This window comes from Arenimonas daejeonensis, from assembly GCF_007993735.1.
Lineage (GTDB): Bacteria > Pseudomonadota > Gammaproteobacteria > Xanthomonadales > Xanthomonadaceae > Arenimonas > Arenimonas daejeonensis.
This window is the reverse complement of the sequence record NZ_CP042453.1, coordinates 1,542,070-2,455,164: the sequence shown is the minus strand read 5'-3', so window position 1 is coordinate 2,455,164 and position 913,095 is coordinate 1,542,070. Positions and strand designations below refer to the sequence as shown.

General features: G+C 68.0%; 736 protein-coding genes, 19 tRNA genes, 1 other RNA gene and 213 pseudogenes (2 of these 969 cut by a window edge). 481 read left to right on the top strand and 488 right to left on the bottom strand.

The features are described 5' to 3' along the window. Both thrA and FRZ33_RS11950 read right to left on the bottom strand, forming a co-directional pair. Positions 1-1,035 (bottom strand): annotated as a pseudogene (gene thrA / locus FRZ33_RS11955) (bifunctional aspartate kinase/homoserine dehydrogenase I); it reaches 1,460 nt to the left of the window's first position. Between the two features lie 219 nt (positions 1,036-1,254). Continuing rightward, positions 1,255-1,470, bottom strand: coding sequence for a DUF6522 family protein (locus FRZ33_RS11950; protein WP_146909892.1), 216 nt, complete (start codon positions 1,468-1,470; stop codon positions 1,255-1,257). Between the two features lie 134 nt (positions 1,471-1,604). On the opposite strand from FRZ33_RS11950, the gene FRZ33_RS11945 reads away from it, so the two are divergent. Then, positions 1,605-1,982, top strand: a complete 378-nt coding sequence (locus tag FRZ33_RS11945) for a group III truncated hemoglobin (RefSeq protein WP_227977841.1) — start codon at positions 1,605-1,607, stop codon at positions 1,980-1,982. A gap of 54 nt (positions 1,983-2,036) precedes the next feature. Here the strand turns inward: FRZ33_RS11945 and FRZ33_RS11940 are convergent. Continuing rightward, positions 2,037-2,112 (bottom strand) — tRNA-Ala (locus FRZ33_RS11940). Positions 2,113-2,164: 52 nt separating this feature from the next. Further along, positions 2,165-3,253 (bottom strand): annotated as a pseudogene (rnd, locus tag FRZ33_RS11935) (ribonuclease D). 221 nt (positions 3,254-3,474) lie between these two features. Here rnd and FRZ33_RS11930 point away from each other — a divergent pair. Beyond that, positions 3,475-5,259: a formylglycine-generating enzyme family protein gene (locus FRZ33_RS11930; RefSeq protein ID WP_146909888.1), complete on the top strand. Its 1,785-nt coding sequence runs from the start codon at positions 3,475-3,477 to the stop codon at positions 5,257-5,259. Between the two features lie 6 nt (positions 5,260-5,265). On the opposite strand, the gene phbB is transcribed toward FRZ33_RS11930, so the two are convergent. The 3 genes and pseudogenes from phbB to gluQRS form a co-directional block, all read right to left on the bottom strand. After that, the gene (gene phbB, locus FRZ33_RS11925; protein WP_146909886.1) at positions 5,266-6,006 is read right to left on the bottom strand and encodes an acetoacetyl-CoA reductase; all 741 of its coding nucleotides are present in this window, start codon (positions 6,004-6,006) and stop codon (positions 5,266-5,268) included. A 10-nt stretch (positions 6,007-6,016) separates the two neighbouring features. Continuing rightward, positions 6,017-6,519, bottom strand: a pseudogene (gene phaR, locus FRZ33_RS11920) (polyhydroxyalkanoate synthesis repressor PhaR). Positions 6,520-6,625: 106 nt separating this feature from the next. Beyond that, positions 6,626-7,519, bottom strand: coding sequence for a tRNA glutamyl-Q(34) synthetase GluQRS (gene gluQRS / locus FRZ33_RS11915; RefSeq protein WP_146909884.1), 894 nt, complete (start codon positions 7,517-7,519; stop codon positions 6,626-6,628). 82 nt (positions 7,520-7,601) lie between these two features. Here gluQRS and htpX point away from each other — a divergent pair, with 82 nt between their 5' ends. Then, a complete protein-coding gene (gene htpX / locus FRZ33_RS11910) occupies positions 7,602-8,501 on the top strand; it encodes a protease HtpX (RefSeq protein ID WP_146909883.1) in 900 nt (299 codons plus the stop codon). 65 nt (positions 8,502-8,566) lie between these two features. Here htpX and FRZ33_RS11905 read toward each other — a convergent pair whose 3' ends face one another. Together FRZ33_RS11905 and epmB are read right to left on the bottom strand one after the other, a co-directional pair. Next, a complete protein-coding gene (locus tag FRZ33_RS11905) occupies positions 8,567-10,642 on the bottom strand; it encodes a GGDEF/EAL domain-containing response regulator (protein WP_146909881.1) in 2,076 nt (691 codons plus the stop codon). A 77-nt stretch (positions 10,643-10,719) separates the two neighbouring features. Further along, a pseudogene (epmB, locus tag FRZ33_RS11900) lies at positions 10,720-11,741 on the bottom strand (EF-P beta-lysylation protein EpmB). 103 nt (positions 11,742-11,844) lie between these two features. Here epmB and efp point away from each other — a divergent pair. From efp to folE2, 6 genes and pseudogenes are all read left to right on the top strand, one after another. Then, the gene (gene efp, locus FRZ33_RS11895) at positions 11,845-12,411 is read left to right on the top strand and encodes an elongation factor P (protein ID WP_146909879.1); all 567 of its coding nucleotides are present in this window, start codon (positions 11,845-11,847) and stop codon (positions 12,409-12,411) included. A gap of 4 nt (positions 12,412-12,415) precedes the next feature. Further along, positions 12,416-13,762 (top strand): annotated as a pseudogene (locus FRZ33_RS17470) (TRZ/ATZ family hydrolase). Beyond that, complete coding sequence (ubiG, locus tag FRZ33_RS11885) at positions 13,759-14,466, top strand: bifunctional 2-polyprenyl-6-hydroxyphenol methylase/3-demethylubiquinol 3-O-methyltransferase UbiG (RefSeq protein ID WP_146909877.1); 708 nt, start codon at positions 13,759-13,761, stop codon at positions 14,464-14,466. Before FRZ33_RS17470 ends, ubiG begins: the two are co-directional and overlap by 4 nt. Continuing rightward, positions 14,466-15,133 (top strand): annotated as a pseudogene (gph, locus tag FRZ33_RS11880) (phosphoglycolate phosphatase). Before ubiG ends, gph begins: the two are co-directional and overlap by 1 nt. Beyond that, positions 15,130-15,891, top strand: a complete 762-nt coding sequence (locus FRZ33_RS11875; protein ID WP_146909875.1) for a hypothetical protein — start codon at positions 15,130-15,132, stop codon at positions 15,889-15,891. The pseudogene gph and the gene FRZ33_RS11875 overlap by 4 nt, the downstream one beginning before the upstream one ends. Positions 15,892-16,027: 136 nt before the next feature. After that, positions 16,028-16,965: pseudogene (gene folE2 / locus FRZ33_RS11870) on the top strand (GTP cyclohydrolase FolE2). A 426-nt stretch (positions 16,966-17,391) separates the two neighbouring features. Here folE2 and FRZ33_RS11865 read toward each other — a convergent pair. The 3 genes and pseudogenes from FRZ33_RS11865 to yidD form a co-directional block, all read right to left on the bottom strand. Continuing rightward, a pseudogene (locus tag FRZ33_RS11865) lies at positions 17,392-18,201 on the bottom strand (M23 family metallopeptidase); the annotation flags it as partial. After that, a complete protein-coding gene (locus tag FRZ33_RS11860) occupies positions 18,198-19,532 on the bottom strand; it encodes a dihydroorotase (protein WP_146909873.1) in 1,335 nt (444 codons plus the stop codon). The gene FRZ33_RS11860 and the pseudogene FRZ33_RS11865, both read right to left, overlap by 4 nt. Further along, entirely contained in the window at positions 19,529-19,765 is a 237-nt protein-coding gene (gene yidD, locus FRZ33_RS11855) for a membrane protein insertion efficiency factor YidD (protein WP_146909872.1), read from the bottom strand. The genes FRZ33_RS11860 and yidD overlap by 4 nt, the downstream gene beginning before the upstream one ends. A 92-nt stretch (positions 19,766-19,857) precedes the next feature. Between yidD and dksA the strand changes: the two genes are divergently transcribed. Beyond that, positions 19,858-20,784: an RNA polymerase-binding protein DksA gene (gene dksA, locus FRZ33_RS11850; protein ID WP_425480636.1), complete on the top strand. Its 927-nt coding sequence runs from the start codon at positions 19,858-19,860 to the stop codon at positions 20,782-20,784. A 55-nt stretch (positions 20,785-20,839) separates the two neighbouring features. Here dksA and FRZ33_RS11845 read toward each other — a convergent pair whose 3' ends face one another. The 6 genes and pseudogenes from FRZ33_RS11845 to cysS form a co-directional block, all read right to left on the bottom strand. Continuing rightward, positions 20,840-21,223, bottom strand: coding sequence for a DUF3037 domain-containing protein (locus FRZ33_RS11845; RefSeq protein WP_146909868.1), 384 nt, complete (start codon positions 21,221-21,223; stop codon positions 20,840-20,842). Beyond that, positions 21,210-21,836, bottom strand: coding sequence for a HipA family kinase (locus FRZ33_RS11840; protein WP_227977838.1), 627 nt, complete (start codon positions 21,834-21,836; stop codon positions 21,210-21,212). The genes FRZ33_RS11845 and FRZ33_RS11840 overlap by 14 nt, the downstream gene beginning before the upstream one ends. 151 nt (positions 21,837-21,987) lie before the next feature. Next, complete coding sequence (locus tag FRZ33_RS11835) at positions 21,988-23,406, bottom strand: DUF885 family protein (protein ID WP_265468778.1); 1,419 nt, start codon at positions 23,404-23,406, stop codon at positions 21,988-21,990. Next, positions 23,343-23,741 carry a hypothetical protein gene (locus tag FRZ33_RS16405; RefSeq protein ID WP_227977836.1) on the bottom strand — a complete coding sequence of 133 codons (399 nt, stop codon included), beginning with the start codon at positions 23,739-23,741 and terminating at the stop codon, positions 23,343-23,345. Before FRZ33_RS16405 ends, FRZ33_RS11835 begins: the two co-directional genes overlap by 64 nt. 5 nt (positions 23,742-23,746) lie before the next feature. Next, positions 23,747-24,184, bottom strand: a complete 438-nt coding sequence (locus FRZ33_RS11830; RefSeq protein WP_146909864.1) for a SufE family protein — start codon at positions 24,182-24,184, stop codon at positions 23,747-23,749. Then, positions 24,184-25,553 (bottom strand): annotated as a pseudogene (cysS, locus tag FRZ33_RS11825) (cysteine--tRNA ligase). The gene FRZ33_RS11830 and the pseudogene cysS overlap by 1 nt, the downstream one beginning before the upstream one ends. A 179-nt stretch (positions 25,554-25,732) precedes the next feature. On the opposite strand from cysS, the gene FRZ33_RS11820 reads away from it, so the two are divergent. From FRZ33_RS11820 to argH, 8 genes and pseudogenes are all read left to right on the top strand, one after another. Further along, positions 25,733-26,296, top strand: coding sequence for a glycine zipper 2TM domain-containing protein (locus tag FRZ33_RS11820; RefSeq protein ID WP_158637215.1), 564 nt, complete (start codon positions 25,733-25,735; stop codon positions 26,294-26,296). 233 nt (positions 26,297-26,529) lie between these two features. After that, a pseudogene (locus tag FRZ33_RS11815) lies at positions 26,530-27,533 on the top strand (N-acetylornithine carbamoyltransferase). Between the two features lie 76 nt (positions 27,534-27,609). Then, complete coding sequence (locus tag FRZ33_RS11810) at positions 27,610-28,812, top strand: argininosuccinate synthase (RefSeq protein ID WP_146909860.1); 1,203 nt, start codon at positions 27,610-27,612, stop codon at positions 28,810-28,812. Between the two features lies 1 nt (position 28,813). Next, a complete protein-coding gene (locus tag FRZ33_RS11805; protein WP_146909858.1) occupies positions 28,814-29,911 on the top strand; it encodes an acetylornithine deacetylase in 1,098 nt (365 codons plus the stop codon). A gap of 108 nt (positions 29,912-30,019) precedes the next feature. After that, positions 30,020-31,325, top strand: a pseudogene (locus tag FRZ33_RS11800) (acetylglutamate kinase). A gap of 4 nt (positions 31,326-31,329) precedes the next feature. Beyond that, on the top strand, positions 31,330-31,935 hold the full coding sequence (locus FRZ33_RS11795) for a GNAT family N-acetyltransferase (RefSeq protein ID WP_227977834.1): 606 nt from the start codon (positions 31,330-31,332) through the stop codon (positions 31,933-31,935). Continuing rightward, the gene (argC, locus tag FRZ33_RS11790) at positions 31,932-32,882 is read left to right on the top strand and encodes an N-acetyl-gamma-glutamyl-phosphate reductase (protein WP_146909857.1); all 951 of its coding nucleotides are present in this window, start codon (positions 31,932-31,934) and stop codon (positions 32,880-32,882) included. The genes FRZ33_RS11795 and argC overlap by 4 nt, the downstream gene beginning before the upstream one ends. Continuing rightward, positions 32,879-34,120, top strand: a pseudogene (gene argH / locus FRZ33_RS11785) (argininosuccinate lyase); the annotation flags it as partial. The gene argC and the pseudogene argH, both read left to right, overlap by 4 nt. A gap of 46 nt (positions 34,121-34,166) precedes the next feature. On the opposite strand, the gene FRZ33_RS17345 reads toward argH, so the two are convergent. The 4 genes from FRZ33_RS17345 to FRZ33_RS16395 form a co-directional block, all read right to left on the bottom strand. Beyond that, a complete protein-coding gene (locus FRZ33_RS17345) occupies positions 34,167-35,024 on the bottom strand; it encodes an alpha/beta hydrolase-fold protein (protein WP_146909853.1) in 858 nt (285 codons plus the stop codon). A gap of 42 nt (positions 35,025-35,066) precedes the next feature. Continuing rightward, complete coding sequence (locus FRZ33_RS11775; protein WP_146909851.1) at positions 35,067-36,398, bottom strand: DUF3999 family protein; 1,332 nt, start codon at positions 36,396-36,398, stop codon at positions 35,067-35,069. A gap of 4 nt (positions 36,399-36,402) precedes the next feature. Then, on the bottom strand, positions 36,403-38,775 hold the full coding sequence (locus tag FRZ33_RS11770; RefSeq protein WP_146909849.1) for a DUF2339 domain-containing protein: 2,373 nt from the start codon (positions 38,773-38,775) through the stop codon (positions 36,403-36,405). A 172-nt stretch (positions 38,776-38,947) separates the two neighbouring features. After that, complete coding sequence (locus FRZ33_RS16395; RefSeq protein ID WP_227978366.1) at positions 38,948-39,106, bottom strand: hypothetical protein; 159 nt, start codon at positions 39,104-39,106, stop codon at positions 38,948-38,950. 152 nt (positions 39,107-39,258) lie between these two features. On the opposite strand from FRZ33_RS16395, the gene FRZ33_RS11765 reads away from it, so the two are divergent. Both FRZ33_RS11765 and FRZ33_RS17795 read left to right on the top strand, forming a co-directional pair. Further along, on the top strand, positions 39,259-40,812 hold the full coding sequence (locus FRZ33_RS11765) for a tetratricopeptide repeat protein (protein ID WP_158637213.1): 1,554 nt from the start codon (positions 39,259-39,261) through the stop codon (positions 40,810-40,812). Further along, a complete protein-coding gene (locus FRZ33_RS17795) occupies positions 40,779-40,883 on the top strand; it encodes a TPR end-of-group domain-containing protein (protein WP_425480590.1) in 105 nt (34 codons plus the stop codon). Before FRZ33_RS11765 ends, FRZ33_RS17795 begins: the two co-directional genes overlap by 34 nt. 51 nt (positions 40,884-40,934) lie before the next feature. Here the strand turns inward: FRZ33_RS17795 and FRZ33_RS11760 are convergent. Next, a tRNA-Pro gene (locus FRZ33_RS11760) sits at positions 40,935-41,011 on the bottom strand. A gap of 127 nt (positions 41,012-41,138) precedes the next feature. On the opposite strand from FRZ33_RS11760, the gene hisS reads away from it, so the two are divergent. Both hisS and FRZ33_RS11750 read left to right on the top strand, forming a co-directional pair. Beyond that, positions 41,139-42,512: a histidine--tRNA ligase gene (gene hisS / locus FRZ33_RS11755; protein ID WP_146909845.1), complete on the top strand. Its 1,374-nt coding sequence runs from the start codon at positions 41,139-41,141 to the stop codon at positions 42,510-42,512. A 1-nt stretch (position 42,513) separates the two neighbouring features. Then, positions 42,514-44,412: an HAL/PAL/TAL family ammonia-lyase gene (locus tag FRZ33_RS11750; protein ID WP_146909843.1), complete on the top strand. Its 1,899-nt coding sequence runs from the start codon at positions 42,514-42,516 to the stop codon at positions 44,410-44,412. A 3-nt stretch (positions 44,413-44,415) separates the two neighbouring features. Here the strand turns inward: FRZ33_RS11750 and FRZ33_RS11745 are convergent, their stop codons facing one another. Next, positions 44,416-46,245: a sensor domain-containing diguanylate cyclase gene (locus FRZ33_RS11745; RefSeq protein ID WP_146909841.1), complete on the bottom strand. Its 1,830-nt coding sequence runs from the start codon at positions 46,243-46,245 to the stop codon at positions 44,416-44,418. Between the two features lie 105 nt (positions 46,246-46,350). Between FRZ33_RS11745 and FRZ33_RS11740 the strand changes: the two genes are divergently transcribed. The 10 genes and pseudogenes from FRZ33_RS11740 to FRZ33_RS11695 all read left to right on the top strand — a co-directional run bounded on the left by FRZ33_RS11740 (position 46,351) and on the right by FRZ33_RS11695 (position 55,457). Next, positions 46,351-46,674 carry a YerC/YecD family TrpR-related protein gene (locus tag FRZ33_RS11740; protein ID WP_146909839.1) on the top strand — a complete coding sequence of 108 codons (324 nt, stop codon included), beginning with the start codon at positions 46,351-46,353 and terminating at the stop codon, positions 46,672-46,674. A 30-nt stretch (positions 46,675-46,704) separates the two neighbouring features. Further along, positions 46,705-47,604 carry an ATP phosphoribosyltransferase gene (gene hisG / locus FRZ33_RS11735; RefSeq protein ID WP_146909837.1) on the top strand — a complete coding sequence of 300 codons (900 nt, stop codon included), beginning with the start codon at positions 46,705-46,707 and terminating at the stop codon, positions 47,602-47,604. Next, positions 47,601-48,899 (top strand): histidinol dehydrogenase, encoded by a 1,299-nt coding sequence (hisD, locus tag FRZ33_RS11730; protein WP_146909836.1) that lies wholly within the window; start codon positions 47,601-47,603, stop codon positions 48,897-48,899. Before hisG ends, hisD begins: the two co-directional genes overlap by 4 nt. Then, complete coding sequence (gene hisC, locus FRZ33_RS11725; RefSeq protein WP_146909834.1) at positions 48,896-49,978, top strand: histidinol-phosphate transaminase; 1,083 nt, start codon at positions 48,896-48,898, stop codon at positions 49,976-49,978. Before hisD ends, hisC (FRZ33_RS11725) begins: the two co-directional genes overlap by 4 nt. Further along, a complete protein-coding gene (hisB, locus tag FRZ33_RS11720) occupies positions 49,975-51,063 on the top strand; it encodes a bifunctional histidinol-phosphatase/imidazoleglycerol-phosphate dehydratase HisB (protein ID WP_146909833.1) in 1,089 nt (362 codons plus the stop codon). The genes hisC (FRZ33_RS11725) and hisB overlap by 4 nt, the downstream gene beginning before the upstream one ends. Beyond that, positions 51,060-51,658, top strand: a pseudogene (gene hisH / locus FRZ33_RS11715) (imidazole glycerol phosphate synthase subunit HisH). The gene hisB and the pseudogene hisH overlap by 4 nt, the downstream one beginning before the upstream one ends. Then, a pseudogene (gene hisA, locus FRZ33_RS11710) lies at positions 51,655-52,401 on the top strand (1-(5-phosphoribosyl)-5-[(5-phosphoribosylamino)methylideneamino]imidazole-4-carboxamide isomerase). The pseudogenes hisH and hisA overlap by 4 nt, the downstream one beginning before the upstream one ends. Continuing rightward, the gene (gene hisF, locus FRZ33_RS11705) at positions 52,395-53,171 is read left to right on the top strand and encodes an imidazole glycerol phosphate synthase subunit HisF (protein WP_146909831.1); all 777 of its coding nucleotides are present in this window, start codon (positions 52,395-52,397) and stop codon (positions 53,169-53,171) included. Before hisA ends, hisF begins: the two are co-directional and overlap by 7 nt. Further along, the gene (hisIE, locus tag FRZ33_RS11700) at positions 53,161-53,775 is read left to right on the top strand and encodes a bifunctional phosphoribosyl-AMP cyclohydrolase/phosphoribosyl-ATP diphosphatase HisIE (RefSeq protein ID WP_146909829.1); all 615 of its coding nucleotides are present in this window, start codon (positions 53,161-53,163) and stop codon (positions 53,773-53,775) included. The genes hisF and hisIE overlap by 11 nt, the downstream gene beginning before the upstream one ends. Before the next feature lie 42 nt (positions 53,776-53,817). Next, positions 53,818-55,457 (top strand): annotated as a pseudogene (locus tag FRZ33_RS11695) (calcineurin-like phosphoesterase C-terminal domain-containing protein). Here FRZ33_RS11695 and FRZ33_RS11690 read toward each other — a convergent pair. From FRZ33_RS11690 to FRZ33_RS11670, 5 genes and pseudogenes are all read right to left on the bottom strand, one after another. Continuing rightward, a complete protein-coding gene (locus FRZ33_RS11690) occupies positions 55,414-55,827 on the bottom strand; it encodes a C13 family peptidase (RefSeq protein WP_265468626.1) in 414 nt (137 codons plus the stop codon). The pseudogene FRZ33_RS11695 and the gene FRZ33_RS11690 overlap by 44 nt on opposite strands. Further along, positions 55,824-56,366, bottom strand: coding sequence for a hypothetical protein (locus tag FRZ33_RS15270; protein ID WP_158637212.1), 543 nt, complete (start codon positions 56,364-56,366; stop codon positions 55,824-55,826). Before FRZ33_RS15270 ends, FRZ33_RS11690 begins: the two co-directional genes overlap by 4 nt. A gap of 26 nt (positions 56,367-56,392) precedes the next feature. After that, positions 56,393-57,097, bottom strand: coding sequence for an acireductone synthase (gene mtnC / locus FRZ33_RS11680; protein WP_146909826.1), 705 nt, complete (start codon positions 57,095-57,097; stop codon positions 56,393-56,395). Beyond that, positions 57,094-57,651 carry a 1,2-dihydroxy-3-keto-5-methylthiopentene dioxygenase gene (locus tag FRZ33_RS11675; protein WP_146909825.1) on the bottom strand — a complete coding sequence of 186 codons (558 nt, stop codon included), beginning with the start codon at positions 57,649-57,651 and terminating at the stop codon, positions 57,094-57,096. The genes mtnC and FRZ33_RS11675 overlap by 4 nt, the downstream gene beginning before the upstream one ends. Continuing rightward, positions 57,648-58,286: pseudogene (locus tag FRZ33_RS11670) on the bottom strand (methylthioribulose 1-phosphate dehydratase). The gene FRZ33_RS11675 and the pseudogene FRZ33_RS11670 overlap by 4 nt, the downstream one beginning before the upstream one ends. A gap of 115 nt (positions 58,287-58,401) precedes the next feature. Here FRZ33_RS11670 and FRZ33_RS11665 point away from each other — a divergent pair. Then, on the top strand, positions 58,402-58,719 hold the full coding sequence (locus FRZ33_RS11665; protein WP_146909823.1) for a high-potential iron-sulfur protein: 318 nt from the start codon (positions 58,402-58,404) through the stop codon (positions 58,717-58,719). A gap of 81 nt (positions 58,720-58,800) precedes the next feature. After that, positions 58,801-60,069 carry a DNA recombination protein RmuC gene (locus tag FRZ33_RS11660; protein WP_158637211.1) on the top strand — a complete coding sequence of 423 codons (1,269 nt, stop codon included), beginning with the start codon at positions 58,801-58,803 and terminating at the stop codon, positions 60,067-60,069. A gap of 30 nt (positions 60,070-60,099) precedes the next feature. Here FRZ33_RS11660 and FRZ33_RS11655 read toward each other — a convergent pair whose 3' ends face one another. Together FRZ33_RS11655 and FRZ33_RS11650 are read right to left on the bottom strand one after the other, a co-directional pair. Then, positions 60,100-61,359, bottom strand: a complete 1,260-nt coding sequence (locus FRZ33_RS11655) for an amino acid permease (protein WP_146909819.1) — start codon at positions 61,357-61,359, stop codon at positions 60,100-60,102. A gap of 32 nt (positions 61,360-61,391) precedes the next feature. Continuing rightward, entirely contained in the window at positions 61,392-62,855 is a 1,464-nt protein-coding gene (locus FRZ33_RS11650; protein WP_146909817.1) for an amino acid permease, read from the bottom strand. A 183-nt stretch (positions 62,856-63,038) separates the two neighbouring features. On the opposite strand from FRZ33_RS11650, the gene FRZ33_RS11645 reads away from it, so the two are divergent. After that, positions 63,039-63,590: an NUDIX hydrolase gene (locus FRZ33_RS11645; protein ID WP_146909815.1), complete on the top strand. Its 552-nt coding sequence runs from the start codon at positions 63,039-63,041 to the stop codon at positions 63,588-63,590. A gap of 152 nt (positions 63,591-63,742) precedes the next feature. Here FRZ33_RS11645 and efpL read toward each other — a convergent pair whose 3' ends face one another. The 12 genes and pseudogenes from efpL to FRZ33_RS11585 all read right to left on the bottom strand — a co-directional run bounded on the left by efpL (position 63,743) and on the right by FRZ33_RS11585 (position 76,099). Beyond that, positions 63,743-64,306 carry an elongation factor P-like protein EfpL gene (gene efpL, locus FRZ33_RS11640; protein WP_146909814.1) on the bottom strand — a complete coding sequence of 188 codons (564 nt, stop codon included), beginning with the start codon at positions 64,304-64,306 and terminating at the stop codon, positions 63,743-63,745. A 104-nt stretch (positions 64,307-64,410) separates the two neighbouring features. Then, positions 64,411-65,180, bottom strand: a pseudogene (locus tag FRZ33_RS11635) (SDR family NAD(P)-dependent oxidoreductase). Between the two features lie 262 nt (positions 65,181-65,442). Then, positions 65,443-65,595: pseudogene (locus tag FRZ33_RS17465) on the bottom strand (GNAT family N-acetyltransferase); the annotation flags it as partial. A 133-nt stretch (positions 65,596-65,728) separates the two neighbouring features. Further along, on the bottom strand, positions 65,729-67,621 hold the full coding sequence (locus tag FRZ33_RS11625; RefSeq protein WP_146909812.1) for a putative bifunctional diguanylate cyclase/phosphodiesterase: 1,893 nt from the start codon (positions 67,619-67,621) through the stop codon (positions 65,729-65,731). A gap of 47 nt (positions 67,622-67,668) precedes the next feature. Next, a complete protein-coding gene (locus FRZ33_RS11620) occupies positions 67,669-68,313 on the bottom strand; it encodes a PAS domain-containing protein (RefSeq protein WP_158637210.1) in 645 nt (214 codons plus the stop codon). Positions 68,314-68,378: 65 nt separating this feature from the next. Further along, positions 68,379-69,272: a hydroxymethylglutaryl-CoA lyase gene (locus tag FRZ33_RS11615; protein ID WP_194163158.1), complete on the bottom strand. Its 894-nt coding sequence runs from the start codon at positions 69,270-69,272 to the stop codon at positions 68,379-68,381. 1 nt (position 69,273) lies between these two features. After that, positions 69,274-69,837 (bottom strand): hypothetical protein, encoded by a 564-nt coding sequence (locus FRZ33_RS11610; RefSeq protein WP_146909806.1) that lies wholly within the window; start codon positions 69,835-69,837, stop codon positions 69,274-69,276. Then, positions 69,837-71,832 (bottom strand): annotated as a pseudogene (locus tag FRZ33_RS11605) (acetyl/propionyl/methylcrotonyl-CoA carboxylase subunit alpha). Before FRZ33_RS11605 ends, FRZ33_RS11610 begins: the two are co-directional and overlap by 1 nt. Next, positions 71,832-72,619, bottom strand: a pseudogene (locus FRZ33_RS11600) (enoyl-CoA hydratase-related protein). Before FRZ33_RS11600 ends, FRZ33_RS11605 begins: the two co-directional pseudogenes overlap by 1 nt. Positions 72,620-72,623: 4 nt before the next feature. Further along, a pseudogene (locus FRZ33_RS11595) lies at positions 72,624-74,230 on the bottom strand (carboxyl transferase domain-containing protein). 143 nt (positions 74,231-74,373) lie between these two features. After that, entirely contained in the window at positions 74,374-74,760 is a 387-nt protein-coding gene (locus FRZ33_RS11590) for a hypothetical protein (protein WP_146909805.1), read from the bottom strand. Positions 74,761-74,924: 164 nt separating this feature from the next. Beyond that, positions 74,925-76,099, bottom strand: a pseudogene (locus FRZ33_RS11585) (thiolase family protein). Positions 76,100-76,306: 207 nt separating this feature from the next. Here FRZ33_RS11585 and FRZ33_RS11580 point away from each other — a divergent pair. Further along, the gene (locus tag FRZ33_RS11580; RefSeq protein ID WP_146909802.1) at positions 76,307-77,644 is read left to right on the top strand and encodes a tetratricopeptide repeat protein; all 1,338 of its coding nucleotides are present in this window, start codon (positions 76,307-76,309) and stop codon (positions 77,642-77,644) included. A 66-nt stretch (positions 77,645-77,710) separates the two neighbouring features. Here FRZ33_RS11580 and FRZ33_RS11575 read toward each other — a convergent pair whose 3' ends face one another. Then, a complete protein-coding gene (locus tag FRZ33_RS11575; RefSeq protein ID WP_146909801.1) occupies positions 77,711-78,868 on the bottom strand; it encodes an isovaleryl-CoA dehydrogenase in 1,158 nt (385 codons plus the stop codon). Positions 78,869-78,880: 12 nt separating this feature from the next. Beyond that, a complete protein-coding gene (locus FRZ33_RS11570; protein ID WP_146909799.1) occupies positions 78,881-80,038 on the bottom strand; it encodes a Glu/Leu/Phe/Val dehydrogenase dimerization domain-containing protein in 1,158 nt (385 codons plus the stop codon). 457 nt (positions 80,039-80,495) lie between these two features. Between FRZ33_RS11570 and FRZ33_RS11565 the strand changes: the two genes are divergently transcribed. The 9 genes and pseudogenes from FRZ33_RS11565 to FRZ33_RS11530 all read left to right on the top strand — a co-directional run bounded on the left by FRZ33_RS11565 (position 80,496) and on the right by FRZ33_RS11530 (position 90,829). Further along, complete coding sequence (locus tag FRZ33_RS11565; protein WP_146909797.1) at positions 80,496-81,665, top strand: PilT/PilU family type 4a pilus ATPase; 1,170 nt, start codon at positions 80,496-80,498, stop codon at positions 81,663-81,665. A 46-nt stretch (positions 81,666-81,711) separates the two neighbouring features. Further along, positions 81,712-82,026 carry a glycosyltransferase family 2 protein gene (locus FRZ33_RS11560; protein WP_146909795.1) on the top strand — a complete coding sequence of 105 codons (315 nt, stop codon included), beginning with the start codon at positions 81,712-81,714 and terminating at the stop codon, positions 82,024-82,026. Then, entirely contained in the window at positions 81,993-82,355 is a 363-nt protein-coding gene (locus tag FRZ33_RS11555; RefSeq protein ID WP_146909793.1) for a hypothetical protein, read from the top strand. The genes FRZ33_RS11560 and FRZ33_RS11555 overlap by 34 nt, the downstream gene beginning before the upstream one ends. Further along, positions 82,355-83,881 (top strand): tetratricopeptide repeat-containing sulfotransferase family protein, encoded by a 1,527-nt coding sequence (locus tag FRZ33_RS11550; protein ID WP_146909791.1) that lies wholly within the window; start codon positions 82,355-82,357, stop codon positions 83,879-83,881. Before FRZ33_RS11555 ends, FRZ33_RS11550 begins: the two co-directional genes overlap by 1 nt. A 143-nt stretch (positions 83,882-84,024) precedes the next feature. Further along, positions 84,025-85,292: pseudogene (locus FRZ33_RS17790) on the top strand (cobalamin-dependent protein); the annotation flags it as partial. A 362-nt stretch (positions 85,293-85,654) separates the two neighbouring features. Then, positions 85,655-87,745 (top strand): methylmalonyl-CoA mutase family protein, encoded by a 2,091-nt coding sequence (locus FRZ33_RS17785; protein ID WP_425480589.1) that lies wholly within the window; start codon positions 85,655-85,657, stop codon positions 87,743-87,745. A gap of 53 nt (positions 87,746-87,798) precedes the next feature. Beyond that, positions 87,799-88,335, top strand: coding sequence for a hypothetical protein (locus FRZ33_RS11540; protein ID WP_146909790.1), 537 nt, complete (start codon positions 87,799-87,801; stop codon positions 88,333-88,335). Between the two features lie 68 nt (positions 88,336-88,403). Then, positions 88,404-89,789 (top strand): NACHT domain-containing protein, encoded by a 1,386-nt coding sequence (locus FRZ33_RS11535; RefSeq protein WP_146909788.1) that lies wholly within the window; start codon positions 88,404-88,406, stop codon positions 89,787-89,789. Between the two features lie 128 nt (positions 89,790-89,917). After that, positions 89,918-90,829 (top strand): alpha/beta fold hydrolase, encoded by a 912-nt coding sequence (locus tag FRZ33_RS11530; RefSeq protein WP_227977832.1) that lies wholly within the window; start codon positions 89,918-89,920, stop codon positions 90,827-90,829. A gap of 87 nt (positions 90,830-90,916) precedes the next feature. Here FRZ33_RS11530 and FRZ33_RS17970 read toward each other — a convergent pair whose 3' ends face one another. Next, a complete protein-coding gene (locus FRZ33_RS17970) occupies positions 90,917-91,861 on the bottom strand; it encodes a restriction endonuclease (RefSeq protein WP_265468625.1) in 945 nt (314 codons plus the stop codon). A 4-nt stretch (positions 91,862-91,865) separates the two neighbouring features. After that, entirely contained in the window at positions 91,866-92,225 is a 360-nt protein-coding gene (locus FRZ33_RS17965; RefSeq protein WP_265468624.1) for a hypothetical protein, read from the bottom strand. Positions 92,226-92,365: 140 nt separating this feature from the next. On the opposite strand from FRZ33_RS17965, the gene FRZ33_RS11520 reads away from it, so the two are divergent. Continuing rightward, complete coding sequence (locus FRZ33_RS11520) at positions 92,366-92,701, top strand: type II toxin-antitoxin system RelE/ParE family toxin (RefSeq protein WP_146909787.1); 336 nt, start codon at positions 92,366-92,368, stop codon at positions 92,699-92,701. Further along, the gene (locus FRZ33_RS11515) at positions 92,698-92,985 is read left to right on the top strand and encodes a helix-turn-helix domain-containing protein (protein ID WP_146909785.1); all 288 of its coding nucleotides are present in this window, start codon (positions 92,698-92,700) and stop codon (positions 92,983-92,985) included. The genes FRZ33_RS11520 and FRZ33_RS11515 overlap by 4 nt, the downstream gene beginning before the upstream one ends. 7 nt (positions 92,986-92,992) lie before the next feature. Here the strand turns inward: FRZ33_RS11515 and FRZ33_RS11510 are convergent, their stop codons facing one another. The 3 genes and pseudogenes from FRZ33_RS11510 to FRZ33_RS11500 all read right to left on the bottom strand — a co-directional run bounded on the left by FRZ33_RS11510 (position 92,993) and on the right by FRZ33_RS11500 (position 95,702). Next, positions 92,993-93,241: a hypothetical protein gene (locus FRZ33_RS11510; RefSeq protein ID WP_146909783.1), complete on the bottom strand. Its 249-nt coding sequence runs from the start codon at positions 93,239-93,241 to the stop codon at positions 92,993-92,995. Further along, complete coding sequence (locus FRZ33_RS11505) at positions 93,241-94,554, bottom strand: TFIIB-type zinc ribbon-containing protein (RefSeq protein ID WP_146909781.1); 1,314 nt, start codon at positions 94,552-94,554, stop codon at positions 93,241-93,243. Before FRZ33_RS11505 ends, FRZ33_RS11510 begins: the two co-directional genes overlap by 1 nt. A gap of 9 nt (positions 94,555-94,563) precedes the next feature. Further along, positions 94,564-95,702: pseudogene (locus FRZ33_RS11500) on the bottom strand (SPFH domain-containing protein). 215 nt (positions 95,703-95,917) lie between these two features. Here FRZ33_RS11500 and FRZ33_RS11495 point away from each other — a divergent pair. From FRZ33_RS11495 to FRZ33_RS11485, 4 genes are read left to right on the top strand one after another with little or no spacing between them, the layout of a single operon-like run. After that, a complete protein-coding gene (locus tag FRZ33_RS11495) occupies positions 95,918-96,547 on the top strand; it encodes a DUF4287 domain-containing protein (RefSeq protein WP_227977830.1) in 630 nt (209 codons plus the stop codon). A gap of 33 nt (positions 96,548-96,580) precedes the next feature. Continuing rightward, positions 96,581-96,712 (top strand): hypothetical protein, encoded by a 132-nt coding sequence (locus FRZ33_RS17020; protein ID WP_265468623.1) that lies wholly within the window; start codon positions 96,581-96,583, stop codon positions 96,710-96,712. Further along, entirely contained in the window at positions 96,709-97,260 is a 552-nt protein-coding gene (locus FRZ33_RS11490) for a response regulator transcription factor (RefSeq protein WP_265468622.1), read from the top strand. The genes FRZ33_RS17020 and FRZ33_RS11490 overlap by 4 nt, the downstream gene beginning before the upstream one ends. Further along, entirely contained in the window at positions 97,260-98,471 is a 1,212-nt protein-coding gene (locus FRZ33_RS11485; RefSeq protein WP_146909780.1) for an ATP-binding protein, read from the top strand. Before FRZ33_RS11490 ends, FRZ33_RS11485 begins: the two co-directional genes overlap by 1 nt. Before the next feature lie 38 nt (positions 98,472-98,509). Here FRZ33_RS11485 and FRZ33_RS11480 read toward each other — a convergent pair whose 3' ends face one another. The 3 genes and pseudogenes from FRZ33_RS11480 to FRZ33_RS11470 form a co-directional block, all read right to left on the bottom strand. Then, on the bottom strand, positions 98,510-98,851 hold the full coding sequence (locus tag FRZ33_RS11480) for a lipid-A-disaccharide synthase N-terminal domain-containing protein (protein ID WP_146909778.1): 342 nt from the start codon (positions 98,849-98,851) through the stop codon (positions 98,510-98,512). Position 98,852: 1 nt separating this feature from the next. Continuing rightward, a complete protein-coding gene (locus FRZ33_RS11475) occupies positions 98,853-99,623 on the bottom strand; it encodes a glycosyltransferase family 2 protein (protein WP_146909776.1) in 771 nt (256 codons plus the stop codon). Continuing rightward, positions 99,620-101,332: pseudogene (locus FRZ33_RS11470) on the bottom strand (ArnT family glycosyltransferase). The gene FRZ33_RS11475 and the pseudogene FRZ33_RS11470 overlap by 4 nt, the downstream one beginning before the upstream one ends. A 185-nt stretch (positions 101,333-101,517) precedes the next feature. Here FRZ33_RS11470 and FRZ33_RS17330 point away from each other — a divergent pair. From FRZ33_RS17330 to FRZ33_RS11455, 4 genes are all read left to right on the top strand, one after another. Continuing rightward, on the top strand, positions 101,518-102,111 hold the full coding sequence (locus FRZ33_RS17330) for a DUF1705 domain-containing protein (protein WP_322618992.1): 594 nt from the start codon (positions 101,518-101,520) through the stop codon (positions 102,109-102,111). Next, on the top strand, positions 102,068-103,162 hold the full coding sequence (locus tag FRZ33_RS17325; RefSeq protein ID WP_322618991.1) for a phosphoethanolamine transferase: 1,095 nt from the start codon (positions 102,068-102,070) through the stop codon (positions 103,160-103,162). Before FRZ33_RS17330 ends, FRZ33_RS17325 begins: the two co-directional genes overlap by 44 nt. A 92-nt stretch (positions 103,163-103,254) precedes the next feature. After that, on the top strand, positions 103,255-103,728 hold the full coding sequence (locus FRZ33_RS11460; RefSeq protein ID WP_146909775.1) for a VOC family protein: 474 nt from the start codon (positions 103,255-103,257) through the stop codon (positions 103,726-103,728). A 133-nt stretch (positions 103,729-103,861) separates the two neighbouring features. Continuing rightward, positions 103,862-104,101: a hypothetical protein gene (locus FRZ33_RS11455; RefSeq protein WP_146909773.1), complete on the top strand. Its 240-nt coding sequence runs from the start codon at positions 103,862-103,864 to the stop codon at positions 104,099-104,101. A gap of 9 nt (positions 104,102-104,110) precedes the next feature. On the opposite strand, the gene FRZ33_RS11450 is transcribed toward FRZ33_RS11455, so the two are convergent. Further along, positions 104,111-104,911: an oxygen-binding di-iron domain-containing protein gene (locus FRZ33_RS11450; protein ID WP_158637209.1), complete on the bottom strand. Its 801-nt coding sequence runs from the start codon at positions 104,909-104,911 to the stop codon at positions 104,111-104,113. A 116-nt stretch (positions 104,912-105,027) separates the two neighbouring features. Between FRZ33_RS11450 and FRZ33_RS11445 the strand changes: the two genes are divergently transcribed. Beyond that, on the top strand, positions 105,028-105,621 hold the full coding sequence (locus FRZ33_RS11445; protein ID WP_146909769.1) for a TetR/AcrR family transcriptional regulator: 594 nt from the start codon (positions 105,028-105,030) through the stop codon (positions 105,619-105,621). Positions 105,622-105,648: 27 nt separating this feature from the next. On the opposite strand, the gene FRZ33_RS11440 is transcribed toward FRZ33_RS11445, so the two are convergent. From FRZ33_RS11440 to FRZ33_RS11430, 3 genes are all read right to left on the bottom strand, one after another. Then, on the bottom strand, positions 105,649-106,008 hold the full coding sequence (locus FRZ33_RS11440; RefSeq protein ID WP_146909768.1) for a DUF1428 domain-containing protein: 360 nt from the start codon (positions 106,006-106,008) through the stop codon (positions 105,649-105,651). Between the two features lie 85 nt (positions 106,009-106,093). Beyond that, on the bottom strand, positions 106,094-108,991 hold the full coding sequence (locus tag FRZ33_RS11435) for a two-component regulator propeller domain-containing protein (protein WP_146909766.1): 2,898 nt from the start codon (positions 108,989-108,991) through the stop codon (positions 106,094-106,096). 115 nt (positions 108,992-109,106) lie between these two features. Then, positions 109,107-109,310, bottom strand: a complete 204-nt coding sequence (locus FRZ33_RS11430) for a hypothetical protein (RefSeq protein ID WP_146909764.1) — start codon at positions 109,308-109,310, stop codon at positions 109,107-109,109. Between the two features lie 117 nt (positions 109,311-109,427). Between FRZ33_RS11430 and FRZ33_RS11425 the strand changes: the two genes are divergently transcribed. The 7 genes from FRZ33_RS11425 (at position 109,428) to FRZ33_RS11400 (ending at position 115,267) form a co-directional block, all read left to right on the top strand. Then, complete coding sequence (locus FRZ33_RS11425; protein WP_227977829.1) at positions 109,428-110,681, top strand: SPFH domain-containing protein; 1,254 nt, start codon at positions 109,428-109,430, stop codon at positions 110,679-110,681. Then, positions 110,639-110,851 carry a hypothetical protein gene (locus tag FRZ33_RS16380; RefSeq protein WP_227977828.1) on the top strand — a complete coding sequence of 71 codons (213 nt, stop codon included), beginning with the start codon at positions 110,639-110,641 and terminating at the stop codon, positions 110,849-110,851. Before FRZ33_RS11425 ends, FRZ33_RS16380 begins: the two co-directional genes overlap by 43 nt. 147 nt (positions 110,852-110,998) lie before the next feature. Continuing rightward, the gene (locus FRZ33_RS11420) at positions 110,999-111,502 is read left to right on the top strand and encodes a GNAT family N-acetyltransferase (RefSeq protein ID WP_146909762.1); all 504 of its coding nucleotides are present in this window, start codon (positions 110,999-111,001) and stop codon (positions 111,500-111,502) included. A gap of 72 nt (positions 111,503-111,574) precedes the next feature. Beyond that, positions 111,575-112,507: a M14 family metallopeptidase gene (locus FRZ33_RS11415; RefSeq protein WP_146909760.1), complete on the top strand. Its 933-nt coding sequence runs from the start codon at positions 111,575-111,577 to the stop codon at positions 112,505-112,507. Positions 112,508-112,538: 31 nt separating this feature from the next. Beyond that, on the top strand, positions 112,539-113,615 hold the full coding sequence (locus FRZ33_RS11410; RefSeq protein WP_146909758.1) for a DUF1615 domain-containing protein: 1,077 nt from the start codon (positions 112,539-112,541) through the stop codon (positions 113,613-113,615). Positions 113,616-113,697: 82 nt separating this feature from the next. Beyond that, entirely contained in the window at positions 113,698-114,840 is a 1,143-nt protein-coding gene (locus FRZ33_RS11405; RefSeq protein WP_146909756.1) for an NAD-dependent epimerase/dehydratase family protein, read from the top strand. A gap of 136 nt (positions 114,841-114,976) precedes the next feature. Continuing rightward, a complete protein-coding gene (locus FRZ33_RS11400; RefSeq protein WP_146909754.1) occupies positions 114,977-115,267 on the top strand; it encodes a hypothetical protein in 291 nt (96 codons plus the stop codon). 89 nt (positions 115,268-115,356) lie between these two features. Here the strand turns inward: FRZ33_RS11400 and FRZ33_RS15265 are convergent, their stop codons facing one another. Beyond that, positions 115,357-115,497 (bottom strand): hypothetical protein, encoded by a 141-nt coding sequence (locus FRZ33_RS15265; RefSeq protein ID WP_158637208.1) that lies wholly within the window; start codon positions 115,495-115,497, stop codon positions 115,357-115,359. Between the two features lie 467 nt (positions 115,498-115,964). Here FRZ33_RS15265 and FRZ33_RS11395 point away from each other — a divergent pair, with 467 nt between their 5' ends. Next, positions 115,965-117,203, top strand: a complete 1,239-nt coding sequence (locus tag FRZ33_RS11395; protein ID WP_146909752.1) for a hypothetical protein — start codon at positions 115,965-115,967, stop codon at positions 117,201-117,203. A gap of 125 nt (positions 117,204-117,328) precedes the next feature. After that, positions 117,329-117,763 carry a YHS domain-containing (seleno)protein gene (locus tag FRZ33_RS11390; RefSeq protein WP_146909750.1) on the top strand — a complete coding sequence of 145 codons (435 nt, stop codon included), beginning with the start codon at positions 117,329-117,331 and terminating at the stop codon, positions 117,761-117,763. A 27-nt stretch (positions 117,764-117,790) separates the two neighbouring features. Here the strand turns inward: FRZ33_RS11390 and FRZ33_RS11385 are convergent, their stop codons facing one another. Both FRZ33_RS11385 and FRZ33_RS11380 read right to left on the bottom strand, forming a co-directional pair. After that, entirely contained in the window at positions 117,791-119,062 is a 1,272-nt protein-coding gene (locus tag FRZ33_RS11385) for a DUF481 domain-containing protein (protein WP_158637207.1), read from the bottom strand. Between the two features lie 9 nt (positions 119,063-119,071). Further along, positions 119,072-119,932, bottom strand: coding sequence for an OmpA family protein (locus FRZ33_RS11380; RefSeq protein WP_146909746.1), 861 nt, complete (start codon positions 119,930-119,932; stop codon positions 119,072-119,074). Positions 119,933-120,428: 496 nt separating this feature from the next. Here FRZ33_RS11380 and FRZ33_RS11375 point away from each other — a divergent pair, with 496 nt between their 5' ends. After that, positions 120,429-120,695 (top strand): DksA/TraR family C4-type zinc finger protein, encoded by a 267-nt coding sequence (locus FRZ33_RS11375; protein WP_146909744.1) that lies wholly within the window; start codon positions 120,429-120,431, stop codon positions 120,693-120,695. A gap of 22 nt (positions 120,696-120,717) precedes the next feature. Here the strand turns inward: FRZ33_RS11375 and FRZ33_RS11370 are convergent, their stop codons facing one another. Both FRZ33_RS11370 and FRZ33_RS16375 read right to left on the bottom strand, forming a co-directional pair. After that, entirely contained in the window at positions 120,718-122,250 is a 1,533-nt protein-coding gene (locus FRZ33_RS11370; protein ID WP_227977825.1) for a dipeptidyl-peptidase 3 family protein, read from the bottom strand. Then, complete coding sequence (locus FRZ33_RS16375; protein ID WP_227977823.1) at positions 122,223-122,390, bottom strand: hypothetical protein; 168 nt, start codon at positions 122,388-122,390, stop codon at positions 122,223-122,225. The genes FRZ33_RS11370 and FRZ33_RS16375 overlap by 28 nt, the downstream gene beginning before the upstream one ends. Before the next feature lie 187 nt (positions 122,391-122,577). On the opposite strand from FRZ33_RS16375, the gene FRZ33_RS11365 reads away from it, so the two are divergent. Then, positions 122,578-123,321 (top strand): DUF6445 family protein, encoded by a 744-nt coding sequence (locus FRZ33_RS11365; protein WP_227977820.1) that lies wholly within the window; start codon positions 122,578-122,580, stop codon positions 123,319-123,321. Continuing rightward, positions 123,230-123,970, top strand: coding sequence for a rhamnogalacturonan acetylesterase (locus tag FRZ33_RS11360; protein WP_146909740.1), 741 nt, complete (start codon positions 123,230-123,232; stop codon positions 123,968-123,970). Before FRZ33_RS11365 ends, FRZ33_RS11360 begins: the two co-directional genes overlap by 92 nt. A gap of 19 nt (positions 123,971-123,989) precedes the next feature. On the opposite strand, the gene FRZ33_RS11355 is transcribed toward FRZ33_RS11360, so the two are convergent. Beyond that, the gene (locus FRZ33_RS11355; RefSeq protein ID WP_158637206.1) at positions 123,990-125,111 is read right to left on the bottom strand and encodes a diguanylate cyclase; all 1,122 of its coding nucleotides are present in this window, start codon (positions 125,109-125,111) and stop codon (positions 123,990-123,992) included. Positions 125,112-125,231: 120 nt separating this feature from the next. On the opposite strand from FRZ33_RS11355, the gene FRZ33_RS11350 reads away from it, so the two are divergent. The 4 genes and pseudogenes from FRZ33_RS11350 (at position 125,232) to FRZ33_RS11335 (ending at position 128,706) form a co-directional block, all read left to right on the top strand. Beyond that, the gene (locus FRZ33_RS11350) at positions 125,232-126,224 is read left to right on the top strand and encodes an LLM class flavin-dependent oxidoreductase (RefSeq protein WP_146909736.1); all 993 of its coding nucleotides are present in this window, start codon (positions 125,232-125,234) and stop codon (positions 126,222-126,224) included. Between the two features lie 76 nt (positions 126,225-126,300). Beyond that, positions 126,301-127,431, top strand: a pseudogene (gene cfa, locus FRZ33_RS11345) (cyclopropane fatty acyl phospholipid synthase). Between the two features lie 70 nt (positions 127,432-127,501). Next, complete coding sequence (locus FRZ33_RS11340; RefSeq protein ID WP_146909734.1) at positions 127,502-127,840, top strand: zinc ribbon domain-containing protein YjdM; 339 nt, start codon at positions 127,502-127,504, stop codon at positions 127,838-127,840. Between the two features lie 8 nt (positions 127,841-127,848). Then, positions 127,849-128,706, top strand: coding sequence for a PA4780 family RIO1-like protein kinase (locus FRZ33_RS11335; protein ID WP_146909732.1), 858 nt, complete (start codon positions 127,849-127,851; stop codon positions 128,704-128,706). A gap of 105 nt (positions 128,707-128,811) precedes the next feature. On the opposite strand, the gene FRZ33_RS11330 is transcribed toward FRZ33_RS11335, so the two are convergent. After that, the gene (locus FRZ33_RS11330) at positions 128,812-129,240 is read right to left on the bottom strand and encodes a DUF2272 domain-containing protein (protein WP_227977818.1); all 429 of its coding nucleotides are present in this window, start codon (positions 129,238-129,240) and stop codon (positions 128,812-128,814) included. Between the two features lie 397 nt (positions 129,241-129,637). Here FRZ33_RS11330 and FRZ33_RS11325 point away from each other — a divergent pair, with 397 nt between their 5' ends. After that, positions 129,638-130,831 carry a GGDEF domain-containing response regulator gene (locus tag FRZ33_RS11325; RefSeq protein ID WP_146909731.1) on the top strand — a complete coding sequence of 398 codons (1,194 nt, stop codon included), beginning with the start codon at positions 129,638-129,640 and terminating at the stop codon, positions 130,829-130,831. Here FRZ33_RS11325 and FRZ33_RS11320 read toward each other — a convergent pair. Further along, entirely contained in the window at positions 130,828-131,658 is an 831-nt protein-coding gene (locus FRZ33_RS11320; protein WP_146909728.1) for a PhzF family phenazine biosynthesis protein, read from the bottom strand. The genes FRZ33_RS11325 and FRZ33_RS11320 overlap by 4 nt on opposite strands. A gap of 208 nt (positions 131,659-131,866) precedes the next feature. On the opposite strand from FRZ33_RS11320, the gene FRZ33_RS11315 reads away from it, so the two are divergent. Together FRZ33_RS11315 and FRZ33_RS11310 are read left to right on the top strand one after the other, a co-directional pair. Continuing rightward, a complete protein-coding gene (locus FRZ33_RS11315; protein WP_146909726.1) occupies positions 131,867-132,163 on the top strand; it encodes a hypothetical protein in 297 nt (98 codons plus the stop codon). A gap of 23 nt (positions 132,164-132,186) precedes the next feature. Next, entirely contained in the window at positions 132,187-134,313 is a 2,127-nt protein-coding gene (locus FRZ33_RS11310) for an alpha/beta hydrolase family protein (RefSeq protein WP_146909724.1), read from the top strand. On the opposite strand, the gene FRZ33_RS11305 is transcribed toward FRZ33_RS11310, so the two are convergent. The 6 genes and pseudogenes from FRZ33_RS11305 to FRZ33_RS11280 all read right to left on the bottom strand — a co-directional run bounded on the left by FRZ33_RS11305 (position 134,310) and on the right by FRZ33_RS11280 (position 139,345). Beyond that, positions 134,310-134,633 (bottom strand): YkgJ family cysteine cluster protein, encoded by a 324-nt coding sequence (locus FRZ33_RS11305; protein ID WP_146909722.1) that lies wholly within the window; start codon positions 134,631-134,633, stop codon positions 134,310-134,312. The genes FRZ33_RS11310 and FRZ33_RS11305 overlap by 4 nt on opposite strands. Then, positions 134,630-135,280: a class I SAM-dependent methyltransferase gene (locus tag FRZ33_RS11300; protein ID WP_146909720.1), complete on the bottom strand. Its 651-nt coding sequence runs from the start codon at positions 135,278-135,280 to the stop codon at positions 134,630-134,632. Before FRZ33_RS11300 ends, FRZ33_RS11305 begins: the two co-directional genes overlap by 4 nt. Before the next feature lie 179 nt (positions 135,281-135,459). Continuing rightward, positions 135,460-136,420: pseudogene (locus tag FRZ33_RS11295) on the bottom strand (DUF808 domain-containing protein). A 69-nt stretch (positions 136,421-136,489) separates the two neighbouring features. Further along, a complete protein-coding gene (locus FRZ33_RS11290; RefSeq protein WP_158637204.1) occupies positions 136,490-136,954 on the bottom strand; it encodes a hypothetical protein in 465 nt (154 codons plus the stop codon). Positions 136,955-137,197: 243 nt separating this feature from the next. Beyond that, complete coding sequence (locus FRZ33_RS11285) at positions 137,198-138,526, bottom strand: c-type cytochrome (RefSeq protein WP_146909716.1); 1,329 nt, start codon at positions 138,524-138,526, stop codon at positions 137,198-137,200. Between the two features lie 63 nt (positions 138,527-138,589). Beyond that, on the bottom strand, positions 138,590-139,345 hold the full coding sequence (locus FRZ33_RS11280) for a type 1 glutamine amidotransferase (protein WP_146909714.1): 756 nt from the start codon (positions 139,343-139,345) through the stop codon (positions 138,590-138,592). Between the two features lie 159 nt (positions 139,346-139,504). Between FRZ33_RS11280 and FRZ33_RS11275 the strand changes: the two genes are divergently transcribed. Then, positions 139,505-140,053, top strand: coding sequence for an SRPBCC family protein (locus FRZ33_RS11275; RefSeq protein WP_174754963.1), 549 nt, complete (start codon positions 139,505-139,507; stop codon positions 140,051-140,053). 1 nt (position 140,054) lies between these two features. On the opposite strand, the gene FRZ33_RS11270 is transcribed toward FRZ33_RS11275, so the two are convergent. Continuing rightward, positions 140,055-140,777 (bottom strand): RNA pseudouridine synthase, encoded by a 723-nt coding sequence (locus tag FRZ33_RS11270; RefSeq protein WP_146909712.1) that lies wholly within the window; start codon positions 140,775-140,777, stop codon positions 140,055-140,057. Between the two features lie 58 nt (positions 140,778-140,835). Next, the gene (locus tag FRZ33_RS17770; protein WP_425480588.1) at positions 140,836-141,021 is read right to left on the bottom strand and encodes a hypothetical protein; all 186 of its coding nucleotides are present in this window, start codon (positions 141,019-141,021) and stop codon (positions 140,836-140,838) included. Between the two features lie 26 nt (positions 141,022-141,047). Between FRZ33_RS17770 and FRZ33_RS11265 the strand changes: the two genes are divergently transcribed. The 3 genes from FRZ33_RS11265 to FRZ33_RS17010 are packed head-to-tail and all read left to right on the top strand — an operon-like array spanning position 141,048 to position 142,479. Further along, the gene (locus tag FRZ33_RS11265) at positions 141,048-141,446 is read left to right on the top strand and encodes a VOC family protein (protein WP_146909711.1); all 399 of its coding nucleotides are present in this window, start codon (positions 141,048-141,050) and stop codon (positions 141,444-141,446) included. Further along, a complete protein-coding gene (locus FRZ33_RS17460; protein WP_174754961.1) occupies positions 141,443-142,078 on the top strand; it encodes a glycerophosphodiester phosphodiesterase family protein in 636 nt (211 codons plus the stop codon). Before FRZ33_RS11265 ends, FRZ33_RS17460 begins: the two co-directional genes overlap by 4 nt. Next, entirely contained in the window at positions 141,985-142,479 is a 495-nt protein-coding gene (locus tag FRZ33_RS17010; RefSeq protein WP_174754959.1) for a glycerophosphodiester phosphodiesterase family protein, read from the top strand. Before FRZ33_RS17460 ends, FRZ33_RS17010 begins: the two co-directional genes overlap by 94 nt. Before the next feature lie 6 nt (positions 142,480-142,485). On the opposite strand, the gene FRZ33_RS11255 is transcribed toward FRZ33_RS17010, so the two are convergent. Then, a complete protein-coding gene (locus FRZ33_RS11255) occupies positions 142,486-143,337 on the bottom strand; it encodes a DMT family transporter (protein WP_146909709.1) in 852 nt (283 codons plus the stop codon). Positions 143,338-143,387: 50 nt separating this feature from the next. Here FRZ33_RS11255 and FRZ33_RS11250 point away from each other — a divergent pair, with 50 nt between their 5' ends. Then, positions 143,388-143,753, top strand: a complete 366-nt coding sequence (locus tag FRZ33_RS11250) for a DUF6164 family protein (RefSeq protein ID WP_146909707.1) — start codon at positions 143,388-143,390, stop codon at positions 143,751-143,753. Between the two features lie 4 nt (positions 143,754-143,757). On the opposite strand, the gene FRZ33_RS11245 is transcribed toward FRZ33_RS11250, so the two are convergent. Together FRZ33_RS11245 and FRZ33_RS11240 are read right to left on the bottom strand one after the other, a co-directional pair. Continuing rightward, complete coding sequence (locus FRZ33_RS11245) at positions 143,758-144,195, bottom strand: barstar family protein (RefSeq protein ID WP_146909705.1); 438 nt, start codon at positions 144,193-144,195, stop codon at positions 143,758-143,760. Further along, complete coding sequence (locus FRZ33_RS11240; protein WP_146909703.1) at positions 144,192-144,608, bottom strand: guanyl-specific ribonuclease; 417 nt, start codon at positions 144,606-144,608, stop codon at positions 144,192-144,194. The genes FRZ33_RS11245 and FRZ33_RS11240 overlap by 4 nt, the downstream gene beginning before the upstream one ends. Positions 144,609-144,728: 120 nt before the next feature. On the opposite strand from FRZ33_RS11240, the gene FRZ33_RS11235 reads away from it, so the two are divergent. Together FRZ33_RS11235 and FRZ33_RS11230 are read left to right on the top strand one after the other, a co-directional pair. Next, a complete protein-coding gene (locus FRZ33_RS11235) occupies positions 144,729-145,316 on the top strand; it encodes a DUF922 domain-containing protein (protein ID WP_158637203.1) in 588 nt (195 codons plus the stop codon). Positions 145,317-145,394: 78 nt separating this feature from the next. Continuing rightward, complete coding sequence (locus FRZ33_RS11230; protein ID WP_146909699.1) at positions 145,395-147,023, top strand: POT-type proton-dependent oligopeptide transporter; 1,629 nt, start codon at positions 145,395-145,397, stop codon at positions 147,021-147,023. A 118-nt stretch (positions 147,024-147,141) separates the two neighbouring features. On the opposite strand, the gene FRZ33_RS11225 is transcribed toward FRZ33_RS11230, so the two are convergent. Continuing rightward, on the bottom strand, positions 147,142-148,101 hold the full coding sequence (locus tag FRZ33_RS11225) for an NAD(P)H-binding protein (RefSeq protein ID WP_227978336.1): 960 nt from the start codon (positions 148,099-148,101) through the stop codon (positions 147,142-147,144). A 175-nt stretch (positions 148,102-148,276) separates the two neighbouring features. Here FRZ33_RS11225 and FRZ33_RS11220 point away from each other — a divergent pair, with 175 nt between their 5' ends. The 4 genes from FRZ33_RS11220 to FRZ33_RS11210 are packed head-to-tail and all read left to right on the top strand — an operon-like array spanning position 148,277 to position 150,282. Beyond that, entirely contained in the window at positions 148,277-148,765 is a 489-nt protein-coding gene (locus FRZ33_RS11220; RefSeq protein WP_146909695.1) for a GbsR/MarR family transcriptional regulator, read from the top strand. 17 nt (positions 148,766-148,782) lie between these two features. Beyond that, a complete protein-coding gene (locus FRZ33_RS11215) occupies positions 148,783-149,235 on the top strand; it encodes a thiol-disulfide oxidoreductase DCC family protein (protein WP_146909693.1) in 453 nt (150 codons plus the stop codon). Position 149,236: 1 nt separating this feature from the next. Continuing rightward, complete coding sequence (locus FRZ33_RS17320) at positions 149,237-149,392, top strand: hypothetical protein (protein ID WP_322618990.1); 156 nt, start codon at positions 149,237-149,239, stop codon at positions 149,390-149,392. After that, positions 149,392-150,282 (top strand): acyltransferase, encoded by an 891-nt coding sequence (locus tag FRZ33_RS11210; RefSeq protein WP_322618989.1) that lies wholly within the window; start codon positions 149,392-149,394, stop codon positions 150,280-150,282. Before FRZ33_RS17320 ends, FRZ33_RS11210 begins: the two co-directional genes overlap by 1 nt. Here FRZ33_RS11210 and ypfJ read toward each other — a convergent pair. Continuing rightward, positions 150,243-151,118 carry a KPN_02809 family neutral zinc metallopeptidase gene (gene ypfJ / locus FRZ33_RS11205; RefSeq protein WP_146909691.1) on the bottom strand — a complete coding sequence of 292 codons (876 nt, stop codon included), beginning with the start codon at positions 151,116-151,118 and terminating at the stop codon, positions 150,243-150,245. The two genes, FRZ33_RS11210 and ypfJ, sit on opposite strands and share 40 nt — an antisense overlap. A gap of 184 nt (positions 151,119-151,302) precedes the next feature. Here ypfJ and FRZ33_RS11200 point away from each other — a divergent pair. Next, positions 151,303-153,251 (top strand): annotated as a pseudogene (locus FRZ33_RS11200) (OPT family oligopeptide transporter). A 33-nt stretch (positions 153,252-153,284) separates the two neighbouring features. Here the strand turns inward: FRZ33_RS11200 and FRZ33_RS11195 are convergent. Then, positions 153,285-154,458, bottom strand: a pseudogene (locus tag FRZ33_RS11195) (lytic murein transglycosylase); the annotation flags it as partial. Positions 154,459-154,553: 95 nt separating this feature from the next. Between FRZ33_RS11195 and FRZ33_RS11190 the strand changes: the two are divergent. The 4 genes and pseudogenes from FRZ33_RS11190 to dbpA all read left to right on the top strand — a co-directional run bounded on the left by FRZ33_RS11190 (position 154,554) and on the right by dbpA (position 157,745). Continuing rightward, a pseudogene (locus FRZ33_RS11190) lies at positions 154,554-155,227 on the top strand (glutathione S-transferase family protein). Positions 155,228-155,253: 26 nt separating this feature from the next. Beyond that, the gene (locus tag FRZ33_RS11185) at positions 155,254-155,703 is read left to right on the top strand and encodes a hypothetical protein (RefSeq protein WP_146909689.1); all 450 of its coding nucleotides are present in this window, start codon (positions 155,254-155,256) and stop codon (positions 155,701-155,703) included. Between the two features lie 25 nt (positions 155,704-155,728). Continuing rightward, positions 155,729-156,340 carry a rhomboid family intramembrane serine protease gene (locus FRZ33_RS11180; RefSeq protein WP_146909687.1) on the top strand — a complete coding sequence of 204 codons (612 nt, stop codon included), beginning with the start codon at positions 155,729-155,731 and terminating at the stop codon, positions 156,338-156,340. Between the two features lie 35 nt (positions 156,341-156,375). Continuing rightward, positions 156,376-157,745 (top strand): annotated as a pseudogene (gene dbpA, locus FRZ33_RS11175) (ATP-dependent RNA helicase DbpA). A gap of 66 nt (positions 157,746-157,811) precedes the next feature. On the opposite strand, the gene FRZ33_RS11170 reads toward dbpA, so the two are convergent. Beyond that, on the bottom strand, positions 157,812-158,003 hold the full coding sequence (locus FRZ33_RS11170) for a hypothetical protein (protein WP_146909685.1): 192 nt from the start codon (positions 158,001-158,003) through the stop codon (positions 157,812-157,814). A gap of 277 nt (positions 158,004-158,280) precedes the next feature. Here FRZ33_RS11170 and FRZ33_RS11165 point away from each other — a divergent pair, with 277 nt between their 5' ends. Next, positions 158,281-158,994 (top strand): pseudouridine synthase, encoded by a 714-nt coding sequence (locus FRZ33_RS11165; RefSeq protein WP_146909683.1) that lies wholly within the window; start codon positions 158,281-158,283, stop codon positions 158,992-158,994. Positions 158,995-159,053: 59 nt separating this feature from the next. Then, positions 159,054-159,872 (top strand): FKBP-type peptidyl-prolyl cis-trans isomerase, encoded by an 819-nt coding sequence (locus tag FRZ33_RS11160; protein ID WP_146909681.1) that lies wholly within the window; start codon positions 159,054-159,056, stop codon positions 159,870-159,872. A 1-nt stretch (position 159,873) separates the two neighbouring features. On the opposite strand, the pseudogene FRZ33_RS11155 reads toward FRZ33_RS11160, so the two are convergent. After that, positions 159,874-161,114 (bottom strand): annotated as a pseudogene (locus tag FRZ33_RS11155) (TIGR03862 family flavoprotein). Between the two features lie 124 nt (positions 161,115-161,238). On the opposite strand from FRZ33_RS11155, the gene FRZ33_RS11150 reads away from it, so the two are divergent. From FRZ33_RS11150 to FRZ33_RS11135, 4 genes are all read left to right on the top strand, one after another. After that, positions 161,239-162,282 carry a diguanylate cyclase domain-containing protein gene (locus FRZ33_RS11150; RefSeq protein ID WP_146909679.1) on the top strand — a complete coding sequence of 348 codons (1,044 nt, stop codon included), beginning with the start codon at positions 161,239-161,241 and terminating at the stop codon, positions 162,280-162,282. Between the two features lie 7 nt (positions 162,283-162,289). After that, a complete protein-coding gene (locus FRZ33_RS11145; RefSeq protein WP_146909677.1) occupies positions 162,290-162,775 on the top strand; it encodes an NUDIX hydrolase in 486 nt (161 codons plus the stop codon). A 250-nt stretch (positions 162,776-163,025) separates the two neighbouring features. Next, positions 163,026-163,472, top strand: coding sequence for a PA2169 family four-helix-bundle protein (locus FRZ33_RS11140; protein WP_146909675.1), 447 nt, complete (start codon positions 163,026-163,028; stop codon positions 163,470-163,472). A 326-nt stretch (positions 163,473-163,798) separates the two neighbouring features. Further along, the gene (locus FRZ33_RS11135; protein WP_158637201.1) at positions 163,799-164,182 is read left to right on the top strand and encodes a BON domain-containing protein; all 384 of its coding nucleotides are present in this window, start codon (positions 163,799-163,801) and stop codon (positions 164,180-164,182) included. 64 nt (positions 164,183-164,246) lie between these two features. On the opposite strand, the pseudogene FRZ33_RS11130 reads toward FRZ33_RS11135, so the two are convergent. After that, a pseudogene (locus FRZ33_RS11130) lies at positions 164,247-166,411 on the bottom strand (M3 family metallopeptidase). Between the two features lie 143 nt (positions 166,412-166,554). On the opposite strand from FRZ33_RS11130, the gene FRZ33_RS11125 reads away from it, so the two are divergent. Then, complete coding sequence (locus FRZ33_RS11125) at positions 166,555-167,037, top strand: glutathione peroxidase (protein ID WP_146909669.1); 483 nt, start codon at positions 166,555-166,557, stop codon at positions 167,035-167,037. A 9-nt stretch (positions 167,038-167,046) separates the two neighbouring features. On the opposite strand, the gene FRZ33_RS11120 is transcribed toward FRZ33_RS11125, so the two are convergent. Next, complete coding sequence (locus tag FRZ33_RS11120) at positions 167,047-167,823, bottom strand: ferredoxin--NADP reductase (RefSeq protein ID WP_146909667.1); 777 nt, start codon at positions 167,821-167,823, stop codon at positions 167,047-167,049. Between the two features lie 174 nt (positions 167,824-167,997). Here FRZ33_RS11120 and FRZ33_RS11115 point away from each other — a divergent pair, with 174 nt between their 5' ends. From FRZ33_RS11115 to FRZ33_RS11105, 3 genes are all read left to right on the top strand, one after another. Further along, positions 167,998-168,207: a cold-shock protein gene (locus tag FRZ33_RS11115; protein WP_026816010.1), complete on the top strand. Its 210-nt coding sequence runs from the start codon at positions 167,998-168,000 to the stop codon at positions 168,205-168,207. A 173-nt stretch (positions 168,208-168,380) separates the two neighbouring features. Then, positions 168,381-168,863: a peptidylprolyl isomerase gene (gene slyD / locus FRZ33_RS11110; protein WP_146909666.1), complete on the top strand. Its 483-nt coding sequence runs from the start codon at positions 168,381-168,383 to the stop codon at positions 168,861-168,863. 5 nt (positions 168,864-168,868) lie between these two features. Further along, positions 168,869-169,312, top strand: a complete 444-nt coding sequence (locus FRZ33_RS11105) for a CoA-binding protein (protein WP_146909664.1) — start codon at positions 168,869-168,871, stop codon at positions 169,310-169,312. Positions 169,313-169,315: 3 nt separating this feature from the next. Here the strand turns inward: FRZ33_RS11105 and FRZ33_RS11100 are convergent, their stop codons facing one another. Further along, positions 169,316-170,443, bottom strand: a complete 1,128-nt coding sequence (locus FRZ33_RS11100) for a sterol desaturase family protein (RefSeq protein WP_227977816.1) — start codon at positions 170,441-170,443, stop codon at positions 169,316-169,318. A gap of 73 nt (positions 170,444-170,516) precedes the next feature. Here FRZ33_RS11100 and FRZ33_RS11095 point away from each other — a divergent pair, with 73 nt between their 5' ends. The 6 genes and pseudogenes from FRZ33_RS11095 (at position 170,517) to FRZ33_RS11070 (ending at position 176,385) form a co-directional block, all read left to right on the top strand. Continuing rightward, on the top strand, positions 170,517-170,906 hold the full coding sequence (locus FRZ33_RS11095) for a hypothetical protein (protein WP_146909662.1): 390 nt from the start codon (positions 170,517-170,519) through the stop codon (positions 170,904-170,906). 26 nt (positions 170,907-170,932) lie between these two features. After that, positions 170,933-172,827, top strand: a pseudogene (locus tag FRZ33_RS11090) (ATP-binding cassette domain-containing protein). 108 nt (positions 172,828-172,935) lie between these two features. Next, positions 172,936-174,453: a fumarate hydratase gene (locus FRZ33_RS11085; protein WP_146909661.1), complete on the top strand. Its 1,518-nt coding sequence runs from the start codon at positions 172,936-172,938 to the stop codon at positions 174,451-174,453. Positions 174,454-174,712: 259 nt separating this feature from the next. After that, complete coding sequence (locus FRZ33_RS11080; protein WP_026816018.1) at positions 174,713-174,922, top strand: cold-shock protein; 210 nt, start codon at positions 174,713-174,715, stop codon at positions 174,920-174,922. 100 nt (positions 174,923-175,022) lie between these two features. Next, positions 175,023-175,688 (top strand): glutathione S-transferase family protein, encoded by a 666-nt coding sequence (locus FRZ33_RS11075; protein WP_146909659.1) that lies wholly within the window; start codon positions 175,023-175,025, stop codon positions 175,686-175,688. Positions 175,689-175,692: 4 nt separating this feature from the next. Then, positions 175,693-176,385, top strand: coding sequence for an NAD(P)H-binding protein (locus tag FRZ33_RS11070; protein ID WP_227977815.1), 693 nt, complete (start codon positions 175,693-175,695; stop codon positions 176,383-176,385). On the opposite strand, the pseudogene FRZ33_RS17005 reads toward FRZ33_RS11070, so the two are convergent. Both FRZ33_RS17005 and FRZ33_RS11060 read right to left on the bottom strand, forming a co-directional pair. Beyond that, positions 176,382-177,524 (bottom strand): annotated as a pseudogene (locus FRZ33_RS17005) (PQQ-dependent sugar dehydrogenase). The gene FRZ33_RS11070 and the pseudogene FRZ33_RS17005 overlap by 4 nt on opposite strands. Before the next feature lie 21 nt (positions 177,525-177,545). Further along, complete coding sequence (locus tag FRZ33_RS11060; protein WP_227977813.1) at positions 177,546-178,157, bottom strand: arylesterase; 612 nt, start codon at positions 178,155-178,157, stop codon at positions 177,546-177,548. Between the two features lie 97 nt (positions 178,158-178,254). Here FRZ33_RS11060 and FRZ33_RS11055 point away from each other — a divergent pair, with 97 nt between their 5' ends. The 4 genes from FRZ33_RS11055 (at position 178,255) to FRZ33_RS16345 (ending at position 181,453) form a co-directional block, all read left to right on the top strand. Continuing rightward, the gene (locus tag FRZ33_RS11055; protein ID WP_146909655.1) at positions 178,255-178,959 is read left to right on the top strand and encodes an ABC transporter ATP-binding protein; all 705 of its coding nucleotides are present in this window, start codon (positions 178,255-178,257) and stop codon (positions 178,957-178,959) included. Then, positions 178,956-179,378 carry a hypothetical protein gene (locus FRZ33_RS16355; RefSeq protein ID WP_227977812.1) on the top strand — a complete coding sequence of 141 codons (423 nt, stop codon included), beginning with the start codon at positions 178,956-178,958 and terminating at the stop codon, positions 179,376-179,378. The genes FRZ33_RS11055 and FRZ33_RS16355 overlap by 4 nt, the downstream gene beginning before the upstream one ends. A gap of 246 nt (positions 179,379-179,624) precedes the next feature. Then, positions 179,625-181,013 carry an ABC transporter permease gene (locus FRZ33_RS16350; RefSeq protein ID WP_227977809.1) on the top strand — a complete coding sequence of 463 codons (1,389 nt, stop codon included), beginning with the start codon at positions 179,625-179,627 and terminating at the stop codon, positions 181,011-181,013. Next, positions 180,986-181,453: an FtsX-like permease family protein gene (locus FRZ33_RS16345; protein WP_227977807.1), complete on the top strand. Its 468-nt coding sequence runs from the start codon at positions 180,986-180,988 to the stop codon at positions 181,451-181,453. The genes FRZ33_RS16350 and FRZ33_RS16345 overlap by 28 nt, the downstream gene beginning before the upstream one ends. Positions 181,454-181,457: 4 nt before the next feature. On the opposite strand, the gene FRZ33_RS11045 is transcribed toward FRZ33_RS16345, so the two are convergent. Both FRZ33_RS11045 and FRZ33_RS11040 read right to left on the bottom strand, forming a co-directional pair. Continuing rightward, positions 181,458-181,946, bottom strand: a complete 489-nt coding sequence (locus FRZ33_RS11045) for a DUF456 domain-containing protein (protein WP_146909653.1) — start codon at positions 181,944-181,946, stop codon at positions 181,458-181,460. A gap of 74 nt (positions 181,947-182,020) precedes the next feature. After that, positions 182,021-182,527, bottom strand: a complete 507-nt coding sequence (locus tag FRZ33_RS11040) for a fasciclin domain-containing protein (protein WP_146909651.1) — start codon at positions 182,525-182,527, stop codon at positions 182,021-182,023. Between the two features lie 180 nt (positions 182,528-182,707). Here FRZ33_RS11040 and FRZ33_RS11035 point away from each other — a divergent pair, with 180 nt between their 5' ends. Further along, entirely contained in the window at positions 182,708-183,541 is an 834-nt protein-coding gene (locus FRZ33_RS11035) for an alpha/beta hydrolase family protein (protein WP_146909649.1), read from the top strand. Here the strand turns inward: FRZ33_RS11035 and FRZ33_RS11030 are convergent. Both FRZ33_RS11030 and FRZ33_RS11025 read right to left on the bottom strand, forming a co-directional pair. Further along, entirely contained in the window at positions 183,531-183,929 is a 399-nt protein-coding gene (locus FRZ33_RS11030; protein WP_146909647.1) for a cytochrome c, read from the bottom strand. The two genes, FRZ33_RS11035 and FRZ33_RS11030, sit on opposite strands and share 11 nt — an antisense overlap. Before the next feature lie 88 nt (positions 183,930-184,017). Then, positions 184,018-184,476: a glycine zipper 2TM domain-containing protein gene (locus tag FRZ33_RS11025; protein WP_146909645.1), complete on the bottom strand. Its 459-nt coding sequence runs from the start codon at positions 184,474-184,476 to the stop codon at positions 184,018-184,020. A 112-nt stretch (positions 184,477-184,588) separates the two neighbouring features. Between FRZ33_RS11025 and FRZ33_RS11020 the strand changes: the two are divergent. Continuing rightward, positions 184,589-185,378 (top strand): annotated as a pseudogene (locus FRZ33_RS11020) (tRNA threonylcarbamoyladenosine dehydratase). 19 nt (positions 185,379-185,397) lie between these two features. Here the strand turns inward: FRZ33_RS11020 and FRZ33_RS11015 are convergent. Beyond that, positions 185,398-186,162, bottom strand: coding sequence for a TatD family hydrolase (locus FRZ33_RS11015; protein WP_146909643.1), 765 nt, complete (start codon positions 186,160-186,162; stop codon positions 185,398-185,400). After that, the gene (locus FRZ33_RS11010; protein ID WP_227977805.1) at positions 186,159-186,374 is read right to left on the bottom strand and encodes a DUF6116 family protein; all 216 of its coding nucleotides are present in this window, start codon (positions 186,372-186,374) and stop codon (positions 186,159-186,161) included. Before FRZ33_RS11010 ends, FRZ33_RS11015 begins: the two co-directional genes overlap by 4 nt. Positions 186,375-186,539: 165 nt before the next feature. Between FRZ33_RS11010 and FRZ33_RS11005 the strand changes: the two genes are divergently transcribed. The 6 genes and pseudogenes from FRZ33_RS11005 (at position 186,540) to FRZ33_RS10980 (ending at position 192,426) form a co-directional block, all read left to right on the top strand. Further along, positions 186,540-187,223 (top strand): glycine zipper 2TM domain-containing protein, encoded by a 684-nt coding sequence (locus tag FRZ33_RS11005; protein WP_146909639.1) that lies wholly within the window; start codon positions 186,540-186,542, stop codon positions 187,221-187,223. Positions 187,224-187,378: 155 nt separating this feature from the next. Next, positions 187,379-188,541: pseudogene (locus FRZ33_RS11000) on the top strand (acyl-CoA dehydrogenase family protein). Positions 188,542-188,580: 39 nt separating this feature from the next. Beyond that, positions 188,581-189,185: pseudogene (locus FRZ33_RS10995) on the top strand (glutathione S-transferase family protein). Positions 189,186-189,221: 36 nt separating this feature from the next. Next, a pseudogene (locus FRZ33_RS10990) lies at positions 189,222-191,469 on the top strand (thiamine pyrophosphate-dependent enzyme). A gap of 56 nt (positions 191,470-191,525) precedes the next feature. Further along, a pseudogene (locus FRZ33_RS17765) lies at positions 191,526-191,939 on the top strand (adenylate/guanylate cyclase domain-containing protein); the annotation flags it as partial. Positions 191,940-192,234: 295 nt separating this feature from the next. Next, complete coding sequence (locus FRZ33_RS10980) at positions 192,235-192,426, top strand: hypothetical protein (protein WP_265468615.1); 192 nt, start codon at positions 192,235-192,237, stop codon at positions 192,424-192,426. A 77-nt stretch (positions 192,427-192,503) separates the two neighbouring features. Here FRZ33_RS10980 and FRZ33_RS10975 read toward each other — a convergent pair whose 3' ends face one another. Next, on the bottom strand, positions 192,504-193,406 hold the full coding sequence (locus FRZ33_RS10975) for a phosphate/phosphite/phosphonate ABC transporter substrate-binding protein (protein ID WP_146909633.1): 903 nt from the start codon (positions 193,404-193,406) through the stop codon (positions 192,504-192,506). Positions 193,407-193,475: 69 nt separating this feature from the next. After that, a complete protein-coding gene (ygfZ, locus tag FRZ33_RS10970; RefSeq protein ID WP_158637199.1) occupies positions 193,476-194,348 on the bottom strand; it encodes a CAF17-like 4Fe-4S cluster assembly/insertion protein YgfZ in 873 nt (290 codons plus the stop codon). 24 nt (positions 194,349-194,372) lie between these two features. Between ygfZ and FRZ33_RS17760 the strand changes: the two genes are divergently transcribed. The 26 genes and pseudogenes from FRZ33_RS17760 to FRZ33_RS10845 all read left to right on the top strand — a co-directional run bounded on the left by FRZ33_RS17760 (position 194,373) and on the right by FRZ33_RS10845 (position 215,500). Further along, on the top strand, positions 194,373-194,642 hold the full coding sequence (locus FRZ33_RS17760; RefSeq protein ID WP_227977801.1) for a DUF1674 domain-containing protein: 270 nt from the start codon (positions 194,373-194,375) through the stop codon (positions 194,640-194,642). Beyond that, positions 194,627-195,001 carry a succinate dehydrogenase, cytochrome b556 subunit gene (sdhC, locus tag FRZ33_RS10960; protein ID WP_227978334.1) on the top strand — a complete coding sequence of 125 codons (375 nt, stop codon included), beginning with the start codon at positions 194,627-194,629 and terminating at the stop codon, positions 194,999-195,001. Before FRZ33_RS17760 ends, sdhC begins: the two co-directional genes overlap by 16 nt. After that, on the top strand, positions 194,998-195,375 hold the full coding sequence (gene sdhD / locus FRZ33_RS10955; RefSeq protein ID WP_146909627.1) for a succinate dehydrogenase, hydrophobic membrane anchor protein: 378 nt from the start codon (positions 194,998-195,000) through the stop codon (positions 195,373-195,375). The genes sdhC and sdhD overlap by 4 nt, the downstream gene beginning before the upstream one ends. Before the next feature lie 7 nt (positions 195,376-195,382). After that, a pseudogene (sdhA, locus tag FRZ33_RS10950) lies at positions 195,383-197,172 on the top strand (succinate dehydrogenase flavoprotein subunit). A gap of 49 nt (positions 197,173-197,221) precedes the next feature. Continuing rightward, positions 197,222-198,003: pseudogene (locus FRZ33_RS10945) on the top strand (succinate dehydrogenase iron-sulfur subunit). Between the two features lie 3 nt (positions 198,004-198,006). Further along, positions 198,007-198,432, top strand: a complete 426-nt coding sequence (locus FRZ33_RS10940) for an MAPEG family protein (RefSeq protein WP_146909625.1) — start codon at positions 198,007-198,009, stop codon at positions 198,430-198,432. Further along, positions 198,429-198,677: an FAD assembly factor SdhE gene (locus FRZ33_RS10935; protein ID WP_174754957.1), complete on the top strand. Its 249-nt coding sequence runs from the start codon at positions 198,429-198,431 to the stop codon at positions 198,675-198,677. Before FRZ33_RS10940 ends, FRZ33_RS10935 begins: the two co-directional genes overlap by 4 nt. Then, on the top strand, positions 198,637-199,095 hold the full coding sequence (locus tag FRZ33_RS10930) for a hypothetical protein (RefSeq protein ID WP_146909621.1): 459 nt from the start codon (positions 198,637-198,639) through the stop codon (positions 199,093-199,095). The genes FRZ33_RS10935 and FRZ33_RS10930 overlap by 41 nt, the downstream gene beginning before the upstream one ends. A gap of 5 nt (positions 199,096-199,100) precedes the next feature. Next, positions 199,101-200,345 (top strand): lipoprotein-releasing ABC transporter permease subunit, encoded by a 1,245-nt coding sequence (locus tag FRZ33_RS10925; protein ID WP_146909619.1) that lies wholly within the window; start codon positions 199,101-199,103, stop codon positions 200,343-200,345. Beyond that, positions 200,338-201,040, top strand: a pseudogene (lolD, locus tag FRZ33_RS10920) (lipoprotein-releasing ABC transporter ATP-binding protein LolD). The gene FRZ33_RS10925 and the pseudogene lolD overlap by 8 nt, the downstream one beginning before the upstream one ends. 111 nt (positions 201,041-201,151) lie before the next feature. After that, positions 201,152-203,422: a DNA internalization-related competence protein ComEC/Rec2 gene (locus FRZ33_RS10915; RefSeq protein ID WP_158637198.1), complete on the top strand. Its 2,271-nt coding sequence runs from the start codon at positions 201,152-201,154 to the stop codon at positions 203,420-203,422. After that, positions 203,410-204,060 (top strand): MotA/TolQ/ExbB proton channel family protein, encoded by a 651-nt coding sequence (locus FRZ33_RS10910; protein ID WP_174754955.1) that lies wholly within the window; start codon positions 203,410-203,412, stop codon positions 204,058-204,060. Before FRZ33_RS10915 ends, FRZ33_RS10910 begins: the two co-directional genes overlap by 13 nt. Then, positions 204,057-204,479 carry an ExbD/TolR family protein gene (locus FRZ33_RS10905; RefSeq protein ID WP_146909616.1) on the top strand — a complete coding sequence of 141 codons (423 nt, stop codon included), beginning with the start codon at positions 204,057-204,059 and terminating at the stop codon, positions 204,477-204,479. Before FRZ33_RS10910 ends, FRZ33_RS10905 begins: the two co-directional genes overlap by 4 nt. A gap of 89 nt (positions 204,480-204,568) precedes the next feature. After that, positions 204,569-206,229: pseudogene (msbA, locus tag FRZ33_RS10900) on the top strand (lipid A export permease/ATP-binding protein MsbA). Positions 206,230-206,237: 8 nt separating this feature from the next. Further along, a pseudogene (lpxK, locus tag FRZ33_RS10895) lies at positions 206,238-207,173 on the top strand (tetraacyldisaccharide 4'-kinase); the annotation flags it as partial. Positions 207,174-207,215: 42 nt separating this feature from the next. Continuing rightward, positions 207,216-207,983 (top strand): 3-deoxy-manno-octulosonate cytidylyltransferase, encoded by a 768-nt coding sequence (kdsB, locus tag FRZ33_RS10890; protein WP_146910637.1) that lies wholly within the window; start codon positions 207,216-207,218, stop codon positions 207,981-207,983. 23 nt (positions 207,984-208,006) lie between these two features. Then, the gene (locus tag FRZ33_RS10885; protein WP_265468614.1) at positions 208,007-208,474 is read left to right on the top strand and encodes a low molecular weight protein-tyrosine-phosphatase; all 468 of its coding nucleotides are present in this window, start codon (positions 208,007-208,009) and stop codon (positions 208,472-208,474) included. Between the two features lie 25 nt (positions 208,475-208,499). Beyond that, positions 208,500-209,922 (top strand): annotated as a pseudogene (locus FRZ33_RS10880) (hypothetical protein). Further along, a pseudogene (gene uvrC / locus FRZ33_RS10875) lies at positions 209,919-211,727 on the top strand (excinuclease ABC subunit UvrC); the annotation flags it as partial. The pseudogenes FRZ33_RS10880 and uvrC, both read left to right, overlap by 4 nt. A gap of 54 nt (positions 211,728-211,781) precedes the next feature. Continuing rightward, complete coding sequence (gene pgsA, locus FRZ33_RS16340; protein ID WP_174755028.1) at positions 211,782-212,342, top strand: CDP-diacylglycerol--glycerol-3-phosphate 3-phosphatidyltransferase; 561 nt, start codon at positions 211,782-211,784, stop codon at positions 212,340-212,342. 72 nt (positions 212,343-212,414) lie between these two features. Continuing rightward, positions 212,415-212,490, top strand: a tRNA-Gly gene (locus FRZ33_RS10870). 253 nt (positions 212,491-212,743) lie between these two features. Next, positions 212,744-213,052, top strand: a complete 309-nt coding sequence (locus FRZ33_RS10865; RefSeq protein ID WP_146909610.1) for a hypothetical protein — start codon at positions 212,744-212,746, stop codon at positions 213,050-213,052. Between the two features lie 400 nt (positions 213,053-213,452). Then, a tRNA-Cys gene (locus FRZ33_RS10860) sits at positions 213,453-213,526 on the top strand. A gap of 73 nt (positions 213,527-213,599) precedes the next feature. After that, a tRNA-Leu gene (locus FRZ33_RS10855) sits at positions 213,600-213,686 on the top strand. 59 nt (positions 213,687-213,745) lie between these two features. Beyond that, a pseudogene (locus FRZ33_RS10850) lies at positions 213,746-215,373 on the top strand (FMN-binding glutamate synthase family protein). Positions 215,374-215,425: 52 nt separating this feature from the next. Then, positions 215,426-215,500 (top strand) — tRNA-Val (locus tag FRZ33_RS10845). 55 nt (positions 215,501-215,555) lie between these two features. Here the strand turns inward: FRZ33_RS10845 and FRZ33_RS10840 are convergent. Next, positions 215,556-216,413, bottom strand: a complete 858-nt coding sequence (locus FRZ33_RS10840; protein WP_146909609.1) for a tetratricopeptide repeat protein — start codon at positions 216,411-216,413, stop codon at positions 215,556-215,558. Between the two features lie 143 nt (positions 216,414-216,556). Between FRZ33_RS10840 and FRZ33_RS10835 the strand changes: the two genes are divergently transcribed. Next, a complete protein-coding gene (locus FRZ33_RS10835; protein ID WP_146909607.1) occupies positions 216,557-216,973 on the top strand; it encodes a hypothetical protein in 417 nt (138 codons plus the stop codon). A 60-nt stretch (positions 216,974-217,033) separates the two neighbouring features. On the opposite strand, the gene FRZ33_RS10830 is transcribed toward FRZ33_RS10835, so the two are convergent. Then, positions 217,034-217,330: a DUF1244 domain-containing protein gene (locus tag FRZ33_RS10830; RefSeq protein ID WP_146909605.1), complete on the bottom strand. Its 297-nt coding sequence runs from the start codon at positions 217,328-217,330 to the stop codon at positions 217,034-217,036. 85 nt (positions 217,331-217,415) lie between these two features. On the opposite strand from FRZ33_RS10830, the pseudogene folD reads away from it, so the two are divergent. From folD to tadA, 9 genes and pseudogenes are all read left to right on the top strand, one after another. Then, a pseudogene (gene folD / locus FRZ33_RS10825) lies at positions 217,416-218,290 on the top strand (bifunctional methylenetetrahydrofolate dehydrogenase/methenyltetrahydrofolate cyclohydrolase FolD). A gap of 24 nt (positions 218,291-218,314) precedes the next feature. After that, entirely contained in the window at positions 218,315-219,211 is an 897-nt protein-coding gene (locus FRZ33_RS10820) for a TRAP transporter TatT component family protein (RefSeq protein WP_146909603.1), read from the top strand. A gap of 14 nt (positions 219,212-219,225) precedes the next feature. Continuing rightward, entirely contained in the window at positions 219,226-220,212 is a 987-nt protein-coding gene (gene dctP, locus FRZ33_RS10815; RefSeq protein WP_146909601.1) for a TRAP transporter substrate-binding protein DctP, read from the top strand. Continuing rightward, entirely contained in the window at positions 220,213-220,704 is a 492-nt protein-coding gene (locus FRZ33_RS10810; protein ID WP_146909599.1) for a TRAP transporter small permease, read from the top strand. It abuts the gene before it with no gap. Further along, positions 220,701-221,354 (top strand): TRAP transporter large permease subunit, encoded by a 654-nt coding sequence (locus tag FRZ33_RS16995; protein ID WP_265468613.1) that lies wholly within the window; start codon positions 220,701-220,703, stop codon positions 221,352-221,354. The genes FRZ33_RS10810 and FRZ33_RS16995 overlap by 4 nt, the downstream gene beginning before the upstream one ends. Next, positions 221,281-221,979 (top strand): TRAP transporter large permease subunit, encoded by a 699-nt coding sequence (locus FRZ33_RS16990; RefSeq protein ID WP_265468612.1) that lies wholly within the window; start codon positions 221,281-221,283, stop codon positions 221,977-221,979. The genes FRZ33_RS16995 and FRZ33_RS16990 overlap by 74 nt, the downstream gene beginning before the upstream one ends. A gap of 83 nt (positions 221,980-222,062) precedes the next feature. Continuing rightward, complete coding sequence (guaB, locus tag FRZ33_RS10800; protein WP_146909597.1) at positions 222,063-223,520, top strand: IMP dehydrogenase; 1,458 nt, start codon at positions 222,063-222,065, stop codon at positions 223,518-223,520. Between the two features lie 54 nt (positions 223,521-223,574). Further along, positions 223,575-225,143, top strand: a pseudogene (gene guaA / locus FRZ33_RS10795) (glutamine-hydrolyzing GMP synthase). A gap of 4 nt (positions 225,144-225,147) precedes the next feature. After that, entirely contained in the window at positions 225,148-225,636 is a 489-nt protein-coding gene (gene tadA / locus FRZ33_RS10790) for a tRNA adenosine(34) deaminase TadA (protein WP_146909595.1), read from the top strand. Between the two features lie 24 nt (positions 225,637-225,660). Here the strand turns inward: tadA and FRZ33_RS16335 are convergent, their stop codons facing one another. The 3 genes from FRZ33_RS16335 to FRZ33_RS10780 form a co-directional block, all read right to left on the bottom strand. Continuing rightward, positions 225,661-225,807 carry a hypothetical protein gene (locus FRZ33_RS16335; RefSeq protein ID WP_227977799.1) on the bottom strand — a complete coding sequence of 49 codons (147 nt, stop codon included), beginning with the start codon at positions 225,805-225,807 and terminating at the stop codon, positions 225,661-225,663. Beyond that, a complete protein-coding gene (locus FRZ33_RS10785; RefSeq protein WP_227977797.1) occupies positions 225,804-226,307 on the bottom strand; it encodes an esterase/lipase family protein in 504 nt (167 codons plus the stop codon). The genes FRZ33_RS16335 and FRZ33_RS10785 overlap by 4 nt, the downstream gene beginning before the upstream one ends. Before the next feature lie 152 nt (positions 226,308-226,459). Next, on the bottom strand, positions 226,460-226,921 hold the full coding sequence (locus FRZ33_RS10780) for a DUF2721 domain-containing protein (RefSeq protein WP_158637197.1): 462 nt from the start codon (positions 226,919-226,921) through the stop codon (positions 226,460-226,462). Between the two features lie 64 nt (positions 226,922-226,985). Here FRZ33_RS10780 and orn point away from each other — a divergent pair, with 64 nt between their 5' ends. The 4 genes and pseudogenes from orn (at position 226,986) to FRZ33_RS10760 (ending at position 230,487) form a co-directional block, all read left to right on the top strand. Then, positions 226,986-227,540, top strand: a complete 555-nt coding sequence (gene orn, locus FRZ33_RS10775) for an oligoribonuclease (protein WP_146909592.1) — start codon at positions 226,986-226,988, stop codon at positions 227,538-227,540. Positions 227,541-227,564: 24 nt separating this feature from the next. Further along, positions 227,565-227,732, top strand: a pseudogene (locus FRZ33_RS17755) (two-component regulator propeller domain-containing protein); the annotation flags it as partial. Positions 227,733-227,744: 12 nt separating this feature from the next. Beyond that, the gene (locus FRZ33_RS16325; RefSeq protein WP_146909590.1) at positions 227,745-228,995 is read left to right on the top strand and encodes a ligand-binding sensor domain-containing protein; all 1,251 of its coding nucleotides are present in this window, start codon (positions 227,745-227,747) and stop codon (positions 228,993-228,995) included. Next, entirely contained in the window at positions 228,886-230,487 is a 1,602-nt protein-coding gene (locus FRZ33_RS10760) for a GGDEF domain-containing protein (protein ID WP_146909588.1), read from the top strand. The genes FRZ33_RS16325 and FRZ33_RS10760 overlap by 110 nt, the downstream gene beginning before the upstream one ends. On the opposite strand, the pseudogene FRZ33_RS15255 reads toward FRZ33_RS10760, so the two are convergent. From FRZ33_RS15255 to FRZ33_RS16975, 4 genes and pseudogenes are all read right to left on the bottom strand, one after another. Beyond that, positions 230,488-231,383, bottom strand: a pseudogene (locus tag FRZ33_RS15255) (mechanosensitive ion channel family protein). Continuing rightward, positions 231,383-232,303 (bottom strand): putative PEP-binding protein, encoded by a 921-nt coding sequence (locus FRZ33_RS16985; RefSeq protein ID WP_265468611.1) that lies wholly within the window; start codon positions 232,301-232,303, stop codon positions 231,383-231,385. Before FRZ33_RS16985 ends, FRZ33_RS15255 begins: the two are co-directional and overlap by 1 nt. Further along, entirely contained in the window at positions 232,303-232,551 is a 249-nt protein-coding gene (locus FRZ33_RS16980; protein ID WP_265468776.1) for a PEP-utilizing enzyme, read from the bottom strand. Before FRZ33_RS16980 ends, FRZ33_RS16985 begins: the two co-directional genes overlap by 1 nt. Before the next feature lie 228 nt (positions 232,552-232,779). Next, positions 232,780-233,669: pseudogene (locus FRZ33_RS16975) on the bottom strand (PEP/pyruvate-binding domain-containing protein); the annotation flags it as partial. Positions 233,670-233,915: 246 nt separating this feature from the next. Here FRZ33_RS16975 and ppsR point away from each other — a divergent pair. From ppsR to FRZ33_RS10625, 26 genes and pseudogenes are all read left to right on the top strand, one after another. Next, positions 233,916-234,737, top strand: coding sequence for a posphoenolpyruvate synthetase regulatory kinase/phosphorylase PpsR (gene ppsR / locus FRZ33_RS10745; RefSeq protein ID WP_146909584.1), 822 nt, complete (start codon positions 233,916-233,918; stop codon positions 234,735-234,737). A 38-nt stretch (positions 234,738-234,775) separates the two neighbouring features. Next, the gene (locus FRZ33_RS10740) at positions 234,776-235,297 is read left to right on the top strand and encodes a DUF1249 domain-containing protein (protein WP_146909583.1); all 522 of its coding nucleotides are present in this window, start codon (positions 234,776-234,778) and stop codon (positions 235,295-235,297) included. Between the two features lie 21 nt (positions 235,298-235,318). Then, a tRNA-Ala gene (locus FRZ33_RS10735) sits at positions 235,319-235,394 on the top strand. Positions 235,395-235,418: 24 nt separating this feature from the next. Then, positions 235,419-235,494: transfer RNA gene (locus FRZ33_RS10730), tRNA-Glu, on the top strand. Between the two features lie 116 nt (positions 235,495-235,610). Beyond that, a complete protein-coding gene (locus FRZ33_RS10725) occupies positions 235,611-236,342 on the top strand; it encodes a beta-ketoacyl synthase chain length factor (protein WP_146909581.1) in 732 nt (243 codons plus the stop codon). After that, a complete protein-coding gene (locus FRZ33_RS10720; protein ID WP_146909579.1) occupies positions 236,335-237,114 on the top strand; it encodes a lysophospholipid acyltransferase family protein in 780 nt (259 codons plus the stop codon). Before FRZ33_RS10725 ends, FRZ33_RS10720 begins: the two co-directional genes overlap by 8 nt. A gap of 31 nt (positions 237,115-237,145) precedes the next feature. Further along, a complete protein-coding gene (locus FRZ33_RS10715; RefSeq protein WP_425480635.1) occupies positions 237,146-237,361 on the top strand; it encodes a phosphopantetheine-binding protein in 216 nt (71 codons plus the stop codon). 34 nt (positions 237,362-237,395) lie between these two features. Next, positions 237,396-237,665 carry an acyl carrier protein gene (locus FRZ33_RS10710; protein ID WP_146909576.1) on the top strand — a complete coding sequence of 90 codons (270 nt, stop codon included), beginning with the start codon at positions 237,396-237,398 and terminating at the stop codon, positions 237,663-237,665. Beyond that, complete coding sequence (locus FRZ33_RS16320; protein WP_227977794.1) at positions 237,666-237,962, top strand: hypothetical protein; 297 nt, start codon at positions 237,666-237,668, stop codon at positions 237,960-237,962. Continuing rightward, complete coding sequence (locus tag FRZ33_RS16315; RefSeq protein ID WP_227977792.1) at positions 237,959-238,198, top strand: COG4648 family protein; 240 nt, start codon at positions 237,959-237,961, stop codon at positions 238,196-238,198. Before FRZ33_RS16320 ends, FRZ33_RS16315 begins: the two co-directional genes overlap by 4 nt. Further along, a complete protein-coding gene (locus tag FRZ33_RS10700) occupies positions 238,188-239,870 on the top strand; it encodes an ApeI family dehydratase (protein ID WP_146909574.1) in 1,683 nt (560 codons plus the stop codon). Before FRZ33_RS16315 ends, FRZ33_RS10700 begins: the two co-directional genes overlap by 11 nt. Further along, positions 239,827-240,618 (top strand): glycosyltransferase family 2 protein, encoded by a 792-nt coding sequence (locus FRZ33_RS10695; protein WP_146909573.1) that lies wholly within the window; start codon positions 239,827-239,829, stop codon positions 240,616-240,618. The genes FRZ33_RS10700 and FRZ33_RS10695 overlap by 44 nt, the downstream gene beginning before the upstream one ends. Before the next feature lie 183 nt (positions 240,619-240,801). Continuing rightward, positions 240,802-241,557 (top strand): lysophospholipid acyltransferase family protein, encoded by a 756-nt coding sequence (locus FRZ33_RS10690; protein WP_227977790.1) that lies wholly within the window; start codon positions 240,802-240,804, stop codon positions 241,555-241,557. Further along, positions 241,448-243,090: pseudogene (locus tag FRZ33_RS10685) on the top strand (HAL/PAL/TAL family ammonia-lyase). The gene FRZ33_RS10690 and the pseudogene FRZ33_RS10685 overlap by 110 nt, the downstream one beginning before the upstream one ends. Further along, positions 243,080-243,496: an acyl-CoA thioesterase gene (locus FRZ33_RS10680; RefSeq protein ID WP_146909571.1), complete on the top strand. Its 417-nt coding sequence runs from the start codon at positions 243,080-243,082 to the stop codon at positions 243,494-243,496. The pseudogene FRZ33_RS10685 and the gene FRZ33_RS10680 overlap by 11 nt, the downstream one beginning before the upstream one ends. Continuing rightward, positions 243,493-244,134, top strand: a complete 642-nt coding sequence (locus FRZ33_RS10675; RefSeq protein ID WP_146909569.1) for an outer membrane lipoprotein carrier protein LolA — start codon at positions 243,493-243,495, stop codon at positions 244,132-244,134. Before FRZ33_RS10680 ends, FRZ33_RS10675 begins: the two co-directional genes overlap by 4 nt. Then, a complete protein-coding gene (locus FRZ33_RS10670) occupies positions 244,127-246,373 on the top strand; it encodes an MMPL family transporter (protein WP_227977788.1) in 2,247 nt (748 codons plus the stop codon). Before FRZ33_RS10675 ends, FRZ33_RS10670 begins: the two co-directional genes overlap by 8 nt. Positions 246,374-246,458: 85 nt before the next feature. Then, entirely contained in the window at positions 246,459-247,703 is a 1,245-nt protein-coding gene (locus tag FRZ33_RS10665) for an NAD(P)/FAD-dependent oxidoreductase (protein ID WP_227977782.1), read from the top strand. Beyond that, positions 247,688-248,233, top strand: a complete 546-nt coding sequence (locus FRZ33_RS15245; RefSeq protein WP_158637193.1) for a DUF3261 domain-containing protein — start codon at positions 247,688-247,690, stop codon at positions 248,231-248,233. Before FRZ33_RS10665 ends, FRZ33_RS15245 begins: the two co-directional genes overlap by 16 nt. Beyond that, the gene (locus FRZ33_RS15620) at positions 248,230-248,448 is read left to right on the top strand and encodes a hypothetical protein (protein ID WP_146909565.1); all 219 of its coding nucleotides are present in this window, start codon (positions 248,230-248,232) and stop codon (positions 248,446-248,448) included. Before FRZ33_RS15245 ends, FRZ33_RS15620 begins: the two co-directional genes overlap by 4 nt. Continuing rightward, the gene (locus FRZ33_RS10650) at positions 248,412-249,413 is read left to right on the top strand and encodes a beta-ketoacyl-ACP synthase (protein WP_146909563.1); all 1,002 of its coding nucleotides are present in this window, start codon (positions 248,412-248,414) and stop codon (positions 249,411-249,413) included. Before FRZ33_RS15620 ends, FRZ33_RS10650 begins: the two co-directional genes overlap by 37 nt. Next, positions 249,410-249,871: a hotdog family protein gene (locus tag FRZ33_RS10645; RefSeq protein WP_146909562.1), complete on the top strand. Its 462-nt coding sequence runs from the start codon at positions 249,410-249,412 to the stop codon at positions 249,869-249,871. The genes FRZ33_RS10650 and FRZ33_RS10645 overlap by 4 nt, the downstream gene beginning before the upstream one ends. Continuing rightward, positions 249,868-250,596, top strand: a complete 729-nt coding sequence (locus FRZ33_RS10640; protein ID WP_146909560.1) for a 3-ketoacyl-ACP reductase FabG2 — start codon at positions 249,868-249,870, stop codon at positions 250,594-250,596. The genes FRZ33_RS10645 and FRZ33_RS10640 overlap by 4 nt, the downstream gene beginning before the upstream one ends. Next, positions 250,596-251,825: a beta-ketoacyl-ACP synthase gene (locus tag FRZ33_RS10635; protein WP_146909559.1), complete on the top strand. Its 1,230-nt coding sequence runs from the start codon at positions 250,596-250,598 to the stop codon at positions 251,823-251,825. Before FRZ33_RS10640 ends, FRZ33_RS10635 begins: the two co-directional genes overlap by 1 nt. 29 nt (positions 251,826-251,854) lie before the next feature. Further along, positions 251,855-252,265, top strand: a complete 411-nt coding sequence (locus FRZ33_RS10630) for a hypothetical protein (protein ID WP_146909557.1) — start codon at positions 251,855-251,857, stop codon at positions 252,263-252,265. Positions 252,266-252,431: 166 nt separating this feature from the next. After that, on the top strand, positions 252,432-252,962 hold the full coding sequence (locus FRZ33_RS10625) for a 4'-phosphopantetheinyl transferase family protein (RefSeq protein WP_146909555.1): 531 nt from the start codon (positions 252,432-252,434) through the stop codon (positions 252,960-252,962). 18 nt (positions 252,963-252,980) lie between these two features. Here the strand turns inward: FRZ33_RS10625 and FRZ33_RS10620 are convergent. From FRZ33_RS10620 to FRZ33_RS10600, 5 genes and pseudogenes are all read right to left on the bottom strand, one after another. Further along, positions 252,981-255,232, bottom strand: a pseudogene (locus FRZ33_RS10620) (heavy metal translocating P-type ATPase). A gap of 106 nt (positions 255,233-255,338) precedes the next feature. Next, complete coding sequence (locus tag FRZ33_RS10615; RefSeq protein WP_146909553.1) at positions 255,339-255,749, bottom strand: heavy metal-responsive transcriptional regulator; 411 nt, start codon at positions 255,747-255,749, stop codon at positions 255,339-255,341. Between the two features lie 66 nt (positions 255,750-255,815). Next, the gene (locus FRZ33_RS10610) at positions 255,816-257,138 is read right to left on the bottom strand and encodes a multicopper oxidase family protein (protein WP_227977780.1); all 1,323 of its coding nucleotides are present in this window, start codon (positions 257,136-257,138) and stop codon (positions 255,816-255,818) included. Further along, entirely contained in the window at positions 257,135-258,754 is a 1,620-nt protein-coding gene (locus FRZ33_RS10605) for a TolC family protein (RefSeq protein ID WP_146909551.1), read from the bottom strand. The genes FRZ33_RS10610 and FRZ33_RS10605 overlap by 4 nt, the downstream gene beginning before the upstream one ends. A gap of 84 nt (positions 258,755-258,838) precedes the next feature. Further along, the gene (locus FRZ33_RS10600) at positions 258,839-259,183 is read right to left on the bottom strand and encodes a CopL family metal-binding regulatory protein (protein WP_146909549.1); all 345 of its coding nucleotides are present in this window, start codon (positions 259,181-259,183) and stop codon (positions 258,839-258,841) included. 130 nt (positions 259,184-259,313) lie between these two features. On the opposite strand from FRZ33_RS10600, the gene FRZ33_RS15240 reads away from it, so the two are divergent. Both FRZ33_RS15240 and FRZ33_RS10595 read left to right on the top strand, forming a co-directional pair. After that, complete coding sequence (locus FRZ33_RS15240) at positions 259,314-259,604, top strand: hypothetical protein (RefSeq protein WP_158637192.1); 291 nt, start codon at positions 259,314-259,316, stop codon at positions 259,602-259,604. Then, positions 259,499-259,900: a DUF4136 domain-containing protein gene (locus FRZ33_RS10595; RefSeq protein ID WP_158637191.1), complete on the top strand. Its 402-nt coding sequence runs from the start codon at positions 259,499-259,501 to the stop codon at positions 259,898-259,900. Before FRZ33_RS15240 ends, FRZ33_RS10595 begins: the two co-directional genes overlap by 106 nt. Before the next feature lie 291 nt (positions 259,901-260,191). On the opposite strand, the gene moeB is transcribed toward FRZ33_RS10595, so the two are convergent. The 11 genes and pseudogenes from moeB to ndk form a co-directional block, all read right to left on the bottom strand. Next, a complete protein-coding gene (gene moeB / locus FRZ33_RS10590) occupies positions 260,192-261,319 on the bottom strand; it encodes a molybdopterin-synthase adenylyltransferase MoeB (protein WP_146910634.1) in 1,128 nt (375 codons plus the stop codon). Positions 261,320-261,334: 15 nt separating this feature from the next. Beyond that, a pseudogene (locus FRZ33_RS10585) lies at positions 261,335-262,563 on the bottom strand (molybdopterin molybdotransferase MoeA). Then, the gene (locus FRZ33_RS10580) at positions 262,560-262,838 is read right to left on the bottom strand and encodes a hypothetical protein (protein WP_146909545.1); all 279 of its coding nucleotides are present in this window, start codon (positions 262,836-262,838) and stop codon (positions 262,560-262,562) included. Before FRZ33_RS10580 ends, FRZ33_RS10585 begins: the two are co-directional and overlap by 4 nt. An 8-nt stretch (positions 262,839-262,846) precedes the next feature. Next, positions 262,847-263,134: an NTP transferase domain-containing protein gene (locus FRZ33_RS10575; protein ID WP_146909543.1), complete on the bottom strand. Its 288-nt coding sequence runs from the start codon at positions 263,132-263,134 to the stop codon at positions 262,847-262,849. Further along, a pseudogene (gene der / locus FRZ33_RS10570) lies at positions 263,131-264,527 on the bottom strand (ribosome biogenesis GTPase Der). Before der ends, FRZ33_RS10575 begins: the two are co-directional and overlap by 4 nt. A 131-nt stretch (positions 264,528-264,658) precedes the next feature. After that, positions 264,659-265,879 carry an outer membrane protein assembly factor BamB gene (gene bamB, locus FRZ33_RS10565; RefSeq protein ID WP_158637190.1) on the bottom strand — a complete coding sequence of 407 codons (1,221 nt, stop codon included), beginning with the start codon at positions 265,877-265,879 and terminating at the stop codon, positions 264,659-264,661. A 4-nt stretch (positions 265,880-265,883) separates the two neighbouring features. Beyond that, positions 265,884-266,533: pseudogene (locus tag FRZ33_RS10560) on the bottom strand (YfgM family protein). A gap of 67 nt (positions 266,534-266,600) precedes the next feature. Further along, entirely contained in the window at positions 266,601-267,464 is an 864-nt protein-coding gene (locus FRZ33_RS10555; protein ID WP_146909538.1) for a RodZ domain-containing protein, read from the bottom strand. Continuing rightward, positions 267,461-268,204 (bottom strand): type IV pilus biogenesis/stability protein PilW, encoded by a 744-nt coding sequence (pilW, locus tag FRZ33_RS10550; protein WP_265468608.1) that lies wholly within the window; start codon positions 268,202-268,204, stop codon positions 267,461-267,463. Before pilW ends, FRZ33_RS10555 begins: the two co-directional genes overlap by 4 nt. Positions 268,205-268,241: 37 nt before the next feature. Then, positions 268,242-269,414, bottom strand: a complete 1,173-nt coding sequence (gene rlmN, locus FRZ33_RS10545) for a dual-specificity RNA methyltransferase RlmN (protein WP_265468775.1) — start codon at positions 269,412-269,414, stop codon at positions 268,242-268,244. 48 nt (positions 269,415-269,462) lie between these two features. Further along, on the bottom strand, positions 269,463-269,888 hold the full coding sequence (gene ndk / locus FRZ33_RS10540; RefSeq protein ID WP_146909534.1) for a nucleoside-diphosphate kinase: 426 nt from the start codon (positions 269,886-269,888) through the stop codon (positions 269,463-269,465). A 230-nt stretch (positions 269,889-270,118) separates the two neighbouring features. Here ndk and FRZ33_RS10535 point away from each other — a divergent pair, with 230 nt between their 5' ends. From FRZ33_RS10535 to FRZ33_RS10525, 3 genes are read left to right on the top strand one after another with little or no spacing between them, the layout of a single operon-like run. Next, entirely contained in the window at positions 270,119-270,742 is a 624-nt protein-coding gene (locus FRZ33_RS10535; RefSeq protein WP_146909533.1) for a TetR/AcrR family transcriptional regulator, read from the top strand. A gap of 30 nt (positions 270,743-270,772) precedes the next feature. Beyond that, the gene (locus FRZ33_RS10530; protein WP_146909531.1) at positions 270,773-273,142 is read left to right on the top strand and encodes a 3-hydroxyacyl-CoA dehydrogenase/enoyl-CoA hydratase family protein; all 2,370 of its coding nucleotides are present in this window, start codon (positions 270,773-270,775) and stop codon (positions 273,140-273,142) included. 22 nt (positions 273,143-273,164) lie between these two features. Beyond that, positions 273,165-274,364 (top strand): acetyl-CoA C-acyltransferase, encoded by a 1,200-nt coding sequence (locus FRZ33_RS10525; protein WP_146909529.1) that lies wholly within the window; start codon positions 273,165-273,167, stop codon positions 274,362-274,364. A gap of 60 nt (positions 274,365-274,424) precedes the next feature. On the opposite strand, the gene FRZ33_RS10520 is transcribed toward FRZ33_RS10525, so the two are convergent. After that, entirely contained in the window at positions 274,425-275,705 is a 1,281-nt protein-coding gene (locus FRZ33_RS10520) for an NAD(P)/FAD-dependent oxidoreductase (RefSeq protein ID WP_146909527.1), read from the bottom strand. 59 nt (positions 275,706-275,764) lie between these two features. On the opposite strand from FRZ33_RS10520, the gene FRZ33_RS10515 reads away from it, so the two are divergent. Beyond that, on the top strand, positions 275,765-276,187 hold the full coding sequence (locus tag FRZ33_RS10515) for a hypothetical protein (protein ID WP_146909525.1): 423 nt from the start codon (positions 275,765-275,767) through the stop codon (positions 276,185-276,187). On the opposite strand, the pseudogene galU reads toward FRZ33_RS10515, so the two are convergent. From galU to FRZ33_RS10445, 15 genes and pseudogenes are all read right to left on the bottom strand, one after another. Further along, a pseudogene (gene galU / locus FRZ33_RS10510) lies at positions 276,188-277,065 on the bottom strand (UTP--glucose-1-phosphate uridylyltransferase GalU). It lies immediately after the preceding gene. Positions 277,066-277,080: 15 nt separating this feature from the next. Further along, positions 277,081-278,784: a nucleoside-diphosphate sugar epimerase/dehydratase gene (locus FRZ33_RS10505; protein WP_227977778.1), complete on the bottom strand. Its 1,704-nt coding sequence runs from the start codon at positions 278,782-278,784 to the stop codon at positions 277,081-277,083. 168 nt (positions 278,785-278,952) lie between these two features. Beyond that, a complete protein-coding gene (locus FRZ33_RS15485) occupies positions 278,953-279,237 on the bottom strand; it encodes a hypothetical protein (RefSeq protein WP_174754920.1) in 285 nt (94 codons plus the stop codon). Between the two features lie 85 nt (positions 279,238-279,322). Then, a pseudogene (locus FRZ33_RS17750) lies at positions 279,323-279,853 on the bottom strand (MraY family glycosyltransferase); the annotation flags it as partial. A gap of 105 nt (positions 279,854-279,958) precedes the next feature. After that, positions 279,959-281,133, bottom strand: a pseudogene (gene lapB, locus FRZ33_RS10495) (lipopolysaccharide assembly protein LapB). After that, positions 281,126-281,395 (bottom strand): lipopolysaccharide assembly protein LapA domain-containing protein, encoded by a 270-nt coding sequence (locus FRZ33_RS10490; protein WP_146909523.1) that lies wholly within the window; start codon positions 281,393-281,395, stop codon positions 281,126-281,128. The pseudogene lapB and the gene FRZ33_RS10490 overlap by 8 nt, the downstream one beginning before the upstream one ends. Before the next feature lie 56 nt (positions 281,396-281,451). Continuing rightward, positions 281,452-281,751, bottom strand: coding sequence for an integration host factor subunit beta (locus FRZ33_RS10485; protein ID WP_146909521.1), 300 nt, complete (start codon positions 281,749-281,751; stop codon positions 281,452-281,454). 77 nt (positions 281,752-281,828) lie between these two features. After that, positions 281,829-283,511 (bottom strand): 30S ribosomal protein S1, encoded by a 1,683-nt coding sequence (gene rpsA / locus FRZ33_RS10480; protein WP_146909518.1) that lies wholly within the window; start codon positions 283,509-283,511, stop codon positions 281,829-281,831. A gap of 162 nt (positions 283,512-283,673) precedes the next feature. After that, a pseudogene (gene cmk / locus FRZ33_RS10475) lies at positions 283,674-284,365 on the bottom strand ((d)CMP kinase). 23 nt (positions 284,366-284,388) lie between these two features. After that, positions 284,389-285,696: pseudogene (gene aroA, locus FRZ33_RS10470) on the bottom strand (3-phosphoshikimate 1-carboxyvinyltransferase). Further along, positions 285,693-286,814 carry a histidinol-phosphate transaminase gene (hisC, locus tag FRZ33_RS10465; RefSeq protein WP_146909517.1) on the bottom strand — a complete coding sequence of 374 codons (1,122 nt, stop codon included), beginning with the start codon at positions 286,812-286,814 and terminating at the stop codon, positions 285,693-285,695. Before hisC (FRZ33_RS10465) ends, aroA begins: the two are co-directional and overlap by 4 nt. A 1-nt stretch (position 286,815) precedes the next feature. Then, entirely contained in the window at positions 286,816-287,985 is a 1,170-nt protein-coding gene (pheA, locus tag FRZ33_RS10460) for a prephenate dehydratase (RefSeq protein WP_146909515.1), read from the bottom strand. Positions 287,986-287,988: 3 nt separating this feature from the next. Then, the gene (serC, locus tag FRZ33_RS10455; protein ID WP_146909513.1) at positions 287,989-289,074 is read right to left on the bottom strand and encodes a 3-phosphoserine/phosphohydroxythreonine transaminase; all 1,086 of its coding nucleotides are present in this window, start codon (positions 289,072-289,074) and stop codon (positions 287,989-287,991) included. Between the two features lie 64 nt (positions 289,075-289,138). Then, positions 289,139-291,133, bottom strand: coding sequence for a putative bifunctional diguanylate cyclase/phosphodiesterase (locus FRZ33_RS16310; RefSeq protein ID WP_265468607.1), 1,995 nt, complete (start codon positions 291,131-291,133; stop codon positions 289,139-289,141). Beyond that, positions 291,124-292,329, bottom strand: coding sequence for a PAS domain-containing protein (locus tag FRZ33_RS10445; protein WP_146909510.1), 1,206 nt, complete (start codon positions 292,327-292,329; stop codon positions 291,124-291,126). The genes FRZ33_RS16310 and FRZ33_RS10445 overlap by 10 nt, the downstream gene beginning before the upstream one ends. A gap of 75 nt (positions 292,330-292,404) precedes the next feature. Here FRZ33_RS10445 and msrP point away from each other — a divergent pair, with 75 nt between their 5' ends. Further along, positions 292,405-293,373 carry a protein-methionine-sulfoxide reductase catalytic subunit MsrP gene (gene msrP / locus FRZ33_RS10440; RefSeq protein WP_146909508.1) on the top strand — a complete coding sequence of 323 codons (969 nt, stop codon included), beginning with the start codon at positions 292,405-292,407 and terminating at the stop codon, positions 293,371-293,373. A 29-nt stretch (positions 293,374-293,402) separates the two neighbouring features. Then, on the top strand, positions 293,403-293,993 hold the full coding sequence (locus FRZ33_RS10435; protein WP_174755026.1) for a protein-methionine-sulfoxide reductase heme-binding subunit MsrQ: 591 nt from the start codon (positions 293,403-293,405) through the stop codon (positions 293,991-293,993). Here FRZ33_RS10435 and FRZ33_RS10430 read toward each other — a convergent pair. Beyond that, positions 293,969-294,574, bottom strand: a complete 606-nt coding sequence (locus FRZ33_RS10430; RefSeq protein ID WP_146909504.1) for an FHA domain-containing protein — start codon at positions 294,572-294,574, stop codon at positions 293,969-293,971. The genes FRZ33_RS10435 and FRZ33_RS10430 overlap by 25 nt on opposite strands. Positions 294,575-294,940: 366 nt before the next feature. Between FRZ33_RS10430 and FRZ33_RS10425 the strand changes: the two genes are divergently transcribed. Further along, entirely contained in the window at positions 294,941-295,216 is a 276-nt protein-coding gene (locus tag FRZ33_RS10425) for a polyhydroxyalkanoic acid system family protein (protein WP_146909502.1), read from the top strand. Here FRZ33_RS10425 and FRZ33_RS10420 read toward each other — a convergent pair. After that, positions 295,161-295,925 carry a DUF8198 family protein gene (locus FRZ33_RS10420; protein WP_146909500.1) on the bottom strand — a complete coding sequence of 255 codons (765 nt, stop codon included), beginning with the start codon at positions 295,923-295,925 and terminating at the stop codon, positions 295,161-295,163. The two genes, FRZ33_RS10425 and FRZ33_RS10420, sit on opposite strands and share 56 nt — an antisense overlap. 112 nt (positions 295,926-296,037) lie before the next feature. Between FRZ33_RS10420 and FRZ33_RS10415 the strand changes: the two genes are divergently transcribed. The 4 genes from FRZ33_RS10415 to FRZ33_RS15235 all read left to right on the top strand — a co-directional run bounded on the left by FRZ33_RS10415 (position 296,038) and on the right by FRZ33_RS15235 (position 299,223). Next, complete coding sequence (locus tag FRZ33_RS10415) at positions 296,038-297,300, top strand: patatin-like phospholipase family protein (RefSeq protein WP_146909498.1); 1,263 nt, start codon at positions 296,038-296,040, stop codon at positions 297,298-297,300. Positions 297,301-297,404: 104 nt separating this feature from the next. Continuing rightward, a complete protein-coding gene (locus FRZ33_RS10410; RefSeq protein ID WP_146909496.1) occupies positions 297,405-298,004 on the top strand; it encodes a phasin family protein in 600 nt (199 codons plus the stop codon). 191 nt (positions 298,005-298,195) lie between these two features. Beyond that, positions 298,196-298,951: a restriction endonuclease gene (locus FRZ33_RS10405; RefSeq protein WP_158637187.1), complete on the top strand. Its 756-nt coding sequence runs from the start codon at positions 298,196-298,198 to the stop codon at positions 298,949-298,951. A gap of 47 nt (positions 298,952-298,998) precedes the next feature. Then, positions 298,999-299,223 (top strand): hypothetical protein, encoded by a 225-nt coding sequence (locus FRZ33_RS15235; RefSeq protein WP_158637186.1) that lies wholly within the window; start codon positions 298,999-299,001, stop codon positions 299,221-299,223. Positions 299,224-299,319: 96 nt separating this feature from the next. Here FRZ33_RS15235 and FRZ33_RS16305 read toward each other — a convergent pair whose 3' ends face one another. Next, the gene (locus FRZ33_RS16305; protein ID WP_265468774.1) at positions 299,320-300,588 is read right to left on the bottom strand and encodes an SDR family oxidoreductase; all 1,269 of its coding nucleotides are present in this window, start codon (positions 300,586-300,588) and stop codon (positions 299,320-299,322) included. After that, the gene (locus tag FRZ33_RS16300) at positions 300,504-301,289 is read right to left on the bottom strand and encodes an SDR family oxidoreductase (protein WP_227977777.1); all 786 of its coding nucleotides are present in this window, start codon (positions 301,287-301,289) and stop codon (positions 300,504-300,506) included. The genes FRZ33_RS16305 and FRZ33_RS16300 overlap by 85 nt, the downstream gene beginning before the upstream one ends. Positions 301,290-301,437: 148 nt before the next feature. On the opposite strand from FRZ33_RS16300, the gene FRZ33_RS10390 reads away from it, so the two are divergent. The 7 genes and pseudogenes from FRZ33_RS10390 to FRZ33_RS10360 all read left to right on the top strand — a co-directional run bounded on the left by FRZ33_RS10390 (position 301,438) and on the right by FRZ33_RS10360 (position 306,195). After that, positions 301,438-301,695 carry an acyl-CoA-binding protein gene (locus tag FRZ33_RS10390; protein ID WP_146909491.1) on the top strand — a complete coding sequence of 86 codons (258 nt, stop codon included), beginning with the start codon at positions 301,438-301,440 and terminating at the stop codon, positions 301,693-301,695. Positions 301,696-301,704: 9 nt separating this feature from the next. Beyond that, positions 301,705-302,331, top strand: a complete 627-nt coding sequence (locus FRZ33_RS10385) for a TetR/AcrR family transcriptional regulator (protein WP_146909489.1) — start codon at positions 301,705-301,707, stop codon at positions 302,329-302,331. 119 nt (positions 302,332-302,450) lie between these two features. Continuing rightward, complete coding sequence (gene ykgO / locus FRZ33_RS10380; RefSeq protein ID WP_005913193.1) at positions 302,451-302,576, top strand: type B 50S ribosomal protein L36; 126 nt, start codon at positions 302,451-302,453, stop codon at positions 302,574-302,576. Between the two features lie 159 nt (positions 302,577-302,735). Further along, positions 302,736-303,068 carry a hypothetical protein gene (locus FRZ33_RS10375; RefSeq protein WP_146909487.1) on the top strand — a complete coding sequence of 111 codons (333 nt, stop codon included), beginning with the start codon at positions 302,736-302,738 and terminating at the stop codon, positions 303,066-303,068. 3 nt (positions 303,069-303,071) lie between these two features. After that, positions 303,072-304,103 carry an agmatine deiminase family protein gene (locus FRZ33_RS10370; RefSeq protein ID WP_146909486.1) on the top strand — a complete coding sequence of 344 codons (1,032 nt, stop codon included), beginning with the start codon at positions 303,072-303,074 and terminating at the stop codon, positions 304,101-304,103. After that, a pseudogene (locus FRZ33_RS10365) lies at positions 304,100-304,986 on the top strand (carbon-nitrogen hydrolase). The gene FRZ33_RS10370 and the pseudogene FRZ33_RS10365 overlap by 4 nt, the downstream one beginning before the upstream one ends. After that, positions 304,983-306,195, top strand: a pseudogene (locus tag FRZ33_RS10360) (TraB/GumN family protein). The pseudogenes FRZ33_RS10365 and FRZ33_RS10360 overlap by 4 nt, the downstream one beginning before the upstream one ends. 51 nt (positions 306,196-306,246) lie before the next feature. On the opposite strand, the pseudogene FRZ33_RS10355 reads toward FRZ33_RS10360, so the two are convergent. The 3 genes and pseudogenes from FRZ33_RS10355 to FRZ33_RS10345 form a co-directional block, all read right to left on the bottom strand. After that, positions 306,247-309,348, bottom strand: a pseudogene (locus FRZ33_RS10355) (efflux RND transporter permease subunit). After that, a pseudogene (locus FRZ33_RS10350) lies at positions 309,345-312,782 on the bottom strand (efflux RND transporter permease subunit). The pseudogenes FRZ33_RS10355 and FRZ33_RS10350 overlap by 4 nt, the downstream one beginning before the upstream one ends. Next, complete coding sequence (locus tag FRZ33_RS10345) at positions 312,782-314,026, bottom strand: efflux RND transporter periplasmic adaptor subunit (protein ID WP_146909484.1); 1,245 nt, start codon at positions 314,024-314,026, stop codon at positions 312,782-312,784. Before FRZ33_RS10345 ends, FRZ33_RS10350 begins: the two are co-directional and overlap by 1 nt. A 135-nt stretch (positions 314,027-314,161) precedes the next feature. Between FRZ33_RS10345 and FRZ33_RS10340 the strand changes: the two genes are divergently transcribed. Continuing rightward, a complete protein-coding gene (locus FRZ33_RS10340) occupies positions 314,162-314,488 on the top strand; it encodes a c-type cytochrome (protein ID WP_146909482.1) in 327 nt (108 codons plus the stop codon). Between the two features lie 8 nt (positions 314,489-314,496). After that, positions 314,497-314,832 (top strand): c-type cytochrome, encoded by a 336-nt coding sequence (locus FRZ33_RS10335; protein ID WP_146909480.1) that lies wholly within the window; start codon positions 314,497-314,499, stop codon positions 314,830-314,832. On the opposite strand, the gene FRZ33_RS16295 is transcribed toward FRZ33_RS10335, so the two are convergent. After that, positions 314,804-316,357 carry a hypothetical protein gene (locus FRZ33_RS16295; protein WP_174754951.1) on the bottom strand — a complete coding sequence of 518 codons (1,554 nt, stop codon included), beginning with the start codon at positions 316,355-316,357 and terminating at the stop codon, positions 314,804-314,806. The genes FRZ33_RS10335 and FRZ33_RS16295 overlap by 29 nt on opposite strands. Before the next feature lie 88 nt (positions 316,358-316,445). Beyond that, positions 316,446-317,033, bottom strand: coding sequence for an NfuA family Fe-S biogenesis protein (locus FRZ33_RS10325; RefSeq protein WP_146909479.1), 588 nt, complete (start codon positions 317,031-317,033; stop codon positions 316,446-316,448). Positions 317,034-317,089: 56 nt separating this feature from the next. Here FRZ33_RS10325 and FRZ33_RS10320 point away from each other — a divergent pair, with 56 nt between their 5' ends. Then, positions 317,090-317,428, top strand: coding sequence for a 4a-hydroxytetrahydrobiopterin dehydratase (locus FRZ33_RS10320; RefSeq protein ID WP_146909477.1), 339 nt, complete (start codon positions 317,090-317,092; stop codon positions 317,426-317,428). Here the strand turns inward: FRZ33_RS10320 and FRZ33_RS10315 are convergent. Beyond that, positions 317,425-318,382, bottom strand: a pseudogene (locus FRZ33_RS10315) (RluA family pseudouridine synthase). The gene FRZ33_RS10320 and the pseudogene FRZ33_RS10315 overlap by 4 nt on opposite strands. Before the next feature lie 367 nt (positions 318,383-318,749). Here FRZ33_RS10315 and FRZ33_RS10310 point away from each other — a divergent pair. After that, a pseudogene (locus tag FRZ33_RS10310) lies at positions 318,750-320,681 on the top strand (Rne/Rng family ribonuclease); the annotation flags it as partial. A 1,158-nt stretch (positions 320,682-321,839) separates the two neighbouring features. On the opposite strand, the gene FRZ33_RS10305 reads toward FRZ33_RS10310, so the two are convergent. Continuing rightward, positions 321,840-322,484 (bottom strand): response regulator, encoded by a 645-nt coding sequence (locus FRZ33_RS10305; RefSeq protein ID WP_146909475.1) that lies wholly within the window; start codon positions 322,482-322,484, stop codon positions 321,840-321,842. 233 nt (positions 322,485-322,717) lie between these two features. On the opposite strand from FRZ33_RS10305, the gene FRZ33_RS10300 reads away from it, so the two are divergent. Further along, entirely contained in the window at positions 322,718-323,698 is a 981-nt protein-coding gene (locus FRZ33_RS10300; protein ID WP_146909474.1) for a CPBP family intramembrane glutamic endopeptidase, read from the top strand. Between the two features lie 2 nt (positions 323,699-323,700). Here the strand turns inward: FRZ33_RS10300 and FRZ33_RS10295 are convergent. The 3 genes and pseudogenes from FRZ33_RS10295 to serS form a co-directional block, all read right to left on the bottom strand. Continuing rightward, a tRNA-Ser gene (locus FRZ33_RS10295) sits at positions 323,701-323,790 on the bottom strand. A gap of 44 nt (positions 323,791-323,834) precedes the next feature. Further along, a pseudogene (locus FRZ33_RS10290) lies at positions 323,835-324,808 on the bottom strand (LysR substrate-binding domain-containing protein). Further along, positions 324,805-326,084 (bottom strand): annotated as a pseudogene (serS, locus tag FRZ33_RS10285) (serine--tRNA ligase). Before serS ends, FRZ33_RS10290 begins: the two co-directional pseudogenes overlap by 4 nt. 141 nt (positions 326,085-326,225) lie before the next feature. Between serS and FRZ33_RS10280 the strand changes: the two are divergent. Next, positions 326,226-326,513, top strand: coding sequence for a type II toxin-antitoxin system RelE/ParE family toxin (locus FRZ33_RS10280; protein WP_146909472.1), 288 nt, complete (start codon positions 326,226-326,228; stop codon positions 326,511-326,513). 10 nt (positions 326,514-326,523) lie between these two features. Then, positions 326,524-326,823, top strand: coding sequence for an addiction module antidote protein (locus FRZ33_RS10275; protein WP_146909470.1), 300 nt, complete (start codon positions 326,524-326,526; stop codon positions 326,821-326,823). Between the two features lie 2 nt (positions 326,824-326,825). Here the strand turns inward: FRZ33_RS10275 and FRZ33_RS10270 are convergent, their stop codons facing one another. From FRZ33_RS10270 to FRZ33_RS10240, 7 genes and pseudogenes are all read right to left on the bottom strand, one after another. Further along, the gene (locus tag FRZ33_RS10270) at positions 326,826-328,499 is read right to left on the bottom strand and encodes an AMP-binding protein (RefSeq protein WP_146909468.1); all 1,674 of its coding nucleotides are present in this window, start codon (positions 328,497-328,499) and stop codon (positions 326,826-326,828) included. A gap of 61 nt (positions 328,500-328,560) precedes the next feature. Next, positions 328,561-329,022 carry a DUF4262 domain-containing protein gene (locus FRZ33_RS10265; RefSeq protein ID WP_146909466.1) on the bottom strand — a complete coding sequence of 154 codons (462 nt, stop codon included), beginning with the start codon at positions 329,020-329,022 and terminating at the stop codon, positions 328,561-328,563. 27 nt (positions 329,023-329,049) lie between these two features. Continuing rightward, on the bottom strand, positions 329,050-329,619 hold the full coding sequence (locus FRZ33_RS10260; RefSeq protein ID WP_158637185.1) for a hypothetical protein: 570 nt from the start codon (positions 329,617-329,619) through the stop codon (positions 329,050-329,052). Positions 329,620-329,669: 50 nt separating this feature from the next. Further along, positions 329,670-330,058 (bottom strand): annotated as a pseudogene (crcB, locus tag FRZ33_RS10255) (fluoride efflux transporter CrcB). Further along, complete coding sequence (locus FRZ33_RS10250) at positions 330,055-331,329, bottom strand: replication-associated recombination protein A (RefSeq protein WP_174755024.1); 1,275 nt, start codon at positions 331,327-331,329, stop codon at positions 330,055-330,057. Before FRZ33_RS10250 ends, crcB begins: the two are co-directional and overlap by 4 nt. A gap of 99 nt (positions 331,330-331,428) precedes the next feature. Continuing rightward, entirely contained in the window at positions 331,429-332,088 is a 660-nt protein-coding gene (gene lolA, locus FRZ33_RS10245; RefSeq protein ID WP_146909460.1) for an outer membrane lipoprotein periplasmic chaperone LolA, read from the bottom strand. 149 nt (positions 332,089-332,237) lie between these two features. Continuing rightward, entirely contained in the window at positions 332,238-334,556 is a 2,319-nt protein-coding gene (locus tag FRZ33_RS10240) for a DNA translocase FtsK (protein WP_425480587.1), read from the bottom strand. Positions 334,557-334,777: 221 nt separating this feature from the next. On the opposite strand from FRZ33_RS10240, the gene trxB reads away from it, so the two are divergent. From trxB to infA, 4 genes and pseudogenes are all read left to right on the top strand, one after another. Then, positions 334,778-335,731 (top strand): thioredoxin-disulfide reductase, encoded by a 954-nt coding sequence (gene trxB / locus FRZ33_RS10235; RefSeq protein ID WP_146909457.1) that lies wholly within the window; start codon positions 334,778-334,780, stop codon positions 335,729-335,731. A gap of 111 nt (positions 335,732-335,842) precedes the next feature. After that, positions 335,843-336,993, top strand: a pseudogene (locus tag FRZ33_RS10230) (GNAT family N-acetyltransferase). Beyond that, positions 336,962-337,708 (top strand): leucyl/phenylalanyl-tRNA--protein transferase, encoded by a 747-nt coding sequence (gene aat / locus FRZ33_RS10225; protein ID WP_146909455.1) that lies wholly within the window; start codon positions 336,962-336,964, stop codon positions 337,706-337,708. Before FRZ33_RS10230 ends, aat begins: the two are co-directional and overlap by 32 nt. 80 nt (positions 337,709-337,788) lie before the next feature. Continuing rightward, complete coding sequence (infA, locus tag FRZ33_RS10220; RefSeq protein WP_034211033.1) at positions 337,789-338,007, top strand: translation initiation factor IF-1; 219 nt, start codon at positions 337,789-337,791, stop codon at positions 338,005-338,007. Positions 338,008-338,071: 64 nt separating this feature from the next. On the opposite strand, the pseudogene clpA reads toward infA, so the two are convergent. Both clpA and clpS read right to left on the bottom strand, forming a co-directional pair. Further along, positions 338,072-340,346, bottom strand: a pseudogene (clpA, locus tag FRZ33_RS10215) (ATP-dependent Clp protease ATP-binding subunit ClpA). Positions 340,347-340,384: 38 nt separating this feature from the next. Further along, positions 340,385-340,709 (bottom strand): annotated as a pseudogene (clpS, locus tag FRZ33_RS10210) (ATP-dependent Clp protease adapter ClpS). 132 nt (positions 340,710-340,841) lie between these two features. Here clpS and FRZ33_RS10205 point away from each other — a divergent pair. The 5 genes and pseudogenes from FRZ33_RS10205 to acnA all read left to right on the top strand — a co-directional run bounded on the left by FRZ33_RS10205 (position 340,842) and on the right by acnA (position 346,364). After that, positions 340,842-341,315, top strand: coding sequence for a hypothetical protein (locus tag FRZ33_RS10205; protein WP_146909453.1), 474 nt, complete (start codon positions 340,842-340,844; stop codon positions 341,313-341,315). After that, complete coding sequence (locus FRZ33_RS10200; protein WP_146909451.1) at positions 341,312-341,776, top strand: NUDIX hydrolase; 465 nt, start codon at positions 341,312-341,314, stop codon at positions 341,774-341,776. The genes FRZ33_RS10205 and FRZ33_RS10200 overlap by 4 nt, the downstream gene beginning before the upstream one ends. Next, complete coding sequence (gene mnmA / locus FRZ33_RS10195) at positions 341,773-342,885, top strand: tRNA 2-thiouridine(34) synthase MnmA (RefSeq protein ID WP_146909449.1); 1,113 nt, start codon at positions 341,773-341,775, stop codon at positions 342,883-342,885. Before FRZ33_RS10200 ends, mnmA begins: the two co-directional genes overlap by 4 nt. Then, positions 342,819-343,495, top strand: a pseudogene (gene hflD / locus FRZ33_RS10190) (high frequency lysogenization protein HflD). The gene mnmA and the pseudogene hflD overlap by 67 nt, the downstream one beginning before the upstream one ends. 120 nt (positions 343,496-343,615) lie before the next feature. After that, a pseudogene (gene acnA / locus FRZ33_RS10185) lies at positions 343,616-346,364 on the top strand (aconitate hydratase AcnA). Between the two features lie 76 nt (positions 346,365-346,440). On the opposite strand, the gene FRZ33_RS10180 reads toward acnA, so the two are convergent. Further along, positions 346,441-346,821 (bottom strand): Cif family virulence factor, encoded by a 381-nt coding sequence (locus tag FRZ33_RS10180; RefSeq protein ID WP_158637184.1) that lies wholly within the window; start codon positions 346,819-346,821, stop codon positions 346,441-346,443. A 171-nt stretch (positions 346,822-346,992) separates the two neighbouring features. Here FRZ33_RS10180 and FRZ33_RS10175 point away from each other — a divergent pair, with 171 nt between their 5' ends. Then, on the top strand, positions 346,993-348,675 hold the full coding sequence (locus FRZ33_RS10175; protein ID WP_146909445.1) for a long-chain fatty acid--CoA ligase: 1,683 nt from the start codon (positions 346,993-346,995) through the stop codon (positions 348,673-348,675). Between the two features lie 153 nt (positions 348,676-348,828). After that, positions 348,829-349,719 carry a crotonase/enoyl-CoA hydratase family protein gene (locus tag FRZ33_RS10170; RefSeq protein ID WP_146909443.1) on the top strand — a complete coding sequence of 297 codons (891 nt, stop codon included), beginning with the start codon at positions 348,829-348,831 and terminating at the stop codon, positions 349,717-349,719. A 51-nt stretch (positions 349,720-349,770) separates the two neighbouring features. On the opposite strand, the gene FRZ33_RS15230 is transcribed toward FRZ33_RS10170, so the two are convergent. From FRZ33_RS15230 to dapB, 15 genes and pseudogenes are all read right to left on the bottom strand, one after another. Next, positions 349,771-349,935, bottom strand: coding sequence for a hypothetical protein (locus FRZ33_RS15230; RefSeq protein WP_158637183.1), 165 nt, complete (start codon positions 349,933-349,935; stop codon positions 349,771-349,773). Positions 349,936-349,955: 20 nt separating this feature from the next. Next, complete coding sequence (locus FRZ33_RS10165) at positions 349,956-351,893, bottom strand: ATP-binding protein (RefSeq protein WP_158637182.1); 1,938 nt, start codon at positions 351,891-351,893, stop codon at positions 349,956-349,958. Between the two features lie 31 nt (positions 351,894-351,924). Continuing rightward, the gene (locus FRZ33_RS10160; protein WP_425480634.1) at positions 351,925-353,013 is read right to left on the bottom strand and encodes an HD domain-containing phosphohydrolase; all 1,089 of its coding nucleotides are present in this window, start codon (positions 353,011-353,013) and stop codon (positions 351,925-351,927) included. Positions 353,014-353,098: 85 nt separating this feature from the next. Continuing rightward, positions 353,099-354,616: a lysine--tRNA ligase gene (lysS, locus tag FRZ33_RS10155; protein ID WP_146909437.1), complete on the bottom strand. Its 1,518-nt coding sequence runs from the start codon at positions 354,614-354,616 to the stop codon at positions 353,099-353,101. A 27-nt stretch (positions 354,617-354,643) separates the two neighbouring features. Then, positions 354,644-355,765, bottom strand: a complete 1,122-nt coding sequence (gene prfB / locus FRZ33_RS10150; RefSeq protein WP_146909435.1) for a peptide chain release factor 2 — start codon at positions 355,763-355,765, stop codon at positions 354,644-354,646. Between the two features lie 99 nt (positions 355,766-355,864). Then, positions 355,865-356,308 carry a hypothetical protein gene (locus FRZ33_RS10145; RefSeq protein WP_146909433.1) on the bottom strand — a complete coding sequence of 148 codons (444 nt, stop codon included), beginning with the start codon at positions 356,306-356,308 and terminating at the stop codon, positions 355,865-355,867. A 33-nt stretch (positions 356,309-356,341) separates the two neighbouring features. Continuing rightward, a pseudogene (recJ, locus tag FRZ33_RS10140) lies at positions 356,342-358,080 on the bottom strand (single-stranded-DNA-specific exonuclease RecJ). Next, positions 358,077-358,997, bottom strand: coding sequence for a phosphoglycerate mutase (locus tag FRZ33_RS10135; RefSeq protein ID WP_146909432.1), 921 nt, complete (start codon positions 358,995-358,997; stop codon positions 358,077-358,079). Before FRZ33_RS10135 ends, recJ begins: the two are co-directional and overlap by 4 nt. A gap of 9 nt (positions 358,998-359,006) precedes the next feature. Continuing rightward, positions 359,007-359,485, bottom strand: a pseudogene (gene greA / locus FRZ33_RS10130) (transcription elongation factor GreA). Then, complete coding sequence (gene carB, locus FRZ33_RS10125; protein ID WP_146910632.1) at positions 359,482-362,724, bottom strand: carbamoyl-phosphate synthase large subunit; 3,243 nt, start codon at positions 362,722-362,724, stop codon at positions 359,482-359,484. Before carB ends, greA begins: the two are co-directional and overlap by 4 nt. A 1,475-nt stretch (positions 362,725-364,199) precedes the next feature. Continuing rightward, the gene (locus FRZ33_RS10120; RefSeq protein ID WP_146909430.1) at positions 364,200-364,811 is read right to left on the bottom strand and encodes a hypothetical protein; all 612 of its coding nucleotides are present in this window, start codon (positions 364,809-364,811) and stop codon (positions 364,200-364,202) included. Between the two features lie 54 nt (positions 364,812-364,865). Next, on the bottom strand, positions 364,866-366,152 hold the full coding sequence (locus FRZ33_RS10115; RefSeq protein WP_146909428.1) for an alpha/beta hydrolase family protein: 1,287 nt from the start codon (positions 366,150-366,152) through the stop codon (positions 364,866-364,868). Continuing rightward, positions 366,149-366,781, bottom strand: a complete 633-nt coding sequence (locus FRZ33_RS10110; RefSeq protein ID WP_146909427.1) for a hypothetical protein — start codon at positions 366,779-366,781, stop codon at positions 366,149-366,151. The genes FRZ33_RS10115 and FRZ33_RS10110 overlap by 4 nt, the downstream gene beginning before the upstream one ends. Before the next feature lie 20 nt (positions 366,782-366,801). Beyond that, a complete protein-coding gene (gene carA / locus FRZ33_RS10105) occupies positions 366,802-367,929 on the bottom strand; it encodes a glutamine-hydrolyzing carbamoyl-phosphate synthase small subunit (protein ID WP_146909426.1) in 1,128 nt (375 codons plus the stop codon). Positions 367,930-368,082: 153 nt separating this feature from the next. Next, complete coding sequence (gene dapB, locus FRZ33_RS10100) at positions 368,083-368,793, bottom strand: 4-hydroxy-tetrahydrodipicolinate reductase (RefSeq protein ID WP_265468773.1); 711 nt, start codon at positions 368,791-368,793, stop codon at positions 368,083-368,085. Between the two features lie 103 nt (positions 368,794-368,896). On the opposite strand from dapB, the gene FRZ33_RS10095 reads away from it, so the two are divergent. Continuing rightward, positions 368,897-370,729, top strand: coding sequence for a CHASE2 domain-containing protein (locus FRZ33_RS10095; protein WP_146909424.1), 1,833 nt, complete (start codon positions 368,897-368,899; stop codon positions 370,727-370,729). Between the two features lie 552 nt (positions 370,730-371,281). Next, positions 371,282-372,124: a M48 family metalloprotease gene (locus tag FRZ33_RS10090; RefSeq protein WP_146909423.1), complete on the top strand. Its 843-nt coding sequence runs from the start codon at positions 371,282-371,284 to the stop codon at positions 372,122-372,124. A 72-nt stretch (positions 372,125-372,196) separates the two neighbouring features. On the opposite strand, the pseudogene dnaJ reads toward FRZ33_RS10090, so the two are convergent. The 4 genes and pseudogenes from dnaJ to hrcA form a co-directional block, all read right to left on the bottom strand. Further along, positions 372,197-373,319, bottom strand: a pseudogene (dnaJ, locus tag FRZ33_RS10085) (molecular chaperone DnaJ). A 107-nt stretch (positions 373,320-373,426) separates the two neighbouring features. After that, positions 373,427-375,349 (bottom strand): molecular chaperone DnaK, encoded by a 1,923-nt coding sequence (gene dnaK / locus FRZ33_RS10080; protein WP_146909422.1) that lies wholly within the window; start codon positions 375,347-375,349, stop codon positions 373,427-373,429. A gap of 132 nt (positions 375,350-375,481) precedes the next feature. Continuing rightward, positions 375,482-376,003, bottom strand: a complete 522-nt coding sequence (gene grpE / locus FRZ33_RS10075; protein ID WP_146909421.1) for a nucleotide exchange factor GrpE — start codon at positions 376,001-376,003, stop codon at positions 375,482-375,484. 45 nt (positions 376,004-376,048) lie between these two features. Further along, positions 376,049-377,098, bottom strand: a pseudogene (gene hrcA, locus FRZ33_RS10070) (heat-inducible transcriptional repressor HrcA). Positions 377,099-377,229: 131 nt separating this feature from the next. Here hrcA and recN point away from each other — a divergent pair. Further along, positions 377,230-378,904, top strand: a pseudogene (gene recN, locus FRZ33_RS10065) (DNA repair protein RecN). A gap of 1 nt (position 378,905) precedes the next feature. On the opposite strand, the gene fur reads toward recN, so the two are convergent. Next, on the bottom strand, positions 378,906-379,313 hold the full coding sequence (gene fur / locus FRZ33_RS10060; RefSeq protein WP_146909420.1) for a ferric iron uptake transcriptional regulator: 408 nt from the start codon (positions 379,311-379,313) through the stop codon (positions 378,906-378,908). 89 nt (positions 379,314-379,402) lie between these two features. Between fur and FRZ33_RS10055 the strand changes: the two are divergent. Beyond that, positions 379,403-379,806: pseudogene (locus tag FRZ33_RS10055) on the top strand (outer membrane protein assembly factor BamE). Here the strand turns inward: FRZ33_RS10055 and FRZ33_RS10050 are convergent. Both FRZ33_RS10050 and FRZ33_RS10045 read right to left on the bottom strand, forming a co-directional pair. Then, positions 379,793-380,092, bottom strand: coding sequence for an RnfH family protein (locus tag FRZ33_RS10050; protein ID WP_227977775.1), 300 nt, complete (start codon positions 380,090-380,092; stop codon positions 379,793-379,795). The pseudogene FRZ33_RS10055 and the gene FRZ33_RS10050 overlap by 14 nt on opposite strands. Positions 380,093-380,094: 2 nt before the next feature. After that, positions 380,095-380,520, bottom strand: coding sequence for a type II toxin-antitoxin system RatA family toxin (locus tag FRZ33_RS10045; RefSeq protein WP_146909419.1), 426 nt, complete (start codon positions 380,518-380,520; stop codon positions 380,095-380,097). A gap of 69 nt (positions 380,521-380,589) precedes the next feature. On the opposite strand from FRZ33_RS10045, the gene smpB reads away from it, so the two are divergent. Further along, complete coding sequence (gene smpB / locus FRZ33_RS10040) at positions 380,590-381,102, top strand: SsrA-binding protein SmpB (protein ID WP_146909418.1); 513 nt, start codon at positions 380,590-380,592, stop codon at positions 381,100-381,102. A 146-nt stretch (positions 381,103-381,248) separates the two neighbouring features. Then, positions 381,249-381,598: a transfer-messenger RNA gene (gene ssrA / locus FRZ33_RS10035) on the top strand. A gap of 253 nt (positions 381,599-381,851) precedes the next feature. Here ssrA and FRZ33_RS10030 read toward each other — a convergent pair. From FRZ33_RS10030 to FRZ33_RS09990, 10 genes and pseudogenes are all read right to left on the bottom strand, one after another. Further along, a pseudogene (locus tag FRZ33_RS10030) lies at positions 381,852-383,123 on the bottom strand (serine hydrolase domain-containing protein); the annotation flags it as partial. 159 nt (positions 383,124-383,282) lie between these two features. Then, entirely contained in the window at positions 383,283-384,401 is a 1,119-nt protein-coding gene (locus tag FRZ33_RS10025) for a YkvI family membrane protein (RefSeq protein ID WP_146909417.1), read from the bottom strand. Further along, positions 384,398-385,441, bottom strand: coding sequence for an N-acetyltransferase DgcN family protein (locus FRZ33_RS10020; protein WP_146909415.1), 1,044 nt, complete (start codon positions 385,439-385,441; stop codon positions 384,398-384,400). Before FRZ33_RS10020 ends, FRZ33_RS10025 begins: the two co-directional genes overlap by 4 nt. 88 nt (positions 385,442-385,529) lie before the next feature. After that, on the bottom strand, positions 385,530-385,826 hold the full coding sequence (locus FRZ33_RS17310; protein WP_322618988.1) for a hypothetical protein: 297 nt from the start codon (positions 385,824-385,826) through the stop codon (positions 385,530-385,532). Continuing rightward, positions 385,796-387,901 carry a TonB-dependent receptor domain-containing protein gene (locus FRZ33_RS10010; RefSeq protein ID WP_146909411.1) on the bottom strand — a complete coding sequence of 702 codons (2,106 nt, stop codon included), beginning with the start codon at positions 387,899-387,901 and terminating at the stop codon, positions 385,796-385,798. The genes FRZ33_RS17310 and FRZ33_RS10010 overlap by 31 nt, the downstream gene beginning before the upstream one ends. A 44-nt stretch (positions 387,902-387,945) precedes the next feature. Further along, a complete protein-coding gene (locus tag FRZ33_RS10005) occupies positions 387,946-389,049 on the bottom strand; it encodes a dipeptidase (RefSeq protein ID WP_227977773.1) in 1,104 nt (367 codons plus the stop codon). Between the two features lie 119 nt (positions 389,050-389,168). Beyond that, complete coding sequence (locus FRZ33_RS16290; protein WP_227977771.1) at positions 389,169-389,408, bottom strand: hypothetical protein; 240 nt, start codon at positions 389,406-389,408, stop codon at positions 389,169-389,171. Between the two features lie 50 nt (positions 389,409-389,458). After that, on the bottom strand, positions 389,459-390,478 hold the full coding sequence (locus FRZ33_RS10000) for a peptide MFS transporter (protein WP_227977769.1): 1,020 nt from the start codon (positions 390,476-390,478) through the stop codon (positions 389,459-389,461). Further along, a complete protein-coding gene (locus FRZ33_RS09995) occupies positions 390,475-391,482 on the bottom strand; it encodes a dipeptide epimerase (protein ID WP_227977768.1) in 1,008 nt (335 codons plus the stop codon). The genes FRZ33_RS10000 and FRZ33_RS09995 overlap by 4 nt, the downstream gene beginning before the upstream one ends. After that, a complete protein-coding gene (locus FRZ33_RS09990; RefSeq protein WP_227977767.1) occupies positions 391,479-393,470 on the bottom strand; it encodes a serine hydrolase domain-containing protein in 1,992 nt (663 codons plus the stop codon). Before FRZ33_RS09990 ends, FRZ33_RS09995 begins: the two co-directional genes overlap by 4 nt. A 314-nt stretch (positions 393,471-393,784) precedes the next feature. Here FRZ33_RS09990 and FRZ33_RS09985 point away from each other — a divergent pair, with 314 nt between their 5' ends. Together FRZ33_RS09985 and FRZ33_RS09980 are read left to right on the top strand one after the other, a co-directional pair. After that, complete coding sequence (locus tag FRZ33_RS09985; protein WP_146909407.1) at positions 393,785-394,489, top strand: helix-turn-helix domain-containing protein; 705 nt, start codon at positions 393,785-393,787, stop codon at positions 394,487-394,489. Positions 394,490-394,561: 72 nt separating this feature from the next. Next, positions 394,562-396,751: a hypothetical protein gene (locus FRZ33_RS09980; protein WP_146909405.1), complete on the top strand. Its 2,190-nt coding sequence runs from the start codon at positions 394,562-394,564 to the stop codon at positions 396,749-396,751. Positions 396,752-396,757: 6 nt separating this feature from the next. Here the strand turns inward: FRZ33_RS09980 and msrB are convergent, their stop codons facing one another. The 10 genes and pseudogenes from msrB to FRZ33_RS09930 form a co-directional block, all read right to left on the bottom strand. Next, on the bottom strand, positions 396,758-397,204 hold the full coding sequence (gene msrB / locus FRZ33_RS09975) for a peptide-methionine (R)-S-oxide reductase MsrB (RefSeq protein ID WP_146909404.1): 447 nt from the start codon (positions 397,202-397,204) through the stop codon (positions 396,758-396,760). Positions 397,205-397,272: 68 nt separating this feature from the next. Further along, positions 397,273-397,755, bottom strand: a complete 483-nt coding sequence (locus tag FRZ33_RS09970) for a hypothetical protein (RefSeq protein ID WP_146909402.1) — start codon at positions 397,753-397,755, stop codon at positions 397,273-397,275. 75 nt (positions 397,756-397,830) lie between these two features. Beyond that, positions 397,831-399,153, bottom strand: a complete 1,323-nt coding sequence (locus FRZ33_RS09965) for an NAD-dependent succinate-semialdehyde dehydrogenase (protein WP_146909400.1) — start codon at positions 399,151-399,153, stop codon at positions 397,831-397,833. A 39-nt stretch (positions 399,154-399,192) separates the two neighbouring features. Then, positions 399,193-400,038, bottom strand: a complete 846-nt coding sequence (locus FRZ33_RS09960; protein WP_146909398.1) for an ABC transporter permease subunit — start codon at positions 400,036-400,038, stop codon at positions 399,193-399,195. Beyond that, positions 400,035-400,919 carry an ABC transporter permease subunit gene (locus tag FRZ33_RS09955; RefSeq protein WP_322619043.1) on the bottom strand — a complete coding sequence of 295 codons (885 nt, stop codon included), beginning with the start codon at positions 400,917-400,919 and terminating at the stop codon, positions 400,035-400,037. Before FRZ33_RS09955 ends, FRZ33_RS09960 begins: the two co-directional genes overlap by 4 nt. A 28-nt stretch (positions 400,920-400,947) precedes the next feature. Continuing rightward, on the bottom strand, positions 400,948-402,093 hold the full coding sequence (locus FRZ33_RS09950; RefSeq protein WP_146909396.1) for an ABC transporter ATP-binding protein: 1,146 nt from the start codon (positions 402,091-402,093) through the stop codon (positions 400,948-400,950). A 55-nt stretch (positions 402,094-402,148) separates the two neighbouring features. Continuing rightward, positions 402,149-403,300 carry an extracellular solute-binding protein gene (locus tag FRZ33_RS09945; RefSeq protein WP_146909394.1) on the bottom strand — a complete coding sequence of 384 codons (1,152 nt, stop codon included), beginning with the start codon at positions 403,298-403,300 and terminating at the stop codon, positions 402,149-402,151. Between the two features lie 104 nt (positions 403,301-403,404). Beyond that, positions 403,405-404,777: pseudogene (locus FRZ33_RS09940) on the bottom strand (aspartate aminotransferase family protein). A 9-nt stretch (positions 404,778-404,786) separates the two neighbouring features. Then, positions 404,787-406,150 (bottom strand): annotated as a pseudogene (locus FRZ33_RS09935) (glutamine synthetase family protein); the annotation flags it as partial. Positions 406,151-406,171: 21 nt separating this feature from the next. Then, the gene (locus FRZ33_RS09930) at positions 406,172-406,942 is read right to left on the bottom strand and encodes a gamma-glutamyl-gamma-aminobutyrate hydrolase family protein (protein WP_146909392.1); all 771 of its coding nucleotides are present in this window, start codon (positions 406,940-406,942) and stop codon (positions 406,172-406,174) included. A 236-nt stretch (positions 406,943-407,178) separates the two neighbouring features. Here FRZ33_RS09930 and FRZ33_RS09925 point away from each other — a divergent pair. The 8 genes and pseudogenes from FRZ33_RS09925 to FRZ33_RS09890 all read left to right on the top strand — a co-directional run bounded on the left by FRZ33_RS09925 (position 407,179) and on the right by FRZ33_RS09890 (position 413,933). Next, positions 407,179-408,557, top strand: a pseudogene (locus FRZ33_RS09925) (glutamine synthetase family protein). Between the two features lie 131 nt (positions 408,558-408,688). After that, positions 408,689-409,970 (top strand): annotated as a pseudogene (locus FRZ33_RS09920) (NAD(P)/FAD-dependent oxidoreductase). 41 nt (positions 409,971-410,011) lie between these two features. Then, a complete protein-coding gene (locus tag FRZ33_RS09915; RefSeq protein ID WP_146909390.1) occupies positions 410,012-410,470 on the top strand; it encodes a DUF6265 family protein in 459 nt (152 codons plus the stop codon). 138 nt (positions 410,471-410,608) lie between these two features. After that, the gene (locus FRZ33_RS09910; protein ID WP_146909388.1) at positions 410,609-410,992 is read left to right on the top strand and encodes an ArsR/SmtB family transcription factor; all 384 of its coding nucleotides are present in this window, start codon (positions 410,609-410,611) and stop codon (positions 410,990-410,992) included. Beyond that, positions 410,976-411,449 carry an SRPBCC family protein gene (locus FRZ33_RS09905; RefSeq protein ID WP_146909387.1) on the top strand — a complete coding sequence of 158 codons (474 nt, stop codon included), beginning with the start codon at positions 410,976-410,978 and terminating at the stop codon, positions 411,447-411,449. The genes FRZ33_RS09910 and FRZ33_RS09905 overlap by 17 nt, the downstream gene beginning before the upstream one ends. A 68-nt stretch (positions 411,450-411,517) precedes the next feature. Next, the gene (locus FRZ33_RS09900; RefSeq protein WP_227977763.1) at positions 411,518-411,901 is read left to right on the top strand and encodes a VOC family protein; all 384 of its coding nucleotides are present in this window, start codon (positions 411,518-411,520) and stop codon (positions 411,899-411,901) included. A gap of 27 nt (positions 411,902-411,928) precedes the next feature. Continuing rightward, entirely contained in the window at positions 411,929-412,402 is a 474-nt protein-coding gene (locus FRZ33_RS09895) for an SRPBCC family protein (RefSeq protein WP_146909385.1), read from the top strand. Beyond that, complete coding sequence (locus tag FRZ33_RS09890; RefSeq protein WP_146909383.1) at positions 412,395-413,933, top strand: MFS transporter; 1,539 nt, start codon at positions 412,395-412,397, stop codon at positions 413,931-413,933. Before FRZ33_RS09895 ends, FRZ33_RS09890 begins: the two co-directional genes overlap by 8 nt. Before the next feature lie 27 nt (positions 413,934-413,960). Here FRZ33_RS09890 and FRZ33_RS09885 read toward each other — a convergent pair whose 3' ends face one another. Both FRZ33_RS09885 and FRZ33_RS09880 read right to left on the bottom strand, forming a co-directional pair. Beyond that, positions 413,961-415,463 carry an aldehyde dehydrogenase gene (locus FRZ33_RS09885; RefSeq protein ID WP_146909382.1) on the bottom strand — a complete coding sequence of 501 codons (1,503 nt, stop codon included), beginning with the start codon at positions 415,461-415,463 and terminating at the stop codon, positions 413,961-413,963. A gap of 10 nt (positions 415,464-415,473) precedes the next feature. Continuing rightward, entirely contained in the window at positions 415,474-416,019 is a 546-nt protein-coding gene (locus tag FRZ33_RS09880; protein WP_146909380.1) for a cupin domain-containing protein, read from the bottom strand. A gap of 136 nt (positions 416,020-416,155) precedes the next feature. Here FRZ33_RS09880 and aptA point away from each other — a divergent pair. The 5 genes and pseudogenes from aptA to speB all read left to right on the top strand — a co-directional run. Next, positions 416,156-417,522: pseudogene (gene aptA, locus FRZ33_RS09875) on the top strand (omega-aminotransferase AptA). A gap of 70 nt (positions 417,523-417,592) precedes the next feature. After that, a pseudogene (gene ald / locus FRZ33_RS16965) lies at positions 417,593-418,683 on the top strand (alanine dehydrogenase). A gap of 164 nt (positions 418,684-418,847) precedes the next feature. Then, positions 418,848-420,354, top strand: a pseudogene (locus FRZ33_RS09865) (CoA-acylating methylmalonate-semialdehyde dehydrogenase). 8 nt (positions 420,355-420,362) lie between these two features. Next, entirely contained in the window at positions 420,363-420,887 is a 525-nt protein-coding gene (locus tag FRZ33_RS09860; protein ID WP_146909378.1) for a YqhG/Tai3 family protein, read from the top strand. Positions 420,888-420,971: 84 nt separating this feature from the next. Then, a pseudogene (speB, locus tag FRZ33_RS09855) lies at positions 420,972-421,916 on the top strand (agmatinase); the annotation flags it as partial. Positions 421,917-421,987: 71 nt separating this feature from the next. Here the strand turns inward: speB and gstA are convergent. The 13 genes and pseudogenes from gstA to FRZ33_RS09795 form a co-directional block, all read right to left on the bottom strand. Then, positions 421,988-422,602 (bottom strand): glutathione transferase GstA, encoded by a 615-nt coding sequence (gstA, locus tag FRZ33_RS09850; RefSeq protein WP_146909376.1) that lies wholly within the window; start codon positions 422,600-422,602, stop codon positions 421,988-421,990. Positions 422,603-422,680: 78 nt separating this feature from the next. After that, entirely contained in the window at positions 422,681-423,307 is a 627-nt protein-coding gene (gene msrA, locus FRZ33_RS09845; protein ID WP_146909374.1) for a peptide-methionine (S)-S-oxide reductase MsrA, read from the bottom strand. Positions 423,308-423,403: 96 nt separating this feature from the next. Further along, positions 423,404-423,871, bottom strand: a complete 468-nt coding sequence (locus FRZ33_RS16285) for a rhodanese-like domain-containing protein (RefSeq protein ID WP_227977762.1) — start codon at positions 423,869-423,871, stop codon at positions 423,404-423,406. Next, positions 423,838-424,320, bottom strand: coding sequence for a DedA family protein (locus tag FRZ33_RS16280; protein WP_227977761.1), 483 nt, complete (start codon positions 424,318-424,320; stop codon positions 423,838-423,840). Before FRZ33_RS16280 ends, FRZ33_RS16285 begins: the two co-directional genes overlap by 34 nt. A 100-nt stretch (positions 424,321-424,420) precedes the next feature. Then, positions 424,421-425,785, bottom strand: coding sequence for a WS/DGAT/MGAT family O-acyltransferase (locus tag FRZ33_RS09835; RefSeq protein ID WP_265468771.1), 1,365 nt, complete (start codon positions 425,783-425,785; stop codon positions 424,421-424,423). A gap of 155 nt (positions 425,786-425,940) precedes the next feature. After that, positions 425,941-427,370, bottom strand: a pseudogene (locus FRZ33_RS09830) (cryptochrome/photolyase family protein). A gap of 112 nt (positions 427,371-427,482) precedes the next feature. After that, a pseudogene (locus FRZ33_RS16955) lies at positions 427,483-427,710 on the bottom strand (alanine racemase C-terminal domain-containing protein); the annotation flags it as partial. 13 nt (positions 427,711-427,723) lie between these two features. Continuing rightward, positions 427,724-428,617, bottom strand: a complete 894-nt coding sequence (gene alr / locus FRZ33_RS09820; RefSeq protein ID WP_146909368.1) for an alanine racemase — start codon at positions 428,615-428,617, stop codon at positions 427,724-427,726. 127 nt (positions 428,618-428,744) lie between these two features. After that, on the bottom strand, positions 428,745-430,133 hold the full coding sequence (locus FRZ33_RS09815) for a replicative DNA helicase (protein WP_146910628.1): 1,389 nt from the start codon (positions 430,131-430,133) through the stop codon (positions 428,745-428,747). Between the two features lie 210 nt (positions 430,134-430,343). Further along, complete coding sequence (gene rplI, locus FRZ33_RS09810) at positions 430,344-430,793, bottom strand: 50S ribosomal protein L9 (protein ID WP_146909366.1); 450 nt, start codon at positions 430,791-430,793, stop codon at positions 430,344-430,346. A 61-nt stretch (positions 430,794-430,854) separates the two neighbouring features. Further along, positions 430,855-431,085 (bottom strand): 30S ribosomal protein S18, encoded by a 231-nt coding sequence (gene rpsR / locus FRZ33_RS09805; protein ID WP_026816203.1) that lies wholly within the window; start codon positions 431,083-431,085, stop codon positions 430,855-430,857. A gap of 20 nt (positions 431,086-431,105) precedes the next feature. Beyond that, positions 431,106-431,504, bottom strand: coding sequence for a 30S ribosomal protein S6 (gene rpsF, locus FRZ33_RS09800; RefSeq protein WP_146909364.1), 399 nt, complete (start codon positions 431,502-431,504; stop codon positions 431,106-431,108). 272 nt (positions 431,505-431,776) lie between these two features. After that, positions 431,777-432,115, bottom strand: a complete 339-nt coding sequence (locus FRZ33_RS09795) for a HesB/IscA family protein (protein WP_227977759.1) — start codon at positions 432,113-432,115, stop codon at positions 431,777-431,779. 112 nt (positions 432,116-432,227) lie between these two features. Here FRZ33_RS09795 and asnS point away from each other — a divergent pair, with 112 nt between their 5' ends. The 21 genes and pseudogenes from asnS (at position 432,228) to FRZ33_RS09685 (ending at position 450,400) form a co-directional block, all read left to right on the top strand. Continuing rightward, positions 432,228-433,628: an asparagine--tRNA ligase gene (asnS, locus tag FRZ33_RS09790; RefSeq protein ID WP_146909362.1), complete on the top strand. Its 1,401-nt coding sequence runs from the start codon at positions 432,228-432,230 to the stop codon at positions 433,626-433,628. 2 nt (positions 433,629-433,630) lie between these two features. Next, positions 433,631-433,879, top strand: coding sequence for a hypothetical protein (locus FRZ33_RS09785; RefSeq protein WP_146909360.1), 249 nt, complete (start codon positions 433,631-433,633; stop codon positions 433,877-433,879). A 57-nt stretch (positions 433,880-433,936) separates the two neighbouring features. Then, positions 433,937-434,284 (top strand): hypothetical protein, encoded by a 348-nt coding sequence (locus FRZ33_RS09780; RefSeq protein WP_146909358.1) that lies wholly within the window; start codon positions 433,937-433,939, stop codon positions 434,282-434,284. A gap of 1 nt (position 434,285) precedes the next feature. Continuing rightward, complete coding sequence (locus tag FRZ33_RS09775; protein WP_146909356.1) at positions 434,286-434,921, top strand: FMN-binding negative transcriptional regulator; 636 nt, start codon at positions 434,286-434,288, stop codon at positions 434,919-434,921. A 3-nt stretch (positions 434,922-434,924) separates the two neighbouring features. Then, a pseudogene (locus tag FRZ33_RS09770) lies at positions 434,925-435,712 on the top strand (SDR family oxidoreductase). Between the two features lie 9 nt (positions 435,713-435,721). Further along, on the top strand, positions 435,722-436,501 hold the full coding sequence (locus tag FRZ33_RS16275) for a DNA-formamidopyrimidine glycosylase family protein (protein ID WP_227977758.1): 780 nt from the start codon (positions 435,722-435,724) through the stop codon (positions 436,499-436,501). A 46-nt stretch (positions 436,502-436,547) separates the two neighbouring features. Next, complete coding sequence (locus FRZ33_RS16270; protein WP_265468571.1) at positions 436,548-436,862, top strand: hypothetical protein; 315 nt, start codon at positions 436,548-436,550, stop codon at positions 436,860-436,862. Positions 436,863-436,915: 53 nt separating this feature from the next. Further along, positions 436,916-438,360: pseudogene (locus tag FRZ33_RS09755) on the top strand (aldehyde dehydrogenase). 4 nt (positions 438,361-438,364) lie between these two features. After that, complete coding sequence (gene can / locus FRZ33_RS09750) at positions 438,365-439,027, top strand: carbonate dehydratase (RefSeq protein ID WP_146909354.1); 663 nt, start codon at positions 438,365-438,367, stop codon at positions 439,025-439,027. After that, complete coding sequence (locus FRZ33_RS09745) at positions 439,024-439,455, top strand: RidA family protein (RefSeq protein ID WP_146909353.1); 432 nt, start codon at positions 439,024-439,026, stop codon at positions 439,453-439,455. The genes can and FRZ33_RS09745 overlap by 4 nt, the downstream gene beginning before the upstream one ends. 1 nt (position 439,456) lies before the next feature. Further along, a complete protein-coding gene (locus FRZ33_RS09740; RefSeq protein WP_146909351.1) occupies positions 439,457-439,978 on the top strand; it encodes a 3-hydroxyanthranilate 3,4-dioxygenase in 522 nt (173 codons plus the stop codon). A 1-nt stretch (position 439,979) separates the two neighbouring features. Then, complete coding sequence (locus tag FRZ33_RS09735) at positions 439,980-440,987, top strand: amidohydrolase family protein (RefSeq protein WP_146909349.1); 1,008 nt, start codon at positions 439,980-439,982, stop codon at positions 440,985-440,987. Then, positions 440,984-442,252 (top strand): kynureninase, encoded by a 1,269-nt coding sequence (gene kynU, locus FRZ33_RS09730; protein ID WP_146909347.1) that lies wholly within the window; start codon positions 440,984-440,986, stop codon positions 442,250-442,252. The genes FRZ33_RS09735 and kynU overlap by 4 nt, the downstream gene beginning before the upstream one ends. A 2-nt stretch (positions 442,253-442,254) precedes the next feature. Then, the gene (locus FRZ33_RS16945) at positions 442,255-443,424 is read left to right on the top strand and encodes a GGDEF domain-containing protein (protein WP_146909345.1); all 1,170 of its coding nucleotides are present in this window, start codon (positions 442,255-442,257) and stop codon (positions 443,422-443,424) included. Further along, a pseudogene (locus FRZ33_RS09720) lies at positions 443,309-444,645 on the top strand (FAD-dependent oxidoreductase). Before FRZ33_RS16945 ends, FRZ33_RS09720 begins: the two are co-directional and overlap by 116 nt. Next, a pseudogene (gene sbcB, locus FRZ33_RS09715) lies at positions 444,642-446,080 on the top strand (exodeoxyribonuclease I). Before FRZ33_RS09720 ends, sbcB begins: the two co-directional pseudogenes overlap by 4 nt. Further along, a complete protein-coding gene (locus FRZ33_RS09710; RefSeq protein ID WP_146909342.1) occupies positions 446,077-446,760 on the top strand; it encodes a DUF2461 domain-containing protein in 684 nt (227 codons plus the stop codon). Before sbcB ends, FRZ33_RS09710 begins: the two are co-directional and overlap by 4 nt. A gap of 308 nt (positions 446,761-447,068) precedes the next feature. Beyond that, on the top strand, positions 447,069-447,923 hold the full coding sequence (locus FRZ33_RS09705) for an alpha/beta hydrolase family protein (protein ID WP_146909340.1): 855 nt from the start codon (positions 447,069-447,071) through the stop codon (positions 447,921-447,923). A gap of 3 nt (positions 447,924-447,926) precedes the next feature. Beyond that, positions 447,927-448,754, top strand: a complete 828-nt coding sequence (locus FRZ33_RS09700) for a DUF4785 domain-containing protein (protein WP_146909338.1) — start codon at positions 447,927-447,929, stop codon at positions 448,752-448,754. After that, a pseudogene (locus FRZ33_RS17745) lies at positions 448,699-449,189 on the top strand (DUF4785 family immunoglobulin-like domain-containing protein). The gene FRZ33_RS09700 and the pseudogene FRZ33_RS17745 overlap by 56 nt, the downstream one beginning before the upstream one ends. 76 nt (positions 449,190-449,265) lie before the next feature. Then, positions 449,266-450,400 (top strand): annotated as a pseudogene (locus FRZ33_RS09685) (MFS transporter). On the opposite strand, the gene FRZ33_RS09680 reads toward FRZ33_RS09685, so the two are convergent. From FRZ33_RS09680 to FRZ33_RS09665, 4 genes and pseudogenes are all read right to left on the bottom strand, one after another. Then, on the bottom strand, positions 450,397-451,323 hold the full coding sequence (locus tag FRZ33_RS09680) for a 5'-nucleotidase (protein ID WP_146909331.1): 927 nt from the start codon (positions 451,321-451,323) through the stop codon (positions 450,397-450,399). The pseudogene FRZ33_RS09685 and the gene FRZ33_RS09680 sit on opposite strands and share 4 nt — an antisense overlap. Before the next feature lie 42 nt (positions 451,324-451,365). Then, positions 451,366-452,135: pseudogene (locus FRZ33_RS09675) on the bottom strand (NAD kinase). Between the two features lie 92 nt (positions 452,136-452,227). Next, a pseudogene (locus FRZ33_RS09670) lies at positions 452,228-457,212 on the bottom strand (NAD-glutamate dehydrogenase). Between the two features lie 67 nt (positions 457,213-457,279). Continuing rightward, complete coding sequence (locus tag FRZ33_RS09665; protein WP_425480586.1) at positions 457,280-458,446, bottom strand: acyl-CoA dehydrogenase family protein; 1,167 nt, start codon at positions 458,444-458,446, stop codon at positions 457,280-457,282. 136 nt (positions 458,447-458,582) lie between these two features. Here FRZ33_RS09665 and FRZ33_RS09660 point away from each other — a divergent pair. Continuing rightward, a pseudogene (locus FRZ33_RS09660) lies at positions 458,583-459,509 on the top strand (ArsR/SmtB family transcription factor); the annotation flags it as partial. An 86-nt stretch (positions 459,510-459,595) separates the two neighbouring features. Further along, a pseudogene (gene metH / locus FRZ33_RS09650) lies at positions 459,596-462,947 on the top strand (methionine synthase); the annotation flags it as partial. Positions 462,948-463,326: 379 nt separating this feature from the next. On the opposite strand, the gene FRZ33_RS09645 reads toward metH, so the two are convergent. The 6 genes and pseudogenes from FRZ33_RS09645 to FRZ33_RS09620 form a co-directional block, all read right to left on the bottom strand. Continuing rightward, the gene (locus FRZ33_RS09645) at positions 463,327-464,040 is read right to left on the bottom strand and encodes a DUF2058 domain-containing protein (RefSeq protein ID WP_146909324.1); all 714 of its coding nucleotides are present in this window, start codon (positions 464,038-464,040) and stop codon (positions 463,327-463,329) included. A 19-nt stretch (positions 464,041-464,059) separates the two neighbouring features. Further along, positions 464,060-464,311, bottom strand: a complete 252-nt coding sequence (locus tag FRZ33_RS09640; protein WP_146909322.1) for a SlyX family protein — start codon at positions 464,309-464,311, stop codon at positions 464,060-464,062. Between the two features lie 14 nt (positions 464,312-464,325). After that, positions 464,326-465,666, bottom strand: coding sequence for a UDP-glucose dehydrogenase family protein (locus FRZ33_RS09635; RefSeq protein ID WP_146909320.1), 1,341 nt, complete (start codon positions 465,664-465,666; stop codon positions 464,326-464,328). Between the two features lie 89 nt (positions 465,667-465,755). Further along, a complete protein-coding gene (locus tag FRZ33_RS09630) occupies positions 465,756-466,388 on the bottom strand; it encodes an FKBP-type peptidyl-prolyl cis-trans isomerase (RefSeq protein WP_227977753.1) in 633 nt (210 codons plus the stop codon). Then, positions 466,337-466,546, bottom strand: coding sequence for a hypothetical protein (locus FRZ33_RS09625; RefSeq protein ID WP_146909319.1), 210 nt, complete (start codon positions 466,544-466,546; stop codon positions 466,337-466,339). The genes FRZ33_RS09630 and FRZ33_RS09625 overlap by 52 nt, the downstream gene beginning before the upstream one ends. A gap of 158 nt (positions 466,547-466,704) precedes the next feature. Further along, positions 466,705-467,270, bottom strand: a pseudogene (locus FRZ33_RS09620) (glutathione peroxidase). A gap of 138 nt (positions 467,271-467,408) precedes the next feature. Here FRZ33_RS09620 and FRZ33_RS09615 point away from each other — a divergent pair. The 6 genes and pseudogenes from FRZ33_RS09615 (at position 467,409) to FRZ33_RS09590 (ending at position 471,290) form a co-directional block, all read left to right on the top strand. After that, on the top strand, positions 467,409-467,672 hold the full coding sequence (locus FRZ33_RS09615) for a hypothetical protein (RefSeq protein WP_146909317.1): 264 nt from the start codon (positions 467,409-467,411) through the stop codon (positions 467,670-467,672). 1 nt (position 467,673) lies between these two features. After that, entirely contained in the window at positions 467,674-468,042 is a 369-nt protein-coding gene (locus FRZ33_RS09610) for a GntR family transcriptional regulator (protein ID WP_146909316.1), read from the top strand. After that, positions 468,039-468,895 (top strand): annotated as a pseudogene (locus FRZ33_RS09605) (ABC transporter ATP-binding protein). The gene FRZ33_RS09610 and the pseudogene FRZ33_RS09605 overlap by 4 nt, the downstream one beginning before the upstream one ends. Next, positions 468,892-469,881, top strand: coding sequence for a hypothetical protein (locus tag FRZ33_RS09600; protein ID WP_146909314.1), 990 nt, complete (start codon positions 468,892-468,894; stop codon positions 469,879-469,881). Before FRZ33_RS09605 ends, FRZ33_RS09600 begins: the two are co-directional and overlap by 4 nt. A 63-nt stretch (positions 469,882-469,944) precedes the next feature. After that, positions 469,945-470,535 (top strand): DUF2884 family protein, encoded by a 591-nt coding sequence (locus tag FRZ33_RS09595; RefSeq protein ID WP_146909312.1) that lies wholly within the window; start codon positions 469,945-469,947, stop codon positions 470,533-470,535. Then, positions 470,532-471,290, top strand: a complete 759-nt coding sequence (locus tag FRZ33_RS09590) for a DUF4097 family beta strand repeat-containing protein (protein WP_146909310.1) — start codon at positions 470,532-470,534, stop codon at positions 471,288-471,290. The genes FRZ33_RS09595 and FRZ33_RS09590 overlap by 4 nt, the downstream gene beginning before the upstream one ends. Positions 471,291-471,299: 9 nt before the next feature. Here FRZ33_RS09590 and FRZ33_RS09585 read toward each other — a convergent pair. Beyond that, positions 471,300-472,705, bottom strand: a pseudogene (locus FRZ33_RS09585) (class II fumarate hydratase). A 145-nt stretch (positions 472,706-472,850) separates the two neighbouring features. On the opposite strand from FRZ33_RS09585, the gene purB reads away from it, so the two are divergent. The 9 genes from purB to FRZ33_RS09545 all read left to right on the top strand — a co-directional run bounded on the left by purB (position 472,851) and on the right by FRZ33_RS09545 (position 483,595). After that, on the top strand, positions 472,851-474,218 hold the full coding sequence (gene purB, locus FRZ33_RS09580) for an adenylosuccinate lyase (protein ID WP_146909308.1): 1,368 nt from the start codon (positions 472,851-472,853) through the stop codon (positions 474,216-474,218). Between the two features lie 7 nt (positions 474,219-474,225). After that, positions 474,226-475,416: a cupin domain-containing protein gene (locus FRZ33_RS09575; protein ID WP_146909306.1), complete on the top strand. Its 1,191-nt coding sequence runs from the start codon at positions 474,226-474,228 to the stop codon at positions 475,414-475,416. Positions 475,417-475,420: 4 nt separating this feature from the next. After that, a complete protein-coding gene (locus FRZ33_RS09570; RefSeq protein WP_227977751.1) occupies positions 475,421-476,233 on the top strand; it encodes a GNAT family N-acetyltransferase in 813 nt (270 codons plus the stop codon). Continuing rightward, entirely contained in the window at positions 476,151-476,381 is a 231-nt protein-coding gene (locus FRZ33_RS16260; protein WP_484463043.1) for a DUF7931 domain-containing protein, read from the top strand. The genes FRZ33_RS09570 and FRZ33_RS16260 overlap by 83 nt, the downstream gene beginning before the upstream one ends. 204 nt (positions 476,382-476,585) lie before the next feature. Then, a complete protein-coding gene (locus FRZ33_RS09565; protein ID WP_146909304.1) occupies positions 476,586-479,411 on the top strand; it encodes a 2-oxoglutarate dehydrogenase E1 component in 2,826 nt (941 codons plus the stop codon). Positions 479,412-479,439: 28 nt separating this feature from the next. After that, complete coding sequence (gene sucB / locus FRZ33_RS09560) at positions 479,440-480,615, top strand: dihydrolipoyllysine-residue succinyltransferase (protein WP_146909302.1); 1,176 nt, start codon at positions 479,440-479,442, stop codon at positions 480,613-480,615. 64 nt (positions 480,616-480,679) lie between these two features. Further along, the gene (gene lpdA / locus FRZ33_RS09555) at positions 480,680-482,104 is read left to right on the top strand and encodes a dihydrolipoyl dehydrogenase (RefSeq protein ID WP_146909301.1); all 1,425 of its coding nucleotides are present in this window, start codon (positions 480,680-480,682) and stop codon (positions 482,102-482,104) included. A 68-nt stretch (positions 482,105-482,172) separates the two neighbouring features. After that, positions 482,173-483,165 carry a YhdH/YhfP family quinone oxidoreductase gene (locus FRZ33_RS09550; RefSeq protein WP_146909299.1) on the top strand — a complete coding sequence of 331 codons (993 nt, stop codon included), beginning with the start codon at positions 482,173-482,175 and terminating at the stop codon, positions 483,163-483,165. A 61-nt stretch (positions 483,166-483,226) separates the two neighbouring features. Further along, a complete protein-coding gene (locus tag FRZ33_RS09545; RefSeq protein ID WP_146909297.1) occupies positions 483,227-483,595 on the top strand; it encodes a response regulator in 369 nt (122 codons plus the stop codon). A gap of 58 nt (positions 483,596-483,653) precedes the next feature. Here the strand turns inward: FRZ33_RS09545 and FRZ33_RS09540 are convergent. The 3 genes and pseudogenes from FRZ33_RS09540 to FRZ33_RS09530 all read right to left on the bottom strand — a co-directional run bounded on the left by FRZ33_RS09540 (position 483,654) and on the right by FRZ33_RS09530 (position 486,583). Beyond that, a pseudogene (locus tag FRZ33_RS09540) lies at positions 483,654-484,539 on the bottom strand (DnaJ C-terminal domain-containing protein). A gap of 131 nt (positions 484,540-484,670) precedes the next feature. Then, the gene (locus tag FRZ33_RS09535; protein WP_146909295.1) at positions 484,671-485,111 is read right to left on the bottom strand and encodes an Hsp20/alpha crystallin family protein; all 441 of its coding nucleotides are present in this window, start codon (positions 485,109-485,111) and stop codon (positions 484,671-484,673) included. Between the two features lie 149 nt (positions 485,112-485,260). Next, complete coding sequence (locus FRZ33_RS09530; protein ID WP_146909293.1) at positions 485,261-486,583, bottom strand: metallophosphoesterase; 1,323 nt, start codon at positions 486,581-486,583, stop codon at positions 485,261-485,263. A 147-nt stretch (positions 486,584-486,730) separates the two neighbouring features. Here FRZ33_RS09530 and FRZ33_RS09525 point away from each other — a divergent pair, with 147 nt between their 5' ends. Then, a complete protein-coding gene (locus FRZ33_RS09525) occupies positions 486,731-487,210 on the top strand; it encodes a peroxiredoxin (RefSeq protein ID WP_146909291.1) in 480 nt (159 codons plus the stop codon). A 51-nt stretch (positions 487,211-487,261) separates the two neighbouring features. Here FRZ33_RS09525 and pbpC read toward each other — a convergent pair whose 3' ends face one another. The 8 genes and pseudogenes from pbpC to mtnA all read right to left on the bottom strand — a co-directional run bounded on the left by pbpC (position 487,262) and on the right by mtnA (position 501,395). Then, positions 487,262-489,676 (bottom strand): penicillin-binding protein 1C, encoded by a 2,415-nt coding sequence (gene pbpC, locus FRZ33_RS09520; RefSeq protein WP_146909290.1) that lies wholly within the window; start codon positions 489,674-489,676, stop codon positions 487,262-487,264. 1 nt (position 489,677) lies between these two features. Continuing rightward, positions 489,678-494,579: pseudogene (locus FRZ33_RS09515) on the bottom strand (alpha-2-macroglobulin family protein). A gap of 96 nt (positions 494,580-494,675) precedes the next feature. Next, positions 494,676-495,467 carry a hypothetical protein gene (locus FRZ33_RS09510; protein ID WP_146909288.1) on the bottom strand — a complete coding sequence of 264 codons (792 nt, stop codon included), beginning with the start codon at positions 495,465-495,467 and terminating at the stop codon, positions 494,676-494,678. Beyond that, on the bottom strand, positions 495,464-497,473 hold the full coding sequence (locus FRZ33_RS09505) for a PDZ domain-containing protein (RefSeq protein WP_146909286.1): 2,010 nt from the start codon (positions 497,471-497,473) through the stop codon (positions 495,464-495,466). The genes FRZ33_RS09510 and FRZ33_RS09505 overlap by 4 nt, the downstream gene beginning before the upstream one ends. A 122-nt stretch (positions 497,474-497,595) precedes the next feature. Further along, a complete protein-coding gene (locus FRZ33_RS17735) occupies positions 497,596-497,733 on the bottom strand; it encodes a hypothetical protein (protein ID WP_425480585.1) in 138 nt (45 codons plus the stop codon). Then, positions 497,730-497,876 (bottom strand): hypothetical protein, encoded by a 147-nt coding sequence (locus FRZ33_RS17730; protein WP_425480584.1) that lies wholly within the window; start codon positions 497,874-497,876, stop codon positions 497,730-497,732. Before FRZ33_RS17730 ends, FRZ33_RS17735 begins: the two co-directional genes overlap by 4 nt. A gap of 5 nt (positions 497,877-497,881) precedes the next feature. Next, complete coding sequence (gene gyrA / locus FRZ33_RS09500) at positions 497,882-500,209, bottom strand: DNA gyrase subunit A (protein ID WP_425480583.1); 2,328 nt, start codon at positions 500,207-500,209, stop codon at positions 497,882-497,884. A gap of 127 nt (positions 500,210-500,336) precedes the next feature. Further along, positions 500,337-501,395, bottom strand: a complete 1,059-nt coding sequence (gene mtnA / locus FRZ33_RS09495; protein ID WP_146909284.1) for an S-methyl-5-thioribose-1-phosphate isomerase — start codon at positions 501,393-501,395, stop codon at positions 500,337-500,339. A 73-nt stretch (positions 501,396-501,468) separates the two neighbouring features. Here mtnA and FRZ33_RS09490 point away from each other — a divergent pair, with 73 nt between their 5' ends. Continuing rightward, positions 501,469-502,176, top strand: a complete 708-nt coding sequence (locus FRZ33_RS09490; protein WP_146909282.1) for a hypothetical protein — start codon at positions 501,469-501,471, stop codon at positions 502,174-502,176. Here FRZ33_RS09490 and FRZ33_RS09485 read toward each other — a convergent pair. The 7 genes and pseudogenes from FRZ33_RS09485 to FRZ33_RS09455 all read right to left on the bottom strand — a co-directional run bounded on the left by FRZ33_RS09485 (position 502,170) and on the right by FRZ33_RS09455 (position 511,221). Continuing rightward, positions 502,170-502,697, bottom strand: coding sequence for a DUF3011 domain-containing protein (locus FRZ33_RS09485; protein WP_158637180.1), 528 nt, complete (start codon positions 502,695-502,697; stop codon positions 502,170-502,172). The two genes, FRZ33_RS09490 and FRZ33_RS09485, sit on opposite strands and share 7 nt — an antisense overlap. A gap of 115 nt (positions 502,698-502,812) precedes the next feature. After that, positions 502,813-503,790: an EF-P lysine aminoacylase EpmA gene (gene epmA / locus FRZ33_RS09480; RefSeq protein ID WP_227977747.1), complete on the bottom strand. Its 978-nt coding sequence runs from the start codon at positions 503,788-503,790 to the stop codon at positions 502,813-502,815. A gap of 59 nt (positions 503,791-503,849) precedes the next feature. Next, a complete protein-coding gene (ligA, locus tag FRZ33_RS09475) occupies positions 503,850-505,973 on the bottom strand; it encodes an NAD-dependent DNA ligase LigA (RefSeq protein WP_146909279.1) in 2,124 nt (707 codons plus the stop codon). A gap of 7 nt (positions 505,974-505,980) precedes the next feature. After that, entirely contained in the window at positions 505,981-506,754 is a 774-nt protein-coding gene (gene zipA, locus FRZ33_RS09470) for a cell division protein ZipA (protein WP_146909277.1), read from the bottom strand. Positions 506,755-506,827: 73 nt separating this feature from the next. Then, a pseudogene (gene smc, locus FRZ33_RS09465) lies at positions 506,828-510,325 on the bottom strand (chromosome segregation protein SMC). A gap of 315 nt (positions 510,326-510,640) precedes the next feature. Continuing rightward, a complete protein-coding gene (locus FRZ33_RS09460) occupies positions 510,641-510,925 on the bottom strand; it encodes a BolA family protein (protein ID WP_146909275.1) in 285 nt (94 codons plus the stop codon). Further along, on the bottom strand, positions 510,922-511,221 hold the full coding sequence (locus FRZ33_RS09455) for a YciI family protein (RefSeq protein ID WP_146909273.1): 300 nt from the start codon (positions 511,219-511,221) through the stop codon (positions 510,922-510,924). Before FRZ33_RS09455 ends, FRZ33_RS09460 begins: the two co-directional genes overlap by 4 nt. A 162-nt stretch (positions 511,222-511,383) precedes the next feature. Here FRZ33_RS09455 and FRZ33_RS17725 point away from each other — a divergent pair. The 5 genes and pseudogenes from FRZ33_RS17725 (at position 511,384) to rluB (ending at position 515,450) form a co-directional block, all read left to right on the top strand. Continuing rightward, a pseudogene (locus tag FRZ33_RS17725) lies at positions 511,384-511,874 on the top strand (Sua5/YciO/YrdC/YwlC family protein). Positions 511,875-511,885: 11 nt separating this feature from the next. Beyond that, positions 511,886-512,008 carry a hypothetical protein gene (locus tag FRZ33_RS16930; RefSeq protein WP_265468569.1) on the top strand — a complete coding sequence of 41 codons (123 nt, stop codon included), beginning with the start codon at positions 511,886-511,888 and terminating at the stop codon, positions 512,006-512,008. 87 nt (positions 512,009-512,095) lie between these two features. Next, a pseudogene (locus tag FRZ33_RS09445) lies at positions 512,096-513,000 on the top strand (segregation and condensation protein A). A gap of 21 nt (positions 513,001-513,021) precedes the next feature. Further along, positions 513,022-513,771: pseudogene (gene scpB, locus FRZ33_RS09440) on the top strand (SMC-Scp complex subunit ScpB); the annotation flags it as partial. Between the two features lie 29 nt (positions 513,772-513,800). Beyond that, positions 513,801-515,450, top strand: a complete 1,650-nt coding sequence (rluB, locus tag FRZ33_RS09435; protein ID WP_146909270.1) for a 23S rRNA pseudouridine(2605) synthase RluB — start codon at positions 513,801-513,803, stop codon at positions 515,448-515,450. A gap of 69 nt (positions 515,451-515,519) precedes the next feature. On the opposite strand, the gene FRZ33_RS09430 is transcribed toward rluB, so the two are convergent. After that, positions 515,520-516,314, bottom strand: coding sequence for an amidohydrolase (locus tag FRZ33_RS09430; protein ID WP_227977744.1), 795 nt, complete (start codon positions 516,312-516,314; stop codon positions 515,520-515,522). Between the two features lie 2 nt (positions 516,315-516,316). Next, on the bottom strand, positions 516,317-517,465 hold the full coding sequence (locus FRZ33_RS09425; RefSeq protein WP_146909268.1) for a pyridoxal phosphate-dependent aminotransferase: 1,149 nt from the start codon (positions 517,463-517,465) through the stop codon (positions 516,317-516,319). A 115-nt stretch (positions 517,466-517,580) separates the two neighbouring features. Between FRZ33_RS09425 and ccmA the strand changes: the two genes are divergently transcribed. From ccmA to metX, 11 genes and pseudogenes are all read left to right on the top strand, one after another. Further along, positions 517,581-518,156 (top strand): heme ABC exporter ATP-binding protein CcmA, encoded by a 576-nt coding sequence (ccmA, locus tag FRZ33_RS09420; RefSeq protein ID WP_425480582.1) that lies wholly within the window; start codon positions 517,581-517,583, stop codon positions 518,154-518,156. A 73-nt stretch (positions 518,157-518,229) separates the two neighbouring features. Then, a complete protein-coding gene (gene ccmB / locus FRZ33_RS09415) occupies positions 518,230-518,913 on the top strand; it encodes a heme exporter protein CcmB (RefSeq protein ID WP_146909266.1) in 684 nt (227 codons plus the stop codon). 10 nt (positions 518,914-518,923) lie between these two features. Then, positions 518,924-519,673, top strand: coding sequence for a heme ABC transporter permease (locus tag FRZ33_RS09410; protein ID WP_146909265.1), 750 nt, complete (start codon positions 518,924-518,926; stop codon positions 519,671-519,673). After that, positions 519,670-519,744: pseudogene (locus tag FRZ33_RS17960) on the top strand (heme exporter protein CcmD); the annotation flags it as partial. The gene FRZ33_RS09410 and the pseudogene FRZ33_RS17960, both read left to right, overlap by 4 nt. A 79-nt stretch (positions 519,745-519,823) precedes the next feature. After that, a pseudogene (ccmE, locus tag FRZ33_RS09400) lies at positions 519,824-520,305 on the top strand (cytochrome c maturation protein CcmE). After that, positions 520,306-522,223: pseudogene (locus tag FRZ33_RS09395) on the top strand (heme lyase CcmF/NrfE family subunit). Beyond that, positions 522,220-522,753 (top strand): DsbE family thiol:disulfide interchange protein, encoded by a 534-nt coding sequence (locus FRZ33_RS09390; RefSeq protein WP_146909263.1) that lies wholly within the window; start codon positions 522,220-522,222, stop codon positions 522,751-522,753. Before FRZ33_RS09395 ends, FRZ33_RS09390 begins: the two are co-directional and overlap by 4 nt. Positions 522,754-522,779: 26 nt before the next feature. Further along, positions 522,780-523,175: a cytochrome c-type biogenesis protein CcmH gene (locus FRZ33_RS09385; protein WP_146910625.1), complete on the top strand. Its 396-nt coding sequence runs from the start codon at positions 522,780-522,782 to the stop codon at positions 523,173-523,175. Then, positions 523,175-523,534: a hypothetical protein gene (locus tag FRZ33_RS15225; RefSeq protein WP_158637179.1), complete on the top strand. Its 360-nt coding sequence runs from the start codon at positions 523,175-523,177 to the stop codon at positions 523,532-523,534. The genes FRZ33_RS09385 and FRZ33_RS15225 overlap by 1 nt, the downstream gene beginning before the upstream one ends. Continuing rightward, the gene (locus FRZ33_RS09380; RefSeq protein ID WP_158637178.1) at positions 523,435-524,175 is read left to right on the top strand and encodes a tetratricopeptide repeat protein; all 741 of its coding nucleotides are present in this window, start codon (positions 523,435-523,437) and stop codon (positions 524,173-524,175) included. The genes FRZ33_RS15225 and FRZ33_RS09380 overlap by 100 nt, the downstream gene beginning before the upstream one ends. Then, positions 524,172-525,335 (top strand): homoserine O-acetyltransferase MetX, encoded by a 1,164-nt coding sequence (metX, locus tag FRZ33_RS09375; protein ID WP_146909259.1) that lies wholly within the window; start codon positions 524,172-524,174, stop codon positions 525,333-525,335. The genes FRZ33_RS09380 and metX overlap by 4 nt, the downstream gene beginning before the upstream one ends. Here the strand turns inward: metX and FRZ33_RS09370 are convergent. The 4 genes and pseudogenes from FRZ33_RS09370 to FRZ33_RS09355 form a co-directional block, all read right to left on the bottom strand. After that, a tRNA-Leu gene (locus FRZ33_RS09370) sits at positions 525,324-525,409 on the bottom strand. The two genes, metX and FRZ33_RS09370, sit on opposite strands and share 12 nt — an antisense overlap. 35 nt (positions 525,410-525,444) lie before the next feature. Further along, positions 525,445-526,023, bottom strand: coding sequence for a cysteine dioxygenase family protein (locus FRZ33_RS09365; protein ID WP_146909257.1), 579 nt, complete (start codon positions 526,021-526,023; stop codon positions 525,445-525,447). Between the two features lie 148 nt (positions 526,024-526,171). Next, positions 526,172-526,604 (bottom strand): annotated as a pseudogene (locus FRZ33_RS09360) (hypothetical protein). A 3-nt stretch (positions 526,605-526,607) separates the two neighbouring features. Beyond that, a complete protein-coding gene (locus FRZ33_RS09355; RefSeq protein ID WP_146909256.1) occupies positions 526,608-527,324 on the bottom strand; it encodes a hypothetical protein in 717 nt (238 codons plus the stop codon). 63 nt (positions 527,325-527,387) lie between these two features. Here FRZ33_RS09355 and FRZ33_RS09350 point away from each other — a divergent pair, with 63 nt between their 5' ends. After that, positions 527,388-528,155 (top strand): hypothetical protein, encoded by a 768-nt coding sequence (locus tag FRZ33_RS09350; protein WP_146909254.1) that lies wholly within the window; start codon positions 527,388-527,390, stop codon positions 528,153-528,155. A gap of 71 nt (positions 528,156-528,226) precedes the next feature. After that, the gene (locus FRZ33_RS09345) at positions 528,227-528,754 is read left to right on the top strand and encodes a hypothetical protein (RefSeq protein WP_146909252.1); all 528 of its coding nucleotides are present in this window, start codon (positions 528,227-528,229) and stop codon (positions 528,752-528,754) included. 14 nt (positions 528,755-528,768) lie between these two features. Here the strand turns inward: FRZ33_RS09345 and FRZ33_RS09340 are convergent, their stop codons facing one another. Then, positions 528,769-529,428: a response regulator transcription factor gene (locus tag FRZ33_RS09340; RefSeq protein ID WP_146909250.1), complete on the bottom strand. Its 660-nt coding sequence runs from the start codon at positions 529,426-529,428 to the stop codon at positions 528,769-528,771. Between the two features lie 61 nt (positions 529,429-529,489). Next, positions 529,490-530,299, bottom strand: a complete 810-nt coding sequence (locus FRZ33_RS09335; protein WP_174754949.1) for a 3-hydroxybutyrate dehydrogenase — start codon at positions 530,297-530,299, stop codon at positions 529,490-529,492. 110 nt (positions 530,300-530,409) lie between these two features. Here FRZ33_RS09335 and FRZ33_RS09330 point away from each other — a divergent pair, with 110 nt between their 5' ends. Beyond that, entirely contained in the window at positions 530,410-532,314 is a 1,905-nt protein-coding gene (locus FRZ33_RS09330) for a 3-hydroxybutyrate oligomer hydrolase family protein (protein WP_146909249.1), read from the top strand. A 240-nt stretch (positions 532,315-532,554) separates the two neighbouring features. On the opposite strand, the pseudogene FRZ33_RS17305 reads toward FRZ33_RS09330, so the two are convergent. From FRZ33_RS17305 to FRZ33_RS09315, 3 genes and pseudogenes are all read right to left on the bottom strand, one after another. Next, a pseudogene (locus FRZ33_RS17305) lies at positions 532,555-533,934 on the bottom strand (ATP-binding response regulator); the annotation flags it as partial. Between the two features lie 1,849 nt (positions 533,935-535,783). Continuing rightward, positions 535,784-536,758 (bottom strand): extracellular catalytic domain type 2 short-chain-length polyhydroxyalkanoate depolymerase, encoded by a 975-nt coding sequence (locus FRZ33_RS09320; protein WP_227978314.1) that lies wholly within the window; start codon positions 536,756-536,758, stop codon positions 535,784-535,786. 113 nt (positions 536,759-536,871) lie between these two features. Then, a pseudogene (locus FRZ33_RS09315) lies at positions 536,872-539,093 on the bottom strand (TonB-dependent receptor). Between the two features lie 157 nt (positions 539,094-539,250). Between FRZ33_RS09315 and FRZ33_RS16255 the strand changes: the two are divergent. From FRZ33_RS16255 to FRZ33_RS09290, 6 genes are all read left to right on the top strand, one after another. Beyond that, positions 539,251-539,928: a GntP family permease gene (locus FRZ33_RS16255; protein WP_227977741.1), complete on the top strand. Its 678-nt coding sequence runs from the start codon at positions 539,251-539,253 to the stop codon at positions 539,926-539,928. Further along, a complete protein-coding gene (locus FRZ33_RS16250; protein WP_227977739.1) occupies positions 539,834-540,649 on the top strand; it encodes a GntP family permease in 816 nt (271 codons plus the stop codon). Before FRZ33_RS16255 ends, FRZ33_RS16250 begins: the two co-directional genes overlap by 95 nt. 635 nt (positions 540,650-541,284) lie before the next feature. Beyond that, entirely contained in the window at positions 541,285-541,860 is a 576-nt protein-coding gene (locus tag FRZ33_RS09305; RefSeq protein ID WP_146909247.1) for a hypothetical protein, read from the top strand. Between the two features lie 92 nt (positions 541,861-541,952). After that, entirely contained in the window at positions 541,953-542,345 is a 393-nt protein-coding gene (locus FRZ33_RS09300) for an MAPEG family protein (protein ID WP_146909245.1), read from the top strand. 45 nt (positions 542,346-542,390) lie between these two features. Continuing rightward, the gene (locus FRZ33_RS09295) at positions 542,391-542,834 is read left to right on the top strand and encodes a hypothetical protein (protein WP_158637177.1); all 444 of its coding nucleotides are present in this window, start codon (positions 542,391-542,393) and stop codon (positions 542,832-542,834) included. Between the two features lie 122 nt (positions 542,835-542,956). Further along, entirely contained in the window at positions 542,957-544,657 is a 1,701-nt protein-coding gene (locus tag FRZ33_RS09290; protein ID WP_146909241.1) for a SulP family inorganic anion transporter, read from the top strand. Here FRZ33_RS09290 and FRZ33_RS09285 read toward each other — a convergent pair. Next, entirely contained in the window at positions 544,583-545,731 is a 1,149-nt protein-coding gene (locus tag FRZ33_RS09285) for a type 1 glutamine amidotransferase domain-containing protein (protein ID WP_158637176.1), read from the bottom strand. The two genes, FRZ33_RS09290 and FRZ33_RS09285, sit on opposite strands and share 75 nt — an antisense overlap. Positions 545,732-545,956: 225 nt before the next feature. Between FRZ33_RS09285 and FRZ33_RS09280 the strand changes: the two genes are divergently transcribed. Then, the gene (locus tag FRZ33_RS09280; RefSeq protein ID WP_146909237.1) at positions 545,957-546,202 is read left to right on the top strand and encodes a FitA-like ribbon-helix-helix domain-containing protein; all 246 of its coding nucleotides are present in this window, start codon (positions 545,957-545,959) and stop codon (positions 546,200-546,202) included. Between the two features lie 5 nt (positions 546,203-546,207). After that, positions 546,208-546,588: a type II toxin-antitoxin system VapC family toxin gene (locus tag FRZ33_RS09275; protein WP_265468568.1), complete on the top strand. Its 381-nt coding sequence runs from the start codon at positions 546,208-546,210 to the stop codon at positions 546,586-546,588. 16 nt (positions 546,589-546,604) lie between these two features. Here the strand turns inward: FRZ33_RS09275 and FRZ33_RS09270 are convergent, their stop codons facing one another. The 8 genes and pseudogenes from FRZ33_RS09270 to rimP all read right to left on the bottom strand — a co-directional run bounded on the left by FRZ33_RS09270 (position 546,605) and on the right by rimP (position 556,064). Next, positions 546,605-547,216 carry a CDP-alcohol phosphatidyltransferase family protein gene (locus FRZ33_RS09270; RefSeq protein ID WP_146909234.1) on the bottom strand — a complete coding sequence of 204 codons (612 nt, stop codon included), beginning with the start codon at positions 547,214-547,216 and terminating at the stop codon, positions 546,605-546,607. Positions 547,217-547,313: 97 nt separating this feature from the next. Continuing rightward, positions 547,314-549,413, bottom strand: a complete 2,100-nt coding sequence (gene pnp / locus FRZ33_RS09265) for a polyribonucleotide nucleotidyltransferase (RefSeq protein WP_146909232.1) — start codon at positions 549,411-549,413, stop codon at positions 547,314-547,316. 124 nt (positions 549,414-549,537) lie between these two features. Continuing rightward, positions 549,538-549,798 carry a 30S ribosomal protein S15 gene (gene rpsO / locus FRZ33_RS09260; RefSeq protein ID WP_139444809.1) on the bottom strand — a complete coding sequence of 87 codons (261 nt, stop codon included), beginning with the start codon at positions 549,796-549,798 and terminating at the stop codon, positions 549,538-549,540. Positions 549,799-549,942: 144 nt separating this feature from the next. Beyond that, on the bottom strand, positions 549,943-550,866 hold the full coding sequence (truB, locus tag FRZ33_RS09255) for a tRNA pseudouridine(55) synthase TruB (protein ID WP_227977736.1): 924 nt from the start codon (positions 550,864-550,866) through the stop codon (positions 549,943-549,945). A 9-nt stretch (positions 550,867-550,875) separates the two neighbouring features. Then, positions 550,876-551,238 carry a 30S ribosome-binding factor RbfA gene (gene rbfA, locus FRZ33_RS09250; protein ID WP_146909231.1) on the bottom strand — a complete coding sequence of 121 codons (363 nt, stop codon included), beginning with the start codon at positions 551,236-551,238 and terminating at the stop codon, positions 550,876-550,878. A 15-nt stretch (positions 551,239-551,253) separates the two neighbouring features. Beyond that, positions 551,254-553,913, bottom strand: a pseudogene (gene infB, locus FRZ33_RS09245) (translation initiation factor IF-2). Positions 553,914-553,998: 85 nt separating this feature from the next. Next, positions 553,999-555,486, bottom strand: coding sequence for a transcription termination factor NusA (nusA, locus tag FRZ33_RS09240; RefSeq protein ID WP_146909229.1), 1,488 nt, complete (start codon positions 555,484-555,486; stop codon positions 553,999-554,001). 44 nt (positions 555,487-555,530) lie between these two features. Continuing rightward, a complete protein-coding gene (gene rimP / locus FRZ33_RS09235) occupies positions 555,531-556,064 on the bottom strand; it encodes a ribosome maturation factor RimP (protein WP_146909228.1) in 534 nt (177 codons plus the stop codon). 472 nt (positions 556,065-556,536) lie between these two features. Here rimP and FRZ33_RS16245 point away from each other — a divergent pair. The 5 genes and pseudogenes from FRZ33_RS16245 to FRZ33_RS09215 form a co-directional block, all read left to right on the top strand. Next, positions 556,537-556,839, top strand: a pseudogene (locus FRZ33_RS16245) (response regulator); the annotation flags it as partial. A 182-nt stretch (positions 556,840-557,021) separates the two neighbouring features. Beyond that, positions 557,022-557,651, top strand: coding sequence for an HD-GYP domain-containing protein (locus FRZ33_RS16240; RefSeq protein ID WP_227977734.1), 630 nt, complete (start codon positions 557,022-557,024; stop codon positions 557,649-557,651). Then, positions 557,648-558,910 carry an MCP four helix bundle domain-containing protein gene (locus FRZ33_RS09225; RefSeq protein ID WP_146909226.1) on the top strand — a complete coding sequence of 421 codons (1,263 nt, stop codon included), beginning with the start codon at positions 557,648-557,650 and terminating at the stop codon, positions 558,908-558,910. The genes FRZ33_RS16240 and FRZ33_RS09225 overlap by 4 nt, the downstream gene beginning before the upstream one ends. Further along, positions 558,907-559,197, top strand: a pseudogene (locus tag FRZ33_RS17720) (PAS domain S-box protein); the annotation flags it as partial. The gene FRZ33_RS09225 and the pseudogene FRZ33_RS17720, both read left to right, overlap by 4 nt. Before the next feature lie 17 nt (positions 559,198-559,214). Next, positions 559,215-562,388: a response regulator gene (locus tag FRZ33_RS09215; RefSeq protein WP_146909223.1), complete on the top strand. Its 3,174-nt coding sequence runs from the start codon at positions 559,215-559,217 to the stop codon at positions 562,386-562,388. 78 nt (positions 562,389-562,466) lie between these two features. On the opposite strand, the gene FRZ33_RS09210 is transcribed toward FRZ33_RS09215, so the two are convergent. The 18 genes and pseudogenes from FRZ33_RS09210 to tpiA all read right to left on the bottom strand — a co-directional run bounded on the left by FRZ33_RS09210 (position 562,467) and on the right by tpiA (position 578,816). Then, positions 562,467-562,543 (bottom strand) — tRNA-Met (locus FRZ33_RS09210). Between the two features lie 64 nt (positions 562,544-562,607). Further along, on the bottom strand, positions 562,608-564,056 hold the full coding sequence (gene nuoN / locus FRZ33_RS09205; protein ID WP_146909221.1) for an NADH-quinone oxidoreductase subunit NuoN: 1,449 nt from the start codon (positions 564,054-564,056) through the stop codon (positions 562,608-562,610). Between the two features lie 10 nt (positions 564,057-564,066). Next, a pseudogene (locus FRZ33_RS09200) lies at positions 564,067-565,595 on the bottom strand (NADH-quinone oxidoreductase subunit M). Between the two features lie 19 nt (positions 565,596-565,614). After that, positions 565,615-567,722, bottom strand: a pseudogene (nuoL, locus tag FRZ33_RS09195) (NADH-quinone oxidoreductase subunit L). Positions 567,723-567,729: 7 nt separating this feature from the next. Further along, positions 567,730-568,035 carry an NADH-quinone oxidoreductase subunit NuoK gene (nuoK, locus tag FRZ33_RS09190; RefSeq protein WP_146909219.1) on the bottom strand — a complete coding sequence of 102 codons (306 nt, stop codon included), beginning with the start codon at positions 568,033-568,035 and terminating at the stop codon, positions 567,730-567,732. Beyond that, positions 568,032-568,649 (bottom strand): NADH-quinone oxidoreductase subunit J, encoded by a 618-nt coding sequence (locus FRZ33_RS09185; RefSeq protein WP_146909217.1) that lies wholly within the window; start codon positions 568,647-568,649, stop codon positions 568,032-568,034. Before FRZ33_RS09185 ends, nuoK begins: the two co-directional genes overlap by 4 nt. Before the next feature lie 21 nt (positions 568,650-568,670). After that, positions 568,671-569,159 carry an NADH-quinone oxidoreductase subunit NuoI gene (nuoI, locus tag FRZ33_RS09180; RefSeq protein ID WP_146909215.1) on the bottom strand — a complete coding sequence of 163 codons (489 nt, stop codon included), beginning with the start codon at positions 569,157-569,159 and terminating at the stop codon, positions 568,671-568,673. 7 nt (positions 569,160-569,166) lie between these two features. After that, the gene (gene nuoH, locus FRZ33_RS09175; RefSeq protein WP_146909213.1) at positions 569,167-570,225 is read right to left on the bottom strand and encodes an NADH-quinone oxidoreductase subunit NuoH; all 1,059 of its coding nucleotides are present in this window, start codon (positions 570,223-570,225) and stop codon (positions 569,167-569,169) included. A 1-nt stretch (position 570,226) separates the two neighbouring features. Then, positions 570,227-572,530, bottom strand: a complete 2,304-nt coding sequence (gene nuoG, locus FRZ33_RS09170) for an NADH-quinone oxidoreductase subunit NuoG (RefSeq protein ID WP_146909211.1) — start codon at positions 572,528-572,530, stop codon at positions 570,227-570,229. Between the two features lie 237 nt (positions 572,531-572,767). Next, positions 572,768-573,895, bottom strand: a pseudogene (gene nuoF / locus FRZ33_RS09165) (NADH-quinone oxidoreductase subunit NuoF); the annotation flags it as partial. 8 nt (positions 573,896-573,903) lie between these two features. Further along, positions 573,904-574,430 (bottom strand): annotated as a pseudogene (gene nuoE / locus FRZ33_RS09160) (NADH-quinone oxidoreductase subunit NuoE). Positions 574,431-574,443: 13 nt separating this feature from the next. Continuing rightward, positions 574,444-575,700 (bottom strand): NADH-quinone oxidoreductase subunit D, encoded by a 1,257-nt coding sequence (locus FRZ33_RS09155; RefSeq protein WP_146909210.1) that lies wholly within the window; start codon positions 575,698-575,700, stop codon positions 574,444-574,446. A gap of 6 nt (positions 575,701-575,706) precedes the next feature. Continuing rightward, the gene (locus tag FRZ33_RS09150; RefSeq protein WP_146909208.1) at positions 575,707-576,429 is read right to left on the bottom strand and encodes an NADH-quinone oxidoreductase subunit C; all 723 of its coding nucleotides are present in this window, start codon (positions 576,427-576,429) and stop codon (positions 575,707-575,709) included. 16 nt (positions 576,430-576,445) lie between these two features. Then, a pseudogene (locus tag FRZ33_RS09145) lies at positions 576,446-576,969 on the bottom strand (NuoB/complex I 20 kDa subunit family protein). Between the two features lie 20 nt (positions 576,970-576,989). Then, on the bottom strand, positions 576,990-577,346 hold the full coding sequence (locus FRZ33_RS09140; protein WP_146909206.1) for an NADH-quinone oxidoreductase subunit A: 357 nt from the start codon (positions 577,344-577,346) through the stop codon (positions 576,990-576,992). 81 nt (positions 577,347-577,427) lie between these two features. Beyond that, a tRNA-Leu gene (locus FRZ33_RS09135) sits at positions 577,428-577,511 on the bottom strand. Positions 577,512-577,565: 54 nt separating this feature from the next. Then, complete coding sequence (secG, locus tag FRZ33_RS09130) at positions 577,566-578,051, bottom strand: preprotein translocase subunit SecG (RefSeq protein WP_146909204.1); 486 nt, start codon at positions 578,049-578,051, stop codon at positions 577,566-577,568. Between the two features lie 12 nt (positions 578,052-578,063). Next, a pseudogene (gene tpiA / locus FRZ33_RS09125) lies at positions 578,064-578,816 on the bottom strand (triose-phosphate isomerase). Positions 578,817-578,938: 122 nt separating this feature from the next. Between tpiA and FRZ33_RS09120 the strand changes: the two are divergent. After that, positions 578,939-579,745, top strand: a complete 807-nt coding sequence (locus tag FRZ33_RS09120; RefSeq protein ID WP_146909202.1) for an SDR family NAD(P)-dependent oxidoreductase — start codon at positions 578,939-578,941, stop codon at positions 579,743-579,745. Here FRZ33_RS09120 and FRZ33_RS09115 read toward each other — a convergent pair. From FRZ33_RS09115 to prmB, 11 genes and pseudogenes are all read right to left on the bottom strand, one after another. Further along, positions 579,742-580,695, bottom strand: a complete 954-nt coding sequence (locus FRZ33_RS09115; RefSeq protein WP_146909201.1) for an isopenicillin N synthase family dioxygenase — start codon at positions 580,693-580,695, stop codon at positions 579,742-579,744. The genes FRZ33_RS09120 and FRZ33_RS09115 overlap by 4 nt on opposite strands. Positions 580,696-580,769: 74 nt before the next feature. Further along, positions 580,770-582,113: a phosphoglucosamine mutase gene (gene glmM / locus FRZ33_RS09110; protein WP_146909199.1), complete on the bottom strand. Its 1,344-nt coding sequence runs from the start codon at positions 582,111-582,113 to the stop codon at positions 580,770-580,772. After that, positions 582,110-583,004: pseudogene (gene accD, locus FRZ33_RS09105) on the bottom strand (acetyl-CoA carboxylase, carboxyltransferase subunit beta). Before accD ends, glmM begins: the two are co-directional and overlap by 4 nt. A gap of 70 nt (positions 583,005-583,074) precedes the next feature. After that, positions 583,075-583,877 (bottom strand): annotated as a pseudogene (gene trpA, locus FRZ33_RS16230) (tryptophan synthase subunit alpha). Further along, positions 583,874-585,092, bottom strand: a pseudogene (gene trpB / locus FRZ33_RS16225) (tryptophan synthase subunit beta). The pseudogenes trpA and trpB overlap by 4 nt, the downstream one beginning before the upstream one ends. 1 nt (position 585,093) lies before the next feature. Further along, the gene (locus FRZ33_RS09095; protein WP_146909197.1) at positions 585,094-585,729 is read right to left on the bottom strand and encodes a phosphoribosylanthranilate isomerase; all 636 of its coding nucleotides are present in this window, start codon (positions 585,727-585,729) and stop codon (positions 585,094-585,096) included. Between the two features lie 282 nt (positions 585,730-586,011). After that, a pseudogene (truA, locus tag FRZ33_RS09090) lies at positions 586,012-586,778 on the bottom strand (tRNA pseudouridine(38-40) synthase TruA). 1,377 nt (positions 586,779-588,155) lie between these two features. Beyond that, positions 588,156-589,184: pseudogene (locus FRZ33_RS17955) on the bottom strand (type IV pilus assembly protein FimV); the annotation flags it as partial. Between the two features lie 80 nt (positions 589,185-589,264). Beyond that, positions 589,265-590,283, bottom strand: a pseudogene (locus tag FRZ33_RS09075) (aspartate-semialdehyde dehydrogenase). 206 nt (positions 590,284-590,489) lie between these two features. Next, positions 590,490-591,588, bottom strand: a pseudogene (gene aroC, locus FRZ33_RS09070) (chorismate synthase). A 9-nt stretch (positions 591,589-591,597) separates the two neighbouring features. Next, positions 591,598-592,519, bottom strand: a pseudogene (gene prmB / locus FRZ33_RS09065) (50S ribosomal protein L3 N(5)-glutamine methyltransferase). Between the two features lie 84 nt (positions 592,520-592,603). Between prmB and FRZ33_RS16215 the strand changes: the two are divergent. The 4 genes and pseudogenes from FRZ33_RS16215 (at position 592,604) to FRZ33_RS17715 (ending at position 596,145) form a co-directional block, all read left to right on the top strand. Continuing rightward, positions 592,604-593,268, top strand: a pseudogene (locus FRZ33_RS16215) (SCO family protein). Next, a complete protein-coding gene (asd, locus tag FRZ33_RS09050; protein WP_425480581.1) occupies positions 593,265-594,107 on the top strand; it encodes an archaetidylserine decarboxylase in 843 nt (280 codons plus the stop codon). The pseudogene FRZ33_RS16215 and the gene asd overlap by 4 nt, the downstream one beginning before the upstream one ends. 84 nt (positions 594,108-594,191) lie before the next feature. Then, positions 594,192-594,905 carry an arginyltransferase gene (locus FRZ33_RS09045; RefSeq protein WP_146909190.1) on the top strand — a complete coding sequence of 238 codons (714 nt, stop codon included), beginning with the start codon at positions 594,192-594,194 and terminating at the stop codon, positions 594,903-594,905. 21 nt (positions 594,906-594,926) lie between these two features. Beyond that, positions 594,927-596,145 (top strand): annotated as a pseudogene (locus FRZ33_RS17715) (endonuclease/exonuclease/phosphatase family protein). Between the two features lie 9 nt (positions 596,146-596,154). Here the strand turns inward: FRZ33_RS17715 and purT are convergent. Next, positions 596,155-597,353: pseudogene (purT, locus tag FRZ33_RS09035) on the bottom strand (formate-dependent phosphoribosylglycinamide formyltransferase). Positions 597,354-597,451: 98 nt separating this feature from the next. On the opposite strand from purT, the gene FRZ33_RS09030 reads away from it, so the two are divergent. The 7 genes and pseudogenes from FRZ33_RS09030 (at position 597,452) to FRZ33_RS09005 (ending at position 601,016) form a co-directional block, all read left to right on the top strand. Then, positions 597,452-598,012, top strand: a complete 561-nt coding sequence (locus tag FRZ33_RS09030) for a hypothetical protein (RefSeq protein WP_146909188.1) — start codon at positions 597,452-597,454, stop codon at positions 598,010-598,012. Further along, positions 597,946-598,338 (top strand): hypothetical protein, encoded by a 393-nt coding sequence (locus FRZ33_RS09025; RefSeq protein ID WP_146909186.1) that lies wholly within the window; start codon positions 597,946-597,948, stop codon positions 598,336-598,338. The genes FRZ33_RS09030 and FRZ33_RS09025 overlap by 67 nt, the downstream gene beginning before the upstream one ends. A 112-nt stretch (positions 598,339-598,450) precedes the next feature. Further along, positions 598,451-599,320, top strand: a pseudogene (locus FRZ33_RS09020) (SPFH domain-containing protein). Beyond that, complete coding sequence (locus FRZ33_RS09015) at positions 599,317-599,511, top strand: type II toxin-antitoxin system antitoxin (RefSeq protein ID WP_146910620.1); 195 nt, start codon at positions 599,317-599,319, stop codon at positions 599,509-599,511. The pseudogene FRZ33_RS09020 and the gene FRZ33_RS09015 overlap by 4 nt, the downstream one beginning before the upstream one ends. Positions 599,512-599,526: 15 nt before the next feature. Then, positions 599,527-599,652: a hypothetical protein gene (locus FRZ33_RS16925; RefSeq protein WP_265468567.1), complete on the top strand. Its 126-nt coding sequence runs from the start codon at positions 599,527-599,529 to the stop codon at positions 599,650-599,652. A 1-nt stretch (position 599,653) separates the two neighbouring features. Then, on the top strand, positions 599,654-600,187 hold the full coding sequence (locus tag FRZ33_RS09010) for a hypothetical protein (RefSeq protein ID WP_146909184.1): 534 nt from the start codon (positions 599,654-599,656) through the stop codon (positions 600,185-600,187). Between the two features lie 40 nt (positions 600,188-600,227). Continuing rightward, positions 600,228-601,016, top strand: a pseudogene (locus FRZ33_RS09005) (M15 family metallopeptidase). 12 nt (positions 601,017-601,028) lie between these two features. On the opposite strand, the gene FRZ33_RS09000 reads toward FRZ33_RS09005, so the two are convergent. The 8 genes and pseudogenes from FRZ33_RS09000 to FRZ33_RS08965 all read right to left on the bottom strand — a co-directional run bounded on the left by FRZ33_RS09000 (position 601,029) and on the right by FRZ33_RS08965 (position 610,085). After that, positions 601,029-601,703, bottom strand: a complete 675-nt coding sequence (locus FRZ33_RS09000; RefSeq protein ID WP_146909181.1) for a DNA-3-methyladenine glycosylase family protein — start codon at positions 601,701-601,703, stop codon at positions 601,029-601,031. Positions 601,704-601,711: 8 nt separating this feature from the next. Further along, positions 601,712-602,071: a DUF423 domain-containing protein gene (locus tag FRZ33_RS08995; protein WP_146909179.1), complete on the bottom strand. Its 360-nt coding sequence runs from the start codon at positions 602,069-602,071 to the stop codon at positions 601,712-601,714. A gap of 34 nt (positions 602,072-602,105) precedes the next feature. Continuing rightward, complete coding sequence (locus FRZ33_RS08990) at positions 602,106-603,182, bottom strand: DUF4340 domain-containing protein (protein ID WP_146909177.1); 1,077 nt, start codon at positions 603,180-603,182, stop codon at positions 602,106-602,108. Positions 603,183-603,185: 3 nt separating this feature from the next. After that, on the bottom strand, positions 603,186-605,048 hold the full coding sequence (locus FRZ33_RS08985) for a Gldg family protein (RefSeq protein ID WP_146909175.1): 1,863 nt from the start codon (positions 605,046-605,048) through the stop codon (positions 603,186-603,188). Positions 605,049-605,051: 3 nt separating this feature from the next. Continuing rightward, positions 605,052-605,786, bottom strand: a complete 735-nt coding sequence (locus FRZ33_RS08980) for an ABC transporter permease subunit (RefSeq protein WP_146909173.1) — start codon at positions 605,784-605,786, stop codon at positions 605,052-605,054. Next, the gene (locus FRZ33_RS17295) at positions 605,783-608,113 is read right to left on the bottom strand and encodes an ATP-binding cassette domain-containing protein (protein ID WP_146909171.1); all 2,331 of its coding nucleotides are present in this window, start codon (positions 608,111-608,113) and stop codon (positions 605,783-605,785) included. The genes FRZ33_RS08980 and FRZ33_RS17295 overlap by 4 nt, the downstream gene beginning before the upstream one ends. A 160-nt stretch (positions 608,114-608,273) precedes the next feature. Next, on the bottom strand, positions 608,274-608,915 hold the full coding sequence (locus tag FRZ33_RS08970; RefSeq protein WP_146909169.1) for a response regulator: 642 nt from the start codon (positions 608,913-608,915) through the stop codon (positions 608,274-608,276). Then, positions 608,812-610,085 (bottom strand): annotated as a pseudogene (locus FRZ33_RS08965) (sensor histidine kinase). Before FRZ33_RS08965 ends, FRZ33_RS08970 begins: the two are co-directional and overlap by 104 nt. A gap of 152 nt (positions 610,086-610,237) precedes the next feature. Between FRZ33_RS08965 and FRZ33_RS08960 the strand changes: the two are divergent. The 7 genes and pseudogenes from FRZ33_RS08960 to FRZ33_RS08930 all read left to right on the top strand — a co-directional run bounded on the left by FRZ33_RS08960 (position 610,238) and on the right by FRZ33_RS08930 (position 616,460). Beyond that, on the top strand, positions 610,238-610,834 hold the full coding sequence (locus tag FRZ33_RS08960) for a GNAT family N-acetyltransferase (RefSeq protein WP_146909167.1): 597 nt from the start codon (positions 610,238-610,240) through the stop codon (positions 610,832-610,834). Between the two features lie 2 nt (positions 610,835-610,836). Further along, complete coding sequence (minC, locus tag FRZ33_RS08955; protein WP_146909165.1) at positions 610,837-611,595, top strand: septum site-determining protein MinC; 759 nt, start codon at positions 610,837-610,839, stop codon at positions 611,593-611,595. Between the two features lie 48 nt (positions 611,596-611,643). After that, positions 611,644-612,453, top strand: a complete 810-nt coding sequence (gene minD / locus FRZ33_RS08950) for a septum site-determining protein MinD (protein ID WP_146909164.1) — start codon at positions 611,644-611,646, stop codon at positions 612,451-612,453. A 3-nt stretch (positions 612,454-612,456) separates the two neighbouring features. Next, a complete protein-coding gene (gene minE, locus FRZ33_RS08945; RefSeq protein WP_146909162.1) occupies positions 612,457-612,723 on the top strand; it encodes a cell division topological specificity factor MinE in 267 nt (88 codons plus the stop codon). Between the two features lies 1 nt (position 612,724). Beyond that, positions 612,725-613,177 (top strand): hypothetical protein, encoded by a 453-nt coding sequence (locus FRZ33_RS08940; RefSeq protein WP_146909160.1) that lies wholly within the window; start codon positions 612,725-612,727, stop codon positions 613,175-613,177. 104 nt (positions 613,178-613,281) lie between these two features. Next, positions 613,282-615,220 (top strand): annotated as a pseudogene (locus FRZ33_RS08935) (M2 family metallopeptidase). A gap of 166 nt (positions 615,221-615,386) precedes the next feature. Beyond that, entirely contained in the window at positions 615,387-616,460 is a 1,074-nt protein-coding gene (locus FRZ33_RS08930) for an aromatic ring-hydroxylating oxygenase subunit alpha (RefSeq protein WP_146909158.1), read from the top strand. A gap of 20 nt (positions 616,461-616,480) precedes the next feature. Here the strand turns inward: FRZ33_RS08930 and FRZ33_RS08925 are convergent, their stop codons facing one another. Further along, a complete protein-coding gene (locus tag FRZ33_RS08925) occupies positions 616,481-616,930 on the bottom strand; it encodes a potassium channel family protein (RefSeq protein ID WP_227977730.1) in 450 nt (149 codons plus the stop codon). A gap of 257 nt (positions 616,931-617,187) precedes the next feature. Between FRZ33_RS08925 and FRZ33_RS17710 the strand changes: the two are divergent. Next, positions 617,188-618,171, top strand: a pseudogene (locus FRZ33_RS17710) (AI-2E family transporter); the annotation flags it as partial. A gap of 162 nt (positions 618,172-618,333) precedes the next feature. On the opposite strand, the gene FRZ33_RS08915 reads toward FRZ33_RS17710, so the two are convergent. Next, entirely contained in the window at positions 618,334-619,584 is a 1,251-nt protein-coding gene (locus FRZ33_RS08915; RefSeq protein ID WP_146909154.1) for a multidrug effflux MFS transporter, read from the bottom strand. Positions 619,585-619,672: 88 nt separating this feature from the next. Between FRZ33_RS08915 and FRZ33_RS08910 the strand changes: the two genes are divergently transcribed. After that, positions 619,673-621,481, top strand: a complete 1,809-nt coding sequence (locus FRZ33_RS08910; RefSeq protein ID WP_146909152.1) for an ABCB family ABC transporter ATP-binding protein/permease — start codon at positions 619,673-619,675, stop codon at positions 621,479-621,481. 18 nt (positions 621,482-621,499) lie between these two features. On the opposite strand, the gene FRZ33_RS15205 is transcribed toward FRZ33_RS08910, so the two are convergent. After that, positions 621,500-621,640, bottom strand: a complete 141-nt coding sequence (locus FRZ33_RS15205) for a hypothetical protein (RefSeq protein ID WP_158637173.1) — start codon at positions 621,638-621,640, stop codon at positions 621,500-621,502. Between the two features lie 89 nt (positions 621,641-621,729). Between FRZ33_RS15205 and parC the strand changes: the two are divergent. Then, positions 621,730-623,978 (top strand): annotated as a pseudogene (parC, locus tag FRZ33_RS08905) (DNA topoisomerase IV subunit A). Positions 623,979-624,039: 61 nt separating this feature from the next. Here parC and FRZ33_RS08900 read toward each other — a convergent pair. From FRZ33_RS08900 to FRZ33_RS08890, 3 genes are read right to left on the bottom strand one after another with little or no spacing between them, the layout of a single operon-like run. Further along, a complete protein-coding gene (locus tag FRZ33_RS08900; protein ID WP_146909151.1) occupies positions 624,040-624,267 on the bottom strand; it encodes a hypothetical protein in 228 nt (75 codons plus the stop codon). Positions 624,268-624,314: 47 nt separating this feature from the next. After that, the gene (locus tag FRZ33_RS08895; RefSeq protein ID WP_146909149.1) at positions 624,315-624,722 is read right to left on the bottom strand and encodes a VOC family protein; all 408 of its coding nucleotides are present in this window, start codon (positions 624,720-624,722) and stop codon (positions 624,315-624,317) included. Next, positions 624,719-625,198 carry a helix-turn-helix transcriptional regulator gene (locus FRZ33_RS08890; protein ID WP_227978310.1) on the bottom strand — a complete coding sequence of 160 codons (480 nt, stop codon included), beginning with the start codon at positions 625,196-625,198 and terminating at the stop codon, positions 624,719-624,721. Before FRZ33_RS08890 ends, FRZ33_RS08895 begins: the two co-directional genes overlap by 4 nt. A gap of 207 nt (positions 625,199-625,405) precedes the next feature. On the opposite strand from FRZ33_RS08890, the gene FRZ33_RS08885 reads away from it, so the two are divergent. The 3 genes from FRZ33_RS08885 to FRZ33_RS08880 all read left to right on the top strand — a co-directional run bounded on the left by FRZ33_RS08885 (position 625,406) and on the right by FRZ33_RS08880 (position 626,965). Beyond that, a complete protein-coding gene (locus FRZ33_RS08885; RefSeq protein ID WP_146909145.1) occupies positions 625,406-626,029 on the top strand; it encodes a hypothetical protein in 624 nt (207 codons plus the stop codon). After that, the gene (locus FRZ33_RS15200) at positions 626,002-626,148 is read left to right on the top strand and encodes a hypothetical protein (protein WP_158637172.1); all 147 of its coding nucleotides are present in this window, start codon (positions 626,002-626,004) and stop codon (positions 626,146-626,148) included. The genes FRZ33_RS08885 and FRZ33_RS15200 overlap by 28 nt, the downstream gene beginning before the upstream one ends. 112 nt (positions 626,149-626,260) lie before the next feature. Then, on the top strand, positions 626,261-626,965 hold the full coding sequence (locus FRZ33_RS08880; protein ID WP_146909143.1) for an MOSC domain-containing protein: 705 nt from the start codon (positions 626,261-626,263) through the stop codon (positions 626,963-626,965). A 9-nt stretch (positions 626,966-626,974) separates the two neighbouring features. Here the strand turns inward: FRZ33_RS08880 and FRZ33_RS08875 are convergent, their stop codons facing one another. Continuing rightward, complete coding sequence (locus FRZ33_RS08875; RefSeq protein ID WP_227977727.1) at positions 626,975-628,234, bottom strand: FAD-binding domain; 1,260 nt, start codon at positions 628,232-628,234, stop codon at positions 626,975-626,977. 40 nt (positions 628,235-628,274) lie between these two features. On the opposite strand from FRZ33_RS08875, the gene FRZ33_RS08870 reads away from it, so the two are divergent. Beyond that, the gene (locus FRZ33_RS08870; protein ID WP_158637171.1) at positions 628,275-629,114 is read left to right on the top strand and encodes a prolyl oligopeptidase family serine peptidase; all 840 of its coding nucleotides are present in this window, start codon (positions 628,275-628,277) and stop codon (positions 629,112-629,114) included. A gap of 16 nt (positions 629,115-629,130) precedes the next feature. Here the strand turns inward: FRZ33_RS08870 and FRZ33_RS08865 are convergent, their stop codons facing one another. Continuing rightward, positions 629,131-630,522, bottom strand: a complete 1,392-nt coding sequence (locus FRZ33_RS08865; protein WP_158637170.1) for an amidohydrolase family protein — start codon at positions 630,520-630,522, stop codon at positions 629,131-629,133. 210 nt (positions 630,523-630,732) lie between these two features. Between FRZ33_RS08865 and FRZ33_RS08860 the strand changes: the two genes are divergently transcribed. Next, a complete protein-coding gene (locus FRZ33_RS08860; protein WP_158637169.1) occupies positions 630,733-631,314 on the top strand; it encodes a rhomboid family intramembrane serine protease in 582 nt (193 codons plus the stop codon). Positions 631,315-632,045: 731 nt separating this feature from the next. Here the strand turns inward: FRZ33_RS08860 and FRZ33_RS15195 are convergent. From FRZ33_RS15195 to FRZ33_RS16195, 4 genes are all read right to left on the bottom strand, one after another. Further along, on the bottom strand, positions 632,046-632,210 hold the full coding sequence (locus tag FRZ33_RS15195; RefSeq protein ID WP_158637168.1) for a helix-turn-helix domain-containing protein: 165 nt from the start codon (positions 632,208-632,210) through the stop codon (positions 632,046-632,048). Between the two features lie 558 nt (positions 632,211-632,768). Further along, complete coding sequence (locus FRZ33_RS08855) at positions 632,769-634,130, bottom strand: transposase (RefSeq protein WP_146909135.1); 1,362 nt, start codon at positions 634,128-634,130, stop codon at positions 632,769-632,771. A 119-nt stretch (positions 634,131-634,249) separates the two neighbouring features. Continuing rightward, on the bottom strand, positions 634,250-634,465 hold the full coding sequence (locus FRZ33_RS16200) for a GDCCVxC domain-containing (seleno)protein (protein WP_146908791.1): 216 nt from the start codon (positions 634,463-634,465) through the stop codon (positions 634,250-634,252). Then, positions 634,455-635,051 (bottom strand): mercuric transporter MerT family protein, encoded by a 597-nt coding sequence (locus FRZ33_RS16195; protein ID WP_265468766.1) that lies wholly within the window; start codon positions 635,049-635,051, stop codon positions 634,455-634,457. The genes FRZ33_RS16200 and FRZ33_RS16195 overlap by 11 nt, the downstream gene beginning before the upstream one ends. On the opposite strand from FRZ33_RS16195, the gene FRZ33_RS08835 reads away from it, so the two are divergent. The 3 genes from FRZ33_RS08835 (at position 634,999) to FRZ33_RS08825 (ending at position 639,949) form a co-directional block, all read left to right on the top strand. Then, the gene (locus FRZ33_RS08835) at positions 634,999-635,616 is read left to right on the top strand and encodes a MerR family transcriptional regulator (RefSeq protein WP_227977696.1); all 618 of its coding nucleotides are present in this window, start codon (positions 634,999-635,001) and stop codon (positions 635,614-635,616) included. The genes FRZ33_RS16195 and FRZ33_RS08835 overlap by 53 nt on opposite strands. A gap of 248 nt (positions 635,617-635,864) precedes the next feature. Continuing rightward, positions 635,865-638,816 (top strand): hypothetical protein, encoded by a 2,952-nt coding sequence (locus FRZ33_RS08830; protein WP_146909133.1) that lies wholly within the window; start codon positions 635,865-635,867, stop codon positions 638,814-638,816. 242 nt (positions 638,817-639,058) lie between these two features. Further along, a complete protein-coding gene (locus FRZ33_RS08825; RefSeq protein ID WP_146909131.1) occupies positions 639,059-639,949 on the top strand; it encodes a pseudouridine synthase in 891 nt (296 codons plus the stop codon). A 91-nt stretch (positions 639,950-640,040) separates the two neighbouring features. On the opposite strand, the gene FRZ33_RS08820 is transcribed toward FRZ33_RS08825, so the two are convergent. After that, positions 640,041-640,706: a GNAT family N-acetyltransferase gene (locus tag FRZ33_RS08820; protein ID WP_146909129.1), complete on the bottom strand. Its 666-nt coding sequence runs from the start codon at positions 640,704-640,706 to the stop codon at positions 640,041-640,043. Between the two features lie 298 nt (positions 640,707-641,004). Between FRZ33_RS08820 and FRZ33_RS08815 the strand changes: the two genes are divergently transcribed. From FRZ33_RS08815 to FRZ33_RS08780, 8 genes and pseudogenes are all read left to right on the top strand, one after another. After that, a complete protein-coding gene (locus FRZ33_RS08815; protein ID WP_146909127.1) occupies positions 641,005-641,694 on the top strand; it encodes a response regulator transcription factor in 690 nt (229 codons plus the stop codon). Further along, positions 641,691-642,998 (top strand): sensor histidine kinase, encoded by a 1,308-nt coding sequence (locus tag FRZ33_RS08810; protein WP_146909125.1) that lies wholly within the window; start codon positions 641,691-641,693, stop codon positions 642,996-642,998. Before FRZ33_RS08815 ends, FRZ33_RS08810 begins: the two co-directional genes overlap by 4 nt. 239 nt (positions 642,999-643,237) lie before the next feature. Continuing rightward, a complete protein-coding gene (locus tag FRZ33_RS08805) occupies positions 643,238-643,747 on the top strand; it encodes a hypothetical protein (RefSeq protein WP_146909123.1) in 510 nt (169 codons plus the stop codon). Beyond that, positions 643,684-644,268: an OmpA family protein gene (locus tag FRZ33_RS08800; protein ID WP_146909121.1), complete on the top strand. Its 585-nt coding sequence runs from the start codon at positions 643,684-643,686 to the stop codon at positions 644,266-644,268. Before FRZ33_RS08805 ends, FRZ33_RS08800 begins: the two co-directional genes overlap by 64 nt. Positions 644,269-644,399: 131 nt before the next feature. After that, complete coding sequence (locus FRZ33_RS08795) at positions 644,400-645,032, top strand: DUF1326 domain-containing protein (protein WP_146909119.1); 633 nt, start codon at positions 644,400-644,402, stop codon at positions 645,030-645,032. Then, positions 644,980-645,845: pseudogene (locus FRZ33_RS17290) on the top strand (DUF2182 domain-containing protein). Before FRZ33_RS08795 ends, FRZ33_RS17290 begins: the two are co-directional and overlap by 53 nt. 59 nt (positions 645,846-645,904) lie before the next feature. Then, positions 645,905-646,993: a c-type cytochrome gene (locus FRZ33_RS08785; RefSeq protein ID WP_158637167.1), complete on the top strand. Its 1,089-nt coding sequence runs from the start codon at positions 645,905-645,907 to the stop codon at positions 646,991-646,993. Positions 646,994-646,995: 2 nt separating this feature from the next. Then, a complete protein-coding gene (locus FRZ33_RS08780) occupies positions 646,996-647,538 on the top strand; it encodes a DUF924 family protein (protein WP_146909115.1) in 543 nt (180 codons plus the stop codon). A 51-nt stretch (positions 647,539-647,589) separates the two neighbouring features. Here the strand turns inward: FRZ33_RS08780 and FRZ33_RS08775 are convergent, their stop codons facing one another. The 3 genes and pseudogenes from FRZ33_RS08775 to FRZ33_RS16915 all read right to left on the bottom strand — a co-directional run bounded on the left by FRZ33_RS08775 (position 647,590) and on the right by FRZ33_RS16915 (position 651,181). Beyond that, positions 647,590-649,233 (bottom strand): tetratricopeptide repeat protein, encoded by a 1,644-nt coding sequence (locus FRZ33_RS08775; RefSeq protein ID WP_146909113.1) that lies wholly within the window; start codon positions 649,231-649,233, stop codon positions 647,590-647,592. Positions 649,234-649,288: 55 nt separating this feature from the next. Further along, positions 649,289-650,958: pseudogene (gene asnB, locus FRZ33_RS08770) on the bottom strand (asparagine synthase B). 100 nt (positions 650,959-651,058) lie between these two features. Continuing rightward, complete coding sequence (locus tag FRZ33_RS16915) at positions 651,059-651,181, bottom strand: hypothetical protein (protein WP_265468565.1); 123 nt, start codon at positions 651,179-651,181, stop codon at positions 651,059-651,061. Here FRZ33_RS16915 and FRZ33_RS08765 point away from each other — a divergent pair. Beyond that, positions 651,162-653,605 (top strand): annotated as a pseudogene (locus FRZ33_RS08765) (penicillin acylase family protein). The gene FRZ33_RS16915 and the pseudogene FRZ33_RS08765 overlap by 20 nt on opposite strands. A gap of 205 nt (positions 653,606-653,810) precedes the next feature. Here the strand turns inward: FRZ33_RS08765 and FRZ33_RS16910 are convergent. Beyond that, a complete protein-coding gene (locus tag FRZ33_RS16910; RefSeq protein WP_265468564.1) occupies positions 653,811-653,939 on the bottom strand; it encodes a hypothetical protein in 129 nt (42 codons plus the stop codon). 104 nt (positions 653,940-654,043) lie between these two features. Between FRZ33_RS16910 and FRZ33_RS15190 the strand changes: the two genes are divergently transcribed. Beyond that, the gene (locus tag FRZ33_RS15190; protein ID WP_158637166.1) at positions 654,044-654,199 is read left to right on the top strand and encodes a hypothetical protein; all 156 of its coding nucleotides are present in this window, start codon (positions 654,044-654,046) and stop codon (positions 654,197-654,199) included. 24 nt (positions 654,200-654,223) lie between these two features. Here FRZ33_RS15190 and FRZ33_RS17705 read toward each other — a convergent pair whose 3' ends face one another. The 6 genes and pseudogenes from FRZ33_RS17705 to map all read right to left on the bottom strand — a co-directional run bounded on the left by FRZ33_RS17705 (position 654,224) and on the right by map (position 660,096). Continuing rightward, positions 654,224-654,733, bottom strand: a complete 510-nt coding sequence (locus tag FRZ33_RS17705) for a M20/M25/M40 family metallo-hydrolase (protein WP_425480633.1) — start codon at positions 654,731-654,733, stop codon at positions 654,224-654,226. Between the two features lie 20 nt (positions 654,734-654,753). After that, positions 654,754-655,353, bottom strand: a pseudogene (locus FRZ33_RS17700) (M20/M25/M40 family metallo-hydrolase); the annotation flags it as partial. Beyond that, a complete protein-coding gene (locus tag FRZ33_RS08755) occupies positions 655,350-655,709 on the bottom strand; it encodes a Spx/MgsR family RNA polymerase-binding regulatory protein (protein WP_146909111.1) in 360 nt (119 codons plus the stop codon). The pseudogene FRZ33_RS17700 and the gene FRZ33_RS08755, both read right to left, overlap by 4 nt. Positions 655,710-655,830: 121 nt before the next feature. Then, a pseudogene (dapD, locus tag FRZ33_RS08750) lies at positions 655,831-656,643 on the bottom strand (2,3,4,5-tetrahydropyridine-2,6-dicarboxylate N-succinyltransferase); the annotation flags it as partial. Positions 656,644-656,653: 10 nt separating this feature from the next. After that, positions 656,654-659,290 carry a [protein-PII] uridylyltransferase gene (glnD, locus tag FRZ33_RS08745; protein WP_146909108.1) on the bottom strand — a complete coding sequence of 879 codons (2,637 nt, stop codon included), beginning with the start codon at positions 659,288-659,290 and terminating at the stop codon, positions 656,654-656,656. A 30-nt stretch (positions 659,291-659,320) separates the two neighbouring features. After that, positions 659,321-660,096 (bottom strand): annotated as a pseudogene (map, locus tag FRZ33_RS08740) (type I methionyl aminopeptidase). 252 nt (positions 660,097-660,348) lie between these two features. On the opposite strand from map, the gene rpsB reads away from it, so the two are divergent. The 22 genes and pseudogenes from rpsB to FRZ33_RS08620 all read left to right on the top strand — a co-directional run bounded on the left by rpsB (position 660,349) and on the right by FRZ33_RS08620 (position 684,345). Then, positions 660,349-661,179, top strand: a complete 831-nt coding sequence (gene rpsB / locus FRZ33_RS08735; RefSeq protein ID WP_146909106.1) for a 30S ribosomal protein S2 — start codon at positions 660,349-660,351, stop codon at positions 661,177-661,179. 102 nt (positions 661,180-661,281) lie between these two features. Beyond that, complete coding sequence (gene tsf, locus FRZ33_RS08730; RefSeq protein ID WP_146909104.1) at positions 661,282-662,157, top strand: translation elongation factor Ts; 876 nt, start codon at positions 661,282-661,284, stop codon at positions 662,155-662,157. Between the two features lie 869 nt (positions 662,158-663,026). Further along, a complete protein-coding gene (gene pyrH, locus FRZ33_RS08725; protein ID WP_146909102.1) occupies positions 663,027-663,749 on the top strand; it encodes a UMP kinase in 723 nt (240 codons plus the stop codon). Positions 663,750-663,809: 60 nt separating this feature from the next. Further along, positions 663,810-664,368 (top strand): annotated as a pseudogene (gene frr, locus FRZ33_RS08720) (ribosome recycling factor). A gap of 14 nt (positions 664,369-664,382) precedes the next feature. Then, complete coding sequence (gene uppS / locus FRZ33_RS08715; RefSeq protein ID WP_146909100.1) at positions 664,383-665,129, top strand: polyprenyl diphosphate synthase; 747 nt, start codon at positions 664,383-664,385, stop codon at positions 665,127-665,129. Then, positions 665,126-665,952: pseudogene (locus tag FRZ33_RS08710) on the top strand (phosphatidate cytidylyltransferase). Before uppS ends, FRZ33_RS08710 begins: the two are co-directional and overlap by 4 nt. After that, positions 665,937-667,116: pseudogene (locus FRZ33_RS08705) on the top strand (1-deoxy-D-xylulose-5-phosphate reductoisomerase). The pseudogenes FRZ33_RS08710 and FRZ33_RS08705 overlap by 16 nt, the downstream one beginning before the upstream one ends. Continuing rightward, positions 667,113-668,461 (top strand): annotated as a pseudogene (gene rseP, locus FRZ33_RS15455) (RIP metalloprotease RseP). Before FRZ33_RS08705 ends, rseP begins: the two co-directional pseudogenes overlap by 4 nt. A 50-nt stretch (positions 668,462-668,511) precedes the next feature. Further along, a pseudogene (gene bamA / locus FRZ33_RS08685) lies at positions 668,512-670,488 on the top strand (outer membrane protein assembly factor BamA); the annotation flags it as partial. Beyond that, positions 670,485-671,009, top strand: a complete 525-nt coding sequence (locus tag FRZ33_RS16905) for a BamA/TamA family outer membrane protein (RefSeq protein ID WP_265468765.1) — start codon at positions 670,485-670,487, stop codon at positions 671,007-671,009. The pseudogene bamA and the gene FRZ33_RS16905, both read left to right, overlap by 4 nt. Before the next feature lie 10 nt (positions 671,010-671,019). After that, on the top strand, positions 671,020-672,042 hold the full coding sequence (gene lpxD / locus FRZ33_RS08675; protein ID WP_146909091.1) for a UDP-3-O-(3-hydroxymyristoyl)glucosamine N-acyltransferase: 1,023 nt from the start codon (positions 671,020-671,022) through the stop codon (positions 672,040-672,042). A gap of 17 nt (positions 672,043-672,059) precedes the next feature. Then, entirely contained in the window at positions 672,060-672,524 is a 465-nt protein-coding gene (fabZ, locus tag FRZ33_RS08670; protein WP_146909089.1) for a 3-hydroxyacyl-ACP dehydratase FabZ, read from the top strand. A 2-nt stretch (positions 672,525-672,526) separates the two neighbouring features. After that, a complete protein-coding gene (gene lpxA / locus FRZ33_RS08665) occupies positions 672,527-673,300 on the top strand; it encodes an acyl-ACP--UDP-N-acetylglucosamine O-acyltransferase (protein ID WP_146909087.1) in 774 nt (257 codons plus the stop codon). A gap of 16 nt (positions 673,301-673,316) precedes the next feature. Continuing rightward, the gene (gene lpxB, locus FRZ33_RS08660) at positions 673,317-674,516 is read left to right on the top strand and encodes a lipid-A-disaccharide synthase (RefSeq protein ID WP_146909085.1); all 1,200 of its coding nucleotides are present in this window, start codon (positions 673,317-673,319) and stop codon (positions 674,514-674,516) included. Then, entirely contained in the window at positions 674,513-675,100 is a 588-nt protein-coding gene (gene rnhB, locus FRZ33_RS08655; RefSeq protein WP_146909083.1) for a ribonuclease HII, read from the top strand. Before lpxB ends, rnhB begins: the two co-directional genes overlap by 4 nt. 130 nt (positions 675,101-675,230) lie before the next feature. Beyond that, on the top strand, positions 675,231-675,860 hold the full coding sequence (locus FRZ33_RS08650) for a YkvA family protein (protein WP_146909082.1): 630 nt from the start codon (positions 675,231-675,233) through the stop codon (positions 675,858-675,860). Between the two features lie 162 nt (positions 675,861-676,022). Further along, positions 676,023-676,757 carry a YkvA family protein gene (locus FRZ33_RS08645; protein WP_146909080.1) on the top strand — a complete coding sequence of 245 codons (735 nt, stop codon included), beginning with the start codon at positions 676,023-676,025 and terminating at the stop codon, positions 676,755-676,757. Beyond that, complete coding sequence (gene dnaE / locus FRZ33_RS08640; protein WP_146909078.1) at positions 676,754-680,272, top strand: DNA polymerase III subunit alpha; 3,519 nt, start codon at positions 676,754-676,756, stop codon at positions 680,270-680,272. Before FRZ33_RS08645 ends, dnaE begins: the two co-directional genes overlap by 4 nt. A gap of 593 nt (positions 680,273-680,865) precedes the next feature. Then, positions 680,866-681,824: pseudogene (locus tag FRZ33_RS08635) on the top strand (acetyl-CoA carboxylase carboxyltransferase subunit alpha). A gap of 82 nt (positions 681,825-681,906) precedes the next feature. Beyond that, a pseudogene (tilS, locus tag FRZ33_RS08630) lies at positions 681,907-683,188 on the top strand (tRNA lysidine(34) synthetase TilS). A 32-nt stretch (positions 683,189-683,220) separates the two neighbouring features. Then, a pseudogene (locus FRZ33_RS08625) lies at positions 683,221-683,477 on the top strand (exodeoxyribonuclease VII small subunit). Then, positions 683,467-684,345, top strand: a complete 879-nt coding sequence (locus FRZ33_RS08620) for a farnesyl diphosphate synthase (protein WP_146909074.1) — start codon at positions 683,467-683,469, stop codon at positions 684,343-684,345. Before FRZ33_RS08625 ends, FRZ33_RS08620 begins: the two are co-directional and overlap by 11 nt. 20 nt (positions 684,346-684,365) lie before the next feature. Here FRZ33_RS08620 and FRZ33_RS08615 read toward each other — a convergent pair whose 3' ends face one another. After that, entirely contained in the window at positions 684,366-684,713 is a 348-nt protein-coding gene (locus tag FRZ33_RS08615; RefSeq protein WP_265468563.1) for a DUF4870 domain-containing protein, read from the bottom strand. Between the two features lie 88 nt (positions 684,714-684,801). Further along, positions 684,802-686,160: a metalloprotease PmbA gene (gene pmbA, locus FRZ33_RS08610; RefSeq protein WP_146909072.1), complete on the bottom strand. Its 1,359-nt coding sequence runs from the start codon at positions 686,158-686,160 to the stop codon at positions 684,802-684,804. Positions 686,161-686,195: 35 nt separating this feature from the next. Here pmbA and yjgA point away from each other — a divergent pair, with 35 nt between their 5' ends. Continuing rightward, positions 686,196-686,822, top strand: coding sequence for a ribosome biogenesis factor YjgA (yjgA, locus tag FRZ33_RS08605; protein WP_146909071.1), 627 nt, complete (start codon positions 686,196-686,198; stop codon positions 686,820-686,822). A gap of 2 nt (positions 686,823-686,824) precedes the next feature. Here yjgA and tldD read toward each other — a convergent pair. The 10 genes and pseudogenes from tldD to leuS form a co-directional block, all read right to left on the bottom strand. Beyond that, positions 686,825-688,267 (bottom strand): annotated as a pseudogene (tldD, locus tag FRZ33_RS08600) (metalloprotease TldD). A gap of 61 nt (positions 688,268-688,328) precedes the next feature. After that, on the bottom strand, positions 688,329-692,147 hold the full coding sequence (locus tag FRZ33_RS08595) for a YhdP family protein (RefSeq protein ID WP_146909069.1): 3,819 nt from the start codon (positions 692,145-692,147) through the stop codon (positions 688,329-688,331). 8 nt (positions 692,148-692,155) lie between these two features. Next, a pseudogene (gene rng / locus FRZ33_RS08590) lies at positions 692,156-693,639 on the bottom strand (ribonuclease G). Between the two features lie 13 nt (positions 693,640-693,652). Beyond that, a pseudogene (locus FRZ33_RS08585) lies at positions 693,653-694,221 on the bottom strand (Maf family protein). A 64-nt stretch (positions 694,222-694,285) separates the two neighbouring features. After that, complete coding sequence (rlmH, locus tag FRZ33_RS08580; RefSeq protein ID WP_146909067.1) at positions 694,286-694,756, bottom strand: 23S rRNA (pseudouridine(1915)-N(3))-methyltransferase RlmH; 471 nt, start codon at positions 694,754-694,756, stop codon at positions 694,286-694,288. Then, positions 694,753-695,141, bottom strand: a pseudogene (rsfS, locus tag FRZ33_RS08575) (ribosome silencing factor). Before rsfS ends, rlmH begins: the two are co-directional and overlap by 4 nt. Positions 695,142-695,172: 31 nt before the next feature. After that, positions 695,173-695,830, bottom strand: a pseudogene (gene nadD / locus FRZ33_RS08570) (nicotinate-nucleotide adenylyltransferase). Beyond that, positions 695,827-696,873, bottom strand: coding sequence for a DNA polymerase III subunit delta (gene holA / locus FRZ33_RS08565; RefSeq protein WP_146909065.1), 1,047 nt, complete (start codon positions 696,871-696,873; stop codon positions 695,827-695,829). The pseudogene nadD and the gene holA overlap by 4 nt, the downstream one beginning before the upstream one ends. Continuing rightward, positions 696,873-697,364 (bottom strand): LPS-assembly lipoprotein LptE, encoded by a 492-nt coding sequence (locus FRZ33_RS08560; protein ID WP_146909062.1) that lies wholly within the window; start codon positions 697,362-697,364, stop codon positions 696,873-696,875. Before FRZ33_RS08560 ends, holA begins: the two co-directional genes overlap by 1 nt. 14 nt (positions 697,365-697,378) lie before the next feature. After that, positions 697,379-699,995 (bottom strand): annotated as a pseudogene (leuS, locus tag FRZ33_RS08555) (leucine--tRNA ligase). Positions 699,996-700,110: 115 nt separating this feature from the next. On the opposite strand from leuS, the gene FRZ33_RS08550 reads away from it, so the two are divergent. Further along, positions 700,111-701,406, top strand: a complete 1,296-nt coding sequence (locus FRZ33_RS08550; protein ID WP_146909061.1) for a metal-dependent hydrolase family protein — start codon at positions 700,111-700,113, stop codon at positions 701,404-701,406. 8 nt (positions 701,407-701,414) lie between these two features. Here the strand turns inward: FRZ33_RS08550 and FRZ33_RS08545 are convergent, their stop codons facing one another. Further along, entirely contained in the window at positions 701,415-701,537 is a 123-nt protein-coding gene (locus tag FRZ33_RS08545; protein ID WP_425480580.1) for a helix-turn-helix transcriptional regulator, read from the bottom strand. An 84-nt stretch (positions 701,538-701,621) separates the two neighbouring features. Then, positions 701,622-702,248: a hypothetical protein gene (locus tag FRZ33_RS08540; protein WP_146909059.1), complete on the bottom strand. Its 627-nt coding sequence runs from the start codon at positions 702,246-702,248 to the stop codon at positions 701,622-701,624. A gap of 135 nt (positions 702,249-702,383) precedes the next feature. On the opposite strand from FRZ33_RS08540, the gene trxA reads away from it, so the two are divergent. From trxA to FRZ33_RS08475, 14 genes and pseudogenes are all read left to right on the top strand, one after another. After that, complete coding sequence (gene trxA, locus FRZ33_RS08535) at positions 702,384-703,250, top strand: thioredoxin (RefSeq protein ID WP_146909057.1); 867 nt, start codon at positions 702,384-702,386, stop codon at positions 703,248-703,250. A gap of 38 nt (positions 703,251-703,288) precedes the next feature. After that, on the top strand, positions 703,289-703,747 hold the full coding sequence (locus FRZ33_RS08530) for a DUF4442 domain-containing protein (RefSeq protein ID WP_146909055.1): 459 nt from the start codon (positions 703,289-703,291) through the stop codon (positions 703,745-703,747). Between the two features lie 128 nt (positions 703,748-703,875). Beyond that, positions 703,876-704,034, top strand: coding sequence for a hypothetical protein (locus FRZ33_RS15180; RefSeq protein WP_158637163.1), 159 nt, complete (start codon positions 703,876-703,878; stop codon positions 704,032-704,034). Beyond that, a pseudogene (locus FRZ33_RS16190) lies at positions 704,009-704,662 on the top strand (serine/threonine-protein kinase); the annotation flags it as partial. The gene FRZ33_RS15180 and the pseudogene FRZ33_RS16190, both read left to right, overlap by 26 nt. A 287-nt stretch (positions 704,663-704,949) precedes the next feature. Beyond that, complete coding sequence (locus tag FRZ33_RS08520) at positions 704,950-706,155, top strand: formylglycine-generating enzyme family protein (RefSeq protein WP_158637162.1); 1,206 nt, start codon at positions 704,950-704,952, stop codon at positions 706,153-706,155. A gap of 18 nt (positions 706,156-706,173) precedes the next feature. Continuing rightward, positions 706,174-706,824, top strand: coding sequence for a DUF502 domain-containing protein (locus FRZ33_RS08515; RefSeq protein WP_146909050.1), 651 nt, complete (start codon positions 706,174-706,176; stop codon positions 706,822-706,824). After that, on the top strand, positions 706,821-707,585 hold the full coding sequence (locus FRZ33_RS08510; protein WP_146909048.1) for a queuosine precursor transporter: 765 nt from the start codon (positions 706,821-706,823) through the stop codon (positions 707,583-707,585). The genes FRZ33_RS08515 and FRZ33_RS08510 overlap by 4 nt, the downstream gene beginning before the upstream one ends. A 93-nt stretch (positions 707,586-707,678) precedes the next feature. Next, a complete protein-coding gene (locus FRZ33_RS08505; RefSeq protein ID WP_146909046.1) occupies positions 707,679-709,484 on the top strand; it encodes a DUF885 domain-containing protein in 1,806 nt (601 codons plus the stop codon). 237 nt (positions 709,485-709,721) lie between these two features. After that, positions 709,722-710,204: a hypothetical protein gene (locus FRZ33_RS08500; protein WP_146909045.1), complete on the top strand. Its 483-nt coding sequence runs from the start codon at positions 709,722-709,724 to the stop codon at positions 710,202-710,204. Between the two features lie 246 nt (positions 710,205-710,450). Beyond that, positions 710,451-710,990 (top strand): GNAT family N-acetyltransferase, encoded by a 540-nt coding sequence (locus tag FRZ33_RS08495; protein WP_146909043.1) that lies wholly within the window; start codon positions 710,451-710,453, stop codon positions 710,988-710,990. A gap of 6 nt (positions 710,991-710,996) precedes the next feature. Continuing rightward, entirely contained in the window at positions 710,997-711,401 is a 405-nt protein-coding gene (locus tag FRZ33_RS08490; protein ID WP_146909041.1) for a hypothetical protein, read from the top strand. A gap of 145 nt (positions 711,402-711,546) precedes the next feature. Continuing rightward, on the top strand, positions 711,547-711,744 hold the full coding sequence (locus FRZ33_RS08485) for a hypothetical protein (protein WP_158637161.1): 198 nt from the start codon (positions 711,547-711,549) through the stop codon (positions 711,742-711,744). A gap of 200 nt (positions 711,745-711,944) precedes the next feature. Beyond that, positions 711,945-712,238 (top strand): hypothetical protein, encoded by a 294-nt coding sequence (locus FRZ33_RS08480; protein WP_146909037.1) that lies wholly within the window; start codon positions 711,945-711,947, stop codon positions 712,236-712,238. 33 nt (positions 712,239-712,271) lie between these two features. Continuing rightward, a complete protein-coding gene (locus FRZ33_RS08475; RefSeq protein WP_322619039.1) occupies positions 712,272-712,775 on the top strand; it encodes a GNAT family N-acetyltransferase in 504 nt (167 codons plus the stop codon). On the opposite strand, the gene FRZ33_RS08470 is transcribed toward FRZ33_RS08475, so the two are convergent. Beyond that, positions 712,730-713,509: a DUF2189 domain-containing protein gene (locus FRZ33_RS08470; RefSeq protein WP_227977725.1), complete on the bottom strand. Its 780-nt coding sequence runs from the start codon at positions 713,507-713,509 to the stop codon at positions 712,730-712,732. The genes FRZ33_RS08475 and FRZ33_RS08470 overlap by 46 nt on opposite strands. 112 nt (positions 713,510-713,621) lie before the next feature. On the opposite strand from FRZ33_RS08470, the gene FRZ33_RS08465 reads away from it, so the two are divergent. Continuing rightward, positions 713,622-714,083, top strand: a complete 462-nt coding sequence (locus tag FRZ33_RS08465) for a YybH family protein (protein ID WP_227977722.1) — start codon at positions 713,622-713,624, stop codon at positions 714,081-714,083. A gap of 74 nt (positions 714,084-714,157) precedes the next feature. Then, positions 714,158-715,975 (top strand): monovalent cation:proton antiporter-2 (CPA2) family protein, encoded by a 1,818-nt coding sequence (locus tag FRZ33_RS08460; RefSeq protein WP_146909033.1) that lies wholly within the window; start codon positions 714,158-714,160, stop codon positions 715,973-715,975. Positions 715,976-715,984: 9 nt separating this feature from the next. On the opposite strand, the gene FRZ33_RS08455 is transcribed toward FRZ33_RS08460, so the two are convergent. Then, entirely contained in the window at positions 715,985-717,370 is a 1,386-nt protein-coding gene (locus FRZ33_RS08455) for an MBL fold metallo-hydrolase RNA specificity domain-containing protein (protein WP_146909032.1), read from the bottom strand. 81 nt (positions 717,371-717,451) lie between these two features. Between FRZ33_RS08455 and FRZ33_RS08450 the strand changes: the two genes are divergently transcribed. Beyond that, the gene (locus FRZ33_RS08450; RefSeq protein ID WP_146909030.1) at positions 717,452-718,591 is read left to right on the top strand and encodes an autotransporter outer membrane beta-barrel domain-containing protein; all 1,140 of its coding nucleotides are present in this window, start codon (positions 717,452-717,454) and stop codon (positions 718,589-718,591) included. A gap of 81 nt (positions 718,592-718,672) precedes the next feature. Continuing rightward, a complete protein-coding gene (tdh, locus tag FRZ33_RS08445) occupies positions 718,673-719,710 on the top strand; it encodes an L-threonine 3-dehydrogenase (RefSeq protein WP_174754943.1) in 1,038 nt (345 codons plus the stop codon). 68 nt (positions 719,711-719,778) lie between these two features. Here tdh and FRZ33_RS08440 read toward each other — a convergent pair whose 3' ends face one another. Further along, positions 719,779-720,516, bottom strand: a complete 738-nt coding sequence (locus tag FRZ33_RS08440; RefSeq protein WP_146909028.1) for a TorF family putative porin — start codon at positions 720,514-720,516, stop codon at positions 719,779-719,781. 316 nt (positions 720,517-720,832) lie between these two features. Between FRZ33_RS08440 and kbl the strand changes: the two are divergent. Continuing rightward, positions 720,833-721,994, top strand: a pseudogene (kbl, locus tag FRZ33_RS08435) (glycine C-acetyltransferase). A 2-nt stretch (positions 721,995-721,996) separates the two neighbouring features. After that, positions 721,997-722,725, top strand: coding sequence for a penicillin-insensitive murein endopeptidase (locus FRZ33_RS08430; RefSeq protein WP_146909026.1), 729 nt, complete (start codon positions 721,997-721,999; stop codon positions 722,723-722,725). Between the two features lie 17 nt (positions 722,726-722,742). Here FRZ33_RS08430 and FRZ33_RS08425 read toward each other — a convergent pair whose 3' ends face one another. Beyond that, positions 722,743-723,513, bottom strand: a complete 771-nt coding sequence (locus tag FRZ33_RS08425) for a pseudouridine synthase (RefSeq protein ID WP_146909024.1) — start codon at positions 723,511-723,513, stop codon at positions 722,743-722,745. A gap of 170 nt (positions 723,514-723,683) precedes the next feature. Between FRZ33_RS08425 and FRZ33_RS08420 the strand changes: the two are divergent. Further along, positions 723,684-724,465: pseudogene (locus FRZ33_RS08420) on the top strand (DUF1295 domain-containing protein). Positions 724,466-724,558: 93 nt separating this feature from the next. Here the strand turns inward: FRZ33_RS08420 and FRZ33_RS08415 are convergent. The 5 genes and pseudogenes from FRZ33_RS08415 to FRZ33_RS08395 form a co-directional block, all read right to left on the bottom strand. Beyond that, complete coding sequence (locus FRZ33_RS08415) at positions 724,559-725,032, bottom strand: hypothetical protein (protein ID WP_146909022.1); 474 nt, start codon at positions 725,030-725,032, stop codon at positions 724,559-724,561. A 138-nt stretch (positions 725,033-725,170) separates the two neighbouring features. After that, a pseudogene (locus FRZ33_RS08410) lies at positions 725,171-726,237 on the bottom strand (OmpA family protein). A 138-nt stretch (positions 726,238-726,375) separates the two neighbouring features. Continuing rightward, a pseudogene (locus FRZ33_RS08405) lies at positions 726,376-727,823 on the bottom strand (bifunctional 2-methylcitrate dehydratase/aconitate hydratase). 34 nt (positions 727,824-727,857) lie between these two features. Beyond that, complete coding sequence (locus FRZ33_RS17695; protein ID WP_146909020.1) at positions 727,858-728,577, bottom strand: alpha/beta hydrolase; 720 nt, start codon at positions 728,575-728,577, stop codon at positions 727,858-727,860. Further along, on the bottom strand, positions 728,472-728,747 hold the full coding sequence (locus tag FRZ33_RS08395; protein ID WP_146909018.1) for a hypothetical protein: 276 nt from the start codon (positions 728,745-728,747) through the stop codon (positions 728,472-728,474). The genes FRZ33_RS17695 and FRZ33_RS08395 overlap by 106 nt, the downstream gene beginning before the upstream one ends. Before the next feature lie 141 nt (positions 728,748-728,888). On the opposite strand from FRZ33_RS08395, the gene FRZ33_RS08390 reads away from it, so the two are divergent. The 3 genes and pseudogenes from FRZ33_RS08390 (at position 728,889) to FRZ33_RS08380 (ending at position 732,228) form a co-directional block, all read left to right on the top strand. Next, entirely contained in the window at positions 728,889-729,287 is a 399-nt protein-coding gene (locus tag FRZ33_RS08390) for a winged helix-turn-helix transcriptional regulator (protein ID WP_227977720.1), read from the top strand. A gap of 76 nt (positions 729,288-729,363) precedes the next feature. After that, positions 729,364-731,390: pseudogene (locus tag FRZ33_RS08385) on the top strand (oxidoreductase). Positions 731,391-731,733: 343 nt separating this feature from the next. Continuing rightward, a complete protein-coding gene (locus tag FRZ33_RS08380) occupies positions 731,734-732,228 on the top strand; it encodes a cell wall hydrolase (protein ID WP_146909017.1) in 495 nt (164 codons plus the stop codon). A 72-nt stretch (positions 732,229-732,300) separates the two neighbouring features. Here FRZ33_RS08380 and prpC read toward each other — a convergent pair whose 3' ends face one another. The 4 genes from prpC to FRZ33_RS08360 are packed head-to-tail and all read right to left on the bottom strand — an operon-like array spanning position 732,301 to position 736,648. Next, on the bottom strand, positions 732,301-733,455 hold the full coding sequence (gene prpC, locus FRZ33_RS08375) for a bifunctional 2-methylcitrate synthase/citrate synthase (RefSeq protein ID WP_146909015.1): 1,155 nt from the start codon (positions 733,453-733,455) through the stop codon (positions 732,301-732,303). Further along, the gene (prpB, locus tag FRZ33_RS08370; RefSeq protein ID WP_146909013.1) at positions 733,452-734,357 is read right to left on the bottom strand and encodes a methylisocitrate lyase; all 906 of its coding nucleotides are present in this window, start codon (positions 734,355-734,357) and stop codon (positions 733,452-733,454) included. Before prpB ends, prpC begins: the two co-directional genes overlap by 4 nt. Positions 734,358-734,414: 57 nt before the next feature. Then, positions 734,415-735,416 (bottom strand): malate dehydrogenase, encoded by a 1,002-nt coding sequence (locus tag FRZ33_RS08365; RefSeq protein WP_146909011.1) that lies wholly within the window; start codon positions 735,414-735,416, stop codon positions 734,415-734,417. Between the two features lie 32 nt (positions 735,417-735,448). Further along, the gene (locus FRZ33_RS08360; protein WP_146909009.1) at positions 735,449-736,648 is read right to left on the bottom strand and encodes an aminotransferase class I/II-fold pyridoxal phosphate-dependent enzyme; all 1,200 of its coding nucleotides are present in this window, start codon (positions 736,646-736,648) and stop codon (positions 735,449-735,451) included. A 128-nt stretch (positions 736,649-736,776) separates the two neighbouring features. On the opposite strand from FRZ33_RS08360, the gene FRZ33_RS08355 reads away from it, so the two are divergent. From FRZ33_RS08355 to FRZ33_RS15175, 3 genes are all read left to right on the top strand, one after another. Further along, the gene (locus FRZ33_RS08355; protein WP_146909007.1) at positions 736,777-737,511 is read left to right on the top strand and encodes a hypothetical protein; all 735 of its coding nucleotides are present in this window, start codon (positions 736,777-736,779) and stop codon (positions 737,509-737,511) included. A gap of 62 nt (positions 737,512-737,573) precedes the next feature. Continuing rightward, complete coding sequence (locus FRZ33_RS08350) at positions 737,574-738,860, top strand: M48 family metallopeptidase (RefSeq protein WP_158637160.1); 1,287 nt, start codon at positions 737,574-737,576, stop codon at positions 738,858-738,860. Next, entirely contained in the window at positions 738,820-739,251 is a 432-nt protein-coding gene (locus FRZ33_RS15175; RefSeq protein WP_158637159.1) for a hypothetical protein, read from the top strand. The genes FRZ33_RS08350 and FRZ33_RS15175 overlap by 41 nt, the downstream gene beginning before the upstream one ends. 37 nt (positions 739,252-739,288) lie before the next feature. On the opposite strand, the gene FRZ33_RS08345 is transcribed toward FRZ33_RS15175, so the two are convergent. Continuing rightward, positions 739,289-739,798 (bottom strand): peptidylprolyl isomerase, encoded by a 510-nt coding sequence (locus FRZ33_RS08345; RefSeq protein ID WP_146909004.1) that lies wholly within the window; start codon positions 739,796-739,798, stop codon positions 739,289-739,291. Positions 739,799-739,951: 153 nt separating this feature from the next. Between FRZ33_RS08345 and typA the strand changes: the two genes are divergently transcribed. After that, complete coding sequence (typA, locus tag FRZ33_RS08340; RefSeq protein WP_146909002.1) at positions 739,952-741,796, top strand: translational GTPase TypA; 1,845 nt, start codon at positions 739,952-739,954, stop codon at positions 741,794-741,796. Between the two features lie 68 nt (positions 741,797-741,864). Here the strand turns inward: typA and FRZ33_RS08335 are convergent, their stop codons facing one another. The 54 genes and pseudogenes from FRZ33_RS08335 to FRZ33_RS08075 form a co-directional block, all read right to left on the bottom strand. Next, entirely contained in the window at positions 741,865-743,259 is a 1,395-nt protein-coding gene (locus FRZ33_RS08335) for a class II 3-deoxy-7-phosphoheptulonate synthase (protein WP_146909000.1), read from the bottom strand. Between the two features lie 97 nt (positions 743,260-743,356). Then, a complete protein-coding gene (locus tag FRZ33_RS08330; RefSeq protein WP_146908998.1) occupies positions 743,357-743,869 on the bottom strand; it encodes a disulfide bond formation protein B in 513 nt (170 codons plus the stop codon). Positions 743,870-744,013: 144 nt separating this feature from the next. Beyond that, positions 744,014-744,397 carry a 50S ribosomal protein L17 gene (rplQ, locus tag FRZ33_RS08325; RefSeq protein WP_146908996.1) on the bottom strand — a complete coding sequence of 128 codons (384 nt, stop codon included), beginning with the start codon at positions 744,395-744,397 and terminating at the stop codon, positions 744,014-744,016. Positions 744,398-744,426: 29 nt separating this feature from the next. Then, complete coding sequence (locus tag FRZ33_RS08320) at positions 744,427-745,422, bottom strand: DNA-directed RNA polymerase subunit alpha (RefSeq protein WP_139447917.1); 996 nt, start codon at positions 745,420-745,422, stop codon at positions 744,427-744,429. Between the two features lie 23 nt (positions 745,423-745,445). Next, a complete protein-coding gene (gene rpsD / locus FRZ33_RS08315; RefSeq protein WP_139447919.1) occupies positions 745,446-746,075 on the bottom strand; it encodes a 30S ribosomal protein S4 in 630 nt (209 codons plus the stop codon). A 21-nt stretch (positions 746,076-746,096) separates the two neighbouring features. Further along, positions 746,097-746,486, bottom strand: a complete 390-nt coding sequence (gene rpsK / locus FRZ33_RS08310) for a 30S ribosomal protein S11 (RefSeq protein WP_139447921.1) — start codon at positions 746,484-746,486, stop codon at positions 746,097-746,099. Positions 746,487-746,498: 12 nt separating this feature from the next. Then, positions 746,499-746,855, bottom strand: coding sequence for a 30S ribosomal protein S13 (gene rpsM / locus FRZ33_RS08305; protein ID WP_146908994.1), 357 nt, complete (start codon positions 746,853-746,855; stop codon positions 746,499-746,501). Positions 746,856-747,100: 245 nt separating this feature from the next. After that, on the bottom strand, positions 747,101-748,471 hold the full coding sequence (secY, locus tag FRZ33_RS08300) for a preprotein translocase subunit SecY (RefSeq protein ID WP_227977718.1): 1,371 nt from the start codon (positions 748,469-748,471) through the stop codon (positions 747,101-747,103). Positions 748,472-748,475: 4 nt separating this feature from the next. After that, positions 748,476-748,913: a 50S ribosomal protein L15 gene (rplO, locus tag FRZ33_RS08295; protein WP_174755013.1), complete on the bottom strand. Its 438-nt coding sequence runs from the start codon at positions 748,911-748,913 to the stop codon at positions 748,476-748,478. Positions 748,914-748,952: 39 nt separating this feature from the next. After that, positions 748,953-749,117: pseudogene (gene rpmD, locus FRZ33_RS16175) on the bottom strand (50S ribosomal protein L30); the annotation flags it as partial. Continuing rightward, positions 749,117-749,632: a 30S ribosomal protein S5 gene (rpsE, locus tag FRZ33_RS08290; RefSeq protein ID WP_146908990.1), complete on the bottom strand. Its 516-nt coding sequence runs from the start codon at positions 749,630-749,632 to the stop codon at positions 749,117-749,119. The pseudogene rpmD and the gene rpsE, both read right to left, overlap by 1 nt. Before the next feature lie 91 nt (positions 749,633-749,723). Continuing rightward, positions 749,724-750,083 (bottom strand): 50S ribosomal protein L18, encoded by a 360-nt coding sequence (rplR, locus tag FRZ33_RS08285; RefSeq protein ID WP_139447930.1) that lies wholly within the window; start codon positions 750,081-750,083, stop codon positions 749,724-749,726. Positions 750,084-750,109: 26 nt separating this feature from the next. Then, the gene (gene rplF, locus FRZ33_RS08280) at positions 750,110-750,637 is read right to left on the bottom strand and encodes a 50S ribosomal protein L6 (RefSeq protein WP_146908988.1); all 528 of its coding nucleotides are present in this window, start codon (positions 750,635-750,637) and stop codon (positions 750,110-750,112) included. Positions 750,638-750,650: 13 nt separating this feature from the next. Beyond that, a pseudogene (gene rpsH / locus FRZ33_RS08275) lies at positions 750,651-751,045 on the bottom strand (30S ribosomal protein S8). A 63-nt stretch (positions 751,046-751,108) separates the two neighbouring features. Continuing rightward, positions 751,109-751,414, bottom strand: coding sequence for a 30S ribosomal protein S14 (rpsN, locus tag FRZ33_RS08270; RefSeq protein WP_146908986.1), 306 nt, complete (start codon positions 751,412-751,414; stop codon positions 751,109-751,111). 16 nt (positions 751,415-751,430) lie between these two features. Then, on the bottom strand, positions 751,431-751,973 hold the full coding sequence (rplE, locus tag FRZ33_RS08265; protein ID WP_146908984.1) for a 50S ribosomal protein L5: 543 nt from the start codon (positions 751,971-751,973) through the stop codon (positions 751,431-751,433). A gap of 11 nt (positions 751,974-751,984) precedes the next feature. After that, complete coding sequence (gene rplX, locus FRZ33_RS08260; protein ID WP_146908983.1) at positions 751,985-752,299, bottom strand: 50S ribosomal protein L24; 315 nt, start codon at positions 752,297-752,299, stop codon at positions 751,985-751,987. A 14-nt stretch (positions 752,300-752,313) separates the two neighbouring features. Further along, on the bottom strand, positions 752,314-752,682 hold the full coding sequence (gene rplN / locus FRZ33_RS08255; protein ID WP_034213292.1) for a 50S ribosomal protein L14: 369 nt from the start codon (positions 752,680-752,682) through the stop codon (positions 752,314-752,316). 12 nt (positions 752,683-752,694) lie between these two features. Further along, positions 752,695-752,958: a 30S ribosomal protein S17 gene (gene rpsQ, locus FRZ33_RS08250; RefSeq protein ID WP_146908981.1), complete on the bottom strand. Its 264-nt coding sequence runs from the start codon at positions 752,956-752,958 to the stop codon at positions 752,695-752,697. Between the two features lie 9 nt (positions 752,959-752,967). Continuing rightward, positions 752,968-753,152 (bottom strand): annotated as a pseudogene (gene rpmC, locus FRZ33_RS08245) (50S ribosomal protein L29). Between the two features lies 1 nt (position 753,153). Continuing rightward, positions 753,154-753,567 (bottom strand): 50S ribosomal protein L16, encoded by a 414-nt coding sequence (gene rplP, locus FRZ33_RS08240; RefSeq protein ID WP_146908979.1) that lies wholly within the window; start codon positions 753,565-753,567, stop codon positions 753,154-753,156. A gap of 6 nt (positions 753,568-753,573) precedes the next feature. After that, positions 753,574-754,276: pseudogene (gene rpsC, locus FRZ33_RS08235) on the bottom strand (30S ribosomal protein S3). Between the two features lie 16 nt (positions 754,277-754,292). Continuing rightward, complete coding sequence (rplV, locus tag FRZ33_RS08230) at positions 754,293-754,628, bottom strand: 50S ribosomal protein L22 (protein WP_139447950.1); 336 nt, start codon at positions 754,626-754,628, stop codon at positions 754,293-754,295. A 12-nt stretch (positions 754,629-754,640) separates the two neighbouring features. After that, positions 754,641-754,913, bottom strand: a complete 273-nt coding sequence (gene rpsS, locus FRZ33_RS08225; RefSeq protein WP_146908977.1) for a 30S ribosomal protein S19 — start codon at positions 754,911-754,913, stop codon at positions 754,641-754,643. Between the two features lie 6 nt (positions 754,914-754,919). Further along, positions 754,920-755,747, bottom strand: coding sequence for a 50S ribosomal protein L2 (gene rplB, locus FRZ33_RS08220; protein ID WP_146908975.1), 828 nt, complete (start codon positions 755,745-755,747; stop codon positions 754,920-754,922). 11 nt (positions 755,748-755,758) lie between these two features. Then, positions 755,759-756,055, bottom strand: a complete 297-nt coding sequence (gene rplW, locus FRZ33_RS08215) for a 50S ribosomal protein L23 (RefSeq protein ID WP_146908973.1) — start codon at positions 756,053-756,055, stop codon at positions 755,759-755,761. After that, a pseudogene (gene rplD / locus FRZ33_RS08210) lies at positions 756,052-756,653 on the bottom strand (50S ribosomal protein L4). Before rplD ends, rplW begins: the two are co-directional and overlap by 4 nt. Positions 756,654-756,664: 11 nt before the next feature. Then, positions 756,665-757,310, bottom strand: a pseudogene (rplC, locus tag FRZ33_RS08205) (50S ribosomal protein L3). Positions 757,311-757,320: 10 nt separating this feature from the next. Further along, entirely contained in the window at positions 757,321-757,632 is a 312-nt protein-coding gene (rpsJ, locus tag FRZ33_RS08200) for a 30S ribosomal protein S10 (RefSeq protein WP_022968186.1), read from the bottom strand. A gap of 246 nt (positions 757,633-757,878) precedes the next feature. Further along, positions 757,879-759,070 (bottom strand): annotated as a pseudogene (gene tuf, locus FRZ33_RS08195) (elongation factor Tu). Positions 759,071-759,110: 40 nt separating this feature from the next. Further along, positions 759,111-761,201 (bottom strand): elongation factor G, encoded by a 2,091-nt coding sequence (fusA, locus tag FRZ33_RS08190; protein WP_146908971.1) that lies wholly within the window; start codon positions 761,199-761,201, stop codon positions 759,111-759,113. Between the two features lie 21 nt (positions 761,202-761,222). Continuing rightward, positions 761,223-761,693 (bottom strand): annotated as a pseudogene (gene rpsG / locus FRZ33_RS08185) (30S ribosomal protein S7). Between the two features lie 57 nt (positions 761,694-761,750). After that, on the bottom strand, positions 761,751-762,125 hold the full coding sequence (gene rpsL / locus FRZ33_RS08180; RefSeq protein WP_034213876.1) for a 30S ribosomal protein S12: 375 nt from the start codon (positions 762,123-762,125) through the stop codon (positions 761,751-761,753). A 205-nt stretch (positions 762,126-762,330) separates the two neighbouring features. Next, entirely contained in the window at positions 762,331-766,539 is a 4,209-nt protein-coding gene (gene rpoC / locus FRZ33_RS08175; protein WP_146908970.1) for a DNA-directed RNA polymerase subunit beta', read from the bottom strand. A 26-nt stretch (positions 766,540-766,565) separates the two neighbouring features. Continuing rightward, positions 766,566-770,717: a DNA-directed RNA polymerase subunit beta gene (gene rpoB, locus FRZ33_RS08170; RefSeq protein WP_146908968.1), complete on the bottom strand. Its 4,152-nt coding sequence runs from the start codon at positions 770,715-770,717 to the stop codon at positions 766,566-766,568. A 247-nt stretch (positions 770,718-770,964) separates the two neighbouring features. Further along, positions 770,965-771,336 (bottom strand): 50S ribosomal protein L7/L12, encoded by a 372-nt coding sequence (gene rplL / locus FRZ33_RS08165; protein ID WP_146908967.1) that lies wholly within the window; start codon positions 771,334-771,336, stop codon positions 770,965-770,967. Between the two features lie 67 nt (positions 771,337-771,403). Beyond that, positions 771,404-771,913, bottom strand: a pseudogene (gene rplJ, locus FRZ33_RS08160) (50S ribosomal protein L10); the annotation flags it as partial. A gap of 341 nt (positions 771,914-772,254) precedes the next feature. Then, entirely contained in the window at positions 772,255-772,956 is a 702-nt protein-coding gene (gene rplA / locus FRZ33_RS08155) for a 50S ribosomal protein L1 (RefSeq protein ID WP_146908965.1), read from the bottom strand. 3 nt (positions 772,957-772,959) lie between these two features. Then, the gene (gene rplK / locus FRZ33_RS08150) at positions 772,960-773,388 is read right to left on the bottom strand and encodes a 50S ribosomal protein L11 (protein ID WP_146908963.1); all 429 of its coding nucleotides are present in this window, start codon (positions 773,386-773,388) and stop codon (positions 772,960-772,962) included. A gap of 94 nt (positions 773,389-773,482) precedes the next feature. Then, the gene (gene nusG, locus FRZ33_RS08145; RefSeq protein ID WP_146908961.1) at positions 773,483-774,043 is read right to left on the bottom strand and encodes a transcription termination/antitermination protein NusG; all 561 of its coding nucleotides are present in this window, start codon (positions 774,041-774,043) and stop codon (positions 773,483-773,485) included. 11 nt (positions 774,044-774,054) lie between these two features. Continuing rightward, positions 774,055-774,435, bottom strand: coding sequence for a preprotein translocase subunit SecE (secE, locus tag FRZ33_RS08140; RefSeq protein ID WP_146908960.1), 381 nt, complete (start codon positions 774,433-774,435; stop codon positions 774,055-774,057). A gap of 67 nt (positions 774,436-774,502) precedes the next feature. Beyond that, a tRNA-Trp gene (locus tag FRZ33_RS08135) sits at positions 774,503-774,578 on the bottom strand. An 87-nt stretch (positions 774,579-774,665) separates the two neighbouring features. Further along, a pseudogene (gene tuf, locus FRZ33_RS08130) lies at positions 774,666-775,855 on the bottom strand (elongation factor Tu). 32 nt (positions 775,856-775,887) lie between these two features. Then, a tRNA-Thr gene (locus tag FRZ33_RS08125) sits at positions 775,888-775,963 on the bottom strand. Positions 775,964-775,997: 34 nt separating this feature from the next. Further along, positions 775,998-776,071, bottom strand: a tRNA-Gly gene (locus FRZ33_RS08120). A gap of 30 nt (positions 776,072-776,101) precedes the next feature. Continuing rightward, a tRNA-Tyr gene (locus FRZ33_RS08115) sits at positions 776,102-776,187 on the bottom strand. Positions 776,188-776,258: 71 nt separating this feature from the next. Next, positions 776,259-777,350, bottom strand: coding sequence for a redox-regulated ATPase YchF (ychF, locus tag FRZ33_RS08110; protein ID WP_146908958.1), 1,092 nt, complete (start codon positions 777,348-777,350; stop codon positions 776,259-776,261). Positions 777,351-777,417: 67 nt separating this feature from the next. Further along, positions 777,418-777,998: pseudogene (pth, locus tag FRZ33_RS08105) on the bottom strand (aminoacyl-tRNA hydrolase). 42 nt (positions 777,999-778,040) lie between these two features. After that, a complete protein-coding gene (locus FRZ33_RS08100) occupies positions 778,041-778,721 on the bottom strand; it encodes a 50S ribosomal protein L25/general stress protein Ctc (RefSeq protein ID WP_146908957.1) in 681 nt (226 codons plus the stop codon). Positions 778,722-778,863: 142 nt separating this feature from the next. Beyond that, a complete protein-coding gene (locus FRZ33_RS08095; protein WP_146908955.1) occupies positions 778,864-779,820 on the bottom strand; it encodes a ribose-phosphate diphosphokinase in 957 nt (318 codons plus the stop codon). 49 nt (positions 779,821-779,869) lie between these two features. Next, positions 779,870-779,947, bottom strand: a tRNA-Gln gene (locus FRZ33_RS08090). A gap of 38 nt (positions 779,948-779,985) precedes the next feature. Further along, a pseudogene (gene ispE, locus FRZ33_RS08085) lies at positions 779,986-780,847 on the bottom strand (4-(cytidine 5'-diphospho)-2-C-methyl-D-erythritol kinase). Continuing rightward, entirely contained in the window at positions 780,844-781,440 is a 597-nt protein-coding gene (gene lolB, locus FRZ33_RS08080) for a lipoprotein insertase outer membrane protein LolB (RefSeq protein ID WP_146908954.1), read from the bottom strand. Before lolB ends, ispE begins: the two are co-directional and overlap by 4 nt. Beyond that, positions 781,437-783,083 (bottom strand): tetratricopeptide repeat protein, encoded by a 1,647-nt coding sequence (locus FRZ33_RS08075; protein ID WP_146908952.1) that lies wholly within the window; start codon positions 783,081-783,083, stop codon positions 781,437-781,439. Before FRZ33_RS08075 ends, lolB begins: the two co-directional genes overlap by 4 nt. Positions 783,084-783,184: 101 nt before the next feature. Here FRZ33_RS08075 and hemA point away from each other — a divergent pair, with 101 nt between their 5' ends. The 4 genes and pseudogenes from hemA to ppk2 all read left to right on the top strand — a co-directional run bounded on the left by hemA (position 783,185) and on the right by ppk2 (position 786,841). After that, positions 783,185-784,456: a glutamyl-tRNA reductase gene (hemA, locus tag FRZ33_RS08070; RefSeq protein ID WP_146908950.1), complete on the top strand. Its 1,272-nt coding sequence runs from the start codon at positions 783,185-783,187 to the stop codon at positions 784,454-784,456. Then, positions 784,434-785,519 (top strand): peptide chain release factor 1, encoded by a 1,086-nt coding sequence (gene prfA / locus FRZ33_RS08065; RefSeq protein WP_146908948.1) that lies wholly within the window; start codon positions 784,434-784,436, stop codon positions 785,517-785,519. Before hemA ends, prfA begins: the two co-directional genes overlap by 23 nt. Continuing rightward, a pseudogene (gene moaB / locus FRZ33_RS08060) lies at positions 785,516-786,036 on the top strand (molybdenum cofactor biosynthesis protein B). Before prfA ends, moaB begins: the two are co-directional and overlap by 4 nt. A gap of 28 nt (positions 786,037-786,064) precedes the next feature. Next, complete coding sequence (gene ppk2, locus FRZ33_RS08055) at positions 786,065-786,841, top strand: polyphosphate kinase 2 (protein ID WP_146908947.1); 777 nt, start codon at positions 786,065-786,067, stop codon at positions 786,839-786,841. Here the strand turns inward: ppk2 and FRZ33_RS08050 are convergent, their stop codons facing one another. The 6 genes and pseudogenes from FRZ33_RS08050 to FRZ33_RS08025 form a co-directional block, all read right to left on the bottom strand. Continuing rightward, complete coding sequence (locus FRZ33_RS08050; protein ID WP_146908945.1) at positions 786,842-787,945, bottom strand: efflux RND transporter periplasmic adaptor subunit; 1,104 nt, start codon at positions 787,943-787,945, stop codon at positions 786,842-786,844. A 10-nt stretch (positions 787,946-787,955) separates the two neighbouring features. Further along, positions 787,956-791,042, bottom strand: coding sequence for an efflux RND transporter permease subunit (locus tag FRZ33_RS08045; protein WP_146908943.1), 3,087 nt, complete (start codon positions 791,040-791,042; stop codon positions 787,956-787,958). A 609-nt stretch (positions 791,043-791,651) separates the two neighbouring features. After that, positions 791,652-792,452: a LytR/AlgR family response regulator transcription factor gene (locus tag FRZ33_RS08040; protein WP_146908941.1), complete on the bottom strand. Its 801-nt coding sequence runs from the start codon at positions 792,450-792,452 to the stop codon at positions 791,652-791,654. Between the two features lie 5 nt (positions 792,453-792,457). Beyond that, on the bottom strand, positions 792,458-793,537 hold the full coding sequence (locus FRZ33_RS08035; RefSeq protein WP_146908939.1) for a sensor histidine kinase: 1,080 nt from the start codon (positions 793,535-793,537) through the stop codon (positions 792,458-792,460). Between the two features lie 112 nt (positions 793,538-793,649). Beyond that, positions 793,650-794,262 (bottom strand): annotated as a pseudogene (locus FRZ33_RS08030) (TlpA family protein disulfide reductase). Next, on the bottom strand, positions 794,259-795,536 hold the full coding sequence (locus FRZ33_RS08025) for a YihY family inner membrane protein (protein WP_146908937.1): 1,278 nt from the start codon (positions 795,534-795,536) through the stop codon (positions 794,259-794,261). The pseudogene FRZ33_RS08030 and the gene FRZ33_RS08025 overlap by 4 nt, the downstream one beginning before the upstream one ends. Positions 795,537-795,595: 59 nt before the next feature. Here FRZ33_RS08025 and wrbA point away from each other — a divergent pair. The 3 genes and pseudogenes from wrbA to FRZ33_RS08010 all read left to right on the top strand — a co-directional run bounded on the left by wrbA (position 795,596) and on the right by FRZ33_RS08010 (position 797,064). Then, positions 795,596-796,190: pseudogene (gene wrbA, locus FRZ33_RS08020) on the top strand (NAD(P)H:quinone oxidoreductase). After that, positions 796,187-796,552 (top strand): DUF2069 domain-containing protein, encoded by a 366-nt coding sequence (locus FRZ33_RS08015; RefSeq protein WP_146908935.1) that lies wholly within the window; start codon positions 796,187-796,189, stop codon positions 796,550-796,552. The pseudogene wrbA and the gene FRZ33_RS08015 overlap by 4 nt, the downstream one beginning before the upstream one ends. Before the next feature lie 23 nt (positions 796,553-796,575). Next, positions 796,576-797,064, top strand: coding sequence for an asparaginase domain-containing protein (locus FRZ33_RS08010; protein WP_146908933.1), 489 nt, complete (start codon positions 796,576-796,578; stop codon positions 797,062-797,064). A gap of 174 nt (positions 797,065-797,238) precedes the next feature. Here the strand turns inward: FRZ33_RS08010 and FRZ33_RS08005 are convergent, their stop codons facing one another. Then, the gene (locus FRZ33_RS08005; RefSeq protein ID WP_158637158.1) at positions 797,239-797,715 is read right to left on the bottom strand and encodes a YkvA family protein; all 477 of its coding nucleotides are present in this window, start codon (positions 797,713-797,715) and stop codon (positions 797,239-797,241) included. Between the two features lie 313 nt (positions 797,716-798,028). Here FRZ33_RS08005 and FRZ33_RS08000 point away from each other — a divergent pair, with 313 nt between their 5' ends. After that, positions 798,029-799,609, top strand: a complete 1,581-nt coding sequence (locus FRZ33_RS08000) for a winged helix-turn-helix domain-containing protein (RefSeq protein WP_146908930.1) — start codon at positions 798,029-798,031, stop codon at positions 799,607-799,609. Beyond that, positions 799,609-800,466, top strand: coding sequence for a tetratricopeptide repeat protein (locus tag FRZ33_RS07995; RefSeq protein ID WP_146908928.1), 858 nt, complete (start codon positions 799,609-799,611; stop codon positions 800,464-800,466). The genes FRZ33_RS08000 and FRZ33_RS07995 overlap by 1 nt, the downstream gene beginning before the upstream one ends. A 57-nt stretch (positions 800,467-800,523) precedes the next feature. On the opposite strand, the pseudogene FRZ33_RS16170 reads toward FRZ33_RS07995, so the two are convergent. From FRZ33_RS16170 to FRZ33_RS07980, 4 genes and pseudogenes are all read right to left on the bottom strand, one after another. After that, positions 800,524-800,751, bottom strand: a pseudogene (locus FRZ33_RS16170) (proprotein convertase P-domain-containing protein); the annotation flags it as partial. 141 nt (positions 800,752-800,892) lie between these two features. After that, positions 800,893-802,674 (bottom strand): annotated as a pseudogene (locus tag FRZ33_RS07990) (S8 family peptidase); the annotation flags it as partial. Between the two features lie 277 nt (positions 802,675-802,951). Beyond that, positions 802,952-804,319 (bottom strand): di-heme oxidoreductase family protein, encoded by a 1,368-nt coding sequence (locus tag FRZ33_RS07985; protein ID WP_146908924.1) that lies wholly within the window; start codon positions 804,317-804,319, stop codon positions 802,952-802,954. Beyond that, positions 804,316-805,569, bottom strand: coding sequence for an imelysin family protein (locus FRZ33_RS07980; protein WP_158637157.1), 1,254 nt, complete (start codon positions 805,567-805,569; stop codon positions 804,316-804,318). The genes FRZ33_RS07985 and FRZ33_RS07980 overlap by 4 nt, the downstream gene beginning before the upstream one ends. A 70-nt stretch (positions 805,570-805,639) precedes the next feature. On the opposite strand from FRZ33_RS07980, the gene FRZ33_RS07975 reads away from it, so the two are divergent. Next, the gene (locus FRZ33_RS07975) at positions 805,640-806,311 is read left to right on the top strand and encodes a Fe2+-dependent dioxygenase (protein ID WP_158637156.1); all 672 of its coding nucleotides are present in this window, start codon (positions 805,640-805,642) and stop codon (positions 806,309-806,311) included. Between the two features lie 4 nt (positions 806,312-806,315). Here the strand turns inward: FRZ33_RS07975 and sufT are convergent, their stop codons facing one another. Further along, on the bottom strand, positions 806,316-806,870 hold the full coding sequence (gene sufT, locus FRZ33_RS07970; protein ID WP_227977715.1) for a putative Fe-S cluster assembly protein SufT: 555 nt from the start codon (positions 806,868-806,870) through the stop codon (positions 806,316-806,318). Between the two features lie 91 nt (positions 806,871-806,961). Here sufT and FRZ33_RS07965 point away from each other — a divergent pair, with 91 nt between their 5' ends. Next, a complete protein-coding gene (locus FRZ33_RS07965) occupies positions 806,962-807,354 on the top strand; it encodes a hypothetical protein (RefSeq protein WP_146908919.1) in 393 nt (130 codons plus the stop codon). Positions 807,355-807,375: 21 nt separating this feature from the next. Here FRZ33_RS07965 and FRZ33_RS07960 read toward each other — a convergent pair. Both FRZ33_RS07960 and FRZ33_RS07955 read right to left on the bottom strand, forming a co-directional pair. Next, positions 807,376-808,763: pseudogene (locus FRZ33_RS07960) on the bottom strand (NAD(P)(+) transhydrogenase (Re/Si-specific) subunit beta). Continuing rightward, positions 808,760-809,056 (bottom strand): NAD(P) transhydrogenase subunit alpha part 2, encoded by a 297-nt coding sequence (locus tag FRZ33_RS07955; RefSeq protein ID WP_146908917.1) that lies wholly within the window; start codon positions 809,054-809,056, stop codon positions 808,760-808,762. Before FRZ33_RS07955 ends, FRZ33_RS07960 begins: the two are co-directional and overlap by 4 nt. A 160-nt stretch (positions 809,057-809,216) precedes the next feature. Here FRZ33_RS07955 and FRZ33_RS07950 point away from each other — a divergent pair. The 3 genes and pseudogenes from FRZ33_RS07950 (at position 809,217) to FRZ33_RS07940 (ending at position 810,650) form a co-directional block, all read left to right on the top strand. Beyond that, positions 809,217-809,763, top strand: a pseudogene (locus tag FRZ33_RS07950) (RNA polymerase sigma factor). A 142-nt stretch (positions 809,764-809,905) separates the two neighbouring features. Then, positions 809,906-810,106 carry a hypothetical protein gene (locus tag FRZ33_RS07945; protein WP_146908914.1) on the top strand — a complete coding sequence of 67 codons (201 nt, stop codon included), beginning with the start codon at positions 809,906-809,908 and terminating at the stop codon, positions 810,104-810,106. A gap of 40 nt (positions 810,107-810,146) precedes the next feature. Continuing rightward, positions 810,147-810,650, top strand: coding sequence for a DUF3106 domain-containing protein (locus tag FRZ33_RS07940; RefSeq protein ID WP_158637155.1), 504 nt, complete (start codon positions 810,147-810,149; stop codon positions 810,648-810,650). A 9-nt stretch (positions 810,651-810,659) separates the two neighbouring features. On the opposite strand, the pseudogene FRZ33_RS07935 reads toward FRZ33_RS07940, so the two are convergent. Beyond that, positions 810,660-811,762: pseudogene (locus FRZ33_RS07935) on the bottom strand (NAD(P) transhydrogenase subunit alpha). A gap of 64 nt (positions 811,763-811,826) precedes the next feature. Further along, a complete protein-coding gene (locus FRZ33_RS07930; protein WP_146908911.1) occupies positions 811,827-814,103 on the bottom strand; it encodes a DUF1631 family protein in 2,277 nt (758 codons plus the stop codon). Between the two features lie 131 nt (positions 814,104-814,234). On the opposite strand from FRZ33_RS07930, the pseudogene FRZ33_RS07925 reads away from it, so the two are divergent. From FRZ33_RS07925 to FRZ33_RS07915, 3 pseudogenes are all read left to right on the top strand, one after another. Then, positions 814,235-814,800 (top strand): annotated as a pseudogene (locus FRZ33_RS07925) (nitroreductase family protein). Further along, positions 814,788-815,679: pseudogene (locus tag FRZ33_RS07920) on the top strand (5'-3' exonuclease). The pseudogenes FRZ33_RS07925 and FRZ33_RS07920 overlap by 13 nt, the downstream one beginning before the upstream one ends. Before the next feature lie 32 nt (positions 815,680-815,711). Beyond that, positions 815,712-816,247, top strand: a pseudogene (locus FRZ33_RS07915) (NUDIX hydrolase). Between the two features lie 16 nt (positions 816,248-816,263). Here FRZ33_RS07915 and pip read toward each other — a convergent pair. Continuing rightward, a pseudogene (gene pip, locus FRZ33_RS07910) lies at positions 816,264-817,205 on the bottom strand (prolyl aminopeptidase). Between the two features lie 227 nt (positions 817,206-817,432). On the opposite strand from pip, the pseudogene FRZ33_RS07905 reads away from it, so the two are divergent. Beyond that, positions 817,433-817,943 (top strand): annotated as a pseudogene (locus FRZ33_RS07905) (HNH endonuclease). A 67-nt stretch (positions 817,944-818,010) separates the two neighbouring features. Here the strand turns inward: FRZ33_RS07905 and FRZ33_RS07900 are convergent. Further along, a complete protein-coding gene (locus FRZ33_RS07900) occupies positions 818,011-818,271 on the bottom strand; it encodes a hypothetical protein (RefSeq protein ID WP_146908909.1) in 261 nt (86 codons plus the stop codon). A 137-nt stretch (positions 818,272-818,408) separates the two neighbouring features. Here FRZ33_RS07900 and FRZ33_RS07895 point away from each other — a divergent pair, with 137 nt between their 5' ends. The 6 genes and pseudogenes from FRZ33_RS07895 to FRZ33_RS07870 all read left to right on the top strand — a co-directional run bounded on the left by FRZ33_RS07895 (position 818,409) and on the right by FRZ33_RS07870 (position 826,285). Beyond that, complete coding sequence (locus tag FRZ33_RS07895) at positions 818,409-819,068, top strand: hypothetical protein (protein WP_146908907.1); 660 nt, start codon at positions 818,409-818,411, stop codon at positions 819,066-819,068. A gap of 114 nt (positions 819,069-819,182) precedes the next feature. Further along, a pseudogene (dxs, locus tag FRZ33_RS07890) lies at positions 819,183-821,086 on the top strand (1-deoxy-D-xylulose-5-phosphate synthase). A gap of 151 nt (positions 821,087-821,237) precedes the next feature. Beyond that, on the top strand, positions 821,238-821,678 hold the full coding sequence (locus tag FRZ33_RS07885) for a hypothetical protein (RefSeq protein ID WP_146908905.1): 441 nt from the start codon (positions 821,238-821,240) through the stop codon (positions 821,676-821,678). Further along, a complete protein-coding gene (locus FRZ33_RS07880; RefSeq protein WP_146908904.1) occupies positions 821,666-823,063 on the top strand; it encodes an OmpA family protein in 1,398 nt (465 codons plus the stop codon). The genes FRZ33_RS07885 and FRZ33_RS07880 overlap by 13 nt, the downstream gene beginning before the upstream one ends. Before the next feature lie 131 nt (positions 823,064-823,194). Beyond that, positions 823,195-824,667, top strand: a complete 1,473-nt coding sequence (locus FRZ33_RS07875; RefSeq protein ID WP_146908902.1) for a hypothetical protein — start codon at positions 823,195-823,197, stop codon at positions 824,665-824,667. Beyond that, positions 824,660-826,285 carry an OmpA family protein gene (locus FRZ33_RS07870; protein WP_146908900.1) on the top strand — a complete coding sequence of 542 codons (1,626 nt, stop codon included), beginning with the start codon at positions 824,660-824,662 and terminating at the stop codon, positions 826,283-826,285. The genes FRZ33_RS07875 and FRZ33_RS07870 overlap by 8 nt, the downstream gene beginning before the upstream one ends. Here FRZ33_RS07870 and prmC read toward each other — a convergent pair. From prmC to ahpC, 4 genes and pseudogenes are all read right to left on the bottom strand, one after another. Next, positions 826,284-827,113: pseudogene (gene prmC, locus FRZ33_RS07865) on the bottom strand (peptide chain release factor N(5)-glutamine methyltransferase); the annotation flags it as partial. The gene FRZ33_RS07870 and the pseudogene prmC overlap by 2 nt on opposite strands. 3 nt (positions 827,114-827,116) lie before the next feature. Further along, positions 827,117-827,629, bottom strand: coding sequence for a Pycsar system effector family protein (locus FRZ33_RS07860; RefSeq protein WP_146908898.1), 513 nt, complete (start codon positions 827,627-827,629; stop codon positions 827,117-827,119). A 115-nt stretch (positions 827,630-827,744) separates the two neighbouring features. Next, positions 827,745-829,334 carry an alkyl hydroperoxide reductase subunit F gene (gene ahpF, locus FRZ33_RS07855; protein ID WP_146908896.1) on the bottom strand — a complete coding sequence of 530 codons (1,590 nt, stop codon included), beginning with the start codon at positions 829,332-829,334 and terminating at the stop codon, positions 827,745-827,747. A 132-nt stretch (positions 829,335-829,466) separates the two neighbouring features. Continuing rightward, positions 829,467-830,030, bottom strand: coding sequence for an alkyl hydroperoxide reductase subunit C (ahpC, locus tag FRZ33_RS07850; protein ID WP_146908894.1), 564 nt, complete (start codon positions 830,028-830,030; stop codon positions 829,467-829,469). Between the two features lie 177 nt (positions 830,031-830,207). Here ahpC and FRZ33_RS07845 point away from each other — a divergent pair, with 177 nt between their 5' ends. From FRZ33_RS07845 to FRZ33_RS07830, 4 genes are all read left to right on the top strand, one after another. Next, positions 830,208-831,152 carry a LysR substrate-binding domain-containing protein gene (locus tag FRZ33_RS07845; RefSeq protein WP_146908892.1) on the top strand — a complete coding sequence of 315 codons (945 nt, stop codon included), beginning with the start codon at positions 830,208-830,210 and terminating at the stop codon, positions 831,150-831,152. 91 nt (positions 831,153-831,243) lie between these two features. Then, positions 831,244-831,666 (top strand): nucleoside diphosphate kinase regulator, encoded by a 423-nt coding sequence (gene rnk / locus FRZ33_RS07840; protein ID WP_146908891.1) that lies wholly within the window; start codon positions 831,244-831,246, stop codon positions 831,664-831,666. A gap of 133 nt (positions 831,667-831,799) precedes the next feature. Beyond that, positions 831,800-832,219, top strand: a complete 420-nt coding sequence (locus tag FRZ33_RS07835; RefSeq protein ID WP_146910614.1) for a rubrerythrin family protein — start codon at positions 831,800-831,802, stop codon at positions 832,217-832,219. A 68-nt stretch (positions 832,220-832,287) separates the two neighbouring features. Beyond that, positions 832,288-832,932 (top strand): hypothetical protein, encoded by a 645-nt coding sequence (locus FRZ33_RS07830; RefSeq protein WP_146908889.1) that lies wholly within the window; start codon positions 832,288-832,290, stop codon positions 832,930-832,932. Between the two features lies 1 nt (position 832,933). On the opposite strand, the pseudogene FRZ33_RS07825 reads toward FRZ33_RS07830, so the two are convergent. The 4 genes and pseudogenes from FRZ33_RS07825 to FRZ33_RS15170 form a co-directional block, all read right to left on the bottom strand. Then, positions 832,934-833,448 (bottom strand): annotated as a pseudogene (locus tag FRZ33_RS07825) (adenine phosphoribosyltransferase). 4 nt (positions 833,449-833,452) lie between these two features. Next, entirely contained in the window at positions 833,453-834,103 is a 651-nt protein-coding gene (locus FRZ33_RS07820; protein ID WP_146908887.1) for a glutathione S-transferase family protein, read from the bottom strand. A gap of 51 nt (positions 834,104-834,154) precedes the next feature. Continuing rightward, complete coding sequence (locus FRZ33_RS07815) at positions 834,155-834,685, bottom strand: GGDEF domain-containing protein (RefSeq protein WP_227978304.1); 531 nt, start codon at positions 834,683-834,685, stop codon at positions 834,155-834,157. Continuing rightward, entirely contained in the window at positions 834,567-836,339 is a 1,773-nt protein-coding gene (locus tag FRZ33_RS15170) for a 7TMR-DISMED2 domain-containing protein (RefSeq protein WP_158637152.1), read from the bottom strand. Before FRZ33_RS15170 ends, FRZ33_RS07815 begins: the two co-directional genes overlap by 119 nt. A 133-nt stretch (positions 836,340-836,472) precedes the next feature. Between FRZ33_RS15170 and FRZ33_RS07810 the strand changes: the two genes are divergently transcribed. Genes FRZ33_RS07810 through FRZ33_RS07795 form a run of 4 tightly spaced genes read left to right on the top strand, consistent with a single transcriptional unit; the run spans position 836,473 to position 840,120 of the window. After that, positions 836,473-838,218 (top strand): glutamine--tRNA ligase/YqeY domain fusion protein, encoded by a 1,746-nt coding sequence (locus tag FRZ33_RS07810; protein WP_146908884.1) that lies wholly within the window; start codon positions 836,473-836,475, stop codon positions 838,216-838,218. A gap of 1 nt (position 838,219) precedes the next feature. After that, positions 838,220-838,777, top strand: a complete 558-nt coding sequence (locus FRZ33_RS07805; protein ID WP_146908882.1) for a nucleoside deaminase — start codon at positions 838,220-838,222, stop codon at positions 838,775-838,777. Next, a complete protein-coding gene (gene rlmM / locus FRZ33_RS07800) occupies positions 838,728-839,813 on the top strand; it encodes a 23S rRNA (cytidine(2498)-2'-O)-methyltransferase RlmM (RefSeq protein ID WP_146908880.1) in 1,086 nt (361 codons plus the stop codon). Before FRZ33_RS07805 ends, rlmM begins: the two co-directional genes overlap by 50 nt. Beyond that, on the top strand, positions 839,803-840,120 hold the full coding sequence (locus tag FRZ33_RS07795) for an EF-hand domain-containing protein (RefSeq protein ID WP_146910613.1): 318 nt from the start codon (positions 839,803-839,805) through the stop codon (positions 840,118-840,120). The genes rlmM and FRZ33_RS07795 overlap by 11 nt, the downstream gene beginning before the upstream one ends. Before the next feature lie 110 nt (positions 840,121-840,230). Here FRZ33_RS07795 and FRZ33_RS07790 read toward each other — a convergent pair whose 3' ends face one another. From FRZ33_RS07790 to rsmD, 8 genes and pseudogenes are all read right to left on the bottom strand, one after another. Then, positions 840,231-840,566, bottom strand: coding sequence for an MAPEG family protein (locus tag FRZ33_RS07790; RefSeq protein WP_146908879.1), 336 nt, complete (start codon positions 840,564-840,566; stop codon positions 840,231-840,233). Positions 840,567-840,633: 67 nt separating this feature from the next. After that, positions 840,634-842,031: an alkaline phosphatase PhoX gene (locus FRZ33_RS07785; protein WP_146908877.1), complete on the bottom strand. Its 1,398-nt coding sequence runs from the start codon at positions 842,029-842,031 to the stop codon at positions 840,634-840,636. Between the two features lie 88 nt (positions 842,032-842,119). Further along, on the bottom strand, positions 842,120-843,010 hold the full coding sequence (locus FRZ33_RS07780) for an MBL fold metallo-hydrolase (protein ID WP_146908875.1): 891 nt from the start codon (positions 843,008-843,010) through the stop codon (positions 842,120-842,122). A gap of 24 nt (positions 843,011-843,034) precedes the next feature. Next, positions 843,035-844,736: pseudogene (gene ggt / locus FRZ33_RS07775) on the bottom strand (gamma-glutamyltransferase). After that, positions 844,733-844,993, bottom strand: a complete 261-nt coding sequence (locus FRZ33_RS07770) for a YfhL family 4Fe-4S dicluster ferredoxin (protein WP_146908873.1) — start codon at positions 844,991-844,993, stop codon at positions 844,733-844,735. Before FRZ33_RS07770 ends, ggt begins: the two are co-directional and overlap by 4 nt. A 46-nt stretch (positions 844,994-845,039) precedes the next feature. Continuing rightward, positions 845,040-845,544 (bottom strand): annotated as a pseudogene (locus FRZ33_RS07765) (hypothetical protein). A 26-nt stretch (positions 845,545-845,570) separates the two neighbouring features. After that, positions 845,571-846,067, bottom strand: a pseudogene (gene coaD, locus FRZ33_RS07760) (pantetheine-phosphate adenylyltransferase). Then, positions 846,064-846,690 (bottom strand): 16S rRNA (guanine(966)-N(2))-methyltransferase RsmD, encoded by a 627-nt coding sequence (rsmD, locus tag FRZ33_RS07755; RefSeq protein WP_146908871.1) that lies wholly within the window; start codon positions 846,688-846,690, stop codon positions 846,064-846,066. Before rsmD ends, coaD begins: the two are co-directional and overlap by 4 nt. A 246-nt stretch (positions 846,691-846,936) precedes the next feature. Between rsmD and ftsY the strand changes: the two are divergent. The 4 genes and pseudogenes from ftsY to FRZ33_RS07735 all read left to right on the top strand — a co-directional run. Continuing rightward, positions 846,937-847,824 (top strand): annotated as a pseudogene (ftsY, locus tag FRZ33_RS07750) (signal recognition particle-docking protein FtsY); the annotation flags it as partial. Next, a complete protein-coding gene (locus tag FRZ33_RS07745; protein ID WP_146908870.1) occupies positions 847,821-848,978 on the top strand; it encodes an AsmA family protein in 1,158 nt (385 codons plus the stop codon). The pseudogene ftsY and the gene FRZ33_RS07745, both read left to right, overlap by 4 nt. Next, positions 848,975-850,018: an A/G-specific adenine glycosylase gene (gene mutY, locus FRZ33_RS07740; RefSeq protein ID WP_146908868.1), complete on the top strand. Its 1,044-nt coding sequence runs from the start codon at positions 848,975-848,977 to the stop codon at positions 850,016-850,018. The genes FRZ33_RS07745 and mutY overlap by 4 nt, the downstream gene beginning before the upstream one ends. After that, the gene (locus tag FRZ33_RS07735) at positions 850,015-850,287 is read left to right on the top strand and encodes an oxidative damage protection protein (RefSeq protein WP_146908866.1); all 273 of its coding nucleotides are present in this window, start codon (positions 850,015-850,017) and stop codon (positions 850,285-850,287) included. The genes mutY and FRZ33_RS07735 overlap by 4 nt, the downstream gene beginning before the upstream one ends. A 54-nt stretch (positions 850,288-850,341) precedes the next feature. Here the strand turns inward: FRZ33_RS07735 and FRZ33_RS07730 are convergent, their stop codons facing one another. After that, positions 850,342-850,806: a DUF6491 family protein gene (locus FRZ33_RS07730; RefSeq protein ID WP_146908864.1), complete on the bottom strand. Its 465-nt coding sequence runs from the start codon at positions 850,804-850,806 to the stop codon at positions 850,342-850,344. A gap of 226 nt (positions 850,807-851,032) precedes the next feature. Here FRZ33_RS07730 and FRZ33_RS07725 point away from each other — a divergent pair. Further along, positions 851,033-851,108, top strand: a tRNA-Phe gene (locus FRZ33_RS07725). A gap of 314 nt (positions 851,109-851,422) precedes the next feature. Here the strand turns inward: FRZ33_RS07725 and FRZ33_RS15165 are convergent. Continuing rightward, positions 851,423-851,560: a hypothetical protein gene (locus FRZ33_RS15165; RefSeq protein ID WP_158637151.1), complete on the bottom strand. Its 138-nt coding sequence runs from the start codon at positions 851,558-851,560 to the stop codon at positions 851,423-851,425. Between the two features lie 201 nt (positions 851,561-851,761). On the opposite strand from FRZ33_RS15165, the gene FRZ33_RS07720 reads away from it, so the two are divergent. Then, positions 851,762-852,448 carry a hypothetical protein gene (locus FRZ33_RS07720; RefSeq protein WP_146908862.1) on the top strand — a complete coding sequence of 229 codons (687 nt, stop codon included), beginning with the start codon at positions 851,762-851,764 and terminating at the stop codon, positions 852,446-852,448. A 171-nt stretch (positions 852,449-852,619) separates the two neighbouring features. Here FRZ33_RS07720 and FRZ33_RS07715 read toward each other — a convergent pair whose 3' ends face one another. Further along, entirely contained in the window at positions 852,620-853,060 is a 441-nt protein-coding gene (locus FRZ33_RS07715; protein ID WP_146908860.1) for a MerR family transcriptional regulator, read from the bottom strand. A gap of 78 nt (positions 853,061-853,138) precedes the next feature. Here FRZ33_RS07715 and FRZ33_RS07710 point away from each other — a divergent pair, with 78 nt between their 5' ends. The 3 genes from FRZ33_RS07710 (at position 853,139) to FRZ33_RS07700 (ending at position 855,906) form a co-directional block, all read left to right on the top strand. Continuing rightward, positions 853,139-853,789 carry a cation efflux transmembrane domain-containing protein gene (locus FRZ33_RS07710; RefSeq protein WP_146908858.1) on the top strand — a complete coding sequence of 217 codons (651 nt, stop codon included), beginning with the start codon at positions 853,139-853,141 and terminating at the stop codon, positions 853,787-853,789. Continuing rightward, the gene (locus FRZ33_RS07705) at positions 853,786-854,130 is read left to right on the top strand and encodes a DUF3703 domain-containing protein (protein WP_146908856.1); all 345 of its coding nucleotides are present in this window, start codon (positions 853,786-853,788) and stop codon (positions 854,128-854,130) included. Before FRZ33_RS07710 ends, FRZ33_RS07705 begins: the two co-directional genes overlap by 4 nt. 519 nt (positions 854,131-854,649) lie before the next feature. Further along, the gene (locus tag FRZ33_RS07700; RefSeq protein ID WP_227977712.1) at positions 854,650-855,906 is read left to right on the top strand and encodes a TolC family protein; all 1,257 of its coding nucleotides are present in this window, start codon (positions 854,650-854,652) and stop codon (positions 855,904-855,906) included. Between the two features lie 86 nt (positions 855,907-855,992). Here FRZ33_RS07700 and FRZ33_RS16900 read toward each other — a convergent pair whose 3' ends face one another. Further along, complete coding sequence (locus FRZ33_RS16900; protein WP_265468556.1) at positions 855,993-856,118, bottom strand: hypothetical protein; 126 nt, start codon at positions 856,116-856,118, stop codon at positions 855,993-855,995. Positions 856,119-856,662: 544 nt separating this feature from the next. Here FRZ33_RS16900 and FRZ33_RS17950 point away from each other — a divergent pair. The 6 genes and pseudogenes from FRZ33_RS17950 to FRZ33_RS16160 all read left to right on the top strand — a co-directional run. Then, a pseudogene (locus tag FRZ33_RS17950) lies at positions 856,663-856,824 on the top strand (efflux RND transporter periplasmic adaptor subunit); the annotation flags it as partial. Between the two features lie 145 nt (positions 856,825-856,969). After that, positions 856,970-857,134, top strand: coding sequence for a hypothetical protein (locus tag FRZ33_RS15440; RefSeq protein WP_174754916.1), 165 nt, complete (start codon positions 856,970-856,972; stop codon positions 857,132-857,134). A 30-nt stretch (positions 857,135-857,164) separates the two neighbouring features. After that, positions 857,165-860,276: pseudogene (locus tag FRZ33_RS07690) on the top strand (efflux RND transporter permease subunit). Beyond that, positions 860,273-860,602 (top strand): P-II family nitrogen regulator, encoded by a 330-nt coding sequence (locus FRZ33_RS07685; protein ID WP_146908852.1) that lies wholly within the window; start codon positions 860,273-860,275, stop codon positions 860,600-860,602. Before FRZ33_RS07690 ends, FRZ33_RS07685 begins: the two are co-directional and overlap by 4 nt. 254 nt (positions 860,603-860,856) lie before the next feature. Beyond that, positions 860,857-861,885 carry an HAD-IC family P-type ATPase gene (locus tag FRZ33_RS16165; RefSeq protein WP_227977710.1) on the top strand — a complete coding sequence of 343 codons (1,029 nt, stop codon included), beginning with the start codon at positions 860,857-860,859 and terminating at the stop codon, positions 861,883-861,885. Beyond that, positions 861,830-862,675, top strand: a complete 846-nt coding sequence (locus tag FRZ33_RS16160) for an HAD-IC family P-type ATPase (RefSeq protein ID WP_227977703.1) — start codon at positions 861,830-861,832, stop codon at positions 862,673-862,675. The genes FRZ33_RS16165 and FRZ33_RS16160 overlap by 56 nt, the downstream gene beginning before the upstream one ends. 53 nt (positions 862,676-862,728) lie before the next feature. Here FRZ33_RS16160 and FRZ33_RS07675 read toward each other — a convergent pair whose 3' ends face one another. The 21 genes and pseudogenes from FRZ33_RS07675 to FRZ33_RS07565 form a co-directional block, all read right to left on the bottom strand. Continuing rightward, positions 862,729-862,908 carry a YnfA family protein gene (locus FRZ33_RS07675; RefSeq protein ID WP_227978299.1) on the bottom strand — a complete coding sequence of 60 codons (180 nt, stop codon included), beginning with the start codon at positions 862,906-862,908 and terminating at the stop codon, positions 862,729-862,731. Between the two features lie 438 nt (positions 862,909-863,346). Beyond that, the gene (locus FRZ33_RS07670; protein ID WP_146908850.1) at positions 863,347-863,583 is read right to left on the bottom strand and encodes a hypothetical protein; all 237 of its coding nucleotides are present in this window, start codon (positions 863,581-863,583) and stop codon (positions 863,347-863,349) included. A gap of 237 nt (positions 863,584-863,820) precedes the next feature. Further along, positions 863,821-864,048: a helix-turn-helix transcriptional regulator gene (locus tag FRZ33_RS07665; RefSeq protein WP_146908848.1), complete on the bottom strand. Its 228-nt coding sequence runs from the start codon at positions 864,046-864,048 to the stop codon at positions 863,821-863,823. Between the two features lie 64 nt (positions 864,049-864,112). Continuing rightward, entirely contained in the window at positions 864,113-864,694 is a 582-nt protein-coding gene (locus tag FRZ33_RS07660; RefSeq protein WP_146908846.1) for a hypothetical protein, read from the bottom strand. An 11-nt stretch (positions 864,695-864,705) separates the two neighbouring features. After that, positions 864,706-866,040 carry a tyrosine-type recombinase/integrase gene (locus FRZ33_RS15160; RefSeq protein ID WP_158637149.1) on the bottom strand — a complete coding sequence of 445 codons (1,335 nt, stop codon included), beginning with the start codon at positions 866,038-866,040 and terminating at the stop codon, positions 864,706-864,708. A 584-nt stretch (positions 866,041-866,624) separates the two neighbouring features. Further along, positions 866,625-867,092, bottom strand: coding sequence for a type II toxin-antitoxin system YafO family toxin (locus FRZ33_RS17685; RefSeq protein ID WP_146908839.1), 468 nt, complete (start codon positions 867,090-867,092; stop codon positions 866,625-866,627). Positions 867,093-867,101: 9 nt separating this feature from the next. Next, positions 867,102-867,440 (bottom strand): hypothetical protein, encoded by a 339-nt coding sequence (locus FRZ33_RS07635; RefSeq protein ID WP_146908838.1) that lies wholly within the window; start codon positions 867,438-867,440, stop codon positions 867,102-867,104. Further along, a complete protein-coding gene (locus tag FRZ33_RS07630) occupies positions 867,437-867,769 on the bottom strand; it encodes a hypothetical protein (RefSeq protein WP_146908836.1) in 333 nt (110 codons plus the stop codon). Before FRZ33_RS07630 ends, FRZ33_RS07635 begins: the two co-directional genes overlap by 4 nt. A 160-nt stretch (positions 867,770-867,929) precedes the next feature. Continuing rightward, positions 867,930-868,109 (bottom strand): hypothetical protein, encoded by a 180-nt coding sequence (locus FRZ33_RS07625; RefSeq protein ID WP_146908834.1) that lies wholly within the window; start codon positions 868,107-868,109, stop codon positions 867,930-867,932. A 1-nt stretch (position 868,110) separates the two neighbouring features. Further along, a complete protein-coding gene (locus tag FRZ33_RS07620; protein ID WP_146908832.1) occupies positions 868,111-868,530 on the bottom strand; it encodes a DUF5681 domain-containing protein in 420 nt (139 codons plus the stop codon). Position 868,531: 1 nt separating this feature from the next. After that, positions 868,532-868,807, bottom strand: a complete 276-nt coding sequence (locus FRZ33_RS07615; protein WP_146908830.1) for a hypothetical protein — start codon at positions 868,805-868,807, stop codon at positions 868,532-868,534. Positions 868,808-868,890: 83 nt separating this feature from the next. Then, positions 868,891-869,307, bottom strand: coding sequence for an ATP-binding protein (locus FRZ33_RS16890; RefSeq protein WP_146908828.1), 417 nt, complete (start codon positions 869,305-869,307; stop codon positions 868,891-868,893). A 91-nt stretch (positions 869,308-869,398) separates the two neighbouring features. Then, positions 869,399-869,665 (bottom strand): annotated as a pseudogene (locus FRZ33_RS17680) (ATP-binding protein); the annotation flags it as partial. Then, on the bottom strand, positions 869,662-870,912 hold the full coding sequence (gene istA, locus FRZ33_RS07600) for an IS21 family transposase (RefSeq protein WP_146907253.1): 1,251 nt from the start codon (positions 870,910-870,912) through the stop codon (positions 869,662-869,664). The gene istA and the pseudogene FRZ33_RS17680, both read right to left, overlap by 4 nt. 621 nt (positions 870,913-871,533) lie before the next feature. After that, the gene (locus FRZ33_RS07595) at positions 871,534-871,698 is read right to left on the bottom strand and encodes a hypothetical protein (RefSeq protein ID WP_227977701.1); all 165 of its coding nucleotides are present in this window, start codon (positions 871,696-871,698) and stop codon (positions 871,534-871,536) included. 10 nt (positions 871,699-871,708) lie between these two features. Further along, positions 871,709-872,191, bottom strand: coding sequence for a hypothetical protein (locus tag FRZ33_RS07590; protein ID WP_146908824.1), 483 nt, complete (start codon positions 872,189-872,191; stop codon positions 871,709-871,711). Positions 872,192-872,413: 222 nt separating this feature from the next. After that, the gene (locus tag FRZ33_RS07585; protein ID WP_146908822.1) at positions 872,414-873,445 is read right to left on the bottom strand and encodes a helicase RepA family protein; all 1,032 of its coding nucleotides are present in this window, start codon (positions 873,443-873,445) and stop codon (positions 872,414-872,416) included. A gap of 223 nt (positions 873,446-873,668) precedes the next feature. Beyond that, positions 873,669-873,878, bottom strand: a complete 210-nt coding sequence (locus FRZ33_RS07580; RefSeq protein ID WP_146908820.1) for a helix-turn-helix transcriptional regulator — start codon at positions 873,876-873,878, stop codon at positions 873,669-873,671. Positions 873,879-873,966: 88 nt separating this feature from the next. Further along, a complete protein-coding gene (locus tag FRZ33_RS07575) occupies positions 873,967-874,359 on the bottom strand; it encodes a hypothetical protein (RefSeq protein ID WP_146908819.1) in 393 nt (130 codons plus the stop codon). Further along, a complete protein-coding gene (locus FRZ33_RS07570) occupies positions 874,359-874,877 on the bottom strand; it encodes a tyrosine-type recombinase/integrase (RefSeq protein ID WP_343195859.1) in 519 nt (172 codons plus the stop codon). Before FRZ33_RS07570 ends, FRZ33_RS07575 begins: the two co-directional genes overlap by 1 nt. A gap of 60 nt (positions 874,878-874,937) precedes the next feature. Then, a complete protein-coding gene (locus FRZ33_RS07565) occupies positions 874,938-875,663 on the bottom strand; it encodes an Arm DNA-binding domain-containing protein (RefSeq protein WP_158637147.1) in 726 nt (241 codons plus the stop codon). A gap of 304 nt (positions 875,664-875,967) precedes the next feature. On the opposite strand from FRZ33_RS07565, the gene FRZ33_RS07560 reads away from it, so the two are divergent. Further along, positions 875,968-876,297 carry an excalibur calcium-binding domain-containing protein gene (locus FRZ33_RS07560; protein WP_146908813.1) on the top strand — a complete coding sequence of 110 codons (330 nt, stop codon included), beginning with the start codon at positions 875,968-875,970 and terminating at the stop codon, positions 876,295-876,297. Between the two features lie 224 nt (positions 876,298-876,521). Here FRZ33_RS07560 and FRZ33_RS07555 read toward each other — a convergent pair whose 3' ends face one another. Both FRZ33_RS07555 and FRZ33_RS07550 read right to left on the bottom strand, forming a co-directional pair. Beyond that, entirely contained in the window at positions 876,522-877,037 is a 516-nt protein-coding gene (locus tag FRZ33_RS07555; protein ID WP_146908811.1) for a GNAT family N-acetyltransferase, read from the bottom strand. Beyond that, complete coding sequence (locus tag FRZ33_RS07550) at positions 877,038-877,289, bottom strand: type II toxin-antitoxin system TacA family antitoxin (RefSeq protein ID WP_146908809.1); 252 nt, start codon at positions 877,287-877,289, stop codon at positions 877,038-877,040. It lies immediately after the preceding gene. A gap of 246 nt (positions 877,290-877,535) precedes the next feature. Here FRZ33_RS07550 and FRZ33_RS07545 point away from each other — a divergent pair, with 246 nt between their 5' ends. Both FRZ33_RS07545 and FRZ33_RS16880 read left to right on the top strand, forming a co-directional pair. Then, positions 877,536-877,808, top strand: a complete 273-nt coding sequence (locus tag FRZ33_RS07545; RefSeq protein WP_146908807.1) for a hypothetical protein — start codon at positions 877,536-877,538, stop codon at positions 877,806-877,808. A gap of 152 nt (positions 877,809-877,960) precedes the next feature. Further along, positions 877,961-878,446 (top strand): beta/alpha barrel domain-containing protein, encoded by a 486-nt coding sequence (locus tag FRZ33_RS16880; RefSeq protein ID WP_146908805.1) that lies wholly within the window; start codon positions 877,961-877,963, stop codon positions 878,444-878,446. 507 nt (positions 878,447-878,953) lie between these two features. Here FRZ33_RS16880 and FRZ33_RS07535 read toward each other — a convergent pair. From FRZ33_RS07535 to FRZ33_RS07520, 4 genes and pseudogenes are all read right to left on the bottom strand, one after another. Continuing rightward, positions 878,954-880,314, bottom strand: a pseudogene (locus FRZ33_RS07535) (transposase). Between the two features lie 119 nt (positions 880,315-880,433). After that, positions 880,434-880,649, bottom strand: coding sequence for a GDCCVxC domain-containing (seleno)protein (locus FRZ33_RS16145; RefSeq protein WP_146908791.1), 216 nt, complete (start codon positions 880,647-880,649; stop codon positions 880,434-880,436). Then, positions 880,639-880,929, bottom strand: a complete 291-nt coding sequence (locus FRZ33_RS07525; RefSeq protein ID WP_146908793.1) for a heavy-metal-associated domain-containing protein — start codon at positions 880,927-880,929, stop codon at positions 880,639-880,641. The genes FRZ33_RS16145 and FRZ33_RS07525 overlap by 11 nt, the downstream gene beginning before the upstream one ends. A gap of 10 nt (positions 880,930-880,939) precedes the next feature. Continuing rightward, positions 880,940-881,236 (bottom strand): mercuric transporter MerT family protein, encoded by a 297-nt coding sequence (locus tag FRZ33_RS07520; protein WP_265468763.1) that lies wholly within the window; start codon positions 881,234-881,236, stop codon positions 880,940-880,942. Here FRZ33_RS07520 and FRZ33_RS07515 point away from each other — a divergent pair. The 11 genes and pseudogenes from FRZ33_RS07515 to FRZ33_RS07480 all read left to right on the top strand — a co-directional run bounded on the left by FRZ33_RS07515 (position 881,184) and on the right by FRZ33_RS07480 (position 892,527). Continuing rightward, complete coding sequence (locus FRZ33_RS07515) at positions 881,184-881,801, top strand: MerR family transcriptional regulator (RefSeq protein ID WP_227977696.1); 618 nt, start codon at positions 881,184-881,186, stop codon at positions 881,799-881,801. The genes FRZ33_RS07520 and FRZ33_RS07515 overlap by 53 nt on opposite strands. Positions 881,802-882,600: 799 nt before the next feature. Then, positions 882,601-883,905, top strand: coding sequence for a TolC family protein (locus tag FRZ33_RS07510; protein WP_146908804.1), 1,305 nt, complete (start codon positions 882,601-882,603; stop codon positions 883,903-883,905). Beyond that, on the top strand, positions 883,902-885,287 hold the full coding sequence (locus tag FRZ33_RS07505; protein WP_146908802.1) for an efflux RND transporter periplasmic adaptor subunit: 1,386 nt from the start codon (positions 883,902-883,904) through the stop codon (positions 885,285-885,287). The genes FRZ33_RS07510 and FRZ33_RS07505 overlap by 4 nt, the downstream gene beginning before the upstream one ends. Beyond that, positions 885,253-886,995, top strand: a pseudogene (locus FRZ33_RS17675) (efflux RND transporter permease subunit); the annotation flags it as partial. The gene FRZ33_RS07505 and the pseudogene FRZ33_RS17675, both read left to right, overlap by 35 nt. A 25-nt stretch (positions 886,996-887,020) precedes the next feature. Next, positions 887,021-887,659: an efflux RND transporter permease subunit gene (locus FRZ33_RS17670; protein ID WP_425480632.1), complete on the top strand. Its 639-nt coding sequence runs from the start codon at positions 887,021-887,023 to the stop codon at positions 887,657-887,659. A 74-nt stretch (positions 887,660-887,733) separates the two neighbouring features. Continuing rightward, positions 887,734-888,426, top strand: coding sequence for an efflux RND transporter permease subunit (locus FRZ33_RS17665; protein ID WP_425480631.1), 693 nt, complete (start codon positions 887,734-887,736; stop codon positions 888,424-888,426). Between the two features lie 50 nt (positions 888,427-888,476). Further along, complete coding sequence (locus FRZ33_RS07495; RefSeq protein WP_227977698.1) at positions 888,477-889,145, top strand: c-type cytochrome; 669 nt, start codon at positions 888,477-888,479, stop codon at positions 889,143-889,145. A 13-nt stretch (positions 889,146-889,158) separates the two neighbouring features. Then, positions 889,159-889,386 carry a hypothetical protein gene (locus tag FRZ33_RS15155; RefSeq protein ID WP_158637146.1) on the top strand — a complete coding sequence of 76 codons (228 nt, stop codon included), beginning with the start codon at positions 889,159-889,161 and terminating at the stop codon, positions 889,384-889,386. After that, positions 889,374-889,673 (top strand): nuclear transport factor 2 family protein, encoded by a 300-nt coding sequence (locus FRZ33_RS07490; RefSeq protein WP_146908798.1) that lies wholly within the window; start codon positions 889,374-889,376, stop codon positions 889,671-889,673. The genes FRZ33_RS15155 and FRZ33_RS07490 overlap by 13 nt, the downstream gene beginning before the upstream one ends. 80 nt (positions 889,674-889,753) lie before the next feature. Next, positions 889,754-891,837, top strand: a pseudogene (locus tag FRZ33_RS07485) (copper-transporting P-type ATPase). A gap of 69 nt (positions 891,838-891,906) precedes the next feature. Further along, positions 891,907-892,527, top strand: coding sequence for a tyrosine-type recombinase/integrase (locus FRZ33_RS07480; protein ID WP_146908796.1), 621 nt, complete (start codon positions 891,907-891,909; stop codon positions 892,525-892,527). Positions 892,528-892,576: 49 nt separating this feature from the next. On the opposite strand, the gene FRZ33_RS07475 is transcribed toward FRZ33_RS07480, so the two are convergent. Next, positions 892,577-893,194 (bottom strand): MerR family transcriptional regulator, encoded by a 618-nt coding sequence (locus FRZ33_RS07475; protein WP_227977696.1) that lies wholly within the window; start codon positions 893,192-893,194, stop codon positions 892,577-892,579. Between FRZ33_RS07475 and FRZ33_RS07470 the strand changes: the two genes are divergently transcribed. From FRZ33_RS07470 to FRZ33_RS07455, 4 genes and pseudogenes are all read left to right on the top strand, one after another. After that, complete coding sequence (locus FRZ33_RS07470) at positions 893,118-893,438, top strand: mercuric transporter MerT family protein (RefSeq protein ID WP_146908794.1); 321 nt, start codon at positions 893,118-893,120, stop codon at positions 893,436-893,438. The genes FRZ33_RS07475 and FRZ33_RS07470 overlap by 77 nt on opposite strands. Positions 893,439-893,448: 10 nt before the next feature. After that, the gene (locus FRZ33_RS07465; RefSeq protein WP_146908793.1) at positions 893,449-893,739 is read left to right on the top strand and encodes a heavy-metal-associated domain-containing protein; all 291 of its coding nucleotides are present in this window, start codon (positions 893,449-893,451) and stop codon (positions 893,737-893,739) included. Further along, positions 893,729-893,944: a GDCCVxC domain-containing (seleno)protein gene (locus FRZ33_RS16140; protein WP_146908791.1), complete on the top strand. Its 216-nt coding sequence runs from the start codon at positions 893,729-893,731 to the stop codon at positions 893,942-893,944. Before FRZ33_RS07465 ends, FRZ33_RS16140 begins: the two co-directional genes overlap by 11 nt. 119 nt (positions 893,945-894,063) lie before the next feature. Then, a pseudogene (locus FRZ33_RS07455) lies at positions 894,064-895,424 on the top strand (transposase). Between the two features lie 180 nt (positions 895,425-895,604). Here FRZ33_RS07455 and FRZ33_RS07450 read toward each other — a convergent pair. Continuing rightward, positions 895,605-896,117, bottom strand: a complete 513-nt coding sequence (locus FRZ33_RS07450) for a M48 metallopeptidase family protein (RefSeq protein ID WP_146908789.1) — start codon at positions 896,115-896,117, stop codon at positions 895,605-895,607. A 74-nt stretch (positions 896,118-896,191) separates the two neighbouring features. Here FRZ33_RS07450 and FRZ33_RS07445 point away from each other — a divergent pair, with 74 nt between their 5' ends. The 5 genes from FRZ33_RS07445 to FRZ33_RS07425 all read left to right on the top strand — a co-directional run bounded on the left by FRZ33_RS07445 (position 896,192) and on the right by FRZ33_RS07425 (position 900,154). Continuing rightward, a complete protein-coding gene (locus FRZ33_RS07445) occupies positions 896,192-896,740 on the top strand; it encodes a DUF2058 domain-containing protein (protein WP_146908787.1) in 549 nt (182 codons plus the stop codon). 128 nt (positions 896,741-896,868) lie between these two features. Beyond that, entirely contained in the window at positions 896,869-897,366 is a 498-nt protein-coding gene (locus FRZ33_RS07440) for a DUF1993 domain-containing protein (protein ID WP_227977695.1), read from the top strand. Between the two features lie 15 nt (positions 897,367-897,381). Further along, positions 897,382-897,783, top strand: a complete 402-nt coding sequence (locus FRZ33_RS07435; RefSeq protein WP_146908784.1) for a hypothetical protein — start codon at positions 897,382-897,384, stop codon at positions 897,781-897,783. A gap of 96 nt (positions 897,784-897,879) precedes the next feature. After that, entirely contained in the window at positions 897,880-898,344 is a 465-nt protein-coding gene (locus FRZ33_RS07430) for an LEA/WHy family protein (RefSeq protein WP_146908783.1), read from the top strand. Positions 898,345-898,363: 19 nt separating this feature from the next. Beyond that, a complete protein-coding gene (locus tag FRZ33_RS07425; protein WP_146908781.1) occupies positions 898,364-900,154 on the top strand; it encodes an acyl-CoA dehydrogenase C-terminal domain-containing protein in 1,791 nt (596 codons plus the stop codon). A gap of 92 nt (positions 900,155-900,246) precedes the next feature. On the opposite strand, the gene FRZ33_RS07420 is transcribed toward FRZ33_RS07425, so the two are convergent. The 9 genes and pseudogenes from FRZ33_RS07420 to thrS form a co-directional block, all read right to left on the bottom strand. Further along, positions 900,247-900,323: transfer RNA gene (locus FRZ33_RS07420), tRNA-Pro, on the bottom strand. Between the two features lie 53 nt (positions 900,324-900,376). Continuing rightward, complete coding sequence (locus FRZ33_RS07415; protein WP_146908779.1) at positions 900,377-900,733, bottom strand: MerR family transcriptional regulator; 357 nt, start codon at positions 900,731-900,733, stop codon at positions 900,377-900,379. Then, entirely contained in the window at positions 900,714-901,013 is a 300-nt protein-coding gene (locus tag FRZ33_RS07410; RefSeq protein WP_139448126.1) for an integration host factor subunit alpha, read from the bottom strand. The genes FRZ33_RS07415 and FRZ33_RS07410 overlap by 20 nt, the downstream gene beginning before the upstream one ends. Positions 901,014-901,056: 43 nt before the next feature. Continuing rightward, positions 901,057-903,419 (bottom strand): annotated as a pseudogene (gene pheT / locus FRZ33_RS07405) (phenylalanine--tRNA ligase subunit beta). Then, complete coding sequence (gene pheS / locus FRZ33_RS07400; protein WP_146908777.1) at positions 903,416-904,426, bottom strand: phenylalanine--tRNA ligase subunit alpha; 1,011 nt, start codon at positions 904,424-904,426, stop codon at positions 903,416-903,418. The pseudogene pheT and the gene pheS overlap by 4 nt, the downstream one beginning before the upstream one ends. A 105-nt stretch (positions 904,427-904,531) precedes the next feature. Continuing rightward, on the bottom strand, positions 904,532-904,891 hold the full coding sequence (gene rplT, locus FRZ33_RS07395; protein ID WP_034210348.1) for a 50S ribosomal protein L20: 360 nt from the start codon (positions 904,889-904,891) through the stop codon (positions 904,532-904,534). An 11-nt stretch (positions 904,892-904,902) separates the two neighbouring features. Beyond that, positions 904,903-905,106 (bottom strand): 50S ribosomal protein L35, encoded by a 204-nt coding sequence (gene rpmI, locus FRZ33_RS07390; protein ID WP_146908775.1) that lies wholly within the window; start codon positions 905,104-905,106, stop codon positions 904,903-904,905. 321 nt (positions 905,107-905,427) lie between these two features. After that, positions 905,428-905,888: pseudogene (infC, locus tag FRZ33_RS07385) on the bottom strand (translation initiation factor IF-3). 107 nt (positions 905,889-905,995) lie between these two features. Next, positions 905,996-907,903 (bottom strand): threonine--tRNA ligase, encoded by a 1,908-nt coding sequence (gene thrS / locus FRZ33_RS07380; protein ID WP_146908773.1) that lies wholly within the window; start codon positions 907,901-907,903, stop codon positions 905,996-905,998. A 284-nt stretch (positions 907,904-908,187) separates the two neighbouring features. Here thrS and FRZ33_RS07375 point away from each other — a divergent pair, with 284 nt between their 5' ends. The 3 genes from FRZ33_RS07375 to FRZ33_RS07365 all read left to right on the top strand — a co-directional run bounded on the left by FRZ33_RS07375 (position 908,188) and on the right by FRZ33_RS07365 (position 911,158). Further along, a complete protein-coding gene (locus FRZ33_RS07375) occupies positions 908,188-909,123 on the top strand; it encodes an aminotransferase class IV (protein WP_146908771.1) in 936 nt (311 codons plus the stop codon). Then, entirely contained in the window at positions 909,120-909,857 is a 738-nt protein-coding gene (locus FRZ33_RS07370) for a sulfotransferase-like domain-containing protein (protein ID WP_146908769.1), read from the top strand. The genes FRZ33_RS07375 and FRZ33_RS07370 overlap by 4 nt, the downstream gene beginning before the upstream one ends. Before the next feature lie 140 nt (positions 909,858-909,997). Further along, positions 909,998-911,158, top strand: coding sequence for a dipeptidase (locus tag FRZ33_RS07365; RefSeq protein ID WP_158637145.1), 1,161 nt, complete (start codon positions 909,998-910,000; stop codon positions 911,156-911,158). Between the two features lie 61 nt (positions 911,159-911,219). On the opposite strand, the gene FRZ33_RS16875 is transcribed toward FRZ33_RS07365, so the two are convergent. The 4 genes and pseudogenes from FRZ33_RS16875 to FRZ33_RS16870 all read right to left on the bottom strand — a co-directional run. Further along, positions 911,220-911,351 carry a hypothetical protein gene (locus FRZ33_RS16875; protein ID WP_265468552.1) on the bottom strand — a complete coding sequence of 44 codons (132 nt, stop codon included), beginning with the start codon at positions 911,349-911,351 and terminating at the stop codon, positions 911,220-911,222. Then, positions 911,348-912,358 carry a BamA/TamA family outer membrane protein gene (locus tag FRZ33_RS07360; RefSeq protein WP_158637144.1) on the bottom strand — a complete coding sequence of 337 codons (1,011 nt, stop codon included), beginning with the start codon at positions 912,356-912,358 and terminating at the stop codon, positions 911,348-911,350. Before FRZ33_RS07360 ends, FRZ33_RS16875 begins: the two co-directional genes overlap by 4 nt. A gap of 5 nt (positions 912,359-912,363) precedes the next feature. Further along, positions 912,364-912,870 (bottom strand): hypothetical protein, encoded by a 507-nt coding sequence (locus FRZ33_RS07355; RefSeq protein ID WP_227977694.1) that lies wholly within the window; start codon positions 912,868-912,870, stop codon positions 912,364-912,366. A gap of 1 nt (position 912,871) precedes the next feature. Further along, positions 912,872-913,095 (bottom strand): annotated as a pseudogene (locus FRZ33_RS16870) (DUF2092 domain-containing protein) (it continues 153 nt past the right edge of the window).

Below are 913,095 nucleotides of genomic sequence, written 5' to 3'. Positions count from 1 at the left end.
TTCGGCCGTGCCCGGCACGCCGATCAGGCCGGCGCCTTCCAGGCTGACCAGGGCCAGGCCGGGGCTCAGCGTCAGGCCTTTCACCGGACCGCCAGGTCCGCCGTCGGCCGTGATGCGTGTGCCGGGATGTTCCGGACGGAAGGTGTTGCGGATCAGCACCGGCAGGTTGCGTGCGATCGCCGGCGTCAGCGTCTGCGGGTGGATCACTTTGGCGCCGAAATAGGCGAGTTCGCAGGCTTCGCGGTAACTCAGCGCCGGCAGCGCGACCGCTTCCGGCACCAGGCGCGGGTCGGCCGACAGCACGCCGTCCACATCGGTCCAGATGTGCAGTTCCTCGGCCTCGAACAGCGCCGCGAAGATGGCGCCGGAATAGTCGCTGCCGTTGCGGCCCAGCACGGTGGATAGGCCGTCCTCGCTGCTGGCGATGAAGCCGGTGGCCACCACGCGCGCCTGCGGGTGGGCGTCGCGCCAGCGCGCGAGGTTGGCGCGCGAACGCGGCCAGTCCACCGCGACGCCGAGTTCTTCGTGCCGCACCACCAGCACCTCGCGTGCATCGAGCAATGCATGCGTGGCGCCACGGGCCGCCAGGTGCGCCCACAGCAGGCGCGATGAAAACACCTCCCCCAGGCCCTGGATGCGCTCAAAGGCAGGTCGTCCGGGCGACCCGAGCACGGACACGGCCTGCAACAGGCCGGCCAATCCCTCGAACTGTCCGCGCAGCCAGGCCAGCGTGTCGGCCGCCTGTTCGCCCAGCAGCGCGCGGGCAGTGTCTTCGTGGCGTTGCTGCAGCACCTGCCAGTCGGGGCGCCAGTCGCGGCCGCCGGCGGCGGCTTCGGACAGGGCGATCAGGGCATCGGTCACGCCCTGCATGGCCGAGACCACGGCCACCTGGCCGGGTTCGTCGGCGGCCATCAGCAGTCCGGCGACGTGGCGGATGCGCGTGGCATCGGCCAGCGAACTGCCGCCGAACTTGTGCGCGCGGGTGCGCAGGCCGACGGCAGGCGAGGGTTTGGCTTCGAGCAGCGACGCGTTCATGCAACCTCCGGAGGAGGCCGCGCGTGTCGTCAGGGGAGGGGTCGTGCAGTGGTCCCGCCCTCTGTCGAGGTGCGGGGCCGTGAGTGGAAAGACTTATCCAGGCATGACCGACCGCACCACCGCGAGGGTAGTGGAGGTGGTAATGATCGTGGTGGCCAAGTGCCGGGACATGGCCCGACTGTGCTGGCGTGGCGCCGTGGCTGTCAAGCGCGGGGGCGATCAGGCCAGTCGTTCGATCCGGTCCGCACCGTCGGTAAGGACCCGGAAGCGGTGCGGCCCGTAGTAGAAGGTGAGCCGGTAGAGGCCTTCGTCGGAACCGGTGCCGCGCTCGCACAGGCTGCGGATCCTGCCGGCGCGCATCAGTTCGCGGAACCGCTCCGGTTCCAGCGCCAGCCCGGCGGCCACAAGGGCGGCATCGATCTCGATTTCGGGCATGGCTGGCTCCGGTGGGGATCCCATGTTCGGTCCGGCGCAGTGGTGTCCGCCTTGACCCCGGTCAGCCCAGGTCAGGGTAGTACCGGCTAGGGTGGCGGCATGGACACCCCCTTTCCCTCGACACGGCGGCGCTGGTGCGGCTGGTCGATCGTTTCTACGACAAGGTCCGCCGGGATCCGCAGCTCGGACCGGTGTTTGAAGCGGCGGTGCACGACTGGGACGAACACCTCCGGCGGCTGGTTTCATTCTGGGCCTCCGTGGCGCTACGCGCGGGCAGCTATCGTGGCAATCCGATGGCCGTGCATCGCGCCCTGGGCGGTATCGGCCCCGGACATTTTGAAACCTGGCTGCGCCTGTGGCGCGAAACGGCGCGTGAACTTCTAGAGCCCGCCGCCGCCGACCTGATGATCGGGCATGCCGAACGCATCGGCACCAGCCTGCGCCTGGGCATGGGTCTGACGGACGGCCGGGGCCGTCCGCTGGGGCTGTCTGTCCGTGGGCAGGCGGACTGACGCGTCCGCATCGGCAAAAAAAGGCCGGACACGAGGTCCGGCCTTTTCGATTCGTGGTGGAGAGGATGGGGATCGAACCCACGACCTCGTCATTGCGAACGACGCGCTCTCCCAGCTGAGCTACCCCCACGGAAGGTCCGCGAATTATACGGATGCCCCGCGGCTCTGGCTAGCCGTGGCGTTCAGGCTGCAGGGATCAGCGGCGCCAGGGCCGGCTCCAGCAGCTCGCGGCGCCAGCCGTTCAGCGCTTCCGGCCAGCCGCGACCTTCCAGCAGCGACTCCAGGTGCCGGCGGGCGCACAGCAGGCCCTCGGGCAGGCCATGGGCCTGGGCCACGGTGATCACGGCTTCCTGCATCGCCTTGAGCGTCTGCTTGTCGTAGGACTCGGGCTTGAGCAGGGGAATGGCGCGCTCTTCGGCTTCGATCGGTGCCGTCAGGCGTTCCACAGCTCGCCGCGCGAACGGCGCGGCGCCTTGGGATGGCGATCCAGCATGGCGTTGAATTCGTTGAAATCGCGCGGCGGACGACGCGCCAGCCCGACCGCCAGTTCGTTGTCGATGATCCAGCTCTTGGGCCGGTCGCTGCGGCGGGCCTCGATGTCGCGCCAGCGCAGCAGGCGGCACAGGCGGACCTGGCCCTCGGCGTCCAGCGACTGCGCGCTGCGCACGCCCATAGGTGCGGCCAGGGTCTTCGCCTTCCTGCACGGCGTTTCGCAGCGCACGATCCGCATCGGCCTGCAGCCAGGCGTGACGGTTGAGTTCGGTGAGCCGGTTATCGAGCAGTTCGTGAACGGCGTGCAGGTGGCGCACGTCGTCGGCGGCGTATTCGTGTTGCGACTCGCTGAGCGGACGGCGCAGCCAGTCCGACCGGGTCTCGCCCTTGGCCAGTTGGATGCCGGTGACCTGTTCCACCAGCTTCTGGTAGCCCAGGCCGGATCCGAGCCCGCACAGTGCGGCAGCCACCTGGGTGTCGAACAGTGGTGCCGGCAGCGCCGCGCAGCCGCGCTGCAGGGCCTGGAGGTCCTCGCTGGCGCTGTGCATCAGCTTGGTGACCGCCGGGTCGAGCAGCAGCGGACGCAGCGCGTCATCCATGCCGGGCACCAGCGGGTCCACCAGCAGGATCTCGCCGGGAATCGCCAGTTGCACCAGCGCCAGCTGCGGGTAATAGGTGCGTTCGCGGATGAATTCGGTGTCCAGGGCCACGGTGGGCTGGCCGGCCCAGCGGGCAAGGCGTTCGGAAAGGGTCTGCGGGTTGTCGATCCAGGTGCTCAAGAGAAGGGCGTACTCAACAGGGCGGGGCGGTTGCCAGAAGCCGGCACCTTAGCCTAAGTTCGGGGCGCCCAGGTCGATCCGACGCCACGGGCATGCGCCCACACGGTATGACCCCAGCCCTGCTCCATCGATTGCCAGCCTTGTTGCTGGCCGGCGCTCTTGTCTCGGCCTGCGGCGCACCCTCTGCGCCTGCACCCGAGGCCGCGCCGCAGACCGAAACCGTGGATCCGGCCGAGCTGGAGGCCGCGATGGCGGTCGAAGAAGCGCCCGCCGCCGAAGCGCCCGAGGTGCCGGACTGGCAACCCGTGATCGAGCCGGTGCCGGAATCCGGTCTGCGCGCGGCGCTCCGGGCCGCCACCGAGGCCCACGAGGCCGGCAAGCTGTTGCGTGCCGAACCTCCCGCAGCCACCGACCCCACCAGCACCGCCGAACCCGAACCCGAACCCGGCGCACTCGAGCGCTATCTCGCCATCCTGGCCACCGACCCGGAACACGCCGAAGCCGGCGCCGGCGTGGACGCCATCGCAAGCGAGCTCATGCTGCGCGGCCGCGCCGCCCTGGCCGAGGGCCGAGTCAGCGACGCCCAGCGCTTCGAGCGCGTGCTGGCGCGTGCGCGCCCGCAACATCCGGACCTGGCGTCGTATCGCGAAGCCATCGAGGCCGCATTGCGTGCGCAGGACATGGTGCGTCGTGGCGACATCCGTGCCCGCGGCGGACGCATCTTCAAGCCCGAGGGAAAGGGCGCGGTCGCGGCCTATCGCGAGGCGCTGCAGGCCTATCCCGAGTTCATGCCGGCACGCGACGGTCTGGTGCGGCTGCAGTCGGACCGTCTCAACCAGGCCCTGGCGGCGGCCCAAGCCGGCGACTATGCCGAGTCCGAGCGCCTGCAGGCGGAAGCCGCGCGCATCCTGCCTGACTCGCCCGCCGCGCAGGACATGGCCGCGCGCATCGTCGAACTGCGGCAGGCACGCACCGACCAGTTGCTGGCCCAGGGTGATGCCGCCGTGGACGCGCTCGACCTGGAACTGGCGGCGCGGCGCCTGGCCGAAGCCGAGCGGGTGTCGGTGCAGGCACGCGGCCTGGACGCGCTGAGCGAACGCATCGAACTGGCGCGCCATTACGGCCGGTTCCGTCCGGGCCAGATTTTCAGTGAGCCCCTGGCCGTCGGCGGCGAGGGGCCGGAGATGATCGTGCTGGCGCACGGTCGTTTCACCATGGGGTCACCGGAAGAGGAAGCCGGCCGCCAGGACAACGAAGGACCGCAGCATGCAATCGAGTTCAAGCGCGGTTTCGCCATCGCCCGCAACGAGACCACCGTCGCCGAGTTCGGCCGCTTCGTCGAAGCGACCCAGTACCGCAGCCTGGCCACCCGCCGCGGACGTTCGACCGTCTATGACGAGCGCGGCGGCGCGATGAGCGAGCACCGCGGCGTGGACTGGCGGCGCGACCACGCCGGCCGCCCGGCGGCGCCGGAACTGCCGGTGGTCCACGTCGCCTTCGAGGACGCCGAAGCCTACGTGGCATGGCTGTCGGCGCAGACCGGCCAGCGTTACCGCCTGCTCAGCGAAGCGGAGTTCGAATACGCGCTGCGCGGCGGCCGCAGCGAGGCCTTCCCCTGGGGCGACGGCCCACCCGGCCGTGTGGTCGGCAACCTCACGGGCGACGGCGACGTCTCGCGGCTCAAGCGCCGCTGGTCGAATGCGATCACGGGTTACAGCGACGGCCACTGGGGCCCGGCGCCGGTGCGCAGTTTCCCTGCCGAGGCGCTGGGTACCTTCGACCTGATCGGCAACGTTTCCGAATGGGTGCAGGACTGCTGGCACGACAGCTACCGGCGCGCGCCAGGCGATGGCACGGCCTGGGTCAATCCGGGCTGCGAAGAGCGGGTGATCCGCGGCGCGTCCTGGGCCAGCACGCTCGACCGTGCGCGTTCGGCCTATCGCCAGCCGACGCCGGCGGACACCACCCATGCCCGCCTGGGCTTCCGGGTCGCGCGAGAGCTCTGACCCGCGTCAGAAGCTGATGAACAGCCCGCCGTTCACCGGCAGGTTCACGCCCGTCAGGTAACCGGCCTGCCCGTCGCACAGGAACACCACCGCGCGGGCGATGTCGGCGGGTTCGCCGATGCGGCCGGCCGGCACCATCGCCAGCACCTGCTGTTTGACGTCTTCGGGCATGGCTTCGGTCATCGCCGTGCGGATGTAACCCGGGCTGACCGAATTCACGGTGACGCCCTTGCGCGCCACCTCGCGCGCCAGCGCCATGGTGAAACCGTGCATGCCGGCCTTGGCGGCGGCGTAGTTGGTCTGGCCGAACTGTCCGGTCTGGCCGTTGACCGAGCTGATGTTGACGATGCGGCCGAAGCCGCGCTCGCACATGCCGTCCACCACCAGTTTGCACAGGGTGAACACGCTGTCGAGGTTCACCGACAGCACGTCATCCCACTGCTCGCGGCTCATCTTGCGCAGCGTGGCGTCGCGGGTGATGCCGGCGGCATTCACCAGCACGTCCACCGGGCCGTGGCTGCGTTCGATCGCCGCCAGTGCGGCGGCGCAGGAGGTCGGGTCGGCGACGTCCAGCGGCTGGAAGATCACATCCAGGCCCACCATCGTTTCCTGGAAGTCGGCCAATCGCGCGGCGTCGGCGGGCAGGTCGCCGGCGACCACGCGCAGGCCGGCGCGGGCCAGTTGCCGGCAGGTTTCGCGGCCGATGCCGCCGGTGCCGCCGGTGACCAGGGCGATGCGCGGGCTCATGCCGGCCGCTTCAGCGGGAGCGGGCGCGCGGGGTGCCCGTGCCGGACTTGGGCTTGCCCTTGCTGGCCGGGGGCGCGATGCCGCCGCCCAGGCCCTGCTGGAAGGATTTCCACAGGTCCATGTTGCGTTCCGCCAGCTGGTTCAGCAGCGCCAGGGCGCCTGGCCGACCAGGCTGCCGATCTGGCCGCGGACCTGTTGCTGCTGGTCGAGGAAGAACTGCAGGCTGCGCTCGAGGAAGCTGCCCAGCATGCCCTGCAGCGAGTCGCCGCGGAAACGGATCACCTGGGTCAGCAGTTCGGTGGTGAAGATCGGCTGCCCGTGTTCCTCGTGCTCGGCGATGATCTGCATCAGCACGGTGCGGGTGAGATCGGCGCCGGAACGGGCATCGCGCACCGTGAATTCCTCGCGCTCGCAGATCAGCTGGCGCACGTCTTCCAGGGTGATGTAGCTGGAGATCTCGGTGTCGTAGAGCCGGCGGTTCGGATACTTCTTGATGATGCGGACTTGCGACATGAAGGGCACCGGGAAGTTTTCGCGCCGCGGCGGCACGGTCGGGTCCCGAAGCATCCTCCAGCCCGGCGCCGGGTGCAAGTTGCACCCGGTGTCCGTCCGTGAACGTTCAGCGGACGGTGTCAATCCTGCTGACGGGCTGTCCGTGCACGCGCGGAATGCGCGCCGGATCGAACGCCGCCAGCGCCCGCTGCAGTGCAAGTTCCGGCTTGCCTGAACGCGCCAGCGCCGCTGGCGCCTGGCCGAGGAAACGCCAGGCGGCGATCAGCGCAGGCCAGGGATCGGAATCGTCCACCGGCAGCGACTGCAGTGACTTGCCGAGCTTCTGGCCGTCGGCGTCCAGCACCAGCGGCAGGTGCGTGTAAGCGGGCGTGGGCAGCCCCAGGCATCGCTGCAGGTGGATCTGCCGCGGCGTGGAGTCGAGCAGGTCGGCGCCACGCACCACGTCGGTGATGTCCTGCGCAGCGTCGTCCACCACCACGGCCAGTTGGTACGCCCAGAAACCGTCGCTACGGCGCAGCACGACGTCACCGACCTCGCGTGCCAGCGACTGCCGGAACACGCCCTGCACGGAGTCCTCGAACTCCAGCGTCGTGTCTGGCAGTCGCAACCGGATGGCGGCCGGCCGCGAGCTGTCGTTCGCGACACAGGCGCGATGGATGCCGCCCGTGGCCTCGAGCTGGCTGCGGCTGCAGCGGCATTCGAAGGCGTCGCCGCTGGCCAACAGGCGGCGCAGCGCGTCGGCATAGGCCGGGTGGCGCCCACTCTGGCGCCACACCGGGCCGTCGGCGGTCATGCCGAAGGCTTGCAGCGTGTGCAACTGGCGTTCGGAGGCCCCGGGAACTTCCCGGGGCGGGTCGAGGTCTTCGATGCGCACCCGCCAGTCGCCGCCCCGGTGCCGCGCCATCATCCAGCTGCCCAGCGCCGCCACCAGCGAGCCGAAGTGCAGGGGGCCGGTGGGCGAGGGGGCGAAACGTCCGCACGGACGGGCTGGCTGGGTCATGGTGACTTGAATTTAACGGCAACGGCGTACATTTACCCTAACAGCCGCGCTCAGCGGCACCCACTCCCACGGACCCGCCCCCATGTTCAAACGTATCGCCCTGTTCCTGGCCACCAACCTCGCCGTGATGGTGCTGCTGGGCATCGTCCTGAGCGTGCTGCAGAACGTCTTCGGCGTCACGCTCGGCAACAACGGCACGCTGTTGGTGTTCGCCGCCATCTTCGGCTTCGGTGGCTCGTTCTTCTCGCTCGCCATCTCCAAGTGGATGGCCAAGCGCACCACCGGCATGCATCTGATCGAACAGCCGCGCAACGAGGCCGAGACCTGGCTGTACAACACGGTGCGCCGCCAGGCCGAGGCGGCCGGCATCAAGATGCCCGAAGTCGGCATCTACGATGCGCCCGAGATCAACGCCTTCGCCACTGGCCCCAGCCGCAACAACTCGCTGGTGGCGGTGTCCACCGGCCTGCTGCGGGCGATGAACCGCGACGAGGCCGAGGCGGTGCTGGCGCATGAGGTCAGCCACGTCGCCAACGGCGACATGGTGACCATGGCCCTGATCCAGGGCGTGCTGAACACCTTCGTGATCTTCCTCGCGCGCGTGGTCGGCCGCATCATCGATTCGGCGATCAGCGGCAACCGCGACGGCGGCGGCCTGGCGTATTACGCCATCGTGTTCGTGCTCGACATCGTGTTCGGCCTGCTGGCGTCCATCATCGCCATGTGGTTCAGCCGCTGGCGCGAGTTCCGCGCCGATGCCGGCGGCGCCAGCCTGGCCGGGCGCGAGAAGATGATCGCGGCGTTGCAGAAGCTGGCCAGCACCTACGGCCAGAGCACGCTACCGACCCAGGTGCGCGCATTCGGCATCTCGGGTAGCGTCGGCGGCGGCTTCAAGCGCCTGTTCATGAGCCACCCGCCGCTGGCCGAGCGCATCCAGGCCCTGCGTGAAGCGCCGGCCTCCGCGCAGACCGTGCGTGGTTGATCCTTCGGGACATGGAAACAAAAGCCCGCCTTCCGGCGGGCTTTTTCGTTCAAACGGCCGGTGGATCAACCGAAGTCGTAGTTCATGGCAGGACCCGCGGCGGCCAGGAAGTTGCCCTCGACGAAGTCCATGCCCATGCCGAACAGCACGCTCATCGTGCCCGCGTCTGACACGAATTCGGCCACCGTCAGTTTTCCGGCGGCGTGAGCCTTGTCGACGATCTCGCGCACCTGTTTCTGCACGTCGGCGTTCTTGCCCAGCTCGGTGATGAAGCTGCGGTCGATCTTCAGGATGGCCGGGTCGAAGTGGCTGAGCATCTGGAACGAGTTCAGGCCGGTGCCGAACTGTTCCAGCGCCACGCGGCAGCCCAGGGCCGAGACCGCCTTCTGGAACGACTGCACGGCCTTGAGGTGGGTGAAGACCTTCGATTCCGGGATCTGCAGCACCAGCCGGTCGCCGGGGATGCCGTGGGCCTTGATCTGGTCGCCGATGAAGGCGTCCAGACCACCCTCGACCAGCGATGCGGGGGTCACCTTCACGAACAGGTTGGTGTGCTTGCCGGCCTTCATGCGCTCGGCGATGACCGAGATCGAATGCTGGATCACCCAGCGGTCGATGTCGTCGAGCAGGCCGTGTTCTTCGGCGATGGAGAGGTAGGTCATCGGCGGGATGATCTCGCCGCCCGGGCCCTTCATGCGCAGGTAAACGTCGTAGTTCTCTTCCTCGGCGCCGGTCAGGCTGATGATCGGCTGGTAATGCAGCACGAACTGGTCGCCGCTGAGTGCTTCGCGGATGCGCTCGACCCAGGCCTGGATGCGTTCTTCCTCGGCGCGGTCGCGTGCCGCCGGATCGAAGATCTCGATCCGGTTGCCGCCCATGCCGATGCACGAGGCCAGGCACTGGCTGGACTTGCCCATCACCTGCGAGACGCTGGCGACCTTCTCGCCGATCTGCACGCCGCCGATGCTCACGCCCTGGTTCAGCGAGCGGTTGCCCACTTCCAGGATGTGGTCGTGGAAGGCGTCGCGGATGCGTTCGGCCTGCTTCTGGCTGTGAGTGTGGTCGTGCGCCAGGCACAGCACGGCGAAGCTGTGGTCGCTCAGGCGCGCAGCCAGGGTGTTCTCGTCCAATGCCGACTGCAGGCGCTCGGCGATGCCCTTGATCAGGTCGTCGGCATGCGCCAGGCCGATCTCGGCCAGCAGGTTTTCGTACTGGTCGGGCTCGACCAGCAGGAAAGCCTGTTGGCCCTTGCCGTCGGCGGCGCGCGCCACCGCGGCCTCGAGTTCGGTCATGAAGTGCTGGCGGTTGAACAGGCCGGTCAGGGTGTCACGCTGGCGCAGCGTGTCGAGTTCCTTGACCATCTCGGCGTCCACCGTCTGCTGGCGGAATACGATCTGCAGACAGGACTCGCCCTCGTAGGTGGCCGGCGTGAACTCCATCACCGCGTCGAAGGTGCTGCCGTCGGTGCGCTGCGCCTGCAGCTGGAGCTGCTTCGGCGGCGATTCGCCCTTGGTCAGTTTCTTCAGCACCTGCTTGAAGGTGTCGGCGTGCTGGGACGCGATCAGGTCGAGCACCGACAGGCCTTCGATCTCGTCGAAACCCTCGAAGCCGAACATCTCCAGATAGGCGTCGTTGGCGCGGATGTGCATGCCTTCGTGCACGTAGGCGATCGGGTCGCGCGAGGAGGCGATCAGCGCGTCGCAGCGGCGTTCGGTCTCGCGCAGCGAGGCTTCCAGGTGGCGCAGGCCGCGGCGGGCCAGCAGCGCGGCGAATTCGCTGCGCACGACCGCCTGCACGTGGCCGGCGTGGTTGCGCAGTGCGATGTCGCGGGTGCCGGCTTCGAGCGCGGCCAGCACTGTTTTTTCGTCGAGCACGTTGGTGGAGGCCAGCACCGGGATGTCCTTGCCGGTGGCGGTGACACGTTCGACGACCGTGGCCAGCGGCAGGTATTTGGCCTCGAAAGCGGCCAGCACCAGATCGATGCTCTGGCTGGACAGCAACTGCACCAGTTCGTCCTCGGATTCCGGGCGCTGCGGGCGCACGGCCATGCCGCCGTTGCGGAGGTGGCTGATCAGCTGTTCAGCGTCCTCCAGGCGGTCTTCCACCAGGAGCAAGCGGATCACGGCGTCCTGCTGTGCCATCCAGAGGTACTCCTTTATGCATCAAGGGCTTGCACGGGGGATTGAGACAATACCAGAATGTCGGTCAGTCAACACCACTACAACGGGGTTTTTGCGGGGGCTCCTGCGACCTCCCGCACCAGCCGCGGCACCAGGTAGCCCGGCAGCCGCGCGGCCAGCCCGGCGTGCAGTTCCCGGGCGGTTTGATCCGGCACTTCGAAGTGGGCGGTGCCGGCGACCCGGTCCAGCTGGTGCAGGTAATAGGGCAGCACCCCGGCCTCGAACAGTTGCTCGGACAGTTCGGCAAGATCCTCGGTCCGGTCGTTGACCCCCGCAGCAGCACCGCCTGGTTGAGCAGGGTGGCGCCGGCCTGGCGCAGTGCCGCCAGGGCCTCGGCCACCGGGGCGTCGATTTCCCGGGCATGGTTGGCATGGATCACGACCACCACCTGCTGGGGCAGGGCGGCCAGCCAGGCCAGCAACTCGGCGTCCACCCGTTCGGGCAGGACCACCGGCAGGCGCGTATGCAGCCGCAGCCGGCGGACCGTGGGCAGGCGGGCGAGCGCGTCCGTGAATTCGGCGAGCTTGGACGTGGCCAGGGACAGCGGGTCGCCGCCTGACAGCAGCACTTCGTGGATGGACGGATCGGCCGCCAGGTAGTCCAGGGCTTCGCGCCAATGGTTGGCTGCCGCGGTTTCCTCGCCGTAGGGGAAATGCCGGCGGAAGCAGTAGCGGCAATGCACGGCGCAACTGCCGGTCGCCACCAGCAGGGCGCGGCCGTCGTATTTGTGGATCACGCCCGTGCCGCCGCGGGCGTCGCGGTCGCCGACGGCATCGAGGCCGAAACCCGGTACCACCCGGTCCTCGTCGTCCAGCGGCAGCACCTGGCGCAGCAGCGGATCGTGCGGGTCGCCGGGGCGCATGCGCGCCGCGAACCCACGCGGCACCCGCAGCGGGAACTGCGCCGCGGCCGATCCGGAAACCCGCGTGGCCAGCCCGGGCAGGCCCAGCAGGGCCAGCAGTTCGTCCGGATCACGGATGGCGTCGCGCCAAAGCGCCTGCCACCGGGCCGGGCCGTTGGCGGCAATCTGCTGCGGAGACAGGGGCTTGGCGGTTATCATGTGCGGCTTGAACGGGACCCGGCGGGTCCCGGAACGGTCACCATTGTAGCCGTCCAGCCGCCCCGACAGACCGGCGGCCCGGCAATCCACCCAGGAGCTCCACATGGCCAGCTATGGCATGAACGACGTCAAGAACGGCATGAAGATCATCGTCAACGGCGAGCCGTGCGTGATCACCGACACCGAATACGTCAAGCCCGGCAAGGGCCAGGCCTTCACCCGGGTGAAGTACCGCTTCATCAAGACCGGCCGCGTGGTCGAGCTGACCATGAAGGCCACCGACAACCTGGAAGCCGCCGACGTCATCGACACCGACATGCAGTTCCTCTACTCCGACGGCGAGTACTGGCACTTCATGCAGCAGGAGACCTTCGAGCAGGTCCAGGCCGACGCCACCGGCGTGGGCGAGACCAAGAACTGGCTCAAGGGCGAGGAGCCCTGCGTCGTGACGCTCTGGAACGGTACCCCGATCGCGGTGCAGGCCCCGAACTTCGTCGAACTCAAGATCGTCGAGACCGACCCGGGCGTGCGCGGCGACACCTCGGGCGGCGGCGGCAAGCCGGCCAAGCTCGAGACCGGCGCCGTGGTGCGCGTGCCGCTGTTCGTGAACCAGGACGAGATCATCAAGGTCGACACCCGCTCCGGCGAGTACGTCTCGCGGGTGAAGTGACCGCATGACGACCGCCGCCGCGACCCAAGCCTGCGACCTGCTGATCGAAGCCGGCTGGGTCGTGCCGGTCGAGCCGCACGCGGTCGTGCTGGAAGACCACGCCGTCGCCATCCGCGACGGCGTCATCCTGGCGGTGCTGCCGCGGGCCGAGGCCCGCGCCCGCTTCACGGCGAAAGAGGTGGTGAGCCGCCCGGGCTCGGTGCTGGTCCCGGGCCTGGTCAACGCCCACTGCCACAACCCGATGACCCTGCTGCGCGGCGTCGCCGACGACCTGCCGCTGATGACCTGGCTGCAGCAGCACATCTGGCCGATCGAAGGGCGGGTGATCGGCCCGGAGTTCGTCGCCGACGGCATCGAGCTGGCGGTGGCGGAGATGCTGCGCGGCGGCACCACGGCCTGCGCCGAAAACTATTTCTTCCCGGACGTGCAGGCCGCGACCTATTCACGCCTCGGCTTCCGCGCCCTGGTCGGCCTGCCGGTGATCGACTTCCCGACGGCCTGGGCCCGCACGCAGGACGAATATTTCGACAAGGCCCAGGGAAGTTCATGACAACTGGCGCCGCGACGCCCTGGTGTCGCTGTGTTTCGTGCCGCACGCGCCGTACACGGTCAACGATGCCGGCTTCGGGCGCATCCGCATGCTGGCCGACCAGCTCGACCTCGGCGTGCACTGCCACGTGCACGAAACCGCGCACGAGAACGTCGAGGCGATGAAGCAGCACGGCATGCGCCAGTTGGCGCGGCTCGACCGCCTGGGCCTGGTCAACGACCGGCTGATGGCCGTGCACATGACCGACCTGAACGATGCCGAGATCGCCCTGTGCGCGGAGCGCGGCGTGTCGGTGGTGCATTGCCCGGAATCAACCTCAAGCTGGCCTCGGGCTTCTGTCCCGTGCACAAGCTTCAGCAGGCCGGCGTCAACCTGGCCCTGGGCACCGACGGCTGCGCCAGCAACAACGACCTGGACATGTTCGGCGAGATGCGCACTGCGGCGCTGCTGGCCAAGGGCGTCTCCGGCGACGCTTCGGCGCTGGATGCCGCCAGTGCGCTGCGTATGGCCACCCTGGGCAGCGCCCGGGCGATGGGCCTGGGCGAGTCCATCGGTTCGATCGAGCCGGGCAAGCAGGCCGATCTGGCCTGCGTTGATTTCGATCCGCTGGAGACCCAGCCGATGTTCCATGCGATCTCGCAGCTGGTCTATGCCACCGGCCGGCACCAGGTGTCCGACGTCTGGGTCGCTGGCGTGCACAAGCTCGCCGATGGTGCGTTCACCGACCTCGATACGGACGCCATCCGTGCCAAGGCGCGGCAGTGGCGCAGCCGCATCGCCACGCTCCGGACCGGCGCATGACCGCGCCCTCGGCCAATGCCAGCCAGGCTGAACTGGACAAGTTCGGCGCACTCGCCAACCGCTGGTGGGACCCGCTGGGTCCGCAGCGGCCGCTGCACGAACTCAATCCCGCCCGCCTGGGTTACGTGCGCGATCGCGTGGCGTTGCCTGGCGCGCGCGTGCTGGATGTCGGCTGCGGTGCCGGTCTGCTCAGCGAGGCGCTGGCGCGTGAAGGCGCCGACGTGACCGCGCTCGACCTCGCGCCCGAATTGATCGATGTCGCCCGGCTGCACCTGCTCGAGTCCGGTCTCAAGGTGGACTACCGCCTGCAGTCGGTGGAGACGCTGGCCGCCGAATCGCCGGCCAGCTTCGACGCCATCACCTGCATGGAGATGCTCGAGCACGTTCCCGATCCCGGCGCCATCGTGAAGGCCTGTGCGACCCTGCTCAAGCCCGGCGGCCGCCTGTTCCTGTCCACGCTCAACCGCACGCCGGCGGCCTTCGCTGTCGCCATCGTCGGTGCCGAATACGTGGCGCGGCTGCTGCCCAGGGGCACGCACGACTACAAGCAGTTCATCAAACCTTCCGAACTCGCGGCCTGGCTGCGCGCGGCCGGCCTGCAGGCCGAGGACGTCAGTGGCCTGGCCTACGACCCGATCCGCCGCAAGGCCTGGGTCGGCGGCCCGACCGCGATCAACTACCTGGCCTGCGCGGTGAAAGCCTGATGTCCCAGCCGCTGCGTGCGGTGTTGTTCGACCTCGATGGCACCCTGGTCGACAGTGCCCCGGACCTCTGCCATGCCGTGAACCGCGTGCTCGCCGGCCTCGGTCGTGCGCCGGTGCCGCTGGAGCGCCTGCGGCAGGTGGTTTCAAGGGCGGCCGGGCGATGTTGTCGGTGGCCCTTCCCGATCTCGCCGAATGCGAGCGTGAAGCCCTGCTGGCGCCGTTCCTCGCGTTTTACGGTGAAGCCCTGGCGGTGGACAGCGTGGTGTTCCCCGGTATCGCCGAGTTGCTGTCCGCGATCGAAGCGCGTGGACTGCGTTGGGGCATCGTCACCAACAAGCCCGAAGGGCTGGCGGTGGGCGTGGTCGAGGGCTTCGGCTGGACGCGGCGCTGCGCGGTGCTGGTGGGCGGCGACACGCTGCCGCAGCGCAAGCCGGATCCGGCGCCGATCCTGCTGGCCTGCGAACGGCTGGGCATCGCGCCCGGCGAAGCGATCTATGTCGGCGACGACGAGCGCGACGTGGTCGCCGCGCGCCGCGCCGGCATGGTGTCGGTCGCCGCGCTGTGGGGTTATCGCGAACCCGGCGACGACCCGCTGCAGTGGGGCGCCGACCATGCCTGCGCCGATGCCCGCGAGCTGCTGGCGCGCACCGACCTGCTGCCGGCGTGAACACCCTGCCCGCCGACGCGATCGAACATTTTGTCGCCAAGTGGCACCGGCGCGAGCCGGAGATGGCGCTGGCCGAGGTTTTCTGTGCGCCGGAAGCGCGCGTGCATTACCGCGCCTGGGGTGCACTGGTGCACGAACTGCGCGAGGCCGCGTTCGAACTGAGCGACGCCCGCGTCACCGCGGTGAAAAGCCAGTGGTGGGCCGAGGAACTGGTGAACCTGGCCCAGGGCCGCGGCCGCCATCCGATCAGTGCCGTGCTGGATGCGCCGGCCTTGCCCTGGACGGCGCTGGCGCGCGCGCTGCTGGAACAGGCGCAGTTCGACGACCGGCCTGCCGATGCGGCCCAGGCGCTGGACCAGGTCCGTCCTTTGGCCCGCGCGCTGGCGGACGTGGAGGCGGCGCTGTTCGGTGAAACCACGGCAAGCGACACGGCGGATGCGCTGTCTGTGCACCTGCTGCTGCAGCGCCTGCCGGCCGGCCTGGCGGCCGAAGACCAGGCCCGGCTGCCGCTGAACCTGCTGGCCCGGCACGGCCTGACCGCCGCCCAGGTCGCGGCCGGGCAGGGCGAACGCCTGCTCAGTGACTGGGCCCGGGACCTGGCGCATGCGCTTCCCGGGGCCTCGGGCCCGCTGTTCCGCCGCCTGCGCACCGGTTTCGACCGGGCCCGGCTGTCGCGCCTGGCCGCCGGCAACGGCTTCGCGCCACCGGCCGCGCCGCTCAGCGTCTGGCGTGCCTGGCGCATCGCCCGGGGCGGCTGAGACGCATTGTTGCGGGCGCGCCGGCGTCCGGGTCCTGAACTTGACGTAGCCTGCACCCGCCCTCACTTAGCTTGCCGTGAATCGAAAAAGGAGCGCCGACGTGGCCCCCAGCAATCTTGAAAACACCGCCCGCGTGATGCCCGACATCGCCACCGACGCGCACCCGGCCCAGGCCGGCGCGCTGGACTGGGTCGGCATGGGCGAGATCGAGATGCCGGTGCTGCTGCAGGGCGCCGACGGCCGCAGCGTCAGCAGCGGCGCGCGCGTGAACGCCTTCGTCAACCTCAAGCGTCCCGACGTGCGCGGCATCCACATGTCGCGTCTGTACCTGCACGTGGACAAGAAGCTGTCGGCCGAGCCGGTCACGCCCGCCGGCGTGCACCACCTGCTGAAGGATTTATGGAATCGCACGCCGACCTGTCCGACCGCGCCCTGGTCAGCCTGAAGTTCGAGCACCTCGTGCGTCGCCAGGCCCTGGCCAGCGACAACAGCGGCTGGAAGAGCTACCCGGTGACGATCACCGGCGTGATGGACCGCGGCCACTTCGCGCTCGAGCTCGGGCTGCAGGTGCAGTACTCCAGCACCTGCCCGTGTTCGGCGGCGCTGGCGCGCCAGCTGATCCAGGAGCAGTTCGAAGCCGACTTCGCCGCCGGCAAGGCGCTGGACCGCGAGGCCGTGCTGGCCTGGCTGGGCACCGAGCAGGGCATCCGCGCCACCCCGCACAGCCAGCGCAGCGTTGCCGAGGTCAAGCTGCGGCTGGTGCCTTCGTTCCTGGATTTCCCGATCGTCGAGATCATCGACCGCATCGAGGACGCGTTGAAGACGCCGGTGCAGACCGCGGTCAAGCGCGTGGACGAGCAGGCCTTCGCCCTGCTCAACGGCCAGAACCTGATGTTCTGCGAGGACGCGGCCCGCCGCATCCAGGCGGCGTTGAACGCGGACGAGCGCATCGGCGACTTCTGGTTGCGCGCCTCGCACCATGAAAGCCTGCATCCGCACGATGCGGTGGCGGTCGCGACCAAGGGCGTGCCAGGGGGCTACACGGCGTTGCCGGATGGATTGGCGTCGCGCTGAAGCGGCGCTCCACTGCTTCCTCGACCCCGGGCTTGCCCGGGGTTCTGCTTTTCAGGGGAAGGATCAGCCGGCCGTGGGGCAGGGCGGGCCTTCGAAATAGGACTGCGCCAGCTCCTGGACGCTCGACTGGGTCTTGCCGCGGATAATGGTGTACAGCATCGCCTCGCCAGGTTTGCGGCCGGGCCAGAACGCATAGGCACCAAGCCGGTCCGGCATAACGAGCTCCAACTCCTGGCCGCCTTCGCTGAGCACGATCACGGGCTGGTTGACCATCGTGGTCGCGAGGGCAACACCGCGCTGCTCAAGGCAGCGGCGCAGTCTCAAGGCGAAGTCGCTCAGGACCTGCATGCGGTCCGGATCGCCCGTTGCTCCCTGCAGGACGAGGTGTGGCCCGTCGAGCGTGACCACCGCGCTGCGCGCCGCCAGCTTCGCTCGCTCGAGCACCAGCAGCGGGTCGATGCGCACGTCGAACCAGTTCATGCCCCAGTGCAGGTGCGGGCCGGTGGCGCGGCCGGTGGCGCCCACCCGGGCCACGACCTGGCCCTGTTCGACCCGGTCGCCCAGCTTCACGTCGATGCCCGAGAGGTGCAGGAAGTTAGAGCTGATGCCGTGGCCGTGGTCGATGATCAGGGTGCCGCCGGTGATGTAGAAATCCGGCGCGGCCAGCGTGACCACGCCGGCGGCCGGCGCCTTCACCGGCGTGCCCGCGGGCGCGGCGATGTCCATGCCTGAATGAGGACTGCCCGGGTTGCCGTTGTAGATCCGCTGGTTGCCGAAGCGGCCGCTGATGCGGCCGGCCACCGGCCACTGGAAGGGCTGCGCGAAGTCCGCACGGGCGTCGTCGGCGCGGCGGGCGGCACCCACCTGGGCGGCTTCGCGGGCGATGCGTGCGGCCACTTCCGGCGGCGGCGAGACCGTGCGCGGCGGTACGCCGCTGACCTTCTCCACGGGCCAGTCGCGCGCTTCGACCGCAATCGCCAGCGTCTGCCGGCTGCCGTCGGGACGCGTGACACTGACCTGCAGCGGCCCCGCCGCGTCTCGGCCCACGCCGAACACCACGCTGCCGTACCCGGTCACGCGCAACATCCGGCCGGCGTGCCGGACTTCGCTGCCGGGCGGCACCTTGCCGATCACCATCGCACCCTGTGACACGCTGTCCGGGAACACCACCCGCTGCGGATCCGCCGGCACCGGCGCGGCCGCGACGGCCAGCAGCGCGGCGAACAGCAGGCTCATCGTGCGAAAGCCAGGCGCCGGCCCTTCGCGCTGCCCACGTGCTGGCGGCCATCCCAGGCCAGTTCGCCATTGACGTAGGTGGCGGCCACGCGCGAGCGGAAGCTTTCGCCCTCGAACGGCGACCAGCCGCATTTCGACAGCACGTTCTCGCGCAGCACCGTGAACGGCGCGTCCGGATCCACAAGCACCAGATCGGCGAAATAGCCCTCACGCAGGAAGCCGCGTTCCTGGATGCCGAAGCGCAGCGCCGGGGCATGCGCGATCTTCTTCACAAGATGCGGCAGGCTGAAGTGGCCGTCGTGCACCTTCTGCAGCGCGCAGCTCAGGAAATCCTGCACCAGCGGCAGTCCCGACGGCGCGCTGATGTAGGGCTGCTGCTTCTCGGCGAGCGTGTGCGGGGCATGGTCGGTCGCCAGCACGTCCACGCGGTCCTCGGCCACCGCCTTGATGATCGCGGCGCGGTCACTGGCTTCCTTGATCGCCGGATTGCACTTGATGAAGTTGCCGCGCGTGGCGTAATCGGCGCGGGCGAAATGCAGGAAGTGCACGCAGGTCTCGGCGGTGATCTGCTTGCCCTCGACCGGGCCCGGCTCGAACAGCAGCAGTTCCTCGGCGGTGCTGATGTGCAGCACGTGCAGGGCGGTGCCATGCCTGCGGGCGAGTTCCAGCGCCAGCCGCGTGGACTTGATGCAGGCTTCGCGCGAGCGGATGACGCCGTGCAGGTCCACGGGAATATCGTCGCCGTACTTCGCCTTCGCCTTCGCCATCTCGGCGTCGATCATCGGCGTGTCTTCGCAGTGCGTGATGATCGGTACGCGGCACTCGCGGAACATGGCGTCCAGGACCGCCGGGTCGTCCACCAGCATGTTGCCGGTGGAGGCGCCCATGAAGATCTTCAGGCCGGGCGTGGTGGACGGGTCGATGCGCTTGACGTTCTCGAGGTTGTCGTTGCTGGCGCCGAAATAGAAACCGAAGTTGGCGCGCGAGCGGCCGGTGGCGCGCCGGTACTTGTCCTCCAGCGTCTCGTTGTCCAGCGCCGGCGGTTTGGTGTTGGGCATTTCAAGGAAGCTGGTGACGCCGCCGGCGACCGCGGCCGCGGGTTCGGTCTCCAGGTCGCCCTTGTGTTCCATGCCGGGCTCGCGGAAGTGCACCTGGGCGTCGATTACCCCCGGCAGCAGCCACTGGCCACGGGCATCGCGCACGGTTTCGCCGTCGCGCGCCGACAGGTCGGCGCCGATCTGTTCGATGCGGTCGCCGCGCACGCGCAGGTCGCCTTCGAATTCGCGGCCTTCGTTCACCATGCGGGCGTTCTTGATCAGCAGTTGGGTCATGGCGTCCTCTTTTCGGGCCAGGATTCGGGGACCGGATCCAGGCCGCCGGGATGGAAGGGGTGGCAGCGTCCGATGCGCTTCGCGCCGAGCCAACTGCCGCGGACCACGCCGAAGCGCTCGATCGCCTCCATGGTGTATTCCGAGCAACTGGGATGGAAACGGCAGCGCTGGCCCAGCAGGGGACTGATGAGCACTTTGTAGCCACGCAACAGCAGGATGGCGGGTTTTTTCACGGATTGCGCCGACGGGGCGGCAGGACTAAGGTTGCCGCTGGAGAAGGACTAGGCTATAACACGCCGCCTTCGAGCCTCAAGGAAAGAGAGGAATCGCCCTAGTGGCCGCTAAAAAAACCACCAAGAAGGCCGCCGCCAAACCGGCCGCCAAGAAGCCCGTCAAAGCCAGCAAGCCGGTGAAGAAGCCGGCTGCCAAGGCCAAGCCGGCCGCCAAGCCCGCCAAGAAGGCCGTCAAGAAGGTCGTCAAACCGGCCAGGAAGGTCGCCAAGCCCGCCGCCAAGGCCAAACCCGCTGCGAAGCCGGCCAAGAAGGCCGCCAAGCCAGTCGCCAAGAAGGCGGCGGCCAAGCCGGCGAAAGCCGTCAAGCCGGTCGCGAAAGCCAGCAAGCCAGCCGCCAAGCCTGCGCCCAAGCCGGTCGTCGCCAAGCCAGCTGCCAAGACGGTTGCCGCGCCCGCCAAGGGCAAGCCGGCCCCGGTCGCCAAGCCGGCCCCGACGCCAGTGCCGGCGCCCAAGCCGGCTCCGGTCCGTCGCGACGGCGTGCGTGCCGGTTACGTCAAGCCGGCGGCCCCGCGCCCGGAACGCAGCATCAAGCCGGCGGCCTCGCGCGAGCGGGTCACGCTGCCGGCGGGCTACAAGCCGAGTGCGAAAGAGGAATACATGGGCCCGATGCAGCTCGAGTACTTCCGCCAGCGCCTGCTGCAGTGGAAGGACGACCTGGTCGAGGAATCCAAGCAGACCATCGAGAACCTCAAGGAAGAAGTGCGCGACGTCGGCGACGAAGCCGAACGTGCCAGCCGCGAATCCGAGAACTCGCTCGAGCTGCGCACCCGCGACCGCTACCGCAAGCTGATCAGCAAGATCGACAGCACGCTCAAGCGCATCGAGGACGGCAGCTACGGCTACTGCGTGGACACCGGTGAGGAAATCGGCCTGGAGCGCCTGGAGGCGCGCCTGACCGCCGAGCGCACCATCGACGCGCAGGAACGCTGGGAACACCGCCAGAAGCAGATGGGCGAATAAGCCCTTCGGCACCGCACGAAGAAGCAGCCCCGCTCCGGCGGGGCTTCTTTTTGCCTCAACCCACCAGTTTCGTCAGCAGTCGGTCGAGCGTGGCTTCGGGGTCGCCGCAGCGGCCGGTGTGCACCGGCGAGGTCTGGATGATCGAGCTGCGGCGGGCGGTGAGCCAATGGAAACGCGCGCGCGGCGGCAGCGCGCCGATCGGGCCGGCGTCGGCATGGCCGGCGCAGATCGCCGGGATCGCCGCCAGGTGGCGCCGCACCAGTTCAAGGTCCACGTCCGGCGCCAGCGCCAGCAGCCGCGCCTCGTCCAGCGCGATGCGCGCGCCGAGGAAGCCGAGCTTCTGGCAGGAAAGGATCACGCCGGCATTGACGAATTCCTCGCGCTCGATCCGGGGCACGACGCGGATCACGGCATAGTCGTAGGTATCAGCCGCGTGCATCGATGGCCTCCTGGACGAAGTGGCGACGGGCCAGGCGGCGGCAGAAATACTCGACGTAGGCGCGGCGCTGGGTTTGTGCATCGCCGATCGTCGCATCCGGCAGCAGTGCATCGGGCACGTCGGCGACAATGCCGGCAATGGTGCCGGCGTCGAGCCGCGGCGCCAGCGCCGCGTCGGCTTCCACCAGTCGGCTGGCGAAGGGCAGCAGCACGTGGTCGCGGACCATCGGGAAGGCTTTGTCCGCGGCGTCGGGTTCGCCGTCCCAGCCGTGGTGGAAATACAGCGCCGCACCGTGGTCGATCAGCCACAGTCGCCGGTGCCAGGCCAGCAGGTTGGTGTTGCGGGCGCTGCGGTCGACATTGCTGGTGAAGGCGTCGTGCCAGACGATGCGCGAGGCCAGGGCCGCATCCACCGGATCGGCCACCGGATCGAAATTCGCCGAGCCGGGCAGGAAGTCGAGCGCGACATTGGTACCGCCACTGGCCCGGATCAGCTCCTGGATCTCAGGGTCGGGTTCGGTGCGTGCGAGGTCTGGATCGAGTTCGGCCAGCACGATCTCGGGCACGTCCAGGCCCAGTGCCCGCGCGATGCCACCGGCGATGATCTCGGCCACCAGGGCCTTCGGCCCCGGCCGGCGCCGCGGAACTTGAGTATATACAGCCCCTCGTCATCCGCCTCGACCAGGGCCGGCAGCGAACCCCCTTCGCGCAGGGGCGTGACGTAGCGGCCAACCGTGATGGTGCGCAGTGTCATGTGACCGGGGCTCAGCGGCCGCCGCCGAAGTCGTAGAACTTCCAGTCGGCCTGTAGTTCGCCCGGCGGCAGTTCGCCGCGCAGGCGGGCGCGCACCACGGCCACCGGCATCGGGCCGCCCTTGAGGATGGCGTCGTGGAAGTCGCGCTCGTTCATCCTGCCGGCGCCGACGATCTCGTCGTGCAGTGCGTAGAACTGCAGGCCGCCGATCATGTAGGCGATCTGGTACAGCGGGCCGTAGTCGCCGGCGAAACTGCGGCGCACTTCGGCGCGGGCGTTCTCGCGCTCGTGGCCGACACGTTCGACCAGCAGGTCCACGGCCTGGTCCGGCGTCATCTTCTCCAGGTGGAAACCCAGCGAGAACAGGATGCGGGCAGCACGGTGGCTGCGCCAGAACAGCATGCCGATCTTGTCCTCGGGCGTTTTTGCGAAACCCCGGTCCCAGAGGCGGAACTCCCAGTACAGCGCCCAGCCCTCGGTCCAGAACGGCGTGTCGAACAGTTCGCGCTGGGTCTGGTAGCGGCTGTTGTAGAAATACTGCAGGTGGTGGCCCGGGATCAGCTCGTGGTGCACCACCGCCCGGGAGAAGTGGCGGTTGTTGCCGCGCAGGGCCATCAGCTTCTTGTCGTGCGGCATGGTGTCGGTGGGGTAGGCCACCCACACGTCCTGGCCACCGAGGAAAAACGGCGCCTGCAGCTGGTACTCCGGCGTCAGCATGGTCATGCGCCAGTCGCGTTTGGCCAGCTCGGGCACCGAGACCAGGTCATTGGCGACCAGATAGTCGATCGCCTCATCGGCCAGCTCGACCACCAGCTTCGGCTGTTCGCCCGGGGCGGGGTGGCGCGACTTGACGATCTCCAGCGCCTGCTTCCAGTCCTTCACGCCCATTTCGGCGGCGGCCTTCTGCAGTTCGCGCTGGCACCAGGCCAGCTCGCGCTCGGCCAGGTCCATCAGCTGTTCGGGCGAGTAGGGGATCAGCTCGTGGCGCAGGCCCGACACCAGGGCCGCGCGGCCGATCGGGTCGCCGATGATGGTTTCCGGATCATTGGCGCCCGCCAGCTTGTCGCGCAGCAGCTTGCCGGTGTTCTGCATCTGCTGGTCCAGCGCCTCGTAGGGCTGTTTGGCCCACCAGCTGAACTGCGGGTCGTACCCGGCGTGGAAGCCGTACCACTCCTTCAGGTCGCGGCGCACGCCATCCAGCAGGCGCGATGCGCGGTGGGCGACGATGGGCGTGGTGCCCAGCGCCTTCGGGTCCTTCTCCAGCCGCTTGTGCAGATCGGACAGGGCACGCCGGCTGCGCTCGAGGGTTTCGGCACTGGTGCGTGCATCCGGGTACTGCAGTTCGCGGCGGGCCTCGGCCAGGTCGATCAGGGCGTCCACGCCGGGCAGCAGCGGTGCGGCCTCCAGATAACGGCGGCGTTCGAAGTCCAGTTGCTCCAGGCGGTAGGCCAGGTCGCGTCCGAGCAGGGCGTGGTCGATGCGGTCTTCAGACCCAGGCCCGACGGGTCGATTTCCCTCAGTCGTGCCTGCCAGTCGGTGTACAGCCCGCGAAGCGCGGCTTCACGGCGCGGTCCTGCGGTGGTGTCGTGGACGCGGCCCAGGCTGCCCAGGTCGGTTCGGAAACGCTGCACCACCGGCGCCAGGCGCTGGCTGTCGGCCGGCATCTCGTCCAGCGCCGGCGCCAGGCCCGGTGTTTGTGCCCCGGTGGCGGCCGGTGCGCCCAGGGCAGCAGCAAGGCAGAGGGCGAGCAGACGGCGGTGGGGCATGTGGATCACTCCTGGGGTGGCGAGAACCGGCGTGCGGTGTCCTGGATGAACTGCAGCAGGGACGCGAGGCCGTTGCTGCGGGTGGGCGACAGGTGTTTGGCCAGGCCGATGCCGGCGATGTAGTCGGGTGACGTGGCAAGGATCTGTGCCGCGCTGCGGCCGGAGTACACACGCAGCGCCAGGTAGATCAGGCCGGAGACGATGCTGGAATCGCTGACGGCGTGGAATTCCAGGTCGTCGGCATCACCGGAGACGGTGATCCAGACCATTGACTGGCAGCCATGCAGGCGGTTGGCTTCGGTCTTGGCGTCTTCGGGGAAGGGCGGCAGCTTGCGGCCCAGGTCGATCAGGTACTGATAGCGCTCGGACCAGTCGCCGAAGAAACCGAACTCTTCGGCGATGGCGGCCTGCGCTTCGGCGGCGCTGGGTTCGGTAGGACGCATCAGCCGCGCCTCCAGCGCACGCCCTGGGCCGTGTCCTCCAGCAGCACGCCTTCGTCGGCGAGCTGCTTTCGGATGGCGTCGGCGCGGCCGAAGTCGCGCTGGGCCTTGGCGGCATTGCGTTCGTCCACCAGGGCCTGGATGCGGATGTCGTCGCCTTCGGCACTGCCGCGATTGAACCAGGCGGCCGGATCCTGCTGCAGCAGGCCCAGCAGTTCGCCGCCGCCCAGCAGTTCGGCCTTTAGGTTGGCGCGGGCCAGCGGACCCTCCGCCTTCCGGGCTTCGCCGGCGATGCGCGAGAGTTCGGCCAAAGCCGCGGGCGTATTCAGGTCGTCGCACAACGCCGCTTCGACCGCCACCGGGACCATTGGCTGGGTCACGGGCACGTCAGCCAGGTCGCGCAGCGTTCCGTACAGCCTGTCCAGCGTGCGCACGCTCTGTTCGATCAGGTTGTCCGACCAGTCCAGCGGCTGCCGGTAATGGGCCGACAGCAGGGCATAACGCAGCGCCTCGGGCGGGTGCTGGTCCAGCAGGTCGTGCACCAGCGAGACATTGCCGACCGATTTGCTCATCTTGGCGCCGTCGAAGGTCAGCATGCCGTTGTGCAGCCAGTACCGCGCGAACACCTCGCCGCCGTGGGCGCAGGTGCTCTGGGCGATCTCGTTCTCGTGGTGCGGGAACTGCAGGTCGACGCCGCCGCCGTGGATGTCGATGGTGTCGCCCAGGTGCGCCTCGGCCATCGCCGAGCATTCGATGTGCCAGCCCGGGCGGCCGACGCCCTGGGCGAAGGCCAGCCGGGCAGGTCGGGCGTGGAGGGTTTCCACAGCACGAAGTCGCCGGGATCCCGCTTGTACGGGGCCACCTCGACGCGGGCGCCGGCCAGCATCTCCTCCGGGTCGCGGCGCGAAAGCTTGCCGTAGTCGGGGAAGCTGGCCACCGAGAACAGTGCATGGCCCTCGGCCACATAGGCGTGGCCGCTGTCGATCAGGCGCTCGATCATGGCGATGATGTGGCCGATATGCGCCGTGGCGTGCGGCGTCACGTCGGCCGGTGCCACGCCCAGCCGGGCCAGGTCGTCGAAATAGGCCTGGGTGTACTTGCCGGTGATCTCGCTGATGGGCACGCCGCGTTCGCGCGCCGCCGCGTTGATCTTGTCGTCCACGTCGGTGATGTTGCGGGCGTAGACCAGCTTCGGATAGCGCCGGCGCAGCAGGTTGGCCAGGACGCCGAACACCACCGGCGGCCGTACGTTGCCGATGTGCACGTAGTTGTAGACGGTGGGTCCGCAGACGTACATGGTGACCCGGCTCGGGTCCCGTGGCTCGAAGGTCTCGAGCTGCCGGTGCAGGTTGTTGTAGAGGCGCAGGTCCATGGCGGGGGTCGGGCGGAAAGCTGAAGTCTAGCAAGCCGGACCGGCCGCTTAACGAAATTCTTAGGCTCGGGTTCAGCCGCTGGATGCTTGAATTGCCGCGTCAGCATCGCGCGTGGCCCGAGTCCCGGGTCGGACCGGGGAGGTCCAGGTGCGATGCATGCCCCCGACGGAGATCCACCATGACCGCTGTGCACCGCATCCTGCCGCTCCTGCTGCTGGCCGCCGCCACGCCCGCGCTGGCCCAGTACGAGCAGGACTCCATCGAGCAGTCCCCCTATTACGAGACGGCGATTCCCGAGAACGTCAGCTATGGCTACGCCCAGGTGCTGCGCGCCGACGAAGTGGTCGAGACGATCCGCACCCGGGTCCCGGAAGAGCGCTGCGACGAGGTCGAATACCGGCAGTCGGGCAAGACCACCGGCAGCACCGTGATCGGCGCCATCGTCGGCGCGGCCCTGGGCAACCAGGTCGGCAGCGGCAGCGGCCGCAAGGCGGCCACCGTGGCCGGCGCGGTGGCCGGTGGCGCCGTTGGCCACAACATCGCCAAGAACAAGCAGGAGGCCGAAGCCCGGGGCTGCCAGGTCGTCGAGGTCGAGCGCGAGGAGCGCCAGGTGGTCGGTTACGACGTCGAATACATGTACAAGGGCGAAAAATACATGTCCCGCCTGCCCTACGACCCGGGCAACCGCCTGCGCATCCGGGTCTCGGTGATGCCTGACGACGGCGCCACCGCCGCCCGTTGAGTTGCGGCCGGCCGTCCCGGCCGGCATACTGCCCCCGAATGAACCTGACCTGCGCCAGCGCCGACGTGCTTACCTCCGCCTACATGGCGGCGGGCATGACCTCGCGCGCGCGCCGACCGGAACCCTCCACGCCAGCTGGGTAAACCGGACGTCACTGCTTGTTCACCGGAAAAGCCCAGCCTCGTGCTGGGCTTTTTTGTTTTTGGTTTTGGACTCCCGACAGGAACCCCTTGATGAAGCACTTCCTCAACACCCAGGACTGGTCCCGTGCCGAGCTCGATGGCGTGCTGGCCCAGGCCGCCGCGTTCAAGCGCAGCAAGGCCGGTGACCAGCTCAAGGGAAAATCCATCGCCCTGGTGTTCTTCAACCCCTCGTTGCGTACCCGCACCAGCTTCGAGCTGGGGGCCTTCCAGCTGGGCGGCCATGCCGTGGTGCTGCAGCCCGGCAAGGACGCCTGGCCGATCGAGTTCAAGGTCGGCTCGGTGATGGACGGGGAGGCCGAGGAGCACATTGCCGAGGTCGCCCGGGTGCTGTCGCGCTACGTGGACCTGGTGGCGGTGCGCGCCTTCCCGAAGTTCCGGACTGGGCGGTGGACCGCGAGGACCGGGTGCTTCAGGCCTTCGCGAAGTATTCGACGGTGCCGGTGATCAACCTCGAGACCATCACCCATCCCTGCCAGGAGCTGGCGCATGCGCTGGCGCTGCAGGAGCACTTCAAGACCACCGACCTGCGCGGAAAGAAGTTCGTGCTGACCTGGACCTACCACCCCAAGCCGCTCAACACGGCGGTGGCCAACTCCGCCCTGACCATCGCCACCCGGATGGGCATGGACGTGACCCTGCTGTGCCCGACGCCAGAATACGCGCTGGATGAACGTTACCTGGGCTGGGCCCGCGACAACGTCGCCGAGTCCGGCGGCAGCTTCCGCATGAGCCATGACATCACCGAGGCCTACACCGGCGCCGACGTGGTCTATGCCAAGAGCTGGGGCGCCATCCCGTACTTCGGCCGCTGGGAGCAGGAAAAGCCCATCCGTGACGCCCACAGGCACTTCATCGTCGACGAAGCCAAGATGGCGCTGACCAACAACGGCGTCTTCAGCCACTGCCTGCCGCTGCGCCGCAACGTCAAGGCCACGGACGGCGTGATGGATTCGCCGGCCTGCATCGCCATCGAAGAGGCCGAGAACCGGCTGCATGTGCAGAAGGCGGTGATGGCGATGTTGGCGAATCAGTAAGGCAAGACCGAGCACCCCCACCCCGGCCCTCCCCCGCCAGCGGGGAGGGGGACAAGCAGATTCCCAGGAAACCCGAATGACCTCGACCAAAAACATCGTCCTCGCCTTTTCCGGCGGCCTCGACACCAGCTTCTGTATCCCCTGGCTGCAGGAACGTGGCTGGGCCGTGCACACCGTGTTCGCCGACACCGGTGGCGTGGATGCCGAAGAACGCGCCTACATCGAGCAGCGCGCCGCCGAGCTCGGCGCCGCCAGCCACGTCACCGTGGATGGTGGCCCGGCGATCTGGGACGGTTTCGTCAAACCTTTCGTGATGGCGGGCGAGGGTTACCAGGGTCAGTATCCGTTGCTGGTGTCCGATCGTTACCTGATCGTTGACGCGGCGCTCAGGCGCGCCGCCGAGATCGGCACGCGCGCGATCGCGCACGGCTGCACTGGCATGGGCAACGACCAGGTGCGTTTCGACCTGGCCGTGAAGGCGGCGGGCGACTACCAGATCGTGGCGCCCATCCGTGAGATCCAGAAGGAGCACACCCAGACCCGCGCCTATGAACAGGCTTATCTGGAAGAACGCGGCTTCGAGGTGCGGGCCAAGCAGAAGGCCTACACCATCAACGAGAACCTGCTGGGCCTGACCATGTCGGGCGGCGAGATCGACCGCTGGGAAGCGCCGGGTGAAGGCGCCCGCGGCTGGTGCGCGCCACGCACCGAGTGGCCGGCCGAGCCGCTGCGGGTGACGTTGACGTTCGTACAAGGCGAAGCCGTGGCGCTGGATGGGCAGGAGATGGCGGGCGCCGAGTTGCTGGCGAAACTCAACGGCCTGTTCGCGAAGTACGGCGTCGGCCGCGGCATCTACACCGGCGACACCACCATCGGCCTCAAGGGTCGCATCATCTTCGAAGCGCCAGGGCTGGCGGTGCTGCTGGCCGGCCATCGTGCGCTGGAAGAGGCGGTGCTGAGCAAGCACCAGAACCGCTTCAAGCCCGAAGTCGCGCACAAGTGGGTCGAGTTGGTCTACGAAGGTTTCTACAACGATCCGCTCAAGACCGATCTCGAGGCCTTCCTCGCCTCCAGCCAGGGCACGGTCAACGGCGAAGTCGTGCTGGAAACCCAGGGCGGCAGCGTCGGCGCCGTGGCCATCCGCTCGCCGCACATCCTCAACGCCAAGGGCGCCACCTACGCCCAGTCCGCCGACTGGGGCGTGGCCGAGGCCGAGGGGTTCATCCGCCTGTACGGCATGAGCAGCACGCTCTGGGCCGAAGTGAACCGGAAGCCCTGACATGGCCGACCTGCTGCCCGAAGTCCTGAAGCACCTGGAAGCGCTGGTGTCCTTCGACACCCGCAACCCGCCGCGCGACATCGGTACGGGCGGCATCTTCGACTACTTGCGCACGCAGTTGCCGGATTTCCGCATCACGGTGACCGACCACGGTGCCGGCGCGGTGTCGATGCTGGCGGTGCGCGGTGCGCCTAAGCGCGTCTTCAACGTCCACCTCGATACCGTGCCTTCGTCGCCGGCCTGGAGTGCCGATCCGCACACCCTGCGCGTGACCGCCGACCGGGCCATCGCGCTTGGCGCCTGCGACATCAAGGGCGCGGCAGCGGGACTGGTGGCGGCGGCGCGGCGGACAACGGGGGACGTGGCCTTCCTGTTCAGTACCGACGAGGAGGCCAACGACGCGCGCTGCATCGCCGCCTTCCTCGCTTCCGACCATGGCTTCGAGGAAGCCATCGTGGCCGAACCGACGATGGGGCAGGCCGTGCTCGCGCATCGCGGCATCAGTTCTGTGCTGATGAAGTTCCGCGGTGAAGCCGGCCACGCTTCCGGTGCCCAGGCGCGCGATACCAGTGCCCTGCATGCGGCGATCCGCTGGGGCAGCCAGGCGATGGACTTCGTGCAGGCCCAGGACCATCTGCGTTTCGGCGGGCTCACCGGCCTGCGCTTCAACATCGGCCGGGTCGAAGGCGGCATCAAGGCCAACATGATCGCGCCCAGGGCCGAACTCCGTTTCGGTTTCCGGCCGCTGCCCTCGCAGTCGCTGGAGACGCTGCACGAACTGTTCCGCAGCTTCGCGCCGGCCGGCATGCTGGCTTCCTACGAAGAGACCTTCTCCGGGCCCTCCTTGCCTTCCGGCGACGTGGCTCGGGCCGAGGAGCGCCGTCTGGCGGCGCGTGACCTCGCCGACGAACTGGGCATGCCGATCGGCAATGCCGTGGACTTCTGGACCGAAGCTTCGCTGTTCTCGCAGGCCGGAATGACCGCGCTGGTGTTCGGCCCGGGCGACATCGCCCAGGCCCACACCGCCGACGAATGGGTTTCGCTGGACCAGCTCGCCACCGTTTCCGCCACCTACCAACGCCTGATGGAGGCCTCGTGAACGACCTCAGCCTGATCGCCCAAGCCGCCCCCGCGTTGACCGCGGGCCAACTGGAATTTTCCCGGAGGGCACTTCCGGGATTCGCCTTCGACATCGCCCACGCTCACCATGACTGAAATGCGCACAACGATCGTCCGGCTGCTGTCCAACATGGCCAGCGCCAAGGAGATCCAGCAGTACCTCAAGCGCTTCTCGCAGCTCGACGCCGAGCGCTTCGCCGTGGTCAAGGTCGGCGGCGCGATCCTGCGCGACGACCTGGACGCGCTGGTGAGCTCGCTGTCTTTCCTGCAGCAGGTGGGCCTGACGCCGATCGTCATCCACGGCGCCGGCCCGCAGCTGGACGAACAGATGAAGGCCGCGAAGATCGAAAAGGTCACCGTGGACGGCCTGCGCGTCACCGACGCCACCGGACTGGCCATCGTGCGCCGCGTCTCGCAGCAGGAGAACCTGCGCCTGGTCGAGGCCCTGCAGGCGCAGGGCGTGCGCGCCACGTCGATCACTTCGGGCGTGTTCGAGTGCGGCTTCCTCAACAAGCGCAAGTACGGACTCGTCGGCAAGGTCGATGCCGTGCACACCGCCGGCATCCAGGCGGCGATCAAGGTCGGCTCGATCCCCGTGATCGCCTCGCTGGGTGAAACCGCCGGCGGCCAGATCCTCAACATCAACGCCGACTGGGCCGCGAACGAGCTGGTCAAGACCCTGCAGCCCTACAAGATCATCTTCCTCACCGGCACCGGCGGCCTGCTGGACGGCGACGGCAAGGTGATCGACTCGATCAACCTCAGCACCGAATACGCCGACCTGCTGCGCCAGCCCTGGCTGCATTCGGGCATGAAGGTGAAGATCGAGCAGATCCATGACCTGCTGATGGAGCTGCCGCCCTCGAGCTCGGTCTCGATCACCCGGCCCGACCAGCTGGCCAAGGAATTGTTCACCCACCGCGGCTCCGGCACCTGGTGCGGCGCGGCGAGCAGGTGCGCAGCGTCACTTCCTGGAAGAAACTCGACCTCAAGCGGCTGAAGGTTCTGATCGAATCGGGCTTCAGCCGCAAGCTGGCGCCGGACTATTTCGAGAAGACCAACCTCTACAAGGCCTACGTCAGCGAACACTACCGCGCGGCCCTGATCATCACGCTCGAGGACGGCATCCCGCACCTGGACAAGTTCGCGGTCAGCGACGACGCCCAGGCGAAGGCCTGGGCCGCGCCGCCTGGCAGGTGATGCGCGACCAGACCCCGCAGCTGTTCTGGCGCGCCCGCGCCGGCAACCCGGTCAACGACTTCTACTTCGACGAGGCCGATGGTTGCCTCAAGGGCGAGAAGTGGAATGTATTCTGGTACGGGCTCGAGGGCTGGGAGCAGATACGCTACGCGGTCGAACACTGCCTGGCCCGGCCCGCCACCCTGAAAGGCTGAGGTTATGAACAACCTGCACTGGACCATCCCGCCCATGCTCGAGGGCGCCCACGTCAGCCTGGAACCGCTGCAGAAGGAGCATGTCGAAGACCTGCTGCTGGCAGCTTCGGACGGCGAACTCTGGAACCTCTGGTACACCTCGGTGCCGGGGCCGGAAACGGTGCGTCCCTATGTCGCCAAGGCGCTGGCCGACCGCGAAGCGGGCACCGCCATGCCCTTCCTGGTGCGCAATGCCGCCGGCGAACCGGTGGGCTGCACGCGTTACTTCCGCATGGACCCGGTGATCCCCAGTCTGGAGATCGGCTACACCTGGTACTCGACCCGCGTGCAGCGTACGCCACTCAACACCGAGGCCAAGCGCCTGCTGCTGGGCCATGCCTTCGATGCCATGGGTTGCACGGTGGTGGAATTCCGGACCCATGCCTTCAACCATCGCTCGCGCACCGCGATCGAACGACTCGGTGCGCACTTCGACGGCATCCTGCGCCGGCAGATGCGCATGCCCGACGGGCACCTGCGCGATACCGTCGTGTACTCGATCCTCGACAACGAGTGGCCGACCGTGCGCCGCAATCTCGACTACAAACTGGACCACGGAGCCTCGGCGTGACCGCAAGAATTTCCCTGGGCCTGGTCGGTGCGCGTGGCCATGTCGGTGCCGAACTGATCAAGCTGGTGGCCGCGCACCCGCGCTTCGAACTCGCCTTCGTATCTTCGCGCGAACGTGCCGGCCAGCCGCTGGCGGAGCATGAGCCGGCCTATGCCGGCGACCTGCGCTACGTGAACCTCGATGCCGCCGCGGCTGCAGGGCAGGGCGCAGACGCCCCGGTACTGGCCTTGCCCAACGGCATGGCCGCGCCTTTCGTCGCCGAACTCGATGTACGGGCGCCGCGCACCGTGGTCGTGGACCTCTCGGCCGATTACCGCTTCGACGACCGCTGGCACTATGGCCTGCCCGAACTCACCCGCGCCTCGGCGCCCGGCGCCACCCGCATCAGCAACCCGGGCTGTTACGCCACCGCGATGCAGCTGGCGATCGCGCCGATGTGCCAGGCCCTGGCCGGTCCGGTGCAGTGTTTCGGTGTGTCGGGATATTCCGGCGCCGGCACCAGCGCCTCGGACAAGAACGACCCGGTCAAACTGCGTGACAACCTGATGCCGTATTCGCTCACCGGCCACGTGCACGAACGCGAGGTCACGCGCCAGCTGGGACACGCGGTGGAATTCATGCCGCACGTGGCGCCGCATTTCCGCGGCATCACGTTGACGGCGAACCTGCACCTGGCCTCTGCGCACACGCCGGACACGGTGAAGCTCGCCTACGATCGTCTTTACGGCAGCGAGCCGCTGGTACGCGTGCTCGACGACGCCCCCTGGGTCAGCCGGATCGCAGGAAAGCACCATGCCGAGGTGGGCGGGTTCACGCTGTCCGCCGATGGCCGCCGCCTGGTCGTGGTGTCCACCCTCGACAACCTGCTCAAGGGCGCCGCCACCCAGGCCCTGCAGAACCTCAACCTGGCCTTCGGCCTGCCGGAAACGATGGGAATCCCGACATGAGCGAGCTGCTGTGGCAGAAACCGGGCGTCGAAGTGGACGCGCGCATCCAGGCCTTCCTGGCCGGCGGTGACGTGCTGCTGGACCGCGAATTCATCCAGGACGACATCACCGCCTCGGCCGCGCATGCGCGTGGACTGGCGCGCATCGGCATCCTCACGAACGACGAATGTGAAGCGCTGTGCCATGAACTGGCCATGCTGTCGGAGGACCTGAAATCCGGCACTTTCGTGCTGGACGAGCGTTTCGAGGACGGCCATTCCGCCATCGAATCGCGCCTGGTCGAACGCCTGGGCGACACCGGCCGCCGGATCCACACCGGCCGCAGCCGCAACGACCAGGTGCTGGTGGCCACGCGCCTGTGGCTCAAGCGCAAGCTGGGCGAAGTGAAGGCCCTGTGCCGCGAGACCGCCGAAGTCTGCCTGCAGCGCGCCGAAGCCGAAGCCATCCCCATGCCCGGTTACACCCACCTGCAGCGCGCCGTGGTCTCGTCCACCGCCATGTGGTGGGCGGGTTTCGCCGAGGCCTTCATCGACAACGCCGTGCGAGCGAAGCAGGCCCGCGACTGGATCGACGCCAATCCCCTCGGCACCGCCGCCGGTTACGGCGTCAACCTGCCGCTGGACCGCGAAGGCAGCACGAAGGAGCTCGGATTCGCGCGTTTGCAGGTCAGTCCGATCTATGCCCAGCTCTCGCGCGGCAAGTTCGAGATCGCCGCCGTGGACGCCCTCGGTGCCGCCGTGCTGGACCTGCGCCGCCTGGCATGGGACCTGAGCCTGTTCACCACCGCCGAATTCGGCTTCGTCAAACTGCCGCCGCAATACACCACCGGCAGCTCGATCATGCCCAACAAGCGCAATCCCGACCTGGTGGAACTGATGCGTGCGACCTATGCCAGCGTCGCCGCCGCCCGCACCGAGCTCGAACAGCTGCTGTCGCTGCCCACCGGCTACCACCGCGACCTGCAGTTCACCAAGGGTGCGCTCTTCCACGCCTTCGGTCGCGGCCTGGGCGCACTGGCGCTGCTGCCGGACCTGCTGCGCGGTCTGCAGTGGAATGCCGAACGCCTGTCGAACGCCTTCGACGACGGCATGTACGCCACCGACAAGGCCGTCGAGCTGGCCGTCGCGGGCCTGCCGTTCCGCGAGGCCTACAAGCTGGCCGCGGTGGAACCGCTGCCGGCGCATGGCGCGGACCCGCAGGCCAGCCTGGACGCGCGAACCTCACCCGGGGGTCATGCCTCCCCGGGTTTGAAACGATCAGGCGCCGGCTTGCGGAGACGGCGCTTCAGGGCTGAATCAACGGAATGGGCTCGCCTTCCGCCCTGGTCCCAGGCTGCTTGTTTCCGGCTGGTTGCCACCCGTGCTGCGAGAACTCCATCAGCCATTGATTGCCATCCGACGGCCAGATGTGGCCGGCGTTGTAGAGCCCGAACACGAACGGGGCGCCGCCCGGGCCCGGTGACTGCAGGTTGCAGCAGGTCATGAACTTCACCAGTGGGCCCTGCGTGCGATTGTGGCGTGTCAGCGCTTCGACGGTTTTCGCCCAGTCGTCCTTGAACTCACGGCCTTCGCCGCGGCCGAACAGGTACATCACCGGTTTGGGTGGCGCATCACTTTCGAAGCCGGGGTGCACCGAGCCGATCACGGTGAAAGTCGCGAATGCCTCCGGACGTTCGGCCAACAGCAACAGCACGAAGTGGCCCCCGTTCGAGAAGCCGGCAGCGTGCGTGTTTTCCGGTCGTGTGCCGTGGCGCCTGGCCGTTTCCTCCAGCAGCCGGTCGACCAGCGCCAGGTCGCGGTCGCCCTGGTCGCCCGGGCGGTACTGCCAGCCGCGCATCGTCGAAGCCTCGCGCAACTCGCCGCGCGGATAGGCAATGATGGCCTCGGGCCAGTCCCGGTGCAGCTGCACGGCGTTCGCGAATGCGGTGTCGTCATCGCCGCGGCCATGGAACACCACCATCAGGGTGCGTGGTTCGGTGCTGCGCGTGTCCGGCACGAACATCAGTACGCGGCGCGTCTGTCCTTCGATTTCGAACTCCAGCATTTCCCGCGCCGCATGCGCGCCCGACGCCGGGCCAAGCAGCAACGCTGCCATCAGGCACCTGGCGAAGAAGCATCGCCGGTCATCCATCCGCATCGTCATCGTGTCCTCCCGGCAAGGCCCGGCAGCAACGGCAGACGGGCGCTAGCCGGCCTTCGGCTGCCGCAATACCCTCAACGAAACCACCAGCACCAATCCGGCGCCTGCGGCCAGCACCGCCCACAACACCCACCGCTGCCAGTCCTCGCCACGTTCCGGCTCCAGCGCTGCCTGGCCACCGGCTTCGCTCCTCGCGCCCAGCGTCGCCGGTTGCGGCGGCGTGCTCGATGCCGCCAGGGCGGCCTGCACCGGATAGTCCTCACGGCTGGCACGCACGCTGCCGGCCACCAGCACGTAGGGGCCTTCGCCCTGGGCCAGCATCACGAACCGTTCGGGGCGGTAGGACAACACCAGGCTTGGCGCCTGGGCCAGCGCAGGCCGGGTGCTGACCTGCCATTCGCGGTCGCGAAGCGGGCTGATGACGGGCGCCACGTGGCGCACTTCGTCGCTGCCGCTACCGAGGCGGAAAGCGGTGAAACCGGCGACGCCGCGCCACCAGTCGGTGCCGGGGTCGCGGGCGGTCAGCTGCACGGCGGACACGGAATTGCCGGCGGCCAGGCGCAGGTCCACCCGTTCGACGGCCACCGGCGCGGGGCTGGTGTAGGTGAACGTGCCGGGCTGGTCGGCGACGGGCGTGCCGGTGAGTTCGAGCGACTTCCAGGCGCGCTCGTCGCCGCCGGCCACGCGGCGTTCGGCCTGCAGCGCGGCGATCACGGGCCAGTGGCCATCGTTTTCGATGCTCAAACGCAGGTAGCGTGCCTGCGTGCTGCCGATGTCCAGCTGCAGGCGTTCGATGCGCAGGCCGTTGTCGTCCAGCGCGACCAGGGGCAGGCCGCTGCCGAGCAGTTGCCAGTCGGCCAGGTCGTCGGAGGCGCTGATCCGCACGCGCAGGTTCACCGGCAGCGCGGCGCCTTCGCCAAGCTGCACATGCAGGCGCGACAAGGCGGGCGGCTCTTCTTCGCCGCGGTCCACCAGCAGGTCGTGGCGTTCGGCAGGCGGCGGCGTGTTTTCGCTGGTGCGCAGGTCCAGGCCGCGCAGGCGGCCATCACTGTCGCGCTCCAGCCGCAGCGCCAGGCTTTCGGGCTGGCCGGGGGCGGGCAGGGGCACGCGCAGCCAGGCCAGCGGTTCGCGCACGGCCTCGTCCTGGGGTTTCGGCGGCCAGGACGCGAAGGGCACGGCCTCGCCCCGGGCGTTGAACACCGCCAGGTCGCGCAGGTCGCTGCGCTGTACGTCGGCCAGTACTTCGGCATCGAGTTCAAGCACGTAGGCGGCGGCATCGCCATCGGCCTGGATCGGCCATTGCCAGGCGTAATCGTTCGGCGTCGCGGCCTGCGCGAAACCGGTTGCCAGCAGACCCAGCATCAACATCGAGCGCATGCGTTTACTCCGAACGGGGTGGGGTGGGGGCGATGCGGCCGACCACGATCAGCAGCAGGCCCACGACGACGAAGGACACGATGCCGGTGATGTTGCCGACGAACTGGCGGTCGACGATCAGCAGCTTCAGCAGCACCACGCCCAGCAGGGCCGCACCCAGCCACCACAGCGGGCGGTCGCGGCGGCGCGAGCCGAGGATCCAGGCGGTGACGCCGGCTACGCACCAGGCCACGGTGAGGCTGGTCTGGGCCAGTGTTTCGGACAGCAGGTCGGCCGACCAGGGCAGATCGCCCAGCTGGTGGCAGGCGCGCAGCACCGACATCGTCAGCAGGAACAGCGCCGCGCCGGCCCAGGCCAGACTGCCCAGGCGGTGTGGATCGGCGTGCGAACGCAGCGCGGCCGCGGCCACCACCAGGCCCAGCAGCAGCGACATTTCCAGCGGATTGAGCAGCGGCAGCCAGGGCAGGGGGTCGCTGTCGCCCGGCAGGAAATTGCCCAGCAGCCAGGCCAGGCCAAGGCCGGCTCCGGCGATCGCCAGCCACACGCGGCGCCAGCGCGGGAACTCGCCGGCGACTGGCCAGCCGGCCAGTGCCGGCTGCTTCCATGCCAGATAGAACAGCAAGGCCAGCGGTGCCATCACCGCCGGCAACAGCCAGCCATCGGCCAGGGCGCTGCGATCGTGCAGCACGCGCATCAGCGTGATGCCGGCCGCCGAAGCCACTGCCATCAGCCAGGCGATGTGCGCCACCGGCAGCAAACGCGAGCGCGGCTCGCGCAGCGCGGCCAGGGTGGGCAGGGCCAGCGCCAGCAGCACCCACCACAGCGCCAGCGGGGCGTCGAACAGGGTAATGAGGTCGTGTTCCTGCGAGGCGAACGACAGCGGCAGCATCAACGCCACCGAAGCGGCCAGCGGCCAAGACAGGCGCGGCCAGGCCAGGGGCTTGCGCAGCAGTGCCGCCAGCGCCGCAGTCACCAGGGCGAAGCCGCCGTAATACAGCGCATCGAACCGCGGCGACAGATTGATGTCGATCTCGCGGATGCCCAGCAGGCTCCACCAGAACAGGCCGCCCAGGAACAGCAGGACCTGCAGCGCCACCGCCCGGCCGGCGCGCTGGTAGAACCAGCTCGCGGCCATCCAGCCCAGCGTCAGCAGGCCCAGGTTCATGGCGTGGCCGTTGACCAGGAAGCGGTCCTCGATGCCCATGTTCCAGTCGAACAGGCTCACCATCCAGGCGAAGCTGGCCAGCACCAGCAGCACCAGGCCGGTCCAGCGCACCAGGCGGCGTTCCTGCCGCAGGCCCAGCCAGACCATGCCCGCGCCCTGCAGCGTCCAGGCGGCCGAGGTCCAGCGTGCGGTCAAGGCCAGCGGGACCGCCAGCGTGGCGAACACCACGCCCATGCCGGCCGCGCTCTGCGCCAGGTCGCGCAGGCGCTGGTTGCGCTGCGCCCACAACGCCAGCCCGGCGAAGATGCCGGCCACGAACACCGCGCTCGCCGCCAGCCCGAAGCGGTCGTCGCCCAGCAGCCCGACCTGCATCGGGAAGGCCAGCAGCGGCGTGCCGAACAGCAGGGTGCCGTCCACCTTGCCGTTCTTCTGCCGGCCGGCCAGCGCGTACAGCACCGGGATGGCGACGTAGAACAGGAAGAACAGGATCAGGAAGGGTTCGACGGTGGCGAACTTGTCGGGCTGGTAGTACTTCGCGCCCCACAGGCCGCCGATGGCGAAGGTGAAGACGAAACCCACCAGGTTCAGCGCCCGCCACGGCCGCTTCCAGGCGATGGCGAACACGGCGGCGTTGAGTACCGCGTAATACGAAAACAAAGCCACGTGGTTGCCGCTGCCGGTGGACAGCAGCACCGGCGCCAGGTAGCCGCCGATGAAGCCCAGCACGGCGAGTGCGGGTGCGTCCTGTTTCACCGCCAGCACGCTGGCGCCGGCGACCAGGATCACGATCAGGGCGAAGGCCGGCATGGCGTCCAGCACGCCGTAGTTGCGGAAGGCCGCGAACACCACCAGCAGCAGGATGCCGATGGCGCCGCCCTGCAGGCTAAGGCCGAAGGCCGGTCGTTCGGCGGCGCTGCGCAGGCCCCAGACCAGGCCGGCGATGGCGCCGGCGGCGATGCCGGCGAGGCGGAACTCGATCGGCATCGTCAGCCAGCCGGCATCGGCGGCGTACTTGATGGCGGCGGCGATGCCGAACATCAGCACCAGCACGCCCAGCTTCACCGGCACGTTGCCTTCGAACAGCCAGCCGCGCACGACAGCCACGGCGCGTTCAAGCGCGTCGGGTCCGGTGGGCTCGGCGGGTTCCTGCGTGTCGGGTTCCGTGCGGGTCCAGGCGGTCGGTATTTCCGTGCGTGCCGCTGCCGCGGGCATCGGTGGCGGTTCCGCACGCGGGGCAGCAGCGGCGTCGGGGGCTGGCACCGGGCCGGCACTGCCCGGAATCGGCGCGGCAGCGGCAACCTGCGGGGTTTCCGGGGTGGCGCGGGCTGTGGCGCGGGGGCCGCCGCGGCTTCGCCCGGACGCCGCGACAGGGCTTCGATGCGGGTCAGGCGTTGTTCCAGTGCGGCCAGGCGACTCCGTTGGCCCAAGGCCATGCCCAGCACGGCGCCGACCAGGGCGCCCCCATGAAGCCCAGCACTTCTTCGCCCACGGCGCCGAAAAACGCGCCCAACACAGCCCCGATGATCCCCAGGATCCAGCCCATTCCCATCCCCATGGTCGACGTCGGGCCGAGTGTAGCCGGGTCGGCCCGACGCGGGACATGCCGGTCGCGGCGGCTTGCCGCGGGTATCGGACGGGTCCACCATGCGCGGAGCACTAGGGGATGCCATGGCCGGGCCGCACGACGGATCGCGCATGCAACGCCTGTTCGCCGAGCTCAAGCGGCGCCGGGTGATCCGTGTCGCCGTCGTCTATGCCCTGGCCGGCTGGGCGGTGATCCAGGTCGCGGACACCGTGCTGCCCGCCCTGCAGTTGCCGCACTGGAGCGTGACCCTGGTGATCGTGCTGGTCGTGCTCGGTTTCCCGATCGCGGTGACCATGGGCTGGATGTTCGATGCCGGCGAGGATGGGGTGGTGCGCACCGCGCCGCTGCCTGCCGCCGAACCGGAGCCCGTTGCGCTGCCTGCGGCGACACCGGCGGAATCGAAACCGGCAGCCGCCCCGGCCACGCCCGATTCGGGACTCGACGACCAGGGCCGCCGCACCATCGCCGTGCTGCCCTTCGTCAACATGAGCGGCGAGGCCGAGAACGAATACTTCAGCGACGGCATCTCGGAAGAGATCCTCAACCTGCTGACCAAACTGCCCAAGCTCAAGGTCGCCTCGCGCACCTCGTCCTTCCTGTTCAAGGGCAAGGAAGCCAGCATCCCGACCGTGGCGCGCGAGCTGGGCGTCGGCATCGTGCTCGAGGGCAGCGTGCGCCGGGCCGGCGACCGGGTGCGCATCACCGCGCAGCTGATCGAGGCGGGCACGGATTCCCATCTCTGGTCGGAGACCTACGACCGCGAGCTCAAGGACGTGTTCGCCATCCAGGACGACATCGCCCACAGCATCGTCAAGGCCCTGCAGGTGACACTGACGCCGCAGGAGCGCCGTTCAATCGTGTCGGTGGCCACCTCCGACCCGGTCGCCTACGACTACTACCTGCGTGGTCGCGGCTACATGTATTCGATGGCGCGGCGCGACTACGAACACGCGATCCGCATGTTCCAGAAGGCGATCGCGGTGGATTCGAAATACGCGCTGGCCTATGCCGGCATCGCCGACGCCTGTTCGCACCTGTACCGCTACGTCGAGGCCAGCCGGGAAAACGTCGAACGCGCCAACCGCGCCAGCGAACAGGCGGTGGCCCTGGACCCGGGCTCGGCCGAAGCCCATGCCTCGCGCGGGCTGGCCCTGGTGATCAGCGAAAAGTACGACCAGGCCGAAGAGGAGTTCGAGACTGCGATCAGCCTCAACCCGAACCTGTTCGACGCCTGGCACTACTACGGCCTGGCCTGTTCCTCGCGCGGCGACCACGAGAAGGCGGCGCGGCTCTACAGCAAGGCGGCCGAGGTCAATCCGGCCGACTACCAGGTGCCGCTGTTCCTGGCCCAGACCCTGGCGTCGCTGGGCCGCAAGCAGGAAGAGATGAAGGTCCGGCTCAGCGCGCTGGGCACGGTCGAGCGCCACGTCAGCCTGAACCCGCACGACACCCGGGCCCTGTACCTGGGCGCCCAGAACCTCTACCGGGTCGGCGAGCACGAGCGCGCCATCGCCCTGGCCGAACAGGCCCTGCGCCAGGACCAGAACGAACCGGTGGTGCTCTACAACATCGCCTGCTTCTGCGCGATCCAGGCGACCACGAGCGGGCCATCGGCCTGCTGGAACGGGCGGTGGAGCTGGGCTGGGGCGACCTGGCCTGGATGAAACACGACAGCGACCTCGACCCGCTGCACGGCCATCCACGTTTCGAGGCCCTGATCGCGCGGATCGAGTAGGCCAGGAACGCAAAAGGCCGCCCTGGGGCGGCCTTCCGGAAATCGTCGAATTGGTCGGGGAGACAGGATTTGAACCTGCGACTTCTACGTCCCGAACGTAGCGCTCTACCAGGCTGAGCTACACCCCGAGGGATTCGAGCCGGCTATTCTAGTGATCCGGCGCGGTATCGGCAAGCCCGGAGAGCCCCCGGCCCGGCCGGAGCGGCCCCGGGCGGGCCCAGCCGCTAGAATGCGCCGTCCGATGGAGAGTCCACCTTGATCAAGCCCCGCACCCCGCCCGGTGTCATGGAGCTGCTGCCCCGTGACCAGATTGCCTTCCAGCGCATGCTGGACGTGATCCGCCGCAACTACGAGCGCTTCGGTTTCCTGCCGGTGGAAACGCCGGTGTTCGAACTGTCCGAGGTCCTGCTGACCAAGACCGGCGGCGAGACCGAACGGCAGGTGTATTTCGTGCAGTCCACGGGTTCACTGGAACAGGGTGGCCAGCCGGAACTGGCGCTGCGGTTCGACCTGACCGTGCCGCTGGCGCGCTACGTCGCCGAGCACGAGCACGACCTGGCCTTCCCGTTCCGGCGTTACCAGATCCAGCGCGTTTACCGCGGCGAACGCGCCCAGCGCGGCCGTTTCCGCGAGTTCTACCAGTGCGATATCGACGTGATCGGCAAGGACACGCTCAGCGTGCGCCACGACGCCGAGATGCCGGCGGTGATCCACGCCGTGTTCACCGAACTGGGTGTCGGCCCGTTCACCATCCAGCTCAACAACCGCAAGCTGCTGCGCGGCTTCTTCGAGGGCCTGGGCATCGCCGAGGGCGAGCGCCAGGCGCTGGTGCTGCGCGAGATCGACAAGATCGACAAGCGCGGCGCCGTAGCCGTGCGCGCGACACTGGTGGGCGGAGACTTCGGCCTGTCCGATGACGTCGCCGACCGCATCCTGGCCTTCGTGCAGGTGCGATCGACCTCGCATGCCGATGCGCTGGCGAAACTCGTCGCGCTGGGGCAGGGAAGCGGAATCCTCAACGAAGGCGTCGCCGAACTGCGCGAAGTCCTGGAGCTGCTCAAGGCCCACGGCGTGCCCGAAGCCAACTACGCGCTCAACTTCTCGATCGCCCGTGGCCTGGACTACTACACCGGCACGGTCTACGAGACCACGCTCAACGACCACCCGCAGATCGGCTCGGTCTGCTCGGGCGGCCGTTACGAGAACCTGGCCAGCAGCTACACCAAGTCGAAGCTGCCGGGCGTCGGCATCTCGATCGGCGCCACCCGCCTGTTCTGGCAGCTGCGCGAGGCCGGCATCATTTCCACCGCCGAAAGTTCGGTCGAGGTGATGGTGGGCCTGATGGACGAGGCCCGTCTTTCCGACTCGCTGGACATCGCCCGGCGACTGCGCGCCGGCGGCATCAATGCCGAAGTGCAGCTGGAGGCGAAGAAGCTGGCCAAGCAGTTCCAGTACGCCGACCGTGCCGGCATCCGCTTCGTGGTGCTGTACGGCGACGACGAGGCCACGCGCGACGTGGTCAAGGTCAAGGACCTGAAGTCGCAGGAACAATTCGAAGTGGGGCGCGAGGAACTCGCCGCCGCCCTGAAAGTGGAGCTGGAGCAACAGCGCGCGATGGGAGCCCGTTGAGATGAAACCGATCCGCCTCGACGGCCGCAGCCTCAACCGCGCGCAAGTCGCCGAAATCGCCCATGGCGCACCGGTCAGCCTGGACCCGCAGCAGATGCAGGCCGTGCAGCGCGCCGCCGACTTCCTGGCCGAGCAGGTACGCAGGCAGGAGCCCATTTATGGCGTCTCCACCGGCTTCGGCAGCAATGCCGACAAGCTGCTCGGCGCGCACCGGCTGCGCGAGGGCCTGCCCGGCGCCTCGAAGTCGGGCGACAGCGTGCTCGAGGAGCTGCAGCACAACCTGATCGTCACCCATGCCGTGTGCGTGGGCGAACCGTTCCCGCCTTCGGTCGTGCGGGCGATGCTGGCGATCCGCATCAACACCCTGATGATGGGCCACTCCGGCATCCGTCCCGCGGTGCTGGAGGCGCTGGTCGCCCTGCTCAACGCCGGCGTGGTGCCGGTGGTGCCGCGCAAGGGTTCGGTCGGCGCCAGCGGCGACCTGGCCCCGCTGTCGCACCTGGCCATCGTGCTGCTGGGCGGCGGCGAAGCCTTTTTCGACGGTGAACGCCTGCCCGGCGCCGAGGCGCTCAAACGCGCCGGCCTGTCGCCGGTGAAGCTGTCGCACAAGGAAGGCCTGGCCCTGAACAACGGCACCGCGCAGATGCTGGCCACCGCCGTGCTGGCGATCGAACGCCTGGAAGAGCTGTGCGACACCGCCGACCTCGCCGCCGCGATGACGCTCGACGCCTTCGCCGGTCGCCTGGGCGCATTCGCGCCGCATGTGCACGCCCTGCGCCCGCATCCGGGCCAGGTGCACGTGGCCGGGCACCTGCGCGAGCTGCTGCAGGGTTCGACCCTGTCCGACATCGCCTACCACCTGGTGCCGCGTTTCCGGCAGTGGCAGCCGGAAAGCTGGCAGGACCCGGCGCAGCAGGCGCTGGGTTTCGACATCGGCTGGGACTGGGTGCCGTTCACCCAGCGCCACGGTCGCGAGAAGTTCTACCAGCGGTTCCGGCCGTTCCGCGGCGGCAAGAAGCACCAGCCGCAGGACAGCTATTCGCTGCGCTGCATCCCGCAGGTGCACGGCGCCGTGCGCGACGCGCTGGAACAGGCCAAGCGCGTGATCGACATCGAACTCAACGCCGTCACCGACAACCCGCTGCTGTTCCCGGGACTCGAAGGTGCCAAGGAAGTCGAGGACATGGTGGTATCCGCCGGCCATTTCCACGGCATGCCGCTGGCGCTGGTGCTGAGTTACCTGAAGGCGGCGATCCCGACCCTGGCGTCGATTTCGGAGCGCCGCCTCAACAAGCTGGTGGACCCCGCCACCAACGACGGCCTGCCGCCGTTCCTGATTGGCAACGAGGACGGTACCGAAAGCGGCTTCATGATCGTGCAATACACCGCCGCCGCCCTGGTGAACGACCTGGCCAGCCGCGCGCACCCGGCCAGCGTGTATTCGATCCCGACCAGCGCCAATGCCGAGGACCACGTCTCGATGGGCGCCAACGAAGGCCGCCACGTGCTCGAGATGACCGAGGACCTGGGCCATGTACTGGCGCTGGAGCTGTACACCGCCGCGCAGGCGCTCGACTACCGTCGCGACATGATCAACGCCGCCCGTGCCCTGGCCCGTGGGTCGGATGCCGAAGCGCTGGCCGGCAAGGTGCAGGGCGCGCCGCCGGCAGGCCATGCCGACCGTGCCGGTTTCCTGGCCGAGGTCGAGGCCCTGCGCCGCGAACTGGCCGAGTCGGAGGAATTCCATCCGGGCGTCGCCGTCGGCGCCGCCTGGAGCGCCCTGCGCGAAGCCATTCCCTTCATGGGTCGCGACCGGGCGATGGACGGCGACGTCGCCGCCGCGGTGCGCCTGGTCCAGGAAGGCCGGCTGCTGTCGGCCGCGCGCGGCACGCGGGGCTGAGCCTCAGTCCGGGATCACGCCTTCCGCGGCCTGTACGCAGTTGCGGCCGCGGCTCTTGGCCACGTACAGCGCGTCGTCGGCCCGGTGCAGCGCGTCATCCACCCCGATGCCACTGCCCGGTCGCAGCACGTACACACCGATGCTGGCGCTGAGCGTGATGCTGTTGCCGGCATAACGCACCGGTTCGCCGCAGATGCGCAGGCGCAGCACCTCGGCGACATTGAGCAGGCGTTCGCCTTCGGTGTCGGGCAGCACCGCCACGAATTCCTCGCCGCCGAAGCGCGCCATCAGCGCCCCGTGTTCGACCAGGCTGTCGTGCAGGCAGCGGCCCAGCCAGCGCAGGCATTCGTCGCCGGCCAGGTGGCCGTGGGTGTCGTTGACGTCCTTGAAATGGTCGAGGTCGATCAGCAGTACGCCCAGCGACTGCCGGTGTTCGTTGGCATGGTGCAGCTGGTGTTCGAACACCTCGCGGAAGTGCTTGCGGTTGAACAGCCCGGTCAGCGCGTCGCGGCGGTTGGATTCGCGCAGGCGCTGGTTGGCTTCGGCCAGTTGTTCCAGCGCCGTGCTCAGTTCCGAGGTGCGGCGGGCGACGTGGCGTTCCAGCTGTTCGTTGTGTTCGTGCACCAGGCGTTCGTTCTCGCCGCGCAGGCGGGCATAGCGATAGGCCAGGGCGAAGGACAGCAGGATGATCTCCATGGCCGACCCGATCTGGATGCCGTATTCGGTGAAGAAATTCTTCGGCAGCAGGCCGAACGACACCGAGGCGTACAGCGCCGTGCCCAGCAGCAGGAAGGCCCAGGCCAGCAGGAACACGCGGGCCGGCGCGTAGCCCAGCCGGATCGAGTTGATGGCCAGGTACAGGATGAACAGCGCGCCAGGGAACACCGCAAGGGTCATCGGCCGCACCACGGTGCGGTACTCGACGAAGAACGACGCGACGCCCATCAGCACGAAGAACAGGATCAGTGCCTGCGACACCTTGTCGGCGCGCGGCTGGCGGTCTTCAAGCTCCAGGAACACGCGGCAGAACTGGTGCATGGCGATCTGCGAGATCGCCATGGACACCGGGATGGCCTGGTTGGCCCACCACGGCGAGTTCGGCCACAGGTATTCGAAGGCCAGTCCGTTGAGGCAGAACATCACCAGGCCGAAGCCGGCGACATGGCACATGTACCAGAAGTGGCTGGCGTCCCTGAGCGACAGCCAGAGCACCAGGTTGTAGCAGAGCAGGGCGACCAGGATGCCGCCGTAGAACACGCCGATGCCGAACTGCGAGTCACGTTCGAGTTCGGCGAAGGCCCCTGGGGTGTACACCGCCAGCGGCACCTGCAGTGAACTGCGGCTGGCCACGCGCACCAGCAGCTCCACTTCCGTGCGCTGCGGCAGTTCGACCCAGAAGTTGGGGTGGCGGTAGCGGATGCTGCGCGCGCTGAAGGGCAGGGTGTCGCCCGAGGCCATGTGTTCGACCCGGCCATCGGGGTAGCGCAGGTACACGTCCACGTTGTCCAGCAACGGGTAGTGCAGCACCAGCAGCCAGCGCTGTTCGCGGCTGTTCTGGTTGTACAGCCGGCCATGGAACCAGGTGGCGCCCCGGGTGAAGCCGAACGCGGTGCTGTCACCGGGCAGGGGACTGAAGTTGCCTTGCGCCGCCTGCGAGAACATGGCCGCGGCGTCGGTCCGGCCCTCCGGGTCGGATTTCATGCTCAGGTAGGGCGCCAGCGGCAGCGCCTCGTTGCCGGTATCGAGCACGGCCGGTCCGGCCGCCCGGGCCGGGGAAGCGGCCAGGGCCAGCCAAAGGGCCAGCAGTGCGAACCAGGCTGTCTTGATGGACAAGTGCTTTCCCTCCCCGGGGGTGTCCACTGTATGCGGGGCTACGGGCCAAGGCCATGATCCCGGTCAGGCTTGCAATTTGTACTAACGCGCTATTACATTAGCGCGATGAAACGACGCGACCCCGCCAACCTCGAAACCCCGCCCGCCCTGGAAGGCCTGATCGAGGCCCTGCTGAGCCTGCGTTCGGCCGGCGAGGCGCGGGCATTCCTCGAAGACCTGTGTACCCCCGCCGAGTTGGAGGCCATGGCCGACCGCTGGCGGGTGGTGCCGCTGCTGGTGGCGGACGTGCCCTACCGCGAGATCCACGACCTGACCGGCGTCAGCGTCACCACCATCGGCCGAGTCGCCCGTTGCCTGGACCTGGGCGCGGGCGGCTACCGCATCGCCGTCGAGCGCCTGGGCGAATCCGCCCACGACGCTTCGCACTGACCCCACCTGCTTGAGAACCCGGAGAGCGTCATGAGGACGCACGACCGTTTGCGCATTGCCATCCAGAAATCCGGCCGGTTGTCGGACCCGGCCCGGGACCTGCTCGCGCGGGCCGGGCTGGTGTTCCGGGAAAGCCGCGACCGCCTGTTCTGTTATGGCGAATCCCTGCCGATCGACCTGCTGCTGGTGCGCGACGACGACATTCCCGGCCTGATCGCCGAAGGCACCTGCGACCTGGGCGTGGTCGGCCAGAACGTGCTGGAGGAACAGGCCGACGAACGCCTGGCCGACGGCCGCGGCGAAGCCTTCCATGCCATCCGCGAACTCGGTTTCGGCCGCTGCCGGCTGTCGATAGCCGTGCCCAACGACTGGGACTGGCCCGGTCCGCAGCGCCTGGCCGGCCTGCGCATCGCCACCAGCTATCCGCGGCTGCTGGCGCGCTGGCTGCGCGGGCAGGGCGTGGACGCGCAGCCGGTGGTGCTGTCGGGGTCGGTCGAGATCGCGCCGCGCCTGGGCAAGGCCGAGGCGATCTGCGACCTGGTCTCGACCGGCGCCACCTTGCTGGCCAACCAGCTCAAGGAAACCGCGGTGGTGTTCGAAAGCCAGGCGGTGCTGGTGGCGCCGTCGGCGCCCTTCGGCGATGCGCGCACCGATCTTGCGGCGATGCTGCTGCGCCGGCTCGATGCGGTGCTGAGCGTGCGCGCCAGCAAGCTGGTGCTGTTCCAGGCCTCGCGCGGGGCGGTGCCGGGCCTGCTCAAGCTGCTGCCCGACGCCGAACCGCCGACCGTGATGGCGATCGAGGGCCAGGACGACCAGGTCGCGTTGCAGGCCCTGTGCCGCAGCGCCATGACCTGGCAGCGCCTGGAGGACATGAAACGCGCCGGCGCCACGGGCCTGCTGGTGCTACCGGTGGAGCAGATGCTGGCATGAAGCGCATCGTCTGGAATCGACTCGATGCCGCGGCCCACGACGCCTGCCTCGCGCGGCCGGGGGCCGGCGACTGGAAGGAGGTCGAACACGCCGTGCGCCGCGTGTTCGACCAGGTCCGCGCCGACGGCGACACGGCCCTGCGCGCGTTGACGCGCCGTTTCGATGGCGTGGAACTGGCGCGGTTCCTGGTCGGCGCCGAGGAAATCGCGGCGGCGGAGCAGATGGTGGCGCCATCATTGCGTGCCGCGCTCGAGCAGGCCCGCGACCGGCTGCTGACCTGGCATCGCGCCGGCATGACGACGGAGTTCGAGGTCGAGACCGCGCCGGGGGTGCGCTGCGGCCGCCTCGTGCGTCCGATCCAGCGCGTGGGCCTGTACGTACCGGCCGGCACCGCGCCGCTGCCGTCCACCGCCCTGATGCTGGGCGTGCCCGCCTTGCTCGCCGGCTGTGCCGAGGTGGTGCTGTGCACGCCGCCACGCGTGGATGGCACCGCTGATCCGGCGGTGCTGATGGCTGCGGGCCTGTGCGGCATCACCCGCATCTTCAAGCTCGGCGGTGCCCAGGCCATCGCGGCGATGGCCTTCGGCACCGGGACCGTACCGCGCTGCGACAAGCTGTTCGGGCCCGGCAATCGTTATGTCACCGCTGCCAAACAATTGGCGGCGATGACGGCGGGTGGGCCGGCCATCGATATGCCGGCCGGACCTTCCGAAGTGCTGGTCATCGCCGACGCGGGCGCGGTGCCTGCCTTCGTCGCCTCGGATCTGCTGTCGCAGGCCGAACACGGCCCCGATTCGCAGGTGATCCTGCTCACCGATTCCCCGGAGCTGATCGAGGCGGTGTCGGCGGAGGTGCAGCGCCAGCTCGCGAGCCTGCCGCGCGAAGGCATCGCGCAACGGGCGCTCGAATACGCACGGCTGGTTCTTGTCGACGATCTGGACGAGGCGTTCGGGATCAGCAACCGGTATGCGCCCGAGCACCTGATCTTGGCCTTGCGCGAGCCGCGCGCGTGGCTGGGGAAGGTGGCCTCGGCGGGCTCGGTGTTCCTCGGCGACCATGCGCCGGAATCGCTGGGCGACTACTGTTCGGGCACCAACCACGTGCTGCCGACCAATGGCGCCGCGCGCGCCTGGAGCGGCGTCGGCGTGGCCAGCTTCCAGACTTCGATCAGTGTGCAGGAGGTCAATCGCGACGGGCTGGCGGCGATCGGGCCCTGTGCGGTCGAGATCGCGCGGGCGGAAGGACTGGAGGCGCATGCGCAGTCTGTTCTGCGGCGGCTGGAGGCGGCGTCATGAGCGCGTTGCTCGATCTGGTGCGACCCGACCTGCGTGATTTCTTCGGCTACAGCTCGGCACGGAAGACTGGGTCCACGGGTTCGATCTGGTTGAACGCCAACGAAAGCGCCTGGCGCAACCCCGCCGACCTGGGCTTCGGCGCGAACCGCTATCCCGATCCGCAGCCGGCCGCCTTGCGCGAACGCCTGGCGGCGTTGTACGGCGTGCGCGCCGCCCAGGTGCTGGTCGGCCGCGGCAGCGACGAGGCCATCGACCTGCTGGTGCGTGCGCTCTGCCGTCCCGGCCAGGATCCGGTGGTGATCGCGCCGCCGGTGTTCGGCATGTACGCGGTGAGCGCGCGGCTGCAGGGCGCGCCGGTGCGCGAGGTGCCGTTGCGCGACGGCGAGGCGGGCTTCGGGCTCGACCTGGATGCCGTCGCCGACAAGGCCGTCGCGTCGGGAGCCAAGCTCGTCTTCCTCTGTTCGCCGGCCAATCCGACCGGGCAGGCCGTGCCGGCCGCCGACCTGCTGGCGCTGGCGCGGCGCCTGGCCGGACGCTGCCTGCTGGTGGTCGACGAAGCCTACGGCGAATACAGCGACCAGCCGTCGATGGCATCGTGGATCAGTGAACAACCGAATTTGGCCGTGCTGCGCACCCTGTCCAAGGCGCATGCGCTGGCCGCCGCCCGTATCGGCTGCCTGCTGGCGGCACCCGAGCTGGTCGAGGTGCTGCGCAACTGCCAGGCGCCGTATCCGCTGCCTTCGCCCTGCGTGCAACTGGCGCTGGACGGATTGTCGGACGCGGCGCTGGCGCAGACCCGATCCCGGGTGCTGACGGTGCGCGCCGAACGCGAGCGGCTGCGGCACGAACTGGAAGCCTGTGCCGGCATCCGCCGCGTGTACGCCTCGCAGGGAAACTACCTGCTGGTGCGTTTCAGCGATGCCGAAGCGGTCTTCCAGCGGCTACTGGCGGCCGGCGTGGTGGTGCGCGACATGCGCGCCTCGCCGCAACTGGGCGACGCGCTGCGCATCAGCATCGGCAGTCCGGCGGAGAACGACGCGCTGCTGGCGGCGCTGCAGGCGGGGAGGGCGGCGGCATGAGCGGCCAGCGCATCCTGTTCGTGGACCGCGACGGCACGATCATCGAGGAGCCCGCGGACTTCCAGATCGACAGCTACGCCAAGCTGCGCTTCGTGCGCGGCGTGATCCCGGCACTGCTGAAGCTGCGCGATGCCGGCTTCCAGTTCGTGCTGGTCAGCAACCAGGATGGGCTGGGCACGGCCAGCTTCCCGCGCGAGGATTTCGAGGGCCCGCATGCGCTGATGCTGCAGGTGCTCGAATCGCAGGGCATCAGCTTCCGCGAGCAATTGATCGACGAGAGCTTCGAACACGAGGGCAAGCCGACCCGCAAGCCGGGGATCGGCCTGCTGCTGCCCTACCTGCGCGACCGCGGCATCGACCTGGCGAACTCCGCCGTGGTCGGCGACCGCGAGACCGACCTGCAACTGGCGGCCAACCTCGGCTGCCGCGGTTTCCGGCTGGCGCCGGGTCCGGACACCTGGGACGGCATCGCGCACGAACTGGCCGACGCACCACGCGTGGCCAGCGTCGAACGCACGACGAAGGAAACCCGGGTCAGAGTCCGGATCGATCTGGATCGTGCCGCGGATCCCGAGGTCAGCACCGGCCTGGGCTTCTTCGACCACATGCTGGAACAACTCGGAAAACACGGTGGTTTCGCCCTGCAGCTGAGCTGCGCCGGCGACCTGCACATCGATGAACACCACACGGTCGAGGACAGTGCCCTGGCGCTCGGCCAGGCGCTGAAAGAGGCGCTGGGCGACAAACGCGGCATCGCCCGTTACGGCGACTCGACCGGCCTCGCCGCAGTCACGCTGCCGATGGACGAAACCCTGGCTGCGGCCGCGGTGGATTTTTCCGGCCGCCCGTATTTCGTGTTCGAGGGAAGTTTCCCGCGCGCCGAGGTCGGTGGCCTGGCCACTGAGCTCGTCCCGCACTTCTTCCGCTCGCTCTGCGAAACCGCCGGCCTGAACCTGCACCTGCAGGTGCGCGGCGACAACACCCACCACCTGGTCGAAGCCTGCTTCAAGGCCGTGGCGCGCGCGCTGCGCCAGGCCGTGCGCCGGCAGGGCAGCGAACTGCCCAGCACCAAGGGGGCCTTGTGAACCTGGTGCTGGTGGACTCGGGCGGGGCCAACCTCGGTTCGGTGCGTTACGCGCTGCAGCGGCTCGGCGTCGAGAGCCGGATGAGCGCGGACGCCGCCGAGATCCGGGCCGCCGACCGCGTGATCCTGCCGGGTGTCGGCGCAGCCGGCCCCGGCATGGCGCGGCTGCGTGAACTCGGCCTGGTGGACACGCTGCGCGACCTGCGCCAGCCGTTGCTGGGCATCTGCCTGGGCATGCAACTGCTGTTCGAATCCTCGGAAGAGGGCGAGGTCGAAACCCCGGTTTGCTGCCCGGCCGGGTCGGCAAGCTGGCCGGCGCGCCCGGCGTGCGGGTGCCGCACATGGGCTGGAATCGCCTGGAGCCGTCGCGCGGATCCGCCCTGCTCGACGGTATCGCCGACGGCGCCCAGGCCTATTTCGTGCACAGCTACGCGGTGCCCGTCACGGAAGACTGCCTGGCGACGACCGAACATGGCGGCCGGTTCGCCGCGGTGGTGGCACGCGGCAATGTCGCCGGCGCCCAGTTCCATCCGGAACGTTCCGGCGCGGTCGGCGCGCGGCTGCTGGAGAACTTCCTGCGCGCGGGGCGAACATGAGCGGCCTGGTGCTCTATCCGGCCATCGATGTGCGCGAAGGCCGCGTGGTGCGCCTGGCGCAGGGCGACTACGCCCGCGAGACCCGCTATGCCGACGATCCTTTTGCGTTGGCCCAGGCCTACTCGAAGCCGGTGCCGAATGGCTGCACCTGGTCGACCTGGATGCGGCGCGCGCCGGCGGTTACACCCTGACCCCACTGCTGGCGCGACTGAAATCGGAAACCCGCCTGCGGGTCCAGACCGGCGGCGGCGTGCGTTCGGATGCCGAGGTCGAGGCCTTGCTGGCAGCCGGCGCCGACCGCGTCGTGATCGGTTCGCTCGCAGTGCGCGAACCGGGCCGCGTGGCTGCCTGGATCGCGCGCTACGGCGCCGAACGCATCACCGTGGCGCTCGACACCCGCCGCGACGACGACGGACGCTGGCACCTGCCGGTGCATGGCTGGACCGAGGAGGGCGGCAAGGAACTGGATGCACTCGCGGCGGCCTACGTCGACGTCGGCCTGCGCCACCTGCTGTGCACCGACATCGCCCGCGACGGCATGCTCGGGCCCGAATATCGAGCTGTACCGGCACCTGTGCGCCCGTTTCCCGCGCCTGGCGGTGCAGGCTTCGGGCGGCGTGCGCGAAGCGGCCGACCTCGCCGCCGCGCGCGAGGCGGGCTGCGCCGGCATCGTGCTGGGCAAGTCGCTGCTGGAAGGCCGGCTCAAGCTCCCGGAGCTGATGGAAGGACGCGCCACATGTTGAGCCGGCGCCTGATTCCCTGCCTCGACGTGAAGCACGGCCAAGTCGTGAAGGGCGTGCGTTTCCGCGACCACGTCGTGATGGGCGCCATCGAGGACCTGGCGCTGCGCTACCGCGACGAAGGCGCCGACGAACTGGTGTTCTACGACATCAGTGCCAGCCCCGAGGGCCGTGCGGTCGATGTGGCCTGGGTGGAGCGGGTGGCGCGCCTGATCGACATCCCGTTCTGCGTGGCTGGTGGCATCCGCTCGGTCGCGCAGGCGCGGACGATCCTGCATGCGGGTGCCGACAAGATCTCGGTCAACACGCCGGCACTGGAACGGCCGGCCCTGATCGGCGAACTGGCGGACGCGTTCGGTGTGCAATGCGTGGTGGTCGGCATCGACAGCCAACGCGACGGCGACGGCGAATGGCGCGTGCGCGCCTACACCGGCGATCCGGAACGGACGCAGACACTGCGCAAACGCACGCTCGACTGGGTGGCCGAGGCGCAGGCGCTGGGCGCCGGCGAGATCGTGCTCAACTGCATGGGCGCCGACGGCGTGCGCGCCGGTTACGACCTCGAACAGCTCAAGGCCGCACGCCCCATCTGCCGCGTGCCGCTGGTGGCCTCCGGCGGCGCCGGTGTGCCGGAACACTTCGCCGCCGTCTTCGCCGAAGCCGACGTCGATGCCGCGCTCGCGGCCAGCGTCTTCCATTCCGGCGCGATCCCGATTCCCGGACTCAAGACCTTCCTGCAAGCGCAGGGCTTCGAGGTGCGCGATGTCGCCTGAACAGATCGAAGCCCTGGCCTGGGACAAGCAGGGCGGCCTGTTGCCCGCCATCGTCCAGGACGCCACCGGTGGCCGCGTGCTGATGCTCGGCTACATGGACCGCGCCGCGCTCGCGGCCACCTTGGCCACGTGCCGCATCACCTTCTACAGCCGAAGCCGGCAGCGCCTGTGGATGAAGGGCGAGACCAGCGGCGACATCCTCGAACTGGTGTCGCTGGAGGCCGACTGCGACGGCGACACCCTGCTGGTGCAGGCCCGCCCGCAGGGCCCGACCTGCCACCTCGGCCGCGCCAGCTGCTTCGCGGAGGCGCCCGCGGATTTCCTGGCCGAGCTCGATGCCCTGGTCGCACGCCGCGAACGCGAACGGCCTGAGGGCAGCTACAGCACCCGCCTGTTCGAAAGCGGTGCCCACCGCATCGCCCAGAAAGTGGGCGAGGAGGGCGTGGAAACCGCACTGGCGGCCGTCACGCAGGACGACGAGGCTCTGCTGGGCGAAGCCGCCGACCTGGTGTTCCACCTGACCGTGCTGCTGCGCGCCCGCGGCCTGGGCCTGGCCGATATGGTGGCCGTGTTGCGCGACCGGCACGCGGCGGCAGCGCGCTGAGTGCGGGCTTGGGCATAATCCCGGCTCAGCCCGGAGAAATCGATGCGCCCGAGTCTGCCCTTCCTGCTGCTCTCCGCGAGCCTGGCGTCCATGCCGGCCCTGGCCTTGTCGCCGCCTTGCAACAGCGGCCATGTCTATGAAGACCGCGACGGTGACGGCCGGTTCGGCGAAGGAGATCAAGCCTTGGCCGGCGTGGCGGTGTCCGATGGCGAGACGGTCGTACGCACGGATGCACGTGGTGCGTATTCGCTGCCGGTGCTGGATGGCCGCACGGTATTCGTGGTCAAACCCGCGGGCTATCGTTTCCCGTCGCGGCCCGATGGCCTGCCGGATTTCTGGCGCCAGGTGCAGAACACGCCGGGGCCGGTGCTCAAGTACGGCGGCATTGCGGCGGAATTCCCCGCCTGCCGGGACTTCGCCCTGCAGAAGGACACACGCGGGCCGGGCCAGCTCGACGTACTGGTATTCGGCGATCCACAACCGCAGACGGCGCGGAACGTGCAGCACTTCGACCGGGGCATCGTCGAGGCGGTGCGCATCGCCCACTCGGTGCCGACGTCGGCCGAGGGCGAACCGGAATATTCCCCCGGCGCTGCAGGCGACCTGGGCCTGACGCTGGGAGACGTGGTGCACGACGACCTGTCGCTGTATCCGGCGATGAAACGCGCCACCGTTCGCCTCGGTTTGCCCTGGCTGCACCTGGCCGGCAATCACGACCTCGACTTCGACGCGGCCCGCGACGAGGACTCGCTGCGCACCTACCGCGCGAACTACGGCCCCGACACCCTGGCCTGGGAGGAGCACGAGGCCAGCTTCGTGCTGCTCGATGATGTCGTGTACCGGCCTGGCCAGTCGCCGGACTACATCGGCGGCCTGCGCGAGGACCAGTTCGCCTTCCTCGAGGCCTACCTGCCGACCTTGCCGCACGACCGCCTGCTGGTGGTCTCGGCGCACATCCCGTTCTTCGACCCGGTGCCTGGCCGCGAAAGCTTCCGCCGCGCCGACCGCGAGCGCCTGTTCGCACTGCTGGAGGATTTCCCGAAGCTGCTGCTTCTCACCGCGCACGGTCACGTGCAGCGCCACTACTGGCATGGCCCGGCGGACGGCTGGCAGGGCAGGTCGCCGCTGCACGAGTACAACGTCGGTGCCACCTGCGGTTCGTTCTGGAGCGGCGTGGCCGATGCGGCCGGCATCCCCGACGCCACCATGGCCGACGGCACGCCCAAGGGCTGGTCGGAACTGTCGGTGCGGCAGGACGGCCGCTACGGACTGCGCTGGCGCACGCCCGATCCGGCCTTCGACCGTTCCGGCATGGCCCTGCATGCGCCGAAGGTGCTGCGGCGCGGCGCCTACCCGGCCTTCGGCGTGTTCGCCAACGTGTTCATGGCCGATACCGACACCCGGGTCGAGTTCGGGTGGACGGCAGCGACTGGCTGCCGATGCGCAAGGTGGAGCGGGCCGACCCTCGCCTGCTGGTGGAGAACGTGCTCGATGATCGTGCCGACAGCCTGCGCGGTTACGACCGTTCGCCCGAGGCCGCGGATTCCAGCCACCTGTGGCGCGGCAGCCTGCCCACCGCCCTGGCGTCCGGCGAACACCGGGTCGAGGTGCGCGCCTTCGACCGCTGGCGTGGCGAACTCAGCGCGAGCCTGACTTACCGGTTGGAAGACGCGGCGGAATGATCTTTTCCGGCACGTCTTCGGGCTCTGGCTCGGCGTGCGGATAGGGCAGGGCCGGGCCGGGCGTGAAACCTGCCCGCCAGGCCGCGAGCGTGGTGTCGATGCGTGCGCCGCGGTTGATCTGCGGCAGCGAGGGCAGCAGGCCTTCGGCGATCTCGCGACGTTCGATCGCCAGCCTGGCCTGTTCGAAGGCCTGCACGAAATCCACCGTGTCGTTCAATCCATCCACCAGCCAGGCGCGGCCGAAGTAGGTCGCCACCGAATCGTTGCCGCAGCCGAAGGACGGGCGGTCGCGCCGGGCCGCCATCAACAGCAGGCTGTCGCGGTTGCCGAGCGCACGGGCGAAGCCGCCGGAATAACAGGCCGAGATCACCACCACGCGATGCCGGATGCCGGCATCGTCCAGGCGGCGCGCAGCCGTTTCGGCGTCAGCAGTCCGTCGGGTTGGTCGCCGCGGCGCAGCAGGAATTCATGATCCTCGGTGCCGTGGCTGCTGAGGTAGAGCAGCAGCACGTCCTCATCGGGGTCCATGGTCGCGCCGATGCCGGCGAGAGCGCGGCGCAGGCTGGCCTCGCTGGCCAGCGGCAGCGGGCGTTGCACCGGCAGGTTGTCGTGGTTGGCCAGCACCAGCACGCGCCCCGCGGCATCGAGGCGGCGGGCGGCCAGGTTTTCCAGGTGCAGCACTTCGTTGCGGAAGACCTCTTCGCTGCCGTCGCCGGCGACACCGAGCACGTAGAGGTCGATGTGTCCGGGCCGCTGCGGGGCCAGGGCCGCCAGGTCACGATCCAGCGCAGCGTTCGCCGCGAGGGCCGGATCCTGCTTCGGAAGTTGCGACTCGGATTTGGCGAGATCCTTGGCGCTGCTCCAGGCCGCGAACGAGAGCAGCAGTGCGAGGGCCAGCAGCCCGCGCATCCGGGTCCGGTGCGGATGCGGGCGGGTCAGGCGCGCTCCGGCGCGACGTCGGCGAAGGATTCGACCCGGCGATGACCGTGGGTCGCCTCGCCGTGGCGCGGTTGCGGATAGTCTTCGCGGCGGTCCAGCAGCACGGTGTCCAGGCCCGCCTCGCGCGCGGCATCGAGCTCCTCGACCACATCGGACAGGAACAGCACCTCGGCCGCCGGCACGCCCAGCGACCCGACGATGCGGCGATAGCTTCCGGCTTCGCGCTTGCCGCCCACTTCGGTGTCGTACCAGTTCGAAACCAGGGCCGTCAGGTCGCCCGCCGCGCTGTAGCCGAAGAACAGCTTCTGCGCCGCCACCGATCCCGAGGAATACACATTGATGCCATGCCCCTGCGCATGCCAGGCCCGCAAGGCCTCGGCCGCATCGGGATACATGTGCGCGGCATAGTCCCCGCGCACATACCCGTCCTTCCACACCAGGCCCTGCAACGCCTTCAGCGCCGTGTGCTTGCGGTCCTGGTCGATCCAGCCCTGCAGGGTCTCGACGATCATTTCATCCTGGCACAGCCCGCCGTTTTCGGCCGCCACGGCATCAAGCCAGCGGCGCACTTCCGGGTCGTTCCCGTGTGCGGCGACGAAGCCGGGCAGGGCGCGGCGCGCATACGGAAACAGCACGTCCTTGACGAAGGAAATGCTGCTGGTGGTGCCCTCGATGTCGGTCAGGATCGTCTTCAAGCTCAGCCCGCCTGGCCTTTTTCGTAGCGCGGGAATTTCTGCGCGATGTCGGTGCCGGTGAAATGGCCGACCCAGCCATCGGGCTCGGTGAAGAAGCGGATGGCGACGAAACTCGGCTCCGGCCCCATGTCGAACCAGTGCGTGGTCGAGTCCGGCACGCCGATCAGGTCGCCCTGTTCGCAGCGGATCTCGTACACGGTGTCGCCCACGTGCAGGGTGAACAGGCCCGAGCCGGCGACGAAGAACCGCACCTCGTCTTCCTTGTGGAAGTGTTCGTCCAGGAACTTGGCGCGCATCGCGTCCTTGTTCGGGTTGTCGGGCGCGATCGAGACCACGTCCACGGTCTTGAACCCGTTCTCGGCGATCAGCCGGTCGATGTCGGCGCGGTAGGCGGCCATCACTTCTTCAGGCGTGGCGCCCGGCTGCACCGGCTGCGCGGCCTGCCACTGCTCGAAGCGCACGCCGATGGGCTTCAGGCGTTCGGCGATCGTGGCCAGGTCCTCGGTGGAGGACAGCGGGGTGGACGGGTCGGTGTCCTTGAAGATCCGAAGGCGGCTCATGATTGCAGTCTCCTCAGGTCGAGTTCGCAGGCGAACAGGAATTCGAAAGCTTCCAGGTGGCGGCGCGCCTCGGCCATGTCCTTGCCCCATGCGTACAGGCCGTGGCCGTCGATCAGGTAGCCCCAGAACGGACCGGCGTCGAGCAGGCCTTCGACCTGCGCGGCCAGGGCCGGCATGTCCTGTCAGGTGTTGGGCAGCACCGGCACGTCGATGGCCATCTCGTGGGTCTGGTTGCCGGCGAAGGCCTTCAGCAGTTCATAGCCTTCCAGGCGCACATGGCCCTGGCCGGCGAACAGGCGCGAGCTCACCGTCTGGGTGCGCGAATGCGTGTGCAGCACGCAGCCGATGTCCGGGTAACGGGCATAGAGCTGGGTGTGCAGCAGGGTCTCGGCCGAAGGGCGGTGCGCCGTCGCCACCGGCTGCCCGGCGAAATCCACCACCATGATGTCGGCCTCGGTCAGCCGGCCCTTGTCGCGGCCGGAGACGGTGATGGCCGCGTGCCGGTCGTCCAGCCGCATCGAGAAGTTGCTGCTGGTGGCCGGGGTCCAGCCCAGGGCCGACAGTTCGCGGGTGTTGGCGACGATTTCCGCGGCGCGCTGGGCCAGCCGGGCCGGGTCGTAGGGCAGGGTTTCCATGCGCGGAAGTTTAGCCGAAGCCGGCGCCGGCTTGACCGGCGTCAACGTTTTGTTCACCCGCCGGGACTACACTGCGCGCAGCCATCGGAATCCCTCCGTAGCCAGCGAGCCACCCATGAACGCCCAATCCCCGTCCCGCCGCCGCTTCCTGGTCCGCGCCGCCGTCCTGGCCGCCGCCGTTCCCTTCGTCGCTCCGGCCCTGGTGGGCAGCGCCGCCGCCCAGGCCCTGAAGCCATTGCCGGCCGACAACGCCACCGCGATCGCCCTGGCTTACGTGGCCGACGCCAAGTCCACCAAACACGCCAGCTTCAAGCCGGGCAGCAGCTGCGCGAACTGCCAGTTCTTCACGGCGGCCACGGGTGCCTGCACCCTGTTCCCGGGCTTCAGCGTGCCGGCCGCGGCCTGGTGCAGCGCCTGGGCCAAGAAGGCCTGATCCCATCGTAATCGCCGGCCGTCTCGGCCGGTGAGACCCTTGGCGGCTAGAATCCCCGCATCGCTGATGCCGGGGACCGCCTTGTCCGCTTCCGAAACCACCTTCCTGTTGCTGGGCCTGCTCGCGGGCCTGGTGATCGCCGGCGCCGCCTCGTTCTGGATCGCCCGCGGCCGCCTGGCCGCGCTCGACGCCGAGTTCCGCCAGGTGCGCGACGGCCGCGAAGCCGCTGAAACCCGCGCCGCCGGCCTCGAGGCCCGGCTGCAGGAACAGCAGCAGGCCGCCGAGCAGCGCTACCGCGACCTCGAAGGCTCGCGCGAGCGCATGAAGGCCGAATTCCAGGCCCTGGCCGCCGAGATACTGGAAGACAAGTCCAGACGTTTCGGCGAACAGAACGCCACCCAGATCGGCCAGCTGCTCAACCCGCTGAAGGAACAGATCGACGGCTTCCGCAAGGTCGTCAGCGATTCCTACGAGAAGGAAAACAACTCGCGGGTCGCCCTGCAGACCCGGCTGGACGACCTGGTGCGCCTGAACCAGACCCTGGGCCAGGAAGCGCAGACCCTGAGCCGCGCGCTCAGCAGCGACAACCGCAGCCAGGGTTACTGGGGCGAGCTCAAGCTCGAGCGCCTGTTGGAAACCGCGGCGCTGGAGAAGGGCCGCGACTACTTTACCCAGGAAAGTTTCAAGGACGGCGACGGCGACCGTTACCGTCCCGACGCCGTGCTGCGCCTGCCCGAAGACAAGTCCATCATCATCGACGCCAAGATGGTGCTGCTCGACTACCAGCGCGCCTGCGAGGCCAGCGACGAGGCCGAGCGCGAGGCGCACTTTGGCCGCCACGTGGTGGCGCTGCGCAACCACGTCAAACAATTGGGCGAGAAGGACTACAGCCGGCTGGAAGGCCTCACCAGTCCGGAGCTGGTGTTGATGTTCGTGCCGGTGGAAGCGGCCTTCCTCGAGGCGCTGCGCCGCGACCCTCAGCTCTACGGCTATGCCTTCGACCGCAAGATCATCCTGGTCGGGCCCAGCAACCTGCTGGCCTCGCTGAAGCTGGTGGCGCAGATCTGGCGCACCGAACACCAGAACGCCAATGCCAAGGCGATCTCCGACCGCGCCTCGGCGCTGTACGACAAGTTCGTCGGTTTCACCGACGACCTGCTGAAGGTCGGCGAGGCGATCAAGCGCGCCCAGGACATGCACGCCGGCGCGCTGGACAAACTCTCGCAGGGCCGCGGCAACCTCGTGCGCCAGGCCGAGATGCTGCGCAAGCTGGGCGTGGCGCCGTCGAAGAAGCTGCCGGCTTCGCTGCAGGATCTCACCGACACCGGAAACGACGACGGCGCGGAATGACCGCGCCGTCGTCGTGGTTGCCGTGAAGGGTCAGGCCGTCTTGCGGCCGAACACCCGGAACAGGATCCAGGCCACCAGGGCCACGCCGGCCGCACCGCCGATCAGGTTCAGCGGCGACGAGAAGATCAGCAGCGAGCAGGCCAGCAGGGCGCCGATGCCCAGCAGCTTTTCCTTGAGGCCCGAAGGCCGCTGCGGCGTGCCCACCAGCAGGCTGAGGCCCGCGGCCACATAAGCCAGCACGACCAGCAGCACCACCATGCCGATGATGGTTTCGAACTGCCCGGCCACGGTCGGCGCCAGCGTCACGAAGGCGATGGCGGTCATTGCCAGCGCGACGAACATCAGGCCCCAGCCGGCCGCGCCGTTGGCGAACAGCCGGCCGAAGATCGCCGGCAGGTAACCGCGCATCGCGGCGCGTGCGCCGGATTCGCCCGACACCAGCATCCAGCCGCCCAGCGTGCCGGTGGCCTTCAGGGCCGCGGCCGCCGCGATCACCGGGATCGCCCAGGGACCGAAGATGCTGCCGGCCACGAGCGCAAACGGCGCGCTGGAGGCCGCGAGCTCGGCCGCCGGCACGATGCCCATCACCAGCACCGAAGACAGCAGGTAGACCACGCCCGCCAGCAGGATGCCGGCCAGGGTGGCGCGCGGCACGTTCTTGTCCGGGTCGCGCACGATGCCGGCCACCATCGCGCCGGTTTCCAGGCCGACGAAGGCCCAGAAGATCGGCGCCAGGTTGGCGATCACCACCGAGGCGTCGGATTCGCCGGTGACGTTCCAGGCTTCACGGTACAGGTCGGCGTCGAAATGGCCCCAGCCGCCGATCAGCACCACCGCCACCGGCAGCAGGCCGAACACCACGCAGAAGGACTGGAAGGTGGCGACCTTGCGCGGCCCCATCAGGTTGATGCCGAACATCAGCCAGATCAGCGACACCTGGCCGGCGATGCGCACCGAGGTGTCGGTGCCGTCCAGCGGCATCAGCGTGACCAGGTAACCGAAGGCCGCCACTGCGATCGCGTTGTTGCCGATCCAGGACGAGGCCCAGTACAGCGTGGTGGCCAGGAAGCCCATGTCGCGGCCCAGCGAGGGCCGCACATAGTCGTCGGGGCAGTCCAGCTGCGGGTAGTCGCGCGCCAGCCGGGCGAAGGCGCCGCCCAGGATCACGGCGATCACCGTGCCCAGCAGCCAGCTCAGCGCGGTCACGCCGCCCTGGCTGGCCAGCGAGGCCGGCAGCAGGAAAAACCCGGAGCCGATCATGTTGTTGGCCACCACGAAGGTGGCCAACAACGGGCCGATCTTTTAGCCGTGCTCACGGAACATTACTTCCGCAGCTTGCTGTGGCTGTAACCGTAGAAGAAGTAGATCAGCATGCCGAGCGCGGTCCAGCCCAGCATCAGCGTGTAGTGCTCCTTGAACGGCTGCCAGAACAGGTACAGGCAGGCGACCACGCCCAGCGGGCAGATGATGGCCGCCATCGGCACCTTGAACGGGCGCGGCAGGTCCGGACGGGTGCGGCGCAGGATCAGCACGCCGGCGCAGACGGTGGCGAAGGCGAGCAGGGTGCCCATGGACACCAGTTCGCCCAGCAGGCCGATCGGCAGGAAGCCGGCCAGCGAGGCGGCGAAGATGCCGACCAGGATGGTGCCGATGTATGGGGTCTGGTGCTTGGGATGGACCTTGGCGAAGAACTTCGGCAGCAAGCCGTCCTTGGACATCGAATAGAAGATGCGCGGCTGGCCCATCAGCATCACCAGGATCACCGAGCTCAGGCCGGCGATGGCGCCGATCTCGATCACGGTCTTGAGCCAGGCCAGGGCCGGGTAGGCCTCCAGCGCGGTGGCCACCGGCTTGGGCGTGCCCAGCTGGGTGTAGGGCAGCATGCCGGTCAGCACGGCCGAGACGATGATGTAGATGATGGTGCAGAAGAACAGCGAACCCAGGATGCCGATCGGCATGTCGCGCTGCGGGTTCTTGGCTTCGCCTGCCGCGGTCGAGACCGCGTCGAAGCCGATGTAGGCGAAGAACACCACGGCCGCGCCGCGCACCACGCCGTCCATGCCGAACTGGCCGGGGCCGACGTTTTCGGGGATGAAGGGCACCCAGTTTTCCGGGTTGACGTACTGCAGGCCGAAGGCCACGAACATCAGGATCACGACCACCTTGATGGCGACGATGATCGAGTTGACGAAGGCCGACTGGGTGATGCCGACGTAGCACAGGCCGCTGATGGCGGCGATGATCGCCACCGCCGGCAGGTTGATGATGCCGCCGGTGTAGACGATGCTGCCGTCCACCACGTTCAGCGGCGCCGCCGCGAAGGCGGCCGGCAGGCCGATGCCCATGCTGGTGAGCAGGCTGTTGAAATAGCCCGACCAGCCCACCGCGACGGTGGAGGCCGCGAACATGTATTCGAGCACCAGGTTCCAGCCGATGAACCAGGCCACGAACTCGCCCAAGGTGGCGTAGGAATAGGAGTAGGCGCTGCCCGAGACCGGCATCATCGCCGCGAACTCGGCGTAACACAGGCCGGCGAAGGCGCAGGCGATGCCGGCCAGCACGAAGCTCAGCATGATCGCCGGGCCGGCGTGCACCGCGGCCGCCTGGCCGGTCAGCACGAAGATGCCCGCGCCGATGACCGCGCCGATGCCCAGGAACACCAGCTGCCGGGCCGTGAGGGTGCGCTTGAGTGTCGGCTCGCCCTCCAGGCTGCCTTCGACAGGTTCGCCGGCGTCGACGTGCGGCGCCGGTCCCACCGGCTTGATGGCGAAAAGGTTCTTGAGCATTCGGACGAACTCCCCTGCGTGTTATTCGTTCTGCCGCTCTTGGTGGCGGCAAGCGGAAACTTGGACATCGCGCCGGGCGCGACGGCGGGCCACCATAACCCGGGCCGGGAGAGCCCGGCAAGGGACCGGCGGCGGCCCTGAAAGCGTTGATAATGGCGCCCCGCCGCGATACCGGAGTCCCGAATGCCGACCGACCACGCCGCCCTTGCCGCCGTCCTGCAGGCCTACGGCCGGCAGGCGCCGGAGCAGGCCGCCGAGGCCCGTTTGTTCGCGGATTTCCTGGCCTCGTCGCCAGACGTGTTCGAGCGCCGGCACCCACCGGGCCATTTCACCGGCTCGGCGTGGCTGGTCAGTGCCGACGGACAGCGCGTGCTGCTGACCCATCACCGCAAGCTGGGCCGCTGGCTGCAGCTGGGTGGGCATGCCGATGGCGATTCCGACCTGGCGCGGGTGGCCTTGCGGGAAGCCGAGGAAGAATCCGGGCTGGTCGATCTGGTGGTGGAGGGCGGGATATTCGATCTCGACCGGCATGCGATCCCGGCCCGCGGCGCGGATCCGGAGCACTGGCATTACGATGTGCGCTTCGTGGTGCGCGCGACCGGCAGCGAGGAATTCGCGATCAGCGAGGAGTCGCTGGAGCTGGCGTGGAAGCCGGTCGTTGAGATCGCCGCGGATCCGTCGGCCGACGAATCGATGCGACGGATGGCGGCGAAGTGGTTGCGGGTTCGAGGCTAGTACTCACCCCTCCCCAGCCCTCCCCTGTAAACAGGGGAGGGAGTCATCAGCTCCTCCCCCTGCCTGCAGGGGGAGGTCGGGAGGGGGGGAACTTCGAGCAAGGACTCACCCCTCCCCAACCCTCCCCTGTAAACAGGGGAGGGGGCAAAGCGTCAGGCCCGGCCGTTGAATTCGCCGGTCAGGGTGCTGACGTGGATCTTCTCGCCGTTGACGATGTACTCCGGCACCATGATCTCGATGCCGGTGTTGAGCTTGGCCGGCTTCGGGCGCTTGGTGGCGGTGCCGCCCTTGAGTTCCGGCGGCGTCTCGACCACTTCCAGCACCACGGTGGGCGGCAACTGCACGGCCACCGGCGCGTCCTCGATCAGCTGCACGTAGCAGCCGGCCAGGCCGTCGGTGATGTAACCTGCGGCGTCGCCGACCACGTCGGCGTCGAGCTGGTAGGGCGTGAAGTCCTCGTCGTCCATGAACACGAAGGCCTCGCCGTCCTTGTAGCTGTAGGTGCTGGCGCGTCGGCTGAGCTCGACTTCGCGCAGTTCGTCGTCGGCGCCGCAGCTCAGGTCGAACTTCACGCCGCCCGGCACGCTGTACAGGGTGAAGCGGAACTTGACGTTGCCGCCGCGGCCCTGCGGCGAGCTGCGTTCGATGTCGCGCACCTGGTACACGGTGCCGTTGTGTTCGATGACGTTGCCTTTCTTGATCTCGCCAGCTTTCATCTGCGTTCTCTTTTCATGTTTTTCTCCCTCTCCCGCGCGCGGGAGAGGGCTGTCTTTTCTCCCTCCCCCACTCGTGGGGAGGGCCGGGGAGGGGGTGCTCGGGATTACTTGGGAGCCAGCCGAACGGCGCCATCCAACCGGATCGTCTCGCCATTGAGATACCGGTTGCCCAGGATGTAGGCCACCAGGTCGGCGAATTCCTCGGGCCGGCCCAGGCGCGACGGGAACGGAATCGAAGCACTCAGCGACTGCTGCACGGCTTCGGGCATGCCGTCCACCATCGGCGTCCAGAAGATGCCCGGCGCCACGGTGTTCACGCGGATGCCGAAACGCGACAGCTCGCGCGCCATCGGCAGGGTCATGGCGACCACGCCGCCCTTGGACGCCGAATACGCGGCCTGGCCGATCTGGCCCTCGTAGGCGGCGACGGACGCGGTGTTGACGATCACGCCACGCTCGCCGTCTTCGCCGGCGGCGTTGTGCTGCATCACGTCGGCGGCGGCCTTGGCGACGTTGAAGCTGCCGACCAGGTTCACCATCACCGTGGCGCTGAAGTTCTTCAGCGGCATCGGCGCTTCCTTGCCCAGCACGCGGCCGGCCCCGAGGATGCCGGCGCAGTTGATCGCGGCGTTCAGTCCGCCCATAAGTCCTTCGCGGCAGCGATATTGCCGGCCACGTTGGCTTCGTCGGTGACGTCGGTGCGGAAGTAGCGGGCCTGGTCGGCGCCCAGTTCAGCGACGGCGGCGGCGCCCTTGTCGTCGTTGATGTCGAACAGCGCGACCTTGCCGCCGCCGGCGACGATGCGCTGGGCCACGGCCAGGCCGAGGCCGGAAACGCCGCCGGTGACGACGGCGCGGATGTCCTGGATCTGCATGGGGATTCCTGCAACGGGAAAGGCGGCAATTCTAATGCATCGCCCCCGGGCCGGCAGCCGGGCTACAGGTCCAGCAGGTAGAAGCGGTTGCAGCCGAAATGCCCGGTGGCGCCCATCGGCCCGTCCAGGCGCCGGAAACCGGTGCGTTCGTAGAGTTTCTGGGCCGAATCCATGCCGCGCAGGGTCTCCAGGTAACACTGGCGGTGGCCCAGGTCCGGGCCGCGTCCAGGCAGTGGGCCATCAGCGTGGCGCCGGCGCCGCGGCCGCGCAGTTCCGGCAGGAAATACATCTTGCGCAGCTCGCACACGCCCTCGGGCCCGCCGTCCAGCGGCGCCACGCCACCACCGCCCAGCACCCGGCCATCCACCTCGACCACGAAGTAGGCGGCCCCGGGGCGGTCGTAGGCCGCGCACATGGCCGAGACCTCGGGGTCGTGGATGGCGAAACCCGGCCGCTGGCGCCGAACTCGGGCATCACGCTGCGGATGATGTCGGCGACCGCGGCGTCGTCGGTGGGCCGGATCGGGCGGATGTGCAGATCGGGATCGGTCATTGCGGTGTATGCAGTCCGGTCTGGCGCAGGAAGGCGGTGAAATTATCCGGCTCCAGCGCCTGGCTGAAAAGAAAACCCTGGCCGGTGCGGATGCCCAGGCCCAGCAGGAAATCGCGCTGGGCCGGGCTTTCCACGCCCTCGGCCACCACGTCCAGGCCCAGGCTGCGGGCGATGCCGGCCACCGCCTGGCAGATCGCCACGTCCGATTCGTTGCCGGGTACGCCCTGCAGGAAGCTGTGGCTGAGCTTGAGGCCGTGGATCGGCAGCCGGCGCAGGTAGTTCAAGGCGCTGTAGCCCTCGCCAAAATCGTCGATGGTCAGCACCACGCCCAGGCCGCGCAGGGTTTCGAAGGTGTGCAGAGTGTCGGGTGCGTCCTCGATCAGCACACGTTCGGTGAACTCCAGTTCCAGCGCCGAGCCGGGCAGGCCGTACTCGTTCAAGGCGTCGCTGATGATCTGCGGCAGGTCCTCGGTGAGGAACTGGCGGTAGGAGATGTTCACCGCCACCCGTTCCAGCGCGAATCCCTCGGCGCGCCAGGCGGCCATCTGCTTGCAGGCGGCCTCGATCACCCAGGCGCCGATGCGCACGATGTCGCCGGTGGTTTCGGCATGGCTGATGAAGTGGTCCGGGCGCATCTCGCCCAGCACCGGGCTGCGCCAGCGGATCAGCGCCTCGGCACTGCGCACCTTGCCGTCGGCCAGCGCCACCAGCGGCTGATAGACCAGCCGGAATTCCTCGTTGTCCAGCGCCCGCCGCAGCTGTGCCTCGACCTGCACGCGGTCGTGCTGCTGGCGCGCCAGTTCCGGCGTGAACACCTGCCAGTTGTTGCGGCCGCGGCGCTTGGCGTCGTACATGGCCGCATCGGCGTTGTTGACCAGCTGCTGCACGCTCTTGCCGTGTTCCGGATGCCGCGCCAACCCCACGCTGGTGGTGATGGTGAATTCCTCGCCGGCGTAGCGGAAGCTGTCGCCGAAGGCGCGGGTGATGCGCTCGGCCAGGGCTTCGGCCTCGCCCGGGTCGTGTTCGGTGTCGGCCAGCACCAGGAATTCGTCGCCGCCGAAACGCGCCAGCACGCCGGACTCGCCGACGCAGCGCTCCAGCCGGCGCGCGGCGTTCACCAGCAGATGGTCGCCGGCGCTGTGGCCCAGCAGGTCGTTGACCAGTTTGAAGCGGTCCAGGTCGATGTACACGACCGTGGTGCCGGGGTGGTCGCTGCCCAGCCGCCGTTCGAGTTCGCTCAGGATGCCGTCGCGGTTGAACAGGCCGGTCAACGGATCGGTGCGCGCCTGGCTGCGCAGCGCTTCCTCGATCTGCCGGCGCTGGGTGATGTCCTGCAGCGTGCCGGTCAGTCGCGCATTCATCGGTGCGCGGCCTTCGGCCTGGCCGATCAGGCGCGCCCAGTGGCTTTCGCCGTCGGGACGCACGACCTGGATTTCCAGGTCGAAGGCGCCGCCATCGCGGATCACGCTTTCGATCGCGTCCTCGACCTGGGGCCGGTCGCTCGGCGCCACCTGGGCCAGCACGCCGGCCAGCGTACGCGGCGGGTCGTCGCGGCGACCGATGATGCGCAGGGCTTCGTCGGTGAGGTACAGGCGGTGGCGGCCGCCGTCCCATTCCCAGCCGCCGACCCGGGCCAGGGCCTGGGCGCGCAGGAACAGCGCGCTGTCGCGCTTGAGCTCGGTGACGTCGGAGAACAGCGAGATCACCTGGTGCGGCCGGTCGGCGCCTGGCCTGAACTGCGGCACCGACGTGGCCGACACCCAGGTCAGCTGCTTGCGCCGGTGGTGGTACAGGCCCAGCAGGGTGCTCTCGACGATCTTGCCCGTGGCCAGCGCACGCATCGGCGGCATGTCGCGGAAGCCGATCGGGTAACCGCGGTGGTCGATCACCAGCCAGTCTTCCCAACGCAGGCCCGAGACGATGTCCAGGCCTTCGTCTATCCCTGGATGCGGAAGGCGGCGGCATTGCCGGACAGGATGTGGCCGTCATCGCCCTGGAACAGCACGCCCTTGTCGATCGCCACCAGCAGCGCGTGGTAGTTGAGCTCGGCCTCGCGCCGGCGGGTCAGGTCGCGGGCCACCGCGATGACGTTGCGGTGCGGCCCGTCGAAAAAACTGGCCGAATGCACTTCGACCGGGAAGCGGGTGCCGTCGCCGCGCATGTTGTTGACTTCGACCACGTAGGTCTCGTCTCGCGAGAGGGCGTCCATCACCGGACCCATGTGGTCGCGCGGCAGGTCGGGGTTGATGGCGTGCACCAGGCGGCCCACCAGTTCTTCGCGCGGCAGCCGGTAGGCTTTTTCGCCGGCGCGATTGAGGTCAAGGATGCGACCTTCCGGGCTGATGATGCTGACCGGGTCGGGCACCGCGTTGAACAGGCTGTCGTAACGCAGGCGCAGGCTTTCGGATTCACGCTGCAGGCCGCGCAGGCTGGCCAGCAGTTCCGACAGCAGCACCGGATCGGCGCTGCCACCCGCAGTGATCAGTTGTTCCAGCCGCGCGATCAGGGCCTCGTCGCCATCGCGCGGCGCAGTCGTGCCGGTGGCGTCCTGGGCATCGCTGGGCGGGTTCTTTTGATCCATGCCGAGGTCGTCACGGGCAGGCGGGGGCGTCCCGAGCATACACCGGGGCCCCGCGGGTCCCGTGCTCAGGCGCTGGCCAGGTTGACCTTGCTGCCGGAGCCGCGGCCGAGCAGGGCGGCCAGCCAGCGGCCGGTCTCCACCAGCTTCGGCAGGTCCACGCCGGTGCGGATGCCCATGCCGTCGAGCATGTAGACCACGTCCTCGCTGGCGACATTGCCGCTGGCGCCGGGCGCGTAGGGGCAGCCGCCGGTGCCCGAGACCGCGGCATCCACCACGGCCACGCCTTCTTCCAGGCAGGCCAGGATGTTGGCCAGGGCCTGGCCGCGGGTGTCGTGGAAATGGATGGCCAGGGCCGGCATCGGTACTTCCGCCGCGACGGCCTTGAGCATCGCCCGCGCCTTGCCCGGCGTGCCGATGCCGATGGTGTCGCCGAGCGAGATTTCGTAGCAGCCCATCGTATGCAGGCTTCGGGCGACGCGCACGACGTCCGACAGCGGCACCTCGCCCTGGAAGGGGCAGCCGAGCACGGTGGAGACGTAACCGCGCACCTTCACGCCGTCAGCGAGGGCGCGTTCCAGCACGGGACGGAACCGTTCGAGGCTTTCGTCGATCGAGGCATTGATGTTGTTGCGGCTGAAGGCTTCCGAGGCGGCGCCGAACACCGCCACTTCCTCGACGCCAACCGCACGCGCGCGCTCGTAGCCCTGCATATTGGGCACCAGCACCGGATAGGCGACCGTAGGTTTGCGGCTGATGCCGGTGTAGACCTCGGCCGCGTCGGCCAGCTGCGGCACCCACTTGGGGCTGACGAAGCTGGTGGCTTCGACCGTGCGCAGGCCGGTGGCGGACAGGCGGTCGATCAGCTCGATCTTGGCCGCGGTGGGGATGAGGGTCTTTTCGTTCTGCAGGCCGTCGCGTGGACCGACCTCGACGATGCGGACCTGGGCGGGCGTGCGCACCTCAGTCACTGCGCACGCGCTGGAAGCGGCCGGGATCGGCATCGAAGAAACCGGCGCGGTCCAGCACCTCCGGGTCCTGCGTGCCGGTCAGGCGGTTGAACAGGCGTTCGTCGCGGGCGATCACTTCGCCCTCGAGCTCGTCATCGATGATCGCGTGCGCGATCGGCTTGTCCTCGGTGGACCAGAGTTCCAGCTGGTCGCCCTGCACGCGGTAGCGCATTACATAGACATCGCCCTCGGGCATGCGATGCTCTTCGTCGAAGCGGCGCATCAGCCAGTTCGCGTCCACCCAGGCGTAGGTGTGTCCGCCGTGGCGGCCGAGGTGGAAGCGGGTGGCCTCGCCGGTCTGCGGGCCGGCGGGTTTGCGTTCGGTCACTTCCAGCGTGCAGTCCTTGCCGACGTGCAGCACGACCTCGCCGTCGGCCTTGCCTTCCTCGTCCAGCGACGACCAGTCACCGGCCAGCGCGGAATCGCAGGACAGCGCCTGCAGCGGCGCCTGTTCGAAGCTGGTGGCCTGGCAGGCGGCCAGCAGGCCGGTGGCCAGCAGCAGCGGCAACTTGTTCATCACGCCTCCAGTTTCAGCAGCACCGCGTCGGCATCGACAAAATCGCCGGCCGCCGCCTGCACGGCGGCGACCTTGCCGGCGCGCGGGGCGCGCAGGCTCAGTTCCATCTTCATCGCTTCCATCACCAGCAGTTCCTCGCCCTCGGCAACGTCCTGGCCGGGCTGGGCGCGCACCAGCACGATCCGCCCGGGCATGGGCGCGGTCAAGCGGTCGCCGCGGCCGGCGGCGGCGCTGTCTTCGAAACGGAAGGCGGGCACGCGTTCCAGCCGGATCCGGCGGTCGCCGTCGTGGGCCGAAGCGCTGCGGGCATCGGCGTGGGCACGCATGCGGTGCTGGCGGCCGTCCACTTCGGCCACCAGGCGGCCGGCGACGAAGCGGGCGCCGCGGACCTGGTGTTCACCCCGTGGACCGAGCAGGCGATAGTCGCCGCGGCTGCCGCGGGCGTGCAGTTCGATACGTTCGCCGCGATGCAGGAAACACAGCAGGCGTTCGCCGGCATGGCCCAGGCGCCAGCCATCGGCGATCGCCCAGGGTGAATGCGGGTCGTTGCTGCCGGCGGCGGCGTCGCGGGTGGCGGCTTCGTCGTGCAGCAGGGCGGCCGTCGCGGCCAGCGCGAGGTGCGCGTCGGGCAGCGCCTCGTCCTTCGGCAGCACTTCCTCGAGGTGTTTGTCGAGGTAGGCGGTGTGGATGGTGCCCTCGACCACGCGCGGGTGCCGCACCAGTTTTTCCATAACTCGATGTTCGACTTCGGGCCGACCACGTCGCAGTCGGCCAGGGCTTCGCGCAGGCGGGCGAGGGCGCGCGTGCGGTCGGTGTCCCAGACGATCAGCTTGGCGATCATCGGGTCGTAGTGGATGGTGACGGTGTCGCCTTCGACCACGCCGGCGTCCAGGCGCACGTTCGGCGACGGTTCCGGCAGGCGCAGCGTCTCGAGCTTGCCGGAGCCGGGCAGGAAACCCTGCGACGGGTCTTCGGCGTACAGACGCACTTCGATGGCGTGGCCCGTGCTGGTGATGTCCTGCTGGTGCAGCGGCAGGTGTTCGCCGGCGGCCACGCGCAGTTGCCACTCCACCAGGTCCAGGCCCGTGACCAGTTCCGTCACCGGGTGCTCGACCTGCAGTCGGGTGTTGATTTCCATGAAATAGAAATCGCCATCCGGGCCGACGATGAACTCGACGGTGCCGGCGTTGACGTAATCGATGGCGCGTGCCGCTTCGACCGCCGCTTCGCCCATGCGCTGGCGCAGGTCCGGCGTGAGGAAAGGCGAGGGCGACTCCTCGACGACCTTCTGGTAGCGGCGCTGGGCGGAACATTCGCGTTCATTCAGATGCAGCGTCTGGCCGTGGCGGTCGCCGAACACCTGGATCTCGATGTGGCGCGGTTCGCCGATGTAGCGTTCGATCAGCACGCGGTCTCGGCCGAAGGCACCGGCGGCTTCGCGCTGGCAGCTTTCCAGCGACGCCGCGAATTCGGCGGCCGAACGCACGATGCGCATGCCCTTGCCGCCGCCGCCGTGCGCCGCCTTGATCATCAGCGGGTAGCCGACGCGGTCGGCTTCGGCCTGCAGGTGGGCGGGGTCCTGGTTTTCGCCGGTGTAGCCGGGCACCACCGGCACACCGCGCGCGTGCATCAGCTCCTTGGCGCCGGCCTTGCTGCCCATCTTGCGCATGGACGCGGCCTTCGGGCCGATGAAGACCAGACCCGCGGCTTCGACGGCATCGGCGAAATCGGCGTTCTCGCTGAGGAAGCCGTAGCCGGGATGGATGGCCTGGGCGCCGGATTTTTCGCGACCTCGAGAATGACGTCGCCGCGCAGGTAGCTGTCCTGCGGCCGCGGCCCGCCGATCGGCCAGGCTTCATCGGCCAGCCGCGCGTGTTGCGCGTCGGCATCGGCTTCCGAATACACGGCCACGGTACGGATGCCGAGCCGCCGGCAGGTGCGGATGACCCGGCAGGCGATCTCGCCGCGGTTGGCGATCAGGATCTTGGTGAACATCAGGATGGAATCCAGTTCGGCGGGCGCTTGTCGAGGAAGGCGGTCAGGCCTTCCTGGCCTTCGGGGAAACGCGCAGGCGGGCGATCAGGGCGGCGTTTTCGGCGTCGGTGCGTTCGGCCGATTCGCGGGTCATGCCGCTCATGCGCAGGGCGAGTTGTTTGGCTTCACGCTGGGCAACGGGGCCGCCCTTGGCCCAGAAGTGCAGGGCGCGGTCCACGGCCTCGTCGAGTTCGGCGACCGGCGACAGTGAATGCAGCAGGCCGATGGCCATCGCTTCCGGTGCTTCGATCACCTCCGCGCCAGTGAACAGGCGGCGCGCGTGCCGCGGTCCGATGGCGGCGACCACGTAGGGCGAGATCACGGCGGGCACCAGGCCCAGCTTCACTTCCGACAGCGAGAACTTCGCGCCCTCGGCGCCGATGGCGTAGTCGCAGCAGGCAATCAGGCCCACGCCGCCGCCGTAGGCCGAACCGTTCACCCGCGCGATGGTCGGCTTGGACAGGAAGTTCAGCGTGCGCATCAGCTTCGCGAGCTTCAGCGAGTCCTCCCGGTTCTCCGCCTCGCTGGCCTTGGCCATGCGCCGCATCCAGCCCAGGTCGGCACCGGCGGAGAAGGTGCTGCCTTCGCCGGTGAGCACGACGGCGCGCACAGAATCATCGGTGTCGAGCTGTTCGAGCGCTGCGGTGAGTTCGGCGATCAGCGTGTCGTCGAAGGCATTGTGGACCTTGCCGCGCGCGAGTGTCAGCGTGGCGGTGTGGTGTTGGCGGTCGAGACGGATGCTGGTCATGTGGTCACATCCGGAACACGCCGAAGCGGTCCTTCTCGATCGGTGCGTTCAGGCTGGCCGACAGCGCCAGGCCCAGCACGCGCCGGGTGTCGGCGGGGTCGATGATGCCGTCATCCCAGAGGCGGGCGGTGGCGTAATACGGGTGGCCCTGGCGTTCGTACTGGTCGCGGATCGGCGCCTTGAAGGCTTCCTCCTCGTCCTTGCTCCAGGTTTTGCCGCTGGCTTCGATGCCGTCGCGCTTCACGGTGGCCAGCACGCTGGACGCCTGTTCGCCGCCCATCACGCTGATGCGTGCGTTCGGCCAGGTCCACAGGAAACGGGCGCCATAGGCGCGGCCGCACATCGCGTAATTGCCGGCGCCGAACGAGCCGCCGATGACGACGGTGAACTTGGGAACGTGCGAGCAGGCCACGGCCGTCACCATCTTGGCGCCGTCCTTGGCGATGCCGGCGTTTTCGTACTTCTTGCCGACCATGAAGCCGGTGATGTTCTGCAGGAACACCAGCGGGATGTCGCGCTGGTTGCACAGCTCGATGAAGTGCGCGCCCTTGAGGGCGCTCTCGGCGAACAGGATGCCGTTGTTGGCGATGATGCCCACGGGGTAGCCGTGGATATGGGCGAAGCCGCAGACCAGAGTCTTGCCGTAGCGCGCCTTGAATTCCTGGAACTCCGAGCCGTCCACGACACGGGCGATGACTTCGCGGATGTCGAACGGCCGGCGCGTGTCCTTCGGGATCACGCCATAAAGTTCTTCCGGCGCGTACAGCGGGTCACGCGGCGGCTGCACGGCCACGGCCAGCTGCTTCTTGCGGTTGAGGTGCTTGACGATGTCGCGGGCGATCTCGAGCGCGTGGCGGTCGTTCTCGGCGAAATGGTCGGCCACGCCGGAAATGGAAGTGTGCACATCCGCGCCGCCCAGGATTCGGCGTCCACGACCTCGCCGGTCGCGGCCTTCACCAGCGGCGGGCCGCCCAGGAAAATCGTGCCCTGTTCCTTGACGATGATGCTTTCGTCGCACATCGCCGGCACGTAGGCGCCGCCCGCGGTGCAACTGCCCATCACCACGGCGACCTGCGGGATGTTCTTCGCGCTCAGCCGGGCCTGGTTGTAGAAGATGCGGCCGAAGTGTTCCTTGTCCGGGAAGACTTCGTCCTGCAGCGGCAGGAAGGCGCCGCCCGAGTCCACCAGATAGACGCAGGGCAGGTGGTTCTCCAGCGCCACTTCCTGCGCGCGCAGGTGTTTCTTCACGGTCATCGGGAAGTAGGTGCCGCCCTTGACCGTGGCGTCGTTGGCCACCACCACCACTTCGATGCCATGGATGCGGCCGATGCCGGTGATCACGCCGGCGGCGGGCGCCGCGTCGTCGTACATGCCGCCGGCGGCCAATGCCGACAGTTCGAGGAAGGGAGAGCCTGGATCGAGCAGGGCGGTCACGCGCTCGCGCGGCAGCAGCTTGCCGCGTTCGGTGTGTCTGGCGCGGGCCTTGTCGCCGCCGCCCAGGGCGGCCTTCGCCAGCTGGGCCTCGAAATCGGCGACGGCGGCGCGCAGTTGCGTGGCGTTGTCCTGGAACTCGGGGGAGCGCGGATCGATCTGGCTGGTGAGGATGGGCATGCGCGGCCACTCGATGGAAAACCCGTCGAGTTTACGGGCCACGCCCGGTCCAGCCTAGCCGCCCGGTCGGGGGCTGGCGGTGGCCCAAAGAAAACGGGCGCGACTCGCGTCGCGCCCGTTCACTCGAAACTTGCAGCTGGGGCTTAGTTGCCGCCTTCAGCAGCGTCGGCAGCCTCTTCGGCGGCGTCAGCGGCGTCTTCAGCCACTTCGGCAGCGTCATCGGCCATATCGGCAGCGGCTTCGGCCGCACCTTCGGCGCCAGCCTCGGCGGCAGCAGCGGCGTCAGCCGCGGCGTCCGTGGCGACTTCGGCAGCGTCGGTAGCAGCTTCGGCGGAAGCATCGGCGGCGTCGGCAGCGACTTCAGACGCGGCGTCGGTGGCGGCAGCAGCGGCGTCGGCGGCCTCGGTGGCGGCAGCATCGGCAGCAGCAGCGGCATCGGTAGCCGCGTCAGCCGCCTGCTCAGCCTGGTTCGAGCAGGCCGCCAGGGCCAGGCCCAGGGCCATGGCGAGCAGGGTCTTGTTCAGGGACATGGGTTGTTTCCTCGTCTAGACGTTTTTAGTAACAGGACGTGCGCCCGCGGCACACGCGTTCAAAATCATGACAAGAACTAGCCGGGAGTCAAGCGGTATCCCGCTTTTACGAAAAATATACTTCTTGCGGTCGCTCGATATCCCGGCAATGCCCCGTTGGCCGATCAGGCCAATTCGATCGCAATGGCGGTCGCTTCGCCACCACCGATGCACAGCGCGGCGACGCCACGCTTGCCGCCCCGGCGCTGCAGGGCGTGGATCAGGGTGACCACCAGACGGGCGCCGGAAGCGCCGATCGGGTGGCCCAGTGCGCAGGCGCCGCCGTTGACGTTCAGCTTGTCGTGGCTGATGCCCAGCTCGCGGATCGGGGCCATGGCCACGGCGGCGAAGGCTTCGTTGACCTCGAACAGGTCCACGTCGGCCACCGACCAGCCGGCCTTGGCCAGCACCTTCTGGATCGCGCCGACCGGGGCCGTGGTGAACCACTCCGGCGCCTGGGCATGGCCGGCATGGGCCACGATGGTGGCCAGCGGGGTCAGGCCCCAGCCTTGGCGGCCTCCTCGGAGGCCAGCACCACGGCGGCGGCGCCGTCGTTGATGCTGGATGAGCTGGCAGCGGTGATGGTGCCGTCCTTCTTGAAGGCCGGGCGCAGGGTCGGGATCTTGCCGATGTCGCAGCGGCCCGGCTGTTCGTCGGTGTCCACCACCACGTCGCCCTTGCGGCCGGCGACGGTGACGGGGGCGATCTCGTCCTTGAAGGCACCCGAGGCCACCGCGGCCTGCGCGCGGCGCACGGACTCGGAGGCAAAGGCGTCCTGTTCCTCGCGGGTGAAGCTGTACTTGCCGGCGCACAGTTCGCCGAACACGCCCATGGCCTGCTTGTCGTAGGGGTTGGTCAGGCCGTCCCAGGCCATGTGGTCCAGCATCTCGGTGCTGCCGTACTTGGTGCCGGTGCGCGAGCCCATCAGCAGGTGCGGGGCATTGGTCATCGACTCCATGCCGCCGGCCACCACGACCGCGGCCGAACCGGCCTTGATCAGGTCGTGGCCCATCATGATCGCCTTCATGCCCGAACCGCACACCTTGTTGATGGTGGTGCAGCCCGCCGCGGTCGGCAGGCCGGCGCCCAGCGCCGCCTGGCGGGCCGGGGCCTGGCCCAGGCCGGCCGGCAGCACGCAGCCCATGATCACCTCATCGACCTTGTCGCCGGACACACCGGCCTGATCCAACGCGGCTTTGATGGCGGTGGTGCCGAGCACGGTGGCGGGCACGCCGGTGAACTGGCCCAGCAGCGCGCCGAGGGCGGTGCGCTTGGCACCGGCGATGATGACCTTGGACATGTTGGCTCCGGAGGAAACGTGGAAACGGCAATTATGCCCGAGCCGGCCAGCCGGCCGCAGGCTTGTTCAGGCGACGTATTGTCCCTTCCCGGGCAACGCCGGCGCCATGGCCGGAACCGCCGGAAACTGGCGGGAACCACATTGGTCGGGCGTATCAGTGTTTGGGACGCTAACCATCCCATCCCCCCACCACCTGTGAGAACGCTGATGATCCACACCGATGCCCACGGCCACCCCCTGAGCGGCGCCAGCGCCCAGGCCGCCTCCCTCTACGACCAGGCGCTGCGCCAGTTCCAGTGTTATTCCGGCGACCCGGTCGCCACCCTGCAGCAGGCCGTGGCCGACAGCCCGCGCTTCGTCATGGGCCACGCCATGCTTGCCTGGCTGTTTCTCACCGCGTCCGAAGCCGGCCCGGCCGGCCTGGCCGCCACCACGCTCAAGGCCGCCGAAGGCCTGAGCGCCACTCCGCGCGAGCAGGCGCACCTGCGCGCCGCCACCGCCTGGGCCGAAGGCCGCTGGCGCCTGGCCGCGCGTGGCCTGGAGGACATCAGCATCGCCCACCCGCGTGATGCGCTGGCCCTGCAGGTCGGCCACCTGCTCGATTTCTTCACCGGCGACGCGCGCATGCTGCGCGACCGCATCAGCCGTGCGCTGCCGGCCTGGTCGGCGGAGCAGCCGGGTTACCACGCCATCCTCGGCATGCACGCCTTCGGGCTGGAGGAGTGCGGCCAGTACGCCCAGGCCGAGTTCGTCGGCCACCGCGCCCTGGAGCTGGACCGCCGCGACGGCTGGGCCTGGCATGCCGTCGCCCACGTGATGGAGATGCAGGACCGGGTGGACGAGGGCATCGCCTGGCTGCACGAGGACAGCGAAGCCTGGTCGAAGGACAGCTTCTTCGCTGTGCACAACTGGTGGCACCTGGCGCTGTACCACCTGGAGCGCGACGAGATACCGGAAGTGCTGGCGCTGTTCGACGGCCCGATCTTCGGGCACAAGCCGGCCACGGCGATGGAGCTGGTGGACGCCTCGGCCATGCTCTGGCGCCTGCAGCTGCGCGGCGTGGACGTGGGTGACCGCTGGCGCGCGGTGGCCGAAGCCTGGGCGCCGCTGGCCCGTGATGGCTGGTACGCCTTCAACGACGTGCATGCGGCCATGGCCTTCGTGTTCGCCGGCCGCCGCGACCTGCTGGCCGAAGTCCGCGAGGCCCAGCGCCGCGCCAGTTCCGGAGCCGGCGACAACGCCCTGTTCACCGCCGAAGTGGGTGCGCCGCTGCTGGAGTCCCTGGTGGCGCTGGCCGAAGGCGACCACCGCCAGGCGGCGCGTGGCCTGCGCTGGGTGCGGCCGGTCGCGCACCGGTTCGGCGGCAGCCATGCCCAGCGCGACCTGATCGACCTGAGCCTGATCGAAGCGGCCATCCGCAGCGGCGACCGCGGCCTGGCCGAAGGCCTGGTGGGCGAACGCGCCGCCACCAAGCCCGAACGCGCCAGCACGGCCGCGATGCTGCGCCGGGCGCTGGCGGCTTCGCCGGTGGCGCAGGCGGCCTGAGGTCAGCGGAAAGTAGAAGGGCGGAGCCTCGCGGCTCCGCCCTTCGTGTTTTCCGGAAAATGCGGCTCAGCCGCGGTCTTCGAACAGCTCGCGGCCGATCAGCATGCGGCGGATCTCGTTGGTGCCGGCGCCGATCGCATAAAGCTTGGCGTCGCGCAGGATCCGGCCGGTGTCGTACTCATTGATGTAGCCGTTGCCGCCCAGGGCCTGGATGCCTTCCAGCGCCACCTGCACGGCGGCTTCGCTGGCGTGCAGCAGGCAGCTGGCCGAATCAATGCGGCTGGCGCGACCGGCGTCGAAATCGCGCGCCACCTGGTAGGCGAAGGCGCGGGACGACTGCAGCGCGGTGTACATGTCGGCGATCTTGCCCTGCATCAGGCCGAAGGTGCCGATGGCCTGGTCGAACTGTTTCCGTTCGCGCACGTAGGGCAGGGCGATGTCCATCGCGGCCTGCATCAGGCCAATGGGACCACCGGTCAGCACCAGCCGCTCCGTGTTCAACCCGCTCATCAGGACTTTCACGCCCTGGTTCACCTCACCCAGCACGTTCTCGGCCGGGATGGCGCAGTTCTCGAACACCAGCTCGCAGGTGTTGGAGCCACGCATGCCCAGCTTGTCCAGCTTCTGCGCGGTGCTGAAACCCTTCATGCCTTTTTCGACGATGAAGGCGGTCATGCAGCGGCTGCCGCTGTCCTTGCCGGCGGTGCGCATGTAGACCACCAGCACATCGGCCTCGGGGCCGTTGGTGATCCACATCTTGCTGCCGTTGGCGATCCACTGGCCGTCGCGCAGCTCGGCGCGGCAGCTCATCGAGCCGACCACGTCCGAACCCGCGCCCGGTTCGCTCATCGCCAGCGCGCCTTTCCATTCGCCGCTGCACAGCTTGGGCAGGTACTTGCGGCGCTGGGCGTCGTTGCCGTTGGCGTAGAGGTTGGCCACGCACAGGTTCGAATGCGCACCGTAGCTCAGGCCGACCGAACCGGAGGCGCGGGAGATTTCCTCCATCGCCACCAGGTGGGCCAGGTAACCCATGTCGCTGCCGCCGAACTCGGCGGGCACGGTCATGCCCAGCAGGCCCAGGTCGCCCAGCTTGGTCCACAGGTCGGCGGGGAAGAGGTTGTCGTGGTCGATCTGCGCGGCCCGCGGCGCGATCTCGCTCTCGGCGAAGCGCCGCACGGCGTCGCGCAGGGCGTCGAGGTCTTCACCAAGGGGGAACGTACGCATGACGACTCCGTGTCAGGAATGGATAGCCAGTCTGACCGGGCCTGCGTGCAGGCCCGGTGCAGACGGTGGATCAGTTGCCGCGGCGGCCCTGGAAGCGGGGGCCGGGGCGCCGAGATGCGGCAGGCGCAGCTTGCCGATGGCGGTGATGCGCTCCTCGGCCATGCGGTCGGCCGCCTGGTTGGTCGGGATGCCGTCGCGCTTGCTGATCTCGAAGATGCGGCCCAGGTTGTAGTAGATCGTCCGCATCATGCGCATGGCGCGCTCGCGGTTGTAGCCGTCGATTTCCAGCGAGACGTTCATCAGGCCGCCGGCGTTCACGGCGTAGTCGGGCGCGTACAGCATGCCCTTGGCCGCCACTTCCACGCCCATCTGGTCGTTGGCCAGCTGGTTGTTGGCGGCGCCGCAGATGACCTTGCACTTCAGGCGCGGCAGGGTCTTTTCGTTGATGGTGCCGCCCAGCGCGGTCGGCGAGTACACATCGGCGTCCACGTCGTAGATGTCGTCCAGGGCCACGGCCTCGCAGCCGAACTCGTCCACGGCGCGCTGCACGGCGTCCTTGTTGATGTCGGTGACGAAGACCTTGGCGCCGCGCTCGCGCAGCAGCTTCACGAACTCCATGCCCACGTGGCCCACGCCCTGCACGGCGTAGGAGTAGTTGCCCACTTCCTCGTTGCCGAACTTGACCTGCAGCGCGGCCATCAGGCCCTGCAGGGTGCCGTAGGCGGTGAACGGCGACGGGTCGCCCGAGCCGCCGTGCACCTGGTGCACGCCGGTGACGTATTCGGTCTCGCGCAGCACGTATTCCATGTCGTTGACGTCGATGCCCACGTCTTCGGCGGTGATGTAGCGGCCGCCCAGCGAGTTGACGAAACGGCCGAAGGCGCGGAACAGCGCTTCGGACTTGTCCTTGTTCGGGTCGCCCCAGATCACCGCCTTGCCGCCGCCCAGGTTCAGGCCCGACACCGCCGCCTTGTAGGTCATGCCGCGGCTCAGGCGCAGCACGTCGTTCAAGGCCTCGGCCTCGCTGGCGTACGGCCACATGCGCGTGCCGCCCAGCGCGGGGCCCAGCACGGTGTTGTGGATCGCGATGATGGCCTTCAGGCCCGCGTCCTTGTTGTGGCAGAACACCACTTCCTCGTGGTTCGAGGTCGAGATGGTTTCGAAGATCATGGAAAGCTCCGGGGTCCGGCGGAAAACGCGGCCGCCTGCGCGGATGCGGGCGTGCGTCTTTACTCGAAGAGTGTTCCGCAAGTGATTGATTTGGTTCGGCCTATCCCTGGACAGCAGGGGCTGTCCCGGGCCGAGGCGCGCCGTAGTGTAAAGCAAACGCTCTAGACGGACAGGAGGCGGCGTCGCGGGTCGCCTGCATGCGCCCATCGGTCCATTTCGACCGTTGGGCGGGCCTGGCCAAAAGGCTGGCCGGTAATTCCGGTGGCGGTCGTTCCTAGAAGAGCTTGGCGGTTTTGTCTCTCCCCGGAGAACCGCCAGCCTCCAACCCTTAGAGCAGGGTTCATTGGGCGACCGCCACGCGGTCGCCCTTTTTTTTGCTTCGCGACGCCATCGGCCGTCACATGACCGAGCCCCCGTCCGTGGCACGTTTCTATTGCTTGCCAGACAGGAATCCCCCATGCCTCTCGAGCTCGACCAGTACCTCCGCCAGATGGTGGACGAGGACGCCTCCGACCTGTTCCTCAGTGCCGGCGCGCCCGCCTGCCTGAAGGATGACGGCCGCATCCGCCGCCTCAACGACGAGCCGCTGGCGGGTGAGCACATCCAGGCCATGGCCATGTCGGTGATGAACGAGCGCGAGCGCGCCGAGTTCGAAGCCGAGTGGGAAATGAACCTCGGCATCACCCGTCCCGGCATCGGCCGCTTCCGCGTCAACCTGTACCGCCAGCGCGGCGAGGTGGCGATGGTGGTGCGCTACATCACCGACGACATCCCGTCCTTCGACAGCCTGAACCTGCCGCCCGTGCTCAAGGACCTGGTGATGCTGCCGCGCGGCCTGGTGCTGGTGGTCGGTTCCACCGGCGCCGGCAAGTCCACCACGCTGGCGGCGCTGATCGACCACCGCAACCGCAGCCGCACCGACCACATCCTCACCATCGAGGAACCGATCGAATACGTGCACCGGCACCGTTTGAGCGTGGTGGACCAGCGCGAGGTCGGCCTGGACACCAAGAGCTACGCCAATGCCCTGAAAAACGCCATGCGCGAAGCACCCGACGTGATCATGATCGGCGAGATCCGCGACCGCGAAACCATGCAGGCCGCGATCGCCTATGCCGAAACCGGCCACCTTTGCCTGTCCACCCTGCACGCCAACAACGCCAACCAGACCCTGGACCGGATCCTGAACTTCTTCCCGGAAGCGGCCCGCGACCAGTTGCTGGCCGACCTGTCGCAGAACCTGCAGGCCGTGGTCAGCCAGCGCCTGTTGCCGGCGATCGGCGGCGGCCGGGTGCCGGCGGTGGAAGTGCTGGTGAGCACGCCCTATGTGCGCAACCTGATCGAGAAGGGCGAAGTCGGCAATCTGAAGGACACCATGCGCCTGGATTCGGGCAATGGCATGCAGACCTTCGATGAGGCGCTGTTCCAGTTGTATTCGGAAGGCCGGGTGTCCTACGCCGACATCATGGAACATGCCGACTCGCGCACCGACCTGGCCCTGCGGGTGCGGCTGAAGGGCGGGCAGGGCGTGCTGGACCAGGCCGGCTTCAGCCTGGACACGCTGCCGGAAGAAGACGAGAAAAAGCCAGCTGAGCGTTTCATCCGCGGTTCCGGGGCGGCCGCGTAGGGTCGGGGCGATGAAAAGCCCGCCTGAAACTTCTAGACTCGCCGCCATGGGCGACCTGCAACGTGTTGACGACCTTCCGGGCAGCTTCGGCTACGGCTCGGGCGTGCTGTACGGCCTGCCGCAGCCGCCGCGCTGGATGGGGCAGGTCAACCCCGACCTGCAGAAGGTCATCCTGCTGCTCGATTCCGGCGACCTGCTGTTCGGCCACCTCACCGGCCTGGACTGGGAAGGCGGCAACGTCATCCTGCGCGCCGGCGAGGAAACCCATTCAATCCCATCGGCGACCTGCGCGGCATACTGCTCAGCGCCGACACCGAAGGCCGCGCCGTGGCGCCGCCGGGCTCGGTCACCAGCACCCTGAAGTACCGCGACGGCGGCGAGTGGACGCTGTTCGCCCACACCGCCAGCGCCGACCTGTTCGGTGCCGGTTTCTTTGCCCTTACCGACGGCGAACTGCACGCCATCTTCGTGCCCTGGCGCGCCCTGGCCGACAACCGCGTCACCTTCGAATCCGGCCTGGACGACCACAGCCGCGCCCGCCTGCAGCGCGAAGTCGCCTTCCGCCGCGGCGCCGAGATCGACCGCCTGCGCGGCGCCAGCCTCAACCTGGTGGACGCCGCCGGCCGCCCGGCGGTCGAAGCCCGCTGCACGGCCTTCGCCAAGTCCTTCTGCCAGACCCTGGGCGGCTGATGACCAATCCGTCCCTGCCGCGCTGGCAGCGCGCGGAAGCCCTGCTGGCCGCACGGCAACTCGAACCGGCCCGCGACCTGTACCTGGAACTGCTGGCCGACCCGGACTGGATCCTGCCCGCGCGCCTGCGCCTGGGCGCCATCGCCCTGGAAACCGCTCAACTGCGCGCGGCCGTGGACCACGCCCTGGCCGCCTTCGACACCCGCGAACCCGACCCGGTGCTGCTGGAAGCGCTGTGCCGGCTGCTGTTGAACGTCGGCGAACTGCGCCACGCGCTGGCCTGCGTGGACGACCCGAGCATCGCCACCTGCACCGACGCCGCCGTGCTGGCCGGCCTGGGCCGCATGATGGCCGACCAGGGCGTGCCCGAACGCGCCATCGCCCTGCTGCGCCGCGCGCGTTCGCTGGGTGCCGACAGCGCCGACCTGCATTACCAGCTGGGTTACGCCGAAAGTTACGCCGGGCACGACGACGCGGCCGAAACCGAACTCGAGGCCTGCCTGGCCCGCGCGCCCGACCACGCGCCTGCCTTCCGCACGCTGGCGAAACTGCGCCGCGCCACCCCGGCCCGCAACCACGTGGACCGCCTGCGCGCCGCCATCGCGCGCGTTCCCGAACAACACCCCGACACCCCGCTGCTGCACTACGCCCTGTTCAAGGAACTCGACGACCTGGGCGACACCGCCGCCGCCTGGCCAGCCCTGGAAACCGGCATGCGCCTGCGCCGGCTGCAGCTGCGCTACGACCCTGCCGCCGATGCGGCACTGTTCGAACAGCTGATGCAGGTGCGCGCCACCGCCACGCCGCCGCCGGTGGAACCCGGCCCAGTACCGATCTTCATCGTCGGCATGCCGCGCTCGGGCACGACCCTGCTGGAGCGCATCGTCGGCGGCCACCCCGACGTGACCGACGCCGGCGAACTGCGCGACTTCACCGTGCAGCTGCGCTGGTGCACCGAAGTCTTCGGCGGCCCCCAGCCCGACGCCGCCTTGGCCCGCGCCGCCGCCCGCACCGACCTGTCCACGCTGGGCCGCCGTTACCTGGACCACACGCAGTGGCATGCGCAGGGCAGGGCGTTCTACACCGACAAGATGCCGGCCAACTTCCTCAACGTCGGCTACCTCGCCAACGTGCTGCCGCAGGCGCGCTTCCTGCACCTGGTGCGCGACCCGATGGACGTGTGCTTCTCCAACCTCAAGGAACTGTTCGGCGACGCCTACCCGCACAGCTACGACCAGGGCGAGATGGCCGCGCATTTCCTGCGCTACCGGAAGCTGATGGCGCACTGGCACACGCAGTTCCCCGGCCGCCTGCTGGACGTGGCCTACGACGCCCTGGTCTCCGACCCCGAAACCACCGCCCACGCCGTGCTGGCCCACTGCGGCCTGCCCCCGCCATCGGCCTGTCCGCCATCGAATCCCGCACCGGCACCGTCGCCACCGCCAGCGCCGCCCAGGTCCGCGAACCCATCCACCGCCGCTTCCTCGGCCAATGGCGCCGCTACGAATCCCACCTGCAGCCCCTGAAGGCCGCACTGGGCGATTAGGCCTTCGCCGCGGCACATCACTTCTCCCTCCCTCGCGCAGCGGGGGAGGGCCGGGGAGGGGGCACAACCTCGCGAGGCAGTTACAATCGGGCCATCCCCGCCTTAGCTGTCCGAGCGCGCCCCATGAGCACCCCCGCCTCCCACCTCCCCACCGCCGACACCCAGACCGAACGCCAGCCCCTGCGCTTCGTCACCGCGGCCAGCCTGTTCGACGGCCACGACGCCGCCATCAACATCATGCGCCGCCTGATCCAGGCGCAAGGCGTGGAAGTGGTGCACCTGGGCCACAACCGAAGCGTCGAAGACGTGGTGCGCGCCGCCCTGCAGGAAGACGCCGACGGCATCGCCCTCAGCAGCTACCAGGGCGGCCACACCGAATACTTCAAGTACATGGTGGACATGCTGAAGGAACGCGGCGCCGAACACATCCGCGTCTTCGGCGGCGGCGGCGGCACCATCACCCCGGAAGAAATCAAGGAACTGCAGGACTACGGCGTCGAGCGCATCTACCACCCCAACGACGGCATGCAGATGGGCCTGGTGGCGATGATCGAAGACCTGGTCCGCCGCACCGAGGTGGCCCGCCAGGCGCGCAGCGCCGCCCCGCCGCCAAGGGCAAGAAGGGCAATAAGGACGCCGAATCCACATTCCCCGCCAAGCTCGACATCAACGACGAGATCAGCATCGGCAAAATGCTGACCGCCATCGAAGAAGGCGAACTCGACGAAACCCAGCTGGCCACCCTGCGCAAGGAATGGCAGCTGGCCGGCGGCAAGACCCCGGTCATCGGCCTCACCGGCACCGGCGGCGCGGGCAAGTCGTCCGTCACCGACGAGCTGATGAACCGCTTCCTGCAGCACTTCCCGGAAATGCGCATCGCGGTGATCAGCGTCGACCCGACCCGCCGCCGCACCGGCGGCGCCCTGCTGGGCGACCGCATCCGAATGAACAGCCTGCGCAGCCCGCGCGTGTTCATGCGCTCCATGGCCACCCGCCGCCAGAACGCCGCCATCAACCTGGTGCTGAAGGACTGCGTGGCCTTCCTGCGTGGCCAGGGCTACGACCTGGTGATGGTGGAAACCGCCGGCATTGGCCAGAGCGATTCGGAAATCGTGGACCTGGTGGACTTCCCGGTCTACGTGATGACCAGCGACTTCGGCGCGCCCAGCCAGCTCGAGAAGATCGACATGATCGACTACGCCGAGCTGGTGGTGCTGAACAAGTTCGACAAACGCGGCGCCGAAGACGCCCTGCGCGACGTGCGCAAGCAGTGGAAGCGCAACCGCACCGCCTTCACGATGAAGGACGAGGACGTGCCGGTCTATCCGACCATCGCCTCGCAGTTCAACGACCCGGGCGTGAGCTGGATGTTCGCGAACCTGTGTCGTTTGGTGAAGGCCAAGCTGCAGCCCAACAGCGCGCACTGTGACTTCGCGCCGAACGTCGACACCGCCCTGAAGGAACCGCGCGCCACCGTGCTGATCCCCGGCGCCCGCACGCGTTACCTGGCCGAGATCGCCGAACAGGGCCGCCACATCAACACCGCCATCGAGCGCCAGGCCGAAGCCGCCGACCGCGCCCAGAGCTACTGGCAGAGCCTGCGCGACCTGGAAGACCCGGACCTGCCGCGCCAGCTCGACCTCTACGACCCGCACCACCTGATGCTGCAGCGCGCCCCGGCCACCCCGGCGGCAGCCCGAACGAATACCCCGCCTGCGGCGAACGCCGCACCGGCGGCGACCGCCGCAAGGTCGTGTTCAAGTGGCAGCAGGCCCTGGGCGAACGCGCCGACGGCAGCCGCCCGGTGCAGGAAGAACGCCGCGTCGCCGCCACGGTGGACCGCAGCCTGGTCACCCTGCGCCAGCGTTACAACGACGCGGTGAAGGCGCTGAGCGCCGAAGCCATCACCCTGCTGCGCGAATGGCCCGAGCGCCTGAAATCCATCACCGACGAAGTGGGCGAGTACAAGGTCCGCGACAAGGTGCTGCGCGTAGAGAACTACCGCGAATCCCTGAGCCACCAGAAGATCCCGAAGATCGCCGCGCCCAAGTACACCAGCTGGGGCGAACTGCTGACCTTCCTGAGCAAGGAAAACCTGCCGGGCGCCTACCCGTACACCGGCGGCGTATACCCCTACCGCCGCACCGGCGAAGACCCCATCCGCATGTTCGCGGGCGAGGGCACGCCCGAACGCACCAACCGGCGTTTCCATTACCTCAGCGTCGGCCAGCCGGCCGCGCGCCTGTCCACCGCCTTCGACAGCGTCACCCTGTACGGCGAGGACCCGGCCGAACGCCCGGACATCTACGGCAAGATCGGCAACAGCGGCGTGTCCATCGCCACCCTGGACGACATGAAGAAGCTGTATTCCGGCTTCGACCTCTGTGCGCCCTCGACCTCGGTTTCCATGACGATCAACGGCCCGGCGCCGATGATCCTGGCGATGTTCATGAACACGGCTATCGACCAGCAGGTCGAGAAGTACCTGCGTGAGGACCAGAAGCGCTGGGACGAGGCGCACGCGAAGATCGAGGCCTTCTTCGAAGGCAAGAAGCGCCCCGAGTACCACGGCGAGCTTCCGCCCACGAACGACGGCCTCGGCCTGGGCTTGCTGGGCATCACCGGCGACCAGTTGGTCGAGCCGGAAATCTACGAACAGATCAAGGCCAAAACCCTAAGCACCGTGCGCGGCACCGTGCAGGCCGACATCCTGAAGGAAGACCAGGCCCAAAACACCTGCATCTTCAGCACCGAATTCGCCCTGCGCATGATGGGCGACATCCAGCAGTTCTTCGTCGACCGAAAGGTGCGCAACTTCTATTCGGTCTCGATCAGCGGGTACCACATCGCGGAAGCCGGGGCCAACCCGATCTCCCAATTGGCCTTCACGCTGAGCAACGGCTTCACCATCGTCGAGTACTACCTCGCGCGCGGCATGCACATCGACGACTTCGCGCCGAACCTGAGCTTCTTCTTCAGCAACGGCATGGACCCGGAATACACGGTGATCGGCCGCGTGGCCCGCCGCATCTGGGCCCGCGCCATGCGCGAACGTTACGGCGCCAACGAACGCAGCCAGATGCTGAAGTACCACATCCAGACCAGCGGCCGCAGCCTGCACGCGCAGGAGATCCAGTTCAACGACATCCGCACCACGCTGCAGGCCCTGTACGCGCTGTTCGACAACTGCAACAGCCTGCATACCAACGCCTACGACGAAGCCATCACCACGCCGACCGAAGAAAGCGTGCGCCGCGCCGTGGCCATCCAGATGATCATCAACAAGGAACTGGGGCTCAACTTCAACGAGAACCCCTGGCAGGGCAGCTTCGCCGTGGACCACCTGACCGACCTGGTGGAAGAGGCCGTGTACAAGGAATTCGAAGCCCTGAGCGAACGCGGCGGCGTACTGGGCGCCATGGACACCATGTACCAGCGCGGCAAGATCCAGGAAGAAAGCCTGTACTACGAACACAAAAAACACGACGGCAGCCTGCCCCTGGTGGGCGTGAACACCTTCCTGCCCAAGGACCACGCCGGCGAAGTGGCCACCACCATCGAGCTGATCCGCAGCACCGAACCCGAAAAAGACGCCCAAATCGCCAACGTCCGCACCTTCCAGGCCGCCCGCAACTCCCTCCCCCTGCTGGCAGGGGGAGAGGGCGGCGAAGCCGCCCGAGGGGGTGGAACCCGAAGCGCGAACCCACTCAGCTACCTACAAACCACCGCCCGTGACCGCAAAAACATCTTCGCGGCGTTGATGGAGGCGGTGAAGACGCATTCGTTGGGGCAGATCAGTCACGCGCTTTATGAGGTGGGTGGGGAGTACCGCCGGAATATGTAAGTAGGGCCCTTCATAGTTGTTGAAAATTCCAGTCGATTCAGAAGGAACTACCTGTGGTTGAAAGCAAAAGTTACCTTCTAGTCGATCTGCTGCTGGATGCTGTAAATAGCCCATATGGGCGGCTTTTCATCGGCATTGGAAGCTTCATCGGTGCGGTTGCGGTAGTTTTGCGTCTCATAAATGCAGTTCGTGAGTACCGTGATCGCTCAAAAAGCAGGCAATTTGCGGCGGTGTTGGCCTCAAATGCTGGAATTCAGTCTCTCTCGGCTGAGGACGTTTCCGCGGCAGTACGCTTCTACGTGGAACCAAACTGCACACAAACGGATCCTTCTGATGAGAAGGATCTTCGGAATGTGGTCGCTTTGGCCCCACTGTTTAAGACGGTAGAAAGCTACTTTCAGTCCGGAGGAGAGAAGCGGCATTTACTGGTGCTGGCAGACTCAGGGATGGGGAAGACAAGTTTTTGCATAAATTACTTCGTCAAAGAGGCTGGAAAGGGTGGCAAAGGATCGCCAATAGTGATCATTCCGCTGGGTCGGGGGATGCATTCACGCAAATTTCGGCGGTCAAGAATAAACGAGAAACGATAGCTTTCCTCGACGCTTTCGATGAGGACCCTGGGGCAATTGGCAACAAAGCGCAGCGCCTGGCGGATCTGATGAATGCTGCAGCAGATTTTCGGAACATTGTCGTGACCTGTCGGACCCAGTTTTTCGACAACGATGATTCGATTCCAAAAGGGTCTGGCGTGATGTACGCAGGACCGCGCAGGGCCGGCGTTCCGAGAGAGCTCCCTCTGTATAAGATATTTCTTGCGCCATTCTCACGCGAACAGATCGAGATATTTATACGACGGAATTTTCCGTTCTTCTCGATTAGTAATGGTGCACTAAGAAGAAAAGCAAGAGGTCTTGTTGAAGCAATTCCAGAGTTGAGTGTTAGGCCGATGCTCTTGGAGTTGCTTCCAGATTTGGTTCGAGAGGGCCGCAAAGTTTCGGAGCTCTTTGAGCTCTACTCTTTCTTGGTCGATAAGTGGGTGCTTAGGGAGAAGGGCTGGATCGAGCCAGAGCATTTGCTTGGCATTTCAACTGAACTGGCAATCGTTCTCTTGGAGAAGCAGCAGGCGGGCGGTGGAGACAGGCTCTCTCCAGATGAACTGGGGAAGATTGCCTCACAGCACAGTCATCCACTGGATGAGTGGAAACTAAAGTCTCGGTCATTATTGAATCGTGACATTGCAGGCCACTACAAGTTCGCGCATCGATCTGTGCTTGAGTTCTTTATTGTCCGAGGGATCATTCAGGGAGATCGAAGGTGTTTCGCTCTCGATTGGACGGACTTGATTAAGGACCTGCTGGTAAGTTGGGGTCAGCTGAATGCATCTAACTCCACGCTCTTGGCACAAATGATTGGAAGCGATAGCGCGACACGAGAGCGGTTGTATTCGCTTGCAAGCCCGTTGCCGATCCCCTCGTTGAGATCTGCCGCAAGTGTTCGTGATGTGTTGAGAAAGCGGGATATCTCTCGGAGGCATGCTCGGACGATTCCTGTTGCATGGAGGAACTGCCAGTACCGGGTAATGACAAATGGAAAGTCCCTCCAATCTTTGGCTTACATCATTGATGATGGGACGCACGGACTTCGTTGGTTTGTAAATGACACGTCCCAAATTGAGGATGCCTCGGACCGCGGAATCTTTCGCGAGAAGTACAGTTCAATAATGAGGGTCGCGGGCGGGAAGCGACTTCCTTCCCTTGAAGAGGTAATTACCATCTGGGAGAGTGAGATTTACTTGTCAAACGAGACGGCTGTCCGGCGCGTCTTTGATGATAGAGAGGTCTACTGGATCGGTGATTCGACCGAAGGAGGAATCTTGTGTTGTTCGTTCGGGATTGAGTCGTTGGCTGGTTTTCCACTAAAGCTAATTGGTACTCGCGTGGCAGAGGGTCGAAGAAACTTGCACGTTTATGAAATGCTTGCGAAGCATGGTTCAGTCGCTGGAAAGCAATATGAAGCCATGGTGGTTGCCATTGACGGGGCATAGAAGTCTTACTCGCGCTCAGGGCGGCGCTCCCAATCTCGTGTCAGACGTGGCGCCAAAGCCCGGCCGAGCGCCAGATGGCGCACCAGACGGCCGCCGCATGGATGCAGGGCCTACAGGCTGAGGTTCGCGTGACCCGTTACGAACAGGCCGCCAAGTTCACGCTCACGTTTCAGGGCCACCGCCTGCAGGCGAGCCGGGACGGGCAGGGGCCGGCGCTATGGCTTATCCACGGGTTCCCGACCTCGAGCCGTGACTGGCGCGAGGTGTGGCCCGAGCTGTCGACACACCACGAACTCTTCGCCCTCGACATGCTCGGCTTCGGCGCCTCGGCCAAGCCGCGAAACTTCGACTATTCCATCGCCGCCTCGGCCGACCAGTGGGTGGCGCTGGCCGAGGCCACGGGCGTGCGCGAGGTGGCGGTACTGGCGCACGACTACGGCAATACCGTGGCGCAGGAACTGCTGGCGCGGCAGCGCGAGGGCCGGCTGGGGTTCCGCATCACGTCGGTTGCCTTCCTCAATGGCGGGCTGTTCCCCGAGGCCACGCGGCCGCTGCGTATCCAGCGCCTGCTGGCCGGGCCGCTGGGGCCGCTGCTGGCGCGCTTCGTCAGCGAGCGCACCTTTACCGCCAGCCTGCAGCGCATCTGCACGCGGCCCTGGCCCGCCGGCGAGCTGGCCGAAGCCTGGAAGCAGCTCACCCGCGACGGCGGCAAGGCGGTGATGCCCAAGCTGCTGCGCTACATCGCCGAACGCCACCAGCATCGCGACCGCTGGGTCGGCGCCCTGCAGCACGCCACCGTGCCCATCGCCCTGATCAACGGCCTGGAAGACCCCATCTCCGGCCGCAGCATCGTCGCCCGCTGGCGCGAGCTGCTGCCGCAGGCGCCGGTGTACGAACTGCCGGGCGTGGGGCATTACCCGCAGGTGGAGGCGCCGGGGAGGTGTTGGCGGCGTATCGGGATTTCACGCGCACCAGTTGAAGGGATCGCGAGAGCTGATCCTCAGGGCGGCTGGTGCGCGTCGGCTTCGGCGCCAGGCTAGGTGAGTCCACGAAGCGCCGCATCGCCCACGTGCTGTCCGAGAGATACCCTGCAAAATCAGATTGATTCATCGGGGCTCTGCAGAGAATCAATCCCACAGGACTTCTTCGGGCCTTCGATTGCTGATCTGCTCTTCATACCCTGCATCGACATGCTCCAGGAAGTCCTCCGTGCTGGCCAATCCAGAGGCCAGTTTCAACTTTGTCACTTCATTGGCCAGGCTTAGTCCGTTCAGAAGTAGTACCGGGTACTGGTCTTCATAGACCTCTCGCTGGACGGGTTCGGAGAAGAACGAAGTCGTCACGTAAGCGCCGACCCAGCCTCGGCGCAGCCGAGCTACGGTTCGCGCGATATGTACGCCCCCAGTGGGCGAATCGATTTTTTCGCACTTCGCTTGGCCCAGCACCACGAGTTTGGTGCTGGAAAGACCTTCACCGATATCGATCCGGCCGACGAAATCCAACCCTCCGTCACCGGTGCCGCGAGTGAGCCAGCCGCGGTGGTAGCTTGCGCCGGTGCCGCGAACCATGGATTCGCACGCCAAGCTGGCCAGCGCCTCAAAACGGTGACGTCGCGGTTCGTAAAAGCGATAGATTGCCTCCAGGGTCTTTCCGCTCCCTGAATTCGTCGACGCAACTTGGTTGCTTTTGGAAAGGATGTGGTACCGAGCTACTCGTCGTTTGACGCGTTCAATCTCCGGGCTGCCGTATTTGACCCACTGTTGCCATGACTTGGGCGCCATGGCATTGGCTATCTTCGCTTCGCGTGCGTGATCTCGACGGTCTTGAATCCAAATCATCGCTAGGCTTTCGTCCTCTTCAGTCAGCGAGAGCACGGCCAGGTCGAAAAGGTAGTTCGTGAAGAATCCACCGTTCTTCTCGGAATACTGAGTAACCCGCCTTGCGCCGGTTATCAGTGCAAGGCCAGAGAACTCTTTGAATCCCTTTTTCGATGACCTGAACAGCAGGACCGGAGCGGCGAGCTCACGTTTCGCTTTCTCGGGCGATGTGTGCAGCTCGAACTGTCGCAACAAGGTTCTATTCCCCTGGTGCGGTACCTGGGTCGACTCCGGGTGTCTTGTTGTCACCGAAGTAGCGGGCGAAGCCCTCGTCCGGCGCAATGGTGTCGTGCCATGGGTTCTCAGCCGAGCCGAGTTTGTTTTCATTGCTGGAGAGGAGAATTACCGCAAGGCGTTCGCCATCAGATGCTCGCGTTGGGCTCGGTGCATTTATTCCCTTTTCCAACTGCAGCGTCGGCATTCCTTCAATAGCGACGACAAAGTGGAAATTGGGGATTCCGTCGATCGTCGGGATTCCCGGAGTTGCGGGTTTCGGGTAGCGGCACAATTCGCCCATTCGGAAACGTTTCATCGGATGCTCCGACAGCCAACTGTTCACCAGGTTAACCCGTAAGCCGGCTCGACCTCGATTCCAGCAGTTATCTCGGCGCCGGGCACGTCAAATTCCGACAGACGACCATCCCGAGATGTCCGAGAAGTGTAGGCCGAGGCAATTGCCGTCTATATCAAATCGGATATATGATCGCCGCGAAACCGGTCAAGTTCCTAGGAGACTCCTTAAAGCGGCTACGTGCGTTTCCAGCCAATGCCCGGCAAGACGCGGGCTACCAACTGGATCGTCTGCAGAACGGCGAGCAGCCACAGGACTTCAAGCCCATGCCCAGCATCGGGCCTGGCGTCGAGGAAATCCGGGTGCGGGACGATTCCGGCGCCTATCGCGTCATCTACACCGCACGGCGGCAAGAGGCGGTTTACGTACTGCATGCGTTCCAGAAGAAGACCGAGCGCACCGCGATGCTGGACCTCGAACTGGCCAGGCGCCGGTTCGCATCGCTGAAAGGAGAGCAGCCATGAGCAAGATCAGCGAAACAAGCTACGCCAGCGTCTGGGATGCCCTCGAACAGGATCCCATCCAGGCCGCGAACCTCAAACTCCGCTCTGCCCTGATGATCGCCATCGCCGAGCACGTGAAACGAAAGGGCTGGACCCAGTCCATTGCCGCGACCCACTGCGGCCTCACCCAGCCCCGCGTCAGCGACCTGCTGCGCGGCCACATTTCGCGCTTCTCGCTGGACGCACTGGTGAATATCGCTACCGCGCTAGGCCTGCAGCTCAGCCTGAAGATCCGTGCGGCCTGAGTCGCCGCTACCGGCCGCGCTTCACCCGCTCCCGATACGCCCCCACATTATCCCCATCAATCCGCGTCTTCCGCGTCCCCGTCACCGTGTCCACCTTGCGGTCCGACCCCGTCACGGGTTTGGCGTCGACTTTCGTCTCGCGCTCGAACGCATGCGACTTGTCGGTGTTGCGGTAGTACCGGTAGATGGCCCAGTACAGGGCCGTGCCGCCGGCCGGGCCGAGGGCGAGCAGCCAGATGCCACCGTCGTCGCTCATTACTGGCTCCCCAGGATGACTAGCACCACAGCTTCGATGAAGGTGCCGGTGGTGAGTGCCGCCAGCAGCAGCTTCCACTGCTGGATCGGGATGCTGCCCATGGTTTCGCCGGTGCGGCCGTTCACGGCGATGTAGTGCAGCATGCCGCCGTTGGCGCCGGGCTGGTGGTAGGAGTACAGCCACACCGGCAGGTACATCGCCACCCAGCGGGTGCCGTGCACGTCCAGGCTTTCTTCTTCCCAGCGCACGCCGCGGTCGTAGCGGTCCACCGAGGATTCCACCCGGTGTCGGGCGATCGACAGCAGCTGGTCTTCCAGGCGCGGGCGCAGCGCCTCCACGTCCACGTCGCGCCGTTCCGAGGTGTAACCGGCCAGGTAGCTCGCGTTCCACTTCACCGCGTTCTTGGTGTCGAAGGGCAGCACGGTGTTGATGATGTTGTGGGTGTTGGCCTTGGCGTCGAGCTTGGCGCGTTTGGCCGAGGACTCCAGCGGCAGGTCGTCCACGGTGAAGTCCACGTGACGCTGGATCGCGTACACGTCGGCGTCGTAGTAGGTCTTCTTGTCCTTGCCGGAGCCCTTCGTGTATTCGCGCGTCTTGATCTCGCCCTGGCCGGCCACGTCGGCGCTGCACTTGCCGTCCACGATCATGTAGGGCAGGTACACGCCCACTACGTTCTCGGGCGAGAACTGCGCCTTGAACTCCTTCAACGCGAACATCTTGCGCTTGCCCACGAACTGGCGGATGCGCTCGATCGCATCCTCCTTCTTGATGCGGAACGGCAGCACCGCATCGGGCACCGCGCCGTTCGCTATCTGCTCGTTCACGCCGAAGACGTGGCGGCACCAATGGCAGCGGGCCGTCATCGTGCTGTCGGTGTTGACGGTGACCTCGGCGCCGCAGCCGGTGCACTTGTAGGACATCAGGTGGGACACGTCGGCCGCGATGTTCTGCGCGCCGGACGAGATGATCGTTCCCTCCAGGTCGTCCAGGCCTTCGCCGAACCCGAACGCTTCCTCGACCCGTTCGCCATGCCATTCATTGCGGCAGTACAGGCAGATCAGCACGTCGGTGCCGGGCCGCTGCTTGATGTCGGTGGCGCCGCATTTCGGGCAGTGGTTCTGGCCGTCCTTGAGTTCCTCCGACGCCGTGTCGATGGCGACCGGGTCGGGCGCCAGCACTTCGTCGCGGATGGGCTTGGGCAGAGTGGCCGGATCCACCGGGAACGTGCCCGGCAACGGCGGCACTTCCTGCGGCGAACCCGGCCCGATGCCGGGTGGCAGCGGGGGCGGGAGGGGCGGGGGCGTATTGGCCATGGGGTCGGCTTACAGGCCCAGGGGCTTGGCCTTGACCGCGTCGTAGTCGGCCTGGCTGATCAGCCCCAGGTCCAGCATCTCCTTGGCCTTCTTCAGCTTGGCGATCGGGTCGTCGGCCGCCGGTGCCACCGGCTGCTGCATGCCGCCGACGCCGAGCATGCCGGTCGCCATGCCCACGCCCACCAGGCCCGCCGCGCCGCCGGTTTCGCCGGCCGACTGGATGCCCGCGGCCACGCTGGCCTGCAGGTTGGAATTGCCGCGGCTGCCGGCCAGCGCATCGGCGCGCTGCACGGTCTTGAGCAGTTCCTTCGTGTTCGCGTCGTACTCGATCGAGACGATGGCGGTCTTGACGATGGCCAGGCCGCGGTCGGTGCTCCACTGGTAACCCTGCTCGACGGCCGCCGACAGGCTCTTGGCGAACCCGATCGAATCCTGCTGCAGCTTGGTGATGCGGTTGCCCTTGGACGGATCGTTGGAGTACAGGCTGAAGGCCGGCGCCAGCGAACCCACCACTTCGTTGAACAGCTGGCTGGCCGCGGCATTGTCGATGTCGGTGAAATCGAACACCTGGCCTGGCGCCAGGTACTTCGCCGGCACGAAATTCTTCACGAACAGGATCGGGTCGATGATCTTGAGCGTGTACGAGCCGCGCGTCACCGCGCCGACCTGGGTGTTGAGGAAACCGTCGTCCCAGTAGATTTCCGACTGGGTGCCGAAGCGGTTGTCCGGCAGTTCCTTCAGCGAGACGAAGAAGGCCAGCTGCTGGCCGCCCGGCTGGCCGCCGAACTTGAAGCGCTCCCAGCTCTGCTTGATCAGCGGGCTGACGATGCCGTCGCCGGCGAAGATCGACTTGGAGTTGATGTCGTCCGAGCGCCATTCGTAGCCACCCGCTTCGGCGGCGAAGCCGGTGACCTTGCCGTCCTGCATCAGCAGCAGGCCATAACCTTCGGGCACGACGATCTTCGAGCCGTTGCTGATGATGTTGGTGGAACCCTTCGTGTTCGACCCGCGCCCGGCATTGGTGCCCCGGGCACGGCGGCGAACAGCGCGGCCGTCGCCGGCAGCCCGGCCGGCACCGTGTAGAAGTCCTTCCACTGGTCGGCCAGCACGCCACCGACCGCACCCACCACCGCCTGCACAAGACCCATGACTGCTCTCCGTGTTTCGTGACCGGTAGGGCACCGGTCGGCCTGACGAATATATATCGGGGCGGGGGCCGCGGTTCGGACAGGTGACTCTTGGCAGGGGGCTTTTGCCATGGCCGGCTTCGGATCGGCCTTGATGTGCGCGCTGTTCGACCGAAGGGAATTCGCGCTGCCCAAGCGGTACGATGCCGCCCAGGGGCCCCTGGCGGAGAACCGCGATGGACGTTGACAAGGCACTGGCCACGCAACTGGCCAACATCGAGAAGCGCAGCGGCAAGTCGCTGGCCGAACTGGCGGCGATCATCGCCGGCAGCGGGCTGAGCAAACATGGCGAGCTGGTGGCGATGCTGAAGGCCGACCTCGGCCTCGGGCACGGTGACGCCAACACCGTGGTGCACACGGTGAAGCAGGCCGCCACCCCGGCGCCCGCGGCCGGTGCCGATCCGCTGGACGCGATCTACACCGGTGCCAGCGCGGCCCTGCGCCCGATCCATGAGCGCCTGATGAAGGGCATCACGGCCTTCGGCCCCTTCGAGATCGCGCCGAAGAAGGGCTATGTCAGTCTGCGCCGCAAGAAGCAGTTCGCCATGCTGGGGCCGGGCACCAAGACTCTGCTCGAAATCGGCCTCAACGCCAAACGTGACGAACTGGGGCAGGCTTCACCCGGTTGCCGCCCGGCGGCATGTGCCAGTTCAAGCGCCGGATCGCCGGTGTGGATGAGGTGGATGCGGCGTTGTTGGCGGCGATCCGGGTGGCCTACGACGAGGCGGGTTGATGCCGGCCCCAACGCCATGCAAGTGTCCGCGCCGGTCCCGGAGGCGCTTAACGGCAGGTTGAGAAGCGCGTGAGATGCTGCGGGGCGCCACCCCGAGCCAGCCCCGATGCGTTCGCTGAACATCCTAATCGTCGAAGACCAGTCCGACCTCGCGGCCAACCTCTGGGACTACTTTTCGCGCCGCGGCCACACCTCGACCACGCCGCCGACGGCCAGGCCGGCCTGCGGATGGCGATGACCGGCGCCTACGACGTGATCATCCTCGACCTGGGCTTGCCCCGCCTGGACGGCCTGGTGCTGTGCCGCCGGCTGCGCGAGGCCGGCCGCGGCGTGGCGGTGATCATGCTGACGGCCCGCGACCAGCTTGACGACAAACTGAAGGGGTTCGCGGAAGGGGCGGACGACTACCTGGTGAAACCGTTCGCGCTGCGCGAGCTGGAAGCGCGGATCGGCGTCCTGACCCGATTGCGTGCCGCCGACCCGGACCAGCCGCTGACGGTCGCTGGGCTTGAACTCGACCCCAAGGCGCACCTGGCCCGCCGCGACGGCAAGGTCATCGTGCTGACCCGCACCCAGACCCATGCCCTGGAATGCCTGATGAGGGAGTCGCCGCGGATCGTGGACCGCGCCCGGCTGATGCGTGCAATGTGGGGCGAAGGCGACGCGGACGCCGCGGCCTTGCATACGCACATCTACCTGCTGCGCGGCCTGGTGGACAAGCCGTTCGACACGCCGCTGATCCACACCGTGCACGGCATCGGTTATCGCTTCGGGAGAGACACCTGATGTTCAGAAGGCCGTTGAGGAACCGGATCGCGCTGACCTGCGGGGTCATCGGGTTCGTGCTGAGCCTGTGCTTCGCGGTCGCGACGACCATCGTCGCCGAAGAGTACGAACACATCGTGATCCAGGCGGTGCTGGATGGCCAGGCCAGAGAGGTGATGGAGCAACTTCGGTCCGATCCGCAGGCCGTGCTGGTCAACTCCGAACATTTCTCAAGTTACCGCCAAAGCGATGCACCGGAGATTTTCCGGGCGCTGCCGAACGGGTTGCACGAAGTCGAGGCCGAAGGGCGCGACGGGTTGCACGCCGCGGTCTACGGCGAGGGGAGCGACCGGTGGGTCTTCGCCATCGAGGTCGGGCCCATCGAAATTCTGGAGCGCTACCTGGCCCGCGCGATGTTCGTGATCGTGATCTGCGGCTCCCTGCTGGCCGGTTGGCTCGGCTGGCTGCTCGCCAACCGCGCCATCCAGCCCGTCGTGCACCTGGCCGACCGGGTGAGCGCTTTGCCCGCACGTCCCGTCGCGACGAACATGGCCGAAGACTTCATTGCCAACGACGAGATCCGCCGGCTGGCTTCCTCGATTGACGGCTACCAGCAACGTCTGGTCGAGGTTGACGCTGCAGAGAAGGTGTTCTTCAGCAACGCCAGCCATGAACTGCGGACACCGATCGCGGTCATCCAGGGCGCCGTCGAAGTGCTCTGCGACGATCCCGCCATGACGTCCGGGCAGCGGGTGCGAATCGGCCGCATCGATCGGGCCATCCTGGAACTCGGGTGGTTGCTCGAGGCCCTGCTGCTGTCGGCTCGTGGCGTGCCGGCGGACTCGGAGCAGATCGACATCGCGGCGACCATCGAGGAGGCGCTGGCCCGCATCGTCGCCGTCGAACCCGACGCGGCCCGACGCATCACGCTCGACCTGCGTTCGCCGCTGACCGTGACGGCGCCACGTCGGTGGACCGACTGCATCCTTTCGGTGCTGTTGCAGCGCGTGTTGAACAAGGCGCCCGGTACGGCATGGCAGGTCGTCGTGACCGATGCCGGGCTCGACGTGCTTCAGCCGGATAATGGCCAGGTCGCCGGCGATCGGGTGCAGCGAAGCGACCTGGGCCTGAACCTGATGTTCGTCGACCGCCTTTGCCGCGGCCTGGGCTGGCGCCTCGAACAGCGGATATCCGAACAGGGCGCGCTGACGCTGCACCTCGGCATCCGTTGACGGCAGGCGTGGCGCGGCAGAGGGGTGGTGACGGGTACCTAGTGCGTGGATCGCTGCCTGTTCCAGCCGCGATGACGGATGTCCAGCCACAGGCTGTAGGCGGCGGTGAAGGCCGGGAACAGGTTCTGCACCACGCCGACCGCGTCCTGCTTCTGTGAAAAGACGAAATAGCTCAGGGTCATCGCGCTGCCGGCCAGGCTCATGTACCAGAATGCGCGCGGGATGACCGGTTTTCCGTGCTTGCGGGAGACCAGGAACTGGACCAGCCAGCGGCCCCCGAACATCAGTGCGCCCGTCAGGCCGATCAGCTTCCACGGCGACATGTGGATGCCGGTCCATTCCAGGCTGGCGATCGGCGAGTTCATGAAGTCGAAAGGCATCTCAGAGCTCCTGGATCCGCGTGATCCTGCTGCGCTTGATCAGCCAGGCAACGCCGACCAGGTCGCGGATGCCGACCAGGGCGCGCTGGAGGTTGTTGTATTTCGAGACGCCGGACGAGCGCGGCCGGTGGTGCACGGGAATGCTGACGGTGGTCCATCCCGCCCGCTGCATCAGCGCCGGCAGGTAGCGGTGCATGTGATCGAAGTAGGGAAGATCGAGGTAGGCCTCGCGTTCGAACAGCTTGATGCCGCAGCCGGTGTCCGGGGCGTTGTCGCGCAGCATCCGCGCGCGGATCGCGTTCGCCCAGCGCGATGCCCATCGCTTGCTGGTCGAGTCCTTCCGGTCCACGCGCCAGCCGGCGAACAGCCTGGTTTCCGGCGAGGCGGCGTCGCGTGCGGTGAGCAGTTTCGGGATGTCGGCCGGATCGTTCTGGCCGTCGCCGTCCAGCGTGGCGATCCAGGGGGCGCGCGCGGCCTTCACGCCGGTGCGGATCGACGTGCTCTGGCCGGCGTTGGTGAGGTGGCGGACGACGCGAAGTTCTTCGAACTCGGTTTTCAGCATCGAAAGCACGGCCAGCGAGCCGTCGCGCGAGCCGTCGTCGACGTAGACGACCTCGAACGCCACCACGCCGCGCAGTGCCGCGACGATTTCGCGCAGCAAAGGCGCCAGGTTGGATTCCTCGTTGAAAACGGGGACCACCACCGAGAGTTGGGGCCGTTGAGCCTTGACCCCGGGCGACCGGGCGTTACTGGTGGGCAGGGCGTGATTCATTCGATCACCTCGTCCGGCAGCGGCGGCGTGGTGCAGCCCGGGATCAGCGCGGTGCCGGGCACCAGCATCCAGTTGCGCCGGTTCGCCCGCCCGGCCGCGACGACACGGCCCGGATCCACGCAGGGGCTGGTGGCTTCCTCGAGTACGAAGATCCAGCGGCGTTGGGGGCTGCCGCCAACCAAGTGGCCGCCTCGTTCCACTGCGCCTGCCAGGGCTGCTTGAATCCGAAGTCGACGACGGGGCGGTCGGCCTGCAGCAGGTTCTGCTCACGCCAGGCGATCATTCCCAGCTCGGCCTCCGGGCCCAGGTGGTCGCCGACCCGCGTCATCAAGCCCTTGGCGGAACTGCTGGCATCCAGTGCCGGCGCCAGGCCCAGCCCGTAGGCCGTCCAGAGAACGGCCGTGAACGCCACCGTGGCAATCGCGGCGTGGCGCAGGCGTCCGACGAAGGCGAGGCCGAGCCCGACGATACCGACCGCCGTGATCCAGCCCAGGAACACCCGCAGCGCCTCATCGCCGATGTCGCGTTCGGCGGCCAGCTTTGCGCCCACAAGCCCGGTTCGAACAGGCCGCTCGCACCCAGCGCCGTCAGCGCCAGGGAAAAAAGCACGACGTAGCCCAGCAGCACGCGTCGCGGCCCGGTACGCGCGAGCAGTTCCGGCAGCAGCGGCGCCGCGGCGAGACACAGGGCGGGAAACGCAGGGAACAGGTAGACCTCGCGCTTGCCCGGGCTGGCGCTGAAGAAGACGAAGACCAGCAGGCTCCAGCCGAGCAGGACCAGGGTCTCCGGAGCGCGGCCGCGCAGTTGCCGCCACCATCCGGGGACGAGCCAGGGCAGCAGCAGGGCCAATGGCAACCACAGGGTCGCAATGACCTGCAGGTAGTACCAGGCGGGCTGCACGTGGTGCCAGGCGTTCACGTATCGCTCGCCGGTCTGCCTGAACAGCAGTTCGGCGGCATAGGCACGCAGGTCGGGTTCGTCGGAGACGGCCAGCGTCGCAAGCAGCGGGGCGAGCCAGACCGCTGCGCCGGCCAGGAAGCCTGCCGGTACCAGCAGCCAGCGCCAGCCATCCGACGTCGTCGGTGAGGCCGGCCCCACTTGCGCGCCACCGCCCACGGAATCAGCGCCAGCAACGGCAGGAAGCCGACGCCCTTGGTGACGGTACCGACGCCGGCCGCAAACGCGCCGACCCACAGGGCGCCCCAGGCCGGCCCGCGAAGGGTGTGCCGCAGCAGACCCCACAGCGACAGCGTCGTCAGGAATACCAGCACCATGTCGATCTGCGCCCGCTTGGCCTGCAGTCCGAACTGCACGCAGACGAACAGGGCACCGGCCGCGTAGACCGCGGCTTCGGGACCCCATAGCCGCCGGGCGAGGTCGTAGGTCAGCCACAGCGTGCCGAGCGCCGCGAGCAGCGAGGGCAGCAGGAAGGCGATGTCCCAGTTCCGGATCGCCAGGAAGCTCGCCGCCTGGGTCCACATGAAGACGGGCGGCTTCTCCGCGTACAGCTCGCGTCCCCGGTGCGGAACGAGCCAGTCGCCGCTTTCGACCATGGTCCTGGCCGCCAACGCGAACCGTGGTTCGTCCGGCGGCGACGGCTGGCGCATGCCGAGGCCGGCTGCCAGGCTGATCGAGGCGATCAGAAGCAGCATGACGATCGGGTTCGACAGCGAACGCCAGGTTCTGGCGCGGGTCGCGGAAGCAGGCATGTACGCACGGTCTCGGGGAGTGCCGGAATTTTATCGACCGCGATTTGGGCCGAATTAACGCCCGGCTGAGAATCGGCCTAGGGCAGCCTACGTCGCCTGTCCGCAGTCTGTGCCGAATGAGCGCACATCCCGACCGTACGAGTATCGAATCCCCCTTCCCGCTGCCCCGTCGATCACCTTCCTTCGTGGACGTTGCGCGCGACCGGCTTGGCTGGCGCCCGGAGCTCGACCAGGAGTGGCTGGGCCTGCTGGTCAGTCTCTACTTGACGATTGCCTGCAACGGCGCGTTTTGGCGCGCTTTCGCGGCATCCACCGATCCATTCACGGCGAAGGGCTGGCTGACGGCAGGCAGCCTCTTCGTCGCGATCACCGGGCTGCAGTGGCTGCTGTTGATGGTGGTGCAGATGCGTTGGTCGGCGAAGGCCATTCTGGCGGTGGCGATCGCGGTGAGCGCGGCGGCGGCGTTTTATATGGACCGCTACACGGTTTATATGAACCCGGAAATGCTGCGCAACATCCTGCACACGGAACCCAAGGAGTCGGCCGAGTTGCTGACGGCGGGGCTGTGGTTGCACCTGTCCGTATTCGCGGGCCTGCCGATCGCCGCCCTCTGGCGCGTCCGGATCGTACGGCTGCCGTGGCGGCGCGCCGTCGTTCGACGCGCCGCGGCGCTGGGCATCGCGTTGACCGTCACCGTCGCCGCCGGCACGATCGGGTTAGGATACCGCCGCGCTGATGCGCAACCAGAAGGAACTGCGCTACCTGATCACGCCGGGTAACGTGGTCGCCTCGCTGGTCGCGGTGATTTCAGCCGACTCCGCCGGCCATGGGCAGCCACTGAGGCCGATCGCGGAGGATGCGCATGTCGAGCGGGTGACCGGCGCCCGGCCGAAGCTGCTTGTGATCGTCGTCGGCGAGACGGTGCGCGCGCAGAGCTGGGGACTGAACGGCTACGCCCGCCAGACCACGCCCGAACTCGCGGCGCTCGACGTCGTCAACTTCAGCAACGTCACCGCCTGCGGGTCCAGCACCGAAGTGTCCTTGCCGTGCATGTTTTCCCTGCGCGGACGGCGCGACTATGACGCCCGCGACATCAAGCGCAGCGAGTCGCTGCTGCATGTGCTGGAGCGCGCCGGGATCAGGACCTTGTGGCGCGACAACCAGACGGGCTGCAAGGGTGTCTGCGAGGGCCTGGCGTTCGAGTCGTTCCTGCATTCGGACGATCCAGCCTGGTGCGACGGCGAACGCTGCCTCGACGAGGTCATGCTTGACAACCTGTTCGAGACACTGGACCCGGCCGCCGGCGACCGTGTGATCGTCCTGCACCAGCTCGGCAACCATGGGCCGGGCTACTACCGGCGCTACCCGGCGCGGTTCAGGCGGTTCACACCGACCTGCGATACCGACGACCTCGGCGCCTGCCGCCGGGAAGAGATCGTCAACGCCTACGACAATGCAGTTCTCTATACCGACCATGTGCTCGCCAAGGCCATTGCCGGGCTCGATGCGCAGCAGGGCTTCGATGCCGGGATGATGTATGTGTCCGACCACGGGGAGTCGTTGGGCGAGAACGGCCTCTACCTGCATGGCATCCCCTATGCGATCGCACCGGACGTGCAGACGAAGGTTCCGTTGTTCCTTTGGTTTTCGCAGCGCTGGGCCGAAAGTTATGGCGTCGACCGGCCTTGCCTTCGGGCAAGGCAGTCGGCGGCGCTGGGCCACGACAACCTGTTCAGCACCGTGCTCGGGCTGATGCAGGTTCGAACCAGGGCCTATGATCCGGAACTTGACCTGCTTTCGAATTGCAGCAATCCGGCTCGGCACTTTTGATTGGCCTAGACTCGGCCCTCGATCCCACGCCTCGAACCGAAGCGTTCAGGCTTTTGCCAGCCCCGGCTACGGCGGCACAGAGGAGGTAATCCATGAACAAGAACACCATCTGCCTGTGGTTCGATCACGACGCCGAGGAGGCCGCGCGTTTCTACACCGGCCTTTTCCCCCAGAGCAGCCTCGGCGCGGTGCACCGGGCCCCGTCCGACTACCCCGACGGCAAGGCGGGCGACGCCCTGACCGTGGACTTCGTGGTGGCCGGCATCCCCTGCATGGGCCTCAACGGCGGCCCGCACTTCAAGCACAGCGAAGCCTTCTCCTTCCAGATAGCCACCGAAGACCAGGCGGAAACCGACCGCTACTGGAACGCCATCGTCCAGAACGGCGGCCAGGAAAGCCAGTGCGGCTGGTGCAAGGACAAGTGGGGCATCAGCTGGCAGATCACGCCCAAGGTCTTGATCGAGGCCATGGTCACGGGCGGCGCGGTGGCCAAGCGCGCGTTCGAGGCCATGATGCCGATGCGGAAGATTGATGTGGCGGCGATCGAGGCGGCGGTGCGGGGGTGATGACCTGAGGCCCAGGTATCGGCATTTGCATGGTGTTTCATTCGGCCTGACGCAGGTCAAGGCGCCCACACCCCATCGGCGCCACCCTCACCCCTGCCGAGCGCACTCCCGCGCCCACGACAGAGGCCGAGCCATGAAATTCCACATCCCGCTCTCCGGCGCCCAGTTCGACCTGGCGCGCCTGCAGTCCGTCATCACCGCCGTTGACCCGGCGGCCGTGATCGACCGCGACCCGCTGGCCTCGCAGCTGCGGATTTCGGCAGGGCTCAGCGTCGGCGAGCTGCAGGCGCTGGCCCGCGATGCCGGGCTGGAACTGACGGAAGCGCAGATCCAGCGCCAGCCCTCGGAATGCTGCGGGGGTTGTGGCGGGTAGGTGCACCCTTCACGCCACCTCGGTCTCGGCCAGGCTCTGCGCCGCATGGGCCGCCACCGCCGCCTCCAGCGCCACCATGTCGCCCGGCAAGCGCTGGCTTGCCGCCATCGCCGCCTGCGCCAGCCGGCGGCCTGAGCGCAGACCCAGCGGCAGGTGCGCGGTGAGCACACGCTCCGGCGCCAGGCGTTCGACGGCGCCGAAACGGCGTGCGCGCAGCGTGGGCTCGAGGTCGGCCTGCCACGGCGCATCAATGGCGCCCCAGGTCACCAGGCCGTCGCGCAACGTGCTTTCGTCGATGTCCTCCAGCGACGCCGCGGCCTCCGGAAGCACGGCGCCGAACGTGTCCACGGCGTACAGCACGCCGGTTTCATCGTGGAAGCCCAGGGTTTCCGGCGCGTCGTAACACGGCGGACGCACCGCACGCAGGCGCCGGCCGCCGATGATGATCTCGTCGCCCGGCATCAGCACCTGGCAGCGCGACACGTCCATGCCGGACAGCTGCAGCTTGGCCTGGCCCAGCAGGCCCACCAGCACGCGGGCCTGCGGCGCCAGTTCAAGGATGCGCGCCAGGTTGCCGGTGTGGTCCGGGTCGGCGTGGCTCAGCCAGATCCAGCGCAGGTCGGCCGGATCGACCACGGAACCGAGGGTCTGGATGAAGGCGTCGCCGAACAGGCCGGCGCCGGTGTCCACCAGCATCGGCTCGCGGCCGGCGTGCACGAAGGCGTTGTTGGCCAGCATGCCCAGGCCGGGAATCGGCATCCACGAGGGCAGGGCGGACCACATCGAACCCAGTAGCTGGGCCGGGGCCATGAAGGGGGTGGGGGTGACGTTTGTCATATTGGGTGAACATAGGTGTTTGGGGGAATTCAGGCTAAAACCGGCCCCTTGGCGTTGTCAATAGTTCAATAGACACATATGATCACCCAATGACAGAAAAGCGCCCCTACCGCATGCGCCGTCGCGCCGAGTCGCAGGACCAGACCCGGCAGCGCATCGTCGACGCCATCATCGAACTGCACGAGGAGCTGGGGCCGCGCGCCAGCAGCATCAGCGCCATCGCCGAACGTGCCGGCGTGCAGCGGCTGACGGTGTACCGGCATTTCCCCGACGACGAGGCGGTGCTCACTGCCTGCACCAGTGAATGGGGCCGCCGCAATCCGCCGCCGGATCCGGCCCTCTGGGAAGGAATCGCCGACCCGGCCAAGCGTGTTCGCTCGGCGCTGGCGTCGTTCTTCAAGTACTACTCGGGCACCTGGCGGATGTGGTCGGTGGGGCACCGCGAAGCGCCGGACGTGCCGCCGCTGCAGCCGGTGCTGGCGGAGTTCGGGCGGATGCTGGACGGCATCGCCGCATCACTGGCCACGGGCCGGCGCGGCAGCAAGGCGCATGCACGCGCCGTGGCCACGCTGCGCCATGCGCTGGCCTTCCCGACCTGGGAAAGCCTGCAGGCCCAGGGCCTGGACGACGACGGGAAAGTGGCCCTGGTCGAGGCCTGGCTGGCGGGTGTCGGCGGGCGCTGAGTCACCGCATCCGTCGCAGCGCACGGCTCAGCCGCCCAGCACCACCACCGGCTGGAATCCGCCATAGATCATGCGCATGCCGTCGTAGGGCGGCGGGTTCAGTTTCGGGTCCATGCGCGGGTCTTCCATCATCTGCTTCATGCCGGCGTCGCGGATGGTCTTGTCGGGCCATTCGACCCAGGCGAACACCACCGTTTCGTCATCCTTGCACTGCACCGCGCGCTGGAAGTCGGTCTGTTTGCCGGGCGGGACTTCATCGCCCCAGCACTCGTAGACGCGGATGGCTCCGAGCTCGAGGAACACCGGGTCGAGCCGGCGGGCATAGTCGATGAGTTCCTGCTTGTTGGCGGTGGGCACAGCCATCACGAAACCGTCTACGTAGGCCATGGCGCTTTCCTTCGTCGGGGGAACGGGAATGGTGCACCGGGGCCGTTGCCTGGTTGTGAGAATTTCGTTTGACGGTGCAGGTGCTTCAGGCCCGCACCACCCGATCCCGTCCCTCTGCCTTGGCCCGGTACAAAGCCTTGTCCGCCGCGCTGAGCACGCGTTCCGGCGAATCCCCGTCGCACGGAACCATGCTCGCCACGCCCGCGCTGAGGGTGACGATGTCCGTTACCTCCGAGGCGCGGTGGGGAATGCCGAGGGCGCGTACGGCGTCGCGCATCCGCAGGGCGAGGGTGGCGGCTTCGTCGATGTCGCAATCGGGCAGCAGCACCGCGAACTCTTCGCCGCCGTAACGCGCCGCCAGGTCGGCGTCGTTGCGCACGGCCTTCGCCAGGGCCATGGCCACGGCGCCCAGCGCCGCGTCGCCCGCCAGATGGCCGTAGCTGTCGTTGTAGGCCTTGAACGCGTCCACGTCGGCGATCAGCACCGCCAGCGGCGCGTGGCGCCGGGCGTGGTCGTCCCAGGCCTGCACCAGCCGGCGGTTGAACTCGCCGCGGTTGGCGATGCCGGTCAGGCCGTCGAGGGCGGCGACGCGCTGCAGCCGGATGTTGGCTTCGCGCAGGGCTTCGGTGCGCTGAGCGACTTCATGGGTGAGTTCGCGTTCGCGCACGTGCGCCTGGCGCAGGCGCACGCGCACGATGGTGGCGATCAGAACGAGGCCGATAATCACGGCCAGCACGCGGAACCAGGCCGTCTGGTTCCACAGTGGCACCAGCGTGAACTGCACACTGGCGCCTTCTTCGTTCCAGACACCGTCGTTGTTGCTGGCGATCACGCGGAACACATAGTCGCCCGGCGGCAGGTTGGTGTAGTGGGCGATGCGGCCGTTGTCGCCCTCGTGCCAGTCGCGGTCGAAGCCGTCCATGCGGTAGCGGTAACGCACGGCGGCGGGGGCGATGTAACTCATCGCCGCGTAGTGCAGCTCGAGGCGTTCGACACCGGGGCCCAGGCGTCCGGCGTTTTCGGGATCAACCTCGACACCATCCACCAGCAGGCGTTCGACCACCACCGGCGGCGGTCGCGTGTTCAGCTGCAGCCGCGCCGGATCCACGATCACCACACCCTTGGCGGTGCCGAACCACAGCCGGCCATCGGCCGTGCGCCAGGCCGGCGTCTGCGAGGCGCCGTTGGCCTGGGCGTTGAGCATGCCGTCGGAGACGCCGTACCAAAGCGGACTTATGGAACTGACCCGGCCGGCATCCAAGGCATCGAGATCCGTCTTCTTCACCCGGCCAATGCCGCGATTCGAACTGACCCAGAAATACCCCAGCCCATCATCAAGAATCGCGAACACCGCATCCCCATGGAATCCGGCCCGCTGCAGGTATTCGGTGACGACGCCGTCGCGGACGCGCATCAGGCCCAGGCTGGTGCCCAGCCACAGATCGCCATCGTCCGTCGGGTGGAAGGCGAACACGCTGGTGCCTGCCAGGCCATCGGTGCCGCAGCGGTCCAGCTTTCCGTCGGTCACGCAGCGCAAGCCACTGCGCAGGCCGATCCAGAGGCGGCCGGACGGGTCCTCGTACAGCGCGCGGGTATCGTCGCCCCGCGTGACTTCCAGTGGTTCGACCCGGTCGCCGACGATGCGCACCACGCCCTGCAGCGTGCCGGTCCACATGCCGCCGTCCCGCGCCGGCTCGAAGGCGAACACGATCGTGCCCGGCAGCCCGTCGTCGATGCCGAAGCTGCGGGCGCTGCCGTCCGGATCGAACCGCGTCACGCCCTCGGTGCCGGCCACCCAGAGACGTCCGTCGGCATCGGATTCGATCGAGCGCACCAGCTGGCTGGGCAGCTTTTCATTGAAGCGCGGGGCGGGGATCAGTTCCGGCTCGACGTAACGCGCCAGTCCACTGCCGTCGGTGCCGACCCACAAGGTGCCCTTGGCGTCCTGGTGCACGGCGCGCACGGCGTTCGAGGCCATGTCGCCGACCACGGTGACCAGTTTGGACTGGCTGAGCCGGTGCACGCCGCTGGAGGTGGTGCCGATCCAGAGATTGCCCTCGACGTCCTCGAACATCGAACGCACGGTTTCGCCGCGCATGCCGTTCAGGCCGTCCTCGCAGTCGAAGCGGGTGGCCGTGAGGCGGCACAGGCCCATGTCCAGCGGGGCGAACCAGAGGTTGCCGTCGCGGTCGCCGAACAGCGAATAGATGCGCCGACCCTTCAGCGCCGCCAGTCGCGGGTGGGCCTCGAAGCGGCCGTTGCGGAAACGCGCTGGTCCGGCCTGGGTGCCGACCCAGGCGGTGCCGGTCGCGTCCATGGCGAGGCTGTAGACGGCATTGGTCGGCAGGCCCCTGGATTCGTCGAAGACTTCGGCCTTGCCGTCGTGCCAGCGCACCACGCCCACGCCGTCGGCCGCGATCCAGACGCCGCCCGCGGGGTCGGCGACGATGGCGCGGTAGAAGCCACGGGGAGGGAAGCCGTCGTCGGTGCCCAACAGGCGGGCCTGGCCGTCATCCACCCGGACCACGCCGGCATTGGTGGTGAGCCACAGTGCCCCCGAGCGGCTGGCGACGATGCCGAAGATGCTGTCGATGCCGTCGGGCAGCGCAAAGGGTTCCAGCCTGCGGCCGCGATAGTGGAACAGGCCGCTGTTGAGCGTGCCGACCCACAGCGTGCCGTCCTGGTCCGCGCCCACGGCCGTGATCGCCGAGCTCTTGAGCACCGGTGCGATCCGCGGGTCGATGGTGTTGAAGCCGGCGCCGCTGTGGTGCACCAGGCCGCCGTAGGTCGCCAGCCAGATCGAGCCGTCGGCGCGCTGGGTGATCGACAGCACCGTGCCCTGCGGCAGCTGGTTTTCGTACCAGGCATGGGTGAACTGGCCGATGGCGCGCTCGGGGTCGAGGGCGTAGGCCGGCAGGGTGGGCAGGGCACCGCAAAGGGCGCAGAAAAGCAGCGCGCAGACGCGCCAGGTGCTACGTATCACGCGACATCATGTGCTTGGGTCCCCCAACCCGGTGAGATGGCGATGTTAGCAGCCGTTACGGGGTGTTAGTGAATAAGCGGACAGCCGCGCGCATCGGTCCGCAGGTGCGCCCGTACTATCCGCGCGGCCCGCGCCAGGCCAGCCAGCCGGTCACCAGCGCGGCAGCGGCCAGCACCAGGCTCGACCAGGCCGCGACCTGCGGGATGATGCCGGCCATTTCGTCGAAGGCGCGGCGCCCGGCCGGGGTGTGCAGACCCCAGTAGCCGAAAATGCCGCAGCCCAGGGCCAGCAGGAACAGGATGACGGTGGCGGTGCGCATGGTCGGGCCTTCCGGACGGCAGGGGCGCGGCCAGCCTATCCGGTCTGGTCCCGGGTCGTCATTCCGTACGGGTGCATCCCTATACTGGGGTCTCCAACCCTTGCCCCGGACCTTCCCATGCTCGGCACTTCCCTGATCCTGGTCGCCGCCATCGCCGCGGCTGCGCTGTTTGGCGTCACGCTGTTCTTCTGGGTCATCGCCCTGCGCCGCGTGGTGCCGGTGAATGAAGTGCACATCGTGCAGACCCGCAAGAACACGGTCTCGTACGGCAAGGGCTTCGACAGCAACACCTATTACGAGTGGCCCTCGCGCATCCCGATGATCGGCCTGACCCGGGTCACGCTGCCGGTGTCGAACTTTTCCATCGACCTGCCGGACTACGCGGCCTACGACAAGGAACGCGTGCCCTTCCTGGTGCACGTGATGGCCTTCTTCCGCATCAGCGACTCCAACACCGCCGCGCAGCGCGTCGCCTCGTTCGAGGAATTGAAGGAACAGCTGACCGCCATCGTGCAGGGCTCGGTGCGCACCGTGCTTGCGGCGCACGAGATCGACCAGATCATGCTCGACCGCAGCCGCTTCGGCGAAGCCTTCACCAAGGAAGTGCAGCCGCAGCTGGGCGGCTGGGGCGTGGAGGCGATCAAGAACATCGAGCTGATGGACATCCGCGACAGCAAGGACAGCGACGTCATCCACAACATCATGGCCAAGCGCACCTCGGGCATCGAGCGCGAGTCGCGCCTGGTGGTGGCCGACAACATGCGCCAGGCCGAGATGGCCGAGATCGCCGCCAAGCGCGAGATCGAGATGTCGCGCCAGCTGGCCGCCGAACAGGTGGGCCTGCGCACGGCCGAGAAGGACAAGAACGTGGGCGTGGCCAACGAGCAGGCGTCGCAGCAGGTGAAGGTGCAGCAGCGCGAAACCGCGGCCAAGGAAATGGACGTGGTGCAGGTGAACACCGTGCGCGGCGCCGAGATCAGTCGCGAGGCCGCGGTCATCGCCGCCGCCCAGGCCAAGGACGTGGCCATCGTGCAGGCCGACGCCGCCCGCCAGGTGTCCGTGGTGTCCGCCGAGGCCGCCAAGCAGGTCGCCATTGTCTCGGCCGAGGGCAACAAGCAGCAGACCGTGCTGACCGCCGAAGGCCAGCTGGAAGCCGCCAAGCGCAACGCCGAGGGCATCACCCCGGAAGGCAACGCCAAGGGCCAGGCCGAAACGGCGATCCTGATGGCGCCGGTGGACGCGCAGATCAAGCTGGCCGAGAAGATCGGCAGCGACAAGGGTTACCATAATACCTGCTCGGCATCCGCAACATCGAGGCCGCGCAGGCGGTGGGCACGGCCCAGGCCGAAGCGCTCAAGTCCGCCGACGTGAAGGTGATCTCCAACGCCGGCAGCCCGGGCAAGGGCCTGTCCGGCGTGATGGACCTGTTCTCGGCCGACGGCGGCACCGCGGTGGCCAGCATGCTCGAAGGCCTGGCGCAGTCGCCGGAAGGCAAGAAGCTGCTGGAGAAATTCGTCAACAAACCAGATTCCAAGGGCTGACGCCCTTCGCCTGGGCACCTCACTTCTCCCTCTCCCCTCGCGGGAGAGGGCCGGGGAGAGGGGGCGGCGGCAAAGCGGAAAGCCCTGGCGGGTCACCGCGCATTCCTGCGTATGACCTGCAGGTTCGTCCGACCCTGCGAGACCCGCATGAAAACGCACCTGCCCGACCTCCGCATCCGAGCGGCCGATGTCGCAGACCGCGAGGCGCTGGACGCCGTCCGCGCCGCGGCCTTCGCACCGGTCTTCGCCTCCTTCCGCAACCTGCTGGGGCCGGAGCTGTATGCGCTGGCGCAGGAAAAGGACGACCAGGCCCACGGCGAGCTTCTGGCCGGGCTGATGGCACCGGATTCCGGCTGGGAGGTGTACGCCGCCGAATGCAGCGGGCAGGTCGTGGGCTTCGTGTCCGTTCGACTGGATTCCGGACGCGCGATGGGCGAGATAGGACTGAATGCCGTCGCCCCGGACCACACCGGCCGCGGCATCGGCACGGCGATGTACGAATTCGCCCTGGCGCGCATGCGCGAGGCCGGCATGCGGGTGGCGACGGTAGGCACCGGTGGCGACGTCAGCCATGAACCGGCGCGCCATGCCTACCGCAAGGCGGGTTTCAACGCGCAGGTGCCCAGTGTCTGGATGTGCTGCCGCTTGTAGGACGGGTCGGCATCGCTGCCGCGGCAGGGTGCGGGCTACACTTGGCCAGCGATATCAAAGCGAGCACCCACCATGAACACACTCGAACGTTTTTATCCCATCGGCCAGCCCGGCCAGCCCTGGGGCGCGGCCGAAAAGGCCCAATGGCGTGCCAGTCAGCGCCAGCACCGCAGTTACGCCGGGGATGTGCTCAGCGCGATCGAGCGCCTGCGCGAACGATTCGACGTGGTGCCGTACGGTGAGCTTGATTACGCGCCGGACGGCCGGTATCCACTTTTCGCCGTCCGCAGTCGCCACTGGCGTGACGGTCTGCCCTGTGCGCTGGTCACCGGCGGAGTGCACGGCTACGAAACCAGCGGCGTGCATGGCGCGCTGCAGTTCATTGACCGGCATCTGGCGGACTACGACGGCCGGCTGAACGTGCTGGTGGCGCCCTGCATCAGCCCCTGGGCCTACGAGCGCATCCACCGCTGGAACCCGGACGCGATCGACCCGAACCGGTCCTTCCGCGCCGACAGCCCGGCGGGTGAGTCGGCCGCGCTGCTGCGCCTGGTCGAACCGCTGCGCACGCAGTTCATCGTGCATATCGACCTGCACGAGACCACCGACAGCGACGAGTCCGAGTTCCGCCCGGCGCTGGCCGCGCGTGATGGCAAGCCGTTCGAACCCGACCTCATTCCCGATGGTTTCTACGCGGTGGACGACACCGAGGCGCCGCAGCCGGCCTTCCAGCAGGCGATCATCGAGGCGGTGGCGAAGGTGACCCACATCGCGCCGGCCGACGCCAAGGGCGAGATCATCGGTTCTCCGGTGGTGGCGCACGGCGTCATCCGGTATCCGCTGCGCCAGCTGGGCCTGTGCGCCGGCATCACCGACGCGCCGTACAAGTGCACCACCGAGGTCTATCCCGACAGCCCGCGCGCCACCACGCAGCAGTGCAACGACGCGCAGGCGGCGGCCGTGTGCGCGGCACTGGATCATGCGTTGGCGCACAGCGGCCGTTGAGGCGTCCACGAATCCGCGCCGTCGGCCAGGCATGACCCGATCGTCTCGTCCGCTGTGGGTGGCTATGCTTCTGCTCGCCGGCTGCGCCACCACGCCGCCGGGGCCGACGCCCGACGAGGTGCGCGGCGAGATCGCACGCCGGTTGCCCGCCACGCTGGACGACCGTGCGGGCTGGGCCACCGACATCCAGGCGGCCTTCGCCGCGCAGGACATCGCGCCGATCCCCGAGAACATCTGCGCGGTGCTGGCGGTGACCGAACAGGAATCCGGCTACAAGGCCGACCCGCCGGTCGCCAACCTGCCGGTGATCGCGCGGCGTGAACTCGAGCGCCGTGCCGCCGCGCTGCACGTGCCGATGTTCGCGCTCAACGCCGCGTTGAAGCTCAAGTCCACCGACGGCCGGACCTACGACGAGCGCCTGTCGAAGGTACGCACCGAACGCGAACTCAGCGAAATCTACGAGGACCTGACCGGCCGTGTGCCCCTGGGCCGTCGCCTGCTGGACGGAAAGAATCCGGTGCAGACCGGTGGGCCGATGCAGGTGTCCATCCCGTTCGCCGAATCGCACGCGGACGACTATCCGTATCCCATCCAGGACAGCGTGCGCCGCGAAGTGTTCACGCGCCGCGGCGGCATGTATTTCGGCATCGCCCACCTGCTGGGTTACGACACGCCGTACACGCGCAAGGTGCACCGGTTCGCCGACTTCAACGCCGGCTGGTATGCCAGCCGCAACGCTGCCTTCCAGAATGCCGTGGCCGTGGCCAGCGGCCGCACGCTGGCATTGGACGGCGACTTGTTGACGCCAGGCGCGCCGCTGGCCCGTCCCGGCGAGACCGAACTGGCCGTACGCAGCCTGTCCGGCGAACTGGGCATGGACTACCGGGCGATCCGCGAGGCGATGGAACGCGGCGACCGCCTCGACTTCAACGACAGCGAGCTCTTCGGCCGGGTGTTCGCCCTGGCCGAACGCCGCGCCGGCAAGCCGCTGCCGCGCGAGATGATCCCGGGCATCACCCTGGAAAGCCCCAAGATCACCCGCCGGCTGACCACGGCCTGGTTCGCCACCCGGGTGGACGAGCGCTACCGGCGCTGCATGGTGCGCTAGCCGGGACCCCCGACTTTCGCCATGTGCGGCTGGCCTGGACCAGTGTCATGGTCGCGTTTCCATTCCGCGCCAGGGGAGCGCCATGTCCACCACCCGCCGTGACCTGTTGAAGCTCGGGGCCCTCGCGGCTGCAGGTTCCGTACTGCCGTCCCTTGCCGCCGCGCAATCGTCCGCGGCCACCATCCCGAAGGCCGCCAGGCCGCTGCGCATCCTGATCCTGGGCGGCACCGGCTTCACCGGCCCGTTCCAGATCAACTACGCACTGGCGCGCGGCCACAAGGTGACGATGTTCAACCGCGGCAAGCGGCCGACGCCGGAATGGTCGGGCGAGGTGGAGCAGTTGCTGGGCGACCGCGACACCGGCGACCTGAAGTCACTGGAAGGCCGCCAGTGGGACGTCTGCATAGACAACCCCACCAGCCTGCCGTCGTGGGTGCGTGATGCCGGCAAGGTGCTCAAGGGCAACGTCGGGCATTACCTGTTCATCTCCACCATCTCGGTGTACGCCGATGGCGCGAAACCCGGCATCACCGAAGACGCGCCGGTGGCCCAGTACAAGGGCAAGGACGCGATGGCCGAAACCATGGTCACGCTGCGCGCCGACGTCGAAAACCTCTATGGTTCGCTGAAGGCCCTGAGCGAGGCCGAGGCGCGCAAACAGTTCGGCGCGAAGGTGACCATCGTGCGGCCGGGTTACATCGTCGGCCCGCGCGACGAGACCGACCGCTTCACCTACTGGCCCAAACGCATCGCCCAGGGCGGGGAAGTGCTGGTGCCCGGGGATGGCCTGGATCCGGTGCAGATCATCGACGGCCGCGACCTGGGCGAGTGGATGATCCGCCTGGCCGAAAGCGGCAGCACCGGCACCTTCAACGCCTGTGGCCCGGACTACGCATTGACGACCGATGCAATGGTGCACGGTTGCCACGCCGTCACCGGCGGGCCGGTGCGCTTCACCCATGTGACGCCGGCTTTCCTGGACAAACACCAGGTCGGCCTGCCGATCTGGGTGCCGCGCGAAGGCACGCCGTATTCGGGTTACGGCGCGGTGAGCAATGCCAAGGCGATCGCAGCGGGCCTTACGTTCCGTCCGTTGGCCACCACGGTCACGGACTTGCTGGCCTGGTACCGCAGCCTGCCGGCCGAACGCCAGGCCGAAATGCGCGCCGGCATCCCGTGCGAGAAGGAAACGGAGCTGCTGCAGGCCTGGCACGCCCAGGCCTGATCCGGCGACTGATAAGGTAGGGGCGGTGTTCCGGAGGGCGTCTCGATGATGGACGAGGTGCTGGTGGTCCGCTTCCAGGGGCGAACAGACCTTCCCGCAGGCGGTACAGGCGGTTGACGAGGCGCTGCGCCGTGCGGTGGAACAGGGCGCCCGCAAGGTGCTGCTGGATGTGCGCGAAATGACCGGTTTCGCCAGCCCGGGCCTGGCCCAGCGGGCCGAGATGGTGCGGCGCTGGGCCGACACCGTGCACGGCCGCGCCAAGGTGGCCATGATCAGCCGGCGCGAGATCAACGATCCGGAGCGGTTCGACATCGTCGTGGCCCGCCGCCTGGGCTTCGACGCCGACTTGTTCGAAAGCGAAGTGGCGGCACTGGAATGGCTGCACCAGCAGCCCGCGTTGTGGACCGGGCCGCCGCCCGAGTTCTGATCGGGATCAGCGCGGCAGGCGTGCCGCGTGCACGGCCCGGATCACAGGGTACAGGTCACCGTCGCTGAACTCGAAGGCCTGCCCGGTGTTCACCCGCTGCACCAGCACAGCGACTCGAGGCCGGAGGTCGAATAGCCGGCCTGTTCGGGCGTGATGCGTTCGAACGCGTCGCGGGATAGGACCGGCCCTGCCAGCAGCAGCAAGGCGAGGGCGAGCAGGCGCAGGGGCATTGACGTCTCCGCGAAAGGTGCCGAGACGATGCTAGCCAGTGCGTGGCCGGTACCGCAAACCAACGGCCTGGGCATGAAAAAGGCCAGCGCCGGTCGCCCGGGGCTGGCCTTTCACGCGGCGGGGCCGCCGTCGGATCAGCGGATGCTTTTCAGACGGGCAGCGCGGCGGCGGGCGCGGGCTTTCTTGTTCATGGGGATGGTCTCGGGGCGTGGATGGGGGCGCAATTGTGCCACATCCGCGGTCCTGACCGGGGATTCGTGATGCCATTCGCATCGCTCGCCTGTCGTCGAAGCTAGGTTTGAGCCTGTCCTGTGCCGGCGGCCGGCTGCGTGTAACGCCGGTTGTAAGTCGAATCCACCAGGGGGCAGCTCATGATCAATCGCAGCAAGAATCGCACGGGTGCGGGGCGACTGAAGTCGCTATCGCGGAACTTGGCGGGCGTCGGAATGGTGGCGCTGGTCTCGGCGTGCGCATCGACCCCACGGTATTCCGCGCCGCCGTCCGCCCCTCCGAAATACCGAAATCGGACAGTCATGGCGCAGCGATGGTCAACATCACGCCATGGAGTGGCTACGTGGACGAATGGAAGGAGCCGTCGTATCGAGGGGCCGATTTTTCAGGCATGTATACCCGCCTGATGATCCACGGCGAGATGGCGTCCAGGGGCGGGCAAGACGATGGCACCGAAGTGTTGCCGTACGAACCGAGGGGTTGGGTGGCGCGCGCGTTCGTGGACCGCGATTTCTCCATGAACCTGTCGGCCCATGTGACGGCGGGAAACTTCGTGGCCACGGTGCCGCTGGCGACCATATCGCACGAAAGCGGTTCGAAGGGCGAAAGCTGGAGTCGGTCGATACACCATTCACGCAGCGGTTTCCCACTCTTCCTGGTTTCTGTGGACGGCCGCTCGTCGGCGCCCAGCGTCAAGATTTCCGTGAACGGGAGCAAATCGTACACATCCCGCGGTGCGGCCACCGCCATGCAGGTGGCGGTCGGTATTTCCGACGCGGTCTCGCACAACCTGCCGGTGATCACGCGACTGACCCAGTCGGTGGCGAAGGAGCAGGCGATCGCCCTGGACGACGCCATTTCACGGCTTTTCGCCAGTGGTTTGACCGAGGAGCACTGGTCGGACCGGGATCTCAAGGAGTGGCGCGTGGGCGAAGAAGGCGAACCCCGGGGCGTGCACGTGCGTTTCTTCATACCGAAGGACTATTCCTGGAACAGCAAGGAACCTAGATATGTCGGCTCGTGGATACTGACCTTCGACTATCCGCGGCCATCCGTGTTCTCGGACTGGAGGGTCTGTCCGGAGCAGAACCAGCTCAAGCGTTGCGTGACGGACAAGGTCCAGGCGCAGCACAACGCCATGACCAGTTTCAGTGCAGGCGAGATCCTGAACTACCCGGTGCTCGTCGGGGGCCAGGAAACCGGCAGCGTGCACGCGCTGCTGTCGCAGAAGGCATGGTTCACGGCCAGCCAGGTGGCCATGGCCAACCGCAACAAGGCCGACGCGGCCGGGTCCAATTTCTGCCGCCTGATCGTCAACGAGATCACCGGCCTGGGATTGAACGAATTCGACGCCCGGGCGGTGGTCTGGGCGGTGGCGAAGGGAATGCCCATGGCGGATGCCGCCATCAGCCTGGACAAGGCCACCGGCTGCCGCGCGATCATTGCGGAAATCGATGCGGTGCGCGGCCGCTAGAGCCGATACCTGGACTTAGTTGCGCCGCCGGGCACGCTCGCCCGGCCACGCATCCTTTCGCCCTCAACGGGCCTCCTGTATCCAGGCAACCCACTGGAGACCGTCATTAAGAACCTGATCCGACACTGTTTCGCCCTGATGCTGATGCTCGCCCTGCCGGCCGCCGCCGTGGACGAGGTGTTCCAGACCGGGAGGGCGCCCTGCGGGGCTACGACACGGTGGCCTACCATACGGTTGGCGCGCCGGTGAAAGGCCGGGCCGAATTCAGCCACGACTGGAACGGCGCCACCTGGCGCTTCGCCAGCGCCGCCAACCGCGACGCCTTCGCCGCCGATCCGGCGAAATACGCGCCGCAGTACGGCGGCTATTGCGCATTCGGCACCTCGCGCGGCTACAAAGTCGGCACCGACCCGGCCGCTTTCGCGGTCGTGGACGGCAAGCTCTACCTCAACTACAACCTGCCGGTGCAGACGACCTGGAACAAGGACCGCCCGGGGTATATCGCCCAGGCCGACCGCATCTGGGTGACGCTGGAGACGACGCCGTATACGACGGAATGACCGTGCCGGTGCGCCTTCGGCCCGGTGTCAGAACCGGTAACGCAGGTACAGCCGCGCTTCTTCCTCGTTGGTGCGGTTGAGCGAGGCGGCGTCGCGGGTATAGGTCCAGCGCAGGCCGAAGCCCAGGTGCCGGGTCAGTTCGTAATGCAGTTCGGCATCGATGTCGCTGCCGACGTCACCGGTTTCCCAGTAGTAGAACTCGCCCCAACCCTTGGCGGAAAGCCGCGTCGAGAGCTGCCATTCGCTGGCCAGGTAGATCGATGGTGCGTTGACTCGCTCGTCGGCATCCAGGTCGACCAGGCTGACGTCGAATTCGTTCCAGAGCACGGCAACGCGCAGCATGCCCCGGTCGCTCCAGCGCCAGCGGTAACCACCGCCGGCGGCGGCCTGCAGCAGCAGATAGTCGTAGTCGACGTCCTCGAACTCGAACAGGTCGCGCTCTGCGTATCCCTCGGCCATCACGAACCAGCCCGGTTGGAAGTCGCGGATCCAGCGCAGGCGGCTGGCCACCTCGCGGCTGAGGATCTCGCCGTCCCGGGTTTCGTATTCATTGTCGAGCGTGAACAGGGTCACGTTGGCGCCGCGTTCCCAGCCGGCTTCCACCCGCAGTTTGATTTCATCGTCGTCGGCTTTGCCGTCCTCGGCCTCGCGGCTGAGCGCAGCGTCAATCTTCAGGTCGTCTGGTTTCCAGAACGGCGGTGCCAGGGTGTCGGCCACCAATTCTTCCGCCACGGCCTCCGGAGTCTGTGCGGGGATGAGCTGAAGGGTGGCGACAGTGGGAGCCTCCTTTGATTTGTCCAGCGTCGCCAGCACCTGCCGTTCCTCGCCGCAGGCCAGCAGCCAGATCTGCAGGCCGGTCTCCGACACCTGCGGTTCCTTGTCGGCGAAGGTGATGGAACCGCCGCGGGCCGCGCATTCGGCCAGTTCAATGGCGGCGGGGTCGCCCGACTCCAGTTGTGAACCCAGATGGCGCAGGGCGGCGATCACGGGCGGGGCCTTCGACGCGCTCAGTGTGTGCGAGCGCACGTCGTCGCAGGCCTGCCCGGACAGTCTGGCGCCGACACGGTACTGCGCCGACAGCGGCTTGCCCAGGTCCAGTGCCTGGTCCCCGGCGACGGCCAGGCCGACCTGGATGCAGGCGTGGGCTTCTTCGATGCGGGAAACGGGTGCCGTGTCGGTGGCGATGGCGGGAAAGCTCAGCGTCAGGCCCAGCAAGGCACCGGCGATCCCGGCCGCAGGCGGCCTGCGTGCGATGGTCCACATCGCACGACAGGCACGGTCATCGGTCTGGTTTGGCAAGGACGCGGCTCAGGGTTGGCGGACCAGTTCCACGCGCCGGTTCTTTGCCCGGCTCGCCTCGTCGGTTTCCGGCACCAGCGGCTTGTCGGGGCCGAACCCCTGGGCGCTGAGGCGGTCGGCGGCGATGCCCTTGCCGACCAGGGCGGCGAGCACCGACTCCGCGCGCTGCTTCGACAGTTCGCGGTTGCGTTCTGCGGTGCCGGTGGCGTCGGTGTGGCCATCAATGGACAGCTTCAGTGCCGGGTCGCCGGCCAGCAGCTTGGCGATCTCGTCGATCACCGGCGCGGCATCCGGGCGCAGCACGGCCTTGTCCACGTCGAAATTGATGTAGAGCGCGATGCGGCCGTCGGCGTCGAGCTTCTTCTTCATCTCGGCGGCGTCCACGAAACCGAGCTTGCTGGTCATGCCCTGGCGTTCCAGCACCACCACCTCGCCGTGCAGCGGGATGGCGCCGGTGCTGACCTGGATCCACCATTCCTTGCCGCCCTGGCGGATCAGGTAGGTATTGTTTTCGCAGCCTTCGCTGGCGCAGGTGCCGTGGTAGTGGCGGTCCACCTTGTCGCGGCCGCCGAAGGCTTCGAGCACTTCACCGGTGTACTGGGTGTCGCTGACCTTGACGCCGCCGAGCGCGGCGATGGCGTCGGCGTAGTTGCGCTGGAATTCGATGTCGCTGTATTCGCGCTGCTCCGGATGCGTCAGCTGGAAGCGGTCGCGGAACACCTTGCCTTCGACGGCGATGACCTTGCCGCCGGCGATCATGTGTTCTCGGTCGAAGTTCTTGTTGCGGTCCTTGTCGTCCAGCGTGGTCTTCAGGCCCTCGGGTTCCTTGAAGAAGGGGAAGGGCGGCAGGCTGGCGCCGGACTCGGGCACGCTGGCGGGGTCGAAGTCGGCGACGACGGCGGGTGCGGCTTCGGCGGCCGGTTCGGCAGAAGGTGCGGGGCTTCCGGCGCACCTTCCATCGGCAGCTCGGCCGGGGATTGATCGCCACCACTCGGCGCGCTGTCCTCGTAAGCCAGCTCCGTGACGCCTGCGGCGGTCTGGGCAGCGGCTTCGGGAACCTCCTGTCCGGACTCAGCGCTGGCGGCATCGTCCGCGGGGCTGGGCTCGGCCTGGCTGCCGCAGGCGGCAAGGCTGAGGGAGGCGGCAAGCATCAGGGGAAGGGCAGGCGCATGGTTTGCTCCGATCGGGGATGCGGGGAAACCGGGCGGAGGGCCTGGAGGGCGGCACCGCTCGCGGCGACAGCGTCGGCATCGTAACCCGCCTGAACGATGCCCGGCCAATGGCCCTCCGTGCGGCCAGGCCCTTGGATTCCATCGGCAACGGCCACATCATCCGGACATCCCCACTGCAATTCCCGGAGCGAGCCATGGCCACCGGTTGGGCCGGCGACGGCGCCGTACAGGACCAGATCGACGCCACCATCAAGGATGGCATCCAGCGCGTGCGCGACCAGCTGCCCAAGGGCCCGAGCCTGAAGCGCTGCGAGGAGTGCGACGCGAAGATCCCCGAAGCCCGCCGCAAGGCGCTGCCGGGCGTGCGGCTGTGCGTGCCCTGCCAGGAAGCGCACGACCACGAACAGACGGCCGCCAGCGGCTACAACCGCCGCGGCAGCAAGGACAGCCAGCTGCGCTGAGTGGCTGTCCCGTGCGCTTGCGTCAGAGCCCCAGCACCTCGCGGCCCTGCGTGAACACGATGTCCACCGGGATGTTCGCCTGCTCGATGCGGTCCAGGTCGGACTGCAGCACCGGGCCGATGCCGCCCAGCTCGTCCTGCAGCGCCTTGGCGCCGGCGTAGTCGCCATCGCCCTGCAGGGTCAGGATCTTCGCCGACAGCGAATCCACCGCCGCCTGCATCTTCTCGAAGTCCACGCGGTACTGGCCGGTGGCTTCGTCGCGGCTGAAGGCGCCTTCGCGCTGCAGCCAGTTGAAGGCGACCATGTTGGCCCGGCCGTGCGCGCTGGAAGCACCGAAGCGCACCGAGCGGAAGATGCCGGCCAGGAAGGTCACGTAGTTGTGGTTGCGTTTGGCGGCGTCCAGTTCGCCCATCTCGCCCAGCTTGCCGATCATGTACAGGCCCAGGATGTCGGCCTTGCCTTCTTCGTAACTGCTGGTCAGGTCGGTCAGCGCCTCGCGCACCGTGCCCTTGCCGTCGAGCGTGTTCTTGATGCCCAGGCCGTGCGCGACCTCATGGAACATCACGTTCTCGAAGAAGGCGTCGAAGGTGACCTGGTCGCGCTGGTCCTCGGCGATCAGCTGGGCCGAGATCGGCAGCATGATGGTGTCGAACTTGGCGCGCATGGCGTTCTTGAGCTGCAGGCGGCGTGAACCCTTGGCGAGCTGGACTTCTTCGTCGTTGGGCAGGTTGATGGCGATGGTCTTGGCGCCGGAATTGGCGTCGCCGCCGTAGTAGATGGCGTCGTAGGCGTTGAGGTCGGCGTCGGTGCCCGGCATCTCGGCCTTGTACTTTTCCTCGACCGGCAGGCCGCGCTGCAGCGCCGGCAGGTGCTGCGCGAACTTCGCCAGGCGCTCGCTCCATTCGATGTCCTTGACCAGCACGAAGGCCTCGAACGCGGCCTTGGTGCCGTACAGCGCGTCCTGGTAGCTCTCGATCGGACCGATGACGACGTCGATCGGGCTGGTCTTCATGTCCATCCAGGCCATGTCGCTGGGCTGGTAGTTGTCGGTCTCCAGCGCCTCGGCGCGCAGCTTCAGGTAATTGCGGAAACTCTCGTCGCTGGCGACTTCGGCCGCCTGGCGCAGCAGGTCTGCAACCTGCTTGAGTTCGGTTCCGTATTCGACGTGGTAGGGAACCACCACCAGCTGGCCGCCTTCGTCGCGCGACAGGATCGTGTACAGGCTGTCCTTGCCGGGCAGGTCGGCGGCGGCGAATTCCTCTTTCGTCATGTCGGCCGGGTAGAAACGTGCGCCGGGCGGACGTGGGCCGACACCGTCCACGAAGGGTTTGTCATTGTCCAGGCGGTCCCAGGGGCCGTAGTTGATCTCGACGAAACGGCGCGTGGCTTCGTCGGGAATGGTCGACAGCAGGCCGTCCTTGTCGCCGTACACCTGCTTCCAGAACAGCGCGTCCATGATCTCGCCGGCCTGAAGCAACAGCACGATGGCCTGGCGGTCGCCGTCGGACAGGTGCGAAAGGTCGGCCGTCAGCGGCACCTGGGCGTAGGCCGCCACTTTGGCGGCGATGTCGTTCGCCGGTTGCGCGGCAGCCGGTGCTTCGGCAGATGCTTCCGGTGCCTGGGGGCGGGCTGGCAGGCCATCAGGCCGCTGCCGAGCGTGAGGATGATGGCGAGACTGAGGGGGCGCAGGGACATGGGCTTTCTCCGGGATTCCGACCGGCGCCCATCCTAGTCTGCCCGGGCCCGTCCGGCACCCCTGCCGGAAGTCGCCTGACTCACATGCATCCGGGTACGGTCGAACAAGTGGGGCGGGGTTTCGGGACTTCCGGGCCGAAGGTTAGACTCCGGCCATGCCCGTTTCCCAGATCATCGTCGACGACTTATGGACAACGCGCAGGACCTGCGCGAGGCGGGACTGCGCCTGACCTATCCGCCGGTGGACGGCAATTTCCCCGGCCGCAACTCGCACGAACGCATCACCATCCAGGGCCTGGACCAGCAGGTCTCGAAGCTGGTGGGCGAGCCGCTGGTGGCGCTGTCGCCGAGCCAGGCCCACGGCAAGTTCCGCATCGCCACCGCCGGCGACACCGGCCGGGCCAAGGTGCACGTGGACGCCTCGCACTGGTCGGGCATCCTCTACCTGAGCCGGCCGGAAGACTGCCGCGGTGGCACCGAGTTCTTCCGGCACATTCCGACCAATACCGAACGCGGTCCCTACAACGACCAGGAAGCGCAGGCGATGGGGCATGTCTCGGCCAAGCAGATGATCGCCGACATCCTGGAGCGCGACACGCTGGACGATTCCAAGTGGGAGCTCACCATGCGGGTGCCGATGCGCTTCAACCGCCTGGTGCTGCTGCGGCCCTGGCTGTGGCATACGGCGGGCGAGGCCTTCGGTGATTCGCTGCAAAACGGCCGCTTCGTCTACCTGATGTTCTTTGCTTCGGCGCGACAGGTGGCGGGTGCGTCTTCCCCTATGCCGGCGCGACGTCCGGGCCGGCCGCGCCTTCCTACCTTTCGAGCTGAACCACGCCATGTTCGCCACCTGCCTTGGCCTGATGCTGGCGCTGGCCGCGCCCGAAGCGCCGCCCGTTGCCGCCGCCGTCACCGTGCACCTGGCCGGTGATTCGACGATGGCGCCGAAACTGGACGTCAAGCGCCCGGAAAGTGGTTGGGGCGAATACCTGCAGGCGCAGTTCCGGCCCGGCACCGTGGTGGTGGACAACCGCGCGCGCAACGGCCGCAGCACGCGCACCTTCATCGAACTGGGCGAATGGCAGGCGCTGCTGGAGGTGCTGGCGCCGGGCGACGTGGTGCTGATCCAGTTCGCGCACAACGACCAGTCCGAGAACAAGCCCGACCGCTACACGCCGCTGCCGGACTATGTCGCCAACCTCGAGCGTTTCCTGCGCGAGGTGCGGGCGCGCGAGGCGACGCCGATGCTGCTGACGCCGGTGGCCCGGCGGAACTTCGACGCCACCGGCAGGCTCGTGCCCAGTCACGGCGGGTATCCGCAGCGTGTGCGCGAACTCGCGGCGCGCGAACAGGTGGCGCTGGTGGACATGGAGCGGCTGAGTTCGGACGTAGTGACCGCAGCGGGTGTCGAGGGTTCGAAGGCGCTGTTCCTGTGGCAGGCGCCGGGCCAGCATCCGAACTATCCGCAGGGCATCGAGGACGACACGCATTTCTCGCCGGAAGGTGCGCGCCGCATGGCGGCCGCGTTCGCGGACGAGTTGCGCCGGCAGTCGCTGCCGCTGGCGGACCGGTTGCCCTGACGCACGGCCAGCGTTTGGCTCAGCTCTCGACGACGTTGCGGGCCTCGCCCGTCGAGGCACGGTTGCGGCCTTCGTGTTTGGCGCGGTAGAGCGCGCGATCGGCCGCCTCGATCCACTCGCGCAGTCCCAGGCCGCTGACCGGCGCCGCCGCCAGGCCCAGGCTGATCGAACCGCGCAGGTCTGGACTGTTCTCGAAGCGCAGGCCTTCGACCGCGGCGCGCAGGCGTTCTGCGATGTGCTGCGCTTCGGCCAGCGCCACCGGCAGCACCACCACGAACTCGTCGCCGCCCAGTCGGCCGGCATGGCCGTCGCCACGCAGTTCTCGGCGCAGCAGGTCGGCGATGCCGCGCAGCACGTCGTCGCCGACGCCGTGGCCATAGCGGTCGTTGATGCTCTTGAAATGGTCGGCGTCGATCAGCATCAGTGTCGCGGGCTTGTCTTCGGTCTGGTGGTGCCTGAGCAGGATCTGCGCCTGTTTCTCCCAGTGTCGGCGGCTGTCCAGGCCGGTCAGCGCGTCACGCTGGGTCAGGGCTTCGAGCTGCAGGTTCTGCTGCTGCACGCGACGCACCAGCTGGTAGCTGCCCAGGCTGACGGCCAGCGTGTGGATGACAAGGATCGGCAGGCTGGCCAGCACCACGGTCATGCTCGACTGCGGCTGCATCGCGAATCCGGTGAACAGGCCCGCGGCCAGCATCGCCACGACCACGCCGGGCAGCGAGCGCAGCCACAGGCCGCGGATGCCGGAATTGATCTTGTCGGCGGTGACCACCGTGAGCAGCACCACCGACGGCATCAGGTTGAAGTGCATCAGCGGCAGCCAGCTGCCGGCGAGGCAGGAATCGAGCATGAAATTCCTGAGCTCGGCCCGGAACGGGTCGCGGCTGCGGCGGGCGACCCCATAGGCCAGGTGCGGCCAGATGAAACAGCCGAACACCATCCAGGCCCAGGCCGGCCAGGGTGACTGCAGTTCGTGCATCACCGCGATCAGTGGCAGCGACCCCAGGCCCATGCCCAGCACCCGGAAACGATAGGTGCGCTGGGGCAGGGACTGCAGCCGGGTGGCTGTCTCACGGGACCGCTGCACCCGTTCGGCCGGATCGGCCTTGGCGGTATCGGCCTTGGATTGTGATGCGTATCGCATTCGGTGCTCCGCGCGGGCAGAAAACATGGCCTCATATGCAAAGCAAGATTCATGCCGTTGATGCCATGGAGTTCGCGGGCTTCGCCCCCACATCGGGAGTCTGGTCTTCCTGGACTCCCCATGATCCCGCTCTCGATCCTCGACCTGGCCCCCGTCACCGAAGGCAGCACGCCGGCGGCGACCTTCGCCAACACGCTCGACCTGGCCCGCCACGCCGAACGCCTCGGCTACCGGCGCTACTGGCTGGCCGAACACCACAACATGCCCGGCATCGCCAGCGCGGCGACCGCGGTGCTGATCGGCCATGTTGCGGCCGGCACGGACACGATCCGCGTTGGCGCCGGCGGCGTGATGCTGCCCAACCACGCGCCGCTGCAGGTGGCCGAACAGTTCGGCACGCTGGGCACGCTGTTCCCCGGCCGCATCGACCTGGGGCTGGGACGTGCGCCGGGTACCGACCAGGCCGCGGCCAGGGCCCTGCGCCGCTATTACGAAAACGCCGAGGAATTCCCGGCCGACGTGGCCGAACTGCTCGGTTATTTCGAGCCCGCGCGGGCAGGGCAGGCGGTGCGCGCCGTGCCCGGCGAGAGCGTGCCGCTGGAGGTCTGGGTGTTGGGGTCTAGCCTGTTCGGCGCACGGCTGGCAGCGGTGCTGGGGTTGCCCTATGCGTTCGCCTCGCATTTCGCGCCCGATGCGCTGGACACCGCGGTGGCGACCTACCGCCGCGAGTTCCGCCCGTCGGCGCGGCTGGCGTCACCGCACGTGATGTTGGCGCTGAACGTCGTGGCGGCCGAAACCGATGCCGAGGCCGGACGCCTGTTCACCACCCAGCAGCAGGCCTTCGTCAACCTGCGCCGTGGCCGTCCCGGCCTGGTGCCGCCGCCGCTGGAAAGCGCCGAAGCCATCCACGCCTACTGCACGCCGCACGAGAAGCAGGGCATCGATGCCGCGCTCGCCTGCGCCGTGGTCGGCAGTGGCGCGACCGTGCGGGCCGGGCTGCAGGATTTCATAGCCAGGCACCAGCCGGACGAACTGCTGCTTACGGCGAACATTTTCGACCATGCCGCGCGTGTGCGTTCGTTCGAGCTCGCGATGGACGCCGCGTCAGCCTGACACCACGGATTGGCTGACCGCGGGCCGCGGCGTATCCTGAAAACGCCTGGTTTTTCCAGCAGGAGGAGGCCGTTCCATGAACGGCGGTATTCCGGTCGCGGGCGATGTGTTCACCCGCCGGGTCGCGCAGCGGCTGCAGCCCGCGGACGTCCGGCTCGACGGCGGCCGCCCCTGGGACATCCGCGTGCACGATCCGCGGTTCGCGGCGCAGGTCCTGGCAACCGGTTCACTGGGGTTCGGTGAGTCCTACATGGACGAGGGGTGGGATGCCGACGATCTGGACGGCCTGCTGTTCCGCCTGATGCGTGCACGCGTGGACCGGCACCCGGTTGACATCGCCACGGCCTGGACCGCGCTGAAGGCGCGGCTGGTCAACCTGCAGTCGCGGCGCCGCAGTTTCGAGGTCGGCCGCCGCCATTACGACCTTGGCAACGATCTCTACCAGGCGATGCTGGGTCGGCGCCTGGTCTACAGCTGCGGCTACTGGCGCACCGCCGACACCTGGACGCTGCGCAGGAGGCCAAGCTCGACCTGGTCTGCCGCAAGCTGGGCCTGGCGCCGGGCATGCGCGTGCTGGACATCGGCTGCGGCTGGGGCGAAACGCTGAAATACGCGGTCGAACGTTACGGCGTGTCGGGCGTGGGGGTGACGGTGTCGACGCAGCAGGCGGAATTCGCGCGGCAGCTGTGCGCCGGCCTCCCGGTGGATATCCGCCTGTGCGACTACCGCGAGGTGGACGAACGCTTCGACCGGGTGCTGTCGCTGGGCATGTTCGAACATGTCGGCGTGCGCAACTACGGCGTGTTCTTCGACGTCGTGCGGCGCTGCCTGTCCGCCGGGGGCTGGTGCCTGCTGCACACGATCGGGGGTGAACGCTCGGTCCGCCATACCGATCCCTGGATCGCACGCTACATCTTCCCGAACTCGATGCCCCTCGGCGGCGCAGGTCAGCGCCGCGGTCGAAGGCCGGTTCGTGATCGAGGACTGGCACAACTTCGGCGCCGACTACGACCGGACGCTGCAGGCCTGGCGCGACAACATCGAAGCCGCCTGGCCGTCGCTGCCCGCCTACGACCGGCGGTTCCGGCGCATGTGGCGCTTCTACCTGTGCAGCGCGATGGCGCTGTTCCGCAGCCGGCGGGCCCAACTCTGGCAGCTGGTGCTGTCGCCGCAGGGCATCCCGGGCGGCTATGTCGCCCCGCGCTGAAGGGGCGTGCCGCACGGGCCAGGGTGTGCGGGCGCTATAATCCCGCCCCGTCCATCGCCCCAGGGTTTCCATGTCCGCACTTCCCGATTGCCCCGTTTGCGGCATGGGCAACACCTATCCTGACGGTACGAACCTGGTCTGCGCCGACTGCGGCCACGAATGGTCGCCGACCGCCGAGGTCGAGGCCGACGAGGACGTGGTGGCGGTGCGCGATGCCAACGGCAACCTGCTGCAGGACGGTGACGATGTCGTGCTGGTGAAGGACCTGAAGGTGAAGGGGTCGTCCCTGGTCCTGAAGATGGGCACCAAGGTCCGCAACATCCGCGTGGTCGGTGGCGACCATGACGTCGAGGGCCGCGTGGACGGCAGCCCGATGATGCTCAAGTCCGCGTTCCTGAAGAAGGTCTGAGCAGGCGGATGAAAACCCCCAAGGGCCTGCAGCCGCTGATCGACGACGGCATCGTCGACGAGGTGCTGCGCCCGCTCAAGAGCGGCAAGGAAGCCTCGGTCTATGTCGTGCGCTGCGGCAGCGAGGTGCTGTGCGCCAAGGTCTACAAGGACATGGCCCAGCGCAGTTTCCAGGCCCGCGTGGTCTACCAGGAAGGCCGCAAGGTGCGCGGCAGCCGCCAGCAGCGGGCGATGGGCAAGGCCACCAAGTTCGGCAAGCGCGAGGCCGAGACCGCCTGGAAGAACACCGAAGTGGACGCGCTCTACCGCCTGGCCGAGGCCGGGGTGACCGTACCGCGGCCGCATGGCCACTTCCACGGCGTGCTGCTGATGGACCTGGTCACCGACGCTGATGGTCACAGTGCGCCCCGGCTGGGCGAAGTCGAACTCGAGCCGGACCAGGCGCGCGACTACCACGCCCGCCTGGTGCGCGACGTGGTGCGCATGCTGTGCCTGGGCCTGGTGCACGGCGACCTGTCCGAATACAACGTGCTGGTGGCGCCCGACGGCCCGGTTCTGATCGACTTCCCGCAGGTGCTCAGCGCCGCCGGCAACAACGCCGCACGCGCGCTGCTGCTGCGCGACGTGCACAACGTCCGCGACAGCCTGGCCCGGTTCGCGCCCGAGTTGAGCGCAAGCCACTACGGCGAAGAAATGTGGGCGCTCTACGAAAAGGGCGACCTGCGTCCGGACAGCGTCCTGACCGGGCACTTCGTGTTCGACGAGCGCGAAGCCGACGTGGACGCGGTGCTGTACTCGATCGAGGACGCGCGCCAGGAGGCGGTCATCCGCCAGCAGGGGCGCGAGGCGGCGGAACAGCAGGACTGATCCGGGGATGGCGATGAAGAAGCGACTGGTGCTGGTGGCGGCGATCATCCTGGCCTGGCTGGCCTTCCTGGCCTGGCAGCGGCAGACGATCGAGCAGTTCACCGGCTAGAGCAGGGTCTGGATGACGCAGATGTGCAGCCCGTCGGGGTTGCGCACACGGCCATCCGGGTCCAGCCGGACTTCCTTCAGGCCGATGCTGTCGCCTTCGTTGCCGCCGATGGTGCGCAGGTAACCGCCGCGCGGATCGGCACCGACTTCGACCACGATGGCGCTGTGCGACTCGTAGCGGCGGTGGCTGGCGGCGTAGTCGAAGTCGTAGCGGTGGCCGGCGCGGTTGTTCTGCAGCAGGTCGCCCACTTTCGGTGCGTGCGTTTCCACCGGGTGGCCGCGGAACACGCCCTGGCCGCGGGCGGTGTTGGCGATGGCGGCGTGCACGAAGTCGCCGTGGCGCATCGAGAACACGAACTGGTCGGCCGTGGCCCCGGCCTGGTGCACGCACCAGCTGACGAACACCGCCGACCACGCCGTCTGCACCCGCTGAAGGCCAGGCCCAGGTCGGTCCAGTAGGTTTCGATCTGGGCCGCCAGCGGCGCCTGGTTCTCCCGCACCAGCCGGTAGCGCCGGTACTGGTCCTTGGCCAGGCTGGCGAGCCGTTTCTGGAAGGCGGTTGCCATGGTCGGGTTCTCCGGTCAGGAGGCCCGATCCTGGGGAGCCGGCTGTCCGCCAGGGCAAGACATGGCCGTTGTTTTGGCCACGAGCGCTGACCGGGACAGCGGAATTGCGGGGCGGGCGCCGGATTCTGTGACCGCCTTGGTGGGCTCCCGCGGTCGCTTGGGCTAGATTGGCCGGGTCACTGAGCCCGCAGAGGGGGCCCGATGGGCGGCGAGACCGGCGCGAAGGCGCGCATCCTGGTCGTGGACGACTCAAGCTGATGCGCAAGGCGGCGCTGAAGATGCTGGGCGACGAGTTCGACGTGGTCACGGCCGATGACGGCGTGGACGCCTGGGGCGTGCTCGAGGGCGATGCCAGCATCCAGGTCGTCTTCACCGACCTCAACATGCCGCGCTGCGACGGCTACGAGCTGCTGCGCCGGGTCCGCACCGCGGAAGATCCCGGCGTGCAGGGCCTGCCCGTGATCGTCGTCACTGGCGCCGAGAACGACGAGGCGGCGCGCATGCAGGCGCTGGACCTGGGCGCCACCGACTTCATCACCAAGCCCTTCACCACCACCGACCTGGTGGCACGCGCCCGCGCCCATGCCACGCACCAGCGCGTCACCCGCGAGCTGCAGGCGCAGGCCATGCTCGACAGCCTGACCGGCCTGGCCAACAAGAGCGGCCTGTTGGACCGGCTGCAGCAGGACATCGCCTACGCGCGCCGGCACCAGCAGCCGCTGAGCCTGGTGCGGATCGAGATCGAGGACTTCCGGCGCTTCTTCCTCTATTACGGCCGCAACGTGGCCGAAGCGCTGGTGCTGCAGGTGGCGCGCCTGGTGCGCGCCCGCATCCGCAAGGAAGACACCGCCGCGCGCATCGGCCTGGGTGGTTTTGCGCTGTCGCTGCCGGGCGGCCAGGCCGAGGGCATCGCCGGCATGATCGAGCGGCTGCGCGCCGAGATCAGCGCCCAGGCGCCGCACGACGAAGACGGCAAGGTGATCGAAGTGGCGTTGCGTGCCGTCGTGCTGGCGCCGGACCTGACGGCCGGACCGAACGCCACGACGGTGTTCGATGAGTGCCAGGCCTTGCTGGATCAGACACCTGTCGCCGAACCCCCGCCGCGCGAAACGCCGGCATCGGCGCCCGCGCCTGCAGTTCCGGCGGCTCCCGCTGCACCGGCCGCACCCGCCGCACCCGCCGCACCAGCGACTGCAGCGCCGGTGCTTACCCAGGTGTCAGCGCCCGCATCGGTCGCGCCCGCGCCACCACCGCAAAAGACGCACGACACGTCCCCGGCCCCGGCCGAAGCGCTGCGCCTCGACCCCTTGTTCGACCAGCTGGCAAGCGGCGACAGCCTGCCGCTGCGGCAGAACCTGCCTGGCGTGATCAACCGGCTGCTGCCGCTGTTCCGGCTGCTGAGTCCGAACCAGCGTGCCCAGCTGGTCCAGTTCCTGCAGCGCCTGGGTTAGTCCATCACCCGCGCCAGGCCCGAGACGCGGATGGAAGCGCCGCGTTCCAGGCCGATCTCGGCGCGCAGCCGCGAACGCTGGCCCATGTCCTCACCCTGCACCAGGGTGATCGCGCCACCGTGTGGCCAACCCAGGTCGCGAAGGTAACCGGCCAGCGCGGCGGTCGACGCACCGGTGGCCGGATCTTCGTAAACCCCGCCCGACGCGAACGCGTTGCGGGTGTGGAAATGCCGCTCGTTCTCGGCGAAGGCGAGGGCGATGGTGACCAGACCGTGGTCCTGCATCAGCGCGCGGCCGGCCGCCAGGTCGTAACGCATCGCCCGCAGCGTTTCGCGGTCGCGCAGCGCCAGCAGCAGGTGGTCGGCGCCGCCGTGGATGCGCGCCGGCGGCAGGCGTGGGTCGAGGTCGCCGGTGGCCAGGCCGAACAGCGCCAGCGCGGGGGCCAGGAGCCCGGGCGGGACGGCTTCGCTGCGGGTCGGCGGCGACTGCAGTGCGGCGCTGAGCTGTGCGCCATCGCGCCGGCCTTCGACGGTGATGCGGGCCTGGTTGAGCGTCAGCGCGAACACGCCGTCGCCGTGGTCCAGCGCCAGTGCCGCGCCCAGCGCGATGGTGGCGTGGCCGCAGAAGGGCACTTCCGAGGCGGGCGAGAAGTAACGCACGCGCCAGCCATCGGCAACCGGCGCCGCGAACGCGGTTTCGGAGAACCCGACTTCGGCGGCGATGCGCTGCATCGCCGGGACGTCGGGCAGTTCGGCGGAGATATGCACGCCGGCGGGATTACCGCCGGTGCGGCCATCGGAAAACGCGGCGATGCGGCGAAGGCTCATGGTCGGGTCCGGTGATTCGGTCTGTGCCCATCTTGGGGGCAGAGCGCGGCCGGTACAGCCCTTGCCTGCGAAACGGTGTGGCGCATATTCGCGAACAGGGTCACGAATCGGCTCAAGCCGACGCGGTCATGGCGGCATCGCACCGTCGAAGCCTTGGCAAGGCCATTGATCTGCCGGAAGATCGAGGCACGTTCCAGGGAAAGCATCCATGCCCTTGTCGCCACGCCGCGGTGCCGGAATCCGGCGCCTGTCCGCCATCGTGCTGATCCTGGCCGCGGGCCTCGCCGGTGCCCGCGATTTCAGGGTCGATCCGGGCGAACTGCCCGAGCTGCGGCCGGGCGAGGGCCTGCTGGTGGTGGCCGTGGACTCGGATACCGAGGTGAAGTGGCTCAGCGTCAAGAGCCAGGCCAGCATTTTCACGGGCGGAAAACTTCCCGACATCGGCGTCGGCTATACCGTGGCCCTGTATGTGCTGCCTGCGGGGAGTACCGCTGGGACCGCCTGAGCCTGGGCTGGCTGTACTGGAGCATGCGCGAGAATACGGAGGCACGGTTCGAGGTCAAGCCCGGCCGCATCACCTATGCCGGTGACCTGATCTACCGCGATTTCGGCCGCATCCGCATCGCCAATCGTGGACTTCGCGTGCTCGACTGGCTCGAGGAAAAACATCCTGCCCTGCTGCGCAAGCACGACTTCGAATACGTCGGCTATTACCCGGACCCGTTCCCCGACTATTACCGCGGGCGGCTGGCGCAGGCCACGAAGCCGGTGCGGGACGAAAGTCGCGCCGCGCCGAAACCCGGCAAGCTGCCGCTGCCGGTGCGCGAGCTGTGGAAGGAGTCGCGCGTGCGTTCCGTGTCCCTGAGTCCCGGCGGAAGGTATGCCGCGGCGTCGGTGAGCGAGGGCGTAAAACACTGGGGCATCGAGCTGTACGACCTGGAGAACGAGTCGGTGCGCACCCTGGCGACCGGCGAGATCGAGATCGAAGGCGTGCGCTGGATCAAGGATGACGTGCTGATGGCCACCCTGGCGACCTTCAATGGCCTGCCGGTGGTGACCCTGTACCGTTTTGACGAGGACGGCAGCCAGACCATGCTTACCGCCGGCCGCCCCGGCGTGGTCGTCGATACGCTGCCCGGTGATCCGGGCCACATCCTGTTCGCCACCATCGCCAGCGACGGCCGCACGGCGGTGCACCGGATCGACATCCGCAGTCAGGCGGCGCTGGGCAAGTTCAAGTACAACCTCCGGGAACGGCTGAACATCGGCCTGGAGGGCGACTACAGCTGGTTCACCGACGGCGCCGGCAATATCCGCGCCGCGCTGGTCGAGCGCGACGAGGGTGCCGATGTGCTGGTGCACGGGGGTGACCGCAAGTTCCAGACCGTGCTCGAACTCGACGAGCCCGGGTTTTTCACGCCCCTGGCGGTCTCGGCCGATGGCCGCCTGGTCTATGGCCTGAGCGAGTCGGAGCGGGACCAGCGCGAACTGGTCGAGTTCGATCCGGCGACCCGGAAGATCACCCGCACCCTGTTTTCCAAACCCGGTGTGGACGTGGTCAGGCCGCTGTTCGATGACAAACACCAGCCCATCGGCGCGACCTACTACGAAGGTGGCCGACTGGTGAGCGAATATTTCGACAAGACGCGGCAGAGCCAGGTGGACGCGCTGCAGCGTGCGTTCCCCGGACGCACGATCGCGGTGATTGATCGCGACCGGTCCGGCCGCAACCTGCTGCTGTGGGTGGACGGCATCGACCAGCCACCGCAGATCTACCATGTGAATGCCGACGCGGGTCGCGCCAGTCTGCTGGACGAGTCGGCACCCTGGCTGGCCGACAGGACGCTGGCGCCGGGCCACATCATGCGCGTGCGCGCCAAGGACGGACTGGAGATCGAGGCCTTCCTGACCCTGCCGGCCGGCGACAGGCCGCGTCCGCTGGTGGTGATGCCGCACGGCGGCCCGATCGGCGTCGCCGACCGGCCGCATTTCAACCCCGAGGTGCAGTTCCTGGCGTCGCTCGGCTATGCCGTGCTGCAGATCAACTTCCGCGGCTCCGCGGGTTATGGCAAGGCCTTCCGGGAGGCCGGCCACGGCGGCCACGGCACCGTGATCGAGGACGACGTCGAAGCGGCGCTGGCCGAGGCGCTGAAGCGTTTTCCGCTCGATCCCGGGCGCATGTGCATGCTCGGCAGCAGTTACGGCGGGTATTCGTCGCTGGTGTCGGCAGTGCGTTCGCCGGACAGGTTCCGCTGCGTGGTCTCGATCGCCGGCGTCAGCGACCGCACGCTGTTCTTCACCTCCAGCGACGCCGGGCGGTCCGAACAGGGCCGGCGCGAGCTGGAACGTGTGATCGGCGATCCGCGCACGGAAGGCGAACGCATGATCGCCACTTCGCCGCTGTTCCAGGTGGAGAAGCTGACCACACCGGTGATGCTGGTGCACGGCGCCGAGGACATGCGCGTGGACTACGAACACACCCGGCGCCTGGTGCGCATGCTGGGCATGGCGGGCCACCCGCCGGTGGTGCTGCGCTTCGAGGACGAGGGTCATGGCCTGGACGACCTGGACAACATCGAGACCGCCTGGGAAGGCATCGCCGGATTCCTGCGCCAACACCTGGATGAGCGTCCGCCGGCGGCCACCGGAAGCTAGCCGCCGCGGGCGCTGTCCTCGCGGATGGCCCGGCAATACGGCCCGGCCATCAGGAATCGCCGGCAGGCCTGCGGGCGCTGTTCGTAGATGCCGCACATGTTGCCCTTGAGCGCCATGCAGTAACCGTTTTCGCCGCGTGCCATCACCCGCAGGCCGGCAGGATCCACCGCCACGAATTCAGCGGGTACGGCATGGTCTTCCGGCATCAACACCACAGTCAGCCGGCAGCACAGCGCACTGCAGTTGTCGCAATGCACCGGTGACTCCGGTGGTTGCCGGGTGTCGAGCAAGTGCAGGGTGGCGCCCGGCAGCGGTCTCATCGCCGGTAGCTCAGCAGGCGACCGCGGTAGGGCGCGATGTCGCCGTCATCGAAGGCGCTGCGCACCTCGTCCACGACGTAACCCTGTTCGTGCATCGCCGTGGTAAAGGCGCCGCTGTTGCCGCGCCCCGGGTCGGTGATCAGCACCTCGGCCTGCGGGCTGGCGTGGTGGGCCAGCAGGGACGCCAACTGCGCGGCGTGGCCACGTTCGTACAGTACGTCGCTGCCGATGATCAGGTCGAAGTGGCCCAGCGCCGGTTGCGGCAGCGTCCAGGCCAGGTCCAGGTAATGCGGCATCGGCAGGCCGTTCAGCGCGGCGTTGTAGGTCAGGAATTCTTCCGCCAGCGGATGGTGGTCGCTGGCGGTGATGTCGGCCTGGCGCCGCTGCAGCACCAGGCTGGACAGGCCGAGGCCGCAGCCGAGCTCCAGGATGCGCTTGCCGGCGACGTCGAAGCCGCTCATGGCCTGCGCCAGTACGCGCCCCGAGGGCCAGACCTGGCCGAACAGGCTCCATTGCGCCGACGAGATGCCGGCGCGTTCGGCCAGGCCGTGCGGATCGGCGAACTGCTGCAGGTCGCTCAAGGCGCGGATGCGGTAGTCCTGGCCGCCGAAACGCAGGGTGAGCAGGCGTGTGGTGTAGCCCGGCATGGGCACTCCCGTGGGGGCGTCGTCCCAGGCGGGACGTGAACGCGGTAAGGGAGCGAAACGGAGGGGCGGTGGCCCGGGCGTGACGCGCTCGAAGGACGATGGCGCGTCGCCATCTTACGCCCTCGGTGGCCGGGTGGCGCGTTCTGTCTGCAGCGGTTCAGGCCCGGGCGGGCCTGCGTTCACGCGGGTTGGGGCTTGCCCGGGCCGCGCAGCTTCTGCCACGCCGTGACCGCCAGCACCACCACGATGCCGGCCAGGATGCCGAAGAGGGCGTCGCCCAGCAGCGACACCACGGTGCCCATCCCGCCGGCCGGCGAAAGGTCCTGGATCAGGTGGTGCACCGGCGCGATGGCATGCGTGAGGATGCCGCCGCCGACCAGGAACATGGCTGCGGTGCCGGCGAAGGACAGCAGTTTCATCAGCCAGGGGGCAGCCCGCAGGATGCCGCGGCCGCAGGCGCGTTTGAAGCGGCGGAAGGCGCTATCACGGGGCAAACGGCTCAGGTACAGGCCGCCATCGTCGAGCTTGACGATGCCCGCGACCAGGCCATACACGCCGACGGTCATGATGACCGAGATCGCGATCAGCACGCCGAGCTGGGTCGTGAAGCCCTTGCCCGCCACCGATCCCAGGCTGATGACGATGATCTCGGCGGAAAGGATGAAGTCGGTGCGGATGGCGCCCTTGATCTTGTTCTTTTCGAACGCCACCAGGTCCACCGACTCGTCGGCTACGGCCTCGACCAGTTCGACGTGATGCTGCCGGTCTTCGGCCTTGCTGTGCAGGAACTTGTGCGCCAGTTTCTCCACGCCTTCGTAACAAAGGAACGCACCGCCGATCATCATCAGGGGCAGCACCAGGGGGCACGTTCCAGCCGCGCGACCCGAGCCAGGATTCCAGCGCGACGATCGCCAGCGCCGCCGGCACCAGGATCATCTTGTTGACCGCAGAGCCCTTGGCCACTGCCCAGACCACCGGCAGTTCGCGCTCCGGCTTCACGCCGGACACCTGCTGCGCGTTCAGCGCCAGGTCGTCGCCCAGCACGCCGGCGGTTTTCTTGGTGGCGACCTTGGTCATCACCGAGACGTCGTCCATGATCGTGGCGATGTCGTCGAGCAGGGCGAGCAGGCTGGAGGCCATGGATGCGACCACTTGGGAAAGAGGGCGCGATTCTCTCACCGCCATGCGGCGGCGCCTACCCTGCGGGTGTCAGCCCCCGGCGGCGGGCGACGCGACGCGGTTGCCCGGGAAGGCGTGTTCGCCGGGCTGCTGCAGCCAATCCGACAGGCCGGCGGGTTCGTCCAGCTCGCACAGGTCCGGCCCGGTGCCCTTGGGGGCCGGCCAGAACGCCGCGTTGATGTCGTGCACGATCTCGGTGCGGCGTTCGGCCCGCATCGCGGCGATGCGCAGCGAACTGTTCGCTGGCAGCAGCACGCTGCCGGTGATCTTCTCTTCCTGGAACACTTTGCCCGTGAAGTCGAGCTTCGGGCGCAGGCAGTAGGGCTGGTCCGAATGATTCCTGACGACCACGACGAAGACATCGCCTTCCTTCGCGGACAACGCGTCCACGTAACCCCAGGCCATGTTGAAATCCAGCTGCGCCGCCTGGTTCAGCGGTGCGGTGCGGTACTGCCACTGGGACCAGCGGGTGCTGTCCTCGCCGCGGCCCTGCATGTCCTGCTCGAACTGCTCGCGAGCCGATACCTGCGCCGCGGCGGGGCGATCCAGGCCGCCAGGGCGGCGATCGGCAGCAACAAGGCAAGCAGGCAGCGTTGAGAGGTCGGGGAAGTCATGGCGGGCTCCATCAGGTCCGGCCACGAGCCTGACCCCTGACCCGGCCTGGGACAAGGCCGGGGCGCCCGGCGGACGATTCTGGCCGACGTGTGCGGGCAGGCCACGAGGCCGGCCTGGTTGCCGTCAGGCCTCGGGCAGGCGTTCCAGCACGAGGTCCGCTTCTTCTTCCGAGATCACCCGCAACGCCCTGCCGGTGTCGTCCAGCTCGAAGCGCAGCGGCGCCAGCCCGCCGTCGGGCCAGTAACGGGTTTCGGACAGTGGGATCAGTCGCAGCGACGGGCCGTCGGGGTCCACGGCCAGCAGGTTGTCTCCGTCGCGACGGATCTCGAGCGACCAGTCGTAACGTTCGTTGCGATAGTGGCCAACCAGGCCGTCGAAACGTGCCGGGTCCACGGCCACCGCTTCCGGGAGCTCGATCCGGTTACGTTCGCCCAGGCCGTGTTCCTGGCCGCAGACGGTACACAGGGTCGGTGGCGCCTGGTTGCTGATCCAGTGCGCGATCGGCGGCCGGCTGGCCAGCCAGGCATGCAGCGCGTGCAGGTCGGTGTCGTCCAGGTTGCGGAAGGCGACCCACGGCATCATCGGGTGCGTGGTGCCGCCCTTGCCGGTGCGGATGATCCGGATGAAGGCCTCGGCGTCGTAGTCCACGCCGGAAGCATGCGGATTGAGGTTGGTGCTGTGGGCGTGGTGTTCGCCCCGTTCGATCAGGTTGCCGCCGGCGTACAGGCCCGCCAGACGTGGTGCCTCCCAGCCGGTATGGCAGCCACTGCAGTCGGCCAGGCTGGCGAGGTAGCGGCCGCGTTGCACGGGCATGGAGACATCCGGTGCGTGCACCGGTTCAAGGATGGCGCGTGGCGCCGTGGCGGCGCGCTTCAGCTCTTCTTCGCTCATCTGCGTTCGCGGCAACGGATTGCGCACCGGCGTCAGTGTGCGCAGCCATACCACCACCGAGGCCAGGTCCTCGTCGCTGAGGTTGGAGAAGCTCCGGTACCACATCGCCGGGTGCAGCACGCGGCCGTCGTGACCGATGCCCTCGCGGATGGCGCGGGCCAGCATGTCGTCGGTCCAGCGGCCGGTACCGGTTTCGGCATCGGGCGTGATGTTCGGTGCGACCAGGCGGCGGCCCTTGCCGTCGTCGCGCCAGACCAGCCCGGCGCCTTCGCGGCCCAACTTGGGCGGCGCGCCGGGCTGTTCCCAGTCGCGTTCGGAATGGCACACCAGGCACTGCAGCAGCCCTTCGCCGAGATAGCGGCCGCGATCACGGCGCGCGGCGGTGGCTTCGAACACGCGGTCGGTGAGTGGCCGCAGCGAGGTGCCGGGCGGCACGTCGACCTGGGGAACGGCGGGGGCAGATGCCGTCGCGGGAGGCGTCGGCGGCTGGCCGCAGCCGGTCAGTACCGATACGGCGACGAACAGCGCCGCGCGAAATGACGTGGTGCGGCATCGGGTCATCTTCCAGCTTCCGTCGGGACTCTCCGCTTGAACGGACAGCCTTCCGGGGGCCGGCCAGGACCGTCAGGCCCACTCGCGCGAAGGCAGCACCACCCGGCGTGCCGGCCGGCCGACCAGGTCCAGGAAGGCCTCGAAGGCGGGTTCGGCAAGGCGCTGCAATGGCGCCGCGCGGTCACGCGTGTGTTCGCGGATCGTGTCCACCCCATGCGGCAGGGCCGGGTGGCAGAGTTCGTCGGCGTGGTCGGGTTTGGCCAGCCAGCGTTCGATCAGCGGCGCGTCCACTTCCGGGTGGAACTGCAGGCCATAGGCGTTGTCGCCCCAGCGGAAGGCCTGCTGTTCGCAGCTGTCGGTTCGCGCCAGCTGCACCGCGCCGTCGGGCAGGTCGAAGGTGTAGCCGTGCCACTGGAACACCGGCGTGGCGGCGCCGAGCTTGCCCAGCATCGGGTCGTCGCGGCCGGCGGGCGTCAGCTGCAGGTCGTACCAGCCGATCTCGGGCCGGTCATGCCGGCGCACCGGCGCGCCCAGCACATGCGCCAGCAGCTGCGCGCCCAGGCAGATGCCCAGCACCGGCTTGCCCTGGCGCAGGGCCTGTTCGATCACCCGCAGTTCGGTACGCAGGTGCGCGCGCTCATGCTGGTCCTCGACATTCATCGGCCCGCCCAGCACCACCAGGCCGCGGTAGCGGTCAATGGTGGGCTGGGCCTCGGGGTCGCGGTCGAAATTGACGAAACGGATGCGGTGGCCACGGCGCCGGATCAAGGGATCCAGCGTGCCCAGCGGTTCGGCGGCGACGTGTTGGAAGACCAGCAGGCGGGACATGGCGGAATGGTGGAGGGTGGACCGCCACGACACCCGATGCGGCCGGCAAGATCAAGCCCGGCGCGGGAATGACCCGATGTCCTGGCGGCATATGCGGGCCTTGCCAGCGGTGGCGCGGAAGCGGCTAAATCGAGGCCGGGTTCCCGGGGAGACACCGTGATGCGCATCTTTCTGTCTGCAGTGCTGGTCCTGCTGTTCGCCTGCCCCGCGCTGGCCGAGGTCAAGGACAGCAGCCCCTCGGGCTTCACCCTGGAAAACAGCGAAGTGGTGCCGGTGGACGCCGACACCGCCTGGGATGCGCTGGTGAACGACGTGGACCGCTGGTGGCCGGCCGACCACACCTGGTGGGGCGACGCCTCGAAGCTGTCGATCGTGCCGCGCGTCGGCGGCTGCTTCTGCGAACTCAACGGCGACCAGCAGGCCTGGCACATGGCCGTGAGTTTCGTGGACCCGGGCAAGACCCTGCGCCTGACCGGCGGCCTGGGCCCGCTGCAGGGCATGGGCCTGCACGGCGCGCTGGAATTCCGCCTGGCGCCGGTCGAGGGCGGCACGCGCATCACCCTGTGGTACCGGGCCGGTGGCTACACGCCGGACGACCTCTCGAAATTCGCTCCGGTGGTGGACCAGGTGCAGGGCCTGCAGTTGGGAGGACTGGCGGACTACCTGCGTGGAAAGGCGCCGGCGACGCCGCCCGAGGAAGAAGCCTGAGTCAGAAGCGGTCGTTGACCGGCAGGTAGCGCCAGTTGCCCGCCGGCATCTTGGCCAGGCCGACGCGGCCCAGGCGCAGGCGCCGGATCGAGGTGGCGCGCAGCCCGACCTGTTCGCACAGGTGGGCGACCAGGCCCGGGCGCACGGCCTTGATCGCAAAACGCAGGCGCTGCTCGCTCTGCCAGCTCACCTTGAACGCCGGCACCGGCCAGCCCTGGAAGGTGGTGCCGCCGCTGAGGCGGTTCCAGCCGTAGGGCGCCAGTTCGCCTTCGACGTCCACCACCAGTTCCTGTTCGATGCGCTGGGATTCTTCCTGCAGCCGGCGCAGCACACGGCCGTCCTGGCTGAAGACGGCCAGGCCGGTGGCGCCGGCTTCCATCGGCAGGGCTTCGACCAGGCGCGGGAAGTGGCGTTTTAGCAGGCGCCAGCCGGAGGGATCCTCGGGCCAGCGGAATTCGGGGCGGAGCAGGTCGGCGGCGTTCGCGCCGGCGGGCAGGTTCAGCAGGATCGTCGCCGGTTCGGGCGCGGTGAGTTTCGCGTCTGGGTCCAGTTCGACCCGCTCGGTGCTGACCATGTGCTGCGGGGCTTCGACCACGACCCCGTCCACGCGCACCCAGCCGCCCTGCACATAGTGTTCGGCCTCGCTGCGCGAGCAGCCGGCGATCTCGATCACGCGCCTGGCCAGGCGGACCGGTTCGGGAGTGGGTGGGGAGTTTTCGGACATGCGCCATTGTAGGCGCCTGCGCCGGGTCATGCCGGCGCAGGACGCGTGGCGCTGGGGATCAGCCTTTCGAGGCCTTTTTCTGCTGCTTGGCTTCGCGCTTTTCCTTCAGCGACTTTTCCGGCTTCTTCTTTTCCGTCTTTTTCTGGTTCAGGCCCTTGGCCATGGGGTGCTCCTCATCGGTGGCGGCCCGGTTTCGATGGCCGGGTCCGGGGCGATCATGACGCGCCGGCGGCGGTATTGCCACGGGCGCAGTCAGTCCACAATGCCGGCATGACCCAGACCCTAGGCGCCTTGTCCCTGCTGGTGCGCGACTACGACGAGGCGATCGCCTGGTACGTGGGCGTGCTCGGATTCGAACTGCTCGAGGACACGCCGCTCGGTCCCGACAAGCGCTGGGTGCGGGTGGCCCCGCCCGGCGCGTCCGGAACCTGCCTGCTGCTGGCACGGGCCGCGGACGACAGGCAGCGCGCCCTGGTGGGCGGGCAGGGTGGCGGCCGAGTCTGGCTGTTCCTGCACACCGACGATTTCGCCGCCGACCACGCCCGCATGCTGGCGGCCGGCGTGCGCTTCCTGGAATCGCCGCGGCACGAGGCCTACGGCAGCGTGGCGGTGTTCGAAGACCTGTACGGCAACCGCTGGGACCTGCTGCAGCGGCGCGCGCCGGGATGAAGACCCGGGTCATCGCCCACCGCGGAGCCTGCGGCTACCGGCCCGAGCACACGCTGGAGGCGTATGCACTGGCGATCGACCAGGGCGCCGACTTCATCGAACCCGACCTGGTGCCGACCCGCGACGGCGTGCTGATCGCCCGGCACGAAAACGAACTGTCCGACAGCACCGACGTGGCCGACCGTCCGGTGTTCGCCGACCGCCGCTGCGTGAAGGTGGTGGACGGCGTCGAACGCCATGGCTGGTACAGCGAGGACTTCACGCTGGACGAGATCAAGACGCTGCGCGCGCGCGAACGCATTCCGGCATTGCGGCCCGACAGCGCCGCACACGACGGCCGCTACGAAATACCGACTTTTGCCGAGATCCTCGACCTGCTGCAACGGACGGAACGGCGCGTGGGGTTTACCCGGAAACCAAGTTGCCGACCTTTTTCGCGCACGAAGGGAAACACCAGGACGGTCGTGCGATCGCGCTGTCGATGGCCACACGTGTGGTGGCGGAGCTGCAGGCGGCCGGATTCACCGACCGCGACCGGGTGTTCCTGCAGTCCTTCGAAATCGAAAGCCTGCTCGACCTCAAGCAACGGATCCTGCCGGCAGCAGGCCTCGATTTTCCGCTGGTGCAGTTGATCGCTTCCCCGCGCCGTGGCCGTCCACGCGACCTGGCCTGGCATCTGGCACAGGGCCACGACCTGGCGGCCATCTACGGCGGACTCGCGGAAGTCCTGGAAGACGGGTTGGGTGAACACACGCGCTACGCACACCTGCTTCAACCACCCGCCCTGGCCTGGATGCGTCGGGAATACGCGGCGGTGCTGGGTCCGTCCTTCGAATTGCTGTTGCCCGAGGGGCCGGACGGTCCGGCGTCGCCACTGTTCGTGCAGGCGCGTGCCGCAGGTCTGGCGCTGCATCCGTACACGCTGCGCGCGGAACTTGGCGGCGAAGCCTACGGGCGCCGGCTGCTGGCCTTGGGCGTCGAAGCATTCTTCATCGACCAGCCCGACCTGGGTGTCGCACTGCGCAACGCCTGAGCCCACTCACGCAGCGATGCGCCGCGCACGCCAGGGCAGGGTGAGTGCGATGCCGGCGAGCACCGCCGCCGAACCCAGCGCCAACCGCAGGTCGATGGTTTCGCCCAGCAACAGCACTCCAGCGATCGCGGTGATCACCGGCACGCTCAGCTGGCAACTGCCCGCGGCCTGCGGCGACAGCCCGCGCAGGGCGGTGTACCAGACGGCGTAACCCAGGCCCGAGGTCAGTGCGCCCGACACCAGTGCGCAGGCCAGTCCCAACGTGTCCACGGCCAGCCAGGGCAGGGCGGGCAGGCAGGCCAGCAGGCCCAGCGGCACGGCGCGAATGAAGTTGCCCGCGGTCGCCGCCGTGGCGTCACCGGCGCCCCGTCCACGCAGGCTGTACACGCCCCAGGCGATGCCGGCGGCCAGCATCAGGGCCGCCGGCAGTGGCGGCGGAGCCGTCAGGCCGGGCAACAACAGGCCGACCAGTCCCGCCAGGGCGAGCGTGAGGCCAAACGCCTGCAGGGGAGACCAGCGCGCGCCGGCCCACAGCCCTGCCAGCAGCATCGTCGCCTGCACCGATCCAAACAGCAGCAGGGCGCCCGTGCCGGCGCTCAGGCCGATATAGGCCCAGGAAAAGGCCGAGGCGTAGACGAACAGGGCGAACGCTGAGGTCCAGTCGCCGGTGGGTTTGCGGTGGCCGACCTGTGCACGCACCAGGACCCAGAGCACCACCGCGCCTGCCGCCAGCCGCACCGCCGTGAAGCTGGCCGGGTCGGTCGCGCTGCGGTCCAGCGCCAGCCGGCACAGCAGCGAATTGCCGGCGAAGGCCAGCATGGCGAAGATGGTGAGGGTGATCGTGCGAACGGGCGTCATCGCGCCGGATTATGGCCTGGGCGGCGGGCGCGCCGGGCTATGATCCGGCCATGGCCATCCTGCTGCTGAACCTGCGCCACGTGCCCGAGGACGAAGCGGACGAGGTCCGCGCGCTGCTCGAGGCCCAGGGCATCGAGTATTACGAAACCCAGCCCGGTCCGTTCGGGATTTCCGCGGGCGGCATCTGGCTGGTGCACAGCGAACAGGAAGAGCGCGCGCGCATGCGGCTGCACGAGTACCAGCAGACCCGGCTGCAGCGCGTGCATGTGGAACGCGAAACCGCTCGTCGCGAAGGCCGGTTGCCCGGCACCTGGAGCCAACTGCGCGACAACCCGCTGCAAGCCCTGGCCGCGGTCCTGGGCATCCTGCTGGTGCTGGCGGTGACGCTGTTGCCCTTCCTTCTCCTGGGCGAATGAAGTCTCAGCTCTGCAATGCGTCGAACTGGTCGTCGGGCAGGGCCAGGAAGGCCCAGAACGGCCGGCCGTGTTCGCGCCAGTCCTCGCAGGCGCCTTCCAGCACTGAAACCAGCGTCGTGTAATCCGCGGGATCCGCGTCGCGCAGGTCCTGCAGGTTCTGCAGCGTCAGCACGTAACCTTCGGCGGGCATCCAGTCCAGGTCGACCAGACAGTCGGCCAGCGCGTCCCAGTTGTGGCCGAAGTAAGGCGGGAAGGCGAAGGCGTCAGCGAAGTGCCGCATCAGGCCGGCTTTGTCCGCGCAGCCGGCCAGGTCGATGTCCACGCAGCGGAAGCCCAGGTCGCCGGCGGCGGCGCGCAGCCCGTCCAGGTCGGACGCGGTGAGATAGAAGGTGCCGGCCTGGTCGGCTTCCACCAGCAGCGCCTGCAGCGGCCGCGCGTTCATCGGGGCACCTCGAAGCGCCGGAAGCTCTGGTAATGGTCGTCGGTGTACCAGTATTCGGCCGGCGGATCGCCGCCGGTGACGATGCGGCGCGGGCCGCGATGGCCCAGGCCGGGCGTGCGCACGGTGTATTCGCGGTAATGGCCGCGCGCGCGTTGCGGCAGCCGGCGCTCGCGGTTCTGGAACACGCTGCCGTCCTGGCGATGCGGGAACGGACCGCCGCGTGCGATCAGCACCAGCGTGTCACTGGCTTCCGGCGGCAGGAAATCCGGCAATGCGGATCGCGGTGCCGGCGCCTGCGACACCACGCCAGCATCTTGTGCGGGTGCGGATTCCGGCGCAGGCACGCCGCCCAGCCAGGACCAGGCCAGTACCAGCACCACCAGCAACACAAGGACCGGCCGAAACTTCTGCATGCCTGCATGGATGAGCGTGGACGGCCCGAGTCTAACAAGCCCGGCGTGAGGGGCCAGGGGTTGTGCATGCGTTGCCGGGCCGGCAAGCTCGGGGTCGCGAAGGCGCAGGGAGCGGGCGGGATGCAGTCATGGATGCTGGTGCTGGCGTTGCTGCCCGCGGTGCCGCCGGCCACGGAGTCCGTTGAGCAGGGGCTGCCCGGTTTCGTATACATCGAGCACCGCAAGTACTACGACCTCGATGCGCGCACCCTTTATGCGCTCCGCACGCAGCTTGAGGAGCGACGGCGTGAAATGGGCACCGGTGCCGAACCCGTCGGCCGCACCACGCAACGCCTGGAAGTGCGCTACGAACTACTGCCGCTACCGGCTGGCTGCCAGCTCCGCGCCGTGGAGCTGACACTGGAGGTGACCATCCACCTGCCACGCTGGCGGCCGGAAGGGCGACGCCCGGTGGGTCTTGGAAAACGTTGGGACACCATGCTTGAAGCCCTGACGCGGCACGAGGAAGGACATCGCGACAACGCGCTATGGGCGGCCCACGGCCTGCACCGCCGACTGCTGGAGCTTGCTGAGCCGGGGCAGGACTGCCTGGCCCTGCACCGCGCGGCCCAGCGTGAGCGTTTCAAGGCCGAAGTGCGCTACCGGCAGCGCGACCAGGCCTACGACCGCCGCACCGACCACGGCGTGCGCCAGGGCTCGGTGCTCTAGGGTCTGGTGGCTGGATTTGGGCCTGGCCCGCGATCTGTGGACAATGCCCCCGGACCCCGCTTCCCCGAAGGACCCCTGATGACCCCAGCCGCGACCCAGACGGCCGCCGCCGACCCCAACGCGCCGCTTCCGCGCCAGATCCCCTACATCATCGGCAACGAGGCCTGCGAGCGCTTCAGCTTCTACGGCATGCGCAACATCCTGGTGCCGTTCCTGATCAGCTCGATGCTGCTGGCCTATCTGCCGGACCAGGCTTCGCGCGAGGGTGCGGCCAAGGACCTGTTCCACAGCTTCGTGATCGGCGTGTACTTCTTCCCGCTGCTCGGTGGATGGCTGTCGGACCGGTATTTCGGCAAGTACAACACGGTGTTGTGGTTCTCGCTGATCTACTGCGCCGGCCATGCCTGCCTGGCGATGTTCGAATCAAACGCCACCGGCTTCTACACCGGCCTGTTCCTGATCGCACTCGGCTCCGGCGGCATCAAGCCGTTGGTGGTCACCTTCTGCGGCGACCAGTTCGACCAGAGCAACAAGCACAAGGCCAAGATCGTCTTCGACGCCTTCTACTGGATCATCAACTTCGGCTCGTTCTTCGCCTCGCTGCTGATGCCGCTGGTGCTGCGCAGCTGGGGTCCGGCCTGGGCCTTCGGCATTCCCGGCATCCTGATGTTCATCGCCACGGTCATCTTCTGGGCCGGGCGCCGCAAATACGTCAACGTGCCGCCGTCGCACGGCACGGATCCTGATTCCTTCCTCAAGGTCGTGCGCACCGCGCTGCTGGGCAACGGCTACGGCGTCGGCACGCTGATCGCCGGCGGCAGCGTATTCATCGCGGTGGCCATGCTGGCGCTGTGGGCGCTGAAGTTCGCCGGCGTCGCGCTGTGGCCGGAGGCATGGGGCTTCGTGATCACGGCCTGCCTCGCGCTGGGCGTGGTCATCGCCGGCGTCGGCTTCGGCGCCTCGGCGCAGCTGGAGCGGGCGCGCGGCCAACATCCGGACCTCGCGATCGATGGTGTACGCGCCGTGCTGCGCGTGCTGATCGTGTTCGCGCTGGTGACGCCGTTCTGGTCACTGTTCGACCAGAAGGCCTCGACCTGGGTGATCCAGGGCAAGGCCATGATGATCCCGCACGAGCTGTGGTGGTGGCCGAGCTGGCTGGTGAAGGACGCCACCCAGATGCAGGCGCTGAACCCGCTGATGGTCATGCTGCTGATCCCGTTCAACAACATCGTGCTTTACCCGATGCTGACGCGCATGGGCTTCCGGGTCACCGCGCTCAAGCGCATGGGCTGGGGCATCGCGATCGCAGCACTGTCCTGGGTGATCGCCGGCATGCTGCAGCTGCGGCTCGACGACGGCGCCCAGGTGTCCCTGGCCTGGCAGACTCTGCCCTACCTGCTGCTGACCTTCGGCGAAGTCCTGGTTTCCGCGACCGCGCTGGAGTTCGCCTACAGCCAGGCGCCGATGGCGATGAAGGGCGTGATCATGGCCTTCTGGTACCTGACCAGCACCTTCGGTGGCCTGTGGGTGCTGCTGACCAATGCGACCGTGCGCGACCCGGGCGTGATCGCCTGGATCACTGCCCAGGGCTGGACGGAGAACGCCTTCCTGATGTTCTTCTTCGCGGGCTTCGCCTTCGTGGCGGCGATCGCCTTCGCGGCCTACGCGCGCCGCTACAAGGTGATGGACTACTACCGCACGGCGTGACGCGGACGGCGGGTCGGCCCGAGGGCTGGCCCGCCGGCGTCACCCCGGCCTGGTGGGTTTTCCGTACCAGGCCCTGGCCAGCACCGACCGTCCGGCGCAGGCAGCGCCGGGATCCGGTTCAACGGGCGGGCGCGGGTTGCGAGGCGCCTGACGGGCGCGGGCTGGCACCGACGGGACGCGGTGTCCGTCCCAACAGGGCAGGCAGGTGATTGTGCCGCGGACAGTTGTCCCGCCGCAGCAACTCCCAGTGGCCGAAGGAAAAGGGGGTGACATGCAGCAGGTCGCAGGCATGGCTGCCCAGGCGGGCCAGCCAGCCGGGAACAGGAAGCACCAGTGCCGGGCGGTGGTCATGCATCCGGCGTAGCGACGCGAGATAGTCGCACAGGGGCATGGCGTGGTTGCCGCCGAGGTCGAACTCGGCGGGCCCCTCCCGGGTGGCAAGGGCAGGGCGGAGCGCCAGTTTGGCCAGCGCTTCGCCCAGGTCGCGCACATCCAGTGCGGCGATGCGTCCCGTGGCATCGGCTGGCAACACGTGCACCGGCCAGCGGGCGACGCGGCGCAGCCAAAGAGCGCCATAGCCGCCTTTTTCGGCGTCCAGCAACGAGGGGCGGACGATGCAGCAATCGGCGCCGCTCGCGCGCAGGGCGGCTTCGCCATCGCGTTTCGAGCGCAGGAAGCGGCTGCGGGCTGGCCGCTCGAGGCCGAGCGCCGACACGTGCACCAGGCGCCGGCCGCTGCGGCGGCAGGCTTCGGCGAGTGCGGCGGGCGCGAGGTGGTGGACGCGGTCATAGGTCTCGCGGCCGCGCTGGCGCAGGATGCCGACGCAATTGATCACGACATCAATGCCCTCCAGCCTGGCAAGCCAGGCCTCGGGGCTCAGCAGTTCTTCGAAGCGGGTCTGGTGGCGTGGGCAGGCGCGAGCTTGATCGGGCAACCGCTGGTCGATCCGGCCGGGATGGCGGCTGCCGATGTGCGCATCCAGGCCTTCGGCCAGCAGCGCGGCCACGGCGTGACGGCCGATGAAACCGGCGCCACCGAGAACAAGCACCGTCGTGCGTGGCAGCGGGGTTCCATCCATGTTTGTTCCCCTAATTTTGACAGTAATTTCTGTCTTGACAGAAATGTATGTCGGAACTAGTCTGTTTGCAAGCCCGGACAACAGGCCAGGAACCCCGAGATGAGCGAAGCAATCCCCGTATGCCGTCGATCCGCTGAGCCCGCTCAGCCGTCGTTTTGTCCTGCACTGGGGCGAGATGGGCTCGCGCTGGGGCGTCAACCGAACAGTGGCGCAGGTGCATGCGCTGCTGTTCCTGTCGGGCCGGCCGATGGATGCCGAGGAGATCGCCGCCACCCTGGCGGTCGCGCGATCCAACGTCAGCAACAGCCTGCGCGAGCTGATGAACCTCAAGCTGGTACGGGTGGCGCACCTGATGGGTGAGCGCCGCGACCACTTCGAGACCTCGAAGGATGTCTGGGAACTGTTCCGCACCGTCGTGCGCGAACGCAAGGCGCGCGAATTCGACCCCACCGTGGCGATGCTGGCCGAACTGCGCGCCGACCCTGCCTTCGCCGCCGAGGACGCCGGCGCCCGGCAACGCATCCAGGACACCCTGGCGCTGACGACCGCGCTCTCGTCCTGGGGCGAGGAAATGCTGCGTCTGGAACCGGCCACCTTGATGAAGGTGATGAAACTAGGCAGTAAAATCCAGAAACTGCTGCGCGATGGAGACAACAGGAAGTGAATGCCGCTTGGCCGCTGGTGATCTATTACGACGCGTCCTGCCCGCTGTGCCGGGAGGAAATGCACGCCCTGACCAGCCACGACCATCGGCAGCGGCTGCGCCTGGTGGACGCGTCGACGCCCCGGTTCCAGGACCCGGACACCGCGGCGGCGGGGCTCGACGCTGAAGCGCTGATGCGCCTGATCCACGCCCGCGATGCGCAGGGGCGCTGGTACCGCGGGGTAGAGGTATTCGAACTGGCCTACCGGGCGGCGGGTCTTTACGGCATCGCGAGTGTCTGGGGCCACCCGCGCCTGCGACCGATCTGGGATCGGCTGTATCCGTGGGTCGCCCGTTTCCGGCAGCCCTTGTCGCGCCTGCGCCTGAACCGTCTGTACGGTGCGATGGTGCGCCGCGCCGCCAAGCGGGCGCAGCGCCGCTCTGCCGGGTGCGCATCGGGGCTGTGCCATCTGCCCGGTGTCGATCCCTGACATGCTGTTCCGCCTGCCCAGTGGCCTGCGCGCCACATTGGCGGCCGTGCTGGTGATCACCAGCACCGTGCTGCACGTGCCGGTGTTGCTGGTCGTGGCCCTGCTCAAGGCCTTGCTGCCATTTGCCGCCCTTCGTCCGTACCTGGACCGGGGTTGATGCTGATCGCGGAAAACTGGATCGGCTTCAACAGCCGCATGATCGATGCCTTCACCCGCACGCGCTTCGTGATCGAAGGGGTGGACGGCCTGCGTTATGGCGGCCACTACCTGGTGCTGGCCAACCACCAGAGCTGGGTGGATATCCCGGTGCTGCAGAAGGCGCTCAACCGCCGCGTGCCGCTGCTGCGGTTTTTCCTGAAGAGCCAGCTGTTCTGGGTGCCGTTCCTGGGGCTGGCCTGGTGGGCGTTGGATTTTCCCTTCATGAAGCGCTACTCGCGCCAGGAGCTGGCCAAGCATCCCGAACTCGCCGGCCGCGATATCGCCGCCACCCGGCGCGCCTGCGAGAAGTTCCGGCACATCCCGGTGTCGGTGATGAACTTCGTCGAGGGCACGCGCTTCACGCCGGCCAAGCATGCCCGGCAGGCCTCGCCGTTCCGGCATCTGCTCAAGCCCAAGGCCGGGGGCGTGGCCTTCGTGGTCGGCGCGATGGGCGAGGCGATCGGGTCGGTGCTCGACGTCACCCTGCATTACGACATCGGCCCGCCAACCCTGGCCGATCTGTTCTCCGACCGCATCGGCGTGGTCCGCGTGCACGTGCGCGAACGCGCCATTCCCGAGGGTCTCGCCGGCGGCGACTACGAATCCGACCGCGCTTATCGCGTGCGTTTCAGGCCTGGATCAACCAGATGTGGCTGGACAAGGACGCCTTGCTCAAAGACTGGAACTCGGGGCAGCCCTGATCAGCCCCTCCCCCTGCTTGCAGGGGGAGGTTGGGAGGGGGTGGAACTTCGAAGCAAGGACTCACCCCTCCCCAGCCCTCCCCTGCAAGCAGGGGAGGGAGACAAGCTTCAGAGCTGGACGGCGGCAAAGGTGTCGCACTTCCTGTAATCGCCACTCTCGAAGCCGATGCGGAACCAGCGCACGCGCTGCTGCGCACTGCCATGCGTGAACGAGTCCGGCACCACCTGGCCCTGTCCCTGCCGCTGCAGGGTGTCGTCGCCGATCGCGGTCGCGGTGTTCAGGGCTTCTTCGAGGTCGCCGGGCTCCAGCCAGGCATGGCGCTGCTGCGCGTGGTGGGCCCAGAGGCCGGCGTAACAGTCGGCCTGCAGTTCCTGGCGCACCAGAGGGCCTTCCGCGCCTTCGACGTTGCCGCCGCGCTGGCGGACCTGGTTCACCTTGGCCGACACGCCGGTGAGCGTCTGGATGTGGTGCCCGACTTCGTGCGCGATCACATAGGCCTCGGCGAAATCGCCGCCGCCACCGAGGCGGTCGCGCATCTGCTGGAAGAAGCTCAGGTCGATGTAGACCTTGCGGTCACCGGGGCAGTAGAACGGGCCGACCGCGGCCGTGGCGCCGCCGCAGGCCGAGTTCACGCTGCCGGTGAAGAGCACCAGCTGCGCCGGCGGGTACTGTTCGCCGCTGGCCTGGAAGATCGCGCCCCATACGTCCTCGGTCTCGCCGAGGATGCTGGCGACGAACTGCGAGGCCTCGTCGTCCACGGGCGCCGTGGTCGCACCGCCGGGCTGGTCGGTGCCGGCCGGTGCCTGCTGCTGCACTTCGGCCAGCAGGCCCAGCATCTCCATCGGGTTCTTGCCCAGCAGCAGGCCGATCACCACTACGATGGCGATGCCGCCCAGGCCGAGTTTCATGCCGCCACCCCCGCCCGGACCCATGCCGCGGCGGTCTTCCACGTTGCTGCTGCGTCGTGCACTGCGCCACTTCATGGCCATGCTCCATGCCGGGGTGTGGGCGATTGTTGCCCGAAACCGGCACTGGAGGCGACCTGGCCGGGCAGCAGATGGCCGGTCTGGCGGGTCCGGAGTCCGGCTCGATGGCGGCCGGGGGTTTGGCGGGGCAGGGCCTGGCCGGGTAGAGTCGGCCGTCCTGTCCACCCCGGTCCCGCCCCGAATGAATTCCACGCCCGCCGCTGCGCCCGTGCCGCAGCTGACCTTCCGCGCCATCGTGCTGTCCGTGATCCTGGCCGTGATCCTGGCCGCCGCCAATACCTATCTGGGCCTGTTCGCCGGCCTGACCATCGCCACGGCCATTCCCGCCGCGGTGGTGTCGATGGGCGTGCTGCGCCTGCTGGGCGGCGGTTCGATCCTGGAAAACAACATCGTGCAGACCGGCGCCTCGGCCGGTTCGTCGATCGCGGCGGGTGTGATCTTCACGATCCCCGCGCTGATCATCCTCGGCCACTGGCAGACCTTCCAATACTCCTGGGTGCTGGCCATCGCGGGTCTTGGCGGCCTGCTGGGCGTGCTGTTCTCGGTGCCGCTGCGCCGTTCGATGATCGTCGAAGAGCCGCTGCCGTTCCCGGAAGGCAAGGCCGCGGCCGAAGTGCTCAAGGCCGGCGACAACCCGGGCCCGGGCCTGAAGATCCTCGGTGTCGCCGCTTCGCTCGGCGCGCTGGTGAAGCTGGGCGCCCAGAGCGGCCTGCGCCTGATCCCGGACACCGCGGCCGGCGCCGGCTTCTTCGGCAAGTACCTCGGCTACATGGGCACCAACCTGTCGCCGGCGCTGCTGGGCGTGGGCTACATCGTCGGCCTGAACGTCGGCATCGTGGTGCTGTCGGGCTCGATCATCTCCTGGCACATCGCGATCCCGATCTACCACGCCTTCTTCCTGGCGACCGACCCGGTGCTTTCGGTGTCGCTGGCCGAAGCCGGCGCCGAGGACGCGGCCTGGGCGATCTGGTCGACCCAGATCCGCTACCCGGTGTCGGCGCGATGCTGATCGGCGGCATGTGGACCCTGTTCACGCTGCGCAACTCGCTGCTGTCGGGCATCAAGAGCGGCATCGCCGCCGCGCGCCAGGCCAAGGGCACCGTGGTCAAGGAAACCGAACGCGACCTGCCGATGAAGTGGATGCTGTTCTCGCTGGTGCTGTTCGTGATCCCGCTGCTGATGCTCTACCAGGCGGTGGTGCAGCAGTGGAGCGTGTCGATCCCGATGACCATCATCATGATCGTCGCCGGCTTCGTGTTCGTGTCGGTGTCGGGTTATCTGGCCGGCCTGGTCGGTTCGTCGAACAACCCGGTCTCGGGCATCACCATCGCCACCATCCTGTTCGCCTCGGTGGTGCTGTGGTTCCTGCTCGGCGGCGATTCCGAAATCGGCGCGGTGGCGGCGATCATGATCGGTGCGGTGGTGTGCTGCGCGGCGGCGGTCGGCGGCGACAACCTGCAGGACCTCAAGGCCGGTTACATCGTCGGCGCCACGCCCTGGAAGCAGCAGCTGATGCTCGGCATCGGCGCCTTCTCCTGCGCCCTGATCATGGCGCCGGTGCTGAACCTGCTGGCCGAGGCCTACGGCATCGGTGCGCCGACGCTGGAGAAGCCCAACTCGCTGGCGGCACCCCAGGCCACGCTGATGGCCTCGGTGGCACGCGGCATGTTCGGCGGCGACCTGCCCTGGGGCACGATCGCGGTCGGCGCCGGCATCGGTGCGCTGATCATCCTGGTGGATGAAATCCTGAAGGCGCGCAAGGCCCGGTTCCGCGTGCCGGTGCTGGCCGCGGCGATCGGTATCTACCTGCCGCTGGAGCTGATGGTGCCGATCTTCATCGGTGGCCTGATCTCGTATGCGGTCGAGCGCTGGCACAAGGTCGATCCGAACGACGACGAGGCGCGCGACCGCATCCATCGCCCGGGCACGCTGTTCGCCGCGGGCCTGATCACCGGCGAGGCGTTGATGGGCATCCTGATCGCGATCCCGATCGTGGCGACGGGCAAGCCGGATGCCATCGCGCTTCCGGCCGGTCTCAACGTCGGCGAAATCGGCGGCCTGGTCGTGCTCGCCCTCGTCGGCTGGTGGATGTACCGCGTCGCGACCCGGCCGGCCGTCAAGGTCGACTGAGTCGGGTTTTCAGGGGCGGTCGTCCGCGACCGCCGCCGATTTCAGCGCTTCGAGGATGGACCGGCCGGCGCGGCCGTCCGGGTCCCGGCCCAGGCGCCGCTGTTCGGTGGCGATGGCTTCGCGCGACTTCGCGCCGATCATGCCGTCGACTTCGCCGATGTCGTGGCCGCGATCGAGCAGCAACTGCTGCAGTTCGCGGCGCTGGGCGCGCGACAGGCCGGGATCGTCGGTCGGCCATGCCGCCTTGAGGCCGGTACCACCCCGCAGGCGATCAGACAGCAGCGAGATCGCCAGCGCGTAACTTTCCGCGGCGTTGTAGGAAAAGATCGCGTCGTAGTTGCGGAACACCAGGAAGGCCGGGCCATCCTTGCCCGCCGGCAACAGCAGGGCTGCCTGTGCGTCCGAGGAACCCAGCGGCTGGCCATCGGCACGCGTGATGCCACGTGCCAGCCACTGCGACAGGGGGCGCCGCGCCTGGCGGCCGTTCACCGATGAATCGAATGCTTCCGGCAGCAAGACTTCATGCCCCCAGGCCTGGCCGCTGCGCCAGCCGCTGCGCTTGAGATAGTTCGCGGTCGAGGCCAGCGCATCGGGGATGCTGCCGACCAGGTCGCGCCGGCCATCGCCGTCACCATCCACGGCGATGCGGGCATAGGTCGAGGGCATGAACTGGGTATGGCCGAAAGCACCCGCCCAGGAACCCACCAGGCCCTCGGCCTGCAGGTCGCCGGACTGGATCAGTTTCAGGGTGGCGAAAAATTCACCGCGGAAGAAAGCCTGCCGCCGGCCGGCGCAGGGACAGCGTCGCCAGCGAACCCAGCAGTGGCTTCTTGCCGAAGGTCCGGCCGTAGTTGCTTTCCACGCCCCAGACTGCGACCACGGTGGCAGCGTCCACGCCATGTTCGCGTTCGACCTTCGCCAGGGTCGCGGCGTGTTCGGCCAGCATGGCCCGGCCGTCGGCCACGCGTTCCTCGTCCACCAGTCCGGCCAGGTAATCCCAGATCGGTGTGCGGAACTCGGGCTGGTAGTCGAGCGATTCGAGCACCGTCGGGTCGCTGGCGAGGCCGGCGGTGTGACTGTCGAAGGTCGTGGCCGTGATGCCCTGGGCCAAGGCCTGCGGGCGCAGGCCGGACAGGCAGCCGGAAAGATCGGAAGCGGTAGCCGGCAGGGCCACCGCGAGCAGGAGCAGGACGGGCAGGGTGCGCATGGGCGCCACTGTGCCACCGCGCGCCTGAATCGTTGCCGGGGATCGGATCGTGTCGGCCGCGTTATGCTGGGCCGGTCGCCAGGAGGGAGTTTTCCATGATCGTGCTTCACCACCTCAACAACTCGCGCTCGCAGCGGGTGCTGTGGCTGCTGGAAGAGTTGGGGCTGCCCTACGAGGTCAAGCGTTACGAGCGTGACCCGAAGACGATGCTGGCGCCCGATTCGCTGCGTGCCGTGCACCCGCTGGGCAAGTCGCCCGTCATCGAGGACGACGGCCAGGTACTGGCCGAGTCCGGCGCGATCATCGAATACCTGGCGGAGAAATACGGAGAAGGCCGGCTGCTGCCGCCCGCCGGCAGCCCCGAGCGCCTGCGCCACCGCTACTGGATGCATTACGCCGAAGGTTCGGCCATGCCGCCCCTGTTGATGAGCCTGGTGTTCTCGCGCGTGCGCAGCGCGCCGGCGCCGTTTTTCATCAAGCCCATTGCCCACGCCATCGTCGAAAAGGTGATGGGCAACTTCGTGTCGCCGCAGATCCGGCTGCACCTGGACTTCATGGAATCCGAGCTGGGCAAGTCCACCTGGTTCGCGGGTGAGCAGTTCGGTGCCGCCGACATCCAGATGAGTTTTCCGATCGAGGCCGCCGCCGCCCGCGGTGGACTGGACGCCAGCCGTCCGCACCTGATGGCATTCCTGGCAGACGCATCCACGGCCGTCCGGCATACCAGCGTGCGTTAAGTACGGGCGGGCCCTACGCCTTGATGCGCTAGGTCCTTCACACCCCGGAGGAGTCCACATGAAGCCATTCACCAGCCTTGCCGCCCTGTGCCTGGTCGCCGCCAGTGCGTTCGCCGTGTCGTCCGAACCGCCGGTCGAAACGACAGCCGCAACCGAAGCGGCCGTGCCGGACGCAGCGCCCGGCGCCGCCGACCGCGCCTTCGCCGAAGCCCTGGTCGGCTGCCGGCCGGCCACGCACCAGGGCCCGCATCCGTTCGTGAAGGGGTTTGTCATCGAGCACACGATCGCCGGCGAGACCGACGGCCTCTGCGCCTACTCCCAGACCATGCCCGGTAGCATGACCATGGACTGCAAGCTCTCCACCGAGGGCCGGGCGGCGCTGGCCACCGAGTTCCGCGAGCTGGCCGAGGGTCGCATGAGCGGCGGAACCGGTTCGCAGCCGGGCTGGTCGCGCGAATGTGAGATCGTGACCCAGGACGGCAAGCGCATGCCGATGCAATCGGGCTGAGGCCCGCCCACGAGGAAAGGACTCCATGGAATTCAGCCTGAGCCTGGCCATCATCGCGATCACCGCCGTCGTGTCGTGGCTGGCCTTCAACAACGGGAAACTGATGCAGGCCCTGGTGCTGTGGCCACCGGCGATCACCCGTGGCCACGAGTACCACCGCTTCATCGGTTATGGCCTGGTGCATGCCGACTTCATGCACCTGCTGATGAACATGGTGACCCTGTTCTTCTTCGGCCGGGTGATGGAAGGCTTCTACGCGCAGTACCTGGGCAGCCTGGGGTTCGTGTGGTTCTACGTCTCGGCCCTGGTGGTCTCGGCGCTGCCGAGTTACCTGCAGCACCGCCATGATCCCAAGTACGTCACGCTGGGTGCGTCCGGCGCAGTGTCGGCGGTGCTGTTCGCCTTCATCCTGCTGCGGCCGTGGGAGACCATCTTCCTGTACGTGGTGCCGGTGCCGGCCATCCTCTTCGCGGTGGGGTACACGGGCTATTCGATCTACATGAACCGGCGCGGCGGCGACCGCATCAACCACAACGCCCACCTGTCCGGGGCCGCCTACGGCATTCTTTTCACCGTGCTGATGGAGCCGCGGGTGATCGGGCACTTCATCGCCGAGCTGACCGGCGCCGGCGGCTGAGGCCGGGGCTCGACCCGGCCATGCGAGAATGCCGCATGACCGAATTCGCGAAACTTCCCCTGCTGCCCGAGCTGCACCAGGCCCTGGGCGTGCTCGACTACAGCCACATGACCCCGGTGCAGGCCGCCAGCCTGCCGCCGATCCTGGCCGGCCGCGACGTGATCGCCCAGGCCCGCACCGGCAGCGGCAAGACCGCGGCGTTCGGACTGGGCCTGCTGTCGAACCTGGACCCGGCGCAGACCGCCGTGCAGTCGCTGGTGCTGTGCCCGACCCGCGAGCTGGCCGACCAGGTCGGCAAGGAAATCCGCCGGCTGGCGCGCTTCCTGCCCAACCTCAAGGTCTCGGTGTTCTGCGGCGGCGTGCCGCTGCGGCCGCACCTGGCATCACTGACGCACCTGCCGCACGTGGTGGTCGGTACGCCGGGCCGTATCCAGGAACTGATCGACGAGGGCGCGCTGCCGTTGGACGCGCTGCGCACCGTGGTGCTGGACGAAGCCGACCGCATGCTCGACATGGGTTTCGAGGCGGCCATCGCCGGCATCCTGTCGCAGGCGCCGAAACAGCGGCAGACGCTGCTGTTCTCGGCCACCTTCCCCGAGGAGATCCGCGCCCTGGGCCGCCGCTTCCAGCGCGACCCGGAGGAGCACACGGTCGCCGACGGGGAGGGCGGCACGATCGAACAGCGCTTCTATGAAGTGGAAACGCCGCGCAAGAGCGACGCCCTGGCCCTGCTGCTGGCCGACCTGGCGCCGGAATCGGCCCTGGTCTTCTGCAACACCCGTCGCGATGTCGCCCAGGTGGCGGACGACCTGGCGCAGCGCGGGTTCTCGGTGCAGGCCCTGCACGGTGACCTTGAACAACGCGAGCGCGACGAAGTGCTGGTGTGTTTCGCCAACCGCAGCTGCGCGGTGCTGGTGGCCACCGACGTCGCCGCACGCGGTCTGGACATCAAGGACCTGCCGCTGGTGATCAGCCATGGTCTGGCCAGCGACGCCGACACGCATACCCACCGCATCGGCCGCACCGGCCGGGCGGGCGAGAGCGGGCTGGCCCTGGCCCTGGTGGCCTCGGCCGAACGTGGGCGGGTGGTCGGGATCGAGGAGAAGCTGGGCCAGGCGGTGCGCTGGGAGCGCATCGACCTGTCGCGCAAGCCGGGCAGGCCGGCGCCGGCGGCGATGGTGACCCTGGTGATCGATGCAGGCCGGCAGGACAAGCTGCGGCCGGGGATGTGGTGGGTGCCCTGACCGGGGAGGCCGGCCTGCCGGCGACCGCGATCGGCAAGATCGACGGGTTCGCGACCCGGACTTACGTGGCGATCGAACGCAGCCAGGCCAGCAAGGCCCTGGACAGGCTCCGGGCCGGGAAGATCAAGGGGCGCAGCTTCCGGACCCGGAAGCTGGGCTGACGGCGGGAGCGCGGCAGGTAGCGGCCGCGACTCCAGCGGGAGCCCGTGAAGGCCGGATGCATGGTTTCAGCGCCAGGGGCTGCCGGCGCGCACCGGCTCGCGGCGCGGGGCCGACTGCGACCGGCGGCGGCTGATCTCGGCGTCCAGGCGGCGGTATTCCGCGCTGCCGATCTCGCCGGCCATGACCAGTTCCCAGAGCCGGGTGGCCAGCTCGTCGTCCATGACCTGCTTGGTGGGGAAGGGGATGACGATGCCCATGATGTTCAACTCCCGTGGTGATGTTGCTTGGATGCCGCTCTCAGGGAGTTGAGTTGCACGTTCCGTGCCAAGCCTGCCGGAACTGGGCCGAGACTGGATTAAACGGGTCCGGATTGCGAACCCGGTCACAGCTTGGTGCCCGGCGGCCCCCAGATATTCGGCCCGCACGGCGGCCGGAACACAAGGCGTCGGCGCCGGCCGCGGATGACTTGGCCGGCCCGCCATGACAGCATGCGCGCCACTTCTGACGCGCCGCGGCACCCGCCGGCTATAACGCATGCGATTGAACAAGCACATCGCCGAAACCGGCTTCTGTTCCCGGCGCGAGGCCGACCGCCTGGTGGCCGAACGCCGGGTCACCGTCAACGGCCTGCCGGCCGGCATCGGCACCCAGGTGGCCGAGGGCGACGAAGTGCGCATCGACGGCCAGGTCCTGAAGGTGCGCGCCGCCAAACCCGGCGCCCGCCGCCACGTCTACATCGCCCTGAACAAGCCGGTCGGCGTCACCTGCACCACCGATACCGCGGTGAAGGGCAACATCGTCGACTTCGTCGGCCACGAGCAGCGCATCTTCCCGATCGGGCGCCTGGACAAGGATTCCGAGGGCCTGATCCTGCTGACCAGCAACGGCGACATCGTCAACGAGATCCTTCGCGCCGAAAACCACAAGGAAAAGGAATACCTGGTCGGCGTGAACCAGCCGGTGACCGACGAATTCCTGCGCGGCATGGCCAAGGGCGTGCGCATCCACGGCGAGATGACCTTGCCCTGCCGCACCCGCCGCATCGCCAAGTTCGGTTTTTCGATCGTGCTCACCCAGGGCCTGAACCGGCAGATCCGCCTGATGTCGGCGGCCTTCGGCTATCGCGTCACGCAGTTGCGCCGCATCCGCATCGCCAACGTGAAACTGGCCGAGCTCAAGCCGGGCCGCTGGCGCAACCTCACCGAGCAGGAACTGCGTGGCCTGCTGCCGGAGCGCAGCGAGTGGTGAGCCGGGCGGCATCGGCTAAAATCCCGCCATCCCGATTTGGGTTACTCCGGAGTTTCCGCATGAGCAAGCGCGCCTGGCCCCTGGGCCTGCTGGTCCTGATGTCCGCCAGCGCCCTCGCGGTTGCGCCGCTGCCGGCGCCCAAGCCACTGGACGCGCCGCCGGCCCAGGCCACCGAGACCGCGAGCGGCATGAGTTATCTCGTGATCAAGGCCGGCCCCGACCAGAACCGCATGGCGCGTGGCGACTTCATCGAATACCGCGCCGACGTCTGGAGTGCCGACGGCGTCACCCGTGCCAACTCGAAGGAAACCGGCGCGCAGATCGGCACGGTCCGCCGGCTGATCAGTGAACAGCCCGGCCTGGCCCGCGCCCTGTTGACCACGCCGGTGGGCGAGACCCGCCGCTGGTGGATCCAGCCGGAGCGGATGTTGCCGGGATATCCAGGCATGCCGAACCTGCCGCATGTGATCGACCTGACCGTGCTGGGTGAAAAGAGCCCCGTGCAGACGCCGGACCAGTTGACGCCGCCGGCCGATGCGCTGCGCACGTCCAGCGGCCTGGCCTACAAGATCCTGAAGAAAGGTCCGGGCGGCGACCGCCCGCAGCGGGCCAGCACCGTGGTGATCGACTACAGCGGCTGGGATGGCCAGGGCCGCCTGTTCGACAGCTCCGTCACACGCGGCGAGCGTGCCAGCCTGCCGCTGCCTCAGCTGATCGCAGGCTGGCAGGAAGGCCTGCCGCTGATGGCGCGTGGCGACAGCTTCCGCTTCTGGATCCCCGGCCACCTGGCCTACGACGGCGAGCCGGGCAGCCAATCGCCCAAGGGCATGCTGGTGTTCGACATCACCTTGCACGACTTCAGCAACGAAACGCCCTGACTCAGCGGCTGCGCGCAATCCATTCGACGGCGCCCAGTCCGGCGCGGCGGCCGCTGGCGAAACAGGCGGTCAGGAGATAACCGCCGGTCGGGGCTTCCCAGTCCAGCATTTCACCGGCGCAGAACAGGCCCGGGCGCTCGCGCAGCATCAACTGCGCGTCGAGCGCCTCCAGCCGCACGCCACCGGCGCTGCTGATCGCCTCGGCGATCGGGCGCGGGCGGATCAACCGCACCGGCAGCTGTTTGATCGCCGCGGCCAGGCGGGCGGGGTCTTCCAGCGTCGGCTTGTCGAGCACCTCGCGCAGCAGCCCGGCTTTCACGCCTTCGATGCCGGCGGTGCGGCGCAGGTGTTCGCCCAGGCTGCGGCCGTTGCGCGGGCGCGACAGGTCGCGCTGCAGGCGCCCGGCGTCGCGGCCGGGCGCAAGGTCCATCAGCAGGGTGGCTTCACCGTCACGCCGGATGCGTTCGCGCAGCCCGGACGACAAGGCGTAGACCAGGCTGCCTTCCAGGCCCGTGGCGGTCGCCACGCATTCGCCCTGGCGCCAGTTGAGAGTGCTGCCCGGTCCCGCCATCGCCAGCCGCACCGGTTTCACCGGCGCGCCGGCGAAACGTTGCGCGAAATGTTCGCTCCAGCCGACGTCGAAACCGCAGTTGGCGGGTTGCAGCGGCGCGATGTCGGCACCGACGGCCGCCAGCGGCGCCACCCAGGCGCCGTCCGAACCCAGTTCGGGCCAACTGCCACCGCCCATGGCCAGGACGGTGGCGTGTGCGCGGATGACGCGTTCGCCTTCCGGTGTGTCGAAACGCAGCGCGCCCGTTGCGTCGAAGCCGCGCCAGCGGTGCAGCACATGGAAACGCACGCCCTGTTCGCGCAGTCCCCGCACCCAGCCGCGCAACAGCGGCGCCGCTTTCAGGTCGGTCGGGAACACGCGGCCGGAACTGCCGACGAAGGTGTCCACGCCCAGGCCCCGGGCCCAGTCGCGCAAGGCTTCGGCATCGAAGTCGCGCAGCCAGTCGGCCACGGCGTCGCGGCGCTCTCCATACCGGGAGACAAAAGTCGGGAACGGGTCGCTGTGGGTGAGGTTAAGGCCCCCTTGCCCGCGATCAGGAACTTGCGACCGACCGAACCCTTGGCTTCGAACAGGTCCACGGCAAGGCCGGCCGCACGCGCAACCTCGGCGGCCATCAGGCCGGCGGGGCCGCCGCCGATGATGGCCAGGCCGGGCAGGGGAATGGTTTGCATGCGCGGATTCTATCGTCCGGGCCGTGGCCGAGTCCGGTGCGGCGGCGGCATGACGTGGACTTGCAGCGGCGCGCGCTGGGCCTGATCCTGCGGCCATGCCGAATGACAGCGCCGCGGCGGGGCCATGACCGAAGACCAGCAGAGGGATCGCGAGGAAGGACTGCGTTTCGCCCGCCGCATCTATCCGATGCGCGTACTGGGGCTGGGATTGGGCGGTGTCTGCGTCGCGAGCGCCCTGGCGCCCTTGGACCCGCATGGCGTGGTGTGGCTGCTGCTGGCCGGAAATGCCCTGTTGTGGCCACACCTGGCGTACCAGCTCGCGCGCAACAGCCTGGACCCGGCGGGCGCGGAATGCCGCAACCTGATGATCGACTCCGCCTGCGGCGGCGCCTGGATCGCGGTGATGCAGCTCAACCTGCTGACCTCGGTGCTGCTGCTGACCATGCTGAGCATCGACAAGGTCGCAGCCGGCGGCTGGCGACTGCTGTTCCGGTCCTGGATCGGCATGGTGGTCGCCTTCGCGCTCACCTGGAGCCTGCTCGGTTTCCCGCTGCGCCCGGAAGTGACGACCTGGAACGTGCTGGCCTCCATTCCGTTCCTGGTGTCCTATCCGCTGGCCCTGAGCCTGCTGACCTGGCGCCTGGGCCAGCAGGTGGTGCGGCAGAATCGGCACCTGCAGGCCTTCACCCGCATCGATGGCCTCACCGGCCTGCCCAACCGGCTGCACTGGGAACAGACTGCCGGCCAGGAGCTTCGCCGGCACCGCCGCAGTGGCCGCCCCGCTGCGCTGATGATGATCGACATCGACCACTTCAAGCCGATCAACGACCAGCACGGGCATCTGGTCGGCGACGAAGTGCTGAAAGGCTTCGCGCAGGAACTGCGCCGCTGCCTGCGTGAAGTGGACACGGCTGGTCGTTATGGGGGTGACGAGTTCGCCGTGGTCCTGCCCGACACCGGTCCCGAAGGCGCGGCCCAGGCCGCACGGCGCCTGCTGCAGCATTTCCGCCGCCGGGCGGAAGACCCGGACACGGAAGTCGCCTACACCATCAGCATCGGCTACGCCCTGGCGCGCAACGAGATGGCCGATACCGCCGCCTGGATCGCCGCCGCCGATGCCGCCCTTTACCGCGCCAAGGCCGCCGGCCGCGACGGCGCCGCCTACTGAGAAGCAGATGCCCTACACCCCGATCCTGGCCACCCTCGGTTACGTGCTTTCGCCCGATGGTCGCCGCTGCCTGATGGTCCACCGCAATGCCCGCCCCGGCGACCAGCACCTGGGCAAGTACAACGGCCTGGGCGGAAAGCTTGAAGCCGATGAGGACGTGTTGAGCGGCATGCGCCGGGAAATCCGCGAAGAGTCCGGCCTGGTCTGCGAGTCACTGCAACTGCGCGGCACCATCAGCTGGCCGGGTTTCGGCAAGCACGGCGAGGACTGGCTGGGTTTCCTGTTCGTGATCGACCGCTACAGCGGCCAGCCGCCCGCCGCCAACGAGGAGGGCGACCTGGAGTGGGTGGATATCGACCGTCTGGACCAGTTGCCGTTGTGGGAAGGCGACCGGCATTTCCTGCCTCTGGTCTTCGATGGCGACCCGCGACCGTTTCACGGGGTCATGCCTTACCGGGATGGCCGCATGCAATCCTGGACGTATTCTCGTTGAAAATCGCCTAACTTCGCTTAAATGTAGCGATATAGGTTTTAATTGATTGTTTTAATCCGGGCCATCAGCCCGGATAACCGAATTTTTACGCCGTGGAACGTATCCTGCACGGGCAGTAAACGCCCCCTCGGGGGCCCTACCGCCCGCTTTCCTTCGTGATTGCCTCGCCCCGGGTTCCGGGGCCCACCGCCGCCTGGCTTGGGTTGCGGGACGATCACGCTGTCATTCCCCTCACGCCAAGGAGCGCCGCATGACCGACACCACGAACAGCATTTCCGACCTGATCGAGATCAGCGAGGACGGGATCGCGTTCTACGAAGAAGCGGCGCAGAAGGTGAAGGACAAGAAGCTCAGCACGCTGTTCAGCCGCCTGGCCAAGGCCAAGTCGGAGTTGGCGGCCGAGCTGTCCGGCGAGGTCAAGCCCGTCGCCGGCAAGAAGAAGCCCGCCAAGAAGGCCGAAAGCAGCCTGGGCGAACTCAGCAAGGCCTACGCCGGCCTGCGCAAGCAGTGGCCCGACGCCGCCGCCGAACGCTACAGCCGCATGGCCGAGGTCGAGGGCCAGCTGCAGGTGACCTTCCAGAAGGTCGTGCTGGACCGCGAGCACAGCTTCGTGGTGCGGGTGCTGGCCAAGCAGTACGTCAGCAAGGCCGAAGTCCTGAACAAGGAACTGCGCGCCTGCCAGCGGTCGGTCGCCTGAATCGTAAAAACCATGCATTGCGCGGGAAATCCCCGCGCAATGCATGTGATGTACAACACGCAATGCCTTGATTCTGTGACTGTTTAGGCAGTCGGGCCAGTGCGCCCTGGGTCACGGAATACACACGCCGCCGTGCCAAAACACACCGTATATTGTGCAGCGCATCGCGAATTGGTGATGCGTTCGCACATAGCGTGCGGCCGCGCACACATCATCTCTCCGTTGCTCCGTATCTAAGCCCCCATGCGGTCACCCACCGCATGGCGCGGCGCCCCCGCTTGCGGCGTGGTCCTCACCCCCGAGGACCGGATGCAGAGGGTACGGACATGCTCCGCTACTTCGCGAAAGTCCTGCTGGTCATGTTCCTGCTGGTCCCGGTCGCCCAGGCGGCCGGAACGACGCTGACCATCAACATCGTCGGCAGGCCTGATACGGCCCGTATGGCGGCAGATGCCGATCTGGCCCGCCGTGTCGCCACGGTGCTGGCGGGCGACGTGCGACTCCAGGACTTCGCCCTGCGCGTTGAAGTGAAGCACGGCGTGACCATGATCGCCGGCCGTGTCTTCAACGACCACGAACGTCAGCTGGCGCTGCAGGTTGTCCGCGCAGCCGTGGGCAGCTCCGACGTCGAGAACCGCATCGTCGCTCTGGAAGACTTCATGCCCACCACACTGGGTCGCAGCGGCGAACAGGTGATCGTCGGCATCTGACGGGAACCTGGACCATGAAAAAACCGCCCGGCATGGCCGGGCGGTTCTGTCTTCTGCCGGTGCCTCAGTCGTTCGAGGCGGTGGTGGCCGGCGCCTCCAGGCCGCGGCGCTTGAGCAGTGGACCCACCTGCGGGTCGCGGCCGCGGAAGTCGCGGAACAGCTGCATGGCATCGACGCTGCCACCGCGCGAGAGCAGGGTCCTGCGGAAATGGTCGCCGTTCTCGCGCTTGAGGCCGCCGTTTTCCTTGAACCACTCCACCGACTCCGCGTCCAGCACCTCGGACCACAGGTAGGCGTAGTAGCCCGCCGAGTAGCCGCCCATGATGTGCGAGAAGTAGGTGCTGCGATAACGCGGCGGCACCGGTGCGTAGTCCAGGCCCACGGCCTTGAGCGCCTCGGCCTCGAAGGCCAGCGTGTCGGACGGCACTTCGTTGGCGCTGAGCTGGTGCCACTTCTGGTCCAGCATCGCCGCCGCCAGGTATTCGGTGGTGGCGTGGCCCTGGCCGAACTGCTCGGTCGCGACCACCTTGTCCAGCAGCGCCTGCGGGATCGGCTCGCCGGTCTGGTAGTGCTTGGCGTAGTTGGCCAGGATCGAGGGCCAGGTGGCCCACATCTCGTTCACCTGCGACGGGTACTCGACGAAGTCGCGCGGCACCGAGGTGCCGGCGAACTGCGGGTACTTCACGTTCGAGAACAGGCCGTGCAGGGCGTGGCCGAACTCGTGGAACATCGTGGTGACCTCGTCGAAGGTCATCAGGGTCGGCTGGCCGGCGGCCGGCTTCGGGATGTTCTGGTGGTTGGCGACCACCGGCTGGGTGCCGGTGATGCCGTTCTGCGGCACGTAGGCATTCATCCAGGCGCCGCCGCGCTTGCTGGAGCGGGCGTAGAAGTCGCCGTAGAACAGGCCCAGCGGCTTGCCGTCGGCTTCGAATACTTCCCAGACGCGCACGTCGGGGTGGTAGACCGGGATGTCCTTGCGCTCCTTGAAGCTCAGGCCGTAGAGCTGGTTGGCGGCGTAAAACACGCCCTTCTCCAGCACGTTGTCGATCTCGAAGTAGGGCCGCAGCTGCGACTCGTCGAAGTCGTACTTCTGCTGGCGCACCTTCTCGGCGTAGAAGGCCCAGTCGGCGGCCTCGAGCTGGAACTTGCCGCCCTCGGCGTCGATGATCGCCTGCATGTCGGCCGCTTCCTTGCGGGCATTGGCGACCGCGGCCGGGGCCATGTCACCCATCAGCTTGTTGACGGCGCCGACGGTGCCGGCGGTTTCGTCCTCGAGGATGTAGGTGGCGTGGTTGGCGTAACCCAGCAGTGCGGCGCGCTCGGCGCGCAGTTTCGCCACCCGGGCGACGATCGCGCGATTGTCGAATTCGCCGCCGCGGCTGCCGCGGGTCAGCGACGCCGCCATGATCTGCTTGCGCAGCTCGCGATCGGTGAGCGAGGCCAGCGGTGGCTGGCCGCTGGTGTTCATCAGGGCGATCAGGTACTGGCCTTCCTTGCCGGCGGCCTTGGCGGCTTCGGCGGCGGCGGTGATGGCGTCGGCCGACAGGCCGTCCAGGCGCTTGACGTCATCCACCAGCACGCCCGAGGCGTTCACTTCCTTGAGCACGTTCTGGCTGAAGGTGGTGGCCAGGGTGGCCAGTTCGGCGTTCATCGCCTTCAGCGTTTCCTTGTCGGCATCCGACAGGTTGGCGCCGGCGCGCACGAAGTCGGTGTGGTAACGCTCGAGCAGGCGCAGGCTTTCGGCGTCCAGGCCCAGCTTGTCGCGGCCGTCGTACAGGGTCTTGATGCGGGCGAAGAGCTTGCCGTCGAGCAGGATCGCGTCCTGGTGCGCCGCGAACTTCGGCGCCATCTCGGCCTGCACTTTCTGGATGGTCGGGTTGGTGTGGGCACCGGCCAGGTTGCCGAACACCGCACCGGCACGGTTGAGCAGGGCGCCGGTCTTCTCGAGCGCGACGATGGTGTTTTCGAAGGTCGCGGCCTCGTCCTGGTTGGCGATGGCGTCGATCTCGGCGCGCTGGTCTTCCATGCCCTTGTTCAGCGCCGGCGCGTAATGCTCGTCCTTGATCAGGTCGAAACGCGGGGCCTGGTAGGGCAGGGTGCTCGCAGTGAAGAAGGGTTCTGGGTCACGGGGGCTTCGGCCTGGGCGGCGGGTTCGGCCGCCAGGGCCAGGGCGGGCGTGGCCACGCTGAGCGCGGCGGCGAGGGCGATGGAAAGCTTGCGACGGTTCATGGGTTTCCTTGCGGCGTCGTGGGAAAACCCCGAAGCCTACCCCAAGCCGTCGCCGGGCCACGCATGACGAAAGGCAGGGGTCAGGTGTGCCAGGGCCGGCGACGAGGGATTAGGCTAGGCTGGACCCCGGACCGGAGCCCGCCATGACCACCGCCTACGATTTTTCCGCAAAGACCCTCGAGGGCACCGACATTTCCCTGGACAGCTACCGCGGCAAGGCCATGCTGGTGGTCAACACGGCGTCCAAGTGCGGTTTCACCCCGCAGTACACCGGCCTGGAGAAGCTCTGGCGCAAGTACCAGGACCAGGGCCTGGTGGTGCTGGGTTTCCCCTGCGACCAGTTCGGCCACCAGGAGCCGGGCGACGAGGAGGAGATCAAGAACTTCTGCTCACTGACCTATGACGTCAGCTTCCCGATGTTCTCCAAGATCGAGGTCAATGGCGCCGGCGCGCACCCGCTGTACAAGTGGCTGAAGTCCGAGAAGTCCGGCCTGCTGGGGCTGGAGGGCATCAAGTGGAACTTCACCAAGTTCCTGGTCGGCAAGGACGGGCAGGTGCTCAAGCGCTACGCGCCCACCGACACGCCAGAGAAGATCGAGAAGGACCTGGCCAAGGTCCTGGGCTGAACCCCGGCCTTATTTCTCGACGAAGGCGCGCTCGAATACGTATTCGCCCGGCGTGCCGATGCGCGGCGCGGCGCTGAAGCCGCGGGCATCGAGGATGGCGCGGAAATCGGCCAGCATCTGCGGGCTGCCGCAGATCATGGCGCGGTCCCGGGCCGGGTCCAGCGCCTCCAGTCCCAGGTCGGCCATCATCCGCCCGCTGTCCATCAGGGTGGTCAGGCGGCCGGAATGGTGGAAGGTTTCGCGGCTGACGGCCGGGTAATAGAGCAGCTGCCGCGAGATCTGTTCGCCCAGGTGTTCGTGCCGCGGCAGTTCGTTGACGATGTAGTCGTGGTAGCAGAGGTCGCCGACGCCGCGCACGCCGTGCGTCAGGACCACGCGCTCGAAACGGTCGTAGGTTTCCGGGTCCTTCACAACGCTCAGGAACGGCGCCAGGCCGGTGCCGGTAGCCAGCAGGTACAGGTTGCGGCCGGGGTGAATATCACTGATCAGCAGGGTGCCGGTGGGCTTGCGGCTGACCAGCAGGTCGTCGCCGGGCTGCAGGTGCTGCAGGCGCGAGGTAAGCGGGCCGTCCTGGACCTTGATGCTGAAGAACTCCAGCTCCTCCTCCCAGTTGGCGCTGGCGATGGAATAGGCGCGCATCAGCGGCCGGCCATCCACCGGCAGCCCGATCATGACGAACTGGCCGTTCTCGAAGCGCAGGCCGTCGTCGCGGGTGGTGGTGAAACTGAAGTAGTCGTCGTTCCAGTGCCGGACGCTGAGCACACGCTCGGTAGCGAAAGCGGACATATGGGTTCGGGGCTCGCGTGGGGGACCGGCGGGCGGGACGCTGGCGGGTCCGGGAAGCCGGCCATTGTATGCCATTCGCTTTCCCGGCCATAAGCGGGTATGGTCCGTTCACTGCGGTTGCCGGGTTCACGGTGAAACCGTGGTACCCAACCTACCGTTACAAGGATTAGAGATATGTCGGATCGTCAGACTGGTACCGTGAAGTGGTTCAACGACGCCAAGGGCTTTGGCTTCATCACCCCCGAGAGCGGCGAGGACGTGTTCGTCCACTTCCGTTCCATCATGGGCACCGGCTTCAAGTCGCTGCAGGAAGGCCAGAAGGTCTCCTTCAAGGTCGTGAAGGGCCAGAAGGGCATGCAGGCGGACGAAGTGCAGCCGCTGTAAAGCGCTCGCACAAGCCTTGCGAACAAGCCCCGGCCGGCAACGTCCGGGGCTTTTTCATGGCCGTTCCTGCCCGGCCGCCGGACCGCCGGATTTGCGCGGACCGGACGCTTGGCCTAGCCTATGCGCCCTTTTCCCGCCCCCGGTTCTCCGGGCCGGCCCTCCCAAGGATTCCCATGCAGATCGCCGAGCGCACCGTCGCGTCCTTCCACTACACCCTGACCAACGACGCCGGCACGGTGATCGACTCCTCCGCGGGCGCCGATCCGCTGACCTACCTGCACGGCGTGGGCAACATCGTCCCGGGCCTGGAGAAGGCGATGGAAGGCCGCCAGGCCGGCGACAAGTTCGACGTGGTCGTGTCCCCGGAAGAGGGTTACGGCACCCCGAACGAGATGCTGGTCCAGGTCGTGCCGCGCGAAGCCTTCCAGGGCGTGGACGACATCCAGGTCGGCATGCAGTTCCAGGCCCAGACCCCGCAGGGCGCCATCTCCGTGGTGATCACCAAGGTCGAGGACGGCATGGTGACCGTGGACGGCAACCACCCGCTGGCCGGCCAGAACCTGAACTTCGCCATCGAGGTGGTGGACGTGCGCGAAGCCAGCGTCGAGGAAGTGGTGCACGGCCACGTGCACGGCGCCGGCGGCCACAACCACTGAACGCCATGGGTGCCCGCGGCCGCCTGATCGAATCCGACGACGACCTGCGGGCACTGCTTTCCCGGGTGCGGCGCATCGCCGTGCTCGGCATCAAGACCGAGGCCCAGCGTGACCAACCGGCGATCGAAGTGCCGCGTTATCTCGAACGCGTGGGCTTCGACGTGATCCCGGTGCCGGTCTATTACCCCGAAGTCGAACAGATCCTGCGCCGCCCGGTGTTCCGCCGCCTGGCCGACATCCCCGGCGAGGTGGACCTGGTCGACGTGTTCCGCCGCCCGAAGGACCTGGCCGCGCACCTGGACGACATCCTGGCCAAGCGGCCGGGCGCGGTCTGGCTGCAGGAGGGCATCCGCGACGATGCCTTCGCCGAGACCCTGCTGGCCGCCGGCATCGACGTGGTGCAGGACCGCTGCCTGATGGTGGAGCACCGCCGCCTCATGGGCGGCTGAGCCTCAGGCCTCCGGTTTCGCCTTGCCCGGCCGGAAGGGCATCAGGTGCTGGCGCCAGATGCCGGCCGGCACCGTTTCCGGCTTCAGCACGCCGTATTCCTGCGGCCAACTGCCATCGCGCGGCAGCTTGAAGGTGCCCATCAGCATGTCCACCAGCGGCAGGTGGATGGCGTAGTTCACGTCCACGTAGTCCGGCTGCCGGGCATGGTGCCAGTGGTGGTAGCGCGGCAGCACCAGCACGTATTCCAGCCAGCCGAAGCGCAGGCCCAGGTTGGCGTGCGCCAGCACCGCCTGCAGGCCGACCAGGATCACGTAGGCGTTGATGGCCGCCGGCGCAAAGCCCAGCACCACCAGCGGCAGCAGCACGAAGCCGCGGGTCAGCACGATCTCGACGAAATGGATGCGCGAGCCGGCCAGCCAGTCCATGTGCCGGCTGCTGTGGTGCACGGCGTGGAAACGCCAGAGCCACGGGATGTTGTGGTACGCGCGGTGCAGCGACGCCTGCGCCAGGTCGGCGCAGAACACCGCCAGCAGGAACTGCGCCCAGACCGGCAGCGACTGGATGGCCGCCTTCAGCGCCGGGAACGCGGCCAGCGCGGCGATCTGCGAAGTCCAGGCGGTCACCAGGATCAGGATGAACTGCACCAGCACGTGGCTCATGAAGAAGTAGGCGACGTCGGTGCGCCATTCCGGCCGCAGCGGCGACTGCTCGATGCGCCCGAGCGCCTTTTCCAGCGGAATGAACACCAGCGCCGAGAAGAACAGCGACACCACGAACCAGTCCAGCCCGAGCGAGTAGGGCGTCTGCCCGATCGCGTCGAACTGCACGTCGGTGCCGCCCAGCAGGACCGCCAGCGTCGCCGTGCCGACGCCCAGCAGCGCCACCCGGCGGTTGCGTCCGCGCAGGATGGCCAGGGTGCCGAGCACGAAGGCGGCAACCAGCCCGAGCAGCAGCAGGTTGCGGGCGAAGGTCTCGGTGTAGACCTGGCGGAAGTCGCGGCTGGTCAGCAGTTCCGGGAAGTGGAAACACAGCACGCCGCCGAGGCTGAGCAGGCCGAGCAGGGCGGAAAGGTGTGCGGTCCAGGAGCGTCGGGTCGGGGTCATCGTGGCCTCGTGGCGGATCGCCTGCACGATAAACCAGCCGGCGCGACACGAAAACGTGCCGCCCGGGCTAGAATGCGCCTCCCCCGATCGTGCGTGCCCCGTGATCCCCCTTCCCGAAGATATCCGACTGGTCTTCGAAGACCGTCCAGGCTACCTCTACGCCCAAGTCACCGGTCCCCGCGACAGCCACGAGATCACCCTGGCCTACTGGACCGCGATCGCGCATGAAGTCCGCAAGCGCGGGGCCGGCAAGCTGATGGTGTTCGAGAACCTCGGCGACCACGAGGGCGGGCGTGACCTGCCCGCCGTCGTCGATGCGCTGATCGCCATGGGCCTGGACCGGATCCAGGTCGCATTCGTGGTCGGCCGCGTCGAGCAGATGGCGCATATGGAGCACGGCGAGATCCTCGCGTTGGAGCGCGGCGCCAACGGCCGCGTGTTCGGCAACTCCACCGTGGCCGAACACTGGCTGCGGCACGGCAGCCACTGAAGTGCGGGGGCTGTAAACTACGTGGCATGTCCCTGATCACTCTCCAAGGCGTCGACTACGGCGTCGGCGGCCCGCTGCTGCTCGAATCCGTGAACCTGACGATCGAGCGCAACGAGCGTGTCTGCATCGTCGGCCGCAACGGCGCCGGCAAATCCACCCTGCTGCGCCTGCTGGCCGGCGAGATCACGCCCGACGACGGCGCCATCAAGCGCGAAGGCCGCATCGCCGGCCTGGCCCAGGAAGTGCCCAAGGACCTGGCCGGCAGCGTGTTCGACGTGGTGTCGATGGGGCTGGGCGCACTCGGCGCCGACCTGGCGCGGTACCACCACATGCTGCACGACGGCGACGACATCGACATGGACGAGCTGGGCGCGGTGCAGGCCCGGATCGAGGCCGGCAACGGCTGGGCGATCGAGCAGCGGGTCGAGCAGGTGATCAGCAAGCTCGACCTGCCCGAGGACGCCGAGTTCTCGGCCCTGTCGGGCGGCATGAAGCGCCGGGTGCTGCTGGCCCAGGCGCTGGTGGCCGCGCCGGACCTGCTGCTGCTTGATGAGCCGACCAACCACCTGGACATCGAGTCGATCGCCTGGCTGGAAGAATTCCTGAAGAACTTCGGCGGCAGCGTGGTCTTCGTCACCCACGACCGCGAGTTCCTGAAGAACCTGGCCACCCGCATCCTCGAGATCGACCGCGGCCAGGTCACCAGCTGGCCCGGCGACTACGAGAACTTCCTGCGCCGGCGCGAAGAACGCCTGCACGCCGAGGCACAGGCGAACGCGCTGTTCGACAAGAAGCTGGCCCAGGAAGAAGTCTGGATCCGCCAGGGCATCAAGGCCCGCCGCACCCGCAACGAGGGCGCGTCACCGCGCTCAAGGCCATGCGCCGCGAACGTGCCGAGCGGCGTGAGCAGCAGGGCAGCGTGAAGCTGGCTGCGGCCGGTGCGGAGAAGTCGGGCCGCAAGGTGTTCGAGGCCAAGAACGTGGGCTTCGCGTTCGGTGACCGTGTGCTCGTTCGCGATTTCAGCACCGTAATCCAGCGCGGCGACAAGATCGGCCTGATCGGCCCCAACGGTTCGGGCAAGACAACGCTGCTGAAGCTGCTGTTGGGCGACCTGCAACCGCAGTCGGGCAGTGTGCAGGTCGGCACCAACCTCGAGGTCGCGTTCTTCGACCAGCTGCGCGGCGCGCTGCGCGAGGACTGGAACGCACTCGACAACGTCTCCGAAGGCCGCGAGTTCATCGAGATCAACGGCAGCCGCAAGCACGTGATGGGCTACCTGCAGGATTTCCTGTTCAGTCCCGACCGCGCGCTGGCGCCAATCACCAAGCTCAGCGGCGGCGAACGCAATCGCCTGCTGCTGGCCAAGCTCTTCGCCAAGCCGTCCAACTTGCTGGTGATGGACGAGCCGACCAACGACCTCGATGTCGAGACGCTGGAGCTGCTGGAAGAGCTGTTGATCGACTACCCCGGCACCCTGATCCTGGTCTCGCACGACCGTGCCTTCCTCGACAACGTCGTCACCAGCTCGCTGGTGATGGAAGGCAACGGGCGGGTAGGGGACTACGTGGGCGGTTACACCGACTGGCTTCGCCAGCGCCCGATGTCGGCCCGCATCGCGGCCGCCGCCGCACTGTCCTCGCCGAAGCTGACGCCCCAGGTCGCGCCATCGCCGAAACCGGCCGCACCCGCGGCGCCGGCGCCCGCCAGGCGCAAGCTCGGCTTCAAGGAACAGCGCGAGCTGGAACAGTTGCCCGGCCGCATCGAAAGCCTGGATGCCGAGCTCGCCGCGCTCACCGCACAGATCCAGGATCCGGCCTTCTACCGCCAGCCCGCCGAGGCCGTGACTGCCGCCAATGCCCGCCTGGCGGCCTTGCAGGCGGAGCTGGAGCAGGCCTACGCCCGCTGGAACGAGCTGGAGTAGGGCCCTGTGGGAGTGGCTTCAGCCCCGATGCTTTTGCGAAAAGTGGTCGGGGCTGAAGCCCCTCCTACAGGGTAAAATGGCGGCCCCCACCGCCCGCCGACGCCCGCCGTGACCCAGATCAAGCAGGAAGACTTCATCCAGAGCGTCGCCGACGCCCTGCAGTACATCTCGTACTACCACCCGGTCGATTACATCAAGAGCCTCGCCGCCGCCTACGAGCGCGAGGAATCGGCTGCGGCCAAGGACGCGATCGCGCAGATCCTGATCAACTCGCGCCTGTGCGCCGAGGGCCACCGGCCGATCTGCCAGGACACCGGCATCGTCACCGTGTTCCTGGAAGTCGGCATGGATGTGCGTTGGTCCGACGCCACCATGGGCGTCGAGGACATGGTCCACGAGGGCGTGCGCCGCGCCTACAACCATCCCGACAACAAGCTGCGCGCGTCCGTGCTCGCCGATCCGGCTGGCAAGCGCACGAACACAAAAGACAACACGCCCGGCGTCGTGAACATGAAGATCGTCCCGGGCAATACCGTGGACGTGATCGTCGCCGCCAAGGGCGGCGGCAGCGAGGCCAAGTCGAAGTTCGCGATGCTCAATCCGTCCGACTCGATCGTGGACTGGGTGCTCAGGACCGTGCCGACCATGGGCGCCGGCTGGTGCCCGCCGGGCATGCTGGGCATCGGCATCGGCGGCACCGCCGAGAAGGCGATGCTGCTGGCCAAGGAATCGCTGATGGAGCCGATCGACATCACCGAACTACAGGCCCGCGGCGCGTCCAACCGCGCCGAGGAGCTGCGGCTGGAGCTGTACGAGAAGGTCAATGCGCTCGGCATCGGCGCCCAGGGCCTGGGTGGCCTGACCACGGTGCTCGACATCAAGGTCAAGGACTACCCGACCCACGCCGCCAACCTCCCGGTGGCCATGATCCCGAACTGCGCCGCCACCCGGCACGCGCACTTCACCCTCGACGGCAGCGGCCCGGTGATGCTGGACCCGCCCTCGCTGGAAGACTGGCCCAAGCTCACCTACGACACCTCCAAGGGACGCCGCGTCGACCTCGACACGCTCACCCGCGAAGACGTTGCCGGCTTCAAGCCCGGCGAAGTGCTGCTGCTCAACGGCAAGCTGCTCACCGGCCGGGATGCCGCCCACAAGCGCATGGTGGACATGCTCAACAAGGGCGAGCCGCTGCCGGTGGACCTCAGGGGCCGCTTCATCTACTACGTCGGTCCGGTCGACCCGGTGCGCGACGAGGTGGTGGGCCCGGCCGGCCCGACCACGGCCACCCGCATGGACAAGTTCACGGAACAGGTGCTGGCCCAGACCGGCCTGATGGGCATGGTCGGCAAGGCCGAACGCGGCCCGGCCGCCATCGAGGCGATCCGCAAGCACCAGTCGGTCTATCTGATGGCCGTGGGCGGGGCCGCCTACCTGGTGTCCAAGGCCATCAAGGCCGCCCGGGTGGTTGGGTTCGCCGACCTGGGCATGGAGGCCATCTACGAATTCGAGGTCCGGGACATGCCCGTCACCGTGGCCGTGGACTCGGCCGGCGAGTCCGTGCACCGGACCGGACCCCGTGAGTGGCAGGCCAGGATCGGCAAGATCCCGGTGGCCGTGGAATGAGCCCGGGCCGGCCCCGAACCTGAATGACCTGGTCGGATCCGGCCGGAATCCGCCCCAAGCGCCCGAAACCATTGGCTTTCCTTCCCGGAAAGGCGTAAGGTGCCGGCGACTGTGTTTGCGAAGGGTCACTGTGAATCGTGGCCTGATGCGGTAGATCCACCGATCCGCTACATCTTTTCACCTCGCTCTCCTTGCAACCCCAGTCGCGCGGCGGAATGTTTCCGTCAGCGATTTCTTTCTTTGTTCCAAGGAGTTTCAAATGTCGGATCGTCAGATCGGTACCGTTAAGTGGTTCAACGACGCCAAGGGTTTTGGCTTCATCTCCCGTGAGAATGGCGAGGACGTGTTCGTGCACTTCCGCTCCATCCAGGGCACCGGCTTCAAGTCCCTGCAGGAAGGCCAGAAGGTCTCCTTCAAGCTCGTCAAGGGCCAGAAGGGCATGCAGGCTGACGAAGTGCAGCCGATGTAATCCCTTCGATCCGCAAGGATCGAAACCTGAACCCCGGGCAGAAACGCCCGGGGTTTTTGTTTGTGTGGCCAAGTAGTGCCGAGGCCCCGCCGGCCGTCGTATGCTTCGGGCTCCCCTGCCGCACGGAAGCCCGCATGTACACGCTGTATTTCTCCCCGGCGCCGCCAGCCTGGTGGTGCACTGGCTGCTGATCGAAACCGGCGCCAGGCACGAACTTCGCAGGCTCGATCTCGCCGCCGGCGAACACAAACGCCCGGAATACCTCAGCCTCAATCCCAACGGCGTGGTGCCGACCCTGCTCATCCACGGCGAACCGATCACCGAATCGGCGGCGCTGCTTCTGCACCTGGCCGACGCGCATCCGTCCTTCGGCCTGGCGCCGGAACCGGGCAGCGTCGAGCGCGGTCGTTATTACCAGTGGATCCTGCACCTGGCCAATACGCTGCAGCCGGCGTTCCGCACCTGGTTCTATCCGCACGAAGCGGCGGGCGAAGCGAATGCCGAAGCGGCCAAGGAACTGGCCCGCGAACGCATCGAGGCAACCTGGGACCGGATCGAGGCGCACCTGGCCAAACGCGGCCCCTACCTGCTCGGCGCCTCTGCCAGTGCTGCCGATTTCCTGCTGACCATGCTGATGCGCTGGTCGCGCAACATGCCCAGGCCTGCGACCGAATGGCCACAGCTGGCCGCGCTGGCGCAGCGCATGAAGGCACGCCCCTCGTTCCGCACCCTGTACGAGCGCGAAGGCCTCACCGAGTGGGCCTGACCTGGTGAGCTCGCCCCGGCGCGTACTGCTGGCGGGTGCCACCGGCCTGGTTGGCGCGCAGGTGCTGGATCGCCTGCTCGCGGAACCCGAGGGGCCCTGGGTACTGGCACCGGTGCGGCGTCCGCTGGCGATCGAGTCGCGACGGCTCACCCCATTCGTCGCCGACCTGGCCGACCCGGCGCAGGACGCGGCGCTGGCCGATCGGCTGCGTGCGGCCACCCCGGTGCTGGACGCTTTCATCTGCGCGCTCGGCACGACGATTCGCCGCGCCGGCAACCGCGAAGCCTTCCTGGCGGTGGATCGCGAGCTGGTGCTGCGCCTGGCGGCGATCGCGCACGGGCTGGGGGCCCGGCAGGCGATCCTGGTGTCCTCGGTCGGCGCCAGCGCACAGTCCGGCAACTTCTATCTGCGCGTGAAAGGCGAGACCGAGCGCGCGATCAGTGCCCTGGGTTTCGAGCGTGTGGACCTGCTGCGCCCCGGCCTGCTGCTGGGCGACCGCGAAGAATCGCGCCCGGGCGAATCCATCGCCAAGGTGCTTACGCCGCTGACCAATCCGCTGCTGCGCGGCCCGCTGCAGCGTTATCGCGGCATCGCCGCGGACGATGTCGCCGCCGCCGCCGTGGCGCTGCTGGACCAGGCCGGGCCCGGGCGTTTCGTGCACGAAAACGCCGGCCTGCTGGCGCTCGCCCGCGCCTAGGGTTTCGCCTTCAGTCCGACCCGCAGCAGCTTGCCGTTGGCCGCGTCGGTCAGCAGGTAGAGATAACCGTCGGGCCCGACCCGTACGTCTCGGATGCGCTCGCCGAGATCGGTTAGCAGGGCTTCTTCGCCGACCACCTTGTCGCCCTGGAGCTCGAGCCGCACCACGCGCTGGAAGGCGAGGGCGCCGACGAACAGGTCGCCTTCCCAGGCGGGGAAACGGTCCGCGGTGTAGAACGCCATCCCGCTCGGTGCGATCGATGGCGTCCAGTGGTGGATCGGTTGTTCCATGCCCGGCGCCTCAGCCTGGCCCGTGCCGATCGGCTGACCGTTGTAGTTGACGCCGTGGGTGATCACCGGCCAGCCGTAGTTGAGGCCGGCACGGGCGATGTTGAGTTCGTCGCCGCCGCGGGCGCCGTGTTCGGTCTGCCAGAGTTCGCCGCTGCCCGGGTGCAGGGCCGCGCCCTGGGCGTTGCGGTGGCCGTAGGACCAGATCGCGGCGATGGCGTCGTCGCGGCCGACGAAGGGGTTGTCGGCGGGAATGCCGCCGTCGCGCTCGATGCGGAAGATCTTGCCCTGGCCGCGGTCCAGGCGCTGCACGTTGTCCCAGTTGCCGCGGTCGCCGCTGGTGACGTACAGCCGGCCCTCGCGGTCGAACACCAGGCGCGAACCGAAATGCTGGCCGGCATCGAGCTTGGGTTCCTGGCGGAAAATCACTTCCACGCCTTCCAGGCCCGCTTCGCCCAGGCGCCCGCGGTAACCGCGGTTCCGCCGCCGCCGTCACCGGGTTCGCTGAAGCTGAAGTAGACCCAGGGGCGTGGTGGCGAAGTCGGGGTCCACCGCCACGTCCAGCAGGCCGCCCTGGCCGCGGGCATAAACCTCAGGCAGGCCGGCCAGCGGTTTGGAAACCACGCCGTCGGCATCGATTAGGCGCATGCGGCCGGTGCGCTCAGTCACCAGCCGGCGGCCATCCGGCAGGAAGGCCAGTCCCCAGGGATGTTCCAGGCCTTCGGCCACGGTGGTGACTTCCAGTTCGCCGTGCTCGCTGGGGAAGCGTTCGGCGGCCGCGGCGGCCGGTGCATCGCCCGGGCTGCAGGCGCTGAACGTCAGGGAGATGATCAGGGCAAGGCCGGTCCGCATCATTCGTACTCCTTGTCGGTCTCAGTCGAGCAGGGGTTCCAGCGCCGGCCACACGTGGTCGCGCAGGCGCGGCTGGGCCGCGGCGACCGGGTGCAGGTTGTCGGCCTGGAAGGCATCGCGGTCGGTGGCGATGGGCTCGAGGAAAAACGGCAGCAGGGCCACGGCGTGGGTTTCCGCCAGCTCGCGGTAGTTGCGCTCGAATCCCTGGGTGTACTGCGGGCCGTAGTTGGGCGGGATGCGCATGCCCAGCAGCAGCACGCGGGCACCCGATTCTTTTGCGGCGATCACCATGCGTTCCAGGTTGGCCTTGGTCTGTTCCAGGCCCAGCCCGCGCAGGCCGTCGTTCGCGCCGAGTTCGATCACGACCACATCGGGTGTGTGCCGCGCCAGTTCCGCGCCGATGCGGCTGGCGCCACCGGCCGTGGTTTCGCCACTGACACTGGCATTGGCGACCTTCAATTGCGGACGGCTGGCCGCGAGTTGCTCGGCCAGCAACGCCACCCAGCCCTGCTGCGGGCTCAGGCCGTAGGCGGCCGACAACGAATCGCCCATCACCAGCACCGTACGGGTTTCGGCCGCCTGTGCGCCGGACACAAGCAGCCCGGGCCAGACAAGTGCCAACAGCAGGGCCATGACACCCTGTTGAACCCGGGTGCGCCATGCTCCATATCCTGATTGCATCATTCCCACATCTCCATTCAAGCCCACGTCTCCGTCCAAGAGGATCACCATGGCCGACACCCACGAATCGCCCGTCCAGGCCAGCACCGAGTCCCTGCGCGCGGAAGGGCTGGGCAAGCGGGTGCCGCTGCCGTCGGGCGAGCTCACCATCCTCGATGGGGTCGGTTTTACCATCGCCAAGGGTGAAGCGGTTGCGATAGTGGGTGCCTCCGGTTCAGGAAAGAGCACGCTGCTGTCCCTGCTGGCGGGCCTGGACGTGCCCAGCGACGGCTCGGTGAAACTCGATGGCGCCGCGTTGTCGAGCCTGGACGAAGACGGCCGGGCGCGGGTGCGCGGCGAGAAGGTCGGTTTCGTGTTCCAGAGTTTCCAGCTGCTGCCGTCGCTTACGGCGCTGGAGAACGTGATGCTGCCGCTGGAGCTGCGTGGCGACGACGATGCCGAAGGCCCGGCCCGCGCGATCCTTGCCCAGGTCGGCCTGGCGGAGCGCCTGGGCCACTATCCGCGGCAACTGTCGGGCGGCGAACAGCAGCGCGTGGCCCTGGCCCGCGCCTTCGTCACCCGGCCGGCGGTGCTGTTCGCCGACGAACCCACCGGCAACCTCGACACCCAGACCGGGCAGGCCATCGTGGACCTGCTGTTCGCGCTCAACCGTGAGTCCGGCACCACCCTGGTGCTGGTGACCCACGACGAACGCCTGGCCGCGCGCTGCGACCGCATCCTGCGCCTGGCCGCCGGCCGTCTGGTGACCGCGTGAAGTGGCCGGCGCTGGCCTGGCGCCAGCTGCGCCGCGATCTTGCCGCGGGCGATGTCCGCATCCTGCTGGCGGCGATCGTGCTGGCGGTGATGGCGGTGACCTCGGTCGGTTTCGTCACCGATCGCGCGGAGCGCGCACTGGCATTGGAAGCGAACCGCCTGCTCGGCGGCGACAGCGTGCTGCGCGCCGACGAGCCGATCACCGGCGCCGTACGCGAGGCCGCGGCCGCACCGGGCCTGCAACAGACCGAGACGCTCGGCTTCCCGAGCATGATCCGCGCCGGCGATGCGCTGCGACTGGGCGAACTCAAGGCACTGGGCGAGGGTTTCCCCTGCGTGGCCGGTTCCGCGTACTTGACCCAGCCACTGGTAACGAACGCGACGCCGACGCCATCCCCGCGCCGGGTACGCTGTGGCTGAGCCGCGCCGGCGCCGACGCGCTGGACGCGCAGGTGGGCGACCGTATCGGCATCGGCAACATCGAGCTGCAGCTGGCGGCGCTGGTGGTGCAGGAACCCGATGCGGCGCTGGACTATTTCAACGCCGCGCCACGCGTGTTCCTCAACCTGGCCGACATCCCCGCCACGGGCCTGGTGCAGGAAGGCAGCCGCATCACCTATCGCCTGGTGGTGGCGGGCGAGGCGGCGGCGGTCGAACAATTCAACAATGTCGTTCGCGACAACCTCGAGCGCGCGGCAGCGGCTGGAAACCGCCGGCGAAGCGCGCCCGGAAATCCGTCGCGCGCTCGATCGTGCCGACCGGTTCCTGGGCCTGGCCGCGCTGGTGTCGGTGGTGCTCGCAGCGGTTGCGGTGGCGATGGCCGCGCGCCGCCACAGTGCCCGCCATCTGCAGGGTTCGGCGGTGATGCGCTGCCTGGGCGCCAGCCAGTCGACGCTGGTCGGCATCCATGCCGGCGAACTCCTGCTGCTGGGCCTGCTGGGCAGCGCCATCGGCGTCGCCCTGGCATTCGGGCTGCAGTGGCTGGTGGCGGACTGGCTGACCGCGGCCCTCAAGCTTTCAATCCCCGGCGCCGGCTGGCGCCCGGTCCTGGAAGGTTTCGGCGTCGGCCTGACCGTGTTGCTGGCCTTCGGCGTGCCGCCGGTGCTGGCGCTGCGGCGCGTGCCGGCGCTGCGCGTCCTGCGTCGCGACCTCGATCCCACGGAACCCAGCGCCTGGCTGGTGGCGCTGGCCGGGTTCACCGGGCTGGCGTTGCTGCTGTGGTGGAAAGCCGGCTCGGCCACGCTGGGCACGGCCATGCTGGTCGGCATCGTCGCCACGCTGGCGGTGCTGGCTGGGCTTGCCTGGATCCTGATCGTGATCCTGCGTCGCGTACGCTCGCGCCTGCGCGGCCCCTGGCGTTACGGCCTGGCCAATGTCAGTCGCCGCGCCGGGGCCAGCATCGCCCAGGTGTCGGCGCTCGGCCTGGGCCTGATGGCGTTGCTGCTGCTGACCTTCGTGCGCACCGACCTGCTGGACCGCTGGCGCAACGCCATGCCCGCGGATGCGCCCAACCGCTTCATCGTCAACGTGCAGCCGGACCAGGTCGAGGGCGTGCGCGGATTCCTGGCCGCGCAGGGCGTGTCGGAACCGGTGCTGTATCCGATGATCCGCGCCCGCCTGACAGAAATGAACGGCAAGCCGGTCAGCGGTGATGATTTCGAGGAAGGCGGCCGTGCGCGGCGCATGGCCGAACGCGAGTTCAACCTATCCTCGACCGATGTACTGCGCGACGACAATCAGATCGTCGCCGGCGAGTTCTGGACAAACCGGGTACCGGCGACACCGGAGCTGTCGGTTGAAGAAGAATTCGCCGACACGCTGGGTTGGAAGGTCGGCGACGAAGTCGCCTTCGACATCGCCGGCACCCGTTATGCCGGCCGCATCACCAGCCTGCGCAAGGTGGACTGGGAAAGTTTCCGTCCGAACTTCTTCGTGGTCGGTTCGCCGGGTTCGCTCGAGGGTTACAGCGGCAGCCACATCACCGCGGTGAAGGTGCCCAGGGGCGGACCCGCTTCACCGCCGAGCTGGTGCAGGCCTACCCGAACCTGTCGGTGATCGACGTGGACGCGGTGCTGGACCAGGTGCGCGGCACGGTGGAGCAGGTCTCGACCGTGGTCGAGGCCGTGTTCTATTTCTCTTTGGCAGCCGGTGTGCTGGTGCTGCTGGCCGCCGTCAGCGCGAGCCAGGACGAGCGCCTGCTGGAAGGCGGCGTGATGCGCGTGCTCGGCGGCAGCCGGCGCCAGCTGCGCTGGGCCCAGGTGTCCGAGTTCGCGGCGATCGGCCTGCTGTCGGGACTGGTGGCGGCGATCGCGGCAACGGTGCTCGCGGGCGTGGTGGCGAAGCAGGCGTTCGACCTGCCCTGGACACCTGACCCGGGCCTGGCGCTGACCGGCGCGGCGATCGGAACCCTGGCGGCGCTGATCGCCGGCCTGCTGGCGACCCGCCGGGTGATCTCGGCGCCGCCCTCGGTCACCCTGCGCGAGCTGCAGGGCTAGGGGCTCAGTCCACCCAGAGCGCCAGCCCGAAGATCGCCAGCATCGAGAAGGCCAGTGCCAGTTTGAGCGCGGCCCCCAGGGCCAGGCCCACCCAGGTGCCGAAGCCCACCTTCGAGGCCTCGCGCCATTCCCGGCCATGCGCCATCTCGCCGATCGCGGCGCCCACGAACGGGCCGGCGAGCAGGCCGGGGATGCCGAAGAAGATGCCGACGAAACCGCCGAGTCCCGCGCCGAACAGCGCCTTGTTCGAGGCACCCACGCGTTTTGCGCCGAGGATGCTCGACAACACGTCAACGACGATCGAGATCGCCAGCAACAAACCCAGCACCCCCAGGGTCCAGACGCCGATGCGCTGGAAACCATCGGCCCAGGCGGCCAGCAGCATGCCGGCAAACATCACCGGCAAACCGGGCAGTACCGGCAGCACGGTGCCCAGCAGGCCGACCAGGATCAGCGCCCCGGCGATCAGGTAGTACGCGGTGTGGGTGTCCATGCGCCGAGTCTATCCCGGCGCGCATGAAAAAACGGCCCGCCGCAAGGCGGGCCGTGGGCGTCCCCCGGGGCGCCTTACTCGGGCAGGATCACGGCGTCTATGACGTGGATGACCCCGTTGCTTGCGGCGATGTCGGTGGCGGTGACGTTGGCCGCGTCCACCTTGACCTTGCCGTCGAGTACCGTGATGTCGGCCGTTTCGCCGTTTACCGTAGTGGCACTGTCGAGCTTGACCACTTCGGCCGCGGTCACCTTGCCGGCGACGACGTGGTAAGTGAGGATCGCGGCCAGCTTGTCCTTGTTCTCGGGCTTGAGCAGGTCTTCGAGCGTGCCCGCCGGCAGCTTGGCGAAGGCCTCGTCGGTCGGCGCGAACACGGTGAACGGACCGTCCCCGCTGAGCGTTTCGACCAGGCCGGCGGCCTTGACCGCTGCGACCAGGGTTTCGAAGTCGGCGTTGCCGGCGGCAACGTCCACGATGGTGCCGGGCATCTTGCCGTCGTTCTCGTGGTGGCCGGCGAAAGCCGGAGTGGCGACGATGCCGGACAGCAGCACGGCGAGCAGGGATTTACGGATCAGGGTCATGGCGATTCCTTCGATGGGTGGGTGCCCTCCGGCACGACGCTACATTGCATGCCGTGCCGTCGTGGCCGTGTCGCTGGCGCGTCAATGGCGGGTGCATTCCACGTAAAGTTGGCGTGATTCGCCATGCCGGCGTCACCGTCGAGCCGCTATGCTCGCGGCTGTCCCAGCGGGTGCGTGACGATGACCCCGACCGAACTTCCCGTGGCCGCCGCCGATGGCCACAGCTTCCGCCTGCGCCGCCACGGGCAGGGGGTACGCGGCCTGTTCTGGATTCCGGCGCTGGGTGTGCCGGCGCAGAAATACGATGCCTTCGCCGAGACCCTCGCCGCGGCCGGCGTTCCCTGCGTGGTGCACGAATGGCGCGGCATGGGCAGCAGCTCGTTGCGGGCCCGGCGTGGCGTGGACTGGGGTTATGCAGAACTGTTGCGCCAGGACCTGCCGGCGGCGTTGGCCGCGCTCGATCCGCAGGTGCAATGGAGCTTCGGCGGCCACAGCCTGGGCGGACAGCTCGCGGCGATGCTGGCGGCGTTGCACCCGGAGCGTTGCCATGGCCTGTTGTTGGTGGCGAGTGGTGTGCCGGAGGCGGCGACTTTCCGCGGACGGCAGCGTTTCGGCGTCGGCCTGTTCGCGCACGTGCTGCCGGTGCTGACGGCCTTGGCCGGGTATTACCCGGGCCATCGCCTGGGTTTTGCCGGCCGCGAGGCGGGGCAGGTGATGCGTGACTGGGCCGCCACCGTGCGCAGCGGCCGGTACCTTGCCTACGGCGGTGAACGCCCGATGGATGAGGTGCTGTCCCGATTCGGCCGGCCGGTGCTGGGCCTGCGCCTGACGGGCGACTGGCTGGTCCCCGAAGCCTCGCTGCGCAAACTGCTGGCGAAACTGGGACCTGGCGTACACACGGTGGAGAACATGGACGAAGCGCAATTGGGCGCCTTGGCCGATCACTTCCGCTGGATGCGCCACCCGGTCGCGGTCGCGGCGCGTATCGCCGCGTGGATGCGGATCAGTTCTTGAAGTCGCGGTGGCAGTCCTGGCAGGCCCCGCCAATCCGGTCCACCACCACGCCGGCCGCCGTGCAATCCGCCGGCGGCGCCGCCAGGGCGGCATCGAGCGCGGCGCGAAGCTGCGAGGCGTGCGAGACGAAACGTTCGTCGTCCTGGGTCGGCAGGAAGGCCGGCTCCAGGTCGTTGCCCAGGCGACGCAGGGTCTGCAGGCGCGGCGTCAGGTCGCTGGCGCTGCAGCGGTTCTGCTTGAGCGAGGACTGAAGCCCCTTCATCTGGGCGCCCATCACGGCCATGACGCCATTGGGGTAGGCCGTGCCCTGGCGCAGGGCGTTCATGCCGATCAGGGTGGCGGCGAAACCGACGAACAGCCCGATCAGGACCAGGATCAACGAACGCATGCACTACTCCGGACTGGAAAAAACCGCCGTGACGATATCACGGCGGTTTTTCCCGGGCGATCCCGGACCGGGCCCGGGCCTTGCCGGATCAGCGCAGCGGGGTGAGGCGGGTTCCGTCCACGCGCACATAGGCGCCGACGCGGATGTCATTGCCCAGGCTGTTGCGGTTGATCACGAGGCGGCGACCATCGTCCATGCGGACATGGATGTCGTAGGTCTCTTCGTTCATCTTGTTTTCGATGGCATTGCCGGCGACCGCGCCCGCGACTGCGCCCGCGACGGTGGCAGTGTTTTCCTTGCCCTGGCTGCCGTGCTTGGGGATCTCACGGGCGGCGACCGCGCCCACCAGGCCACCCAGCACCGCGCCGGTGCGGCTGTTGCTGCGGGCCCCATAGACGGTTTCGATGCGTTCGATCTGGCCGCAGTCGTAGCAGCGCTGCGGCTGGGAGTAACCGCTGTTGTAGCCATAACCCGACGGACGCGGCTGGCTTGCGCAGGCGGCAAGGGTGGTGGCCAGGGCGGCGGCGATCAGCAGTTGGCTCTTCATGGCGTGCTCCGAGGGGTGGACTTTCGGGTCCGACCCTAGGCGGGAGCGCCTGAACCGGTGCCGACCAGGCGGCCCACGGTTGCGGACCGGTTCATGCGCCTAAAATGCCGGCATGACTTCTGCACAGCAAGCGCGTTTCGCCGGCATCGACCGGCTGTATGGCCGCGGCGCGGCCAAATCCCTTTGGGGCGGCCCAGGCCTGCGTGGTCGGGCTGGGCGGCGTGGGTTCCTGGGCGGTCGAAGCCCTCGCGCGCAGCGGCGTCGGCCGGCTCGTGCTGATCGATGCCGACGAGGTCTGCGTCAGCAACACCAACCGCCAGTCGCATGCGCTGGAAGGCCAATACGGCCGTGGCAAGGGCGAGGTGCTGGCCGAACGCTGCCGGGCGATCAACCCTGGGATCGAGGTCGAAGTGGTGCCGCAATTCCTGCTGCCGGCCAACCTGGAATCACTGCTCGACCGCGGCCACGACGTCGTGCTGGATGCCTGCGACAGCTTCCGCAGCAAGCTGGAGATGATCGCCTGGTGCCGGCGCCGCAAGTTGCCGATCGTGGTCTGCGGTTCGGCCGGCGGCCGCACCGACCCGACCCTGGTGCGCGTGCGCGATCTGTCGCGTACCGAACAGGACGCGCTGCTGGCCCTGGTCCGCAAGCAGCTGCGCCAGACCTTCAGGTTCCCGCGCAATCCGGACCGCTATTTCGGCGTGCCGGCGGTGTATTCGCTGGAGAACGTGAAGTACCCGCAGGGCGACGGCACGGTCTGTGGCGTGCGGCCCAAGCTGGGTGCCGACGCCGCTCTCAAGCTCGACTGCGGCGCAGGACTGGGGGCTGCCACCCACGTCACGGGGGCTTTCGGATTCGCGATGGCCGGCAAGGCCATCGAACTGCTGCTCAAACGAGCCTGAAGCATCCGACGGCCCGGCTTCAGGGCCCGAACAGGCGGATGGCATTGGCCGTGGTCGCCGCCGCGATCTCGCCCGGGTCAACGCCGCGCAGAGCCGCCACGGTGCGCAGGACTTCGCCGATGCGGGCCGGCTCGTTGCGCTGCCCGCGGTGGGCGACGTCGGGCTGGTCCGGGGCATCGGTTTCAAGAAGAAGGTGTTCGATCGGCATGGTCGCGACGGTCCGGCGCAGTCGCTGGGCACGCTCGAAGGTTATCGGCCCGCCGATGCCGAGGTGGAAACCGAGCTCGAACAGTTGCCGCGCCTGTTCCTCGCTGCCCGACCAGCTGTGCACGACGCCGCGCAGGCCGCCGGTGCGGCGCAGCGCGGCGATCACCTCGTCAACCGCACGGCGTGCATGCAGCACCACCGGCAGGTCGTGTTCCCGCGCCAGCGCCAGCTGGCCGTGGAAGTAGTCGCGCTGTGCCTGCGGGTCCAGCCCCTCGACGAAAAAATCCAGGCCACATTCGCCGACCGCGGCAGGGCGTTCACGCACCAGCCAGTCCGCCAGTTCGTCCAGGTGCCCGGGCTGGTGCCGGTCGAGGAACATCGGATGCAGACCATAGGCCGGACGCAGGCCGGGATCGGCGGCACAGATATCGCGCAGTTTCTCCCAGCCCGACCGGTCCACGGCCGGCACCAGCTGGCAAGCCACACCGGCGCCGCGTGCACGCGCGAGCACCTGGTCGCGGTCGGGGTCGAACTCCGGCGCGTCCAGATGGCAATGGCTGTCATAGAGCAGGATCATTCGCGGCGCGATTCTCGATCAATGACCTGGCCAGCCGGTGGCGGGGGCGGTGCCTCCGGCACGCGCCAGCTGGCCAGCACCAGCGTGGCCAGGGCGGTCACGATCTCGTCGATGAAGGGGATCGGATCGAAGGGCCAAAGCCAGCTGATCAGCATCAGCATCAGCGTGATCTTGAAAAGTGTGGGGAAACGAAGCCGGCTGGCGAAGCCCACCAGCGGGCCGGTCAGGGGTGCGTCATGGAGGACTCCCGGGGGACAGGCGTTGACGTGAAATTAGCATGACGGCTTCGGACTTTGGCTTAGGCTTCCGTTCAGGCGGACTGGCACAGGCTGCCAGCGCGATGACGGCCACCCCGTCGCCACAAAGAGGACTAGATCATGAACAAGACAGTATTGGCCGTGCTGGCCGGCGTGTTGGTCGGTGGCGGCGCCATAGCCGCCTACCAGAGCCTTTCCACCCCCTATGCGGATGTGGTGTCGTCCACTCCCATCACCGAGAAGGAACCCATCTACGGTGACGTTCTTTCCTCCACCGCCGTCACCGAGACGCGCACCGGCTCGCGCCAGGTCTGCGAGGACGTCGCGGTCGAGAAACGCGAGCCGGAACGTTTCGGCAACAAGGATGGCGCCGTGGTCGGCGCGGTCGTCGGTGGCCTGCTCGGCAGCCAGGTAGGCGGCGGCAGCGGCAAGAAGGTGGCGACGGTAGCGGGCGCGGTTGCCGGCGGTTTCGCCGGTCGCGAGATCGACGAGCGCCACACGGGCGGCAAGAAGTACACCGAGATCGAGCAGCAGTGCCACACCGTCACCGAGCCGCGCGAGGAAGTGATCGGCTACGACGTCCAGTACCGCAGCGAGGGCGAGGTTTCGACCACGCGCGTGGACAAGAAGCCCGGCGCGCAGATCCTGCTGGGAGAGCGTGACAAGGTGGTCGGTTACGACGTCACCTGGCGCTACAAGGACCAGACCGGTTCGCTGGTGATGGACGAGGATCCGGGCGACCGCCTTCCGATCGAAAACGGCGTGATCGCCGTGGCGGCCAAGGATACGCCGCCGCAGGGTTGACCCCGGCCTTCACGCGTGACCCCTGGAAGGGCCGGCGAAAGCCGGCCCTTCCTCATTGCCGGACGGGTCCGGGGCTGGGGCTGGGGTGGGGTGCTCCCGCGGCCGCCGAGGGGCTAAAATGCCGGACTTTCCCCGCCGACCGCAGACCCGCTCCCATGGCCCTGAATCCGACCGACCTGTTCGACATCCGTTCGCTGCTCTCGGAAGAGGAGCGCATGATCCAGGACAGTGTCGCGCGCTTCACCGACGAACGCGTGCTGCCGATCATCGGCGATGCCTTCGACCAGGCCCGGTTTCCGAAGGAGCTCATTCCCGAAATCGCGGCGATGGGCCTGCTCGGTTCGTCGCTGCCCGAGAAGTACGGCTGCGCCAACCTCAACGCCGTCAGCTACGGCCTGATCTGCCAGGAACTCGAGCGCGGCGATTCCGGCATCCGCAGCTTCGTCTCGGTGCAGAGCTCGCTGTGCATGTATCCGATCTACGCCTACGGCAGCGAAGAACAGCGTTTGCAGTACCTGCCGGGCATGGCACGCGGCGAGATCATCGGCTGCTTCGGCCTGACCGAACCGCACGGCGGTTCCGACCCGGCCAACATGAAGACTGTCGCCAAGAAGGACGGCGGCGACTGGGTCATCAACGGCGCCAAGATGTGGATCACCAACGGCGGCGTCGCCGACATCGCCATCGTCTGGGCGCAGACCGACGAGGGCATCCAGGTTTCATCATCCCCAAGGGCACGCCGGGCTTCGCCACCCAGGACGTGCACCGCAAGATGAGCCTGCGCGCCTCGGTCACCTCGGCGCTGTTCTTCGATTCCGTGCGCGTGCCGGACAGCCAGCGCCTGCCGAACGTCAAGGGCCTCAAGGGTCCGCTGGGCTGCCTGAGCCAGGCGCGTTACGGCATCACCTGGGGCCCGATCGGCGCCGCCATCGCCAGCTACACCTCGGCGCTGGAATATTCGAAGGAACGCATCCTGTTCGGCCGTCCGATCGCCGCGACCCAGGCGGTGCAGCTCAAGCTCGCCGACATGGCCCGCCGCATCACCCTGGCGCAGCTGCTGTCGCTGCAGCTCGGCCGCCTGAAAGACGCCGGCACGCTGCAGCATTCGCAGGTCTCGCTGGCCAAGTGGAACAACTGCCGCATGGCGCTGGACATCAGCCGCGAGGCGCGCGACATCCTCGGCGGCGCCGGCATCACCACCGAACACCCGCCGATCCGCCATGCGCTCAACCTCGAGTCGGTCATCACCTACGAAGGCACAGAAACCGTGCACCAGCTGGTGATCGGCCGCGAAGTCACCGGCATCAACGCGTTCTGATGGCGACGGTCCGGCCCCGGCCGGACCGAAGGGGCAGGGATGGTCACCGTTTACGGCATGAAGGCCTCGGGCAACTGCTACAAGGTGCAGTTGCTGCTGGAGTTCCTCGGCCAGCCTTGCCGCTGGGTCGAGATCAACAGTGCCGCGGGCGAGACCCGCACGCCGGAGTTCCTGGCCAAGAACGCCAATGGCCGCGTGCCGCTGCTCGAGCTCGAGGACGGCCGCCGGCTGGCCGAGTCGAACGCCATCCTGTGTTTCCTGGCCGAGGGTTCGCCTTTCCTGCCCAGGGACGGCTTCGCCCATGCCCAGGTGCTGCAGTGGCTGTTCTTCGAGCAGTACAGCCACGAACCCTACATCGCCGTGGCGCGTTTCATCAGCGGCTGGTTGCCCGAAGACCACCCGCGCCGCGCCGACCTGCCGCGCCTGCGCGAGCGCGGCCACCAGGCGCTGGCGGTGATGGAACAGCACCTGTCGCAACACGACTGGTTCGTCGGCACCCGCTGCACCGTCGCCGACATCGCGCTTTACGCCTACACCCACACGGCCGCCGACGGCGGTTTCGACCTGGCGGCCTATCCGGCGCTGCGCGCCTGGCTGGCGCGGGTCCCGAGGCCCAGCCGCGTTTCGTGCCGCAGACCCATTGATCCCCGAGACCCGAATCCCATGTCCGCCGTCGCCCCCTGATTCCCGCCCGCCAGAAAGACGTCAACCGCGCCAAGGTCTGCGACGACAACTTCGTCGAGTTCGTGAAGGGCTGGAATGGCCGTCCGGAACCGCGCCCGGCGCCGCACGAGGCGGTGATCGAGGGCAGTGCCTGCACCGCCGCCGACTTCCTCGATCTGTTCGAATCGCAGCTGGTGTCGCGCCACCTCGACCTGATGGCGCGCGTGCTGCGGGTGCAGCAGAAGGTGTTCTACACCATCGGTTCCTCGGGCCACGAGGGCAATGCGATGGTCGCGCGGCTGACGCGCCATACCGATCCGGCCTTCCTGCACTACCGCTCCGGCGGTTTCATGGCCGAACGTTTCCGCAAGCTGCCCGGCATGGACCCGGTGATGGATTCGGCGCTGAGTTTCGCCGCCAGCAGCGAGGACCCGATCTCCGGCGGCCGACACAAGGTCTGGGGCAGCAAGCCGCTCTGGGTGCTGCCGCAGACGTCCACCATCGCTTCGCACCTGCCCAAGGCCCTGGGCACCGCCATCGCCATCGAACAGGCGCGCCGCATCGGCCATGCGCTGCCGATTCCCGATGATTCGATCGCGATCTGCTCGTTCGGCGACGCCTCCAGCAACCACGCCAGCGCCCAGACCGCGTTCAACACCGCGCAGTGGACCGCCTACCAGAAGCTGCCGGCGCCTGTGCTGTACGTGTGCGAGGACAATGGCATCGGCATCTCGGTGAAGACGCCGGGCGGCTGGATCGCCAATGCCTTCCGCAACCGCGACGGCCTGGACTACTTCTACGCCGACGGCCTCGACATCGCCGAAGGTTACGGCCAGGTGCAGGCCGCAGTGGACCATTGCCGCCGCACGCGCCGGCCGACCTTCCTGCACCTGCGCACGACGCGCATCATGGGCCACGCCGGCACCGACTTCGAGATCGAATGGCGCAGCTTCGAGGAACTGATGGCGGTCGAGGCCAGCGACCCGCTGCTGCGTTCGGCGCAGATCGCACTGCAGTCGGGCCTGATGGGCAAGGACGAGCTGCTGGCCAAGTACGAGGCCATGCGCCAGCGCTGCTTCGCCGCCGCCGACGAGGCCGACCGCAGGCCCAAGCTCACCGACCTGGCCGAGGTGATGCGCCCGCTGGCGCCGTACACGCCGGACAGGGTGGCCGCCGAAGCCGCCCGCAGCGACTACGCCGACAAACGCCTGGCCGTGTTCGGCAGTGAGGCCAAACTGCCCGAGAACCAGCCGCCCAAGCACCTGGCGATCCAGATCAACCAGGCCCTGCACGACCTGTTCTGCAAATATCCCGAGACCTTGTTGTTCGGCGAGGACGTGGCGCAGAAGGGCGGCGTGTACACGGTCACCAAGGGCCTGCACAAGGCGTTCAAGAACGCCCGCGTGTTCAACACCCTGCTGGACGAAACCATGATCCTGGGCCTGGCCCAGGTTACGCCAACATGGGCCTGCTGCCCATGCCCGAGATCCAGTACCTGGCGTATTTCCACAACGCCTGCGACCAGATCCGCGGCGAAGCCTGCAGCCTGCAGTTCTTCAGCAACGGCCAGTACCGCAATCCGATGGTGATGCGCATCGCCTCGCTGGGTTACCAGCGCGGGTTCGGCGGCCATTTCCACAACGACAACTCGATCACCGCGTTGCGCGACATCCCGGGCCTGGTGGTTGGCTGCCCGAGCCGCGGCGACGATGCCGCCACCATGCTGCGCACGATGATGGCCCTGGCCAAGGTCGACGGCCGCGTCTGCGCCTACCTCGAGCCGATCGCGCTCTACATGGCCAAGGACCTTTACGAGGCCGGCGACGGCCAGTGGCTGACCAGCTACCCGCCGGTCGACCAGGCCATGGTGCTGGGCGAGGAACGCGTGTACTGCCCGGAAGCCCGCGACCTGGTGATCTTCAGCTTCGGCAACGGCGTGCCGATGAGCCTGCGCGCGGCCCGCGAGATCGAGCGCAAACACGGCTGGAAGGTGCGCGTGGTGGACCTGCGCTGGCTGCAGCCGCTGAACGACGCCGCCATCGCCCGCCATGCCGGCGAATGCGCCCGAATCCTGGTGGTGGACGAGGGCCGGCGTTCGGCCGGCGTGGGCGAGGGCATCATCACCGCGGTGGTCGAGGCCGGCCACGGCGCCAAGCCGCTGCGCCGCGTGGTCGGCCAGGACACCTATACGCCGCTGGCCGGCGCCGCGTTCCTTATATTCCGGCGGACGCGGACATCGTCGCGATGGCCGCGGAACTGGCCTGAAACCGTTGGGGGAATCAACGCATGACGCTGCCGACGCCATCGCCTAGACTCCCCGCATGAGCCAGTCGCGCCCCCAGACCATCCTGTTCGCCGACGTCAGCGGCAGCACGCGGCTGTTCGAGACCAAGGGCGACCAGGAAGCCCGCCGCCTGATCGCGGCGGTGCTCGGGGCCCTGAGCAAGATCTGCCAGCAACACGGCGGCCGCGTCATCAAGACCATCGGCGACGAGATCATGTGCACCTTCCCGGGCGCGCTGAACGGCGTGCTGGCGGCCTGCGACATGCAGCGGCGCATGGGGCGCGACATCGAATTCGTGCGCGACAGCCTGGCGGTGCGCATCGGCCTTCACCATGGCGATGCCCTCGAGGAGGACGACGGCGACGTCTATGGCGATGCGGTCAATACCGCCGCGCGCATGGCCTCGCTGGCCAAGCGCGAGCAGGTGGTCACCACCGCCGCCACCTACGACAGCCTGAGCGGCAAGATCCCCGAGGCGCGCAGCCTGGGCAAGGCCCGGGTCAGCGGCAAGCTGCTGCCGATCGAGATCGTGGACCTGGTCTGGCAGGAGGACACCTCCGGCATGACCATGGTGCAGAGCGCGATCCGCAGCACCGAGGCCGGCGGCGAGGAAGTGGCGACGCTGAGGCTGCGCCACCGCGCCCAGCAGGTCGAACTGGACGCGCATTCGCAGCCCTTCAGCATGGGCCGCGAGCCGGGCAACAACCTTTATGATCGAGGCCGACTGGGTCAGCCGCACCCACGCCATGATCGAATACAAGCGCGGCCACTTCATGATCGCCGACCGCTCCACCAATGGCACCTACGTGCGCATCGGCGACGACGACGAGATCAAGGTGCACCGCGACGAGCTGCACCTGCGCAAGGCCGGCACCATCAGCCTGGGCCAGAGCTTCGGCGTCAACACCGGCGACATCATCTATTTCGAGGCGGACTGACCGGCGTCGTCCGTCCGCGCAATGAAAAAAAGCCGGCGGATTCCGCCGGCCTTTCGTTTGTGGCGATCGCTGCGCCGTCAGTTGTCGGCCTGGACCTCGATGCCGCCGGTGATTTCCTCGTCATCGAGGGCTTCGTCGGTCTCCGGCTCCGGCTCCGGTTCCGGCGTCGCCGAGGCGGGCTTGGCCTTGTAGCCGAACACGCCGCGCAGCAGGCTCTCGTTGCCGGCGTATTCCTCGGCCGTGGCAACCACGAACTGGCTGGCGCCGAGTTCGACCAGCACCTCGTACAGCGCATCGTCCTGGTGCAGCTTCAGCATCGCTTCCGACACCGCCGCGCGCACGTCGGCCGGCACGGTGCCGCCGGCGCTCAGGGCGCGGCCGGTGAACTCGCGCGATTCCGACACCGCCACCAGGTTCGGATACAGCTGGGCGATGTAGTTGGGCACCATCGCCGCCTCGCTTTCCTGCGCGAAGACCATCTCGACGCCGTCGCGCCAGTTCGAGGCCACCGACTGGATTTCGGGCTGGGCGATCGGGTTCTTGTACAGCTCGCCCAGCAGCAGGTAACCCAGGCTCGGCGCCGGCATGCTCACCACGCGGTAGCCGATCAGGCCGGGCACGCCGCCCTCGGCGACCGGCGCATCGGCCAGCAGCGTGTAGCGGGTGGCCTCGGCGACGCGCACCAGCGGCGTGAAGCCGAGGCGGTCGATGCGGTAGTCGGTGAAATGCGCTTCCTCGAACGCGAAGTCGGTCTTGGCGTTCGAACGCAGGTCGCGCCAGTAGACGTGGTAGTTGGTCGCGGTCTTGAGGATGAAACGATGGCCGGTGGAGCGGGACAGGTAGTCCAGCAGCGGCTTGTAGACCTGTTGCGCCTGCGCCGGCGGGTAGTTGGGTTCGACCGCCAGGGTGTAGTCGGCCGCCATGGACGGCGCCGCGAGCAAGGAAAATACAAGGGCCGCAAGGCCTTGGCTAAGCTTCATAAGTGGACTCCTCCCGTGGCGGCCGGTATAGCAGACATCCCGCGTTGCCGCCAAATCGTGACGTCCGTCTCAGGACGGGCGGGCCAGGCCGCCCAGCAAGGGAAGTCGCCGGCAATGGCGGTCCCCGGTCGCCAACACATCGGGCGCATCCGAGGCGAGTACCGCCAGGCCTTCGTGACCTGCGGCGTCACTGCAGACCAGGCTGCCCACCGTGACGCCTGCGCCTTCAACGGACATGCCCGGTCTGAGCGCCTGGCCTTCCAGCCGGACCAGCCCACGCTTGGCCTGCCCCAGATAATGGGTCCGGGCCACGATTTCCTGCCCCGGATAACAGCCCTTCTTCAGGCTGAAGGCCGACAGGCGGCCGAGCGACAGCATCTGCGGGGTCCAGGCCTCGACGGCCTCCGCCGGCAGGCGCGGCAGGCCATGGGCGAGGTCGGCGGCGAACCAGGCGCGATCGATGCCGGCATCGGGCGGGGCCAGCGCAGGGTGCGAGGCCGGCAGCAACCACAGCGTACGTGCGCCACCGTCGCCACCGAAGTCCAGTGCCCAGCCTTCGACGGCATCCCCCAGGGCCAGGTCCGGCGCCGGCAGCGTGGCCTGCGGGCCCGCCGCGGCCACCATGTCGTCGGCCGTCCTCAGGCTGAGCTTGCTGCGGAATACGAAACGCTGCAGACGCTGGCGCAGGTCGTCGGCGGGAAAATCGGGGAGCACCGCCAGGAAATGATCAGGCGCCACGCGCAGCAGCACGAACAGCGCGACGACCCGGCCCTTGGGCGTCAGCCAGCCATTCCATTGCCATTGGCCGGGGGTCAGCGTGGCGACATCGTTCATCGCCTGCGCCTGCAGGAAGGCGGCGGCATCGGCGCCCCGGATGTCGAGCACGCCGAAGCCCGACAGGGCAGGGCAGGACGCCGCGGGCAGATTTGTCTTGAACGTCATGGGGGTGGGACTTAACATTGCCGCATGGCGACCGAGCCGAGAATCATAGGCGAAACAGCGTCTCCCACCGAGTCCGTACCCGGCCCCGAGGGAGTTCCGGTTTCCCCGTCGCCCCCGGCCGGCCGCGAGATCGGCGGTCGCGACGGCCCGGAACCCACCCGTTATGGCGACTGGGAAAAAACGGCCGCTGCATCGACTTCTGACGCGCCGCACACGCCGCGCCCCCACACTCCACCGATAACGAGACGAACGCAGCCCATGGCGACGCCAAAAGACCGCTGTCCCCCTTCATGATCGGCCCGTACTACCGGCCGCAGCTCACCAGCATGATGTCCTTCGCGCATCGCGCCACCGGCGTGGCGTTGGCCGTGGGCGCACTGGTGCTGGCGGCCTGGCTGGTGGCCGCCGCCGGCAGCGCCGAGGCTTACGCCGCCTTCGCGGCCTGCCTGGGCTCGCCGGTCGGCAAGCTGGGGCTGTTCGCCTTTTCAGCGTCCCTGGTCTACCACTTCCTCAATGGCATCCGGCACCTGTTCTGGGACGCCGGCCATGGCTACGAAATTCCCAAGGCCTATGCCAGCGGCTACGCCGTGCTGGCGCTGTCGGTGCTGCTGACCGCCGCGCTCTGGTGGTTCGCGCTGGGAGGTGTGGCATGAGCCTCGTCAATCCGCTGGCCCGCGCCAAGGGCCTGGGTTCCGCGAAGGATGGCACCGGCCACTGGTGGTCGCAGCGACTCACCGCGGTCGCACTGGCCCTGCTGACGCCCTGGTTCGTGGTGTTCGCGGTCGGCCTGCTCGGTGCCGACCAGGCCACGGTGCGCCTGGCCATCGCCCAGCCCTTCACCGCGACCCTGCTGGCCGCCTTCGTGCTCTCGCTGTTCTGGCACGCGCAGCTCGGAATGCAGGTGGTGGTCGAGGACTACATCCACGGCGCGCTGGAAGTGGTGCTGCAGATCGCCATCAAGTTCGCGTACGCGCTGGCGGCCATCGCCTCCCTGCTGGCCATCGGCCGCATCGTCTTCACTGCCTGAGCCCGCCATGACCACTGCCTACAAGATCCACGAACACACCTACGACATGGTCGTCGTCGGTGCCGGCGGCGCCGGCCTGCGCGCCACTTTCGGCCTGGCCCAGAAGGGCCTGAAGACCGCCTGCATCAGCAAGGTGTTCCCGACCCGTTCGCATACCGTGGCGGCGCAGGGCGGCATTTCCGCCGCGCTGGGCAACATGGGCGAGGACGACTGGCGCTTCCACTTCTACGACACCATCAAGGGTTCGGACTGGCTGGGCGACCAGGACGCGATCGAATACATGTGCCGCGAGGCCATCCCGGCGGTGATCGAGCTCGAGCACCAGGGCGTGCCGTTCTCGCGCACCGAAGACGGCAAGATCTACCAGCGCCCGTTCGGCGGCATGACCACGCACTATGGCAAGGGCACCGCCCAACGCACCTGCGCCGCTGCCGACCGCACCGGCCACGCCATGCTGCACACGCTGTACCAGCAGTCGCTGGCGCACTCGGCCGAGTTCTTCATCGAATACTTCGCGCTCGACCTGATCATGGATGCCGACGGCGCCTGCCGCGGCGTGCTGGCGCTGGACATGGCCTCGGGCGAACTGCATCTGTTCCGCGCCCAGGAACGGTGCTGGCCACCGGCGGATATGGCCGCGCCTACTTCAGCGCCACCTCGGCCCATACCTGCACCGGCGACGGCGGCGGCATGGCGCTGCGCGCCGGCCTGCCGCTGCAGGACATGGAGTTCGTGCAGTTCCACCCGACCGGCATCTACGGCGCCGGCTGCCTGATCACCGAGGGTGTTCGTGGCGAGGGCGGCATCCTGCGCAACTCCAACGGCGAACGTTTCATGGAGCGCTACGCGCCCAACGCCAAGGACCTGGCCTCGCGCGACGTGGTGTCGCGCTCGATGACCATCGAGATCCGCGAAGGCCGCGGCGTGGGCCCGAAGAAGGACCACATCCACCTCGACCTGACCCACCTCAATCCGGCCGACATCCACGAGAAGCTGCCCGGCATCGCCGAGACCGCCAAGGTCTTCGCCGGCGTCGACGTCACCAAGCAGCCGATCCCGGTGCTGCCGACCGTGCACTACAACATGGGCGGCCTGCAGACCAACTACCACGGCGAAGTCGTGACGCTGAAGAACGGCAACCCCGACACCGTCGTGCCGGGCCTGTACGCGATCGGCGAAGCCGCCTGCGTGTCGGTGCACGGCGCCAATCGCCTGGGTTCGAACTCGCTGCTCGACCTGGTGGTGTTCGGCCGCGCCGTGGCCAACCGCTGCGCCGAGACGATCAAGCCCGGCGCGATGCAGCCTTCGCTGGCGCCCTCGGCCTGCGACAAGTCGCTGGCCAACCTCGACAAGCTGCGCCACGCCAAGGGCGGCCTGTCGACGGCGCAGGTGCGCGACGACATGCAGCAGGCCATGCAGGGACATGCCGCGGTGTTCCGCACAGCGGAGACGCTGCAGCAGGGCGTGGACAAGATCAAGCAGGTGTTCCAGTCCTTCGCCGACGTGCGCGTGAGCGACCGTTCGCTGATCTGGAATTCGGACCTGATCGAGACGCTGGAACTGCAGAACCTGCTGGGCCAGGCCGTGGCCACCATGGTCTCGGCCGAGAACCGCAAGGAATCGCGCGGCGCCCACGCCCGCGAGGACTACCAGGACCGCGACGACGTCAACTGGCACAAGCACACCATCTGCTGGGTGGACGAGGCGGGCAAGACCACCCTCGACTACCGCCCGGTGCACATGTACACGCTGAGCAAGGACGTCGACGTGGTGCCTCCGAAGGCGCGCACGTACTGAGGCACCCACGCCCGTCCGCGGGCCCAGGCACCGAACCGAGAAGCGAACAATGGCTGAGTTCTCCCTCCCGAAAAATTCCAAGGTCACCAAGGGCAAGCACTTCGCCGCCGCCGGCGCGAAGAACGTGCGTACCTTCAAGGTCTACCGCTGGAACCCGGACGACACCGCGAACCCGCGCACCGACACCTACGAAGTCGACATGGACTCGTGCGGGCCGATGGTTCTCGACGCGCTGATCAAGATCAAGAACGAGATCGACCCGACGCTGACCTTCCGCCGGTCCTGCCGCGAGGGCATCTGCGGTTCCTGCGCGATGAACATCGACGGCACCAACACCCTGGCCTGCACCCGCGCCATCGACGAGTGCGGCAAGAAGGAAGTGCCGATCTACCCGCTGCCGCACATGCCGGTGATCAAGGACCTGGTGCCGGACCTGAGCCACTTCTACGCCCAGTACGCCTCGATCAAACCCTGGCTGCGCACCCAGAGCGCCGCGCCCGCCAAAGAGCGCCTGCAGTCGAAGGAAGACCGCGCCAAGCTCGACGGCCTGTACGAATGCATCCTCTGCGCCTGCTGCAGCACCAGCTGCCCGAGCTACTGGTGGAACGGCGACCGTTACCCAGCCCGGCGATCCTGCTGCAGGCCTACCGCTGGATCGTGGATTCGCGCGACGAGGACACCGGCGCCCGGCTGGACGACCTCGAGGATCCGTTCAAGCTGTACCGCTGTCACACGATCATGAACTGCGCCCGGACCTGCCCGAAGGGCCTGAACCCGGCCAAGGCCATCGGCGAGATCAAGAAGCTGATGCTGCAGCGGCGGGGCGCGTAAACCATGACCGCCGCGAGCAACCAGGCGCTGCTGATGCCGCTGCTGGCCATGGTCTGCCTGACCTTGCTGGTCTGGCTGCGGCTTTACATGGTGCGCATCCCGGAGATGCGCAGATCGCTCATCCATCCGCAGCAGCTGGCCGGATCGGCCGACAAGCACCTGCTCAAGGACACCCGCGCCAGCGACAACTTCATCAACCTGTTCGAAGTGCCGGTGCTGTTCTATGTGCTGGTGCTGGGCACGATGCAGGTGGGGCTGGCCGATGACGGCTTCATCGGACTGGCCTGGGCCTTCGTCGGGCTGCGCGTGCTGCACAGCCTGATCCAATGCTCCTACAACCGGGTGATGCACCGCTTCGCGGTGTATTCGCTGGCCACCGGCGTGCTGCTGGTTTACCTGGCGCGCCTGGCCTGGCTCCTGGCGGCGTGAGCGACGACGCCGAACTGCGCCGCCTGCGCTGGCGTTGCCGGCGCGGCATGCGCGAACTCGACCAGCTGATGCTGCGATATCTCGACGGCCGTTGGCCGGCGGCGGATGACGCCGAGCGCGGCGTTTTCCTGCGCCTGCTCGACACCGAGGACGATAAGCTCTGGCGCTGGTTCATGGGCCGCGAAACGCCGCAGGAAGCCGACCTTGACGCACTCGTCCACCGCATCCTCGACCTGCCGCATTGACTGGCGGCCTTCGCGCTGGCTGCTGGCAGGGCTGCTCGCGCTCGGGCTGCTGGCGGCGGTTTCGCTGCTGATGAGCGCCTTGCCGGGAGCGCCCGCCGTGCTGTCCTCACTTGCCGCGATCGCCTGGTCCGCCTGCCTGGCCTGGCGCGAAGGCCGGCGGTCGCCGATCGTGCTGGTGCTGGCCGGGCAGGAGGCTTCGGTCCAATGGAATCCGGACACGCCGCCGGAACCGTTGCTCGACACGCACTGGCACCTTCGGGGTCCGCTTGCCGTGTTGCGGGCCCGCGATCTTCGTGGCTGCCGCCTGACCTTCAGCTGGTGGCCCGACACCCTGCCACCCGCGACCCGACGCCAGCTTCGGCTGATCCGCGACCTCAGCTCCCGTTACGACAAACCGCTGCCTTCCGTGGCAGCCTAGGCCCCATGTTCCAGCCCCTGCCATTCTCGATCGGCCTGCGCTACCTGCGCGCCAAACGGCGCAACGGTTTCATCTCTTTCATATCGATGGCGTCGATCCTGGGCATCATCATCGGCGTCATCGCCCTGATCACCACCATCGCGGTGATGAGCGGCTTCCAGCAGGAACTGCGCGAACGCATCCTGGGCATGGTCGCGCATGCCACCGTATCCGGAATCGACGGCCCGCTTGAAAACTGGCCGCGGGCGATCGAGCTGGCCGGGCAGGACCCGCGCGTGCTCGGCGCTGCGCCCTATACCGAAACCGAATCGCTGCTGCAGGGGCGGCAGCGCCGCGGCGCCATCATTCGTGGCGTGTTGCCCGGACTGGAGCCGCGCGTCAGCGAGATCGCCGGCAAGATGAAGCAGGGCCGCCTGGACGACCTCAAAGCCGGCGAGTTCAACATCATCCTCGGCCAGGAGCTGGCGCTGATGCTTGGCGTCGGCCCGGGCGACGCGGTCAACGTGTTCGTGTCCGAAGCCACCGTCACGCCGGTCGGCGCACTGCCGCGGGCGAAACGTTTCACCGTGGTCGGCGTGTTCGAAGCCGGCGCGCAGGAATACGACCTCGGCCTGGCCCTGGTGCACCTGTCCGACGCCCAGCGCCTGGGCCGAATGGGCGAGGGCGTCACCGGCGTGCGCCTGAAACTGGCCGACATGTGGCAGGCCTGGCCGGTGGCGCGTGACCTGTCCGACAGGATGGACGGTTTCTACCGTGTGCGCGACTGGGGGCGCGACCACGCCAACTTCTTCCGGGCGCTGAAGATGGAGAAGACGGTGATGTTCATCCTGCTGTCGCTGGTGATCGCCATCGCCGCCTTCAACCTGGTGTCCTCGCTGGTGATGCTGGTGCAGGACAAGCAGTCCGACATCGCCATCCTGCGCACCCTGGGCATGTCGCCCGGCGCGGTGATGCGGGTGTTCATCGTGCAGGGACTGGTGATCGGCGTGGTCGGCATCTCCATCGGCGTGGCCGGCGGCGTACTGCTGGCCAGCAACCTCTCGCACGTGGTGCGGTTCGTCGAGGGCCTGGTCGGCGCCGAGCTGATGCCTTCCGACGTGTACTACATCAGCGGCGTGCCGACGGTGGTCCACGGCTCGGACGTGGCGATGGTCGCGGGCGTGGCCTTCGTGCTGTGCCTGCTGGCCACCCTCTATCCGGCCTGGCGTGCCTCGCGCACCGATCCGGCCACGGCGCTGCGTTATGAATGAGGCCACCGGCATGGATGTCGTTATCCGCTGCGAAGCACTGGGCAAGACCTACGAGGAAGGCGATCTGCGCACGCCCGTGTTCGACCGCCTCGATCTGCAGGTGCGTGCCGGCGAGACCGTCTCGATCGTCGGCGCTTCTGGCGCCGGCAAGAGCACCCTGCTGCACCTGCTGGGCGGCCTGGACCGGGCCAGTTCGGGCGAGGTGTACGTCACCGGCCAGCGCATGTCCGGCCTGGGCGAACGCGCCCGCGGCGAACTGCGCAACCGCGCGCTCGGTTTCATCTACCAGTTCCACCACCTGCTGCCGGAATTCACCGCGCTCGAGAACGTGATGATGCCGCTGCTGATCAGGGGCGAGAGCGTGGTCTCGTCGCGCAAGCCGGCGCAGGCGCTGCTGGAGCGCGTGGGTCTGGGCCATCGCCTGGGCCACAAGCCGGGCGAACTTTCGGGCGGCGAACGCCAGCGCGCCGCCGTCGCGCGCGCCCTGGTGACGAAACCCGCCTGCGTGCTCGGCGACGAGCCCACCGGCAACCTGGACGAAAAAACCGCCGCCGGCGTGTTCGAACTGCTGCTGGAACTGAACCGCGAGCAGGGCACCGCCCTGGTCATGGTCACCCACGATCGCCGCCTGGCGCAGCGACTGGATCGGACCCCAACTGACCCAGGGACAACTGCGACCCCTGCCGGCGGACTAGGTGCGGCCGGGGCCGGCCTTCGCGCCGACGCCCTTCGGACTGGCCACGGCGGCGGCGCTGCTTGCCGGCGTACTGCTGGTGCAGGGGTTTGCACACCTGCCGCCGAACGCCGTGGCGCTGGCATTGGTGTTCGCCGGCGTGCTGCTCTGGTCACGCACCGGCCTGGCACGATTGTCGGGAGGCTTCCTGGTCGGCATCGCCCTGGCCAGCCTGCACGGACAGGCTGCCTTGTCGCTGCGTCTTCCGACTGAATTGAACGGCGAGGAACTGGTGGTCGAAGGCCGCGTGCTCGGCCTGCCGGTCATCGAAACCGATGCCAGCCGCTTCGAGCTGCGGGTCACCCACGGCCAGGGCGCCGCCGCCGCACTCGTGGGCCGCAAGCTGCGACTGGGCTGGTACGTGCACCCGCCCGACACCGTGCCGCGGATCGAGCCCGGCAGCACCTGGAGACTGCGGGTGAAGCTGCGGCGACCGCGTGGCCTGGTCAATCCCGGTGGTTTCGATTTCGAACGGCGTGCGCTGGAACAACGCATCGCCGCCACCGGCCACGTGCTCGACCCGGACACGGCGCTGCGCCTCACGCCGGGGCAGGGCATCGATGCCATGCGCGGGGACCTGTCCGAGCGCATGCAGGCCGCGGTGCCGACACCGTCGTCGCGTTTCGTGACCGCACTCGGCCTTGGGGACACGCGCGGCCTGGACGACCACGACTGGCGTGTGCTGCGGGCCACCGGCCTGACCCACCTGATCGCCATCTCCGGTTTCCATGTCGGCCTGGTGGCGGGTTTCGGCGTGCTGCTGGCGCGTGGGTTCTATTGCGTGTTCGGTGCGTCCGGGCGGTATCTGCCGATGCCACAGGGCACCGCCGCGATGGCCCTGGTACTGGCGGCGGGCTATACCGCGCTGGCCGGTTTCGCCCTGCCGACAGTGCGCACGCTGCTGATGATCGCCGCCGTGCTGCTGGCACGGCTGCTGCGTCGCGCACAGGCGCCGTCGCAGACCCTGGCGCTGGCGCTGATCGCCGTGCTGCTGGTCGATCCGCTGTGCGTGCTGGCGCCGGGCTTCTGGCTCAGTTTCCTGGGCGTGGCCTGGCTGATGTGGTGCCTGCCGGCCGTGCGTGGCGAAGGCTGGCTGCGTCCCTACCTCAAGTCGCAGGGCATCGCCGTGCTCGGCCTGCTGCCGCCCAGTGTCTGGTTTTTCAGCCAGGCCTCGCTGCCGGGGCCGCTGGTCAACCTGATCGGCATCCCCTGGATCAGCCTGGGCGTGGTGCCGCTGTGCCTTCTGGGCATCGCCCTGTCGCCGCTGTGGGAAACCGGGGCGACGGCGTGCTGGCAGGCCGCGGCATGGCTGATGGAACTGCTCTGGAGCGGCATGGAACAGGTGACCGCGTGGCCTTCCGCCCTGGTCTGGTTGCCCGAACCCGGCCTGCCGGCGATCGTGCTCGCACTGCTGGGCGCGTTCTGGTTGCTGCTGCCGCGCGGCGTGCCTGGCAAGGCGCTGGCCGCGATGCTGTTCCTGCCACTGCTGTGGCCGCGCCTGGATCGCCCCGCCCACGGCGAGGTCGACCTGTGGCTGTTGGATGTGGGCCAGGGGCTGTCACTGCTGGTGCGCACCCGTGAACACACGCTGCTGTACGACGCCGGTCCAGCGATGGCGCGCGGCCTGGACCTGGGCGAAACCGTCGTGGTGCCCGCGCTGCGTGCGGTCGGCGTGGGACGACTGGACCGGTTGATGCTCAGCCACGGCGACAACGACCATGCGGGCGGCGCGGGTGCCGTGCGCGCGGCCTTCCCGCAGGCCCATGTATCCGCGCCGCCGGGCTGGGCCACGCCGGGCATGACGGAATGCGAAGACGGCCAGTCCTGGGAGTGGGACGGCGTGTCGTTCACCGTGCTGCATCCGCCACGCTATTTCCCGTACCAGCGCAACGAGAGTTCCTGCGTGCTGCGCATCGGGACGACCGGGGCTAGCGCGCTGCTGCCGGGCGACATCGGCCGGCACGTCGAGGCGCGGTTGATCCGGCGCCCCCGGAACAGATCGCGGCCGATGTGCTGCTGGTCCCGCACCACGGCAGCGACACCTCGTCGAGCCTGGATTTCCTCGCCGCCGTGCGGCCACGGGTGGGGCTCGCTGCCACCGGCCACGACAACCGCTTCCGTCTGCCGAAACCCGTGGTCCTGGGTCGCTATGAACGTTATCGCGTCGAACTGCACGACACCGCCGGCAGCGGCGCGATCCACATTCGCCTGGGGCAGGGCGGGGTGGGCCCGGTGGGGCGCCTGCGGCTGGATCGCCGGCGATACTGGCGCGATGCCGGCCCGGACGGCACAGGCTATGCTATCGGCAGTTCTGAACCAGACAGGTGAGGCGTGCTCGAACTGATCAAAGCCGGCGGCTGGGTAATGCTGCCGATCCTCCTGTTGGCCGTGCTGGCGCTGGCCATCATCCTGGAACGTTTCTGGAGCCTGCGCCGCCGCGAAGTGCTGCCACCCGGGCTGGGCGAGGAGGTGCGGGAATGGGCCCGGGGCCGCGCCCTGGACCCCAAGCACATCGACGTGCTGCGGCGGAACTCGCCGCTGGGCGAACTGCTGGCCGCCGGCCTGGACGTGCGGCACCGCCCGCGCGAGATCATCAAGGAGCGCATCGAGGACGTCGGCCGCCATGTCGCGCACCGGCTCGAACGTTTCCTCAACACCCTGGGCACGATCGCCGCCGTGGCGCCGCTGCTGGGCCTGCTTGGCACCGTGTTCGGCATGATCGAGATGTTCCTGGACATCCTCACCGCCGGCGTCGGCGACGCCAACCGCCTCGCGGGCGGCATCGGCCAGGCCCTGATCAGCACCGCTGCCGGCCTGTGCCTGGCGATCCCGGCGCTGATGTTCCACCGCTACCTGCGCGGCCGCGTCACCGGTTACGTGGTGGACATGGAAAAACAGGCGACCGCGCTGCTGGACGCACTCGACGAGGGCGCCTCGCCGCCGCCGGCCAAGGCGGTGCGCGCCAAGCGGGGTGAGGCATGAGGCTCAGTTCGGGCCGCGTACCCGACGAACCGGAGATCAACCTGGTCTCCCTGATCGACGTCGTGTTCTGCCTGATCATCTTCCTGGTCGTCACCACCACCTTCGACCACCGCTCGGCGCTGAAACTGGTGCTGCCGCAGTCGCAGGCCAATTCGGACGTGGATCCGGGCGAGCCGCTGACCCTGCTGGTGGACGCCGAGGGCCGCTTCTTCATCGGCAACAACGAAGTGCTCAAGCGCGACGTCGCCTCGCTCAAGGAGGCGATCGTGCGCGTCGCCGGCGACGACCGCCAGCGCCCGGTGGTGCTGCGCGCCGACGCCCGCACCCCGCACCAGTCGGTGGTCACGGCGATGGACGCACTCGGCCAGGTCGGCTTCAAGAAGATATCGATCGCCACCACCCCCGAGGCCAGGCCTTGACCACCGAATCCTCGGCCTGGGCGATCTACAGCCGGCTGCTGGGACGGGCACGGCGTTACTGGCCATTCCTGGCGGCGGCCTTCGTCGGCATGCTGTTCGAGGCCGGCGCCGCCGGTGCGTTCACCGCGCTGATGGAGCCGATGGTCAACGAAACCTTCGTCGCCCGGAACCCGGAGGTGCGCTGGTCGTTGCCCGCCGCCATCGTCGGCATCTTCCTGCTGCGCGGCATCGCCACCTTCGCCACCGACTACGGCATGTCGCGGGTCGGCCGCAGCGTGGTGCGCGACCTGCGCGAATCGGTGATGGGCAAGTACCTGCGCCTGCCCAGCACCCGCTTCGACCGCGAGCCGGTCGCGGCCATGGTCTCGCGCCTGAACTACGACACCGAACAGGTGGCCCAGGCCAGCAGCGATGCCATCAAGGTGATCCTCACCGACACCCTGACCATCCTGGTGCTGCTGGGAGTGATGTTCTACAACAGCCCGCGCGTGACCATCGTGATGCTGGTGGTGGCCCCGCTGATCGCCGGCATCTCGGCCGTGGTGGGCCGCCGTTACCGTCGCATCAACCGCGGCATCCAGGACGGCGTGGCGAACATGGCCCAGGTCGCCGAACAGGCGCTGTCGGCCCAGCAGGAAGTGAAGATCTACGGCGCCCAGGCCTCGGAACTCGGGCGATACCGCAGCCTGATCGACCGCAACCTGCGCCTCGGCGTCAAGGTCGATTCGACCCGCGCCGCCGCCTCGTCGGTGGTGCAGATGCTGGCGGCGGTCGCGCTGGCGGTGATCCTGCTGGTCGCCGGCACCGAGGCGGCCCAGGCCGCATGACCGCGGGCAGCTTCGTGGCCATGCTCTCGGCGATGATGGCAATGCTGCCCTCGCTCAAGCGCATCACCAACGTGCAGAGCCTGGTCCAGCGTGGCGTGGCGGCGGCCGAGCGGCTGTTCGCCATCCTCGACCAGCCGGACGAGGCCGACACCGGCACGATGCCACTGCTGAGCACCCGCGGCGAGATCGAATTCCGCGACGTCAGCGTGCTGTACCCGGGGCAGGACAACCCGGCGCTGGACCATGTGTCCTTCCGCGCCGCGCCAGGTACGGTCACCGCCATCGTCGGACGCTCGGGCAGCGGCAAGTCCACCCTGATCCGGCTGCTGCCACGCTTTTACGAGGCCAGCGCCGGCACCGTGCTGATCGACGGCGTGCCGGTACAGGATTTCCGTCTGTCCGACCTGCGCCGCCAGATCGCCCTGGTCGGCCAGCGGGTGATGCTGTTCGACGATTCCATCGCCGCCAACATCGCCTACGGCCAGACTGAAGGCATGGACGAGGCCCGCATCCGCAAGGCCGCCGAAGCCGCCAATGCCACCGAATTCATCGACCGCCTGCCGGGCGGCATGGACGCCGGCATCGGCGAGAACGGCGGCCTGCTGTCCGGCGGCCAGCGCCAGCGCCTGGCGATCGCACGCGCCATCCTCAAGGACGCGCCGATCCTGATACTGGACGAAGCCACCGCGGCACTCGACACCGAATCCGAACGACTGGTTCAGGACGCGCTCAACCGCCTGATCCCCGACCACACCACCCTGGTGATCGCCCACCGCCTGTCCACGGTCGAACACGCCGACCAGGTGCTGGTGCTCGATGCCGGCCGGCTGGTGGAGCAGGGCACGCACGTCGAGCTGCTGGCGCGCGGCGGCCTGTATGCGCACCTGCACCGTATGCAATTCCGCGAGCCGGAGGCCGGGTGAAAGCCGGGCTGGAGCGCTGGCTGCTGCGGCGCTGGTACGGCGGCGTGGCGCCGGGCCCCGGCCTGCGGCTGTTGTCCCTGGTCTATGCCGGCGTGCTGCGGCTCGACCGGGCGCTGTACCGGCGCGGCCTGCGCAAGGTCCACCATCTGCGGGTGCCGGTGATCGTCATCGGCAACCTGGTCGCCGGCGGCACCGGCAAGACCCGCTGACGATCGCGCTGGCCCGGGACCTGTCCGCCCGCGGCTGGAAACCCGGCATCGTCAGCCGCGGCTACGGCCGCCGTTCGCAGGAGCCGGTGCGGGTCTTGCCGACGCTGTCCGCCGAGGTCTGCGGCGACGAACCGCTGCTGATCGCCCGCCAGACCGGCCTGCCGGTGTTCGTGGACCGCGACCGCGTGGCGGCGGCGCGCCGGCTGGTCGCCGAAGGCTGCGACCTGATCATCGCCGACGACGGCCTGCAGCACCGCCGGCTCGGCCGCGACCTGGAGATCGAAGTCATGGATGGCGAGCGCCGCCACGGCAACGGCCGGCTGATACCCGCGGGCCCCCTGCGCGAACCGGCGGGACGGCACGTGGACATGCGCGTGGTGAACGGCGGCGATGGTGCCGCGGAGGCCGATGGCACCTGGCGCATGCGCCTGGTGCTGGCCGACGCGGAGCCGCTGGGGGTGGCGCACCGCAGCCGCTGTCCCGTTTCACCGGCATGCCGGTGCACGCCGTCGCCGGCATCGGCAACCCTTCGCGTTTTTCGCTTCCCTGCGCGCCGCCGGCATCCACCCGATCGAACATCCCTTCCCGGACCACCACGACTTCGTTGCCGCCGACCTGGCCTTCACGCCGCCCGCGCCGCTGTTGCTGACCGGCAAGGATGCGGTGAAATGCGCGGAATTCGCACTGCCCCAGGCCTACGCCGTGCAGGTGCGGCCCGAACTGCCCGACGGTTTTTCACCGCCGTGTCCGAACGCCTTGCCGACTGGAGCTGCGCCCGTGCCGCACACTGATTTCATCGTCGCCATCCCCGCCCGTCATGGTGCCTCGCGCCTGCCGGGCAAGCCGCTGCGCCTGATCGCCGGCACACCGATGGTGGTACACGTGGCCCGCCGCGCCCTGGCGGCCGGGGCGAGCCAGGTGGTGGTGGCCACCGACGATCCCCGCATCGCCGACGCGTTGTCCGGCGAAGCGTTGACGGTGTGCATGACCCGGCCCGAACACGCCTCCGGCACCGACCGTCTGGCCGAATGCGCCGACCAGCTGGGCTGGGACGACCAGCAGATCGTGGTCAACCTGCAGGGCGACGAGCCCTTCGCGCCGCCGGAAGGCATCCATGCGGTGGCCACCGTGCTGGCGGCGGGCCAGGCACAGATGGCGACGCTGGCGACCACGGTCGAGGACACCGACACGCTGTTCGACCCGAACGTGGTGAAACTGGTGCGCGACGTCCATGGCCTGGCGCTGTACTTCAGCCGCGCGCCGATCCCCTGGCAGCGCGACCGGTTCGCGCGCGACCGCCTGGGGCCGGTGGGCGAGGGCGTGCTGCGCCACATCGGCATCTACGCCTACCGTGCCGGATTCCTGCGCCGCTTCGCCGCGATGCCGCCGGGCCGGCTCGAACAGCTCGAAGCACTGGAACAACTGCGGGTGCTGGAAGCGGGTTACCGCATCGCCGTCGGACTGAGCCCCGTGCCGTTCCCGCCTGGTGTGGACACCGAGGAAGACCTTGCCCGTGCCGAGGCCCGGCTCCTTGGCTTTAAATAGCTTCAATAAAGTCATATAAAGCATTGAATATATTGTTTGTTTGCATGGGAAACATCTGCCGCTCGCCGCTGCTCGAAGGCTGGGCGCGACAGGTACTGGCCCAGGCCCGCCATCCCGCCGTGGCGGGCCTGGATTCGGCCGGCACGGGCGACTGGCATGTCGGCGACGCGCCGGATCCCCGCGCCATTGCCGTGGCGGCGCGTCATGGCGTGGATATCTCCGCGCAGCGTGCCCGGGTGGTGGTGCCGGAAGATTTCCAGCGCTTCGACCTGATCCTGTGCGCCGACCGCCGCAACCTCACCGCGCTGCGCACATTGGGCGGCCAGGCGGCGAGTGGGCGCATCGCACTCGCGCTCGACTGGAGCGGTGTGGCGGGCGGCGGTGACGTGCCCGATCCCTACACCGGCACCGCCGCCGATTTCGAACACGTGAACATGCTGGCCCGCGAAGTGGCGCACGGCCTGCTGCGCCGCCTGCCGCCGCAGGCATAATGCCCCGACCTCCGGAGCCGAACCCATGTCGCAGGCCGCCACCGCCGCTCCCGAACTGCTGCCGAGCCTGCAGTGGCTCAACGCCGAGCCGCAGGCCATCGCCGGCCATCGCGGACGCGTGCTGGCCCTGGTGTTCTGGAACGCCAGCTCGGCCTACTGCCACAACCTGATCGACGAGCTGGTGCGGCTGCAGGCGCGTTTCCCGCTCGGCCTGTCCCTGGTCGGCATCCACCAGCCCAAGTTCGATTCCGAACTCGATGGCCGCCTGGTGCTCAAGACCGCCAACCGCCTCGGCGTGCCGTTCCCGGTGGCGAACGACCGTGCCTGGACCACCTGGCAGCACTACGGCATCCAGTCCTGGCCCTCGGTGGCGCTGATCGACACCCGCGGCCGCCTGCGCCAGGTGCTGGCCGGCGACCACCAGGGCGCGGCGCTGGACGCCGCCATCACCAACCTGATCGACGAAGTGGGCGGCGCCGTGGTGCCCGCCCAGCCCGGCCGCCGCAGCGGCGCCGAACCGCGCCTGCCGCTGGCCTTCCCCTCGGGCCTCGCGGTGGGCGAGAACCATCTCTACGTCGCCGACACCGGCCACCACCGCATCCTCGAATGCACGCATTCGGGCCGCATCCTGCGCGAGTTCGGCACCGGCCACGGCGACCTGGTGGACGGTCCGCCCGAAGACGCCGCCTTCCGCAATCCACGCGGCCTGTGCCTGGTGCGCGAGGCGCTGTACGTCGCCGATACCGGCAACCATGCCCTGCGCCGCATCCGGCTGCTCGACGGCGCGGTCGAGACCGTGCTCGGCAACGGCCGTCCCGGCCAGGTGCGCGAAGGCGCCAATGAAGCGGCGGCACGGTTGCCCCTCAACCAGCCCTGGGATGTCACCGGCAGCCAGGACCGGCTGTTCATCGCGATGGCCGGCAGCAACCAGATCTGGGAATACGATCTTTCGCAGACCCGTTTGAAGCTGCTGGCCGGCAGTGGTGAGCTCGGCATCCTGGATGGCCCGGTGCGCAATGCGATGTTCGCGCACCCCGCCGGGCTGGCGCAGGTGCAGCAGACGCTCTACGTCGCCGACTCGGCCACGTCGGCGATCCGCGCTGTCCAGATCACCCAGGCAAGTCCAGACCCTGGTGGGGCAGGGCCTGTACGAATTCGGCGAACACGACGGCCAGCGTCGCGACGCCCGCATGCAGTTGCCGATGGCCCTCGCCCTGGACCCCGGTTCGCCGCTGCTGTGGGTGGTGGACAGCTACAACGGCAGCCTGCGCAAGCTGCGCCTGGGCGGCGGCGAGATGAGCACGCACGACTTGCCGCAGCCGCTGGACCAGCCCGGCGCACTGGCGGCCGGCGCCGGCTCCCTGTGGATCGCCAACAGCGGTGCCCACGAAGTGCTGCGCTATGACCTGGGCAGCGGCAAGCTGGGCCGCCTGCCGATCGGCGAATGAAGCCGGACGACCGTACCGCCACGCCTTTCGACGGCAAGGCCTTCGTGCGCGACCTGACGCCCGCGCCGGGCGTGTACCGCATGCTGGGTGCCGACGGGGCGGTGCTCTACGTCGGCAAGGCCGCGTCGCTCAAGAAGCGCGTCGGCAGTTATTTCCTCAAGGACCTGCCGTCGCGGCGCATCGCCCTGATGGTGGCGCAGATCGCCGCCATCGAAGTCACGGTGACGCGCACCGAGGCCGAGGCGCTGATCCTGGAGAACCAGCTGATCAAGTCGCTGCGGCCGCGTTACAACGTGCTGCTGCGCGACGACAAGAGTTACCCGCACATCCTGCTGACCGACGAGACCTGGCCACGGCTGGGTTTCCACCGCGGGCCACGTTCGCTGCCGGGACGTTATTTCGGGCCATACCCGAGCAGCGGCGCCGTGCGCGAGACGCTGGACCTGATGTTCAAACTGTTCAAGCTGCGCAGCTGCGAAGACAGCGTTTTCCGCAACCGCAGCCGGCCCTGCCTGCAGCACCAGATCGGCCGCTGCAGTGCGCCCTGCGTCGGCCTGGTGGCGACCCGCGACTACGACGCCACCGTGCGCCGGGCGGCGTTGTTCCTCGAGGGCCGCAGCACCGAACTGGTGGACGAACTGGGCCGGTCCATGGAGGAAGCCAGCAAACGCCTGGATTTCGAACAGGCGGCGCTGCTTCGCGACCAGATAGCCGGCGTCCGCAAGATCCAGGCCCGCCAGTACGTCGAGGGCGAGCAGGTGGAGATGGACGTGCTGGCCTGCGTGCTCGAACAGGGCGCGGCCTGCGTGCTGCTGATGGCCTTCCGCAACGGCCTGAACCAGGGCACGCGCAGTTTCTTCCCCAAGGCCAATGGCGCCGAGAGCGCCGAGGAAGTGCTGGGCGCCTTCGTGGCCCAGTACTACCTGGAACAGCGGCCACCGCGCGAGGTGGTGCTGAGCCATGCGATCGCCGATGTCGAACTTCTGACCGAAGTGTTCACGGCCCAGGCCGGGCGCAAGGTCGAGATCAAGACTTCGGTGCGCGGCGAGCGGGCGCGCTACCTCGACATCGCCCGCCAGAACGCCGCCCTGGCGCTGGCGACCGACCTCGCCAGCAGCGCCAGCCAGCGCGCGCGGCTGGCGTCGCTGCAGGAGCTGCTGGAACTTTCCGAACCGCCCAAGCGCATCGAATGTTTCGACATCAGCCACACGATGGGCGAGGCGACCGTCGCGTCCTGCGTCGTGTTCGACGCGGAGGGCCCGGTGCGCGGCCAGTACCGGCGCTTCAACATCACCGGCATCGAACCCGGCGACGACTACGCCGCCATGCACCAGGCGCTGGAACGCCGCTTCAAGCGCGGGGTGGAGGAGGGCGTGCTGCCCGACCTGCTGTTGATCGACGGTGGCGCCGGCCAGCTGTCCCAGGCCCGTGCCGTGCTGGATGAGCTCGGCGTACAGGGCGTGGCCATGGTCGGCGTGGCCAAGGGTGAGGCGCGGCGTGCCGGCCACGAGGCGCTGGTGCTGCCCGACGGGCGCGAACTGCGTCCCGGAGCCGCATCGCCCGGCCTGCAGCTGGTGCAGCAGGTGCGCGATGAAGCGCACCGCTTCGCCATCACCGGCCATCGCGGCAAACGGCAGAAAACGCGCGAGACCAGCCGCCTGCAGGACATCCCCGGCATCGGCCCGCGCCGGCGTGCCAGCCTGCTCAAACATTTCGGCGGGCTGGCGGGGCTGAAGTCCGCCGGCATCGAGGAAATCGCCCGCGTCGAGGGCGTCAATGCGGCCCTGGCCCAGCGCATCTACGCCGCGCTGCACGGACTTGAGCCACAATCCCCCAGAACGAGTCCTGACGGGAACCCCGTGACCCTGACCATTCCGACCATGCTGACCCTGTTCCGGATCGTGCTGATCCCGGTGCTGGTCATCGTTTTCTACCTGCCTTACGGCTGGACCAACATCGCGGCGGCGGCGATCTTCATCTTCGGCGCCATGACCGACTGGCTCGACGGCTGGATCGCCCGGCGTTACGGCATGTATTCGGCCTTCGGCGCGTTCCTCGATCCTGTGGCGGACAAACTCACCGTGGCCTTCGCGCTGCTGCTGGTGGTCGAACGCCACGACACGCCGTGGATGGCGCTGCTGAGTGCCATCATCATCGGCCGCGAGATCACCATCTCGGCGCTGCGCGAATGGATGGCGCAGATGGGCGCGCACGGCCTGGTGAAAGTCGCGGGGCTGGGCAAGCTCAAGACCATCGTGCAGATGACCGCGATCAGTTGCCTGCTGTTCCAGGAGGACCTGTTCGGGCTGCCGGTATTCCACATCGGCGAATGGCTGCTGGCGATCGCCGCGGCGCTGACGCTGTGGTCGGGTTTCGACTACCTGCACGCGGCCTGGCCGACCATGCGGCGCAAGGGCTGAACCGGGGCCCGGCAAAATCCGTGCCGGGGTGTTGACACCCATGGGGCCGTTCCCCCAAAATGCGCGTCTCTTGCGGGAATAGCTCAGTTGGTAGAGCACGACCTTGCCAAGGTCGGGGTCGCGAGTTCGAGTCTCGTTTCCCGCTCCAGTTCCAGACAAAACCCCGCCCGCCGGGGTTTTGTTTTTTCAGGCGGTGGCAACCGCCGCCGGACGCGCTAAGCTTCCGGCAACGCTTCCCGGCCGGGTGGCAGAGTGGTTATGCAGCGGACTGCAAATCGATATAAATCAACGTTTAATCAATGACTTATAGCGACTGTGCCTAACATTGGCTTGGCGATTGAGCAGTCGGTAACCGGCCGGAAGCTTGGCTATCTAGAAGCCAAATAGGGCGAGTCAGTTGCATGGACGACAAGAAGCTCCGTCTCTTAGCATTTGCCCTCGGCTCACTCATCACGCTCGCGATGCTCCTGTTGGAGTCGAGGCCGTGGAGTCGCTTCGGCATCTTCACCTCAGAGATTCACTACACAATCTCCTACGCTTTTCTGCACGACTTTGCGGCGTTGTTTGATCGCCCGCCCTATTCATTTCCGGCGTTGTACCGTGCTTCATTGTTTCTCTGGCTCTGCTGCCTTGGGGTTGGTGTCACCGTGTCGTGGCGTCTGAGAGGTGTGGTTGCCCGTCATTTGAATAAGGCGTTTGAAGCAGTCTAGCGACAGAGGCCTGAGCTTCAGATAATTCCATCTGGCGAGTTCATTGGAGAAGCTATGGTCACGTTTGAAGAAAGAGACCTTCTAGGTGGCTGGTCCCTTGCAGTCCAGCGTTCGGGAGTGACGCTTGGCCACATTCGGAAGCATGCCGACAACAGTGGCTATGCGTATTTCAGTGGCCCCGACAATCGCTTGAGTCCAACGATGGAGGAGGGGGACCTGGCCCTCCTAAAGAAGAGAGTCGAGCTGTCGCTCCGGTGACCTCAGCACCCCGATTTGGGGTCGTTTGGCTTGTTTCGCTTGATTTGGTTGGGCATACTTCGCGCCTGCTCCTCGTGTGTCTAGGCACGTTTTCCAGCGGTGGACGATTTGACCCCGCTAAATGCTTGACGCGAAAGAAATTGGCCGGGTGGCAGAGTGGTTATGCAGCGGACTGCAAATCCGCGTACGCCGGTTCAATTCCGACCTCGGCCTCCAGTTCGAAAGCCCCGCTCCGGCGGGGCTTTTGTTTTCTGGCGGCCGGTACGGGCTTGCGGCACACTGCGGACAGGCCCGGGTGGCGGAACTGGTAGACGCATGGGACTTAAAATCCCCCGGCCGCAAGGCCATGTGGGTTCGACTCCCACCCCGGGCACCATCAGCTGCATGCTGCGTGGGGACGTGCGACCAGCAAGCCAACCTGACCGGGAGTAGAAGATGCTGCCTTCGCGTTATTGGGTATTCGCGATTTGCCTGCTGCTCACCGTGGTCTCGGGGTTCGCCCTTGGTTGGACACCGGTAGCGGCCTGGGGCCTGGTGATCTTCGGTTCGCTGTCGCTGCTGGGGACATGGGACCTGCTGCAGCGCAAGCAGGCGCTGCGGCGCAACTTCCCGGTGACGGCGCATTTCCGCTACGGGCTCGAGGCGATCGGGCCCGAGATCCGCCAGTACTTCATCGAATCCGACACCGTCGAGCTGCCGTTCTCGCGCCAGCAGCGCTCCATCATCTACCAGCGCGCCAAGGACGTACTCGACAAACGCCCGTTCGGCACACAGCGCGACGTCTACACCGACAAGTACGAGTGGATGAACCACTCGCTGCGTCCGTCGCAGATCGACTCGCACGATTTCCGCATCACCGTCGGCGAAGGCCGTGCGCAGCCGTATTCGGCCAGCGTATTCAACATTTCGGCCATGAGCTTCGGTTCGCTGTCGGCCAACGCCATCCGCGCGCTCAATCACGGCGCGAAGCTGGGCGGCTTCTACCACGACACCGGCGAAGGCTCGATTTCGCGCTACCACCGCGAGAACGGCGGCGACCTGGTGTGGGAAATCGGATCGGGTTATTTCGGCTGCCGCGACGACGCCGGCCGTTTCGATGCCGACAAGTTCACCGCCAATGCACGTGACCCCAGGTCAAGATGATCGAGGTCAAGCTGTCGCAGGGTGCGAAGCCGGGGCAGGGCGGCATCCTGCCGGGCGCCAAGGTCAGCGCCGAGATCGCCGAGGCCCGTGGCGTGCCACAGGGCGTGGAATGCCATTCGCCGGCCTCGCACACGGCGTTTTCGACGCCGATCGAACTGCTGCAGTTCGTGGATCGCCTGCGCGAGCTGTCCGGCGGCAAGCCGACCGGTTTCAAACTGGCCATCGGCCATCCCTTAGAATGGTTCGCCATTGCCAAGGCCATGCACGAGACCCGGATCCTTCCCGACTTCATCGTCGTGGACGGCGGCGAAGGCGGCACAGGCGCGGCGCCGCTGGAGTTCACCGACCACGTCGGTGCGCCGATGCGCGAGGCGCTGATGCTGGTGCACAACACCCTCGTCGGCCTGAACCTGCGGCCGCGGGTCAAGATCGGTGCGGCCGGCAAGGTCGTCACCGGTTTCGACATCGCCCGGACGATGGCGCTGGGCGCGGACTGGTGCAATGCCGCGCGTGGATTCATGTTCTCGCTCGGCTGCATCCAGTCGCAGGCCTGCCATACCGACCGCTGCCCGACCGGCGTGGCCACCCAGGACCCGAACCGACAGGCCGGCCTCGACCCGACCATCAAGTCCACCCGGGTGTTCAACTTCCACCGCAACACGGTGATCGCGCTCAAGGAGCTGCTGGCGGCTGCCGGCCTGCAGCATCCGAGCCAGCTGGGTCCCGAGCACATCATCCGGCGCATTTCATCGACGGAAGTCCGTTCGCTGGCCAAGCTGCACCACTTCGTGCGGCCGGGCGAACTGCTGGAAACCATCCCGGACCATGCCGTGTTCAAGGTCTTCTGGGATCAGGCGCGGCCCGACACATTCGCGGCCCCGGCCATGGTCAGCCAGATGCAGGCCAGCAAGCTGCAGTAGGCCTGTTCTTGACCGGATCGGGGCCGGCCGCGTAAGATTCGCGTCCTCTTCCGGGCGGTTAGCTCAGCGGTAGAGCATCGCTTTCACACGGCGAGGGTCACAGGTTCAAGCCCTGTACCGCCCACCAGTTCCAGAGAAAAGCCGGGCATTGCCCGGCTTTTTCTTTCCGGCCGCCGGGCGGCTCATTCCAGCTGCGACTTCGCGAACTCCGCGTCCAGCTTCTCCATCGCGTCCCGGGCCTTGAGCTTGCCGGCCTTCTCGAAGGCCGCGGCTGCCGCGTCTTCCTTCTTGTCCCCGTGCAGCAACAGCAGCAGGTTGCCGTGCTCGATATGGGCGATCGGCGAGTCGGGGGTCAGCTTGAGCGCGGTGGCGAGGTGCTTCTCTGCCTCCGAGGCCTTGGCGCCGTAGGTCATGCCGCCGACCAGGGCGCCGATCTTGGCGATGATCTCGGCGTGGTAAAGGCCCAGCGCCGTGTGCGCCTCGGCGTGTTTGGGCGACAGTTCCAGCGTGGCCTCGAGCGCCTTGCGCACCTTGCCGGCCAGTCCCATCTTCAGCGCCTTGGCGATGCTGATGCCCTGGCTGTATCGGCCCATGCCGAAGGCAAAGCGATAGTGGCTGTTGGCTTCGCCGGGCAGGGCGGCGATGGCGGCCTCGGCGAGCTTGCCGACCTGCTCGTAGCGCTTGAGCTGCTCGGCCTCGTCGTCCACCGGGTAGGTGGCGTGGATGCCGAGCGCCTTGCAGGCGACGGAGGCGCCAACCGGCCCCAGCGCCTCGCCGGCCTCGAAGGCCTGCTGGAAATCGCCGCGGTGGAAAGCCCGCCAGGCGTCCTGCAGCGCTTCCGCCAGCGCGGCGGCGTCCAGGCCCTTGGGTGCGGCCTTGCCGGCGGCCTTGATCAGCGCGGCGGCGCGCTTGTCGTCGGGAAAGGCTTCGGTGTCGCCGGCGTGGAGCGCTGGCCAGGCCTTCTTGAGCTTGTCGCCGGCGTAGTCGTAGGCCTTGGCGTCGTGGGGAAACCGGGCCCAACTGGATTTCTTGGCGGCCATCGTCGCGCTCCCCTGGAAAGACGGCCAGAATGTCCCGGCGACAGGCGCGCCGCAAGCCTCCGACTTAGTGTGAATGCTCAAGGGGCGGCGGACAGACTCGCTGGCGAGACCGGCCACCCTGGCCACCCGTCACGAGGCTTGCCATGACCCGTACCCGAACCACCCGCCGCAGCGTCCGCAAGACCAAGACCAAGACCGAACTGAGCCCGCGCGCCGTTCTGCTGGCCGGCCTCGGCGCCGTGTCCCTGTGCCGCAAGCAGGCCCTGAAATCGGTGGACGGCCTGGCCACCGGCGCCGATGACCTGCGCAGCCGCGCCGAAGCCGCCGCCCGCGAGGCCGGCAACCGCGTTGCGAAGTTCCGCAAGCAGGCGAAAACCAGGATCGCGCCGGTGCAGAAGCAGGCCGCCCAGTTCGCCCAGCTCGCCCAGGCCGAATTCGAGGCCCGTTTCGCGCCGGTCCTGGTCAAGCTCGGTGCCAAGGCGCCGGCCAGGAAGCGTACCGCCCGCACCGCCAAGCGCACGACGCGCCCGGCCGCCAGGCGCAGCCGCAAGCGCGCCTGAGCCCAACGATCTCTTTCCCGTCAGTGGGATTTCAACGCCCCGGTCACCCCGGGGCGTTTTTTATGCGCCGTGCCTGCGCTGGGCGGCTTCGAAAGCCGCCAGCTGTTCGGGCGTGGCGTCCGGCTGGTGCAGGCGCTTCCATTCAGCGAAGGGCATCCCATAGATGCGTTCGCGTGCTTCGTCCTTGCCGATGGGCGTCCCGGCGGCCTCGGCGGCCTCCTGGTACCAGTTCGACAGGCAGTTGCGGCAGAAGCCGGCGAGGATCATCAGGTCGATGTTCTGCACGTCGCTGCGCTGCTGCAGGTGCTGGACCAGGCGGCGGAAAGCGGCGGCTTCGAGGGCGGTGTTGTCGGTCATGTGGCGGGGCAGGGAAGGCTTCGGGGATAATCGCGGCTCGCGAGGGTGCATTGTGCGCCCAACCTCCCCCAGAAACCGGAGCCCCATGAGCGCCCGCATCCTCGACGGCAAAGGCATCGCCGACGCCCTGCTCGACGACCTGGCCCGCCGCGTGCAGGTCCGCCTGGCCGCCGGCAAGCCGGCGCCCGGCCTGGCCGTGGTGCTGGTGGGCGAAGACCCGGCCTCGTCAGTGTACGTGCGCAACAAGCGCCGTGCCGCCAAGAAGGTCGGCATCCGCGCGATCGATTACGACCTGCCGGCGCACACCACGGACGACGAACTGGCCGCTCTGATCGACCGCCTCAACGCCGACCCGGCCATCCACGGCATCCTGGTGCAGTTGCCGCTACCCGGGAACCGCGACGCGACCTGGCTGATCCACCGCATCGACCCGCGCAAGGACGTGGACGGCTTCCATCCGAGAACGTCGGCCACCTGGCCCTGCGCCAGTTCGGCCTGCGCCCCTGCACGCCGCGCGGCATCACCACCCTGCTGGCCTACACCGACCGGCCCGTGCGCGGGCAGAGCGCCACCATCGTCGGCGTCAGCAACCACGTCGGCCGGCCGATGGCGCTGGAACTGCTGATCGCCGGCTGCACCACCACCAGTTGCCACAAGTTCACCCCGCGCGATGTGCTGGAACGGCACGTGCGCGAGGCGGACATCCTGGTCGTCGCCGTGGGACGGCCCGGCCTGGTGCCGGGTGAGTGGGTCAAACCCGGCGCCGTGGTGATCGACGTGGGCATCAACCGCCTGGACGACGGGCGGCTGGTCGGTGACGTGGGTTTCGAGGCGGCCGCGCAGCGGGCGGCCTGGATCACGCCCGTGCCCGGTGGTGTCGGCCCGATGACGGTGGCCACCCTGATGCAGAACACCCTCGAGGCGGCCGAAGCTTTCGACGCTGAAAAGACGTCACACTGACACCGCAGACTGGAGACTGACGCCATGCCGACGCTCCGCCACCGACCGACGCGACTGATCGCCCCCGCGCTGCTGATGCTGGCGCTGGGCGGCTGCGCTTCGATCGCCAGCAACGCCGGCGACCGCCTGGCGGCGCAACTGGGCAGCGCCGTGCTCAACAGCGACGACCCGGCCACGGTGCGCGACGGCCTGCCGGCCTACCTGCTGCTGATCGACGGCCTGGTGGCCGACGACGGCAAGGGCGATGGCGGAAAGGAGTCGCTACTGTTCGCTGCTGCCGAACTCAACGGCGCCTATGCCGGCAACTTCACCGGCAGCGACAGGGACCGCGCGCGACGGCTGTCGGCCAAGGCGCTGGCTTATGCCCGCCGCGGCACGTGCGTGCAGGATGCCGCGCTGTGCAAGGCCCTCGACGGCGACATCACCGGCTTCCAGGCCGCCGTGGCCGCGGCGCCAGAAAAGGACGTGGCGGGCCTGTACGCGCTGGCCGCCGCCTGGGCCGGGTTCCTGCAGTCCAACAGCGAGGACTGGGGCGCCATCGCCGACCTGCCCAAGGTCCAGGCACTGCTCGACCGGGTGGTGGCGATCGACCCCGGCCATGCCCGCGGTATGGCCCGCGTGTATCTGGGCGTGCTCAATTCGCTGCGGCCGGAGGCCATCGGCGGCAAGCCCGAGCTCGGGCGCGAGTATTTCGAAGCCGCGATCGCCCAGAGCGACGGCCGCAACCTCTATGCCAAGACCCTGATGGCCGAGTACTACGCCCGCCTGGTGTTCGACCAGGAACTGCACGACCGCCTGCTGGTCGAAGTGCAGGCCGCCGACCCGCGCGAACCGGGTTTTACGTTGATGAACGTGCTGGCTAGGAACGCGCGAAGGCGCTCGTGGAATCCGGCAAGGACTATTTCTGAGGCCCCGTCGTGAAGGCACACCGGATCATGCGCACCCTGTCCACCCTGCTGCTGTCGCTGGCGCTGGTGGCGCCCGCGGCGGCACAGACCATCAAGGTCGCCACCCTGGCACCGGACGGTTCGGCCTGGATGCGCGAACTGCGCGCGGCAGCGGCCGAAGTGAAGCAGGGCACCGGCGGCCGGGTCGAAGTGAAGTTCTACCCCGGCGGCGTGATGGGCAACGACGCGGTGGTGCTGCGCAAGATGCGCCTGGGCCAGCTGCAGGGCGGCGTGCTGACGGCCAGCGAACTGTCCCTGGTCTACCGGGACGCGCCGGTCTACAGCCTGCCGTTCCTGTTCAAGTCCTGGGAAGAGGTGGACCGCGTGCGGCCGACGGTGGACCCGCTGCTGGCCAAGGGCTTCCAGCAGCACGGGCTGCGCATGCTCGGCGTGTCCGGCGTCGGTTTCGCCTACCTCATGGGCGACAAGCCGCTGCGCAGCCAGGCCGACATGGCCGGCATCAAGCTGTGGGTGCCTCAGAACGACGAGATCGCCATCCGCACCTTCAAGCTCGGTGGCATCAGCCCGATCCCGCTGCCGATCGGCGATGTCTTCACCAGCCTGCAGACCGGCATGGTGGACACGGTGGCGAACACGCCCAGCGGCGCCATCGCGCTGCAGTGGCACGGCAAGCTCAAGGCCATGGTGGACCTGCCGTTGACCTTCGTGGTCGGTTATCTGGTGGTCGATGAAAAGGCCTGGCAGAAACTCAGCGCGGCCGACCAGGCGGTGCTGGCCAAGGCCTTCGCCAGCGCCGCGCAGCGCATGGACGCCAATGTCCGCCGCGACGACGTCTCGGCCCTGGCGGCGATGCGCAAGCAGGGCCTGGTGGTGACCACGCTGGAGCCGGCCGAAGCCGCGCGCTGGCGTTCGCTGGGCACCCGGGTGACCGCGGAAATGGAGGCCGAGAAATCGATCTCGCCCGAAATCCTGGCGGCCGTACGCCAGGCGCTGGCCAACGGCAAGGCGCCCTGAATGCGGGAACGCTGGCTGCAGCGCCTGCACCGGGCCGAGGACCTGCTGCTCGCGATCCTGCTCGGCAGCCTGCTGCTGCTGTCGGTGGCCCAGATCGCCTTGAGGATGTTCTTCGACAGCGGCCTGGACTGGGCTGAGCCCGTAAGCCGCGCCGGTGTGCTCTGGCTCGCCCTGCTCGGCGCCCTGGGCGCCACCCGGGCGCGCAAACACATCGCCATCGATGCCTTGCCGCGGGTGCTGCCGCCCGCGGTGCAACGTGTCGCATGGGTGCTGTCGCATCTGTCGGCAGCCGTGATCACCGGCATGCTCGCCTGGCTCGGTGCCGGCATGGTCGGCCTGGAACAGGAGGCGCCGGTGCCCTTCGTCGCCGGGATCCCGAGCTGGCTGCCGATGCTGGTGTTCCCGGCCGGTTTCGGATTGATGGCGCTGCGTTTCCTGCTGGTCGCCATGACACCGCCGCCGCCGGGCACGATCGAGGAGGGTGGGGCATGAACCTCGGCCTCGGCCTGCTGCTGATCCTGCTGCTGGCGGCCCTGGGCATGCCACTGTTCGCGGTGATCGCGGCGGTGGCGCTGTTGGGTTTCCACCTGGCGGGCTACGACCTGATCGTGGTCGCCGTCGAGTTCTATCGCCTGGGCGACATGCCGGGCCTGATCGCCATCCCCCTGTTCACGCTGGCCGGCTACCTGCTGGGCGAAAGCCGCGCGCCACGCCGCCTGGTCCAGCTTTCGAACGCCTTGCTGGGTTGGCTGCCGGGTGGCCTGGCCATCGTCGCCATCGTCGCCTGCGCGTTCTTCACCGCGTTCACCGGCGCCTCCGGCGTCACCATCGTCGCGCTCGGCGCGCTGCTGTACCCGGCGCTGCGCCAGGCCGGTTACAGCGAACGTTACAGCCTGGGCCTGGTGACGGCGGGCGGCAGCCTGGGCCTGCTGTTCGCACCTTCACTGCCGCTGATCCTCTACGGCTTCGTGGCCGGCCAGATGGGCAGCGACCCGGCGGTGACGATTCCCGACCTGTTCCTGGCCGGCCTGTTGCCCGGTGCGCTGATGGTGCTGCTGCTGTCGGGGCATGCGATGTGGGTCGGGCGGGGCATTCCGGAGTCGCGCCACGCCTTCGACCCCGCGAGCTCTGGGCCGCGCTGAAGGAGACCGCCTGGGAGCTGCCGCTGCCGGTGATCGTGCTGGGGGCATCTATTCGGGCCAGCTGGCGGCGAGCGAGGCTGCAGCTGTGACAGCACTTTATGTTCTTGTTGTAACTGTATTGATTAAAAAAGAAATATCTCTATCAGACCTGCCCGGCGTGATGGCCGAATCCATGCGCATGGTCGGCGCCATCCTGCTGATCCTGGGGGCGGCCCTGGCGCTGTCGAACTGGCTGGTGGACCAGGAGGTGCCGGCCCGCCTGTTCGCCCTGCTGCAAGAGCATGTCGAGAGCGCCTGGGTGTTCCTGCTGCTGCTCAACCTGTTCCTGCTGGTGGTGGGCATGCTGCTGGACATCTTCTCGGCGGTGGTGATCCTGACGCCGCTGCTGCTGCCGATCGCCGCCGGTTTTGGCATCCACCCGGTGCACCTGGGCATCGTCATGCTGGCCAACCTGCAGCTGGGCTACTTCACGCCGCCGGTCGGCATGAACCTGTTCATCGCCTCGTACCGCTTCGGGGCACCCGTCACCACCCTGGTGCGCGCCTGCCTGCCGTTCCTGCTGGTGCTGGGCGCGGCCGTGGCCCTGATCACCTGGTGGCCGGCACTGAGCCTGGGCCTGCTCTGACCGCCACAGCGTTGCATCCGGTGCGACATCGGGCCGCCCGGGCGGGCTATAATGCCGCGCTTCCTACACCCCGGAGCCGCTCCATGCTGCGCATCCAGGCCGAAGCGCTGACGTTCGACGACGTCTCCCTCGTTCCCGCCCACTCCATCGTCCTGCCCAAGGACGTCAGCCTGAGCACCCAGCTCACGCGCGGCATCACCCTGAACCTGCCGATCGTGTCCGCCGCGATGGACACCGTCACCGAAGCCCGCCTGGCCATCGCCATGGCGCAGCTCGGCGGCATCGGCATCCTGCACAAGAACATGTCGGTGGCCCAGCAGGCCGCGCACGTGGCACAGGTGAAGAACTTCGAGGCCGGCGTGATCCGCGAGCCGTTCACCGTCAGCCCCGACACCACCATCGGCGAGGTGATCAAGCTCACCCGCGCCCGCAACATCTCCGGCGTGCCGGTGGTGGACGGCGGCCAGCTGGTGGGCCTGGTGACCAGCCGCGACATGCGCTTCGAGAAGAAGCTCGACGACCCGGTCCGCAACATCATGACCCGCAAGGACAAGCTGGTCACGGTGCGGGAAGGGGCGACCGACGACGAAGTGCTGCAGCTGATGCACAAGTACCGCATCGAGAAGGTGCTGGTGGTGGACGACAGCTTTGCACTGCGCGGCCTGATCACCGTCAAGGACATCCAGAAGGCGCGCGACAACCCGTTCGCGGCCAAGGACGCCGACGAGCAGTTGCTGGTCGGCGCCGCGGTCGGCGTGGGCGGCGACACCGAGGCGCGCATCGCTGCGCTGGCTGCAGCGGGCGTCGACGTGGTCGTTGTCGACACCGCCCATGGCCACTCGCAGGGCGTGCTCGACCGCGTCGCCTGGGTCAAGAAGAACTTCCCGAACCTGCAGGTGATCGGCGGCAACATCGTCACCGGCGACGCCGCGCTGGCGCTGTACGACGCCGGCGCCGACGCGGTGAAGGTGGGCGTGGGCCCGGGCTCCATCTGCACCACCCGCATCGTGGCGGGCGTGGGCGTGCCGCAGATCACCGCGGTGGGCATGGTGGCCGAGGCACTCAAGGGCCGCATCCCGCTGATCGCCGACGGCGGCATCCGCTATTCGGGCGACATCGCCAAGGCGCTCGTCGCCGGCGCCAGCTCGATCATGATCGGCGGCCTGTTCGCCGGCACCGAGGAAGCGCCGGGCGAGGTCGAACTGTTCCAGGGCCGCAGCTACAAGAGCTACCGCGGCATGGGTTCGCTGGGCGCGATGGAGCAGGGCAGCAAGGACCGTTATTTCCAGGACGCCTCGGACGCCGACAAGCTGGTGCCGGAAGGCATCGAGGGCCGCGTGCCTTACCGCGGCCTGCTGCGCAACATCGTGCACCAGCTGGCGGGCGGCGTGCGCGCCTCCATGGGATACGTGGGTTGCTCGAGCATCGAGGAGATGCGCACGCGGCCCAAGTTCGTGCGCGTCACCAATGCCGGCACCCGCGAAGCGCATGTGCATGACGTGCAGATCACGAAAGAGCCGCCGAACTACCGCGCGGGCTGAAGCAAAACGAGGGAGGCCACGCGCCTCCCTCTTCACATGGCGAACCGGAACCCCATGACCGACATCCACAGCGACAAGATCCTGATCCTCGACTTCGGCGCGCAGTACACCCAGCTGATCGCCCGTCGCATCCGCGAATTCGGCGTCTATTGCGAGATCTGGGCCTGGGACCACGACCCGGCCGAGATCGCCGCCTATGGCGCCAAGGGCATCATCCTGTCGGGCGGTCCGGAGTCGACCACCGAAGCAGGTTCGCCGCGGGCACCGCAGCAGGTGTTCGATGCCGGCGTGCCGATCCTGGGCATCTGCTACGGCATGCAGACCATGGCGATGCAGCTGGGCGGCGACGTCGAGGGCGGGCACCATCGCGAGTTCGGCTACGCCGAGGTCGAGGTCACCGCCGAATGCGCGCTGCTCGATGGCCTGAAGGACCATGCCGGCAGCCCGCCGCGCCTGGACGTGTGGATGAGCCACGGCGACCGCGTCACCGAGGTCCCGGAAGGTTTCGAGATCGCGGCGCGCACCGAGTCGGTGGACATCATCGCCATGGCCGATGAGCGTCGCCGCTGGTATGGCGTGCAGTTCCACCCGGAAGTGACCCATACCAAGTCGGGTGAGCAGATGCTGCGCCGCTTCGCGGTGGATATCTGCGGCTGCAGCACGCTGTGGACCGCCGCCAACATCATCGAGGACCAGATCGCCCGCGTGCGCACCCCAGGTGGGCGAGGACGAGGTGCTGCTGGGCCTGTCGGGTGGCGTGGATTCTTCCGTCGTGGCCGCCCTTCTGCACAAGGCCATCGGCGAACGCCTGACCTGCGTGTTCGTGGACACCGGCCTGCTGCGCTGGCAGGAAGGCGACCAGGTGATGGCGATGTTCGCCGAGCACATGGGCGTCAAGGTGATCCGCGTGAATGCCGCGGAGCGTTATTTCGCCGCGCTCAAGGGCGTGGACGAGCCGGAAGCCAAGCGCAAGATCATCGGCCGCCTGTTCGTCGAGATCTTCGAGGAGGAGTCGGCCAAGCTGCGCAACGTGAAGTGGCTGGCGCAGGGCACGATCTACCCGGACGTGATCGAGTCGGCCGGCAGCAAGACCGGCAAGGCCCACGTGATCAAGAGCCACCACAACGTCGGCGGCCTGCCCGAGCACATGAAGCTGGGCCTGGTCGAGCCGCTGCGCGAGCTGTTCAAGGACGAGGTGCGGCGCATCGGCGTCGAACTCGGCCTGCCGCGCGAGATGGTCTACCGGCATCCGTTCCCGGGCCCGGGCCTGGGCGTGCGCATCCTGGGCGAGGTGAAACCCGAGTTCGCCGAACTGCTGGCCAAGGCCGACGCCATCTTCATCGACGAACTGCGCAAGTCCGGCTGGTACGACAAGACCAGCCAGGCCTTCGCGGTCTTCCTGCCGGTGAAATCGGTGGGCGTGGTCGGCGATGCGCGCGCCTATGAGTGGGTGATCGCGCTGCGCGCGGTCGAGACCGTGGACTTCATGACGGCCCATTGGGCGCACCTGCCTTACGAACTTCTAGACGATTGTTCTCGCCGTATTATCAATGAGTTGCGCGGTGTTTCTCGCGTGGTTTATGACATCAGCGGCAAACCCCCGCCACCATCGAGTGGGAATGACCCGATGAGCCCCAAGCCTGACTTCAGCGAAGACGACACCCGCTGGATGCGCCAGGCCCTGGCGCTGGCCGACCGCGCCGAACGCGAGGACGACGAAGTCCCGGTCGGCGCGGTGCTGGTGGACGCCGACGGCCAACTGCTGGCCGAAGGCTCCAACCGCAACATCATCGACTTCGATCCGACCGCGCACGCCGAGATAGTCGCCCTGCGCCGGGCCGGCGTGGCGCGGCGCAACCACCGCCTGCTGGGCAGCACGCTCTACGTCACGCTGGAGCCCTGCGCGATGTGCGCCATGGCCCTGGTACATGCCCGCGTGGCGCGCGTGGTCTATGCCGCGAAGGATCCCAAGACCGGCGCCGCCGGCAGCGTGTTCGACCTGCTCACCGATTCGCGGCACAACCACCGGGTGGCGGTGCAGGGCGGCCTGCTGGCCGAAGAGGCCGGACAGCGCCTGACCGACTATTTCCGCCGCAAGCGCGGCAAGTCCGCCTGATCGCGGACAGATCGCCCGGGAAATTCACGGCGCCTGGTCGCTGAAACGACCGTCGCGAAGGAAATGCTTCACCTGCCGGATCGCTTCATCATCAGAGAGGATGAACGTGTGGTTCGCCGGCAAAACGCGGAAGTCCGCCATGCCTTCCACCCGGGCCTCGTCTACCGTCACCTTTCCGTCGCTTGCTTCCTCGATACCGTCCGAGAGGAATGCATCCACGACCGTGCGTTCATTTCCAGCCAGCACACCCAGGGGAATTCCACCGGCCCCAGACGAGCCGCGATGCCCTCGGGCCCTGTGCCCAACTGCTGTCCGGCCGGACCATTGAAGATCCGATAGGCCCGCTGGTCCATCAGACGGTCCGCCACCGCGCTGCCCTGGTTCGGCGGCCCCAGCATCACCACCCGCCCCAGATCCGGCAGCGTGTGCCGGGACAGGTAGTAGCGCGTCAGGATGCCGCCCATCGAGTGGGTGACGATATGCAGGGTCTTGCCTCCCGCCCGGCGGCATTCGGCTATGCCACGCGGCAATGCATCAGCCGCCAGCACCTCGACCGGATGCTCGCGCGAGGGATAACCGATGTTGGCCGTCAGGTACCCCGCCTCCTCGAGTGCGCGTGCCATCGGCGCCATGGACAGGGACGTACGGCCCAGGCCGTGCAGCAGGATCACGCAGGCGGGCGGGTCGGGGGCAGGGTCGCCCACATCGGCCGCTCACGGGATCCGCCAGCCCGGCCAGCAGCAACACGGTCGACAGCATCAAGGGTCTGCGCATGCCGGAACGTTGCCACGGCGGTGCTGAACAATTGGCTGTCACGGACGTCTCAACGCCGGCGGCGCGCCAGTTCGATGTCGAGCTCGGCATCGAAACTCTTCACCGACAGGCTGACTTCGCGTCCCAGGTACAGGCTGGCGCCCAGCAGGCCCAGCACACCGACCACGGCCAGTCCGGTGGGCAGGTAGGGCAGGCGGAAACCGAGCAGCGCATCCACCGCCAGGGCCAGGCTGGTGCCGACGAAGGCGCCCAGGCCCAGGTACAGCATCAGGCAGGCACGCAGCACCAGGTGGGCGCGGCGGCGGTGGCGCAGGATCTGGTCCTCGAGTTCGGGCCGGCTCAACTCGTCGCCCCCGTCGAGCTGCGCGATGATCGCCCGCAGCCGGTCCACCACCCGGGCCAGGCGGGCATTGGCCGACACCAGCAGCGATCCGGTCGCCGCCATCAGCAGGGCGGGGGCCAGCATCGAGGTGAGGATGCGGTAGTGGTCCAGGGCTTCCTGCGGGTTCACGGCGGGCCTCTCGTCGGGCGACGCTGAAGTATGATGCGGCCATCCCCACTGCCGCCAGCCGCGCATGCCCGCCCACGAGCAGAACCTGATCTGGATCGATCTGGAAATGACCGGCCTCGATCCCGACACCGACTCGGTGCTGGAGATCGCCACCCTGGTCACCGACAGCCAGCTCAACATCCTGGCCGAGGGGCCCGAGCTCGCCATCCACCATCCGGTGGAACGCCTGCACGCGATGGACGAATGGAACCGCGGCACGCACAGCCGATCCGGCCTCTGGAAGCGCGTGCTCGACAGCCAGGTGAACATGGCGCAGGCCGAAGCGCTGACCGTCGAATTCCTCAGCCACTGGGTGCCGGCCGGCAAGTCGCCGATCTGCGGCAACTCGATCTGCCAGGACCGGCGTTTCCTGGTCCGGCACATGCCGCGGCTGGAGCGTTATTTCCATTACCGCAACCTCGACGTCTCGACGCTGAAGGAACTGGCGCGGCGCTGGGCGCCGACACTGCTGGACGGCTTCAGCAAAGTCGGCGCGCACACGGCCCTGTCCGACATCCGCGAGTCGGTGAAGGAACTGGCGCATTACCGCCAGCACATGGGCAAGTTGGGTGGCCTGTGAGGCGCGGGCCGTGATGCGGCTTTCCTGGGGACTGTTCCTATCCTGCTGCTCGGCGCCGTCGCGCCGGCCGCCGCGCTGGAAGAAAAATCGCTGGCGACCTACGCCCGCGAAGTCTGGACCACCCGCGACGGCCTGCCGCACAACCAGGTCAACGGTATCGCCCAGACGCCGGAGGGTTATCTGTGGTTCGCCACCTGGGAAGGGGTGGTCCGCTACAACGGCCAGGAATTCCGCAGCTTCGGCCGCCAGAACGTGCCGGAGATCCGCGACAACGGCATCCGCTCGGTGCGGGTCGGTTTCAGCGGCGCGCTGGTGGTGGCGACTTCGCGCGGTGGTGTCAGCGTGATGCGCGGCGAAACCTGGAGCACCTACACCACCGCCGAAGGCCTGGGCCAGGACGAACTGGCGGCGGCCATCGAGGACCATGCCGGGCGACTGTGGGTAGCCACCGAAAGCCGCGGCGTTACCCGGCTAGACGGTGGCCAGGCCACCCATTTCCGCACCGAACAGGGTCTGCCCTCGGACGACACCTTCGCGCTGCTTGAAGATGGCGCCGGCGCGGTCTGGGTCGCCACCGGCGAAGGCGTGGCGCGCATCGAGGGCGACCGCGTGCAGTCGTTCTCCGCCGACGCCGGCCTGCCGGCCGGCTCGGCCTTCAGCCTGGCCATGGATGACAATGGCGACCTGTACGTGGGCACGGAGAAGGGCGTGTATGTCGGCCGGAGCGGCAAATTCGGCCTGGTCACGCCCGACTTCCCGGCGGAAGCGATTCCCAGCCTGCAGATAGACGCCCAGGGCAGCTTGTGGATCGGTACCGTCAACCGCGGGCTGATGCGACTGGGCAGCCGCGGACTGGAAACCTTCGACGCGGCCGAGGGCCTGCCGAACAACCGCGTGGCCTCACTGTTCGCGGACCGCGAGGGCAGCGTCTGGGTCGGCACCAATGCCGGGCTGCTGCGCTTCGCCGATACACCCTTCATCACCCTGGACAGCCATCACGGCCTCTCCGACGACTATGTGCGTGCGCTGCTGCAGGGCAGCGACGGCAGCATCTGGATCGGCACCAGCCGTGGCCTGGACCGTTGGCAGGACGAAACGGTCGAGCAGACCGAAGCCCTGTCCGGTGACGCCATCCTGAGTCTGGCGGAAGAGGGTGATTCGATCTGGGTCGGCACCTATTCCACCGGCCTGGCGCGCTGGCAGGACGGCGCGGTGCGGGAACGGCTGACAAGCGACAACGGCCTGCCGTCCAACCATAAGTGCGCGCGGTGGTGGCGGGCCGCGACGGCACCTTGTGGGTGGGAACGTCGCGCGGCTGCTGCGCAGCAAGGACGGCCAGAACCAGGTGCTGCGCGAGGAGGACGGCCTGCCGCGCAATTTCATCCTCAGCCTGTTCGAGACCCGGCGCGGCGACATCTGGGTCGGTACCACGAACGGCGCGGCGCTGATCTCTGACGGCAAGGCCAAGACCTACGACCTTAGTTCGCTCGAGCAGGCACAGGACGTGTTCGGCATGCACGAGGACGATGACGGCACGATGTGGCTGGCCACCGACCGCGGCGTCGTGCGCCTGCGCGGCGAGGAACTGCGCATCGTCGGCTCCGCGCAGGGGCTGCCGGTGGACACCATCTTCCAGGTCGTGGTCGACACCTACGGCAACTTCTGGCTGACCTCCAATGCCGGCGTGGTCTATGTGCGCCGCGACGAGATGGAGGCGGTGGCCGATGGCCGCCAGCAGGGCCTGGATTACCAGCAGTTCGCCGAGCCCGACGGCATGGGCAGCGCCCAGTGCAACGGCGGCGCCGGTCCGGCCGCGCTGCGCGCCGCAGACGGCAGCATCTGGGTGGCCACGGCCAAGGGCGTGTCGGTGGTGCAGCCCGACCAGTTGCCGCGTTACCAGCTGGCGCCGCCGCCGGTGGTGATCGAAGGCCTGCGCGTGGACGACCGCAATGCCAGCGCCAACGGCAACCTGGTGCTGCCGCCGGGCACCCGCAAGCTCGAGCTCGACTACGTCAGCCTGAGCTACCGCACACCCGAGCAGATCCGTTACCGCTACCGCCTGGAGGGCTTCGACAACGGCTGGGTCGAACGCAACCAGCGCCGCAACGCCCAGTACACCAACCTGCCGCCGGGCCGGTACCGCTTCCAGGTCAGCGCCGCGCAGCGCGGCAGTGGCTGGAGCCCGGAAACGGCGTCGGTGAACTTCGAAATCCAGCCGCGGCTGTACCAGCGCGCCTGGTTCCTGCCGCTGGCCGGCGCCACCCTGGCGCTGTTCCTGTACGCGCTCTACCGCGCCCGCGTCAGCCAGCTGAAGTCGCGCGAAGCGCAGCTGAGCCGTGTGGTCGAGGACCGCACCCGTGCACTGAGCGAGAAGAACACCGAACTCGAGCAGAAGAACGAGACCATCCGCAAGCAGAGCGAGATATTCGAACAGCTCTCGCGCACCGACGCCCTGACCGGGCTGCCGAACCGCCGCAGCATGGACGAGACCCTGGCCGCGGCCTACCAGGACGCCGTGCTGGGCGACAAGCCGCTGTGCTTCGGACTGCTCGACATCGACCACTTCAAGCGCATCAACGACGGCTTCTCGCACGACGTCGGCGACGAAGCCCTGCGCCGCGTGGCCAAGGCGATGCAGGAAGGCATGGGCCGGGAGAACGTCGGGCGCTGGCGCGGCGACGAACGCGTGGCGCGCTGGGGCGGCGAGGAGTTCGCCCTGCTGTTCCCGCAGATGGACATGGCCGAAGCACTGCGCCAGGCCGAACACCTGCGCCAGGCGATCGAGGCCATCGACTGCAGCGATTTCGCACCGGGCCTGAAGATCACCGCCAGCATCGGCGTCGCCGGACGCACCGGCCTGTCGCACCACGAGCGGCTGGTGTCACGCGCCGACCAGCACCTGTACGACGCCAAACACGCCGGCCGGAACCGGGTGGTCGGCGGCTGATCAGCCGCGGTCGGGGTCGTCGACCGCCGCGGTGACCTGCGCCAACGGCCGTCCATCGGCGTCATGGTGGTACACGTGCAGGTCGCGCTGCGGATAGGGAATGGAAATGCCGGCGTTGGAGAACTCGCGCGCCATCGCCTCGATCAGTTCACTGCGGACCTCGACGTAGTCCGGCGTGGCGCACCAGGCACGCAGCACCAGCTCGATGCTGCTCTCGCCGAGCCGGGTCACCAGGACGTCGGCGGCCGGATCCTTCAACACGCGTGAATTCCGGGCCGCCAGCCCCAGCAGCACCGCGCGCGCCTCTGCCAGGTCGTCGTTGTATCCGATGCCCACCGGCAGGTCGATGCGCCGCTGGGCGCGGGCGGTGTAGTTGATGATCGGCGCCGTCGTGATCTGGCTGTTGGGAAGGATCACGTCGTGGTTCTGGTAGGTGCGCAGCAGGGTCTGGAAGATCCGCACCTGTTCGACGATGCCTTCCTGGCCCGCGATCACCACCGCGTCGCCGGCCCGGAACGGGCGCAGCACGATCAGCATCACGCCCGAGGCGATGTTGGACAGCGAATCCTTCAGCGCCAGGCCAATGGCCAGGCCCGCGGCACCCAGAACCGCAAGGAGCGACGTGGTGGGCACGCCCAGGCATCCAGCGCCGCCACGAAGACCACGATCAGGCCGATCGCATAGGCCAGGTTGCGCAGGAAGTCGCGCAGGATCTGTTCGACCCCGAAACGGCCCATCCCGCGATCCAGCGCCCGCGACAGCAGACGCGCCAGCCACATGCCCAGCCCGGCGATCAGCAGGGCCAGGCCGATGCGCAGCAGCCAGTCGGAAGCCATGGCCTGCGACAGCAGGCCCGGGGCGGTGGCGCCGATTTGATCCGCCGCCGCCGGCCGCATCACTGGGCCTTGAGCTTGGCCAAACGCAGCCAGGTGTCCACGACGGTGTCGGGGTTGAGCGACACCGACTCGATGCCCTGCTGGAACAGCCACTCTGCCAGGTCCGGATGGTCGGACGGGCCCTGGCCGCAGATGCCGACGTACTTGCCCTTGGCCTTGGCCGCCGAGATCGCCATCGACAGCATCTTCTTCACCGCCGGATTACGCTCGTCGAACAGGTGCGCGACGATGCCCGAGTCGCGGTCCAGGCCCAGGGTGAGCTGGGTCAGGTCGTTGGAACCGATCGAGAAGCCGTCGAAGATCTCCAGGAACTCGTCGGCCAGCAGGGCGTTCGACGGCAGCTCGCACATCATGATGACCTTCAGGCCGTTGACACCGCGCACCAGGCCATTGGCCTCGAGCGTGTTGATCACCGCCTGGCCTTCCTCGAGCGTGCGCACGAAGGGGATCATGATCCAGCAGTTGTCCAGGCCCATCTCGTCGCGGACCTTGCGCACCGCGCGGCATTCCAGCGCGAAGCAGTCCTTGAAGTCCGGGTGCACGTAGCGCGAGGCGCCACGAAACCCGATCATCGGGTTCTCCTCGTGCGGCTCGTATTCCTTGCCGCCGACCAGGTTGGCGTACTCGTTGGACTTGAAATCCGACAGGCGCACGATGACCGGGTGCGGCGCGAAGGCTGCCGTCAGCGTGGCGATGCCCTCGGCCAGGCGTTCGACGTAGAACGACACCGGATCGGAATAACCGGCGGTGATCTTGTCGATCTGCGCCTTCAGCGCCGGCGACTGCTTCTCGTACTCGAGCAGGGCGCGCGGATGCACACCGATCTGGCGCGCGATGATGAACTCCAGGCGCGCCAGGCCGATGCCCTGGTGCGGCAGCTGCGCGAAGTCGAACGCGCGTTCCGGGTTGCCCACGTTCATCATGATCTTGAGCGGGGCAGGGGCATGTTGCCCAGGTCGGTGGTGGTGACCTCGAAGCCCAGCTGGCCTTCGTAGATGTAGCCGGTGTCGCCTTCGGAGCAGCTGACCGTCACCGGCGTGCCGTCCTTGATCACCTGCATCGCGTCGCCGGTGCCGACCACGGCCGGCACGCCCAGCTCGCGGGCGATGATGGCCGCGTGGCAGGTGCGGCCGCCGCGGTTGGTGACGATGGCGGCGGCGCGTTTCATGATCGGCTCCCAGTCGGGATCGGTCATGTCGGCCACCAGCACGTCGCCGGCCTGGAACTTGCTCATCTCGGCCAGGTTGCGCACCACGCGGGCGACGCCGCTGCCGATCTTCTGGCCGATGGCGCGACCTTCCGACAGCACCGGGCCGCGGGCCTGCAGGTGGTAGCGCTCGATCTGGGTGGTGCGCGCGCGCGACTTCACGGTCTCGGGGCGCGCCTGCACGATGTAGAGCTTGCCGGTGTTGCCGTCCTTGGCCCACTCGATGTCCATCGGGCGGCCGTAGTGTTTTTCGATCGTCAGCGCCTGGCGCGAGAGTTCCTCGACGTCGGCGTCGGTCACCGAGAACCGGTTGCGCAGCTCTTCCGGCGTGTCCTCGATGCGTACGCGCTCACCGGGCTGGTCGGAATAGACCATGCGGATCAGCTTGGAGCCAATGGTCCGCCGCAGGATCGCGGGCTTGCCCTGCTGCAGCGTCGGCTTGTAGACGTAGAACTCGTCCGGATTGACTGCGCCCTGGACCACCATCTCACCCAGGCCATAGCTGGAGGTCACGAACACCACGTCGCGGAAACCCGATTCGGTGTCCAGGTGAACAGCACACCCGAGGCGCCAATGTCGGAACGCACCATCAGCTGCACGCCGGCCGAAAGGAACACGTCCTCGTGCTTGAAGCCGTGGTGCACGCGGTAGGCGATGGCGCGGTCGTTGTAGAGGCTGGCGAAGACTTCCTTCACCTTGCGCACCACGTCGTCCTCACCGGTGACATTGAGGAAGGTTTCCTGCTGGCCGGCGAAGCTGGCGTCGGGCAGGTCCTCGGCGGTCGCCGAGGAACGCACGGCGACGGCGATGTCCTTGGCGCCGGCTTCGGCGCACATGCGGCGGTAGCCTTCGCGGATCGCCTGGTCCAGGTCCGGCTGCAGCGGCGCCTCGATCACCCAGCCGCGGATCTCGCCGCCGGCATTGACCAGCGCGTCCACGTCCTCGACATCAAGCTGGGCCAGGCGGTCGAAGATGCGCTGGCTCAGGTTGTTGTGGGCGATGAACCGGCGGAAGGCATCGGCCGTGGTGGCGAAGCCGCCGGGCACCGAGACCCCCAGCTGCGCCAGGTTGCCGATCATCTCGCCCAGCGAGGAATTCTTGCCGCCGACCTGGGCCAGGTCGGTCAGGCGGAGTTCGTGCAGCCACAGGACATCGGCGTTCAAGGGGGTCTCCAATCGCTCGGGGAGGGGGCACGGCCCGCCGGCGGGCGCCCCACAAGAGAGGTTTCAAGCTGCGTATGATGCGACCCCGGGGCTACCCCATACAAGCTTGAATCCACAAGGAATTCATGCGTCGCCAGGCGACGCGGGCAGGGAGAGTGCGGCATGGCGGGAGTTCGACCGGTTTTTTATGTGTCCGACGGCACCGGAATCACCGCCGAAACCATCGGCCACAGCCTGCTGACCCAGTTCAACGGGGTCGAATTCGACACCCGGCGCATCGCCTTCGTGGACAGCGTGGAGAAGGCCGAGGCCGCCGTGGCCGAGATCCGCCAGGCCGGGGCCGTGGCCGGCTGCAGGCCGGTGATCGTCAACACGGTCGTGGACCCCGACCTCAACGGCCTGCTGGCCGAAAGCGGCGCCCTGATGCTGGACCTGTTCGCCCCGTTCATCAGCCCGCTGGAACACGAACTCGGCATCCGCCGCGAACCCCGGGTCGGCCATGCCCACGGCATGGTGGATTTCGCCGCCTACGAACAGCGCATCAACGCCACCAACTACGCCCTGACCCACGACGACGGCATCGACCTGCACTACGACGACGCCGATGTGATCCTGGTCGGCGTGTCCCGCTCGGGCAAGACGCCGACCTGCCTGTACATGGCCCTGCATTACGGCGTGAAAGCCGCCAACTACCCGCTGACCGAGGAAGACCTCGAGGGCGCCGGACTGCCCAAACGACTGGTCCGCCACCGCCGCAAGCTGTTCGGCCTGACCATCGACCCGGTGCGGCTGCAGAAGATCCGCGAGGAACGCAAGCCCAATTCCCGCTACGCGAAGATCGAAACCTGCCGTTCCGAGGTCGCCGCCGCCGAGGCGCTGTTCCGCCAGGAAGGCATTCCCGCACTCAGCACCACCCATACCTCGATCGAGGAAATCGCCGGCAAAGTGCTGGCGCAACAGGGCATCCACCGGCACATGTTCTGAGCCCCGGAGTGTCCGGGACGCTGTGCTAGCATCGGCCCATGCCGGCCGCCGGACGCCATCGCAACGCCTTGCCCCACCTGAGCCGCTTCGCCTGGCTCATGGGACTGTACGGCGAGAATTTCCAGCGCCTGAGCCGCATGTTCCAGCCGCAGGCCTTGCCCGCCGGCACATATGTCTCGCGTATTCCCGGTGGCCTGGACCTGCTGGTCGAAGTGCTTGAACAACACCCGTACACGGTTGAACTGCGGCTCAGCTACCGGATGCACGACGCCGTCACCGGCCAGCCCGACCCATCGGCCTACGTGCGGCTTTACCGCGACGCCCGCCAGGCCGAAGTCACCCACTGTTATGTCGGCCGCCACTGGCAGGACGTGCTCGGCCTGCGCCCCAGCGTGCAGGCGATGCTCAGCCATCGCCTGCGCATGAACAGCTTCCTCAACAAGTGGCTGGACTATCTGGACGGGCAGGGGCATGGCCCGCACACCCTTTCGGCCATCGAGCCGGAAGCGGCCGACGAGAAAACGTGGCCTGTGCTTGACGAGTCCGCGGCGCCTGTCTAAACTTCCGCTTCTTCCTTCGGTGGGGCTATAGCTCAGCTGGGAGAGCGCTACAATGGCATTGTAGAGGTCATCGGTTCGATCCCGATTAGCTCCACCACCGATTCAAAGACACGCTGTCCAAGTCCCCATCGTCTAGAGGCCTAGGACATTACCCTTTCACGGTAGCGACCGGGGTTCGAATCCCCGTGGGGACGCCAGCGCAGCGATGTCCAGAAGGCCCGGCTAACGCCGGGCTTTTTTGTTTGTTCCGCCCCGGGAATGGGAAGATGACCGCCCTCGAGGCTCGCGATCAAATCACAAGATGCCGGGAAGCATGAACAACCAGTTCAGCGTGTTGTCCTGGGCCGCGTTCGCCCCGGGCCTAGACTCCGCCCAGGCCTGGCACGATTGGGCTGCCCGGTCCTGGTTGCCCGAAGGCGACGATGTGCCGGCGCTGTCCGAGATGCCCGCCATGCAGCGTCGCCGCCTGGAGCGCCTTGGCCGCATGGCCTTGCAGGTTGCCTGGCGCTGCCAGCCCGATTACGGCGAAACAACCCCGATGGTCTTCGCTTCCCGGCACGGCGACATCGCCCGCACCTTCGAGATGCTGGGCGGCCTGGCTCGTGGCGAACCGCTGTCGCCCACGCATTTCGGCCTGTCCACCCACAACGCCATCGCCGCCCAGTATTCGATCGCGCGCACCCTGACCGGCAACTACCTCGCCGTCTCGGCTGGCCCCGAGTCCGCCGAAGCCGCCGTGACCGAAGCCCTGGCCCTGCTGGCCGAGGGCGCACGTGATGTGCTGGTGGTGGTTTACGAAGGGCCGACGCCGGAGGACTACGCCGGCTTCCGCGACGAACCGGAATGTTTTTTCGCCTGGGCCTGGCGCCTGGGACCGCCGGAAACCGGAAAGCCCGTCTTCTCGCTGGAACCGGCCGAAGCCGACGTGCCTCCGTCGGGTGCACACCTGCTGCCGCATGGCTTGGACGTGCTGCGTTTCTTTCTGTCCGGCGAAACCGTCCTCGCCTCGCCACGCAGCGGCCGGCGCTGGCGACGCCATGGGTGAGCGCCTGGACCGGCTCTGGCGGATCTTCGGCACCGGCGTGTCCTTCGTGGCCTTCGGCCTGGGTGGCGTGCTGCTGGGGCTGGTCGTGTTCCCGATGCTGCGGCTGTGCGTACGCGACCTGCCTCGGCAGGGGCGGATCGCACGCTCCCTGATCCGCCACAGTTTCGCGGGCCATGTCGGCCTGATGCACCGCATCGGCGTCATGACCTACGAGATCCACGGGCTTGAACGCCTGCAGCGGCGCGGCCTGCTGGTGCTGGCCAACCACCCGACCCTGATCGACGTGGTGCTGCTGGTCTCGCGCATCCCCGAAGCGGACTGCGTGGTGAAGGCACGGCTCGCCCGCAACCCATTCACGCGCGGCCCGCTGCAGGCCACGGGCTACATCTGCAACGACAATGGCGCCGGGCTGATAGACGACTGCATCGCCTCGGTGCGTTCAGGAAAGAACCTGGTGATCTTCCCGGAGGGCACCCGGACCCCGCCCGGCGCCGACCTCGGGCCACTGCAGCGGGGCGCCGCGAATATCGCGGTGCGGGGTGGCCTGGACGTGACGCCCGTGCTGGTCTCCTGCACGCCGCGGACGCTGGGGAAAGGGGAGAAATGGTATCGTGTGCCTTCACGGCGATTTCACGTACGGATCGAGGTCCTGCCCGATATCCCGGTGGCGCCGTTCCTGGCGGGCGGGACCGCCGAAGCCCTGGCGGCGCGCCGTTTAACCGGGCACCTGGGCGAAACCTTCAAGACGGAGTTGGCACGTGTTGGCGCTTGAACCTGAAATCAAGGCACTGATCATCACCACGATGTCACTCGAGGACATCACCGCCGAGGACATCGACCCCGAGGCGCCGTTGTTCAACGAAGGCCTGGGCCTGGACTCGATAGACGCCCTGGAACTGGGACTGGCGCTGCAGAAGAAGTACGGCGTCACCCTGGCGGCCGATTCCGAAGAAACCCGCCAGCATTTCGCCAGCGTGCGCGCACTGAGCGCGTTCGTGGCGGCCAACCGCACTTTGTAAGGCCGCCCGGCCGTCGCACCGCACGAGCAAGACCATGACCAAGGACCAGCTTTTCCAGCGCATCGTCGCCATCCTCCACGACACCTTCGGCATAGATCCCGCCAAAGTGAACCTGGAATCGAAACTCGGCGAAGACCTGGACATCGACAGCATCGACGCCGTGGACCTGATCGTGCAGCTCAAGCCCTTGCTCGGCGGCAACCTCAAGCCGGAGGCTTTCCGTTCCGTGCGCACCGTGCAGGACGTGGTGGATGCCCTGCACGGCATGATGCACGTTGGCGCCGAATCACACGCAGGCGATTGAATGCGCGCCGCGACGGCCCTGGCCTGGCTGGCGACCCTGCTGTACCCCCTGGCGATCTGGTACGGGCTCGCGCGCTTCGAGCCGCGCTGGGTCGCTTTGTTCCTGCTGCTGTTGGCCGCGCTGCGTGCGCTCGCCTCGCGCGAGCCGGTCTGGCTGGGCGCGGCGGCCGGCGCCGGCCTGCTGGTACTGGCCAGTTGGCTCAGCAACGATGGCCTGCCGCTCAAGCTCTACCCCGTGCTGGTGAATGCCGCGCTGTTGGCGGTGTTCGCGCTCAGCCTGCGGCATCCCCGACCGTGATCGAACGCCTGGCCCGCCTGCAACACCCGGACCTGCCGCCCGCGGCGATTGCCTATGTCGCCAAGGTAACCCGGGCCTGGTGTCTGTTTTTCGCGGTCAACGGCGGCATCGCCCTGTGGACGGCGCTGGCCGCGTCGGATGCGACCTGGGCCTTGTACAACGGCCTGGTCGCCTACCTGCTGATCGGCGCCATGTTCCTGGGCGAACGCCTGCTGCGGCCACGTCATGAGCGCTGATTCCCGCATACCGCTGGCACGGCTTGCGCTGGCGTCGTCGGCGCCGCAGGACCTTGCCGTGACCGCCGATGTCACGCGCGGTGAGTTCCTCGCCCGCATCGCCGCCTGGCGATCGTGTTTCGAGGCGGCAAACGGTATCAACCACGCGCTTCACCTGGACGATGGCCTCGAATTCGCCGCCGCGCTGTTCGGAGGCTGGCAGGCCGGCAAGACGCTGTGGCTGCCCGGCGACACATTGCCCGCCACCCTGGCCCGGCTTTCGGACCAGGTGCAGGGCTGGGCGGGCGACCTGCCGCAGGGCCGGAAGCCCACGACCGCTGCACCAGCGCCGGTGGACAAGGAACTCGACGCCGACAGCTGCCGGCTCGTGCTCTACACCTCCGGTTCCACCGGCGAGCCCGGCGCCATCGTCAAGACGCTGCGCCAGCTGGACCGGGAAATCGCCGCGCTGGAAACGCAGTTCGGCACACTGATTGGCGACGCGGTGGTGCACGGCACCGTGTCGCACCAGCACATCTACGGCCTGCTGTTCCGCCTGCTCTGGCCGCTGTCGGCGCAGCGCGCCTTCGCACCCCGGCGCCTGGCCTACAACGAGGAACTGACCGCGCTGGGCCCGCCGCCACTGGTGCTGGTGGCCAGCCCGGCACACCTCAAGCGTTTGCCCGACAACCAGGACTGGACGGCGCTGTCGCGCGGCCTGCGCGCGGTGTTTTCCTCGGGCGGCCCGCTGCCGGCGGATGCCGCGCACGACGTGCAGCGGCTCTGGGGGCAGACGGCCATCGAAGTGTTCGGCAGCACAGAAACCGGCGGCATCGCCTGGCGCCGCGGCGGCGGCCTGCCGCAACCCTGGCAGCCGCTGCCCGGCGTCGCCTGGCGCATCCGCGAGGGCCTGCTAGAACTGCGCTCGCCGCATCTGGCCGACGAGCACTGGTACACCACCCAGGACCGCGCGCTGGCCCATGCCGACGGCGGCTTCGAGCTGCGCGGACGCGCCGACCGTATCCTCAAGCTGGAGGAACGCCGCATCTCGCTCAGCGCGATCGAACGTCGCCTGCTGGAATCTCCACTGCTGTCGGAAGCGCGCGTGATCGCCCTGCCTGGCCATCGCATCCTGGTCGCGGTGGCTGCCGTGCCGAGCACCGAAGGGCGCAAGCTTCTGGCAGGGCAGGGCAAGGCTGCACTCGGCAACGTGCTGCGCGCCTGGCTGTCCGGGCACACCGAAGCGATCGCGCTGCCGCGCCGCTGGCGTTTCCTCGACGTGTTGCCCAGCGACACCCGCGGCAAGACCAGCGAACGCCAACTGGCCGATCTGTTCCACCCGCACATGCCGGTGCCGCACTGGCTCGAACGCGATCACAACCACGCCCGCCTCACCCCGGAAGTGCGGCCCGAACTGGCCGCCTTCGACGGCCACTTCCCGCAGTCGCCGATCCTGCCCGGCGTGGCCATGCTCGACTGGACAGTGCGCCTGGGGCGCGAAGCGTTCGCGATTCCCGCCACGTTCCTGTGCATGGAGACGGTGAAGTTCCACCACCTCGTCCGCCCGGGCACGACCCTGCAGGTCGAACTCGACTGGCAGCCCGGCACCGGCAAACTGGGCTTCCGCTACCGGTCGGACCATGGCGTGCATGCCAGCGGTCGCCTGCTGTTCGATCCCGGGGCGGCGGCATGAGCCGGGATTTTCGCCGCTGATCGTGATCCCGGTCTTCGACCACGAGCGGGCGATCGTGCCGCTGATGGACCGGCTGCGTGCACACGGCGTGCCCTGCCTGCTGGTGGACGACGGCTCCGGCCCGGACTGCGCCGGAACGCTGCGCCGACTGGCCGCGGCCGAACCGGGCTGGATTTCGCTGCTGCGACTGGAGCCGAACCAGGGCAAGGGCGCCGCCGTGATGGCCGGGCTGCGCGAAGCCGGCCGCCGCGGCCACAGCCACGTGCTGCAGCTCGATGCCGACGGCCAGCACGACACCGCCGACGTGCCGGCTTTCCTGGCGCAGGCACGCGCCGAGCCGGACACGATCATCAACGGCCGCCCGGTCTACGACGACTCGGTGCCGCGCAGCCGGCTCTACGGCCGCTACGCCTGCCATGTCTGGGTCTGGATCAACACGCTGTCATTCGACATCGCCGATTCGATGTGCGGTTTCCGCGTCTATCCGCTGGCGCCGACCCTGCGCCTGCTCGACCGTACCCGCATCGGCCGGCGCATGGATTTCGATACCGAGATCATCGTCCGCCTGCACTGGGACGGCGTACCGGTACGCAACCGCCCGACCCGGGTGACGTATCCCGAGGACGGCGTCTCGCACTTCGACCTCTGGCGCGACAACGTGCGTATCACCGCTATGCACACCCGCCTGTTCCTCGGGATGTTGTGGCGCCTGCCGCGGCTGCTGGCGCGCAAACTGGTGCGGCAATGAAACGCCGGCACTGGGCCGAACTGGGCGAAAGCACCTTCGTCGGCGGCACCTGGGTGCTGTACGGCATCTACCGGTGGCTGGGGCGCTGGCCGTTCCGGGCCTGCCTGTACCCGGTGGTGTTCGCCTACTGGCTGGGCAGTCCGCTGGCGCGGCGTTCGTCGCTGGAATACCTGCGGCGGCTGCATGCTGCCGAACCCGGCGTGTTCGCCCGGCAACCCGGCGCGCGCGAGCCTGCGCCACTTCCTGCGTTTCGCCGAAACCCTGCTCGACAAGATGCTGGCCATCGGTGGCCACTACCCGCGGTCGAAAGTCGCCTTCACCGGCCACACCGACATGCTGGGCAGGGCGCAGCGCACGGGGCAGGGCGGGGTGATCGTGACCGCCCACACCGGCTGCCTGGAGCTGATGCAGATGGCGGCCGGCTGGCGCGAGGGCCTGCGCGTGACCATCCTGGTGCACACGGCGCATGCGCAGCGTTTCAACCGTATCCTCGAACGCCTGAACCCGGACGCGAGCGTGCGGCTGATGCAGGTCACCGACTTCTCGCCGACCACGGCGATGCTGCTGGCCGACCGGGTCGCGGCCGGCGAGTTCATCGCCATCGCCGGCGACCGCGTGCCCGTGTCGGGCGACCGCATCGCCCGCACGGTGTTCCTGGGCCACCCGGTGGACCTGCCCGCCGGCCCCTACCTGATCGCTGCGGTGCTGCGCTGCCCGGTCTGGCTGCTGTCCTGCCTGCACGAGGGCGAGGGCTACCACGCCCGCATCCAGCCGATGACCGACCAGGTGGTGCTGGCCCGCGGCGACCGCCAGGCCGGGCTGGACGCCCATGCCGGCCGGTTTTCGCACTGGCTGGCCGCCAGCCTGCGAGAATCGCCCTACGACTGGTTCAACTTCTTTCCTTTCTGGGACACCACCACCGATGCCCGCGATTCCTGATCCACGTCCGATCCTGATCGACGGCCGTCCGCTGCGGATCGAGGACGTGCTCGCGGTCGCCCGCCGCCAGGCACGTCCGGTGCTGTCGGCGGACCCGTCGTTCCAGGCGCGCATCAACCGCGGCGCCGAATTCGTGGACCGCCTTATCGCCGAGGACGGCGTGGTCTATGGCGTCAGCACCGGCTACGGCGACTCCTGCACGGTGGCCATTCCACCGGCCCTGGTGGACGAACTGCCGCACCACCTCTATGCCTACCACGGCTGCGGGCTGGGGCGGTTCCTGATCCGGAGGAGACCCGCGCGGTGCTGCTGGTGCGCCTGCAGTCGCTGGCGCAGGGCGTGTCCGGCGTCAGCCTGGGCCTGCTGCGGCAGCTCGAGGCGCTGCTGGCGCACGACATCCTGCCGCTGATCCCGGCCGAAGGCTCGGTCGGCGCCAGCGGCGACCTGACGCCGCTGTCCTACGTCGCCGCCGCCCTGTGCGGCGAGCGCGAAGTCTGGCACCAGGGCCAGGTGAAACCGGCCGCGGACGCACTGGCCGCACATGACCTGTCGCCGCTGCGCCTGCGCCCGAAGGAAGGCCTGGCGATCATGAACGGCACCGCGGTGATGACCGCGCTGGCCTGCCTCGCCTTCGGCCGCGCCGACCACCTCGGGCGCCTGGCCACGCGCATCACCGCCTACAACGTGGTCGCCAGCGCCGGCAACGCGCACCACTTCGACCAGACGCTGTTCGCGGTGAAACCGCATCCGGGCCAGCAGCGCGTGGCCGCGCGTCTGCGCGCCGACCTGGCCGCCGACCGGCCGCCGCGCAACGAACAGCGCCTGCAGGACCGCTACTCGCTGCGCTGCGCACCGCACGTGATCGGCGTTCTGGAGGACGCGTTGCCGTGGCTGCGCGCCAACCTCGAGAACGAGCTCAACAGCGCCAACGACAACCCCATCATCGATGCCGAGCAGGAGATGGTGCTGCACGGCGGCCATTTCTACGGCGGCCACATCGCCTTCGCGATGGACTCGCTGAAGAACCTGGTCGCCAACCTGGCCGACCTGCTGGACCGGCAGATGGCCCTGCTGGTGGACGCACGCTACAACCACGGTCTGCCGGCCAACCTTTCGGCCGCCAGCGGCGACCGCGCTTCGCTCAACCACGGCCTGAAGGCGCTGCAGATCAGCGTCTCGGCGTGGACGGCGGAGGCGTTGAAGCTGACCATGCCGGCTTCGGTGTTCTCGCGTTCCACCGAATGCCACAATCAGGACAAGGTCAGCATGGGCACGATCGCCGCGCGCGATGCGCTGCGGGTGATCGAACTGACCGAACAGGTGACCGCCGCGCTGCTGGTCACCGCACGCCAGGGCATCGCCCTGCGTCGCGCGCTTGATGGCGGCGCGCAACTGGCCACAGCGCCCGAGGCGATGTACGCCGACCTGGCGGCGCGCCTGCCGCTGGTGGTCGAGGACCGGGCGCTGGACGTCGAGCTGCGCCAGCTGCTGGCGGCGATCCGCGCCGAGGCATGGAGCCTGTATGCCGACTGATCTTTCCGCCGAGATCGAGCTGACGCCGGCCTTCCACGACCTGGACCCGATGGACGTGGTCTGGCACGGGCACTACATGAAATACCTGGAGCTGGCGCGCTGCGCATTGCTGCAGCGCTACGACTACGACTACCCGCAGATGCGCGACTCCGGCTACGCCTGGCCGATCGTTGACCTGCGCGTGAAGTACGTGCGTTCGGCGCGGTTCGGCCAGCGCCTGAAGGTGCGCGCACAGATCGTCGAGTGGGAGAACCGGCTGAAGATCGACTACCTGGTCAGCGACGCCGCCACCGGCGAAGTCCTGACGCGCGCACACAGCATCCAGGTGGCGGTGGACATGGCGACGGGCGAGATGTGTTACGCCTCGCCGACGGTGCTGCGGCAGCGGCTGGGCCTGTCGCCGTGACCAGGGCCTTCGCCGCGGCAATCCTGGCCGCGCTGCTGGCCTCGGCTTCGCCCGTGGCGTGCGCCAACGAAGACATGACGCCGCAGGCGGCCAGCGACGATGCCCGCGGCCGACTGGCCCGGCCGGCGGTACTGCGCGGAAGCTTCGAGCAGCGCAAGCAGTTGCAGGGCTTCAAGAACCCTTTGCTTTCGCGCGGTCGTTTCCTGTTGCTGCGCGACCGCGGCGTGATCTGGGACACCACCGAGCCTTTCGCCTCCAGCACGGTGCTGACACGCGACCGCCTGCTCACCCGGCAACCCGACGGCAGCACCCGGGTAGTGCTGGATGCCGCCGTTTCGCCTGCCATGGCGTCGGTGAATTCGCTGCTGCTGGCCCTGGTCGCCGGAGACCTGGACGCGCTGGCGCCGCAGTTCGAGATCAACGAAGACCGCCTGCCCGATGGCCGCTGGCAACTGCGGCTGCATCCACGCGATGCCGGACTGCAGCGGGTTTTCCGCGTCATCGAACTGCGCGGCGACGAACATGTGGACGAGGTGGCGCTGGAGGAAACCGGCGGCGACCACACCACGCTCCGGTTCCTCGAACTGAGCGACGAACCGGCCACCGCCAGCCCGGCCGAGGCGGCGCGGTTTGACTGAGCCCACGCAAGCCCGCGCACGCCTGTGGCCGCTGCTGGCCTGGCTGTGGCTGGCCGTGGTGGTCGCGATCGGCGCGCAGCAGACCGGCTTCTGGCGCGACGCCCGGCTGGACAGCGACGTCATGGCCCTGCTGCCGGGCGAAGGCGAGGACGCGTTGCAGCGCGCGGCCAACGCCCGCATCGGTGAAGCCGCCACGCGCCAGGTCGTCGTGCTGCTCAAGGCCGGGGACTGGGCCGGCACGCGCCGCGCCTCGGCCGCATTCCTCGCCGCTCTGGATCAACCGCCGCAACCCTTGGCCGCCGTGCACGACGACGGGGACACGCTGGCGCAGGCGCTGGCCCTGTATGCCCCTCACCGCCGCGGCCTGCTGACTCCGGCACAGCGCAAACGGCTGGAAACAACGGACGCCGCGGCACTCGCGGAATCCGCACTCGCCGCGCTCTACGGTTTCGGCCCCGGCAGCGGCCTGATGCGCTGGCAGGATGACCCGCTGGGACTGTGGCCGGACTGGTGGCAGGCGAGGGCAGGGCGGGTGCAGCCGCTAGATGGCCTGCTGACCTTGCAGGAGGGCGAGGCCCGCTGGGCGGTGCTGCGTCTTGAAAGCCGCACCTCGGCCTTCGCGCTCGACGGCGAACGACGCCTGCAGCACGCGCTGGAAACGGCTGAAACCGCCGCGCGTGACGCGGCCGGCACGCCACTCGAAGTCTTGCGCAGCGGTGTTCCCCTGCATGCAGAAGCCGCCGCGGCCCAGGCCAGCCGAGAGGTCAATACCATCGGCCTGGGATCGCTGGCCGCCGTGGTGTTGCTGGTGTGGCTGTCGTTCCGCAGCCTGCGGCCGATCCTGCTGGTGGCGCTGTCGCTGCTGGTCGGTGTCGCGGCCGGCGTGGCGGCGACCGCGCTGGTGTTCGGGCAGGTGCACCTGCTGACCCCTTTGTTCGGCGCCAGCCTGGTCGGCGTGGCCGAGGACTACGGCATCCACTATTTCGCCAGCCGCCAGGCCACGCCCGGGCAGGCGCCGCGATCCCTGCTGCGTGCGTTGTTGCCGGGACTCGCACTGGCCCTGGTCACCAGCGCGCTGGCCTATCTCGCCCTGGGCCTGGCGCCGTTCCCGGGGCTGCGGCAGATGGCGTTGTTTTCGGCCACCGGCCTGGTCGCGGCCTTCCTCACGGTGGTGCTGTGGTTCCCGTGGCTCGATCGAGGCACACCGCGTACCAGCCGCTTCGCGCACGCTGTCGCCGGCAGCCTGGCCATCTGGCCGCGCTGGCGTCCCGGGGCGGGCGGCTACGTGATGGCTGCGGTCGTGCTGGCCTTCATCGCCGGCGGCCTGTCGCAGCTGCGGGTAGATGACGACCTGCGCAGCCTGCAGAGTTCGCCGCCGGCCCTGCTGGCACAGGACCAGGCGCTGGGCCGGAAGCTGGGTTTGCCGAGTCCGGCGCAGTACTTCCTGGTCAGTGGCGACGACCCGGAAACGCTGCGGCAGGCCGAAGAGGCGCTGACGGATCGACTCGCCCCGCTGGTGCAGGCCGGCGAGCTGGGCGGCTGGCGTGCCGTCAGCGACTGGCTGCCCTCGACGGCTCGGCAGCAGGCCGATGCCCGCCTGGTCGCGACCGCGGAACACGCGGCACGGTCGCGCGCCGCGGCTGCACTGGACGAACCCGTCCCGCCGGCCGACAGCACGCACCCGCCGCTGACACCGGACGACTGGCTGGTGCACCCGGTGTCCGCACCGCTGCGCCCGCTGTGGCTGGGTGAAGTGGACGGGCAGTGGGGCAGTGTGGTCCTGCTGGAAGGCCCGGACCGCGCCGCCCTGCCTGCACTGGCGACGCTGGGCGAACAGTTGCCGGGCGTGCGCTGGGTGGACCGCACCGCCACCTATTCACGCCTGCTCGGCGAGTACCGGCAGAAGATGGGCGGGTTGCTGCTGGCCGGTTATGCGGCCGTGGCCCTGGCCCTGTTCCTGCGTTTCCGCGGCCACGCCTGGCGTGCGCTGCTGCCGACGGCGCTGGCCGCCGCGCTGAGCCTGGCGACCCTGGGCTGGCTGGGCGTACCACTGCAGCTGTTCGGCGTGCTGGCGCAGCTGCTGCTGCTGGGCATGGGGGTGGACTACGGCATCTTCCTGCTTGAACATCGCGACGACCCGGCCAGTTGGCTGGCCGTCTCCTTGGTGCCGCCAGCACCCTGCTGGCCTTCGGCCTGCTGGCGCTGTCGGCCACCCCGGCCCTGCACAGCTTCGGCCTGAGCCTGCTGCTGGGCATCGGCCTGGTCTGGGTGCTGTCGCCCTGTTTCCGTCCCGAACCCTCACCCCATTGAGCACCCAAGCCCCCATGGACCTGCGCACCGAACAAGTCGAGATCCTGATCATCGGCGCCGGCCCGGCCGGAGCCGTGGCCGCCGGCCTGCTGCGCCAGCAGGGCAGGGAAGTACTGATGCTGGAGAAGGAACAGTTCCCGCGGTTTTCCATCGGCGAAAGCCTGCTGCCGCAGAGCATGCAGTTCATCGAACAGGCGGGCATGCTCAAGGCCGTGATCGAGGCCGGCTTCCAGTACAAGAACGGCGCCGCCTTCGCGCGCGACGGCCGGCACACGCAGTTCGATTTCCGCGACAAGTTTTCCGAAGGCTGGGGCACCACCTACCAGGTGCAGCGCGCCGACTTCGACAAGGTGCTGGCCGACGAGGCCGAGCGTCTGGGCGCCACGGTGCGTTACCGGCACGAAGTGCTGTCGGTGGACGTCGAAGGCGACCGGCCGCGCGTGACGGTGCGTTCGCCCGATGGCGAAACCTATGCGGTGCAGGCGCGTTTCCTGCTGGACGCCAGCGGCTTCGCGCGCATCCTGCCGCGGATGCTCAAGCTGGAAAGCCCCTCGGGTTTCCCAGTGCGCGGCGCCATCTTCACCCACGTGCGCGACAACATCGCGCCGGGCTCGGCGGCTTTCGACCGCAACAAGATCCTGATCACCGTGCATCCCAGGCACGACCATGTCTGGTACTGGACCATCCCGTTCTCCAATGGCCGCTGTTCGCTGGGCGTGGTCGCGGAGACGGCCTTCCTCGACCAATACACCGGCAGCGAGACCGAGCGCCTGCGTGCCATCGTCGGTGAAGACCCGGGGCTGTCGCAGTTGCTCGCCGGGGCCGGATGGGACACGCCGGCGCGACAGATCGTCGGCTATTCGGCCAACGTGAAGTCGCTCTGGGGCAAGAATTACGCGCTGCTGGGCAATGCCGGCGAATTCCTGGACCCGGTGTTCTCATCCGGGGTCACCATAGCGTTCAAGTCCGCCAGCCTGGCCAGCGCCTGCCTGCAGCGTGTGTTCGCCGGGGAGCCGGTGGACTGGGAAGCGGACTACGGCAGGCCGCTGCGCGCGGGCGTGGACACCTTCCGCTGCTTCGTCGATGCCTGGTACGCCGGCGGCTTCCAGAAAATCATCTTCCATCCCAACCCGACCCCGGACATCCGCCGCATGATCTGCGCGATCCTGGCCGGGTACGCCTGGGACACGCGCAATCCCTACGTTGCCGAAAACAAGCGGCGCCTCGCCGTACTGGAGCAACTGTGTTCCGTTTCCTGAGCCTGGTGCTGTCCACGACACTGCTGGCCGCCTGCGCCAGCGCACCGACGCGCGCGCCTGCGCCGGGCGCCATGCCACCGCTGCGGCTGGCACCGGCGGAGCTCGGTCGCGAGCTGGTGCTGCGGCAGCGGCTCGATTTCCACCACGGCGAGCGACGCGAAAGCATCGAAGCGCTGGTGGAAGTGGATGCCGCGTCGGTGCGCCTGGTCATGCACGCGCAGGGCCAGGTCGCGCTGCGCGTGGACTGGAACGGGACGACCCTGGACCAGACTCGCGCTGAATGGCTGCCGCCGGTGCTGTCGGGCGAACGCGTGCTCGACGACCTGCAGCTGGTGTACTGGCCGGTGGCGGCGATCAATGCGCGCCTGCCCGCCGGATGGCACCTGGCCGAGGCCAGCAGCAACCGCCGGCTGCTGCAGGACGGCGAGATCGTCGCCACCGTGGTCTACGTTTCCGCGACTCATGTCCGGCTCCGCCAGCGGCGCCAGGGTTATGTGCTCGACATCCATTCCGTACCGGTGGCGCCGTGAGCGAGGTGTTCCTCAACACGCTCGGCATGGCCAATGCCCTGGGCCGCGACGTGGACGGGGTCGCCGCGAACCTCTTCGCGTCAGACGCGCCGCGTGGCGTCGCGCCGACCGACACGGTCACGTCCAACCGTCGGCTGGCGCTCGGCCTGGTCCCCGGACCCATGCCCGGACTCGGGCAATGGCCGCTCCGCTGCAGGGACGCAACAATGCGCTGATCGAACTCGCACTGGCGCCGATCCGCGCCGAGGTCGAACGTGCGGTCGATCGGTACGGTCCGGACCGTGTCGCCGTCGTGCTGGGCACCAGCACCTCGGGCGTCGGTGAAAGCGAGCGCGCGCACCGCGCATTCCATCGGGATGGCCGCTGGCCGCAGGACTTCCACTACGCGCAGCAGGAGATGGGCACGCCTGCGCATTACCTGGCCCACGTGCTCGGCCTGCGCGGGCCGGCGCACGTGATCTCGACCGCCTGTTCGTCCAGCGCCAAGGCCCTGGCCTCCGGCGCTCGCCTGCTGCGCGCCGGACTGGCCGATGCGGTGATCGCCGGCGGCGCCGACTCCCTGTGCGAATTCACGGTTGCCGGATTCAGCGCGCTGGCTTCGGTTTCGCAGACCCGCTGCAATCCGTTCTCGCGCCACCGCAACGGCATCAACATCGGCGAGGGTGCCGCGCTGTTCCTGATGACGCGCGAACCCGGCCCGGTGCGCCTCGCCGGCTGGGGCGAAAGTTCCGACGCCCACCACATGTCCGCGCCCGAGCCGACCGGTGAAGGCCCCGAACGCGCCATCCACGAAGCGCTGTCGCGCGCCGGCCTCAAGCCGGCCGACATCGGCTACGTCAACCTGCACGGCACCGCCACGCCGCAGAACGACGCGATGGAAGCCGCCGTCGTGTCGCGTGTGTTCGGCGCCGACACGCCCTGCAGTTCGAGCAAACCGCTGACCGGCCACACGCTGGGCGCGGCCGGCGCGATCGAAGCGGGGCTGTGCTGGCTGGCGCTGACGCGCCATGGCGGCCGTGCACTGCCGCCGCACTGGTGGGACGGCGAAGTGGACCCGGCGCTGGCGCCGCTGCACCTGGTGACGCCGGGTGCGCGGGCCGACCAACCGCTGCGCCATGTGCTCAGCCAGTCCTTTGCCTTCGGCGGCAGCAACGCCGCCCTGGTCCTGGGGGCGGCATGAACGACCCGCGCCAGGCCGCCGTCGAACGCATGTTGCCGCACCGTGGCGGCATGCTGTGGATCGACCGCGTGCTGCGCTGTGAGGACGACGACGTGTCGGTCGAAGCGGTGATCCGTGACGACCATCCCTTCCTCGACGGCGACCAGCTGCCGGCCTGGGTCGGCATCGAATACATGGCCCAGTGCATCGCGGCCTGGGCCGGCGGCCGGGCGCTGCGCCGCGGCGAGCCGGTGAAACCCGGCTTCCTGCTCGGTACGCGCCGCTACCAGGCCCATCGCGCCACGCTGGCGCTGGGCCTGCGGCTGCGCATCGACGCCCATTGCGAACTGTTCGGCGACAACGGCCTGGGCCTGTTCGCCTGCCGCATCTACGACGGCGACGAGGAAATCGCCACCGCCAACGTCTCGGTGTTCGAACCACCCGATGCCGACGCCTACCTGGGAAATCCGAACTCATGAGTGAACGCACCGTCCTGGTCACCGGCGCCAGCCGCGGCATCGGCCGCGCCATCGCCCTGCGCCTGGCGCGCGACGGTTTCGACCTGGTCGTGCACTGCCGCAGCCGGCGCGAAGACGCCGAAGCGGTGGCTGCCGAGGTCAACGCCCTGGGCCGCAGCGCCCGCGTGATCCAGTTCGATGTCGCCGACCGCGCCGGCTGCGCCGCGGCGATCACGGCCGACATCGAAAGCCACGGCGCCTACCACGGCGTGGTCTGCAATGCCGGCATCGCCCGCGACAACGCCTTCCCGGCGATGAGCGGCGAAGAGTGGGACGAGGTCATCCACACCAACCTGGACGGCTTCTACAACGTGCTGCAGCCGGTGGTGATGCCGATGGTGCGCCGGCGCCAGCCGGGCCGCATCGTTACCCTGTCCTCGGTGTCGGGCGTGGCCGGCAACCGTGGGCAGACCAACTACAGCGCGGCCAAGGCCGGCATCATCGGCGCCAGCAAGGCGCTGGCGCTGGAACTGGCCAAACGCCAGATAACCGTCAACTGCGTCGCCCCGGGCCTGATCGAAACCGAGATGCTTCCGGCCGAAGTGGTCGAGGAAGCGATGAAGATGATCCCGCTGCGCCGCATCGGCAAACCCGGGGAAGTCGCGGCCGTGGTCGCCTTCCTGATGTCGGACGAAGCGGCCTACGTCACCCGCCAGGTGATCTCGGTGAACGGGGGCATGGTCTGATGCGGCGCGTGGTGGTCACCGGGCGCGGCGCGCTCAGTCCGCTGGGGCACGACTGGCCGACGGTGCTGGCACGGCTGAAGTCGCGCCGCAACGCTGTGCGGGCCTACGAAGAGTGGGGCGCCTACAAGGGACTGAACACGCGCCTGGGCGTGCCCTGCGCGGACTTCGAGCTGCCCGACCACTATCACCGCAAGACCACCCGCAGCATGGGGCGTGTCGCCCTGCTGGCGACCCGCGCGAGCGAGCTGGCGCTGATCGATGCGGGGCTGCTGGGCGATCCGCTGCTGAAATCCGGGAAAGTTGGCATCTCGTACGGGTCGTCCGCCGGAACGCCGTCGTCCATGAGCGACTTCGGCCGCATGCTGGCCGAGATGAACACGCAGTACATCAACGCCACCACCTACATCAAGATGATGAGCCACACGGCGCCGGTGAACATGGGCGTGTTCTTCGGCATCACCGGCCGCATCATCACCACTTCCAGCGCCTGCACCTCGGGCAGCCAGGGCGTCGGCTATGCCTACGAGGCGATCAAGTCTGGGCGCCAGGTGGCGATGCTGGCCGGTGGTTCGGAGGAACTCGACGTCACCGCCGCCACCGTGTTCGACACCCTGTTCGCCACCAGCAACCGCAATGACACTCCGCAACTGACGCCACGGCCCTTCGACGCTGCACGCGACGGCCTGGTGGTGGGCGAGGGCGCGTGCACGCTGGTGTTGGAAGACCTGGAACATGCGCTGGCGCGCGGCGCCACCATCCATGCGGAAATCGTCGGCTACGGCACCAACAGCGACGGCCAGCACGTGACCCAGCCCAATGCCGCGACCATGGCGGTGGCGATGCGCCTGGCGCTGGACGATGCCGGCCTTGCGCCGGACGTCATCAGCTACGTCAATGCCCACGGCACCGCCACCGACCACGGCGACATCGCCGAGACCGCGGCCACGAATGCCGTTTTCGGCGAGCGCATGCCGATCAGCTCACTGAAGAGCTACACCGGCCACACTCTCGGCGCCTGCGGTGCGCTCGAGGCCTGGGTGACGCTGGAGATGCTGCGCGAAGGCTGGTTCCATCCCACGCTCAATCTGGAGGACGTGGACCCGCGCTGCGGCGCGCTGGACTACCTCGATGGCGACGGCCGCCGCATCGACGGCGAATACGCCATGAGCAACAACTTCGCCTTCGGCGGCATCAACACTTCGCTCGTATTCCGGCGCTGGCCGCACTGACCACCGACACGATTTCCCGAGGCAATCCGATGAAAACAACGACCGTCCTGCTTTCTCTCGTCCTTGCGCTGGCACCGGTCATGGCCGCCGCCAAGACAGACAAGCTTGATCCGCCGCAGCGCATGCTGTTCGTTGGCCCGGCCGGGAAAACGCCGGCACCCGACAGCCTGCGTGGCGCCATCGCCGCCGCAGGTAACGTTCGTGGCTGGCAGTTGATCGATGAGGTTCCGGGGCGCATGACCTTCCGGAACGTCATCCGGGGCAAGCACACTGTGGTTGTCGCCGTTGTCTACGATCCGCGCGGTTTCCAGATCGAATACGTATCGAGCGAAAACCTGAATTACAAGGAACGCCGGGGCCAGGCCTACATCCACCCGAAGTATCACCAGTGGATCGCCAATCTGGCTCAGGACATCAACGCCAGCGTTGCTGCACTCTAGGCGCACGCGGCGCTGTGACTAAAAATGCCTGCTCGAAGTCACCACGCTCGCCGCGTTCCCGCATCCGGACGCGGGTGACGGCTGGCTGAGCGCGGCGGAAGAATCGCGGCTGCAGACCATCCAGGCGCCGCTGCGCCAGCGCCAGTACCTCGCCGGCCACTGGCTGGTGCGTGAACTGGCCGCGCGCAGTTTCGGCGGCGAGCCGGGACAATGGTGCTGGGACGACCAGGCCGGGCCCCGCCCGCAGCTGCTGCGCGACGGGGTGCGCGCCTGGGCGACGCTGAGTCACAGCGGCGAACACCTGGCGGCCGCGGTCGCATCGCAGCCGATCGGACTGGACCTGGAACTTCCACGCCGGCCCCGGGATGTGATGGCCCTGGCGCGCCACATGTTCGCCGCCGATGAAGTGTCGCGGCTGGACGAAACCGAAGCCGGCGTCGAACGCGAGCGCCGGTTCTACATGTTCTGGGCGCTGAAGGAAGCGCGTGGAAAACGCGGCGGCGAAGGCCTGCAGGCGACGCAGGCACGACGGATCAGTGCGCGCCCCGGAGCGGCCGGCGACGCCGAAGCCTGTGTCTGGCCCCTGGGCGACACCGGTGCGCTGGCGGTCGCGGGCTGGCCTGGCCTGCGCATCCAGGCCCATGGACTGCCCACGGACATCAGCGCCGCCCATTGGACCTATGTTGCCGTCGATTGAATACGGCGGGCGCCGGGTTCAATCGATCCGCGCACGTCCCAGCCGCAGGGCATTCGACACCACCGACACCGAACTCAGGCTCATTGCCAGGGCGGCGATCATCGGGCTCAGCAGCAGGCCGGTGAACGGATACAGCAGGCCGGCGGCGACCGGCACGCCCAGCGCGTTGTAGACGAAGGCGAAGACCAGGTTCTGCTTCATGTTCGCGACCGTCGCCTGCGACAGGCGGCGCGCCCGCACGATGCCGCGCAGGTCGCCCTTGACCAGGTGACCTGGGCACTGGACATCGCCACGTCGGTGCCCGTGCCCATCGCCACGCCGACGTCGGCGCCCGCCAGTGCCGGCGCATCGTTGATGCCGTCGCCCGCCATCGCGACCTTGCGGCCCTCGGCCTTGAGCCGCTGGACCAGGGCGATCTTGTCCTGCGGGCGGACTTCGCCATGCACTTCATCGATACCCAGCGCCGACGCGACCGAGCGTGCCGTGGCGACGGCGTCGCCCGTGGCCATGACGATGCGCAGGCCTTCGGCGTGCAGGGCGCGGATCGCTTCCGGCGTCGAACCCTTGATCGGGTCGGCGACCGCGATCAGGCCGGCGAACCGGTCTTCCACCGCCACGAACACTACGCTCGCGCCCTCGTCGCGCAGGGTTTCGGCGCGCTCGGACAGGCTCGCGACATCCACGGACTCTTCATCCATCAAGGCGGTATTGCCGACCGCGACACGCCGGCCTTCGACCTGGCCGCGCACGCCGATGCCCGTCGACGACTCGAAGTCTTCGGCAGCGACCAGCGCCAGGCCACGCCGCCGCGCTTCGGCGACAATGGCCTCGGCCAGCGGATGTTCGCTGCCCTGGTCCAGGCTGGCCGCCACGCGCAGCAGTTCAACTTCTTCCATGCCTGCGGCGGGAATCGCCTCGCGGAACGTCGGGCGCCCTTCGGTCAACGTGCCGGTCTTGTCCACGACCAGGGTGTCGATGCGCCGGAAGTTCTCGATCGCCTCGGCGTCGCGGAACAACACGCCCGCCTGCGCGCCGCGCCCGGTTGCGACCATGATCGACATCGGCGTGGCCAGGCCGAGCGCGCAGGGGCAGGCGATGATCAGCACCGACACCGCGTTGAGCACCGCATAGGTCCAGGAAGGCTCGGGCCCGAACAGGCCCCAGCCCAGAAGGGTGAGCAGGGCGACGGCCAGCACCGCCAGCACGAACCAGAAAGCGACCTGGTCGGCCATGCGCTGCATCGGTGCCCGCGAACGCTGCGCCTGCGCGACCATCTGCACGATCTGCGCCAGCACCGTTGCCGAACCGACCTTGGCCGCGCGGATCACCAGGCTGCCGCTGCCGTTGAGCGTCGCGCCAATCACTTCGTCGCCGACGTCCTTGGCCACCGGCACCGGTTCACCCGTGAGCATGGATTCGTCGAGGTGCGAGCGGCCCTCCAGCACCAGGCCGTCCACTGGCACCTTCTCGCCGGGGCGCACACGCAGCCGGTCGCCGACATGCACATGGGACAGCTCGACGTCCTCTTCGCTGCCGTCGTCGCGCAGCCGTCTCGCGGTCTTCGGCGCCAGACCCAGCAGCGCCTTGATCGCCGCCGAAGTCTGCGCGCGTGCGCGCAGTTCCAGTAGCTGGCCCAACAGGGTGAGCGAGACGATCACCGCCGCCGCCTCGAAATACACGCCAACGCGGCCGTGCTCACGGAACGAGTCCGGGAACAGGCCCGGCGCCACGGTCGCGACCACGCTGTAGCCAAAGGCCGCTGCGACGCCCAGGCCGATCAGGGTCCACATGTTCGGGCTGCGGTTGCGGATCGACTGCAGGCAGCGTTCGAAGAAGGGCAGCGCAGCCCACAGCACCACCGGCGTGCTGAGCGCGAGTTCCAGCCAACTGCGGGCGGCATGCGGCAGGCCGGGCAATCTGTCGCCGAACATCGCCAGCACGAAGACGGCGACGGTCAGCGGCAGGGTCCACCAGAAGCGGTGGCGGAAATCGCGCAGTTCCGGATTTTCCTCTTCGTCAAGGCTGGGCATCTCCGGTTCCAGCGCCATGCCGCAGATCGGGCAGGTGCCGGGATGATCCTGCCGCACCTCCGGATGCATCGGGCACACGTAGAAAGTGCCGGGTGCCGCCTGCACGGGTTCGGCGGGCGCCGGACCGAGGAATTTCGTCGGCTCCACCACGAATCGCTCGCGGCAACGGGCCGAGCAGAAATGGAACGCCTGTCCGTCGTGTTCGGCGTGGTGGGGTGTTTTCACCGGATCCACGGTCATGCCGCAGACCGGGTCGAGTACGCCGCTGTCGGCCGGTTTCGAAGCGCAGCAGGGTGATTTGGCCCCAGCATCCGTAAGCCCGTGGTGGCCACCGTGGCCGTGGTGGTCATGCGTGCCCATGGGTCGTCTCCGTCGACAGGGCGGCAAGGATCGGGCATCGACCCCGGTCGCCGTGACCGGGACAGGCGTCCACCAGATGACGCAGGCCGTCGCGGATACGCTGCAGTTCCCCGATACGCTGCTCGATATCGGCCAGTTTCACCGTGGCCGCCTCGCGCACGGCGGCCATGTCCTCGTCGGGGCGCCGTGACAGCGCCAGCAAGTCGCGGATCTCGCGAAGGGTGAAACCCAGGTGCTTGGCGCGCCGCACGAAGCGGATGCGCGCCACGTCCTGTTCATCGTAATCACGGTAGCCGGACTCCCGGCGCTGGGCCGGGGGCAGGATGCCGTGGTTTTCGTAATAGCGGATGGTGTCGATCGGGACACCGGTGCGCTTCATCAACTCGCCAATCTTCATGGTCGTGATCCTCGACTGAGGCTGGCAGTGTCGAGCCTGGACCCTGGTCCAGAGTCAAGCCCGGAATCAGGCCGGCTTGCGCCGCACCGGGTCGCCGAAACCCGGGTCGGCGCTGACCCGCCGCGCCACCGTGCCGGCCGGATTGCGATACCAGCCCGGGTCGCTGAAATCGTCCGGCGCCTGGTCGTCGCGCACCTTCACCACGGTGAACATGCCGCCCATCTCGATGTTCCCGAACGGGCCCTTGCCGGCCATCATCGCCAGCGTGTTCTCCGGGCCCTTCATGTGGCCGCTGTCGGTGTGGTCCTGGTGTTCGGACATGCCGTGCTGGCCCATGGCCATGTAACCCGGGAGCATCTTCCGGATCTTCTCCTCGACACCGGACTGGTCCACGCCCAGGGTGTTCGGGATCTCGTGGCCCATGGGCCCCATCGTGTGGTGCGACATGTGGCAGTGGAAGGCCCAGTCGCCGGCGATGGCGTCGAACTCGATGTCGCGCATCTGGCCGACGCCGACGATCTCGGTGACCTCCTTGCGCCAGCGCGACTCCGGCCAGCGGCCGCCGTCGGAACCGGTGACCTCGAACTGCACCCCGTGCAGGTGGATCGGATGGTTCCACATGCTGAGGTTGCCGACCCGGATGCGCACGCGTTCGCCGGTGCGCGCGACCATCGGCTCGATCGCCGGGAAGACCTTGGAGTTGAAGGTCCACAGGTCGAATTCCTGCATCACCGCCGGGTCCGGCCGGCGCGTGCCCGGATGCAGGGCGAAGTTGTGCAGCAGCAGCGCGTAGTCGCGGTCCACCGTGTCGCCTTCGCGCGGGTGGATGATGAACAGGCCCATCATGCCCATCGCCATCTGCACCATCTCGTCGGCATGCGGGTGGTACATGTGGGTGCCGTGCTGCTTGAGCTCGAACTCGTAGGCGTAGGTTTCGCCCGGCTGGATCTTCGGCTGGCTCAGTCCGCCGACGCCGTCCATGCCACTGGGCAGGATCAGGCCGTGCCAGTGGATGGTGGTGGCTTCCTTCAGGCGGTTGGTGACATGGATGCGCACGCGGTCGCCTTCCACTGCCTCGATGGTCGGACCCGGCGTGCCGCCGTTGTAGCCCCAGCAGATCGCCTTCGAGCCGGGCGCGAACTCGTGTTCGAATTCTTCGGCGACGAGGTGGAATTCCTTGACGCCACTGTTCATGCGGTGGGGAAGGGACCAGCCGTTGAGCGTGCGCACTTTGCCGGCCCGATGCACGGCGGGGGAGGGCACGCCTTCTGGCGTTTGTGACGGCACATGGCCTTCATGGCCGCCGGACTGCGCGCCCGCCTGCACCGCCGTGGTGGTGACCAGGCCGGCGCCGGCGCCGATCAGCAGATTGCGTCGGGTCAGTTTCATGGCGTGGCTCCGTGGTGGTGGGCGTGTTCGTCTTCTTCCTCGGCGTCATTTTCCGGTTCCGGTTCGGATTCAGGGGCCGGTTCGCCGTGGTCCATGCCTTCGTGGCCGGAGTGATCCATCGCTTCCGGTTCGGCCGGCGCGCTGCCGCCGTGCTTGGAGTGATCAACCGTCTCGGGCGCCGCGTGATCCATGCCGCCGTGGCCGGAGTGGTCCATGCCCGCCTCACCCGGCGACAGGATCTCCTGCACGCTCGGCGTGCGTTCGCCGATGGCCGCGTCGCTGGGCAGGCGCTGACCGACGATGCGCGCCAGTTCCACCCGCGCCAGCCAGTAGTCGCGCACGGCTTCCAGGTAGGACTGGTAGGCGTCATATTCGTCGACCTTGGCGCGGATCAGCTCGAACACGCCGATCAGCATGTAGTTCTGCTGCTCCTGGCGACGTGCGACCACGGCTTCGCGCTGCGGGATCAGCGCCTGCTGGTGCGCGACGATCACGTCGCGCAGGGTGGCCACCGTGTGCGCATTCAGGCGCACGCCCTGTTCGACGGCCAGCTCGGCCTGGGCGACACGCGCCAGAGCGCCGGCCAGCAAGGCCTCGGCCCGTGCCAGCTTCGCCTGGCCCTGGTTGAAGATCGGCAGTTCCAGTTCCAGTGTCGGGCCGCGCAGGCGCTGGCCATCGGCATCGTCTTCCTGCTCGTAGCCGATCTCGCTGCCGCCAATCCAGCGCAGCCGGCGGGTGATGCCGAGGGCATCGGCCAGCACCTCGACCTCCTGGCGCGCGGCGAGCAGTTCGAGGTTGCCCTCGCGTGCCAGCGTCACCAGCGTTTCCGCCGGATCCTCTTCGGCCACGGGCATCGGCAGGCGATCGGCCGGTGCCCAGTCGGCGTCCTTGCCGCTCAGGCCGATTGCGCGGGTGAGTTCCAGCCGGGCCCGCGCCGCCTCGGAGGACGCACGCAGCGAGTCGATCCGCGCGCTGCTGGCCATGGCCTGTTCCTGCCGCAGTTGCAGTTCGCTGATGTTGCCGGCGTCGTAAAAACGTTGCGCCAGCTCGGCGCTGGTGGCGGCGCCTTCGGCGACCGCGGCGCGCATCTGCGCCACCTGCTGCGCGCCGATGGCGGCGTACCAGGCCGCTTCGACTTCACTGGCGACGCCCAGCACGGCAGCGGCGATTTCCAACCGGGCGCGTTCGAATTCCGCATCGGCCAGGCGTGCGCGCATCGGCAGCACCAGCAGGTCCGCCAACGGCAGGCTGAGTCCGACCGTGTGGTCCTCGCCCGAGCCGGGATCAAGCGCGAGCCAGGACAGCGACAGCCGGGGGTTTTCGACCTGCACCGCCTCCAGCACTTCGGCATGCGCCAGTCCCAGGCGCGCGTATTCCTCCTGCAGGCGCGGGCTGCGCAGCATCGCCATGCGCACGGCGCGCTCGGCGGTCATGGGTTCGGACAACCAGGCCCGCACGGATTCGGGTGTTTGATCCGATACGGCAGGCGGACCGCCGCGGGCGGTCAGCAATTCATCGATATCGGCATCGCCGGGGCGCGGCGAAGTGGTGGCGCAGCCGGCGAGGGCCGCGAGCAGGGCCAGCGCCAGCAGGTCGCGGCGGGGAAACAGGGTCATGGGTGAATCTCCAGGACATCCCGCGGAACGCAGGACGATTGGCCGCCAGGGTCGGCGAACAGGATCAGATACCGTTGCGGCAGATCAGGCGATCGGAGGTCGCAGCGGCGGCCGCATCGCCGCCGAGGGTGGGGTGATGTCACGCAGGGAAAGGCCGCGCGCGCCGGGCGGCAAAACCGACGGCGGACGAAGCACCTGCACCAGCCAGGCGCTGACGTGCAGGCAGTCGCACCGGCAGGTCTCGCCACCGCAGCAGTTGCCGGAAGGGTCCGGCACCGGCTCGGCCGCGGGTTCACCGTGGCAGGGCGGGGCGGCATCCGCAGCGACCTCGGCCTGCGCCATCCCGTGCCCGGCCGACACCGGCCCCAGGCCACCGGCCACGAGGGCCAGGACCAGCAGCAGGTTCAGCAGGGCGCGGACGGAAATCACGCGCGCATTCTAGCCCTTGCAACGTCCGTCACGTCCACGGCGATACTGTCCGGGCGATGGGGCCAAGGTCCAACTCAGCGCCCGGCGGCGCCCATGCCATGATTCAACCCACCTTGCCGAGGAGTCGATGATGAAGAAGCTTGTGCTGTTGTCCCTGGTCCTGCTGCTTTCTGCCTGCGCCACCACCGCGCCGCGCACCAGCATCGACTACGACCCGGCGGTGGATTTCGCCCAGCTCAGGACCTACAGCTGGCTGGACCACGACCTGGCCGGGCAGGGCGTCTCGCCCTTATGGTGTCCCGCATCATCGGCGCCGTGGACGCCCAGCTCCAGTCCAAGGGCTGGACCAGGGTTCCGCAAGGCCAGACCGGCCAGGTGGTGGTGGGCGTCGGCGTCTCCGTGCACCAGCAGCAGTCGGTGAACACCTACTACAACGCACCGATGTACGCCGGCTACGGCTGGGGCGGCCCGTACATGCGTCCGTATGCCTACGGCGGCATGGGCAGCGCCACCACCACGGTGCGCACCTACGATGTCGGCACCTTGATTGTCGACATGTTCCAGACCTCGACCAAGCAGGCGATCTGGCGCGGTACCGCCGAGAAGACCGTCAGCGACTCGCCGCAGAAGAACAGTGAAGCCGTCCAGATCGGCATCGAGAACATGTTCCGTTATTTCCCGCCGGCCGCCGATGCGGGCACGCCGCCAGCGAAGTAAACGCCAGCGCGGGACCGTTTCGACACGAAGGCCCGTGGCGGAATGCCGCGGGCCTTCGATTTTCTGCCGTGGGCTGAACAGGTGGCATAAAGGATCCAAGTGCTTCCAGGTTGGGAAGAAGGGGGCTCACCGTAGGGACCAAGGCCACCTGCATGGCCGTATTCTTTAATTGACATAATATACATTATGCGAAGTGATGCAGGCAGGATTACAGGGGTGCACCAGCCCCTCCCGACCGCCAGAAACCGTGCTGTCACAAGCTTTGATGGCTTACAGCACGGTGTAGTCAGATCAGCCTGCCCGGCAAAGTTCCTGCAAGGCCTGGTAGCCAGGGAAATGCCGGCCCGGCACACAGACTGGGCAGTCTGGATCGGCAGCCAACCGCGTCTCACGGAAACGCATCGCCAGTGCATCAAAATGCAGCAGGCGACCTGCCAGTGAGTCGCCCAAGCCGAGGATCAGCTTCAACACCTCGGTCGCCTGCAGCAGGCCGATGACGCCCGGCAGCACGCCCAGCACGCCGGCTTCGGCACAGTTGGGCGCGTCCTCGGGCGCGGGCGGTTCCGGAAACAGGCAGCGGTAACACGGCGCCTGGCCACGACGGCGGCCGGCATCGAACAGGCTCACCTGGCCCTCGAACCGGTGCACCGCTCCGTAGACCAGCGGTTTGCCCAACTGCACGCAGGCGTCCGACAGCAGGTAGCGCACCGGGAAGTTGTCAGCGCCATCCACGACCACGTCCACGCCGGACACCAGCGCCTCGACATTGTCGACATTGACCCGAACACGTTCGGTTTCGATCTGCAGCCGCGGATTGAGCGCCGACAACGCGATGCGCGCCGATTCGACCTTGGCCACGCCGATGCGCGCCTCGGTGTGCAGGATCTGCCGCTGCAGGTTGCTGCGGTCCACCACGTCGTCGTCGGCCAGCACCAGGGTGCCGACGCCCGCGGCGGCCAGGTAATACGCCGCCGGCGATCCCAGGCCACCGGCGCCGACCAGCAGCACCCTCGCCTGCGCCAGTTTGCGCTGGCCTTCGATGCCGACCTGCGGCAGGCGCAGGTGGCGGGAATAACGTTCCAGGAAATCGGCGTCCTCTGGCGCGCCGGCGGTTTCCGGCAAGCCCTCGGCGCGCCAGCGCTCGAAACCGCCAGTCACGGATCGCAGGCGCGAATACCCGGCCGCGGCCAACGCATCGGCGGCCAGCAGCGAACGGCGGCCGCTGCCGCAGATCAGCAGCACCTCGGCATCGGGATCGGGCAACCAGCGCCGTGGCTCGGCTTCCAGCGCCGCGCGCGCCACCGCAATTGCGCCTTCGGGCAGGCCCAGCGCGTGTTCGCCGGGCTCGCGCACGTCCACCAGCACGCAGCCGCCGGCCTGGCGCTCGCGCGCCTGTGCCGGGGTGATTTCCGCGATCATTTCCATGCGCGAAGTCTAGCCGGGCAGCCCGGCGTAGGGCAGCACGGTGACGATGTCGCCCACCGCATACTCCCCTGCCCCTTCCGGCAGCTGGATCAGGGCATTGGCATCGGCGGCGGCGCGCAGGCGATGCGAGGCGACCGCCGGATTGGGCGTCACGCACAGCCGTCCTCCGGCGTCGCCGCCGAGGTTGCCGCGCATGAACTCCAGCCGCGTGTGCGATTTGCTGATCGGTGCCGCCAGCCGCGCTTTCCAGGTGGCGCGCGCTTCGCTGCGTCCCTGCAGACCGTCCAGCAGCGTGCGCCCCAGCGTCAGGAAGGTCGCCAGCACCGACACCGGGTTGCCCGGCAGGCCCAGCACCAGTGCCTCGCCCAGGCGTCCGAACAGCACCGGCATGCCGGGCTTCATGCGCACTTTCCAGAAATACACTTCGCCGTGTTCGCGCAGCAGCGCCGGCAGGTGGTCCTTCTCGCCGGCCGACACGCCACCGCAGGTGATCACCAGGTCGAAGGAAAACGCCGCGTCGCGCAGGGCCGCCGCCATGCGCACCGGATCGTCGGGCAGCACCGGCCAGGCCACGGGCTCCAGGCCTTCGGCCATCAGCAGGGTCTGCAGCAGCACACGGTTGCTGTCGTGGATCTCGCCCGATGCCAGCGGCTGGCCGGGCGGGCGCAGTTCGTCGCCGGTGGTGAACACGGCCACGGTCGGTCGCCGGACGATCTCCAGCTCGGCCTGGCCGAGCGCGGCGGCGAGGCTCAAGCGCGCCGGCGTCAGCGGCTGGCCCGCGCGCAGCACGGTGTCGCCGACCGCGACATCCTCGCCCGCATGACGCACATGCATGCCTTTGCGCAGGACGACGGCCGGGAAGACACGTCCCCCTCCTCCCTCGCATCTTCCTTGATCAATACGGTGTCCGCGCCGGCCGGCATCGGAGCGCCGGTGGTGATGCGGCTGCACTGCCCTGCCCCAAGGGACAGCCCGAGGCTGGTGCCGGCGAACTGTTCGCCGGCCAGCAGCAGCCCGGTTTCAGCGGCAGCATTGGCTTCGTCGGCGCGCACGGCGTAACCATCCATGGCGGAATTGTCGAAACCCGGCAATGCGATAGGCGCGACCAGGTCGGCTGCCAGGGTGGCGCCACGCGCACGCGACAAGGCCACGCGCTCGGTCGACAGGCGCGAAGATCGCGCAGCGATGAGGGCGGTCGCCTCGTCGAAACCGATGCGGGTCGGGAAGTCCTGGCTCACGGCGCGTAACCCTCGGGGAAATCGTGCGGGAAATTGAGGTTGAGGATGCGGTGCGGCGAAACATCGCACCGGCTCACCTGCAATCGTGCCACCAGGCGGCGCGCGGCGGACTCACCGGCATCCAGCATCGAAGTCGCAGCAGTCGCCAGTGCCGCCGTGCGCCACAGGCCCAGCAACGGCTGCAGGCCGTCGGCATCATGCACCACCACACCGTCGGCGCCTGCCGCGGCGGCCAGCGTATCCACCAGGTTCGCAGGCAGGCCGTCGAGGTCCACGGGAACGGTCAGCAGCCAGGGGTGTCGCAGGCTCCGCACAGCGCTTCAAACGCCGCCAGCGGCCCGGCGAAATCATCGCGCCGGTCGAACACGGCCCGCAGGCCCATAGCTTCGAAGCGCGCATCCGGCGCGCGCGCGCTGACCAGGCGCCCGGCGAATTCGCCGGGCACGGCCATCAGGATGTTCTCGACCAGGAAACGCTGCCGGTGCCGCACCCAGGCCTTGTCGCGCCCGCCCAACCGCTGCCCCCGCCCGCCGGCGAGGATGCCGAGCGTGATCGCGGCGCGCGGTATCACTTGCCCTTGACGTGTTTCATCAACCGGCGCTTGGCCTTGACCTGGCGCTCGGTGAGCACGTTCTTCTTCCCCTCGTAGGGGTTCTCGCCTTCCTTGAACACGAACTTGATCGGCGTACCGACCAGCTTGAAGCGCTTGCGGAAGAAGTTCTCGAGGTAACGACGGTAACTCTCGCTCAGCGACTTCAGTCGGTTGCCGTGCACGATGAAGGTCGGCGGGTTGGCGCCGCCCGGGTGCGCGAACTTCATCTTGGCCGCGTGCCCGCGCACGACCGGCGGCGGGAAACTCTCTATGGCGATCGACAGCGCCTTGGTCGTCTCGGCGGTGCTGAACTGGTGCGTGGCCGAGGCGTGGGCGCGATGGATGGCCTTGAACAGCTCGCGCATGCCGGTGCCGTGTTTGGCCGAGATGGTGATGCGTTCGGCCCACTCGCAGAACGAGAGCTTGCGCTCGAGCATCGACATCGCCTGGTCGCGCGTGTACTTGTCCTGGCCGTCCCACTTGTTCACGGCGACCACCAGGGCGCGGCCGGCGTTGAGCACCAGGCCCAGAACGGTGGCGTCCTGTTCGGTAACGCCCTCGCCCGCGTCCAGCATCACCACGGCCACCTGGCAGGTTTCGATCGCCTGCAGGGTCTTGAAGGCGCTGAACTTCTCCACCGCTTCCTCGACCTTCGCGCGCCGGCGCAGGCCGGCAGTGTCGATCAGGCGGTAGTCGCGGCCGTCGCGGGTCAGGTCCACCGCGATCGAATCGCGGGTGGTGCCGGGCACGTCGGAGGCGATCATGCGCTCCTCGCCCAGCAGGCGGTTCACCAGGTGGACTTGCCGACGTTGGGGCGGCCGATGAAGGCGATGCGGATGCGATCCGGGTCGTCGGCCAGCACGTCGGCGTCGCCGTCTTCCGGCAGCTCGGGAATGATTTCCTCGAGCAGCTCCGGGATGCCGCGCTGGTGCGCGGCGGCGACCGGGATGACACGCTCGACACCGAAGCGCGCGAACTCGGCCACGGCGGCCTGTACGTCGATGCCGTCGGTCTTGTTCACGACCAGGAAGAAGCGCGTGCCGGATTTGCGCAGGAAAGACAGGATGTTCTGGTCCAGGCCGGACGGCCCCTCGCGGCCGTCCACGACGAACAGCACCAGGTCGGCCTCTTCGACGGCGGCGCGTGCCTGGCGCGCGGTGGCGCCGGCCAGGCCCTCTTCCTCACCGGAAAGGCCACCGGTGTCGCACAGGCCGAACGGCCGTTCTTCCACCAGGCGGCAGAAACCGTAGTGGCGATCGCGCGTCACGCCGGGCTCGTCGTGCACGAGGGCGTCGCGGCTGCGCGTCAGCGCGTTGAAGATCGTGGACTTGCCGACATTCGGCCGGCCGACCAGAGCGACCAATGGCAACACGGTGGATCTCTCCCGAAACTCTTGGAAATCGTCCGCGCCGAAGCGCGAAACGCCCGGCACGAGCCGGGCGGTGTAACGGCGCACCGGGGTGCGCCGCGCGTTTGGCCCGGCCCTCGCGGGCCGCGGCCGGCTTACTGCGGCTGCGGGTAGGCGGCCAGCTTGCCTTCCGCGGTGATCGCGAAAAGCATGCCGGTGGCCGATACCTGCGGCGTGCCTAGGATGGCGGAATTCTGGACGCGGTCGCGGCCGACGATCTGGCCGTCGTCCAGGCGGATCCAGTGCAGGTAACCCTCGATGTCGCCGAACACCGCGTAGTTGCCGTGGATCGCCGGCGTGGTCAGCCAGCGACGCGCCAGCGCCTCCTGTTTCCAAAGCGTGCTGCCACCATTGCGGTCCAGCGCCCACACGGTGCCACTCGGGTCGGCGACGATCAGCCGGTCGGCCAGCAGGGCCAGGCCGCCGTAACCACCCACGTCCCGGCTCCAGATCGGCGTACCGCTGGTGGTGGAGATCGCCATGGTCTGGCCGCGGTAACTGGTGGCATAGAGTTCCGCGAGACCCAGCTGCATTTCGCCGTCCACGTCGGCCATGCGCTCGAGTTCGTTGCGGCCATCCGATTCGGCGACCAGTTGTTCCCAGGCCAACTGGCCATCGGCCAGGCGCAACGCGACCACGGAGCCGTCGTCGTAACCCAGGTAGACCAGTTCGCCGCCGGCGATCGGCGAGCCGTTGCCACGCACGCCCAGGCTGGGCAGGCCGCGGTCGAACACCCACTTGCGGGTGCCGTCGGCGGCATCCAGGCCGAAGGTGCGGCCATCGTTGCTGCGCACCACCACCAGGCCGGCAGTGACCAGGGGCGTGCTGATGACTTCGGAGGTGACCGCGGTCTTCCAGCGCTCGGCACCGGAGTCGGCATCCAGGGCGATCACTTCACCGTTGCGGCCACCGATCACGACCAGGCCATTGCCGACGCCCGGACCGCCACTGAGGCCGGCTTCGATTTCCTTGCGGCGCCAGAACAACAGCATGTTCCCGGTCTTGCCGGTCTTCACCGCTTCGGAATCCCAGAGGGTGTCGCCGCTGTTGGCGTCGATCGCCAGAACACGGCCGTCGTCGTTGGACACGAACAGGCGGTCGCTCTCGATGGCCACCTTCTCGCGCAGGCCCAGCCGGGCGCGGCCGTCGCCGAGGTTCTTGCCCCAGGCCGCGTCCACCGCGATCGGGCTGGCGATCTCGGTCAGCTCGGCGGGCGCCAGGGCCTTGCCCTTGCTGTCGCCGAACCAGCCCTTGATGGTGCTGCAACCAGTGGCGGACACCAGGACCACGGCGAGGAACAGGATGCGGAACGACATGCGGTCAAATCTCCGGCTGGGCAGACGGCGAACCGCCCGCATCGGTGAGTTTCATCTCGACCATCGCTCGCGTGGGCGAACCGACGTCCAGCGAAGCCAATGCGATTTCATAGGCGGCACGGGCGGCGTCACGGTGCCCCAGGCCCATCTGGGCATCGCCGCGGATCTCCGCGGCCACTGCGGGGAAGACGGGATCGGCAATGGCGTCCAGGCGCTTGAGTGCGTCCTCGTGCCGGCCCATGCCCGACAGCAGCCGGGCGGCCCGCAGTTTGGCCAGTTCGACCAGGACCGGGTCCAGATGTTCGCCACCGACGGATTCCAGGCCTTCAACGCGTCCTCGTCCTTGCCCTGCGAATGCAGCAGTTCGGCACTGCGCAGTGCGGCCAGCGCGGGATACGGCGTATCGGGATGGTTCTGCTGCAGCGCGGTCGCGTGGGCCGCGGCCTTGTCGTCCTGCCCGGCTTCGACCGCTTTGTTGAACGCGGCGAATTCGGCGGCTGCGACCACCTTCTCCTGTGCCTGCTGGCCCTGCCACCACTGCCAGCCAAAGAGGCAGCCCAGGCCGATGGCGATACCGCCGATCAGCGAGGATCCATTGTTGCGCAACCAGGTGCGAACGCGTTCGCCCTGTTCGTATTCGTCGATCTGGTCCATGCGATGCTTCTTCGGGCCCGTGCGGAACGCGGGGGGGGAGGTGGGTGCCGCAGCGTTGCCGCCGGCGTCAGTGTTCGGCGGGAGCGGGCTCGCCGCCAGAGGATACCGCAAAGCGGGCAACATTCGCGGCGCGGTAAGGCGCCAGGTCCACCGTCTCGCCAGCGAAACTCACCTCGACCGCATCGGCGTTGCCGAGCGTAATGCGGGCCACCTGTCCGGGAGCGTAACGGCGTTCGCTGCCGCCGGCGACCAGGCCGCGTTCGATCCGGGCGCCGCTTGCGTCCACGGTTTCAATCCAGCTTTCGCCGCTGAACCGCAGCAGCAGTTCCGTGGACGTGGGTGCGGTTTTCTGGAACGGCGCCATCGAGGCCATGACTGGCGCCGGGTCGGCCGCTTGCGTCTGCGGCGGGGCCTCGGCGGCGGGCTCACTCACCATCGGCGGGGCCAGTGACGGGTCGGAAGCCAGTGCCGGGGCCGGCACCGGCGTCGACACGACCTCGGGTTCGAGCGTCAGCACTTGGGTGCTTCCCGCGGACTGGTAGTGGCGCGCGACCAGCACGACCGGGATGACCAGCACTGCCGTCATCACCAGGTAAACCATGTTGCGCACCGAATGCTTGAGTGCATGGCGCATCCTCGAACCCGTGCCAAGGGGGACGAGCTTGGGTGTCGCGCCGTTCTGGGCCACGTTTTCCGCGAGCGCGGCCGGCAGGCCGACCAGGCGCAGGTAGCTGCCCAGATAGCTTCGGACATAGACCGGCGCGCCCAGGCGCGGCCAATCGTCGCGCTCCATCGCCTCGATGATGGCGATCGGCAGCTTGAGCTGCTGGCCTACCTGTTCGATGCTCAACCCGGCCTTTTCACGGCCCTGGCGAAGACGCAAACCGATCGGATCCTGGAACAGGACCTCCTGCGTGTTCTCGTTGCTCATGGCTGGCGCAACCCCTCCGTGACAGGTGGCGTGTAGTCGGGAAATTGGTCGTTCAGTCGCCGGCGGTAGCGCTCGGCGGCCACCGGATCTCCGGCCCCCTGCTCTATCCGGGCCGCGAGGTTGAGCAGGTCCGCGCTGGGTGCACCCAGCGCTTCGCGGCGCTGGTAGAAGGCGCGCGCCGCCATGTAGTCGCCTTGCAGGTACTTCACTTCGGCCAGTTCGGCCAGCAGGCGCGGATCTTCGGGTGCAAGCTCCACGCCCGCACGCAGGTACTGCTCGGCGTGGTCGAGCTGGCCGGCGTCCAGGGCGCACTTGCCGGCGTTGAAGTAGGCCTGCTGCTTGTTCTTGTAGAACGGATCCTTCACCGCCCGGGTGAAGTAGGCATCCGCCTCTGCCGAGTCGCCCTGCCGGCAGAGCCAGACGGCGCGCACGTTCAGCACGTGGCCGGCGTCTGGCGCCAGCTTCACGGCCTCGGCGTAGTGCTCGCCGGCGCGGACCTTGTCGTCGAGCTTCTCGCGGATCATGCCCAGCACGATCTGCACATCCGGCGAGTCCGGGTCGCTGCGCAGCGCGCGGTTGGCGCGGTCGATGGCGTAGTCGAGCTGCCCGGCGGCCATGTAGTTGTGCGCCAGGTTGAGGTTGGCGAGCCCCTTGTTGCTCATCGCCGCATGGGTGCCGCCGACACCGGTGCCGCCGTTGGACTTGCCGGAATCCGGGCTGCTTGCGCAGGCACCCAACAATGCGAGGAAAACAGCGAATACCACCGGGCGAGCAGACTCAGGCCGCATCGGAAACTCCCTGTTGCTCAAGCTTGCGCTTGAATTCGGATTGGCGGCGCGTGCGGTCCATGACCTGCCCCTTGAGCTGGCCGCAGGCGGCATCAATGTCGTCGCCGCGCGTGCGGCGCACCATCGTCAGCACGCCGGCGTCGAGCAGTATCTTCTGGAACGCACGGATTTCCGTTTCGCCGCTGCGCTCGAAGCGCGTGCCGGGGAACGGGTTGAACGGGATCAGGTTGACCTTGCCGGCCTCGGAATACTGCAGCTGGTTGCTGAAGTGCTTGATCAGCTTCGCCAGCTGCCGGGCGATTTCCGGCGTGTCGTTGACACCCTTCATCAGGGTGTATTCGAAGGTGATGGATTCGCCCTTCCTGCGGCGGCGCAGGTAGCGCACGCAGGCGGCCATCAGTTCCTCGATCGGGTATTTCTTGTTGAGTGGCACCAGCTGGGTGCGCAGCTCGTCGTTCGGGGCGTGCAGCGAAACCGCGAGTGAAACATCCGCCGTCTCGCCCAGTTTGTCGATCATCGGCACCAGGCCGGCGGTCGAGAGCGTGACGCGCTTGTTCGCCAGGCCGAAGCCCAGGTCGTCGCGCATCAGGCTCATGGCGCGCACGACGTTTTCGAAGTTCAGCAGCGGCTCGCCCATGCCCATCATCACCACGTTGGTGAGCTTGCGGTGCAGGTGGGTCTTGTTGCCGAGGTGCTTCGAGGCAACCCAGACCTGTCCGATGATCTCGGCGGTGCTGAGGTTGCGGTTGAACCCCTGTGTGGCGGTGGAACAGAACTGGCAGTTCAGGCCGCAGCCGACCTGGCTCGAAACGCACAGCGTCCCGCGGCCCTTGTCGGGGATGAACACGGTCTCGATGGCATTGCCCGAGTCCATACCCAGCAGCCACTTGTGGGTGCCGTCCGTCGAGGGCTTGTCGAACTGCACCTGCGGCGGGCGGACTTCGGCATGGGATTCGAGCTTGGCGCGAAGCGCCTTGCCCATGTCGGTCATCAGCGCGAAATCGGTGACGTGCTGGTGGTAGATCCACTTCATCACCTGGTGGGCGCGGAAGCGCTTCTCGCCGAGGGTTTCGGCGAAGAAGCGCTCCATGCCTTCGCGATCCAGGTCGAACAGGTTCACCCGTTCCGGCGTTGCCGGCGCGGTTTCCGGCGCCGGGTTCACCAGCAGCGGGATGGACTTGTGTTCGGCCTGGGTCACGACGTCATCCGATCAGCGCGGGCAGAGCTCGGTGGCGGCGAAGAAGTACGCGGTTTCGATCGCGGCGTTCTCGAGGCTGTCGGAACCGTGCACGGCATTGGCGTCGATCGACTGCGCGAAGTCGGCGCGGATGGTGCCCGGCGCGGCTTCCTTCGGATTGGTGGCGCCCATCAGGTCGCGGTTCTTCTGCACGGCTTTGTCGCCTTCCAGCACCTGGATCATCACCGGGCCGGAGATCATGAACTCGACCAGCGCATTGAAGAACGGGCGCTCGCGGTGCACGGCATAGAAACCTTCGGCTTCCTTGCGGGACAGGTGCTTCATCTTGGCGGCGACGACCTTCAGGCCGGCCTTCTCGAATCGGGCGTAGATCTCGCCGATCACGTTCTTGGCGACCGCGTCGGGTTTGATGATGGAAATGGTGCGCTCCAGCGCCATGGTCTAACTCCTGGGTTCAGGGGTTTCGGAAGCCCGTAAATTTATCACAAAACCCCGCACTAACGAGGGTTTAGCGCATTTCCCTGAATATTTCCAGCAGCATCGCCCACCCCGCCCTGACCCGTCCAGGCGCACTGTCCGTTCCGTCAGTCGTTTGAATTGTCCATTTGACGGCCGACCGGATGCGGGTACACTCGCCAACACCCGTTTGAATCGAACGCTGGCAGGCCATGACGACGACCCATTTCAACACCAAGGAACGCATCCTCGGCGCGGCCGAGGAACTCTTCGCCCAGCACGGCTTCGCCGGCACCTCGCTGCGCCAGGTGACCAGCCGGGCCGACGTCAACATCGCCGCCGTGAACTACCACTTCGGCAGCAAGGAGAACCTGGTCAACGAGGTCTTCCGCCGCCGCATGGACGAGATGAGCGAGCGCCGCCTGACCCAGCTGCGCAAGGCCCAGGAGGAGCGCCCGGGCGACCTGGAGGCGATCCTGGCCGCCTTCATCGAGCCGCCCCTGGCCCTGACCATCGACCGCCACGGCGGCTCGGCCTTCGTGCGCGTGCTGGCCCGCGCCTTCGCCGAGAAGAACGACCGCCTGCGCAAGTTCCTGTCCGACAACTACGGCCACGTGCTGCGCGAATTCGCCAAGGCCATCGGTGCCGCACTGCCCGGCCTGGCCAAGGAAGACCTGGTCTGGCGCCTGGACTTCACTGCCGGCGCGCTGACCTACGCGATGGCCGATTTCGGCCTGATCAAGCGCCAGGCGGGCGTGTCCGAGAAGGCCCACTGCGAAAAGGCCGCCCAGGCCCTGATCCGTTTCGCCGCCGCCGGCCTGCGCGCCGGCGGCTGACCCTTTCCCTCCTCCCACGGAGCTACATCCATGTCGCAACTCCGCATCCGCAAGGTGGCCGTGCTCGGCGCCGGCGTGATGGGCGCGCAGATCGCCGCCCATCTCGTCAACGCCGACGTCGACACCGTCCTGTTCGACCTTGCCGCCAAGGAAGGCCCGCCCAACGGCATCGTCGACAAGGCCATCGCCAACCTGGGCAAGCTCTCGCCCGCCCCGTTCGCCAGCAAGTCCAAGGCGGCCGCGATCACGCCGGCCAACTACGACCAGCATCTGGACCTGCTCAAGGACTGCGACCTGATCATCGAGGCCATTGCCGAGCGCATGGACTGGAAGAAGGCGCTGTACGACCGCATCGAAGCCTACGTGGCTCCGCACGCGATCCTCGCCTCCAATACTTCAGGCTTGTCAATCAATGGCTTGGCGGAAGTTCTTCCAGAATCACTTCACCACAGGTTCTGCGGCGTGCACTTTTTCAACCCGCCGCGCTACATGCATCTGGCCGAGTTGATTCCCTGCGCGAAGACTGAACCGCAAGTACTTGAAGGACTTGAGACTTTCCTGGTAACCACGCTGGGCAAGGGAGTGGTCTACGCCAAGGACACGCCGAACTTCATCGGCAACCGCATCGGCGTGTTCTCCATCCTCTCCACCCTGCACCACACCGCCCAGTTCGGCCTCGGTTTCGACGAAGTCGACGCGCTCACCGGCCCGCTGCTGGGTCGTCCGAAATCGGCGACCTACCGCACTTCGGACGTGGTCGGCCTCGACACCATGGCCCACGTCATCAAGACCATGGCCGACACCCTGCCGGACGATCCCTGGCACAAGTATTTCGTCGCCCCGACCTGGCTGCGCGCGCTGATCGACAAGGGCGCGCTGGGCCAGAAGACCGGCGCCGGCATCTTCATGAAGAAGGGCAAGGACATCGTGGTGCTGGACCTCAAGGCCCAGGACTACCGTCCGGCCACCGGCGCCGCCGATGCCGAGGTCGTGGCGATCCTCAAGAACAGGAACCCGGCCGAGAAGTTCGCCCAGCTGCGCGCCAGCACGCATCCGCAGGCGCAGTTCCTGTGGTCGGTGTTCCGCGACCTCTTCCACTACAGCGCCTTCCACCTGGCCTCGATCGCCGAGACCGCGCGTGACGTGGACCTGGCCATCCGCTGGGGCTACGGCTGGAGCTTGGGCCCGTTCGAGAGCTGGCAGGCCGCCGGTTGGAAGCAGGTGGCCGAGTGGATCGCCGAGGACATCGTGGCCGGCAAGGCCATGTCCAGCGCGCCGCTGCCGGACTGGGTGTTCGACGGTCGCGAGGGTGTGCACGCCGCCGAGGGCAGCTTCAGCCCGGTGCGCAACGACAAGCTGCCGCGCTCGAACCTGGCCGTTTACAACCGCCAGCGTTTCCCGGATCCGGTGCTGGGTGAACGCGCCGCGCCGGGCGAGACCGTGTTCGAAACAGACGCGGTGCGGATGTGGCACGACGGCGACGGCATCGCCGTGCTCAGCTTCAAGACCAAGATGAACACCGTCGGCGACGGCGTGCTGGCCGGCGTACAGCAGGCCATCGATGTCGCCGAAAAGGACTTCCGCGGCCTGGTGATCTGGCAGCCGAAAGAGCCGTTCTCGGCCGGTGCCGACCTCGCCGGCGCCATCGCCTCGCTGCAGGCCGGCAAGCTGGACGAGTTCGAGGCGATGGTGGCGACCTTCCAGGCCACCAGCCAGCGCATCAAGTATTCGCTGGTGCCGGTGGTCGCGGCCGTGCGCGGCCTCGCCCTTGGCGGCGGCTGCGAGTTCCAGATGCATTCGGCCCGCACCGTGTTCGGCCTGGAAAGTTACATCGGCCTGGTCGAGGCCGGCGTCGGCCTGCTGCCGGCGGGTGGCGGCCTGAAGGAGATCGCCGTGCGCGCTTCCGCCGCGGCGGGTCCGGGTGGCGATGTGTTCGCCGCGCTGAAGCCTTATTTCGAGACGATCGCGATGGGCAAGGTCTCGGCCTCGGCGCTGGAAGCCAAGGAGTTGAAGCTGGCCCGCGACAACGACGTGGTGGTGTTCAACCAGTACGAGCTGCTGCACGTGGCCAAGGCCCAGGCCCTGGCGCTGGCCGAGTCGGGTTACCGCCCGCCCCTGCCCGCCCGCCAGGTGCAGGTGGCCGGCGACGTCGGCATCGCCACCTTCCGCATGATGCTGGAGAACATGTTCGAGGGCCGCTTCATCTCCGAACACGACTACGAAGTCAGCAAGCGCATCGCCACCGTGATGTGCGGCGGCGAAGTGGACCGCGGCGCGATCGTCGACGAGGAATGGCTGCTCAAGCTCGAGCGCAAACACTTCGTTGCCCTGGCCCAGATGCCCAAGACCCAGGAACGCATCGCCTACATGCTCAAGAACGGCAAGCCGCTCCGCAACTGACCCGGCGCCCAAGGAAAATCACATGACCAAGCAAATCCAGGACGCCTACATCGTCGCCGCCACCCGCACCCCGGTGGGCAAGGCCCCGCGCGGCGTCTTCCGCAACACCCGTCCCGACGAAATGCTCGCGCACGTGCTGCGCGAAGTCGTCGCCCAGGTCCCGGGCATCGACCCGACCCGCATCGACGACGCCATCATCGGCTGCGCCATGCCCGAGGGCGAGCAGGGCATGAACGTGGCGCGCATCGGCCTGCTGCTGGCCGGCCTGCCGAACGTGATCGCCGCCCAGACCATCAACCGCTTCTGCTCGTCCGGCCTGCAGGCCGTGGCCATGGCGGCCGACCAGATCCGCCTGGGCAACGCCGACCTGATGCTGGCCGGCGGCACCGAGTCCATGTCCATGGTGCCGATGATGGGCAACAAGGTCGCCCTGAGTCCGCAGGTGTTCGCGAAGGACGAAAACGTCGCGATTGCCTACGGCATGGGCATCACGGCGGAAAAGGTCGCCGAGGAATGGAACATCAGCCGCGAGGACCAGGACGCCTTCGCCGTCGCTTCGCACCAGAAGGCGCTGGCCGCGCAGGCCGCCGGCGAGTTCAAGGCCGAGATTTCTCCCTACCAGGTGATCTCGCGCCAGCCGGTGCTCGGCGGCAACACGGTCAAGCTGCGCGAGCTGCTGGTCGAGAACGACGAAGGTCCGCGTGCCGATACCAGCCTCGAAGGCCTGGCCAGGCTGCGCCCGGTGTTCCGCAACGGTGGCAGCGTCACCGCCGGCACCTCGTCGCAGATGTCCGACGGTGCAGCCGCGGTGATGCTGGCCTCGGAAAAGGCGATCAAGGAATACGGCCTGACCCCGCTGGCGCGTTTCGTCGGCTTCTCGGTTGCGGGCGTGCGTCCGGAAGTGATGGGCATCGGCCCGATCGCCGCGATTCCGAAGGTGCTCAAGCAGTCCGGCCTCACCCAGGACCAGATCGACTGGATCGAGCTCAACGAAGCCTTTGCCGCCCAGGCGCTCGCCGTCATCCGCACCTGCGGCCTGGACCCGACCAAGGTGAACCCGCTGGGCGGCGCCATCGCCCTGGGCCATCCGCTCGGCGCCACCGGTGCGATCCGCACCGCGACCATCGTGCACGGCCTGCAGCGCCGCAAGCAGAAGTACGGCATGGTGACCATGTGCATCGGCACCGGCATGGGTGCGGCGGGCATCTTCGAATCGCTCTGATCCCCTGCCCTCGTGTGATACCGAAACGGCGCCCTTGGGCGCCGTTTCTTTCGCCGGGTTTCAGCGCCCGCGCCAGTCCTTCCAGGCGTCCCTCGCCTGGTACCACCAGTAGCTCAGCTGCGCGCCAAGGTAGCCGGCCGGCTTCATGGCCGATACCAGCCCGTAGTCGGCGAACTCGCGCCAGCGCGGGTCGTCTTCGGCGATCGCCGCCGCCAGCACTTCGCCGGCCATCGTGGTCGGCGCCACGCCGTGGCCGCCGAAGGCCTGGGCCAGCCACAACCCCTCGTCCACACGGCCGATCTGCGGCATCTGGTGGCGGGCGTAGCTCATCAGGCCGGACCAGGCGTAGTCGACCCGCACCCCCTCCAACTGCGGGAAAACCTTCAGCAGGTCGCGGTACAGCAGCCGCTTCACGGCCTCGGGCGAGCGGTCGAGCACGGAAATGCGCCCGCCCCAGAGGATGCGCGTATCCGGCAGCGGCCGGTAATAGTCGAAGGCGAACCGGCTGTCGTAGATGGCGGCCCGGGTCCGGATGGCTTCGTCCAGCCGAGCGCCGAGCGGTTCGGTGACCATCACGTAGGTCGCGATCGGCAGCACGCCCGCATCCACTTCGCGGCGCAGGCCGGCCAGGTAGCCGCCACAGGCCAGCACCACCTGCCGGGCGGCGACATCGCCGCCGGGCGTGCGCACGCGCCAGCCATGGCCGTCGCGCTGCAGTGCGATCGCCGGCGAATGTTCGTGGATGCCAACACCGTGGCCATGGGCCAGCGTGGCCAGGCCACGTGCGTAATCGAGCGGGTTGAAATGCAGCGCGTTGCGTTCGTACAGGCCATCGCCGTAACGGCGGGTACGCACCTGCTCCGCCAGTTCGGCGGCGGGCACCCAGTCCCACTGCACGCCGAAATATTCGGCCAGCAGGCGCTGGCGGGCGCGCAGCGGCGCCGGATCCCGGAACCAGTTGGCCCACAGCACGCCGGCGTCGGTGGCCTGGCAGTCGATGCCGTGGCGTGCGATCCGGGTACGGATCAACTGCACCGCGTCCTGCGTGCCCTGGTAGAGCGCACGCGCACGCACCGGCCCGAGCTCGGCCAGCAAGGCTTCCTCGCCCCGCGAAAACCCGCCGAACACAAAGCCGCCATTGCGCCCGGACGCGCCATGTCCGACCGTGTCGGCATCCAGCAGCACCACGTCGCGCTGGCCCCGCTCGGCCAGCCCCAGGGCGGTGTTGAGCCCGGCAAACCCCGCGCCGACCACGCACACCGAAGCGTCGCGGCGGCCGTCCAGCGGCGCGAACCCCGCCTGCGGGCGCGCCGACGCGCGGTAGTAACTGGAAGCATCCATGGCCGGTACCGGAAGCGATCAGCGTCTAGGATGTCAGCTCACCCCGACGGCTGGAAAGCATGGACTCGCGGCAGGAACGAAAGAACCTCGCACAACGGCGCAAGCTGGGTCGGGCGCTGGGTGTGGCCGCCGCACTCGGTCTCGTACTGTTGCTGGCTTTCGAGTTCTGGCTGCGCCGGACTCAGGCGCAGGCGGAGCACGACCCGGACTCTGCAGTCCAGGCCGTCGGGGCGGTGTCCTCCTGCTCCAGCTCGCCACGGCAGCCTGCGCCGTCCTGCTCGGGCGATTCCTGTTGGACTGGGCCAGCCAGACGCGCCGGCAGAACCAATGGCCGCCGGCCGGGCTGGAACTTCCAGAACGCACCACTGCGCCATGGCAGCGACGCCCTGCGCATCGCCCGGCGCCTGCAGGCGGCGGGCCTGATCAGCCTTGCGGTCGCGCTGGCCGTGGTCCTGGCCGTCGCCTGGCGCTGGCTGGCCTGATCAGCGCTCCAGGGCGGCGCGCATGTAGGCCCGCGCGGGCTCCGCGAGATCTTCGTGGTCCAGGGCGAACTCGATGGTCGCCTCCACCAGCCCGATGCGGCTGCCGCAGTCGAAACGGCGGCCCTGGAACCGGTAGGCCAGCACCCGTTCCTCGGTCATCAGCGAAGCGATGCCGTCGGTGAGCTGGATCTCGCCGCCAGCACCTGGCTTCGTGCGGGCAAGGTGGTCGAAGATGCGCCCGCTGAGCACATAACGGCCAACCACGGCGAGCGTGCTCGGTGCGACCTCGGGCCGCGGTTTTTCGACGATGGCCGTGATGTCGCCATGGCGACCGGAAAAATCACGGGTGGCGACGATGCCATAACTTCCGGTCTGTTCCGGCGGCACGTCCTGGACGGCGATGACGCTGGCGGATTCCTGCGCGGCCAGCTGGGCCATCTGCTTGAGTGCGCCGGGCCCCTTGTTCCAGATCAGGTCGTCGGGCAGCAGCACCGCGAAGGGTTCGTCGCCGATCACCGGACGCGCGCACAGCACCGCGTGTCCCAGGCCCAGGGCTTCGGCCTGGGTGACAAAACGGCCCGCACGTGCCGCGGCAGCACATCGCGGATCATCGCCAGAAGTTCGGACTTCCCGGCCTTTTCAAGCTTCTGTTCGAGCTCGTAGGCCTTGTCGAAATAATCGGCCACCGAATGTTTGTAGCGGTTGGTGACGAAGACCAGCGTATCGCAGCCCGCCTCGATCGCTTCGTCCACGGCGTACTGGATCAGTGGCTTGTCCACCACCGGAAGCATTTCCTTGGGCACGGTCTTGGTGGCCGGCAGGAAGCGGGTGCCCAAGCCGGCAACGGGGAATACGGCCTTGCGGATCTGGAATGACATGTCTCTCCCGTCCGGTCAGTGCGTAGGATCCCGATGCGTCGCAGGCGACAACATCGGGGCGGACTCCGGATTGTACTCGGGCACGGCCCGACGCAGCAGCGCGAACATCGCCAGTTCGGCGTCTGACTGCTGCAGCAGCGATTCCATTTCGGCCAGCAACGGCCGCAACGCGTCGGCCCGCACGACGCGGGGTTCGGCCTGGAGAATGCGCGGGTGGCGTGTGCGCTGGTAGCGTTCCTGCGGATGGAACAGGATCTCGTGCAGCTTCTCGCCTGGGCGCAGGCCGATGTAGCTCACCTCGACGTCGATGCCCGGACGTTTGCCGCTCAGCCTGATCATCTGCTCGGCCAGCTCCCGGATCGCCACCGGGCGCCCCATGTCCAGCGCATACACCGCGCAGGATTCGCTGCCCAGGCTCACCGAATGCAGGATCAGCTGGCAGGCTTCGGGGATGGTCATGAAGTAACGCGTGACTTCGGGGTGGGTCACGGTCACCGGCCCGCCCTCCGCGATCTGCTTCCGGAACAACGGCACCACGCTGCCGGCCGAGTCGAGCACGTTGCCGAAACGCACGATCGACAACTGCACGGGTCCGCCCGCGAATACGACTTGGCAGGCAAGCTCGGCGAATCGTTTGCTGGCGCCGAGCACGTTGACCGGGCAGATCGCCTTGTCGGTCGAGATCAGCACGAAATTACCGACCCTGGCCTCGAGGCAGGCGCGGGCCACGGTCGCGGTGGCCAGTACGTTGTTGCGCAGGGCTTCGCGCACCTGCCCCTCCAGCATGGGCACCTGCTTGCAGGCAGCGGCATGGAATACGTAATCCATGCCCTGGGCCAGAGCGATGCGGCAGGCTGTGGCGTCGCCGCAGTCGGCGAGCATGGGCTGCACGCTGACGCCGGGATAGTCGCGCATCAGTTCGCAGCAGATGTCGTCCAGGGGCAGTTCCGCGCGTTCGAGCAGGAGCACGGACTGGGCACCTGCGGCCGCGCATTGTCGCGCCAGCTCGGAACCGATCGAACCGCCTGCGCCGGTCACCATCACGCGCTTGCCAGCCACCGAACTCCAGGCCTCGTCGAATTCGACCGGCTTGCGCCCCAACAGATCCTCGATCCTGACCTCGCTCAACTGCAGGCGCTGCGGCTTGCCGGACAACATGTCCGACAACCGCGGCACGGTGCGGAAGGGCACGCCGGTCTCGTCGCAAAGGGACACCACCCGCTGCATTTCGGCGGCATTGGCCGAGGGCATGGCGATCACCAGCAACTTGGGCGCGGTTTCCTGGGCGATGTACGGCAGTTCGTCGAGCGTGCCGAGCACGGGTACGCCCTGCACTTTCGCGCCCTTCAGCGCCGGCTGGTCGTCCAGCAGTCCGACCGGCTGGTAGCGGCCATCGCTGCGCAGGTCGCGCAGCAGGGTCTCGGCGGTGCGGCCGGCGCCCAGCACCAGGACACGCACCGCATTGGCGGGATGTTCCGACTGCCGGTAGTCCTTCCACAGCCGGTACAACAGCCTGGGAGTGCCCAGCGCCACCACGAGGGCCACCGGGTACGGGAACAGCACGCGCCGTGGCACCTGGTCGATCATGCCGAGCAGGAACAGGGTGGCGACGATCAGCAGTACGCCCAGCAGCGCCGCGCGCACCAGGTTGGCGAGATCGGGCAGGCTGGCGAAGCGCCACAGCCCCCTGGTACAGGCCCACCATGCGCAGCACCACACCCTGCGTGACCAGGACGATCAGCAGTTCGTAGCCCAGCGATGGCGCGGCCGGCGCACCCGCCACGCTGGCCAGCCAGCGCAGGCCGACCCAGATGAAGGCGATCATCACAAGGTCGTGCAGAACAATCAGCAGGCGCGGCAGCACCAACGACGCGCCGGGTTTGTGTTTCATCCAACAGACTCCATCAGGTTCTCGCGGCGCGGCCAGAAACGTCCCGCCAACAGGTAGATCAAAGTGCCGCACGCCAGCATCGCCAGTGTCGTGCACCGCTGGCGGGAGTCCGGGCCATCGGCGAACGACAGCACCAGCGCTACCGCCAGCAGCGTCCACAGCAGATAAACGCCGCAGATGCGCAGATGCGTCCAGCCATGGGCCACGGCCCGCTGGTAGAGATGCTCGCGATGGGCCAGCCAGAACTTCTGCCGGCGCCACAGCCGCCAGAGCAGGGTCAAGCCGGCATCCATGGAGGAACGCCGAAGGCAGCAACAGCAACTGCCAGGCGTTCGCGCTGCCCTGCCCGAGCGCCATCAGCAGCGCCGCCGCCACCGCCAGGCCGAGGGTGAGGCTGCCGACATCACCTAGGAACAGGCGCGCGCGGGGCACATTGTGCGGCAGGAAGCCGAGGCAGCCCGCCGCCAGGGCCAGTCCAAGCAGGCCTGGAGGCGACCCCGGACCGCAGAGCAAGGCCAATCCGACGCCGACCAGCAGGGCCTGACTTGCCGCCAGTCCATTGCTGCCATCCATGAAGTTCCAGAAATTGACGAACACGAGCACGACCAGCACACCGGCTGCCACGCCTCCCGCGGACCCCAGCAGTTCCGGCGCGAGCGGCCAGGCCCAGGCCACCGGCAAGGCGCCCAGCACCTGCAGCACGAGCTTGGGCAGGGCGGAGAGGTTGCGCAGGTCATCCGCCAGACCGGCGCCGGCCACCAGCAGCAGGCCCAGGGCGAAAGCCGCCCCACCCGCCCCCAGCCACGGCGAACAGGCTAGGAGGACCAAGGCGATGCCCAGCCCGCCGCCACGCGGCGTGGGCTGCTGGTGCAGGCGGCGCGGACCCGGCTGGTCCACCAGCTGCCGCCGCAGGGCATAGCGGCGCCAGGACGCGGCCACCGCCCCAGGACACCAGGCTGCCGGTCAGGAACAGGATCCAGGGCGACAGCGACACGGCTGGAATCACTCGCTCACCGCGCCGTGCACCGGCTTGATGCTGCCCCAGGACTTGCAGCCCGGGCATTGCCAGTGATGCGCGCGCGCGCCGAAACCGCAGCGCTGGCAGCGATACCCCGGCGTGCGCACCACCAACTGGTCAGTGATCTGCTTCAGGGTCTTGAGCGTCGCCCCGGGATCGACGGCGGTGTCCTTCAGGCTCAGGTCGATGAAGGCGGCCTCGCCGCGCACTGATGGCCGCTGCTGCAGTTGCCGGGACAGGAAGGCCAGCGCCGCGGCCTGCCCCTGTTCCTGCTCGATGATGCGTGTCAGCGCCAGCACCGGCGAGACGCCGGGGTAGTGTTCGATCATCTCCATCAGGAAACCGCGCGCGCGCGCCTGCTCGCCCCGGCGTTCGTAGCAGCGCAGCAACGGATCCAGGATCTCGGGCAGGAATTCGATGTCGTGGCGCGCGACCCGCTCGAACGCGCGGATGGCGGCGGCGTCGTTGCCGTCCGCCAGTTCGATCTGGCCCTCGGCCAGGCCGGCGCGCACCGAATGACTGTCGGCGGCATAGGCCTCGGCCACGTGGTGGCGCGCCTGCTCCATGTCGCCGGCCAGCCGGGCTTTTTCGGCCAGTTCGCAGTGGTACTGCGCGACCAGCTTGCCCATCGGTTCGCCACTGGCCGCCTCGTATTGCCGCGCGTGCTCGATCGCCTTGCCCCAGTCGCGCTCGGCCTGGTAGATCGAGATCAGGTGCTTCAGCGCCTGCGGCGCCAGCACGCCCATGCGCACCAGGTCGGTGAACAGGGTCTCGGCACGGTCCAGCAGGCCGGCACGCATGTAGTCCTCGCCAAGGGCAAGCACGGCACGGGTCTTCTGTTCGTCGCTCAGGCCGTTGCGGGCCACCAGGCTCTGGTGCAGGCGGATGGCGCGGTCCACCTCGCCGCGCCGGCGGAACAGGTGGCCCAGCGCGAACTGGGTTTCCACCGTGTCCTTGTCCACGGCCGCAATCTGCAGGAAGACCTCGATGGCCTTGTCCTGCTGCTCGTTCAGCAGGTAGTTCAGACCACGGAAATAGGTGTTGGACAGAAGCGACACCCGCGCCCCCCGCCCTTGCGCTCGCCGCCACGACGCCCTGCCAGCCAGCCACTGGCCGCTGCGACGGGCAACAGCAGGAGCAGCCAGGCCAGCTCACTCATGGGGTTGTGCGCCTTGCGGCTCGGCAGGGGCCGGGCTGTTGCGGCGCAGGCGGTGGCGCAATGGCCAGATCACGCCGGCCGTCAATACCAGGCCGGCCAGCAGCGCGCCCAGCAATACCGCCAACAGCAGGCTGGTACCCAGGCTGAAATCCACGATGGAGAAAAAACCGAGGTCGATGCGCACCGGCTCGCGATTGAGCGCACCGAACAACACGCCGAACGCGACGAACAGGAGGGCCAGCAGGGCTTTGATCAGTCGCATGCGCGGAAGATCCAGGGCCGGGTCGCGGCAAGCTTAGCCGATGCCGGGCCGGAAACTCAGCCTTCCGAAGCAGCCGGGCGGCTGTTGACGCGATCGCGCAACTCCTTGCCGGGCTTGAAATGCGGGACGTACTTTCCGGGCAGGGCCACGGAGTCGCCGGTCTTGGGATTGCGGCCCAGGCGCGGCGGACGGAAATGCAGCGAGAAACTGCCGAAACCGCGGATCTCGATGCGTTCGCCCTGGGTCAGCGCGCCACTCATCATCTCGAGCAGGGTCTTGACGGCCAGATCGACGTCGTCGGCCTTCAGATGGGCCTGGCGACGCGAGAGCACCTCGATCAGTTCGGACTTGGTCATTCCGGGCGGTCCCTCGGGTTCCTTGAAGGGGTGGCGGCGTGGCCCGGAAACCCGGGCCACGCCAACCGGACTTGCGATTACTCGCCCTTGTTCAGCTGCTCACGCAGCAGGGCGCCCAGCTTGGTGGTGCCGGAGGACGCGTCGAAGGACTTGTTGACCTCCGCCAGGTTCTCCTGCAGCTCGGCCTCGTCCTTGGCGCGGATCGAGAGCTGCATGACGCGGCCCTTGCGGTCCATGCCGGTGAACTTGGCTTCGACCTTGTCGCCGACCTTGAGGTGCTGCGTCGCGTCCTCGACCCGCTCCTTGGCGATGTCGTTGGCGCGGATGTAGCCCTCGATGCCGCCGTCGAGCTCGATGGTGGCGCCCTTGGCGTCCACTTCCTTCACGGTACCGGTGACGATGGTGCCCTTCTGGGTGGTGGCCATGTACTGGCCCACCGGGTCCTGCTCGAGCTGCTTCACGCCCAGCGAGATGCGCTCGCGCTCGGGATCCACGGCCAGCACGACGGCTTCCAGGGTGTCGCCCTTCTTGAAGTTGCGGACGACGTCTTCGCCGGTGGTGTTCCAGGAGATGTCGGACAGGTGCACCAGGCCGTCGATGCCGCCGTCCAGGCCGATGAAGATGCCGAAGTCGGTGATCGACTTGATCTGGCCGGACACCTTGTCGCCCTTCTTGAACAGGGCCGAGAACGCTTCCCACGGGTTCGGGGTGCACTGCTTGATGCCCAGCGAGATGCGGCGACGCTCGCCGTCCACGTCCAGCACCATCACCTCGAGCTCGTCGCCCAGCTGGACGACCTTCGACGGGTTGACGTTCTTGTTGGTCCAGTCCATCTCGGACACGTGCACCAGGCCTTCGACGCCCGGCTCGATCTCGACGAACGCGCCGTAATCGGTGACGTTGGAGACCTTGCCGAACAGGCGCGAGGAGGTCGGGTAACGGCGGGCGATGTTGTCCCACGGATCGTCGCCCAGCTGCTTCAGGCCCAGCGAAACGCGGTTGCGCTCGCGGTCGAACTTCAGCACGCGGACGTCGAGCTCTTCGCCCACGTTCACGACTTCGGACGGGTGGCGCACGCGCTTCCAGGCCATGTCGGTGATGTGCAGCAGGCCGTCGATGCCGCCCAGGTCCACGAACGCGCCGTAGTCGGTGAGGTTCTTGACCACACCCTTGATCACGGCACCTTCCTGCAGGCGCTCCATCAGCTGCTCGCGCTCGACGCTCGACTCGGACTCGACCACCGCACGGCGGGAGACCACGACGTTGTTGCGCTTGCGGTCGAGCTTGATGATCTTGAACTCGAGTTCCTTGCCTTCCAGGTAGCCCGGGTCACGGACCGGACGCACGTCCACCAGCGAACCCGGCAGGAACGCGCGGACGTCGCGGATGTCGACGGTGAAGCCGCCCTTGACCTTGCCGCTGATGCGGCCGGTGACGATCTCGCCGGCTTCCATGGAAGCTTCGAGTTCGTCCCACACCATGGCGCGCTTGGCCTTCTCGCGGGACAGCACGGTCTCGCCGAAGCCGTTCTCGAGGTACTCGAGGGCGACCTTGACGGTGTCGCCGACGGCGACTTCGAGTTCGCCGGCTTCATTACGGAACTGCTCGATCGGGATGATGCCTTCCGACTTCAGGCCGGCGTTGATCACGACGACGTCGGAGCGCACCTCGACCACGGTGCCGGAAACGATCGCACCCGGCTTGAGCTTGCTCAGGGCGTTCTGGCTCTGTTCGAACAGTTCAGCGAAAGATTCAGTCATTGTTGGATACTCGGTTGGACATACGGGCCGCCGCTTCTGCAGCGGACCCACCTGTTGGCGCTTGCGCGCGTGGATGGAGACTCCGCGCCTCATGGCGCGGGACCTGGTTTCCTGCTTCGGAAGCCGCGCCCGGGTCGGGGGCGGGATGCGCCGGGGTGTCGGTTACGCCTGGCGGGGCGGACGGAGTTTTTCCGGCAGCACCGCCAGCACGCGCTCGATCACCTCGGTGATGGGCGTACCGGTGGAGTCCACGATCACCGCGTCTTCGGCGGGTTTCAGGGGCGCCACGGCACGTCCGGCATCGCGCTCGTCGCGAGCGGCGATTTCGTGCAGCAGGCCGGCAAGATTAACCGAAACCCCTTTTTCCTTCAACTGCTTATAGCGCCTTTGCGCCCTTTCCTCGGCACTGGCGGTCAGGAAGACCTTGTACGGGGCGTCCGGGAAGATGACCGTGCCCATGTCCCGGCCGTCGGCGACCAGGCCCGGGGACCGGCGGAACCGGTGCTGCAGGTCCACCAGCGCAGCCCGGACCGGGGATGGGCGGCAATGGCGGAGGCCGCCGCGCCAGCGGTTTCCATGCGCAGCTGGTGGGTTGCGTCCTTGCCGTTGACGATCACGTGGAGATCGCCGCCCCCCTGGGATTCGAACCGGATCTCGGTCCGGGCGGCGCACTGGGCCACGGCCTCGGCGTCACTGAGGTCCAGGCTCTCCCAGGCAGCGGCCAGGCCGACCGCACGGTACAGGGCCCCCGAATCGAGGTAGTGCCAGCCCAGGCGCTCGGCCACGGCCCGGCTGATGGTGCCCTTGCCGGAGCCGGAGGGGCCATCGATGGTCAGGACGGGGATGCGGGGCATGGAGAGGGATTCTAGACGAAGCGTCAGGCGGGCCGCAGAGCGAATCCGGCCGAGGTCGCCAGTTCGATGAATCCGGGGAAGGACGTGGCCACGTTGGCGCAGTCGCCGATCCGTACCTCGCCTTCGGCGCACTGGGCCGCGATGGCCAGGCTCATCGCGATCCGGTGGTCGCCGTGGCTGTCGGCAGACCCGCCACGCAGGCGCCCCCTCGATCACAGCCCCGTCGGGGGTTTCTTCGATCCGGGCGCCCAGGCACGCAGACCCGTGGTCATCACCGCGATCCGGTCCGATTCCTTCACCCGCAGTTCGGCCGCCCCCGAAACCACGGTCCGGCCCTCGGCCAGGGCCGCCGCCACGAACAGCGCGGGGAATTCATCGATCATGTCCGGCACCAGGTCCGTGGGCACCAGGATGCCCCGCAGTCGCGCATGGCGGACCCGCAGGTCGGCCACCGGTTCGCCGCCCTGCTCGCCCGGTTTTTCTTCGGTGATGTCGGCGCCCATCAGACGCAGCGCGGCCAGCAGGCCGGTGCGCCGCGGGTTCATGCCGACCCGGCGCAGCAGCAGCTCGGAACCGGGAATCACGGACGCCGCGACCAGGAAAAATGCCGCCGAGGAAAAGTCCGCCGGCACGTCCACATCGGTGGCGCGCAGGCGGTGCCCGCCACTCAGCCTTGCCCAGCCGGGCCCGAAGGTGATCGGCCAGCCGAAGGCTTCGAGCATGCGTTCGGTGTAGTCGCGGGTCGGATGCGGTTCGCGCACGGCTGTTTCGCCCGCCGCATAGAGACCCGCAAGCAGCACCGCCGACTTGATCTGCGCGCTGGCTATTTGACTTTCAAAAACAATGCCTTGAAGATCATTGTTAGCGTGAATTCTAAGTGGCGGAAGCCCGCCAGGCTCCGAATCGATCTCCGCCCCCATGCGTCGCAGGGGTTCGATCACCCGCCCCATCGGTCGCCGGGAAAGCGAGGCATCGCCAACCAGTTCGCTGGCGAAGCCCTGCCCTGCCAACAACCCGGTCAACAGGCGCATGCCGGTGCCGGCATTGCCGCAGTCCAGCGGTCCACTGGGCGGCTGCAGCCCGTGCAGCCCCACGCCATGCACGTAACGCTGCGCGCCCTCGGCTTCGATGCGCACGCCCAGGCGCTGGAAGATCGCCGCGGTTGCGCGCGTGTCCTCGCCTTCGAGAAACCCGGTGATGCGGCTGTTGCCTTCGGCCAGGGCCGCCAGCATGACGGCGCGGTGCGACACGGACTTGTCGCCCGGCACGCTCAACTCGCCGCGCAGGGGCGTGCCCGCGCCGGCCAGCCAGTCCAGGCGGCCGCCGCTCACGCCAGCACCTCGTCCAGTGCCTGCAGCAGACGGCGGTTTTCGTCGCGTACGCCCACGGTCAACCTCAGGCAGTTGGGCAGGCCGTACCCGCCCATCGGCCGCGGCACCACGCCGCGGGCCACCAGACCAGCCTCGATCGGGGCGGCATCCCGCCCGAAATCCACCAGCAGGAAGTTCGTCTGCGACGGCGCCACCGCCAGTTCGCGCGCCCGCAGGGCGTCGGCCAGGGCCTGGCGTTCGTCGGCATTGCCGCGGCAGACCTTGGCCAGGTGCTCCTGGTCGCCAAGCGCGGCTTCGCAGGCCGCCAGCCCGGGGCCGTTGACGTTGAAGGACTCCCGGGCGCGTTCCATCACCGCCACCAGTCCCGGAGCCGCCATCAGATAACCCACGCGCAGACCGGCCAGACCGTAGGCTTTCGAGAAGGTGCGGGTCACGACCAGGTTCGGATGGCGATCGAGCAACGCCGTGGCCGATACCAGGGCCGGGTCGGTCACGTATTCCAGATACGCCTCGTCGACGACTACCAGCACCGTCGGCGGCAGTGCCGCCAGGAAGGCGGCGAATTCCGCGCTCGAAAACCAGGTGCCGGTCGGGTTGTTCGGATTCGCCAGGTAAACCAGTCGCGTCGCCGGGCCCACGGCCGCCGCCAGCGCCTGCAGGTCGTGGCCTCGTGGCATCGCATGATCCGGCGGGAACGTTTCGGCCAGACGCAGCGTCGCACCCGCCGCCTGGGCCGCCAGCGCGTACACGGCGAAGCCGTAACGCGAGGCCAGCACCTCCAGCCGCGGACCGGCGAACACCTGGGCCAGCATCATCAGCAGTTCGTGCGAACCGTTGCCGAGCAGGAATCTTTCGACCGGCAGGCCATGCCGCGCCGCCAGGGCGCGCTTGAGGTCGCCGCCCAGCGGATCGGGATAGCGGTAGAGCGTGTCCACCGCGGCAAGCATCGCGGCGCGGGCCGCGGGACTCGGGCCGTGGCTGTTCTCGTTCGAACCCAGCTCGACCAGGGCGCCGGCCGCATGGGCCCGGCGCAGGGCCACCAGGTCGAGACCCGGATCGTAGGCCCGCAGGCCACGGATGCCCGGCTGGGCCAGCGCGGCGAAGGCCTGTTCGTCCATGTCAGAGCAAGGCGACCGGATACGAACCCAGCACCTTCACGTCGGCGGCGTAGTCGCCCAGTTCGGACAGGGCGCGCGCCACGGCGGTGTCCTGCACGTGGCCGCTGACGTCGATGAAGAAGGCGTACTGCCAGCGGCCGGTGTGGGACGGCCGGGATTCGATGCGGTTCATGCTGACGCCGTGTTTCGCGAACGGGCTCAGCACGTTGTACAGCGCGCCCGGCTGGTCGCGCACGTAGACCAGCAGCGAAGTGCGGTCGTGGCCGCTGGGCGAGAACAGTTCGCGGCCCAGCACCAGGAATCGGGTGGTGTTGTCGGGCCGGTCCTCGATCGGGCCGGCGACCACCTTCAGTCCGTACACATGGCCGGCGTTCTCGCCGGCGATGGCCGCGGCATCGTCGGCAGTGCGGGACCGGCGCGCCGCCTCGGCGTTGCTGGCGACCGGGATCTTCTCGGCCTTGGGCAGGTTCTGGCGCAGCCAGGCCTTGCACTGGGCCAGCGACATCGGATGCGAATAGACACGCTCGATGTCCTCCAGCCGGCCGGTGCGCGACATCAGGTGCTGGTGCACCGCCAGCTCGACTTCACCGCAGATCTTCAGCGGCGAGGTCAGGAACATGTCGAGCGTGGACTGGATGGTGCCCTGCCCCGAGTTCTCGACCGGCACCACGCCGAAATCGGCATGGCCGGCCTCGACCTCCTGGAACACCTCCTCGATGCTGGCCAGCGGCAGGCCCTTGGCGGAATGGCCGAAGTGCTTGTGCAGGGCCTGCTGCGAGAAGGTTCCTTCCGGCCCGAGGAATCCGACCTTCAGCGGCTCCTGCTGGGCCAGGCAGGCCGACATGATTTCCCGGAACAGCCGCAGCAGCACTTCGTCCGCCAGCGGGCCGTCGTTGCGGTCCAGTACCTGGCGCAGCACCTGCGATTCGCGCTCGGGACGGTAGTAGTCGACGGCGGCCTTGAGCGGCCCCTTGGCCTTGCCGACCTGCTGGGCCCAGCGCGCGCGTTCGGCGATCAGGCCCTGGATCTGGCGGTCGATGCCGTCGATGCGCTCGCGCACCTCCGACAGCACGAGTGGTGCGGTCGGCACCGCGACCGGGGTCCTGGCCGCGACCTTTTTAGCCGCGGTCTTCTTTGCGGGCTTGCCGCCGGTGGGCTTGCGGGTGGCCATGGCTCAACCGTTCCGCCGGGCGAAATCGGCCATGAAATCGACCAGGGCCTGCACACCGGCCTCCGGCATGGCGTTGTAGATCGAGGCGCGCATGCCGCCAACGGCACGATGACCCTTCAGGCCCAGCAGGCCGGCGGCCTCGGCTTCCTTCAGGAAGGGTTTGTCGAGCGCGGCGTCGGGCAGGAAGAACGGCACGTTCATCCACGAACGCGCGGCCGGCGCCACGGCATTGCGGTAATAACCGCCGGAACCATCGATGGCCGAATACAGCAGCGCGGCCTTGCGGCCGTTGCGGGCGCCGATCGCGGCGGCGCCGCCTTCGGCCTTGACCCACTTCAGCACCAGGCCCAGCACGTACCAGGCGAAGGTGGGCGGCGTATTGAACATCGAATCGTTCTTGGCCTGGTTCTGCAGTTCGAAGATCGGCGGCAGCTCGCGGCCGTGTTTGCCCAGCAGGTCCTTGCGCACGATGGCGATGGCCAGGCCCGAGGGGCCCAGGTTCTTCTGCGCGCCACCGTAAAGCACGCCGAAGCGGCTGACGTCGATGGGCTTGGACAGGAAGTTCGAGGAGATGTCGGCCACCAGCGGCACGCCGCCCACGTCCGGGATGTCGTGGAATTCGACGCCGTGGATGGTCTCGTTCGGCGTGTAGTGCACGAAGGCCGCGCCCGGAGTCAGTTTCCAGCCGGCGCGGTCGGGGATCGACGTGTAGTTGCCGTCCTTGCCGCTGGCCGCCACGTTCACCTTCAGCGACGGCTTGCTGTTGTCCAGCGCCTTCTCGCCCCAGTGGCCGGTGAGCACGAAATCGGCGGTCTGCTCCGGGCCCGCGAGGTTCAGCGCCAGCAACGCCGACAGCGTGGTCGCACCGCCCTGCAGGAACAGCACGTGGTAGTCGTCGGGAATCGCCATCAGCTCGCGCAGGTCGCGCTCGGCGGCGGCGGCGCAATCGACGAAGGCCTGGCCGCGGTGGCTGACCTCCATCACGGAGGCGCGCTCACCCTGCCATTCCAGCAGCTCGGCCTGGACCTGGCGCAAAACGGGTTCGGGCAGCGCGGCGGGGCCGGCGCTGAAATTGAAGGCTCGCGACATCGGAAAACCTCGGGGAAGTGCGCGTTGGCAGGCTAGCACGGCGGAACCGCGCCTCGGAAGTTGCTCAGCCGACGATGCGCGAACCTGCCAAGAGCATTTGCTCGAAGTCCTCCGGCGGCAGCGCGCGGGAGAACAGGTAACCCTGCCCGTACTGGCAGCCGACCGACTTGAGCAGGTCGCGCTGGCCTTCGGTTTCGATGCCCTCGGCGGTCAGCGCCAGGCCCAGTTCGTCGGCGAAACCGGTGATCGTGCGGACGATGGCGCGGTGGCGCGGGTTGGTCTCGATGTCGCGGATGAACAGCTGGTCCATCTTCAGCGCGTCGAAGGGCGAGGCGGCGAAGGATTCGAGCGAGGAATAGCCGGTACCGAAGTCGTCCACCACCAGGCCCACGCCGAGGGCCTTGAGCGAGAGCAGGCGCTGTTCCGCCTGGCCCCGCCCGGCCCGGAACGCGGTCTCGGTGACTTCCAGGCGCAGGCTGGCCGGCGGCAGCTGGTGCGTCTGCAGCAGGGTGAACACTTCCTCGACGATCTCGGCCGACACCATCTGCCGCTCGTCCACGTTGACGTTCATGCTCAGCCCGGTGAACTCGGGGTAGGCCTTGCGCCAGGCCGCCAGTTGCCGGCACGCCTCGCGCAGCCCCCAGGCGTCCATGTCCACGATCAGGCCGGTCTCCTCGGCCACCGCCAGGAAATCGCCGGGCGGCAGCAGGCCACGCAACGGGTGGCGCCAGCGCACCAGCGCCTCGGCGCCGACCAGGCGGCCGCTGGCGAGCTCGATGATCGGCTGGTAGTGCAGCCGGAACTCGGCGCGTTCGAACGCCAGCCGGAAGTCGGTTTCCAGCTGCAGCCGGCTCAACGCTTCCTGGTGCATGGCTTCGTCGAAGATCACGTAGCCGGACTTGCCGGCGGCCTTGGCGCGGTACATCGCCGTGTCGGCGTCACGCAGCACCTGGTCGGGCGATTCGTAGTTGCGCTGCCCGATCACGATGCCCAGGCTGGCCGCCGAGAACACCTGCTGTCCACCGATGTCGAAGGGCTGCTCGAACAGCTTGAGCACGCGCCGTGCGATCTCCACCGCCCGGTCGCGGTCGCAGTCGCCATCCGGCAACAGGGTGAACTCGTCGCCGCCGTAACGCGCGATAAGCACGTCGCTGAGCAGGCTGTCCTCGAGCCGGCGGGCGATCTCCACCAGCAGGCGGTCGCCGGCGCCGTGGCCCAGGCTGTCGTTGACCCACTTGAAGCCGTCCAGGTCCAGGAACAGCACCGCGTAGCGCCGGCGCCGGCGGTCCGCGGCCTGGGACGACAGCAGCATGGACTCCGCCAGCCGCTGGTTGAACAGCATGCGGTTGGGCAGGCCGGTCAGCGGGTCGTGGGTGGCATGGAAGCGCAGGCGTTCCTCGGCCTCTCGCTGGCGGGTGATGTCGAGCACGGTGCCCGTGAGGTGTTCGACCCCGTCCAACTGCACCGGGCCGATGCTCACGCGCACGAACACCCGGCGTCCATCCCGGTGCAGCAGGCAGGTGCCGAAATCGGGCGGCACGTGCTCACCCGCCTGCCGAAGGCGGTCGCGTTCCTCGGACTGCGGAACCACCTCGGGCGCCATGATCTCGCGATAGTTGCGGCCGAGCAGTTCGGCCTCGGTGTAACCGAGCAGATTGGCGAAGGCGTGGTTGGCGTAGGTGTAAACGTCACCGCGCATGATGAACACGCCCACCTGGCTGTGTTCGACCAATGTGCGATAGCGACTCTCGGAATGCTGCAGCGCCACCTGCATCCGGTGGCGCTGATCGATGTCCAGCACCGAACCAGTGAAATGCGCCGGTTGCCCCGCCTCGTCGCGGATCAGCAGCGCGCTGGCGCTGACCCATTTCAGCTCACCGTCGCGGGTGCGGACCCGGGTCTCGTAATGGCTGAAGGAGCCGTCGCGCAACGCACGTTCGACCAGGTGCCGGCGCTCTTCCGGGTCGGCGTAGACCTGCAGCATGTCGGCGACCGAGGCCTTGAGCTGTTCGGCGCTGTCATAACCGAGGATCCCGGCCATCACCCGGTTCACCTCCATGATCCTGCCGTCCAGGCTGGTGCGGAACAGGCCGGCGGGGAATGTTCGAACAGCTCGCGGTAGCGGCGTTCGGCTTCGGCGATGGCGTGCTGGCGCTGGCGCTCCTCGGTGACGTCGCGCAGGGTGCCGGTGGAGGCGATGTCGCCCTGGTACTGGACGGCGTCGGCGCGCACCTCGCACAGGATGCGTTCGCCGCCCTTGCGGCGCAGGTGGATCTCGTAGACCTGCGGTTCGCGCGATCCGGCCTCGCGTTCGGCCCGGCGCCCGGCCTGGGCGTCGCGGTCGTCGGGATCCACCAGGGACATGTAGTCGAGTCCGGTGATCTCGCCGTGGCCGTAACCCAGGATGCGCGTCATCGCCTCGTTGGCGAACAGCACGCGACCGTGCTGGATCAGGAACACGCCGTCGCGGCTGTTCTCCACCAGCACCTGGTACAGCGCCTGCGACTGCCGCAGCGCCTGCTCCGCCTCCACCTGGGCGGTGATGTCCTCCAGCGAGCCTTCGAAGAACAGCGGCGCCCCGCGCTCGTCGTGGATGGCGCGGGCGTTCTCGCTGATCCAGATCACCCGGCCGTCGCGGCGGCGCACCTGCGAGCGTTCGCTCTCCAGGCGACCGCCGGCGCACAGGTGGTCGTGGAACTTCCTGGCCTGCAGGGGGTCGATGTACAGCGCGCTGGCGTCGCGCGAGCATTCATTCAGCATCTGCAGCGGCGATTCGTAGCCCAGGATGCGGGCCATGGCCGGGTTCACGTCCAGGAACCCGCCGCCGGGCAGCCGGCGGTAGATGCCCTCCGAAGCCGCCAGGTACAAGGACCGGTAGAGCGCATTGTCCGGTTCGGGTTCGCGGATGTCCTCGCCGTCGGGAAGGAAATGCAGCAGGCAGAACATCAATGTCTCACCCTCGTCCTGGGCGAATTCGACGCTCAGGTGGCCCGGGCGGATGCGGCCATCGGCGCAGGCCAGGCGCATGGGCATTTCCACCACGCGGTGTTCGGCACGCAGGACGCTCCAGATGCGCGCCCTGAAGCCGGGGTCCGGCCACAGGCCCACTTCGATCGGCAGGCGGCCGATCACCTGGCCGCGACGGTAGCCGGTGCTACGCTCGAAGGCGGCGTTCACGCCAAGGAACACGCCATCGCCGGCACGCAGCACGGCAACCACGCTTTCCGACGGCTCGAACGCCTCGACCAGGCGCATCCTTTTTCCCCCTGGCTCCCTCTGGCCGAGTATAGCCACCGAATCCGCCCCCACGGGGCCCCGCGGAGCCCACCCGTGAAGTACCGAAACGACCCGAACATCCCGCCTTCCGAGATCACGCCCGAGCCGGTCTACCGCGCCCGGCGCCAGCTGATGGGCCTGGGCCTGGCCAGCCCGCTGCTGGCCCTCGCCGGCTGCGCCGGCGCCGATGACGGCGCGGCGGCCGTTGCCGCCACGTCCGCCGGGGACAGCGCCGACGGCTTCCGCGCCGCGGACGAGCTGACCCTGCTCCAGGACGTCACCAGCTACAACAATTTCTACGAGTTCGGCACCGGCAAGGTGGACCCGTCGAAGAACGCCCATACCCTGCGCCCTTCGCCCTGGTCGGTCGTGGTCGGCGGCGAGGCCGACATCACGGGCACCTTCACGCTGGAGGATTTCCTTGGCGGCAACGCGGTGCAGGACCGCATCTATCGCCTGCGCTGCGTCGAGGGTTGGTCCATGGTGATCCCCTGGCAGGGCATCCCGCTGGGCGACCTGCTGAAACGCTTCAAGCCCAATTCGCGCGCCAAGTACGTGGCCTTCACCACCCTGGCCGACCGCGAGCAGATGCCGGGCATCCGCTGGCCGGTGCTGGACTGGCCGTATCGCGAAGGCCTTCGCATCGACGAGGCCATGCACCCGCTCAGCCTGATCGCAACCGGCCTCTACGGCCAGCCGCTGCCGAACCAGAATGGTGCACCGCTGCGCCTGGTGGTGCCGTGGAAATACGGCTTCAAGAGCATCAAGTCGATCGTGCGCATCGACTTCACGGAAGACATGCCGCAAACCAGCTGGAACATGTCGCAACCGTCCGAATACGGCTTCTATTCCAACGTGAACCCGGACGTGGACCATCCGCGCTGGAGCCAGCGCAGCGAACGCCGCATCGCCGGCAGCGCCAGCAAGCTGTTCGCCAAGCGCATCGACACCCTGCCCTTCAACGGCTACGCGAACCAGGTGGCGTCGCTGTATTCCGACATGGACCTGCGCAAGTGGTTCTAGGTGGTCGTTTCGACCCGCGCTGGTTCGGCCTGAAGGCCGCGGCGCATGTCCTGGCGTTGTGGCCCCTGGCCAGCCTGGTGCGCGGCGTCATCCAGGACAGCCTGGGCGCCGACCCGGTGGCCGCCATCACCCACGCCACCGGCGACTGGGCCCTGCGCCTGTTGCTGTTGTGCCTGGCGATGACGCCGCTGCGTCGCGTGCTGGGCCAGCCGTGGCCGATCCGTTTCCGGCGCCTGATCGGCCTGTACGCCTTCTTCTACGCCTGCCTGCACCTGGCGACCTACCTGGTGCTCGATCTCCAGGGCTACTGGATGCAGATCTTCGACGACATCGTCAAACGTCCCTATATCACCGTCGGCTTCACCGCCTGGCTGCTCTTGCTGCCGCTGGCGCTGACTTCCACCCGCGGCTGGATGCGGCGGCTGGGGCGGCACTGGGGCCGGTTGCACCGCCTGGTCTACGCCGTCGGCGTGCTGGCGGTGCTGCATTATCTGTGGCTGGTGAAATCGGACCTGCGCGAACCGCTGATGTACGCCGGAATCCTGGCGCTGCTGCTTGGCCTGCGGCTGTGGTGGCGCCTGCGCCACCCTCCGGTTCAGCCGCCGATGCGCGGGGCGTAGAGCAGATAGGTCAGGGCCGCCGCCAGCACGGTGGCGGCGGCGATCAGGTACAGCAGCCCGACCGGGTCGCGGGAATTCCGCGGCGACCGCGGCTCATGCTGGGGCGCCGGTGCCGGATCGGCGGCAACGGGTACACGCACGGCCTTCAAGGTCTGGGTGTGGGTGGTGACCTGGGGTTTTTGTGCGCCGGACTGGCCGCGGTTCGGCAGGCCGGGGGCCTCCAGCACGAAACGATGCTGGTCAATCGAAACCTGGTCGCCGGGCGACAGCACGGCGTCACGTACCGGCACGCCGTTCAGCAGGCTGCTGTCGTTGCCCAGCGCACGCAGCACCACCCGGTCGTTGTGCAGCTCGACCATGGCGTGGCGTTCGGCCACGGCCACGTCGTCCAGGCGGATGTCGGCCGAACCGGCACGCCCCAGCAGCCGCGGCTCGGTGAGGGTGTAGGTGCGGCCGAAATGCTGCCCCGAGAGTCCACGCAACACGACCCGGGCGGCCGAAACCCGCTGCGCCTCGTTCATCGGCGCCGGCGGTCCGCTGGGGATGCGGCGTTCGATTGCCGGCTCGTCGTCGGCCCGCACAACCAGGCGCAGCTTGTCCAGGCAGACCAGGTCGCCGGGGCGCAGCTGCGCCAGGCGCCGGACCGGTCCGTCGCGCGTTCAGGTGCACGCCCGGGGCGTCGGCGGGAACCCGCAACCATAGGCCGCGGCGGTCCTGGAGGAAGCTGGCATGCAGCGGGGCCAGGCCGCTGCCGGCCAGGCACACCCGGTTGCCGTTGCGGCTGCCGACCGTGACCTCGCCCTGCAGGGCCACATTGGCGTGTTCGCCGTTTGGAAACGTCAGCTGCATCCAGGATCCTCCGGCGGCGAATCTAACATGGCCGGTCGCCGGCGCACCCTTGGTGTGTACGGCAAAGCAACGCAGAATAGGCCGCCGAGGAGGGCCCCATGTCCAACATCGATATCCGCCGCAAACACGCGCGGCCGCTCAAGGACGCACGCGCGGCGGTCGAACGCGTGGCCGAGCACATCGCCGAGAAATTCGACGTCGAGTACGGCTGGAACGGCAACACCATGGATTTTTCCCGCGGCGGCGTGGACGGCCACATCGCCGTGACCGGCAAGGAAGTCCACGTCACCGCGACCCTGGGTTTCCTGTTGATGGCGATCAAGGGCCCGATCGAGCGCGAGATCCACCGTTACCTGGACCAGGAGTTCGGCTAGTCCCGAACGGATCCCTGTCGCCGGCGAACAGGCGGCGCGAGGCTTCCCGTTCGCGCCGTCCGATGGCCTCCAGGAAGTCGCCGGCGCCGCCCAGAGCCTCGAAGGCACCGAAGCCACGCTCCAGGAACCCCTGCAGCTCCGACAGCCCGGCCGCCCGCGCCGGCAGGCGCGACGCGCGCAGCAGCTTGAACACGCCGTGTTTGCGCACCGCCGCGTCCAGGGTCCAGCCCACGCCCAGGATCAGTTCGATCTGGTGCCGCCGCAGCCGCGGACAGCCGACGGCGCGGTAAGCCTGGCCGTAGTGTTCGACCGTGATCGCCGCGGCGGGATCGCGACGTTCCGCCAGCGCCGCCGCCATGCGCAGGTCGAAGGCGTGGCTGAGCACGGCCAGCTCGATCGCATCGGTGGCCGCCACCAGCAGGCTGTCGGGCAAGAGCCGGGACATCAGCGGCATGATCCGGGCCACGTCGCGGTCGCGGGCGGAAAAATCCCGTTCTCCATACAGATCGGTCAGGAAGAACTCGGCTGCCGGCCGCATGCGAGGGTTGGCCAGGAAGTCCTGGAAGCTGTCGGACAGGCGCCGGGTCTGCCAGGCACGCAGCGGTGGCAGGGTCGGCAGCCGGTTGCGCGGCTCGCGCACGGGATCGTGCAGGGCCTGCTGCCAGGCCAGGCGCTGCGCCAGGCGGTGGCGCTGGAAGGCATGGCTCATGCGTCGGGACCGGGACGGGGGTGACGGGTTTGGGGAATACGCGACTTCACGCTTGTCCGGGCAGGTGGGCGGGCTACAATCGCCGCGCCTTCGATGGAGTGTTACCGACAATATGCTAGTTCTGCAGCCCGCCCGGAAGCGCCGGGAAGCCAGCCAGGGCCGGATCGGCCTGGCCATCGCCGGCGGCGGCCCGATCGGCGGCATGTACGAGCTGGGCGCCCTGCGCGCCCTGGACGTGGCCATTGAAGGCCTGGACCTGACCCGGCTGGAGGTCTACGTGGGCGTCAGTTCCGGCGCCTTCCTGGCCGCCGGCCTCGCCAACCGGCTGGACACCGCCGAGATGTGCCGCATCTTCATCAGCGGCGACAGCGACCAGGTGAAGTTCCGCCCCGAGATCTTCCTGCGCCCGGCCTTCCTCGAATACTTCCGCCGCGCCTCCGCCCTGCCCCGGCTGGCCTTCGACTGGTGGAAGGACGTATTGACCGACCCCACCGGCTCGCATCTGAGCGAGCTGATCAGCCGTTTCGGCGGCGTGATCCCGACCGGCCTGTTCGACAACCGCGGCATCGAACGTTTCCTGCGCCAGGTGTTCACCATCCGCGGCCGCAGCAACGACTTCCGCGAACTCGCGGCCAAGCTGTACGTGGTCGCCGTGGACCTCGACAGTGGCCAGCCGGTGCGTTTCGGCAGCAAGGACTGGGACGACGTACCGATCTCGCGCGCGGTCCAGGCCAGCTCCGCCTTGCCGGGCCTGTACCCGCCCGTGGACATCCGTGGCCACCATTTCGTCGACGGCGCCCTGCGCCGGACCATGCACGCCTCGGTGATCCTCGACCACGGCATCGACCTGATGCTGGGCATCAATCCCTTCGTGCCGTTCAACGCCAGCGGTGGTGGCCAGCCACCCGAGGGCATGGACAAACTTTCCGAAGGCGGGCTGCCGGTGGTGCTGTCGCAGACTTTCCGCACCCTGCTGCAGTCGCGCATGCAGGTCGGCCTGGAGAAGTACGCGCAGCAGTATCCGGACACCGACCAGGTGGTATTCGAACCGAACGAGGACGACGGCGAGATGTTCTTCACCAACGTCTTCAGTTACTCCTCGCGCCAGCGGGTCTGCGAACACGCCTTCCGTTCGACCCTGGGCGACCTGCGCAAGCGTCGTGCCGAGCTGGCGCCGGTACTGGCCAAACACGGCCTGCGCCTGCGCGACGAAGTGCTGGACGACCCGGCGGCATCGATCATGGACGGCCTGGGCCTGGCGCCGAAGCCGACCGAGACCACGGCACGCCTTCGGCGCGCACTGGACGACGTGGACGCACTGGTCCGCGACCGCCACCCCAATCGCCGCCGCCGAACTGCAACACGCCGCCGATAAGCTTCCGCCGCGCGCCGGCTCTGGTGTGAATGCTCTAGACACCCGGCGCAGATTGGCGCCACACGGGCCTTCGCCCAACCACCTTGAACCGGAGTTCCGTTCCCATGGCCAAACTCAAGAAAAGCGTCCGCGCGAAATCGTCCGCGGGCACCCCGAGCGCCGACCTGCAGGCCAAGGCCGAGCAGATGTCGCGTTCGATCGTCGAGTCCGCCCAGCAGATCTGGATGGCCGGCGTCGGCGCCTTCACCCGTGCCCAGGGCGAAGGCTCGAAGTTGTTCGAAGCGCTGGTCAAGGAAGGCATGACCATCGAGCAGACCACGCGCAAGCTGGCGACCGGCAAGGTCGACGCAGTGCGTGATGCCGTCGAGGACCGCGTGGGCGTGGTGCGCGAGCGCGCCGTCGACACCTGGGACCGCCTCGAGAACGTGTTCGAAACCCGCGTCCAGCGTGCGCTGAACCGCCTGGGCGTGCCCAGCCGCGAGGACCTGACCGAGCTCACCGCCCGCGTCAACGAGCTCAACGGCGAGCTGCGCAAGATTTCCAGGTCGGCTCCGACCAAGCCGGCCAAGAAGGCCGCCAAGCCCGCCGCCCGCAAGAAGGCCCCGGCCCGCAAGCCGGCCGCCAAGAAAGCGGCGAAGAAAACCAAGGCCGCGCGCAAGCCGGCCCTGCCCAAGGCGCCCAAGCCCGTCGCGCCGCAGGCCTGACCCGCACCGGTTCATGTCCGCCAGCCAGTAACGAAGTCCGTTCGCTCCCTCCCCTTACGGCTTCCGGCTGGCGGACATCTTCTACAGGCAAGGCCCGGCTGACGCCGGGCCTTTGCTTTGGGGGCCTGGCACATCCCCGTTCCGCGTTATCCTGTTGCACCCCCGCACCCGGAGTTCGCTGGATGTTCGGTATGAGTCCGCTGGTCGCCGCCATCGTGGTCACCGTGGCCGCCCTGCTGGTCAGTGGCTGGTGGTTTGGCGTGCATCGCCGGCGCAAGGCCGAGACTGCCGCCGGTATCAGCGCGCTGGCCGGCATGAAGTGGCGCGAGTGCGCCGGACTGGTGCTGCAGGCGCTGGGTGAAAAGGGGTATGCCGAAGCGCCGGCGAGCCGCCAACCAGGCGACGGCGGCACCGAATTCCTGCTGATGAAAGGCGACGAGCGTTGCCTGCTCGGCTACAAGCACGGCACCGCCTACCGCCTGGGCGAAGCCAATGTCCGCGACTTCGCCAATGCCGTGCAGCTGCAGGGCGCGACCAGCGGCATCCTGGTCACGCTGGGCAGCGCCGAGGGTTTCGCGCGTGACCTTGCGCGACGCTACGGGATGGAGCTGATTGACGGCAGCAGTCTCTGGCCGCAGGTGGAGCCGTTCGCGCCGGCCGCGCTGATCGAAGACATCCGCAACCAGGCGGCGCAGAAGAACGTCCGGGGACAGCGCATGGGCCAGGTCGCCAGCGTTGTCCTGGGCTTGCTCGTGTTCGCGATCGGAACGGCCATGCAGCCGTCGGATCCCCCGACCCCGGCCGTCACCGGAACTCCGCCGGCATCGGCACCTTCCGCCGATGCATCGGCCAGTGCTGGCGCGGTCGCAGCCCCGCCGCGGAAATCGCTTCGCCCAAATTCGAGGACGAGGCCTCGCGCGTCGCCAATGCGGCGCTCGAAGAACTGAAGGAAGTCGCCAAACTCACCGACGAGGAGCGCACCCAGCGCCGCCTGATGGCGGCGTCGCGCGTGGCCAGCCTCGAGGCGGCGAACAACGCCATCTGGTCCACGCAGTCCACCCTGGTCATCCGCATGAACAGCGGCGACGGCATCGACCTCGGCATCGTCAACGATGCCTGCGCGATCCTGACCGAGTACGAAGAACTGCGCTATACGCGGCTGCAGCTAGAGCCGCCTTCCAACGAAGACGTGCCGGTGCGCTGGCGGCAGTGCCAATGAACCGGGTGCGCCTTCGGGGCCCGCTGAAATAAGAAGGGCCGGCGATTCGCCGGCCCTTTTCCGTTCCAGGCGATGCTTACCAGTGCACGCCGCGCATCAGCGCCGCGAAGGCCACCTGCTCATTCGTCGGGGTCTCGTCGCGAAGCGCCTTGCGGTCGCCCTTGGCGGCAGCCGAATCAGGAACATCTCGAAGGCCGTGTTCATGATCACCTCGTAGGCCTTCGGCACCAGCGCATTGAGCGTGGCGGCGAAGATGCCCATGCGGGTGGCCACGCGACTGGGACGCTCGATGATCGCCTTGACGACCAGGTCGGCGGCTTCCTCGGGAGTGAGCGTCGGCACCGAGTCGTACATCTTGGTCGGCGCGATCATCGGCGTCTTCACCAAGGGCATGTTGATGGTGGTGAAGGCGATGTTCTTGCCGCTGAACTCGGCCTGCGCGCAGCGGCTGAAGGCATCCAGCGCGGCCTTGGAAGCGACGTAGGCCGAAAAACGTGGCGAACTGGCCAGCACGCCGATCGAGCTGATGTTGATGATGTGGCCGCGGCGGCGCTGGGTCATGGCCGGCAGGAAGCCCATGATCAGGCGCAGGCAGCCGAAATAATTCAGCTGCATGGTGCGTTCGTAGTCGTGGAAGCGGTCGTAGCTGGCCTCGACCGAACGCCGGATCGAACGGCCGGCGTTGTTCACCAGCACATCCACGGCCTTGTGCTCGGCCAGCACCGTCTTGACCAGGCCGTCGCAGCTGGCCAGGTCGGTCAGGTCGCAGGTGTAGGCCCAGCACTTGCCGCCGGCGGCGAGGATCTCGTCACGGGTCTCGTGCAGTTCCTTTTCGCCGCGGGCGACGATGATGACCTTGGCGCCGGCCTCGGCGATCTTGATCGCGGAGGCCTTGCCGATGCCCGAGGAACCACCAGTGATGAGCACCACCTTGTTCTCGACCTTGCCCCGCAGCGACCGGTCCACGAACAGGTCGGGATCGAGCTGCCGCTCCCAGAAGTCCCAGATGCGCCAGGCGTAGCTCTCGAGCTCGGGCACGGCGATCTTGCTGCCCTTGAGCGCACGCTCCACCACGCGGGTGTCGAAGCGGGTCGGATAGGTGATGAAGGCCAGGGTGGACGGCGGGATCTTGAGGTCGCGCAGCACCATGTTGGTGAAACGCTTGACCGGCGGCAGGTTGGTGATGGCGCTGCGCACCGCGCCCGGCACCACGGCCAGCATGCGGGCGTCCACGCGCATGGTCATCTCCGGCGCGTGCGCGGCGCGGGCGAAGGTGTTCATCAATTCACCAAAACGCATCGGCTCCGGGTCGACCAGATGGAAACACTGGCCGTCCAGGCCCTTCTTGTGCGCGATGTGGTCCATGGCGTCGGCCACGAAGTCCACCGGCACGACGTTGATGCGCCCGCCTTCCACGCCCAGCGTCGTCGCACCCACTGCGGCAGCGTCTCGCGCATCTTCTTGATCAGGGTGAACAGGTAGTACGGACCGTCGATCTTGTCCATCTCGCCGGTCTTGGAATGGCCGATGACCATGGACGGGCGGTAGATGCGGAACGGCACCTTGCATTCCTTGCGCACGATGCCCTCGGATTCGTGCTTGGTGCGCAGGTAGGGGTCCTTCAGGCCTTCGGCCTCCTCGAACATGTCCTCGCGGAACACGCCCGGGTACAGGCCGGCGGCGGCGATCGAGCTGGTGTGATGGAAGCAGCCGGCCTTCAGGGCGGCGGCCAGTTCGACGGCGTGGCGGGTGCCGTCGATGTTGGCGACCTGCTGCGAAGCCGCGTCGGCCGAGAGGTCGTAGATCGCGGCCAGGTGGAAGAAGTGCTGCACCTTGCCCGACAGTGCCTTCACCTGCGCGGCGGTCAGGCCGAGCCTGGGCTTGGACAGGTCGCCGGTGACCGGGACGATGCGCTTGCGGTCCCAGCCCATCTTCGCGGCGATGGCGTCGAGTTTCTTCTCGGAGCCCTTGCGGACCAGCACGTGCACCGCGCCCTTGCGCTTGAGCAGGTTGCTGACCAGGTAACGCCCGATGAACCCGGTTGCGCCGGTGACGAAATAGCTCATGACCTCTCCCCTGCCCTTGTCCCTGAGCGGCCGCGATGGCCGCCCGCACCTGCCTAACTTGCCAGACCACAATGACGGTGACAAACGCTTCGTTGACCGTCCCCGGGGGTCGTGTTATCACCCGTGCTTCAACCCGGGGATCAAGAAAATGGCCGACCTGAAAGACCAGTTCCAGAAAGCCGCCCAGGATGTGATGGCCCTGGCCGAGCGTCCGGACAACGACACCATGCTGCGCCTGTATGCCCTCTACAAGCAGGGCTCCGAGGGCGACGTCAGCGGCCCCAAACCCGGATTCTTCGATTTCGTCGGCACTGCCAAGTACGAAGCCTGGGAGAAACTGGCCGGCACCAAACCCGAGGACGCGATGAAGAAGTACGTGGACCTCGTGAAGAACCTGCGCGGCTGACCGCCGCCGATGGCCAAGGGCACCCGCCAGCGCATCCTCGACGCCTCGCTCGCCATGTTCAACGAACAGGGCGAACCCAACGTCACCACCAACCACATCGCCGACGAGCTGGAGATCAGCCCGGGCAACCTGTACTACCACTTCCGCAACAAGGACGACATCATCGAGCAGTTGTTCCAGCGCTATGAAGAGCGCATGGACACGGCCCTGGTGTCGCCCGAGGGCCGGCTGCGGGACCTGGAGGACATCTGGCTGCAGCTGCACCTTATGTTCGAGTGCATCTGGGAATACCGGTTCCTGTACCGCGACCTGGTGGACATCCTCAGCCGCAACCGGCGCCTGCGCCTGCGCTTCTCCCGCATCCTGAAACGGGCCGCCGAGGGCGCCTCCTCGGGCATGAAGGGCCTGGTCCAGGCCGGGGTGATGCGGGCCTCTGCGGCCGAGGTCGAGGCCACCGCGACCAACATCCTGGTGGTGGCCACCTTCTGGATGAACTACGCCAGCGTGCGCGGCGACAAGGACGAGCACGAGGCCATCCGGATGGGCATCGTCCAGGTGATGATGCTGCTCTCGCCCCTGCTGCGCGACGCCGAGCGGGTGCACCTGAACACCCTGGTCCAGGCCTACCGTCTCTGACCGGCACACCGGACCCGGCCCGGAGCCTGATCCCGGCCGGCAAGGGCTTGTATTGCAAGCGGTTTTGGACTGGTCTATAATCCCGCTTCTTTATCGCCCCATTTACCCAAGGAACTGCCATGAAAGTGCTCTCGTCCCTGAAGTCGGCGAAGACCCGCCATCGCGACTGCAAGGTCGTGCGCCGTCGCGGCAAGGTCTTCGTGATCTGCAAGTCCAACCCGCGTTTCAAGGCCCGCCAGCGCTAAGCGCCGGCTGCCCGGGTTGTTGTGGAAACGCCGGCCTTGGCCGGCGTTTTCCGTTTCCGGGGCCGGGTTCCCGCAGGCCGCGCCGGCATGGCGGATCCGGGCAGGTTTTGCGATGATCCCCGGCCTACCCGTCATCCCGACGACCTGTGGAGGTGGACCATGAAGGCCCTGACCCTTTCCCTCGCCCTGACCGCCGGCCTGCTGCTGCAGGCGCCCGCCCAGGCCGACACCCTGCTGGTCGAACGTGTCCAGGCCGAACAGGGCCAGGCCCTGCCGGCCCGCGGCCAGTCCATGAAGCAGGTCGAAGCCCAGTTCGGCGCCCCGCAGCACAAGCACGACCCGGTGGCCGGCCCCGGCGACCGCAAGCACAACCCGCCGATCACCCGCTGGGTGTACCCGAACTTTTCGGTTTACTTCGAGCACAGCCACGTCGTCGACGCGGTGGCCAACAAGGCCAGCCCGGAAGAGATCGGCCCCAAGCCCGTCCAGTAAGCAATGCCCAACAACCTGCGCTTTCCGGCGGAATGGGAGCCCCAGTCCGCCGTCCTGCTCGCTTGGCCGCATGAAGGCACCGACTGGGCCGAACGCCTGGCCGGCGTCGAGCGGACCTATGTCGCCCCGGTGGCGGCGATCACCCGGTTCCAGCCCGCCCTGGTCTGCGTCGCCGATGCGGCCCTGCGCGAGCGGGCGGGCGGCCTGCTGAAGGCAGCCGGCGTGGACCTGGGCAAGGTGCGCTTCTTCGAGGTCGACTACGACGACACCTGGCTGCGCGATTCCGGCCCGATCACCCTGCGCGAAGGCGGCGGTTTCAGGCTGCTCGACTTCCACTTCACCGCCTGGGGCGGCAAGTTCGAGGCCGGGCTGGACGACCAGCTCGTCGGCAAGCTGCATGCCTCGGGCCGGCTGGTGCCGGCCGCGCACCAGCGCATCGATTTCGCGCTCGAGGGCGGCGGCATCGAGACCGACGGCGCCGGCACCCTGCTGAGCACCTGGACCTGCCTGCACGAACGGCATCCGGACAAGTCGCGCGAAGAGATCACCGCGACGCTCGAAACGTCGCTGGGTCAGTCGCGCACGCTCTGGCTCGACCACGGCTATCTGGAGGGCGACGACACCGACGCCCACATCGACACCCTGGCGCGTTTCGCCGCGCCCGACGCCATCGTCTTCCAGGCCTGCGACGACCCGGACGACGGCCACTACCACGAGCTGACCGCGATGGCCGGCGAGATCGCCGCCCTGCGCCAGTCCAACGGCCAGCCCTACCGGCTGTTCCCGCTGCCCTGGGCGCGGCCGATCCTGGACGAGGGCCGGCGCCTGGCCGCGTCCTACGCCAATTTCCTGATCGTCAACGGCGCGGTGCTGATGCCGGCCTACGGCGACGTGGCCGACAATGCGGCCGCCGAGGTACTGGCGCATGCCTTCCCGGGCCGCGAGATCGTCCAGATCGACTGCCGCCCGCTGATCTGGCAGAACGGCAGCCTGCACTGCGTCACCATGCAACTACCCGAAGGCCTGCTGGCATGAACAAGCGCACCCTCACCGTCGCCCTGGTCCAGGACCGCGACCACGGCAGCGTCGAAGCCAACCTCGCCAACATCGAGGCGCGCGTCGCCGAAGCCGCCGCCCGCGGCGCGAAACTCGTGCTGCTGCAGGAACTTCACAACGGCGCGTATTTCTGCCAGCACGAAAGCACGGCCGAATTCGACCGTGCCGAGGCCATTCCCGGCCCCAGCACGTTGCGCCTGGGCGCGCTGGCGAAAAACACGGCGTGGTGCTGGTGTCCTCGCTGTTCGAGCGTCGCGCCGCCGGGCTGTACCACAACACCGCGGTGGTGTTCGAAACCGACGGCTCGATCGCCGGCAAGTACCGCAAGATGCACATCCCGGACGACCCGGGTTTCTACGAGAAGTTCTACTTCACGCCCGGGGACCTCGGCTTCGAACCGATCAACACCTCGGTCGGCCGCCTCGGCGTGCTCGTCTGCTGGGACCAGTGGTATCCCGAAGGCGCGCGCCTGATGGCGCTGGCCGGCGCCGAACTGCTGCTCTACCCCACCGCCATCGGCTGGGACCCGGATGACGCGCAGGACGAGCAGGACCGCCAGCGCGGCGCCTGGATCCTGAGCCATCGCGGCCACGCCGTCGCCAATGGCCTGCCGGTGCTCAGCTGCAACCGGGTCGGCCACGAGCCTTCCCCGCTCGGCGCGTCGGGCATCCGGTTCTGGGGCAGCAGCCACGTGCTGGGGCCGCAGGGTGAATTCCTGGCCGAAGCCAACACCGACGCCCCGGAACTCCTGGTGGTCGAAGTGGATCTCGCGCGGAGCGAACAGGTGCGCCGCATCTGGCCTTTCCTGCGCGACCGGCGCATTGACGCCTACCAGGACCTGCTGAGGCGGTACCGCGATTGAACACCCAGACCGAGGCCGGCTACGACGGCCTGCACGACCAGCCGCACGCCATCGTCGAACGCGACGGCGTGCGCTACACCCTGCTCGGCACCGCACACATTTCCCGCGCCAGCGTCGACGCGGTCGAAGCGGCAGTCGCCACTGGCCGCTACGACACGATCGCGGTCGAACTCGATGCCCAGCGGCACCGGGCGATGACCGACCCGGATGCGCTGTCGAAACTCGACCTGTTCCAGATCCTGCGCGAGGGAAAAACCGGCCTGGTCGCCGCCAATCTTGCCCTGGCCGCCTACCAGCGCCGCCTGGCCGAACAGTTGGGCGTCGAACCCGGCGCCGAACTCAAGGCCGCCGCCCAGCGCGCCGACGAACGCGGCCTGCGGCTGTCGCTGATCGACCGCGACGTCGGCATCACGCTCAAGCGCGCCTTCCGCGGGCTCGGATTCTGGGGTCGGACCAAGCTGATCGCCGGCCTCGGCGCCAGCCTGTTTGCCGACGAACAGGTCGAGAGCGAGGAGATCGAAAAACTCAAGCAGGGCGATTTCCTGGAGTCGAGCTTCGGCGAATTCGCCGCCGGCAGTCCGCCCCTCTACGAAGCCGTGATCGCCGAGCGCGACCGCTTCATGGCCGCGCGCCTGCGCCAGGTCGGCGCCGAAGGTGCACGCGAGGTGCTGGCGGTGGTCGGTGCCGGCCACCTCAAGGGCCTCGCCGAACACCTGCGTGACGACCAGCAGGCGCCGGCACCGCAACTGGAATCGTTGAACAGCCTGCCGCCGACCAGCCAGGTGCCGTGGTTCACGCTGTTCCTTATGGGCCTTCCTGATCGGTGGATTCGCCTGGGGCGTGTGGCAGGGCGGCTTCGAGGTCGGTGGCCAGATGTTGATGCACTGGGCGCTGATCACCGCGGTTGGCGGCGCGCTGGGCTGCCTGGCGGCCGGCGGACATCCATTGAGCATCCTGGCGGCGTTCGTGTCGTCGCCGTTGACGCCGCTGCACCCGGCCCTGGCCTCCGGCACGGTCAGTGCCGCGGTGGAAGCCTGGGTCCGCAAGCCGACCTATGCCGACTTCCTGCGCCTGCGCGATGACACCGGCCACTGGAAGGGCTGGTGGCAGAACCGGGTGGCGCGGGTGCTGGTGAATTTCTTCCTGACCAGCCTGGGCACCGCCATCGGCGTGTGGACCGCGGGCGCCAAGCTCATCAGCCAGCTCTGATCGGAACGCAGGTCCGGTCCACGGCGTTTCCCGCCGGGACCGGATCGCGATTCACTCGCCCTGCACCACCGCGTCGCCCCGGGGCGCCATCGGCGCCAGCTCGCGCGCGCGGCTGAACTTCGCCGAGACGAACGCGCTGATGTCATCGAGGATCGCGTAGATCGTCGGCAGGAACAGCAGGCTGACCAGGGTCGAGAACGCCAGGCCACCGGCGATGGCGCGCGCCATCGGGTAATACGGCGGGCCGTCGCCGGCCATCTGCGTGCTGCTGAGCGCGATCGGCACCATGCCCAGGATCGCCGTGCCCATGGTCATCAGGATCGGGCGCAGGCGGTCGCGGCTGCCCTGCACCAATGCCGAAGTCCGATCCAGGCCGGATCGCCGCAGTATGTTGATGTGCTCGACCATCACGATGCCGTTGTTCACCACCACGCCCATCAGCACCAGGATGCCGATGAAGGCCATGATCGTGAACACGGTGCCGGTGGCCCAGAACAGCCAGAACACGCCGAAGATCGAGAACACGATGCTGCTCATGATCGCCACCGGGAACAGCAGCGATTCGAACACCGCCGCCATCACCACGTAGATCATCACCAGCGCCAGCACCAGGGTTGATCATCATCTGCTGGCCGGCTTCGTCGTTCTGGCGGAAGGCGCCGTCGAAGGCGTAGCGATAACCCGGCGGCATCGTCGCCACCGCCAGCACTTCCTCCATCGCCTTGCGGGCGTCCGGCAGGGTGGTGCCTTCCGCCAGGTTGGCCTGGATGTTGAGCATGGTCTGCCGGTTCTGCCGGTAGACCTGGGTCGCCGCCGACTGCACGTCCACGCGGACCACCGAGAGCAGCGGGATGTTCTCGCCCGACGGGGTACGCAGGCTCAGCGCCGACAGGTCCTCGATGCCGAAGTCCTCCGAGCCGTCGAAACGGACCCACACCGGCACCTCCGTCTCGCCACGGCGGAACTCGCGCAGGGGCGTGCCGCGCAGGGCGATGCCGACGTAACGGGCGACCTCGTCGGCGCTGAAGCCGAAGCCCAGCGCCCGTTCGCGGTCCACGCTGATGGCCAGCTCGGAGTTGACGTCACCGGTATCCACGCGCACGTCGCGCGCAGCGCCTTCTGTCGTGCCAGCTGCGGAATCAGGGATTCGGCCAGCACCTTGAGTTGTTCCGAGGAGTCGCCGACCAGGGACACCTGGATCTGGTCCTCGCCACCACCCTGCTGCTGGCCGCCGCCGCGGAAGCCAACCGTGGCGCGGGCGGAACGCGGCATGCCCTTGCGGATCTCCTCCTGCACCTCGGCGGGGTCCAGCAGCTTGGCACCTTCATTGATGAGGGTGATGCGGGTGCCCGCCCAGCCCTGCTCGCTGAACCAGGAATAGATCTGTTCGATCTGCAGCCGCTCGCGGTTCGCATCCAGCCATTGTTCGACGCGCAGTACCTCGTCGGACACCTGCTCCAGCGAGTAGGCGCCGTTCCACTGGTAGTACATCTCCAGTTCGCGGGTCGGCTCCTTGGTAGAACATGTCCTTCTGGGTCCAGACCATCGGCAGCAAGCTCACCGCCGAGATCAGGATGATGCCCATCACGCTGGCGCCGCGATGGCGCAGGGTCCACGCCAGGAACTTCGCGTAGTGGTCCTGCATCCGCGCGATCACGCCGCTGCGGGCCGTGGCCGCCGGTGGCGTCTTCATCCTGGCCGACAGCATCGGGATCAGGCTGATCGCCACCAGCCAGGACGCCAGCAGCGACACCGTGATGGTGACCGCGATCTGCAGCATGAAGATCGAGATCTGGTTGGTCTCGCCGAAGATGTTGGGCAGGAACACGATGCAGTGGCACAGGGTGCCGGCCGACAGCGCGATCGCGACGTTCTTGGTACCAAAGATCGAGGCCGCCGCCGGGTTGCCGGGATTGCGCTCGCGCTCCTGATAGATGCTCTCCACGACCACGACGGCGTTGTCCACCAGCATGCCGACCGCCAGCAGCAGGCCCATCATGGTCAGCACGTTCAGCGTGACGCCGAGGAAGTGCATGAAACCCAGCGTCATCACGAAGCAGATCGGGATCGCCAGGCTGACCATCAGCGTCGACGGCCAGTGCCGCAGGAAGAAGAACAGCACGGCCACCGACAGCACCAGGCCGATGATGCCGGCTTCGGTCAGCTCCCACAGCGAGTTGGTGACGTTTTCGCCCTGGTCGCTGATCAGGATGATCTCGATGCCTTCGAAGTCGGGCTCTTCGACGATGCGGTAGATCTCCGCCATGGTCGACTTCGCGGCCTCGACCAGGTTGGCATTGCGCTCGCGGAAGATGTCCAGGCCGACGGCCGGCTGGCCCTCCAGGCGGCGACCGAAATCCACGCGCGACGCCTTCAGGCGCACATCGGCGATCTGCTCCAGCCGCAGGCCGTTGGCTCCGACGACGAGTTCGCGCAGTTCGCGCAGGTCGCGCAGCTCACCGATCGGCTGCACACGCAGGCGGCGGTCGCCGTCGTCCACCATGCCGGCCGACACGGAAAAATTGACCGCCTGCAGTCGGCTGGCCAGCTCATTGAGGCTCAGGCCGTGGGCCGACAGCCGGTCCGGATCGATCGCGATCTCGATTTCGCTCGGCGGTGCACCGGAAATGTCGACCCGGGCGACGCCGGGAACGCGCTCCAGCCGGCGCGCCAGTTTCGTCTCGATCAGGTCGTAGGCACCGGTCAGGTCCCGATTGCCGCCAAGGCGGACGCGCAGCATCGGCTCGTCGGCGGTCGAGAACTTCATCACCTGGTATCGCTGGAAATCGTCCGGCAGGTCACTGCGCACCGCATCGATGCGCTCGCGCGCTTCGGAGGCCAGCACCTCGACGTCGCGGCCCCAGTCCGAGAACTCGATGAACACGCCGCCACCGTCGGCGCGGGCATTGGCCTCCAGGCGCTTGATGCCCTCCAGGTGGACAGCGCCTCTTCGACCGGACGCACGATGCTGCGTTCGACTTCCTGCGGCGTCGAACCCGGGTACGGCAGGTCAACGTAGATGCCGGGGAAGTTGAGCGCCGGGAACTGCTCCAGCGGCAGCCTGAACGAGGCGATCAGGCCGATGACGACCATGGACACGAAGAACATGATCACCGTCACCGGGCGGCGCAGGCTGAGCTCGACGATGCTCATGCGTGCGAACCCTCCGCCTCGCCCTGCCCCAGGTCCAGCGGCTTGGTGCGGGCGACGTAGCTTTCATCGCTGCGGCGGTCCATCAGGTTGTAGACGACCGGGATCACCAGCAGCGTCAGCAGCGTCGAGACCGCCAGGCCACCGATCACGGTGATCGCCATCGGCGAGCGGACTTCGGCGCCGGCGCCGGATGCCAGGGCCAGCGGCAGGAAGCCCAGCAGGGCCGTCAGCGTCGTCATGATGATCGGGCGCAGGCGTGATTCGGCGCCGTGGATGATGGCGTCGCGCTTGCCCACACCCTGCTCGCGCAGCTGGTTCACCTTGTCGATCAGGATGATGGCGTTCTTCACCACGATGCCGACCAGCAGGATCAGGCCAATGAACACGACGACCGACAGGCTCGAGCCGGACAGCACCAGCGCGAGCACCGCACCGACCACGGCCAGCGGAATCGTGAACAGGATGACGAACGGATGCAGCAGTGACTCGAACTGCGACGCCATCACCAGGTAAACTATAAGATGGCCAGGCCGAACGCGAACAGCAGCGACATCACCGACGCGCGCAGCTCCTCGCCCTGGCCGCCGACGTGCATGCTGACGCCGGCGCCGAGCGGGTTTTCCGCCACCAGCGACTGGATCTCGGCCACGGCACTGCCCAGGTCGCCATGCGCCAGGTCGGCGGACACCACGGCCACGCGGGTCTGGTTGGCGTGGTGGATCTCGCTGGGGCCGGTGGTGGCGACCACGTCGGCCACCGCCGCCAGGGTCACCGGCGCGGCGCTCTCGGGATTGACGATCAGGCGCTTGATGTCCTCGATCGAGGCGCGGTCGGACTCCTGCGACCGCACCAGCACGTCGATCTTGCGGTCGCGGAAGCTGTAGCGTGTCGCCACTTCACCGCGCACCTTGCGCACGACCTGGTCGGCGATCTGGCGCGTGGTCAGGCCCAGCGCCGCGGCACGTTCCTGGTCGAAGCGGATCTGGATCTCCGGGAAACCTTCCTCGACCGTGGACTTGATGTCCACGAAACGGCCGGACCCCTCCATCAGCGACACCAGCTTGGCGCCGGCCGCTTCGAGATCGCCGAGGTCGGCGCCCTGCAGTTCGATCTCCAGTGGCGTGGAGAAGCTGAAGATCTCCGGGCGGCCGAACTTGATCTCGGCGCCGGGGAACCGGGTTTCCATCGTTTCGCGCAGGCGCTCGGTCTCGGCCGCTTCGATCTCCGCGGCGTCTTCCGGCACCATCACCACGGTGATCTTGCCGATGTTCTCGCCCGATTCAGTCGGGTTGGCGTCCAGTCGCGTGCCGCTGCCGCTGACGGCATACAGCGCGTTCACACCCGGGTCGCCGGCATGTTCTTCCTGCACGGCCCGCACCACGGCGTCGGTATCGCGCAGCTGGGTGCCGGGCGGCAGCTTCACCGTCATCTCGAAGCGGTCCTGCGCCAGCTGCGGGATCAGGTCCAGGCCCAGCGTCGGCACCAGGGGCCAGCGAGGCGGCGAACACCAGGGCCGCCGAACCCAGCACCAGGCCAGGACGGTCCAAGGCCCTGGGCAGCGTGCGGTGGTAGGCCGCGGCGGCCAGGTCATAGGGCTTCATGACATGGCCCGCCAGCCACACCATCGCGCCGCCGACATAACGGCGCAGGAAGCGGAAGATCGTCAGCATCACGTAAGACATGCCCACCAGCAGGCCGCCGGCCGCCTTCTCCGTGCCACGGCGCACAGCGGCCACGGGCTTGAGCACCTTGGACTCCGGACGCCAGTCCGGATGCGGTGCTTCGGCCGGGAACGCCAGCGGGGCCTTCGCCTTCAGCGAGGACAGCATCGGGATCAGGGTCATGGCGACGACCAGCGACATCATGATCGCGATCGAGATGGTCAGCGCCTGGTCCTTGAACAGCTGGCCGGCGACGCCCTCGACGAACACCAGCGGCAGGAACACCGCGACGATGGTCAGGGTGGACGCCACCACCGCCATGCTCACTTCCTTGGTGCCGACCAGCGCGGCTTCCAGCACGCCCAGGCCGCGTTCGCGCGCCTTGGCGATGCTTTCCAACACGACGATGGAATCGTCGACGACCAGGCCCGTAGCCAGCGCCAGCCCGCCCAGCGACATCACGTTCAGGCTCAGGTCGAACTGGTCCATGAAGAAGAACGTCGCGATCAGCGAAATCGGCAACGACAACGAGATGACGAAGGTGCTCCAGCCATCGCGCAGGAAGAAGAAGATGATCAGGATGGCCAGCAGGCCGCCGAACACGGCGTCGAACTGCACGCCCCTGATCGCACTCTCGATGAACACCGACTGGTCGTCCACCGTGCGCAGTTCCGCATCGGCCGGGATCTGGCTGCGGATCTCTTCGATCATTCCCTTGACCGCGTCGGCCACGGTGACCGTGTTGGCGTCTCCTTCCTTGTAGATCGCCAGCTCGACCGCCTCGCGGCCGTCGAGGCGGATGATGGCCTCGCGTTCCTTGAAACCCTGTACCACGGTGGCGATGTCGCGCAGGCGGATCGCCTGGCCGCCGCCAGGACCACTGCCGGAACCCGAGGCGGCGCTCTGCGCGCTCGCGGAAGCCGCCAACGCTTCGGCCGAGCCGGTCAATGCCGCAACACGCGCAGCCGCGGCCGCCGCTTCCTGCGCCGCGCTGTTGCCACCGCCGGCGGTGCGCGCGGTGATCAGCAGGTCGCGCATCTGGTCGACGTTGGAGAACTGGTTGATGGTGCGTACCAGGTAGCGCTGGCTGCCGTCTTCGATGCGGCCGCCGGAAATGTTGACGTTCTCGGCCTTCAAGCGGTCGATGACCGTGCCGATGCCGAGGTTGAGCTGGGCCAGCTTCTGCTGGTCGATGGACACCTGGATCTCGTCCTCGAGGCCACCGGACACCTTGACCGCGGCCACGCCCTCGACCGGCTCGAGCAGTTTCTTGAGTTCGTCGTCGGCGAAGCGGCGCAGGCGCACCAGCTCGGCATTGGCGTCGGCGGCGCCGGCCTTGTCGCTGGCCGACAGGGTCAGGCGCACGATCGGCTCGGTGGTCGGGTCGAAGCGCAGCAGCACCGGCTGCTTGGCTTCCAGCGGCAAACGCAGGGACTCGAGCTTGTCGCGGACCTCCAGGCTGGCCCGGTCCATGTCGGTGCCCCAGGCGAATTCCAGCACCACGTCGCTCTGGCCGGTGCGCGACACCGACTTGAGCTTGCGCAGTCCCTTGACCACGCCGACGGCTTCCTCGACCGGCTCGCTGATCAGGGTCTCGATCTCGGACGGCGCGGCACCGGTGTATTCGGTGCGCACGGTCAGCGTGGGATAACTCAGGTCGGGCAGCAGGTTGACCGGCAGCGACGACAGGCCGATCGCGCCGAACAGCACGAAGGTCAGCGTCACCATCAGCACGGTGACGCGCCGACGGACGGAGAACTCTACGAGGTTCATCAGTTGTGAGTCCCGTTGCCGTTCTTGGCGACCTGGGCGACACCGGTATCCACGGCGCCACCGGCGGGCGGATTGAGCACTTCGACCGACGCGCCGTCACGCAGGGTGATCTTGCCCGCGGTCACCACCTGTTCGCCCTCGGTCAGGCCCTTGCGCACTTCGACCAGTTCGCCGCTCATGTGGCCGACTTCGATCGGCACGCGCACCGCCTTGGCTTCGCGCACGGCGAACACCGCGGTCTCGCCGGCATCCTCGAGCAGGGCCGCACGCGGCACCGTCAGCGCATCGGCGCGCTGGTCATAGACCACCTCGATGCGGCCGAACATGCCCGGGCGCAGGCCTTCGCCACCCTTGAAAAGGGTCACCACGCGGAAGGTACCGCTGCCGCCGTCCACCACCGGGCTGACGCGGTCGATGACGCCTTCGAACACCTTGCCCGGCATGGCGTCGGCGCTCATGTGCACCAACAGGCCGGGCTGCATGGTCGCCAGGTCGCGCTCGGGCACGTTCAGCACGGCCTCCAGGCGCGAGTCGTCGACGATGCGGAACAGCGAGGAGTTGAGTTGGATCAGGTTGCCGGTCTTGACCGCGCGCTGTGCGATCACGCCGTCGATCGGCGCGATGATGTTGGTGTACGACAGCTCGAGTTCGGCGAGCTCGTAGGCGGCGCGCGCGGCTTCCAGGTCGTAGCGGATCTGGTCGCTGGCTTCGGCGCTGACCAGCTTGGAGGCCAGCAGTTCCTGCGCGCGGCGGTAATTGTTCTCAAGCTTGCGCATGGTGGCGCGGGCGCGCTCCATCTCCAGGCGCGGGCGGTCGGGGTCGATACGGGCCAGTACCTGGCCGGCCTTCACCTGGTCGCCCTCTTCGGCCAGCAGCTCGAGCAGCACGCCGGAGGTCTTGGCCACCACCTGGGCTTCGTGCGGTGCCTCGAGGTTGGCGGTACCCGCGTAGCTGGCCGAGATCGGGCGCTTGGCCACCGCCGCGACTTCGACCGGCACCGCGTCGATCTTCTTCTCTTCGGACTTGCCGTCTTCGCCGGCTTTTTCGGCCGCTTCCGCGGTCTCGGCGGCCTCGGCATCGGCAGGGGCCTGGCCACCACAACCCGCCAGGGCCAGGAGATCGCCAGGGCCAGGAGGGCGGCGGCGCGGAGCTTCGGGGAGCGGCTGGGAGTCTTCATGGGTCTCGGCTTTGGCGGGGTGTTGTAGTTGAATAGAACAGTACAGGACGGGCGTGAAGACCCGCATATGCCGGAAGTCTGGATGCCCAACGGTGACAACCCGTCGCGGTCCAGGTGACGACCCCCTGTCCGGTATTCGGATGCTGCGGCTATAATTTCGGTTTAACGCCGTCCGCCGACCCTTTCGAGCCGGAAAACCCTGATGAAGCGAATCCTGTTGCCCGCCGCCAGCCTCGTGCTTGCCCTCGCCGCCCTGCCCGCCGCCGCCAAGGGCGACCCGGATAAGGGGAAGGCCCTGTTCTATACCTGCACCGGCTGCCACGGCATCGCCGACTACAAGAACGCCTATCCCACCTATCGCGTGCCCAAGGTCGGCGGCCAGAACGAGCAGTATCTGGTTGCCGCACTCGCCAGCTACAAGAAGGGTGAACGCAAGCACCCGACCATGCAGGCACAGGCGCAGTCCTTCTCCGACCAGGAGATCGCGGACATCGCGGCCTACCTGTCCAGCCTCAAGCCGGCCAAGTGAGGGCCACGATGACCATGCTGCGTACCGCTTCCGCCCTCGCCCTGCTCGTCCTGTCCGCCCCGGCCCTGGCTGCCGGCGTGAAGGGTGACCCCGTCGCCGGCGCCGAGAAGGCCAAGACCTGCGCCTCCTGCCACGGCGCCACCGGCAACGAGAGCCTCGACGACACCTATCCCAAGATCGCCGGCCAGTACCCGGAGTACCTGGCCAAGGCCCTGCACGACTACAAGTCGGGCGAACGCGAGAACGCCATCATGGCTGGTTTCGCCGCCGGCCTGAGCGACGAGGACATCGACGACCTGGCCGCCTTCTTCTCCACTACCGGGAAGGCGACCTGCACGACCTGAGCAAGGTCGACGAGCGCTGATCGCTCCGTCGCTCGCCGCCTGACCACAAGGCCCCGCAAGGGGCCTTGTTCATTTCAGCGGCACTTCGCTCGACTTCGCCAGCGGCTTGCGGCACTGCGCGTCGTAGAGCGCGCGTGTGGCGCCAGACATCCTGGCTGCTGGCGTTGACGATCTGGTCCCACCAGACCCGGCACTGCCGGTCCTCTTCGGGATCCAGGGTGGTCGGGTCGTCGTCGCTGACCACGTAGCCGTCGTTGTTGTTGCGGATGCCGCAGCCGCCGCCCGCGGCCAGGATCGCCACCGTGCAGACCAGCTTGGAGCCGGGGCTGCCGGGCACCGGCAGTTCGATGGTGCCGGTGCTCGCCTCGACGGCCTGCTCGAGCAGGCTGGTGAGGATGTCCTTGTTGGGGACCCAGTACTGCTCGAAACGCGTGGCTTCGTAGATCAGGGCGGGCTGGCGCTTCATGAAAGTGCCCGACTCGTTCAGGCCCGGCATCTGGAAGCTGAAATCGCGGTCGTTGCTGGTGGCTGCGCCCAGTTGGTCGACGACGTCTTCGGGCAGGTCCAGCGAACCATCGGCGCGATAGAGCTGCAGGCCGCTGGTGCCGCTGCCGGCGGGCGGCAGTTCGATCGCCTGCATGCCGCCGAAGTCGTCCACGGCCGGTGGGCCCGGGGGCGGGAACGAAGGCTGGGGCAACGACGACAGCGGATCCTCGGGAGCGGGCTCGAGATCTTCCGGACCCAGCTCGGGAACCAGGATCTCGCCGGTGATCGGGTCGAGCTTGCGCTTCTTCAGGCGCACGGGATCGATCGTGGTCACGGGCTGTACGGCGACCCGTTCGGGCGCGCGTGCGGGCAAGGCGGCCGGCGGCTCCGGCGACGGTTCGCTGACCGGTGGCGGCGCGGGTTCTTCCACCGGCAAAGGGGCCGGCGCGACGGTGATGGTGGGCGCCCGCACCGTGACCCGGTCGGGCTCGGGCTCGTCCACTGGCAGGCGGACCACGACGGGTTCGGGGACGTCGATGGGCTCGGGCTCGGGCTCGGGCTCAGGTTCCGGCTCCGGTTCCGGTTCCGGTTCCGGTTCCGGTTCCGGTTCCGGTTCCGGTTCCGGTTCCGGCTCCGGCTCCGGCTCCGGCTCCGGCTCCGGCTCCGGCTCCGGCTCCGGCTCCGGCTCCGGCTCCGGCTCCGGTTCGGGTTCGGGTTCGGGTTCCGGCACAGGCTCGGGTTCGACTACGGGTTCCGGTTCGGGTTCCGGAATCGGCTCGGGCTCCGGCTCGGGCGGCGGCGGGTCCAGGAAGACCAGGGTCGTGACACGTTCCTCGATCGGACGCATCACCGAAAAACTGCTGCGGTCGAACACCCAGAACACCAGCAGGTGCCCGCCGGCCAGCAGCATCAGCAGGCCCATCCGGATACGCCAGGGCAAGGGTTCGGAGCGCGTCGAATACGATCTTCGATGCCGCCACCGGTAGCCGGCGTCATTGAGTACCTGTGCGGGATCGAGCAATTCGTGGTCGTCGCTCACGGGCACCGCAGAAGTAGGAGGGGCCGCGAGAGAGTACCGGGACGACCCGGAAAGAATCGGTTAAGACCGAACGCGCCGCCCGGATCGTTCAGCCCCGGGCAATATACGGCGCGGCGCCGGTGCTGTGGTCGGTCGCATCGCGCACGGCGGTGACTTCGGGGAATTTCGCCATCATCGATTTCTCGATGCCCTGTTTCAGGGTCACGTCGGCCATGCCGCAGCCGTGGCAGCCGCCGCCGAAGCGCAGGTACACCACGCCATCGGCACCGATCGAGTCCAGCGCCACCCGACCCTTGTGCGAGGCCAGCTGCGGGTTGATCTCCGACTCGATCATCCACTGCACGCGCTCCACCAGCGAGGCATCGCCCGCCGGCTGGTCGCCCTTGATGCGCGGTGCCTTGATGGTGAGCTGGCCGCCGGTGGCGTTGTTGACGAAATCGATGTCGGCCGAGTCCAGGTAGGGCGCGCTGGGCGCGTCCACGTACAGCGTGAAGCCCTCGCATTCCACCGCCCACTCGTCGCCCAGCAGGTCGCCGTGTTCGGCGAACTCCAGGCGCGCATCGGCACGCGGCGTGCCGGGGTTCACGGCGGACAGGCGGATGCCCACGGCGTCGCCGCCCTGGGACTGCAGCAGGCGCTGGAAATAGCCCTGCGCGGATTCGGAGATGTTGATCATGGCGCGCATTGTAGACCCGCGGCCTATACTTTCCCCAACCGCCACGGAACGCTGTCATGACCTCGATCAATGAACTCGCCTCCCGCCGCTGCCAGCCGCTCAAGGGCGCCCACAACAAGCTGTCGGAGGAGATGGTCGCCCGTTACCTCGATGCCCTGCCCGGCTGGGACCTGGTCGAGGACGGCGCCGCCATCCGCAGGACCTTCCGCTTCCCGGACTACTACCGGACCATGGCCTTCGTGAACGCCCTGGCCTACGTGGCCCACGCCGAAGACCACCACCCCGACCTGGGCGTGCACTACGACCGCGCCGTGGTGCGTTATTCCACCCACGACGTGGGCGGCCTGAGCGAAAACGATTTCATCTGTGCCGCGAAGGCCCAGCAGCTGGCCTAAACCAGGCGGTCGAGCACGGCGTTGAGTTCTTCGCTCAGCGGCGCGTTGATCAGATAGGGCGTCTTGCCCTTGTCGAGCGCGAACTCGATCGAGGCCGCGTGCAGGAACAGCCGCTTCAGGCCCACCTGCTGCGCCAGCCGCTTGTTGGCCTCGTCGTCGCCGTATTTGTCATCGCCCGCCACCGGGTGCCCCAGGTGCGCGGCATGCACGCGGATCTGGTGCGTGCGCCCGGTTTCGATGCGCACTTCGCAGAAGCTGTGGCCACCGCGGCGCTCCAGCACCTTGAAGTGGCTGACCGACGGCTTACCGGTGGGATCCACCCGCACCGAACGTTCGCCCCCTGCAGCACCGCTTTCTGCAGCGGCGCGTCCACGGTGAGCGTGCCGTTCGGAACGCGCCCGACCAGCAGCGCCAGGTAACGTTTGCCCGGGCCTTCATCGTCCTCGCCGGCACGCATCAGGGCCTGCAGTTCCAGCAGGGCCGAACGTTTCTTGGCGATGATGATCACGCCCGAGGTGTCCCGGTCGAGCCGGTGCACCAGTTCCAGCGGCTCGCCCGGGCGCAGCGCCCGCAGGGACTCGATCAGCCCGTGGCTGATGCCGCTGCCGCCGTGGGTGGCCAGGCCGCTGGGCTTGTTCACGGCCAGCAGGGCCTTGTCCTCGAACACGATGCTGGCGGCCAGCCGGTCCAGCAGGCCCTTCGGCGGCGGCCGGACCTCGCCGGGCTCGTTCAGCTTCACGGGCGGGATCCTGACCTCGTCGCCCCCGGCCAGGCGGCTGTCGGCCTTGGCCCGCTTGCCGTTGATGCGAACCTGGCCGCTGCGCACCAGCTTGTAAACCAAGCTGCGGGGCGCCCCTTGAGCTGCAGCAGCAGGAAGTTGTCCAGCCGCTGGCCGTCCCGGTCCTCGGGCACCTTGACCAGTCTCACGCCGGTGGAGACATCATTTGCCGCCATGGGGGTTCCGCCTATACAATCGCTTCGCGAGATAACGTCCTGATTTCGCTGGGGTGTCGGCCGAAAGCCGCCCACCCGCGAATCCCGAGGAACCGCTACCACACCCCACGGGGGTGACCATGTTAGCCGGTGCCGAAGGCAGACGGATATTGCCGCGAACCCTAGGGTCCGCGAACACCGGAACACGCCAGGCGCGTTCCGGGCCCCTTTACCGAACAAAACAAAACAAGCGCTCCCGTGGGTACGCCCAAGGTTTAGAAGCGCTGGAAGTTCCTGCCAGGCCTGGGTGCGCGATGCGCCCCGGGTCGGAAACATCGGGCGCGGACCCCGGCGTTCCTCGCGGTTGAGCGCGTGAGGACACCAGACAATGAAGCGTATGTTGATCAATGCCACGCAGGCCGAAGAACTGCGCGTGGCGATCGTCGATGGCCAGAACCTGTACGACATCGACATCGAGCAGCCCTCGAAAGAACAGAAGAAGTCCAACATCTACAAGGGCCGCATCGTCCGGCTTGAACCTTCCCTTGAAGCGGCCTTTGTCGAATACGGCGGCGAGCGCCACGGCTTCCTGCCGCTCAAGGAAATCTCCGCGACTACTTCGTCCCCGGCGTCGACCCGAACAAGGCCGGCCTGAAGGAATTCCTGCGCGAAGGCCAGGAAGTGGTCGTCCAGGTGGACAAGGAAGAGCGCGGCAACAAGGGCGCCGCCCTGACCACGTTCATTTCCCTGGCCGGCCGCTACATGGTGCTGATGCCGAACTCGCCCACCGCCGGCGGCGTCTCGCGCCGGGTCGAGGGCGACGACCGCCAGGCCCTGAAAGAGGCCATGGACGCGCTGACCATCCCCGACGACATGGGCGTGATCATCCGCACCGCCGGTGTCGGCCGCGCCGCCGACGAGCTGCAGTGGGACCTCGACTATCTGCTGCAGGTCTGGAAGTCCATTACCGATGCCGCCCTGGCCAAGCCGGCCCCGTTCCTGATCTACCAGGGAATCGCGCCTGATCATCCGCGCCCTGCGTGACTACCTGCGCGCCGACGTGGGCGAGATCCTGGTGGACACCAAGGAGATGTACGAAGAGGCCAAGGACTTCATGGCCTCGGTGATGCCGCAGAACCTGCGCAAGCTCAAGTTCTACGAAGACCCGACCCCGCTGTTCAACCGCTACCAGATCGAGTCCCAGATCGAGGGCGCCTACGAGCGCCAGGTGCGCCTGCCCTCGGGCGGCAGCATCGTGGTGGACCAGACCGAAGCGCTGACCGCAATCGACGTGAACTCCTCGCGCGCCACCAAGGGCAGCGACATCGAAGAGACGGCGTTCAACACCAACCTGGAAGCCGCCGACGAAGTGGCCCGCCAGATGCGCCTGCGCGACCTGGGCGGCCTGGTGGTGATCGACTTCATCGACATGTCTTCCGGCAAGCACCAGCGCCTGGTGGAAGAACGCCTGCAGAACGCGCTCAAGCAGGACCGCGCACGCGTGCAGATCGGCCGCATCTCGCGCTTCGGCCTGCTGGAGATGAGCCGCCAGCGCCTGCGTCCGTCGCTGGGCGAATCCAGCCAGATCGTCTGCCCGCGCTGCGAAGGCCATGGCCGCATGCGCAGCGTCGAGTCGCTGTCGCTGTCCATCCTGCGCCTGGCCGAAGAGCATGCGATGAAGGAGAACACCGGGCAGGTGCTGGTGCAGGCCCCGCCGGAAATCGCCAACTACCTGCTGAACGAAAAGCGCCGCGCCCTGATCGAGATCGAACAGCGCCACGACGCGCCGGTGGTCATCGTCGCCGACGACCAGCTGGAAACCCCGCACTTCAACATCAGCCGCCTGCGCGAAAACGAGCTGGGCGAGGAAGCCGGCAAGCCGAGCTACCACCGCACCACCCCGCGCAAGCTGGCCGTGCATTCGCTGACCAAGGCGCACATCAATGTGCCCGACCTGCCGGCCGTCACCGCCGTGCGCCCGCCGAACCCGGCGCCGGTGCGCGAGGAAGCGGAAGTCGAAGTCGCACCCGCCCCGGTGTTCGCCAATACCGTGGCGGCGCCGAAGCGTGGTTTCTTCGCCCGTCTGATGTCCGTCTTCACCGGCGACGAAGCCCCGGCCGCCAAGACCACCGCGCAGCCGGCCCGTCCGGAACGCGGTGAGCGCAGCGACCGCGGTGGCAACGGCGGCCGCCGTGACCGCAACGACCGCAGCGGCCGTGGCCGTGACCGTGGCGATCGCAGTGAACGTGGCGAGCGTGGCGACCGCGGCAACAAGCCGTCGCAGCAGAACCAGGGCAAGCCGCAGCAGCAGCCCAAGCCGCCCAAGCCCGAGCGCACCGAAGAGCAGAAGAAGCTCGACGAGATCAAGCGCCTGGAATCCCAGGTGCGCCGCGAAGAGCAGCAGAAGAAGGACGCCGAACGCCGCGAACAGCAGCGCCAGGAAAACATCAAGCGCGAACAGGAACGCCGCGAAGCCCGCGCCGCCCGCCTGGCCGCGCAGGCCGCCGCCAGCGGCGGTGAACTGGCCGAAGGCGAAGTGCCGGTCGCACCGGTGGTGGACGCCGACGGCCAGCCGGTGGAAGGCCTGGAGAACAGCGCCGCGCCCGCTACCGACGCCGCCAATGCCGAAGGCACCGGCCGCCGTCGTCGCGGCCGCCGCGGTGGCCGCCGCCGCCGTCGTCCGGACGGCAGCCCGGAAGGTGCCGAGAACGCCAGTGGCCAGGAAGGCCAGCTGAGCGACAGCGAAGCCGACTTCGAAGACGAAGAGCCGGAACCGCAGGACGGCAACGCACCCCGCGCCGCCGCCGCGCCGACCGTGACCGCCGCCGAATCCGACTTCGACGACCTGGGCCCCGCGCCCGTGGCCGCGCCGAAGCCGGTGGCCGCCGCGCCCGTAGCGGCCGTAGCCGCCGCCGTGGTTGCGCCGGTGGTGGTGGCGGAAACCGTGGCGCCGGTGTCGGTGCCCTCGCCCACTGCCGCGCCTGCGCCGGTGGCTGCCCCGGTGGAAGTGACGCCGGTGGCCGCTGCCATTCTGGAAGCCACGCCAACCGAAGTTCCGCAGGCCGTGGTGGAGGAAGCGCCGGTTGCGCCGGTGGTTGAAGTGGTGGTCGAGCCGGTGGTTGCGCCGGCGCCTGTGGTTGCGGCGCCGGTCGTTACGCCGACACCCGCCCCCGCCGCCCCGGTGCAGGCCAGCCTGATCCCGTCCGAGCCTGTTCCGCAGCCGGTGCCCGCACCTGCCGCGCCGGCCGCCCCGGTGAACCCGTTCCTGCGCACGCAGCCCGCCATGTTCGACGCGCCGCCGCCCTACGAGGCCAAGCGCCCCGAGCCGGTGGCCGCCGCCGAGCCGGAGGCGCCGAAGGAAGAGGACGTGCCGCCTGCGCCGAACTGGTCGCTGGATAACGGTGATGAGCCGCCGCAGCCGGGTAAGCAGGGCTGATGAAGAAAGGGCGCCGCAAGGCGCCCTTTCCTTTCGCGGACCTCAGATCGCGTACACCGGATCCGACACCCCGTGCCGCGTGGCCAGCCGCGCCAGCGCCACCGTGTCCTTGATGCCCAGCTTTTCGAACAGCCGGTACTTGTGCGTGGCCACCGTCTTGCCACTCAGGCTCAGGCGCTTGCCGATCTCCTCCATGCGCATGCCGTGGCACAGCATGCGGGCGACTTCCAGTTCGCGCGGTGAGAGCAGATCAAATGGCGTGCCATCGCCGGAAATCCGGGCCAGGGCCATGTGCTGGGCGACGTGGCTGGCGAGATACCGCCTGCCCCGGAACACCTCGCGGATCGCCTTCACCAGTTCATGCGCATCGCAGCCCTTGCCCAGATAACCACTGGCGCCGGCCTCGATCAGCCGCCGCGGCATCGGGCCATCCTCCTGCACCGACACGATCAGCACCCGCGCGCCGAAGTCGCCGCGCACGATGCGTTCGGTCACGTCCAGCCCGCTGATGCCCGGCAGGTGCAGGTCGCACAGCACCACATCGGGTTTCAGGCGCCGCACCTGCGGCAGGCCCTCTTCGCCACTGCCGGCTTCACCCACCACCTCGATGTCCTTCTCCTGCTGCAGGATCAGGCGGTAACCGGTGCGCACCAGCGCATGGTCGTCCAACAGAAATACTCTGATCATTCGTCACGCTCCCCTTTGACTCGCCCCCAACGCTAGCCACTGCCCGCGTCGCGCTCCAGCGCCGACGGCTGGCATGGGCGTAGGAATTGACCGGCATCGGGCCGGCGCAAACATCATGCGTCGCCAGGAAGCCAACAACTCAGACACACAGCAGCTTGGCTCCAATCACTAACGCCATTAGCGATACTGCATAAGCTCGTCCGCAGGCGGTTTTCCCCGGGCTAGGATGCGGCATGTCCTTTAACATGCCGCCGATGAAGCCCGCACCGAATCCACTGCTCATGGCGATGTCCTTGCTGCTGCCGGTGGTACTTGCGCTGTGCACGCACATGTTCGTCAACGCGCTGATGCAGGTGGGGGATCACGACCGCGCCATCGTCTGGGCGCAGGGTGAGCATGACGCAGTGGTGAGTGCACGGACGGCACTCATGTCGAACTATGTTTTTTCTTCCGGTCGCGTCATCCCGGCATCCGCAACACTGCAACGGCCTGATACATGCGGCGATCACGCGGTGGAGCTTTCGTTCGGCAGGCTTCAGGTCGCCATGGCGCAGGCCGCACGCGAAGAACTGGAACACCTGGCCCACGCCAGCGGCCTTCAGGTCTGCGCCACCGGCCTGTTCCGCATCAACGACGCCAGCACCGACACCGTGGCGGGCCGCAGCGGGTTCGCAGCGCAGCACCTGCTGCTCTACCTGCTCGTTCCCGGCGGCATCTGTCTGAGCCTTTACTGGATGTTCCGCGAACAGTTCGCACTGCCGGCCTTGCGGCCCGGCGCAGGCGTGCAGAGGCATCTGGCCCTAGGCGCGGCGGCGGCGCTGGTGCTGTTTCTCGTCGTGGTCGCGGCCAACGGCGCCGTCGGCCTGCCTTGGCATGGCGGACAACCGGATGACGCGTCCGGCCTGGACACCAACGCGATCATCCTGCTGCTGGCGCTGGCCGCCTTCTCACCCATGATCGATGAACTCGCCTATCGCGCCTGGCTGATAACCCTCGCCGAACGCACCCTCGGCACCTTGGGGGCCGGCACGTTTTCCACCAGCGTATTCGTGCTGTCGTATCGCCCCACAACGCTGCATGAAACGTTTTCGCTACTGGGCATCGGCGCTGTCTGCTCACTACTTTACGTGCGAACCCGCTCGCTGGTCGCACCGGTCGCGGCGCATGCCGGTTTCGCCCTGGCAAGCCTCGCCGCAAGCGCGGCATGGGGCTGAAGTGGCGGAGAGAGTGGGATTCGAACCCACGGAAGGTTTGACCCTTCGGCGGTTTTCAAGACCGCTGCCTTAAACCACTCGGCCACCTCTCCGTTGTCTTTGCCGGCCGCCCTGCCCCGGCGGCCGCGGCGCAATTCTAGCCCGCCGCCAGCTTCGGTTTCTCGCAGGGCACGCCGCCGGGCGTGCCGCACTTCAGCCGGCTGTCCTCGATCAGCCCCGGCAGCCGCTCGGCCAGGAAATCGATGAACACCCGCACCGCCGGCAGCAGGCCGCGGCGGCTGGGGTAGATGGCGTGGCAGATGCCCTGCGGCAGGTGCCACTGCGGCAGCACCACTTCCAGTTCGCCCCGGCGGATGGCCTCGGCGCAGGTCAGCTCGGGCAGCAGCACCACGCCCAGGCCTTCGCGGGCGGCGGCCATCAGCAGGGGGAAGTCGTGCGCCATCAGGGTCGGCGTCAGGTCCACCTTCTGCACCTGGCCGTCGGGGCCGTGCAGGGTCCAGCGCTGGCGGCTGTCGTCTTCGCTCATGCTAAGGGTGGTGTGGTGGGCCAGGTCGCCGGGGATCTGCGGGCGGCCCACGCGGTCCAGGTAACGCGGGCTGGCCACCAGCAGTTCGCGCAGCTGGCCGAAGCTGCGGGCCACCATTTCGCCGTCGTCGGTCAGCTGGCTGCGCACGCGCACGGCGATGTCGAAGCCTTCCTGTATCACGTCCACCCGGCGGTTGCTGACGTGCATCTGCACGCGCACCTGCGGGTGTTTTTTCATGAAGTCGGGAAGGATGGGGCCCAGCACTTCCTGGCAATGGCCACCGGGCAGCTGACCTTGATGCTGCCGCGCGGCGTGGCGCTGACGCGGTCCACGGCTTCGCGCGCGGCCTGGGCTTCGGCCAGCATGGTCTGGGCGTGGCGGTACACCGACTGGCCCACGTCGGTGACGGCGAACTTGCGGGTGCTCCGCTGCAGCAGGCGCACGCCCAGTTCGGTTTCCAGCTGGGCGATGCGGCGGCTGAGGCGGCTCTTGGGAATGCCCAGAGCGCGTTCGGCCGCGGCGAAACCGCCGTGTTCGACCACCATGGCGTAGAACTGCAGGTCGTTGAGGTCCGGGTGGTTCATCCGATGCGCTCCTGGTTGCCCATGTACGGCCGCAACGCGGCGGGGATTTCAATGCTGCCGTCGGCCTGCTGGTAGTTCTCCATCAGCGCCAGCAGGCAGCGGCCCACGGCCAGGCCGGAGCCGTTGAGCGTGTGCACGGGCTCGGGTTTGCCGGTGGCCGGGTTGCGCCAGCGGGCCTGCATGCGCCGAGCCTGGAAGTCGCCGCAGTTCGAGCAGCTGCTGATTTCGCGGTAGGTGTCCTGCGACGGCAACCAGACTTCCAGGTCGTAGGTCTTGATGGCGCCGAAGCCCATGTCGCCGGTGCACAGCAGCACCTTGCGGTAGGGCAGCCCGAGCTTTTCCAGCACGGTTTCCGCGCAGCGCGTCATGCGCTCGTGTTCTTCCTCGGATTCTTGGGGGCGCGCTATGGAGACGAGTTCCACCTTTTCGAATTGGTGCTGCCGCACCATGCCGCGGGTGTCGCGGCCATGGCTGCCGGCTTCGGCCCGGAAGCACATCGAGTGCGCGGTCATCCGCAGCGGCAGCTCGGAATCCTCGACGATGGTGTCGCGCACGATATTGGTCAGCGGCACTTCGCTGGTGGGAATCAGGTAACGCTTGCTGTCGCCGAAGTCGATGCCGAACAGGTCTTCCTCGAACTTGGGCAGCTGGCCGGTGCCGCGCATGCTGTCGGCGTTGACGATCAGCGGCACGTTCACTTCCAGGTAGCCGTGTTCCTGGGTCTGCAGTTCCAGCATGAACTGGGCCAGGGCGCGGTGCAGGCGCGCCAGCGGGCCGCGCAGCACGGTGAAGCGGGCGCCGCTGAGCTTGGCGCCGGCGTCGCTGTCCAGCCAGCCGTCGCGGGCGCCGAGTTCGACGTGGTCCTTCACCGGGAAGTCGAAGCTGCGCGGGGTGCCCCATCGGTGGATTTCCCGGTTCTCCGTCTCGTCCTTGCCCAGGGGCACCGACGCGTGCGGAAGGTTCGGGATGGTCAGCGCGATGCGGTCGATCTCGGCGCGGATTTCTTCCAGGCGTTGTTCCGACGTCTTGAGTTCATCGGCAATGCCGGCCACCTCGGCCATCAAAGCGGTGGTGTCCTCGCCCTTGCCCTTGGCCATGCCGATGGCCTTGGACCGGGTGTTGCGCAGGTTCTGTAGTTCCTGGTGCGGCCCTGGATCTGCTTGCGCTCGGACTCCAGGCGCTCGAGCGTGGCCACGTCCAGGTCGAAGCCACGGGTGGCCTTAAGGCGGGCGGCAGTCTCGGCCAACTGGCCGCGCAGGAGGGTCGGGTCGAGCATGGGGTCATTCCAAATATGAAACGGGACGCGGCATTATCGCCGCGCCCTGCCCGCCCATGCAACGAAAACAGAGGCCTATTCCTACCTGCAATCGGGCCAGATCACCCATGGCCACCTGTCTCCCAAAGGAGACAATTGGCCATGACTGAAGTAGTCTCCACACTGGAATTCGACGACTGGCTGAAAAGCCAGCCCTCCGCCGCCAAGGCACGGGTACTGGCCCGGATCCGCAACATGCAGGAAGGCAACCCCGGTGACTGCCAGCCCATCGGGAATGGTGTCTCGGAGTCGCGGATCCATTGGGGCCCCGGCCTGAGGCTCTACTTTCTGGACCGTAACGGCCGGATCGTCATCCTGCTTTGCGGTGGCGACAAGTCGACCCAGGCTGCGGACATCACCCGGGCGAAGGAACTCGCCGCTTGCGTGTAGGAGCATCGCCATGAAGACGAAAAAATTCGAGATCAGCGAACACCTCGGCGATGAAGCCGCCATCGCCGACTATCTCGACGCCTGCATGGAAGAAGGCGGCCAGGAGCTGTTCCTCAAGGCCCTCGGCGATGCCGTCAAGGCCATGGGCGTGCAGGACGTGGCGCGGAAGGCCGGCATCGGCAGCCGCAGCAGCTTCTATCGTTCACTGGTGCCCACCAGCAACCCGAAGCTGGCGACGATCGGCAGCGTGCTCGACTCGATGGGGCTGCGCCTGGCCATTGTGATCAAGGACTCCGCGCACGCCCACTGAACTCAACGCAGCTCGCGGCGCAGGATCTTGCCCACCGCCGACTTGGGCAGGCTGTCGCGGAATTCGATGGTCTTGGGCTGTTTGTAGCCGGTGAGGTGCTTGCGGCAGTGGGCGCGCAGGTCGTCTTCGGTCAGGGCCGGGTCGCGGCGCACCACCACCAGGCGCACGGCCTCGCCGCATTTTTCGTCGGGCATGCCGACCACGGCGGCTTCCAGCACGCCGGGGTGCAGGGCCACCACGTCTTCGACCTCGTTCGGGAACACGTTGAAGCCCGAGACCAGGATCATGTCCTTGCGGCGGTCGAGCAGGAAGAAATAACCCTGTTCGTCCTGGCGGGCGATGTCGCCGGTGCGGAACCAGCCGCCGTCGAAAAACGCGTGCCGGGTTTCTTCGGGCTGGTTCCAGTAGCCGGTGGTCATCTGCGGGCCGCGGGCGCACAGCTCGCCGGGTTCGCCGCGTGGCACCTCAACACCGTTCTCGTCGCGCAGGCTGATCTCGACCTCGCCCAGGGCCAGTCCGATCGAACCGACGGGGTTCGGGCCGTCCCAGCGGTTGTAGGTGATGGCGGCGCTGGTTTCCGACAGGCCGTAGCCTTCCACAACGTCCTTGCCGGTGAGCTGCTTCCAGCGTTCGGCGGTGCCGCGGCGCAGGGCGGTGCCGCCCTGCAGGCACAGCTTCAGGCCGGACAGATCCAGCCTGGCGAAATCGGGGTGGTTCATCAGCGCGTCGTACAGCGTGTTCACGCCGGAGAAGAACGCGGGCTTCACCCGGGCCAGCGTGGCGATCAGCCCCGGAATGTCGCGCGGGTTGGTCACCAGCTCGGCGTGGAAGCCGTGCACCAGAGTGAACAGCAGGTTGGTGTAGGCGGCAATGTGGTAGATGGGCAGGCAGATGACGAAGTCGTCGGTGGCCGGGTCCATCGAGTGGCCGAAACACTGCTCGGCCGCGGCCACGTTGGCGATCAACGCCCGGTGCGGCAGGATCGCGCCCTTCGACAGGCCGGTGGTGCCGCCGGTGTATTGCAGCTGCGCGGTGTCGGTGGCCTTGGCAGCCGAGACCACGCGCGGCAGTTTCGCGCCAGCCACAAGCGCCGCCGGCCAGCGGATCGCACCGGGGATGGCGAAGGGCGGAATCATCTTCTTGACGTGCTTGAGCGCGAAATCCACCAGCAGCGACTTCGGCCAGCGCAGCGGGTCGCCGACGCGGGTGGTGATGACGTGTTCGACCGGCGTGCCGGGCAGTGCCTCCTGCGCCACGGCGCCGAAGTTGTCGAGCACCACCAGCACGCGCGCCCCGGAATCGGCCAGCTGGTGCTTCAGCTCGCGCGCGGTGTACATCGGGTTCACCAGCACCGCCACCAGGTCGGCGCGCTGCACGCCCAGCACCGCCACCGGGTACTGCAGCAGGTTGGGCAGCATGATGGCGACGCGGTCGCCGGGCTGCAGCTTCAGGCCGTGGCGCAGGTACGCGGCGAAGTCGGCGCTCAGCCGGTCGATGTCGGCGAAACTCAGGCTGTGGCCGAGGTTGCTGAAGGCCGGCCGGTCGCCGTAGCGCCGGCAGCAGTCGATCAGCAATTGCGGCAGCGTGTGGCCGGCGTCGAAGGCGCGGCTGGCGACATTCCGGAACTCCGGTTGGGCCAGCACGGACCCGTGGTTGCTACCGAATGGCTTGCTCATCGCGCCCTCCCCGACGTTGGCTCCACCTTACCTGCGTGGACCGCGCCGGGCCAAGCCGGGATCAAGCGCCCGCGGGATGCTCCAGCATCGGCTGCAACTGCTGCAGATAACCGTCGGCCATCGGGTCCCAGGGCCAGATGCCCTCGCGGCTGGGGTAGACCATCTGCATCATCTGGAAACCGGGGCCGCCGTTGAGCCAGAGGTTCCAGGCGAAGCGCGGCAGGTGGTGCGAAGCGTCCACCGGGCGGAAGGCCACCGACTGGCCTTTCAGGAAACCGTCGGCCAGGTGGCCCAGCTCGAACCGTTCGCCGCGGCGCACGCGCAGGTTGTAGGCGTGCAGCAGCCGGTGCGACGCCGGCGCGGGCTGGCCCACCACCACCACGTCGGGCGCATCCGAAGTGCGGCCGATGCCGACCGTGTAGGCATAGGCGGGATCGGCGCCGTTGACCCGCACCTGGATCACGTGGCAGCCGTATTTGCGGATGTCTTCCAGTACCCGGTTCTGTTCGGGGGTGTTGGCCATGGGTGGTCCGTGCAGTGCGGGTGTGCGTTATAGCAGGCTTGCCCCCGCCCCGGCACCCGGGCCGCCGTGCACGGCCCAGGCGGGTTGCCGTGGGCTTATTGCCCCTTGCGGCTCAGCCACCAGGCCATCGGCAGGCCGGCCAGGAACCAGCCCACCCCGGTACCGATCAGGCTGCCCAGGGGTGAAGTCGGCGGCGAAGCGGTACCAGTTCCAGTACGGCACGCTGATCACCAGCCAGGCGAACAGCCCCAGCACCGTGGCGATGACCACGCGCTTGCCGAACCCGAACGGCGCGAGCGCCAGGATCCACGCCGCCAGCAACGCCGAGACAAAATTGGTGGCGAACTCCTTGCCCATCTGCGGCCCCATGGCCATGCCGTCGCGGCCGACCGGCTGGTAGAAGATCACCGCATTCGGGTTGGCCGTGGCCTTGGCCGAATACGCGGCGGTGGCGGCGGCATCCGCGTACTGGTCCGGCGCCAGGCCGGGCACGTGGTACACGCCCTCCTTCGCCGGCAGCCCGTCCTTCAACGCGGCCAGCACGATGTCTTCGTTCACCGGCATCTCATGCCCCATCTCGCCGACGGGCAGGACCATGTGCGACACGAAACCCTGAATCGACCACGCTTTCGTAGACGCCAGCGAAATCAACCGGGCTTGATGATCTCAGCCAACCGGGCGCCTACCCAGACGAGGAAGAACCCACCCACCAGCGTCAGCCCGAGGTATCCGGCCAGCACGCCCGACTTCGCCCCACGCGCCATCAGCAAACACTCAAGCATCAGCGCCGAATAGGTCGTCAGGCCACCTAGCACACCGACGATCAGGAACGCGCGCAGGTACAGCGCGCTGGAGCCGCGGCCTTCCAGCCAGATCAGCAGGAAACCCGCTGCGAAGCTGCCCAGCAGGTTCACCGCCAACGTACCCCAGGGCATGCCGCTGCCGAGTTGACGCACCAGCCAGCCGCCGATCAGATGCCGGGCACCGGCGCCCAGGCGCCGCCGGCCATCACCAGCCACAGCAGGTTCCAGTTCATCGCTTCTTTCCCCTGGCATCTTCGCGTGCCGCGCGCAGGCGATCGAGTTTTTCCTTGAGCTTGATCTCGAGGCCGCGCTCGACCGGCTCGTAGTACACGCGCTCGCCCATCGCATCCGGAAACGCCGTCTGGTCCAGGGCGATGCCGTCGGGCGCGTCGTGGTCGTACTGGTAGCCGGTGCCGTAGCCCAGCTCCTTCATCAGTTTCGTCGGCGCGTTGCGCAGGTGCAGCGGCACGTCCTGGGTGCCGTGTTCGCGCACGTCGGCCTGCGCCGCCTTGAAGGCCACGTAACCGGCGTTGGATTTCGCGCAGCTGGCCAGGTAGATCACCAGTTGCGCCAGGGCCAGGTCGCCTTCGGGGCTGCCCAGGCGGTCGTAGGTGGCCCAGGCTTCGATGGCCATCTGCAGGGCGCGCGGGTCGGCCAGGCCGACGTCTTCCACCGCCATGCGGGTCATGCGCCGCGCCAGGTAGTGCGGGTCGCAGCCGCCGTCCAGCATGCGCGTGAACCAGTACAGCGCGGCGTCCGGGTTGGAGCTGCGCACGGATTTGTGCAGGGCCGAGATCTGGTCGTAGAACTGTTCGCCCTGTTTGTCGAAGCGGCGGGTGCGGTCGGCCAGCACCTGCACCTGGGTCGTTTGCGTGATGCGGCCGCCTTCGTCGGCGGCCAGTTCGGCGGCGATCTCCAGCAGGGTCAGGCCGCGGCGCACATCGCCGTCGGCGGCGCCGGCGATCTCGCGCAGGCGTTCGTCGTCCACTTCGATGCCCTGCCCACCCAGGCCGCGGCTCTCGTCGGCCAGTGCGCGCTTCAGGGCTTCGATGATGTCGTCCTGCGACACCGCTTCCAGCACGTGCACGCGGCAGCGCGACAGCAGCGCAGAGTTGAGTTCGAAGCTGGGGTTTTCGGTGGTGGCGCCTACGAACAGGATGCTGCCGCGTTCGATGTGCGGCAGGAAGGCGTCCTGCTGCACCTTGTTGAAGCGGTGCACCTCGTCCACGAACAAAACGGTTCTGCGTCCCTCGTTGAAACGCTGCTCGGCCTCGGCCAGCACCTCGCGCACCTGCGGCAGGCCCGAGAGCACGGCGGAGATGGCGACGAACTCGGCTTCGGCGTAACGGGCCAGCAGCAGGGCCAGGGTGGTCTTGCCGCAGCCGGGCGGGCCCCAGAGCACCATCGAATGCACGTTGCCGGACTCGACCGCGCGGCGCAGCGCGCTGCCCGGCGCCAGCAGGCGGCGCTGGCCGACCATTTCGTACAGGGACGCCGGGCGCATGCGCTCGGCCAGGGGCTTCAGGCCTTCGGGGGCCTTGAACAGGGACGACTCGCTGGCGGGTTTTTTCTTGGCCACGCCGACATTCTGGCCGGAAAGGCCTCAGTCCGCGATGGGCGTGACTTCGGCGCGCGCCACCGGCTCACCCACCACGTCCACGCCCTCGGGCGGCACGAAGGCGAAGGTGTCGGCGGCGAAGGCGGGGTTGCGCTTCCAGGCCGAGAAGCCCAGCACCGTGCGCTGGCCGAGGCCGTCGAACAATTCCATGCGCACCAGGCCCGCGGGGCCGAAGCCCAGCCGGGCGTGCTCGAAGGGCGCTTCTTCGGGCTTTTTCGGCTTGAGTTCCAGCCATTCCAGGCCCTGGCCGCTGCCGCCTTCGGACACGTTGAACTGGCGCTCGAGTTCGGTCGGGTCGATCAGCACGGCCAGCGGGCTGCTGTTTTCTTCGGCGCTCTGGTTGCGCACGCTCACCTGTTCCAGGTCCGGGTCGTAGATCCAGAGGTTGTCGCCGTCGGCGACGATCAGCTGCGGATAGGGCTTCACCACTTCCCAGCGGAACTGGCGCGGCGCCTTCAGCTGCACGCGACCGCTGGATTCGTCCTTGGGCTCACCGTTGGGTCCGAACACGCGCTGCGCGAAGTCCGCCGACAGGCCTTCGATGCCGCGGCTGAAGCTGTCGAGCTGTTCGCGGGCGCCAGCGTGGGCGGCCAGTGACAAGCCCAACAGGCAAAGGCCGGTGATCAGGCGGAAGGCGGTTTTCATGGCGGGTCTCGTGGGGTTCGGCGGCAGCTTGGCGGGGCTTGGCTGAATGCGGCGGGAAAGGGAGGGAAACGGGGTCAGGTTCACTTCCCTGCAGCAGCCGGTTTTCGCCATGCGTTCCGGGGAAGTGAACCTGACCCCGTTTCTCTCCCTCAGCGCGGCGGCGGCGGGGCAATTACCGTGCGGTCGCCGTTGTGTTCTGGGCCGGAGACGATGCCGGCGGCTTCCATGGCCTCGATCAGGCGGGCGGCGCGGTTGTAGCCGATCTTCAGGCGCCGCTGCACGCCGGAGATGGAGGCGCGGCGGGTTTCGGTGACCACCTTCACCGCCTCGTCGTACAGCGGGTCGGATTCGTCGCCGCTGCTGCCGGCTTCGGGCAGGCCGCCGGGGCCGACCACGATGCCGTCGCCCATGGTCTGCACTTCCTCCAGCACGCCCTCGATGTAGTCCGGGCCGCCGCCGCTGGCGCGCAGATGGGCCACCACGCGGTGCACCTCGTCGTCGCTGACGAAGGCGCCGTGCACACGTTCCGGCATGGCGGTGCCGGGCGGCAGGTACAGCATGTCGCCGTTGCCCAGCAGCGTTTCCGCGCCGGACTGGTCAAGGATGGTGCGCGAGTCGATCTTGGAGCTGACCTGGAACGCGATGCGGGTCGGGATGTTCGCCTTGATAAGACCAGTAATAACGTCCACCGACGGCCGCTGCGTGGCCAGGATCAGGTGGATGCCGGCGGCGCGGGCCTTCTGCGCCAGGCGGGCGATCAGCTCTTCGACCTTCTTGCCGACAATCATCATCATGTCGGCGAATTCGTCGATGAAGACGACGATGTAGGGCAGCGCCTCGAGCGGGCGCGGGACTTCGCCCATCTCCGGGTTCGGGCGGAACAGCGGGTCCATCAGCGGCTGGCCGGCGTCCTGGGCGTCCTTCACCTTGCGGTTGAAGCCGGCCAGGTTGCGCACGCCCACGGCGCTCATCAGCTTGTAGCGGCGCTCCATCTCGGCCACGCACCAGCGCAGGCCGTTGGCGGCCTCCTTCATGTCGGTGACGACCGGGGCCAGCAGGTGCGGGATGTTCTGGTAGACCGACAGTTCCAGCATCTTCGGGTCGATCATCAGCATGCGCACGTCTTTCGCGCTGCTCTTGTACAGCAGGCTCAGCACCATGGCGTTCACGCCCACGGACTTGCCCGAACCGGTGGTGCCGGCCACCAGCAGGTGCGGCATGCGCGCCAGGTCCACCACCACCGGGCGGCCGGCGATGTCCTTGCCCAGCGCCATGGCCAGCGGCGAGGCCAGCTTGTCGTATTCCTTCGAGCGCAGGATCTCGCTGAGGTAGATGGTTTCGCGGTGCGAGTTCGGGATTTCCAGGCCCACCACCGACTTGCCCGGGATCACGTCCACCACGCGCACCGACTTCACGCTCAGGCCACGGGCGATGTCCTTGTCCAGCGAGCTGATCTGGCTGCCCTTCACGCCCGGCGCCGGCTCCATCTCGAAACGGGTGATCACCGGGCCCGGATAGGCGCCGACCACCTGCACTTCGACGCGGAAGTCCTTGAGCTTGAACTCGATCTGGCGCGACAGCGTTTCCAGGGTTTCCTCGGAATAGCCCTTGGGTTGTTCCTTCGGGTCGTCCAGCAGCGACAGCGGCGGCAGGCCTTCGTTGCCGCCGCCGTTGAACAGCGGGATCTGCTGTTCGCGCTGGGCGCGTTCGGACTTCTCGATGACGGGCTTGGGCGGCGGTTCGATGTACACCGGCTCGCGCTTGGCGCGTTTGACCGTCTCGACCTTGCGCACTTCCTCGCGCTCTTCGCGCATCACGCGGGCGCGCTGCCATTCGGCCGCCTGCTTTGTGCCCTGCCCCAGGCGCCCGAACAGGGCCAGCACCTTGGCGCCGATCCAGTCCATCAGCGCGAACCAGCTCAGGCCGGTGGCCAGGGTGACCGACATCAGCAGCACCGCGAACAGGAACAGGTTGCCGCCCATCACCCCGAACACGGTGCGCATGGACCGGCCGACCAGCTGGCCAAGGATGCCGCCGGACTCGGCCGGCAGGTTCGGGGCCGAGCCGCCCAGCACGTGACACAGGCCGCAGGCCGACACCAGGAACCCGACGATGCCGATCAGGCGCAGCGCGGGCCCGAAATCCACCCGCCCGTCGCCGTCCGAATCCAGCCCGAACAGGGCGATCCAGGCCACGCCGCCCAACACCACGGGCACCGTGTAGGCCACGTAGCCGAAGAACCAGAACGCCAGGTCGGCCAGGTAGGCGCCGACCAGGCCGCCGAAATTGTGCAGGGCGCCGGCCACGCTGCCGGTGCGCGACCAGCCCGGATCGTCCGGGTGGTAGCTGAGCAGGCTGGCCAGCAGATAAAGGAGCAGCGGCGAGATGGCGACCAAGGCCAGTTCGCGCCAGAGTTTCTGGCGGCGGTCGAGGCCGGCGGTGGTGCTTCGATCGGGAGAGCGCGCCACTGAGAGAAAAGACCTCAGAAAAACGTTATAGATGGCTGTTTATACAGCAATTCATGACAGCGCGCCCAGTCTGCCGCCGGGCTGGCCCGAAACACTGTGGCCGGAGCGCTTGCCTTGATTTGCCCTGCTTCGGCCTACAAGCTACGGGACCTTCGCGACCGCCGTGGAACGATGTTTCCACAGCCGCCGCGCTACCCCTTCATAAGCCTGAAGAATCATACATGACCGCCCCCAAGCACAGCCGCCTGCTCATCCTCGGTTCCGGCCCCGCCGGTTACGCCGCCGCCGTCTACGCCGCCCGCGCCAACCTCAAGCCGGTGCTGGTCACCGGCCTGCAGCAGGGCGGCCAGCTGATGACCACCACCGAGGTGGACAACTGGCCGGGCGACGCCCACGGTTTGATGGGCCCGGACCTGATGACCCGCATGCAGGCGCATGCCGAGCGCTTCGACACCGAGATCATCTTCGACCACATCCACACCGCCGACCTGTCGCGGCGTCCGTTCCGCCTGGTCGGCGACAGCGGCGAGTACACGGCCGACGGCCTGATCATCGCCACCGGCGCCAGCGCCAAATGCCTGGGCATCGAGTCCGAAACCCGCTTCATGGGCAAGGGCGTGTCGGCCTGCGCCACCTGCGACGGCTTCTTCTTCCGCGACCAGGACGTGGCGGTGATCGGCGGCGGCAACACCGCGGTCGAGGAAGCGCTGTACCTGTCCAACATCGCCCGCAAGGTCTATCTGGTGCACCGCCGCGACAAGCTGCGGTCGGAGAAGATCCTGCAGGACAAGCTGTTCGCCAAGGCCCAGGCCGGCAAGGTCGAGATCATCTGGGACCACACGGTGGACGAGGTGCTGGGCGATGAGTCCGGCGTCACCGGCATGCGCATCCGCTCGACCAAAGACGACACGCCGCGCGAGATCGCGGTGCAGGGTTTCTTCGTGGCCATCGGCCACACGCCCAACACCAGCCTGTTCGAGGGCCAGCTGGCCATGCGCAATGGTTACCTGACCATCAAGTCGGGCCTGGACGGCAATGCCACCGCGACCTCGGTGCCGGGCGTGTTCGCCGCCGGCGACGTGGCCGACCAGGTGTATCGCCAGGCCATCACCTCGGCCGGTTTCGGCTGCATGGCGGCGCTGGATGCCGAGAAGTTCCTGGACAAGGGCGAGTAGCCGCGCTTGCGGACTGCGTTGAAGCGCAGTCCGCGCGGCTGCGAGCGCCCGGGCAGGACGCCCGGGCCGGCGCCCGGCACCAAGGACGGTTGCTTGCGTTAGTCTCAAGGCATGTCCGAACTGCGCCTGCACGCCCGCCTCGACGAGATTCCCGCCGACGCCTGGGACGCGCTGCACGACCGCCGCAATCCGTTCGTCGAACACGTTTTCCTGGCCGGCCTGGAGCGCGAAGGCTGCCTGCGCCCGCGCTGGGGCTGGACGCCGCGGCATGCCGGGTTGTGGCGCGACGGTGAGCTGGTGGCGGCGGCGCCGGGTTACCTGAAGTCCAACTCGCACGGCGAATTCGTGTTCGACCATGCCTGGGCCGCGGCCTATGCCCGCGCGGGCCGCGAGTATTTCCCGAAATGGCTGCTGGCCGTGCCCTACTCGCCGGTCACCGGGCCGCGGCTGCTGGCGCGCGATGCGGCGGACCGCGCGCTGCTGGCCGCGGCGCTGGTCGAATGCGCGCGGTCCGAAGAGCTGTCGTCCGTGCACGTGAACTTCCACTCCGACAGCGAGGACGCCGCCTTCGGCGCGGACTGGATGCCGCGCCAGGACGTGCAGTTCCACTGGCACAACCACGGCTGGCCCGATTTCGACACCTTCCTGGCCGCGCTGCAGCCCAAGAAGCGCAGAACCTGCGCCAGGAGCGCGACAAGGTGGCGCGCGCGGGTTACCGCTTCCGCACCGTGCACGGTGACGAGGCCAGCGACGACGACCTGGCGGCGATGCACTTCTTCTACTGCCGCACCTTCGGCGACTACGGCAACCACCCGGCGCTGACGCTGGAATTCTTCCGGCATCTCGCCACCGCGATGCCACGGCAGCTGGTGCTGTTCCTGGCCGACCAGGGCGATGAAACCGTGGCCGGCGCGCTGTGCCTGCGCGGCGGCGACCGGCTGTACGGCCGCTACTGGGGTAGCAGCGAAGCCCGGCCGGCGCCGGGCCTGCATTTCGAGACCTGTTACTACTGGGGCATCGACTACTGCCTGCGCGAAGGCCTGCAGGTGTTCGAACCCGGCGCCCAGGGCGAACACAAGGTCGCCCGCGGTTTCCTGCCGGTGCTGACACGCAGCCGGCACTGGGTGGCCGACCCGGAATTCGCGCCGGCCCTGGCCGACTGGTGCGCGCGCGAACGCGCCGGCACCGCCGACTACCACCGGGCCGTGCTGGCCCACAGCCCCTACCGCGATGCCGATCCGCCTGCCCCTGCTGCCGCCTGACCCCGCGGCGCCCTTCCCGCCCGGGGAATCGGCCACGCGCGATCCCAACGGCCTGCTGGCGATGGGTGGCGACCTGTCGCCGACGCGGCTGTTGAATGCGTACCGGCACGGCATCTTCCCGTGGTACTCGGCCGGCGAGCCGATCCTGTGGTGGTGCCCGGACCCGCGCATGGTGTTCCGTACCGACGCTTTCCGGCTCTCCAGCCGCCTGCGCCGCGCGCTGCGCCGCAGTACCTGGCAGCTGCGCGCGGACACCGCGTTCGAAGCGGTCATCGACGCCTGCGCGCAGAGTCCGCGCCCGGGGCAGGACGGCACCTGGATCACGCCCGAGATGCGTGCGGCCTACGTGGCCCTGCATCGGCAGGGGCATGCCCACAGCGTGGAGGTCTTCGACGGCCAGCGGCTGGTGGGCGGGATCTACGGCGTGGCCGTGGGCCGCATGTTCTTCGGTGAAAGCATGTTCAGCGCCGCCAGCGGCGGTTCGAAGGTGGCGCTGGCGGGACTGGTGCGGGTGCTGCGCGGCTGGGGCTGGCCGCTGCTCGACGCCCAGGTCGAGAACCCGCACCTGGTCAGCCTGGGCGGGCGGCGCCTGCCGCGCCAGGCCTTCCTGGCCGAGGTGGAGCGGCTGAGCGCCCTGCCCGAGCCGCCGGGCCCCTGGACCCCACGGGTGGCGCCTTTCCCGGCATCGCTGCTGTCCGGCGACAGCGCCGATTAACCAAATTTTTGCAAGCCCGGCAAGGACATGGCAGAATGCGCGGCTTCCAAGGCCGGCTTCCCCGTCCAGCGAAACCAAGAATGTCCAAAGACGATTCCATCGAATTCGAAGGCACGGTGCTCGAGACCCTTCCGAACACCATGTTCCGGGTCAAACTCGAGAACGGCCACGTCATCACCGCCCATATCTCCGGCCGCATGCGCAAGAACTACATCCGCATCCTCACCGGCGACAAGGTCAAGGTCGAGATGACTCCCTATGACCTGACCAAGGGCCGCATCACCTACCGCATGAAATAACGCGGTGCCCGAATGGAAAACGGCGGCCACTGGCCGCCGTTTTCGTTTGCGCGTCGTCCGCGGGTCAGACCGTCGCGGGCAGCAGTTTCTCCGGCTCGGCCTGCGAGTCCACCACCAGTTCGCCGTCGCGCACGTCCACCGTGACCCGGCCGCCGCCGGCCAGCTTGCCGAACAGCAGTTCGTCCGCCAGCGGCCGTTTGATGCGGTCCTGCAGCAGGCGAGCCATCGGGCGCGCGCCCATCTGCGGGTCGAAGCCGTGTTCGGCCAGCCACTGCCGCGCCTCGGGCGTGGCCGACAGCGACACGTGCTTCTCGTGCAGCTGGGCCTCGAGTTCGATCAGGAACTTGTCCACCACGCGCAGGATGTGGTCCAGGCCCAGCGCGCCGAACTGGATGATGCCGTCCAGGCGGTTGCGGAACTCCGGCGTGAAGGCCTTGCGGATCACTTCCATCGCGTCGGTGGTGTGGTTCTGCTCGACGAAGCCCATGGTGCGGCGGGCGGCCTGGGCGGCGCCGGCATTGGTGGTCATCACCAGCACGACGTTGCGGAAGTTGGCCTCGCGGCCGTTGGTGTCGGTCAACACGCCGCGGTCCATGACCTGCAGCAGGATGTTGAACACGTCCGGGTGCGCCTTCTCGATCTCGTCCAGCAGCAGCACGCAGTGCGGCGTCTTGACGATCTTTTCGGTCAGCAGGCCGCCCTGGTCGAAACCGACGTAACCCGGGGGCGCGCCGATCAGGCGGCTCACCGAATGCGCTTCCATGTACTCGGACATGTCGAAGCGCACCAGCTCGATGCCCAGCTGCATCGCCAGCTGCTTGGTCACCTCGGTCTTGCCCACGCCGGTGGGGCCGGCGAACAGGAAGTTGCCGATCGGCTTGTCGGGGCTGGCCAGGCCGGAGCGCGCCAGCTTGATCGCCGAGACCAGGGTCTCGATGGCCGGGTCCTGGCCGAAGATCACCATCTTGAGGTTGCGCTCGAGGTTCTTGAGCACGTCCTTGTCCGAAGCGCTGACCTGCTTGGTCGGGATGCGGGCCATCTTGGCCACGATCAGCTCGATCTCCTCGACGTCCACGACCTTCTTGCGCTTGTCGGCATCCATGAGGCGCTGGCGGGCGCCGGCCTCATCGATCACGTCGATGGCCTTGTCCGGCAGCAGGCGGTCGTTGATGTGCTTGACCGACAGGTCCACCGCCGCCTGGATGGCGTCACTGGCGTATTCGACGTCGTGGTGCGCCTCGAAACGGGTCTTGAGCCCGTTGAGGATGGCCACGGCCTCGGCCACGGTCGGTTCGACCACGTCGATCTTCTGGAAGCGGCGGGCCAGGGCGCGGTCCTTCTCGAACACGCCACGGTATTCCTGAAGGTGGTCGAACCGATGCAGCGCAGTTCACCACTTTGCAGCACCGGCTTGATCAGGTTGGAGGCGTCCATGGTGCCGCCCGAGGCCGAACCCGCGCCGATGATGGTGTGGATCTCGTCCACGAACAGGATGGCGCCCGGCTCCTTGCGGATCTGGCTGATGACGGCCTTCAGGCGCTTCTCGAAATCGCCGCGGTACTTGGTGCCCGCGACCAGCGCGCCCAGGTCCAGCGAATAGATGGTGGCGTCCTTGAGCACGGCCGGCACCCGGCCCTCGACGATGCGCCAGGCCAGGCCCTCGGCCAGGGCGGTCTTGCCCACGCCGGCCTCGCCCACGAACAGCGGGTTGTTCTTGCGGCGGCGGCAGAGCACCTGGATGGTGCGCTCGACCTCGTCCTCGCGGCCGATCAGCGGGTCGATCTTGCCCTCGCGGGCCAGCTCGTTGAGGTTGGCCGCGAATTCCTGCAGCGGGTTGGCCTTGGACTCGCCCCCTCCTCGCCCTCGGGCCGGGCTTCCGGCGCCGGCTTTTCTTCCGGGCCGTCGCCGATCTTGGCGATGCCGTGCGAGAGGTAGTTCACCACGTCGAGACGGGTGATCTCCTGCTGGTTGAGGAAATAGACCGCGTGCGAATCCTTCTCGCCGAAGATGGCGACCAGCACGTTGGCGCCGGTGACCTCCTTCTTGCCCGAGGACTGCACGTGGTAGACCGCGCGCTGCAGCACCCGCTGGAAGCCCAGGGTGGGCTGGGTGTCGCGCGGGTCGTCGGCCGGCAGCACTGGCACGGTGTCGGCGATGATCTGGCGCAGGCCGGTGGCCAGCTTGGGCTGGTCGGCGCCGCAGGCCTTGAGCACGCTGGCCGCCGACGGGTTGTCGAGCAGGGCCAGCAGCAGGTGCTCGACCGTCATGAACTCATGGCGGGCTTCGCGGGCCTGCTTGTAGCACTGGCCGATGGTGTACTCGAGATCCTTGCTGAACATGGGCTACTCCGGAACGTTTGCTCCGATATGGGGCCAGCCTAGGTCTTTTCCATCGTGCACAACAGGGGTGCTGGTGCTGGCGGGAGAACTCGTTGACCTGGGTCACTTTGGATTCAGCCACTTCCCGCGTGTAGACGCCGCATACGCCCTTGCCGCGGGTATGCACGTGCAGCATCACCTGGGTGGCTTTTTCCCGGTTCATGGCGAAAAGACCTGCAGGACCTCGACCACGAAGTCCATGGGCGTGAAGTCGTCGTTGAGCAGGACCACCTGGTACAGCGGCGGGCGCACCACTTCGGGCTTGGCGGTCTCGACCGCCAGGCCGTGGTCGTGTTCGCGTTCGGGATGGGGGTCTTGGGGCATGCCGGCAGTATAAATCGGGCCGGCAGCCCCGGGTTGCAAGCCCGGTGCAGGACATGGACGCCCCGGCGCGTTTGCGCCGACAATGACCGGGCCGAACCACCGGCCCCATATACCCAGAACAGGGGAGTCCCGATGAACCTGCGTGCTGCCTGCCTTGCTGCTGCCTGTTTCGCCCTGCCCGCCACCGCCGCTTTTGCCGCCGACGCCGACCCGGTCGTCAAGGCGCAGCTCGAAAGCAAGGGCACACCCTTCACCATCGACGAAGACGGCGACTTCCAGATCACCGTGCGCATCAGCGATGAACGCACCCAACTGGTCTGGGTCCGCTCGGCGGTGGAACAGACCGACCAGATGCGCGTGCGCGAGATCTGGTCGCCTGGCTACCAGTCCGAAGGCGCCGCCTTCCCCGCCGCCATCGCCAATGACCTGCTCGAACGCAGCAACATGCTCAAGCTCGGCTCCTGGGTGAAGCAGGACCAGGTGGCCATGCTGGTCACCAAGATCCCGGCCGACGCCAGCGCCAGCCAGCTGGACGAAGCCATCGACCTGACCGCCAGTGCCGCCGACGAAGTCGAGCTGGACCTCACGGGCAAGGACGACCTTTGAGCTATCGCGAGGGCCGGTTCTGGCAGCCCGACGTCACCGTCGCCACCGTCGTCGTGCGCGACGGCCGCGTGCTGGTGGTCGAGGAAATGGTGCGCGGCGAGCGGGTTCTGAACCAGCCCGCCGGCCACCTGGAACCGGACGAGAGCCTGCTGGAAGCCGCCCTGCGCGAGACCCTGGAGGAAACCGGATGGGAGGTCACGCTGACCGCCTTCATCGGCGCCTACCAGTGGAAGGCGCCGGCCGACGGCCGGCATTTCCTGCGCATGGCGTTCGCGGCCGAACCGCTGCGGCACCACCCGGAGCGGGCGCTGGATGAGGGCATCGTGCAGGCGCTGTGGCTGACGCCGGCCGAACTGGCGGCGGACCACGCGCGCCACCGCAGCCCACTCGTCTGGCGCGCGGTCGAGGACTTCCTGTCGGGACGGCGTTTCCCGCTGCAGGCCCTGACCCACTGCCCATGAGCACGGCGCGGGTCATCGTCGGCCTGTCCGGCGGCGTGGATTCTTCGGTCGCCGCCTTGCTGCTGCAGCGCCAGGGTGAGTCCATCGCCGGGCTGTTCATGCAGAACTGGGATGACGAAGGCGACACCGACTGCCGCGCGGAAGACGATCGCCGTGATGCGCTCGGCATCGCCGGACGACTCGGCATCCCCTTCCACGCCCGCAATTTCGCCCGCGAATACTGGGCCGGCGTGTTCGAACACTTCATCGCCGAATACCGCGCCGGCCGCACGCCGAACCCGGACGTGCTGTGCAACCGCGAGATCAAGTTCAAGACCTTCCTGGACGAGGCCCGCGCGCTGGGTGCGGAAGCCATCGCCACCGGCCACTACGCCCAGGTGGCGCGGCGCGACGGCCGCTGGGCCCTGCTGCGCGGCGCCGACGAGGGCAAGGACCAGAGTTATTTCCTGCACCAGCTGGGCCAGGAGCAGTTGTCGCGCACGCTGTTCCCGATCGGCCACCTGCCCAAACCCGAGGTTCGGCGCCTGGCGGCCGAAGCCGGACTTCCGACCGCGGCCAAGAAGGATTCCACCGGCATCTGCTTCATCGGCGAGCGCGATTTCCGCGAGTTCCTGGCCCAGTACATCCCGGCCCAACCGGGCGAGATCCGCAGCGTGGACGGCGCCGTGGTCGGCCAGCATGCCGGCGTCTGGTATTACACGCTGGGCCAGCGCGAAGGCCTGCAGATCGGCGGCGTTCGCGGCCGGGCCGCGGCGCCCTGGTTCGTGGTCGGCAAGGACGTGGCGACGAACGTGCTGTGGGTGGACCAGGGCGGAGAAAGCCCCTACCTGATGTCGAGCCGGCTCTGGACCGAAACCGCGCACTGGATCGCCGGCGGGCCGCCCGGCACCTCCTTCGCCTGCACCGCCAAGACCCGCTACCGCCAGCCCGACCAGGCCTGCGAAGTCACGCTGGACGCGCAGGGCCGGCTTTCCGTAGCCTTCGCGTCCCCGCAGCGTGCGGTCACGCCCGGCCAATCCCCGGTGCTGTACCGTGGCGATGAATGCCTGGGCGGCGCCGTGATCGCCCGTACCGACGCTCCCCTCGAAACGAAGACCCCGACTGCATGAAGGATCGCGCCCTCGCCCTCGCCGGCCTGCTCCAGGCCGTGCACCTGGTCCAGCAGATGGCCCAGACCGGACAGGCCGAAGCCCGGCCGCTGGGCGCCTGCATCGACAGCCTGTTCCGCTTCGATGCCGAAACACCCGAGGCCGTGTTCGACGGCGCGGACAAACTGGACGTCGGCCTGGCCCGGCTGGTGAACCAGCTCGAGGGCGGCTCCGGGCGCGACGCCGCGGTGACGCGCATGGCGATGACCGTGCTGCACCTGGAACGCCGCTTCTCCGGCAACCGGGGAGCCATGGATGCCGTGCACACCGGCCTGCAGGACATCGCCCGCCAGCGCGACCACTGGGGCCCGACCCACCCGACCGTGCTGGCGCGGCTGGGCGAGCTGTATGCGAAGGAACTCAGCCCGATCGGCCCGCGCGTACTGGTGCAGGGCAATCCGGTCTACTGGGCCAGCCCGACCTGGTGGGCGAAGTGCGTGCGGCGCTGCTGGCAGCAATCCGCGCGGCCGTACTGTGGCGCCAGCTCGGCGGCAGCTACTGGGATTTCCTGTTCGGACGCCGCGCCCTGGTGCAGGCTGCGCGCGAATGGCAGGAAAAAGCCCGCGGCTAGACCTTGGTCGGGGCGCCGGAAGCGGACGGGAGGGTATGGTTTCGGGCATAATGCCGGGCTGACGCGGCGGCTTTGCGCGCCACTCCCAGCCCTCTCCCCGATCCAGCCCGGAGCCTGTCCATGAGCGACTCCTTCGCGACCCGCGACCAGCTTGCCGTCAACGGCACGTCCTACACCTACTTCAGCCTCGCCCGGCTCGGCCAGCGCTTCGACCTGGCCCGCCTGCCGTATTCGATGAAGATCCTGCTCGAGAACCTGCTGCGCTGCGAAGACGGCGGCATGACGGTCGGCAAGGAACACATCGAGGCGGTTGCCACCTGGAAGGCCAAGGCCGAACCCGACACCGAGATCGCCTTCATGCCGGCCCGCGTGGTGCTGCAGGACTTCACCGGCGTGCCCTGTGTGGTCGACCTGGCCGCGATGCGTGACGCCGTGGTCAAGCTCGGCGGCGACGCCAAGTACATCAACCCGCTGATCCCGTCCGAACTGGTCATCGACCATTCGGTGCAGGTGGACGTGTTCGGCAAGGCCGAGGCGCTGGACCTCAACGGCAAGATCGAGTTCGAGCGCAACATGGAGCGCTACAGCTTCCTGCGCTGGGGCCAGAAGGCGTTCGACAACTTCAAGGTTGTGCCGCCCAACACCGGCATCGTGCACCAGGTGAACCTGGAGAACCTGGCCCGCGTCGTGATGACCGGTGAGAAGGACGGCGTGATGTACGCCTACCCGGACACCGTGTTCGGCACCGACTCGCACACCACCATGATCAACGGTATCGGCGTGCTGGGCTGGGGCGTGGGCGGCATCGAGGCCGAGGCCGCGATGCTGGGCCAGCCGAGCTCGATGCTGATCCCGCAGGTCGTGGGCTTCAAGCTCACCGGCAAGCTGCCGGAAGGCGCCACCGCCACCGACCTGGTGCTCACCGTCACCCAGATGCTGCGCAAGCACGGCGTGGTCGGCAAGTTCGTCGAGTTCTTCGGCGACGGCCTGGACCACCTGCCGCTGGCCGACCGCGCCACCATCGCCAACATGGCCCCGGAATACGGCGCCACCTGCGGCATCTTCCCGGTGGACGAGGAGTCGCTGACGTACCTGCGCCTGTCCGGCCGCGAAGAAGCCCAGATCGCACTGGTGAAGGCCTACGCCCAGGCCCAGGCCTGTGGCGCACGCCGGGCCAGCCCGATGCCGAGTACAGCTCGCTGCTGAGCCTGGACATGGCCGAAGTGAAGCCGTCCCTGGCCGGTCCCAAGCGCCCGCAGGACCGCGTGCTGCTGACGGACATGAAGGCCAACTTCAACGCCAACCTCGGCGGCCTGACTGCCGGCCGCAAGAACAAGAACGGCGACATCGCCCGCATGGACGCCGAAGGCGGCCACCAGGAACAGGCCGACCACCTGGCCGCCAAGCCGAAGTCCGCGATCCGCATCCAGGACCAGGACGCGCACCTGACCGACGGTTCCGTGGTCATCGCCGCCATCACCTCCTGCACCAACACCTCCAACCCGGCGGTGATGCTGGGCGCCGGCCTGCTGGCCCGCAACGCCGTGGCCAAGGGCCTCAAGGCGGCGCCGTGGGTCAAGACTTCGCTCGGCCCGGGCTCGCTGGTGGTCACCGACTACCTGAAGAAGGCCGGCGTGCTCGACGACCTCGAGAAGCTCGGCTTCTACGTCGTCGGTTACGGCTGCACCACCTGCATCGGCAACTCCGGCCCGCTGCCGGACGCGGTGTCCAAGGGTATCGCCGAGAACGACCTGGTCGTGACCTCGGTGCTGTCGGGCAACCGCAACTTCGAAGGCCGCGTGCATGCCGAAGTGAAGATGAACTACCTGGCCTCGCCGCCGCTGGTGGTCGCCTACGCCATCGCCGGCACCGTGGACATCGACCTGACCAGCGAACCGCTGGGCACAGGTTCGGACGACCAGCCGGTATTCCTGAAGGACATCTGGCCGTCGAACAAGGAAATCGGCGACTTCATCGCCAGGACCGTCGGCCCGGAGATGTTCAAGCACAACTACGCCAACGTCTTCGCCGGCGACACCCGCTGGAACCAGATCGCCTCGCCGGACGGCGCCAAGTTCGCCTGGGACGACGCCTCCACGTACATCAAGAACCCGCCCTACTTCGACGGCATGAAGATGTCGGTCGGCAGCATCGAGGACATCAACGGCGCGCGCGTGATGGGCGTGTTCGGCGACTCGATCACCACCGACCACATCAGCCCGGCCGGCAACATCAAGGCCAGCTCGCCCGCCGGCAAGTTCCTGCAGGCGCGCGGCGTGCAGCCGGCCGACTTCAACAGCTACGGTTCGCGCCGCGGCAACGACGACGTGATGGTGCGCGGCACCTTCGCCAACATCCGCATCAAGAACCTGATGCTGGGCGGCGAGGAAGGCGGCAACACCATCCATTACCCCACCGGCGAGAAGCTGGCGATCTACGACGCGGCCATGAAGTACAAGGCCGAGGGCGTGCCGCTGGTGGTGTTCGCGGGCAAGGAATACGGCACCGGCTCGTCGCGCGACTGGGCGGCCAAGGGCACCAACCTGCTGGGCGTGAAGGCGGTCGTGGCCGAGAGCTTCGAGCGCATCCACCGCTCCAACCTGGTCGGCATGGGCGTGCTGCCCTGCCAGTTCCTGGAAGGCCAGAACGCGCAGACCTGGGCCTGAAGGGCGACGAGGTGATCTCGATCACCGGCCTGCAGGACGGTGCGGCCAAGCAGGCCACCGTGACCGCGAAGCGTCAGGACGGCACCGAGCTGAAGTTCCAGGTGCAGGTGCTGCTGCTGACGCCGAAGGAAGTCGAGTACTTCCGCCACGGCGGCATCCTGCACTACGTGCTGCGCCAGCTCGCCAGCAAGAAGGCGGCCTGAGCACGGGGCGCCCCGGCGCCCGCATCAAGGAATGGGGCGGCTTCGGCCGCCCTTTTTCATGGCCCTCGGATTGGCGCTACAGCATCGGCTCCCAACGCGCCGAGATCAGCCGCCACTCGCCGTCCTCGATGCGCCAGCCGGTGCTGACGCGATAGACCTGGGCACGGTCCGGCATCCAGCCCTCGCCGCCGGTCGCGGCGGCCGTGAACTCCACAGTGGCGCGCTCACCGATCAGTTCGACCTCGAGCGGCCCCAGGTTCACCCCGACCTCGCGGTTGCGCAGCCAGATCACCGCCAGGTATCGCCGGAACTGGTCCTGGTCCATGCCCTCGGGGCCGATGAAATCTTCCGAAAAAGACTCGACGAGCGTGTCGGAATCGCGCGCCTCGGCAGCCGCCTGCATGCCGGCGATGGTGTCGCGCAAGGCCTGCTCCGTCGGCTCGCGGGAACAGCCCACGGCCAGGGCCAGCAGGCCCGCCAGGCACCACGTGAAGACGCTGCGTTTCCATACGCTGCGCGCCTTGCCTGGCCCCGGGGGTATGCTCCAATCGAGTGAATACTCCAATCCGCGGCGCACATGCGCCACCGGGATTGCGGGCGGCAAACAGAGGCAATTTGGGGGAAGTGCATGGGTTCCGAGCGTCCTTGGCTGGCCAACTATCCGGAGGGTATCCCGTCGGAGATCGACATGGACAAGTATGCGTCCATCGTCTCGGTCCTGAACGAGTCCTGCGCCACCTTCGGTGACCGCCCGGCCTTCGCCAACTTCGGCAAGCAGCTCACCTATTCCGATATCGACCGCCTCAGCACCCGGTTCGCTAATTACCTGCTGCACGAACTCAAGTTGAAGAAGGGCGACCGCGTCGCCCTGATGATGCCCAACGTGCTGCAGTACCCGATCGCCATCTTCGGCGTGCTGCGCGCCGGCCTGACGGTGGTCAACACCAACCCGATGTACACGGCGCGCGAACTCAAGCACCAGCTCACCGACTCCGGCGCCAGCGCCATCGTCGTGCTCGAGAACTTCGCCCACGTGGTCGCCGACGTGGTGGGGCAGACGGCGGTCAAGCAGGTCATCGTCACCGGCGTCGGCGACATGCTCGGCTTCCCCAAGGGCGCGCTGATCAATTTCGTGCTGCGCCACGTCAAGAAGCAGGTGCCCGACTACAGCCTGCCCGGCGCGCACCGCTTCATGCAGGCGCTCGAGCTCGGCGCGAAACACACGCTGCCCGACATCGACATCCGCGGCCACGACATCGCCTTCCTGCAGTACACGGGCGGCACCACCGGTGTCGCCAAGGGCGCCATGCTGACCCACCGCAACCTGGTGGCGAACATGCAGCAGTCCTCGGTCTGGCTGGGCTCGAACGCCAAGCCCGGGCATGAGGTGATCATCACCGCGCTGCCGCTGTACCACATCTTCGCGTTGACGGCGAACGGCCTGGTCTTCATGAAGTTCGGCGGCCTCAACCACCTGATCACCAATCCGCGCGACATGAAGGGTTTCGTCGCCGAACTGAAGAAGATCCCGTTCACCGCCATCACCGGCGTCAACACGCTGTTCAACGGGCTGCTCAACACGCCGGGCTTCAGCGAGGTCGACTTCTCGCACATGCACCTCTCGCTGGGCGGCGGCATGGCCGTGCAGCGCGCCGTGGCCGAACGCTGGAAAAAGGTCACCGGCATCACCCTCGTCGAGGCCTACGGCCTGACCGAAACCTCGCCCGCCGCCTGCATGAACCCGATGGACCTGGCCGACTACAACGGCTCGATCGGCCTGCCGATCCCGTCCACCGACGCCTGCGTCAAGGACGATGCCGGCCAGCAGTTGCCGGTCGGCGAAGTCGGCGAACTCTGCATCCGCGGCCCGCAGGTGATGGCCGGCTACTGGCAGCGCCCGGAGGAGACCGCGAAGGTCATCGACGCCGACGGCTGGCTGCACACCGGCGACATGGCCAAGATGGACGAGAAGGGATTCTTCTACATCGTCGACCGCAAGAAGGACATGATCCTGGTCTCGGGCTTCAACGTGTACCCGAACGAAGTCGAGGACGTGATCGCCCTGATGCCCGGCGTGCTGGAAGTGGCCGCCGTGGGCGTGCCGGACGAGAAGTCGGGCGAGGCGGTGAAGGTAGTCATCGTCAAGAAGGACCCGGGCCTTACCGCCGAGCAGGTCAAGGCCTTCTGCCGCGAGAACCTGACCGGGTACAAGCACCCCAAGGTGGTCGAGTTCCGGACCGAGCTGCCCAAGTCCAACGTCGGCAAGATCCTGCGCCGCGAGCTGCGCGACGCCCCCAAGACCGCCGCCTGAGCGGCGCTCTGCGGCCCGGCCACCCCTTCAAGGAGGGGCCTACCCGGTCACAGCGACAAGCTGACTGGCGGGTGTACACTCGGCCCGCCGCCCTTGCCTTTCTCCAGACAACCGTGTAGGGGCGACACCCCTACCCTTGCCCGGAGAACCGCCATGTCCGTTGTCGAGAGCATCAACCGCGAAGCAGGTTTCAACACCATTGAGCACAAGTCCGAGCTGGAAACCGGCATCGAATGGTGCTTCATGCACCACAGCCCGCGTTCCGGCTACCGCCCGTGCTTCTCCGAACCGCTGCTGGTCGAACTCCGGGAATGCCAGCGCCAGATCGCCGCGCGCATGGCCAACGAGCCGGCGAACAACGGTGAAATCCGCCATCTGGTACTGGCATCGCAGTCCGATGTGTTCAACCTGGGTGGCGACCTGGAGCTCTTCAGCCGCCTGATCCGCACCGGTGACCGCGCGCGGCTGCTCGCCTACGCCCAGCTCTGCGTCTCGGTGGCCTTCCACTTCGCGCGCCTGGCCGACGACCGCGTGCACAGCATCGCCGTGGTCCAGGGCGAGGCGCTGGGCGGTGGTTTCGAGGCCGCGCTCTGCTGCCACACCATCATCGCCGAGGAAGGCACCGGCATGGGCTTCCCGGAAGTCCTGTTCGACCTGTTCCCCGGCATGGGCGCCTACACCTTCCTGTCGCGCCGCGTCACCCCGGCGCAGGCCGAGCGCATGATGCTGGACGGCAACATCTATTCCAGTGAAGAGCTCTACCGCATGGGCGTCGTGGACTTGCTGGTGCCGCGCGGTGAAGGCCTGCAGGCCGCCCGCGAGCTGGTGCGTCGTCGCAAGCGCATGGGCAATGCCCTGCGTTCGATGAACACCGTGCGCGCCACCTGCAACCCGGTCAGCCTGGACGAGCTGATGGCCGTGACCACCACCTGGGTGGACGCCGCCATGCGCCTGAGCGAACGCGGCCTGGGCACGATGGAACGCCTGGTGCGCGCGCAGAAGCGCCGCGCGGTCGAGATGCCGGAGCTTCGCCAGGTCGTGTGAGTTCGACCGGGCGGCCGCCGTGCAAGGGCGGCGGCCGCCTGGGCTCCCGGATCAGCCGGACTCGTGGTCCGGCGGGCGGGAAGCCTCCCCTTGCGTCAGCACGGAGATCCGCGCCAGTTCGCGCCGCACCTGTTCCGCCGTGGCCTCCAGCAGGGTGCCCAGCAGGCCCAGGTAACGCCGCCATTCTTTCGCCAGGACGGCGTCGCTGGAGCGCATGATTTCGGTGCTGCGCTCGATCAGCGCCTGCGCACCGGGTTCTCGGACACGCCCTTGAGTGCATGCGCGGCCTCGCGCACCGCCTCCCATTTCGACGCGGACGCCCCGCGCTCGGCCTCGGCCAGGCAGCGGCTGGCGTCGCGCAGGCACTGCTCGGCGAAGTCGTGCAGGAAGTCCTTGCCCAGGCCCATGCCCGCCAGTTCCTCCAGTACGTCGGTGCGCAGCGTCGGCACCAGGCGGTCCTTGCGCGCGGCCGCCAGCGGCTCATCGGCGCCGCCGGCGATCTCGGCCAGCGACTCCAGCAGGCGCGAGGCCACCACCGGCTTGGTCAGGAAGCCAAAGGCGCCGGCCGCCTCGGAATCACGCACCGCATCCACCGTGGCGTCGGCGCTGAGCACCAGGATCGGCGTGCGCACGCCGCCGGCCTGCATCACGCGCGCTTGCTTGATCACTTCCAGGCCATCCATCACCGGCATGTGCAGGTCGATGATGGCGGCATCCACCGTTTCTTCCTCCAGCCGCTGCAGCGCCTGTTCGCCGTCTTCCGCGAACACGGTCTGGTGGCCCGCGCGTTCCAGGATGCGCTGCAACACCAGCCGGTTCGCCGGCTGGTCGTCGGCGACCAGGATGCGCAGCGGGCGCACGCGGGCACGGTGGCGCACGAACGGGTCGTCGAAAGCGATGACCTTGCCGCTGGCATCGGCAGCGACCGATTCCGGCTCGACCACGACCGGGAATTCGAGGTCAACGTAGAAATGGGTGCCGCCGCCGGGGTTGTCCTCCAGCGCGATGGTGCCGCCCAGCAGTTCGGTCAGGGTCTTGGCGATCGTGGTGCCCAGGCCCGTGCCGCCGAAGCGCCGCGTCGGCCCGCTGTCCACCTGCTCGAAGGCCTGGAAGATGCGCCCCTTGTCCTCGGCCGGCACGCCCACGCCGGTGTCGCGCACCGAGAACCGCAGCGCCACCCGGCCCTCCTCGCGCCCGCGCACCAGCACGTCCAGGCGCACGCTGCCCGAGTCGGTGAACTTGATGGCGTTGTGCAGCAGGTTGAGCAGGACCTGGCTGAGGTGGCCGGCGTCGCCGTGCAGGCGCGAAGGCACTTGCTCGGCCAGCTCGACGTTGAACTGCAGGCTTTTGCCGGCCGCCATCGGCTGCAGCATGGTGCGGATGCGCCGGACCTGGTCGCGCAGCGAGAAGTCGGCGTCCTGGCGCTTGAGCTTGCCGGCCTCGATCGCCGAGATGTCGAGCACGTCCTCGACCAGCAGCAGCAGGGTCTGGGCCGAGGTCTGGATCACGTCGGCCGCTTCCCGCTGCTCCGGTGCCAGGCGCGTACTGCTGAGCAGCTCCGCCATGCCGATGATGCCGTTGAGCGGCGAGCGGAATTCGTGGCTCATGTTGGCCAGGAAGCGGCTCTTGGCGGCGTTGGCGCGCCGCGCTTCCTCGCCGGCGCGGCGCAGGTCGCGCAGCAGGCTGATCAGATAGGCGGGGATTGCCACCAGGCCCACCATCAGGCCCCAGGCGATGTAGGGATTCTGCTGCCAGTACGGCGTATAGGTGATGACCGCCAGGAAGGTCATCAGCGCCAGGCCGATCGCCGCGAACAGGTACTGGCTGCCGTAACGCAGGCCGTTGCCGACCGTGACCCACATGATGATGACGTAGAGCGGCGCCAGCACCTCGCCCTTGACGATCATCATCGCCGCCAGCGTGCCGTAGTCGGCCAGCATGCCGATCACGCGCCGCGTGTGCGACACGCCGGGGTTCATGATGATGGCGATCACCAGGCCCAGGCCCAGCACCGTCTCGGCCAGCAGGATGTAGACACTGAGCAGGACTTCGCGCTCGGCGGCGCCGCTGCTGGCCAGGCCGGCAAGGTAGATCAGCAGCACCGCGGCAATGGCCAGCCGGACCAGGGCCTGGCCGTGTTCGCTGTCGGGCCGGTTGGCGAAGGCGCGGATCATGGACGGGTCGGCCGCGAGCCGGAGGCTGCGATCAGGCGCTGGCCGCGCCGGGGCCGAGGTAACGATGGATTTCCTCGATGCGCTCGCGGCGGCTGAGCACGGCATCCACGACCGTCGGGTCGAACTGGCTGCCGGACTGTGACTTCAGGTAATCCAACGCGGCCTCCAGGGTCCAGGCTTCCTTGTAGGGGCGCACGGTGGTGAGCGCCTCCAGCACGTCCACGACGCCGACGATGCGCGCGGGCAGCGGGATATCCTCGCCCGCCATGCCGTCCGGATAACCGTTGCCGTCCCAGCGTTCGTGGTGGCTGAGCGCGATGCTGGCGCCGACCTGCACGAACTTGCTGCTGCTGTCGCGCAGGATTTCGTAGCCCAGGTGCGGGTGCTGCTTCACGCCGGCATATTCCTCGTCGGTCAGCTTGCCGGGCTTGAGCAGGATGGCGTCGGAAATGCCGATCTTGCCGATGTCGTGCAGCGGTGCTGCCAGCTCGATCATCTTCACCTCGTCCTCGGGCAGGCCCAGGGCCTCGGCGATCAGGGCGGAATATCGCGCCATGCGTTCGAAGTGCGCGACGCTGCCGCCGTCGCGATAGGCGGTGGCCTTGGCCAGGCGGTGCAGGATCTCGCGCTCGCGTTCGTCCAGTTCGTGCATGCGCGCCAGCAGCTGGCGCTCGAGCTCGTGGGCGCGGAACTTGAGGTTCTGCTGCTGCTGGCGCAGCGCCAGCAGGTTGCGGCAGCGCGAGCGCAGCTCGCGCGGGCGAACGGGCTTGACCAGGAAATCGATGACGCCGGCCTCGAGCGCGGCGTTGCGGATCGGCTCGTCGCCGACCACGGTGATCAGGATGATGGGCACGTCGCGGTGCGACAGTGGACGGCGGAACCGGCGGGCGAATTCCAGGCCGTCGAGCTTGGGCATGCGGTAGTCGAGCAGCAGCAGGTCCGGCGAGCTGCGCTGGGACCAGAGCAGGGCCTCGACCGGATCGCCGAAGTCGGTGACCTTCACTTCCGGGCTGATGTCTTCCAGCAGGTGACGGAACATGGTCCGCTGCGAAGGCTGGTCATCGACGATCAGTACGTTCACGTGGAGCTCCCGGGTGCGGACACCGTGATTGCCGCGGATCGCGGCTCGACCCCAGCTTACTCCCGATATTTCAGCCGCGGCAAGGTGTTAGCAACACTTCTTTGCGCAGCGCAACAAGACCTGATCAGGCCTCGGGACGCATGTACGGGAAGAGCAGGACGTCGCGGATCGAGGCCGAATCGGTGATCAGCATCACCAGCCGGTCGATGCCGATGCCCAGGCCGCCGGTCGGCGCCATGCCGTATTCGAGCGCGCGGATGTAGTCGGCGTCGAAGTGCATCGCCTCGTCGTCGCCTCCCTCCTTGGCTTCGACCTGGGCCAGGAACCGTGCCTTCTGGTCCTCGGGGTCGTTCAGCTCGGAGAAGCCGTTGGCCAGCTCGCGGCCGCCGATGAACAGCTCGAAACGGTCGGTGATCTCCGGGTCGCGGTCGCTGGCGCGGGCCAGCGGGCTCACTTCGACCGGATGGTCGGTGATGAAGGTGGGCTGGATCAGGGTGTGTTCGACGGTCTTCTCGAACACTTCCAGCAGCAGCTTGCCCCAGCCGTAGCTGTTCTTGAACTTGATGCCCAGCCGCTGGCAGTGCGCGCGCATCGCCGCCAGGTCGCGCAGTTCCTCGCGCCTGATCTCCGGATTGTGCTCGAGCACCGCCTCGGTCATGGACCAGCGGCGGAACGGCGGGCCGAGGTCGATCGCCATGCCTTCCCACGTCAGCGCCGCGGTTCCGCGCGCCTGCACCGCCACTTCCCGGATCAGGCCCTCGGTCAGGTCCATCACCTCGTGATAGGTGGCGTAGGCCTCGTACAGCTCCAGCATCGTAAACTCGGGGTTGTGCCGGGTGGACACGCCCTCGTTGCGGAAGTTGCGGTTGATCTCGTACACACGTTCCAGGCCGCCCACGGTCAGGCGCTTGAGGTAGAGCTCGGGCGCCACGCGCAGGTACAGGTCGAGGTCGAGCGCGTTGTGGTGGGTGGTGAACGGCTTGGCCGTGGCACCACCGGGGATGTAATGCATCATCGGCGTTTCCACTTCCAGGAAACGCCGCGCGTCGAGCCATGCACGCATCGCCGAAACGATGCGCGAGCGCTGCACGAACACCTCGCGCGCCTCCGGATTCACGATCAGGTCCACGTAGCGCATGCGGTAACGCTGCTCGACGTCGGCCAGGCCGTGCCACTTGTCCGGCAGCGGCCGCAGCGACTTGGTCAGCAGGCGGAGCGAGGTCGCCTTGATCGAGAGTTCGCCGGTGCGGGTGCGGGTCAAGCCGCCCTGCACCGCCACGATGTCGCCCACGTCCCAGCCCTTGAAGGCCTCGTAGCTCTCGCCCAGGTCCGCGCCCTGCAGGTAGAGCTGGATGCGGCCGCTCATGTCCTGGGCCTGGGCGAAGCTGGCTTTGCCCATCACGCGCTTGGCCATCAGGCGGCCGGCAACGCTGACCTGGCGGTTCAGGGCTTCCAGCGCTTCCGCGGTCCACTGCTCCTTGTCCGCGAACTCGTCCTGCAGGTCCTGCGCATAATGTTCGCGCTTGAAGTCGTTCGGGAAGGCGATGCCCTGCCCGCGCAGCGCGGCAAGTTTCGACCGGCGCTCGGCGATGAGGCTGTTCTCGTCGGCGGCGGGCGGCGTCTGCGGCGTGGGCTGGGTCATGGTCGTTTCGTGTGGGTGGAAAGGGAATCAGGCGTCAGAGCGCTTGGCGCCGACCTGCAGGCCGGCCTTGAGGCTGGCTTCGATGAATTCGTCCAGGTCGCCGTCGAGCACCTTCTGGGTGTCCGAACGTTCGATACCGGTGCGCAGGTCCTTGATGCGGCTCTGGTCGAGCACGTAGTTGCGGATCTGGCTGCCCCAGCCGATGTCGGACTTGGTCGCCTCGACCGCGTCGCGTTCGGCGTTGCGCTTCTGGATCTCGAGTTCGTACAACTTCGCGGCCAGCATCTTCATCGCGGTGTCGCGGTTCTGGTGCTGGCTGCGGCCGGTCTGGCAGGCGACGACGATGCCGGTGGGCACGTGCGTGATGCGCACCGCCGACTCGGTCTTGTTCACGTGCTGGCCGCCGGCACCGGACGAGCGGTAGACGTCGGTCTTGAGGTCGGCCGGATTGATGGTGATGTCGATGTTGTCGTCCACTTCCGGCGACACGAACACCGAGGTGAAGCTGGTGTGCCGGCGGTTGTCGGAGTCGAACGGCGACTTGCGCACCAGGCGGTGCACGCCGGTTTCGGTCTTGAGCCAGCCGTAGGCGTATTCGCCCTCGACCCGGAAGGTGGCCGACTTGATGCCGGCGACGTCGCCGCCGCTGACTTCCATCAGTTCGGTCTTCCAGCCGCGCCACTCGCACCAGCGCAGGTACATGCGCAGCAGGATCTCGGCCCAGTCCTGGGCCTCGGTGCCGCCGGCGCCGGCCTGGATGTCCACGAACGCGTTGCAGGCATCCATCTTGCCGGAGAACATGCGCCGGAACTCGAGCTGCTCGACTTCCTTCGCGGTCTTCTCGACGTCTTCGGCCACGGCGGCGACGGTGTCGGCGTCGTCCTCCATTTCGGCCAGGTCGATCAGTTCGTTGCCGCCCACCAGGTTGTCGGTGAGCGTGCGGATGCCGTTGACGACCCTCTCCAGCGAGGCGCGCTCGCGGCCGAGGGTCTGGGCGTGTTCGGGGTTGTTCCAGACGTCGGGGCTTTCCAGCTCCCGGTTCACTTCTTCGAGACGTTCGACCTTGGTGTCGAAGTCAAAGATACCCCGGAGCGAATCCAGCCGGCCCTTGAGGTCGGCGATGCGCTGGCGGATCGGGTTGAGTTCCATGGGCTTCCGCGGTGGTTTGGATCGGCCGCGAATGATACCAGTTGGGCCCGGGAACGTGCGCCTGTCCGGCGTGATTCAAGCTCCCCGGGCACCCCGGGATCAGATGCTCTTGGCGCTGAAGATGCTGCCGTCCCGACTGACGACGCAGCGTCCGCTGCCGGCAGGGGTCCTGACGTCGATGTGGTAGTGGCCGCCGCCGGCATCGATGGTCTGCAGCGCCTCGGCATCCTCGATCCCGTATTTCGTGCCCTCGATGTGGCGCGCCATGCAGGCCCGCCTGGCCGTCTCCAAGGCCGGATCCTGATTGGGGTAATACTGCGCCGCCAGGTTGGCGTGCTTGGACGGTTTGCCGGCCAGGGCGTCCTCGCAACCGGCATTGAACGCCGCGGGATAGCTGTCGTCGCTCTTCCCGCCTGCCTTGCAGGTATCGTAACCGCGGACATATTGGGCCTGGTCGTCGTAGTCGGAGGCCCGCGCCGGCCACGAACCGGCTACGGCAATGCCAAACAGGGAGCCAACAAGCAAGGATTCCCGGAAGTTCATGACGCTCTCCTGGATCAAGTCATGGTCTAACCGCTATATACGCCTGCCATCGGCAGGCTGCCAGTATCGGACCAGCAACTGCACGCTGCGACGGCCGCCCCAGTCATCGGGTTCGAGCTGGTAGGCCAGGTGGATGCGGGACGGCGGCGGAGCCCCGGTCCAGCCACCAAAATGGATCGCGGACAGCGGCACCCCGCCCCGCTCCGGCAACACGCTCATCTTCAGGTGCCGTCCCGCCAGCGGCCGGGCCTGCAGCACGGTGAAAATTCCGTCGAACACCGGCTCGGGGAAACCCTGGCCCCAGGGCCCGGCCAATCGCAGTTGTTCGGCCAGGTCCCGCCCCAGTTCATCGGCCGACAGCTCGCCATCGCTGAGCAGTTCCGAATGCAGCTGCTCCGGCGTGAGCATCGTCGCGACCTGGGCCTGCAGTGCGTCCCGGAACGCCGGAAGCTGGTCGGCCGGAAGACTGAGGCCCGCCGCCATCGCATGGCCGCCGAACCGTTCGACCAGACCGGGCTGGCGGGCGTCCACCGCAGCCAGCGCATCGCGCAGGTGCAGGCCGGGAATCGAACGCCCCGAGCCCTTCAATGTCCGGCTGCCCGGCTCGGACGGCGCGAAGGCGAACACCGGACGGAACAGGCGGTCCTTCAGTCGCGACGCCACCAGGCCGACCACGCCCGGATGCCAGGCTTCGTCATGCAGGCAATAGGCGGAAGGCGGTTCCCCCTCGGGCACCGGCAGCGTGGCGACCAGGGCCTCGGCCGCGTCCACCATCTGCTGCTGCACGTCCTTGCGTTCGGCGTTGATGCGGTCCAGCACCGCCGCAAGATCGTGGGCGCGTGCAGGGTCATCGCAAAGAAGGCACTCGATGCCCAGGGCCATGTCCTCCAGCCGGCCGGCGGCGTTCAGGCGGGGGCGATACCAAAACCGATGTCGCCAGCGGCAAGCGTGGCCAGGTCGCGACCCGCGAGTTCCGCGAGTGCGCGCAGGCCGGGCTGGCACACGCCCTGGCGGATGCGGCGCAGGCCGGCGGAAACGAGCAGCCGGTTGTTGTAGTCCAGCGGCACCAGGTCGGCGACCGTGCCGACCGCGACCAGATCCAGCAGCACCGACAGGTCGGGTTCGCCGGCGGGGAACGCGCCCCGCGCACGCAGGTGCCGGCGCAAAGCCAGCAGCAGGTAGAAGACCACGCCCACTCCGGCCAGCGCCTTGCTGGGGAACGCGTCGCCCGCGAGATTTGGGTTGACGATCACGTCGGCCGGCGGCAGTGATTCGCCCGGCAGATGGTGGTCGGTGACCAGCACCTGCCAGCCGCGCGCCTTGGCCGCGGTGATGCCGGCATGGCAGGCGATGCCGCTGTCCACAGTCAGCACCAGGTCGGGCGCGCGGGCGACCAGGTCCTCGACCAGCGCCGGCGACAGGCCGTAACCATGGGTCACGCGGTGGGGTACCTGATAGCCGACACGGCGCGCACCGAGCAGGCGCAGGCCGCGCACCGCGACCGCGGTGCCGGTGGCGCCGTCGCAGTCGAAGTCGCCGACGACCAGGATGTGGCGGTCTTGCGCGATCGCATCGGCAAGCAGTTCAGCCGCGACCTGCACGCTGCCCAGGGTTTCAGGCGGCAGCAGGTTGGCAAGGCGCAATTCGCCCTGCCCGGGTGTCAGCACACCGCGGGCGGCATAGATGCGCTGCAGGACCGCCGGAATCGAATCGGGCCAAGGGCCGTACGCGGGAACTTCGCGGCGACGGATCCGGATCGGCGCCGCGTTCACGCCAGCGCCGCCAGCGGCCGGCGCCAGAACCGCCACTTCTGGCCGGACCGCAGCGACCAGCGGGTGCCATCGGAGAAATCCAGCCGCACTTCGCGGCCAGCGTGCGTCGCGAGTGCATCCACCAGCGCCGTCGCCACCACGGACCAGTCGCGTTCCCGGCGCAGGTCCAGCAGCAGCTCGTCACGGCCGTAGTCGGTATTGGCGCCTGCCAGTCTGGCCAGGCCCGCGAGCCCGGCCTCGACCGCGGCCACGTGGGGGACGCGGCAACTCACCCGGTCCGGCAGACGGCCGGCACCCCAGAAACACAGGCTGTTCACCGCAGGCTTCCCGGCCTCGATGCGCCGCTCGTTCAGCGGATGGTTGTGCAGCAGGATCTGCGCTTCGTTGAGCAGGGCGCGCCAGCGGCGACCCTCGGGGCCATCGGGCAGGTGCGCGAACAGATCATCGCCCAGGACTTTCTCCGGCGGCGAAAAATCCGGCAGTTTCGCTTCGCGCGGCAAGGCCAGGTACCAGCGCGAGGGCGACGGCGCCGAGATCGGAAAACCGCTGTCGCCGAACAGCGGGCGCAGCGGTGCGACCAGTTCGTCCGCCTCGTCCTGGCTCAGGCCCAGCTCACCGACGGCGAGCACGCGGGCGCCGGTCATGTCGGGACGCACATGCGCCGGGTCGGCGCGCAGCCAGGTGTGCAGGTGCGCATCTTCGGCGTCGATGGCACGGGTGATGGCGGCCATCGGCCAACCGCGCGGCAGCAGGTCGAAGTGGCGAAGCAGCTGGGCACGTTCACCCGCTTCGCCATCGGGCAGGCGGTCGCCGCGGGCCAGTGCCTTCGCGGCACCGTCGCCCAGCGGCTGTCCGGCGAACCGGCGCCGTTCCGGCAACAACAGGGTCAGTACGGGAACGGGTCCGGCTTCGGCCATGTGCCGGCGTCAGCCCTGGTAGCGGACGGCGACGATGTCGTAGTCGCGGTCGCCGGCGGGCGCCTGGATGGTGACGGTGTCGCCTTCGTGCTTGCCGATGAGCGCGCGCGCCAGCGGCGAGGAGATCGAGATCAGGCCGTGTTTGATGTCGGCCTCGAGGTCACCGGGACGATCTGGTAGGTCACCTCGTCGCCCGAATCGCAGTCGGCCAGCTCCACCGTGGCGCCGAACACCACGCGGGTGCCGGCATTGAGGTTGGCGACGTCGATCAGCTGGGCATGCGAGAGCACGAACTCCAGCTCCTGGATGCGGCCTTCGATGAAACCCTGCTGCTCGCGCGCGGCATGGTATTCGGCGTTTTCCTTCAGGTCGCCGTGGGCACGTGCCTCGGCGATCGCGTTGATCACCGCCGGTCGCTTCACCGATTTCAGGTGTTCCAGTTCCTCGCGCAGGCGGGCCGCGCCGGTGACGGTCAGGGGAGCTCTCATCCGTGAAGTTCCTTGTGCAGTTCCTGCAGCGACCATACGCGCGGGTTGCCGCGGGTGTCGGTGGCGCGGATCAGGGCGCGGGCGCCCGGGATCGTGGTGGAGTACGTGACGCGGTGCTGCAGCGCTTCGCGCCGGATCGAGAACGAGTCGGCGATCGCCTGTTTGCCCTCGGTGGTGTTGATGATGTAGTTGATCTCGCCGTTCTTGATCAGGTCGACGATGTGCGGCCGGCCTTCGATCACCTTGTTGATGCGCTCGCAGGCGATACCCTGCTCGCCCAGGAATCTGGCGGTGCCCTCGGTGGCGACCAGGGTGTAGCCGCGCTCGATCAGGTCCCTGGCCACCGGCAGCAACCGCTTCTTGTCTGGGTCGCGCACCGAGACGAAGGCCTTGCCCGGCACCGGCGCCTTGATGTTGGCGGCTTCCTCGGCGCGGCCGAAGGCCTCGGCAAAGGTGCGGCCGACGCCCATGACCTCGCCGGTGGAGCGCATTTCCGGGCCCAGGATCGGATCCACGTTCTGGAACTTGGCGAAGGGAAAGATGGCTTCCTTCACCGAGTAGTAGTCCGGAATGATCTCCTTCGTGGCGCCCTGCTCGGCCAGCGTCCTGCCGGCCATGCAGCGTGCGGCGATCTTGGCCAGCGGGATGCCGATGGCCTTGGAGACGAAGGGCACGGTACGCGAGGCGCGCGGGTTCACTTCCAGCAGGTAGACGATCTCGCTGCCGTCGGCCTCGGTGGTGATGGCGAACTGGGTGTTCATCAGCCCGACCACGTTCAGGGCCTTGGCCAGCTGGGCCACCTGCACGCGCAGCTTGTCCTGCGTCGCGGCCGACAGCGAATACGGCGGCAGCGAGCAGGACGAGTCGCCGGAGTGCACGCCGGCTTCCTCGATGTGTTCCATGATGCCGCCGATCAGCACCTTGCCGTCCTTGTCGGCGATCACGTCCACGTCCACCTCGACCGCGTTGTCGAGGAAACGGTCCAGCAGCACCGGCGAGTCGTTCGAGACCTGCACCGCCTCGCGGATGTAGCGCGACAGGTCGGCGTCGGAATACACCACTTCCATGGCGCGGCCACCGAGCACGTAGCTCGGGCGCACGACCAGCGGATAGCCGATCTCGTTGGCCAGGGCGATCGCCTGCTCGGCGTTGCGGGCAGTGCGGTTGGGCGGCTGGATCAGGCCCAGCTGCTCGACCAGCTTCTGGAAACGCTCGCGATCCTCAGCCAGGTCGATGGAATCGGGCGAGGTACCGATGATCGGCACGCCGGCGGCCTCCAGCGCGCGCGACAGCTTGAGCGGCGTCTGGCCGCCGTACTGCACGATCACGCCCTTGGGCTTCTCGACGTCCACGATCTCCAACACGTCTTCCAGGGTCACCGGCTCGAAGTAGAGGCGGTCGGAGGTGTCGTAGTCGGTGGACACGGTCTCGGGGTTGCAGTTGACCATGATGGTTTCGTAACCATCCTCGCGCAGCGCCAGCGAGGCATGCACGCAGCAGTAGTCGAACTCGATGCCCTGGCCGATGCGGTTCGGGCCGCCGCCGAGCACGATGATCTTGTCGCGGCCGGTCGGTTCGGCCTCGCACTCGTCCTCGTAGGTCGAATACAGGTAGGCGGTGGAGGTGGCGAACTCGGCGGCGCAGCTGTCCACGCGCTTGTAGACCGGGCGCACGCCGAAGGCGCGGCGCAGGGCGCGCACCGCCGACTCGTCGGTGCCGACCAGTTGGGCCAGGCGCGCGTCGGCGAAGCCCATGCGCTTGAGCTCGCGCAGGCGCACGGCGTCGAGGCCGGCCAGGCCAGCGGCGGCCACGTCCTTCTCGGCGGCGATGATTTCCTCGATCTGGTCCAGGAACCAGGGGTCGATGAAGCTCAGACCGAACACGTCCTCGACGCTCAGGCCAGCGCGGAAAGCTTCGGCCACCTGGAACAGGCGCTCGGGGCCCGGCTCCTTCAGTTCACGCTTGATGCGCAGCAGGCCTTCCTCGCCCTGGGTCGCGGCGCCGGTCGGGTCGAAACCGACCTTGCCGATCTCCAGGCCGCGCAGGGCCTTCTGCAGCGACTCCTGGAAGCTGCGGCCGATCGCCATCACCTCGCCGACCGACTTCATCTGGGTGGTCAGGCGGGCGTCGGCGGCCGGGAACTTCTCGAAGGCGAAGCGCGGAATCTTGGTGACGACGTAATCGATCGTCGGTTCGAACGACGCCGGCGTGGCGCCGCCGGTAATGTCGTTGCGCAGTTCGTCCAGCGTATAGCCGACGGCGAGCTTGGCGGCGATCTTGGCGATCGGGAAGCCGGTGGCCTTGGACGCCAGCGCCGAGCTGCGCGACACGCGCGGGTTCATCTCGATCACGACCACGCGGCCGTTCTGGGCATTGATGCCGAACTGCACGTTGGAACCGCCGGTATCCACGCCGATCTTGCGCAGCACCGCGATCGAGGCGTCGCGCAGGCGCTGGTATTCCTTGTCGGTCAACGTCTGCGCCGGCGCGACGGTGATGCTGTCGCCGGTGTGAACGCCCATCGGGTCGAGGTTCTCGATCGAGCAGACGATGATGCAGTTGTCGGCGGTGTCGCGCACCACCTCCATCTCGAATTCCTTCCAGCCCAGCACCGATTCCTCGACCAGCACTTCACTGGTCGGCGACAGTTCGAGGCCGCGGGTGACGATCTCGACCAGTTCCTCGCGGTTGTAGGCGATGCCGCCACCGCTGCCGCCCAGGGTGAACGACGGGCGGATGATGGTCGGGTAACCGACCGTGGCCTGGATGCGGATGGCCTCATCGAGCGAACGCGCGACCTCGGCCTTCGGGCATTCCAGCCCGATCTCCTTCATCGCCACGCGGAACAGCTCGCGATCCTCGGCCATGCGGATGGCTTCGCGCGAAGCACCGATCAGCTCGACGCCGTACTTCTCCAGCACGCCGTTGTCGGCCAGGTCCAGGGCGCAGTTGAGCGCGGTCTGGCCGCCCATGGTCGGCAGCAGCGCGTCGGGTTTTTCCTTGGCGATGATGCGTTCGACCGTGGCCGGGTTGATCGGCTCGATATAGACCGCGTCGGCCATCTCCGGGTCGGTCATGATCGTGGCGGGGTTGGAGTTCACCAGGATCACCCGGTAACCCTCGTCACGCAGGGCCTTGCAGGCCTGGGCGCCGGAGTAGTCGAACTCGCAGGCCTGACCGATGACGATCGGACCGGCGCCGATGATCAGGATGCTCTTGATGTCACTGCGCTTGGGCATTGTCTTGCGATTCCGGTGTTGCGGTGATGGGCGGCGCCAGGCGGACCTTGACGATGTTGTACTTGGGCATCGAGAGCGGAAACCGCCCTCTTCCGGGGACAGCTTGACCACGATGCTGATCGAGCTGGCGCCGGTGAGCACCCCGCGGCGCACGGTGCCCAGGTTGGTGGTGATTTCGACTTCCTGGCCGATGTGGTTCGGCAGGTCGTCGTAGGTGAGTTCGGTACCGGGGGCCAGGCCGGCGGCAGCGGCATCGGCGGTTTCGCCCTCCGCGGGCACGGCGTTCTCCGCACCCGTGTCGATTTCCGGTGCAGCCGGCGTCGTGGCATCGGCCCCCTCGGCGGGCACGGCGACGATGTCCGCCGGCGCGGCCGCGTACTGGTCGGCGGCCAGGAACACCAGCGGCGCGGCGAAGTTGTCGTTGTGCTTGACGGTGGCGTCGACGAACAGGCTCATGCTGTCCAGCCCGACGTCCTGCAACTGCGCCAGCGGACCCGGCCGCAGGGGCCGCGCCTGGATGGCGAGCTTGCCGCCGCTGCGCACGAAACCGGCATAGGCCTGGTCCATGGCCGCGCCGGGCACCAGCCCCTCGGCGGCATAGAGGGCGCGCACGGCCGCGAGGTGGTGCTCGATGAAATCATCCTTCGCCAAACCCAGCTTGTCGGCGCAATAGGCGTTCCGGCGCGCGCCGAAACCCTTGTCCTCGACCACGAAGTTCAGCGATTCGAAGCCGGCCATGGCCAGCCGCATGCCCGGGCCGCCATCGGCACCCAGGCTGAGATTGATGTCGCCTGCGACCGATGCCTGGTCGGGCGTGTCGGCCTCGACCTTCACGCGCAGGTTGCTGGCGCCACCGTATTCCATCAGCACGGAAAAACTTCCGGCGGCATCGCGCAGGCCAAGGGCGTTGGCGACCTCCAGGCTCATCTGCGGTTCGCAGCCGGCCAGGTCGAACGGGAACAGCACGTGCCCGCCCACCATCGCCGCCTGCAGCGCCTCCGGCGGGCCATCGACTCCGACCGAGTCCAGGCTGAAGCCGAACCGCGACGGGATCCCTTCCGGCACACCCAATACCGCGCTGCGAACCACCCACCACAGCCCCGGCGTGCGCAGTACCGCGCGTTCAGCGGTCAGCGTGACGGGCGGCAACGGCGAGCCGGGCTTCGGACGCACGACCAGCTGGCGCAGACCGACGTCGCCATTGAGACCCAGCACGGTGCTGCCCCGACGGATGTCCAGGTAGGGGCTCAGCGACTCGACCTGGCGATCGATGGCGACGCCCGTCCGCCACCACAACACGCCATAGACCAGTGCCAGCGGCAACAGCACACGGCTGGACAGCCAGAACGCGGCCGCACCGACGCGTGATCCGCCGCGTTTGCGGCGCGTATGGGTCTTGCTGGCCATTCAGGATTTCCAGGTGTCGCGCATGTCGTGACTCACTGTCTCGAGTGGTGGGCGCCGGCGGGCGCCGTTCAATCCTTCCCGCCCGGAAGGTCGACGCCGCAGGTCTCCATCGCCGTTTTCATCAGGGTCACCGCCATGGCGGTGCCCATCTCCTCTCCAGCCTTCTCGTTCGCTTCCATGCTGGATTCCTGGTTGAGGCGGTCGCCCACGCCGGCCAGCTCGCGCAACTCGCGGTACTGCACCTCGCCGAAGAAGACCTCGAAGGACCTGATCTGGTCCTTCGTGGCACCCGCCAGCACGGCATCCGGGTCCGCCTCGGTTCCGTTGCTCTCGGCTTCGGCACCGGCGAGCACCAGCTTTCCGAACAGTTCGGCCGCGCCGCTTTCCAGCAATTCGATATCGTCCTCGAGCCGCGCCGCCCGGGTGTCGGCGTAGCGGGACACGCGGGCGTGGGTGAAACGGCGATAACCGGGCGAGGACAGCTCATCCCGCAGGCAGGCCAGTTCAGGCGCACTGACCTGGACGTCCAGGCCCTGCGCCGGCCAGGCCGGATCGCGGCCCGCTGCCTCGTCGAGCAGCCTGCCGAAGGGCATCAGCACGACCAGCGCATCGGTCAGGCGATCGACCTGCGCGTCCAGACCGGCGGGCGACGCCGCCACGACAGGACCCGCCGCCAGCACAAGGCTGGCGGCAAGGCAGAGCTTCCGGAGGGAGTGCGTGGACATGGTCGTGGCTCAGGGCGCGCCGGCGGCCGGCTTGGCCGGACCGATGTACTTGCCCAGGAACTTCTCCATCGCGGTGTAGAGGTCGACCTGGTTCTGGTAGTCGTAGAAGCCGTGGCCTTCCTTGTCCTCGACGATGGTCACTTCCGGCGGCTTGCCGGCTTCGGTCAGGCGATCCTTCAGGATGTCGTACTGCGACATCGGCACGCGTTCGTCCTTGGCGCCCTGCACCAGCATCACCGGGATGTTGATCTTGTCGATGTTGAACGCGGGCGACTGCGCCTGCTGTTCGGCCAGCGTCTCCGGCATGACCCGCTTGAGGAAATTGCGGCCGGACTCCTCTTCGGGAATATCACCGTCCTTGAACATCAGCGGCAGGCTGTACACGCCGACGTAGCCGATCGTGCACTTGTACTTGGTCGGCTCGCGCACGACGGTCTGCAGCGCGGCATAACCGCCGTAGGACGCGCCGTAGGTGCAGATGCGGTTGCGGTCGGCGATGCCCTCTTCGATGGCCCAGTCCACCGCGTCGGTCATGTCGTTGATCATGGTGGTACCCCAGTTGCGGTAGCCCATGCTCTCGAACGCGTTGCCGTAACCGCCCGAACCGCGGAAGTTGATCTGCAGCACCGCGTAGCCGCGGTTGGCCAGGAACTGTACTTCCGGGTTGAAGCCCCACTGGTCGCGCGGGCCGTGCGGGCCGCCGTGCGGGTGCAGGATCAACGGCAGGTTCTTGCCCTCGCTGAAGCGCGGGATGGTGATGTAGCCGTGCAGCTTGGTGCCGTCGCGCGCGATCACGGTGATCGGCTCCATCGGCGACATCTGGTCGGGCTTGATCCACTCCATGGCCGAAAGCAGGAACTTGGCCTGCCCGGTCTTGCGGTCGAACAGGTAGAAGGAACCCGGGTCAACGTCGCTGTAGGCGCGGAACAGGATGAAGCGGCCGTCGCGGCTGATGCCGCCGAAGCTGACGGCACGGTCCGGGAAGGCATTGATCAGGCCGGCGTAGACCACCGATTCCGGGTGGGTCTTGTTGACGAAGTTGTAGCCCGGCATGCCGTCCATGTAGCTGACGGCGAGCAGGTTGCGTTCGTCGCTGCTGGACAGCCAGCCGTTGGGGTCGACGTTCGGGTTGGAGCTGACCAGGGTTTCGTTCCTGGCCTCGTCTTCCGGGTCGACCAGGACCAGCCGCTCCGGCTCGCCCTTCTCGCTGGCGGTGACATACACACGCTTGTTCTCGGCGTCGAAGCCCCAGGGCGTGCGCGTGGCGCCGCCCATCTCGGCGCGGTGGATCGTCACCTGGAATCGCCCTTGCGGCGCAGGGTGACGGCCTCGTTGTTCTCTTCCTGGCCGTAGGCGTAACGCACCTTGCCCTCATGGTCGAGCACGAAGGTGCCGAAGCGGATCGGCGCGGTGGCGACGGTGCGGACCTGCCCGTTGTACACGTTCATGCTCGACAGGAAGGCCGAGTCGATCGAGCGGGACACGAGGATGTTCCTGGGATCATCCCAGGTCATGTCCTCGATCATGTAGAAGCCACCGTTCGGGATGTCGATGCGCTTGGTGCCATCGACATTGCTGGCATACACGTCGGGCGTGCCGACGCGCGCGTCGAAGCGACCGACCTTGCGCGAGACGAACATCAGGAATCGCTCGTCGTTGACCCAACGCACGCGGTCGATGTGCTTCTTCTCGCCGTAGTCCCACTTGCCGACCAGGGACATGTCGGCGACGCGGAAGGCGGCCAGCACGGTGCGGTCGCCCTGCGGCACCGACACGGTGATGAACTCACCGGAGGGCGACAGCGACACGCTGGTGAATTCGGGATCCTTGAAGAAGTCCCCGAGCGGGACTTCCACCGCCTGGACGGCGGCGGGCGTGGCGACAACAAGACTCAATGCAAGGGCGAAACGGCGCAGCATCTTCATTTTCTATCTTCCCCAAGATTTCAATGGTTTTCCGACATCATCGTTATGAACTTGCCGAACAGGCCCGAGACGTCGTGCGGACCTGGACTCGCTTCCGGATGGCCCTGGAAGCTGTAGGCCGGGGCATCGGTCAATTCGATGCCCTGGTTGGAACCGTCGAACAGCGAGCGGTGCGTGACCCGCACGTTCGCCGGCAACGTGCCTTCGTCCACGGCGAAACCGTGGTTCTGGCTGGTGATCATGACCCGCTTGCTGGCGAGGTCGATCACCGGATGGTTGGCACCGTGGTGCCCGAATTTCATCTTCAGCGTCTTCGCGCCCGCGGCCAGGCCCAGCAGCTGGTGGCCCAGGCAAATGCCGAAAACCGGCACCTTCGCGGCCAGGAACTCGCGGATGGCGGCGATGGCGTAGTCGCAGGGCTCCGGGTCGCCCGGGCCGTTGGACAGGAAGATGCCGTCGGGCTTTTCCGCCAGCACCTGCGCCGCCGGCGTCTGCGCCGGCACCACGGTGATGCGGCAGCCGCGTTCGGCCAGCATGCGCAGGATGTTGCGCTTGACGCCGAAGTCGTAGGCGACCACGTGGAAACGCGGCTCGACCCGTCGGAAGGCATTGGCGTCGAGGTCGAGTTCGCCCTCGGTCCAGCTGTAGCGCTCGCGCGTGCAGACTTCCTTGGCCAGGTCCATGCCCTTGAGGCCCGGGAACTTGCGGGCGGCCTCGATGGCGTGTTCGGCATCGAGGCCCTCGCCCGCCACCAGGCAGCCGTTCTGGGCGCCGCGGTCGCGCAGCAGGCGGGTCAGCTTGCGCGTATCCAGGCCGGCAATCGCGACCACGCCGCGTGCGGCCAGCCATTCCGGCAGGGCCACCTGGCTGCGCCAGTTGCTGGGGCGGCGCGGCACGTCGCGCACGATCAGGCCGGCGGCCCAGACGCGTTCGGCCTCGTCGTCCTGGGCGGTCATGCCGGTATTGCCGATGTGCGGATAGGTCAGGGTGACCATCTGCCGGGCGTAGGACGGGTCGGTCAGCACTTCCTGGTAGCCAGTCATGGCGGTGTTGAACACCACCTCGCCGACGCTGGTGCCGGGCGCGCCTACGGAAACGCCCTCGAACACGGTGCCGTCTTCGAGCGCGAGGATTGCGGGTTGGGTCACGGAAAATCGCCTTGCGATGGGGGAACCCGGTTCGCTGGGTGTGCGAGCACCCGCGGACAGGTCGAAACCGTGTCCGTACGGGAGGGGGTTCAGGCGAGCCGGAATTTTAGCGGCAAGGGGAGGAAAAGGGAAACGCCGCGCTTGAAGCCGGACTCAGCCGGCCTTCCCCAGCAGCAGGGCACCAAAGTCGTAACGGCCCGGGGCGCGCCCGGCCAGCCGCAGCGCGGCTTCCAGCGCGCCGCGGGCGAAAATGTCGCGGTTCGTGGCGCGGTGCACCAGCTCCAGGCGCTCGCCCGGGCCGCTGAGCTGCACGGTGTGTTCGCCGACGATGTCGCCCGCGCGCAGGCTGGCGTAATGCGGTGCCTGGCCCTTTCCGGCCTCGACGGCAGCCCCCAGGTGCAGGGCCGTGCCCGAAGGCGCGTCCTTCTTGTGGATGTGGTGGGCTTCGACCACGTCGGCGTCCCAGCCCGGCAGGGCCGTGGCGGCCTGGCGCACCAGTTCGGCCAGCACGGCGACCCCGGCGCTGAAATTCGGGGCCCAGAGCACCGGGATCCGGGCGGCGGCCGCGTCCAGCGCCGCGGTCTGGGCCGGCGCCAGCCCGGTGGTGCCGCTGACCAGGGCCACGCCACGCGCCAGGCACAGCGCCAGAAGCGGGTCGAAGGCCCCGGGCAGGCTGAAATCCACCGCGACATCGAACGCCGGCACCTCGGCCAGGCGCGTCGCCGGCAGCACGGGCACCGCCCCGGCTTCGGCCAGGGAGTCGCCACGGGAGCTCACGGCAGCCACCACCACCAGGTCGGAACGGTCGGCGGCCAGGCGCAGCAGGGCACGGCCCATGCGGCCGCTGGCACCGTGGATGAGCAGTCGGGGATCGCGTGCTGATTCATCGCCCGGACGCTAGCGGAAACCGCCCCGCGCTGGCAAACCGCTAGACTCCGGCCGACGCCGTCCCGCCGCCAGGAGCTGCATGGCCAACAAGACCCGCACCCCGGTCCGACTTCCGCTGCTGGCCCTGGCGCTGGTGGCGCTGGCCCTGCAGATTTCGGGTTATCTCGACCGCGCCGACGACGCGCTGGCCGACGTGATGCTGGCGCGGCACGCGCAATCGCGCACGCCACCGGACGACATCGTCGTGGTGGCGATCGACCAGAAGAGCCTGGAAGACCTGAATCAGATCGCGGGCTCCTGGCCCTGGCCGCGCGCGATCCACGGCGAACTGATCGACGGACTGGCGCGCTGGCGGCCGAGCGCGGTGGCCTTCGACGTTCTGTTCAACGAGGCCGATGCCTTTCGTCCCGACAGCGACGCGGTGTTCCGCGAGATCGCCAAGGGCCAGGACAATCTCTTCTTCCCTTCCCTGCGCATGCCCGACGGCAATCCAGTCCCGCTCAAGCTGCTGCCCGCGAGTTTCGGCGCCGAACGTGGCCCGGCAGCCGCCGACGATGCCGCAGTGCCGCTGCTGGTGCCGCTGGTGCTGGACATGGCGAGCTGGCAGGGCGGCCTGATCAACTTCGAGGCCGATGCCGACGGCACCGGCCGGCATGCGCGGCTGTGGCATGACGTCGACGGCTGGCGCCTTCCCGGCCTGTCCGCCAACATCGCGCGCCATACCGGCGGCACCCTGCCGGAACAGGAGCGCGTGCGCCTGAAATGGTTCGGCCGCGAACCCCGCACCATTCCCTACGGCGACCTGCTGGACGACCTGGGCCAGGCCGAGCCGAAGATCGCGCCCACGCTGGCCGGCAAGATCGTGATCGTCGGCGCCACCGCGCCCGGCCTGAACGACCTGCGCCCCACCCCACTGGCGGCGCTGACGCCGGGCGTGCACGTGCTGACCACCGCGCTGGCCAACCTGCGCGCCGGCGACTGGCTGCGCGACCTGCACCTGCGCTGGCCGTTGCTGGCACTGCTGGTGGCCGGCCTGGTGGCGGGATTCCTGCGCCGCAAACGCAGCCCGCTGGTGATCGGCCTGTGGCTGGCGGCCATCAGCCTGGCCTGCGTGGCCGGCGCGTATGGCGCCTACGACTACAACCTGCATGCACCGGTCGGCGCCGCGCTGATGCTGGCCTGGCTGGGCTTCGGCCTGCTGACGATCGAAGCGCACCGGCAGGAACGGCGCGAACGCGAGGCCACCATCGGCATCTTCGGGCGTTTCCTCGACCCGCGCGTGGTGCAGACCCTGGTCGAGACCGGCGAACTCAGCCGCGACCGCAAGCCCGAGGCGCGCGAGATCTCGATCCTGTTCTCCGACATCCGCGGCTTCACCACTCTTTCGGAAACCCGCACGCCGGAAGCGGTGGTGGACCTGCTCAACCGCTACTTCAGCCGCCAGGTGGACGTGATCTTCCGCAACGGCGGCACGCTGGACAAGTTCATCGGTGACGCGATCATGGCCTTCTGGAACGCGCCCACCGACACCCCGGCGCATGCGCAGCAGGCAGTCGCGGCGGCGATTGAGATGACCCTGGCGCTGGACGACTTCAAGCGTGAGCTCGCCGCCCGCGGCGAGGGCCTGGGCGATTTCGACGTCGGCATCGGCGTGCACACCGGGCCGGCCGTGGTCGGTTTCCTTGGCAGCGACTCGCGGATGGAGTACACCGCCATCGGCGATACCGTGAACCTGGCCAGCCGCATCGAAGGCACCACCAAGGGCGTGGCCCGGGTGCTGGTCTCGGACGCGACCCGTGCCGCCTGCGGCGAAACCGGCCGCTTCCGCTTCGTCCACCGCGGCCAGTTCCACGTCAAGGGCCGCGAACAGCCCGTGGACCTGTACGAACCCATGCTCCAACCCGTTTCGTGATCCAGGAGGAACCCGAGATGCGCCATTCCCGCCCACCCCGCTTCACCCGCCGGCACGTGCTCGTGCTGGCGCTCGCCGCCGCGCTCGCGGGCGGCGCCGTCTTCGCCGAGACCGGCACCGTGCTCAAGGCCACCGAGGTCCGCAACGAGCCGCTGGGCTCGGCCGAGGTGCTGGCCAAACTGGCCGCGAAGGAGACCGTCGAGATCACCGCCCGCCAGGGTGCCTGGGCCGGCGTCACCACTTCCGGCGGCGTGGCCGGCTGGGCGCGCATCCTCAACCTGCGCACCGGCTCGGGCCTGCCCGGCAATGACGGCGGCAATTCGCTGGTCGCGGCCTTCCGCACCGGTTCCAGCGGCACCGCGGTCGCCACCGGCGTGAAGGGGCTGTCGGGCGACCAGCTGATGAGCGCCTCGGCCAACACCGCCGACCTGCAGCTGCTCGACAGTTACGCCGCCAGCAGCGACCAGGCGCGGCAGTTCGCCGCCCAGGTGCCGCTGAACAGCCAGAAGGTGGCCTACCTCGAAGAAGGCAAGCGCAACCGGGGAGCCGCTGATGAAGACGACCCGCAAACTGCTGATCGCCGCACTGGCCTTCGCTCTGGCCGCGCCCGCCGGCGCCTTCGGCCGGTTGGGCGACGCCGAGAACCTGCTCAAGTTCGGCAAGAAGGCCGCCGACGCCAGCCAGGAAATCACCCAGGAAGAAGAGATCGAGCTCGGCCGCGGCATTGCCGCGAACGTGCTCGGCGCCGCGCCGCTGGTGCGCGACGAGGGCCTGCAGCGTTACGTCAACCAGGTTGGCCTGTGGCTGGCGATGCAGACCGAACGCCCCGACCTGCCCTGGCGTTTCGGCGTGGTGGACAGCACCGACGTCAACGCCTTCGCGATGCCGGGCGGCACCATCCTGATCACCCGTGGCCTGTACGAACGCCTGCGCGACGAAGGCGAGCTGGCCGGCGTGCTGGGCCATGAGATCGCCCACGTGGTGGAAAAACACCAGGTGAAGGCGATCAAGAAGGAGATGGGCCGCGAGTTCGCGACCGACGTGGCGGGTGAAGTGGCCGGCCAGAGCGACAACGAACTGGTCCGTCGTTTCGGCGACAAGGCCTTCAAGGTCGGCACCCAGGTGCTGGTGCGCGGCCTGGACAAGAACGACGAATACCAGGCCGACCAGCGCGGCATGGTCATCGCCGCGCGCGCGGGCTACAACCCCTTCGCCCTGGCCGGCGTGCTGCAGACGCTGGACGGCGCCAGCGCGCAGGACAAGTCGATGGCGCTGCTGTTCTCCACCCACCCGACGCCGGCGAGCCGGATCGAGCGGCTGGAGGCGACGGTCGGCGTGAAGCTCGACGCCTATGCCACGGCGCCGGCACCGGGCCGGCTGTACAAGCCGAAGTGATCCGGCGAAGCCTTGAATGAAAAACGCCCGGCGCAGGCCGGGCGTTTCGTTTGTGCCGTGGGTGCCGCCCGTTCAGGACGTCATCCGGTCCCAGAACGCCTTGACGCTGTCCATAATCCGCTGGAGCGCGGCGAATGCCGGGCGCCGTGTTCGCCGTCGAAGGTCGCCTCGAAGTCCTTCAGCAGTTCGCGCTGGCGCGCCGTCAGGTTGACCGGCGTCTCCACGACCACCCGGCACAGCAGGTCGCCCGGCGCGTGCGCGCGCACGGACTTCACGCCCTTGCCGCGCAACCGGAACAGCTTTCCGGTCTGGGTTTCCAGCGGCACCTTGATCAGGGCCTCGCCGCCGAGCGTGGGCACGATGATGTCGGCGCCCAGCGCCGCCTGCGAGAAGCGCACGGGCACTTCGCAGTACAGGTCGTTGCCGTCGCGCTGGAACACCGCGTGTTCGCGCACGCTCACTTCCACGTACAGGTCGCCTGCGGGTGCGCCCGGGGACCGGCCTCGCCTTCGCCCGACAGGCGGATGCGGTCGCCGTTGTCGACGCCGGCGGGGATCTTCACCTGCAGCACTTTCTCTTCCTCGACCCGGCCGTTGCCGTGGCAGGACTTGCAGGGTTTGGCGATGGTCTGGCCGCGGCCGCCGCAGGCCGGGCAGGCCTGCTGCACGGCGAAGATGCCGCGCTGCATGCGCACCTGGCCGCGGCCAGCGCAGGTCTTGCAGGTCTCGACCTTGCCGTCCTCGGCGCCGCTGCCGCTGCAGGGCTTGCAGGCCACCAGGGTCGGCACGTCGATGCGCTTCTCGACACCGAACACGGCCTCTTCCAGGTCGAGCTCGACCACATAGCGCAGGTCGGCGCCGCGGCGCGGGCCACGCTGGCGGCCGCCGCCGAAGATGTCGCCGAAGATGTCGCCGAAGATGTCGTTGACGTCGCCGAAGCCGGCGCCGCCGTTGCCGCCGCCCATGCCGTGTTCGAAGGCGGCGTGGCCGTGCTGGTCGTACATGCGGCGTTTGCCGCCGTCCGACAGCACTTCGTAGGCCTCCTTGGCCTCCTTGAAGCTGGCTTCCGCGGCGTGGTCGCCGGGGTTGCGGTCGGGATGGTGCTTCTGGGCGGCGCGACGATAGGCCTTCTTCAGCTCCTCTTCGGAGGCGTTGCGGGCCACGCCCAACACTTCGTAATAGTCACGCTTGCTCATCGGTGATTCCGGTCTTCCCTACAACAAAACGCCCGCGTCGACCGGGATCCACCGGCCCGACGCGGGCAGCCTGCCCGTCCGCACGTTGCGCGGACGGGCTTTGCTCATCACGACTTGCGGTCGTCGTCCTTGACCTCGGTGAACTCGGCGTCCACCACGTCTTCGGCCTGGCCCGCGGCGCCCGGCTGGCCGGGATCCTGCGGACCCTGGTTGCCCGCGGCGGCCGCCGCGTACAGCGACTGCGCCGCCTGCTGCAGGGCTTCGGTGCGCGACTCGATCTGCGCCTTGTCGTCGCCCTTCATGGCGGTGTCGAGCTCGGCGATGGCGGTTTCGATCGCCGCCAGCTGCTCGCCCGGGACCTTGGAACCGTGTTCGGTGACCGCGGTGCGGGTGGCGTGCAGCAGGCCGTCGGCGGCGTTGCGCGCGGTCACCAGCTCGTGGAACTTCTTGTCTTCCTCGCGGTGCGTCTCGGCGTCGCGCACCATCTGCGCGATCTCCTCCTCGCTCAGGCCCGAACCGGCCTTGATCTCGACCTTCTGCTCCTTGCCGGTCTTCTTGTCCTTGGCCGACACGTGCAGGATGCCGTTGGCGTCGATGTCGAACGACACCTCCACCTGCGGCATGCCGCGCGGCGCGGCGTCGATGCCGGAAAGGTCGAACTTCGCCAGCGACTTGTTGAAGCGGGCCTGTTCGCGCTCACCCTGCAGCACGTGCACCGTCACCGCGGACTGGTTGTCCTCGGCGGTGGAGAAGGTCTGCGAGGCCTTGGTCGGAATGGTGGTGTTCTTCTCGATGATCTTGGTCATCACGCCGCCCAGGGTCTCGATGCCCAGGCTCAGCGGGGTGACATCGAGCAGCAGCACGTCCTTGACGGTGCCCGCCAGCACACCGCCCTGGATGGCGGCGCCGATGGCGACGGCCTCGTCCGGGTTCACGTCCTGGCGCGGGTCCTTGCCGAAGAACTCGGCCACCGCGGCCTTCACCTTCGGCATGCGGGTCTGGCCACCGACCAGGATCACGTCGCCGATGTCGCTGGCGCGCAGGCCGGCGTCGTTCAGCGCCACGCGGCACGGCTCGATCGTCTTCCTGATCAGGTCGTCCACCAGCGCCTCGAGCTTGGCCCGGGTCAGCTTGATGTTCAGGTGCTTCGGGCCCGAGGCGTCGGCGGTGACGTACGGCAGGTTCACTTCGGTCTGCTGGTTGGACGAGAGCTCGATCTTGGCGCGCTCGGCCGCATCCTTCAGGCGCTGCAGCGCCAGCGGGTCCTTGCGCAGGTCGATGCCCTGCTCCTTGTTGAATTCCTCGACCAGGTAGTCGATGACGCGCTTGTCGAAGTCTTCGCCGCCCAGGAAGGTGTCGCCGTTGGTGGCCAGCACTTCGAACTGCTTCTCGCCGTCGATCTCGGCGATCTCGATGATCGAGACGTCGAAAGTGCCGCCGCCCAGGTCGTAAACCGCGATCTTGCGGTCGCCGCCCTTCTTGTCCATGCCGTAGGCCAGCGCGGCCGCGGTCGGCTCGTTGATGATGCGCTTCACGTCCAGGCCGGCGATGCGGCCGGCGTCCTTGGTGGCCTGGCGCTGGCTGTCGTTGAAGTAGGCCGGCACGGTGATCACCGCTTCGGTCACCGTCTCGCCCAGGTAGGCTTCGGCGGTCTTCTTCATCTTCTCCAGCACGCGCGCGGAGATTTCCTGCGGCGCCATCTTCCTGCCGTCGCTGGTCGCGACCCAGGCGTCGCCGTTGTCGTGCGCGACGATGCCGTAGGGCACCAGGTCGAGGTCCTTCTTCACTTCGGCGTCGGTGAACTTGCGGCCGATCAGGCGCTTCACCGCGTAGAAGGTGTTCTTCGGGTTGGTGACCGCCTGGCGCTTGGCCGAGGCGCCGACGATGACTTCGCCGTCCTTGGTGAAGGCGACGATGGAAGGCGTGGTGCGGTCGCCCTCCGAGTTTTCGATGACCTTGGCCACGCCGCCTTCCATCACGGAAACGCAGCTGTTGGTGGTGCCCAGGTCGATGCCGATGATCTTGCCCATGGTGTTACTCCCTCGAGATTCTTGAATTTTTGGGTGGCGGCGCGGGCCGCGGCTGGTTTCAAAATGGGGGCCACAGTGTTGCGTTCAAGGGCTTGCGTGGCGCCCTGTGGGCCGGGGTTCCGGCCCGGCCGGTCAACCGGCGGCGACCACCACCAGCGCGGGCCGCAGCAGCCGGTCGTTGAGCACGTAGCCCTTCTGGAACACCTGGACCACGGTGTTGGGCGCGGCGTCGGGGGCGGCGATCTGGCTGACGGCCTGGTGCCAGGCCGGGTCGAAGTCCTCGCCCAGTGGGTGTATCTGGCGCAGGCCGTTGTCTTCGCCGACCTTCAGCAGCTGGCGCAGGGTCAGTTCCAGGCCGTCCTTGAGCGGGCCGGTCTCGGCCCCGGCGGCGGCCAGGCCGGCGTCCAGGCTGTCGAGCACGGGCAGCAGCTGCGACAGCAGCTTCTCGTTGGCGAAGCGGCGGGCCTGGTCGACGTCGCGGGCCAGGCGCTTGCGCTGGTTGTCGAGTTCGGCGCGTTCGCGCAGCGCCTCTTCGCGCAGGCTGCCCAGGGCGGTGCGCAGCTGCTCGAGTTCGGCGCTGAGGTCACCCGTGATTTCGGGGGCGAGGTCGTCGGCGGACGCCTGGGCGCCCGGGATGGGGTCTTCGTTGTGCATGGGTTTTTCCGGTGCGTCCCCGCGTCCTGCGGGGGTCGGTGGGGCTTATGGGGCCGGGGTTTCGGGATTCAAGGCGGCGCCCAGCAGGTCGGCCGTGGCCTGGACCATCGGGATCACCCGGTCGTAGGCCATGCGGGTCGGCCCGATCACGCCCAGCACGCCCAGCACCCGGCCGTTGGCGCCATAGGGCGCGGTGACCACGGTGCAGGCGTCCAGCGGGGCCAGGCCGGTTTCCTCGCCGATGAACACGCGCACGCCCCGGCGTGGATGGTGCGTTCGAGCAGCTGCAGGATCTCGCGCTTGCGGGAAAAGGCTTCGAACAGCTCGCGCAGCCGGTCCAGGTCGGACAGTTCCTGCACGCCCATCAGGCGGGTCTGGCCGGCCAGCAGCATGTCGTCGTTGGCGCCCGGCGGGTCGCCCAGCGCCTGTTCGGACAGCTCGACCGCGGCCGACAGCAGCTTTTCCATCTCGCTGCGGGTGTCGCGCAGGTCGCGCACCAGGGGTGGCGCGGATCTCGTGCAGCGGACGCCCGGCGAAATGGCTGTTGAGGAAATTGGCGGTCTGCTCCAGCTCGGCGGGCGTGTAGGCGCGGCGCGGGCTGATGATGCGGTTCTGGACCTCGTTGTCGGTGAACACCAGGATCACCAGCACCCGCTGGCCGTCCAGCGGCACGAAGTCGATGTGCCGGAAGGCGAACTGGCCGCGCTGGGGCACGGTGACCACGCCCACGAACTGGCTCATGGCCGACAGCAGTTCGCTGGTATTCGACAGCAGGGCCTGGGTGCCGGCGCCGACCGGCAGGTTGGCGCGCAGGCGGGAAAAGTCGGCCTCCTGCAGCGGCTTCATCTGCAGCAGGCTGTCCACGAACACGCGATAACCCTGGGCGGTCGGGATGCGCCCGGCCGAAGCGTGCGGTGCCGCCACCAGGCCGATCTCCTCGAGGTCGGACATGATGTTGCGGATGGTCGCCGGGCTCACGTCCAGGCCCGAGCTGCGGGCCAGCGTGCGCGACCCCACGGGTTCACCGTCCCGGATGTGCTGGGAGATGAGCGTGCGCAGCAGGCGGCGGGCGCGCGGGTCGAGGTCGAGTTCCATGGTCCATAGATAAGGCCGGGCACGGGCCGGCGCAAGCCGGCATTGTCCTACGTCCGGGACCGGCGCGCTGCTCTGTCCATCACGGTGGGGGCAGCGAAACCTTGGCGCTTTCAGGCAGAATCGCCCGGCCCATGATCAGCCTGCTCAGCCTCAAGGATTTTGCCGTCGTCTCCGCCGCCGAACTGGCCTTCGGGTCGGGCATGACCGTGGTCTCGGGCGAAACCGGCGCCGGAAAGTCGCTGCTGGTGGACGCCCTGATGTGGCTGACCGGCGCCCGCGCCGACGCCGGCATCGTGCGCCACGGCGCCGAACGGGCCGAACTCACGGCCCAGTTCGACCTGGCCGACGCGCCGGCCGCGCTGGCCTGGCTGCGCGAGAACGAAATGGACGACGATCTCGACTGCCAGCTGCGCCGGGTGATCCGTGCCGACGGCGGCTCGCGCGCCTGGATCAATGGCCGCCCGGCCACCCTTGGCCAGTTGTCCGAACTGGGCGCCCTGCTGGTCGAGATCCATGGCCAGCACGAACACCAGGCCCTGCTCGACCGCGGCCAGCAACTGGTCCTGCTCGACGCCTTCGGCCGCCACGACGTGCTGCTGGCCGAAGTGCGCGAACACGCCCGCCGATGGGCCGAGGTCGAACGCGAGCTGGCCGAACTGGCCCGCGCCGGCGATGTCGGCGAACGGGTGTCCTGGCTGCAGCACCAGGGTGGACGAGCTGGCGCGCGAAAACCTGGACGCCGCCGACCTGGAGCAGCTGCAGTCCGCGCACCGCCGCCAGGCCAATGCCGCCGGCCTGCTGCAGGGCTGCGAATCCGCCCTCGCCCGCCTGGCCGGTGAAGACGGCCTGTCCCTGACCCGCGCCCTGCACCAGGTCAGCGCCGAACTCTCGCGCCTGAGCGCGGACGAACCGCGCCTGGCCGAAGTGGTCGCCCTGCTAGAGTCCGCCGACATCCAGCTGGCCGAGGCCAGCGCCGGCCTGGAACGCATCCGCGACGACTTCGACCTCGACCCGGCCCGGCTGCAGCAGTTGGAAGACCGCCTGTCCCGCCTGCACGAACTGGCCCGCAAGCACCGCCTGCCGATCGAAGGCCTGGCCGGCCGCCGCGACGCCCTGCAGGCCGAACTCGAGGGCCTGGCCGACGCCAGCGGCCGCGCCGAGCGCCTGGGCCGCGAGCGCCAGCAGTCGGCGACCGCCTGGGCCGCCGCGGCCGCGAAACTGTCGAACTCCCGCGCCGCCGCGGCCGGCAAGCTGGGCCAGGCCGTGGCCGCCCTGATGGCCGAACTGGGCATGGGCGGCGGCGTGTTCAGCGTGCTGCTGGAACCGCTGGACACCACCCGGCCGACCCCGTCGGGCGCCGAACGCTGCGAATTCCAGGTCTCGGCCAACCCCGGCCAGCCGCCGCGGCCGCTGCGCAAGGTCGCCTCGGGCGGCGAACTGGCGCGCATCAGCCTGGCCATCGAGGTCGCGGCCCTGGGCCTGGACGCGGTACCGACCATGGTGTTCGACGAAGTGGACACCGGCATCGGCGGCGCCGTGGCCGAGGTCGTTGGCCAGAAGCTGCGGGCCCTGGGCGCCGAGCGCCAGGTGCTGTGCGTGACCCACCTGCCCCAGGTCGCGGCCCAGGGCCACCATCATTTCCAGGTCAGCAAGGCGGTTGCCGGCGACAGCACGCACAGCGCGGTCACGCCGCTGGACGACAAGGCCCGGATCGAGGAACTGGCCCGCATGCTGGGCGGCGTCGAGATCACGAAGGAAGTGCGGGCCAACGCCCGCCAGATGCTCGTCCGCGCGCAGGCGGGCTGAGTTACTTCTTCTTTTTCGGGCGCACGTAGAGCACCAGCGAGTGCTCTTCGATCACGTAGCCGTGTTTGGCGGCGATCTCGGTCTGCAGGCGTTCGATCTCGGGGCTGGTGAACTCGACCACCTTGCCCGTCTCCACGTCCACCATGTGGTCGTGGTGCACGCCGCGGTCCAGTTCGTACACCGCCTGGCCGCCCTCGAAGTTGTGCTTGAGCACGAGCCCGGCGGCTTCGAACTGGGTCAGCACGCGGTAAACGGTGGCAAGGCCGATGTCGTCGCCCTTGTCCATCAGGTGCCGGTAGATGTCCTCGGCGGTCAGGTGACGCGGGCTGGAGGACTCCAGCACGTCGAGGATGCGAACGCGGGGATGCGTGACCTTGAGGCCGGCCTTGCGCAGGTCCTGCGATTCCATGATCTCTCCTGAATACGGTCCGTTCGGCCGGCTGGCGGCCGCGGGCCTTAGTGTATCATCGGCCCGTCGCCGATCCGGATCATCATGCAATGCGCAAGGCTTTCACGCTCCTCCTGCTGGCCCTCCTGATGACCGGCTGCGGCATCATCTACCGCCAGCCCGTGTTCCAGGCAACCTGCTGGAAACCAAGAACGTCGAGCAGCTCCAGGCAGGCATGACCCGCCAGCAGGTGTTCAGCCTGCTGGGTTCGCCGCCGCTGGCCGATCCGTTCCACATGGACCGCTGGGATTACGTGGCCACCGAACGTCGCCGCACCGGCGATACCGAGGTCAAGAACCTGACCCTGTGGTTCGAGGGCAACAGCCTGACGCGTTGGGAAGGTGAATATTTCCCCGAGGCCGACAAGGCCCTGGCCGCGGAAATGCGCCGCTTCGGCAACCTGGCCCGCGACAAGGACAAGCCGCCGCGCCAGCGTCCCGTCAGCGACGGCTGAGTTTCGCCGCGTCCTCGGCGCGCTTCCGGCGCGCCTGTTTCGGATCCGCCAGCAGCGGCCGCAGGATCTCGATGCGGTCGCCATCGTGCAGTCCACTGTCCGGCGTGACGCTGCGGCCGAAGACGGCCAGCCGCGCCACGTCCACCTGCAGTCCCGGCACGCGGCTTTCCATCGCCGCCGCGGCCAGCGCCCCGGCCACCGTCGCTCCTTCCGGCAGTTCCACCCGCACGCTCCAGCAGCGCGCGGGCAGCGCATAGACCACTTCGATGCGCAGCATCGTGGCCATGCTCAGGCCCGGTCCGCCTCGCGGCAGAAGTCGTCCACCATGCGGTCGGCCAGGCCCTGGAAACCGATCGCCAGGGCCGAGCCCAGCAGCTTGCCGGCCACGTCGAAATCCATCGTCAGCCCGACCTTGCAGGCGTCTTCGGCCAGGCTGTGGAAGGTCCACAGGCCGGTGAGTTTGCGGAACGGCCCTTCCACCAGTTCCAGCTGGATCCGGGTCGGGGCCGTCAGCGTGTTGCGGGTGGTGAAGCTGGTGCGCAGGCCGGCGAAGGTGAGGTCCAGCCGGGCCAGCATGTGGGTGTCGGACTGCTCGATCACGGCGGAGTCCTCGCACCAGGAAAAACGCGCCGGATAACCGGCGACGTCGTTGACCAGGCTGTACATGCGCAGGGCCGAATGCCGGACCAGCGCGTGTCGGTGGATGCTCGTCATCGGGCCCCTGTCTGCCTGCCCTCCCCCAGCCGGCCCGCGATGGGCGACAATGCCCGCCAAGGAAGGAACATGTCCAAGAAGAACGACGCCAAGAATACCGGAAGCGGCAAGGACAAGGCGGCCAACAAGACCATCGCCCTGAACCGCAGCGCGCGCCACGACTACAGCCTCGAGACCCGCTACGAAGCGGGCATCGCCCTGCAGGGCTGGGAGCTCAAGTCCATCCGCGCCGGCCGCATGAACATGGGCGACGCCTACGCGCTGGTGAAATCCGGCGAGATCTTCCTGTTCGGCGCCCAGATCACCCCGCTCAGCCAGGCCTCCACCCACGTGGTGGCCGACGACCGCCGCACGCGCAAGCTGCTGATGCACCGGCACGAGATCGACAAGCTGGTCGGCAAGGTCGAACGCGACGGCTACACCCTGATCCCCACCGCCGTGTACTGGAAGGGCAACAAGGTCAAGCTCGAGATCGCCCTGGCCAAGGGCAAGCAGAGCCACGACAAACGCCAGGCCAGCAAGGACCGCGACTGGGCGCGCGAGAAAGAGCGCACCATGCGCCGCCACAACAAAAACGCCTGATACCCCACTTCTCCCTCCCCCGCTTGCGGGGAGGGCCGGGGTGGGGGCACCACTCTCGCCTGAACACCTTTCACCGCCGCGCTTGTGACCGCCGCCCTCCACCCCATACTTCCCCCGTCGGTTGATCCAACGATTTCCGCGTTTCCGGGGGTGTCCTGGCTTCGACGGGGGTTGCGAAGTCGACTGGTGCATGCCGAGGGGGCAGCTTTCCTCGTTAATCCAGCCGCAAACTTTAGTTGCCAACGACGACAACTACGCTCTCGCCGCTTAAGGCGTAAGCCCCGAACCCACTTGTGCCCGTGCTCGTGGATGTAGGGTCATTATCACGGAACAGCTTCCGGCGGCGACCCGCCAACCGGAAGTGAACTTAGCGGGTGTGGACGACGGTGTGCCTCGCACGTTGTGTTGCCGTCGTACGAGAATCAACAACGAGCTAAGCATGTAGTGCCGGAGATGGAGTGCTCTCGGACGGGGTTCAACTCCCCCACCTCCACCAAACAACAACAACGCCACCTTCGGGTGGCGTTGTTGTTTGTGGCGCTTTGTTGTTTGTGGCGCCTACTTCTTCGCCGGAACCGGCGTGAACAGCAGGTCGTGGTAGTCGTAGCTGAAATCCGCCAGCGGCGAAGCGGCCTTTGCCGTGATGCGTTCGACCTTGCCATCCGCATCCAGCGCGAACGTGACCAGCGCCGGTTCCAGGTCTTGTCGTCCCAGCGGGTGATGAAGGTGTCGTAGTGCCAGTGTTCCAGCGTGCCGGCCATGTTCGGGGTCTGCTGGAAGTCGATGCGCAGGACGCCCTTGTCGGCGGTGATGGCGATCGGGCCGTACCACGAATCGGCATAGGCACCGGCGTAACCGGCCGGCGCCAGCGACGGTTTCGTGCCCTTCGTGCGGGCCTGGTCGCCGGCCAGCAGCGCGATCGCGCCCTCGGCGCGCTTCTTCTTGAAGGCCGAATAGTCCGCCGCCCAGTCGCGCTTCCCGCCGCCGAGGTAATGGTCCAGCAGCTCGAACTGCAGGCCGCGCAGGACCTCGCCGTCCTCGGAATTGATGTGCAGCGAGATGCCGATGTTCTTCTCCGGGATCATCACGACCAGGGCCTGTACGCCGAATACCGCACCGCCGTGTTCAAGCAGCTTGGCCCCGCGGTAATCGCGCACGTTCCAGCCCAGCGCGTAGCTGGAGAAGTTCGGCGTGGTCGGCGCCAGCGCACCCGGAGCCGGCGAGATCGGCAGGTTCACCTGCGGCAGCCACATCTGGCGCGAGGCCTCGGCGCTGAACAGGCGCTTGCCGTCCTCGGGTTCGCCCGGCAGCAGCCCACGCTCGAGTTGAATGCTGAGCCAGCGCGCCATGTCGTTGGCGCTGGAGGACACGCCGCCAGCAGGCGCGGCCGTGCTGCCGAGGCCTTCGCGCTCGTTCAGCACGGACTGGTTGCCGACGCCGCGGAAGGGGCCGTCCAGGCGCGCATGCGGCTGCACGCGGTTGGTGGTGCTGAAACGCGCGGATTCTTCAGTCGTGCTGTTCAGCATGCCCGCGGGCTTGAGCACGCGATCGCGCACGAACACTTCCCAACTCTGCCCGCTCACTTCCTCGATCAATTGCCCGGCGACGACGTACAGGATGTTGTCGTAGGCATAACCATTGCGGAAGCTGGTCGCCGGCTTGATCTGGCGCAGCGCGTGCACGACCTCGGCGCGGGTGCGCGACGTGCGCGGAATGAACAGCAGGTCGCCCGCACCCAGACCCAGACCGCTGCGGTGCACCAGCAGGTCGCGGATGGTGATCTCGCGCGTCACCCAGGCGTCGTACATGCGGAAGTCCGGCATGTGGTCGATCACCGGGTCGTCCCAGCCGATCTTGCCCTCGTCCACCAGCACGGCCAACGCGGCGGCGGTGATGGCCTTGCCGGTGGAGCCGGTCGGGAAGATGGTGTCGGCGTCCACCGTGTCGTTCGAACCCAGGCGGCGCACGCCGTAACCCTTGGCGTGCACGGTCTTGCCGTCTTCAACGATGGCCACGGCCATGCCGGGCACGCCGTATTTCGCGATCAATTCATTGACGCGGGCATCGAGGTCGGCCGGTGGCGCGGCGAAAACCAGGCCAGCGAACGACAGGGCCAACGCGAGGGTGCCCAGACGCAGGGCTCCATGGGATCGGGACATGATCATCTCCAGGTCAGGGTGTCAGCGGCTTTCGGCCGCGACGGGAAAGGGTTTGCGCCACAGGCGCCAGGCGCCGTAGGTCAGCAGCGGCAGCACGTAGACGATGAGGAACAGCCAGGCCAGGCCGCGGTAACCGTGGGCGATCAGGGCCACCAGACCAAAACGTTCGGCAATGAAGATCGAACCCACCAGCAACACGGCGGCTACCACCAAGCGCATGGACACGGGAAAACCCTGGCCGCGACGCGCCTGCCAGACCACTGAAAATCGTTCGTTGATGGCGTGCACGGCACCAACGCCGCTCTCAAGCAGCGCCGAGAAGATCATCAGCTGGAACAGCAGGTGGAACAGCGGCAGGTTCAACTGCTTCAGGATGAAATCCGAAGGCAGGGTCTCGGCGGCTATCTGCGGATACCAGGCGACCATGCACACGAAGAACAGCAGCGCCGGCAGCATGGTCAGCGGCCCGGCGATCACGCCCGCCACCACGGCGTCGCGCCGCCCGAGGAAGTGCCGCGCCACCGGCAGGATCACCACCGCACCGACGATGTTGTAGCCCGCGTAGGTCAGGCCACCCAGCGCCCAGCCGTCGGTCGGCACCGCCTGCGAGAATCCGGCGGCGATCTCGCGGCCGAACGAGGTCATCACCAGCACGAAGAACACGACGTAGACGCCATAGAGCAGGAAGGACGCCCACTTGAAAAGGCGCTCGACCGACTGGTTCCCGAACGCCGTGAATGCGCCGATGCACACCATCAGCAGCAGGGTTCCGACCAGTTCAGGCCATCCCGTCGCCGCGGCCACGATCGAACCGGCCGCGGCGCCGAACACGGCAAGGATCAGCACCATGAACAGCACATAGGACAACTCGAACACGCCCCAGAACGGCCCCAGCAAGTGGTGGAAGAAGCTGCGGTAGTCATAGGCCCGCGTGGCGTGCGCGAACAAGAAGGTCACGGCGCAGACCAGGCTCCAGATCAGCGTCGCCAGCGCGATGGCCATCACCCCGCCCTGTGGCCCGCTGGGCAGGAAGAATTCCGCCAGCTCGCGGCCGGTGGCATACCCGCCACCGATCACCACCGCCTTGAACGCCAGACCCGGCAACAGGAACCGCTGGAACCGGGTCGGCGTCGCGCTCATGCCAGGCAGTCTGCCACCAGCCGCTCGAAGGCGGCGCCGCCGCGGATTGGATCGGCCACGGCCAGCCCCAGGCGCTGGCTTTCCGAAGCCAACAACCGAAGCGCGCTGTCTTCATCCAGCCGCGAGGTATTCAGGCTGACGCCACCGCAGCGCATCGCCGGATTGGTGCGCCGGCCCAACTGCAGGGTCAGCGCGATGGTGTCCTCGATGCTGGGCAGCAGATACCCGGGATGCCCGAGCACCCGCTCGCGCCCCGGCTCGTGGCAGACCACCACCACGTCCGGCTGGCTGCCGTGCAGCAGCGCCAGTGACACGCCCGCATACGCCGGATGGAACAGCGAGCCCTGCCCTTCGATCACGTCCCAGTGGTCCGGCGCGGCGTCGGGCGACAGGATCTCGGCGGCGCCGGCGGCGAAGTCCGAAACCACCGCATCCATCGGGATGCCGCTGCCGGCGATCAGGATGCCGGTCTGACCGGTGGCGCGGAAATCGGCCGCCAGCCCGTGCGCGGTGAAAGCATTCGCCAGCGCCAGCGCCGTGTACTTCTTGCCGAGCGCGCAATCGGTACCCACGGTAAGCAGGCGCCGGCCGCTGCGCTTGCGGCCGCTGCCGACCGGGATGCCGGCGGGCGGACGCCGCACGTCGATCAGTCGCCGGCCCAGCCGGCGGGCGGCGGCGTTGAGCACCGGGATGTCCTCCAGTCGCGCGTGCATGCCGCTGATGATGTCCAAGCCGGCTTCAAGCGCTTCGACCAGGGCCGGGACCCAACTGTCGGAAATCACGCCGCCCGAGTTGGCGACGCCGATCACCATGGCGCGTGCGCCGCTTTCGTAGGCCGAGCGCGGCGTGAGGAAAGGCAGGCCGGTGCTGACCGTGGCGCCTTCGATGAAATATTCCGCGACGCAGCGCTCACGCGCCCAGTCGCGCAGGCCGAAGGCGGTTTTTGCGTAACCACGTTCGGTGGTGTCACCCAGGAACAGCAGGTAGGGCTGCGGCAGGGGTTCGACCCCTTCCCGGGAAATCAGGTGTGGCTTGGGCATGGTGTTGGCCGGTTGGGGGAGCACGGGCACCGGGAGCCCGCGCGGAGGACATTCGTCCTCCACGCGGCCCGATGCGGCGACGGCGCGATCAGAAGCGGTAGTCGACCTCGAAGCCCATGGTGCGCGGCAGGATCGGCGACGCACCCAGGCTGACCGTGGCGCCGGTCAGCGCACTGCTGTTGGAGCCGATGAAGGAATACGCGCGTTCGTCGGTCGCGTTCTTCATGTAGGCGCGGAAGGTCCAGTTGGCGTTGGCCAGGCTCGCGTACAGGTCCAGCGAGTGATAGCTGTCCAGCGCCAGAGGCGGCGTCACCGCTTCCACCAGCACCGTAGGCGGCGCGGTCGACGGGTCGGTCACCACCTGGCGCTCGGTCGTGCCCGCCACGCGGTCGTCCACCCATCGGAAACCGCCACCGACGTGGCCTTCCCAGTTGCCGACCATGAAGGCGTAGTCCAGGTGGCCGACCACTGCAGCTCCGGCACGTAGGGCAGCTTGTCGCCGCCAAGGCCGGTGTTGAGCTCGACGATGTAGGGGCCGGACGGGATGTAGACGGTCGGGAAATCCTCGGCGACGTCGGCATCGGTGTAGGCGCCGTTGAAGCCCAGGGTCAGGTTCTCGGTGGCGCGGAACTGGGTGGCCAGCTCCAGGCCCTGGCTGGTGGCTTCGCCGCCGTTGACCAGGCCGTTGTTGCCGGCGAAGGAGGTGATGACCTGGATGTCTTCCCAGTCGATGCGGAAGGCGGCCAGGTCGAGGATCAGACGGCCATCGGCGAACTGCGACTTCAGGCCGATCTCGTAGCTGGTCAGCATGGACGAATCCACCTGCGGCGGGATGCCGGGCAGCAGCACGTTCGGGCCGCCGGGCTGGTAGCCGGTGGCGACCTTGCCGTACAGAAGCATGTCGTCGTTGAACTGGAACTGCGGCGTCAGGCTCCAGGTGAACACGTCTTCCTTGGAGCTGTTGGGCGAGTTCTGGATCGGCAGCAGGATGCCTTCGGTGACGTTCTGGCTGAAGTCCTGGCGGTTCTCGGAATAACGCACGCCGGCGCCGATCTTGAAGCGGTCGGTGAAGGCCCAGGTGCCGTTGGCGAAGACCGCGATCTCTTCGAACGAAGTCGGCAGTTCCAGGTAGGCCAGGGTGCCGGCGATGCTGTCGTAGGGCGGCGGCAGCGGGCTGCCGTCGAGCTGGTTGAGGGTCACCAGCTGGCTGTTGTCACCGTCTTCGTTGGAATAGAAACCGCCCAGCATCCACTCGAAGGTGCCGCCGGCCTTGGAAGTCAGGCGGAACTCCCAGGTGAACTTGGTCAGCGCCAGCTCGTTGAGGAAGTAGGAGCTGCCCGGTTCCGGCAGGCCCAGCAGCAGGTTGGCCACTTCGCCGTAGGCGATGGTGGAATCGGTGGAGTTGGCGGTAGTGGTATCCGAGTAGCCGGTCGCCGAGGTGAAATCGGCCCAGCCCAGGTCCCAGTCGAAAGTGGCCGCGTAGTAGTTGATCTGCTTGGTGAAGGGAGAATCGACGAAGACCTGGTTCTCCAGGTCGCCGGTCAGGGGCTCGCCGGTGACGGGATCGAGCGCCATCGTGGCGTTGTTGTCGCTTTCGATGGTCTGGCGCAGCACGGTGAACTGCGCGTCCATGCTGTCGCCGCGCCACAGCACCGCGGCGCGGGCGCTGGTCTGGGTGGCATTGTTGATGTCTTCGCGGCCGTCCACCGAGTTGTCGATGTAACCCGGCAGGTCGTTGCGGGCGTAGCTCAGGCGCATGCCCAGGCGGTTCTCGATCATCGGCAGGTTGGCGCCGAAGCGCACGTTGTGGCCGATGCCGTCACCGCCTTCGACATTGGAAATGCCGCCACCGACCCGGAACTCGGTCTCCTGCAGGTCCGGTTCGCGCGTCACGTACTTCAGCAGGCCGCCCATCGAGCCGGCGCCGTAGAGCGTGCCCTGGGGGCCACGCAGCACTTCGACGCGATCGATGTCATAGGGCAGCAGGTCAAGCGCCAGGATGGTCGCGGCCTGGTAGATGCCGCTGGAGCCGACCGGGGTTTCGTCGATGTAGGTGCCCACGGTCGAACCGGAGGACAGCGGCGCGATGCCGCGCATCGAGACCTGGGTCTTGCCCGGCGAGCCGTTGCTGGTCACCTGGAAACCCGGGATGTAGTCGGCATAGTCGGAAAGCTGGGTCGCGTGCGTGTTCTCCAGCTGGTCGCCGCCGATGACCGTGATGGCCGACGCGACCTTGCGGATGTTCTCGGAGCGCTTGTTCGCGGTGACGATGACCTCGTCCAGCGTGACCGCTTCGGACTGTTCAGCCGTCGGGGCCGCGGTTTCCGTTTCCTGGGCCAGGCCGGTGCCGGCCGCGAACAGGGCCAGCGTGCCTATGATGACCGCCGAAAGCGGGTGGCGCTTCATGGCGGGTACGGTGCGGCGACCCGTCGCCTGCTGCTTGTTCCGATGCATGTTCATAACCCCTCTCCCCTTTTGATTCGGTCGGTGCGTGTTTTCGGATTTCAAGTCCAGATGCCGCCGAGCAGCCTGCGGAAATTGCCGCCCAGCACGAGTTCGATGTCGCTGTCGGAATAGCCGCGGCGGATCAGCGCGTCGGTCAGGTCGTAGATCTTCTTCGGGTGGTCGAAGCCGTCGGTGTCGAGCTTGTCGCGGAAGGCGTAGCTGGACTTGTACATGCCGCGCAGCAGCTTCAGCTGGTCGGCCGGCATGTCGTCGTAACCGTTGAGGTCGGCATCCGAGCCGATACCGACGTGTTCGATGCCCACCAGCTTCGCCACGTGGTCGATGTGGTCGACCATGTGGTCCACGTTCGTCGGCTCGCGGTCGCGCACGAAGTTGCGCACGCCGGTGATGCCCATCACCCCACCCCTGGCGGCGAGCTTGCGGATGGCCTCGTCGGTCTTCAGGCGCGGGTGGTTGTTGAGCGCGCGGCAGTTGGAATGGGTGATGGCGATCGGCCCGGCCGAAATCTCGATCGCGTCGAGCGTCGTGCGGTCGCCGCAGTGCGAGACGTCCACCAGCATGCCGACGGCGTTCATCGCCTTGATGATCTGTGCGCCGTAGTCGCTGACGCCGCCGTCGATGCGGTCGGTGGCGCCGCTGCCGACCAGGGTCTGGCGGTTGTAGGTCAGCTGCGCGCAGCGCTGGCCCAGCTGGTGGAAGGTCTTGACGTCGTCGACGGTGCGGAAGTGTTCGGCGTTCTGCACGCCCATGATCACCGCCGCCTTGCCCTGTGCCTTGGCGCGGTCGAGGTCGGCCGCGGTGCCCACCAGGCAGAAGGCCTCCGAGTGGCGGCCGACGAAGCCCTGCCAGGCGGCCAGATAGGCCAGCGCCTGTGCATGCGCCTCAGGCCCTTCGATGCCCATGGCGCTGTGGAAACCGGTGATGCCGCTGGCGCGGAACATCGCCAGCTGTTCCGGGCCCAGGCGGTCGGCGTAGGCCTCGGGCGAGAAGTCGATCTTGAGCGGGGCCAGCATGTCGATCACCAGCGCGCGCTCGACCAGTGAAACGGCGCGCGACGAGTACTTCGCCCGGTCCGCCGGCGCCTGGCTGGCGGCCAGCGCCCGCAGCGGCCAGGGCAGCGCGGCAGCGACCGCGGCGGCCATCGTGGCCTGCAGCAAGGTCCGCCGACTCGAATCTGGTGTGCCTGGCGCCATTCCGACTCCTTTATCCCTTAGCGGACATAATCGTCCTAATCAGAGAATTGTCAATCCGCAGGGCAACATCACTGCCCGGCGGCCGCCGGGTCCGCTTCCGCCGGGTTCGACTCGAGCCGTTTCGCCGGCCGGTCCAGCAGCCAGAGCAGGAGCGAAGCCAGCCCGGCGACGCCGGCCATCAACGCGAAGAAAGGCGTCGGCCCGACCTCGCTCCACAGGGTGCCGAGCACGCCCGCCAGCAGGTTTCCGCCGAAGGCCGCGAAGAACCAGGCGGCGATGGTCGTCGCGCCGTAGCCGGCCGGCGCCATGCGCGCGAACAGGCCCAGCCCGGTCGGCAGGATGAACAGCTCGGCGGCGGTCAGCAGGCAGAAGAAGATCGCCAGCCAGGCCCAGGCACCTGCCCTGCCCCCGCAGCCCCGTCGACGGCGGCCAGCAAGAGGAAACAGGCCGCCAGCCCGAAGGCCCCCAGCGACATCTTCCGCGCCGACGACAGGTCGCGCCCGGCCCGGGCCTGTCGTGTCCAGTGCGCGACCAGCAGCGGCGTGAGCAGGATCACCACCGCCGGATTCAGGGCGATGAACCAGCCGAAGGGAATCGTGAACGCGCCCGCGGCGCGATCGACCCGCGCATCGGCCCACAGCGCGATGGTGTTGCCGGTCTGCTCGTAGGCGGCGCGGAACAGCACCACGCAAAGCCCGATCGCCAGCAGCACCAGCACCCGCTGGCGCAGGTCGTAGGCGACCGGCGCGGCCGACGCGACCGCGGCCATTCGGGGCGGCTCGGGCGGCAGGTGGCGGCCGCCGAGCAGGTAGATGATCAAGCCGGCGAGCATGCCCAGGCCGGCCGCACCGAAGCCGTAGTGCCAGCCGTAGGTTTCACCCAGCCAGCCGCAGAACAGCATCGCCAGCAGGCCGCCGACATTGATGCCGACGTAATAGAAGTTGTAGGCCGAGCGCCGGCGCGGATCGTCGGCGCCGTACAGCGCGTCGATCTGGCTGGGCAGGCTGGGCAGGAACAGGCCGTTGCCGAGCGCGATCGCCGCCAGGGCGAAATAGAAGGCGCTTTCCGAGGCCATCAGGAAATGCCCCAGCGCCATCACCACGCCGCCGATCACCACCGCACGCCGCCGTCCCAGCCAGCGGTCGGAGATGACGCCACCGACGATCGGCGTGAAGTACACCATCGCGGTATAGACGCCGTAGACCAGCGACGCCTGCTGCTGGCCCATCAGCAACTGCTTGGTCATGTAATAGACCAGCAGCACGCGCATGCCGTAGTAGGAGAAGGTCTCCCACATCTGGGTCAGGAACAGGATCGTCAGCCCGGGCGGCTGCCCGAGCCAGGACGATTCGGTCCGCGCGACGCCGGAAGTGCTCATCCGAGCCGGCCCCAGAGGCCGGACGGGATATCGATGCAGCCGCCGGAGTAACGCACGCTCGGCTCGCGGTCGGCGACCAGGAAGGTCGGCCCGTCGAGATCGACGATGTCGCAGAGCTGGCCGAGCACGAACGCCGGCGCCATCGCCAGGCTGGTGCCGGCCATGTTGCCGACCATCACCTTCTTGCCCAGCGCACGCGCGCGCCGCGCCATCAGCAGGCCCTCGGTGAGGCCGCCGCACTTGTCGAGCTTGATGTTGATGACATCGAAGCGCTGGTGCCTGGCTTCGAGCTCCTCCAGCGAGAGGATGCTCTCGTCGGCGGCGAACGGCAGCACATGCGCGATGCCATCAAGGTCTTCCTCATGCCCGCGGCGGCAGGGCTGCTCGAGCAGCGCGACGCGGGCGGCGAGCAGGGCCGGCAGCAGGCGCGGCAGCGTCGCCGCGTCGTAACCCTGGTTGGCGTCGACGCCCAGCCACGCATCCGGGCAGCGGGCGCGCACGGCCGCCACCCGCTCGATGTCGAGGTCGACTTCGCCGGTGAGCTTGAGCTTGAGGGCGATCGCGTCGGTGTAGGCGGCGGCGCGGTCGGCCATCGTCGCCGGCGCGTCGGCGCCGACGGTGAAGGTGGTGACCAGCGGCTGCGGCGCGGGCAGTCCGGCGATCCGCCAGGCCGGGATGCCGGTGCATTGTGCTTCCAGGTCCCACAAGGCCAGGTCCAGGGCATTGCGGGCGCCGCCCGGCGGCAGCAGCGTGCGCAGCGCCTGGCGGTCGATGCCGGCCTCGATGCGTGCACGCAGGCCTTCGAGCGTCGCCAGCATGGTGGGTGGTGCGTCCTGCAGGTAGTAGACGCCGGCGGCCTCGCCGCGACCGACATGGCCGTCGTGGCGCAGCGTCACGATCGTGGCCGGCATGTCGGTGAAGACGTGGCCGGAAATCCGGAAGGGCGACGAAAGAGGCAGCGGCTCGTTGTGCAGCTCAAGCTGCACAGGTACGGAAAAGCTCACGGGGTGACCTCGGGAAAAGAGGCCCGCGGCGCGTGGCCGCGGACCATTCGGGAAACCAGCAACGGGTCAGTAGTAGGCGCCGTAGCCCAGCAGGTGCGCCTGGATGCCGATCCACAGCAGGAACAGGCAGGACAGCGCGATCGCCACCGCCCAGACCTTCGCCGACAGGCGACGACGGCACGCAGCACGTGCCAGGCATTCGCCAGCGCCAGCAGCGCGCCCAGCGGCAGCACGACCGTGGCGACCAGACGCATCAGGTTCACGTAGAGGTCGCTGGCCGGGCTGAGCAGGTTCAGGTCGCTCATCATCGTGATCACCAGCCCGAAGCTGCCGAGCACGGTGGCCGACACCGCCAGCGCGGTCCAGCGGATCCGCCGGTGGGCGCGGGCATCGGCGCCGCCGAGCTTGTAGGGCACACCGTAATGGCGACGCACCAGCGCCGACACCGGCCAGGCCACCACGGTCGCCAGCAGCACGAACAGGCTCAGCCCCAGCAGCGGCAGCAGCAGCGCCGACGACTTCCACCACGGCAGACGCTCGAACACCATGATCGCCGCCAGGGGCTCGGCGCTGAAACGCACGACCTGGCCGTCCACCACGTCCGCGGCCAGGCGCTCGCCGCCGTCGACGTCCTGCCACAGCCACGGGCTGATCTCGCGCCACTTGCGCGGGGCACCGCCGTGGTTGGTGAGCATCGGCACGCTGATGGTGCCGTCCTCGTTGGCGACCACCTGGACCTGGCCGAGCAGGTTCACGATGGACATGAAGTTGCTGTCCGGGCGGCGGCTGCTTTCGTAGTTGCCGGCCATCGCCTGTGCATGCGCTTTGGCGGTGGCCTCGTCGACCGCCTCATCCGTGCCGCCCGCAGACGGACCCGGCAGGTAGCGGTCGGCGATGGCCTGCGTGAGGTAGCCGCGGATCTTGCCGGGCGCGCCTTCCTTGCCCGAGCTGTTCACCGAAATGAAGATGCCGATGCCGTCGTCCGGGAACAGTTGCAGGTCGCTGTGGAACCACTGCGTGTCGCCGCCGTGGGCGATGGCGCGGTGGCCGTTGGTCGTAGTCTCGTAGAAGCCCAGCATCATCCGGTTCAGCGGACCGACCGAGGCCTGGCCGGTGCCGTGCATCTGCTCCGCCGTCTCCGGCTTCAGCAGGCCGGCGCCGTCCTGCAGGTGGGCGATCATGAACTTCGCCATGTCGCCGCCGCTGGCGGCCAGGCTGCCGGCCGGCGCGAGGCTGATGAACTCGTAGTCCTTGGCCTTGCCGTCGGAGGCGGTGGCGTAACCCTTGGACATCAGGGCCAGCAGTTCCGGCTCCAGCGGCTGGCGGAAGCTGGCGTGCTGCATGTCCAGAGGCGCGAAGATGTGCTGGTCGAGGTAGTCGTCGAACGACTGGCCGGACACGCGCTCGACGATGTAGCCGGCCAGCGCGGTGGCGTAGTTGGAGTACGCCGGCGTGCCGCCCGGCGCGAAGATGCGCTCGGGCACCCAGTACTTCAGCGCCTCGCCCAGCGGGACGATCTCTTCGGGCTTGTCGGTGATCAGGCCGCGGATCTGCTCCTCCATGCCGGTGGTGTGGGTCATGATGTTGCGCAGCGTGACCGGCTGGCCGTCGCGCGCCGGGATTTCGAAGTCGAGGTAGGTGTTGACGTCGGCGTCGAGGTCGAGCTTGCCCTGCTCCACCAGCTGCATCACGGCGGTCCAGGTGAACAGCTTCGAGACCGAGCCCGGGCGGAACAGCGTCGTTTCCGGATCGACCGGGGTGCGCGCCTCGAGGTCGGCGTAGCCGTAACCCTTCTGCAGCAGCACCTGCCCGTCCTTGACGACCACGACGACGGCGCCGGCGATGTCGCCGCGCTTCAGGGCGTACGGCAGATAGCCGTCCATCCAGGCTTCCAGGTCCGGCGCGGTCAGCCCGGGAGAGGTAGAAACCGGCGTGGCTTCCGCGGTGGTTTCGGGTGCCGCCGGCTCCGTGGTCGTGGCTTCGGCCACGGGCACAACCTCCTGAGCCACCACGGGCAAGGCGAGGACCACGCTCAGCAGACCTGCCAGGACTGAAAACAGACGCATCAAAATCTCTCCCATTGGGCGAATCGTTCGGAACGGACTCCGGATCCGGCACCTGATGCCGCCCCACCGGATTATCCTTTTCCGCAATAATGATCCTGATTAGAGAATTGTCAACCGCCGCAGGTAATGCCTCCCCGGGCAGGCCCGAGTTCCCCAAATCCGCCGGACCGGCGATGATGCCGGCAGCAACCAAGGCGCCGACCCGGGCGGCGCCGACCCCAAGGAGCCCCGATCGCATGAAATCGCCGCACCGCACCATCGGCAGCCTGTTGAAATCCCTGCGGGCGCGCAACGGCTGGACGCTCAAGGAAATGAGCGAACGCTGCGGCATCCCGCTGTCCACGCTTTCGAAGGTGGAACACGACCGCCTGACCCTGACCTACGACAAGTTGCTGCAGCTGAGCCAGCGGCTGAACATCCGCATGTCCGAGATGTTCGCCGAACAGGACGGCGGCAACGAACCCGCGGTCACCGCCCGCCGCAGCATCGGCCGCATCAGCGACGCGATCCGGGTCAACACGCCCAACTACGACTACTACTACATGTGCCCGGAACTGCGCCGCAAACGCATGATCCCGGTGCTGACCAAGGTGCGCGCCAAGAGCCTGGCCGAGTTCGGCGAACTGGTGCACCACCCGGGCGAGGAATACATCCACGTGCTCGAGGGCAAGGTGGAGGTGCACACCGAGTTCTACGACACCATCGTCCTGTCCGCCGGCGAGTCGCTCTACATCGACTCGAACATGGGCCATGCCTATCTCGCCGCCGAGGGCTGCGACGAAGCGGTGCTGCTGGGCGTGTGTTCCAGCGCCGACGACCAGCTGATGGAATCGCTGATGACACTGCACGGCGAGGAAACCATCGCCCAGACCGCCGCCCAGTCACAATCCGCCGAATCCGCCCCCGAAAAACCCCGCGCACGCAAGGCACGCTCCCGCTAAGCTGGACCCGGGCCGCGACACGATCGCGACCCACGACGGAAACACGCCAGGCCCCACGTTCCGGAGTCCGCAATGCGTCGAATCCCGTTGCCCGCTTTCCTGGAGTCGGCCAGGACCCGCCTGTGGCTGCGACGCGTCCTGATGGCCTGGGGCGGATGGCTGGTGATCAGCACCGTGCTGCTCAACCAGCCGCTGATCGACAACTGGATCAACCGCAAACCGGTGCGTGCACAGGTGTTGTGGTCCTTCGCGCTTTCGATCGTGCCGGGCCATGTGCACGCCTGGGGCGTCACCTACCGGGGACATTCGCGGCGCCAGGCCTTCGCGATCATGGCCCGGCATGCCTCGGTCTGGTTCGTGCCCTGGGCGCTGCTGCGCAAGGAGATCCGCCTGGTCGGGCTGCGCGCCTCGGGCCTGGCCGTCGCATTGCGCGAAGGCCAGGTGGAACTGCCGCCGCCGCAGCCGCGTGAGCGGCCCTGGAGCGTGGTGCTGGCCGATGCACAGGCCGAGGATGTCTGGTCGGTGCAGCTGGGACCCAAGCTGCACATCACCGGCCTGGCGACCGCACAGATCGACCTGAGCAAGACGCTGTCCGGTGGCGCCTTCGAGATTCCGCGTTCGCAGGTGGACTGGGGTTCGCTGGCGATGCACTGGGACGGCAGGCGCGTGATGTCCGGCGGCCGCATCGCCGGCACGATGACCCTGGCGCCGATGGTCCCGTCGAAGATGTCGACGATGCAGAAGATCGGCGCGGTCAGCCTGGACGTCCTGGTCGACGGCGCCCTGCCCTCGCTGGAATTGTTCGAAGGCGGCCTGCAGATGGCCGCCGAGAAACCGCCGGCAGGCAGCCTCACCGGCCGCGTGGCGATGGTCTCGGGCCGGCTGGAGCCCTCGACCGGGCTGAAGCTGCGCCAGCCCGTGCATGTGCAGGCCGAAGGTATCGACCAGACGCGCGAACTGACCGCCGACCTCAACATCGAGGCCGATCGCATGCTGGTCGCGATCGACCTGCCGCCCGGCAAGACCCGCGCGACCACGATCTCGGCCCGCGTGTCGCTGCCGCGGCTGTACACCAGCGCCGAGGCGAAATCAGACCATCCGGATTTCGGGACGATCCCCAACTTCCTGGCGGCCGACGCCACCGGTCACGTCGATGCCACGGTGCGCTTCCGCTCGCTGGCCCTGCTGCGCCCGCTGCTGGCGCGCATGAAGGGCCTGACGATGGAGGGTGAAGGCTGGATGCAGACCTCCCTGCACTTCGAGCACGGGCGCTACCTGGCCGACAAGAGCAGCCTGCGCTTCGAGGACGCGACGTTGCGCATGGCCGCGCTGGGGCATTCGGTCGAGGCGGAGGTGAACGGTTCGCCGGACCGTATCGAGGCCGAGGGCGAGGCACCGCGACACCGCATCGCGCTGCAGGCGGTCGTGCTGCGCGGACCCGACGGCGAAGAGCTGCTGCGTGACGCCGATGCGCAGCTCGACCTGGTCGCCGGCAAACAGGCCACGGCGCTGAACGAAGCCCCTGGCCTGGCCTTCCACATGTCGGAAGCCGCCATCCCGGACCTGCGCGCCATCAACCGCTACCTGCCGCCCGGCGCCGTCAGCTTCGAGGGCGGCAATGCGGCACTGAGCCTGTCGGTCGAACTGGAAGCGGACCAGCCCAAGGCCCAGGGCAGCCTGAAACTGCATTCCCGCAGCGCCACGGTGGCGATCTCGGACATGCGCCTGAAAGGCGCCGTGGACATCGCGACGACCCTGCGCGATGCCGATCTCGAGCAGCACACGCTGGACATCACCGGCACCCGGGTCAGCCTGCACGACGTTGATTTCGACGCGCCCGGCGGCAAGCCGGTGCAGGGCTGGAGCATGGTCTTCAACGTCGACCGGGCGCACGCGAAGATCGGCACGCCGCTGGAAATCGACGGCAACGGCCGCATCGGCATGAGCGACCTGAGCCTGCTGCTGGCCATCTACGCGCACATGAGCGACTACCCGGCGTGGATGCTGCGCCTGGTGGACGCCGGCAAAGTCGAGGCGCACGGGCGCTTCCAGGTCAAGGGCAACCACCTGCGCCTCGATGACGTGCACGCCCAGAACAACCGCTTCAAGGTGGACGCCCGCCTGCAGCTCGAGGGCAAGCGCAAAAAGGGTGCACTGCTGGCGCAGTGGGGCCCGCTGTCGATGGGCGTTGGCCTGGGCGGGCCCAAGGCGAAACTGCACTTCCGCAAGGCCGAGCAGTGGTTCACCTCCGGGCAACCCTGAGCCGGTTCAGTCCACGGCTTTTTCCAGCGCCAGCGCGTTGATGCAGTAACGCAGGCCGGTCGGCGCCGGGCCGTCGGGGAAGACGTGGCCCAGGTGCGCATCGCAGGTGGCGCAGGTGGCCTCGATGCGGACCATGCCGTGGCTGCCGTCATTGTGGTAGTCCACGACGTTGTCCTGCAGCGGCTGGGTGAAGGACGGCCAGCCGCTGTGCGACTCGAACTTGTGGCTGGCGTCGAACAGCCGCGTGCCGCAACAGGCGCACTGGTAGATGCCGGGCTCGAACAGCCCGCACATTTCGGAACTGAAGGCGCGTTCGGTGCCGGCCAGGCGGGTGACGCGGAACTGGTCGGGCGTCAGCAGCTCAAGCCACTGCGCTTCGGTCTTCTCGACCCGGCGGTCGGGCGCGGGGTTGCCGCGCTGGGCACGATGGGTCACTTCCTTCCAGGTATGCATGGCGGGCCTCGCAATCGGGAACCCATTGGATGGGGCGCAAAGCGTGACGCTTCAAGCATCCCGTCGAGTCACTGCGCCGGCGTGTCGCCCAGGTAAGCGGCGGCGCTGGCGGAAGCGGCTTCCACGGCGGAGTTTGCGGCCGCCAGGCGGGCCTGGTTGCCGGCGAGCTCGGCCTCCACCGCCGCGATCTCGGCGCGGACGGCCTCCACGGCCGCGTTCGCCTTCCCGGCGAGGGCGCGGTCGGCATCCACCTGGGCACGCGTCAGGCGGCCCCGGGCGGCACCGGCCTCGGTGGCCTTGAGCTGCTTCTCGGCGTCCAGCCGGGCCTTGTCGGCGGCCTCCAGATGGTTGCGGGCGGCCGCCAGTTTGCCGCGGCTGCTTTCCAGGGCGGTGCCCGCCGCCTGCACCGCGGCGGCGGCGGCGTCGAGCTGGGCCAGGACCCGCGCACGCTCTTCGGGCGAGCCCTGCTGGGCGAACGCGGCCGGCGTGGCGGCAACCAGCGCCAGGGCCAGCAAACAATAGGAAAAGCGCTGCAGGCAGGTGTTTTGCATTGGTGTCTCCCCGGACTGGGCGGATCGGATCGGATCGGATCGGTACCGCGAGTCTAGCGCCTGTCGTCGCGGTACTCAGTCCACATAGACGGTCTTGATGTTCATGAACTCGTGGATGCCGTGTTCGGCCAGCTCCCGGCCGAAGCCCGAGGTCTTGGTGCCGCCGAACGGCAGGCGCACGTCGCTGCGCACGATGGCGTTGACGAAACAGGCGCCGGCGGCGATCCGGCGTGCGACGGCGTCGCCGCGGGCCTTGTCGGCGGTCCAGACGCTGGCACCCAGGCCGAAGGCGGTGTCGTTGGCGACACGAATGGCCTCGGCCTCGTCCTTCACCCGGATCACGCTGGCGACGGGACCGAACAGTTCTTCGTGATAGGCCGGCATGCCCGGCTTCACGCCGTCGAGGATGGAGGCCGGATACACGGTCTCGCCCTGCCCCGGTTCGCAGCCCACCAGCGGCTTCGCGCCCAGGGCCAGGCTGGCCTGGACCTGTTGGTGCAGCTGGTCGCGCAGGTCGCCGCGGGCCATCGGCGCCAGGCCGGTGCCTTCGGCATTCGGGTCGCCGGTACTGAGCTTTCCAGTGGCCGCGACGAACTTTTCGACGAAGGCATCGGCGATCGCCTCGACCACGATGAAACGTTTGGCGGCGATGCAGGTCTGGCCGGCATTGCCGAAGCGCGACAGCACGGCCATCGGCACCACGCGGTCCAGGTCGGCATCATCGAGCACCACGAACGGATCGCTGCCGCCGAGCTCCAGCACGCATTTCTTCAGGTGTTTGCCGGCGGTGGCCGCGATCGAACGCCCGGCCCGCTCGCTGCCGGTCAGGGTCACGGCCTTGATGCGCGGGTCGCCGATGATGGCAGCCGTCTGTTCGTTGTCAACATGCAGCACGGCGAACACGCCCACCGGCACGCCCGCCTCGGCCAGCACCTCGGCGATGGCGTCGGCGCACCTGGGCACATTGGTGGCGTGCTTGAGCACCGCGACATTGCCCGCCATCAGCGCCGGCGCCAGGAAGCGGAACACCTGCCACAGCGGGAAATTCCAGGGCATCACGGCCAGCACGCATCCAATGGGTTCGTAGCGCACGTAACTTTTCGAGGCCTCGGTCCGGACCGGCTGGTCCTCGAGGTAGTCAGCCGCATGGTCCGCGTAGTACTCGCAGGCCGCGGCGGATTTCTCGATCTCGCCCAGCGCCTCGCGCCGCAGCTTGCCCATCTCCGCGGTCATCAGGCCGGCCAGCCATTCGCGACGTGCGCGCATCACCGCGGCGATGCGGTGCAGGCTTGCGCCACGTTCGGCCAGCGCCAGGCCGGCCCAGGCCGGGAAAGCGGTATCGGCGGCGGCGAGCAGACGTTCAATGCCGGCCTCATCGATGTTTTCATGCCGGCGCACTTCGCCGGTCCAGGGTCGCGGTTTTCGATGGTCATGGTTTCAGCCCTTCTGCAACGCCATCTGCATGTCGCGCTGGCGTTTCTTGTCCTCGCGGGTCATCACCCACCAGCCGACCAGGGCGGCGATCGACACCGCCAGGATCATCAGGGTGGCCAGCGCATTGATCTTCGGGCTCACGCCCAACCGCACCGAGGAGAACACCTTCATCGGCAGCGTGGTCGATGACGGGCCCGAGACGAAGCTGGCGATCACCAGGTCGTCCAGCGACAGGGTGAAGGCCAGCAGCCAGCCCGAGATCAGGGCCGGCGCGATGATCGGCAGCGTGATCACGAAAAACACCTTCAGGCGGTTGGCGCCCAGGTCCATCGCCGCCTCTTCCAGCGAACGGTCCAGTTCGCCCAGCCGCGAACTGATCACCACGGTGACGAAGGCCATGCAGAAGGTGACGTGGGCGATCCAGATGGTCAGCATGCCGCGCTGTTCGCCGATGCCGATCACCGGCCCCAGCGACACGAACAGCAGCAGGATGGACAGGCCGGTGATCACCTCGGGCATCACCAGCGGCGCGGTGATCAGGCCGCCGAACACGGTCTTGCCGGGGAAGTTGCGGAAGCGGGTCATGATCATCGCCGCCATCGTGCCCAGCACCACCGAGGCGCAGGCGGTCCAGAACGCCACCTGGATGCTGACCCAGGCCGCCGACATCATCTGCTGGTCGCGGAACAGCTCGCCGTACCACTTCACCGAAAAACCCGACCACACCGTCACCAGCCGCGATTCGTTGAACGAATACACCATCAGGCTGAGGATGGGCGCATAGAGGAACACGAAGCCCAGCACCAGCATGGCCTTGGTGAACCCGGAATTGCCACGGCCGGCGCTCATGACAGTCTCGACTCCATTTCCTTCGACTGGTAGCGGTGGAAGATCATGATCGGCACGATCAGCAGCACCAGCATCACGATCGCCACCGCCGAGGCCACCGGCCAGTCGCGGTTGTTGAAGAACTCCTGCCACAGCACCCGGCCGATCATCAGCGTGTCGGCGCCGCCGAGCATTTCCGGGATCACGAACTCGCCCACCACCGGGATCGCCACCAGCATGGCGCCGGCGATGATGCCGGCCTTGGAGAGCGGCAGCGTAATGGTGAGGAAGGACTTCCACGGCCGCGCGCCCAGGTCGTTGGCGGCCTCGAGCAGGCGGTGGTCGTGCTTGACCAGGTTCGAATACAGCGGCAGCACCATGAACGGCAGGTAGGCGTAGACGATGCCGATGTAGACCGCGATGGGCGTGTGCAGGATCTGCAGCGGCTGGTCGATCAGGCCCAGGCCCATCAGGAAATTGTTGAGCAGGCCGTTGTTCTTGAGGATGCCGACCCAGGCGTAGATGCGGATCAGGAACGAGGTCCAGGACGGCAGGATCACCAGCATCAGGGCGATGTTGCGGTTCGCCGGCGACATCCGGGCGATGGCGTAGGCGATGGGATACCCCACCAGCAGGCACAGGAAGGTCGACACCACCGCGATCTTGAGCGAGCTCAGGTAGGCGTTGACGTACAGGCTGTCGCGCAGCAGGAACAGGTAATTGCCGGTGTTGATGCTCAGCTGCAGCTTGTCGCCTGCCCAGCTGACCAGGTCGGTGTACGGCGGCATGGCGATCGCAGCGGACGAGAAGCTGATCTTGAGCGCGATCGCGAACGGAATGGCGAAGAACAGCAGCATCCACAGGTAGGGCACCGCGATCACCAGCCAGCGTGGGCCGGGCAGGCGCTTGCGGAGGGGGCAGCCAGTTTCTTCACGAAGTCAGCACCACGCCGGCCTGGTCGTCCCAGCTCAGCCAGACGTTGTCGTTCCAGGTGAACTTCTCGCTGGCCCAGCGCTGGCTGTTGATCATGTTGGCCAGGATCTTGGTACCGCCGGCCAGGCGCACATGGAACACCGAGTGGCTGCCGAAATAGGCGATCTCCTCGATGGTGCCGCGCACCTTGTTGTGCGGCTGCGTGGGTTCGTCCTTGCTGACCGCGATCTTCTCCGGCCGCAGCGCCAGCGCCACGTCCTGGCCCTCGAAGCCGGTCACGCCGTGGCCGACGTAGGCCAGGCAGTCCAGCGCCGGGCTGGCGATGGTGATGAAGTCCTTCTCGTCGTCCTTGATCTTGCCTTCGATCAGGTTCACCGAACCGATGAACTCGGCGGTGAAGCGGCAGTTGGGCTGTTCATAGATCTCGTCCGGCGTGGCGACCTGGCGGATCCAGCCCGAATCCATGACCGCGATGCGGTGCGCCATGGTCATGGCCTCTTCCTGGTCGTGGGTCACCATCACGCAGGTCACGCCCAGGCGTTCGACGATGTTCACCAGCTCCAGCTGCATCTGCGAGCGCAGCTTCTTGTCCAGCGCACCCATCGGTTCGTCCAGCAGCAGCAGCTTCGGGCTCTTGGCCAGCGACCGCGCCAGCGCCACGCGCTGCTGCTGGCCGCCGGAGAGCTGGTGCGGCCGGCGCTTGGCGAACTTCTCCATCTGCACCAGGGCCAGCATCTCGGTCACCCGGGCGGCGATCTGCGCCTTCGGCATGCCGTCCTGCTTCAGGCCGAAGGCGATGTTCTGCTCGACGGTCATGTGCGGGAACAGCGCGTAGGACTGGAACATCATGTTGATCGGCCGCTCGTAGGGTGGCAGGTCGGTGATGTCCTGGCCGTCCAGCACCACCCTGCCCTTGGTCGGCTTCTCGAAACCCGCCAGCACCCGCAGCAGGGTGGACTTGCCGCAGCCCGAGGCGCCCAGCAGGGCGAAGATCTCACCCTTGCGGATGGACAGGCTGACGTCGTCCACCGCCACGAAACCGTCGAATTCCTTGCGTACCACCTCGATGCGCAGGTAGTTGTCCGCGCCAAGCTTTTCATTCTTCGGCGTGCCCGCGGACGCGCCATTGGCCACTGCTGCCATCGTGATGTCCCGTTGCGTGAAGGGCGGGCCCGCAGGCCCGCCCCTGGGTGCGGTCTTACTGCCCGGTCTTGAGTGTGGTCCAGTGCCGGGTGAACAGGCGGTCCACTTCCGGCGGCAGCACGGCCAGCGTGAACAGGCCCTTCTTCGCTTCTTCGGTCGGGTAGATGCCCGGGTCGTCCAGGATCGCCTGGTCCACCATCGGCAATGCCGCCTGGTTGGCGCTGGCATAGGCGACGTAGTTCTGGATGCCTGCCATCACCTCGGGGCGCATCAGGTAGTCCAGGAACACGTAGGCGTTGTCGATGTTCTGCGCGTCCTTCGGGATCGCCAGCATGTCGAACCACATCGGCGCGCCTTCCTTCGGGATGACGTAGCTGATCTCGACGCCGGGCTTGTCCGGATTGGCCTCGGCCGCTTCGGCGGCGCGGGCCTGCGCCTGGATGATGTCGCCCGACCAGCCCACCGCCACGCAGATGTCGCCGTTGGCCAGGTCGTTGATGTACTGCGAGGAGTGGAAGTAGGTGATGCTGGGACGCAGCTCCGTCAGGCGGTCCACGGCCTTCTGGATCACCGCCTCGTCGAAGCTGTTGGGTTCTTCGCCCAGGTAGCGCAGCACCGGCGGGATGATCTCGGACGGCGTGTCGAGGAAGGCCACGCCGCAGCCCTTGAGCTTGGCCAGGTTCTCCGGTTCAAGCACCAGGGCCCAGCTGTCGGTCGGCGCATCCTCGCCCAGGGCTTCCTTCACCTTCTCGACGTTGTAGCCGATGCCGGTGGTGCCCCAGAGATAAGGAATGGAGTGCGTGTTGTCGGTGTCGTTCTGGGCCAGCAGGGCCATGAAGGCCGGATCCAGGTTGCCGTAGTTCTGCAAGCGGGACTTGTCCAGCGGCAGGAACACGCCGGCCTGGATCTGCCGCGAGAGGAAGGTCAGCGACGGCACCACGAGGTCGTAGCCGGTGTTGCCGGCCATTAGCTTGGCTTCCAGCACCTCGTTGGAATCGAACACGTCGTAGGTGACCTTGATGCCGGTCTCCTTCTCGAAGTTCGCGATGGTGTCCTCGGCGATGTAGTCGGACCAGTTGTAGACGTTGAGGACCTTGGCGGTCTCGGCCGGCGCCGCGTCGGGCGCGGTGGCGGTGTCGGCGGCATCTTCGCGGCCGCAACCGGCGGCCATCATGGCAAGCAGCAAGGCAGACATCCTGAGTTTCATCGAACTTCCCCTTGGAGGTGAACGAACCAGTGTGAATCTGCGGTTTCCATCATACACAGCGGACCTGCACGGGCCAGCCTGCGCCCGCCTTTCCGAGCCTTTGCTCAGCGGGTGGCGATGCCCAGCTCCTTCGCGGTCTGGTCCAGCGATTTCCAGGCCTTCTCGGCCAGCTCGTCCACCTGGGCCCGGCTGATCACCAGCGGCGGCGACAGCAGCATGGCGTCGTTGGTGGCGCGCAGGATCAGGCCGTTCTTCAGGGCGAAGTCGCGGCACAACTGCCCCACCCGGCCCCGGTCCGGGAAAAATTCGCGTGACGGCTTTTTCGGCACCAGTTCCAGTGCACCAACCATGCCGGCGATACGGGCTTCGCCGACCAACGGGTGCTCGCCCAGGCTTTCCACTTCTCCGCCAGGTAGGGACCGATATCGACCCGGCAGGTATCGACGATCTTCTCGTCCTGCAGGATGCGGATGTTCTCCAGCGCCACCGCCGCGCACACCGGATGGCCCGAATAGGTGTAGCCGTGCGCCAGCTCGCCGCCCCTGGTGGCCAGCACCTCGGCGACGCGGTGGTTGAACATCACCGCGCCCAGCGGGATGTAGCCGCTGGTGATGCCCTTGGCCAGGGTCATGATGTCGGGCTGGAAGCCGTAGTACTGGCTGGCGAACCACTCGCCGGTGCGGCCGAAACCGCAGATCACCTCGTCGGCCACAAGCAGCACGTCGTACTTGCGGCAGATACGCTCGATTTCCTTCCAGTAGTTCTTCGGCGGGATGTAGACGCCGATGGCACCCATGATCGGTTCGCCGATGAAGGCGGCGACGCGATCCGGGCCGAGCTCCAGGATCTTGTCCTCCAGCCGCTTGGCGCAGAGCAGGCCGTATTCCTCCTCGCCCATTTCGCCGCCGTCGCCGAACCAGAACGGCGGATCGATGTGGTGGATGTCGGGGATCGGCAGGCCGCCCTGCTTGTGCATGCCCTTCATGCCGCCCAGGCTGGCGCCGGCCACGGTGGAGCCGTGGTAGCCGTTGTGGCGGCCGATGAAGATGTTCTTCTGCGGCTGGTCCTGCACCGCCCAGAAGTGCCGCACCATGCGCAGGATGGTGTCGTTGGCCTCGGAGCCGGAGTTCGAGAAGAAGGCGAGGTCGAGGTCGCCCGGGCACAGCTCCGCCAACTTCGCGGACAGCCGAACCGTGGGTTCGGTGGTGCACTGGAAGAAGCTGTTGTAGTAGGCCAGCTGCGTCATCTGCTTCGACGCGGCCTCGCCCAGTTCCTTGCGGCCGTAGCCGATGTTCACGCACCACAGGCCGGCGAAAGCGTCCAGCAGCTTGTTGCCCTCGGCGTCCCAGACGTAGCAGCCCTCGCCTTTCGTGAGGATGCGGGTGCCACGCTTCGCCAGCGCGGCGTTGTCGTTGAACGGATGCAGGTGGTGCGCGGCATCGAGCTGCTGCAGGGTGCGGGTGTCGATCGGATCCATGTGTTTTCCTCAGACGTTCAAGAGCAGGAACTCCCGTTCCCACGAACTGATGACGCGCAGATAGGTCTGGTGTTCCTTTTCCTTGACCGAGGTGTAGGCCTTGACGAAACGTTCGCCCAGCATGGCCCTCAGCGGCTTGGACTTGCGCAACAGCACGATGGCCTCCTCCAGCGAACGCGGCAGGTCGTAACCCTTGGCGTGGGCGCTGCCGGCCAGCGGCGGGGTCGGTTCCAGTTTTTCCTGGATGCCGAGGTAGCCGCAGGCCAGGGTCGCCGCCAGCGCCAGGTAGGGATTGACGTCCGAACCGGCGAAGCGGCTTTCCACCCGGGTGTTTTCCGGCGTGTCCAGCGGCACGCGCAAACCGCAGGTGCGGTTGTCGTAACCCCACTGCACGTTCTTGGGCGACACCTCGCCGAAGGCCAGGCGCCGGTAGGAGTTCACGTTCGGGCCGAAGATCGCCATCGCCGCCGGCACGTATTTCTGCAGGCCGCCCAGGTAATGCATGAAGGTCTTGCTGTGCTGGCCCTTGCGCGCGCCGGCGAAGACGTTCTTGCCGGTTTCGGTGTCCACCAGGCTCTGGTGGATGTGCATCGAGCTGCCCGGTTCGTTCTCCATCGGCTTGGCCAGGAAGGTGGCGTAGATGCCGTGGCGCATCGCCGCCTCGCGCATGGTGCGCTTGAACAGGAACACCTGGTCGGCGCGCGACAGCGGGTCGGCGTGTTCGAAGTTCACTTCCAGCTGGGCGGCGCCGGATTCGTGGATCAGGGTGTCCACGTCCAGTTCCATCGCCTCGCAGTAGTCGTACATCAGGTCGAGGATGGGGTCGAACTCGTTCACCGCGTCGATTGAATACGACTGGCGCGCGGTCTCCGGGCGGCCGTTGCGGCCGGCGGGTGGCTGCAGCGGGAAGTCCGGGTCGGTGTTGCGCTGGACCATAAGAATTCCAGCTCCGGCGCGATCACCGGGCTCAGGCCGATGCCGGCATACATATCCAGGATGCGCCGCAGCACGTTGCGTGGCGCCAGCTCGTGCGGCTTGCCGTCCTTGCTGTAGCAGTCGTGGATGATCTGCGCGGTCGGGTCGGTGGCCCAGGGCACCATGCGCACGGTGTCCGGGTCGGGGCGCAGCACCATGTCCGAATCGGAGGGGCTGACCAGTTCGTCGTAATTGTCCGGGTATTCGCCGGTGACCGTGGTGGCGAAGATGCCCTCGGGCAGGCGCGTGCCGTAGTCGTGCGAGAACTTCGCCGCCGGGATGATCTTGCCGCGCGCATTGCCGGTGATGTCGGGCACCAGGCATTCGACCTCGGTGATGCGGCGTTCCTTCAGCCAGCGTTTGAGCGTGCTCTCCTGCTGTTCTTCCGGGGTCTGTTTCGGTTCTTTTTCTTGGCCATGTCAGGCTCGCTGGTGGGCGCGTTCGCGGCAGGCGGCCGCGAAGGCCTGGAAGAGGCCCAGGTAGAAGGGATTTTCGCTGACCCTCCACTCCGGGTGCCACTGCACCGCCAGCAGGAAGGGCCCGGGGTCCTCGTCGCGCGCCAGGTCCAGGCGTACCGCCTCGACCAGGCCGTCGGGCGCGGTGGCTTCCACCACCAGGTCGCGGCCCAGTGCTTTCAGGCCCTGCCCGTGCAGCGAGTTGACCATCGCCTGCCGCGCGCCGGCGATGCGGGCGAGCACCCCGCCCTCCGCCAGGTCCACCGGATGCGAGGGCGCGTACTGCACGCCCAACGGGTCGTCATTGTTCTCGCGGTGGTCGTCGAAACCGGGGATGTCGTGCACCTTCTGGTGCAGGCTGCCGCCCAATGCGACGTTCACTTCCTGCAGGCCGCGGCAGATCGCCAGCACCGGCACCCGCATCTCGATCGCCAGCGGCACGATGCCGAGCGCGGTGGCGTCGCGCGCGGGGTCGTGAAGGTTGCCGGCGTAGCTGGCTTCCTTGCCGTAGTGGTGCGGTTCGATGTTGCTGTAGGCGCCGGTCAGCAGCAGGCCGTCCAGGTTTTCCAGCAGCGCCCGCAGGTCCAGCGGCGGCGTCAGCGAGGGGATCAGCACGGGCAGGCAACCCGCCCCGTCCACCACCGCGCGTATGTATTTCTCGCCCACCGCCTGGAAGGGGTGGTGCCCGATCTGTTTGCGGTCCGAAGGCAGACCGACCAGCGGGATACGACGCATAGGCGCCTCGCGAGGGGATGTCCGACCTTACTCCGGGCGTTTGATTTTATCAACGCGGTTTGTGGTTTCTCGCACAGACCGGGTGGGCCGCTGTCGGCCATGAGGCCGCATTGAAAGCCTTTCAGGGCGCGGGTCGTCGGTCTCCGGGCCAGCGGGCGACTCTCAATGATGAGGATTTTTACAGCCTCTTGTGGCCAGTGCTAGTATCCGGCGACCCCTGCGGATGCCCGTATCTCATGACTTCGTCCATGACCCCGTCTTCCCTCCCGGCCGCCGACGCCGACACGCTCGCGCAGCTCCCCGACTGCGAGCAGATCGACCTGCTGCTGCCCGACATGAACGGCCTGCTGCGCGGCAAGCGCATCACCCGCGACGCGCTGGAGAAGGTCTACCAGAACGGCGTCTGCCTGCCGATGTCGCTGATCGCCACCGACATCACCGGCAACACGGTCGAGGAAACCGGCCTGGGTTACGACATCGGCGACGAGGACCGCATCTGCCGTCCGGTGCCGGGTTCGCTGCGGGTGATCCCGTGGCAGCACCGCCCGATGGCGCAGCTGCTGCTGCAGATGGAGGACGGCCAGGGTGGCCTGTTCGCCGCCAACCCGCGCGAAGTGCTCAAGCGCGTCGTGCAGCGTTTCAAGGACCGCGGCCTGACACCGGTGGTGGCGGTGGAGCTGGAGTTCTACCTGCTCGACGCCGAACTCACGCATGACGGCCGGCCGCAGACCTCGGTGAATCCCAGCACCGGCGAACGCAACGCCACCACGCAGGTCTATTACATGCAGGACCTGAACGACTACCAGTCGTTCACCGATGCGGTGGCCGACGCCTGTGCCGCCCAGGACATCCCGGCTGACACCGCGGTGGCCGAATACGCACCGGGCCAGTTCGAGATCAACCTCAAGCACCGCGCCGACGCCGTGCTGGCCTGCGACGACGCGCTGCTGCTGCGCCGCGTGATCAAGGCCACGGCCGAAGACCAGGCATGATCGCCAGCTTCATGGCCAAGCCCTTCGTGGACCAGGCCGGCAGCGGCACCCACATCCATGTCAGCGTGCTCGACGAAGCCGGCAGGAACATCTTCGCCTGCACGCCGGACAAACCGTCGGACACGCTGCGCCACGCGGTCGCCGGCCTGCAGAAGGCCAGCCAGGACTGCATGCTGCTGTTCGCGCCGCATGCCAACAGCTACCGGCGCTTCGTGCTCAACGCCTTCGTACCGCTGAACGACGCCTGGGGTTTCAACAACCGCACCGTGGCCATGCGCATCCCGCATTCCGACCCGGCCAACATCCGCATCGAACACCGCATCGCCGGCGCCGACGCCAATCCCTACCTGGTCACGGCCGCGGTGCTGGCCGGCATCCTTCAGGGCCTGCAGGACAAGGGCGACCCGGGTGCACCGGTCACCGGCAATGCCTACGAGCAGACCGAGCACCGCGAGCTGTTCTGGCGCGACACCATCCGCGATTTCCAGGCCAGCGATTTCGTCGCAGAACAATTCGGCGAATCCTTCCGTCACATCTACGGCCAGCAGAAACTCAAGGAACTGCGCAGCTTCAGCCGCGAAGTGACCACGCTGGAATACGCCTGGTACCTGCGGCAGGTGTGATGGGCTGGGCAAGGGCTTACCCCTCCCCGACCCTCCCCTGTGAACAGGGGAGGGAGAAAGGCCCGCTTTTTGCTCCTCCCCCTGCTGGCAGGGGAGGCCGGGAGGGGGTGGAACTTCGGAGCAGGGACCGCATGAGACAGCCGAGCGCCCACACCCACACCTGGTACCACGACACCGCCACGCCGGCACCGGAGTACCCGCGCCTCCAGGGCCGCGAAACCGCCGACGTCGTCGTGCTCGGCGCCGGCCTGACCGGGTTGTCGGCAGCGCTGGAACTGGCCCAGGCCGGCCTGAAGGTGATCGTGCTCGAAGCCCGCCGCGTCGGCTGGGGCGCCTCGGGCCGCAATGGCGGCCAGGTGATCTTCGGCTACAGCTGCGACCAGTCGAAGATCGCCGCCCTGGTCGGCATCGAGGACTCGCGCCGCCTGTTCGACTGGTCGCTCGAGGGCGTGCGCCTGGTGCGCGAACGCATCGCCACCCACGGCATCGACGCGCACTGGCGCGACGGCCACGCCCACGTGGCGATCAAGCCGCGGCACATTGATGAACTCAAGGCCTGGCAGCGAGACCTGGCGGAAAACTACGGCTACGACGTGGCCTGGTGGGATCGTGAACAGCTGCAGGCGGTCGTACCCAGCCCGCGCTACATCGGCGCGCTCCACGACCCGCAGTCCGGACACCTGCATCCGCTGAACTACACGCTGGGCGTGGCGCGCGCGGCGGTCGCTGCGGGCGTGCGCATCTTCGAGAACACCGAAGTCACCGCGCTCGATCGTGGTGCCCGGCCCGTGCTTCGATGCACCCAGGGCGAGGTGCAGGCCGACTTCGTGGTGCTGGCCGGCAACGCCTTGGTACACGGCATCGCACCCGAACTCGACAGCAAGATCATGCCGGTCGGCACCTATGTCGGCGCCACCGAGCCCTTGGGCGAAGCGCGCGCGCGACCTGATCCGCAACGGCATGGCCGTCGCCGACGTCAACTGGGCGCTGGACTATTTCCGCCTCAGCGCCGACCACCGCCTGTTGTTCGGCGGCCGCGCAAGTTATTCCACCCTGCCCCCGCCCAACCTGGCCGGCACGATGACGCGGCGCATGACCCGCGTGTTTCCGCAGCTCAAGGGCGTTAAGTTCGATTCGGTCTGGGGTGGTTTCGTGGACATCAGCCTCAACCGCGCCCCGCACTGGGGCCGGCTGGGCGACAACGTCTATTTCGCGCAAGGGTTCTCCGGCCACGGCGTCGCCGCCACCGGGCTCGCGGGCCGCGTGATCGCCGAAGCCGTCCGCGGCCAGGCCGGCCGCCTCGACACCTACGCGAAGATCCCGCACCACCCCTTCCCCGGCGGCCGCGCGCTGCGTACGCCGCTGCTGGTCGCGGCGATGGCCTGGTTCAAGCTGCGCGACGCGCTGTGGTGACCGGGAACTGCTAGCGTGACCGGACTTTCCGGGAGTCGGCCATGCACCAGTCCATCGCCTTGGGTGTTTCGATCCTTCTATCCGCCTCTGCGCTGGCGGCGGCACCCGCGCAGGATCTCGGCTGGCTGGCCGGCGACTGGTGCGGCGGCGATGCCGGCGAAACCATCGAGGAAAGCTGGCTGGCGCCGCGCGGCGGCGAACTGCTCGGACTCAGCCGCACCAGCAAGAGCGAGCGCATGGTGGCCTTCGAATTCCTGCGCATCGTCGCGGTGGACGGCGTGCCGACCTATCTGGCCCAGCCCGGCGGCCGGCCGCCAACCGCGTTCACGCGCAGCGCCGGCGGCGACCGCTGGGTGCGTTTCGAAAATCCGGCGCACGATTTTCCGCAGCGCATCGAATATCGGCGCGATGGCGATTCGCTGCGCGCCGAAATCGCCGGACCGGGCGACGACGGCAAGGAAACAGTGATCGGTTTCGACTACCGCCGCTGCCAGGACTGAGGTCCCGGCACCTCACCGACGCCGCCCGCCGGGACGCGGCGTTTCCATGCCCGCCCCGATTCGCAACAAAGGGACTTGACGCGCCTTCCGGACAGGCGTACAAAACCGATCAGTTAATTAGCTGATTGGTTAAGTCCTATGCCCGCCGATCGCCTCAGCCACACCTTCTCCGCCCTGGCCGACCCGACCCGTCGGGCCATCCTGGCGCGGCTGATCCAGGGCGAAACCTCGGTGACCGAGCTCGCCCAGCCCTTCAACATGAGCCTGCCGGCTGTGTCCAAGCACCTGAAGGTGCTGGAGAAAGCCGGTCTGGTGAGCCGCGGCCGCGAAGCCCAGTGGCGGCCCTGCAGGCTCGACGCCGGCCCGCTCAAGGACATCACCGACTGGCTCGAGCCCTACCGCAAGCTCTGGGAAGCCCGCTTCGACCGGCTCGAGGCCTACCTGCAGAAGATCCAGGCCGAAGCCGCCGACGCCGAGGCGGCGAAGAAAAACCCGGAGGCCCCCGATGGACAGCAGGACTGAACCCCGGACCGGCGGCAGCACCGACCTGGTGATGCGGCGCATCTTCGAGGCGCCGATCGCCCGCGTCTTCAGCGCCTGGACCGACCCGGAACATTTCGCCGCCTGGTTCGGCCCGCACGGCTCGCGCATGACGGTCTGCCTGCAGGACGTGCGCCCGGGCGGCCAGCTGCATTTCTGCCACCACCTGCCCGACCGGCCGGAAGTCTGGGTGCGCGGCATCTACCACGAAGTGGTGGCGCCGACCCTGCTCAGTTTTTCGGTCGGCTTTTCCGATCCACAGGGCCAGCACGCCCCGCGCGACGGTTTCGCCGACCTGTCCCTGGTCACCGTGCAATTCCGCGATCTCGGCGGCCGCACTGAAATGATCATCCGCCATGCTGGCCTGCGCACCGACCAGGGCGAAGGCCAGGGCTGGCGCGAATCGCTGGACCGCCTGCGCAACCACCTGACCCCCTGACACACCCCAGGAGCAAACCCATGAAGATGCACGCCTACCTCAACTTCTCCGGCCAGTGCTAAGAAGCCATGAAACACTATGCCAGCGTGCTCGGCGGCGAGATCGTCGCGATGATGCCCTATGCCGGCTCGCCGATGGCGGAGGACGAGAGCTGCGCGTTTCCCGACGGCTACGAGGGCAAGATCATGCATGCCTGCCTCACGGTAGGTGACGACCTGCTGATGGCCTCCGACAGCCCGCCGCAGTATTTCGAGAAGCCGCAGGGCACGTCGGTATCGCTGCAGATCGAAGATCCAGCCGAGGCCGAACGGGTGTTCGCCGCGCTGATGGAAGGCAGCGACCGCATCAGCATGCCGATCCAGAAGACCTTCTGGGCCCTGCGTTTCGGCAGCGGCGTCGACCGTTTCGGCACGCCGTGGATGGTCAACTGCAACGACCCGGCGATGCACTGAGGGACACCCGTTTCAAGGAGAACCATGATGTCCGCGAGCCTGAAGCCACCTGCGCTGGAAACCGACGACGAACTGATCATCGAGCGCGAGTTCGACGCGCCGCGCGACGTGGTGTTCAAGGCCTGGACCGACCAGGCCGCACTGGCGGTCTGGTTCTGCCCTGAAGGCTGCGACGCGCCATTCCAGCGTTTCGACCCGCGCGTGGGCGGTACCTACAGGGTCTGCCTGCGCGGCAAGGAAAGCGGCACCGAGTGGTGGATGCAGGGCGAGTTCCTGGAGATCGTGCCGCCCGACCGCATCGTGATGACCCACGTCTGGGACGACGTCGCCCGCCGTCCCGACCAGGATTCGGTGATCACGGTGCGTTTCGAGGAGATCGGCGGCAAGACCCGCATGCACTTCCACCAGGTCCGTTTCGTCTCGGTGGCCGAACGCGACGACCATCGCGGCGGCTGGAACAGCTGCTTCAACCGACTGCAGGAGATGCTTGCCCATGGCTGATACGCACGTCGTCGGGCCGAAGGCCACGCGGCGCGAATGGATCGGCCTGGGCGTGCTGGCCCTGCCCTGCCTGATCTATTCGATGGACCTGACGGTGCTGTACCTGGCGATCCCGTCCATCGCCGCCGACCTGCGCCCCAGCGCCGGGCAGATGCTGTGGATCGTGGACATCTACGGCTTCCTGCTGGCCGGCTTCCTGATCACGATGGGCACGCTGGGCGACCGCATCGGCCGGCGCCGGCTTCTGTTGATCGGCGCGGCGGCGTTCGGCGCGGCGTCGGTGCTGGCGGCGTTTTCGACCAGCGCCGAGATGCTGATCGCCAGTCGCGCCCTGCTCGGCATCACCGCCGCCACGCTGTCGCCGTCCACTCTGTCGCTGATCCGGAACATGTTCCTGGACGACCGCGAACGCATGCAGGCGATCGGCATCTGGATCGCGGCATTTTCGGCCGGCGGCATCCTGGGCCCGGTGATCGGCGGCGTACTGCTGCAGTGGTTCTGGTGGGGTTCGGTGTTCCTGCTGGCGGTGCCGGTGATGGTGCTTCTGCTGGTGGTGGGGCCGAAGCTGCTGCCGGAGTTCCGCGACGAGAACGCGGGCCGGATCGACCTGGGCAGCGCGCTGCTGTCGGTGAGCGCCGTGCTGGCGGTGATCTACGGCATGAAGCGCCTGGCCGAACATGGCTTCGCGCTGGCGCCTTTCGTGATCATCGCGGCCGGCCTCGGCATCGGCCTGCTGTTTGTACGCCGGCAGCGGCGCCTGGCCGATCCGATGATCGACCTGTCGCTGTTCCGCGCACCGGCCTTCGGCACCGCGCTGGGCTGCAACGTGCTGACCATCTTCATCGCCTTCGGCTTCTTCCTGTTCATCGCGCAGTATTTCCAGCTGGTGCTGGGCATGACGCCACTGGAGGCCGGGTTGTGGACCGCGCCCTCGGGCGTCGTCTTCGTGATCGGTTCGATGCTGGCGCCGAAGCTGGCGCAGCACTGGCCGATCGCGCGCATCATCGCCGGCGGCATGGTGGTGTCGGCGGTCGGCTTCGGCCTGCTCACCCAGCTCGGTTCCCTGCCTTTCCCGCTGCTGATGCTGGGATACACGCTGTTCTGCGCCGGCCTGGCGCCGATCGGCGCGCTTACCACCGACCTGGTGATGAGCTCGGCACCACCGGAGCGGGCTGGTGCCGCCTCGGGCATTTCAGAAACCAGCTTCGAGTTCGGCGGCGCGCTGGGCATCGCCGTGCTCGGCAGCATCGTGATGGCGATGTACCGCAGCGGCATCGTCGATGCCGTGCCGCCGGGGCTGCCCGTCGAAGCCGTCGCCGCTGCCCGCGACACGCTGGGCGGTGCCGTGGATGCGGCTCGCGCACTCGGCCCCGCCGGCGATGCCCTGCTGCAGGCGGCGCGTGACGTCTATGTCGCCACGCTGGAGAAAGCCGCCTGGATCTGCGCCGGGCTCAGCCTGTTCGCCACCGTGCTCATCCTCGGGTTCGAGAAGCGGCTGGCCATGATCACGGCGCCGGCACCGGCATCATGATCCGCACCGCTGCTGACGAGACCGTACTCAGGGATCGAGGTTGATCCAGGTCGCCTTGACCTCGGTGTACTTCTCGAAGGCGTGCAGGGACTTGTCGCGGCCGTTGCCGCTCTGCTTGTAGCCGCCGAAGGGCGCGGTCATGTCGCCGCCGTCCCAGTAGTTCACCCAGACGCTGCCGGCGCGCAGCTTGCGGGCGACGCGATGGGCGCGGCTGATGTCGGAAGTGAACACGCCCGCGGCCAGGCCGTAGTCGGAATCGTTGGCCATGCGCAGGGCGTCCTCCTCGGTGTCGAAGGCGATCACGCTCAGCACCGGCCCGAAGATCTCCTCGCGGGCGATGGTGTGGCCGTGTTCGACGCCGTCGAAGATGGTCGGCGCGATGTAGCAGCCGCCTTCCACCGTCTGCAGGCGCTCGCCGCCGATCACCACGCGACCGCCTTCGGCGCGGCCCTTGGCGATGAAGTCGAGTACGCGCGTGGTCTGCGATTCGTCCACCATCGCGCCCATCGGGGCGCCGGGTTCGAGTGGATGTTTGGGCTGCATCTTCCTGCCGAACTCCGCCACCTTGGCCACGAACTCGTCCTTGATTTCGCGCTGCACGAAAAGCCGCGATGCCGCGGTGCAGACCTCGCCCTGGTTGTAGAAGATGCCGCTGGCCGCGGCCTGCGCGGCACGATCCAGGCTGGGCGCATCGGCGAACACCAGGTTCGGGCTCTTGCCGCCGCATTCCATGTAGGCGCGTTTCATGTTCGACATGCCGGCGCAGACCATCAGGTGCTTGCCGACGGCGGTGGAACCGGTGAACACCAGGCCGTCCACGTCCATGTGCATCGCCAGTGGCTCGCCGGCACCGCGGCCGAAGCCCGGCAGCACGTTGAACACGCCGGGCGGGATGCCCGCTTCGATCGCCAGCTCGGCCAGGCGCAATGCGGTCAGCGGCGATTTCTCGGAAGGTTTGAGCAGCACCGAATTGCCCATCGCCAGCGCCGGCGCCAGCTTCCACACCGCCATCAGCAGCGGGAAGTTCCAGGGCACGATCGCGGCGACCACACCCAGCGGTTCGCGCGTGACCAGGCCCAGTTCGTCCTGCCCCGTCGAGGCGACTTCGCCGTAGACCTTGTCGATGGCCTCGCCGGTCCAGGACATGCAGCGCACCGAGGCGGCGACGTCCACGTTCAGCGCGTCGGACACCGGCTTGCCCATGTCCAGGGATTCGAGCAGCGCGAGTTCCTCGCCGTGCTCGTGGATGAGCTGGGCCAGCTTGACCAGTACCTTCTTGCGATGCGTCGGCCGGGCGTTCGACCACTTGCCGGCGTCGAAGGCCGCGCGGGCGACCTTCACGGCGCGGTCCACGTCCACGGCACCGCATTCGGCCACTTTCGCCAGCACGCGGCCGTCGATCGGGCTCAGGCAGTCGAAGGTCTTGCCGCTGGCGGCGTCGACGTACTTGCCGTCGATGAAGGCCTGGTGGCGGATCGACAGGCTGGCGGCGCGCTGCAGCCAGTCTTCTCGGGTCTTTGGCTTGGTCATGGCGGCAAACTCAGAAGGTGGGCGGCGTATTGGCGCTGACCAGGATGGCCTCGTCGCTGCCGATGTTGCGGAACCGGTGCGGCAGCCGGCTTTCGAAATAATAGGCCTCGCCGGGACCCAGCACGCGCACCTGGTCACCGACGGTGATCTCGACGCGGCCCTGGATGACCACCCCGCCCTCCTCGCCGTCGTGGCTGAGCATGGTCTCGCCGGTGTCGCTGCCGGGCGGCATCACCTCGCGCAGGATGCACATCTGCCGGTTGCGGCGGTGCTGGCCGACCAGGAAATAGTGGATCTCGTTGTTGCCCAGGTCGGGCTGCTCGCTGGCCGGGTAGAACGGGCTGTCACCCGTGTCTTCCAGGTCCATGGTGAAAAAATCGGCCAGCGAGATCGGGATGCCGTCGAGCACCTTCTTCAGCGACGAGATCGACGGGCTGACCTTGTTCTGTTCGATCAGCGAGATCGTGGAGTTGGTGACGCCGACCCGTTTGGCCAGCTCGCGCTGGCTCAGGCCCTTGTTCTTGCGCACCGCCTGCAGCCTGACTCCGATATCCAAGCGAGATGCCTCCCAAGTGATGCGGGATATTTAACACCGCACCCCGAAGCGGTCAATTAAACCGGTCATTCGTTCCGGATTGTAAATTTTATTCAACGCTGATAGCGTGCCGGGCATCCCCCTGCGAGCCCCCGCCATGTCCGTTTCCGACCCGCAAGCCAGCCTCGAAACCTATGCGGCCCAGGCGACCGCGACCCCGGAGCAGACCGACGCCTTCTGGATGCCGTTCACCGCGAACCGGCAGTTCAAGCAGGCCCCGCGCCTGCTGGCCAGCGCCGAAGGCATGTATTACCGCAGCACCGACGGCCGCGAGATCCTGGACGGCACCGGCGGCCTGTGGTGCGTGAATGCCGGCCACGCCCGCCCGCGCATCGTCCAGGCGATCCAGCAGCAGGCGGCCACGCTCGATTTCGCCCCGACCTTCCAGATGGGCCATCCCCTGCCCTTCGTGCTGGCCGAACGGCTGGCGGAAATCGCCCCGGACGGGCTGGACCACGTGTTCTTCACCAATTCCGGCTCGGAGTCGGTGGACACCGCGCTCAAGATCGCCCTGGCCTACCACCGCGTGCGCGGCGAAGGCCAGCGCACCCGGCTGATCGGCCGCGAGAAGGGTTACCACGGCGTCGGCTTCGGCGGCATCGCGGTCGGCGGCATGGTCAACAACCGCAAATTCTTCGGGCCGATGCTGCCGGGCGTGGACCACCTGCGCCACACGCTGGACCTGCAGCGCAATGCCTTCTCGCGCGGCCTGCCGCCGCACGGCATCGAGCTGGCCGAGGACCTGGAACGGCTGGTGCAACTGCACGATGCCAGCACCATCGCGGCCGTCATCATCGAACCGATCTCAGGCAGCGCCGGCGTGGTGCTGCCGCCCGAGGGTTACCTCCAGCGCATCCGCGAGATCTGCGACAAACACGGCATCCTGCTGATCTTCGACGAGGTCATCACCGGGTTCGGGCGCGTGGGCAATGCTTTCGCGGCCCAGCGTTTCGGCGTCACGCCGGACCTGATCACCACCGCCAAGGGACTGACCAACGGCGCCGTACCCATGGGTGCGGTGTTCGCCTCGGGCAAGGTGCACGATGCCTTCATGCAGGGCCCGGAAGGTGCGATCGAGCTCTTCCACGGCTACACCTATTCCGGCCACCCGCTGGCCTGTGCCGCGGCCCTGGCCACGCTCGACACCTATGCCGAAGAGAACCTGTTCGACAAGGCGATCGAGCTGGGAACGTACTGGGAAGACGCGATCCATGCCCTCAAGGGCCTGCCCAATGTCATCGACATCCGCAATTTCGGCCTGATCGGCGCGGTGGAGCTGGCGGCCCGGCCGGACGCCCCGGGCAGCCGCGGCTACGAGGTCTTCAACCGGGCCTTCCACGAACAGAACCTGATGGTGCGCTGCACCGGTGACGTGATCGCGCTGTCGCCCCCCTGATCCTGAACAGGGAACACATCGACCGGATTTTCGACCGGCTGGCGGCTACCATACGCGCCACCGCCTGACCGGGCGGATCCCCCAAAAAAACAGCTCCGCCCCGGGAGGGCAGTTCCATGCTTATCGGCGTCCCCAAAGATCAAGAACCACGAATACCGCATCGGCCTGACCCCGGCCGGCGCCCGCGAACTGGTCGACCACGGTCACCAGGTCATCGTGCAGCGCGACGGCGGCAAGGCGATCGGCCTGACCAACGAGATGTACGAAAAGGCCGGCGCGACCATCGTGGACAGCGCCGCGGCGATCTTCGCCAAGGCCGACATGATCATCAAGGTGAAGGAACCGCAGCCGGTGGAATGCGCGATGCTGCGCGCCGGCCAGATCCTCTACACCTATCTGCACCTGGCGCCGGATCCGGACCAGACCAAGGCGCTGGTGAAGTCCGGCGCCACCTGCATCGCCTATGAAACCGTCACCGACCGCAAGGGCGGCCTGCCGCTGCTGGCGCCGATGTCGGAAGTGGCCGGCCGCATGTCCATCCAGGCCGGCGCGCACGCGCTCGAGAAGGCCCAGGGCGGCTCCGGCGTGCTGCTGGGCGGCGTGCCGGGCGTGAAGCCGGGGGAAGTGCTGGTGATCGGCGGCGGCGTGGTCGGCATCAATGCCGCACGCATGGCCATGGGCCTGAATGCCCGCGTCACCATCCTCGACCGCTCGCTCGACCGCCTGAAGTACCTGGACGAGCTTTACGGCGACAAGATCACCACGCTGTATTCGACCACCGACACGATCGAAGAGCTGCTGCCGCAGTCGGACCTGGTGATCGGCGCCGTGCTGATCCCGGTGCCGCCGCGCCCAAGCTCATCTCGCGCAAGCAGCTGGGCCTGATGAAGCCGGGTTCGGTGCTGGTGGACGTCGCCATCGACCAGGGCGGCTGCTTCGAGACCTCGAAGGCCACCACGCACCAGGAGCCGACCTACGAGGTGGACGGCATCATCCACTACTGCGTCGCCAACATGCCGGGCGGCGTCGCACGCACGTCCACCTTTGCGCTGACCAACGCCACCCTTCCCTATGCGGTGAAGCTGGCGAACAAGGGCGTCAAGGCGATGCTCGAGGACGAGCACCTGCTCAACGGCCTGAACGTGCACGCCGGCAAGGTGACGTACGAGGCGGTGGCGAAGGATCTGGGTTACGACTTCGTGCCGGCTGCGGTGGCTTTGAAGGGCTGAGGCGCTCCCCCTCTCCCCAACCCCTCTCCCGCAAGGGGAGAGGGGCTCAAAAATCTCCCTCTCCCCTTGCGGGAGAGGGGCTCAATGAAGTCTCCCTCTCCCCTTGCGGGAGAGGGCCGGGGAGAGGGGAAACAATCTCGCCAAGACCCAACCCGAGGCCCACCATGCCCCACCCCACCCGCCAGATCCTGCACTTCATCCAGGGCCAGGCCCGGGACGGCGGCAGCGGGCGCTACGGTGACGTGTTCGATCCGGCCACCGGCCAGGTGCAGGCCCAGGTCGCGCTGGCCTCGACCGCCGATGTCACCGCCGCCGTGGATGCCGCGCAGGCGGCATTCCCCGCTGGGCCGCGACCACGCCACTCAACCGCGCCCGCATCCTGTTCAAGTTCAAGGAACTGCTGGAAAAACACGCGGACGAGATCGCCGCCTGCATCACCTCCGAACACGGCAAGGTGCTGGCCGATGCCCGCGCGGCGAGCTGACCCGCGGCCTGGAAGTGGTGGAGTTCGCCTGCGGCGCGCCGCACCTGCTCAAGGGCGAACATTCGATCAACGTCGGCCGCGACGTCGACTCCTACACCGAATACGCGCCGCTGGGCGTGGTGGCCGGCATCACGCCGTTCAACTTCCCGTGCATGGTGCCGATGTGGATGTTCCCGGTGGCCCTGGCCTGCGGCAACACCTTCGTGCTCAAGCCTTCCGAACGCGATCCCGGCACGCCGATGATCCTGGCGCGTCTGCTGAAGGAAGCCGGCCTGCCCGACGGCGTGTTCAACGTCGTGCACGGCGACAAGGAAGCGGTGGACGCGCTGCTGGACGACCCGCGCGTGCATGCGCTGAGTTTCGTCGGCTCGACGCCGATCGCCGAATACATCTATTCGCGCGGCAGCGCCAACGGCAAGCGCGTGCAGGCCCTGGGCGGCGCCAAGAACCACATGGTGGTGTTGCCCGACGCCGACCTGGACCAGGCGGCCGGCGCGCTGCTGGGCGCGGGGTACGGTTCCGCCGGCGAACGCTGCATGGCGATCTCGGTGGCGGTCTGCGTGGGCGAGACCACCGCCGATGCGCTGATCGCGCGGCTCAAACCGATGGTCGAGACGCTGAAGATCGGTCCCGGCTGCCAGGGTGATCCCGACATGGGCCCGCTGGTGACCGGTGCCCACCGCGACAAGGTTCGCGCGTATGTGGATGCCGGCGTGGCCGAAGGCGCGCAGCTGGTCGTCGATGGCCGCGGCCTGAAGGTCGCGGGCGCCGAAACCGGGTTTTTCCTCGGCGGCTGCCTGTTCGACCACGTCACCGCCGGCATGCGCATCTACCGCGAGGAAATCTTCGGGCCGGTGCTGTGCGTGGTACGCGTGCCCGATTTCGACAGCGCGCTCAAACTGGTGAACGAACACGAATACGGCAACGGCACCGCGGTCTTCACCCGCGACGGCGATGCCGCCCGCCAGTTCGCGCACCGGGTGCAGGCTGGCATGGTCGGCATCAACGTGCCGATCCCGGTGCCGATGGCCTTCCACAGTTTCGGCGGCTGGAAGCGCAGCCTGTTCGGCCCGTTGCACATGCACGGCCCCGACGGCGTGCGGTTCTATACGCGCCTGAAGACGATCACCGCCCGCTGGCCCACCGGCGTGCGCGACCCCGAGTTCGTGATGCCCACGATGAAATGAGGAAAGGCATGTCGGCCAAACGCACCGCCCTGTTCGCACTGATGCTCGCCACGGCCCTGCCCGTCGGCGCCGCCGGAAACCCGGCGGCGCTGCTGCGTACCTTCCTCGACACCCATGGCAACCAGTCCGGCCTGCCGACCGGCGACAAGGTCGCGGCAATCCAGCCGTTCCTCAGTGAAGCGCTGAACGAGGCGATGGCCCGCGCCCGCAAGGAACAGGAAGCCTTCATCGCACGGCATCCGGACGAGAAGCCGCCGTGGATTGAAGGCCCGCTGTTCCATTCCTCCGGCGCGGAACCCTTCACCGCCTACGCGATCGTGCTGCCGGCGGGTGGCTGCCCGGACACGCGCTGCGTGATCCGCGTGGACATGGTCGACACGGTCGCCAGCCCCGACGTGCTCTGGCATGACGAGTTCGTCGTCGTGCAGGAAGACGGCGGCTGGCGCGTGGACGACGTGAACTACCGCGCCGGTTTCGAGTTCGGCAACCACGGCTCGCTGCGCACGAACCTTGAGGCCGATCCGGCCGAATGACCGTCCCGCCAGACCGGTGACCCTCGTCCCGGCGATGCCTCGCGGCAGGAACGACGAGCGGACTTCCGATGGGAGCCGTCGTCCATGTCCACGAAAAAGTCGCCCGCCACCGCCAGCACCACCGATCTCGCCTTCACCCGCGCCACGCCCTATGGCAGCCAGTCGGAGCCGACCTATTCGGGCGCGCTCAGCTTCCTGCGCAGGCGCTACAGCAAGGAACTCGAAGGTGCCGATGTCGCCGTGATCGGCGTGCCTTACGACCTCGCCACCACGAACCGGCCCGGCACCCGCCTGGGCCCGCGCGCGATCCGCGCCGCCTCCGCGTCGCTGGCCTGGTGCCCGCCCTACGCCTGGGATTTCGATCCACTGGAACGCCTGGACGTGGTGGACTGGGGCGACGTGTACTTCGACCCGGGCCGGCCGCACGAAGCCCCCGACGCCATCACCACCGCGTACGAACGCATCCTGGCGACCGGCGTGACGCCGCTGACACTGGGCGGCGACCACTTCATCAGCTTCCCGATCCTGCGCGCGCTGCAGGCCGTGCACGGGCCGCTGGCCCTGGTGCATTTCGACGCGCACAGCGACACCTGGCGCGACGAAGACGGGCGCATCGACCACGGCACCATGTTCTTCCACGCCGCGCGGCTGGGTTACGTCGATCCCGCGCGTTCCATCCAGCTGGGCATGCGCACGCACAATGCCGAGACCCACGGTTACCGCGTGCTCGACGCGCGCGAACTGCATGACGGCGGCATCGACGCCGCCATCGCGGCAATCCGCGCACGGGTCGGCAGCGCGAAGTGTTACGTCAGCTTCGACGTCGATTTCCTCGACCCGGCCTTCGCGCCCGGCACCGGCACGCCGGTGGTCGGTGGCTTCAGCACGCACGACGCGCTGCGCCTGGTACGTGGCCTGGCCAGCCTGGACATCGTCGGCATGGACGTGGTCGAGGTCAGCCCGCCCTACGACCACGCCGAGATCACCGCCCTGGCGGCGGCCTCGATCGCGCAGGAAATGCTGGCGGCCTATGCCAGTACCCGTCCAGAGAAAAAACAGGCCGCCCGTAGGCGGCCTTTCCGCTTCCCTGCGACCGGTTGTCAGGCGTTCTTGCCGGGTCCCTTTTCGGCCTCGCGCGCGGCCTGCACCGTCGGGCGCGCGGACACGCGGGCATGGTGCGCGGCCAGCACCGGCCAGCGGGCCAGGTCGATCTTGAATCCCGGCAGCCAGCTCAGCACCACGTACAGGTAGCCGTCGGCCACGGTGAAGCGGTCACCGACCAGCCACTCGCGTTCGCCCATCTGCTCCGCCAGCTGCCCGAGTCGCGTTTCAAGCTTGGTGATCGCCGCCTGCCTGGCGTCATCGCCCAGCGCCGGGTTGAACAGGTTGCTGGCGGTCTTGTGCAGCTCGGAGCTGATGAAGGCCAGCGCGCCCTGCAGGCGGTAGCGGTCCATGGTGCCATTGGCCGGCGCCAGGCCCGAGGCCGGCGCGCGGTCGGCGATGTACTGCACGATGGCCGGCCCCTCGGCCAGCACCTGGCCGTCGTCGAGCTGCAGCGCGGGCACGTAGCCATAGGGATTGATGGCCAGGTAGTCCTGCCCGTCCGCCGTCTTCTTGTCGCGGCCGACCCGGACCAGTTCGAAGTCCAGGCCCGCTTCGAGCAGGGCGATGTGCGGCGACAGGGAACAGGTGCCGGTCATGTAGTACAGCTTCATCGGGGAGCTCCGGTAAAAGGTGTTGCAAAGATGGCGGCATGGCAGCCGCGGGCCAATGCCCGCGGCTGCAACGTTGCGTTACCGCAGCTTGTCGGGGAAAGCGTGCTCGAGCTTTTCGACCTTGGGCAGGGACACGAAGCGGATGTAGGGCTGCCCCGGATTTTTCGCCGCGTAGTCGTGGTGGTAGGCCTCGGCCACGAAGAAGGCCTCCAGCGGCTCGATCGTGGTCGCCAGCGGCGACGCGAACACATCCGCCGCCGTCAGCTGGTCCATGTAGGCACGGGCCACGCGGCGCTGCGCCTCGTCCACCGGGAACACCGCCGAACGGTACTGGGTGCCGACGTCGTTGCCCTGGCGGTCCTTCTGGGTGGGATCGTGCGCGACCGCGAAGAAGACCTTCAGCAGTTGCCCGTAACTGGTGCGGGCCGGGTCGTAGGTGATGCGGATCACCTCGGCATGGCCGGTGCTGCCGCTGCAGACCTTCCTGTAGTCGGCGGTGTCGGCACTGCCGCCGGCGTAGCCGGGCTGCACCTCGTGCACGCCGTCGAGGCGGCGGAACACGGCTTCGGTGCACCAGAAGCAGCCGCCGGCGAGCACCGCTTCACCACGGTCCTCTTCGGGCGACAGGTCAAGCACGGGGTCGGGCACCTGCCCGGGCGCTACGCGCAGGCCCAGGCCGGGCAGTTCGCAGGCGGGGTTGGACATGAGGGGTCTCCGGTTCGGGAAGCAGTTTCCCCACAGAGTCGCTAAGTGGGCGCGAAGAGGCTCGAAGGCAAGATCGTGTTCAGCCGCGAGGGGGTTTCAGGCCTCGCGCGCGACCTCGTGGCCTTCGGTCATCCAGGCATGGAAACCACCCGCCAGCGGCCGCACGCGACCGAAGCCGCGGCTGCGCAGCTGCTTGGCCAGGATCGCGGCCGAGGCCTCGTTCGGGCAGTCGCAATAGACGATCACCTCGTCGTACGGCTCCAGTTCGGCATCGGCCAGGCTGGCAACAAAACGCGCGCCCGGGATCCAGCCTTCGGCACGCTGTTTGGCCGTGCGAACGTCCAGGATCAGCGGGCCCTTGCCGTCGGTGATCAACCGGTGGAGCTCGGGAACCGAGATGCGCGCCATCTCGATCTCCTTCAGGAAACGATGCCGCTGCCACCACTTCCAGGCGACGAAGGCGGTGATCAGGCCCAGCAGCACCGGCAGGCCCCAGCGGCCGAAGGCTTCCAGGGTCAGCAGCACTTCGTTCACGGCTTCGTGGAAGATCGCACCCAGCAGCACGGCGCCCCCGACCACAGCAGTGCGCCCAGGGTGTCGTAGAACAGGAAAATGCCCACACGGGTCCGGTTCTCGCCTGCCAGCGTGGTCGCCACCGCGGCAAAACCGGGCACGAACTTGGCACCGATCAGCGAGGGCGCGCCCCAGCGCGAATAGATGTCGCGGGTCATGGTCACGCAGGAGTCCGGCGACAGCGACAGCCGGCACATCAACCTCAGCAGGGTCACGCCGAAACGCCTGCCACCGAAGAACCACAGCAGGTCGGCCAGCACCGCGGCCACGGTCGAGACAACCAGGATCGGCAGCACCGATTCGCCCCGGTCCACCGCCAGAGCCGCCGTGACGATGACCGCCGGGTACGCGGGCACCGGCAGCCCGCCCTGGTCCAGCAACACCGAGACGAACACGACCAGCAGACCGTAGGTGGCGATCAGGGCAAGCAGCGCTTCCATGGGGTGACCTCGAAACCTGCGCCAGCCTAGATCAAGTAGCGCCCGCGCGCCGGCACGGGACGGGAACGATGCGTTGACGCAGCGGCACGGTGCAGGGCCGCTATTCCGTCTCCACCATCAGGGCTTCGGCCGCCTCGGCGCAGAACTCGCCTTCCCACTTGGCCATCAGCGCCAGGTAGAGCAGCTTCTCGAACTCGGGCCGGAAGCGGCGGATCACCGAGTCGGGATCCGGCATCAGCCGGGCGTCGGCGATCAGGCCGAAATGCACCGCGCCGTTGTAGCTCAGGATCGAGATGCCCAGGCCGATCGAGCCGGTCTGCGGCACCCAGAACATCAGGTCCTTGATCTTGCTGCCGCCGAAATACAGCGGCATCTGCGGCCCGGGCACATTGGTGGCCACCGCCGAGGCCTTGCGGCTGAACATCTCCAGTGCGAAGGCCTGCACCGCCGGCGGCGCCATGCCGACCGCAGCCAGCGCGCCGAAGGTGGCGACGGCCTGGCGCGACTTGCGCAGCACCTTCATCGAAGCGGCGACGCGTTCCAGCCGGCGCATCGGATTGGCTTCGCCCACCGGCAGGTCGAGGAAGACCAGGCCAAAGTGGTTGCCCAGCTGTTTGGCGTGCTCCAGCGGGCGCAGGTTGACCGGGACGGTCGCACGGATGGTGATGCCGTCCAGTTGTTCGCCACGTTCCAGCATGTAACTGCGCAGCGCGCCGGTGGCCGAGGCCAGCAGGATGTCGTTGACCGTGCAGCGCAGGGCGCGGCTGACCGACTTCACCTCGTCCAGCGCCAGCGGCTCGGCCCAGGCCACGCGTTTGCTTACGCCAAGGCGGCCTTTGAGCACCGTCTCCGGGTCATCCGCCAGGGCGAGCGCCAGTCCGACTTCCCTGGCGATGTCCACGCCCTCGCTGGCCAGCACCGCGGCCAGGGTCGGGTCGCGGTAGATGTCCATGCCCTTTTCCATCAACTTGCCGCCGAGCTGCATGTAGCGGTCGATGGCACCGACACGTTTGGCGACCGGGGCGTGTTCTTCCTTCTTGAGCCAGCGTTTGGCCAGCGCCGCCTTGCGCTTGGGGTCGATGCCCATCTCGGTGAGCGAAAGCAGCACCTGCACCAGGGCGATGCCGTCGGCGTAACAGTGGTGGATGCGCGAGATCAGCGCCGAACCGCCGCCGAACTTCTCTACCAGATGGAATTGCCAAAGAGGTTTAGTCTTGTCCAGGGGCGTCGATGCCATCTGGCTCGTCAACCGCTCGAGCTCCTTCTTCCCGCCTTTGCCCGGCAAAGCCGTCAACCGCACATGCCAGTCCAGGTCGAAGTCGGCATCGTCCTGCCAGAAGGCGCCGGTCGGCGTGTCCACCGCCTTCTGCCGGAAGCGCGGGTAGGACAGGAACTTGGTCTCGATCACCTTGCGCAGGGTTTTGATGTCCAGCGGCGTCTCGAACATCATCACGCCGGTGATCATCATCAGGTTGGTCGGCCGCTCCATGCGCAGCCAGGCGGTATCCACCCGCGACATCGGCGACTTGCGGATCCTGGTGCGCGCCTCGGCCATGTGCCCTCCCGGTCAGCGGCCAGAATGACGCCTGCGGCTCGGGGGCGTCAACGCCGGGGCGGTGCTCAGGCCTTGGTGCCGGAGTAGGCGGCCAGCGCGGCATCGCGGCTGGCCTTGAGGTCGATGATGGGCCGGGGCGGATAGGCGGGCGCGAGCCGGCGCAGCAGTTCGGGCTGCTCCCAGGGCGCCGCCAGTGCGGACTCGGGCAGGTTCGCCAGCTCCGGCAGCCAGCGTTTGATGTACTTGCCGGCCGGGTCGAACTTCTCCGCCTGGGCGATGGGACTGAAGATACGGAAGTAAGGCGCGGCGTCGGCCCCCGTGCCGGCGGTCCACTGCCAACCCTGGTGTTGTTGGCCAGGTCGGCGTCCACCAGCGTGTCCCAGAACCAGTCGGCGCCGTGTTTCCAGTGGTAGCGCAGGTTCTTGGTGAGGAAACTCGCCACCACCATGCGCACGCGGTTGTGCATCCAGCCGGTGGACCAGAGTTCGCGCATGCCTGCGTCCACGATCGGCACGCCGGTGCGGCCGCGCTGCCAGGCGGCCAGGTGACCGGGCTCGGGTTTGGCCCAGCGGAACTGCCGGAATTTGGGATTGAGGTTTTCCCGCGCCGTGTGCGGAAAGTGGAACAGCAGGTGGTGGCTGAACTCGCGCCAGCCCAGTTCACTGAGGAAGTGGTCGATGTCGGGCTGCACGGCCGCCGGCCAGCGTTGCGCCAGTACGCGCGCCACCACCTGCCGCGGCGAGATCTCGCCAAAATGCAGGTGCGGCGACAGCCGCGAGGTGGCGATGCGGTCGGGGAAGTTGCGCTGTTCCTTGTAGCCGTGGGCGGCGCCTTCGAGGAAGGCATCGAGCATCTCGTGTGCGCCGGCTTCGCCCGGTTGCCAGTGGTCCCAGAAGCCGGTGTCCCAGCGCGGTTCGGGCGGCATCGGCTCCAGTTCAAGATCCTCGACGCCCAGGCCGGCCAGCAGGACCGGCGGTTCCGGCAGCCGCGCCGGCGCCACGGGTGTTGCGGCCGCGACCAGCCGGGTTCGGGCGTTTTTCCAGAATGGCGTGAACACGCGGTAGGGATCGCCGCTGCCGGTCTGCACCGTCCACGGTTCCACCAGCAGGGCCGCGTTGTGGCTTTCCACCGTCAGGCCACGCGACTTCAGGCCCTGCTTGATGCGGGTGTCGCGGGCGATGCTGGCCGGTTCGTACAACCGGCTCCAGTGCAGGGCCTCGGCACGGGTTTCGGCGATGAGTTTTTCGATCTCGGCCAGGCTGTCGCCGCGGCGGATGATCAGGCGTGAACCGCGGGCGCGCAGGTCGGCGTCCAGCGCCTGCAGGGACCGGTGCAGCCAGGCCTTGCTGGCGGCACCCGGCGCCCAGGGCGCTTCTTCGTCCGGCGCATGGATATAGACCGGGATCGGCACGTGGCCGGCGCGCAGGGCCGCTTCGAGCGCGGGGTTGTCGTCCAGGCGCAGGTCGCGGCGGAACCAGATCAGGGCGTGGGACATGCGGGTCTCGGGGAACGATGCGATGGGCCGTGGCGCGAAGCCGCGGTCGGGGCTGGCGCACCCTACCCGCGTCCCCCGTGTTGCCGTCGTGAACCTGCCGGACTGCGGCGCGTCAGTCTGCCGCGACGGCGCCACCGACGTATTCGCGCGGGATCCGGCCGTTGAGGCCGACCAGGATTTCATACGGAATGGTGCCGGCGGCGGATGCAACCGTTTCGCAGCGGATGGTTTGATCGCCCTGCCGGCCGATCAGCACCACCGCATCTTCGTTGTAGGCCGTACCCGAGGGGCCGATATCGACCATGAACTGGTCCATGCAGATGCGGCCGACGATCGGATGCCGGAGCCCCCGATCAGCACCTCACCGCGCGAGGACAGCGAACGGGGAATCCGTCGCCATACCCGATCGGAATGGTGACCACGCGTGTGTCCGTGCCGGGTGCCCAGGTCGCGCCATAACTTACTGGGTGGCCGGCCGGTACGACCTTGAAATACACCACCTGCGAGACCAGCGACATCGCTGGCCGCAGGTCCACTGTCGGCTTCGACGCGGGATCGGGCAGCACGCCGTAAAGCGCGATGCCGGGGCGCACCATGTCCAGGTGCGTTTCCGGGAAGTGCAGCAGACCGCCGGAGTTGGCTAGGTGACGGACCGGCATCGGCGCCCCGATGCGTTCGAAGTGCGCGCAGGCCTGCAGGAAACGTTCCAGCTGCTGCGCGGTCATCGGCGAATCCGGGTCGTCGCCGCAGGCCAGGTGCGAATACACGCCCTTGACCCGGCACCAGCGCGAAGCGACCGCCGCTTCGATGAAGGGCCCGGCGTGGTAGCTGTGCACGCCGATGCGCTCCATGCCGGTGTCTATCTTCAGGTGGATGGTGGCCTGGCGCCCCAGCGCCTCGGCCGCGGCTTCCACCTGGCGCAGCTTGTCGATCGAGGAGACGGTGATCTCAAGGTCCTCGGCGATCAGCTGCGCCGCCTGCGGGCCGAAGATGCCGCCCATCACCAGGATCGGCACCCGCACGCCGGCCTGGCGCAGGGCGATGCCCTCTTCCAGGAAGGCCACGCCCAGCTGCTCGACGCCCTGCGCCTGCAGGTGCAGGCCCACCGGCACCAGGCCGTGGCCATAAGCGTTGGCCTTGACGATGGCCATCACCGGCACGCCGGCATGGGCCTGCAGGGTGCGCAGGTTGTGCGTCAGTGTGTCGAGGTCGACGACGATGCGGGTCGGGCGGGCCGTGTCGGTCATGGCGGGATTGTAGCCGCACCTCGCACTTCTCCTCCCCCTGCCTGCAGGGGGAGGCCGGGAGGGGTGGAACTTCGGAGCAAGGACTCACCCCTCCCCAGCCCTCCCCTGCCAGCAGGGGAGGGAGCACTTATTCGAAGCTGCCGATGCTGTCCCGGGCCAGGTTGTCGAAGCGGGTGTATTCGCCGAAGAACTTCAGCTTCACCGTGCCGGTGGGGCCGTTACGCTGCTTGCTGATGATGACCTCGGCCAGGCCCTTGTCCGCCGAATCCTTGTGGTAGTACTCGTCGCGGTAGATGAACATGATGATGTCGGCGTCCTGCTCGATGGCGCCGGATTCGCGCAGGTCGGACATGACCGGGCGCTTGTCGGTGCGCGACTCCAGGCCGCGGTTGAGCTGCGAAAGCGCGATCACCGGCACCTTGAGTTCCATCGCCAGGGCCTTGAGCGAGCGCGAGATCTCGGAGATCTCGTTGGTGCGGTTCTCGGCCGAACCCGGCACCTGCATCAGCTGCAGGTAGTCCACCACGATCAGGCCCAGGTCGTGTTCGCGCTTGATGCGGCGGGCCTTGGAACGCAGCACGTCGGGCGACAGCGCCGGCGTGTCGTCGATGAATATCTTCACGTCCGACAGCATCTTGATGGCCATGTTCACCCGCGACCAGTCCTCGTCCTCGAGCTGGCCGGTGCGCAGGCGGGTGGCGTTGATGCGGCCGATCGACGACAGCAGTCGGAACGCCAGCTGGGAGGACGACATTTCCATCGAGAACACGGCGACCGACTTCTTGGTCTTGAGCGCGCCGTATTCAGCGATGTTCAGCGCCAGCGTGGTCTTGCCCATGGCCGGGCGCGCGGCGAGGATGATCAGGTCGGACGGCTGCAGGCCGGCGGTCATCTCGTCCAGGTCGTGGAAGCCGGTGGGCAGGCCGGTGACGCTGCCCTGGTTCTCGTAACGTTCCTGCAGGATCTGGAACGCGTCCTTCATCGCCTCGCGCAGGGGCACGAAGTCGGCACGGCCGCGGCGGCCCTGCTCGGCGATCTTGAACACCTTCATCTCGGCCGCCGACAGCACTTCCTGGCTGTCGCGGCCCTCGGGCTGGAAACCGTCGTTGACGATCTCGGTGCCGGCCTCGATCAGCTGCCGCATCACGGCCTTCTCGCGCACGATCTCGGCATAGGCCTTGATGTTGGCGGCCGAAGGCGTGCTGGAGGCCAGTTCGATCAGGTAGCCGGTGCCGCCGATCTGTTCGGACAGGCTGTTGGCCTCGAACCATTCGCCCAGGGTGACGGCGTCGAAGGGTTTGTTCTTCTCGCTCAGTTCGCGGATGGCGCGGTAGATCAGCCGGTGGTCGCGGCGGTAGAAATCGTATTCGGTCAGGAAGTCGCCGACGCGGTCGAGCGAGTCCGGGGCCAGCATGAGGCCACCGATCACCGCCTGTTCGGCTTCGACCGACTGGGGCGGGACGCGCAGGGCATCGATCTTGGCTTCGGTGCGGAAGGATTCGGAACGAGCGGGCATGGTCGCCTTGTCGATGGGGCGCAGCGGTGGCGGTGGCAGGTGGGCCGGGTCGGTCATCGTAGCGATCCCTCTGGCGGTGCGACAGGCATAAGTCTGTGCATAACCGGTGGGAATCCCTTACACCCGGGCTGTCTCATTTCACGAGACACGGACCGCAAAAAGACGACGGGCGCCCTGGGGCGCCCGTCGGATACTTCTTTGCAGCGAAGATCAGGCTTCGGCTTCGACCAGCACCTTGACGGTGGTGTGGACGTCGGCGTGCAGGCGCACTTCGATGTCGAACTCGCCGGTGCGGCGCAGCGGGCCTTCGCCCAGCGTCACTTCGTTCTTCTCGAGCGGGAAGCCGGCGGCGGTGAAGGCCTCGGCGATGTCGCGCGGGCCGACCGAACCGAACAGCTTGCCTTCGGTGGACGAGTTGGCGGTGATCGTCACCGACGCGCCTTCCAGCTTGGCCTTGCGGGCTTCGGCATCGGCCAGGACCTGGTTGGCCTTGGCTTCGTACTCGGCGCGCTTGGCTTCGAATGCGGCGATGTTGGCCTGGGTGGCCGGCACGGCCTTGCCGTACGGGATCAGGAAGTTGCGGCCGTAGCCGGGCTTCACGTTGACCTTGTCGCCCAGGCCGCCGAGGTTGACGACCTTCTGCAGGAGGATCAGTTGCATGGTTGTTGCTCCTTGACGTTAGCGGGGCGCGCGGCCCCGCAACGGTTGCTGTCCGTAAGGATCAGTTCTGGTGGTTGTCGGTGTACGGGATCAGGGCCAGTTCGCGGGCGCGCTTGATCGCGGTCTGCAGCTGGCGCTGGTACTTGGACTTGGTGCCCGTGATGCGGCTCGGGACGATCTTGCCGTTCTCGGTCAGGTACTGGCGCAGGGTGTTGAGATCCTTGTAGTCGATCTCCTTGACGCCCTCGGCCGTGAACTTGCAGAACTTGCGGCGGCGGAAAAACTTGCTCATGTCGGTCTCCGGTCTCGGGCTCAGGCGGCGTCGTCGCTGGCGGCGATGCCAACGCTGTTTTCGTCATCGTCACGGCGCGGGCGGCGTTCGCCCTTCTCGTCCTTGCTCTTCATGATCAGGGACTGCTCGGTGACGGCCTCTTCGCGGGCAATGACCATGTGGCGCAGCACGGCGTCGTTGAAGCGGAAGCCGTCGACGAGCTCGCCCAGGATCTTCTGGCCGACTTCGACGTTCATCATCACGTAGTGGGCCTTGACCAGGTTGTCGATGGAATAGGCCAGCTGGCGGCGGCCCCAGTCTTCCAGACGGTGGATCTTGCCGTTGTCGCCTTCGATCAGCGCCTTGTAGCGCTCGATCATGGCCGGCACCTGCTCGCTCTGGTCCGGGTGGACCATGAACACGATTTCATAGTGACGCATGGGTTGTTTCCTTGTGGATGCGGCCGGTGATTCGGCCTGGCAGCCCCCGGCCGGGATGGAAAACCATCCGCCGTGGAGCAAGGTCTCCCGGGGATCGGGAGCCGCGCATTATGCCTGAGACCAGGTTTCCCGCGCAAGTCAAGGACTTGCGGGCCTTAGGGGCCTCCGCCTGCTGGCAGGGGGAGGCTGGGAGGGGGTGGAACCCGGAGCGCGCGGCAAGGACTCACCCCACCCCAACCCTCCCCTGCAGGCAGGGGAGGGAGACAAACTCGTCAGGCGGCCTGGTCGTCGGTCGTGAAGGACTCGCCGCAGCCGCATTCCGCGGCAACCCGGGGTTGCGGAACACGAACTGGTGGTTCAGGCCCTGGGCCACGAAGTCGATCTCGGTGCCGTCCACCTGGGGGCAGGCTCTCGGCGTCCACCCGCACGGCCACGCCGTCGGTCTCGAACACGGTGTCGTCCGGGCCGGCGGCCTTGGCGATGTCCACCACGTAGGCGAAACCCGAGCAGCCGGACTTGCGCACGCCGAAACGCAGGCCGATGCCGCCCGGCGTCTCGGCCAGGTAGCTGCGGATGCGGGCGACGGCAGTGGGGGTCAGGGTGACGGCCATGGGTCCGGGTCTCGTGGGAGTGGCGGCAGTATACCGGCGCTGCGTGAATGCACGCCTGCGGTTATCCTTGCCGTCTTCACCAGATAGGCCCGTCCGGGCAGGGATTCAAGGCATGGCAGTGGTCAGCGTCCAGCAGGCGCTTTCGGGGTCGTTGGCCCCGGGCAGCGAAGTCACGGTCCGCGGCTGGGTTCGCACCCGGCGCGATTCCAAGGCCGGGCTGAGCTTCGTGAACGTCAGCGACGGCTCGTGCTTCGACCCGATCCAGGTCGTGGCACCCGCGGCACTGGGCAACTACGAGTCCGAGGTCAAGCGGCTGTCGGCGGGCTGCGCGGTGATCGCGCACGGTGTGCTGAAGCCGTCGCAGGGCCAGGGCCAGGCCTTCGAGATCGAAGCCACCGGCATCGAGGTGATCGGCTGGGTCGAGGACCCGGAAACCTACCCCATCCAGCCCAAGGCCCATTCCCTCGAGTTCCTGCGCGAGGTCGCGCACCTGCGCCCGCGCACCAACCTGTTCGGCGCCGTCACCCGCATCCGGCACTGCCTGGCCCAGGCGGTGCACCGTTTCTTCCACGAGCAGGGTTTCTACTGGATCAGCACGCCGATCATCACCACGTCCGACGCCGAGGGCGCGGGCCAGATGTTCCGCGTCTCGACCCTGGACATGGCCAACCTGCCGCGCACCGGCAAGGGCGAGGTGGATTTCAGCAAGGACTTTTTCGGCAAGGAGACCTTCCTCACCGTGTCCGGCCAGCTCAATGTCGAGGCCTACTGCCTGGCGCTGAGCAAGGTGTACACGTTCGGCCCCACCTTCCGTGCGGAAAACAGCCACACGACCCGGCATCTGGCCGAGTTCTGGATGATCGAGCCCGAGATCGCCTTCGCCGACCTCAAGGCCGACGCCGACCTGGCCGAGGCCTTCCTGAAATACCTGTTCAAGGCCGTACTGGCCGAACGCGGCGACGACCTGGCCTTCATCGCCGAACGTGTCGAGAAGACCGCGATCAGCCGCCTGGAGGCGATGGTGGACTCACCGTTCGAGCGCATCGACTACACCGAGGCGGTGTCGCTGCTGCAGAAGTCCGGCCACAAGTTCGACTTCCCGGTCGAGTGGGGCCTGGACCTGCAGACCGAACACGAGCGCTGGCTGACCGAAGTGCACGTCGGCCGCCCGGTGGTGGTGATGAACTACCCCGAGCAGATCAAGGCCTTCTACATGCGCCTGAACGACGACGGCCGCACCTGCGCGGCGATGGACGTGCTGGCGCCCGGCATCGGCGAGATCATCGGCGGCAGCCAGCGCGAGGAGCGCCTGGACGTGCTGGACGCGCGCATGGCGCAGTTCGGCCTCGACCGTGAACACTACGGCTGGTACCGCGACTTCCGCCGCTACGGCACCGTGCCGCACGCCGGCTTCGGCCTGGGCTTCGAGCGCCTGGTCGTGTACGTCTGCGGCCTGGCCAACATCCGCGACGCCATCCCCTACCCGCGCGCGCCGGGCCTGGCCACGTTCTGAGCATGGGAACCGGCGCGGGCTCGCTGCTGCTGTTCCTGTTCCTGGGCCTGGCCGGTTCGGCGGCGCCGGCGCATTTTGGTTTCCGGGTGCTGGCCTACCGGCACCAGCTGGACCGCCAACTGGCGTTCGCGCCGGGCACCGAGGACGGCGGCTGGGGTTACAGCTGGTGGCTGATGCGCTGGAAACACCGCGCCGTCCACGACCGCAACCTGGATTTTTCGGCGGCATCACCGCCGGCAGCGGCTGGCTGACCCTGGTCGGCGCCGCCGGCGTGATCACCCTGATCGCCCTGCAGTAAGGACACGACGATGAACGAAAACGAGCAAACCGACCCCGGCGAAGGCCGCCGCGAACAATGGTGGCTGGCGGTGCTGCCGCGCATGCTGGTCTGGTCGCGGTTGCGGGTGCTCGACAGCGGCGTGGCCGAGGTCTTCGACTGCGACGGCCGCATCAACATCTACGAAAGCGAGGACATCGCCCGTGCCCAGCTGCTGGACGCCGACTTCCGCGCCCCGGAGGGCATGGACGCCGACGATGCCGAGGCCTGGGGTCTGGATCTGGAAGAGATCGAGCCGCCGCGCGCCGAGGATGACGAGGACCTGCGCGAGCTGATGATCCAGCCACTCAAGAACCCGCTGACCGGGCGCGACCAGTAGCATGTTCACGCCCCGCCACTTCGCCGAGACCGATCTCGCCGAACTGGACCGGCTGGTCGCCCGCGACGCCTTCGTCACCCTGGTCACGGTCGCCGGCGGCATGCCGTTCGCCAGCCACCTGCCGGTGCTGTACCGGCGCGAGGGCGAGTCGATCGAACTGATCGGCCACTGGTCGCGCGCGAATGAACAATGGCGCCACGCCGGCGACGCCCTGGCGATCGTGCACGGGCCGCACGCCTACGTGTCCCCCGGCTGGTACCCGGACAAGGAAACCCATGCGCGGGTGCCGACCTGGAACTACGCGGTCGCCCACCTCTCGGGCGTGCTCGAGGTCCATGAAGAACCCGACTTCCTCGCCGCCGTGGTGGCCGGGCTCAGCGAACACCACGAATCCGCGCTCGGCAGCGACTGGCGCTACGAGCCGGACAATGCCGCGCACAGCGTGCAGCTCAAGGGCATCGTCGGCTTCCGCCTGCGCGTGGCCCGGGTCGAACTGAAGTTCAAGCTCAACCAGAACCATCCCATTGCCAACGTGCGCTCCGCGGCCGCGGCGCTGGCCGCCGGCCCACGCGTGGCGGACCGTGAAATCTCCGCCCTGATGACCGAACGCCTGCAGCGTCGCGAACAAGGAAACTGAGCCATGTCGAACGATCTGCGCGGCAAACATGCCCTGGTCTGCGGTGGCTCCGAGGGCATCGGCCGCGCCAGCGCCGAGGCCCTGGCGGCGCTGGGCGCCGACGTGACCGTGCTGGCGCGCCGGCCCGAGCGCCTGGCCGAGGTCGCCGCCGCCCTGCCCCGCGTGCACGACGGGCAGAAGCACCGCCATGTCGCCGCCGATGTGTCCGACAGCGCCGGACTGGCCGCCGCCGTGTCCGCGTTGTGCGCGAAATACCCGGTGCACGTGCTGGTCAACAACACCGCCGGTCCGCCCGGGGGCCGGCGCACAGCGCCGCCGCGGACGATTACGTCGCCGTGTTCCGCCAGCACCTGGTCGCCGGCCAGGTGTTGGTGCAGGCCGTGCTGCCGGGCATGCGGGCGGCCGGTTGGGGCCGCATCGTCAACATCATCTCGACCTCGGTGAAGGAACCGATCGCCAACCTTGGCATCTCCAACACCATCCGTGGCGCGGTGGCCAGCTGGGCCAAGACGCTGTCGAGCGAACTCGGCCCCTCCGGCATCACCGTCAACAACGTGCTGCCCGGCTACACCCGCACCCAGCGCCTGGACCAGATCCTGGCCGAACGCGCCACCACCACCGGCAAGTCGCCGGAAGATATCGCCAAGGGCATGTTGGCCACGGTGCCGGCCGGCCGTTTCGCCGAGCCGGCGGAAGTCGCGGCGGCGGTCGCCTTCCTGGCCTCTCCGGCGGCGGCTTACGTTAATGGCATCAACCTGCCGGTCGACGGCGGCCGCACCCGATCGCTCTGAGGGCACCGCATGGACGCGAACAACCACCGCTTTTCCGACCGGGTCCCCTACGCCGCCCGCGTGATGGTCATCCGGGGCCAGCAGGCCTGGGTGGGCGAGGTGGTCGACTTGTCCGAAGGGGGCTGCGGCCTGTTCCGCCCCGAGGACTGCGCGCTGGAAGTCGCCGAGATCGTGCAGCTCGTTTTTTCGACGAGACTGGACCGGCCGTGCTGGTGGATGCGCGCGTGGCCCGCGTGGAAGCCGGCTCGCTCGGTTTCGAGTACCACGAGCCGCAGTCCGTGCCGCCCGTGCGCGCCTGAATCCACATCGCCTGCACGGCCGATACCGCACGCTGCGCGCATGCCTGAAGGACCCGAAATCCGGCGAGCCGCCGACCGCCTGTCCGCCGCCGTGGCCGGCCAGCCCCTCGCCACTGCCTGGTTCCACTTTCCGGAACTCAAGCGCCACCAGCGCACGCTGGTCGGGCGTCGCATCCTGGCGATCGAACCCCATGGCAAGGCCTTGCTGACGCACTTCGACCACGGTCTGACCTTGTATTCGCACAACCAGCTCTACGGCGTGTGGAAGATCGCGCCGGCCGGGCAGCGGCCCGACAGCGCACGCTCGCTGCGGGTGGCGCTGGAGACGGGCACCACCGCGGTGCTGCTGTATTCGGCCTCCGAGGTCGAGATGTGGAAGACCGACGAGCTGGCGAAACATCCCTTCCTGTCGAAGCTGGGTCCGGACGTGCTGGATCCGCGGCTGAAGGCGGCGGAGGTTGCAAAGCGGCTGCAGGATCCCCGTTTATAGCCGCTCTCTGGTCGCCCTGCTGCTCGACCAGGCCTTCCTCGCAGGCATGGGCAACTACCTGCGCTCGGAAGTGCTGTTCACCGCCGGCATCGCACCCGAACGCCGTCCCGCGGACCTGGACGCGGGCGAACGCAAGCGCCTGGCCAAGGCCTTGCTGGACATCCCGCGCGCCAGCTACCGCACCCGCGGCATCGAACCCGCCACCGGCATGCGCGAGGACTATCTCACCGACACCCCCGCGGGATTCCGCTTCCAGGTGTTCGATCGCGAGGGCGGATCCTGCCCACGCTGTGGGGACGTCGTGGTCCGGCACGAACTCGGCGGCCGGCGGCTGTACTGGTGCCGCGTCTGCCAGCACTGAATCCGCCACGCCGAACCTGTCCGTACGGGTCCGGCGGCGGTTAAGCTTGGCGCATGAGCCTGCGGCTATCCCACCTGATCGGCGGACACGCCCGGACCGCCTCCGGCGGCGCCTGGCTGGACGTGTTCGAACCCGCCACCGGGCAGGTTTACGCGTCATGCCCGGATGGCAGCGCCGAGGACGTGGCCGACGCCGTGGAAGCGGCACGCCAGGCCTTCCCGGCCTGGTCCGCCCTGCCCGCCGGCGAACGCGCCGCCTGGATCAACCGCCTGGCCGACGCGCTGGAAGCCCGGCTCGATGACTTCGCCGCGGCCGAATCGAAGGACGTCGGCAAACCGCTGGCCCTGGCCCGCAACCTCGACATCCCGCGCGCGGTCAGCAACCTGCGTTTTTCGCCGCGGCCGCCACCCAGTTCGCCAGCGAATCGCATGCCGCGCCCGGCGTGGTGCACTACACCCTGCGCCAGCCGCTGGGCGTGGTCGGCGTCATCAGCCCCTGGAACCTGCCGCTGTACCTGTTCACCTGGAAATTCGCGCCGGCCCTGGCCGCGGGCAACTGCGTGGTCGGCAAACCCTCGGAAGTGACGCCGGTGACGGCCTGGATGCTGGGCGAACTCGCCCGCGAGATCGGTTTCCCCGCCGGCGCGTTCAACATCGTGCAGGGCCGCGGCGCGGTCGTCGGCCAGGCACTGGTGGACCACCCGCAGGTCAAGGCGATCAGCTTCACCGGCAGCACCGCGGTGGGCACGCGCATCGCCGAAAGCTGCGCACGTTCGTTGAAGAAGACGTCGCTTGAGCTGGGTGGCAAGAACCCGACGCTGGTGTTCGCCGACGCACCGAAGGCCAAGCTGCTCGACACCGTCGTGCGTTCGGCCTTCCTGAATTCCGGGCAGATCTGCCTGTGCGGCTCGCGCCTGTTGGTCGAACGCGGGTATTACGACGAGTTCCGCGATGCCCTGGTGGCGCGCGCCGAAGCACTGGTGGTCGGCGACCCGCTGGACTCCGCGACCACCACCGGCCCCGTGGTCTCGAAGCCGCACTTCGACAAGGTCATGGCCTGCATCGAACTGGCCAGGACCGAAGGCGGCCGCGTGCTGAGCGGCGGCACCGCGGTGAAACCCGCCGGCCGCTGCGCCGACGGCTGGTTCATCGCACCCACCGTGATCGAAGGCCTGGGGCCGACGTGCCGCAGCAACACCGAGGAGATCTTCGGCCCCGTGGTGACGCTGCAGGCCTTCGACAGCGATGAAGAAGCGCTGGCGCTGGCCAATGCCGTGCCCTACGGCCTGGCCGCCAGTGTCTGGACCTCGGACCTGGGCCGCGCCCATCGCCTGGCCGACCGGCTGGAGGCCGGCGTGGTCTGGGTCAACACCTGGATGAACCGCGACCTGCGCACGCCCTTCGGCGGGGTCAAACAATCGGGCCTGGGCCGCGAAGGCGGCTGGGAAGCGCTGCGCTTCTTCACCGAAGCCAAGAACGTCACCATCGACCTGGGATGAAAACATGCCGCTGAAGGAACTGCTCGACAGGAACCGGGAATGGGCCGCCAAGGTGCGGGCCGAAGACCCGCAGTTCTTCAAGCGCCTCTCGCAGCTGCAGGCGCCAAAGTACCTGTGGATCGGCTGCTCGGACTCGCGCGTTCCGGCCAACCAGATCACCGGGCTGCAGCCGGGCGAAGTGTTCGTGCACCGCAACATCGCCAACGTGGTCGTGCACACCGACCTCAACTGCCTGAGCACCATCCAGTTCGCGGTGGACGTGCTCAAGGTCGAGCACATCCTGGTGGTCGGCCACTACGGCTGCGGCGGCGTGCATGCGGCACTGACCGGCACCCGCGTGGGCCTGGCCGACAACTGGCTGCGCCACGTCGGCGACGTGGCCAACAAACACTCGCCCATGCTGGCCGAAGTCGAGCTCGAATCGCTGCGCCACGCGCGCCTGTGTGAACTGAACGTGGTCGAACAGGTGGTCAACGTCTGCCAGACCACGATCGTCCAGGACGCCTGGGCGCGCGGCCAGAAGCTGAGCGTGCACGCCTGGGTGTATTCCCTGCTCGACGGACGGGTGCGCGAGCTGGGCATGGGCGTGGATTCGGTCGACGAGCTGCCGGTCGCCTACCGCATGGCGATGGAGCACATCCGCGGCAAACTCAAGGACGCAAAGTGAGCGAGATCATCCACGCCAGCGGCGCGCCGCTGCCGGTCGGCCGCTACCCGCATGCGCGCCGGGTCGGCAACCTGCTGATGCTGTCGGGCATCGGCCCGCGCACGCCCGGCACCAACGAAATTCCCGGCAATGTCTACAACGCCGCCGGCCGGCTGGTGGACTACGACATCGTCACCCAGTGCCATTCGGTGTTCGCCAACGTGCGTGCCGTGCTCGAGGCCAGCCACTGCCGCTGGGACTGGCTGGTGGACGTCACCGTCTACCTGACCGACATGCAGGCCGACTTCCACGCCTACAACGGCGTCTGGGCCGAATATTTCCCCGACATCGACAAGGCGCCCTGCCGCACAACGCTGGGCATCACCGCCCTGCCCACGCCGATCGCGATCGAGCTCAAGTGCGTGGCGGCCTTCCCGGAGTCGCGCTGACATGCTCACGCCCGCCTTCAATCTGCAGCAGTGGATCGACGAACACCGGCACCTGCTGAAACCGCCGGTGGCCAACAAGTGCATCGTCGACGGCGATTTCATCGTCATGATCGTCGGCGGCCCGAACGCGCGCACCGACTACCACCACGACGAAGGCCCGGAGTTCTTCTACCAGCTCGAGGGCGAGATGGTGCTGAAGATCCAGGAGAACGACGCGGTACGCGACATCCCGATCAAGGCCGGCGAAGTGTTCTACCTGCCGCCGCGGGTGCCGCATTCGCCGCAGCGGATGGCCGGCGGCATCGGCCTGGTGATCGAACGCAAACGCCTGCCGCACGAGAAAGATGGGCTGCTGTGGTACTGCGAGAAGTGCAACCACCCGCTTTATTCGGAGTTCTTCACCCTGGAGAACATCGAAACCCAGTTCGGCGCCGTGTTCGATCGTTTCTACCGGTCGACCGAACATCGCACCTGCACCGCCTGCGGCCATCTGAACCCGGCGCCGGCGAAATACGCGGACTGACATGCTCAAGATCGACACCCACGCCCATTACCTTCCGAAGACCTGGCCGAACCTGGCCGAGAAGTACGGCGACCCGCGCTTCCCGGTGATCCACCACGAGGACGGCCGCGCCCGCATCTACAAGGACGGCAAGTTCTTCCGTGAGATCTGGTCCAAGACCTGGGACCCGGTCGAACGCATCGCCGACTACGCCAAGTTCGGCGTGCAGGTGCAGGTGCTGAGCACCGTGCCGGTGATGTTCAGCTACTGGGCCAAGGCGCACGAGGCGCTGGCCCTGCACCAGTCGCTCAACGACCACATGGCCGAGGCCTGCCGCGAGCATCGCCGCCACTACGCCGGCATCGGCACGGTGCCGATGCAGGCGCCGCGGCTGGCCGTGCAGGAGCTCGAACGCTGCATGGACCAGTTGGACCTGCAGGGCGTGCAGATCGGCTCGCACATCGGCGACTGGAACCTCGACGCGCCGGAACTGCTGCCGTTCTGGGAAGCGGCGCAGGACCTGGGTGCGGCCATCCTGGTGCACCCCTGGGACATGATGGGCACCGAGTCCATGCCCAAGTACTGGATGCCGTGGCTGGTCGGCATGCCGGCGGAGCAATCGCGTGCGGCCTGCGCGCTGATCTTCGGTGGTGTGCTGGAGCGCTTTCCGCGGCTGAAGGTCTGCCTGGCGCACGGCGGCGGCAGTTTCCCGTACACCATCGGACGCATTGAACACGGCTTCAACATGCGCCCGGACCTGGTCGCCACCGACAACCCGCACAACCCGCGCAAATACCTGGACCAGCTGTATTTCGACAGCTGGGTCGCCGACAACCGCGCCCTGCGCTACCTGCTCGACACCGTCGGCGTGCCGCGGGTGATGCTGGGCACAGACTATCCCTTCCCCCTGGGCGAACAGGTGCCGGGCGCAGGCATCGCCGCGATGGGGTTGTCGGAAACCGAACAGGCGCGCCTGTACCACGGTACCGCGCTGGAATGGCTGGGCCTGCCACGCACGAGGTTCGAATGACTCCGACGCTGGAACATGCCCTGGCACTCGACGCCGCCGATCCGCTGCACGATTTCCGCGACCGTTTCCACATCCCGCAGCACCATGGCGAGGACCAGGCCTATTTCTGCGGCAACTCGCTGGGCCTGCAGCCGCGGGCGGTGCGCGCCGCGCTGGTGCAGGAACTCGACGACTGGGCCGCGCTGGGCGTGGAGGCGCATTTCCGCGGCAAACATCCGTGGATGCCCTACCACAACGAAGTGCGCGAGGGCCTGGCCACGCTGGTCGGCGCGCTGCCGTCCGAAGTGGTGGCAATGAACTCGCTGACCGCGAACCTGCATTTCCTGATGGTCAGCTTCTACCGGCCCACGCGCGAACGCCCGGCGATCCTGATCGAAGCCGGCGCCTTCCCGTCCGACCGTTATGGTGTCGAATCGCAGATCCGTTTCCACGGCTTCGACCCGGCCACCGACCTGATCGAGCTCGAGGCCGACGAACCCGGCGGCACGATCTCTATGGCGGCGATCGAGCGCGTGTTGGCCGAACACGGCCACCGCATCGCGCTGGTGCTGTGGCCGGGCGTGCAGTACCGCACCGGCCAGGCCTTCGACCTCAGGCAGATCGTGCAGCTGGCGCATGCGCGTGGCTGTGTGGTGGGCTTTGACCTCGCGCACGGCGCCGGCAACCTGCGCCTGGCGCTGCACGACAGCGGCGTCGATTTCGCCGCCTGGTGCCATTACAAGTACTGCAACTCGGGCCCGGGCGCCGTCGCCGGCGCCTTCGTGCACGAACGCCATGCGCAGACCGACCGCCCGCGTTTCGCCGGCTGGTGGGGCCACGACCAGGCCACGCGCTTCCGCATGGGCCCCGACTTCCAGCCCACGCCCGGCGCCGACGGCTGGCAACTGAGCAACCCGCCGATCCTGGCACTGGCGCCGCTGCGGGTGTCGCTGGATCTGTTCGCCGAAGCCGGCATGGACCGGCTGCGCGCGAAGTCGGAAAAACTCACGGCGCACCTTGAAGCGCTGATCAAGGCCCGCTGCGCCGACACGCTCGACGTCGTCACGCCCTCCGACCCGGCGCGCCGCGGCTGCCAGCTCTCGCTGCGGGTCGCCGGCGGCCGCACACGCGGCCGTGAGCTGTTCGAATACCTGGAAGCCCGTGGCATCGTCGGCGACTGGCGCGAACCCGACGTGATCCGCATCTCCCCCGTGCCGCTGTACAACCGCTACGCCGACCTGCACCGCTTCGTCGACGCGGTCGAAGCCTGGCGCGACCGCCCCTGACCATGCCTACCCTGCGCCGCGACTCGTTCACCCTGCTGCGCGAGTTGATGCGCTGGCGCGTGGCGCTGGTGCTGTCGGTGCTGATCTTCCTGTTGATGATCGTGCTCGGCACGGTCAATACGCACCTGGGCTTTCCCGACACGGCACGGCTTGCCTGGATCGTGCTCGGTATCGCCGGCGCCTGCATCGCGGTGCTGCTCACCCTGCCCCGGCACCTGGGCGGCACCATCTTCTTCGTCAGCATCGCCCTGCTGCTGGTGGGTGTAATGGCCTTCGGGCCCTTCCACGACCGGCCGATGCAGCACTGGGCCTACATCTTCCCGCCGGTGATCGTGTTCCTGGTGCGCTCGAAGCTGGCGCTTGCGATCATGATCGCGTTCGGCGCCTACGCCTCCGCGACCATCGCGCCACTGCTGCCCGCCATCGACGTGATCCGCTTCGCCAGTGGCTACGGGATGCTGGTCTGCTTCATGTTCACCTACGCCCTGCTGCAGGAACGCGCCGCGGTGATGCTGCGCTACCACTCCGACCACGACGCACTCAGCAACTGCCTGAACCGGCGCACCTTCAACGAGGCGATCGAACAGTTGGGCGACGGCCGCAGCACGACCCGGCTCTGCACCTTCCTGCTGCTGGACATCGACAACTTCAAGGCCATCAACGACCAGCACGGCCACCTGGCAGGCGACCGGATCATCACCCAGGTTGCCGCCGAACTTGGCCGTGCGCTGGAACCGGACATGCCGCTGTTCCGCTACGGCGGCGAGGAGTTCGCGGTCCTGATGTCGGGGCGCGGGTTGGCCGAAGGCCAGGCCGTGGCCGAACGCCTGCGCCAGGCCATTGCCACCGCCGATTTGGGGCGTGGCCATCACCGCCAGCATCGGCGTGGCGCAGTGGCGCCGCGACGACGGCAGCCTCACGGTGGCGCTCGACCGCGCCGACCGCTGCCTCTACGAAGCCAAACGCGGTGGCCGCAACCGCGTGGTCACGGACGGCCTTACGGCCTGAACCCCAACGGATACCGACACGATCGTGCACGCCAATCCCCAGCAAACCATCACCCTCGTCGGCGCCGGCCTGGCCGGCTCCCTGCTCGCGATCCTGCTGGCGCGGCGCGGCTGGAAGGTCGAAGTGTTCGAAAAGCGCCCCGACCCGCGCAAGCGTGGTTATGAGGGCGGCCGCTCGATCAACCTGGCCCTGGCCGAACGGGGCCTGCACGCGCTGCGCGTGGCCGGGCTGCAGGACGCGGTGATGGCGCAGGCGGTGATGATGCGCGGCCGCATGGTGCACCCGCTGGGCGGCGACACGATGCTGCAGCGTTACGGCCGCGACGACAGCGAAGTGATCTGGTCGGTGCATCGCGGCCGCCTGAACATCGCCATGCTCGACGCCGCCGAAGCCGCCGGTGCCACGATCCGGTTCAACCAGCGGCTGGACGGTGTCGATTTCGCCGCGCGTACCGCACGCTTCGTGGACGACCACGAGCGGCACGCGCACGAGCACCGGTTCGAGGTGCTGCTGGGCACCGACGGCGCCGGCTCGGGCCTGCGCGAGGCGCTGCGCACGATCATCGACCTGGGCGAAAGTTTCGAACCGCTGGGCCACGGCTACAAGGAACTGGAGATCCCGCCGGCCGCCGATGGCGGTTTCGGATCGAAGCCAACGCCCTGCACATCTGGCCACGCGGCGGTTACATGTGCATCGCCCTGCCCAATACCGAGAAGACCTTCACCGTCACCCTGTTCCTGCCGAACGCGGGTGACCCGAGTTTCGCCACCCTGCCCGACCTGGCCGCGGCCCGCGCCTTTTTCGCCCGCGACTTCGCCGACGCGCTGCCGCTGGTGCCCGAGTTCGACGCCGACTGGACCAACAACCCGGTCGGCGGCCTGGGCACGCTGCGCCTGCAGCGCTGGCGCCTGGACGATCGTGCACTGCTGCTGGGCGACGCCGCCCACGCCATGGTGCCCTTCCACGGCCAGGGCATGAACTGCGCCTTCGAGGACTGCGTGGCGCTGGACCAATGCATCGCCGCCGCCCCCGACTTCGCCACGGCCTTCGCGGACTTCGAGAACCTGCGCCGGCCCAACGCCGAAGCCATCCAGGCCATGGCCCTGGAAAACTACGTCGAGATGCGCGACCGCGTGGACGACGCCGACTTCCTGCTGCAGCGCGCGCTGGAACGGGTGCTGGCCGAACGGCACCCGGGGCGCTTCGTGCCGCGGTATTCGATGGTCAGCTTCACGCGCGTGCCGTACGCCACGGCCTTCGAACGCGGCAAGGTGCAGCGCGCGATCCTCGTGGAAGCCACGCGTGGCTGCACACGCCTCGAGGACGTGGACCTGGCGGCAGCGGATGCCCTGGTCGTACAGCGGCTGCAGAGGCTCGAGGCGTGAGTTCCCCGACCTTCCTGTTCTACGACCTGAAACCTTCGGCCGCGACCCGCGCCGCACCCGCATCGCCCAGTTCGCGGCGATCCGCACCGACCTGGACCTGAACCCGGTCGGCGAACCGACCAGCCTGTTCTGCCAGCCGGCCAACGACCTGCTGCCCTCGCCCGGCGCGACCCTGATCACCGGCATCACCCCGCAGCAGGCCATGGCCAATGGCCTGCGCGAGGCCGAGTTCATGGGCCGCATCGCCGAGGAGCTGGGCCAGCCCGGCACCTGCGCGGTCGGCTACAACTCGATCCGCTTCGACGACGAGTTCGTGCGTTTCGGCCTGTACCGAAACTTCCACGACCCCTACGAGCGCGAGTGGAAAAACGGCAACTCGCGCTGGGATCTGCTGGACGTGCTGCGGCTTGCCGAAGCGCTGCGTCCCGAGGGCCTGGAATGGCCGAAACGCGAAGACGGCGCGCCCAGCTTCAAGCTCGAGCACCTGGCCGAAGCCAACGGCGTGCGCGAAGGCGACGCGCACGAGGCGCTGAGCGACGTGCGCGCCCTGATCGGCCTGGCGCGCCGGTTCAAGGCGGCGCAACCCAGGCTCTGGGACTACGCCTTCGCCCTGCGCGACAAGCGCAAGGTCGGCGCGCTGCTGGACGTGGTGAACATGACGCCACTGCTGCACATCTCCTCGCGCTACCCGGCCAGACGGCACTGCGCCGCCCTGGTGGTGCCGGTCGCGCGGCATCCGAAGATCGACTCGCGCGTTATCGTCTGCGGCCTGGATGATGACCCGTCCGCCTGGCTCGACCTCACGCCCGACGAGATCGCCGACCGCCTGTATACCCCCGCCGCAGACCTGCCCGAAGGCGAACGCCGGGTACCGCTGAAGGAAGTGCACGGCAACAAGTGCCCGATCCTGCTGCCGCTGGAGCATCTGCGCGAGGTCGATTTCGATCGCCTGGGCATCGACCGCGAGGCCTGCCTGGCCCGGGCCGCGCAACTACGTGCCGCGCCCGGGCTGGCGGAAAAAGTGCGACGCGTCTTCGCGGCCGAAAGCGCGCGCGAACCGGCCGATGCCGATGCGGCGCTGTATGACGGTTTTCCATCCGACGCCGACAAGCGCCTGTTCTCGCGCGTGCGCAGCGCGGCCCTGGAAGATCTCGCGTCCTTCGGGCCCCGTTTCGACGACCCGCGTTTCTCCGAACTGCTGTTCCGCTACCGCGCCCGCAACTGGCCCGACTCCCTGGACACGGGCGAACGCGCGCGCTGGGACGACTACCGGCGCCATCGCCTGGCTCCCGGCAGCGGCCTGTCCGAATACGATTTCACGGCCTATTACGCCGAGATCGCGACACTGCGCGCCGGTACCGAACCCGGTCCCCGGCAGGCGTGGCTGGACGCGCTGGAGGCCTGGGGCCGCGACCTGGAGTCTTCCCTGGCATGAGCACCTACTTCAGCGACAAGACCTTCAAGTTCCTGCGCGCCCTGGGCCGCAACAACAACCGCGACTGGTTCACGGCGCACAAGGCCGACTACGAGACGCACCTGCGCCAGCCCTTCCTGCGCCTGATCACCGACCTGCAGCCGGACCTGGCGGCGATCAGCCCACACTACCGGGCCGATCCGCGGCCGATGGGCGGGTCGCTGTTCCGCATTTACCGCGACACCCGCTTCGCCAACGACAAGACGCCGTACAAGACCTGGTCGGGCGCGCGTTTTTTCCACGCGCGCAGCAAGCAGGTACCGGCGCCGTCGTTCTACCTGCACATCGCGCCGGGCGACTGTTTCGTCGGCGGTGGGCTGTGGCATCCCGAGCCGGAGACGCAGCGGCGCATCCGCGGTTTCATGCTCGACAATCCCAGCGGCTGGAAGGCCGCGGTACAGTCGCCGGCCTTCCGCCGCCGTTTCGAGCTGACCGGCGACACCCCGGTGCGTTCACCGCGGGGTTTCCCGGCCGACCACGAGCTGATCGACGACATCAAGCGCAAGGACTTCGTCGCCGGCGCCGGGCTGGACGACGACATCGTGCTCGGCCTGCGCCTGCGCCAGTCGGTGGCCGCGCAGTTCAAGGCGTTGGCGCCGATGATCGACTACCTCTGCGCGGCGCTCGACCTCGAGTTCTGAGCGCGTGAAGGCTGCTGCGAGGCGCTGTCGGCGTCCCGGCACCGTTTCCATACGCAGGCCCGGCGGGGTTCGCAGTTGCCGGAACCGGCCCGCGACCCGATAGCGATACTGCGCAGATTGCGGCAGCGCAGCAGCATGGCGTGAAACCATACCCTGCCGCATCGCAGCATCGAATTGTGTTGACGATCACGGATTTACCCGTAGTGTCGAGCGCCATACGCCGGCGCAGGGGAGCGCCGGTTCCACCGCAACGCGGCGACGCAAGGACGGGGAACCCGCGTGACGCATTGAGTTCCTGGGGAGGGATCGTGCGCTATCTCATCTTGGCCGCCCTGGCGGTCGTATCCGGCGTGTGCAACGCCAACACCGGTGTCGCCTTCGTGCATGGCACCGGCCAACAGAGCAACGCCACGGCGGACTACTGGAAGCCGGAGTTCGTCAACAACGTGCGCGGCGGTTTGCCGAATCCCGCCAACTACGTCGTCATCAACTGCGACTTCACCAAGTACATGTGGGACAACGCCGCCGCCGGCTGCCTGGCGGGCCAGCTGACCACTTTCATCAACGGCAAGGGCATCACCCGGCTGATCGTGATCACGCACAGCAACGGCGGCAACGTGATGCGCTGGATCCTGTCCAACCCGACCTGGGACAGCCGCTATCCGGACATCATCGCCAAGACCGTGCGGGTGAACGCGCTGGCACCGTCCTCGGCCGGCACGCCGCTGGCCGACGCGGTGATCGCCGGCAACGTGTTCGAAAGCGCGGTCGGCTGGCTGCTCGGCTACAAGAACGACGCGGTGCGGATGCAGCAGACCAGCTGGATGGCCAGCTACAACGCCAGCTGGCTGCTCGGCACGTCCGGTCGTCCCGCCCTGCCCAGGACCTTCCGCAACGTGGTCGGCACCGACGTGGATTCGGCGATCTGGGATTCGGACAGCTACTGCGGCGGTTATTTCGAGAACGTCGGGCTGGAGACCACCCAGCTGTGGCTGAACTCGTGTTCCGACGGTTTCCTCAACTGCTCCAGCCAGTCGGCGGCCGGCAGCCTGTGGTTCCAGGACAAGTCGCGGATGCGCGGCAGCGAGCCGCTTTCGCACAACCAGAGCCGTCGCGCCTGTTTCGGGCTCGATTCCATCCTGCGCACCGACATGGGGAGCTGAGCCATGAACAAGAATCTCCTGTTCTGCCTGATGTCCCTGGCCCTCGCCGCGTCGGCCCAGGCCGGCAACCTGCTGCCGCCCGGCAGCGCCGACCAGTCGCCCACGAAGCTGATGGCGGCCCCGGTGCCGACCGGCAAGTTCGAACGCCAGCCGCTGTCCTTCGCCTGGGCGCTGGACCCGCAGGCCGGGCTCGAAGCCAGCGCGCCTCACCTGGCTGAAAGCCGCGAGTTCTGGGCGATGGCCGACGGTGCCGAACTCAAGCGCGGTTTCGACATCCAGACCACCGCGCCCGGTGCCGTGATCCGCATCAGCCCGGCCGCCGGCAATACCGCAGTGGATCCGGGGTCGGTGCGCGTGATGAAAAACGGCCGGATGATCCCGGAACCGCAGTCGTTCCAGCGCAAGGCCAACGCCCGGCAGCTGCGGGCCGCCGGCATGGACGTGCCCGAGGGTTCGGCCATCGTGCAGATCGCCGCGGCGCATGGCCAGGGCCGTTTCCAGGTCGCCCTGCCCAAGGCCAGCGGACGCTACCTTTATGGCACGTGTACGAACCCGAGAGCCCCTACGTGCTCAAGGCGCAGGCGGCGCGCAGCCATTGGCTGGCGGGCGACACGCTGGAAGTCGCCGCGGCGATGCAGCGCGGTCGGACCCGCCTGGCCGGCGGCCAGGTCGAGGGCGAACTGGTGTCGCCGTCCGGGCGCAGCTACCCGCTGTCCTTCCGCAACGGCAAGGCGCGACTGGCGGTGCCGGCGGATGCCGGGGACGAGCCGGGCCTGTGGGAAGTACAACTCTTCGCCGGCCAGGTGGTCGGGGAAACACGGTGCAGCGTGACGCCCGCACCGCGGTGGCGATCGCCCGGCCCACGGCCCGCCTGGCCGGTGGCTATGGCTTCGACGCCGGCACGCTGCGCTTCGACCTGCCCGTGCAGGTCGCGGCGGAGGGCCGCTACGAGCTGCGTGGCACGCTGTTCGCCGCCGGTCCGGACGGCGTCAGCCGGCCCGTGTCGCAGGCGCATGCGGCGGACTGGCTGGCCCCGGCCAGCGCCGCCTGGGCCTGGCCTTCAATCGCGGCCACGTGCCTGCCGGGTATGGCGCGCCGTTCGAGCTGCGTTTCCTCGAGCTCAAGGACCAGACCCGCATGGGTACGCTGGATACCCGCGAGCTGGCGGCACGCGAAGCCGGCGCCGCAGCGCCGAACCCCGGCCCTCGGCCGGCCCCCACGCGGCCGACGGACCCGGTGGACAACAACCGCCTGGCCGAACGCTAGTTCCGGCCGCCGGGCAAACCGGCGATGATGACGGCCGGGCCTTCGGGTCCGGCCGTTCTTCTTCCGGGCGCCACGCATGGACGCGAACCTGCGGCGATTTTCGCTGTTCTATTTCTGCTACTACGCGGCGCTGGGCGCCTACTCACCCTACGTCGGGCGCTGGGTGGACGCGCTGGGACACGGCGGATACGTGGTCGGCGGCATGCTGGGGCTCTGGTACGGCACGCGCATCATCGCGCCGCCGGCCTGGGCGGCATTGACGGATCGCAGTCCGCGCCCGGGGCTCTGGTTCTTCGCCGGCTGCGTGCTGACGCTGCTTTTTCGCCGCTTTCGTGTTCACCCGCAGCGCCTGGGCACTGCTGTCGGTGATGGCGGTGTTCGGCCTGTTCTACAACGCGGTGATGCCGCAGTTCGAGGCGATGACGCTGACGGCGCTGGGGCCGCGCGCCGACCTGTACGGACGGCTGCGGGTCTGGGGTTCGATCGGATTCCTGCTGGTGGCCGGCACCTACGGCGCCTTGCTCGACCACTTCGGAGGTGATTCGTTTCCATGGCTGGCCCTGCCACTGTTCATGGCGATGGTGCTGGCCGCCTGGCTGCACCGCAACGACGAACCACCCCGGCACGAGGAAACGGCCGGCGATGCCGGGCACCTGTGGAAACGCCCGGGCGTACGCCGGTTCCTGATCGTCGCGCTGCTGATGCAGATGGGTTTCGGGCCGTTCTATGTGTTCTACACGCTGCACCTGCAGGCGCATGGCCATTCGGGCGCCGTCATCGGTGCCTTGTGGGCGTTGGGCGTGCTGATCGAGATCGTGATGTTCTGGAAAGCGCCGAAACTGATCGCGCGCCACGGCGCTTCGCCCCTGCTGATGGCCTGCCTGGTGGCAACCGTGTTGCGCTGGCTGCTGACCGCCTATTTCGCCGACTCGCTCGTGGTGATGGCGCTGGCGCAGGCGACGCACGCGCTGAGTTTCGCCACCTTCTACGCCTGCTGCATGCGCCTGATGGCGGACTTTTTCCCCGGCCGCCGTGCCGGCGCCGGGCAAAGCCTGTTCTTCGGCTTCAGCCAGGGCGTAGGCGGTGTACTGGGTGCGGCGATGGCGGCGCTGGCCTGGGAAAGCGCGGGCGGCGGCGAGCTGGCGTTTGCGCTGGGCGCGGCGGTGACGGGCGTGGCGTGGCTGATCTACGCGCTGAGGCGTCGGGCCTAGTTTTCGTTGGTGACGCCATAAGGCACGTGCCCGGTCGCCACGTGCCGGCGTGCGTTCTCGATGTTGTGCCGGGAGTCGTCGAAGAAGATGTCGGCGCCGAAGGCCTGCAGGAACGGCCCCTTGTCGCGGCCACCGAGGAACATGGCCTCGTCCAGGCGCACGCCCCACTCGCGCAGGGTCAGGATGACACGTTCGTGCGCGGGTGCGGAGCGTGCCGTGACCAGGGCCGTGCGCAGGGGCGAATCCTCGCCCGGCGGAAAAGCCTGCTGCAGTTCGTGCAGCGCCGCCAGGAAACCGCGGAAGGGCCCGCCCGACAGCGGTTCGTACACCCGCGTGGATTCGTTGCTGTGGAAGGCCGCCAGACCCGACTCCTGCGAGACACGCTCGGACTCGTCGCCGAAGATCACCGCGTCGCCGTCGAAGGCGATGCGCAGCTGCGGATGCGAAGGTTCGAAGGCCTTGGCGGGCAGGATGGTGGCGGCGGCGAAGCCGTTCTCCAATGCGCTGCGCACCGATTCGGGATTCGCGGACAGGAACAGCTGCGCCCCGAACGGCTTGATGTAGGGCCAGGTCTCGGCACCGCTGGTGAAAACCGCGCGCACGATGCCCAGGCCGTAGTGCCGGATCGAGTTGAAGATGCGCAAGCCGGTGTCGGACGAGTTGCGCGACAGCAGCACCACCTCGACCCGCGGCCGGTCAGGCGGTGCACCGGCGTTGAGCGCCAGCAGTTTCTGCACCAGCGGGAAAGCGATGCCCGGCGCCAGGATTTCCTTTTCACGGCTGCGCTGGAACTCGGCATAGGCGTCCAGTCCGCTGGCCTGGAACAGCGCATGGCTGTCTTCCAGGTCGAACAGCGCACGCGCGGTGATGGCCACGACCAGGCGGTCGGCGGGGCGTTCGGGCGGGAGGGACTGCGGGCTCATGGCGGTAGTGTGGCCGTTCGCGGTCTCAGCGTCTGCGACGGCTCAGCTGATGAACTGCTCGTTGAGGATGCGTTCCTCGAGGTTGTGTTCGCGGTCGAACAGCAGGGTGACCGTGCGCTCGCGCGACTCGCGGATGACCACTTCCGCCACGTCACGGACCTCGTGCGAATCGGCGGTGGCGCTGACCGGCCGCTTGTAGCCGCCCAGCACCTCCAGCCTGACCTCGGTGTCGGCCCGCAGCAGCGCGCCGCGCCAGCGCCGGGGCCGGAAGGCGGCGATCGGCGTCAGCGCGATCACCTGCGAACCCAGGGGCAGGATCGGACCGTGCGCGGAAAAATTGTAGGCCGTGCTGCCGGCCGGCGTGGCGACCAGGGCGCCATCGCAGACCAGTTCCTCGAGACGGACCTGGCCGTTGAGGAAAACGCGCAGGTGCGCGGCCTGGCGCGTCTGGCGCAGCAGCGACACCTCGTTGTAGGCCAGCGAGGTGACGGTAGCCCCGGATTCGGTGGTGGCCACCATCTCCAGCGGCCGCAGCACCGTGGCTTCGGCCGCGTGCAGGCGTTCGATCAGGCTTTCGGGCCGGTGCTGGTTCATCAGGAAACCCACCGTGCCCAGCTTCATGCCGTATACCGGGCGGCCCAGCGCGCCGTGCCGGTGCAGGGTCTGAAGCATGAAGCCGTCGCCGCCGAGCGCGCAGACCACGTCGGCCTGGTCCGGTGCGACCTGGCCATGCAGGGCGGTGAGTTTGGCCAGTGCCGCCTGCCCTCCGGCGTCGGGCTGGCGAGGAAGGCGATGCGCGGTTGGGCGGGCAGGCTCATGGGGCCGAGCTTACTGTAGGAGCGGCTTCAACCGCGACCGCCCCTCCCCACCCCTCCCCACGCGTGGGGAGGGATGCGTTTGGGAATCAGGCACTGCGGCTGCCGGCGCTGGCGACCTGCGCCAGCCTGCGCACGGCCACCGACAGCGTCGGATAGTCCAGTCCGCGCAGGTTGCGCATGTCGGCGAACATGCCCAGCGTGTAGCGGAGCGTGGCGTCGTCGCGGGCAAGCCAGGATTCAACCAGCGCCTGCGGCTGGGTGCCCGCCTCGGCCGCGGCCAGCACCTGCCCGACCAGGGCACGCTGCTGGGCCTGCAGTTCGTCGCGCAATACGCCACGGGCCTGGGCATGCCAGCGGCCTTCGACCGGCAGCGCTTCGACGCTGTCCATCAGCCACTTGGTGTGCAGGGCATCGGACAGGCTGAAGTACGCTGTCGCGACGTCCAGCACCGCCAGCCGCTTCTCGATCGCGACCTCGACGATGTCCAGCGCGTAACTGAGGAAGGACAGGCTGGCGAAGGCCAGCGCCAGTTCCTCGGGGAAACCGAGCTGGCGCCAGCGGGCCTGGTCGGCCAGCAGGTCGGCGCGCGCACCGGCCGGCAGCACGTCGGCCAGCGAACGGTGCAGCAGGGCGACGCCGTCGGCGTAACGCTCGACCTTCTCGGCGATGTTGAGGCTCTCGCCCGGGCGGTTCAGCAGCCAGCGCGTCATGTTGCGCTGCAGGTGCCAGATGCCCATCAGCGCCTCGAGCTGGGCGCTTTCCGGCACCTTCAGGTCCAGCGCGTCGATGCCGGCCCAGAGGTCGCGGGCGCGCAGCACTTCGCGGCTGATGGTGAACGCCTTGGCGATCTGCGCCGGGGTCTCGCCGGTGTCCTCCTGCATGCGCAGGATGAAGGTCGAGCCCATGCGGTTGACGGTGGAGTTGGTGACCGCGGTCGCGATGATCTCGCGGCGCAGGCGGTGGTTCTCCATGTCCTGCGCGTACTTCTCCTGCAGGGCGTTGGGGAAGTAGCGCACCAGCTCCTTGGACAGGTAGGGGTCCTCGGGCACGTCAGAATCGAGCATCTGATTGAAGATGACGATCTTGTCGTAGCTCAGCAGCACCGACAGTTCGGGGCGGGTGAGGCCCTGGCCGCGCGACTTGCGGTCGTTGAGCTCGGCGTCGGTGGGCAGGAACTCGATGGCGCGGTCCAGCAGGCCCTGGCCTTCCAGCGTGCGGATGAAGTGCCCGAACGAACCCAGGCGCGACACACTCATGCGCTCCATCAGGCTGATGGCCTGGTTCTGGCGGTAGTTGTCGTTGAGCACGAGCTCGCCGACCTCGTCGGTCATGCTGGCCAGCAGGGCGTTGCGCTGCTCCTGGCTGAGCTCGCCGCGCTTGACCGGGGCCGCCAGCAGGATCTTGATGTTCACCTCGTGGTCGGAGGTGTCCACGCCGGCGGAGTTGTCGATGAAGTCGGTGTTCACCAGCACGCCCGCGAACGCTGCCTCGATACGGCCGCGCTGGGTCATGCCCAGGTTGCCGCCCTCGCCCACCGCCTTGCAGCGCAGCTCGTTGCCGTTGACCCGCAGGCCGTTGTTGGCGCGGTCGCCGGCGTCGGTGTGCGATTCGCTGCTGGCCTTGACGTAGGTGCCGATGCCGCCGTTCCACAGCAGGTCCACCGGCGCCTTGAGGATGGCGTTCATCAGTTCCATCGGGCTCATCTGCTCGACGCCCTCGGCGATGTCGAGCGCGGCCCGGACTTCCGGCGTGATGGCGATGGACTTGACCGAGCGCGGATGGATGCCGCCGCCGGCCGAAATCAGCGACTTGTCGTAGTCCTCCCAGCTCGAGCGCGGCAGCTTGAACAAACGTTCGCGCTCGACGTAGCTGCGCGCCGAATCCGGGTTCGGGTCCAGGAAGATGTGGCGGTGGTCGAAGGCCGCGACCAGGCGGATGTGTTTCGACAGCAGCATGCCGTTGCCGAACACGTCGCCCGACATGTCGCCGACGCCGACGCAGGTGAAGTCCTGCGACTGGCTGTCGATGCCGAGCGCACGGAAGTGGCGCCGCACCGACTCCCAGGCGCCCTTGGCGGTGATGCCCATGCCCTTGTGGTCGTAACCGACCGAACCACCCGAGGCGAAGGCGTCGTCCAGCCAGTAGCCGTGTTCGGCCGCGATGCCGTTGGCGATGTCGGAGAAGGTGGCGGTGCCCTTGTCGGCCGCGACCACCAGGTAGGGGTCGTCCAGGTCGTGGCGCACCACGTCCACCGGCGGCACCACTTCGCCGTTCACCAGGTTGTCGGTGATGTCGAGCAGGCCGTTGATGAAACGTTTGTAGCAGGCGATGCCCTCGGCCAGCTGGGCGTCGCGGTCGCCGCCCACCGGCGGACGCTTGACCACGAAGCCGCCCTTGGAACCCACGGGCACGATGACGGTGTTCTTCACCATCTGCGCCTTCACCAGGCCCAGCACCTCGGTGCGGAAGTCCTCGCGGCGGTCGGACCAACGAAGGCCGCCGCGCGCAACGGGGCCGAACCGCAGGTGGACGCCCTCTACGAACGGCGAGTACACGAAGATTTCCCGATAAGGCCGCGGCTTCGGCAGATCCGGAACCATCGCCGGGTCGAACTTGAAGCTGATGTAGTCCCGATGCGTACCGCCCTTCTTCTGGTAGAAGCTGGTGCGCAGCGTCGCGTTGATCAGGGCCATGAAGCCGCGCAGGATGCGGTCGTCGTCGATGCTGGTGACCACGCTGTCGAGCAGGATCTCCAGCGCGTCGGTGCAGGCGTCGATCTGGGCGTTGCGGTCGAGTGTGCGGGCGGCGGAGATCTCCTGCGGGATCGTGTCCAGCGACTTGCGCTTCTCGCTGGGCAGCAGCCAGGCGATCTGGTCGTGCAGGGCCTGCTGGCCGGCGGCGTCGAGCGGCTGTTCGCGGCCGGGTTCGAAACGCGCGGCGAACAGCTCGTACAGAAGGCGCGCGATCACCGGGTAACGCTGCAGCGCTTCTTCCATGTAAGGCTGCGAGAACGGCACGCCGGTCTGCAGCGAGTATTTGGCGTAACCGCGCAGCATGGCGATGTCGCGCCATTCCAGGCGGGCGCTGGGCAGCAGGCGGTTGAAGCCGTCGTTCTCGGCGTCACCGCGCCAGACGGCGGCGAACGCCTCCTCGAACGGCACGCGCGCGGCCTCGACGTCGATCTCGCCGCGCAGCGACTGCACCTCGAAATGCTGGATCGAGATGCTTTCGCCGTCCACCAGCAGTTCATAGGGATGTTCTGCCAGCACGCGCAGGCCCAGGTTCTCCATCACCGGCAGCACGTCCGAGAGCGCAATTTCGCTGGCCTGCCGGATCAGCTTGAAGCCGAGCGAATCGCCGCTGCCGCGCGAGAAGGCGATGCGCAGGTCGTCCGGGCCGCTCAGCAGCGAAGCCTGCAGCACGTCGGCGGCGGCGTTCTCGGCGCTGACGGCCTCGACATAACCGGCGGGCAGGCCGCGACCAAAACGCTGGAACAGACGCAGCCCCTGTTCCTCGCCATGGGCGCGCACCAGGTCTCGCGCAGTTCGTCGTGCCAGTCGCGCACGATGCCGGCAAGCGCGGCTTCCAGCTTGTCCTGGTCGTACTGGACGCTGGCACCCGCCTTGGGACGGATCACCAGGTGCAGCTGGGCCAGCGGCGATTCGCCGATCTGGATGTTGTTGTCCAGGCGCTCGCCCTGCAGTTCCTGCATCAGCAGCGCTTCGATGCGCTGGCGGATGCCGGTGTTGAAGCGGTCGCGCGGGATGTAGACCAGGGCGGAGAAGAAACGCCCGTAACGGTCGCGGCGCAGGAACAGGCGGGTGCGCGCGCGCTCCTGCAGGCCCAGGATGCCCATGGCGGTGCGCTGCAGTTCGTCGGCGCTGGACTGGAACAGCTCCTCGCGCGGCAGCGTCTCCAGGATGTGGCGCAGGGCCTTGCCGCTGTGGCTGTTGGTGGCCAGGCCCGAAGCCGCCATCACGTGTTCGTGGCGCTGGCGCACCAGGGGTATCTCCCAGGGGCGGCGGTTGTAGGCGCTGGAGGTGTAAAGGCCGAGGAAACGCTGTTCGCGCACCGCAATGCCCTTTTCGTCGAACACCAGCACGCCGATGTAGTCCATGTAACCCGGGCGGTGCACGGTGGCCCGGGCATTGGTCTTGGTCAGGATCAGCGCGTCGAGCTTCTGGCCCGGCGCCAGGTCGGCGGCGGCCAGGCCGGTGATCGGCCGCGGCTGTACCAGGTGGTCCTTGCCGCGCAGCAGGCCCAGGCCGCTGCCCTGCACGGCCGCCAGCTTGCGGTCCACTACCTCGTATTCGCGGTAGCCCAGGAAGGTGAAGTGGTTGTCGGCGGCCCAGCGCAGGAAGGCCTGCGCCTCGGCGCGGCCGGCGGCGTCCACGGGCATCGCCCGGGTCGCCAGTTCCTCGGCGATGGCCAGCATCTTCTCGCGCATCGGCGCCCAGTCGGCCACCGATTCGCGTACGTCCACCAGCGCGCCCTGGATCGCCTGCTCGATCGCCGCCATCGCGTCGGCGTCGGCCAGCCGGTCGATCTCCGGGTGCATCAGCGATTCGGCGGTGCCCTCGCCCACCGCCTGCAGATTGCCGGCGGCGTCGCGACGGATGGCCATCACCGGATGGGCGATCTGGTGCAGGCTGACACCGCACAGGGACAGCGCCATGCGCACCGAGTCCACCAGGAAGGGCATGTCGTCGTTGACGATGCGCACCAAGGTGTGCGTGCTCTCGAAACCGTCGGCGGCCAGGGTCGGGTTGAGCACCGCGATCTTGGCGCGGCCGGCCTCGCGCTGGCCGGCGAAGGCCAGGAAGGAGCGCGCGGCGGCGGCCCAGTCGGCGGCCGGGCGTGACGCCAGTTCGTCTTCCGGCAGGCGCTCGAAGAAGCCACGGGTGAACCGCTCGAGCAGTGCCTTTTCGGCAGCGGGAAGGCCGGCCGGCAGGGCGGCGATGACGGCATCGAGGGTGTCGGCGGAGGCCAGGGCGTGGGCGTTCATTGACCGCGTTCTCGCAGGGCGTGGATAAAGTGCGAAATTGTAGCCCTGGGCGCAGGCGGCGGCCAGCGCAAAAGCGCCCAAAAAGAAGCCCCGCTTCAGCGGGGCTTCGGGTACGCCGGGGTACGGATTCGGCTCAGCGCAGGCCGGTCTCGTGGCGGGCGATCACCAGGCGCTGGATCTCGCTGGTGCCCTCGTAGATCTCGGTGATCTTCGCGTCGCGGAAATAGCGCTCGAGCGGCATTTCCTTCGAATAACCCATGCCGCCGTGGATCTGCACCGCCTGGTGGGTGATCCACATCGCCGCCTCGGACGCGGTGAGCTTGGCCACGGCCGCCTCGGTGGTGAACCGCTGGCCCTGGCCCTTGAGCCAGGCGGCGCGAAGGGTCAGCAGCAGGGACGCGTCGAGCTTGCACTTCATGTCGGCGATCTTCGCCTGCGTCATCTGGAAGGCGCCGATCGGCTGGCCGAAGGCCTTGCGGTCGCGCACGTAGGCCAGCGTGGCCTCGTACGCCGCACGGGCGATGCCGATCGCCTGCGAGGCGATGCCGATGCGGCCGGCGTCGAGCACGCTCATGGCGATCTTGAAGCCGTGGCCCTCGTCGCCCAGCACGTCCTCGGCGGCGCAGACGTAGTTCTGGAACTCGATTTCGCAGGTCGCCGAGGCGCGGATGCCGAGCTTGGGCTCGGTCTTGCCGCGGTGGAAGCCGGGCTTGCTCGTGTCGATCATGAACGCGGTGATGCCGCGGGCGTGCTTGTCGGGGTCGGTCATCGCGAACAGCACGATGTACCGGGCGACGGGGCCCGAGGTGATCCAGCTCTTCTTGCCGTTGATGACGAAGCTGCCGTCGGCCTGCTTGACCGCCTTGCAGCGCATGGAGGTGGCGTCGGAGCCCGACTGCGGCTCGGTCAGCGCGAAGGCGCCGATTTCCTTGCCCTCGGCGATCGCACGCACGTACTTCTGCTTCTGCTCCTCGGTGCCGAAGGTCAAGATGCCGTTGCAGAACAGCGAGTTGTTCACCGACACAATGGTCGAATGCGCGGCGTCGGCCGCGGCGATCTCGACCATGGCCAGCACGTAGCTGACCGGGTCCATGCCGGCGCCGCCGTATTCGGTCGGCACTTCGATGCCCATCAGGCCGTTTTCGCCCAGGGTGCGGATGTTCTCCAGCGGGAACTCGCCGGTGCGGTCGTGGTGTTCGGCGCTGGGCGCGATCTTTTCCTGCGCGATGCGCCGGGCCACGTCCTGGATCATCAGCTGCTCTTCGGTGTATCGGAAATCCACGGCGTGCCCTCGGTTCAATGGGGAAAGGCGGCAATTGTAGCCGCTGCCGTCGCCGGGCACAGGTGCGTGCGGCGTGAAAGGCCCCGCCCGCCTTGACGCCCCTGTGCAGCAGGCCTAACCTTCCATATCTTTGAATCCGGATGAAAGGATAGATATGGACCTGGAAGCCTGGTCGGCCTGTCTGAAGGTGCTCGCCGACCCGACCCGGGTCCGGCTGCTGGCCCTGCTGGAGCGCGAAGAACTCACGGTGGCCGAGCTGTCCTCGATCACCCGGCTGGCCCAGCCCCGCGTCTCGACCCACCTGGCCCGCCTGAAGGAAGCCGACCTGGTGCGTGACCGCCGCGCCGGCGTTTCCGCCTACTACCGATTCAACGCCGAATCCCTGGACCCGGCCGAGGGCCGCCTGTGGGAAGCCCTGCGTGACAGCACCGACGACCCCCTGCTGCGCCAGGACGCCGAACACCTGCCGGCCGTGCTGGCCGCCCGCGCCTCGGACCAGAACTGGGCCGACTCGGTCGCCGGCGACATGGAGCGGCACTATTCCCCCGGCCGCACCTGGGAAGCACTGGCGCGCTCCACCCTGCCCCTGCTCGAACCCGGCGACGTGCTGGATGTGGCCTCGGGCGACGGCGTGCTGGCCGAACTGCTGGCGCCGCACGCGCGCCGCTACGTCTGCGTGGACTCGAGCGCACGCGTGGTCGGCGCCGCCCGCGAGCGCCTCAGGAAGTACCGGCACGTCGAGGTGACCGAGGGCGACATGCAGGCGCTTTCGCAGCCCAACACCAGCTTCGACCTGGTGCTGCTGATGCACGCGCTCACCTACGCCGCCAAACCCGGCCTCGCCATCGCCGAAGCGGCGCGCGTACTGCGCCGGGGCGGCCGCCTGGTGGCCACCTGCCTGGGCAAGCACGAACACCAGGCCGCGGTGACGCCCTACGGCCACGTCAACCTGGGCTTCACGACCAAGGACCTGCGCCGCCACGCCGAGAAGGCCGGCCTCGAGGTCACGGTCTGCGAGGCCGTGACCCGCGAGAAGCGCCCGCCCCACTTCGAAGTCATCACCCTTCTGGCACGTAAACCTTGAAGACCCTGCCCTGGCACAACCCGGCGCGCACCGCGGCGCTGATCGAGGCACTGTCCCGGCGCATTCTGGTGATCGACGGCGCGATGGGCACGATGATCCAGCGCCATTCGCTGGACGAAGCCGCCTACCGCGGCGAGCGTTTCGCGCAGGGGTTCGATGGGCTTCGCTTCTCCGAAGGCCATGCTCACGGGCCGGGCTGCGGCTGCGAGAGTGATCTCAAGGGCAACAACGACCTTCTCACCCTCACCCGCCCGGACGTCATCGCCGGCGTGCACAAGGCCTACCTGGCCGCGGGTGCCGACCTGGTCGAGACCAATACCTTCAACTCGACCGCGGTCTCGCAAGCCGACTACCGGCTGGAACACCTGGTGCCGGAACTCAACCGGGAAGGCGCCCGCCTGGCGCGCGCCTGCTGCGACGAATTCGAGGCGCTGGACCCGTCGAAGCCGCGCTTCGTCATCGGCGTGCTGGGGCCGACCAGCCGCACCGCTTCGATCAGCCCGAAAGTCGAGGACGCCGGCTACCGCAACATCGACTTCGATACCCTTGCAGAACTACGTCGAGGCCGCGCGCGCCCTGGTCGAGGGCGGCGCCGACGTGCTGATGGTCGAGACGGTATTCGACACGCTCAACGCCAAGGCGGCGTTGTATGCGCTGGAGGAACTGTTCGAGGCGCTCGGCGCCAGGCTGCCGGTGATGGTCTCGGGCACGATCACCGACCGCAGCGGCCGCACCCTGTCCGGACAGACCGCCGAAGCCTTCTGGTACTCGCTGCGGCACGCGCGGCCGCTGTCCATCGGCCTGAACTGCGCGCTCGGCGCCCGCGACCTGCGCGCGCACGTGGACATGCTGTCGCAGGTGGCCGACACCCACGTCAGCTGCCATCCGAATGCCGGCCTGCCGAACGCCTTCGGCGGTTACGACGAGGGACCGGAGGAAACCGCCGGTGTGCTGCGCGAATTCGCCGAAGCCGGCCTGCTGAACCTGGTCGGCGGCTGCTGCGGCACCACGCCCGAGCACATCGCGGCGATCGCCGCGGTCGTGGCCGGACTGCCACCACGGGCGCTGCCGTCGCTTGAACCGCATACGCGGTTGGCCGGCCTGGAACCCTTCGTCATCACTGCGCAGACCAATTTTGTCAACGTCGGCGAACGCACCAATGTCACCGGTTCGATCCAGTTCAAGAAGCTGATCCTGGAGGGACGCTACGACGACGCGCTGGCGGTGGCCCGCCAGCAGGTCGAGAACGGCGCCCAGGTGATCGACATCAACATGGACGAGGGCATGCTGGACGCCGAGGCGGCCATGGCGCGCTTCCTCAACCTGATCGCCGCCGAGCCCGACATCGCCCGGGTGCCGGTAATGATCGACAGCTCGAAGTGGAGCGTGATCGAGGCCGGCCTGAAGTGCGTGCAGGGAAAGGCCATCGTCAACTCGATCTCGATGAAGGAAGGCGAAGCCGCTTTCCTCGAACATGCCGCCAAGGTGCGGCGCCACGGCGCCGCCGTGGTCGTGATGGCCTTCGACGAGACCGGCCAGGCCGACACCTTCGAGCGCAAGGTCGAGATCTGCTCGCGCGCGTACAGGCTGCTGGTCGACGAAGCGGGTTTCCCGCCCGAAGACATCATCTTCGACCCGAACATCTTCGCCATCGCCACCGGCATCGAGGAGCACGACGGTTATGCCGTCGCTTTCATCGATGCCACCCGCGAGCTGAAGCAGCGCTTCCCGCTCAGCCACGTCTCGGGCGGCGTGTCGAATGTGTCCTTCTCCTTCCGCGGCAACAACGTGGTGCGCGAGGCCATCCACGCGGTGTTCCTGTACCACGCCATCCGCGCCGGCATGGACATGGGCATCGTCAACGCCGGCGCGCTGGCGCTGTATGACGACATCGGGCCGGCGCTGCGCGAGGCGGTCGAAGACGTGGTGCTGAACCGCCGCAGCGACGGCACCGAACGCCTGCTCGCCGAAGCCGACTTGCACAAGTCGAAGAAAGGCGAGGTCCGCACCGAGGACCTGGCCTGGCGCGATGCCCCGGTGGCCGAGCGCATCAAGCACGCCCTGGTGCATGGCATAGACAAGTTCGTCGAGGCCGACACCGAAGAGGCCCGCCTGGCCGCGGCGCGCCCGCTGGACGTGATCGAAGGCCCCCTGATGGCGGGCATGAACGTGGTCGGCGACCTGTTCGGCGCCGGCAAGATGTTCCTGCCCCAGGTGGTGAAGTCGGCCCGCGTGATGAAGAAGGCCGTCGCCATCCTCATTCCCTACATCGAGGCCGAGAAGGCCCTCAACGGCGACAGCGGCAAGCCCAAGGGCAAGGTGCTGATGGCCACGGTGAAGGGCGACGTACACGACATCGGCAAGAACATCGTCGGCGTGGTGCTGGCCTGCAACAACTTCGACGTGGTGGACCTGGGCGTGATGGTGCCGGCGCAGACGATTCTTGACCGTGCCCGCGAAGAACGGGCCGACATCATCGGCCTGTCCGGCCTGATCACGCCCTCTCTGGAGGAAATGAGCCACGTCGCCAAGGAGATGAAACGGCAGGGCTTCGAGATCCCGCTGCTGATCGGCGGCGCCACCACCTCGCGCGCGCACACCGCGCTCAAGATCGACCCGCACTACGGCTCGCCGGTGGTCTGGGTGAAGGACGCCTCGCGCGCGGTCGGCGTGATGCAGTCGCTGCTCAGCGTGGACCTGCGTGCGCCCTTCGTCGCGGCCAACGATGCCGATTACGCCGAGGTGCGCGCCCGCCACGCCAACAAGGGCGACGCCAAGCCGCTGATGCCGCTGGAACGCGCGCGCAGGAAGAAGTTCGACGGCGGCTGGAACGACTACGCACCACCGGCTCCGCTCAAGCCCGGCCTCACCGTTTTCGACGACTACCCGCTGGATGACCTGCTCGACGTCATCGACTGGACGCCGTTCTTCCAGACCTGGGAGCTGGCGGGCCGTTACCCGGTCATACTCGACGACGCCGTGGTCGGGGCGCAGGCGCGGGAGTTGTTCGAAGACGCGAAGACGATGCTCGATCGCATCCTGCGCGAGAAGTGGCTGACGGCCAGGGCAGTGGTCGGGCTGTGGCCGGCGAACGCGGTCGGCGACGACATCCATCTGGATGCGGGTACGGCCGGCAAGACCGTGCTGCACTGCCTGCGCCAGCAGGCCGACAAACCCGACGACCGGCCGAACCTGTGCCTGGCCGATTTCATCGCCCCCGCCGACAGCGGCCGCCAGGACTGGGTGGGTGCCTTCGCGGTGACCGCAGGCCTGGGCATCGAACCGCACGTGGCGCGTTTCGAGGCCGACAACGACGACTACAACGCGATCCTGCTCAAGGCCCTGGCCGACCGCCTGGCGGAGGCGCTGGCCGAGCGCCTGCACCAGCGTGTCCGCACCGAGATCTGGGGTTATGCACCGGACGAGGCGCTGGACAACGAGGCGCTGATCCGCGAGCAGTACCAGCATCCGTCCCGCCCCGGGTTACCCCGCCTGCCCCGAGCACAGCGAGAAGGCGACGATATTCCGCCTGCTGGAGGCGGAGAAGCACACCGGCCTGCGGCTGACCGAAAGTTTCGCGATGTACCCGGCCGCCGCAGTCAGTGGCCTGTACTTCTCGCATCCGGGCAGCCAGTACTTCGTGGTCGGCCGGCTGTCGCGCGAACAGGTCGCCGATTACGCGCGGCGCAAGGGCGTGCCGCTGACACAGGCCGAGCGTTGGCTCGCTTCCAACCTCGATTACGACCCGGAATAAATCGCGAGGGGTCAGATCACCTTTTTCGGCCCCATGAAAAAGGTGCTCTGACCCCGGCTTTCACCACACCAGATCGTCAGGCACCTGGTACTGCGGATCGGCGTAAGGATCGTCGCCCGCGGGCGCGTCCGGATCCACGCGCAATGCCACCGCCGGCGCGAAGATCGCCTCGACCTCGGCCAGCAGCGTGGCCGCCACCAGCAGATAGCGTCCGTCCAACTGCACGACGCCCAGTTCGCCGGCGTTGAGCGCCTTGAGCTGGGTTTCGGTGACGTGGATGCGCTTGATCTTGCCGCCGTAGGGGAAGTGGCGGGCGATCTCGGCCGCGGGGTCGTTGAGCGACTTGTCCTTCAGGAATTCCGCCAGCCTGGCCTTGGCCTCGCGGCGTTGGCGCGCCTCTTCCTGGCGCAGGCGTTCGGCTTCGATGCGTTCTTCCTTTTCCTTCTGCGCGCGGATGGCGTATGCCTTGGCCAGGTCGATCTCTTCCTGGCTGCGCGCCTTGGCGGGACGCGGCTTGCCGCTGCGCCGTGCGTCGGCGCCCTGCCCCGGCTTGCCGTCGCGTCGCGGTTCACCGGGTTTGCCCGACGTACGCGGACGCGAGTCCCCGGGCTTGCCGCCCGAAGGGCGCGGACGACCCTCGCCACGCCGCTCACCCGGCTTCTGCGCGCCGGCATCGGGGCGACGGTCGTTGCGTGGGCGCGGTTCAGGCTTGCGCTCGGGCTCCGGCGCCTTGAAGCCCAGGCCCAGAAGTTTCTCGCGCAGGGAATTGCTCATCGTGACTTGCCTTCGTTCTTCAGTAGTGCGGCGGTGGCGGTTCGTCACCGGGATCCGCGTAAAGCTGCGTGCGGACCTGCTTGAGGTCGGTCAGTGCACGCTGCAGCATTTCGGTGTTGCGGGCGACTTCCATGCGCGCTGCGGCCAGGGCGTCGCTCATCTCGGTCAAGGCCTGGTCCTGGAATGCAACGCGGGTCTCGAGCTCCGCCACGCGCTGTTCAAGCCTGGCGGCGTCCGCTGGCGGAAGTCCTGTCTGGTCAGTGGACGGCATCGTCATCTCCCCGGTCAGCGCGGCAGCAGGCTGCGCCCGCGCCCGATGCCGTAGTAGGCCAGGCCGGCGGCTTCGACCGTGGCGGGGTCGTAGATGTTGCGGCCATCGAATACGACGCGACCGCGCAGCGTCGCCGCCAGTGCCTGGAAGTCCGGGTTCCAGTAGGCCTTCCATTCCGTCACCACGATCAAGGCGTCGGCGCCGTCGACCGCTTCGGCCGGGGTCCGGCAGTACGCCAAGCCTTCACGCTCGCCGAAGATGCGCCGTGCTTCGCCCATCGCCTCGGGATCGTGCGCCCGCACGCGGGCGCCGGCGGACAGCAGCTGTTCGACCAGGGTGCGGCTGGACGCCTCGCGCATGTCGTCGGTATTGGGCTTGAAGGCCAGGCCCCAGAGGGCGAAGGTCTTTCCGGCCAGCGCGCCACCGAAGTGGTGGCCGACCAGCTCGAACAACTTTCCCTTCTGGCTCAGGTTCACCGCTTCCACGGATTCCAGCAGTCGGGCCTCGTAGCCGTGCTGGCGGGCGGTGCGGCCCAGGGCCTGCACGTCTTTCGGGAAACACGAGCCGCCGTAACCGGCGCCCGGGTAGATGAAGTGATAACCGATGCGCGGGTCCGAACCGATGCCATGGCGCACCATCTCGATGTCCGCCCCGACCCGCTCGGCGATGTTGGCCATCTCGTTCATGAAGCTGATCTTGGTCGCCAGCATCGCATTGGCCGCGTACTTGGTCAGTTCGGCCGAACGTTCGTCCATCACCACGATGCGTTCGTGGTTTCGGTTGAAGGGCGCGTACAGCCGCTTCATGCGTTCGATGGCCGCGGGGCTGCGCGAACCCAGCACGATGCGGTCGGGGCGCATGCAGTCGTTCACCGCCGCGCCCTCCTTGAGGAATTCCGGGTTGGAGACCACGTCGTAGGCGATATCGGCACCGCGCGCCGACAACTCGGCCGCGATCGCCTCGCGCACGCGGTCGGCGGTGCCCACCGGCACCGTGGATTTGTTCACCACGACCACCGGCCGTGACAGGTGCTTGCCGATGGTGCGCGCCACCGCCAGCACGTACTGCAGGTCGGCGCTGCCGTCCTCGTCCGGCGGCGTGCCGACGGCGATGAACAGTATCTCGCCGTGCGCGATCGCACCGATGGCATCGGTGGTGAAGGCCAGGCGCCCGGCACCATGGTTGGCCCGCACCAGGTCTTCCAGGCCGGGCTCGTAGATCGGAATCACGCCGCGCTCGAGGCCTTCGACCTTGGCCTGGTCGATGTCCACGCACACGACTTCGTGGCCGACCTCGGCCAGGCAGGCGCCAGTGACCAGGCCTACATAACCCGTGCCGAATACCGTGACTCGCATATACGCCTACCCCACGACAGACGGACAGCCTGCCCTGAAAAACAAACCGGCGCCGGGAGGACTCCCGGCGCCGGACGATGTTGGCACGATTACTTGACGATCTCGATCAGTTCGACCTCGAAGGTCAGCATCGCGTTCGGCGGGATCGGGCCGCCGCCGCTGTCGCCGTAACCCAGCTCGGACGGGATCCAGAAGGTGTACTTGCTGCCGACCGGCATCAGGGCGACGCCCTCGGCCCAGCCCGGGATGACCTGGTTGAGGCCGAACTCGGCCGGCTGGCCGCGCTCGTAGGAGCTGTCGAATTCGGTACCGTCCAGCAGGGTGCCCTTGTAGTGCACGCGCACCACATCGGTGGCGGCGGGCGTGGCGCCATTGCCGGCGCGCTCGACGCGGTACTGCAGGCCACTCTCGGTCGTCTTCACGCCCGGCTTGTCCTTGTTTCCGGCCAGGAAGGCGGCCCCTTCGGCCTTGCCCTTTTCGGCCTTTTCAGCCTGCTCGGCGGCCTGCTTGGCCTGCAGCTTGGCAGTGAAGGCCTCCTGCACCAGCAGTGACTGTTCTTCGGTCAGCTTCGGGGTTTCGCCGGCGAACGCGGTGGCCATCGCCTCGGCAAGCACCTCGACATCCAGGTCGTCCTTGATCGGCGTCAGCGACTTGGCCATGTCCAGGCCGATCATGTAGCTGACCTGCTTCTTTTCGGTTTCCAGACCGGCGATGCCCGGCACGGCGGGGCACCCGGTTCGGTCTTGGCGGTGTCGGAAGCCTGGGCGTCGGCGGCGGGCGTCTCGGCCTCGTGCTCGTCCTCGGACTTGTTGCAGGCGCTGAGCGAGAGCACCAGGCTGGCCAGGACCAGCGGCGCGGCGAAACGCAGGGCGGAATTCATTGCGGAAGCACTCCTGAAGGGCGGGCCGGGGTCGGCACGTCGCCGGCTATTGTCGCGGGGCGCCGCCGCCACGGCAATCGCGGGCTGTCCTGCGGTTCAGGCGGCTGGCGGTTTCGCGCCAGCCGCCCGGACACCAGGCCCTGCACCCCGTGGAACGATCAGGCCCCGGGCTTGTCCGGCAGCGGCGCTGCCAGCAGTTTTTCGATCTCGGCCACCAGTTTCGGGTCGTCGGGCGTGGTGCGGCTGCCGAAACTCGCCACCACCTTGCCGTCGCGATCGATCAGGTACTTGTGGAAGTTCCATCCCGGCGCTTCCCCGTCGCCTTTGCAAGATCAGCGTAGAGCGGGGTCGCTTCCGTGCCGCGCACCTGGACCTTTTCGAACATGGGGAACTTCACGCCATAGGTCAGCGTGCAGAACTCCTGGATCTCCTCCTCGCTGCCGGGCTCCTGGCCCATGAAGTCATTGGACGGGAAGCCAAGCACCGCGAAGCCACGCTCCTTGTACTTGGCGTGCATGGCCTCCAGGCCTTCGTACTGCGGCGTGAAACCACATTTGCTGGCGGTGTTCACCACCAGCAGCACCTGCCCGCCATAGGTGGCCTGCAGGTTCACGGTTTCCTTGCCCGCCAACTGACGGTAATCGCGGTCCAGCAGGGTTTCCCCGGCCAGGACCGGGCTGGCGGCCAACAGGCCGGCCATGGCCATGGATGTCCAAAGCTTCATTTGACGCCCTCCCCGGCCCACGCCGGTCTGTGCCATCAGTTTGGTCCCAAAAGTGTGCACGGGGTGTTGACAGGTCGTTTTCTAGTGTTATAGTTACCTACAACACCTATCCATTACCTCACCAAGCCGGGAGGCGGTATGTACCCCAAATTCAAGACCAACCTGATCGGACTGGCCGTGGCGCTGGGCTTCGTGGTGGTCGGCTTCGGGCTCGGCGAACCGCCCCGCCCCCTGGCCAGCCCCGAAGCCGCCCCGGCGACCCTGATCCAGGCCGTGAACGCCGAGACGGCCAACACCGACTCCGCCGCCTCCGTCCGGACGATCCGCCGTGGCGCGCTGAAGCGGCACCTGGCGATGCCCTACGTATCTTTCGCGGCCCTGACGCCGCGCCAGGAGTCCTGAGATGAATATCGCCTGGAACGACAGCGCGCCGATCTACCGTCAGCTCAAGGACAAGGTCGTGGCCATGATGCTCGACGGCGTCCTGCAGCCCGGTGAGGCCCTGCCCTCGGTGCGCCAGATCGCCGCCGAGTACCAGCTCAATCCGATCACCGTCTCCCGCGCCTACCAGGAGCTGGCGGACGAAGAACTCGTGGAAAAACGAAGGGGACTTGGCATGTACGTGACTGAAGGGGCCCGGGAGAAGCTGCTGGCGTCCGAGCGCGACCGCTTCCTGAAGGAAGAGTGGCCGCTGGTGGTCGAGCGCATCCAGCGCCTGGGCCTGGATTTCGAAAAGCTGATGAACAGCGCGAACAAGGAGAGCCAGCGATGAGCGCCGTGATCTCCGCCAGGAACCTCCGCAAGACCTACAAGGGCAAGCCCGCGGTCGACGGCGTCAGCTTCGACATCCCGGCCGGCCGCATCGTCGGCCTGATCGGCCCGAACGGCTCGGGCAAGACCACCACCCTGAAGGCGGCCCTGGGCCTGGTGCCCTTCGAGGGCGAGCTCAAGGTGCTGGGCAAGAACCCGCGCACCGAACGCGACGAACTGATGCAGGACGTCTGCTTCATCGCCGACGTGGCCGTGCTGCCGCGCTGGATGAAGGTAAAGGACGCCGTGGACTTCGTCGCCGGCGTGCACCCGCGCTTCGACCGCAAGAAGGCCGAGGCCTACCTGGCGCACACCAAGCTGACGCCGGGCATGAAGGTCAAGGAGATGTCCAAGGGCATGATCGTGCAGCTGCACCTGGCGCTGGTGATGGCGATCGACGCCAAGCTGCTGGTGCTGGACGAGCCGACCCTGGCCTGGACATCCTCTACCGCAAGCAGTTCTACCAGAACCTGCTGGAAGACTATTTCGACGAGCAGAAGACCATCGTGGTGACCACCCACCAGGTCGAGGAGATCGAGCACATCCTCACCGACCTGATGTTCATCCGCGAGGGCAAGATCGTGCTTTCGGCTTCGATGGACGAGGTCGGCGAGCGCTTCACCGAGGTCATGGTGCCGGCCGACAAGACCGAAGCGGCCCGCGGCCTGAAGCCGATCGACGAGCGGCAGGTATTCGGCAAGGCCGTGATGCTGTTCGACGGCGTGCCGCGCGGCGAACTCGCCGGTTACGGCGAAACGCGCAACCCGGGCATTGCCGACCTGTTCGTCGCCACCATGAAAGGAACCTACGCATGAACACCTTCAAATGGCTCCTGAAGCGCGAATACTGGGAGCATCGCGGTGGCTTCTTCTGGGCCCCCGTGGTGACCGGCGCGATCTTCCTGCTGCTCAGCATCATGGCGATCATCGCCGGCGAGAGCGTGCGCCGTTCCGTTGACGACGGCGAAAGCATCCAGATGAACGGCGTGGAACTGCGCCAGCTCACCGAGACCCTGACGCCGAAGGAAATGGCGGAACTGGGTGGCGGACTGGACCTGGGCACGCTGATGGCCGGCTCCTGGCCCTTCATCGTGCTGGCCTTCGTAGTGTTCTTCTACTGTCTGGGCGCGCTGTACGACGACCGAAAGGACCGCAGCATCCTGTTCTGGAAGTCGCTGCCGCTGTCCGACGGCCAGACCGTGCTGTCGAAGCTGGCCAGCGCACTGGTGGTCGCCCCGGTGATCGCCACCGCCGCCGCCATCGTCACCTCGTTCGGCTTCCTGCTGATCCTGAGCGCCTATGCGGCCATGCACGGCGGCAACCCGTTCGACCTGATCTGGGGTCCGGCCAGCCCGCTCACCATCGCCTTCCACCTGGTCGCGGCGCTGCCCGTCTATGCCGCCTGGGCGCTGCCGACCGTCGGCTGGCTGCTGCTGGTGTCGGCCTGGACGCGCAGCAAGCCCTTCCTGTGGGCATTCCTGGTGCCGCTGTTCGCCGGCGTGCTGGTTAGCTGGTTCGACGTGATGGAGATGTTCGGTTCGAAGGCCGAGTGGTTCTGGGCAAACGTGGTCGGCCGCCTGCTGTTGGGCACCGTGCCGGGCATGGACCTGGTGTACCGCGCCGGCAGCGACCCGGAAATGCAGCGCTTCAACCCGGAAGGCCCGCAGGACATCGTGGCGCTGTTCTCGGCGCAGAACGCCTGGGGCGCCTTCGCGACCATCGACCTGTGGGTTGGCGTGGTGGCCGGCGCGGCAATGATCTTCGCCGCGATCCACTACCGCCGCTCCCGCGACGAAGGTTGAGTCCCACTTGGGCGGGAGGCTGACGCCTCCCGCCCTTTTCATTTTTCGAACGGGAAACCCGCCATGCAACCGAGCCGAATCCTCTCCGCCTCCTTCCTGGCCGCTGCCTTCCTGCTCTCCGCCTGCAGCCGTGATTCCGACCCCCAGGCGGAGGCCCGGGGTGGCATCGACGGCCTGGCCGACAAGGTCGCCGCCGAGGTCCGCGCTGAACTGGCCACGGAAAACATCGGCCTCGACCGTGGCCACAAGGATCTGCCGAAAGCCGAGATCACCCCGACCGGCGACCTGATCATTGACGGCAAGACGGTCCTGATGGATGAAAAGCAGCGCGCCCTGGCGCTCGAATACCGCAAGCGGCTGTCGGACGTTGCCGAAGCTGGCGCCCGGGTCGGCCTGGAAGGGGCCGAGCTGGCCACCAAGGCCATGAAGGAAGCCGCCGTGGCGGTATTCAGCGGCGACCAGACCAGCATGGACGAACGCATGAAAAAGGAAGCCGAGGGCATCCGTGCCAGTGCCGCCGCGCTCTGCGATCAGCTGCCGGCGCTGCGGCAGGCCGAACAGGACCTCGCCGCCGCCGTGCCCGAGTTCGCGCCCTATGCGGACATGGACGAGGACGACATCAACGACTGCCACGCCGAGATCAACACGCCATGAAATCACTCGCCCTGATCGCCCTGCTCTGCCCCGCCCTCGCGGCGGCTTCCGATTGCGAACACAGCCAGGACCGTTCGCTCACCCTCGACCTCGCCGGCGTGCGCTCGGTGCGGATCGAAATCGGTTCCAACGACCTGCGCCTGGCACCCTCCGGTGCAGCGGATGCCCGCTTCGGCGCGCGCGCCTGTGCTTCCTCGCCGGAACTGTTCGAGCAGCTCACGCTCGAACAGCGACGCGAAGGCGACCGCCTGGTGATCGTGGCCAGGCGCGACGGTTATTCGGTCGGCTGGATCAAGCCGAAGTACGCCTACCTGGAGATCGACGCCCGGCTCCCGGCCAGCCTGGCCTATGAAGTGAAGGTCGGTTCCGGCGATGCCGATGTGTCGGGCCTCGGCTCGCTGCGCGCCGATGTCGGTTCGGGCGACATCGAGGTGCGCGACATTGCCGGCCTGCTCGAAGTCGAAGTCGGTTCCGGCGACGTGCTCGCCGAAAACGTCGGCGAACTGCGCGTCGACTCGGTCGGTTCGGGCGACCTGGAAGCCAGCGGCGTGCGCGGCGATGTGCTGGTGCGCGACATCGGTTCCGGCGACGTCGACCTGCGTCGTGTCGGCGGCAATGTCGAGATCGCCTCGATCGGCTCCGGCGACGCCGATGTCGATGAAGTCACCGGTGACCTGCGCGTGATCGAGGTCGGCAGCGGCGAAGTCTCGCCGAGCCGTATCGGTGGTCGCACCACCCTGCCCGCCGACGACTGAGACGGGGTTTCAGCCCGCCCCGCCACCCGGTTTGCCATGGATGCCGCCCTTCGCCAGGGCGGCCGGATCCAGCAGGGTCCGCAGCTGTTTTTCCGGCAGGCCGGTCACTTCCCGCGCCACTTCCAGCACCGGCCGGCCTTCGCGATAGGCCTGTTTGGCAATCGCCGCCGCCTTTTCGTAACCGATCACCGGGTTCAATGCCGTCACCAGGATCGGATTGCGGTCCAGAGCCTTGCGCAGGGTGTCCTGGCGCACGCTGAAACCGGCGATGGCGGTGTCCGCCAGCAGACGCGAGGCATTGGCCAGCAGCTCGATCGACTGCAGCAGGTTGTGCGCGATCACCGGCAGCATCACGTTCAACTGGAAATTGCCGCTGGCGCCGGCCACCGTCACCGTGGTGTGGTTGCCCATCACCTGGGCGCAGACCATGCACAGCGCTTCCGGCACCACCGGATTCACCTTGCCCGGCATGATCGAACTGCCCGGCTGCAGCGCCGGCAGCTCGATTTCTCCCAGGCCGGCCAGCGGTCCGGAATTCATCCAGCGCAGGTCGTTGCCGATCTTCATCAGCGCCACGGCCAGCACGTTCAACTGGCCGGACAGTTCGACCGCACCGTCCTGCGAGGCGATGCCCTCGAACAGGTTGCCGGCCTGTTCGAAACGTGTGCCCGACAAAGTCGACAGCTCCGCCGCGACCCGCTTGCCGAAACGCGGATCGGCATTGATGCCCGTGCCCACCGCCGTGCCGCCGATCGGCAGCCGGCGCAGGCGCTTGAGGCTGTCCTCGATACGCTCGATGGCCGAAGCCAGCTGCGCCGACCAGGCGCCCAGTTCCTGGGCCAGGGTCAGCGGCATCGCGTCCATCAGATGGGTGCGGCCGGTCTTGACCACCTTGCCCAGGCCGCGGGCGCGCTTGTCGATCACGCCGCGCAGGTGTTTCAGCGCCGGCAGCAGGCGTTCGCGGCAGGCCAGCACGGCCGCGACCTGGATCGCGGTCGGGATGACGTCGTTGGAACTCTGGCCCATGTTGACCTGGTCGTTGGCGTGCACGGGTTTTTCGCGCCCGACGAAGCCAGGCTGGCGATCACCTCGTTGGCATTCATGTTGCTGGAGGTGCCCGAGCCGGTCTGGAACACGTCCACCGGGAACTGGCCGTCCAGGTCCCCGGCCGCCACCTGCAGCGCCGCCGAGCGGATCGCGGCGGCCGTGCCCTTGGGCAAGTGCCCGAGTCCGGCATTGACCCCGGCCGCAGCGGCCTTGACCAGGCCAAGCGCCCGGATGAAATCGTGCGGCATGCGCAGCCCCGAGATCGGGAAGTTCTGCACGGCGCGTTGGGTCTGGGCGCCGTACAGCGCCTCGGCGGGCACCTGCAGGTCGCCCAGGCTGTCGTGTTCGAGGCGGGTCTTGCTGGCCATGGCGGCCCTCCTGGCGACGTGACCCCGAGCATAACGCGCTCGTGTGGGAGGGACTTCAGTCCCGAAGCTCCGGCCGTCGGGGCTCAAGCCCCTCCCACAGGGGAGCGGGTAGAATGGCAGTCTTCACCGCCCGCCGAGCCTTCCGATGTCCGACCACGCCCTCACCGCCCTGTCCCCGCTCGACGGCCGCTACGCCGCCAAGGCCGAGGCCCTGCGGCCGATCTTCTCCGAGTACGGCCTGGTCAAGGCGCGTGTCCGGGTGGAAATCGAGTGGCTGCTGGCCCTGGCCAGCGAATCGCACATCGTCGAACTGCCGCCTTTCTCCGGCCCCGCCATCGACCGGCTGCGCGCCCTGGTGACCGGCTTCTCGGTCGCCGACGCCGCCCGCGTCAAGGAGATCGAGCGCACCACCAACCACGACGTCAAGGCGGTCGAGTACTTCATCAAGGAACGCCTGAAGGACGACGCCGAGCTCGGCCCGGCCCTGGAGTTCGTGCATTTCGCCTGCACCAGCGAGGACATCAACAACCTCAGCTACGCCCTGATGCTCAACGAGGCCTACACCACCGTCGTGGCGCCCAGGACCTGGGAAGTGGCGGAGAAGCTGCAGGCGATGGCGCACGAACACGCCGCCCTGCCGATGCTCTCGCGCACCCACGGCCAGACCGCCTCGCCGACCACGGTCGGCAAGGAACTGGCCAATGTCGTCGCCCGGCTGCAGCGCCAGGTCGCGGTGATGCACGGCATCGAGTTCCCCGGCAAGATCAACGGCGCCGTCGGCAACTACAACGCCCACGTGGTCGCCTATCCGGAAGTCGACTGGCCGGCGCTGGCGCAGCGTTTCGTCGAATCGCTGGGCCTGGACTTCAACCCCTACACCACCCAGATCGAGCCGCACGACGGCATCGCCGAACTGTGCGACGCGCAGCGCCGCATCAACACGATCCTCGTGGACCTCTGCCGCGATGTCTGGGGCTACATTTCGCTGGGCTACTTCAAGCAGGCGGTGAAGGCCGGCGAAGTCGGCAGCTCGACCATGCCGCACAAGGTCAACCCGATCGACTTCGAGAACGCCGAGGGCAACTTCGGCCTGGCCAATGCCCTGCTCTCGCACTTCTCCGAGAAGCTGCCGATCAGCCGCTGGCAGCGCGACCTCACCGACTCCACCGTGCTGCGTGCGCTCGGCACCGCCTTCGGCCATTCGATCATCGCGCTCGACGCGCTGCAGCGGGGCCTGGGCAAGCTCAGCACCAACCCCGAACGCCTGGCCGCCGACCTCGATGCCGCCTGGGAAGTGCTGGCCGAGCCGGTGCAGACCGTCATGCGCCGCCACGGCCTGCCCAACCCGTACGAACAGCTCAAGGCGCTGACCCGCGGCCAGGGCATCACCGCCGAGTCCATGCGTACCTTCATCGAAGGCCTGGACCTGCCGGCGCCGGCCAAACAGCGCCTGCTGGCGATGACGCCCGGCAGCTACACCGGCCTGGCCGAACGCCTCGCCCGCGAGGTCTGAGCCCGCCATGGCCCGGCTCCCGATCGAGGTCGATGGTGCCGGGCTGCCGCCGCTGGGCATGGCGCCGGAAAAGTTCCTGCGCGACTACTGGCAGAAGCGCCCGCTGCTGGTCCGCAACGCCTTCCCGGGTTTCGTCTCGCCGATCACGCCCGAGGATCTCGCCGGCCTGGCCTGCGAAGAGGCCGCGCTGGCCCGCATAGTGCTGCATGACCGCAAGCGCGACCGCTGGGAACTGCGCAACGGCCCCTTCGCCGAGGAATCGTTCCCGAAACTGCCGAAGAAGGACTGGACCCTGCTGGTCCAGGACGTCGACAAATGGGACATGGACGTGCGCGCGCTGCTCGGCGCCTTCCGTTTCCTGCCGGCCTGGCGCCTGGACGACATCATGGTCAGCTTCGCCGCGCCGGGTGGTTCGGTCGGCGCGCACGTGGACCAGTACGACGTCTTCCTGCTGCAGGCCCACGGCCGCCGCCGCTGGCAGATCGACACCGACCCGAAGGCACCGAAGGATTTCCGCCCCGACGTCGAACTGAAACTGCTGCGTGAGTTCACGCCGGACCACGAATGGGTGCTGGCGCCCGGCGACATGCTCTACCTGCCGCCCGGTGTGCCACACCACGGCGTGGCCGAGGACGCCTGCCTGACCTTCTCGGTCGGCATGCGTGCACCCTCGCGCGCCGAACTGATGCTGGACTTCGTCGAGGAACTGGCCGCCGCGGTTCCGGAAGAGTCCCGCTACGCCGATCCCGAGCTCACGCTGCCCGCCGATCCCCACGAAATCGACGAAGCCGCCTTCGCACGCGTGCGCGCCGCGCTGTCGGAACTGCAGACGCTGGACGAAACCGCGCTGCGCCGCTGGTTCGGTCGTTTCATCACCCAGTACCGCGCCGCGGGTGAGCTGGCCAGCCCGGCCCGGGCGCCGACCCTGGCTGCGGTCGCCGACACCCTGGCCCGGGGCGGCCACCTGCACCGCCACCCACATGCCCGCCACGCCTGGGCGCGCGAGGGCAAACGTGCGCGCCTGCACGCCAACGGCCTGGCCTATGCCATGGGCGTGGCGTCGGCCCGGATGCTGGCCGCGGCCGAAGTGATCGACGACGCGGCCTTCGCCGCCCTCGACGCCGAGGGTCGCAACGCACTGGATGCCCTGCTCGCCCAGGGCCACTATCATCTGCAGAAGCCCGCACGCCGCCGCTGAGCCCATGATCAAGAGCGATTTCCGGGTCGAACCCGCCGATTACCAGGCCGATTTCCAGGACCTGCGCCTGGTCCGGGAAACCGTGTTCGTGCTCGAACAGCAGGTCCCGATCGAGGAAGAATGGGACGAGCTCGACCCGCACTGCCGCCACGTGCTGGCCCGCGACAACCAGCACCGCGCCATCGGCACCGGCCGCCTCACCCCGGAACGCAAGATCGGCCGCATGGCCGTGCTGCCCGAATGGCGCGGCAAGGGCGTCGGCGACGCCATGCTGCAGGCCCTGATGGACCAGGCCCGGGCCCAGGGCTGGCCCGAAGTCACCCTCAACGCCCAGGTCAGCGCCGAACGTTTTTACGCGCGCCACGGCTTCGTGCCCTACGGCGAACGTTTCATGGAGGCTGGCATCGAACACCAGGCCATGCGCCGCACGCTCGAGCCACTGCTTCCACCCGAACGCCAGACCCACGCCGTTCGCGGCCCATCGGTGCCGGTGCAGGAATTCGACAGCCTGGCCGCCGCCACCGACGCCACCCTGGCCCTGGTGCAGTCGGCGCGGCGCGAACTCTGGCTCTACAGCCGCGACCTGGAGCCGGCCCTGTACGCGCAGCCGGCCGTGCTCGAGGCCTTCAAGCAGTTCGCCATCGCCGGGCGCGGCGGCGTGGTGCAGATCCTTAGTGCAGGAACCCGCCACCGTGCAGGGCAGCGGCCATCCGCTGCTGGCCCTGGCCCAGCGCATGAGCACCGCCTTCCAGTTCCGCACGCCCACCGACCCGGTGGACCAGCAATATCCCTCGGCCTTCCTCGCCAACGACCGTGACGGTTACCTGTTCCGTCTGCTGGGCAGCCGCTTCGACGGCGACTGGAGTCCGGCTCAGCCGGCGCGTGCGCGCCAGCTGGCCGAACATTTCGGCCGGGTCTGGGAACGTTCGCGACCCTGCACCGAGCTGCGCGTGCTGGGCATCTGAGCACCGGGTCCACCTGAATCGCGCCGCACCGGCACGCCGGTTGTGACCAAAGCAGGGGTCGAAAGCCCTGCCGGCGGCCCGGGATCGTGTTCTAAAGCCCGTCCGTGCCGGCTATAATCGCGGGCCTTGTCGCCGCCCACCGACGGCACGCGACATCCCATTCCATCAATCACTTACCCGCCTTCGGCGGGCCAGGCCAGGGTCGTGGATAGTCTGATCAAGCAGTTCAAGCAGACCTCTCAACTAGCCGGCGGCAACGCCGCCTTCATCGAAGACCTGTACGAGCAGTACCTGGTCGATCCCGACAGCGTTCCCGCGACCTGGAAAACCTACTTCGACGGCTTCAAGGGCCGCGAAGCCGGCGACGTGCCGCACTCGGCCGTGATGGCCCGGGTCCAGGCCGCCGCCCGCGCCGGCGCACCGGCCGGCACGATGGACGACGAGACCGCGCGCAAGCAGGCCGCCGTCGGCAAGCTCATCACCGCCTACCGCTCGCGCGGCCACCTGGGTGCGAAGCTCGACCCGCTGGGCATGATGGCCAAGCAGGACGCGCCCGACCTGGAGCTGGCCTTCCACGGCCTGTCCGAGGCCGACCTGGACCAGGAATTCACCGCCGACACCTGGTTCCCGGAAAAGAAGCTCAAGCTTCGCGAACTGCTGGCCCGGCTGCGCGCGTCCTACTCGGGCAGCATCGGCGCCGAGTTCATGCATATTTCCGACGCCAACCAGCGTCGCTGGATGCACCAGCGCCTGGAAAGCGCGGCCGGCAGGTACGGCTTCGACGCCGACGTGAAGAAGCGCCTGCTCGAGCGCGTCACCGCCGCCGAGGGCCTGGAACGCTACCTGCACACCAAGTACGTCGGCCAGAAGCGCTTCTCGCTGGAAGGCGGCGACTCGCTGATCCCGCTGATGGACGTACTGGTCCGCCGCGGCGGCAGCGACGGCATCCGGGACGTCGTGGTCGGCATGGCCCACCGCGGCCGCCTCAACGTGCTGGTCAACACCCTGGGCAAGCCGCCGCTCAAGCTGTTCGCCGAGTTCGAGGGCAAGTTCGACCACCCGGAAGATCCCGCGCACAGCGGCGACGTGAAGTACCACATGGGCTTCTCCGCCGACGTCGCCACGCCAGGCGGCCCGGTGCACGTGGCGCTGGCCTTCAACCCCTCGCACCTGGAGATCGTCGACCCGGTCGTGGCCGGTTCGGTGCGCGCGCGCCAGATGCGCCGCGAGGACGGCAAGCGCCAGCAGGTGCTGCCGGTGCTGATCCATGGCGACGCGGCGTTCGCGGGCCAGGGCGTGATCATGGAGCTGTTCCAGATGTCGCAGGCCCGCGGTTTCGCGGTCGGCGGCACGGTGCACATCGTCATCAACAACCAGGTCGGCTTCACCATCAGCCGCCAGGACGATGCGCGCTCCACCTTCTACTGCACCGATCCGGCCAAGATCATCGGCGCGCCGGTGCTGCACGTGAACGGCGACGACCCGGAGGCCGTGGCCTTCTGCGCCCAGCTGGCCTTCGACTTCCGCAAGGAATTCCGCCGCGACGTGGTGATCGACCTGGTCTGCTACCGCCGCCACGGCCACAACGAGGCCGACGAGCCGGCGGCCACGCAGCCGCTGATGTACCAGAACATCCGCGCCCGCAAGACCACGCGCGAGCTCTACGCCGAGCAGCTGGTGGCCGAGGGCGTGATCGATGCCGCCGGCGCCAGGGCACTGGTGGACACCTATCGCGACACGCTCGACAAGGGCGAAGTCACCACCGAGCTGGCCAAGGTCGGCGGTGACCCCTTCGCAGTGGACTGGACACCGTGGCTGGACGGCAAGCTGTCGGACGCGGTCGCCACCGGCCTCAAGCGCCCGGTGCTGGAAGGGCTTGCGGCCCGCATCAATACGCTGCCGGAAAACCTGAAACTGCACCCGCGCGTGGCCAAGATCTACGACGACCGCCGCAAGATGATGACCGGCGAGATCCCGATGGACTGGGGCTTCGCCGAGAACCTGGCCTACGCCAGCCTGTTGTCGGAAGGCTACAAGCTGCGCCTGGTCGGCCAGGACGCCGGCCGCGGCACCTTCTTCCACCGCCACGCGGTGCTGCACGACCAGGCCACCGGCGAGTCCACCCTGCCGCTGCGCGGACTGGCAGCCAATCCCGAACACGTGATGATCATCGACTCGCTGCTCAGCGAGGAAGCGGTGATGGCCTTCGAGTACGGCTACGCCACCGCCGAGCCGACCACGCTCAACATCTGGGAAGGCCAGTTCGGCGATTTCGCCAACGGCGCCCAGGTGGTGATCGACCAGTTCATCACCTCCGGCGAGTCCAAGTGGGACCGCCTGTGCGGCCTGGTGCTGTTCCTGCCGCATGGTTACGAAGGACAGGGCCCGGAACACAGCTCGGCGCGCCTGGAACGTTTCCTGCAGCTGTGCGCGCTCGACAACATCCAGGTCTGCACGCCGACCAGCCCGGCGCAGATGTTCCACATGCTGCGCCGGCAGATGCTGCGCGCCACCCGCAAGCCGCTGGTGGTGATGACGCCCAAGTCCATGCTGCGCCACAAGCTGTCGGTCTCGAGCTACGACGACCTGGTCAAGGGCGAATTCCAGAACCTGATCCCGGACAGCACCGCCAAGGACGCCAAGAAGACCAGGCGTGTCGTCGTCTGCGGCGGCAAGGTCTATTACGACCTGGTCGAGGCCGCCGAAGCGAAGAAGATCACCGACGTCGCCATCGTGCGCGTCGAGCAGCTCTACCCGTTCCCGCGCCCGGAGCTGGCGGCCGAACTCAAGCGTTTCTCCGGCGCCAGCGAAGTCGTGTGGTGCCAGGAAGAACCGATGAACCAGGGCGCCTGGTACCAGATCCGCCACCACCTCGACTTCTGCCTGGGCAAGGGCCAGTCGCTGAGCTACGCCGGGCGCTCGCGTTCGGCCGCGCCGGCCGCCGGCCACCTGAGCACGCACAACGTCGAACAGGCGAAGCTGATCGAGGACGCCCTCGTCAACCCGCCCATCAACCACACCGCCGAATAACCCCATTCCAAGCCACAGGACCTCGTCCATGAGCATCGAAGTCAAAGTGCCGGTCCTTCCGGAATCCGTGTCCGACGCCACCATCGCCACCTGGCACAAGAAGGCCGGCGACAGCGTCCGTCGTGACGAGAACCTGCTCGACCTCGAAACCGACAAGGTGGTGCTGGAAGTGCCCTCGCCGGTCGACGGCGTGATCAAGGAACTCAAGTTCAAGGAAGGCGACACCGTCACCAGCCAGCAGATCGTGGCTATCATCGAGGAAGGTGCGGTCGCCGCCGCGCCTGCCCCGGCCGCTGCGGCGCCTGCCGCGGCTCCGGCAGCTGCCCCCGCCAAGGCCGCCGCTCCCGCGCCTGCCGCGAAGACCGGCAGCAGCGAACTGCCGCCGGGCGCCGCGGCCCACGCCGCCCGCAACGACGTCAACCCGGCCGATGTCGCCGGCACCGGCCGTGGCGGCCGCGTGACCAAGGAAGACGTGGTCAACCACATCAAGGTCGGCGGCGGCGCCCGTCCCGAGCAGCGCGTGCCGATGACCCGCATCCGCCAGCGCATCGCCGAACGCATGATGCAGTCCAAGAACTCCATCGCCATGCTGACCTCGTTCAACGAGGTCAACCTGGGCAAGGTCATGGCCATGCGCAAGGAGCTGGGCGAGCCGTTCGAGAAGACCCACGGCATCAAGCTCGGCTTCATGAGCTTCTTCGCCAAGGCCGCCGCCAACGCGCTGCAGAAGCATCCGATCGTGAACTCCTCGGTCGACGGCAACGACGTGATCTACCACGGCTACGCCGACATCTCGATTGCGGTCGCCACCGAAAAGGGCCTGGTCACGCCGGTGCTGCGCAACGTCGAGAACATGTCCTTCGCCGACGTCGAGGAATCGATCGCCGGTTACGCCAAGGCGGCCCGCGAGGGTGGCCTCAAGCTCGAGGACCTGCAGGGCGGCACCTTCACCATCACCAACGGCGGCACCTTCGGTTCGCTGATGTCCACGCCCATCGTCAACCCGCCGCAGTCGGCCATCCTGGGCATGCACGCCATCAAGGAGCGCCCGATCGCCGAGAACGGCCAGGTCGTGATCGCGCCGATGATGTACATCGCGCTGTCCTACGACCACCGCATCATCGACGGCAAGGACGCGGTGCTGTTCCTGGTGGACATCAAGAACCAGCTGGAAAACCCGCACCGGATGCTGCTGGGGCTGTAAGGCCCACCCCATCCCGGCCTTCCCCGCAAGCGGGGAAGGAGTCCCACCGACAAGGAATTCCGCAATGTCTGAGCAATACGACGTCGTCGTCATCGGTGCCGGCCCTGCCGGTTACCACGCCGCCATCCGCGCCGCGCAGCTGGGCCTGAAGACCGCCTGCATCGACGCCGCGCTGGGCAAGGACGGCAAGCCGGCCCTGGGCGGCACCTGCCTGCGCGTGGGTTGCGTGCCGTCCAAGGCGCTGCTCGACAGCTCGCGCCAGTACTGGAACATGCAGCACCTGTTCGGCGAACACGGCATCACGGCCAAGGACGCGAAGATCGACATCGGCACGATGGTCGGCCGCAAGGACAAGATCGTGAAGCAGTTCACGGGCGGCATCGCCATGCTGTTCAAGGCGAACAAGATCACGCCCTACTACGGCTTCGGCACCCTGCACCCGAACAAGGTGGTCAAGGTGAAGCAGCACGACGGCAGCGAGGTCGAGCTGCAGGGCAAGCACGTCGTCATCGCCGCCGGTTCGGATTCGATCGAACTGCCGTTCGCCAAGTTCGATGGCAAGCACATCGTGGACAACGTCGGCGCGCTCGACTTCACCGAAGTGCCCAAGCGCCTGGGCGTGATCGGCGCCGGCGTGATCGGCCTCGAGCTCGGCAGCGTGTGGAAGCGCCTCGGCGCCGAGGTCACCATCCTCGAGGCCCTGCCCGACTTCCTGGCCGCGGCCGACGCCGAAGTGGCCAAGCTCGCCCTGCGCGAGTTCAAGAAGCAGGGCCTGGAGATCAAGCTCGGAGCCAAGGTCAGCAAGGCCGAGGTCAAGAAGGACGGCGTGCACCTGACCTACAACGACGGCAAGGCCGACCAGTCGATCGTGGTCGACAAGCTGCTCGTGTCAGTCGGCCGCCGCGCGGCGACCAAGGGCCTGCTGGCGGAAGGCACCGGCGTGAAGGTCGATGCCCGCGGCATGGTCGAAGTGGACGAACACTGCTTCACCGGCGTCGAAGGCATCTGGGCGGTCGGCGACTGCGTGCGCGGCCCGATGCTGGCGCACAAGGGCTTCGAGGAAGGCATCGCGGTGGCGGAACTCATCGCCGGCCTGCCGGGCCACGTCAACCTCGACACCGTGCCCTGGGTCATCTACACCGAGCCGGAAATCGCCTGGGTCGGCAAGACCGAGCAGCAGCTCAAGGCCGAAGGCATTCCGTACAAGACCGGCAGCTTCCCGTTCGCCGCCATCGCCCGCGCCGTCGCCATGGGCGAGCCGGCCGGCTTCGTGAAGGTGATCGCGCACGAGGAAACCGACCGCATCCTGGGCATGCACCTGGTCGGCGTCGGTGTGTCCGAGCTGGTGCACGAAGGCGTGCTGGCGATGGAATTCCACGGCTCCGCCGAGGACCTGGCCCGCATCTGCCACGCCCACCCGACCCTGTCGGAAGCCATCCACGACGCCGCCATGGCGGTGGACAAGCGCGCGATCCACAAGGCCAACTGATCGCGGTATCCGCTGCGAGAGGCGCCCCCGGGCGCCTCTTGTCGTTTCAGCACCCCGAGGGCCACGCCATGACCGTTCCCGCCTCATTCCGCGCCTTCCGCATCCATGAAGACGGCGGCCATCGCGCCGGTATCGAGTCAATCTCGCTCGACGATCTCTCGCCCGGCGAAGTGGTGGTCAAGGCCGAATGGTCCAGCGTGAACTACAAGGACGCGCTGGCCGGCACGGGCAGCGGCAAGATCCTGCGGCGTTTCCCGCTGGTGGGTGGCATCGACGTGGCCGGCCGCGTCGTCGCCTCGACCGATGCGCGTTTCAAGGAAGGCGACGCGGTGCTGTGCACCGGCAGCGGCCTGTCGGAAACCCGCGACGGCGGCTATTCCGAATTCGTGCGCCTGCCGGCCGAGTGGACCATTCCCCTGCCCGCCGGCCTGACGACACGCGAAGCGATGGTGCTGGGCACCGCCGGTTTCACCGCCGGCCTGTCGCTGCTGCGCATGGAAATGAACGGCCAGACGCCCGGCATGGGCCCGGTGGTGGTCACCGGCGCCACCGGCGGCGTCGGCTCGCTGGCGATCGACATCCTGACCCGCGCCGGTTACGAGGCGCATGCGATTTCCGGCAAACCCGAGCACGCCGACTTCCTGCGCCGCCTCGGCGCACGCGAGATCTTCCCGCGCGACACGCTCGACAGCGCGAAACGCCCGCTGGAGAACGCCCGCTGGGCCGGCGCCATAGACAACGTCGGCGACCCGGCACTGGCGGCCCTCACCCGCGTCATCCAGCCCTACGGCAACATCGCCAGCTGCGGCCTGGCCGGCGGCCATGGCCTCGCAACAACTGTGATGCCTTTCATAATCCGGGGCGTGTCCCTGCTCGGCATCGCCTCGGCCGGCACCGCCCGGGGCCAGCGCGAGCAGGTCTGGGAACGCCTCTCCGGCGCCTGGAAACCCGCCCATCTGGACGCCATCTGCACCCGCGAGAGCACGCTGGACGGGCTTCCCGGCGTTTTCCCGACCATGCTGGCAGGCGGATCCTTCGGACGAACGGTCGTCCGGCTCTGACTTCGGCTTGCACCCTGACCGCCCCCCGGCATACAATCACCTACCTGTTGGAGGCCCATTCATGGCACGCATCCTGATCGTCGACGATTCCCCGTCCCAACTGATGGGCATGAAGCGCATTGTTGAGAAACTGGGCCACGAAGCCCTCACCGCCGAAGACGGCGCCGCCGGCGTCGAAGCCGCCAAGGCCCAGAAGCCCGACCTGATCCTGATGGACGTGGTGATGCCGAACCTCAACGGGTTCCAGGCCACCCGCGCCATCTCGAAGGAAGCGACCACGGCCCACATCCCCATCGTCCTGGTGACCACCAAGGACCAGGAGACCGACAAGGTCTGGGGCATGCGCCAGGGCGCCAAGGCTTACATCACCAAGCCCTTCAACGAAAACCAGCTGATCGATGTCATCAACGGCCTGCTGGCCGGCGGTTGATGCAGTCCGGTTCCAGATGAAAAGGCCCGCGCAAGCGGGCCTTTTTCTTGCCTGCGGCTCAGGCCCGGTCCGGATCGAAATCGAAGGCCTCGGCCATCTGCCGGTACAGCGCCTTCTGTGCGTCGGTCTCGGCGCGCGGCGCCCGCACTTCGATCTCGACGATCTGGTCGCCCGCCGCCGGTTTGCCCGGCAGCCCGCGGCCGCGCAGGCGCAGCTTGCGGCCCGTGTCGGAATCCGGCGGCACCCGCAGCGCCACCGCACCGCCCAGGGTGGGTACGCTGACGCTGGCGCCCAGGGCGGCTTGCCACGGCGCCAGCGGCAGCGTGTAAAGCACGTTGCGGCCGTCCACCTCGAATTCGCCGTGCGGCCGGTAGTCGATCTCGAGCAGCAGGTCCGACGCCTTGCCGCCGCCACGCCGCCCCTGGCCGGCCAGGCGGATCACCTGGCCCGGGGCGATGCCCGCCGGCACGTTCACTTCCAGGTGCGACCGTCCACGCTGATGCGCTGCTTGCCGCCGGTGTAGGCCTGCTCCAGCGAGATCGCCAGCTTGGCGCGCACATCACCCTGCGGCGGCTGCGCCCGTCCGGCGCGACCGCCGCCGAACAGTGATTCGAAGAAGTCGCTGAAACCGCCACCGCTGCCGAAATCCTGTTCGAAGCGGAAGCCGCCGCCACCAAAACCGCCCTGGCCGAATCCCGGTGGGGGCGGAATTCTTCGCCGGGACGATAGCCGTGGGCCCGCAACTGGTCGTACTCGGCGCGTTTTTCCTGTCGCGCAGCACCTCGTAGGCCTCGTTGACGGCCTTGAAGCGCTCTTCGGCACCCGATTCCTTGCTCACGTCCGGGTGGTACTTGCGCGCCAGGCGGCGGTAGGCGGTCTTGATCTCCGCCTCGCCGGCCGTGGGCTCCACGCCCAGGGGTTTCGTAGTAGTCCTTGAACTGCATCGTCTGCCTCTGGCAAAGGAAAACCCGCGGTCATGCCGCGGGTCGATTGTACGCTCCGGCCCGCGCCGCCCCGTGCAAACGGGGCGGCGGGCATCCCGCCGCGGCGGCCTTCCCTGGCCGCCGTGCCGGGATCACTGCACCTGGATACGGCGCGGCGTGGTCTCGGGCCGCTTGGGGATGCTGATCTCAAGCACGCCGTGCTTGCCCGCGGCGGTGATGCCTTCGGGGTTGGCGCTGTCGGGCAGCGCGAAGCGGCGGTAAAAGACGCCGTGCGCGCGCTCGATGCGCGAATAGCGGTCGCCCTGGGCCGCCGACTCGGTCTGGCGCTCACCCTTGATGGACAGGATGCCCTTGTCCATCTGCACTTCGATCGCATTCGGGTCCACGCCCGGCAGGTCGGCGAAGATCAGGAAACGGTCGGCTTCTTCCTTGATGTCCACGCGCGGCACCCACTGGCTGGTGACCACGCTGGAGGCGTCGGTGTCGTCGCCGCTGAGGAACTTGTCGAACACCTGCTTGATCTCGTCCTGCAGGGCGCGCGGGTTGCTGGCGGTATAGCGGATAAGGCTCATGTCTGGTCTCCGTGGCTGCAGCGGCACCGGGCCGCCATGCACGGAAAAATAGGGCCGCCACGCCGGGCTTCAAGGCGTTGAAATCACGGCGTGCGACCCCATCCCGGACCGATTCGCCCGCCCGAATGCCCACGCGACCGGCGCAGCGGTTACGGGAGTTGGCCGCTGCGCCGGGCGTAGACCTGGGTGTGGGCGACGACGTTGCCGCCACTGCCGTCGTTGGGGGTGGTGATGGCCTTCGCCACGGCCTGGTCGCCGTCCAGGCGCAGGTGCACGTAACCCCAGATCAGGCCCTCGGCGTAGTGCGTGGTGAGTTCCGGATTGGCCCTGGCCTGGTGCGCCATGAACCAGGTGTTGAGGGGACGGTGCTTGGCGGCGGCGCCCGACACGATCTGCGGCAGCGGCGGCAGCGCCTCGCCCGGCACGGCGGCGGCGCAGCTGTCGCTGTGCAGCTCCACCGTGTGTTCGTGGCCGGCCACGTACATGTCGGCGTAACGGCACAGCGACGGCAGGATGATCCGGCGCAGCACCCGCGCCTGCTCGAATTTGCTGCCCGAGGACGACCACAGCGGGTGGTGGCCGACGACGATCTTCCAGCGTGCATCGGAGTCGCGCAGTGATCGCTCCAGCCAGGCCGCCATCCCGCGCTCGGCTTCGTTCTGCGGTTTGGCCCATGGCTTGGGTTCGTCGATCTCGTGGGGCGGCAGTTCGCTGCCGTCGTCGGCCAGCTCGGCCTCGTACACGGTGGTGCCGGCCAGCATCACTTCGGTGTCGATGACGAACAGTTCGACCTCGCCCCTGCCTGCCGGCGGTTTCACCCGGTAGAAGATGCCGTCCATGTAGAACGGGCGGGTCTTCGAGAGATAGTCCACTTCCGCCATCGCCGCCTCGCGCGAGGTGCGCCAGTCGTGGTTGCCCAGGGTGGCGTAGATGCGGAAATCCTCGCCCAGCGTCACGAAATTCCGGTACGGCGCCAGCAGGATGTCGTCGAAACGTTTGCCGTCGTCGCGGCCGTCCGCGCCGCCTGTGGGGCCGTCCGGGTAGATGTTGTCGCCCAGCATGGCGCCGGCATCGCAGCCTTCGCTGCGGCAGTACGCCTCCATCGCGTCGGCCACCAGGGTGATGCCGGTGGCGGCGACATAGCCGCCGGTCGCCGGCAGCCGCACCAGGGACGAGGGCGTGAAGTCGTCCGGCGGGCGCTTGTCCTCCAGCCACTCCTCGCGTTCGAGCGCGATGGCCTGCTCGAGCGTGCGCGGCGGATCGATGTCCTCGGGGTCCATGTAGTCGAGGTGGTAACCGTGGTCACCGAACAGCACCAGCGAGAACGGCTGCGCCGGCGGCTCGGCTTCCGGCCCGGCCACCTGGCCGCCACCCGTGCCGGCGCAGCCGGCCAGCAGCGCCAGCAGGGCGATTGCCGCGAGCGGGCGCAGGCGAAGGGACGAAGGGGCAAAGCCGGCGTCGCGGATTGTCATGGGTGGGTCTCCTGGCGTTGCGTCGAGCCTGGCAGCGACGCCCTGACAGGGAACTTACTGCAGTCGTCAGGTCATCGTCAGCCTGGGCCGCCGCGACCGTCCGTGCCCGCTAGAATGGCCTCCCCACCCCACGCCACGGAGCACCCCATGACCATCCAGGTCGGCGACAAGATTCCCCAGGCCATTCTCAATGAACTCAAGGACGGCGTGCAGGCTGTTGATACCAGCGAGCTGTTCGCCGGCAGGAAGGTCGTGCTGTTCGCGGTGCCGGGCGCGTTCACGCCGACCTGTTCGGCCAAGCACCTGCCGGGTTACGTCGAGAAGGCCGCCGAGTTCGAGAAGCGCGGCATCGAAGTGGCCTGCCTCTCGGTCAATGACGCCTTCGTGATGGGCGCCTGGGCCAAGGACCAGAACGTGCCGGCCGGCATCCACATGCTCGCCGACGGCAATGGCGCCTTCACCCAGGCCCCGGGCCTGCAGCTCGACGCCACCGCCTTCGGCATGGGCCTGCGCGCCAAGCGTTTCGCGCTGTACGCCGAGGACGGCGTGGTCAGGCAGCTGCATGTCGAGGCGCCGGGCGAGTTCAAGGTTTCGGCGGCCGATTACGTGCTCGAACACCTGGCCTGATCGCGATCAGCGAACAAAACGATGGGCGGCTTCGGCCGCCCATTTTTTTGCTCAGCGCAGCACGCGCAGATTGAGCTCGGCCCAGGCGCCGGTGTCGGCGAGTGCGGTGATGCGCTGTTCGCCGGGTTCGTCGAAGGCGTGGGTCCAGGCGCGGCCGCCGCGGCTTTCGCCGGCCAGGCGGCCGTTCACCAGCCAGCGCACGCGGGCTTCGGTGCCCAGTGCGCGCAGGCGCAGCGTGGGCGGCTTGGTGCTGCCGGGTGCACGCGCGAGACGGCTGCCTTCGCCCGGGCCTTCGATGCGCAGGTTTTCCATCGCCTCCAGTGCATCGGGCGCGCAGTCGGCGGCCAACGCTGGGATCGCACTGGCACGGCGGGTCGCGGCGGGCAGCCACGGATAGGACAGGCCGGGCCAGCGTGCAACTTCGATTTTCCGGCGCGCATGACTGGATGTGCATGAAGCCGACAGTCGGCGCCCGCTGCGCGCGTCCACCTCCAGCACCAACCGGCCGCTGCCCCAGAGTCGTGAATCACGTTCCGGCAGGGTCGGCGGCAGCACGCCGGCCAGCGAGTAGGCCTCACGTTTTTCGTGGCACAGGCCAGGCAACGCGGGATCCGGCGGCAGGCCCAGCGGCCAGCAGATATCGAGCTTCTGCACGCTTTCCGGCAGGCGTCCGCGACTTTGCGCAGGCGCACGCGGCAGGCTGTCCACCACTTCGAACAGCAGCGGCAGCGCGGTGATCGCGCCGTACTGCCCCGGCAACGGCGTACCGTCCGGCCGCCCGACCCAGACACCCACGGTGTAACGCGCGGTGCCGCCCAGCGCCCAGGCGTCGCGGAAGCCGTAGCTGGTGCCGGTTTTCCAGGCCACGCGCGGGCGGCCGCTGGTGTCGAAGCTGTGCTCGCGCTGGCCGGGGCGACCATGCTGTTCCAGGATTTCGCGCACGATCCAGGCCGCGCCCGGCGACAGCAGCCGGCGTTCCTGCAGGGGCGTATCGGGGCGGTAACGCACCGGCCCTGCCAGCCCGTCGCGGTTGAGCGCGGCGTAGGCACCCACCAGTTCCTCCAGCCGGGTGCCGGTGCCCCCGAGGATGATCGACAGGTTGGGTTTCGCGCCGCGTGGCAGCCGCAGCGTCAGGCCGGCGTGCGCCAGGCGCGCGGCAAAACGTTCCGGGCCCAGGCGGTCGAGCAGGTCCACCGCCGGCACGTTCAAGGACAGCCGCAGCGCCTCGGCCACCGACACCGGTCCATTGAAGGCAGGGTCGAAATTCGCCGGCCGGTAGTCGCCGAAACTCTGCGGCGCGTCCACCAGCAGGCTTTCCGAATGCACCAGGCCGTCGTCCATGGCCAGGCCGTAGAGGAAGGGCTTGAGCGTCGAACCCGGCGAACGCGTGGCCCGCACCATGTCCACGTGGCCCAGGCGCGCGGCGTCCCCGAACTCGAGCGAGCCGACGTAGGCACGGGCCTGCAGGGTCTGGTTGTCCACGACCAACAAGGCTGCGGAAGTCCGCTCGGGCAATCGCGAAAAATACGCCGCGACGCGCTGCTCCAGGCTGCGCTGCAGGTTGGCGTCGAGCGTGCTGGTGATGCGCGCCTGGCCAGGGTTATCCGCGCGCAGGCGCTGCGCCAACAGCGCGGCCGACATTGGCGGCTGCAGGCGGCGCGACACCACCGGTTCGATACGGGCATCGGCGACCTGGGCCTGGCTCCAAACGCCACGCGTGGCCATCCGTGCCAGCACCTTGTCGCGGGCCGCGCGTGCGGCTTCCGGGTGCCGGTCAGGGCGCAGCCGGCTGGGCGCCTGCGGCAGCACGGCCAGCAGTGCCGCCTCGGCCTGCGACAGGTTTTTCGCGGGTTTGCCCAGGTAGGCCCAGCTCGCCGCCTCCACGCCTTCGATGGTGCCGCCGAAGGGCGCGTGGTTGAGGTACAGCGTCAGGATCTCGTCCTTGGAATAGCGCCACTCCAACTGCAGCGCGCGCAGGCCCTGGCGCAGCTTGCCGCCGGCAGTGCGCGAGTGCGGTTCGAGGATGCGCGCCACCTGCATGGTCAACGTCGAACCACCGGACACCACGCGGCCGTTCGCCAGCCACTGGCCGCCGGCACGCAGCAGGGCCACGGGATTCACGCCGGGGTGCCGGCGGAACCAGCGGTCCTCGTAGGTGATCAATGCGTCGAGGTAATGCGGCGATACCTGGTCCGGCGTGACCGGATAACGCCAGACACCCTCGCGGTCGGCGAAGGCGCGCAGCGGGGTGCCGTCGGCCGCCAGCACCACGGTGCCGTTGTCGCCGGCCGGTGGCAGCGGTGGTGGGAAAACCCGGTCGAGCAGCAGGAGCGCGACGAACAATACGGGCAAGGCCAACGCAAACCTGCGCAGGAACCGGCGCCAACGACCCTCCCGTCCGGCTGCGGTTCCCTTGCCGGCGACCCGCGCGGAACGCGGATCGCCGGTGGCCCTGCCCGCGTCCATCTCAGGGCTGCACGACGGTCACCGTCGCCGGCACCGCACGGCCCACGCCACGCAGCTCGGGCCGGTACATGTCCTCGGCCTGCGGCGACGGCACCACGTAGGTACCCGGCGTCACCGCCCGCACCAGGTAGAACAGGCGAGCCGGCTGGCCGGCGTACAGCTTGACCGCGGCGACGTAACGGTCGTCGCGGTATTCCTCGTGCAGCAGTTGGGCCGCGTCGCCGCGTTCGCCCAGCGAGGTGCCGTCGATGCTGACGTCGCTCCACTGTTCCGGATCGGTGAGGTTGAGGTTCTCGACCTCCAGGCCGGCCGGCAGCAGGTCCACCACCAGCGCGTCCGGCATGGCCTCCCGCGCCTCGATGCGCAGCGCCGCCACCAGCACCTGACCTTCCTTCAGCGGGCCGGGTTTCCAGGCCGTGCCGTCGGGGTTGTACCAGCTGCGCTGCACGCTGACCTGCTTGTCGTCCGGCGCCGGTGCCGCACGCGGCACGCCGGCGACGTCCACGCTGGCGAACACCGGCGCTTCGGCCTGCGGCGTGTAGCGCACGCCGGCATTGAGGTCGCCGATACCGAAGTCGCGGCTGAACAAGCGGTCGGCGCTGAGCGCACTGGTTTCGCCGGCGATCGCGAGCTGGCCGGAGAAGGTTTGCGCACTGTCGTTCGACAGCGCCTTGCCCAGCCGCGCCAGCGCGATCTGTTCCTGGGTGCTGAACCAGCTGTAGCGTTCCGAACTCCGCGCCTGCAGGTCGCGCGACAGCGCCAGCAGGCGGTCGTCCTGCGGCTTTCCGGTGCGGCCGTTCTCGCGCAGCAGGGCCAGCATCAGGGCCTGGTCGCGCACCTCCGACCCGTAGTCGCCGAGCCAGCGCGGGCGCATGTCCTTCTTCGCCAGCGCCTCGGCGATCGCCTTCGCGCCGCGGGTCTCGTCACCCTGCAGGGCCAGCGCCAGGCCCAGCTGCAGCAGCGGCAGCCCGGTGCGCGACTTGCTGCGTTCGTTGTCGTACAGCGCGCGAAGCGTGCCCAGCGGCGCCCGGTTCACCTTCGCCAGCACGTAACCGGCCTGTGCGCTGTAGGCGAAGCGCAGGTGGTCGGACTCGTCATAGGCGTAGAAGGGCACGCCGCCCGTCAGCAGGTCCTCGTTGAGGCGCTCCAGCGTCTTCTGCAGCATCGCCTCGGGCACCGCGAAGCCGGCCTCACGCGCGCCGAGCAGGAACTCGGCGATGTAGGGCGTCAGGATCGCCGCAGCTTCGTTGCCGCCCCACATCGAGAAGTGGCCGTTCTCGGTCTGCAGCGCCGCCAGTCGGCTGAAGGCGCCTTCCAGGCGCTTGCGGCGGGCTTCTTCATCCAGGCCCGGGAACCCCATGCGGCGGGCGCTGTCGGCATCCAGCAGCAGCGCGGCATAACCGCGGGTGGTGGTCTGTTCGACGCAGCCGTAGGGGTAGTCAAGCAGGTCCTGCAGCGCGCGTGCGAACGGCAGCGGCGGCACGGCGGTGACGGTCAGGCGGGCCGACACGGTGCCCGGCATCAGGCCGGCCGCCAGGTCGCTGCCGAGTGCCAGTGTCGCACCGGGATCCAGGCTCTGCGCGCGCGAACGCACGATGCCGCTCCAGGCCGCGCGCACCGGCACATCAAATTCGCGGTTGACCGCGAAGCCGCCGCCTTCGACCTTGAGCCGCAGTGTGCCCACGCCGAAACCTTCGGTGCCGCTGAGCGGATAGCTGAGCGTGGTCTTTGCCTCGGGGTCCAGGCTCACCGTGCGCTTTTCACCGGCCACCGCGATCGGGCCGGTCGTCTCCAGGCTCACCACGAACTCGCCGGCGGCGCCGGTGTAGTTCTGCAGGTCGAGCGTGACCGTGCTGCGATCACCCGGCGCCAGCGCACGCGGCGCGCTGACCTCGGCCAGGATCGGCGCGCGCAGGATGCTTTCGCTGCTGCCCTGTCCGTACATCTCGTCGTTGAAGACCAGGGCCGACACCCGCAGCGTGCCGTTGAAGTCGGGCACGTGCACGTCCACCTTGGCATTGCCCTGGGCGTCGAGCTTCACCGGGCCGGAGAACAGGTCCACGGTCAGCACGCGTGCCGTCGGACGCCGCGCCTGCGGCAGCGCCGCCAGCGCCATGTCGCCGCCGAAACGCAGCGTGGCCGCCTCGCCTTCGAAACTCTCGATCACGCGGCCGTAGAGGTCGCGCGCGTCCACGCCCAGGCGCCGCTGTGCGAAGAAATGTTTCGCCGCATCGGGCACCGGGAAACGGGTGATGTTGAGGATGCCGACGTCCACCGCCGACACCGTCGCCCAGGCGGTCTTGCCGGCCAGGGCCGGCGCGGACAGCGTCACCGGGAGGTCCTGTTCGGGACGTGCCTGTGCCGGCGCGGTCACGGTGACCGGCACCGTGCGATCCGCGCGGTCCATCGGCACGTGCGCGACACCGACGGCACGCGCCGGCGTCACCTTCTCCACCGCCGAGCCGCCACGGAACACCAGGGGCGGTGATGTAGACGTCGTGGCGCTCCCAGTCTTCGGTGACTTCAAGCTCGTAGGTCGCACCGGGCTTGGCGTCCAACGGCTGCACGTGCAGAAGCTGGTCGGTCTCGACCACCAGGATGCCGGGGCCGGGCTGGGGCGGCGTCACCGTCACCTTCAGCGTGTCGCCGGCGCGGTAAGCGGTCTTGTCGAGTGCCAGCTTGACCTTGTCGGGGCGCGCGTCGAGGCCGCGGTTCTGGTTGTCCCAGCTCCAGCCGGCAACGAAGGGCAGCCGCGTCAGCAGGCCGGTCTGCGGGTCGGTGATCTCGAGCCGGTACTCGCCCCACTCCACCGGCACGTCGAAGCGCGTGCCGCCGTCGGCGCGGCTGGCCACGGTGCGGGTCTCGATGGTTTCGTAGCGCGTGCTGTAGTCGTAACCCCAGCCGCCGGAGTCCTGGCGCCAGTGGTAGTCGCGCAGTTCGCGCACCAGGCTGACCTTGAGGTCGGCCGCGGCGCTCAGCGTGCCCGCGGCGTCGCTGCGCAGCAGCTCGAAGCCGGCAACACCGTTGGCGGGCGCGCCCTCCTTGAGGTCGAACAGCGGCCGCACGCCGACCAGCTGTGCCGCAGGCCAGATGCTGCGCTTGAGGCTGCGGCTGACCGGGCGGCCGCCACTTTCATAGACACTGCCGGTGACCACCACCGCCACCGGCGCACCGATCGCGGAGGTTTCCTCGGGCAGGGCGATCTGCGTGCGCAGGCGGCCGTTTCCGGCCAGCGCTTCGTCCACCACGTCCTTGCCGTCTTTCGGCAGGGCCACGGTCGGGTCGCCGAAATAATGGTCGGGGAGTTTTTCCACCGGATGCTGGTCGGCGGCGACCGCCAGGCGGGCGGTGAAGCGATTGCCCGCGGCCGGTGCGCCATAGAGGTAGGCCGCGTCGACATCGAGCGTGAGCTTCTCGCCGGGCCGCAGCGTGGCCTGCGCGCTGGACAGCTCCAGTTTCATGCGCTCGGGCAGGAATTCCTCGATGCGCAGCGACATGCCCTGCACCACTTCGGCGGCGCCGGGCGCGGTGCGGAACTCGACCTGCCAGCGGCCGGTAGGCACGTCGGCCGGCAGCGCCTGGCTCCAGCCGTAATAACCGCCCTCGCCGGGCGCGAGCCGGGTTTAGGAACACCTTGCCGTCGGGCTGCTTGAGGCTGAGGAACAAGGGCTGCGCCTTCACCGCACGGCCGTCATGGTCGCGCATCAGCGCCGAGAGGCGCACCGTCTCGCCCGGCCGGTACAGGTCGCGACCGGACCAGGCGAACACGTCGAACCAGGCCTGGGTCCGGCCCGCCACCGCGAACTCCGACATGTCCAGCGCCGGCTGGTTGAAGGGCAGCAGCGACACATCGGCGCCGTTGCGCGCGACCAGCACGTGGCTGGCGTCGAGTTTGTAGGCCACGCGCGCGTTGCCGCTGGCGTCGGTCTCCGCCTTGGCCACCACCTCGCCCTGGCGGTTCAGGATTTCAGGGCCACGTCGCCGGCCGCGTCGCCGCTCTTGAGCGAGGCCGTGTGTACGAACACCTGCTCGCCGTAGGCGCGCAGGTGCAGGCCGATGTCGCTGATGAAGAAGATCGCCGTCTCGTAGTCGTCGCCGTAGGCACCGACCCGGCGCAGCAGCGCGAAATACAGGCCCGGCTCCTGCAGCTCGGCGATGTTCTGCACCGGCAGATAGCTGAGTCGGCGCTCGTTCTCACCACCCCCAGCACGAAACGGTTGAGATAGACCGAGTCGGCGATCTTGCTGATGGCGATGCGGTCCTGCCATTCGCTGTCGCCCAGCTCCCAGCCGCCGCGACGGCCGCCACGCTGGTAACCGACGAAGAAGTTCGCCACCTCGCTGTCGCGCACGCGCAGGAATTCGACATCCACCTCGGGCACGTTCACCGACACCACCGGCAGGCCGCGGGTGTCGCGCGCCGGCAGCACGCTGCCCTGCGAGGCGAAACCGACCGCAGGCTCCACGGGGCCGGTGTTGACCTTGCGGGTGTCGTCCTTGCCCAGCGTCTTGCCATCGGCCGCGGCGAGCCCCGCGCGCAGCAGCACCGAATAATCCTGGCTGGCCTCGACGTAGGGGAAGTGCAGTGTCTTCGCCTCGTCATCGAGCACCCAGCTGCCCTTCACCGCTTCGCCCTTGGCGCCGGTGACCACCAGCAGCTCGTCGAAGGACTGCCCTGCCGCCAGCGGCTGCGAGAACTCGAGTTCGATCGCCAGCTGGCCCTCGTGCGTGCCGCGCCCGGCGGCGGTCAGCGCGAAGCCCTCCACCTGCGGCCTCGCGTCGACCGCGCCGCCCTGCAGTTCCGGCACTTGGCCTTCGTCGCGTTTGCAGCCGGCGAAGGCCAGCACGGCGAGCATCAGGAAAAGGGGCGCCGCGACGCGGCGGATCGACGATTTCATGATCATGGCCAGCTCCCGGGGGATGCGGCCAGTATAGGTCGGCGGCCGTGACGGCAAGCCGCCACGGATTCATCCCCGGGGAACGGTCACCGCCCGGCGGATTTATTGACCGCCGGCGATCGGCAGCCTGGCGGCCTGCAGGGTGGCGGCGGCGACCTTGTCCACCGGCGTCATGCGCAGCACCATGTCGGCCATGTCCAGGCCCATGCCGGCGTTGCGCGAACGCATCATCGACGCCAGGTCCACGTCCACATAGCCCATCGGCTTGCCGTGCTGGTCGAAGGCCAGGCCGGGCACGCCGTCCACCAGCAGCCGGAAGGCGGGCGTGCGGGTTTCGCCCAGCACCAGGCCCGGGCGGAACACCGGCACACCGCCCCACTCGTCCGAAGTACGCAGCAGCGAATAGAACACCATGCCGGGCTCGGCCTTCACGCCATTGGCCAGGTCCACGAAATCGAGCTTGCCAGACGGATTGCGCAGGCGCAGCCAGGCCAGGCCGAGTTCGGCGTCGCGGGTGACCAGGTCCGCGGGCAGCCAGTCCTCGCTGTCGGCCAGGCGCACGCGGAAGTCACTGGACTTGGCCACCGGCGCCGCCTGACCGGGCGTGGTGTTGCCGAAGGTGCTGAAGTCCAGGCTGACCGAGCGGTCGGGCACGATCATCAGGCCGTCGTCGCTGACCAGCACCGCCTGGGTACGGTCCTCGATGCGCTGCTCGCTGCCCGAGTTGGTCACCGACATCACGAACTTCACGGTGACCACGGCTTCGGCGTGCTGTTCGATCAGCTCGCGGTAGACGGGCCGGTAATCCTCCACGTCAGCCACGTCTTCGGCGGCGGACACGGCCGGCGCCAGGGCCAGCAGGGCGCAGATCAACAGCGGGCGGACCAGGGTCATGGAGTCTCCGTGAGCCAGTAGCGTTCGAGGTAGAGGATGCGGGTTTCCGGGCCGCGCAGCACCTGCAGCGGGATCACGCTGCCGTTGCCCTTGGCCAGCGCGGTGTCTAGCGACCTGGCCAGGCCGGCCAGATCGCGCACCGGTTCATTGCCGAGGCTGATGATGATGTCGCCACCCTGCAGGTGCGCGAGGCCGGCGGGACCGCCGGTTTCGACGCCGTCCACCACCACGCCAGCCTGGCTGGCCGGCAGGCGGCGCGCGGCGCGGTCGTAGAAACCGAACTCGCGCAGCTGCGCACGCAGGCGCGTGAGGGCCAGGGTGCGCAGGCCAGATGTGTTGACCGGCGACTCGCCCAGGGTGACCGCGAAGCTCTGCGTCTTGCCGTTGCGCAGCGCGGCGAATTCGGCGCGGCTGCCGATGGGCAGGTCGCGTACGCGCTGGTGGTAGCCGTCGTCCGAATTTTCGTTGGCCGCGCGCAGCGGCTCGCCGTCGATCGCGGTCAGCAGGTCGCCGACCTCGGCGCCGGCCGCGGCCAGCGGACTGCCGGGATAGACGCGGGTGATGCGGAAACCGGATGCCGCCAGGCCGAGGTCGCGCGCCAGCGAACTGGTCACCGGCTGCACCTCGACACCGGACCAGGCCTTGGGCAGCTCGGGCAGCGGCGTGCGCACGCGGTCGCCGTGGATCGGCGACAGCAGGGCGAGCCGCTGTTCGGCTTCGCGCTGGAATTCGATCACCAGCGGCTGGCCGTCGCCGGAAGGTTTGCCGGCCACGGCTTCCAGTTCGTCCAGGCTGCGCACAGGTTTGCCGGCCACGCGCAGGATCAGGTCGCCCGGGGCGAGTGCCGGGCGGGCAATCGCCGCCGGGCCACCGGGGCGGATGCCGGTGACCAGCAGGCCCTCGGCATCCTCGAAATTGCGGCGCCGGCCCATGGCCGGCGTCAGTTCCGACAGCGACAGGCCGAAGGGTTCGAAGGCGCCCTCGTCGCCACGTCCTTCCGGCTGCGACTCGGCCACCAGGCGGATCTCGCGACGGCGACCGTCACGGTCGATCGCCAGCTGCACGCGCTGGCCGATCGGCAGCTCGGCGAAACGTCGCTGCAGGGCCGGCACGTCCACCGGCTGCGGCGCGCTGACGGCCGCGCCGTCCAGCGCCAGGATGCGGTCGCCGGCGCGCAGTCCGGCCTTCTCGGCGGCCGAACCACGCTCGACCGCGTTCACCAGCACGCCTTCGCTGTAGCCGGTGCCCTTGAGCGAACGCAGGCGGAACCCGAACTGCGCGCGTTCGATGCGGCCCTTGGCGATCAGGGCACGCACCACTTCACCGGCATCGGGACCGGGAATGGCGAAGGCGAGGTCGCCGCCGAAGATCATGCCGCGGGTGTTCACGCCGACGATGCGGCCGCTGAGGTCCACCAGCGGGCCGCCGGAGTTGCCGGGTGCGATCGCCGCGTCGTGCTGGATCCAGGCGTAATAGCGGCCCGTGGGCTCGTCGGCACCCAGGCGGTCTTCGTAGTCGGCCTCGTCGTCGAACAGCGACACCAGCAGGCGGCGTGGATTGTTGACCACGCCCGCGCTCATCGAATTGGACAGGCCCCAGGGCGCGCCCATGGCCAGCACGGTATCGCCGGGGCGCAGGTCGAGCACGTCGGCGAAGTCGGCGTGCGCGAATTTTTCCGGCCTGGGCGGAATCGCCTGCAGCACCGCCAGGTCGGACAGCGTGTCGGTGCCGACCAGACGCGCCGGCAGTTCGCGGCCGTCGGCGAACACCACCCGGAAGCTCTTGCCGTTCTGGGTGACATGGGCATTGGTGGCGATGTGCCCTTCCGGCGACACCACGGTGCCGCTGCCGCTGGAGACGCTGAGCACGGGCTCGCCCTGCTGGTAGTCCTGGCGCACGTTGAGGATGCTGACCACCACCGGCAGCACGCGGTCGCGGGCTTCGGAGATGCGGGTGGTGTCGCTGTCGCGCACCGCCTGGGCCGGCGACTGCGGGCTGGCGGACAACAGGGCAGGGACAACACGGCCATCCAGGCCGCGGCGGGACGGGTCGGGCGCATGCCGCTCTCCAGGGGGATTCCGGCCTTAGGGTACAGGCCACGCGGATGGTTCCGCGCGGCCCGCCGGCATCAAGCCTCCGGCTGCGGCTGCGAGGGCTCCGTGACGGCGACCGCGTCGTCGTCGGCGACCTCGACCTCGACCTCGATCACGTCCACGCGCTCGACAGCGATCAGCTTCTCGTCCTCGGCCACGCGCATCAGGGTCACGCCCTGGTGTTGCGGCCCACCTGGCTGACCTCGGCGGCGCGGGTGCGCACCAGGGTGCCCTGGTCGGAGATCAGCAGGATCTCGTGCTGTTCGGTCAGCTGGATGGCGCCGACCAGCTCGCCGTTGCGGTCGCTGGTCTGCATCGCGATCACGCCCCGGTGCCGCGGCCCTTGCGCGGGAACTCGGCCACCGCGGTACGCTTGCCGAAGCCATTTTCGCTGGCGGTCAGGATATCGCCGTCGCCGTCCACCACGATCATGGACACGACCTTGGCGCCCTGCCCTTCCTCGTCTTCCTTCAGGCGCATGCCACGCACGCCGGTGGCGGTGCGGCCCATCGGACGGACCTCGGACTCGTCGAAACGCACGGCCTTGCCGTTGCTGGCGAACAGCATCACGTTGCGCTCGCCGTTGGTCAGCTGCACGTCCACCAGGCCGTCGCCCTCGTCGAGGTTGATGGCCCAGATGCCGGTCGAACGCGGGCGCGAGTAGTCACTCAGCGGGGTCTTCTTGACGGTGCCGTCGCGGGTGGCGAAGAACGCGAAGTGCCCTTCATCGAACTCGCGCACCGGCAGCACTGCCTGCACCTTCTCGCCTTCCTGCAGCGGGATCCAGTTGATGATCGGGCGGCCGCGCGAGTTCGGGCCGGCGTCGGGCAGCTGGTAGACCTTGAGCCAGAACACGCGGCCGGTGCTGGTGAAGGTCAGCAGGGTGTCGTGCGTGTTCACCACCCACAGGCGGTCGATGAAATCCTCTTCCTTCACCGCGGTGGCCGAGCGGCCCTTGCCGCCGCGCTTCTGCGCGCGGTAGGTCGTGAGCGGCTGGCGCTTGGCGTAGCCGGCGTGCGACAGCGTCACCACCACGTCCTCGGACTCGATCAGGTCCAGGATGTCGAGGTCTTCCTCGCCCGGGCGGATCTCGGTGCGGCGGGCGTCGGCGTATTCCTCGCGCACGTTGCGCAGCTCGGTGCGGATCACCTCGAGCAGCACGCCCGGGTTCTCCAGGATCTCGATCAGGCCGCGGATGACCTCGAGCAGTTGCTTGTACTCGTCGGTGAGCTTTTCCTGCTCCAGGCCAGTGAGGCGGTGCAGGCGCATCTCGAGGATCTGCTGCGCCTGCGTCTCGGTGAGCTGGTAACCGTCGGCCACCAGGCCGACGCCGGCCGGCAGGTCTTCCGGACGCGAGGCTTCGGCGCCGGCGGCGGCCAGCAGCGCGCCGACCAGGCCGGGCTGCCAGGTGCGGGCCAGCATGCGTTCCTTGGCCACCACCGGGTTCTCGGAGGTCTTGATCAGCTCGATCATCTCGTCGATGTTGGCGAGCGCGACCGTCAGGCCCTCGAGGATGTGCGCGCGGGCGCGGGCCTTGCGCAGGTCGAAGATGGTGCGGCGGGTGACCACCTCGCGGCGGTGCCTGACGAAAGCCTCGAGCATCTGCTTGAGGTTGAGGATCTGCGGCCGACCGTCGACCAGGGCCACCATGTTGATGCCGAACACCGACTCCATCGGCGTCTGCAGGTACAGGTTGTTGAGCACCACCTCGGCCGAATCGCCGCGCTTGACCTCGATGAAGATGCGCATGCCGTCCTTGTCGGACTCGTCGCGCAGCTCGCTGATGCCCTCGAGCTTCTTTTCCTTCACCAGCTCGGCGATCTTCTCGATCAGGCGCGCCTTGTTCACCTGGTAGGGCAGCTCGGTGACGATGATGGCTTCGCGGCCGTTGTCCTCGTTGACCTCGACGTCGGCCTTGGCGCGCATGCGCACCCGGCCGCGGCCGGTGTGGTAGGCGGCGTGGATGCCGGCCGAGCCGTTGATGATGCCCGCGGTCGGGAAATCGGGGCCCGGCACGTACTGCATCAGGTCGCCGATGCTGGTTTCCGGGTCGTCGATCAGGGCGATGGTGGCGTCGATCACTTCGCCCAGGTTGTGCGGCGGGATGTTGGTGGCCATGCCGACCGCGATGCCGGCCGAGCCGTTCACCAGCAGGTTCGGGAAGCGCGACGGCATCACCGTCGGCTCCTGTTCCTTCTCGTCGTAGTTGGGCTGGAAGTCGACGGTGTCCTTGTCGATGTCGGCCATCAGCTCGTGCGCCAGGCGCGACATGCGCGCCTCGGTGTATCGCATGGCCGCGGCGGAGTCGCCGTCGACCGAGCCGAAGTTGCCCTGGCCGTCCACCAGCAGGTAGCGCAGCGAGAACGGCTGCGCCATGCGCACCAGGGTGTCGTACACCGACTGGTCGCCATGCGGGTGGTACTTGCCGATGACGTCGCCGACGATTCTCGCCGACTTGTAGTAGGGCTTGTTGCTGTGCGCGCCCAGCTCGTTCATCGCGAACAGGACGCGGCGGTGCACGGGCTTGAGGCCGTCGCGGACATCCGGGAGGGCGCGGCCCACGATCACGCTCATGGCGTAGTCGAGGTAACTCTTGCGCATCTCGTCTTCGAGGTTGACCGGGATGATTTCCTTCGCGAGATCTGCCATTCGTGCTTCCGTGTTCGACGTTCGGGCGGGTGCCGCGACCAGGGTCGCAGGCAGGGCTTTCAGGGACGGAAAATCATACCAGAAACCAGCCCGCGACGGGCCAGTCTAGAGGCCGGAAAACAAGCACTTAGGCCTTATTTTGATGTCCGAAGACAGCGGCCATGCGGGCCGCGTCCGGGGCGGTCACCACACCGCGCTCGGTGACGATGGCGTCGATCAGTCCGGCCGGGGTCACGTCGAATACCGGATTCCACGCCGCGACCCCCTCGGCGACCGTGCGCGTGCCCGCCACGGCCAGCAGTTCGGCCGGGTCGCGCATCTCGATATCAATGTCTTCGCCGCGTGCGGTCGCCATGTCCACGGTCGAGGACGGCGCGACCACCATCACCTTCAACCCGTGGTGGCGGGCGGCGATGGCGTGCGAATAGGTGCCGATCTTGTTGGCGGTGTCGCCGTTGGCGCAGATGCGGTCGGCACCGACGATCACCCACTGCACCGCGCCGGTCTTCATCAGGTGCGCGGCCGCACCGTCGGCGATCAGGGTGGCCGGGATGCCGTCCTGCAGCAGTTCCCAGACCGTCAGGCGCGCGCCCTGCAGCCAGGGCCGGGTTTCGCTGGCGTAAACGCGCTCGATGCGGCCCTCGGCCACGCCGGCGCGGATCACGCCCAGGGCGGTGCCGAACCCCGCGGTGGCCAGCGAACCGGTGTTGCAGTGGGTCAGCACGCCGCTGCCGGGTGCGATCAGGGCGGCGCCCAGCGCGCCCATGGTGCGGTTCGCGGCCAGGTCTTCGGTTTCGATCGCCGTGGCTTCGGCGGCCAGCACCGACAGCCAGTCGCTGCCGGCACCGGCCAGCACGCGCCGCAGCCGGGCCAGGGCCCACATCAGGTTCACCGCGGTCGGGCGTGCGGCCTTGAGCCGGTCCAGCGCGGGGCCGAGCCTGTGCAGCGCCTCGGCACCATCGGCCGCCTGGATGCCCTGCCCCGCCAGCACCGCGCCCCAGGCCGCGGCGATGCCGATCGCCGGCGCGCCGCGCACCACCAGGTCGTGGATCGCACGGGCCACGGCATCGCTGTCGGTGCAGTCCACCATCTCCACCACGAACGGCAGCCGGCGCTGGTCCAGCAGGGCCAGGCGGTCGCCGTGCCAGCGGATCGGGCGGATGCGGTCGTAGCGGTCGAAGTCCATGCGTGTGTCCGGGGTCGTCAGGCCGCCGAGTTTAGCAAGGCGCCCCGGCGGGCCGCCGCGTTATGCTCCGGCCATGAGTGCCCGCCCCGCCCGCGCCACGCCCCGCAAGACCGCCGCCTTCGACACCGGCATCGAACCGATGCTGCACGCCGCCTGCGTCAAGGCCGGCGCCGGCGCCGCCCTGCAGGTCGGGCTGGACCGCGTGCCTTTGCTCAAGCCCTTCCTGCCCGCCCGGGTGCGCAGTGCCGGCACCAGCGAATCGGCCGAAGACATCCAGCGCAAGCTGGTGCAGGCGATCTATCGCCGCTACAAGCTCAAGCCCGCGGGCTGGGAAATCGAGGGTGTGCTGGCCGTGGCCCAGACCCAGGCCGTGCTCAGCCCGCTGGCCACGCGCGAAGGCCTGCGCGGCCTGCTGAACGGCTGGGTGCCGGCGGCGGTCAGCACGCCGCTGATGCGCTACACCCCGCTCGAACCCCTGGTCACCGCCACGGTGCGTGCGGTCGCCGCCACCTGGGCCGCGGGCCGTTACGCCGACAGCGTCTGCCGCCTGCGCAAGGCGGGCGCGGACTGGTTGCCGGCGCCGCTGGCCGGCGCGCTCAACCTGGCGCCTTCGACGCTGAAGGCCTGGAGTGCGGAAGCCCTGGCGCTGGCGATGCCGCCGCTGAAACTGGCCAGCGCGCTGGGACGGCAGTTGGGCAAGGTGGTGGCGCCGGCGCCGAGGAAACCGGCGCCGGCGCGCAAACCCGTCCGGAAGCGCACCCGGAAATCCGCCGATCAGTAGACGACGAAGTCGGCGCGGCAGCCGCGGTCGACCCAGATGCCGCGCGGGGTGAATCCCCAGTGCTGGCGGTAAGTGCAATCGCCGCGGCTCAGCCGACGCTGGATGTCCACCGACTCGATCCGCCCACCCTGCACGGGGCAGAAGTACTCGCGGTTGCCGATCGACTCGCAGCGCACGATCCGCGGCGCCGGGTCGGGATGTCCGTAGCCCGGTCGACCGTCGTAGCGACTGCCCACTTCGAACTGCGCGCGGCAGCCGTCGGTGACCCAGATGCCGCGGCGATCGTAGCCCCAAGTGCGGCCTTCGATGCAGGGGCCGCGCGAATTCGACACCTGGCGTACCAGGCGCACGCCGCCTCGGGTGTCCATCGGGCAGTACCGGTCGCGGTAGCCGTCGGAGTTGCAGCTCACCACCCACGCGTCCGGAGGGTGGTTGCCATAGCGGTCATCAGCCTGGGCCGACAGCGGCAGCGCGAAGGCGACCGTGGCGAAGGCAACAAGGGCGGCGGCTGGGCGGTTCATGGCGGTTCTCCGTGACGTCGGCCCCACGGGAGCCGCACGGAGAAGAAATCTAGGGACTGAAGGATGAATCGCCGGGCAACCCCGGCCGACCGGCGACGGCGCGCTTACCCGTGATTCATGCCCGGTCGAACGGGAAAGCGAGCACGTCACCGATTTTTCGGTGCCCAGCAGCGCCATCAGCAAGCGATCCACGCCCAGGGGCGACACCCGCGCAGGTGGGCAGCTTCGGCAGCGCGGCCAGCAGGCGTTCGTCCAGCGGCGGCAACGCGGCGTTGCGGGCGCGACGGCGCTCGAGGTCGGCTTCGAAACGCGCGCGCTGTTCGGCCGGGTCGGTGAGCTCGTGATAGCCATTGGCCATTTCCAGCGGGCCCAGGTAGGCCTCGAAACGTTCGGCCACCGGCGGGTCGCCGGGCCGGATCTTCGCCAGCGCGCACTGGCTGACCGGGTAGTCGTACACCAGCAGGATGCGGCTGGCGGGAATGCTGGGCTGGATCAGGTGGGTCATCAGCAGGTCCAGCCAGTCGTCGCGCGTCAGGCCCTTGGGGTCGATGCCGAACACGCCCAGCGGCGAGCGCAGTTCCGACTCCGGCGCGGTCATCGGGTCGAAACCGAACTTGTCCTGGTAGAGCTGGCGGAAACTGGTGTCGCGCACGGTGGCGCGGCGCCCGGCAAGGGCCAGCGCGGCTTTGAGCAGTTCGGCGGTCTCGTCCATCAGCTGGTGGTGGGTCCAGCCGACCCGGTACCACTCGAGCATGGTGAACTCGGGGTTGTGGCGCTTGCCGGCCTCGCCGTTACGGAACACGCGGCCCAGTTCGTAACAGTCACCGACACCGGCCGCGACCAGGCGCTTGAGCGGGAACTCGGGTGAGGTGCGTAGCCAGCGCAGCGGTTCGCCGGCGGTTTTCGCGCCCTCGAAGCGCAGGTTGAAACTTTCGATGTTCGGGTCGGTGTTGCCGGCCGCCGACAGGATCGGGGTCTCGACTTCCAGCACCTTGCGCTCGGCAAAGAAACGCCGGATCAGCGCGTACAGTTCCGCGCGCAGGCGCAGGGCCTTGGCGTTCGCGGTGGGTTTCCAGTCCTTCATGGCCGCCATTGTGCGCCTCCCGCACCGACGGGACAGGACGTCGGCCACCTTTCAGGTTTCGTGCCCGTTCAGGATCCGTGCGCTTCCAGGAAGGCCAACAGCTCGGCCTCGTCCCAGACGCGGATGCCCAGCTCGTTGGCTTTCTCGAGCTTGGAACCGGCCGCTTCACCCGCCACCACGAAGCTGGTCTTCTTCGACACGCTGCCGGCCACCTTGGCACCCAGCGCCTGCAGGCGGTCGCCCGCCTCGTCCCGGCTCATGGCCGAAAGCGCGCCCGTCAGCACCACGGTCTGGCCGGCCAGCGGGCCCTCGGCGGAACGCTGCGGCGGGCCTTCCGGCCAGTGCACGCCGGCCTCGCGCAGCGCCTGCACCACTTCGCGGTTGTGCGCCTCGGCGAAGAAGCCGGCGATGCGCGCGGCGACGACCGGGCCGACGTCCGGGATCTGCACCAGGGTGGCCTCGTCAGCCGCCAGGATCGGATCGAGCGCGCCGAAATAACGCGCCAGGATGCGTGCCGTGCTCTCGCCGACATCGCGGATGCCCAATGCGAAGAGCAGGCGCTCCAGCGTGGTGGCCTTGCTGGCCGCGATCGCCTCGACCAGGTTCTCCGCCCACTTCGTGGCGACCTTGCCGGCCTTGACGGTCTCCGGCACGGTGCCGTCGCGCTCGTCGGCGCGGCGCTTCATCTCCAGGAAGTCGTCCAGGCGCAGCCGGTACAGGTCGGCCACGGTCTTCACGTAGCCGAAATCCACCAGCGCCTCGATGAAACGTTCGCCCAGGCCCTCGATGTCCATGGCCCGGCGCGAGGCGAAATGGATCAAGGCCTGCTTGCGCTGCGCCGGGCAGAACAGGCCGCCGGTGCAGACGATGGCGGCGCCCTCGGCGTATTCGATGCCGCCGGCCTTGGTCTGCTTGAGCACCTTGCGCACGGCTTCGGTGTGCGAGCCGCAGGCCGGGCAGTTGGCAGGGAATTCGTAGGGACCGTGCAGCGGCACTCCCTTGGCGTCGACCGGGCGTTTTTCGCCAATCACACGCACCACTTCCGGGATCACGTCGCCGGCGCGGCGCACGATCACGGTGTCGCCGACGCGCACATCGAGCCGGGCGATCTGGTCGGCGTTGTGCAGGGTCGCGTTGGTGACGGTGACACCCGCCACCTGCACCGGCGCCAGCCGCGCCACCGGCGTCAGCGCGCCGGTGCGGCCGACCTGCACTTCGATCGCCTCGACCGTGGTCAGCTGTTCCTGCGCCGGGAACTTGTGCGCGATTGCCCAGCGCGGCGCGCGCGAGACGAAGCCCATCGCGTTCTGCTGGTCATGGCGGTCGAGTTTGTACACGACGCCGTCGATGTCGTAAGGCAGCGTGTCGCGGCGCGCGCCGATCTTCGCGTAGTAGTCGAGCAGGCCTTGTGCACCATGCGCCACGCCGACCTCGGGCGACACCGGGAAGCCGAAGGCACGCAGCGCCTTGAGCATCTGCGAATGGCGGTCCGGCAGGTCCCAGCCCGAGACCACGCCCAGGCCGTAGGCGTAGAACGCCAGCGGCCGCGCGGCGGCGAGTTTCGGGTCCAGCTGGCGCAGCGACCCGGCGGCGCCGTTGCGCGGGTTCGCCAACACTTTGCCGCCGGTTTCACGCATGCGCTGGTTATAGGCTTCGAAACCCGCGCGCGGCATGTAGACCTCGCCGCGCACCTCCAGCACCGGCGGCGCATCGCCGCGCAGGCGCAGGGGAATGGCCTTCACCGTGCGCAGGTTCGCGGTGACGTCCTCGCCGGTGGCGCCGTCGCCGCGGGTGGCGCCGCGCACGAACACGCCATCCTCGTAGCGCAGGCTGATCGCCAGGCCGTCGAGCTTGGGTTCGACCGAGAAGGCCGGCGCCACTTCACCCAGCTCGCGCACGATGCGCTGCACGAACTCCTGTACTTCCGCGTCGCTGAAGGCGTTGTTGAGCGAGAGCATCGGTTGCTCGTGCCGCACTTCCTCGAAAAACGGCAGCACCGCGCCGCCGACCCGGCGCGTGGGCGAGTCCTCGGTGGCCAGCTCGGGATGCGCGGCCTCGATGGCCTGCAGTTCGCGCACCAGCGCGTCGTACTCGGCGTCCGGGATCGCCGGGTCGTCGAGCACGTGATAGCGGTGGTTGGCGTCTTCGATCTGGCGGCGCAGCGATGCGGCGCGCGCGGCGGGCGTGCTCATCGCGGCCTCAGCGGGTGGTGCGCAGGTCCCACTTCTGCTGCTTGCGGTCGTAGTTGCGCAGGTCTTCGCGGATGTGGGCGATGCGCTGGCGGCCCAGGGCATTGCGCTCCTCGTCCAGCAGCACGCCGTCGAGCAGCTCGGCCATGCGCTGGGCGGTGGGCAGCATCGCGTCCCAGGCGTCAAGCGCCGACAGCGGGCCCGGCAGCGCCATGAAGAAGCTGATGCCCGGCGTGCGCAGGTCCTGGATGTGGGTCATGTCGAAGGATCCAGGCTTGACCAGGTTGGCGACGCTGAACACCGGGCCCTGCTCCGGGTGGTTGTCCACCAGGCGGTGGAAGATGTTCATGTGGCCATAGACCAGGCCGGCTTTCTCGGCGGCGACCACCAGGTCCGGGCCGTGCAGCGCCTGGCCGGCACGGGCGGCCAGGAACAAGCTGACCACCTTGTCGAAATTCTCGTCTGGACGGGCGCCGGGCAGCGGTGCCGGCGCCGGACGGCGGTCGGGCACGTCCTCGCCCGCCAGGGTCTTTTCCAGCAGGTCGAGTTCGGACTGTTCGATGCCGGCGGCGCTGTCTTCGGGGTCGGCGTCGGCTTCCAGCAGCTCGCGCAGGGTCGGTTCCTGGCGCCCGCTGCCGGAGTCGGCGGAACGGGACGGGACGCGGCGCTTGCCCTGCTCGCCGGACTTCCGGCGGCTGGTGTAGAGGATGACCGCGAACAGGATCAGGGCGGCCGCGCCGATGGCGATGCGCAGCAGCGCGGTGTCGCTGAGTCCGTCGAACATGGCGCCTCTCCCTGTGTGCCGTCACGGCCGCGGGGGCGGCCCTGCGGAATGATGCCCGATTTCGGCGGCGCGGTCAGGCCGCGCCGACCAGCCGGGAGGCCTCGGCCAGGTCCACCGAGACCAGGCGGCTGCAGCCCGGTTCGCGCATGGTCACGCCGGACAGCTGCTTCGCGGCCTCCATCGTCGCCTTGTTGTGGGTGACGAACAGGAACTGCACCTTCTCGCTCATCTCGGTGACCATGGACGAGAAGCGGCCGACATTGGCCTCGTCCAGCGGCGCGTCCACCTCGTCGAGCAGGCAGAACGGCGCCGGGTTCAGGCGGAAGATCGCGAACACCAGGGGCCACGGCGGTCAGCGCCTTCTCGCCGCCCGAAAGCAGGGAGATGTTGGACACGCGCTTGCCGGGCGGGCGGGCCATGATCGACACGCCGGTGTCGAGCAGGTCTTCGCCGGTGAGCTCCAGGTAGGCGTGGCCGCCGCCGAACAGGCGCGGATACAGCTCCTGCACGCCGGCATTGACCCGGTCGAAGGTTTCCTTGAAGCGGCCGCGGGTTTCCTTGTCGATCTTCTTGATCGCGCCTTCCAGGTGTCCAGGGGCCGAGGTGAGGTCGGCGTTCTGGGCGTCGAGGTAGGTCTTGCGTTCGCTCTGCTCGCCGTATTCCTGGATCGCGGCCAGATTGACCGGCTCCAGGCGGCGCATCTTGGCGTCGATGTCGGTCAGGGTCTTCTGCCAGCCTTCGACGTCGGCCTTTTCGGGCAGCGAGGCCAGCACCTCTTCCAGCGCCAGGCCAGCGGCCGCGACGGCTTCCGAAAGCTGGCCGGCGCGCAAGCTCAGGGCCTGCTCTTCCATGCGCCGCGAGGAGATCGCCTCGCGCTGGGCCAGCGCCTGCTGGTCGCGCTGCTGGCGGGTCTGTTCGTAACCGCGCATCTCGGCCTCGATGCCGTCCACGGTGGAACGGGCCGCGGCCAGGTCCTTCTCGACGATGACGCGCTGGTCGAGCGCGGCCTGGCGTTCGGCCTGCAGGGCCACCACCGGCGCGTCGCCGTCGGCGAGCTGGGCCACGAGTTCGTTCAGACGCACTTCCAGCTGCGCTTTCTGGTTGCCCATGCGCGCCAGCGACTGGCTCAGCGCGACCACGCGGGCGCGCTGCGATTCCAGCGACAGCGCCAGCTGGTGCGCCGCCTCGCGGGCTTCGCGGGCGGTGTTGCGGGCGGCGTCGCGGCCTTCGCCCAGGCTGCGACGCTCGGCGTCCAGGCGCTGGCGTTCGGATTCGAGGTCGCCCATTTTCGCCACCGCCTGCTCCAGGCGCGCGCGCGCCTCGCGGGCATTGGCCTGGGACTCTTCCAGCGTGGTGCCGAGCGTGGCCAGTTCACCGTCGATGCGTGAAACGCGCGCCTGTGCGGATTCGAGGCGGCTCTGCTGGCCCTGCAACTGGCCGGCGAGTTCGGACACGCTGCGGTGCGCCAGATACAGCGAACGCTGCGCGTCCTCGCGGTGCTGTTCGGCCTCGAGCAGCTTGTCGCGCATCGAGGTCAAGGCTTCGTTGAGCTGCTGTTCCTTCTTCGCCAGCGCTTCGATTTCCGCGCGCAGCGACTGGATCTCGCGTTCGCGGGCCAGCGCACCCTGGTGGGCGTCGCCGCTGCGCAGCACGCGCAGCCAGCCGCCGCCCAGCCATTCGCCGCCGCGGGTGATGACGGCTTCGTTTTCGCCGAGCGACACGGCGCGTGCGGCGGCCGCATCGTCGGCCGCATGGATGTTCGCCAGCAGGCGACGCACCGCATCGGGGCCCTGCACCTTGGCCGCCAGCGAACCGGCGGGCACGTTGATGCCACGATTCTCGCCACTGACCAGCGCGACGCGACCCTGGCCGAGGCTGGCCAGTGCATCCAGCCAATCCGTCGGCGCATCCACGGTGACGGCTTCGAGCAGGCTGCCGAGCACGGTTTCGACCGCGGTTTCCCAGCCGGCCTCGACCTGCAGCGCTTCGCCCAGGCGGGCGTTGTCGGCGATGCCCTGGGCCTTTAACCAGTCCAGCGCGACGTTCTTTTCCTGACCCAGCGCGGCGTGCTGCAGCGCTTCGAGCGAGGACAGGCGGCCACGCGCGGTCTGGCCCTGCTTGCGCACTTCGGCCAGTTCGGACTGCTGCTGGCGCTGCTGTTCCTGCAGCGCGGTCAGGGCGGCCTTGCGCTGCTCGAGCGTCTGGCCCAGGCCATCAAGGCCGGCCTTCTGGCTGTCGTGGTCGGCGGTCAGGCGCGCCAGGGCTTCGGTGATCGCACTGGTGTCGAGCCCGGTGCGTTCGTTGGCCAGCGCTTCGCGGCGGCGGCCCGCGTCCAGCGCCTGCTTTTCCAGGTATTCGATCTTGGTGCGCTCGACCTCGGCCCAACGCGCGGCTTCCGCCTGCGCCTTGGCATAGGTGTCCCAGCGCTGCTGCCAGTCGTGCAGCGCGGTTTCGGCGGCCTTGAGCGCCTCCTGCCGGCCGGCGTCTTCGGCGCGCAGGGCTTCGAGCTTGGGATCGGCGACGGCAATGGCGTTGTGCAATTCGCCCATCTGGCGTTCGTCGCCGCTGATGTGTTCGCCGATCTGGGCGAAGGCGGCGTCGGCTTCGGCGCGCGCGGTTTCCAGGCGCTGGCGCAGTTCCTTCTGGTGCTGGATCTGCTGTTCGATGCGGGCCAGTTCGCCGCCGACGCGATAGACCTCGGCCTGGGCCTTGCCCAGGCGTTCGCTGGCTTCGCCATGCTGGCTGCGGCAGGCCTCGATCTGGGCCTCGGCCTGGCGCTGATCGGCCAGCAGGGCCTGCAGCTTGATCTCGTCCTGGGTCAATGAATCATGCAGCGACTTCAGGTCGGCGTCGTAACGGCGGAATTCCAGCGCCTTGAGCTGCGCGTCCTTGTTCAGGCGTTCGGCCTGCAGGGTCTGGTACTGCTCGGCGGCGCGGGCCTGGCGCTTGAGGTGTTCGAGCTGCTTGTCCACTTCCTCGCGCAGGTCGTTCAGGCGCTCGAGGTTCTCGCGCGTGCTCTTGATACGCGATTCGGTTTCCTTGCGGCGCTCCTTGTACTTGGAGATGCCGGCCGCCTCTTCCAGTACACGCGCAGGTCTTCGGGCCGGGCCTCGATGATCTGGGAAATCATTCCCTGTTCGATGATCGAGTAGCTGCGCGCGCCCAGGCCGGTGCCGAGGAACAGGTCGGTGATGTCGCGGCGGCGGCAGCGCGCGCCGTTGAGGTAGTAGTTCGACTGGCCGTCGCGGCTGACCGAGCGTTTGACCGAGATTTCCGCGTAACGCGCGTACTCGCCGCCGATGCTGCCTTCGGAGTTGTCGAAGATCAGTTCGACCTGGGCCTGGCTGACCGGCTTGCGCGTGGACGAGCCGGAAAAGATCACGTCGGTCAGCGAATCACCGCGCAGGCGGCTGGCCGAACTTTCGCCCATCACCCAACGCACGGCATCGATGATGTTGGACTTGCCGCAACCGTTCGGACCGACGACGCCGGTCATGTTGGTCGGCAGGTGCAGCACCGTGGGATCTACGAAGGATTTGAAGCCGGACAGCTTGATGGTGGAAAGGCGCATTCGTCGGGGTTCTCAAGCAGCCGGCCGAGCCGGCCGGCAACGGAGCGCTTTCGCGCCCCACCGCAGGGTCCAGGGAAGCTCGCGAACGGGTCCGCAGCCATTGCCAAGTGATTGATTCCATTGGCAGAGCGCGGTCCCCGGCACGCAGCCGTGGGGCAGTATAACAGCGGCCGCCGGGGCGCCTAACGTTCCCTTTCCCTGCTGCCGGGCCCCTCCACTTCCCCTCCCCTGCTTGCAGGGGGAGGCCGGGAGGGGTGGAACTTCGGAGCCAGGACTCACCCCACCCCAACCCTCCCCTGTAAACAGGGGAGGGAGTCAAGCCGCTTCGGCGGGCGTCCGGGCCTGGATGGAGAGCGCGTGGATATCGGTCTCCATCATCGTGCCCAGGGCCGCATAGACCCGCCGATGCCGTGCCAACGGCGCCAGGCCGGCGAAGGCCTCGCTGACGATGCTGACCGCGAAATGGCCACGCCCGTCACGGGCCCCGGCGTGGCCGGCATGTTTGTGGCTCTCGTCCACGACCTCCAGCGACACCGGCTGCAGGGCCGCCTGCAGGGCCGCGCGGATGGCGTCCGGTCGCTGTTCGCGGGCCAGGCTCATGGCAACACCGGCTTGAACGGCATCACGTCCACGCGGGAATAAACCCCGGTGGCAATGTAGGGATCGGCATCAGCCCAGGCCTGTGCCTCGGCGAGCGAGCCGAACTCGGCAACGATCAGGCTGCCCACGAAACCCGCCGGACCCGGGTCGGCGGCATCGATCGCCGGCAGGGGACCGGCCAGCTTCAGCCGCCCCTGGTCGCGCAACGCTTCCAGCCGTGCCAGATGATCAGGCCGCGCCGCCAGGCGCGCCGCCAGGGAATGCTCACGATCCCGGCCGAGAATCACATACCACATCAGGTGCCGACTCCTTGTCGATGATGGCGAAGCAGGTGCAGACCCTTCCGCGCGCAATGCGCCAGGTCGCGTGTCTTGCGGCGCACACGATATCAAGACGCCACATGCGTGGGACACAACACGGGGGCTGGGCCAAATCCGACTGGGCAGGCATCATGCGGCATGCCTGAACGCTTGCATGTCCACCCGGTCAATCCCCAATCGCGCCTGATAGAGAAGGCCGCCACTGCCCTTACGGCGGGCGGGCTGGCGTTGATTCCCACCGATGCGGGCTACTCGTTGGTCTGGACCCTGAACGGGAAGGATGCCGAAGACCGGGTTTTGCGCCTGCGCGAACTGGACAGGCGCCACCCTTTCACCTTACTCTGTCGCCAATTGAGTGAGGCCGGCCGCCTGGCCCGGCTCGACGATCCGGCCTTCCGGCTCCTGCGATCGCTGACCCCGGACCCTGCACTTTCATCCTTCCGGCCTCCGCAGACCTGCCCAAGCGCATCAAGAACAGCGGCCGCAGCAAGCGCCGCGACATCGGCATACGCCTGCCCGACCACGTGGTCGCCAGGGCCTTGCTGGAAGCGGTGGGAGAGCCTTTGTTGTCGACCAGCCTGGTGCTGCCGGATGACGAACATCCGACCAGCCACGAGGCCGAAGGGTAGCCGAGCGCTGGTTGCGCTGGGCCGATGTGATGCTGGATGCCGAGGACTGCGAGCCCGGCCCCACCAGCATCGTGGACTGCACGGGCGATGAGCCCGTGGTGGTGCGCCAGGGTTTCCACCCGGTGGCGCTCTAGTCCGATCCGATCCGCGCACGTTCCGCACCATCCCGGCCCGGAGGGGGCCCGCTCGATGAGAGCCACACCGAACGCTGAGAGCCACCGATGAGCGACAACACCGCGCCCGAAGCGGAGCATCCGGCATTCCCCGTCCCGCCCCAGCAGCAGGAAATGCCGCTGGCGATGGTCCTGGGCCAGCCGGTGCTGCAGATGCCGCAGGACCTGTACATCCGCCGGACGCGCTCGAGGTCATCCTGGAGTCGTTCGAGGGCCCGCTGGACCTGCTGCTGTACCTGATCCGCCGGCAGAACCTGGACATCCTGGACATCCCGGTCGCCGAGATCACCCGCCAGTACGTCACCTACATCGACGTGATGCAGGAGCTGCGCTTCGAGCTGGCGGCCGAATACCTGGTCATGGCCGCGATCCTGGCCGAGATCAAGTCACGCATGCTGCTGCCGCGCCCGCCGGCCGACGAAGGCATCGAGGGCGACCCGCGCGCCGAGCTGGTGCGCCGCCTGCAGGAGTACGAGCGTTTCAAGAAGGCCGCCGAGGACATCGACGGCCTGGACCGCCTGGACCGCGACACCAGCGTGGCGCACGCCCACGTGCCCGAGCGGGCCGCGGTGAAGGTGCCGCCGCCGGTGGACCTGCGCGAGATGCTGCTGGCGCTGCGCGACGTGCTCAAGCGCGCCGAGCTGTTCACCCACCACGCGATCAAGCGCGAGGCCCTGAGTGTCCGCCAGCGCATGGGCGACGTGCTGTCGAAGCTGGGCGACGGCCAGTTCCACGGCTTCGAAAGCCTGTTCAACGCCGAGGAAGGCAAGCTGGGCGTGGTGGTGACCTTCCTGTCCATCCTGGAACTGGCCAAGGAACAACTGCTCGAGATCGTGCAGGAAGCGCCGCTGGCCCCGATCTACGTCAAGTCGCTGGCCGCCGGTGAAGGCGAAACCAGCGAAATCGATCTCCCCGAACCGACCTCGGACGGCGCCGACGCGCCGACCGTGTAAGCCCACCCAACCCGCGAATCCATGGACCAGACCCTGATCCGACAGATCGTCGAGGCCGCCCTGCTGGCCGCCCCGCAACCGCTCACCCTGGCCCAGCTGGCCGGGCTGTTCGCCGAGGACGAGGCGCCGCCGCCGGGCGCGCTCGAACAGGCCCTGGCCGACCTGCGCGAGGCCTGCGCCGAACGCGGCGTCGAACTGGTCGAGGTGGCCTCCGGCTTCCGCTTCCAGGTCAAGGCCGACGTGCATGCCTGGGTCGCGCGCCTGTGGACCGAACGCCAGACCAAGTACACCCGCGCCACGCTCGAGACGCTGGCGCTGATCGCCTACCGGCAGCCGATCACCCGCGGCGAGATCGAACAGATCCGCGGCGTCAGCGTCAATGCCAACATGATCAAGATGCTGGAGGAGCGCGAGTGGATCCGCTCGGTCGGACACCGCGACGTGCCGGGCCGGCCGGAACTGTTCGGCACCACCAAGACCTTCCTCGACTACTTCGGGCTCAGGAGCCTGGACGAACTGCCGCCGCTGGCCGAACTCAAGGACATTCCCGAGCTCGAGCCGCAGCTGCCCTTCGACATCACGCCGCCGGCCGTGGCCAGCGCCGCGATGTCCGGCGACGACGAGGACGAAGGTGAAACCGAAGGCGGCGGCCACCAGCTGGACGACGCCGATGCGGAAGACCCCGCCGGCGGCGGCCATCAGCTGGCCGGCGACCATGAAGACGACGACGGCACCGTCGGGACGACGACTGCCCTTTCCAACGATGAGGCCGGCGACACCGCCTGGCCGGAGCAAAAGTAATGAGCGACAAACCCAAAAAGACCCTCTCGCTGCGCCTTAAAGGCAGCGAGCCCGCCGCCAAGGTCGAGGAGCGCCTGCACAAGGTGCTCGCCCAGGCCGGCCTGGGCTCGCGCCGCGCGCTCGAGGAACGCATCGCCCAGGGCCTGGTCAAGGTCAACGGCACCGTGGCCCAGACCGGGCAGTCGGTGAAGGGCGGCGACCGCATCGACCTCGACGGCAAGACCTTCGTGGCCACCGCGCTGACCGAACCCGCCAGCGTGCTGCTGTACAACAAGCCCGAAGGCGAAGTCACCACGCGCGAAGACCCCGAGGGCCGCCCGACCGTGTTCGAGTCCCTGCCCCGCCTCAAAGGCGCGCGCTGGATCGCCGTCGGCCGCCTCGACATCAACACCACCGGCCTGCTGCTGCTGACCACCGACGGCGAGCTGGCCAACGCGCTGATGCACCCGTCCAGCGGCATCGCCCGCGAGTACGTCTGCCGCATCCACGGCGAAGTGCCGGACGCGGTCGTCGACCGCCTGGCGCGCGGCGTCGCGCTGGAAGACGGCCCGGCCAAGTTCGACGAGATCGAGCGTATCGGCAGCTCCGATTCGCACGCCTGGTTCAAGGTCGTGCTGACCGAGGGCCGCAACCGCGAAGTGCGCCGCCTGTGGGAATCGCAGGGTTTCCAGGTCAGCCGCCTCAAGCGCGTGAAGTACGGCAGCGTGCACCTGCCCCGCCTGCTCAAGCGCGGCCACTGCGAAGAGATGCCGGCCGACCAGGTCGAGAAGCTGCGCGCCCAGTTCAGGCTCGAGGACAACCCGCCGGTGCTGACCCTGCAGCCGGTAATCGGCCAGCGCAAGTCGCGCCCGACCGAGATCCGCGTCGGCAAGGACCGCAAGCAGGCGTCCTACGTCAACGGTTCGGTGGACGACGAGGCGCGTGAACTGCGCCGCTTCGACCACGTGCGCGAGGAACGTCCGCGCGGCCGCGGCCGTCCCGGCGCTGGTGCCGGCAAGCCTTACGGCGGCAAGGGCAAGCGTGGCCCGGGCAAACCCTTCTCCGGTCCGATGGGCGCCGACGCACCGCGTGGCCCGCGTCCCGCCGGCGGCCCGGGCGGCAAACCCTTCCGCGGCAAGCCCGGCGGTGCGCCGGGTGCGCGCGGCCCGCGCGACGACAACTTCGGCAACCGCGCCGGTGGTCCGGCCGGTGCCGGCGGCTTCAACAAGAAGCCGCGCGGCCCGCGCGGCGACGCCCAGCCGACCCATCACAACGCCCACGACAACAACCCGGCCGCATTCCGCAGCTGGTACGTGCCCGAGGGCGTGGAAACCGGTTCCAAGGTCGCGCCGCCGCGTGGCCAGCGTCCCGGCAAGCCCAACGGTCCGCGTCCGCAGGGCGCGCGTCCGTTCAACGACCGGGGTCCGCGCCCGCAGGGCGACAGCCCGTATGGCCAGCGCGGTCCGCGCGGTCCCAAGCCGGCCGAGGCGCCTTACGGCCATTCGCGCGGCCCGGCCGGTCCGCGTGGCAACAAACCCGCGGGCGCCAGCCCCTACGGCCAGCCGCGGGGCCCGCGTCCCGACGGCAACCGCGGCCCGCGCAAGCCGGGTCCGGGCGGCCCGCCGCCGTTCAGGAAGAAGCGTCCGGAAGGCCTGCCGTCGGACGATTGAGCCGGCCGGCACGCGCCAAAACAAAACCCGCCTTCCGGCGGGTTTTGTTTTCTGGAAGCGGGAACGGCGTCAGCGCAGTTCGAAGCGGTCGGCGTCGAGCTGGGCCGGGAAACGTTCGCGGTGCATGGCCAGCGCCGCGGCATCCAGGTGGTGGTGGCCACCTGCGGGCGGTCGTCGAGTTCGAGCAGCGGCATGCCCATAATCGTTCACCGCGCTGTCGCCAGCGTAGGCGTGGCCGTTGCCGTCGGTGCCGACGCGGTTCACCGCGGCGACATAACTCAGGTTCTCGATCGCGCGTGCGCGCAGCAGGGTCTGCCAGGCATGGCGGCGTGCCGCGGGCCAGTTGGCGACGAACAGCAGCAGGTCGTAGTCGAAGCGCCCCGGTGCTTCGGCATCGAAACGGTTGCGGATGAACACCGGGAAGCGCAGGTCGTAGCAGACCAATGGACAGACCCGCCACCCCTTGAGCTCGACCGTCAACCGTTTGCGCCCGGCCGCATACCGCTCGTGCTCCTTCGCCATCCGGAACAGATGCCGCTTGTCGTAGTACGACAGCCCGCCTTCCGGTGTCGCCCACAGCATCCGGTTGTACACGCCGTCGCCGTCGCGGATCTGCACGCTGCCGGTGACCACCGCGCCAAGCCGCGCCGCCTGGTCGCGGATCCAGTGCACGGTCGGGCCTTCCATGGTCTCGGCCGAGGCCAGCGCCTCGTTGCTGAAGCCCGAGGTGAAAGTTTCCGGCAGCAGCACCAGGTCGGTCTGGCCGGCCAGCGGCGCCATCAGCCCGCCGTACATCGCCCGGTTCGCGTCCGGGTCGTGCCAGACGGTGTCGCCCTGGATCAGCGAGACACGGAGATCGTCCATGGCTACAGCTTCTCCAGCCGTTCGATGGCCGCGTCCAGCGTGGATTCGACCTTGGCGAAACACAGCCGCGCCAGCCGCTGCCCGGCCGGCGGTGTTTCGTAGAACGGCGACAGCGGGATCGCCGCCACGCCCTTTTCGATCGTCAGCCAGCGGCAGAACGCGGCATCGTCGAGGTCGCTGACGGCGGAATAGTCCACCAGCTGGAAATAACCGCCCGGCACGGGCAGCGGCTTCAGCCGCGTGCCTTCGAGCTGGCGACGGAAACGGTCGCGTTTGGCCTGGTAGAAATCTCCCAGTTGCTCGTAATGCTTCGGCTCCTGCGTGATCATCGCCGCGAACGCCCACTGCGCCGGAGCGAACGTGCAGAAGGTGTTGTACTGGTGCACCTTGCGGAACTCGGCGCTGAGCGCCGGCGGCGCGATCGCGTAACCGACCTTCCAGCCGGTGCAGTGGTAGGTCTTGCCGAAACTCGAGATCACCACCGAACGTTCGGCCAGCTCGGGATGGCGCAGCACGCTCTCGTGCCGGCGGCCGTCGAAGATGATGTGTTCGTAGACCTCGTCCGAGAGCAGCACGATGCCGGTGCCGCGCAGCAGTTCCGCCAGCGCGGCCATGTCGTCGGTGCCGAACATCGCGCCGGACGGGTTGTGCGGCGTGTTCACCATCAGCATGCGGGTGCGCGGCGTGATGGCGTCACGCACGCGCTGCCAGTCCACCGAGAAATCCACGGGGTCCAGCGGCACGTGCACGGCGCGGGCGCCGGCCAGGTCGATCGCCGGTTCGTAGCAGTCGTAACACGGGTCGAGCACGATCACTTCCTCGGCCGGCCGCACCAGGGCCTGGATGGCGTTGAAGATCGCCTCGCTGGCGCCGCTGGTGACGGTGATCTCGGCGTCGGCATCGACCGTGCGGCCGTAACAGCGTTCGGTCTTTGCGGCGATGGCCTGCCGCAGCGCCGGAATGCCGTGTGCCGGCGCGTACTGGTTCCGGCCCTCGGCCATGGCCTTGGCCAGTTCGTCCACCAGGCGCTGCGGCACCGGGAAATCGGGGAAACCCTGGCCCAGGTTCACGGCCTGGTGGTCCAGCGCCAGCTGGGACATCACGGTGAAGATGGTCGTGCCGACCTTGGGCAACTTGGTGGGGATCTGCATGGCTCGCCGCATCGGTAAACAGGCCCCGGATTATGCGTCCTGCGGACGACCGGCGACCACGCCTTGATTCCCGTCATGGACACCCCTTCGAACGAGTCGGTAGCATGCCGGCGCAATGACCGCGCCCGCCTCCGCCCCAGCCCCGCTGCTCTACGCCCGTGGGCTGGCCTTCGCACGCAACGAGGAACCGGTGTTCGGTCCGCTGGACTTCGAACTGGGTCCGGGCGAAGCGCTGCTGGTGCTGGGCGGCAACGGCGCCGGCAAGACCACCCTGCTGCGTGTGCTGGCCGGCCTGCTGGCGGCCAGCGCGGGCGAGGTGCGCATGGCCGGGAAGATCGTGGACCGTGGCCACCTGGCCCGTGGCAGCGCCTATCTGGGCCACCTGCCCGGCCACAAGGCCGAACTCGGTGCCCTGGAGAACCTGGCCTTCCACCGCGCCCTGCGTGGCGACGGCCCGGCGGTGGACCTGGAACAGGCCCTGGCGGCGGTCGGCCTGGCAGGCCATGAAGACACCCCGGCCCGGCGCCTGTCGGCCGGCCAGAACAAGCGCCTGGCCCTGGCCCGCCTCGGCCTGCAGTCGGCACCGCTGTGGCTGCTGGACGAGCCCTACGCCAACCTGGACCTGGACGGCATCGCCCTGGTGAACCGCCTGATCCAGGCCACCTGGCCGCCGGTGGCGCCGCCCTGCTGACCACCCACGGCGCCTACGCCGCCCCGCCGGTGCCGGTGCGCACACTCAGCCTGGCCCCGGCCCGGAGCCCGGCATGAACGGCCCCTCGCTGATGGCCGCGGCCCGCGCCCAGGCCGCCCGTGACCTGCGCCTGGTCTGGCGCCGGCGCGGCGACGCGGCCCAGCCGCTGCTGTTCGCGCTGATGGTGGTCGCGCTGTTCCCGCTGGCCCTGGGCGCCGACCCGGCCCAGCTCGCCCGTATCGCGCCGGGCGTGCTGTGGGTGGCGGTGCTGCTGGCCGGCCTGCTGACCCTGGATTCGCTCTACCGCAGCGACGTCGAGGACGGCAGCCTGGAACAGATGCTGCTGGCGCCGGTGCCGCTGGCCTGGCTGCTGGCGGTGCGGGTGGCCGTGCACTGGACCACCACCGCCCTGCCCCTGGTGCTCGTGACGCCGCTGCTGGCGCAACTTCTTTACCTGCCCGGGGAACTCCTGCCGGTGCTGATGGTCTCGCTCGCACTGGGCACGCCGCTGCTGAGCCTGCTGGGCGCGGTGGTGGCGGCGCTGACGGTCGGAATACGCCGCTCTGGTATGCTTTTGGCCCTGCTGGCGCTGCCTTTGTTCCTGCCGGTCCTGGTGTTCGGGGCGGGCAGCGTGATGGCCGCCGCACAGGGTCTGCCCTGGTCCGGCGCGCTGCTGCTGCTCGGGGCCGGCTTGGCCCTTGCCCTGGTGCTCGCCCCGCTTGCCGCCGCCGCGGCGATCCGCATCGCCCTGACTTGAATATCGCCTCGTGAATCCCGTCCTGCTCTGGTTCCACCAACTCGGTTCGCCGCCCACCTTCGACCGTTTCGCCGCGCGCTGGGCGCCGGTGGGTTTCGGGCTGGGGCTGCTGACGATGGCGATCGGGCTTTATGGCGCGCTGTTCGTGGTGCCGGCCGACTACCAGCAGGGTGACAGCTTCCGCATCCTCTACATCCACGTGCCGGCGGCATGGATGAGCCTGTTCGTGTACGCGCTGATGGCGGTCTATGCCGCCATCGCGCTGATCTGGCGGATCAAGCTTTGCGAGATCCTCGCCATGGCCTGCGCGCCCATCGGCGCGCTGTTCACCGCGGTCACGCTCGCCACCGGTTCGATCTGGGGCAAGCCGATGTGGGGCACCTGGTGGGACTGGGACCCGCGACTTACCTCGGAACTGGTGCTGCTGTTCCTTTATCTGGGCGTGATCGGCCTCAACGCCGCCATCGAGGACCGCCGCAACGCCGCGCGTGCCGCCGGTTTCCTGGCCATCGTCGGCGTGGTGCTGCTGCCGGTGATCCGTTATTCGGTGGAGTGGTGGAACTCGCTGCACCAGGGCGCCACGATCAAGCTGTTCGGCGAATCCACCATGGATTCCTCGATGACCTGGCCGCTGTGGGTGATGGTGCTGGCGACCAAGTTCTGGTTCGCCGGTTCTCTGCTCCAGCGTTCCCGCGCCGACAACCTCGAACGCGAGGCCGGCAAGGACTGGGCCCGTGCCGCCGCCGGAGCGCCGCGATGAGCTACCAGAACTACGTGCTGGGCGCGTACGCGGTGTTCGCCGCCTTCCTGGCCTGGGATTTCATCGTGCCGCGCCTGCGCATCGCCCGCATCCGCCGCGCCATCGTCCAGCGCGCCAGGCGCGACGCTGCCCGATCCACCGGAACCCCGCATGAACCCGATACGCAAACGCCGCCTGCTGCTGATCCTCGCCCTGCTCGCCGCCTCCGGCGTCGCCGCGGCACTGGTGACGCTGGCCCTGCGCGAGAACATCACCTACCTGTACACACCCAGCCAGGTCTATGCCGGCGAAGCGGCGGAGCAGGCGGTGTTCCGGCTCGGCGGCATGGTCGCGAAAAATTCGCTCAAGCGCGAGCAAGGCACACTGAAGGTGCAGTTCGGCGTCACCGACGGCGACGCGGTGATGACCGCGCACTACGAAGGCATCCTTCCCGACCTGTTCCGCGAGAACCAGGCCGTGATCGCCACCGGCCGCCGCGAGAGGGCGACGCGTTCATCGCCACCCAGGTGCTGGCCAAACACGACGAGCAGTACATGCCGCGCGAAGTGGCCGAGGCCATGGGCAAGGCGCACGAAAAGCACAAGGTTGAAGACAAGCCGGCCGCCGACGCCACCGAACCGGGAGCCTACTGAGTGCTGCCCGAGCTTGGCCTGCTGAGCCTGGCGCTGGCGCTGCTGCTGGCGCTGACGCTGTCCGCCCTGCCGTTGTTGGGCGCGCACCGCGGCCACGCGGCCTGGATGGCGACGGCGCGGCCGCTGGCGTATTCGCTGCTGGTGATGGTGTCGGTGTCGTACGGGCTGTTGACCTGGGCCTTCCTGCAGCACGACTTCTCGGTGGCGTATGTCGCCACCAATTCCAATTCGCTGCTGCCGCGTGCCTACCAGTTCACGGCGGTGTGGAGCGCGCACGAAGGTTCGCTGCTGCTATGGATCTGGTTCCTGGTGCTCTGGACCGCGCTGGTCGCCCGTTTCTCGCGCGCCCTGCCGGCGCCGGTGGTGGCGCGCGTGCTGGCGGTGATGGGCATGATCGCCCTGGGTTTCCTGGCCTTCACGCTGTTCACGTCCAATCCGTTCGAGCGCCTGCTGCCCGGCGCGGACGAAGGCCGCGACATGAACCCGCTGCTGCAGGACCCGGGCATGATCTTCCACCCGCCGCTGCTGTACACCGGCTATGTCGGTTTCGCGGTGGCGTTCGCATTCGCGGTGGCCGCGCTGATCGACGGCAAGGTGGACGCGCAGTGGGTGCGCTGGTCGCGGCCCTGGACCAACGTGGCCTGGGCCTTCCTGACGCTGGGCATCGCGCTCGGCAGTTTCTGGGCCTACTACGAACTGGGCTGGGGCGGCTGGTGGTTCTGGGACCCGGTCGAAAACGCCAGCTTCATGCCCTGGCTGGTCGGCGCGGCGCTGCTGCACTCGCAGGCGGTCACCGAAAAACGCGGCAGCTTCCGCGGCTGGACCCTGCTGCTGGCGATCGCGGCGTTTTCGCTGTCGCTGCTGGGCACCTTCCTGGTGCGTTCGGGCGTGCTGACCTCGGTGCATGCCTTCGCTTCCGACCCCGAGCGCGGCATGTTCATCCTCGCCTTCCTGGTGATCGTGATCGGCGGCTCGCTGCTGCTGTATGCACTGCGCGCGCCCAAGCTCGAGACCGGCCAGCCCTTCGCCGCTTCCTCACGTGAAACCTTCCTGCTGGCCAACAACCTGCTGCTCACCGCCGCTGCCGCGATGATCCTGCTGGGCACGCTGTATCCGCTGCTGGCCGAAGCCCTGGACCTGGGCAAGATTTCGGTGGGCCCGCCCTATTTCGGCCTGCTGTTCGTGCTGCTGATGGCGCCGCTGGTGGCCCTGGTGCCGTTCGGTCCGCTGATGCGCTGGCAGCGCGAGGACATCGGCCGGCCGCTGCGCTGGCTGGCGCCATGGGCCGTGCTGGCGGGGTCGTGGGCGTGATCACCTTCTTCGCCTGGCCGCAGGGCACGCTCAAGACCGCGTTCGGCGTCGGCGGCGCGCTGTGGATCCTGGCCGGCACCGCGCGCTTCGTCTGGTCGCGGCTGCAGTCCAAGGGCAGCCGCTTCACCGCCGAGATGGTGGGCATGGTGCTGGCGCATGCCGGCATCGCCGTGTTCGTGGCCGGCGTGTTCCTGACCGAAAGCACCAGCATCGAGAAGGACGTCGCCGCCAGGCCGGGCCAGAGTTTCGAGCTGCGCGGGCATGACTTCCTGTTCCAGGGCGTGGAAAACACCCGGGCCCGAATTTCGTGGCGGACCGCGGCACCGTGGTGGTCAGGCGCGACGGCCGGGAACTGGCGGTGCTGCACCCGGAAAAACGCGCCTACGCCAGCGGCGGCCAGGTGATGACCGAAGCCGCGCTCGACGGCGGCCTGTCGCGCGATCTCTACGTCGCGCTGGGCGAGCCCCTGGACCAGAACGGTACGTGGGCGCTGCGCCTGTACGTGAAACCCTACATCCGCCTGATCTGGCTGGGTGCGCTCTTCATGGCGCTGGGCGGCTTCGTGGTGGCCTTCGACAAGCGCTTCCGGCGCCCGGTGGCGGCATGATCAAGCGCCTGCTGCCCTTCATCGCCTTCGCGCTGCTGGCCGTGCTGCTGGGCGCGGGTGTGCTGCGCAATTCCGGCAAGGACACCAGCGCTATTCCCTCTCCACTCATCGGCAAGCCGGCGCCGACGTTTTCGTTGCCCGTGCTCGGTGATCCGTCACGGATGGTGACCGACGCCGACCTGCGCGGCGAAGCCTATCTGCTCAATGTCTGGGGCAGCTGGTGCCCGGCCTGCCGCGACGAACACCCGGTCATCACCGAACTGGCGCAATCAGGCCGCATCAAGGTGATCGGCTACGACTACAAGGACGAGCCCGGGGACGCGCAGCGCTGGCTGCAGCAGTTCGGCAATCCCTACGCGCTGGTGATCGTGGATTACGACGGCCGCGCCGCCTTCGACTGGGGCATCTACGGAGCGCCGGAAAGTTTCCTGGTGGACGCGGACGGCATCGTGCGCTGGAAATACATCGGTCCGATGACGGATGAAGTAGTGCGCGACCAGCTGCTGCCGGAACTGGAGAAGTTCAAGTGAAGCGCCTGCTGTTCGTGCTGCTGCTGATGCTGTCGGCCGCCGTTGGCGCGATGGAGCCGATCCAGTTCCAGGACGCCGCCGAAGAAGCCCGCTTCCGCGCGCTCAGCGCCGAACTGCGCTGCGTGATGTGCCAGAACCAGTCCCTGGCCGACTCCAACGCGCAGATCGCCCACGACCTGCGCCTGCAGGTGCTGGAACTGATGCGCGAAGGCAAGACCGACCGCGAGATCAAGGACTACCTGGTGGCGCGTTACAGCGATTTCGTGCTGTACAACCCGCCGGTGCGGCCGGCGACCTGGCTGCTGTGGTTCGGACCGGCGCTGATGCTGGTGATCGGTGCCGCGGTGGTCGTGGTGGTGGTGCGCCGACGCTCGGCCGTGGCCCCGGCCGCGACGCCCGATGACAACGAGCAGGAGTGGTGATGACCGGATTCCTGATCGGCGCCCTGCTGCTGTGCGCCCTGGCCCTGGCCTTCGTGCTGCCGCCGCTGTGGCGCGATGCGCGGGGCAGCGCGCTGGCGCTGGTGCTCGCGCTGCCGCTGGGCGCCGCGGGCCTCTACGCACTGCTGGGTACTCCCGACGCACTCGACCCGAAAATGTCGAAGCCCCGACCACGCTCGAGGACGCCATCGCCCAGCTCGAACGCCGCCTGGAAGACGAACCCGGCAGCGTCGAGGGCTGGGTGCTGCTGGCCCGCAGCCGCATGGCGCAGCAGCAGTGGGTCAAGGCGCGCGACGCCTTCGCCAAGGCGCAGGCCCTGCTGCCGGACGAACCCGACTTGATGGTGGAATACGCCGACGCGATGATGCGCGCCGCGCCCGATGGCCGCTTCCCGCCCGAAGCCGTGGCGATGTTGGAAAAGGTGGTCGCCGGCCAACCCAACCATCAACGCGGATTGTTCTATCTCGGCGCGCAGCGGCTGCAGGCGGGCGAGCCCGCGCAGGCCGCGGAACTCTGGGAACGCCTGCTGCCCACGCTGGACCCACGCACCGCACAAGCGCTGCGTCCGCAGCTGGCGATGGCGCGCGAACAGGCCGGCCTGCCGCCGCTGGAAGAAACGCCGGCCGTCGCCACGGGCCCTGTGCTTGAAGTGACCGTGGAGCTGGCACCGGCAGTGGCCGCGCAACTTGCGGACGGCGACACCCTGTTCGTGTTCGCGCGCACGGCCGATGGCGCCGGTCCACCGGTGGCGGTGAAACGCCTGCCCGCCCGTGACTTCCCGGTCACGCTCGGCTTGTCGGACGCCGACAGCCTGATGCCGACGCAAAAACTCTCGACCCAGCCGCAGGTGCAGCTGATGGCGCGCGTCTCGAAGTCCGGCGACGCCGCCGCGGCCGCCGGCGACCTGGAGGCCGAAGCGCAGGTGATCGAAATGCGCGACGGTGCCAAGATCACCCTGTCCATCGACCGGGTGCATCCATGACCGAGACCATCCCGCCGGGCACGCGTTTTGTCGCCCTGCCCTCGCCCTTCGCCTTCAAGCGCGGCGGCGGGCTGGAAGGCGCGCGGATGGCCTACGAGACCTGGGGCGAACTCAATGCCGCCCGCGACAACGCCATCCTGATCCTGACCGGCCTGTCGCCGAACGCGCATGCCGCGTCGAATGCGGGCAACCCCGAGCCGGGCTGGTGGGAAGGCATGCTGGGGCCCGACAAGCCGATCGACACCAAGCGCTGGTTCGTGATCTGCGTGAACTCGCTGGGCAGCTGCAAGGGCTCGACCGGTGCGGCTTCGGTCAATCCGGCCACCGGCGAACCGTATCGCCTGGAGTTCCCGGACCTTTCGATCGAGGACGGCGCCCGCGCGGCGCACTTCGTCGTGGCCTCGCTGGGCATCGAACGCCTGGCCTGCGTGATCGGCAACTCGATGGGCGGCATGACCGCGCTGGCCTATCTGCTGCTGCACCCGGGCTCGGCGCGCAACCACATCAATGTGTCCGGCAGCGCCCAGGCGCTGCCGTTCTCGATCGCCATCCGCTCGCTGCAGCGCGAAGCGATCCGGCTGGATCCGAACTGGAACCAGGGCAGGTACAGCGACGCCGCGTATCCGGAAAACGGCATGCGCATCGCCCGCAAGCTCGGCGTCGTGACCTACCGTTCGGCGATGGAATGGGACGGCCGCTTCGGCCGCGTGAAACTCGACAGCGAGATGCGCGGCGACGAGGACCCGTTCGGCCAGGAGTTCGAGGTCGAGCGTTATCTCGAAGGCCACGCCCAGCGTTTCGTGCGCAGTTTCGACCCCAACTGCTATCTCTATCTCGGCCGGTCGATGGACTGGTTCGACGTGGCCGAATACGGCGGCGGCGATGTGATGAAGGGCCTGGCGACGATCAAGGTCGAACGTTCGCTGTCGATCGGCGTGCACACCGACATCCTGTTTCCGCTGCAACAGCAGGAGCAGGTCGCCGAGGGGCTGAAGCTGGGCGGTGCGCAGGTGGAGTTCGTGCCGCTGCCGTCGCCGCAGGGACATGATGCCTTCCTGGTGGACATCCCCAGGGTTCGGCGCGGCGATCGCCTGGTTCCTCGGCAAGTTCTGAGCGCTGAAAAACAAAAACCCGCGCAAGCGGGTTTTTGGTACCGGTGATAGGACTCGAACCTACACGACATCGCTGCCAAGGGATTTTGAGTCCCCCGCGTCTACCATTCCGCCACACCGGCACAGTGTGCGGCGGGATTATAGCCCAGCCTGACGCTCAGGCGGCCTCGTCCAGGCCCAGCTGGCGGTCGGCCTTGGTGTACCAGCCGTCGCCCGCGGGGTGGAAGTGCGCGCAGCAGGTCAGGGCCTGCTTGTAGATGTGCAGGGACACCGCGATGTCGGTGGTGCTGGGATTGCGGATGGTGTGGTACTCGTGCGGCGGGATCAGGCTGCCGGCCGAACCGGCGCCGGCCAGGGTGGTGCCCACGGGTTCGAACTGGAACCGGTCGCCTTCGCTGCCGCGCAGGTCGTACTGGGTGATCTCCAGCTGGCCCTCGACGATGCCCTCGACGCACCAGACGCCCGAGTGGTCGTGGATGGCGGTGCCCTGCCCCGGGCCCCAGGTCATGGCGACCACGCTGAAGCCGGTGAGCTCGCAGCGGTAGAGCTCGCGGCGGGCGTAGTGGTCGGCCACCGGCTCCAGCACGCAGGCCGGCAGGGTCATGGCCCGGGTGCGGATCAGTTCGGACAGGCCGTTGCGGATGCAGTCGGTGGTCTGGCGCTGGCAGTCGCCGGTCACCGCCGCGTTGATCATCGCGATGAGCTTGTCGCTGCCGGGGAAGTCGAGGGCCAACATGGCGGCACCTGGGGGTTCGGGAGTGGGGGCAGTTTAGCACCGGGGCTTTGGCTCCCTCCCCTTCCTGCAGGGGAGGGTTGGGGTGGGGTGAGTCCTGGCTTCGAAGTTCCACCCCCTCCCGGCCTCCCCCTGCAAGCAGGGGGAGGAGCTAGGGCCAGGGCCACCAGCCGCTGCCGGTCAGCGCGTAACGATCCGCGGCCTGTTCGAAGCGGTTGCGGTGGCTGATGCCGCCGCAGGCGAAATACAGGGGCAGGAACAGCGGGCCCAGCACCAGGGGACTGGTACACGGGCACGCTCGTGGTCGCCCAGGCGCATGCATTCGTCGCGGCCGCCGCGGGCGCGGCAGGCGTAGGTGACGGCGCTTTCATCCAGCGAGGCGCCGGTATGCAGGATCACGTTGCCCAGGGTCAGCGCGCCGCCCGGGCCCCAGGGTAGTGGTGGAACACCAGGGCCGCATCGGACACCCGGGCCCGCGCCCCGAACGGCAGCGCGACCAGCCCGGCCAGCAGGCCGGCCGCCGTCATCGGGCTGGCCCAGACCACGCCCAGCGCGAACACCAGCTGGCGGCCCAGGCCCGGCATGGCTCAGTCCACGCCGCCCCAGATCAGGCGCGCCAGTACTTCGGCATGGTCGGGCGACAGCTGGGTCGAGGTGTGCACCATCGAATTGATCGCCCAGCAGGCGTCTTCATCGGCGGAGCCGGTCGGGTTGTTGATCACGCCGAGCAGGCGGTCGCCGAACTGGCCGGGATAACGTGCACCCAGTTCGTTCAGCGCCATCTGCTGCGCGGTCTTGTTCACCGGCAGTTCCGGCCGCTGCTCGATCTCGGACTTGAGCGCGTCGAGGTAGAAGTTCCAGAAATTGCGGTGGTGCACCGGCGGCAGGCGCTCGAGTGCGGCGCGGAAATCGGCGCCGAGTTCGCGGTCGAAATCGTCGCGCGGGCGGATCAGCTTGGCGCAGCTCTTCTGCGGCAGGCGCGGGATGACCGCGGCCATCGCCCGGGTCACCGAGATCAGCTGCGCCGAGCCCAGCGAACGTGCGCCACGCTTGAGCGCCCGGTTCATCTCGGCATACAGGCCCTTGCTGGTGAAGGTACCCGCGAAGCGCTCGCGCAGGGCCGGGTCGGCATTGAAGCGGTCGACGAATTCCTGCTGCTGCGCATGCAGGGCCGAACCGGGCGGATATGGGTTGACGATCTCGCCGCTCAGCCGCCGCATGATCGGCGCATCGGACGAACCCATTTCCTTGTAGACCACCGCCGCCACGATCAGCAGCACCACCACGATGAGCAGCTTCTTCACGCCTGGTTGTCCCCTGTTGCCCGGCCACGCCGGATTGCGGCGGGCATCCTAACATCGCGTGGCTTGTCCCCCACCCGCGCCTTCTGCGACGCTAGCCTGGTCCTCAGGGGGAACTCCATGACACCGCACGATCCGGCGCCGCCACCTGCCAACCAGGTCCCGAACCGCACCACGCCCACATGGGAAATGGAATTGCTGGTGTCGGGCGCGACTGTCTTCGGCCTGCTGCAGTTGCCCGCGCAGGCCGACCGGCTGCTGTTCGGCTTCTACAATTCGAGCAACTTCGCCGTCGCGACGCTAACGCCTTCGTTGTGGGTCTACGTCAAGTTCTCGCTGCTGACCCTGATCGCCACCTTCATCGTGCACCTGTGCCTGCGCGGTTATTGGGTGGCCCTGGTCGGCCTGCATTCGGTCTATCCGGAGGGTTTCCGCTGGGACCGCTTGACCAGCAAGCTCGGTCCGCACTTCCTCGCCAGCAGTCGGGAAATGACCGGCGAAATCGATACCGTGATCGAACGGGCGGACAACCGCGCAAGCATCGCCTTCGGTCTGGGTTTTGGCATGGCCACGTTGATGCTGATGCCGATGGTGGTGGTGGCGGCGATCATGGTGGTCGTGGGGTTGTACGAGATGCTGGGTGGCGACGGTGTGCACGCCATGGTGGTCATGGTCGTGCTGGGCATGCTGGTCATGTTGGTGTTTGTCGCGCTGGTGGCCTGGGACAAGTCAAAGGGGGCCGCCGCGGGCCTGGATTCCCGGACGGGACGCTCGGCGCGCGCTTTTTCCGCTTTTACAGCCGGCTGGGCTTCAACCGCACAAACAACACCCTGATCACGCTTTACAGCAGCAACGAAGGCAACCGGCGCACCGCCATCGTCATCGGTGTCGTCATGACCGCGGTCATGGCTCTCGTGATCTGGCAGATCATGTCGGAACGGCTGGGCTGGAGCGCCGGCGATTTCGCCGGGCTTCCGGACGACGTTCCGATGGCCATGGATACGCTGTTGCCCCTGCACTACGACAGCCAGCGCGACGGCGCGGTGCGCATGGATCCGCTGCCGCACATCCCCGACCCGGTGGTCCGCGGCAACTACCTGCGGCTGTTCGTGCCCTACCTGCCCCTGCGCCATAACAAGGCCATGGCCATCCGCTGCCCCGAGGCGCTGGCGAACGAGGACGACACGGGCCCGCGGGCGCGGCTGGACTGCCTGGCGGCGATCCACGCCGTGGCGATCGACGCAAAGCCCGTGGACATCCGCTTCGATGCCGCCGAAGACCCGCGCACCGGGCAGCGCGGCATGATCGCGATGATCCCGGTCAGCGATCTTCCGGTCGGCCGGCACGAACTGACGCTGCTGCGCGCGCCGCGCAACCGTCGCAAGGACGCGGACGAGCCGCCCAAGCCATACCGCATTCCGTTCTGGCGCTGAGCGCGCCACCGGGCTCAGGCTTCGCGCGCCGGATCCGCCAGCGCCAGCGAACCCAGCAGCACGCCAGCCTGGGTGCGGTTGCGAACGCCGAGTTTTTCGAAGATGGCGCTCATGTGCGCCTTCACCGTGCGTTCCTGGATGCCGAGTTCGTCGGCGATCTGCTTGTTGAGCCGGCCCTCGGCCACGCGCGTCAGCACCTTGAACTGCTGCGGGCTGAGCGTGGCGAGTTTCGCCGCCGTTTCGCGGTCGCCGGGATCGGCGCTGATGCGCGCCACCGGTTCGCGCAACGCCGGTGGCAGCCATTCCTCGCAGGCCAGCACGGCGCGCAGGCCGGCCTGCAGTTCGGCCAGGTCGGCGCGTTTGGTCAGGTAACCGGCGGCGCCATAGGCCAGCGCGCGGCGGATGGTGGCCGGGTCTTCGTGCGCGGAAATCATCGCCACCGCAATGCCGGGATGTTCGGCCCGCAGCGAGGCCAGGCCCATCAGTCCGTGGCTGCCGGGCATGTGCAGGTCCAGCAGCACCAGGTCCACGTCGGGATGGGCCGCCAGCGCCGCCTGCACGCCGGGCAGGTCCTCGGCCTCCAGTATCTGCGCGTCGGGCAGCACGCCGCGCACGGCCTGGGTCAGGGCCAGGCGGTACAGCGGGTGGTCGTCGGCGATCAACAGGCGGGTCATGGCGGGATTGTAGGCGAGCCGGGGCGGATTCCGGCGGCGATCACCCCACGTGCGTGGCTCGCTACTGGGCGGTCCAGCCACCGTCCACGGGGATCGCGGCGCCGCTGAGATTGTGCGACTGCCGGCGGCAGAGCCACAGCACCAGGTCGGCGATTTCATCGGGCAGGGACATGCGACCACTGGGCTGTTTCTCGCGCAGCAGTTCGCGCACTCCGGCGTCGCGGTCGCCACCGGCGGCCTGGGCCTTGGCGGCGATCTGCGGTTCGATCAGCGGCGTCTCGACCCAGCCGGGGCAGACACAGTTCACGGTCACCCCGCCGCTGTCGCGGTTGCCGGCGCCGGCGTATTCCAGCGCCGCCACCTTGCTCAGGCCGACCAGGCCGAACTTGCTGGCGACGTAGGGCGACTTGTTCACCGACGCCACCAGCCCGTGCACCGAGGCGATGTTCACCACGCGACCGAAACCGCGCGCAGCCATGCCCGGCAGCGACAGCCGCATGGTGTGGAAGGCGGCGCTGAGGTTGATGGCGATCAACTTGTCCCAGGTGGCCGCCGGCATCTCGGCGATCGGCGCGGTGTGCTGCACGCCGGCGCAGTTCACCAGCACGTCCACCGGCGCCCAGGCGGCGACCTCGGCCATCATCGTTTCCACCGCGGCGGCGTCGGAGAGGTCGGCGCCGAAGTGAGACACGTCGGCGGCGCCGGCGGCGCGCACGGCATCGAGCGCGGCGGCGATCTGTTCGGGTGAACCCAGGCCGTTCACGGCCACGCGCGCACCGGCCGCGCCCAGCGCGCAGGCGATGGCCAGGCCGATGCCTGACGTCGAGCCCGTGACCAGGGCGCAGCGGCCGATGAGGAAGGGGTCGCTCATGGCGAAGTCCTTGTGGCGATAGGGATTTCCCCACCCTAACAGGCCGCACCGGACGGCGCGTCGTACCAAGGTACGATGCCCGCACCGCGCCCGGTTGCTAAGGTCGGGCGATGGACAAGACCCTGCCCCCCACACGCCCCCAGCCGACCCGGCCGACGCCCGTTCCCGCCTGGGACCGCCGTGCGCGCCGCACCAGCGTTCCGACGCTGGCCATTGCCATCACGCTCGCGCTCTCCGCCTGCGCCGGCACCGCCGGACGCACGCCGGAAGTCGCGCTGGACGCGGGTATCCATCTGCATGCGCATACCGGCGACGACGACCTGCTGACCGCGGGCCTGGGCGAAGCGGGCCTGCGCAGTCCGGTGCCGCCGGCGTTTGCGAACCCCGACCAGCCGACCGCGGAAGAACTGCGCCGCCGCGCGATCTGGACCAACTGGCGCGGCATCGCCGACCTGGCGCCGGGTGGCGGTTACGGCACGGTGTACGGCTCGCTGCAGCCGGTGCCGGGCCGCGAATACCACGCCTTCGCCACCCTGCCCGGCCGCCATCAGCCGCACCGGTTGCTGGTGCAACTGCCGGACGCCTTCGATGTCCAGAAGCGCTGCGTGGTGGTCACCGCCTCGTCGGGGTCGCGCGGCATCTATGGCGCCATCGCACTTTCCGGCGCCTGGGGCCTGCCGCGCGGCTGCGCGGTGGCCTATACCGACAAGGGTGCGGGCACGGGGTATGTCACGCCCGGTGACGGCGGTGGTTTCGGCATTGATGGCCGCCTGGCCGCGCCAGGCGAAGCGGTGGAATTCTCCGTGCCCGCCGTGGGCGGCACCGAGCATTTGATCGCGGTGAAACACGCGAACTCCGGCGACAACCCGGAAGCCGACTGGGGGCGGCACGTGCAGCAAGCGGCGCAGTTCGCGCTGCAGGTGCTGGCGACCGCGCATCCCGATGCCGGGCCGTGGACTTTCGACAACACGCGCGTTATCGCCGTCGGTGTGTCCAACGGCGGCGGCGCGGTGCTGCGCGCGGCGGAAATCGGGGGCGACTGGCTGGACGCCGTGGTGGCGGTGTCGCCCAACATCCTGCCGGGCGACGGCGGCCGCGCGTTGTACGACTACGGCACCGAGGCCGCGCTGTGGATGCCATGCGCGCTCAACGCCCCGGCCTTCGACGGCGTGCTGATGGCGCGCCCGAACGGCGCGAAGCATCCGGCCGGCGCGCTGCGCTGCGCATCGCTTGCTGCCGCCGGAAAGATCCAGGGTGATACGCCGGAAGCCCAGGCCGAAGCCGCGCACGCGAAACTCACCGCGGCGGGCTGGACCGATGCAGCGCTCGCCGCCGGCGCGCTCAGCACCGGCTTCGACCTGTGGCGCGCGGTGAATATCACCTACGCCTCGTCCTATGCCCGCACGGGCGCCGACACCATGCCCTGCGGTTACGGTTTCTCCGCCTTCGGCAGCGACGGTGCCGCACGCGCACCGACCGCCGCCGAACGTGCGGCCTGGTGGAGCGACGCCAGCGGCATCCCGCCCGGCGCCGGCGTCGGACTGCTCGATCGCCAGGCCGGCGGCAACGACGCCGCCCTGCCCGGCCTCAACTGCCTGCGTGGCCTGTGGGACGACGGAACCAGCGCCGTGCGCGCAGGCATCGAAGAAACCCGCGCCACCCTGCCCCGCGCCGGCCTGCCGGTGATCGTGGTGCATGGCGCCGACGACGGCCTGGTGCCGGAGGCGTTCAGCGGCGCGGCCTACGCACGCTGGGCCGATGCCAACGATCGTCCCGTGACCTACTGGCGCGTGGCCAACGCCCAGCACTTCGATGCGTTCCTCGGCCTGCCTGTGCTGGGCATGCGCTACCTGCCGATGTTGCCCTACGGCTATCGCGCGCTCGATGCCGCCTGGGCCACCGTGAGCGAAGGCAAGCCGCTGCCGGGCGATGCGGAAATCACCACGACTCCGCGCAAGTTCGCGGACGGCGCACTGGCGCCGCTGGCCGCCGAGAATCTCGGCATCTTGCCGTAGCACACCAAGCCCCTCCCCCTGCTTGCAGGGGGAGGTTGGGAGGGGGGGAACTTCGGAGCGTGATGCTTCGACGCAAGTGCTCACCCCTCCCCGGCCCTCCCCCTGCAAGCAGGGGAGGGAGAAAGTCGCTAGCGGGTGAGCAGTCTTGCCATCACCGACTTCAGCGCCAGCGGCTTGAGGGGGCTTGTGCAGCAGCACGCAGCCGGCCGCGGCGATCGCGTCGCGCACTTCGGCGCTGTGGTCGGCGGTGATGATCACGCAGGGGCGTGCCGGCATTGCCGAGGCCAGGCGTTCGCGCAGGGCCAGGCCGGTATCACCGCCGTCGAGGTGGAAATCGAGCAACAGAAGATCCGGCGTGGCGCGCGCCACCAGCCGCGACGCTTCGTCGCCGTCGCGCGCTGCCAGCACTTCGCACTGCCAGCCGCCCAGCAGGGCCTGCATGCCGCGCAGCACGTCGGGGTCGTTGTCCACCACCAGCACGCGGCTGCGCGGCGGTTCCGGCGCGACGGCTTCCGGCTCGGGAGCCGCAACCGGCACCGGTGCCGCACGCGGCACGTCGATCGCGAACACGGTGCCACGCCCCGGCCACGAACGCAGCCGCAGCGGATGGCCCAGCAGGCGCGCGATGCGTTCGGCGATGGCCAGACCCAGGCCCAGCCCCTGCCCGCCGCGGTCGAGCCGGCGGAACTCTTCGAAGATCACCGTCTGGTCGCCTTCGGCGATGCCCGGGCCGGTGTCCCACACCTCGATCGCCAGGGTGTCGCCCCGCCGGCGGCAGCCGACCACGATGCGACCACGCGCGGTATAGCGCACCGCATTGCCCAGGAAGTTCTGCAGCACGCGCCGCAGCAGCTGCGGGTCGCTGCGCACCCAGGCGCCGCAGGGCACGCAGTCCAGCGGCAGGCCCTTCTCGGCGGCCAGCACGCGGAACTCGGCGGCCAGGTGCTGCAGCACGTCGTCCACGCGGAACACCTGCGGCTTGGGCTCCATGCCGCCCGCATCAAGCCGCGAGATGTCCAGCAGCCCGGCCAGCAGCGCCTCGGCCGAACCCAGCGCGCCGTCGATGTTGCCCAGCGCCTCGCTGTGCCGCGGCTCCGACAGCTGTGGCGCCAACGCGTGCACGAACAGGTGCGCGGCGTTCAGCGGCTGGGCCAGGTCGTGGCTGACCGCGGCCAGGAAACGGGTCTTGGCGCGGTTGGCACGTTCGGCCTCGCCCTTGGCGCCGGCCAGTTCCGCGGTGCGCTCGACCACGCGCTGTTCCAGCGTTTCGGCCACCGACTTGAGCGCCTGTTCGTTGCGCCGGAAATCGGTGACGTCGGTGAAGGTGGCCACGAAACCGCCGCCCGGCATCGGATTGCCGCGGATCTCCACCACCGTGTCGCCGAAGCGCCGTTCGGCCACGTAAGGCGTGCCCGCACGCATGTGCGCCAGCCGCTTCTGCACTTCGCGGTCGCCGCGCCCGTCGCCTGCCAGGCCGCGGCGGATGTTGTGGGCCACCAGCTCCGCCACCGGCACGCCCACCTGCAGCAGCGGCGCCGGATAGTCGAACAGCTCGGCATAACGCCGGTTCCAGGCCACCAGGCGCAGTTCGGCATCCACCACGCTGATGCCCTGGCTCATGTTCTCGAGCGCCGCCTCCAGCACACGCTGGTTGAATCGCAGCGCCTGCGAGGCTTCGCCGACGATGGTGGCGACGGTGTCGAAGTCGCGTCCCTGTTCACGCCGCGCGGCATCGAGCAGCAGGCGGGCCGAGGCCGCACCCAGCACGGCGGCCAGCTCGCGTTCGATGCGCTGTTCGATCTCGGCCGGCACTGCGGCTTCCGCACCAGTGTCGGCCAACGCCGCATCCACGCGCTGCGCCGGCAGGAACCGCGCCGCGACTTCACGCAGTCCGGCACCCGACAGCGTGCCGCCGACCACGCGGTCCGGCGCCACGTCCAGGCGCGAGGCCAGCACCCAGGTGATCAGGCCGCCGGTCACCAGGCTAAGCACCGTGGCGCGGCCGATGCGGCTCCATTCGCCCAGGCCGAACATCGTGTCCGGCGCCAGCCACGCCAGGCCGAACGGACCATCACGCAACCAGGACGCCGAATGCCCCGCGGCCTCCGCCAGCGCCGGCACCAGCAGCACCCAGATCCACACCAGGACCGCGGCCACCAACCCCACCAGAACCGCACGCGCTGGCGTCTGCGGCCGCCACACGGCAAAGCCCACGGCCGGCGCCAGCGTCGCCAGGCCCGAGAACGACAGCGCACCGATATCGGCCAGCGCATCGCTGCCGGCGATCGCGCGGCTGTACAGCCAGGCCAGCAGCACCACCACGACGATGCCGACGCGCCGCTGCAGCAGCACCGCGCCCCGCAGGTCGGCGCCCTTGCCGCCGCCGCCCCAGGCGCCACGCACCAGCAACGGCGTCAGCCAGTGGTTGCCGATCATCACGCTCAAGGCCAGGGTCGAGATGATCACCATGCCGGTGGCCGCGCTCAGGCCGCCCAGGAAGGCCAGCAGCGCCAGCGCCTCGTGGCCCTGCGCCAGCGGCAAGGCCAGCACGTACAGGTCGGACGGCACGCCGATCGGCGCCAGCAGCGCGTCGCCGGCGCGCGCCAGCGGCAGGATCGGCAGCGCGATCACCAGCATGTAGAGCGGGAACAGCCAGCGCGCCGTGCGCAGTTGCGACTCGTCGCGGCACTCGACCACGCCGACGTGGAACTGGTGCGGCAGCGTGAACATCGCCAGCGCGCCCAGCAGCACCAGGGCCGGGAAACCGCTGGCGCCGTCGGGCGGCGGCGGCGCGGCCGGCACGTCCGGCAGGTCCAGCCCGAACCAGACGAAGGCGCCCAGCGCCAGCATCGCGCCGAGCTTGAGCAACGACTCCACCGCCATCGCCAGCACCAGCCCGCGGTTGTGTTCGGCGGCGGACGCGCGGCGCGTGCCGAACAGCATCGCGAACAAGGCCATCGCCAGCGCCACGTACAGCGCGCTGTCCTGCCACGGCGGCGGTGCCAGGTCGGAGGCGCGCGTGACCATGCCGTAACTCATCGCTACGGCTTTGAGCTGCAGCGCGATGTAGGGAACGATGCCCAGCACCGCCACGAAGGTGACCACGGCGGCGAGCCAGGAATTGCGGCCCAGCCGCGTCGCCACCAGGTCGGCCAGCGAAGTCGAGTTGTGCTCGCGCGCCAGCCGCAGCAGCTTCAGCAGGAAGCCGAAGCCCAGCACGTACAGCAGGATGGTGCCGAGGAAGGTCGGCGGGATCGGCCAGCCCGAACGCTGCGCCTGCGTCACCGTGCCGTAGAAAGTCCAGGACGTGCAGTACACCGCCAGCGACAGGCTGTAGACCACCGGCCAGTGGTTCGACAGCAGGCCGGGGCGGCGCTCGGCCCACAAGGCCGTACCGAACAGCAGGCCGAGCCAGAGCAGGCCGGCACCGACGACCAGGGCGTCGGTCAGCACGGCGGACTGCCGGTGTTCACTGCAGTGGTGCGCCCAGCGCCGCCATGGCCGCGGCCAGCCAACGCAGCTGCACGCCGCGACGGGTGTCGTAGTCCGGTCCCGTGTAACCCCACCAGTCCCAGCATGCTTTCGGATTCAGCGGCAGATAGCTCGATCGCGCCTGAGGATACAGCACCACCACGCCGTGCACGTCCGCCCAGCGGTTGAAACCGGCGTCGCGCACGAAAGCCTCGCCGACCTTGTCGGCGTTCTGTTCGCAACCGTGGAAGGCCACCAGCACGCCACAGGCCTGGCCCGCCGCACAGGCGGCCGGCACGTAGAGGTAACCCTCGGCCGCCAGCTGCGCGTCGCCGCCTTCGGGCAGGTAGGCGTCCTGGTCGAAGCGACGCAGTTCGCCACCGGCCTCGGCCGCCACGTTCGTGGAGGGTCCGTACAGCGCGTGCATCGCCTCGCCGGCGGCATCGTGGCCGCAGCGGCCCAGGTGCGGTGTACCGCCTTCGATGCAGTCCGCGCCCGCGTCCAGGGTCGGCAGCACGTGGCCGAACTCGCCGCCGTGCCGGCTCAGCACCAGGCCGCCGGCTTCGTCGCCCAGCTCCCGGTAGACCGCTTCCGCCGCATCCACCACCGCCTTAGACACCACGCCGTCGTGCTCGCCGTGCAGCAGCCAGATCCGGTCACCGGCCAGGCCCGACAGTGGTGCCAGATCGCCGTTTCCCGCGCGTTCGCGCACCGTGGCCACCAGCCGCCCGGGATCTGGCGCCACGGGATCGGCGGTGATGCACGGCCCCAACGCCGTCTTGAGCGAACCGCCGGCGCAGCCGTAGGGACCGCCTGCGACCAGCGCCGCCCCGCGCAGCCGGTCCGACCAGGCCAGGTGCACCTGCGTTGCCATGTAGGCACCCGAGGACAGGCCCGCCACCGCGACCCGGTCGGGGTCGATCACCAGTTCCGGCAGTGGCGGCGGCGCCTCATCCGCACAGCCGGTCAACACGACGGACAAGATCGCGCCGGCACAAACAACCCGGACCGCCGGCGCGGCACCGGCACCAAAAACACGGGCCGCTTGCGCGGCCCGTTGGGAAAATTCCCGGGGAAACATTGGCATCAGAAGTCGTAACGCGCCGTCAGGCTGTACTGGCGCGGCGCACCGTAGAAGCCGGTGTAGACGCCCAGCGCGCGGTTGAGGTTGTAACCGGTGGTCAGGTACTCCTCGTCCGCCAGGTTCGAACCCTGCAGCGACAGCGACCACTGGTCGTTGACGTTCCAGATCACGCCGGCGCTGAGCAGGCCGTACCCGTCCTGGGTGATCGGCGGCCGGCCGTTCGGCGGCACTTCGGCGCGCACGATCTCGGTGGTGGCGGTCACTTCCGACTGGTAGCCGTAACCGACGCGGGCCGAAAGGCGGCCGCCATTGGCCAGCGCGGTGCGGTATTCGACGTTGATGGCGCCGGAGAACTCCGGTGCGTTGGTGAACTCCTGCTCGTCGGCGATGTTGACGCCGGCGAACATGAAAGTGTCGTACTCGGCGTCGAGCCAGGCCAGGTTGCCGCTGATCAGCCAGTTCTCGGTCGGCAGGAACTGGTACTCGACTTCGAAACCGTCCACGGTGCCTTCGCCGGCATTGGTGAAGTCGCCGAAGAAGGCGTCCTCGGTGCCGTCGCCGTTGCTGTCGTAGGCGGTGAAGACCGACAGCTGGATGTCCTCGTAGACGTTGTGGAAGGCCGACAGGTTCAGGAACAGGCGCTGGTCGAGGAAGGCCATCTTGGCGCCGGCCTCGTAGCTGTCCACGACCTCGTCGTCGAAGGGCTCGGCCGAACGCGGCACGGCGGTGGCCTGGGCGCGGATGTTGTAACCGCCCGACTTGAAGCCGCGGGTGGCCAGGCCGTAGATCAGGATGTCGTCGGTGGCCTGGTAGCCCAGCGAGATCTTCGGCGAGATGTTCTCGAAGTTGATGGTCTTGTCGAAGTCGGCGGCCACCGAGATCGGCGTGCTGTAGGTGCCGTCGGAATAACCGCGGTTGAGCACGTCGGCGCGCTTGTCCTCGTCGGTCCAGCGCACGCCCACGTCGATGTTGAACTTCTCGGTGACGTCGAAGCTCCAGTCGCCGTAGACCGCGATGCTGTCGGTGTAGACCGTGCCCTGGTGTCGCCGTAGAGCAGGCCGAAGAAGTTGTTCAGCACCTGGCCGCCGGCCTCGCCGTCGAACACGTACAGGCCCATCACGCCGCGGTGGCGACCGCCGGCGTCGTAGTTGAGCTGGATTTCATGGGTGACCTGCTCGTCGCTGTAGAAGGCCTTGACGTCGGCGATGGTGGCCTGGGTGGTGTCGAAGTCGATGTTGGTCTCGGTGTCGGATTCGCGTTTGGCGAACACGTACTTGCCGTTCCAGTTGTCGTTGAGGCGCCAGTTGGCGGTCATCGAGGCGCCGGCCATCGAGGTGTCGTTGATGTTGGGCATGCCGTTGCGCACGTCGTAACGGCTGTCCATCGGCGGTGCGGTCGGCACGAAGCGGTTGCCCTCGAGCATCTGCGCGCCGCGCACGCCGGACTGGTCGTCCATCCAGTCGAAGGCGAACTGCAGGTTGAAATCCTCGGTGACGTAGGCGCCGAGCTGGCCGCGCAGGGCCAGGATTTCCTTGTCGCTGACTTCCTGGTTGGTGACGACGTTCTCGCCGAAACCGTCGCGGTTGAGGCTGGCCACCGAGAGGCGACCACGCAGGGTGCTGGTCTCGTTGAACGAGCCGCCGACGGCCGCCTTGACGTCGAGCTGGCCGTAGTTGCCGACCGTGACCTGGGCCGTGCCCTCGGTTTCCTCGGAAAGGCCGCGCGAGATGTACTTGATGGCGCCGCCGATGGTGTTCTTGCCGTACAGCGTGCCCTGCGGGCCACGCAGCACTTCCACGCGCTCGACGTCGAACACGTCCAGCAGCGCGCCCTGCGGGCGGGCGATATAGACGTCGTCCAGGTAGATGCCCACGCCCGGGTCCACGCCCCACAGCGGGTCGGACTGGCCGACGCCGCGCAGGTAGGCGGTGACCGTGCTGCTGGAACCGCGCGCGGCGTAGATGGTGAGGTTGGGCACCAGCGCATCGAGGTCGCCGATGTCGCGCACGTTGAGCTTGTCCAGCGATTCGGCGGTGAAGGCGGTGACGGCGACCGGCACTTCCTGCAGGGTCTCCTCGCGCTTGCGGGCGGTGACCTGGATGGCGTCTAGCGTGACCGCCTCGCCTTCAACAGCGGGCGTGGCGGCGGTGTCCTGGGCCTGCGTCTGCAGGGCTCCCAGGGACAGGGTCAGGCCGATGGCCAGGCTGAGGTGGTTGCGCTTCATGAATCTCCCCTTGCAAGCGTAAGGACGGCCGGTTGGCCGCTTGCCAGGCAGACTATGACGCGGTGACGGCACCCGGTACCTGTACCTTGGTACAGGTGGCCGGCACGGGCGGGGCTGCGGACACTCCAGCCTTGGCTTTCCCCGGGGAATCGAAGGCATGTCCTTCCTGATCGTGCTGGCGGCGCTGTGTTTCCTGATGCTGGTCGCCTACCGCGGCTACAGCGTGATCCTGTTCGCACCCGTTGCGGCGATGGGCGCGGTGCTGCTGACCGACCCGACCCTGGTCGCGCCTATGTTCACCGGTCTGTTCATGGACAAGATGGTGGGCTTCCTGAAGCTCTACTTCCCGGTGTTCCTGCTGGGCGCGATCTTCGGCAAGCTCATCGAGGTTTCGGGCTTCTCGAAGTCGATCGTGGCGGCCACCATCCGCCTGTTCGGGCCGGAACGGGCCATGCTGTCGATCGTCACCGTGTGCGCGCTGCTGACCTATGGCGGCGTGTCGCTGTTCGTGGTGGTGTTCGCGGTGTACCCGTTCGCGGCCGAACTCTTCCGCCAGGCCGACATCCCCAAGCGCCTGATCCCGGGCACCATCGCCCTGGGCGCCTTCACCTTCACCATGGACGCGCTGCCGGGCACGCCGCAGATCCAGAACATCATCCCGGCGTCCTTCTTCGGCACCGATGCCTGGGCCGCGCCGGTGCTGGGCACCCCTGGGTGGCGTGTTCATCCTGACACTGGGCATGTTCTACCTGGAATGGCGCCGGCGCGTGGCGCACGCCGCGGGCGAAGGTTACGGCACCGAACTGCTGAACGAACCCGCGCCTTTCGCCGGTGACCGCCTGGCCAATCCCTGGATCGCGCTGCTGCCGCTGGTGCTGGTGGGCGTGTCTAACAAGCTGTTCACGATCCTGATCCCGCGCTACTACGGCGCCAGCCACGAATTCGTGCCCTCGGTCATCGGCGACCCGGCGCCGGTGGTGCAGGAGGTGTCGCGCATCGCCGCGGTGTGGGCGGTCGAGGCCGCACTGCTGGTCGGCATCCTGGCCGTGCTGGTGCTGTCGTGGCGCACCGTGGCCACGCATTTCGCCGAAAGCACCAAGCCGGCGATCGGCGGCGCGCTGCTGGCCTCGATGAACACGGCTTCCGAATACGGCTTCGGCGCCGTCATCGCCGCCCTGCCCGGCTTCCTGGTGGTGGCCAATGCCTTGGGCTCGATCCCGAACCCGCTGGTGAACGAGGCCGTCACCGTCACCGCCCTCGCCGGCATCACCGGCTCGGCCAGCGGCGGCATGTCGATTGCACTGGCCGCCATGGCCGAAACCTTCATCGCCAACGCCAACGCCGCCAACATCCCGATGGACGTGCTGCACCGCGTGGCCGCCATGGCCAGCGGCGGCATGGACACCCTGCCCCACAATGGCGCCGTGATCACCCTGCTGGCCGTGACCGGACTGACCCACCGGCAGGCCTACAAGGACATCTTCGCGATCACCATCATCAAGACGATGGCGGTGTTCGTGATCATCGGGGTGTTCTATGCGACCGGGTGGGTCTGAACGAAGGGCTGGGTAGCGGCCATTCGGCCGAACCACGGGCAACCCGGCCAGTACCGCCCTTCCAGGCCGCCGCGTGTGGGGAGCAAACCGCCCTCCTGCGCTTTGAACACTTTGGGATTTCCGACTTGACCCGACGTCCGGCGTCAACAACCATACGGTCCTGCGCCTCACTTTAGATGCGCAACAGACGGTTGGCGCCAAGGGGCGGAATGCGCACGGGTATATTCATATCGTTGCTCATGGCGGGCTGTGCTTCGGTTCCCCCGGAGCCGATTTCCAATCTCGACGTTCTGCACGACAAGACGTTGGTTTACGTCACTGGGTACCTGCAAGCTCCTGAGCTCGCTGGCTACGATCTCTTTTATCTTTGTCCTGACCCGAGCTCAGAGGACCTAAAGGATTGCATCGATCTTGGTGTTCCGGCGGACCGGGCAGCTTCTTACCGAAAGTTCGAAGGATCTCTGGTAGTGGCCCGCGGCAAGTTCTACGCCTACGGACCCAACCTGATCGTTACGGGATACTCGTACAGCGACATTGGCATGATTGATGTGTCATCCATTCAGCGGCGCGAGAGCGCGCGCTAACCATTCATTCAAGCCGACGCCTTCGGCGCGGCTCAACTCGGGCGTTAGGCCATGACGTTCAACATTCTCGGCACACTATTGGCAGCACTTCTCATTGGCTCGGGTCCAGTCCCTGCGGAGGAACTGCCGGGAACGGGCACCATGTCCATCGAGCTGCAAAGGCTTGCTCCGTACCTCGACAATGACGCGCTCGCCCTGCCCGGGCACACTGAACGATCCAACTCTTGCAGTGTTCGCCTGCTGGCTGGCGCCCTCGGTTATAGACGGGATCCCGACAGATTCCGAAACGAATTCTTCGAGAGCCTCGTCATCGATGATTACGCCGATCGGGCCGCGGGAAAGTACAACTACGTCAAGCCGGACGAGGTCCCCTCGATCATGCAGTCAGCCATGACCGTACCCGCCGGGATTTCTGACGACCGCATCAAGGCTATTGCCGGCTTCTGCTCCATCAAGGGAAAGAATCTCTGGGTTGAAACCGAGAAGGCGGGTCGCATCTCTTTGGCCAGGATGATTCGCGGTGTAGTGCTGTCTTCGGTCCTTGAAGGAACTGACGAGGATCCGCTGGCCATTGCAAATGCCATTGATGCCCGAACGTCTGCTGCACATCGCCCCACGGGGAAGTAGTCAAACTAGCCAATCAGAGCCAGAACACGATGGCCCGCATCTCGGATGTTGTGCGACGATCCCAGTACCTGATCGGCCGCTGACGGAGCCCCATGGCACACCCGCTCATCCTTCCCATGGCCGCCCATGTGGCGCTCGCTTCGCTCCTTTACGTACTGCTGACCGTCGCCCGCGCCCCCAAGGTCTGGGGTATCGGCCAGCGCCCGGACGGCTCCAATCCCTGGGCCGCCATCGAACCCCGCATCAGCGCCAACCTCTCCAACCAGTTCGAATGGCCCCTGTTCTTCCATGTGGCCTGCCTGCTGCTCATCCTGCAGGGCCCACCGGAAAACCAGGCCGCGGTCCTGCTGGCCTGGGTGTTCGTGCTCGGGCGCCTGGTGCATAGCGGCGTCCAGATATTCACCACCAATGTCCGGCTGCGCGGGCTGGTGTTCACGATCAACTTCCTCGCTACGATCGGGCTGTGGGTCGTGGTCCTTCACTGACGGAGACCGCCGGGCATGACCATCCACCCACCCCTGCAGAGCTGCATGAAATTCACCACGCGCCTGCTCGCCATCATCGCGGCCGTGGTGCTGATCTTCGGCTCCCTGCTCAGCCTGTTCGATGGCCGCCCCTTCATGGGCATCGAGGCCATGCTCCGTTACGCGGCGATCGCCGTCGGCCTGGGCATCGTGCTGGGGCCGCTGCTGTACCTGGCCTTGCGGGCCTGCGCCTGGTCCATCACACCCACCGGCTTTGAAGGCCGCCGGTACCTGGGGCCGCGCACACACATCGAGTGGGCGGACATCGTGAAGGCCGGACAGTTCTCCCTGCACGGCCTGCCGGCGCTGTTCGTCACATCGGGCAGTTCGGAGCGGGAAATCATCGCCTACACGCTCGGGGTCGACTTCCCGGCGGTCCATGTGCAGCTGGTGCGGCATGCCGGCCCGGACCACGTGCTGACGCGGTGTTTCAGGCCCGACGCGGACTGAGGCTCCGGGCGCAGGTGTTGGCCCAAGGTCCCTGCTGACGCGGTCGCCAATCCCCGGCATCATCCGGACGTGACCCCGTCCGGCGCGACACGCGCCGGCTCCCCTGCCCCGGAGGTTCGCCGATGGCCCGCTGGCTGCGCTGGTTGCCCGGACTGCAGGTCCTGCGCCGTTACGAAGCCGCCTGGCTGTTGCCGGACCTGATGGCCGGCCTGGTGCTGACGACGATGCTGGTGCCGGTCGGCATCGCCTATGCCGTCGCCTCCGGCGTGCCGGGCATCTACGGGCTGTACGCGACCATCGTGCCGCTGCTGGCCTATGCGCTGTTCGGCCCGAGCCGGATCCTGGTGCTGGGACCGGATTCGGCGCTGGCGGCGCTGATCCTGGCCGTGGTGCTGCCGCTGTCGGCCGGCGACCCGGCCCGTGCGGTGATCCTGGCCAGCATGATGGCCGTGGTCTCGGGCGGCGTATTGATCCTGATCGGCGCGCTGAAGCTCGGCTTCGTCACCGAGCTGCTGTCCAAGCCGATCCGCTACGGCTACATGAACGGCATCGCGCTCACCGTGCTGATCAGCCAGTTGCCGAAGCTGTTCGGCTTTTCGATCGAAAGCGACGGTCCGGTGCGCAACCTGGTGGCCATCTTCGGCGCGATCGCCGATGGCCAGGCCAACTGGACCGCGTTCGCGGTCGGTGCCGGCACGCTGGCGATCATCCTGCTGCTCAAACCGTGGAAGAAGATCCCGGGCCTGCTGATCGCGGTGGTCGCGGCGACGGTCGTGGTGGCCGCGTTCGACCTCGACGGCAGTTCCGGCCTGAAGGTGCTCGGTCCGCTGCCGCAGGGCCTGCCCGCCTTCGTGCTGCCCTGGATCAGCGACACCGACCTGGTGCAGGTGGTGATCGGTGGCTGCGCGGTGGCGATGGTGGCGTTCGCCGACACCAGCGTGCTGTCGCGCACTTATGCAGCCAAGACGCGCACGCATGTCGATCCGAACCAGGAAATGATCGGCCTGGGCGCGGCCAATCTCGCGGCGGGCCTGTTCCAGGGATTTCCGATCAGCAGCTCGTCCTCGCGCACGCCGGTGGCCGAGGCCGCAGGATCCCGGACTCAGCTGACCGGCGTGGTCGGCGCCATCGCCGTCGCCCTGCTGCTGGTGCTGGCGCCCAACCTGCTGCAGGACCTGCCCAACAGCGCGCTGGCCGCGGTGGTGATCGCGGCGGCGATCGGCTTGTTCGAGTTCAAGGACCTGCGGCGCATCTTCCGCATCCAGCGCTGGGAGTTCTGGCTGTCGATCGTGTGTTTCGCCGCGGTGGCGGCGTTCGGCGCGATCCCCGGCATCGGCCTGGCGATTGTGCTGGCGGTGCTGGAGTTCCTGTGGGATGGCTGGCGGCCGCACTTCGCGGTGCTGGGCCGGGCCGAGGGCATCCGCGGCTTCCATGACCTGAAGCGTTATCCGGACGCGCGGCGGGTGCCGGGGCTGGTGCTGTTCCGCTGGGATGCGCCGCTGTTCTTCGCCAATGCCGAGCTGTTCCACCAGCGCCTGCTCGAAGCCGTCGCCGGATCGCCCACGCCGGTCAAGCGCGTAATCGTGGCCGCCGAACCGGTCACCAGCATCGACGTGACCTCGGGCGACATGCTGGTCGAGCTGGTGCATGCGCTGCGCGAGCTGGGCGTCGAACTGCGCTTCGCCGAGATGAAGGATCCGGTGAAGGACAAGCTGCGGCAGTTCGAGCTGCTGGAGCGCTTCGGCGAATCAAACTTCCACCCGACCATCGGCGCCGCGGTCGACGCCTACGTCGAAGAGCACGGCGTGGACTGGAAGGACTAGCCTTCCGCGTCCACGACGGCCGCCTGCGCGCGGGCCAGCCGCTGCAGTTCCCAGGCTTCGCCCAGGCGCCACTGCATGGCGGACACCAGCGCGTGCATCAGCAGCAGGTGTTTGCTGCCGGGCGGTGCGGCCTGTTTTTCGGCCAGCGCCTGCTCGAGACCGGCGCGGTGGTAGGTCGCCAGCAGGTCCACGCTGGTTTCCTCGCGGGTGGTTTCGCGGGCGACCGGTTCGTGGCCCAGCCCGCGCACCATGGCTTCGGCCACCGACCAGGTGGACCAGGGGGTTCTGGCCGGTGACCAGACGGCCGTCCACCACGGTGTTGTCGAGGTACATCGGTCCTTCGACGAAACCCGCCGACTGCGCCGCCAGCGCCTCCTGCAGCAGGAAGGGAAAGGCGGTGCGCGCGTCCTCGATCAGGAACAGTTCCTCGGCATTGCTGAAGCCGGTGACGCGGCGCCCCTGCAGCAACAGCGTGCCGTCGGCCAGGGTGATGTCGAGCAAGGCCGCCGGCCCGTGGCAGACCGCGCCGACCACGCCGCGGGGCTGGATGTCGCGCACGATCCGGGCGATGTCTTCATTGCCGGGGAAATCGAACATGGCGCCCTTGCCGCCGACGAAGTACACGGCGTCGTAGCGCGAGGGATCCACTTCTGCCAGGGGAATCGTGGCGGCCAGCTTGGCCTGGGCCGCCGGGTCGTTGAGGAAGGCGTAATCTGCGTCGATCAGGTCCTCGTCCAGCACCTGCGGCGGCGTGCCGCCGCGCGGGCTGGCGAGGTCCACTTCGTAGCCATTGGCTATGAACACCCAGTAGGCCCGAGAGAGCTCGGTCAGTTCGTAGCCGCCCTTGCGCCGCCCTTGGTCGAAACGCGCCGTGCTGCTGAGCACCGCCAGGATGCGGCCGCGCTTCTGCTGCACGCCCTCGCGCACGAAGGCGAGGTCGGCGGCCGTGGCGGCCGGGTTGCCGCGGGGTTCCGTTTCCAGGTCGAGGCTTTCCACGTAGGCCCAGCCGGCCAGCGCCAGCACCAGCACCAGGCCGAGCAGCAGCCCGGCCGTCCAGCGAACGAATTTCCACATGATCCTGCTCCGAAGTCGCGCCGCCACGTTGGGCGCTTGGCGGGCAGGATGGCTTGAGGAAGTGAAGCCAGAATCAACCCGTGCAGGGCGTTTCCTTACGCGAAACGAAGTCGCGATCCGACGTCCAGCGGCCGGATGGCGACCGAAGATGACCGGACCAGCTTCCGACATTGACCCGCCCCAGCACCGGAACCATAATGGTTCCACTTTGGTTGGAGGCCGGCCATGTCCACGACATTGACCCTGAAAAACATCCCCGACGAGGTCTACGAACGCTTGAAGCGGTCCGCCGAAATGAACCGGCGCAGCCTCAACAGCGAGGCGATCGTGTGCCTGGAGACGGTGCTGGTGCCGAGCCGGGTGCCGCCAGGCGAGCGACTGGCACGCGCGCGGAAGCTGCGTGCGGACCTGTCCAAAGAGAAATTCCTCGCGCAGGACATCAACACGCTGAAGCGGCAAGGGCGCAAATGATCGTCGTGGATTCGAACGTCCTGGCCTACCTCTACCTGCCCGGCGAATACACCACCGCGGCCGAGGCCTTGCTGCAGCGCGACCCTGACTGGGCGGCGCCGCTGCTGTGGCGAAGCGAGTTCCGCAACATCCTGGCCGGATACCTGCGACGCGGCAGCCTGACGTTCGGGCAGGCCCACGCCATACAGCACGAAGCCGAGCTACTGCTCGCCGGTGCGGAATACGAAGTGGACTCGCTCAGCGTCTTCGAACTGGTGCGGGACAGCGACTGCTCGGCCTACGACTGCGAGTTCGCCGCCCTGGCGATGAAACTCGGAACCCGGCTGGCGACCATGGACGCCAGACTCCTGCGTGCCTTTCCGAAGCTGGCGGTGGCGCTGCAGTAGTGGTTCCTTCCTTGGTTCAGGGCTTGGGGATGTGCAGCGTCTTGCTGATCATCAGCGATCCCGACAGCGCGAACATCAGCACCAGCGGGTGCAGCTGCCAGCCCAGGTCCACGCTGCCCAGCCACAGCCCGTCGCCGATGCGGCCCTGCCAGGCGGCGATCGCCAGCACCACCACCAGGGCCAGGCTGGTCGGGATCGGCGTTCCTTCGAAGTACTTCACCTTGTCGCCGCCCTCGGACAGCGCCTCGGCGGTGACGTTGTAACGCGCCAGCCGGCTGACGCCGCAGCAGACGAAGTAGGACAGCACCAGCCAGTCCCAGCCGCCCTGCATGCCGCAGGCATAGGCCAGGGCCGCGGGTGCGACGCCGAAGGAGATCACGTCGGACAGCGAATCGAGTTCGCGTCCGAGCGTGGATGAGGTGTGGCGCGAACGCGCGATGCGGCCATCGAGCGCGTCGAAGACGAAGGCCAGCGGGATCAGCGCCATGCCCCACAGCAGGTAAGGCACGTGGCCGTCCTGCAGGAAACGCATGGCCGCGAAGATCGCCCCGGTGCCGCAGAAGGCGTTGCCCAGCGTGAACCAGTCGGCCAGGTGGAATTCACGCAGCATGGAGAAGTGGCGGGACATGGGCCCGATCCTACCCGCCGCCCCCGGCCCTGCCAAATGGGCAAAGAAAAAGCGGGCCGAAGCCCGCTTTTCCGTGTCCTGCGTGGGAAGCGTGGGCTTAGACGCCCTCGCCCTCTTCCACGGCCTTCATGGACAGGCGGATGCGGCCCTGCTTGTCCACTTCCAGCACCTTGACCTTGACGATGTCGCCTTCCTTGAGCTTGTCGGAAACCTTCTCGACGCGCTCGTTGGAGATCTGCGACACGTGCACCAGGCCGTCCTTGCCGGGAGCGATGGTGACGAACGCACCGAAGTCCATCAGCTTGGCGACCTTGCCCTCGTAGATGCGGCCCGGCTCGACGTCGCTGGTGATCGACTCGATGCGCGACTTGGCGGCCTGCGCCGCGGCGGCGTTGACCGAGGCGATGACGATGGTGCCGTCGTCCTGGATGTCGATCTGGGTGCCGGTTTCCTTGGTGATCGCCTGGATCACCGAACCGCCCTTGCCGATCACTTCGCGGATCTTGTCCGGATGGATCTTCATGGTCAGCAGGCGCGGCGCGTACTCGGACATTTCAGTGCGCGCGGTCGAGATGACCTTGGCCATTTCGCCGAGGATGTGCAGGCGGCCCTGCTTGGCCTGGGCCAGCGCGACCTTCATGATCTCTTCGGTGATGCCGTCGATCTTGATGTCCATCTGCAGGGCGGAAATGCCGCCCTCGGTGCCGGCCACCTTGAAGTCCATGTCACCCAGGTGGTCTTCGTCACCCAGGATGTCGGACAGCACGGCGAAGTCCGCGCCTTCCTTGATCAGGCCCATGGCGATACCGGCCACCGGCGCCTTGATCGGCACGCCCGCGTCCATCAGGGCCAGCGAGGAACCGCAGACCGAGGCCATGGACGAGGAACCGTTGGACTCGGTGATCTCCGAGACGACGCGGATGGTGTACGGGAACGACTCCATCGACGGCATCACGGCCTGGACGCCGCGGCGGGCAAGGCGGCCGTGGCCGATCTCGCGACGCTTCGGGCCCATCATGCGGCCGGCTTCACCGACCGAGTACGGCGGGAAGTTGTAGTGGAACAGGAAGTGGTCCTTGGACTCGCCTTCGACGGCGTCGATGATCTGGCCGTCGCGGGCGGTGCCCAGGGTGGTGACCACGATCGCCTGGGTCTCGCCGCGGGTGAACAGCGCCGAGCCGTGGGTGCGCGGCAGCACGCCGGTCTTCACGGTGATCGGACGCACGGTGACCAGGTCGCGGCCGTCGATGCGGGTGCGGGTCTTGAGCACCGAGTCGCGCATGGTGCTGTATTCGAACTCGCCGAATTCCTTGGCCAGGTCGGCGGCGTTCCAGCCGTTGGCTTCGATCTGCGGCGCCAGCGAAGCCAGCACTTCCTTCTTCACCGCCGAGATGGCGTCCTTGCGCTCGAGCTTGTCGCGCACCTGGAAGGCGGCTTCGAGCTTGTTGCCGATGGCGGCCTTGAGCGCGTCGATCGGGGCCTGCGCCTTTTCCGGCGCGGTCCAGGACCAGTGCTTGACGCCGACTTCGGCGACCAGCTCGTTGATGGCGTTGATGACGACCTGCATCTGCTGGTGGCCGAACATCACGGCGCCCAGCATCACGTCTTCGCTCAGCTCGCGGGCTTCGGACTCGACCATCAGCACCGCGTTGGCGGTACCGGCGACGACCAGTTCCAGGTCGGAGGTCTTGAGTTCGGTGACCGTCGGGTTCAGCAGGTACTGGCCGTTGGCGTAACCGACCTTGGCGGCGCCGATCGGGCCCGCGAACGGGATGCCCGACAGGGCCAGCGCGGCGGAGGCGCCGATCAGGGCCGGGATGTCGCCGTGGATTTCCGGGTTCATGGACATCACGGTGGCGATGACCTGGACCTCGTTGCGGAAACCTTCCGGGAACAGCGGGCGGATCGGACGGTCGATCAGGCGGGAGACCAGGGTCTCGCGCTCGGTCTGGCGGCCTTCGCGCTTGAAGAAGCCACCCGGGATGCGGCCGCCGGCGTAGAACTTCTCGAGGTAGTCGACGGTGAGCGGGAAGAAGTCCATGCCTTCGCGCGCATTCTTGTTGCCGACTGCGGTCACCAGCACGACGGTGTCGCCGAACTTGACGACGACTGCGCCACCGGCCTGGCGGGCGATCTCGCCCGTTTCGAGGGTGACCTGGTGCTGGCCGTACTGGAAGGTCTTGGTTACTTTCGCCACGATGATGTTGTCCTCTCTGCGGAATCGGTCCGGCGGGCACCCTGCCCGACGGTGGTGCACCGGGGCCTTCTGGGTCCCCAAATGCAACGCGGCGCATTTCTGCGCCGCGTCTTTGATGCTTGCCTTAGCGGCGCAGGCCCAAGCGCTCGATCAGCGTCTGGTAGCGCGCGGCGTCTTTCTTCTTGAGGTAGCCCAGCAGCGAACGGCGCTGGTTGACCATCTTGAGCAGGCCGCGGCGGGAGTGGTGGTCCTGCTTGTGCGCCTTGAAGTGGTCGGTCAGCTGGTCGATGCGGGCGGAGAGCAGGGCCACCTGGACTTCCGGCGAACCGGTGTCGTTGGGGACGCGCTTGAACTCTTCGATGATCTTTGCGGAATCAATGGACATTGTTTGTTTTTCCTTGTGATGCGCAGCCTGCAGGAACGGAGCCGAAATGGCGCCGCACCGCGTGGCCCGCCGGTTGGGGTTGTGCTCGTGAAAGCCGCGAAATTGTAGCCGAGCGGGCCTTTCCGGACAAGGCTTTAGCAGGTCTTACTGGGCCGAAGCCCAGCGGAACAGCCTCTTCGGCCGCAGCGAACCGTCTTCACGCAGCTCGCCCAGGCCGAGGGACCGGCCGTTCAGGTCTGTGATGTTGATCGTTTCGGCCGGGGCCATGCCGGTGATCGGCAGCACCTGGCCCTGCCCCAGTCGGCGCGCCTGGTCCGGATCCAGCGCAAGGGCCGGGAAATGTGACAGCAGCCCGGCCTCGACCGGCAGCAGCCGGGCCTCGAGGGCCGCCTCGCCCGCCATGGCCAGCTGCTGCAGCTGGTCCATCGTCGCCATGTCCGGGGACCGGAACGGTTCGACCCAGGTTCGGCGCAGGGCCGCGATGTGCCCGCCGCAGCCCAGGACTTCGCCCAGGTCGCGGGCCAGGCTGCGGATATAGGTGCCGGAGCCGCAGGTTACGGCCAGGCGCAGGCGTGGGCCGTCCAGGGACAGCAGCTCGATGGCATCAACCTCGACCTCGCGTTCGGGCACCTCGATGACCTCGCCGCGGCGGGCCTTGGCGTACAGCGGCTCGCCACCCTGCTTGAGCGCGGAATAGATCGGCGGGCGCTGCCGTATGCGGCCCAGGAAGGGCTGCAATGCCGCCTCGATCGTGGCGCGGTCCAGCGCCGTAACCGGGCGCTCGCGCAGCGGCAGGCCATCGGCGTCGTCGGTGTCGGTGGTGAGACCCAGCACCACTTCGGCCTCGTAGGCCTTGCGGCCGCCCAGCAGCAGGCCGGCGATCTTGGTCGCTTCGCCGAAACACAGGGGCAGCAGGCCGGTGGCCAGGGGGTCGAGCGCGCCGGTGTGGCCGCCCTTTTCGGCACGGAACAGGCGGCGCACGTCCTGCAGGGCCTGGTTGGAACTCAGGCCCGCGGGTTTGTCCAGCAGCAGGATGCCGTCGAGCGGGCGGAAGATCGTGCGGCCCACGGGCGGGCCTCAGTCTTCGGCAGGACCGGGCGGGTTCTCGCGCAGCAGCTTCTCGATGCGCTCGCCCTTGTCGACCGAATCGTCGTAGAAGAAGTGGATCTCGGGCACGTGGCGCATGCGCACCGCCTGGCCGAGCTGGTAACGCAGTTCGGGCGACAGTTCCTTGAGCGCCTTGACCGCCGCCGGGCCCTGTTCGGCCAGCAGCGCGGTGACGAAGACCTTGGCGTGGGCCAGATCGCGCGTCACCTCGACGTCGGACACGCTGACCGACGGCAGGCCATGGTCGCGCACCGCCTGGTGCACGATCAGGCCGATGTCGCGCCGCAGCTGGGCCGCGACGCGGTCGGTGCGATGGAAGCTCTTGGTCGCCATGGGTTCGGGCGCGCCTTACAGCGTGCGCTGGACCTCGATGCGCTCGAAGCATTCGATCTGGTCGCCCGGCTGCACGTCGTTGTAGGCCTTCACCGCGATGCCGCACTCGACGCCGCTGCGGACCTCTTCGACGTTGTCCTTGAAGCGGCGCAGCGATTCCAGCTCGCCCTCGAACACCACGACCGAGTTGCGCAGCACGCGGATCGGCTTGGACTTCCTGACCGTGCCCTCGATGACCAGGAGCCGGCGACCGCACCGAACTTGGAGCTGCGGAACACGTCGCGCACCTCGGCCACGCCCAGGATCTCTTCGCGGATCTCCACGCCCAGCAGGCCGGAAGCCACCTGCTTCACCTGGTCGATGACGTCGTAGATGATCGAGAAGTAGCGCAGGTCGAGGCCGTTGGACTCGATGATGCGGCGGGCGCTGGCGTCGGCACGCACGTTGAAGCCGATGATGACGGCCTTCGAGGTCGCCGCCAGGGTGGCGTCGGACTCGGTGATGCCGCCCACGCCGGAACTGATGACGTTGATCTTGATCAGCTCGTTGGACAGCGCGACCAGGGCCTGGCGCAGCGCCTCCACCGAACCCTGCACGTCGGCCTTGACCAGCAGGTTGAGCGTGGCCTGGTCCTTGTCCTGGCCCATCGAGGCCATGATGTCTTCCATGCGCGAACCGGCGGTGGCGACCAGGCGCGACTCGCGGCGCTTGGCGTCGCGCTGCTGGGCGACTTCCTTGGCGAGGCGCTCGTCGGCCACGACCACGAAGTCGTCGCCGGCATCGGGCACGCCCGACAGGCCGAGCACCTGCACCGGGATCGACGGCGCGGCGGAATCGACCTGCTTGCCGTTTTCGTCGAACAGGGCGCGGACGCGGCCGTAATGCACGCCGCAGACCAGGTAGTCGCTCTTCTTGAGCGTGCCCTGCTGCACCAGCACGGTGGCGACCGGGCCGCGGCCCTTGTCGAGTGCGGATTCGATGACCACGCCGGTGGCACGGGCGTCGTAGACGGCGGTGAGTTCCATCACCTCGGCCTGCACGGCAATCGCGTCCAGCAGGGCGTCCACGCCCATGCCGGTCTTGGCCGAGATCGGCACGAACTGCACGTCGCCGCCCCACTCTTCCGGCACCACTTCAAGCTTGACCAGGCCCTGCTTGACGTTGTCCGGGTTGGCTTCCGGCTTGTCCATCTTGTTGACGGCGATCAGCAGCGGCACCTTGGCGGCGCGCGCGTGGTTGACCGCTTCCACCGTCTGCGGCATCACGCCGTCGTCGGCCGCGACCACCAGCACCACGATGTCGGTGAGCTTGGCGCCGCGGGCGCGCATGGCGGTGAACGCCGAGTGGCCCGGGGTGTCGAGGAAGCTGATGACGCCCTTGTCGGTTTCGACATGGTAGGCGCCGATGTGCTGGGTGATGCCGCCGGCTTCGCCCGAGGCGACCTTGGTGCGGCGGATGTAGTCCAGCAGCGAGGTCTTGCCGTGGTCGACGTGGCCCATGATGGTGACCACCGGCGGACGCACCTTGCGCTCGCCCTGGATCTCGTCCTGGTGCGCGACCAGCGCGACCTCGGCGTCGTCCTCGACGCTCTTGCTGGCCTTGTGGCCGAGTTCTTCGACCACCAGCACCGCGGTGTCGTGGTCGATCACCTGGTTGATGGTGGCCATCACGCCCATCTTGAACAGCGCGCGCACCACTTCGCCGCCCTTCATGGCCAGCTTCACGGCCAGGTCGGCGACGGTGATGGACTCACCGATGTAGACGTCGCGCACGATCGGCGCGGTCGGACGCGAGAAGCCGTGCTGGCCGCTGGCCGTGCGCGACGGTTCCGGCGCGCGCAGCTTGGGCTTCTTGCGGTTGCCGGCGGCGCCGCGGCGGGCGCGCTCGGAGTCGGTCAGGTGCAACTGGCCGGCGGCGAAGCGGTTGGCCGCGCCTTCCTCGCCCTCGTTGTCGACCATGGCGTGCGAACCGCGCACGGCCTTGTTCTTGGCCGCGGGCTGCTGCTTGTTGGCACCGCCCGCGGGCGGGCGGTTCGGGCCGCCCGGGCCCGGGCGGGCCGACGGGCCGGGCTTGCGCTCGGGCGGCTTGGGTTCGCTGCGCGCCTTGCGCGGCTCGTGGATGACGATGGCGCCCGGAGCGACCGGTGCGGCTTCCGGCACGCTGGCAGCTTCTTCCGGTTCCGCGGCGGCGCGGGCCTGCTCGGCGGCGGCGGCCACGCGGGCGGCCTCCTCGGCGTCGCGCTCGAGCTTGCGCTTGCGGTCGGTTTCGCTGAGCGCGGCCAGTTCGGCCTCGTTGCGGGCCTTGGACTCTTCGAGCTTGCGCAGGGCGTCCTGGCGCTCGTCGGTGACCGGCGCGTCGACGTCGTCGCGCTTGACGTAGGTGCGCTTCTGGCGGACTTCGACGGTGACCGTGGACTTGGTCTTGCCGGCGTTGACGGTCAGCTCTTCCTGCTTGCGGCGCTGCAGGGTGATCTTCTTCGGCGTCGAGACTTCCGCCGGCTTCTCGTCCTTGCCGTGCGTGCGGCGCAGGAAGCCGAGCAGCTTCATTTTCTCGGTGCTGCTGACCACCTGGTCCGGCCCGCTGAAGGCCATGCCGGCACCGGCCAGCTGCTCGAGCAGCTTCTCGGTGGGCATACCCAGCACTTTGGCCAGCGAAGCTACGGTGACTTCAGACATTGGTTGGTGATTCCTTGGGGCTGCGCGCCGTGGCGCGCGTGGTGTTTCCGGGAAGAACGTGCCGCTCGAACCGCGTGACGCCGGCTTATTCGAACCAGTGCGCGCGGGCCGCCATGATCAGCTTGGCGGCACGTTCGTCGTCCATGTCGTCCATGTCGGTCAGCTCGTCGGTGGCCAGTTCGGCCAGGTCGTCGCGCGTGACCACGCCGCGGGCGGCCAGGGCATAAGCCAGGGTCTCGTCCATGCCGTCCAGGGACAGCAGGTCGTCGGCCGGCTTGTGTTCCTCGATTTCCTCTTCGACCGCCAGCGCCTCAGTGAGCAGGGCGTCGCGGGCGCGGGCGCGCAGTTCCTCGACGATGTCCTCGTCGAAGCCCTCGACCGCCAGCAGCTCGGCGGCCGGCACGTAGGCGATTTCCTCGACGGTGCTGAAACCTTCGGCCACCAGGATGCCGGCGATTTCCTCGTCGACTTCCAGCTTGTCCATGAACAGCTGGCGCGCGGCGGCCTGTTCGGTCTCCGACTTCGCAGTCACCTGGTCCTGGGTCATGACGTTGAGCTGCCAGCCGGTCAGGCGGCTGGCCAGGCGCACGTTCTGGCCGCCCTTGCCGATCGCCTGGGCGAGCTTGTCCTCGGCGACCGCGAGGTCCATCGAGTGCTTTTCCTCATCGACGATGATCGACTGCACTTCGGCCGGGGCCATGGCGTTGATGACGAACTGCGCCGGGTTGTCCGACCACAGCACGATGTCGATGCGCTCGCCGTTGAGTTCGTTCGAGACCGCCTGCACGCGCGAACCGCGCATGCCGATGCAGGCGCCGATCGGGTCGGTGCGGTGGTCGTGGGCCAGCACGGCGATCTTGGCGCGGTCGCCGGCGTCGCGGGCGGCGGCCTTGATCTCGACCAGGCCCTGGCCGACTTCCGGCACCTCGAGCTTGAACAGTTCGATCATGAATTCCGGTGCGGTGCGGCTGATGAACAGCTGCGGGCCGCGGGTCTCGGCGCGCACGTCCAGCAGGTAGCCGCGCACGCGGTCGCCCGGGCGCAGCACGTCGCGCGGGATGGCCTTGTCCTTGGGAATGAAGGCCTCGGCGTTGCCGCCCAGGTCCACGTAGACGTTGCCACGCTCGACGCGCTTGACGATGCCGTTGACCAGCTCGCCGATGCGGTCGCGCCAGGCATCCACCACCTGGGTGCGCTCGGCTTCGCGCACGCGCTGCACGATCACCTGCTTGGCAGCCTGGGCGGCGATGCGGCCGAACTCGGCGTTCTCGACCTGGTGCTCGACGAAGTCGCCGACTTCGGCGCCTTCCTTCTCGTCCACCGCGTCCATCAGGCGGATCTGGCGCTCCGGCGACTCCATCACCACGTCGTCGGCCACGACCTCCCAGCGGCGGAAGGTCTCGTAGCTGCCGTCCTTCGGATTGATGGACACGCGCACGGACACGTCCTGCTCGTGGTAGCGCTTCTTGGCGGCCGAGGCCAGCGCGGCCTCCATCGCCTCGATGATCACGGCGCGCGGCACGCCCTTCTCGTTGGCCACCGCTTCCATCACCAGCAACAGTTCCTTGCTCATCTTTTCCAGCTCCGTTCAAGGCGGCTCGGCCGCCCCAGGGTTGATCAGGATTCTTTCTTGGTCTTGCGGCGCTTGCCGTCCGGACCGGTGGGCTTGGGCTGGGCCGCGAGGCCCAGGGCGACCAGGTCGGGGACCAGGCGCGCCTTCTCGATATTGTCGTGCGCGACGCGCATGTCGCCGGCCTCGTGCGCCAGCAGCACCTCGTCGCCTTCCACGCCGGTGATGCGGGCGATGAAACGGCGGCGGCCGTCCTGCGCCAGACGCAGGGTCAGCTTGGCCTGTTCGCCGATGAAACGGCCGAACTGCTCCGCGGTGAACAGCGGGCGGTCGATACCCGGCGAGGACACCTCCAGCGTGTACTCGGACGCGATCGGGTCGGCGACGTCCAGCTGCGCCGACACTTCGCGGCTCACCGCTTCGCAGTCCTCGATGCCGACCAGGCGGCCAGGCGCGTCGATGTACAGGCGCAGCATCGCGCTGTTGCCGGTGGGCGCGAATTCCACGCCCAGCAGTTCCAGCCCGAGTGCGGCCACGGTGGGCGCGAGCAGCTCGCTGATTTCAGTCGCCTTGCCGGTCATCGGTTCGGTCCTGTCGCCTTCGCGATCTCGAATTTCGGAAACAAAAAAGGGCCGTGAGGCCCTTTTCCGGTACATCCAGGTTCCGGCTTCCCGGGCCGGCCCGAGGGGCCTGCCGGGGAAAAGCCTGTGCGCCTGGTCCTTGCGGGACCTGACGCCAGAACTGGCAGGTGGCGGGTCCGGAGACGGTCGCAAGACACGAATCCGGGCAAACCAGCCAATCAGTGGCCGCAGATGATACCGCCCCCGCCCCGGCCGGCGCAACCTGACCCGGGTCGTCGCTGTCGGGGACGGCCCCGATGGAGCCGGTGTGGAAACCCGGCCCGCACTCCGGTCCGTTGCCCATTGGGCCAACTTGTCGGCCCGTGGGGCGCGTGACAACCTAGCCCGGATCCTCGCGAAACCCCTGCCAAAAGCGGAGAGCGCAGTGGACTTGCGGTTGGAGCGCAGGGCACCCCACGCGTGAGGTCTCGCCATGGCAGATGTCGATTCGAAACCGGTCATCCTGGTCGTGGACGACACTCCGGAGAACCTCGCCCTGATGAGCGAGGTCCTGCGGGCCGACTACAAGGTCCGGCTGGCGCCCGGCGGGGAGCGTGGCCTGCAGATCGCCCGCTCCGCCCTGCCCCCGGACCTGGTCCTGCTGGACATCATGATGCCCGGCATGGACGGATACGAAGTGATGCGCCAGCTGCAGGCCGACAAGGCCACCGCCGGCATCCCGGTCATCTTCCTGACGGCCATGGCGGGCGTGGACGACGAGCGCAAGGGGCTAGACCTTGGCGCCGTCGATTACATCACCAAGCCCATCAGCCCTTCGATCGTGCAGGCGCGGGTGCGCAACCACCTGCAGCTCAAGGCGGCGCGGGATTTCCTGCAGCGCCAGAACGACTTCCTCGAGCAGGAGGTCCGCCGGCGGACCCGCCAGGTCTCGACGATCCATAAGTCACGATCCGCGCCATGGCGTCGCTGGCGGAAACCCGCGACAACGAGACCGGCAACCACATCCGGCGCACCCAGCACTACGTCAGGGCATTGGCCACGCGGCTCAGGGACCATCCGCGCTTCAGCGCGTTCTTCACGGACGCCAACATCGACCTGCTGTTCAAGTCCGCGCCCCTGCACGACATCGGCAAGGTGGGCATTCCGGACGGCATCCTGCTGAAGGAAGGCAAGCTGACGCCGGAAGAATTCGAGGTGATGAAGACCCACACCACGATTGGTCGCGATGCGATCGAACGGGCCCGGCGCGACGTCGAAGGCGATTCGGGTTTCCTCGACATGGCCGCGGAGATCGCCTACGGCCACCAGGAAAAATGGGACGGCACCGGCTACCCCCAGGGCGCCCGCGGCGACGACATCCCGATCTCCGCCCGGCTGATGGCGCTGCCGGACGTCTATGACGCCCTCATCAGCCAGCGGGTGTACAAGCCGCCGAAGACGCACGAGGAAACCGTCGAGATCCTGGTCGCGGGCCGCGGCACCCACTTCGACCCCGACATCCTGGATGCCTTCCTGGACATCCAGGATGAGTTCCGGCGCATCGCCGCGCGATTCGCCGACGGGAGCGGCGAGGAGACCTCCGCATGAAGACCTGGTTGGCTGCCATCGAGGGCTGGCGGCTTCGCCGCAAGCTCTGGTTCGGCTTCACCGGCATGCTGCTGGCGATCCTGGCGATCGGCGTCGAAAGCTACTGGAGCCAGCGGCAGCTCAATCTCCAGATCGAAAGCCTGTACAACAAGCAGCTGGTGGGCATCGCCGAGACCAAGTCGGCGCAGCTGCAGTTCGCGCATATCGGCCGGACCATCCGCATGCTGGTGCTGGCGGCGGCACCGGAGGATGAAGCGGTGGCCCGGAGCCAGCTGCGACAAGCCCGCGCGGAGTTCGACCGCGCGATCGCCGCCACCCGACAGACCCTGGAGAGCCCCGAAACCCTGCGCCACATGGCGGATTTCGAGGGGCATTTCAGGGTTTACGAGCGCAATCTCGACCGCACCATCGCGCTGGTCGACCAGGGCCACGTCGAGCAGGCCCGCCGCTTCGTTGGCCAGGTCGCGTTCCAGCAGGCCGCGGTCGCGGCCTACGACGAACTGGATCGGATCGTACGCATCAAGGACCAGGATGCCGCCGAACGGGTGGCGTTCGTGCAGGACCGCGCCAGGCAGAGTCTGCGCCGGACCCTCTTTCTGCTGGCCTTCGGTCTGTTCGCCTATTTCACCCTGGGCGGCCTGATCGGCCGCTCGATCAACGCACCGACCGAGCGCATCCGCCGCAGCGTGGACCTGCTGGCCCACGGCGAACTGGACCACGAGATCCCGCACACGCAATACCGCAATGAAATCGGCGCCCTTGCCCGCTCGGTCGCCCTGCTCCAGTCGCAGTCGCGGGAACAGGAGGATCAACGCTGGATCAAGGTCCAGCTTTCGGAGTTGTCCGCCGCCCTGCAGGAATGCGAGAACGGGCCCGATCTGTGCCGGACGCTGCTGGAACGTCTGGCACCCCTGGTCAACCTGGGCCAGGGGGTGTTCTATCGTTTCGACGGCAGCGCGCTGCACGCGTCCGCGACCTACGCCTGCTCCGGCGAATCGCGGGTGAAAACGGTCGTGGCCCTGGGCGAAGGACTGGCTGGACAGTGCGCGAAGGACCGGCAGCCGCGACTGGTCGATGACCTGCCGGCCGACTATCCGCACATTTCGTCGGGCCTGGGCTCCGCACCCCCAGGGCGCTGGGGGTGTGGCCGGTCGAACGCAACCCGCAGCTGCTGGCGGTGCTCGAGCTGGCCAGCCTCTCGCCGTGGGGCAATCGGGAAAAATCGCTCATCGCCGAGCTGCTGCCGATCCTGGCGATGAACCTCGAGATCCTGGGCCGCAACGAACGCACCCAGGACCTGCTGAGCACGCTGAAGGCCGGCCAGCACCAGCTCCAGGAAACGGAAGCATGGTTCCGCCGCATCATCGAGTCGGCGCCGGATGGCATGCTGGTCAGCGACGGGCAGGGGCGCATCATCCTGGCGAACCGCCAGATCGCATCGATGTTCGGCTATTCCGAAGACGAACTCGTGGGCCAGCCGATCGAGATCCTGGTCCCGGCCGCGCAGCGCAGCCACCATGTCGGGCTCCGGGACGATTTCATCGCCGAGGGGGAACCCGCCAGATGGCGCTCAACGACCGCGAGCTGCATGGCCAGCGGGCGGACGGCAGCCTGTTCCCGATCGAAGTCGGGCTCTCGGCGCTTCCCGCACTGGGCGACCGCGGCACCTGCGTCTGCGCATCGGTCCGCGACGTCGCCGAGCGAAAGGCGACCGAGCGCGAGATCTATTCGCAGCGTCAGCGGCTGCAGGCCCTGTTCGACGCACTTCCGGTGGGCGTGGTGCTGCTGGATGCGGAAGGCCGGGTCGCGGAGTCGAACAGCGTCGGCGCGGACCTGCTCGGCATGGGCCAGGACGGGCTGAAGACCGCGGACCTGGGCTCGTCATGGAACCTCCTGCGCAGCGACAACACACCCATGCCCGTGGACGAGTACCCGGCTTCGCGCGCCCTGGCGACCGGCGAGGTCGTGCGCAACGTGGAGATGGGCGTGCAACGCCCGCAAGGCGGCCTGGTCTGGATCAGCACCAGCGCGACACCGATCGATGCTTCAGCCGGCGGCGGCGTTGCCCTCGCGTTCGAGGACATCACCGAGCGGCGGCGCGCGGAAACCGAGATCAAACGCGTCAACTTCCTTTCCGACATGGCGCTCGAGCTCAGCGGTTGCGGCTATTGGCACGTCGATTATTCGGTGCCGGATCATTATTTCGCTTCGGAACGCGCCGCCAGGATCCTCGGCGAACCGGTCAAGCCCGACGGGCGCTACCACCTCCAGCACGAGTGGTTCGCACGACTGCAGTCGGCCGACCCGGAAGCGGCCGAGCGCACCAGCGAGCGTTACACGGGCGCGCTCGAGGGCCGGTATCCGTCTTACGACGCGATCTACCCCTACCGCAGTCCGGCCACCGGCAACCTCGTCTGGATCCACGCCGCGGGAAAGGTGATGCGCGACGAATCCACCGGTGAAGTCCGCTACATGTACGGCGTCTACCAGGACATCACCGCGCGCAAGGCGGCCGAGGACGAACTGACCCACGCCCGCGAGGCCGCGCTCGAGGCGACCCGCGCCAAGAGCGCCTTCCTGGCCAACATGAGCCACGAGATCCGCACGCCGATGAACGCCATCATCGGCATGTCCCACCTGGCCCTGCAGACCGATCTCGACGCCAGGCAGCGCAACTACATCGAGAAGGTCCATCGTGCGGGCGAGAACCTGCTGGGCATCATCAACGACATCCTGGACTTCTCGAAGATCGAGGCCGGCAAGCTGTCGATGGAACGGGTCGACTTCCGGCTGGAAGACGTGCTCGACAACCTGTCGAACATGCTGGCCATGAAGACCGACGAGAAGGGACTTGAACTGTTGTTCCAGATCCCGACCGACCTGCCCACCGCACTGGTCGGCGACCCGCTGCGGCTGGGCCAGATCCTGGTCAATCTTGGCAACAACGCCGCCAAGTTCACGGAGAAGGGCGAAGTGGTGGTTGGCGTCGAGCTGGCCGCCGCGGAAGGCGAAAACGTGGACCTGCATTTCTGGGTTCGCGACAGCGGCATCGGCATGACGCAGGAGCAGCTTTCGCGCCTGTTCGAGAGCTTCAACCAGGCCGATGCCTCGACCACCCGCAAGTACGGCGGCACGGGCCTGGGCCTGGCCATCACCAAGAACCTGGTCGAACTCATGGACGGCCGGATCTGGGTCGAGAGCGAACCGGGCCGGGGCTCGACGTTCCATTTCGAGGTCCGTTTCGGAATCCAGTCCGGCGCGACGGCGCGCCGCATGTTCATGGCCGACGAACTGCGGGACGTGCGGGTGCTGGTGGTGGACGACAATGCCGCCGCACGCGAGGTGCTTTCGGGCATGGCCGGGTCGTTCGGACTGGATGTCGAACTGGCCACGGGTGGGCGCGAGGCAATGCGCCTGGTCCTGGCCGCGGAAGAACGCAAGGAACCCTACCACCTCGTCCTGATGGACTGGCGCATGCCGGACCAGGACGGCGTGGAGACGGTGCGCCAGCTGCATGCGGCCGAACTGGCACGGATACCGGCCATCATCATGGTCACCGCGTTCGGTCGGGAGGAAGCGCTGGCGGCCGCCGGCAGCCAGGGCGTGGCCCTTCGTTCCGTGCTGACCAAACCGGTGACGCCCTCTACCCTGCTCGAGGCCATCGGCCAGGTCCTGGACCGTGGCTTCCAGTTGGAAACCCGCGCGGCCGTGAAGGTGCAGGGGCAGGCGGAAGCAACGAAAAGGCTGCGTGGAGCGCGGGTGCTGCTGGTCGAGGACAACGAGATGAACCAGGAGCTCGCGATCGAGCTGCTGACGCAGGCGGGCATGGAAGTGGTGCTGGCGGAAAACGGCGAGATCGCCTGCAACATCCTGGCGGCAGACCCGCGTTTCGACGGCGTGCTGATGGACTGCCAGATGCCGGTGATGGACGGTTACTCCGCCACGCAGAAGATCCGTTCGGACCCGGCGTTCGCGGACCTTCCCATTCTCGCGATGACCGCCAACGCGATGGCCGGAGACCGCGAAAAGGTGCTGGCCGCGGGCATGAACGACCACATCGCCAAGCCCCTGAAGGTCGCTGACATGTTCGCGACGATGGCGCGCTGGATCCGGCCGGCACAATCGTCGCAGGCAGCTGGACCGGATGCCGCGCCTGCGGCCGCCCCGCCCTTGCCGGAACTGCCGGGCATCGACCATCACGTCGGGCTTGCGAGCACCCTGGGCAATGCCGCGCTGCACCGGCGCATGCTGCTGGGCTTCCTTGCCGCCAATCGTGGTTTCGAGGCGAAGTTCCGCGCCGCGCTCGCGGGACACGATGCCGATGAACCCCTGCGCCTGGCGCACACGCTGAAAGGAACGGCGGGAACCATCGGCGCCAGCGCCGTGCAGACGGCCGCGGCAGCACTCGAAGCGGCCTGCCAGGGCGGCGCACCAACGGAAGTACTGCTGGAACAGCTTGCGCGCGAACTGCAGCCTGTCATCGCGGGACTGCAGTTGCTTGCAGAGGATGGCGCCGATCCCGTTGCCGTAGTGGCTTCGACACCACCCGACTTCGGCCCGCGACTGGCGCAGCTCAGGCTGCTGCTCGAGCAGAGCGACGCCGATGCCATCCCGCTGATCGACGAACTGCTGGCGCAATCGCGCGGCACGCCGGTGGCCGGCATCCTGTCGGCCGCCGCGAAGGACCTCGATGCCTTCCTGTTCGAGGAAGCGCTGGAAAAACTGGCCGGACTCTGACCGCGCCGGATCCGTGGCAAAAAAATGGCGACATCCATTGGATGTCGCCATTGCATTGGTCCCTGGCAGGACTAATGGTGGTAGCGGGGGCAGGATTTGAACCTGCGACCTTCGGGTTATGAGCCCGACGAGCTGCCAGACTGCTCCACCCCGCAGCAGTAGTCGCGCATTATAGGGGGCGCAGCGAATCGTGCGCAAGCCCGATGATGATCGGACGGTTCAGGTCGGGAACGCCAATCCGCACCAGGCCAGGATCGTGTCCGCGAAAAGGCCCAACACCAGCAGGGCCGCGGCGTTCACCGCGAACAGCACGCGCAGGTGGCTGTCCGGGTGCAGCCTGGCGCCCTCGCCTTCGGGTTCGTCGAAGAACATCACCTTGATCACGCGCAGGTAGTAGAAGGCGCCGATCACCGCGCAGACCACGCCGACCACGGCCAGCCACATCAGGCCGGCGTCGAGCGCGGCGAGCAGCACTTCGAGCTTGGCCCAGAAGCCCAGGAACGGCGGCACGCCGGCCAGCGAAGCCATCACGAACAGCACCAGCACGGCCTGGCCCGGGTTGCGCGACCACAGGCCCTTGAAGTCGTCCACGTTCTCGGACTCGAAGCCCTTGCGCGACAGCACGATGATCGCGCCGAAGGCCGCCGCCGACATGATCGCGTAGCTGATGGCGTAGAACATCGCCGCCGAATAGCCCAGGTTGCCGCCGTGGGCCAGGCCCATGAACAGGAAACCGACGTGCGAGATGGTCGAATAGGCCAGCATGCGCTTGAGGTTGGTCTGCGCCAGCGCCACCAGGTTGCCGATGACCAGCGACAGCGCCGCCAGCCAGGCCACCATGTCCTGCCAGTACGGATCGAGCGGGCCGACGCCGGATTCCAGCAGGCGGTAGGCCATGCCGAAGGCCGCGAGCTTGGGCGCCGAGCCGATGAACAGCGTGATCGCGGTGGGCGCGCCGTGATAGACGTCCGGCAGCCACATGTGGAACGGCGCCGCACCGAACTTGAAGGCGATGCCGACCAGCATGAACACCACGCCGAACAGCAGCAGCGTGCGGTCGCCGGTGCTGGCCGCGGCGGCGTGGATCTCGCCCAGCTGCAGGCTGCCGGTGGCACCGTAGATCATGGACATGCCGTACAGCAGCAGGCCCGAGGCCAGCGAGCCGAGCACGAAATACTTCATCGCCGCTTCGGACGAGCGCGGGTTGTCGCGGTCCATCGCCACCAGGCCGTACGAGCTCAGCGCCAGCAGCTCCAGGCCCAGGTACAGGGTGAGCATGCTGCCGGCCGAGATCATCAGCATCATGCCCAGCACCGAGAACAGGCCCAGCACGTAGAACTCGCCCTTGAACAGGCCACGGTCCTGCAGGTAGGGCTTGGCGTACACGAAGGACGCGCCGGCCACCAGGTACACGGCGATCTTCAGCACGTCGCTGGCGGTGTCGCGCACGAACAGGTTGGCGAAGCCGTACACCGGCTGCATCGCCATGTCGCGCGCGGTCAGCACCGCCGCCGCCGCCAGGATGAACAGGGCCAGGAAGTGGGTCAGGCCGCGCCGCTGGTCGGACAGGAACAGGTCCACCATCAGCAGGGCGAAGGCGGCGCCGCAGACGAAAATTTCCGGCCCCAGGGGCAGCAGGTCGGCAACGGTGGGCATCGGCAAGGCCATCGGGGTTCCCTTACAGCTTGGTGGCGGCGAGCTGGGTCAGCAGCTGCGCGATCGGTGCTTCCATGAGGTCGGTCAGCGGCTTGGGGTAAACGCCCAGCACCAGCGTGCCCAGCGCGAACACGCCCAGCACCAGCGCCTCGCGGCCGTTGATGTCGGTCAGTTCCGCGACATGGTGGTTGGCGACGTCGCCGAAGATCACGCGTTTGGTCATCCACAGCGTGTAGGCCGCGCCCAGGATCAGGGTGAAGCCGGCGCCGAAGGCGACCCAGACGTTGTACTGGAAGGCCGACAGGATGACCATGAATTCGCCGACGAAACCCGAGGTGCCCGGCAGGCCCGAGTTGGCCATGGCGAAGAAGACGAAGAAGGCGGCGAACCAGGGCATGGTGTTCACCACGCCGCCGTAGTCGCGGATCATGCGGCTGTGCATGCGGTCGTAAACCACGCCGACGCAGGAGAACATCGCGCCGGAGATGAAACCGTGCGAGATCATCTGCACCATCGCGCCCTGCAGGCCCAGCTGCGCCGCGTCGGTGTTGCCCAGCTCGCGCACCAGCGCGAAGGCGATGAAGGTGCCCAGGTGACGAAGCCCATGTGCGCGACCGACGAATAGGCGATCAGCTTCTTCATGTCGTCCTGCACCAGCGCCACCAGGCCGACATAGACCACCGCCGCCAGCGACAGGCCGATCACCAGCCAGGCCCACTCCTGCCCCGCGTCCGGCACGATCGGCAGGGTGAAGCGCAGGAAGCCGTAGCCGCCGATCTTGAGCATGATCGCCGCCAGGATCACCGAGCCGCCGGTCGGCGCCTCGACGTGCGCGTCCGGCAACCAGGTATGTACCGGGAACATCGGCACCTTCACCGAGAACGCCGCCAGGAAGGCGAAGAAGATCCACATCTGCTCGGTGGCGGTGAGCGGCAGCGCGTAGAAGTCGGCCAGTTGGAAGCTCGGGTCGCCCGCCTCCACCGTGCGCAGGTACAGGTACACCAGGCCGATCAGCATGAAGACCGAGCCCAGGAAGGTGTACAGGAAGAATTTCAGCGACGCGTACACGCGCCGCGGGCCGCCCCAGACACCGATGATGATGAACATCGGGATCAGCATGCCCTCGAAGAACACGTAGAACAGGATGGCGTCGAGCGCGCAGAACACGCCGACCATCAGGCCCTCGAGGATCAGGAAGGCGGCGAAGTACTGGTGCGCGCGGCGTTCGACCGAGGTCCAGGCGCCGATCAGCACCAGCACCGTGGTCAGCGTGGTCAGGGCGATCAGCGCGATGGACAGGCCGTCCACGCCCAGGTGGTAGCGGATGTCGAAGCTGGGGATCCAGGCCCGGTCCTCGACCAGGCGCATGGCGGCGGAGCCGTAGTCGTGGCCGGCGAACAGGAACAGGCTGGCCGCCAGCGTGGCCACCGCGACCAGCAGGGCGAAGGCCTTGGCCTGTTGGGTGCGGGCGTCGCCGAATGCCAGCGTGAGCAGGCCGCCGGCGATCGGCAGCCAGATCAGCACGCTAAGCAGGGGCCAGGTGGCTTCCATGGAGGCTTCCTTGTCGTTCTCAGGCGCCGACCGTCCGCACCAGCACCGCCAACAGGACGATGAGGCCGAGGATCATTGCGAAGGCGTAGTTGTAGAGGCGGCCGGTCTGCAGCTGGCGCAACAGTCCGGCGATGCGGTCCACCAGCAGTGCGGAACCGTTGACGAAGAAACCGTCGATCAGGCCGGCGTCGCCCCGCTTCCAGGAGAAACGGCCCAGCTTGAGGCCACCGCCGGCGAAACCCTTGATCCACAGGTCGTCGAAACCGTACTTGTTCTCGAGGATGCGGATCGGCAGCGCGAACACCTTCGCGGCGCGATCGGCGAGCGCGGGCCTGAACAGGTAGATGAACGTCGCCAGCGCGAAGCCACCGAAGGCCAGCCAGAAGGCCGGCATCATCATGCCGTGCAGGGCGAAGGCGACCGGGCCGTGGAATGCCTTCGCCCAGGCAGCCATGGCATCGTGTTCGGGCAGCACTTCGATCGCGCCACGGAAGAAATCGCCGCCCAGCATCGGGCCCACGGTGAAGAAGCCGATCAGTACCGAAGGAATGGCCAGCAGGATCAGCGGCACCGTCACCACCCAAGGCGACTCGTGTGGTTCGACCGGGCCGTGGTGGCCATGGTCGTCGTGCGCATCGTGGTGGGCGTCGGCATGCGCGTCGCCGTGGTGGTCGTCATGGCCATTGGCCTCGACCTCGCGGAAACGCTCCTTGCCGTGGAAGGTCATGTACAGCAGCCGGAAACTGTAGAAGCTGGTGACGAACACACCCAGCAGCACCGCCCAGTAGCCGTACTGCGCCACCCAGCCGTGGTTCGTGTGCGCGTTGTGCGCCGCCGCCTCGATGATGGTGTCCTTCGAGTAGAAGCCGGACAGGAACGGCGTGCCGACCAGGCCAGGGTACCGATCAGGCTGGTCCAGTAGGTGATGGGCATGTACTTGCGCAGGCCGCCCATGCGGCGCATGTCCTGCTCGTGGTGCATGCCGATGATCACGCTGCCGGCCGCCAGGAACAGCAGCGCCTTGAAGAAGGCATGGGTCATCAGGTGGTACACCGCGCCCGAGTAGGCGGACACGCCCAGCGCCACGGTCATGTAACCCAGCTGCGACAGGGTGGAATACGCCACCACGCGCTTGATGTCGTTCTGGATGATGCCGATCAGGCCGGTGAACAGGGCCGTGGTGGCGCCGATGAACAGCACGAAGTTCAGCGCCGCCTCACTCTGTTCGAACAGCGGCGACATGCGGGCGACCATGAAGATGCCTGCGGTCACCATGGTCGCGGCGTGGATCAGCGCCGAGATCGGCGTCGGGCCTTCCATCGAGTCCGGCAGCCAGACGTGCAGCGGCACCTGCGCCGACTTGCCCATCGCGCCGATGAACAGGCAGATGCAGATGAAGCTGATCACCTGCACCTCGACCGGCGAGGACAGGATGTCCATGGCGAAGCCGCCGGTGCCGACCTTGCCGGACCACAGGGTGAATGTGGAGTTCAGCTCGGCGTTGGCGGCCTGGGCGAACACGGTGGCGTAGTCCAGCGTGCCCAGCCACATCAGCACGCCGGCGATGCCCAGCAGGAATCCGAAATCGCCGACGCGGTTGACCAGGAATGCCTTGAGGTTGGCGAAGATGGCGGTCGGCCGCTTGTACCAGAAGCCGATCAGCAGGTAGGACACCAGGCCCACCGCCTCCCAGCCGAAGAACAGTTGCAGGAAGTTGTTGCTCATCACCAGCATCAGCATGCTGAAGGTGAACAGCGAAATGTAGCTGAAGAAGCGCTGGTAACCGTCGTCGTCGGCCATGTAACCGATGGTGTAGACATGCACCAGCAGCGAGACGAAGGTCACCACCACCATCATCATCGCGGTCAGCTTGTCGACCATAAAGCCGACGTGGGCGGAATAACCGCCGACCTGGAAGAAGGTATAGACGTTCTGGTTGAACGGGTCGGCATGCTCGTACACCAGCTGCCAGAGCACCTGCAGGGACAGCGCGCAGCTGACCGCGACGCCGATGATGGTGACCCAGTGCGCGCCGGCGCGGCCGACCTGCTTGCCGAAGAGGCCGGCGACGATGGCGCCCAGCAGCGGCGCCAGGGCGATGACCAGGAGCGTGTTCATGGAGATCATCGCGCGCTCAGCCCTTCAGTGAATCGAGTTCGGCGACGTTGATGGTCCGCTTGTTGCGGAACAGCGTCACCAGGATGGCCAGGCCGATGGCGGCCTCGGCGGCGGCCACGGTCAGGATGAAGAAGACGAAGATCTGGCCCGACACGTCGCCCAGGAAACGGGAAAAGGCCACGAAGTTGATGTTCACCGCGAGCAGCATCAGCTCGATGCACATCAGCAGCACGATGACGTTCTTGCGGTTGATGAAGATGCCGGCGACGCTGATGCAGAACAGCACCGCGCCCAGCGCGAGGAAATGGCCGAGGCTGATCACGGGTTGCCCTCCTGGCGGGGTTCGGACGCCACCTTGACCAGGCGCACGCGGTCGTCGCGGCGCACGGCCACCTGGCGGCCGGGGTCCTGGTGCTTGGTGCCGGGGCGGCGGCGCAAGGTCAGCATCACCGCCACCACCAGGGCGACGGTGAGGATCACCGCGGCGATCTCGAACGGCAGGATGTACTGGCTGAACAGCGTCTCGCCGATCCATTGCAGGTTGGTCTTGCCGGCCGCCGCGGCCGGATCGGTGGCCGACAGCCCCACCTCGAAGCGCTTGCCGCCGATCAGCATCACCATCTCGGCCGCCATCACCACCACCACGGCACCGGTCAGCGGCAGGTAGCGGGTGAAGCCTTCGCGCAGCGGCGTGGTGTTGATGTCGAGCATCATCACCACGAACAGGAACAGCACCATCACCGCGCCGATGTACACCAGCACCAGCACCACGCCCAGGAATTCGGCCTGCAGCAGCAGCCACAGGCAGGCGGTGGAGAAGAAGGCCAGCACCAGGCTCAACACGGCGTGCACCGGGTTGCGCGACAGGATCACGCCCAGCGCGGCCAGCACGGTCACGGTGGCGAAGGCCCAGAAGGCGGCGAGTTCGTAGCTCATGTCGGTGTGCGTCCCCTGCCCTCAGCGATATGCCGCGTCGGCGGCCCGGCGTTCGGCGATTTCGTCTTCGAAGCGGTCGCCGATGGCCAGCAACTGCTGCTTGGTGACGATGTTCTCGCCGCGCTTCTCGAAGTGGTATTCGTGGATGTGGGTTTCGACGATCGAGTCCACCGGGCAGCTTTCCTCGCAGAAGCCGCAGTAGATGCACTTGAACAGGTCGATGTCGTAACGCGTGGTGCGGCGCGAACCGTCGTCGCGCGGCTCGGAGTCGATGGTGATCGCCAGCGCCGGGCACACCGCCTCGCACAGCTTGCAGGCGATGCAGCGCTCCTCGCCGTTCGGGTAGCGGCGCAGCGCGTGCAGGCCACGGAAGCGCGGCGACTGCGGGAACTTCTCGTACGGGTAGTTCACCGTGTAGGTCGGGGCGAACATGTAGCCCAGGGTCAGCTTCATGCCGGCCAGCAGTTCCAGCAGCATCAGGCTCTTGAGGTAGTTGGCGATTCGCTTCATGTCAGCCTCAGGCCCCGACGGTGAACCAGTTGTTGTAGGCCGCGATCGCGGTCACGAAGATCCAGACGATCGTGATCGGGATGAACACCTTCCAGCCCAGGCGCATGATCTGGTCGTAGCGGTAGCGCGGGAACGTGGCGCGGAACCACAGGAAGCTGAAGGCGAAGAAGATGAACTTGATCGCCAGCCACCACCAGCCGGGCTCGCCCATAAAACCCCAGGACGGCGGGAACGGCGACAGCCAGCCGCCCAGGAACAGGATCGGGGTCAGCAGGCTGACCAGCATCATGTTGGCGTATTCGGCCAGGAAGAAGATCGCGAAGGCCGAACCGGAGTATTCGACGTGGAAGCCGGCCACGATCTCGGACTCGCCTTCCGCCACGTCGAATGGCGCGCGGTTGGTCTCGGCCACGCCGGAGATGAAGTAGATGATGAACAGCGGGAACAGCGGGATGAAGAACCACTCGCCGATGCCCAGGTTGCCCGCCTGCGCGTGCACGATCTCGGAAAGGTTCATGGTGCCGGCCGCGACCAGCACGCCGACCAGGGCGAAGCCCATCGCGATCTCGTAGCTGACGACCTGGGCGGCGGAACGCAGCGCGCCGAGGATGGCGTACTTCGAGTTCGAGGCCCAGCCGCCGATGATGATGCCGTACACGCCCATCGAGGTCAGCGCCAGCAGCACCAGCAGGCCGGCGTTGACGTTGGCCAGCACCACGCCGTCATCGAACGGGATGACCGCCCAGGCCGCGAATGCCGGTGCCAGCGCCAGCAGCGGCGCCAGCCGGAACAGCAGCGGGCTGGCCGAGCTCGGGATCACCAGCTCCTTGAACAACATCTTGAACACGTCGGCGAAGGCCTGGATGAAGCCGATGCCCATGAACCCGCCGATGAACTGCGGCCCCTGGCGCACGTGCATCCAGCCGATCACCTTGCGCTCGGCCAGGGTGTAGAAGGCCACGCCGACGGTGATCGGCAACACGATGACGATGATCTTGGCCAAGGTCCACAGGACCAGGCCGAGGTCGCCGAAGGAGAGGAAGAATTCGCGGAGGGCGTCGATCATCTCAGGCTCCCACCACCGCGAGTCGGGCCACCGGCGACATCGGCGCCGTGGCTTCGTAACCGTTCTCGATCCACACCGCGCCCTTGGGCACGCGCGGGCTCACCGCCACCGGCAGCGCGGCGCTGCCGACGCCGTCGCCGACCTTGGCCATGCCGCCATCCGACAGGCCACGCGACAGCGCTTCCTCGGGATGAACGACGATGCGCGCGCCATGGGTCAACGGATGCGCGTTGAGCGCGGCCGCGCGACGCAGCACCGCGTCGCCGCGGTAGATCGGCGTGCTGGTGATGCGCTCCAGGCCCGGGTCGGCCTTGCCCGCTTCGGCCAGGCCGGTAGCAGCGGAAGGCGCTTGCGGCTTGAGTGCGGCACGCAGGCCGTGCAGGTCGGTGAATCCGAACCCGTCCAGGCCCATCTGGCCGCCCAGCGCACGCAGCACGCGCCAGCCGGCACGCGCCTCGCCCGGCAGCTTGCCGCCGGCCTGGGTGGACTGGTCGGTACCGTCCACATTGGTGAGCGTGGCTTCGACCTCCGGCAACAGGCCGATCGGCAGGATCACCTGGGCCAGCTTCTTGAGTTCGTCGGACGCGAAGGCCGAGAACGCCACGACCTTGGCACCGGCCAGCGCCTTGAGCGCCTGCGCGCCGTGCGCGAAGTCGTACTGCGGCTCGACGCCGTACAGCAGGTAGGCCGGCAGCGGCTGCGCCAGCATGGCACCGGCGTGTTTGCCCTGCCCCTGCGGCAGCACGCCGTGGCGCGCCAGGCCGATGGCATTGGCGCCCTGCGGGATTCGGTTGAGCTTCGCCCCGGTGGCGGTCGCCAGCGAACGTGCGGCGGCACGCAGCCAGGAAGCCTGTGCGTGGTTCTCGGCCATCTCGCCGAGCACGATCACGGCCTTGCCGGCCTTCTGCAGGGCCTCGGCCATCGCCTTGGCAGTGCCATGTTCGTGCGCGGCGATCGTCGCCGGCAACGTCGCGCCGGCAGCCTGCGCCACCGCGGCGAGCGAGCCCGGCAGCAACGACGGCGCGACGATGCACTTGCCCGCGATGTTGAAGGTGGTCTCGAAATCCACCGGATTGATCGCGAACACCTTGGCACCACGCTTGCCGGCCTTGTGCAGGCGCTGGTGCAGCAGCGGCAGCTCGTGGCGCAGGTTGCAGCCGACCAGCAGCACGGTGTCGGCCTGCTCGAGTTCGGCGGCCGGCAGTTCGAAGGCTTCGGCGAAGGCGGCATCGGCGAAGTCCAGCGCCTTCAGGCGGTGGTCGATGTTGCCCGTGCCCAGGCCCGCGGCCAGCGAGGCCAGCAGCGCGCCCTCTTCGTTCGAGGTGGCCGGATGTGCCAGCACGCCGAGCGACGCGCCCGCTTCCTTGAGCAGCTTGGCGGCCAGCACCAGCGCCTCGTCCCACGAGGCCTCGCGCCAGCTGTCGCCTTCGCGCAGCAGCGGCTTGCCGGCACGGTCGGCGGCGGCCAGGCCCTGGTGCGAATAACGGTCGCGGTCCGACAGCCAGCACTCGTTCACCGCTTCGTTGTCGCGCGGCACGGTGCGCAGCACGTCGCCGCGGCGGGCGTGCAGGTACAGGTTCGAACCCAGCGCGTCGTGGTAGCCGATCGACTCGCGCGCCACCAGCTCCCAGGCGCGGGCGCGGAAACGGAAGACCTTGTTGGTCAGCGCACCGACCGGGCAGACGTCGATGACGTTGCCCGAGAGTTCGGTCATCAGCGGCTTGCCGTCGTAGGTGCCGATCTGCAGGTTCTCGCCGCGGTTCATGCCGCCCAGCTCGAAGGTGCCGGCCACGTCCGCAGTGAAGCGGATGCAGCGCGTGCACTGGATGCAGCGGGTCATGTCGGTGGCGACCAGCGGGCCCATGTCCTCGTCGGCGACCACGCGCTTGCGGTCGACGTAACGCGAGACCGAGCGGCCGTAGCCCATGGACACGTCCTGCAGCTCGCACTCGCCGCCCTGATCGCAGATCGGGCAGTCCAGCGGGTGGTTGATCAGCAGGAACTCCATGACGTTGCGCTGCGCATCGAGCGCGCGCTTGGTCTGGGTGGTGACCTTCATGCCTTCCATCACCGGCGTGGCGCAGGCCGGCGCCGGCTTGGGCATCTTCTCGACGTCCACCAGGCACATGCGGCAGTTGGCGGCGATCGGCAGCTTCTCGTGGTAGCAGAAGCGCGGGATCGGCACGCCGGCCTTGTCGGCGGCCTGGATGATCATCGAACCCTTCGGCGCCTGCATGGCCTTGCCGTCGATCTCGATGTTCACCACGTCGGGCGCGGTGTTGGGGGCGGTCGGCTGGGCGCTCATGCGGCCTGCTCCGTGGTGGCGAGCTGGCCCTTGGCCAGGTCGTCGACGTAGAAACGCTTGTTGACGATCGCGTATTCGAACTCGTGCCAGAAGTGGCGCAGGAACCCCTGCACCGGCCAGGCGGCGGCCTCGCCGAAGGCGCAGATGGTGTGGCCCTCGATCTGGCCCGCGGCGCCCCTTGAGCATGTGCAGGTCTTCCATCGAAGCCTTGCCTTCGGCGATGCGGGTCAGCACGCGGTACATCCAGCCGGTGCCCTCGCGGCAGGGCGTGCACTGGCCGCAGGATTCGGCGTAGTAGAAGCGCGCGATGCGCTGGCAGGCGCGCACCATGCAGGTGGTCTCGTCCATCACGATCACGGCGCCCGAGCCCAGGCCGGAACCGGCCTTCTGGATCGAGTCGTAGTCCATCGTGCAGGCCATCATGGTGTCGGCCGGCAGCACCGGCATCGAGGACCCACCCGGGATCACGGCCTTGAGCTTGCGGCCGCCCTTGACGCCGCCGGCCAGGGCCAGCAGCTCGGAGAACGGCGTGCCGAGGCGGATCTCGAAGTTGCCCGGGTTGTTCACGTGGCCGGAGACCGAGAAGATCTTCGGGCCGCCGTTGTTGGGCTTGCCCAGATCGAGGAACCACTCCGCGCCATTGCGCACGATCGCCGGCACCGAAGCGTAGGTTTCCGTGTTGTTGATCGTGGTCGGCTTGCCGAACAGGCCGAAATTGGCCGGGAACGGCGGCTTGAAGCGCGGCTGACCCTTCTTGCCTTCCAGCGACTCCATCATCGCGGTTTCTTCGCCGCAGATGTAGGCGCCGGCGCCGAGCGCCGCGTACATGTCCACGTCCACGCCGGAGCCGAGGATGTCCTTGCCCAGCCAGCCGTTGGCATAGGCTTCCTTCAGCGCTTCCTCGAAGTGCTCGAACGGCTCGTGGTGGAACTCGCCGCGCAGGTAGTTGTAGGCCACGGTGCAGCCGGTGGCGTAACAGGCGATCGCCATGCCCTCGATCACCGCATGCGGGTTGTAGCGCAGGATGTCGCGGTCCTTGCAGGTACCCGGCTCGGATTCGTCCGAGTTGCACAGGATGTACTTCTGGCCCGGCGCGCTGCGCGGCATGAAGCTCCACTTCAGGCCGGTCGGGAAGCCCGCGCCGCCGCGACCACGCAGGCCGGACTGCTTGACCATGTCCACGACCGCGGCCGGATCGATCTTCTCGCTCAGGATCTTGCGCCAGGCGGCATAACCACCGGTCTTGAGGTAATTCTCGTAGGACCAGGGCTTGTCGAAATGCAGGGTCGTGTAAACGACGCTGTGTTCCTGCGGGGCCGGACCGACCGGGCCGGTGGGCTCCGAATAGTGCGAGTGGTGCGCCATGGCCTGCCTTACTCCAGTCCGTCCAGAAGCGCATCCACTTTTTCGGTGGTGAGCTTCTCGTGGTAATGACCGTCCACCACCATCATCGGCGCGCCCGCGCAGGCGGCCAGGCATTCTTCCTCGACCTTGAGGAAGATGCGGCCGTCGGCGGTGCTTTCGCCGTGCTTGATGCCGAGCTTGCGCTCGCAGTGGCGCACGATGTCTTCGCCGCCGTTGAGCCAGCAGCTGATGTTGGTGCAGATGGCGACCTTGTGCCGGCCGACCGGCTGCAGGTCGAACATCGAATAGAAGGTCGCGACCTCGTAGGCCCAGACCGGCGGCAGTCCCAGGTACTTGGCGGTGGCGGCGATGATCTCGTCGCTCAGCCAACCGCCGTTCTGTTCCTGCGCGGCCATCAGGCCTGGATCACGGCCGAGCGCTTGCGGTCGGCCGGGAACTTGGACACCCAGTGGTCGATGTGCGCGCGCGTGGCGTCGCTCAGCGCGACCATCGGGTCGACATGCTGGCAGGCGGCGAAATTTCCGGTGGCTTTCATCGGTCAGTAACCCTTAGCGATCGATTTCGCCGAAGACGATGTCGTAGGTACCGATCATCGCCACGACGTCCGGCAGCATGTGGCCGCGCACGATCGTGTCCATGGACGAGAGATGGGCGAAGCCGGGGGCGCGCAGCTTCAGGCGGAACGGCTTGTTGGCGCCGTCGGAGACGATGTAGGCGCCGAACTCGCCCTTGGGCGCCTCGACCGCGGCATAGGCCTCGCCGGCCGGCACGCTGTAGCCCTCGGTGAAGAGCTTGAAGTGGTGGATCAGCGCTTCCATGTCGTCCTTCATCTCGGCGCGCGAGGGCGGAGCGACCTTGAAGTTCTTCACCATCACCGGGCCGGAGTTGGCCCGCAGCCACTTCACGCACTGCTTGATGATGCGGTTGGACTGGCGCATCTCCTCGACGCGGACCAGGTAGCGGTCGTAGCAGTCGCCCTGCACGCCCACCGGGATGTCGAAGTCCACCTTGTCGTAGGCGGCGTAGGGCTGCTTCTTGCGCAGGTCCCAGGCCAGGCCGGAGCCGCGCAGCATCGGGCCGGTCATGCCCCAGGCCAGCGCCATCTCGGTCGGCACCACGCCGATGCCGACGGTGCGCTGCTTCCAGATGCGGTTGTCGGTGAGCAGGGTCTCGTACTCGTCGACGCGGGCCGGGAAGGTGTTGGTGAAGTCCTCGATGAAGTCGAGCATCGAACCTTCGCGCGCGGCGTTCACGCGCTTGAGTTCGGCGCCCTTGCGCCAGGGCGACTCGCGGTACTTCGGCATCGTGTCCGGCAGGTCGCGGGCGACGCCGCCCGGGCGGTAGTACGTGGCGTGCATGCGCGCGCCAGACACCGCCTCGTAGCAGTCCATCAGCTCCTCGCGCTCGCGGAAGGCGTACAGGAACACCGCCATCGCGCCGAGGTCCAGGCCGTTCGAGCCGATCCACATCAGGTGGTTCAGGATGCGGGTGATCTCGTCGAACATCGTGCGGATGTACTGCGCACGGATCGGAGCCTCGACGCCGAGCAGCTTCTCGATGGCCAGCACGTAGGCGTGCTCGTTGCACATCATCGAAACGTAATCGAGGCGGTCCATGTAACCGATCGACTGGTTGTAGGGCTTGGACTCGGCCAGCTTCTCGGTGCCGCGGTGCAGCAGGCCCACGTGCGGGTCGGCACGCTGCACGACCTCGCCGTCCATCTCCAGCACCAGGCGCAGCACGCCGTGCGCGGCCGGATGCTGCGGGCCGAAATTGAGGGTGTAGTTGCGGATTTCCTGGGTCATGGCCGATCAGTCCTTGCTCGGCTGCTCGGTGGCGGCCTGCTGCCAGCGCGAGTCCTCGCGCACCACGCGCGGCACGCCGACGCGCGGTTCGATCGAAACGGGTTCATAGACCACGCGCTTGCGCTCGGCGTCGTAACGCACTTCGACGTTGCCGGTCAGCGGGAAGTCCTTGCGGAACGGATGACCGACGAAGCCGTAGTCGGTAAGGATGCGGCGCAGGTCCGGATGGCCTTCGAAGATGATGCCGAACAGGTCGAAACACTCGCGCTCGAACCAATTTGCTACGGGAAATACATCAACAAGCGACGGGACGACAGGCAGGCTATTGTCAGCGGCAAAACAACGAATCCGCAGCCGCTTGTTGTTGCGCACCGAGAGCAGGTGCACCACGACGGCGAAACGCCGCTCGGGTCCGTTGCCACGCGGGCGATCTTCCCAGTTGAAGCGCCCCGGGCCGGCCGTTCCCTCGACACCGCGTGAGAAACCCTCGTCGCTGACGTCCACGGTCTCCCATTCATCGGTGCCGTAGCCCAGGAAATCGACGCCGCACAGGTCGATCAGCTGCTCGAAGCCGAACTCGGGTTCGTCGCGCAGGATACGGGCGGCATCCGCCCACGAATCCGGCGTCAGCTCGACGGTGGTTTCGCCCAGCGCCTCGCGCACCGACACCAGTCGGTCCTGCAGGCGCGCCTTCAGGCGCTCGGTGAAGCTGATCGTTGTCTCGACCATGGCGGCGGCTGGGTCCTTAGCGGGCGATGGTGTTGGTGCGGCGGATCTTCTTCTGCAGCTGCAGGATTCCGTAGACCAGGGCTTCCGCAGTCGGCGGGCAACCCGGCACGTAGACGTCCACCGGCACCACGCGGTCGCAGCCGCGCACCACCGAATACGAGTAGTGGTAGTAGCCGCCGCCGTTGGCGCAGCTGCCCATCGAGATCACCCACTTCGGTTCCGGCATCTGGTCGTAGACCTTGCGCAGGGCCGGGGCCATCTTGTTGACCAGGGTGCCGGCGACGATCATCACGTCGGACTGGCGCGGCGACGGACGGAAGATCACGCCGTAGCGGTCAGGTCCAGGCGCGAGGCGCCGGCGTGCATCATCTCGACCGCGCAGCAGGCCAGGCCGAAGGTCATCGGCCACATGGAACCGGTGCGGGCCCAGTTGACCAGGGTGTCGATGTTGGTGGTGACGAAGCCGCGCTCGAGCAGCGGGTTGTCGCCTTCGGGACGCAGGATGTCGTCCACCGAGCCGATCGGCTCGGGGTTGTTCATCACGCGCGAAATGGCCGAGCTCACTCCCATTCGAGCGCTCCCTTCTTCCAGACGTAAACGAAGCCGAGCACCAGCAGGCCGATGAAGATGCCCATCTCGGTGAGGCCGACGATGCCGAGGTTGCGGAAATTCACCGCCCACGGGAAAACGAAGGCGATTTCCAGGTCGAAGATGATGAACTGGATGGCGATGAGGTAATAGCGCACGTCGAACTGCATGCGCGCGTCCTCGAAGGCCTCGAAGCCGCACTCGTAGGGCGAGAGTTTCTCGCTGTCGGGCCGCTTGGGCCCCAGGGCCCAGCCCACCACCAGCAGGACGATGCCCAGGCCCGTGGACACGAACAGGAACAACAGGATCGGCAGATATTCGCCCAGCACGCGCGCGTCCTCACCTTGCGCCCGTGGGCGCGTTCGTGCCGCCGCTCCAGCTGTTGCCGGGCGGCAGCCCGTGTATCAAGTTGGTGCCCGAGGGGGACTCGAACCCCCACGACTTACGTCGCTACCACCTCAAGGTAGTGCGTCTACCAATTCCGCCACCCGGGCAGGTGTACCTCGCTCCGGAAGCCCGGAACCAAGGCGAAAGATTGTACCAGCGGATCAGCCGCCCTGGCTGCCCTGCTCGTCCCGGGCCTCGGCCGGCGCCGGCTCGGCCGGTGCGGTTTCGGCGGCGGGAACCGCATCGCCCTCGACCGCGGGTGCGGCCGGAGCGTCGGTGGCAGGCACGTCGGTCGCCGGAGCGGCCGGGATGACCGGCATGTCGGCGGCCGGAAGCTCGCCGGCGGGCGTCGGGGCCGTGGCCGGCACGTCCGACATCACGCCCAGGTCTTCTTCGGCCGGGACGTGCACGATGGTGCGGGTGGCGTGCCAGGCCATGCCCAGGCTCATCGCGAAGAACACGACGGCCAGCCACTTGGTGGCGGTGGACAGGAAGTTCGCCGAACCGCGCGCGCCGAACACGGTGGCCGAGGCGCCGGCACCGAAGCCGGAACCCGCGGCGGCACCGGAGCCGCGCTGCATGAGGATGAGCACGATCATGGCGATCGCGACCAGCACGTAGATGACACTGACGATGGTGAGCAGCATGGCTTGTTCGTTTTACCTCGCCGCCGCGGCGGCGATTGCCAGAAATCCTGGGCCACGAGGGACGCGCCCCCGATCAGGCCGCCATCGACGTCGGGCTTGGAAAACAGCTCGGCGGCGTTGGCGGGTTTGACGCTGCCACCGTAAAGGATGGGCAGCGAGCCGGCGATTCTAACATCGTGCGCACGCAGTTCGCCACGGATGAAGGCGTGGACCTCCTGGGCCTGTTCGGGGCTGGCGGTGCGGCCGGTGCCGATGGCCCAGACCGGCTCGTAGGCCAGGATGGCGTCGGCGAAGGCGGCGATGCCGGCCAGTTCGACCACCGGTCCCAGCTGCTTTTCGATGGCCCATTCGGTCTGGCCGGCCTCGCGCTGGTGCAGGGTCTCGCCCACGCACAGGATCGGCCGCAGGCCGGCTTTTTGGGCCGCGACGAACTTCTCGGCCACCAGTTCACAGTCTTCCTCGTGGTACTGGCGGCGCTCTGAGTGGCCGACCAGGGACATAACGCCCGCCCACGTCGTGCAGCATCCGGCCGGAGATTTCGCCGGTGTAGGCGCCCTGCTCGTTCAGGTCCAGGTCCTGGGCGCCGAAGGCCAGGCCCTGCGGGCCATAGCGGTCGGCCAGTTCACCCAGATAGGGCACGGGCGGCAGGATCACCGGGTCCACGCCAGCCGCGCGCGGGGCGGCGGCGATGGCGTCGAGCAGGTGGCGCGCGAAGGCGCGGTCCCCGTGCAGTTTCCAGTTGCCGGCGACGATTTTCTGGCGCATCTGCCTATCCTCGGAATTCAGTCGCCTAGGATACCGTGCCCCCGGGACCTGACGACCCGCGCATGGAGATCCGCACCGTCGCGACATGGCGATAATGCAGGCCTTCCCCATCGAGTTCCGACATGACCCCGACCGATCTCCCCGGCCACGCCCTCATCACCGGCGCCTCCAGCGGCATCGGCGCCGCGATTGCCCGGGAGTACGCCCGGCGCGGCAAGCCGCTGGTGCTGGTGGCGCGCCGTCTGGAACGGCTGCAGGCGCTGGCGGCTGAACTCTCGCCCCGGGTGCCCTGCGTGGTGATAGCGGCGGACCTGGCCGACCCGGCCACGCCGGAGCGGCTGTTCGCGGAAACGCGGGAGCGCGGCCTGTTCGTGGACACGCTGGTGAACAACGCCGGCTTCGGCACGCCCGGCCGCTACCTGTCGGCCGACTGGAAGACCCATGCCGATTTCCTGCAGGTGCTGATGACCTCGGTGGCCCAGCTGACCCACCTCTACCTGCCGGGCATGGAGGCGGCGAAGCACGGCCGCATCCTCAACGTCGCCTCGCTGGCGGGCCTGGTGCCGGCCAGCGCCGGGCACACGCTGTACGGCGCGACCAAACTCTGGCTGATCCGGTTCTCCGAGACCCTGGACCAGGAATGCCGCGACCGCGGCGTGTTCGTCACCGCTGTCTGTCCCGGCATGACCTACACCGAGTTCCACGACGTCAACGGCATGCGCGAAAAGGTGAACAAGCTGCCCAAGGGCCTGTGGCTGGGCAGCGAACAGGTCGCGAAACTGGCCGTGGACGCGGTCGAAGCAGGCAAGCCGCGCATCGTCACCGGCAAGGCCAACCGCGTGATCGCGGCGCTCAGCAAATACCTGCCCGACAGCCTTGCCCGCGCCCTGATCGGCTCGAGGTCGAAAGACTTCCGCGATGCGGACTAGACCAGCTTGATTTCCCTGAGCCGCTCGAGCAGGTACTCGTGGCCGGTGATCGGCACCGGGTAACGGTCCGGATTGTCGACACTGACGCACTGCGGCAGCGTCTTGATAAGGAAGTCCGGGTTCGGGTGCAGGAAATACGGCGTCGAATAACGCGGCTGGCGCGCGGCCTCGCCCGGCGGGTTCACCACGCGGTGGGTGGTGGACGGGTACACGTGGTTGCTCAGGCGCTGCAGCATGTCGCCGATGTTGACGACGATGGTGTCGGCATCCGACGTGAACGGCACCCACTCGCCCTTCTTCGACAACACTTCAAGGCCGGCGGCGCTGGCACCGACCAGCAGGGTGATGAAGTTGATGTCCTCGTGCGCGCCGGCGCGCACGTTGGGGATGTCGTCGGCGGTGATCGGCGGGTAGTGGATCGGGCGCAGGATCGAGTTGCCGAAGTTGGTCTTGTCGGCGAAAAAGTCCTCGGGCAGGCCGATGTGCAGGGCCAGCGCGCCCAGCACGCGCGAGCCAAGGTCGTCCAGCGCCTGGAACAGGCCGTAGGCGACTTCCCTGAACTCCGGCACTTCCGCCGGCCACAGGTTCGGCGGCATCACGTCGGCGTACTTGCTGTCGCGCGGGATCTCGCGACCGACGTGCCAGAACTCCTTGAGGTCGGAATATTTCGCACCCTTCGCGGTCTCGATGCCGAACGGCGTGTAGCCGCGCGCACCGCCGCCGCCGGGCACGTGGTACTTGCGCTTGGTCTCTTCCGGCAGCGCGAAGAACGCCTGGAATACCTCATAGGCACGGTCGATCTGCGCCTGCGGAATGCCGTGGTTGCGGATGCCGGCGAAACCCCACTCGCGGTAGGCGGCGCCGAGTTCGGCGACGAAGGCTTCGCGGTCGCTGGCACTGGACGGATTGCTGAAACGCTGGATGTCTAGGGTCGGGATGCGGGCGGTCACGGCGGTTTTCCGGGGTCGGTCCAAGGGAATGGCGCCAGTCTAGACCCGGCCGGGCGACGACGCTTTGATGCGGATCAGGCGGCGGCGCGCACCACGTCGGCCAGACGGTCCAGCACCTGGCGCATCAGCTGGTCGTCGTCGGCTTCGACGGTGACGCGCACCACCGGCTCCGTGCCCGAGGGTCGCAGCACCAGCCGGCCGCGGCCGGCCAGGGCCGCCTCGGCCTCGGCGCGCGCGGCCTGCACGCTGGCGTGTTCCAGCGGCCGCACGCCGGGCGCGATCCGCACGTTCACGGTCTGCTGCGGCAGCGGGCGATAGTCCGACAGGGCCTGCTCCAGCGAATGCCCGCGGCGGCGCAGGGTTTCCAGCACCTGCAGCGCACTGACGATGGCGTCGCCGGTGCTGGCGCGGTCCAGGCACAGCAGGTGGCCCGAGGCTTCGCCGCCCAGCACGCCCTCGCTCTCAACCATGGCCTTGTGCACATAGCGGTCGCCCACGCTGGCGCGCACGAACTCAATGCCACGCTCGCCCAGCGCACGCTCCATCGCATAGTTGGTCATCAGCGTGCCGACCACCGGCCCGCGCAGGCGGCCAGTGGCATGCCAGTCCTTGGCCAGCAGGTAGATCAGGCCGTCGCCGTCCACCAGGCGTCCCTGTCCGTCCACCATCAGCACCCGGTCGCCATCGCCGTCGAAGGCGATGCCCAGGCCGGCGCCGGTCTCGCGCACCCGCGCCATCAGCGCCTCGGGGTGGGTCGAGCCCACGCCCTTGTTGATGTTCAGGCCGTCGGGTTCGGTGCCGATCGTGTCCACCACCGCGCCCAGCTCGGAAAACACCCGCGGCGCGACCTGGTAGGTCGCCCCGTGCGCGCAGTCGATCACCAGCCGCAGGCCGGTGAGCAGGAAATCCTCGGGCACGGTCGACTTGCAGAATTCAGCATAACGCGACAGCGCATCGCCGACCCGCGAAGCCTTGCCCAGCCGCTCGGACGCCACGGTGGAGAACGGGCGGTCGAGCTCGGCCTCGATGGCGGCCTCGACCGCGTCGCCCAGTTTTTCACCCTGGGCCGAGAAGAACTTGATGCCGTTGTCCTGGTGCGGGTTGTGCGACGCGCTGATGACGATGCCGGCATCGGCGCGCAGCGAACGCGTGAGATAGGCCACGGCGGGCGTGGGCATCGGGCCCAGCATGCGTACATCGGCGCCGGCGGCGACCAGGCCGGCCTCGAGCGCCGCTTCGAACATGTAGCCGGAGATGCGGGTGTCCTTGCCGATGACGACCGTGGCGTGTTCCTTGCCCTCGCCCACCAGCACGCGGCCGGCGGCAGCGCCCAGGCGCAGCATGAAGTCGGCCGAGATCGGGCCCTCGCCCACCCGGCCCCGGATGCCATCGGTGCCGAAATACCTGCGTGAACTCATGGGCGCCTCAGGTGGCCGCGACAGGATCGGGCGCCGGTGCCCGGCTGGCGCATCATCAGGGCCAGCAGGGCCGAGAGTTTGTCGCGCATCTGGCGGCGGTCGATGATCAGGTCCACCGCGCCGTGTTCGACCAGGAATTCGAACGCTGGAAGCCTTCGGGCAGGGTCTCGCGCACGGTCTGTTCGATCACGCGCGGGCCGGCGAAACCGATCAGCGCCTGCGGCTCGCCGACATTGATGTCGCCCAGCATGCCCAGCGACGCCGACACACCGCCGGTGGTCGGATGCGTCAGCACCGACACGAACGGCAGCCCGGCCGCACGCAGCCGGCCCAGCGCCGCCGAGGTCTTGGCCATCTGCATCAGCGAGAACAGGCCTTCCTGCATGCGCGCGCCACCGGTGGCGGAAAACACACCAGCGGGCACTTGAGCTCGAGCGCGCGTTCGGCGGCCAGGGCAAAACGTTCGCCGACCACCGAACCCATCGAGCCGCCCATGTAGCGGAACTCGAACGCGGCCACGCAGATCGGGTTGCCCTTGAGCTGGCCCTGCACGGCGACCAGCGCATCGCGCTCGCCGGTGCTCTTCTGCGCCGCCTTGATGCGGTCGGCGTATTTCTTCTGGTCCCTGAAGTGCAGCGCGTCCACCGGCCCGAGCGCGGCGCCGATCTCCTCACCGCTGTCGTCGTCCAGGAAGGCGACCAGGCGCTCGCGCGCGCCGATGCTCATGTGGTGGCTGCACTTGGGGCAGACCCGCAGGTTCTTTTCCAGCTCGGGGCCGTAGAGCGCGGCACCGCACTTGTCGCATTTCTCCCACAGGCCCTCGGGCACGGCGCGTTTGCCGCCGCCTTCGGTGCGGATGCGGGAGGGCATCAATTTGGTCAGCCAGCTCATCGGGACACCGGTCTAGTTATGGGCCACGCAGTTTAGCCGGAAAGGCCGGGACCGGCAGGTCCCGGCCGGTTCAGGCGTCCAGGGCCGCGCGCAGCGGCGCCAGGAAGGCGGCGGCACGGGCCGCGGCGTCCTGCGGCGAACCGGCGCCGGCCAGGGCCTCGACCAGGCGCTGCCCACGACCACGCCGTCGGCGGCGGGCGCCAGCGCGGCGGCCGAAGCCGCGTCGCGGATGCCGAAGCCCACCAGCACCGGCACCGTGGCCAGGCGCCGCAGTTCACCGGCCTTGCCCAGCACCTGCGCGGTGTCGAGCTTGCCGGCGCCGGTGACGCCCGCGAAGGACACGTAATACAGATACCCCTGCGATTCGGTGGCCGCACGGGCCAGGCGGGCCGGCGAGGTGGTCGGCGCGACCAGGGAGATCAGCTGCAGGCCGGCGGCGTTGAAGGCGGCGCGGGTCGGCCCGGCTTCTTCCGGCGGCAGGTCCACCAGCAGCACGCCGTCTACGCCGGCCTCCGCCGCGGCCTGGGCGAACGTTCCGGCACCGCGCATCTCCACCGGGTTGAGGTAGCCCATCAGCACCACCGGGGTATCGCGGTCGTCGCGGCGGAAGGCGGCGACCGTTTCCAGTACGTAGCGCAGGCCCGCGCCGCGTTCGATCGCGCGTTCGGAGCTGCGCTGGATCACCGGGCCATCTGCCATCGGGTCGGAGAACGGCACGCCGAGCTCGATCACGTCGGCACCGGCCTGCACCAGTGCGTGCATCACCGGCACGGTAGCCTCCAGCGAGGGGTCGCCGGCGGTGATGAAGGGCACGAGGGCCTTGCGCTTCGCGGCCTGCAGGGCGGCGAAACGGGTCGCGATGCGGGTGCTCACAGTTCGATGCCCTCGCGCTTGGCGATGGTGAAGATGTCCTTGTCGCCGCGGCCGGACAGGTTGCACAGCACCAGGGCGTCCTTCGGCAACGTCTTCGCCAGCTTCATAGCCTGGGCCACCGCATGGCTGGATTCGAGCGCCGCCAGGATGCCCTCGGTGCGCGCCAGCAGGTGGAAGGCCTGCATCGCCTCGTCGTCGGTGACGCCGACGTACTCGGCGCGGCCGCTGTCCTTCAGGAACGCGTGTTCCGGACCGACGCCGGGATAGTCCAGGCCCGCCGAGATCGAGTGCGTCTCGGTGATCTGGCCGTCGTCGTCGCAGATCACATAGGTCCGGTTGCCATGCAGCACGCCCGGGCGCCCCGCCACCAGCGAAGCGGCGTGGCGGCCGGTCTCGATGCCGTCGCCCGCGGCTTCGGCACCCACCAGGCGCACCGCCTTGTCGTTGAGGAAGGCGTGGAAGATGCCGATGGCATTGCTGCCGCCGCCGACGCAGGCAGTGATCGCATCCGGCAGCCGGCCGAAATGTTCGAGCATCTGCGCGCGCTTCCCGGCCAACCACGGCGTTGAAATCGCGCACCAGCCGCGGGTACGGGTGCGGCCCGGCGACGGTGCCGATGATGTAGAAGGTGTCGTGCACGTTCGTGACCCAGTCGCGCATCGCCTCGTTCAGTGCGTCCTTGAGCGTCTTGCTGCCCGACGTCACCGGCACCACGGTGGCGCCCAGCAGCTTCATGCGGAACACGTTGGGCGCCTGGCGCTCGACGTCGGTCGAACCCATGTACACCACGCACTCCAGGCCCAGGCGCGCGGCGACCGTGGCGCTGGCGACACCGTGCTGGCCGGCGCCGGTTTCGGCGATGATGCGGGTCTTGCCCATGCGCTTGGCCAGCATGGCCTGGCCGATGGTGTTGTTGATCTTGTGCGCGCCGGTGTGGTTGAGGTCCTCGCGCTTGAGCAGGATGCGGGCACCACCGACGTGCGCCGACAGCCGCGCCGCTTCGTAGATCGGGCTCGGGCGGCCGACGTAGTGGCGGTAGTCGTGCTGCAGTTCGGCCAGGAATTCCGGGTCGTCGCGGTATTTGCGGTAGGCGGCCTCGAGTTCGCGCAGCGGCTCGATCAGGGTCTCGGAGACGAATACGCCACCGTAGCGGCCGAAATGCCCCGCGGCATCGGGCCAGGCGCCGAAGTCGGCGATGTCGGCGGCGGCGGGGATGTCATTGGGCGATGTTGCGGTCTGCACGTCTTACCTCGTCCACGAACTGCTGCATTTTTTCGCCGTCCTTCAGGCCCGGCGCGCTTTCGATGCCGCTCGACACGTCCACGGCATACGGCCGCGCCGCGCGGATGGCCTGGCCGACATTCGCCGGCGTCAGCCCGCCGGCCAGGAACACCGGCCGGCCAAGCGGCGGAATGGAGGTCCAGTCGAACCGCTCGCCGCGGCCGCCGGACTGGCCGGGGCCGTGTCCGTCGAGCAGGAAGACACTGGCCGAAGGGTAGCGTTTCCGCGCCAGGGCCGCATCGTCGGCGCCCTGCCCCATCGGCACGGTCTTGAGGAAGGGCAGACCGAAGCCGCGGCAGAAGGCGTCGTCTTCACCACCATGGAACTGCAGCAGGCTCGGCCGCAGCGCCTTGATCGCCGCCGCTACCTCGCTTCCCGGGTTGTCCATGAACAGCGCGACCACGTCCACCAGCGGCGGCACCGCCTGGCGCAGTCCCTCGAGCTGTTCGTAGGCCAGTCGCCGCGGACTGGCGGCGGCGAACACGAAGCCCAGCGCATCCACGCCCAGCTCCACGGCCAGGCGCACGTCGCCGGGCCGGGTCAGCCCGCAGAATTTGATCCGGGTCCTCATGGCCGCATTGTAGTCCTTCCCTGTGTTCTCCCCGTGCACATGAGCTTGCTGCGCAAGCAGGGCATGGAGCTCGCGAATTCGATTGCCGGCCCGGAATCGTCACAGGCCGTCGTGCGAGGGTCGTTTTCCGGGGTTTCGAAAACATGGACGTTTTCGAAAAGCCCCCATGGATGGGTTCACGGCGTCCCCGGGAAACGACCCTCGTACGGCGGCCTATCGCCAAGAACGACCCCGGCACCAAAAGACGAACACCGGCTCTTCTTGCGCAGCAAGCGCGAAGGATCAGAGCGTGACTTCGGGCGGCAGCGACCACTGGCCGGATATCGCGGACCGAGGAAAACCAGGCCGTTGGAAGGCGCCGTGGGGCCGGCGACGATACGGTCGCGGCCGGACAACAGCTCGCCGACCCAGGCTTCCGGCTGCTCGCCCCGGCCGACCGGCAACAGACTGCCGACGAAGTTGCGGACCATGTGGTGCAGGAACGCGTTGGCCTGCACCTCGACGATGACCCGGTCGTGCTCGCGCCACACGCGGATGTCGTGCACGTTGCGGTTCGGATGCGGCGCCTGGCAGTGCACCGTGCGGAACGCACTGAAATCGTGCTCGCCCACCAGCGCCTGAGCCGCCCGGTGCATCGCCTCCGCGTCCAACGGCTGGCGCTCCCAGGTCAGGTACTCGCGCTGCATCGCCGGCCGGATCTTCCGGTTCAGGATCGTGTAGCGATAGCGGCGCGCCCGCGCCGAATACCGCGCGTGGAAATCCTGCGGCATCGGCTGGCACCACAATATCGCCACCCCGCCCGGCAACCGGCTGTTGCCACCCTGCTGCAGCGCATACGGCGTGCGCACGGCTTCCGTGTCGAAATGCACCACCTGGCAGCGCGCGTGCACGCCGCTGTCGGTGCGGCCGGCACAGACCACTTCCAGCGGATGGTCCACCACGAACGACAACGCGGACTCGACCGCCGCCTGCACCGAAGCCCCGTGGGACAGGCGCTGCCAGCCCTGGAAACCGCTGCCGTCGTATTCGATGCCGAGTGCGTAGCGCATGTCTGGAATGGGAAGGGCCGGGTTGCCCCGGCCCTTCGGTCTGCCGTCGAGGTCGGAGCGCGAGGTTAGCCGATTTCCTTCAGCAGCCGCTCCGCTTCGGCACGGCCCACCGGGCCGGCTTCCGCCACGACTTCCTCCAGCATGCCCTTGGCACCGTCGATGTCGCCGATGTCCAGAGGCCTTGGCCAGCTCGATCTTGGTCTCGCTGCCGTCGTCGCCTTCCGGCGTTGCGGCCGGACCGACCGAATAGACGTCCTCGACCTCCTCCTCAAGCGGGGTGGCTTCGGGTTCGGCGGCCATGTCCTGCAGCTCGCGCTCGAGCTGGTCGCCCGGGTTCGTGAACTGCGGCTGGGGCTCCGGTTCGGGCTGCGGCTCCGGTTCGGGCTGCGGCTCCGGTTCGGGGACAGGCGCCAAGGCAGCGGGTGCAGCCTTGGCGGCGGTGGAGGACATCACGCCGGTGTCGCCGAACTTCGGCGTGTTCCAGCCGGCCTGGCTGAACAGGGGATTGCCCGGCGACAGCGCCACGCCCATCACCACCGCCTCGCGCCAGCGCGGGTCGAGCGTGCTGCGGACGCGGATGCGCATGGCCTGAGCGGCGATCTCGAAAGCCGTGGTGTCGCCGTTGGCGTAGTAGTGGCGCAGCAGGACGATGTGGCCTTCCAGGTCGTCGGGGTTGTCCTCGATGGCCTGGCGCATGCGTGCGAGCTCGGTATCGCCCGTCTCTTGCAGGTCATCGTCGTCATCAAGGTCTTCGTCCGCCGCCGGCGCCCGCGTGCCGGCCAGGCTGGCCTTGAGCGCGTCGTCGTCGGAGATGCGGCGGCCCACCACCGGCACCGGGCTGGACGCGCGCTTGCCGCGCAGGGCCATCACCAGGCCACCCAGCAGCACCAGGCCACCGCCGCCGAGCAGCAGCGGGTTCAGGTACCAGGGCTGTTCGGCCGTGGCGGGCTCCGGAGTGGCCGATGCGGTCGCGGCCGCGGTGTCGGGCGCCGCGGTCGCGGCCGCGGGCGACTGGCCCAGACGCTCCTGCAGCGCCTTCATCTGGCTGTTCTGCATCTCGATCAGGCGCTGGCTGTCGGCCTGCTGCTGTTCGAGTTCGGTCATCTGAGAGCGCAGTTCGGCCACTTCGGCTTCGCGCGCGGCCAGGTCTTCGCGGGTCTGGGTGAGCTCGGCACGCAGTTCATTGCCACCACCGGCGGCGCTGGCACCGGACTGCGCGCCGCGGGCGGCCAGGTCGTCGCCGGAGGGCGGCACGATTTCCAGGCGGCCGTCGGCGGGCACGCCCGGACTGGCAGCGGGGCGCGATGGGGACGGCGCGGTGGCCACGGCTTCCGCCGGCTGCGGCACCGGCTGGCGACGGGCCTGCCAGGCGGCCGCCTGTTCACGCACCAGCGCCGCGGCTTCGGCGGCGCCCAGGCTCACCACTTCGTCGCGCGCCGGGATGCGCAGCACGGCACCGCGCTTGAGCAGGTTGATGTTGTCGTCGATGAAGGCTTCGGGGTTGGCCCGCTGCAGCGCCAGCATCATCTGGTTGATGGTGACCGACGAATCGGGGCGCGTGGAATTGGCCAGGCTCCACAGAGTCTGGCCTTCGCTGACGGGGCCGTAGCTGTCGGGACTGGCGGGGGCCGGCGCTGGGGCCGGCGGCGGCGCACTGGCGATCGGCTCGGGCTCGGGCTCGGGCACCGGTTCGGGTGCCGGTGCAGGTTCCGGCTCCGGCTCGGCGGCGGCGACCGGCTGCGGCTCGGGTTCAGGTTCGGGCTGCGGTGCAGGCACCGGTTCGGGAGCCGTGGCCACCGGCTCGGGCATCGGTTCCGGTGCGGGCTCCTCGGGCAGGGCTTCCGGCGGCGCCGGGTCGAGCACGGTGTCGGTGACGGTCAGCACCGGCTCGGGGTCCGGCAGCGGCGTCACGTCGGCCTGTTCCGGCTCGTACACCGGCGGCGGAGGCGGCGCGGTGGTGACCGCCACGGCCGGTGCTTCCAACGGACGGATCACGGCGGGCGCGATGTAGGGCGGATCGACCAGGGCGCTGAACTCGCGCACCACGCTGCCGCGGCCCCAGTTGGCTTCAAGCAGGAAGGTCAGGAAGGGTTCGTTGAAGCGGTCCGGCGTGGTGACCCGGATCACGGGCTGGCCGGCCGCATTGCGGCCGACGCTCATCTGCAGGTTGGCGGTCAGGCCGACGGGACGATCGAGGCCGACCCGGGCGAAAGCCTCGGGCGAAGCGAGCCTCACTTCCAGTTCTTCCAGTTCGCCGGGTGCCGCCGACAGGATCGGGATCTCGGCGACGAGGGGCTGGTTGAGCCCCGACTTCACTTCGATCGCACCCAGTCCCAAGGCCTGGGCGCTGGTGGCGCCCAGGGCCAGGGCCAGGGCGAGCGGTAGCTGCAAGTGCCTTATGTTCACGCTTCAAATCTCCCCGAAGAAGGCTGGCGCGACCACTCCCCTGCAGCGGCCCCGACGGCTAGACCCGCCGAATATACCGGTCAGGAACCGGCTTTGACCACGAGTTCCGCCAACTGCACCGCGTTCAGGGCCGCGCCCTTGCGGATGTTGTCCGAAACGATCCAGAGGTCCAGGCCACGCGGATGGGAAATGTCCTCGCGGATCCGGCCGACGTAGACCGCGTCGGTGCCGGCGGCGTGGGTGACCGGCGTCGGGTAGCCGCCGCCGCTGCGTTCGTCCACCACTTCCACGCCCGGCGCCGCTTCCAGCAGCTGGCGCGCCTCGGCCGCCGACAGCTTGCGGCGGGTCTCCAGGTGCACGGCTTCGGAGTGGCCGTAGAACACCGGCACGCGCACCGCGGTCGGGTTCACCTGGATGCTGTCGTCGCCCAGGATCTTGCGGGTCTCCCAGACCATCTTCATCTCTTCCCGGTGAAGCCGTTGTCCAGGAATTCGTCGATGTGCGGGATCAGGTTGAAGGCGATCTGCACCGGGAACTTGCCCGGCTCGTGGCTCTGGAAGTTGAGCATCGCCGCGGTCTGCTTGCCCAGTTCCTCCATGCCGCTGCGGCCGGCGCCGGAGACCGACTGGTAGGTGGCCACGTTGATGCGCTCGATGCCCGCGGCGCGGTGCAGCGGCGCCAGCGCGACCAGCATCTGCATGGTCGAGCAGTTGGGGTTGGCGATGATGCCGCGCGGGCGGTTGGCGATCGCCTCCGGGTTCACTTCGCTCACCACCAGCGGCACGTCGTCGTCGTAGCGGAAGGCCGAGCTGTTGTCGATCACCACCGCGCCGGCGGCAGCGAACTTCGGCGCGTATTCCTTCGACACCGAACCGCCGGCCGAGAACAACGCGATGTCGATGCCCGCGGGGTCGAAGGTGGCGAGATCCTCGACCACGATCTTCCTCGCACCGTAGTCGATCTTCTCGCCCGCCGAACGGGCACTGGCCAGCAGGTGCAGCCGGCCGATGGGGAACTGGCGCTCGGCCAGGATGGACAGCATGGTTTCACCGACCGCGCCGGTGGCGCCGACGATGGCGACGTTGCAGGTCTTGCTCATGGTTCGGGGTTCTCTTGGTATTCGTTGGATGCCGCGGCAGACGCGGAGGGGATGCACCGAACGGATTCGGCCTCAGGCCGGCAGGGAACACGGGGCGCCTCGCGGGCGCGTCGTCGTCCAGGCCGTCCGAGGCGATCGTTTTCGATCGCACGGGCGGCCAGTCTGGATCGTTTTGCGGGCGTGGCCCGGGCGGAAATCGGGCGAAATCATGGCAGGTCGCCCGGGATGCGCGGCGACACCGGGCCGACGTCGCCGCACTGGGCGCGGTGGCGCAGGGCCTGGTCCATCAGCACCAGGGCCAGCATGGCCTCGCAGATCGGCGGCGCGCGCAGGCCCACGCAGGGGTCGTGGCGGCCGGTGGTGATCACCTCGATGGCCTTGCCGTGGATGTCCACGGTGTCGCCCGGCAGGCGCAGGCTGGAGGTGGGCTTGAAGGCGACCGAACAGGTCACCGCCTGGCCGCTGCTGATGCCGCCCAGGATGCCGCCGGCGTGGTTGCTGGCGAAGCCGGCCGGAGACATCAGGTCGCGGTGCTCGCTGCCCTTCTGCGCGATGCTGGCGAAACCGGCGCCGATCTCGACGCCCTTCACCGCGTTGATCGACATCATGGCCGCGGCGATCTCGGCGTCGAGCTTGCCGTAGATGGGCTCGCCCCAGCCCGGCGGCACGTTCAGCGCCTGCACGTCCACGCGCGCCGACCGAATCGCCGGACTTGCGCAGCGCGTCCATGAAGGCCTCGAGTTCGGCGGCCTGGCCGGCGTCGGGCCAGAAGAAATCATTGCCCTCCACTGCCGCCCAGTCGAAGTTGCGCGGACGAAGGTCGGCGATCTGCGAAACGCAGGCGCGCACCGTGATGCCGTACTTCTCCGCCAGCCACTTCTTGGCGATCACCGCGGCGGCCACGCGCATCGTGGTCTCGCGCGCGGAACTGCGGCCGCCGCCGCGCGGATCGCGTTGGCCGTACTTGTGCCAGTAGGTGTAGTCGGCGTGGCCGGGGCGGAACTGCTCGGCGATCTTCGCGTAGTCCTTGCTGCGCGCATCGGTGTTGCGAACCAGCAGACCAATCGGCGTGCCGGTGGTCACGCCCTCGTACACGCCGCTGAGGATCTCGACCTCGTCTGCTTCATGCCGCTGCGAGGTGTGGCGCGACTTGCCGGTGGCGCGGCGGTCGAGGTCGGCGCGGAAGTCTTCCGGCGCGATGGCGATGCCCGGCGGGCAGCCGTCCACCACGCAGCCGATCGCCGGCCCGTGGCTTTCGCCGAAGGTGGTGACCCGCAACAGCCGGCCGAAGCTGTTGTCGCTCATGCGCCGGCCTCAGGCCCGTCGTGCATCGGCGAGCGCCTTGATGCGGGCGTGGTGGGCGACGATGTCCTCGCGCTCGATCACGAAGATGCCCATCTGCCCGACCTTGAACTCGACCCAGGCGAAGGGCACTTCCGGCAGCAGCGCCACCAGGGGCGCGTTCGCTCTCGCCGACCTCGCAGATCAGCAGGCCGTGCTGGCTCAGGTGCCGCGGCGCGTCGCGCAGGATCTCCAGCGCCAGGTCCAGGCCGTCGTCGCCGGCGCGCAGGCCCATCTCGGGTTCGTGCGAATACTCCTTCGGCAGCGCGTCGGTTTCGGCGTGGGTGACATACGGCGGGTTGGTGACGATCAGGTCGTAGACCTCGCCGTCGAGATTCTTGAACAGGTCGGAATGGATCAGCCGGACGTTGTCCGTTTCCAGCCGTTCGACGTTCTCGCGCGCCAGCGCCATCGCGTCCTCGCTCAGGTCCACCGCGTCCACCTGCCAGTGCGGGTGGTAGTGCGCCGTGGCGATGGCGATGCAGCCCGAACCCGTGCACATGTCGAGCGCGCGATTGACCTCGCGGCCACCGAGCCAGGGTTCGAAGCCCGACTCGATCAGTTCGGCGATCGGCGAACGCGGCACCAGGGCGCGCGGGTCGGACTTGAAGCTCAGGCCGGCGAACCAGGCCTCGCCGGTGAGGTAACAGGCCGGGATGCGTTCGTTGATGCGGCGCGAGAACAGCGCCAGCACTTCCTGCTTCTCGTCGGCGGTCAGGCGCGCCTGGCCGTAGGCCGGGCCCAGGTCGTGCGGCAGGTGCAGGGCGTGCAGGACCAGTTGGGTCGCTTCGTCAAGGGCATTGTCGTGGCTGTGCCCGAAGCTCAGGCCGGCGGCGCCGAAGCGGCTGGTCCCGTAGCGGATGAAATCGATGATGGTCTGCAGCTCGGCCGGCATGTGCTTGTATTTCCTTGTTATGCCGCGAGTATAGCCGCGCCCCGGCTATAATTGCCGCCCTCGCCCGCTGCATTCGGAAGGCCCGTGTTCAATCGCCGCAACCTGCTCATCGTGATGGCCGCGCTGGCCGCCGGCCTTGGCCTCTGGGCCGCCCAGGTCGCCTTCGCGCCCGTGCCCGTGACACGCCCTGCGAACGAAGCTGCCGCACCGGCACTGCCGCCGGAGACGCTGAAAACGGTGCGGCTGTTCCCCTCGCCACGCGCCATCCCCGGCTTCGCGCTGGAACAGTCCGACGGCACGCCGCTGACCCCGGACGAACTGCACGGCCGCTGGACCTGGTGTTCCTGGGCTTCACCCACTGCCCGGATGTCTGCCCGACCACGCTGACCGAACTGGGCCAGGCGCAGAAGACCTGGGAAACCCTGCCGGAAACACGCCGCCCGCAGGTGCTGTTCGTGTCCGTGGACCCGGCGCGCGACACCCCGGCCAAGACCGGCGAATACGCCGCCTACTTCAACAAGGGCACGCTGGCGGCCACGGCACCGGAACCGGCCCTGGGCCAGTTCGCCGCCGGCCTGGGCCTGGTCTACATGAAGGTCGCGACCAACGACGGCGACTACACCATGGACCACAGCTCGGCCGTGGTGGTGATCGACCCGCAGGGCCGCCAGGCCGGCCTGATCCGGCCACCGCTGCTGCCGGCCGACATCGCCGCCGACCTGGCCCGGCTCGCAGAGGTCGCGCCGTGAGCCCCAGGGTTTTCCTGCAATACGTGCTGCCGCACCGCCTGCTTTCGCGCATGGCTCATGGCGTGGCGCGGGCCCGCGCCACCTGGTTCAAGAACTGGCTGATCGGGCTGGTGGTCCGCAGGTTCAACGTGGACATGGCCGAGGCCGCCGACCCGGTGGCGACCAACTACCTGCACTTCAACGCCTTCTTCACCCGCGAGCTCAAGCCCGGCGCGCGCACCGCAGATGCCGACCCGTGCACGCTGCTGATGCCGGCCGACGGCAAGATCAGCCAGGCCGGGCGCATCGAGGCCGGGCGCATCTTCCAGGCCAAGGGCCAGTCCTTCACCGCCGCCGAGCTGCTGGGCAGCGAGGCCATGGCCGCGCCCTATGCCGACGGCTGGTTCGCCAACATCTATCTTTCGCCGCGCGATTACCACCGCGTGCACATGCCCTGGACCGGCACGCTGGTGGAAACGCTGCACGTGCCGGGCCGCCTGTTCACCGTCGCGCCCTGGGGCGTGCAGGCGATCCCGCGGCTGTTCGCGCGCAACGAGCGCCTGGTCTGCCACTTCGACACCGACTTCGGGCCGATGTGTTCGGTGATGGTCGGCGCCCTGCTGGTGTCGGGCGTGGAGTCGGTGTGGAACGGCGAGGAGATCCCGCCCTACGCCCACAAGCCGGTGCGCCGCGACTGGCGCGGCCAGGGCATCACCCTCGCCCGCTTCGCCGAGATGGCCCGCTTCAACTACGGCTCGACCGTGATCCTGCTGTTCCCGCGCGACGCCGTGGCCCTGGACGCCTTCGCCACCGAAACCCGGACCCGCGTCGGCCAGCGCCTCGGCCGGGTCCTGCGCTGACCTCAGGAAAAAAGGGGACAGAGAATATATTTGTTTGAAACGAAACTATTCTCTGTCCCCTTTTTCGGGGGCTAGACTGGGGTCATGGGCAACCAGCACGCCATCCGCCTGTTCCAGACGCTCGAGCATGCCTGCGGGTATTGGCCCGACCGGCTGTCGCGCGACCTGATCATCGACCCGGCCGACCCGCACCTGCCCAGCGTGTTCGCGCAGGCGCTGACCATGGGCTTCCGCCGTTCCGGCGGCCATGTCTACCGGCCTTACTGCAACGGCTGCCGGGCCTGCATCTCGGTGCGCATCCCGGTGGCGCGGTTCCAGCCCAACCGCGCGCAGAAACGCTGCCTGGCCCGCAACGCCGACCTCGAACTGCGCCTGGCCGCGCCGCGCCGCACCGCCGAGAACTTCGCGCTGTACCGCCGCTATCTAGACACCCGCCACGTCGGCGGCGGCATGGACGACCCGGCGCCGGAGAATTTCGACGCCTTCCTGGCCTGCGGCTGGAGCCCGACCGAATTCATGGAGTTCCGCCTGGACGGCGAACTGATCGCGCTCGCGGTCACCGACGTCGTGCCCGGCGCGCTGTCGGCGGTCTACACCTTCTATGCGCCTGAACACGCCGCCCGCAGCCTCGGCACCTATGCCATCCTGCGCCAGGTGCAGCGGGCCCGCGACGAGGGCCGCGACCACCTCTACCTCGGCTTCTGGCTCGGCGACCATCCGAAGATGGCCTACAAGCGCAGCTTCCGTCCGCTCGAATTCCTCGACGGCACCTCCTGGCGGCCAATGCCGGACGACTGATTTGCGGGCACAATCGCGCCCATGCGAATCCCTGCCCTGCTGTCCGCCGGTCTGCTGGCACTGCTCACGCTCGCCGGCTGCCGCGCCGGCAGCTCCCTGGCCACCGCGCCATCGCCCGACCCGGTGACGCCCGCCATGCCGCTGCGATTCGCCACCTTCAACACCTCGCTGTACGACGAGGAACACGGCGGACTGATCGCCCGCCTGGACACCGGCGACGAGGACGCGCGCAAGATCGCCGCCATCCTCCAGCACCAGCGCCCGGACGTGGTGCTGCTCAACGAATTCGACTACGACGCGGCCGGTCGCGCCGCCGACCTGTTCCAACGGCGATACCTTAAGTCGGCCAGTTCGGCGAAGCGCCGATCCACTACCCCTACCGCTACCTGGCCGAAGTCAACACCGGCGTGCCCAGCGGCCTGGACCTGGACGGCGACGGCAAGGTCGGCGGCGTCGGCCGCTACCACGGCAACGACACCTGGGGTTACGGCCTGCACCCGGGCCAGTACGGCATGCTGGTGCTGTCGAAGTTCCCGATCGACACCGCCGCGGCCCGCAGCTTCCGCCTGCTGCGCTGGAGCACGATGCCGGGCGCCCTGCAGCCGGTGATGCCAGACACCGGCCGGCCCTTCTATGCGCCCGAAGTCTGGTCGCAGCTGCGCCTGAGTTCGAAGTCGCACTGGGACCTGCCGATCGACACGCCGCTGGGCCGCATCCACCTGCTGGCCGCGCACCCGACGCCGCCGTGTTCGACGGCCCCGAACGCCGCAACGCCGCGCGCAACCACGACGAAATCAGGCTCTGGGCGGAATACGTCTCGCCCGGCGACAAACCCTGGCTGTGCGACGACGCCGGCCGCTGCGGCGGGCTGGCGCCGGATGCGCGTTTCGTGATCGTCGGCGACTACAACGCCGACCCCGCCGACGGCGCCAGCCTGCCGGGCGCGATCCACCAGTTGCTGGAACACCCACGCGTGCAGCGCATGGCCACGCCCCGCAGCGAGGGCGCGGTCGCTTCGGCCGGCGTCCATGAGGTGAACACGAGGCACAAGTCCTCGGCTGCCCATGACACCGCGCAGTTCGGCGCGCGCAACGGCAACTTCCGCGTCGACTACGTGCTGCCTTCGGTCGGCCTGCCGCTGCAGGCCAGCGGCGTGTTCTGGCCGGCGCCGGGCGAGCCGGGCACGGAGTGGCTCGACGCCACCGACCACCGGATGGTGTGGGTGGACCTGGCGCCCTGAAGGCGCGCCTTACTTCAGCGCGACGCCCAGCGCCGCCGCCGCGCGCCGCGCCTTGGCGCGCGCGGTTTCCACGTCCACGTCGCGTGCCAGCGTCACCGCCACGCGGCGGTGGCCTTCGACCTTCGGCTTGCCGAACAGGCGCAGCGCCGTGTCGGGTTCCACCAGCGCGGCGTCCACGTTCGAGAATTCGGGCACGCCATGGCCGGTTGCCAGCACCGCGCACGAGGCCGACGCGCCGAGCGTGGCGATGTTCGGGATCGGCAGGCCGAGGATGGCGCGCGCGTGCAGCGCGAATTCGCTCAGTTCCTGCGAGATCAGCGTGACCAGGCCGGTGTCGTGCGGGCGCGGCGAGACTTCGCTGAACCAGACCTGGTCGCCCTGCACGAACAGCTCGACGCCGAACAGGCCCCAGCCCCCAGGTTGTCGGTCACCGTCTTGGCGATGCGCTGCGATTCGCGCAGGGCGGCATCGGACATGGGCTGCGGCATCCAGCTTTCGCGGTAGTCGCCGTCCACCTGCAGGTGGCCGATCGGGTCGCAGTAGCTGGTGCCGTCGCGGTGGCGCACGGTCAGCAGGGTGATCTCGTAGTCGAACCGGATGAAACCCTCGACGATGCAGCGGCCCTGGCCGGCGCGACCGCCCGACTGGGCGTATTCCCAGGCGGCGTCGATGTCGGTCTCGCTGCGCACGGTGCTCTGGCCCTTGCCGGAAGACGACATCACCGGCTTGACCACGCAGGGCAGGCCGATGGCAGCGACGGCGTCGCGGTATTCCTCGAGCGTGTCCACGAAACGGTAGGGCGAGGTCGGCAGGCCCAGCGTTTCCGCGGCCAGGCGGCGGATGCCCTCGCGATCCATGGTCAGGCGCGCGGCGCGTGCGGTCGGCACCACGCGCTGGCCTTTTTCGGCCTCCAGCTCGACCAGGGTCGGGGTGTGGATGGCCTCGATCTCGGGCACCACCAGGTCGGGTTTCTCATGCGCGATCAGGTCGCGCAGCGCGGCCGGGTCGAGCATGTTCAGGGTGTGGCAGCGGTGCGCCACCTGCATGGCCGGCGCGTTGTCGTAACGGTCGGCGGCGATCACCTCCACGCCCAGGCGCTGCAGTTCGATCACCACTTCCTTGCCCAGTTCGCCCGAGCCGAGCATCAGCACGCGGCGGGCGTGCGGCGAGAGGGGAGTGCCGAGGGTCACGGGGCGCGGGTCGGTCATGGCGGCGGGTCATCCGGGGGAAGGGCGTGATTGTAACGGCCGCGGTTCAGGCCGGATGGCGTTTCTGTCATGCTCGGACCTCAATCTTCCGGTTCCGCATGTACCGACTCAGCCTATTCCTGCTATTGCTGCTGCCCGCGTTCGCCCACGGCGCACGCTGGGGCGAACCCGAAATCGCCGGCCTGGTCACCGACCCGGCCATGGACGAAATCAGCGGCATGGCCGCCTCGCGCACCCATCCGGGTGATTTCTGGGTCATCAACGACAGTGGCAACAGCGCCGAACTGCAGCTGATGGACGGCAGCGGACAGCACCGCGGCAGCGTCGCGGCGGGCGTGGCCAACATCGACTGGGAAGACCTGGCCTCTTTCGAGCTCGACGGCAAGCCCTACCTGCTGATCGCCGACACCGGCGACAACGGCGGCCTGCGCCGCGACCTGGTGCTGCACGTGCTGGAGGAACCCAGCGACCTGGCGACCCCGGCGAAACTGGCCTGGAGCCTGCGCTTCCGCTGGCCCGACGGCCCGCGCGACTGCGAGGCCGTGGCGGTGGACCCGAAACGCGGAGAAGTGCTGCTGCTGTCTAAAAACGCGTGCCGCCCGAACTGTTCCGCCTGCCCCTGCGCGCCACCGGCGACGACGAAGTGGTGGCCGAGCTGATCGGCACCCTGCCCGGCATCGAACAGCCGGATGCCGGCGACCTGCGCCGCAGCCCGATCTACGGCCGCTACCGCGCCCAGATCACCGGCGCCGACCTCAGTCCGAACGGCCGAGTGCTGGCGGTGCTGAACTACCGCTCGGTGCATTTCCTGGTGCGGCCCGCCAACGGGGACTGGGGCCCGGTGCTGGCCGGGAAACCCTCCCACCTCACCCTGCCCCTGATGCCGCAGGCCGAGGCCATCGCCTTCGCCCTGGACGGCCAATCGCTGCTGATCGGCAGCGAGCAACTGCCCTCGCCCCTGCTGCGTTACCGGATCGAGCCCTGACCCCAAGCCATTGTTTCCATTGACTTGTGGGGCCTTGGCTACCGTTCGTCGCATGCCCATTGCAAACTGATATCTTTCTGATATCTTCCGATCACCACTCGGGAGATCCGCCATGAAAGAACAGTCCATCCGCTCCTTCCCCGGCATTCCGGCCCTGCTGCTCCTGATCGTGCTGGAAGCCCTGGCCGTCTATCTGTTCGTGCTTGGCGTAAAGGGCGCGGGCAACCCGGATGCCGGTTTCCTGATCGGTGGCTTGCTGCTGGGCACCGTCGCTTCGGTCGCGCTGGGCGGCTTCTACATGGTCGAACCCAACCAGGCCGCCGTGCTGAGCCTGTTCGGCAAGTACGTGGGTACGGTCAGGACCAGGCCTGCGCTGGAACAACCCCTTCTTCTCGGCCAAGAAGATCAGCCTGCGCGTGCGCAACTTCGAGTCGGGCAAGCTCAAGGTCAACGACCTCGACGGCAGCCCGATCGAGATCGGCGCGGTCATCGTCTGGCAGGTGGTGGACTCGGCCGAGGCCGTCTACAACGTGGACGACTACGAAAGCTTCGTGCACATCCAGTCCGAGGCCGCGCTGCGCGCCATGGCCACCAGCTATCCCTACGACCAGCACGAGGACGGCAAGATCTCGTTGCGCAGCCACGCCGCCGAGATCGCCAAGCACCTGACCGAGGAGATCCATAACGCCTGGCCCAGGCCGGCGTCAACGTCGCCGAGGCGCGCATCAGCCACCTCGCCTACGCGCCGGAAATCGCCCAGGCCATGCTGCAGCGCCAGCAAGCCGGCGCGATCATCGCCGCCCGCACCCGTATCGTCGAAGGCGCGGTGAGCATGGTCGAGATGGCGCTCGAGCAGCTCTCTGCCCGCAAGGTCGTGGACCTGGACCCGGAGCGCCGCGCGGTGATGGTGTCCAACCTGCTGGTGGTGCTGTGCGGCGAGCGCGGCACGCAGCCGGTGGTCAATGCCGGTTCGATCTACTGAGGCAGGGATCTTGGCCGAGAAAAGCCTATCCGCTGCGCATCAACGCCGAGGTGCTGGACGCCATCCAGCGCTGGGCCGACGACGAGCTGCGTTCGCTCAACGCGCAGATCGAGTACGTGCTGCGCGATGCCCTGCGCAAGTCAGGACGCATCAAGAAGGCCGAAGACTCCGACGACAACGCAGCATCCTGAAGCCGGGAGAAGACCATGATCCACATCGTGCACATGATCCGGAACCGCCGCGCCGACAACCCCACGCCCGCCGCGCTGCCGCTTGCCGCAGTCTCCGCGCTGATGCTGCTGGCAGGCCTCGCCCTGCTGCTGGGACGGTGACATGGACCGTCGCCTTGCCCTGACGCCGCTGGGCAAAGCGCCCGTGCTGTTCGCGGTCGGCTTCGGCGCGGTGCTGCCGCTGGCAATCGCCGTGGTGGTGATCCTGCAGGTGCGCAGCGAGGCGCTGTCGCCGGCTTTGATGCTGCTGATCCAGGGCATCGTCGCGGTGACGGTGCTCGGCATCGTGCTGCCGATGTGGCGGCGCGAGGCCAGCTTCGACGGCAGGCGGCTGCGGGTGAAGGCCACGTTCTATACGCGCGAATCGCCGCTGTCGGAGTTCGACCTGGCCTCGGCCCGGGTCGTCGACACCCGCGAACACACCGGCTTCAAACCCCTGATCAAGACCAATGGTTACGCCCTGCCCGGCATCCATGCCGGGCACTTCCGGCTGCGCGACCGCCGCAAGGCCTTCTGCCTGGTCACCGACCCGTCGAAGGTGCTGGCCCTGCCGCATGCCGACGGCCGGGTCTGGCTGATCAGCCTCGAACACCCGCAGGCGGTGCTCGACATCTTCCGCCGCGCCGCCGCGGCGTGATCGCTTCCCGCGCGCGGCATCCTGCCGCTAAGCTGGCCGCATGCGCGCGCTGAACTGGCATCTGGTGAACAGCGAACAGGTCGAGGCCTGGCCGGCCCGGCTGCTGCGGCCGCGCGCGAACGCCGATGCCCGTGCCCTCGCGACCGCCGAATGGGGCCTGCGCCGCAAGCGCGACGGCCGCTTCCTGGCCGCGCTCGACGGTGCGCGCCTGACCGCGCTGGTGCCGCGGCTGGATCGTGAACCCGGGCTGGCGGCGGCGCTGGAGGCGCTGCACGCTCCTTCGAGCGTGCCGGCGCCGGATTCGAGCTGCCGCTCGATGGCCTGCTTGAACGCCTGCACGCCCTGGGCCTGGACGAAAGCTACGGCGATGAGGTCGGCCTTCCCCGTGCCCGAACCGGTGCGACTGGAGTTCGCCGGTTTCGACCGTTACCGGCGCCCGCTGTGGCTGCTCGATCCGGCCGCGCGTGCCTGGCGCCGCATGCAGGCCGCAGCGTACGAAGACGACATCGCGATCGAGGCCATTTCCGGCTACCGCAGCCACGACTACCAACTCGGCATCTTCGAACGGAAACTCGCGCGCGGCCTGAGCGTCGAGCAGATCCTGGCGGTGAATGCCGCACCGGGTTACAGCGAACACCACGGTGGCTGCGCCATGGACATCGGCACGCCGGGCGAACCGCCGGCCGAGGAGAGTTTCGAGGCCACGCCGGCCTTCGCCTGGCTGCACCGGCGTGCCGGCGACTTCGGCTTCCGCATGAGCTACCCGCGCGGCAACCCGCACGGCATCGTCTACGAACCCTGGCACTGGCGCTGGTTCCCGGCGGAATGAAGGCCGCGGGCCTCAGTCCTGCGATCGTTTGACCGGTTCCTTGTCCGGCGCCACGAAATCGGCGATGCGCCACAGGTACAGGCCCGCCAGCGTGCGGTAAGGCCCCCACTTCTCACCGCGCACCGCGAGTTCCTTGGGCTTGGGCATCTCGTCCTGCCTGTCCAGAAGCTGCGCGCCCTTGCGCACGCCCAGGTCGTCCACCGGCAGCACGTCGGGGCGGCCCAGGTGGAACATCAGCATCATCTCGACCGTCCAGCGGCCGATGCCGCGCACCGCCGTCAGCCGCTCGATGATCTCGGCATCGGACATCGACGCCATCTCGCGCGAGCCGGGCACTTCGCCGCGGGCGGCACGCGCGGCGAGGTCGCGCAGGGCCAGGGTCTTGTTGCCGGACACGCCGCAGGCGCGCAGAGCGGCATCATCGATCCCGCCCAGCGTGTCGGCATGCAGCTTCTTCGATCCGATCGCCGCTTCCACCCGCCCGACGATGGTGGCGGCGGCCTTGCCGGAAAGCTGCTGGTAGAGGATGGCGCGCGCCAGCGAATCGGTGGTGTCGAAAGGCTTGCGCCAGCGCGCACCGACATCCAGCGGACCGATGCGCTCGATCCAGCGTGCGAACCGGCGGTCACGCTTTCGCAGGTGTTCGGCGGCGGCATCAAGGTCGAAGCCGCGGGATTGTCGGGGCATGGTGGTACTCAGCGGCGCAGGGCGTCGCCGGCGATCATGAGCCAGCCCAGTATCAGCAGCAAACCGCCGGTCGGCGCCAGCGAGGCCGGCAACGATGCCAGCGCAGCGCCGACCAGGCTGCCCGAAAACAGCAGCAGGCCGAGCATCAGCGTCACCAGCGCGACCACCCGCAGCCGCGAGGCGGCGCCGGGCGCCAGCAGCAGCAAGGCCAGGCCGTGGCCGAAAGCGAACAGCGCGGCCAGCCCCACGCGCTGCGCGTCCTGGCCCTGCAGCCCATGGCTTGCGTAGGCCGACAGCCCCACCGCCACGGCGCAGGCCAGCGCGCCGGATGCGGCCAGGCCACGACGCAGGAGCGCGTCGGCGTTCATCGAGACCCGGCGAGATAGTCGTCGCGGGTTTTCATCAGGTTGGCGGCCTTCTGCGGCGGCAGCAGGAACTGCCTGCCCTCGAAGCGGTCCTGCCAGCGCACGACCTGCTGTCGCAGCGACTGCAGGCGCTCTTCCGGGGACGGACCGGTGTGGTCGTCGGGGTTCCGGTGGCGGCCAGGTCGGTATCCGACTCCGCCGATTCCCCGGTGCCGGCGGCCGCGAGCTGCGTGAACCAGGCAGCGGCCTTCGCCTCGTCCAGCGACGCCGACAACCGCGCCCAGGTGCCGTTGTCCTGGCGCCAGGCGGCGATGGTGACGGTCACGCCGTCCACGCTCTCGAACACCACCGTCTGCTCGGCCGCAGCGCCACTGTCGGCGCGGACATCGTCGAGCGGCAGCTGTTCGGTGCTGGCGGCCGTCGCGGTACCGTCGTCGGCATTCGCGAGCGCCGCCGCGGGCCGGCCGTCGAGGCCGAAGCGGTCGTCGTCGCTGCGGCTCAGCCTGAACGCGCGTCCGCGCGCCGGCGCCACCCGCACTTCGGCGATGCGCGCCAGCGGCAGGTCGAGCAGGCGGCGGTCGAGCCAGTCGGCGGGGTTGCGGGCCGGCCCGATGTCCCCGTCGAGCAGCCAGGCCTGCGGATCATCGCCCACCCGCACGTAACTGCCGCCCAGGCTGGGGTGGTTGCTGCCGATGGTCAGCCTCAGCGGCTCGCCGCCGCCCAGCAGGCGCAGCTCGGCGCCCTTGGCGTCGGCGGCAACGATGGCTTCCACGCCCAGCCGTGCGTGCAGGGCCGGATTGGCGGTCTTGGCTTCGAGCTTGCGGACCTGTGCCAGGCGGAACAGCGCACGGCTGACCTCGCGCTGGTTCGCCGGCCAGTCCAGGCGGTCGGGCATGCGCCAGCGGCCGTCGGTTTTTTCGATCGCCACCAGCAGGGTGTCGCCGGCACCGCGGACTTCCAGCCGTTCCAGCGCATCCAGGCGTTCGTCCAGGCCCGGCAAGGCCAGCCCGCCGCCCTCGCCGTCACCCGCCACCGGGCGTTCGATCAGCCACCAGGCGCTGCCGGCCAGGGCCAGCACCAGCACCGACAGACCGGCCAGCAGGCGCGGACGCATGGCTCAGGCCTCCGCCGCGCGCCGGCGCGCCCAGCGCCGCCAGGCCACGAACAGCGCCACCAGCACCACCAGCACCGGCATGCCCAGGATGTTGATCAGTTTCAGGCGCGCGCCCAGCGTCTCGATGTCGGCATTCAGGCGGTGCTGGACTTCGCGCAGTTCCTTGCGCATGCGCAGCTTCTCGTCCTGGAAACGCAGGATCTCGGCCTGCTGCTGCGTGGTCAGCGCCTGCGCCTGGCCCTCGGGGCCGGGCTGCTGCAGCCGCGTCAATTCCTGCTCCAGCGCGTCGAGCTGCTGCTGCAGTTCCATTTCCTTGCTGCGATAACGCTCCTCGGCGCTGCGCCGCAGGGCCGCGACCCGCTCGAACGGACGCGCCGCCACCGCGCGCGTGCGCACCGCGATCAGGTCGGAGTTGCCGACCAGATTGTCCACCGCGTTGTAGACGAAGTCGCCGTTGTTGGCGAAGGCGTTGTAGACCGGCTGGCCAGGAAATCGCGCGCCTGCACCCAGAGCCGGTCGGTGAGCATGTCGGTATCGGCCACCACGATCACGTTCACCGGCGCACGGGCCTGCGCCAGGTGCTTGTCGCCCGAACGGGCCGGGAAGGCAGTGCCCGGCGTGCCCGTGAAACGCGCCGCCAGGACGAAGGGCTGGCCGTTGGCCTGGAAATCCTCGCGCAGCCGATCCGGTTCGCTGGCGGTTTCGCGCACGCGCTGCACACGCGCCAGGTCCGAGGCGCCGGAACTCTGCACCAGGGGCCTCCATCGCCAACGGCGAACCTTCCGCCAGGCCCAGCGCACCCACGCTGGAGAAATTCAGCGTCTCGAGTTCGGCCGACACCACGTCGTCCTGGTTCAGGGCGTCCTTGCCCAGGCCCAGCACGGCCAGGTGGCGCACCGGCGGGCCGTTGGGATCGGGCTGCACCTGCAGCGCGTGCACCTCGTCCAGCACCACGCGGCTGACGTCGTAGGTGATGCCCCAGGCATTGAACAGCGCCGGCAGGTCAGAGGTGCGCGGCACATCCAGCGACAGCGGATCCAGCGGATCCACGCCGGACTGGTCGACCTCGGAATCCGGATCCACGAAAGCCAGCAGGCGGCCGCCGCGCAGCACGAACTGGTCGATCGCGTACAGCGTGTCCTCCGGCAGCTGCTTCGGATGCACGAGCATCAGCAGGTCCACGTCGTCGGCGATGCTGGTCGGGAAACCCTGCAGGCGTCGCAGCTCGAACAGCTCGCTGATCTGGCGGTCCACCACCCAGCCCGGGTTCGGGCGGCCGGTGGGATCCATGCTCGGGCCGGTGGGCAGGCTGCTGATCAGGGCGACCACCGGCCGGGTGTCGACGCTGAGCGTGGAGATGAGCTTGGCGATGTCGTATTCGAGGAACGATTCCTTGTCCGGCTGGATGAAGGGCATCGTGGTCTCGCCGTCGGTGCTGTTCAGGCCGACCAGTCCGAAGTACAGCTTGTCGCCGCTGGCGCCCAGTGGCACCGCCTGCAGTCCGAAGGCCGCGGCCTGGTCCTCGGCCTCGGAAAACGGCTCGGGGTCGATCACCTCCAGCACCACCTTGCCGCCGGACCGGGCGGCGACCTCTTCCAGCATCTCGCGCACACGGGTGGCGAAGACGCGGAACTGCTGCAGGTCGCGGGTGGCGTGTTCGGAGTAATAGAGTTTGAGCGTGATCGGCTCCTCGATCTTGCCCAGGATATTGCGGGTGCCTTCGGACAGCGTGTACAGCTGCTTGTCGGTCAGGTCCAGGCGGGCGCCGCGCAGGGCCACCGTGGACAGCGCCACCAGGGCGACGAAGGCCAGCGCCACCAGGGCCAGCGCGATCACATGATAGGAACGTCTGTTGAAGGGCTTCATGGTTCAGTCGGCCTTCTTCAGGTCGATAACCAGCACCGTGGCGGTGAGCCAGGCGGCGATGCTGAGCAGGAAGTACAGCACGTCGCGCAGGTCCAGCACGCCACGGCTGATGGCATGGAAATGGGTGAGGAAGCTCAGGCCCGCGAAGGCGTCCACCCAGGACTGCGGGGCCCAGCCGCGCACCAGGTCCAGCGCCATCGGGAAGCCGGCCAACAGCAGCAGCAGGCAGACCAGCACCGTAAGGATGAAGGCCACCACCTGGCTGCGCGTGGCGGCCGAGAGCGCACTGCCGATCGCCAGGAAGGCGCCGGCCATCAGCCAGCTGCCCAGGTAGGCGGCCAGGATGGTGCCGTGGTCGGGATCACCCAGCCAGGCCACCGTCACCCAGATAGGGAAGGTCAACGCCAGCGCCAGGCCCAGGAAGGCCCAGGCCGCGAGGAACTTGCCCAGCACCGCCTGCCACAGCCCCAGCGGCAGCGTCAGCAGCAGCTCCAGCGTGCCGGCCTTGCGTTCCTCGGCCCACAGCCGCATCGCCACCGCGGGCGCCAGCAGCAGGTATAGCCAGGGATGGAAGCGGAAGAACGGCTGCAGGTCGGCCTGGCCGGCTTCGTAGAAGCCGCCGAGGTAGAAGGTGAAGGCCATCGCCAGCATCAGGAAGATCACTAGGAACACCGCTGCCAGCGGCGTGGCGAAATAGCTGGCGAACTCGCGCTTGAACACCGCCATCACCGCGCTCATGCCTGCGACTCCGGGGTGGTGATGCGGCGGAAGACCTCGTCCAGCCGGCCGCGTTCGGGCTGCAGGCCGCTGTGGGCGACGCCGCGCTGGCGCAGGCGTTCGGCCACGGCGTCCAGCGACACCGGGCGGCTGCCCTGCGGGAACACGTACAGGCGGCCGTCGCCGGCGTCCTGGTCGAAGCCGCTTACGCCGGGCATGCCATCCAGTGCGGCGCGTGCGGCGATGCTGTCGGTCGCCAGCAGCGAGGCCGCCCCCTGGTAGCGCGAACGTGCCAGCAGTTCGGCAGGCGTGGCGTCGGCCAGCACCTTGCCGCGGGCGACGATCATGGCGCGGCTGCACACGGCCTCCACTTCCTCGAGGATGTGGGTGGACAGCAGCACGGTGCGCTCGCGCGCCAGTTCGCGGATCAGGCCACGCACTTCGTGCTTCTGGTTCGGGTCCAGGCCGTCGGTGGGTTCGTCCAGGATCAGCGCCGGCGGATCGTGCAGGATGGCCGCGGCCAGGCCGACCCGGCGCTTGAAACCCTTGGACAGGGTGTCGATCGGCTGGTGCAGCACGCCCTGCAGGGCCAGGCGTTCGAGCACGGCCTTCATCCGCTCCTGCCTTCGTGCGCCACGCAGGCCGCGCACGTCGGCGACGAACCCCAGGAAACCCTCGGGGCTCATTTCACCGTAACCGGGGGCGCCTTCGGGCAGGTAGCCCAGGGCGCGGCGCGCCGCCATCTGGTCCGACTGCACGTCATGGCCGCAGACGGTCGCGGTGCCGGAGGTCGGCGCCAGGAAGCCGGCGATCATCTTCATCGTGGTGGACTTGCCGGCGCCGTTGGGGCCGAGGAAGCCGAGTACCTCGCCGGGCTCGACCTTGAAGCTGATGCCATCCACGGCCAGCAGGCGGCCGTAGCGCTTGTGCAGGGCGTGTGCCTCGATCATGCGGTCTCTTCTCGCTGATTGAAGTCCGACTGATGGAAGTCCGGCTGATGGAAATGCGGCCGCCGGAAATGGCAGGGCGGGCACTTGGCCCGCCCTGCTGGTGTCGCGATTCAGGCGGCCGAGGTCTCTTCCTCGGGGGGCCGGCTCGGCGGATTCCTCCGCCTCGCCTTCGACAGCCGGCGGCGGCGCGATCTGCACCGGCTCGGCGGTTGCGACGCCCGGCACCTTCACCGGCCAGTAGACGCGGAACTCCGCCTCTTCCGACAGCATGTCCTTGATCGGACCGAGGTACTCGTCATAGGGACGGTCGAAGGTCTCGGCACCGCGGACCATGGCCCAGGCACGCACCAGGTCGCGGATGCGGGCCAGGCCCGGCGACGGACCGACGTAGGACGTCGAGGCGGCGCGGATGGCGGGCATCTGCACGTACAGCACCGGGTTGTTCTCGCCCTCGAGCTTGACCTCGAAGGTTTCCAGCGGCGCGTTCGGGTCGACCGGCGCGGCAACCGGAGCCACCTCGGCGGTCTCGGTCTCGCCGGCATCACCTTCAGCCGCTTCGCCATCTTCGCCTTCTTCGGCGGCCGGCTTCGGACCGGTGCCCTTGCGGCGGATCGGCATCACGACGTCAAAGCCGTAGGTGTCGGTGCTGAACTCGTTGGTGACGATGCGCATCGGACCGGCCGACTCGAGGTCGTTCTTTTCCATGACCTGCTCGATCCACTTGAGCTGGTTGGTCATGGCCAGGGCGATGTCGTCGTTGGCGCGCTTGGCGGCCGTCGTCACCACCAGGGCATTGATGGCCGGCAGGTCGACGAACTGGTAACCCGGCTCATGGCCGCTGTAGTCGAAGCGCGGAATGGTGGTCAGCAGGTTGCCCAGCTTGTCCAGGCCGCGCTTGATGTCGTCACCGACGTTGCGGGTGACGTACAGGCCGGCGTAGCGGCCGAACAGGTCCCAGCCGTAGTTCACCGTGTAACGCTGGGTGACCTTGACGTTCTGGTTGCGCTGGCCGGTGCGCTCGAAGGTGAAGGTCATGCGCTTGTCTTTGCCGCGGCCCGGCACCTGCAGCGCATAGACGACCTTCTCGCCCGGCAGGCTTTCGACCAGCTCCCAGGAACCGGCGCCGATGACGCGGTCGTTGGAGCGGAAGTCGAGCTTGGCGCCGACGCCGGACTCGGGGCCCGTGGTCGTCAGCTGCATGCGCGGGTCATGGTTGATCAGGGCATTCCAGTCACGGAAGCGGGTAAAGCCGTTCAACAGGTCGTTCACCGTCGACATCGGGCGGTTGGTCTCGACGGAATGCGAGACGGAACGCGTCGAAGGCAGGAACAGGCCGATCACCACGAACATGGCGATGACGATCAGCACGGAAACAATCCACTCGATAACTCGGGTCATTCGGAAGCTCTCCAGGAACGGCCCCCGGCGGGTTCACGATGCCCGGCCGCAGGAACGGGAGAGGATATCAGGTCAGGACGGCCCCGGCAGGGGGCCGGCGTCACGATCCTGAAAGCCCGCCACGATGGGCTGGAATGACCATGGGGACAGGCTCCGGAGCTCAGACCAGCTTGAGTTCGAAAGCCTTGAGCACGGCCCGGGTGCGGTCGCGCACGCCCAGCTTGGAGAGGATGTTGGAGACATGGTTCTTCACCGTGCCTTCGGCCACGCCGAGCGAGTTGGCGATCTCCTTGTTGGAGAAACCGCCGGCCATCAGGCGCAGGATCTCGGTCTCGCGGTCGGTCAGCGGGTCGGGCTGATCGAGGCTGACGAATTCATTCTGCAGGCCCTCCAGCCCCGACAGCAGGCGCTGGGTGACCGCCGGTTGCACCAGCGAACCGCCGTCCGCCACCGTCTGGATCGCCGAGACCAGCTGGTCCAGCGAGACGTCCTTGAGCAGGTAACCGCGGGCGCCGGCGCGGATGCCGGCCAGCACCAGCTGGTCGTCGTCGAAGGTGGTCAGGATGATGGTCGGCGGCAGGGCCTGCTGGGCCGACAGCGCCTGCAGCGCTTCCAGGCCGGACATCACCGGCATGCGCATGTCCATCAGCACGACGTCGGGCTTGATCTGGGGAATCAGTTCGACCGCCTGGCGGCCGTCACCGGCCTCGGCGATCACTTCGATGCCGTCCGCCAGTTCCAGCAGGGACTTGACCCCCTGGCGCACCAGGGTCTGATCGTCGACGAGGCAGACACGGATCATGCGGGGTTCTCCAGGGAAGTCGGATGTCCAGCGCGAAGCCCTGCCCGCGCCCGGTGATGATATCGACCCGGCCGCCGTAGGCGCCAAGCCGTTCACGGATGCCACGCAGGCCGTTGCCCTGCGTCGGTTCGTCGGCGCCACGGCCGTCGTCGCGGGCCTGGATGCGGGCCTCGTGGCTGTCCCGGGCGATGCTCAGCCACAGGGTGGAGGCGCCGGCATGGCGCACGGCGTTGGTGATGATTTCCTGGGTGCAGCGCAGCAGCACATGCGCGCGCTCGGGGTCTTCGATGCTCAGCGGTTCGGGCAGGTCCAGGCGGATGTCCAGCGCCGGTACGCCCTCGACCAGGGTGCGGATGGCACCGCTGAGGTCGATGGCGCCGTCCTCGCGCATCTCGCTGACCGCCTCGCGCACGTCGGTGAGCAGCAGCTTGGCCAGGGTGTGGCTCTGGCGCACGTGTTCCTGGGCGCGGCCCTCGGTGAGGTGGTTGGCGACTTCCAGGTTCAGGCTGAGCGCGGTCAGGTGGTGGCCCAGCAGGTCGTGCAGTTCGCGCGAGATGCGCACGCGCTCGCTCATGCGCGAGCTTTCCGCCAGCAGGGCGCGGGTGGCGCGCAGTTCGGCGTTCAGGCGGCGCTGCTCCTCGCGGGCCTGGGCCTGCTGCTTGGCGACGAAGCCGATGACCATGGCGAAACTCGAGTACCCCACGTAGGTCATCGCCTGCAGCACGGCGATGCCCGGGGTGAAACCCTCCATCTTGCTGAACACCGGCACCAGGGCCACGTGCTGCAGCACCAGCCAGATCACGCCGATGCGCAGCGGCACCAGCCAGGGGATGACGCCGGCGATCACCATCATCAGCACCGCGCCCATGCCGGTGCCGGTTTCCTGCTGACGATGATGGCCGACAGGGTCAGGCCGGCCAGCAGCACCACGTCGAGGAACTGCGACTTGCGCGCGCCCAGCGCGTAGGTGACCCGCCAATAGATGAGTCCGAAGGCACCGTAGGCCAGGATCAGCAGCAGGATCCGCGGGTTGGCGAAGCCGCCCGCCCCTTCCGCGGCCTCGATGGCCGGGAAGTTCCAGGTGAACACCACCAGCGGGATGCCCAGCACCGCCCAGGTGAACAGGCCGGCATATCGCAACAATTGGGTATGGGAGAACCTGTTCAGCATCCGCGCATCATAGGCCGGACCGGGCCAGGGCAAGGCCCCCGAAAGTCATGGCCTTGCCCCGGCGGCCGGGCACCCGTGCGATAATCCCCACCCGATCGCCCGCCGGCGTTTCCCGCCCAGGCGGCCCCCATGCCATCGGAGTCCGAAAGACAATGCCGATCACCATCCGCGACGTGCGCGAGCACGAGCTGGATTCCGTTCTAGCCCTGAACAACGCGGCCGGGCCGTCCATCCTGCCGATGGACGCCGCCAAGGTCCGGTTCTTCTGGGAGCACGCCGAATACTTCCGCGTCGCCGAGCAGGATGGCCTGATCACCGGCTTCCTGGTCGCCCTGGGCCAGGACACGCCGCACGACAGCCCGAACTTCCTGTGGTTCCGCGAACGCCACGAGCGTTTCCTGTACGTGGACCGCATCGTCATCGCCCGGCCGCGCCGTGGCGGCGGTCGCGGCCGTGCCTTTTATGCCGACGTGCAGAGCTTCGCCGAACTGCGCTGGCCGCAGCTGTGCTGCGAGGTCTTCCTGCAGTCGGGCAACGACCCGGCCCTGCTCTTCCACGGCAGCTTCGGCTTCCGCGAGGTCGGCCAGCAGGTCATGCCGGGCACCGATATCCGCGTGGCCATGCTGATGAAGGAGATGTGCAGCTACTCCTTCGTGGCCCAGGCCTACGGCGACAAACTGCCCGACCAGCCCTGGCTGCGTGCCCGCACCCTGCCCGGCCGTGCGCCGAACCTCGCGACCGGAACCTGAGCATGGCGGCGACCACGATCGACTACGAACAGGCCGGCGAACTCAAATTCGGCCAGGTCGGCATCGCCAACCTGCGCATCCGCACCCTCGACGCCACCCGCCTGGCGGCCGAGATGGCCGAGCGCGTGCAGCGGGCCCCGAAACTCTTCGCCCGCGCGGCCGTCGTGCTCGACTTCGGCGGCCTGAGCCGCTGCCCGGAGATCGGCGAAGTGCGCGTGCTGATCGAGGCCCTGCGCGACGCCGGCGTCATGCCGGTGGCCCTGGCCTATGGCACCAGCGCGGTCGAGGAGCTCTCAAAGGACGTCGGCCTGCCGCTGCTGGCCAAGTTCCGGGCGTCCTACGAACGCGACGGCGAAGCCGAACCCACGCCCACCCCGCGCAAGGCCGCCGCCGAGCCGGCTCCGGCCCCCGCACCCCCGGCCGCCCGTTCCGAACCCGGCCTGATGCATGTACACCCGGTGCGCTCGGGCCAGCAGGTCTACGCGCAGGACCGCGACCTCACGGTCTGCGCCACGGTGGGCGCCGGCGCCGAAGTGATCGCCGACGGCTCCATCCATATCTATGGCGCCCTGCGCGGCCGTGCCCTGGCCGGCGCCGGCGGCCTGGCCACCGCGCGCATCTTCTGCCGTGAATTCCATGCGGAGCTGGTCGCGGTCGCCGGCCACTACAAGGTGCTGGAGGAAATCCCGAAAGAGCTGCTCGGCAAGGCCGTGCAGATCTGGCTGGAGCATGACAAGCTGCGCATAGAACAACTCGACTGATCCCCCCGCAGACGCCCTCAGGGCGCGAACAAGTTACGGAGAAGAACATTGGCTGAAATCATCGTGGTGACCTCGGGCAAGGGCGGCGTCGGCAAGACCACCACCAGCGCGTCACTGGCCTGCGGCCTGGCCAAGGCCGGCAAGAAGACCGCCGTCATCGACTTCGACGTCGGCCTGCGCAACCTCGACCTGATCATGGGCTGCGAGCGCCGCGTGGTTTACGACTTCGTCAACGTGGTCAACGACGAGGCCAACCTCAAGCAGGCGCTGATCAAGGACAAACGTTTCGAGAACCTGTTCGTGCTGGCCGCGTCGCAGACCCGCGACAAGGACGCACTGACCAGGGAAGGCGTCGAGAAGGTACTCAATGCGCTGGGCGAGGAAGGTTTCGACTTCATCGTCTGCGATTCGCCCGCAGGCATCGAGAAGGGCGCGTTCCTGGCGATGTACTTCGCCGACCGCGCCGTCGTGGTGGTGAATCCGGAAGTCAGTTCGGTGCGCGACTCCGACCGCATCCTGGGCCTGCTGGCGTCCAAGACGAAGAAGGCCGAAAACGGCGAGCGCGTGAAGGAGCACCTGCTGCTCACCCGCTACAGCCCCAAGCGCGTCGAGGCCGGCGACATGCTGTCGATCGCCGACGTGCAGGAAATCCTTGGCCTGGACGTGGTCGGCGTGATCCCGGAATCGCCCGAGGTGCTGCAGAGCTCCAACGCCGGCGTGCCGGTGATCCTGGACGAGGCCTCGCCGGCCGGCCAGGCCTACACCGACGCGGTCGCCCGCATCCTGGGCGAAGAGCGCCCGATGCGATTCACCACCGTCGAGAAGAAGGGATTCTTCTCCAAGATGTTCGGGGGTTGAGCCATGGGCATCTTCGATTTCCTGACCCAGCGCCACAAGAACACCGCCAGCACCGCCAAGAGCCGCCTGCAGATCCTGATCCAGCAGGAACGTTCGATGCGCGGTGCGCCCGACTACCTCCCGCTGCTGCAGCGCGAGCTGCTGGAAGTGATCCGCAAGTACATCAACGTGGACGCAGACGCGGTGAAGGTGGACCTGCACAAGGACGGCGACAGCGAGCTGCTCGACATCTCGGTCGCGCTGCCCGACAAGGCCGCCGCCAACGGTTGACGTGCTGACGGTCGGCGACATCGGTTTCGATGCGCCGGCCGCGCTGTTGGCCGGTTACGGGCTGCGCCTGGTGCCGGTCGCCGCCGGTGAGGCCATTCCCGGCAGTTTCTGGGGCGAGAACGAGGCCGGGCTGATCGGCCACGACGTGTTCGCCCGCCCCGACACGCCGGTGCACTCGCTGCTGCACGAGGCCTGCCATCTGATCGTGATGCCGCCCGAACGCCGCGCGACGGTGCACACCGACGCCACCGATTCGGTGCCCGAAGAAGACGCCACCTGCTACCTGCAGATCCTGCTGGCCGACCGCTTGCCCGGCGTCGGCAGCGACCGCCTGATGGCCGACATGGACGCCTGGGGCTACACCTTCCGCCTCGGCTCCACCCGCGCCTGGTTCGAATCCGATGCCGAAGACGCCCGCGCCTTCCTCGCCACCCGCGGCCTGCTTCCTTTCTGACACCGTTTCTCGCGAGGCTCACTTGCGCGGGGAAAGCGGGGGTCTAGCCTGCCCGCACCCTGCGTCTAGCAGCGGATCCCGAACCCGAAACCGGAGCCTGCCCCGTGAAATCCCAACGCGCCCTGCTGGCGCTCGCCATCTCCGCCGGCCTGCTGGCCCTCGCCGCCTGCACGCCTGCCGACCAGACCGACACCGCCGCCGACGCGCCCAAGGAATCGGCCGATCAATTCGTCGCCCGCGTCAACAAGACCGCCAAGGAAATCACCCCGGAGCTCACCTCCGCCGCCTGGCTGGGTGCCACCTATATCAACGCCGACAGCCAGCGTGTCGAAGCCGCGGCCAACGAGCGTTACCTCGCCCTCAACAACGCCTTCATCGAACAGGCCAAGACCTATTCCACCGACGGCCTGGACGCCGACACCGCGCGCGCCCTGCACCTGATGAAGGTCGGCGCCTCCCTGCCCGCCCCGCGCGACCCCGCCAAGCTCAAGGAACTGACCGAGATCACCAGCCGCCTTGGCGCGACCTACGGCGCCGGCAAGTGGTGCGTGGACGGCCAGGACTGCAAGGACATCGGCCAGGTGTCCGAGATCCTCGCCGACACCCAGGGCAGCAGCTACGACCAGATGAAGGCCGCCTGGGAAGGCTGGCACTCCATCGCCGTGCCGATGCGCAAGGACTACCAGCGCTTCGTCGAACTGACCAACGAAGGCGCCAAGGAAATGGGCTTCGCCAACACCGGTGAAGTCTGGCGCGCGGGTTACGACATGCCGGCGGCCGACTTCCAGGCCGAGGCCGACCGCCTCTGGGGCCAGGTGCAGCCGCTGTACGAACAGCTGCAGTGCTACACCCGCGAGAAGCTGGTCGAGGAGTACGGCGAACAGGGTTCGGTCAACGGCATGATCCCGGCCCACCTCACCGGCAACCTCTGGCAGCAGGACTGGGGCAACCTCTGGCCGCTGCTGCAGCCGTATGAAGGCGTGGGCAGCCTCGACGTCACCGGCGCGCTGAAGAAGCAGCGCGACGCGATCCAGGCCGACCTCGTGTCCAAGGCCGGCGGCATGCGCAACCTCACCGCCGCCCAGCAGGTCGAGATCGAACGCCAGGCCGACCTGGAAATGGCCACCCGCATGACCAAGCTGGCCGAGAGCTTCTACACCGGCCTGGGCATGCCGGCGCTGCCGGACAGCTTCTACACCGACTCGATGCTGGTGCAGCCGCGCGACCGCGACGTGGTCTGCCACGCCAGCGCCTGGCCGATGAACACCGAGGGCGAAGTGCGCATGAAGATGTGCATCAAGCCCAACGAGGAAGAGCTGACCACCATCTACCACGAGCTCGGCCACATCTATTATTACCTGGCCTACAAGCAGCACCCGCCGATGTTCCAGAACGGCGCGCATGACGGCTTCCACGAAGCCATCGGCGACACCATCGTGCTGTCCATGACCCCGGACTACATGGCCTCGATCGGCCTGGTGGACAAGCCGGCGGTCAGCGAGGAAGCCGTGATCAACTCGCAGATGCGCATGGCGCTGGCGAAGGTGTCGTTCCTGCCCTTCGGCCTGATGATCGACCGCTGGCGCTGGGGCGTGTTCGACGGGTCGATCACGCCGGACCAGTACAACCAGGCCTGGTGGGACCTCAAGGCCAAATCACCGGGGCGTCGCCCCGTCGTCGCCGCGCGGCGAGGAGTTCTTCGACGCCGGCGCCAAGTACCACGTGCCGGGCAACACGCCGTACACGCGCTACTTCCTGTCGCACATCCTGCAGTTCCAGTTCTACAAGTCGCTGTGCGATGCGGCCGGCCACGAAGGCCCGCTGTACACCTGCAACTTCGCCAACAACCCGGAAGCCGGCAAGCGCTACTGGGCGATGATGGAGCGCGGCGCCTCGCAGCCCTGGCAGCAGACGCTGAAGGAGCTGACCGGCGGCGAGCAGATGGACGGCTCGGCGGTGCTGGAATACTTCGCGCCGCTGCAGGAATGGCTGGTCAAGCAGAACGAAGGCAAGACCTGCGGCTGGGAGCCGGCCAAGTCCTGATCCCGAGGGTTTGAGCGATACCCCGCGGCCGGCGAAGCAATTCGCCGGCCGCTTTGTTTGTGGGCCACCGGAAACCGGTGCACGGGATCCGGATTTCACCGCCAAGGCCCCTTCCGCCCGGCTCCGGCGCGCGCAATACTGACCGCAGTTCCAGCCTGGTCCCGCCATGAACCCGCAACTGCCCGATCCGCTCGCCCCGCAGACGCTGTCCCACGCCGTCGCCCTTGCCGCGCCGTTCTACCAGGGCGAGGCCATGGTGCAGCGCGACCGCGAGGCGGTGTTCGCGCGCAGCTGGCAGCTGGTCGGCCACGAGCTGGCGCTGGCCAATGCCGGCGACCACCTGGTGACCGACATCGCCGGCCTGCCCATCGTCGTGATCCGTGACAACGAAGGCCGCCTGCGCGCCTACCACAACGTCTGCCGGCACCGCGCCGGCCCGCTCGCCACCTGCGACGGCAAGGCCGCCAAGGTGCTGCGCTGCAAGTACCACGGCTGGACCTACACGCTCGAGGGCGTGCTGCGCAGCGCGCCGGAGATGCAGACCGCCGAGGATTTCGTTCCGTCCGAGATCCGCCTGCCGGAACTTCGCGTGGACGTGTGGCAGGGCCTGGTCTTCATCGCTGGCGAGGGTGCGGTGTCCTTCGCCGAATTCAGCAAGGGTCTGGACGATCCGCTGCGCGCGCTGTCGCCGAAGGACTTCGTCTTCCACAAGCGCTTCCGCTACGAGGTCGCCTGCAACTGGAAGGTGTACTGCGACAACTACCTCGAGGGTTACCACGTGCCGCACATCCACCCGGGCCTCAACAGCCTGCTGGATTACCGCCAGTACGTGACCGAGTGCGGCGACTGGTTCTCCTACCAGTACAGCCCGCTGGAAAGCGACCCGGCGCTGTACGGCGACGGCGACGCGCTCTACTACTTCATCTACCCGAACACGATGCTGAACCTGCTGCCGGGCCGGCTGCAGACCAACCGCGTGCTGCCGCTGGGTCCGGACCGCTGCATCGTCGAATTCGACTATTACTACCGCGCCGACGACAGCGCCGAGGCCGAGGCGCGCAAGCAGGCCGACCACGACTTCGCGCACCAGGTGCAGGACGAGGACATCGAGATCTGCGAGCACGTGCAGCGTGGCCTGACCTCGGGTTCGTACGTGCCCGGTCGCCTGAACCCGCTGCGCGAGAACGCGGTGTTCCACTATCACGAGCTGCTGCGCGCCGCGTATCGCGCCGTGCCCTGAAGACAGCCCCGCGTCGGGCTTTACGGTGGGTCGCCCGGCTTTCGCCCGTGGCGCTTGGCGCTGCGCTGCATCAGGTCGACGATCGCGGCGGTCATCACCGACGTCGACACGCCGAACATCAGGATGCCGGTGGCGGCCTCCAGCGGGCCCAGCATGCGCCAGCGTTCCGTCAGCACGATGTCGCCATAACCGAGCGTCGCGAAGTTGACGGCCGAGTGGTACACGGCCTTGCCGAAGGTGTCGAACTCGTCGAGCAGGACGAACAGCAGCGCCCAAACCATCATCTGGATGAAGTTACTGAGCAGCATCAGGAACATCACCAGGGCCAGCAGCCCGATCTGGAACGCGGCGCTGTCCAGCCGGTCGACCTGCTGGACCCGCAGCGAATACTGCCGCAGGCCGATGGTGATGAAGACGGCCTGGAACACCAGGCACAGCAGCATCACCGGAATCCCGAAGACCAGGTTCATCAGCATACGAAGCCCTTGGCGGTTACCGCCCGGTTGGCCCAACGGTCAATTGCAGCCCGGCATCGGAACCCGGTCTGATGGCGCAGGTTCCCGGCCAGTGCCCTTGGTTGCACCTGCCCTGCGGGGAGCATCCTGCGCGGCAGGGGACCTGTCAATAAAGCGTTCCTGCCCAGGCACAGGGGCCGACGGCGGGGTCGAGGCTGCAACCAGAATGCGCCGTGAGGCGCCTAGTCCAACTCCGTCCCGGGGTATGAGTCATGGCCGCAGAACTTCCTGAGCAGACCCACCGTTCCAGAGAGCTGCTCGACGTCCTGATCCGCGCAGGCCTGGTCGCCGTACTGACCATCTTCTGCTACCAGGTCTTCAAGCCCTTCCTCGACCTGATGCTGTGGGCACTGATCCTCGCGATCACCCTGTATCCGCTGCACCTGTGGCTGCGCGCGCACATCGGCAACCGCAACGGCTGGTCGGCCACCCTGATCGCGGTGGTCTGCATCCTGTTCATGGTGGTGCCGATCTACTTCATCAGCGTCTCCGCCTTCGGGTCGATCCACGACCTGCTGCAGACCGCCAAGAGCGGCACCATCCACATTCCGCCGCCGCCGGCCGACGTGGCCGAATGGCCCCTGGTCGGCAAGCAGGTGTACGGCGTCTGGTCGAAAGCCTCCACCGACCTCGCGGCATTCCTGCAGCCGCTGGCGCCGCAGATCCGCGCCAGCTCCATGCATGTCGTCGGCACGCTGGCGGGCCTGGGTGTCGTGGTCCTGGTGTTCATGGCGGCCCTGGCGGTCGCCGGCATCATCATGGCCTTCGGCGAGGAAGGGCATCGGGCGACGCTGCGCATCAGCAATCGCATCTTCGGCAAGGAGCGCGGCCCGGACGTGGCCAAGCTCTGCACCCAGACGGTGCGCACGGTGGCGCAGGGCGTGGTCGGCATCGCCTTCATCCAGATGGTGCTGGTCGGCATCGCCTTCCTGCTGAAGGGCGTTCCGGCCGCGGGCCTGCTGTGCCTGGTCGTGCTGGTGCTGGGCATCATCCAGGTGCCCGCGACCCTGGTGACGATCCCGGTCATCGCCTTCGTGTTCTACAAGGAAGGCGCCAACGCCGCGACGATCGCTTTCGGCGTCTACACCTTCGTCGCCGGCCTGGCCGACAACGTGCTCAAGCCGATCCTGCTGGGTCGCGGCGTGGACGTGCCGATGCCGGTGATCCTGATCGGCGCACTCGGCGGCATGGTCAGTGGCGGCATCATCGGCCTGTTCATCGGGCCGATCGCACTGGCCGTGGGCTACCGGCTGTTCTGGCAGTGGGTCGATCTGACCGCACCCGCGGAGCCGACCCCGGCGCCCTCCCCAGACCCGGAGAAACCGGGCCCGCGTAGCGCTGAGCCCGGACCGGGCCGCTCACATTTCGCCGGTGGGTTCGTGCCGGGCGATGTTGGGATCGGGATCGGGGCAGCGGTTGTCGTGCGTGATGTACCAGCGCCACAGCGCGTAACCGGTCGCGGTGAAGGCCGATGCCGCCAGCGCCAGGTGCAGGCCGCTGTCGCTGACCAGCGGCGACAGCAGGCCGGCGATCGCCGCGTTCGACAGCAGGCCCACGAAGGCCTGCATCGAGGAAGCGCCGCCGCGGTGGCGCGGGTACATGTCCAGGATCGCCAGCGTCACGATCGGGAACACCAGCGCGATGCCGAATGCGCCCAGCGCCGTCGGCAGCACCGCCCAGGGCAGCGTCGGCGAATCGGTGAGCGCGTTGTAGCCGATGTTGTAGGCCGCGGCCACGCCGCAGCACAGGAAACCCCACTCCACCAGCCGCCGTCCGGTGATGCGCCCCGCCGCGCGGCCGCTGACGAAGGCGCCCAGCATCATGCCGCCGATGGTCGGCGCGAAGAACCAGACGAAATCCTGTTCGCCCAGGTCCAGCAGGTCCATCACGAAGGCCGGCGCCGAAGCGATGTAGACGAACAGCGCGCCGAAGTTGAAGGTGCCCGCCAGCGCCAGCAGCCGGAATTTCCGGTTCGACAGCATGTGCGCGTAGTCGGTGACGAGGGTTTTCGCGTGCAGCGGCACCCGGTTCTCGACCGGATGGCTTTCCGGCAGGCCCCAGGCCGTCAGCGCGAACAGCACCAGGCCGAACACCGCCAGGAACCAGAAGATGCCGTGCCATTCCGAGAAGCCGAGTATCCAGCCGCCGATCACCGGCGCGATCGCCGGCGCGATGCCGAAGATCATCGAGATCTGGCTCATCAGCCGCTGCGCGTCGTCGCCCTGCAGGCAGTCGCGCACCACGGCGCGGCCGACGATCAGGCCAACACCTGCCGACAGCCCCTGCAGTCCGCGGTAGACCAGCATCGTGGTCATGTCGTTGGCCAGCGCCGCGCCGACCGAGGCCAGGGTGAACACCACGATGCCCGCCAACAAGACCTTCTTGCGGCCGATGGCGTCCGAGATCGGACCATGGAACAGCGACATCGCCGCGTAGCCGATCAGGTACACGCTGATCGTCTGCTGCATCGCCACCTTGCCCACGCCCAGGTCCCGCGCCATCACCAGAAAGGCAGGGAACACCGTGTCGATGGAGAACGGACCGAACATCGCCAGGCCACCGAGGATGAAGGCGAGCCGGGCGCGGGAGATTTGCAGGTGGGAGATCATCGGTACCGGGGGCGAAAAACCGTGCAAGCATACAAGCCCGCCGCCGCCCGCGCTTGAACACCGGCGTTATGCCCCCACCCAGTCCGCCATGACCGACGCCGTCCCCGCCACGCCCGAAGCCCCGCCGGTCGCCGAACGCAGCCTGGGTGCCGTGCTGCGCGAACTGCTGCCCTTCCTGCGGCCCTACTGGGGGCGGATCGCCCTGGCCATGGCCTGCCTGGTACTGGCGAAATTCGCCAACCTCGGCGTGCCGCTGGTGCTGAAGAAGCTGGTGGACGGGCTGGATGTCGAGCCTTCGCTGCTGATGCTGCCGGTCGGCCTGCTGCTGGCCTACGGCGCCGCCCGGCTGTCGGTGACCCTGTTCACCGAGCTGCGCACGATTGTTTTCGCCCGGGTGATGGCGCGCAGCTCGCGCACCGTGATGTTGCGCGTGTTCCGGCATCTTCATGCGCTTTCCCTGCGATTCCACCTGAACCGGCGCACGGGCGGCGTGGCGCGCGACGTGGAGCGCGGCGGCACCGCCATCTCCGACCTGCTCGACTGGACCATCTACACCATCCTGCCGACCCTTCTCGAGATCACCCTGGTCACGGCGGTGCTCGTCTGGAACTACGACTGGGGCTTCGCCGCGATCACGCTGGCCACCATCGCCGTGTACGTGGCCTGGACCTTCCGCGTCACCGAGTGGCGCACCACCTTCTACCGCGCCGCGGTCGAGGCCGACACCCGCGCCAGCGCCCGCGGCGTGGATTCGCTGCTCAACTACGAGACGGTGAAGTACTTCAACAACGAAGAACACGAGGCCCGCCGCTACGACGAACACCTGCGCGACATGGAAAACGCCTCAGTCAAGAGCCTGAAGTCGCTGGCGGTGCTGAACCTGGGCCAGAGCGGCATCATCGCCATCGGCATCACCGCGCTGATGTGGCGCGCGGCGGCCGGCGTGGCCGCGGGCGAGATGACCATCGGCGACCTGGTGCTGGTCAATGCCTATCTGCTGCAGCTGAGCGCGCCGCTTAACTTCCTGGGCATGGTCTATCGCGAAGTGAAGCAGGCCATCACCAACATCGAGCGCCTGTTCGGCCTGATGGACGAAGCCCAGGAAGTGCGCGACCGCCCCGACGCCCGCGCCCTGGTCACGCACCAGCCGCAGGTGGAGTTCCAGGACGTGCGTTTCGGCTACGACGAGCGCCGCGAGATCCTGCACGGCGTCAGCTTCACCATTCCGCCCGGCGGCACCCTGGCCGTGGTCGGGCACTCCGGCAGCGGCAAGTCCACGCTCTCGCGCCTGCTCTACCGCTTCTATGAAATCGGTTCGGGCAGCATCCGCATCGACGGCCAGGACCTGCGCGAACTGCAGCAGGACAGCGTGCGCGCCGCCATCGGCATCGTTCCGCAGGACACCGTGCTGTTCAACGACACCATCCGCTACAACATCCGCTACGGCCGCCCCGCCGCCAGCGACGCCGAGGTCGAGGCCGCCGCACGCGCCGCCCACATCCATGACTTCATCCTCACCCTGCCCGACGGCTACGACAGCGAGGTCGGCGAGCGCGGGCTCAAGCTCAGCGGCGGCGAAAAACAGCGCGTGGCCATCGCCCGCGCGCTGCTGAAGAACCCGGCCATCCTGATCTTCGACGAAGCCACCTCGGCGCTGGATTCGGCCAGCGAACAGGCGATCCAGGACGAACTCGACCGCATCGCCGTCGGCCGCACCACCCTTGTCATCGCGCACCGCCTGTCCACGATCATGGATGCCGACGAGATCCTGGTGCTGGACCAGGGCCGCGTGCTGGAACGCGGCACGCATGCCGACCTGCTCGACCGCCGCGGGCACTACGCGCGCATGTGGCGCCTGCAGCAGCAGGAGGACTCCAGCCTCACCCGCCCAGCCTGAGCCGCCCCCAGAGCCCGGCTAGACCCCGAACGGCGACCCGAACAACAGCATCAGGCCGAACACGATCAACACGGCAAAAGCCAGCCGCAGGGCCAGCGCCGTGAGCTTCCAGACCGCCACCAGGCCGATCACCACCAGGAAAATCCCCAACCAGCTCATGGGCTTGCTCCTCCGTTACGGTGTCTCATCCTGTGCGGCCGGGGCCGGTAGAATGGCGGCCATCGTTACTGCCCGAGCCTGAGTTTCGCATGACCGAACCTGCCCGCCCGACCTTCCACGGCTTCGAACAGATCCCGCTGCGCGAGTACGCCGAACGCGCCTACCTGGACTATTCGATGTACGTGGTGCTGGACCGTGCCCTGCCCTTCCTGGGCGACGGCCTGAAGCCGGTGCAGCGCCGCATCATCTACGCGATGAGCGAGCTGGGCCTGGGCGCGGCTGCGAAACCGAAAAATCCGCACGCACCGTCGGCGACGTGATCGGCAAGTTCCACCCGCATGGCGACAGCGCCTGCTACGAGGCGCTGGTGCTGATGGCACAGCCGTTCTCGTACCGCTATCCGCTGATCGAAGGCCAAGGCAACTTCGGCTCCACAGACGACCCGAAGTCGTTCGCGGCCATGCGCTACACCGAATCCAAACTCACGCCGATCGCCGAAGTGCTGCTGGGCGAACTCGGCCAGGGCACCGTGGACTGGGTGCCCAACTTCGACGGCACCCTGCAGGAACCGAGCTGGCTGCCGGCGCGCCTGCCGCACCTGCTGCTCAATGGCACGACGGGCATCGCCGTCGGCATGGCCACCGACATCCCGCCGCACAACCTCAACGAAGTGGTCAGCGCCGCCGTGCGCCTGCTCGACGACCCGGATGCCACCGTGCGCGACCTGTGCGAACACGTGCGCGGCCCCGACTACCCGACCGCCGCGGAAATCATCACGCCGGCCGAAGACCTGCGGAACATCTACGAAACCGGCGGCGGCAGCGTGCGCGCGCGGGCAACGTGGACCCGCGAAAACGCCAACATCGTCATCACCAACCTGCCCTACCAGGTCTCGCCCTCGAAGATCATGGAACAGGTGGCGATGCAGATGCGCGCCAAGAAGCTGCCCTGGCTGGAAGACCTGCGCGACGAGTCCGACCACGAAAACCCGGTGCGCCTGGTCATGGTCCCGCGCAGCAACCGCGTGGACTACGACGGCCTGATGGGCCATCTGTTCGCTACGACGGATCTGGAGAAGAGCTTCCGCGTCAACTTCAACATCATCGGCCTGGACGGCCGGCCGCAGGTGAAGAACCTGAAGGACTTCCTGTCCGAATGGCTGGAGTTCCGCACCAATACGGTCGCCAAGCGCCTCAAGCACCGCCTCGACAAGGTCGAACGCCGATTGCACCTGCTCGAAGGCCTGCTGGTCGCCTTCCTCAACCTCGACGAAGTCATCCGCATCATCCGCACCGAGGACGAGCCCAAGCCGGTGCTGATGGCGCGCTTCGGGCTGGACGAGGAACAGGCCGAATACATCCTCGAGACCAAGCTCAAGCAGCTGGCCCGCCTGGAAGAGATGAAGATCCGCGGCGAGCAGGACGAGCTGGCCAAGGAACGCGAGAAGATCATCGGCATCCTGGGCAGCAAGGCCAAGCTCAAGAAACAGGTCAAGGACGAGTTGCTGGCGGATGCGAAGAAGTTCGGCGACGCCCGCCGCTCGCCCCTGGTGCAGCGCGAGGCCGCCCAGGCCATCAGCGAAACCGAACTGGTGCCTAGCGAGCCGGTGACCGTGGTGCTGTCGAAGAAGGGCTGGATCCGCAGCGCCAAGGGCCACGACGTCGAAGCCGCCGCGCTGAGCTACCGCGATGGCGACGGCCTGCTGCAGGCGGTGCGCGGACGCAGCACGCAGCAGGTGGCCTTCCTCGACTCCACCGGCCGCAGCTATTCCGCGCTGGCGCATACGTTGCCGAGCGCGCGTGGCAATGGCGAACCCTTGAGTGGTCGTTTCTCGCCGCCGGCGGGCGCCAGCTTCGTGGGCCTGGCCGCGGCCGACAACGACGCGCGCTACCTGCTCGCCTCCAGCTGGGGCTACGGCTTCGTCACCCGCTTCGAGAACTTCACCGGCCGCAACAAGGCCGGCAAGGCCCTGATCAACGCCGACGCTGCGGCCGACATCCTGCCGCCGGTGCCGGTCAACGACCCCAAGACCGATTTCATCGTCGCCATCACCAGCGCCGGCCACCTGCTGGCCTTCCCCATTGCCGAACTGCCGGAGCTCGACAAGGGCAAGGGCAACAAGCTGGTGCAGATCCCGCCAGCGAAGCTGAAGTCGGGCGAGGAAAAGGTCATCGCCGTCGCCAGCGTCAAGCAGGGCGGCGAACTGACCATCTATTCCGGCCGCCAGAAACTGGTACTGAGCTGGCGCGACCTGCAGGCCTACGAAGGCAGCCGCGCGGCGCGTGGCAACGTGCTGCCGCGTGGGTTCACCAAGGTGGATCGGGTCGAAAGCGCCTGATCTCTGCCTCCCCTCTCCCCTCGCGGGAGAGGGCCGGGGAGAGGGGGATGCCGCGGTGTACTCAGGACACCTGACTTCCGCCCTCACCCACCCGCCGCCGCGCGAAATAGGGCAGGAAGAACATGTACAGCCCGGTGAACAACTGCAGGAACAGCGGCGGCAGTGGCGAATAGGTGATCCAGGCCGGCGGCGGCTTCTGCGTCATCGCCACGAAGTTGGCGATGACGGTCAGGGTGAAGATGATCGATGTCCAGCGATGGAACTGCCGAACCCACTGGCTCACGTTCATCGGAACCTCCTGTTGGCCGGGACCCGACTTGAAGTGCGACGCGGCGCTCACGCCCGCGCCTCGATCATCTTCCAGCCGTTTCCGGACGGATCGCGGAAGCTGGCATCCGTGCTGCCGTAGCGGGTCATCGGCTCCTGGGTGAACTCGACGCCGCGGGCGCGGAAACGTTCGTAGGCCGCCCGGCAGTCGTCCACCACCAGCACCAGCGGCGGCATCGCGCCCTTGGCCACGGCCTCACGCAGCGACTGCGCGGTCGCCGCATCCACCAGCGGCGCCTGCGGCGTGAACAGACCCAGCTGGAACGAAGGCTGGTCCGGGTGTTGCACGGTCAGCCAGCGGTAGTCGCCGTTGCGCGCGTCGGTGTGGACGCGGAACCCCAGCTTGTCGACGTAGAAACCCAGCGCTTCATCCTGATCGTGGACATACAGGCCCACCACTCCGACACCCTGGCTCATGAAACCTCCTTCGTTTGGTCTGAGGGAAGGTTATCGGCCGCCTCCTGCCGCCGCTTCTCCGAAACTGCGGTGATCAGGTCGGGCCGGCGGGCGGCATTGACGAAACAGGCCGGCACCCGGTCCAGCGCGTGCAGGGCGGCCTTGTCGCTTTCCCGCCAATCGCCCGGGCTCAGGCCGGTGATGTCGCGGAAGGTGCGGCCGAAGGTGCCCAGGCTGCTCCAGCCGGTCTGGAAGGCGATGTCGGTGATGGGCGCGTCTGTGTCGCGCAGCAGCGCGGTGGCGCGTTCGATCCGGCGCGTCAGCAGGTAGCGGTGCGGTGGCAGGCCGAAAGCGTCCTTGAACGAACGCGCGAAGTGGGCTTCGGACACGCCGCTGACCTTCGCCAGCCGCTTCACCGGCCAGGCTTCGTGCGAGGCGGCGTCCATGCGGTCTTTCGCGCGCAGCAGACGGCGCAGCAGTGCGGGGTCCTGGCGCACCGGCGCGTGCGTCGGCTTGTGCCGGGGCGCGGGTTCGGGCGGGACGACAGTGGGTTTTCGCATGGGCACTCCCGGGCGCAGCAGCCCGGGAAGTCTAAGCCAGCCCTCGCTGCCCTGCGAACCCGCGCCAAGGCTTGACCCGTCACCTGCCGCGCGCAGACGATATCCGGCGTGTCCACCGGGCCGGCCCTCCAGGAAACCATGTCCTTGACTACACTGATCGGGCTCATCCTGCTGCCCGTGCTTGCGCTCAACCTGCTCGGCCCGCTGCTGATCTGGCGGACCCAGAAGCTGCCGGCCCGTATCCGCTTCAAGCCGCACGATGAAACCGGATTCCTGGCGAACCGCGACGACAGCTACCGCCAGCTCGACGGCGGAATCCGCGCCCTGGGCTTCGGCTACCTCGGTTCGTCCTACATGCGCGATACCCAGACCGAAGCCAGCTTCTCGCTGTACACGCATGCCAGCGACCAGTCCTGCGCGATGCTCGTGACCATGGTGTCCAAGATCAAGACCCTCACCTACGTCGAGTTCACCCAGGTCTATGACGATGGTTCGCTGCTGAGCACCAGCAACGTGGACATGCCCTCGACCTATCCGCGCATGGCCCTGAAGCTGGCCGTGCGTTTCGCGGACGTCACCGATCCGCGCGAGCTGTACGCGCGTTTCCGCTCACTGCGCGCGGGCCTGGAGAACAGCGCCCGCGCGGTGCCCTACTCCGCCGAAGAAGGCTTCCGCATGGTCGAGGACTTCATGGACCACGAATCGGACCTGCTGGTGGAGATGGGCTACTGCTTCCCCAGGTGGACGCCGAAGGCCGACGCGCGCTGACGCTCAAGGGGGCCTACCTGCTGAGCTGGCGCAGCATCTTCCCGGGCAAGGGGCTGACGGGCTGGCTGGAAAAGCAGCGTTCGGCGCGTTTGTTGGCACAGGCCAGCGCGCAAGCCTGAACCGGAGCCGTGGGCGGCGCCTGCGTCAGGCCGCCGCCGCGTCCCGCTTCGCGCCCAACCCGGGTGGTCACCGCTCCCAACGCAGTAGTGGGGATCGGTAATATCGGTGCCCATGACCGGACCCACCACGCCCCTGCTGACCTTGCTGACAGGCAAGGCCGTGCCCTACACCCGCCCCGGGACGCATAGCGCCATCGCGAAAACCGCCGTGGCGTCTGCGCTACGCGTGACCCGCACGGGTTTGTCCGGCGACGAACAGGGCGACCTGCGCGTGCACGGCGGCGTGGACAAGGCCATCCACCACTACCCGTTCGACCACTACCCGTTCTGGAAGCACGAGCTGCGCAGCGACCTGCTGCAGCAGGCGGGCGCGTTCGGCGAAAACATCTCGACGCTGGGCTGGACCGAAGACAACGTGCACCTGGGCGACGTGATCCGCGCCGGCACCGCCGTTCTTCAGGTGTCGCAGGGCCGGCAGCCGTGCTGGAAACTCAACGACCGCTTCGGCCATCCGCGCGTGGCCGCCCTGGTGCAGTCCACCGGCCGCACGGGCTGGTACTACCGCGTGCTGGAAGAAGGCGAACTCGCCCCGGGTGACCCGCTGGTGCGCGTCGAACGGCCATTCCCGGACTGGCCGTTGAGCCGCCTGGTCGCGATGCTGTTCCAGAAAACGCTGGACCGGTCGGTGCTGGAATCCGCCAGCCATCTGCCGCTGCCAACGTCGTGGATGAAGCTGATCCACCACCGGTTGGAGAAGAACCAGGTGGAGTCGTGGGAACGGCGGCTGGGTGGGCCGCAGGATGCGCCGACCGACTGAGGGGCGGAATCAGATGCCGTAGTCCGGCAGCGCGATTTCATCGCGGAAGTAGCGCCCCATCAGCAACTTCGGGAACACCGGCAGGCGCATCAGCAGCGTGGCGTAGTCGCGGGCGCGTACGCCCAGCGCCGTCCTCGGCACGAACGAAGCCACCAGGCTCTCCGCGTGCTTCTGCTTGCGGGCGACCACTGACTTGAGGCGCTGCTGGTACTGCGCGATGGCGGCGCCACGGTCGCCAGCGTGCCGATGCAGTTCGCCGGCCAGCACGTAGGCTTCCGCCAGTGCGAAGCCCGCGCCCTCGCCGGCGATGAGGGACGGACAGGCCGCGGCGTCGCCTAGCAGCACCACATTGCCCTTGGCCCAGGCGTCCATGCGGATCTGGCTGATGCTGTCGAAGTAGATGTCGTCCACTTTCTCGATGGCCGCCAGGATGGCCGGGGATTCCCAGCCGATGCCCGACAGTGCGTCGGTCAAGGCTGCCTTGCGTTCGATGTGGTTGGTGGGAACCCGCCCTTTGAGGTGTTCGTCGCGCAGCAGCACGAAGAACAGCATGCGGTCGTCGCGTAGCGGATAGCGGGCCACATATCGGCCCGGCGCGGTATGCGCCACGTAGGTGTCGCCAGTGCGAGGGCGATAGCCGGGGACCTCGAACGAGGCGACGTGGCAGCCCATCGGATATTCGAATCCGGCATCGGGCCCGAATACGAGTTCGCGAACGCGCGAGTGCAAGCCATCGGCGCCGACCACGAGATCGACCTCCCGCGACGGCGCATGTTCGAACCCGATCCGCACCCGCGTCCCGTCATCCTCGATCGTGCGGATGCTGTCGCCGAACAGGGGTTCCACCCGGCTATCCAGCGACCCGTAGATGGCCGCGGCGATATCGGCTCGCGCCAGCGTGGCCATGCGTCCCTTGGCGAGATCCAGCAGCACGCGCGAGGGATAACCGCCGCGGGTCCGCCCCGCCCGGTCCACCATGCGCAGCTCGTCGGTGAGGTGCTGCTGTGCCAGCAGCCCGGGCAGCAGGCCCATGCGCTCCAGCGCGTCGTAGCCGATGCCCCAGAGATTGAGCACGAAGCCGCCGGTGCGCAGCGCGGGCGCCCGCTCCACCAGCAGCACCTCGTGGCCCAACCTGCCAAGCCAGAAAGCGAGCGCCGTACCGGCAATGCCGGCCCCGTTGATGGCTACCTTCATCGATGCCTTCCCCTGGCGGCTCCCGCGCCATTCCGATGGCAGGCTACCATTGCAACCGATGACCGACCTTGCCACGACCCTTCGAGAGCGACTGGGGCTTGCGGACCCTGTTCCGGTGGCCTTCGAACGCGGCGAGGTCGTGGCGGGCGATGGATTCGACCGGGAACGCATCGAGTACCCGGGTCTCGACGCTGACGTCATCCCGGCCTTCCTGTTCACGCCCAAGGGGCGCGACCCGCTCGGCGGCGTGGTCGTTTTCCACCAGCACAACGGGCAGTTCCACTTCGGCAAGAGCGAGGTGGCCGGCGACGTGGGCGATGCCTTCCAGGCCTTCGGGCCGGCGCTGGCGCGCAGGGGCCTGGTGGTCCTGGCTCCGGACGCCCTCTCTTTCGAGGATCGGCGTGGCGCGGTGCGAGGCGTGGAGCCGGACTACTACGACTGGCTGCAGCACTACAACGCCATGAACTACCGCCTGCTGGATGGCGACACGCTGATGCGGAAGGGCCTGGATGATGCCCAGCGGGCCGTGAGCGTGCTGCTGTCGATCGCCGGGGTGGATGCGCGCCGCGTTGGCATCGCCGGGCATTCCTACGGCGGTTACACCTCCCTCTACCACGCGGCGCTCGATGCACGCTGCCGGTTCGCCTGCATCAGCGGTGCGGTGTGCAGCATAGAAACGCGCCGCCGCGAAGGCACCGGGTTCACCCTCTTCGAAGCCGTGCCCGGGCTCGCCTGCCTGCTCGACACGCACGATGTGCTTGCAGCCATCCGGCCGCGGCCGACGATGGTGGTGTCGGGCACGGAAGACAAATATTCGCGGGATGCGGACCAGGTGGTGGCCAGGGTCGCGGGCGACTTCATCACCGAACTGCGTGTCGACCGCGGGCATGCGCTGGACCAGGAACGGTTCGATGCGATCGTCGAGTGGATCGTCGATCGCGCCTCCGGTCAGTAAGCAGGGGAAATTCCCGCTACTCGCCCTCGTTGGTTGGCCAGAGTGCACGCACTTCGTCGACCATCGAGCGCAGCTCTTCCGCCCCGTACCAACGCCCCGCCAGCATCACGCCGCGGATGTCCCGGAGATGGGCGATGTCGTCGAGCGGATTGTCGGCCACCAGCACCAGGTCCGCGTCCGCGCCCGGCGCCAGCAGCGCGCTGACCGGGCTGCCATTGGCGCGATATCGGGCGGGATTGAGGGTCGCCGTGCGCAGCGCGTCCAGCGGCGAAAGGCCGGCGTCGATGAAAAGGGCCAATTCATCGTGCAAGGACGACCCTGGGAAAACCCAGGTCTCGTCCGAAGCATCTGTGCCCGCCAGGATCCCGACGCCCGCGAGGTGCAGCTCACCGACGAGCGCATGCTGGCGGGCGAAGACCTTGGCGCCCGACTCGCGCTCTGCATCGTCCCCGTCGGCCACGTGCGAAAGCCACGCCTCGCGCACGGCCGGCGGCACCTGCGAAAGCCGGGGTTCGTCGGCTTCCTCGTCGTGGCTCACCACGAAATACCCGCGCGTCTGCACCAGCGTGGGGACCTGCCAGGTGCCCGCCTCCCTGAATTCCTTGAACAGGGATTGGCAAACCGCCGCATCGAAGCGGTCCAGGCTGTCCACCAGACGGGGATCCGCCATGAGCGCCATCGAGTCCGCCGACTCCTCTGCGTGTATCCAGTCTAGCGTCCCGGGGATGCAGGCCTCGAGCACCAGGGTCAGGTGCTCGATGGTGCGCTGCTTCGCCCGCACCACGTCGAACGGCGACATGGACAGCGGCACGTGGCCTTCGACGGGGATGTCGAGACGCTGGGCCTCCTCGACGATCGCCAGGTAATTTTCCCGCGACAAACCGTCGTAGACCTTGATGAAGTCGTAGTCCTGCGCGGCCAACAGACGCACCAGTTGCCGGGCGGCCTCCGGCGTTTCCACCGCCAGACCACTGGAAAGGATCGGCGGTGCGCGGTCCAGGGCCGGTGAGCCCCAGATCACTTTGGGGGCCGGCCCGGGTGGCCGCTCCCCTGCGCGGAAGGCCAGGCTGGAGCCGAGGTGCGTCGCCGCGTCCCGGATGCCGACCACGCCATGCGCGATGTAAAGGGGGTAATGCCATAACGCACGGCCGGCCCGGTGCGCGTGGGTGTGCATGTCCCACAGGCCTGGCACCAGGTACATTCCCTGGCCATCGATGCGCGTCACCGCGGGCGGAGGCGAAACGCCCGCCGGCTGCACGGCGATGATCCGTCCGTCTTCCACCAGCACCGAACGCGAACGTTCGATCCGGCCGTCTTCCACATGCACCAGATGCACATCGTCGAGCAGCAGCGACTGGGCCTTCACCGACATCGAGAGGAGCAAGGCGGCGCTCGCCAGCGCGATCAAGCCGGAATACCTGTGCCCGCGCATGCGACCCCCTGGTTCGCCGTGTCCTCGGCACTATATCGCGGACCCACCCCTGGTCTCATTCCGATTCATCAGAGGGCCTGCCCGCATGCGGCCGCGTCGGTCACCCCCGAAAAGACACAACCCTGCCTGCGAAAAGCCACAAGCGGGCCCGACGCTGTTTGCATGACCGAATCGCAATCCATCGCCGTGCCGGCGGCGTCGCGCCGCATTCCCTGGTGCACGCTGCTGCTTTGTGCGGCCACCGCCATGCTCAGCGTCCACGCCGCGATTGAAATCAGCGGCACCTGGCTCGGGCGGGTCAGGATCGTACAACTCGAGGACTACGGCCTGCGCTTCGGGTACCTGCGTGATCTCGAACTCTGGCGCCTGGTCACCGCCCAGCTCGTCCATGTCAAACAACCGCACATGGTGTCGGACGTGTTCTGCCTGCTGCTGGTCGGCACGGCGGTCGAGCGGCAGGTGGGCTCCCTCCGCCTGTTCCTGCTCTGGCTGATCGGCGGTTCGATCGCGATGCTTTTCAGCAGCCTGTTCGTTCCGTGGCCCTGGAATCTCGGCACCGGCGCCTCCCAGGCGATCATGGCGATCGCCGGCGCCGGGCTTTGGCTGGCGTGGACCGGCGTCGACCGCTCGAAGTTCCTTCGGTGGTCGGTCGGATTCGCGATCGCCCTGGCGTTCGCGATCGATGTGGTCCATGTCTACTACCCGAAACCCGGACACGTCGCAGGCGTGCTTCTAGGCCTGTTGATGGCATCGCGCTTCCGTGCATGACCGGCGCGCAGACGGCACGCTGCCGCTAGCGCTCGGATCTCTTTCCCGATCGTCGGCCAGTGGCCCGCCGGCATCGTCCCCGCCGGGAGGCTGTCGCACAACGCGCTTGGAACAGGCGAAATGTGTCGGGGCACTGCCGGCACAGTCGATCGGGAACGCGGGCCACTCCTGGAGGGTCGCGTATTTCCAGGGCTTGAGGCTGTCGCGCTGGAACTTGCCCTCGGCATCGTATCTGCCCAGTTGGCCTTCGCAGAAAAAGCACGCCATTGGGCTCGCCACGCGAGGATATCCGCTGGCAGTCCGCTTCGACATCCACGGACGGACGAAGCAGCACGACCGCCCTGGCGCGAACGAGGACGGGTTGATCCGAGAGTACGAGGACAAAGGCAGGCGCTGCGGCGACCGAACCTCTCGGGTCAACCGGAAAAGCGACGGATGAAGAGGCGGCAGGTGACAGGGAAAACGCGGACGACGACGCCGAGAGTGCGGCGCCCTGCGCATTGAACGCCCTGACATTGACGCGGACCGCTTCGCCATTGAGGTTCGTTACCGAGATCGAACCTGTGTCCGCGCTGGCACGCGGGCTCCAGGCCCACGGCACATACCAGGTTTTGGATTCGGACTGCGCCTGGGCCGCTCCCACGGCAGACAGACCAGCCAGCAACACCACGACGGACCTTAACCAAGAGTTTGCGTTGCGCATGACCCTTCTCCCAGTGGACGGCAGGAATCTAGCACTGGCCGGAGGCCCGGGAGCGCCGCTCGTCGGATGGGGCGGAAAGACCAGGCGTGGGGTCCTTGCGGATGACCTGCAGCAAGGCCTTGGCGGGGCCGGCCGGGTCGCGGTGGCCCTGTTCCCAGTCCTTCCAGGTGCCCAGCGGGTCGATGGCGCTCATCCCAAGGGTTGGTCGGACCCGATTTCAGGCATCTGCGCTAGCCAGTTGGCCCCGAAGATGGAGTTCGGAGCTTCATGCGCGAGGCTCTGAGCCTCGGCCGTGAGGCTTTTTGCTCCACGCGCAAGGCTTTTAGCCTTGACGATGACTCCCGGAGCTTCATGCGTGAGCCTTTTAGCCTCGACGGTGACCCTCGGAGCTTCATGCGTGAAGCGCTGAGCTTCAACGGTGACCCTCGGAGCTCAGTGCGTGAGCAAAATTTGCTCAACGATGAGTATCCGGAGCCTTGCGCATGAAGCAAAAAGACTCGGCGTTTAAGCTCGGAGCCCTGCGCATGAGGAAAAAAGGCTCAGCAATGAAGCTCGGAGCTCCGCGCGTGAGGCTTTGAGCCTAGGCGATGACACTCCGAGGGCCGTAAAGGACCACTTCCCAGTTCCGCTGTCGGCCTATTCTGTTGAAAAACTCGCTTTCTGGCGGGCGGCTGGGTCTAGCGGTTCGGCCGGATCAATGATTATTTGGCCAGGGGCGACGAGAAAATGGGCGCGCAAGCGCCCTTTGTCCTCAAAGGGCCGTTGCCATTGCCGCTTCGGGGCTTTTCGGCATCAACCACGCTGCCATTCTTCGTAAATTCTGTGCCGTTGCGGCCAGTAGGAACTCGTCTCTAGCGCCCTTCAGGCCGCGTAGACGCAATCTGTCCAACCGCAGGATGCGTTTGAGGTGCGCGAACAGCATCTCGACCTTCTTCCGATGTCGCCGTGACTGGGCATATCTCTTCGTCGTCGACAGCTGGCGCGCCACGTCCCGTGCGGACTCGTTCACCTGGCGGGCGATCCTTCGATGCGTCGTGTTGGGGCAGCACCGCGCCTTCAGTTCGCAGTTGGTGCAGTCGTGAAGGCTGCTGCGATAGATCAGCGTGTTGTCGGCGGTTGGCTTGCCGCTCGATAGCAGTGGCTTGCCCTGGGGGCAGCGGTACTCGTCAGCTTCCGCGTCCCAACTGAAGTCGGACCGCCCCAGCGACCCATCCTTGCGCTCGGCTTTGTCCCAGACCGGCACGTGGGGCTCGATGCCCTTCTCATCCACCATCCAGCCCAACATTTCCGACGTGCCGTAGGCGGTGTCGCCGATCAGCCGGGTCGGCTTGAGGTCGAAGCGCTGCTCGACCCTGTCGACCATGGTCCGTGTCGCTTGGACCTCGTCGGTCCGATACGCAGGCGTGGCTTCCACATCGACGATGACGCCCGCCTTTACATCGATCAGGTAGTTGGTCGAATAAGCGTAGAAGGCCGGGCCGCCGGGCGCGGCGGTCCACTGCGCTGCCGGGTCGGTCAGCGACACATTCTTGGGTGGGGTGCGCGGCGTCTCAGCGTCGTCCAGCGCCTGCAGATACTCCCGGACCGGGCGCGCGAGCGGCGACTCCCGGTCCCAGGCCGCATCGGCACCCGGCACGCCCCGCTGCCGGTTAGCATCGGCCTTGATCACGCTGGCGTCGATCGCGAAGCCCTCGCCGCCGACCAGGCCTTCGGCCAGGCAGCGCTCGAGCACCTTCTCGAATACGAAGCGCAGGGTGTCGTTGTCCCGGAAGCGGCCGTGGCGGTTCTTGGAGAATGTTGAGTGGTCCGGCACGGCATCTTCCAGGCCCAACCGGCAGAACCAGCGGTACGCCAGGTTCAAGTGGACCTCTTCGCACAACCGACGCTCCGAGCGGATGCCGAAGCAGTAACCCACGATCAGCATCCGGATCAGAAGGCCCGGATCAATCGAGGGGCGGCCGGTGTGGCTGTAGTGCGGGGCCAGGTGCTGGTGCAGCTCGCCCAGGTCCAGGAAGTGGTCGATGCCGCGGAGCATGTGGCTCGCCGGGACGTGGTCTTCGAAGTTGAACGCGTAGAACAGGGGCGCTTGCCCGGCTTCCTGACGTCCCATCATCGCTGCGATTTCCGCTGGATCGATGGGAAATAATTTGACCACTTCAGTTGCGGTCAATCAATAGCATTACGTAGCTACTGGCGAGATATGGCGGCAATTATGTCGGTGCGCTTAGCACTTTAGCCACAACACGACTTCTGTTCCTGGATCGGCGGACAGGCAACCGTGCCGTATGAGCAGAACACACAGCAGTCACCCGGTTTCGGGCGCAGCAGTTGGCCGCAGCCGAGGCATTCGTAGAAGAACTGACAGGCGTTGGTCGGCATCGTCTCTGTCGCCTGATGACCACAATGGGGACAAGTCAACGTACTTTGTAACTCCAGCTCAGCCGCCATCTGAGCGAGCCTTGGCCGGGAAGCCTGCGTCAGTGATCGCACGGCTGACCGCGCTTATCGATGTGCGGCTTGGATCGAAGACCACCGTCACCGTCGCCGCCTCGGCATCGACGTGGTTGCTTTGCACGCCGGGAACCTTGTCGAGCGCCTTGCTGATGGTGATGCTGCACGCGGCGCAGGTCATGTTCTGCACGTCCAGCACCGCCTTCTTCGGCGCCGCGGCGGCCGCTAGGCCAGCCGACAACGCCAAGGTAAGGCCAACTATCCATTTGTTGCGCATCGGGACTCTCCTAGAGGAACCAGACCACGTAGTAGGAAACAACAACAGTACTGCGATGCCGATGGCGGCCAGCCACAACCAGCGCCGCCGCCGGGCGAGGACCTGCGGGCTGACGCAGACGCCGTCGCTGCGGCATCGCGACGACGGGCCATAGAGATTCCAGAAAGCCAGCGCTAGGCACAGCAGTGTGGCGGCGCTGAACCAAGGCCGCCAGGCGTCCATGGCCGTCAGGTTGGCAATCCATGCGCCGCTGATGCCCATCAAGACCAGCACCAGCGGCACGACGCAGCATACTGATGCGCCGATGGCGGCGAGGGATGCGACCAGGATCGCCGGTGTGGTCGACTTGGGGGATTACTGGACATGGGCGCATAATACCTTCCGTACCCAAGTACGGAGTCAAGCCATGGACTTGCAGGCCCTCACGATCGGTCAACTGGCTGCCTCGGCGGCAGTAAACGTTGAGACAGTGCGCTATTACCAGCGGCGCGGGCTGCTGTCCGAGCCCAAGCGCCCTGCTGGCGGCATCCGTCGCTACACGTCGAGCGACCTCGCTCGCCTCCGCTACATTCGCCGTGCCCAGACCATGGGCTTCAGCCTCGATGAGATTGTTGGCCTGCTGGAGCTCAATGGCAGACGCGCTTGCGAGCAAACCAAGCGACTAACCGAAAACAAGTTGCTCGACGTTCGAAAGCGGCTCGGCGAACTACGCAAGCTCGAGCGTCAGCTATCGCAATTGGTCGCGAGCTGCGGCGAGGCCAGCGTAGGCGCGTTTTGTCCCACTCTCGAACTGCTTGAGCATGCGGGTACCGAGCCGTTGCCGCGGTCGCGGGGGCAGCACGTCAGGTCGATCCGTGCTGATGCGGCCTGAGTTGGAGATAGTTTTTCAACACAATAGGCCAGGATCGGACCTTTGAGTCCGTAGCTTCGAACTAGGTGGCTTGAACATTCACCTTGACACGACGTACGCCGAGATGGACGGCCACGCCCCATCGCTGCCCTGTGCCGATGGCAGCGGGCTGCTGGCGGCAGTCCATCTCTCAGTGGGTCCCCACTTGGCCGATTCGGTCGACGACGGACGTTTGACCGATCAACAGCAGCGTCTAAGGTAAACCGCCAATGCGCCGGATCGCCTCGTTCTGCTTCCCCGTCCTGCTTGTCCTGCCTTTGGCTGCAGCCGCCAACAACGGTCAGGAAGGCACCTTTGAATTCGCGATTGATGCCCCGTGGCGCATTGAGCCCGTGCTGGATATCAACGGACGCGCCAGCTACGGCGCCATTCCGCTTTCGATCGTAGTGACCGACGAGAACGCTATCCCGTTCGACGCACCCCTTGAGGATCCCTTCAAATACAAGATCGGCAACTTCTGCGAACTTCAGGTCTTCCATGCCGATGGCAATTGGCGCAAAACCATTGCCTTCAACGAACTGACCGAAGTCGAGCACACCGGGAACTCGACAACCACATGGATCAATGGCACTTGGCGGCCCGCCGGGCCAGGCATCGTCCAACCTCCACCGCACGAGATCTGCAAGCCGGCCACCGGAATTTGCGAAGCCTCCCGTACTCCTCACGGCAGCAGCGAGTGGTATGCCACCGCCTGGTATACGCCGACTAGGGACGACAGTTTCGTTCCTGGCGCCGACCTGCCCCTGACGCTCAAGGCCGTCTTCACTACCCGCCCGGAAATAGGTTGCGAGAGCGAACACGACGCAGATTTCCTCTGGCTGGTAAATCATGTGTCCGTGCATGCCGGCGAAGCGCCACTCCCGCGTTTCGACCAGCGCTGGGCCTATGGCGACCTGCACTACCACGGCCAGGGTACCGACAACGAAGGAGAGGAAGGGTACGGCTACCGCGGCACGCTCAAGGCCATGGGCGCTATGGGCCTGGACTTCGTATTCGCCACCGAACATGCTTCGGATTCACGCCAGATCGTTGATGTCGACTATACCGGCGTGGCTTCGGTGATCTTCGGCGGAATCGAAGGCGCATTTCCGAACTTTCCGCACGTCCTGCGCGACATGAACTCAGCGCGTTTCCGGTTCTTGCATAACGAGCTGTGGCGCGACCAAGGCGCAAACCGCGAAAGTGCGACCAAATCCAGCACCGGCGAGGTCCCGCAGAACATACGCGGCCGCGGGGTCGCACCCCAGATTTTCCTGGGCGGCGAAGTGGATGTCATCCCTGAGTTGCCGGCCGATTACGATCGCAACACATTTCCGATCGCGGACGGGGGCGACTATGACCACTATTACTTGCCGAACCTATGCGGGGGATGGAATCACCCAATCACGAGCTGCGACGTAACCCGCATCCACGAACAACGAAACGGCGCAATGATCCTGAAGGACGTCCAGGGCATCAATGAGTACCACCCTGCACGCGCGCACATGGTCTATTTGCCGGCAACGGCCGCCAACCCGGATGCCTTCGTCTCCAGCCGTACTGGACGCTTCGGTGGCGGCAGCCGGCAGATGACCCGCGGCGACGATGCATTGCTGCCTGAGATCGAAAGCGGCAAAGGCCATGTATTCCTCGCCCATCCGCTGCCTATGGGCCATTGTTTTGGCCGGGCACCCGACATGTCGGGTGGCCCTGGTCCAGATGTCGTGCCCTACACGCCGACCATGCTCGACCAGGCATTCCGGTCCCCGGCCGTGCTGGGCCTGCAACTGTGGAACGAAGACCACCGGATGATGAATCGCAAAGGCGACGGCCAAACGCGTGAAGTCGGCTTCCACAGCGACGATGATGATGGTGGCTATGGGTTCCGCAACAACTCGCCATCCGGCTTTGAAACACGAACCTTCGAGTTGCAACCCTGGGCCGAGCCGGCACGCCCCAGCTATCTGATTAACTGCCAGGGAGTGGAATGGATGTTGCACGCCGGCACGGTCACCTGGGACCGCTGGCTGCTCAAGGGCCTCGCGCCATCCGAGACGGCCGACATCCCGTGGCTGCCGGCAGGCGAACCGAGGCGCTGGTTTATGGCCGGCGGGTCGGATGCACACGGCGATTTGAACTATCACCGCGCGGGCTACTTCCAAGGCCTGGAACGAGTGGATGACATGGCCATCGGCAAGCCGCGCAACCTGGTAATGGCCGGCGCGCCTCGCACCAATCTCACCGAACCCGAGCTGACCACTTTCGAAAGCGCGCGTGATCGGAGCGAACGACGTCGACAACCTCCAGCTTCGCCGCCGCGTCGTCCTCGCGACACGAGCGTGCTCGACGATCCCATCCGCGCCTACGACCAAACCCAGATCGTCGCGGCGCTCAGGGAGGGGGTCTTTTCAGTGACCGATGGGCCTGCACTGCGCATTGCAATCGACCGCAACAACAACGGCCGGATCGACGATGCGGACACCCCCATGGGCGGCATCATCGAGACCTACGGCGACACTTCCCTACCCCTGCTGGTGGAGTGGCAATCGAATCAGGAGTGGGGAACCGTGTACCAGATCGACATCATCGTGGGCGCCGTGCTGGGAACGGCGCCGGGCCAGAGCCGCCTGTTCGCGCCCAAGGACAATGGCCCGCGAACGCGCTTCACCACTGTCGGTGACGTGATCGTGGACACGGAGCTGGTGGGCGATGGCCGCCAGATCGTCCAACGCAGCGACGGCTACTACGATGACCCTACTGGCGGTCGCATGCGCTTTGCACCGGTGTCATTCTCGGGCACGCGACGCATCGACCTGCCCATTGATAGTTTTCGCCTGACGCAGGCCTACGTGAACCACCGACTGGTCCCGCTAATTCCCGATCGCCTGTTCGTGCGTGCCTTTGCGAAGTCGCAGCCTATGGTCGGCGACAGCGCTACCTGCGCCATCGATACCAAGATCGGGCGCTGCATCCCACGCTACGCTTTCAGCAATCCAGTTTGGGCAATCGCCGGCGCACGCGAGGCAGGCACCTGCCCGAGGGATCGTCCGCGTGCAATCGACAGCGATGGCGACGGCCTTCCGGATGGGTGCGATCCGTGCCCGAGCACGAGCCGCACACGCTGCGAAACCGGGCCGACACGCGATCCAGAGGTCAGCCGAGATCCCGATCGCGACGGATGACCGGTCCTCAATGTGGAGCAAAGACTCGTGGCAGCGCTAGCGAAGGATTGAATGCGTCGGCGACCAGAGAAGGACCACCCAAACACGCCATATGTCCGCTTCGGGTCGGAAGCGGCCCTCCTGCACTCGCGATGACGCCCGCAACCGCCTGAAGTTCAAGGCCCGACCCGGGTCACAAACGAGCGCTCATCCCATGGACAAGGCAATGTGCAGAAACCGCGCACAGCCGGCACACTGCCGCCATGCGCAAACGCCCACCCACCCTCGACGGTCTGCCCGCCAGCACCCTGCAGCTGCCGCCGGGCCCGTGGCCGACGGTGCTGGACGGCCTGTGCGAACGTTTCCCGGCGGTGCCGCGCGCGACCTGGCGGGACCGCATGGCGCGCGGGCGCGTCGTGGACGACGACGGGGCATGGCTGACGCCGGACACGCCGTATCGGGTCGGGCTGGAAGTGCACTACTACCGCGAAGTGGCCGACGAAGCGCCGATCCCGTTCCAGGAAACCGTGCTGTTCGCCGACGCCGACCTGCTGGTGGCGGACAAGCCGCATTTCCTGCCGGTCACGCCGTCCGGCGCCCATGTGCACGAAACCCTGCTGGGCCGCCTGATCCGCCGCACCGGCAACCCCGACCTGGTGCCCCTGCACCGCATCGACCGCGAAACCGCCGGCCTGGTGCTGTTCTCGACCAACCCCAAAACCCGCGCGCTGTACCAGGCGCTGTTCCGCGAGCGGCGGATTCAAAAGACCTACGAGGCGATTGCGCCGCCGCTGCCGGATATCGAGTTTCCGCACACCCGCACCAGCCGGATCGTTGCCGGGGAGCCGTTCTTTCGCATGCGGGAGGTTGAAGGGCCTGCGAATAGTGAGACGCGGATTGATGTCATTGCACGTGGGGATGGGGCTTGGCGTTATGCGTTGATGCCGGTTACCGGGCGCAAGCATCAGCTGCGGGTGCACATGGCGGCGCTGGGGGCGCCCATGGCCAATGATGTGGTGTATCCGTCACTTGCCAACCACCGAGTAGACGACTATTCGACGCCATTGCAGTTGTTGGCCAGGCAGATCACATTCATCGATCCGCTCACCGGGATCGAGCGCACGTTCTCAAGCAGCTTGCTGCTCCTGTCCTGACCTACCCCGCTACCTGCGGCGAGGCAGAAGGCTCGAGTACGGGGCATCGGCTCACATTCTGAGGTGTTCGGTTGATCGGGCCGGTCGCGCGTCATGCCCCGCCCGGTCCGAAACCACCATCCGCACGCCTCGGCGCCACCAGCGTCCAGGTTTCCAGCGTGGGGCCGACACGGCGCTGTCCGGTCACTTCGAAACCGCGGCGGGTGTAGAAACTGAGGTTCGCGGCATCCTCGGTGGTCAGGTCCACGGCCTGTGCAACGGGGTCCTTTGCGGCGAGGTCCAGCGCCGCGGCCAGCAGTCGGCCACCGTGGCCGGCACCATGCGCGGCCTTGGCCACGCCCAGCATGTTCACGTGCCAGTTTTCACCGGCGGGCTCGGTGGCGGCCCAGGCTTCGCACAGCATCGCGTAGCGCTGCTTCGTTTCGGCGCCCAGCATGTTCCAGGTGGTCTCGGCCAATTCGGCCAGCGCAGGCGGCGTGTCGAACGCACCGCGCGGCGTCATCGTGATCGCGGCCTGCAGCGACCCGTCGGCGCCACGCAGCCCCAGAACCGGATGCCCGCGTAACCAGCGTCCGGCGGTGAACAGGCCTATCAGGCGCACGAGGCGGCCGGCGTAGTCCGGCGTTTCGCCCAGCACGAAGCGCATCACCGGGTAATCGAAGAAGGCCTCGCACAGCAGCCTGGTCACTTCGCCGGCGTGGGTGGCCTCGAGCCTCCCGATCCAGGGGAAACCATCGTCAGGCGGCTGGGTGGACATGGCGCGTTTGCCTCCGGTTCGTGCGACGGGTGGCCGCCGCCCTGGATCGGCACCGAGATTGTCACAGCCTCCCGGCGGCGCTCAAGTTGGCGGAGAACGCCCGCTTGAGATCGGCTTCACATCGCTGCGGCAGTCTCCGGATCCACCCGTCGGAGATCAACGTCGACGCACCGGCCATCACGGAAGCGCACCGGCGCCTCGGCCAGCCGCGGCCCGCGCAACGCCCGGGCCGCGCGGCTGGCAAAGCTCCCGGAGCTCAAGCAAGCTCATGACCTGCCCGCGCGCCCGACTCATTGAGATGACCGCTCCCGGCCTCCGCCTACTGATCGTCGAAGACAACCTGGCCCTGCGTTCCCAGCTCGCTGGTCTGCTGGAAGCGCAGGGGCATCGCGTCGATTTCGCGGCGGACGGCCGCATCGGCCTCGCGCTGGCCCTGGCCGATCCGCCCGACGTGCTGGTGCTCGACCTGGGCCTGCCGGGCCTGGACGGCCTGCGCGTCTGCGAACGGCTGCGCCAGGAAGCCGACCGCCACATTCCGGTGCTGATGCTGACCGCGCGCGACGCGGTCGAGGACAAGGTGCGCGGTTTCGAGGCCGGCGCCGACGACTACCTGGTGAAACCCTTCGCCGGCGCCGAACTGCTGGCGCGGTGCCTGGCGCTCGCACGCCGCCATCGCGTCGGCGAACCGGTGCGGCTGTGCATCGGTTCGCTCGCGATCGACCGGCGCACCAGCGAAGTGACGCGGGAAGGCCAGCGCATCGAGCTGCCGAACATTCCCTTCCAGCTGCTGCTGGCCCTGGCCGAGGCCTGGCCCCGCACGCTCACCCGCAGCGAGCTGGTGCAGCGGGTCTGGGGCGACGAGGCGCCGGCCTCCGATCCGCTGCGTTCGCATCTCTACGTGCTTCGGCAGGCGCTGGACCGGCCGTTCGCCACGCCGATGCTGCGCACCGTGCACGGCGTCGGTTTCAAGCTGGAGCCGGACGCGTGAGCCGGCGCGCGGCGTCGCTGCGCCGGCGGCTGATGCTGGCGTTTGGATCGTTCACGCTGCTGGTGGCCGGGATGTTCGGGCTGTACGCGGTCGTCTTCATGTACGCGGTCGAAGACAGTTTCCTTGAGGCGACGCTGGCGCAGGAAGGCGCGGCACTGCAGCGCCAGCACGCCACCACCGGCACCTGGGGCCAGCCCCGCGAACCCTGGATCCGGCTGCACGACAGCGCGGCGGCGTTCCCCGACGACCTGCGCCGGGCCCACGCCAGCGAACCCGATCGCGAAGAGTTCGCCGGCGAGGCCGGTCGCCACTACCACCTGCTCGCGCTGCGCGGCACCGACGGCACGGCCCAGGCCTGGCTGGTCGCTGAAGTCAGTGCGCAACTGGTGGTGCGGCCGATGCGCGACGACATCCTGGCGCTGCTGGCGGTCACCGCGCTGGTCCTGGTGCTGCTGGCGCTGGGCGTGGCGGCCTGGCTGGCCCATCGCACCGCAGGCCCGCTGGCGCGCCTGGCCGGCGAGATGGAACGACTGGACCCGGGCGACCCGCCACGCGGCCTGGACCGCGGCTTCCGCCACGACGAGGTCGGCGTGCTGGCGCATGGCCTGCAATCGCTGGCCGACCGCCTGCGCGAGTTCGTCGCGCGCGAACGCGAGTTCACCCGCGACGTCAGCCACGAACTGCGCACGCCGCTGGCCGTGATCCGCAGCGCCTCCGAACGCCTGCTGGCGCGCACGGACCTCGATGCAGACGCCCGGGCCAGTGCGCAGCACCTGCAACAATCCGCCATGCAACTGCAGCAGACGGTGGATCTGCTGTTGTCGCTGGCACGCGAGGAACGCATCGTGCCGTCGGCGCCGGTGCGCGTCCTGCCGGTACTCGAACGCGTGATCGTGGATCAGTCGCCATTGGCCGAAGGGCGGGCGATGGAGCTGCAGGTCGAGGTTGCGGATGCGGACACCACCGACCTGCCCGAAGCCGTGCTGCGCTCCCTGCTCTCGAATCTGGTCGGCAATGCGCTGGTGCACGGTGCCGAAGGCATCGTGCACATCACTTCCGGCAATGGCGACCTGTGCATTGCCAATCCGGTCGCTGGCGACGCCGTGCTCGGGCATCGCCGCGAAGACAGCCCCGGATTTGGCCTGGGCCTGGGCATCGTCCGGCGCCTGTGCGAACGCCACGGCATCGTGCTCGATGTGCGCGAGGTGGACGGCCAGGTCCGCGCGCGCTTTCCACTGCCCCCCCGGCGCCTCGGCTGCAGAACCGCTGAACGGCGCGCGCGCACCGCGTTGACCTTGCCGTAGCGCCCCCAGGCCGTCCGCCGGCGGGCAATTGCCTGCACACCCCTGGAGTGGCCGCGTCCAGGACATGGGGCCAAGGGTCAGTAGAAATGGGCGGGACTGGGGACTAGCTTGGGCGAACCTGAACGGGAGGGAGGGGCTCCCCTGCCGCAGGTTGCGCCGACTGGGGTGCCCACTTCGCGTCCAGGTCGGATCTCGAGTGCTTTGCTCCCGCGGAAGCATCGCGGAAATGGAGAACCTTCATGAATCTTCGAATCGGTATCCTGGCTGCAACCATCGGCTGCCTCGTCGCTCCGGCGACGTTCGCGACCGAAATCATCACAAAGCGTGAAATCGCCGACGGCGTCCTGAGGACGGAGCAACTGATCAAGGTCGCCGACAACGGCATCTTCCTGCTCGACACTTCTTCCTCGACCAACGAAATCTTCCCTGCCTCCGGCAAGCCGATCATCGAGACGATGAAGATCGAGCTGAACGACCGGATCACCTGGTTCCCGGACCTCGGCCACCAGATCGGCATCTACACCTACACCGGCTGGCGGGAAAACTACCCGGCGGCCCTGTTCGACCGCGACAAGATCAGCGCGGTGTTTACGGGACTGCCGGACAAGGGCCGGGGTCCGACGCCGCTCAAGTTCGCGCTGGAGAAGCTCGACCCGATCCTCGGGGATTGCAGGGCCGGAGCGCCGTGTTCGTGTTCTGGGACGGCGAGTACACCGGCAAGAGCCCGGTCAGTACCGCCATGGACCTAGCCAAGAAACACGACGCGTGCTTCTACGTGGTCAGCAGTGCGGAAGGCGAACGCCAGGCTGAACTCGCCGCGAACGTCGCGAAAATCAACAACTGCTCGCGCATGATCCCGCTGGCCGACTTCTTCGCGCATCCGGAGTATTCGAGCAGCGCGCTGTGGGACGTCAAGGTCACCGAGAGCCCGGTTCCGCAGAACAACCTCAACTTCACCTTCGACGGGACCGAACTGGACGACGAGGACAAGGCGAACCTGGACAAGATCGCCACGTTCATGACCGAGAACAAGGACGTCAAACTGGTGGCCGCGGGCTACACCGACGATGTCGGCGACCGCAACTACAACGAGGGACTGTCCAAGCGGCGCGCCGAGATGGTCGGCGACTACCTGGTCGGCAAGGGCGTGGAATCGTCCCGGATCGTGCTGCTGTGGCACGGCCTGACCAACCCGATCGTGCCCAACGACAGCGAAGAAAACCGGGCGAAGAACCGCCGGGTCGAGGTCAAACTGTCGCTTGCGGAATAAACGCCCGCGCGCCAGCAACGATTGAGCAGAAAACCCCGCCTGGCGCGGGGTTTTCTGTTGCCACCCTGGCGATTGTTCCGGCCCCCGCCGAGGAGTAGATTCGCCCCACCGTCCACCCCCGGGAGATCGCCATGGCCACATGGGAAATCAAGGGTCGGGGGCTGGTGAACTGCTCCTGCGAATATGGCTGCAACTGCCAGTTCGACGCGTTGCCCGACAAGGGCCACTGCCATGCGGTGGCGGGCATCCAGATCGACACCGGCCACCACGGCGACACCCGGCTCGACGGGCTGCGCATCGCCGCCATCTTCAAATGGCCCGGTCCGATCCACGAAGGCAACGGCGAGGCGATCGCCTTCGTCGACCGGCGCGCGGACGCGGCCCAGCGCGAGGCCCTGCTCAAGATCATGACCGGCCAGGACACCGATCCGTTCGCGACCATGTTCGCGGTGTTCGCATCCACGGTGACGGTCATGAACGAACCGGTGTTCACCGACATTGATCTGACGGTGGACGTGGACGCACGCCGCGGCCGCATCTTCGTCCACGGTTACATCGACACCGTCGGCGAGCCGATCCGCAACAAGGTCACCGGCAAGGAAACGCGCGCGCGCATCGAACTGCCCGAGGGCTTCGAATACGCCGTGGCCGAAATCGGCAGCGCCTCCAGCCGCACGCAGGGGCCGGTGCAGGTCGCGTTCCAGAACACCTATGGCCAGTTCGCCGAGCTGCACATGGACAGCCATGGGATCATCCGCGCCTGACCGGGCGCCGGTGCCCGCCATCGAGGTACTGCTGCGGCGCGACCGCTGGGTGACATCGGCGGGCCTGGTCGTGCTGGTGTTGCTGGCGGGCGCCCACACTGTCGCCGGCGCCGGCATGGGCATGGACGCCTGGCAGATGACGTCGCTGGCGCTGTTTCCGCACGCCACGGGCATGGCCATGGCGCCGACGGACTGGACGCCGCCCTATTTCGCGCTGGTCGTGGCGATGTGGTGGACGATGATGGTCGCGATGATGACGCCGACGGCGGCGCCGACCATCCTGCTGTACGCCCGGGTGCACCGGCAGGCACAGTTGCGCGGCCAGGCGGCGGCCCTGGCACCGACGGCGCCGTTCGCGGCCGGCTACCTGGCGATCTGGGGGTGTTTGCGCTGCTGGCGACGGCGCTGCAGTACGCGCTCGAACTGGCCGGGCTGGAATCGGCGATGGGCATGGGCTCGCAGAGCCGCTGGCTGTCGGCCGGGGTGTTGATCGCAGCCGGCCTGTACCAGTTCTCTTCGCTCAAGGACGCCTGCCTGGCGCAGTGTCGGGCGCCCTTCGCCTTCCTGACCCGCTACTGGCAGCCGGGGACGATGGGCGCGTTCCGGCTGGGCCTGCGGCACGGCATGGTTTGCCTCGGCTGCTGCTGGATCCTGATGGCCCTGCTGTTCGTAGGCGGCGTGATGAACCTGGCGTGGATCGCCGGCCTGATGGTGCTGGTGATGGCGGAAAAATGGTTGGCGCCGGGCCGCGCGGTCGCGCGTACCGTCGGTGCGCTGTTGATCGTGTGGGGGCTGGCGACCTTGTGGATCTAGGCGCGGCGACACACTGGGCTATCATCCGCCGACACGGCCGATGCCAGGAAACGACCCTCATGCGCTCGAGTGCCCCGCTGTTTTTCCTAGCCGCGATCGTGGCCAGCGGCCTGGTTCGCGCCCAGGCGCCCCTGACCAGCCTACCCACGCTCACCGACGAACAGATGGTGGCCGCGGAAGCACGCTACCAGCGCTACTGCTCGCTCTGCCACGGCGCCGACCGCCAGGGCCACGTCAACGACCATGCGCCGTCGCTGAAATCGAAGTCGCTGCTGGCCTCGGGCTTCCCGCGCACGCTGCGCGAAGCGATTGCCTACGGCCGGCCCGGCACGCCGATGGGCGGGTACCTGGATGAAATCGGCGGGCCGATGACATTGCCCGAGGTCCGCGAACTCGCGCTGTGGCTGGCGACCGTCGAGAAGGTCGAACCTTTCAGCGTCACCCACGACCCGGTGGCTGGCGATGCAGCGCTCGGCGCCAGGGTCTATGCGGAGAACTGCGCCAGCTGCCATGGCGCCAACGGCGAAGGCGGCACCGGCACCGCGCTGGGCAATCCGGTGATGCTGGGCCTGACGCCCGACCGCTTCCTGCGGCACGCCATCGCCGAGGGCCGCGACGGCACGCCCATGCCCGCCTTCAAGGACACGCTGAGCGCCGGCGAGCTCGATGGCGTCACTGCTTTCCTGCGCAGCCGCAGCAGCGGCTGGAAACACGAGAAGCCGGTGCTGGCCACGCCGCCGCCACTGGACCGGATCGTGCTCAACCCCGAAGCCGCCGCGCCGGATTTCACGCTCGCCGATGGCCTGTATGTCAGCGCCGCCGAACTCGACCGTGAACTCAAGGCCGGCAAGAAGATGGTGCTGCTCGATACCCGCGTCACCTCGATGTGGCAGATGACCCACATCGCCGGCGCCGTGCCCGCGCCCTACTACAGCAGCCGCGAGGAAGTGCTGGCCAGCCTGCCGGCCGACGGCACCTGGATCGTCGCCTACTGCGAATGCCCGCGCGCCGCCGCCGAATCGGTGGTGCGCAGCCTGCGCGAGTCCGGCGTGAAGAACACCGCCGTGTTGTACGAAGGCATCCAGGGCTGGATCACGCTGGGGTATCCGGTGGTGGCGGGCCGGGCCAGCCCCGGTGCGGCGCACTGACCATGTCCTCCATCGAAGACATTCTGGATTTCTGGTTCGTCCAGACACCAACCGAAAACTGGTGGAAGGTCGACCCGGACTTCGACACGCTACTGCGCACGCGTTTCCTCGGCTTGTTGCTGCAGGCCGCCGCGGGCGAGCTGCATGCCTGGCGTGACAGCCCGCGCGGGCGCCTGGCCGAAGTGATCGTGCTGGACCAGTTCTCGCGCAACATCCATCGCGGCACGCCGGCCGCGTTCGCGCAGGACCCGATGGCCCTTGTGCTGGCGCAGGAAGCTGTCCGTGCCGGCGCGACCGGAGCCCTGGCGCCGACCGAGGCGAACTTCCTGCTGATGCCCTACATGCACAGCGAGTCGCGCGCGATCCACGAGCTGGCAGTGCCGCTGTTCGCGACGTTTGCCCCCGACGACAACCTGCAGTTCGAACTGCGGCACAAGGCCATCATCGACCGCTTCGGCCGTTATCCGCATCGGAACAGTATTCTGGGCCGTGAGTCCACGCCGGAAGAGGAACTTTTCCTGACCGAGCCCGGCTCGGCGTTCTGAGCTTCGCCTGCCCCGCTGCGGCCGCATGGAACGGACACTCCATGCAGGCGTTCAGTCCGGAAACCCGACCTTCTTCACCAGGGCTGCTAAACGCGGATCGTCCCTGATCCGGTCCAGCACCAGGTCGCTGCGCAGGCGGGTGATGCCGGCATCGTGTTCGTTGCAGGCGCGTTCGAGCCAGGCGAAGGCGGCATCGTGGTCGCCACGCCAGGCATGAACCTGGGCGATCTGGAACAGGAAGCCGGTGGCGTACTTCGTTTCCAGTTCGTCCAGCGCGGCCTGTGATTCCTGAGGCTTGCCCAGCGTGTGCTGGGCCATGGCGATGCCGGCCTGGCCGAAGGCCTCGCCCGCCAGCCTGAAGTGCGTGAGCGCGACTTCGGGCCGTCCATGCACCAGCTCCAGGCAGCCCAGTTCATAGCGGCTGTAGCTGGAGGCCGGGCTGATCTGCAGCGAACGCTCGAACGAACTCCGGCTGTCCTCCACCCGGCCGGCGCGTGCCAGCACGGCGCCCTGCAGCATCCACGCCACCCAGGACAGCGGGTCGGCATCAAGGGCGCGGCGCACCGCCTTCAGCGACTGCCCGGTATGCAGCAGGTTGTTCTGCAACAGGGCATAAGGAATCAGCACCTCGGTCCGGTTCGGCTCGACGGCCAGGGCCTGCCGGAAATCCGCCTCGGCGCCGGCCCAGTCCCGCAGCAGGGCCATGCGCATGCGGCCGCGCACGACATAACCGTCGGCCAGGTCGGGGGCGAGCACGATCGCCCGCTCGGCCGCGGCGGCCGCCGAACGTTTGCCCGCCGCGCGCGCTTCCGGGTCCGGCGCGAAATCGGCCACCGCGCCGCGGGCGTTGGCGAGGCCGGCGAAGGCCGCGGCATACCCCGGGTCCAGTTCGACGGCGCGCTCGAAGGCTTCGACGGCGCGCTGGATGTCGTCGTAGCGGCCGCGCCGGAACACATCCTGTCCGCGCAGGTAATGGTCATAGGCCTCGGGTACGCGCGGCCGGTGCGCATGGATCCCCTGCTGGCCGGGGAGCAGCTTCACCTTGAGCGCGGCGACCACGGCGCGGGCGATCTGGTCCTGTACCTCGAACACGTCGGTCAACTCGACGTCGTAGTTCTGCGACCACAGGTGCGAACTGTCGCTCGAGCGGATCAACTGGGCGGTGACGCGCAGCTTGTCGCCGGACTTGCGCACGCTGCCTTCGAGCACGTTGGCGACGTTCAGCGCCCTGGCGATCCTGCCGATGTCCGCGGTCTGGCCCTTGAACGAGAACGAGGACGTGCGCGCGATCACCCGCAACTGCGGCACCTGGGCCAGCAGGTTCAGCACCTCCTCGGCCAGGCCGTCGGAAAAATAGCCCTGGTCCTTCTGCGCGCTCATGTCGTCGAAGGGCAGCACCGCGATCGACGCATCGGTGGCGAACGGGATGTCCTTCGGTGGCTCGGATGACTCGGACTCGACATCGACCTCGCGCAACCAGCCGCCCGGCGTCCACTTGTAGAACCAGGCCACGACGATGGCGACCGGGAAGCCCGCCACCACCGCGCCGATGAACCCCCGCACCACCCAGTCGTGCACGTTGTAGAACGGCAGCACCTGGGTCGCGACCTGGACCAGCAGCCAGCCGCCGGCTGCGTAATAGGCGATCGCCGACAGCACGCCGCGGCGCCTGAGTTCGTTGAAGAACTTCCGCATCCACACCCTCCCCTGGGCGACTGCCCGGCCATCATAGGCGATCGGGCCGTCCGGCTCAGACCGGGGCCTGGTGCACCCCCGCGACCGCGCGTCCCGAGGATCGGCGGCCTTGGCGAAGGCCGGGTCCCAGGCGATCGCCGCCGGCGACGAACAGGCGATGGACTTGCCGCCGGGCACGGTGCGCGCGCAGGCCTCGCCGGGGAACTCGCGTTCGAACAGTTCGCGGTACCAGTACGCTTCCTTGGTCTGCGGCGGGTTGACCGGGAAACGCAGTGCGGCCTGCGCCATCATCGTGTCGCTCACATAGCTCTCGGCATGGGCCTTGAGCCCGTCGATCCACCCGTAACCGACACCGTCACTGAACTGTTCCTTCTGGCGCCACAGGATTTCCTTCGGCAGTGCGCCCTCGAAGGCCTCGCGCAGCACCGCCTTCTCGATGCGGCCGCCGCCGGCCATCTTGGCCTGTGCATCCATGCCCATCGCAAGGTCGAGGAACTCCAGGTCCAGGAACGGCACGCGCGCTTCCACACCCCAGGCCATCATCGCCTTGTTGGCGCGGGCGCAGTCGAACTGGTGCAAGGCGCCGAGCTTGCGCACGCATTCGTCGTGGAATTCGCGCGCGTTCGGCGCCTTGTGGAAATAGAGGTAGCCGCCGAAGATCTCGTCGCTGCCCTCGCCGCTGAGCACCATCTTCACGCCCATGGCCTTGATGCGCCGGGCCAGCAGGTACATCGGGGTGGAGGCGCGGATGGTGGTCACGTCGTAGGTCTCGACGTGGCGGATGACGTCGGGCAGCGCGTCCAGGCCTTCGTCGAACCGGTAGGTGAAACCGTGGTGCACGGTGCCCAGCGCTTTCGCCGCTACTTCGGCCGCCGCCAGGTCGGGCGAACCTTCCAGGCCGATGGCGAAACTGTGCAGGCGCGGCCACCAGGCTTCGGCCGCATCGTCCTCCTCCACGCGCTGGCGGGCGAAACGCGCGGCGCAGGCGGCCACGAGCGAGGAATCCAGGCCGCCGCTGAGCAACACGCCGTAGGGCACGTCGGTCATCATCTGCCGGTGCACGGCCTGCTCGAAGCCTTCGCGCAGAGATTGCCTCGACACCGTTTTGCCTTGCACGGCGTCGTAGTCGCGCCAGTCGCGTTCGTGGAAGAAGGTGAGCTCGCCGGTGGCGCTGTCGTAGACATGGCCCGGCGGGAATGCGGAGACATCCGCGCAATGCCGCGCCAGCGCCTTCATTTCCGACGCCACCCACAGCCGGCCGTCGGCGTCGTGGCCCCAGTACAGCGGGCACACGCCGAGTGGATCGCGGGCGATGACCAGGCGCCCTTCGGCGGCATCCCACAACGCGAAGGCATAGATGCCGTTGAGCTTCGCCACGCCGGCCGGGCCGTGTTCCAGGTACAGCGCGTTGATGACCTCGCAGTCCGAACCGGTCTGGAACTCATAAGCCACTGTGGACGCGCGTTCGAGCTCGCGGTGGTTGTAGATCTCGCCGTTCACCGCCAGCGCCAGCCGCCCGTCGCCCGAACGCAGCGGCTGGGCGCCGCCGGCGGGATCAACGATGGCCAGGCGCTCGTGCACCAGCAGGCAGCGCGGTTCGGCGTACACGCCGGACCAGTCGGGGCCGCGGTGGCGCTGGCGCGCCGACAGCGACAGGGCCAGCGGCCGCAGCGGCATCACGTCGGCGCCGGGGCGGGGGTCATGCAGACCGAGGATGGAACACATGGGGAAACTCCTTGGGCGGTTTTTCGGGGGCACAAAAGCAGACGGCCCGCACTTCGTCAGTGCGGGCCGTCGGGGACTGGGGGCTGTGGGTGGAGCGCGCCTAGTCGTCGACCCGCATTCGGGGACGATTGTTGTTATTGGCGTTGTTGTTGTTCGCGCAGTCGCCGCCGGCCCGGATCGGGTCGGTCCGGAGATTCAGGGCGATGGCGAGGCGGCAGGACATGGGCCATCCTAGTCACAGTCCCTTACCCGCCGCAAGCGAGCCCGCCATGCCCAAGCTGTTCCGTGTCGCCCTGCGCCTGTTGGCCGTGGTCGTGATCCTGGGGGTGCTGGCGATACTGGCGGGGCTGTGGACCTGGCGCGGCAGCCTGGCGGACCTGGACGGCGAAAGTGCCCTGCCCGGCCTGTCGGCCGAGGCCACCGTCGAACGCGACGCCCCGGGCGTGGCCACCGTTTCCGCCGCGAACGAAGCCGACGCCGCGCGCGCGCTGGGCTTCGTGCACGCACAGGAACGGTTTTTCGAAATGGACCTGCTGCGACGTTCGTCCGCGGGCGAGCTGTCGGCGCTGTTCGGTCCGATGGCGGTGGAACGCGACAAGGTGGTCCGCGTGCACCGCCTGCGTGCGCGCCTGGAGGAAAGCCTGGCCGACGTCGCCGGCGACCGCTTGCCGGTGCTGGAGGCCTACCGCGACGGGGTCAACGCCGGCCTGGCCGCACTGCGCAATAAACCCTGGCCCTACCTGCTGCTGCAGACCGAGCCCGAACCCTGGACCGTGGCCGACACCGCGCTGGTCGGGTACGCGATGTTCTTCGACCTGCAGGACGAAACGAACTCGCGCGAGCTGGCGCTCTGGCGCATCCGTGAATCTGTTCCGCCTGAGCTGTACGCATTGATCGCCACCGACGGCAGCGAATGGGATGCGCCGCTGGTCGGCGAGGCGCGCGGAAACGTACTGCTGCCCGGCCCGGACGTGCTGGACCTGCGCAAGCTGCCTACGAGCTGGGACAACCCCGACCACAAGGTGTCCGAACCGGCCGCGCCCGGCAGCAACAATTTCGCGGTGTCGGGCAAGCTCACCGCCGACGGCCGTGCCATCGTCGCCGACGACATGCACCTGGGACTTCGCGCGCCCAACATCTGGTTCCGCGCCCGACTGCAGTACGCCGATGCCCGCGCACCCGGCGGCAAGGTGGATGTGTCGGGCTTCACCCTGCCCGGCATCCCGGCGGTGATCGTCGGCAGCAATGGACGCGTGGCCTGGGGTTCACCAACAGCTACGGCGACTGGCTGGATTTCTATCGCGTGGACTGGGCCGACGAGCAGCGCCTGCGTTATTACGTACCCGGTGGCCAGGCGGCCGTGCGCACCACCAGCGAATGGATCCGCGTGAAGGGTGGCGAACCGGTGGAGCTGAAGGTGCGCGACACACGCTGGGGCCCGATCACCGCCGAGCTCGACGGGGAATCGTCGCTGGCGCTGCGTTGGACCGCGCAGTTGCCGGGTGCACTGAACTTCGGCCTGTCCGACATGGCCTGGGCCGCCGACCTGGATGCCGGCCTGGCCGTGGCCGACACCGCCGGCATCCCGGCGCAGAACCTGGTGATCGGCGACCATACCGGCCGCATCGCCTGGCGCCTGACCGCGCAGATGCCCGAACGCGCCGGCGACTGCGACGCCACCGGGCCACTGAAGGTCGAAGCCGCCTGCCGCTGGGCCGGCTGGCTGTCCCCGACCGAGAACCCGGCGCTGGTGGATCCCGTGGACGGCCGTCTGTGGACCGCGAACGCCCGCACCGTGGACGGCGAGGCGCTGAAGCTGGTCGGCGACGCCGGTTACGCCAACGGTGCGCGGGCGAAGCAGATCCGCGATGGCCTGTACGCGAAGGAATCATTCACCGAAGCCGACCTGCTGGCGATCCAGCTCGACGACCGTGCGCTGTTCCTGAAGCGCTGGCACCAGGCCCTGCTGGACGAAGCGAAGACCAATCCCGACGAGGCGCTGCGTTCGCTGGCGCACGAAGCGGCGACCTGGGACGGCCACGCCAGCGTGGACTCCACCAGCTACCGGCTGGTGCGGGCCTGGCGGCTGGCCGTGATCGGGCGCATCCAGAACGGCCTGCTGGCGCCGGCCCAGGTGGCGCTGGGCGATGACTTCGTCATGCCCGACCTGCCGCAGATGGAATCGGTGGCCTGGCCGCTGCTGCAGCAGCGCCCGGCGCACCTGCTGCCGCGCAAGTTCGGCAGCTGGGAAACGCTGCTGGCCGATGCGGCGCAGGAGGTGCGCGGACAGATCCGCGGCCCGCTCGGTGCCCGCACCTGGGGTTCGCGCAACACCGCGGCGATCTGCCACCCGATGGCCGGGGCGATGCCGGCGTTCGCGAAATCCTGGCTGTGCATGCCAGCCGACCCGCTGCCCGGCGACGGCAACATGCCACGCGTACAGGGCCCGCAGTTCGGGGCCAGCCAGCGCATGGTGGTGGCCCCGGGCCACGAGGCCGACGGCATCATCCACATGCCCGGCGGCCAGAGCGGCCACCCGCTGTCGCCGTTCTGGGGCGCCGGCCACGAAGCCTGGGTGCGCGGCGAAGCCACGCCTTTCCTGCCCCAGGCCACCGAACACCGCCTGCAGCTCCAGCCCAAAATGTGAACTTGTTCACATTTCGAAGAAGAGAAGCTGACAGGCGTCACGAATTCGGCCATAAACGGGGCGCTGCCCGGCCCGCTCCGCCGGCGCAGGGACGGGAAGATCGCCGTCAGGGGGAGCGATCTGCCGCACCGATTCCAAGAACCGGCGAGGTGGATTGAAGATGGACCTTTTGATCAGCTTGTTGACGCAATGGCGTCGCAGGATGCTAACGAAACAGGCCGGCGCAGTGCGCCAGGCCGTGCTCGCCCTGAATGCGGAACAGCGCAAGCAGGCGACAGACATGACCCTCGCCGAGATCCAGGCCGCCGCGGTGCTGCCACAGCCGCACCTGCACGGCGACAACGAAGCCTCGATGTACCGCCCCCTGGCCCGGTCGCCGCGACCGCGGCCAGCCGCGTCGGCGACCGCTCGATCCAGCTGCGCCAGCGCAGCATCGCGATGTGGCTGGCGGTGGTCTATCACGAAACCCGGCAGGCCCGTGACGAAGGCCTGGTGGCCGTGCACCGCGAGGTGCTGGGCATCCTGCGCGAACTCAAGGACAACAAGGTGGCGGAGCCGGCCGAACAGGCCTGGTTCAAGAAAGCCGCGGCCTGACACACACCGGGGAGATGGCGGAGGTCAGGCGGACAGCAGTCGCTCGGCGATGGCTCGGTACAGCGTGGGGAGACGCTCGAGTTCATCCAGGGCAATACGTTCGTCCACCTTGTGGATGCTGGCGTTGATGGGCCCCAGCTCCACCACTTCGGCGCCCAGGGGCGCGATGAAGCGGGCGTCCGAAGTGCCGCCGCCGGTGTTTTCGTCCGGCAGTTCCCCGCACTGTTCCACCAGCACCGCGCGTGCCGCGGCGCGCAGGCGGCCCTCGCCGGTGAGGAAGGGTTCGCCGCCGCGGTGCCAGCGCAGGTCGTATTCCAGGCCGTGGCGGTCCAGCACCGTCTCCACTTCCCGCTCCAGCGCCTCGGCTTTCCAGCCGGGGTTGTAGCGGAAGTTGAACACCACTTCGCAGCTGCCCGGGATGACGTTGTTGGCGCCGGTGCCGGCGTGCACGTTCGAGATCTGGAAGCTCGAGGCCGGGAACTCCGGATAACCCGTGTCCCAGGTGCGCGCGCCGAGTTCGGCCAGTACCGGCATGACCTGGTGGATCGGGTTGCGGGCCTTTTCCGGGTAGGCCACGTGGCCTGGATGCCGTGCACGATGAGCGTGCCCGACAGTGTGCCGCGACGACCGACGCGCAGCAGGTCGCCCAGTTTTTCCTTCGACGACGGTTCGCCGGTGATGCAGAAGTGGATGTGCTGGCCGGTGGCGCGGAAATGGTCGGCGACGCGGCGCACGCCGTCGATGGCATCACCCTCTTCGTCCGAGGTCAGCAGCAGCGCGATGATGCCCGGATGTTCCGGAAACGCGGCGACAAACTGTTCGAGCGCCAGCACGAACGCGGCCACGCTGCCTTTCATGTCGGCGGCGCCGCGGCCGTAGAGGAAACCGTCGCGTTCGGTGGGCACGAAGGGATCGCTGGCCCAGGCCTCGCGCGGGCCCGGCGGCACCACGTCGGTGTGGCCGAGGAAACACAGCACCTCGCCGCCCTCACCATGGGTGGCCCAGAGGTTCTTCACCGCGCCGAAATCGAGCTGCTCGCAGCGGAAGCCGGCCTTGGCCAGCCGTGCCGAGATCAGCGCCTGGCAGCCGGCGTCCTCCGGTGTCACCGAGGGCCGGGCGATCAGTTCGCGGGTGAAGGCCAGCACGTCGCTCATTTTTTGATCCCGAAGCGCAGTTTCCAGGCATTGTCGGTGAAACCGACGCTGATGGTGCCGTCTTCGGTCACCAGCACCGGGCGTTTGACCAGGGCCGGATGTTCCTTCAGCAGCAGGGTCCATTCCGGGTCGCTGCCCGGCGACTTGCGTCCCTCGGGCAGCTGGCGCCAGGTGGTGGAGGCCTTGTTGATCAGTTTGTCCCAGCCGCCCAGCTGCGTGGCCCAGGTCTTCAGGGTCTCGGCCGGCACGCGGTTGGCGCGGTAGTCAACGAACGTGTGCTCCAGCTCGAAGCGCTTGAGCCAGTTGCGCGCCTTCCGGCACGTATCACAGGCGTCCAGACCATAAACCGTGACCATTTGTAACATTCCTCTTTTCAACACGGATTCACGCGGAAAAATCCGGATAAGAGCGGATAGGGATTCTCAACTGATTCATCCGCTTTTATCCGCCTTTATCCGTGTAAATCCGTGGTAAAAATCACTCCACGGCGCCGCGAAGAAGTTCGTTCACCGAGGTCTTGGCGCGGGTCTTGGCATCCACCTGCTTCACGATCACCGCGCAGTACAGCGAATATTTTCCGTCGGCCGAAGGCAGCGAGCCCGAGACCACGACGCTGCCGGCCGGCACGCGGCCGTAGCTGATTTCGCCCGTTGCTCGGTTGTAGATGCGTGTGCTCTGGCCGATGAACACGCCCATGCCGATGACGCTGCCCTGCTCCACCACCACGCCTTCCACCACTTCGGCACGGGCGCCGATGAAGCAGTTGTCCTCGATGATGGTCGGGCCGGCCTGCAGCGGTTCCAGCACGCCGCCGATGCCGGCGCCGCCGGACAGATGGCAGTTCTTGCCGACCTGTGCGCAGCTGCCCACCGTGGCCCACGTGTCCACCATGGTGCCGGCGCCGACGTACGCGCCGATGTTGACAAAACTGGGCATCAGCACCACGTCCTTGCCGATGTGCGCGCCGGCGCGCACCACGGCGCCCGGCACCACGCGCGCGCCGAGCTCGCGGAAGTCGTTCTCGTCGAAACCCTCGAACCGCAGCGGCACCTTGTCCCAGTACGGCGCCGGGTAGCTTTCCACCAGTTGCATGTCGTTGACACGGAAATACAGCAGCACGGCCTTCTTCAGCCACTGGTGCGTTTCCCAGCCCTTGGCGCCCGGGGTGGCGACGCGCGCCTTGCCCGATTCCAGCAGTGCGATCGCCTCTTCCACCGCCGGCCGCGTGGAGCCGTCGATCTCGGCCACGCTCAGGGTGGCGCGGCGCTCGAAGGCATCCTCGATGATCGCCTGCAGTTGTTCAGTGTTTGGCTTCTTTCTTGCCATCTTCCGTCTCTCCATCGACGCAGGCCACGATGGCCTGGCGCAGCTCGTCCAACAGGGCCTGGTCCTCGATGGCGCGGTCGCGCTCGTCGGTGAGCAGGAAAAAGTCCTCCACCTTCTCGCCGAAGGTGGCGATGCGGGCGTCGTGCAGGCGCAGGCGGTGCTGGCGCAGCACCTGGGCCACGCCGGCCAGCAGGCCGGGCTGGTCGGTGCAGACCAGGGACATGCGGGTGCGGCTGCCGTCGGCCAGGTGGTCGAAGTCCACGCGCGCGGGCACGCGGAAATGCCGCAGCTGGCGCGGCGCGGCGCGTTTGGCCGGACGCACGCGGGCCGGGTCGCGCAATGCGGCCTTCAGCGCGGCCACCACGGCCGAGGGTTCCGGCGCGATGCCCTGCGGCGCGATCGCCTGGAACGAGTCGAGCGCGTGGCCGTCGGCGGAGTTGAGCACGCGCGCTTGCAGCACGTTCAAGCCCAGGCGGTCCAGCGTGGCGACCAGGGCCGCGAACAGGCCGTCGCGGTCGGGCGTGCGCACGAACACTTCCAGGCCGGCGTCCTGCACGTGCGGCCGCACCAGCACCACGGTCTCGGCGCCGCCGGCCTCGGCGATGCCGCGGGTCTGCCAGGCGATCTGCTCGGGCCGGTAACGCAGGAACCCGACATCGGGATAGGCGGCCCAGATGTGTTCGACCTCGGCCTGGTCCAGGCCTTCGCCCAGCAGCCGTTCCATGGCCACGGCGCGGGTCTCGGCCATGATCTCGTTGGCGTGCACCGGGTTTTCCAGGCCGCGCCGCAGCGCGAAGCGCGTGGCCGCGTACAGGTCGGCCAGCAGCCGGTCCTTCCAGGCGTTCCAGAGTTTCGGGCTGGTGCCGGCGATGTCGGCGCAGGTCAGCAGGTAGAGGTAGTCCAGGTGTTCGCGGTCGGCGACCTTGCCGGCGAAACGCGCCACCACCTCGGGATCGGAGATGTCCTGGCGCTGGGCGGTGACCGACATCAGCAGGTGCTGTTCGACCAGCCAGGCCAGCAGGTCGGCGTCGGCCTCGGGCATGGCGTGCGCGGCGGCGAATTCGCGCGCGTCCACCGCGCCCAGTTCGGAATGGTCGCCGCCGCGGCCCTTGGCGATGTCGTGGAACAGACCGGCCAGCAGCAGCAGGTGGGGCTTGCGCAGGCGCGGAAGGATTTCGTGGGCGATGGCGAAACGCTCGTCCACCCGGCGCGCGAAACCGTCCATGTGCGCCAGCACCGTCAGCGTGTGCTGGTCCACCGTGTAGACGTGGAAAAGGTCGTACTGCATGCGCCCCGACACGCGCCCGAAAGCCGGCAGGTAACGCGCCAGCACGCCCAGGCGGGCCATGCGCGTCAGCGTGGCCACGGCCTGGCGCGTCTGCAGCAGGGCCATGAACTGCTGGCGCACATCCGGCGGCTGTTCCTCGTAGGGGCGGATGGCGCTGAGCGACTCGCCCAGCGCGCGCGCGGTTTCCGAATGCAGGCCGCGCGCTTCGGGCAGCGCGTCCCAGGCGGCGAACAGCGACAGCATCGGCGCCAAGCCTTCGCGCAGTTGCTGCGGCTGCGTCATCGCAAGATAGCCGTGGCGCAGTTCGTAACCCTCGCCCGCCGGCTCCGGCACTTCCTTCGCGGAAAGCTGCTCCTCGAAACGCTGCAGCAGGCGGTCGTTGATGCGCATCACCGTGGCGGCGCTGCGGAAGAAGCCCTGCATCATCTGCTCGACCGCGAGGTTGTCGCGGTGTTCGTCCTTCAGCCCGAGCATGGCCGCCAGCGCCTTCTGGTGGTCGAAGCCCAGGCGCTCTTCGCGGCGGTTGGCCAGCAGGTGCAGGCCGAAGCGCAGCCGCGCAAGGATCCGCCATTCGCGCTCCAGGCTGGCGCACTCGTCCTCACCAAGCAGGCCCAGCGGCACCAGGGCGCGCAGGCCGGGCACGCCGTACAGGCGCATGCCCATCCAGGTCACGGTCTGCAGGTCGCGCAGACCGCCCGGGCCTTCCTTGATGTTGGGTTCGAGGTTGTGTGCGGTATCGTGGAATCGGGCGTGGCGGGTGCGCTGTTCGGCGCGTTTGGCGTCGAAGTATTCCGCCGGTGGCCACAGCACCGTCGGCGCCAGTGCGGTGGCCAGTTGCGCGGGCGTGTCGGTGGCGCCGGCCAGTACCCGGCATTCCATCAGCGCGGTGAGCACGGTGATGTCCTCGCGCGCGGCCTCGACACACTGCGCGGTCGAACGCACCGCCTGGCTGGTGGCCAGGCCGGCATCCCACAGCAGGGAGAAGAAGTGGCCGATCGCGGCCTCGTGCGCCTTCTGTGCCTCGGGTTCGGCCAGCACCAGCAGGTCGATGTCGGACTGCGGGTAGAGCTCGGCGCGGCCGTAGCCACCGGTGGCCAGCAGCTGCAGCGGGGCGTCGGCCGGCAGGCAGCGCGACCAGGCGGAGGTCACCACGGTGTCGCTGGCTTCGTTGCACAGCGACACCAGCCGGTCGATGGCCTCGCCGGCCTCGAAGCGGCGCCGCAGTCCGGCGCGGCGCGCGGCCAGGCCGGCCTTGGCGGCCTCGCGCCAGGCGGCATCGTCGGTCGCGGCAGCCAGGGCCACGGACAGGGGAGTTCGGGCGATGTCGGGACGGCGCTCACCGGCCGGCCCCGGTCACAGCTCGTTGTCGTCGCCGGGCAGGCGGGTCAGGATCTCGACGCCGTCGTCGGTGACCACCACCGTGTGCTCCCACTGCGCCGACAGCGACTTGTCGCGGGTCACCACGGTCCAGCCGTCGTTGAGCAGCTTGGTGTGGCGGCTGCCCTCGTTGATCATCGGCTCGATGGTGAAGGTCATGCCCTTCTGCAGCACCACGCCGGTCATCGGCTGGCCGTAGTGCAGGACCTGCGGGTCCTCGTGGTAGATCTGGCCGATGCCGTGGCCGCAGTACTCGCGCACCACGGAGAAACGCTGGGACTCGGCATAGGTCTGGATGGCGTGGCCGATGTCGCCCAGGGTGGCGCCGGGCTTCACGACCCGGATGCCGCGGAACATCGCCTCGCGGGTCACGTCCACCAGGCGCCTGGCCTTGATGCTGGGCTCGCCGACCAGGTACATCCGGCTGGTGTCGCCGTGCCAGCCGTCCTTGATCACGGTGACGTCGATGTTGACGATGTCGCCGTCCTTCAGGACCTTGGCCTCGGACGGGATGCCGTGGCAGATGACGTTGTTGACCGAGGTGCAGATGGTCGCCGGGAACCCCTTGTAGCCGACATTGGCCGGGATGGCCTTCTGCACGTCCACGATGTGGTCGTGGCAGATCCGGTCCAGTTCGGCGGTGGTCACGCCGGGCTTCACGTGGGGGCGACGACCTGCAGCACTTCGGCGGCCAAACGGCCGGCCACGCGCATGCGCTCGATGTCCTCGGGGCTTTTCAGGGTGATCCTCATGGCCGGGGATTATCCTTGCTTGCGGCCGATTCGGCCAGCGGGCTATAATCCCGCGGCTCGAAACCGGCCTGTCCGGCCTCGAACCGCCCACGCCGGGCGTCACCGGCGAATACACACACCAGGCCATCCCCCGTCCCGGGGTGCCCGGGGACCACGGTCCCGGGGTTCGAGACGGCAGCCTGGTGGAGGCCCAACCCCGGAGCTCCGAAGCCGCCAGCGCGCGGCCGGCTCCCTGTTCAAGGAAATACCACGATGACCCAGGTCACCATGCGCCAGATGCTGGAAGCCGGCGTGCACTTCGGCCACCAGACCCGCTACTGGAACCCCAAGATGGGCCCGTACATCTTCGGCGCCCGCGGCAAGATCCACATCATCAACCTCGAGAAGACCCTGCCGCTGTTCGTGGACGCGATGAACTACATCTCGGCCATCGCCCAGAAGCGCGGCACCATCCTGTTCGTCGGCACCAAGCGTTCGGCCCGCGACTCGATCAAGGAAGAGGCGATCCGCTGCGGCCAGCCGTACATGAGCATGCGCTGGCTGGGCGGCACCCTGACCAACTTCGCCACCGTGAAGAAGTCGGTCGCCCGCCTGAAGGAACTCGAGGCCGCTGAAACCGACGGCACCTTCGAGAAGCTGGTCAAGCACGAAGTGCTGGGCCTGCGCCGCGAGCGCGACAAGCTGGAAGCCTCGCTGGGCGGCATCAAGGAAATGAACCGCCTGCCCGACGCGCTGTTCGTGATCGACATCGGCCACGAGAACATCGCCGTGCAGGAAGCCAAGAAGCTCGGCATCCCGGTCATCGCCGTCGTCGACACCAACTACGACCCCAACCTGGTCGACTACGCGATCCCGGGCAACGACGACGCCATCCGTGCCGTGCAGCTGTACGTGCGCGCCGCCGCCGACGCCGTGCTCGAGGGCAAGGCCGCTTCGCCGCAGGCCCACGTGGCCGCCGACGACTTCGTCGAGCTGGACGCCGAGGGCAACCCGGTCGCCAAGGAAGACAAGAAGGCCGCCCCGCGCCGCGCCCCGCGCGACGACAAGCGCCCGGCCCGCCGCCCGGCCGGCGACAAGCGCTAAGCCATACCCGCGTCATGCCGCGGCGCCAGAATGCGCCGCGGCCCCACTTTCGAGCGTGCCGGCCCCGCCGGCGCGCCCAATCAAAATAGTTGGAGATACCCCATGGAAATCACGGCTTCCCTTGTGAAGGATCTGCGCGAGCGGACCGGCGCCGGCATGATGGAGTGCAAGAAGGCGCTCACCACCACCGGCGGTGACATCGACGCCGCGGCCGAGTGGCTGCGCAAGTCCGGCCTGGCCAAGGCCGACAAGAAGGCCGACCGCGTTGCCGCCGAAGGCCGCATCGTGGCCGCCACCGACGGTGGCAAGGCCGTGCTGGTCGAGATCAACTCGGAAACCGACTTCGTGGCCAAGGACGACAACTTCATGTCCTTCACCAATGCCGTCGCCCAGGCCGCGCTGGCCTCCGGCGCCGCCGACGCGGACGCGCTGAAGTCGGCCAAGCTGCCGTCCGGCGAGACCGTCGAGGAAGCCCGTGCCGCCGTCATCGCCAAGGTCGGCGAGAAGGTGGACGTGCGCCGCCTGGCCAAGGTGGACACCACGAACCACGTGGCCGCCTACATCCACGGCGGCCGCATCGGCGTGCTGGTCGAGCTCAAGGGCGGCGACGTCGAGCTGGCCCGTGGCATCGCCATGCACGTGGCAGCGATGAACCCGCCGTACAACAAGGCGGCCGACGTGCCGGCCGACTTCCTGGCCAAGGAAAAGGAAATCGAGCTGGCCAAGATGTCGGACAAGGACAAGGCCAAGCCGGCCGAGATCCTCGAGAAGATCATCGGCGGCAAGGTCGCCAAGATCGTCAACGAGGTGACGCTGTACGGCCAGCCGTACGTGCTCAACACCGACCTGTCGGTGGAGGCCACGCTGAAGGCCGCCGGCGCCGAAGTGGTCGGTTTCCAGCGCCTGGCCGTCGGCGAAGGCATCGAGAAGGTGGTCGAGGATTACGCGGCCGAAGTCGCGAAGGCTATGGCGGTCTGATCCATCGCGCTCTTGCCGAAACAGGAAAACCCGCGGGAAACCGCGGGTTTTTCTTTGCTCCGCTATTTGAAGCTCGGGGGCTGGATCTGGTGCCGTCATCACCGGGGAAGTGGAGGTCTCTTTCTGCTCAGTGAAGCCTTTTATTTCGCAGAAAGAGACCTCCACTTCCCCGGCGCTGCCGGTGCGGTTTACCCGGATCGCTGATCGGAGGGCCGGTGTGGCATCGGCGAATGCTTGCGCGTGGGGGCGTCGGGCTTCCGCAGGTGCGATCTCTCCTGCGCGGCGCGTTTGGTTAAGACGGATGTCGCGCATCCCCACAGCATGTTTCGTCGCGGCGCGTTCCCTGAACGCGTCTGGTGCCTTCGGGGCGAGGTTGGGTTGTAGGCGAGCGCGAAGTTGATGGCGAAGACCGTCGCGCCACTCGCTCTTCGCCGCTTCGCGGCGAGCACTCCATCCACGCTGGCCTGGAAGGCACCAGACGCGTTCAGGGGAACGCGCCGCGACGTGACGTGCCGCGGGCGCAGGCCTCGCCCCGTTTAACCACCGGATCCGCAGGAAAGATATCCGACCCGGTAGCGCGGACTGCATGCGCAAGCACCTGGCGTCGAACGCACCACGCTTTCCGTGACGAAACCGCACCCGTGGGACCGGCGTCGCCGGGAATGGAAGGTCTCTTTCTGCGAAATAAAAGGCTTCACTGAGCAGAAAGAGACCTTCCATTCCCGGTGACGCCGGCGCCAGATCCCTTGTCCCCGCAAAATCGAGCTTCCCGTTCGCCATCAGCGGATCACGCCAGGCCTGCACCCCGCACGCACGGCGATCGGCGTGATCGGCTAGAATCCCGCCGTTTGCCCGCCCCGGAGAGTCCCATGAGCGCCAGCCCCCTGAAGTACCGCCGCATCCTGCTCAAGCTCTCCGGCGAGGCCCTGATGGGGAATGTCGATTACGGCATCGACCCGGTGGTGATCGCCGCGATGGCCAAGGAAATCGTCGAGGCCCAGCGCGCCGGTGCCGAGATCGGCCTGGTGATCGGCGGCGGCAACATCTTCCGCGGCGCCGGACTGGCCGCCAGCGGCATGGACCGCGTCACCGGCGACCACATGGGCATGCTGGCCACCGTCATCAACGCCCTGGCCATGGCCGACGCGCTGGAAAAACAGGGCGGCTACGCCCGGGTGATGAGCGCGATCAAGATCAACGAAGTCTGCGAGGACTACATCCGCCGCCGCGCCATCCGGCACATGGAAAAGGGCCGCATCGCCCTGTTCGCGGCCGGCACCGGCAATCCCTTTTTCACCACCGACTCGGCCGCGGCCCTGCGCGCCAGCGAGATCGGCGCCGACCTGCTGCTCAAGGCCACCAAGGTGGACGGCATCTACGATTCGGACCCGAAGAAGAACCCCAAAGCCGTGCGCTACGAGCGCCTGAGCTACGACGAGGTGATCGCCCGAAACCTGCAGGTGATGGACACCGCGGCCTTCGCGCTTTGCCGCGACAATAAGGTGCCACTGCGCATCTACGACATGATGCAGCCCGGCGCGCTGATGCGGATCCTCAAGGGCGAGTCCCTGGGCACCCTGGTCGCCGCCTGAGCGGGGTCCCCGCCCTGCCCCTATAATGCCCGACTGCCCGGAACCGACGCGGAGCCCGCGATGCTGAACGACATCAAGAAAGACGCCACCACCCGCATGAACAAGAGCGTGGACGCGTTCCGCCAGGAACTCACCAAACTGCGCACCGGCCGCGCCAGCACCGCCCTGGTGGACCACCTGAAGGTGAACTACTACGGCTCGGACATGCCGCTGACTCCAGGTCGCGTCCGTCGCTATCGCCGACGCCCGTTCGCTGACGATCACCCCGTGGGAAAAGGGCATGGTGGCCGCGGTCGAGAAGGCCATCCTGGCCTCCGACCTGGGCCTGACCCCGAACACCGCGGGCACCGTGATCCGCATCAACCTGCCGCCGCTCACCGAGGAGCGCCGCAAGGAACTCACCAAGCACGTGCACCACGAGGGCGAAAACGCCAAGGTCGCGATCCGCAACGTGCGCCGCGACGCCATCCAGCACGTCAAGGAACTGCTCAAGGACAAGAAGGTGACCGAGGACGAGGCCCGCCGCAGCGAGGACGAGATCCAGAAGCTCACCGACAAGCACGTCAAGGACGTGGACGACGTGGTGAAGGCCAAGGAACAGGAACTGATGGCGGTTTGAACCTCGCCGCCGCAATGTCCGCCACCCTTCCCGCCGCACGCATCCCGCGCCACCTGGCCGTCATCATGGACGGCAACGGCCGCTGGGCCGAACGCCGCCAGCGCCCGCGTACGCTTGGCCATCGCGCCGGCGCCAGGGCGGTGCAGGTCTGCGTGGACTACTGCCTCAGGCACGGCATCGAAGCACTGACCCTGTTCGCCTTCTCCAGCGAGAACTGGAACCGGCCGCAGGACGAGGTGAGTGCGTTGATGAAGCTGTTCCTGCGCATGCTCGACTCGGAAGTGGACGAACTGCACCGCCGCGGCGTGCGCGTGGCCTTCATCGGCGACCGCGCCGGGTTTCCCGAGGCGATCCGGGCGAAGATGGCGCAGGCCGAAACCCGCACCGCGGACGACCGCACACTGACACTGACCATCGCCGCCGGTTACGGCGGCCGCTGGGACATCACCCAGGCGGCCCGCCAGCTCGCCACCGAGGCCGCCGCCGGGCGCCTGGACCCGGCCAGCATCGACGAGGCCCTTATGGACCGCCACCTGGGCCTGGCCGGGCTGCCGGCACCGGATCTTTTCATCCGCACCGGCGGCGACCTGCGCATCAGCAACTTCCTGCTCTGGCAGCTGGCCTACACCGAACTGTGGTTCACCGAGACCCTGTGGCCGGACCTGGACGACGCGGTGCTGGACACCGCCCTGGCCGACTTCGCCGAGCGCGAACGCCGCTTCGGCCTGACCAGCGCCCAGGTGTCCGGGAGCGCCGCATGAGCCGCCGCCAGCGCGTGACCACGGCGCTGCTGCTGGCGCCGCTGCCGATCGCCGCGGTGCTGTGGCTGCCCACGCCCTGGCTGGCCGCGGCCGTGGCCGTGGTGCTGCTGGCTGGCCTGTGGGAGTGGACCCGGTTCGCCGGGATCGGGAAACGCTGCCGCGCACCCTCTTCCTCACCGCGAACGCGCTGCTGATGGCGGCCCTGGTCTGGGGCGGCGGTCCGGGCCTGTTCACCCTGAAGCTGCTCAGCCTGATTGGCGTGCTGTGGTGGGCGCTGGTGCTGCTGTGGCTGGCGCGGCCGGGCTTCGGCGCCGGCGACAGCGAAGGCACCCGCGGCCTGAAACTGCTGGCGGGCAGCCTGTGCGTGGTACCGGCCTGGTGCGCGCTGGGCTGGCTGCACTCCGAGGACGCCTTCGGCCCGCGCTGGACGCTGTTTGCGCTGGCCGTGTGCTGGGCGGCTGACAGTGGCGCCTATTTCGTCGGTTCGAAATTCGGCCGGCGCAAGCTGGCCCCGTCCATCAGCCCCGGAAAGACCTGGGAAGGCGTGGCCGGCGGCCTGGCGACCAGCGTACTGCTGGCGGCGCTGGCCCTGCCCCTGCTCGGACTGGACTGGTCGGCGCTGCCGGCGCTGGCCCTGCTGACCGTGATCACGGCGGCGATCTCGGTGGTCGGTGACCTGTTCGAAAGCCTGATGAAGCGGCATTCGGGCGTGAAGGATTCCGGCGACCTGTTCCCGGGCCACGGTGGCCTGATGGACCGGCTGGACAGCCTGGTGGCCGCCCTGCCGGTGTTCGTGGTGGGCAAGGCATGGCTGGGCCTCTGAAAACCATCGCGCTGCTGGGGGCGACCGGGTCGATCGGCGGGTCCACGCTGGATGTCGTCGCCCGCCACCCCGACCGCTTCCGGATCGGCGCGCTCAGCGCCCATGGCCGCGTGGACGAGCTGCTGGCGCTGTGCGCCCGCTTCCGTCCCGACGCGGCGGTGGTCGCCGATCCCGCCGGTTTCACTGCCCTGCGCGACGGCCTGCATGCCCTCGGCCTGCCCACCCGGGCGCTGGCCGGCCCGCAGGCCCTGGACGAAGTGGCCACCGATCCGGCCAACGACACCGTGGTGGCGGCGATCGTCGGCGCCGCCGGCGTCGCCTCCACCCTGGCCGCCGCCCGCGCAGGCAAACGCCTGCTGCTGGCCAACAAGGAATCGGTGGTGCTGGCCGGTGAACTGCTGATGCAGGCCGCACGCGCCGGCGGCGCCACCCTGCTGCCGGTGGACAGCGAACACAACGCCATCTTCCAGTGCCTGCCGGCGGACGGCGGCCGTGGCGGCGTGCGGCGCCTGCTGCTGACCGCTTCGGGTGGCCCGTTCCGCGGCCGCACCCGCGCCGAACTCGCCGGCATCACGCCCGACCAGGCCTGTGCGCACCCGAACTGGGTGATGGGCCGCAAGATCTCGGTGGACTCGGCCACGCTGATGAACAAGGGCCTGGAGGTGATCGAGGCGCAGCACCTGTTCAGCCTGCCGGCCGACCGCATCGAGGTGGTGGTGCACCCGCAGAGCATCGTGCACTCGCTGGTGGACTACGTGGACGGCTCGGTGCTCGCCCAACTGGGCAACCCGGACATGCGCACCGCCCTGGCCTACGGCCTGGCCTGGCCAGAGCGCATCGATTCGGGCGTGGCACCGCTGGACCTGGCGGCGCTGAAACATTTCGATTTCGAGCCCCCGACCTCGAGACCTTCCCCTGCCTGGCCCTGGCCTACCGCGCGATCACCGCTGGTGGCAGTGCGCCGGCGGTGCTGAACGCGGCCAATGAAATCGCGGTTTCAGCCTTTCTTCAGGGCCGACTGGGTTTCCTAGGCATCCCGGACCTGATCCAGGCCTGCCTCGACGCCCACACGGGGGTGCGGCCGGATCGCTGGAACAGTTGCTGGACACCGACGCCGCGGCCCGGCGCATGGCCGAAACCCTGGTCGGCAGGATGCAGCGATGACGGAGTTCTTCGGTTCGGTGTGGTGGCTGATCGTCAGCCTCGGCATCCTGGTCACCTTCCACGAATACGGCCATTACTGGGTCGCGCGCCGCTGCGGCGTGCGCGTGCTGCGTTTTTCGGTCGGCTTCGGCAAGCCGCTGTGGACACGGATCGGCAAGGACGGCACCGAATACGTTGTTGCGATGCTGCCCTTGGGCGGATACGTGAAGATGCTGGACGAACGCGAGGTCGAAGTGGCCCCGCACGAGCGTCACGAAAGCTTCAACGCCAAGCCGGTCGGCCAACGCATCGCCATCGTCGCCGCCGGCCCGCTGGCCAACCTGCTGCTGTGCATCGGCCTGCTGTGGCTGATGTTCGTGGTCGGCAAGCCCGATTTCCTGCCCGACGTGGGCCGCGCCTCGTCCGTGGCCGCCGACGCGGGTTTCCAGCCGGGCGACCGCCTGCTGGCGATCGGCGACCGAGAGATCCGCACCTGGACCGAAGCCGGCATCGTGCTCTCGGCCGCCACCCTGGACCGCGAGCCGCTGACGGTGCGCGTGCGCACGGCCGACGGCGCCGAGACCCTGCGTACCCTGCCGCTCGACACCGCGGGCCTGGCCCTGGATGAAAAAACCCGCTGGCCAGCGTCGGCCTGTTCCCGGCGCAATGGTTGCTGCCGCCGGTGATCGGCAGCACGGCGGCCGGCAGCGCCGCCGAGGGGCGCTTGCAGGCTGGCGACCGCATCCTGGCGATGGACGGCCAGCCGGTCCGCCATTACGACGAGATCGGACCGCTGCTGCAGACGCTGGCCACCAACGGCCGCACCATCCAGGTGCGGATCGATCGGGCCGGGACGACGCGCGTGGTGGACATCGACCCGAAACTGACCGGCGAAGGCGACCAGCAACGCTGGATCCTGGGCATCCTGGCGGCACCCGCCACCGCCAACCACGACGCACTGCTGCGCTTCGGGCCGGTCCAGGCCATCCCGGCGGCGCTCTCGGAGACCCGCCAGATGGCCTCCGACACCCCTGGGCATGCTCTGGCGCATGGTCAGCGGCAAGGCCTCGCTGGACAACATTTCCGGCCCGATCACCATCGCCCGGGTCGCCAACGGCAGCGCCGGACTGGGCGTGGCCTGGTTCCTCAACTTCCTCGCGATCCTGTCGCTGAGCCTGTGCATCATGAACCTGCTGCCCATCCCAGTCTTGGATGGGGGCACCTGCTGTATTACCTTATCGAGCTGGTCAAAGGCAGCCCGGTCGGCGAGCGTGCGCTCGTGGCGGGCCAGTACGTCGGTCTGGTGCTGCTCGCCGGCCTGATGGGGCTGGCCTTCTACAACGACATTTTCCGCCCCAGCTTCTGACACCCACCCTCTTCGCGGGCGCCCCGGCGTCCGTCACCAACGGATTGATGATGACGCGACCCACTGTTCGCCGCTGCCTCCTGAGCCTCGCCCTCGCCGCCGCCTTCGCCGGCCCGACGCAGGCCCAGAACTACGACGCCTTCACCGTCGCCGACATCCGGGTCGAAGGCCTGCAGCGCATCTCCGCGGGCACCGTCTTCACCTACCTGCCGGTCGAGAAGGGCGACACGCTGGACCGCAACCGTTCGTCCGAGGCCATCCGCGCACTGTTCCGCACCGGTTTCTTCAGCGACGTGAGCTTTGCGCGCCAGGGCGACATCCTGGTGGTGACGGTGGAGGAACGCCCGGCCATCAACACCATCATCATCAGCGGCAACAAGGACATCGAGACCGAGGACCTGATGAACGGCCTCAAGGGCGTCGGCCTGTCCGAGGGAGAGACCTTCAACCCGCTCAACCTGGACCGCGTCACCCAGGAGCTGATCCGCCAGTACAACAACCGCGGCAAGTACAACGTCGCGATCACGCCCACCGTGAACACGCTCGACCGCAACCGCGTCGACATCAGCATCCTGATCGCCGAGGGCAAGGCGTCGCGCATCCGCGACATCAACCTGGTCGGCAACAATACCTATCCCGAGCACGACATCCGCCAGGGCTGGGAGTCGAACACCAGCAACTGGCTGTCCTGGTACCGCCGTGACGACCAGTACTCGCGTGAAAAACTCTCCGGCGACCTCGAGAAGCTGACCAACTACTACCTCGACCGCGGCTACGTCGACTTCAACGTCGAGTCCACCCAGGTGGCGATCAGCCCGGACAAGCGCGACATCTTCGTGACCGCGAACGTGGCCGAAGGCGAGGTCTACACCGTCGCGGAGGTCAAGGTCACCGGCGACACGGTGCTGCCGGTCGAGGATATCGAGAAGCTGGTGCTGGTCAGGGAGGGCGCGACCTTCTCCCGCCGCCTGCTCGAACTGACGTCGGATTCCATCATCGCCACCCTGGGCAACATCGGCTACGCCTTCGCCCAGGTGAACCCGGTGCCGGACATCGACCGCGAGAACCGCACGGTCGGCCTGAACTTCTTCGTCGACCCGGGCCCGCGCGTGCAGGTCCGCCGCATCACCTTCAAGGGCAACACCAGCACCGCCGACGAGGTGATGCGCCGCGAGATGCGCCAGTTCGAGGGCGCCTGGTTCTCGCAGGCCGCGATCGACCGGTCCAAGATCCGGCTGCAGCGCCTGGGGTACTTCGACAGCGTGGAAGTCGAGACCCCGGAAGTGGCGGGGCAGCCCGACCAGGTCGACGTCGTCATCAATGTCGTCGAACGCAACTCGGGCCAGTTCACCTTCGGCCTCGGCTACCAGCAGAGCTACGGCCTGATCACCAGCGTCCAGCTGAGCCAGAGCAATTTCCTCGGCACCGGCAACATGTTCAACCTGGCGGTGCAGAACAACAGTTATTCCCGCCAGTTCGCGTTCGGCATGACCGACCCGTACTGGACCGACAACGGCGTCAGCCTGGGCTTCAACCTCAACTACACCGACTTCGATTATTCGGACCAGGACGCCAACCTGGCGCAGTACGACAACGAGGTCGCATCCGCCGACTTCGTGCTCGGCATCCCGCTCACCGAGACCGACAGCATCAGCATGGCGCTGGGCATCAACCGGAACCAGATCACCACCGACGACGTCAACACACCGCCGCCGCTGGTCGACTACCTGGTGGACGCGCTCGGCGACCGCGCGCGCTATCCGCAGTTCCACATCGACAACGACAACGATGCGGATACCCCGGCCGATGACGACGACGGCATCCCGGGCACCGATCCGCTGGTGAATGGCCCGTACCGCACCTGGACCATCAACGCCTGGAGCCTGCAGACCGGATGGCAGCGCGACTCGCGCAACGACTTCCTGATGCCCACGCGCGGCCTGTACCACCGCATCAACGCCGAAATCATCCTGCCGGGCAGCGACCTCGAGTACTACCGCGTCAACTACAACTTCGAACATTACTGGCTGCTGCGCCGTGGCTGGGCCTGAAGTCGGCGGCCGAGCTGGGTTACGGCGACGCCTATGGCGTCACCGCCGACCAGACCTGCCGCGTCTACAACGAATTCGGCTCGCAGGTGCCGGGCGAATTCACCAGCTGCGGCCTGCCCTTCTTCCGCAACTATTACGTCGGCGGCCCGTCGTCGGTGCGCGGCTTCGAAGCCAACTCGATCGGCCCCTTCTACCAATACTCCGACGGCTACCGCCAGCCGATCGGCGGCTCGTTCAAGACCGTCGGCACCTTCGAGCTGTACTTCCCGACGCTGTTCGACAACAGGGGCACGCGCCTGTCGGCCTTCTTCGACTACGGCAACGTCTACACCTCGCCGGACAACTGGGAAGCCAAGACCCTGCGCCTGTCCGCCGGCGTGGCGCTGCAGTGGCAGTCGCCGATGGGCCCGATCTCGATCAGTTGGGCGGCGCCGCTGCAGTACGAGCGCCACGACGAGATCGAGCGCCTGCAGTTCACCTTCGGCGGCTCGTTCTAAGGCCGCCGGCTTGGCCGCGCCGGACCAGGACTACACACTGGCCGAACTGGCCGAGCGGTTCGGCCTGGACCTGCGCGGCGACGGCAAGACCCGCGTTTGCGGCGTCGGCACCCTGGCCGGCGCCGGCCCGGACCAGCTGGCCTTCCTCGCCAATCCGCGTTACCGCAAGGAACTCGCCGGCACCCGTGCCGGCGCGGTGGTGCTGTCGGCCGACGATGCGCCGCACTCGCCGGCGCCTTGTCTGGTGGCGAAGTCGCCTTACGTCACCTTCGCGAAGATCTCGGAGCTGTTCGAGGCCGCGCCCGCCACCGAACCCGGCATCCATCCGAGCGCGGTGGTCGCGGCAGACGCCGTGGTGGATCCGGATGCGCATGTCGGTCCCTTTGTTTCCATTGGCGCCCGCAGCCGGGTCGCGGCAGGCGCTGTGGTCGGGCCGGGTTGTGTCATCGGGGATGATTGCGAGATTGGCGCGGAATGCGTCCTGGTGGCGCGCGTGACCCTGGTGACGCGTGTACGGCTTGGAGCTCGCGTGCGGGTGCATCCCGGCGCGGTGCTGGGCGCCGATGGCTTTGGGTTGGCGATGGACGCCGGGCACTGGATCAAGGTCCCGCAACAGGGCGGCGTGGTGGTCGGCGACGACTGCGAGATCGGCGCCAACACCACCATCGACCGTGGCGCGATCGAGGACACGGTGCTGGAAGAAGACGTGCGCCTGGACAACCAGATCCAGATCGGACACAACGTCCGCATCGGCGCCCATACGGCAGTGGCTGGATGCGTGGCCGTGGCCGGTTCGGCCCGGATCGGCCGCTACTGCCTGATCGGCGGGGCCGCGGGCATCAGCGGCCACCTGGAGATCTGCGACCGGGTCACCATCACCGCCATGAGCCTGGTGACCCAGTCCATCACCGAGCCGGGTGAATATTCCTCGGGCATGGCGGTGCAGGACAGCCGCTCCTGGCGCCGCAATGCGGCCCGATTCCGGCAATTGGACCAGCTGGCGCGTAGAATGGGCGCCCTGACCAAGGATTGAAGCCGAAGGACCAAAGGATGAGCGAAGACGCCATCAAGCTGCCCGTGGATGTCTCCTGCATCCTGCACCTGCTCCCGCACCGCTACCCGTTCCTGCTGGTGGACCGGGTGATCGAGCTGGAGCCGCACCAGCGCATCCGCGCCCTCAAGAACGTCACCTACAACGAGCCGTTCTTCCAGGGCCACTTCCCGGGCCGCCCGGTGATGCCCGGCGTGCTGGTGATCGAAGCCATGGCCCAGGCCGGTGGCCTGCTGACCCAGCTGTCGGCCGACAAGGACAACCACAAGGAAGGCCAGCTGTTCTACCTGGTGAAGGTGGACAACGCCCGCTTCAACCGCATGGTGGTGCCGGGTGACCAGCTCGACATCGAGGTCAAGGTCAAACGCCTGATCCGCAACATGGCGCTGTACGAGTGCGCGGCGCGCGTCGACGACAAGGTGGTGGCCAGCGCCGAGATCCTCTGCGCCGAAGGCAAGGGCTGAGCATGATCCACCCGAGTGCGCAGGTCGATCCCGGTGCGACGCTGGGCACCAACGTCAGCATAGGCGCCTATGCCGTTATCGGCCCCGACGTCGTGATCGGCGACGGGACCCGGATCGAAGCGCACTGCGTGGTCACCGGCCCGACCCGGATCGGCCGCGACAACCACATCCACGCCCATGCCGCGATCGGCGGCGACCCGCAGGACAAGAAGTTCGCCGGAGAACGCACCGAACTGGTGATCGGCGACCGCAATTCGATCCGCGAGTTCACCACCATAAACCGCGGCACCGGCACCGGCGGCGGCGCCACCCGCATCGGCGACGACAACTGGATCCTGGCCTATGCGCACATCGCCCACGACTGCCAGGTCGGCAACCACTGCGTGTTCTCCAACAACGCCACCCTGGCCGGCCATGTCGAGGTCGGCGACTACGTGATCCTCAGCGGCTTCGCCGGCGTGCACCAGTTCTGCCGGATCGGTGCCCACGCCTTCATCGGCATGGGCGCGCTGGTCAACGGCGATGTGCCGCCCTACCTGATGGTCGCGGCCGAGGGTTACGGCCGCCCGCGTGGCATCAACGCCGAGGGCCTCAAGCGCCGCGGCTTCGAGCCGGCGCGCATCGCCCAGATCAAGCGCGCCTATCGCGCCCTGTACATGTCGGGGGCGCCGATGACGGCCGCCCGCGAGCAGCTCGCGGCCGTCGCCGCCGAATCCGAGGACGTGCGGCTGATGCTCGAGTTCATCGAGCGCAGCGAGCGCGGCCTGCTGCGCTGACGGGACGGGCCCACCCGTGCCCGGCCCCTACCTGCCCCCGATCCCCGGCCTGGCGCCGGCCGAGCCACGCCGCCGCCGCATAGCCGTCGTCGCTGGTGAAGCTTCAGGTGACCTGCTTGGGTCTGGCCTGGTGCGCGAACTGCGCCTGCGTTATCCCGAAGCCGAGTTCGCGGGCGTTGGCGGCGAGCACCTGCGCGCAGCGGGAGTGGACACCTGGCACGACTGTTCCGAACTGGCGGTGATGGGCCTTGCCGAAGTGCTGCGGCACCTGCCGCGGCTGTTGCGCCTGCGCGCATCACTGCGGCGCCGGCTGCTGGCATGGGAACCCGATGTCTTCATCGGCATCGACGCGCCCGACTTCAACCTGGGACTGGAGCGCAAGCTCAAACAGGCCGGCATCCGCACCGTGCATTACGTCAGCCCCTCGGTGTGGGCCTGGCGCGAGGGCCGTGCGGCCAAGATCGGCCGCAGCGCCGACATGGTGCTGTGCCTGTTTCCGATGGAACCGCCAATCTACCAGCGCCACGGCATCGATGCGCGCTTCGTCGGCCATCCGCTGGCCGATGCCTTCCCGCTGGAACCCGATCGCGACGCGGCACGCGTGCAACTCGGCCTGCCGGTGGACAAGCCGGTGCTGGCCCTGCTGCCGGGCAGCCGCCTGGGCGAGATCGAGCGGCTGTTCCCCACCTTCGCCGAAGCCGCGCGCCGGGTCACGGCGCAGGTGCCCGGCATCTCGGTGGCGATCCCGGCCGCCAACCCCGCCTGCCGCGATCTGGTCGAAACCCTGCTGCACCAGTCCGCGCTTGCCAATGCCGTGGTGCTCGACGGCCAGGCCCATGCCGCGATGGTGGCGTCGGACGTCGTGCTGCTCGCCTCCGGCACGGCCGCGCTGGAAGCCATGCTGGCCAAGCGCCCGATGGTGGTCGGCTACCGGATATCCGCATTCACCTACCGCATCGTCATGGCCCTCGGCCTGATGAAGGTGAACCGCTACAGCCTGCCCAACGTGCTGGCCAACGAACCGATCGTGCCCGAACTGATGCAGCACGACTGCACACCGGAAAACCTGGCCGAAGCCGTGATGCACTGGTTCCGCCTGCCCGACGCACGCGCGACGCTGCTGCCGCGCTACCTCGCCATCCACGAACGCCTGCGCCGGAACGCCTCATCCAGCGCCGCCGACGCGGTGGCCGAACTGTTGCTGCGGCCGGCATGACACCGCTGCGCATCGCCGGCGTGGACGAAGCCGGGCGCGGCCCGCTGGCCGGGCCGGTCGCGGTGGCCGCTGTCATCCTCGACCCGTCGCGCCCGATCGCCGGCCTGGGGGATTCCAAAGCGCTCAGCGAGGCCAGGCGCGAGGCACTGGAACCCGTGATCCGCGAACGCGCCCTGGCCTGGCACATCGAGCTGGTGAGCGCGGCCGAGATCGATCGCCTCAACATCCTGCGCGCCACACTCGCCGGCATGTCCCGCGCCGTGCACGCGCTGGACCCCGCCGCGCAGCACGCCCTGATCGACGGCAACCGCCTGCCGCCCGGCCTGCCCTGCCCCGCCGAAGCGCTGGTGAAGGGCGACGCGCGCGAACCGGCGATCATGGCCGCGTCCATCCTGGCCAAGGTCGCGCGTGACCGCTGGATGCGCGAACTCGACGCCCTGCACCCGGGTTACGGCTTCGCCGTGCACAAGGGTTACCCGACCCCTGCGCACCTGGAAAACCTGCGCCGCCTGGGACCCTGCGACCAGCACCGGCGCAGTTTCGCGCCCGTGCGCGCCTGCCTGGAACTGGCGTTTCCCGGCTGAACGCCGGGGCATTTGACAGCGGGTTTTCGCAGGCGTAGACCAAACATTGCATCCCGGCAGATGCGGCTGCGGTCCCCTCCAGCCGACCAGTCGCCCGCAGTCCCCCCACCGGCCGGCAGCGAGAACTGCCATGCGCCACAACACTCCCCTACCGGCGGATTCCGCCCTGCCCCTGCACGCCGCGCGCATCGACCCACGATCCACGATGCCCAGCCCCGTGCAGCTTGATGGCACCGCCATCGCCAACTTCAACGCGCTGCTGCACGAACTGCACCCCGACGCGCCGCACGTGGACGCGCTTGCCGTGTCCAGCGTCGCGCGCTGGCTGATCGAGCTGCCGCAGGCACACGCCGAATCCCTGCTCCAGGCCCGCCTGGGCCGTCTCCACGAGCTCAAGACCATGGCGTCCGACCGCGACTGGGCGATCGAACCCGCGCTGGCCAAGCGCATCTACCGCCTGCTCGACTACGTGGACCAGGCCCGCGACCTTATCCCCGACGACCAGCCACTGGTGGGCCGCCTGGACGATGCGATCCTGGTGGAACTGGCCTGGCCGATGGTCGCCGAGGAACTGGAGGACTACCGCGATTTCTGCCGCTTCCGCGACGAATCCGGCGCCTCTTTCGGTGGCCACCCCAGCCGAGAGGACTGGCTGGCGACACGGCTCGAGGAAGGCGCTTTGTGGGAACAGCTGCATCGCGTTCGCCACCAGCACTATGTCGACTACGGGCCGCTGGAAGGTGGGCTGCGCGTGGTGTGAAAACGACGAGAAAGCTGTCGGAAAACTGAATTAGCCCGAAGGTCACGCCAACTTCCGGGCTTCGACGCGGACGCTGCAACGCTTCAAGCTGGCCGCGCATCCCAAGGATGTGCGCAGGTTCCGGAATGTTTCCGCAACCCACGACGCCAGCCGAGAGACGCCATGAACGCCCGCCTGAAAGACGACCACCTCGCACTGCGCCTGCCGCCCGAATCCACCGATTCCCGCCGTCGCCAGGTCGGCTTGATCGCGCTGGGCGAAAACGCGGTACAGAACTTCAACGCACTGCTTTCCCAGCTCGACCCGAACGCCCCGCGCGTCACCGCCGACCAGCTGGTCACCCTGGCCCGCTGGCTGCAGGAACAGCCGCGCGAACAGGCCGTCGCCCTGCTGTCCGAACGCCTGGCCCGCGCCGAACAACTGCGCCGCATGCTCAACGACAGCGACTGGGACGTCGGCGCGGACACCCGCGAACGCGCCCGCATGCTGATCAGCTACCTGCAGGAAGTGAACGACCTGATCCCGGACGACCTGCCGCTGGTCGGCCACCTGGACGACGCACTACTGGTGGAACTGTCCTGGGCGGCGTTCGCCAACGACACCTGGACTATGGCGACTACTGCCGGTTCCGCGCCGTCGAACGGCCGCGCGGCAGCCCGTACGAGCGTCGCCTGGCCTGGGAAACCGCCTGCCTGGCCGACGTCGCGCTGCGCCAGCAGCGTCGCCAGGTGCGCAACCGCCAATACGTCGTCGCGCCGGTGCTGCCGGACCGGTTCCGCGTCGGCTGAAGTCTCTCCAACGGGGCGGGCGGCAGGGCTTGGCAACAGGGACTGTCAAGCCTTGTCCGCCCCCACCCTCGGGGTAAACTGCCGGTCGGCCACGCGGTCCCCGGCATGACGCCAAGCTTCGTCCACCTGCACCTGCACAGCGAGTATTCGCTCACCGACTCCACCATCCGCATCCCGGAGCTGGTGGGGCGCTGCGCCGCGCTGGGCCTGCCCGCGGTGGCGATCACCGACACCAGCAACCTGTTCGCACTGGTGAAGTTCTACAAGGCCGCCGAACCGGCCGGGCTCAAACCCATCGCCGGTGCCGACCTGTGGCTGTCGGAAGGCGGCGGCCCGCCCAGCCGGTTGACCCTGCTGTGCCAGGACCGCAGCGGCTACCTGGCGCTGTCGCGGCTGATCTCGCGCGCGTTCCTGGAAGGCCATGCCGGCGACTACGTGGCGATCGAGCCGGAATGGCTGTTCGCCGACAATGCCGGCCTGATCGCCATCGCCGGGCGCGAGAGCGCGCTTGGGCCGCTGCTGTCGGCGGGACGCGTGGAGCAGGTCGAACGCACGCTGGCCGAATGGCGGGCTGCGTTCCCGGACCGGCTGTATCTGGAATTGACCCGGACCGGCCGCGAGGGCGAGGAAGCTTTCAACACCGCCGCAATCGCTTTGGCAACGCACCACGAGCTGCCGCTGCTGGCCAGCAACGACGTGCGTTTCCTCTCGCGCGACGATTTCGAGGCGCACGAGGCGCGCGTCTGCATCGCCACCGGCCGCGTGCTGGACGATCCCAAGCGCCCGCGCGACTACTCGCCCGAGCAGTACCTGAAGTCGCCCGAGGAAATGGCGGAACTGTTCGCCGACCTGCCCGAAGCGCTGGAAAACACCGTCGAGCTGGCCAAACGCTGCAACCTCGAGTTGAGCCTGGGCAAGTACTACCTGCCGGATTTCCCGGTGCCCGAGGGCCATACGCTGGACAGCTGGATCGCCGAAGAGGCGCATCGCGGCCTGGTGGACCGGCTGGCGAAATTCGAGCTTGCGCCCGGGTTCGACCACGCCGCCTACCGCGCCCGGCTCGAAACCGAGCTGGACGTGATCACGAAGATGGGCTTCCCCGGCTACTTCCTGATCGTCGCGGACTTCATCAACTGGTCCAAGCGCAACGACATCCCGGTCGGCCCGGGCCGCGGTTCCGGCGCCGGCTCGCTGGTGGCCTGGGCGCTGGGCATCACCGACCTGGACCCGATCCGCTACGACCTGCTGTTCGAGCGCTTCCTGAACCCGGAACGCGTGTCGATGCCCGACTTCGACATCGACTTCTGCATGGACCGCCGCGACGAGGTGATCGACTACGTCGGCCGCAAGTACGGCCGCGACAAGGTCAGCCAGATCATCACCTACGGCACCATGGCGGCGAAGGCGGCGATCCGCGACTGCGGCCGCGTGCTGGGCCATCCCTACGGTTTCGTGGATTCGGTCGCCAAGCTCATTCCGCTCACGCTCGGCGTGACGCTGGAGGATGCGCTGGGCCTGAGCGAGGCCGCGCGCAAGAACGCCGACCTGGCCTCGTCCGAGCTGATCCAGCGCTACCGCGACGAGGACGACGTGCGCGACCTGGTGGACCTGGCGCGCAGCCTGGAAGACCTGACCCGCAACGCCGGCAAACACGCCGGCGGCGTGGTGATCGCACCGACCCCGCTGACCGACTTCAGCCCGCTGTTCGCCGAACACGTGGCCAAGGGCGAAACCGCCAAGTCGGTGGTGACGCAGTTCGACAAGGACGACGTGGAAGCCGTCGGCCTGGTGAAGTTCGACTTCCTGGGCCTGCGCACGCTGACGATCATCGACTGGACGGTCAAGGCGATCAACGCGCGGCGCAAACGCGCCGGCGTGCCCGACCTCGAGATCCTCGCGCTGCCGCTGGACGACCCGGATACCTACGCGCTGCTGTCGAAAGGACAGACCACCGCGGTGTTCCAGTTCGAATCGCGCGGCATGAAGGAGTACATCAAGAAGCTGCAGCCCTCGACCTTCGAGGACCTGATCGCACTCGCCGCGCTGTACCGCCCGGGCCCGCTCGGCGCGGGCATGGTGGACGACTTCATCGACCGCCGCCACGGCCGCGCCGAGGTCAGCTATCCGCACAAGCTGCTCGAGCCGATCCTCAAGCCCACCTACGGCGTGATCGTGTACCAGGAACAGGTGATGCAGATCGCCCAGGTCCTGGCCGGCTATTCGCTGGGCGGCGCCGACCTGCTGCGCCGCGCGATGGGCAAGAAGAAGCCCGAGGAGATGGCCAAGGAGCGCGTCAAGTTCGAGGCCGGCGCGGAAAAACAGGACATCAAGGCCGACGTCGCCAGCCCGATCTTCGACCTGATGGAGAAGTTCGCCGACTACGGCTTCAACAAGTCGCACTCGGCCGCCTACGCGCTGGTCGCCTACCAGACCGCCTGGCTGAAGGCGCACCACCCGGCCGAATTCATGGCCGCGACGATGTCGTCCGACATGGACAACACCGACAAGGTGGTGACCTTCCTGGACGAGTCGCGCGAGATCGGCCTGAAGGTGCTGCCGCCGGACGTCAACGCCTCCGACTACATGTTCGTCGCGCTCGACCCGAAGACCGTGCGTTATGGCCTGGGCGCGGTGAAGGGCGTCGGCCGCGGCGCCTGCGAATCGATCGTCGAAGCCCGCCGCAGCGGCGGCGAATTCCGCGACCTGCTCGATTTCTGCCAGCGCGTGGACATGGGCAAGCTAAACCGACGCGTGCTCGAGGCGCTGGTGCACGCGGGCGCGCTGGATGCGCTCGGCGCCAACCGCGCCTCGCTGATGCTGCAGCTGCCCGAGGTGATCAAGGCCACCGAACAGCTGGCGCGCGAACGTGCCGCCGGGCAGGTGTCGCTGTTCGGCGGTGGCGGCGACGCGCCGGCGATCCACATCGAGCTGCCGGAAGCGCCCGACTGGCCGCTGGAAACCAAGCTGCTGGGCGAACGCGAGACCCTGGGCCACTACCTCAGCGGCCACCCGCTCGATCCCTGGCGCGGCGAGTTGCAGTCCCTGGTCGGCGCCACGCTCGCCGATCTCGACAATCTGTGGAGTTCGAAGAAGGACCGGCGCGGTGAAGCCGCGGTCGTGCTTGCGGGCATCGTCTCCGCGGTGCGCCGGCGTGGCGACTCGATGGCCTTCGCCCGCATCGAGGACGGCCGCGGCCAGCTCGAGGTCGCTTTCTTCCGCGAAGCCTTCGCCGAATCGGGCCACCTGCTCTCGCGCGACCGGATCCTGCTGGTCGAGGGCAACCTGGCCGAGGACCAGTTCAGCGGCGGCTTCGTGCTGCGTGCGCGCCAGTGCTGGGATTTCCGTGCGCTCTGCGCCCAGCACGCGCGCCGCCTGGCGCTGACGGTAGATCTGCGCGCCCACGGCACCTGGGACCGCCTGCAGCAGACCCTGGCCGCTTTCCGCCCCGGCGCCACGCCCCTGCGCCTGGACTTGCTGACCCCGGCCAAGGCCCGCGGCACGGTGGACATCAACGGCAGCCAGGGCGTACGCACCGACCCCGAGCTGATCAGCCAGCTGCGCGCGCTGCCCGGCATCAGCCAGGTCAGCCTCACCCTGCACCGGCCTTGGTCCCAGGGCGGCTGACGCCGTTAGTGCCCGGTCTTCCCGGAGCCGGGATCGTCCTCGGCGATAGGCCGCCGCACGAGGAAACTTTCCCGGACACGCCGTGAATCCATCCATGGAGGCTCTTCAGCGACGTCCATGTCGCTGAAGGTCCGGAAAGTTCCCTCGCACGACGTCCTGTGGTCGATCAGGGCCGGACTTTCGGACTCGAAGAGCCTCGCGAGCCCGTCGCTTCGCCGCTCACTGAGCGTGGTTCCAAGCTCGTTGGTGGACTGAATGCTTGCCAGAAGCCAAGGCAATCGAGCTCTTCCCCGAAACGGCACCCCGGCCCGGGTGGTCCGCAGGCCGTCGTGCGTGAGGTCTTTTTCGGGGCTTCGAAAACATGGACGTTTTCGAAGAGCCTCCATGGATGGATTCACGGCGTCCCCGGAAAAAGACCTCACGTACGGCGGCCTATCGCCCAAGACGATCCCGGCGCCGGGCAAACCAGGCCTACCAGGCCCCAAAAGCCCGGCCGCCTACAGAAATGGCCGCAAGCCCTATAGAATCGCCGGCCTAGACCCTTTGCTCTAGACCGCCGGCCCCAGGCTGTCGCGTCTGAACCGAGTACCCGCATGAACCCGAACTTCCTCGATTTCGAACAACCCATCGCCGAACTGGACGCCAAGATCCAGGAACTGCGCCGGGCCAGCACCGGCCCCGCGGTCAATATCGAAACCGAGGTCAATGGCCTGCAGGAGAAACTGCGCGCCCGCACCGCCGAAATCTTCAAGGCCCTGACCCCCTGGCAGATCTCGCAACTGGCCCGGCACCCGCAGCGGCCCTACACCAACGACTACTGGGCCTGATGTTCGACGAGTTCCACGAGCTGGCCGGCGACCGCGCCTTCGCCGACGACGCCGCCATCGTCGGCGGCCTGGCCCGCCTGGACGGCCGCGCCGTGATGGTGATCGGCCAGCAGAAGGGCCGCGACACCAAGGCCAAGATCAAGCGCAACTTCGGCATGCCGCGCCCCGAGGGCTACCGCAAGGCGCTGCGCCTGATGAAGATGGCCGAACGGTTCCAGCTGCCGCTGCTGACCTTCATCGACACCCCGGGTGCCTACCCGGGCGTCGGCGCCGAGGAGCGCGGCCAGTCCGAGGCCATCGCCCGCAACCTGCTGGAAATGGCCGAACTGAAGGTGCCGATCATCTGCACCGTGATCGGCGAAGGCGGCTCCGGCGGCGCGCTCGCCATCGGCGTCGGCGACCGCACCCTGATGCTCGAATACAGCACCTATTCGGTGATCTCGCCGGAAGGCTGTGCCTCGATCCTGTGGAAGTCGGCCGAAAAGGCCCGCGACGCCGCCGAGGCCCTGGGCCTGACCGCCAAGCGCCTGCTCGAGCACAAGCTGATCGACCAGATCGTGCCCGAACCGCTGGGCGGCGCGCACCGCGACCCGGCGGCGATGGCCGCAACGCTCAAGCAGACCATACAGGCCGAGCTGGCGACGCTGGACAAGATGCCCACCCCTGACCTGCTCGAGCAGCGCTACCGCCGCCTGCGCAGCTACGGAGCCTACGAGGCCGCCTGATCGGCCGCGAAGTACACCCGGCCTGGTTCCCGATATCCAGAAAACGCGACGGCCATGGCGCCTTCGCGGCAGCGGAGGCGCCATGGTTCTGAATCTGCCGACGGCTCCCGGCACCGGTCCGGTCGCGATCGCGCTCAGCGGCGGCCTGGATTCGACCGTGCTGCTGCATCTGCTGGCCGCGGACGCGGCGATCCGCAGCCGCGGCCTGCGCGCGCTGCACGTCGACCACGGTCTGCATCCGGATTCCGCGCAGTGGGCGCTGGACTGTGCCGCCGCCTGTGCGGCGCTGGGCGTGGCGTTCGAATCGCGGCGGGTCGTGGTGCAGGCCACCGGCGAGGGACTGGAAGCCGCGGCCCGTGCCGCGCGGCACCAGGCGTTGCTCGACTGGCAGCACGACGGCGAGCTGATCGCACTGGCGCACCACCGGGACGACCAGGCCGAAACCGTGCTGCTGCGCCTGCTGCGCGGCTCCGGCGACGGCCTTTCGGCAATGCGGGCGCAACGTGCCTTCGGGCGCGGCTGGCTCTGGCGGCCGCTGCTGGCCGTGCCGCGTGCCGATCTGCTTGCCTACGCGCAGGCGCACGGCCTGCGCTGGCTCGAGGACCCGTCCAACGCCAGCGAACGCCACGACCGCAACTTCCTGCGCCACCAGGTGCTGCCACTGCTCTCGGAACGCTGGCCGCAGGCCGCGGGCGCGCTGGCACGCAGCGCCGGCCTGCTGGCCACGCAGGCCGACCTGCTGGCCGGCGAAGACCAGCGCCGCCTGGCGGACGTCCAGGGCTTGGACCCCGCCAGTCTGCAGCTGCCGGCGCTGATGCGGCAGCCGCCGGCCTGGCGCGACCGCCTGCTGCGTGCCTGGGTCGGATCCCCTGGGCCTGCCCCCGCTGCCCGGCGACGCGCTGCAGGCGATCGCCGACGACGTGCTGGCCGCAGACGAGGACCGCGTGGCCGAGTTCCGCTGGTCCGGCGCCGTGATCCGCCGCTGGCGCGACCTGCTGCACGCGGAAACCGCACGGGCACCGCTGCCGCCCGACTGGTCCGCCGCGTGGGATGGGCTGGCACCGCTGCCGCTGCCCGGCGGCGGCCAGTTGGCGCTGGAACCGGCCATGCGCTGGGACGTGCCGCTCGAGGCCCGTGCACGCGCCGGCGGCGAACGCATCCGCCAACCGGGGCGCGATCACAGCCACGAACTCAAGCACGTGCTGCAGGACCTTGGCGTACCGCCCTGGGAACGCGGGCGCCTGCCGCTGCTGTTCGGCACCGACGGCGAGCTGCTGGCCGCGGGCGACCTGGTCGTGTCGGCGCACCTGCAGTCCTGGCTGGACACGCACCAGGCGCGCCTGCGGCTGACGTCCGCCGATTGACCGCCGCCGCCCGGCCCGCGCAAACTTCGGCCATGGCCGCCAAGACCCCGCACCGCCGCCGTCACCCGTCGCCCAGTTCGAAACCTCGCTCGACGAACTCGAGCTGCTGGTCCAGAAAATGGAAAAGGGCGACCTCTCACTGGACGATTCGCTGGCCGCCTACGAACGCGGCGTCGGCCTCTACCGCCAGTGCCAGTCGGCGCTGGAACAGGCCGAGCTGCGTGTGCGCCAGCTCAGCGACCCGGCGGATCCCGACAGCGCCCAGCCCTTCCAGCCCGATGCTTCCTGAGCCGCGCCTGGCGCGCTGGCTGCAGCGCGTCGAGGCCTGCCTCGAATCCGCATTGCCCGCTGCCGACCAGTCGCCGCAAGCGCTGCACCAGGCGATGCGCCACGCCGTTCTAGCCGGCGGAAAACGACTGCGGCCGATGCTGGCCTACGCCACCGGCGAAGCCCTGGGCGCCGAAGAATCCCTGCTCGATGCGCCGGCCACCGCGGTCGAACTGGTGCATGCGTTTTCGCTGGTGCACGACGACCTGCCGGCGATGGACGACGACGCACTGCGCCGCGGCCGCCCGACCGTGCACGTCGCCTTCGACGAAGCCACCGCGATCCTGGCCGGCGATGCCCTGCAGACCCTGGCCTTCAGCGTGCTGGCCGAATCACCTGCCGCCGCCACGCTGCGCGTGGCCTGGCTGCAGACCCTGGCCGAAGCCACCGGCACCCGCGGCATGTGCGGCGGCCAGGCCCTGGACATGGCCGCCACCGGCGCGCAGCTGGCGCTGGCCGAGCTCGAACGCCTGCATGCGCTCAAGACCGGCGCGCTGATCCGCGCCGCGGTCAGGATGGGTGCGCTGGCCGGCGATGCCGATGCGGAAACGCTGGCGCGGCTCGACGACTACGCCTCGGCCCTGGGCCTGGCGTTCCAGATCCGCGACGACATCCTCGATGTCGAAGGCGACAGCGCGCAGTTGGGCAAGACCGCGGGCAAGGACCAGTCGCAGGCCAAGTCCACCTATCCGGCCCTGCTGGGCATGGCGCGTTCGAAGGCGCTGCTGGTCGAACTATCGGACAAAACAAAAGCGGCCCTGGGGCCGCTTGGTGAGCGCGCCGGTGTCCTGCACCGGCTCGCCGAGTTCGCGGTCGCGCGGGTCAGCTGACCCGCGCGCCGGCGCGCCGCTTATTTGATCAGGCGCAGGGTGAAGGGGTAACGGTAGCTGTTGCCCTCATTGGCCTTGATGCCGGCCATGATCGTCAGCACCAGCCAGCCCAGGCCAACCACCAGCAGCAGCAGGAAGCCGATCAGGATCAGCGTCAACAGGCCGCTGACCACGGCGGCGATGAAAACGGTGATGTTGAAGTTCAGCGCCTCTTTGCCCTGGTCGTCCACGAACGGCATGGTGTCTTTCTTGACCAGCCACACGATCAGCGGGCCGATCAGGTTGCCCAGCGGGATGATCAGTCCGGCCAGCGACGAAAGGTGCGCGAGCATGCCCCAGGTCTTCTGTTCCTGCGTCATTTCGTTCATCGAATTCCCCTGCAGTGGTCGGCGCCCGCGGCGCCGTTAGCCGCCCTAATTTCCGGCCTCGTGAAGACGCTGTCAAGGCAAGCGCGGATCAGGCCTCGCCGGCGACCATCAACCTGCCGATCAGCACCGACCCGATGCCCACGTGCGAACGCCGGTCGATGTCGGCGCCCACGGCCTCGATCGCCTGGAACATGTCCTGCAGGCGACCGGCGATGGTCAGCTCATCGACCGCATGCACGATCTCGCCGTTCTCGACCCAGAATCCGCTGGCGCCGCGCGAATAATCGCCGGTGACGGTGTTGGCGCCCTGCCCCATCAGCTCGGTCACCAGCAGGCCGGTACCCATGCCGCGGCGCATCTCGTCCAGGCCGGCGGCATTGGCCTGGACCTCGAGGTTGTACACGCCGCCGGCATTGCCGGTGCTTTCCAGCCCGAGCTTGCGAGCCGAATAACTGCCCAGCAGGTAACGCTGCAGCACGCCGTCGCGCACCAGGTCGGAATCCACCGTCGCCACGCCTTCTGCATCGAAGGCGGACGAGCGCAGGCCACGCGGGATGTGCGGCCGTTCCAACACGCTGAACCAAGGCGGCAGGATGCGCTTGCCGGCATGGTCGAGCAGGAAGCTCGCGCGCCGGTACAGCGCGCCGCCGGAAACCGCTCCCAGCAGGTGGCCGACCAGGCTGCGCGCCATTTCCGGCGCGAACAGCACCGGGTAGTCGCCCGTCCTGATCGGCCGCGGCTCCAGCCGCGCGACTGTTCGCTCGGCGGCGCGCCGGCCGACCGCCGCCGGCGCTTCCAGGTCGTCGGGCGACAGGCCGCTGGTGTACCAGTACTCGCGCTGCATGCCGTCGCCTCGACCGGCGATCAGCGACACGCTGAGCGAATGATTGGTGCCGCGCTCGGCGCCGAGGAACCCATGGCTGTTGGCGTACACCGACACGCTGTCGCCGGTGTAGGCCGAGGCACCGTCGGAATTGGCGATGCGGGTGTCGGCGGCCAGGCCGGCGGCCTCGGCCTCCTGGGCCAGCGCGATCGCCCGGTCGGCGTCCAGGTTCCAGGGATGCCAGGCGTCGAATTCGCGCGGGTCGCTGGCCATGCGGTGGGCATCGGCCAGGCCGGCGGCCGGATCGGCCTCGGTGTAGCGGGCGATGGCGCAGGCCTGGTCGACCGTGGACTCCAGGCTGCCCGGCTGCAGGTCGGCCGTGCTGGCGCTACCCTTGCGCTGGCCGAAGTAGACGGTCAAGGCGACGCCGCGGTCCCGGGTGCGCTCGACGGTTTCGACCTCGCCCATGCGCAGGTTCACCGACAGGCCGCGGTCCTCGTTCAGGGCCACCTCGGCCTGGCTGGCGCCCCGGGCCGCGCACAGGCGCAGCACCTCCCGGGCCAGGCCGGAAAGGCGGTCCATGCGCTCCCGGGAATCATCGGAAGCTGGGGTCAGGGCGTGCATGGGCGTATCCTTTCGCTCCGGAACGGTGGTGGACGATGCATAACAGCGATCAATTCGAAGAAGAAGAGGACTTCGGCCCGAGCCGCAGCGAACAGCGGCGCGAAGCCCTGGCCGTGCTGGACCTGGCCCTGCAGCTGGTGGCGCAGTCCGATGCCCGCATCGCCCAGATCCCGATGGACGAGGACCTGCGCAACCTGGTGCTGGCGTCCAAGAAGGTCACCGCCCAGATCGCCCGCAAGCGGCAGGTGCACTACCTGGCCAAGATCATGCGCCGGGAGGACGACGAAGCCCTGCAGGCGATCCGCGCCGCGCTCGACCACGACAAGGTCGAGGGCCGGCGCGAGGCCCAGGCCCTGCACCAGGTCGAATACTGGCGCGACCGGCTGATCGCCGACGGCGACGGCGCGCTGTCGGAACTGCTGGCCCTGCATCCGCACGCCGACCGCCAGCACCTGCGCCAGCTGGCGCGCAACGCGCACCAGGAAAAGCTGAAGAACAAGCCGCCGCACGCCTACCGCGAACTGTTCCGCGAGCTGCGCGACCTGCTGGCCGAGGCGCCGGTGCCGGACGAAGCCGACGACCTCGAGATCGAGGTCGACGCCATCGACGAATCCGACTACATCGCGCCGGACGACTTCGACTTCGATACCGGCCGCGGCTGAACTCACGCGCGGGTGCCGCCGATCGTCATCGCGTCGATCTTCAGGCTGGGCTGGCCCACCCCACCGGCACGCTCTGGCCGTCCTTGCCGCATACGCCGACACCGGCGTCGAGCTGCAGGTCGCGCCCGACCATGGACACGCGGGTCATCGCTTCCGGGCCGTTGCCGATCAGGGTCGCGCCCTTCACTGGCCGCGTGATCTTCCCGTCCTCGATCAGGTAGGCCTCGGTCGCCGAGAACACGAACTTGCCGCTGGTGATGTCCACCTGGCCGCCGCCGAAGTTGGGCGCGTACAGGCCCTTCTTCACCGAGGCGATGATCTCGGCCGGGTCGTAGTTGCCGGCCAGCATGTAGGTGTTGGTCATGCGCGGCATCGGCAGGTGCGCGAAGGATTCGCGGCGGCCGTTGCCGGTGGGCGCCACGCCCATCAGGCGCGCGTTCAAGGTGTCCTGGAGGTAGCCGCGCAGGATGCCGTCCTCGATCAGCGTGGTGCACTGGGTCGGCGTGCCCTCGTCGTCGATGTTGAGCGAACCACGGCGCGCGGCCAGCGTGCCGTCATCAACGATGGTGACGCCCGGCGCCGCCACGCGTTCGCCGATTCGGCCGGCATAGACCGACGTGCCCTTGCGATTGAAGTCGCCCTCCAGGCCGTGGCCGACGGCTTCATGCAGCAGCACGCCCGGCCAGCCGGGGCCGAGCACCACCGGCAGCGTGCCGGCCGGTGCGTCCACCGCGTCCAGGTTCACCAGCGCCTGCCGCAGCGCCTCGCGCGCGACCTCGCGCGGCTTGCCGCCGGAAAAAAAGTTCTTCGTAGGAAGAACGCCCGCCAGCGCCGGCATAACCCTGCTCGCGGCGGCCGTCCTGTTCGACGATCACCTGCACGTTGAAGCGCACCAGCGGTCGCACGTCCGAGGCCAGCACGCCGTCGCTGCGTGCCACCAGCACCGTATCCACGCCGCCGGAAAGGCTGACGATGACCTGGCGCACGCGCGGGTCCTGGTCGCGCAGCCAGTGGTCCACCGCGCGCAGTGCGGCGATCTTGCCGTCGGCGTCCATGCCGTCGATCGGGTCGACCGGCGCGTAAAGCGCACGGCCCGGCACGATGACACGTTGGCCGCCGCCGGCGGAGTGGCCGCTGCGGCTGATTGCCCGAGCGGCGGAAGCCGATTCCAGCAGCGCATCGGCGCGGATGTCGTCGGAATAGGCGAAGCCGGTCTTCTCGCCACTGACCGCACGCACGCCCACGCCCTGCTCGATCGCGTGCGAACCGTCCTTGACGATGCCGTCCTCCAGGCTCCAGCTTTCGCGCCGGCTGTGCTGGAAATACAGGTCGCCGAAATCCACGCCCGGGCCCATCAGCCGGCCGAAAGTGGCGTCCAGGCCATCCAGGCCCAGGCCGCCAGGGGTGAGCAGGCGCGACTGGGCGAGTTGCAGGGTGTCGGTCATGCGCGGAAGGAACTCGGAAACGGAGGCATAGCCTGACAGATGCGGCCCGCCGTCGCCTGCTTCAAGGCTGGCGCGCGGCCGGAGGCACCGTCTGCGGCGGCCCCTTCTCGACCACCTCGACCTTGGGGTCTTTCCAGGGTCCGGTGACGCGGTACACCGTGCGCGCCGCCTGTTTCAGCGGATTCTGAAGCACCGCCTGCGCCACCGCGCCCGCGGCCGCACCGACCGGGCCGCCGACCACCAGGCCGAGCGCCGGCAGCACGCCGCCGGTCTTGGGCAGCACCTCGATGCGCTGGTCGTATTCCTCGCGGCGCAGGTCGGTGGAGCCGCTGACCCGGATCTCCGCGGCCGGGCCGTTGATCTGCAGCAGGTCGGTGCGGGCGAACCCGTCGGCGAACACGAATTCGCCGCTCATGGTGTTGAAGGCGAAACCCTTGTTGAAGAAGTCGCTGAAATCCAGGCTCAGCCGGCGCGGGATCTCGGTCAGGCTTATCAGGCCCAGCACGCGGCCGCCGCCGCCCGGTTCAACTTCCAGAAGATGGCCTTCACCGACATCGGCCTGCAGCCGGCCGGTGAAACGCGACAGGGCGAAATTGCCGGGCGAGCCGACCCAGCTGCCGTCCAGGCGGCCGCGGGTCTGGCCGTCGTCCACCATGCCGGCCAGGCCGAACGCGCCCAGCAGTTCACCCAGGCTGCTCGCACTGAACTCGACTTCGAACCGTGAACGGCTGGCGCCTTCGCCGGCACGCAGCCAGTCGCCGTTGGCCAGCAGTTCGAGCGTGGGCGAATTCGTGCTGAAACGTTCGATGCGCAGGCCGTCGGGCAGCGGCACCGCCAGCAGTTCGGACTTGCCCAACTGCAGCATGCCCAGGCGCAGGTCCTCGACCGTGAAGCGCAATGGCGGCAGCTTGCCCGGATCATCGCTGAGCCCGGCGTCGGCGGCAGCCTGCTGTTCGGCGCTGGGTACGGGTTTTTCCGGCCAGTGCAGGCGCGCGAACTCGCCGCTGACGCCCTGGCTGAGCACGTTCGGGACGGTGACCGTGCCGGCGATCGCCGGTCCCTCCAACCGCACCCCGGTGCTGTCCGGACCACGCTGCAGCTGCAGCCGGGTTTCGGCGAAGGGCGACCCGAGCAGGTCGAGCGTGGCGACCCGCAGGTCCACCTCCTGCAGCGCCCCGGTCCCTTCGCCTTTCGCGGCGAAGGCGATCCAGCCGGCGGCGTCCAGGCGGTCGGTCGCGCCGCGCACCACCAGGCCCCGGGCCGGCAGGGCAATGCTGTCGCCGGTGCCGAACTGGATCACGCCGCTCATGGCCTCGTCGTCACCGATGCGGCCGCGCAGGCGCATCTCCGAACCCAGGCTCAGGTTCACTTCGCCCGCGCCGACCGGCAGCGGTGCCTGCAGGCGCAGCGGCATCGGCGTGTCGGCGGCCTTGGCCAGCGGTGCCGGCAAGCCGACCGTGGTGCCGACCAGGTCGGAATCGACGCGCAGCTGGGCGGGCGGCGCCACTTGTCCGGCAGGCGCCTGCGGAATGCGCACGTCCACGGTCCAGGCGCTGCTGCCCTGCAGCCATTCGTTCAACCAGCCCAGCGGTTCGTGCCGCGCCAGCAAGGCCTGCGGCGGCAGCTCGCCTTCGAGCGTGGCACGTGCTGCCAGCTCCGGTTCGCCGGTGAACACGCCGACCAGCAGGCTGAACCGCGCCGGCCGGTCCTCGAACAGCACCTCGAGCTGTTCGGCGGCGAAACCCTGGTCGCTGAAACGCGTGCGGCCGTTGACCTTGCTGAAGTCGATCTGCCAGCGCGGATCGGACAGTTGTGCGTCCTGGAGGTCCAGCGTGCCTTCGATGCGGCGGCCGGTGAGGTGTTTGGCCAGCGGCAGGTCCAGGTCCAGCGCCACCGTCGCCGGCCCGCGGATGCGGGCCTTCAGCAGGTGTTCCTCGTAACGCTGGCGCAAGGGGCTGGACAGCATCAGCGCCTGCAGCGATTCGCCGTTGGCCGGCGAGTCGATGTCGAGCACCAGGCGCGGATCCTTGAAATCGGCGATGCCGCCCGCGACGCGGCGCACGCGGTTGCCCTGGATCATGCCCTCGCCTTCCAGCGCCATGCCCGGGCCATCGAAACTCACGTCCAGGTCCAGCGCTTCGGCCGGGGGCCATTCGGGATTGAAGGCCACGCGGGCCTGCATCACCCGCGCGCGCGCATCGAAACGGCCCTGCCCCTCGCGGAACGGCCAGTCGTCGAGGTCGCCGGCCAGCACCGCCCGTCCATTCTCGACCCGGCCGTCCTGCAGCGCGTTGTCGAGCCAGTCGATGGTCGCCGGCGGCATCTTCCCGACCACCCAGAACTTGTGCGAGGTCACCACGGTGGACGGATCCACGGTCGCCGCCAGGTCCAGGCGCGGACGCGTGCCGTCGGCGGGAAACTGCAGTTCGGCGCGCAGGCGGGCACCGAAGTCGGGGCCACGCACATGCAGGCCGGCGGCGCCCGCGGTCCAGCCCACGCCATCGCGCCACCAGCCCAGGGTGCCGTCCAGTTGCACGTCGAGCGGCTGGCGGAAACGCGGCCAGTCGAAACGCGCCGGCCCTTCGTCCAGGCGCAGCACGCCGCCGGCCTGGTCGAAGGCGGTGCTGCCGGTCAGGCCCTGCAGCCCCGGACTGTTGCCGTAGGGGCTCCAGCCGACCGCGTCGAACCGCGCCGAACCCGACCAGTCACCGCTGCGGCCGTGCACGTTCACGTCCCGCAATTCGCCGTCGGGAGCTGCTTCGTGCAACCAGCGGCGCAGTCCTGCGGGCACGGCGGGACTCAGCGTCGCCAGCGCACGCGCCGGCGCCAGGTCCATGCGCGGCGCCTGCAGCGCGAAGTGTTCGCCACCCGCGAGCCACAGGCCGTCGAAGCTGCGCGGCTCCTGGCGTCCGCTCTCGTGGAAGTTCAACTGCGGCGCATGCAGTTGCCAGCCATTGGCGTCGGCCTGCCAGCGCGCCAGCAGGTCGGCTCGCAGAAAAGCCACCGGCGGCGATTCCATCCGGCCGTCCTCGCGCAGACGCCAGGGCTGGCGCGAGCCCAGCGCCAGCGGCGCGAAATCGGCGCGGCTGCGCACGTCCATGATCCGCTGTGCCTGGATGCGCGCCCACAGGTCGAGGTCGCCGGCGCCGGACACCACCAGGCCGGTATCGGCCAGCAGCGGCGACCATTCATCCAGGCGCAGGTCCTGGCCGCCTACCCAGAGCTGGCCCGACCAGTCGGCGCGCGCGAGGTCGGCCACCGCGTTGAGCGGCCGGCCCCGGCGATCGGCCCAGGCGCGCACGCCGGCGGTGACCTGCGAATCACTGACGCGCAGGCGCAGGTCCACGCGCGGCAACATCAGTTCGGAGCGCCATGCCGCCGAACGCACGGTCAGGCGCGCGCGCTCGACCTGCAGTTCACCCAGCGCTTCCAGCGTGTCCAGCGGATCCACGCCCGGCTGCGGCTCGAACGGCAGGCCGGCCATGCGCCAGCGCCGGTCCTCGCCCTGCTCCAGCCGCAGCGACAGTTCGCGCACCTTGAGCTCGGTGAGGTGGCCGCCCGGCAGCAGGCCCGAATAAACCGCCACCAGCAGCTCGGCGCGGCCGATCTCGAGGCGGCGGCCTTCGGTGCCGATGCGCAGGTCGTCGAGGATGAATCGCGGGCCGCGCCGGGTCCATTCGCCCACCGCGCGGGTGAACGACACCGGCTGGCCGAGGCGTTCGCCGAGCCAGCCGGCGACCTTGTCGGGATGGCGTTCGACCAGCGGCAGCAGCTGGTTGAGCGCGCCGACCAGGGTGGCGGCCAGGATCAGCAGCACCAGCACGCCGTACCCCAACAGGCGGCGCGTGTGGCGGATCCGGCGGCGCAGCGCGCTGGGCATGCCCGTGTTTACAGCAGCACCACGTCGTATTGTTCCTGCGCGTACTGCTCGTCGGCCTGGAAGCGGATCGACTTGCCGAGGAACTCCTCCAGCTCGGCCACCGCGGCCGACTCCTCCTCGGTGATCTTGGTCACCACTTTCGGCGACGCGATCACCAGCAGCTGCGAGGCCTCGAACTGGCGCACCGCGCGGGTGATCTCGCGGAAGACTTCATAGGTCAGCGTTTCCGCGGTCTTCAGCGTGCCGCGGCCGCCGCATTCGTGGCAGGGCTCGCACAGCTGGCGCTCGAGGCTTTCGGTGGTGCGCTTGCGGGTCATCTCGACCAGGCCCAGCGGTGAGAACTCGTGCACCGAGGTGCGGGCGTGGTCGTGCGACAGGCCCTTCTCGAGCGTGCGCAGCACCTGCCGCCGGTGCTCGTCGTCGGTCATGTCGATGAAGTCGATGATGATGATGCCGCCCAGGTTGCGCAGCCGCAGCTGGCGCGCCACCGCCTGCGCGGCCTCGAGGTTGGTGCGGTACACCGTCTCCTCGAGGTTGCGCTGGCCGAGGAAGCTGCCGGTGTTCACGTCCACCGTCGCCATCGCCTCGGTCTGGTCGATGATCAGGTAGCCGCCGGACTTGAGCGGCACTTCCTTCTGCATCGCGCGCAGGATCTCGTCCTCGACGCCGTACAGGTCGAAGATGGGCCGCTCGCCCGAATAATGTTCGATGCGTTCGGCCAGGATCGGCATGAACTGCGCGGCGAAGGCGCTGAGCTTGTCGAAGGCCTCGCGCGAATCCACCCGCACCTTGTCCACGTCCTTGCGCATCAGGTCGCGCACGGCGCGCAGCGGCAGCGCCAGGTCCTCGTAGATGCGCTGCCCGACCTTTGTGCTGGCGCTGGCCTCGCGGATCACGTCCCAGGCGCGGCGCAGGTAGGCCACGTCCTCGGCCAGGGCCTCGGCCGGCTGGCCTTCGGCATTGGTGCGCACGATGTAGCCCTGGCCGCTGCCGTTGGCCTGTTCGGACACGACGGTCTTCAGGCGCGTGCGTTCGGCCTCGTCCTCGATGCGCGCCGACACGCCGAGCACGCGCGAATGCGGCAGGAACACCAGGTAACGCGACGGGATCGAGATCTGCGTGGTCAGGCGCGCGCCCTTGCTGCCGATCGGGTCCTTCACCACCTGCACTACGATTTCCTGGCCTTCGTGCACCAGCGAATTGATCGGCGGCGTCGGGCCCGGCGCCGGCGGCGGTTCGTCGCCCTCGCCGGCCTGCGCCAGCGGCACCTTCAGGATGTCGGAGGCGTGCAGGAAGGCGGCGCGGTCCAGGCCGATCTCGACGAAGGCGGCCTGCATGCCGGGCATCACCCGCTGCACCCGGCCCTTGTAGATGTTGCCGACCACACCGCGGCGCGAGGCGCGCTCTATGTGCAACTCCTGCAGCATGCCGTTCTCGACGACCGCCACGCGGGTCTCCCGGGGGTGACGTTGATCAGGATTTCTTCGGACACGCGCTTCCCCGGGTCAGTCGATCAGGCCGAACCCGCGCAGCAGGCGGGCGGTCTCGTGCAGCGGCAGGCCCATCACTCCGGTGAAGCTGCCGGAGAGATGGGAGACGAAGGCGCCGCGCGCCCCTGGATGGCATAGGCGCCGGCCTTGCCGAAACAGTCGCCGGTGGCGATGTAGGCGGCGATGCGTTCGGGCGTGAGTTCTTCGAAGGTGACGTCGGAAATGCTGGTCGCGTGCAGTTCACGGCCGGCGCTGACCAGCCAGACCGTGGAGATCACCCGGTGCGTCCGGCCCGAAAGCTGCGCCAGCATGCGCGCGGCATCGTCGGCGTCGGCGGGTTTGCCGTATACGCGGTCGTCGAGCACGACTTCGGTATCGGCACCGAGCACGACCGCACTCGGGTTCGCCACCACCGCCAGCAGGCCGGCACCGGCCTTCTCGCGGGCTACTCGGCTGACGTAGGTTTCCGGCGGTTCGCCGGGCAGGCGCTGTTCGGGTACATCCACGTCCAGCAGGCCGAATTGCAAGCCGAGCTGGCTCAGCAGGTCGCGGCGGCGGGGCGATTGCGAGGCGAGATAGAGCATGGCGCAAGCATAGCCGCTGCGGCCGGAGTCCGGCAGCCGGCGGCGGGGCCGCGCTGGCCGGGGTTCAGGCCCGGTGATAGGGGTGGTTGGCGAGCAGGCTGGCGGCGCGATAGAGCTGTTCGGCCAGCACCAGGCGCACCAGCATGTGCGGCAGCGTCAGCGGGCCGAGCGACCAGCTTTCATCCGCCGCGGCGATGACTTCCGGCGCGTGGCCTTCGGGCCCGCCGATCAGGAAGGCGAGATCGCGGCCCTGGCCGCGCCAGTGTTCCAGGCGCTGGCCCAGCTGTTCGGAGGAATACGGTTTGCCGCGGCCATCGAGCGTGACCACGTGGGCTCCACGCGGCACGGCGGCCAGCACGCGGGCACCCTCGTCCGACATCGCGCGGGCGGCGTCGCGACCCTTGCCGCGCATTCCCGGCGCGACTTCGTGCAGATCAAGCGGCAACCAGTGCGACAGGCGCTTCTGGTATTCGGAAAACCCGGCGGCGACCCAGTCGGGTGCGCGTTCGCCGACGGCGATGAGCCGTGCCTTCACTCTTCCGGCGGCTGGTCGCCGACGGTCCAGAGGCGCTCGAGCGCGTAGAACTCGCGCACGCGCGGCAGCATCACGTGCACGATCACGTCGCCCAGGTCCACCAGCACCCACTCGGCCTCGCGCTCGCCTTCGACGCCCAGCGGCATCACGCCGCACTTCTTGGCGAAACGCACCACTTCGTCGGCCACCGACTTCACGTGCCGGGTCGAAGTGCCGGACACCACCACCAGGTAGTCGGCGATGCTGGTCTTGCCACGCACATCGATCTCGACGGCATCCTTGGCCTTCATCTCCTCCAGCGCCAGGTGCACCTGCTTGAGGATCGCCTCCGGCGAGGGGCCGGGTCGGGCATCTTGGTCTTGATGACGTGGGCTTGGGTGGTCAACGGGGTGCTCGACGGGGAAAGACGGGCCGCATTATACGCCGCCGGGGCCTTCCTGGCCCCGATACAGGCGCTTTTCGGCGATGTAGGCCTTCACCCCGGGGCCAGCCAGCCACCGTCGTCATCACCTGTCCGCAGTCGCCGCCGCAGCTCGGTGGCCGAGGCCGGGTGCAGTGGCATCTCCAGCCTGAGCAGCCGTCCGGCCGGCACCGCGGCCAATGCGTCGGGCGCCTCGTGCCAGCGGCCGGCGCAGGCCGCCGCCAGGTCCGGCGGCAGGTCCTGGAGGTCGTGTCCGGGGCGCACGGCCACCACGAAGTGCGCCAGCGCCATCAGCTCCGGCCAGTGGTGCCAGCCGGTGAGGCCACGGAAGGCATCGGCACCCACCAGCCAGGCCAGCGGCGCCGCGGGGCCACGTTCGGCCCGCAGTTCGCGCAGGGTGTCCACGGTGTAGGACGGCCCGGCACGCTGCAGTTCGCGCCGGTCGACCCGCCAGCCCGGTTCGCCGGCGATGGCCAGTTCCAGCATGTGCGCGCGCTCCGTGGCCGAGGCGCCGGGCGCCGGGCGGTGCGGCGGATCGGCCGCCGGCAGGAAAGCGATGTCGGCCCCTGGGCCGCACGGGCGGCACGCGCCACCGCGAGGTGGCCGGCGTGGACCGGATCGAAGGTGCCGCCGTAGAGCAGCGCCAGGCTCATGAGGCCAGCAGCTTGCGTCCGCGCGCGTCGGCGATCGCCACCAGCAGGCGTTCCAGCAACAGCCAGGGATCTCCGTCGCCGCGCCCCTTGGCGGCGCGGTCGATGCGGCCGCACTCGGCCGCGAAGCGTTCCCAGCGCGAGGCCGGGTGCCGTTCCAGCGCACGCCGGTACACGGCCTGCTTGCTGTCCCAGATGCGTGCCTCACGCATCGCCGCCACCACGTTGCCGGATTCGGCGGCGCGGGACAGCGTGCACAGGCCCAGCACTTCGCGGGCGACCATCGGCATCAGCCCGGCGACCTGTTCGCCCTCGCCGCGCAGTGCGGCCAACATGCGCACCGCGCGCACGGCCTCGCCGGCCAGCGCGGTGTCGATCAGCTTGAACACGTCGAAGCGCGAGGAGTCGGCCACCAGCCGCTCCATCTGTTCGACATCGATGGCCTCGGCGCCGGGTCCGCGGGCGCCGCCGCCGACCAGCAGGGCCAGCTTGTCCACTTCCTGCGCCGCCGCCAGCAGATTGCCCTCGACCCGGTCGGCCAGGCGCCGCACCGCATCGGGCGTGGCGACCAGGCCGCGGCTGCGCAGCCGGCGCTGCAGCCACTCGCCCAGTTCATGCGCCTTCAGCGGATAGACCGGCACCAGGTGTCCGGTTTTCGCGATCGCCTCGCTCCACTTGCCGGTGTGCGACTTGCTCCACTCCTGGGCGGTGATCAGCAACACGGTGTCGGGCGGCGCCTTCTCGCAGTATTCGCGCAGGGCCTCGCTGCCTTCCTTGCCGGGTTTGCCGGTGGGCAGGCGCAGGTCGAACAGGCGACGGCTGGCGAACAGGCTGAGCGAGGCCAGGCCCTGGGTCAGCGTGTTCCAGTCGAAGCGGGCATCGGCGTCGTAGACCTCGCGCTCGCCGTAACCTTCTTCCCTTGCCTTGGCGCGGATGGCGTCGGCGGCTTCCTGCACCAGCAGCGGTTCGGCGCCGGCCACCGGGTAGACCGGCCGCAGCGTCTCGCCGGCCAGCTGGCGTTCCAGGCGGTCGGCGCGCAGCTCCATCAGTCCGCGCGCAGCGTTGCGTCCAGGCGCCGCAGGATCGCCGCCTGCATGTCGCGGCGCAGTTCTTCCTGGATCAGTTCCTGCTCGGCAGGGCTGCCGGCCTGCGCCTTGGCGTCGTAGGTGTACTCGCGCCGCAGCTCGATCGTCTGCGGCGACAGCAGGCTCGCGCCTTCCGCGTCGGTCAGCTCGAACCGCACCCGGTAGACGGTTTCGTACTCACGCACGCGCGCAGTCGCGTCCACGGACAGCGGGCGGGTCCGAAGGTTTTCCGAACGCACCCGCAGCGTGGCCGACGGCTGGCCCTCGACCGCTGACTGCGCACCGGCGCGCTGCAGCGCCACCGAAAGACCCTGGGCCAGCGGGCTGTAGGGATCGGCGGTGACCACCTTGACCGGGCCCAGTTCCTCGGCCAGCGCCAGCGAGGCGCGCGGGCGGAAACCGCAGGCCGACAGGGCGGCGACAAGGCAGGCCAGGAGCAGCAGTCGAGACATCCCATTCACTCCGATCACCCCGCGACGATGTTGACGATCTTGCCCGGCACCACGATGACCTTGCGCACCGACAGGCCCTCCATGAACTTTTGCACGTTCGGCTCGGCCAGTGCCAGCGCCTCGATGGTGTCCTTGCCGGCATTCACCGAGACCTCGATGGTGGCGCGCAGCTTGCCGTTCACCTGCACCGCCAGCACGGCGGCCTCGCGCACCAGCGCGGCCGGGTCGGCTTCGGGAAACCCTGGTCCTCCAGCGTCGCTTCCGGATGCCCCAGCAGCTGCCAGAGCGCATGCGAGGTGTGCGGGGTGATCGGGTTGAGCAGCAGGGTGACGGCCTCGAAACATTCCTGGCGCAGGGCGCGGCCCAGGCGCTGGCATCGTCGAACTTCGAGATCGCGTTCAGCAGCTCCATCACCGCGGCAATGGCGGTGTTGAAAGTGTGGCGGCGGCCGTAGTCGTCGCCGACCTTCTGGATGGTCTCGTGCAACTGGCGGCGCAGGGTCTTCTGCGCACCATCGATCGTGGCCGCGTCCAGTGTCGACACCGGGCCCTCGGCGACATGCCGGTGCACCTGCGCCCACAACCGGCGCAGGAAACGCGACATGCCCTCCACGCCCGCCTCGTTCCACTCCAGGCTCTGCTCGGGCGGCGCGGCGAACATCGAGAACAGGCGCACGGTGTCGGCGCCGTACTTGTCCACCATCAGCTGCGGATCGACGCCGTTGTTCTTGGACTTGGCCATCTTCTCGGTGCCGCCGATCTGCACCGGCAGGCCGTCGCCGCGCAACACGGCGCCGGTGGCGTGGCCCTTGGAATCGCGCACCACGTCCACGTCGGCCGGGTTGAACCACTCGTTCGGCGCGCCCGGGTTCTCGCGATAGAACGTGTCGGCGATCACCATGCCCTGGCACAGCAGGTTGGTCGCGGGTTCGTCGCTCTTCACCAGGCCCGCGTCGCGCATCAGCTTGTGATAGAAGCGGAAGTACATCAGGTGCAGGATCGCGTGTTCGATGCCGCCGATGTACTGGTCCACCGGCAGCCAGTAGTCCGCACGTTCGTCCACCAGGTCGGTGGCGCCGGGCGAGGTGTAGCGCGCGTAGTACCAGCTCGACTCCATGAAGGTGTCGAAGGTGTCGGTCTCGCGTTCGGCCGGGCCGCCGCAAGCAGGGCAAGCAGTGCGGCGCCACTCCGGGTCGGCCTTGATCGGCGAGGCGACGCCGGTGAAGGCGACGTCCTCGGGCAGCACCACCGGCAGCTGGTTTTCGGGCACCGGCAGCGCGCCGCATTTTTCGCAGTAGATCACCGGGATCGGGCAGCCCCAGTAACGCTGGCGGCTGACGCCCCAGTCGCGCAGGCGGTAGTTCACCCGGCGCTGGCCCCGGCCATCGTCGGCGAGTTTTTCCGCCAGCGCGTCGAAGGCGGCCTGGTAGCCCAGGTTGTCGAGATCGCCCGAATTCACCACGCGCATGCGCGGGTCGGCCTTGTCGGCGTACCAGTCCTGCCAGCGGCCGGCGTCGTAGGTTTCGCCCTCGATGGCGATCACCTGTTTCACCGGCAGGCCGTACTTGTGCGCGAACTCGAAGTCGCGCTCGTCATGGCCCGGCACCGCCATCACCGCGCCGGTGCCGTAACCCATCAGCACGAAGTTGGCGACCCACACCGGCACCTTGTCGCCGCTGACCGGATGGATGGCATGCAGGCCGGTGAAGATGCCCTTTTTCTCCTGCGTCTCCAGCTCGGCCGCCGACACGCCACCGCGGCGGCACTCGTCCACGAAGGCCTTCACGTCGGCATTGCCGCACGCCGCCCACAGCGCGACCGGGTGTTCGGCCGCCACGGCGACGTAGGTGACGCCCATCAGCGTGTCCGGACGCGTGGTGAACACGGTCAGCGGGTCGGCCAGGGCCTCCATCGCGAAGGTGATCTCAGGGCCTTCGCTGCGGCCGATCCAGTTGCGCTGCATGGTCTTCACCGCGTCGGGCCAGCCGGGCAGCGTGTCCAGGCCGTCCAGCAGTTCCTGCGCGTAGTCGGTGATCTTGAGGAACCACTGCGGGATCTCGCGCTTTTCCACCAGCGCGCCGGAACGCCAGCCGCGGCCGTCGATCACCTGTTCGTTGGCCAGCACGGTGTGGTCCACCGGGTCCCAGTTGACGACCGAGTTCTTGCGGTAGACCAGGCCCTTGGCCATCAGCCGCGTGAACATCAGCTGTTCCCAGCGGTAGTAGTCCGGCTGGCAGGTGGCGAAAGTGCGGGTCCAGTCGTAGGCGAAACCCAGCCGCGAGAGCTGGTCGCGCATGTGTTCGATGTTGGCGTAGGTCCACTTCGCCGGCGCGGTGCGGTTCTTGATCGCGGCGTTCTCGGCCGGCAGGCCGAAGGCGTCGAAGCCCATCGGCTGCAGCACGTTGTATCCCTTCATGCGCCGGTGCCGGCTGATCACGTCGCCGATGGTGTAGTTGCGCACGTGGCCCATGTGCAGCGCGCCCGACGGATACGGCAGCATGGACAGGCAGTAGTACTTCGGGCGCGACGCGTCCTCGGTCACGCGGAACGCGCCGGTGGCCTGCCAATGGGACTGCGCGGCGGTTTCCACCGCCTTCGGATCGTAGGCGTTGGGGTCTTGGATGTCGGACATGGGGTTGGGGCAGGGAAAAATCAGGCCGCCAGCGTAACAAATCGGGGCGGGGCTTGGCTCCGGCGGCGGTGCCGCCCGGCTGGTTATGATCGGCCCTCATCCCGGAGACCTGCCCATGCGCCTGACCCGCTCCCTGTGCCTGACCCCGCTCGCCCTGGCCCTTGCCCTGCCCGCGGCCGCGTCCGCCGAAACCCTGGCCCTGCACTGCGGCCAGCTGTTCGACAGCGCCGCCGGCCGCAGCCGCGCCGACCAGACGGTGGTGGTGGCGGACGGCAAGGTGCGCGAGATCCGCGCCGGCCACGGCCCGGTCGAGGGCGCGCGGTCGGTGGACCTGGCCGGCCACACCTGCAGCCCGGGCTGGATCGACCTGCACGTGCACCTGAGCGGCGAGTCCAACCCGCAGAGCTATTCCGAAGGCTTCCGGCTCAACCCCGAGTTCACCGTGCTGCGGTCGGTCGGTTTCGCCCGCAAGACGCTCGACGCCGGTTTCACCACCGTGCGCGACCTGGGCGGCGAGACCACCCTGGCGCTGCGTGACGCCATCAACCAGGGCCTGGTGCCCGGTCCGCGCATCTACGCCGCCGGCAAGTCCATCGCCACCACCGGCGGCCATGGCGATCCCACCAACGGCCTGAACCATCTGCTTGCCGATGCGCTGGGCATGCCCGGCCCGGCCGAGGGCGTGGTCAACAGCCCCGACGAGGCGCGCGCAGCCGTGCGCCAGCGCTACAAGGACGGCTCGGACGTGATCAAGATCACCGCCACCGGCGGCGTGCTGAGCTACGCCAGGAGCGGCGATGGCCCGCAGTTCACCGTGGACGAAGTGCGCGCCGTGGTCGAGGCCGCCAAGGACTACGGCTACCGCGTCGCCGCGCACGCACACGGCAAGGAAGGCATGCGCCGCGCCGTCGTCGGCGGCGTGACCACGATCGAACACGGCACCTACATGGACGACGAGATCTTCGCGCTGATGAAAAAACACGGCACCTGGTACGTGCCGACGATCGCCGCCGGCCGCTTCGTGGCCGACAAGGCCAGGATCGATGGTTTCTACCCGGCCGTGGTGCGGCCCAAGGCCGCGCGCATCGGTGCGCTGATCCAGGACACCTTCGGCCGGGCCTGGCGGGCCGGGGTGAAGATCGGCTTCGGTACCGACTCGGGCGTGAGCCTGCACGGCGACAACGCCGCGGAGTTCGTGTTCATGGTCGAGGCCGGCATGCCGCCGGCCGAGGCCCTGCGCACGGCCACCGTCAACGCCGCGGAAGTGCTGGGCGTGGCCGACATCGGCCAACTGGCGCCGGGTTTCCGCGCCGACGTGGTGGCGATGCCGGGCGATCCGCTGGCCGACATCAACGTGGTGCGGAAGGTCGACTTCGTGATGAAGGACGGCGTGGTCGTGCGCTCGCCCTGACCGACGGCTCACGCCTCCCAGCGGAACACGTCTTCCACGCCCGTGCCGAACGCGCGGGCGATGCGGAAGGCCAGTTCCAGCGACGGCGCGTACTTGCCGGCCTCCAGCGCGATGATGGTCTGGCGGGTCACGCCGACCGCTTTCGCGAGGGCTTCCTGTCATTTCGCCGTGCTCGAAACGCAGCCGGCGGATGTGGTTGGTGATCGGCGTGCCGGTCATGGCCGCCGGTCCCACCAGTAGGAAACCGCCGCGACAGCGTATTCGACCAGGCCGTGCCAGACCAGGGCGAACACCAGCAGGTGCGCGGTCGTGATCGGCGTGGCCCATTCCAGGCGCTCGGCCGGCGTGAAACCGAACATCACCGCCAGCCCGATCACGCAGAACACCAGCGCGATCCGCGCCCAGCCAGCGGCGCGCACTTCGATGTCGCGGTCGCGCTCGTCCTCCAGCACCTTGCCCTGCCAGCGCCAGCGCAGCACCTGCGCGATCACCGCCCAGGTGATCAGCAGCAGCACGATGTTGCGGCCGATGCGGCCCAGGTCGCGCAGGTCGTCGGCGCCGGCGATGACATCCGCCTTGGCCAGCAGGTAGCCCGCAACCACCGCGGTGAACCCGAAGCCGATCCAGGCCCGCCACTCGCCCGGCGACACGGCATCGTCGAGCTCACCGCGCGGCGCCACCGAAATGCCGTGCACCGCGGTCCAGGTCACCAGCACCAGCAGACCGAAGCCGAAGCCTCCCGGGTCCACGCCCAGGACGTCCTTCGGTCCCGCCAACAGCAACCAGAACGCCACGCCCGCCAGCACCACCAATCCCGCCAATCCCCACTTCGGCCAACGCATGGTCTTCTCCACCTGACTAAATGTCATGTGCAGATTACATTTCCCTCCGGAAATGTCAAGTACACCGGACATTGGCTTGTCATCCCCCGGGGCTGGCACCATCTGGCGGATCTAGTGCCATTCCCCGGATCCCCCATGAACGCCGCCGCGCCCGCCCACGTCTTCGACGCCAGCCTGCCCACCTTCGAACAGGACGTCCTGCTCAAGTCGAAGGAGGTGCCGGTGCTCGTGGATTTCTGGGCCACCTGGTGCGGCCCCTGCAAGACCCTGGGCCCGGTGCTGGAAAAGCTGGCCGCCGAGTTCAACGGCGGTTTCCTGCTGGCCAAGGTGGACGTGGACAAGGAACAGCAGCTGGCCGGCTATTTCCAGATCAAGTCGGTGCCGACCGTGATGCTGGTGAAGGACGGGCAGATCGTGGATGGCTTCCCGGGCGCCCTGCCCGAAGGCCAACTGCGCGAGTTCCTCTCGCATCACGGCGTGGCGCCACGCGAAGTGGTCGAGGAAGCCGCGCCGGTCGAAACCGCCCCGCTGGATCCGCATGAGGAGGTGGTGCGCCTGCGCGCCGCCGTGCACGCCGAACCGGAACAGGAAGAACTCAAGCTCGACCTGGCCCTGGCCCTGCTCAAGACCGGCGGCGTGGCGGAAGCGGAACAACTGCTCGACGCCCTGCCCGCCAACCTGGCCCAGGACGACCGTGCCCTGCGCGGCCGCGCGCGCCTGGGTTTCGCCGCACTGCTCAAGGACGCGCCCCCGGTGCCGGTGCTGGAAGCGGCGATCGCCGCCGACCCGGCCGACCTGCGCGCGCGCCACCTGCTGGGCGCCCACGCCATCGTCGGCGGCGATGCGCAGGCGGGCCTGGAGCAGTTCCTGGAGATGCTGAGCCGCGACCGCAACTTCCAGGACGGCCTGCCGCGCAAGGCCCTGATCGACGCCTTCCGCGTGGTCGAGGATGAAGACCTGGTCGGCGCCTACCGCCGCAAGATGGCTTCGCTCATCTTCTGAATACCGCGTATCGCCCTGCAAGGAGCCCGAGTCGCCGCATGAAAGCCTCCCGCCTGCGCCTGCTGCTGAACATCTGGCCGCCGTTCCTGTTTTCCGGCATCCATGTCACGCATGTCGCCGACGACTTCAGCCATGCGCGGGTCGAACTGCGGCAGCGCTGGTACAACCGCAACTACGTCAAGACCCATTTCGGCGGCAGCCTGTTCGCGATGACCGATCCGTTCTGGATGATCATGGTGCTGCGCCGGATGGGCCCGGATTACCTGGTCTGGGACCAGGCCGGCGAGATTCAGTTCCTGAAACCCGGCAAGGGCACCGTAGTGGCCGAATTCCGGCTCGAGGAGGCGCTGCTTGACGAGATCCGCGCCGCCGCGGCTGGCGGCGAGAAGGTGCTGCGCTGGTTCGAGGTGGACGTGCGCAATACCGCCGGCGAAGTCGTGGCCCGGGTCCGCAAGCAGATCTACGTGCGCCGCAAGCGCGACCGCCCCGAGGCCTGATCCCCCCCCGGGAGCCGCGCAAGACCGGAATGTGAGCCATTTCACACTTTCACAAATGGCTTGCCAGCCCGGCCGGCTGCCGTATGCTGGCCGTCCCGACCCCCGTCCCCGCCAGACCCGATCGCGCCATGCAGCAGGAAGAAGAACTCTCCCCTGACGAACTGACCGCGCTGCTCTCCAGTTACATGCCGGAGATCCCCGGTTACCGGGTGCTGCGCCGGATCGGCAAGGGCGGCATGTCCCAGGTCTGGGCGTGCAGGAATCGCTGGACCGCCAGGTGGCGGTGAAGGTCATGTCGCCGGCGGCGCTGACCGACGAAATATCAAGCAGCGCTTCGAACACGAGGCGCGCACCATCGCCAAGCTCGAACATCCCTGCATCGTCGGCATCCACGAGGTCGGACGCACCCGCCAGGGCCTGCTGTATTACGTGCTGCCCTACCTGGCCAAGGGCCACCTGGGCCAGCGCGACTTCACCCACGACGAAGACCGCGTGCTGGAAGTGCTGCGCTCGCTGCTGTCGGCGCTGGAATACGCGCATGCGCGCGGCATCGTGCACCGCGACGTCAAGGCCGAGAACGTCCTGTTCGACAACGCCGACCGGCCGCTTCTCACCGACTTCGGCATCGCCCTGTCCAAACGCGACCAGACCCGCATCACCACCGCCGGCCTGGCGGTCGGCAGCGGCGGCTACATGGCGCCGGAACAGGCACGCGGCGAAGTGGTGGACGGCCGCGCCGACCTTTACAGCGTCGGCGTGCTGGCCTACGAACTGCTGATGGGCCGGCTGCCCTACCAGGCCGCGGACCCGCTGGCGCTGGCGCTGATGCACGCGCAGGATCCGGTGCCGCGCCTGCCGCCCGAGAAAAAACACTGGCAGCCGCTGCTCGACCGGGCGATGGCCAAGTCGCCGGACAACCGCTATCGCAATGCGCAGCAGATGCTGGGCGCGCTGAACCAGATCGCCGCCGGCAAACCGCCGGAGCAGAAGTTCGACTGGGGCAAGGTGCGCGAATACGCCGAGGCGCGCTGGAAACCGGCACTGGCCACCCTGGGTGGCGTGCTGATCGCGATCGCCACGGTCACCTGGCTGCAGCGCGACCGCACGCCGGAACCGCAAACCGATTTCTTCACGGTCGAGGACACCACCCCGCCCCCGAGCCCGCACCGCAGTCCGAGCCTGCCGAACCGGTTCAGGCCCCGGTGGACGCGGCCCTGGCCCAGGCCGCACAGCCTGCCCAGGAGGCGCCGACGCAGCCGTTCTCGCAGGTCAGCGCCGAAATCCAGGTCACGCCGCTGGACTACGACCCCACGCACGCCGGCGCCCGTGAACTCGCCGCCGCCCGTCGCCAGATCGACCGCAACCGCCTGAGCCTGCCACCCGGCGACAACGCCATGGACTCGCTGCGCGAAGCCCGCAGGCTGGCGCCGCGCGAACCCGCGCTGTACCGCCTGTCCGACGAAGTGATCACCTACTACGCGCCCAAGGTCGTCGAGGCCGTCACCGCCGGCAACGACGACGAAGCGCAGGAGACCCATGCCCGCATCGCGCCCTTCGTCGCCGAGATGGAGCGTGCGAAAGGCAAACCCTGGGCCGCCATGCACGAAGCGCTGCCGCCCCTGCTGCTCGCCCGGCTGCAGGACGAACTGAAGAAACTCGACAGCGTCGCCGTGGCCCGCACCAAGGCCCTGGCCACCGCACTGGAAGTGCCATCCGAAACGCTGGAGCCCGCCTGGTCGCAGGCGATCGAACTGCCCAAGCCCGGCGATGCCCTGAAAGACACCGGCGTAGCCATGGTCCTGGCCAGCCTGCCGCGCGGCGGCCGCCCCGGATTGGCAGCGATGCGCCACGAAGTCACCCGCAGCGAATACGCCGCCTTCGCCTCCGGCAGTGGCCGCCCCGCGGCGCGCTGCCGCAACCGGCTGGTGCCGATCTCGCTGAAGAAGCGCAGCTGGGACGACCCCGGTTTCAACCAGGGCGGCAACCACCCGGCGGTGTGCGTGAGCTACGACGATGCGCGCGCCTACGCGCAGTGGCTCAGCCGCCGCACGGGCAAGGACTACCGCCTGCCGACCACCGCCGAATGGCGGCCGCTGGCCGACTACCGCGGCAGTGGCAACGCATGCCGCGACGGCCGCATCGACTGCGGCAGCGAAGGTACGGCGGCCGCGTCGCAGGGGCCAGCCAGTCCGATCGGCCTGAGCGGCGCACGCGGCAACGTCCGCGAATGGCTGGCTGACTGCGGCGCCCGCGGCTGCCAGCGCCGCATGGTCGCCGGCCTGGGCTGGCGCGACACCACCCGCACGCCGGCCACGCACATGGACGACTTCGATGCCGACACCGGCTTCGACGACATCGGGTTCCGGCTGGTGCGTGCGGTCAGCGCCGAGGAACTGGGCGTCCGCTAGTTGCCCTACAATCGGCGCATGCGAAGACTCCGCGCCTATTTCTTCACCGGTCTGCTGACGCTGCTGCCGATCTGGCTGGTCTGGATCGTCTTCAAGTTCGTGCTGTCGCTGCTTTCGGACATCAGCCAGCCGTGGGTCGGGCCGGTGTCGAGCAACCTCGCCGCCGCGCATCCGGAAATGCTGGGCTGGATGGACGACCCCTGGGCGCAGGCCGGTTTCGCCGTGGTCGGCACGGTGCTGGTGATCGTCGCCGTGGGCGCACTGGCGCGGCGAGTGGTCGGCCAGCGCCTTCTGGCCTGGTTCGAGGCGCTGATCGCACGCATCCCGCTGGCCAAGACCGTGTACGGCAGCGCACGCAAGCTGCTGGACCTGCTGCAGACCAAACCCGACGGCACCCAGCGCGTGGTGCTGATCGACTTCCCGCACCGGGACATGAAGTGCGTGGGGTTCGTCACCCGCGTCGTCACCGAGGCTGGCACCGGCCGCGAGCTGGCGGCCGTGTACGTACCGACCACGCCCAATCCGACCTCGGGTTACCTGGAGATCGTGCCGGTGGACAAGCTGACGCCGACCGACTGGACCGTGGACGAAGCCATGGCCTTCATCATCTCGGGCGGCGCGGTCAGCCCCGACGTCATCCCGTTCGACAGGACGGAGCCGCGCGCGTGACCGGACAGGAACGCGCCAGTCGCCTGTTCCTGGTGCTGGCGGTGTTCTTCATCGCCAATGCGCTGCTGGCCGAGTTCATCGGCGTGAAGATCTTCGCGCTGGAAGAAACGCTCGGCCTGTCACCGTTCAAATGGAACCTGTTCGGCCAGAGCGGCTCGTTGAACTTCACCGCCGGCACCCTGCTGTGGCCGATCGTGTTCGTGATGACCGACATCATCAACGAGTTCTACGGCAAGCGTGGCGTGCGTTTCATCAGCTGGCTGGCGGTGGTCGTGATCGTGTACGGCTTCGTGTTCGCCTACCTGGCGATCTCGCTGGCGCCGGCGTCGTGGTGGGTGGGCGTGGCCGCCGACCAGGGCGTGCCCGATTACCAGAAGGCCTTCGCGGCGGTGTTCGGACAGGGAATGTGGACCATCGGCGGGTCGGTCACGGCCTTCCTGGTGGGCCAGCTGATCGACGTCAGCGTGTTCCACCGCATCCGCCGCGCCACCGGCGAACGAATGGTCTGGCTGCGCGCGACGGGCTCCACCTCCGTGTCGCAGCTCGTGGATAGTTTCATCGTGCTCTACATCGCCTTCGTGCTGGGCCCGCAGCAGTGGGGCATGGACCTGTTCCTGGCGGTGGGCACGCTGAACTACACCTACAAGATGGCCGCCGCGATCGCCCTGATCCCGTTGCTGTACCTGGTGCGCCGCGCCATCACCGCCTTCCTCGGCCGCGACCAGGCCGGGCAGCTGCGCGCCAGCGCGGCGCGCAGCTGATCCGTCGCGCCCGCCTCATCCGTGACCTTTGGCCTAGGCAGCGCCCGTGCGCAGCAGCCATGCTGCGCCCTTCCCCGTTGCCCGGAACCCGCCATGACCCTGCGTCCGCTCGCCCTTGCCCTGGCCCTTGCCCTGGCCGCCTGCCAGCCCACCGCCGAAGCGCCGGCGCCGGAAACGGCCACCGTCGTGCAGCCGGCCGAACGTGCCGCCCAGCTGCAGACGCTGTACGCGGATTTCTGGGAGGCGGCGCTCCAGCTCAATCCGCTGCAGGCCACCTTCGTCGGCGACAGCCGCTACAACGACCAGTTGCCGGACTTCTTCAGCGCCGACTACCGCGCCAAAACCGAAACCTTCAACCGCGAATGGCTGGCCAAGGCCCAGGCCATCGGCAGCGACGGCCTGTCGGGCCAGGACCTGCTGAGCTACGAGATCTTCGTGCGCGACCTGGAACTCGAGATCGAGGGCGAACGCTTCCCGGGCTGGCAGATGCCGCTGAACCAGTTCTACAACCTCTCGGGCCAGATCGCCCAGCTGGGTTCGGGCACCAGCGCCCAGCCGTTCAAGACCGTGCAGGACTACGACAACTGGCTCAAGCGCGCCGCCGCCGTGCCGCAGCTGCTGGCGACGATGCAGGCCAACATGCGCGAAGGCATGGCCGCCGGCGTGGTGCAGCCGAAGGTGCTGATGCTGAAGGTGATCCCGCAGCTCGACGCGCTGGTGAAGGACAAGCCCGAGGACACCCTGTTCTGGCGCCCGATCGCCGAGATGCCGGAAGACTTCAGCGCCGAAGACAAGGCGCGCCTGACCGAGGCCTACCGCGCCCTGGTCGCCGACCAGCTGATGCCGGCCTACCGCGACCTGCGCGCCTTCGTGAACGACGAATACCTGCCGGCCTGCCGCGACACCGTTTCGCTGAGCGCCCTGCCCGACGGCGAGGCCTGGTACGCCTACCGCGTGAAGCAGTCCACCACCACCGACCTGACGCCCGCCCAGATCCACGACATCGGCCTGGCCGAAGTGGCGCGCATCCACGGTGAAATGGACGCGGTGATGCAGCAGACCGGCTTCAAGGGCACGCGCGAGGAGTTCTTCGAATTCGTCACCAAGGACAAGCAGTTCGAATTCGCCACCGAGGAGGAACTGCTGGTCGCCTATCGTGCGCTCGAGGCCAAGGTCAACGAGAAGACCGGCGAGCTGTTTTCGCTGATTCCGAAGGCCGCTTTCGAGATCCGTCCGGTGGAGCCGTTCCGCGCCCAGTCCGCCGCCGGCGGCAGCTATATGCGTCCCAGCGAGGACGGCAGCCGCCCGGGCGTGTTCTACGTCAACACCTACGACCTGCCGACCCGCAAGCGCTGGGACGCCGAAAGCCTGTTCCTGCACGAGGCGATCCCGGGCCATCACTTCCAGCTGGCACTGCAGCAGGAACTGACCGGCCTGCCGAAGTTCCGCCGCTTCGGTGGCGAGATCGCCTTCAGCGAAGGCTGGGGCCTGTACGCCGAATCGCTGGGCAAGGAACTGGGCGTCTACACCGACCCCTATCAGTATTTCGGCCGCCTGCAGGCCGAGATGTGGCGCGCGATCCGCCTGGTGGTGGACACCGGCCTGCACAGCAAGGGTTGGACCCGTGAACAGGTGATCGAGTACATGAAGGCCAACTCGGCCACCAGCGACACCGAGGCCGTGGCCGAGACCGAGCGCTACATCGCCATCCCCGGCCAGGCCCTGGCCTACAAGATCGGCGAGCTGAAGATCAAGGAACTGCGCGCCCGCGCCGAAGCCGAGCTGGGCGACAAGTTCGACATCCGCGGCTTCCACGCCGAAGTGCTGCAGGACGGCTCGGTGCCGCTGGCGGTGCTGGAAGCCAAGGTGGATCGCTGGATCGCGGCGCAGAAGGACTGAGCCCGACCGGTGAACCGCAGCTGAAAGCCAAGGGGCCGGCCATTGCCGGCCCCTTTGTTTTCAAGGGTCATGGGCCTCCGGGCCAACTTGCCTGCCCGTGGGATTCAGGCTAATGCTGTTCGGGCGGGTTCCGGTTGATGCCGCCCGCGGCTCCGCCTGCGCAGTGTTGGATCCGTTTCCGCGCATGACGTGAGCCTGCCGTCTCCCGTCGGAATCCAGCCAAGCGAGGACACACTCATGCAGCGCCGATCGATTTTTCTCTCCACCCTTCCCTTCATCGCCGGCCTGGTGCTTGTCGCTGGCGCGAGCACCAGCCCGGGCACGGCTTCGGCCGCGAAGGGCGAATGCGGCTACGTCACCGCGTCCGAAGGCATTCCGCCCGAATCCGAGGGCATCTACCCGGCCTTCATCACCCAGATCGACGGCAAGAGCACGGGCGTCGGCAGGCGGGAGCGGGTCAGCGCCGGCACGCACACGCTGACCATCAGCGAACAGATCCCGCCCCAGGACCTGAGCAAGACGGAGATCGTCGAGATCAAGCAGATGAAGCGCCGTGAGGACGCGCGCGCCTACAAGAAGCTGGAAGTGAACGTCGAGCCGGGCACCACCCTGCGCATCGGCGTGCGCCTGCTGCGCGACCGGCTCGACATCGACAGCATCAAGGCCAATGAGTACTGGGAGCCCGTGGTCTGGGAGACCGTGCCCACCTCGTGCCGGTGAGCCGACTGCCGGTATTGGCACTGCAGGATGAACCTCGGCGCGGCGACCCTGCGCCATGAATCGACGAGCCGGCATACGCCGGCTCGTTGTTTTCAGGGGCCGGCCCCTGAGTGATATCCCTCTCATTGACAAGCCCGGCGTTGAAGCCTTGACGCACGCCGCCACTGCGGAGAACCATGCACTCCTACGCGCCGGATCCGGGACCTGACAGGCGTTTGGCGGCACAAGAACACTCCAGTACTCGCTATGACCTCTTCCAATCTCACGTTTCGACCTGCAACTCGCGAAGACCTGCCCGCCATCGTGGCCTTGCTGGCGAATGATGCCCTGGGTGAAAAGCGCGAAAACCACACCCTTCCTCTTCCCGCTTCATACGAAGCGGCATTTACTGCAATTGACCAGGACCCGAACAACGAACTCATCGTTGTTGATTCGCCCGACCAAGTCGTCGCTGGCGTTCTGCAACTGACGCTGGTTCCTCATATTACTTACCAGGGTGGCTGGCGTGCGCAGATCGAAGGCGTCAGAGTCGCGGCCAACCTGCGATCCAGTGGAATCGGCAAGCAATTGTTGCTGTGGGCTATCGGACGAGCCAAAGACAGAGGCTGCCATCTCGTCCAGCTGACGTCGGACAAGGCACGCCCAGACGCAATCCGGTTCTACGAGGGGCTTGGCTTCGTGCCATCCCATGAGGGAATGAAACTGCATCTGGATGCCTCGGTTGACGACAGCACTACGCCGGCTTCCGCACTACTCCGGCCCGTACAGGGCGATAGCCAGGACTGACGATCCATGACTGAAAACTCCGCCAATGAAGCCCCCAGGCGCAGATGGGTCGTGGTCGCCGTCTCGTTCGTCATGGTGGGCGTGGTCACCCTGCTCGGGGTGGTCCTGTTCTTCCGCCCGATCGCGGAAGCTGACCCGCCAGGTTCCGTGCTGGTTTCAGCACCACTGGGCCTGATGGCCTACACGGGTCTCTCGGTCCTTCTATATGACTGGGCGGTTCGCCGGACCAGGGGATATTTCGCCACCGCATTCATCATCGGCGCGTCGCAGTACATCCTCGTCATCGATCTGACGCTCAGGGGTGAGCGTGGACTTGCGACCGCCGGAGCCAGCGCCGTGCTGATCTTCCTTACCTGGGTATCCGTGGCCCTCGTCTACCGACGGTTCTACCTGGGTCGCAAGCAACCCTGATCCACGGTCGCCAGCGTCGGCAGACGTCATGATGCCCACTCACGCCACCAGGCTTGCTCCCGACTGAAGCCTGTTCCTGCAGGTGGTTGAGCCGGTCCGCCCGCCCCCGCTAATGTAGGCCCGCCCCCGCTGCCGGACATCACCCATGCACCGAATCCGCATGACCTGGATCGCCGCCCTGCTGCTGGCGTTGCTGCTGCCAGCCACCCAGGCCGTTGCCGACACCTTGCCACACGGCACCCTTCAGGCCGGGAGCCTGGCCAACGGAAAACTGGTGCAGGACACCATGGCGGCGGTGATGCCCTACGTTGATGCCAAGGGCTGCCCCGTGTCGAGCGGATAGACCGCTACGTGACGGCAATGCCTGCCGGCGAGGTGGGGGCGCGGGAGTGGCACGAGCGGTGGGTCGTGCACTGCGACGGCGGAAAACATACCGCGGAGATCCGCTTCAACGAAGACGGGCTCGAAGCCGCCTACTACACCGTCCGCTGGGTGGGCGGCTGAACATTCCCCGTCCTGCGCCCACGCACTCTGGAGGTTCCCATGAACACCCTGCTGCTGATCGCGACGCTCACCGCCTATCCCAGCCACGACTACATCGTGATCAACAAGGCCAGCGAACTGGTGCCCTGGTGCCGGGCCGAGGCCGAGGCGCGTTACGTGGCACGCGGCATGACGCCCTACCAGTGGTCGGCGTCCTACAGCGACCGCGGCAAGATGCTGCAGGTGACCGGCCGGCTGCGGGTGGACGGGCAGGATGCAGAGGTGCGCTGCCGCATCGCCCGCGGCGCCCGCGACCACTACGCCACGATCGAGATCGACGATCCGCGGCTTTGACCATGATCCGTCTTCGCCCCGCCACACCGGCCGATCTGCCCCTGGCTGCGCTGGGACGATGAACCGCACGTGCTGGAGTCCGACCCCAACGACGACTGGGGCTGGGAAGCCGAACTGGCGCGCGACCCCGACTGGCGCGAACAGCTGATCGCCGAAGCCGACGGCGTGCCGATCGGCTTCGTACAGATCATCGACCCGGCCCGCGAGGACGGCCATTACTGGGGCGAGGTGCCCGCCAACCTGCGCGCGATCGACATCTGGATCGGTGAAGCCGATTACCCGGGCCGCGGCCACGGCACGGAAATGATGCGGCAGGCGCTGGCGCGCTGTTTCGCCGACACGGCGGTCACGGCGGTGCTGATCGACCCGCTGGCGTCCAACGTGCGCGCGCACCGGTTCTACGAACGCCTGGGTTTCCGCTTCGTCGAGCGCCGGCAGTTCGGCCTGGACGATTGTTTCGTGTACCGGCTGGAACGCGCGGACTGGGCCAATCAATCCAGCGCCGGCCACGAGCTGGCGTCCAGCGTTTCCCGGTAGGCGTGCCAGGCCGAATAGGCCAGCCAGGGCATGACCACCACCAGGCCCAGGTAGGCCGTGGCGAAACCCAGCGCCGTCAGCAACACGATCAGCCCCGCCCACAGCAGCGTCACGCCCTTGTTGCGCAGCACGGCGTTCACGCTGGACACGCCGGCGGTGACCATGTCCACGTCGCGGTCGGCGATCATCGGCAACGAAAAGACGGCGATCGCGAAGGTCAGGCCGGCGAACACCGAACCAACCGCCGAGCCGATGGCCAGGAATTCCACCAGGGCCGCGGTGCTGCCCGGCTCCACCAGCACGAAGGCCTCGACCATCATGCCGGCGCGCACCCACAGCATCAGGATCACCAGCTGGGCCAACGCGAACACGCCGGCCTGACCGACCACGCGCCGCGCCAGCACGAAGCTGTGGCGCAGCGTCGGCTCCCGACCGGCTTCCAGTTCGCGGCTGACGCAGTACAGGCCCACGGCGATCAGCGGCGCCACGAACACGAACCCCGACAGCAGCAGGGCCAGCAGCGCGAACCGGCCCAGAGTCCAGGCAAGGACCGACACGCCCAGGCTCACCGCCAGGATCACGCCACCGAAGAGCAGGCTCAACGCGGGCGTGCGACCGAAATCGGCCCAACCCAACCGCAGCCAGCGCATCGGCGCCGACCAGGGCAACGTGGCGCAGGGCAGCACGAAGGGTCTAACGATGTCGCTGTCGGGCGGCAGTTGCGGATCCACCATGTCGGCTCTCCTGCGGGCCATGCGGAGATGCTAACCGGTGGCGCTGCCATCGGCCTATCGCCCGCCCGCCGCAGTGGCGATAGCATGCGCCGGAGCCCCGAGGAACCAGCGCATGACCCGTCCTTCGACCTTGCTGCTCTGCCTGGCCCTGTCTTCCTGCGCCAGTATGCCCGCGCCACCCGCCGCCGACCTGGCCGAACTCACGCGACAGGTCGAGGCCGCGGAGACGGCGTTCGCGCAAACAATGGCCGATCGGGATTTCGAAGCCTTCGCCTCGCACATCGCCGACGACGCCATCTTCGTCAACGGCCGCAACCCGCTGCGTGGCAAGAAGGTGATCCTGGCGGACTGGGAAAAATACTTCGACGGTCCGGCGCCCTTCTCATGGAAACCGGAAACCGTGGTCGTGCTCGACGACGGCAGCCTGGCCCAGACCAAGGGCCCGGTGTCCGACCCGTCGGGTAAACCCATCCTGGAGTTCCGCTCGACCTGGCGGCGTGAACCCGATGGACACTGGAAAGTGATCTTCGACGACGGCGCCTGCCGCTGCACCGGACGCAAAGCCGCCGACTGACGCGTGGACCGCCGAGCCGGGCCGGGGTTAGAGTCCCGGCGACGGCACGGGGCCGGAACGGACGGTGAGGAACGATGGCGGTCGAGAACGACACCCAGCTGTTGAACGTGGTGGTGCTGCTGGGCGCCGCCGTGGTGGCCGTGCCGCTGTTCAAACGCCTGGGCCTGGGCTCGGTGCTGGGTTACCTGGCGGCCGGCCTGGCCATCGGCCCCTTTGGCCTGGCGCTGTTCACCGACCCGAAGGCCATCCTGCATACCGCCGAGCTCGGCGTGGTGATGTACCTGTTCGTGATCGGCCTGGAGATGCGGCCGACGCACCTGTGGGAACTGCGTGGCGAGATCTTCGGCCTGGGTTCGGCGCAGATCGGGCTGTGTGGGCTGATGCTGACCGGCGTCGGCCTGCTGTACGGGTTCCCGCTGGGCGTGTCCTTCATCAGCGCGATGGGTTTCGTGCTCACCTCCACCGCCATCGTCATGCAGTTGCTGAGCGAGCGTGGTGACGTCAACCTGCCGCGCGGGCAGAAGATCGTCGCGGTGCTGCTGTTCGAGGACATGCTGATCGTGCCGCTGCTGGCCATCGTCGCCTTCATGTCGCCGGCCGGTGCGGAGCCGGTGCCGATGAGCGATCGTTTGCAGTCGGTCGGCATTGGCCTGGGGTCACTGGCCCTGCTGGTGATGGCCGGCATCTGGCTGCTCAATCCGATGTTCCGGGTGCTGGCGCAGGCGCGCGCCCGTGAGGTGATGACCGCCGCCGCGCTGCTGGTGGTGCTGGGCGCGGCGCTGCTGATGCAGCTGGGTGGACTGAGCATGGCCATGGGCGCCTTCCTGGCCGGCGTGCTGTTGTCGGAGTCGAGCTTCCGCCACCAGCTCGAGGCTGACATCGAACCCTTCCGCGGCATCCTGCTCGGCCTGTTCTTCCTGGCGGTCGGCATGTCGCTGGACCTGGCGGTGGTATGGCGGAACTGGCCGCTGATCGTCTCGGGCGTGTTCGCGATGATGGCGGTGAAGGCCCTGTGCATCTACACCGTCGCACGCCTGATGAAGAGCAGCCATGCCGAGTCACTGGACCGCGCGGTGCTGATGGCCCAGGGCGGCGAGTTCGCCTTCGTGCTGTTCGCGGCGGCGGCGATGGCCGGTGTGATCGACCTGCAGGTGAACGCCAACATGACCGCGATCGTCGTGCTGTCCATGGCGCTGACGCCGCTGTTCGTGATCCTGCTGCGGCGCTTCGCGCCGAAGGCGGCGCAATCGATGGAAGGCGTCGAGGAAGCCCGCGATCTCAAGGGCAACGTGCTGCTGATCGGCTTCGGGCGTTTCGGCCAGGTGGTCAGCCAGCCGCTGCTGGCGCGCGGCTTCGACGTGACCATCATCGAAACCAATGCCGAGGACATCCGCAACGCCGCCGACTTCGGCTTCAAGGTGCACTACGGCGACGGCACGCGCATGGATGTGCTGCACGCGGCGGGCGCCGCCACGGCCTGCGCCATCCTGGTCTGCGTGGACAACCGCGCCGCGGCCAACCGCATCGTCGAGCTGGCCCGGCCGGCGTTCCCGCAGGCGTCGCTGCTGGTGCGTGCCTTCGACCGCGAGCATGCCTTCGAGCTGGCCAAGGCCGACGTGGATTTCCACATCCGCGAGGTGTTCGAGTCGGCCGTGGCCTTCGGCGCGGCGGCGCTGCGCGAGCTGGAGGTGCCGGCCGAGGAAGCCGCCGAGATCATGGCCGATGTGCGCCGGCGCGACACGGAACGGTTCGCGCTGGAACTTGCGGGCGGCATCTTCGCCGGGCGCGCGCTGATCTACGGCAATACCCGGCCGCACGCGCTGGCGCCGGCGAAACCGCCGGTGCCGGAACCGGTGCGGGAGCCGGACGGCAACACGCCAGCGGGGCCCTGACCCACCGGCTCAGACTTCGCGTTCCATCCCCGGCCGGGCCAGCAGCACCTGATTGCCGAACTTGCCGCGCATGGCCGTGGCCAGTGCCTCGCGGGCGTCATCCTCGCCGTGCACCAGCACCACCGGCGGGCGGTTCTCGACCTGGCCGTACCAGGCCAGCAGGCCGGGCTGGTCGGTATGTGCGGACAGGCCGCCGACGGTGTGGATCTGCGCGCGTACGTGGATTTCCTCACCGAAGATGCGCACCTCGCGGGCGCGGTCCACCAGGCGCCGTCCCAGCGTGCCCTGGGCCTGGTAACCGACGAACATCACGTGCGCCTGCTTGCGGCCCAGGTTCTGCCGCAGGTGGTGGCGGATGCGGCCACCGTTGCACATGCCCGAGCCGGCGATGATGATCGCGCCGCGTTCGTGCGCGTTGATGCCACGCGACTGGTCGGTGTCCGCGGTGAACTTCAGGTTCGGCAGCCGGAACGGATGCGGCCGCTCGCGCCAGACCTTCTGCGCGGCGGCATCGAACAGCGGCTCGTGGCGGTCGTAGACCTCGACCACCTTTGTCGCCATCGGGCTGTCGAGGAATATCTTCCAGCGCGAGAGTTTCCATTCGTCCCAGTAACGCGCGAACCAGTACAGCAGCTCCTGGCTGCGGCCGACCGCGAAGGCCGGGATCAGCACGTTGCCGCCAGCCTGCCTGGCGGATTCCAGCACCTCGCCGATCTCGGACAGCGTGGCGGCGCGTTCGCGGTGCTTGCGGCCGCCGTAGGTGGATTCCATCAGCAGCAGGTCGGCGCGCGGCACCGGCGCGGGGTCGCGCAGGATCGGCGTGCCTTTCGGGCCCAGGTCGCCGGAGAACACCAGCACCTTCTCGCCACCGGGCTCGCGGGCGCGCAGTTCGACGCTGGCCGAACCCAGGATGTGGCCGGCGTCGCGCAGGGTGACGGTGATGCCGGCCAGGATCTCCTCCGGCGCGTCGTACTCCATCGCGCGCACCTGGCGCAGCACCTGGCCGACGTCGGCGCGGGTGAACAGCGGTTTGTGCTGTGCGTGACCGCCGCGCCGGTGCTTGTTGTCCTGCTGGGCGTCCATTTCGGCCAGCGAGGCGGCGTCCTCGAGCATGATGCGCAGCAGGTCGGCGGTGGCGGCCTGGGTCCAGATCGGTCCACCGAAGCCACGCTTGACCAGCAGCGGCAGGCGGCCGCAATGGTCGATGTGGGCGTGGCTGAGCACCACGGCATCGATGGACGCGGCATCGAAACCGAAGGCATCGAAGTTGCGGCGCTCGTCCTCGTCGCTGCCCTGGATCATGCCGCAGTCGAGCAGCAGGCGATGGCCGGCGGCCTCGACTTCGTGGCAACTGCCGGTGACTTCACCGGCGGCGCCGTGGAAACGTACGCGCATGGTCGACTCCTTGTCGGATACGGCACTGTAGCGCCGCTTTTGCCGTTATAGACTCCAGCGGGAAATACAGGGGAGCGGAATATGCGCAACATCGTCTGTTTGCTGCTGTTGCTGGCACTTCCGGGCCTGGCCCGTGCCCAGGCACCGGACGATGCGCTGGCGGCGTCGTGGACCACCCTGTGTCCCGGGGCGGCACCGGGTTCGGACCTGGCGACACGCTGCAACGAGATATTCACCGGCGGGCCCGGCAGCCAGTCCGGCGCGGCCAGCGGCAACTTCCTGGGCGAGATTCCTGGCCAAGGCCGCGCCGCCACCCGCGACGGGTCGCCCGACCAGGCCGAGATGCGCAGTGAAGTGGCGGTCGGCTGGTCAGTCTTCCTCAATGCCGATGCGGGCCGCCTCAAGCGCCGCGATGGCATCAACGAGGCCCCGTTCGACGGCGACACCGGCACCCTGGGCGCGGGCGTGGACTGGGCCCCGGCGGCCGACTGGCGGCTGGGGCTGCTGCTGAGCCACTCCCGTGAGGACCTGGACTTCCTGGCCTCGGACGGCCGCAGCGACGCCCGCTACACCGGCCTGCTGGCCCTGGCCAGCTGGAGCGCCACGGACGCCCTGGCCCTGGACGCCTATGCCGGCCGGCTCAACGGCGACTACGACCTGCGCCGGGCGATTGACTACACCCTGTTGAGCGGCGTCAGCGTCAGCGACATCGCGCGGGCCAATCCGGACTCCGAACGCGACCTCGCCGGCCTGGGCCTGACCTGGTCACTGCCACGCGGTGCCTGGGAATGGCAGCTCGGTGCCGGCCTGGACTGGCAGCGCACGGGCATCGACGCCTATTCCGAAACCGGTGGCGCCGGCCTGGCGCTGTTCGTGCCGGGCCGGACCATCACCAGCCGCCGCGGGCGGGCCGACGCCGCCCTGGCACGCACCGTGTCGGCCGCCTGGGGTATCTGGCAGCCGCAGATCCGGCTGGGATGGCGCCACGAGTTCGCGAACCCGGCGCGGCCGATCGCGGTCAGCTTCCTGGGAGATGCCGCAGCCACGCCGGTGGTGTTCGACACCGACGACGCCGACGACAACTGGGGTGAGGCCGGGCTGGGTGCGGTGTTCGTGTTCACCGGCGGGCATTCGGCTTTCGTCGAGTACCGGCAGCGCTTCGGGCATGATTTCCTGCAGGAACGCATCTTCGCCATCGGCTGGCGTATCGAGCTGCCCTGAACCGGGCTTGCCGGACGGTTCACCGGCGGCGGGTATAATTCCCGCCCTCACGGCCCGACGGGCCTTGCCGGACGCAGGACGATGGCACAGCAGATGATGAAGGCGCTGGTGAAGCGCCACGCGGAAAAGGGCATCTGGATGGAACAGGTGCCGGTGCCCTCGCCGGGCCCGAACGAAGTGCTGATCAAGCTCGAGAAGACCGCGATCTGCGGCACCGACCTGCACATCTACAAGTGGGACGAGTGGAGCCAGCGCACGATCACGCCGGGCCTGGTGATCGGACACGAATTCGTCGGCCGCATCGTCGAGATGGGCCCGGGCGTCACCGGTTATGCACTCGGCGACCGCGTGTCGGCCGAGGGCCACCTCGTCTGCGGCCACTGCCGCAACTGCCGCGCCGGTCGCCAGCACCTGTGCCCGAACACGGTCGGCATCGGCGTGACGCGCAACGGCGCGTTCGCCGAATACATCGTGATGCCGTCGACGAACCTGTGGCCGATCCCGGATTCGATCCCGTCGGAACTGGCGGCGTTCTTCGACCCCTACGGCAATGCCGCGCACTGCGCGCTGGAATTCGACGTGGTCGGCGAGGACGTGCTGATCACCGGCGCCGGCCCGATCGGCATCATCGCCGCCGGCATCTGCAAGCACATCGGCGCGCGCAACGTGGTGGTGACCGACGTCAACGACTATCGCCTGAAGCTGGCCGCCGACATGGGGGCGACGCGCGTGGTCAACGTCTCCAAGCAGTCGCTCAAGGACGTGATGAAGGACCTGCACATGGAGGGCTTCGACGTCGCCCTCGAGATGAGCGGCAATCCGCACGCCTTCAACGACATGCTCGACTGCATGTACCACGGCGGCAAGATCGCCCTGCTGGGCATCCTGCCCAACGGCGCCGGCATCAACTGGGACAAGGTGATCTTCAAGGGCCTGACCCTGCACGGCATCTACGGCCGGAAGATGTACGAGACCTGGTACAAGATGACCCAGCTGGTGCAGTCGGGTTTCCCGCTGCAGAAGGTGCTGACGCACCAGGTGCACATCGACGATTTCCAGAAGGGTTTCGACCTGATGGACAGCGGCCAGTGCGGCAAAGTGGTCTGCAGCTGGTCCTGAGACGCATCGCGCGGAGACAAAAAACGGGGCGCCCTGCGGCGCCCGTTTTTTGTTGCGGGCGGCGTGGATCAGCCGCCGATCGACAGCGTCAGCACGAAGCGGTTGTCGGCGGTCTCGCCGAAGTTGTACTCGCCGTCGGCATCGGTGCCGTAGAAACCGATCGCGGCGTTGACCGGGCCGAAGTCGCGGCTGACGGCAACCGAGTAGTCGTTGTAGTCCTCGACGCCGGTGTCTTCGTCGAACTGGTTCAGGCCGAAGCCCACGTCCAGCGTCACGCCGGCGCCGATGTCCCAGCTGCCGCCGAGGCCGTAGTAGTAGCCGTTCTCGTCCAGGCCGTAGACGTCGTTGGTGTAGCCGACGGTCAGGGTGATCATCTCGTTCCAGGCCAGGGCGCCGATCAGCTCGTTGTAGTCGCCATCGCCGAAGTCATCGTCTTCGCCGATGTAGTTGTAGCGGTTGAGCATCAGGTCCAGATTCCAGCTGTCGTTGAGGTCCCGGTTCCAGCCGATGTAGGTATCGATCTCGATGTCCGGGCTGCCGTCGCCGAAATCGACGTTCGAACCCCAGACGCCGACGTAGATGCCGTTGTCGAAATTCAGGTCGGCGCCGAGCTGCAGGGCCGCTTCTTCGTCGGTCTGGGACACGCCGCGGAAGACGTAGTCGCTGGCCAGGGCGGCATTCCAGCTGAAGATGGATTCCTCCTCCTCGACGGCGACCTCGGCGGTGGCCTCTTCCTGGGCGAAGGCGGTCAGCGGCAGCGCGAACAGCGCGGCGGCCAGGGCCAGCGAAAGCTTCTTGTGGTTCATCGGGAAATCCTCGTCGTTGGGGCAGTCAATGAAAGCGCGTGGTCGTTGTGGTTATGGCTTGCGTCTTGCCGGTCTGTCGCCCGACCGGGTGTTGAAAATAATGAGCGAAGTGTCCGGGCTGGAGCATCATAAGGCATGCGGCAGTGCAGCAACCCATGTCCATGTGCGCGGCGGTCGCCGCCAATGGCCTGAGTGTCGCCTGACCGGGGAAGGCCTACCCCCTGCCTGTCCGGCCGACAAGCCCGGATAATGGCGGCCTTTCCGCACCCGCGAGCCCTCCCATGTCCAGCCCCCTGTCGCCCGTTATGCCGCCGAACTGGACGCCCTGCGGGCCCAGGCCTGTTCAAGGCCGAACGCATCATCACCGGCCCCCAGTCGGCCGAGATTGCGCTGGCGGACGGACGGACGGTGCTGAACTTCTGCGCCAACAACTATCTGGGCCTGGCAGACCACCCCGAGGTCATCCAGGCCGCGAAGGATGCCCTGGACAGCCACGGCTTCGGCATGGCCTCGGTGCGCTTCATCTGCGGCACCCAGGACCTGCACAAGCAGCTCGAGGCCAGGATCGCGGAATTCTTCGGCACCGAGGACACCATCCTCTACGCCGCCTGCTTCGATGCTAACGGCGGATTGTTCGAGCCTTTGCTCGGTGAAGAAGACGCCATCATCTCGGACTCCCTCAACCACGCCTCGATCATCGACGGCGTTCGCCTGTGCAAGGCCAAGCGTTACCGCTACGCCAACAGCGACATGGCCGACCTGGAGAAGCAGCTGCAGCAGGCCAAGGCCGACGGCGCGCGCACGATCATGATCACCAGCGATGGCGTGTTCTCGATGGACGGATTCATCGCCCCGCTGGACGAACTGACCGCGCTGGCGGCGAAATACGGCGCGCTGGTGCACATCGACGAATGCCACGCCACCGGGTTCCTCGGCGCCACCGGCCGCGGCAGCGCCGAGGTCAAGGGCGTGATGGACCGGATCGACATCTTCACCGGCACCCCGGCAAGGCCCTCGGCGGTGCGCTGGGCGGTTTCACCACCGGCCCGCGCGAGGTGATCGAGCTGCTGCGCCAGCGTTCGCGTCCCTACCTGTTCTCCAATTCGCTGCCGCCGCACGTGGTGGCCGCGGGCATCAAGGTGTTCGACATGCTGGCCGCCGCCGGCGACCTGCGCGAGCGCCTGGCCGAGAACACCCGCTATTTCCGCGAACGCATGACCGCCGCCGGTTTCGACCTCAAGCCCGGCGTGCACCCGATCTGCCCGGTGATGCTGTACGACGCGCCGCTGGCGCAGAAGTTCGCCGCGCGCCTGCTCGAGGAAGGCATCTACGCCATCGGGTTCTTCTTCCCGGTGGTGCCCAAGGGCCAGGCCCGCATCCGCACCCAGATGAGCGCCGCGCACACCCGCGAGCACCTGGATCGCGCGATCGCCGCTTTCACCAAGGTCGGCCGCGAGCTGGGCGTGATCAAGGGCTGAGCATGGACCCGACATCCCTCCGCTTCCGCTGGCCCTGGGCGGCCGGACTGGTCGTGCTCGCCCTGGTCGGCCTGCTGCGCTACGGCAATACGCTGGCGATCGCCCTGGAAAGTCCGCAGCCCAGCCGCAGCATCGGCACGCCCGCCGAGGGCGATCTTCAGCACGGCAAACGCCTGCCCAGCCGCGGGTCCAATTTCCGCGCCTATTCCGACCTGGGTGCCTTGATCGGGCGCAATGCGGTACACCACCGGGTCCGTGACACCGTGCTGGAGGCCTATGCCCAGGTGGCCCGCGAGATGCCCGAAGCGAAGTTCGTCTACGGCGAAACCGGCTGGCCCGGGGGCGGCAGCTTCAAGCCGCACCGTACGCATGAAAACGGCATGGCCGTGGACTTCTTCGTGCCGGTGCGTGACCTCCGCGGCCACGTGCAGCGACTGCCGACGCACGCCTTCAACCGTTACGGATACGACCTGGAGTTCAACGCCGACGGTCGGCTGCACGACTTCCGCATCGATTACGACGCCATGGCCGCGCACCTGCGCGCGTTGCAGCAGGCCGGGAAGCGGAACGGGCTGGACATCCGCGTGGTGATCTTCGACAAGCCGCTGCAGCAGGCGCTGTTCGCCAGCCGGGGTGGCGCCGGGTTGCAGCACCAGGTGCCGTTCTCACGTGGCAAGCCTTGGGTCCGGCACGACGAGCATTACCACGTGGTGTTCGTCGAACGCGGCTGACATGCCGCGCCCGGACATCAGCTCGCTGGATTCGTGGGACCGCCGCCGACGAGTGACTGCACTTCGTCGGGCGTGAGGCGACGCCATGCGCCCTTGCCCAGCTCGCCCAGCGCCAGCGGACCGATCGCCACGCGCACCAGGCGCAGCACACCCAGGCCGTGTGCGGCCAGCAGGCGGCGGATCTGCCGGTTGCGGCCTTCGTCGAGCACGATCTCCAGCCAGGCGTTGCGGGTGCCGGTGCGCAGTATGGTGGCCGACCGGGCCGAGAGATGCTCGCCGCTGTCATGGACGCCAGTGCGCAGTTTCGCCAGCAGTACCTCGTCGGGAATCGCATCCACCTGCACGTGATAGGTCTTGTCCGGGCCGGTGGCCGGGTCGGTGATGGCTGCGGCCCAGGCCGGGTCGTTGCTAATCAGCAGCAGGCCTTCGCTGGCCTGGTCCAGGCGGCCCACGGGCGCCAGCCAGGGCAGGCCCGCGCCCTCCAGGCAGGCGTAGACGGTGTCGCGGCCGCGTTCATCGCTGGCGGTGGTGACCAGGCCACGCGGCTTGTTGAGCGCGATGTAGAGCCGTTCGGCCGCGGCCAGCTCGCGCCCGTCCACCGCCAGGCGGTCCTGGCCCTGCCGGACCGGCTGCTCCGGGTCGCGCACGATACGACCGTTCACCGCCACCCGCCCCTCGCGCACCCAGATTGCCGCCCGGCTGCGCGAGCACAACCCCAGTTTCGACAGCACGCGGGCCACGCCGTGGCGGTGTGCGATGACGTTGGGCCGGGCGGGAGGACGTGGCATGCATGAAGCATGGCGCAAGCACCGCCAGACCCGCTACTGCACGACGTGCGTCATCGGAGCCTGGAGCCGGTTCACCGCCCCATCACCGCGAAGAATCGACCATGCGGCATGCGTGGTCCCAGCTGCTGCCGCCCTGCCCGCCTGGCGCCGTTTACGCGGGAATACGGAGCATGAGCGCCGGGTGGACACTGGCCATGATCTGGATGGGATCGGCCGTGGTGATGGCGGCGCTGTGGGCATTCTCGATGCGGGTGCGCAACATCGGGTATGTCGATGTCGGCTGGGCCGGGCTGATGGCGCTCGCGGCACTGTTCGCGGGCGTGGTCGGCGAGGGATCGGGCGTCGCACGCGCTCTGGTGGCGATGTTCGGCAGCATCTGGGGTGCACGGCTGTGCCTGCACCTGTTGCACCGGGTCCTCAGCGAGGAAGAGGACGGCCGCTATCGTGCGCTGCGCGCGGCCTGGAGCGGCAGTCCTGCGAAGTTCTTCGTCTTCTTCCAGATGCAGGCGCTGGTGGTCGCCCTGTTCTCACTGCCCTTCCTGGCCGCCGCGGCGAACCCGGGCTATCGCTTCGGGCCGTGCACGGTGCTGGCCATCGTGGTCTGGTTGCTGTCCATGCTGGGCGAAAGCCTCGCCGACCGGCAACTGGCACGATTCCGGGCGCATCCTGGAATCGCGGCAAGACCTGCCGGGCGGGACTGTGGGCCTGGTCGCGGCATCCCAACTACTTTTTCGAATGGCTGCACTGGTTCAGCTACACGCTGCTGGCGGTGGGCAGCGGGCTGTTCTGGCTCAGCCTGGTCGGGCCGGTGCTGATGTTCGTCTTCTTGAACCGCGTCAGCGGCATCCCCTGGGCCGAGGCGCAGTCGCTGCGTTCGCGCGGCGAGTACTATCTTCGCTACCAGCAGGAAGTCAACGCCTTTTTCCCGTGGCCGCGGCGCCGCGGCCGTTGATGCCGGGAGGCCATCGGATGTTCTTCCGGATGGCCTGCGCCGAACGCTTCGGCTACCCAGGCGGCAACGGGTGGCGGGTGGCGCACTACCGCTTCAGCACTGCACCGTAGCCGACGCGACGCACTGGGCGGGAGCAGCGGCGGCTGGTGCCGCGGCCGGGGCGCTGGCGCCCGGCTTGCCGGTGGCCACGCGGATGCCTTTGGCCTTCATCCAGGCGTCGAACTCTTCGGCGGTCATGCGACGGCCGTTCTGGTTCATGTCGAAGCGCCAGGGCGTGTTGTCGTGCTGGGTCTTGGGCGCATAGGCCGCCGGAGACGAAGCGGCCGGGGCCGGTCGCGGCGTCGCGGCAACAGGGGCCGCGGGGCGGCGCAGGCGTTCGGTATAAGCCACAAGGCTCACACAGCTGAGCGGCGGGGTCACTGCCCGCTGCATTTCGGGCGCCGGCACGGTGGCCGGCATCGGCGGCAATGCGGCGATGTTGCAAGCCGCGGTCGACGCCGCCACGGGAGCCGATGCCAGGAACAGCGCGGGCAAGGCCAGGGAAACGAGGGATAGGCTGCGGATCATCGGGCACCGGGGGGCTTGTGGGTGCCTGAAGCTTAGGCGTGCCGGCCCGATGAGGCAAACGGAATATCGTGACCCGGATCACAAAAGCGAAGCCCGGCACGAGGCCGGGCTTCGGGTCTTGCCGTGGAGACTGAAGGATCAGTTCTGCACGTTCAGCTCGGTACGGCGGTTGCGCGCACGGCCTTCGGCGGTGTCGTTGGTGTCGAGCGGACGGCTTTCGCCGAAACCGTTCGGACCGACCAGGCGGTCGGCAGTGATGCCGGCGTTGGTCAGGTAGTTGTACACCGTCGCGGCGCGACGCTCCGACAGGCCCCATTGTACTGCTCGGAACCGACGGAGTCGGTGTGGCCGGCAACCTCAACCTTGAGCTGCGGGTACTTCTGCAGGATCGACACGGCCTCGGCGAGGATGGTCTCGGCTTCCGGACGCAGGGTGTCCTTGTCGAAGTCGAAGTTCACGCCCTTGAGGTCGATGGTCAGCGGAACCGGGCAGCCGTCCGGGCCGATGGCCTGGCCAGCGACCGAATCCGGGCACTTGTCGTCGCAGTTGTTGATGCCGTCGCCGTCATCGTCCAAGTCGGCGCAGGTCTGCTGCGGCGGCTCGACCGGAACCACCGGCTCGGCCAGATCGCCAAGCTTCACCAGCACGGTGAACGAGGCGAGCAGGTCGACGAAGTGGTCGGAGTCCGGGCTGACGAAGCTGGAGTCGTCGAAGGCGACCCGGGTGCCGAATTCACCACGGATGGAAACGCGGTCGTAATCGCTCTGGATACCGACGCCGAGGTTGGCGGCCAGCACGCTGTCATCGCGCTCACCCGGGGAGTCCGGGCTCGGGAAGTTGTCGTACTCTTCGTCAGCCATCTGCACGCCCAGACCCATGCGCACATACGGCCACCACTCGCGGCCTTCCTTGATGAAGTGGTAACGGGCGTCAACCGACGCGCCGTACTGGCTGAACAGCAGATCGTTACCCGGGAAACCCGGATTCTGGTAGTTCAGCTCGCCGTCGATGGACCAGTTCGGAGTGATGAACTTGCCCAGACCAAGGGTGCCGAACATGTCGTTCTCGGTACCACGGTCGCGGTCCTGGTAGTTGTAACCAAGTCCACCGCTGATGTACCAGCGGTCATCGAAATCTTGCGCGGATGCTGACTGCGCCATGGCCATCGCGCCGAACAGGGCGCAGCACAGGAGGTTCTTCTTCATGATTTGCTCCATTTCTACAGGGGAACTTCATACAGATTGCGGAACCGATACTGCCGGCCACGCACGCACTCAACAAAGGACTGCGATACCGGTTAACAGGAATCTAACAACTTTACCAAGATTTGGCAAGCCTGCCCATCAAAGCGTGAACAAATCGACAAAACGGTGGATCGGCGTGGCTTCGAACCGGGATGTGTCCCCGGTCAGGGCCAGTATCTGCTGGACCCGGCGGGCTGGCAATTGGCCGCCAACGGCCGCCTCGAACTTCTGCAGCAGGACCGGGATGCCCTCGCCGCGGCGCTCCCGGTGGCCGATCGGGTAGTCAATCGAGACCTTGCCGGTCGAGCTGCCGTCCTTGAAGACCACCTCGACCGAATTGCCGATGTAGCGCTTTTCGGGATCGAAGTAGTCCCGGGTGAACTGGGGGTTTTCCTTGACCTCCATCCTGGCCCGCAGGGCGTCGATGCGGGGTCGGCCGCCACGGCGTCGCCGTAGTCGTCCGCGGTCAGGCGGCCGAATACCAAGGGCACCGCGATCATGTACTGCAGGCAGTGGTCACGATCGGCGTAGTTGGCCAGCGGCCCGGTCTTGTCGATGATGCGGGCCCCGGCCTCCTGGGTCTCCACCAGGATGCGCTCGACCTGGTCGAGCTTTCCGGCCACCTTCGGGTGCAACTGCATGGCGCACTCCACCGCCGTCTGGGCGTGGAACTCGGCCGGGTAGCTGATCTTGAACAGTACGTTTTCCATCACATAGCTGCCGAACGGGCGTTCGAACTCGAATTCCTTGCCCTTGAACAGCACGTCGTAGAAACCCCAGGTCTTGGCGCTCAGCGCGCTGGGGTAACCGACGCAGCCCTTGACCGCGTTCAGGGCATGGGTGACCGCGCGTCGGCAGGCATCGCCGGCGGCCCAGCTCTTGCGGGGCCCGGCATTCGGGGCATGGCGGTAGGTGCGCAGGGCGCCACCGTCCAGCCAGCTGTGGCTGACCGCGTTGATGATTTCCTCTTTGCCACCGCCCAGCATGTGGGTGGCCACCGCCGTGGACGCCAGGCGGACCAGCAGGACATGGTCCAGGCCGACCCGGTTGAAGCTGTTCTTCAGCGCATAGGCGCCCTGGATCTCATGGGCCTTGATCGCCCAGGTCAGCACGTCGCGCACGGTGATCATCTTGCCGTTTTCGCGCTCGGCCTTGCGGCTGAGATAGTCACCGACCGCCAGGATGGCACCCAGGTTGTCGGACGGATGGCCCCACTCGGCGGCCAGCCAGGTGTCGTTGAAGTCCAGCCAGCGCACCTGCACGCCGATGTTGTAGGCCGCCTGCACCGGGTCGAGTTCGTACGACGTGCCCGGCACGCGGGCGCCGCCGGGCAGGTTCGCACCGGGGACCAGCGGACCGAGGTGCTTGACGCACTCTGGATGGCGCATCGCCAGCATCGCGCAGGCCAGCGAGTCCAGCAGCATGTAGCGTGCCGTGGTGTAGGCCTCGGAGGAACCGATGTAGTAGTCGGTGATGTAGTTGGCGATGTCCACCATCGCCTGGTCGGGGTCGGGACGCTGGGCGGAGCGGATGTCGTGGTGGCTCATGGGCGGGCGATCCGTGCGTGCGTGGCGTAGGCGTTCAGTCTGCCAGAACCCGGCATGGAAAACGCCGGGCGCTGGACAGGTAAACGCACGCAGCCCGCCGCTGCGGCCGCGGGAACCTCAGGCCGCGCGCGCCTCGAGGAATCCGACGATCCGGTCGAGCACCTGCGCGTCGCGCAGCACCTCTCGATGGCCCAGTCCACGGGTCTCGTGCAACTCGGCCCGCGTCGCGCGGGTGATGCGCAGGGCATCGGCGAAGGGGATCACGGCATCGTCGTGGTCGTGCACCACAAGCAGGGGCTGGTCCAGGTCGACTGCCAGGTGGTCGATGTCCAGCGCTTCCGGAGCCAGGCCCGTGCGCGACTCCATCTTGGCGAAGAAGCGGCGCCGGGCTTCCTCGGGCAGGCCCAGGGGCCTGGCTCATCCGGGCCAGCACGCCAGCCAGGCCCGCCGGTGCGGCGATCGCCACGCTGCGCCCGGAATCCAGGCCGCGGCTCAGAGCGTAGAGCGCCGAGGCGCCGCCCATTGAATGTCCCACCACCGCATGCAGTGGGCCCAGCTCGGCGGCCACTTCCTGCAACGCATCGGCGAACACCACCGGATCGGCTTCGGCGCCGGGCGACCGGCCATGCGCCGGTGCGTCCAGTGCGATCAGTTGATAGCCCCGGGCCGCCAGGCGCTCCCTAAGCCCCGGAACTGCGCCGCGCGGCCTTCCCAGCCGTGCAGGGCCAGGACGCGCGGACCTTGGCTGCCCCAACGCAGTCCGGCCAGGCCGAAACGGAAGGTCACGGGCTCGGCACCCGCGGGATCGGGCCGACGGCTGCGGTGCAGGGGCCGGGTGGCCAGGCGCCGCGCCAGGGTGGCGGCCAGACCGGGAAACAGGCCGCCCAGCAGGCGACCCAGGGTACGCAGGACAGACGGGTTCATGGCGGCTCCTTCGGTTTCTTTATGAAACCGGGTACATCCTGACATACATGGTTGCATGATGCAACCTACCGGCCTATCCTGACCCCATGAAAAGAACCTCGTACGCCGATATGCCCTGCCCCATGGCCCAGACCCCAACGCGTGGGTGAATGGTGGAGCCTGCTGATCCTGCGCGAGTGTTTCCGCGGCACCCGGCGCTTCGGCGACTTCGAACGCCAGCTCGGCATCGCCAAGAACGTGCTCAGCGCCCGCCTCAAGCACCTGGTCGAAGCCGGTGTGCTGGAACGCCGCCCGTCCAGCCAGGACGCGCGCGAGATCGAATACCGCCTGACTGAAAGTGGCAAGGACCTGGCCCCGGTGCTGATAGCACTGGCGCAATGGGGCGACCGCTGGATCTATGGCGGCAAAGCGCCGGTGCGTTTCGTCAACAAGCACACCGGTGCGGCGCTCGATGCGCTTGGCCTGCGCGACACCGACGGCCAGCGGCTGGGCCTGCGCGACCTCGCCATGCGCACCGACCGCGACGACGCGGCAGCCTGATCCGGGAAAACACCGACTTGTCCGCCCCCGCCGATCCGGGCATCGTGCGGGACTCGACCGCTCGCCGCCGCCGCCCATGACGCCCACGCCCTACCCGCACCTGCTCCAGCCGCTGGATCTCGGCTTCTGCACCCTGTCCAACCGCGTACTGATGGGCTCGATGCACACCGGCCTGGAAGACCACGCGCGCGACTTCCCGAAACTGGCGGCCTATTTCCGCGAGCGTGCCGAAGGCGGTGTAGGCCTGATGGTCACCGGCGGCATCGCGCCGAACCTGGTTGGCTGGCTCAAGCCCTTCGCCGGCAAGCTCAGCTGGCCCTGGGAAATCCACAAGCACCGCATCGTCACCAGTGCCGTGCACGCGGCCGGCGGCAAGATCGCCATGCAGATCCTGCACGCAGGCCGTTATGCCGCGCATCCGCTGCTGGTGTCGGCGTCGAAGGTGAAAGCGCCGATCAGCCCGCTCACACCGCGCGCGCTCAGCGCCTGGGGGTCGAGCGGCAGATCAAGGCATTCGTCAACACGGCGAAGCTGGCCCGCGAAGCCGGGTACGACGGCGTCGAGGTGATGGGCTCCGAGGGTTACCTGATCAACCAGTTCCTGTCGGCGCGCACCAACAAGCGCACCGACGACTGGGGCGGCACGCCGGAAAAGCGCATGCGCTTTGCGGTCGAGATCGTGCGCCGCATCCGCGAGGCCGTGGGCCCGGACTTCATCCTGATCTATCGCCTGTCCATGCTGGAGCTGGTGGAGGGCGGTTCGGCCTGGGACGAGATCGTGATGCAGGCCAAGGCCATCGAAGCCGCCGGCGCCACCATCATCAACACCGGCATCGGCTGGCATGAGGCACGGGTGCCGACCATCGCCACCTCGGTGCCGCGCGCCGCCTTCGCCGGCGTCACAGCCAAGTTCAAGCCGCACGTGAAGTTGCCGCTGGTCGCGACCAACCGCATCAACATGCCCGAAGTCGCCGAGCAGATCCTCGCCTCCGGCCAGGCCGACATGGTGTCCATGGCACGCCCGCTGCTGGCCGATCCGCAGTGGGTGAACAAGGCCCGTAGCGGCCGCCGGGACGAGATCAACACCTGTATCGCCTGCAACCAGGCCTGCCTGGACCACGTATTCGTGGCCAGGAAGGCGAGCTGCCTGGTCAACCCGCGCGCCTGCGCCGAAACCGAGCTCAACTACACGCCCACCACCGCACCCAAGCGCATCGCCGTGGTCGGCGCGGGACCGGCGGGACTGGCCTGCGCCACGGTGGCGGCCGAACGAGGACACCACGTCACCCTGATGGATGCCGCGCCAGAGATCGGTGGCCAGTTCAACCTGGCCAAGAAGATCCCGGGCAAGGAAGAGTTCCATGAAACCCTGCGCTATTTCGGCAAACGCCTGCAGCTGACCGGCGTCGAACAGCGGCTCGGCACCCGGGTGGACGCCGACCACCTGCTGGCCGGCGGATACGATGAGATCGTACTGGCCACCGGGATCCGCCCGCGCCGGGTGGACTTCCCCGGTGCCGAGCACGCCAAGGTGGTCAGCTATCTGGACGTGATCACCGGCCGGGTGACGCCCGGCCGCAAGGTCGCGGTGATCGGTGCCGGCGGCATCGGCTTCGATGTATCCGAGTTCCTGGTGCACGAAGGCCCGTCGTCCACCCTCGACACCGGCCGCTGGCTGGCCGAGTGGGGGGTGGCGCCCGACTTCGAGGGCGCAGGCGGCCTGGCCAAACCCCATCCTGAAGCCCCTGCCCGCGAGGTCTGGCTGCTGCAGCGCAGTCCCGGCAAACCCGGCGCCCGGCTGGGCAAGACCACGGGCTGGATCCACCGCTCGACTCTGAAGGCCAAGGGCGTCCAAGCCCTGGGCGGTGTCGAATACCTGGGCGTGGACGACCAGGGCCTGCGCATCCGGGTGGATGGCCGCGAACAGACCCTGCCGGTGGACCATGTGGTGATCTGTGCCGGCCAGGAACCGCTCCGGGCCCTGGTCGAGCCCCTGCAGGCCGCCGGCCGCACGCCGCACCTGATCGGTGGTGCCGATGTCGCGGCCGAACTGGACGCCAAGCGCGCGATCGACCAGGGCAGCCGGCTGGCAGCCGCGCTGTAAGTGCCTCCCGGCGCGGCCGGGCGCCACTCCAGAGTGATTACTCCAATAAAAATCAAAGGCTTGGATTAGGCCGTTCAGGCAAGGTTCGGTTCCAGCCCGTACCATGCGCCGCTGAACTGGCGTCCGGGCCCTGCCCCGCCAGACCAACACGGCCCCGCACGCATGGCTCAGCGGGGTTTCCGGGCGGCGCCCAACTGACCTACCGCCGCCCGGAATGCGAGCCCGGCTCGTCCATCCCCAAAACGCGCCAGGCCGCAAGCCATCCCCCTCCCCGTTTGAACCATTCGGGCCCCGCAGGAATGCGGGCGGGAGATTGCGGCGCAACGGAGCAAGGAGTTCCGCCATGAAGTTGTCTTTCATCCTGTGGCTTGCCCAGATCCTGCCGCAGCCGGCCGCCGACCCGCTCTGCCTGGCGACCACCGTCTACCTCGAGGCCCGCAACCAGTCCGAGCTGGGGCAGCGCGCCGTGGCCGAAGTGGCCCTGCGCCGTCGCGACAGCGGCCAGTGGGGCGAGTCGGTCTGCGACGTGGTGACCGCCCGCAAGCAGTTCGCCCCGACCATCGTGAACCCCGGGCTGCGCATGAAGAACCTCAAGGCCTGGGAACGGGCCGTGCAGGTCGCCTTCCAGGCCCAGCAGGACTGGCAGTTGCCGGCCGGCGAGCGCCGCGAGGTCGTGCCGGGCGCCAGCCACTTCGCCGCCCTGGACCTGGCCAACCCGGCCTGGGCCACGGCGCCGCGCGTGGCCACCATCGGTGACCACACCTTCTTCCGGGTCCAGCGCCTGACCCCGCCGCCGCCGGCAGCGGCCACCGTCGCCAGCCACCACCTGGCGCCCTGATTCACGGCTCCAGAAAAACGAAGGCCGCGCATCGCTGCGCGGCCTTCGTCGTCGTTTCTGCACGCCGGAGGATCAGCGCTTGTCGATCGCCACGAACTCGCGGTCCTCGGGACCGGTGTAGTTCGCGCTCGGGCGGATGATCTTTCCGTCGATGCGCTGCTCGATCACGTGCGCCGACCAGCCGCTGGTGCGGGCGATCACGAACAGCGGTGTGAACATCGCCGTCGGCACGCCCATCATGTGGTAGGCCGAGGCGCTGTACCAGTCGAGGTTCGGGAACATCTTCTTGAGGTCCATCATCAGCGTCTCGATGCGTTCGCTGACGTCGAACAGCGTCTGGTTGCCGCCTTCCTTGCACAGCTTGCGCGAGATCTCCTTGATGATCGGATTGCGCGGGTCGCCGATGGTGTACACCGGGTGGCCGAAGCCGATCACGATCTCCTTGCGCTCGACGCGGGCGCGGATGTCGGCCTCCGCCTCGTCGGCGCTGCCGTAGCGGGCAATGATTTCCATCGCCACTTCGTTGGCGCCGCCGTGTTTCGGGCCGCGCAGCGCGCCGATCGCACCGGTGATGCAGCTGAACAGGTCCGACCCGGTGCCGGCGATCACGCGTGCGGTGAAGGTGGACGCGTTGAACTCGTGCTCCGCGTACAGCACCAGCGACTGGTCCAGCGCGCGCTCGTGCGACTTGCTAGGCGCTTCACCGTGCAGCAGGTGCAGGAAATGCCCGGCGATGGTGTCGTCGTCGGTCTCGACGTCGATGCGGCGGCCATTGCGGGTGAAGTGCCACCAGTACAGCAGCATCGAGCCGAAGCTGGCCATCAGCTTGTCGGCGATGTCACGGGCTTCGTTGACGGGGTGACCGTGGTTCTCCGGCAGCACGGTGCCTAGCACCGAGCAGCCGGTGCGCAGCACGTCCATCGGGTGCGCGTTCGCGGGCACCAGCTCCAGGGCATCGGTGACGATCGCCGGCAGGCCGCGCAGTCGCTTGAGCTTGGTCTTGTAGGCCGAAAGCTGCGATGCGGTCGGCAGCGCACCGTGCACCAGCAGGTGGGCGACTTCCTCGAAGCCGGCCTTCGTGGCCAGGTCATGGATGTCATAGCCTCGGTAATGCAGGTCGTTGCCGCTGCGGCCGACCGTGCACAGGGCCGTGTTGCCGGCGGCGGTGCCGCTGAGGGCAACCGACTTCTTCGGCTTGGGCAGGTTCTGGGTGGTGGTGTCGCTCATCGTGATGCTCCTTGCTCAGTCTTTTTCTGCGAGAACAGTTCGTCGAGCTTGTCTTCGTAGGCGTGGTAGCCAAGGAAGTCGTACAGCTCGGCGCGGGTCTGCAGGGTGTCGATGATGTTCTTCTGGGTGCCCTCGCGGCGCACGGTCTCGTAGAAGTTCAACGCGGCCTTGTTCATGGCGCGATAGGCGCCGCAGCAGTACAGCGCGATATCCACGCCGGCGTCGCGCAGTTCGTCGGTGGTGTAGAACGGGGTCGAACCGAACTCGGTCAGGTTGGCCAGGATCGGCACTTTCACCGCCGCCTTGAACTTCCGGTAGTCGTCCAGCGTATTCATCGCTTCGGGGAAGATCATGTCGGCACCGGCCTCGACGTAGGCCACGGCCCGCTCGATCGCCGAGTCCACGCCTTCGACCGCGGCCGCGTCGGTACGCGCCATGATCACGAAACCGGCGTCGGTGCGGGCGTCCACGGCCGACTTCACGCGGTCGACCATCTCCAGCGTCGAGACGACTTCCTTGCCCGGCCGGTGGCCGCAGCGCTTCTGGCCGACCTGGTCTTCCATGTGCACGGCGGCGACGCCGATGTTGATGAAGGACTTGATGGTGCGGCCGATGTTGAAGGCGCCGCCCCAGCCGGTGTCGATGTCAACCAGCAGCGGCATGCCGGTGGCGTCGACGATGCGGCGCGCGTCGGTGAGCACGTCTTCCATGGTGCTGATGCCGAGGTCCGGCACGCCCAGTGAATTGGCGGCGACGCCGCCGCCCGACAGGTACAGCGCCTTGTAGCCGGTGCGCTTGGCCATCAGGCCGGCGTAGGCGGTGATGGCGCCCATCACCTGCAGTGGGGATTCTTCTTCGACGGCGGCGCGGAAGCGTGCGCCGGCGGAAATGTGATGCGTCATGCGATTTCCTCGTGTAACAAGCGCGAAGGCGGCCCTGAGGCCGCCTTCGCGATGACATCAGAGCAGGTGGGCGACGCCGGCCCGCTCTTCCTCGAGCTCGGCCAGGGTCTTGTCCATCATGGTGCGCGAGTAGTCGTCGATCGGCAGGTCACGGACGATCTCGTACTTGCCGTCCTTGCAGATCACCGGGAAGCCGTACATCACGTCCTTCGGGATGCCGTAGCTGCCGTCCGACGGGATGCCCATCGTCGCCCACTTGCCGTTCGTGCCCAGCACCCAGTCGTGGATGTGGTCGATGGCGGCGTTGGCGGCCGAAGCGGCCGAGCTCAGGCCGCGGGCTTCGATGATCGCGGCGCCGCGCTTGCCGACCTTCGGGATGAAGGTCTCGCGGTTCCATGCCTCGTCGCCGATCTTGTCCTTCAGCGCCGAGCCCTTGACGGTGGCGAAGCGGTAATCCGGGTACATGGTCGGGCTGTGGTTGCCCCAGACGACCAGCTTCTCGATGTCGGCCACGGCCACGCCGGCCTTGATCGCCAGCTGCGACAACGCGCGGTTGTGGTCCAGGCGCAGCATCGCGGTGAAGTTGTTCGGGTTGAGGTCCGGCGCCGACTTCATGGCGATGTAGGCATTGGTGTTGGCCGGGTTGCCGACCACCAGCACCTTCACGTTGCGCGAGGCGACGGCGTTCAGCGCCTTGCCCTGCACGGTGAAGATCTCGGCGTTCTTCAGCAGCAGGTCCTTGCGCTCCATGCCCGGGCCGCGCGGCATCGCGCCGACCAGCAGGGCGACGTCGGCGTCCTTGAACGCGACCATCGGGTCGTCGGTGCCGACCATGCCGGCCAGCAGCGGGAACGCGCAGTCCTCGAGCTCCATCATCACGCCCTTGAGCGCGGCCTGGGCCTTCTCCATCGGCAGTTCGAGCATCTGCAGGATGACCGGCTGGTCCTTGCCGAGCATTTCGCCCGAGGCGATGCGGAACAGCAGGGAATAGCCGATCTGGCCGGCGGCGCCGGTGATGGCAACACGGACGGGGTCTTCATGGGGAGTCTCCTGAAACAAGCGCGGCGCCTGTCATGGGCGCCGCGGAAGGGTTACGAAAGTTCGGCGAAAAATTCCTGGATCCGCTGCAGGCCGATCGGCAGCTGCGCGGTCGGGCAGGTGTAGCTGATGCGAAGCGCGCGCGGCTCGCCGAAGGCCGAGCCGGGCACGCAGGCAACGCCCTTGGCTTCCAGCAGTACGCTGCAGAAGTCGACGTCGTTGGCGATCTTCACGCCCTTGTGCGACTTGCCGAAGGCGCAGCTGATGTCCGGGAACACGTAGAACGCGCCCTGCGGCTTCGGGCAGACCACGCCGGGGATCGAGTTCATGGTGGCCACCACCATGTCGCGCTTTGCCTGGAACTCGGCGCACTTGGACGTCGGCACGTCCTGCGGCCCCGTCAGCGCGGCAACGGCGGCCGCCGTGACCACTTCCGGCAGGTTGGTGATGTGGGTGGAGTTGAGCACCGTCACTGCCTTGGCCACCGACTCCGGGCCGGCCACGAAGCCGACGCGCCAGCCGGGCATGCCGTAGGTCTTGGACAGCGAATCCACGAAGATCACGCGCTCGCGAAGTTCGGGACGGAACTGCACGAAGTTGTGGTAACCCAGGCCGTCGAACACCATCGTGTTGTAGATGTCGTCGGTGATCACCCAGGTGTCGGGATGTTTCGCCAGCACGTCCGCCAGCGCGGCGATCTCGTCGCGGGTGTAGACCATGCCGGTCGGGTTGTTCGGGTTGTTGAACAGGAAGACCTTGGGCCTGGTCGCCAGCGCTGCGTCGAGCTGTGCCGGCGTGAGCTTGTAGTCCTGGCTGGCCGGGCACGGCAGCTCGAGGATCTTCGCGTCCAGCACCTCGGCGATGTCGGCGTAAGTGGTCCAGTACGGCACGGCGTAGGCGATGGTGTCGCCTTCGTCCAGCAGCGCTTCGGCCAGGTTGTAGAGGATGTGCTTGGCGCCGATGCCGGTCGCGCAGTTCAGGCGCGTGTAGCCGGTCAGGCCCAGGGCTTCGATGTGCTTGAGGAAGGCATCCAGCAGCTCATCGGCGCCGCGGTTGCTGCCGTACTGGCCGCTGTCTTTCGCCAGCGCGTCGCGGGCGGCGGCATAGACGTGTTCGCCGGGCAGGAAGTTGGGAACGCCGATGGAGAAGCTGACGATATCGCGGCCTTCGGCCTTGAGCTTCTTGGCCTTTTCGGCGACGGCCATGATGGCGCTGGGCTTGGCACGGCCCATGCGCTTGGCAAGCTGGGGCATCGTTATCCTCGCGGGGGTGATGACGGGGCGGAAAAACCCCGCAAGGATACCACGCAGCCCTTCCCGGCCGCCCTGCCCCGGGCTTGCCCAGCCGGAGCTTTCGGGCATTCTGGGCACGGAGGATGACCATGACCCCGCGACCTCGTCGTTTCGCCCTGGCCGCCCTGCTCGGCCTGCTGCTGCCGCTCCAGGCGGCGGCCTACAGCCAGAACCGCGTCGCCACCGACGAGGCCGGGCACCCGGTCCGGATCCAGGGCAGCGTGGTCGTGGTCGAGCCGGACATCGAGCTGAGCCTGGTCACCGCTGGCGGCATGCGGGAACCGCGCCGGGAATGGTCGGAAACAGCGCGCCGCGAGTTCCCCGCCGCTGTCGGCCGGTTCCTGGCCGAGGGAAACACCGAACGCAAACCGGACTTCGATATCCCCGACGACCTGCCGCCACGATCGCGCCTGGGCCAGGTGGTCCGGCTGAACGAAGCCGTCGCCACCAGCATCGCCATGTACTCCCGGGCCGGCAGCCAACTGGCGACCAAGGGCACCCAGCTCGACTGGACCCTCGGGCCGGGCGTGCAGGAACTGCAGGCCGCGACCGGCGCCGACTACGCCCTTTTCACCTACATCCGCGACAGCTACGCCAGCGAAGGGCGCAAGGCGATGCGCGTGCTTGGTTTCATAGTCGGTGCGGCCATGGGCGGGGTCATGGACATCGGTGGCGGCCAGCAGCTGGGCGTGGCGACCCTGGTGGACCTGCGCACGGGCCAGGTGGTCTGGTTCAACCTGATATCGAACCAGAGCGGCGACCTGCGTGATGCCGAAGGCGCGGAAAACTCGGTGCGCGAAATGCTGTTGGGACTGCCGCTTTGAGGCGTGCCGCCGGACTCATGCTGGCGGCTTTGCTGGCGACCTCCTCCGTGCATGCGGAGGTCGTGGACTCGGCCCGCCCCGGCCAGCGCCCTCCCGCCGGCAGCGACGAAGACGAACTCTGGTACGCGATGGACCGCGCCGAGCGCGAGCTTCAGCAACACCCCCTGCTGGTGCGCGACGAAGCCCTCAATGCCTACGTGCGCGACGTCGCCTGCCGCGTGGCCGGCGACTACTGCACCGACCTGCGCGTGTACATCGTCGAACAACCCTGGTTCAACGCCTCGATGGCGCCGAACGGCATGATGGTGGTCTGGACCGGTGCGCTGCTGCGTTTCCAGGACGAGGCCGAACTGGCCCCAGTACTGGGCCACGAGTTCGCCCATTTCCGTGAGCGTCATTCCCTGGCCCAATGGCGCCGGGCCAAACGCAGCTCGGCCCTGCTCGGCTCGTTCGGGCTGCTGGCCTGGGGCGGCGGTGCCGGGGCCGCCGGACAACTGGCCAGCCTGCTCGGCGAAGCGTCTCTGTACCAGTTCTCGCGCGAAGCGGAACGCGAAGCCGACCGCCTGGGCTTTGCCGCCACCGTGGCACAGGGATACGACCCTGCCGCCGGCGCCCGGCTATGGGGCCGCATGGTCGAGGAAGAAGCCGCACGCACCTACGGCAAGCCGATTCCGGTCTTCGCCAGCCATCCCAAGACCACAGAACGCCTGGCCGACGTGCGCACCGCCGCCGAAGCCAGCGGCGCATCCACGGGCAGCACCCGCCGGGACGCCTACCGCGCCGTGGTCGGGCCCTTCATCGAATCCTGGCTGGAAGACGAACTGTCGCGACGCATGTACGACACCTCGGTTCAGGTCATCGGCCGCCTGCGTGGACTGGCCGATGCCGGCCTGCAGGGCCGCTATACCTTTACCTGGCCGAAGCCCATCGCAGGCGCGGCAAGGGCAGCGACGCGGCCGTGGCCGCGGAGCTGTACGCAGAAGCCGTCACCCTGCCCGACGCGCCCGCCGCCGCCTTCCGCGAGCATGGCCTGGTGCTGCGGGCCGAGGGCCGGCGCGACGAGGCTTCGGCGGCGCTGCAGCGTTATCTGGAACTGTCGCCGCAGGCCGAAGACGCCGCCTTCGTGCAGCACTATCTGGACGAACTGGAGACCCGCCCGTGATCCGCCACCTGCTGCTATGCCTCGGCGTGGTGCTCATCCTGTCCGCCTGCGCGGGTGGCGCCGGCGGAAAACTCCAGACCGCGGGCGGCACCACCGTTTTCGACCTGACGCTGGAGACACAGCTCGACTGGGCCCGCATCAAGGGCGTGCGCCAGGAGCAGTGGACGATCGACGGCACGCCCCTTAACCAGTTGATCGTCATTTCGCGGATCAAGCCGGGCGAACACGTGTTCCTGACCACCCGCGAGCGCAGGAGCCGTCCGGATGGCCCGTGGTTCCGTGCCGGCATGCGGCCGGACGAAGTGCGCGACATCATCCTTGACGGCTTGCGCCAGTCCGGCTGGGCCAATGTGAGCGCCCGCGACCTGCGGCCGGCGTCGTTCGGCAACGTACCCGGATTGCGCTTCGACCTCGACCTCGACAACCCGGGTGGCCTGGTTTACCGCGGCCTGGCCACCGCCGCCGAACGCGACGGCCGGCTGACGGTGCTGGTGTGGATCGCCCCGGCCGAGCATTACTACGGCCGGGACGTGGAGGCGGTGGCGCGGATGTTCGACAGCCTGCGCTTCGTGCCCTGAGGTCGCCTGCAGGCGACCCCTTGCATCGCGGCTCGGCTCAGGCCGTGCGGTCGAGCACCTGGTTCCATTCGGCCACGCGGCCGGACTGGGCAGCCAGCAGGCCGTCGGTGTCGCCTTCGATACGCACGCTTTCGATCTTGTCGCCGCCACGCACCGCATCCACGACCTGCTGGTCGCCGGCGCCGACCACTTCGCCGAACACGGTGTGCTTGCCGTCCAGCCACGGCGTGGCGACGTGGGTGATGAAGAACTGGCTGCCATTGGTGCCCGGGCCGGCATTGGCCATGGACAGCACGCCCGGCTTGTCGTGGCGCAGGTCGCTGCGGGTTTCATCCTCGAAGCGGTATCCCGGGCCGCCGCGGCCGGAACCCTCCGGGCAGCCGCCCTGGATCATGAAATCCGGGATCACGCGGTGGAAGCTCAGGCCGTCGTAATAACCGCGCTGGACCAGGTTGACGAAGCTGGCGACCGTGACCGGAGCCTTGTCGGCGTGCAGCTTGACGCGGATCGGGCCGCGGGACGTGGTGAAGGTGGCGATCAGGGACATGGCGGGGACTCCGTGGAAGACCGGGCCGGCAGCCGCCGGCGGGGCGACTAGGATGCCACAGGGGCACGGTTCAGGCCCGTCGGCGTTCATTCAGGCTATAATGCCCGGCTTACTTATTCCCCCTCGAGAGCGCGCCTCACGGCGCCCATCCGTATGTCCATCGAAAAGCTCCGCAACATCGCCATCGTCGCCCACGTCGACCACGGCAAGACCACCCTGGTGGACCAGCTGCTCAAGCAGTCGGGCACCTTCAGCGAGCGCACGGTCACCACCGAGCGGATGATGGACAGCAACGACATCGAAAAGGAACGTGGCATCACGATCCTGTCGAAGAACACGGCGATCCGCTGGAAGTCGCCCGAGGGCGAGGAATACCGCATCAACATCGTCGACACCCCGGGCCACGCCGACTTCGGCGGCGAGGTCGAGCGCGTGCTGTCGATGGTGGACTCGGTGCTGATCCTGGTGGACGCGATGGACGGCCCGATGCCGCAGACGCGCTTCGTGACCCAGAAGGCCTTCGCGATGGGCTTCAAGCCGATCGTGGTCGTCAACAAGGTCGACCGTCCGGGTGCGCGCCCGAACTGGGTGCTGGACCAGACCTTCGACCTGTTCGACCGCCTGGGCGCCACCGACGAGCAGCTCGACTTCACCACCGTCTACGCTTCGGCGCTCAACGGCTACGCCGGCATGGAGCCGGACGTGCGTTCGGGCGACATGACCCCGCTGTTCCAGACCATCATCGACCACGTGGCGCCGCCGCCGGTCGACCTGGACGGCCCGTTCCAGATGCGCGTCACCTCGCTGGACTACAACAACTACGTCGGCATCATCGGCGTCGGCCGCATCCAGCGCGGCAAGGTCCGCACCAACATGCCGGTGACCGTGATCGACCGCGAGGGCAAGACCCGCAACGGCAAGGTGCTGCAGGTGCTCGGCTTCATGGGCCTGGAGCGCCATGAGGTGAAGGAAGCCCAGGCCGGCGACATCGTCGCCATCTCGGGCATCGAGGCACTCAGCATCTCGGAAACCGTCTGCGACCCGTCGAAGATCGAGCAGCTGGAAGTGCTGAAGGTCGACGAACCGACCATCAGCATGACCTTCCAGGTGAACAATTCGCCGTTCGCCGGCAACAAGGACCGCAGCGGCGGCAAGTTCCTGACCTCGCGCCAGCTGCGCGACCGCCTGATGCGCGAGACCCAGCACAACGTCGCGCTTAAGGTCGAGGACACCGACGACGCCGACAAGTTCAAGGTCAGCGGCCGCGGCGAACTGCACCTGTCGATCCTGATCGAGAACATGCGCCGCGAGGGCTACGAGCTGGCCGTGTCGCGCCCGGAAGTGATCATCAAGGACATCGACGGCGTGAAGTCCGAGCCGATCGAGGCGCTGGTGGTGGACCTCGAAGAGCAGTACCAGGGCGGCGTGATGCAGCGCCTGGGCGAGCGCAAGGCGCTGCTGCAGAACATGGAGCCGGACGGCAAGGGCCGTGTGCGCATGGACTTCATGATCCCGGCGCGTGGCCTGATCGGTTTCCAGACCGAGTTCCGCACCATCACCGCCGGCACCGGCCTGCTGTTCCACGTGTTCGACCATTACGGCCCGAAGGCCGAAGGCGACATCGGCCAGCGCCAGAACGGCGTGCTGATCTCAAACGGCCAGGGCCCGTCGCCCGCCTATGCGCAGATCGCGATGCAGGAGCGCGGCCGCCTGCTGATCGAGCCGGGCGAGGAAATCTACGAAGGCCAGATCGTCGGCATCCACGCCAAGGACAACGACCTGACGGTCAACGCCCTGCGCGGCAAGCAGCTGACCAACTTCCGCGCCTCGGGCACCGACAAGGACGAAGGCCTGATCCCGGCCATCAAGATGTCGCTGGAGCAGGCGCTGGAGTTCATCGACGACGACGAACTGGTCGAGGTCACCCCGGTGGCGATCCGCCTGCGCAAGAAGGACCGCACCGAGAACGAGCGCAAGAAGGCCTCGCGCGGCGGCTGATCCACGCCCGTTCTGAATGAAAAAGCCCCGCCTGGTGCGGGGCTTTTTCTTTGTCCCGTCGGTAGGCTTCAGGTCGCGACCGGCGCCTTCAACTGGGCGTGCTTGCGCACGATCAGCATCGCGATCTCCAGCGACTGCTCGTAGTTCAGGCGCGGGTCCACGGTTGAGCGGTAGGCGCGCTCGAGGTCGATGTCGGTCAGGTCACGGGCGCCGCCGGTGCACTCGGTGACGTTTTCGCCGGTCAGCTCCAGGTGTACGCCGCCCAGACGGGTGCCGGCGGCGGCGTGCAGTTCGAAGCTGGCCTCGACTTCACCGCGGATGTTGGCGAAACGGCGGGTTTTGAAGCCGTTGCTGGTGCTTTCGGTGTTGCCATGCATCGGGTCGCAGATCCAGAGCACGCGGCGACCTTCGCGGCGCATCGCTTCGAGCAGCGGCGGCAGCTTCTCGGCGACCTTGGCGGCGCCCATGCGGTGGATGTAACTCAGGCGGCCGGGTTCGTTCTCCGGGTTCAGGGCATCGGTCAGGCGCAGCAACTGGTCGGGCGTGACCGAGGGACCGATCTTCACCGCCACCGGGTTGCGCAGGCCACGGAAGTATTCGACATGCGCGCCCTCCAGGTCGGCCGTGCGCATGCCGATCCACGGGAAGTGCGTGGACAGGTTGAACCAGCCCCACTGCCTGGGCACCTGGCGGGTCAACGCTTCCTCGTAGGGCAGCAGCAGGGCTTCGTGCGAGGTGTAGAAGTCGGCGCGGTTGAGGTCGTGCAGCGCCGTGCCGGAAATGGTTTCCATGAAGCGTACGGCGTCGCCGACCGCGGCGACCATGCGCCGGTACTCGTCCGACAGCGGCGAATGGCCAACCCAGTCCAGGTCCCAGTATTCGGGGTGGTGCAGGTCGGCGAAACCGCCGTCGATCAGTGCGCGCACGAAGTTCATCGTCATGGCCGAACGGGCATGGCCCTTGACCATGCGCCGCGGGTCCGGCGTGCGGGCCTCGGGCGTGAACTCGGGCTGGTTGATGAAATCGCCGCGGTAGCTCGGCAGGGTGACGCCGCCCTTCTCTTCCAGGTCGGCCGAGCGCGGTTTGGCGTACTGGCCGGCGAAACGGCCCACGCGCACCACCGGCAGGCGCAGGCCGTGCACCAGTACCAGGCTCATCTGCAGCAGCACCTTCAGCCGGTTGGAGATCAGGCCCGACTCGCAGTCGGCGAAACTTTCGGCGCAATCACCGCCCTGCAGCAGGAAGCGTTTGCCTTCCCAGGCCTCGGCCAGCTGTTTCTTCAGGGCCAGGATTTCCCAGGAGGTCACCAGCGGCGGCAGGTGCCGCAGTTCCTCCTGCACCTGGGCCAGGCCGGCGGCATCGGGATACGTGGGTTGCTGTGCGGCCACGCGGCCGCGCCAACCCGCCGGCGTCCAGTCGCCGGGAACGGATACGGGGTGCAGGCTGCGGTCGCTGGCGCTCATCGTCGTGGAATCCGGGAATACGGTTCAGGAGGGGAAAATCATCATGCCACAGGCCACGGGCGTGTCCCGTGCCGCGCGGGAATACCGATATGCCGGTTCAGTCGCGGCGCTTGAAGCCCGTCCAGAGCGCGCCCAGGCCCAGGCCCACGAACCACACCAGGGTCCAGGCCGGCATGGACAGACCCAGGAAGGTCCAGTCCACCTTCGCGCACTCGCCCGAACCTTCGAACACCTTGGCCAGGGCGCCCATCAGGCCCATGGATTCGATCATGTAGTCCAGGCCCATGCTCGAACACAGCGGGACCTCGCTGGGCGGCAATGTCTGCAGCCAGACGTGGTATCCGGCCACGCCGGCACCGGCGGCGGCCGGCAGGAAGGCCAGTACGCCGTAGATCCCACGGCCGGCACGGCCATTCGGCGAGTGCAGCCCGCCGACCAGGAAAACCAGGCCCATCGCCGCGAAGGCCACGCGCTGCAGGATGCACAAGGGGCACGGCAGCATCAGCATGCCGAACTGCACGTACAGCGCGTAGGCGATCAGGCCGCCACAAAGCACGAAACCGCTGAGGGACTGCGCACGGAACGACCAGCTGAAGGGGTTGGCTGACATCGTTGTTCCCGGATGTGGACGGTTAGCCTACACAGACCAGCCGGAACAGGTGAAGTTTCGTCGCATGCACGGCACGTTTCACCGACCTAAAAACAAAGACCCCGGCCTGGGCCGGGGTCCTCGGTTGCCATGAAGGCGCCGGGATTATTCGGCGGCTTCGGCGGTGTCGCGCGGACGATCCACCAGCTCGACATAGGCCATCGGGGCGTTGTCGCCCGGACGGAAGCCGCACTTGAGGATGCGCAGGTAGCCGCCGGGACGGGCCTGGTAACGCGGGCCCAGCTCGACGAACAGCTTGCCGACCGCTTCCTTGTCGCGCAGGCGGGACATGGCCAGGCGGCGATTCGCCACGCCATCGACCTTGCCGATGGTGATGAGCGGTTCGGCGACGCGGCGCAGTTCCTTGGCCTTGGGCAAGGTGGTGCGGATCAGTTCGTGCTTGATCAGGGACGCGGCCATGTTGCTGAACATCGCTTCGCGATGAGCGCTGGTACGGCTGAGTTGGCGTCCGGAATTACGATGGCGCATGGTCGTGTTTCCTTAGTGAATTACCGGGCTCAGCCCAGCATGCCCTGCTGCAGGCCGGCCGGCGGCCAGTTCTCCAGCTTCATGCCGAGGGAAAGGCCGCGCTGTGCCAGCACTTCCTTGATCTCGGTGAGCGACTTCTTGCCCAGGTTCGGGGTCTTGAGCAGCTCGACCTCGGTGCGCTGGATCAGGTCGCCGATGTAGTAGATGTTCTCGGCCTTGAGGCAGTTGGCCGAACGAACGGTCAGCTCGAGGTCGTCGATCGGGCGCAGCAGCACCGGGTCGATGCCGGTGGCCGAAGCCTTGGCCGGGCCGCGCTCGCGCTGGGTGAAGTCACCGAACACGGACAGCTGGTCGGTCAGGATGTCGGCGGCCGTGCGGATCGCGTCTTCGGCATCGATCGTGCCGTTGGTCTCGATCTCCAGGACCAGCTTGTCCAGGTCGGTGCGCTGCTCGACGCGGGCCGCTTCCACGGCATACGCGACGCGGCGGACCGGCGAGAAGGTCGCGTCCAGCACCAGTCGGCCGATCGCACGGGACTCTTCGTCCGGGCGGCGGCGATCGGCGGCCGGCTGGTAGCCGAAACCGCGCTCGATCTTCAGGCGCATGTTCAGCGCCGTGTCCTTGGTGAGGTGGGCGATCACGTGCTCGCCGTTCAGGATCTCGACGTTGTGGTCGGTCTTGATGTCGGCGGCGGTGACGATGCCCGGGCCCTTCTTCTGCAGCGTCAGCGTGGTGTGGTCCACGTTGTGCATGCGGATGGCGACGTCCTTGAGGTTCAGCAGGACTTCGAGCACGTCTTCCTGCAGGCCCTCGACGGTGGTGTACTCATGGAGCACGCCGTCAATCTCGACTTCCGTGATGGCGAAGCCGGGGATCGACGACAACAGGACGCGACGCAGGGCATTGCCCAGCGTGTGGCCGTAGCCGCGCTCCAGCGGTTCGATGACCACTTTCGCGCGGTTGGAGCCGAGGCGTTCGATGTGCGGGCCGCGCGGACGCAGCACCTGGGTTGCGGTAACCGTCATGGTCAAGGTGTCTCCTGAGAGGATTACTTCGAGTACAACTCGACGATCAGCGCTTCATTGATATCCGAGGGCAGGTCGGCGCGGTCCGGGACGGCCTTGAAAACGCCGGCGAACTTCTTCGCGTCGACTTCGCACCAGCTCGGGACCAGGTCCATCTGCTGGGAGAGGTTGAGGGCTTCCTGCACGTTCAGGTGCTTCTGAGCGCGCTCGGTGAGCTGGATGCTGTCGCCGGCCTTGACCTGGTAGGACGGCAGGTTAACGGCCTTGCCGTTCACCAGGACGCCCTTGTGGGACACGAGCTGACGGGCCTGGGGACGGGTGACCGCGAAACCCATGCGGTACACGACGTTGTCCAGGCGCTGTTCGAGCATCTGCAGCAGGGTTTCGCCGGTGTTGCCCTTCTTGCGCGAAGCCTTCGCGTAATAGGAGCGGAACTGGCGCTCAAGCAGACCGTAGATGCGCTTGACCTTCTGCTTCTCGCGCAGCTGGGTGGCGTAGTCGGACAGCTTGCCCTTCTTGGCGACGGCGCCGTGCTGGCCGGGCTTCTGCTCCAGCTTGCACTTCGAGTCGATGGCGCGAGCCGGCGACTTCAGGCTGAGGTCGGCGCCTTCGCGGCGGGCGAGCTTACAGGTGGGACCAATATAACGAGCCATTTATGTAGTCTCCAGTTCCCGTTAGACGCGGCGCTTCTTCGGCGGCCGGCACCCGTTGTGCGGGATCGGGGTGACGTCGATGATGTTGGTGATCTTGTAGCCGCACGCGTTCAGCGAACGCACGGCCGATTCGCGGCCCGGGCCGGGGCCCTTGATCCGCACTTCCAGCGTCTTCACACCGTAGTCGAGGGCGGCCTTGCCGGCCTTCTCGGCGGCCACCTGGGCGGCGAACGGGGTCGACTTGCGGGAACCGCGGAAACCCGCGCCGCCCGAAGTGGCCCACGACAGCGCATTGCCCTGGCGATCGGTGATGGTGACGATGGTGTTGTTGAAAGAAGCCTGGACGTGGGCGATGCCGTCGGTGACGACACGCTTGATCTTCTTCTTGGTCTTGACTGCCGGCTTGTTCATGGGGTCCGGTCCTTACTTCTTGATGGCTTTGCGCGGACCCTTGCGGGTACGGGCGTTGGTCCGGGTGCGCTGACCGCGCATCGGCAGGCCACGACGGTGGCGCAGGCCGCGGTAGCAGCCCAGGTCCATCAGTCGCTTGATCGACATGCCGACTTCACGTCGCAGGTCGCCTTCGACGATGTACTTGGCCACCTCGGCGCGGATGCGCTCGATTTCAGGCTCGGACAGGTCACGGATCTTGGTGGCAGGAGCCACGCCGGCCGCGTCGCAAACAAGCTTCGACCGGGTACGGCCAATGCCAAAGATACTCTGTAGGCCCACCCAGACATGCTTCTGGACAGGCAGGTTGACACCCGCAATGCGCGCCATCAGGCGTTCTCCAAAACTAAAATTGAGCGCAGTGAATCGGAAATTATACAAGGGCTCGGGGTTAAATTGAAGCCCCCGGGTCCAGGACCCGGGAAACCCGGCATGGGGAGTGTGCCCATGCTCCGGCGACAAGCTGGTGCCTGCCCTCCCCCTCCAGGGTTCGGGCGCCCCGCGCTACTCCAGCGCAGGGACGGGTACCGGCTTATCCGCGCGCCAAGCCGCCGCGCGGACCGCCCATCGTTGGCTCAACCGCGGGTGAGACCGCGGCTGCCGCCTTTCAGATTTGCCTTCTTCATCAGGCTCTCGTACTGATGGGACATCAGGTGAGCCTGAATCTGGGCGGTGAAATCCATCACCACCACGACCACGATCAGCAGCGACGTGCCGCCGAAATAGAACGGGACCGACCAGAACGCCCGGATCAGCTCGGGCAGCAGGCACACGAGGACCAGGTAGAGCGCGCCGATCAGGGTCAGCCGGGTCAGCACGCCGTCGATGTAGTCCGCCGTCGCCTTGCCCGGGCGGATGCCCGGGACCAGGGCGCCCGACTTCTTCAGGTTGTCCGCGGTTTTATGGAATTGAACACCAGGGGCGGTGTAGAAGAAGGCGAAGCCGATGATCATGGCGCCATAGAGCAGCATGTGCAGCGGCTCGCTGGGCGCCAGGGCCAGGCTGAGGTTCTGCAGGGCGCCCATCAGCTGGTCGCGCCAGCCGTCGCCCGTCGGGGCGCTGGCCTGGCCGAACCACTGCGACATGGTGGCCGGGAACATGATCAGGCTGGACGCGAAGATCGGCGGGATCACGCCGGCCATGTTCAGCTTCAACGGCAGGTGCGAATTCTGGTTCATGTACGCCTGGCGGCCGCCTTGGCGCCGGGCATAGTTCACGGTGATGCGGCGCTGGCCGCGCTCCATGAACACCACGAAGTACGTCACGCCGACCACCAGGGCCAGGATGACCAGGATGGCGAAGGCGCTGATTTCGCCGTTGCTGACCTGCTGGAACGTGCCGATGGCCGCGCTGGGCAGGCTGGCGACGATACCCGCGAAGATGATCAGCGAGATGCCGTTGCCGATGCCGCGCTCGGTGATCTGCTCGCCCAGCCACATCAGGAAGATGGTGCCGGCGGTCAGCGCGACGATGGCGGTCAGGATGAAGCCCGGGCCCGGCGCGTACACCACGCCGGCCTGACCCTGCAGCATGGAGGCGATGGAACCGGCCTGGATGACCGCGAGGAACACCGCACCGACACGCGAATACTGGGTCAGCTTGCGCCGGCCGCTCTCGCCTTCCTTCTTCATCGCCTTCCAGGGCTCGTAGATCTGGCCCATGAGCTGCACGATGATGGAAGCGGAGATGTAGGGAACCACGTTCAGCGCGAACAGGCTGAAGCGGTTCAGGGCGCCACCGGAGAACATGTTGAACATGTCCACGATGGTGCCCTGCTGTTGCTCCATCAGCCGCAGCATGGCTTCCGGATCGATACCGGGCACCGGGATGTAGCTGCCGACGCGGTAGACGATCAGGGCCAGGAGCACGAAGACCAGGCGCTGGCGGAGCTCGGTGAACTTGCCGAGCCCGCCCAGGGCACTCGCTGCGGATGTGGACTGCGTCAAGACGTTACTCCGTCACGCTGCCGCCGGCGGCTTCGATCGCGGCCTTGGCACCCGCGGTCGCCAGCACACCCTTGAGCACGAACTTCTTGCTGAGCTCGCCCTTCTTGACGACCTTCGCCTGCTTGGCGTTGGACGGCACGAGCTTGGCGGCGCGCAGGGTGGCGAAGTCGATTTCGCCGGCGTCGAGCTTGTCGAGCTGGTACAGCAGCACTTCGGCCGTGTCGTTCTTCAGCTTGGAGCGGAAGCCGACCTTCGGCAGGCGACGCTGCATCGGCATCTGGCCGCCTTCGAAGCCGGGCTTGATCTTGCCCTTGCCGGCGCGGGCGAAGGAACCCTTGTGGCCGCGGCCGGCGGTCTTGCCGAGGCCGGAACCGATACCACGACCAACGCGGACGCGCTCCTTGCGGGCGCCGTCGGCGGGCTTGAGAGAATTGAGCTTCATATGGGTTCTCCTTGGTCCGCTCAGGATTCGACGCGAACCAAGGTAATGCACTTGGTTGATCAGGCCGCGAACGGACGGGGAGTCCTTGAGTTCGCGCACGTCATTGACCTTGTTCAGGCCCAGGGCGCGCACCGACAGGCGGTGGCGCTCCTGGCAGCCGCGCAGGCCCTTGACCAGGCGGACCTTGACAGTCTTCTCGGCCATCACAGGATCTCCTCGATCTTCTTGCCGCGCTTGGCCGCAATGCGGGCCGGCGAGCTGGTTTCGGTCAGGCCCTTGACGGTGGCGCGCACCAGGTTGATCGGGTTGCGCGAGCCGACGGCCTTGGCCAGCACGTTCTTCACGCCGACCGCTTCCAGGACGGCGCGCATGGCGCCACCGGCGATCACGCCGGTACCTTCGGAGGCGGGCTGCATGAACACGCGGGCGGCGCCGTGGCCGGACTTGACCGGGTGCCACAGGGTGCCCTCGTTCAGGTCGACCTGGACCATCGCCTTGCGGGCGTATTCCATCGACTTCTGGATCGCGACCGGCACTTCACGCGCCTTGCCGTAACCGAAGCCGACCTTGCCTGCACCGTCGCCGACCACGGTCAGCGCGGTGAAGGTGAACTGACGACCGCCCTTGACGGTCTTGGAGACGCGGTTGACGGCGACCAGCTTCTCGATGAAGCCGTCGTCGCTTTCCCCGCGATTGCGATCGCGCTCGTTGCTGCTCATTTGGATTTCCTGGGTTTGCTTACGGCCTATGGCCGCTTATGGTTGTGGTTGGTACGGGAAACACAAGCCCCTTGGCTGATGAAAGCCGGGCTTAGAACTGCAGGCCACCCTCGCGGGCGGCGTCTGCCAGGGCCTTGATGCGGCCGTGGTAGCGGTAGCCGGAACGATCGAAGGCGACCTTGTCGATGCCCGCGGCGAGCGCCTTGGCGGCGATCGTGCGGCCGACCTTGGCGGCGGCCTCCATGTTCTTGCTGCCCTTGAGGCCGTCCTTCACTTCGGCCTGCACGGTGGAGGCCGAAGCCAGCACCTTGGAGCCGTCGGCGGTGAACAGCTGGGCGTAGATGTGCTGGCCCGAGCGCAGCACCGACAGGCGGGCGACGCCGAGCTTGCGGATGTGCGAACGCGTGGTCTTGGCGCGGCGCAGACGGGCGATGTTCTTGTCCATGATTATTTACCTCGAGGAAGCGGAAGCGCCCATTAGGCCTTCTTGGCTTCCTTCATGATGATCTTCTCGCCGGAGTAACGGATGCCCTTGCCCTTGTAGGGCTCCGGCTTGCGGTACGCGCGGATCTTGGCTGCAACCTCACCCACCTGCTGCTTGTCCGCACCGCTGACCAGGATCTCGGTCTGGGTCGGGGTAGCGAGCGTGATGCCCTCGGGAGCGACGTAAACCGTCGGGTGCGAGAAACCCAGGCTCAGGGCCAGGTCCTTGCCCTGCATGGCGGCGCGGTAACCGACGCCGACCAGCTCGAGCTTGCGGGTGAAGCCCTCGGCGACGCCCTGGACCATGTTGGCCAGGATCGCGCGGGCGGTACCGGCCATCGGCAGGTTGGCGGCATCGGCAGCGGAAAGCTGCAGCACGCCGTCTTCGATCTTGAACTCGACGCCGGCCGGCTTGGCCAGGCTCAGGGTGCCCTTCGGGCCCTTGACGGTGACCTGGTCGGCGGTGGCTTTGAACTCGACGCCCTTGGGCATCGTAATCGGCTTCTTGGCAACGCGGGACATGGGTGCGTTCTCCTTAAGCCACGAGGCAGATGACTTCGCCGCCCACGCCCGCAGCGCGGGCCTGGCGATCGGTCATCAGACCCAGGAGGTGGAGATGATGGCGACGCCGAGGCCGGCCAGCACCTTCGGCAGGTCGTCCTTGCCCTTGTACTGGCGCAGGCCCGACCGGGAGACGCGCTCGAGGCGCTCGATCACCGGCTTGCCCTCGTAGTACTTCAGGGAGATTTCCAGCTTGGCCTTGGCGCCCTCGCCGGCCACGCGGAAGTCGCCGATGTAACCCTCGGACTTCAGCACGGTGGCGATGGACAGCTTCATCTTGGAGGCAGGCATGGAAACCTGCTGCTTGCCGACGGCGAGCGCATTCTTGATGCGCACCAGCATGTCGGCGATAGGATCAGTCATGCTCATTGGTTCATACCCTTTTAGGTGTCAGGAGCACCGATATCCGCTGGCCCCCGAGGGGGCCGGCGATTACCAGCTGGCCTTGCGCAGGCCGGGCACGTCGCCACGCATGGTGGCTTCGCGCAGCTTGTTGCGGCCGAGGCCGAACTTGCTGTACACGCCGCGCGAGCGGCCGGTGAGTTCGCAGCGGTTGCGCACGCGGCTCGGGCTCGAGTCGCGCGGCAGCTTCTGCAGCTTGGTGGCGGCGTCCATCTTGTCCTCGTAGGACGCGGTGGGGCTGCTGATGATCTTCTTCAGTTCCGCGCGCTTGGTGGCGTGCTTCGCGACAAGCTTCTTGCGCTTGACGTCGCGGTTCACCATCGAAGTCTTGGCCATTCTGGTAGTCCTCGGATCAGTTGCGGAACGGGAAGTTGAAGGCCTCGAGCAGCGCCTTGGCTTCCTCGTTGGTCTTCGCCGTCGTGGTGATGGCGATGTCCATGCCACGCATGGCGTCGACGGCGTCGAAATCGATCTCGGGGAAGATGATCTGTTCCTTGACGCCCATGTTGAAGTTGCCACGGCCGTCGAACGAACGACCCGACACGCCGCGGAAGTCACGCACGCGGGGCAGCGAGATGTTGATCAGGCGGTCCAGGAACTCGTACATCTTGGCGCGGCGCAGGGTCACCTTGCAGCCGATCGGCCAGCCGTCGCGGATCTTGAAGCTGGCGACGGAAACGCGGGCGTTGGTGGTGATCGGCTTCTGGCCGGCGATCTTGGTCATGTCGGCGACGGCATTTTCCAGGATCTTCTTGTTGCCCACGGCCTCGCCCACGCCCATGTTCAGCGTGATCTTGGAGATGCGCGGCACCTGCATGATGTTCTCGTAGCCGAAGCGTTCCATCAGCTTCGGAACCACGGTTTCCTTGTAGATCGTTTCGAGACGGGTGGTCATTGCATCATTCCTTAGGCGTCAATCGCCTCACCGCTCGAGCGGAACACACGCACTTTGCGTCCATTCTCGAGCACCTTGAAACCGACGCGCTCACCCTTGCCGTTGGCCTGGTTGAACAGCATCACGTTGGAAATATGGATCGGCGCCTCGCGCTCGACGATGCCGCCGGCGATGTTCGCCTGCGGATTCGGCTTGGTGTGGCGCTTGATGATGTTGATGTTCTGGACGATGACCTTGTCGCCGGCCACGCGAACAACCTCACCCTTCTTGCCCTTGTCGGCGCCGGCGATCACGATCACCTGGTCACCCTTGCGGATACGGTTCATGTCTGTTCCTGCCCTCAGATCACTTCGGGAGCGAGCGAGACGATCTTCATGAACTTCTCGGAACGAAGCTCACGGGTCACGGGCCCGAAGATGCGGGTGCCGATCGGCTCCTGCTTGTTGTTCAGCAGCACGGCCGCGTTGCCGTCGAAACGGATCAGCGAACCATCGGCCCGGCGCACGCCGGAACGGGTGCGGACGACGACGGCGTCGTAGACCTCGCCCTTCTTGACCTTGCCGCGGGGAATGGCGTCCTTGACGGTCACCTTGATGATGTCGCCAATGTGGGCGTAACGGCGCTTGGAGCCGCCGAGCACCTTGATGCACATCATTTCCTTGGCGCCGGAGTTGTCGGCGGCCTCGAGGTAGCTCTGTACCTGGATCATTTCGTGGCCTCCTTACTTCGCCGCACGCGTGATGACTTCCACCACGCGCCAGTTCTTGGTCTTCGACAGCGGACGGCACTCGGTCACGCGGACGACGTCGCCCTCGTGGCACGCGTTCTCTTCGTCGTGGGCGTGCAGCTTGGTCGAGCGCCGGATGTACTTGCCGTACAGCGGGTGCTTGACCTGACGCTCGACGAGGATCGTGACGGTCTTGTTCATCTTGTTGCTGACAACGCGGCCTTCGACCGTGCGCAGCTGGTTGGCATTATCGCTCATGGCTCGCCCTTACTTCTTGACAGTCAGCAGGGTCATCGTCTGCGCAATTTCGCGACGGACCAGCTTGATGCGGTGGGGGCGTTGAGCTGACCAGTGGCCTTCTGCATGCGCAGAGCGAACTGCTCCTTGTGCAGGTCCAGCAGGTGGGTCTTCAGCTCGGTCGCCGACTTGTTACGCAGTTCCTTGAGTTCCATATCAGCGCACCGTCCGGGTCACGAAAGTGGTCTGCACCGAGAGCTTCGCGGCCGCCAGGCGGAACGCCTCGCGAGCGGTCGCTTCGTCAACGCCCTCGATCTCGTAGATCACACGACCGGGGGCGATCTGCGCCACCCAGTACTCGACGTTGCCCTTACCGGCGCCCATTCGGACTTCGATCGGCTTCTTGGTGATCGGCTTGTCGGGGAACACGCGGATCCACATCTTGCCGCCGCGCTTGACGTAGCGGCTGATGGAACGACGCGCGGCCTCGATCTGGCGAGCGGTCAGCTGGCCGTGCGAGGTGGCCTTCAGGCCGTACTCGCCGAAGCTGACGGCGGCGCCGTTCCAGCTCAGGCCGTCGTTACGGCTCTTGAAGACCTTGCGGTACTTGGTTCGCTTGGGTTGCAGCATGGCGGCTTACCTCATTTCCTTCGCAGGACGGGACGGGCGCTCGGAGCGCTCTTCCACTTTCTCCTGGCCAACCTGGCTGAAGTCGAAAACCTCGCCCTTGTAGACCCACACCTTCACGCCGATGATGCCGTAGGTGGTGAGGGCTTCGGCGAAGCCGTAGTCGATGTCGGCGCGCAGGGTGTGCAGGGGCACGCGGCCCTCGCGGTACCACTCCGAACGCGCGATCTCGGCGCCGTTCAGGCGGCCGGCGACGTTGACCTTGATGCCCAGGGGCGCCGAGGCGCATCGAGTTGCCGACGGCGCGCTTCATCGCGCGGCGGAACATGATGCGGCGCTCCAGCTGCTGGGCGATCGACTCGGCGACCAGCTGGGCGTCGAGCTCGGGCTTGCGGACCTCGGAAACATTGATGTGCGCCGGAACGCCCATGATGTCCGAGACTTCCTTGCGGAGCTTCTCGATGTCCTCGCCGCGCTTGCCGATCACCACGCCCGGGCGGGCGGAGTGGATCGTGACGCGGGCGGACTTCGACGGACGCTCGATCAGGATCTTGGAGATGCCAGCCTGCGCGAGCTTCTTGCGCAGCATCTCGCGGACCTTGAGGTCGGACACGAGGTACTGGGCGTAGTCGCGCTTGTTGGCGAACCACTTGGAATTCCAGTCCTTGGCGATGCCCAGGCGGATTCCGGTCGGATGAACTTTGTGACCCATAGTCTTCGTCCCTGCCTTACTTGCCCGAGCCCACAACCACAGTGATGTGGCTGGTGCGCTTGAGGATGCGGGTGCCGCGGCCCTTGGCGCGGGCCATGAAACGCTTCAGGACGGGGCCCTCGTCGACCATGATGCTGGCGACCTTGAGCTCGTCGATGTCAGCGCCGAGGTTGTTTTCGGCGTTCGAGATGGCGGACCACAGGACCTTGCGGATCATGTGGGCGGCCTTCTTGTCCGAGAACTGCAGCAGATCGGCGGCGCGGGCCACCGGCATGCCACGGACCTGGTCGGCGACCAGGCGGGCCTTCTGCGGCGAAATCCGGGCCGTGCGGAGAATGGCTTTGGCTTCCATCGTCATGTCTCCTTACTTGCCCGACTTCTTGTCGCCGCCATGACCCTTGAAGGTCCTGGTGAGGGCGAACTCGCCGAGCTTGTGGCCAACCATGTTCTCGTTCACCAGAACGGGGACGTGCACCTTGCCATTGTGGATGGCGATGGTGAGCCCGACCATTTCCGGCGAGACCATGGAACGACGCGACCAGGTCTTGATCGGCTTCTTGCTGTTGCCCTGAGCGGCCTCCACCTTCTTGACGAGGTGGTGGTCGATGAAGGGACCTTTCTTAAGAGAACGTGCCATGGCCTATCAACCCCTACGATCGCGCACGATGAACTTCTGGGTGCGCTTGTTCTTGCGCGTCTTGTAACCCTTCGCCGGAGTGCCCCACGGGGACACCGGGTGCGGGTTACCCTGGCCAGCCTTCGCCTCACCACCGCCGTGCGGATGGTCAACCGGGTTCATGGCGGCGCCGCGGACGGTCGGCTTGACGCCGCGCCAACGCTTCGCACCCGCCTTGCCCAGCTTCTCGAGGTTGTGCTCGACATTGCCCACTTCGCCGATGGTGGCGCGGCAGTCGGCCGGCACCTTGCGCATCTCGCCGGAGCGGAGACGCAGGGTGGCGTAGCCGCCGTCACGCGAGATCAGCTGGGCGCCGGCGCCAGCGGCACGGGCCAGCTGGGCGCCCTTGCCGGGCTTCATCTCGACGCAATGCACGGTCGAACCGACCGGCATGTTGCGCAGCGGCAGGCTGTTGCCGGTCTTGATCGGCGCGTCCTTGCCAGCGATCACCTGGTCGCCCTGCGACAGGCCCTTGGGAGCGATGATGTAGCGGCGCTCACCGTCGGCGTAGCACAGCAGCGCGATGTGCGCGGTGCGGTTCGGATCGTACTCGATGCGCTCGACGCGGGCCGGGATGCCTTCCTTGTCGCGCTTGAAGTCGATGATGCGGTAATGCTGCTTGTGGCCACCGCCGATGTGGCGGGTGGTGATGCGGCCGTAATTGTTGCGGCCGCCGCTCTTGCTCTGCTTTTCGACCAGCGATTCCAGCGGGCCGCCCTTGTGCAGGCCGGCGGTGGAGACGCGCACCATGGCGCGGCGGCCAGGCGAGGTCGGCTTGAAAGTCATTAGTGCCATGGGTACTTGCCTCAGGCCTTGGCCATCACGTCGATCGTCTGGCCTTCGGCCAGCCGAACGTATGCTTTGCGCCAGTCGCCGCGACGGCCGGCACGGTTACGGAAGGTCTTCTGCTTGCCCTTCACGTTCACCACGTTGACCGCTTCGACCTTGACGCTGAACAGCGATTCCACCGCCGACTTGACGTCGGCCTTGGTCGCGGTCTGCGCCACTTCGAAGACGTACTGGTTGCTCTGCTCCTGGATCCGCGCAGTCTTTTCAGAAATGCGCGGCGCGCGAAGAACGCCGAGGATCTTGATGTTGCTCATGCCAGCCACTCCTCGACCTTCTTGACCGCTTCCGCGGTCATGATCACGTACTCGGCACCGACCAGGGCGACCGGGTCCAGGCCCTGACGTCGCGGACCTGCACGTACGGCAGGTTGCGGGCGGCCAGGAACAGGGCGTCGGTGCCGTTCTCGGTGACGATCAACGGACGGGCGATGCCCATCTCGTTCAACTTGGCGACCAGGGCCTTGGTCTTCGGCTCGGCGACGTCAAACGCGTCGACGACCTTCAGGCGATCCTGGCGGTTCAGCTCGGAGATGATCGCGCAGACAGCGGCGCGGTACATCTTGCGGTTGACCTTCTGGGCGAAATTGCGCGGCTTGGCGGCAAACGTCACGCCACCACCGATGAAGATCGGGGCGCGGTAGTCACCGTGACGGGCACCGCCGCCCTTCTGCTTCTTGAACTTCTTGGTCGTGCCGGAAACTTCCGAGCGCGTCAGCTGGGCCTTGGTGCCTGCACGGCCGGCGTTGCGGAAAGCAACGACCACCTGGTGCACCAGATCCTCGCTAAATTCGCGACCGAAGACAGCGTCGGAGACCGACAGCTTCTGGGCGCTTCCAATAACGGCGAGTTCCATTATCTAACTCCTCAACCTTTGCTCGTGGGGCGCACGATGACGTCGCCGCCAGGCGCACCCGGAACGGAACCCTTGATCGCGATCAGGCCACGCTCGGCGTCGACCTTGACCACTTCGAGGTTCTGCATGGTCTGCTGGACGGAACCCATGTGGCCGGACATCTTCTTGCCCGGGAACACGCGGCCCGGCGTCTGGCGCTGGCCGATGGAGCCCGGCGAGCGGTGCGACAGCGAGTTACCGTGGGTGGCGTCGCCCATCTTGAACTTCCAGCGCTTGATGGTGCCCCAAGCCCTTGCCCTTGGTGATGCCGGCAACGTCGACCAGCTGGCCAACGGTGAAGACGTCCGCCTTGATCTCGGTGCCGACTTCGTAGTTGCCCGCGTCCTTGTCTTCGATGCGGAACTCCCACAGGCCACGGCCGGCCTCGACCTTCGCCTTGGCGAAGTGGCCCGACAGCGGCTTGTTGACCAGCGCGGCGCGCTTGGCGCCGGCGGTGACCTGCACGGCGGTGTAGCCGTCGGTCTCGACAGTCTTGATCTGGGTGATGCGGTTCGGGCTGGCTTCGATCACGGTGACGGGAATGGAGCGGCCGTCTTCGGTGAAGATGCGGCTCATGCCCGCCTTGCGGCCCACGATTCCAATGTTTTTGGTCGTCATGGCAGTGGCCTCAGGTCAGCTTGATCTGAACGTCGACGCCGGCCGCGAGCTCGAGCTTCATGAGCGCGTCAACGGTCTTGTCGTTCGGGTCAACGATATCCAGCACGCGCTTGTGGGTGCGGGTCTCGTACTGGTCGCGCGCGTCCTTGTCGACGTGCGGCGACACCAGGACGGTGTAGCGTTCAATCTTGGTCGGCAGCGGGATCGGGCCGCGCACCTGCGCGCCGGTCCGCTTGGCCGTCTCCACGATTTCGGAAGCCGAACGATCAATCAGGCGATGATCGTAGGCCTTGAGCCGAATCCGGATCTTCTGGTCCGCCATGGCGATTTCCTTGTTGCGGTAAAGAGCGTCGGAATCAGGGGCTTTGCGCCCTGGTTCCCGTGGAAAGCAAACTCGGCGGACCATGTCTGGTCCACCGAGCAAGAAAGTATAGCTTGTGTTAAACCGCCCTGTAAAGGGTTGTTTTACACAGCTTCGACCGTCCTGGCCGCGAACACGAGGGGCATCCTGCCCCTCATTTCGTTATGTAGGCCGCCCTGAGGGGCGACCGAGCCGCGAAGTATAGACTTACTTGATGACCTTGGCAACCACGCCGGCGCCGACGGTGCGGCCACCCTCGCGGATCGCGAAGCGCAGGCCCTCGTCCATCGCGATCGGCGCGATCAGGCTGACCACCATCTTCACGTTGTCGCCCGGCATCACCATCTCCACGCCTTCCGGCAGCTGGCAGGCGCCCGTCACGTCGGTCGTGCGGAAGTAGAACTGCGGGCGGTAGCCCTTGAAGAACGGGGTATGACGGCCACCCTCGTCCTTCGACAGCACGTACACCTCGGCTTCGAACTCGGTGTGCGGGGTGATCGAACCCGGCTTGGCCAGCACCTGGCCACGCTCCACGTCGTCACGCTTGGTGCCGCGCAGCAGCAGACCGGCGTTGTCGCCCGCCTGGCCCTGGTCCAGCAGCTTGCGGAACATCTCCACGCCCGTGACGGTCGTCTTCTGGGTCGGACGGATACCGACGATCTCGATTTCGTCACCCACCTTGATGATGCCGCGCTCGATGCGGCCGGTCACCACGGTGCCGCGGCCCGAGATCGAGAACACGTCCTCGACCGGCATCAGGAACGCCTTGTCCACGTCGCGCTGCGGCTCCGGGATCCAGGTGTCCAGCGCGTCCACCAGCTTCAGGATCGACGGCACGCCGATGTCGCTCTGGTCGCCTTCCAGCGCCGAACGCGCCGAACCCGTGATGATCGGGGTGTCGTCGCCCGGGAAATCGTACTTGCTCAGCAGCTCGCGGACTTCCATCTCCACCAGCTCCAGCAGCTCGGCGTCGTCCACCAGGTCCGCCTTGTTCAGGTAGACCACGATGTACGGCACACCCACCTGGCGGGCCAGCAGGATGTGCTCGCGCGTCTGCGGCATCGGGCCGTCCGCGGCCGAGCACCGCCAGGATCGCGCCGTCCATCTGCGCCGCACCCGTGATCATGTTCTTCACGTAGTCGGCGTGGCCCGGGCAATCCACGTGCGCGTAATGGCGGGTCGGCGATTCGTACTCGACGTGCGCCGTCGAGATCGTGATGCCGCGCGCCTTCTCTTCCGGCGCCGCGTCGATCTGGTCGTACGCCTTGAACTCGCCGCCGAAACGCTCGGCGCCAATCTTGGTCAGCGCGGCGGTCAGCGTCGTCTTGCCATGGTCAACGTGACCGATGGTGCCGACGTTCACGTGCGGCTTGGTGCGCTCAAACTTTCCCTTGGACATGACTGTCTGCCTCTAATCTGTAATCTGGATACTGGATGGATCAGGACTTCTTGATGACCTGCTCGGCGATGTTGTTCGGCGCTTCGGCGTAATGGTCGAATTCCATCGTGAAGGTGGCGCGGCCCTGCGACATGGAGCGCATCGAGGTGGCGTAGCCGAACATTTCGCCCAGCGGAACCATCGCGTTGATCACCTTGCCGGACGGCGTGTCGTCGGAACCCTGGAGGATGCCGCGACGACGGCTCAGGTCGCCCATCACGTCGCCCATGTAGTCTTCCGGCGTCACGACCTCGACCTTCATGATCGGCTCGAGCAGCACGGGATTGGCCTTGGAGAAGCCCTCCTTGAACGCCATCGAACCAGCGACCTTGAAGGCCATTTCGTTCGAGTCGACGTCATGGAAGGAACCGTCCACGGCCTTGATCTTGACGTCCACGACCGGGAAGCCCGCCAGCACGCCGTTCTTGAGCTGCTCTTCGATGCCCTTGCCCGCCGCGACGACGTATTCCTTCGGAACCACGCCGCCGACGATGGCATTCTCGAACGAGAAGCCGGCGCCACGCTCCTGCGGCTCCATCTCGATGACGATGTGGCCGTACTGGCCACGACCACCGGACTGGCGCACGAACTTGCCTTCCTGCTTGACGGCCTTGCGGATGGTCTCGCGGTAGGCCACCTGCGGCTTGCCGACGTTGGCTTCGACGTTGAACTCGCGCTTCATGCGGTCAACGAGGATTTCCAGGTGCAGCTCGCCCATGCCGGCGATGATGGTCTGGCCCGACTCTTCGTCCGTACGGACGCGGAAGGACGGATCCTCCTGCGCCAGGCGGCCGAGGGCGATGCCCATCTTCTCCTGGTCGGACTTGGTCTTCGGCTCCACCGCCATCGAGATGACGGGCTCCGGGAAGATCATGCGCTCCAGGGTGATGATGTTGTCGAGCGAGCACAGGGTGTCACCAGTGGTGACATCCTTCAGGCCCACAGCCGCGGCGATGTCGCCCGCCAGCACTTCCTTGATCTCGTCGCGCTGGTTGGCGTGCATCTGCAGGATGCGGCCGATGCGCTCCTTCTTGCTCTTGACCGGGTTGTAGACCTGGTCGCCCGCATTCAGGGTGCCCGAGTAGACGCGGAAGAACGTCAGCGAACCGACGAACGGGTCGGTCATGATCTTGAACGCCAGGGCCGAGAACGGCTCCTTGTCGCCGACCTTGCGGACGGCTTCCTTCTCGTCCTCGTCCACGCCCGTGACGGGCGGACGGTCGGTCGGAGCCGGCAGGTAGTGCACGACGGCGTCGAGCATGGCCTGCACGCCCTTGTTCTTGAACGCGGTGCCGCAGAACATCGGGATGATGTCGCAGGTCAGCGTGCGGGTGCGGATGCCTTCCATGATCTCGGCCTCGGAGAGGGAACCCTCTTCGAGATACTTGTTCATCAGCTCTTCCGACGACTCGGCGGCCGCCTCGACCATGAACTCGTGCGCCTTCTTGGCCTCGTCCACCAGGTTCGCCGGGATGTCGGCGTAGGTGAAGGTCGTGCCTTGGTCGGCCATGTTCCAGACGATGGCCTTCATCTTGAGCAGGTCGACGACGCCTTCGAAGTTTTCTTCGGCGCCGATCGGCAGCTGCATCGGGACCGGGTACGCGCCCAGGCGCGACTTCAGCTGCTCAACCACCTTGTGGAAGTTGGCGCCGGTGCGGTCCATCTTGTTGACGAAGGCGAGGCGCGGCACCGAGTACTTGCTGGCCTGGCGCCAGACGGTCTCGGACTGCGGCTGCACGCCACCGACGGCGCAGAGCACGAACACCGCACCATCGAGCACGCGCAGGGAGCGCTCCACCTCGATGGTGAAGTCGACGTGTCCCGGGGTGTCGATGATGTTGAAGCGGTGCTGCTGCATCGACTTGTCCATGCCCGACCAGAAGCAGGTCGTGGCCGCGGACGTGATCGTGATGCCACGCTCCTGCTCCTGCTCCATCCAGTCCATGGTCGCGGCGCCGTCGTGGACTTCGCCGATCTTATGGTTGATACCGGTGTAGAACAGGATGCGTTCGGTCGTGGTGGTCTTGCCGGCATCAATGTGGGCCATGATGCCGAAGTTGCGGTAACGCTCGATGGGGGTAGTACGTGCCACGGCTGAAATCCTTTTCGTCTGTTACCAGCGGTAGTGCGAGAAGGCCTTGTTGGCTTCCGCCATACGGTGGGTTTCTTCGCGCTTCTTGACGGCGCCGCCACGGTTCTCGGCGGCTTCCAGCAGCTCGGCGGCCAGCTTGCGCGGCATGGTGTTCTCGCCACGCTTGCGCGCGGAGTCGATCACCCAGCGCATCGCCAGCGCCATGCGGCGCGAGGAGCGGACTTCGACCGGCACCCTGGTAGGTCGCACCACCGACGCGGCGGGACTTGACCTCGACGGCCGGCGCGACGTTGCCCAGCGCCTTCTCGACCAGGCCGAGAGCGTCGCTGTTCTTTTCGCCGATGACGTCCATGGCGCCGTAGACGATCTTCTCGGCAATCGACTTCTTGCCGGACTTCATGACCATGTTGATGAAGCGGGCAACAACTTCGCTTCCGCGTGCTTCGGATCCGGGAGGATCGAACGGGTACCGGGAGAACCTTTACGGGACATGATGCTTGCCTAAATTTTGTTGATCGGGTGTCAAGCGCAGCGGATGGAACCGCGCACTCAGGACTTCGGACGCTTGGCGCCGTACTTGGAGCGGCTCTGGCGGCGCTTGGCGACACCGGCGGCGTCGAGCGAGCCACGCACGGTGTGGTAGCGCACGCCCGGAAGGTCCTTGACGCGACCGCCGCGGATCAGCACGACCGAGTGCTCCTGCAGGTTGTGGCCTTCGCCACCGATGTAGGAGATCACTTCGAAGCCGTTGGTCAGGCGCACCTTGGCGACCTTGCGAAGGGCCGAGTTCGGCTTCTTCGGAGTGGTGGTGTACACGCGGGTGCACACGCCACGACGCTGCGGGCAGTTGGCCAGCGCCGGGGAGGCGCTCTTGTAGGTGTTGGGCTGGCGCGGCTTGCGCACCAGCTGGTTGATCGTCGCCATGCGGTCGGAATCCTGTGAAAAAGACAAGGCAGGCCGGAAACCGGCCCACCGAGAAGCGGGAGTTTACTTCGCGTTAAACGCCTCTGTCAACGCGTGACAGGGGCGTCATATGGGTTTCCATCGTCCTTGAACCGGACACGAGGGAACTTCCTGTTCCCTCTTTCCGGATGTGGGCAGGCCATCGGCGGGCCTGCCAGCGCAATTGTCAGCCTTCGGAGCCGGCTTCTTCGGTCGTCTCAGTGGCCGTCGAGACGGCCCGCAAGGTCTCCAGATCGGAATCGGAAAGTTCGGGAGTGGCGGCCTTGCGGCGCTTGCTGTGGTACGCAAGGCCGGTGCCCGCCGGAATAAGGCGGCCGACGATAACGTTTTCCTTCAGGCCCCGCAAGCTGTCGCGGGTGCCGCGCACGGCCGCCTCGGTCAGCACGCGGGTGGTTTCCTGGAAGGAAGCCGCCGAGATGAACGACTCGGTCGCCAGCGAGGCCTTGGTGATGCCCAGCAGCACCGGCTCGTAACGGGCCGGAAGCTCGTTCTTGGTCAGCGCCTTGGCATTGTCCTCGACCACGCGGATGCGCTCCGCCTGCTCGCCCGCCATGAAGCGGCTGTCGCCGGCGTCGGTGATCTCGACCTTGCGCAGCATCTGGCGAATGATCGTCTCGATGTGCTTGTCGTTGATCTTCACGCCCTGCAGCCGGTACACGTCCTGGATTTCCTTCACCAGGTACGCGGCCAGCGGCTCGACGCCGAGCAGGCGCAGGATGTCCTGCGGGTTCGGCTCGCCGTCCACCACGGTCTCGCCCTTGGCGATGTGTTCGCCTTCGTAAACGATGACCTGGCGGTACTTCGGGATCAGCTCTTCGTGCTCGTTGCCCTCGGCGTCCTTGATGATCAGGCGCTGCTTGCCCTTGGTGTCCTTGCCGAAGCTGATGATGCCGGACACTTCCGCCAGCACGGCCGGATCCTTGGGCTTGCGGGCCTCGAACAGGTCGGCGACGCGCGGCAGACCGCCGGTGATGTCGCGGGTCTTGGACGCTTCCTGCGGCACCTTGGTCACCACGTCGCCCACGCCGACGGCGGCGCCGTCCTGCAGGTTGACGATCGAGCGCGGCGGCAGCAGGTACTGCGCCGGCAGGTCGGTGCCCGGGATGCTCAGGTCCTTGCCCTTGCCGTCCACGATGCGGACGATCGGGCGCAGGTCCTTGCCCAGCGAACCACGACGCTTGGGATCGGTGATCTCGCGCGAGGCCAGGCCGGTGAGCTCGTCGGTCTTCTCGATGACGGTGATGCCATCGACGAAGTCGATGAAGCGCACGAAGCCCGCCACTTCCGACACGATCGGGTGGTTATGCGGATCCCAGTTGGCGACGACCTTGCCGGCCTTCACTTCCTGGCCGTCCTTGACGTTGATCATGGCGCCGTACGGCAGCTTGTAGCGCTCGCGCTCGCGGCCGTGGTTGTCCAGGACCGAGAGTTCGCCCGAGCGCGACACCGCGACCAGGTGGCCGTTGGCGTGCTGCACGTACTTGAGGTTGTTGAACTTCACCGCACCGGTGGTCTTGACCGTGATGTTGTCCACGGCGGCCGCACGCGAAGCCGCGCCGCCGATGTGGAAGGTACGCATGGTCAGCTGGGTGCCCGGCTCGCCGATGGACTGGGCGGCCACGACACCCACGGCTTCACCGTGGTTGACGATGTGGCCACGGGCCAGGTCGCGGCCATAGCAGTGGGCGCAGATGCCGAAGGTGCTGTCGCAGGTGATCGCCGAGCGCACCTTGATCGACTGCACGCCCGCGGCCTCGAGCTTGTCCACCCAGGCCTCGTCCAGCAGCGTGTTGCGGGTGACGATCGGATCCTCGTCGTTGCCCGGCAGGTACACGTCCTCGGCCACGATGCGGCCCAGCACGCGGTCGCGCAGCGGCTCGACGACGTCACCGCCCTCGACGATCGGGGTCATGGTGAGGCCGTTCATGGTGCCGCAGTCGGACTCGGTGACCACCACGTCCTGGGCGACGTCGACCAGGCGGCGGGTGAGGTAACCGGAGTTCGCGGTCTTCAGCGCGGTATCCGCCAGGCCCTTGCGGGCGCCGTGGGTCGAGATGAAGTACTGCAGCACGTTCAGGCCTTCACGGAAGTTCGCCGTGATCGGGGTCTCGATGATCGAGCCGTCGGGCTTGGCCATCAGGCCGCGCATGCCCGCCAGCTGGCGGATCTGCGCCTGCGAACCACGCGCGCCGGAGTCGGCCATGATGTACACGGAATTCATCGACTTCTGGTCGATGGTCTCGCCCTTGGCGTTGACCACCTTCTCGGTGCCGATGGACTCCATCATCGCCTTGGCCACGCGCTCGTTCGTGCGCGACCAGATGTCGACGACCTTGTTGTAGCGCTCGCCGGCGGTGACCAGGCCGCTCTGGTACTGCTCCTGGATCTCCAGCACCTCGGACTCGGCCTCGGCCAGGATGCCCTTCTTCTCGTCCGGGATGATCATGTCGTCGATGCCGATCGACACGCCGGCGCGGGTTGCGTACGAGAAGCCGGTGTACATCAGCTGGTCGGCGAAGATTACCGTGTGCTTCAGGCCCAGCATGCGGTAGCAGGTGTTGATCAGGCGGCTGATGTTCTTCTTGGTCAGCTCGGTGTTGGCCAGCGCGAACGGCAGGCCCTCCGGCAGGATCTCGGCCAGCAGCGCACGGCCGATCGTGGTATCCACGATCGAAGTCTTGGCGACCTTGTTGCCCTGCTCGTCCAGCTCGACCTGCTTCAGGCGCACCTTCACCTTGGCGTGCAGCTCGACGACGCGGTTGTCGTAGGCGCGCTTCACCTCGGCGACGTTGGCGAACACCATGCCCTCGCCCTTCTTGTTCTCGAGCGCGCGGGTCATGTAGTACAGGCCCAGGACGACGTCCTGGGTCGGCACGATGATCGGCTCGCCGTTGGCGGGCGACAGGATGTTGTTCGACGACATCATCAGCGCGCGCGCTTCCAGCTGGGCCTCGAGGCTCAGCGGGACGTGCACGGCCATCTGGTCACCGTCGAAGTCGGCGTTGAACGCGGTGCAGACCAGCGGGTGCAGCTGGATGGCCTTGCCCTCGATCAGCACCGGTTCGAACGCCTGGATGCCCAGGCGGTGCAGGGTCGGCGCACGGTTCAGCAGCACCGGGTGTTCGCGGATGACTTCTTCCAGGATGTCCCAGACTTCCGCCGACTCGCGCTCCACCAGCTTCTTGGCGGCCTTGATCGTCGTGGCCAGGCCACGGCGCTGCAGCTTGGCGAAGATGAAGGGCTTGAACAGCTCCAGCGCCATCTTCTTCGGCAGGCCGCACTCGTGCAGGCGCAGCGTCGGGCCGACCACGATGACCGAACGGCCGGAGTAGTCGACGCGCTTGCCCAGCAGGTTCTGGCGGAAGCGGCCCTGCTTGCCCTTGATCATGTCGGCCAGCGACTTGAGCGGGCGCTTGTTGGTGCCGGTGATGGCGCGGCCGCGGCGGCCGTTGTCCATCAGGGCGTCAACCGACTCCTGCAGCATGCGCTTTTCATTGCGCACGATGATGTCGGGCGCATTGAGCTCGAGCAGGCGCTTGAGGCGGTTGTTGCGGTTGATGACGCGGCGGTACAGGTCGTTCAGGTCGGAGGTCGCGAAACGACCGCCGTCCAGCGGCACCAGCGGACGCAGGTCCGGCGGCAGCACGGGCAGCACGGTCAGCACCATCCACTCGGGGCGGTTGCCCGACTCGAGGAAGGCCTCGACCAGCTTGATGCGCTTGGTGAGGCGCTTGAGCTTGGTCTCGGAGTTGGTGGACGCGATCTCTTCCTTCAGGCGCATCAGCTCGGACGCGAGGTCCAGCGAACGCAGCAGCTGGTACACCGCCTCGGCGCCCATCAGGGCGTCGAAGTCGTCGCCGTGTTCCTGGCGCGCGGTGAGGAACTGCTCTTCGGTCAGCAGCTGGCCCTTGTCGAGCGTGGTGAGGCCCGGCTCGATGACCACGTAGGCCTCGAAGTACAGGATGCGCTCGATGTCACGCAGGGTCATGTCCAGCATCAGGCCAATGCGCGAAGGCAGTGACTTGAGGAACCAGATATGGGCGGTCGGGGACGCCAGCTCGATGTGGCCCATGCGCTCGCGGCGAACCTTGGCCAGCGTGACTTCGGTACCGCACTTCTCGCAGACCACGCCACGGTGCTTCATGCGCTTGTACTTGCCGCACAGGCACTCGTAGTCCTTGATCGGTCCGAAGATGGCGGCGCAGAACAGGCCGTCGCGCTCGGGCTTGAAGGTACGGTAGTTGATGGTCTCCGGCTTCTTCACTTCGCCGAACGACCACGAACGGATCAGGTCCGGCGAAGCCAGGCCGATCTTGATGCCGTCGAAATCCAGCGACTGACGCTGCTGGTTGAACAGATTAAGTAGGTCTTTCATTTGATTCTCCTGTTCTCAGCGCCAGATCACTGCTCTTCCAGCTCGATGTTGATGGCGAGGGAACGAATCTCCTTCACCAACACATTGAACGATTCCGGCATGCCGGCCGTCATTTCGTGCTCGCCGTCGACGATGTTCTTGTACATCTGGTTGCGGCCCTGCACGTCGTCGGACTTCACCGTCAGCATTTCCTGCAGGGTGTAGGCCGCGCCGTAGGCTTCCAGCGCCCAGACTTCCATCTCGCCGAAGCGCTGGCCGCCGAACTGCGCCTTGCCGCCCAGCGGCTGCTGGGTGACGAGCGAGTACGGGCCAGTGGAACGGGCGTGCATCTTGTCGTCCACGAGGTGGTTGAGCTTCAGCATGTGCATGTAGCCAACGGTGACCGGGCGGTCGAACGCCTCGCCGGTACGGCCGTCGTGCAGGATCGTCTGGCCGGTTTCCGGCAGGTCGGCCAGGGCCAGCATCGCCTTGATCTCGGCCTCGGTCGCGCCGTCGAACACCGGGGTGGCCATCGGCACGCCGTCGGTGAGGTTGTGGGCCAGGCGCAGCAGCTCCTTGTCGGAGATCTGGCTCAGGTCCACGCGCTCGCCGTTGAGCTTCTTGTCGTGGTTGTAGATCTGGTCGAGGAACTTGCGCAGCTCCGCCACCTTCTCCTGGGCCTCGAGCATGCGCTGGATCTTCTGGCCCAGGCCCTTGGCGGCCCAGCCCAGGTGCACTTCGAGGATCTGGCCAATGTTCATTCGGCTCGGCACGCCCAGCGGGTTGAGCACGATGTCCGCGGTCTCGCCATTGGCCATGTACGGCATGTCCTGCACGGGCACGATCGTCGAGACCACGCCCTTGTTGCCGTGACGGCCGGCCATCTTGTCGCCCGGCTGGATGCGGCGCTTCACGGCCAGGTAGACCTTGACCATCTTCAGCACGCCCGGGGCCAGGTCGTCGCCGGCGGTGATCTTGCCGCGCTTGTCCTGGAACCGCTTCTCGAACTCCTTCTCGTGCGCCTCGACCTGCTTCTGGGCGCGCTCGATCAGTTCAGCCGCGTCCTCATCCTTCATGCGGATGGTGAACCAGTCGTCCTTCTTCAGGCTGTCCAGGTACTCGCCGGTGATCTCGGTGCCCTTCTTCAGGCCACCCGGACCGCCGTTGGCGACCTTGCCGATCAGCAGGCCACGCAGGCGCGCGAAGATGGCGCCCTCGAGGATGCGGAACTGGTCGTCGAAGTCCTTCTTGACGCGCTTGATTTCGGTTTCCTCGATCTGGCGCGCACGCTTGTCCTTCTCGATGCCGTCGCGGGTGAAGACCTGCACGTCGATGACGGTGCCGTCCATGCCCGGGGGCACGCGCAGCGAGCTGTCCTTAACGTCGGAAGCCTTCTCGCCGAAGATGGCGCGCAGCAGCTTCTCTTCCGGGGTCAGCTGGCTTTCGCCCTTCGGCGTGACCTTGCCGACCATGATGTCGCCGGCGCGGACTTCCGCACCGATGTACACCACGCCCGACTCGTCCAGGCGGCCCAGGGCCTGCTCGGACACGTTCGGGATGTCGGCGGTGATCTCCTCCGGCCCCAGCTTGGTGTCGCGGGCGACGCAGGTCAGCTCTTCGATATGGATCGTGGTGTAACGATCCTCTTCGACCACGCGCTCGGAGAGCAGGATCGAGTCTTCGAAGTTGTAGCCGTTCCACGGCATGAACGCGACCAGCATGTTCTGGCCCAGGGCCAGCTCGCCGATGTCGGTGGACGGGCCGTCGGCCAGCACGTCGCCGCGCGCCACGCGATCACCAACGTTCACCAGCGGACGCTGGTTGATGCAGGTGTTCTGGTTGGAGCGCGTGTACTTGACCAGGGTGTAGATATCGACGCCGGCGTCGTTGTCGTGGATTTCCTTCTCATTCACGCGAACCACGATGCGGCCCGCGTCGACCTGGTCGATCACGCCGCCGCGCTTGGCGTTGACGGTCACGCCGGAGTCGCGCGCCACGGCGCGCTCGATGCCGGTGCCCACCAGCGGCTTCTGCGACCGCAGGGTCGGCACGGCCTGGCGCTGCATGTTCGCGCCCATCAGGGCGCGGTTGGCGTCGTCGTGCTCGATGAAGGGAACCAGGGCCGCGGCGACGGACACCGACTGCATGGGCGAAACGTCCATGTAGTGGATTTCCGACGGCGGCTTGAGCAGGGTCTCGGCCTGGAAGCGGCAGGGCACGAAGGAGGCCTGGAAGCTGCCGTCCTTGTTGAGCTCGGCGTTCGCCTGGGCGATCGCGTACTCGTGCTCTTCGATCGCCGACAGGAACTCGACGGTGTCGGTGACCTTGCCGTCCACCACCTTGCGGTACGGGGTCTCGAGGAAGCCGTACTTGTTGGAGCGGGCGTACACGGCCAGCGAGTTGATCAGGCCGATGTTCGGGCCTTCCGGGGTCTCGATGGTGCAGACGCGGCCGTAATGGGTCGGGTGCACGTCGCGCACTTCGAAGCCGGCGCGCTCGCGGGTCAGGCCGCCCGGGCCAAGGGCCGACACGCGGCGCTTGTGGGTGACTTCCGACAGCGGGTTGTTCTGGTCCATGAACTGCGACAGCTGCGACGAACCGAAGAACTCCTTGATCGCGGCGGCCACCGGCTTGGCGTTGATCAGGTCCTGCGGGGTCAGGCCGTCGGACTCGGCCAGCGACAGGCGCTCCTTCACGGCGCGCTCGACGCGGACCAGGCCCACGCGGAACACGTTCTCGGCCATTTCACCGACCGAACGCACGCGGCGGTTGCCCAGGTGGTCGATGTCGTCCACCACGCCACGGCCGTTGCGGATCTCGGTCAGGGTCTTGATGACTTCCAGGATGTCGGAGGTCGCGCCCAGTTCCTTGACCAGGTTCTTCGCGGTCTCGTCGTTGCGCTCGCCGAAGTACTTGGAGTCGTACAGCACCGAGGCGCCGGTGACTTCCTTGCGGCCGACGCGGCGGTTGAACTTCATCCGGCCCACGCCCGACAGGTCGTAGCGTTCGAAGGTGAAGAACAGGTTGTAGAACAGGTTCTGCGCGGCATCCTTGGTGGGCGGCTCGCCCGGACGCATCATGCGGTAGATCTCGACCAGCGCTTCCAGCTGCGTCTTGGTCGGGTCGATGCGCAGGGTGTTGGAGATGTACGGGCCGCGGTCGAGGTCGTTCACCCACAGGGTGCCGATCACGTTCACGCCGGCCTTGCGCAGCTTGGCGATGTTGGCTTCGTTCAGCTCTTCGTTGGCCAGGGCCAGCACTTCGCCGGTCTTGGTATCGACCACGTCATGGGCCAGGATGCGGCCAAAGAGATACTCGTCCGGCACCGCCAGCGTATCGACCTTCGCCTGCTCGAGCTGCTTCACATGCCGCGCGGTGATGCGCTTGCCGGCCTCGACGATGACCTTGCCGCCGACCACCAGGTCGAAGTTCAGGGTCTCGCCGCGCAGGCGCTCGGCCACGAGCTCGAGTTCCACGCCGTCCTGCTTGGCGATGTGGAAGGTGTTGACCTCGAAGAACAGCTTCAGCATTTCCTCGTTGTTGTAACCGAGGGCGCGCAGCAGGATCGACACCGGCAGCTTGCGGCGGCGGTCGATGCGGGTGAACACGCAGTCCTTCGGGTCGAACTCGAAGTCCAGCCAGGAACCGCGGTAGGGAATGATGCGGGCGCTGTACAGCAGCTTGCCCGAGCTGTGGGTCTTGCCACGGTCGTGGTCGAAGAACACGCCCGGCGAACGGTGCAGCTGCGAGACGATGACGCGCTCGGTGCCGTTGACGATGAAGGTGCCGTTGTCGGTCATCAGGGGCAGCTCGCCCATGTAGACCTCCTGCTCCTTCACGTACTTGATGGCCTTGGTGGACGACTCGCGGTCGTAGATCACCAGGCGCACGGTCACGCGCAGCGGGGCGCCGTAGGTCAGGCCGCGGTTGCGGCACTCGCGCTCGTCGAACGGCGGCTCGCCGAGCTTGTAGCTCACGTACTCAAGGGCGGCATTGCCCGAGTAGCTGGTGATCGGGAACACCGACTTCAGGGCGGCGTGCAGGCCGCGGTCCTCGCGCTTGGCGCCGGTCGCGCCCTCCTGGAGGAACTCGCGGTACGAGTCCATCTGGATGGCCAGCAGGTACGGCACGTCAAGGACGGCGCGGCGCTTGCCGAAGTCCTTGCGGATACGCTTCTTTTCGGTGAAGGAGTACGTCATGGTGAGCTACCGCCTCGGGTATCTGGGGTCCGCGCGTCCGCGGCCCGGGGAGAAACATCAAACTGCCAGTGGGAAGTCGCTGGTATTGCCGGCACCAGCACGCCTTCTCCCGCTACTTCCGACTGGCAACTCGGGATCGTTGCTTGCCTCGTGAAACCGCCGTTCCTTCGGGAACGGCCAAAGGCCGGGAGCTTTCGCCCCCGGCCTCAGTGCGTCGCCAAAACCAGCCGGCGACCCAAAGTGCTTCTTACTTGAGCTCGACGGTGGCGCCAGCCGCCTCGAGTTCCTTCTTGAACTTCGCGGCGTCGTCCTTCGACACGGCGTCCTTCACGACGCCAGTGGCCTCGACGAGGTCCTTGGCTTCCTTCAGGCCCAGGCCGGTGATGGCGCGGACGGCCTTGATGACCTCGACCTTCTTCTCGCCGGCGGCCTTCAGGACGACGGTGAACTCGGTCTGCTCTTCGACCGCGGCGGCCGGGCCAGCAGCCGGACCGGCCATCATGACCGGGGCGGCGGCGGTGACGCCGAACTTCTCTTCGATGGCCTTGACCAGCTCCATCACTTCCATCAGGGTCTTGCCGGCGACGGCTTCGACGATCTGCTCGTTGGAAAGGGACATTGTGTTTACCTCTGGATAATTTTCTGGAAAGGAAAGGTTTGGTCGACGGATCAGGCGGTTTCGGCGACGGCTTCGGGGCGGTTTCGCCACCACCCTGCTTGTCGGCGACGGCCTTGACCGCGCGGGCGAACATCGTCGCCGGCTCGGCCAGGACGCGGGCCAGCATGGCCAGCGCCTGCTCGCGGGTCGGCAGCGAGGCGAGAACCTCGACGTGCGTGCCCGGGAAGGTCTTGCCACCGATCGAAACGACCTTGGCCTGCAGCTTGTCGTTACCCTTGGCGAATTCCTTGATCAGACGACCGGCGGCGCCGGGGTCTTCCATCGAGAACGCGTACAGCAGCGGGCCCACCAGGGCGTCCTTGCTGGACTCGTATTCGGTGCCGGCGACGGCGCGGGTAGCCAGGGTGTTCTTGACGACTTTCAGGAACACACCGGTTTCGCGCGCCTTCTTGCGCATCGCGGTCATCTGCGACACGGTCGTGCCGGCATACTCGGCGGCGACCAAGGAGTGTGCCTTCGAGGCGACTTCTGCCAGCTCGGCGACCACTTCTTGTTTCTGGGACAGATTGAGAGCCATTGCACTCCTCCAATAGGACTCCGCTCGCGGCTCCTGCCGGTCGCGGTCTTGGGCGGCACCGTTCCATCGGCGCCGGGGACGCAGGTGCGTCCCGGTGGTGGCCGTTTCCAGAATTATTTCCAGAAGGCGGCACCATCTACGCAGGCCCGGTTTCTCTCGAAGCACGGATTAAACGATCCCGCTTGTGGCGACGGCGAATCCTTGCCAGTCGTGCATCCGTGCCCGACGTCGTCACGCGCTGACCGCACCTGCGGTCTTTGATGGCTCCGGCGCGGATAGCTCCGCACCGGTGCCTTCAAAATCTTCCGGCTGGGACGACACCCCCAGCCGTGTTGTATTTCTTACTTCGCCAGCGACAGCGAGGACGGGTCGATGACCACGCCCACGCCCATCGTCGAGCTCAGGGAGATCTTCTGCAGGTACTGGCCCTTGGACGAGGCCGGCTTGGCCTTGACCAGGTCGCCCAGCAGGGCGTGCAGGTTGTTCTTCAGCGCGTCGGCGTCGAAGTTGGCCTTGCCGATGGTGCAGTGGATGATGCCGGCCTTGTCGGTGCGGTAACGCACCTGGCCCGCCTTGGCGTTACGCACGGCGCCAGCGGCGTCCGGCGACACGGTGCCGACCTTGGGGTTCGGCATCAGGCCGCGCGGGCCGAGCACCTGGCCCAGCTTGCCGACGACGCGCATGGCGTCCGGCGTGGCGATGACGACGTCGTAGTTGATGTCGCCGGCCAGCATCTTGTCGGCCAGGTCATCCATGCCGACCACGTCGGCACCCGCGGCCAGGGCTTCGTCAGCCTTGGCGCCGGCCGGGCAGAACACCGCCACGCGCACGGACTTGCCGGTGCCGGCGGGCAGCACGGTGGAACCGCGCACCTGCTGGTCGGACTTCTTGGCGTCCACGCCGAGGCGGACGGCGACGTCCACGGACTCGACGAACTTGGTCTTGGAGTTCGACTGGATCAGCTTCAGGGCTTCGTCCAGCGAATAGGCCTTGCCCGGGGTGACCAGGGACTGGAGGTTCTTGTAACGCTTCGAGATCGCCATGTTTTAGCCCTCCACCACGAGACCCATCGAACGGGCGCTGCCCGCGATGGTACGAACGCCGGCGTCGAGCGAAGCGGCCGTGAGGTCGGCTTCCTTCGCCTTGACGATGTCTTCGAGCTGCTTGCGGGTGACCTTGCCCACCTTCTCGGTGTTCGGGCGCTTGGAGCCCGAGGTCAGGCCGGCGGCCTTCTTGAGCAGCACGGTGGCCGGGGTGCTCTTGGTGATGAAGGTGAAGGTGCGGTCCGAATACGCGGTGATGATCACCGGCGTCGGCAGGCCCGGCTCCAGCTTGGAGGTCGCGGCGTTGAACGCCTTGCAGAACTCCATGATGTTCAGGCCACGCTGACCCAGCGCGGGACCGACCGGCGGCGAGGGGTTGGCCTGGCCGGCCTTCACCTGCAGCTTGATGTAACCAACTACTTTCTTAGCCATTGTCTTCTCTCCGGGTGCAAGCGCCTGTTGTCAGGCTCCCCATCGTGCCGGGTGGGGTTCGTGCCCCGGCTTCCACGTTGTCGCAAACTTCGCGTCAGGCCTTCTCGACCTGGCCGAACTCCAGCTCCACCGGGGTGGAACGGCCAAAGATCAGCACCGCCACGCGCAGGCGGCTCTTCTCGTAATTGACTTCCTCGACCACGCCGTTGAAGTCGTTGAACGGGCCTTCGGTGACGCGCACCATCTCGCCCGGCTCGAACAGCACCTTGGGCTTGGGCTTGTCCACGCCGTCCTGGACGCGGCGAAGGATGACGTCCGCCTCGCTGTCCTTGATCGGCAACGGGCGCTCGGCGGTACCGCCGATGAAGCCCATGACCTTGGGGGTTTCCTTGATCAGGTGCCAGCTGTCGTCGTCGATGCGCGGGATGCCACCGTCCTCGTGGGTCTCGATCTGCACCAGCACGTAGCCCGGGAAGAACTTCCGCTCGGACTTGCGCTTCTGGCCGCCACGCATCTCGATCACTTCTTCGGTCGGCACCAGCACCTGGCCGAACTTGTCCTGCATCTCGGCGCGCGCGATGCGCGTATCGAGCGCGCGCTGCACCTGATGCTCGAAGCCCGAGTAGGCGTGGACGACATACCAACGCTTGGCCACGTCTGAACTCCTTATTGACCCAGCAGAAGCCGGATCAGCCACGAAATCACGAAATCAAAACCCGACAGGATCAGGCTGACGATAACCACCACCACCAGGATCACGCCGGTGATGCGCAGGGTTTCCTGGCGGGTCGGCCAGACCACCTTGCGCAGCTCGAACAGCGACTCCGAGACGAACTCCCGGGTCTGGCGGCCCTTGGCCGTGGAGGCCATCACCACCGCACCCAGCACCACGCCGGCCGCCGCCACCAGGCCACGCACCGGGCCCGGCCACTGGCTGAACCAGTAGAACGCGAAGATGCCGCCGGCCACGATCGCCGCGGCGAGAACGTACTTCGCGATGTCGGCGGCGCTGACCGCCTGTTCTGCTTGTTCGACCTTGGTATTCATTCAACTCTTGCCCGGCCTGGGCCGGTTGGGGGCAGTGCTTTCCGGGAAAACACCCGCCTGTGCGGGATGGCGCGCCAGGTAGGACTCGAACCTACAACCTGCGGTTTTGGAGACCGCTGCTCTGCCAGTTGAGCTACTGACGCAATGGCATCTCTAAACGGGCGATGGCGGACCGCTTCCGGCCCGCCATTCCCGAGCGCCCGACCGGCTTGCGCCGACCGGGCAGGGTCTTACTTGATGACCTTGGCAACCACGCCGGCGCCGACGGTGCGGCCACCCTCGCGGATCGCGAAGCGCAGGCCCTCGTCCATCGCGATCGGCGCGATCAGCGAGACCACCATCTTCACGTTGTCGCCCGGCATCACCATCTCCACGCCTTCCGGCAGCTGGCAGGCGCCCGTCACGTCGGTCGTGCGGAAGTAGAACTGCGGGCGGTAGCCCTTGAAGAACGGGGTATGACGGCCGCCCTCGTCCTTCGACAGCACGTACACCTCGGCTTCGAACTCGGTGTGCGGGGTGATCGAACCCGGCTTGGCCAGCACCTGGCCACGCTCCACGTCGTCACGCTTGGTGCCGCGCAGCAGCAGACCGGCGTTGTCGCCCGCCTGGCCCTGGTCCAGCAGCTTGCGGAACATCTCCACGCCCGTGACGGTCGTCTTCTGGGTCGGACGGATACCGACGATCTCGATTTCGTCACCCACCTTGATGATGCCGCGCTCGATGCGGCCGGTCACCACGGTGCCGCGGCCCGAGATCGAGAACACGTCCTCGACCGGCATCAGGAACGCCTTGTCCACGTCGCGCTGCGGCTCCGGGATCAGGTGTCCAGCGCGTCCACCAGCTTCAGGATCGACGGCACGCCGATCTCGCTCTGGTCGCCTTCCAGCGCCGAACGCGCCGAACCCGTGATGATCGGGGTGTCGTCGCCCGGGAAATCGTACTTGCTCAGCAGCTCGCGGACTTCCATCTCCACCAGCTCCAGCAGCTCGGCGTCGTCCACCAGGTCCGCCTTGTTCAGGTAGACCACGATGTACGGCACGCCCACCTGGCGGGCCAGCAGGATGTGCTCGCGCGTCTGCGGCATCGGGCCGTCCGCGGCCGAACACACCAGGATCGCGCCGTCCATCTGCGCCGCACCCGTGATCATGTTCTTCACGTAGTCGGCGTGGCCCGGGCAATCCACGTGCGCGTAATGGCGGGTCGGCGATTCGTACTCGACGTGCGCCGTCGAGATCGTGATGCCGCGCGCCTTCTCTTCCGGCGCCGCGTCGATCTGGTCGTACGCCTTGAACTCGCCGCCGAAACGCTCGGCGCCAATCTTGGTCAGCGCGGCGGTCAGCGTCGTCTTGCCATGGTCAACGTGACCGATGGTGCCGACGTTCACGTGCGGCTTGGTGCGCTCAAACTTTCCCTTGGACATTGCGAGTTACCCGGTAGGAGTCAAGTTGGATGTGGTGCTCATGACTGGAATCGAACCAGCGACCTCTTCCTTACCAAGGAAGTGCTCTACCGACTGAGCTACATGAGCGAATCTGGGGTGTTGCTTCGAAACTTCAATCCAATGGAGCGGGAGACGGGAATCGAACCCGCATGATCAGCTTGGAAGGCTGAGGTTCTACCATTGAACTACTCCCGCCCTGCGAAACCGTTGCCGCTTCCGATGGACTGGTGGAGGGAGGTGGATTCGAACCACCGAAGGCGTGAGCCAGCAGATTTACAGTCTGCCCCCGTTGGCCGCTTGGGTATCCCTCCGCTAGGGAGCCCGTAATTTTCACGGCGCGGCCCCGAATGTCAACGCCCTTGATGCAAGAATCCTGCCGGATTCAGACATTGAAGCGGAAATGCAGCACGTCGCCCTCCTGGACGATGTACTCCTTGCCCTCCAGCCGCAGCCGGCCGGCATCGCGGGCACCCGATTCGCCCCGGTACTTGATGAAGTCGTCGAAGGCGATGGTTTCGGCCCGGATGAAGCCCTTTTCGAAGTCGGTGTGGATGACCGCGGCCGCCTGGGGCGCGGTGGCGCCCTTGTGGACCTGCCAGGCCCGGACCTCCTTCACGCCGGCGGTGAAATAGGTCTGCATGCCCAGCAGGGCGTAGCCGGCCCGGATCACCCGGTTCAGGCCCGGCTCGGACAGGCCCATCTCGGCCAGGAACTCGGCCCGGTCGGCGTCCTCCAGCTGGGACATCTCCTCCTCGATGGCCGCACTGACCGGCACCACCTGGGCACCTTCCTTCTCGGCCCGGGCCCGCACCAGGTCCAGCATCGGGTTGTTCTCGAAGCCGTCCTCCAGCACGTTGGCCACGTACATCACCGGCTTGAGCGTCATCAGGAACAGGTCGCGGACCACCGCCTTGTCCTCGGCCGACAGGCCCAGGGCGCGGGCCGGCGTGCCCTGGTCGAGGCCGGCGCGCAGGCGCGACAGCACTTCTTTGCGGACGATGGCGTCCTTATTGCCGGTCTTGGCTTCACGTTCGGCGCGATTCAGCGATTTTTCCACCGAATCCAGGTCCGCCAACGCCAGCTCGAGGTCGATCACCTCGATGTCGGCGATCGGGTCCACTTTGCCGGCCACGTGGATGATGTCGGTGTGCTCGAAGCAGCGCACCACGTGGGCGATGGCGTCCACCTCGCGGATGTGGGCCAGGAACTTGTTGCCCAGGCCCTCGCCCTTGGAGGCGCCGGCGACCAGGCCGGCGATGTCCACGAACTCGAACGAGGTCGGGATGGTCTTCTGCGGCTTGACGATCTCGGCCAGCTGCTCCAGCCGCGGGTCCGGCACGGGCACCACGCCGGTATTGGGCTCGATGGTGCAGAACGGGAAGTTGGCGGCGGCGATGCCGGCCTTGGTGAGCGCGTTGAAAAGCGTGGACTTGCCGACGTTCGGCAGGCCGACGATGCCGCATTTGATGCCCATGGTGCTGTCTTCCGGTTCGCGAATCCTCAGGCGCCAGCCGGCAGAGAGCCGGCTGGCGCCTGGAAACTCAGGGTTTGGGGGTGTGCAGGCGCTTCATCGCCTCGGGGAAGTCGCCGGCGACCGCCAGCGGCATCACGTCCAGCGCATCGTCTATGGCGCGCAGGATGCTGGCCTCGTCGTCCCTGCCCGGCTTGCCCAGGACCCAGGGGTGACCTTGTCCTTGTGGCCCGGGTGGCCGATGCCGATGCGCAGGCGGTGGAACTTGCCGTGGCCCAGGACCTGGATCGTGTCCCGCAGGCCGTTCTGGCCGCCGTGGCCGCCATCGAACTTCAGGCGGGCGGTGCCGGGCGCCAGGTCGAGCTCATCGTGGGCCAGCAGGGCCTGCCCGGGCTCGATCTTCCAGTAACGCAGTGCCGCGGCCACCGAGCGCCCGGAGGCGTTCATGAAGGTCGCGGGCTTGAGCAGCCAGAGCGTGCGGCCGGCCAGCTCGACCTTGGCGGTCTCGCCGTGCAGCTTGGACTCCAGCCCGAAACGCGCCCCGGCCTGTGCGGCGAGGGCGTCCAGAAACCAGAACCCGGCGTTGTGCCGGGTTCGGGCGTGTTCGGCACCGGGATTACCCAGGCCGACGATGAGGCGAAGTCCTTCCATGAGGCAGGACGGCGGCCGCCCCCGCAGGGGCGGCCGACCGGCTTACTTCTTCTTCGGCGCGGCGGCGGGCGCGGCGTCCGGCTTGGCGACCTTCGCGGCCGGCACTTCGGCCGACTCCGGCGCGGCTTCGGGCTCGGCCTCGACGCGCGCGTGCTTGGCGATCACGACCGCCAGGTCGTGCTCCTTGCCGTGGGCCAGGGCCGGGAGGCTGACGCCAGCCGGAAGCGCGATCTGCGACAGGTGCACGATGTCGCCGACGTTGAGCGTGGACAGGTCGATCTCGATGAACTCCGGCAGGTCCTTCGGCAGGCAGCTGACTTCGACTTCGTTGAGCTCGTGGGTGACCACGATGCCCGCGGTCTTGCCGGCCGGGGACTTCTCCTGGTTCACGAAGTGCAGCGGCACCTTGGCGCGCAGGGCTTCGTTCTCGGAGACGCGCAGGAAGTCCAGGTGCAGGATCTGCTGCTTGAACGGGTGGCGCTGCATGTCACGCAGCAGGACCTTCTGGACCTTGCCGTCGACGTTCAGGTCGAGGATGGCGGAGTAGAACCACTCGTTCTGGCTGGCGATCCAGAGGTGGTTGTGCTCGACCTGCACGCTCTGCGGCTCCTGGTGGGCGCCGTAGACGATGGCGGGCACGTGACCGCTGCGACGGAGGCGGCGGCTCGCACCCTTGCCCTCGTCCTTGCGGCCGGTGGCCGTGATGTTGTGATTGGTAGCCATGTGGATGTTGCCTTCTTCAAAGTGATGCGCCTTGCGGCGCGTTACGCATGGCCCGCGACCAGGCCCTGCGTCGTTCCCGGGACCGGGAATCGGGGATAGGCACTCGCGAATGCCGATCCCGGATCCCCTGCCCCGCCCTGCCTCAGTCCACGTACAGCGAACTGACCGATTCGCCGAACGCGATGCGGCGGATGGTTTCCGCCAGCAGCTCGGCGACGCTGAGCTGGCGGATGCGCGGGCAGGCCCGCGCGGCTTCCGACAGCGGAATGGTGTCCGTCACCACCAGCTCGTCCAGCTGCGAGTTGGTGACATTGGCGATCGCCGCGCCCGACAGCACCGGGTGGGTGCAGTAGGCCACGACCTTCTTCGCGCCGTTCTGCTTCAAGGCCGCCGCCGCCGCGCACAGCGTGCCGGCGGTGTCGACGATGTCGTCCACCAGCACGCAGGTCTTGCCTTCCACGTCGCCGATGATGTTCATCACCGTCGCCACGTTGGCCTTCGGGCGGCGCTTGTCGATGATGGCCAGGTCGGCGTCGTCCAGGCGCTTGGCGATTGCCCGGGCGCGCACCACGCCGCCGACGTCCGGGGAGACCACGATCAGGTTGTCGGTGCCCTGGTTGCGCCAGATGTCGGCCAGCAGCAGCGGCGACGCGTAAACGTTGTCCACCGGGATGTCGAAGAAACCCTGGATCTGGTCGGCGTGCAGGTCCACCGTCAGCACGCGGTCGGTGCCCACTGCCGAGAACATCTTGGCGGCGACCTTGGCGGTGATCGCAACGCGCGCCGAGCGCGGGCGGCGGTCCTGGCGGGCGTAGCCGAAGTACGGCACCACCGCGGTGACGGTGGCGACCGAGGCGCGCTTGAGCGCATCGATCAGCACCAGCAGTTCCATGAAGTTCTCGGCGGTCGGCGCGCAGGTCGGCTGGATCACGAACACATCCTGGCCGCGCACGTTCTCCTCGATCTCGATCTGGCATTCGCCGTCCGAGAACTGCCCCACCAGCGCCTTGCCCAGCGGGATGCCGAGCTGGCGGCACACCGCCAGCGCCAGCGGGCGGTTGGCATTGCCGGTGAAGACGAGCAGGTTCTGCTTGCTCATTGAGCTGGCTTCCGCGCTGAGGTTGAGGGACCGCTGGAACTGGACAGGATGGCTGGGGCGGTAGGATTCGAACCTACGAATGCCAGGATCAAAACCTGGTGCCTTGGGCCAGCTTGGCGACGCCCCACCGTTGAAACTTTCCGCGTTGTCGCGGGTCGTGCGGGCTCAGCGTTCGCGCAGCGCCCGGTGCAGGGGCGACACGTCCACGCCATCGGCCACCCAGGCGCGGCTGCCCGGGGGCAGTTGCGCGAGTGCGGCCTCGGCATCGGCGCGCGCGCCGAAGCGCGCGAAACAGCCGCCACCGGTGCCGGTCAGGGCCGAAGGACCGAGCTGCGACAATCGCTGCAGGGTGGCCTCGACGGCCTCCGAGCGACGACGCAGCACCGGCTCGAAGGCATTGCCGAGCACGGAGCCAGAAACGAAGTCGCGTATTGTCGCCGCGGGCGCATCCCGGGTCAAATCATGCGCTTGGAAAAGTTCGGCGGTCGGCACCGACACCCCGGATCCACCAGCAGGTAACTCGCCGGCGGCAACTCCAATGGCGTCAGCACCTCGCCCACCCCTTCCGCCCAGGCGCTTCGGCCACGTACGAAGACCGGCACGTCGGCGCCCAGACGCAGGCCCAGGGCGGCCAGTGCGTCATCGTCCAGGCCGGTGTTCCAGAGCCGGTTCAGGGCCACGAGCGCGGTCGCGGCATCCGACGACCCACCGCCGAAACCGCCACCCAGCGGAATGCGCTTTTCGATGGAGATATCTGCACCTTGAGTACATTTTGAAGCTGATTGCAGCAATTTGGCAGCACGCACCACCAGATCGTCGGCTTCGGCCACACCGTAATCCGTGCCCCCGAACGCCGGATGACACCGTCATCCCGCGGCCGCAGGTGCACCGAATCTCCCCAGTCCAGCAGCTGGAACACGGTCTGCAGCGCGTGGTACCCGTCCGGCCGGCGGCCGGTGATGTGCAGGAACAGGTTCAGCTTGGCCGGCGCCGGCCAGGCGCTCCAGCCAACGGACCCGGTGCTCACTGCCCGCCCCAGGCATCCACGACCAGGCGCACGTGGGTGTCGGCGTCCAGGCGGGCGAAGATCCGGCGGGGCCGGGCCGGCTCGGTCTGGTCCCACTCGCGGTATTCGACCGTCCAGCCGTGCTGGCTCAGCAGGGCCGGCAGGCCATCCGGGCCGAATTCGATCCGGGCCGGCCCCGGCGCCCGTGCGCCGCGCGCCCAGGCCGCCAGCGACCCCACCGGAATACGCCAGCCCGTGACTTCAGCCAACAGGGCCTCGGCATCGACGCCCTGCCGGGCACCGCCATCCAGCCCATCCAGCAGCACACGACCCTCCTTCTGCTCCAGGGTCCAGCTCTTGCCGGTCACCGGGGCCGACAGCCTGATCTCGAAATCCTCGCCCTGCTGCCGCCAGGTGATCCGGCCGCTGCCGCCCTCGCCCCGCGCCCGCATCGCCAGGCGGCCGGACAGATGCCAACCGGGGGCGGAAGCCAGGGCGGCTTCCCGGGCGGACTGGGCCGCCAGCAGGTCGGCGTCGCTGCCGGTACGCACCGGCACTGGCGCGCAGGCGGCCAGGCTGGCCAGCAGGGCCAGCGCCCCCAGGCGTCTGATCATGGCTTGAAGGTCTCCAGCGCGCGCCGCAGCGCGCGGTTGTCGGCGTCGAGTTGCATGCCGGCGCGCCAGATCGCGCGCGCCTCGTCCTGGCGCCCGGCCGTCCACAGCACCTCGCCCAGATGCGCGGCGATCTCGGCGTCCTTCAGCTGCGCCCAGGCCTCATGGAGCAACTCAAGCGCGCGGTCGGTGCGCCCCAACCGGAAACTGACCCAGCCCAGGCTGTCGATCACCGGTGCGGAATCGGGCGCCAGTGCGTAGGCACGCTCGAGATAGGGCAAGGCTTCTTCATAACGCCCGCTGCGGTCGGCCAGGGTGTAACCGTAGGCGTTCAGCGCCTGGGCGTCGGCCGGGTTGCCGTCGATGATGCGGCGCAGGTCGGCCAGCGCGGCGTCCACTTTGTTGCTCCGCTCGTACAGCATGGCGCGGGCGTAGAGCAGCACCGGATCGTCCTCGAACACCTGCAGGCCGGTGTCGAGCGCGAAACGCGCCTCGTCCGGGCGGTCACGGCGCTCGAGCAGTTCAGACTCGAACAGGTAGCTGTCGCGCCGGCGCTCGCCGTCGGCGGACTCGTCGGCCTGGAGCTCGTTCAGCGCATCCAGCGCTTCCGGGACACGCTCGAGCTGGTCGAGGGCCCGGGCGCGCCGCAGCATCGCCAGGTCATGGCCGGCGCCACGCGCCACGCCGCCGTACCAGCGTTCGGCGTCGTCCCAGCGTTCGATGGCTTCGGCCAGATGGCCCAGCAGCAGTCGTCGCTGCGGCGACGGTGCCGCGGCCAGCGCTTCGACTTCGGCGTACAGCGCCGCCAGCCCAGGCATGTCGTCGGCAGCCACCAGCCAGCCGGCGCGCTGGCTGTAGCTGCCATCGTCCTGCGGCCCCTCGGCCAGCAGCGCGGCGGCGGCGCGGTACTCGCCCAGCCGCGCGAGCTCGCCGGCGGCCGGGCGGCGCAGCTCGTCCGGCAGTTCGCCGGAGTCGCGCAACGTGAACAGGGCTTCGCGCGCCGCCTGCAGGTCGCCGGCCTCACGCAGCCGCGAGACCTGCAGCAGCCGCGCACGCGGGTCATCGGGGAAACGGGCCAGGCCAGCTTCGACGATCTGGTCCGACAGGGCGCGATCGTCCAGGCGGCGGGCCAGGCCGGCGAACTGCAGCCAGGCCGGCAGTGCCGGCGGCAGCAGCGAATCCTGCTGCATCTCGCGCATCACGCTGCGGGCGATCACGGCCTCGTCGCCACGGGCCTGAGACAACACGGCCACCACGACATGGAAACCGTCGTCGCCGGCAGCGGCGAGCAAGCTGCGAACTTCCTCCATCGCCGACTCATGTTCGCCCAGGCGCAGGGCCAGGGACACCGACGCCGCGCGCATCGGCAGCGACTCCGGCGCCAGCGCCCGCCAGCGCGCCAGGGCGCGGCCGGCCAGGACCGGCTCGTCGGCGATCACGGCCACGCGGGTCGCCCGTTCCGCCACGCCGGCGTCGGGCGACACCTGGGCGGCAAGCAGGTAATAACGCGCCGCCGTCTTCAGGTCGCCCTGCTGCAGGGCGAATTCGCCGGCCATCACGTCGGCGATCGGCGGCGCCACGGCGGCCCCGGCCGGACCGGCCAGGGCGAACAGGAGCACGAATATCGGGCGGAGGTGCCGGTACATGGGGGTTTTCGCGGCCTGGGGCTAGAATATGCGCCGGATTCCAAACACAGAGCCCAGCCCGCGAAAGTCTAGCGCACCCCGCGCCTTCGCCCGCCCCGCCAATGCCCCTGCTCGCCCTAGGACTGAACCACCAGACCGCCCCGCTCGCCCTGCGCGAACGGGTGGCGCTCGACGCCGGGCAACTGCCGGCGGCGCTGGCCAGCCTGGGTGCGGTGCCGGGCGTGGAGGAATCCGCGCTGCTTTCGACCTGCAACCGCACCGAGATCTACGCCCAGGTTACCGAAGGCCAGGAAGCCGCCGTCGCCGACTGGCTGGCCCGCCACCACGGCATCGCCCCGGAAATGCTGTCCGCCTACCTCTACCAGCACACCGACGAAAACGCGGTGCGCCACCTGTTCCGCGTCGCCACCGGCCTGGACTCGCTGGTGCTGGGGGAACCGCAGATCCTGGGCCAGGTGAAGGAAGCCTGGCAGGCCGCGCGCAGCCAGCATCGGCTGCGCACACCGCTGGACCGGCTGTTCCAGCAGAGCTTCTCGGTCGCCAAACGCGTGCGCACCGACACGCGCATCGGCGCGCACCCGGTGTCGGTCGCCTATGCCGCCGTGCGGCTGGCGCGCCAGGTGTTCAGCGAACTCGACCGGGCGACCGTGTTGCTGGTCGGCGCCGGCGACACCATCGAACTTGCCGCGCGGCATCTGGTCGACGCCAAGGCCAAGCGCCTGCTGGTCGCCAACCGCACGCTCGAACACGCGCAGGCACTGGCCAGCCGCCATGGCGGTTATGCCCTGCCGCTGTCGGAACTCGAGCGCCACCTGCCCGAGGCCGACATCGTCATCACCGCCACCGCCAGCCGCGAACCGGTGCTGCGCCGCACCGCCGTGCAGGCCGCGCTGAAGACCCGCAAGCACCGGCCGATGTTCCTGCTCGACCTGGCCGTGCCGCGCGACATCGAAGCCAGCGTCGCCGAACTGCCCGACGTCTACCTCTACACCGTCGACGACCTCGAACAGGTGATCGAGGAAAACCGCGCCTCGCGCCGCGAGGCGGCCGAACAGGCGCAGGCGATCATCGACCTGCAGGTCGAACATTTCATGGCCTGGTGGCGCGCCCAGGGCCGGCAGGACGCGCTGAAGTCGCTGCGCAGCCGCGGCGAAGCCGCGCGCGAGGAAGCCCTGGCCCGTGCCCGCGAACAGCTGGCACTGGGCAAGGACCCGAACGAAGTGCTGGGCCTGCTGGCCCACCAGCTCACCAACAAGCTGCTGCATGGCCCCAGCGCCGCACTGCGCCAGGCCGCGCTGGACGGCGACCTCGACCTGCTGCGCGCCGCCGAACGCCTCTACGACGACCGCGATGACGCCCAGCCTGCGCCGTAAGCTCGAAGTCCTGGCCGAACGGCACGAGGAAGTCGGCCGGCTGCTGGCCGACCCCGCCGTGCTCGCCGACAACACGAAGTTCCGCGCGCTGTCGAAGGAATACGCACAGCTCGAACCGGTGGCCGCTGGCCTGGCTGCCTGGTCGCAGGCGCAGCGCGACCTGCAGGCCGCCGAAGCGATGCGCGCCGACCCCGAACTGCGTGAACTGGCCGACGAGGAAATCCCCGCCGCGCAGTCGCGCCTGGCCACGCTCGACGGCGAGCTGGCCCTGCTGCTGGTGCCCAGGGATCCGCGCGACGAGGCCAACCTGTTCCTGGAAGTGCGCGCCGGCACCGGCGGCGACGAAGCCGCGATCTTCGCCGGCGACCTGTTCCGCATGTACGCCCGTTACGCCGAACGCAAACGCTGGACCGTCGAGATCGTCTCGGCCAGCGAGGGCGAACACGGCGGCTACAAGGAAATCGTCGCCCGCATCGAGGGCCGCGGCGCCTATTCGAAGCTCAAGTTCGAATCCGGCACCCACCGCGTGCAGCGCGTGCCGGCGACCGAATCGCAGGGCCGCATCCACACCTCGGCGGCGACGGTGGCGATCCTGCCCGAGCTCGACGACATCGACGAGATCGAGATCCGCGACGCCGACCTGAAGGTGGACACCTTCCGCGCCTCCGGCGCCGGCGGCCAGCACGTCAACAAGACCGACTCGGCCATCCGCATCACCCACCTGCCCACCGGCCTGGTGGTGGAGTGCCAGGACGAACGCAGCCAGCACAAGAACCGTGCGCGCGCGCTGTCCCTGCTCAAGGCCAAGCTGCTGGACGAAGAGCGCGCCAAACAGGCCGCCACCCAGGCCGCCTCGCGCCGCCTGCAGGTCGGCAGCGGTGACCGAAGCCAGCGCATCCGCACCTACAACTTCCCGCAGGGCCGCATCACCGACCACCGGGTCGAAGGCTTGACCCTTTACGCCCTTCCGCAGATCCTCGATGGCGACCTGGACGACCTGGTCGAACGCCTCACCCGCGAGCACCAGGCCGACGAACTGAAGCTGCTGACGGAGGCCGCGTGAGCGCCGGGAAAAACTTCGTGCCGCTGAGCCTGTGCGTGCTGACGGTGTCGGACACCCGCACGGCGGCCGACGACAGCTCGGGCGACTACCCGGTGGGCGCCTTGACCGCCGAAGGCCACCGCCTGCACGAACGCGCCATCGTGCGCGACGACAAGTACGCCCTGCGCGCCCTCGTCTCGCGCTGGATCGCCGACGAGGCCGTGCACGGCATCCTGGTCACTGGCGGCACCGGCTTCACCGGTCGCGACTCCACGCCGGAAGCGCTGCTGCCGCTACTGGACAAGGAAATGCCCGGTTTCGGCGAGATGTTCCGTTCGTTGAGCTACGACGAGATCGGCACCAGCACCCTGCAGTCGCGTGCCTTCGCCGGACTCGCCAACGCCACGTTCCTGTTCGCCCTGCCCGGCTCCACCCCGGCCTGCCGCACCGGCTGGGAAAACTCATCCGCGCCCAGCTCGACGCCCGCACCACGCCCTGCAACCTGGCCAACCTGCGACCCCGACTGCGCGAATCCTGATTCCCAACCGCCACGCAAGGAGTTCCCGATGGGCAAGCTCAAGCGCAAGGATTACGAGGAAGAACTGGACAAGCTGCAGGTCGAGCTGAACGTGATGGCGCGCTGGCTGCAGCACACCGGCAAGCGCCTGGTGGTGGTGTTCGAGGGCCGCGACACCGCCGGCAAGGGCGGCGCCATCAACGCGATCGCCGACTGCCTCAGCCCGCGCCAGTGCCATGTCATCGCGCTGTCCAAGCCGACCGAGCGCGAGGCGGGCCAGTGGTATTTCCAGCGTTACGTACCCTACCTGCCCTCGGCCGGCGAAATCACCCTGTTCGACCGCAGCTGGTACAACCGCGCCGGCGTCGAAAAGGTCATGGGTTACGCCACGCCAGCGCAGGTGCAGACCTTCCTGGAACAGGTGCCGGTGTTCGAGAAGCAGTTGGCGGACGATGGCGTGCTGCTGTTCAAGTACTGGCTGGCAGTGGACCAGGACCAGCAGGAAGAGCGTTTCGCCGAGCGGCTGGAGGATCCGGTCAAACGCTGGAAACTCTCGCCCATCGACGTCAAGGCCCGCGAGAAGTACGCCGAATACGGGGCCGCGCGCGACGCGATGTTCAAGGCCACCCACCATCGCTGGGCGCCCTGGTTCGTGGTCGATTTCAACGACCAGAAGCTCGGCCGGCTGAACCTGGTCCGGCACCTGCTCGACCATCTGCCGGACGTCGCGGTTCCGGAGCCGAAGTTCAAGTTCCCGCCGCTGAAGGGCAAACCCGGCAAGGAGCGTTACACCGGGCCGGTGAAACCCATCAAGGGCAAGTACTGATCAGCGCGCGCCGCGGGCCACGCCAGGCACCGCGGCGACCGCCTGGTTGGCGACGGTGACCTGCTGGCCCGCCTGCAGGCGCTCGCCGCCGCGCACGACCAGGCGGTCGCCGGCCATCACTTCGCCCTTCACTTCCACCAGTTCGCCGCGGCTCGCGCCGGTCTGCACGGCGATGCGCCGGGTGCGGTTGTCGTCGCCCACCTTCACCACGAAGGCACCTTCCTTGCGCAGCAGCAGCGCGTCGCGCGGCACCGCCACCGCGGCGCGCGGCGCGGCGCTGGGCAGGGCCACCTGCACGCCGGCACCGATCGGCCAGTCGCCGGCCGGCAGTACGACGCGCACTTCGAGCTGGCGCGAGGCCTGGTCGCCGACCGGCACCACGCTGCGCAGCTTCGCCTGCACCAGCTGGTCGTCCCAGCGCACCGACACCGGCTGGCCCGCCTCCAGCAATGCGGCCAGCGCGATCGGCGCCCGCGCCGTCACTTCCAGCGAGCCGGTGTTGACCAGGCGCAGCACCGGCGCGCCGACACCGAGGTATTCGCCGGCCTGCGCGAAGCGTTCGGCCACGACGCCGTCGAATGGCGCGCGCACGACGGCGTAGGCTCGTTCCTGCCGGGTGCGGGCGAGTGTGACGCGGGCGCGTTCGCGGTCCTGCTCCAGCACCTGGCGTTCCGAACGGGTCAGGTCGAGCTGGGTGGCGGCGATGGTCTTTTCGCGCACCAGTTCCTCGTAGCGAGCCTCCTGCTTCTTCGCGTAGTCGAGCTGGGCCTCGATGCGGCGCAGGTTGGCCTGGTCGTCCTGCTCCTTCAGACGGAGCATGCTGTCGTCCAGACGCGCCAGCACGTCGCCGCGCGCCAGCTCGGTGCCGACTTCGGCGACTTGCACCACGCGTCCTGCGATCTCGGAGGCGACGCGCGAATCCTCGCGGCTGACCACGCCGCCCGGCGACCACAGCACGGGCGCGAACTGCGCGCGTTCGGCCAGGCCCGTCTGCACCGGGACGGGCGGTGGCTCCGGCGGTGCGCCGGCGGGCGCGGACTGCGCCTGCGCCAGGCCGGCGGCGACCACGAGGGACAGGATCGCGAACGAGGTACGAAGTTTCATGGGGAACTCCTCAGGCCGCGGCCGGCACGGCCGGGCGCGGGCGACGCAGGGACAGGGGTTTGAATTCGGCGGACAGGCGCAGCAGGGCCGGCATCAGCACCAGGGTGAAAATCAGCGAGAGGCCGACGCCGCCGACCGTCACCGCCGCCAGGCCGCGGTAGATCACGCTGCCCGGACCGGGATTGACCGCCATCGGCAGTGCGCCGACCACACCAGTCAGGGCGCCGATCAGGATCGGCCGCAGGCGCTGTGCCAGCGCCTGCTTCACGGCGTCCTCGATACCCAGGCCTTCGGACTCCGCCACCCGCGTCTGAGCGACCAGCAGGATGGCGTTGTTGATCACCATGCCCAGCAGCATGATGAAGCCGATCATCGACAGCAGGTCCAGCGACTGCGTGGTGAACAGGCCGAGCGCACGCAGGCCCAGCACGCCGCCGAACACCGCCATCGGCAGCGCCAGCATGACGAACAGGCTGTCCCTGAGCGAACGGAATATCGCCGCCATCAGCATGAACAACACCAGCAGCGCCAGGCCGAAGTTGCCGGCCATGGTCGAGATCACGGCATCGAGACGATCGGCGCTGCCCGATACGCGCACACCGCCGCCTTCGGGCAGCCATTGGCGCAGCTGCGGCACCACGTCGCCCTCGACCTTGGCCAAGGCTTCCTCCAGCGACATCGTCACGGGCGGATCCACCGTCAGCGTCACCGTGCGGCGGCGGTCGACGCGGCGCAGCTGGTTCGGGCTCAGCGTCAGTTCGACATGGGCCAGGTCGCCCAGCGGCACCACGCCGGCCAGTGGCGTCATCACCGCGGTGTCGACCAGCGCATCCTGAGCGACCGGCGTCTCGGCGCCGAGGATGATCGGCATGCGCCGGTCGCCATCGAAATGTTCGCCCAGCCACATGCCTTCGCCAAGCGAGCGCACCACGGTGCCGAGTTCGGCGCGGTTCCATCCGGCTTCGGCCAGGCGGCGGTCGTTGGCGGTGATGCGCAGCTCCGGGCTCACCGCGTCGGCTTCCGGGAAGGCCTGCACGTTGGCGCCGGGAAACTGCTGCTGCAAGAGCTCGCGGCCCTGCCCGGCGACCCGCGTCAACGCCTCGGTGTCACCACTCTGAAGGTGGATCTGGATCGCCCGCGCCGAGCCGCCGAAACCGCCGAACAGGTCGCCCTCGGTGGCGAAGGCGCGGGTGTCGGGGAAACCGACCACCACTTCGTCGCGCACGATGCGTTCGAGTTCGCCGATCTGCGATTCGTCCTCGACCCGCGCGCCGAGGGTCCCGCCTCCGGGCCACAGCAGCAGGTACCAGTTCAGAAGCTGCGGTTGCTTTTCGCCATCCATGTAGGGCGCCATGCGCTCGCGGATCAGGCCGCCCATCTCTTCGTCCACCACTGCCGGCGTCATGCCGGGCGGGAAGCTGAAGAAGGCGTCGATGGCCGCGCGTTTCACCGGCGGCAGGTAGTCCAGGCGCGGCACCAGCAGCCAGGCGCCGAGCGCCGGCAGCAGCACCAGGCCGACGATCCAGCCGACCTGCTTGCGGCGGCTGTCGGTCCAGCGCATCAGCCGTTCGGTGACGCGCGGATAGGCGGCTTCGTTGAGCGACGCCAGTTTCTTGCCCTTCAGCCAGCCGCCGGCCGCCGCAGGCAGCACGGTGATCGCGATAAGCAGCGAGATCGCCACGGCGATCGAGATGGTCAACGCCAGGTCGGAAAACAACTGGCCCTCGACATCCTCGATGAACAGTACCGGCAGGAACACCGCGATCGTCGTCAGCGTCGAGGCCAGCAGCGCGCCGCCGACCTGGGCGGTACCGACCCGTGCGGCTTCCTCCGGAATTTTCCCGCCTTCGCGCAGCCGCACGATGTTCTCCGCCACGACCACCGCCGCGTCCATCACCATGCCGACCGCGAAGGCCAGGCCCGCCAGCGAAATCACGTTGAGACTGCGGCCCGACAGATCGAGCACGATGAAGGTGGCCAGCAGCGAAATCGGGATCGCGCTGGCGATCAGCAGTGTGGCGCGCGCGTCGCGCAGGAACCACCACAGGCAGCCCACCGCCAGCAGCACGCCCGCACCCAGGTTGCCCGACAGCAGGTTGATGGCGCGGTTGATGAACAGCGAAGCGTCGAAACTCTGCTCGATGCCCAGGCCCTTCTCCTTCAGCACGCCTTCGCGCACCTCGGCCACGACCTGCTTCACTTCGGTCAGTGTCGCCAGCACGTTGGCGCCGCTTTCGCGCACCACCCGCAGGCCGATGGCCGGGTTGCCGTTCTGGTAGCTGAAGAAGCGTTGTTCGGGTCGCTTGAGGCTCACCGTCGCCACGTCGCCCAGGCGCACCGGCTGGCCGTCGCGCCAGGACAGGATCAGGTTGCCCAGGTCTTCCGGCGCATAACGGCCCGCGAAACGCAGCACGTACTGGCGCCGACCTTCTTCGATCGCGCCGCCGGACACATCATTGGCACGTGCCGCCAACGCCGCCACATCCGGCACGGTGACGCCCAGCGCGGCCATGCGCCCCAGGTCCAGGTCGATGCGCAGCTCCTCCTGCGGCCCGCCGTTCACTTCGACGCCGGCGACACCGGGCACGGCCTCGATGCGCGGCACCACCTGTTCCTCGATCAGGCGCCGGTAGTCGGCGATCTCGCCCTCGGTGCCCGGCAGCAGCTGCACGAAGAAGAAACTCAGCGAGGTGTTGGAATCCTGCGCGCCGAGCTCGACCACCGGCGGGTTGGCGTCACGCGGCAGCGGCGGCACGCGGTTCAGCCGCCCCAGCACTTCGACCAGCATGGCGCGCATGTCGGTGCCGACGGCGAAGGTCAGGTTGATGAAGCTGCCGCCGGCATTGGCGTTGCCGTCCATCTGCTCCAGGCCCGGAATGCCCTGCAGCACCGCTTCCTGCGGCTCCAGCAGTTCGGATTCGACTTCCTGCGGGGAGGCGGCACGCCAGCCGGTCTGGATGGACATCTGCGGGCGTTCGATGTCGGGGAAGAGCTGGAGCGGCAATCCCTTCAGGCTGGCCAGGCCAAACAGGCACACCAGGGCGACCACGACGGCGACCGCGGCGGGGTTTTTCAGGGAGGCGTCGGTCAGTTTCATGGCGGCATCCTTGGGGATGCGGCCACAGTGCATTTGGTTGCAGCGATCTTCGCATGACCAAAGTCACGGGTCGCGCCGGGGCGTTTCCGCTTTGCGCCGAACCGTGTTGGCTTGCGCTGTCGAGCGAGAAGAACCGCCTTGCTCGTGATCGGGTCGCTTGGCGTGTGCCGGGATCGTTCCTGGCGATAGGCCGCCGCACGAGGAAACTTTCCCGGACACGCCGCAAGTACGTCCATGTAGGCTCTTCAGCGACGTCCATGTCGCTGAAGGTCCGGAAAAGTTCCCTCGCACGACGGCCTGTGGTCGATCGGGGCCGGACCGTCGAACTCGAGCAAGCGCGCGAGCCTATCGCTCGCTGCCCCTGAGCGTGGTTCCAGGTCATCCCTGACAGCCTGCCAGAAGCCAAGGCAAGCGAGCTCTTGCCCCAAATCGGCACCCCGGCCCGGACGGTTCGCAGGTCGTCGTGCGTGAGGTCTCTTTCCGGGGCTTCGAAAACATGGACGTTTTCGAAGAGCCTCCATGGATGGATTCACGGCGTCCCCGGAAAGAGACCTCACGTACGGCGGCCTATCGCCAGGAACGATCCCGGCATCAGAACGCACAAACTCGCTATTTCAGAAGTTCGAGCCGATCGCGGTAACTGCGCGACAGTTTGATTTCATGGCCGCAGTCCAGCGCCAGGAACTGCTCCCCGTTCAGATGCGGCCGCAACGACACGACACGGCGCGCATTGACCAGGGTCGAACGATGCACCCGCGGGAAACAACGCGGATCCAGCCGCGACTCCAGCTCCCGCATCGTCGCCCGCAGCACGAAGGTCTCGGCGTCCGTGTGGATGCACATGTAGTCCCCGGCCGCGTCTACCCAGCGCACCGTCGCCAGATCCACCCGCACCGTGCGGTGGCCATCGCGGATCGACAGCCGGTCGCCCGGACCCAGCTTGCGCTCGCCGGCACCCTGCAGCGCCTCTTCCAGCGTCAGCGAAGGTTTCCCGCTCAGGTCGCCGAGCAGACGCAGCAACTGCTCGCAATGTCTGCCCGAGTCGCGCTTGTCCAGCTCCTCGCGCACCCGGAACAGCGCCTGGTGCAGCCGGCTGTCCTCCACAGGCTTGAGCAGATAGTCCACCGCACTGGCCTCGAAGGCGCGGATCGCATAGTGGTCATAGGCCGTGCAGAACACCGTCAGCGGCAGCTGCGGCACCGGAATCGCGCGCAAGGTGGCGAAGCCGTCCAGGCCCGGCATCTGCACGTCCAGGAACATCAGGTCGGGCGCGAACTCCGACACCGCCTTCATCGCCGACGCGCCATCGCCGCACTGGCCCACGATCTGTATGTCGGGATGTTCGGCCAGGCGCAGCTCCAGGCCACGCCGCGCCAGCGGCTCGTCGTCCACGATCAGGGTGCGGATCATCCGGCTCATTCGCGCGGCGCCCCGCCGGTTTCGTAGGGGATCGACAGCGTCACCTGCACCCCGGACTCGCGGCCGTTGCGCACGTCCACCGACTGCGCTTCGCCGTAGAGCACGCGCAGGCGCTCGCGGGTGTTCTTCAGGCCGACGCCGCAGCCTTCGCCGTTGGCCTTGTCGAAGTCGGGGCAGCCCGGGCCGTTGTCTGTCACGCTCAGCACCAGCCGGCCGTCGCGGCGTTCGGCGCCGATCACCAGCTTGCCGCCCTCGACCTGGCGGGCGATGGCGTACTTGATCGCGTTCTCGACCAAAGGCTGCAGCAGCATGCTCGGCAAGAGCGCGGAATAACACTCCGCCGCTATACGGGTCTCAACCTGGAGGCGTTCGGCGAAACGCACCTTCTCGATGCCCAGGTACAGGTTCAGCGCATCCAGCTCCTGCTTCAGCGTCACCCGCTGCATCGGGTCGCTGTCCAGCGAGTGGCGCAGGAAGGCGCTCAGGCCCTGCACCATCTGGTTGGCGACGTTGTTCTGGCGGTCCAGCACCAGGGTCGAGATGGCGTTGAGTGTGTTGAACAGGAAGTGCGGGTTGAGCTGGTAGCGCAGCATCTTCAACTGCGCCTGGTGCGCCATGGCGGTGGCGGCCAGCGCCTGCCGGGTCTGTTGCTGCAACTGGCGGTAGTACTTCAGGCCGATGTAGAAACCGACCCAGCTCAGCACGACGTAAAGCTGGTAGGTGCCGGACGCCAGGTAGCCCAGGCGCGAGGCCGGCCGGCAATCCTCGCCGCACCAGTCCAGCACCAGGAAGATGTAGGACAGGCCCATCAACCCGGTGGCGACCACCACGCAGCCCGCGGCGACCGGGATGAAGGCCCTGGGCGGCAGCCCCCAGGCCCGGCGCAGCACCCAGCGCACGCCCAGGGTGGCGAAGAACCCGGCGACCGCGACCCCGAAACTCAGCCGCCAGTAGTCGGGCGCCTTGCCGTGTGCCAGCGCCTGCAGGTAACTGAGGCTGCCGTAACCCAGCCAGCCGCCGGTGTGCAGCCACCAGAACAGGCGGCGGGTCCTGGAATCGTCGGAATGGCTATGCACATCGCGGGCCCGCGGGAAATTCCCGCCATGCTAACGCCGGCCGGGTGCGGGCCGGCACGGTCCGGCGCGCCGGACGCACGTTTCATCGTGCCGGACCGGCCCGACGCATGAATCAGCCAGCGGCGGGTTCAGCCGCCGGAGCTTCCGCAGCCGACGCCTTCTGCGCCTGCTTGATCGAACGCGCCAGATCCTGCGAGGTGATCGGACCTAGGAACTTGTCCGCCACCCGGCCGTCCGGGGCGATCAGGTAGGTCATAGGCAGGCCGCGCGGCGTGTCGAAATCGGCCGGCGGGCTGTAGACGTCCAACAGGGCGATCGGATACCCGGCCGGGTGCTTGACCAGGAACTCGCGCATGGCCGCGACCTCGATCTCCTCGTAGGCCAGGCCGATCACCCGCACGTCGTCGCGGGCGGCGTCGAATTCGCTCAGGTCGGGGATTTCCTTCAGGCAGGGTTTGCACCAGGTGGCCCCAGAAGTTCACCACCACCCACTCGCCGCGATGTTCGGACAGGTCGAAGCGACCGTGGTCGAGCGTGTCCACCACCAGGGTCGGATGGGTCGGCGCTTCCTGCACTTCCGGTGTCGCAGGCACGGGTTCGGCGGCGGCGGGTTCGACCGCGGCGGACTCGGCCGCCACGGCCTGCGGGTCGGCCGCGGGTCCGGCAGCCGGCTGGCAGGCCGCCAGCAGCAGCGCCAGCGGAAGGATACGGAGGGGAAGATTCATACGGAGGGATTGTCCAGGTCCGAGGTGAAGAAACTGCCGACACTGCGCGCCAGGGGCGACTCCAGCGGCTGGCGCAGGTGTTCGAGCGCGCGCGCGGCGTCGCGGCCCAGCGGGTCATCGTAGCCGGGCAGGCTGGTTTCCGTGCAGGGGATGCGCAGCCCCAGGCCTTCGTGCAGTTCGCCCAGGCTCACCGTCGCCAGGTCGCGCGACAGCAGCCAGCCGCCGTCTTCGGCGCGACGCACGATGTTGAGCTCGGTCAAACCCGCCAGCATGCGCTGCAGCAGGTCGTCGGTGAGCATGGGCTCGGCTTCCTGCATGTCCGCCAGGTGCAGGCCCTGGCCATTGCGTCGCACGGCATTGAGCCGGCCCAGCAGGCGCAGATAGCCATACAGTTCCATGCCGGGCGGCAATTGCATCGCCCTGGGCTGGTAGCGGAAGGACGACAGCGAGGCCGCGAACGACGCACCCAGCAGCACCACCACCCAGCTCACGTACAGCCAGAGCATGAAAATCGGCACCACGGCCAGGTGGTCGTAGAGCTGCCCGTAGGTCGGCACGCTCAGGATGTAGGCGGCGAAACCACGTTTGGCCAGCTCGAACAGGATCGTCGCGAACAGGCCGCCCGCCAGCGCGAACCGGAAGGGAATGCTCCGGTGCGGGATCAGCCAGTAGGCGAAACTGAAGATCAGCAGCTCGACCAGGTTCGGCAGGTAGCTCAGCAGGCGCTGGCCCCAGTCCAGGCTCTCCACGCCCGACAGCGCGGGCAGCGAAAACAGATAGGAGGTGACGGCCAGGCTGGCGGCCGCCAGCAGCGTGCCCAGGGTCAGCAGCGTCCAGTACATCAGGAAGCGGATCAGCCGCGGCCGCGGCGTCGGCACCCGCCAGATGCGGTTGAAGGTGCTTTCTATGCTCCACATCGTCAGCAGCAGCGATGCCAGCACCGCACCGACCCCCGTCAGCGGAAGCTGGTCGGATCCGGCCGAGACATCGCTCAGATATTCCTGGACCTCCCGCGCCGCGCTCGGCACGAAGTTCGAGAACACGAAGTTCGCAAGTTGTTCGGTCCAGTCGTTGAACATCGGGACGGCCGAAAGCACGCCGAACACCACCATGCTCAGCGGCACCAGCGCGAACAGGGTGGTATACGCCAGTGCACCCGCCGTCTCGAAGCAGCGGTCGTCCAGGAAACGCGTCCAGAGGTAGTGCGAGAACGACTGTACGCGCTCGCGGTCGATCCGGTGCCACCAGCCGCGCAGGGTCGTGAGCAGGTCCATGGGCGAAGGGTAACGCAAAGCCCCGGCGGACCGCCCGCCCGACGGCTTATCATTGCGCCATGGCCGACATCCTCATCCTCTATTACAGCCGCGGCGGTTCGGTCGCGCAGCTCGCCCGCCAGATCGCCCGCGGTGTCGAGGAAGTGCCGGGCATGCAGGCCCGACTGCGCACGGTGCCGCCGGTGGCGCCAGTCACCGAAACCGCCGCCCCGCCGGTGCCGGAGGAAGGCGCGCCCTACGTGAAGAAGTCCGACCTGGACGAATGCGCCGGCCTGGCCCTGGGCAGCCCGACGCGTTTCGGCAACATGGCGGCGCCGCTGAAGCATTACATCGACACCTGGGGGCGCCGAATGGGCCTCGGGTACCCTGGTGGGCAAACCCGCCGCCGCCTTCACCTCGACCGCGACCATGCACGGCGGCCAGGAGTCCACCCTGCTCACCATGCTGATACCGCTGATGCACCACGGCATGGTGCTGGTCGGCATTCCCTTCACCGAAGCCGCGCTCAACACCACCCGCAGCGGTGGCACGCCCTATGGCGCCAGCCACGTCGCCGGCGCGCAGGACGACCCGGCGCCGAGCGAAGAGGAAAAACAGCTGGCGCGTGCGCTCGGCCGGCGCCTGGCCGAGACCGCGCGGAAGCTGCAGTCGTGAGTCCGGCCGCGCGCCTGGCCGCCGCCGTCATCCTGGGGCTTTTCGCCCTGCAGATCGCCTGGCATGGCTGGCTGGCACCGCCGGCACGAAGCGCCCCCTGGGCGATGGCCCTGTTCTTCGCGCTGCCCATACTGCCCGCCCTGGTCCTGCTGGCGCTGCGTCATCGCCGTGCCGGGTTCTGGGGCGCGCTGGCCGCCCTGCTCTATTTCAGCCATGGCGTGATGGCCGCCTGGGCCTCGCCGGATGTCCGCGGGCTGGCCCTGCTGCAGGTGGCGCTGTCGGCGCTGCTGGTGGTCGCCGCCAGTTGGGACGGCGTGCGCGCCCGCTTCGCCGGAAGGCGCCCGGCGCCGCCGGCCGTATAATCACGCGGTCAAGGAGGATCCCCATGGACGAACTGTTGGTCGTCACCACCGGCGGCACCATCGACAAGGTGTATTTCGACGACAAGTCGGACTACCAGGTCGGCGAACCGCAGATCGGCCGCATCCTGCAGGAACTCGGCGTGGCCTTCCGCTTCACGGTGATCCCGATCATCCGCAAGGACAGCCTGCACATCACCGCCGAGGACCGCGAGCTGCTGCGCGCGACGATAGCCGCGCAGCCCGCGAAGCACGTACTGATCACGCATGGCACCGACACCATGGTGGACACCGCCAAGGTGCTGGCGACCCTGGCCGACAAGACGATCGTGCTCACCGGTGCGCTCAATCCCGCGCGCTTCCGCGGTTCGGACGCCGAATTCAACGTCGGCACCGCGGTCGGTGCGGTGCAGTCGCTGCCGGCCGGCGTGTACATCGCCATGAACGGCCGCATCTGGGACCCGCTGAAGGTCCGCAAGAACGTCGCCGCCAACCGCTTCGAAGCCGCGGGCTGAAGGAAACGCGGCGCAGGCGACGGCCATCCCGCCGCCTGGTTCCAGTCACGAGCCTGCTGAGCCCTCTCTCCTCCCGTCCGCCCGAAGCGTGGCGGGCGGGAGGCCGGCGTCCTCATCTCCAGGCGTATTCGCCTGGCCTGTCCGCGCCGGTGCGGACAGGCGCCAACGGCACATTCAGTGCACCCGGAAATGGCTGACCGGCTGCGGCACGTAACTGCTGTCGCGTACCCGGCGATGCTGCAGGCGCAGTTCCACTTCGGCGCGGCGCGACACCTCCCACTCGCTTCGGGTGAAGCCGAAGGCCGTCGGTTCAACGCCGCGCAGCTGCGCCTCGATGTCGCGCAGTCGGCAGAAGTCGAGGTAGTCCAGCACTTCGCCGGAGATCCGCGGCCAGGCCGTGTCGATCACGATCGCGTCGTCCAGCCGGCCGAAACGCGGCACCCAGTCCGGGATCAGGTCGTTGGCGTCCTGCACGTAGGACTGGACGGCCTGAAGCATTGGCGCGACTTCGCGGGTCGGGGTCCAGCTGCCGTCGTTGAGCAGGCGCGAGACGGGATCGGCCTGGTGCAGGCGCTGGGCGATGCAGGCCGGGGTGGCCTCGTCGGGCTGCCCCTCGTCCAGGTGCGGGCGGCGGTGACGATCTGGTCGCAATCCAGGGGCTGGCTGCGGCCCAGGCCCACCACCAGGCGGTTGAAGCGATCGAGCAGGCGGGGGTCGAGCTGGAAGCGGCCGATCTGCCGGCGGCGGCCGGGACCCGGGCTCGGGCGGACGTTCAGGGCCAGTGGCAGGGAAAGGAAGTTTTCTGCGTTCGCGTACATGGCGGTTCTCCGGTAGGTGTAGTGTTGGCGCCGGCTTCCGGCGCGCTGACAGGTTCCGGCCGGCCGCCCCGGCGGTCATGACGGACCTGCGCGCTTGTCGACGGGCTTCCCGCCGGTTTGTGAGGTTTTGATGAGGGAGTTGCCGAATGGGGTCCGAACCGACCACAAGGGCAGAACCTCCGGGCCCCGGACGCTACCGCTTCGGCGGCATCGTGCTGGACGCGGCCGCCCACACCCTGACCCGCGACGGCCAGCCGCAAGCCCTTGAACCCAAAGCGTTCGCGGTGCTGCTGGAGCTGGTCGGCCATGCCGGCGAACTGGTCGGCCGCGACCAGTTGCTGGACGCGGTCTGGGGCCACCGCCACGTGACACCGGGCGTGCTGACCCGGGCCATCGCGCAACTGCGCACCGCCCTGGACGACGACCCCCACCACCCGCGTTACATCCAGACCCAGCACGCCCTGGGCTATCGCTTCATCGGCACCCTGGAACCCGAGGAACCGGCCGCCGCCGCACCGATGCCTGCCTGCGAACCGTCGGATCCGGCAACCGCCGGGGACCCGCCCCCGCAGGCCGATCGGAGGACGGCCGCCTACCCCGAAATCGAACGCCGCCGCGGCTTGCGCCGCCAGCCCTGGCATTGGCTGGCTTTCGCCGGCCTGCTGTTCGCGGCCCTGGCCTGGAATGCCTGGCAGCGCAAGGCCGACGAGGCACACCGCCCGGTGGAAGCCTCGATCGCCGTGCTGCCATTCACCACGCTCAGCGACGACCAGCAGGACCGCTATTTCGCCGAAGGCCTGGCGGCCGAGATGCTCAACGCGCTCGCGGGCGTGCATGGCATCCGCGTGGCCGCCTGGATCCCGCCGGAAGCCGTGGACCGCAAGCTCGACATCAAGGCCCTGGGCGCGAAACTCGGCGTGGCCACCGTGCTCGATGCCAGCGTGCGCCGCGACGGGCAACGCCTGCGCATCAGTGCGCGCCTTTCCGACACCACCAGCGGCTACACGCTTTGGAGCCAGAACTACGAGCACGAAACCAGCGCCATCTTCGACACCCAGACCGAGATCGCCAACGAAGTGGCGACCGCGCTGGTCGGCGTGCTGCCGGACGCCGGTGCAAGCCTGCGCAAACGCCTGACGCCGACCCGCAATGTCGCGGCCTTCGACGCCTACCTGCGCGGCGTGCAGGCGCTGATGCAGCCGGGCGAGCATGGTTCCGCGGCGCTTGGCCACTTCCAGGAGGCGTTGGCGAAGGACGCCGGGTTCGCGCGTGCGCAGGCTGGCATCTGCCGCATCGAGGCCTGGCGCTTCGAGGCGCACCACAATGCCGATGCCTACGAAAACGCACGGATGGCCTGCCTGCGCGCCGCCAACATGGACCCCGGCATCGGCATCGTGCAGCTCGCCCTCGGCGATCTGTACCGTGCCAACGGGCCACCGGCCAAGGCGCTCGAACATTACCGGCTCGCGGAAGCCGATCCGGCCGTGCGCACCGACGCGATCGCGGGCCAGGCCAGCGTCTTCGCCGCCGAAGGCGACATGGAAAAGGCGATCGAAACCTTTCACCGCGCACTGGCCATCGATCCGGACGATGCCGGCGTGCATGCGGCCCTGGGTTATCAGCAGCACCTGGCCGGAAACCCGCGCGAGGCGATCACCTCGTACCGGCGCGCCACCACCCTGATCCGTCGGACGCCTACCTGTGGAGCACCTATGGCGCCCTGCTGATGACGGCCGGTGAAAACGACGAGGCCATGCAGGCCTTCGAACGCTCGATGGCGATCGAACCCATCGAGGCCGTGCTGGGCAACCTGGGCACGCTGAAGTACCAGGCCGGCGACTATGCCGGCGCTGCGGCGCTCTACCGGCGCGCGATCGACCTCAATCCCGGCAACCCGGCCTTCTGGGGCAATCTCGGCGATGCGCTGCAGGCCGACCCGGCGACCGCCTCGCAGGCGCGGCCGGCCTATGCGGAAGCCGCGCAGCGTGCGCAATCCTTCGTGGACGTGAAACAGGACGATGCCCGGGCGCTGGCGATGCTCGGCTGGTTCCGCGCGAACCTCGGCGAACGCGACGCCGCGGTGTCGCTGACGGAGCGTGCAGAAGCCCTGGAACAACAGGTGGCCGAGGTGGCGCTGTTCAACGCCCAGACCTTCGCCCTGCTGGACGAGCCGGAACAGGCACGCCGTTGCCTGGCCGCGGCCCGCGCCGCCGGCGCTGCCGAAATCCGGATCTCGTCCAATGCCATCTTCCGCCGCGCCGGGCTGGTTTCCGCCGACGCGACCGACACCTCCCCGCGCCCCCGAACCCGCACACCGTGCGGGCGGCCAATGAAGGAGAACGTTATGAGCGAGAAGCCTGGTTCCCGACCCGCGGTCTTTTCAAACGACATCTTCAAGATTCCGCTCGAGAACGGCCAGCATATCGAAGTCGAAGTCGACATCATGTGGAGCGCCGTCGAAGTGCAGCCGCCGCGACCCAAACCCAAGGCGCGCCTGATGTCGTTCAGCACGCACGACCTGGGCTTCGGCCAGACCGCGGTTCTCCAGATGGACTGGTTCGACGGCACCCCGCCGACAGCGTGAGCCGCAAAAAGACCCCGGCGCAAGGCCGGGGTCTTGGTTGCCACGTACTGCGTTGGATCAGAACGTGATCGACCAGCTGTTGATGTAACCGACGTCGCCACCGGCGTTGTCGTTGACGCGCAGCTTCCAGGTGCCGTTGAGGGCCTCGCTGGTCAGGTTGCGGCTGTAGGTGGTGACGATGTTGTTGGCGCTGCCGCCACTGCGGTTGTGCAGGTTGTACAGCGTGCCGTCCGGCGCCACCAGGTCCACCCGCAGGTCGCCCTTGTAGGTGTGCTGGATGTTGACGGCGATCGAGGTGCTGCTCAGCCCGTTGCCGCTGCGGCCGGACACCGTGATCGGGCTCTCCACCGTGCTGTTGTCGGTGATGGAGTAGTCGCCGGTGTTGCTGTAGGTCTGCGGCGTGGTGCCGCCACCGCCGCCGGTGCTGTAGTTGCCGACCAGGCTCACGCCCGAGAAGCTCGAGTAGGCCTTCACGCGCACGTGGTAGGTGCCGGCGGACGGCGCCGCGATGGTGCAGGTCTCGGCGTTGCCGTTGAGGTACGGACGGCAGACGTACGAGGTGTCGGTCGGCGCGGTGCCGAACTGCACATACAGGTCGGCGTCACCGGTGCCGCCCGACATGGTGAAGGTCAGGTTGGTGGCGCCGGCCGGGACGGCCATCGTGTAGTTCAGCGAGTTGCCCTGCGTGGCCGACAGGCCGGTCACCGCGACGCCCTTGGTCAGGGTGCCACCCGGCGGCGGCGGCGGGGGCGGCGGCGTGCTGCCACCGGCCGCGGCCACGAGCGCGTTGGCGTCGATGATGCCGGCGCCGCAACCACCCGAGCACGCGCCCGACAGCGGGTACGCGGTGGCCTTGAGCTGGGCCTCGACTTCGGCCGGGGTCCACAGCGCCAGGCCCAGGGCCAGGCGGCGGCTCTGCGCCAGCGCCACGGCGCCGGCGACGTGCGGCGACGCCATCGAGGTGCCGTTGTAGGACGCGTAGGACTCGGCGCCCGGGCCGTTGCTGCCGCTGTTGAGCGTCGAGAGGATCGACGAACCCGGAGCCGACACGTCGATCAGGGTGCCGTAGTTCGAGAAGCTCGAACGGGCGCTGGCGCTGGTGATCGAGGCCACGTTGACGACGTTGTTGCAGCTCGCCGGTGAGAAGCCCGAAGCATTGGCGTTGCTGTTGCCGGCCGCCACCACCACCGTGGTGCCGCGGCTGACCGCGCTGTTGATCGCCGACTGGGTGACGGAATCGCAGGAGCCGCTGCCGCCCAGGGACATGTTGATGACGTCGGCCGCATTGGCCGCCGACAGGGTCGGCACGCCGCTGACGGTGCCGCCGGAAGCCCAGATGATGGCGTCGGCGATGTCGGAGGTGTAACCGCCACCACGACCCAGCACGCGCACCGGCATCACCTTCGCGCCCCAGGCGGTGCCCGCGACGCCCTTGGCGTTGTTGGTCACCGCGGCCACGGTGCCGGCGACGTGGGTGCCGTGCCAGCTGGACGGGTTGCCGCCGTAGTAGTCGCCCGGATCGGACGGATCGGAATCGCGGCCATTGCCGTCGCCGGCGACCGTGGCGTCGTTGATGAAGTCGTAGCCGGCGACGATGTTGGCGTTCAGGTCGCTGTGGCTGACGTGGCCGGTGTCGAGCACGGCGACGATGATGCCCGAGCCGTTGGCGGTATCCCACGCGGTGTTGGCGCGGATGCCTGCGTCGGAATCGGTGTAGCCCCACTGCTGGCTGTAGTTGGTGTCGTTCGGCGTCAGCGTGTGCTTCATGATGCGGTCGATCTGCACGAACTCGACGTTCGGGTTCGCGGCGATCTGGCGCATCAGTGCCTCGGCGTCGGCGCGGCCGAGCTTCTGCGAGGTGGCGATGACGTCCGCGCCCACGGCCATGCGGCGCAGGTGGCGGGCGCTGAGCGGCGAGCTCGAGCGCACCTGGCCCTGCTGGGCGCGAATGCCCTGGATCATCTGGTTGGCGCTGACCGAGGCGTTGTTCAGCGCACGGTTGAGGGCCGCCGGGCTGGTGGCTTCCTGGCTGCCGTCGCGGTACTTGACGATGAAGCGGTCGAACTGCGTGTCGGAGTTGATGGCGCTGAGGTCAACGCGCGCGGCCTGGACCGGGCCGGGCGCGGCGTAGCCGGCCTGGGCGGAAAGGGCGAGGGTGGTAGCCACAACGAGACCACGCAGGCGAAGCTTGCGAGTGTTATTGCTCACGATGTTTGTTCCCCGAAAGATGATGGCAATGAGGCCGCGTCGGCGGCCGTGTTCGCATCCATGCCCCGGGTCCCCTGGGCAAATAGCTCCCCCGCGCAGGCCATCAATGGCCTTGGGTTTTCGTAGCGGGGAGTTTCGACCACCCGGACGTGTGATGCAGATCACATCTGCATGACACCGGGCCGACGCTATCGTGACGAAAGTCACAGGTCAAGCCGCGTTGCGGCAGCTTTATGGCTGTCACCGGTGACAACCATTCATCCTTGTTAGCGCAGGACTACAGACTTCGCAGGAAGGTCAGGACGGCTTGCCGGTCGTCACGATTCAGCTGTCTGAACCGACGCTGCGAACGGGCCGCTTCACCGCCATGCCAGAGAATCGCTTCTTCCAGTGAACGGGCACGCCCGTCATGCAGGTACAGGCTGTGGTCGTTGGTCACCGGCACCAGCCCCAGGCCCCACAGCGGCGGCGTGCGCCACTCGCGGCCAGTGGCCAGGAAGTCCGGGCGGCCGTCGGCCAGACCGCGCCCCATGTCGTGCAACAGAAGGTCGGTGTAGGGCATGAACTCCTGCCCCGCGAGCAGCGCCGGCACCGCACCCGCCGCGGTGCGTTGCACCGGCGTATGGCAGGCCGCGCAGCCGATGTCGGTGAACAGTCGTTCGCCGCGTGCTTCGACCGCGGGGGCCTTGCGGCGCCGGTCCGGCACGGCCAGCGTCTGCAGGTAGAACACCAGCTTGTCCAGGTGCGCGTCACGCAGGTCGGGCGCGTCGCCACGCACCGACGCGGCGCAGGCGGTTTGCGCTGTGGCGCAGTTTTCTTCCGGGAATACCCGGCTGGTCAGGCCCATGTCGCCGTGCGCGGCTCCCGCCGACTGCGCGAGCAGGTTGGCGGCATTGGCCTTCCAGCCGAATCGTCCAAGTTCCATGCGGCCGCTGGCCGGATTCCAGACCCGGTTGGCGCGGCCGGAGATGCCGTCGCCGTCGCGGTCGTCGGGGTCGGCGCGTGCCAGCACATCGGCCTCGGGGATGGTTTCCAGCAGGCCCATGCCGGGCATGGCCGGGGCCACGCGCGCGGATGTCATCGCGCGCCAGCCGATCGGGCCGAAGGCCATGTCGATCAAACGCAGCCGCGGTTCGCGCAGGGAGTAGGTGTCACCGTCCGGATAACGGCCTGCGCGTTCGCGCCATTCGATATGCGCACGGCCTTCCGCCGGCACGCCGGGAATCGCACGATCGTTGAACTGATCGCCGTAGGCCGGATGCGGCTTCGGGCCGCCGTGCGCATCCCGGCCGGGCACGCTCAGGCGCACCAGCATGGACAGCATCTCGTCCTCGCCTTCCAGCGGTGGCCGGCCGCGGCCGTCGCGCAGATGGCAACCGGAGCAGGACACACGGTTGAACACCGGGCCCAGTCCGTCGAACGCATCCACCGACGCCGGCGCCACCGCCCAGTTGGTGTTGAAGACGCGGTTGCCGAAATTGAAGTCGCGCAGTTCGCGCGGCGTCAGGCCGGGGGCCGGCCGGGTGAAGGCGTCGCGGTTGTCGAGCGTGCGCGTCAGCGCGCCACCCGGCGACACCGGGCCGGCGGCCGCGACCAGGCCACCCGCGAGCAGCAGCCCGCAGGCCGCGATCAGCATTCGCTTCATACGCCGGACACGATCACCAGCACGCCCAGTGCGGTGCCGGCATCACGCAGGCCGGCGCCCAGTTCCTGCAGCGCGGTGACGGCGGCTTCGCCGGCCTGGCGTTCGGCGCTGTCCGGTGCCGACACCAGCATTCGGTCGAATGGCTGTGGCAAGGCGGCGACGGCGGCTTCCGCCTTGGCGAACCGGGCGTCGAGGTCCGCGGCAAGCGCGGGCCGTACGGCCTTGAGCACGCTCGCCAGGCCACGGCCGTCGCGGCCGTACCAGCTCGCGCGCACGCCTTCGAGCGCGAACACGAAGTCCTGGCGGGTGCTGTCGCTGAAGCAGCTCTGTTCGTCTTCCTGCGCGCCGGAATCGAGCGCCACCGCCAATCGCTCGGACGCCAGTTCGTGGCCGGCGAGGTTGGCGGCGCCGGTGAGGATGCGGCCGATGGCTTCGTGCTGTTCCAGGCCGAGGAAAAAGTGCACGTAGGCCTGCGGGTTCGCCGGGTCCCACTGCGCTTCGAGCCAGCGCAGGTCGTCCACCAGCTGGTCGGCCAGCAGGGCGATATAGGTGCGGCGACGGTCGCGCGCGGGTTCGCCGGCGGCGTAGTCGGTGTACGGCCGGTCGCCCGGGCCGGTGGCCGAACGGTCCTGGCCCCAGAGCAGGAATTCGATCGCGTGCCAGCCGGTGGTGACGTCGGCTTCATCGCTGACCTGGTCGCGCGAGAGGATGCTGTCGCGCGTGATCGGGATGTCCAGTGCGTGCACCAGGCCGGCGTCGGCATCGCCCTCGACGTAGTCGATCACCGCCTCGTTCAGCGGCCAGGCGTTGAGACGCGGCTCGGGGCCGGCGGCGCGGATTTCGCTGGCGGGGCCGTCTATCGGGCCGTCGTAATAACGCATCGCCTCGGTCCGCAGGTAGGGCTGGCGCGCCTGCAGCCAGGCGGCGCGGGCGGCGTCGAGGCTTTCCTGCGAGGGCGCATCGAGCAGCGCGCGGATGGCCGTGCGCAGCGATTCGGCGGCGACCGCGGACTGTGCGTAGCCGGCATGCGCCGCTCCGGCGTAGTCGCGCAGGCTGGCTTCGGCGGCATAGACCGGGTCGGCCGCGCTGTCGAGCATCAGGCGGTACTGCGACAGCGAACCACCACCTTCACCGCCCTCCCCTCCCTCGCCGCCTTCGCCACCGTCGGAAGGCAGCGCCATCGCGGCGGCGGGCACGGCCGCGGCCAGGCAGGTACCGAAGCGGGTCCAGAGCTTGAGTCGGGAGGTCATGGCGGTCCAGGCATCAGGGGATGCGGGTATTATCGGCGCCATCGCCTCTAATGCAAATCATTCTCAACAAATGGCCCTGCTCTGCATCGCCGATGTCCTTGATGCCGCTGCCTGCGCCGGCGCCCGCGAAGCCTTCGGGCGCCTGCCCGACCGCGACGGCCGCAGCACCGCTGGCTGGGCCGCCCGCGGCGCCAAACAGAACCGCCAGCTCGACCCCGCCGACCCGCAGGTCCAGGCCCTGGCCGACCGTCTCGTCACCGCCGTGGGCGCACACCCGGTGCTGCGGCAGTTCGCGCGGCCGGCCCGATTGGGCGCGCCCTTGCTGAGCCGCTACCAGCCCGGTGACGCCTACGGCCTGCACGTGGACGACGCCCTGATGGGCGAGCCGCCGTTGCGCACCGACCTGGCCTGGACCTTGTTCCTCTCGGAACCCGACAGTTACGACGGCGGCGAACTGGTGATCGATTCACACGAGGGCGAGACGCCGGTGAAGCTGCCTGCCGGCGCCATGGTGGTCTATGACTGCGGCGCCCTGCACCGCGTGTCGCCGGTGACCCGCGGCGAACGCCTGGCCTGCGTTGGCTGGATCCAGAGCCGGGTACGCGACAGCCGCCAGCGCGAGCTGCTGTTCACGCTCGACCAGGCGCGGCGTGCACTGCATGCACGCGAAGGCGACAGCCAGGAATTCCTGCAGCTGAGCCAGGTGCATTCGCAGTTGCTGCGGATGTGGGCGGAGGCCTGAGGCCTCAGAACATGCCGGTTTCCAGCCGCGCCACGTCGGACATCATCGACTGGTTCCAGGGCGGGTCGAACACCAGCTCGACATCGGCCTCGACGATCGTCGGCACCGCCTCGACCTTGGTGCGCACATCCTCGACCAGGATGTCGCCCATGCCGCAGCCTGGCGCGGTCAGGGTCATGCGGATGGCGACGATGCGTTCGCCCTCGGCATTGCGGCCCAGGTCGCAGTCGTAGACCAGGCCCAGGTCGACGATGTTGACCGGGATCTCGGGGTCGAAGCAGGTGCGCAGCTGGTCCCAGACCAACTTCTCCACCTCGGCATCCCCGGCACCCTCGGGCAGTTCCAGTGGCGCGGGCTTCGACTTGCCGATGGCGTCGGCGTCGTCGCCGGCAATGCGGAACAGGTTGCCGTCCACGAACACCGTGAACGAGCCACCCAAGGCCTGGGTGATGTAGCCGCTGCTGCCGGCGGGCAGGGTCACGGCCTCGCCCTGCGGCACCATCACGGCGCTGCAGTCGCGTTCGAACTTCACCGGTTCGCTGGTGCGGGAATAGCTCACTCGGGTATCGCCTGGCCGGAAAGGCGGCTATTTTAGCCCGCCCTCCCTCCGGGAAACCGTCTTGATCCCAACAGACCGTTCCACGCGCCCCGTGTCATGGCTGCTGCCGGCCTTCGCACTGGTCGTGGGCGTGATGGGGGCGGTGGCGGTGTGGCTCGGCCTGGCCATCACCCTGCGCTCGACCTGCCCCTGGGTGGCGCCGCTGGCCGCGCTGGACATGGTGCTGATGCTGCGGCTGGCCGCCGCGCCGCCCGGAAAGGCACGCGCCACGCTGGCACTGGCCGGCACCACCATCGCGATCGCCATCAGCTACTGGATGATCGTCGCCACCCAGATGGGCCTGCTGCTGGGCCTGAGCCCGGCCGAATCGGCCCAACGCCTGGGCCCGGTGCTGGCCGGCGAACTGCTGCGGCACGGCACCACCGGCTGGGACATCGGATTTTCGCTGCTGGCCCTGGGCCTGGCCTGGCGCTTCGGGCGCTGATTGCCGGGTGTGGCGGCGGGCTCAGTGCCCGCCGTCCACCGACTTCAATTCCGCCACCAGCTGGCTGACCGCCGCCGCCGCATCGCCGTAGAGCATGCGGGTGTTGTCGGCATAGAACAGCGCATTCTCGATGCCGGCGAAACCGGTGCCCTTGCCGCGCTTGATGACGATGGTGTTCTTCGAGGCCACCACGTCCAGGATCGGCATGCCGAAGATCGGCGAGGCCGGGTCGGTCTTGGCCACCGGGTTCACCACGTCGTTTGCGCCGATCACCAGCGAGACGTCGGTGGTCGGGAACTCGGGGTTGATGTCGTCCATGTCGGCGATCAGGTCGTAGGGCACGCCCGCCTCGGCCAGCAGCACGTTCATGTGGCCGGGCATGCGGCCCGCCACCGGGTGGATGGCGAACTTCACCTTCACGCCGCGCTTCATCAGCACCTGGGTCAGCTCCCAGACCTTGTGCTGGGCCTGGGCCACGGCCAGGCCATAACCGGGCACGATCACCACGCGTTCGGCATAGGCCATCATCGCGGCCACGTCGCCGGCTTCGATGGGCTTCTGTGCGCCGCTGATCTCGGCCGCCTCGCCGGTCTGGCCGAAGCTGCCGAACAGCACGCTGGCGATCGAGCGGTTCATGGCCTTGGCCATCAACTGGGTCAACATGGTGCCAGCCGCGCCCACCACCATGCCGGCGATGATCAGGGCCTCGTTCTGCAGCACGTAACCTTCGAACGCGACCGCCAGGCCGGTGAGTGCGTTGTACAGCGAGATCACCACCGGCATGTCGGCGCCACCGATCGGCAGCGTCATCAGCACGCCCACCGCCAGCGCGGCGACGAAGAAGCCGATGATCACCGGCTGCTCCAGTCCGTACACCGTCAGCACGCCCAGGCCGACCGCGGCCAGGAACACCAGGGCGTTGAACGCCTGCTGCCCCGGGAAGGTGAAACGCTTGTCCATGCGGCCGTCGAGCTTCGCCCAGGCGATCACCGAACCGGTGAGGGAAATGGAACCGATGAGCGCACCGACCACGGCAAGCACCAGGGCCGTCTGCGACGGCGCCAAACCCGCGTCGGAAAACTTCAGGAGTTCGACCGCGCCGATCGCCGCCGCCGAACCGCCGCCCAGGCCGTTGTACAGCGCCACCATCTGCGGCATGTCGGTCATGGCCACGCGCTTGCCGGAGATCCAGGCCACGATCGTGCCCATAACACCGCCAGCGCGATCAGGCCCAGGTTGTGCAGTCCCGGCAGCGCGAAGGTGGCGATGGTCGCCACCAGCATGCCGGCGCCGGCCCAGCGGATGCCGCTGGCCGCCGTCTTCGGCGACGACATGCGCTTGATGCCCAGGATGAACAGCAGTGCCGCGGCGAAATAGCTGGCCTTCACCAGCAGGGGCAACCAGCTCATGCGCCGCCCTCCTTCTTGGCGCTGGGCTTGAACATCTCGAGCATGCGTTCGGTGACGACGTAGCCACCGGCGGCGTTGCCGGCGCCCATCAGCACCGCCAGGAAGCCGATCACCTTCTCGGTGGTGGTGTCGGCATGGCCCAGCACCACCATGGCGCCGATCATCACGATGCCGTGCACGAAGTTGGAGCCCGACATCAGCGGCGTATGCAGGATCACTGGCACCCGGCCGATGATCTCGTAGCCGGTGAAAGCGGCGAGCACGAAGATGTAGAGCGCGACGAAGCCGTCCATGTCCCCTCCCCGCGCGGATGCGCGACCGGTTCCATCATAACCGCTGCTTAAATGCCGGCTAGGGGCGGTCGCCGGAAGCGGGCCACCGTGCGGAACCTGTCAACGCAGCCCCCGGGGATGCGTTATATAGCCCCATGGACGGCCAGACCCGCGCCCTGTGATGCCCTTCGACGCCGCCCCCGCCGCGCCGCCCGCCAGCCTGGACGAGTTCCTGGCCGCGGTGGAACGTCGTGCCTTCCGCATGGCCGAGCTGGCGCTGGGCCATCGCGAGGACGCGCTGGACGCAGTGCAGGAGGCGATGATCAGGCTCGTGGGCTACCGCGAACGGCCGGCGACGGAATGGGCACCGCTGTTCTGGAGCATCCTGCGCCGGCAGATCACCGACCGGCATCGCCGCAACAACGTGCGCCGCCGCGTTATGGGTTTATGGGCCGCGACGAGGACCAGCGCGAAGACCCGCTGGAGATGCTGCCCGACCCGGGCGAAGACCCGGCCCGCCGCCACGCCGACGGCGAAGCCTGGTCGGCCCCGGCCAGGCGCTGCGCAAACTGCCGCGGCGCCAGCGCGAGGCCTACCTGCTGCGCGAACTGCAGGGCCTGGATGTCGCCGAAACCGCCGCGGCGATGGGTTGTTCCGACGGTTCGGTGAAAACACACTTGTCGCGGGCGATGGCCGCCCTGCGCATCCAACTGGAGGACTGGCGATGACCAGCCACGATCCGACGCCCCAAGTCCGCGAGCTTTTCGACCGCGCCAGCGACCGCCTGGACCAGGGCATGGCCTTCCGGCTGCGGCGCGCGCGGCACGAAGCCCAGCAGCCCCGGCACGCGCCGCGCGCCGGTTCGGCCTGGTGCCCGCCGGTGCCTTCGCCGCCGCGGTGCTGGCCCTCGGCCTGGCCTGGTGGCTGCCGCAGCCGACGGCGGTACCGATGCCGTCCGACACTGACGAGCTTGCCGTCAACGCTGAACTCGATTCGCTGGTGATCGACGAAGATCCCGAGCTCTACGCCTGGCTGGCGGATGCACCGGTGGCGACGGGGCCGCGCCTGTGAACCTTCTCCCCGGCTGACCGCTGGCCTGCTGGTTTTGGCGATGGCGGTCCCGGCCCTCGCCGGCGAGCCACCCGACGATCCCGCAGCGCGTGGCGACGGCCCGCGCGAACACCGCATGCACCGCGAACACCGCGAACACGGCCCGACCCCGGTGCCCGCCGGCGTGACCGTGCCCACCTGGAGCCAGCTCAGCCCGGCGCAGCAAGAACAGCTGGCACCGATGGCCGAACACTGGGACACGATGCCGGCCTCGCGCCGCGTGCGTGCGCTCGAGCGCCTGGAGCGCAAGGCGCGCTGGGAAGCGATGACACCCGAAGAACGCGAACGCATCCGCGAGGGCGCACGCAATTTCCGCGACCTGCCGCCGGAGCTGAAGGAAAAGATGCGCATCAGCATGGCCACCATGCGCGGGCTGCCCGAGGACGAACGCAAGCGCCTGTTCGGCCTCTGGCGTGGCATGGACCCGGCGCAGCGCCGGGCCTGGCTGGAAACCGGCGGCCCGGGCATCTCGCCGCCGCCAGCCGCGCTGCCGCCGGAAGACTGAGCCGCGGCTTCAGGCCTTGCGTTCGCCGGCGTGCGCCAGGCACGTCTTGGCGATCAGCTCGTCGTCCCAATCCAGGTTCAACTGCCCCTCCTTGAGCGACAGTGCAAGGAAGTTGTAGACGTTGCGCGCGTACATTTCGCTGGCGTGCAGCGCACCCAGGCTGGCCAGATTCAGCGGACCGGACACCGTCACGCCGCCATCGGATTCGAAGGTTTCGCCCGGGCGCGTGAGTTCGCAGTTGCCGCCGGTTTCCGCCGCCAGGTCCACGATCACGCTGCCCGGCTTCATGCCCGCAACCATCGCCGCGGTGATGATCCTGGGCGCGGGACGGCCGGGCACGGCCGCCGTGGTGACGATCACATCCACGTTCTTCAGGTGCTCGGCGAGGCGACGCTGCTGCTCCGCGCTTTCCTCGGCGGTCAGCTGGCGCGCATAACCGCCCTCGCCCGCGGCGCTGACGCCGAGGTCGAGGAACTTGCCGCCCAGCGACTCGATCTGCTCGCGGGTTTCCGGGCGCACGTCGAAACCTTCGACCTGGGCGCCGAGCCGGCGCGCGGTGGCGATCGCCTGCAGGCCGGCCACGCCGGCGCCGACAATCAGCACCTTCGACGGGCGGATGGTGCCGGCGGCGGTGGTCAGCATTGGGAAATAACGCGGGGCCAACTGGGCGGCGATCAGCACCGCCTTGTAGCCGGCCATGCCGGCCTGCGAGCTCAGCACGTCCATGGCCTGGGCGCGGGTGGTGCGCGGCAGGCGTTCGAGAGAGAAGCCAGTGAGACTGCCCGCGACCAGCGCATCGACGCGACCGGCATCGGTGTGCGGGGCCAGCAGGCCGATCACCACGGCGCCCGGCTTGAGCTTCGCCAGGCGGTCGTTCGCCGGCGGCTGCACGCAGACCAGCACGTCGGCCTGGGCCAGGGCGGCATCGCCGTCGTCCACGAGTTCGGCGCCGGCGTAGGTGTCATCGCGGAAATGCGCGGGCAGGCCGGCGCCGCGCGCTGGATGACCAGGCGCGCGCCGAGGGCGGTGAGTTTCTTCGCGGTCTCGGGACTCAGGGCCACGCGGCGTTCGCCCGCGGCGGACTCACGGACCAGAACGATGTTCACCGCCATGCGCGCCACTCCCCGGAAAGGATGGCGTCGATGCTACCGGAAGCGCCGCCGGGGCGGCAGGGGATCAGCCGACTTCGTCGCGCAGCTTGCCCATGACCCGATGCAGGACCTGGTCGAACACGCCTTCCTGTTCGCGCACCAGCAGGTTGCCTTCCTGCTTCATCGCGGCCAGTTCCTCGACCGAGGCGACCAGTACGCGCACGCCGCGGCGGTTGACGAACATCAGGCGCGCCGAGATCGGGCTCACCCACGACAGCTTCACCGGATGGTGCTTGCCGTCTTCGCCGGCGATGTGGATCCAGGTGCCGATCTTGAGCTGGCGCATCAGCTCGACGTCTTCCTTATTGACGTCGAGTTCGGCCTTGCCGCCGACCACTTCCAGGCGCGGCTTGAGGTCGGCCAGCACGGCGGCCGCGGCGGCGGCCGGGTTGCGGCGCTCCGGCAGCGGGACGACGTTTTCGGGCTGCGGTGCCGGCACGGACACCGGCGGCGGGGTCTGGCCGCGGGCCAGCAGGTCCAGGCTTTCGCCCAGGCTGCGCATCATGTCGTGCGCGGCCTCGCCGATGATGCCGGAGCTGGCCAGCACGTTTTCGATCGGCTCACGCAGGGCCTGCAGGGCCGGGCCGGCCGGCTTGGCGGTTTCGCCCTCGCGCGGCAGCAGCGCCAGCAGGCGGTCGGCCACCGACAGCGCCGACTGCCAGGACCCGCTTTCCGGGCCCTCGCGCAGGGCGATCATGGACAGGTGGTGGGTCCAGCAGCGGCTGAGGAAATCTTCCATCGCCGGCGTCGGCTTCAGCCCCTGGGTGCGCTGCTCCAGCTCCTTGGAAGCCAGGTCGCGCGCCTGTTCCAGCCGCTCCTGGCCACGCTGGGCCTCGGCGGCACGGCGCTCGGCCAGTTCGACACGGCGGCGGTGCTGGTCCAGGAACGAACGCAGCTCCTGCTCCAGGGTCTCGAAAATGGCGATGTCTTCGTTGAACTCGGCGATCAGGCGATCCACCGTGTTCTCGGCCTTCTGCAGCAGCTCCCGCTCCTGCGGGCCCTCGCCGCGGTTGCCTTCGACGGCTTCGGCCAGCGAGTTCAGCAGGCGGCGCGCCGGGTGGGTCTTGTAGAGGAACAGGCGGCGATCCATCACCGCGGCCTTCACGAACGGCACCACCAGGCGGGAGATCAGCGTACGGGCGCCATGTTCGAAGTCGCGCTCGTCGAACATCACGTCGAACAGCATGCCGACCAGGTCCACCGCGTCTTCGTCGTCCTGGCTCATGCTGACCTGCTCGGGCGGCAGGCCGATGCGGCTGGCGCCGCGCAGCAGTTCGTTCTTGAGCAGGGCCGCCAGCGACGCATCCGGACTGTCGAGCGCTTCGGAGACCGCCGACGGAACGTTGTTGTTCTGCATCAGCGACAGCACCGACATCATTTCTTCGGCCACCATCGGCCGCTGTCCGCCGTAGCCGGTCTGGCGGCCACCGCCGCCGTGCGCCTGGGGCGACTGTCCGGGGCGCCAGGCATGCAGCATCTGCAGCAGCGCTTCGAACACGGCGCGATCTTCGGTGCTGGGCGCCTGCGCGCCGGCCGGTGCGTAGTCGGACGCTGCCGGGGCATAACCGTCGGTCGTGCGCGGCGCCACCATGTCGTTCTGGGCTGCCGGTTGCCCGGCCGGCGTGGGCGCCGGCTTCGGCACCACATTGACCGGGCTGAACCCGGCCGCGGCCAAGCGGCCGTTGAGGTCCACCAGCAGTTCGCGCAGGTCGTGGATCAGCTCGCGCTCGTAGTACTTGAACAGCACCATGCGCACGTCGGCGGGTACGTCCAGGTCGCCATGTGCGGCACCGATGGCATTGGCGAGGCTGTGCGCGCTGAGCGGGTTATGGGCCGCCTCGAGCTGCGGAACGCCGAGCATGCGCGCCAGGCGACCGGACAGTTCGTCGAGCATGCCGCCGTGGATGCGCATGATCGCTTCGGCGGTCAGGTTGGTCGCCAGCTGCTCTTCGAGTTCGCTTTCGTCCAGCAGGGTCAGTTCGACACTGGCCTCGGCATCGCCGGGCATCGCCGGCATCGCGCGCCGGTCCATCTGTTCGAAGCCCTTGTCCAACTGCTCGCGGAAGCCTCGTTCGATCGGGGCCCGGGAATTCCGCAGCGCCCGCATGGCGTGCAGATAGGGCGAGCCGGTGGGCGCACCGTCCTTCTTGGCCAGGTCGAACAGCCAGTCGTCGGCCCGTGCGAACACCCGCGCCAGCACCGCCTGCAGATGTTCCGTGCTGCGGCGACGCATGGCCGCGATCAGATCCCGGGTGACGGCACCGGGGCGGCGATCGCTGGAGGGGGTGTTGGATTCGTTCATGGGCCTCTGCACGTCCGGGGGACTACGCGCGATGGGGGCAGTTTCCTAGACTCTGCCACAACGTTCTGTGACTTCCTTCCCAGAATCCGAGGAGCGGGGACCGGGCAGGGCCGAGTGGTAATCTTGCGCCCATGAATGCCCTTGATGCGCTGCGCCGACGCCGCTCGGTGCCCTCCCGGCTGCTCGGCGAACCGGGCCCCGACCCCCGGCAGCTCCGGGCCATGCTGTCCGAGGCGGTCCGCGTTCCCGACCACGGCAAACTCGCCCCCTGGCGTTTTCTCTGCATCCGGGGCCCCGCCCGGCAGGTGCTGGGCGACCTGCTGGCCGCCCGGTCGCTGGAACGCGACCCGGCCGCCGCGCCCGCCGCGGTGGAAAAGGACCGCCTCCGCTTCTCCCTCGCCCCCTCGTGGTCGTGGTCATCGCCCGCCTCACCCCCGGCCACAAGGTGCCCGAGCAGGAACAGCTGCTGTCCGGCGGCGCCGTCTGCTTCGCCCTGCTCCAGGCCGCCCAGGCCCTGGGCTTCGGCGCCCAGTGGCTGACCGGCTGGGCCGCCTACGACCCGGTGGTCACCGCCCGCCTGGGCCTGGGCCCGGACGAAAAGGTCCTGGGCTTCATCCACATCGGCACGGCCTCCGAGGACGCGCCGGAGCGGCAGCGCCCGGATCCGGACGAACTGCTGGGCGACTGGGTCCCGTGAACGGCCCGGTCCATCTGGTCGACGCCAGCCTCTATGTCTTCCGGGCCTGGCACTCGATGCCGCCGGAATTCGAGGACCGCGAAGGCTGGCCGGTCAATGCCGTGCACGGCTTCGCCCGCTTTCTTCTGGAACTGCTCGAACGCCAGAAGCCGGCGCGCATCGCCATCGCCTTCGACGAGTCGCTGGACTCCAACTTCCGCAATGCGCTCTACCCCGCCTACAAGGCCAACCGCGACGCGGCGCCGGAAGAGCTCAAGCGCCAGTTCGCGCACTGCCAGCGCCTGTGCCGCGCGCTCGGCCTGCCGGTGCTGGCCGACGGCCACTACGAAGCCGACGACCTGATCGGCAGCGTGCTGGGCCAGGTGCGCCGCGCCGGCCACGCCGGCCTGATCATCTCGGCCGACAAGGACCTGTCGCAGTTGCTCGACACCGACGACGAACAGTGGGACTACGCCCGCAATGAACGCTGGCGCGCCGACGGCGTGAAGGCCCGCTACGGCGTGCACGCACACCAGATCGCCGACTACCCAGGGGCTCACCGGCGACGCCATCGACAACATCCCCGGCGTGCCCGGCATCGGCGCCAAGACCGCCGCCACCCTGCTCGGCCACTTCGGCAGCCTGGACGCGATCTACGAACGCCTGGGCGAAGTGCCCTTCCTGCGCCTGCGCGGCAGCGCCCAGCACGCCGCCCGCCTGGCCGAACACCGCGAGATCGCCATGCTCTCGCGCCGCCTGGCCACCATCGACGTCAACGCGCCGCTGCCGGCCGACCTCGGCACCGCCGAACGCCGCGCGTCGGACACAGCGGGCCTGGAAATGCTGTGCGAACAGCTGCGATTCGGCCCGATGACACGCCGGCGCCTGCTCAGCGCCTGACGCCCGTCATGCCGGCGCGCTAGGATCGGCGCATGGACGACATCCCCGAGATCATGTGCGAAGGCAAATACCTGCGGCTGGTCCGGCGCGGCCACTGGGAGTACGCCGAACGCACCAATGCCGGCAGCGCGGTGATCGTCATCGCCGTCACCCCGAAGACAAACTGGTGTTCGTCGAACAGTTCCGCGTGCCGATGGACGCCAACTCCATCGAGATGCCCGCCGGCCTGGTCGGCGACACCGATGCCAACGACACGCTGGAAGACGCCGCCCGCCGCGAACTGCTGGAAGAAACCGGCTGGCTCGCGTCCGACGTGAAGGTGCTGATGGTCGGCCCGACCAGCTCGGGCATGAGCAACGAAGTCATCGCCTTCGTGCGCGCCCGCGGCCTGACCCGCGTGCATGCCGGCGGCGGCGACGAAACCGAGAACATCACCGTGCACGAAGTCCCGGTCGCCGACGCCCCGCGCTGGCTGGCCGCGAAGATGGCCGAGGGTTACGCGATGGACGCGAAACTGTGGGCCGGCCTGTGGCTCATCAACCGCGACCCGGATGGGTCTCCGGCCTAGGGCTGCGCCAGGAAGTTCAGCGGAACGAATCCGTCGCGCGGACCAGGATGTCGGTCAGCTCCGGCTCGAACGCCGAATGCCCCGACAGCGGCGCGATCTCCAGCTTCGATTCCGGCCAGGCCTTGTGCAGGTCCCAGGCGTTGCGCACCGGGCAGACCACGTCGTAACGCCCGTGCGCGATCACCCCGGAATGCCCTTCAGCCGGTGCGCATCCCGCAGCAACTGGTCGTCGGCATCGAAGAACCCGCCGTTGACGAAATAATGGCACTCGATGCGCGCGAAACTGAGCGCGAAATGCGGATCCTCGTGGCTGTTGATGAACGCCTCGTCCTGCCGCAGGAAACTCGTGCTGGCTTCCCACACCGACCACGCCCGCGCCGCCGCCAGCCGCGTCGCTTCGTCGGACGAGGTCAGCCGCCGGTGGTAGGCGCTCATCAGGTCGTGCCGTTCCACCGGCGGGATCGGCTCCAGGTATTTTTCCCAGGCGTCGGGGAACAGCCGCGAACACCCCTCCTGGTAGAACCACTCCAGCTCCCAGCGCCGCAGCATGAAGATGCCGCGCAGCACCAGTTCGGTAACCTGACCCGGATGCGCCTGCGCATACGCCAGCGCCAGCGTCGAACCCCAGCTGCCGCCGAACACCTGCCAGCGCGCGACGCCCAGGTGCCGGCGCAGCTTTCTCGATGTCGGCCACCAGGTCCCAGGTGGTGTTGTCCACCAGGTCCGCGTGCGGCGTCGAACGGCCGCTGCCGCGCTGGTCGAACAGCACGATGCGGTAACGCGATGGATCGTGGAAACGGCGCATCCTGGCGCCGCAACCCGCACCCGGCCCACCGTGCAGCAGCACCACCGGCTTGCCTTCGGGATTGCCGCACTGCTCGTAATAAAGCGTGTGCCGACCGTCCACCACCAGGGTGCCGGAGTCATAGGGTTCGAGTTCGGGATACAGGCCGCGCATGTCGGGTCTCGGGCGAAAGGGCTGGCCCGATTCTAGCCCGCCCGTCCGCGAAGGCTTGAACTGTCATGCGCAAAGCGTATGCTCGGGCCAATCATGGGCAGTCCGCCGACGCATCTGAGTCTGGTGGGTACCGGGACACAACACCCCCGGTCGGGCCCACTGCTCCCCGCGAAACGGCAATCCCCCGCGTGCTTTCCCTCGACGCCCACGGCCGCATCCTCGACTGGATGCAGTGGCAGGATGCCGTCTGCCTCTATGCCCGTGGCGCCGTCGCCTGGACCCTGGGCGATCCCTGCCTGACCGTGCACGGTGGCACCAACCGCTTCAGCGGCCTGCAGAGCGTGATCGAACTGCACCCGATCGTCGCCGCACGCGGCCATGCCCACGCCAAGGCCCTGAACCCGTCGCCGGCGTTGACCAACACCGCGCTGTTCGCCCGCGACGCCAACCTCTGCCTGTACTGCGGCAACGAATACAGCCGCAGCGCCCTGACCCGCGACCACGTCATGCCGTCTCCAAGGGCGGCCGCGACGTGTGGGAAAACGTCGTCTGCGCCTGCTTCATGTGCAATTCCCGCAAGGGCGGCCGCACCCGCAGCAGGCCGGCATGCCGCTGCTGGCCGTGCCCTACCGGCCCAGTTGGGTCGAACACCTGATCCTCTCCAACCGCCACATCCTGGCCGACCAGATGGCCTTCCTGAAAAGCCACCTGCCCAAACGGCCCCGCAGGCCCACCTGACGGCATTTGACGGGACCCGGCCCGGCGGCCGACACTGCCGGCCTTCACGTCGCCCTTGGCGCCGTGATCAGGGGGAATACAGGTAATGACCAAACAAAGCATCTGTTTCGCCGGCCTCTCCCGTGAGGAAGAAGCCGAGGTCGTGGCACATTTCAAACAGGCCAACGCCCGGGTGGGCAACCACTGGCTGCTGACGCCGGAAACCGAGGCGTCGGTGCTGGTGATCGACATGGACTCGATGTACGGCCAGATGAGCCTGATGAAGGCCATCGGCACCGGCAAGGTCCTGGTGGCGCTGACCGCCAGCGGCCGCGCCGAAACCGACCATGTGCTGCAGCGCCCGGTGACCGCCGATGCGCTGGTGGCGCTGTTCGAGCAGATCGCCGCCGGTACGCCCGCTCCGGTCGCGCCCCCGGCACCGGAGCCCGTGGCCGCCGCGCCGGAACCTGCCCCGGACCGGAACCCGTGGTCGCCGCGGCGCCTGCTGCTCCAGTGGCGGAAACGCCCGCGCCCGCCGCAGCGCGCGTCACCTCGGAACAACCTGCCTTCACGCCGCCGGCCCGCCAGGCCGAACCGCGCCTGGTCGACTACCTGCGTCCGGGCGCCCTGCCCGGTCCGGTGCGGCTGCAGCTTCCGGGGGCTCCCGACCTGGTGCTCGATCCGGCCACGCAGACCTACTATTCGGGCGCCGCGCTCAAGCCGCTGCTGCCTTACGCCAACGCCATCATCCAGGACGCGGACCTGGTGCCCGTCGATCCGGCCCAGCTTCCGGCCCTGACCACCCAGCTCGGCGGCAGCCAGCCCCAGGCCCGCCTGGCCTGGCTCTGCGCGCTGGGCGGCGGCAATGGCGCGCTCGCTCCGGGTTACGGTCCGAACGACAAGTACAAGCTGCTCAAGTGGCCGCAGACCGAACGCGAGTTCCCGAAGCACTTCCGCATCGCCACGGTGATGATGAAGGGCCCGGCCAACCTGACCGAGATCGCCGACCAGAGCGGCGTCAGCCTGGCCGAGGTGATCGACTTCGTGAACGCCTCGCTGATGGTCGGCGTGGCCGAGCCCGACGGGACCGTGCCCGCTGCGGCCGATGCCGGCAAGGGCGGCCTGCTGGGACGCTTCCGGCGCTGAGTTTCCGGCGCCCGCCGCCGGAAACGGCGGGCGTCGCTTCAGCCGCGGGCAAGACTCGCCTTGCCCCCGGGGACAGGGTGCCGGACAATTTGCGCCAGCCCCCACGCCAGATCCCTGATGGACTCCCAGCGCTATCCGCGCCTCTCCCGCATCACCGTTCCCGCTGACCTGCGCCAGTTCCCGGAAGCCGAACTGCCGGCCATCGCCGATGAACTGCGCGCCTGCCTCATCGAAAAGGTCAGCCAGTCGGGTGGCCATTTCGGCGCCGGCCTGGGCGTGATCGAGCTGACCGTCGCCCTGCACCACGTCTTCGAGACCCCGGTCGACCGCCTGGTCTGGGACGTCGGCCATCAGTGCTACCCGCACAAGATCCTGACCGGCCGCCGCGACTCCATCCACACGGTGAAGCAGAAGGACGGCGTGGCGCCCTTCCCCAAGCGCGAAGAGAGCGAATACGACACCTTCGGCGTCGGCCACAGTTCGACCTCGATCTCGGCGGCGCTGGGCATGGCGATCGCGCTGCAGGCCCAGGGCGACCCGCGCAAGGTCGTCGCCGTGATCGGCGACGGCGCGATGACCGCCGGCATGGCCTTCGAGGCGCTCAACCACGCCGGCGGCATGGACCCTGAGCCCGACCTGCTGGTGGTGCTCAACGACAACCGGATGTCCATTTCCGAAAACGTCGGCGGCCTGACCCGCATGCTCGGCCGCCTGTCCGGCAGCCGCACGCTCAACGCGATCCGCGAGAGCGGCAAGAAGCTGTTCGGCGACAAGAAGCGCCCGACCGCGCGTTTCATGCGCCGCTGGGAGGAACACTGGAAGGGCATGTTCGTGCCGTCCACGCTGTTCGAGGAAATGGGCTTCCATTACACCGGACCGATCGACGGCCACGACGTGCCGGCGCTGGTGGCCACGCTCAAGACGCTCAAGGGCCTGAAGGGTCCGCAGCTGCTGCACGTGATCACCACCAAGGGCAAGGGTTACGAGCGCGCCGAGGGCGACCAGATCGAGTACCACGCGGTCGGCCCGTTCGACCCGACCGTGGGCATCGTCAAGAAGGCCGGCCCGGCCAAACCGACCTACACCCAGGTGTTCGGCGACTGGCTGTGCGACATGGCCGCAGCCGACGACAAACTGCTGGCGATCACGCCGGCGATGCGCGAAGGCTCGGGCCTGGTGCGCTACAGCAAGGAATACCCGGCGCGTTATTTCGACGTCGCCATCGCCGAACAGCACGCGGTGACGCTGGCCGCCGGCATGGCCGTGGAAGGCGCCAAGCCCGTGGTCGCGATCTATTCGAGTTTCCTGCAGCGCGGCTACGACCAGCTGATCCACGACGTGGCCCTGCAGGACCTGGACGTGCTGTTCGCGGTCGACCGCGGCGGCGTGGTCGGCCCCGACGGCGCCACCCACGCCGGCAGCTTCGACCTCAGTTTCCTGCGCTGCGTGCCGAACATGGTAGTGATGGCGCCGGCGGACGAGAACGAATGCCGGCAGATGCTCAGCACCGGCTTCCACTACCGCGGTCCGGCCGCCGTGCGTTATCCGCGCGGCAGCGGCCCGGGCGTGGCCGTGCAGCCGGCGCTGGACACGCTGCCGCTCGGCAAGGCCGAACTGCGGCATCGCGGCGCGCGCCTGGCCCTGCTCGCCTTCGGTGCGCTGGTGCCGGCGGCGGAGACGGTCGGCCGCGAACTCGGCCTGACCGTGGTCAACATGCGCTTCGTCAAACCGCTCGACCGCGCGCTGCTTCTGGACCTGGCGAAGACCCACGAAGGCTTCGTCACGCTCGAGGACAACGTGGTGATGGGCGGCGCCGGCAGCGGCGTGGCCGAACTGCTGGCGGCCGAGAACATCACGCTGCCGGTGCAGCACCTCGGCCTGCCCGACGCCTACCATAACATGCCAGCCGCGAACAGCTGCTGGCCGAAGCGGGCCTGGATGCCGACGGCATCCGCCGGGCCCTGCGGCAACGCTGGCCGGGCCTGGCCGGTGATCCGCCGCGGGCCGTGACGGCCTGACGTCGGACGGTGTGAAGACGACGGCCACCGGCGCGCGCCGCGTGGCCGGATCCGCTGCCGCGATGCGATAAGCCCCATGCCCGCGCTTCCCGCGCTCACGTGCGCGGGGCTTTGTTAGAGTGGGCACGCTCTCCGGACCGGAGTCATGCCGATGCGCCGCACCCGCCTTGCCGTCGCCTTCGCCCTTTGTGTCCTGGTTGCCGCCTGCGGCGGTGATCCGCCCTCGGCGGAAGCGGAAGCTGCCACCGCCTCCGAAGACATCGAAGCGACGGGATCGACCGACTCCAGTGACGGCGACGACGCCCTCGCCGCCGCCACCGACCTGATCGCCGGCAGCGATGACGGCGGCGATCTGTCCTTCAAGGAAAGCAATGAACCCGAAGGCCTGAAGGAAGGCGGCACCGCCAGCCTGGACGACCTGAACGACATGCCTTTCGGCGCCGCGCTGGCCGAGGCCGCGCGCAGCGCCGAAGGCGAGACCTTCGACCCGGGCACGGCGCCGGCCGAAGCCCCGTTCCCGCCGACACCCAGGCGCAGCTGCAGGACGCGACCGCACGCCAGGAACAGCAGAAGGCGCAGATGGCGGCGGTGATGGCGGCCATGCAGGAATTCGCCGCCGCCGGCGACGACCCCGAAAAACGCGCCGCCGCGATGGAAAAGGTGAAGGCCAGCCAGCAGGCCATGCGCGACCAGCAACTGCAGGCAGACTCCGACCGCCGCGCCGCCGCGCTCGACAACCTGCCCGAGGAGTGGAAACAGATCCGCCGCGTCGAGAAGGACGGCCCGGAAGCCGACCTGCTGGTGCAACTGGGCGACATCGACAACATGGGTTTCGGCTGGCCGGAGGGCTTCGACCCCTTCACCGGCAAGTCCACGCCGGTGCACCGTTTCCCCTACCTGCCCGAAAACGACGACCCGCCCGGCACCGACCGCATCATGGTCGTCAGCGGCTACACCGGCGGCAGCGCACGCCGGGACGGCTACACCCAGCAGACCTCGCGGCCCGGCAACCAGCCGCAGCCGCTGGTGCTGGAGTTCGACCTGCAGGGCATCGAGGTCAGGACGGTGGCGCTGCAACTGTTCGTGGACGACTTCCAGTCCAAGCGCATGGGCAGCCGTTACCGCGCCTGGATCGACGGTCGCGAGCTCAGCGACGTCGCCGTGGTGCTCAACGCGCTGGACCAGACCGGCCCGATCGGCAAGCTGATCACGCTGCAACTGCTGCCTGAATACATCGACACCATCGCCGACGGCCGCGTCGAGATCCGCATCGACGACCCCGACAACAACGCCGGCGACGGTTACGCCTTCGACTTCGCACGCCTGCTGGTCAACCCCAAGGGCTACCGGTACACCGGCACCGTGCGCGGCATCGCCGTGGACACCAAGGCCGGGCGCCCGCTGGCCGGCGTGCTGGTGTCGGCCGGCAACGTGGTGCAGGGCCTCACCGACGACAAGGGCGGTTTCCTGCTGGAAAAGGTGCCTGCCGGCCTGGTGGTCACCACCGGCAGCAAGCCCGACTACAGCTCCGACAGCGAAGCCGCCGACCTGGTCGCCGGCGAAACCGTGGACCTGGTGCTGGAACTCACGCCGACGGAGAAGGACAGCGAGTCCCTGGCCGAACAGCTCGAACGCGAAGGCAAGGTGGACCTGTACGGCATCTACTTCGACACCGCCAAGGCGACCCTGAAGCCGGAATCGGAAGCCACGCTGCAACAGGTGCTGGGCGTGCTGACCGGCAACGACAGCATCCGCCTGGTCATCGCCGGCCACACCGACAGCGAAGGCGGCGACGACTACAACCAGGACCTGTCGGAAAAACGCGCCGCATCGGTGGTCACCTGGCTGACCGGCAAGGGCGTGGACGCTTCGCGGCTTTCTTCCGAGGGTCTGGGTGAATCACGCCCGGTGGCCGACAACGGCAACGAGGCCGGCCGTGCGCTCAACCGCCGCGTGGAAGTGCGCGTGGCCGACTGAGCGCGCGCACAAATGCTTCGACGGGCGCCGCAAGCTGCCTGTCGAACCCTGGGATGGCGCTGGCGGGATCCGGCGCCCCCGCCAAAAACCTGATGACCCGGCGTGCGTCGCCGCGCACTAGGAGACAACACATGCTGAAAATCCGCCGTTTGCCCCGTCCATTGATCCGCCGCTGGTGGCCGATGGCAACGCTGGTGCTGCTGCACCTTTCCATGACCGCCACCGCACAGCCGATGGCCGATCCCGGCGACAAGACCAAGGCCGTCCAGCTCAAGCTCGAATCCGTGGACGGTGAACCCGGGCGCTGGGCGCGCATCGAGGCGCGCATTCCCGACAAGGGACGTCGTTATTACGTGCGCGGCCTGGACGTGATGGCGCCGCTGTCCATCCAGGTCGCCGCCGAACGCACCGACCGGCCGGTCGACGTCAGCCTGCATCGCCACGCCTGGGGCCAGACCGCCACCTCCGGCAGCACCGGCGAAACCGGCCTCTACCGTTTCGACGGCCGTGCGCACGCCCAGGTCGGCATCCGGCTGACGCCCACCGATGGCGCCGCCAAAGTCACCCTGCTGGTATGGCAGGGCGATCCGGTGCGCGCCGACTACGCCAGCGTGATCGTGCCGCCGGCGCAAGACGAAAACCCCGCAGACGCAGCTGGCGAAGCCTCAGACACTGGCGGTCCGGCCTGGACGACCTACGCCATGCTTGCGGTCCTGGTTGTCATCGCCGGCCTGCTGGCCGCACTGCTGCTGCGCCGCGGACGGGGCCACGCCGCGTCCCTGCTGTTCGCGTCGGGCCTGGCGATGGCGCTGCTGTTCGCCGTACCGGCCGCACCTGTGCAGGCCGCCGATCCGCCCAAGGACAAGAACGACGAAAGTTCGGACCCCAAGCTCAAGCTGCCCGAGGAAAAACCGGACGCGTCGCCGGCGAAACCCAAGCCCGGAGACAAACCCGCCCTGCCCGCCGACACCGACAAGGACAAGGATGCGGCAACGGACGACTACGCCGACCGCATCGCCGGCATGGAACAACACGTGCGCGACCTGCACGAACAGGCCGTCCGCGACCGCGCCGAAGTCGCGCGCCTGCGCCTGCTGGTCGAAGAGGACCGCGACAGCGAACCCGACCCGGACAACCTGCCGCCGATGCCGCTGTCCTGCCGCCCGCCGACCCCGGGTGTCAGCGGCGACGTGATCGGCGCGAACGACCACCGGTGGGACGACTACGAAGCCTGCCAGAGCTGCTACGCCGAGCCGCTGGCCGAGCTCGAAAAGCAGCTCGAACTGTACGAACGCCTGCGCATCCTCTACAGCAGCGCCAAATCCGACCTGTCGAAGATGATGGCCGCGGGCGACATGGCGCCCAAACCGCACTACATGGTCGATTCGGCCTGGCAGGCGCAGAAGCAGAAGATCAACGTCGCCTTCCAGCAGACCCAGAAGGCCTACGACGACAAACACCTGGAATTCCGCGACAAGCTGGCGGGCATCGTCGACGCCATCGGCGTCTGCGAGGCCCGGCACAACAACAACCCGATGTGGCGGGAGACGACCGGACGGCTGTTCCTGGAGACCGTGTCGTCCAGCTACCGCCGCAATGACTGAGGGCCGGATGATGCGAGGAATCCACTGGATTGCCGTCCTGGCGCTGTTGCTGGCATGCGGCGGACCGATGGCGGCCGAACCGGACGAAGCCGACATCGAAAGAACCGGCAAGGAAACCGCCGGCCTGATAGACGGCGGCGGCCGCGCGCCGGCGGAAGCCGGCGCCATGGACCCCGCCACCGCGATGCAGGTGCTGGCCGAACTCGGCCGGCCCGGCCAGGAACTGGATGCCGAGCAGCAGGCACGACTGCAGGCGGCAAAGGACACGCTGTACGGTGCCAAGGGCAGCGACCGGCGCCTGAAGAACGAAGACACCGTGCGGCGCCAGCTTGGCCTGGATGCGGTGGCCGCACAGAAAAAGGCCGACTGGCTGGCGCGCCAGCCGGCGGACTGGAAGCTGCACCGGCACAGCGCGCGTGGTGGCGAAGCCGACCTGGTCGTGCGCGTCGGCGACGTGGACAACCTGGGCTTCGGCTGGCCGGTGGATTTCGACCCGTTTTCCGGCGCCAGCACGCCGCCCCATGCCTTTCCCTTCACGCCCGACCCGCAGGACCCCGACGGCACCGACCGCATCATGGTGATCAGCGGTTATGCCGGCGATGCCGCCACGAAGAAAGATGGCTACACCACGCGCACCCGTCGCCCGGCAAACAACCCGCAGCCCGTGACCCTCGAGTTCGAGACCCGCGGACTCACGCCGCAGGCGGTGCAACTGCAGCTGTTCGTCGACGACTTCCAGGCGCCCAGCTTCGGCAACCGCTACCGCGTGCTGCTCGACGGCCGCGAGGCGCCGCACATGGCCGAAGCACTGAACACGCTGCGCCAGCGCGGCCCGATCGGCAAGCTGATCACCCTGCAACTGCTGCCCGAACAGTTCGACCTGCTGGCCGACGGACGCCTGGAGATCGCCATTGACGATGCCGACACCGACGCCGGCGACGGTTTTGCGATCGACTTCGTGCGCCTGCTGGTCAATCCCGGCGGCACGCGCCAGCTGGCCAGCCTGCACGGCCGCATCCTGGACAAGCGCAGCCGCGAACCGATCCCGGGCGCAATGGCCAGCGCCGCCGCAACCGCCGAAGGCCGCGCCGATGCCGAAGGCCGCTACGCACTGTCGGACGTGCCCGCCGGCCTGGCCGTGGTAGTGGCCAGTCATCCCGACTACGAACCTGGCCACGCCAGCATCGACCTGGAGGCCGGCGCCCGGGGAGAACTCGACTTCCTGCTGGTGCCGCGCCAGGAAACCAGCCGCGTGCTGGAAAAAGCCTTGCGCGAAGACGGCCGCGTGGACCTGTACGGAATCCTTTTCGATACGGCACAGGCCACGCTGCGCCCCGAGTCGGAACAGACCCTTGAGCAGGTGCTGGCGCTGCTTCAGCGGCGGCAGGAACTGAAACTGGTGATCGCGGGCCACACCGACAGCCAGGGCGATACCGCCTACAACGCTTCGTTGTCGCAGCGGCGCGCGGCCGCCGTGCTTGCCTGGCTGGTGGAGCGCGGCGTCGCCGCCGGACGCCTGGCCTCCGAAGGCCACGGCGAATCCCGGCCCGTGGCCAGCAACGCGACAGAAGAAGGCCGCGCCAGGAACCGGCGCGTCGAGATCCGCCGGCAGCCCTAGCCGGCGTGCCGGCCCAGGTCACCCGTTCGCGGCCCTCGAGGTCGCGGGCGGTGGTGACCCGCAGGAAACCCGCGGCGGTGAACAGCGCGCGCACAGGGGCACCCTGGTCGTGGCCGTGTTCAATCAGCAGCCAGCCTTCGGGCAGCAGGTGCGCGGGCGCACCGGCGACGATGCGGCGGATGGCGTCCAGGCCATCGGACCCCGACGCCAGCGCCGACCGCGGCTCGAAACGCAGGTCGCCCTGCTGCAGGTGCGGGTCGTTTTCGGCGATGTAGGGCGGGTTGCTGACGATCATGCGGAACACCTCGCCCGCCACCGGCTCGAACCAGTTGCCCAGCAGCAGGCGCAGCGGCAGGCCGGTGTCCTGGGCGTTGGATTGGGCCACGTCCAGCGCCGCCTGGCTGACGTCCACCGCCGTCACGTCCACCAGCGGCCGTTCGCTGGCGATGGCCAGGGCGACAGCGCCGGTGCCGGTGCCCAGGTCGAGCACCTGGCCCATCTGCTCGGGCGGCAGGTGTTCGAGCGCCATTTCGACCAGCAGTTCGGTTTCCGCCCGGGGATCAGGGTGTCGGGCGTGACCGCGAGGTCCAGCGACCAGAACCCGCGGTGGCCGACGATCTGCGCCACCGGTTCGCCGTGGTCGCGGCGACGCAGCAGCTGGTCGAAGGCCTGGGCTTCGCCCGGATCCAGCACGTCGCCGGCATGTGCGTAGAACCAGCTGCGCGGGCGCTGCAGCGCGTGCGCCAGCAGCAGCTCGGCTTCCAGGCGCGCCTCTTCGCCGGGCAGCCGCGAGGCGGCGTCGCGGATGGCATTGGCCAGGGTCGTCATGCCTCAGCGCGCCAGCAACGTGATCACCTGCACCACGCAGGCCAGGATGAAACCGCCGAGGAAGAAGATGTAGGACAGGCGCAGGTAGCGGTACTTGTGGTGCGCCAGGTACCAGCCCAGGGCGTAGGTGTCGCGCGCCATGGTCTCGTACACCGAACCGTCGGCCTTCAGCGTGCCGGCGATCTCGGCCAGGAAACGTTCGCGCGGCAGCTCGGCGAAGTGGCCGAAGAACAGCAGGTTGAACTGCGGCGGGATCTTGTCGTCCACCAGTTTCAGCGGGCGGTATTTCGGCAGCACGGCCAGCACCGCAAGCAGCAGGGCCAGCAGGGTGAAAGCGGCCAGGGTCAGCGAGGCCGTGCGCAGCACCGGATCGTTGAGCCGGCCCAGCACCAGGGTCAGCACGATCGAGGACATGGTGATGATGATGTTGGCCTTGGCGTCGGCCATGGTCGAAAGCTGCACGTGGTGCTGCTGCATCGTGCGCAGCAGCACGTCGCTGGTGTTGCGCTCCGGCACGGCGGCGAACAGCTTCTCGATCTCGCCGGCAGCGGGGTTTCAACAGGAGGCATGGCGCGGTCCTCGGGGGCCGCGCCATGATAGCGCCGGCCGCGGGGCCGGCGCAGCGCCGGCCTCAGGCCGCGGCCGCGAGTGCCTTGCCGCTGGCCGGCACCGGCGTGCGGATCAGGTGGTCGAAAGCGCTCAGGGCGGCGGTGGAGCCGGCGCCCATGGCCACGACGATCTGCTTGTAGGGCACCGTGGTCGCATCGCCAGCGGCGAACACGCCCGGAACCGAGGTCTGGCCACGGTCGTCGATGACGATCTCGCCGCGGGCCGACAGCTCGACCGTGCCCTTGAGCCATTCGGTGTTCGGCAGCAGGCCGATCTGCACGAAGATGCCCTCGAGCTCGATCCGGTGCGAATTGCCGATCAGCCGGTCGGTATAGACCAGGCCGTTGACCTTCTGGCCGTCGCCCAGCACCTCGGTGCTCTGCGCATTGGTCAGCACGGTGACATTGGGCAGGCTGCGCAGCTTGCGCTGCAGCACCTCGTCGGCGCGCAGCTTGCCGTCGAACTCCAGCAGAGTGACGTGGCTGGCCAGGCCGGCCAGGTCGATCGCCGCCTCGACGCCGGAATTGCCGCCGCCGATCACCGCCACGCGCTTGCCCTTGAACAGCGGTCCGTCGCAGTGCGGGCAATAGGCCACGCCCTTGTTGCGGTATTCGTTTTCGCCCGGCACGCCCATCTGGCGCCAGCGCGCGCCGGTGCTCAGGACCACGGTGCGCGACTTCAGCACCGCGCCGCTGGCCAGCCGCACCTGCACCAGGCCGTCCTCGCCCGCCGGCAGCAGTTCTTCGGCGCGCTGCAGGTTCATGATGTCCACGTCGTAGTGGCGCACGTTGCGCTCGAGCTCGGCCGCCAGCTTCGGGCCTTCGGTTTCGGCCACGGCGACCAGGTTCTCGATGGCCATCGTATCCAGCACCTGGCCGCCGAAACGTTCGGCCGCCACGCCGGTGCGGATGCCCTTGCGCGCGGCATAGATCGCTGCCGCCGCGCCAGCCGGGCCACCGCCGACCACCAGCACTTCGAACGGCTCCTTGGCGGCGATGCGCTCGGCCGCACGCGCTTCCGCGCCGGTATCGAGCTTCGCGACGATCTCGGCCAGCTCCATGCGACCCTGCCCGAACACTTCGCCGTTGAGGTAAACGGTCGGCACCGCCATCACCTGGCGCGCCTCGACCTCGGGCTGGAACAGCGCGCCGTCGATGGCCACGTGCGAGATGCGTGGGTTGAGCACGGCCATCAGGTTCAGCGCCTGCACCACGTCCGGGCAGTTCTGGCAGGACAGCGAAAAATACGTTTCGAAGCGGAACTCGCCCTCGAGCGCAGCCACCTGCGCCAGCAGCTCCTGCGCTTCCTTCGAAGGATGGCCGCCGACCTGCAGAAGCGCCAGCACCAGCGAGGTGAACTCGTGGCCCATCGGCAGGCCGGCGAAACGCACCTGCAGGTCGGTGCCGGCGCGACGGATGGCGAAGGACGGCTTGCGCGCGTCGTCGTCGGCGCGCACATACGTGATCTTTTCAGACAGCGAAGCGATCTCGACCAGCAGCGCCTCGAGCTCGCGCGAAGCCTCGCGCCCGTCCAGCGAGGCGATGAGTTCGATCGGCAGCTGCAGCTTCTCCAGGTAGGCCGAGAGCTGCGTCTTAAGGTTCTGATCGAGCATGGCGGTACTCCGGGGAGGGGAAGGGCTTGCGCGTGCGGCCGGCGCGCCAGCGGCACGCGCAAACATCCGTGGTGGGGAAACCCCGCCCGGGCGCGGACGCCCGGGCGGGGCGGGACTGCACGATCGCGGGAATCAGATCTTGCCGACCAGGTCCAGCGACGGCGCCAGGGTCTTCTCGCCTTCCTTCCACTTGGCCGGGCACACCTGGTTCGGGTTCTTGGCCACGAACTGGGCGGCCTTGAGCTTGCGCAGGGTCTCGGACATGTCGCGGGCGATGGCGTTGTCGTGCACTTCGGCGGTCTTGATCACGCCTTCCGGGTTGATCACGAAGGTGCCGCGCAGGGCCAGGCCCTCTTCCTCGATGTGCACGCCAAAGGCGCGGGTCAGCTGGTGGGTCGGGTCGCCGACCAGCGGGAACTTCGCCTTGCCCACGGCCGGCGAGGTCTCGTGCCAGACCTTGTGCGAGAAGTGGGTGTCGGTGGTGACGATGTAGATCTCGGCGCCGGCGGCCTGGAATTCGCCGTAGTTCTCGGCGGCATCCTCGACCTCGGTCGGGCAGTTGAAGGTGAAGGCGGCCGGCATGAACACCAGCACGGACCACTTGCCCTTCAGGGTGGCGTCGGACACTTCCACGAACTTGCCGTTATGGAAGGCCTGGGTCTTGAACGGCTGGATCTGGGTGTTGATCAACGACATGGGATCAGTCCTTGTTGTGGGGAGGGTGAATTGAAGACCAGCGAATGTTAGGCTCGCCCTATCAATATGTAAACATGATGATTCTTATAGCTTTGATAGTGAATGCCTATATCTGGCTTGCGCCCGCCATTTTCAAGGCGTATTGCTATCCCAGCTTCGATTGACCGGAGTGATGCGATGAACCTGCGGGACCTGCGCTATCTCGTCGCCCTGGCCGAGCTGCGGCATTTCGGCCGCGCCGCCGAGGCCTGCCACGTCAGCCAGCCGACGCTCTCGACCCAGATCCGCAAACTCGAGGACGAGCTCGGTGTCGCCCTGGTCGAACGCGCGCCGCGCCAGGTGATGCTGACGCCGGCCGGCCAGGACATCGCCACGCGCGCGCGCCGCGTGCTGGCCGAAGTCGAACAGATGCGCGAAACCGCACGCCGCACCGCCGACCCCGAAGCCGGCAGCGTGCGCCTGGGCCTGTTCCCCACCCTCGGTCCCTACCTGCTGCCGCACGTGGTGCCGCGCATCCGCGCGCGTTTTCCGCGCCTGGAACTTCTGCTGGTGGAAGAGAAGACCGAAGTGATCCTGCACATGCTGCGCGAGGGCAAACTCGACGCGGCGGTGCTGGCGCTGCCGCTGCACGAAGACTGGCTGGACACCGAATTCCTGTTCGAAGAGCCCTTCATGCTGGCCGTGCCCGAAGGCCATGCCCTGGCCGGCCACCACGACCTGCGCCTGGCCGAACTGGACAAACAGCACCTGCTGCTGCTCGAGGAAGGCCACTGCCTGCGCGACCAGGCGCTGGAGGTCTGCAGCCTGGCCGGCGCCGGCGAAAAAGAGGGTTTCCGCGCCACCAGCCTGGAAACGCTGCGGCAGATGGTGGCCGGCGGCGTCGGCGTGACGCTGCTGCCGATGCTGGCCGTCAAGCCGCCCGTGTCGCCGTCCGACAACATCCGCCTGGTGTCGTTCCGCGACCCGCCACCCACGCGCCGGCTGGCCCTGGTCTGGCGCCGCAGTTCGGCAATGTCCGACTTCCTGCACAAACTCGCCGGCGTGCTGCGCGATCTGCCGCCCGGCCTGCTCACGGCGCCGGAACAGAGCGCACTGAAGTCGCCGCGCCGCGCCAAGGCTTGAAGCCCGCACAGGGGCGGGCTATGGTGCCCGCACAACTCGTAAACCCCGGGCGGCGCGCCACGCGTGCCGCCCGTTCGCTTTTGGAGGCCCCATGAACGCAAGCACCCACCTTCCGCCGATCACCGTCAGCAGCCGCGACCTGGCACGGCTGGAGCAACTGCTGGATTCGCCCGGCCTGCGCCATGTTCCTGCGGCGATCGCACTCGGCCGCGAACTCGAACGCGCCGCCGTGCTCGCCCCCGAAGACATGCCACCCGACGTGGTCACCATGAACTCGACCGTGTCGTGCGTGGACGAACTCAGCGGCGACCACCACCGCTTCACCCTCGCCTACCCGGCCGATGCCGACGTCGCCAGCCATCGCGTTTCGGTGCTGGCGCCGGTGGGCAGTGCGCTGCTGGGACTTTCCATCGGCAGCGTGATCGACTGGCAGGCGCCTGGCGGCCGCGCCCTGCGGGTCCGCCTCACCGCCATCGACTACCAGCCGGAAGCGGCCGGCGACCTGCACCGCTGACCATTCGGCACAGGCATCGGCCCGGCCGTCGGCGCGTGCCCACCGGGCACATGCCACAACGTCCCGGGCCGGGCTTATGCTGCGGAACATCCCGGCATCGACGGGCTTCCACCCGCTGCGACGAGGTGACCGCATGACGCTCAAGGGTTCCAGGACCGCGGACAATCTCAAGGCCGCGTTCACCCGCGAGTCCGAGGCCAACCGCCGCTATCTGTATTTCGCGCAGAAGGCCGACGTCGAGGGCCACAGCGACGTGGCCGCGGTGTTCCGTTCCACGGCGGAAGGCGAGACCGGACACGCGCACGGCCATCTGGAATACCTGGAGGCCTGCGAGGACCCGACCACCGGCCTGCCCTTCGGCGACACCGCCAGCAACCTCAAGGCGGCGATCGCCGGCGAGACCCACGAGTACAGCGAGATGTACCCGCGCATGGCCCGGATCGCGCGCGAGGAAGGATTCGACGAGATCGCCGACTGGTTCGAGGCGCTGGCCAAGGCCGAACAGTCGCACGCCAGGCGTTTCGAGAAGGCGCTGTCCGGGCTCCCGGACTGAACCTCCCGGCGAAGCACCGGCGGGACCTGGACCTGTTCACGCTCGCGTGGCATCGCTAGGCTTGCGCCATGCCCCGCTGGATATGGTTCCTGCTCGCCATCGGCCTGGCCGCCCTGCTCTGGGCGTCCCGGCAAGGCCCCGGCCATCTGCCGGCCCAGGCGCTGCCCGGCAGCCCGCCCATCACCTGCGTGCTGCCCCCGAGTCCACTCTCGGGAGAGGAACCGCTGCAGACCGGCGTGCCGGCGACGATGCGAGACTTCCGGCTGGGCGACTTCGTCGTTTCGCCGCTGGCCGGATTCAGCCTGGAGGCACGCGTGCTGTCCCGCCGCGATTACGGCAGCGGACCGGAGTCCGCGCTTTCGCCCACCGACCTGGCGCTGGGCTGGCGGCGCATGTCCGACCGTACGCACTACCAGCGCCTGGACATCTCGCAGTCCGGCCGCTGGTACCACTACCGCTGGGGCGCCGACGGCCCGCCGCTGCCGTTGCCTGAAATCATCCGGTCCAGTGCCAACATGCACCCGGTGCCGGCCGACGCCCGGGTCGCGCAGGCCCTGTCGCGGGTGCGGCCCGACCAGACGGTGCGGCTGCAGGGCTGGCTGATCGAGGCACGCCGCGACGACGGCTGGCGCTGGCGCAGTTCGCTGACCCGTGATGACAGCGGCGACGGTGCCTGCGAACTGATCTACGTCTGCGCGCTGACCGCGTTCTGATTCAGTAGCGAAGCGTCGCCAGCAGCGGTGCCGCAAGGGTCCAGCGTGCACGCCCGCCCAAGGCTTCCAGCTCCACCAGTACGGCTGCGCCGGCCAGCACCGACCCGATCCCGTCGAGCAGTTCCGCGGCCGCCAGCAACGTGCCACCCGTGGCCAGCACATCGTCCACCAGCAGCACGCGCGTGCCCGGTGGCAAGGCATCACGCTGCACCTGCAGGCGATCCATGCCGTATTCGAGTGCGTAGGCCACCTCGTGCACGGCACCGGGCAGCTTGCCGGGTTTGCGCACCGGCACGAAGCCTACGCCCAGTTCGCGTGCGATCGCCGCACCGAGGATGAAACCGCGGGCTTCGACCCCACCACCGCCTGCGGCGGCTGCTGGCGCCAGGGCGCGGCCATCGCTGCCACGGCTTCGGCAAAGGCCGGGCCGTCGGCCAGCATCGGCATGATGTCCTTGAACACGATGCCGGGCCGCGGGAAATCCGGCACGTCGCGGATCAATGCGGTGAACGGCATGTGTTCAGGCCTCGTCCGCGCCGACACGTTCGGTTTCGGCGCGTGCCGAAGCCTGCCATTCGAGCATCGCCGGCAGCGCGAAGATCGCGTCCATGTAGGCACTGGTGGTGTCGTCGGTGCGCACGCCGTAGCCGCGGAACCGCACGCACACCGGCGCGAACATCGCGTCCACGATGCCGTAGCCGCCGCACAGGAAATCGCCGCCGGCACCGAAGCGGTCGCGCAGTTCGCGCCACAGCGACTGCACGCGTGCGATGTCGGCGTCCGCAGCGGCATCCCAACGGTAGTCGTTTGGCTGGCGCCGCACGTTCATGGGCATCTGCGTACGCAGCGCGGCGAAACCCGAATGCATCTCCGCGGCCGCGCAGCGCGCCACCGCACGCGCTGCCGGGTCGGCCGGCCAGGCCCGGCCGCCGAGCCAGCGCTCGTTCGCGTATTCACAGATCGCCAGCGAATCCCACAGCGTCAGCTCGCCGTCGCGCAGCACCGGTACGCGCCGGGTCGGCGACCAGCTGCCGATCCTGGCGTGGAATTCCGGCGTGTCCAGCGGCAGCCGCACTTCGTCGAAAGCCACGCCGAAATGACGCAGCAGCAGCCAGGGCCGCAGCGACCAGGACGAGTAGTTCTTGTTGCCGATGACGAGCGTGGTGGCCATGGATTCCGTTCCGTAGTGACGGAACCCGGGCCATCGGCCCGGGCGCCGGGATCAGCTGAAAATCTGGTTGCCGCCGTTCTTGGCGGCGATCTGCGCCGCCCGCCGGGCCTGCTCGATCAGCCCCGCCGGATCACGCTCGTCGGGGCCGGCCTGGGCGACGCCGATGCTGAGCGACAGACCCGATGGCGCGATGCGCGGATCGATCGCCAGGCGCGTGACCGCGGCACGCAGGCGCTCGGCGTATTCGCGCGCCTCCAGCAGGCGCTTGCCGTGGGAGATCAGCAGGAACCCGTCGGGACCGGAACGACCCACCACGTCGCCGTAGGCGATCTCTTCGCGCAGCAGGTCGGCTGTCGGACGCAGCCCGGACACGGCGCCGACTTCGCCGCCGGCCTCACGCAGCGCCGGCAACTGGTCCAGCACCAGGTACAGCAGGCTCAGCGGGTGCTGTTTCAGGCGCGCGCTATCCATCGCCTGGGCAAGCAGCTGGCGCAACGGCTCGTGACGCAACACCTGGGTGGGCGCATCGGTGTCGGCAGCACGCTGCGCGTTGACCGAATTGGCCGCCTCGTCGCCGGCCATGATCGCCATCGCGGCGAACTCGGCGCACAGGGCCAGTTCGGCATCGGTGTAAGTGACATCGGCCTCGCGCTCCACCAGCAGCGCGCCCCAGCCCGGTTTCGGGATCGGCAGCGGAATCAGGGCCAGCTGCACCTGGTCCAGCGGCCCCTGCGGGCCGTCGAAATCGATGCCGATCTGCTGCGGCGCGCAGGCGGCTGAGGTTCTTGAGCAGGGTGGCGCGCTGTTCCAGCAGTTCGCGGTAGCGCGGCTCCGCCGAGGGCGGCTCGACCTGCAGCATGTCCTCGCCGTGGAAATGCATGGCCACCACGGCCGCCGAACTCTGCGACAGCACGGGCTTGAGGCCGTCCAGCAGGCGCCGGAACGCGATCCACTTCAGGTCGCCATCGGCGGCGTTCTTCAGGCCGCTCTGCAGGCTTTCAAGCAGACGTTCGCGCGCCAGCTGGATCTTCTCTTCCGCCGACGGTTCGGGCGGTGCGGCCCGCTTGCGCATGGCCCAGCGCTGCAGGCGCGCGCGGATCCAGGGCAGGCCCAGGTAGAGCGCCATCGTCACCGCCAACAGCAGCTGGGCGCCGTAGAGGTTGAACAGGCCGGCTTCCACGGCCTGGTGGTCGGCCAGCACGCGCAGCACCACGGCGACCGCCACCGCCGACAGGGCCAGGATCGGTCCCCAGCGGTAGGTGCGCGAGTCCATCAGAAGCATCAGCAGGCAGGCCGCCAGCGCCAGCACATAGCCGATCCATGCCACCCACTGCAGGTGGTGCGGCTGAAGACTGGGGAATATCAGGCAGTAGGCGGCCAGGGCCACCAGCAGCCAGCCCAGGCCCCGCATCCAGGGCACCAGCCCCGGCGCCGACTTCGACAGGCCGGCGTAATGACGGGTGGCCAGCACCAGCGGTCCCGCGCCCAGCAACAGCAGGGCCAGGGGCACTGTCGCGCCAAGGCTGGTGAGCTGAGCGATCTCGGGCAATGCATAAAGGTGACCGTTGATGCCAAGGCAGGCCAGCCAGGACGCCAGCGCCGCCGCGCCTATCGAGAGGGCGCCGCTCTGCGGATCCTCGGCATGACGGGCCAGCGACAGCGCCGCCACCAGCAGGAAGATCAGGTAGGTGTAGCGGAACAGGCTCTGGGCCCGGGCCTCGTGACTGGCGGACTGATCGATGTCCAACAGCCGCAGGTGCAGGCCGCCGCTGATCCGGCCCTCGAGCTCGAGGTAGAGCTCGGTCTTTCCGGCCAGGCCGGCGGGCAGGGGCAGCTCGAAATTCGCCGACCAGGGCGAATCGTCGGCCGTGGGGCGGAAGAAGCTGTCGTTCGCCACGACCTCGCCGGAGGGCGGCAACCGCAGCCGCAGACGGTCCAGCGGGACGCGCGGCATCACCAGGCGCAGGCGGGAAGCGTCGCCCGGCGGCAGCTCGGTGCGGATGCGCACCCAGATCGCGGTGCCGTCCCGTGCCGCGAAGGAGAAGCCCGGCGTCAGCACGGGCGTGAAACCGGGCTGGGCACGACCGCTGAGAATGTCCTCCAGGCGCGTCCCCACCGGCGTCTCCATGACCGCCAGATCGACCTTCAGTCCGGGATCGGCCGCCGGGACGGGCGCCGGGAACAAGACCGTCAACAGGAACCCGACGGCGAACAAACCGGCACGCGCGATGCGCAAGCGTCTTCTCCCCAAATTGCATGCCCCCGGCCCGACCGATTCTAACCATGTCGGGGCAATCCGTTCAGCCGGCCGTCGGCCCAGGCCGCCAGCCGGTAAACTGGGCGGCCTCGACCCTTCCAGCCCCGGACGCATGACCGCCACGCCCACCCCCGCCGACGCCACCCCGCCGGAAAAGAACGACTTCATCCGGCAGATCATCCGCGAGGACCTGGCTTCGGGCCGGCACGCCGCCGTACGTACGCGTTTCCCGCCCGAGCCCAACGGCTACCTGCACATCGGCCACGCCAAATCCATCTGCCTGAACTTCGGCATCGGCCAGGAGTTCGGCGGCGCGGTGAACCTGCGCTTCGACGACACCAATCCGGCGAAAGAAGACCCCGAATACGTCGAGGCCATCCAGGAAGACGTGCGCTGGCTGGGTTTCGAGTGGGCCGAACTGCGCCACGCCTCGGACTACTTCGAGGTGTTCTACCGCAGCGCGCTCAAGCTGATCGAAGACGGCAAGGCCTATGTCTGCGACCTCAGCGCCGAACAGGTGCGCGAATACCGCGGCACCCTGACCGAGCCGGGCCGCAACTCGCCGTACCGCGACCGCAGCGTCGAAGAGAACCTGGACCTGTTCAGGCGCATGCGCGCCGGCGAGTTCCCGGACGGCGCCCGCACCCTGCGCGCGAAGATCGACATGGCCAGCGGCAACATCAACCTGCGCGACCCGGCCATCTACCGCATCAAGCACGTCGAACACCAGAACACCGGCAACACCTGGCCGATCTACCCGATGTACGACTACGCGCACTGCCTGAGCGACGCGCTGGAAGGCATCACGCATTCGCTGTGCACGCTCGAGTTCGAGGACCACCGCCCGCTGTACGACTGGTGCGTGGACCACGTCGACCTGGTGCACAACCCGGACCTGTACCAGCCGCTGGTGGACGCCGGCTTCAGCGTGCCGGCCGCGAAGCCGCGCCAGATCGAGTTCTCGCGCCTGAACATCAACTACACCGTGATGAGCAAGCGCAAGCTGCTGGCGCTGGTGGAAGAAGGCCTGGTCAATGGCTGGGACGACCCGCGCCTGCCGACCCTGCAGGGCCTGCGCCGCCGCGGCTGCCCGCCGGCGGCGCTGCGCCTGTTCTCCGACCGCATCGGCATCAGCAAGCAGAACTCGCTGATCGACTTTTCGGTACTGGAAGGCTGCATCCGCGAGGTGATGGATTCGGCCTGCGCGCGGCGCATGGCGGTGATGGATCCGCTGAAGCTGGTGATCACCAACCTGCCTGAAGGCCACGCCGAGTCGCTGACGTTCTCGAACCACCCGAAGAACGCCGAATTCGGCGAACGCGCCGTGCCGTTCTCGCGCGAACTGTGGATCGAACGCGAAGACTTCATGGAAATCCCGCCCAAGGGTTTCCACCGCCTGGTGCCGGGTGGCGAAGTGCGCCTGCGCGGCGTCGGCATCGTCAAGTGCGATGAAGTGGTCAAGGACGGCGACACCGTGGTCGAAGTGCGCTGCACGCTGGACCCGGACACCCGCGCCGGCCTGCCGGGCGCCGACCGCAAGGTCAAGGGAACGATCCACTGGGTCGCGGCGGCTACCGCCGTGGCGGCCGAAGTGCGCCTCTACGACCGCCTGTTCAGCGTGCCCGACCCGGACAAGGACGAAGCCGGCAAGACCTACCGCGATTACCTCAACCCGGAGTCCGTGCGCGTGGTCACCGGTTACGTCGAACCGGCCGCCGCCGCACTGGCCGCCGAAGACAGCGTGCAGTTCGAACGCCTGGGTTATTTCACCGCCGACCGCCGCGACCACGCACCGGGCAAGCCCGTGTTCAACCGCACCGTCACCCTGCGCGACACCTGGGCCAAGGCCGGCGCCTGACGTGATCTACGCCCAACTCCACCTAACCCTGCCGGCCTGGATCCACGACGAAGTGGACGGCCAGCGGCTGTACCCGGACGCCGAGAGCCGCATCGCCCTGGCGATCCAGCTGTCGCGCCGCAACGTCGACCACCGCAGCGGCGGTCCGTTCGGCGCCGCGGTATTCACCGGCGAGGGCCGGCTGGTGGGCGTGGGCGTGAACCGCGTGGTGCCGCACAACTGTTCGGTCGCGCACGCCGAAGTGATGGCGCTGGCCACCAGCCAGCAGCGTGTGCAGAGTTTCCGCCTCAACCAGTCCGGCGAACGTTACACACTGGCGACCTCGGCCCAGCCCTGTTCGATGTGTTACGGCGCACTGATCTGGGCCGGCATCGACCAGCTGCTGATCGCGGCCCGCGCCGACGACGTGCAGCAGCTGGCCGGTTTCGACGAAGGCCCGCTGCCCGCCGACTGGAAGGGCGAGCTGGAAAACGGGGGCATCCAGGTGCGCACCGACCTGATGCGCGACCATGCCCGCGACGTGCTGCGCGACTACGGAGAATCCGGACTTGTCTACTGACGGCCTGCTGGCCTACTGCCGCCCCGGCTTCGAGCCCGAGCTCGCCGCCGAACTGGGCGAGCGCGCGGCCCTCGCCGGCTTCCCCGGTTACGCCCGCGCAGAACGCAACACCGGCTACGTCGAGTTCCTCGGCGTGGAGGATGGTGCCGGACTCGCGCGCGCCCTGCCCTGGTCCACGCTGATCTTCGCGCGGCAGAAGCTGCGCCTGCTGGCCGACCTGCCGGGCATGGACCCGAAGGACCGTATCGCGCCGATCATGGACGCGCTCGGCGGCCGCGGCCGCCACGGCGATGTCTGGGTCGAACATCCGGATTCGGACGAAGGCAAACAGCTCGCCGGCCTGGCCCGCGCCCTCGGCAATGCGCTGCGCCCCGTACTGCGCCAGCGTGGCCTGATCACCGAGAAGGAAGATCCGCGGCTGCCGCGACTGCACGTGTTCCTGCTCGACGGCGACCACTGCCTGCTCGGCAGCGCCGATACCAAGGACGCCTCGCCCTGGCCGCTGGGTGTGGCGCGGCTGCGCGCACATGCGGACGCGCCCAGCCGCTCCGCGCTCAAGCTCGAGGAAGCGCTGCTGACCCTGCTGACGCCGGAAGAACGCGAGGAATTCCTCAAACCCGGCATGAACGCCGCCGACCTCGGCGCCGCGCCCGGCGGTTGGAGCTGGGTGCTGGCGCGCCGGCACATCCGCGTGGCCGCGATCGACAACGGCCCGATGGCCGACAGCGCCATGGACACCGGCATCATCGAACACATCCGCGCCGACGGTTTCCACTGGCAGCCGCCCAAGCCGCTGGACTGGATGGTCTGCGACATGGTCGAGTCGCCGCGCAAGGTCGCCGACCGCATGGCCACCTGGTTCCGCGAAGGCTGGTGCAAACGTGCCGTGTTCAACCTCAAGCTGCCGATGAAAAAGCGCTGGGACGAAACCCGCGACTGCCTGCAGCATTTCGTCGACCACGCCGGCCGGCCGCTGACGCTGCGCGCCAAGCAGCTCTACCACGACCGCGAAGAAATTACGGTGTATGCGGGCTAGCCTGCTGCTGTTGCTGCTTTTCGCGGGAAGTGCGGCGGCACAGCACGACGACTATTTCTCGCGCGTGGACAGGGACGGCGACGGCCGCGTGTCGCTGCACGAATTCCTGGAACGCATGAGCTTCGGCTTCCGGCAGATGGACGTGGACGGCAACGACGTGCTGGAGCCGCACGAACAGCACATCCCCGACGCACCGACGATCACCCTGGCCCAGCACCACGAACGCTTCACCGCCCAGTTCAGGCGCCAGGACGCCGACGGCGACGGCTTCCTCAGCCCGACGGAACTGCTGGCACCGCCGCGCTAGGCAGCGGCTTTCTCAATCACCGTAGGCTTCGGTCGACTCCTGCCCGTCGTCCTCGCCGGCGAGATACGGCGCCACGTACCCCGCGATCGCGAACAGCGACATCACGATCATCAGCACCAGGTCAGCCCCGTGCCGGCAAAACGGCCCGGGCTGGCGGAGGAACTGCGGCTCAGGCCCCAGGCGTGCAGCAGTCGCGAAATGAACAGGGTGATGCCGAACCCGTGGATGACGCTGTTGGGATAACCGTTGAGCTCCATGCCGCCGAGCAGCAGCAGGGCCAGCGGCAGGTATTCCACCGCGTTGGCATGGGTGCGCACGCGTTTGGCCATTTCGTGGTCGCCGCCGTCGCCCAGGCCGATCTTGTGGCTGAAGCGGCGGGCGATGACGCGGCCGGCAAGGAACAGGACCAGCAGGGTGCACAGGCCGGCATACAGGAGCGTGATCATGGGTGGTTCCAGGGACGGGGCGTAGGCGGATGATCCGCGTTGCCCACGCCGCCCGCAATGGCGGCGGTCAGATCAGGCCGTTTTTCCAGGGTCCCGTGATCGCCACCGTGAAGCCAGGCGAATAGACGTTGGCGAACAGCCACTTGCCGTCCGGCGAGAAGCAGGCGCCCGCCCATTCTTCTTCGCGGAAGTCGCCGGCGAAGCCCATCGCGCCGTCCAGCTGCACGTTGTTGCGGCAGAACTCGAACAGGCCGCCGGCCGTGGTCATGCCGTACAGGCGCTGCACCGGCTGCTCGGAGTCCTCGCAGATCACCAGGCCGCCGCGCGGACTCAATACGATGTTGTCCGGGTAGTCGAGCACCAGCGGGTCGGGCGATTCATAGACCAGCTCCAGCACCTCGTGCTTCGGGTGGTAGGCCCAGACCTGGCCGCAGTTGGCGTCGCCGCCGTTGGTGGCGGTGAAATACACCCTGCCCTCGCCGACGATGCAGCCTTCCAGGCGGGTGAAGGCCGAGCCGCCGTTCGCCAGGCCCTGGCGCACCGTGCCGCGCGGACCGCGGTCGCTGTCCACGCCGCGCTCCGGGTGTTCGATCTCGACCCATTCCACCTTCAGGCGTTCGCCCAGACGCCGGCCCGAGCGCAGGTCCGGCGCGCCAACCGCCTTCAGCATCTGCAGGCGGCCGCCGCGCACCGGTTCGCCCTGCACTTTCGGGATCATCCGGTAGAAACCCGCCTCCGGCTCCATGTCCTCGGTGAGGTAGAAGATGCCGGTGGCCGGATCCACCGACACCGCCTCGTGCTTGAACTGGCCCATGGCGACGATCGGCTCGGCGCGCGACAGGCCGTCGGCCGGCACTTCGAACACGAAGCCGTGGTCCTTCGCCAGCGGGTACTCGACGCCTGCCAGCGACACGTTGCCGGCGGCGCTGACAAATTCCTCGCAGCTCAGCCACGTGCCCCAGGGCGTGGTGCCGCCGGCGCAGTTGTTGACGGTGCCGCCCAGCGAAGGACGCGACTCCAGCAGCTGGCCGCGGCGCGTGTCGAAGCGCAGCGTCGCCGTGCCGCCGCCGCACTTCGGATCGTAGGTCGCCGCGTCCGGCGCGAAACTGCCCCAGCCGGCGGTGATCTCGTGGTTGCGCACCAGGGTCACCACGTCGCCCTCGGCCTTCACCACGCCCATGCCGTCGTGGCTGTCCGGCGTCTTCTGGCCGTCGGCCATCAATTCATGGGTCCAGCCGAAGCTGGTGTAGCTGAAACCCTGCGGCAGCTGCAGCAACGGCAAGCCGGTATTGAGGTCGCGCACCACCTGCAGAGGGCCGTAACCGGGATGCACACCGGTGCGGGCGCCGGCCTGGGCCAGCAATCTGCCGATCGGGCTCAGGCCGAGCGCGGCGATGCCCAGGCCCAGGCCGGCCGACTTCAGCAGACGACGGCGGGAGGTCGGCGGGGAGGTGTCGTGGTGCATGCGCGGGGTCTCGGACTGGCGACCCCGCATTCGATCAAGGCAATGTCACAGCCGTATTACGGCGCGCCGGCATCGTGCCGGCGCGGGTTCACGCCGCCAGCGAGCGCGCCACTAAAGCGGCGACCTCGTGGGTGGTGCCGAACTTTCCCTTCGCATCCCGCGTCACCTGCGCCAGCGCGCAGCCGTGGTCGTGGGTGAAGTACAGGTGCACGTTGCGGGCAAGCTTGTCCTCGAGGAAGGCGCGCTTCTCGTCGATCAGCATCTCGGGATAACGGTCGTAACCCATCGTGATCGGCACGTGCACCCAGGCGCGGCCGGGGATCAGGTCGGCGCAGAACACCAGGCCGCCGTGCGGCTGGCCGTGGTCATCGAGCGGGCCGACGATCTCGGCCAGCATCAGGCCCGGCGTGTGACCCTGGCTGGCGTGGAAACGCACGGAATCGCCGAGCGCCTTCGAATGTTCGCCGCTCACCAGCTCCAGCCGGCCGCTGGCTTCCAGCAGCGGCACCAGTTCCGGGATGAAGCTGGCGCGGTCGCGCGGATGCGGATTGCGCGCGCGTTCGAAATGTTCGGCGCCGACCACATAGGTCGCATTCGGGAACAGCAGCGACGGCGCGGCACCTTCCTGCCACGCTGCCAGCAATCCACCGGCATGGTCGAAATGCAGGTGGCTCAGCACCACCACGTCGATGTCCTCGTGCGAGAAACCCGCTTCGGCCAGCGAGTCCAGCAGCACATGCCGGTCCTCGACCACGCCGAAACGTTCGCGCAGCTTGGGCTCGAAGAAGGCGCCGATGCCGGTCTCGAACAGCACGGTCTTGCCATTGATCGGGCTGGCCAGCAGCGTGCGGCAGGCCAGCGGCACCCGGTTGTGTTCGTCCGGCGGCAGCCACTGCGCCCACATCGCGCGCGGCGCATTGCCGAACATCGCACCGCCGTCGAGGCGCTGCGAATTGCCCATGATCGACCACAGTTTCATGACTTACTCCTCGCGAGCTGCGGCTCAGCGGTAGATGGAGCCCTTCTCTGACGACGAACCCTTGCCGACGCCCTTCCAGCGCGGATCGGTGCCGGTCTCGACCGCGCCGGTGTCGCGGCGCCACTGGACCACGTTCATGTTGCCCCAGCTGCGGTCGCCGACACGCACATCATGGCCGCGCGCCTTCAGCGCCGCCACCTCCTCGGTACTGAACGCTTCAGGTTCGGCCGAGAGCTGGTCGGGCAGGTACTGGTGGTGGAAACGCGGCGCCGAGGCGGCGTCCTGCGCGCTGCCGCCGTCCATCATCTCCAGCAACCCCAGCAGCACCATCGTGACGATGCGGCTGCCGCCCGGCGTGCCCAGCACCGCCACGCGGTCCGGACCCACCAGGAAGGTCGGCGTCATGGACGACAGCGGGCGCTTGCCCGGCGCGATCGCGTTGGCATCGTCGCCGACCAGGCCGTAGGCGTTGGGCACACCCGGCTTCACCGAGAAGTCGTCCATTTCGTTGTTGAGCAGGAAACCGGTGCCCGGCACCACCACCGCATTGCCGTAAGGCAGGTTCACGGTCTGGGTAACGGCGACCAGATTGCCCTCGGTGTCCACGATGGAGAAATGGCTGGTGTCCGGGCGCGACGGCGCCACCATAGCGCTGGGCAGCATGTCGCTGGGCGTGGCGCGGTCGGGGTTGATGCCGGCGCGCAGTCCGGCGGCGTATTCGCGGCTGGCCAGCAGCGGCACCGGCACCTGCACGAAATCCGGGTCGCCCAAGTAGACGGCGCGGTCGCGGTAAGCACGCCGCATGGCTTCGACCAGCAGGTGGGTGCGCGGCACCTTGTCCAGCTGCGGATAACCGTAGGGCTCGAGCACGTTGAAGATGGTCGCCAGCGCCACGCCACCCGAGGACGGCGGCGGCGCGGTGACGATCTCGAAGCCACGATGTTTCAGCCGGATCGGCGCACGCTCGACCACGCGGTATTCCGCCAGATCCTGTTCGCTCCAGATGCCGCCGGCCTGGCGCACGCCGTTCACCAGGCGCTTTGCGTAGTCGCCGCGGTAGAAGCCGTCGGCGCCCTTGGCCGCGATCAGCTCCAGCGTGCGCGCGTAGTCCTCGTTGCGCATCACCGTGCCCAGCGCCGGCACCTGGCCGTCGCGCAGGAAAAGCGCCGCCGCGGCCGCGTTCCCGGCCAGCACCTCGCGCCGGTAACCGAGCATGGACGAATTTTTCGGCCCGAACTTCCAGCCCTCGCGCGCCAGCCGGATCGCCGGCGCCAGCGACTTCGACAGCGGCAGCCGGCCGTACTTGCGGGCCAGGTGTTCCAGGCCGGCAGGCAGGCCCGGGATGGCCGCGGCCAGTGCGCCGTTGATCGAACGATCGCGCACCGCTTCACCGTTCGCATCCAGGAACATGTCGCGGGTCGCGGCCAGCGGCGCGCGTTCGCGCGCGTCCACGAACACATCGCGGCCGTCCTTCGCCGTGCGCAGCAACATGAAGGCGCCACCGCCGATGCCCGAACTCGGGTTCGACCAGTCCCAGCGTGGCGCTGACCGCCACCGCCGCGTCGAAGGCGTTGCCGCCAGCAGCCAGCACTTCCATGCCGGCATCGGTGGCGTAGGCGTTGGCGCTGGCGATGGCCGCCTGCGCGGGCCGCGCGTCGGGTCGCGGCGCATCGGCGTGGACCACGGGCGACAACAGCAACAGCACGAACAGCAGGCGCGAAATCATGCGGCGGATTTCCCCGTCATCAGCACGTGGTACTTGGCGAGCAGCTGCTCGCGGGTCTCGGGGTTGTCGCCGTCGAGGTCGATGCACTCGACCGGGCAGACCACCACGCACTGGGGCTCGTCGAAATGGCCCACGCATTCGGTGCAGCGGCGCGGGTCGATCACATAGATGGTTTCACCCTGGCTGATCGCATCGTTCGGGCAGGCCGGCGCGCAGACGTCGCAGTTGATGCAGAGCTGGTTGATCAGCAGGGACATGATGTTGCCCTGCGCCCCGGCGGATGGCCGGGGCGCGGGCGATGGCTCACTTGGCTTCGACGAAGATGTACTTGGCGCCGGCGGCTTCCACCGCGGCCTTCACCCGGTCGCTGTCGGCGGGCTTGCCGATGAACAGCACCTGCGAACCCTTCAGCGCGTCCGGCTCGGCACCCGTGAAGGCGGTGACGATCAGGTCGGCCATCTTGGCGCTGTCCGGCGAACCGAAGGCCAGCATGTTGCCCGGCAGCACGGTACGCAGCACGACGGTGTTGACGTTCTCGAGCTGGCGGTCGTACTGGGTCTTGCCGTCCTGGTCCCCTTCGGCCGGCTCGCTGCTGTTCATCGGCAGGTAGTAGGGGAAGGTGCGGTCGGTGACGCCGGTCTGGTTCTGGCCGACCACCTTGCCCAGGTATTCCTTCCAGGCCAGGTCGTCGTTGGTGGTGGGCGCGACCAGGGGCGGCCGGCGCGGCGGGCGCCTCTTCGGCCTTCTGGCAGCCGGCAAGCAGGGTGAGCGAGAGCAGCAGGGCAAACGGAGCAATGACGCGGTTCATGGCGATACCTCTTCTGTGAGTGGGTCTCAGGAGCGCTTCCAGCGGATGGACAAGGCCTGGGCAACGGCCGGGTGCACGAACCCGGACACGTCGCCACCTAGCCGGGCGACCTCGCGCACCAAGCTGGAAGAAATGAAGCTGTGCTGTTCCGCCGGCGTCAGGAAGATCGTCTCGACGTCGGGGATCAGGTGCCGGTTCATGCTGGCCAGCTGGAATTCGTATTCGAAATCGGACACCGCGCGCAGGCCGCGCAGCAGCACGCCGGCGCCCATTTCGTGCACGAAATGGGCGAGCAGCGAATCGAAACCACGGACTTCGACGTTCTTGAAGCCGGCCAGGGCGGTCCGGCACAGGGTGACGCGCTCTTCGAGCGGAAGGGCCGGCCCCTGCCGGGGCTTTCGGCGACGCCGACCACGACCTTCTCGAAGAGGGTCGAAGCCCGGGCGACCAGATCGATATGGCCGTTGGTGATCGGGTCGAAGGTGCCGGGGTAAAGCGCGACACGGTTTCGGGCCAGGCTCATGCCGAAGGGTTGACCTGCGGATTGGGTTCGCCGGCGATTGTAGCAGCGGATTCCGGGGCCGAAGCGTTTCCTGTCCGGAACAGCGCATACCTTACGTCCCGGGTCTGGCCCTCGCGGTGCAGGCGCCAGCCGGACGGCAGGCTTGGCGGCGATTTGGCCGGCGTTTCGACGTAGATCCACGCATCCGGCGCGAGCCAGGGCTCCAGTCGCGACGCCGCCTGTTCCCACAAACCGGCATCGAATGGCGGGTCCAGGAACACCAGGTCGAAACGTTCGCCCGCCGGCTGCGCCAGCCAGGCCAGGGCGTCGGCTGTGACCACGCGCACACTTTGCAGCTTGAACCGGGTGGCGCTGGCGCGCAGCGCCTCGGCCAGCACCGGGTCGCGTTCGATCAGCGTGGTCGCCGCCGCCCCGCGGGAAACCGCCTCGAAGCCCAGGGCTCCCGTGCCCGCGAACAGGTCCAGCACCCGTGCGCCAGGCACCTTCACCTGCAACCAGTTGAACAGGGTCTCGCGCACGCGGTCGGTGCTGGGGCGCAGACCGGGGCGGTCGGGCACCGGCAGCTTCGAGCCGCGCAGGGTGCCGGCGATGATCCGGACGTGGCCGGGCGGGCGGGATTTCATCGGGGAGTCCGGGGGCCGGGTGGTAACATCGGCGCATTGTCCGCGAAAGCCGCACGATGTTCGATTTCCTGAAGAAAAAACCCCAAACCCCCGAGCCGGCCAAGCCCGCCGAGGCGCCCGCGCGCGCCGGTTTCAGCCCGGACGACCTGGCCCGCGCCTTCACCGTGCACCAGGGAGGAGAAGGCCGCCCGCGCCGAGGCCGAACGCGCCGAGGGCCGCGAGGCCATGAAGGGCGTGCTGGGCGGCAGCCTGTTCGCCCGCAGCCTGGGCGGCCTGTTCTCGCGCAACCCGAAGCTGGACGAGGACCTGCTGGACGAGATCGAGACCGCCCTGATCGGCGCCGACGTCGGCGTGCCCGCCACCACCGAAATCGTCGACCGCATGCGCAAGCGCATGAAGGCCCGCGACTTCGCCGACGCCCAGGCGCTGCTGACCGCGCTGCGTTACGACCTGCTGGCGATGCTGAAGCCCGTGGCCAAGCCGCTGGAGATAGACGCCGAAGCCAAGCCCTTCGTCATCCTCACCGTCGGCGTGAACGGCGTCGGCAAGACCACGACGATCGGCAAACTGGCGCGGCGTTTCCAGCTGGACGGCCATTCGCTGATGCTGGCTGCCGGCGACACCTTCCGCGCCGCCGCGGTCGAGCAGCTCAAGATCTGGGGCGAACGCAACAACGTCACCGTGATCGCCCAGGGCCAGAACGCCGACGCCGCGTCCGTGGCCTACGACGGCATCCAGGCCGCGAAGGCGCGTGGCGTGGACATCTTGATCGCCGACACCGCCGGCCGCCTGCACACACAGCAGGGCCTGATGGCGGAACTGGGCAAGATCCGCCGCGTCATCGCCAAGGTGGACGAGCGCGCGCCGCACGAAGTGCTGCTGGTGATTGACGGCACCACCGGCCAGAACGCGCTCAACCAGCTGCGCCAGTTCCATGCGGCGGTGACGGTGACCGGACTGGTGGTGACCAAGCTCGACGGCACCGCCAAGGGCGGCGTGGTGTTCGCGCTGGCCCGCGAATTCGGCATCCCGATCCGCTTCATCGGCCTGGGCGAAAAACCCGAGGACCTGCGCGTGTTCGACCCCGAAGGTTTCGTCGACGCGCTGCTGCCCGGAACCCTGGGGGCCGGGTGACCGAGCCGGCGCGCAAACGCCGCTGGCCCAAATTCCTTGCCGCGTTCGCGGTGCTGATGTTGATCGGTGCGTGGTGGGTTGACCGGCAACTTGAACCGGTGCGATTGGCAAGCACCGTGCTTGCGCGCCTCGGCGAGGCGACCGGGCTTGAATTGAGCTTCGAAGGCACGCCCGAGTACGCGCTACGGCCGGAGCCGAGGCTACTGCTCGAAAATTTCGATGCCCGCGTGCCTGGCTCAGCCACACCGCTGTTCCGCGCCCGCCGTCTGGAAGTGTCCTTGCCATGGGCTACGGTCTGGGGCGGCCCGATAGTGATCACACGTATTGATCTTGACGGACCAACACTCGACCTGGATGCGCTCAACACCTGGCTGGCCTCACAACCGGAATCGTCCGGCGAGCTTCCGGTGTTGTCACGTGGCGCATCGGTGCGTGACGGCACGATGCTCTGGGGTGAGTGGCGAATCGACGGACTGGTGCTGGATCTTGACCGTTTCGAATCCGGGATGCCCTTGACGCTGGAGCTGGCCGGACGCGGAACCAGCGACACCATTGAACTCCAACTTGAAAGCACCATCGCCATCGAGAAACTTGGCCAGAGCACCGGCGCCAAGGTCGAAGCGCAAGGGCGGATCCAATTCGACGGGGTAGACGCACCGTTCGTTGTGACGACGGACTGCAATTACCACAAGCTGGACAACGAAGCACTCAGCTGCGGCGACCTTTTCTTCAGGTCTGAATCGCCCTTGCCCACCTTCAAGGCTGATATTGCTTCCATAGGGCGCCGGGGCAAGAGCGAGAACATTGAAATAGACGCCGATGGCTGGATGCGCGACTGGCCACAGGATTGGCCGGCACTGCCAGCTCCGATGGCCGGAAAACCAACGCATTTCGACTTCGCTTATGCCGGGCCAATCGACATGACGGCCGACTGGAAAGTAAAGCTGGATTGGGAAGATTCGCATGCGACCGCAGAGTTCACTTTGCAGAATGTCCTGGCATGGCTTGACGCTGGGAATGCGGCACCACTTCCTCCACTACAAGCGACTGTAACGGCACCAAGCATCGAGATTGCCGGCGCCACGCTTCAGGGCGTGAAGATCATCATCGAAGAAGACGCGCCCGAAGAACCGGCTGCCGAAGTAGAGCCATGAGTTTGTTCGCATCACGGCTCTTGCTTTGGTTCGAACGCGACGGCCGCCACGACCTGCCCTGGCAGCACCCGCGCACGCCCTACCGCGTGTGGCTGTCGGAAATCATGCTGCAGCAGACCCAGGTGCAGACGGTGATCCCCTACTACGCGCGTTTCCTGGACGCGCTGCCCACCCTGCCCGACCTGGCCGCCGCGGAATCCGACCACGTGCTCGCCCTGTGGTCGGGCCTCGGCTACTACGCCCGCGCCCGCAACCTGCACAAGGCGGCGCAGGTCTGCGTGGCGGAACACGGCAGCGAACTGCCGCGCGAATTCGAGAAGCTGTCGTCCCTGCCCGGCATCGGCCGCAGCACCGCCGGCGCCATCCTGGCGCAGGCGCACGGCGATCGTTTCGCCATCCTGGACGGCAACGTGAAGCGCACGCTGGCGCGTTTCCACGGCATCGCCGGTTACCCGGGCAGCGGCCCGGTCGAGAAGAAGCTGTGGGAGATCGCCGAACAACATCTCCCCGACGAGCGCCTGGCCGACTACACGCAGGCGATCATGGATTTCGGCGCGACCCTGTGCACCCGCCACGATCCGGCCTGCATGTTGTGCCCGCTGCAGGACGACTGCGTGGCGCGCCGCGAAGGCCGCGTCGAACAACTGCCCGAAGCAAAACCCGGCAAACCCCTGCCCGAACGCCGCACCCTGATGCTGCTGGTGCGCGACGCCGAAGGCCGCGTGCTGCTGGCGCGGCGCCCGCCCACCGGTGTGTGGTCGGGCCTGTGGTCGCTGCCCGAGGCCGACGACCACGACGGCGCGCGCGCCTTCCTGTCGCGCCACACCGGCGCCGACTTCGACGCCGCCGACGTGCTGCCGCTGATCGAACACACCTTCAGCCACTACCGCCTGCACATCGAACCGATGAGCTGGCGCGTGCCCACCGCCCCGCCCGCCGTGGGCGACAATAACGACCTGCGCTGGCAACCCTTCGACCGCCTGGCCGAACTGGGCCTGCCCGCCCCCGTCAAGAAACTGCTGGGAAGCCTGACGCCATGAGCCGCACCGTCTTCTGCGAAAAAACCCAAACCCAGACCGAAGGCCTGGCCTTCGTGCCCTGGCCCGGCGCGCTGGGCAAGCGCGTGTTCGAACACATCGGCCGCGAGGCCTGGCAGCAGTGGCTGGCGCACCAGACCATGCTGATCAACGAGAACCGGCTGTCGCCCATGGACCCGAAACACCGGGCCTTCCTGGAGGCGGAGATGGAGAAGTTCCTGTTCGGCGGCGGGGCCGAGAAGCCGGCGGGTTACGTCGCGCCCGAGGGCTGAAAAACAGCAGGGTCCACGCCGGAGCGCGGACCCTGCAGGACACGGAACCGCAGTTCAGTCGGTGCTGGCGACTTCGTCCGCCGAACTGGCCACCGCTTCCGGCGCGCGTTCGGTCGCGCGCATGCCCGGCACGTCCACCTCGCGGATGCCGATGATCTTGCAGCGCATGTTCCTGGCGCCCACGACGTAGCTGTTGTTGGTGTTCATGGTGTTGTACATCGAGTCCAGGCCGATCGCGTAGCTCCGGTCCAGGTGCTTGCAGGCCGCGCTGGGGCGCAGGTCCACCAGCCAGGCCTTGGTGTTGGTTTCCCAGACCAGGATCTCGTGTTCGCCGATCACTTCGTAGCTGTCTATCGGCTGCAGGAACTTGATGGTGTCCACGGGCGCGGCGGCATTGGCGCGGGCGGCGGCCAGGCGCTTGGCGTCGGCGGCGGCTTCGCGGGACGTGGTGGCGGCCAGGGCGGGCGCGGCCAGCGTCAGGGCCACGGTGAAAGAAAGCAGGGCGAGTCGGAGGGACATGGCGAGGCTCCTTGGTAAGGCCCGAACCGGACCTGGAACCTAAGCTACTCCCGCGCGGCGCCCAGCCCCAGAGGGCGGCGCGACTACGTTCAGCAAACATTTACATCTGTAAAACAATCCCGCCCCACTGGCCCCGCGCCCTGCCCGGCTTGCCTCGGCCGACCCGCTTCCGCTAACATTGCGCGCTCGCTGAGGCACTGCCCGGCGTGTCCAAGCCAGTCTCTCTGGCCGAGTAGCTCAGTTGGTAGAGCAGGGGATTGAAAATCCCCGTGTCGGCGGTTCAATTCCGTCCTCGGCCACCATACAAAACAAGGGCTTGCGAGAAATCGCGGGCCCTTCTTTTGCCTTCGATTCGGTAGGTCCCTACTCCGTCCCTGTACGGAGATTTTTCGGTGTCCGACCCGGCCGCTCCTGTGGTCAGCCAGGAAGTGAGCTGCACCGAGCGCCAGCGATTGCGCCTTCCAGATCCAGTCGCCAATGTCTCGCAATCGCGTGCGTCGCCCGGCGATGCCCCTCGTCCGACTCAACGGTAAGCTGGCTACCCACGGTGACAACAGGCGCGGCGACCCCGTCGAGCAGACCCAGTCTCCATACTTGAGACACACCCGTGCAAACATCAGGTTCGCGCATCGTATCCGAGCGCCCGTAATGCACCAAAAAAGGGGGTGGGATGAGTCTCGTACGCCAGTTTAGTTCCCTGGAAGAAATTCGAGCCGTCGTAGGATTCATAGATGACAATCCAGTCGGCGAACATGATTTCTCAGGCTTCGTCGGGTACTACCGACTTAAAGACTCTCTTTCGTGCTGTGTACGCGATGGAATTGGCCTTTGTGGGCAACGACATCAATTTGGGTTCGTGGTTCGGCTAAAGGACGACACCGCAAGCATCGTCGGCAACGAATGTGCCAGTACCAAATTTGGAGCGAACGAACACTACCGATCCTCGCGCCAGGAGATGGAAAAGAAACTCGCATTGAGATCAAAGCTGGCCGGCCTCGAAAACGTACTGCAGAACCGGGAAACGTCCGAGAGCCTGCTGGCCCAAGCGGAGACTGCGCTTCAACGCATCCAAGAATTCAAGGATGAACTTGAACGGATGCTCGGCCCGCTAATTGTCAAAGCACTCAGTTCGATGGCCAAGAATAGCGATGGTCGCGTTGTAGCCCGCACCATTACCACCAGATTCCAGAAGGATAAGGACGGAAAAATTGTCGATCGCGAAGACAACGTAGAAGACGTTGTCGTGGGCAGACTCCCCTCGCTTTCGGCGCTAGACGCCCAGCGCCTTCGTGACCTCTCCGACCGTTTGGTTGCGGCTAAGCGTGCGTTCTCACGAATAGACACCATTGGACGACGACCTATCGCGAAGGAAGTCACCTATCTTTCCTCGACGATTTCCCGGATCGAACCAACAGGCGGCGAGATCGCCAAAATGTCCGCACAGATTAAATCGTTCCTCGCTAGCGATCTCGGCTTACTGAGCTTCCTGTCGAGGAATCACAAGGATCGTGTTCAGGCAGTAATTTATGCCCACGCAAAGAATGGGCAAATGATCAGCAAAGCGGTGGCCGAAACCTGGCTGGAACAACTTACTGAGGCGACCAGGAAGCGGCTGGGTGTGTCGGCGGTTCGACCCGTTTAGATAGAGACACAACCTCGCTGGGGGCAAGCACTTGTTGTATTTCACGAGCATCTGGGCTCACAGAGGTTGGCGCGCCAGTTGGCTCCGTTCCTCGCGCGAAACTAACGAAACGCAAGAACGGCGAAGACCCCGAACTACGACAATCAAACTAGGGCCCAAACCTTCGGAGCGTTAAGCAGGTCCGTGAACGTCGACGCGTCGTCGGCCACCGGCGCTCGACACGACAGGTGCCTGCAGAGTTGCCAGGATTGCGCAAGCCGCCCGCCGCCCACCTGCACAGGCCTGCACAGTAGTTTCCAGCTCTCGTTCCATACGACGAAGCTCGTCGATTCGTTGCCGAATCTCGATCAAATGATGTCGCGCCAACTCGTCCGCTTTCTCGCAAGACAGGTTAGGGTCCTCGGACAAACTGAGCAAACTCCGGATTTCGTCCAAGCTGAAACCGAGGTCGCGACCGCGAGTGATGAACCGCACGCGCTGCACATCCGAAGCCGAATAGGACCGGTATCCGCTCGCCGTTCTTGCCGGGGCCGGGAGCAAGCCGATGCGCTCGTAGTAGCGGATCGTCTCAAGATGACAGCCGCTGGCCGTGGCTACCTCGCCGATCTTCACGATGGTCCTCCTGCAAATGGGGGTTGACCCTGTAGCTGCTACGGGCTTTAGGGTAGCGCCACTGACCAAGGAAACGCCATGTCCGGATGCCACTGTGATGACACCGCCTCCACCCTGAGCCAGGCTCGGGACGCCACCCGGCGCCGGGTCCTGTGGACCGTGCTGGCCATCAACGCTGCCCTGTTCGTCGGCGAGTTCACTGCCGGCTGGTGGGCCGACTCCAGCGCCCTGCAGGCCGACTCGCTCGACAGCCTGGGCGATGCCGGCGTGTATGCCCTGAGCCTGGCGGTGGTGGGCGGCAGCCTTCGCCAGCGCAATGGCGCAGCCGTGGTGAAGGGTCTGCTGCAGGGGCTGTTCGGGCTGGTGGTGCTGGCCGAGGTCCTGCGCCGCCTCCTGACCGGGGCCGATCCGCTGGCGCCCCTGATGGCCGGGGCCGCGGCGATCGCCCTGCTGGCCAATCTGGCCTGCTTCGGACTGCTGATGCGCTTTCGCGGCGAGGACTTGAACATGCGCTCGGTTTGGCTATGTTCGCGCAATGACTTGGCGAGCAACACCGGGGTGATCGCGGCGGCGGGCATCGTGGCGCTGACGGGAAGTGCGTGGCCCGACATCGCGGTCGGCACGCTCATTGCGCTGCTGTTCCTGCACACCTCCTGGCAAGTGCTGCGCGAGGCCTGGCCGGGCTGGCGCCACCCGGCCGCCATCGAATCAAGGGACACGACACCATGACCCGACTGGACCAAGCCTTCGCGCAGGAATGGGACCTCGCCCAGGCCGCCCGACGCCGCGGTGACCTGGATCGCGCCTTTTACCATCTCGAGCGCGCCCACATCCTCGGGCAGCGACGCACGTGGCTGCACGTGAAGAGCCATCTCGCGATGCTGCGCATTGGCTGGCAACGGCACGACGGGCGCGAGATCCGGGGGCAGTTGGCGCGCATCGTGGCTGCCGCGCTGTTCTCGCGCCTCTGGGTGCCGGTGGGCAACACCGGCGGCGCCAACGTGCGCGCCACCCAGCCCATGCCCGTGCCGGCGGACCTCCAGGCGCTGCTGGACAATGAAATTGTGTAACCCCGACGCGATCCGATACCTCCGCGCATGCCGCGATCCCCCGTCCCCTGCTGATGGCCCGACTCCGCGCGTCCGCGCGGGTGGCCGCGTGGGTGCTGTTGGTCTTCCTGCTCAAGGTCGGGATGGTCGCGGCCTGCACGGTGGATGAGATGCAGGGCAGCCCCTGGGGGTGACAAGTACCGACCTGCCGGCGACGGATACCGTCGTGCCGGCCGACGCGTCGGAGGCGGACGATCCTTCGTCGCTCCTCTCGCATGCGGCAGGCGGTTGCCTGGATTGCCATTGTCACCATGCGGCGGCCTTGCCGCCGGTGATGGTCACCCTGGCGGGGCCGCCCGCCATGCCCCGCGTCCTGCTCCCGCCCGTCGCCATGCCGATTGGCGCTGCACGCAACGAGCTCCGCCCTCCCATTCTCTGAGCCCTCTCGTTTTCGCTCCCTGACGCCGAGGCGTCGGGGTCGACGTGTGCTCAGAGGATGTTTCCATGCGTTTGATACCTCCCCCGCGACGCTTGCGCGTCGTGTCGTTGCCGACGATCGTTCTGCTCCTGGCGGGCGCGTTGGCCGCGCCCATCCATGCCGCCGCGCCCGCGGCGTCTCCCATCGCGTTGCGCGATGCCGTCACCGCGGCCTGGCGCGCCCATCCCAGCGCCCGGGCCACAGACGCTACCTTGGCCGCCGCCCGCGCCCGCGCCGACGCCGCCGGCCGCCCGTTGTACAACCCCGAGCTCGAGTTTGCGGCCGAGGACGAAGGCACAGACCGCACCACCACCGCCGGCGTCAGCCTGGCGCTGGACCTGAGCGGCAAACGTCGTGCCCGGCGCGATGCGGCCGCGTCGCAGCTGGACATTGCGGTGGCCCAGGCCCGGCTCAGTCGCCGTGATTTCGTGGCCGCCTGGCTTGTGGGTTGGGCGGATTGGCAAAGCGCGTCACGGCGTGTGCAGCAAGGCGAGCAACGCCTGGCGCTGATCTCCCGATTTGCCGATCTGGCCGACAAGCAGTTCGGCGTGGGCGACATCTCCTCCCTCGAACGGGACCTGGCCCGGCTGGCCCGCGATGAAGCCGAAGCGGAACAGGCGGCGCTGCTGGCCGAAGCCGCCGAGGCCGAGGAAGCCTTCCGCAACGTGGGCGGACAACCCGATGCCGTGGCCTCTGACGCGGCGTGGTCGCAGGCGCTGCCGGACGTGACGCCCCCACCCACGACCTGGGAGGCCTTGCCGGAATGGCAGATCGCTCAGGCCCAGTCCGAAGGAGCGACACGTCAAGTCACCGTCGCCCAACGTAACCGGGTTCCGGACCCGACGCTTGCACTCACGGGCGGCCGCATCGACTTCGGCCCGGTCTCGGACAACGTGGTGGGCGTGTCGCTCAGCGTGCCGCTGTTCGTGCGCAACCCCTACCGGGCCGAGGTCGTGGCCGCGCTTGCCGATGCCGATGCCGCAGCAGCCCAGGCCGACATCACCGGGGCGCAGTTGGCCTCGCGGGCCCAGCGCACGGCAGCCAGTTATGCCGCGGTCCGTCGGGCCTTTACCCGCTGGAGCCAAAGCACCGGGACCGATGTCGAAAAGCGCGCCGAACTGCTGGAACGCCTCTGGCGCGCCGGCGAGCTCTCGACCGCCGACTACCTGCTGCAGCTCAAGCAGACCCTGGATACCGCCCTTGCCGGTGCCGCGCTGGAAGGTCAGCTCTGGCGCCGCGCCACCGATTACCTCGCCGCCACCGGCCAGCTCGAAGCCTGGCTCGGAATGAATGACGCGACTGGAGAAACTTCGCGATGAACCCGAAAAACTACCTGTTGATTCCCGCCGGTGCGGTCCTGGTCCTGTCCTTGGCAGGCTGTGGCGCCGAGCCCGCCGCGACGCCTTCACCCAAGGCCGTGGCCGCCGACACGAGCACGCCACGCGGCGAAGACGCTGAACATGCCGACGAGGCAGGCCAGGAAGAGGCGGGCCACGGCGATGAGGCCGGGCATGACGAAGAGGCCGGCCACGATGAGGCGGAAGAAGGCGCGGAACCGGTTCGCATGGACGCGGCCGCGCTGGAAGCAGCCGGCATCAAGCTGGCGACCCTGGATGCGCGTTCACTGAGCGAACCGCTGCAGGCCCCGGGTGAAGTCCTGGACAACGCCTACGGCACCACCCTGATCACGCCGCGGGTCGAGGCGCCTGGTGGTCCGCCGCCATGCCAAGCTGGGCGACGAAGTGGCCGCCGGCGCGCCACTGGTGACGCTGTCGTCCGTGGAGGTGGCCCAAGCCCAAGGGGCGCTGGCCATCGCCGAGCAGGATTGGAAGCGCGTTCAATCCCTTGGGACGCGAAGCCGTGTCGGGCCGCCGCTACCATAGGAAGCCCAGGTCACCGTCGAGCAGGCACGTGCGACGGCGCGGGCCTACGGCTTGCCTGGCACGGCCACGGGCCGGTCCAACGGCGAGTTCACACTGACCGCGCCGCACGCCGGACGCCTGACCGAGGACGCTTTCGTCGTCGGCGAGCGGATCGAGCCAGGCCGCACGCTGTTCCGCCTGGTCGATGAGTCGGTGGTGTGGGTGGATGCCACGCTGCCGGCCGAGCAAGCCCGCCGCATCGCCATCGACAGCACTGCGCAGGTGGTGCTGGGCCAGGTGCGACTGCCCGGCAAGGTGGTGCAGCGCGCCCACCGCACTTCCGAGAACACCCGGACGGCGCTGGTGCGAATTGAAGTAGCGAACGAGGGCGATCGCCTTCACGGCGGGGACTACGTCGAGGTCTATCTCGATGCCGGCGGTGGCAGCGACCCGCAGCTGGCAGTGCCGACGGCGGCGCTGTTGCAGTTGGAGGGCGAGAACGTGGTCTTCAAGGAGACCGATGGCGCCCCTGGTGCCCGTGGCAGTTCGTCCCGGCCCGGTGGTCGGCGACCATACCGTCATCGCCGACGGCCTGGTCATCGGCGACCGGGTGGTCGTGGAGGGCGCCTACGTGCTCAAGGCCCAGATGCTCAAGGCGCAACTGGGAGAAGGTCATGCGCATTGACGCCCATGTCGTCGACCGCGGAGGTGCGCCATGCTGAATCGCCTGGTCGAACTCTCCCTGCGCTACAAGTTCCTGGTCTGATCATTTTCGCCGTCGTCGCCTTCCTGGACTGCGCGCGGTTCGTGACGTTCCCATCGACGCCTTCCCGGACGTCACCCCGGCGCAGGTGAACATCTACACCGAATCCCCGGGCCTGGCGGCAGAAGACGTCGAGTTGCTGTTGACCACCCCGGTGGAGTCCGCGTTGGCGGGCCTGCCCAAGGTGCAGGAAATCCGCTCGGTAAGCCTGTTTGGTCTTTCCTACGTGTCCGTCTATTTCGAGGACGATATGGAGATCTACTTCGCTCGGCAGCTGGTCAATGAGCGGCTGCAGGAAATCGGCGACCGTCTGCCCGAGGGTTACGGCAAGCCCAGCATGGGTCCGAACAGCTCGGGGCTGGGCCAGGTTTTCTGGTACACGGTCGAGCGCGCCCCGGGCGTGAGCAAGGAACAGATCACCGACATGGACCTGCGTACCTGGCAGGAGTGGACCGTGCGACTGATCCTGCGCACGGCGCCGGGCGTAGACGATGTCAGTTCCTGGGGCGGCGGTGAGCGCGAGTACCAGGTTCGGATCGATCCGCAGCGGTTGTACGCCCGTGGCCTTGGCTTTGCCGATGTGATTGCGGCGCTGCCCGCAAACAACGGCCAGGTCGGCGGCAACGTGATGGATGTGGGCCGCGAACAGTACCTGGTGCGTGGCCTGGGCCTGCTGTCCTCGACCGAGGATATCGGGGCGATCGTCCTCAAGTCCGAGGACGGCGTGCCGGTCTACATGCGTGACGTCGCCCGGATCATCGAATCGCCGGCGCCGCGCTTTGGCGCGGTGACGCGCGATGGCGAGGAAGTCGTGCTGGGCATGGCACTGTCCCGCATCGGCGAGAACGCCAAGGATGTGGTCGAGGCCGTCAAGGCCAAGCTGGCCACGGTCCAGGACGCGCTGCCCGAGGGCATGGTCGTGCGCCCGATCTACGAGCGTACCGACCTGGTCAACAAGGCGGTAGGCACGGCAACGCGGGCCCTGATCGAGGGTTCGATCCTGGTGGCGATCGTGCTGTTCCTGTTCCTGGGCGAATTGCGCTCGGCGCTGGTCGTGATTGTGACCCTGCCGCTGGCGATGCTGATGGCCTTCATCGGCATGGGCCAGTTCGGGCTGTCGGCCAATTTGATGTCGCTGGCGGGCCTGGCCATCGGTATCGGCATGATGGTGGATGGCGCCGTGGTGATGGTGGAGAACGCCTACCGCATCATGGCCGAGCGACACACCCACGGAGAGAAGGTGGATCGGACCTCGGCGGTGCTGGCGGCGGCCAAGGAAGTGGCCAATCCCATCTCGTTTGCGATCCTGATCATCATCGTGGTGTTCCTGCCGCTGTTCAGCCTCGAGGGCCTGGAGGGCAAGCTGTTCAAGCCCATGGCCTTCACCATCGCGTTCGCGATGGCCGGCTCGATGCTGCTGAGCCTGACGCTGATCCCGGTCCTGGCGGCCATGATCCTCAAGCCCAAGGAAGAGAAGGACACCCGCCTGGTGGCCTTCCTCAAGCGGCGCTATCGCCCGCTGCTGGAGCGCGCCCTTTCCGCGAAACGCGCCGTGGTGATCACGGCTTCCGTGGCGCTGGTGCTGGCCTTGGGGCTCTTTCCGTTCCTTGGCAAGGAGTTCATGCCCCAGCTGCAGGAGGGTTCGATCATGTGGCGGGTGACGGGCATCCCGTCGACGTCCCTGGATGAGTCGATCCGCACCAGCAATGTCATTGCCGAGGCCTTCAAGAAGTTCCCGGAAGTGCAGACGACGCTCGCCATGATCGGCCGCGCCGAAAAGGGCGAGACCGCCGACGTCAACTACATGGAGATCTACACGGCGCTGACGCCCGAGGAGGACTGGACTACGGGACGCTCAATCAAGGATCTCGAGGAGGCCATGCAGGAGACGCTGGAGGAGGTCGTGCCCAACGTGGTGCCCGGTTACACCCAGCCGATCCAGATGCGCGTGGAAGAGCTGATCTCCGGCGTCCGCGCGACCCTGGCGCTCAAGCTCTACGGGGAAGACCTGGCCGAACTCGATCGCCTCAGCAGCCAGCTCAAGCCGGTACTGGCAGGGATCGACGGGGTGGCCGACCTGTCGCTGGAAGCGAACCTGGGCAAACCTCAGATCCGCATCGAGGTGGATCGGGCCGAGTTGGCCCGGCACGGCATGAACGCCGAGGAAGTGCTGACCATCGTGCGCAATGGCCTGGGTGGCGAACCGGTCAGCGTGCTGCTCGACGGCGTGCGGCGGTTCGACATCTCCGTGCGCCTCGATGACGGCACGCGCAGTTCGGTCGAAGCCCTGCGACGGATCCCCCTCAAGGCCGCGTCGGGGGCGCTGGTGCCGCTTTCCGAGGTTGCGACGGTCTCGGTGGCCGAGGGTTACTCGTTCATCCGCCGCGAGCAGCTGCAGCGCTACGCGGTGATCCAGATGGACGTGCGGGGCCGGGACGTCGATGGGTTCGTGGCCGATGCGACGGCCGCGATCGAATCGCAGGTGGACCTGCCGCCCGGCTATTGGATCGAGTGGGGCGGTGCGTTCGAGAACCAGCAGCGAGCGCTGGCGAAGCTGAGCCTGATCGTGCCCATCACGATTTTCTTCATCTTCGTGCTGCTGTACACCGCGTTCAACTCGATCAAGTTCGCGGCCCTGATCCTGGCCAACGTGCCCTTCGCGACCATTGGCGGCCTGCTGGCCTTGTTCCTGACCGGCCAGTACCTGTCGGTGCCCTCGGCCATCGGGTTCATCGCGGTGTTCGGCGTAGCCATGCTCAACGGCATCGTGCTCGTGAGCTTCCTCAACGAGCAGCGGGAACGCGGGCTCTCGGTGCGTGAGGCTGTCCTGCAAGGCACGGCCCTCAGGCTGCGACCGGTGTTGATGACTGCCAGCGTAGCGATCCTGGGCCTGGTCCCGATGTTGATCTCCAGCGGCGTGGGTGCCGAGACCCAGCGCCCGCTGGCCACCGTGGTCGTGGGCGGCCTGCTCAGCGCCACCCTGCTGACCCTGTTCCTGCTGCCCGTGCTCTACGAGTGGCTGGAAACCCGCGCCGAACGCAAGAACCCGGAGGCCACGCCATGAAGCGCATCACTGCCTTGCTGCACGCCCATCGGATGAGCGACATCGTGCACGCTCTGGAGGCCGCAGGTGAGCGGCGCCTGAGCGTGGTGCAGGCCCGCGGCTTGTTGCGCGCCTCCAGTGCCCGCGAGCAGGACTACTCGGTCGAACTGGGTGAACGGGTGACCCAGGAGATCCAGCTCGACGTGTTCTGCGAGGACGAGCGGGTCGACGCGATCATTGCGTTGATCCGGCAGCACGGCCGCACCGGGCAAGTGAATGCCGGATGGATCTTCACCAGTTCCATCGACGATGTGCTGCTGATCGACCGGGCGGACGTGCCGGCCTAGCCCAGCACGACGAAGGCCACGAGGCAGGCGCGCTCCGACGGAGCGCGCCTGCAGTATCCACGTTCGAGGAATTTCCGATGAGTGATACCACGCCTCCCCGGCGGCTAGCGCGGGACACAACCACGATCACGGCAGCGGGGGCCCTTGGGCGGGCCGCGCCGAGATCATTTTTTTCCCTGGCCTCCGGCGCCTTCCTCCTGGCCGGCTGGGCCTGGGGTCGAACACAGGGGGACGGTGCCACCGGTCCCTTCATCTTGCTGCTGCTGGCCTATGCGGCAGGCGGGTTCTTCACCGTGCGCGAAGCGATCGAGAACCTGCGGCACCGCGAGTTGAAGATCGATTCCCTGATGATCGTGGCGGCCGCGGGCGCCGCGGTCCTTGGCCAATGGGCCGAGGGCGCGTTGCTGCTGTTCCTGTTCAGTCTCGGCCATGCGCTTGAGAACTACGCGATGGGCCGCGCCCGTCGCGCCATCGAGGCACTGGCGGACCTGCGTCCGGAAACGGCGCTTGTGCGCCGTGGCGAGGACCTGGTCGAAGTCTCCGTGGACAGCCTGGTGCTCGGCGACGTCATCGTGGTCAAACCCGACGAGCGGGTGGCAGCGGACGGGTTCGTCGTACTTGGTGAGAGCAGCATCGACCAAGCCGCCATCACGGGTGAAAGCGTTCCGGTCGACAAGCGGCCGGTCGTGGACGCGTCCGAGGCAAGGCAACGCCCCGACGCGGTCGGGCCCGAACATCGCGTCTTCGCCGGCACCATCAACCAGGGCAAGGTGCTGGAAATCGAGGTCACGCGCCTCGCCAGCCAGAGCACGCTCGCACGGGTCGTGGAACTGGTGCGCTCGGCGGAGAACCAGAAATCGCCAACGCAGCTTTTCACCGATCGCTTCCAGAAGATTTTCGTTCCCTCGGTGCTGGTCCTGGTGGGCTTGCTGTTGTTCGCCGGCTTTGTGGTGGATGAGCCGTTCAGCGCCACCTTCTACCGGGCGATGGCCGTGCTGGTCGCCGCCAGCCCGTGTGCGTTGGCGATCTCCACACCCAGTGCGGTGCTGAGCGGCGTCGCCCGCGCAGCGAGGGGTGGCGTCCTGATCAAAGGAGGCGGCCCGCTGGAACGGCTGGGTGTCCTGCACGCCCTGGCTTTCGACAAGACCGGCACGCTGACCGAGGGACGGCCGCAGGTTACGGACGTCATTCCCGCCGACGGCGTGACGGAGCAGGAACTCCTGGGGCGTGGCCGTTGCCGTAGAGCGCCTGAGCGACCATCCCTTGGCCGCCGCTGTGGTTAGGGATGGCTCAGTACGCCTGGGCTCCGTTCATGTACCTCAGGCGACGGATTTGGAGAGCCTCACCGGCCGAGGCTTGAAGGCCAGCGTGGCAGGCCTGCTGGTCTACCTGGGCAAGAAGAGCCTCTTCGACGACATCGGTGGCCCCGGCTTGCCGGCATCACTGACCGCAAAAGTGCTCGATTTGGAGCAGCAGGGCCGGACTGTGTTTGTCGTCCGCCAAGGCGACCGCTACCTTGGAGCCGTCGGCCTGATGGACACACCTCGAGAAGCGGCCAAGGCGGTGATGGTCAGGCTCCGCGAGCTGGGCATGACCCGGCTGGTGATGCTCTCCGGCGACAACCAGCGGGTCGCAGACGCCGTGGCCGCCAGCGTGGGCATTGACCGGGCCTACGGCGACCTGATGCCCGAGGACAAGGTCAAGGCGATCAAGGCGCTGCGTGCCGAAGGCGAGGTCGCGATGGTGGGCGATGGCGTCAACGACGCCCCCGCCCTAGCCAGCGCATCGGTCGGCATCGCCATGGGTGCTGCTGGCTCGGACGTCGCGCTCGAGACGGCGGACGTGGCCCTGATGGGCGACAAGCTTGAGCATCTGCCGTTTGTGGTGGGACTGAGCCGCCGGACGCGGCGCATCATCCGCCAGAACCTGTGGGCGAGCCTGGGCATGGTCGCAATCCTGATTCCGGCGACGATACTGGGCATGCGAATGGGGGTAGCGGTCCTTTTCCACGAAGGCTCGACCCTTTTGGTGGTGGCCAACGCGCTGCGATTGCTTGCCTATCGGGATCGCTGACAGCCCTGATCCTTCTCGTTGGGGTGCCGGTCGTGGGGCAAGTGTTCGCCCTGTCAGTGGGGACGGGATCCCAGGATGATCACCGTCGCACCCGTCAGACACAGGCCGACGCCTAGCCAGTCCGTCCACGTGGGGCGCACCCCATCGACGGCCCATAGCCAGGCGAGCGCGATTCCGACCCAACGGTCGAGTATCCCCTGGCCGCGCAGGCGGCAACGGCGTCCGGACGGCACCTGCTGCGCCCCACCAGCAGCCGGCACCTCGCGCGCGCGCGCGAAGCGTTCCGCGATGATGTCGGTTAGGGTCGGCCCCACCGGGACTCGAATAGCGACCCGCCCGCCAGCGCGTCTCCCTCGTCCTGCCTCGCGCGCGCGCGCGAAGCGTCCGGCAAAGACAGCCGCCGCCGCCGGTGCCGAGCGGCCGTCCACAACATCACCGCTTCGCGCGCGCACGCGCGCGTGCGCGTACTGCTGTCAAAACTCCGGGGCCGGGCGACCACACACTGTTCGGCTCAAGCTAGCTGGCGCCGCGCTCCCGCACGTGCTCCGCACATGGAGATTCTTAGAAGGGGTACGACTACCGGGGCAAACAAGACAAGGAATGCGCCGGCATGGCCCGGTGGCCGGGGCATATCTACGATGGAAGTTGTCCCGGAAGCCGATTTGGCCCGACTACCGGGGCAGCTTTGCCCCGCTGGTCGGGGTGGGCTTCGCGTTTTTCTTGTAGCGCTGCCAAAGGTTCGACGGGACCGGGTTCGGCGATATGTCCAACTTGCCCTGGGGGTCCTCGATGCCCCACCAGGTGAAGGCAAACAGACTGCAGCGCCGGAGAAAGCCTTGCCGGGTCTTTTCGATCAAGCCCTTTTCCAGGAGTTCGGCGAGCGCATTGCCGATCGTGTCCTTGAGCACCAACCCCGCTTCCGCAGCATGTTGTAGGTCGCCGAGATGTCGCCATTGTTGTGGCGGCCGCGAATCTGGGCGCCCATATCAAGCAACAACGCCTTCGCCTTAGTGCTCAACGAGCAAAAGGCGGGCGAATCCAGCACCACGGTGGGGATCAGGAAGTAGGTTCCCGAGGTTATCCGCCCCTTGGCCTTCTGGCGCCGTTTGACCGCCTTTCGGACACCAGTGGCGGTGGAGTTGCCGTCAGCGGGCGACACGGCCGCCACCGTCACGCTTGGCGATCGTCGCGGCGATCCAGGCGTCAACCTCGTGGCTCGCCCAGGCGCAGGAGCGCTCGCCGATCTTGACCGGCGCAGGAAAGGTGCCGGCGGACACCCGCCGGTACAGCGACGAGCGGCTGAGACCGGTCCGCCGGATGACCGCAGGAAGGCGAAGCAGCTTGGTCTCGAGGGCGGGAATGATGCGGGACATGGGTTCTCCTTGGATGCCCGGGAACAAAGCGGGCGCCAGTGAACTCTCGGCCGGCATTCCGTCGCTATTTACTTGCGACGCATTTCAACAGTTTGCGGACATCACTCACGCGCCTCGAGAACCGGTCGTATCCGACCTGTTCTTCCATCCAGTCCGGCCGTCGTGACCACAGGTCTGGGGATTTGGCACCGGGTTGTCGCCGAAGCTGGCGTTCGATCCATTCATTCACTTGGGGGCGCTTCGGCTTCCGCGTTCCCTGTTGCCGGCGGGCATCGCGCGGGCCGAGGAACAACTCTTGGCGACGTTCAGGCTCGCATCGCAATGCACTGGCAACCAGGTTGAGCAGCCGGAGCGCCAGATCCACGTCGTCCGGAACGACCGGCATGTTTCGATAGCCGGGCTGCGGCTCGAATTCGGCAATGAGCGCCCGCGCTTCCTCATCGCCGTAACGGTCGAGCAGGACGCTGCGCAGCTCGTCAACGATGTCCCGCAACAGCCTCGAGCCCCCGGGGTCCAATGATCCGAGCAGCCCATCGAACTCGCCTTTCGCGCGGCGATCCGCCTCTGCAATCCCTCGTTCCATCGCTTCCAAGCCCGCCTGAAATAAAGACGGGTCGAGTTCAGAAACCGGCTTGTCGGCTGGCATTGTGGCCCCCTTTAGTGGCGACGCCGGCGGATTGGCGTGATGGTGGCGGCCGTTCCTTCGAGCAGACGAAGCAAAGTCTGCAGGGCGGCCCGCTTTTCGCTCAGATAGTCGTGCCGGTCGTAGTGGCGGGCCTGGACGCCGCCCAAGCCATGAGACTGCAGCTGCGCCCGGATCTCCGTACTGACACCCTCCGCCGCGAGCCGTGTCTCTACCGTCCTCCGCAGATCGCCCACGGTGAATGCTCCCTTGTCGAGTTCTCCCGCTTCCTGCATCGCCGCCACGACATCCCGCAGGCGATGCAGCACCGTGGAGTAGGCGGCGCCGCTTGAGCCGGCGGTCACCGTGAACACGAAGGACCCGGCGCGTTCTGGCGCCATCGCTTGGAGTGCAGCGAGAGCGTCAGCAAGGAGCGGCACATCGTGCAGACGGGGCGATTTACGTCGCCCCTTGCCATCGCGAAGCCGCATGGTGCCGGCATCCGCGTCGATGTCGCCGACCTGCAGTCTGGCCAGCTGCTCGATGCGCTGAGCGCCCGTCAGAAGATGGAATCGCAGGAGCGCGCCTGCTGGGTCAGGCAACGCCTTGATCCGCCGCCAGTAGGCCCGAATCTCGGCCAGCGACAGCGCCCGTTCGCGAGCGGCCGTGCCGCCGTCGATCGCAGCCAAGTCGCGGGCAGGATTGGACGAGATCCGAAGTTCGCGAAGCGCCGGGTGTCCGCGCGCGTCTTGGCGGGCCCTTACTGCGGCCTTGTAAGCGGCCAAAAGGTACGCGCGCAGCTTTCGCGCCTCGGTAAGCTTGCCGGCGTCCGACACCCGGGCAATGACCGCAAGCAGGTCTTCCATCCCAACGTCGTCCGCAGGCGTAGCCCAAAGCTTGGGCCAGGGATCGCGCACATGCCGCTCGAGGGCCCTCAGGACCGCGCCGGCGCTCGACTTGCCGTCCCGGTCCAGTTGCTTGACGTATGCGCCCAGGAGGACGCCCAGCGACGCCGCACGGCGCGCGTCGGCCGCGGCGCTGGCGCGGACTTTCGCCGCTAAAGCGTGCTCCCCTTCCCGCCGCTCCGCCTCGATCGCCAGCCGCAGGTCTGAGTCGCCCGCCCGATAGCGCCGGACCAGCTCGCCTGCCCGCCCCCTTGCCTCCACCAGGCTCAGTCCATCGCGCCCGCGAGCGTCGAACTTGCCGAGCGGCAGATCGTCATAGGTGCCGCTCGAGTTCCGATAGCGGAAATAGAAGCGCGCGCCGTTTGGACCACCCTTGGCGCGAAGAGCGCCTTCGTTCCGGTTACCGGCTTCACTGAGCCATTTGCCGGGTGCCAAGGTCTCGAGTGCCCGGACCGTGATCGCCATCTTCGTCCCTACACAGTCCCTGAATTGATAGGGACTGTAGGGGATATCGTGGGACGGCACAAGACGCCAAACCAACAAAAAGGCAGAAAACAGGCGACTCCTGGCACGCATGGAATTACCCGGGACCTTCTCGGCAGGGATTGAAAATCCCCGTGTCGGCGGTTCGATTCCGTCCTCGGCCACCATCCCGAATCCCGCGCCCTGCTTGGCTCTCAGCCTCGCGGGGCGTTTTAGTTGGGGGTCGGCGTTTGGGACCGGGGTAGCACTGGGGTAGCAGCGGAGTGGAATCTCAGTCCGTGCGCCATCGATCGGCCACGCTTACGGCCATGAATGAATGGCGCAATCGGAACATGTGGGCGCAGACACTCGGCCGCACCGTGGAACGGCAGGCGGACAAACTGCGGCAATCATTGTTGAGCGTGGCGGACGGCAACGGTGAGGACGTGGACTCCACCATTCGGGCTATCCGGTTTCAACTCGACCATGCAAGCAAGCTAGCGTGGACAACCCCCTTCGACCTGGAGGCTCCTTGAGACAGCCAATCGTCGTAGAACTAAAGAATCAAGCGACGTCGCTAAGTAAATCTATGGAACGATCCTTAACCACTCGTCAGACACTGCCGTCGCCACTCGCCATTCCCGCGCGGCAGCGGCGCAATCACGCATGAAATCACGGGACTCCTTCAGTTCCATTTTCGCGATCTTGTGCGCGTCCTGATTGAGCACCCAAATAATCAAAAGGCTCCCATCATCGCGGCGCGCGAATATTACGGCCGCGTCAGATGTTCGCGAAGTTGGACGGCATGCAGCCCATCTCTTCCATCTCACGCGGTCAGACCTGAGCGGCGCAAGATGTACATGCCAAAGCTCCCGGTTTCCAGCAACCGTTGGAGCTGAATATGGTGCGTATGCACCGAAAGACAAAGATGCGACTTTCGCATCGTCGGACGATAACCACCACGCCTGAAGAAGCTCAGCAATTTCGACTATGCCGTTCTTCCTTGTCTGATCCGGAACCGCATTCCAGAATCTTTGCCAAACATCAACGGCCACGGAGGTGGCTTACCGCTGCCGAAATGCTCTAGCAAATCCTTCCATTGAAAGCTCTGGGGCGGAGAATATCCACTCCAAGGCAGCTGCTCTCGCAGGGGAAACTTCCTGAGCGTCCAAATAGTGGCCATCAGAAGCGGTACTGACGGACACAACCTGTCCCCAGTCTTTGGTTGGAAACGCAACTTTTTCAGCCGCGCAATAGGTCAACACCATCACCGTTCCAAACAAGCTGTTCGTCCAGCCAATCGATTCAACAGCCTTTTTTGCCGACTGGAATTCAAGCTGCGATCCACTCGTCTGCTGATGACGACCAAAAGTTGATAACACCCGATCAGATGTCACGCTCACGATACATTCCCCTTGCCCGAGCTCTGCTCCAGCAGTGCAATGTGCGTATTCAGAAGCTCTACAAATCCCTTGGCAGCGGTCAAACTGAGTTTCACCTTGCCATAAACAATTCGTTCTGGCGCACTACTGAATGAGAACTCAGGCGTTTGTTCGGCGCCCGGTTTCTCAGACTGCGTAACTGTCATCGTGTCTGTGGCCACGAAGTCATCACAGAACTGAATCTGTAGAGAGCCGTCAGGCGTAGGCTGGCTGACCACAAACGAGCTTGGGGCAATGTGAAAGATGCCCGGCGCATTGACTACGATAACTTCAATCTTCTGGCCCGCCATTTGCCGCCTCTTCCGGTTTAACCCGCGTATTAGATATAGGCAGGGGCGCGATACGCAAGCCATTGTCTCAATGCGCAGCGAGACTAATCAACTGGATCAGCAGGTTGGCGAATCTCGCCGACAAACGGCTTAGCTCGTGAACTGCCACAAGCACAACCATTCATGACCCCAGCACCACCACCACAGTCTCCGCCCTCTCCTCCTCCGGGGTCCGCGCGTAGTAGGCAGCCAGAGCATCCCCCGCCCCATCCCAGTCCGCCGACAGCACCATAATCGGCGGCCGCTCGGGCATCTCGGTTTCCAGCGCTTCCAGGCGCTTGTCCTGTCCGTATCCGGCCATCTCACTCTCCTCGCTTGAACAGATGACGTTTCTCCAGCGCCTCCAGCCGGCGCTCGAACTCGGTCACTTCCTTGATCTTCGCCACGGCCGACAGCGACCCCAGGATGTGCGAGGCATCCGCCGCCGGCAGGTTGCCGGCGGCCAGCTCTCGCACCACGGCCTCCGCCTGCTCGGCCAGGTCGCCCTCCGGCAGCGCGAGCGCGATCGCCGGCGAGGTCGGCCGTAGCTTCGGCCAGATGCGATCTAGCAGGATTCCGGCGGCCTGTGTGTCGCCACCGCGCGCCGACTCGACCAGCTTCGCCACCACCTCGCGCGCCTCGCCAGGTGTCACCAGCGACTCGCGCAGCACGGACAGCCGGTTCTTGATGCCCTTAGGCCGTCCCGACGGGTTGCCGCTTCGCCCTGGCACGAACTTCGACATATCAGCGCCCCCGCTTGGCGACGCGGCCGGCGTGGGCCAGCAGCCGGGCATAGACCATCGGGGACGCCAGGTGATGCGCGCGCTCTTCGATGAAGTCGCCCAGCTTGCCGCCAGACTTGCGATCCATCTCGGCCAGCATCTCGGTCAACGCCGCACGCCGCCGCTCGAACTCGCCATCGCCAAGCTTCCGCCGGAGCGTCGCCTCCGTCTGATTCGTCTGCTGGAGGAAGGTCAGGTCATCGGGTTCGCCGGGGTACATGCGTTCGGCGTCGGCCAACTCCTGCAACAGGTGTCAAACGACACCCAGTTTCACGCATTAAGGCGACACCCAGATTTACGCACCTCGGGCCGGGGTGAAGGTCAGTTGCGGGGTGTTCCGAGGGTGGCTTCAAGGTCTCTGAGTCGGTAGCTCCTTCCCTTGATGTTGAGGACGTGGGCCTTGTGCAGCAGGCGGTCGAGGATGGCGGCGGCCAGGGCTTCGTCGCCGGCCAGCAGTTCGGTCCAATCGCGCACGGACTTGTTGGTGGTGATCAGGATCGCGCCGCGGCCGTAGCGGTAGGTGACCAGGCGGAAGAACAGGCTGGCCTCGTCGCGGGTCATCGGCTCGAAGCCCAGTTCGTCGATGACCAGCAGGGCGGTGGACAGGTACTTGCGCCGGCGCAGCCGGGCCGGCGGCAGGTGGGCGTCGGCCTTGAGCTGGAGCTTGAGCTCGTCGAAGCGGTAGAACTGGGCGGAGAACCCGTGTTCGACCGCCTTGATGCCCAGGCCGACGGCCAAGTGGGTCTTGCCGACGCCGGGCGGGCTTCTGGATCAGCACCGTCTCGGCGGCGCGGATGAAGGCGCAGGTGGCCAGGGTATCGATGCGCGAGCGCTCGATCGCCGGCTGGAACGCGAAGTCGAAGTCGGCCAGGGTCTGGCCGCTGGGCAGGCTCGAGAGGCGCAGCGCGGTGCGCACGCGGCGGCCTTCGCGGGCCTGGTGTTCGGCATCGAGCAGCGCGTCGAGGACCGCGTGCGGCGCCTGGCCCTCCTTGACCGCCTCGCTGAGCACGGGTTCGAGCTGGTCGGCGGCGTGGGCCAGGCCCAGTCCGAGCAGGCGTTCGCGGGTGCGGTCGAGGTCGAGCTTGCGCCGGCTCATCGGGCCACCTCCGCCAGGGCGGCGTAGAGGTCCAGGGGCCGGTGCTGGACCGGCATCGCGGCCAGTTCCTGCAGCCTTCGCCCCATCCGTCCCAGCGGCGTCGGGGCCTGCACGGTCGCGGTACTGGGGCCCTCGTAGTGCGCGGGATCGAGCAGCACGCGGCAATCGGTGTGGCGCGGATGCTGGGCGATGATCTGCTGGTCGGCCAGCACCTGTACGCAGCCGGCGGCGCCGCGCACTTCGACGGGGCGATCCAGATACGCGAACGGCACCGAGTACTGGCGGCCTTCGAAGGCGACCAGCCCGTCGCGGCCGACGCGGCGGGTGGCGACGTGGTCGAACGGGGCCGGCAGGATCGGCAACGGGGCCAGGGCCGGGCGTTCGGCCTGCCAGGCGTCGAACACGCTGCTGCCGGTGGCCGGACAGCGGCGACGGCGGGCGCTGTCGCGCAGGGCGTCGTCGGTGGCCGCCTGCAGCTGGTCGACGCTGTCCCAGGCTTGGCGGGCCAGGTCGACGCCGCGATGCGTGCGCACCGCGCGTTCCACCTTGCCCTTGTGTTCGGGGCTGTAGGGCGCGCAGGCATCGACGTGGAAGCGCACGGTGGTGGCATAGCGGCGGTAGCTGTCGTTGAGCTGGCCCCAGGCGCCGGCACCCCGGACCACGGCGGTCTTGGTGTTGTCCACCCGCAGTACCGCCGGGATGCCGCCGACGCGCTCGAACGCGGCGTTGTGCGCGGCCAGCCAGCACAGACTGTCTTGGGCCGGCATCCAGACCACGGCGCCGAAGCGCGAGTGCGAGAGCACCAGGTGGAAGGCGTGCAGCGTCACCGCCTGGCCGGCGACGACCATGCGCGGGAACTGCGCCCAGTCGACCTGCGCCTGCGCACCGGGCGGCGTCTCCACCCGGCGGCGGGCCCGCCGGGGCGGCGGCGGGTAGCGGTCGGCGACGAAGCGCTGCACCGAGCGCAGGCTGCCGGTGTAGCCGTGCTCCGCGGCCAGCCACGCGTGCAGCGCGGCGAGGTTGCTGCGGTCGTGGTGCGCCATCCAGTGCGCGATCGCGTCGGCGGCGACCAGCGCGTGGCGCGGCTGGTGGGCACGCCCGTCCAGGGCGCCGGCCGCCTGCCGGGCCAGGTGGTAGCGGACGGTGCCTTCGCTGAGGTCGAGCTGGCGGGCGATGGCCCGCCGGGGCAGCCCCTTGGCTGCCAGGGTCTTGATCGTCATGCGGATCTCCAGATCGGTGGTCGCCACGCCCGCTCCCGTCCAGGACGAAAGCCAACGAGGCTACGGGGTCGACCCGGAGGTGCGTAAATCTGGGTGTCGCCTTAGCGGCAGATTAGGGTGTCGCCTTACAACAGGGCCGAACCCTCAGTCGCGGGAAAGCCGGCACTGAACAGCAGCGATTGAACGGCGCGGCCATGCGTCAACCCTTCGCCGCTAACGTCATCGCCCAAGAAACCTTGCGGCATCGTGTAGTCACTCGGGCGGCGCGCTGGCTCACCGAACGCGGGAAACATTTCGTCGGGGCGCGGCGCACGGCCTTCGGCTTCCCACGGTGCGGGAACGGTTTCCGTCGGCAGCGGCGGCGCCCATGCGGGCCAGTCGCTCGGAACTTCGGGCGCGGAATTTTGCGGGGCGTTATTGTTGGGCGCCCCCTTCGATGGCCCCGGCGTTTTGGGGTCCCACCCCACCCTCCGCGCTCGCTTGCTCGAACGGGGGAGGGGGTCGGCGATGGTGATTCCAAGATCGGGAGAATGCATGGCGATTACCTCTTTCCGTAGAACGATGGTGGGTAAAAAATAAGCAGCGCGAGAGTTGACATAAGACCCGTTCAACGAACTGAGCCTTGCCAGCGTCTCGCGCGTAGAACACTCACGCCGCGGCCGGCGGGTTCGGCGACCTCGAAGCCGGACGCAGACGCAGCCACTCGCGCGCCCTCGCATCGGCGCGCGCCACCAGTCCAGGCTGCTGCTTCAAATCCCAGAGCATCGAACCCCGGTAGCCGCCCGCGCGGCCTTCGGTCGCCAGTGCCAGCAATGACGGCACTTCACCGGCAAGCACCAAGGTAATGCGGCCCATCGCTGGGCTTTACGGGCATTGCGTCCCAGGCTTTGCGCGCAGCCACCTCGGCCGCCACGAGCGCCGCACCGAAGTCGGCCGCGGCTTGCTCCAATCGCACCAGAGCCTCCCTGCGCGCCTGTAGCGCCTTCTCGGCTGCGTCCCATCGCTCGGCAAGCGTGTCGGCCCTTGCGGCGTCCTGTGCGCGCTGAAGGCGTTCCGCGACCGCTTCCCGTGCCCGGGTGTGCCGATCAACGGCCTTGCGCTTCGCTTCCAGGTTCGCTTCGACCGCTTCCGGCTTGCCGGCGGTCATCGCGGCCACCAGGTCGGCGCCGAAACTCGAATTGGCGGCATCGAACGCTGCAACTGCGGCGCTCAACTCCGCCTCAACCTCCCGCAAGGCCGTCGCAGCAGCCTCGACATCGTTCGGCGAGATGCCGGCCAGGCGTTTAAGAACAGTAATCAGGGCCATCTTTCATTCTCCTCGGGGTCTGCAAACTTCAGGTGTGCCGGTTTTGTCCGTCCGTCCGATGCCTATAGGCATTTCGGACAAACCGGACACGGGCGTTTCGGACAAATCGGACGTATTTCGGACGCATTTCGGACAGCAAACCGGCGGGCGCTCATAGACCCTCCACGGGTTCGGCGAAGCCGTTCACCACGCGGACCCGGCCAATCTCCACCAGCGAATCCATCACCTCCGCGACCCGGCGCCGGTCCACGCCTTGCTCGACGCAAGCGGAGCGCCATTCGCTCGCGGTGACGCGGGCCGTTGCGGGATCGTGGCCCGATGCCACCAGGCGACCGCGGCGGGCCTCCAGCAGGTCCCACAGGATCCGCATGGCCTGAGTCTGGTGTTTGCCGCGGCCAGCCTTGCCGGCCTTCGCTGGCGGCTCCCAGGACACCGGACGCAGCACGGCGGAGGTGACGGCAGGCCCTGGTCATCGGTGATGCCCAACTCGACGGACGCCAGCTTGAACGCCATCGGCTCGGGCGCTTCGTGGTCTTTGACCTTGGTGGCCTCGAAGCGAATAACGCCGGACTCGTCTCGGGCGAACCGGAACTCGAAGTCGAGCGCGCCTTTCAATGCCATCGCTCCCCGGGCGCGGCTCTTGTCGCCATGCCCCGAGTGATGGACCAGTAGCACGCAAGCGCCGAATTCCTGCCGCAACTCGTCGCAGCCGCGAATAAAGGCCGTCATGTCGGCTGTGCTGTTCTCGTCGCCCGGGCCGAAGTTGCGGGCCACGGTATCCACCACGATCAGCACCGGGGCCTTTCCGCATATGTCAGCGACCTCGCGAGCCGCTTCCAGCACCTCGGCCACGCTAGGCCAGTCGGAAAGCGAGACGGCGGAGGATGAAAGGAACAGCGGCGCCCAAGCGATCGGGCCGTCATGCACGATTGACCAGGCTTGGAACCGGCGGGCGATGCCGCTGCGACCCTCACCGGCAACGAACAGCACCGGGCCGGGGTACACCTTCCGGCCGTGCCATTTCTGCCCCGTTGCGACGCACGCGGCCAGGTCCACCGCGCCGAAGCTCTTGCCCGCTCCAGGGTCGCCGAACAGCATCGCCAGCGAGTCGCGCTCCAGCAGGCCACGAACGAGCCAGCTCGGCGGCTTGATGTTCGCCAGCGAGTCGGCGAGCGGCGCGAAGTGGAAGCCCAGTCGCTCCACGGGCGATTCGGGCTGGCGGCTGGCGTCAGGCATCAGGGCGAGTCCGGCCATTCTTGGACTTCGCGCAACCGGGACTGAAATTTCTCTAGGCAGCCTGCCCGCGCGATTTGGACTTTGTAGTAGTTCGCCAACTCGTTGTGCGGCTCGCCTCTTGCCTTAAATGCCTCGTGAAATTGTCTGAACGCTGCTCGCTGTTCGGACGCCATCGCTTCTAGCAGCGCGATGGCCGGGCGCTTCCCGTAGCTCCGCAAACTGGCGACGTTGGGGAGGCGCATCACGCGGCCTTCGGCTCGACGCGGCCGGCGGCAAGGAAGGCGTCCAGGTCGGCGAGGTCATAGACCACGCGGCGGCCAAGCTTGGAATAGACCGGGCCGATTTTGCGATGGCGCCAATCCTGGAGGGTCCGTTCGCTTCCGACGCCGAGATAGGCGGCGGCCTCGCGCTCGCTCAGTCGGCGAGGAATGACGGCGGGGTTCTGGCTCATGTTGCTCGCTCCTGTCAGCCGCTTGGTCTTGCGGCGTGAAGCGATCTTCGAGCAGCTAGATTGCTGAACCGGGGTAGATAATTCCGCGTCAGCGCCAGACAGCTCTCAAGGCTGGCCCCGGGCGAGCCGGATCGTCATGCCCATAGACGCGCGGATTCCTCCGGCGATGCTTGGCCTCAGCAGTTTGCTTCCGAAGGCTTGCCGCAAAATCAATTTGACCAACATGGGTCGCCTTGCCCTTCTTGAAGATGGCTTCGATGGAACCGAGGCTCAAACGGATTCCGTGATTCTTAGCCAACGTATCCCGCGCGATCTTGTACGCAGATGGGGCTGCTGGTTTCTTCAATCTCCCGCCTTCTCCTGACCGACTGACTAGAGGAATGTTCTTTCCGCGCCGGTCCGCAATTGCCTTTAGAACGAGATAGACAACCATCCCATCTCGCACGAAATTGTCCGCCTTCGGCCTGCCCCGCTTCGCCATCACCCCCTCCTCGCCCGAAGCTCGACCACCCCACCCTTGCCGCCCAGCACCGCGCGCTCCAGCCTCTCAATCGGCCCGCGCAGGCGTTCAACATCGTCCGCAAGGTAGCCGGCGGTTACGTCACCGTTCTCGCTGTGCGCTGCGATGCGCTTGAGCGCGTAGGCGCTTACGTCCATCGCCTCCAGCATGGTCAGCACGGTCCGGCGCAGATCGTGGGGCGACCAGACGAACGCTCCGCCGTCGCTGTCCTTCAGTCGGGCCACGAATCGCGCCGACAGTCGCTCCAGGGGCTTGTCGCCGGCCGCGCCCGGAAACACGAACTCGCCCGCCCGCGGGTCGGCCTTCCGTGCCTTGAGCCTCGCCAGGATCATCGGCCCTAGCGGCAGCGAGTGGTCCCGCTTGCCCTTCATGCGGGCCGCCGGGATGGTCAGGGTTCCGGCCTTCAGATCCACTTCCGACCATCGCAAGCCGGCCGCGGCACTGATTCGCAGGCCCGTCGCCAGGATCAGCAGCACCAGGGTCCCGCTGGGTGCCGGACAGGTCGGGCGGCAGATCGTCGGGAATGGCCTCCAGCGCCTTCACGAACTCGGCCAGGGTTTGCCCAGCAGCGCGCGCTTGCGGCGGCCCACGGCGCCCCATTGGCGCGTGGCGCTGATTTCGCCCGCCGGGTCCTGGAGGTCCAGCTTGCGGGTCACGCGGATATACCGGACCACTGCCCGGAGCGCGCGCACTGCGCCATCGGCGCGGGCAGGACTGGCCTTGATGCGCTGGCGATCGCGGGCATGTCCCACCTTGGCGGACGCCTTGGCGCCCTTGGTCATGCGGAGCCGGTGGCGCTCGCGCACCTTGTCCGGGGTCAGCTCCGCCAACGGCCGGTCCAGGTAATCGCCGAACGTGGTCCGCAGGTCGCGGGCATAGGTGGCCCGGGTCGCCGGGCGCAGGTTCGATTTCTCGTCCAGGTAGATTCCTAGGGCGTCGGCAAGGGTCAGGCTGTCCCGCTTCTCGGCCGCCTTGCGGGCGCGCTTCTCGGCGGACGGGTCGCGGCCGTCAATCAGCTTGGCGATCGCCTTGATGGCTTCCTTGCGCGCCTTCTCGACGCTCAGATCGTCGGCAGACCCCAGCAGCAGCCGACGCATCGGGCCGCCGGGGATGCGCTTGAACAGGTACCAGCTCGCGGAGGTCGGGCTTACGCGCAGCCTCAGCGCCTTCTGCTCGGCGTCCTGGTATTCGATGCGCTCGCCTGCCGCAGCCGCGGCTCGAAGGGAGCGCAAACGCGCCTCGGTGAATGAAACAACCTGGACCACGGGCAGCTCCTACGGGCGGCCCGGGTAGCACCGGGGTAGCACAGACCACGGAAATTGGCCGTCCCTCGCCGTAAATAATGCACCCGGATAAGGCTCTATATCAAGGGGTAGCAGTAAATCCCCGTATTGCCACGCACCCCGGTCGGCAGGATTGAAAATCCCCGTGTCGGCGGTTCGATTCCGTCCTCGGCCACCATTCCCGATCCTCCCCGATTTCCGTCTGGATGACACCGGAAATGTCCGCCCGTCCGCCGTTCGGGCGTTGGCCCTGATGAGCGCCGACATGGCGTCTCGAGGGGGAATCATGATTCCTGTCCGACCCGCCACTGTACTGATCGCGCTGGCCCTGCTCGCCTTCGCGCCAACGGTTCTCGCCCACGGCGGCGGCACCAATGCCGACGGCTGCCACACCAACCGCAAGACCGGCGATTACCATTGCCACGGCGCCAAACGCAGCGCCCCGCCGCCGGCGAACGCAAACAATCTTTCCGGCGCACAACCGGCGCGCGGCAGCGCCGTGTACTACGCGAACTGCACCGAAGCCCGCGCAGCCGGCGCCGCGCCGGTGCGCCGCGGCGATCCGGGTTACGCCAGCCACCTGGATCGCGACAACGACGGCGTCGGCTGCGAATAGCCGAAGTCCGACAGCAGACCCGGTGAATACCGTGAACCTGTCGAGGAACGGGCTACAGGATCACGCCGCGACGCGCACTGGCTGCGATCTCGCGCTAACCATGGACACGTCCACCCCTTCCGGGCCGGACATCAACCACCCATGCAATCTGTTCAAGATGGGCGACAAGTCCGAGGCCTTCTGCCGGCAGGCGCTCACAATCCCCGCCCTCTCCTCCTCCGGGGTCACCGATTCAACTGGGCAGCCAGTTGGGCCAACGGCAGCAACAGGGTAAGGGAGTCTATCGGGCTTGGTTGAAAGCCGTTGTGCAGATAGAACCTGACCGCAGCCTCGTCAATGGCATGGCACAACATGGCGCGGACCGCCAAGCCTTCCCGGGTGGTGGATAGCGTTCTCAGGACGGCATCCTGCAGCAAGCCGCCGCCGATTCCCTGACCTTGATAGTCCTGATGCACCGCCAACCGACCCAGCACGGCAACAGGTATGGGGTTGGGCATGTTCCGCTTTAGACGCCCTGGCGCCCGGGAATGCTGCACGGATCCCGCCGCCAATGCGTAATAGCCAACCACTGCCCGGGGATTTTCGGCCGCGTCGTCGCATACGACGAAGACGTTGGAAACGCCCTCTGCCTGGTTCGTCAATGCCCGATCCTGCAGCCAGCTTGCCAGCGACGCATGGGCGCACGCGAAGCTGTCGACACCATGCTCAACGGTAAGCCGGGCCGGCCGGGTAATCGCCATTCAGGCCCAAGGGGCAGGCTTGGTCAGCATTCGAATGGCAGCCGCGTTGATCGGCTCATCCAGCAGCCTGTTGAATCGACGCACCTGATCGGCAGACAGCGCAAAATTCGTGCGGTCGGCCAGCACTTCTTCGGCCCTTTCGACCAGCGTCGTCAAAATAAACGCGGTCCGATTCGTGCCCAATGCCGCCACGGCACGGTCAATCAGTGCGCGCTTCTCTTCGGACGTTCGGAAATTGATTACGGCGTTCATCGTTGTGCCTTTGGCTTTGTGCCTTGTGGCAGGTTGCAGCTGAAGCGTTGTGTACACATTGTATGCACGTAATTCTTCAATTGAAAGCTGCGAACCAGAGGACGCAGCCCAAGTATTAATGTGCGGACCATCTTCCCTATCTATTTGATTTTATGGTCTTATCTGACGCCTCCCCGTGGCCGCCACCTTGATACTGGTTCAGGTCAGCGCCCACCTGCCCTCCCTTCGCCTCCAGGACACTCGCCCATGACCACCCTGCCCACCCTTCCCCCGAAGCAACAGGCGCTATTCGATGAAATAGGCCTGATCGGACGCCGTGTGGAAGCCGGCGAAATCACCGAGGACGAAGCGAAAATACTGACCGACGATGTGATGGCGCGGCTTCGGGCGCAGACCGTGCAGGACGTCGAAATGGAGATGGGCCAGCGATTGAAAGCCCGCCAGCGCAAGGCCTTGCTGATTCTCGGCGTGCTGGCCGTGGCGGTGGCGGTGGCGGGCGCCCTTGTCGTGCTGCGCTGACGCCCGACAGCAGACCCGGTGAATACCGTGAACCTGTCGAGGAACGGGCTACAGGATCACGCCGCGACGCGCACTTGCGGCGATCCCGCGCTAACCATGGAGACGTCCACCCCTCCCGGGCCGGACATCCACTACCCACCATGGAGAGACGTGTGAGCCAGAACCTGATTTCGCTGTCCTTCGACCGCCCGCAACTGGACGCCATCGACACGGCGCTGACCGCGCTGGAGAACGCCTGCACCGGCCTGCTGTCCCTGCAGCCGGACGACCGCCGCAACCTGTTCAAGATGGGCGACAAGTCCGAGGCCTTTTGCCGGCAGGCGCTGATGGTATTGGGGCAGAACCCGCAGATAGTGCCGCCCAGCCTGGGCCTGGCCGAGGCGCAGGCCGACCTGGTGGCCCTGGACCAGCTGCGCCCGCGCATGGCCCGGCTGACCCAACTGCTCGAGCGCATGTCCGATTCCGAAACCGCGCTGGGCAGCGACATCATCGCCGCCGCCCTGCAGGGGTATGCCCTGCTGAAGGTGGCCGGCAAGAACCAGGGACTGGAATCGACGCGGCTGGGCCTGGCCGAGCGCTTCAGGGGCCAGGGCCGGCGGGCGGCGCGAGAGCCCGAGGCGGCGGAAGCGGGCGAGTAAAGCCACCACACGTGGCGAAGAAGGCCCCGGGGAACCGGGGCTTTCTTTGTCTGTTCGCCGGGAACCTGCTTCGGCAGCCAGAAAGCCCGCCTGACTGGCCGCCGAGCCCAGTGCGGTGGGCAAAGTGCCTGCCCGGGCAGGCCGAGAGCCCAGTCGGGCAGGCTCCGCCGGTAACCGCAGCACCCTCGGAGCCCAGTGGAGTGGGCTTCCTTGCCTGCCGCAGCAGGCTGGAAGCCCAGTCGGGCAGGCAAGAAGCCTGCCCAGGCAGCCGCGGAGCCCAGTTCAGCAGGCTCACCTGCTTGCCCAGCCAGGCCCAAGGCCCGGTGATGAAGGCAAGGCGCCTACTGACGACGACGCCGGGATCGTGGCGGGCACCGGCTTCCGCTACCGATCTATTCTGTTGAAAAACTCGCTTTCTGGCGGGCGGCTGGGTCTAGCGGTTCGGCCGGATCAATGATTATTTGGCCAGGGGCGACGAGAAAATGGGCGCGCAAGCGCCCTTTGTCCTCAAAGGGCCGTTGCCATTGCCGCTTCGGGGCTTTTCGGCATCAACCACGCTGCCATTCTTCGTAAATTCTGTGCCGTTGCGGCCAGTAGGAACTCGTCTCTAGCGCCCTTCAGGCCGCGTAGACGCAATCTGTCCAACCGCAGGATGCGTTTGAGGTGCGCGAACAGCATCTCGACCTTCTTCCGATGTCGCCGTGACTGGGCATATCTCTTCGTCGTCGACAGCTGGCGCGCCACGTCCCGTGCGGACTCGTTCACCTGGCGGGCGATCCTTCGATGCGTCGTGTTGGGGCAGCACCGCGCCTTCAGTTCGCAGTTGGTGCAGTCGTGAAGGCTGCTGCGATAGATCAGCGTGTTGTCGGCGGTTGGCTTGCCGCTCGATAGCAGTGGCTTGCCCTGGGGGCAGCGGTACTCGTCAGCTTCCGCGTCCCAACTGAAGTCGGACCGCCCCAGCGACCCATCCTTGCGCTCGGCTTTGTCCCAGACCGGCACGTGGGGCTCGATGCCCTTCTCATCCACCATCCAGCCCAACATTTCCGACGTGCCGTAGGCGGTGTCGCCGATCAGCCGGGTCGGCTTGAGGTCGAAGCGCTGCTCGACCCTGTCGACCATGGTCCGTGTCGCTTGGACCTCGTCGGTCCGATACGCAGGCGTGGCTTCCACATCGACGATGACGCCCGCCTTTACATCGATCAGGTAGTTGGTCGAATAAGCGTAGAAGGCCGGGCCGCCGGGCGCGGCGGTCCACTGCGCTGCCGGGTCGGTCAGCGACACATTCTTGGGTGGGGTGCGCGGCGTCTCAGCGTCGTCCAGCGCCTGCAGATACTCCCGGACCGGGCGCGCGAGCGGCGACTCCCGGTCCCAGGCCGCATCGGCACCCGGCACGCCCCGCTGCCGGTTAGCATCGGCCTTGATCACGCTGGCGTCGATCGCGAAGCCCTCGCCGCCGACCAGGCCTTCGGCCAGGCAGCGCTCGAGCACCTTCTCGAATACGAAGCGCAGGGTGTCGTTGTCCCGGAAGCGGCCGTGGCGGTTCTTGGAGAATGTTGAGTGGTCCGGCACGGCATCTTCCAGGCCCAACCGGCAGAACCAGCGGTACGCCAGGTTCAAGTGGACCTCTTCGCACAACCGACGCTCCGAGCGGATGCCGAAGCAGTAACCCACGATCAGCATCCGGATCAGAAGGCCCGGATCAATCGAGGGGCGGCCGGTGTGGCTGTAGTGCGGGGCCAGGTGCTGGTGCAGCTCGCCCAGGTCCATAAGTGGTCGATGCCGCGGAGCATGTGGCTCGCCGGGACGTGGTCTTCGAAGTTGAACGCGTAGAACAGGGGCGCTTGCCCGGCTTCCTGACGTCCCATCATCGCTGCGATTTCCGCTGGATCGATGGGAAATAATTTGACCACTTCAGTTGCGGTCAATCAATAGCATTACGTAGCTACTGGCGAGATATGGCGGCAATTATGTCGGTGCGCTTAGCACTTTAGCCACAACACGACTTCTGTTCCTGGATCGGCGGACAGGCAACCGTGCCGTATGAGCAGAACACACAGCAGTCACCCGGTTTCGGGCGCAGCAGTTGGCCGCAGCCGAGGCATTCGTAGAAGAACTGACAGGCGTTGGTCGGCATCGTCTCTGTCGCCTGATGACCACAATGGGGACAAGTCAACGTACTTTGTAACTCCAGCTCAGCCGCCATCTGAGCGAGCCTTGGCCGGGAAGCCTGCGTCAGTGATCGCACGGCTGACCGCGCTTATCGATGTGCGGCTTGGATCGAAGACCACCGTCACCGTCGCCGCCTCGGCATCGACGTGGTTGCTTTGCACGCCGGGAACCTTGTCGAGCGCCTTGCTGATGGTGATGCTGCACGCGGCGCAGGTCATGTTCTGCACGTCCAGCACCGCCTTCTTCGGCGCCGCGGCGGCCGCTAGGCCAGCCGACAACGCCAAGGTAAGGCCAACTATCCATTTGTTGCGCATCGGGACTCTCCTAGAGGAACCAGACCACGTAGTAGGGAAACAACAACAGTACTGCGATGCCGATGGCGGCCAGCCACAACCAGCGCCGCCGCCGGGCGAGGACCTGCGGGCTGACGCAGACGCCGTCGCTGCGGCATCGCGACGACGGGCCATAGAGATTCCAGAAAGCCAGCGCTAGGCACAGCAGTGTGGCGGCGCTGAACCAAGGCCGCCAGGCGTCCATGGCCGTCAGGTTGGCAATCCATGCGCCGCTGATGCCCATCAAGACCAGCACCAGCGGCACGACGCAGCATACTGATGCGCCGATGGCGGCGAGGGATGCGACCAGGATCGCCGGTGTGGTCGACTTGGGGGATTACTGGACATGGGCGCATAATACCTTCCGTACCCAAGTACGGAGTCAAGCCATGGACTTGCAGGCCCTCACGATCGGTCAACTGGCTGCCTCGGCGGCAGTAAACGTTGAGACAGTGCGCTATTACCAGCGGCGCGGGCTGCTGTCCGAGCCCAAGCGCCCTGCTGGCGGCATCCGTCGCTACACGTCGAGCGACCTCGCTCGCCTCCGCTACATTCGCCGTGCCCAGACCATGGGCTTCAGCCTCGATGAGATTGTTGGCCTGCTGGAGCTCAATGGCAGACGCGCTTGCGAGCAAACCAAGCGACTAACCGAAAACAAGTTGCTCGACGTTCGAAAGCGGCTCGGCGAACTACGCAAGCTCGAGCGTCAGCTATCGCAATTGGTCGCGAGCTGCGGCGAGGCCAGCGTAGGCGCGTTTTGTCCCACTCTCGAACTGCTTGAGCATGCGGGTACCGAGCCGTTGCCGCGGTCGCGGGGGCAGCACGTCAGGTCGATCCGTGCTGATGCGGCCTGAGTTGGAGATAGTTTTTCAACACAATAGGCCAGGAGCGGACGTTCCCCGCTGCCCAGCCCGAGGGCCAAGAAGGCTACGAGCGACTTGCCCGCACTGCCATATCGAGGGTTGCACTTGACCCCGTCTGAAGGACGGGGGCGCGAAACTGTCCCGCCGGATCCGGGGTCTGCAAGTTGCCTCGACCGAACTTGACCGAGGTCACCAACCGGTACTCCCGGATGGAGTAAGGTACTCCCACGATGAAGCGCCTGCGCCACCACCGCTTGCGTGCCCGGCTGTCGCTCCTCGCGATGGTGGCGCTGCTCTGGACGCAGTTCGCCATGGCCAGTCACCCGGCCTGCACTCTGGCGAGCATGGTCATGTCCGGCACCCATGCCAGTATGGCGCTGGCTGGCGGCCCGCCCCCGAGCCGGAACCCTGCCATCCTTCCCCGGCGCCGACCGCCGCCGTCGACCTTTCGGCCGGCTGCGAGTCCCATTGCAGCCGGAGCGACCTGGCGTCCGACGCTTCGCGTGCGCTCTCCGTTCCGGCGCTCGGCCCCTGCCAACATCACCGCTCGTGCGGGTTTTGGCGCATGTGCCGCTGTCGCCGGCGGGAGCGGCTTCGCCAGGTCCCTTGTGCTCCTGGCATCGGCCCACGGCCCATCCCGCCAGCCTCCTGCTGATTTGATCCCCTGCCGATGACCCGTCGCGGCGCCAGGTGCGCCGCGTCCGGTCCAGTCGGCGCGGCCCGCATTGGCCTGCGTCGCCCGATCCACACCCGCGCTCCCCGGACGCGCGGAACGTGCAAGGCGAACACCATGGGATACCCGAACGTTTTTCCTGCGCGGCGCGACATCGCCGCGAACGGCGCCGCGCCATGGCTGGCGCTGCTGCTGGCCTCGCTGTGGCTTGTCGCGCCCGCGGCGGCGTCACCCACGCTGATTCCCGGCGCCGACCTCGACTCGGTGCGGGCCTGGCTTATCGGGCGCAATCCCGAGCTGCGCGCCCTGCAGGCGGAAGCCGAGGCCGCGCAGGCCCGGGTGCTGCCCGCCGGCGCGCTGCCCGATCCGATGGCCGAGGTCGAACTGATGGGCATCGACCCCGACCGCCCCAGCCTCCTGCCCGGCAACGTGGACGCCACGACCTGGCGGGTCCGGCAGTCCTTCCCGATGTGGGGCAAGCGCGGCTTGGCCCGCGAGGTCGCCCGACATGAGGCGAGCGCCGCGGGCCTGGACCGCGACGCGGTGGCCCTCGACTTGCTGGCTCGCGCCGAGGAAGCCTACGTGCGGTTCTGGCACGTACGTGAAGCCGTCGCGGTGCTCGACCGACAGATCGAGCTTCTGGGCCAGCTGGAGGAAGTGGCACGGACCCGCTATTCGCTGGGCATCGCCGCGCAGCAGGATTCGATCCGGGCGCAGGTGGCCCGCACCGGGCTGCAGCGCGAGCGTATCGCCCGGCTGGCTGCGCGCGCCGAGGCTGCGGCAATGCTCAATGCGGTGCTGGCCCGCCCCGTGGATGCCCCGCTGGCCGAACCCGCCTCAGAGCCCGAATTGCCGCTTCCGGCCGAACGTCTCGACCAGGTGTTGGCGATGCTGGCCGATGCCGGACACCCCGCCCTGCAGGCCAGCGCCGCCCGGACCGAGGCGGCCGAGGCGGCCTTCGAGCTGCAGCGCCGCGCCCGCTACCCCGACCTCAGCCTGGGCTTCGGCGTCATTCAGCGGGACGACCGCGTGGAAGGCTACGAAGTGATGCTGGCCGTCGAGATTCCCCTGCAGCAGCGCGCCCGGCGCGAGCGGGAACGCGAGGCCCGTCTGAGGGGTGACGCGGCCCGCGCCCGCTCGGACGCCCTGGCTGCCGGTCTCGCCGGCCAGCTCGGTCAAGTCTGGTCGCAGGCACGCGCTGCCCGCGACCAGCGTCGTCTGATCGAACAGACCCTCGTGCCGCAGGCGCAGGCCAATTTCGAATCGGCCCTGGCCAGCTACCGCGTAGGCGAAGTGGACTTTGGAACCCTGCTCGAAGCGCTGGACGCGTGGCAGGGCGCGGCTCTGGCGCAGGTGGATGCGCGTCGCGACGAACTGGTCGCCGCCGCTGCCGTGGGCGCCATCACCGGAGGTGTGCGATGAACGGTCTGAAGTGGAGCGCGTTGGCGCTCGCGCTGGGTGCGGCCCTGGCCGTGGGTTGGTGGAGCGGACGGGCATCGGCCCCGGCGGCGTCGCCAACGGAAACTGAGGCGTCGGAGCCCGTCGAGCGCAAGATCCTGTACTACCGCAATCCCATGGGCCTGCCCGACACCTCGCCGGTGCCGAAGAAGGATTCGATGGGCATGGACTACCTGCCGGTCTTTGCGGACGAGGCCCCGCCGCCCGAGCCGGGCACCGTGGTGCTCGCACCCGGCAAGGTCCAGCAGTTGGGCGTGCGCACGGAAGCGGCGGTGCGCGAAGCGCTGGCGCCCCGGGTGCGGGCGAGCGCCACGGTGGAGGTGGACGAGACCCGGCAGTTCGCGGTTGCGCCGCGATTCGAGGGCTGGATCGAGACCCTGCACGCCAATCAGACGGGCATGGCGATCCGCCGTGGCGACGCGCTGGCAACGGTCTACAGCCCGGAGCTCGTCGCGGCCCGGCAGGAATTCCGGGTGGCTGACGACGCAGCAAAGCGATTGGCCGCAAGTGATCCGGATAGCGCGGCGACCATGCGCCAGCTTCGTGATGCGGCGCGCACGCGCCTGCGCAACTGGGAAGTCTCCGGTGCCGGCGTGGCCCGGGCGGGCAGCGAATCCGGGCTCGTCCTCTCATCGCCCACCGATGCGGTCGTGGTCGAAAAGCTGGTCGTGCAAGGGGAGCGCTTCGAACCGGGCCAGACCATCCTGCGCCTGGCCGACCTGTCGCGCGTGTGGGTCGTCGCGCAGGTTCCTGCGTCCGGACTGGCCAACCTCACCCTCGGCGACCACGCGAGCTTCGAAACCCCCAGTCTTCCCGGCCGGCGGTTTGAAGGCGACGTCGCCTTCATCCAGCCCACGCTCGACCGCGCCAGCCGGACCCTGGGCGTGCGGATCGAAGTGGAGAACCCCGACGGCGTCCTGCGCCCCGGGCTGTTCGGAGACGTCGAACTGACCGGTCAGGCATCGGCGCCGGTCGTGACCGTCGACCGCTCCGCGGTGATTGATTCGGGGACCCGCCAGGTCGTGCTGGTGCAGACCGCGCCCGGCCAGTTCACGCCGCGGGAGGTGCAATTGGGTGCGCGTTCCGGTGACCGGGTCGCCGTGCTCTCTGGCGTCGAGGCCGGCGAGACCGTCGTGGTCTCGGCGAACTTCCTGCTCGATGCCGAAAGCAACCTGCGCGCTGCGCTGGGCAGTCTGGAGGCTGGCGGCGCGCGAGAGACGGCCGCCCCGGCGGACGCGCCGGCAGACGATTCGCACGCGGGCCACGGTGAGCCGTCGGACGAACCGCCTGCCGGCCACGAAGCGCCGGCGGATGATCCCCATGCTGGCCACAAGGGAGGGCACTGACATGCTCGCCGGGCTGATCGAATGGTCGCTTCGCAATGTCTTCCTCGTGCTGGTGGCCACCCTCGCGATCACGGCGGCCGGACTGTACGCGCTGGCCAAGACGCCGCTCGACGCGCTTCCCGACCTCTCCGACGTGCAGGTCATCGTGTTCACCGAGGTGCCCGGCCAGGCACCGCAGGTCGTCGAAGACCAGGTCACCTACCCGCTGACCACGGCCATGCTGGCCGTCCCGAAGTCCAGGGTCGTCCGTGGCTTCTCGTTCTTCGGCGCCTCCTTCGTCTACGTGATCTTCGAGGACGGCACCGACATCTACTGGGCGCGCTCGCGGGTGCTCGAGTACCTGAGCACCGCGTCCAAGCAGCTCCCGGAAGGTGTGTCTCCCACGCTGGGCCCGGATGCCACGGGCGTAGGGTGGGTCTACCAGTACGTGCTCGAGGGCAGCCAGCAATCGCTGGACGAACTGCGCGCCATCCAGGACTGGTATGTCCGGTACCAGCTGACCAAGGCGCCCGGCGTGGCCGAAGTCGCCAGCGTCGGCGGATTCGTCCGCCAGTATTCGGTCACGGCGGATCCGGGTCGGCTGCGGCAGTACGGCGTACCCCTCTCACGTATCTCCGAGGTGATCGCTGCCAGCAATCGCGATGTCGGCGGGCGCGTGCTGGAGATGGCGGAAACCGAGTACATGATCCGCGGGCGCGGCTACCTTCGCGGCATCGAGGACATCGAGGGTCTGGTGGTCAAGGTGGACGGCGGCACGCCGGTGCGCGTGGGCGACCTCGCCCGGGTCGAACTGGTTCCGGACGAACGCCGTGGCCTCGCCGAGCTCGACGGCGAAGGCGAGGTGGTCGCGGGCATCGCCGTGGCGAGGTACGGCGAGAACGCATTGGCCGTGATCGACGGCCTGAAGCAGCGCATCGCCGACATCACCCCCGGGCTTCCCGAGGGCGTCTCCCTGCGCGCCGTCTACGACCGCTCCGACCTCATCCACCGCGCCATCGCCACGCTGCGCTGGACCCTGGTCGAGGAAGCCCTGATCGTCGCCTTGGTCTGCGTGGTCTTCCTCTTCCACGTCCGTAGCGCGATGGTGGCGATCATCATGCTCCCCGTCGGCGTGCTAATAGCCTTCCTGGCCATGCGCCTGCTGGGCATGAACTCCAACATCATGAGCCTGGGCGGCATCGCCATTGCCATCGGCGCGATGGTGGATGCCGCCATCGTGATGATTGAGAACGCCCATAAGCACATCGAGCGCGATGGCGGACGCACGCCGCGCCTGCAGCTGATCATCAATGCATGCAGGGAGGTCGGCCCGGCGCTCTTCTTCAGCCTGTTGATCATCACCGTATCCTTCCTGCCTGTGTTCGCCCTCGAGGCCCAGGAAGGGCGCCTGTTCCATCCCCTGGCCTTCACCAAGACCTTCGCCATGGCGGCCGGCGCGCTGCTGTCGGTGACGCTGGTGCCGGTGCTCATGCTGCTGTTCGTGCGCGGCCGGATCCTGCCCGAGGCCCGGAACCCGGTGAACCGCTTCATGATTGCCGCCTACCGGCCCGTGATCGGCTTCGTGCTGCGGCACAAGGCGGCCACGGTCGGCGCGGCCCTGGTCGTGCTCGCGGTGTCGGCCTGGCCCGCCTCCCGCCTCGGCAGCGAGTTCATGCCCACGCTCAACGAGGGCACGCTGCTGTACATGCCGAGCTCGCTGCCGGGAATGTCCGTGACCAGGGGCGGCCGAACTCCTGCAGCAACAGGACCGGATCATCCGGAGCTTCCCGGAGGTCGAGTCGGTCTTCGGCAAGGCGGGTCGTGCACTGACCGCAACGGACCCCGCCCCGCTGGAGATGTTCGAGACCATCATCAACCTCAAGCCCGAGAACCAGTGGCGCGAGGGCATGACCACGGACAAGCTGATCGCCGAAATGGACCAGGCGCTGCAGTTCCCGGGCGTGGCCAATGCCTGGACCATGCCCATCAAGGCCCGCTCCGACATGCTGGCCACGGGCATCCGCACGCCGATCGGCATCAAGGTGTTCGGCACGGATCTGGTCGAGATGGAGCGCCTCGCGCGCCAGATCGAGGCCGCCGTGCGCACGGTGCCCGGCACCACCAGCGCGTATGCCGAGCGCCTGACCGGCGGGTTCTACTTGGACATCGAGCCCGACCGGGGGCAGCTGGCCCGCTACGGCCTGCCCGTGGGGGACCTGCAGGACGTCGTGGCCACCGCGATGGGTGGCGACCTGGTCACGCGCACCGTCGAGGGCCGCGAGCGCTTCGGGGTCATCGTCCGCTACCCGCGGGGGCTGCGCGACAGCCCCGAAGCCATCGCGCAACAGGTCCTGGTGGGCGACTCCGGACGGGGCGCAGGTTCCGCTGGGTGAGCTGGCAGACATCCGCATCCGCCAGGGCGCGCCGTCGATCCGCACCGAGAACGCGTTGCTCTCCGCCTACATCTATGTCGATACGCGGAACGCGGATCTGGGCGCCTACGTCAACGCGGCCCAGGGAAGCCGTCGCCCGAGACGTGAGCTTCCCGCCGGGCTACTACGCGACCTGGAGTGGCCAGTACGAATACATGCAGCGCGCAATCGCGAAGATGAAGATCGTGGTGCCGGTAACGCTGGCGATCATCTTCCTGCTGCTCTACCTCAACTTCCGCCGCGTCACTGAGTCACTGATCGTGATGCTGTCGGTGCCCTTCGCCCTCGTCGGCGGCATCTGGCTGCTGTGGGCGCTGGACTACAACCTGAGTGTGGCGGTAGCCGTGGGCTTCATCGCGCTGGCCGGCGTCGCGGCCGAAACGGGCGTCGTGATGCTGATCTACCTGGACCACGCGCTGGAGGCCCGGGCCGCCGCACGTCGCGCCCAAGGCGATTCAATCGGCGTGGGCGACCTGGTCGATGCCATCGTCGAGGGCGCCGTCGAGCGCGTGCGGCCGAAGATGATGACCGTGGTGGCCATCATGGCCGGCCTGCTTCCGATCATGTGGAGCACGGGCACCGGCTCGGAGGTGATGCGCCGGATCGCGGCCCCGATGGTCGGCGGCATGGTGTCGTCGACGGTGCTGACGCTCGCCGTGATCCCGGCAATCTATGCACTGGTGAAGCAGCGCCAGATTGGCTTGCGCCACGCAAGGATGGGGAACTGAAGACAATGACAAGGAGAATGGGGATGGGATTTTTCAGAAGCACACTGATCATGCTGGCGCTGGTGGCCGCTGCGATAAGCGGAACGATTTACTTCGGGCTGGTGGAGCCGGGGGCCGACAAGCCCCACGCCGACTGGGTACATGGACTGATTGAGGTCGCCAGGGACCGTGCCATCGCGGTTCGCGCCGAGGGCCTGGTCGTTCCGGCGCTCGGCTCGGAGGCACAGGTGCTCAATGGCGCCGGCAACTACGCGGCCATGTGCACGGGCTGCCACCTAGCTCCGGGCATGGCGCCCACGGAGCTCAGCCGGGGCCTGTACCCGGCGGCGCCAGCCCTTGCCGAACGGGGCGCACCCGATCCGGCGCGCGCGTTCTGGGTGATCAAGCATGGCGTCAAGGCCTCGGGCATGCCCGCCTGGGGCGGCAGCATGCCGGATGAGTACATCTGGAGCATGGTGGCTTTCCTGCAGGCCATGCCGGCCATGGACGCGGAACGCTATCGCGCCCTGGTCGCCGCCAGCGGCGGCCACTCCCACGGTGGCGGCGAGTCGATGCCGCACGGACACGAGGAGACGGGCGAGCATTCCAATGACCAGGAAAGCGATGCGCCGGGTCACCATGCGGATGGCTCTGGTGAGGCCACGCAAACGGAGGACGCCAGCGATCCGCCTCCCGCCGACCCGGCGAACGAGCACGACCACTCGACCCACGACCACTGAGAGAGCCAGACTCATGAACAAGTTCGTCATCTCCGCCCTCTGTTTCCTCGCCCTCGCGACACCCGTGCGAGCCGATGGCCCGGGGGCCCACGCGCATGACGCGGAGCGTGCAACGCCAGCCATCCAGGTTCCGGCCGATGCCCGCGCCGCCGTGGAAGCCGTAGACCGCTTCTCCGCTGCGCTCGTCTCGGGAACCTCGTCGCCGCCGGCGCCGAGCTCGACCCGAAGGTGCTCATCCTAGAGGCCGGCGGGGCCGAGCGGTCCGCCGAGGAGTATCTTGGCGGCCATGCGAAAGGCGATGCCGCCTTCCTCAAGCAGGCGCATGTCCAGCTCCTGCGGCGCACGGCGGCCGTCCATGGCGATCTTGCGTGGGTCGCCAGCGAGAGCGAACTGCACGTGAGCCGTGACGGCAAGCCGGTCACGGTACTCAGCGCCGAGACCATGCTGGTCCGGCGAAGTGAAGAGGGGTGGAAAATCGTGCACATCCATTGGTCGTCGCGCACGAAGGCGCCGGACGGCCACCACTAGGAGACAGGACCATGGACCACGCCAGCCATCGCGCGCCCGTTACGCCCGTCGCCACTGCAGGCACGCGCTACACGTGCCCCATGCATCCCGAGATCATCCGGGATGCCCCCGGCAGCTGCCCCAAGTGCGGCATGGCACTCGAGCCCATGCTGCCGGCCGTCGAGGACGAGGGTTCGCCCGAACTCGCCGATTTCAGCCGGCGGTTCTGGTTCAGCCTGCCGGCAACCCTGGTGGTGCTGGCGCTGGCCATGGTCGGCCACCGTTGGGGCGCACTCGATGCCGCCACCCGGACCTGGATCGAACTGCTGCTGTCGACGCCGGTGGTGGCCTGGGCGGCGGCGCCCTTCTTCGTGAGATGGGCGGTATCGCTGCGCACCGGCCAGTTGAACATGTGGACGCTGATTGGCACGGGTGTGGGTGCGGCGTATATCTATAGCGTGGTCGCCACCCTCGCGCCCGGGATCTTCCCGGACTCGTTCCGGGAGCATGGCCGGGTCGGCGTGTACTTCGAAGCCGCGGCGGTGATCGTGTCCCTCACCCTGCTTGGCCAGATGATGGAGCTGCGGGCTCGCTCGCAGACGTCGGCCGCGATCAAGGCGTTGCTACGGCTTGCGCCCAAGACTGCGCGCCGCATCCGGGCGGACGGCGGCGAGGAAGACATCGAGGTCTCGCACGTGCACGTCGGCGACCGCCTGCGCGTTCGTCCCGGCGAGAACGTCCCGACCGACGGCACGGTCGAAGAGGGCCATTCGAGCGTGGACGAATCGATGATCACCGGCGAATCCTGCCGGTGGCCAAAGGTCCGGGCGATCCGGTGATAGGCGCCACGCTCAACACCTCGGGCAGCCTGGTGATGGTGGCCGGCAAGGTTGGCGCGGACACTGTGCTCAGCCAGATCGTGCAGCTGGTGGCCAAGGCGCAGCGCTCGCGCGCACCGATGCAGCGCATGGCAGATGTAGTGTCGTACTGGTTCGTGCTGGCGGTGCTGGCGATCGCCGTGCTGACCTTCTTCGCCTGGGGCCTGTTCGGGCCGGAACCGGCTTGGGTCTATGCCGTACTCAATAGCGTGGCGGTGCTCATCATCGCTTGCCCGTGCGCGCTGGGCCTGGCCACGCCGATGTCCATCATGGTCGCCACCGGCCGCGCAGCCGGTGCGGGCGTCCTGTTCCGCGACGCCGAGGCGATCGAGAACCTGCGCAAGGTGGACACGCTCATCGTCGACAAGACCGGCACTCTGACCGAGGGTCGGCCGGCGTACCGCACCGCCGTGGCGGCGGCCGGCGGCGACGCAACGGAAGTGCTTCGACTGGCGGCCTCTCTGGACCAGGGCAGCGAACATCCTCTGGCGGCGGCTATCGTCAAGGAGGCGCTCGGGCGCGGCCTGGCCCTGTCGAAAGCGGAGTCGTTCGAGTCGGCCAGCGGCATCGGTGTGCGCGGCCGGGTCGAGGACAAGGCACTGGCGCTGGGCAACCGCGCGTTGATGACGGAGGACGGCGTGGACGTCGGCGGCCTGCGGCACGAGGCCGAAGCGCTGCGCGCCGAAGGCGCCAGCGTGATGTTCCTGGCGGTGGACGGTCGTGCGGCCGGACTGGTCGCAGTCGCCGACCCGGTGAAGGCCTCCACCCCGGCCGCCCTGTCGGAACTGCGCGACGCTGGCCTTCGCCTGATCATGGCTACCGGCGATGGCGAGACTACCGCCCGCTCGGTGGCGAAAGCACTCGGCATCGACGAAGTGCACGGCGAGGTGCGGCCACAGGACAAGGCGGACCTGGTCGCGGCGCTGCAGGCGCAGGGCCGGCGGGTCGCCATGGCCGGCGACGGCATCAACGATGCCCCGGCGCTGGCCCGCGCCGACGTCGGAATTGCCATGGGCACCGGCACCGACGTGGCCATGTCCACCGGCCAGGTCACGCTGGTGAAGGGTGACCTGCGCGGAATCGCCCGCGCCCGCCGCATCTCGCAGGCGACGGTGGCAAACATGAAGCAGAACCTCGGCTTCGCCCTGCTTTACAACGCCCTGGGCGTGCCCATCGCGGCGGGCCTGTTGTACCCGGCCTTCGGGCTGCTGCTCAGTCCGATGATCGCGGCGCTGGCGATGAGCCTGAGCTCGGCCTCGGTGGTGGCCAATGCGTTGCGGTTGCGATCGGCTGGTGGAACATCATGAAGCCAAGGCCAGCTTCGCCCGTGGACCGTGTCGAGGGTGCAACATGGCAGGCCCGCGCTGGAGACAGCCATGTCCGCCCGTACGCTCGTCAGCCGAAAAGCATGGAACAAGGGAACGCTGGTCGGCCAGAAGGCCCCGCTCAGGCTCAATGAGATCTACGCCATCAGGGTTCGCTTGCAGATCGCTGGCCGCACCCGGGATCTGGCGCTTTTTAACCTCGCCATCGACTCGAAACTCCGCGCCTGCGACCTGGTGAACCTCCGCGTCCAAGATGTCTGCCACGGCGCGCAGGTCTTGCATCGGGCAATGGTGATGCAAAGGAAGACCCAGACGCCAGTCCAGTTCGAGGTCACAGAGCAAACCAGACTATCTGTCGGTCGTTGGATACAGGAGAGATCGCTGGCTCCTACCGACTTTCTTTTTCCCAGCCGTGTTGTCAGGTCCTCTCATCTGACTTCGAGGCAGTACGCGCGCATCGTCCACCAGTGGGTGCGCCAGATCGGGCTCGACGATTCTCGATACGGCACTCACAGCATGAGGCGAACAAAGGTGGCATTGATCTACCGACGCACCCGGAACCTACGCGCGGTCCAGCTGCTTCTCGGACACTCGAAAATTGAGAGCACCGTTCGTTACCTGGGCATCGAACTGGATGATGCACTGGAACTCGCAGAGCAGACCGAAGTTTGATTCGGGAATGTCCGCTTCGGGTCTATTGTGTTGAAAAACTATCTCCAACTCAGGCCGCATCAGCACGGATCGACCTGACGTGCTGCCCCCGCGACCGCGGCAACGGCTCGGTACCCGCATGCTCAAGCAGTTCGAGAGTGGGACAAAACGCGCCTACGCTGGCCTCGCCGCAGCTCGCGACCAATTGCGATAGCTGACGCTCGAGCTTGCGTAGTTCGCCGAGCCGCTTTCGAACGTCGAGCAACTTGTTTTCGGTTAGTCGCTTGGTTTGCTCGCAAGCGCGTCTGCCATTGAGCTCCAGCAGGCCAACAATCTCATCGAGGCTGAAGCCCATGGTCTGGGCACGGCGAATGTAGCGGAGGCGAGCGAGGTCGCTCGACGTGTAGCGACGGATGCCGCCAGCAGGGCGCTTGGGCTCGGACAGCAGCCCGCGCCGCTGGTAATAGCGCACTGTCTCAACGTTTACTGCCGCCGAGGCAGCCAGTTGACCGATCGTGAGGGCCTGCAAGTCCATGGCTTGACTCCGTACTTGGGTACGGAAGGTATTATGCGCCCATGTCCAGTAATCCCCCAAGTCGACCACACCGGCGATCCTGGTCGCATCCCTCGCCGCCATCGGCGCATCAGTATGCTGCGTCGTGCCGCTGGTGCTGGTCTTGATGGGCATCAGCGGCGCATGGATTGCCAACCTGACGGCCATGGACGCCTGGCGGCCTTGGTTCAGCGCCGCCACACTGCTGTGCCTAGCGCTGGCTTTCTGGAATCTCTATGGCCCGTCGTCGCGATGCCGCAGCGACGGCGTCTGCGTCAGCCCGCAGGTCCTCGCCCGGCGGCGGCGCTGGTTGTGGCTGGCCGCCATCGGCATCGCAGTACTGTTGTTGTTTCCCTACTACGTGGTCTGGTTCCTCTAGGAGAGTCCCGATGCGCAACAAATGGATAGTTGGCCTTACCTTGGCGTTGTCGGCTGGCCTAGCGGCCGCCGCGGCGCCGAAGAAGGCGGTGCTGGACGTGCAGAACATGACCTGCGCCGCGTGCAGCATCACCATCAGCAAGGCGCTCGACAAGGTTCCCGGCGTGCAAAGCAACCACGTCGATGCCGAGGCGGCGACGGTGACGGTGGTCTTCGATCCAAGCCGCACATCGATAAGCGCGGTCAGCCGTGCGATCACTGACGCAGGCTTCCCGGCCAAGGCTCGCTCAGATGGCGGCTGAGCTGGAGTTACAAAGTACGTTGACTTGTCCCCATTGTGGTCATCAGGCGACAGAGACGATGCCGACCAACGCCTGTCAGTTCTTCTACGAATGCCTCGGCTGCGGCCAACTGCTGCGCCCGAAACCGGGTGACTGCTGTGTGTTCTGCTCATACGGCACGGTTGCCTGTCCGCCGATCCAGGAACAGAAGTCGTGTTGTGGCTAAAGTGCTAAGCGCACCGACATAATTGCCGCCATATCTCGCCAGTAGCTACGTAATGCTATTGATTGACCGCAACTGAAGTGGTCAAATTATTTCCCATCGATCCAGCGGAAATCGCAGCGATGATGGGACGTCAGGAAGCCGGGCAAGCGCCCCTGTTCTACGCGTTCAACTTCGAAGACCACGTCCCGGCGAGCCACATGCTCCGCGGCATCGACCACTTCCTGACCTGGGCGAGCTGCACCAGCACCTGGCCCCGCACTACAGCCACACCGGCCGCCCCTCGATTGATCCGGGCCTTCTGATCCGGATGCTGATCGTGGGTTACTGCTTCGGCATCCGCTCGGAGCGTCGGTTGTGCGAAGAGGTCCACTTGAACCTGGCGTACCGCTGGTTCTGCCGGTTGGGCCTGGAAGATGCCGTGCCGGACCACTCAACATTCTCCAAGAACCGCCACGGCCGCTTCCGGGACAACGACACCCTGCGCTTCGTATTCGAGAAGGTGCTCGAGCGCTGCCTGGCCGAAGGCCTGGTCGGCGGCGAGGGCTTCGCGATCGACGCCAGCGTGATCAAGGCCGATGCTAACCGGCAGCGGGGCGTGCCGGGTGCCGATGCGGCCTGGGACCGGGAGTCGCCGCTCGCGCGCCCGGTCCGGGAGTATCTGCAGGCGCTGGACGACGCTGAGACGCCGCGCACCCCACCCAAGAATGTGTCGCTGACCGACCCGGCAGCGCAGTGGACCGCCGCGCCCGGCGGCCCGGCCTTCTACGCTTATTCGACCAACTACCTGATCGATGTAAAGGCGGGCGTCATCGTCGATGTGGAAGCCACGCCTGCGTATCGGACCGACGAGGTCCAAGCGACACGGACCATGGTCGACAGGGTCGAGCAGCGCTTCGACCTCAAGCCGACCCGGCTGATCGGCGACACCGCCTACGGCACGTCGGAAATGTTGGGCTGGATGGTGGATGAGAAGGGCATCGAGCCCCACGTGCCGGTCTGGGACAAAGCCGAGCGCAAGGATGGGTCGCTGGGGCGGTCCGACTTCAGTTGGGACGCGGAAGCTGACGAGTACCGCTGCCCCCAGGGCAAGCCACTGCTATCGAGCGGCAAGCCAACCGCCGACAACACGCTGATCTATCGCAGCAGCCTTCACGACTGCACCAACTGCGAACTGAAGGCGCGGTGCTGCCCCAACACGACGCATCGAAGGATCGCCCGCCAGGTGAACGAGTCCGCACGGGACGTGGCGCGCCAGCTGTCGACGACGAAGAGATATGCCCAGTCACGGCGACATCGGAAGAAGGTCGAGATGCTGTTCGCGCACCTCAAACGCATCCTGCGGTTGGACAGATTGCGTCTACGCGGCCTGAAGGGCGCTAGAGACGAGTTCCTACTGGCCGCAACGGCACAGAATTTACGAAGAATGGCAGCGTGGTTGATGCCGAAAAGCCCCGAAGCGGCAATGGCAACGGCCCTTTGAGGACAAAGGGCGCTTGCGCGCCCATTTTCTCGTCGCCCCTGGCCAAATAATCATTGATCCGGCCGAACCGCTAGACCCAGCCGCCCGCCAGAAAGCGAGTTTTTCAACAGAATAGGCCGCTTGCAGACTCAAACCACTTCGCCGCTCGGACTTGGGGACGCCCAGTGAACTTGAGGCGATTCAGGCCACAGTCGGGGCCCGCGGCCTCATCTCCAGCTGCGTCAGGTACAACCGCAGATCAAACTCCAACTGGTGATACTCCGGCTCCATGTGCGTGCACAGCCGGTAGAAGTCCTTGTTGTGTTCGGCTTCCTTCAGGTGCGCCAGTTCGTGCACCACGATCATCTTCAGGAATTCGGCGGGCGCGTCGCGGAACACGGTGGCGATGCGGATCTCGCGGCTGGCCTTGAGCTTGCTGCCCTGCACGCGCGAAACCGCGGTGTGCGTGCCGAGTGCGTGTTTCATCACCTGCAGCTTGCCGTCGTAGGCGACCTTGCCCAGCGGCACCGACTGGCGCAGGTGGCGGTCCTTGAGGTCCTGCACGTAGTCGTACAACTGGCGGTCGCTGCGCACGGTGTGCAGCTGGCCGTATTTGTTGGCCAGCATCGGGCCCAGCCGGTCCTGGCCGATCAGGTCGCGCACCTGCGCCTGCAGGTGTTCGGGGTAGCCGGCCAGGTATTTCAGGGGCTGCATCGGCGGGGTCCACGGCGGCGGCGGGTGGGCACGGGGCTATGATGTCCCGGAAATCCCCCACAAGACAGCGCGCCATGGCCAAGCCCAACCCCCTCCAGGAACAACTGCTCAAGGCGGGCCTGGCCAAGAAGTCCAAGGTCACCGAGGCCGCGCGCGAGCAGCAGAAGGCCCGCCAGGCCAAGGGCACGACCGAATCCGATCAGATCCGCCGCGAGGCCGAACTGGCGCGCGAGGCGAAGGCCGAAAAGGACCGCGCGCTGGAAGCCGCACGCAAGGCCCAGGCGCGCGTCACCGAACTGGCGGCGCAGGCGCGCCAGATCATCCAGGACAAGAAGCTGCCGCGTTCGGGCGAAAGCGAATACCGCTTCACCGCCGACGGCGCCATCCGCACGATCCTGATTGATGACGACCAGCGCAGGAAACTGGCCGTCGGCACCGTGGTGATCGCGCGCCTGGGCGAGCGTTACGAACTGCTGCCGCGCGCCGCCGGCGACAAGGTGCGCGAACGCGACGCCAGCCTGATCGTGCTCGACCACGGCCAGGCCACGGACACCGCCGCCACGAGTTCCGAAGACGACGCCTACTACGCCCAGTTCAAGGTGCCCGACGACCTGGTCTGGTGAGCCGCTGGCGGTTTTCGCCTGCGGCCTTTGGCCCAGTCTTTCCCGAAAACCCCGTGTAGTGGCCGGTGCCGCGCGGGGCCAGACTTCAGCTCCCGACCCCGCCACCGGAGACCGTTATGGCCCTGACCATGTCCGCCCTCACCCTGCCGCCCGTCACGCGGGCGCTGAACACCCTCTCGCACGTGCTGGACAAGGGCCTGGCCCATGCGCAGGCGCGCGAGTTCGACCCCGACAACCTGGTGCTGGCGCGGCTGGCGCCGGACATGCTGCCGCTGTCGGGGCAGATCCAGCGGGCCAGCGATTCGGCCAAGGGCGTGGTGGCGCGGCTGGCCGGCCTGGAGTCGCCGGCAATGGCCGACGACGAGACCACGTTCGCACAGCTGCAGGACCGCGTGGCCCGTACCCTGGCCTTCGTGCGCGGGGTGGATGCGGCCCTGCTGGACGGCAGTGAAACCCGCACCATCAGCCTGCCGGTGCCCGGGAAGACCATCGAGTTCGCCGGCCAGTCCTACCTGATGGATTTCGCCCTTCCGAACATCCATTTCCATGTCACCACGGCCTACGCGATCCTGCGGCACAATGGGGTCCCGCTGGGCAAGCTCGACTATCTCGGGCTGACCCGCTAGCCAACGAGGCCCGCGATGTCCATCCAGTCCAAATCCCGCCGCGACGCCAAGAAGAAGACCAAGGGCGAAACGCTGGCGAAGGCCATCCCGGCCGACAAGCTCGGCCAGCCGCACGCCGACCTGCGCGACGAGAAGGGCAAGCTGCTGGGTGCCGTCGTCTTCAAGGACGGGCAGTGGGTGCTGGGGCTGAACGGAAAAATTGTCGGCGACACCGACAGCGCCGCGCATGTGCTGGCCATCATCAAGCAGGCCGCGGCCATGCTGCGCGCGCAGGGGCGCGAGGTGCAATTGGTGTTCTCGGTTCCGCTGCGCGAAGCGGCGGATGCCGAGGTGGCGAAGCTGGGCCTGACCTTCGAGCAGTTCCAGGCCCGGCTGGGGCAGGACATGTCCGGCAAGGCCCCCAACCCCGCCGCCTGAGCACCCGGCAAGCGGCGTCCACCCCCGGCCGGAAATGCGGCGGGCCCGTACGGGCTGGTATCCTCGAACGGTTTCCACCGCCATCGGAACCCGCCCATGCGCAAGTTGTCCGCCCTGCTGTCGCTGCTGCTGATCGCCCTGCTCGCCGGCTGCTCCAGCGGCCCGCCCGTGCGCGTATTCCCGCCCCAGGCCAGCGTGCAGGAACTGCGCGTGCAGGAAGACGGCCAGTGGGTGGCCAACGTGCGCCTGCAGAACTTCAGCACCGTGCCGATGCGCTTCTCGCGCCTGCAGGCCACGCTCAGTTTCGCCGGGCAGGAAGCCACCCGCATTGATATCGACCCGGACATGAGCGTCGGCCCGGGTTCGAACGAGCTCGTCCGGCACGTGTTCACGCCCGCCGCCGGCGCGCGCGCCGCGGTCAGCGACGCCTTCGCCAACAACCGCGCCGTGCGCTACCAGCTGACCGGCCGCATCGCCAGCGCCGAGCATGAAACCGACGACGATTTCGACTACACCAGCGCGCTCAACCCGGTGCCCGGGCTGACCGGCGTACTGCGCTGACTTTCCAAGGACCCCACGCATGAACCGCTATACCGCCCCCGTGCGCGACATGAAGTTCGCGCTCTACGACGTCATCGAAGCCGACAAGCTGTACGCGAAACTCGGCGCCGAACACGCCACCCGCGACCTGCTGGACGCGGTGATGGACGAAGCCGCGCGTTTCACTCAGACCGTGCTGGCCCCGCTCAGCAGCGTCGGCGATGAAGTCGGCTGCGTATTCGACCCGGCGACGGGCGACGTGAAGACGCCGCCCGGTTTCAAGGAAGCCTATGCGCAGTTCGTCGAAGGCGGCTGGGCCGGCATCACCGCGCCCGAGGCCATGGGCGGCCAGCACCTGCCGGAAAGTTTCGGCGCCGCGCTGAAGGAAATGATCGACGCCGCCAACCTGAGCTGGGGCAACTATCCCCTGCTCTCGCACGGCGCCACCGAAGCGCTGAAGCACCACGGCGAGGCCTGGCAGCAGGAAGTGTTCCTGAAGCCGATCATCGCCGGCACCTGGACCGGCACGATGTGCCTGACCGAACCGCATTGCGGTTCCGACCTGGGCCTGCTCAAGACCAAGGCCGAACCGCAGGCCGATGGCACGTACAAGGTGTCCGGCACCAAGATCTTCATCACCGGCGGCGAGCACGACTTCACCGACAACATCATCCACCTGGTGCTGGCGCGCCTGCCGGACGCACCCGCGGGCGTGAAGGGCATCTCGCTGTTCATCGTGCCGAAGATGAAAGTGGCCCGCGACGGCACGGTCGGTGAACGCAACGCGGTGCGCTGCGGTTCGATCGAACACAAGATGGGCATCCACGGCAGCGTGACCTGTGTAATGAACTTCGACGGCGCCGAGGGTTACCTGATCGGCCAGCCGAACAAGGGCCTCAATGCGATGTTCACCATGATGAACACCGCGCGCCTCGCGGTCGGCCTGCAGGGCCTGGCGCTGATCGACCGCGCCTACCAGAACGCGCTGGCGTATTCGCGCGACCGCCTGCAGGGCCGCGCGCTTTCCGGCGCGAAGGAACCGGGCAAGCCGGCCGATCCACTGATCGTGCACCCCGACATCCGCCGCATGCTGCTCACCTGCAAGTCGCTGGCCGAAGGCGGCCGCCTGCTGGCGCTGCACGCCGCCACCCTGGTGGACGTGCTCGAGCGTTCGACCGACGAGACCGAGCGCAAGGAAGCCGACGTGCTGCTCGGTTTCCTCACGCCCATCGTCAAGGGCCTGCTGACCGAGTGGGGCAACGAGTGCACCTACCACGCGCTGCAGTGTTTCGGCGGCCATGGCTACGTGCGCGAATGGGGCATGGAACAGCTGGCGCGCGACGCCCGCATCACCACCATCTACGAAGGCACCACCGGCATCCAGGCGCTGGACCTGCTGGGCCGCAAGACCATGCAGCTGCAGGGCGCGGGGCTGCAGCAGTTCCTGAAGATGATCCAGGCCTTCTGCACCCAGCACGCCACCGATGCCACGATGACCGAGTTCGTGCTGCCGCTGGCCGAGATCGCCAAGCAGTGGGGTGAACTGACCATGGAAGTCGGCAAGAAGGCCATGGCCAATGCCGACGAGATCGGCGCGGCGTCGGTGGACTACCTGTTCTATTCGGGTTACGTGGCGCTGGCGTTCTGGTGGGCGAAGGCGGTGGCCGCGGCGGACGCCGGCAGCCACGGCGTCGACTTCAAGACCGCCAAGCGCGAGACCGCGCGTTTCTACTTCGCCCGCATCCTGCCGCGCACGCAGACCCATGCCGCGGCCATGCGCAGCGGCAGCGGCAACCTGCTGGCGCTGGATGCGGCCCTGTTCGACAGCTGAGCCGGATTCCCGACCCGGAAACGACGAAGCCCGCCGATTGGCGGGCTTCTTCTTGGTGCCTTCCGGTGGGGTTCCGGACAGGCCTGACGAATTGGTCGGGACGGTGAGATTCGAACTCACGACCCCTAGCACCCCATGCTAGTGCGCTACCAGGCTGCGCTACGCCCCGATTCGTGTTTTCCCGGCCAGGGCCGGGCTGGCGATTATACGGAAAACTTCGCCTCAGCGGCGCAGCAGCTGCAGGACTTCTTCCAGCTCCATGCGCACCTGCTTGACGATCTGGGCCGACATTGTGGTCTCGGACCGGCCGGCCTCGCCCTCCAGGCGCTGGCGGGCGCCGGAGATGGTGTAGCCCTGTTCGTACAGCAGGCCGCGGATCTGCCGGATCATCAGCACGTCGTGGCGCTGGTAATAACGGCGGTTGCCGCGGCGCTTCACCGGCTTGAGGCTGGTGAACTCGGTCTCCCAGTAACGCAGCACGTGCGGCTTGACGTCGCACAGCTCGCTGACCTCACCGATGGTGAAGTAGCGCTTCGCCGGGATCGGCGGAAGTTCTCGGTTACTGCCCGGATCCAGCATAAGCCTCCACGCGCTCCTTCAGCTTCTGGCCAGGGCGGAAGGTGACCACGGTGCGAGCGGAGATGGGGATCTCCTCACCGGTCTTGGGATTGCGGCCGGGACGCTGGTTCTTCTGGCGCAGATCGAAGTTGCCGAAGCCCGACAGCTTGACCTGCTGCCCACGCTCCAGCGCTTCCCTCAACACGTCGAAGAAGGAGTCCACGAATTCTTTGGCCTCGCGCTTGTTCAGACCAACTTCTTCGAACAAGCGCTCAGCCATTTCGGCCTTGGTCAATGCCATTTACCACCCCTGTTTCACGCCGTTGCCGGCGTTTGTTACGACCTCAATCGCGCGCCGCAGTCCTGGCCAGGGCCTCGAGGGCCGTGGCGACGGCCTGGTCGGCGTCGCGGTCAGTCAGGGTGCGTGAAACGTCCTGAAGAATCAAGCCCATAGCCAGACTCTTTGAGCCGCCGTCTAGGCCCGGGCCGACGTACCGGTCGAACAGCCGGACCTCGCGCAGCAGCGGCCCCAGGGCCGCCTGCAGGCTGGTTTCCAGGCCGCCCAGGGGGTCGATTCCGGCACGACGAGCGCGATATCCCGGCGGACGGACGGGAACCGGGAAAGCTCGCCGGCGCGTGGAACGGCCCGTTCAGCCAGGGGCTCCAGGTCCAGCTCGAAGCCCACCACCTCGCCGTCCAGGTCCAGGCGACGGGCCAGGCCGGGGTGCAGGTGGCCGACCCAGCCGATCTCGCGGCCATCGCGCCAGACCGAGGCGCTGCGCCCCGGGTGGCCGAAGGCGCGGTCGTCGGGCCGGAACTCGGCGCGGGCGCCGGCCAGGGCCAGCAGGCCCTCGACCTCGGCCTTGAGGTCGTAGAAATCGACATCGCGGTCTTCGCCGGCCCACTGTTCGGCGGCCTGCGGGCCGGTCGCTACGGCGGCGATGCGGCGGGTCTCGCGCGGGGCGGTGCCGTCGGCCAGGTGGAACACCTTGCCCAGCTCGAACAGGCGGACGCGGCTCTGCTGGCGGGCGCGGTTGCGCGCCAGCGCGTCCACCAGGCCGGGCAGCAGCGCGGTGCGCATCACGCCCAGGTCGGCGCTGAGCGGGTTGGCCAGGGCCACGGCGCCGGCCTCGAGATGCCAGGTGGCCAGGGTGCCGGCGTCCACGAAGGCGTAGTTGATGGCCTCCAGGAAGTCGTGGCCGGTCAGCTGGCGGCGCAGCACGCGCTCCTCGACCTTCGTTTCACTCGGCGCCACCAGGCGCACCTGGCCGGTCGGCGTGGTGGTGGGGATGGCGTCGTAGCCGTGGATGCGGGCGACTTCCTCGATCAGGTCTTCCTCGATCGCGATGTCGAAACGCCGGGTCGGCGGAATCACCGACCAGCCGCCGGGCATCGCCGCCACCTGCATGCCCAGGGCGCGCAGGATGCGCTCGACCTCGGCATCGGCCACGGTGAGGCCGAGCACGCGGGCCAGGCGCTCGCGGCGCAGGGTGACGGTGGCGGGGCGCGCCAGGTGCTCGGGCAAAGTGGTTTCGGTGATCGGGCCGGCGCGACCGCCCATGATCTGCAAGGCCAGCGCGGTCGCCCGCTCCACCGCGTAGCGCGGCAGTTCCGGGTCCACGCCGCGTTCGAAGCGGTGGCCGGCGTCGGTGTGCATGCCCAGCTTGCGGGCGCGGCCGATGATCGCGCTCGGGATCCAGTGCGCGGCCTCGAAAAACACCCGGGTGGTGCTGTCGGTGACGCGCGTGTCCCAGCCGCCCATCACGCCGCCCAGCGCGACCGCGCGGCCGGCGTCGGTGACGAGCAGGAAACCCGGGTCCAGCACGACTTCGCGTTCGTCGAGCAGCTTCAGCGTCTCGCCCGCGTGTGCGTGGCGCACCACGATCGGGCCGGTGAGTTTGTCGGCGTCGAAGGCGTGCAGCGGTTGGCCGAGTTCCAGCATCACGTAGTTGGTGATGTCCACCAGCGGGCTGATCGGACGCAGGCCGGCACGCTTCAGGCGCTCGCTCATCCACAGCGGCGTGCGTGCGCCGGGGTCCATGCCCTCGACCACGCGGCCGCAGAAGCGCGGGCAGTCGGCACCGGCGTCCAACTGCACGGCGACGCTGGCGTGGCTGGAGACGATGGCCTCGGGGATCTGCAGCGCGTTCACCTGGGTGCCCAGCGCCGCGGCGACGTCGAAGGCCACGCCGCGCACGCTGAAGCAGTCGGCGCGGTTGGGCGTGAGCTTGAGTTCGAAGCTGGCGTCGGGCAGGCCGAGGAAATCCGCCAGCTTCGCGCCCACCGGCGCATCGGCCGGCAGCTCCAGCAGACCGGACGCATCCGGATCAACGCCCAGTTCTTTCGCCGAGCACAACATGCCCTGCGAATCCACGCCGCGCAGCTTCGCGGCCTTGATGTTGATGCCGCCCGGCAGCGTGGCGCCGACGGTGGCCAGCGGCGCCTTCAGGCCCGGACGTGCGTTCGGCGCACCACAGACGATCTGCACGGTGCCGGCGCCGGTGGCGACCTGGCAGACCTGCAGGCGGTCGGCTTCGGGGTGTTTTTCGCAGGACAGGATTTCCGCGACGACCACGCCGTCCAGGCCTTCGCCGATCACCTGCGCGTCTTCGACCTCCAGGCCGATCGCGGTCAGGCGCGCGGACAGTTCGTCGCGCGTGGCGGAAACGGTGACGTGCTCGCGCAGCCAGCTTTCGGGGAACTTCATGCGAACTGCCTCAGGAAACGGCTGTCATTCTCGAAGAAGCTGCGCAGGTCGTTGACGCCGTAGCGCAGCATGGCGAAACGCTCCACGCCCAGGCCGAACGCGAAGCCGGTGTACTTCTCCGGGTCGATGCCACAGGCGCGCAGCACGTTCGGGTGCACCATGCCGCAGCCCAGCACTTCCAGCCAGCGCGTGCTGCCGTCGGGCTGCTGCCAGGCGATGTCCACTTCGGCCGACGGTTCGGTGAAGGGAAAATAGCTCGGGCGGAAGCGCATCTCGAAATCGCGCTCGAAGAAAGCGCGCACGAATTCGGCCAGCGTGCCCTTGAGGTCGGCGAAGCTGGAGGTTTCGTCCACCAGCAGGCCTTCGACCTGGTGGAACATCGGCGTGTGGGTCTGGTCGCTGTCGCTGCGATAGACCTTGCCGGCGGCGATCATGCGCAGCGGCGGCCCGCTTTTATCGGCAACGGCCGCGCCCATGAAACGCACCTGCACGCCGGAGGTGTGGGTGCGCAGCAGGCGGCCGTCCGGGAAGTAGAAGGTGTCGTGCATGGCGCGCGCCGGATGGTGCGGCGGGAAGTTCAGCGCCTCGAAATTGTGGTGGTCGTCCTCGATCTCGGGACCGTCGGCCAGCTGGTAGCCCAGGCGCGCGAAGATGTCGGTGATGCGCTCGAGTGTGCGCGAAACCGGATGCAGGTTGCCCGGCGCATTGCCGCGGCCCGGCAGGGTGACGTCGATGCGTTCCGAGGCCAGGCGCTGGGCCAGCGCGGCGTCTTCCAGCGCGGCCTTGCGCGCGGCCAGGGCGCCGGCCAGCGTGTCCTTGGCGCGGTTCACCGCTTCGCCCGCCAGCTTGCGCTGTTCCGGCGCCAGCGCACCGAGCTGCTTGAGCTGGCCGGTGATGCTGCCGGACTTGCCCAGCAGCGAGACGCGCAGCGCGTCCAGCGCGTCCAGGCCGGCGGCGGATTCGATCTCGGCCAGGGCCGATCGGGTCAGGGATTCGATGTCGGACATGCTCTACCCAGGTTTTGTTGCCCCGGAAAACAAAATGGGGAAGGACTCTCGCCCTTCCCCACTCTGGTCTTGCCCGCGTGCGGCGAACCGCCGCGGGCCAGTGCCTTACGCCGCGAGAGCGCGCTTGGCCTGCTCGGCGATCGCGCCAAAGGCGGCCGGATCGTGGATGGCGATGTCGGCCAGGGCCTTGCGGTCCAGGGTGACGTTCGCCTTCAGCAGGCCATTCATGAAGCGGCTGTAGCTCAGGCCGTGCAGACGGGCGGCCGCGTTGATGCGGACGATCCACAGGCTGCGGAACTGGCGCTTCTTCTGCTTGCGGCCGATGTACGCGTACTGCTGGGCCTTGGTGACGGCCTGCTTGGCAACGCGGAACACCTTGCGACGGGCGTTGTAGTAACCCTTCGCGAGCTTGATGATTTTCTTGTGACGGCGGCGCGCCGTTACACCACGCTTGACTCGTGCCATTTCTTATCTCCTCAGAGGTACGGAAGCATGCGGTCCAGACGGCCCGAATCCTCGGCACGAACGATGTTCGTGGCACGAAGACCGCGCTTACGCTTGGTCGCTTTCTTGGTGAGGATATGGCTACGGTTGGCGTGGCCAGCCTTGTACTTGCCGGAAGCGGTCTTCCGGAAGCGCTTGGCGGCCGCCCGATTGGTCTTGATCTTGATCTTGGCCATGGTCGTCCCTTTGGGGTTTTTTAGTTACTGGCCTGGGCGGTGGCTTGCGCCACACTTTCCGTCCTGCCCTTGCCGGCTTGTAAGTCTTTGATTCCGCTAAGAATCTATGACAGGTCCATGACGGTTCTGCCCGATGTACTGGGCCCGGGAACCGCACCGGGGACCCACCGGAATCCCGGTGGGCCGCGAATTATGCAGGAAAACCAAGGCTTTGTGTAGGAGGGCCTTCAGGCCCGAGCTCTTGGCGAAGGGCTTCGGGCCTGAAGGCCCTCCTACCGGGCGCTTGGCGAGGGGCTTCGGGCCTGAAGGCCCTCCTACAGGTCACTTCTTCTTGGGCGCGACCATCATGATCATCTGGCGGCCTTCCAGGCGGGGACGCTGTTCGATCACCACGTCTTCGCCCAGGTCGAGCTCGATGCGCTTGGCCATTTCCAGGCCGAGCTCCTGGTGGGCCATCTCGCGGCCCTTGAAGCGGATGTTGACCTTGACCTTGTCGCCCTCTTCCATAAGCGGCGCAGGTTGCGGAGCTTGATGTTGTAGTCGCCGTCGTCGGTGGTCGGGCGGAACTTGAGTTCCTTGATCTCGACGATCTTCTGCTTCTTCTTGGCGGCGTTCGCCTTCTTCTGCAGGTCGAACTTGTACTTGCCGTAATCCATGATGCGGCAGACCGGCGGATCCGCGGTCGGCTGGATTTCCACCAGATCCACGCCGGATTCCTCGGCCAGCGCGAGCGCTTCGTCGCGCGTCAGCACACCGACCATCTCGCCGTCCAGGCCGATCACGCGCACGCGCGGGACCCGGATTTCGAGGTTCTTGCGGTTGCCTTTGTCAGAAGATGAAGTATTGATTCGCGTGTTCCTATGTAGTTAAACCGAACCGGCCGCCTGCATCAGGCGACCGGGCCATTCTCCGTGCGCAGCCGGGTGGTGAAGTCTTCGAGGGCCATCGAGCCCAGGTCCTCCCCGGACCGCGTGCGCACTGCAATCATCCCATTTTCCTTCTCGCGGTCGCCAACCACCAGCAGGTACGGGATCTTTTGCAGCGTGTGCTCGCGGATCTTATAGCCGATCTTCTCGTTCCGCAAATCGGCCTTGACCCGGAAGCCTTGATTCTCAAGGGTTTTCCGGACCGTTTCGACCCAGTCGGCCTGGGCGTCGGTGATGTTCATGACCACCGCCTGCACCGGGGCCAGCCAGGCCGGGAAGGCGCCGGCGTGGTTCTCGACCAGGATGCCGATGAAACGCTCCATGGACCCCACGATGGCCCGGTGCAGCATGACCGGATGGCGCTTGGTCGAGCTTTCGTCCACGTATTCGGCGCCCAGGCGGGCCGGCATCATGAAATCCACCTGCATGGTGCCCAGCTGCCAGGTCCGGCCGATGGCGTCCTTGAGGTGGTATTCGATCTTCGGGCCGTAGAAGGCGCCCTCGCCCGGCAGCTCCTCCCAGGCCACGCCGCAGGCCGACAGGGCGGCGCGCAGGGCGGCCTCGGCCTTGTCCCAGGTGGCGTCGTCGCCCAGGCGCGATTCCGGGCGCAGGGCGATCTTGATCTGCACGTCCTGGAAGCCGAAGTCCTCGTACACCTTCAGCGCCTGCCGGTGGAAGGCGGTGACCTCGGACTCGATCTGGTCCTCGGTGCAGAACACGTGGCCGTCGTCCTGGGTGAAGCCGCGCACGCGCAGGATGCCGTGCAGCGCGCCCGAGGGCTCGTTGCGGTGGCAGGCGCCGAATTCGCCGTAGCGGATCGGCAGGTCGCGGTAGCTGTGCAGGCCCTGGTTGAACACCTGCACGTGGCCCGGGCAGTTCATCGGCTTGAGCGCGTAAGTGCGCTTCTCCGACTCGGTGAAGAACATGTTTTCCTTGTAGTTGTCCCAGTGGCCGGACTTCTTCCACAGGGACACGTCCAGGATCTGCGGGCAACGCACTTCCTGGTAGCCGGAGGCGCGGTAGACCTTGCGCATGTACTGCTCGACCACCTGCCAGAGCTCCCAGCCCTTCGGATGCCAGAACACCAGGCCCGGTGCTTCCTCCTGCAGGTGGAACAGGTCGAGCTGTTTGGCGATCTTGCGGTGGTCGCGCTTCTCGGCTTCCTCAAGCTGGGTGAGGTAGGCCTTGAGGTCCTTGTCGTTCAGCCAGGCGGTGCCGTAGATGCGGCTGAGCATCTGGTTGTTGTGGTCGCCGCGCCAGTAGGCGCCCGCGACCTTCATCAGCTTGAAGGCGCGCAGCTTGTCGGTGCCCGGCACGTGCGGGCCGCGGCACAGGTCGGTGAACTCGCCCTGCGAGTACAGCGACAGGTCCTCGTTGGCCGGGATCGATTCGATGATCTCGGCCTTGTAGTGCTCGCCCATGCCCTTGAAGAAGGCCACGGCCTCGTCGCGCGACTTCACGCTGCGGGTGACCGGCAGCGCCTCTTTCACGATCTTCTGCATCTCGGCCTCTATCGCCGGCAGGTCCTCGGGCGTGAACGGACGCTCGTAGGCGAAGTCGTAGTAGAAGCCGTTGTCGATGACCGGGCCGATGGTGACCTGGGCGCCCGGGAACAGGCGCTGCACGGCCTGGGCCAGCAGGTGCGCGGTGGAGTGGCGCAGCACGTCGAGGGCGTCGGGATGTTTGTCGGTGACGATCTCGAGCGAGGCGTCATGGTCGATGCGGAAGCTGGCGTCCACCAGCTTGCCGTCCACCTTGCCGCCGAGCGCGGCCTTGGCCAGGCCGGGCCCGATGGACAGGGCGACGTCGGCGACGGTGACGGGATGTTCGAACGGGCGGCGGCTGCCGTCGGGTAGCGTGATGTTGATCATGGGGCTCTTGGCTTGTCTCCCTCCCCTGTTCACAGGGCAGGGCCGGGGTGGGGTCGCTCTTCGCGGCAATAAAAAAGGGCGCCAGGCGCCCTTCGCGGATGCGGGACCTGGTCGGCGCGATCAGTGAAGGGCGGTAGTGCTCATGTCGCACGCTCGGCGCCGGTTTCCCGGGGCCACCTTGTTTCAGCCGTTGACGGTGCAAAGGTAGGGCCGGGACGGTCGAAAGTCAATGAATTCAGGCGTTTCCGGCTAGACTCCGACCCAGGCCCACCGGAAATCCGCACATGGCGCAGAGCATCCACGACTTCCACGACGACCCGCGCAACGCGGACATCCGCATCTGGATCAACGGCCAGCTCAAACCCCGGGCCGAGGCCACGGTGTCGGTGTTCGACAGCGGCTTCGTGCTGGGCGACGGCGTCTGGGAGGGGCTGCGGGTGGTCTCCGGGCAGCCGGTGTTCCTGGACGAGCACCTGGACCGGCTGTTCGAGGGCGCCAAGGCGATCGCCATGGACATCGGTCTGGACCGCGCCGGCCTGACCCGCGCCATCCACGAGACCCTGGCCGCCAACGGCATGCACGACGGCGTGCACCTGCGCCTGATGGTGACCCGCGGCGTGAAGCGCACGCCCTACCAGGACCCGCGCGTGACCGTGGGCCCGGCCACCGTGGTGATCATCCCCGAGTTCAAGACCGCCAAGCCCGAGACCGTCGCGACCGGCCTGACCCTGTTCACCGCGCACGTGCGCCGGGGTTATCCGGACGTGCAGGATCCCAAGCTCAACAGCCACAGCAAGCTCAACTGCATCACCGCCTGCATCCAGGCCTATACCGCTGGCGCCGACGAAGCGCTGATGCTGGATCCGCACGGCTTCGTCGCCACCTGCAATTCGACCCATTTCTTCATCGTGCGCAAGGGCGAGGTGTGGACCTCCACCGGCGACTACTGCCTGGCCGGCATCACCCGTTCCAACGTGTTGCGGGTCTGCCGCGAGGCTGGCATCCCCTGCTTCGAGAAGAACTTCACCCTGGCCCAGGCCTATTCGGCCGAAGAGGCCTTCACCACCGGCACCTTCGCCGGCGTGGTGCCGGTACGTTCCATCGACGGACGGGAGATCGGCGACGGCCAGCCGGGGCCGATGGTGGCGCGACTGCAGGGCCTGTATCGCGAACTGGTGCAGCGCGACGTCATGCTGCGCGCCGCGGAGCGCCTGGCATGAGCGGCCTGCGGATCGCGATGTGGAGCGGCCCGCGCAACATTTCCACGGCGATGATGCGGGCCTGGGAGAACCGAGAGGACTGCGTCGTCAGCGACGAGCCGCTCTATGCCGCCTACCTGGCCGCGACCGGGCTGGACCATCCCGGGCGCGACGAGGTGATCGCGGACGGTGAAACCGACTGGCGCAAGGTCGTCGCGACGATGACCGGCCCGATTCCCGGTGGCCGCCCGGTCTGGTACCAGAAGCACATGAGCCACCACCTGCTGCCGGACATGGCGACAGACTGGATCTTCGGGCTGACGAACGTGTTCCTGGTCCGCGACCCGAGTGAAGTGGTGGCGTCCTATCTGAAGTCCCGCGCCACGGTGACGCCGGAAGACATCGGCCTGCCGCAGCAGGGCCGGCTGTTCGACCAGCTCAGTGACCGCCTGGGCGAAGCGCCGCCCGTGATCGACGCCGGTGATTTCCTGCAGGCGCCCGAGGCGCACCTGCGTGCGCTGTGTACACGGCTGGGCATCGACTTCACAGCGCCCCGAATGCTGGCCTGGCCGGCAGGACCGCGGGACAGCGACGGCATCTGGGCACCCCATTGGTACGACGCGGTCTGGAAGTCCACGGGCTTCGAACCCTGGCGCGCTCGGGAAACCGACCTGACCGGCGCGGCCGCCGAAGTCGCGGACGCCTGCCGTCCGGTCTACGAGCGCTTGCGCAGGCACCGGATGACGGCGCCCTGACACGGCTCGACGGGACGACCGGCCACGGCGTATTGCATTGACACCCCGGCACCAACGACGATCGGTCCGGACGACATCAACGAATTCTGGAGACAGGCATGCGCGGCAATGGCTTTTCGGTTCCTCTGACAATCGTTTTGATGACCGCGGGCCCGGCATTCGCCGACGCGACCCGTCCGGCAACCGAGCTCGCGCAGCACGCCATCATCGTCGACACCCACATCGATGCACCCGGCATGCTGCTGGAGCGCTGGCATGACATCGGCATGGCCACGGCCGAACGCGAGTTCGATCCCAAGGCACGGGCCGGCGGGCTGGATGTCGCCTTCATGTCCATCTACACCTCGGCCGGCGAGGACGAAGCCGATACCGCCTGGGGCATCGCCAACCAGCAGATCGACGCGGTCGAGGCGCTGGTGCAGCGCCATCCGGACAAGTTCGCGCTGCTGCGCTCGCCGCGCGATGTCGAAAAGGGCATCACCGATGGTCGCGTGCTGCTGCCGCTGGGCATGGAGAACGGTGCGCCGATCGGCGAGGACCTCGCGCAGCTCCAGTTCTTCTTCGACCGGGGCATCCGCTATATCACCCTCACCCACAGCGCCAACAACGCCATCAGCGATTCGTCCTACACCACGACCAAAAAATGGAACGGGCTGAGCCCCTTCGGCGAGCAGGTAGTCGCGGAGATGAACCGGCTCGGCATCATGGTCGATGTCTCGCACCTGTCGGACGAAGCCGTCGCCGATGCGGTCCGGCTCAGCCAGGTACCGGTGATCGCCTCGCATTCCGCGTTCCGGCATTTCACGCCGGGCTTCGAGCGCAACATCAGCGATGAACTGGCGAAGCAGGTGGCGGCCAAAGGCGGCGTGATCCAGGTCGCCTTCGGCAATGCCTTCGTCAACCCGGCCGCGGCGAAAGAGACGCAGGACTATTTCACCGCCGCGGCGGAGATGCGACGCCGGAACGAGGCACTGGCGGCCGAAGGCAAGCCGGTGCAGAGCGAAGCGGATTTCAGCGCTGCCTGGCAGGCCGCGCACCCGAGGCGGGAAACACCGATCGACGCCGTGCTCGACCAGATCGACCATGGCGTGAAGCTGGTCGGCATCGACCATGTCGGCATCGGCTCGGACTTCGATGGCGTCAACGGCAACCTGCCGACGGGGCTGAAGTCGGTGGCGGATTTCCCGAACCTGGTCGCCGGACTGCAGGCCCGCGGCTATTCCGAAGCCGACATCCGAAAGATCCTCGGCGAAAACCTGCTGCGGGTGTGGCGTGCGGTCGAGGACGGCGCCGGCTCGTGAAACCCGTGCATGAAGGTCCTGGCCTCCGGCGGCATGCGTGGGCTTCCGGACCTTCGCGGTTTCAGAATGCCTCGCCGATGTAGAAGTACAGGGCCTCGGAATCGCGGCCAACGGCGTAGTCGAGGCTGATGTTGATGTTGTAGGTCTTCGACGCGCGGAACCGCAGGCCCGCGCCCCCGGAAGGCAGCGTCACCGAATCGGCCAGGTCGCCGAGGGTCGGCGCGACGCTGCCGACGCCGGCAAAAACACCGCACCCCAGCGTGGCGTGAATCGCCACCGGTACTCGGCCTGCACTGCCGCCAATGCCCGGTCGCGGTATTGCCCCGATTCATAACCGCGCAGGTCGTTCGAGGCGCCGAACAGGCACAGGTCGAAGAAGGGCGTGCCATCGCCGGCGCGACAGACCGAGCCACGCACCGCCAGCACGGCGCTGTCCGTCACGCTCATGTAGCGGTTGTAGCTCAGTTCCTGTTTGTCGTACCCGTAGTCGCTGCCGAAACTGTCCAGGTCCCATTGCGCCTGCAGGTTGGCGTAGCTGCCCGTGGCCGGCCACAGTTCGCTGTCGCGGGTGTCGTACTGGGCCAGCAGGCCCGGGCCGCCGATGTCCGACTCCTGCTCCAGCGCCAAGCCCTCGAATACATCGGGGACGTCACCGTCGAAGCGCAAGGACGTGGTGATCGTCGCCATGCGCAGCCTCAGGCCGACGTAGGTGTTCTCCCACACCTTGCGGAAGCCGTCGATCTTCACGACGCGTCCGTTCTGGTTGATCGGAATGGAAAAGTCCCGACCCGCATCGTCGGCGCCGATGCCGTAGAAATTGAGGTTGAGGTTGGCACCGCCGGCAAAACCCGTGACGCGGTACTTGTCGCCGCCCAGGTAGGCCTTCTGGAACACGCCGCCGCCGCGGCTGCCATTGTCGGTCCACAACACGCCCGCGCCTGTCATCCAGGGCCGCGGGCTGCCTTCGGGCTGGTAGAAGGAAACGCCGGCAACGACGAGGCCGCTGCCCAGGGCCGGGTTGGACAGCGGGATCGGCAGGACGACAAAGCCGGGCTTCCGCTTCCCTTCCTCATCCGTGGGCGCGACCTTGTCCGCCTCGTCCATCACGTTGGTGCTGGAGACGCTGGTTTCCGACGCCCGGACCCCGCCGGGCAGCGACATCGCCATCAGGGCGGCCAATGCCGCTGCGGGGGCTTTCATCATGGTCAATAGGGTGGACTGACCACCATGTACTGGACGTTGGAGCCAGAATACTGCGGTTGGTACCAGGTGGAACCACACTGCTGGTAGGTGATGTTCTGGTGCGAGACCGGCACGCAGTTCGCCGGCGGCTGGCGCACGATCGATCCGATCGCCGCGATGGTGCCCGTCACGACCGCCGCCCTGGCGAGCGGGTTGTCGTCCCAGTCGTTGTCGCAGCAGTCGTTGTCCCAGTCGCGGTTGCCATTGTTGTTTACATTGACGTTCACGTTCTGGTTGACGTTGGTGTTCCGGTTGACGTTCCGGCCACCGGACGACGAGGTATTGGCCCGGGCGGACCCGCCGCCGCGGTTGGTATTGGCGGCCGGGCGATTGACGCTGGTCTGGGCGCCGGCACGTGCGTTGCCACCGCCACGGGCGGCTTCCGCGAACTCGAACGGAACCGCGAGGCTTGCCCCGATCAGGCACACCGCGGCGATCAGCGGAAGTTTCATCGAGATGTTGGCAGCCATGTCAGTTCTCCCCTTCCACTTCAGCCGAAGCCACGTCGGCAGCCAGCACGATCCGCTGCGAGTCCTTGGCGGGCGTGAACTTGAACGCCGACGCCAGCACCGGCGTCTTGGTGTCCCATTGCAGGCGTGCACGGTACTGCGGCAACGCCGGATCGGCCTGGCTGGTGATCACCATCTTCACGGGCAGGAGTCCGCTTCCGTGATCCATATCTGCCAGTGCACGCC

Coding starts and splice junctions, on each gene's coding strand:
- FRZ33_RS11950 (WP_146909892.1), bottom strand. CDS start 1,470: ATGCCCGAAATCGAGATCGATGCCGCCCTTGTGGCCGCCGGGCTGGCG.
- phbB (WP_146909886.1), bottom strand. CDS start 6,006: ATGAGCCCGCGCATCGCCCTGGTCACCGGCGGCACCGGCGGCATCGGC.
- gluQRS (WP_146909884.1), bottom strand. CDS start 7,519: ATGACCCAGCCAGCCCGTCCGTGCGGACGTTTCGCCCCCTCGCCCACC.
- htpX (WP_146909883.1), top strand. CDS start 7,602: ATGTTCAAACGTATCGCCCTGTTCCTGGCCACCAACCTCGCCGTGATG.
- FRZ33_RS11905 (WP_146909881.1), bottom strand. CDS start 10,642: ATGGCACAGCAGGACGCCGTGATCCGCTTGCTCCTGGTGGAAGACCGC.
- efp (WP_146909879.1), top strand. CDS start 11,845: ATGGCCAGCTATGGCATGAACGACGTCAAGAACGGCATGAAGATCATC.
- ubiG (WP_146909877.1), top strand. CDS start 13,759: ATGACCGCGCCCTCGGCCAATGCCAGCCAGGCTGAACTGGACAAGTTC.
- FRZ33_RS11860 (WP_146909873.1), bottom strand. CDS start 19,532: ATGACCCAACTGCTGATCAAGAACGCCCGCATGGTGAACGAAGGCCGC.
- FRZ33_RS11845 (WP_146909868.1), bottom strand. CDS start 21,223: ATGCACGCGGCTGATACCTACGACTATGCCGTGATCCGCGTCGTGCCC.
- FRZ33_RS16405 (WP_227977836.1), bottom strand. CDS start 23,741: ATGCCCCACCGCCGTCTGCTCGCCCTCTGCCTTGCTGCTGCCCTGGGC.
- FRZ33_RS11830 (WP_146909864.1), bottom strand. CDS start 24,184: ATGCGTCCTACCGAACCCAGCGCCGCCGAAGCGCAGGCCGCCATCGCC.
- FRZ33_RS11820 (WP_158637215.1), top strand. CDS start 25,733: ATGACCGCTGTGCACCGCATCCTGCCGCTCCTGCTGCTGGCCGCCGCC.
- FRZ33_RS11810 (WP_146909860.1), top strand. CDS start 27,610: ATGACCTCGACCAAAAACATCGTCCTCGCCTTTTCCGGCGGCCTCGAC.
- FRZ33_RS11805 (WP_146909858.1), top strand. CDS start 28,814: ATGGCCGACCTGCTGCCCGAAGTCCTGAAGCACCTGGAAGCGCTGGTG.
- FRZ33_RS11795 (WP_227977834.1), top strand. CDS start 31,330: ATGAACAACCTGCACTGGACCATCCCGCCCATGCTCGAGGGCGCCCAC.
- FRZ33_RS17345 (WP_146909853.1), bottom strand. CDS start 35,024: ATGACGATGCGGATGGATGACCGGCGATGCTTCTTCGCCAGGTGCCTG.
- FRZ33_RS11775 (WP_146909851.1), bottom strand. CDS start 36,398: ATGCGCTCGATGTTGATGCTGGGTCTGCTGGCAACCGGTTTCGCGCAG.
- FRZ33_RS11770 (WP_146909849.1), bottom strand. CDS start 38,775: ATGCCCGCGGCAGCGGCACGCACGGAAATACCGACCGCCTGGACCCGC.
- FRZ33_RS16395 (WP_227978366.1), bottom strand. CDS start 39,106: ATGGGCTGGATCCTGGGGATCATCGGGGCTGTGTTGGGCGCGTTTTTC.
- FRZ33_RS11765 (WP_158637213.1), top strand. CDS start 39,259: ATGCAACGCCTGTTCGCCGAGCTCAAGCGGCGCCGGGTGATCCGTGTC.
- FRZ33_RS11750 (WP_146909843.1), top strand. CDS start 42,514: ATGAAACCGATCCGCCTCGACGGCCGCAGCCTCAACCGCGCGCAAGTC.
- FRZ33_RS11740 (WP_146909839.1), top strand. CDS start 46,351: ATGAAACGACGCGACCCCGCCAACCTCGAAACCCCGCCCGCCCTGGAA.
- hisG (WP_146909837.1), top strand. CDS start 46,705: ATGAGGACGCACGACCGTTTGCGCATTGCCATCCAGAAATCCGGCCGG.
- hisD (WP_146909836.1), top strand. CDS start 47,601: ATGAAGCGCATCGTCTGGAATCGACTCGATGCCGCGGCCCACGACGCC.
- hisC (WP_146909834.1), top strand. CDS start 48,896: ATGAGCGCGTTGCTCGATCTGGTGCGACCCGACCTGCGTGATTTCTTC.
- hisB (WP_146909833.1), top strand. CDS start 49,975: ATGAGCGGCCAGCGCATCCTGTTCGTGGACCGCGACGGCACGATCATC.
- hisF (WP_146909831.1), top strand. CDS start 52,395: ATGTTGAGCCGGCGCCTGATTCCCTGCCTCGACGTGAAGCACGGCCAA.
- hisIE (WP_146909829.1), top strand. CDS start 53,161: ATGTCGCCTGAACAGATCGAAGCCCTGGCCTGGGACAAGCAGGGCGGC.
- FRZ33_RS15270 (WP_158637212.1), bottom strand. CDS start 56,366: ATGCGCGGGCTGCTGGCCCTCGCACTGCTGCTCTCGTTCGCGGCCTGG.
- FRZ33_RS11675 (WP_146909825.1), bottom strand. CDS start 57,651: ATGAGCCGCCTTCGGATCTTCAAGGACACCGACCCGTCCACCCCGCTG.
- FRZ33_RS11665 (WP_146909823.1), top strand. CDS start 58,402: ATGAACGCCCAATCCCCGTCCCGCCGCCGCTTCCTGGTCCGCGCCGCC.
- FRZ33_RS11650 (WP_146909817.1), bottom strand. CDS start 62,855: ATGCTCAAGAACCTTTTCGCCATCAAGCCGGTGGGACCGGCGCCGCAC.
- FRZ33_RS11645 (WP_146909815.1), top strand. CDS start 63,039: ATGCCGACCGACCACGCCGCCCTTGCCGCCGTCCTGCAGGCCTACGGC.
- efpL (WP_146909814.1), bottom strand. CDS start 64,306: ATGAAAGCTGGCGAGATCAAGAAAGGCAACGTCATCGAACACAACGGC.
- FRZ33_RS11620 (WP_158637210.1), bottom strand. CDS start 68,313: ATGGATCAAAAGAACCCGCCCAGCGATGCCCAGGACGCCACCGGCACG.
- FRZ33_RS11610 (WP_146909806.1), bottom strand. CDS start 69,837: ATGAACAAGTTGCCGCTGCTGCTGGCCACCGGCCTGCTGGCCGCCTGC.
- FRZ33_RS11590 (WP_146909805.1), bottom strand. CDS start 74,760: ATGTCCCTGAACAAGACCCTGCTCGCCATGGCCCTGGGCCTGGCCCTG.
- FRZ33_RS11580 (WP_146909802.1), top strand. CDS start 76,307: ATGATCCACACCGATGCCCACGGCCACCCCCTGAGCGGCGCCAGCGCC.
- FRZ33_RS11575 (WP_146909801.1), bottom strand. CDS start 78,868: ATGCGTACGTTCCCCCTTGGTGAAGACCTCGACGCCCTGCGCGACGCC.
- FRZ33_RS11570 (WP_146909799.1), bottom strand. CDS start 80,038: ATGATCTTCGAAACCATCTCGACCTCGAACCACGAGGAAGTGGTGTTC.
- FRZ33_RS11565 (WP_146909797.1), top strand. CDS start 80,496: ATGCCTCTCGAGCTCGACCAGTACCTCCGCCAGATGGTGGACGAGGAC.
- FRZ33_RS11560 (WP_146909795.1), top strand. CDS start 81,712: ATGGGCGACCTGCAACGTGTTGACGACCTTCCGGGCAGCTTCGGCTAC.
- FRZ33_RS11550 (WP_146909791.1), top strand. CDS start 82,355: ATGACCAATCCGTCCCTGCCGCGCTGGCAGCGCGCGGAAGCCCTGCTG.
- FRZ33_RS11535 (WP_146909788.1), top strand. CDS start 88,404: ATGAATGCTGCAGCAGATTTTCGGAACATTGTCGTGACCTGTCGGACC.
- FRZ33_RS11520 (WP_146909787.1), top strand. CDS start 92,366: ATGATCGCCGCGAAACCGGTCAAGTTCCTAGGAGACTCCTTAAAGCGG.
- FRZ33_RS11515 (WP_146909785.1), top strand. CDS start 92,698: ATGAGCAAGATCAGCGAAACAAGCTACGCCAGCGTCTGGGATGCCCTC.
- FRZ33_RS11510 (WP_146909783.1), bottom strand. CDS start 93,241: ATGAGCGACGACGGTGGCATCTGGCTGCTCGCCCTCGGCCCGGCCGGC.
- FRZ33_RS11505 (WP_146909781.1), bottom strand. CDS start 94,554: ATGGCCAATACGCCCCCGCCCCTCCCGCCCCCGCTGCCACCCGGCATC.
- FRZ33_RS11495 (WP_227977830.1), top strand. CDS start 95,918: ATGGACGTTGACAAGGCACTGGCCACGCAACTGGCCAACATCGAGAAG.
- FRZ33_RS17020 (WP_265468623.1), top strand. CDS start 96,581: ATGCGTTCGCTGAACATCCTAATCGTCGAAGACCAGTCCGACCTCGCG.
- FRZ33_RS11490 (WP_265468622.1), top strand. CDS start 96,709: ATGACCGGCGCCTACGACGTGATCATCCTCGACCTGGGCTTGCCCCGC.
- FRZ33_RS11485 (WP_146909780.1), top strand. CDS start 97,260: ATGTTCAGAAGGCCGTTGAGGAACCGGATCGCGCTGACCTGCGGGGTC.
- FRZ33_RS11480 (WP_146909778.1), bottom strand. CDS start 98,851: ATGCCTTTCGACTTCATGAACTCGCCGATCGCCAGCCTGGAATGGACC.
- FRZ33_RS11475 (WP_146909776.1), bottom strand. CDS start 99,623: ATGAATCACGCCCTGCCCACCAGTAACGCCCGGTCGCCCGGGGTCAAG.
- FRZ33_RS17325 (WP_322618991.1), top strand. CDS start 102,068: ATGCGCAACCAGAAGGAACTGCGCTACCTGATCACGCCGGGTAACGTG.
- FRZ33_RS11460 (WP_146909775.1), top strand. CDS start 103,255: ATGAACAAGAACACCATCTGCCTGTGGTTCGATCACGACGCCGAGGAG.
- FRZ33_RS11455 (WP_146909773.1), top strand. CDS start 103,862: ATGAAATTCCACATCCCGCTCTCCGGCGCCCAGTTCGACCTGGCGCGC.
- FRZ33_RS11450 (WP_158637209.1), bottom strand. CDS start 104,911: ATGGCCCCGGCCCAGCTACTGGGTTCGATGTGGTCCGCCCTGCCCTCG.
- FRZ33_RS11445 (WP_146909769.1), top strand. CDS start 105,028: ATGACAGAAAAGCGCCCCTACCGCATGCGCCGTCGCGCCGAGTCGCAG.
- FRZ33_RS11440 (WP_146909768.1), bottom strand. CDS start 106,008: ATGGCCTACGTAGACGGTTTCGTGATGGCTGTGCCCACCGCCAACAAG.
- FRZ33_RS11430 (WP_146909764.1), bottom strand. CDS start 109,310: ATGCGCACCGCCACCGTCATCCTGTTCCTGCTGGCCCTGGGCTGCGGC.
- FRZ33_RS11425 (WP_227977829.1), top strand. CDS start 109,428: ATGCTCGGCACTTCCCTGATCCTGGTCGCCGCCATCGCCGCGGCTGCG.
- FRZ33_RS11420 (WP_146909762.1), top strand. CDS start 110,999: ATGAAAACGCACCTGCCCGACCTCCGCATCCGAGCGGCCGATGTCGCA.
- FRZ33_RS11415 (WP_146909760.1), top strand. CDS start 111,575: ATGAACACACTCGAACGTTTTTATCCCATCGGCCAGCCCGGCCAGCCC.
- FRZ33_RS11410 (WP_146909758.1), top strand. CDS start 112,539: ATGACCCGATCGTCTCGTCCGCTGTGGGTGGCTATGCTTCTGCTCGCC.
- FRZ33_RS11405 (WP_146909756.1), top strand. CDS start 113,698: ATGTCCACCACCCGCCGTGACCTGTTGAAGCTCGGGGCCCTCGCGGCT.
- FRZ33_RS15265 (WP_158637208.1), bottom strand. CDS start 115,497: ATGCCCCTGCGCCTGCTCGCCCTCGCCTTGCTGCTGCTGGCAGGGCCG.
- FRZ33_RS11375 (WP_146909744.1), top strand. CDS start 120,429: ATGGCCACCGGTTGGGCCGGCGACGGCGCCGTACAGGACCAGATCGAC.
- FRZ33_RS16375 (WP_227977823.1), bottom strand. CDS start 122,390: ATGTCCCTGCGCCCCCTCAGTCTCGCCATCATCCTCACGCTCGGCAGC.
- FRZ33_RS11365 (WP_227977820.1), top strand. CDS start 122,578: ATGGACAACGCGCAGGACCTGCGCGAGGCGGGACTGCGCCTGACCTAT.
- FRZ33_RS11360 (WP_146909740.1), top strand. CDS start 123,230: ATGTTCGCCACCTGCCTTGGCCTGATGCTGGCGCTGGCCGCGCCCGAA.
- FRZ33_RS11355 (WP_158637206.1), bottom strand. CDS start 125,111: ATGCGATACGCATCACAATCCAAGGCCGATACCGCCAAGGCCGATCCG.
- FRZ33_RS11350 (WP_146909736.1), top strand. CDS start 125,232: ATGATCCCGCTCTCGATCCTCGACCTGGCCCCCGTCACCGAAGGCAGC.
- FRZ33_RS11340 (WP_146909734.1), top strand. CDS start 127,502: ATGTCCGCACTTCCCGATTGCCCCGTTTGCGGCATGGGCAACACCTAT.
- FRZ33_RS11335 (WP_146909732.1), top strand. CDS start 127,849: ATGAAAACCCCCAAGGGCCTGCAGCCGCTGATCGACGACGGCATCGTC.
- FRZ33_RS11325 (WP_146909731.1), top strand. CDS start 129,638: ATGCGCAAGGCGGCGCTGAAGATGCTGGGCGACGAGTTCGACGTGGTC.
- FRZ33_RS11320 (WP_146909728.1), bottom strand. CDS start 131,658: ATGAGCCTTCGCCGCATCGCCGCGTTTTCCGATGGCCGCACCGGCGGT.
- FRZ33_RS11315 (WP_146909726.1), top strand. CDS start 131,867: ATGCCCTTGTCGCCACGCCGCGGTGCCGGAATCCGGCGCCTGTCCGCC.
- FRZ33_RS11310 (WP_146909724.1), top strand. CDS start 132,187: ATGCGCGAGAATACGGAGGCACGGTTCGAGGTCAAGCCCGGCCGCATC.
- FRZ33_RS11305 (WP_146909722.1), bottom strand. CDS start 134,633: ATGAGACCGCTGCCGGGCGCCACCCTGCACTTGCTCGACACCCGGCAA.
- FRZ33_RS11300 (WP_146909720.1), bottom strand. CDS start 135,280: ATGCCGGGCTACACCACACGCCTGCTCACCCTGCGTTTCGGCGGCCAG.
- FRZ33_RS11290 (WP_158637204.1), bottom strand. CDS start 136,954: ATGCAGGGCCGCGGCGAGGACAGCACCCGCTGGTCCCAGTGGCAGTAC.
- FRZ33_RS11285 (WP_146909716.1), bottom strand. CDS start 138,526: ATGACCCGATGCCGCACCACGTCATTTCGCGCGGCGCTGTTCGTCGCC.
- FRZ33_RS11280 (WP_146909714.1), bottom strand. CDS start 139,345: ATGTCCCGCCTGCTGGTCTTCCAACACGTCGCCGCCGAACCGCTGGGC.
- FRZ33_RS11275 (WP_174754963.1), top strand. CDS start 139,505: ATGCGCATCTTTCTGTCTGCAGTGCTGGTCCTGCTGTTCGCCTGCCCC.
- FRZ33_RS11270 (WP_146909712.1), bottom strand. CDS start 140,777: ATGTCCGAAAACTCCCCACCCACTCCCGAACCGGTCCGCCTGGCCAGG.
- FRZ33_RS11265 (WP_146909711.1), top strand. CDS start 141,048: ATGACCCAGACCCTAGGCGCCTTGTCCCTGCTGGTGCGCGACTACGAC.
- FRZ33_RS17460 (WP_174754961.1), top strand. CDS start 141,443: ATGAAGACCCGGGTCATCGCCCACCGCGGAGCCTGCGGCTACCGGCCC.
- FRZ33_RS11255 (WP_146909709.1), bottom strand. CDS start 143,337: ATGACGCCCGTTCGCACGATCACCCTCACCATCTTCGCCATGCTGGCC.
- FRZ33_RS11250 (WP_146909707.1), top strand. CDS start 143,388: ATGGCCATCCTGCTGCTGAACCTGCGCCACGTGCCCGAGGACGAAGCG.
- FRZ33_RS11245 (WP_146909705.1), bottom strand. CDS start 144,195: ATGAACGCGCGGCCGCTGCAGGCGCTGCTGGTGGAAGCCGACCAGGCC.
- FRZ33_RS11240 (WP_146909703.1), bottom strand. CDS start 144,608: ATGCAGAAGTTTCGGCCGGTCCTTGTGTTGCTGGTGGTGCTGGTACTG.
- FRZ33_RS11235 (WP_158637203.1), top strand. CDS start 144,729: ATGCAGTCATGGATGCTGGTGCTGGCGTTGCTGCCCGCGGTGCCGCCG.
- FRZ33_RS11230 (WP_146909699.1), top strand. CDS start 145,395: ATGACCCCAGCCGCGACCCAGACGGCCGCCGCCGACCCCAACGCGCCG.
- FRZ33_RS11225 (WP_227978336.1), bottom strand. CDS start 148,101: ATGGATGGAACCCCGCTGCCACGCACGACGGTGCTTGTTCTCGGTGGC.
- FRZ33_RS11220 (WP_146909695.1), top strand. CDS start 148,277: ATGGGCTCGCGCTGGGGCGTCAACCGAACAGTGGCGCAGGTGCATGCG.
- FRZ33_RS17320 (WP_322618990.1), top strand. CDS start 149,237: ATGCTGTTCCGCCTGCCCAGTGGCCTGCGCGCCACATTGGCGGCCGTG.
- FRZ33_RS11210 (WP_322618989.1), top strand. CDS start 149,392: ATGCTGATCGCGGAAAACTGGATCGGCTTCAACAGCCGCATGATCGAT.
- ypfJ (WP_146909691.1), bottom strand. CDS start 151,118: ATGAAGTGGCGCAGTGCACGACGCAGCAGCAACGTGGAAGACCGCCGC.
- FRZ33_RS11185 (WP_146909689.1), top strand. CDS start 155,254: ATGAAGCCATTCACCAGCCTTGCCGCCCTGTGCCTGGTCGCCGCCAGT.
- FRZ33_RS11180 (WP_146909687.1), top strand. CDS start 155,729: ATGGAATTCAGCCTGAGCCTGGCCATCATCGCGATCACCGCCGTCGTG.
- FRZ33_RS11170 (WP_146909685.1), bottom strand. CDS start 158,003: ATGGGCATCGTCATCCCCTTCCCCACCAAGCAGGTCATGGACGACGAG.
- FRZ33_RS11165 (WP_146909683.1), top strand. CDS start 158,281: ATGCGATTGAACAAGCACATCGCCGAAACCGGCTTCTGTTCCCGGCGC.
- FRZ33_RS11160 (WP_146909681.1), top strand. CDS start 159,054: ATGAGCAAGCGCGCCTGGCCCCTGGGCCTGCTGGTCCTGATGTCCGCC.
- FRZ33_RS11150 (WP_146909679.1), top strand. CDS start 161,239: ATGACCGAAGACCAGCAGAGGGATCGCGAGGAAGGACTGCGTTTCGCC.
- FRZ33_RS11145 (WP_146909677.1), top strand. CDS start 162,290: ATGCCCTACACCCCGATCCTGGCCACCCTCGGTTACGTGCTTTCGCCC.
- FRZ33_RS11140 (WP_146909675.1), top strand. CDS start 163,026: ATGACCGACACCACGAACAGCATTTCCGACCTGATCGAGATCAGCGAG.
- FRZ33_RS11135 (WP_158637201.1), top strand. CDS start 163,799: ATGCTCCGCTACTTCGCGAAAGTCCTGCTGGTCATGTTCCTGCTGGTC.
- FRZ33_RS11125 (WP_146909669.1), top strand. CDS start 166,555: ATGACCACCGCCTACGATTTTTCCGCAAAGACCCTCGAGGGCACCGAC.
- FRZ33_RS11120 (WP_146909667.1), bottom strand. CDS start 167,823: ATGTCCGCTTTCGCTACCGAGCGTGTGCTCAGCGTCCGGCACTGGAAC.
- FRZ33_RS11115 (WP_026816010.1), top strand. CDS start 167,998: ATGTCGGATCGTCAGACTGGTACCGTGAAGTGGTTCAACGACGCCAAG.
- slyD (WP_146909666.1), top strand. CDS start 168,381: ATGCAGATCGCCGAGCGCACCGTCGCGTCCTTCCACTACACCCTGACC.
- FRZ33_RS11105 (WP_146909664.1), top strand. CDS start 168,869: ATGGGTGCCCGCGGCCGCCTGATCGAATCCGACGACGACCTGCGGGCA.
- FRZ33_RS11080 (WP_026816018.1), top strand. CDS start 174,713: ATGTCGGATCGTCAGATCGGTACCGTTAAGTGGTTCAACGACGCCAAG.
- FRZ33_RS11075 (WP_146909659.1), top strand. CDS start 175,023: ATGCTTCGGGCTCCCCTGCCGCACGGAAGCCCGCATGTACACGCTGTA.
- FRZ33_RS11060 (WP_227977813.1), bottom strand. CDS start 178,157: ATGGCCCTGCTGTTGGCACTTGTCTGGCCCGGGCTGCTTGTGTCCGGC.
- FRZ33_RS11055 (WP_146909655.1), top strand. CDS start 178,255: ATGGCCGACACCCACGAATCGCCCGTCCAGGCCAGCACCGAGTCCCTG.
- FRZ33_RS16350 (WP_227977809.1), top strand. CDS start 179,625: ATGTCGTTCGCGACAACCTCGAGCGCGCGGCAGCGGCTGGAAACCGCC.
- FRZ33_RS11045 (WP_146909653.1), bottom strand. CDS start 181,946: ATGGACACCCACACCGCGTACTACCTGATCGCCGGGGCGCTGATCCTG.
- FRZ33_RS11040 (WP_146909651.1), bottom strand. CDS start 182,527: ATGACCCTGATCCGTAAATCCCTGCTCGCCGTGCTGCTGTCCGGCATC.
- FRZ33_RS11035 (WP_146909649.1), top strand. CDS start 182,708: ATGACCCCGACCGAACTTCCCGTGGCCGCCGCCGATGGCCACAGCTTC.
- FRZ33_RS11030 (WP_146909647.1), bottom strand. CDS start 183,929: ATGCGTTCGTTGATCCTGGTCCTGATCGGGCTGTTCGTCGGTTTCGCC.
- FRZ33_RS11025 (WP_146909645.1), bottom strand. CDS start 184,476: ATGAAGAGCCAACTGCTGATCGCCGCCGCCCTGGCCACCACCCTTGCC.
- FRZ33_RS11015 (WP_146909643.1), bottom strand. CDS start 186,162: ATGATCCTGCTCTATGACAGCCATTGCCATCTGGACGCGCCGGAGTTC.
- FRZ33_RS11005 (WP_146909639.1), top strand. CDS start 186,540: ATGAACAAGACAGTATTGGCCGTGCTGGCCGGCGTGTTGGTCGGTGGC.
- FRZ33_RS10980 (WP_265468615.1), top strand. CDS start 192,235: ATGATCGAATACAAGCGCGGCCACTTCATGATCGCCGACCGCTCCACC.
- FRZ33_RS10975 (WP_146909633.1), bottom strand. CDS start 193,406: ATGAAGCTTAGCCAAGGCCTTGCGGCCCTTGTATTTTCCTTGCTCGCG.
- ygfZ (WP_158637199.1), bottom strand. CDS start 194,348: ATGACGTTCAAGACAAATCTGCCCGCGGCGTCCTGCCCTGCCCTGTCG.
- FRZ33_RS17760 (WP_227977801.1), top strand. CDS start 194,373: ATGGCGACCGAGCCGAGAATCATAGGCGAAACAGCGTCTCCCACCGAG.
- sdhD (WP_146909627.1), top strand. CDS start 194,998: ATGAGCCTCGTCAATCCGCTGGCCCGCGCCAAGGGCCTGGGTTCCGCG.
- FRZ33_RS10940 (WP_146909625.1), top strand. CDS start 198,007: ATGACCGCCGCGAGCAACCAGGCGCTGCTGATGCCGCTGCTGGCCATG.
- FRZ33_RS10925 (WP_146909619.1), top strand. CDS start 199,101: ATGTTCCAGCCCCTGCCATTCTCGATCGGCCTGCGCTACCTGCGCGCC.
- FRZ33_RS10905 (WP_146909616.1), top strand. CDS start 204,057: ATGAGGCTCAGTTCGGGCCGCGTACCCGACGAACCGGAGATCAACCTG.
- FRZ33_RS10865 (WP_146909610.1), top strand. CDS start 212,744: ATGGACGACAAGAAGCTCCGTCTCTTAGCATTTGCCCTCGGCTCACTC.
- FRZ33_RS10840 (WP_146909609.1), bottom strand. CDS start 216,413: ATGGCCGCCAAGAAATCCAGTTGGGCCCGGTTTCCCCACGACGCCAAG.
- FRZ33_RS10835 (WP_146909607.1), top strand. CDS start 216,557: ATGACCCGTACCCGAACCACCCGCCGCAGCGTCCGCAAGACCAAGACC.
- FRZ33_RS10830 (WP_146909605.1), bottom strand. CDS start 217,330: ATGACCGACAACACCGCCCTCGAAGCCGCCGCTTTCCGCCGCCTGGTC.
- FRZ33_RS10820 (WP_146909603.1), top strand. CDS start 218,315: ATGCCGACGCTCCGCCACCGACCGACGCGACTGATCGCCCCCGCGCTG.
- dctP (WP_146909601.1), top strand. CDS start 219,226: ATGCGCACCCTGTCCACCCTGCTGCTGTCGCTGGCGCTGGTGGCGCCC.
- FRZ33_RS10810 (WP_146909599.1), top strand. CDS start 220,213: ATGCGGGAACGCTGGCTGCAGCGCCTGCACCGGGCCGAGGACCTGCTG.
- FRZ33_RS16995 (WP_265468613.1), top strand. CDS start 220,701: ATGAACCTCGGCCTCGGCCTGCTGCTGATCCTGCTGCTGGCGGCCCTG.
- FRZ33_RS16990 (WP_265468612.1), top strand. CDS start 221,281: ATGCGATGTGGGTCGGGCGGGGCATTCCGGAGTCGCGCCACGCCTTCG.
- guaB (WP_146909597.1), top strand. CDS start 222,063: ATGCTGCGCATCCAGGCCGAAGCGCTGACGTTCGACGACGTCTCCCTC.
- tadA (WP_146909595.1), top strand. CDS start 225,148: ATGAGCCCCAAGCCTGACTTCAGCGAAGACGACACCCGCTGGATGCGC.
- orn (WP_146909592.1), top strand. CDS start 226,986: ATGCCCGCCCACGAGCAGAACCTGATCTGGATCGATCTGGAAATGACC.
- FRZ33_RS16985 (WP_265468611.1), bottom strand. CDS start 232,303: ATGAACGTGGGCAACCCGGAACGCGCGTTCGACTTCGCGCAGCTGCCG.
- FRZ33_RS16980 (WP_265468776.1), bottom strand. CDS start 232,551: ATGAAACGCGCCGCCGCCATCGTCACCAACCGCGGCGGCCGCACCTGC.
- ppsR (WP_146909584.1), top strand. CDS start 233,916: ATGGCGGGAGTTCGACCGGTTTTTTATGTGTCCGACGGCACCGGAATC.
- FRZ33_RS10740 (WP_146909583.1), top strand. CDS start 234,776: ATGCCGGCCGCCGGACGCCATCGCAACGCCTTGCCCCACCTGAGCCGC.
- FRZ33_RS10725 (WP_146909581.1), top strand. CDS start 235,611: ATGAACAACCAGTTCAGCGTGTTGTCCTGGGCCGCGTTCGCCCCGGGC.
- FRZ33_RS10720 (WP_146909579.1), top strand. CDS start 236,335: ATGGGTGAGCGCCTGGACCGGCTCTGGCGGATCTTCGGCACCGGCGTG.
- FRZ33_RS10715 (WP_425480635.1), top strand. CDS start 237,146: ATGTCACTCGAGGACATCACCGCCGAGGACATCGACCCCGAGGCGCCG.
- FRZ33_RS10710 (WP_146909576.1), top strand. CDS start 237,396: ATGACCAAGGACCAGCTTTTCCAGCGCATCGTCGCCATCCTCCACGAC.
- FRZ33_RS16320 (WP_227977794.1), top strand. CDS start 237,666: ATGCGCGCCGCGACGGCCCTGGCCTGGCTGGCGACCCTGCTGTACCCC.
- FRZ33_RS10700 (WP_146909574.1), top strand. CDS start 238,188: ATGAGCGCTGATTCCCGCATACCGCTGGCACGGCTTGCGCTGGCGTCG.
- FRZ33_RS10695 (WP_146909573.1), top strand. CDS start 239,827: ATGCCAGCGGTCGCCTGCTGTTCGATCCCGGGGCGGCGGCATGAGCCG.
- FRZ33_RS10690 (WP_227977790.1), top strand. CDS start 240,802: ATGCTGCCGAACCCGGCGTGTTCGCCCGGCAACCCGGCGCGCGCGAGC.
- FRZ33_RS10680 (WP_146909571.1), top strand. CDS start 243,080: ATGCCGACTGATCTTTCCGCCGAGATCGAGCTGACGCCGGCCTTCCAC.
- FRZ33_RS10665 (WP_227977782.1), top strand. CDS start 246,459: ATGGACCTGCGCACCGAACAAGTCGAGATCCTGATCATCGGCGCCGGC.
- FRZ33_RS10650 (WP_146909563.1), top strand. CDS start 248,412: ATGGCCGCTCCGCTGCAGGGACGCAACAATGCGCTGATCGAACTCGCA.
- FRZ33_RS10645 (WP_146909562.1), top strand. CDS start 249,410: ATGAACGACCCGCGCCAGGCCGCCGTCGAACGCATGTTGCCGCACCGT.
- FRZ33_RS10640 (WP_146909560.1), top strand. CDS start 249,868: ATGAGTGAACGCACCGTCCTGGTCACCGGCGCCAGCCGCGGCATCGGC.
- FRZ33_RS10635 (WP_146909559.1), top strand. CDS start 250,596: ATGCGGCGCGTGGTGGTCACCGGGCGCGGCGCGCTCAGTCCGCTGGGG.
- FRZ33_RS10630 (WP_146909557.1), top strand. CDS start 251,855: ATGAAAACAACGACCGTCCTGCTTTCTCTCGTCCTTGCGCTGGCACCG.
- FRZ33_RS10615 (WP_146909553.1), bottom strand. CDS start 255,749: ATGAAGATTGGCGAGTTGATGAAGCGCACCGGTGTCCCGATCGACACC.
- FRZ33_RS10610 (WP_227977780.1), bottom strand. CDS start 257,138: ATGAAACTGACCCGACGCAATCTGCTGATCGGCGCCGGCGCCGGCCTG.
- FRZ33_RS10605 (WP_146909551.1), bottom strand. CDS start 258,754: ATGACCCTGTTTCCCCGCCGCGACCTGCTGGCGCTGGCCCTGCTCGCG.
- FRZ33_RS15240 (WP_158637192.1), top strand. CDS start 259,314: ATGAAGAAGCTTGTGCTGTTGTCCCTGGTCCTGCTGCTTTCTGCCTGC.
- moeB (WP_146910634.1), bottom strand. CDS start 261,319: ATGATCGCGGAAATCACCCCGGCACAGGCGCGCGAGCGCCAGGCCGGC.
- bamB (WP_158637190.1), bottom strand. CDS start 265,879: ATGTCGTTCCGCATCCTGTTCCTCGCCGTGGTCCTGGTGTCCGCCACT.
- FRZ33_RS10555 (WP_146909538.1), bottom strand. CDS start 267,464: ATGAGCAACGAGAACACGCAGGAGGTCCTGTTCCAGGATCCGATCGGT.
- ndk (WP_146909534.1), bottom strand. CDS start 269,888: ATGGCGCTGGAGCGCACCATTTCCATCATCAAACCCGACGCGGTCGCC.
- FRZ33_RS10535 (WP_146909533.1), top strand. CDS start 270,119: ATGACGACGACCCATTTCAACACCAAGGAACGCATCCTCGGCGCGGCC.
- FRZ33_RS10530 (WP_146909531.1), top strand. CDS start 270,773: ATGTCGCAACTCCGCATCCGCAAGGTGGCCGTGCTCGGCGCCGGCGTG.
- FRZ33_RS10525 (WP_146909529.1), top strand. CDS start 273,165: ATGACCAAGCAAATCCAGGACGCCTACATCGTCGCCGCCACCCGCACC.
- FRZ33_RS10520 (WP_146909527.1), bottom strand. CDS start 275,705: ATGGATGCTTCCAGTTACTACCGCGCGTCGGCGCGCCCGCAGGCGGGG.
- FRZ33_RS10515 (WP_146909525.1), top strand. CDS start 275,765: ATGGACTCGCGGCAGGAACGAAAGAACCTCGCACAACGGCGCAAGCTG.
- FRZ33_RS10490 (WP_146909523.1), bottom strand. CDS start 281,395: ATGCGACTGATCAAAGCCCTGCTGGCCCTCCTGTTCGTCGCGTTCGGC.
- FRZ33_RS10485 (WP_146909521.1), bottom strand. CDS start 281,751: ATGACCAAGTCCGAACTGATCGAGGTGCTCTCGCGTCGCCAGGCCCAT.
- rpsA (WP_146909518.1), bottom strand. CDS start 283,511: ATGACTGAATCTTTCGCTGAACTGTTCGAACAGAGCCAGAACGCCCTG.
- hisC (WP_146909517.1), bottom strand. CDS start 286,814: ATGGACGAACAGGCCTTCGCCGCGCTGGCCCAGCCGGGCATCCGTGGC.
- pheA (WP_146909515.1), bottom strand. CDS start 287,985: ATGGCCACCCGCAAGCCCACCGGCGGCAAGCCCGCAAAGAAGACCGCG.
- serC (WP_146909513.1), bottom strand. CDS start 289,074: ATGTCGCGAGCCTTCAATTTCAGCGCCGGCCCCGCCGCGCTGCCCGAA.
- FRZ33_RS16310 (WP_265468607.1), bottom strand. CDS start 291,133: ATGGAGGTGAACCGGGTGATGGCCGGGATCCTCGGTTATGACAGCGCC.
- FRZ33_RS10445 (WP_146909510.1), bottom strand. CDS start 292,329: ATGCGCCTGGTCGAGGCGTTCGAGCCGTCGGAAAGCGTGGTTGCCGTG.
- FRZ33_RS10425 (WP_146909502.1), top strand. CDS start 294,941: ATGTCCAACATCGATATCCGCCGCAAACACGCGCGGCCGCTCAAGGAC.
- FRZ33_RS10420 (WP_146909500.1), bottom strand. CDS start 295,925: ATGAGCCATGCCTTCCAGCGCCACCGCCTGGCGCAGCGCCTGGCCTGG.
- FRZ33_RS10415 (WP_146909498.1), top strand. CDS start 296,038: ATGCTAGTTCTGCAGCCCGCCCGGAAGCGCCGGGAAGCCAGCCAGGGC.
- FRZ33_RS10410 (WP_146909496.1), top strand. CDS start 297,405: ATGGCCAAACTCAAGAAAAGCGTCCGCGCGAAATCGTCCGCGGGCACC.
- FRZ33_RS10405 (WP_158637187.1), top strand. CDS start 298,196: ATGAGTCCGCTGGTCGCCGCCATCGTGGTCACCGTGGCCGCCCTGCTG.
- FRZ33_RS15235 (WP_158637186.1), top strand. CDS start 298,999: ATGGCGGCGTCGCGCGTGGCCAGCCTCGAGGCGGCGAACAACGCCATC.
- FRZ33_RS16305 (WP_265468774.1), bottom strand. CDS start 300,588: ATGGACCACATCGCGCACAAGAAGGGCCTGGACGGCCAGTGTTTCCAT.
- FRZ33_RS16300 (WP_227977777.1), bottom strand. CDS start 301,289: ATGAGCTATTTCGTCACCGGCGCAACCGGGTTCATCGGGCGTTACCTG.
- FRZ33_RS10390 (WP_146909491.1), top strand. CDS start 301,438: ATGGCCGACCTGAAAGACCAGTTCCAGAAAGCCGCCCAGGATGTGATG.
- FRZ33_RS10385 (WP_146909489.1), top strand. CDS start 301,705: ATGGCCAAGGGCACCCGCCAGCGCATCCTCGACGCCTCGCTCGCCATG.
- ykgO (WP_005913193.1), top strand. CDS start 302,451: ATGAAAGTGCTCTCGTCCCTGAAGTCGGCGAAGACCCGCCATCGCGAC.
- FRZ33_RS10375 (WP_146909487.1), top strand. CDS start 302,736: ATGAAGGCCCTGACCCTTTCCCTCGCCCTGACCGCCGGCCTGCTGCTG.
- FRZ33_RS10370 (WP_146909486.1), top strand. CDS start 303,072: ATGCCCAACAACCTGCGCTTTCCGGCGGAATGGGAGCCCCAGTCCGCC.
- FRZ33_RS10345 (WP_146909484.1), bottom strand. CDS start 314,026: ATGCGGGTCTTCACGCCCGTCCTGTACTGTTCTATTCAACTACAACAC.
- FRZ33_RS10340 (WP_146909482.1), top strand. CDS start 314,162: ATGAAGCGAATCCTGTTGCCCGCCGCCAGCCTCGTGCTTGCCCTCGCC.
- FRZ33_RS10335 (WP_146909480.1), top strand. CDS start 314,497: ATGACCATGCTGCGTACCGCTTCCGCCCTCGCCCTGCTCGTCCTGTCC.
- FRZ33_RS10325 (WP_146909479.1), bottom strand. CDS start 317,033: ATGATCAACATCTCCGAATCCGCGCAGGGCTATTTCCAGCGCCTGCTG.
- FRZ33_RS10320 (WP_146909477.1), top strand. CDS start 317,090: ATGACCTCGATCAATGAACTCGCCTCCCGCCGCTGCCAGCCGCTCAAG.
- FRZ33_RS10305 (WP_146909475.1), bottom strand. CDS start 322,484: ATGATCAGAGTATTTCTGTTGGACGACCATGCGCTGGTGCGCACCGGT.
- FRZ33_RS10300 (WP_146909474.1), top strand. CDS start 322,718: ATGTCCTTTAACATGCCGCCGATGAAGCCCGCACCGAATCCACTGCTC.
- FRZ33_RS10280 (WP_146909472.1), top strand. CDS start 326,226: ATGACTGAAGTAGTCTCCACACTGGAATTCGACGACTGGCTGAAAAGC.
- FRZ33_RS10275 (WP_146909470.1), top strand. CDS start 326,524: ATGAAGACGAAAAAATTCGAGATCAGCGAACACCTCGGCGATGAAGCC.
- FRZ33_RS10270 (WP_146909468.1), bottom strand. CDS start 328,499: ATGAGCAAGCCATTCGGTAGCAACCACGGGTCCGTGCTGGCCCAACCG.
- FRZ33_RS10265 (WP_146909466.1), bottom strand. CDS start 329,022: ATGGCCAACACCCCCGAACAGAACCGGGTACTGGAAGACATCCGCAAA.
- FRZ33_RS10260 (WP_158637185.1), bottom strand. CDS start 329,619: ATGGTCCTGCCCGTCGGCGAGATGGGGCATGAGATGCCGGTGAACGAA.
- FRZ33_RS10250 (WP_174755024.1), bottom strand. CDS start 331,329: ATGCGCCCGGCGTCCCTGTACGAAATGGTCGGCCAGCGCCGCCTGCTG.
- lolA (WP_146909460.1), bottom strand. CDS start 332,088: ATGAAAACCGCCTTCCGCCTGATCACCGGCCTTTGCCTGTTGGGCTTG.
- trxB (WP_146909457.1), top strand. CDS start 334,778: ATGACCGCCCCCAAGCACAGCCGCCTGCTCATCCTCGGTTCCGGCCCC.
- aat (WP_146909455.1), top strand. CDS start 336,962: ATGCCGATCCGCCTGCCCCTGCTGCCGCCTGACCCCGCGGCGCCCTTC.
- infA (WP_034211033.1), top strand. CDS start 337,789: ATGTCCAAAGACGATTCCATCGAATTCGAAGGCACGGTGCTCGAGACC.
- FRZ33_RS10205 (WP_146909453.1), top strand. CDS start 340,842: ATGAACCTGCGTGCTGCCTGCCTTGCTGCTGCCTGTTTCGCCCTGCCC.
- mnmA (WP_146909449.1), top strand. CDS start 341,773: ATGAGCACGGCGCGGGTCATCGTCGGCCTGTCCGGCGGCGTGGATTCT.
- FRZ33_RS10175 (WP_146909445.1), top strand. CDS start 346,993: ATGGGTTCCGAGCGTCCTTGGCTGGCCAACTATCCGGAGGGTATCCCG.
- FRZ33_RS10170 (WP_146909443.1), top strand. CDS start 348,829: ATGTCCGTTGTCGAGAGCATCAACCGCGAAGCAGGTTTCAACACCATT.
- FRZ33_RS15230 (WP_158637183.1), bottom strand. CDS start 349,935: ATGCGCTCCAGCGACGCCGTCCTGGCGAAAGAATGGCGGCGTTACCTG.
- FRZ33_RS10165 (WP_158637182.1), bottom strand. CDS start 351,893: ATGATCCGCGCCTTCGCCAACCGGCCCGACAGCGAACACGGCCAGGCC.
- lysS (WP_146909437.1), bottom strand. CDS start 354,616: ATGACCCAGCCCACGCCGCAGACGCCGCCCGCCGCCGACGAGAACAGC.
- prfB (WP_146909435.1), bottom strand. CDS start 355,765: ATGGAACTCAACCCGATCCGCCAGCGCATCGCCGACCTCAAGGGCCGG.
- FRZ33_RS10145 (WP_146909433.1), bottom strand. CDS start 356,308: ATGAACTTCCGGGAATCCTTGCTTGTTGGCTCCCTGTTTGGCATTGCC.
- FRZ33_RS10135 (WP_146909432.1), bottom strand. CDS start 358,997: ATGGCCGAAGCCGGACCCGTTCCCGTACTGACCCTGTTGTTGCCGGAA.
- carB (WP_146910632.1), bottom strand. CDS start 362,724: ATGCCCAAGCGCAGTGACATCAAGAGCATCCTGATCATCGGCGCCGGT.
- FRZ33_RS10110 (WP_146909427.1), bottom strand. CDS start 366,781: ATGAAGATGCTGCGCCGTTTCGCCCTTGCATTGAGTCTTGTTGTCGCC.
- FRZ33_RS10095 (WP_146909424.1), top strand. CDS start 368,897: ATGGCCAACAAGACCCGCACCCCGGTCCGACTTCCGCTGCTGGCCCTG.
- FRZ33_RS10090 (WP_146909423.1), top strand. CDS start 371,282: ATGAAGACGACCCGCAAACTGCTGATCGCCGCACTGGCCTTCGCTCTG.
- dnaK (WP_146909422.1), bottom strand. CDS start 375,349: ATGGGCAAGATCATCGGCATCGACCTGGGCACCACCAACAGCTGCGTT.
- grpE (WP_146909421.1), bottom strand. CDS start 376,003: ATGCACAACGAAGACCCCATCCCGGGCGCCCAGGCGTCCGCCGACGAC.
- fur (WP_146909420.1), bottom strand. CDS start 379,313: ATGGAATCGCAGGACCTGCGCAAGGCCGGCCTCAAGGTCACGCATCCC.
- FRZ33_RS10050 (WP_227977775.1), bottom strand. CDS start 380,092: ATGGCCACGATGCTGCGCATCGAAGTGGTCTATGCGCTGCCCGCGCGC.
- FRZ33_RS10045 (WP_146909419.1), bottom strand. CDS start 380,520: ATGACGAGCATCCACCGACACGCGCTGGTCCGGCATTCGGCCCTGCGC.
- smpB (WP_146909418.1), top strand. CDS start 380,590: ATGTCCAAGAAGAACGACGCCAAGAATACCGGAAGCGGCAAGGACAAG.
- FRZ33_RS10025 (WP_146909417.1), bottom strand. CDS start 384,401: ATGAGCGCGACGCCGACCCGGTTCCAGCGGTTCCTGTTGCCGGGTCTG.
- FRZ33_RS10020 (WP_146909415.1), bottom strand. CDS start 385,441: ATGCCCAAGCCACACCTGATTTCCCGGGAAGGGGTCGAACCCCTGCCG.
- FRZ33_RS10010 (WP_146909411.1), bottom strand. CDS start 387,901: ATGAACATGCATCGGAACAAGCAGCAGGCGACGGGTCGCCGCACCGTA.
- FRZ33_RS10005 (WP_227977773.1), bottom strand. CDS start 389,049: ATGGCCGCCGCGGTCGCTGCCGCGCTGCCCTGGCCGCTGCGGGCGCTG.
- FRZ33_RS16290 (WP_227977771.1), bottom strand. CDS start 389,408: ATGGCGCCGGCCGGCTACGGCGCGACGACCATCGCCGCCTGGTTCTTC.
- FRZ33_RS10000 (WP_227977769.1), bottom strand. CDS start 390,478: ATGAGCACTTCCGGCGTCGCGCGGACCGAATCGTCCTGGCTCGGGCAG.
- FRZ33_RS09985 (WP_146909407.1), top strand. CDS start 393,785: ATGAAATCGCCGCACCGCACCATCGGCAGCCTGTTGAAATCCCTGCGG.
- FRZ33_RS09980 (WP_146909405.1), top strand. CDS start 394,562: ATGCGTCGAATCCCGTTGCCCGCTTTCCTGGAGTCGGCCAGGACCCGC.
- msrB (WP_146909404.1), bottom strand. CDS start 397,204: ATGCATACCTGGAAGGAAGTGACCCATCGTGCCCAGCGCGGCAACCCC.
- FRZ33_RS09970 (WP_146909402.1), bottom strand. CDS start 397,755: ATGCAAAACACCTGCCTGCAGCGCTTTTCCTATTGTTTGCTGGCCCTG.
- FRZ33_RS09960 (WP_146909398.1), bottom strand. CDS start 400,038: ATGAGCGCCGGCCGTGGCAATTCCGGGTTCACCAAGGCCATGCTGGTG.
- FRZ33_RS09950 (WP_146909396.1), bottom strand. CDS start 402,093: ATGGCAGCAGTGGCCAATGGCGCGTCCGCGGGCACGCCGAAGAATGAA.
- FRZ33_RS09945 (WP_146909394.1), bottom strand. CDS start 403,300: ATGAAACTCAGGATGTCTGCCTTGCTGCTTGCCATGATGGCCGCCGGT.
- FRZ33_RS09930 (WP_146909392.1), bottom strand. CDS start 406,942: ATGCGTCGTATCCCGCTGGTCGGTCTGCCTTCGGACCGCAAACAGATC.
- FRZ33_RS09915 (WP_146909390.1), top strand. CDS start 410,012: ATGCACCAGTCCATCGCCTTGGGTGTTTCGATCCTTCTATCCGCCTCT.
- FRZ33_RS09910 (WP_146909388.1), top strand. CDS start 410,609: ATGCCCGCCGATCGCCTCAGCCACACCTTCTCCGCCCTGGCCGACCCG.
- FRZ33_RS09905 (WP_146909387.1), top strand. CDS start 410,976: ATGGACAGCAGGACTGAACCCCGGACCGGCGGCAGCACCGACCTGGTG.
- FRZ33_RS09900 (WP_227977763.1), top strand. CDS start 411,518: ATGAAACACTATGCCAGCGTGCTCGGCGGCGAGATCGTCGCGATGATG.
- FRZ33_RS09895 (WP_146909385.1), top strand. CDS start 411,929: ATGTCCGCGAGCCTGAAGCCACCTGCGCTGGAAACCGACGACGAACTG.
- FRZ33_RS09890 (WP_146909383.1), top strand. CDS start 412,395: ATGGCTGATACGCACGTCGTCGGGCCGAAGGCCACGCGGCGCGAATGG.
- FRZ33_RS09885 (WP_146909382.1), bottom strand. CDS start 415,463: ATGACCAAGCCAAAGACCCGAGAAGACTGGCTGCAGCGCGCCGCCAGC.
- FRZ33_RS09860 (WP_146909378.1), top strand. CDS start 420,363: ATGTCGGCCAAACGCACCGCCCTGTTCGCACTGATGCTCGCCACGGCC.
- gstA (WP_146909376.1), bottom strand. CDS start 422,602: ATGAAGCTGTACTACATGACCGGCACCTGTTCCCTGTCGCCGCACATC.
- msrA (WP_146909374.1), bottom strand. CDS start 423,307: ATGTCCAACCCCGCCTGCGAACTGCCCGGCCTGGGCCTGCGCGTAGCG.
- FRZ33_RS16280 (WP_227977761.1), bottom strand. CDS start 424,320: ATGGAAGCGCTGCTTGCCCTGATCGCCACCTACGGTCTGCTGGTCGTG.
- FRZ33_RS09835 (WP_265468771.1), bottom strand. CDS start 425,785: ATGATCACCGGCGTGATGATGTTCGAGACGCCGCTGGACATCAAAACC.
- alr (WP_146909368.1), bottom strand. CDS start 428,617: ATGACCGACACGGCCCGCCCGACCCGCATCGTCGTCGACCTCGACACA.
- FRZ33_RS09815 (WP_146910628.1), bottom strand. CDS start 430,133: ATGCCCGCTCGTTCCGAATCCTTCCGCACCGAAGCCAAGATCGATGCC.
- rplI (WP_146909366.1), bottom strand. CDS start 430,793: ATGCAACTGATCCTCCTGCAGAAGGTCGTCAACCTCGGCGGCCTGGGC.
- rpsR (WP_026816203.1), bottom strand. CDS start 431,085: ATGAGCAAGTTTTTCCGCCGCCGCAAGTTCTGCAAGTTCACGGCCGAG.
- rpsF (WP_146909364.1), bottom strand. CDS start 431,504: ATGCGTCACTATGAAATCGTGTTCATGGTCCACCCGGACCAGAGCGAG.
- FRZ33_RS09795 (WP_227977759.1), bottom strand. CDS start 432,115: ATGGCCGTCACCCTGACCCCCACTGCCGTCGCCCGCATCCGCAGCTAC.
- asnS (WP_146909362.1), top strand. CDS start 432,228: ATGGCAGTGGTCAGCGTCCAGCAGGCGCTTTCGGGGTCGTTGGCCCCG.
- FRZ33_RS09785 (WP_146909360.1), top strand. CDS start 433,631: ATGGGAACCGGCGCGGGCTCGCTGCTGCTGTTCCTGTTCCTGGGCCTG.
- FRZ33_RS09780 (WP_146909358.1), top strand. CDS start 433,937: ATGAACGAAAACGAGCAAACCGACCCCGGCGAAGGCCGCCGCGAACAA.
- FRZ33_RS09775 (WP_146909356.1), top strand. CDS start 434,286: ATGTTCACGCCCCGCCACTTCGCCGAGACCGATCTCGCCGAACTGGAC.
- FRZ33_RS16275 (WP_227977758.1), top strand. CDS start 435,722: ATGGACGCGAACAACCACCGCTTTTCCGACCGGGTCCCCTACGCCGCC.
- FRZ33_RS16270 (WP_265468571.1), top strand. CDS start 436,548: ATGGGCAACTACCTGCGCTCGGAAGTGCTGTTCACCGCCGGCATCGCA.
- can (WP_146909354.1), top strand. CDS start 438,365: ATGCCGCTGAAGGAACTGCTCGACAGGAACCGGGAATGGGCCGCCAAG.
- FRZ33_RS09740 (WP_146909351.1), top strand. CDS start 439,457: ATGCTCACGCCCGCCTTCAATCTGCAGCAGTGGATCGACGAACACCGG.
- FRZ33_RS09735 (WP_146909349.1), top strand. CDS start 439,980: ATGCTCAAGATCGACACCCACGCCCATTACCTTCCGAAGACCTGGCCG.
- kynU (WP_146909347.1), top strand. CDS start 440,984: ATGACTCCGACGCTGGAACATGCCCTGGCACTCGACGCCGCCGATCCG.
- FRZ33_RS16945 (WP_146909345.1), top strand. CDS start 442,255: ATGCCTACCCTGCGCCGCGACTCGTTCACCCTGCTGCGCGAGTTGATG.
- FRZ33_RS09710 (WP_146909342.1), top strand. CDS start 446,077: ATGAGCACCTACTTCAGCGACAAGACCTTCAAGTTCCTGCGCGCCCTG.
- FRZ33_RS09700 (WP_146909338.1), top strand. CDS start 447,927: ATGAACAAGAATCTCCTGTTCTGCCTGATGTCCCTGGCCCTCGCCGCG.
- FRZ33_RS09680 (WP_146909331.1), bottom strand. CDS start 451,323: ATGAGCCCGCAGTCCCTCCCGCCCGAACGCCCCGCCGACCGCCTGGTC.
- FRZ33_RS09645 (WP_146909324.1), bottom strand. CDS start 464,040: ATGAGCAATTCCCTGCGCGAGAAACTTCTGGGCCTGGGCTTCAAGGCG.
- FRZ33_RS09640 (WP_146909322.1), bottom strand. CDS start 464,311: ATGCCGTCCACTGACCAGACAGGACTTCCGCCAGCGGACGCCGCCAGG.
- FRZ33_RS09635 (WP_146909320.1), bottom strand. CDS start 465,666: ATGCGAGTCACGGTATTCGGCACGGGTTATGTAGGCCTGGTCACTGGC.
- FRZ33_RS09625 (WP_146909319.1), bottom strand. CDS start 466,546: ATGAATTCCGCCCTGCGTTTCGCCGCGCCGCTGGTCCTGGCCAGCCTG.
- FRZ33_RS09615 (WP_146909317.1), top strand. CDS start 467,409: ATGTACCCCAAATTCAAGACCAACCTGATCGGACTGGCCGTGGCGCTG.
- FRZ33_RS09610 (WP_146909316.1), top strand. CDS start 467,674: ATGAATATCGCCTGGAACGACAGCGCGCCGATCTACCGTCAGCTCAAG.
- FRZ33_RS09600 (WP_146909314.1), top strand. CDS start 468,892: ATGAACACCTTCAAATGGCTCCTGAAGCGCGAATACTGGGAGCATCGC.
- FRZ33_RS09595 (WP_146909312.1), top strand. CDS start 469,945: ATGCAACCGAGCCGAATCCTCTCCGCCTCCTTCCTGGCCGCTGCCTTC.
- FRZ33_RS09590 (WP_146909310.1), top strand. CDS start 470,532: ATGAAATCACTCGCCCTGATCGCCCTGCTCTGCCCCGCCCTCGCGGCG.
- purB (WP_146909308.1), top strand. CDS start 472,851: ATGTCCGACCACGCCCTCACCGCCCTGTCCCCGCTCGACGGCCGCTAC.
- FRZ33_RS09575 (WP_146909306.1), top strand. CDS start 474,226: ATGGCCCGGCTCCCGATCGAGGTCGATGGTGCCGGGCTGCCGCCGCTG.
- FRZ33_RS09570 (WP_227977751.1), top strand. CDS start 475,421: ATGATCAAGAGCGATTTCCGGGTCGAACCCGCCGATTACCAGGCCGAT.
- FRZ33_RS16260 (WP_484463043.1), top strand. CDS start 476,151: ATGAGCACCGCCTTCCAGTTCCGCACGCCCACCGACCCGGTGGACCAG.
- sucB (WP_146909302.1), top strand. CDS start 479,440: ATGAGCATCGAAGTCAAAGTGCCGGTCCTTCCGGAATCCGTGTCCGAC.
- lpdA (WP_146909301.1), top strand. CDS start 480,680: ATGTCTGAGCAATACGACGTCGTCGTCATCGGTGCCGGCCCTGCCGGT.
- FRZ33_RS09550 (WP_146909299.1), top strand. CDS start 482,173: ATGACCGTTCCCGCCTCATTCCGCGCCTTCCGCATCCATGAAGACGGC.
- FRZ33_RS09545 (WP_146909297.1), top strand. CDS start 483,227: ATGGCACGCATCCTGATCGTCGACGATTCCCCGTCCCAACTGATGGGC.
- FRZ33_RS09535 (WP_146909295.1), bottom strand. CDS start 485,111: ATGAGCCTTATCCGCTATACCGCCAGCAACCCGCGCGCCCTGCAGGAC.
- FRZ33_RS09530 (WP_146909293.1), bottom strand. CDS start 486,583: ATGACAATCCGCGACGCCGGCTTTGCCCCTTCGTCCCTTCGCCTGCGC.
- FRZ33_RS09525 (WP_146909291.1), top strand. CDS start 486,731: ATGACCATCCAGGTCGGCGACAAGATTCCCCAGGCCATTCTCAATGAA.
- pbpC (WP_146909290.1), bottom strand. CDS start 489,676: ATGGACGCGGGCAGGGCCACCGGCGATCCGCGTTCCGCGCGGGTCGCC.
- FRZ33_RS09510 (WP_146909288.1), bottom strand. CDS start 495,467: ATGACCCTGGTCCGCCCGCTGTTGATCTGCGCCCTGCTGGCCCTGGCG.
- FRZ33_RS17730 (WP_425480584.1), bottom strand. CDS start 497,876: ATGCAGACCAGCGACCGCAACGGCGAGCTGGTCGGCGCCATCCAGCTG.
- gyrA (WP_425480583.1), bottom strand. CDS start 500,209: ATGGCAGATCTCGCGAAGGAAATCATCCCGGTCAACCTCGAAGACGAG.
- mtnA (WP_146909284.1), bottom strand. CDS start 501,395: ATGGACTTCGACCGCTACGACCGCATCCGCCCGATCCGCTGGCACGGC.
- FRZ33_RS09490 (WP_146909282.1), top strand. CDS start 501,469: ATGAGTGCCCGCCCCGCCCGCGCCACGCCCCGCAAGACCGCCGCCTTC.
- FRZ33_RS09485 (WP_158637180.1), bottom strand. CDS start 502,697: ATGAACCGCCCAGCCGCCGCCCTTGTTGCCTTCGCCACGGTCGCCTTC.
- epmA (WP_227977747.1), bottom strand. CDS start 503,790: ATGGCGGCCATGAAGGACTGGAAACCCACCGCGAACGCCAAGGCCCTG.
- ligA (WP_146909279.1), bottom strand. CDS start 505,973: ATGAGCACGCCCGCCGCGCGCGCCGCATCGCTGCGCCGCCAGATCGAA.
- zipA (WP_146909277.1), bottom strand. CDS start 506,754: ATGTTCGACGGACTCAGCGACACCGCGCTGCTGCGCATCGCCATCGGC.
- FRZ33_RS09460 (WP_146909275.1), bottom strand. CDS start 510,925: ATGAGCCTGGCCCGCGAACAGCGACCGGACGCCATCCGCGCGGCCCTG.
- FRZ33_RS09455 (WP_146909273.1), bottom strand. CDS start 511,221: ATGTGGTATGTGATTCTCGGCCGGGATCGTGAGCATTCCCTGGCGGCG.
- rluB (WP_146909270.1), top strand. CDS start 513,801: ATGAGCGACAAACCCAAAAAGACCCTCTCGCTGCGCCTTAAAGGCAGC.
- FRZ33_RS09430 (WP_227977744.1), bottom strand. CDS start 516,314: ATGGACGATCTCCGTGTCTCGCTGATCCAGGGCGACACCGTCTGGCAC.
- FRZ33_RS09425 (WP_146909268.1), bottom strand. CDS start 517,465: ATGCAGATCCCCACCAAGTTGCCCAAGGTCGGCACGACCATCTTCACC.
- ccmA (WP_425480582.1), top strand. CDS start 517,581: ATGACCGCGCCCGCCTCCGCCCCAGCCCCGCTGCTCTACGCCCGTGGG.
- ccmB (WP_146909266.1), top strand. CDS start 518,230: ATGAACGGCCCCTCGCTGATGGCCGCGGCCCGCGCCCAGGCCGCCCGT.
- FRZ33_RS09390 (WP_146909263.1), top strand. CDS start 522,220: ATGATCAAGCGCCTGCTGCCCTTCATCGCCTTCGCGCTGCTGGCCGTG.
- FRZ33_RS09385 (WP_146910625.1), top strand. CDS start 522,780: ATGCTGTCGGCCGCCGTTGGCGCGATGGAGCCGATCCAGTTCCAGGAC.
- FRZ33_RS15225 (WP_158637179.1), top strand. CDS start 523,175: ATGACCGGATTCCTGATCGGCGCCCTGCTGCTGTGCGCCCTGGCCCTG.
- metX (WP_146909259.1), top strand. CDS start 524,172: ATGACCGAGACCATCCCGCCGGGCACGCGTTTTGTCGCCCTGCCCTCG.
- FRZ33_RS09365 (WP_146909257.1), bottom strand. CDS start 526,023: ATGTTGGCCCTCGACTTCCCCGGCAGCGACAAGCTCATCGCGATGATC.
- FRZ33_RS09345 (WP_146909252.1), top strand. CDS start 528,227: ATGGCTCTCGTGATCTGGCAGATCATGTCGGAACGGCTGGGCTGGAGC.
- FRZ33_RS09340 (WP_146909250.1), bottom strand. CDS start 529,428: ATGACCCGCCTGTTGATCGCCGACGACCACCCGCTGTACCGCCTGGCC.
- FRZ33_RS09335 (WP_174754949.1), bottom strand. CDS start 530,299: ATGAGCGACCCCTTCCTCATCGGCCGCTGCGCCCTGGTCACGGGCTCG.
- FRZ33_RS09330 (WP_146909249.1), top strand. CDS start 530,410: ATGGACAAGACCCTGCCCCCCACACGCCCCCAGCCGACCCGGCCGACG.
- FRZ33_RS16255 (WP_227977741.1), top strand. CDS start 539,251: ATGTCCTTCCTGATCGTGCTGGCGGCGCTGTGTTTCCTGATGCTGGTC.
- FRZ33_RS16250 (WP_227977739.1), top strand. CDS start 539,834: ATGTTCTACCTGGAATGGCGCCGGCGCGTGGCGCACGCCGCGGGCGAA.
- FRZ33_RS09305 (WP_146909247.1), top strand. CDS start 541,285: ATGACGTTCAACATTCTCGGCACACTATTGGCAGCACTTCTCATTGGC.
- FRZ33_RS09300 (WP_146909245.1), top strand. CDS start 541,953: ATGGCACACCCGCTCATCCTTCCCATGGCCGCCCATGTGGCGCTCGCT.
- FRZ33_RS09295 (WP_158637177.1), top strand. CDS start 542,391: ATGAAATTCACCACGCGCCTGCTCGCCATCATCGCGGCCGTGGTGCTG.
- FRZ33_RS09290 (WP_146909241.1), top strand. CDS start 542,957: ATGGCCCGCTGGCTGCGCTGGTTGCCCGGACTGCAGGTCCTGCGCCGT.
- FRZ33_RS09285 (WP_158637176.1), bottom strand. CDS start 545,731: ATGTGGAAATTCGTTCGCTGGACGGCCGGGCTGCTGCTCGGCCTGGTG.
- FRZ33_RS09280 (WP_146909237.1), top strand. CDS start 545,957: ATGTCCACGACATTGACCCTGAAAAACATCCCCGACGAGGTCTACGAA.
- FRZ33_RS09270 (WP_146909234.1), bottom strand. CDS start 547,216: ATGTCCCGCCACTTCTCCATGCTGCGTGAATTCCACCTGGCCGACTGG.
- rpsO (WP_139444809.1), bottom strand. CDS start 549,798: ATGTCCATTGATTCCGCAAAGATCATCGAAGAGTTCAAGCGCGTCCCC.
- rbfA (WP_146909231.1), bottom strand. CDS start 551,238: ATGGCGACCAAGAGCTTCCATCGCACCGACCGCGTCGCGGCCCAGCTG.
- nusA (WP_146909229.1), bottom strand. CDS start 555,486: ATGAGCAAGGAACTGTTGCTGGTGATGGAAGCGGTGGCCAACGAGAAG.
- rimP (WP_146909228.1), bottom strand. CDS start 556,064: ATGACCGGCAAGGCGACTGAAATCAGCGAGCTGCTCGCGCCCACCGTG.
- FRZ33_RS16240 (WP_227977734.1), top strand. CDS start 557,022: ATGGCGTCGCTGGCGGAAACCCGCGACAACGAGACCGGCAACCACATC.
- FRZ33_RS09225 (WP_146909226.1), top strand. CDS start 557,648: ATGAAGACCTGGTTGGCTGCCATCGAGGGCTGGCGGCTTCGCCGCAAG.
- FRZ33_RS09215 (WP_146909223.1), top strand. CDS start 559,215: ATGGCGCTCAACGACCGCGAGCTGCATGGCCAGCGGGCGGACGGCAGC.
- nuoN (WP_146909221.1), bottom strand. CDS start 564,056: ATGGCCTTGCCGATGCCCACCGTTGCCGACCTGCTGCCCCTGGGGCCG.
- FRZ33_RS09185 (WP_146909217.1), bottom strand. CDS start 568,649: ATGAGCTACGAACTCGCCGCCTTCTGGGCCTTCGCCACCGTGACCGTG.
- nuoI (WP_146909215.1), bottom strand. CDS start 569,159: ATGAAGCGAATCGCCAACTACCTCAAGAGCCTGATGCTGCTGGAACTG.
- nuoH (WP_146909213.1), bottom strand. CDS start 570,225: ATGATCGACGCCCTCCGCGAATTCTTCCTCTCCTTCGGCGACCTCGGC.
- nuoG (WP_146909211.1), bottom strand. CDS start 572,530: ATGAGCGCCCAGCCGACCGCCCCCAACACCGCGCCCGACGTGGTGAAC.
- FRZ33_RS09155 (WP_146909210.1), bottom strand. CDS start 575,700: ATGACCCAGGAAATCCGCAACTACACCCTCAATTTCGGCCCGCAGCAT.
- FRZ33_RS09150 (WP_146909208.1), bottom strand. CDS start 576,429: ATGGTCGAGACAACGATCAGCTTCACCGAGCGCCTGAAGGCGCGCCTG.
- secG (WP_146909204.1), bottom strand. CDS start 578,051: ATGCTGCTCACCATCGTCAGTGTCATCTACGTGCTGGTCGCGATCGCC.
- FRZ33_RS09120 (WP_146909202.1), top strand. CDS start 578,939: ATGACCCCGACCGATCTCCCCGGCCACGCCCTCATCACCGGCGCCTCC.
- glmM (WP_146909199.1), bottom strand. CDS start 582,113: ATGAGTTCACGCAGGTATTTCGGCACCGATGGCATCCGGGGCCGGGTG.
- FRZ33_RS09095 (WP_146909197.1), bottom strand. CDS start 585,729: ATGAGGACCCGGATCAAATTCTGCGGGCTGACCCGGCCCGGCGACGTG.
- FRZ33_RS09045 (WP_146909190.1), top strand. CDS start 594,192: ATGGGCAACCAGCACGCCATCCGCCTGTTCCAGACGCTCGAGCATGCC.
- FRZ33_RS09030 (WP_146909188.1), top strand. CDS start 597,452: ATGTACCGACTCAGCCTATTCCTGCTATTGCTGCTGCCCGCGTTCGCC.
- FRZ33_RS16925 (WP_265468567.1), top strand. CDS start 599,527: ATGATCCACATCGTGCACATGATCCGGAACCGCCGCGCCGACAACCCC.
- FRZ33_RS09010 (WP_146909184.1), top strand. CDS start 599,654: ATGGACCGTCGCCTTGCCCTGACGCCGCTGGGCAAAGCGCCCGTGCTG.
- FRZ33_RS09000 (WP_146909181.1), bottom strand. CDS start 601,703: ATGCCCCGACAATCCCGCGGCTTCGACCTTGATGCCGCCGCCGAACAC.
- FRZ33_RS08995 (WP_146909179.1), bottom strand. CDS start 602,071: ATGAACGCCGACGCGCTCCTGCGTCGTGGCCTGGCCGCATCCGGCGCG.
- FRZ33_RS08990 (WP_146909177.1), bottom strand. CDS start 603,182: ATGCGTCCGCGCCTGCTGGCCGGTCTGTCGGTGCTGGTGCTGGCCCTG.
- FRZ33_RS08985 (WP_146909175.1), bottom strand. CDS start 605,048: ATGAAGCCCTTCAACAGACGTTCCTATCATGTGATCGCGCTGGCCCTG.
- FRZ33_RS08980 (WP_146909173.1), bottom strand. CDS start 605,786: ATGAGCGCGGTGATGGCGGTGTTCAAGCGCGAGTTCGCCAGCTATTTC.
- FRZ33_RS17295 (WP_146909171.1), bottom strand. CDS start 608,113: ATGACCCGAGTTATCGAGTGGATTGTTTCCGTGCTGATCGTCATCGCC.
- FRZ33_RS08970 (WP_146909169.1), bottom strand. CDS start 608,915: ATGATCCGTGTCTGCCTCGTCGACGATCAGACCCTGGTGCGCCAGGGG.
- FRZ33_RS08960 (WP_146909167.1), top strand. CDS start 610,238: ATGCCGATCACCATCCGCGACGTGCGCGAGCACGAGCTGGATTCCGTT.
- minC (WP_146909165.1), top strand. CDS start 610,837: ATGGCGGCGACCACGATCGACTACGAACAGGCCGGCGAACTCAAATTC.
- minE (WP_146909162.1), top strand. CDS start 612,457: ATGGGCATCTTCGATTTCCTGACCCAGCGCCACAAGAACACCGCCAGC.
- FRZ33_RS08930 (WP_146909158.1), top strand. CDS start 615,387: ATGAACCCGCAACTGCCCGATCCGCTCGCCCCGCAGACGCTGTCCCAC.
- FRZ33_RS08925 (WP_227977730.1), bottom strand. CDS start 616,930: ATGAACCTGGTCTTCGGGATTCCGGTGATGCTGCTGTGCCTGGTGTTC.
- FRZ33_RS08915 (WP_146909154.1), bottom strand. CDS start 619,584: ATGATCTCCCACCTGCAAATCTCCCGCGCCCGGCTCGCCTTCATCCTC.
- FRZ33_RS08910 (WP_146909152.1), top strand. CDS start 619,673: ATGACCGACGCCGTCCCCGCCACGCCCGAAGCCCCGCCGGTCGCCGAA.
- FRZ33_RS15205 (WP_158637173.1), bottom strand. CDS start 621,640: ATGAGCTGGTTGGGGATTTTCCTGGTGGTGATCGGCCTGGTGGCGGTC.
- FRZ33_RS08900 (WP_146909151.1), bottom strand. CDS start 624,267: ATGAACGTGAGCCAGTGGGTTCGGCAGTTCCATCGCTGGACATCGATC.
- FRZ33_RS08895 (WP_146909149.1), bottom strand. CDS start 624,722: ATGAGCCAGGGTGTCGGAGTGGTGGGCCTGTATGTCCACGATCAGGAT.
- FRZ33_RS08880 (WP_146909143.1), top strand. CDS start 626,261: ATGACCGGACCCACCACGCCCCTGCTGACCTTGCTGACAGGCAAGGCC.
- FRZ33_RS15195 (WP_158637168.1), bottom strand. CDS start 632,210: ATGAGCGCCATCGACCCGCTGGGCACCTGGAAGGACTGGGAACAGGGC.
- FRZ33_RS08855 (WP_146909135.1), bottom strand. CDS start 634,130: ATGATGGGACGTCAGGAAGCCGGGCAAGCGCCCCTGTTCTACGCGTTC.
- FRZ33_RS16200 (WP_146908791.1), bottom strand. CDS start 634,465: ATGGCGGCTGAGCTGGAGTTACAAAGTACGTTGACTTGTCCCCATTGT.
- FRZ33_RS08835 (WP_227977696.1), top strand. CDS start 634,999: ATGCCCATCAAGACCAGCACCAGCGGCACGACGCAGCATACTGATGCG.
- FRZ33_RS08830 (WP_146909133.1), top strand. CDS start 635,865: ATGCGCCGGATCGCCTCGTTCTGCTTCCCCGTCCTGCTTGTCCTGCCT.
- FRZ33_RS08825 (WP_146909131.1), top strand. CDS start 639,059: ATGCGCAAACGCCCACCCACCCTCGACGGTCTGCCCGCCAGCACCCTG.
- FRZ33_RS08820 (WP_146909129.1), bottom strand. CDS start 640,706: ATGTCCACCCAGCCGCCTGACGATGGTTTCCCCTGGATCGGGAGGCTC.
- FRZ33_RS08815 (WP_146909127.1), top strand. CDS start 641,005: ATGACCGCTCCCGGCCTCCGCCTACTGATCGTCGAAGACAACCTGGCC.
- FRZ33_RS08805 (WP_146909123.1), top strand. CDS start 643,238: ATGAATCTTCGAATCGGTATCCTGGCTGCAACCATCGGCTGCCTCGTC.
- FRZ33_RS08795 (WP_146909119.1), top strand. CDS start 644,400: ATGGCCACATGGGAAATCAAGGGTCGGGGGCTGGTGAACTGCTCCTGC.
- FRZ33_RS08785 (WP_158637167.1), top strand. CDS start 645,905: ATGCGCTCGAGTGCCCCGCTGTTTTTCCTAGCCGCGATCGTGGCCAGC.
- FRZ33_RS08780 (WP_146909115.1), top strand. CDS start 646,996: ATGTCCTCCATCGAAGACATTCTGGATTTCTGGTTCGTCCAGACACCA.
- FRZ33_RS08775 (WP_146909113.1), bottom strand. CDS start 649,233: ATGCGGAAGTTCTTCAACGAACTCAGGCGCCGCGGCGTGCTGTCGGCG.
- FRZ33_RS16915 (WP_265468565.1), bottom strand. CDS start 651,181: ATGTCCTGCCGCCTCGCCATCGCCCTGAATCTCCGGACCGACCCGATC.
- FRZ33_RS15190 (WP_158637166.1), top strand. CDS start 654,044: ATGTGGCTGGCGGTGGTCTATCACGAAACCCGGCAGGCCCGTGACGAA.
- FRZ33_RS17705 (WP_425480633.1), bottom strand. CDS start 654,733: ATGCCGGTACTGGCCGAACTCGGCGCGCGCACCTGGGACACGGGTTAT.
- FRZ33_RS08755 (WP_146909111.1), bottom strand. CDS start 655,709: ATGGTCACGGTTTATGGTCTGGACGCCTGTGATACGTGCCGGAAGGCG.
- rpsB (WP_146909106.1), top strand. CDS start 660,349: ATGACCCAGGTCACCATGCGCCAGATGCTGGAAGCCGGCGTGCACTTC.
- tsf (WP_146909104.1), top strand. CDS start 661,282: ATGGAAATCACGGCTTCCCTTGTGAAGGATCTGCGCGAGCGGACCGGC.
- pyrH (WP_146909102.1), top strand. CDS start 663,027: ATGAGCGCCAGCCCCCTGAAGTACCGCCGCATCCTGCTCAAGCTCTCC.
- uppS (WP_146909100.1), top strand. CDS start 664,383: ATGTCCGCCACCCTTCCCGCCGCACGCATCCCGCGCCACCTGGCCGTC.
- fabZ (WP_146909089.1), top strand. CDS start 672,060: ATGAGCGAAGACGCCATCAAGCTGCCCGTGGATGTCTCCTGCATCCTG.
- lpxA (WP_146909087.1), top strand. CDS start 672,527: ATGATCCACCCGAGTGCGCAGGTCGATCCCGGTGCGACGCTGGGCACC.
- rnhB (WP_146909083.1), top strand. CDS start 674,513: ATGACACCGCTGCGCATCGCCGGCGTGGACGAAGCCGGGCGCGGCCCG.
- FRZ33_RS08650 (WP_146909082.1), top strand. CDS start 675,231: ATGCGCCACAACACTCCCCTACCGGCGGATTCCGCCCTGCCCCTGCAC.
- FRZ33_RS08645 (WP_146909080.1), top strand. CDS start 676,023: ATGAACGCCCGCCTGAAAGACGACCACCTCGCACTGCGCCTGCCGCCC.
- dnaE (WP_146909078.1), top strand. CDS start 676,754: ATGACGCCAAGCTTCGTCCACCTGCACCTGCACAGCGAGTATTCGCTC.
- FRZ33_RS08620 (WP_146909074.1), top strand. CDS start 683,467: ATGCTTCCTGAGCCGCGCCTGGCGCGCTGGCTGCAGCGCGTCGAGGCC.
- FRZ33_RS08615 (WP_265468563.1), bottom strand. CDS start 684,713: ATGAACGAAATGACGCAGGAACAGAAGACCTGGGGCATGCTCGCGCAC.
- pmbA (WP_146909072.1), bottom strand. CDS start 686,160: ATGCACGCCCTGACCCCAGCTTCCGATGATTCCCGGGAGCGCATGGAC.
- yjgA (WP_146909071.1), top strand. CDS start 686,196: ATGCATAACAGCGATCAATTCGAAGAAGAAGAGGACTTCGGCCCGAGC.
- FRZ33_RS08595 (WP_146909069.1), bottom strand. CDS start 692,147: ATGCCCAGCGCGCTGCGCCGCCGGATCCGCCACACGCGCCGCCTGTTG.
- holA (WP_146909065.1), bottom strand. CDS start 696,873: ATGGAGCTGCGCGCCGACCGCCTGGAACGCCAGCTGGCCGGCGAGACG.
- FRZ33_RS08560 (WP_146909062.1), bottom strand. CDS start 697,364: ATGTCTCGACTGCTGCTCCTGGCCTGCCTTGTCGCCGCCCTGTCGGCC.
- FRZ33_RS08550 (WP_146909061.1), top strand. CDS start 700,111: ATGCGCCTGACCCGCTCCCTGTGCCTGACCCCGCTCGCCCTGGCCCTT.
- FRZ33_RS08540 (WP_146909059.1), bottom strand. CDS start 702,248: ATGCGTTGGCCGAAGTGGGGATTGGCGGGATTGGTGGTGCTGGCGGGC.
- trxA (WP_146909057.1), top strand. CDS start 702,384: ATGAACGCCGCCGCGCCCGCCCACGTCTTCGACGCCAGCCTGCCCACC.
- FRZ33_RS08530 (WP_146909055.1), top strand. CDS start 703,289: ATGAAAGCCTCCCGCCTGCGCCTGCTGCTGAACATCTGGCCGCCGTTC.
- FRZ33_RS15180 (WP_158637163.1), top strand. CDS start 703,876: ATGCAGCAGGAAGAAGAACTCTCCCCTGACGAACTGACCGCGCTGCTC.
- FRZ33_RS08515 (WP_146909050.1), top strand. CDS start 706,174: ATGCGAAGACTCCGCGCCTATTTCTTCACCGGTCTGCTGACGCTGCTG.
- FRZ33_RS08505 (WP_146909046.1), top strand. CDS start 707,679: ATGACCCTGCGTCCGCTCGCCCTTGCCCTGGCCCTTGCCCTGGCCGCC.
- FRZ33_RS08500 (WP_146909045.1), top strand. CDS start 709,722: ATGCAGCGCCGATCGATTTTTCTCTCCACCCTTCCCTTCATCGCCGGC.
- FRZ33_RS08495 (WP_146909043.1), top strand. CDS start 710,451: ATGACCTCTTCCAATCTCACGTTTCGACCTGCAACTCGCGAAGACCTG.
- FRZ33_RS08490 (WP_146909041.1), top strand. CDS start 710,997: ATGACTGAAAACTCCGCCAATGAAGCCCCCAGGCGCAGATGGGTCGTG.
- FRZ33_RS08485 (WP_158637161.1), top strand. CDS start 711,547: ATGCACCGAATCCGCATGACCTGGATCGCCGCCCTGCTGCTGGCGTTG.
- FRZ33_RS08480 (WP_146909037.1), top strand. CDS start 711,945: ATGAACACCCTGCTGCTGATCGCGACGCTCACCGCCTATCCCAGCCAC.
- FRZ33_RS08470 (WP_227977725.1), bottom strand. CDS start 713,509: ATGGTGGATCCGCAACTGCCGCCCGACAGCGACATCGTTAGACCCTTC.
- FRZ33_RS08465 (WP_227977722.1), top strand. CDS start 713,622: ATGACCCGTCCTTCGACCTTGCTGCTCTGCCTGGCCCTGTCTTCCTGC.
- FRZ33_RS08460 (WP_146909033.1), top strand. CDS start 714,158: ATGGCGGTCGAGAACGACACCCAGCTGTTGAACGTGGTGGTGCTGCTG.
- FRZ33_RS08455 (WP_146909032.1), bottom strand. CDS start 717,370: ATGCGCGTACGTTTCCACGGCGCCGCCGGTGAAGTCACCGGCAGTTGC.
- FRZ33_RS08450 (WP_146909030.1), top strand. CDS start 717,452: ATGCGCAACATCGTCTGTTTGCTGCTGTTGCTGGCACTTCCGGGCCTG.
- tdh (WP_174754943.1), top strand. CDS start 718,673: ATGGCACAGCAGATGATGAAGGCGCTGGTGAAGCGCCACGCGGAAAAG.
- FRZ33_RS08440 (WP_146909028.1), bottom strand. CDS start 720,516: ATGAACCACAAGAAGCTTTCGCTGGCCCTGGCCGCCGCGCTGTTCGCG.
- FRZ33_RS08430 (WP_146909026.1), top strand. CDS start 721,997: ATGGACCCGACATCCCTCCGCTTCCGCTGGCCCTGGGCGGCCGGACTG.
- FRZ33_RS08425 (WP_146909024.1), bottom strand. CDS start 723,513: ATGCCACGTCCTCCCGCCCGGCCCAACGTCATCGCACACCGCCACGGC.
- FRZ33_RS08415 (WP_146909022.1), bottom strand. CDS start 725,032: ATGATCCGCAGCCTATCCCTCGTTTCCCTGGCCTTGCCCGCGCTGTTC.
- FRZ33_RS08395 (WP_146909018.1), bottom strand. CDS start 728,747: ATGAACCCGTCTGTCCTGCGTACCCTGGGTCGCCTGCTGGGCGGCCTG.
- FRZ33_RS08380 (WP_146909017.1), top strand. CDS start 731,734: ATGAAGTTGTCTTTCATCCTGTGGCTTGCCCAGATCCTGCCGCAGCCG.
- prpC (WP_146909015.1), bottom strand. CDS start 733,455: ATGAGCGACACCACCACCCAGAACCTGCCCAAGCCGAAGAAGTCGGTT.
- prpB (WP_146909013.1), bottom strand. CDS start 734,357: ATGACGCATCACATTTCCGCCGGCGCACGCTTCCGCGCCGCCGTCGAA.
- FRZ33_RS08360 (WP_146909009.1), bottom strand. CDS start 736,648: ATGCCCCAGCTTGCCAAGCGCATGGGCCGTGCCAAGCCCAGCGCCATC.
- FRZ33_RS08355 (WP_146909007.1), top strand. CDS start 736,777: ATGACCCCGCGACCTCGTCGTTTCGCCCTGGCCGCCCTGCTCGGCCTG.
- FRZ33_RS08345 (WP_146909004.1), bottom strand. CDS start 739,798: ATGTCCCTGATCGCCACCTTCACCACGTCCCGCGGCCCGATCCGCGTC.
- typA (WP_146909002.1), top strand. CDS start 739,952: ATGTCCATCGAAAAGCTCCGCAACATCGCCATCGTCGCCCACGTCGAC.
- FRZ33_RS08335 (WP_146909000.1), bottom strand. CDS start 743,259: ATGAGCGCCAGCGACCGCAGCCTGCACCCCGTATCCGTTCCCGGCGAC.
- FRZ33_RS08330 (WP_146908998.1), bottom strand. CDS start 743,869: ATGTCAGCCAACCCCTTCAGCTGGTCGTTCCGTGCGCAGTCCCTCAGC.
- rplQ (WP_146908996.1), bottom strand. CDS start 744,397: ATGCGCCATCGTAATTCCGGACGCCAACTCAGCCGTACCAGCGCTCAT.
- FRZ33_RS08320 (WP_139447917.1), bottom strand. CDS start 745,422: ATGACGGTTACCGCAACCCAGGTGCTGCGTCCGCGCGGCCCGCACATC.
- rpsD (WP_139447919.1), bottom strand. CDS start 746,075: ATGGCTCGTTATATTGGTCCCACCTGTAAGCTCGCCCGCCGCGAAGGC.
- rpsK (WP_139447921.1), bottom strand. CDS start 746,486: ATGAACAAGCCGGCAGTCAAGACCAAGAAGAAGATCAAGCGTGTCGTC.
- rpsM (WP_146908994.1), bottom strand. CDS start 746,855: ATGGCGCGCATTGCGGGTGTCAACCTGCCTGTCCAGAAGCATGTCTGG.
- rplO (WP_174755013.1), bottom strand. CDS start 748,913: ATGAAGCTCAATTCTCTCAAGCCCGCCGACGGCGCCCGCAAGGAGCGC.
- rpsE (WP_146908990.1), bottom strand. CDS start 749,632: ATGAGCAGCAACGAGCGCGATCGCAATCGCGGGGAAAGCGACGACGGC.
- rplF (WP_146908988.1), bottom strand. CDS start 750,637: ATGTCCCGCGTTGCCAAGAAGCCGATTACGATGCCCAAGGGCGTCGAG.
- rpsN (WP_146908986.1), bottom strand. CDS start 751,414: ATGGCCAAGACTTCGATGGTGAACCGCGACGTCAAGCGCAAGAAGCTT.
- rplE (WP_146908984.1), bottom strand. CDS start 751,973: ATGACCACCCGTCTCGAAACGATCTACAAGGAAACCGTGGTTCCGAAG.
- rplX (WP_146908983.1), bottom strand. CDS start 752,299: ATGAACCGTATCCGCAAGGGTGACCAGGTGATCGTGATCGCCGGCGCC.
- rplN (WP_034213292.1), bottom strand. CDS start 752,682: ATGATCCAGGTACAGAGCTACCTCGAGGCCGCCGACAACTCCGGCGCC.
- rpsQ (WP_146908981.1), bottom strand. CDS start 752,958: ATGAGCGATAATGCCAACCAGCTGCGCACGGTCGAAGGCCGCGTTGTC.
- rplP (WP_146908979.1), bottom strand. CDS start 753,567: ATGCTGCAACCCAAGCGAACCAAGTACCGCAAGGTCTTCAAGAGCCGT.
- rplV (WP_139447950.1), bottom strand. CDS start 754,628: ATGGAAGCCAAAGCCATTCTCCGCACGGCCCGGATTTCGCCGCAGAAG.
- rpsS (WP_146908977.1), bottom strand. CDS start 754,913: ATGGCACGTTCTCTTAAGAAAGGTCCCTTCATCGACCACCACCTCGTC.
- rplB (WP_146908975.1), bottom strand. CDS start 755,747: ATGGCACTAATGACTTTCAAGCCGACCTCGCCTGGCCGCCGCGCCATG.
- rplW (WP_146908973.1), bottom strand. CDS start 756,055: ATGAGCAACATCAAGATCCTCGGCGTTCTTCGCGCGCCGCGCATTTCT.
- rpsJ (WP_022968186.1), bottom strand. CDS start 757,632: ATGGCGGACCAGAAGATCCGGATTCGGCTCAAGGCCTACGATCATCGC.
- rpsL (WP_034213876.1), bottom strand. CDS start 762,125: ATGGCGACGATCAACCAGCTGGTGCGCAAGCCGCGCCAGCCCAACACC.
- rpoC (WP_146908970.1), bottom strand. CDS start 766,539: ATGAAAGACCTACTTAATCTGTTCAACCAGCAGCGTCAGTCGCTGGAT.
- rpoB (WP_146908968.1), bottom strand. CDS start 770,717: ATGACGTACTCCTTCACCGAAAAGAAGCGTATCCGCAAGGACTTCGGC.
- rplL (WP_146908967.1), bottom strand. CDS start 771,336: ATGTCCCTTTCCAACGAGCAGATCGTCGAAGCCGTCGCCGGCAAGACC.
- rplA (WP_146908965.1), bottom strand. CDS start 772,956: ATGGCGATCTCGAAGCGTTACAAGAACCTCCAGTCCCTGGTCACCCCG.
- rplK (WP_146908963.1), bottom strand. CDS start 773,388: ATGGCTAAGAAAGTAGTTGGTTACATCAAGCTGCAGGTGAAGGCCGGC.
- secE (WP_146908960.1), bottom strand. CDS start 774,435: ATGAATACCAAGGTCGAACAAGCAGAACAGGCGGTCAGCGCCGCCGAC.
- ychF (WP_146908958.1), bottom strand. CDS start 777,350: ATGGGCATCAAATGCGGCATCGTCGGCCTGCCGAACGTCGGCAAGTCC.
- FRZ33_RS08100 (WP_146908957.1), bottom strand. CDS start 778,721: ATGGCTACCAATCACAACATCACGGCCACCGGCCGCAAGGACGAGGGC.
- FRZ33_RS08095 (WP_146908955.1), bottom strand. CDS start 779,820: ATGAGCAAGCAGAACCTGCTCGTCTTCACCGGCAATGCCAACCGCCCG.
- lolB (WP_146908954.1), bottom strand. CDS start 781,440: ATGATCAGACGCCTGGGGGCGCTGGCCCTGCTGGCCAGCCTGGCCGCC.
- FRZ33_RS08075 (WP_146908952.1), bottom strand. CDS start 783,083: ATGTACCGGCACCTCCGCCCGATATTCGTGCTCCTGTTCGCCCTGGCC.
- hemA (WP_146908950.1), top strand. CDS start 783,185: ATGCCCCTGCTCGCCCTAGGACTGAACCACCAGACCGCCCCGCTCGCC.
- prfA (WP_146908948.1), top strand. CDS start 784,434: ATGACGCCCAGCCTGCGCCGTAAGCTCGAAGTCCTGGCCGAACGGCAC.
- ppk2 (WP_146908947.1), top strand. CDS start 786,065: ATGGGCAAGCTCAAGCGCAAGGATTACGAGGAAGAACTGGACAAGCTG.
- FRZ33_RS08050 (WP_146908945.1), bottom strand. CDS start 787,945: ATGAAACTTCGTACCTCGTTCGCGATCCTGTCCCTCGTGGTCGCCGCC.
- FRZ33_RS08045 (WP_146908943.1), bottom strand. CDS start 791,042: ATGAAACTGACCGACGCCTCCCTGAAAAACCCCGCCGCGGTCGCCGTC.
- FRZ33_RS08040 (WP_146908941.1), bottom strand. CDS start 792,452: ATGATCCGCACCCTGATCGTGGACGACGAGCCGCTGGCGCGGCGTGGC.
- FRZ33_RS08025 (WP_146908937.1), bottom strand. CDS start 795,536: ATGGACCTGCTCACGACCCTGCGCGGCTGGTGGCACCGGATCGACCGC.
- FRZ33_RS08010 (WP_146908933.1), top strand. CDS start 796,576: ATGGACGAACTGTTGGTCGTCACCACCGGCGGCACCATCGACAAGGTG.
- FRZ33_RS08000 (WP_146908930.1), top strand. CDS start 798,029: ATGGGGTCCGAACCGACCACAAGGGCAGAACCTCCGGGCCCCGGACGC.
- FRZ33_RS07995 (WP_146908928.1), top strand. CDS start 799,609: ATGACGGCCGGTGAAAACGACGAGGCCATGCAGGCCTTCGAACGCTCG.
- FRZ33_RS07985 (WP_146908924.1), bottom strand. CDS start 804,319: ATGAAGCGAATGCTGATCGCGGCCTGCGGGCTGCTGCTCGCGGGTGGC.
- FRZ33_RS07980 (WP_158637157.1), bottom strand. CDS start 805,569: ATGACCTCCCGACTCAAGCTCTGGACCCGCTTCGGTACCTGCCTGGCC.
- FRZ33_RS07975 (WP_158637156.1), top strand. CDS start 805,640: ATGGCCCTGCTCTGCATCGCCGATGTCCTTGATGCCGCTGCCTGCGCC.
- FRZ33_RS07955 (WP_146908917.1), bottom strand. CDS start 809,056: ATGGACGGCTTCGTCGCGCTCTACATCTTCGTGCTCGCCGCTTTCACC.
- FRZ33_RS07940 (WP_158637155.1), top strand. CDS start 810,147: ATGGCGGTCCCGGCCCTCGCCGGCGAGCCACCCGACGATCCCGCAGCG.
- FRZ33_RS07930 (WP_146908911.1), bottom strand. CDS start 814,103: ATGAACGAATCCAACACCCCCTCCAGCGATCGCCGCCCCGGTGCCGTC.
- FRZ33_RS07900 (WP_146908909.1), bottom strand. CDS start 818,271: ATGGTCGGTTTCGGCGCGGCCGCTGGCGGTCAGCGCCACCAGGACCTT.
- FRZ33_RS07885 (WP_146908905.1), top strand. CDS start 821,238: ATGCGCCGCACCCGCCTTGCCGTCGCCTTCGCCCTTTGTGTCCTGGTT.
- FRZ33_RS07880 (WP_146908904.1), top strand. CDS start 821,666: ATGGCGGCGGTGATGGCGGCCATGCAGGAATTCGCCGCCGCCGGCGAC.
- FRZ33_RS07875 (WP_146908902.1), top strand. CDS start 823,195: ATGCTGAAAATCCGCCGTTTGCCCCGTCCATTGATCCGCCGCTGGTGG.
- FRZ33_RS07870 (WP_146908900.1), top strand. CDS start 824,660: ATGACTGAGGGCCGGATGATGCGAGGAATCCACTGGATTGCCGTCCTG.
- ahpF (WP_146908896.1), bottom strand. CDS start 829,334: ATGCTCGATCAGAACCTTAAGACGCAGCTCTCGGCCTACCTGGAGAAG.
- ahpC (WP_146908894.1), bottom strand. CDS start 830,030: ATGTCGTTGATCAACACCCAGATCCAGCCGTTCAAGACCCAGGCCTTC.
- FRZ33_RS07845 (WP_146908892.1), top strand. CDS start 830,208: ATGAACCTGCGGGACCTGCGCTATCTCGTCGCCCTGGCCGAGCTGCGG.
- rnk (WP_146908891.1), top strand. CDS start 831,244: ATGAACGCAAGCACCCACCTTCCGCCGATCACCGTCAGCAGCCGCGAC.
- FRZ33_RS07835 (WP_146910614.1), top strand. CDS start 831,800: ATGACGCTCAAGGGTTCCAGGACCGCGGACAATCTCAAGGCCGCGTTC.
- FRZ33_RS07830 (WP_146908889.1), top strand. CDS start 832,288: ATGCCCCGCTGGATATGGTTCCTGCTCGCCATCGGCCTGGCCGCCCTG.
- FRZ33_RS07820 (WP_146908887.1), bottom strand. CDS start 834,103: ATGGCCACCACGCTCGTCATCGGCAACAAGAACTACTCGTCCTGGTCG.
- FRZ33_RS07815 (WP_227978304.1), bottom strand. CDS start 834,685: ATGGCCGGCGACGAGGCGGCCAATTCGGTCAACGCGCAGCGTGCTGCC.
- FRZ33_RS07810 (WP_146908884.1), top strand. CDS start 836,473: ATGACCGCCACGCCCACCCCCGCCGACGCCACCCCGCCGGAAAAGAAC.
- rlmM (WP_146908880.1), top strand. CDS start 838,728: ATGCCCGCGACGTGCTGCGCGACTACGGAGAATCCGGACTTGTCTACT.
- FRZ33_RS07795 (WP_146910613.1), top strand. CDS start 839,803: ATGCGGGCTAGCCTGCTGCTGTTGCTGCTTTTCGCGGGAAGTGCGGCG.
- FRZ33_RS07790 (WP_146908879.1), bottom strand. CDS start 840,566: ATGATCACGCTCCTGTATGCCGGCCTGTGCACCCTGCTGGTCCTGTTC.
- FRZ33_RS07785 (WP_146908877.1), bottom strand. CDS start 842,031: ATGCACCACGACACCTCCCCGCCGACCTCCCGCCGTCGTCTGCTGAAG.
- FRZ33_RS07780 (WP_146908875.1), bottom strand. CDS start 843,010: ATGAAACTGTGGTCGATCATGGGCAATTCGCAGCGCCTCGACGGCGGT.
- FRZ33_RS07770 (WP_146908873.1), bottom strand. CDS start 844,993: ATGTCCCTGCTGATCAACCAGCTCTGCATCAACTGCGACGTCTGCGCG.
- rsmD (WP_146908871.1), bottom strand. CDS start 846,690: ATGAAATCCCGCCCGCCCGGCCACGTCCGGATCATCGCCGGCACCCTG.
- mutY (WP_146908868.1), top strand. CDS start 848,975: ATGAGTTTGTTCGCATCACGGCTCTTGCTTTGGTTCGAACGCGACGGC.
- FRZ33_RS07735 (WP_146908866.1), top strand. CDS start 850,015: ATGAGCCGCACCGTCTTCTGCGAAAAAACCCAAACCCAGACCGAAGGC.
- FRZ33_RS07730 (WP_146908864.1), bottom strand. CDS start 850,806: ATGTCCCTCCGACTCGCCCTGCTTTCTTTCACCGTGGCCCTGACGCTG.
- FRZ33_RS15165 (WP_158637151.1), bottom strand. CDS start 851,560: ATGTTCGCCGACTGGATTGTCATCTATGAATCCTACGACGGCTCGAAT.
- FRZ33_RS07720 (WP_146908862.1), top strand. CDS start 851,762: ATGGAAAAGAAACTCGCATTGAGATCAAAGCTGGCCGGCCTCGAAAAC.
- FRZ33_RS07710 (WP_146908858.1), top strand. CDS start 853,139: ATGTCCGGATGCCACTGTGATGACACCGCCTCCACCCTGAGCCAGGCT.
- FRZ33_RS07705 (WP_146908856.1), top strand. CDS start 853,786: ATGACCCGACTGGACCAAGCCTTCGCGCAGGAATGGGACCTCGCCCAG.
- FRZ33_RS15440 (WP_174754916.1), top strand. CDS start 856,970: ATGGCGCCCCTGGTGCCCGTGGCAGTTCGTCCCGGCCCGGTGGTCGGC.
- FRZ33_RS07685 (WP_146908852.1), top strand. CDS start 860,273: ATGAAGCGCATCACTGCCTTGCTGCACGCCCATCGGATGAGCGACATC.
- FRZ33_RS07665 (WP_146908848.1), bottom strand. CDS start 864,048: ATGTCCCGCATCATTCCCGCCCTCGAGACCAAGCTGCTTCGCCTTCCT.
- FRZ33_RS07660 (WP_146908846.1), bottom strand. CDS start 864,694: ATGCCAGCCGACAAGCCGGTTTCTGAACTCGACCCGTCTTTATTTCAG.
- FRZ33_RS15160 (WP_158637149.1), bottom strand. CDS start 866,040: ATGGCGATCACGGTCCGGGCACTCGAGACCTTGGCACCCGGCAAATGG.
- FRZ33_RS07630 (WP_146908836.1), bottom strand. CDS start 867,769: ATGGCGGGCCAGAAGATTGAAGTTATCGTAGTCAATGCGCCGGGCATC.
- FRZ33_RS07625 (WP_146908834.1), bottom strand. CDS start 868,109: ATGGCCGGATACGGACAGGACAAGCGCCTGGAAGCGCTGGAAACCGAG.
- FRZ33_RS07620 (WP_146908832.1), bottom strand. CDS start 868,530: ATGTCGAAGTTCGTGCCAGGGCGAAGCGGCAACCCGTCGGGACGGCCT.
- FRZ33_RS07590 (WP_146908824.1), bottom strand. CDS start 872,191: ATGGCCCTGATTACTGTTCTTAAACGCCTGGCCGGCATCTCGCCGAAC.
- FRZ33_RS07585 (WP_146908822.1), bottom strand. CDS start 873,445: ATGGCCGGACTCGCCCTGATGCCTGACGCCAGCCGCCAGCCCGAATCG.
- FRZ33_RS07580 (WP_146908820.1), bottom strand. CDS start 873,878: ATGAGCCAGAACCCCGCCGTCATTCCTCGCCGACTGAGCGAGCGCGAG.
- FRZ33_RS07575 (WP_146908819.1), bottom strand. CDS start 874,359: ATGGCGAAGCGGGGCAGGCCGAAGGCGGACAATTTCGTGCGAGATGGG.
- FRZ33_RS07560 (WP_146908813.1), top strand. CDS start 875,968: ATGATTCCTGTCCGACCCGCCACTGTACTGATCGCGCTGGCCCTGCTC.
- FRZ33_RS07555 (WP_146908811.1), bottom strand. CDS start 877,037: ATGGCGATTACCCGGCCGGCCCGGCTTACCGTTGAGCATGGTGTCGAC.
- FRZ33_RS07550 (WP_146908809.1), bottom strand. CDS start 877,289: ATGAACGCCGTAATCAATTTCCGAACGTCCGAAGAGAAGCGCGCACTG.
- FRZ33_RS07545 (WP_146908807.1), top strand. CDS start 877,536: ATGACCACCCTGCCCACCCTTCCCCCGAAGCAACAGGCGCTATTCGAT.
- FRZ33_RS16145 (WP_146908791.1), bottom strand. CDS start 880,649: ATGGCGGCTGAGCTGGAGTTACAAAGTACGTTGACTTGTCCCCATTGT.
- FRZ33_RS07525 (WP_146908793.1), bottom strand. CDS start 880,929: ATGCGCAACAAATGGATAGTTGGCCTTACCTTGGCGTTGTCGGCTGGC.
- FRZ33_RS07515 (WP_227977696.1), top strand. CDS start 881,184: ATGCCCATCAAGACCAGCACCAGCGGCACGACGCAGCATACTGATGCG.
- FRZ33_RS07510 (WP_146908804.1), top strand. CDS start 882,601: ATGGGATACCCGAACGTTTTTCCTGCGCGGCGCGACATCGCCGCGAAC.
- FRZ33_RS07505 (WP_146908802.1), top strand. CDS start 883,902: ATGAACGGTCTGAAGTGGAGCGCGTTGGCGCTCGCGCTGGGTGCGGCC.
- FRZ33_RS17665 (WP_425480631.1), top strand. CDS start 887,734: ATGTCGATACGCGGAACGCGGATCTGGGCGCCTACGTCAACGCGGCCC.
- FRZ33_RS07495 (WP_227977698.1), top strand. CDS start 888,477: ATGCTGGCGCTGGTGGCCGCTGCGATAAGCGGAACGATTTACTTCGGG.
- FRZ33_RS15155 (WP_158637146.1), top strand. CDS start 889,159: ATGAACAAGTTCGTCATCTCCGCCCTCTGTTTCCTCGCCCTCGCGACA.
- FRZ33_RS07480 (WP_146908796.1), top strand. CDS start 891,907: ATGTCCGCCCGTACGCTCGTCAGCCGAAAAGCATGGAACAAGGGAACG.
- FRZ33_RS07475 (WP_227977696.1), bottom strand. CDS start 893,194: ATGCCCATCAAGACCAGCACCAGCGGCACGACGCAGCATACTGATGCG.
- FRZ33_RS07465 (WP_146908793.1), top strand. CDS start 893,449: ATGCGCAACAAATGGATAGTTGGCCTTACCTTGGCGTTGTCGGCTGGC.
- FRZ33_RS16140 (WP_146908791.1), top strand. CDS start 893,729: ATGGCGGCTGAGCTGGAGTTACAAAGTACGTTGACTTGTCCCCATTGT.
- FRZ33_RS07450 (WP_146908789.1), bottom strand. CDS start 896,117: ATGCAGCCCCTGAAATACCTGGCCGGCTACCCCGAACACCTGCAGGCG.
- FRZ33_RS07445 (WP_146908787.1), top strand. CDS start 896,192: ATGGCCAAGCCCAACCCCCTCCAGGAACAACTGCTCAAGGCGGGCCTG.
- FRZ33_RS07440 (WP_227977695.1), top strand. CDS start 896,869: ATGTCCGCCCTCACCCTGCCGCCCGTCACGCGGGCGCTGAACACCCTC.
- FRZ33_RS07435 (WP_146908784.1), top strand. CDS start 897,382: ATGTCCATCCAGTCCAAATCCCGCCGCGACGCCAAGAAGAAGACCAAG.
- FRZ33_RS07430 (WP_146908783.1), top strand. CDS start 897,880: ATGCGCAAGTTGTCCGCCCTGCTGTCGCTGCTGCTGATCGCCCTGCTC.
- FRZ33_RS07425 (WP_146908781.1), top strand. CDS start 898,364: ATGAACCGCTATACCGCCCCCGTGCGCGACATGAAGTTCGCGCTCTAC.
- FRZ33_RS07415 (WP_146908779.1), bottom strand. CDS start 900,733: ATGCTGGATCCGGGCAGTAACCGAGAACTTCCGCCGATCCCGGCGAAG.
- FRZ33_RS07410 (WP_139448126.1), bottom strand. CDS start 901,013: ATGGCATTGACCAAGGCCGAAATGGCTGAGCGCTTGTTCGAAGAAGTT.
- pheS (WP_146908777.1), bottom strand. CDS start 904,426: ATGTCCGACATCGAATCCCTGACCCGATCGGCCCTGGCCGAGATCGAA.
- rplT (WP_034210348.1), bottom strand. CDS start 904,891: ATGGCACGAGTCAAGCGTGGTGTAACGGCGCGCCGCCGTCACAAGAAA.
- rpmI (WP_146908775.1), bottom strand. CDS start 905,106: ATGGCCAAGATCAAGATCAAGACCAATCGGGCGGCCGCCAAGCGCTTC.
- thrS (WP_146908773.1), bottom strand. CDS start 907,903: ATGATCAACATCACGCTACCCGACGGCAGCCGCCGCCCGTTCGAACAT.
- FRZ33_RS07375 (WP_146908771.1), top strand. CDS start 908,188: ATGGCGCAGAGCATCCACGACTTCCACGACGACCCGCGCAACGCGGAC.
- FRZ33_RS07370 (WP_146908769.1), top strand. CDS start 909,120: ATGAGCGGCCTGCGGATCGCGATGTGGAGCGGCCCGCGCAACATTTCC.
- FRZ33_RS07365 (WP_158637145.1), top strand. CDS start 909,998: ATGACCGCGGGCCCGGCATTCGCCGACGCGACCCGTCCGGCAACCGAG.
- FRZ33_RS07360 (WP_158637144.1), bottom strand. CDS start 912,358: ATGAAAGCCCCCGCAGCGGCATTGGCCGCCCTGATGGCGATGTCGCTG.
- FRZ33_RS07355 (WP_227977694.1), bottom strand. CDS start 912,870: ATGGCTGCCAACATCTCGATGAAACTTCCGCTGATCGCCGCGGTGTGC.